We start from the raw sequence: 922746 nt of genomic DNA on the forward strand, positions 1-922746 counted from the left end.
TTTACCTGGTGGCGGTATGGAAGGTAATGAAACAAAAGAAGAATGTTTGCACCGCGAACTACTAGAGGAATTAGGATGGACAATTGAAATTAATCAATATATTGGTAATGCAGCTCGATATTTTTATGCAGAAAAGGAAGATACATATTATTTGAATGATGGGTTCTTTTATATTACAAACATGGTGCAGAAACAAACTGAAAACTGTGAGGAGGATCATGTTCTAAGGTGGATATCTCCATTGCATGCTGTAGAATTTCTACTTCATGATCATCAAAAATGGGCCATTGAACAAGCTCTTTTATTACGAAAACAAAAATGATCTCCTTCTATATGAAAGAGATCATTTTTACTGTTAACTTACTTTTTTCAAATTGAGAGCTGGCTTTTTGATTCCGCCTTTTTTTACAACATATAAACCCACAAATATTATAAGTCCGCCAACAAGTTGCATCATATTGATTTGCTCTCCAATTGTTACAGCTGCAAAGATCACTGCGAATAATGGTACGAGATACATATAAACCATTACTTTTGTTGAGCCTATTTTACTAATGCCGACATACCACATCGCAAGTCCGAAGATTGTCGCAAAGATGATTGAATATGCTAGTGAACCCCAGCTTGGCATGTCTACTGGCCACGTTAATGTGTTTACGTTGAATAAACAATATATAACTAGTGGTACAATTCCAATTAATGTAGACCATGATGTAACTCTCATTGCAGAGTATTTTGTAATAAGAGGTTGTGCTAAAATTGGATACCATCCCCACGCAATTGCTGCGACTAATCCAATTATATTTCCAAGCCACGCATACTCGTAAGTAGCTCCTCCTGTATGCCCTGTTAATAAAACGAATGCTGCACCAATAAACGCTACTATTGAACCAATTTGTACTTTCATCGAAAAACGTTCTTGTTTGTGTAATACCGCTAATATCCCTGTAAAAATAGGTGACATCGCAATTAATAATGAGGCGTTCGTTGCTGAAGTATATTTCACAGATAACATAAACATCGTTTGATACATTGTCGTTCCAACGATGCCGACTGCTACTAATCGTAACCAATCATTTCTTTCAATACGTAATGAGCGTTCCATTAAAAATGTAATAAGTAATAATACCGGTGATGCTACTAAAAATCGTAAACTATTAAATTGAATGGATGACATAAATGCCACGCCATACTTTCCAATTGTATAATTTGCTCCCCATACTAATGCTACTGATACTAGGAGCCATTCCATTTGCCATCTTTTCATCCGAATCTCCCCTTCCATATTTAGCATAGTAAAATTGGCTGGATATAACACCGTCCAATTGGCTGTTTTTTTACCCAGCCAATTTGCTATACTGGATTTATATAAAAGATACGGAGGCATTTTTATGGAATGGAAGCTAGATAGTGACAGTAAAATCCCTATTTATCAGCAAGTTGTTGACTTTATTGAAAAACGTATTACATATGGAGAACTTCCTCCAGGTAGCTTCCTCCCTTCCGAACGGAAATTAGCTACACAGTTAAATGTAAACCGAAGTACAGTAACGACTGCTTATAATGAACTACGTGCTATGGGAATTGTAGAAAGTACAACTGGTAAAGGTACACGTGTAAGTACACATATGTGGGGTGTTTCTCCAACATTAACACCAAACTGGAGAAACTTCGTAGAAGGTGGTACGTTTTTACCAAACTTACCGTTACTTCGCCATATTCGGGCAGAAGTACAACAAAATGAAAATATGATAGATTTTGCAAACGGAGAACTCGGTTGTAATCTCTATCCTCATGATCAACTACAAGCGATTTTACGAGAACAACCGTTAACGCATTCATTAAGTTATGATCACCCGCAAGGTTATCTCCCATTAAGACAAGCGGTAGTAAAATATATGAAGGAATATTTAAAAGTGGAAGCGACTGAACAATCCATTATGATTACATCCGGCGCTCAACAAGCACTTCATCTTATCGTACAATGTTTATTAAATCCAGGTGATGCTGTTGCTTTCGAAAGTCCTTCACACTGTTATTCCCTGCCTCTATTCCAATCAGCAGGTATTCGTATTTTCCCATTACCTGTCGATGAACATGGGATTAACCCAGATGATGTACAGGAGTTATATAGAAAACACCGTATTAAAATGATCTTTTTAAATCCAAATTTCCAAAACCCTACGGGAACGATGCTTCATCCAAACCGTAGAAAAAAACTATTATCACTTTGCGCAGATTTACGAATTGCAATCGTTGAAGATGATCCATCCAGCTTGCTTACGTTAGAAAAGAAACAACCTTGCCCTACTTTGAAATCGATTGATGAAAATGGAACAGTCATTTATGTACATTCCTTATCAAAGATGATTGCACCAGGATTACGAGTCGGCTGGCTCGTCGCCCCGCAGTCTGTAGTAGAAAGGTTATCCGACGCAAGGCATCAAATGGAATTAGGTATGAGCATTTTCCCGCAGTGGCTTATGCAGCAATTTTTCGAAACCGTACCATTTCAGTCTCATATCGTACCGTTACGAAAACAATTATTGGAAAAAAGAGACGTTATCGTTCGCGCCTTAAATGAGCAACTTCACGACAAAATCTCTTTTTCTAATCCTACTGGTGGTATATACATATGGGGAAAATTAAAAGAATCGATAAACGAAAAACAACTTATTATGCAAAGTTTAAAACAAGAAATCGCCTTTATGCCCGGTAGTATTTTCGGTGCGAAAGATGGTTATATTCGTTTATCTTATGGAAAAGTGAATATTAATCAAATTGAGGAAGGTATTTCTCGTTTGCGAGAAGCTATTTTAGTTTGTGGAAAATGACTTTACATAAAGCTTTATCGTTTGACAAAAGAAAAATCTACCATTATTATCAACACGAACCTAGTTATAGGAGTGATAAAAATGAAAATTTACGTTGATGCAGATGCTTGTCCTGTAAAAGATGTAATTATTTTTGAAGCTACGAATGCAGAAATCCCTGTAACCCTCGTTACTAGCTTTTCTCATTATTCTAATGCGGAACAACCAAAAGGTGTGGAAACAATATATGTTGATTCCGGAGCAGATGCTGCAGATTACCGAATTATGCAATTAGCAAAAAAAGAAGATTTAATCGTAACACAAGATTATGGTCTTGCTTCGCTTGCATTAGCAAAAGGCTGTATCGTTCTACACCATAAAGGCTATAAGTATACGAATGATAACATTGAACAATTGTTACAAACACGATATTTAAGTGCAATGGTTCGAAAAAGTGGTAAGCGTACAAAGGGACCGAAACCATTTACAGCAGAAGATAAAGAGAAATTTAGAGAGCTCTTTAAAAGTATAATTTCACTTTAGAAATGAACCTTCTATTTGTAGGGAAAGCTTTGTAACAAAAAGAAGAGAATATCAAAATGAACATTCTCTTCTTGGAGTTTACCCGTTTAAAATGATGGTAAATTATCTAAGTTATTTTCCTTTATACCATCAGGTTCACTACGTATAATATCTCTGCCATACTTATGAAATACGTCCACATGAGCTAACTTCCCTGATTTTGCTTCACTAAGAGCAGTCATATAATCTAACTCTCTCCCGCTACTTGTTTTAAACGCTATTAAATCACCATCATCATTTTTACGAACGGCAACAATTTGTTCTGCTCCTGAATTGACTTCATTGTCTACTTCAAATTGAGCTTGCTCTTCTCCTTGATGTAAGTAATCATTATAAACTTTTTCAAAGTCTTTATTGTCCATAACATTCACCTCCAACACATTTTTTAGTATGGTTGGGAGGTGTTGGTTTTATGTAATTTGCTCTAAACTTTTGTATTTTCAAATGAAAACATAGTACCCTCACTATTTGATTGTAAAGTGTATTTTATATCGAACATCTTTGATATATCTTCAATATTTTTCAAACCAAGTCCTGTACCTTTACTATTTATATCAAACCCAATCCCATTATCTCTAAAGGAAACAATATCTTCATCTATAATAATTTTGAGTTTTTTAGCTTTTGAATGTTTAAGGACATTTTGAAAAATATTATCAAATAACCTTTGAATCCATAACTCATTACTATTCCATATCAACTCTTTATCTTGTGGATTATATACTAATTCAATTTTATGAATGCTATACAAATAGCTCCATTTTTTAATCATATTTTCTATTAAATTATGTATATTCACTTCATCATTCACAATATAAGTATTCTCTAAGGTCTCTGTAGATTGAATATTAAATTCGTTAGTTAAATCACTTATATATTGTATCTGCTCATACAGTGATTCAAGTACTGGCGCTTGTGCTTTGTATTCGCCTTCTAAATAATATAATTGTAATCTAACTGCAGTTAAGGGTGTATTAATATCATGCCGTAATTTATTTAATAGCTCTTTTTTTATTTGTTCCTGTTGTTGTAGTTCTAATTCTCGATAAGTTGTTCTTTCTATAAGCAGGTTTACTGACCTAATCAGTTCTCCCATCTCATCATCACTTTTGACATCTATTATATTAGGGATTTTTTTATCACTAGCTAAATCTCGAATCGTTTGATTTAATACATTAATTTTATTTAATAATGAGTTTATCGATTTTGAAAATACAAAAGCTAATACTAATAGTAATAATAAAAATATGATTAACATAGTAGGATATGCAAAGGATTCGTGAAAAGGAATGTTCTGATTTTTAGTTTTAAAGGCAACATTATAAATAACTGATACAAAAATACTAATCGACAACAATAACAGAGGTACGCTAACAATAGCGGAGAATAGTAGTAACTGATATTTTTTTTTTAAGTTCATTTCTTCATATAGGTATTTAGTCTATACCCTTCTCCATAAATATTTTGAATAATATCACCTGTTTTATCATCAATTTTGGTTCTGATTTTCTTTATATGTACGTTCATGATATTTTGATTTCTATCTTCGAGTTGCCATAGGTAATCATAGAAGTGTTCTTTAGATAAAGTTCTATCTCTATTTTCATATAAATAGAAGAATATTTTTCGTTCAATTGCTGTAAAAGCAACTTCATTACGCAAATCATTAATAAAAACTCTTTTATATTCTGCATCTATAAATAAATGGTTAATTTGCGTGAACGTACCATATTGATTATCTAACATTTTCTGAATCCTTAACAACAACTCTCTAGGGTCAAAAGGTTTTATCATGTATTCTTCTCCAATAGTCAAACCTTTTAGTTTACTATCCATATCATTCCTTGCTGATAGAAATATAATTGGAATATTTAATCCTAGATTTTTTATTTTCTTTGTAATTTGATAACCATCTTCGCCTGGTAACATAACATCCATTACGACTAAATCTATTTCATGAATTATATCAAGAACTTTCCTTCCCTCTTTCTCCCAACACACATTATACTTCTCACGCTGTAAAATTTTTTGTAATAAATCTCCTATAATCAAATCGTCTTCAACAATTAATATGTTATATACTTTCATTATGTAAGCCTTTCATCGCTAAAGTTACAATTGTTTAGTTCTTCACTACTTTATTCTTAACAAAATCCATAGCAATTTTGTATATTTCATCAGGAGCATATAAATAAATACTATGTGTACCTTCAATTATTTTTACATCAGCTATTAATAACTTGCTAGCAAACTCCTTATAATCTTCGTTTTTTTGCTTTGTATACTTCGAATCTTTATATTGCCTAGCAATCGCATCTATAAATAACATAGGTGTTTCTTTTGGGATCGATAAAGAATTTGATTTTTTACCGTTATTGTAGCTTTGTAAAAGTTCTTGCTTCATATCATCATTAAAAGCCCTCTTATACGTAAGCGCTTTATAAATATCTTTTTCCTGTTCGTTTAAAAAGGATTGACGAATGACTTCGGGATTATAAGTAATAGAGGGAGCTAATCTCTGAAAACCAATTTTCGTTAAAATATTCATCCCTTTTATTTTTAATGAATCAACCATACCTATTTTATGAGTTACGTACTGTTTAGGTAAACCAATATCTAACGCAATAATCCCTTTTACTTCACTTGGATATTTTTGTGCCCAATAAATAGCCTCTATACCCGATAGAGAGTGTGGTATTAAAATGTAAGGTGGTTTATTTCCACTTCGAATAAGCGCTTCTCTCGTTTGTTCTAATATCGTATCAATATCTCTATCATCTTGAAAAACATCACTGTATCCATAACCAGCTCTCTCAATTACAGAAATCTTGTTTTCTTTTGAAAATTCACTATATAAGCCTTTCAATTCATACACAGGAGCGGCAATTCCAGATCCGGCCATAAATACAAACGTCTCCTCCCCGCTCCCCTCATTATAAACATTCACTTTTTTATTATTGAAATTAATAAGTTTACCTTTATTGTTCATTAATTTCGATTCCATTTTTAATTGATAGTTATGATATATGAATACAGCGCCAGTTCCAAGAAAAATCATACTAATACAAACAAAAAATATTATCTTTCCTATCTTCAATATTTTTTTCATTTGACACCCCTTTCAGCCTATACTGAAAGGGTACAATGTAAAAATAAATTTCTAATAAATTTTTCAATATTAATATCTACTTATTTTTTCTAAGTATGGACCTTTTTAATACCTACGTGCTTCCTTCAAAGTCTCCAATATATCATCTGTAAAGGCATTGCTTCCCTCCTTCTCTAAAGCTATGAAATATAAACTTCTTAGGAAAGTTCTAATATTTTGTACTAAAATAGCATGCTGTGGATGTCGGATGTCTTCAACAGTTGCTATACTATGTAGCCAATTGCTCCACTCTTCTTCAGTTAATAGATTTTGGCTACGTAAAGACATAATTGGCTTTACTAATCTCTCATCCTCAAAGTGTACATATACGTAATCATTCAATCGTACCTTCTGACGAACGGCAGCTAGTATTGCATATGAAAACTCACGATTTCGTATTGTACGTGCTAAAGCATCTAGCGCATCAGCCGCATGCGCTGTAGAATGTGCCCAGCCTTTTCCTTCTATGTAGCCTCTTACATCTTCTTCTAAATATACATATTCCAGTACTTGTTCTGCCACACTGTACAGTTGTTCTTCAGATAACAGCGGTTCTCTTTCATGAACAGATAAAATAAGTGGTGGAATTAAAACGGAGAACGCGCGTTTAAACACAGAGTCTGTTCCTTTTTCTCCAATTTTATAAAATAAATAATCAGGACTAATTGCTTGTAGCATTAATCCTCGTAACTCTTTTTGTCTAAATACATCATTTGTAATCCATGTGTGAAGCGTACTATAAATCAAATCATCGCGTAATTCAGCATCTGGTGATCCGATATAATCTAGCATCCACTGTGCATATGGATATGCGTCCACATCCTCTGGTACAGCATAATTATTATGTTTAATTTGTTGTAGTTCTTCTTTTAATTCTAGTATTTCATTCATTATATTTCCTGTCCCCTTTTTACGTTTTTTAATTGCCTTATCCCCTATTGTTCACTTCATAAAATTAATTTCATTATACAAGAATTATAACAACAAATATAAGGCTATACATATATTTGTTGTTATGTATTACGTTCTTTCATGAAATATAACTTCTGGATTTTCTAAATCACTATTCCGAAATACAACATCCGCACACTCTTTCGGATTATGCTCATCTATATACATCTTACAGGCCGCATGATACCTATTCAAAAACATCTTCTCTGCTTCTTCATAACTTCCAAAAGCCTCAGTCTCGCGCTCTGCACCACGTTTTCTCGCAATCTCAAAATCTGTATCTACGAAAATTTTATAGTCAAATAAATGCGCAACGTCTTTTTTCAATAGAAACGTTCCATCTACTATTAATACCATATTTTGCAGGGCTACTAGCGGTTCATTCTGTACAGGCATATCCGTTACTAAGTTATGAGAAATCGTTTCATATTGTAAATTCCCGTTAGGTCCTAAAGGATTTAATAACCTTTCTTTGAAAGCTGTATAATCGTGTGCATCTTCATAATACCCTCTTGCTGATTCTTTGCCTTGCGTATAACGAATCACTCTTGGATTATGAAAATCATCAATGCTGGCGCGTGTTACTGGTAAACCTCGTTTTTTTATTTCTTCCGCTAGTTCGTTTGCAAATGTTGTTTTTCCTGATGCTGTAATACCACTTACTCCAACTCTTGTTGGATAGGTTAAGTTTAGCTTTACAATATGATCTGCAATTTCTTTGATTCGTTGTTTTCGGTTCATGATATCTCCCTTTATAATTAGTTTACATAATATAATTATAAGTAATAATCCGTGTCACTATTTGTCGGTAAATCGATATCCTTTGTCGAATCGTTGATATATTTTAAGTTATGATAGATATATTTGAAAAATCGTTGATATATTATTAGCTTACTTCCCCTTAAACCCTCGATATAAAGCAGTCCGTAATTCTTGTTTGTATTCTTCAATTTCTGGCATATCGAGTTCTTCTGCTAGTCTGATAGCTAATTCAATATCATACGGTACACGTACGAGTTGAATAGAAAAGCTTGCGGCTTCTTTTTCATTGTACGTTCCTTCAAAGATTAAATAGGATGCTTGTGTAATTTCAAGAGGATTTCCTACACTACCAGCGTTACATAACGTTTTCCCTCTGAAATTTTGAACGAACGCTTGGTGAACGTCACCATAGCAAACGACATCTGGTTTTCTTTCCCCTTCTATATTTTCCGTCAGATCACTATTTTCGAACATACTAATACGTTCTTCTCTTGAAGCGTGTGGTTGAATTCTTTCATATAAACTTCTCGGTGAAGCGTGAAACATACGAATGAGTTTTCCGCTCATAAAAAATTCGATCGAAAATGGTAAGCTTCTTAAATAGTCATTTTGTTCTTCTGATAATTGTTTTTGATGCCATTTTAATGCTTCAAATTCAGTCGGTTTTGTAATGAAATCATCCCAATTCCCCATTACAACGCCTTCGCATTCTTTACGAATGATTTCAATTACTTCGCTTGAATGAGGGCCTTTTCCTACTAAATCTCCAAGACAAATAATGCGCTCGATTCCTCTTAATTTAATATCTTTCAGCACAGATTCTAATGCCGGAATATTACCATGAATATCTGAAATTACCGCTATTTTATCCAAATGAATCCCTCCGTTATTTATTTTTCATTATATCCATATGATAGGATTGATACCATCTTGGAACATAGGACGAAAAATGATTATGTTCTTCTAAAATTCCATTTAGTCTTTCCTTCATATCATCTACTAGGTGCGGTGTGCTTCGGTTTGTCCAAACGATATCAGCCGGGAATGTCATTGCTGCATATAAGGAGTACAGCTGCCAAAAGTGAAGTGACGGTTCGCCTCCGCAATAACCGTGAACTTGTCCAACCGCAAATGGTTTGCTTATTCTTGTAGTAAAAATCGCTACATTATAAAAATCGTGTATTGGATCGCCAAAATCATATCCACCAAAATCGATAACGATAAACTCCTTGTTATGAATCATACTATTTGCTGGATGGAAATCATCGTGTAAAAATGTGATTGGACGATTTTTTAATAAGTCTTTATGGTTTTCTACAAAGGTTAATACTGGCTTCAAATCCAGAAAATTCACCTCGTAGTCTGCTAGTGCCTCTATGTATCTTTCGTATTTATTCCATCTAAATGTTTCCCATTTATTACTTGCACTTTCTCTTTCAATTGAGTGAATTCTCCTTAATACTTCTCCTGCTTTTCTTCCTACATCATACTGTTCTTCCACCGATAACTTCCGTAAGCTCTCTTCACCATTTACTCCGTCAATCCATTCAAATACTTGAACACATTTATTTAATTCTTCAAGTTTTATAAAATGAATTAACTTGGGCGTTGGAATATGTAATAACTCTATTTGTTTCATATACGTATATTCTTCTAGTTTTCGTTCATAATTAGCAGAATCACACACTTTTACAAAATACGTTTCACGATTCTCTAGTTCAATTTTATATTTTTCCTCATGCGAAAAACCTTTTGTAATGGCTATACATTTTACAATACAGGGCCACTCTAGTTTTCTTTCTATCTCTCTTACTATTTCTTCCAAAACATCCCCTCTATTCATATATGTACAAACTACCTAACACTTCATACTCTCGTTTATTCTCCCCTTTAAACTCCACTGCAAAAGGATATTCACCATTCCTAATCAAGTGTTCTTTCACTAGCCCTTCCCCAATCGGTTCACAAAACTGTACATGAATGTCACCAAACGCTACACTTTGGCACTCAGCATTCCATTTTTCATTTTTTGTGACTGAACTTGCAGTTAGCCCCATTACTTCTTTCCACTTTCGCACTGTGTCTCGAACGTTTTTCACTGCATAATGGATCACTTCAATGTGTTGCACTTTGTTTTTATGTTCCGTGATCGTCCCTATGTTGCGTAAGTCGTTTCTTCTTTCTTCATCGGTTTCATTCCACTGTATAAAAAAAGGTAATCTCGGCCCGCTTTCTTCTTGCTTTACAAATAACATTTTCCATTCTAAAAGCCGACCATCTTTTCTCATACGTTTCCCTTCAAATGGTCCTATTGTTTGTAAACCGTATTTACTAAATTTATCTGCTAATTCTTCAATGGCATCTGTTCGAATTGCAATTTGTAGCATTCCTTCTCCATTTTGTAATTTCACCACCGTTTCTTGTACTAATGGATTTTCTGCTTCTTTCGCTTTTTCTTCATGCTGCACAGCTAAAAATTCTATGTATGATAAATCAAAATAACATAAACTATTCCAAGTTCCCCAAGTAGTATGCTCTCCGCCTAATACAGTATGAAATCCACTCGCTTGCATTTGTTTTGCTGCTTCCTTCGGTGTACAAGGCACTGCGTGAACGAGATGATCAAATCGTAACATAGTCCTTCTCCCCTTTCTCTCCATCCTTTTATTGTATATTTTATTTTTCTTTCATTCAATTCAAAAAACTTCAAAACCTAGTTGATTTATATGATTAATATGTATTATAATGAAACAAATTTAATTATTGCTGATTGGAAAAACCAAAGGCACTTTTCTCATACGGGAAAAGTGCTTTTTTCATTTATTATTACAGGGGGATTATTTATGCAGAAATTAATTGTCTTTGCTATTATTGGATTTTTCGCTCAATTGATTGATGGGGCACTTGGAATGGCGTATGGGGTAACATCTACCTCACTATTATTAATGTTTGGTATTGCACCAGCTGTAGCATCCGCATCTGTTCACTTAGCTGAAGTCGTTACAACCGCAGCTTCTGGTGCATCGCACATCAAATTTGGAAACGTTGATAAATATACAGTTTCCAGATTAACATTACCCGGAGCAATTGGGGCATTTGTTGGGGCATGTTTTTTAAGTAATTTACCTGGCGATGTGATTAAACCGTACATTTCAATATTTTTATTCACTTTAGGCGTTTATATTTTATTACGATTCATTATTCAAAAACAAATTGTTACTTCCAAAAAGCGTATGTCTGCCAAACAACTTGTGCCACTCGGCTTATTCGCTGGATTCGTCGATTCAACTGGTGGCGGTGGCTGGGGTCCAATTACGACACCTGTACTGCTAGCAAGAGGAAATGAAGCTAGAAAAGTTATTGGATCTGTAGATACGAGTGAGTTTCCTGTTTCGCTCGCTGCAACAATTGGTTTCTTCATCTCACTTGGCTGGGAACAAGTAAGCTGGGTTTGGGTATTCGCCTTAATGCTTGGCGGTATTGTCGCAGCTCCAATTGCCGCATGGTTAGTACGTATCGTTCCACCTCATTTACTTGGGGTATTAGTTGGTGGCCTTATTATCTTTACGAATATTCGTACACTACTTACAACATTTAAAGTGGATCCAACTATTATTTCACTTTCTTACGTGGCAGTTGGTCTTGTCGTTATTATTTCTATTTTCATTGCTGTCCGTAATCATTCCAATCGTTCTAGCCCATCAACAGGCGGCTATCCGAAAGATCAAAAACAAATGCTACCATAATGATAAAAAATGCCGCTCGAACTATATCGAGCGGTATTTTTTATTTTTCTATTTTCCAATTAATCATCGTATCTGTTGTATCTACTCTCTTCATATGTAATTTCTCTAATACACGAATCGAACTAGCATTTTCAAGGAGTGTCTCCGCAATAATTGTATCTACCTTTCCTGTCTGGAAAGCCCACTTTATTAATTCATCTACAGATTCTGTAGCATACCCTTTATTCCAATATTTCTCAATAAAACCGTAACCAATTTCTACTGTACGTTTCTCGTTCGGTTTCCCTTTAAATCCTATATCCCCTAGTACGATGTCATCTTCTTTTCGAATGACATACCACGCACCCCAAGGTAATAAAGCTGCGTCTTGTTTTACACTTTCTACATGCCCTGCAATATGCGGGCCGCTATTGTATCCTTGATTCTTCGCAATCTGAACCCATTCTTCCGTACACGGGATAATATGTAATCTTTCTGTTTCTAATTTCATAACGATGTCCCCTTTTTAATTAAACAGTACTTCAATTTTACTACAAAAAAGAAAGAATATTCAATCTTTTAATTTGCACATATGTTTTTTCTTTAGAACAAAATAAAAGAAGTGATACCCTTCAATCGTTATGTCGAATTATATTTTCTGAATTTTCTTTTAATTTTAAAGGGTTTTTCATTATTTTTTGCGAAACATTTGTATAACAATTTTTTCTTTGTTTATTGCTACATAATAGTAGGTTCGGGTGGAGTTATGCAAGCGTTTCCTATACAATAACCGATATTTTTTGACTTTTCCTAACAAAATTCCTTGCAATATATTCAGAAACTCATTACAATTGCCATATATTAAATATCTTAGCAATATATAAATCCTCATCAATCCGATGAGGTAGAGGTTGCGACTTTTAAAAGTAAAACGGACGAGACACAGAGAATGTCACTGACTCCGTTTGAAAGGAAAAGTTGCCGAAGTTTGTATTTCTTCTCTGGAAGTATGAGCTGGGGCTGTCTCCGAAAGGAACAGAACTGTCACGTTTACAAAATTACCGTGTAAACGTGGGGTGCTATCTTAACGGAAGGGTATGATGGGGTGGTTATTTGTGAAACGTTCCGCCTAATTCCTTTGGCGGTTTTTTGTATTTTTCTCCCCCGCTCCTTCCTAACCTACAAGAAAAGGAGTGTTGAACATGAATAGCGCAACAAATCAATCTACCTCTAAAACGCAAACTACACAAGGACAAGGTGAATTAAAACGCGGATTAAAATCTCGTCACCTTACGATGATTTCTCTCGGTGGTACAATCGGTACCGGACTATTTCTTGCCAGCGGTGGTGTAATCCATTCAGCTGGTCCTGGCGGTGCACTAATCGCATACGCCGCAATTGGAATTATGGTGTATTTCTTAATGACAAGCTTAGCTGAACTTGCAGCTTACATGCCTGTTACTGGATCTTTTAGCACGTATGCAACAAAATTTGTTGATCCATCACTTGGCTTTGCACTTGGATGGAACTATTGGTATAACTGGGCGATTACAATTGCGGCAGAACTAGCGGCCGTAACATTAATTATGAAATTTTGGTTCCCTGATACCCCTTCCCTCATTTGGAGTGGATTATGCTTAGCTATTATTTTTCTCTTAAACTATTTATCTGTTAAAGGTTTTGGTGAATCTGAATATTGGTTCGCACTTATTAAAGTAGTTACTATTATTATCTTCTTAGTTGTCGGCTTCATGATGATTTTTGGAATTATGGGCGGCGAATCTGTCGGCTTTAAAAACTTCACTGTTGCAGATGCTCCATTTAACGGCGGTATCATGGCAATTATCGGTGTATTTATGGCTGCTGGTTTCTCCTTCCAAGGAACTGAATTATTAGGTGTAGCTGCTGGTGAAACGTCTGATCCAGAACGCAATATCCCAAAAGCAATTCGTTCGATCTTTTGGCGCATTCTTTTATTCTATATCCTTGCAATTCTCGTTATCGGTTTATTAATTCCTTATACAACTGAAAGTCTTGCAGCAAGTGATGTTACAGTAAGTCCATTTACACTTGTATTTGAAAAAGCGGGCGTTGCCTTTGCTGCTTCTGTTATGAACGCTGTTATTTTAACGGCAGTTTTATCTGCTGGTAACTCTGGCATGTACGCATCAACTCGTATGCTTTGGGATTTAGCTCGTCAAGGAAAAGCACCAAAGTTTTTAGGCAAATTAGATAGCCGTGGTGTACCTGTTAACGCTCTAATCGCAACATCAGTAGTTGGTAGCGTCGCTTTCATCGCTTCTTTATTCGGTGACGGTGTTGTATATATTTGGTTATTAAACGCTTCTGGTATGTCTGGCTTTATCGCATGGGTTGGTATTGCAATTAGTCATTACCGCTTCCGTAAAGCATATATCGCACAAGGAAAAGATTTAAAAGACTTACCATATAGAGCAAAATGGTTCCCATTCGGTCCAATCTTCGCATTTACACTTTGCGTCATCGTAATTTTAGGACAAAACTACGGCGCATTTATGGGTGAATCAATCGATTGGAACGGCGTACTCGTTTCTTACATCGGTTTACCGCTCTTCTTAGTACTATGGTTAGGATATAAATTTACAAAGAAAACAAAAGTGATTCCACTTGATAAATGTGAACTAAAATAAAGTAGAGCGAGCAAACAAAATTGTTTGCTCGTTTTTTTTACAATTCTCTTTACTTCCCTATTTCTTTTGTTTTTGCAATAATAAAAGAAATAAAAATAAAGGTTGGGATACAATGAACATTCGTATTACTGATGAAGCAAAGGCAGCTATACATAGATTAGAACGTGCAGATAAAAAGATCATTCGCATTAGAGGAACAATGACAAACTCTTGTAGCATTTTCGTTGATGTTGATTTAGTTTGGGATACATACAATGCAGATGATATTGTATATGAGGATGAAATGCTTATTGTACAAATGGAATCATTCACGAAAGATTACACTGGTGATACAGTGAAACTTGATTATAAGACGACTGGTTTTAGTATTACGACTCCTAGTGAGACGTTAGTTTATGGATTGTCGATTAAAAAATAAAAATTATTTTCAACTGACCAATGAGGTGGAAAAATGGGTAAATACGTTCCATTAAAATTTTTATTTAATGATGAATTAGCAGAAAAAATGGCTGACTCTATTTGTAAACACGATTCTACTTTCTCTAAAAAAAACTTTATAGCCTCCGTAACATGTAAAGTTGAAGGTTTAGAGTTAAAGCAACGGATTGAAGTAATAGCAGATGAATTACACAATGCTTTACAAAAAGATTTTAATGAAGCAATACATATATTACTGAAAACATTGGGACCAGAAAATACAACAGAAGTAGGTACATTTACAAACGGCTATATGTACATGCCTATCGCAAAATACGTTGAAAAATATGGGCTTAACGATTTTGACTCCTCATTCCATGCAATGTATGAAATAACAAAAAGGAATACTGCTGAATATGCCATTCGGCCTTTTCTTGAAACGTACCATGAAGACACACTAAATATTTTACAACAGTGGATTCATGACGAAAACAGCCACATTAGGAGACTAATTTCTGAAGGTACAAGACCAAGACTTCCTTGGGCAAAAAAAACAGGAGCTCTAAAAGGTAACTTTAAGAACAATTTACAGCTTCTTGAACCATTAATGAATGACCCTTCTAAGTATGTTCAAAAATCTGTAGCCAATCATATTAACGATATTACGAAGGAAGATAAAGAACTCGTTTTTCAATGGTTGCAGCAATTACGTGATAAACAGCATCCTGTTAACCCTTGGATTATAAAACATGGGTTAAGAACGGTGATAAAAAATGGTACTTTACCAAAAGATTTTTATTTTTAAGTATTTTTAAATGAAAACGGCCAAAACAAAAACGCTTATGCTTCAAGAATGAAGTATAAGCGTTTTTTCTCTTTAAAACATTATCCCTGCCTTAAAATATTTTGAAACATTTCCGGTTTATTTTGTTTAAAACTCTCTATTATTTCTTTTCCAAATATCGTTATACTCTTCTCCCAAGGATGGCCTAAATACCCCCACTTAAAGTCTTTCTGAATAAAGAAATAGTAATCACCATTCGGAAATATTGGTATACGCCACTCATAAAATTCATTTCTTTCAAACTCTAAGTGTGGATTTACCCAATAACATTCATGTTGCCAATCTAGTGCCATCATATATTCATTCAATGCTGTATTCTCTTTGAAAACTTTTAATGCTTTTTCTTCAAGTTCATCATATACATTTAAATCTACCGATTCTCCAAAATAATGAGAGATGTCATATGTGATAAACGGTCCTGGTACTTTAAACGATGGAAATATTGAAACACTTGGTGAAAATTCATAGTCACTATATACTTTATCCCAAATTCGATCGTACTCTTTATCTGTAAACTCAATCCAATTTTCCATTAAATATCTACCTTCTCTTTATATTTCAAAGGAATTCCACTCAAAAATCCCGAATATATAAATAATCATTCTCGCAAGGAGCGAATTTATATGCATCTATTCGAACACGAAACGTAAATCCGTTTCACTTTTATAAGAGGTCCTCCTTTTTACTTTTCTCATCATATCATTCATTTACAAAATAGGAGGGTACAATTATGAAACGTGATCCATTATTTTTAACTTTATTAGACAGTGCAAATACAAATTTTAGCGGCTGGGATTTTTCTTTCATTTCAGAAACGGGTCGAATGAAAAGTGAGCCTTTATCGTGGTCGTACGGTAGCACTGCTTTCCAGCTTATACAACACGCAAAATCAATGCTAGATATGGGCACTGGCGGTGGAGAGCTTTTATCTATGTTACAACCGTTCCCGCCAACTATTTATGCTACTGAGGGCTACGCTCCAAACGTGCCAATTTCCCGAAAGAAATTAGAGCCTTTAGGGGTTATTGTTGTAGAAGTAAAGGATGATGCTGCCCTACCGCTTCAAGATGCTCAATTTGATTTAATTGTGAACCAACATGAATCCTATGCTGCTTCTGAGGTAAACCGAATCCTTTCTCCTAATGGAATATTTCTTACACAACAAGCTGGTGGTCTTGATTGCGCAGAACTTAATAAGCAGTTTGGCACACCACTAAATAGCGAATTTGCAAGTTGGTCACTCGAAACTGCCTGTAATGAGCTAAAGGAAAATGGATTTACTATTTTAGATGCAAAGGAAGAATTCCCTCTTCAACGCTTTTATGATATTGGCGCTATCGTCTATTATTTAAAAGCGATTCCGTGGCAAACTCCTGATTTTACTGTCGAAAGGTATTATGAGGAATTATATCGCATACATGAGATTATGTTGCAAAAAGGCTATTTTGATGTGAAGCAACATCGCTTTATCATTAAAGCGATTCGCAACTAATCATGGAGCATACGAAAACAAAAAAGAGATGGATATGCCATCTCTTTTTTGTTTTAATTTAAGTAACGAAAGTTTGTGTTACAACTTTGGCTAATAAAGTATATTTTTTCAGCATGTAATCACCTAACATATATATTTTTTCAACTAAAGTATAAGTGTAGTTTTTCATCCTATCTTCTATTGAGAAACGAGTTGTTTTTCATATCGTTTGTTCGCATCATCTTCTGTCAAAAATGCAGTTGTGTAATTAATAATATTCCGGTTATCGTACGTGAATATATGCTCTAACATATTTTCTTCTGTTAATATTAGCGGTAAGTATTTTGGTAAATTACTAACTACACCTCTATTATTCTCATCTAATATCCATCCAATTTCCTTCCACTCTAATATACCTTCATCAGTACTTAACGGTGTATCCATTTGTACTCCCTCTGGCAAATCAGCAAGGAATACATACATTCCTTCACTAGCCAGAGGCTCGTCTTTATCTTTAAAACCAACATTCCCCTTATACGTTACACTTTGGAGATCTATGCCCGTTTCCTCAAGCGTTTCTCTAATTATTCCTTCATATGGCGTTTCATTATCTTCAATTTTTCCCCCAACACCATTCCACATTCCCATATTCGGCTTTTTATTTCTATTTAGTAAGAGTATTTTATTTCCTTTTCTAATGAAGCAAATTGTGTATGTATACATACTATCATTTCCTTTCAATTACACCTTCTTTTGTAAGCAATTGATTTTCCACATGAGTTATTTTGCTTATTTTCAAGTGAAAACACTCGCCTTACAATTCCTTATCACATAATATATAGTACAACTTTCATACGTAAATACTTTACGTCAAACGAAAGAATCCTTTTTAGAAAGGAGCATTTAAAATCGATACTACAAGCAGTGAATTTTTAAAACAGTATTACGACAGCCACGTTTGGTTAAAAGATACCTACTGGTTCGGTGTTCCCATCTGCAAACTTCCCTCTGATCTCTTTTTGTATCAAGAAATCATTTATGAATTAAAGCCCGATTTAATTATTGAATGCGGGACTTTTCATGGTGGTAGTGCACTGTATTTAGCTTCTATGTTAGATTTAATCGGAAAAGGTCACGTACTTACTATCGATATAACTCCGCAGCCAAATCGGCCATCACATAATCGGATTACGTATTTAACAGCATCTTCTGTTTCTGTGCAGGCCGTCCAAACAATAGTAAGTATGCGCAAACCTGATGATGTGATTTTAGTTATTTTAGATTCTGATCATAGTAAAGAACATGTATCAAAAGAACTCTTACTTTATAAATCTATTGTAACCACTGGTAGTTACATTATTGTAGAGGATACATGTATTAACGGAAATCCTCTCCTTCCAGATTGGGGCCCTGGCCCGATGGAAGCCGTGGAAGAGTTTTTAGCTAAAAATAACAATTTCATAATCGATGAATCTAAACATAAATTTTTCATATCTTTTAATCCAAAAGGTTTTTTAAAGAAAATAAAGTGAAACTTTAATAAGTGGGGCTTTATGAATTCCCCACTTATTCTATAATTTTCATTTTTGAAAAAGGATAATACACAAATTCTACTTTTCCTATCACGTTATCTTCTTCAATATATCCTAAGCCATTGCGACTATCCCTACTAAGTTCACGGTTATCTCCCATGACAAATAGCTTATCTGGTGGAATCTTTGTCTTTTGGAAATTGTAAAATACTTGTGTATTGTTGAATAAATCTTTATTTGTATACGGCTCTACTTGTTTTTTATCATTTACATATACAGTTCCATTCGTTATGTTAATTACGTCACCAGGTAGCCCTATTACCCTTTTCACATAATATTTCGATTCGTCCTCTTCTTTAATAATGACAATTTCCCCGTGCTGTATGTTAGAAAAATGTACTGCTGCTTTATTTACAAATACGTAGTCTTCTTCATTTAAAGTCGGCTGCATGGATTTCCCTTCTACCTTACATAACGTAAAAGAATGATAGGCTATTACCATAACAAGTATAAATAGTATGTACTTCCCCCAACCTCTCTTAATCTCCTCTTTCATATCCATTCCCACCTTATAAAATAACTCAAAAAATATATCACTGCACAATATATTCCTGTGCAGTGATATTATTTTTACTGGGCCTTGTTCGGCTGTTCTACCGGGACTGAATTTGCATTTGATCTTTTCGCTTTCAAGTCAAAATACGCATCCAAAATTTCTTTACCAATCGCGGAATTAACCCCTGATTTATCATTATTCACCCATGGTACAACAACTGAAAAAGCTACTTCCGGATCAGCATCATATGGCGCATAGCCGGCAAGAGTTAAATTATAACATTTTTTTCGGTTATAGTTCTCATCTCTTCCAATATCACTTTCTCCACCATATACCGTCTCAGCTGTTCCTGTTTTTCCAGCTGGTTTATACGGTAAGCCTTTAAACGTTCCTGTACCTGTTCCGTCAGCTTCTTGAAAAACTCTTCTAAACCCTTCTTTTACATGATTAATGTATGACGTGTCCATATCCACTCGATTTAAAACAACCGGTTCAATTGATCGAATAACTTTTCCGACATCCTCTGGGCGGTTTGGCTGCTCTCTAATTTCTTGCACAATTTGTGGTTTCATTCGGTAACCGCCATTTGCAATTGTTGAAATATATTGAGCAAGCTGTAGCGGTGTATATGTATCATATTGTCCAATTGCATAATCAAGTAAAAAGCCTGGTATATTATCAGTTCTACCCATTTGACCAATTGATTCATTTGGCAAGTCAATACCAGTCGATACACCTAAACCAAATTGTCTAAAATAGTAACGCATTTTATTAAATGTCTCTTGTTTAATATCTAACGGATTGTTTGGCACATAATTAATCCCCGCCATTTTTAATGCTGTATTAAACATATAAACGTTCGACGAAACTTGTAAAGCTCTTAAATCATCAATATCACCAAAATCTTTCCATGATTTTTTCGGCTTAGTACTTCCTTTAAAGTACATTGGCGCATCAAAGAAATGCGTAAACGGTTTAATCGCTTCTGCTTGGTATCCAGATAATAAAGTAGCCCCTTTCACAGTTGATCCTAACTCATAGGAACTTGTCATCGTCCCTAATGCGTAGTCTTCTATTTGCATCACGCCATCTTTATTTACAATTTTCTTTCCTGCCATTGATAAAATTTGACCGTTTTTCGGATTCATCATTACAACGAAAGCACGATCCATCATCGGTTCTGAAGAATGAAACGCTCGTAAATTTTTTTCAAGACTTTCCTCTACCTTTTTTTGCAAATCCATATCAACCGTTAACATTAAGTTATTTCCACTTTTTCCTTCAGTCACTTTTTCAGTCCGAATAATATTCCCTGCTTTATCTGTAATATTTCTAGATTGTTCTTTCATTCCATGTAATGCATCTTCGTATTGCTTTTCGATGTAACTCTTACCAATACGATCATTTCGGTTGTAATCACGAACTAAATAATACTCTAATTGTTCTCTTGGCAATCCCTCATTTTCATTAGAAACGCTACCAAGTATAGAACGAAGGATTTTATCATTTGGATATTCACGTTCCCAATCTACTGTCGTATCTACCCCCGGCAAGCTTGCTAATCTTTCACTAACGATTGCATATTCATTTTGACTTACATCTTTTTTAACGATTTGCGGCGTCATTTTATATCCCGTATTCATTTTACTTTTAATTGCTAATACTTCTAAATCATCTTTTGAAAGCTCCTTTAATTCTTCTTGTGTAATTCTCTCCCGACGCAACTCTTCTACTTTTTTATCTAATTCTTTCCCTTCTATTTCCTGCTTCCTAAATTTACTCTCATCTGCTTTCGTTACTTTTTCTGCAGCCCTTTTTTCATTTAACTGCATCCAAAAATCTTTTTTATCTGTCTCTGTTAACTTATCCATATCCTCTTGCGACATTTCAATTAGCCCTGCTAACTCTCTCGCTACTTTTAAAACTTCTTTCGAGTCTACTCCTTTCATTTTCGTATATGTAACGGTTCGTAGCGGTTTGTTATTTACAATCACTTTGCCTTCTCGATCAAACATTTTCCCTCTAGGAACAGGCGTGCTCACCGTCACATCTTCCTTTTTATTCACTTCATTTCGATACGTTTCTCCATCAATGATTTGCACTTTACCTAGTTGAATAATAATAGCTGAAAATAAAAGAAAGACGATAAAAAATAGTACATTTAACCGAAATGGAATATGAGTCTTTTTCTTTTTCGGCTGTTTCTTTTTTTCCTTGTTCTGTCTCATTTCGCTCCCTCGCTTCATTCTATTAACTTCTACGCATAAATTGAAACTTTAAACAGAGTGGTTCTCTGTTTATTAGCCCACAGCAATCGGGCTTTTACAAGCAGGTAATCTTCCCTTCCACCTAACTTCTTCGCCTGTGCCGAATTTTTCAGATGGGAGTCTTACTGCTCGCAAATAACGGGATAACTCATTATGTATCAAATTTATTTATATGATATATATAGAATTTTATATTAGTTACAAAAGAAAGAAAAGATTTAATTTTCAGTTTTCGGATTTTACATCCTATTTATTACCATTCCCCTTACAATACAATATCATGAATACAAAAAACTGAGGTAGATACATTGCACCTCAGTTTTTTTACGATAACTTATTTATTTGAAGATAACCCTTCAACAAATTCACCAATCTTTTGTCGAAAAACAAAATCAAAGTTATATTCCTGCCCTGTTAACTCTTCATTTACTAAAATGGTTGTTGCTCCAATTTCCCTCTTTGCAATTTCCGGGAAAGATGCGACAGGCTGTACTTTTAATGACGTTCCCATAACGAGAAACACATCTGTTTCATATAAACGTGTAATCGCATTTTGATATTGCGGCAGTGTATCTCCGTATAAAACAACATCTGGATTTAAAATGAAATTACACTTCTCGCAGCGCGGTACTTCATGATCAATCATATATTGTAAATCATAACCCGTTTTACACTTCGGACAATGTGCTGTTTGAAGTGTTCCGTGTAAATCAATGACATGTTTACTACCACCTAATTGATGTAAACCGTCGATATTTTGCGTTAAAATTGTTATATCTTTTCCTTGTTCTTCTAGCTCAGCTAAAAAGCGATGTCCACGATTAGCTTTATATTGATGAAACGTATTAATTTGAAATATTTCTTTATAATGCTTCCAAAACTCTTTCGGACTTCTGTTATAGTACCCTCTCGATAAGTACATCTCCACATTCACATCAGCATACAACCCATTTGCTGAACGGAAATCTGGGATGCCACTTTCTGTACTGGCTCCTGCGCCTGTTAACACAGTAATTTTCTTCGCTTTTTCTAAAATTGAACGAACTTCTTCAAATTGCACAAAAATCACCTCTATGTATATTCCTATACTTATTATACCAGTTGTTTACAGGAGGTGTTGTACATTTCACTTTACTTAATGCGTCGCGCCCCCAATTTCTACAATATCTACCTCTACTTCCGTCGTTACTTCGATTGCCAACTCTACCCCTTTACTAATAGTAGAAAGTGACATACTCGGTTGCCCTGGGTAGCTACTCGCTTGTTCTGGTAAGAACGGAATGTGAATGAATCCGCCTTTTATTTTCATATCATGTTTTTCTAGTTCATACATAAGTCCATAGAATAAGTGATTACAAACGAATGTACCTGCCGTTTGTGAAACAGATGACGGTATGCCTTCTTCGCGAAGTTTTTTTACGATTGCTTTCATTGGGAGCGTGGACCAATAGGCAGCAGGTCCTTCCTCAACAACCGGTACATCCACCGGCTGATTCCCTTCATTGTCAGCAATTCTTGCATCATCAATATTAATTGCGACACGCTCTATCGTAATATCTGGTCTACCCCCAGCTTGTCCGATACATATAATCATTTCCGGCGACAGTTCTTCTATATATTCTTTTAAAACTTTTATTGATTTATGAAATACAGTTGGAACTTGTTTACTTATAATCTTGTACTCTCCGATTGTTTTTTCATGTAAGCTTTTTGCGACTTCCCAAGCTGGATTGATACTTTCTCCGCCGAACGGATCGAACCCTGTTAATAATACTGTTTTCATCGTTTTCCCTCCTAATTAGAAACGATATACTAAGCCGTACATAATAAACATATTTATGATAAAGATTGAAAGCGCGATGGGTACTTGCGCTTTAATAACAGCATTTTTATCTTTTAACTCTAAAAGCATTGCTGGAACGATATTAAAGTTTGCTGCCATTGGCGTAAGCAGTGTTCCGCAATATCCAGCAAACATGCCGAGTGCGGCCATAATCGCTGGATTCCCGCCGTGCATTTGAACAATTAAAGGTAATCCGATTCCGCCAGTGATTACTGCAAACGCTGCGAATGCATTCCCCATTACAACTGTGAAAAGCATCATTCCTAAACAGTACGCCATAACAGCAACGAATGGATATTCTGTCGGTAACACTTTTCCAACTAAATCAGAAACGACTTGTCCAACACCAGACTTCGCAAAAATGCCGCCAAGTGCTGCTAACATTTGTGGTAAAATAACTGCCCAACCAACAGCTTGTAATAATCTACTTCCTTCTTGAACAGGCGTCGTTATTTTCGATTTTGTAATACGCATCGCCGCAACGAATGCGAGTAATGCTCCTAACGCTAATGCAACTAACGTTACTTTATCTGGATCTACAAGGGATACATTTCCCCATTTGATTTTCCCTAACGTTAACGTACCGATAATTGTAAAAATAGGAATTAAAAGTGCAGGCATGAAAATTTTATTTTTTAATTTCTCAGCATGTTTCACACGTTCTTGTACAGGTACTTCTTTCTCCTCGGATTTTGTTACTTTATTCAATGAAGCTAACACGACCATAGCGAGCACGATACACCCAACGTAAAACGAAGGTATTACATTTCCGAATAAAAATGTAACTGCGAATAATGCCCAAAATAAGCTAGAACCGAATCGGTTTGGATGTTCACGATCGAATGCGATACGCACAGCGATAAAGGCAACGATTATACCTAATACATAATAAATTGTATCCATAGTTATGATGTTCATCTTATATAGCCTCCTTCTCTTGTTTTCCTTCTGCCTTCATTGTTTTCGCTATATATTTATCAAACCTTCTGAATCTAATCCAACTTACGATTAGTGCGGATATTGCTGTTGGAATACCCCAAAGCGCCATATCCCATACTCCGACATGCATACCTACTGAATCGAAGAATCCTTTCATTAATAAAATCGCACCAGTTGCGATAAAAATATCTTCTCCGAAAAACCAAGCTGTATTTTCTGCAGCAGCTGCGTTTGCTTTAATCTTTTCTCTTAATTTTTCCGGAAGTTTACCGTATTTACCTTGTGCCGCTCCTTCTGCCATTGGTGCAACGAGCGGTCTTACTGTTTGCGCATGACCACCAATATTCAGCCCTAGTGCCGCTGATGATTCTCTTATTGTAAAATATGACATTAATACTCTTCCAGTTGTTGCCCCTTTTGATTTCGTTATAAGTGCTTCTGCTCTTTCTTTTAAACCATAACGCTCTAAAATTCCGATTACAGGTAAAGTTAGTATAATAGGCATAGACATATATCTATTTTCTATAAAAAATTTACCGAACATGCTGATGACGTCATAAAAACTTAATCCTGAAACCATACCAGTAACAATTCCTGCAACCATTACTACTAATAGTGTATTTAACCTAAATAGAAAGCCAACTGCAACAAGTAGTATCCCAATTAATTTAATCATTTCCAGCACTTCCTCTCATTTTTTATTTCGGTGCACATATAGAAACACCATTAAGTTCGAATGTTCTGTATATTCTCTCCGCAAATTGTACCGCTTTCTCTCCATCGCCATGCAAACAAATTGTTTGCGCCTGAACTGTTACTTTCTCTCCATTCACCGTTTCTACATATCCTTCTTTTACCATTTGAAGCACTTGTTTTATCGCTTCGCCTTCATCTGTTATAAGTGCATTTTTTTCTGTACGACTTGTTAATGTCCCATCTTGCTTATACGTACGATCAGCAAAAACTTCTTGCATGAATGTTACTTTATATTTTTCTGCAGCTTGTATAAACGCCTCGCTATTTGCTAATCCGTAAAGTAATAGATCCGGGTTCATATGAGAAATTGCCTTTACGATTGCATCTGCAATTACTGGGTCAGTTGCCGCCATATTATATAGGGCACCGTGCGGTTTCACATGATGCATCTTCGCCCCTGCCGCTTTCACAAACCCGTCTAATGCACCAATTTGATATAAAACGTAATCATATACTTCACTTGCTGAAACATTCATGTTTCTTCTTCCAAATCCAATTAAATCAGGAAATCCAGGATGCGCCCCTATTGCTACGTTATGTTTCAAAGCTTTTTCAACTGTTTGACGCATAACGAACGGATCACCCGCATGAAAACCACAAGCAACATTTATAGAGGAAACGAACGGAAGAATCTCATCATCATTCCCCATTTTATAAGCTCCAAAACTTTCTCCTAAATCACAATTCAAATCGATTGTCGTCACGATATTTCCCTCCTACTCTCAGCTTCGTAAAGCGATGAACTTCTTTAATAGTTTCACATTTTCTTCCTGCTCTATGTACAATCGCTCCGCTTCTTCTATAGAAACTTTTTCAAAAGTTACATAGTCCCCTGGTTTCAGCTGGGCAAGCAGAGGTAAATCGACTGAAATGACATTTCCGATTCTCGGATAGCCACCTGTCGTTTGCCTATCTGCCATTAATATAATAGGCTGCCCACCATTTGGAACTTGAATGGTTCCAAATGTAACAGGACTTGATAGAATTTCTTGTTCTATTTCTCTATTTAAAACTTCCCCATCAAACCTATATCCCATGCGATCAGCATAATTGGACACTTTATACTCTTTCATAAAAAATGACTCTTTACTTTTTTCTGTAAACTGATTATATTCAAAATCTGTTATGACGCGAAGCGTAGGATGCTTCTTATATTTTGGTAAGACGTTATTTCGAATTGCCCATTTTGTTTTTATTCGCTCTTCCTTTTGTAAGTTCTGAATGAAACGACTCGCCATTTCTGCGTGCGTACCAATTTGAAAATAGTCACCCTTTTTGAGCATCCTTCCTTCAATCCCGCCAATAGCAGCTCGCATATATGTACTTTTACTTCCCATTGTATGATCAATATGAATACCACCAGCAAATGTTACATATGCTCTGCACCCACGTTTCGCTTTTCCAAAACAAAGCATGCTGCCTTCTTCTGCTAAAATAGGACGCCATAACGGAATTCGTTCTCCATTCAATAACGGTTCCAAATCCGCTCCGCCAATCGCGAGCAAAGTCGTTTTCTTTAGTAACAATTTAGGTCCCATTATCGTCATTTCTAAACCTGCTTCATTTTCTTCATTACCGACTAACATATTGATTAGCCTAAGTGCATTTTTATCCATCGCACCGCCAACTGGTACACCATACTGTTGATAATGAAATCGTCCTAAATCTTGGACTGTTGTAAGCATCCCCGCATGTAAAACCTCTACATCCATTCTTTAGCCCCCTCTAGCGATAAGTATTCTTCCTTTGTTACCGGGATAAAACGTAAATACATACCACTTTGAATATAGGTAGGTGATTCTTCTCTTGGATTAAATAATGAAATCGGTGTTCGGCCGATAATATTCCATCCACCCGGTGTTTCAAGCGGATAAATACCTGTTTGCTTTCCACCAATCCCTACCGAACCAGGAGCAATTTGTAACCGTGGTGTTTCTTTTCTAGGTGTTTCTAATTGTTTTGATAGTCCCCCTAAATATGGGAATCCTGGTGTGAAACCTAACATATACACAAAATATGTTGTTTCGCTATGTATACGAATAACATCCTCTACTTGCAAACCTTGATAATGTGCGACCTCTTCTAAATCCGGCCCATATTCGCCTCCGTAGCAAACTGGTATAGAAATATGTTTCACTTTCTGGTTCACTTCTTCTTTATATGAATCACACAGCTCCTGTATATATTGGCAAACGTAATCATATGACCTTTCACCTCTCTCATTTTGCATCCATACTTCGTACAAATTATAGTAAATTGCTAATGAAGTAAACGATGGCACACATTCAACCATTCCTGTAAATGGATGTTGTTTCAACGCTTGAAATAATCGCTGCACTTTTCCGTATATATCCATCCTAATTTCTTCACCAAACGTAACAATAATTGCTTGATCCCCTAACGCAGAAAATTTCATCCCATTCCCTCTTTCTATGCCAAAAAGCCGAGTTCTTTCGAAATGCGGTATGCTGTTTCTTTCACTTTCGCAGTAAAATATGAAATGTTACTTTCGCCATACTCAATTGCTAAACCTGAAACACTAATACCTGCTACAACCGTTCCATCATTCGCAAAAATCGGAGCTGCTATAGCTGCTGTATGATTTTCTAATTCAGAATAACTAATTGTGTAACCTTCCTTTTTCGCTAGTTGTAATACTTCTAGCAAATGTTCCTTATTCACAATTGTTCCATCCGCAAACTGTTTTAAATCGGTTTCCTCTATGTACTTCCTTTTCTCTTCCTCAGAAAAATAAGATAGTAAAATTCTCGGACATGCCCCCGCATAAAGAGGTGCTCTTCTTCCAACCGCTGTATAAACACGTACCGGCTGAACTCCTTCCATCTTTTCAACGTAAATTGCATCATTACCATCTTGAATAATTAAATTAACTGCCTGCCCTAAACTATCTCTAAGCTCTTTCATATATGGAATCGCAATATTTCTTACTGATAATCTTTGTGAAACAAGTTGCCCAAACCTTAAAAAAACGACTCCAAGACAATATTTCCCCTTCTCATTTTTTTGTAAAAGCTCCATTTCTTCTAGCGAACCGATTAAACGATAAACAGATGTTTTTGGCATATTTGTAAGCTGAACCATCTCTGTTAAACTTAACTCTTCATGCTCATAAAATAACTCTAAAATATCCATTGTCTTCACTGCCGTTTTATTTATACTCATCCTATCTCCTTTTTGTTCCGAATTTCGGAACTTTAATTCCATTTTTCGAAACAAAGATATAATTTAAAATTATAAAATATTCTTTCAATTCTATCAATATTTTTTTCACGTACATAATCCGATATATTTTGTCCGCTATTAAAAAAACACAAATAATAAGTGATTTATATAAAATAAAAGGCTCTTGAATGATTGACAAAACTTTAACACTTGAAGAACGAACTATTAGAATAAAAGTTACAATAAAAAAGTACGGAAGTTTAGATTTGAAATAAAATTTGATCACTTTTCATTAATAACACTGCTATAAAAGAAAATATAAAGAGCATGTTTGAATCAATTTTTGATCAAAACATGCTCTTCTCATTGTTATTCACAGTATTCTTTTTTAACTTGATTGATTGATTGTTCCTTCGTTCAACTAACAAGTCTATTAGGTACATATTACTTATTTTTCAAAATCGTTCTTTTAGCTTTTTTAATAATTCTACTAGTTGATTTTATATCAGTATCCTTTTCCCATTCTTCACACAGGTTCATTACCCAATCCGGTTTCGTTTTACTTGTATCATTTAACCAGTTTCCAACCGAATCTTGGACATATTTTGATGGATCTGATTTAAGTAAATTAAGAATAGGAAGTGCTTTTTCAGGTTCTTGTTTTAATATTTCAATATGTTTACTCCATACACCTCGAGGACGAATAGATTCTACAGAGAACCTACGAATATTCTCATCTTCACTTTTTGCCCATTCTACTAACAACTCCACACTTTTTTCTATATTCTGTGAAAGATCTTCTCTAATAGACATCCAAGCAATTTCTCGAACACCAAAATGATGATCCGCTGCAAAAGGTCGAATGTACGTTAATGTATCTTTTAATGTGTTATTTGATTTTTTATTCATAAACGCTGCCCAACATCGTACACTATCTGAAATATGATTAGATAATTTTAACAATACATCTTCCTTGTTTCCTTCATTCTCTTTGAGTATAATTTCATCCAATAAAGTTCCTGTTATTCGTATGACTTTCATTCCTGTTTCCACGTTCTGTTTTTCTAATTCAGCTACTATGCTTTCCAAACTATTCTTGAGTCCTATTGAAGGTAAGACATTTTTGAGTAGTTCAATATGATTTATAGCTAGCCATTCTGTTAGATTAACACTTTCTACTTTCCCTTGCTGTAGTAATTGTAAGACCTCTTTAGGAATTTCGTTTACTTTCCTGGCTCCTTTCCTGTTTAAGATAACTTTTGCTTCTTTCGTTATCATTTAAATTCCCTCCTTGCAACACTATTTTCAAATAAACAGAGGTCATTTTGAAAAATAATAATCAAAATGACCTCTGTCTTTCTTAAATGAACATTCAGTTTTACAAAAAATGTGATTTAAATCCACAAGAAGAACATTTCTCCCATACTTGCTTTATAACGCTCTTACTTGTTTCAATGGCCAGAAAACAGCTTGTCCTTTTCCAACAATTTCATCTTCTGAAATAAAGCCAAACATGCGACCGTCCTTAGAAACTTCACGATTATCTCCTAAAACAAATACTTGGCCTTCTGGCACTTTCGTTTTCCCTGTGATTTGTTCTAATGTAAAGTCTGGAGTTAATACACGGCCAGCTGCTTTTTCTTTAAACTCTTTTAAATACGGTTCTTCCATCGCTTTTCCGTTTACGTATAAAACATCGTTTTTATACTCAACTGTATCACCTGGTAAACCAATTACTCGTTTTACTAAGTCGTACCCTTCTTTTCCGTGGAAGACGATAACATCGAAGCGATCTAATCCACTTATACTATAACCAATCTTATTCACGAGAACGCGCTCATTATTTTCTAACGTTGGCATCATCGATTCACCTTGCACTAAAGAAGGTGTAAATAAAACACCGCGAATAATTACAATTAGTACAAGGGTAAACCCTATTGTTTTAACCCAAGAGAATAATTCTTTCTTCGTATTTTCCTTCATCGTTTCTCCTCTTTCTTATGCACTTATTTTATTATTTCAACTAATTCTCGCACTAAACTTCGATCAATTTCAGAAAAACATGATTTACCTTCTCTTACCGCTGTACCGACATGAGCTTGCGAAATTCCAGTTTCATCTAATAACTGCTTTATATTTTCTTTCGTTACACCACTTCCAGCTACAAGTTGAATTTGACCATCGCTTACCTTTTGCATATCTTTAAGCACTGGAATATTATCTACTATATTTCCTTGTCCACCTGAAGTTAACACGTGAGTCACTTTATGGAATTCCTTTAAAGTTCTCATCGCTTCTACTAGGTTTTCTATATCATCTATCGCACGGTGATACGTTACATTTATTCCATCTACAACAGATAACAAATCTGCTAGCTTCTCTTTATCAACTTCTTTTTGTTCGTTTAATACGCCTAATACAACGCCTGCTGCACCTAACTTCTGCGCAACGCTAATGTCTTCTTTCATCATTTCAATTTCTTCTTCCGTATATGTAAAAGACTTCGCATGCGGACGAATCATAACGTGAATCGGTATATTTACTGCTTCTACCGCTTTTTTAATAAATGCATAACTCGGCGTTAATCCACCTTCTGTATAAGATGAAATTAATTCAATCCGCTTCCCACCCGCGCTTTCAATTCGTTTCACATCTTCTAAACATGTTGCAATAACCTCTAGCATGAGATAACCTCTTTTCGTGCTTTTTTCTTATTATACATTAGTAAAAATAAGAAGCCTAGCTTTCTCCTATAAAACTATAAAAAGAAGAATGAAAAGAAAGATTTTTTCAATTGATAACACTTATTTGTAATGTGCTATTTTTCATGAACAATACTACTAAAAAGAGAAAAAGATATACATCTTACAAAAGAACATTCCATTATCTCTCGTTCAGATGTATTTTTTAGAATTGAGTTCTTCGAAGCTATTCAAGGGATGCTGCCCATTGCTATCAAGCTAATATTTTGGAGCATCCTCAAAACAAAAAATTGTACATCCTCATCTGGAGATGTCAATTTTCTCGCTTTGGAGTAGTTGCTCTTCTTAGTTTGATGAGCATAGGGTAGCTCAGGAAAATACGAATTTACAACGTTAAAGAAATTCCAAAATTAAAAGCCAAATTTCTCAATATTAAAATTAAGGAAATTGGCTTTTTTGTCGCTCTGGAGAAGAGCCCTTTTATTGAATAATAAATTTCTTCAAATTGAGAGGAATTAGCATATAACGTTTTCACAGAGATGTTACCTGAATCTCTTCCCTGCTTCTTCCCCGGCAACCAAGTGGTTCGGAGAGTCCTTTCGCTTGCATGTTATGTTATATGACGTACCCTACTTCTTAAAGTTACTTTCACACTACTATTCTGTTTCAATTTTCACTTCAGTAATATATTTCAGTAAAGTTTTTTTATAAAACGTCACTTTCTTATTTGTTACCGAGTTGTTCCGCCAAACCGATTAGAAGCCCTTCGGTTCCACGAATGTAACAGAGTCGATACGAGTCCTCGTACTGAACCACTTCGCCAACGAGCTGAGCACCACACTTAGTCGTGAGTCTGTATACCATTTCGTCAATGTCTTCAACAGTGAACATGACGCGTAAATAACCGAGGGCGTTTACAGGAGCAGTCCGGTGATCTGATATAGTAGGTGGGGTGAGAAATCGCGAAAGTTCAATTCGGCTGTGGCCATCTGGCGTAACCATCATAGCAATCTCTACGCACTGGGAGCCCAGTCCGGTTACGCGACCAGCCCATTCACCTTCGACAGTAGCTCGCCCTTCGAGTTTCAAGCCAATCTCCTCGAAGAAAGAGATTGCGTCATCAAGAGATTCTACAACGATACTGACATTGTCCATTCTTAGTAATTTGTTCTTTTCCATAGTTTTATCTCCTTATGTGTAAACATTTATTATCTAATCATCTTCATAAATTATTCTATTAAAAGTTACAAATTCCTTCCCAACAAAAAACACCTTATCACCGTTTACATCCAAACTGGCATTACAATAAATATTTTTCATCTAGGAACATTCATCAAATCATGATAATCATTTATATGAAAACACTACATTTCAAACTAGGATGGCAAACAAATAAAAAGCACGTGTTCGATTACTAATCAAACACGTGCTTTCAAAACAACTATATTGTCCATAAACAATAACATTTAAATTCATAAGCTCTATTCCTAAAACATCACGACCGAAATGCTACATCCGCCAGTATAGACAATGTTGCATCATCCATCGGCGGATTGTGTAAACCCGCTCTGACATTTAAGTAATAACGATGAAGTGGATTTTTTTCTGATAAACTTTTTGCCCCTACGATACGCATTGCTTTATCTACTATAGATATCGCCGCATTTGTTACTGCGTATTTCACTGCCGCTAGTTCTGCTTGTAGTGATAGTTTATCTTCTGCCTCATCGTACTTTTTCGCAATTTGATATAAAAAGACGCGAGCTTGCATAAGCTCAAGCTCTATTTCTCCAACTAATCTTCTAACACTCGGTAATAAACTAATAGAATGGTTTAAACTATTTGGCTTGTATGATTCCGCAAACTGAACTGCATAATTTCTTGCTGATTGTGCGATTCCTAAATAACATGCTGGTATATGTAGCAACCAGCCAATACCCTTTTGTTTCACTTTCCCGCCCAATACATTCGTAAAGAAGCGGTTTTCTATCTCCACATTTTGTAAGACAAGGTCGTGGCTAGCAGTTCCTCGCATCGCAACGCTATCCCATGTTTCTTCAATTGATACACCGAGCGTATTTCTTGGAATGACAAACTCACCAACTTCTTCTCGGCCTTCCATACTTGCTGAAATAATAAAATAATCAAGTACTGGTGCCATCGTTGTAAAAGTTTTCCTTCCATTTATAATCCACTTCTCGCCTTGTTGCACCGCGATTGTTTCTGGTTTACCACCACGCGTCGGACTTCCTGTTTTCGGTTCTGTTGCTGCCCGATTAAAGAGTGCACCATTACGCACTTCTTCGCAAAACCATTTGAACATTCCATCATTCCAAGAGCGATTTTCAGCTAGCTCTTTTACAATACCGATATGCCATCCAATCGATAATGCAGTAGCTCCACAGCCTTCTGCAATTTTCCCTTGAAATAAAACGAAGTCATATAAAGAAATCGCACTACCACCAAATTCCTTCGGTAACGTTATTTTCGTATATCCGATATCTTTTAAATTATTAATATTTTCATACGGAAATGATCCTAATTCACTTAATTGATGCTCCCTTTCCATGAACTTCGGAATCAATTTATTTATTTGTTCAATAATGAAAGATTGTTCTTCTGTTTCAACAAATGAGAGTGCCATACTATAATCTCCTTTATCCCGCTATTTGCGGGCAGTAAAACTCCCACCTCAAAATTCAGGTGGAGCAAAGAAGTTCAGTGGGAGTCGGGCTGCCCGTAAATGCTCGATTCATAAACCGTTCATTTTGTCATTATGATTATATGAAGCTACCTCTCTATTGTTTCACTATTCCGATAAAAATACAATGTTTTTGGATTATAAGAAAAATCCCTATAGAAAAACAGGTCCTTTTCTTATATTAATCCCCCTTCAATGCCTTTAGCGGCAAAGAGGTTACATATCCGATATACGAGAATAATTCTTTAAAAAAGAATGGAATTTCTGTATCTAACGTTTTATATGCTGATGTTGGAGTCGGTGAAGCATATGCCTCAATGTTAATATGTTTTGCGATTCTCATTGCGCGTTTCATATGAAGCGGATCACTTACAATCGTGTATGAGTGTATTCCGTTCTCTATTCCAACTTCCTTCGCATTCTTTAAATTTTCTTCAGTGAAAAGGGATTTTGTTTCTATTAAAATATCCTCCTCTTTTACACCTTGTTTCAATGCATATACTCTAGCAGTGCGAGCTTCCTCAAGCTCTGCTTCAAACTTTGTACCACCTGTAAAAATAATTTTCTTAATGTTTCCGTTTTTATATAGAGAAATCGCGTGATTAATTCTTTCCTTAAATACAGGAGATGGTTTTCCGTTCCATGAAGCTGCTCCTAGCACGATACCAGCATCTGTCTTCACATCATCATCCGTTTTAAAGCGATAACTCCAAATATCGTAAGCTGCATAGCTCACATACAAAATAGCAGAACAAATCATTAATAAAAACACTTGAAAGATTCGTCTTTTTTTACTCTTCTTATTTTCTTTCATTTGTAATTGCCTCCGTACATCATCCATACTTCTATAAAAAAACATTTATATCAAATCGTTTTGTTTGAGTTTGTTTAAAAGAAGGTATTTTACTTATTATATATAAAAGGGTTTTCATTTAAAATTGAGGATTATCAATTCATTTTTCATTTGCGGTTTTCATTACAATTTTAATTCATTAGTTTATTACCATACAACTACATTGTAACGAATTTTTTCTCAGAAGGGAATGATGAAACAAAAGTAAATTAAATAAGTTAGTGTTTTGTAAGAAAAAAAGGTATATTATTCGCAAATTACGATCATATACCTTACAAAATACGAATTATAGCTTTTCTTTGTATAACTCTAATTTTTCTAACAATTCTCCTTTCACGCCTGACCATTCACTCGCAATAATACTGTACACAACTGCATCTCTCACATGACCGCTCGGCAATCTTCTTTCATTTCTTAGCACACCTTCTTTTACCGCGCCTAACCTTTCAATTGCTCGTTGTGCTTTTTCATTTCTTACATCCGTCTTAATTTGCACTCGTAGCATATGCAGTTTTTCAAAAGCATACTGGAGAAGCATATACTTACATTCTGTATTTATACTCGTACGTTGCACAATTGGATGGTACCACGTCTGCCCTAACTCCACTGTTTTATCTTCTACTGAAATATTATATAAACGTGTACTCCCTACAATCTTGTTCGTCTGTTGATCCACTACAGCGCAAGGGATTTGTGTACCCTTTCCATAACTCTTTATCGCTTTTTGAACATATTGCTGCATATCTTGAACAGTTTCCATTTTAGAGATTAAATACGCCCAAATTTGCCTATTTCCTTCTACAATCGAAAACAAAGTTTCGACATCACCACTATCCATTAACCGTAACTTCGCTCTTTCGTGAATGATTTCCATTTGTAAGCCCCCTTCTTTTGTTACTATAACATATGAATAAATATCTCAAAATTTATATATAATGATTTTAACAACAAAAATCCTCGCTCACATAGAAAGCGAGGGTTTCCTATTAAAGCACCAAATAAGCAATCGGCGTAATAATAAGCAACGTTAATATCGTTCTCTGCACGTACAAAATAATAAGTTCAGATACTTTTAACGGAATATCTGTCGATAATATACAAGGGATTGAAGCGGAGAAAAACAAAATAGATGATACCGAAATAACCGCAATGACAAACTTTGTCACGAGCGGCGCACTTACAACTAATAATGATGGTAAAAACATTTCTGCAATACCAACTGATACCGCTTTAGCAGCTAAGTCTGCTTCTGGTAATTGTAAAACCCATGTAAATGGATAAAAAATATAACTGATCCAATCAAATATTGGCGTGAACTTCGCTAAGACGATACCAATTAACCCTACTGACATAATAGATGGTAAAATTCCCATCGTCATAATAAAACCGTCTTTTAAGTTCACTGCAATATTTTTCATAATGCTCGGTGCAGATCTTGATACTTCTAATGCATCTTCCCAAGCACGTTCTAACATTTTTTCCTTATAAACGGGCTCTGGGAACCCTTCTTTCGTAATATATGTATCGGGCTTTCTACTAAGAGGTGGGATTCTTACGGTGATAGCAGTCACGATGAATGTTACTACAAGTGTAGTCCAAAAATAAACATTCCATAAATGCATAATGTCTAATGTTTTTGCGATGATGATCATAAATGTTGCGGATACTGTAGAAAATCCTGTAGCGATAATGGCTGCTTCTTTTGTCGTATACTTTCCTTCTTTATATACGCGGTTCGTAATTAATAAGGCTAGTGAATAACTTCCAACGAAGGAAGCAACCGCATCAATTGCCGATCGTCCCGGCGTATTCCATAAAGGTCTCATAATCGGACGGCAAAATGTACCGACAAATTCAAGCAACCCATATCCGACTAATAACGCTAAAAACGCCGAACCAATCGGAACGAGTAAACTTACCGATATAACTAGTTTCTCATACAAAAACGGCCCAACATCTGGTGCAAAAAACCAAGCTGGTCCCACTTTAAAACAATATAATACGCCAAAAACAACACCAACTACTTTTAAAATAGAAAAACAAATGTCTACGATAGATGCATTCCATTTCTTCGTATAAAATGGATAAATCGCACCAATCACCATAACAAACAATGCATAATAAGGTACTACGCCCGGAACTGAAGTACGGATCCACGATACGATATGATCAATCATAATAGAAGAAGCTCCATTTATCGTAACAGGTACGAAAAACATAAACACCCCAACGAGACTAGCGAGTATAAACCGAAGAATCATACTCCTCTCTCTTCCTGTCTTAATTACATTACTTTTTAATTCAATTTCACTCAAAATTCGACACCTCCTATTATCTAAATATTCTGCATAATATAGTTTTATTCCTTCTTTTGATCTTGAATATTTAATCATATAAAAAAGCCTAATTTGAAACATTTAGATCAAATTAGGCTTTTTATATACTTTTTAGATATTCTCACTTAAAGCACAAAGTAGAGTTTAAAATCATTGCTCAAAGTAGGAGTCTTTCTTACTATGCTTCAATATAAAACTCCCCATCTCAATCGCTAAATCTTCACTTTGAGGATAGACACCTACATTATCTCCATACGCGTGCCCTAAACCACGATAGAGAATCGTTTCAGTATCCACTCCTTGTTTCTTCAATTTAGCTGCATACGCTAAACATTCAATCATTAAAAAATCATGTTCTCCTACCGTAATAAATGTACTTGGATAATCTGAAGATACATCAACGTATGGACTTAAATACTTCGAATGAATGTCTTCCGTACCAAGTATTTCTGCCATCCCTCCGACCATTGCATGCATCATATTAAGCATTTTTTCTAATCCTTTTTTATATTTCGGAGCAATCTCATATTTATCTATACTCCAAGAATAAAACTCGTCTTCATAGTCACACATGTTAAGTGTAGGGTACAGAAGTAATTGCCCTTTAACGAAGTTTCTACCATCTTCCATATCTCTCGTTGTACAATACTGTGCTAAGTTCCCTCCAGCACTATCACCCGCAACAAAAATATTATTCTTATCACCGCCGAATGCTTCAGCATTCTCATAAATCCATTTTAAAGTAGTGTAACAATCTGTATGTCCATTTGGAAAAGGATGTTCTGGAGCTAATCGATAATCTACAGAAAAGGCTAGTATATCTGTTTTTTCTACTATTAATTTCACAAGTTCTTCTACCACATCTGGTGATCCTGCCATGAATCCGCCACCATGAATAAAATATAAAATTGGCGCGTTTTCTTGTTTTGAAATACTATTATAAATCCTTATCGGAATGTCATATCCATCTTCCGCTTTAACCGTTTCATTCGTAATATTTATATCTTTCGTTACGATTGGAACGCTTTTAATACCATTAAACTGCTTTCTCATATTCTTTACCGATTTTTCAGAAGCGTCCATTTTCATCATATTTTTAGGCATAAACCTCATTATATTCATTTGAACCTTCATATCTTTATAAAGACGTGGATCCATTGCTCCCTTTTCATCGCAATCTGGTATGTTTTTCACTATTACTTCTGCGCCTTGTACATTGATGGTTTCTTGTTTTTCTTGAATCTTTTCTAATAAATCTAAGCTATATTTTCTAGACATTCACTATTCCCCCATCTCTTTTTTAACGCTTTCATTTTCCGAAAAATTATATAACCGTATACATTTCCATTTACTAAATAAAAATACGTTCCATGTACAAAATGTAACATGGAACGTATTTTTATTGTTGTTCATATTTGATTCAATTATTGTCATTTTTTGATATGATATTTTTTCTATACTGTAATGGTGTATCCCCATATTTCCCTTTAAACTGCGAAATGAATGACTTCACATTGGGAAATCCATGTTTCACTGCTATATCTTGTATAGAATTCGTACTGCTAATAATATCTTCATACGCTTTATGAAGCCTGTATCTCGTTAAAAAAGAGATGAAATTTGATCCGAAAGATTTTTTGAACATCCGAGAAAAATGTTCCTCACTTACAAAAAAGTGTTTCGCTACATCTTTCATTTTAAGCTTTTCATCATAATGTTCATACATATATGTAATTATCTCTTTTTGTTTATTTCCAAATTGAAAATCATTATCTTCTTTTTTTCTATCTTTACAGTGGCGCAATAGAATATAAACAATCTCATAAATTAAACTATTCATTTTTATATAACTTAACTCATCAAAATTTGTGACTAACTCCTTTAATTCATAAAATATTTGTTGGAGCTTTTCTTTCTGCACAAATGATGCTTGTAGAGTAAATCTATATTTATCAAAATCAGCATTTAGCTCTTTAAGAAATTCATACGAAACTATTAACATCATTACTGCACAACTTGCATTCTCAACTTTTTCAAATTCGTGCACATCTCCACTGTTTACAAAAATAAACTCGCCAGCTGATACTTTCTTTTTTTGCCCATTTACATACAAAAAAACGTCTCCATATATTACTAAACTAATTTCAATACTTCTATGCCAGTGTGGAGGGATATAGTAGTGAAAATCAGCCGGAAGTCTTGTGCTATCTATATATTCAACCATACCTGGAATTCTATCACGCAATTTTATTTCTTCATATTTCCCTTGCCTGACTTTCAATTATGTTCCCTCCTTTTTATTGCATAGTAAACGTCAAATAACTTCAATCAAAACTTGTGCTACACATTACTATTTTCATCTCATTTTATAATCATCCACAATCACTTGGATTACACGATATGCTTCCTCAGCTACTTTTTCATTACTATTTCTATTCGCATCATATGTAATTAACGCCTTCCAAAGCGCCCATCCTCTCGCTCTATCCCACGTTTCCTCATCCATCCTCAACACTTCTTTAAATACATTTCTACTATTTTCATCAAAAAATGTCCATGCCATCGCCGCGTCACACGACGGATCACCTACTCCTAGTATACCAAAATCAATTACGGCACAAAGCTTTCCATCTTTAACGAGTAAATTCCCTGGCGCAACATCTCCATGAATCCAAACTGGTGTGCGTTCCCATTTTGATCGGAGCGCTAAATCCCAAAGGTGCTTTAACAATGCCTCATCAAAAGCGTCTTTATTGTTTTCAATAGCTACTCTCGCTTCTTCATCGTATACAGATATAAACCCGCCTCGGTAAAAGTTATGCGCTCCAGCTATTGGTCCGTTACTAGAATCAATGGATTGCAATTCTAGTAGAAATGATCCTAAGTCCGCTGCGAATTCATGTAAGTCACGAACATTTTCTTTCGTAACTGTCTCTCCCTCTATCCACTTATTAATAGACCATGGCCACGGATACTCTTCAGACGAATGCCCTTTTGCAATTGGTGCAGAAATTGGTAAAGAAAGTTCCTTATTTAATATAGGAAGCCACTTGTTTTCTTTCTCTACTTGCGGTGCATATGCTGCATCACTTGGTAATCTAACACTCATCTGATCTCCTAAGTGAAACGTTCTATTATCATGCCCACTAAACTTTACAGGTTTCACTTCTAAATGTGCCCATTCAGGAAACTGTTTCTGTATTAACTTCTTAACTAAACTTACGTTAATTGGATTCATTTATTTGCTCCTTTTCTTTTGAAACTTACTAAGCCCATCCGTACTGCCCACATACTCAAAATCATTTTTCTTATAAAAATCATTCAACGTACGATTATGTCCCACACAATCTAACTTCAAGTACTCTTTATCACACTGTACATTTTCTTCTACCCACTGCAAAATCGATTCTCCTATTCCATTCCCCTTATACTTCCGTCTCACCGCAAATCTATGAATATATACTGAATCCGAAACTTCCTCTTTACCAAAAATATGTTCATCCCATTCATTTTGTTTAGGAGATGCTGTAATCGTACCAACAATTTCATCTTCTTTCATAACAATATACGTATATTTATTTCTTATACATTCTAATATTTCAGCTGTAGCCTCTCCTCCTAACAGATACTGCCATTGATCTACTTCTTTATGTTGTAACCACTCTGCTACTTCTCTTAATAGAGTAATAATAGTATCGCTCTCCTCTTCAGTAGCAGTTCGTATTGTATATTCTTTAACTGTATTTCTCTCCATATTGCCGTTCCCCTTTCAAATTACTACTATACTGACAAACGCGTTCTACCGTCATTTTCGTCTGTAACGTATTCAACATAAAAACCTTGATTCAGTGCGTTTTCATACATCAATTCAATCGCTTTTGGGTCTTTAGCGTAAATGTGTATATAATCACCGTCCGCTACTAATACGACTACTTCACACTTGCTCTCTGTGAACTCTTCATATGTTTCAATCTCTTCTAATACTTCTCCTTTTGGATACGCTTTTAAATCTGCAAAAATGAGATAATATATGTTGTCTTTTATTAATTTTTTCAATTCTAATCCACTCATTACCTTGTTATCTTCTGAGAATAATTCTGATCCTAATCCATCAGGTAATCTGAAATAAGATTCCTCATTTTCCACTCGCCAATCAAATAACGTAATATCGATCGGCTTTAACACTTTCCAAAGTAGATTATCATATTCATTTGGAATATCTACAATAATTCCTCTTTTCATTTATTTGCTCCTAGCTTATTTATTTTCGCTTTCATTTCATACATTATATACCAAATTCAACTACTATATTTTGTCGATACCTATGTAACTTGTATTTCACCGCGAAAAACCGTCCCACTACTTATGAAACGGTTTCTTTCTGCTTATATTTAAGTTTTTCATTCAATTGTTGCACTACGCTTTAAAACAATTTCTAATATATTCATCACATCAGCCACTCATTCTTTATACTCACTTCGACTTCACAAAATAATATAAAAACCAAACCGCATGATTTTGTTCATCTGCAGCTATTCTCCGTAACAAATCTTTCACAGATGCATCCGATGTTTCATCTGAAATTTCCAAATAAAAATCTACTGTCCTTTGCTCATCCTGTATAGCGAATTCTAATCCTTGTAAGTACGTATTCGGGCATTCTTCGGTAATCTGTGGTTTAGGCTGCCTGCCAGTTAAGTTCGTATAAATTTGGACAAAGTTTTGGAAATGCTTTATTTCATCATTACGAATTTCAAGAATCTGATTTCGTTCTACTTGATTTGGAGCCATGTTAGCTAACTTTGCGTAGCAGCTTATAGCGCTATATTCTCCGTTTATAGCTTTTTCAATATCACTTATCAACTTATCATTTTGCCTATACCAATCATGATAATTCGAATTATACATCGTATCCCCTCCATAATTTCGCATAACATTTTATGCACTTTGAAATAGTAGGAGCATGTATACAAAAAAATTACTGCAAACACGAATACTTCAATCACGTATAACATATTGTAAAACCCTATCTATCGCTGCTTAATTTCCTTAACGATTCCTAATGATTTCATCAAAAAACGCTTCACTACGAGTGAAACGTTTTTTATCTTTTAAGCATTCAATTCCATTTTATGTCCCTTTACTGCACTACGCTTCAATGCAGTTGCTAGTATAACAACCATACTTACCACACCAATCCAAACGAGCACAGTAACAGGTGTATTCCAGCTTAACCCTTTTCCGAAGAAGAAGATCTCCCTGAGTCCTTCGATCATAAATTTCATTGGTAACCAAGAATAAACCCAATTTTGATAAAATGGCGACAACATTTCAGGTGCTAATGATAATAACGGTGCCCCGAAGAATAGTAAGAGTGCGAATAAACCGATACCTTTTAGCCCAACTAATGAAAGTACCGCCGATATCATTAAGAAGAAGCTAAAAGACGTGATGGATAAGAACAACGCTGTCTCCGTGAAATTCGAAATATTTAATCCTACCATCCCATCTGCAATCCACGTAAGGCCAAAACCAATTACAAGTGTCGCAACTGCTCCAGCTACTATTTGTTTTAGTTTTAATCCAAAGTTTTCTTTTCTTGTACGTACCGGCATTTTACTAAGCGCAATAAAAATAATTGCTGCGTTAGCTAAACTTGCAATCCATAACGGCTGAAATAATGACATTGGTGAGTTACCGTTCGCACTGTTTTTTCCGACCTCATTCACATTTTTCACGTGCTTTACAATAGGTGTTACTAATTTCGAAGCTTGATCTGTTGTTAAAGTAGCTCCCCTTGCTTTCAATCCATCTAATATTTGTGTGCGAACATTGTTGCTCATATTATCCACTACACCATTTAACATTTGCCCTGCCATAGTTGATGCAGCCATATTCATTCCTTGATTAATTAATATTTCTACTTCTGGTGAAGATGGCTGCGGTGTTCGTAATGAAGCCTGTTTCATACTAAATTCTTTCGGAATGACGAATGCGGCATAATACTCTTGATTATTTAAACCTTTTTGAACTGCTTCCTTATTTTTCACTTCTACCCACTTCATCGCAGGTTCTTCATCTGATTTCGCTGTTTTTTTGATATTATCAACAATTGTTTGCCCCATATTCATTTTCGGTTGATTTGGAACTTCTACACCTTGATCCTCATTTACAATTGCTATTGGCAAGTTTTTTGGCTTTGGTTGAACAGTTGGGAATAATGTTAATGAAAAAATAAAAACAACAAGTAGTGCAATAACTGGTGCTAACAATAAAAGTTTGTTTTTAAACATTTTCTTTTCTCCTCCTTTAATTTTCGTTACAATAAATGAACAACGTGTTGTTTATTTATATTTTGAATTATATGTTTGAACTAAATCTTATTCAATAATCAAAAATCGTGAATGTGTCGGTTATAAGACACTTTTGCTAAATGTGTTGAGTAAAATTAAGGAGGGACATGCTTTGCGTGATAGTAATTTAGATTTACGTGTTATTCGTACGAAAACGGCCATACGAAATGCACTAGTGGAGCTTATTGAAGAAAAAGGTTTTGACGCCATTACAGTAAAAGATATTACAACGAAAGCGAACATAAATCGCGGTACATTTTATGCGCACTATCAAGATAAATTTGATTTAATGACGAAATGCCAAGAAGAAATTATGCATGAGTTTTCTAGCATTGCCAAACAAAAATTCCCTGAAGTGATTGCCGATCTTGGCTCAAACCCTTCCCCAACGACGCCATTTGTACTTATCGCTTCTATTCTTGAATTTCTAAATGAAAATAGTGATTTTATGAAAGCTGTGTTAAGTCCAAAAGGAGATTTATCTTTCCAAACAAAACTGAAAGACTTTATGTGGAAAACACTATTTGAAGATACGAATGGGGCTCTTATTGATAAAGAGAGTTTGCTTGTTCCAAGCGAATACCTAACTTCTTATATGGCATCTGCTCATATAGGTGTCATTCAGCAATGGTTAAATAATGGCCAAAAAGAAACACCTAAGGAAATTGCTCGTATTTTATCAACTATCGCAGTTCACGGCCCGTTTTATGCGGCTGGTTTAAAGAAGTAAGCCAACCTGCATAGAAATATATTTTAATCAATCTGGACATCAACTAATTGCTTAATGAAATTTATGTTTCTATGAAAAAAGCTGTTGAAAGGAATCCCCTTCAACAGCTTCTCCATTATTAACGATATAAACGAACTGCACCTGCAGAATTATCATCTGCTTGTCCAACTACTTCAAATTTCAATCCAAACTTCGGTAATTTACGTCCTGCATCTGGGATTAAATCATTTATATACAATTTAGAATCATCAAACTTCGTTACACCTGGTAATCCTTTGTAATCATATGTTCCGCGTGTTGGAGATACAACTTTCCATGCTGGCGTCTGATTAAAGGAGAATGCAGCATCTGCGATTTGGTATCGTGTACTACCTTGAACAGTTGGTTTGCCGTTTAGCGTTCCAACAATTGCCTCTGGGTGAGAGTCAACAACCCCTAAGAAACCTTCTCCTGGATGAATACCAACCCAATTATCTGTAAAGCTAGAGTCTGCATACCATACAACAAGACCTGTATTATACGGTACACCGCTGCTATATTTTAATGCTTGGTCAGCACCAGCGTAGTTTCTCCACTCTAAATAGTAGTTATGTTTCTTCTTATCAAAACCGTTTGCTACAACGAAACCATTTAATTTTAATTTCGATTCGCCTTCTGCATCATCAGAGAAGACAACATTTCCATCTACAGTTAATGTAGCGTTATCAAAAGTAAAACCGTTCGGTGCTAAGCCACCATCTGTAATGTATTCAAATACTAGTTTTACTTTTTGACCTTTAAATTTGCTTAAGTCATATGACTTATCTACCCATTTACCATCCGTTGTATCTAGACCATTTTTCACATTCTTTTCGCCAATTCGATCGACTAACGTTTTCTTATTATCCTCTGTCACTGCATATACTTCAAGGAAGTCATAATCTGTTTCAATTTCATACAATGACTTGTAATCAAACTTCGCCAGTGTTGCATTTGTTAAATCAAACACTGGTGTTTCTAATGTTGTATGAAGATTATCGCCTTTTGTACTATAGTAATATTTCTTACCGAATGCAGGCTGAATACCTTTCACTTCTTTATCTGGTAAGTTAACGCGAATTAGACCAGGACGAGCTGATTTCGTTACACTTTGGTCTAAGTACGTTGCAAAACCGATACCACGATTTAATTTATCATAGTCTACCTCTACAATATTTGCCCAGTTTCCACCCATGTTCTTTTGAAAGAACTCTTTGTTTTGCGGAGAGAAACTCGGTGGCGTTGTACCTGCAATTTTACCAGCCCAGCTGCCGCCACTCATAACAGACCAAGAGTTAATTGGCTCCCCTGCTCCTGAATACTTCGTATCATACTCATCCGGAAGGCCTAAATCATGACCAAATTCATGTGCGAATACACCAACTGCTCCGTCTTCTGGCTCAATTGTGTAATCGTACGCTGCCATTTTACCGCCCCAGTTATCAACTTTTGCTTTTGTTCCTTCAATTGGATATGGTGTTCCAAGGTGCCAACGATGCGACCAAATTGCATCATCACCTAGTCTACCACCGCCTCCATCTTGCCCAACTCCAGCGTGAATGACCATTAAGTGATCAATCAGACCATCTGGTTCATTTTTATTGCCATCACCATTATTGTCATATTGATCGTATTCGTCAAATTCAGATAAATCAATACCACTTTCTACAGCCGCATTTAATGCTTCTTTTACAAAATCACGAGGTCCTTTTGGTCCTTTATTATCATGGCCGCCATCTCCTGCATCTGCGCCATAATCTGCCGCATTACCAGGAACTGTCAACCACTTTGTTACTGTGCCATCTACTGTATAACTACCACCAGATTGCTCTTCATAATATTGTTTAAATGTTGGTACTTTTGAACCATCAAAGAGTGTAAATGGCTCATTACCAAATAACATTTTTTGATAATGTTCTGGATTAAAATCATTTGAATACATATAACCTGGTACTTGATCAATATTGTTATGCTTAAAGTCAGCAAACTCCACCAACAATACAAGCACTTTATCTTTACGGACATCACCATTATATTGTTTTTGCTTCGCTGAAGTAGTTGGTACTTTGCCGTTTAATCCCCCTTTAACCGGCTCTTGTCCAACTACCGGGCCACTAGCAGGTTGATCAGCTTTTTCTTTCGCATCTGCTTTTGCATCTTTCACTTTTTTCAAAAAGTCAAACGCTTCTCTCGAGACACTATCCCCTGTTGCTGGTTCTTTCCCAGCATTTTCGCCTTTTTTCTTCTCTACGTATTTTTCAACAGCTTTTAATGTGTCTTCTTTCGACGCAGAATTATTAATTACACCGCGTTTCTTGAGCGCATCTGCTAGACGGTCCTCTTGAATTAAATTTCCATCAATCGGACTTAAAGATCCTACATTAGACGGCGTTGCCGCATAAACAGATTGACTACCTACCCCAAATGTGCAACTAAGCACTGCTGCCGCCGCAAGCGTAGACAGCACTTTAAAAGGCTTTTTCTTCATCCCTATTCCTCCCCAATATTAAATACGTTATAACGCTTATATAATAATGAAAATTCAGATAATTTACAATATGTTGTCTGAATTTGTAATATTTTTGAAAATATTCTTTGTTTTAGATTGATGTACATTCTAATTCATCAATCTTCATGGTTGCTTCTTGCATGTGAATGAGTATCGTAGCATGTATGTCTCCTTCTACGACAGGGGCATTCAAAGAAATCCAATTCATATGCTCATTTTTATTTTAATTTTCAGTTTCAGATGGATGATAGCAGCAAGCTTACAATCATAAAAAGATCGTCCGCTATATTTAGTGGACGATCTTTTTATTTAAAATATAACTACACTATCTCAATATATCCTTCTGTTCCATGTACCCGAATTCGTTGCCCGTCTTTTATTCGTTTCGTAGCATTCTCTACCCCGACGACTGCTGGTAATCCATATTCACGCGCAATCACTGCCCCGTGTGTCATGAGTCCGCCAACTTCCGTAACTAACCCTTTTATAGACACAAACAATGGCGTCCAGCCAGGATCAGTAAATGCCGTAACTAATATATCTCCATCTTCTAAACTTGCATCTTCCATGTTTAAAATAACACGAGCTCTCCCTTCTACCACTCCAGAAGAAACAGGCAAACCTACTATTGCTTCGGTAGGGAGATTTTCTCGTTTATATTTACCTATAATAATTTCACCATCAGAAGTAATAACACGCGGAGGTGTTAGTTTTTCATATAATTTGTACTCATTTTTTCGTTTATGAATAACTTTGTAATCTAGTTTATTAGTGCGGACGACTTCGTGAAGTTCTTCAAAAGTAAGATAGTATATATCTTCTATTTCAGTAATAACGTTATTTCGCACGAGTTGCTCGGCTTCTTTTAGTAATGCCTGCTTATATATGAAATAGCGATTAATCATTCCGTATTTTGGGTATTCACGATAGCCAGCGAAATTCCGAATTATACTGATCATTCGCTTCGTCTCTTCTACTTTTTGTTTGCCATCTGCTAAATACTGCAATTTGTCTAATAACTCTTCTTCTCTTTTTAAAGCCTCCTGCAGCCCTTCTTCAAACTTCCGCTTACTAGCACCAGCTTCAAAATCTCTTATATTATTTAAAATCATCGGGATAATTGTAGTTGGTTTTTCACTCCAGCGCGTTTTCGTAATATCGATTTCGCCGCTGCATCTCATTCCGTATTTATTTAGAAACGCCTCGATTGCATCTCGAACTTTTTCCCCGTCTTTAAACTGAACTAGTTCATCTAAAAAGCTGTCATCTTCTATATGCTGTAAATACGCAATGACTTCTGGATACGGACGAATCACATCTGCGACATCCAATAATGCTAAACCCATTTCTGAAGTAATATTATTTTGTACAGATTGAGAAAGTGTGTCTGCTGCATTTTTTTCTCCTAGCCATTGCTCCATCTTTTCATTGATCCATGATAAAGCATTCATACCTGCCATAATGACAGCCATACTTTGCGGGTGAAATAATATTTTCTTTAATTGCTGAATATCTTCTAAAATAAAATCAAGTACATCTGATCCTGATTTCGTTTGAATACTTTGTTTTAACTCTTCTATCGATGCTTGACTGTTCTTGATTAAATCCGTAACGATTGCTGGGTCGTTTTCGATTTGTGGTTGCGAGCTTGCAGGTGGCATACTTTTTCCAAGACTTTTTTCTTCTTCATCCGGTAACAATTTAATAAAATTATCTCGCTCTATTACAGTCATTAATGCATCTTTAATAAGCGGCTCTGATTCTCCTATTGTATTTAATAAAAATTCTCTACTAGCAGGTGAGGCCAATCTTTGTGCAACATCAACAAACAGCCTTCCCCCAGCTTGAAACCTCGGTCCAAAGGATGTTAACTGGAATAAAGACATTCCTAATGGCTTCAAAGGATCCGTCATCATTTGCTGGTGACCGACCGATACATACACATGATTTTCCTGATCATTCGCTTCTGGAATTGGATACAAAGTCGTTATCGGCCTACTTTGAACAATATAAAATGTATCATCAACTAAACACCATTCAATATCTTGCGGACAACCAAAATAAGCTTCAATCTGTCTTCCGATGCGTGCTAATTGTAAAATTTGTTGTTCAATAAGTGTTTGAACTTTTTGCTGATTAGGAGCAATTTTCTTTGTCTCTGTTCCGCCTTCTTTTCGTCCATAGATGGCTAATTTTTTCGTTGCGATGACCTTTTCGACGATTTCGTCTTCTTTTACCTTATAATTATCGGCAGAAACCAATCCAGATACTAGCGCCTCGCCAAGTCCAAAGCTGGCATCGATTGATAACACCTTCCTATTAGAAGTAATCGGATCCGCAGTAAATAAAATCCCTGAAGCCACAGGGAAAACCATTTTTTGAACGACAACACCTATAGAAACTTGATTATGATCAAAGCCGTTTTGCATTCGGTATATAACCGCTCGATCTGTAAATAAAGAAGCCCAACACTTTCTTACATGCTGCAAAACCGCTTCTTTTCCGATGATATTTAAATACGTATCTTGCTGACCAGCAAACGAGGCATACGGTAAATCTTCAGCAGTAGCACTAGAACGCACTGCATATGCATGTTCATTTCCAAAACGCGAGAGATAATGAGCTACTGATTCCACTACATCAACTGGAATTTCCACTGTCATAATGGCTTCTCTAATTTTCTTACTAATTTCACTAATTTGATCTCGGTCCTCAATTTTTAGTATGGCTAGTTGATTCAACAAAGTATGAAACACTTCAATTTGTTCAATGGCTTTTTCATACCCTACTGTTGTAACACAAAATCCTTCTGGCACTTGTATACCTTGAATGTTTGATAACTCCCCTAAATTCAATCCTTTTCCACCAACGAGAAAAAGCTGTGTTTTTTCTATTTCCTGAAAATCGAGAACGAAAGAACTCATTTAACATCTCTCCTTACTAGTCATGTGTTCTTGATTTTAGCAGTAGTCAATAAGAATAAACAGTCTATTTCGAACGTTAATTACATGATATAATTAAGTTAGGAAGAGATATAGAAAATAAAAATGGATTCACCTAAGCTGACTTACTATTATTTATTTAAGAAGCTTCTTATTAAAATATAAAGTTACTAAAAGAAAAAAGACAATCCAGACAGATTGATAATGTAAAAATATCTATTGAAATAAAAATAAGAACAGCCTTCTTCGTTGAATGGCTGTTCTTATTTTTGTTACCATTATTAAAAATTCAGGATAGCACATCTAATTTTGCTCAAAGAAAGAATCCTATATTTAGGATAATCCCTTCAAATAACTGTATCGCACAGATTACTTCGATTTTTCAATTCATTAGTTAGCAAAAAGGTTTTTATTTTAGTTAACTCTCTTTAACCTTCTATATAAATAAGCTCCTATCAACATTAATCCCCCACCAAAAACGGATAACCAATTCGTATCATGTCCTGTAGCAGGTAATATCTGTTCCTTCTTAACAATTTGTTTATTCAATGCGTTATTTTTAGTAATTTGCGAATTCACTCGATCTATTCCTTCACCTTTTGGATCTGTCACTTCACTTTTTGGTTTTGTCACTTCTCCTTTTGGTTCTGTCACTTCACTTTTTGGTTCTGTCACTTCTCCTTTTGGTTCTGTCACTTCTCCTTTTGGTTCTGTCACTTCTCCTTTTGGTTCTGTCACTTCTCCTTTTGGATCTGTTACTTCTCCTTTTGGATCTGTTACTTCTCCTTTTGGATCTGTTACTTCTCCTTTTGGATCTGTTACTTCTCCCGATACTTTATCCACAACATTTTGTATTACTGTACCAGTGTAAAAGATGCCTGTATCAGCAAATGGATCTTTTACTCCAAACTCATATACTTTCTCACCTAACGTATTCCATGTAATTACACCATTATTGTAAGTGCCGCCATCACTTTTTAAACGGATTTTTGTAGAGATTTCACCGTCTTTTTCATAAATAGGTACTTTCACTTCTTTATGTACTTCTACGTCCTCTAAAAAGACTTTTTGATTTTGAATATTAATGTATGCTTGCTTACTTAATTCGATAACAGGTCTAACGTCACGAATTTCATTCGCTACAAGGCTTAAAAACGTTAGTTTTTTCAACTGACTAATTGGTGATAAATCAGAAATATAATTTGCCTCTAAATCAAGTTTTTGCAAGTTTACTAAATTTGATAATGGAGTAATATCCTTTAACTCATTATTAGGTACATCTAATACTTTAAGATGAGTCATTTTAGTAAGTGGTGTCACGTCTTCAATTTGATTTTTCCCAATCCATAATTCATCTAATTGATTCAATTGGTCAATGCCCGATACATCTTTAACCTTATTACGCGTTAATACTAAATCTTTTAAAGGTAATGCATATAACGGTGTAATATCTTCAACTTGATTACCCGCTAAAGTTAAGTATGTTACATTTTTTAACGAGCTTAATGGAGCAACGTTCGTAATTTTATTATTTGCTAAATTCAAGTAATCTAATTGTCCCATTTTTGCTAATGCTGTTACATCTTCAATTTGATTGCCTGCTACATATAAACTTTTCACATTCTTCATTTCAGTTAGTGGTGCAACGTTCGTAATTTTATTATTGCTTAAATCAAGAGATTCTAAATTATCCATTTTAATAAGCGGTGTTACATCTACAATTTCATTACCGCGCAAAGCTAAATGGTTCAATTGTTTTAAGTTCGCAAAGAACGACGGATCTGTTATCTTTGCATTAGCAACTGTTAAAGACTTTAAATTAGGCATATATTTCAATCCACTATAGTCGAGGATCTCATTCGTATTTAAAAATAAGTTTTTTACTTGTAATAACTCTTCTTTCGTAATTGGTGTATTTAAATCTTTTCTATTAAATACTTTTTTATTAACAAGTTCCCTTAATTTTTTGTCCGTTATCATATTTTGACTATCAATTTGATGATCCGTTTCCTTATCACCTGCATTAGAATTATCATCTGGTTTCTCAGTTTCTTTGTTATTTGCTGTCGGATCTGAAATTTCAAATTGAACTTGATATTTATGATCATATCCAATAGCAGGAATGAGAATATGCATTTGCATATTATATCTCTTCGAAAATTCTCCTATTTCAAACTGAACTACTTTCGTCCCATTTTTCCTCTTATCTTCTGACAATACTTTCACATCGTGAAATACACCTGGTTGATTTCTATCTTCTATTCTAAGATATTGGAAATAATCGCTATCTTGTACTGTTGCAGTAACAACTTTTTTCCCATTTTCAATCTTAACTTTGGGATCTTTTATGTATTGAGACACCATGGATGGCTCATCTTTTTGATCTTTATATATTTTGATTTCAACATTATATACACGATCTGTTACCATAACTCCTGCTTTATTTTCTGCTATTTTTTCCGCTGCTTGCACTGGGCTAGAATAAACAGCAAAAGGAATAGCTAATGTTGTAGCTACTACTAACGCTCTCATATTATTTTTTTTCAAAGCAATATCTCCCTTTATACAAATAAATTATCTCTCAAATAAATGATAATGATTTTCATTATCATTGTCAATGGGATTTTTTCTTTTTATTTCTTGAAGTCCACACTTTAAACAAACCGTTAGAGTGTTTAAAGTGTGACCCTCCATGCTAAAAAAGCTATTCTATTCCATTTCAATTAAATCACCGAATTTAAAAGTACGTTTATGCCCAAAAGCATCTGTACAAATAATCGTCTCATTTAATGGATTAATATCAACTACTGTTATGTAATTTTTATATAAGTAGCCACCTTTATAATATGTAAGTAAAATCTCTTCCTCACCTAAATAGGAACATAACAACTTATTTTCAAGCACTTCTTTTGCATCCTCTGTTAAGATCGGACGCGTGACTTTCGTTTTCACATGTATCATTTCTTTAATAACTGCGAATTGCTCTGGCATACTAGCGAACGGTTGCCACTTTACCATCCCTCTTCCTTTTGGCATATTAGCATTCTTCACGATTTATGTCCTCCTAATAATGTGTTTCTATATCTTGATGTTGCGACGCTTGTGTAGGAAATCCCACGTAAAATACTGTTCTTACCAAACCGTGTTCGAATTTCATCCATAACTTTCGTTAATCGGATTTCTTTTTCCCTTTGTACAATGTTATCGAAAAGCGAAATTTGCTCTTCACCTTCATTAATAAGGTTTGTTAATGAGACACTTAACGATCTAATCGGTTCTCCTGTATAGCGCTCATATAAAAAATATGTACAAATATTGTAAATATCCATCGTTACATTTGTTGCCCGATTTAACGTATGCGCCTTTTTTATTCCCCCACCGTATTCCTTGCTATACCCAATTGAAAAATGAATTGTTTGTGCATATTTCTCTTCTCTTCTCAACCTATAACAAACTTCTTCTATATGCTCTAATAAAATAACTACGAACTCTCCTATCGAATAATCCCGTAATAATATTTGGCTTTTCGCTATAGATGTTGTCGCTGGAACGTATTTCTCTGCTATTCTGCTAAAATCAATCCCGTTACTATGTAAATGCAATTCTTCCCCTATTACACCGAAAGATTGCTTTAAATATTTCAAAGGATACTGAGCTAATTCTCCAATTGTATGTATACCTTTTCGATTCAATTTCATTTCAGTTTTGTACGATACACCCCAAAATTTACTGATTGGTCTAATACTCCATAACTTCTCGGGTATATCGTCATACGTCCAGTGTGCTATTCCATCTTTACTCTTTTTCGCTTCAATATCCATCGCTACTTTACTCAATAATAAATTAGGCCCTATACCAATCGTACTTTCAATCCGTGTACGTTCATATATTTCTCGCTTGAGCTTTAATGCGAATTCGAGCGGATTACTCGCAAACAAATGAATACTTGCAGTCATATCCATGAAAAACTCATCGATACTATATTGATGAAAATCTTCCGGCGCAACATATTGCAAAGCTAAACTAGTTATGAAAGTTGAACATTTCATATACGTATGCATAATCGGATTTGCAATAATAATATCTGGCCGCTTCGGTATTTCGTACAACCTTGCCATTTTCTTAATCCCTAACGCTTTTAATGGCGGTGTTACTGCTAATACGATTGATCCACTCCGATTTACATCTCCTACGACAGCCAATTTTGTATAACGTGGATCCAGTCCTTTTTTAATACATGACACACTTGCATAGAAGCTACGAAGGTCTACACAAAGAATAATACGATTCGGTAAAAGAGAATAATCATACAAGGTTATCACCCCTAATAAGGAACATTTGTTCTTATTATATACGAACTAATGTTCTTTTAAAAGATATTTCTATGAAAATTTTGGTTAAAATAACCGTAATTTAATAATTTGTTTAAGAAAAACATAAGGAATTCCCTTCTATATTCATAAGAGGTTTTTTCTATACTTAAAAATATAAATAGATACAAGGAGAAACAACTGAATTCTTCTTGTATAAGCAAGGTATTTTAGAACCCATTCTTTTGTATTCAAAAAAGTCTTGTTTTTAAATAGATATGTTCATAGTAGCAATATACTTATATAAGAAAGACTTATTTCGAAAAAAATACTATTTAGCAGTACTTTTTATAGAAAATAAAATATTATTGGTTATTTTCTCACCGTTGTTTTTCTAGTTTTATCATTCAAATTTAGACACATATTTATCTTACCTACATAGACTAAAAGCGTATAATTACATACTTTATAGATTTTTTATAACAATATCTCGAACGGACTATCATGAATCATAAATTTAATAACTCGAATATACTAATCATTTTCGAATAAATTCTAAATATTTAAATAATATAGCGTGCATTTCTTTTAAAATAAACATTGAATAAATTAAAATTACAGCCTGTTTTTTTAATGTTGAAGAAAGATTGTTTATCTGTATTTCATCAATCAAATCTCTAATTACATAATTTTGTACGAGAAAGGGATTGAATTTATGCAAAATTTTAATTTCATTTGTGAACAATTTGCTACAATACTTAAAGGGAAAAGTAAAATAAGTCAAGGTGGTTGTTCGGTGTCTTTTCACCGCGATTTTAGGGTGCTTGTTCAAGGAAAACCGAGTACCTATGTAGTACCCGTCGGAGTAAGTTTTGAATCGTTGGATCAAAATGGTAATGCATTAAATTTAGGCGAAATCGCTATTCTACAAGAAGAGACTCCTGCATTTATGAAATCAATTGTACAACAAGGAATTATTGTAAGTGCTTTACATAATCACTGGCTTTACATGAATCCCTTAATTATGTATATTCATATCCAATCTGTAGAGCCTCCATTACATTTTGCACAAAAGTTAGCCAATTCTTTTTTGTCCTTAAGTAGCTATCCTATCGCTAATAATGAGGGGCAATAATTGGTGTTTAGGATATATTTACACATTACACTTTTCATATGTGCGAACATAATAAAATCATTTCACTTTTTACTCAAAAGAAAACAACTGCCTATCAAATTTTTAGATAGGCAATTGTTCAATCTATTAAAATAAAGCACCCTACTATTTTATAAAATACTATTCTCCAAACAAAAAATACAGATTTCCAATTCACTTTAGCCTTCTTATCTCATATATTCCCCTAAAGTTAGTTTTTCCTTGTATATTTTTTCAGCATCATCCCCTACATAGCGAATGTGCCAAGGTTCATACGCATAACCAATTACATTCTCTTTTTCCTTTGGATAGCGAATAATAAATCCTGCACGATGCACATTTTCTTTCAGCCATTTCCCTTCCTTCGTCTTAGCAAATGATAACTCTAGTTCATTATTTATACTTTTAACATCCATCGTTAAGCCTGTTTGATGTTCGCTATGTCCCGTTTTTTCAAAAAAGACTCCCTGTACGTCCAGGATATCAACTTTTGTTTATTTCAATTTTTTTCGGCACTCTGCATCTAGACGGTATACCCATTGGCCACAGTTAGACTATTCAAATCAAAAAAATAGATTACCTGTACACTAAAAAGTATAGCGCACAGGTAATCTAGTTGTTTTTGAGATTAATAAAAAACTAATTTATTTTTTGAATTCTTCCATCAATAATAGACTGAATTGGTTCTTTTGATTTTTTTATATAATCTACTAGTGCTTCAAAATCGGTTGGTCCTGTTTCAGCATCTTTACCGTTTTTAAAGGATACAAATCCATCTCCACCTGAAGCTAGAAATGCGTTCGCAACGACGCTGTAAGTTTTAGAAGGAATGATTTCTTCTCCATTTGTTAAGCGAATACTTTTTACTTTTTCTCCATTAGGCTTATTCGCATCCCAAGTGTATTGGATCCCTGAAATTTGAAGCATTCTTGTTATATCTTTTTGCCATTGTTGATTTAAAATATCACGAATGTCTTGACCTGTTAAATTTACTTTTATTAATTGATTTCCGAATGGTTGAATACCATATATCTCTCCCCATGTAATATCACCAGCATCTAAGTCATTACGAATACCACCAGGATTCATAAGTGCAATTTGGGATTGCATTGTTGCACGCTGGGCATCAGCAACCAAATTTCCAAGAGTAGATTCACCAGCCTTATTGAGTTTGCGATCTAGTGGAGCAATAGACTTACCTACAACTTCATTAACAAGAGGTGCGATTTTTGCTTGATATTTCTCCATCTTCTTCTTTATTTTTTTATCAGGCTCCATGCCTTCATGGTAAGTTGTAACAATTTCTGCTTTTTTCTCAACAATATCTTGTGTCTTACGATCAATCTTTACATCAACATCAGCAAAAGCCATACCATAAGAATTTGCTTGTACGACAAGTTTATTATTGACAGTTCCATTTACATAGGTGTGGCTATGCCCACCAAAAATAACATCGACTTCTGGATCAGTCTCATTTGCTAATCGAACGATATCACCATTTGTTACGCCGTTTCCATCTGTTGTACCTCCGTTATGCGCAAGAACAACGATAGATTTAACGCCAAGTTTTTTTAATTGCTTTACGGATTTGTTAATAGCTTCAACTTCATCTGTAATTTCAACATTCTTTAGCATAGTAGGCATAACAAGGTTAGGAACATCCGTTGTTACGACTCCGATAAATCCAACAGGAACTCCTTGCACCTTTTTTATAGTGAATGGTGGTAAAAATAAACGACCAGTGGATTTATTATAAAAATTTGCGGCAACATATGGGAATTTTGCTCCTTTAAAATTGCCTGTTTTCTCATGGTATCCACCATAAATAAGGCGGTTCATTTCCTCAACACCTTCATCAAATTCATGATTTCCTATAGTTCCAACATCGAATTTCAAATCATTTAGAAATTCAATCGTAGGTTCGTCTTGTAATAATGCTGAAACAGGAGTACTTGCTCCAACAACATCGCCAGCATGTACCTTTAATGTATTCGGATTTTGTTTTTCACGATCACGTAAATAAGCCCCTAAGTACTCGATTCCCCCTGCATCTTTATTGTTAATTTTTTTTACAGTGTCTAGTTGCCCATGAAAATCGTTAATACCGAGCATTTGCACATCTATGTAGCGGTTTTGTTCTGTACTTGCTTGGGCTGAAGGCGCAGCAAATACACTAGTAAAAGTAACTGTACTTAATGCTAAAGCAACTGGAATGATTTTTTTCAACATAAAATTTCTCTCCCCTAATTAAAATCTGACATAATACGATGTTATTTTAATATATTAAGAGGATTATTTCTATAAAATTCTACTAATTATAAAAAATAATAAGATTTTATTGTTTTCTGATAAAATACTCCTTCCTCAAAAATGTGAAGGTGTAAAACGACAATTTTAAGTGGGAGATGAATATTTGTAGGCTTAAGCCTACACTTTTTGATTAAGATATAGGGGCCCCCACTCAACTTAAGAGGCTTCACTACCCAAAACAATAAAATGTACGTTTCTTTGTTTTGAGGATTATTCAAAATATTATCTTGATAGTAATATATCAATGCATTTAAGAGACCTAAAAAACTCTAATCAATACATTTTAGCTGTTAAGAAGATTATTCAATTCGAAATTAATGAGTATTTTTCATGCTAACGTCTCAATATCAAAATTTAAAAATAAGTAGAAATTTCGTAATGGATGATTACAGTGGTGCACTACTCCCGCATTTAAAAAGATGCTCCTGGATTTATCCAAGAGCATCTTTTATAAAACTTTATTTTAACTTGTTTATAATTTATCAATTAACAATTATATAGTTGTAATCAGTCCTTTAAAAATGATAGGAGTGCTTCATTAAATTCTTTGGCATGCGTTGCATTTAGCCCATGTGGACCACCCTTTATTAACGTTACTTTAGAATTAGGAATTGCTTCGTGTGTTAATTTCCCACTATATTCAAATGGTACAGTTGCATCTGAATCACCATGAATAATAAGGGTAGGTATATTAACCTTAGCTAAATCGCCTCTGAAGTCTGTTTTGCTGAAAGCAGCGATACAATCTAGTGTTCCTTTAGGCGATGCACCCGCAGCGATATCCCTATTGTAAATTCGAAATGGTTCACTAACTAAGTCAGTTCGATCTCCAGCAGCAAAAAATCCTTTCGTAAACTCATCAAGGAATGCTAGGCGATCACTTTTTACTCCATTTTCAAAACTTTGAATTGCTACATCATCTAATACACCCTCAGGATGGTCTGCTGACTTGTAAAGGAATGGTGGTACAGCTCCTGCAAATACAGCCTTCTCTACTCTATTAGTTCCATATTTCCCAATATACCGGGCTACCTCGCCTCCACCCATAGAAAAACCAACAAGTGTGACATTTTGAAGCTCTAACTGTTCTAATAGTTGATGTAAATCAGAAGTAAAGGTATCATATTCATACCCTTCCCACGGCTGAGATGATTTTCCAAAACCTCGACGATCATATGTTATAACTCTGTATCCAGCCTCAACAAGAGCGGGAACTTGGTATTCCCAAGATCGACCGCTTAACGGCCAACCATGAATTAGTACAACTGGTTTTCCTGTGCCATGATCCTCATAATATATCTCAATTGGTGCTTGATTTTCGGTTCCTACAGTAATTTTCGCCATTCTTCTACCTCCAAAAATATTCTAATATATATCCTTTTCTTCAATAATCCGGATGAATCTCATAGCCTATTTATGCATGTTTATGTTGTGAACTCTACTGTTCCGATGAATTCATTTTCTGTTTATGGACAATTCCCCATCTCCTACCTTTTTCATCACGAAGTATTTGCTGAAAATTCCTCCTATTCAATTCTAATAACAAAAATAGGTGACTATCAATATCGTTCTATCTATAGAATGTATAGGTAAAATCAATCTATTTTATAGTGAAAACAACTATAGTTACGACCTATACGAATTATAGATAATTTAGAATTGATTAACGAATCAGTTTTCAAATACTATAAATTTGTATAGCACTTCATGTTCTGTGAATGCTGCTATAACTAATATTATTGGTCAGCTTAGTTATAAACGAATCGTAACAAACGAAGAAACTTATGATAGTATTCGACTATTTAACTTTTCTTCGATTACTTAATTTTTAGGAGGAATACATAATGACTGATCTCTATTCTCGTATTAACAAAGATGATGCTGTCGTGCTTTTAGTAGATCATCAAACTGGTCTTATGTCCGGACTAGTACGTGACTATGGTGTTGATGAATTTAAGAACAATGTTTTAGCTCTTGCTCATACTGCTAAGTTTTTTGATTTACCGGTTATTTTAACAACAAGCTTTGAAAACGGACCTAACGGACCTTTAATGCAAGAATTGGTTGATCTCTTTCCTCACGCACAAAAAATAGCTCGCCCTGGACAAATTAACGCATGGGATAATGATGATTTTGTAAAAGCAATCGAAGAAACTGGAAAGAAGCAACTTATCATCGCGGGCGTAGTTACGGACGTTTGTGTTACTTTCCCAGCACTTTCCGCTATAAAAGCTGGATATGAAGTATTTGCTGTTACTGATGCTTCGGGAACTTTCAGTAAACAAGTTGCAGATGCTGCAAATACTCGCATGGCACATAGTGGCGTGCAACTTATGAACTGGTTTAGCGTAGCTTGCGAATTACAACGCGATTGGCGCAACGATGTCGAAGGTTTTGGCAATTTGCTTGCTAGTAATCTTCCAGGCTATCAAAATATAATTGGAAGCTATATGGGCGCGCAGCGAGATCTTAGTAAACAAAATGCATAAATGTATTTCAAAGTAATGACTTTAAATCACTTTCAAAAAAATGGATAGTATACATTTAGTGCTGATTAAATCAGCACTCTCTTTTAAATTAAAAGGTATAGCAAAATTTTTTTTTACAATTAAAAAAAGGAGCGTTTTATTATGAGTAATTTAGAATTGTTAAATCCAGAGAACAGTGCCTTAATTTTAATTGATTTTCAGCCTCAAATGACTTTTGGAGTTGCAAGTATTGATAGACAAACATTGATTAATAACGTTATGTTGCTTGCTAAATCAGCAAAAATTTTTAACGTACCTACTATTCTTACTACAGTTGAGACACGTAGCTTTTCTGGTTATTTTTGGCCACAAATTCTTGACATATTCCCAAACCATGAAATTATAGAACGCAGTTCAATGAACTCTTGGGAAGATTCAAAATTTGTTGAAGCAGTTAAAGCAACAGGTAGAAAGAAATTAATATTTGCAGCACTTTGGACTGAAGTTTGCCTTGCATTCCCTGTGCTTGAAGCAATTAAAGCTGGCTATGAGGTGTATGCCGTTGATGATGCTTCAGGTGGTACTAGTTTGACAGCACATAACGCTGCTATGCGTCGTGTAGAACAAGCTGGTGCAATTCCAGTGACAGCAATTCAAGTTTTACTTGAATACCAACGCGACTGGGCACACAAAGATACTTATGATGCTGTAATGGAGATTGTAAAGGAACACACTGGTGCTTATGGTCAAGGTGTAGAATACGCATATACTATGGTGCATGGTGCGCTTCCAAGCAGGAAAATATGAAACAAGAAGGAGTAGCTGTCGAAGAGACTTATACAGGGAACGCGATGGATGCTGCCGATCCAGTAACAACGATTGTTACATGGGAAATTCAACAGGGTAAAGAAAAACAGTTTGAAACATGGAGACATGAAATCGAAGCTGCCGCTACTAAATTTCCAGGGCATTTAGGTGTAAATCTAATAGTCCCAAATAACGAATTCAGAGAGTATACTGTTATTTTTCGCTTTGATACGTATGAGCATCTACGCGCTTGGCAAGAATCAGATGTTCGCCGAGATTTGTTAAAAACGGCAGAACAATTTCAAGTTACTAATCCAAGTTATAAAACTGAAAGCAGTTTGGCTTATTGGTTTGTTACTCCGAAAACGCCAGTCCCACCGCAAAAATGGAAAATGTCTATCGTTACCCTTCTGGGTGTATGGCCTCTTAGCATGTTAGTTCCTAAATTGATAGGACCTATCATAAAACATATGAACCCTATTATGTCCGCTTTTTTTGTTTCTGTATGTATAGTGTCCTTGCTATCATGGGTAGTTATGCCGATTTTCGGTAAATTATTTCATCCATGGTTACAAAATAATAGGAAGTAGACGAGGTGTGAATATGAATTTACCGGATATGATCTTATATAACGGAAAAATTACTACCCTTGATCCCTCTCAACCTGAGGTATCTGCTATCGCCATAACTGATGGTTTAATAACTGCAATAGGTGGAGATGAGCTTCTTGATAGCGCCACAGAAAAAACAAAAAAAATAGACCTTAAAAGAAAAAGAGCTATTCCAGGTCTGAATGACTCTCATATACACGTTATTCGTGGCGGTCTTCATTATAATATGGAATTACGATGGGAAGGTGTGCCTTCAATTGCCATTGCTCTCGAAATGCTCAAAGAACAGGCAAGGCGTACACCTGCTCCTCAGTGGGTAAGAGTAGTTGGAGGTTGGTCTGAATTTCAATTTAAAGAGAGACGGATGCCAACTTTGGAAGAGATTAATGCTGTTTCTGAAGACACACCTGTCTTTGTGCTACATCTTTACAATAGAGCACTTGTAAATCGTGCAGGGCTGCGTGCACTGGGATACACAAAAGATACCCCAGACCCTCCAGGTTGTTTAATTGAACGGGATAAACGAGGTAATCCAACGGGCCTTTTAATTGCAAATCCTAACGCTTCTATTCTTTATTCAAGTTTGGGTAAAGCTCCAATACTTAATTTTGACGACCAGATTAATTCAACTCGCCATTTTATGCGCGAATTAAATAGATTAGGTATTACAAGTGCCATTGACGCAGGTGGTGGTTTCCAAAATTATCCTGATGACTACAAAGTTGTTGAACATTTAGCCGAGAAGGAACAATTAACTTTGCGTATTGCTTATAATCTATTTACACAAAATCCAAATCATGAATATGAAGACTTTGCTTCATGGACAAAAATTGTTTCTCCAGGTCAAGGAAATGATAAGTATAAAATGAATGGTGCCGGAGAAATGTTAGTATTCTCGGCAGCCGATTTTGAAAAATTTCAAATGCCACAGCCCGAACTAGCTACGATGATGGAAGCTGACTTAAAGAAAGTAATTTCTCTATTGGTAGAAAACCGTTGGCCATTCCGTTTACATGCAACTTATGACGAGTCAATCACACGATTCTTAAATGTATTTGAGGAAGTCAACAAAGAAATTCCTTTTAATGGTCTACGATGGTGGTTTGACCATGCAGAAACAATCTCAGATCGTAGTATGGAACGTGTTAAGGCTTTAAATGGCGGTATTGCTATCCAAGACCGCATGGCTTTTCAAGGTGAATACTTTGTTGATTTATACGGAAAGGAAGCTGCAAAGCGTACTCCTCCGATTTATCGTATGTTAGACCTAGGTATACCTGTTGGCGCAGGTAGTGATGCAACTAGGGTTTCCAGCTATAACCCTTGGGTCGCTCTTTACTGGATGGTTGCCGGAAAAACCATTGGTGGTCTTTCGATATACGACGAAAAAAATAAACTTGATAGAAAAGTAGCCCTGGAATTATATTCAAAAGGAAGTGCGTGGTTCTCTGGTGATGAAGGTAAAAAGGGAATCCTTGCAGTAGGTCAATTTGCTGATATTGCTGTATTGTCTGCTGACTACTTTACTGTGCCAGAAGAAGAAATCAAGAACCTTGAATCATTACTCACTATTATGGGTGGGCAGGTTGTTTATGGAAATGATGAATTTAAAAGGCTATCACCTGAATTGCCGCCAGCATCACCTAATTGGTCACCGACGGGAGTTTATGGTTATGGTGGTGCTAACCTAGCCCACACTCTACTTTCTCACGATGCCCATGATCACAAGTTACATAGTTGCAGTAACCCTCTCCATCAACACACTCATACCATAATAGGAAAAGATGGAACTAAATGGGGTATTGGTTGTACTTGCTTTGCTTTCTAAGTCAAAACCACCGGTATAATGCCCGGTGGTTTTCTTTATGCAATAAGAATATGTAAAAAGAAATAGCAGTATATCCCTAATGGAATCTATTACTATGCGATAAGACCGAAGAGTTAATTGATTAACTTGACTTGTTTTTAACAGCCTTCTCCCCTTAAGTAAAATTCCATGGTATTCCCTTTTGAAGCGACTACACCACACATATAAATCTACTTGCCCTTTAACTGTAATTTAGGTCTTATCCTAAGAATTATGTATCATTTTTAATTCCCACACTATAATCATTATTATTTCTATTATACTAATACTTTTTTAGGTTCATTTAACTTCTGCATAAAGATACGTGCTGCAAAACTTAAAAATTTATCATCAAAGTGAATAAGATTAATATCTTGACTTGGTGTTGGTTCAATAATACGAACTATGCTCAAAGTATCATTATTAACGAAGTTAACCAGTGAAAGAGGTATTATGGCAACCCCATGTCCATTGTATACAAGACTCAATAGAGAAATAGAAGATTTTGTTTCTATATTTGCTTCAGATAAAGATAACCCTAAACTCTCACAATATATTTTAATAGATTCACGACAACTACATGAAACCATTATTCTACTCAGTCCTACTAATTCTCGAAAAGAAACAAATGATGTTTCATTCAAAGGATGATTTTTTGGAATGGCAAGGACAAGCTCTTCGCTATACAAAAGGGTGCTTGTTAATGTGTCTGGAATTTGAGCACTACGCGTGATGCCTATATCAATATTTTTATCAACGATTTGATTTACAGCAACTTCAGATTCTATAATTTTTACTACGATGTTGGGATAATGTTGTTGAAACTTCATAATATAAGGTGTTAAATAGGTGAGATCCTCTAATAAACCTCCTATAGTAATTACACCTCTTTGTACACCCTTTAATTCAAAAATTTCATTATAAACGTCATCAAATTGTTGCATGATAAATTTTCCTTTATCAAATAGCAGCTTACCCGCTTCTGTCATTTTGATACCTCTTCCAACTCGATGAAACAAAGGTGTATCAAGTTCACCTTCTAACACACGGATTTGTTGACTTAAAGTCGGCTGTGAAATACCTAGAACTTCCGCAGCTTTAGTAAAACTATTATTATTACAAACTTGAATAAAATACTCTAAATGACGTAATTCCATTCTTGATACCCACTCTCCGCTTTATGAAAGATTTATAATGAAAAGGACGATATGTATACGTTAATATAACAACTTTATTCCATACTGTACTGATTGAAATAATATGATTTATTCATTTTGTATTATAATACATTTACTACCACTTATTAATTTTTCCTCCTATTTATTTAATTTATATGTAATTAGGATATTACTAAACAGAAATAGCCTCTACAAACTTACAATTTCTGTGCGTAATATCCTAACTTTTTCAACCGTTTCATTATCATTTTTTTCTCAATATAGTCCAAACTACCAAATATTTGCCGAATCCCCTCTTTATGCTGAGGAAAAATAGTATCCATCAATCCAATACCTTCTGAAGTAATTGATGCATACGTGACACGGCGGTCTTTAGGACATAGTTTTCATCTCTTCTTTTCCCACCTATCCACTACATACGTGATACTACTACTTGCAAGTAATATTTTGTCTCCAATTTTTTGTATAGGCTGATCGCCTTTACTGTATAGTAGCTTAAGCACTGCAAATTCAGTTGGATTAAGTCCATAACTTTTTATATCCTCTTCAATACGCTTAGTGATTGACTGTAAATCCCTTGATAATATAACAAATAGCTTTAAAGATAAGCTCTCATCGTTAATCACGCTTGTAATTACCAATCCTTTACAACTTATCTTGAATTCGAGATTCATTATATTATCGTCAAAATATTATGTCAATAATTCATTTTAGCTATATCAAGCCACTTATAATTTATTTCTCAACATAAGACATATGGAATTTGAAGAAAACAATTGTTACTATATAAGTATCTCAATTACGTTATTTCTTTTAAAGAGAGCTTGTTTTCTAACGCAAGTTCTCTTTTGTTATATTCTAAATTGAATCCGGACAAATTTCAGATAATGATTCTGCCCATGTGTATGATATAGTTTTTAAACAAAGATTAGAGCCCTCCTACAAGAAGAAGAGCTCTAATCTTTCATATAAATATTCACCATTTTTATCATTGCGTGAACATCAAAACTTTAACTTGATGGGGATATGATACTACCTCAATTAATAAATATTACTAAACATATATCTAGGTTAATATCTATCATATTTTTTATAAAAAGGATTAATTGGATTTAAAAAAAGATTTCTTTTTCTTTACTCGTAATAAATCACCTGTCCATCCCTTCACTCGCATATACAAATACATACCTCCTGTTGTGAAAATAATAAATAAGAGAGCGATTAAATAGCTATATTTCCATTCTAGTTCAGGCATGTATTTAAAATTCATCCCCCACAATGCTCCTAAGGCTGTCAAAGGCGTACTCACAGCAGTTAATACAGTAAGAGCTTTCATAATTTCATTCCCACGATGAGAAGAAACAACTTCTTGTAAATGAATCATCGTGTCTAATTCTTCTTGGTACTCTTTAACGAGTTGTAATCCACGCTCTAATTTTACGTGTGTTTGTTTATAACAAAGGGTGTTTGTTAGGTTTTCTAACCAAGCTTCTTTCAGGCCTTGTAACACTTCTTGTATTAAGCGGAACACGTGTGTGTTCATAAATAATTCATGACGAATATGATAAATTTTTTCTAAAACTGCTATGTTATTATAATGATAAAAATCCCATAATACATTTCTGAAATTGTTTTCGAAATAGTCAACCTTTCGTAAGTAGTGAGATATAAACATTGATAAGATAGCACATAATCCTTCAGCGGAACTATTACAATTTTTTACACTAAAAGAGGAATTATGTATTAATTTTTGAAAATCCTCTTCCTCTTTTTCTTGGACCGTTATCAGTATTCCATGAGCTACGAAATAATGAAGAAAGTTTTGAATTTTGGCGTCCTTTTTATCTTGATCATATAAAAATGAACCATATACACAAGTTTGACTTGGTGATAACGTATAAACATATAATCCATTTTCACAGGGAGAACTTATTTTCTTTACAAATTGAGAGAAATGAGATGTTACATCACGAGGGATTATAGAAGAAAGATTTTCAAGCTCACTAGTTTTCACATGATACCAACTCCATTTCGGCATTTTTAGGCATTCCATATTATTCTTCCTTTCTAAATAGTTTTATGTTTGATCGAATCATATCCGTAATATGAAATTTGTATGTAGGTATTCATGTCTTGGAGGAAAAGTTTTTTGATCAACTAAATTACAAAATAAATGGCATAGGAGGTCTTATTCTGTTAAAAGGAAGACCCCCTATATATTAGCTATTTTTATTCTCAATTTTAAACATTTCCTCTATACAAGCACTTTTTATCTTTTCTTATAAAGAATTTATTATATGTGGAAAAGAAGCAACATAATTTGGCACGTCCATTCAACGAACTCCATTTCGGTCGTTATTATAATTTAGATTCATATGCAGATTGATTGGTGATGTCCTCAAATACTTGACTTCCAATAATATAGTATCCATGAAGTGCAGCCTCTTTCGAAGCGTCTACCATACGGAAAGAAGAAATTTCACCTTGCATTTTTTCAATTCGTTTTTTGTGGAGATCTACTATTCCTCCTGTCCAAATAATAGTATCGTACTGTTCTAACTTAAATTGTTCTTGTAATACACGCATGACGTCTTGGAAGTGTGCATCCAACTCTTTTTGAATCAAAGTATGAACCTGTTTTGTCTGAGGATTTTCTTCTCGACATTCATATCTTTTTTCTAATATTTTTGGCATGTCGTTAATATGCAAGTGATTACTTTCACCCCCATGATTCTGCATGATATTCTTAATGTTTTTCAAAGGCTTGCTACATCCTAGTTCTGTCTCATAATGATTTAAAATGACATTCTGTTTCATATCTGTCATTTCTAATGTACGAAATCCACCATCAATAATTAAGATACGATCTCGTTCCTGAATGATTCCCTCTTTTAAGAAATAGGCATGTAAAGCGACTGGTTGCTGAAGAATCAAAGCATTTTCCACCGTAATATTAATAAATTTCCCATCAATTTGCACGGAAGTTTCTTTTTTTAGTGCACGTTGTAATTGCTCATGCTGACTACCAAAACAAGTAACGGGAAGCCCAGTAACAACTAAAGGTAACACGACATTTTCTTTATAATCCTTTGCAATGCAACCAAATATTTGTTGTTTAAACCGTTCGCTTTCATAATAATTTTCTATTTCTTCGTCAAATGGAGGAAGAAATGATGCGTCAGATTGATGTGCTTCATTTCCCATGTAGTATGCAAAGTCTAAGTCTATAAAACTTACCTTTGTTAAATCTTCACTTTCAGCATGATTAGGTACAGGGGCTAGTGTGGAAGCTTCACTCTTAATCGTCACCTCAGAATCTACATCCTGTCGATATGCCCGCTTGGTAAAACCAATTCCTACATCAATCGCATACAGAGATCTCATACTTTTTTCCTCACTTTCTCTTTTTAGAATTAAATCTAAGCACTCTCTTCTTTCCCTTCTTTCATATATTTCTTTTCATTTTTCGTTTTTTCTCCATCTATGTCCTTACTATTTTCATTTATTTCGTAATCCTTCTCATCTTTTTTCTTTTTGTTATTTTCGTTTTCTGTTAAATCTTTAATGGTAGAAATGACAACCGGTGTGGCTGTAAGCAGTTGTGGTAATGTTTGTTTTGCAACATTAGCTGCAGTTACAGAGAATTTTTTACTTGTCTCAGTTACCTTCTCTAATGTTTCCTTTATGTTTCCTTCTTGTAGTTTGTCTTTTACGCTTTTTCCTGTTGTTTGTATAGCTTTCCGGTTTTCTTTTTTTAATAGGGAGACCATGACTCCGGTCGTAATCCCAATCACAGCATATTTAAATATCGTATGTTTCATTTTCCTCATCCTTCTCTACTTTTATTTTTTTCAATGCTACAACCTAAAATAATTACCTTACCTATTTATCAGATGTTGCAATCTATTAGAGAGAATGATAGTTTTGCGGCTGCCTATCACTCGCCGTTGGTGTTTCAGCTGTTACTAGGAGTAAAATTCTCCCTTGATCTAGTTTTTCTTCATATAAGTTAACTTCCTCCTTCGACAACCCTATTTCCTCCATTTGATTTCGGAGTTCGTCCCCTTTTTGGGAGAAAAAGTTAATAATACTTATGCCCAATCCTTGTTCTTTTACTCCAATCGTATTTGTGTTTGTATCATCCGCAATCTTTTTTGTTAGATGTTTTTCATGTGTTAAGACGTAAATATCATCTTGGCGAATCCCTTGCAATTCTAGCTCTTTTACTTTCATAACTACTTCCTGTTCATTTTCAAATTCATGAACCACCGGTTTTCGTTCATTCTTATGCATGGTATTTTTCCTCCTTTAGATTTTTATTTTTTTATTTAGTTGTTATGTAATATGTAATACACCTATTTTAAAGATGTTAAACCTAAATTTTCGAAAAATTTCATACAATAGGTTATTAATGTTTTTGAATATCAAAGTGATGTCACGAGAACTTTGCTTTGATAAAAGTGTTACAAATAACGATTTATTTGGAAGGCAAGCCCTTTATTTTATAGAAAATTTCTATATAGAAAAAGTTACAAAAGGAGTACAAGATACTTTTTTCGGTAATTAAATCAAAAGAAAAATAAAAAACCAAATAACCTACCATCAAAAAATAAAGAAAACAGGTTATTTGGTTATTCATTCCGTAAGCTTAATGCTCAAGTTAGTCTTTTTTCACACGGTCAAACTTTATTAAGAAAATATTAAGGAATTTCCCTCTATATTCATAAGAATTTTTTCCTATACTTAAAAATAAGTAAATTAACAAAAGGAGAAACAATCATGAAGAAATTTTTACTCTGCATATTAGGAATAGGCCTCCTTATATACTTACTACTGTTCATATTACGCGGGGATGTGGACCGATTTAATCCACTTGCTGAAGAAAAACATGTATATGCCGTTGCGAAAGGGTATGGTGTTCCCGATTATCATACGAACGGTAGAGCTATGTACTCGTTAAAAGGCATTGATGAATCTGGCAATGAAGAAGAGTATACAGTAGGAACGAATACTCCTAATGATTTTATAAGAAAAACTTACTTGAAAATTCATGTGAAAGGTAGGTATGTTTACTCGTACGAGGCTATTTCTGACAAGGATATTCCGGAGAAAATAAGAGGGAAATTGGAGATAGAAGTTAAATAAAAGAGCCCACTCGTATGAGTTGGCTCTTTATTACCTCTCCCGTCTATCATTGTTTTAACAACCATTCTTCCATTACTTTAACTGTTTCATCTTGTTGTGCTTTTGACGTAATTAAGCTAGCATTATCACCTTTTTGCTCGCCATACATGCCGAAATTAGCATGATTCCCCCCTTTTATCATGTGCATAGTTGTATTCTTTGACATTAACTTTTTATTGTTCTCTATTTTTTCTACAGTTGCTAAAGCATCTACTTCTCCATAAATAGATAACATTGGAATCGATTTGGTAGAGAAATCATCTGCGGGATAAGAACCTAAGAAAATGATTCCGTCTACCTTTTCTTCATGCTGAAAAGCATATTTAGAAATCATAGCTCCGCCCATTGAATGCCCTGCAACATACCATTTCTGAACTTCAGGATACTGTTCCATTACACTGTCTACTGCATTGATTCCAAGTATCGCTAAATTTAATGGTAACTTAGGCATTACTACAAAATGCCCATCTTTTGCAAGAGCTTCTCCTAAATAACTATAAGCTTCAGCTTCTACTTTAGCTCCTTGATAAAAAATAACTCCTATTTTAGCATCTTTCTCTCCAAAAACTATATTCTCTTCATCTTTTTTATTATCTACTAGAGACAAAGCCTCTTTCGTTGGTTTATAAGTAAACTGAGACCAAGTCAAAAAAGTAATACTTCCGATAATTAAAATACCTAATACAGAGTACAGAACAATTTTTATCCATTTCTTCACATATATGACCTCCCTAAGATGTGTATATTCTATACTTTAGATTATCATTAATAAAGTGAAAATTTAATCAGTGGGGGTTTTATTCATCCCCCACTGATTATCAGCCCTCACCAATCGGGCTTTTACAGGCAGCCCGATCCCCACCTAACTTCTTTGCTTTCGCTGAATTTTGAGGTGGAGGTCTTACTGCCCGTTAATGCGGGATAAACATAAAAACTCGAGCATTTTTATTATGCTCAAGTTTTCATTTACGTCTTTAATTTATACTATAAATTGTCCAAGATAAATATGTAGCAAATGCAGCCCATAAAAAATATGGGATTAGCAACCATGCCGATACTTTAGATAAATTGGAAGAAAACATAATGAGAAGTAACGTAGTAATAGCGACTAGTAAACAATCTACTGTTGCTAAAAACAAATTCTTTTGGCTAAATTGAAAGTAGCTGAACGCTTGATTGAATATATAATTTAAAAAGAATAAAAACCAAAATGTTTTTGGCTTGAATCCATAGTTGTTGTAAATAATTGCAACTGATAATGCAATAAGTCCAAATAATACAGCCCATATCATTCCGATTGTCATACCAGGAGGTGTCCAAGACGGCTTTTCTAACGCATTATACCAAGTACGATCAATAGGGAATAAAACACTAGAAACATAAAACAAACCATATGTTAGTAAGAACACTATAATACTAGATTTTTTCATAAACATTCTCCTTTTTTACTAGAAGGTTTTAGAAACTCTATATGATTCGTATGTTCTTTCAATGAATACAACTTTAATACACAAATAGACATTCTTATACTTTTCATTATACCCTTTACATATCAAATTCATATTGACTCGTGTATTTTATATAAATTCTTTCATACTTTTATATGCACAAAGTGCTCTCTCCCGCGCTGCCTTATGATCAACAACTGGCAAAGGATATGTATGACCAAGCTGTATATTGGCCTTTTGTAAAATATGCTCAGGTGCTTCCCACGGCTTATGTATATATTTATTCGGTATATCTCTTAATTCTGGCACCCATCTTCTTATATACTCCCCATTTTTATCAAACTTTTCTCCTTGTGTAATCGGGTTAAAAATACGAAAGTATGGTGATGCATCCGCTCCACTTCCAGCAACCCATTGCCACCCCATTGTATTATTTGCAATATCAGCATCTAATAGTGTATCCATAAACCATTTTGCTCCTTCTTGCCATGGGATTAATAAATGCTTTACAAGAAAAGAAGCTACAGCCATTCTTGCTCGATTATGCATAAAACCTGTTTGCCACAGTTCCCGCATTCCCGCATCAATAAACGGATAACCAGTTTCACCTTTCTGCCATACTGTTAATAACTCCTCTTCATTATTCCACGGAAAATGTTCAAAGCTCTTATTAAGAGGTTTATATACTGTAAACGGATAATGATATAGTAAATAATAAGAAAACTCTCGCCAAATTAATTGACGTATAAAGCTATTCACTTGTTTTTCAAAAAGACTACATTGTCTTTCGGTACTTTTATTTATTAAGTAATGATACATCAACCTCACTGATATTTGACCAAATGAAAGATACGGTGCCAACATCGAATGTACATTTTGATCTGGAAAATCTCTTCCTTCACTATAAAAGACTAATTTGCTAGAGAAAAATTTCTTGAATGTTTTGTATGCCCCTTCTTCTGTCGGATCCCATATTGCTTCCATATGAGATGTCCACGGTATAGTCGGCAACAAGTGTAATTCTGAAACAGATAAGCTTGCTGGTAAAGAGTTTCCCCACTTTATACTCTGCACTTTACTAATAGGTTTAGGTATTATCTGCTTTTGAAATGCATTGTAAAAAGGCGTAAACACCTTATATTCAGTGTTATCTTTCTTTTTAATAATCCACGGTTCTAATAATAAATGCGAATTAAATTCCTTACAAATAATGCCTTTACCTTCTAACATCATTTTCATTTTTTGATTAGATTGTAATCTGTCCGGATCATAGCAAATATTCCAATATACAGCCGTTATACGTAATTGTTCTATGAGAGAACGTATTTCTTCCTCCGTACGTCCTTTACGAATTATTAAAGTAGAGCCCAATGCCTCAAGTTGCTTCTTTACATCTATTACAGCATGGTGCAACCACCACTTTGATGCACTTCCCATTGAAAAAGTTTCGTCATGTACATATACCGGAACAACCTCACCGGACTGAGCAGCTTCAAATAAAGCTGGGTTATCATATAAGCGAAAATCTTTTTGAAACATAACAATAATTTTGTTTTGCATAACTATCCCTTCTAATTCTTAAAACATATTAAATTTTATTATATAACAGTAATTTATACCTAAGAATTTATTTGTCCCTAATAGATTAGTTAATGTATTCAACTACTTTATTAGCAGAAACTTTTGCAACCGTTTCTTTTCCACCTGTTCTATCAATCATGAAACCATGAACTTTAATATCAGAAGGTACTAACGGATGCTGACGAATCATATCTATACTCTTCTTAATATTTTCACTAACATTTTCTTGTCCACTTAGCCATGCATTCAGGCTACCACTTGAAAATTCAGGCATGCAATGTTTAAAGAGATAGTCTAATTCTATATTATCTTTTATGAAATCATGTTGAGTTTGTAGATTAACTGAAGAAGTTTCTTTATCCTCTATTCCTACAACAAAAATTTCTTCAACATTTTCTTGATAAATAGCAATAATAATAGATCTCATTATATCTCCATAAGGATGTACAATTACAGAATCGTAGCTGTGTATAGTCAACATGTTTTCTTGTTGAATGTTAGTTACTTGTTGGATAATAGGCTCTATTCCATGTTCAATGTCTGTTAACAATAAAACTTTTTTATTCTTTGAATTCATATGGAGCACTCCTTCTTCATTATTGTATTTATGAAATTTTTAAGCTAGTAACAATAGTTGATTATGCATTGCATGATTGTTACCAGTTTTTCCAGCGTCCCTCTGGATCAATACTTGCAAGTCTAACCCATCTATTTTGAACTTTTTCTCGAAATGCGAAATCATTATTTAGCAAACGCTCTATATATTCAATAGGCGCTTGAATTACAATTAGTAAACGAAGTGGTGAATGATACGTCTCACTATCTGACTGCATAACGGATTGCCAAGGTAAGCCTGGCAACAAATCACTTGCATTTCCCTGCATAACACCGAGACCTGCCGTTACGGTTTGTGTTGTTTTGTTTCCACTACCATAATAATGTGGAGCTACAGTTGAAGCGTAATATTGTAGATTTATCCACTGAGCTACTGTTCCTGGTCCTGCAATAATGTTAGCTAATATATCGCCACTTTCATCCTGTTTCCAATCATAATTATGGAGGAAAGCCCTACCTTCTAAATCACAATCCTGAGTTAATTCTCGTTGCCCGATAATAAAAGATGCATTACGGGCTAATCCCCATTCTGGACGTATTTCACTCCAATCTTCTGCAAATCGATGTGCCTCTTTACTCGCATTTTTTATTTTCGTTTTAAAATTTGGTAATTGTGTTAAACGCTCTCTATTTGCATGTTGGCTCACATTTGGCATAATCGACTCGATACAATCAAATGCTTCTTGTGCAGTTTCCGAAAGTTCTGGGACGTAAATCCATTCCAATTCGTCCACTGTTGTTTTATGTTCAGCTGCTGCAAAAATGGTATCCTCAGGAATTTTAATACCTTCAACAAACAACGCCTCTCGCACTTCTGGCAGATTGCATAAAGTAGCAAAAACTCTTGCATTGAATCCTCCTGCTGCTCCGCCACAAGCACCACACTCAAGTGCTGCAGCATAAGGGTTGTTCGTACTTTGACTACTGTGTCCGCACATTACAACTAAAGGAGCAAATTTTTCTGTCAGTCCCACCATTTTTAAAGCTTGACGCACATAGTTCACTTTTTCTTCTTTCGTAAAACCGATAGGTATCTCACCTTTTGTGTCATGAACATGATTAAGCGAGAATGTTGTATCAGGTTTTTGTAACATAGTTTTACGAAGGTTACGAATGAAACCACCAACTCCTCTTGGGACAAAGCTTCTTGTCACCATCTGTAGACCAAGTAATGGACCACTTAACTCAGGTAGCGCCATACTTGTCAGTACGTTCTGTTTCATCGTTTTAAATGTATAACGCACCGAACTACCTATCCTCTTACGTTGCTCATAAGATTTAAGTTCATTTTCATTTGTGAGCTCTTTTATTTGATGTTTCGGTTTGAGTATAACTGGCAAAGAAGGATGGTTGTTATTACTACCTAGTTCACTAGTTGCAATTGGTAATCCAAAGAAACCAGCTATTCCAAATGTTTCAAACGGACCTAATTTTTCAAGGTGGCGACGAAACGGTTCTGAACGTACATCAATACAGAATGCTAATTGAGCTAATACACGCTTTTTATCATTAGTTGCACATTGTTTAGAAGCAATCTTCTCCCTTAATTGCTCTGTATGCGTCTGTTCCCAAGCTTCGAGCCAAAGTTTCTTGCGAATATTTTCATCAAAACGATAAGCAAATGTTAATAATTCGCTTTGTTCAGCTGCAGGCATTTGTAGCCATTCCTCTATTGAAATATTCCCCCAATAGATCCAAGAAGCTATAAGTGGGACGATCGAAACTTTTTTCTCAACCTTTTGATTTTTTAAAGGTAAATAAGGTTTTGCAATAGCCAACTCCATAGAAATTCGAACTGCTAAATATTCTATTAAGAGCCCCTGTTCCTGAATTGATTGTTGTGAGCGCCATCGTATCATTCCTGCCCACCCAGGTAAAGAAAGTAAGTGCCCTTCAAGGTAAGCTTGCATGTTAGATTCAGAAATTCCTAGTTCAGATAATGCTCTCGCTAAAGCAACTTGGGCATCCTGTGGCCAATCTTTTAAAACTTTACGCTCATTTTTACTGAGCGCTGGATCAAATTTAATAAGGTGTTGCCATGCCCGATAAAAACCTTTCTCTCGATTTGGCATCGTCCAACTTAACCCGGATTCATCAAGATATAATTTACACCATTTAATGATATGATAATTAAGAATATCAGATAGGTTTTCACTATTTTGATTCTCTATAAGCAAACTTATTGGCTGCATAACAGAGGCTTTCATACTTCCTGTATTTATATAACTCATTTCTTCTGCCAATTTATTTAATTCTGGCGATGATAATAGACTAGAAGGTAATTTTTCTAACTTTAAAGCTGCTTGGCAAAATCGCTCTGCTTTCTCTCGCGGAATATGAAAAGATTGTGAATCCAGCCAACGAGACAAACTCATTTGTAAAAATGATTCCTCAATCTCACCTTTCGCTTTTGCCGAATGAATCATGGAGGCACTAGGATAAATATCCACATTACGAGCTTCTTTTAACCAATTTGCGACTTGTTCAAATGATTGCTTTTCAAGTCCCATCCAAGGGTGATGAGCTGCAAACGTAGAGATAGGCCAAAGTGTCGCAATAACACGGCTAGCAGATGCAACTAAATCATTTATAGTATTTTCTTGCATATCAATGTTTGTATCTTTCTTTAATATTGACGGTATGCTCATCACGAATTACCTCCCTTTGATACATAATGTTTAAGATAGCTTGGGTGACTTTCTACTGACTTTCTTCTCGCCTCACCTACTCGAACTAACCAAAGATAAAGTACAGCGAATAAAGTAGAAGATTGATTACGAGTAACGAAAGTACTAATAGCACTACTAAATAGTAAAATACATATAACAAAGATAGCGGCTGGAGCTGAAGGTTGAACACTTTGATAAATATCAGTATGCAACCATTTATAAAGAGAATTATGAACGGTAAAGTAAATGAGAGAAAATCCAATCAAAACAATTAAGCCAGCAATTCGTCCCATTCTTCCCTCTCCAAAAACAACAAGTTGTTTCCACGAAAAGTATAGTGAACATCCTAAGATTAACGCACTAACTAGTTGATACCCATCTCCAGAAGTCATAAACCAAAAAGTAATTGCTATAAATAATCCTAAACCACGCCCGACTATCATCCATAAATTGGACATCTTTTCATTAGACTGCTTCACTACCCCAAAACGTTCTACTGAAGAACCAGCTTGTAAAAACAGTGTAGCTTTAAACAAACCATGTAAAATTAAATGAATAACAGCCGCTACATAGGCTCCTAATGCACATTGAATAAGCATAAAACCCATTTGGGCAATAGTTGATCCCACTAGCTGACGTTTATAATCAACTTGAACTAGGCTAATTCCTGTTCCTATGAAAACAGAAATACTAGAGAAAATAAGTAAAATGATTTGTGCAATATCATCATGAAAAAGAGGTAAAAATCTGGTTAACATGATACCGCCAGCATTTACTAACCCCGCATGCATAATAGCAGAAACAGGAGTTGGAGCAACAGCTGACTCAATTAACCATCTTTGGAAAGGCCATTGTGCTGCTGGAATCATCACAGCTACTATAATTAATAAGTTAATTCCTGTTTTCTCCAATATTCCAAATTGAGCTACATTTTCATTCGTTAAAACTGATGTTAACTGCCACTGTCCAGTGACTTGAAAAAGCCAAATGATAGCTGCTAGCAAGGCGATCCAACTTATTGTAAATAAATAACTAGAAATTTTTGTTGCTTCGCTAACTACTTTCCACCCTTTATTTAGCCCTATGAGTAGAACCAATCCTATAAGCGTTGCGCCCCAACAAATAATCATGAAGCGAAGATCATCACTTAACCATGCAACAGAAGATACACCTGTAGTAAATGTAAAAAGTGCAAAGTATTTTCGATATGAGCGATCCCCCATTAAGTAACGTACAGAAAAGCGCTGAATGATTAAACCAATTGTAAGAACAAAGAAAGCCATTAACCAAGCTAAAGTATCTAGACGCCAAGGCCCCACAACTCTATCTCCATTGTTATTAACAAGTGCAAGCAAAGAAACCAATGAAGGCACAGCAGCGATACCAATATGGATATGAACAAAACGTAAAGGCATCCTTGCATTTAAAAACAATAATCCACTTAGCCAAGAAGCACTAAGCGCGATAAAAAATAATGTTAACAGTGTTGATGAACTTAGCGAAATTAACATGTAAAATACTCCCTTCCAAACGAAAATAACCTATAAAAATTCCTTTTAATTACGATAGTTTTTTTAATTTCAATTTTTATTCACTCTTTTTAGTACATCGTTTTTTCCATAAAAAAAACCGACAACTTCCATAATTCAATGATTTATATCATCATTGAATTATGGAGATTGTCGGTTTCACTTCAACTAACTTCAATAAAGTTTTTTGAAGAGCTCCCATTTTATAGAGGATAGTAATGTATGTATTACTCCTATTAAAAATAACAGTATATCTCTGATCTCCTAGATTATGCAATCAATATATCAATTTATGTTATGCGCTATCTTTCAATTAAGAAACTTTTTCATTTAGTCAATATTACATATTAAAAAAATGCTAAAGCCTTAATTATAGCAAACAGTTAAAATAAGCATCTATTAATTTTTTAAAACAATTATAAGATAAACTATATTAAGCAGTTTGTCAATTTATTTATCAGTTTTTTTGAACGTTATTCGAATCAAAATTTATTATATCTAAATAATTTCAAATTTTCTTTTCTCTAATTATTACCATATCAATAAAGTTAAATAAAGTGCACAACTTGTATTTTTCTTAATTATCTCACTGCATTTTCAGTTTATCTTCCACTAACCTTAAGGTGGTTTTAATTTTTAAAATTTTTCCTCAAGATTATTAAACAATTTAAAAATCATTACTCGTTCGCCTGTACGAGAGCTTATATCCGTATGAAAGCTTTTCACTTTCTCTCCAGTTAATTCTAGTATAATTTCTTTAAGATCTTCAATTCCAGATTCAACTAACTCTGAACGATTTTTCTTTATCGTTAGCATACCGTCTTTTGTTTCGCAAACAGTATATTCAGCCGGTGTTAAAATACCTTGTAAATTTACGATAATCATATCCCGTAATATATCTGTCTTAACGGATATAGACCCGCGTCCTAGGTAGTCCTTTTCCCAGTGAGTAATTGCTTTGCTTATCTCTGATTCAATAGAGCCTTTTGAGCTTTTCATCTATGTAGTATCCTCCTTAAATAAAATAAATTTACAATAACAATATAATAATCTGGATTGATTTTATTTTCAATTATTGAGAAGAATTTATTAGGATTGCAAAAAAGAACTCTTATAAAATTAAGAGTCCCTTTTATATTGTTTCGATAAAAAGAAAAACAAGTAACCTCAATATTAGATTACTTGCTTTTCTTTCAAGTTTTTGAGTCGCCACTTTTTTAGGCATGAAACATGCAAAGATTAATTTATCTTGCATAGCTATCCCTTCTGATTGTAAAAAATAGATTATTTATATTATTATAAGAATAATTGTCTGTAATCACAAACGAACTTTCTCATAGTTATAAGATTGCTACGTATTAAATATTTCACTACCACAAGCAATTAATAGCGGCATTACAATGAAAAGAAATAAAAACGTAATCATTTTCTTCCTAACACACCTCAAATGCGCTTTTCCTTATTAATGTAACGCAAAATAGCACTTAGGCATTTGTAGATTTATACAACATATTTCGAAGCAGAATACAAATAAACCCTAATACTAATGCAAATATGCCTACAAACAAAATATATTTCGTTCCAATTTGTGCAATAATTATCCCTGCGATCCCAGTACCAATTGTAGTCCCTAAATTACAAGAAGTTAAAAATAAGCCATTAGCAAAATCTGGTGAATTAGGTGCTGAAGACATCATCCAATATTGATTGACATTACCACCAATCCCGCCAAGAACACCCCAAATTACAATAAAAATTGCAGTTGGTATCGCAAGCTCTGATACAAAGAAAAAGGCACAATATAATATCATTAGAGCAATGGGATAAATGATTACCGTACGGACAGGAGCTATTGTCAGTAATCTCCCTGCAAGAATATTCCCGATAATATTTGCTAACCCATAAACAAATAGCATGCTACTTATCATATACGGCGACATTTTCGTAACTACATCTAAATATTCAGCTGGATAACTATAAATTCCAAATACCGCTCCATTTAAAAAAGTTACAGCAAGTATGGATAGCCATGTGATACCTTTCGTTAAAATCTTAAGCTGCGAACCATAAGAAAGCTTTTCCTGAACAGGCATAGAGGGAATAAATACGATTGTCATAATAAACGCAAAAATATTAACAAGTGCAAAAAATGTTAATGATATTTCAAGTGTAAATACATTTGCTAAAAAGTTGACAATCGGTACACCTAAAACCATACCAGCTGAAACCCCAATAAACACTTTGGCAACTGCTTTTGGAGCTTCTTTTGCACTAACTGAAGTTGCTGCTACTGATAAAGCCATCGATACGTACACTGGATGAAAGAAAGCCGGAATTACTCGTGCAACTAAAGCAACTGTAAAATTCGTTGTAAAAATTGAAATAACGTTGCCGATAATAAAGATTGCTAGTACGAGCAACATAACCGTTTTTCGATTTACACCCGAAAAAACTAAAGGAAGCGTTGGAGCCGCAATGGCAATGGCGAGCGCGAACAAACTAACCATTAAACTTGCCTTCGAAACACTTACATCAAAATGATCTGATAATGCCGGAAGCAGGCCAATATATCCCATTTCAGTATTAAGAATACCGAAAACCCCTACTGCTAATATAAAAATTAATACACTTTTTGAATTCTTCATAAAAAACACTTCAACTCCTCTTTTACTTCTCATCAATGCTTTTGGTAATGTGATTATAAAATGGTATTATCGAGATAACAAATACCTATATTGAATACATTCCTATGACAAATAGGCATACAAAGGAGAAGAGTTTTTTGGACATACGTGTATTACGCTACTTCATTGCGGTAGCAACGCAAGAGAATATATCTGCTGCTGCAAATGCATTGCATTTATCTCAACCTACATTATCAAGACAGTTAAACAACCTGGAAGAAGAGCTTGGAACTACTTTGTTTGTACGAGGAAATCGAAAAATCACTTTAACAGACGAAGGTATGTTTTTATTAGATCGAGCAAAAGAAATTGTGGATTTAGTAGAAAAAACAGCGGCTAATTTTAACCAACAATCTGAAATTATTAGTGGAGAAATTCATATTGGAGCTGGAGAAACAGAGGCAATGCAGTTCATTGCACAAACTATAAAAAAAGTTGTTGCCCATCACCCTAACATTAAATTTCATTTATATAGCGGCAACGCTGATGACATTACAACAAAATTAGATAGTGGTTTATTAGATTTTGGTATCGTTATTGAGCCAGCAAATAAACAAAAATATGACTACTTAAAGTTGCCAGCTACTGATGTATGGGGCGTACTTATGCGAAAAGACAGTCCCTTAGCGGAAAAAGCTTATATCCATCCAACAGACTTACTAAATACACCTCTTATCATATCAAGACAAACGGCTGTAAGTAATGAATTATCAGGGTGGCTTGGAAAGGAAATTGAAAGCTTGAATGTTATAAGTACATATAATTTACTTTATAACGCATCCTTACTCGTAAAAGAAAATATAGGCTACGCATTGTGTATTGATAAGCTGATTAATACGTCTGAGGAAAGTACACTTTGCTTCCGCCCCCTCTCTCCTAAACTAGAGGCAGGACTAAATATCCTTTGGAAGAAGCATCAAACATTTTCAAATGCTACAAAAATTTTTCTAACATATTTGCGGGAAGGTATGTAAATGTTTTTAATAAACGGTATAGACTTATTTCAAGGACACAGCTAGCTAAAAAAAGAGAAAATCTTAGATTTATTCTTTTTTTAAGCAATGTGGTGGTCCCTCATCACCATCAAACTATAAAAAGCAAATACCCCAAAACGAAAAAACACACGGGATTTTCGTTCTGGGGTGCTATAAATGTTTTAAGTTGATAGGTACGGGGGCTACCAGAAAAAGAAGCCTATACATGTACCATAAGCTTTTTATCTGTTGGCCGTTTGTTTGATTGATTCACTTTTACTATTTCTTTGCAGCATAATTCTCCCCATCGCTATAAGAATGGTAATAATTGAAGTGCAAAGAAGAATATTCACATCGTGTGATAGATTTCCCCCGTCAAAAATTATTATTTGATATCCGTCAGCTACATAAGTTCCAGGGAAAAGAGAACCTACAGTCTGATAAAAATTTGATAGTAACGCTTTTAGAACAATTACCCCACAAGTAACTAATTGTACTGACAGTGATATGATATTAAACATCATACCAGCAGGACCAAATAGAACGATGAACATTTGTGTTACGCTTAAGAAAGAGAAAAAGACAAGAGTTTGGAATACCCATGTTTCAAACAAACTTGTATTTAATTTAACATTAAATAAGGTCATTAATAATAACGTGATAATAGCTAAAATAACAGATACGACAATATTAATAACTTGTCTTGATAAGAATATAGACCATTTTCCGTGAGTGTTTTTTAATATTGTTGCAACAATATTAAGATTTAAACTCATAAGCATAGCTCCAACCCATGAAGCAAGAACAATTAAAAATGGAATCATAGTTGCTGCAAAGCCATCTGTATTGTTTGTTTTTTTGACAGATGATTGCACAGAATCAATGTTTAATGAACTCAAAGCTTTCGTGATGTTTCCTGATAACTTTTGGGCCAATTCTTCTGACGGCATCACTGTACTTAGTTCATTAGATAAGTTGGAAGAAATAAGTTTTTGTTTATACGTATAAACATTTTTATTAATTGTTTGCGTAATATCTTTTGTTGCGCCTTCCATAATCTGTTTTGTCAAAGATGCATTCGCTTAATTGATGAAATAGTTAATCTCTGTAGTATTTTTTTCTTTCAATAGACTTGAGAAATTTGCAGGAATTTGGATAACCATATCTAAGTTACGGTTATTCATATCTTCTTTGGCATGTGTTACAGAGCTATAGCTTTTAACTTTAAAGGGCAGATTTTCCTTCAAGTTTTTTTCAATATTGGCTCCTATATCATTATCTTCATTAACTAACCCAATTTTTAATTTGTTTATCCGATCAGTAACACCATCGTATGCAGTCATCCACACACAAAAGAAAATTAACAGAAAGGCAAATGCTGTTGCAATTCCAATGAATGTTGGGGGGAATTTAAAGAAATTTTTTAAAGTTTTCATTGTCGTACTCCTTGTTGTTTTATTATAGCAAGTACTTACTTGCGTTAGGTGTAAAAAAAGACCTAGGGAGTTAGCCCCCTAGAAAATAGTTGGACACTATGTTTTAGAAAAGTCTCTTTTGAATTTGAAAATAAATTGTCACCGAAGCGTGAGTTAGAAAGAAAGTAACCGAAATTCATCCAAATAAAGTTCATCGCCTGGGCTTCCATATCAGTTTCAATAAGCTTTCCCTTTTCTCTCATCTCAATGAAATATGAAACCAAATTATCTTTTAATTGTTTAGGAATTAATGCAATTTTTTCTTTGAGCTCTGGGAACATTTCAGCTTCCTGAAAACTAATCAAAATTAAATCCTTTAACTTTTCTATATATGCAAGATATCCTTCTGCAATAGATAGCAAGTCATCTTCAAGATTCCAAGTCATCTCTCCAGGCATTAATTTATTCAATTCCATATCATGCGATAAAGATTCGACGGCTTTTTCCATAATATTCTTTTTGCTCCCGAAATTCCGAAAAATTGTTACTTCGTTTACGCCCGCTAATTCCGAAATCGAGCGTGTAGTCGTTCCCTTATAGCCATGAGTGCGGAATAGTTCTAAAAAAGCCTCAATAATACGTTCTGATGTATTTGTCATTTCATTCACGTTTCATCCAACTTTCACATAATCTTTATCCAAACCCGAATGCAAGTTGTTACTTGCACAAGTAGAATAAACCCTTTTGATAAAAAAGTCAACTTTATAAAAAAAGCCGATTTCTTTATCGTATAGGAAATCGACTTTTGGCTTAATTATTGATTTAGTAATAAAAACACCTTTTAAAATAACTATGTTTATACTATAGACGTTGATCTTTTTGGAAGTTTAGACGAAAATGATCCTCATCATTATATACCCCAAATTCATACCCTTTCTCTTTATAAAATTTAATAATTTCAGGAAGAGCTTGTAATGTTTGCGCCTTTTCATGCATTAAAACAACTTCTACTTCTTCTGTTGTCTGTTTCTTTACATTATCGATAATCTGAGTTGGATTATCTTTTAATTTCCAATCATTTGAGTCTATTGTCCAATCCCAAACTTTTATTGCTGCTTCTACAATTTGATTACGAATTTCCTCACCCTTTAATCCTGGTGCAGATCCATATGGCGGACGAACTAGTTTAGGCGTTGTACCCGTAATATTATGGATAAGAGCTAACGTTTCTTTCATCTCCGATACAAATTGTCCTTTTTTGTATAGCTTATCACTATTATGTGTCATACTATGAGCACCAATATAATGTCCTTCTTTTACTGCTCGTTTTACGTTTTCCTGAAAACCTGTATTTTGTAAATTGCTACCTTGCATAAAAAATGTCGAAGCAACATTTTGCTCTTTTAGTACATCTAAAAATTTTCCAGTTAATTCGCTAGGACCGTCATCGAATGTTAAATACACAACCTTTCCTACCGGTTTTCCATCAGGTCTTTTCTGTTTTGCTGGTGGTGTTTCTTTTTTCTTTTCTTCTTGTTGCGTATTAACTTGTTTACTACTTTCATTAGCTACTCCCTTCGCTGGGGTAGAGTTCCAATTTCCAATTATGAAGAATGTGAAAAAGGTCGTCGCTAAAACAACTCCTAAAGATATGATTGCCTTCGTTACTACACTTGTTTTTTTCTTACTTTGCGATTCTTTCATTATTTTTCGATCCTTTCCCTATTAATTTTCATATTCATTATTTATAAGGCTGAGCCTTTATTCGACTGAATCGTTAGTTTCAACCGGTGTTTACAATAAATAGATTAATAGAGATGGATAAAGATAAAATGCAGATAATGTCGAAATCAGTTAAAGAATAGCGTATCGCATCCACTCTTTAGAAAACATTTGTTTCTAATTTGAAAACTGGATATACACCCAAAATAAAAAATACTACTCTTCCTAATTAAGATTTAGAAAGAATAGTATTTTTCTATTTGCCTATTTTATTACATCGTAAAATAATTAATAATGCCATCCACAATACCTTGTTGCGATTTCGCCTGGAATTTTTCTAAATTCATTCTTTTTTCATCACTCGCATTAGATGTAAATCCTAATTCAATTAAAATAGACGGAGAAGGATTTTCTCGTAAGACAAGAAAATCACTTCCATGAACACCTCGATCTCGGCTGTCTATATTTTGATCAAAAATAGCTTCTTGTACGATCTTAGCTAACTTTTTATCTTTCCTTTTATTAGATCCATAATGAGTTGTTATTCCCTTTACATTCGTATCCTCAAAAGCATCATGATGAACGCTAATATAAAGATCCGCCGCATGGTCTTTTGCTACTTTGACACGAGCTTGCAACTCTTCCTTTTGCTTTGTTTCTGGAAGTAAACTCGTATCTTTTTCACGTGTTAATATAACTTTAGCATCCGTTCTTTCTTCTAATTCTTTCTTTATATTTTGTGCTACTTTTAAATTGAGTTCTTTTTCAATCGTTCCAAATTTCTTTCCTTTCGTCCCTCTATCTCCTCCACCGTGCCCCGGATCAATTACAATAGTTTTTCCTTTTAATCGTAAATCCTCTTGTGATATATTTTTATGCCCCTTAGCATGTATGAAACTAACTCCTGTGCCCATTATTAATATTATAAATAAAAGCAATATCGCTCTTTTTTGCATTTTAACAATCTCCTTATCAGCTTTTCATTCCGTTTCTAATGAAAATAGTAATAAATACTGATAAAGATAAAATGCAGATAATGTCGATTTTGTTTAAAAATGATAAAAACGTGTAGAACAGAAATTCTACACGTTTTTATTTAAATAGAAATAAAATAATACTCCATCTTCTGTATTCGAAACACCATACTCCGCATCATGCAGCTCCAATATATTCTTTGAAATAGCAAGGCCCAATCCTGTTCCATCTTTTGAACGTTGACGAGACGTATCTCCTCGATAAAAACGATCCCATATTTTTTCTAAATGTTCTGGCGCGATATGAGCCCCTTTATTTTCTATACATACTTTTACACGTTCATTCTCTTCTATTGTAGAAATAATAATATTCTCCTGTTCTGGTGTGTAACGAATCGCATTCGTAATAAAGTTCGTTATAACTTGTTCTATGCGATTTGGGTTTGCAACAACTTCAATTTTAGAAAATTGTTTATGAACATATAATTGCTTAGCTGTTATATCCGAAGTTAATTGCTCACATATATAATCAATCATCTCATCAATATGGAAGACATCCATCTCCATTTTATACGTACCAGATTCGAATTTTGCTAACTCCAGCATATCAATAATGAGCATATCCATTTTATCTACTTCTTTTGACATTGCTTTAAAGTAATAATCCTTTTTATTACTAGCAACGCCATCCTCCAAAATTGAAATACAGCTCTTCATAATACTTAAAGGTGTTTTTAACTCATGTGAAACACCCGCGATAAATTCTTTACGTGTATTTTCTAATTGCTTTTCTTTCTCTATATCTTGCTGTAATTGATGAATATACGAATGCAAAGCTTTAGAAAGAGTATTAATATTTTGTGATAAATCACCTATTTCATCCTTTGTCGTAATAGGTATCGTCTCTGAGAAATCTAAACCCGCAATTTTTTTGTAGTATCATTTATTTGTAATAGTGGTTTGGCGATTTTTTTTGAGTAATAGAACGATATCAAAACAATTAAAATCAGTACAAAGATAATTAAATATACATAATAATCCTTAATCATTTGCACCGCTTCATCAACTGGTTGCAATGATGTCATAGCAAAAATATAGTTTGTCTTACCCTCTGCATCTATTGTTGGCTTGATTAAAAGTTTATATTTAATATCATTTTCTTCGTAATCCAATATTTCTGTAGAAGTAACCTCATTAAATTTTTGATCCAATAATAAATCCACCTGAAATTGCTTTATTCTATCTATAAGCACACGATTTCCATATATAAAGTTCGTTCCTACAGTCCCCTCCGGTAATTGTACATTCTGAATGCTTCCTGCTAAATATAATTGTGAACTTTCTTTTGAAGATGCGGCTTTTGGCCCATACAACCTTTCTGACAGTTGCTTGTTCTCCAGCCCAACATTCTTCTCTTTTATCGTTAACATCGCAGGGATTACTATATCCCCCTTCTGTACTCCGTCGATAATAATATGACTCCCTTGTTCTAAACTATATTTCATCCTTTGTATATCTTCTAAATTGATAAAACTATACAACGGTATATGAATGGAACGTTCAGAAAATCTCTTATCTTCGTTAGGGTCTAATTGAATTTCTACAGAAAAATCATTTGCATATTTTATATTTCCTACACGATCTAACGTTGTAATCCATGTCGCATTCTCTTGATAGAAATTTTGTTCCAATTCTTGAATTGCTTTCGCATCATCTCCAGCTTTTACATATCCTTTTTCAAAGGATTGAATATTTGTTTTAATATCATTCACTTTTCGATTTGCGTAGTATTGTTTAAAAAATATAGTTTGTCCGATAAAAATAGTTACTAAAATAAGTGTGCATAATGCTGTTGTTAAAATAAATAACTTTAATACAATTCCTTTTTTCATACTTGTCCCTCAAATTTATAACCAGCTCGTACAACAGTTACAATACAAGCTGCTTTTTGTCCTAATTTATGACGCAAATTACGAATATGACTATTAATAGTGCGATCATCCCCGGCAAATTCATAACCAAAAATTTTATTGATTAGTTGTTCTCTTGAAATTACAATTCCTTGATTTTGCATAAAATACGTTAATATTTCAAATTCTGTATGCGTCAAACTTATGTCTTCCCCATCTATGGTTACTGTACGAGAAGGAAAATGTAAATGGATACCACTACTCGTTAATGTGTCTGCAGTTAATACTTTAACAGCGGAAGAATATCGGCTTTCCATTAATCGTTTTGCTCTTGCTAATAAAATAGGAGGACTATATGGCTTTGTAACATAATCATCTGCTCCTAGTTCAAATCCGAGTAAAGTATCATCCTCATCTACCCGAGCCGTTAACATAATAATAGGTACATTAGATTTCTTTCGAATTCGCCGACATACCGCCCAACCATCTAATTCCGGTAACATAATATCTAAAATAATTAAATGCACCTCATACTCTTCAAATATAGATAACGCTTCTTTCCCATCAATCGCCTCTAAGATGTTATACCCTTCGTTTAATAGGTAATCCTTCATAATCTCACGTAAAATATCTTCATCTTCTACGATTAAAATTGTTCTTTGCATCTTTTATCTTCTCCCGATTTATTTTATTGTTAGGAAGAAATAGTTCATTTTATATATTAACCAATTAGCAATCTTTCACTATTTCCGTCACTACTACATACAACATAGTTATATCAAGATAATAGCATGACGATATAAAGATAAAATGCAGAGATAGTCTTACAATTGAAATGCTATTATAATTTTGTAATTGGAATGAATTTGATTTACATAAAGAACCAGGAGAAATACTATTATTTGGAGGTATCACGATGAGCCTTTTAATTAGAGAGTTAAAAACAAATGATTTAGACAATTTCCCAGAGATTGATGACAGTTTTATAGTGAATGCTCGGTTAATTCTTTCTCTTTCAAAAGTAAATAGACGCATAGAATATACAATAGAAGACGTTCCGAGTTATGAAAAAAGTTATTTACAAAATGATAATGAAGAACTGGCGTACAATGAGTATATAAATAAGCCTAATCAAGTAATTTACATAGCACTGTTACATAACCAAATCATCGGATTCATAGTATTGAAAAAAAATTGGAATCACTATGCTTACATAGAAGATATAACGGTGGATAAAAAATATCGTACACTCGGAGTTGGTAAAAGATTAGTTGATCAAGCAAAGCAATGGGCAAAAGAAAGCAACATGCCCGGGATCATGCTTGAAACGCAAAATAATAATGTTACAGCATGTAAATTTTATGAAAAATGCGGATTTGTAATTGGTGGGTTTGATTTTCTTGTTTATAAAGGTTTGGATATGACAAATGATGAAGTTGCAATTTATTGGTATTTTCACTTCGAATGAAAATGTTCTTAACGTTAAACAAACTCAAAATAAAACCCCAATCTCTCCATATTAAAATTAAGAAATTGGGGTTAAGTTATTTAGAACAAGTAACTAATTAATAATCCTGCTGATAATAAGAAGCCGAAAATCGTATTTGTCACCGCTGTTGATTTCATTGCGATGCGCATATACCCGGGATCCTTTGCCCCTTTTTGGAAACTTTGAATTGCAGAGATTGGCTTTCTCAAACCTAAGAACATCACTAATGCCCAAGGGCTTATATAACCCATCAATACAATTATAGCGATCCATAAATAAGCAATGAAAAAGGCTACCGCTAGTGTTACTATTGCTTTTTCTCTCCCAAGGAGGATTACTAATGTCTTTCTTCCACCTTTAATATCTTCTTCGATATCTCGGATGTTATTCGACATGTTGATTGCACCGACTAAAATTCCAATTGGAATGGAAATCAATATACTTTCAACTGTTACAGTATTCGTTTGAATAAAGAAAGCAATGAGTACAAAACATGTCCCCATTAATAACCCAGAAACTAATTCTCCAAACGGGGTGTACGCAATAGGTAATGGACCACCTGTATATAAATAGCCAACCGCCATCCCAATTAAACCAATGACCACTAACCACCAGCTACTATTCATACAAATATAAATACCAATAAAAGCTGCTACTACGTACAATAAAAGCGCAACTGTTAAAACATTTTTCGGCTTCAATCCATGACGGACAATCCCGCCACCAATTCCAACAGAATCAGCTGTATCTAATCCACGTTTGAAATCATAGTACTCATTAAATAAGTTCGTTGCGATTTGCAATGCTAAACATGCAACCATCATCGCAATAAATAAAAGCCAATCAATTTCGGCAACATAAAGTGATGCCACCGTCCCTAAAATTACAGGAGAAAACGTCGCCGTTAATGTATGCGGGCGCGTCATCTTCCATATTAATTTAGCGGAACTAATTTCTTTTTCTGTCCCCATAACTCTGTTCAATCTCCCTACATTATAAGTATAAAATTGCTAGAAGTATCTTTCTATCTATTGCCTACTTCACATCCATTAATTATATCAAACAAATGATTATCCTTTCTAATAAATTCTACTATTAATAAAGTGAAAGATTATGAAATAAAACTTTAATCAGTAGGAGTCCATCCCCCACTGATTAATAGCCCACACCAATCATGCTTTTTCGTGCATCCCGATTTCCACTTAACTCCCTCGCATTCGCCTAATTTTAAGGTGAGATTCTTATCATCCAGCAGCAAAGGGCGGGATGAATAAAAGAGCCTACTCGTATGAGTTGGCTCTTTCTTTTCTTATTTTATAAAACTTCAATAGTTATGCTACATAAAAAAACAAATTTTACTTTTGTAACCCATTAATAATTGTATCTATATTCCATTTCATCATTTTTAAATAAGTATCTCCATCCTCACCTGATTTACCTAGTGAGTCTGTAAAAATTGTACCGGCAATCGGTACGTTTGTTTCTTTTGAAACAGTTTCCATGCTACGTCGATCTACACTTGTTTCCACAAATAAAGCTGGCACTTTGTTTGTTTGAATTACACTTACAACATCTCTAATTTGATCTGGAGTACCTTGGTTTTCTGAGTTAATTTCCCAAATGTATCCCGTCTTAATATCATATGCTTTTCCAAAGTATTTAAAAGCACCTTCACTAGAGATTAAGAAACGTTTTTCCTCAGGGATTTGATGAATTCTGTTCACTGTCTCATCGTGTAACTTTTGAAGTTCTGCTACATACTTGTCGGCATTTTTAGTATAGAATTCTTTATTTTTAGGGTCTTCTTTAATTAATGCCTTTTTCACATTTTCAGCATATAAAATGCCATTTTTAATATTCATCCATGCATGTGGATCTGGCTCTTTTTCTAATCCTTTTGTCTCTAAATAAATAGCTTCTACACCTTCACTTACTTTATACACAGGTGCATCTTTCTCTGATTTATTTGCCGTTTTTAATAGCTTTTTAAACCACGCTCCACCTTCTTCTAGGTTTAATCCATTGTAAAGTACCATATCTGCATCTGTCATTTTCATAACATCTTTTGGTAGTGGATCATATTCATGCGGGTTAGCCCCAATTGGAACAAGACTATGAATCTCAACTTTATCCCCGCCAATTTGCTTCACCATATCATATATAATGGAGTATGTAGTTACAACTTTTAATTTTTCACTGCCCTCTTCTTTTCCATTTGTGTTACTAGAACACGCTGTTAATGCAAATACGAAAATACAAAGTATTGAAAGTATAACATTTTTAAATTTCATTTTTATCCTCCAATCAATTATGACAACTTTGCTCTATTTTTTCTAATTTTGATAGCTCTCCAAAACAAACCTTGTGACGGTGAGAAAAAGAATGCCAATGCGAACAAGAATGTTGCAACGAGAACAATTGTTGCACCTGAAGCAAGATTATAAGAGAAACTAAAATATAGCCCTACTACAGATGAAAGTGCACCAATACCTGCTGCTAAATAAATCATGACCCATAAACGGTTTGTTAATAAATACGCTGTAGCCGCCGGTGTAATAAGCATAGCGACAACTAGAATAATTCCTACAGTTTGAAGTGAAGCAACTGTAACCATTGTAAGAAGAATCATTAAGCCGTAATGAATCCACTTATTTGGCAACCCATAACTTTGCGCCATCGTTGGATCAAAAGTGGATACGAGTAGTTCTTTATAAAACAAAATCACAAGACCAATAATGACAACTCCGATAATAAGTGTCATCCACATATCGGAAGAGCGAACTGATAGAACATTGCCGAATAAAATATGATACAAATCCGAACTACTCTTCATAAAAGTAATTAAAATAATCCCTACGGCAAAAACAGATGTAAACATAATCCCTATTGCCATATCATGTTTAATTCGACTGTTTTGACTTACAAACCCAATTCCAACTGCAGTAATAACACCAGTTAAAACAGCCCCTATGAAATAGTTCATCCCAATCATATAAGAAAGCGCTACTCCGGGAAGAACAGCATGTGAAATAGCATCTCCCATTAAAGCCATACCTCGTAAAATAATAAAACAGCCAATTACGCCACAAATAACGCCTACCATAACGGAAGTTAATAACGCTTTCTGCAGAAAACTGTACTGCATTAATGCATCTATAAATTCTACAATCTTCATGATGAATGTACCTCCGCTGCATTATTAAACAATATGCCGTGATTCACATATGCTTTTGACATAACAGTTGGTTCTAATACTTGCCTTACTTCTCCGTAATGAATTAAGCTCTTATTCAATAATAGTAATTTATCAAAATAGGACTCTGCTTTACTTAGGTCGTGATGTACAACAACAATCGTTTTTCCTTCTTTGCGTAATTCTCTAAGAATTTTAATAATTGTCTCTTCACTTGTCACATCAATTCCAACAAACGGTTCATCTAAGAAGAAGATTTCCGCCTTTTGCGCTAAAGCTCTCGCTAAAAAGACACGTTGTTGTTGCCCTCCTGAAAGCTCACCAATTTGACGATTCTTAAATTCCTCCATACCGACTTTTTTTAGACATTCAAAAGCCCAATCTCGATGCTCTTTCTTCGGTCTTTTCATCATCCCTAAAGATGGATACGTTCCGATTAGCACCACATCTAAAACTGTAATCGGGAAATCCCAATCTATATCACTTCTTTGTGGTACATAAGCAACATGTTTTCTAGCGCTCCGAATATCCTCTCCAAGAACTTGAACGTATCCCTTATCATTTGGGATTAAATCTAGAACAGCTTTCATTAAAGTAGATTTTCCCGCTCCGTTTGGACCAATAATTCCAACGAGTTTCCCTTTTTCAATATCGAAGGAAACATTTTGAACTACTTGATTCCCTTGATAAGATACAAACAAATCTTTGACAATTATAGCCTCATCCATTTTTTATGCATTCCCCTTTCTTTTTTTCATCTATATAATTATTTTGCACTAAGGCAACTTTTAAACAAAAAAATATAATGCGAATGGAAATCCGCACTTAAGTTTCCTTAAGGAAACTTTTTTATATGAGTCAAATTATATAAGCTGTACGCAAATTTGTAAACCGCTTTTTATTACTTTATGAATATATCGTGAAAACTTGCCTCTAAAAAACAAAAATATCAAACTTTTCTCAATTCATTTTGACACACATATTAGCCAATGCTAATATGATTAAAGAATAACATATTAGTAATTACTAATACGAATGGAGAGGATACAATTGTGCAACTCAAATGATTCAGATGTAAAAGCCAAGTTCATCCGTGGCTTTGCTGATAAAACAAGATTACAAATTCTTCAATGTATGATGGATGGTGAAAAAACAGTATCTGAAATTGTGGAAATCACGCAAGGAAATCAGTCAAATATATCTCAGCACTTAAACTGTTTAAAAGGATGCGGAATCATTCTAGGTAGACAGGAAGGAAAATACGTCCACTATTCCTTACGCAATAAGCAAATTGAACAGTTACTCACTATGTTTGATGTCGTTTTTCATGAAGTACAAAATGAAGTAGCGTCATGTGATAAAAACGATGCTTGTTTATCTCAAAAAGGAGAAAACTGTCATGACAAATAAGAACGGGAAGGAAAAACAAACTTCATCATGTTGTTCTTCAAAAAAAGAGATTCTGATTGTTCCTATTGCTAAGGAAACCTCTTGTTGTAGTACTGAAAAAGAAATAGAAGATTCGTCATGTTGCTCCTCTAAAAAAGAGATTCCAATTATCCCTATCACGAAGGAAACCTCTTGTTGTAGTAGTAACAATGATTCTATAAAAACAGAAAATAGCTCTTCCTGCTGTTCATCTGAATTAGCTCTAGAAAAAGAACAAACGACATCAAAGTCTTCTTGCTGTAGTGACAACTCATGCGAAGATCCATCTCCTCCTCGTGCTACTCAGAAAATAGTAGGAGACGGTGTACAAACATACGTAGTGGACGGAATGGATTGCGGTGCGTGTGCCTTAACAATCGAAAAGCATCTACAAAATGTTTCAGGCGTAGAAGAAGTTCGAGTAAACTTTGCTACTGGAAAAATGCATATTCGTCATGACCGCGATGTGGATGACATTATAAAAGAAGTGTCTAATGCAGGGTTTGGGGCTTCCTTAGCAGGAGCCCGCAGAGGGTCCGCTCCTGTTCAAAAAGCTAAAAATACAACTTTAATTCTTTCAGGATTATTTTTAGCTTTAGGGTTTGGAGGAAGTTTTACAAACATATCACCTCTTCTTATTACACTTCTCTATGCGGCGAGTATCGGTATCGGTGGTTATAAACCTGCTAAAAGCGCCTTTTATGCAATTAGAAGTAAATCACTTGATATGAATGTTCTTATGATCTCAGCTACAATTGGTGCTGCATTAATTGGTCAATGGCTAGAAGGTGCAACCGTTGTTTGGTTATTTGCATTAGGTGCAACTTTGCAAAATAAATCAATTGAACGTACACGAGAATCTATTCGCGGATTAATTGATTTAACACCGTCAGAAGCTTGGGTACAAGTTGGAACTGAACTTATAAAAAAATCTGTAGATGATATTGCAGTGCGTACAACAATTGTTGTAAAACCTGGTGAAAAGATCCCATTAGACGGCACAGTTACAGGCGGTACTTCTACTGTAAACCAAGCTCCGATAACTGGTGAATCTATCCCAATTGATAAACAAATTGGTGATTCCGTATATGCGGGGACGATTAATGAGGAAGGTTCACTTGAGATTACAGTAACTAAACTCGTTGAGGATACTACGTTATCTCGAATTATCCACCTTGTAGAGGAAGCACAGGAAAAGAAAGCACCGACAGAAGCATTTTTGGATCGTTTCGCAAAAATCTATACACCTATCGTTTTTGTATTAGCAATCGGTGTCATGATCATCCCTCCCCTTCTTGGTATGGGCGAATGGATGGAATGGATTTATAAAGGGTTAGAACTTCTTGTTGTTGCGTGTCCTTGTGCTTTAGTTATCTCAACTCCTGTTGCAATCGTATCTGCAATAGGAAATGCCGCAAGAAACGGTGTACTCATTAAAGGTGGTACTGCACTAGAAATTGCAGGTGCATTAAATGCTATTGCGTTTGATAAAACAGGTACATTGACTGAAGGAAAACCAAAAGTAATGCATGTGCGAAGCTTACATTGTACGGAAGATGAATTATTATCAATTGCCGCAACAATTGAAGAATATTCTAATCATCCCATTGCAAAAGCCATTACAGCATATGCTAAGGAGCATCAAACTTCTATCCAAAGTGGAACGGACTTCCGCGCTATTGTAGGGAAAGGTGCGCAAGTCACAATAGATGGCGAAACATACTACGCTGGAAATAAAGCATTATATGAAGAGTTTGGAATTTCGCTTCAAATGTGGAATGAACCAGTTCGAGAGATGCAAAGAATTGGTCAAACCGTGATACTTGTTGGAACGAACAAAGTTATTTTAGGAATGATTTCAGTAGCAGATTCCATTCGCTCTACTACTTATGAAACGATTCAAGAATTAAAACGAGCAGGTATTCAGGAAACTGTTATGTTAACAGGAGACAACGAAGGAACAGCTGAACATATTGCACAGAAAGCAAAAATAGATCGTTATTTTGCTAACTTACTTCCAGAAGACAAAGTGCATGCTGTAAAACAACTTCAATCTGAAGGAAAAACAGTAGCTATGATTGGGGACGGTATTAATGATGCCCCTGCCCTCGCTACTGCAAATCTAGGAATTGCTATGGGCGGTGCTGGAACTGATACAGCAATGGAAACGGCAGATATTGTATTAATGGCAGATAATCTTGAAAAACTTCCGTATACGATGAAACTTAGCCGGAAAGCATTGTACATTATTAAACAAAATATATGGTTCTCATTGATTATTAAATTTATTGCCCTTTCCTTTATCTTCCCAGGCTGGCTTACTCTTTGGATGGCTGTACTAAGTGATACAGGCGCTGCGCTTATTGTAATCCTAAACAGTATGCGTTTATTACGAAACAAATAATAAGATGCGGGGCTACCTAGTAGCTCCGTACCTTAAATAAATTTTGAAAGGATGTACATATGAAAAAAATGCGTGTCATTACATTACTCATGCTTATTTCTATCATTACGATTTTAGGAGCATGTAGTGATAGTAAATTAAGAGATTCACTCGATTGGGATGTAGAAAAGTTTACATTTACAGATCAAAATGGCAAAAAGTTTGGTTCATCTGAATTGAAGGATAAAGTTTGGGTAGCCGATTTTATTTTTACAAGTTGTGAAACCGTTTGCCCTCCTATGACAGCTAATATGGCAAAACTTCAAAACATGTTGCAAAAAGAAGGTATTAAAGATGTAGAGTTTGTATCGTTTAGTGTAGATCCTGAAGTGGACACACCTGAAAAAATAACAGAGTTTATGAAAGTATATGAAATGGATGCGAAGCGAACTCATTTTTTAATAGGGTATACACGACCAGAAATTGAAAAGTTTGCAAAAGATAACTTCCAAACACTTGTAACGAAACCAGAAAACAATACACAAGTTATACATGGTACAAGCTTTTATCTTGTAGATAAAGATGGGAAAGTTGTAAAGAAGTATTCAGGTCTTCAAAACACACCGTATGAAGATATGATCCGTGATATTAAAAGAATTCGCTAATTAAAAACTACTTATTATGTTTCTATTAAACTTAAAAAATCCGAGGTGTTTATATGAAAAAAAGCAAAGTTCTCACATCAAATTATTGTTCGTTGCCACATTGATCATTTTCGCTGCTGTTACAGCTTTCGTCGTGTTAAATAAAGAAGATAAAGTTGCGACAAATAAAGTAATAAAAGATTTACCCCCTATTGGCAAGCAACCTACTTTAGGAAAAGAAGATGCACCAGTCTCTATTATCGAGTTTGGCGACTTTAAGTGTCCTGCTTGTAAAGCATGGGGTGAGCGCATCTTCCCTCAGCTTCAAAAAGACTATATCGATACAGGGAAAGTTAAATTTTCATATGTAAATGTTTTATTCCACGGAACGGAATCTAAATTGTCTGCTTTAGCTGCTGAATCTGTTTATAAACAAGACCCACAAGCCTATTGGAGCTTCCATAAAGAATTATTTAACGCACAGCCAGCAAATCACGATGATCCATGGATTACTCCTGAAAAACTATTAGAAATTGCGAAAACATATACACCAAGTATTAATACCGTTCAACTTGAAGAAGATTTGAAAAAACAAACAGCGCAAGAAGAAGTAAATAAAGATGAAAAGCTAACGCAAGATTACGGTGTAGAACAAACACCCAGCATTGTCATTAATGGAACGATGTTGTCTGATCCTTATGATTATGAACAAATCAAAAATTTAATTGAAAAAGCATTAAAGGACAAGAAATGATGAATACAACAAATAAGCATTTTGAATGGCGTAATTACACTTTATATTTTGCATGGATTGTATCAATGATAGCGACACTAGGTAGTCTATTTTCCAGTGAGATTCTTGGGTTCATACCGTGTGAATTGTGCTGGTACCAACGAATTATGATGTATCCGCTCTGTATTATTTTAGGCATTGCAACGTTCTATAATGAAAAGAATATGAAAAAATATGTATTACCAATTTCTATTATCGGCGGGAGTATTTCACTTTATCACTATGCAATACAAAAAATCCCTGGCATTTCAGAGATTAACCCGTGCGTGCAAGGTGTCCCTTGTAATGTCGATTATATTAATTGGTTAGGTTTTATAACGATCCCCTTCTTAGCGTTAATTGCTTTTTCTTTCATTACTTTGTTTATGTTGTTAACGAGATCGAATTAATAAAAACATTATGTAAAGGTAGCTCTACAGAGAGGAGACCGTATGATGTCAAAGATCGTACCGATATTTTTATTAGTAAGTCTATTAATTGGCTGTATTTCCATTAATGATTCATCACCTACTAAGAACAACAACACACAAAATCAATTACAAGAAACAAAAAATAATGATACACATTTTAAAGGTGATACGCTAGAAACGACAGCTACTGTAGAAGCTCTTCCTTCTTTCTTATCATCAACTAAAAACGGACAAGTCTCACAAATTTATGGAATGGTAGGAAAAGATATCGAACTCTTACAATGGATTCCTTGTTATTGTGGGTGTGCTGAAAACTCAGGACATACAAGTAATAAAGATTGTTTTATCCGGGAGATGAAAGAAAATGGTCAAGTTACATGGAATTCACACGCTATGAATCACGCAGAGTGTGTAGATATCGCTTTCCAAGCTGTTTTAATGAAACAAAACGGAGCGTCTCCTTTAAAAATTCGAAAAAACATCGATAAACAATATAAAAAAGACGGTGTAAAAGCTACTCCAACGCCGATGCCAAGTGCTTAACATAATAAAATTATTTATTACTAAAAAACAGCCATCAATATGGCTGTTTTTTAGTAATTGATTGTTGTTATTTTCCCAAACGATAAAGAGACTTCTCTAGTCAGGTACATAAAGTTTATTTGTTTCATATTCAATTCGTATTATGCAACAACCTCAAATTTCAATGTGTTTCGATTTACTACGATATATTCACCTTTTGATTTATTCATTACTAGAGAGACTTCGTTAGTATGTGTTATTTCAAAACTATCATTTTGTATATCCACCAATAATTTTACTTCCATATCACTATTTCCATATTTCAAGCCACTATAAGATAATTTCGTCATTGTTATCCTCCCTTTTTTATATTAACCTATCTCTATAATACTATAAATTATAACCTTTACGAAAATAGTCTGTTATTACGAATGCATTTGTGCAAAAGACATTCCCGAAAAAATAATTGGTATATAACAAAAAAACCTACTTATATGAATTGGCTCTTTCTCTACTTACTAATACAGATAGATTTTCTCCTCTTATTTTATAAACTCTCAAATGTTTCTCTAATTCACTCTCATCACCTAATAGACTCATTGTCTTTTTAACAAAGTTCCAATTTAGACTGCCGGATAACCATAGTAGTGAAGAAAGTCTTTTATAATCATTTATAGTTAAAATGTTATTATCTCCATACCCTTTTAAAAATGCTCTAGTAACTTCCGAACATACTACATGTGACCCTATTCCTTCTGTCCGGGAATACCACTTTATTAAAAAGGCTAGTCCTTCCATACGATCAACATATCCAATCGATTCAAAATCTATAATTCCTTTTACACATTGATTTGCATCCCATATGACATTTAAAGGATTTAAATCTGTTTGTACTATAAACTCTAAATCGCTAGTATGTGCGCATTCTATATGGTACTTAGCGAGATCTATATACCCTCTTAATTTCTTACATGTACCACCCTTATTTTCTAATAGCTTTATAAACTCACCATATCCATCTAAATGTGATTTCTTTTGAAAAGTCGAGCTTTGAAACATACTAGAAATATCATGTATCTTTCTTGCTTCCTTTCCAAAGACTTCTGCCATCGTTTCTGTACAATAAGTAACATGCTCCCCTTCCATCCAAGTAGACAATACAAACCGGTACTGTTCCTCATTCCAAGTGAGTAATGTAAAGCAATCCCCCGCCATATTCTCCTTAATCTGCATAAACGGAATTCCATGCTCTCGTAAATAATACGTAAACCGTACTTGCTCTTTCAATTGTTCATTTGATAACGCCCCAAAGGCCGAATTGATTATTCGATCGCTATTTATAAACCGTGCGGAATACCGATTCCCATTCACCATGATTTTATAGTGTAGATCTGTATGCCAACTGTTCTTATGTAGTTCTTCTTCTACTACTAATGCATGAATTTCTTTAAAATAATTTATTACTACGTCTTTTATTATATGTTTCATCCTATTCTCCTTACATGTAAAAACTTTTGATGATAGGTTTGTAACATACACTTAATTTACTCAAAAGGAAAATAATATCCTACATAATTAAACACATTTGTAAAACCTACATTTTCTACAACGGCCACAGAAGGCTTATTTAATTCCATGCAGTCCCAATATGGAATGATCTTATTCTCCAAACACTCTTTTACGAAACTATGAACTATCGTTTGCGCTAATTTTCTACCTTGGTGACCTTCTATCGTTTCAATATCTATGCAATGTATATTTTCAAAAACGAACCCTGAAAAACATACACTTACAATCAGGTTGTCAAAAACTATATAATAGCCTATTCCCTCATTAAAAAATTCATCAAGCGAGGACCAAAACTCTAAAATTTTTGATTGTAAAAATTCAATATTCTTCAATACATTCCCCTGATTTTCATAGAGAGCTTTACTCATTTTTATCACTGTATACCCTTGTTCAATTTTAGGTTCATAATTACCCTCATAATCCTCTTCCTTTAGCGTATACACCCTTTGATTCCAACTCTTTAATTTACGATATTGAAATATTTTTTCGATTGTTTTATTCCACTTTGAATGATTACCAATTGCTTCAAAGCAATCTAGTCCAGCCTTTCTCGCCTCAGGTTCTATCACATTATCAATAAAACTATTCATTTCATTATTAAACTTTTCATTTTCTGCACTTCCTATAAAAAGAAGCCATCATTATTCCCTAACCAGATAAGTCCTGAATTAGGAGAATAGATGTTATCTACAAATATACGACCAGGGTTCACCCCTGCAATTACAGCCTTTACTTCTAATTGACCTTTTTCATTTACTAAACCGTTACATTTATAAAAATCATTCATGTTTAATTCAGAAATCATATGTTAAACCACCTTCCTGAAACCGCTCTATTCTAACTTTACCACCATGACAGAATATTCTCTATTCATTTTAACAGTTGTTTAAATCAATAAAAAAGAGCCAATCCCTATAAAATAGAAGATTGGCTCTTTCCTTTATTTACTCCCCTGTATCAGAAAATCGCTTTATACGTTCTCCAATTTCATCGCGAACACGTTGAAATTCAGACCACTCTTTTCCTGCTGGATCATCGAATCCCCAGTGAACACGATTTACGTGCGGAGGTGTCGAAGGACAAACAGAATCTGCATGACTACAAAGGGTAACGACTAAATCAGCGTTATTTAAAATATTTACATCAATTATATCCGAAGTTTGATTTGTTATGTCGATATTTACTTCTTTCATCGCTTTAATAGCATTTGGATTTACTCCGTGTGCTTCAATACCTGCAGAATATACATTCCACTTATCACCTACATATTGTTTGCCCCATGCTTCTGCCATTTGGCTTCGGCATGAATTTCCTGTGCATAAGAAATAAATTGTCTTTTTGTTTTCCATGTTGTTTTCCGCCTTTGTTTTTAAATTATACTGGCTGATCACTAAAATATTTTCGCTTAAACCAAAAAGCGACGTTTACAAGTGCAATCATTACAGGTACTTCCACTAACGGCCCGATAACAGCTGCAAATGCTGCGCCTGAATGAATACCAAACACACCAACTGCTACAGCAATCGCTAACTCAAAGTTATTACTACCTGCTGTAAATGCTAACGTTGTCGTTACCGGATAGTTTGCACCAATTTTTCTTCCCATAAAGAAAGAAACAAAAAACATCACAATAAAATAGATTAATAACGGAATTGCTATTCTTACCACATCTAATGGTACGCTAACAATCATTTCCCCTTTTAAAGAGAACATAATGATAATCGTAAATAGCAATGCAATCAATGTAAGTGGACTAATTTTAGGTATTAACACCTTTTCATACCACTGTCTTCCTTTTAACTTAACGAGTACAAAGCGTGTCAACATGCCTGCTATAAAAGGAATTCCTAAGTAGATAAATACTGATTTCGCTACTTCTATCATTGTAATATCGACAATAGCTCCTTCAATCCCTAACCATTCTGGAATGACTGTTACAAACACGTATGCATAAACGGAGAAGAATAACATTTGGAATACTGAATTAAAAGCCACTAAACCTGCCGCATACTCTTTATCCCCATCTGCAAGATCGTTCCAAACAATCACCATTGCAATACAACGTGCTAAACCAATCATAATGAGCCCGACCATATACTCTGGCTTATCAGGAAGAAAAATAATTGCTAAAACAAACATAAGTACAGGTCCAATAATCCAGTTTTGTACTAAAGATAAAACCAATACTTTTACGTCTTTAAACACTCGGCCCATTTCCTCGTAACGAACTTTCGCTAGTGGTGGATACATCATGACAATTAAACCAACAGCAAGCGGGATAGACGTTGTTCCAACTTGTAATGTATTCAGTCCGTCTACTACACTAGGAAACACAAACCCTAAACCAATCCCAACAGCCATAGCTAGAAAAATCCATAGTGTTAAATATCGATCTAGAAAAGATAAACGTTTCATTTTATTTTCCATCTCCTATTAACAACAAGAATTTTTAGCTACCTCATTTGAAGTCGTGCAACAAGATGCCTCTTCTATTGTATGAACATCACTCTGTGCTTTCGTATAAAAGAATTCCCACTCGTTCCCATCAGGATCTGTTACCCAAAACTTATCTTGAACCGCATAGCAACAAGTCGTATCCATCTCATCACGCGCAAAGAAACCTTCTTTTTCTAATCTTTCTTTATGCAATGTAATTTCTTCAGCTGTATCCACTTGGAAACCGAAATGATTTACTTGATTTCCCTTCACTTCATCTCTTACGTTCAGTGTAAAATTAAGTCCTGGCGTCTCTAATAAAAATTTTGCATAATCCACTTTCACCTTAACTGGTGACACACCAAATACCTTTTCGTAGAATTCGATAGACTTCTCTAAATCCGTAACATTTATACCGACGTGAACATATCTCATAGTTTATTCCTCCTCTTATATATTATTAATCAATTTTTTTTGATTAATAACGCAAAATTTTAACAGCAACTACCTTTGCCTGTTTTTCTAAAGATACAGCACAATTCTTCTGATAATAAATTATTTACTTCCACATCATTTAAATCATAATAACTCCACGTACCTTTTGTTTCTTTTATAATTAAACCTGCATCTAATAAAATCTTTAAATGATAGGACAACTTAGATTGCGTCATTTCAAAAACCTCCGTTAAATCACATACACACGTCTGGCCTCGCTGACAAAGCTCATACATAATCTCTAAACGCTTTTGATCCGCCAACGCTTTAAACTTTTTCTCATAGAGCTGAAAATCTTGCGCCACTGTAGTTCACTCTCCCTTCATCAATTTTTTTTGATGTTTATAGTATATATGCTGATTAATTTATTATGCAACTAATTAATCAAATTTTTTCGATTTACAAAAACTTCCTCACGTCATATCTTTGCTACAACTAAAAAGGACCATAGCCTTTTCAAAAATAAAAAACTACGGTTCTTTTTACAACTTAATAGTTACAATATTTCCGAGGAATGGAGTCTCTATAACCGTTTTAAATTTTAATTTGACCATTATAGAGTAGTGCTTCATCACTATCAAGCTAAGAAAAACAAATACCCCCAAATGAAAAAAATCGATATAACGCTTCGGCAAATAAAGATAACTCTTGTTTTTGTTGCATATTCATAAAAAGCACATTACTATTCTCATTAACATAAGAGAATAGTAATGTGCTTTTAATTTCAAAAATAGTCTAAATCCTTAAGTTGATGGTTGTGGGGCGGGCCCCCAATAAGAACGGTATCTAAGGTTGTATGAGAGGTGTTAGTTCCATTCCAAAGACCTCAGCCGATGATTAACTCAAGTACCGATTTCGGATGACCCCCATGTGATGAAGTTCGTGTCCTGCGATGCCGTACGCGAGGGCGCGCACCGTAATGCTTAGGTTGTTGGCTGTGCCCTTGCGGGTCCACTCCTCCGCCGGTAGCCCGCGCAGCAATGTGATCGTTGATTGCCGTACGGCCCGGTAGTCTTCGGCCAATTGCTCGGTTGTCCAGCTTCCGAAAGGAGGTATGAACAATTCCTGATCGAAACCGGTCAGAGGCGTCTGGTCCCCTCTTGCGAACCGGAGCAGGCGGTAGGTCATGACGCGTTCCGCGTCTGCAATGTGGCCCACGACTTCTTTCAGCGTCCATTTTCCTTCCGCATACCGATATGCGGCCTGGCTTTCGGTCAACGATGCCAGGAGCTCGGTCATTTGCTTTTCCTGGGCGAGCAGAATATCGATGATGTTACCGTCCGGTACCAAACGGATATATTCGCCAGAGTTCCCGGCGTACTCTTCTTCTGACGGTCTTTGATTCATGCGTAGTCACCTCTTTATGTATATATAGAAAATTATAGCACTCGTCTATGTCTAATAAATTCTCGAAATGATAGAGCTTTCCTTCTAATAATTGAGGATAAGCAACTATTTAGTTTGTCGGTCGCCACACTATCCTGATTCGTTAGCACCATAAGCAATGCTAATCAATAATGCATAAAGTGAAACTTTAATCAGTGGGGGTTTTCTTCATCCCCCACTGATTATTAGCCCTCACCAATCGGACTTTTATGGGCAGTTGATCCCCCACCTAACTTCTTTGCTTTCGCTGCATTTTGAGGTGGGGGTCTTACTGCCCATTAAAGCGGGATAAAAATTATCTGTTATACAATATTTCGAAGTTATTTATATATAAAGGTAACACCTTCTTTTTTAATTTAAAGGTGGATTTTCAATTATATTTTGAAATGAATCGGAGTAAAACACACTAGTATAACTACTTTTTTATACAAGATTTCATGCAAAAAAGAATAGCGAAGATCCCTAGAATCTCCGCTATATCAATGATGTATAAAATCTTGTATAAGTGATAGATAGACATAGAGACAAAAGATTTAGTAAAAACAAGGATTCTATGAAAAACTTGCTACCGATAATGAGACGTTATGTTAACCGAATATGTATATCATATACAAAAAAATCACACGATGTATTACTCCTCGCTAATGGTATAATAAGGAAAGACGGAAGGAGAATCTCAATGAATTTCATACAATTTTTTGATGTTACATTTAATATGCTGTATACGTTTTTTTCAAAAGGAATTTGGATAGTCCTCTTCTTCTTTTTCTTGAATAAGTTATACGAGAACCAAAAATTGATGGCAACATCACGTGTAATTACTGCCGTTCTTCTTGGGCTTTATCTCTTATACATTATTTTAGGACCCCTATTCTACTTCCAATAACGAGAATTATGTAAATAAGCTGTCCATGTGGACAGCTTATTGTTTTTTTGCTTAGCATGCAAAATTCGTGTCTTGTTGGCGGTACCACATTGCCATCAACCTAAGCTTTTGAGATACCCCCCATAACGAAATTTCCACCTTTTTACAGTTATTTATGAGAATTCAGCTCATTTTTTCGTTTTGGGGAACAATCAATTTCTTAAGTTGATGGGTATGTGATAATGCTTCCATTTGAACAAATTTTCCTTTTCCATACCGATCACACATCTTTTGTAGAGTAATAGTATCAGCATATCCCAGTTTAAGAGGTTACTTACAAAATATTCGAAATTTTTTTGCGAGAATCCTCCGAAATGTAATACGGACTTTAAATATTTTCATTTATAATTCTCTATTTGTCTATACTTTTCATACCGCTGTTGTATAAGCTCTTCCGAGGATAATAGTATCAATTTTTTTAGAGATGATTCGATTACAGATTCAATCATTTTTGCCTGTGATTTTATATCATTTTGTGCTCCACCTTTAATTTCAGGAATGATTTCATCAATAATTCCTAAATGTTTTAAATCTTTTGCTGAAATTTTCATATGTTCAGCAGCTTCTGGAGCATACTTAGCGTCCTTCCATAGGATAGATGCTGCTCCTTCTGGCGAAATTACCGAGTACCATGAATACTCTAACATATGGATATGGTTACCGACACTAATGCCAAGAGCTCCACCACTTGATGCCTCTCCAATTACAATACAAACAATCGGCACTTTAAGTGTAGTCATTTCAAATAGATTTCGAGCTATCGCTTCAGAAATTCCACGTTCTTCAGACCCTATCCCTGGATAGGCGCCTATTGTATCAATAAATGTAATAATAGGGCGATTAAATTTATCAGCTTGTTTCATAAGTCTTAGCGCTTTTCTATAACCTTCTGGATGTGCCATTCCAAAATTTCTTTCTATACTTTCTTTTGTATTTCTACCTCTTTGATGACCAATAACCGTAACGGGCATTCCTTTAAATTTTGCAATACCACCCATCATTGCTTTATCATCACCATATAATCGATCACCATGAAGTTCGAGAAAGTTTGTAAACAATAAAGGTATATAGTCCAATGTCGTGGGTCGGTTACGTAGCCTTGCAATTTGAACTCGTTGAAAAGGTGTAATATTAGAATAAATTTTATCTTGCATTTTATTTAAACGTTTTTCTAATTCATGAATTTCTGACGATAAATCTACATTATTTTCTTTCATAATTTTCTTTAATTCATCAAATTTCTCTTTTAATTCAATAATAGGACGTTCAAAATGCAAACTCATTTTATCCTCCAAATGTTATGACTTACCTCACTCTAATCAAAAGGCTTAGAAATAGAATCAATAAATAATTCAAAACCATCCACAACTATTTTTTGTTCTGATTCTGATAAATTATTGAGAATACTTTGATAAAATGTAATGGATTGCTCTCTTAAGCAATTAACAGTTATGTGACCTTTTTCTGTGAGGTGCAGAAAAAGTTCTCTTCTATTTTTTTCATTTACTTCACGATAAATAAGCCCCTTTTTTACTAACTTATCTACCAATCTACTTACAGTTGAAGTCTCTAATCTAAGTTTATTGGATAGTTGCCAAACAGTTAGTTTTTCCACCTCTAGTTCCTCTAACGCCATCATTTGAGAAGTTGGTAAAGGTTTTTCAAATGGTCCATTGGGCAAATTTTGAGATTCAAAAACCCCAGTTATTATAATCATTTTCTTAATATCTGTCCTTAGTTTTAAGGCATCTTCTCTTTTCAAAAAGGTCACCCTCCTACAACTAATGTATCATACATCAATTGTATTATACATGAATATGATTTTTTCACAAGCTTAACGTAAGCCAATATTACAACATGGACGAGATATTTCTTCTTGTTAAAATGGTATAAGTGGATTGTTTTCTACAAATGGCAGAACATCAATTATGTATCAGGGGCCTTTATGGGGTACCGCTCATCGCAATCAAGCCAAGAAAATAAAACTACCCCAAAAACGAAACTTTGTGATAACTTGTAACAAAAAACTCATAATTTTTTGGGGAGTTCTAAATTCTTAAGTTGATGGGCATGGGGTAGCACCACATCGCCATCAAGCTAAAATTTTATAGCACCCCCAGAACGAAATTTTGTACTATCTTGTAACAAAATGCTCATTTTTTCGTTTTGAGGTATTTGCGTTTCTTAGTCTGATGGTGATGGGGTGGGGCCCTAAACAGTACAATTTTATTTCAAAGACACAACGATCTTACTACACACTTTTTATTTATCCCACACTCTCATCTGCTAGTATTACTATTTTTTATTACTAATGTTGCCGTTTCACTCGGATGGCTAAGAGGAAAATGATGGCCATATGGAACAAAATCAACCTTACCAAGATGCGATGGAGCAGAATAGCCTCTGTCATAATCCCCCCAAATAATGTGAAGATTATACTTTGTTACTTCACTGAAATCACCTTGATTGTTTTTCAGTAGTAAACTATTAAGCTGAACCGTAGTATTTAAAATTCTAGGAGAAGTAAAACTGTTACTTATTTTTTCGATATAATGTTCAGGGATGCTCTCCATACTTTCAAACAAACCATTACTTAATAAATAACGCCCTATCAAATTAGTAGTTGCCAATTTTAATGTCCATTTGTTCATAAATTGGGGAACATTTAGCGATGTAGCATTTTTTTTAGCAACAGGTGGCTGAAGTAAAGTGATTGAATACTTCTTATCTATGTACTTTTGTACCAATGCTTCCAGAAGAATAAACGCACCGAATGAATGGCCAATTAGATGTGCACCATTAGTAGCTTTCTCCAATAACTTTTTCACTACATTCAAATAGATACCTAGAAGATTTTTCTCTTGTTTAAAAGGAGAACGTCCCAAACCTGGAAGATCCAAGATCCATACAGGTTGACCAGTTTTTTCATGAAGCTCATGTGCTAAAGGAAATAAATCCTCTCCATCACTCAATAAACCATGTAATAAAATAAACGGTTTACCCTCTCCTTGTAATTGGTAAAGGGTATTGTTATCGCATAATGTTCGTTTAAATAAATGATTATGCTGGCCATTTTGATACATCATTCGATAATCCAGATCAGCTACTACGGCAGGGAAAAATTTCATTACACTCTTCTTCTTAAACCAATCTCCTCCCATAATTTTTTTCGCTGAAACATTTGAAAATTTTCGTTTTGTAATAAAATTCAGTCCATCAGAAGGAATTTTTGTTATTTTACTTACTCCACTATTCATAATTGCTTTCATAAGTGGCATTGGGACAGAGATTTTTGGTGCCCTCATATTCATACTTTCCGACATAATACTTAATAATTCAGCAATGTTCTGATCGTGCTGTTTGTCTTCAACAAGTGTATATGTTTGAATAGTCGGTTGTTCCAATCTGAAAACCTGCACAATAAACTTCGCAAGCTCATCGTTTGAAATAAGTGGTAACCTATATCCCTTATCCCCAGGAATCACTGGCATGAGCCCTCTTCGCATGCTCATCACAAGCAAACCTAATCCTGCTATCTGCTCTGTACTCCCTGTTTTACTACTACCGACTACAGTTGGCGGATTAATTACAGAAAGCGGATAACCTACTGCTGATGCCTGGTGACGGATATAAAGATCTGCTAAAAATTTTGTTCTCTCATATGGATTTTTTATTTTCAAATAATTGTTTCCTTCTTTAAACACATCAATTGCAATCTTGCTATTTTTATCATCAAAGGGGCTCATATAACCTACAACATGAATAAATTGTTGCAAGCCCTTCAATTGATGAATACTTTTAGCTAATTCACTAATATGTTTGGCGCCATTTAAAAATACGGAAGCTGCCTCTTTACTTGTCGCTTGAATATCCATGGGGCCTCCTGCGTGAATAATCACATCCGTTTTCAATACCCTCTCCTTATCTTCAGCACTTAGACCTAAATCTATTTTCGTCAAATCACCTTCAATAAAGTGCATAACTGCCTTTTTTAAGATGCCTCTTTCTTGAAAAATGCGTATTGCTTTACTTTTCGACCTTACTAAAAGAAGAATTTTAACATCCTCTTTGGCTAATTCTTTTACTAATTGCTTTCCAATAAAGCCTGTTCCACCAGTTAAAAATACTGTTCTCATATAAAATCCCCCTTTTTAGTACTACTCAGTACTAATTTGATGTAAAAAAAATGCTTCTTTTATCGAAGCAATTTTAAAAAATGATCTGCTGTTTTCGTGATTACAGTTGCATCTTTCAATGTTTCTGAAATAAATAACGCTCCTTCAAGATTTGTAATAAACAGTGATGCAACCTCATCAATATGAATCGTATTTCTGAATTCTCCATTCTCTACCCCTTGTTTAAGTAATAGAGAAACTTTCTTTTGTAATCCTGTAAAAAAAAGACCTATTTTTTCTTTTATTTGCGTGGCCTGTTTAGGACTTTGAATATAAAGAGTAATAAATGGACAGCTCCCCTTATACTCTCTCGATTGAACTCCTTGTGATAATTGCTTTAAAAACAGTTGGATACGATCTTCAACTAAAAATTGGTTCTGAGAAAGTACGTCATCAATTGCAGATTGATACATTTCAATCCAATAATCAACGACCCCTTCTAATAATACTTCCTTATTAGAAAAGTGATAATACACATTAGACTTTGAAACTTTGCTTACACGTACTAATTCATCCATACTTGTATAAGCAAACCCTTTTTCTAAAAATAATGTTGCAGCTACTTCAATCACACGTTTTTGATTCATTAATTTTACCTTTGTCATAACTAGAACTATATAGTACTAATTTAAACATTGCAAGTATTTATGTTAATTTAGAAAAAAATTTGATAAAAAATTTCCACTAACATTGATTTTACTGCAAAAAAATCTTATTTTGAATAAAGTTGAACTGAACCCCGAAATTGTTAATTCACTATCGTCTAATAGAGGTTACAATACATACCCATCAACTTAAGAAAAAGAAATGCCCCCAAAATAAAAAAATGAGCGGCTTCTCAGAATAGCTATCTGTAGAGAAAGAAAATTTTAATTAGGGGGATATGAAAATATTAGCTTGATGGTGATGGGGTGCTCCCCCATCGCTATCAAGCTAATATTCTGAAGTACGCCCAAAATGGGAATTTTATATTTCTATGGTTAATTAGATCTTAGTTATTTTAGGAATCCTAAATTTCCTCAGTCCAATTTAGAAGTTCTTTTCAAAAAATAGGGTTCTTAAGATACTTATCTTAAGAACCCTATTTTTTGATTTAGCATGGAAAGTATAATCTTTTCTAATTCAGCTTTATTTAAAACATCCTCAATAATTACAACTTGATAGGCATTGTCCTTTCCTTTTGCAGGAACAATCATTTTCATCCCCTTTATATTGCTTCCAGTTCATAATTCTCTATCTTGTCATTGTCATTAATCATAAATAAAATGGATCTTCTCCTGGTTCTATAGTGATGGTTTTTTCCTTGTTCTAAAATAGCGGATTGATAAATAAATTTTCTTAAAATTAAAGAAGTTGAGTGCGAAAGCAATGAAAATAAACTATTCTTTTCATAGAAATATATAGAAAGTTCGACAATCCTAATTATAAAAATTCACTCCTTTATCATTGACAGAAAATTCAAATTCAATATATAATTTTGGTATTACCAATGTCTTGAACATGTATTACCATTAAATAAAGGAGACGATGACTTGAAAGAAAAGGAACGCACCTCAGATAAAATTGTGAACGAATTAATTAAATCCATATTGGCCGGTGTTTATTCTATAGGAAGCACTTTACCGCCGGAAAGAGAGCTTGCGAAAGAATTTGGTGTTGGTCGCCCAACTATTCGTGAGGCGCTTCAACGTTTAGGAAGAAGTGGCTGGATAACAGGAAGAAAAGGAATGCCATCGATTATTAATGATTATTGGAGCAATGGTAATCTAACGACACTTATTAATATTGTTGAGAATCATCATACCATTACAGATGAATTCATTATGTATTTATTAGAATTTAGAAGTTCGTTGACTCCGACTTATATTCGTAATGCTGTTACGTTTAATCAACCTAAAGTGGTTGCTCTCCTTGCTAATCTTGAGCAACTTGAAGATAGTGCAGAAAGCTATGCAGCATTTGATTGGGATTTGCAAAAAAGGTGTGCTGGGCTTGCTGCCAATCCAATCTTTCTACTCATTTTAAATAGCTTTGATTCCATTTATGTAGATATGGCAAAAAGGTATTTTTCTGTAAAAGATCATCGTGAGTTATCCTTCAACTATTATCACGACTTATTAAAAGCTGCATTAAAGGGAGATGCGATTGAAGCAGAAAGATTGTGTAAGACAACATTGGAGAAAAGCTTGGCTCTTTGGAAAGATAGAAAAAAATAAAGAAAGCTGGAGGCGTGATAAATGAAACTAAAATATTTTAAAGAATATTTTTCCTATCCTGATATTTTGATTATGAGCTGTCTTTTCCTCACTAGCTTTGGATTTATGATTTTACATTTAACCTCTATCGGAATTTGGGGTGCTTTTATTTTGGGAATGATTATGTATTCCTTAGCTGAGTACGCTACTCACAGATTTATTTTTCATCTAAAGCCACCAAAGAATGCATTTTTATTAAAAACGCTTAAGCGCCTACATTATGACCATCATACAAATCCGAATGAATTACATTTATTATTTTTACCCTTATGGTATAGTGTGCCAAACATTGCAATTTCAGGAACGATTTTTTATTTTCTTTCATCCAGCTTTGTCATGACAAACGCATTTATTGCAGGTATTATGCTCTTTTTATTATTTTATGAGTGGAAGCATTATATCGCGCATCGCCCCATTCAACCAATATCACCATGGGGGCGATGGATGAAAAAAGTTCATTTATGGCATCACTTCAAAAATGAAAATTACTGGTATGGTGTTACGAATCCAGCCTATGATTTTCTCATGGGAACCTTTAAAGACCAAAAAGATGTTGCCCAAAGTAAAACTGCTAAAAACCTAGAGAAACGTGGTGACCAGAAAATAGAATTATAAAAATAATCTATTGTCATCATCCTGGAAATGTTGAATGAATTTTGCAGATTCGACATTTCTCAGGGAGTGGCAGGCATTTTTTCCTATTGAGTAGTACGCATGGTAATAGATTGCGTAAGGATCTTTTGAAAGTTTGTTCTGATCATTTACGAATTTATGTTCTTTTTAGAGGTATTTGTTGGAATGTCTATTAATCAATGAAAGATGAAAAATGAATGTGAAAATAAAAAAGAACTCTTTCATCTGTTGAGGAGTTCTTTTCATATAAATTACGATTGGGGTACCGTCACATCACCATCAAGCTAAGAAATGCAAATACCCCTAAGACGAAAAAAAGATCGTTTTTGTTACAAGTTAACACAAAATTTCGTTCTGGGGGTACTATAAAATTTAAGGTTCATAGCGATGTGACGGTACTCCTCTTAAAGACATTTCTCCTTCTAAAGTAGACAGTACTTGCAATCTTAGTACGAATCACAGTTGAATTCATGTTACTTAATCGTACCCATTCCGGCAATTTTAATGTTAACCTTGACGTTTACATCACCCTTTGCTAATTCATTATTCCATTTATTTTGGACTTTTTTCCATTCTGGATATGTGTAAGTTCTTGCATATTCTCCAAGCCCAATAGGATCAATTTTGGCGGTTTGTATTTTTTGTATTAATTGCTTGAAATCAGCTTCAAGCTTGGTTTCAATTGCCTTTTGTAATTTTTCTGCGTCCTTTCTTGTATTAAAGGAAAAAAGTCGTTCTGTAATACCAATTCTCATCTTTACATCTATATTAAATATAAAATGCTCATCATATCTTGTCTTTGTCTTTACTTTAATTCCGTAGGCAGTAAAACTTATCAAATCTTTATCTTGACTATCCGAATTTAGCTTAATTGGAACTGTAAATGAAAACTCCCCTGTAGTTCCTTGTTGCAAAATGCGTAAGAGTTTGTTTTCATCAGGTTTTAGCGTTAATTTATATTTTCCTTTTTCATCCAATAAAGCTGTACCTGTCACCCATATTTTATTCTTTTTTTTCACTTCAGTAATATTTGCTGTTAGCCCTTTGTCTGCTCTTTGCTCATATAGTTCTTGAAGAGTTGTTTTTACTGTGATATTTCTTAAAAAAGCGGTATCAACTAGTTTTGTTAAATATATAGGAAGTCGTGGCTTATCCTTTGGGCTATAGAAGATAACGTCCGAAACAGGTCCATCTACAGCGAGAACCCTTGCAGTAACTGTATTTTTTGGATCACGGTAAAATGGATCGAGGTAATTTTCCCAGTTTTTTTGTTTCAGTAACCTTTTTCCAACTAAAATAACCTGTGTTTTACTTCCCGCAGTAAGCGCCATAACCGTAGCATCAAATTGGTCTCTAGCTTTTCGGACCGTAGCAGATTTCACACCAGTTGTTTCTTCTTTTATTTTTGCTTCTTTATTGAAAACAGGGCTTGATATATACACTAATAAATTATCATTACGATCTAAATCGAGACCAAGAATAAGAGTAAGAGAAACATCTTCAACATTTCTTTGATCGAAGCATCCAGTCATCATGAACACCAATAACAAAATACAACATAGTACTTTTCTTTTCAATGTATCCTCCCCTGGCGAAACTTCTCGTATAGACAGCAATATAGCCACAAAATAATAGGTGATATATATGTTAATCCTAATCCAGCATTTGATAATACCTGTTGCCAAATTTCGGCTTCATTCCAACTAGGATGAGTCCAAAATGTGAATCCGATAATAAGTAATAAGAGAACAACTACATGAGAGCTGTGATCTTGTTTTCTAAGTAATTGGCTTGAACAAAATACAGAACAGTATAGGGCAGGAATCCATGATGTTGAAACAATGGTTAAGTAAACAGCCAATAAAATCATGTCAAAACGTTCTAAAAAACGAAATTCAATTACTTTCAGTAAATTTATTACCGGTTGATTATATTGCGTAATGCTATCAGGGCTAAAATAGGCAAAGCAAACAATAGTAGCAAATAAATAAAATAACATCGTTAAGGTGTTTGCTATAATCATTCCATGGACTGCATACTGTTTTTTTTGTAAAAACGGATATAAAAAGAAAGCAATATTAAACCCTAAATAAGCAAAAACAGTGCTTGGTACAGCCGTTAATATCGGTTTCCATCCTTCTTTTAAGAGCGGAAAGAAGGGCATCCAACTTCCATTCTCTTTAAGAGGGATCAAAAAAAATATCGGAATCCAAAGCGCCATATAAAAGAAAAGTTCTGAGTATCGCCCTAGAATGCTAGGACCGTTACGTGCAACAAAATAGGTAGGAATCGAAAATAACAAGATAACTATATAGTCAGGTGTTTTCGGGAGAAGCCATCCCTTAAGGTTGGTCTGGCCCCATTTGGTGAGACAAAGAAAAAACACCTAGATAACATGTTTCCTATAAGCTATAGGTGACATATTATCTAATTTTCTCTGAATCCGTTCATTATTATAGTAGTGGATGTATTCATCCACAGTTTGTATTATACTAGCATTATTCGATTGTTTTATATTTTGCGCATAGAATCCTTCGGATTTCAAATGAGAATGAAAGGATTCTATGAGGGCATTATCATGGCAGTTTCCTGTACGAGACATGCTTGTGATAATGCCTTTTTCTTTGGCATATGTTTGAAATTGTTTTGATGTATACACCTTTCCTTGATCCGAATGTAAAATCGTATCAATCACATTTCGCTTTTTTAAAGCCTCTTTTAGAGTATCTAATACAAGAGAAACATCCTGTGTCTCAGCTATTTTATAACTTACAATTTCATTGTTAAACCCATCTATAATAGATGAAAAATAAAGAGTCTTATTGCCGAACATCAAATATGTGATATCAGTGAACCATTTTTCATTAGGCTTGGTAGCTTTAAATCTCCGTTGTATTCTATTTTTAGCTACCACTGGTTCATGACCGAGTACAAATATCTTTTTCTTTTTTCTAACCCGAGATAATACGTTGTATTTTCTCATGATACGTAATACTTTTTTATGATTCATTACGATGTTAAATTGATCACGTAGACAAGCTGTAACCCGACGATATCCATACCGATATTTATGATGTTGACATATTTCTATTACGGTTTTTTCTTCATAGTTAGTTACTGTTTTCTCCTGCTTTTTCCAACGATAATAAGTAGCACGTGAAATATTAAATATGGAACACAGTTCTGCAATTGTAAAAATTGATTGCCATTCCTTTATCATTTTCATTATTTCTTCTTTTCCTCCCACCTCCTTAAGATTTCTTGGCACTTTTCCAGCAATATAATCTTTGCCTTTAAATAACGTATTTCTAATTCTTTTTGTTCAAGTTCTGTTAACCTTTTTAAGCCTTTTCCATGTGCAGATTGTCTTCCAATAGATTGTTCAAACCGATAGGTTTCGCCTTCACGATACCATTTCATCCAAGTTTTAATTTGAGCCACATGTCTAATTCCTAAGGCATCCATAATTTCTTTATTTTTGAATCCTTGGTGTTTCATTTCAACTACTTTCCACTTTATTTCGGCGGGATAATGCACCTTTTTCCCCATACGAAAAACACCTCCATTAAAATCATAACTGATACTTACGATTTAGAGAGGTGTTTTTTATCGTCTCATTCCCAGGGTTCACTCCAAGGTAAAGCATAGCGTTTATAAGAACGATACAAGAATAAAAAGCGAAGTACATCATGTAAATAACAACGAATGCTTTCCCTACTATTTTTCCAAACAATCGTATAAGAATATCATAAATCGTATCCTCAGGATATCTTGCAGCTGTTTTCACTATAAACACACCTGATATTGTGGAGAAAATCCAACCAATCAATATAGCTATCCATCCATCTGTTCCAGCCTTTTCTGCAAGCACACGTGGAAGCGATAGAACGCCAGTGCCCACCTGCACTCCATTAATTAAAATAATATACTGCATAAGAGTGATTTCATTATAGGCATACTTTTTCATAATTTCACCTTTTATTACGATTCTTTCCTTGTCGAATAGTTTGATTGGTTCCATTCCCCTTAGGACGCCTTCTTATTGTCCATAAAGGAAAGCGTATAAAAACATCTTTCATATCTGCAAAACGAAAGGGTGCTAATGGTGTTCCATAAGAAGTGCCTAGCGATTTAAGACTACTTAGATGCCCAATTAAAGTCATCCACCCGATAACAAGTCCTACAATTCCAAATAAGGCAGCTGCTAGCATCATTGGAAAACGTAAAAGTCTTACTGACGCTCCCATATCATAGTTAGGAATAACAAAAGAAGAGATAGCGGTAACAGCGACAACAATAATCATAATATTGCTTACAATTCCTGCCTGAACAGCCGCCTGACCAATGACAATACCACCTACAATTCCAACTGTCTGACCAATCGGAGTAGGTATCCGCAAAGCCCCTTCTCTCATCGTTTCCAATGTTATTTCCATAAGTAATGCTTCCATAACTGGAGAAAAGGGTACGCGCGTTCTTGATTCAGCAATAGATAAATATAGCTCTACAGGAATAACTTCAAAATTAAAGGAAATAAACGCAACATAACTCGCCGGCAGAAATAAAGCAACCATAAAGGCGATAAAACGAAGCAACCGAATAGACGAAGCAACTAACCACCTTGTACCGTAATCATCAACTCCTTGAAAAAAGGAAATAAAATTTGTTGGAGTAATTAATACATTAGGTGAATGATCCATTACAGTTACAAATCTGCCCTGTAAAATGTGAGATACAGCCAAATCAGGTCTTTCAGTTAATATAAATTGCGGAAACGGCGAGTAAGGGTGATCTTCAATGAATTCTATAAGTTCGCCATTACTAGTCACAGCATCGATTGTAATATTTTGAATTCGTGTTTCTAATTCCTTCAGCACATCTTCAGAAGCTACATCTTTCAAATATAAAATAGAAATTTGGGTTTTGCTCCGTACACCAATTACTATTTCTTTTATCGCTAATTCACGATGGGGAATATATCTTCGAATCATTGCGATATTTTGACTTCCAGTTTCTATGAATGCTTGATGTGCACCTTTTAGAGCTATTTCGTTATGTGCGTCTTCAACACTTCTTTGTGGCCATCCTTTTGTATCCAATTGATGTGCTGTTGTTCGACTGTGAATTAATAAAACACTATCTCCCCCAAAAATAGCATTTTCAATCTGACTCAATGTATTAATAATCTTAATTTGTCCTAATGGAATTGGAAGTTCTATATTGGTATTAAAATCACTATTCATCAAAGGACTTAGAACATGATTCTGAATCAATTCTTTATCTGTTAATCCAGACAAATATACTAAAACTGCTTCTAATCCATCTACTGTTATTTGAAACCGCCGAATTACTAAATCAGGCGCTTGACGAAATATATTCTGAATATTAGCTATGTTTTTTGGTTAAATCAGCGTCTAAGAGGGCGTCTTCAATATTTTTTTCCTGAAAATGAGTATTGTCTCGTATTGGAAATGACTTAGGATTATCTCTATATTTTAAACGCCTCAAAAATTTAGCCATGATTCTCTCACTTTCTATGTACTTTTTATAATATGTTTAGTATGCATATATTAAGAAAAAATATCCTACTAACTAGAGAGGTAACATTAGAATTATTACTATAAATTTTCGGGTGCATATTTCATAAAAATCAAGTTCAAAAATAGTCCTTTAAGTTGATGGATGTGTGATACTACCAAGCTAGTAAAACTAAATTTCCTTAAAATGAAAAAATACGCTATTCTTTCTGTAGAATCATAGGAAAGGATGGCGTACTTGCACTTGAAAAGCCTGTGACATTTGTAAAGATCGGAGTGAAATAACTAAATGCTGCAAACGTACCACCAATAATGAACATACTTGTTACGTACGCTGCCCAAAGATGAATATTCTTAAATTGCAGAAGTTCGTCTTTCCAATTTAATTGCTCTTTATTTGAAGATGATGGTAACAACCGTTGAATCATAATCCCTGATACTAGCACAAGAACCGAAACTGCCCCAAAACTAATACGCCAGCCAAAATATTGCGAAATAACGGTTGTTATAGGTAAACCTAATACAGTTGAGAACATTAAACCTGCAAGTACAATTGATGCAGCTTTTCCCCTTGAATCAGAGTGAACCAATGTTGCAGAAAAGGAAATCGCAACTCCAAAAGCTGAAGCAATACCAGTTATAATACGTGAAATCATCATAATATTATAGTTCCAAGCAATAGCTCCGAGCGATTGACCAATTAAAAATACGAACATTAAAAACAATAATGCTTGTTTGCTGCGCATCCGTAAGAGGATTGCAGTTAAAATGGGGCCTCCTATTACCATTGCTCCTGCATAAGCTGAAATTAAATACCAATAGATGATACAGAAACCTGGAATGCAAGAGCAAGTTCATTCATCATACCTGCAACCATAAATTCTGATGTAGTCATACAAAAGATTGCTAAAGCTAATAAATAATCGATGGCATAAAAACACTCCTTATTCATAATTGTAATGATTGGTACAAAAATAATGCGAAAAAAGAGCGCACTAAGCGCCACAAATAGACTCTACTGTTCCTTTGATAACTTGTTCAGACTGAAACAAGGATCGTTTCATATCTAGTAATTTACTTGATTAGCTTGATGGGTATGGAGTAGTGCCCCTATAAACAAAACCCTCCAGAAACATCTATAATCTGCCCCGTTACCCAGCGGCTATCAGAAGAAGCAAGGAATGCTACTGCATCTGCAATATCTTCAACTTGCCCTATTCGTCCAAACACAGATGAATTCGTAGCAAAATTTCGTATTTCCGGATTATCTAGCAATTTCACATTCATATCAGTCTTCGTATATCCAGGCATAATTGTATTCACTGTTATACCTCTTTCTCCAAGTTGTTTAGCTAGAGGAAGTGTCATCGTATTTAGTGCACCTTTACTTAAACCGTATGCAATGGATCCTGTAAAACCAAGTCTTACTTCAGCTGATGAAATGTTAATAACGCGCCCCTCTGCTCGTAGTAACGGTAATGTTTGCTGAATTAAAAAGAATGGCGCCTTAATATTTACGGCCATAATTTCATCAAAAACTTCTTCTGTCGTATTTTCAATCGTTCCTTGTGTACCTATCCCTGCATTGTTTACTAAAATATCAATCTCTGATGTACCAACTCTTATTTGTAATTCATTTTTTAATTGTTCTACTAGCTTTTTGACACCATCCATTGAATTGAGCTCAGCTTCAATTATGAACGCTTTTCCTCCATTGGATTCAATCTCACTAATCGTTTCATCTGCAGCTGTTTTATTTCGGCCGTAGTGAATCGCAACTAATGCACCATCTTTCGCCAATCTCATTGCAATGGCACGGCCAATGCCGCGACTCGCTCCTGTTACTAACGCTACTTTCCCATCAAGATTCTTCATTTTTTCCATCCTTCCTAAATTTCCGTTTGATAAAAACCTATACTTATATTTTCATGCAAACACCAATCATTTTAAATATAGATTTATAGGTAATTTAGTTCGTTCACTTATGATATTATAGTTATAATTTGTGATTCACTTAAAAAATATAATAAGGAGGCTACACAATGCAAAACGCAGTAAAATTGGATGAAATCGACCATAAAATTATGAACTTGTTGTATGAAAATGCAAGAATTTCTGTTTCAGAAATAGGACGGATTATATCCATGACGCAGCCTGCTGTAAAGGAACGTATGAATAAACTTGAAGATCAAGGAGTTATCGCAGCTTACCGAACAAAATTTGAGCCTTCCAAAATTAATAAAAACATTCAAGCATTCATCATGTTTAAAACGAGCCAATGCTCTGATTTTATCCAATATTGTAATGCCGCTCCTGAAGTAACAGATTTATACCGAATTAGCGGGGAATTTAATTATATGATGAAGGTCATGAGCGATTCGATGGATTCTCTCGCTACATTTTTAGACTCGTTAATGCAATTCGGATTATCATCTCCTTTAATTGTTTTAAAGAGTGAGTTTGAGGAGAAATTGTCGTTCTGATAAAGGGATACGTATTATCTCCTGCTAACAGTAAAAGTTTTTCCTTTATGAGAAAAACCAACAAAATCAATGATTAGTAAACAAAAAAGAACATTGATATTTCAATGTTCTTTTTTGATATCTCTACTTATTAATTAGATTGTTATTCGAAAAGAGCACCTTAATCCCCTTATCCCTGATTCCTCTGCGCCTCTCTAAACTCTTCCTTCACCTTCTCTAACAACCCTTCTTCCGTAATTAATCGATACGCCGTATTTGCTAATGCTTTTGCAGATGTAATTAGCGCTTTGTCTCCTAATTCTGAACGGGCTGCTTCTCTAAATTCATTCGTATGCGCAATTAAGTCATCTGGACCTATTTTAATGTACGGGTGAATGGTCGGTACGACTTGGCTGACGTTTCCGGCGTCGGTTGAGCCGATGCCGATTCTTTCTTTACGATTTACTTCTTCACCTAGTAGTTCTAGTTCTTCCGCTACGATGTCGTTATATGTTTTTGTTACGAGTAGTTCATCAATTTCATTTTGGAATTGATGAATTTTTACTTTTGCACCTGTTGCTAACGCTGCTCCTTGTGCTATATTTCTTACTTTTTCTGTTACTTCCGCACATCTTTTTCGCGTAGCTGCACGGATGAAGAACCTTGCTGCGGCATAGTCAGGAATAATATTAGGTGCTTTTCCGCCTTCTGTAATGACGCCATGAATTTTCACGTCTAAGGGAAGTTGTTGGCGAAGTGCATTAATACTGTTGTAAAGCTGAATCACCGCATCTAATGCGTTAATCCCTTCTTCAGGTGAAGCTGCGGCATGAGCTGTTTTTCCGTAAAAATGAAAATCAAGTGGATCGACTGCTAGTGAAGGGTTCGTCGTCGCTGTCTTTCCGCTCGGATGAATCATAAGCGCCGCATCAATGTTTTTAAATAACCCAGCTTTTACATAACTCGACTTTGCGCTACCATTAGGCCCGCCCTCTTCTGCTGGTGTTCCAAACACGACAACTTCTCCGCCGATTTCTTCAAGCGTTTCTGATAATGCGATTGCTGCTGCAACGCTAATTGTGCCAATTAAATTGTGACCACACGCATGACCGAGTCCTGGTAAAGCATCATATTCCGCTAAAAATGCGATAACTGGTCCTTGTTTTCCTGAACTTTTTCGTGCGATAAAACCTGTTTCATGCCCAGCTATATTATGCTGCAGCTGAAAACCAGCACTACCTAGTAATAAACTTAACGTTCTTGATGCATAAAATTCTTGATTACCAATCTCTGGATTCGCATGAATATCATGACTTGTTTTTATGTACTTTTCCTTATTTCTTTCTATGCTCTCTTCAATTGTTTTTCTTTGTGACGTTACTCTTGTCGCTCCCATTTTTCTTCCTCCTTTTATTTTCACGTAAAAAAGCCTCTTTCTAAAGGATAGAAAGAGGCTTCTGTATATACAGTCAAAATGAGCTTCTTTCTTATCTTTCAAGTTACCTTGCTGGAATTGGCACAGTATTCGTAAAGAATCCGCTGCCGAGGTGTCATAGGGCCAGTCCCTCAACCTCTCGTGATAAGAATTTTCATAAAATTGTATTAAATTATTTTCATTCTAAGTTCATCCCAAGCAAAAGTCAAGGAATTCCTATCCGAATTTACCGAATATCTAAAAATCCTTTTAATACACCAATTGTCTCAGGTGCTTGTAGTCTTGCACATATGTACGGAAATTCCGTACTACCTTCAAACATCATTTGAGATGTGAGTGGTGCCCCTGCCCAAAAGATTTCATCATCGATTAATACAAATGGGAATGCTTTATTTTGTCTTTGTAACTTTACGTTTTTTAACGGAACTGGTCCATCACTATAAACCGTTATTTGTGCATTTGTACGCATTAACGCTTGCCATACTCGTTTATCTACTTGCTTCGTACTTGGAAGTGAAATAATGATTTTTCGTTTTGCAGCTAAAATATCTTTTAATAGCCCTTTCGTTTCCTCCAGATTCATTTCCATAAACCAGCGTAATCGTTTCGATATTTTCCGCTCCCATAATTGTCTGGATGTCGTGCGATCATACACATCCCCGTGACGTTCTATATGAGCTGTTAATTGTGATAAGGCTTGTTTTCTCGAAAGATTTTTACGCATATAATGGCAATCCGATAATTGAATGAACTTCCCTCTCGCTCTCGTTACTGCTACATTGACGAGGCGATGGTTTTTATGGTCAAAGAATAACACACCAGGTCGTTCTTGTGGATAACTATCAACAGTATCAAAGATCATCATATCTCTTTCAGAACCTTGAAACTTATGAACTGTCGCCGCTAATACTGGTATGTTTTGATATTTCGTTCTCTGCAACATTTCCCTGATACACGTTGATAAAAAGCGTGACTGCGCCCTGTAAGGCGTAACCACACCGATCGATTGCACACCATCTAGCAGTCCGATTAACATCATTTGCATCGCTACTAAACCAGACATAATATTAAAACGAGAACCCGAAGCAGCATCTTTTAACGAAAATGCTCCCATTAAACTCGTATCAAATAAAACACTCGCCTCATTTGCGAACGGCTGTAACTGTGCAAGTTCTTTACGCTCTGAAACAGACGGATGATCGTATACTCTATTTTTATAAATAAATGAATTCGTAAACTTCGATATGTCCGCATGCATACGTCTTTGTTCCTGCAACATAAAAAGGTTGGGATGTGCTTCTGATTTATTTACAGAATCAACAATGCCGGCATGATAAAACATATCTTCGCCGAGCCATTTCCGAACGAGTTCATGATTCGCCATCGCAATCGGAGGTAACTGTAAAAAGTCACCACAAACGACGATACGTTTTCCGAGTGAAGCAGCTAATGCGATTTGCGGAACGAACGCCATACTCACTTCATCTACGACAACTAAATCAAATGTACGCTCATAAATAAGTGAATCAATGGCACATTTTGATAAAGTCGCACCAATTACTTTCGCATTTTCAATATATTCTTTTTCTACTTCTTTAATTTTCGCTTTTTGCTTTCGAAGATCACTTTCAATTTCTTGTATACGCTTCTTATCAGCAGATGTTGCTTTATACGATAAAATCTTTTCACGAAGGTCTTGGCGTGTTTCTTCTAAGTAGAGTCTTTCCTCACCCCATGATCCGTTCGTCGTTTCAACTAACTTCGACGCAAGTAACGTTTCATGATTTCGTATATGTTCATGTTGACTATAACCGTAACGAACAATTTCGCCAGGCGTCCATTTCTTTTTCTTTTCAATTTGCTTCGTTACTTCACTCATTAATACGTCCACTGCCGCATTACTATGAGCTAACACAAGTACCGATTTTCCTTTTTGGTAATGAGCCGAAATAATACGTGATAAATTGTACGACTTCCCTGTTCCAGGCGGTCCCCATACGTACGTTGTCGGATTGTAAAATGAACGATACGCCAATTCATTTTTCGGATTTTTCATCTTCTCAATATGTTTCGGACTGCTCGTCCCATCAACAAGACGCTTTATACGATTACGTTTTAGCTTATCTTTATGTGCCTCTTTCAATCGCTCTTGCAGTTGCTCTAACAATTGCCACGGTTCACTATATAAAACCGCTTCTCTTATTTCACCTTGTATATAATCATTTAATTTCAGTTCTATTTCTAATCCATGTACAGATAATACTTCCCCTGTCGCTTCCTCACCATCGAACTCAATTCGAATTGGTGAACCTTCAGGTAAGCTTACTTCCGAAATAAGCTGAAATACATACACTGTATTTTCATAATCTGTATATAAAAAACGACCGTTCATAATAGAAATTTTACTACCACCTATCGTTTTCCAATGTTTAATTTCATATGCTAATGCATAATGCCACTCTTTCATCGTTTCCGATAATGAAGGAGTTTGAGTAGGTGTATTCATTGTATAATCTCCTTCCTTCTCCCCAAACATACTTTCTCACTATACCATATAACACGCTAAAATTTGTAAGGTTTTTATCTTGATTATTTTCTTAATTTTCAATATCATTTTACATATAAAATTTTCAGAAAGAAGGAATCTACATGCCAGTTAGAAGAATAGAACACGTTGGACTTATGGTTGCAAACTTAGAAACATCTATTACTTTTTATGAAAAAGTAGTCGGCTTACAGCTCATTAAACGTATGGGGCACCCGAATCCAGATTTAAAACTCGCCTTTTTAGGTGTGGAAGAATCGAAGGAAACGATACTGGAACTCATCGAAGGTTATAACTCTTCTCTTCCAGCAGAAGGAAAAGTACATCATATTTGCTTTAAAGTGGATTCATTAGAAGATGAAATTGAAAGAATTCAAAAACACAGCGTAACATTTTTACTAGGAGAAGAAATCGAAACATTACCAGATGGAACACGTTACATATTCTTCGCTGGCCCTGATGGGGAGTGGATTGAGTTTTTTGAGACGGAGAGATAAAGTAAGACTTTATTTTGCAGGATAGAAAAAGAGCCGGAATTCCGGCCCTTGTTTTTAACCAGTAATAAGGAAACATATCTTCAATCCGAAGAATGAGCTATATTAAAACAATCATTTTATTAGGAGTAAAGAATGATAAATATAATCTATATTATTGTTTTTTGGATTCTTATACTATTCCCTATTCTGTATGTAATTAAGATAAAGCATTGGAATTTAAAAGTAGTTGCCGTATTTGTTGGAAGAATCCTATTAAGTATTATCTTTTTCATAAATGGAATGGTGTTAGGACTGCAGCGAAATTGGGTAGAACCTCCCTATGAAACAGAATGGGATTTCTTTGTAAAGTCTTTACAACATGGGAAAACTGATGCGCTTATAGAAGTATTACCTCTAATTATTATCATCATTTTTGATTTACTAATTATATTTTATTATAAAAATAAAAAGAAATAAGTTAATTTCTTTCCTTTCATCTTGGACCATATTGATGAGCGAGAGTAAAATTCCCCCACAGTACTTTCACGTCAATTTCACAAATGTAAGAACTCTCATATATTACACTTCATACATCCTTTTCCAAGGAACAATATACCGATACACAAATCCCTATTTATATAGGGATTTGTGCAAGTCCCCTCACCATCAATTTAAGAATTCAAAAAAAGAAGGGGATTATCCCCTCCTTTTTACGCTTGCTCCGACTGTCGGAATTATTTCGTATACCCACGATTCAGTTCCGTTAACTTTTCATTGATGTTAAAAATTCTTACTCTAATATCTTTAACACCAAATGCTTCAAGTCTGTTCTTGTGCATTTCAGCGTATTTTTCAGCATCTTGTTTTTCCTCAAATACATAAATGCCTCCAGCTTCTTTTGTTTCTTCATTCTCAGTCCATATTTTCCAGTGGAATCCTTCTTCTTCGTTAATACTATTTGCTAAATCCCAAAATGCTTCTTCCATTTCTTCACCAAAAGGACCTTCAAACGGAAAATCAACTTGTAATAAATACGCCATTTTCACTCACTCCTATTTTTAATATAAAATTCATCAGGAATTCCTTTGTATAAAAATCCTTCCCATTCTTTTACTGATTATGATTCGAATGATAGTAATGTCTAAATTCGTATTGCTATTATTATTCAAGCATTAATTTGAGAATCCCCCTATTTGTAAAAAAACTACAAAATGTTAGCAACTTGAACGCAAACAGTTTAACGGCTTCAGGTTATGTTTAAAAAATATGATAACAACTTATTCCTATACTAAGGACAAACAAAACAAGTGCAGGTATCGCTTTCTTAAAGGAATCTCTCGCTAATACAATAAGAGTTAATGCAGCTGCAAGCATCGTACCGCCTAACAATAATCCTGCTAATAAAGCTACTATTGGAATCCAAATTCCTATCAACATTCCAATTGCTCCTACAATCTCAAAAGCTCCAGTTAAGAAATTAAAAAACGAAGGTAAACCAAATCGTTTGAACTCCTCTGCCATTTTCCCAGATATAATTTTCGTACCTGTCATTAAAAAGAACACAAACAACAAAACTTTTACAATATTGATGAAAATTAAAATAGTAATCACACCTTTCTTATTATTTGATAAAAACTCAGTATTGTTCAGGTAGTAGTCACTACCTATACCCTATTTCCTGAGATTGACCCTATGGAAGTCGCTTCAATTTACATTATCCTTTTCAATATTAAAGGGATGGAAATTACATGCCATAGCATATATAATACATAAATTTGACTGGTACTAGGCAAAAAAGTGAGCCTGAATGAGGTATCATAGAAAATAAAGCTACCTTCTCATTCCTCTAAACAAACAAAATTACATGCTATAGCATATATAATACATAAAACAAAGTTTGTTCCTTATGAATAGCATAGTATTAATAAGGAACAAGTATTAATAGCGTGTATCATACAATTTGTTTAATAATGATTGTAATACTTTAATCTCTTCCTCGCTCAAATTACTCGTAACGAAATGGTGAGCGTCTTTCACTACAGGCAAGATGGTTTTCTTTAACTCGTCACCTTTTTCAGTTAAAAAAAGGTTATGTGAACGCCTATCTTGGTCATTCAAAGCCTTCTTTACAATCCCTTTTCTCTCCATTGACTGTATCATTCTTACGACAGTAGTTTGATCTTTATCAATAGCTTCTGCTAACTCTTTTTGAGTAGTGCCCCTTTGGCTACAAAGAACACTAATAATTCCCCACTGCTCTGGTGTAACTCCATAAGGCTTTAATTTCTTAGTAAAATAATTAGTCATTTTCACATCAGTACGATGAACAAGATAGCCTATTAAATCATGTAAGTTCATGGATCACCTCTATAAATTAAGATATAAAAGGATATAGCATACCAGTCAATTATTCACAGTGAATGTATTTGTTTCACTATTTATATGCTATGACATATATATTAAATTAGGTCATTTTAATTGTCAAATGAATTACCTATTGTTTTCAAAGTCAAAATCTATTCCATACATTCCTCCGGTGTGATTTCTGCTGACTATTTCTTCTCCATTCTACAGAAGTTCCGTAGATCTCCCCGCTTAATATGACCACAGTAATTTTTAGCGCTTCATCCTCTTTCTTTTTATGATGTTCTTATAACATTTTATAAAATTTGATATCTACAGGCAGCCACACATTTTCCACCGACGAATCCTTCTTGTCCGCCGATAATTCTTGCAAACTGTTGACAAATTGATTCCTCATTAATCGCCATACCTTTCATCATCACCCCTTTTACTGTTAGGTTATGAATGAATACATAGGTCTGAAACGGTAATGAATCTATGCTATTATAAAAAAGACGATGGGAATCTAACGAAATCTATTAGCTCAATTATTCTTGATCATTTGTATTGTTACCAGAGTTTAAATGGTGCAGAATTTTTATTTTATCCCGCAGTAACGGGCAGTAACGCTCCCACCTCAAAATTTAGTGAAAACAAAGAAGTTAGGTGGGGGTCGGGCTGCCCGTAACAGCCCGATTGGTGAGGGCTAATAATCAGTGAGGGAAAACACCCCACTGATTAAACTTTCACTTTATGAGGTGTTTTTCCTTTTATGCTTGCTGGGCGACTGAAGGTAAAACTCGGCTATTATATGTTAAGACATTTTTAGAGGGCATAAAAAAACACCCTAAGGTGCCATCCTCTGACTTGAGAATCATATCTATGTATGGAAAAAATCAGAAAATACAAATACAAAAGAGAAGCTTCTAACTATAATTTATAGAGTTCTTATGGCATTACTAACATACATATTTCATTATTTACCGGAAGAAGAATCCCCGTTATATTACTTTCTAATCAGTCTCGTTAAAGCCATCCCAAGAAATCCAGTTTGAGTACTTCCTAACATAGATCCCACTCCTCCACCAAGAAACATGCAGCCAACGAATACTAATCCTCCAATTCCCCAATTCGGCCTTTCCATAATTCAAACACACCCTTTCAATAAAACATATGCTATTAGCTACCTAAACTTTCTTGCATAGGATATGTTAATTATTTCTCTAGAGAGGGTATCGTTATTTAGCTTAAGTTTAGCAACTTTCAGGGAATTCAAAAGACGCGGAGATTGACCGATTTGAAGGGATTACAGGAGAAGATTTTTTGTATTATAATAACTTAATGGTTGTGGAACAAATTCTTCTTCAACTAACCAGCTAATAAAAATCTGGAGGTTTTCCACAATCGAAGCTCATCGCCATCAAGTTAACATACCTCACCCAGTTCTTATTGTTGCAAGATAAGCAGCATATAATCAATTAAAATAATGTAACAGCCGACATTAGCGGCAAAATTATTAAGAAAAGACATTCCAAATATGGAACGCCTTCTTTTTTATAAAATCATTCACTTAAATCTATTCCAAAAAATTCTAATTAATAAAATCAAACATTTAACGAAAGAAATTTGTTACTTGCATAACGCTCTTCTAACTTTTTTTGCGAAAATTAGTGGATCATCAACGTCTTCGATATTAACGTAAATCAAATTCGGATCATCACATAACCATTCATTGTGTATAGACGAAACAATTATACCTTGTTTAATAATTGTAGCAACAAATTCAGTAACTTCCTTTTGCAAGAGTGCTACTCGGCCTAGACATAATGCCCGTCCAGTTTTATGATCTCTTGATTCAAATGAGAAGGAAGTTGTTACTCTAAAATGTTTTCCTAAAATTGTTGCTCGTATTTCCTCCCGATTTATTGTTGCTACACATTTTCCACCAGCGAATCCTTCTTGTCCACCGATAATTCTGGCAAACTGTCGACAAATTGATTCCTCATTAATCGCCATATTTTCAATCATCCCCCTTTTACTGTTAGGTTATGAATTCATACATAAGTCTGAAACGGTAATGAATCTATTCGGTTACAAAAAGATGATGGCACTCTAATAAAATCTGTTAGCCCAAGTATTCTTGGTTATATGAATTATTACTAGATTGTAAATGATGGGAGTTTTACTACCCGCAAATAGCGGGATGAATTTCCAAAAGTAAAACCCCAGAAATCCAAAGGTCTCTGGGGCTTCATTATATATTTAGCTCTTTTTGCTTTTTATTTTGTTTATGTCTATAAAGCAATTTTCGACTTATGAGAGAAATCAGTAATAAGATCAGTACTAGTACGAAAAGTTGCATATATGATAAATTAAAATATTTAGCACCTGTAACAAGTAAAAGTGTAGAAATCGTACCTTTTACAATGAAAAAAATAATAATCCATAATCCGCCTTTTTTCCAGTTCATTTTTACTTACCCTTTCCTACGTTTAAATTCATAAAAAAATTAGTGATAGTTCTTGAAAGTGACATTTTAATTGAAATCTATTACATTAATAAAAAAGTAGACTTTTTTTCACAAAAATCATATCCAATTACATGGGACGATTCCATAATAAATGCAAATGATATTCATTGTCAATTTTATTCAACATTTTTAATTCCGATCGTCTACATTGTTCTTTCAGATAGTGACATTTCTTTTTTGTTTCTACAACCGCGACACATCTTTGCAGAAGGAAATCACTTATCTATTTTCACAAGCTGTTTGCCTTGTTCTTGTAGCTTATATGCTAATTATACTTCATTACATTGCTTGGAAATATTAAAAATCACAAGGAAAAGAAGCTAACAATAAATTGTTAACTTCTCAGCTTAAGGAAAAATAGTATCTTTCCTTATTTTTTAATATCTAGGTTGTGATTTAATATTGGTAAGATGAGCATCAAACATATCAATGATTTCAAGAAATCTATCCGCTTCACGAAATACATGATCTGCTAATAATGGATGAATGATACTCTTTATTTTACATTGCTCAATTAAATCACGTGCCGTTTTCTTAAAATCCCGAAGAGATGTGACTGACACACGATTTTGATCTAAAAATTGATCTAAAAGAGGAACTGTTTGAGATTGTGGTTTCATAGATTCTAAGTCAATTGCTTGATACATTAATTCATCAAAATCATTGCTAAAATTCCGTGCTGTATCTACAAGCTTTCTTTCCGATGGATCAAGAAGATGACCAATAAATTTAGCATGGTCTGCCATAATCCTTAAAAAGAAAACATTTTCTTTAATAATAGCATCAGGAAGGGCATCTAATTTACCTTCATTTAATTCAATTAAACGTTTTCTAAAATAATCAGCTTCCCTACTTGTATGGTCAACTAACAGTGGGAAATTATTTTGCCCTGGCAATTTACATGTGAGAATTAATCCTAAAATTTTTCTTTTAAATCCCCAAATATTAGTTGCAGCTTGTTGTACTTCTGAATTAAATCTTTTTATTTGCTCAGGATCTGTTTCATTTGTATAGGAATACGCTATTTGTTCGATATGTTCAAACAATCGATAAAATTGATTAGCTTCTTCGATTAGTTGGGTATCCTCACATCTAAACCCCAATCGAAGAAAAAAAGAATGCTCCTTCATGATTCTAGACCAAAAACGAATTTCATTTAATGATCGTTCAACAAACATGACAGACGTAACACCCGTATCAGGATGTAATGAGGTCTCATCCCTATTCATTCTTAATCCCCCCAGTAAATACTAAGCTAGTTCTATTCTTATGAGTAAAAAAATATATAAATGCCATCAATAAAAATTCATGATGATATTGAGCAAGTCCTTTTGGAAATAAAGAAAAGATACCATCAGATGCCTTTCTCTGAATTGATAACCACATGTTATGTTTAAATGTACCTAGATAACAGTTCCCCCCGCACACGAGAAGTACATAGTATACATAATAAAAAAGAAGCAGAAAATCACTCACGATTTTCTGCTTCTTTTTTTAATTTAAGTTCTTCATACATACATCGCTTCACGCAAGATTGCTATTTTCTAGTACACAATAACTGGATCATACGTGTTCAAATTATCATACACAGTTTTTGCAACATTAGGAAGAAGGTTAACACACCCACCTGATCCCCCTGTTAAATAGGCATTATTCGCCCAATTTGTTCGCCAGCCAGCATCATGGAATCCTTGACCGCTATTTGTGAATGGTACCCAGTAATCTACTTTAACTGCATAATCAGCTTTACCTACTGCGCTTCCTTTCAACGTGTATGGTGTTCGTTTATATAGGACGTACCACACACCTGGTGATGTATCTTCACTCGTGCTATGTTTACCAGTTACTACATTTGTTGTGACTGCTAATTTGCCATCTTTATAAATCCAAATTTGTTGATCTGCAATTGAAACTTCCGCATACGTGTCTCCAATACCGTTATTCGCTGTTGTTTCATAACCGATACCTTCCTTCTCCCAACCATTTCCGTGAATATTAGAAGCAGATAGCGATTTTTCACCCTTTTCAAAAGCTTGTTGAACTTGTTTTGTTTCTTTTTCAACATCTAGTGCCCAGCCGTAGCCTTGTCCTTTTACTGATATAACCGAACCGGAATGGGTTTTAAAGCTGAAATTTTTATTTAATGTTGATTTAGCATTATTAATTTCAGTAATCTTTTTCTTAATGTCACTCGCATCGATTGTCACTTTCATATCCTTTGACATAGAGGCATTTTGAATTAAATCTTTCGCTTTTAAAGGATACACTTCATTCTGTACTTTATATTCAACGGACTGCCCAAGAAGATTCTGTAGTGCTTGCTCCTCTTTTTTGATAATTGGATCGTCTTCTTTAATAGGCTGTATGTATGTAGACTTCAGATGAATTTCGCTTTTATATTTCTGCTTGTCGTAATCTTTCAATAGACTAGTAACGTCATACTGTTTTCCATCAACGCTCTTCGAAATAACAATTTTTCCTTGTTCAAGCTTCGCCATAGCATCTTGAGGTGCTTTTAATTCTTTATTCATAGAAACGAGCTTTTCTTCTACAAGTTTTTTCATCGTTTCACTACGATACTGATCCGCCTTTTTCGGTAGCACTGAATAATTTTTTTCCTTTGAGGAAGGGAAAAATGTCCACTGGCTTTTTAATAGCTTCTTAACTTGAGGCAAATCTTTTTCCGTAAGTTCTGTTTTTGTCTCTTTTTCATCTAAAATTTGTTGTTGATCGACATAAACTTTATTTGCTAGTCCAGATGTTTTTAATTTCTGTATTGCCTGATCAGCACTCATACCACCAACTTTGGTGTCATTAATCGTAACATTCGAATTGAAGTGAGTTACCTGATAATAACTCACTCCCCCAACGAGAAGCGCAATTATACCAACACCCGCTGCGATAAATTTCCAATTTGGAAAACGTTTTCTTGATCTTACTCGTTTTTTATGAACTTCTTCAACTGATTCATTTACTGTATTGTTGTTCATCAATTTTTCCCCCATAGACATTAACGTCAATCGATTTTAAACCAAAACCATTGACTAGTGTACCTTATTTTTCCTGAAATTTCATTATTTTTGACAAGATTTTATCGCATTTATTTAATCAAACTTAGTTTTTTAATAGAACGGCCCTACTCTATGTGTAACACTCTAATTTAGTTTCATATGAGATTTTTTCTTTTTCTACAATATCAGTCCAGCTTATTAAAAAATAGAAAAATCCCGTATTCCATAAAAAATACGGGATTTTTATCAATACGTTTATTTTGTAAAGTAACACTTAGTCGAAAGAAGTTCATTCGTTACATATTACTTATCTAATTAAGGATAATTTATATTCCAGTCCAAACATCTTTCCCGTATCGTCCTTCATGTTGCAAATAATCCAACCAATTCCTTGCTTCTTGTTCACTAACTTCATGAATTTCTTCATATGCTTGACAAAGGGTATCTTCTACATCCGGAGCCATTTTACTTCCATCACCACATATATAAAGATGAGCTCCATTATCTAATAACGAAATTAAATTGATTCTATCTTGTTTTATTAAATGCTGTACATATGTTTTTGGATGTCCCTCTAGACGAGAAAAAGCTGTGTGTAAAGAGATTAATCCATCTCTTTCATCATTTTCTAGTTCTGTACGATAAAGATAATCTTTTTCAGGATGACGACAACCAAAATATAGATGCGCTTGTCCTAAGTTAATACCTTTTTGCTTTTGAACACGACGCGCTTGTAAGAATCCACGGAATGGTGCAATTCCAGTACCTGGCCCCACCATGATAATTGGTGTTTCTGGATTTTCAGGCAATTGAAAGTTTGATTGTGGCGTTCGAATGAAACAGATAATTTCATCTTTATTATGACGCTGAGCTAAATAATTAGAAGCGACTCCTTCATATGTCCCTTCCCCACTCCATGCAGGTGCATTAACAACACCAACCGTAATGCTCAGACGATCCTGTGCAACGAGTGGCGAGCTTGAAATAGAATAGTAACGCGGTTTGAGTGCAGGAAGAAGTTCTAAAAATCGTTCAAATCGGATTTCACAAGCCTCATACTTTTCAAGAAGATCCAACATTGAAATACGTTTCTTTAATATTCTTTCATGATAAACTCCTTCTTCCAATAATGATTCCAATTCCTTTTTATGAGGAGGGCATGCTGTGAATGTCACCATTTCTCGTATTTGTGCTCGAGTGGCTGCTTCTTGCACTTCGACACTATAACTAATAAGGTCAAACAAACTAACAGGACTGTCTAAAGGTATGTGATTTACACTGCGCCCACTTGCGCTCAGTATGACTTGATCCTTCCCATTTAATCCAAAGCGTTTTAAAATTCGGTTAACATTTTTCTCGCTATTAATTGGCAGCACTCCAAGGTGGTCTCCTTCTTGATACGTAGCCCCTTCTGGCAAGGATACCTCGATATGCCGCGTATTCCTATCACTGCTGGATGATTGGAGTTCACGATTTTCTAGTATAGATGCATAAACTGCTTCATATGTTCGGGCAAGAGGAGATCCTCCAAGACGACTAACAAATTGCAGACTCAAAGTACTGCGCTCTTTTTCCATATTTTTGTTAAGTTCTAGTCCAAATGCCCTCATCGCATCAGACCACATGCTTTGTTTCCATTGCTCGAGTTGTTCCTCAAAATCACCACTTGCATCTGCTTCTCCGCGTGTAGAAAATCTTGTTGCTCCTTTTTGAGCCATTTGCTCATCAATGTATCTTGGAATCCGCTGATAAGTACTAGCCCAATTGTGATCTCCACAACCAAAAACTGCGTATTGAACACCTTTGAGCTCATCCGGTTTTAATTCCTCCAACCACTGCACAAACTGCCCTGCATTACTTGGCGGCTTTCCATTATAAGAAGAAGTCACAATAAGAACTGCTCCTTCTTTTGGCAGACTTCCAATTCGCTCGTTAAGAGCTACCACTTCCGTTTGAACACCTTCTAAACTAGCTGTATCTGCTAGTTCTCTTGCAATACCTTCTGCTACCCCTGTATCCGAGCCATACAGAACAAGCAGCGAAAGATTATCAGCTCCAATAATAGAAGGAGTCTTCTGAACTTGCTGCTTGATTTCATGGTCTTTCTGCTTCTCTTCTATAGGTGCAAGGACAGTAGGATGGCTGATCGTTTGATTTCGGGCAAGGATCCTAATCTTAAAATCACCGGGCTTTAGCGTTAATGTTTGTTTTACGTCCAGCTGATAGTTTTGATAATCGATTAATTCAAAATGTTGAAGAAGCATTCCCATTACGAGAGTGGCTTCATGAAGTGCAAACTGCATACCGATACATGCTCGTTGACCATTTCCAAATGGCTTATAAGCATGATGAGGAACCTTATCCGGCTCTTCAAATCGTTCAGGTTGGAATTCTTCCACATTGTCTCCCCATGCGTCTTTATCCCTATGTAGCTGTGGAATAAGAACAGAAATACGATCTTCTCCTTTCTTAATTGGATATTTCCCACCAATTACTGTATCTTCTTTTGCATAGAGACTGAATGCTGGAGCAGTAGGCCATAGACGTAGCGATTCATTTAAAATCATCCGTATGTACTTAAGTTTCATAACTTGTTGATATGTTGGAGTAGGATCTGTCAATACCCGATCTACTTCTTCATAGGCTTTTTTCAACTTATCCGGATTCTTTAATAAAAAATAGATTGCAAAAGATAACAATCCACTTGTTGTCTCATGCCCAGCTATTAAAAAAGTGATAATTTGAAAACGAATATTTTCATCATCTAATTTTTCACCAGTTTCCGGATCCTGCACATTTAACATACGGGCAAGTAAATCATTTTCTTCTTGATTTCCATTACTTTTACGTTCAGCAATAATATTATCTACTAAAGAAAACATGGATTGGATATCATGCTGAAATTGACGTTTCGTTCTCCACATGAGTTTGTCTTCTATATCCAGTCGCTGTAATTGGTGCATCGCTTCATCTAGAGCACGGCTCATGCTAGTGATAAAAGGATGAGAGGTCTCACGATAAAAGCTATTAAATCGGTAATTAAAACCACATAGACCAATTGTATCCAATGTAAGGCGGGTCATATCCTCCGGAACATCTACGTTTTCATTCGGATTCAGTCTTGCCCATTTTTGAACGAGTTGTACAGCAATATCAACCATCATGCCATGATAATCTTTCATTGCCCGTTGGCTGAATGTAGGCATCAAAATATTATGAGCTTTTTTCCAGTTAGGCTCGTCAGTCTCACTTGTAAATAACCCGTCCCCAGCAAAGGCGCGAACTTTTGCTAAAGCACCATCTATACTTTTATCGAACCGTGTTTCGTCACAGACTTCTGCTACCAGTTCATGTCCAGAAACGACAATGATGGTATCACTTAAAGTTTGAATTTGAAAAATAGGACCATACTCTTCCGCTATCTTGATAAAAGATAAGGTCGGTTTATCTTTGTCGATTAATGGGAGATTCCCCAGCGGTCCATATGTTTTCGGCTGAGGAATGGCAGATACTTTTTTATCCATTAAAAACACCCTTTCAAAAAGCATGAAATAAAGTGAAACTTTAATCAGCCCTCACCAATCAGGCTTTTACGGGCAGCCCGACCCCCACCTAACTTCTTTGCTTCCGCTGAATTTTGAGGTGGGGGTCTTACTGCCCGGCAAATAGCGGGATAAAATATCCCATTCAATAAAGAGAAGATAGCAAGTAATCGCCTGGGATAAAGATATGTAATTGATTACCTTATTTTATCTTTTCCCTAACTATTCATGATTATGATATTGCTTATAAGGTTGGTAATCTAAGTTGTTTGTTGACATTAGATTTATAACTTGCAGAAAAAAATACTAACTTACAATGAAGCGAATTATTATAATTGGAGCATTATAATGTTGGTGTTAAAAGATAATCTAAAAACTCCCCACATATTTTGATCACACTTTATTTTACAGCTACAGTTGCACTACATATCCGTCAAGCTAAGAAAAGCGAATACCCAAAACAAAGAAGTTGATGAGCTTAAGATTGTAGTATTTGGAAAGCCCATAGTTTTTAATGTCCAGTCAAACAAATACGATAAGTAATGTTTGACTAGTGAAACTATTTCCAGAGAGTTCAGATGCTAAAAAATAGTTTGTCTCTTGCTTTATAGTAAATTTATCCAACAACATTTATACGTAGTGCTTTCCATGCTACAATTTACTATAAGTGAGGAAAGAAGGTGTCTTATGAAAATATCCGTTTATGTTGCAAGTGCATTTAGCAAGGATCATAAAGGCGGAAATAAAGCAGGAGTGGTATTTATGGAGAATACATTGACCACTACTCAAAAAATGGCAATAGCCAAACAACTGGGCTATGCGGAAACCGCATTTATATCAGAATCTGAAATTGCTGATTATAAAATTGAGTATTTTACACCAAAAGAAGAAGTTGATTTATGTGGGCATGCCACAATTGGCTCTTTCACGATACTGATGCATTTAAATAAACTTTTCAAGAATCGCTATACGATTGAAACGAACAGCGGTGTTCTTACTATTACCATAAAAGAGGACATCATATTCATGGAACAAAACGAACCGATATTCTATGATGTTATATCTCCAAATGAGTTTATCGACTGCTTTGACATTAAAGATATAGACAATAAATACCCAATTCAAATTGTCTCCACGGGCTTAAAAGATATTTTAATTCCTATAAAAAGCGAAACACAATTACATACAATGCAACCTAATTTTGAAAAAATTAAAGAAATCAGCAAGTATTATAATGTTGTCGGGATGCATCTATATACTTTTAATGACAATCGAATTATATGCAGAAACTTTGCTCCACTATACGATATCAATGAAGAAGCAGCGACTGGAACTTCAAACGGTGCATTAGCTTGCTACCTTTATAAACAGCACTACTTGCAAAAAGAAGTCTATGTATTTGAACAAGGTTATTCTTTACACTCGCCTTCCGAAATATTAGTTAAATTAGCAACCAATAGCAAGAATGAAATAGAAAAAGTTTATGTTGGCGGCAAAGGATATTACTGTGAAACTAAGTGTTTACATGTAGAAAATATTGAGTGAAAATAAAAAAACACCGCATAAAAAGCTTGAGAAGGATAGAGAAATAGATAAAAAGCAAACACATTATTTAATTGAACAATGTGTTTGTCTTCAATCTGAAAGGATCTGATATGAATATCAGATCTTTTTTACTATATGTAATTATTTCACTGGTTCTTTTCCAGCTTTAAATACCGGCGCCTTAGCAGCGGAAATTTAGATTTCTTCATATTCGAACTAATAAGCAAAAAAACTTGTAGGAATCATTAGCAAGAGTTTTGTTTTGCTCTAACGATTTAACCTATCGACTGCTTCCGCACTTGTATCTACACGTTTAACGAAAAAAACTAATAGCAGTGCAACAACATTCATGCCAAGCGCTACATAGAATGAATGCTGAATTCCGGACAATAAAGCCTTCTGAGTTACTATTGCCTTCGTAGCTGCTGTGAAGGTTGTTGGATCTACATCAGACATTAGACTTTCAGCTTTTGTTGTTGTTACAGAATTCATAATCGTAACAAGAATAGCAGTACCAATCGAACCGGACACTTGTTGAGCTGTATTATTAACAGCCGTACCGTGCGGATTTAAGCGAGTCGGCAATTGATTAAGACCATTTGTCATAAGTGGCATCATCACCATTGCCATCCCAAACATCCGCAGTGTGTAAATAAGAATAATATGTGTGTGACTAGAGTCAATTTGCAGGTTTGCCAACATATAAGTTGAAACAGCTGTAATGGAAAGTCCTACTATGCCAAGAATCCGAGGGCCATATTTATCAAATAGTTTACCTGTAATTGGTGACATAACCCCCATTATTACCGCACCCGGAAGCATCATCAGCCCAGAGTTCAGCGGCGAAATACCACGGACGTTTTGTACATAAGCTGGTGTTAAAATCATACCTGAAAACATGGCCACCGCATTGACAATTGCAATTACAGATGCAAGTGCAAACATTGGGTACTTGTAAACACGTAAATCCAATAACGGTTCATTCATTTTTAATTGACGGATAATGAAAGCAATTAGGGCAATAGCGCCTATGATTAAAGTTGTTACGACAACTGTATCCATCCAACCATCGGAGCTTGCAGAACTGAATCCATATAACAAACCGCCAAAACCGACAGAAGATAATAGCAATGAGAGATAATCAAGTTTTGCATTTTTATTTTGTTTCATGACATTTTCAGATTTCCAAACCCCTAATAGTAAGCTAATGATTGCTAATGGTAAAATCATTTCAAAAAGCAAACGCCAGTCATAATACTCTACAATATAACCTGATAGTGTCGGTCCAATTGCTGGAGCTGTAATCATAACTAGTCCAAAAATCCCCATTGCTGTTCCCCTTTTTTCTCTCGGAAAGCTTACTAGCATAATATTCATTAACAAAGGTCCCATAACTGAAGAGCCTGCCGCTTGAACCATCCGACCAGTAAGTAATAAACCAAAGTTCGGTGCTACAGCCGCTAAGGTAGTCCCAAGAATAAAAATCACCATAGATGTAATAAATAAGCTCCTATTTGAGAAGCGGGTTATTAAAAATGCTGATGCCGGAATTAATATACCACTAACAAGCATATATCCTGTAGAAAGCCACTGGATCGTTGAATAATCTTGAATGTCTAAATCTTTCATTATTGATGGCAAAGCTACATTTAAAAGCGAGTTATTTAGAAATGAAACAAAGGCCCCAATAAAAAGAATTACAAGCATTAAATATGGTGGTTTTCTTTTATGTAATGTTTCACTCATATATTTGTTTGCTCCCTCATTATAAATTTCATTGATTCGTTTAAATCGTTTGCATATCTGCACAAGAATACTTTATCCTTGCAGTATTTTGCCAAACTCTTCGAATAGATATTCTCTTTTTAGCAATTCCCTTTTCTCACCATAACATTTTAAATCTTCTTTATTGACTAAATCCTTTATACACATGTGAATAAGATTTTGAAGGAATATATAAATGAACTTTTTTTGAAAATGACAAAATATTTAAGTAGACCACATAAAACGATCAATCTTTTTTATAAAAATGTAAAGAATCTAAAATTAAAACCCAAACATTTTGATTAAATTGTTTGGGTTTCTTCTATTTATAAAGTCAATATTTGTAGCAATACTTTAATCAAACTAACACCTATAACTTTTTAAAACTTATTGAATTTATCACTTGCTAATCTAGTAATAAAATACTGAACATCAAACAAAACAGTAGCAAGCAGAACGAACTTTATACATACTAGGGCCCATCTCATAATATTTTTAAACAATCGATTATAACGATATCCGAATCATTTTACATTTGAACCCATGTAATCCACTTCTCACCTTCTAACAATTCCGCTATATAACAAAAAAAAGCATTGGATACCCAATGCTTTTTACACTTACGCAAATAGAGATGTGTTCGCATATAAAGCTGGCGAGCCACCTGAATGTACGAATAAAATGTTATCTTCTTTATTAAATGTACCTTTTCTAATTAAGTCAATTAGTCCCGCTACTGCTTTACCTGTATACACTGGATCAAGTAAAATACCTTCAGTTTTCGCAAGTAACTGTACTGCTTCAACCATTTCTGGTGTTGGTAAAGCGTATCCTGGTCCTACATATTCATCAAAGCATGTAACGGCTTCGCGTGAAATAAAGTTTGGGATACCAACGTGAGCTGAAGTTTCATCTACAAGTTTTGCTACTTTCTCTTCTTGCTCAGCTTTTCCTCTACTTACGTTAATTCCGATTACAGGAATCTGGCTTTGCGTTCCAGAAAAACCAGTAATTAAACCAGCATGCATACCCGCGCTACCACTTACACAAACAACTGTACTGAAATCAATTCCTTGCTCGAATGATTGCGCCATAATTTCTTGCGCACAAGCAACGTATCCCATTGCGCCAGTAGGGTTTGATCCACCAACTGGTATTACATATGGTGTACTACCTTTTTCACTTACTTCTTTTGCTACTTTCTGCATCTCTTCCATAAGATCTGCTCCGTTTGGTACAACAATTACGTTTTCAGCACCTAATAAGTGATATAAGAAATAATTTCCGTTAAAGTCTGGCTTCTCTTCTGGCTCAAGCCCTTCCTCTAATACAAGGATACATTTCATTTTCTCTTTTACCGCAGCTGCCAGTGTCAGGCGGCAATGATTAGACTGAATACCACCTGCTGTAATTAACGTATCTGCACCCTTTTCCTGTGCATCCGCAACTAGAAATTCTAACTTTCTCGTCTTATTACCGCCAGCTGTTAAACCAAGTAAATCATCTCGTTTAAAATAAATAGTCGGCCCACCAAGTACTTCAGAAAAATTGTTTAACTTTTCAATTGGTGTATATGATTCTGTATATTTTTTTCTCGGGAATTTAGCTAAATTCATTGTAACGCTCCTTTTGTACTTCTTTCACAATATATGTAACGATACTATTATTACATGTAAAAATGATGAAGTCACCTTTCTGGGTTAAAAATGTATTAGAATTTCATTTTGATAAGTAAAACCGTATTAATGATTTTAACTTAATTACGGTACATGAAATTTATATCAACGATTTTTTAAATATATCGTTCATTACTTACAATATATCAACGGTTTTTCAAATATATCGATCGTAACTTGCAATATATCAACGATTTTCTTAATATATCGATCTATCGACAAAAAACGACAGACAAGCACCCATTTCTCATCAACAAAAAAAGAGCCCACACATTCAAATGCGGACTCCCTCCAATCACTTATTTACCGAAAAACGAAGTAACTGCGTTAATCCCGGCTCTAAATTCATTTCACCTTTATGACGTACGTATACAGTTTTATCTCCATCAAAATTCGGAGGATTTGCTTTATTATACGTATACCACTCATTCGTTCCTTCTATAGAGTACTCCATGTATTCAGTTGCACCGGCAATTACGTTTTTACTATCATCAGCTGTTACATCTGGTGCCATTTGCGCAACTTTTGAATCACTAACTAATAATTTCTTAATATCCTTATCACGTTTATAATCGTAAGCCGTTACGACAACATCGTTACCGTATGCTTTCACTTGCAGTCCTTGTTTAAATGAATATCCATCAGGAGCAGTTTTCTCTCCACCATTTGGTCCTGCTGACATCCAGCCTGTTTCAATCCCGCCTGTATTTACAACAGTGAAACCTTTTTCATCTCCGCCTTTAATTTTCTTTTTACCAGCCCAGTCAGGTAAGTTTAAATCCCAATGCGTATGACTCGTGAAGAAAACAACTTGCGGATAGTCTTTTAATATATCATACAATTTATCCACGTTTAAATAATCTTGTAAATATGGTGATTGTTTCGATCCGGATACCGTATCAGGTAAAACGTGATGAGAGAAAATGAAAATTGGTTTATTTTTATCTTTTTGACTATACTCTTCTAAATTTTGTTTAAGCCAACCTAATTGCTCATCACTCATATATACTTCGTCCCACATTTTTGAATCGTGGTATTTCATATATTTTTCAGTTCCTAAAAATAAAAGCGGATAACCGTCTAATTCTTTTTTATGATATACCTTTTCTTGCCCACTGAACTTCAGATAACGGTTAAATAGCGTTTCCTCAGTTACACCATTTGGCCATGTATTTTGAGAAAGTTTCCCATCAGCTGTCCATTTCCCAGCATAAAACTCATGATTCCCAACAGTTGACCATACATTTTCCGGATGTTTATTTTTGTTTAACACACGCTTCACATCATCATATTGTGACTGCTGTCCAGTTGGCGTTATATCCCCATTCATAATAAGCGCTCTAGAAAGTGGCGTCACTTTGCTCATATCTTTTAACACGTGATCAAAGTCCCCTAAATCCCCTTGAATATCACTAATAACGTTAAAAGTTGTAGCTGATTTTCGGACTTGCTCTTTCCCTTCCGCATGCACTGAAAACGTCGGTAATAATGCTGCCATAACTGCTAACGAAGCAACTGTCTTTTTCATACAAATTCTCCCCCTAATAATAGAATGTACAAACTGACATATTCTGCTTTCTCTTAGGTGCTTGTCCAATTCATATTATAGGGAGAGATTGTAAAGGCTAATGGAGTGAAAAATTAATTGTTTTTTAAGAGATTTTGTCTTTTCATTGCACTCCACAATTCGAGATTCGCGCCAATCTAGCTTTCTAGCCTTTAACATTACATACATGTAAATTTTGATGTTAAATCTTTTCGTTTCATACGTTGTTTTTTATTACTTTTAATTTTCGGGAAAAATCCACTAATTAATAATGTTATAATCCATACCATTATTAGAATAAAATTTATTGTATTACCGGAATTCAAGCTGAAAACTCTCCACAAATAGGCAGCACAAAATACGAGGATAGCAGTAATAATAAGTAAAAATGTCCTAACTACTAATCCGATGTAGGATCTCTTCTCTTGCTTAAAAATGAAAGTTCTTCTACCTTTGTACAATCTAATCACAAATAGCAGCAAATATAAACCAAGTGTGGCTCCAATAACAATTGATGTAATAGAGTTGTTTTTTCTCTGCTCAGCTAGAGAGAAGTAACTTTCAGGTAATTTTCCCGTTTCATATTCAATCCATGCGTGGTAAATATCCTGTCGTAAGTCTATACCACCTTCACCATTTGTAAGGATTACCAATCCATCCTTTGTATTAGGAATGAAACCATAAAAAGAATGCCAGCCTCGATTGTCACCAGAATGATAAAGTAATTTCCATTGATTAGATAGTTTTTTTTCAAATATACCTAAACCATTCTCCCCTAATACTAGCTTTTGCATTTCTTCAACATGTTCACTTTTGATGACACCATTCCCCTTATTATTTGCATCCATGCTTGCAAGTATCAATGTCATCATATCCGTAACATTTGTCTTAAGACCTGCAGCAGCCTGTTCGGTAAATTGGTAACTAGGGAGCTCCTCTCCAAAATATCCATAAGCTTTCGAAAGGTTATGGTTTTCAGGACGTTGTAAGAATGAACTAGATTTTATTCCTAAAGGTTTCATAATTTGTTCTTCCATATAACGATCAAACGGTATTCCGGTAACCTCTTCAATTACAAGTTGTAAAATTGTATATCCGCCACCAGAGTAAATTGTTTCTGAACCTGGTTTATTGGTAACCTCCACTGGTTCATTAAGCCATCCTTTTCCAGACAGAGATTCCTCAATAGAGTCAAGATGTTTCCCTGGTGCAACCCCGAGGTATCCTTTATGTGCAGACAGCCCTGCTGTATGACTTAACAATCTTCTTATCGTGACTTCATTATTATTAAACTCTGAATTAGGTAATTTCCATTTGGTCAAATATTTTCCAACGGGATCATCTAGTAATAAACGTCCTTCATCTACAAGATGCAAGATTCCCCACGCTGTAAGGCTTTTAGATATAGAACCAGCTTGAAACAATGTATCATCACTCACCGCTTTTTTTGTCTTTTTGTCTACATAACCGTAGTTAAGTGTATAAGCAATACGCCCCTCATGTACGATACCTATTGCAACCCCTGGTACCTCATAATTCTCCTGCCATTTTGGTACCTGTTCATCCATCTTTTTTTTGAAATTCTCTATACTTCTATTAGTCAACGTGCCCGATTCTGCCCTCACCACATTTGTAAACCATGCTTCATTCATAATGAATATACAAATCATTAAACATAAAATACTTTTGCATATTATCGATGCTTTTTGTCTATTCTTCATTTGCTACACCCCTTTTTTTCAGAATATTCTACCCATCGATTAGAATATCCCATTCTAATATCCTATTCTATCGATTTTTATTACTTAACCTTACAAAATTGTAATAAAAATCAAAGTTCTACATACTTAGGGGTTTTACTGTTCTTTATTCGAGGGCAGGAAATTTAATACAAAAAAGACACAGAGATTCCTCCCCATGCCTACTAATTTCTTACCTTTTCACCACATGCACATAATGTACCGTCTCAAAAGCTTCTAAATAATCGTTTCTTCCTTCAAAATACAATTTATTTATGTCCACTGGTGATAAGTGCTCATAAATGAGTAAGCCCGACTTTTCTAACAGTGCTTCTATTTCGGTATAAGAAAAACATGATTTCATCGGTTCTCCGCCTACCGCAGCCATTTTCACCATGTTTTCAACTCGATTGGACAACCCTTTTTCTATAAATAAGTTTTCATCAGGATAATCGAAAACGATGGAACTCCCTGCTGGAACCAAATCGAATAAACATTCTATTAAACTGGAAAGTTCCTCTTTCGTTAAATAGTACGTAACACCTAAAAGGCTAAAGAAAGTCTTTTTATTTTCAAATCCTTCATTGCGTAACTGTTCATAGGAAAATCCTTTCGTAAAATCCATGGAAACAAAATGAAGGTTATTTGGAATTTCAAATTCTGCCTCTTTCACTCTTATTTTCTTAAACGCTTGCGTAGAAGGGTGATCCACTTCAAATATTTCTATTTTATTTTCTAATTCTCGGTGCCTAAAGCTAAACGTGTCCAAACCTGCACCGAGTATGACATATTGTTTTGCTCCTAGTGTAATTTCATGTAGTAATACCTTTTCACAATATGCTGCACGTGCTAAAGGTGTTGGTGATAACTGAACTTGTGTAATCCATTTTAATATTTCTTTCGGATTATCTTCAAACTGCTCTGCAATATCTTTATTGAAAAAATGTATTCCTTGAACCATATTCATTTCAATATTGTTACGTTCTTTTTGTGAAAGAAAATCTTTAGCTACATAATCATCAAAGATTTTAGGACTATCAAACTCACTATGATATGCCCTTCCAAAAGCTGATACTAACGACGTTACACTTGCTTCACCTTGTTTCACGCACATACACTCCTTCATTTTCACAACAAAAATAGGGTCCCCCTGGCCAGGAGAACCCTATTATACACTTTATTTTTATATTGGTAAATTATAGCATAAATAAGTTTTTTTATCAAGTTTTCAGCTCGCCCTCACTCTAGCAATTTGTGTATCTTCTAGCAGGAATACTCCTTCTCGCATAGAATATTCCAGTTTATAACAGTACCAACGGAGGCTGTCATGAAAAGATTAGTTATCATTACAGTAGGGAAAACCCACAGCGAAAAAACTACATTCGCTAGAGCGCTAGAAAAAGAGTTACGTAACTCTTTCATAATGGATCAAGACAACCAAGCTGCATTTATTAACACGCATTATAAAAAATTACAGCCGACTGAAGGGCCAAATACACTAAAGCATGGTCTTTCAAAATTCATTGTTGATTATGCAAAAGCATATACAAATTTACACCTTATCATTTGTAATTCCAATCGCAGTAAAAACAGAAGAGTATATTTACTAAATGAATTATTTCCACAAAACGAATATATACGCATATTAGTCCATTTTGACATTCCTGTTGATGTCCTATATAAAAGAGTGGCTCATAGTAAACGAAGTACAAATATTTTTAGGGGTAACTATTCTAGTTTCAAAGAAATGCTCAATCGCCAACAGGCTAAATCACTGCATGAGGATACAATAGATCCTATAGAAAACGAGGCTGATCATTTGTTTATTATTCGCAATAGTAAGGATGTAAACCTTAGTATAGAAGAAATTGTTCATCTTGCTGAAGATTTGTCCCCTCCCCCTAAATAAGAGATTTTAAAAATTACATATTCTTAGATTAATATGTAAATACTTCCTCTAGTCACCGCACATGGTATATAATAATAAAATAATCTACTTCTATATGCTCAATTCTACACAAAACAGCTCATGCATATGAAAGAAAAGAGGTACAAAAATATGAAAACAAAACAAACAATCGCTGCGTCTACACTAGCTTTAGCTATGATTGCAGGCGCAAACTCGGCCCATGCGGAAGTAAATGATACTACTCCACAGCAAAATACAGGAGATCGATTAGCTGAAATTAAGCAACATAGACAAGAGTTAGATGCGAAATTACAGCAGCACAAAGAAAATGTGGATCAAACATTAAATGAACTTAACCAAGTTAAGGAAAATGTTGATACTAAGGTGAATGAACTACATGAACGTAAGCAAGTTGCTGATGAAAAAATTAACGAAATGAAACAACATAAACAAGAGTTAGATGCAAAACTTCAACAAGACAAACAAATCGTCGATGAGAAAATCAATGAGATTAAAGAGCATAAGAAACAAGTAGATGATAAAGTTGCTGAAGTAAAAGAACATAAGCAAAATATCGATAACAAGGTTAATGAGATTAAAGAACATAAACAAACTGTCGATGAAAAAGTGAATGAAATTAAGCAACATAAAGAGAACATTGATCAAAAGGTTAATGAACTTAAGGAAGTTAAAAAACAAGTAGATGAAAAATTAGCTGAGTTAAAGAAAGCGAAACAAACTGCTGAGGACAAACTTGCTGAGTTAAAAGAAAACAAGCCGAATACTGGGAATACGTTAGAGGAACTTAAGAAAATTAAAGGCAATTTAGATAGTCTTTCCGCTAACTTAGAACTAGCTAAACAAGATGTGAAAAATAAGCTAGCTGAATTACAAAAGGCTAGACAAGACTTACTAAATAAAATTAACGAAATTAAACAAGCGAAACAAACTGTTTCAGACGATTTAACAAAGAAAAAACAAGACTTAGATATTAAAATCAACGACTTTAAACATACTGAGAAAAAAATTGATGACAAATTAGCTGAGGTACATACAACGAAGCAAAATGTTGATAACAAAATTAATGAAATATCACAATCGAAACAAACGCAAGCAGATAATAGTACTAAAAACAATAACGCTAGAGAACTTCCTAACGCTGGTAGTGAGCAATCAAATAATATGGCTTTAGGTATGTTATCTGTATTAGGCAGCGTTTTATTAGTAACACGAAATAAAATTAAAACGTTATTCTCAAAATAAAGCCATTATACTTATTAAAAACAATTATACAAAGGCCAACCGCATGTGCGGTTGGCCTTTTTCTTTATATTAACTGTCCATCTCTAAGCGTCAATATACGATCACATACATCAAGCATTCTTTCATCATGTGTAATCATAATAGCTGCTTTTTGGCTCTCTTTCACTTCACGTTTCATCATTTCAACGACTTCACGTGCACGTTTTGAGTCTAAGCTTGCCGTTGGTTCATCTGCTAGTATTAAATCTGGGTTGTTCATGAACGCACGAGCGATTGCCACCCTTTGTTTTTCTCCACCAGATAGTTGATTTGGATAATGATTTTTTCTTTCTCCTAATCCAAATGCCGCTAATAGGTGATCCGCACGCTTTTCAGACTCTTGTTTGTTGTCTTTTTTCAGCTTTGCAATATAAAGTAACTGTTCTTTCACATTTAAATACGGAACAAGGTTTGCGAACTGGAAAATGAAACCGATCTTTTTCAAACGTATATCTGTCATTTCCTTTTCGGATAACTGCGTAATATTTTGTTCACGAATGTATATATCCCCTTTTGACGGCGATAATAAAGCACCCGCAATTGATAATAACGTACTTTTCCCTGATCCAGAAGGACCGACGATTCCGATAAATTCTCCAGCTTTCACATCAAGCGATATCGGATGAAGGGCTGTTACTTCTGTATTCCCTTCTCCGTACACTTTACTTACTTTGTCTAATTTTAATAATGAAGTCATTACATCCCGCCTCCAATCGCTTCTAATGCATCAACTTTTAATACTTGATATAACGAAATAAGTGTTCCTAAAATACTAATGACGATAAAGATTGCTGCATATTGTGCAATCATCGGTGTTGTTAATAAGAACGGCATACCTGCTGGTAAAATTTGTTCTAATCCTTGTACAAGAACAATACTGATTACCATCGCAACGACTGATAAGAATAACGCCTGCACGACTAAGCTATTTGCTAAATACGAGTTCTTAGTACCGATTGCTTTTAATACGCCTAATTGCTGTGTTTTTTGCAACGTAATGACGTAGAAGAATACACCGATTAATAACGCAGCGATAACAAGTAAGAATGCAATGATCATCGTTAATGTTCCTTGCTCTTCTTTAAATCCTGGAATACTTTGCAGTACTTCTTTTTTATCGATAACGTGAGCATTTTTAATCTCTTTATCTGTATTCAGCGCAATTGCACTATAATCTTTTTGGTTTGGTTGTGAAATAGATCCCCATACATCTTCATTTACATATACAACTGGTGTATGGCTAAACATTTGATCTTTCGTAAATCCAACGATTGTAAATTCTTTCTTTGAAACAGGATCAATAATTGTATCTCCAATATCGATTCCTTTTTCTTTAATCGATTCATCAGCAACCATTTCGTTATTTGCTGTGCCTAATTTCTCACCTTTTACAATGTTCGGCTCTAAAAATGAATCACGTTCACTTGAGAAAATAGCAACGTCCACTTTTTTCGAACTATCTTTCTTTTCATACGTTGAAACTTTCACACGAAACGGAACTGCCTCTTTCTCGCCTACTTGATTTACTACGTTATCTACATCATCTTTCTTAATTTGTGAACGAAGTAATTTATTTTCCGCATCATCTGCTAAAACGAACTTGTTTGCCTCCATATTTTGAATCGATGAAGCATTATCATATGATAGTCCATTTGCTAATCCTGAAATAACAAGAACTAAAAATGATAATAACACCATAATCAGTCCGATTAATCCGTATCTTAATTTTGATTGTTTTAATTCACGCAGAGCTAAAAACATTTCGCTCGCTCCTTCCTCTTTCTTTCTATGCACTTATCATAAAAAAGAAATATGAACGGAATATGAACAGAAGATTACAGAGATTAAGATTTAATTTTCAGAAAGTATTGAAAATATTTGGAATCCTTGATACAATTCAGTCAAATAATCTTGACCGAGTAATTTTATTAAAGGAGTTGATCATTTTGAAGCCCGTATTAACACTCACTACTTATAGCCAACTAAAAGCATTAAGCGATCCACTACGTGCCGAAATGATGATACGTCTATGCGAACGTCCTTATACTGGACAATTACTATCTGAGAAATTCGGCATTTCAAGGGCGAAAATTCATTATCATTTAAAAGAATTAGAAAAGAATGGTCTTATAGAGATTGTTTATACAGAAGAAAAGAATGGCATTGTTCAAAAGTTTTATCAATCTGTCGCTAAAGGCTTCACCCCTGCCACAGATCTATTACCTCATTTAGAAATATTAAGCGAATCAGGTCGCCAAATCTTTTTACAAATGATAGAAAGAACGAAAAGCCAAATTCTCGCTGCACCAGAGGAAGCTTTTACATTACGAAATGCAAGTGAAGACCCAGCTAAGTGGAATTACGTTTCATCTTGCTGGGAATTTGATGCTACGCCAGAACAATTTCAAGTGTGGGTAAAAAGGTTTTATGAATTGATGGCTGAATTAAGCGAAATTACAAAAAGTGCAGATAAAGATCCGAATAGTAAACCTTATTATATTTCTACTACTGCACTTCAAATTGCTGAGAGAACAATGCACCAATTTATTAAAGAAGAAGAAAAATCGTAATACGATTTTTTTTACTGAGACGGTCAAATTTATTTTACCGAATAAATTTATTATAAAGGAGTAGATTAAATGGACATATTAAAAAACCGGAATTTCCTCTTATTATTTTTAGGGAGAATTTTTACAAACATAGGAGATAGCTTGTATTATGTAGCAGCGATGTGGCTCGTATATAGGCTAAGTGGCAATCCTTTTTATTCTGGATTAGCTGGTTTCCTTACGTTATTACCTTCTGCATTACAATTTCTTACCGGTCCATTCGTTGATAGATGGTCAATAAAAAACACCCTCGTCATCACACAAGTTTTGCAATGCATTCTTATTTTAATCATTCCTATTACACACTACTTCGACCTATTAACAGTCCAATTACTACTCATCATCATGCCCATCGTAGCCTTTATCGAACAATTCGCCTATCCCGCACAATCGAAAGCTTTACCACTTCTACTGAATAAAACACAATTATTAAAAGGAAATTCACTCTTCTCATTTGCGTATCAAGGCATCGATTTAATTTGTACAACTCTTTCTGGCATATTAGTAGCACTACTAGGTGCCATTACTTTATATGTGATCGACTCTCTTACATTCGCGATTACTGCCCTTTTATTTTTTTCATTAAAAATGCCAAAACAAACCGAAACGGGCACATCACTATCAACTAAGCAATATTTCTCTGATTTAAAAGAAGGTTTTTCAATCGTCTTCCGTTCATTAATGAGCGTATTCTTAATCGGTTCAGTAGTCGCTAATTTTTCAATCGGTATGACGATGGCCATACTCCCTTCTTTCGCTGATTCTTTAGGAGGCGTGAAATCATATGGCTTCTTCTTAGCTGCTATATCAGCAGGTAGTCTCATTGGTGCATTATTCAGTTCCTGGGTTGGCAAACGTAATGTTGGCCATGTCTCTATTATTGGCTTTGCGACTGGCGCTATCTTTTGGTTTCTCTCTACAATCGTACCGTTTCAATGGCTATCTATTCTCTTATTCGGCCTAGCTTGGATTCCAATTGGAGCCACGAACATATTATTCGCGACAATTAGTCAAATTGTAATTCCAAATCAATATATTGGACGTATCAATTCAGTGATGCGAAGTATGGGCACAATCGCTATGCCGTTCGGTTCTCTAATTGGTGGATATACGGCAAATGTATTTAGTAGCCAACTCATTTTCGCACTCGCTAGTATCGGAATTTTATTCATTTCTCTTGTATGGCTGCTTCATCCGAAATTACGGGCTTTGCCGAAAGCTGATGAGATTACAACGGATACTTTTGGGGTTCGGTTTAAGGAAGAGCGCGGGAAAGGTGCGGCTTTATAGCAAACCAAACATAACCCCGTTCTAAATTGGGGACGGGGTTAAAAATATAGTTATTTCATTTTGGATGTAAAATACTTCACTAAAAATATAACAATAAAGTCGTTTGAATATCTAAATTTTATTCAACAATAGCACCAACTTAAAACGGCAGTTAACGCTTTGATGGCCAAGCACTCTGCATTTTCCTTAATTGAATAATTTGTCCTGTATGATAAGCATCGTGAAGCATAATATCCAGTAACTTACCCTCAAGTGAATTTTGTTCAAGTTCTTTTTCAGAAATTGCACTTAATACCTGTCTTAAATTACATTGAGCATTTTCAGAACGTTCAACGACCTCCTTCCATTCCTTATCACCATTAGATTGCTTAGTAAGATAAAAGGTTTCATCACCGTCGAGATTATGTGTCCATTCACGGCCTTCCAAGTTTGCAGCAAGTCTCTCTTTGTAATAAATAAGATGATTAACGTTCTCCCAAATGGTTTTCATTCCCTCTCCAGATGGTTTCCACATAGCCTGTTCGGCTGTAAGTCCTTCTATAGCATGTTTAAACGGTGCATACCAACTCTCTTTATCGAATGTTGAATCTAGTGCGTTTAATAACACGTCAACTCGTTTCAAAGTAATTTCCTCCCTAAATAGTTAAAGTTTCAATAAAATCCTTATAACTCTGTAGAGATTCTACATTTTCAAATAAACTTCCTCCTAATCTTATTCCACAAACAAGTCCAATTATAGAATAGGATTACTCATATTTTTTCACTTTACATGTAGAATAACGGACAAAAAAGAAGAGGCGTTCGCAAACAGCCTCTTCCATCTATTTCGGAAGTTCAACCCGAACAGTCGTCCCTTCCCCTTTCGTACTATACACCGAAACTGTCCCTTTATGCAGTTCAACAATTTTCTGCACGATTGATAATCCTAAGCCACTACCTTCTACATTTCTTGCCCTTGCCGTATCTACTTTATAGAAACGATCAAAAATACGATCCATTCCTTCTTTTTCCATACCGATTCCGTTATCGGATATAGAGATTATAACGCTAGACTCTAACTCTTCGACAAAAAACTCAACCGTCCCACCATCATTTGAAAACTTAATGCTATTCGTAAAAATATTACTCCATACTTGATGAAGTAAATTTTCATCACCTTGTATTGTAATGTCTGGTACATCAAATTCAACGGCAATATCTTTTTCACGCCATTTCCATTCGAGCATAAAAATGACGTCTTTAATTTGCTTTTGTAGATTGAATTCTTTTATTTGTAATACTTTTTCTTCTTTATCTAAAGAAGCTAGCGTAAGTAACTGTTTACATAAACTAGACATTCGCTTACTTTCGCCCTCGATAATTTGTAAGTAATGGTTTCTTTCTTCTTCACTCATCTTTTCTGTTTGCAATGTTTTCGAAAATCCTTGTATGGAAGAAAGCGGCGATTGAAATTCATGCGAAACGTTCGAAACGAATTCTTGTCTCATTTCATCTAATTCTTTTATACTTTTCGTCATCTTTTGGAAGCTTGTAGATAACGTTCCTATTTCATCTTTTCGTTTTACGTCTAATTCAATTTCATATTCGCCACTTGCAATTTTTTGCGTAGCTTTCGTAAATTTACGAATTGGGCGAACGATATATCCTGCTGCAATCGCAATAAAAATAATACTTAATAGAACGATAAAACCAAGTAAAACCGCTAAGAAAATTCTCATTTCACCAAATTGTTGCTGAATGTCAGGACGAATAAATAAAGCGTATTGTTTATCACCGTGTTTTAACGGTACACCGACACTATTAATTAATTCATTATCGAAGAATCCTGTAATAAAGAGCCTCGTTGGATATGTGGAAACACCATTAAACGTTTCCCCCTGCAATACTTTACGAACCGTATCATCACTTATCGTTATTTTACGAAACGCGTTGCCGATACGCTTTCCATTCATTTGGTCGTCTACAATATAAATTTCATACCCTAACTTCGCAATAGATTGTAAATAATCATATTTATTTTCTTCATTTTGCTTTTCATATAACGATTTAACTTCCTCAGCATAGTTTAAAATCTTTTCACTATTATACGGTTTTAACTTCACTTGATAATATACATTCGTTAATAAAAAACCGATAATACTACTAAGAAGCATAATACCTACTGTCATAAAAACGAATCTAGAATATAGTGATTTCATTTTATTTCAACTCCAACTTATAGCCGAGTCCGCGCACTGTCGTAATTTGAAAATCATCTGTTCTTTTTGAGAAACGATCTCGTAGTCTCTTCACATGAACGTCAACCGTTCGTTCGTCCCCTTCGAAATCCATTCCCCATACTAATTCAATTAACTCTTCTCTTGAAAATGTTCTTCCAGGATAACTAGCTAATTGCGATAATAATTCAAATTCCTTCAGCGGAAGCAAAATCGTTTGACCGTTACACTTTACTTCAACACCTTTACGATCAATTGTCGTCCCGTGAAGTGTAATAATGTCTGCACTCAACATTTGATAACGGCGCAACAAAGCTTTCATTCGAAAAATGACTTCAGCTGGCTCAAACGGTTTTACAATATAATCGTCCGTACCAGAAATGAATCCTTTTTCTTTATCAACTAACTGATCTTTCGCAGTTAATAAAATAACCGGTATATCATGATACTTCCGGATTTCTTCACATAACGTATAGCCATCAACAAACGGCATCATAATGTCTACTATCGCAAGATGAATATTTTCCTTCTCTAAAACGTCTTGCGCTACCTTTCCATCTTCCGCTTCAAAAACTTTAAACCCCTCTTTTTGTAAATGGTAATGCAATAATTCTCTAATATGCTTATCATCATCAGCTAATAAAATATGTATCATCTTCATTAAACCCTCTCTCGTTCATCCTTCTACATCCTTACATTAAGAAACAATTGGATTTTTTGCAAGAAAAAGAAAAACAAACCAACATTTTAAGATAAATAAAAAAGAATCTATTTTGAAAAAAGATTATTCAAAATAAATTCTTACGTTTTAGTATTAAGATTATTTTAATGAAAAGTAATTTCTATGCTTTAGAAATATCAACAAATCCTTCTCCGAACACATCACGAACATCGTGTATAGCGATGAACGCAGCCGGATCTGTAGTTTGAACAATCCGTTTTAGCTTCACTACTTCTTGCTTATTAATAACAACATAAAGAATTTCCTTCGGAGTTTTCGTGTAATAGCCATGACCTGAGTACACAGTAACCCCTCTGCCCATTAAGGTAGTTACCTTCCCGGCAATTTCATTCGGGTTATCAGAAATAATCGTAATGGCTTTCTTCGGATTTAAACCTTCAATTACAAACTCCATCACTTTCGTTGCTACATATAGCATAATAATTGTTATCATCAGTTTTTCTGCACCAATGATGAAATAAGATGAAAACGCAACAATTAAATCGAAGAACAGTAAACCATAGCTAATGCTCCATCCTAAATATTTATGCGTCATCCTTGCTAAGATAGTAGTACCTGCAGTTGTTCCGCCAACGCGAATAATAAGGCCAATCCCGCACCCAATAAATATTCCTCCGAAAATGGCATTTACGAGCATTTCATCAGAAGCAATCGTCCAACCTTCTGTTAAATGAAGAAATAGCGAGTTCGTAACTACAGCGATAATCGTATAAATTGTTGTGATCTTGTTTAAAAATTTATAACCAGCTATTAACAAAATCGCATTTAAAATTAAGTTGACTAAACCTGGTGACCACTCAAATAAATAGTACGTAATAATCGTGATACCTGTTACCCCGCCCTCACCAAACTCGTTCGGGATAACAAACAAATTGACACCTAACGCAAAAAGAAATGCACCAATAATAATAAAAATAATGTCTGTCGTTCTTTTTTTCATACAGTACCTCACTTCTTATGTAAATATTTATTCTGCTATAAACTCTCACCATTATATCGTGGAATATTCAAATCGAACAGTGGTTTATTTTTATTTTAATATAGGGTAATAAATCAACTTTATCCTATATCCACATGTAATTTAAAAAGTAAAATAACTGTATTTATTATGTACTACAAATAAAGTTTTGATTTCACATGCAGTTCACCCTAAAAAATGTATATGAACACTCTCACTCGCACAAACTTCAAATACAAAGCAAATAGGCGAAGCTATAGAATAGACTTCGCCTCAAGCGTGTAATCATAGAGATTTATATGAGATTTTATATTCATAAATTCCAGAAATAAATTTACTTATCTTTCTCCATATATTCTTTAATCTTTCGTTCTTCCCACTCTTTTCCGAATATCCCAAATGGAAAAGTCGTCAATCCGTGTATAACGATACCAATCCCCCAACCTGCAAGTGGATATAAAAACCATAATTTACTTGAATCAGAACTTATATTTATAATAAAAAGCATTAAGTTCACTAGTATATAAACCGTTAAATGAATGTAAAATGCTTTTAAATTCTCCATTCTTTTTTTAGCTCGTAAATAAACATCATCTCGCTCCACCCTTAAACACCTCTTTCAATATTGTATTTTTAACCTTCGCTCCAGTGTTAACATCATATTCTAATCGGAAATCCAGTATTCTCAAAAAAACATAAAACAAAAAAGTACCCATCGAATTATCATACATATGATGATTCGATGGGTACTGCATGATACATTTGTTATTTACAAGCGTCTAATTAAGACCAAATCCAAACATCATCATTATTTTCAACGTCGCTCTTTACCTCATGAACTTTTTCAATGTTGTCCGTTGTGTTCCAGTTAATAGAACTTCCGCCCCATCCTACAAACTTCATATCAATTTTTACTTTCTCACCAGTATGAAATACTTGTCCCTTTGTTAAGAAAACGTCAATACTATCTTTCTTCCCATTTAGTGATGGATACTCAACTACGACATACTTAGTAGAACCGTCTCCCTCATCTTCCATCGTTCCTATTTTTGATACTTCGCCAATTACATAATCAGGTGAGCCATCTTCTTTCATGTGCATACCTAACTTGTTTGTTGTATTTTCAAATGCAGTTGCAACCATATATTCTGTAAAATTACGCATCATAGATCCAGTCGCTTTTACTTCGTCTCCTATTTTCACATTTGAAAGTGAATCCATATACACACTAACAGGCTCCTCATATTGCTTAGATTTCACAACAATTACACCGTTATCTACTTCTACTACTCGCCCTTCTAACGTCGAGAAATTTGACTCAATAGAAGCGGCACTCGCTTTTGATAGTTCTAATCCTGGTACATTCGTTCCTGATAATGCTGCGATACCTAAAGCACCTGCTAAAATTAATTTTTTCATACCCATATGTAACCTCTCCATTCATGATGATTTTATTTGTTTGATTGGCTAAGACCAACATGTAATCATTATAGTTACAGGTTATAAAAATAACAACCACTTTTCTCATGCAATGTTGCATACTGTAATTTTTAAATATAAATCGATTATTCCTATATTCAACACTACTGCTAAATTCTTGAATATCAGCAGGTAAACGGATTGATGATGAAGAAACTACTGTCATGCAGCATATTTTTCAATGCTACGGTTTGTATAATCGTAGTTCATTACATTATGTAGGGGCGGAATTCATATGTTAATAAAACCAAAGAGATTACAGGCAGGAGATATCGTAGCAACAGTAAGTGCTTCATGGGGAGGAGCGGGTGATTCTAAGCTAAGATGGCGTTATGAGCAAGGAGTAAAGAGATTAGAAGAAGTATTCGGGCTTACAGTTATCCCAATGCCAAATAGTTTAAAAGGTAGCGAATACCTTTATAACAATCCAGGGGCTCGTGCGGAAGATTTAATGACAGCATTTAAAGATACGCGTGTTAAAGCAATTATTACGAATATTGGTGGCGAAGATAGTATCCGTTTACTACCTTATATTGATTTTAATGTGATACGTGAAAATCCGAAAATCTTTATGGGGTACTCTGACGATACCGTGTCACACTTATTTTGTCATAAAGCAGGAATTTCCTCTTTTTACGGTCCAGCAATCTTAACCGATTTTGCTGAAAATATAGAGATGGATTCATATACGATTGAAACAGTGAATCGAACTCTCTTTTCAAATGAGATTATTGGTGAAATTCAACCAGCTAACGAATGGACGAGTGAGCGTTTAGAATGGATAGAAATAAATAAGGATACAAGACGTACGATGCAGCAAAACAACGGATATGAGGTCCTTCAAGGATCTAGGACTGTACGAGGGCGTTTAATTGGTGGTTGTATTGAAGTATTGGAATTCGTAAAAGGAACGGAACTTTGGCCTGAGAAAAAGCATTGGGAGAATAGTATTCTATTCTTTGAAACATCTGAAGAACATCCAGAACCAAATTATATAAAGTATTGGTTGCGAAATTATGCAGCGCAAGGCATTCTGCAAAAAGCAAAGGGAATCATCTTCGGTAAACCGAAAGACGAAACATATTATGAAGAATATAAACAGGCAATACTTAAGATTATGAAGGAAAATAATTTAGAAGATTTGCCGATTCTTTACAATTTAAATTTCGGCCATACCGAACCGAAGTTTATTTTACCTTACGGTGCGATGGCAGAAATTGATTGTGAAAATGGATCTTTCTCTATTTTGGAAAGTGGAGTGGAGTGAAACTTTCAATAAGTAAAGCCATAAGTTTTATAATTATGTTTTCCTGATCCTAGCGTATTTTTATTTTATTAGCTTGATAGCGATATGGCAGGACTCAAATCAATAAAAACACTCCTATGAGATATGACTGGGAATTGTTACTTTTTAAATGATATGGAGATTACTTATCTAATGATAAAGGGGGATTTACGTGTATGGAAGTAACATTTACAGTAAGGAAATGGGATGAAAAACCAATTGATGATACTAGAAAAGATTTCCCTATTAATATTGCCCATGTTGAATATGATATTGATGGGGAATTAAAAGGAAAAGCTTTTGTTGAATACTTATTATATTATTTAGACTCAAATATAAATGATGGTCACTTGGCTACTGCTAAAATTTCTGGATTTTTACACTTTGAAGGAATTTATAAGGGGCAACAAGGAACATTTACAGCTATAGAGCAAGGAATATTTGATAAAGGAAATTTAGATTCCCCAGGAACAATTATTAAAGCTACCGGTAACTTAGAAAGTCTGAGAGGGTCCTATAACTATCAGTTTACAGGTCAAACTAGTAAACTAATTTTAGAATTTGAAATTTAGCAAAATACCCTATAATTTAGTGGAAAGGACATTTCTTGTAATACTAAGAATGTCCTTTTTATTGACGAGCTTATCCAACTATTTTCTAATCGTTAAGAAAAGAACAGAGTATAATACATAAAATTTTCGTTATGGGTGGGAATTAAAACTCTAAGCCTGAGAGGCATGGGCTCCCACTTATTCATTACTTCTCCTACCAATTAAAGAATAATCCCTGAAAAACTCCCCTTCAATACTTCTTTTTCAAGTTGATTCATACATGTAAACATCGCAATAATCTTCGTACGATTTTTTTCATCGGGTTCAAATTTTTCAATTGTTACGTCACATCGAATCGTATCCCCACTAAAAACGGGACGTAAAAATTCAAAATCCATCTTGCGAGCTAATACGTTATAATCACCGCCAACTTTCGTAGGCAGTGTTGATGTTAAAAGTCCTTGTACAACAAATCGCCCTTGTTCATCAGGTGTAACATGATGAACTCCCTCATCCTTAGATACCTCTGTAAATAAAACAACATCTTCTCTTGTAAACGTTCGCTCAAAGGTGATTTTTTCGCCTACTTGCAATTTCATTGATACCCCTCCTCGAAAACACTTTTAAAATAAGAAAAACCGAAACTAAAAATCATTTCGGTTTTTCAATCTAAAGAAGTCTATATTTACTTTAAAGAATGTACAAACAACCCACTGCGCAGTTTCGGTTCAAACCACGTTGATTTTGGCGGCATGACTTCCCCAGCGTCTGCGATTGCTAATAAATCTTCCATTGACGTTGGATATAATACAAATGCTGCTTTATATGCACCGCTGTTCACAAGGCGCTCTAGTTCTTCTAACCCGCGTATTCCGCCTACAAAATCGACGCGTGAATCAGATCGCGGATCATGTATTTCAAGTACTTGGCTTAATAGATGGTCTTGCAGAATAGACACATCTAAACCTTTCACAAGGTCGTTCGCATCAAACGTTTCCTCTTTCACAGTGAGCTTATACCACTTCTCGTTTATATACATACCAAATGTTTTCGGCTCATTCGGTTTATACGGAGAAACATTTGCTTCTTCTACATAAAAATACTGCGTAATTTGCTTTAAAAACTGTTCCTCTGATAAGCCGTTTAAATCTTTCACAACTCGGTTATAGTCCCAAATTGATAATTCATCGTGAGGGAATAGAACGGATAAGAAGAAATTAAATTCCTCTTCTCCTGTATAATTCGGATTTTGTTCTCTTCGCATAAGTCCTACTTTTGCTGCTGATGCAGAGCGATGATGTCCATCTGCAATGTACAAGTTCGGAATATCTTCAAATGCGTTTATTAAAGTGGCAATTACACCTTCATCTGCAACCTTCCAAGCAACATGCTCAACGCCATCTTCTGCTGTAAATGTATAAATTGGCGCATGTTCTTCTTTCCAGCTGCTAATGAAACGTTTCACTTCATCTTTTTTACGGTACGTTAAAAAGATAGGCCCCGTATTTGCATCACACACATCAACGTGACGGATGCGATCTAATTCTTTTTCATGACGCGTTCTTTCGTGTTTTTTAATTGTATCATCATCATACTCATCAATAGATGTACAAACGACAAGTCCTGACTGCGTTCTTCCTTGCATCGTCAGCTCATAAATGTATAATGCTGGCTCCTCATCTTGAATGAACACTTCTTCTCGTATAAATTGCTTTAAATTTTCACCCGCTTTTTCATATACGCGATCATCGTACGGTGAAAGTGCCGGATCTAAATCGATTTCTGCTTTATCAACGTGTAAGAAAGAATACGGATTGCCTTTTACAACTTCTCTTGCCTCTTCACTATTTAATACGTCATACGGTAAAGCCGCAACTTGTGCTGCTTTTTCTTCTACTGGACGAATGGCCCGAAACGGTCGGATTTTTGCCAACTTCCTCTCTCCTTTACACAATCATTCGAACGGCTACAACACCTGAAATTTTGCTTATATTTTCCACAACATTCTCTTTAATTATATCATCAATTCCGTTATCAATATCAATCATTGTATACGCCCAAGAATGTTTACTACGATTAATCATATCCGCAATATTTATATGATGTTCTGCTAAACATCCTGTAATTTGTCCTACCATGTTCGGAACGTTTTGATGCATGATTGTAATACGTTTCTTTCCGATATACGGAAGTTCTACGTTAGGATAGTTGACTGAATTACGAATATTTCCTGTCTCTAAATATTCACGTAATTGACGTGCAGCCATTACTGCACAATTTTCTTCCGATTCAGATGTAGATGCACCAAGATGGGGCGTCGCTGTTACATTTTTCATCTTAATCACATTTTCATTCGGGAAATCCGTTACGTAATGTGTAATAACATCTTCTTCTAATGCTTTTTGAAGAACATTTTCATCTACAAGTTCCCCCCTTGAGAAATTGAATAGACGCATTCCTTTTTTCATCGTCTCTATAGCATGTTCACCAATAAGCCCCTTCGTTTGATTCGTAAGAGGAATATGAAGTGTAATATAATCACACGTTGCAAAAATTTCATCTAGGCTAAACGCTCTTTGCACATGTGTAGAAAGGCGCCAAGCTGTTTCAACTGAAATGTAAGGATCATATCCGACAACGTCCATTCCTAAAGCTAGCGCATCATTCGCGACTAAAGCACCAATTGCACCAAGGCCAATAACCCCTAGACGTTTCCCCGCAATTTCTGATCCAACAAATTGTTTTTTCCCTGATTCAACAAGCTGAGGTACTTCTTCACCCTCTAGATTTTTCGTCCAGCTTACTCCATTAATAATGTTACGTGAGGACATAATAAGACTTGCGATAATAAGTTCCTTTACGGCATTCGCATTAGCCCCTGGCGTGTTAAATACTACAATCCCCTTTTCCGTACATCGATCGACAGGAATATTATTTACACCCGCACCAGCTCTTGCAATCGCCTTTAAATCTTTTGAAAACTCTTCTTGATGTAAAGAATAGCTGCGAAGTAAAATGCCGTCTGGATGATCCATTCTATCCCCTACTTCATAGCGCTCTCCGCCAAGAACTTGCAAACCTTTTTCTGCAATTTGATTTAACGTTTGAACACGAAACATATCCCCATCTCCCTATCTATTTTCAAGCTCAAATTCTTTCATATAATCTACTAATTGCTGCACACCTTCCACTGGCATCGCATTATAAATACTAGCGCGCATGCCACCTACTGAACGATGTCCTTTTAACGTAACGAACCCGCGTTCCTTCGCTTTTTGTAAAAACTGATTATTTAATTCTTCTGACGGTGTTGTAAACGGAATGTTCATAAGTGAACGATACGTAGGATCAACTGGTGAAGTAAACAATTTAGATTCATCTAAGAAATGATAAAGAAGTGACGATTTCATTCTATTTTGTTCTTCAATCGCAGATACCCCGCCTTGTTCTTTTAACCACTCTAGTACAAGCTTCGTTACGTAAATACTAAAAGATGGCGGTGTATTATATAAGGAGTTATTTTTACTATAAGTTTCATAGTTTAACATTGTAGGACAAGAGCGATTTGCCCCGCCAATTAAATCTTTTTTTATAATAGCAATCGTTAAGCCCGCTGGCCCTAAATTCTTTTGTGCTCCCGCATATATGAGGCCAAACTTCGTAACATCATATCGTTCTGATAAAATATTTGAGGACATATCCGCAACTAGCGGCACTTCTTCGAGATGTGGAATATCCACATATTTTGTCCCCTCAATTGTATTATTCGTTGTTATATGTACATAATCTAGTTTTTCATTACCGAGTAAACCATCCAATTTAGGAATCGTAGTAAACTTCTCTTGTTCAGAAGAAGCAATCACTTGTACTTCCCCTACTTTTTCTGCTTCTTGCAGTGCCTTTTTAGACCATGAGCCAGTCAGTACATAACCTGCTTTTTTGTACGTATTCATTATATTTAACGGTATCATAGAAAATTGTAATGATGCACCGCCCTGTAAAAATAAAACTTCATACCCATCAGGAATGTTCATTAATTCACGAAGCAGGCTACTCGCTTCATCAATAATACTTTGAAAATAAGAAGATCGATGACTCATTTCCATAATAGACATGCCTGTCCCGTTATAATTTAAAAGCTCCTTTTGCACCTTCTCTAAAACTGGCAAAGGGAGTATTGATGGTCCTGCAGAAAAATTATACACTCTCTCCATCACCCAGATGACCTCCCTATTTCTCATTTTATTATTTTTTAAACTTTCTGAATTATAACCCACAATACAATATACGGTCAATTTCTTTTCTAATATTATGTCTCAAGACGCGATGGAATCGCTTGCACGTGCATACTATATGTAAACATATAAAAAAGTGTTAAGTACATAATCGTACTTAACACTTTAATAATAGAAGAATAATAGCTAATTGTCCGTAAAGAACCGATCAAAAATTTGATAAATAGCAGAAAGACCAAAGAGCCAATAAATAGTGTCCACAAGCGCCGGCATAGAACCAAACCATTTCTCAACTACATTGTAATCTAACGCTACAAACAACCAATTCAAACCGCCAAGAATCACCAAAATTACTGTAAGGTAAGACAAAAATTTCATTATGATTGCCCCCTAGGTGATAAGATGGTGAAAGGCCTTTCACTAGAAATATATGTAGGAAACTTCAAAACTTACCTATTTTATAAAATTTATTTTCGATACCATCCGTTAATAACTGCCTCTGCTTCTTTACTATGTATTTGATACGCATGTGTACTATCATTAGAGCCAATAAACCAAATTGAAAAACCTTTAAAATATGGTTTCGGTTCTAATACATCTCGGTAAGCGCGCCAGCCATTTAATTGTACATCTTTTGAAAATACATTTGAAACATCTGGATTCCATGGATTTTGTAGTCCTAGTTCACGCGCTGGTACGTTAAATCCACCAAAATAAACTGGCTTTCCTGTTGCATTATGTAATTGTTCCAGTTGTTGAACAACATTTTGTCCACGATTATATACTGTTGTCGCGAATAAACTTTGCTTCACTTCTTCGTATGATGGATTCCTTTTTCCTGAAACTTCAAACCAACTATCGATACTAACAATATCCACCTTTTTTAAATACGGACGATTTATTTTCTCTTTAAACTTCGCTTCATAAGAAGGGTCCCAGCTTGCTGTTAACCACCAGTTCATTTGATACAAAACATTTCCTTTATACTGCTGACGGACAAAATTAATCGTATCGTTCCAATATCCTTCTGCATATTCCATATTAACGAAATTAGAAGCAATCTTTAGTCCATACACATTGTATTTACTTGTAATAGAATTAAAAATATCTTGTAGAATAACCGTTTTCCAATTCCAGAAGAAATCATTAATATTACTTGGATTCCATTCTGTTTCTCCAACATTCCCCTGCTGAATATATGGGAACGGTTCCACTATAACTTGAATATTACGCTTTAATAATTCTTGAATTAAAATGATAGCCTGTTTCTTTTGCGCCTGATTAATTACCATGTTAGTAGAAGTCACATTCGGAATATCTACTTGAATCGGTACATTTACTGTATTTAAATTTAAGCGCTCTACATCAGCTAACACTTTCGCTACATTTCCAACTTCCCATACCGTTACGTTTCCTGATTTTATTTTTCCAGGTTGAACAGTATTTACATCTGCCTGTACGTTTCCTTGAAAACAAAAAGAAAACAACATAATAAACACTCCTAAAAAACTTATTAAACTCTTATTTTTCTTCACAACTTTCCCCCTATAATTTTTGGCTTTCTTGATTATTTTATACAATGTTTCACATATATTCCAGAAAAAATCACATGAAGTTTTCATTAATAAAAGCATTATTCATATAATTCTCCTGAAAATAGTAAGATAAATAAAAAAGAGCGGATTTCCGCTCTTTTTTATCCTTTTACAATTGAAATTATTGAATCCCTTCTGGTAACTTAATTGAATCAAACTTTTCATATGAATCAATCTTTATACTCACAACTGCATCCAACTTTTCCTTATCTGTACTAGCTTTTTTATCTGCGTTACTTTCACTCACTTTTATAGTTGTTCGCATCTCTTCAAATTTATAATCTTTTGTTATTATATATTCAATGTTAAACGCATCCATACTAAATCCTTCCGTTAATTTTTTCATATCTCCATTAATTTTTTGTAACGTATCTACTGCTTCTTTTCCCTTTAATTCAAGTGTAAGTTTATATGTGTCCCCATCCTTCTTTGCTTTCATTTTCTTAGCCAAAGCTTCCGGTAAATCTAACTCATTCAGTAAATTTTTACTGACCATTACATCATTTACATTAAATTGATCATTAGGTATCGTAACTAACTCTCCTGTATCAGGGTTTTTCACTTGAGCAGCGACCTTTCCATCTACTTCATACGTTACAATATCTGTACCACTTATTTTCATTTCAGCTCTAGAATTCTTCAGTTTCGGCTCCATCTGTATTTTCATTTTAATCTCTTCTGATTGGCTGCTCCCCTTCATTGACATAAGAGATGTCAATGTAAGATATTCCTCTTGTTTTAATCCGTCAGCTGCTTTTTTAAAAATATCCTTCGCTACTAACTCTTTTTCTTTTTTTACAGATACTGTTTTAGGTCCACTTGTTTTTTCACTGCTACAACCAGTTGTTAAACCTACTATTAGAGCCAAACTAGATATTACAACCATTTTCTTCATACTGATTCTCCCCATTTCCCGCTTAAAAATATTTTCATTTCATGTATAGTAAATCAACTGAAATAAATATATATACAATAATTATTTAACCTCTAAACTAAACCAGTTATTCAATCCGTATACTAACGTAACTAATGCTCCTATTACACCAAAAACAACAATATTTATACCAATTGATGAACCGAATAAAACAGCCATCATTGACACCATCAGTAATAGCATGGCGATACTATTTATCTTAATTTCTACTATGTCGCCATCCTTTACTTTCTTTTCTTTACTTCCAAAAAAGAATTGTTTTACTTTAATATTCGCTTCACCTAATTCAAAAGGAAGCGTATATTCTTCGTTATTCTCAAGTTTCATTACTACTTCGTTATCTACCTTTACTGCAACTCTTGCTGCTCCGCCCATTATCCCTGTTGCTCTTATTACTTTAATGCTCATATTAAATCCCCCTATTAGATTTCACTGCAACTATTAAGAAATTCCCCTTGTTGCACACTACTTCATCCTCCGTTTAATAAACATAATATTCCAAAAGGTATTATAACAAGTCCCTGTACAATATTTTGTCAAAATTTGTCGTTTTTCTACAAAAAGGATATTTTATCCATTACCGTAGAAAAAAGACTCTTACAATAGTAAGAGTCTTTTTTCTAAAGTAACACTTTCATTAGCGGAAGGATTATTACTTCATAAAGCTGGGCCATCTGCACATAGGAACATACTATCACTTCGGCTGTAAAGTTAATACTTTCCCTTCAATTCCATCTGTATTTAAAGTAGTCATATGATACGTGCCATTTACCCAATCATCTATTTGATCATGATACCAATCGCTTCTAAAATGTCCTGACTGTCCTGGCCCTACGATATGATAACCGTTTGACATATCCTTCGTATCAATAACGAATCGCCAAGAAGCCCCGTGATTTACAATACCGTTATCGCCGTAACTCGCGGCTTGAACGGTAACTTGACTTCCGCCAATCGGAACTGGTTTCTCACGATTAAAAGCAAATAACGCTAACATACTAGATGATTTTGAAATTGGATGTGTAAAAGCAAGTTGATGGTAATCGCCCCACTTCCACTCTGCAACATCGGGTCCATACTCCTTCTGCAATTTCTTCATTACATTCTCGTACGATGTATGCACAACTTTTGTGAAGCCTCCATACTTAGAAAACCATACACTATTTTCCCCGGCTACTTGTTTCCGAATCAATTCATCAACAACTTGTGACTTTCCTTCAAATAACTCCATCACATCTTTCGGTATTTCTTTTGAAAATAACGTATTCGAAATCTCTTTCATTAACAAATGAAAAATTAATGGTGCCGCTTCATCTTTACTATCGTAAAAGTTCCACTTTGTTAATTGTTTTACGCCTTCTTTCTCTACTTCATTTAAAGCTGTTTTATGTAACTCTTTTAAAAATATTGGAGTAAACTCTTTCCCGTATAAATTCTTTTGATCCATCTGTAATTCTTCTAAATCTTTCACCGTATACTTGTCCTTCTCTTGCAAAAACTCTTGAATACGCATTTGTCTATATGGCTGCGCCCACGTATTGCTAATATGGTATGGATAATTATCATCCACAATTTTATTATTCGCAGTTGAAATAAACCCTTGTTTTGGATTTATTACTTTTGGCAGTTGATCATATGGGATATACCCTTCCCATTCATATTCATCAGTCCACCCTGGCACTGGCAAACTCCCATCACCTTTTTTACGCACTGGTATATTTCCATTCGCTTTATAAGCAATCGTGCCATCGTTTGATGCAAATACAAAGTTTTGAGTTGGTGTATGAAAATCTTGAAGTGCCGTTTCAAACTCATTCCAATCTTTCGCTTTATTCATATTTAATACAGCCTTTAATTCAGCAGAAGGCTCCAAAGCAGTCCATTTCAAAGCGAATACTGTTTTCGTTTTCTCTTTTCCTTTATCCGCAAACTCTGAAATGACTGGACCATGCCTCGTAACCGTCACATTATACGGAATTGTTTTCCCCCCTTTTACTTTAATAGATTCGTCAACAACAGTAGCTTTTTCCCATTTATCGTTATACAAAAATTCATTTTCATTATTAGGGTTTCTCTTTTCAATATATAAATCTTGCACATCAGGACCGGTATTCGTAACGCCCCATGCTATTTTGTCATTGTGTCCTAATATAACACCTGGCACTCCAGCGAAAATAACGCCACTCACATTTAAATCTTTCATTTCAAGTCTCGTTTGATACCATATAGAAGGTGTCGCAAGAGATAAATGAGGGTCATCCGCTAAAATTGGCTTACCTGACGCACTCTTCTCACCACTCACAACCCAGTTATTACTACCGTTAAACTCCGGCGGAATTATCGTTTTTGAAAAACTTTGTGCTACGTCCACATTTGTATTTTTCAGTTCAGCGAGCAATCTAGGGGCATCTTTCGGATATGTAGGAAATATCTCATTTGCTTGCTCTTTCGGAAGATTTTTCAGCGCCCAATAACGAAACGCTTGCCCGTGCCAATGTCCTCCTAAATCAAACGCCATATACTTCCCAATCGTTAAAGTATCAACAATTGACCATTCAGCAGGTTCATAACCTAATATAGTAAACTCAACTGGCAATCTCTTTTCCGCTTTCGCTTCACGTATAAAAGCGTTCACCCCATCAGCAAATGACTGCAAAGCAAATTTTGCTTCCCCATCATATTGACTAACAGACGCTTCTGCTGCTCGCCGTAAACCGAGCGTTCGAAACAATTTATCTCTATCAACGGCTGCTTCTCCAACAACTTCACTTAACATACCAGAAGCTTGCCTTCTACTTAAATCCATTTGAAATAAGCGATCTTGTGCTTGCACATACCCTTGCGAAAAATATAAATCATGTGCATTTTCCGCTTTAATATGCGGTACCCCGTTACTATCTCGTTTCACCGTAACAGCATGTTGTAAATCCTCTAGCTTTTTCGTTCCATCTATCTTTGGCATAGATCTCAGCGTATATACGTTCAAAAAAATCACACTGCAAATAATCAATAAAAGAACGATACTACTAGACCAAATAAAAATTCTCTTACCTCTAGTTCGTTTCTTCTTTATAACAACTTCCATATAACCCCTCCTTTCTCAAACTATTCGCTTCTATTTTGAAAGAACCTTTTAAAATAGAAAAATCCTTATATGCTACGGATCATACAAAATGAATCCTTCCTTTTCTTCACTTAAATCTACTTGCCCTTTCTTACACCAATTCCTCAAAATCCCCTTCACATAAGCGAACGTTCGCTTATTATGTTCAAACGCAATTTTAAGTGCTTCTAGTACTACCTTTCCTGAAACTCTTTGTATCCAATCCTTCAATTCCTTCACGATATATGGGGATAAACTACTAATATGTTGTTCATAAAACTTGTACACTTTACTATTGGGAACGGCCTCTTCTATACTTTCTACTTCTTTCTCTTCAATAACTTCTTGTAAACTACTAGTATCCTCTTCTTCAGGCATACCAAAATGCTGCAATAACAATGGAATCTTCCATTCTTCTTCAAGACATTTACGTAAAAACGTATATATGAATTCTTTATTTTTCACAGTCTTTAACTCACGTAACACACACTTCTCTACATTCGTATTTAAAATAGGGTTATAGTGTAGCCAATTTAGTATGTATAACTCTTTCGTTTCCGCATCGTATAAAATCTTTCCGTATGCAACAAACCTATTTAACAGCTTCTCAACAGTCTCCATACTGTAGCCCGTTTCCAGTTCTGCCACACGCTTCGGTAATATGTAAATTCCACATTGCTTCGTTTTCGTACCAGTTAACAAATATATGTAAAAATAACGCTCCTCTGGCGTTAAATCTAATATGAATTCATCTTGCCAAAAGTTCACCTGCACATTACGGTACACCGCCATCTATTTCCCTCCACTCTTTGCTAGCAAATAAGAAATCCCAATCCTTCAATATAAATATAGGAATGTGGGAGCCGTTTTGGCATTCGAATTACAATTTTTTTTACTACTTACTGTAAAGTAACAAAAAGGTTATTTAATCTTGCTACCAAAAATACAATAGACATCTGTCTATGTAAATGACAGATGTCTATTAAAGTCGTTTAAAAATCTAGTTGTTTCATAGACAATGGATTTTTAGGTGAATAATAAAGTTGCTTCATTTGAGAACCAAATAATGAAAATGAACCCTCATAATAAACATAACAAATAGAGTATTTGCATTTAAACTTTATAAAACTCAAATGTATTTTTTTCTAGACATATTGCTTCATCGGAACTTTTAATAATAATATCAAAACGTTGACTGTATGGATGCATAAACACTTTATACTGAATCCGACGTTCTGCATGAGACCGCCTTAAATAATTGATATCGGCTCCCCTTTCAGCAATATCTCGGCTAGACCTTCTCATTAATTCCGTTTCATCATCTGTATAGAAGTAAATTTTCAAATCAAATAGATCGGGATTAATAAATGCGACACACATTCCTTCTACAATTGTCACTTTGTTTTTTGAAGAAATTAACTCGCTTTTCATATAATGCGTATCTATCGTATAAAAATCTAAACCAGCCCTTACCATCTGAACATCTCTTTCTAAAGCAGACAAATGATGCGCTGATGGATGACAAGCCGTCATTTTATAATGATGATTTTCGTTTTGATATGTATAGTCAATAATTGCATGCTTTCGTATGTCTGAACTAACAATATATGGATCTGTATTAATATAATTCACTTCATTTTGATCTAGTAGGTCTACAAGCATATTAGCAAACGTTGTTTTTCCAGCAGCGCCATGTCCTGAAACACCAATAACAACCTGTTCATTAGTCCTACTAATCCAATTTATGATTTCTTGCAATAACTTATCCATCCTTCTCCCCCTTTTACTGATATACTGCCCTTATTTTAATTAGTTAAATATTGAGATGTCCCCTCATCTTATTATACATGAAAGAAAAAATAGCATAATTATCCATCGTACCATCTCTAATTTTATACAACTATATTATTTGTGAACACTTACAACGACGTTTTATGTTTTCGCGCTTGTTTTGTTCTTGTAGTTGTTCTTGTAGTTGTTTTTGTTTTGTTTTTTCTTAGTGATTTATTACTTGGTAGGTGCTTATGAGGGGCTTGGAAGGGGCTATATAGCGTTTTATTCCCGTCTAATTTAATTACACACGCCTCCTACAATCTTCTTATACTGTGTACACCTATAAAATTATATTCTTTCCGAAAATAAAAGTACTGAATTTTCTTCGTATATCCTTTTACTCTTCATATCTTTTTTATTACATTGGAATTTACCTACTCTTGAACATAAAAGAATAACAGCTATTGGTGCATTCGGCCTTGCTGGAGTTGCAGGTGCATTAGCTGCTACGAAAGCGGGACAATTAGCTGATAAAGGATTAGGACAACGAACAACTGGCATAGCCTTATCTTTATTAGTACTTTCATGGCTCCTAATTAAATTTATTAACTACTCTCTATTGTTACTAATTTTCGGCATTATCCTTTTAGATTTAGCTGTGCAAGCTGTACATGTCACCAATCAAAGTATGCTTTTCACAGTGCGCCCTGAAGCAAGAAGTCGAATCACTGCCAGTTACATGATTTTTTATTCTATCGGTAGTGCAACGGGTGCCATTCTTTCAACAAATGTTTATGCAAAATACGGATGGAACGGAGTATGCCTATTAGGTGTATCCGTTAGTGCTTTTGCTCTTTTATTTTGGGCAATGACCTTACAGCAATCATCACAACTAAAAAAAGAATAATTCATTTATATATTTTCTAATATGCATTTTTCTACAAGACTATAGAATACCATTTACTTTTTAAAATAAATCAACGGCATTTTCATATTAAAAATGCCGTTGATTCCAAACTTTTATGTATGCGATTCGCCATGTCATGTTAATGGTTCCTATACTAACGAAATACCTCTATTACAAATTACCTTTAACTTGTCCAACAATCTCATTTATCGTATTCCGATCAAATTTATCACTAATTTCGTATGGCTTACGATCTCCTACTAATTGTACCCCTACGATGTCTTTTCGGTCCTTACCATATTGCACTTCAATAATAGATCCACGCTCTATTTGTTTCCAAATGTGGCTTGCTTCATCTTTATTATCTAAAATAATGCAGTCTTCAATATTTTCGTCAATCCCAATTAACTTGTTATCATCCATATATCCAATCTCATATTGTTGACGTTCTTTCGCTTTGCCGCTTACTAATATACCTTTGCTACCATATGAATAATCCGTATAGTCCTTTTTTTCCTTTTGTACCTCTTTCGACTTTTGTGCTTCCGTTTTTTCAGCAGCTCCACAACCTGTAATAAGACTGATTGGCATAACCGCTATTAATACAACTCTAGTAAATTTCTTTATCATTTGTAACCAACCTCACAAGTTTAACTTTAAATCCCATTTATCCCCTTACCAAATAATAACATAACACTACAGAGAAGATGCCAAAGATAAAATATTATTTACATTCTCCCACTTTAAAAACCGATGCGGAAAGTTATACATCTATTTTGTCTCTTTCCCGTTTACCTTAATGTAATATTCTCATGATTATAATTAGATGGAAGGTCAAAATCACAAACTGAATTGCCAAGGAATTATAGAAAGTAGACATCCTACTCACATACGATTAGTATTAAATTTGAGAGGTATGGAAAACTCGATAAAAAATATAAACTATATCATTACAATTAAAATGGTCTTTATATTAAGGAAGGAAGTGCACAGCTATGGATTTTAAAACAGTTATGCAAGAGCTTGAAGCCCTCGGTAAGGAAAGAACGAAAAAAATATACATATCTAACGGTGCACACGAGCCAGTTTTCGGCGTAGCTACGGGCGCTATGAAACCAATCGCTAAGAAAATAAAATTAAATCAAGAGTTGGCTGAGGAACTTTATGCCACAGGTAACTACGATGCTATGTACTTTGCAGGCATTATTGCAGATCCAAAATCTATGAGTGAGTCTGATTTTGATCGCTGGATGGACGGGGCATATTTTTATATGCTATCCGATTATGTAGTGGCAGTAACTTTATCAGAGGCAAATATTGCACAAGATGTTGCTGATAAATGGATTACAAGTGGGGATGAGCTTAAAATGTCTGCAGGCTGGAGTTGCTACTGCTGGCTTTTAGGGAATCGCAAAGACAATGAGTTTTCTGAAAGCAAAATTTCCGATATGCTTGAAATGGTGAAAAATACAATTCATGATTCACCAGAACGAACAAAATCCGCTATGAATAATTTCCTAAACACTGTGGCAATTTCATATGTACCGCTACACGAAAAGGCAGTTGAGACTGCAAAAGAAGTTGGTATAGTTGAAGTAAAACGTGATAAGAAAAAAAGCAGTTTACTAAATGCTTCAGAAAGTATTCAAAAAGAACTTGATAGAGGCAGACTTGGTTTCAAACGTAAATATGTAAGGTGTTAAAAGTATGAAGGTGTCAATCTAAGTGAGATTGACACCTTTTTTTATGGACATTACTAGATTAATGGGACTCAAAGTTAAAGAGAACCAATCATTCATTTCCCTCTATACATCTAAAACTTCTTCTTTCAATTTATATACTCTATCTCTTTTCTCATCATCTTTGATAAAAATAAGTTTTCCTTCTTTAACAAAACCTTCTAATATTAAGCATACTTGACCATATGCTTTAGGCTTATTTGTTGTGAATCTTTCATCGGGTATTTTACCAGATCGTATTAATCGTTCGCATAGCTCAAGTACACTTATTTCTTCAGAATTAAGTAATTCCAAAATAGCTTTTTGCAATGGCGATAACGGTACGGGTATCTCAGCTACCTCCACCTTCTCTTTTTCTTCTTCAAATAAATCTTCAAATGAAATTTGATTCATTACATCTTTTCCTTTCTCACAATTAATTTATATAACATGAACTGAATCCTATATGTACTGGAACTTTAAATATTATGTATTGTTATGTAGTACTTACCTTATTACATGAATTTCAAACTCATGTCCGTAATTCCATATAGTATGTTTCGATTATACCAAATATACGTTCTGTCTTCTATTGTAGAATTTTTTATAACAGGAATGAAAGTAATAGTGAACATTTATCTCCTTTTCAGTTTTATAAACCATGTAAAAAAACAGAAGAAGTTCACATAATAAAATTATAGTTCCTCATTAATTTTCTACGCTAAAACGCAAAAAAGCACTTGTTGCCTTTAATTGACAATCAAGTGCTTTAAGTTCATATGTTTTTAAGTAGCGTAAATTTGTAGTAACAGTATGACACCTTTTGTACATCATGACAAATACTATATTAAAACTTACGAGTTTGTACGAGTTCGTTAGTTTAATATACATTCCATGTTGTTTATATTTATCGCCCGTTAAAATGTCATCTCGCCTAAGCTCGTACTTTATTTTCTATTCTATCATTGCACACAGTACTCCATGACGGTACAACCATCATGAGTCTTTACTTTTTAACAGCCTGTTTTAAATTGCAACATCCTGATAACCTACTTCAATTATTTTTTCATTTAATAGACGAAGCCCTAATCCATTTTCTATATCCCATGTACAGTTAAATGTAATTCCAATATCTCGCCCTTCAAAAATATCCGCATATGGAACAACAATTCCATCTAAAGTTATCATTTCTAGTATTTGATCAGGTGTTTCAATTAATGGATAATTTTCATTTAATCCAATATCATAACCTAGTTCATGTCGCTTTTGTTTGTAATAGTCTAATATTGATTGCAATAAACTTGGCTGTAAATCCTCCCAATTCTGCATTAATGCTTGATATGCCATATACTGCTCTTCATCAAACTCTCCATCTTCTTCACCATCTATCATCAAAGATATCTCAGATTCTTTTCCAAAAAAACGAATAATGGTATCCTTAGTCCAACCATACTCATACTCAAGTTCACCAAAAATCGGATCGTTTATAGTCATTTTAAAATCTCCTCTTTTTATTTATTAGCAAACCCTCCAGGTTTAAAAGCTCCTGCGTTTATTTCCCCTACACCACCAAGGTGTCCGAATTCACTATTTATTTTTGTTGGCACGAGTTGCATTGTTTTAACATCATTTAATTCATGCCATGTTAATTTATTTTTTTCTCGATATTTTTTTATATCTCTTGCACTGATTTTACCAGATTCCATCCCAAATTTACTTGCTAATTCAGTTGAACCATTAATCTGGTCAGCTAATTTTTGGTCTGATTGAACAAAATTAGCTCGTCTGGCTTTCCCTCCATAAGTTCCTTTTCCTCCAAGCATATAGTTGATTTCAACTTGTGCCTTTGCTGTTGGTGAAAAATCAGGAACTGCATTTTTATATTGAATACCCTCAATCCCAACTTCATCTAAAATCTGTTTTAATTGACGGTCTGGTGGTGGCTTAAGTATGCACTTAGATTCACCCCGTATTCCCTCAAATTCAACCTTTGGATTCTCTAATGCAGGTGTCTGATTAAGCCTTGCCTCATAAGAACTAGCAAAATCAGTTTGCCTAAAAGCAGGTGGAACTTCAGCCTCTCTATTACCCGTACCCTTAGAAACTTCATCGACTTTCCTTTCGAACTTGCTAATTAGATTTCCAAGCTTTTCCGTATCAACTTGGAGGGACCTCAATCCGAATAAATCAGCCGTTTGACTAAGCCTAACCTTAACAGGAATTGGAACATTCTGATATTCCTTTTTCCACCGTTAAGCCGTGCTCATTCCGTCATAAACAGGAAGCTTGTATTTAACTTCATAAATACCTAGAATATCCGGATGTGGCGTTTTTGTTACACCTTGATTAATATTCTTTATCGGATCACCGAAGTTGTCTAAAATGTACTATTCAAAGTTTTCAAGGTTGTGTCCACCTTTTATACCTATAGTCGGTTTTGCTTTAAAACCTTTTACTTCAATTAAATGCTTATCATAACCAGTCTTAAAATTCACTTTAATTTTCGGATTAACTTTAGGAACTTCACCCGTCCCCTATGTTGTACTTTTAAATAATTCGGGGAAAAAGAAGAGGCTTTCTCTAGGTCGTTAGACCACAAAGAAAGCCCCGTTTAAATTAAAGAGATTAACCAACTATTAACTAATTCCAATCAATAAAATCCTATCATTAGTTTTCAGGAATATATAAATTATCTACAAATTCAGAGAAACTTTTAGAAATTAGTCGGATGTATTCCTCTCTTAACTCGTTATCTTCTTCAAAGTAATCCATATCACAATGATATACACTACCTCTATCTTTCCCATCAATTGATAAACAAATCAAACTCCCCGCGGGGTCAATTCCAATTGGAAGAAAATTACTTGGTACCACTTGCATCAAATTATAACTTCTTAATTTCTCTTCTAGATTTATTTCATTTTCTATTGATAGAGGAAAAAACATTGAAACAGACGATGTTATTACGCCTTTCTTAGTTGTATCATTAGTTTTAAATCTTCGTTGCTCAGTTTTTCCTCCATTTTTAGACAGCAAAAATTGTTTATAATCATCAGGTAACAATATACCATACTTATTTTCGAAATCTTCGATATCTTCAATGCCAATAGGGGTAAAAGTATATTCAAAATCTAAATTCCTCATACAATTAACCTTCTTTCCTGTTCATTTTGTTTTTCTCAATCAGAGTATAATCTCTCAATCAATTCAGAAAAAGAGTCGCATATTAATTTAATTTTATCCTCATTCACTGATTCCTGATCATAGAAAACTACTGACGGAGAATCTTTAGTATCACAGTAATTAAAACAAATAAGTCCCCCAAATGGGTCTCTTGCAAATGGAATAATACCTTCCGGAAGTGAAGTTAATTCATAAACAACTTCTACATTTGCATCTTTGCTTGTAAAACTTAATAGACAATCAAAGACTGCTCCACCCTCATCATCATTAATATCATAAATATTAGGCTCAGGATAACCACCGTTATTTTTTTTAATGCATTCACGGTAATCATCTGGAAATCTGACACCAAATGAATTCTCCACAGCAATAATTACTTGCTCATCTATCGCTCCATCCGTAAATAGCCAAGTTACTCGGCTCATTTTATCATCTCCAAAATAATTTTCTTCAGTTTACCTGTTCTACCGTCATCTCCACCACCCCAAATTGCTCTACCACCTGTATGACCCGCAACCTGATGTTCATAGTAATCAACAAGTTGCATTTTACCAGTCTCTTGATGATGATGCCATGTGACTGATTTTGGCTTCTTACCTAATTTGAATAGCTCAATATCTGTTTGGCTGAATTGTTTTGCTAAGTTTGGATCTTTCATTATATCGTCATATAATTTTTTTGAGAGATATTTAAACTGCACTGAGTCAGGCTCTATATGATATGACTCTGATAAAGATGTTTCATATTTTGAATTAAAAATTGGGTAACCATCTTTATCATATTTAACTTTATAAGTTTCCCCATTTTTCTTAGATGTAAATGTATAAGTAGTAATTCCTGTAGAATCATCTACTACTTTTTCTTCAAAATCTCTTGGTTTATTAGGTTTTCTACTATAAGGAGGTAAATCTCTAGCTGCTTTTGTCATAGCTTCTTCATATTCTGCAGTTCTTTCATTAGTCGGTTTAATTTTTTTAGTTTGAGTACCTTCACCCGTACCCTTAACCCCACCACTCTCCAAATTCGAGATCCTACTCTGAACACTCGACTTTGAGGCATCATGGGCTTCTTGTAATTTCCCGCTATAGTTCGTTCCAGTTCTAGCGACACTTCCATCTGGCAGTATTTCTACACCTTTAAAGATTTGGGATACGGAGTCCACACCTTTTGCTAATTTTCAATTATATAATACTAGCAATTTATGTTAGCCTTAATTCATAAAAAATTACTTTTTATAAATTCAACCCAAGTTTCTCGTTACCACATTTCTATATTATAACATTAACTCAATCGTATCTTTTAAAGCTTCATTTACATTAATAGCCTTTTAAATAAAAAAACTGAAAGAGGATTTATCCACCTTCCAGTTTCTTCGTTCATTATTCTATCGGCCCCATAAATTGAGTAATTAAATAAACATGCTCGATAAGTTTGACTTTTTGTAAGTTTTCTACTTTTTCTGGTCCACCTAGTGCAAGTAAAGGTGTGTAACCAAAACATTCATCAATTTCAAGCCTTCCGTATTTATTTAATGCCTCCTGATAATGCTTCCAATCCAATGCTTTCTCTAAAAAATAATCATCTTTCGTATTTTTAAAGAAAAACTTAAATTTTCCAGCTACTACATCTACCGTACCTTTTCGATACTTAAGTAATAATAAATAGTTATTTTCCCACACAAGAATATCTCCCATACCTGTTGTAAAAATTGGGATAGCTTCTTCATAACGGATATAACTTTCCTTTAATATATCTAAATATTTTTCTGGATTTATTGCTCTTAAGTATCCATTTAACATACTCCCAAACCCATAGCATTTCCATAAATCTATTATTTGATCTGGAACTTTCCCTGTATACTTTTCAATAACCTCTGTTGATGGTTTTTCGAAAGATATAAAATCATTTATATTTTCCATAGTATCCCCCTACTCCGATTTCAATCTAACATTAAGATATATCAATTTTTTTTCTTCCTCTGATAAGGTGTCAGCAACTCGTCTAATTTCCTTATCCACATTACCAATCCTGCTTTTCCACTGCGAACCTATTGATGAATTAATTCTAGAATCACCCATGCCAGTTATTTTTAATGGATTTCCACCCGCAATTTGATCTGGGTCATGTAATGCAGCTTTATCCTTTATCCACTTTAAAGCTTGCTCTTCTGCTTCCCTAAATGAAAAACCTTCTTCCATAAATTCATCTATTTTATCTTGCACAGCTTGTTTTCGTGCTAATCTTTGAGCTGAATTTGCTTGTTTTGATCTTCCATATTTTAAAAATTGGTTCCGATTCTGAATAAACTCATCAACTGTCAATTTCCCCAGCCCATCTTCTTGGTTTTTTAATTGTCGTATAAACTCATCTTCATTATGTTTTGGATTACGTTTAAATTCGATTCCAATTTCGTCAGTACGCGAGCTATTATTACCCACTCCGCTAGTTTTATTACTTCCTTCTAATTTACTATGCCCATGAGCAAGTTGATAAGCGTCATCCTTAGCTGCCGTACTTGCCTTTGAAAACTTTCCAGCTACTTCTCCAACAGTTGAAGATTCTATATAAGGAAGCTTCATTCCTATTCCAGTATCCACCGTCCTAACTGCTACTGGAATAGGAGTATTTTTCATAGCATCTAGTGCATTTTTTAAAGTCTTATTTTCCTTAAGCGATTGTACCACATTTTTACCCAAATTTGGATTAAAACCAGGCATTCCTTCTTTGAATTTTAATAATTTCGCTAAATCTGCTAATTCACTCGTGCCTTTGAATGCTTTTACTCCTTTTCCTACTGCTCCAACAACTGGGATTGCATCTAATCCGCCAAAAATGATGTTTCCTACCCGCTCTTCTTGGCTCAATTTCCTATGTGTTCCCCAGTCTTCTCCGTCGATACCACTTTTGATTTGTACCGCGCCGTATACAACTGCGGCAGCGGCCCCGAGTGGTGGGCAAAGGATTGTTGTGATGATGATTCCTACGCCTATTCCTATGTCTCGCACCATTTCTAGTTTTTTCTGTTCATCTTCTATTGATTTGTATTCAAATCCTCGTGTGGATGGGACTACTTTCTTATATTCTTCATAATTTAGTTTTGCATCTGGATTTTGTTTTTTTAGTTCTTTGTATTCCCCTCTCAGTACGTTATCAAATGCAGGTGAATCTTTAAAAATATCTTCTACAGTTATTTTATCTTTTTTTGTTTTTATTGTTTGCGGTACACTTCCGTATCCCGCGTGCGCATCTGGTAATACTGTCGTTGTTGTAGAGCCAATTCGGTTATTTGTTTCGAAGCTAAGAATAGATGTATCTCTCATTTTTTGAGCGAATTTATCCATTTCTACTAAAAAAGGTTTATCTATATGTTCAGACACCAATCGCCCTGCTTCTCCGCAATATTTTTGTAATGTCGAATAGCTATCAAGTAATTCCCCTATTTTTTGCGATTGATCTTTTGGGCTAAAATGTATACTACCATCTGAGTCTAAATCTCGTATTCTTCCATCAATTCTTTTTAATGATTCATTTGCGTGCCGTAATTTTATGAGTGCATCTTTTGTAATTCGATTCATACCATCTCCCATGTTTTGCCATGGTTCAGGTCTATATTTCACATCCATTTCGTTTTCATCCCCCAGCCGTATGATGATTTCTACAACTTACTTAATCTTTCACGTAATTGTTCGTCCTTTTCAAGCATTTCCACGCATACATTTCCTACAACTTTCGCCGACCTCAAATAGTGTTCAGACAATTCAAGTGTTTTGTGTAATATATCAGGATATTTTTCAATTACTCTCATCGCTTCACCTTTTTGATAAAAATCACTGCTTAATAAACTCTCAATATTTGTTCCAATGACGTCTAAATGGATTTTATATATATTTTCTAACTTCATTACTATATCAAGTAGTTCTTGAAAATTAACTAATACTTCTTCTCCACCACCAGAACCACTATCTCCCATTGATACTTGCATTATTGAATACCTCCTAACGAGAATTGTCTCGGGTCAATTAACTTTTTATATGGCATTTTTAACACGTCATACAATTTCTTATTAACCGCATAGAGGCTCACCCAGTCATATCGATTACGATCTACATCTATTTGAACGAAATCTTCTCCTTCAGTGAAATATAAGAAACATTCCCATTTTCCTCCTCTATTACTTCGAGGCCTCGTATACGTTTCTATCGCTATAACGTCTTTATTTGATAAATCTTTTCCCTCAAATGTTTGTTGTTCTGCCTCTGTCATTCTCTTTGAGAAAAATGTATCTTCTATTTCTCTCGGTTCTCTCAATAAGAAGGGTATGCGTGTTAATAATGAAAAATATACGTCCGGTTTTGGTATGTAGTCGATCTCGTATTTTTTATTTGGTTCTATTTCTGTTAATACAGCCACTCGGTCTTTATCCTCTTTTAAAAAGCCAATTAATACATTATTCATTCTCGTGTATTCATGACAATTTTCATATTCCTTTAATAGCTCAATTATTTGAAAAGCTGCAGGGGTAATTCCGTTTTCACTTGTAAGTAGGCCTTTTTCTTTTAAACTCATAGTTGCTTTTGTGACACATTCTTCATCAAGTAAAATAATTACGTCACGGTTTGGCAATCCAAATATATCCGTAACCCCGGCTGCACCTGCGAGAACATATAATTCAGCTGGTGCAAAATTCCTTTCTTTTCCCATTCTTTTATCCCTCATTTCTCCATCACAACTGTTTTATCGCCCTTACTTCCGATCTATCTCCGTACGTTTGAATACTTTTATCTAACTCTTTCAAAGCTTTCGTATGTCCTTCAAATGCATCTACCAGTTCTGAGTTATATTGAATGATTAAATCTAGATAACTTAAAAAGGCATCTCTCGTTTTTCCATTCCAGTTCGCACATGTAACGTATGCTTTTAAGTTTTTCGCTTCGTTTAAAGAATCCTTCATACCATTTTCTATGTTTTGTGCGTAAGAAATGGCACTTGCAGTGTTACTTCCTATAATTTCAACCTCTTTACCACTCATGTAGATTCCCCCCATTCTTTGTATGCTTAATGGATAAGTTTTTCAATTTCCTTTTTCTTTTCTTCAAAAGCCTTAGTCGCTGCAGCGTATGCTGACGCTTTCTCCGCTTCTGCTTTAGCTTTATATTCCAAATACTTTGCATAAGCTGTACCTTTTGCAGATCCAACATCGCTTAATGCACTTTTAAAATAGGATACTAATGTATTTAATTCTTCATCCTTTTCATGACGTTTTTGTTCAAATTCAACTGCCGGAATTTTATTAGCTTCCAAGCCATTACTTTTACTCTCATAATCTCTCTTCGCTGATTCAGCCTCTTGAATGAATTGCTTTAACTCTCTTTCTTTATCTTTTAAATAATCATGTAAATCATCATACCGATCTCGTTTCCTCGCACTTTCTGTAAAACCAGACGCATTTAAAAAAGCATTGTACAATTCATCTAACATCTTTCTCCCCCTTTATTACAATAATTATGTAGTTAAATTCATATATATAAATATGAATATTCATTACATTAAGAATTAACAAATAATTATTTTTGCATATTGCTATTTTATCAAAGGGGTTTTAACATTTCCATATTTTATAAATAGCTTTCGCATTTTTCTTCAATTGTAATACCTGAAAAGCAGGCAGTCTTTAAGGCCTAATTAAGTAAGTATTCTATGTTACGAATGAAAAAGGATCTGATATAAATATCAGATCCTTTTTCACTGCTTCTTTTATAAATTTAATTTCTTGATACATACATCGTTTCACACGATAACTGGTTCATACGTGCTCAAATTATCATACACAGTTTTTACAATACTAGGCGGAAGGTTAACACATCCTCAGATCCACCTTTTCCTGTGGCAGTGCATAATGTTTAATAGAATCAAAGCATATTTTTACTTGCCTGACTTAATTTTTTCGCTATATTCTTCTAAAGTTAACCCTTTTTCTTTTAGATACACAGCAACTTCTTTTCCTACATAACGATAATGCCATGGCTCATACTTAATGCCAGTAATATTCTCTTTATCTTTCGGATAGCGGAGAGTAAACCCATACTCTGCAGCATTCTTATCTAACCATTTGAATGCATCAGTCGTTTCAAATTTTGCATTTAAATCTTCTACCGTATTCTGCCATTCAACTGAAATAATGTCTAACGCTAATCCCGTATGATGTTCACTTGCACCAGGATACTGAAGATATTCCAATGCTTTAGCACTAGCCTCTTTATCCGACAAACCTTGAGATTTATAGCTTTTAACTGAAGCATCATAATAAGTTTGTTGTAATTTTATAGCTCGATAACCTGATCTTAAATAAAGATTGATTCCCTCTTTTTTTGCAGCTGCTACCATATCCTGATAGGAAGTTGCAATTCTACTATCTATTTTCATATTTGGCTTCGCATTTTGGGTAATACTTGTTAATTCAATTCCTAGTTCCTTTGATAACATATGCTCTCTATTTACAAGGATAATTCTCCAATCATTAACATCAGAGATAGGTAAAACATCTTTTTTATTCGCATTTATCTCATTTTTATTTTTATCGTTATTATTAGTAGTTTCCTGAGATGTTTGCTTTCCACTACAAGCAGCAAGGCTCCATCCCATTGCCAATACCAATGCTAAAATTATAATTTTTTTAATTGTATCTCATTCCCTTTTTGTTTATTAGTCTTTATACCAATTTCCCAACACATCTCTAGGGATATCCTTGAAACTCTCTAAAGAAACGGGGCCGACAAATTTTTTAATCCCATGATTTTTAGAATCTTCATCCGAATAATCTTTTAAAAATTGAATTTTAAATTGTTTCTTACCATCAGCATAGTCGGTTACTGTCGGTACGAGTGCCGCTTGTCGTATACCAAAAGTTTTATCTTCATACTTAACAAATTGTATATAAGATAATCCTCCTACCAATGTTTCTAATTTTTCTTGAGCAGAAATAAGATTTCCAAGAGAATAATAGATTAGCGTTTCATGTCCATCTTTATTTTGTTTCCACTCAATTGGTTGAATTACATGTGGATGATTTCCAATTACTACATCTACACCTAAATCTGTTAAATATTGAGCAACTTCTTTTTGTTGCTTTGAAGGTGTAGAGGTATATTCTACTCCCCAATGCACCATAACAATCACCATATCGGAGCTACTCTTTGCCTTTTCCACATCATTTTGTATCGCTTTTTTATCCATTACATTTAATGCCCAAGACTTATCAGCTGGAATTTTAATTCCATTCGTACCGTATGTATAATTTAGTAACGCAAAACGAATACCATTTTTTGTAATCGTTTTTATTTCATTACGCTCATTTTGATTCTCATTAATGCCTAATGGGATAACATCCGGATATTTCTTCCAGTATTCTCTTGTATTCGCAACACCTTTAATACCCATATCCATAGCGTGATTTGTCGCTTGCGTCACTATATTGAATCCAGTGTCCACTAAAGATTGACCTACTTCTTCAGGTGTATTGAAAGTCGGATATCCCTGTACTTTTAGATTATTTCCTGCTATTGGAGTCTCCTGGTTCACTATAGCAAGATCACTTGATTGAACAGCTTTTTTGATATTTTCATAAATATAGTGATAATCATATGAACCGTCTTTTTGTTTGCCATCTTTAATTACTGCATCATGATATAAATTATCACCCGTTGCCATTACATTCACAACCGATTTTACTTTTTTATCTTCAATAAAATTAGGAGACTGTTGAATGGGACTTTTCTCTACCCAGTTTGGTGCTTTTAATGATGTATCTGTATTTGATTGAGCCGGTGGTGATGAAGCTTTAGATGACTTAACATCTGTATTATCACAAGCGGTTAAAAGTACTAAAAAAATAAGACATAATAAAAATTTATTTTTACTTCTCTGTAAATTATGTAACATGTAATCCTCTTTTCTGTTCTATTACTTATAACCAATTTTAACAAATAACTTTTTAAACAACGTATTTTGGTTTTACACTTCATTATGGAAGGACACTCTGTTACATCTGCTTCGGAATATACGGATAACCGTTTTCCACTTTCTAACAATCTATCGATTCTATTAGAATTGATAGATTGCTAAAAAAGCATTATCCACCAGGATGCCGACTAGATTCCAATCAACATCCTCCATATATTGAATTTGATATACCTCTTCCAATTGTAGTAGCTGGTTAATCTAAACAAGAGAGGAGATATAGCCTCTTCTCTTGCTTTACATTTGTGAGTGGCTCCAAAAAGAGGGAATCGTTGCCATCCCCTCTTTAGATAGTGCAAAATTTTTGTACCTATTTTCTTTAAGTCGAGCGACAATCATTATACGAATCACAATAAGTAAGACCCAAGAACTTATTTTACCAATATATTAAAAAAGTAGCAATATCACCTGCGATTCATATAAAGAAGCCAATTAGGAGAAATGAAAAAGGAAGTCGTTATCTCTATCGTACAATTGATAAAGATGATGTAGCTCAAGTATTAAAAAAGTTAATCTGTACTATTAACAACAGTTAAAAGAAAAAAATAGTTATTTCCTATATCGAAAATTATGTAAATGAATACTGTTATGAAACGACTATACGATGGCACCGTTATATTTCCATAAAACTAACAAACTAAAATACCACGTAACATTACAAGAGTTACGTGGTATGTAAACGATGAAATATTAAATTTTCACTGATTGTTCTTCTTGATAAATAATCTCACCATCAATAATAGTTATTTCTACTTTTAAATCTTTAATTCGGTTTGGATTCACACTTAAAATGCTGTCATTTAATATAACTAAATCCGCCAACTTTCCGACCTCTATGCTTCCTTTTATCTCTTCTTCAAAACTCGCATAAGCGCCATTCCATGTGTATAGTTTAATAGCTTCCATTACACTTATAGATTGATTCACACCAACCTCTATTCCAGACTTCGTTTTTCTATTGACAGCAACATGAATTCCTAATAAAGGGTTATAGTCGGTAACTGGTGCATCCGAACTACCTGCTGCAATGATGCCTCGATCAATATAATCACGAGCAGCGTACATATGATTAACACGATCACCATAGTGCCGTACATATATCTCTCCGAATTCATATGGAAATGGAGGGTTTGGAATTGGAACTATCTCAAGTTTTTTCATTCTCTCTTGTAAATCTGGTGAAGAAATTCCCGCGTGCTCGATTCGATGACGATGATTTTTTCTTGGTGATTCCTCTAACGCCCTTTCTACACAATTTAAATACATTTCAATAGCTTTATCACCTTGTGCATGCACAGTGATTTGATAACCTTTTTTGTGAGCTTCGCCTAACACTTGATAAATTTCTTCCTCATTATAATAAAGAATGCCATAATTGTTACGATCACTCGAATACGACTCACGGGTTGCAATTGTAGGTCCAGTGCTACTTCCATCTGTAAACAGTTTAGCTGGTCCAACCTTGAACCTCTCATCTCCGGTACCAGTTATCACACCAGCTTCGACCATTTTATTAACAAATTCATGGGAGTTATTTATTTGACATATCATTGCATATATTCGGACACGAATATCCCTACTCTTCACAGCTCGTTGTAGTAAACGAAAACTCTCAGGTCCATCTCCACCTGCGTCATGTATACTCGTTATACCAGCTGCAACGAAATGATCTGATGCAATTTTCACAGCCTTCATCATTTCACTTTCTTTATAACTTGCAACTTTACTCATCTCCATATTTGCTGCTTCAATTAACCTTCCTGTAAGCTTTCCTGCCTGATCCTTTTCAATAACTCCCCCACTCGTGTTCGGTGTGTTCTCGTTAATTTGCGCAATTTCTAATGCTTTGCTGTTCACTACGCTTATGTGGTGACAAGTACGAGTTATAATAATAGGATGGTCAACTGAAATGTCATCCAGCTCAGTAATTGATGGATAACGCTTTTCCTTCACAGCGGTTTCATTAAAGCCCCAAGCACGTATCCATTCACCTTTTGGCGTTTCTAATGCCTTCTTTTTTAGGTCATCTAACAAAGCTTCGATAGAATCAATATGTTCAGCTTTACAACTGACAGCCAACTGATTTTGTCCATAAGAAATGAGGTGCAGATGGGAATCAATGAATCCAGGAAGAAGCGTTTTTCCTTGCAAGTCAATTACATCCGTTTTTTCTCCTATAAAACTCTTAACCTCCTCATTCGAACCAACAAATGCGATACGATTATTTTGTATTGCCACAGCTTCGACTACTGTATTCTTTTGGTCGACTGTAATAACTTCTCCATTTAACAAGACAACATCAGCTTTCATAAACTCAACCCTTTCGGAATTACCCTTTTCGAGTAATTCATTCCGTATTTACAGTTACATCTCTCAATAGGATCTTCCGCCTTTTAACAAATTAAAGTTGAGCTAAACACTCTTTTATTGTTGTAACGATAAAAGTAAAGTCTTCCTCTGTAATGTTTAATGGCGGTGCAAATTGCAAAATATTATTGTAACCGGCAACAGTGTCACCATTTTTACCGATAATTAGACCTTTTTCTTTACAAGCATTGATGACTTTGTTCATCTTTTCAATGGAAGCCGGTTCTTTTGTTTGCTTATCTTCCACTAGTTCAATACCTAAAAGAAGACCTTTTCCGCGAACATCTCCTACGTTTGGATGTTCTTTTACATCCTCTAGTTCATCTAACAGTCGTTCACCCAATTTCTTGGAACGGTCAATGAGTTTCTCATTCTCCATAATTTCTAAATTTTTCAAAGCTAAGGCACAAGCTGCAGGGTTTCCTCCGAACGTATTCACATGGCGAAATCGATCATAATCTTCGCTGCCTACGTACGCCTCATAAATCTCTCGTTTAACTGCTGTTGCCGCCAAAGGCAGATACGCACTTGTAATACCTTTTGCCATCGTAATGATATCTGGTTTGACACCGTAATTCATAAATCCAAACGGCTTCCCTGTCCGCCCAAATCCACATATTACTTCATCACAAATGAGCAACGCACCGTGCTTCTCGCAAATTTCTTTTACTTTTGCCATATATTCATCAGGAGGCATCAAAATGCCGCCCCCAGTAATAATCGGCTCCATAATTACGCCGGCTACTGTTTGACTTAACTCCCATGTCATGACACGATCGATTTCATCAGCACTTGCCAGTGTACGAACATCTTCTGGATTACGATACGTATCAGGCGGTGCTACATGCAAGAATCCTTGCCCAAGTGGTTCATATTTATACTTTCTTTGTGCTTGTCCTGTTGCCGCAAGAGCCCCCATTGAGTTACCATGATAAGCACGATAGCGTGAAATAAACTTATAGCGTCCATGATCACCTTTTTGCTGATGATATTGACGAGCAATTTTAAACGCTGTTTCATTTGCTTCCGATCCACTGTTAGAAAAGAAAATAACGTATTCATCATCAAGCCATTCATTCAATTTCTCTGCTAATTTAATAGCAGGAACATGACTTTGTGTCAGAGGAAAATATGGCATTTCTTCCAGTTGTTCAAAAGCCGCTCTTGCAAGCTCTTTACGGCCATATCCAACATTCACGCACCAAAGACCGGACATGCCGTCTAAATAACGGTTTCCATCAATATCCGTCACCCATGCTCCTTCTGCTTTTGTAATAATTAAATTCGTTGGATTAGGGGATGCTCCTTTCATTGCATGCCAAAGGTACTTTTCATCTGCTTGTTTCAAACTTAGTGTTTGCTCTGTCGCTTGCACAATCACCAACTCCATTCTATCCGTTTATGATTTTCTATCACTCTATCAATAACGAGCCGTAAGCATTTTCTTGCGCGTATAAAATTCTACGCCATCTTTTCCATTTGCATGGAGATCACCATAGAAGGATTTCTTATAACCTGAGAATGGGAAGAATGCCATTGGAGCAGGAACCCCAAGATTGACCCCAAGCATACCTGCATCAATTTCTTCACGGAATTCACGAATTGCTTTCGCGCTATCGGTGTATAGGCATGCACCATTTGCGAACGGTGATGCATTAGCAACATGAATTGCTTGCGCCAAGTCTTTTACGCGTATAATAGAAAGAACCGGTGCGAAGATTTCATCTTGCCAGATTTTCATTTCCTGTGTCACATTGTCAAAAATCGTTGGACCGACAAAATAACCGTCACCGTTTGCTGCATCATCTTCACGTCCGTCACGAATAAGTGTCGCTCCCTGCTCTATACCAGATTGAATGTATCCGAGTGTACGCTCTTTATGGCCGTCACGAATAACGGGACCAAGGAAAACATCTTCTTCCAGACCATTACCAATCGTAATTGCATTCGCCTCTTGAAGCAGTCTATTAACGAGCTCATCTGCAACGTCTTCTTCCACGACAACAACAGCCGCCGCCATGCATCTTTCACCCGCTGAACCGAAGGCAGCACTTGTAATTTCTTTCACTGTAAAACTAAGGTCCGCATCTTTTAATACGATCGAATGATTTTTTGCACCTGCAAGAGCTTGTACACGTTTGCCGTTTGCTGCTGCTGTTTTATATATATACTCAGCGACAGGTTGAGAACCAACGAAAGATACAGCCTTCACATCCTCATTGTCAAGAATGCCATTCACAACTTCATGTGCACCATGTACAACATTTAGTACTCCATCTGGAAGGCCTGCTTCTTTAAACAGTTCAGCTATGCGATTCGCCAGCAACGGTGTTCTTTCAGATGGTTTTAATACAAACGTATTTCCGCATGCAATCGCGAGTGGGAACATCCAGCATGGCACCATCATCGGAAAGTTAAATGGCGTTATTCCTGCGATTACTCCGATTGGATAACGATACATCCCTGATTCAACACCAGTAGCAATATCAGGAAGTTGCTCTCCCATCATTAAAGTAGGTGCACCTGCTGCAAATTCAACACATTCAATCCCTCGCTGTACTTCACCGTAAGCTTCTTTATAACTTTTTCCATTTTCCAAGGTAACGAGTTTCGCTAACTCCTCCCAGTTTTCAATCAAAAGCTGTTGGTAGCGAAATAGAATCCGAGCACGCCGAGGTACAGCAACCTTTTTCCATGTTTGGAATGCTTCTTTCGCAGTTGCTACAGCTCTATCCAAATCTTCTTTAGTCGAAAGCGGCACACGAGCAATAGTCTCTCCTGTTGCTGGATTTGGTACATCTTCTACTTGTTTACTTGTGGATTCTATCCATTGTCCACCAATATAATTTTTTAACGTTTGTACATTTTTCGTTACTACCATGGTGAAACCTCCTAATTTTAAGATAGCCGTCCTATGTATGTATTGCATTCACAAAAAAAGAAAGCGCATTCATTAGACGGTATATAAACTTATTTATATACATTTCTCTAACATTACTAATCTTACTCTTATCGATTGCATATGCAGGAGCAGTCATCTGCTTAGCATTTGTCCACTCCCCAGTTCACATTATTTCAGATTAATCTCATGGTTCATCTTATAATTCTTTTTCAAAAATACTGGGCAATCCCATTCACAAACAAGGTCCTTATCCAAGGAAACAACCCAGCCCTTTGTAACATGATACTTTTTTCCATCAACAGTAATAAACACTTCACCGTCTGTCACATAGAAAACTTCCTGTTCTTCTACATGCCACGTTCCTTTATTTGGTTCACCTACCCATGGTTCCCATGTGTTGGCACCTAGTTGCTCTGCTTCTTCTGCTGTAATTTTTTTCGCAAAAAACATGATGATAACCCTCTCTCTTATTAGTAATTTTGACGGAATACGTTCCTATACATCTACTGTTTTAACATTGGTATCTGTATTAACATTGATAACCTTTAAACGTTTGAACTCTTTTCTCATAAAGTATATGGCAATGAGAACGCCTGGAATTTCGGCAGCAGGAGCAGCGTACCATACACCTTCTACACCCCAGAACTTCGGAAAAACAAATAGAAACGGTATCATGAACAACAATATTTTGCTAACACTAATAAACGTTGCGGACCAGTTTCTCTCCTGTGATTCAAAATAACCAGAGACAAGCAAGCTAACTGCACTAAGTGTAAACAAACAATTGAATACAACCGTCGTCCAAATGCCCAGTTTTTGCAATTCAGGATTACCACCGGAAAAAAATGACACAATTGGATCTGCAAAAATGATTAATATAGCTGTCACAATTACAAAGAAGGAAACTGTAAAAATGAGTCCCATCTTAATTGCTTGTTTCACACGATCAAGGTTGCCTGCACCATAATTATAACTAATAATCGGTTGAAGCCCTGTCATTCCACCGAGCGCCGCTAAAGCGAGAAGATTTGTAATGTAACCATTTTGAATCGTGAAAGCTGCAACGTGCAGACCACCTCCGTAGCTTTGCAGTAAATTGTTGGTGAAAATAATTGCTATAAACATCATGAACTGACTAGAGAAAGATGCAAACCCCGTCCAAACTACTTCACCAATCTTCTTAAGATTAATCATCACATCTTTCATTTTTGGCTTCAGTTTTGTTTTACCAAACCAGAAATAAAAGATTAAGAGAACAGGAATCGATTGCGAAATCGTATTAGCCCATGAAGAACCCATCATCCCCATGTCATACTTCACTACCATAATCCATTCCATAACTCCAGCAACAACTGCTGCGACTAACCAACTGTTCATTGACAATATAGGTTTTTCATCGATATTAGCTAAAATACTTAATACAACGGCCAATATCGTTAATGGCAACGAAATCCATAGTAGTCGGCTATATTGCACCGCATACGGAAGTGCTTCATCACTTGCTCCAAATAGAATCATAATATCAGTTTCAAAGACCAATCCAAGTACAGCTATCAAAGTGGAAAGGAAAAGAGTAAACCATAAAGTTTGTCCCATAATACTTCTAGCTTCTTCTATCTTCCCTTTCCCCATTCGAAGTGAAATGACCGCTCCGGCTCCTATCCCCAAAAGAACCCCAATCATACGGGTAATAACCATGACCGTAAACCCAATTCCGATTCCTTCGATTTCTAGCTCCTGAAAGCCACTGACGAAATAGCCATCAATAACCGATACAACTCCTAGAATTACATTAGCCATAATTCCTGCCAAAGCAAACCGTAAATATAGTAACGGAATACTTTTGGTTCCGAGCACTGAATCATCCACCGACTTATTCATTCCTTCTGGCTTCTCTATGTTCGATGACGGACGGTTGTCCACTATTTTCATGAGCATATCCCCTTACAAATAATTTATATAGCAAGTTAAGCTCAATTAATTCACATACCAACCTACAGGCTCGGCATGCTGGTGGATATTGATTTGCTTCGTTTCCATAAAGTGCTCCAGCCCGGCAACACCTAAAGCCCTACCGATTCCACTTTGCTTATACCCGCCCCAAGGACCTTCAACATAAGCAAGATGATAACTATTAATCCAAGTAATTCCCGCACGCAATTTACTAATGACACGTTTTGCTCGGTCCATATCTTCAGTAAATACAGCACCGGCTAATCCATAAATGGAATCATTCGCTTTTTGGATCGCATCTTCCTCATCTTTAAATTTCTGTACAACAAGGACTGGTCCAAAAATCTCTTCCTTAACAATACGCATATCTGCATTTACATCAGCAAAGATTGTTGGTGCGATAAAAAAACCTCGATCAAGCCCATTTTCTGTTAAACGTTTACCACCACAAACTAATTTTGCACCTTCTTCCATTCCACTCTTTATATAATATAAAACGTCATTCATATGAGACTCGGTTGTGAGAGCTCCCATTTCGATATTCTCGCTTTCTCCGTTTCCAACTACAATTTTGTTCGCACGCTCGACCAATCTTTCAACAAACTTATCGTAAATGGTCTCTTGTACAAGCAAACGGGATGCAGCTGAACAAACTTGCCCAGCGTTGTGGAAAATACCAAACATCGCATTATCGACAGCAGTTTCAAAATCCACATCGTCGAACACAATAAGTGGAGATTTCCCCCCTAGTTCCAGTGTAATTTTTTTCATATTGCCCGCGGCTGCTCGCATAATACTTTGACCTGTTTTTGTTCCACCTGTAAAGGCAATTTTGTCAACATCATGGCTCTCTGCAAGCTCATTCCCAACCTTTGAACCAGGTCCCAACACTAAGTTTGCCACTCCGTCTGGAAGCCCAATCTCTTCGATAATTTCAAATAACTTGAATACGCTTACAGGAGTGACGTCAGCAGGTTTAATTACAATTGTATTCCCTGCGGCAAGTGCAGGAGCAATTTGCCAAACAGCTAGCATAAGCGGGAAGTTCCAAGGTACAATCAGTCCACAAACACCAATCGGTTCATGAATAACAATCGTTTCTGAAGAATCATCACGATTGTAAGATTCCTTTTTTATACCTTTAATCAAGTCAGCATAATAGCGGAAGCATTGAACCGATACTGGAATATCTACATAGGTTGTTGCACGAATAACCTTACCGTTATTTGCAGTTTCCAAACGGGCAATTTCAGCTGTCTTCTCTTCAAGACGATCTGCAATCTTATATAGATAATCAGCTCTTTCATCAGCCGATAAATCTGACCAAATTCCGCTGTCAAACGCTTTACGAGCCGCCTTTATTGCTAGTTTCGCATCATCTGCTGATCCATGAGCGGACGTTGCAATAACCTCTTCAGTTGCAGGATTGATAATATTTCGTCTAGCACCCGATAATGCTTCTACCCATTTTCCGTCAATGAACATGTTTATTTCCATAAACACCTCTCCTTTACGCAATAATATCTACCAGCTTGAAACCAATATGTGCTATATTGACCAGCATCGTTTTCTGATTATAGAATGGGAATGTTTTGAGACGTTCCTTTTCAAATCGATATCCACCTGCATTCCCCGTAACGATCCATTGTGCCAATAGCTTACCAAACAATGTTGAGAGAGACGCGCCGTGGCCTGTATAACCAGTTGCAAAATATGCACCTTCTTTAGATTTACCGATAACCGGGAACGTATCAATTGTCACACCGATAAATCCACCCCACCTGTAATCTATCTTGCTTCCTTCTAGTTTTGGCATTATTTTAACCATAGCATCGTACACACTTTGATAAACGGCATCACCTAAGTTCGGACGAATATCACCACCGCCAAATACGATTCGATTATCTGGTGTACGCCTGAAATAGTAAAGGAAACTACTCGTATCAAAAACCATGCGATCTTTAGGAATGACGCTATTCAAAAGTGTTTCTGAAAGCTGTTCAGTAGCAATAATGCGTGCCGAAATTGGCAGTACGCCTTTATTCAATTCAGCCATGATTTTTCCAGAGTAACCATCTGTAGCAACAATAATGTCTTTCGCTGTAACAGTACCTTTTTCTGTAACAACTTTCACACTATTTCGGCCGTACTCAATAGATAATGCTTTCGAATGCTCAAAGATTTTTGCACCAATTGATTTCGCTGCTTCTCCCAAACCAATTGCATAGTTCAGTGGTTGGAATGAGTAACTCGAGTTGTCGACTAAGCAACCATAATATTGCGGGGAATCAATTTCTTGATGCAACTGACTTCGATTAAGCACGCTACATTCATATCCAAAATGTTTGTTTAAGTACTCACTTTCATGTTTCAATCCTTCAAAATGTTTGGCTTTGTAAGCTGCCACAATGTGACCTGTCTTTCTAAAATTACAGTTGATTTGATACTCGTCGATAATGTTTTTAACTAATTCAACACTAAGCAGAGAAAGATCGTTAAGCTGTCTCGCCTCTTCGGCACCATACTTTTTAGCAAGCTCCTGCATCGTTGACTTATAGCCCGGCAATACCATCCCGCCGTTGCGACCGCTTGCGCCATATCCGATTGTTTCCTGCTCAAGGACAATGACACTCTTTCCTAATTTTTGCAAATGATATGCAGAAGAAAGACCTGTGAAACCTGCGCCAATAATGACAACATCCGCCTCTTCATTTCCTTCAAGAGGTTTTCCTTTATCATAGCTGTTTGCAGTCGCTGTCCACAGAGAGAGCGTATCCATTCGATCCATCTTTTCCATAGCTAATCCTTCTCCTTTCGTGACATGTATGTTACAATACAGTCAAAAATATTCGCAATATTCACTCTTATTGAATTAATAATATGATTTGGAGTTTCCTCCAAGTCAATAGTCATTTAAGAGTTTTTTGAATTCATTTTACGAAAAAAGTGGAGTAACTCCACTTTTTTCATCGGAGGGACACATCTATGAAAATTGGTGCATTTGCAAAACTTTTTCATGTTACGACTGATACCGTTCGTTATTACATTGAACTTGGATTATTAATACCAGACAAAAAAAACACCCAGTATCAAATGAACCAATTGTGTTTCGACGACATGGCTTTTATTACCGAGTTGAAAAAATTTCATTTTTCATTGTTAGAAATCCAACGAATTTTATCGTATCGGCGTGTTACAAGCTTCTCGGACCATGAGGATATCGACTACTACAACAACTTGCTCACTGATAAAAAGAACGAACTGATTCAAAAAAAAGAAGACATATCAAAAGCTATCCAATTGATTGAAAAAGCGGTTCAAACCAGTTCGCCTTCATCCAAAGAAGAGAATATTACAGGAATCCCGCTTGACTTTGTAAATCTGCTCTATTGTCCGAAATGCCAAATTCCCCTTGAAATGAAAGATGTAACGATTAAAAAAGTTTACATTCACACGGGAAGTTTAACTTGTACCTGTGGATACGAAGCAGCTATCGAGGAAGGTATTATCATTACCGCGAACTTGTATGAGACGTCTCCTTATCCATCTTATTTTTACGATAAAGAAACGATTAAAGAGATTAATCCCAAAATGATTAACTTATTTGAAAAAATTAATTTTCAATTTCAAAAAGTTCTACAAAATATAGATTTGAAAAACAAATTAATTGTGGAAACAAACGTTGACGCTTTCGTGTCACTACCTAAATATATCGATGTTCTTGAAACGAGCGCATCCTTTGTATTCAGTGGCTATTCACTTGAGATGCTCAAGAAGGTTCGAAACAGAATTGAGCGTATGAATCCGAAGCCACGCGTCCTTTATATTTTGAATTCCGATTTAAATTTGCCATTGAAACCGCTTAGCATCGATGTTTTTGTCGATAGTTTTTCAGTAACTGATTTTTCATTGCTCAATCCGCAATTCCCCATTCACGTTCTAAAAAACTATTTACATAACAGTTCAACAATTGTCGGCGGATACTCGTATTATGATAGCTCGGCCAAATCCTTGAAAAACATTTCAGGCTTATATCCAAATTCCAACGAGCATATTTTGTATCCCAAATACTTAGAAAAAAATTTATCAGTCAATGGATTTCAAATTACGCAAAGTGAAAATATCGGTTACTGTACAGATCCAGGACCTTATTTCGATTATCATGTAATAGACGAAAAATTCCACATGCTCATGTATTTAGCTAATACGAACAAATAGCATACACCGAAAAGCATGCTAGTTCACAAATGAGTAGCACCTTTGTAGCTAAAATGGTAGTGCGGGTATCAGCACCCGCGCTACCGTTTTCGATTTGCCAATTTCATTCTATCCCCCTCCTAAAATCCCTTTTCCTCCATTGACCAGTCGTAAAAAAAAGCCATCCAACTCGAACGAATTGGATGGCCTTATACTATAAAGAAAATGTTCTATTTGTATTACTTCAATTTTCCCTCAAAAACAATTTTTCTACCACACGGTTCAACTACCGTTTTTCCGTCTTTCTTCACTTCATGAAAAATTGGCTCTTCCATACGACGAGACGGGGCGTATCCTTCTTGTTCCATGCGAGCTAAGCAGTCTGTAATTGCTTCGTTTTCGAGTACTTCAAATTTCTTTTTATTAGGTTGTTTTGTCATGCCCTAACCTACTTTCTATTTTTCTTGATGCGAATTGATTCTTCATGTAGATCATATATACCATTGCGAGAATCCCTATTATAAGCATAACCGCAATAAAAAAGCTTGTATACTGTATTTTTTCTATAAACACGCCTCCTAATACAGGCCCCATAATACTTCCTAAACTAAAGGCGATTCCAGATAATATATTACCTGCTGGTAGTAAGTGTCTCGGTAATAAATCTGTCATAAATCCAAGTCCTAAAGAGAAGCAAGATCCAATGACCATACCAGCTAACAGCATGCAGGCAAAGACTATCCAGTAATATTGATCAAATACGGCCGCAAGTAGAAAAATGCTCGTACCTATGCTGAACGTCCACGTTAATATACGGTCCCTTCCGTATTTATCACTTAATATACCGAGAGGAATTTGTGTAATAATGCCCCCAACTGCAAACGCTGGCAATAAGAAGGAAACTTCCGATACAGACCAACCTTTACGAAGTGCGTATACTGGTAAGTTACTATTTAACATTGCTTCAAGCACACCGTATGCAAGTGGTCCCAGTAATGCAATCCACCCTAATCCAACAACTTGTTTATAACGAGAAAATGATGATTCACTCTTCACTTCTCTTTCATCTTGTGCTGGGAATGCATTTTTCGTTGGGAGTAGTAAAAGCCAACCTATTAAACAAAGTATAGTAGATATGATAAATGGTGTTGCAAGACCGTACTGAACAGTGCTTGCTAAATACGGACCGACGGCAAAACCAATTCCGAAAAATACACCGTATATCGATACTTGTCTACCTATTTTACTCGGATCCGATGTTGTCGTAATCCATGTTTGCGTTCCAACATGAAGCATATGATCTCCGACTCCAACTAGAAATCTAAGGATAAACCATACCCAAAACGAAAATGTTTGTGTAAAAAAGAATAATGAAATAATGACAAAAAACCCACCAATGACGATAATTGGCTTCATTCCAAACTTTTGCATCGGTTTTTCAAGAAACGGTGAAATAACTAATATCCCAATGTATAATGCCGTCGCATGAATACCATTAATACTTGAACTAATCCCTTCTTGTTCAAAAATCATTGCAATGGCAGGTAAGAGCATCCCCTGTGATAAACCTGAGATTGCCACAATCCCAACCATAATCCAAAAAGTAAAACGCATCGACATCCTGTTCCCTCTCCTTCTCACGCTTTCCACTTTTCATTATAAACGGTTTCTTCAAATGCGTGTACGAATATTAACAATAAAAAGAAGCTAAAAGAATGAGCCTTTTAGCTTCTTATCCTTCCCAAACTTGTGCTTTCACATTGTAATGAAAATGTTTAAAATATGGATTTTCATAAAATGAAGGGCCATATAAGTACGGATGTGAATGAGCGATTGGTGGCTGCTGTATTTGTAAAGGAACTACAGCTGGTGAAACTTGCAAATACATCGGGCTTATCATTATTTTTGCATATAAGTGATGATTATATGGCGAATGCGCAATTAAAAACGGTTGATGCACTAGTAATCTCCCCTTTTACCTACAAATGTTATAGTATATGCAATACTTTTGCTTTCGGGGACTATTTCTGTTCTAACCAATTCTCTACATGATTTATAAATACATCTAAACAATCAATAAACGGTGAGTGCCCGCAATCTTCTAACACCTGCAACTTTGCATTTGGCAAATGTTTTGCTAATTCCTCACCGACTACTTGCGGTACGACGTAATCCCTGTCACCTTGTATGACGAGTGTAGGAGTTTTAATACGATGAATTTGTTTATTTCCCTCTACCACACCATTATGTTCATCCGAAATATTAAATGTGATGAGCGCATAATTCACATCTACGAAATTACGCTGCGTTAACATATCATCTAAATACTTCTCATAACGATCCGGTTCCGGTTGATTGTGTGTATATATTAATAGATTCCACACTGTACGATAATATAATTTATTCATATTTTTTATCGCATCTAGTACTGGAGCGATTTGTACGGGATCTTGCGCGATTTCTTCTTTCGTCTTTACTAAACTTGATACGATCGGTTCCCCGTTAATATCTTTTTTAAAGATTGGATAGCCTTTCATCCCTACTGATTCTACTAAAATTAACTTTTCTACAAAAGTTGGGTGACTCGCTGTAAATTGCATCGCAACACCACCGCCCATTGACCATCCCATTAACGAAAACTTCTCTAGCTTTAATTGATCGATAAATAATTTTACATCTTCTGCGAAGTCTTGTAATGAATCTATCGACTTATTATACGTCGATTGTCCAAATCCTCTTAAATCAAGAGCGTAAATATGGTATTGATTTTGCAGCTTTTCGATAACTAAATCAAAGTGTTGTGACGATGTCATGTTCCCGTGAATGAGTACGAGAGTTTCTGTATTTCGCCTTCCAACTTCCTGATACGCAATCGTTTCTCCATTCGATAGTGAAACAAACTCCATTGTTGCAGGCTTAATCATCACAAGTTCCCCCATTCTTTTTAATAGAAAGAAAATTCTTTATATAATTAAAGAATAACACACAGAATATATGTTCTCAACATAAAACCTATGCGAAATTTTTACATAAAACAACATGCCTATTACTAGACAACTATAATAAAAAAAGATATAGTTAGCTAGGTAACTAATTTGAAAGGATCAAAATATATGGACGAAAAACAACATTTTTTTCACATCGTCAGCCAGACTTCTCGAAAGTTTACGAAGAAATTTAATGAACGCGTATCTCCAACTGGGTTATTTAGTGCGCAGTGGGCTGTTATTTTTCGTATTAATCAAACCGGTTCTTGTACACAAACAGAATTATGCCAATATTTAAATGTTGAATCACCAACGATGACTCGTACGTTAACACGTATAGAAACGATGGGCTGGATTATTCGTACAGAAGGAAAAGATCGCCGTGAGAAGCTTATTTCTTTATCCGAAACAGCTATAAAAATGATTCCAGTATGGCAAGAAGAAGTGGATACTTTCGAAGAAAAGACGCTAGATGGTATTAACGAAGATGACTTACATCAAGCATTTCAAGTGTTACAACAAATTATTAAAAACTTAGATTAAATTGGAGGGATGACGATGCAAAGTGAAAAACTTTGGACGAAGGATTTCCTCGGAACTTGTTTTAGTAGTCTATTTCTCTTTTTAACATTCTATATGCTTATGACTACTTTACCTGTCTATGTAATAGACGGCCTAAAAGGAAAACCTGAGGAAATTGGTTTAGTTGCAACTGTTTTTCTTATTTCTTCTGTTTTATGTAGACCATTTACAGGAAAATGGCTCGATGACTTAGGAAGAAAGAAAATATTATTTATTTCACTTTCATTATTTTTAGCCGCTACTGTTATGTATTTCGGTGCGCAAAGTTTATTTTTATTACTTGCCCTTCGCTTCTTACATGGTATTGGCTTTGGGATGGCGACGACAGCAACTGGTACGATTGTAACTGATGTTGCGCCAGCTCATAGACGAGGCGAAGCACTTGCTTATTTCGGCGTATTTATGAGTCTGCCGATGGTAATTGGTCCTTTTTTAGGTTTAACAATTATTTCTCATTTTTCGTTTACTGTACTATTTATCGTTTGTTCCGTATTTTCATTACTTGCATTTTTATTAGGATTACTTGTAAATATTCCACATGAAGCACCAGTGAAAAAACAAAAACGAGAAAAAATGAAGTGGAAAGATTTAATTGAACCATCTTCTATTCCAATCGCTCTGACAGGATTTGTTTTAGCCTTTTCTTATAGTGGTATTTTATCCTTTATTCCTATATATGCGAAAGAGCTCGGTTTAGCCGATATTGCAAGTTATTTCTTCATTGTATACGCACTTGTTGTTGTAATTTCTCGTCCATTTACAGGAAAGATTTTTGACCGCTACGGCGAAAACGTACTTGTTTATCCAGCTATTATTATTTTCACAATTGGGATGTTCGCATTAAGTCAAGCGCAAACTCCATTTTGGTTCCTAAGCGCAGGTGTATTAATCGGTTTAGGTTATGGAACATTAATTCCAAGTTTCCAAACGATTGCAATTTCTGCGGCGCCAAATCATCGACGTGGTTCTGCGACAGCTACGTACTTCTCATTCTTTGATAGTGGTATTGGCTTTGGTTCTTTCATTTTAGGTATCGTCGCAGCGAAATCAAGTTATCATAATATGTATTTTATCGCAGCTATTATCGTTGCGTTCACTTTACTTCTATATTATGGATTACACGGTCGAAAACAAAAATTCAAGAAACAACGTACAGACGGACAAATTTCCGCTTAACGTTAATAAGGAAAGTAAACTTCCCCGTTTACTTTCCTTATTTTGTATTTCTTTCAAGACGAGCGTATACTTATAGTAGCAAATAAAGGAGGGACCTATATGAAACTAAAAAAATCTCCCCTACTCTTACTTATACTAACATGCATATTTGTAATTACAGGGCTTGGTTTTACATACTTCAAACATAATAAAACAACCCCATCAAAAAATAACGTGACAAAGGAGAATTGGTTAGATGATCCTTACTTACGTTGGTCGTACACACATATGAAAGAATTCACTTTAATTAATGAAGTCAAAAACAATCCCGACCAAGTGGCTCACTTCCCTACTGCGTTACAAAAATTAGATGATTTTGCTGTGGAGCGTGGATTTGGAACTACGACTCCTTTAAGAAAACTTTTAGACGATAACAAAACAGATGCTTTTGTCGTTGTACATAATGGGCAACTTGTATATGAACGATATTTCAATGGATATAACGAGAGTGAACCGCATGGTATGGCTTCATTAGCAAAGGTCTTTACTGGGGCAATGATACAATCTCTCGCTGAAGAAAATCGTATCGATTTAGAGAAAACAGCTGACACTTATATAAAAGAATTAAACAATACACCGTTCGGTAAAGCTACACTCCAGCAATTAATGGACATGCAAGTTTCTGTAGAGTACCCTACTCATGGATATGAACATCCAGCGTTAGAAAATCAAGATGCACAACTATATTTAGCGAGCAATATTTTACCCCGAGGTAAAAACTACGACGGTCCGATGAAAATTTATGATATGTTACGAGAAGCAGAAGAAACTGCACCGCCTGGTTCCGGTTTTTCTTACGATAACGGATCAGCGGAAACACTCGCTTGGGTTATTCGAACTATCACTGGTAAATCATTAGCTGAAAATGTTAGCGAACGAATATGGTCTCAAATTGGTATGGAAGAAAATGCGTATTACGTTACAGACGAAACAAAAGTAGAACAAGCAAGCGCTGGTTTAAATGCAACTGCTAGAGATATGGCAAGATTCGGTCAACTACTATTAAATAACGGGGAATATAACAGAAAACAAATCATCCCTTCCTCCATTACAGAAAGTGTGGAAAATGTACAAGAAGGTGAACTCTCAATTAGCCATGGCGCTTCTATTTCTTATCATAATCAATGGTGGATTCCGCACAATGAACAAGGTGCTTTCGAAGTGTTAGGCAGTTACGGACAAACGCTTTATATCGACCCGAAAGCAAATATGGTAATCGTCCACTTCTCTTCTAATGCTACACCTAGTAATGAAATACATTCGGTTTATTCCGATATGTATGTTGATATTGCCCATCATTTGGAGAAGCTTCCACAGTAGTGGAAGCAGGAGTTTAATCCTTGCATGAATGACTATTTGGTTAAGCAATCGATATGTTGTGCTGAAACGTCAATATAGTAAAAAAGGATCTCTCTTGATATAGAGAGATCCTTTTTTTACTTCTTCTTCTTTTCTGTCGGTTGGCTTTGTTTAGCGAAATTAGATGAATCATCGAAATTTGGTTGCTTTTTACCAGCATTATTACTTCTACCTTTTCCCATATGTAATGCACCTCCCTCCTCCTTACTATTCCCAATAAAAAAATCCTCTTGCATCCAAGAGGATTTTTTGTTGTGCTATTATTAATAATGCCCAACTGTTACCGCAGTACTTCCAATACGGTCCTATCCTAACTTTTAACCATGGTGTTGATCGTGGCCATCAAGCCTATGATTATCTATCCGTCTTGGCGTTTTTCTTTAAACGATACCCTAGTCTTCTTCGATCGCTTGGTAGGCCGTGGTCCAGAAGTCTTGGATAAGATGCGATGGGGCCGGAGTGGACATCCCAACCTGGGTGAACAGAATTCCAATAAACTGTTTATCTGGATCAGCGTAAGCTGAAGTGCCGGTTCCGCCATCCCAGCCGAATTGACCGATAGACGCGTAGTCTCCAAGATAGGTACGCACCGCCATCCCAAAGCCCCAGCCACCTTGGATCCCTTGTCCGAACGACAAATGGACGTTATTTTTGGCCAAATCGTCTCGGTATACTTGTTGTTCAGGAGTAAGACGGTTGGTGGTCATCAGCTGGACTGCGGGCCTAGACAGGATCCGTTTAGTACCATGCATCCCTTTATTCAAAAGCATCTGCAAATACGCGTGATAATCGTCGACGGTTCCAAGCAGTCCACCACCGCCTGCTTGGAATGCTGGAGGTTTGCTGTAACGTCCGCCCACACCTTCATCCCACACGATGAATTCACCTGTCTGCGGATCGGGGTTGAAGGCTGGTGGAAGCCGGTCAATCTTGAGCTCAGGTACGTAGAATCCAGTGTCCTTCATTCCTAGCGGATCGAATATGCGTTCGCGCAAGAACGACTCGAACGTCTGACCCGTGACCCTGGCAACAAGAACACCGATTACTTCTAAACTGATATGATACTGCCACCGCTCTCCGGGCTGATAGCTTAGCGGAAGTGCGCCTAGGCGACGCATAAACTCATCTGGATCGGGCATATCCTGCCCTGGCGTGTCGAATATCCCACTCTCGAAGAACGCGTTCATGATTGGAGAACCCATCAACGTGAGATCCACTCCGAGCCCGAATGTGGAGGTCAACAAGTCTCGTATAGTGATAGGACGCCGTGCTGGGACGGTCTCTTCTAGCGGGCCATCGGGCTGTTTCAACACTTGCCGGTCGGCGAGTTCCGGTAGCCATTTGTCTACTGGGTCGTCTAAATGCAGTTTGCACTCATCGAGCAAAACCATTACTGGTGAAACTGCGATTGGCTTGCTAGTGGACGCCAATCGAAAAATCGTGTCCCGACGCATTAGTGCACCGCCATCATGCCTCATTGTTCCAAGCGCTTCGACGTGCGTCTCGCCGTTTCGGCTGACTAAGGCGACGAGCCCAGGAATCTTTCCAGAATCGATATGCTGCGCCAATACATTGCGCATTTTGCGCAATCCTGTTTCAGAAAAGCCCTTATTGTTTTGTCCCATTTTGTTCTCCTTTAGTTTAATTTCTAATACATATTGACAATCAATTATTAGTTCTTCAAATAGAAAAATTCCCCTTTTTAATAATTTCGACAAAATGTATTTATATACATGGAGGCACCATGCATCACTATCAACCTAAGATAGGCTACATTTATGGGGATTTAATAATGGAGAATGCAATCATTAAAAACATTGATACATCCATTTAAAAATATGATTACAAGATTTGCGAATTGATTATGATACATCTAAAAACACCGATATATTTTCAAACAAGTAAAAAAGCGCCCTGTAAACAGGGCGCTTCGCTCCAACCTAATGACTAATATTAGCAGTTGGGTATAATGTCGTTCCTCCAATTGAAACCTTTATTTCATTTGTTAATGGAACATTTTGTTCATTAATAATTGTTCTCCACCATTCCCATGCAAGACCTGTACATTCTCTCGCTACGACTTTTACATTTTTTGAATTCGGTGGAAGTGGTATAACTGTAGAGAAGTGAGCAGTTTTATCTCTGCCGCTTCCTTCCCAAGTTTTATGTGTTAGTACTTCTTTCCCATTTTGATCATATGAGAATTCATCCCAAGATACATCAAATTGAGCAACATATGCACCGTAATGATCAAGCGTCATTTTAGCACTTGAATATTCTGTAGTTGTAGTCTCAACATAATCTGTATTGTTATGAACAGCAGCAGTTGCATTATCTTTTAAGAAAGTGCTCGTATATGAAATTGGGTATGCTGGATTTTTTTTACTTAACTCTGCATTATCTTTAATGATATTTCGGATTTCATTAAAATCTTTTGTAACAACCTTGTTATGCTCTTTTGCATCTCCGCCTAATACTACAGCGGTAAAGGTACTTTCTTCAAAAATATCTTTGTACTGTCCACTCGTTTCGACGCTGTTATTTTTAAGTAACGCTTTAAAAGCAGCTTGTACATCTTTGCTCTTAGATGTTGTTTCTAATTTCACATAAATGGTTCTGCCATAGGCTACATTTGACACCATAACAGGCGGAGCCGCATTACTTATCCCTTTACGAGTTAACTCACCGAAAGTAACACTATTATCAAAAAGATCTGATGGATTGTTAGGTAGTTCAGCACTTACGGTATAAAATATTTGCTTATATGCCGCAACCATCACTTTTTTCTCTCCATTTGCAACTGCATTAAAGTCAATGTTTAGACTGTTATCAAGATATTTAGCGTTGACATTAAGAGCACTTGCGATTTGTGATTTACTATACACCATGGACTCTGTATACTGCATTCTTGCAGGTAACGAATATGTTGATGCATACTTCTCATTCCAAGTAGATACTAAATCATCTACTGCTCCAGACACATTACTATATGTCGGATTCTGGACAGATATCGTATTTTCTTTCCTCATTCCAGGTAAGTCTATACTAATATTTAAAGGTTTTCTCTTAGCCACTAATAAACTAGGTTGATTATCGGCAAAAGCTTTATTTGCAAGTTGTACTGCTCCTGGATACGTACGATTAGCTACAGAATCAATAATCGAAATATCGACCGGTGACGTTGTAAGTGATTTTTTTTCACGCTCAACTACTACAAATTTACCATTTGAATTGATACTTTCTTTCGGAACAAAACTCTCTACTTTATCACCATTTACTGCTAAAATATCTCTACTATCATACTTTAAATTTGCTATACCATTATTAATGTCACTAGCATTTTTTGCTGCATCAGTTGCATTACCTGTTTGCGTTTCCGCGAAAGAAATAGATGAATAATGAATAGTGCATAAACTAACTAACACACATGCTAGGAATTTTATTTTTTTATTACTTTTCTTAATTTTCAGAAAAATCACCCCGTTCTTTTTTTATATTAAATATGATAATGATTGCTAATTAATAAACTTACATAAATGCTTTTAAAAGTTCTTGAACTAACGGAATTACCCCACCTAAAAATTTCAAAACTGCCATTGCGATTTCCATATTGCTTCCTCCTCTTTGTTGTATTAAAGATGTGTTGAATATTTATGTCTTCATTATAATAAGCTTTTACATTTGCATCAATTCATTTTTAAATGCAATATTACATATTGGAGGAAGAACATTTTTTTGCTAGATTGATGATGGAATAGAACCATATGCCCATCACCCTGAAGTTTTGGTGTCCCCCACAACGATAAAAACAAATCACTTCATGTGACACCTAAATCCAACGTTAAGATTAGTGCACAATTTAATAGAACTTGGAGATAATAGTGTCTAGTATTCAGCAAATGATTTTGAAAAAAAACAGGCGCACAATATTAGCCATTGTGGGATAAACAGCATAAGTGAATCACTTTATTTTGAAGTTCTTCTAGTTATGCTCCCTTTAATAAATGATCAGCATACAATCGCTGAACGAGTACACGAACTTGGCGCAGGGTTTATGTTACATATTCAGCAATTATCGGCCGAGGATTTAAAACATGCCGTCAATGAGGTGTTGCAGAACCCTTTTTAACTAAGGTGCTAGTCTGACAAATTCATCTATAAATTTCATAATCAAAGCATAAATGATAAGACTTATAGGTAATACATTTACAACTAAAGCGAAAATTCTTTTACTTAATTTCTCTGTGCTGAACATTGAAAGAATGCTTACAGGTACACTAAATATAGAAAGATAGAATGTGAGTAATACTAACATTCTTATCATATAATTCCCACTATCGTCTACACTACTTAATAAATTGTAAATTGGTAAGATAATAATCGTAGCAATCGCTGTCAAAGAGGATATTTTAGTAAATACATTCAAATTTCTCCTTACCAATCCTTTCACCTCTCTTTTATATTCATTACAATGCTCCTATTAGTTCATTCATTTTTTTACAGGTAGAAATAAGCATTTGCTCCATTCGTTCCTCTTATATTGAAAGGCATGTAGTACTCCCCCTCTTAAAAATATTTCAAATCAAAATGAAAAAACGTTTTGAAATATAAATTCAATCTATCAATACATTACAACAAAAATCTATAGATATCAGAATTTTCAATTTATTAAAGGTTATCCTCCAAACAACCTCGAACATTGTAAGAAACATACATAAGGAGGTTGATCTATTTTGTTTCGTTCTTTTACAAATGGTTGCGTCACCTTAGTGCAACGTTTCTTGCCAGAACCGTTTATTTTATCATGTTTATTAACTGTTTTTGTTATCTTCTTCGGCATGTTTGCAACTCACCAAACACCGGTCGAAATGATTAATCATTGGGGTAATGGCATTTGGGGACTTCTCGCCTTTTCTATGCAAATGGCACTAGTACTTGTCACTGGATCTGCTTTAGCGAACGCTCCTCTTATTAAAAAGGGGTTAACGAAAGCTGCCAGGCTACCGAAAACGAATGGCCAAGGTATTATTGCCATTTCAATTGTAAGTTTACTTGGTGCATACATAAACTGGGGATTTGGTATTGTTGTATCTGTTTTATATGCAAAAGAAGTTGCAAGACAACTTGAAGGATTAGATTACAGATTAGCAATTGCTTCTTCTTACTCTGGATTTCTCATTTGGCATGCGGGTCTTTCTGCTTCTATCCCTCTTACGTTAGCTACTGGCGGTGAAACGTTAATTAAAACGACAGCTGGAAGTATTAAAGAAGCGATTCCAATAACAGAAACGTTATTCTCACCATACGCTCTCGTTCCAGTTATTATCTTTCTCATTACGATGCCACTCATTAACCGGGCAATGCATCCCGATGAAAAACATACGGTAACAGTAGATCCTAGCGTATTTCATGAAGAAGCTGCTGCTATAGAAGTAGAGCCAAAAACAGTCGCTGAAAAAATGGAAAATAGCATCATTATTACACTTTGCGTTGGGTTATTAGGTCTCATTTATATTTTCAATTACTTTTATACGAAAGGTTTTAACCTTACACTCGATATCGTTATTTTTATGTTATTAATTGCTGGTCTTATTTTTCACCGGACTCCGATTCAATATATTCGTGCTTTTTCAGACTCTACAAAAAGTGCTTCTGGCATTCTACTTCAGTTTCCGTTTTACGCAGGAATTATGGGTATGATGATTGGAGTAAATAGTGAAGGTCTTTCTCTTGGAGGAGCTATTTCTAATTTCTTTATTAGTATTTCAAACGAAACGACTTTCCCGCTCTTTACTTTTTTAAGTGCTGGCATCGTTAATATTTTTGTTCCATCTGGTGGCGGTCAATGGGCTGTACAGGCACCCATTATGATTCCAGCTGGTGCTGAACTTGGTGTACCTGCTGCAAAAACAGCAATGGCAATTGCGTGGGGCGATGCTTGGACGAATTTAATTCAACCTTTCTGGGCATTACCAGCGTTAGCGATAGCTGGTTTAGGTGCTCGTGATATTATGGGATTTTGCGTTGTGAACTTACTATATGCAGGATTTATCATTAGTTTATGCTTCTTATTTATTTAAACGAAAAGCTAGTTTTATACTAGCTTTTTTACATAATAAATCATTTACCCCGCATTAACAGGCAGTAAACTCCCACCCCATACCAGCTAGAGCAAAGCGGTTAGGTGGGAAATCAACTGCCTGTAAATGCCCGATTGGTGAAGGCTAATAATCAGTGGGAAGAACAAAACCCCCACTGATTAAAGTTTCACTTTATTTCCCACGCAATTTATAATCGTCTTCCACTCTATCTCCGTAAGGTTTAATGCCTCAAATGCAAAAAAATCTTTACATATCTTTTCAATCAGATATGGATTTTCCCTCAAGAAATTCCACTGTAACGCTTTAGGAAGAAAATACGTTTCATACTCTTTACTTCCTCTTACTACCTCATCGACTTCTCTTTCACAAATCCCTCTTATTAAATAATCATTTCTTAATTGGATCTTCATTTGTTGAAACGTTTCACTATATTTCTTCAATTGGATTAAGCAATTAATATAGGTACGAAAAAGTTCGTTATCATACTGACAACAATTTATAATACGATCAATTTCATTCATAATGTACGAGCCTTTTCTTCTATTTGTAATAACCACTTTTCCCGCTTCTCTCGTTTACTCGTTTTCACAGATTGAAAAACAGATCGTTTTATATCGCGAATGCCGCAAAAACGTAAAACACCTCTCTTCATCATAATCCAATCTGCTGATCGATATAATAGGGCGACGTACCATAACGGTGAATCTAACGTATTAATTACCCACGCCTTCTTTCCTTTCAATAAGCCCTTCGGCAAGGCACCTTCATATTTATAAGCAAATCCAGCTACGAAAATGCGATCAATAAACCCTTTTAAAATAGCAGGCATCCCCCACCACCATATCGGATATATGAATAAAAGAGTATCTGCTTCTGCCACTAACGTTCTGTACCAAGCTGTTTCTTCTTCATTTACTAAATCACGCCTTTTCTTCTCTTCATTAAATACGAGCACCGGATCAAATTGTTCCTTATATAAATCAAGTACTGTAACAGAATGATTTTTCCCCTGTAGTCCTTTTTGCACATGCTCTAAAATCGCCTCGTTAAAACTGGAAGGATTAGGATGAGCGTATATAATTAATACGTTCATTACAAAACAACTCCCTCTATAGTTAAAGTTTCCCCTTCTTTAACATCTTCTCTACAATTTGTACGTTTTTCGAACTTTGTAATAAACGGTTTAATACGGTAAGTAACTCTTCCTTGTCTAAATCTTTCAGTTTCTCTTTCACCGTACGCTCACCAGCACCTTGAATATCATAAACAACTGCCGCCATATGCTTGCAAAGATTCTCATAAGGACACTCGCAGCTACTTTCTGTAAAATCTTCAAGATCAATAATCACTTCATAATTTCCTGCATTTCCAGTAACGAAAGCAATTACTTTCTTGTCTTGTATTTCAACATCTTCTACATGTCCATCTTCATAATATTCATATCCCTTATCTATAATGTACTTTGGGATCCATTTCGTTATATCTTTTAATAAGTAAGCGTACATATTTGCACCTCTTCCTTTAATTCCCTTTTGACTTCAAAAAACCTGCATGTTATTCTAATAACTGTCAAGTAGCGAGTCTACGTGACAAAACGACTGACACCTATTCGGCGGAGGTGTCTCTTTTCATTTGCAGCCGATATGAATTGCCTCTTTCAGGCACATTCAATTTTTGACACTACACACTCAACACCATTCCCTGTATCAGGCTGCATTAGCAGTCTTTTACTCTACATACTTCGCTATTTCAAGAAAAAAAGAGAGACTAGCTCCCTTTTCTCGCCTTATAAAATACCCCTTTTTCAGTATAGAGATATTCATCATCAGCTAATGTAATTTTCCCATCCAGTTTGAGTTCATCTAATAGTCTTGATAAATAAAATTGATGTAACATTTTTTTCGTGAATTTTCCTTCATGATGCGAAACGATATGTTCTTGAATATCTAACAATGATATTGGCTTATCTTGCTCTATCATATATTCATAAACTGTACTACGCAGTTTTACGTATTTTTCGAGTGTCACAGTAATCCGCAACCCCTTTCTTCTTAATATAAATTTTCGTAATCGGTTTTTTTGCAACAAAAAAACCTCTCCGATAAGAAGAAGTTACGTATATATCTTCGTCTTATCTCCCAGAACAAATATGTTCTGCTGGAATTAGCACCTGCATCGCGGTTGCTGGGTTTCATCGGGCCAGTCCCTCCACCTCTCTGGATAAGAAAATATTCACTTAAATCTTACTATACGTAATTTCATTTCAATTGTCAAACAAATACAACAAATTATATTTTCTTTCTTCCTGTTCATACTATACATATATGAATATGCAAGGAGGATTATGAAATGCACGAAAATGCTCGCGGATATGTACAAGATTCTTTTCAATCATTACAAGAAGCAAAACATTGTTTAGAAGAAGCATTACAGACTGTCGAAAAAGATTTTAATCGTGCTCGTATTGAGCAATCTCTTTATGCGATCGAACAAGCTATTCAACGCTGCGATTACACGGTTCACATTTTAGAACAAGATTGAAAAAAACTTCCCATCATAAGGTGGGAAGTTTTTTCAAATGGCATACTTCATAATTATTGCCGTTATGATTAAAAAATATACAGAATTAACAATTTCTAAAATCCCTACTTTTATGATAGAAATTTTTTTGCCATACAACATAATTGCCCGAATGACACTTGGTATAAAAATAAGAGAGCACCATGGATTGGTAACAAATATAATTATCGTTAATACGATATGATAACCCCATGATATAATACGATACTTCGGATTATTTTTTTCACGAATCATTGTCTTCACATAAAACGTACTTCCTAAAAAATATAAAAATGAAATAATCGCAATAAATAAAGCTGTTTTATCTATGAGTTTCATTGAAAAATAATAACTAACTAAACCACCTATACAGAAAACGATAATTGCGCAAATGTCATTTAGCAGTGCTCTTTCATTCTTTTGACGAGCGTAATACATATTTACTATAAATAATGGAATCATTGCTGCTACGAATAAAAGAACTCGCCATTCATATAATAGAGAAATCATCCCAAATACGAACGCAATAATAAAATATACAATTGCTGCATGTAAAAACTCTTTTTTTCGTTTTTGTTTTATGTACATGAGAAATGGATACGTAGCTAAATAGATAAAGAACCAAGCTAAAAACAATGGAATATGATAAAAAGTAGGTTTCCCAAGTATGACACTTAATAGAAATGGGATAACAAGCATGGCCCATGCACCATGTTGCTTCGGAATAACTAACTTCATTAACTATACACCTCCCTCTTGAAAGAAGTTCTCACCTACTATTATACAAATAATTTTATATAATAACGGATGTATATTGGATCTATTTTTTGACAATAAAAAATGCTTCTTACAATATGTAAGAAGCATGAAAGAGGCAAACGAATATGTAAGTCGCGACCCTACCTTATATAAGTATGCTTTTCTATGTCATGTTATGCTCATCTAATATACCGTATTTCTTTTTAAACCTTGTGAGAATCGTAATCCACGAAGTACTAAATAGTAGTAGGAAAATAACATTTGAAATCGCATGACTTAAGTCAAAGTAAAAACTCGCGACATAGTACGCAATGACGGTTTCCCACGTTGCTTCTCGTATAAAACCGAGAAGTCCCCAGAAGTTCATAATCCAACCAAATAAAAATCCAACAATTAATCCGTATAGGAGTCTTCCCCATAGCTTTTTCATGAAAAATGTATTACGTAATAGTCCAGCTATAAAACCAATCATACCCCACGAAAACATTTGCCACGGTGTCCACGGACCTTGTCCTAAAAAAATGTTCGATACGATAGCGGCTGTTGCCCCGATCATAAAACCAGTTTCACTCCCAAACACGATTGCAGAAACGATAATGACAAAGGAAGTTGGTTGTACACTTGGTAAAATAGAAAATGGTACGCGGCTAACCGCAGCAATTGCTGCTAACACGGCAACGAGAACAATTTCACGTGAAACAAACGCCTTCCTTTCAAAACGGATATAGAAAGGTAACATAATAACAGCTAATAAAAACAAACTACTTACCATGTAATAGCCGTCCATGAGGAGTGTAGTAAAGAGTAATGTGCCTATTATAAACGCAAAAATACATATTATGAATGCAATATATCGTTTGGACACGCTTCGTACACATCCTCCCACGTTAATGCATATGGCAATTCTTTTCGAATGAATCGATTAATAGATGTTGTATAAAAGAAGTTACCGCTAAAAAATTCTTTCGGTGCATCATTCATAATGACTGTTCCATCAAATAACATCATGCACTGATCAACATATTTCGCTGCGAACTCAATATCATGCGTTGCCATTACAATGGTTGTACCTTCTTTTTGTAATTTCCTAAATAGCTCCCCTACTCTTTCTTTCTTCCATGGGTCTAACCCTTTTGTCGGTTCATCAAGTAGTAATAGCGTTGGTTTTGATAATAACGTTGTACATAATGCAAGTAGTTGTTGCTCTCCCCCGCTACAATCATGTGGATGGCGCTCTTTAAGCGAATGTAACCAAAACTGTTTCAACATATCTTTTGCTATTTCTTTTCCTTGTTCTCCATATAATTCACGAGCACGTTCATAAACTTCTTGCCACACTGTATCAAATGTAAAATGATAATACGGATGCTGTGATACATACCCGATCCTTTTAAATCGTTCTTTCGAATCAATTTTATGTATCACTTTACCATGCCACTTTACTTTCCCTCTTCTCGCTTTTTGCAATCCTGCTAAAATCGTTAACAGTGTAGACTTCCCAGTACCATTTTTCCCAACGAGCGCTACCCATTTTCCTTTTTCAATCGCAACTGTTAAATCTCGTAAAATAAGCGGACTATTTTTTTCATATTGAAAAGAAATATGTTCTGCACTTAACATTACTTCTTGTTTTTCACGTTGTACCATCTGCTCATTCACATATGATATCGCTGAAAAGTCATTCATTTTCATTTGTGCTTCTCGCACTGTAAACGGAATATCTCTCGCATTCCATTCTAAAAACAACCTTGGAATTTGCGGAATAAATGGACGGAAGTTTTCTACTTTCCACATTTTCGCTATAACTGTTTTAGGACTACCATCATAAACAATTCGGCCGTTATCCATACAAACAACGCGTGTTGCAAGTGGTATCACTTCATCTAAACGATGTTCACTTAAAATAATCGTAATTCCAAGTTCTTCATTAATACGTTTTAACAATCCTAAAAACTCTTTCGCAGCAATTGGATCTAATTGCGCCGTTGGTTCATCTAATAATAATAGTTTCGGCTGCATAACTAATACCGCAGCTAAATTGACAAGTTGTTTTTGCCCACCAGATAACGTATGAACAGATTGATGCAATAAATCTTGAAATCCTAAGAAGCTAATGAGCTCGGCTATTCGTTTTTGAATAATATGTGATGGTAATCCGATATTTTCTAAAGAAAATGCTAATTCTTGAATCACTGTATCCATTACAAGCTGATTTTCTGGGTTTTGAAATACCATCCCAATTTCTTGGGCAGATAATAAGTCAGGTACTTCCTCTAATAATACATCTTCATAAAACATCTCTCCCGAACGCGTGCCAATTGGAAGTAACTCCTTTTTAAAATGTTTTAATAATGTCGTCTTCCCAGATCCGGATCCTCCAGCTAGCGCTATAAACTCTCCTTTTTGAATAGAAAGAGAAATATGCTGTAACGCTTTTTCATTTTCATCAGCATATACAAATGATAAATTGTTTATTTCTGCATGCGCCACCATATCCATTCCCTTCCTTCCATTATGATTGGTAAACTAATAAACAGCGTAAATGCTACAAACATCATTCCATCGTATTGGTGGAATAGAATAAATTCGACTTTCGGATAAATGATCAATTTTCCTCCGCCATACTTACTACATATGATAGCAGTTATAAATAAAATCATTAAATAACTGAGCGTATACCAATCACGTTTTTCCATTCTATACCGAATATACGTCGTACGTTTCGTTACACCAAATCCACGAGCTTGCATAGAATCTGCCGTTTGAAGTGCATCTTCTAACGAGCAAATTAATAATACTTGCAGTAACTGCATGCCATTTTTCACTCGTTCAACAATTGAACCTGAATCTACCTGCACACCTTTTGTCTTTTGGACGAGTGTTATTTTCTGTAATCGTCTAATAAACAAAGGCACAAACCTCACTGTAATCATCGTTAACAATGCAACTTTCGGTGAAATTCTCGAAAACAAATATAAAAATTTATGACTTGAAATAATATCATTATACGAAGCAAACGTAAACATAATCGCAACTAGTAATAACCCCATTACTAGTCCAAACATAATTGCCTCCAGCTTAATACGGCTATCACCTAACCAAAATAACGTAGTTCGACCTCTATGCGTTAATAACGAATTAAATAAAATTACCATAAAAAAGAATACGATTGTGCTCGGTAACATCTTTCTTATCTTTTCGCTATTCCCTTGTATCACATTTAAAATAACGATTAATAAAATTGCTCCAATTAAAAAAAGAGGATGAAGACACATCATACATAGTATCATCACCCCAATATAATAGAAAAAATTCACAAAAGGATGTAAAGAAGAAAAACTTATTTTCATAGTCCTTTACCGAATGCCTTTCTTATTTTAATACATATACCCACTCAATTGTATCTCCTGGTTTTACTGTAACTACACCAGCACTACGGTTCGGAAATGCACCATTCACACGATATTTCCATCCACTAGTATCGGCAATATCTTTTTCATATAAATCATTAATACCTTTTACATAAATACTATCTTTTGATCCACTTGCATCAACATCTAATCCTGTACGCTGCAACACTTTATAAACAGTATCACCTTCTTGTACATCAACCTTTTTCGCACCTAATAAGTACCCTTCATGTCCTTTTACGGAGATAGTAACTTGTTTTGCTTGTGGTTTAGGTACCGGTACTGGATCTGGTTTTGGTGGTACAGGAGTTGGTACGGGCGGAGTCGGTATCGTTTTATTCTCTTTATTCGGATCTACCTTTTGCTCCTGCTTTGGTGTTTCTTTCGGCTGATTGACAACCTTTGCTTCTTCTTTTACTTCCTGTGCTTTCGGTTGCTGTTGTTTCTCTTCTTGTGCTTTTTGTTGTTCTGGTTGTTTAGTAGCAGATTGCTCCTGAGGTTTCTCTTCTTTCTTTACTTCAGGTTGTTCCTGCGGCTTTTCCTCTTTCGGCTGCTCTGCTACTTTTTGTTCTTGTTTCTCTTCTTGTTGTTTCTGTTCCGGCTCAGCTTGTTTCTCTTCCGGTTTCACTTCTTCTTTCGGTTCTTCTTGTTTTGCTACCTCTTCTTGCTTTGGCTCTACTTTCTTCTCAGGCTTTACAGCCGCCTCTTCACATCCGGCAAGTAGCCCGAGTGAAAGCATTAAAGAAATGAACCACTTCATCTTACTCATGTTCTCTCTCACCTTTCATATAAAAATTAGGAGCAAATCATTGCTCCTAATTTTTGTTAAGCTGCTTTACGTCTCCATAATACATATGCAGAAGCAATACATAATACACCCATACCTACTTCTGTAGCTGTACTATGAGAAGATGCTCCTGTTTTCGGTAGCATGTTTTCATTTTTAACTGGTTTATTATCTACAACAACTTTTACATCTTCATCTTTTGTTTCTTGTTGTATTTGTTTTTGTTCTTTCGGTTCTTCAGTAATTTCTTTTTCTATTACCTTATTTTCTGGCTCTTCAATCGGTTTCGGCTTAATTACTTCATCATCGCCTACATTAGACCAGTCATAAATAGACTTTCCGATTTCTTTAAATTGAACTAACGCTAAAAGAGCTTGCTCTGTAGCCATTCCGTTACCATTTTGATCACTTGGTAACCATTTAAATTCACCATTTGGAAGTTGATATGACAGCAGACTTTGCACTGCCTTATGAAGACGATTTTGATCTACATCTTTAACAAGTGATAATCCAATAATTGCTTGCGCAGTACTATTAGAATTCTCTTGTCCATCAGCAGAAAAACCACCATTTTTTAGCTGTTCGTTATATAAATACGCAACAGCTTTTTGTACAGCTGGTTTCACATCTGATCGATCTTGATAAGGTGCTAACGCGGATAAAACCATACCTGTTACATCGACGCTACTAGCACTATCTTTACTACCTGAACTAGTATAAGTCCAGCCACCATCTGTATGTTGCGTGTTTAAAATTGCATCTACTAAAGCAACTCGATTCCACTTTGCTTCGACTGGAATTTCATATTTATTCGTATCAAAGGCAAGTAACGCAAATGTATAACCTGTAACAGAATTTACTTTATCAGATTCATACAATTTTTGAACTAAGTTATGTCCGCCTACCTTTTTAGGGTCTGCACTCATTGCATTCATCATAATAATCGTTCTAGCTAAATCTGTTGCTGAAAAACGATTTATACGCTTTTCCACTTTTTCTGTTACTGCCTTAACATAATTTAATTGCGCCTCAATTGGTACATTCTTTCCAGAACGAGAAAGCCCTAGAGCTACCCAATCACTCTCTATTCCATCTTGTAACATCTTTTCAGACGTTTTAGAAATTGCTTCGTTTACTTGCGCTGCTGGAACTTGAATGTTCTCTTGCTTTGGTTGTTCTGGTGTTTTTGTTCCATCTGGATTTTCCTGTTTTGGATCATCTGTTTTTGGCTCTTCTGGTTTCTCTTGTTTTGGATCATCCGTCTTTGGTTCTTCTGGTTTCTCTTGTTTTGGATCATCCGTCTTTGGTTCTTCTGGTTTTTCTTGTTTTGGATCATCTGTTTTTGGTTCTTCTACCGTTTTACAAGTACCAAATTTATCTAATGTTTGTTGTAATGTTTCTTGACTCATATTGCTCCAGTCTGAAACAAAACGGAAAACAACAACATCTCCAGATTTTAATTTATAACTATCCGCTCCAACTTCTGCAGATTTATCATTTACATCATACAGCCAGCCACTTGTAGCCCCGGCCATTAGCCCATCAATGCCTTTTACATACGTTCCAAACGACATCGTTTCAGCTTCTACTTTGTCCCCCATGACTTTTTGCAGCAAACTTAAAGCTGTTTCCCCATCTTTAATTTGCTCTTCTTTCGGACATAACATAATGCCATTTTGTGATTCACCAACAATTGCAAGTTTTGCTGTATTTCCTTCAGCAAACGTAATATGTACTGTATTCGCAAAAGAAACAAATACAAGTATAACTGCCATTAACGACGTAAGCAGCCATTTTTTCAACATTGCCATCCCAAAATTTCCTCCCTTACTACTATTCACACAAAAAAAGACCCTTCAAGGGCGTGCAATTGACACTCTTTTTTTGTAAGTGTCGAACAAACTGTGCAACACCTCCTACCCGCATCATTCGCCGCTATATTTGTATAGGAAAAATAATTTTGTTCATGAACGTATCATTGTGATAACATTCACTTTTTTAGGCACGACTTACTTCCATTTAAGTTATCGTAAAACGATAAACCTATACATTCTGTTAATTTTAAATTTCTGTATTATTTTACTATTGACAAAGAATTTTGTCCATGCTTTATCGGATTTATTTTCTAAGAATAGTAACTTACTAACCTTTAACGACGCAAACTTTTTTCACTAATAATGACGCCATCTTCATCCACATAAACATAATCATTTGGCTTCCATTCTACTTGTCCAAATTGCAATGAAATATTTCGTTCTCCTTTCCCTTCTTTTACACTTCTATTTGGCATCGTCCCTAACGCTAAAATACCAATATTAATATTCTTTAGTTCACTAGAATCACGAACATATCCATTTACAATAATTCCTGCCAGCTTTCTTTCCTCTGCAATAGCTGCCAAATTATCACCGAGTAACGCACAATTCGTAGACGCTCCACCATCAACAACTAATACCGTTCCTTCCGGTAATGTTTGTAATCCTTCCTTCACTAGTACATTATCATCCTTCACTTTCACCGTTGCAATTTTCCCGTGGAATTGTTCTTTCTTCCCAAAAGATCGAAAAGACTGGCGACATATTTGTAACTCCTTTTCAAACTCATCACATAGATCCGTAGTTTTCCACATCTTTTTCCCTCTTTTCCTTTTACTTTCTATTTAACATATTCTTGGATTATTTTCGTTTCCCTGTCTAATGTTGCAATAATTTGTATGTGCAGGAAAGGACAGAAAAACTATTGCCTTAAGAAGCCACCTTTATTATAATCTATTTCACAGATAAATTTCAGAATATTAAAAATAAACCAAGTGAAAAAGGAGGGATTTTATGCAATTACAAACTGAGGTAAAAAAACAACCTAGTAAACGAAAGTTTAAAATGCCTGACGCGTACGTACTACTATTTTTTATTGCCTTACTTTGTGCAATAGCTACTTATTTCGTTCCTGCTGGAGAATTTAAAAGAGTAACAAACGGGACTGTTACAACGACAATACCAGGAAGTTATCATTCTGTTCCACAATCGCCAGTAGGGTTTGTTTCTTTTTTTACCGCTATTGAAAAAGGAATGACACTTGCTGCTCCTATCATCTTCTTAATTTTATTTACAGGTGGAGCCATTGCCATTCTTGAAAAAACAGGTGCTCTTGACGGTTTAATCTATCATGTGATTAACAAATTTCGGAATCAGCAATTACTTTTCATTTGTATTGTCGCCGCACTCTTTTCTCTTCTCGGAACGACTGGCATTATCGTTAACTCAGTTATCGGCTTTATCCCCATCGGCATCATCGTTGCACGCACATTGAAATGGGACGCTATCGTTGGCGTAGCAATTATTTATTTAGGCACTTATGCTGGTTTTAATGCTACTATATTATCTCCCTCACCTTTAGGCATTTCACAAAAAATCGCAGAACTTCCGATGTTTTCAGGGATTGGGTTACGTACAGCAATCTATATCTCTTTTTTAATTGCTACCATTTTGTATATTAATTGGTATATAAAACGTTAAAAAAAATCGAATAAAGGAAGCATACTCGGCGATAACTGGTTTCCAAGTAATGCTCTTTCAAGAGAGAGAGAAATAGAGAAAACTGAAGTTCCTTGGACAATACGTCACAAATTAATTTTACTCGTCTCAGCTTTATCATTAATTGTATTTTTAATAGGGGCTTTTCGACTACATTGGACAGATGCAGAAATGACCGCTACTTTTATTTTCATCGCAATTACAGCAGGAATAATAGGCGGTATGAAAGCGAACGATATCGCTTCTACTTTTCTAGCAGGCTGCCAAAATCTCATATACGGTGCTTTGATCGTCGGAATGGCTCGCTCTATTTCAGTCATTCTAGAACAAGGCAAATTACTTGATACAATTGTTAATCAACTCGCACAGTCTCTCGAAGGACATAGCCCTGTATTTGGCGTTATCGGTATGTATGTAAGTAGTGCCGCATTACATTTCCTCATTTCATCTGGGACAGGAGAATCTGTTATTTTCATTCCGATATTAGCTCCATTAGCTGATTTCATGCACATTACACGCCAAGTTACAGTACAAGCTGTTATGCTCGGCGAAGGTGTAGTGAACTGCTTAAATCCAACTTCCGGTGTTTTAATGGGCGTTCTCGCAGCTAGCGGCATTTCTTACGGAAAATGGATTCGATTTATGGCTCCACTTGCATTCATTTGGTTTATCATTGGACTTATTTTTCTTATTATTGGAGTGAATATTGAGTGGGGACCGTACTAAAAGGTTTACAATATACTTAACTTAATGATACAAAAACATCTATTCTATTTTCCTCTCCAATCCTATGAAAATTATTGATTCTAGTATAGATGTAAGAAGGGATTGATCATTATGATCAATCCCTTCTTACAAAATATAATACCTTTACAAATCTTAGTTCCAAATTTTATTTACCCATTCCGGATGATCAATAAAAGGATTGCGATTATGTTGATATTTTGTAAAAATTATTTCATTACGCTTTCGCTCTAAATCATCGACCGGATCTTGTTCATTCCATTTTAGTAATACAGAGAGTTTCCCCATGTACGGATCTTTATTGTTATTCACCTTTTCATTTAGTTCCAAATCTATTTCACCGCTATCCCCTTCGTAACGAACAGCCATGTAAAACAGCATTCTAGCGATGTCTCCTTTTACGCTATCACGAGGTTCCCAAGAATCACTATCATATTTACATTCTGTCGCTTCCAAATGATTCACACCACCATTATCAAAATCCAGATTTCCACGTGAACTATTTACAGATACATCCGTCGCTCTTAAATGATGCAGATCTGTTCCAGGTCCTGCAGCCGTTCCAAAATCACCATGAGATTTTGCCCAAACATGCTCTCGGTTCCAGTTATTAACTCCTGAACCATTCGTAAGTTTCCCTTGCGAACGCCCAGTATATAAGAGTATTACATTGTTTTTATTATTTGGATCTTCATCCGTATCTCTTAGCGCTTCCCAAACCGCACTGTATGATAACTTTGTATGATCATCAATAATATTATGAAGTTCCTTCTTTAGTTCCAAACCCGTTTTTCCTATTGCATTATTATAATATGTATCGTCATAGCTTTTTACAGTCATCTCTTGTGGTGATACAGAAGCTACTTCACCATGTATAGTATCTGTGAATGATAGAGATGCAGAACCTAAAATAAAGAATGAAGATAGTGTAACCATAGCAAGCTTTGTATTTCGAAACTTCATATACCCATTTCCCCTTTAAAATATAATTTGAAGTCATTTACTAAAAATGTCCTCCCTAAAACTACGAAAACGTTTAAAACTCCATTCCCCTTCTCTTTTTATTTAATACAAAACCCTATTCAGTCTGTATCATTTCCATACTTTTGGTTTATCTACTTTTCAAACAAATTCACTTTTCACAAGGAATATCCTTCCCTAGTAAAGATTATTAAACTATTCTTTACAATTAAAAAGTAGTTTAATGTTAACTTATAAATTTCAATTTTTTTATGCAATTATGCATATTTAATAAATTTTTCAAAAAAAACCGTGCAATAAAACAGATAGAGTCTAGGACAGCAATCGTACAAATCGAGATGATAGCTCGGCTCTTCCTTTTTCCATAACTGTCTTTATTTTTTGTGTAAAACTCTTCTTTCTCTGAAAAATAAGTACAAAAATAGATTGGATACCATGTAGGCACCAATCTATTTTTATTAAAGAAACTGTGTTAATTCTGCATTGACAACACGTTGTGCAGTAATGATAACACTTTCAGCTGTTATTCCATAAACACTATATAGTCCACCAGGTTGATTAGGAACAATTTGAACTTCATATTCTAATGCTTGTCCAAAAGCAGGATGAACTAAACTTAGAGTTTCAATAGTAGAAGCATTAGAATTCACATTGAAATTCACCTGTTCAATTAATACTATTGAACCGTCAAGTCTAAAAACTCTAGCTACTCCAGTAAGCGGGCCAGCAGTACGGTTAAGGATTTTCACCCTAACTCTATTTGCATTAGCAGGTTGATTTCCCAAGTTTTCAATAGGACCTGTAGTAAAAGCCATTTTACATTCACCTCCATTATATTATTACGATATTCAATGTTATATATTAACGCTATAAACTAATTACTCAATTTTTTCTAAATAAAAAAGCTCATTTCTTATATTTTTCAATAAGAAACAAGCTTTTCTTTTTCAACTATCATTCCTAAGGTAAATCTATCTGTCTCGGAAACTTTTGGAGCTAATTGACATTTATGTTGAGCATACAACTACTTCTATTTATTTGGCATCGAAGCTATATACTTTTTAACTACTTCATATACATATTCTTGATTTGCCGCTGCTGTATTTGGATTGTATTTTCCGCCGTTTGTTTTATTGTTAGATAATACTCTAATTCCTAAAAATGGTACGTCATAAGCTTTTGCGATTTGCGCTGCAGCAGCGCCTTCCATTTCTTCTACAGATGTACCGTATTTTGTATGGAACCACTTAATTCTATCAACTTCATTATTCCAAACGTCTGCTGAACCTATCGTACCCTCAACCACTTTACCTTTTGTATATGTATCTTTCACTGCATTAGCTGCTGCAAGTAAATCCTTATCTCCCTCGTAGTATCGGATTTTCTCAGCATTTGGATCTTCTCCTGCACTTCCTTCAGAAGCCATTAAATCCATAGATATCCATTTTGTTGGCTCAATCCCTTGATTCTCATCCATATTTGTGGTTTTTAATGTACCTATATTTGCAACTTGTTTTCCTAACACAATATCAAATACGTTTAAATTAGGATCATGGCCACCCGATGTTCCTTGGTTAATAATCGCTATAGGCTTATATTTTTCAATAGCCACTGCTGTAGCAGCTGCTGTATTTTCCATTCCTTTACCTGTTTTCGCAACGATTACAGGATAATTGTCGACAGTTCCTTTATAAAATACAAATGTTCCAGATTTTTCTTCTTCCACATTTTTCAACCTTTTCGCAAAACTTTCAGCTTCTATCGGCATTGGCCCTTGAATTAAGATTGGTTTTTGATTGGTTTTTGCCTCAACTTGTTTCGGACTCGCATTACATCCCGCAAGTATCGAGAGTGACAATGCAGCAGTAGTTACTAGGGCAGCACATTTTTTCAACGTATTCTTCTTCATAAATAATCTCCTCTTTCTCTTGTTGTTTTCTATACTCGATACTTTTGGTCCAAACAAAAAAGTTCTAGAAATTGTAGAAGAATCTCTACTTTCTAGAACTACGGTAGTCAAAGTTAATGAAGCAAAAGACGAGGTCAATGCTACATTATAGAACGGTAGCGGCTCCATACACAAACCGACCGAATACTTTAACCCGTAGTCCAGTTCTTTCATTGGGAACTAGGTAGAAACGCTCGGACCATATTACCGAGTATATACGAGTGATGTTATTCAAAATTATTATATGGATAATATAACAAACTATTAGTGTAGACGCAATATAAATATGAACATTATTTTATTTCACCCTAAAAATGTTCGCCTTTAAAATGTTTTATACTGAAAAAATCTTTTTTTTGATGTTTTATACCACGAAAAACATAATCCGTATACTTAATTAGATTATCCTACAACAACCGTTAAGAAACATCTATCTAAAATAAAAAGAAGTTCCATAATATTTAGAACTTCTTCCCCTATGTATATTTACTTCGTTATCTCACCAAACTGCGCTCTCGTTACTTTCGCCAAATCTTCCACTTTCAGCTCAATTTGTATACCAATTTTTCCGCCACTTACAATGATCGTTTCAAGTAATCGGGCGCTTTCATCGATACATGTAGAAAATAACTTCTTCATTCCGACTGGTGAACAACCACCGCGAATGTATCCTGACACTTTCGTAATATCTTTTACTGGAATCATTTCAATTTTCTTTTCACCAACTGCTTTTGCCGCTGCTTTTAAATTCAGTTCCTCATCTACCGGAATGATAAACACATGATAATTTTTACTATTCCCTTGAGCGACTAACGTTTTATATACTTCTCTCACTTCTCGTCCAATTTTCTCGGCTACTGACACGCCATCAATTTTCCCATCGTCTGGATCATATGACATCATCGAATATTCAATTTTTTCTTTATCTAATATTCGCATCGCATTCGTTTTATCTTTTTTCATGTGCTTCTCCTTAAAAGGTTATTTCATATTATTAAGTTTTCTTTTATTATACACCCTTTTCCATTTCTCCTACATAACTTCACGCATTTTTCAAAACTGAAAATATTGATATTTCAAAAATCATCTGATATAATTTGGAAAAACTTATGTTAAGGAGAGATTTGTAATGCGAAATTTTAATACTTCTTTCCAACTTCATCATCATACGTAACGCCGTGTATCCGAAGAAAATTTTTTCTTCGTGGGTACAGGGCTTTTCCTGTTTACCCACGAAGCGTTCATAAAGCTATGTGGGTATTTTTATACCCGCATAGCTTTTTTTAATTTAAAAAAGGAGTGATTACAGTGGAAATGAAAAATGTAAAAGGAACAAAGGACTATTTACCAGAGGAGCAAGTGCTGCGAAATAAAATTAAAAGAGCGTGTGAAGATACTTTTGAACGTTATGGCTGTAAACCGTTAGAGACACCTACGTTAAATATGTATGAACTTATGTCTTACAAGTATGGCGGTGGTGATGAAATTTTAAAGGAAATATATACACTTCAAGATCAAGGAAAACGTGAGCTTGCTTTACGTTACGATTTAACAATTCCATTCGCAAAAGTCGTGGCGATGAATCCAAATATTCGTCTACCTTTTAAACGGTATGAAATTGGGAAAGTATTTCGAGATGGTCCGATTAAACAAGGGAGATTTCGTGAGTTTATACAATGCGACGTTGATATAGTCGGTGTTGAGTCTGTCATGGCAGAAGCTGAACTTATGAGCATGGCGTTTGAACTGTTCCGAACGTTAAACTTAGAAGTAACGATCCAATATAATAACCGAAAATTATTAAACGGTATTCTTCAGGCGATTAACATCCCTACTGAATTAATGAGTGACGTAATATTATCATTAGACAAAATTGAAAAGATCGGGATTGATGGTGTACGGAAAGATATATTGGGGCGTGGAATTACTGAAGAAATGGCTGATACGATATGTAATACCGTATTATCTTGTCTAAAGCTTACAATTGCTGACTTTAAAGAAGCTTTCAATAATCAACTCGTTACCGATGGAATAAACGAATTACAACAATTACAGCAATATTTAATTGCTCTTGGAATAAACGAGAATGCTATATTCAATCCGTTTTTAGCACGAGGACTCACAATGTACACAGGTACCGTATATGAAATCTTTCTAAAAGATGGCTCGATTACATCTAGCATCGGTAGTGGTGGTCGTTACGATAATATTATCGGAGCATTCCGTGGTGATAATATGAACTATCCAACAGTCGGTATTTCATTCGGTTTAGACGTTATTTATACAGCACTCTCACAAAAAGAAACAAAATCCTCTACAGCGGACTTATTTATTATCCCACTCGGGACAGAATTACAATGCTTGCAAATTGCCCAGCAATTACGATCCACTACTTCATTGAAAATTGAACTTGAACTAGCAGGACGCAAACTAAAACGCGCCCTTAATTATGCCAATAAAGAGAACATCCCTTATGTACTTATTATTGGTGAAGAGGAACTTAGTGCAGAAACCGTTATGCTAAGAAATATGAAAGAAGGTAGTGAGGTGAAAGTTCCTCTTGCTTCTTTAAGTAATTATTTATAATAAAAACCACCCTCGTTTGGGTGGTTTTTCTATTTTATAAATAACCTATAATTAGTTTACATAAAATAATTATAATCCACTCAAAACTACAAATATATAATATCCAATCACCTATTATTTTTGGTAATATATAGATATAGATTGTTTTAGGAGGATTAACTTTGAAAACCTACATCCAAGCACTAAAATGGACTACAGGGATCTATCATCTTTTATTACTTCCTTGTTATTATTTATTTCCAAGTCTTGTTAACCTATATGGGATACCTTTACTACTATTGATTGTTTTACATATCACTACTTTTTTATTAGCTAAAAAAGAAGGCATGAATACGTATCCTCATTATATCGGTATTATCGTTACTCTAGTTGCCTTCTTTCCTTATATAGCAATCGTTCTACATATTATAGCAGCAATCTTCCTTTTATTAAACGCTACTTCCACTACTAAAAATGAAGTTTTTAACTCATAGTAGGATAAATCGAAATTTTTATTACCGATGGTGTTGTCTATATTAGCACACACCAAAGTCTTTTTCACAAGTAGCACGCCTCCCGCTAACTCTTTTGCTTCAGTAAAGTTTTGAGGTGAATCGGCAAAGAGCAAAATCAGTAGCACACTCTAGCCTTATTGCTAATATCCAAAAAGGATTTACTTTTTAAGTAGATCCTTTTTTAATAGAAAAGCGAATTCCTTACTTTGGATTAATGAAAGAATATCCCAATTTATTTTTATAAAATTCTAAATATTTACAATAAACTCAAACTAACATACATTTTAGTTACACAAAAAAATCTAAGTTTAAAGGAGATGAATTCATGCTTAAAAAGTTGGTAGTAGGTGCAATGTTAGCTGCTTCATCATTAACTGTCGGATTGGGATCAGTATTAGCTAGTACCGAAAAGGATTATACGATTGCCTCTTTCGAATATGTAACTGTGGATGAAAAGGCTGTAGATTCGTTTCACAAATTGGGTGCTCCATCAAAGGAAGACGTAAAAATAACTTTAGTTCTACCGAAACAAAATCAAAATGGAGACTGGTTATCTTATGGATTTTCGAACAAAGAAAGTTTAGAGTCTTTTATTGAAAAAGATAAACAAAGGTTGAATCATACAATCACTCCCCTTGGTGTTGGAGGGAGCGGACCTGGTAGTACAGACTTCTATAAACGTACAGGTAGCGAGTATTTTTCTCTAAGTAGCGGTTATAAAAACTTGTCTCCTAGTTGGCAAAATCAAATTGTTTCTGTACGTACAGCAGCTCCTACTGCTAGCTATTCAACAACGCTATGGGAACGTACTTCAACTGAAGGATATGGAAAAGGTGTTGTTTTTAGACATGCTGATTGGTATGGTAAAACTGCAAACTTGAGTGACTTTTTAACTTCAGCAGTTGAAGTTAAAAAGTAAAAAACATAGAAATAAAGTGAAACTTTAATCAGTGGGGGGTTTGTTGATCCCCCACTGATTATTAGCCTTCACCAATCGGGCTTTTACGGGCAGCCCGATCCCCACCTAACTTCTTTGCTTCCACTGAATTTTGAGGTGGGGGTCTTACTGCCCGTTAATGCGGGATAAAAGGTGTTTCCACATATGGAAACACCTTTTATTTCTACAACTATTTCACATATCTCTCCTATATCCATTTCAACTCTTAACTTTTATTTTGTGTATTTCTACTTTCCAAAACTTTCTCCATATTATGAGTTGCCCATTCCATCATTAATAGAATCATTGGACGAAGTGATTCACCAAGCTCAGTTAACGAATATTCTACTTTTGGAGGTACTTCGCGGTACACTTCGCGATGTATGATACCATCTGCTTCAAGTTCTCTAAGCTGCAGTGTTAACATTCTTTGTGTGATATTAGGTTTTAATCTTTTTAATTCATTAAACCTCTTTGTACCATCTAATAAATGATACAAAATAACCCCTTTCCATTTCCCTCCAATGACCTCAACCATCGCTTCCACTGGACAAGAATATTTATTTAAAAATGGGTAATTTATATTATTTTCGTTTGAACAATCCATAATAAATCCCTTCCCTTAACATTAGTATCTTTTTTGATACTATACCACATAAATGTGCGTACTTGTTTCTATGTTACTTTAAAAATATAATTTGGTTACAAAATAAATTAATGAAAAGAGGAACTTTTATGACAAATATAAAAGAAATTACAAAAGAAAAAATTATGGAGGCTTTTCATTTCAGACATGCATGTAAAGCGTTCGATCCTATGCAAAAAATTTCAGAAGAGGATTTTAATTTCATTTTAGAAACAGCCAGATTATCTCCTTCTTCTTTTGGATATGAACCTTGGAAATTTGTTATCGTACAAAATAAAGAAGTAAGAGAAAAACTACAACCATATTCATGGGGTGCTGGTGGGCAACTTGCAACAGCTAGTCACTTTGTTATTGTTCTTTCAAGAAACATTAAAGATATGCATTATGATGCAGATTATATTAAATATATGATGAACGATATTATTGGATTGCCTGAAGACACTCAAAAAATTAGATATGAATTCTTCAAAAAGTTCCAGGAATCAGATTTTAACTTATTACAATCCGACCGTGCTGTATTTGATTGGGCATCAAAACAATCTTATATCGCTTTAGGTAATATGATGACGAGTGCAGCTCAAATTGGTATTGACTCTTGTCCAATAGAAGGATTTGATAAAGAGAAAGTAGATTCTTTACTTCGTCAAGAAGGCATTGTAAAAGACGATAATTTTGAAGTATCTGTTATGGTTGCCTTTGGTTACCGTAAAGAAGAGCCAAAGCGTGATAAAACAAGACAGACTACGGATATAATTGTTGAATGGATTTAGTAACATAGCACGCAAAAAATAATGCTCCTTATAGCTGTATACTCATACTAAAGAAGAATCAGTTGTTTTCTTACGTATGAATTTGTTTTTTCATGGAAAGATATGTTAGTATGTATACAGTTTGAGTGCTCTATTTTTAGAGTCGAACAGGAGGAGAATGAATATGTCTGATATTGAAGTTGGCGAAGTGTTTACTCTTAGTGATGAGAATAATGAGGATCAGGAAGTAGAAGTACTTGGAGCGATGGATGTCGAAGGTGCAGAATATATTGCAGTTGCCTTCGTAGAAGACATTCAAACAGAAACTGAGGAAGACATTGATATCTTCTTTTTAAAAGTAGAAGAAGATAATGAGTTTTCATACATCGAAAATGACGAAGAGTTTGACAAAGTATCGGCTGCTTTTGATAAGATTTTGGATGAGCAAGAAGAGCAAGAGTAATATTCGTTAAAAACTCGAGGGGGATGCATATCCGCCCTCTTTTTTTATTCATCACTTACCAAGCTACATGTATTAAAGAGACTTATGCAGCCATTCCAGTACATCTTTCATCGCAAAAGGACCATCTTTTTTAACTTGCTCCGCAAATTCCGAAACGAGACGTAGTGTTCTCACACTTTCGATTGGATGCTCTCCTGATGCACTTTCAGCAGAAAGCATCACTGCATTCGTCCCGTCTAGTACAGCTTGAAAAACATCGGTGACCTCTGCCCTTGTAGGAATAGAATGATCTACCATAGATTGAAGCATTTGTGTTGCTGTAATAACATATATATTCGTTCGATTACATTCACGAATCATCATTTTTTGTAAAAGCGGAATAATTTGATACGGCAATTCCACTCCTAAATCCCCCCTTGCAATCATAATTCCATCTGCTTCTTTACATATATCTTGAAAATTCTCGATTGCTTCCATCGTTTCTATTTTTGCAATTAAACTTGGGGACGTTTCTTTATGCTCTTGTATAAAATTTCGTATTTCCTTTATATGACTAGGTTTTCGTACGAAAGAACACGCAATAAAATTAACATCCTCTTCTAAAAGAAATTGAATGTCTTTTTTATCTTTCTCTGTAATAGCCGGTAAACTAACTGTCGCACCTGGTAAATTCACCCCCTTATGAGATGAGATATTACCACCTGTTTTGATCTTTGTTTCTATTTTTTCCTTACTTACCTTTTCAACAATTAATTCAACCTCTCCATCATTAATCAAAATTCTACTGTCTACTTTCACATCATTCGCAATACCTACATAATCCACACTTGCTTCTGTATTACTCCCTATGACTGGTTGCGTATGTAAAAGAAAAGAATCCCCGGCCTTAAGTGTAATTTGATCTTCCTTCATTTCACCTAATCTTATTTTAGGACCTTGCACATCACCTAAAATTTTAATAGAATCATCTAAAGATTTCACTAAACGAATGATGTCTTTATGACTTTCATGCGTGCCATGTGATAAATTTAGCCGAACAATTTTCATACCATTCTTTATTAACTGCACTAACGTTTCTTTATTATTACTTGCTGGTCCTATTGTACATACTCGATCAATTGTCATTCTTGCCACCATCCTTTTTCAGATAGGTTTCCCACAAAAATTTAAAAATAACATAGGGAATACAATAACAGCTTTAAACTTTACAAACGAAGTAATCCTACATACAAACGTAGAATTGCTTCGTACATGATTGATTTATACCGTGTTTCGTTTTTACCGTTAATACTCTCCTTTACTATCTTTTCTTTTTCCGCCGCTACAATTAATGAATACATAATCCGATTGTTTTGTATTACATTCTTCTAACTCTCTTTCATTACCACCCTACTTTTCATTCATGTGCTCTTCTATAAGTGTAAATCTACATTTACATGAATTTCATATTGGTAACCCTATTTCCATGTTCGCTAAGCAGTTAAAGCTATATTCAAATTATTAAAATGAAGATATGTTAAATCAAAAGTAAAAGAAAAGTTAAGTATCGGATAGGTTGTTGAGAGTTTCGAATTTTTCGTATATTGTATGAGTTGAGTTCGAACTCAAAAATTAAAAAAGGTGGGAAAATTAGTGAATATGAAAAAATCTTTAGCGGTGACAACTTTAGGGTTAGCGGTTTTAGGTTTTGGTTTTACTAATAACGCAAGTGCCTCAGAGGTGGGTGCTACAGACAAGCAGCCTGTTTTAGTTGACTTTGATACAATTCAATCAGCAAAAACATCCAATGTTTCTAGTTTGACTGTTGCAGCTACACCTAAGAATGATTCTAACATTAGCGTCTATACTCCCTTTTTTGGTAACCCATATGCAGTTGCTAAATCGAAATCAACTACGACCGAAGACTATATTTATGCAAAAGCAAGGACTTTCAATGGCGATGGCTCATTAGTGAATACGAAAAGTAATAATGCAAAAAAATCATCTTATGTAAGTGCTACAGCGACCAACACAAGCGTTTATTATGGAGATGATTACGCTATTGGTAATCATACCTATAAATTAAATGGTTATAATGATGTGAATCACGAAACAAAAGCTTCCTGGTAAGAAAGAGAAAAAAGATATGCATCTTGCATATCTTTTTTCTCTTATATTTTAAATATATTGAGGTGTTATTTATGAAAAAAATATATATCATTATCGGTTTTTTACTTATTTCTTTCTTTACAATGTATGTTTTGTTCCATGCTTCAATTATACAACCTTATACACCTTCCAAAGAAAATAAGAGAGAGAAACAAACCAATACTATTTCATACGGCTTGAAGGATAATCAAGGCCAACATATTAACAACGGTAGTGAAATTACTAGTGAGAATAATACAATTAACGTATCGTTATCCTTTATACATAATATTGACGAAGACCGAAAGTATGGATTAATTGTTCTAGAAGATTACGTACAAAAACCTTTCAAAATAGAAAATACTGTAAATGAACTATCACACTACTCTTTCGATATGAAACCAAATAGTTCGATTACTACGAAAATCTCTTTACACACTTCTCCTAACGCAAGCGAATTAGCCTTTTTAATTATTAAAAAACCTGAATATAAGTTAAAAGATAATGACTTACATAAAGCGTCTATACTAGAAGAGATTTTAAGTATGCGATATTCAATACATCATCCTCATAAAGAAAGTGAAACATTAAAGTCTACCCCTATACAGCCAAATACTATTTTAAAAGATGGTCTTTATGAGCCATTATTTGTTACGAGCAATGAAGAGAAATTACAAACGGTATTTTCTGAAAAGGAAGGTGAAACATTAACTCTATCGAACGGAAATGAAACAAAAGATGAAATACCTTATGCAATCGTGGCCTTTAAAGATTGGGAACAAGTTGAATTATTCCATAATAAAAACGTCGCTTATACTACAGTGGCACCAGAAACGAGACAAACTTTTACTTTCACACTACCTACAGTGGAACAGGAAAGTAATTTTCAACTAGTCGCATTCCCATTTCCTTATAAAGTTAGTGAAGATCATTATGTCAGTCAACAAGCATACGGTTCATTTCGTATCGTAATTGAAAATAAAAAATAAATATGTTCCCACTTTATACAATTACAACAACGTAAAAAGCCTACTCACACAAGTAGGCTTTTTCATACTACGATAACTTCGTCAATAACTGATTTAAATCTTTTTTCGTTTTCGACGTTAACGACTTCATTTTCGTAATATCGATCTTTTCTTTTTCCGCGCCTACAATTAACGGATACATACTTTGACCGATTGTTTTAGAATCCGTCGGATGTGATGCTTCTAACTCTTTTTCAATGACATCCCACTTCTCATTAATTTGTTTTCCAAGTTTATTCACTGTTTCTAATTTAGGGTTAGCAGCTAATTGCTTGTCTAAGCTTTCAATTAATGTAACGACTTCTTTTACGTTCGTTTTCACAGCAACACTTTTCTTCGGATCTTTAGTAGTCTTTCCACTTGTCGTTTGGTCTGTCGTTTTCCCGCTAGTAGTTTGATCGGTTGCTTTGCCACTTGTAGTTTGCTCATTCGTTTTTCCTGTCGTTTCTTTTTCTTTTGTCGTTTTGCCGTTATTTTCTGTTCCAGATGATTCTTTTGTATTTTTTGCATCCTTATCTGTTTTTTCATTTGAAGAAGTATTTGTTTCTTTTTCAGTATCTTTCGTTGTTTTTGACGCTTCATCTGTACTTGTCGTTTTTGTTTCTCCTTCATTTTGTGCTGTTACTTGCTCTTTCTTTTCTGCCTCTTTATCTGCTGATGGACTACAAGCTGCCATAGTAAGCATTGTACCAATTGTTATCGATGCGATAGCGACCTTTTTCATTTTCATATAAATCCCCCTATGTTTACTTAATTTATCCTCCCCTTTACGATTCTATTTCCCCTTAAAAAATCCCTTTTCATACGAATCACCATCTTTCCGACAGTAATCTTCATAATAATACGTACAAAAACTGATAAACCGATTTGAATATTCGAGTTTCTTCTACTTCATTTTTCCTCTCTGCTGTAAAAGAAAAAGAGTATATTGTCACATCAAGAATTACTATCCTCATATGACAATATACTCTCCTATCAAATTTTTCTCTTTCTTGACATTTTATTTATACAAAAAAATATAAATATCTTAATTTTTTTGTTTCTCAACAATTGTTAACATAATGTTTTTATGAGAAACCACCATTCGAATGAATGACTTGCCCAGTAATCCACTTCGCTTCTTCACTTACTAAAAAAGATATTAGGCGCGCAGCATCCAATGATTCTCCAACTCTACCTTGCGGGAATTTCCATACTAAATAATGTTCTAATTCCTCTGTAATCCACCCCGTATTCGTCGGTCCTGGATCAACGGCATTAACGGTAATCCCCTTCTCCATCGCAACTGGTGCTACTGATTTTGTAAATGCTTCAATTGCTCCTTTCGTTGCCACATATGCTAGTTCATCTGGCATTGGATCTAATGACTGCCCTGAAGTAAGATTAATAATACTTCCACTCTTCTTGTATGCATAATGTTTTATAAATAATGAACTTAATAACATAGTTGCCCGAACATTCACTGTATAATGTTTATCTAACTGTTCTACATTTAATTCCTCAATTCTCGTATGAGTAGCATACGCTGCATTATTAATTAAAATAGATGGATCACCTAATCGTTCTGATACCATATAAAACAAACGATTTGGTGAATAAGACTGTGATAAATTGATTTCTGCCATTTCACATCGAACACCGTAACTTTCAATCTCCTTCTTCAACAAAAAGGGGTCTTGATCATTCATTCCCCATGGCATCGCTTTATCATACTGAGACCAGTATGTGAAAAAAATGTCTATCCCTTTTTGAGCAAGCACCTTGCATACAGCTGCACCAATTCCATTCAGACGAGTTGCCCCTGTTACAATTGCTATTTTCTTCACCTTTTCTCCTCCATCTATGGATAAATCCCCTGCACGAATACAGAGGATCTACCTTCTTAATTAATATTTGACAATATACGTTCTGCACCTAATTTTAAAATTTTAATAAAGATATAATTTACAATCGTAAACATTGCAAATAAAACGATAAACATAACCCAAAGTCCGACTTGAAGGAAGAAGTATAATACACTTACTCCGGCTACAATAATTAAAGCTATTAAAATATTAGCTAAAAAATTCCACAAAGTTGTATATCGACTTTTAAATAATTTCTGCTCTGTATCCCAATGAATATCTGCAGTTTGTGCGTCCCAGCGTGTTCCAATTAAATTAATTAATAACAACCCGTTCGCACTTAGTAAAAACCACAGTATCATGAAGACTGGAGAAATTCCAGCTACAACTGCCATCGTAATACCAAATACTGCTAAAATAATCACATTAATTAACCAAGCAGTGATCGCTTTCGCAAAAAAGATATCCGAAGCTTTTACTGGTAAATATCGATTCACAAACCATGAGCTTCCATCACGTGAAAATGACGTCGTTGCAATGACGTTACTACCCATCAAAAATAACGATGCACAAAGACCAACACCGATTGCAAACCCCGTTGTCTCTGGATTGTTAATATACTCTGTAATAAACTTTAAATTCCCATCTTGTACAAATAAAATAAAGAACAACATAATCGGCATAACGAAAGTTTGTACGATACAATTTAAGAAAAATTGTGGTGTACGGAATAACGTTTTAAATTCTTTTTTCACATACGCTTTCAAATGTGAACTTTGTACGGTTGATTTCTGTAAACCTTCTGCTGAAATGACCTCTTTTTTTGCTGTACTCGTTGAAAGTCCAATAACCCCTTTTAAATATGTACGCTCTGCAATGTAATAAAACAACACAAAGAAGACAAATGAAATAAGGGCAAAGATCATTACATATAAAGGTCCCTTCCAATTTGCACTTTCTACTAATGCCACTGCTCCAAAATATGTAGTTGGAAAATAATTTGTCATTTGTACTATAAGAGAAGATTGATTATTTACAAGATATTCCGCAGCCCCGTCTCCAGAAAACGCACTTTTATTTCTCCACTGCATAAATACGTTAATTCCTACAATAAATAGTATACTTACGATTCCAATAAATATATTTCCTCGATCTTTATTTTTTGCTATATTTGTATACCTCATGATTACTGTCATCAGTAACGAAGCTAATACTAACGGCACGATCGGGAAAAGTAAGTAAATAAAAATCATATATATGTAATATGTAATAAACGCGCCACTTTTTAAACCGTACGTAATGAAGATGGGTAATAAAATGAATGAACTCATTACGTATTGTGTAATTAATACCGTTAAAAATTTTGCCGAAATAATTTGCGCTGGTTTTAATGGTAACGGCAATAACATTTCAATATCATTGCTGTAGTAAAATACAGTTAAAATGTTCGTAATACTCATTAAAAATACCCATATACTCGCAATCGCAAGTCCCATTGCGATAATCATTCCTGGGTCTTGCCCTAATTGTTTCATACCTTCATACATTCCATGCGTCATCGAACCAAATATTAAAAAACCAACAAATAAAATAGCTGCAAATGAAAATACATATGCCCATCGCTTCTTCTTATCTGTTATGAAATCTGCATAATTTAATTTCAATAATACTTTCGTTAACGTCCAAATTTTACTCATTGCCCGTCATCTCCAAGAACATTTTTTCAAGTGATTCATTGGATTTAAAATGATCTCTCATTTCATTTAAATTTCCTTTAAACTGCAAATTCCCCTTATTAATAATAGCAACCCGGTCACATATTTTTTCCGCTACTTCTAATACGTGTGTAGAGAAAAATACAATCTTTCCTTTATCCGCATGCTCTCTCATCATTTCTTTTAAAATATAGGCAGATTTCGGATCAAGCCCTGTTAACGGTTCATCTAAAATCCATACATCTGGCTCATGCACGAGCACACCAATAATAACAATCTTTTGTCTCATACCGTGTGAATAACTTTGAATTTGATCAGATAAAGCATTATAAAGGTCAAATTTCTTCGCTAAAGACTCTATTCGTTCTTGGCGCACTTCTTTCGGCACTTCATACATATCTGCCATAAAGTTTAAATATTCAATTCCCTTTAATCGTAAAAACATATCTGGGCTATCAGGAACATAACCAAACGTCTTCTTCGCTTCCATCGGCTCTTCCATAATATTTTTGCCGTTAATCGTAATAGTCCCTTTGTCCACCCCATGAATACCAGTAATCATCTTAATTGTCGTTGATTTACCAGCACCATTCGGTCCTAAAAAACCAAAGATTTCTCCGCTAGGCACAGATAAACTTAAATCTTTTACTGCATAGGTAGACCCATTATAACTTTTTGACACATTCGTAATTTCAATCATTCCATCCAATCCTTTCCTTAATTACCAAATAACTATATTGATATTATAGCATACTTCTATTTTGAGATTTTTACATTTTTCAGTTTATTTAACCTTTAAAATAAATGTACACCCCTAATCCAACAATTAAAACGACGGCTAATATAATATAAATCATCGTAAGACGTTTAATATTTCCTTTTGTCGCTTTACTATAATTCGCATCACCATTTCTCCCAATTAACACCGTCGCAATTACAGTAATCACTACAAGTAATACAACAATCATGATCCAAGTTAGCATTCCTTCCTCCCCTTCCTTACAATCATTTTACAATATTATCCTCTTTATTTCGCAGTATATTTCCTCTTTTTACTATTATTATGAAAAGAATTGGAAAACTATTATTACCATACATTTCTATACGTGATATATTTATAACATAATGTGATTTATTTCTAACATGATAAGGAGGATATATTTATGAAAACAACTTGGATTAAATATTTAGGATTTCTCGGTTTCTTCGGTTTTCTCGGATTTTTTTATGAAAAAGGATTTTTTACTATGTTCTGTTTCTTCTCCTTCTTCACATCGTATAGAACGGTTCAACACGATGAACTGTTTGAACAAATTGTCAATAAATCGTGCCGCAATGCATTTATCGTTACATTACTAACTACCGCTATCATTCTGTTTATTGAAATGTTATTTCCAAACCCTACTTTACAAGAGATTGATATTGCTGTTATTTTCGCTACACTTATTCTTACGTTCGGTTTCTCTATGTTCTTTTACGATAAACCAGTTGATGAAATGGAAGATGTACCATGGCGTTCGTAACGAAAATAAAAGAATACCGCGCCAAGCTACATATGACACAAGAAGATTTAGCAAAGAGCGTTGGTGTACGCCGTGAAACAATTAGCCATCTTGAAAAAGGAAAGTACAATCCTTCCTTACAACTTGCTCACGATATAGCGAGAGCACTTCATAGTAAGATTGATGAGATTTTTATTTTTGAGGATTGATTAAAGGCATCCTGTCACCATAATCACATAAAAAAATACCATCATTCTTTCCAAAAAGAATGACGGTATTTCTCATTGATTATCCATATAAAACTGCATGAAATACGCCTAACAGTAAGTATTGATCCTCTATATAATCATCATCATACACATTCATCTCGATGTAATACATATCTTCCTCAAGACGAATATTCCAATCTGCGATTACATAGCCCTTTCGTAATAACTTTCCAAGCCCAATTGAAGTTTTGTGAACAACATATTCTTCTCTCTTATATGTAAAGGTAAATAAGAAATTTGCGTCTAATAACTTTCCGTCACATACAAGTATTTCATGCTCTGCATCATTATTATCTTTGTACGTTACTAAAATCTTTCTTTGGCGCTGCCTACTTACATCCTTTGCAATGACGCGAATATTATCCTTACTATCCTTTATTTCATAAATGATATTACTACCGATTTTTGGAATGAAGTCTAGTACTCTCATCAACGTATTTTTATAGTAGCCCCGTACTACGCCTACTTGTTTGCTTTCATTATAAACTTCTATTGATATTGTATCCGCTTTACTATCACACGGTCGTTTGTAAGAAAGCTGCATCATTCGCTCTCCTCTTAAGTACTGATCAAACGTCACAGGATATTCTATCGCACGCAGTTCCTTATTTAGCTCATATAAACAACGCCCAACGCTCTCTATTAATGCTGTAGTAGATATACGTTCCTGAAGTTCAAATTGTTGCCAACTGGAATAAATTCTCCACTGATTTTCCTCTTCATAGGAAAAACCAAGAATTATCTCATCACGGTCAGCCGTTTCATAATTCATATGTACGTTCTGCCCGTATTGAACTTGTTCCATCCACTGTCCTAAATAAATGCCGAGCTCTGCAACCTTCATGCATGACTTTTGAAAAAGTACTCTTTCACTCGCGCAAATCGTTACATCTCCTTCGATAAAGCCCTTTGAATAAGCATCATACCGTGACTCATCCTTCTGCGGGAGACTTTTGTCTAACTCAAATAAAAACGTTAACATCCTTTATTCACCTCTAGTTGTTACACTAATCATACATGACATCGCATTACTCTGAGAAACTATTTATATACGTATATTTAATTCACGCATTATAACACGTGAATGACCTTGTATAGTAGCGCTATTTTTTATTCTATATCTTAGTATATGAACTTATATGAGCGATTTTTCTAATATATCTATCGTAACTTACAATATATCAACGATTTTTTCAATATATCTATCGCAACTTACAATATATCAACGATTTTTCTAATATATCTATCACAACTTACAATATATCAACGATTTTTTCAATATATCGATTTTTCGACAAATATCAGCACAATTAAAATGAAGCTACCTTTTCTTCCGCCACTTCCCCAATTTCTAAAATTTGTAGCAGACTCTCCACTTCATAAGTCGGCTTAACACCCGTCATATTTTCTTTCAAACTCGGATTATACCAACACGTATCAATGCCGTAATCTTCTCCGCCTTTCATATCAGAAGTTAGCGAATCTCCAACCATTAGTACACTTGATTTATCCGTAATCCCAAACTTTTCAAACGCATAATCAAAAATCTCACGTGCTGGTTTTTGATGCCCCACTTCTTCAGAAATAATAATATGTTCAAAGAAGTTACGTAAAGGCGAATTTCCAATTCTCGATTGTTGCACCTTCGTATATCCATTCGTAATAATACCTAGCTTGCAATCTTGTAGATTTTCACATAATTGCACTGCACCTTCAATAAGATGTATTTCTTTCCCTAAGTTTTCAAGGTATACATCACTAAATTGCTGCGCATCTACTTCTATATGATGAAGTGCAAATAATTGTCTAAATCGATCTACCGCTAATTCACTTAGCGTAATCATTTTATTCTCTAAATCTCTCCATAACCCATTACTAATCTCTTTATAACTTGCAAGATAATCATTATACCCTGTAGGCATGCCGAACTGTACAAACGCGTTATGTAATGCGTTTCTTTCCGTTTCAGGGAAATCTAATAATGTATCGTCTACGTCGAATAATATAACGTTGTATTTCATGATGTTCTCCTCAATTCCTATTTTCAAAACTTCATTTTCATAGCTTCATTATAAACTTTTATATATTTCATTATAAAGTGCTTTGACTCGCTCTTTATAGAATACACCTTTATCCTTTATTTTCAAATCTGCTATAAATAAGTTTGCTAGCATGACCGCTGTATCTAGTCTATAAAATAAATTAACAATATGAGGGGTAGCATTAAAGATACTATCATTCTTATATCCATCTTTAAATTCATCCCAACTAACCTCATTTGTTTCAGCTATTCTCATAAGCTCCAATAACGGATGACCAATTAAAGCGTTATCCCAATCAACTATTGCTTTAACTTCTCCATTATACCCAATTAAATTGGCTGGTCGAATGTCCATATGTAATAAACACTTTACATGATTAGCTGTACTAAGAATATGTTCAATTGTTTGTGCATCTGGAAGTTTAATACCACAATTCGTAATTGTATTAAAACCTTCTACTCGTTTCACAATGCGTTCCGCTATATACTTACTAATTGGCTCTTTAATATTCTGCTCGTAATGTAAACCTTCAATTGGCATACTATGAAGCTTGCTGACTAACTTCCCTATTTCGTATGCCGAAATTGGCATATGATCCGTAGCCACATAATCCGATATTAAAAAATCAAGTTCGGTAGAAAGATGCAATCTGTGTATACTTGGTACTGGAATACTTTTTGAATGACAATACTTAGAAAGCTCTGCTTCCTTTTGCAACGAAATCCGACTATTAAATAAATCTTCATTTATATTTTCTACTTCTCTTTCCCACGGCACTCGAAATGCTAAAGGTCCCTTTCCTGAATCTCCGCGAAAAACAATATTTTGCACTCCCGTTCCAATCACCTTTAAATCCTGCACAGCTAATTCCTTATATTCTTGACTTAATATTGTTGTTAAACTTTCCCTTAACTCCTCTGCTTTTAAACGTGTATGGATCATTTTATCCCCCGATTCGTAAGTTCTTTTCATCCATTTTCTCCTCGGTGCACAACATCCTCATAAACAAAATTATAGCAATAATAATAAAAGGAGGCTAATCCAAATCAGCCTCCCTTCTTCTTATTTTTCTTCTAACAATAACATTTTCATTTCCTCTAACGACTCTTTCGTAAAGCCAAGAGCTTTTTCAGCGTATGCTTCAACTGATCCGTATTGCTTATGGATTCCATCAATCGCAGCTTGTAAATATTCGGCGCGTGCTTCAAACATTGCACCTAATATCGCTCTACTCTCATCGTTTTGTAGTTTTGCACCTAAAAAGGCCATCATTTTTTCATTTAATTTTTCACGGAAACCGTTACTTAGTAAATAATCTTCCATTACTGTTTTTTCTGGCACACCTAATAGAAGTAGTAATAATGCTGATCCAAATCCAGTACGGTCTTTTCCAGCTGTACAGTGGTTTACTAATGGTAAGTTTTCCGGATTTTGTGCAAGTTGTAAGAAGCTCACGAACGCCTCGTTACCACTTACGAAATCTTGGTTCATTTTCACAAGATATTCACCTGGTTTCCCCAACAGAGAAAGGTCACCAACTTGGAAAAACTCATTTATATTTAAGTCTTTCGCCAAGTCTTGCATAACTGGTAAGCATACTTGACGAGCACCTGTAATCTCTGGATTTGGCTTATGCTTCACTTCAAAGTCTGTACGATAATCACAGATTAACTTTAATCCAGACTTCTGTAAATACGCAATATCCCACTCTGTTAGTCCCGCTAATTCTTCAGAACGGTACAATTTGCCCCATTTTACTTTACGGCCTTCTGTCGTTTCATATCCTCCCATATCACGGAAATTAAACGCTCCTTGTAGTGGCAATCTACGCTCAGCTACTGTCACTGCTTGTCCATTATTTCCTACTAGTCTAAAATATGGGCGTTCATTTTCACTCGGGTTTTCAATAGTGCATGATGATTCCCCGTTTACAGTTACAAGTAATTCTCCATTTTCTTCAATATAATCTGGTGAAGTACTCCAATAAATGCGTACTTCTTCTATATTATTTTCCCACTTTATATGTAACATATTATCTTCATTTCGTTCTACAGTTGCTTGTAGCCAATTTTCTTGCTGCTCCATTCTTTCACCAACGCTTTCTCTTATAATCGAATCTTTCTCTATTGTATTATAGGAATATCTACTTTGTCGTTCTCATTTTTCTTTTTATCTTACAAACAGGCAAAAAGTTCTTTTACTTGTTCATAATTTGTACACGGATTGCCTCGAAATGAGTTCGAGAGAGTACATCATTCATCCTCCTAAAACTTCCTCACATATCGCTCAATAGAACTAAGCAGCTGACATCCATTCTTCCCAAAAACATCCTTCATCCACTCATTTTGTACATTTGTCTCGCCAATATAATAAGATGCACCTATTTCCTTTAAGACAAACATTGCACCTGTAAAGAATGCTGCTTCGTACCCTTTATTTCGCATATTTGGAGCCATTACGAAATACATAAGTTTCCCTTCTTCTAACGTACCTTTCTCAATATGCGGGATTACAATTCCTATTGGCTCTTCGCTTGCAACTGCTGTTAAACAATGTTCTTTCCATTGCTCACCAATTTCTTGTTCCATCATATGTACAAATTGATTATAGTCGACTTGTTCTTCCGTCATTTCGTTCCAAAAAGAATAAAAAGTATCCTCTCCTACTTCTTCAATCAGCTTAAAATCAATTTCACTTTCTACATCTTCTACTTCATATATATCCTTAAATACAATCATGTTTTCAGTAACATATTCAAATGAATACGTTTCAAAACATTTCTTATACACATCATAATTTGGACTTTTTGAAGAGATCTCAAAATGTAATTTTTCTACCCCCTCTTTTTCAGCCTCAGCAACGCAATATTGCATGATCTCTTTTAATTGCTCTTCTGTAAAAGCCTCTGCATTATTTTCTTTTATCATGATAGAAGAAGCACTTCTTCTTATTTTAAAATGTTTTTCTAACTGTTCTATTGTCGTCATATTCTTCCCTCATCTATGTCATACTCGAATTTCTAATGGTTCTCCTTGCATGAGCAGGATTGTCCTTGAATATATAGAATACTAGAAAAGATCGCATCTTTAAAGTGCGGAGGAGGTTCTCCATTGGATATTACAGCATTGCAACAACAGTTAGAGCTTATACAACAAAATGACTATACGCAACTGCATCATATAAATGTAAATGAGTTAACTTTGAACATGCTTCAGTACATCGGAACGACTGATAGTTACGTTCGTTACCAACTTATATATAAATGTTTTGCGCATTTCATTCATCATGAATTCCTTATGGACGATCAGCTGAAATTACTGTTGCAAACATGTTTAAGTGATGAGTATTTATATTGTGACATTTACTCCCCACATACAGATGGGGTTTTCACACGTTCTTACACTGTTTCTTTAATTGCGTTAATACTTCAATTCGCTAACTCTCACTACTTTTTTACAGAAGAGGATATTGAAGAGATAAAAAATAAACTTATTACATATACAAACTTAGAAATGGACTTTCGAGGATATATCGAAAATAAAGGATGGGCTCATTGTATCGCCCACGTATCTGATGCTTTCACTGAAATTGTTCATAATTCACATACGACTTTTGAGTGGTATGAAGAGCTCATTCATTGTTTATTAAATAAAATCTTCATTCCATCTGATATTTTTCATAATAACGAAGATGAGCGTATTGTTACGCCATTAATATCCATGCTGTATCATGACTTCCAGCAAGATGAGTTAATTTCAATTATTTATAAAAAAATAAAAAGGCTTCCTCAAATTAGAAAACGCCTTTCGCTTAATGAGTATTGTATTTTATGTGCCAACATTAAAACCTTTTTACGTACATTATTTTTTAGAACAAAAGATGATCATAACTTAGCCTATACAGCACGTAAAACAGAAAAAATGTTAAAAGAACTTCCAAACTATTATTAAATACAAGGAGAAAAATTATGGGTTATATTGAAGACGTAAGAAATCTAGTAGGAAATCATCCACTTATATTAATAGGCTCACACGCCATTATATTAAATGAGAAAAATGAAGTATTACTACAGCTCCGAACAGACTTTAACCGTTGGGGTATTATTGGTGGTGCCTTAGAATATAACGAGACGTTAGAAGATGCTTTAAAACGAGAAGTATTTGAAGAAACTGGGCTTATCATTAAAAATCCAGAACTGTTCCGTACATACTCAGGACCAGATTTTTTTCAAATCTATCCAAACGGCGATCAAGTACACGGTGTACTCGTTATTTATATTTGCCGAGAATTCCACGGTGAACTTATATGTGATCAAGCTGAGTCAAAAGAATTACGCTTTTTTCCGCTTGATAGGTTGCCTATTACTCTTCATCCAGTCATTGAGCGGATTATTAAAGAGTTTCAGCACTCTAATTAAAAAACATTACAAAATAAGTACCTTATATTTTATATAAAAATATAACAACCTCATTTCTCGTCATTACAACGTGAAATGAGGTTGTTATCGTTCACCGTAAATCCCTATTTCCCCAAAAAATAATTAGATGATTTAACGTTCTTTTTCTACAGCTTTATATCCCTTTACAAATAAAATAGTTATATAAGAAATAATGAATGAAAAAACAGTATACATGCCCACCCAAAAGAAAAATGATGGATCGTACAATGTAACATTGAACATAAGAAAAATAAGAAATGTTACCATTGGCATCGCGTAAAATGTACCTATTTTATATGTCACAGCTATTGAAAACATACAAATAAGCAATGGATATATACAGAAAATAAAAATTAACTCACTCAATGTTATGTCCCCCTTTCTGAAGAAATAATAGCTTTCTCTTAAACATTTTGGGGAACAACAAAGTTTTATATTTTTTATTCGTTATTAGTAAATAAAATGTTAGATTGTTATCTCGATCTGATTTCCTTCAGGATCACTTACTACACTTTCATAATAACCATCTCCTGTAGTGCGTGGGCCATTTAACAGAGGATATCCTGCTTCTCTTAACCTATCCGTTAATTGGTCTACTTTTTCTTTGCTACCTACAGAAAATGCCATATGCGCATATCCTACTGTTTGTTTTTTTATTACATCGTCTATCCCTACCTGTCTCATAAGTTCTAGACGCGCACCACCTTCAAAAGTTATAAAGTAAGATTCAAACTTTTTTTTCGGATTGTGATACAATACATTCGCTTCACCATTGAAGTACTGTTTATAGAAATCACGCATGCCTTCTAAATCATTCACCCAAATTGCTACATGTTCAATTCTCATAATCGACACCTTTTCTTTTTATGGTATTCAACCAACAATTTGATATTTAATTTTCTTTGCTTGTTCTTGTAATCATAAGATCAAGTCCAAGGCTTTTTAATCCATATAAATAATCTTCTTCCCAATCGCTTACTGTTATTTTCGGAATATGTTCCGCCGGAATGTACTGTGGACAACTTTTTACAATTTGATCTATTACAAATTGATTCACTTCATCATCACAGAAAATAAACGCATGTGGATTAATAATAGCTATACATGTAGAAATTAATCGAGTAATAGCATCTATATTATATTCCTCTGGATTATTCGAATCTCTCACTTCATCTCCACTTCTCAAAGCTTGTAAGAAATTTTTATTATCATACTGCGGAACAAAAGATATCTCTCCCGAGAAAAATGTACTTCCTCGGACTACATCCCCATTTATCATAATACCCGCACCTGGACCATTTTGACCTGAATACAAATATACAAGAGAGGAATTGTCATGGTTTCCAGTGTTTTTATAATAACCAAGCACTGCGGCATTCATATCGTTCTCTATTACTACAGGTATAGAGAACAGATCCTCCAAATGACTTTTTAAATTAAAATTTTGGAACTTTTCATAACCAGGTATATAAAAAATACGACCATTATCTACCGAACCGGGCACACCAATTGATATAGAGCTTATTTTCGGGAATGTAGCGATAAGACTTTCAATATGTTTAGATAATAGGTTTACGCCAGTATCAATTAATACACTTGAAGTACTTCCTTTTTCTTTTACTTCCCCTAAACAGTTAAAAATCGTATAGTTTGTCTCATTTTTTTCTAAAAATATCGCTAAACCTAACATATATTCCGGATTATAAGCATATCGTTTCGCTCTTCTTCCACCACTTGAATCATCTAAACCGACTAAAGTGACTTCACCGTCTTGTTTCATATTTTCTATAAATTTACTTATCGTTGGAAAACTGATTTCTAATGTATTACTAAGTTCAACTTTCGTTGCACTACCTCGCTCTAAAAGAGCTGTACGAATGCCGCGAAGGATCGTCTCTTTAATCGATTTTTGAGTAACAAATTGTTCACTCAAATCGCTCACCACCTTAATCAACATACTTATTAAACACTTTTAATAAGTTGCGTTGACAATATATCACACATCATTTTCTAAAGCAATAGAGATGATATATTTCCACTGCATGCACTCCTTGTTTAGCTCGATTTATTCTCTCTCGTAACAGACGATACAATTCCAGATAAGAGAACAAATAATAAAACAGCTAGCAAGGCATTACGTATTCCGAACGATTCCCCTAGTATACCTAAAAATGGTGGTCCGACTAAAAAAGCTGTATAACCGATGATAGAAACTGCAGCAACATTAGAAGTCGCATTTTCACGATCATCTCCAGCAGCAGAAAGACCAATTGGGAAACCTAGCGCCGCACCAATCCCCCACAGCACTACACCAACTGCTAGAAAATACGAGTTATTCCCAAATATTACGATTAAAATTCCTATAATCGCCACCATAATAGTAGCACGTACGACAGCGACACGACTGAATCGATCAAGGAAATAACTACTACACATACGAGCTAACGTCATTGCCAATACAAAAATTGTGTACATAATAGAACCTGTCACTACACTTTGCTGATGTCCATCTACCATCACGATAGGCAGCCAATCATTTGCACTTCCTTCTGCAAATGCCATTCCAAGCACAAAAAGACCAATTAAAAGCACCTTTTTTTCCATACGTAAGGAAGTACGCTTCGCTCGCTTTTTGTTCTGCGATTTCTCTTTCTTTCCTGTTCCGTGCGGAAGAAAACGATACACCATACATACAAGTAATAAAAACACGGCCGAAATCGCAAGAAACTGATACAGGATTGGGATGTGAAGCGAGGCGGCGACAGTGCCACTGAGCGCGCCTACTAAAGTTCCTACGCTAAAAAACCGTGGAATTTCGGTAGAAGTGCCATTCCTAATTTCTGCTCTATTGAAGAGCCTTCTACATTCAATGAGACTTCTGCCAACCCATATCCTACTCCAAATACTAGCAAGCTACCAAAAGCCCCTATGCTAGAAACAAAATAAATATTAATACTTAAACAAAGTAATCCAACAATTATTAAAAACATACTGCCTATAATAACGTCTCTAGCTCCCTTACAGTCAATAAAATGACTTGCACTCAGTAAACCAATTATTGAACCGACAGATAAACCGAACAAAATCCAGCCCATTTCTGCATTTGAAACTGCTAAAATATCTCGCGCCGCTGCTGTTCTAGAAATCCATGTAGCAAACGCGACACCTGGCAAAGCAAATAAGAGAAAAAGAGCGTTTCGAGAGGCAAGTAATGTCTTTGTATGATTGTCCGCACTATTTTTCTTCATATGAAACACCTTTAACATTGTCTATACAATACGACACCAGTTTATTCAATCATCCGTGAAAAACGATTTCTATAAGTCTATCATTTTCATAACTTTGGCTGGGTTACCACCAACAACTACATTACTAGGTACATCTTTTGTCACAACTGCTCCTGAAGCAATTACAGCATTGTCTCCAATTGAAATACCAGGGTTAATTATAGCTCCCCCGCCAACCCAAACATTGTTACCAATCTTTACAGGTTTCCCATATTCTTTGCCAGAATTCCGTTCTACTGGATGCAACGGATGCGTAGCAGTGTAAATGTGAACACCAGGTGCAAACATACAATTATCACCGATTCGAACTTCACAAACATCTAAAATCACACAATTAAAATTTGCGAAAAAGCTCTTTCCAACATGGATATTGTAACCATAATCACAACGAAAATCAGGATTAATGTGGGTTTTCCCATCAGCTGAAGAACCTAAAAGCTGATTTAATAACGTAAAACGTTGTTCATCTCCTGTCTCCATTGCCTCGTTATAAAGGCGTGTTAAACGTTTTGCCTCCACCCTATCAGCCACTAATTCTTCGTCATCTGCAATATACATTTCTCCCGCCAACATCTTTTCTTTTTCCGTTTTCATAGAATCATCTCCTTTGTAATCAAATGAGTCCTACTTATTAAACCTCTTTAATAAGCGACTTTAATTACACTTATTAAACACTTTTAATAAGCATCCCTATATTAACATACTTTTTAAAATGTGCAATTAATAAATTTAGAAAGAAGATGCGAATTCCTCATTTTGCATGTAGATATAACGAATAAATAATTAAAATTCATATAGAAAAAACAAGGGAACGCTCAGCGTTCCCTCTCAAATCCAATCCGTTTTTTAATTTCCACCAAATTCACCTTCGCAATAGTCCCTGCCCTCTCAGCACCTTTTTCTAACGCTTCATATAGTAAATGCGGTTCATTCATATACGTTGCGTATTTTTCCCGAGGTCCTGCTAACTCACGATCTACAACGCGAAATAACTCTTTTTTTACATCGCCCCATCCGATTCCAGTTTCATATTTTTCACGCATTGACTGAATTTCATCTTTTGTCGCAAATTCTTTATAGATTGTAAATGACGTTTCTAGTTCTTTCGGTTCATTTGGAAGTGAAGAATCTGTTTTTATTTTTAAAATAAGCTTTCGTAGTTTTTCTCGCTCTGCAAATAACGGGATAACATTCCCATAACTTTTACTCATTTTTCTTCCATCAAGACCAGGTAAAATTGCCCCTTCTTCTTGCACTACATACTCTGGAAGCGTAAATGTCATGCCAAATGTATGATTAAAATACGTCGCAATATCACGAGCAATTTCAATATGCTGAATTTGATCTTTTCCAACAGGTACATGAGTAGCTTGAAATAATAATATATCAGCCGCCATTAAAATCGGGTACGTATATAACCCCATATTCACACCTGCATCAATTTCTAATCCCGCTTCTTTATTTTGCTCTACCTTCGCTTTATATGCATGGGCACGATTCATAAGCCCTTTCGGAGTTAGACAAGCTAATATCCAAGCTAATTCCAAAATCTCTGGCACTTCTGTTTGTCGATAGAAAATAACATCTTCTCCAAGTCCGAGTGATAACCATGTAGCTGCTACCTCTTTTGTATAACTACTGAACTTCTCTGGATCATGCACTGCATTTAACGCATGATAATCAGCTATAAAGTACAATGCTTTTCCTTCATTATTTTTTGACATTTGCAATGCAGGTTTAATTGCACCAATATAATTTCCTAAATGCGGATAACCCGTTGGTTTAATTCCTGTTAACATTATTTTTTCGCTCATACTAACTCCTCCTTTCTCAAAATAAAAAACAAAAAGAGTCTCTCATCCTTAAAAAGGACGAGAGACTCCCGCGGTACCACCTTTATTAGCTATCATTAGCTCACTTCATACTTCGATAACGTGAAGTAACCGTCTTTACCTACTCATTTCAGTTAGAAGCTCCAGAGCCCATTCCATATTCATCCCTTACTGATTCCCACCACATATCAGCTCTCTGAAAAGTTTTGAACATGTACTCTTCTCTTTCATTGCTTTTTCGTTTTTTACAGTTTATCACATTCCCTTTCCAATTAAACCCTAATTTTCTGTTTTATATAGCAGGAATTTCCACCTTAATTGTCTAATAATATATAGGTTTGCAGAAGTAATCGAAACAACTTTGGAGGTTTTTTCATGGTAAAATATATATCCATTTTAGGTTCAACAGGATCCATTGGCACATCTGCATTAGATGTCGTTTCCGCTCATCCTGAACATTTTAAAATCGTCGGTTTAACCGCAAATTATAATATCGATCTTCTCGAAAAACAAATTGAATCGTTTCAGCCTCGTATTGTAAGCGTAGCGACAAAAGAATTAGCGGACACATTACGTTCTCGTATTTCAACAAATACAAAAATTACATATGGAACTGATGGTTTAAATGAAGTATCTACCCATCCTGATACAAATCTTGTATTAAGTTCAGTTGTCGGTGTTTCAGGTTTACTCCCAACAATTGAAGCATTAAAGGCGAAGAAAGATATCGCCATCGCTAACAAAGAAACTTTAGTTGCCGCTGGTCATATCGTAACTGAACTAGCGAAACAAAACGGATGCCGCCTAATTCCAGTCGATAGTGAGCATTCAGCTATTTTCCAATGTTTAAACGGAGAAAATAATAAAGAGATTGAGAAGTTAATTGTCACAGCTTCTGGCGGCGCTTTTCGTGATAAAACACGTGAAGAAATGAAAACATTACAAGCGAAAGATGCTTTAAAACACCCAAACTGGTTAATGGGAGCAAAACTAACGATAGATTCTGCCACGTTAATGAATAAAGGGTTTGAAGTGATGGAAGCTAAATGGCTGTTCAATATTCCTTATGAAAAAATTGATGTTATGATTCATAAAGAAAGTATCATTCACTCCTTAGTGGAATTTATTGATGGATCAGTCATGGCACAGCTCGGTGCTCCTGATATGAGAATGCCGATTCAATATGCGTTTCACTACCCTACTCGACTACCTTCATCCTATGAAAAATTAAATTTATTAGAAATTGGTAGTTTGCATTTTGAAAAACCAAATTTAGAGAAGTTCCCCTGTCTACAATACGCATTTGAATGTGGCAAAATTGGCGGTACAACTCCAGCCGTATTAAATGCAGCGAACGAAATTGCAAATGCACTATTTCTTAAAAATGAAATTGCATTTTTTGATATCGAAAAAACAATTTACAATACAGTTGAAGCTCATCATAACGTAAAAGATCCTTCACTCGATGCTATATTAGAAGCTGATCAATGGGCACGCCAATACGCAAATCAATTATTAATAAAAAAGAGCTAAAACAGTTTTCTCTGTTTTAGCTCTTTTTTTACGTATTCAATTTTACAAATCTATAACCATGTGTAACTAACACTTTTAATATCGCATATCCTGGAATTGCTAAAACTATCCCCATAATACCGAATAAATTACCAGCAGTTAAAATGATAAAGATTATTGTAATCGGATGGATATCTAGCTTTTTCCCCATTACTTGCGGGGAGATAAACTTACCTTCTGCTAATTGCACAACCATCATAACGATAATTACCTTTAAAACCATTCCTGGCGAGTCAATAAATGCGATAATTAACGCTGGAGTTATTGCAATAACTGGACCTACGTACGGAACGATATTTACAATCATCGCTAAAATAGCAAGTAATACCGCATATTTAATACCAATAATAAGATAGCCAATTAATAGCATGATACCGATAAACAAGCTAACGATAATTTGCCCTCTTATATACGAACTAATCGCATAATGCATATCATCTAGTATTCTCATTGCTGCCGGTTGTCTTTGCTCTGAAATAAACTTCAAAAAGTGATTCGGTAATTGTTCACCATCTTTTAATAGATAGAACAATATAAACGGAACCATGACAAATGTTAAAACAACTTCTGTAAGTGTACTTAAAAATCCAGTTACATTTCCAGTTACTGATGATAATGACTTTGTAAAATCAACTGTATAGTCTTTTACTATATTCGCTACATCAATATTTAAATTCTCCTGAATTTTACCAAGTAAATTACTTTCCCCAAATCTACGTGCTGCTCGTTCGATTTCATGACCGAAATACGGTAAGTTATCTATTAATGCATCAATTTGATCTTTAATAATAGGGATAACCGTTACAACTAAAAACACAAATAATCCTAGTACTATTAAATATATCGAGGCTATCGATACGATTCTTGAAACACCTTTCTTTTCTAAAAGTGAAACGAATGGGTGCAAGATATAAAATAGCACTCCGGCTAATAATACCGGGAAGAATATTGTTTTTAAAAAGACGATAAACGGAGTAAAAACGAAAGAAATTTTTGTTAGCAATAATATGTTAATGAACAATAATGCAAATCCAAGTAACACTGCTAAATAATTTTGTTCCCTAAAAAACTTTTTTAACTTGTCTCTTTTTCTTATATTTACTTTTTCCAATGAAACCACCTCTTTGAATGATGAAAAGCCCTTACTCAGGGCTTTTCATCATTATCTATATCTTTATTTCCTTGCAGCTTTCACTACAAATGATACAATAAGAATTAATACGATTGCTCCTAATAATGCTGGCACGACATGAATTCCACCAAATGATGGCCCAAAAGATCCAAATAATCTACCACCTAACGAAGCACCTAATAAACCTGCGATAATATTTCCGAACATACCACCTGGGAAATTTTTACCTGTTATAGAACTAGCAATTGCACCTATAATAGCACCAACTATTAATGTGATAATCCATCCCATTTTTAGTCCTCCATTTCTATTATAGTTTGTATGATCAAATACAAGAGTAACAAAACTCTCATATAAGATTACTAATTCATTTACACTAACCATATTCTGCTATAAAAATAAACGCAAGGACATTATATGTATGGAGATACATATATTATATGCAAAAAAGAAAATCATTGTCAAACTTACCCAAAAATCAATTATATTAATATACCATATTCAAAGGAGGCTTCATTATCTATGATTCTTAATTTAAATGCCACTTCTTTTGAAGTTGCATCATCCATTTTACAAGTTCAAATTCCATCTTATAAAGTTGAAGCAGATTATTTAAACAGTACTGCAATCCCCCGTTTATATGATACTGTAAACGATATTCAAAATTGCGGTGAAACATTCTATGGATATTTTTCTGAAAATAAACTTGTCGGCTTTATTTCTTTTATGCAAGAAGAACAGCTAATTGATATTCACCGACTAGTTGTATCGCCTGATTTTTTTCAAAAAGAAATTGCAACGAAACTCTTAAGTTATATATTTAACATGTTCCCTTCTTCCATGGCATATATTGTACAAACAGGTAAAGCGAATACCCCTGCTATTGCATTATATAAAAAACACGGCTTCATTGAAGTAACCGATATAACAATTACCGATCGTATGATTCTTACACAACTAAAGAGACGGAAAACATAAAATAGTTTGACTTATTAGTTTATTTATGTTATCTTTTACTTTATAATACCTTTTGCTGAGTCCAAATTTTGGAGCGGGGGAACCATTTTTGTAGCAATGCTACTTGGGGCGAATCTTTTTTAAGTAGGGATACTCTCACTTCCCGAGTCCGACAGCTAACCTCGTAAGCGTAATGGGAGAGGAAGGTGCTTTTTGCCTATGTTACACAGTATACCTCCTTAACTATAAAATCTGGAATCGATATCATTTTAGAGACCTATATTTATAGAAAAGGAGAGATGTATTATGTTACGTTTATCTGATCACGCAATAAAAATGATGGAGCAAAGACTTCGACTCGAACAACACCGCACATATCAAGCAAATAAAGTTGTAGATAACTTACATCACAAATACTTTTTCCAACATATTTTTCAACCAAAAAGATAAGTACTGACCTTTAACAAAATACAGCGCACACTAAAAAAGCGTGCGCTGTATTTTTCATTTTCTTGCCTTCACAATAAAAGTAGTCGGCACCATTCTAGCTTTATATAAAGAATAATATTTCGTAGACGGCTCAGCTAGTTCTTCATCAAACGAGCTCGATGGTTCAGGCTCTTCTATTCTCTCAATTTTAAATCCCACTCTATTTAACTCATTTATGTATGTACTTATTTTTCTCTTATATAATGTCGCTTGTACATTTTCTCCTTTAAATGTTTCAAACGTAATAGGCGCTCATGATAAGAAGACTTTATAGCAACTTCTTCTGTACCATACTGTAAGTTTGAATATACTGGGTGCTCCCAACTAAAAATAAAACTTCCTCTTGGCTTTACATATGAATAAATCAGTTCCAACGTTTTTCTTAAATCCGAAGTCCAACCTAATGCATAAATGGAATATACAATATCAAAATACCCTTTCGGAATATCTCCTTCCTCTTCCATTGCTCCGCATATTAACTTTGGATTCCAATCCTTTAACGTCTTATTCGCTATTTCAATTTGTGCACTCGAAAGATCAAGCCCCCATAATTCCTCTGCCCCTTGTTCCGCCATATATTACAACGAATGCCCACTTCCACATCCAATATTAAGTACCTTTTTATCTTTAATTGAATCGAACAAATGAATCTCATCTTCAGACGCCGTATACGGTCCATATTTCGGTAAACAATCCACTTGAAAGAAATAAGGTGCAACTGTATCCCAACACTTTTTATTTAAAGCTAACATTTGCGTACCTTTCATATTCTACATTCCCCCATCCATTTTGCTTTCTCTAATATTAATTACATATCATAACCAGATCGCCCTTTTCTCTTCGCCCGGTAGTTTTTCACTTTCGCAATCGTACCGCATGCTCTTCCTCCTTCTTCTCCAGCATACATACCGCACCATCTTTTACTTCCATTTCGCGAATGATCATAAAATACCCAGCGACAATCCGGACATGCTTTTAACCTTCCCCACACATTTTCTTGAATTGACATTAACACAATGTTTAATACTTTTGTATACACATTCTCTTCATATACTGGTTCATATGTAATACCTTTCATATCTTCCTTTATATGTACATGAAATGGGTATTTTTCTAACCATTTTTGCAATGATCCTTCGCCTTCAATTGTCATCCGAATATCTTCTCGAAAACCTCTTAATTCCTCTATCGTATGAAACGGAAACTCTTCATGAAAATATTTATTCATAAATTGCTTTATATTATCTTCTGTTTGCAGCAAATCAATTGCTTCTCTCGTATCATTTGGTATTCTCCATGTATTTAAAAATTCTCGAATATATTCTAATTCATGTGGTGCGTTCTGATTCAATTCCATTCACCTTCTTCTTAAAATTTACTTTTTTCTGACTTTATGTATAATTATAATATAAAATAGTTAACCATTAAATGATTTTACCGGTTACAATATTAGGAGGAGTTTTATGAAAAGTTTCTCAATACCGATACGTTTCATGCTTATTTCTTCATTCTTTATGTCTTTTGGGTATTTTGCAGTATACGCATTTTTAGCTATTTATCTATTAACCTTTCTTCATTTTTCTGCTGTCCAAGTAGGAACAGTATTGACGGTTATGACCATCACATCACGAGTTATCCCATTATTCTCAGGGTTAATTGCTGACAAAATAGGCTATATCATCATGATGATAGCCGGATTATTTTTAAGAGGAATCGGATTTATCGCTTTAGGAATATGCTCTGATTTCTATACAATTTCTATTTCTTCTGCACTTATTGGCTTCGGAACCGCATTTTACGAACCTGCTGCTCGCGCCATATTCGGCTCACAACCAGCTCATATGAGAAAAAATTTATTTACATATTTAAACCTGAGTTTTAATTGCGGTGCAATAATTGGACCAATTGCAGGAGGATTCTTACTCTTACTCGATTCCATCTATGCTTTCTTTCTAACAGGATCACTTATGCTGTTATTCGCTTTTATCTTTTACTTACTTAAAAATCACTTCCAAGTCACTACTGAAAACACATCTATTACATTAGGAATACAGGCTATCTTACAAAACAAGCCTTTTCTTCTGTTTTCATTTATCATGATTTTCTTCTATATTATGTTTACTCAGCTTACTGTCGCACTTCCACTTCATATGAAAAACATTAGTAATAGCAACCAGCTTGCTACACTCGTTATTACGATAAATGCAATAACAGGCGTTATATTTATGGTGTTATTTCGAAAACTATTTCACAAATACAACACGCTGTCGATTATTAAATACGGTATTTTATTAATGGGCATTTCCTTTTTACTCATCCCTTTATTCCAGCACCCCTATTGGTTATTTATTTGTGTAATTTTATTTACAATTGGTGAAACACTCGTATTACCTAACGCTGATATCGCTATTGCAAATTACAGTAACGAATCATATACAGCTACTTACTTCGGATTCTATCAACTATCACTCGCATTTGGTTTTATCATCGGTAATTATACCGGTACATCTTTTACATCCAACTTAAACGGAATGTATACACCATGGCTTATTTTCAGCGGAATAGGACTTATTGGTTTTATTTCACTACATATTTTAAATATAAAAAAAGGATTACCTAAGGAGGATATATACCTATGTAATGATACGAAACATCTTTAACAAATTTCAGTCGAGATGGTACCTTTAGACAAGCAACCTATAATAAAAAAATTCGACCGTCATGTTTGACAGTCGAATCTCTTTATTCTTCATATTCAAGATGATTATGTCTTTTACAACCAAATAAATAGCCCCCCCTATATGACAAGTTTCAAATTCTAACCCTGGAACATATCCAGATTTGATACGTTCTATCATTGTTTTATAACAATTATTCTCTTCTGTATATTCCTCAATTAACTCTTTCTTATCTTTTTCTGTCCAGTTTTCTTCTACTTCTTCAGTCTGAACATCTTCTATTTCTGCTGTTTTCGCTTCGATAGATTCCCGTATCACTTCATTTATACGCGTGAAATTATTAGCTTTATATAGAGCATAAACAAATCTACCAATCCAATTGGGGCTTTTCCAAACTTCTTTGTATCCCCTTTCGAACCATTCAATTGCTTCTTTATAGCAATTCAACTCGACATATAAATCTGCTACATGAATTTCTCCTATAAGATCATCAGATTCCCTGTTAAAAGTATCTAACTTCTCTTTCGCTTCTGTCGTTCTCCCTAAATCAATTAAACATTTTACATAGCTATACATGATATAGTCCGAATCCCCTGCAACTCGCAAGAAAAATTCCGAAGCTTTTTCCAGCTCTCCAAGGTTATAATGAGCTACAGCTACATTGTGATATGCTTCATTGGATGGTTGAATGGAAATAGACTTTTGTAATACTTCTTTCGCTTCTTCCCACTTTTTTTATTTTATGTAAATTTCCCCTAAGATGTTATAAGGAAAGTATGAGGAAGGATTCAACTTAACAACTTCTTTTATTAATTCAAGAGCTCTAGCATCATCCTCTTCCTCATAAAAGTACATCCAAGCAAGATTATTGAGAGATTGCACACCTCTAGATTCATGTACCGCTCGTTGAAATAGTTCCATTGCTTTCTCATATTCATTTTGTTCAAACATTTCAATTGCCTTCTCGTTAATGTTCAAGTAACTACCTCCGAAGTGAATGAATTCATCTATTCCATATTATTATTTTAAAATGTAACAATTTTAATTTCCATAAACAATAAGTTCACTTCGTATTAAGTTCTTTCTCCTATCTACATTTCATCATATATTTGGATATCCAATTCGTAATGATTTTAACAACACCGCTTTCGAAAGAAAATATATATCTACTGTAAAAATACTGATTTACAACAATAAGTAAACTTTTCAATCTCTCTTAAACTGGATATACACCCTGTTACATTTTACATATTATGGTACAATTGAAATGAGTACTAGCTAAACATTTACGCTCCACACTAGCAGTTTAGCAATGCCAAAATCAAAAATCACTTGAAATTGGGGGATGTTATGAAAAAGAAATTAATTGTTCTTCTATTCATCGGAATCATATTATCAGGATGTTCAACTATAGCAGAAAATTCTTTAGAAACCGGAAACGGAAGTATGGAATTATTAACACCAACGATTACAACAAAAGATAATGAATTAGAAATTAAGACGGAAGGTATTGATGAAAATAAAGTAACTTTTATTTATGTCGCTAATAAAAAAGTATTGGAACAAAAAATAAAGAATAGTGAATCCTACAAACTTGATATTACAGGTATCAATGATGCTCATAGGACAGACTATAAGCCAAAAGTTCAACTTTTGCAGACTAAGGATGATAATAAAGATGGAGAGATGATAACTTTTAAGCAAGTTAGATATACAGTTAAAAAAAATTAATTTTAGAGTTATTTCATTATAAATGTAACGTATGAAAATATACTTTTAACAGAGGGTAAATGTAAGGGGTGCTAACATGAAAAAACGATGGATTTCTTGGTGGATTGGTAACATATTTTGGATTATCCTTTTTGGAGTGTGGGCAGCTATTATTTGGCTACGAGATGTCGATGGTGCTGGTGTTACTCAAACATCCGAAATTAAATCAATATCACTTATTGTTTTATTAATCGCGTTTATCATACCGATATTTATTCAAGTTATATGGCTAATCATTAATTTGAGGGTTAGTAGAAAAAACAATTATACGATTTAGTTTTTTAAATTAACAGATACATACTTTTTATAAAAAAGAGAGGAATCTAATTCGATTCCTCTCTTTTACATATGTGATTATGCCGTGCTTTTAAAGCGGCACTATTCCCTTTTTACGATGCATGATCGTCTTTCTTCTTCTTCAACAACGCTCTCTTCTTCATCGCCTTCGTTAAATATCCGCCTTTAAACGAACGGATTTCATAAGAAGACATAAACGCTTTCGGTGCAATTTCATTAATAATTTCTAAAAGTTCTTTCTCTCTAGAGCGCTTTGCAACGATATCTAAGCGATAACGTATAGAATTAATTCCTTCACCTTCAAATACTGTAACGCCAAATCCACAGTGACGTAATTCATCTACTAATTCATTACAACGGTCTAGTAAACTAACTTGATACGTAATATATCCAATTGCTAATTTATTCTCTATATAACCGCCTAATAATAGTCCCGCACTAAAGCCGATGACATAGGCAACGATGTTCATCCAATTTGATAAATCTTGAAACACAATCCCTAAACTGACAATGTAAATAGCTCCTTCTAACAATCCTACACCAGCAGCGGATCTTGTTTGATTCTTTACAAGCAAAATCGTTCGGATTGTTAATACTGGAACATATATAATTTGAAGCACAAAAATAAGTAACGCTTGTAACATTGGTATCCACCTCTTTCAAAAAGTCTTTTGTCATGATAACATACATAAGCTTTAGAAATCGATGGGTTTTTAAATTTTTTAAAATTATTTTTCGTACTATTGAAAAACCGAAAAAAGAAGCGTATTATATTTGTCGTGAATTTGATTCCTGTCATTCACTCGCTTAAATAAAAAAAGGAACCCCCATTAGGCCCCTTTTATTATAGCTCTATGTTATTAGAAGCCTTTTCTCTTCGCTTCTCTTCTTCTTTTACTAACTGTATATTTGCATAAGCTAAATTCGCAATCATTAAAAAGTGACCACCTAAAATACCTGTACCAAATGCCCACATTTCCATTTCATGCTCAATTTCATACATAATGATAGCTCCTAAAATTGCAGCTGCAAATCGGTTTAAAACCCCTAATCCAGGAGCCTTTTCTTTCATTACAATACTTCTTCCTAGTTTCTCCACCCTGCGAGCTAATAACCAAAGACAGTATGCACTTACAGCTAATCCAATACCGAATCCTGTCACTTGTTTTCCAAACGGAGTAATCGTCCACATAAGTAGTAAACCACTAAAGATCGCATACAATTGTAATCGATATACACGTAAGGCTTCTTGAATCAAAATATCCGCTCCTAATTCCTCATTTTTTATGCTTTAGAAGAAAAGCAGCAACTTACACAGTTGCTGCTTTCTCTTCTTCTTGTTCTTGTTCCATTTTACGAATTTCAACACGTTTAATTTGGTAAGCGTCTTTTTCTAACACTTTAAATTCATAACCTTCTGCTTCAACATGTTGTCCTTCTTCAATTTCATGATTTTGCATCATAATCCATCCACCGATTGTATCCACATCTTCTTCTTCAATGTGTAATCCAAACAGATCTTTTACTTCTGAAATAAGCACTTTTCCATCAACAATTTTATGGTACTCGTTCACATGTTGAATTGGTGGTGCTTCATCTTCATCATATTCGTCACGAATTTCGCCGACGATTTCCTCCAAAATGTCTTCAAGCGTTACAATTCCAGCTGTTCCTCCGTACTCATCATATAAAACAGCCATCGGAATTCGCTTCTTCTGCATTTGCAGTAATAAATCGTGAATTGGAGTTGTTTCCATCACTTCAATAATCGGACGCATATACGAGCGAATTGACGATAAATCTTTTTGATCCTCGGTCATATATCGAATAAAGAAATCTTTTACATTGACCATACCGATAATATCATCTTTATCTTCTCCAAAAATCGGATAACGTGTATATCGCTCATTTTGGATTACTTTCATGTGTTGTTCTACTGAATCTTCAAGGTAGAAACCAACGATTTCTGTTCGCGGTACCATAATCTCTTTTGCAATGCGATTATCAAATTCAAATATATTATTTACATACTTGTATTCAGCTTGATTAATTTCGCCACTTTCATAGCTATCTGAAAGAATAAGACGCAATTCTTCTTCTGTATGAGCTACTTCATGTTCAGAAGCTGGTTTCAAACCGAATAAACCAGTTATAATACGAGCTGAACCGTTCAATACCCAAATAAATGGATACATGATTTTATAGAACATCATTAACGGCGTTGCCAATAACAACGTTACTTTTTCAGCCTTTTGAATTGCCAACGTTTTCGGAGCTAACTCCCCAACTACAACGTGTAAATATGTCATTAGCATAAAAGCAAGACCAAAAGTTAATACTGATGAGATAGAAGGGTTTATGTTCCATTTCTCAAATAACGGGTGTAATAACTTTTCGATTGTCGGTTCACCTAACCAACCTAATCCCATAGCTGTAACTGTAATACCTAATTGACAAGCAGATAAATATTCATCTAAATTTGTTGTTACCTTTTTCGCTGCTAAAGCACCGCGTTTCCCTTCCGCAACAAGCTGATCAATACGACTTGAACGTACTTTTACAATCGCAAACTCTGCTGCTACGAAAAATCCAGTAAATGCGATTAAAATCGCAACCATGACTAAATTAAATATTTCCAATGAATCCCCTTAGTTAAAAAACTAAGGTGTCCACCTCCTGTATACTATAATGTTTTCTTATTTGTTCGTTAGAAAACATAGCCCGATACAAAAATTAAAGAGGTCGGATTTCACTTATTCTATAATAATAGAGCAAGTGTCTGTATTAAAGCTGTCGTTTGACATGATAAAGATTTCGATATTTTTTCACGTTGTGAATCAGTCAATCCATCTAAAAGCGGCTTTAACTCTGTTAACTCTGCTTCTAATCGATGAATATGGTCTGTCACTTCATTCACTTGTTTCGAAACGTGTTCATTGATACCGAGCAGCTTCTTGTTCTCCTCGATTTTCTCTTTAATCTCACAAAGCGGCATATGCATTTCTTTGCACTTCTCAATAAATTGTAATGTCTCAAATGCTGTTTCGTCGTAATAGCGATAATTAGATTGAGATCGCTCCGCTTTCAAGATACCTAGATTCGTATAATAATCAATCGTTCGTTTCGACACGTGAGCCATGAGAGCCAACTGTCCGATTCGATACACCTTCCCAACGATCTTCCCCCCTTGTTTATATTACTACCATCATACAACACATAAACTGTACAGTCAAACGTGATGGTTTGTTGTTCACAATTTATACAAACTTACAAGATCAACCTACTATTACACCCGTAATTTACGGCTATACAATAAAATTACTAAACTATTACCTAATCAATATATAGCCCACACCTTTTAACCTTTCTTATTTAAAAGCATATCCTACTAATAACGATTGCCTGTATAGGAGGAGATTGACATAAAAAGGACTATCATTTCTCATTTTTATAACGAAGAGTATTTACTCCCATGGTGGCTTATGCATCACACAAAAATATTCGATCACGGTATTTTAATTAATAGAGGTTCTACTGATCGTTCCGTAGAGATTTGTAAACTACTCGCACCCCACTGGGAAGTGCGAGACTCCAGATTTCTTGAGTTTGATCCAACTAATACTGATATTGAAGTGATGGAAATTGAAAGAGAAGTTTCAGGTTGGAAAATCGTTTTAAATACTACAGAGTTCTTTTGTTGTAATAATAAAGAAGAGTTTTTCTCATCTCTTCATACACTAGGACAAAACATGTATGCGATTAGAATGATTTTAATGATAGATAGTCATATTTACAATTATTCAAAGCCAAGATATTCTATCCCATTAGTAGAACAACGATACCACGGTGTCTTCCCTTATAACCCAAAACTCGGGTGTGCTTGGAGATTTATTCATAATCATCTAGATGGTGCATATTTACCTGGTAGACATTATTCACGGCACGGGAATATAGTTTATGACTACCCTTCATTTATTTTAAAATTTTATTTTAGCCCTTGGAATGAACAGTCCAAGGCAAGAAAATTACAAATTACACCTACCCTTTCAAAAATGGGTATTCAAATGGGACTTCAAACACATTACGGTCAATCTCCTGAAGAATTGGAAACCCGTTTTTTAGAACTTAGTAACGTAACACAAGACCTCCGTAATAATCCTGAATATCAAGAATTATTTCCAAAGTTCAAACCTTAATGTTTTCTGCCTTGCCATCACCTCACACAATTTCATCCGTTTAATCAAAAACAATCTCATTTGCATAAAATATGAATACTGTATATATAATAAATTTTTATTTTAGGAGGAAAAAATGAAAGCTGTTATTCTTGCTGGTGGGTACGGTACAAGAATTGGGGAAGAAACACATTTAAAACCAAAACCTATGATTGAAATTGGAACGAAACCTATTCTATGGCACATTATGAGTTTGTATAGTCATTACGGGATTACTGAGTTTATTATTTGCTTAGGCTATAAAGGATATGCAATTAAAGAGTTCTTTCTAAATTACAACTTACACATGTCCGATTTCACAATACATTTAAGCGATAACACAATTACTAGCCACTCTCATCGTGTAGAACCATGGAAAGTTACATTAATCGATACTGGTCTTAATACCGAAACGGGTGGACGAGTGAAAAAGATTCAAAACTATGTCGGAGATGAACCTTTCTGCCTCACTTATGGCGATGGATTAAGTAATGTAAATATAAAAGAACTGATTGCATTTCATAAAAAACATGGAAAAATGGCTACTGTTACTGCCGTACAACCTCCTGGTAGATTTGGTTCTCTCATATTAGATAAACAGTCTGTAACATCTTTTCAAGAGAAACCACTAGGTGATGGTGGATGGATTAACGGTGGGTTTTTTGTTTTAAATCATGATATTTTCAATTACATTAGTGGAGATAAGTCTGTTTTTGAAACCGAAACTTTAGTTCAGTTAGTCAACAAAAATGAACTGGCAGCATTTCAACATACTGGTTTTTGGCATCCAATGGATACATTACGTGATAAGAATAAATTAGTCGAGCTATGGGAAAATAATAACGCTCCATGGAAGGTCTGGTAATATGACTTCATCATCTTTTTGGAATAAGAAAAAAGTATTTATTACAGGACATACTGGCTTTAAAGGCTCATGGCTCACCCTTTTTTTAACTTCTTTAGGCGCAGAAGTAATCGGCTATTCTTCTCATCCTCCATCCATCCCTAACCTTTTTGAACAATGTAACGTAGCGAAAGAGTGCACAACAATGAAAGGAGATATTACAGATTACGATTCTTTATTACATGCCATTGGGCACCATAAACCCGACATTATATTTCATTTAGCAGCTCAACCAATCGTCACCACTTCATACAAAGATCCTATTGAAACATTTAAAACGAATGTTTTAGGTACTGTTCATGTACTAGAAGTAGCAAAGTACGTCGAAAGCGTACGTCTCATTATTAATGTGACAAGCGATAAATGTTATGAGAATGATGGGAGCGGTAATCAAGCATTTGTAGAATCCGACCGTTTAGGGGGCTATGATCCATACAGTGCTAGTAAAGCTTGTGCTGAATTAGTTGCAACATCGTATCAAAAATCTTTTTTTCACACGAACACCCTTTCACTCGCCTCAGTAAGGGCAGGCAATGTCATCGGTGGTGGTGATTGGGCAGAAAATCGCTTATTCCCAGATATCATTCGTGCATATTTACAAGACCATCCTTTAAGTATTCGAAACAAAAATGCTATCCGACCGTGGCAACATGTTTTGGATCCTTTACATGGATATATCCTTTTAGCTGAGAAACTTTGGAAGCATAAAGAGTATGCAGAAGCATGGAATTTCGGACCAATTAACGAGGCTAACAGAACCGTCCATGATGTCATTCAATCTGTAATAAAATTATGGAATAAACCATTAACAATACTTTCTCCCACTATAAATACTCCTTATGAATCACCTATTTTAACACTCGATAGTACAAAAGCAGTAAATAAACTAGGCTGGACTCCTAAGCTATCAACAGAAACTGCTATCGCTTGGACCGTTGAATGGTACGAAAAACATGCATCCGGTGAAAATATAGAATCGTTCACACGACAACAAATCGAAGCATTCAAAAATTTATAAGGGGGCTATAAAATGGAACAGAAAAAATGCCGTTTTTGCCACTCATTACTAACAAATTCGTTTTTAGATTTAGGCGTCTCCCCTCTCGCCAACTCATTTATAGCTCCAAAAAACTCATATAAAATGGAACCTTTTTATCCGCTGCACACATTTGTTTGTAATTCTTGTTTACTTGTGCAATTAGATGAATTTGAATCACCTAATAATATTTTCCATGATTATTTATACTTCAGTTCTTATTCCTCAAGTTGGCTACAGCATGCCAAACAATACGTAGAAATGGCAATTGAGCGATTCCATTTAACGAAAAATTCGCAGGTAATTGAAATCGCAAGTAACGATGGGTATTTATTGCAATACTTTCTTAAAGAAAACATCAATACGTTAGGAATTGAGCCAGCAAAAAATGTAGCAGAAATCGCAATTCAAAAAGGAATTCCTACTGAAGTGAATTTTTTCAGTAACGACTTAGCAAACAATCTTCCACAAGCGGATTTAATCATTGCAAATAACGTATTAGCACACGTTCCGAACTTGCATGATTTTGTCGCTGGCCTAAAAACATTATTAAAACGAGATGGTACGATAACAATTGAATTCCCCCACCTATTAAACCTTATATCTTGTAAGCAGTTCGATACTATCTATCATGAGCACTTTTCCTACTTCTCACTTATAAGCCTTCAAAAAATTTTAGCTCATCATCATTTACAAATTGTTGATGTAGAAGAACTTTCAACTCACGGTGGTTCATTGCGTATTTTCATAAAACATCTAAGCGCCCAATCAACTATCCATTCCAATGTTACAAATTTAATCCAAAAAGAAATAGATCACGGGCTAGATACATTAGATTGCTATCTCCTTTTTTCTAAACGAGTGGAACAATTGAAAATAAATATTTTAAAGTTTTTTATTGAAGCGAAAGCTTTAAACAAACAAATTATCGGCTACGGCGCTCCAGCTAAAGGAAACACCCTTTTGAATTATTGCGGGATAGGTAAAGAATTTCTAGCATATACAGTAGATAAAAATCCTCACAAACAAAATCTCCTTTTACCAGGAACTCGTATTCCAATAAAGTCTCCAGAAGAAATTAAACGTACAAAACCAGATTACATTCTCATACTTCCTTGGAATTTGAAAGACGAAATTATGAAGGAATGCTCTTTCATTCGTGAATGGGGTGGCAAATTTTTAGTAACTGTTCCAGAAGTTGAGGTGATTGAACCATGAAGAAGATCCTTGTAACAGGTGGTAGTGGATGGATAGGTAAATATGTTGTACATTCCCTTATACAAAAAGGGTATGAAGTTCACGCCACATACAATAGAAATAAACCGTCTCACCTTTCCTGCCATTGGCATAAAGTAAACTTGCTTTGTGATGACGAAGTAAAACAATTTATTTCAGACATTAAGCCTAGCGACCTCATTCATTTAGCTTGGGAAGCGGTTCCTCCTGCATGCTACGTATCCATTAATAATTTCTATTGGCTAAAGTCCAGTATCTCATTGATTCAACACTTTACAGCATGCGGTGGAAAACGTATCGTTGTAGCAGGTACTGGCGCAGAGTACGAGTGGTTTAACGGTATTCTATTTGAAGATTCTCCGCTCCTTTCCTATAAAACCCCGTATTCATTATGTAAAAATGCACTACATTCCTGGTTACAGTCGTATGCACAACAAACCAGCCTCAGCGTATGTTGGGGACGAATTTTTCATATGTATGGCCCTCATGAGCACGGCAATCGACTCATTTCTAACATTATCACTTCTTTATTAAAAAACGAGGAAGCTCTATGTACACATGGAAAACAATCAAGAGATTTCCTCCATGTGGGTGACGTCGCTAACGCTCTTGTCACATTATTAAACTGCAACGTTACAGGCACAATCAATATCGCTTCTGGTCACTCTGTACAAATTAAAGAATTAGCTTCTATCATTGCTAAAAAAATAGGAAAAGAAAATTTAATTAAACTAGGCGCTATCCCTTTTCCTAAAGATGAACCTTTATTCGTCGGCGTGAATGTGGAACGTTTAACAACTGAAGTAAACTGGAAACCAACATACGATTTAAATACAGGAATTGAAGAAACAATTTTATGGTGGGAATCATCTATACAAAAACATACCGATATGCAGCACTAAAACGTAAATCTTGCGCTCCTCTCGCTAAATCCTTATACCATTCTTCTAATTTTTCCGGCGTAATAATATGGTGCGTACCCATTCCTCCATGCTTACTAGCTTCAGAAAGCGTCGGACCAATTTGTAACTTTCTCTTTCTCATCGCATCGTTCCACGGACTAAACCCAAACCATAATATACAAGCAAGAGGCGGATAGATCATAGATTCATGCGCTGATAAATGTCTTCCAACCGTATAACTTCCGTGTTCATGATTATGAATAAATCTACCTCTTCTCCATAACGGCCAATCTTCTGGTAAATAACCGTGAAATCGCTGTTTCATTAAAGGGATTCCAAAGTTAAGGTCCGGATAATTATAGTTAGGATCATCAACCATAATAAGCCCTTCCAGCCAATACATCCTCCCTCCCAATTCATTTAGCGATTTCCAAAACTGATTTTTATCTTGCACACAAAGAAACTCAGTCGTATTTAAAATCATTTTCCATCCTTTTACTTCTTGTTCTACCCTCATCACTTCATGATCTGTCGCAAATGCATCAAACTCTGGATTTACAGAATCTCGTACTTCCCAATGCGGTGCGAACTTCTTACAAATTTCGACTGAACGATCTGTAGAACCTTTATTAATTAAAATGCCATGATCAAACAGTTTCGTATGATGAATAAGCCACCATGGTAATAAATACTCTTCATTATAAAAATGAGAGATAACGGTTGTAGTAATGTAAATCTCCTCCTCTTTCTCTATCAATCTATTTTTTCATACTACTCTTAATATACTTACCAGTTATGTAATTGGTTTCTTTTATTTTAAAAATATGTTTTTCTACCATATACTATGCTTTCTTAGACAACCACCGTTTCCATTCTCTAAAGATTCCACTCCGTACAACAATAAACATCCAAATAAACTGAAAATTAAGTTATAATATCATTATAAAATATGAAGGAGGAATGCACTCATGTACTACAACACTTCATTCGAAAACGATCAACCTGTAGGCCGTCTATAAACTAAGACGGGCATTCATTTAACACATACACTTTGCCTCGTCTTAGGGAACTCATAATGCCCTAAAAATAGACGGAGGTACTTCAAATGAAACAAACAATTTTAGGAGCTATATGCTTATCACTAGCAGCAAGTATATGGGGCGGTATGTATGTTGTTAGCAAATACGTACTCGATTATATCCCACCGCTTACACTCGTTTGGCTACGCTTTATTATCGCTTTTGTTGTTTTGTATGGCATTTTGAAAATAGCAGAGAAAAAACAAAAGAAAAAAGTAACCATTCGCAAAAAAGATTGGCTATTATTCGCTTGGATTGGATTTATCGGATATTTCATTTCAATCACATGTCAATTCATCGGAACAAAATTATCCGACGCCCATACAGGCTCTTTAGTAACATCCGCAACACCTGCATTTATGGTTATATTTGCAGCAATTATTTTAAAAGAAAAGCTAACCGCTCGTAGACTTTTATCTACTATAATAGCGACAATCGGTGTCATTATCGTAATCGGATGGGATATTGAAATTGGCTCCTATTTTATCGGTACCATCATATTAGTGGGAGCCGCTATTACGTGGGCTTTACTATCCATTTATGTAAAAATTGCTTCAGCTCGGTTTTCATCTTTAGTTATTACAACGTACGCCATATTCTTTTCACTCTTTTTTATTACACCTTTTATGATATGGGAACTACAAGTAGCCTCTATCGGAACCGTAAATACGTACGTAATACTAGGCGTATTATATTTAGGAGTCATATCAACGGCAGGTGCCTTTTTCCTTTGGAATAAAGGATTAGAACTAATGGATGCAAGCATCGGTTCCTTATTTTTCTTCTTCCAACCTATCGTCGGATCATTACTTGGCTGGCTCTTATTAAATGAGACATTAAATAATAATTTTTTTATTGGTGGTATTCTTATTATATGTAGCGTTTTAATTACTACTTTTGAAAAGAAATAAAAAAACAGGCAGAGATTCTTAGTCTCTGCCTGTTCGTATAATTGGATCTTGGTCGTGAAAACCAATACAAATCGGTATATTACTTTTCACTTCACTACATACACTCATAAAACTACATACCGTTCTTGCAATTAAATATAAAGTTATGCCGATTGCTTTTTCGTTTGTATCAAAACCATTTTCAGCATACATATCCGCTAATTCTACAGACCTCGGTCCCTCTATATTATATGTCCATTCAGATGCCCAATCATCATCCTCTTCTTCAAGCGGAACATACTCCTCACAAATGTAAAACTGACTATCCCATTCATTATCGAGATTGTACTCAAAATAAATTGCCTTCGCTTCTTCACATTCAACAACTTCTAATGCTTCTCTCACACCTATTCTCATACTCTCTTCATATGTATCTAATGGAATTAATTTAATTCGCTCGGCGTGCATACCTGATGCTAACATGCTACACATATCATAATACTTCACTTCTATTTGCCCTACTGCTAACGAAAATATATCCTCTTGCATTTCATCTAAATACTGAAAAATATCCAAACTATTTCACTCCATACTCTTTACGCACTCCAATGCGCGGGACGGGATAACAATTCCGGCAATTTCGTATGTTTATCCCCTTTCGCCGCATTAATTTGAACTTGCGTAAGAAAAATACTATTTGTAAAGTCTGCACCGCGAATATCTGCATCTCTTAAATCTGCTCCGATGAGATCTGCTCCTCTTAAGTCTGCACCATTTAAGTTCGCTGCAATTAAATAAGCACCCCTTAAATTCGCGCCTTGTAAATTTTTCTTTTTCAGGTTTGCTCCCATAAGATCTGCTCCGCGGTGAATGATTCGTTTCTTACGCGTCGCATTCATTTCCTTCCAAACTAGCTCACTCGTTTCTAAAAGTAAAACATTTACTTCTGCACGGTGTAATGGAATATTTACTTTCATTAACTCGTCCGCATTTAAATTCGAAAGTCGCTCTGTCTCTTCAATCGCTTTACTTAGTTCTTTATGAATTGGCTGCGTCGCCTTTAATAGAATCGCCTCATTCAAATACCAAAGCATTTCATGGAGCTGATGCATAACCGGAAAAGCATCATACATTTTTCTCGCATGCTTAGCATCTTTCCGCCAATCAATCCCTTTAAAGATAACTTGAGAAATCTTCTGCCCAGCACCGAAACATTCAAATACTGTACAACCTTTATAACCTTTTCCTCTAAGATTTTTATGTATACTACATTTAAAATCTGATTGTAAATTGGAACATGGTTTACCACCATCTTTATTCACTGCAAAATCTACCGATGCTGCGAACGGTAACGCCACGCAACATAGACCGAAGCATTTTTCGCAGTTTGCTTTTAAATGATCGTTATGATTAGTCAAAATGTATACCCCCTGTTGTCTTTTGACTATTTCATAATATTCCAACTGCACAAAATAATCAATTTTAAAATAAATTGGCATCTTTCATTTCAAATCACAACTTTATCATTCGATTTCCTTTCAATTGAAAAAGACTAATTCTATCTAATGAATTATAATTAAATTATAAATTTTCAAACAAAAGGAGAATTACTATGGCACTAGAAATGAAAACAAACTGTCAAATTTGTGATCAATTGCTGGAGCAAGATTCTGAAGCTTACATTTGCGTGTATGAATGTACGTTTTGTGCACCATGTACAGAAGAAAGACATAACGTTTGTCCAAACTGCGGCGGCGAGTTAGTACGTAGACCGAAAAAGAAACAGTAAAAAGCAAAGCGATATCGCTTTGCTTTTTTTATTTTCTTGATATATAAAATTATATCAGCGATTTTTCAAATATATCGAACATAACTTAAACATTTAAAAATTTAACACAAACAGGCTCTGGCACAACAGCATCAGATTGTAAAAGAGTTAACTTTCCTGTAGATTCATTTCTTGAAAATAACACAAGATTATGCGACTTTTCATTTGTAGCAACAAGGAACTTTTCAGTAGGATCTAATACAAAGTCTCTTGGCCAATTTCCTTCTGTAGATGTATGTTCAACAAATGTAAGCTCACCTGAATTTTGATCCACACTGAAAACAGCAATACTATTATGACCACGATTACCTGCATATACAAAGCTGCCGTCAGAAGAAATATGAATCGCACTTCCTTGACTATTTTCATCAAACTCTGCTGGAATAGTAGAAATATACTGTAATTCTGTAAAGGTCCCTTCTTCCGCATTATATGTTAATACGATAACCTCTGAACTCAGCTCAGTCATCACATACGCATACTTTCCATTCGGATGAAAAGTAATATGTCTCGGCCCACTTCCTGGATTTACAGATAAGCTATTCACTTCTGTTAATGCACTACCTTTTATTTCATACGTAATTATTTTATCTATCCCTAAATCAACGCCCACTACATATTTTTCATCAGGAGTATATCCCGCGTAATGTGCATGTGGTTTTTCTTGTCTTTCTTTATTCGGACCTGAACCTTCATGCGCCATAATAGATGAAGCAGGATTTACAGTTCCATTTTCTTCATTTATTTCAAAAGACTCAATCGTTCCTTTATGGTAATTTGCTGTAACTACCGTATGATTCCCACTATCAACGCTCACATGACAAGGAGAAGCCCCTTCTACTACTTGTCTGTTTTCTGCCTTTAACTCTCCAGTTTTACTATCAATTGAATAAGCAGCTACACCACCAGATTCTCCTTCCTTAACAACGGAATAGAGATATTCATTATTTCGGTTAATCGTTACATATGTAGGGTTATCCAGCTTAGCCGCAAGTGTTACATTACTAATTTTTTTTGCTTCTGTGTCTAAAGTAAACTTATATATTCCCTCACTATTTTCTTTCGTATAAGTTCCAACATATCCAATAAACTCTTTGTTATCCTTCATTTTCATAACCCTCTCTCCCTATATTTTTCGTTCATCATACTTCTTAAAATATTTTATGTTGAAAGAGTATCCTAAAAAATCGGAGTACCTCTTTATACGTTACCATATTTTCTTAGTAAATAGCTTTTAAACCCACTTTTTTTGATACGCTGCTATACTTTCATATTCTTCTTCCAAGTGACGGGACAGACGAATATAGATTGGTGTTAAATCTTTATATTTTTCCACACTTTCAATGTTTGGTTCATGGTGGAAATTCGCACCTACCATTTCAGAAACTACATGTAACGTATCTACTTCACCTAAACTATATAAACCGAGGATTGCAGCTCCTAAGCAAGAGCTTTCGAAACTTTCAGGAACATATACGTCTTGATGAAAAATATCCGCCATCATCTGTCTCCAAAGTTCTGACCTTGCAAAACCGCCTGTTGCTTGAATTTTTTTCGGTTCGCCAATTAGCTCTTTTAAAGCGAGAAGAACGGTATATAAGTTATAAATTACTCCTTCTAATACAGCACGAATAAGATGTTCTTTCTTATGATGTAATCCGAGTCCAAAAAAAGATCCTCGCGCATTCGCATTCCATAAAGGAGCTCTTTCCCCTGCTAAATACGGATGAAATAATAAACCGTCAGATCCAGGATTTACTTTTGCTGCTATTTCAGTAAGCACTTCATATGGATCTTTCCCTAAACGCTTCGCAAGTTCAATCTCTGAAGTGCCTAATTGGTCACGAGCCCACCTAAAAATCATACCACCGTTATTAACTGGTCCACCGATTACCCAATGGTCTTCAGTTAAGGCATAACAAAAAATTCTACCTTTTGGATCTGTCACAGGACAATTTGTTACAGCACGTATCGCACCGCTTGTACCAATTGTAACAGCCACAACCCCAGGATCTATTGCATTTACGCCTAAATTCGATAGCACTCCATCACTCGCTCCTACTACAAAGGGCGTAGAAACAAGTACATTCATCTCTTTTGCAAGTTCTTCATCTAATCCTATTAAGCTGTGCGTCGTTGGAACAAGTTTAGAAAGCTTTTCATCTGAAATCCCTGCAACACGAAGAGCTTCCTCATCCCATTTTAAAGATTTCAAATTGAACATTCCTGTTGCTGATGCTATAGAATAATCAATTACATATTCTTTATATAACTTATAAAACACATATTCTTTAATAGAAATGAATTTATAACTTTTTGCAAACAATTCTGCCTGCTCATTCTGTAACCAAACTAATTTCGAAAGTGGTGACATCGGATGAATTGGTGTTCCAGTACGCAAATAAATTTCATGACCATTCATATCACTCTTTATTTTCTCTGCCCAGCTTGCACTTCTATTATCTGCCCAAGTGATACATCTCGTTAACGGTTTTCCCTTCTCATCTACAGCAATGATACTATGCATTGCCGAACTAAAAGAGACACAAAGAATATCATTTGGCTGTACACTACTTGATCGTACAGTTTCTTTAATCGTATTTATTACTGCATGAAAAATTTCTTCTGGGTCTTGTTCTGCTATTTCAGGCGTAGGAGAATATAAAGGATATTCAATTCCATGACTTGCAATAACAGATCCATCAGTAGAAAATAGAACTGATTTTGTACTAGTTGTCCCAATGTCTACACCAATCATATATTTTGAGCTCACCATTTCTTCCTCCTAACAAAAAATTGCGACAGTATCCCACCATAAAAATACATTCCTTTTATCTACTGATAACGTTGTATGCCACAATTATCTAAATAGAAACATCTTTATTTTAAACAAACATATCGAGTAGTAAAACGCCTCCAAAAGCGATAAATGAAAGTAACGTTTCTAATACCGTCCATGTTTTAAATGTTTCTTTCACTGTTAAACCTAGGTATTCTTTTACCATCCAGAACCCAGCATCGTTTACGTGTGAAAACATGAGTGCTCCTGCACCTGTTGCAATGACGAGTAACTCTAAATTTACACCTGTCGTATTTTCAACGATTGGAGAGACTATGCCCGCCGCTGTTGTTAAGGCGACTGTCGCTGACCCTGTCGCAATTCGAATTAATCCAGCTACTATAAATGCTAATACAATTGGAGATAGAGCTAAATGTTCAGACATTTGAGCAATAGCATTCCCTACGCCACTATCGATAAGAATTTGCTTAAATCCGCCGCCAGCACCAATAATCGCAACAATAGAACCGATTGGTAATAAGCTATCTTCTGTTACCTTCTTAATAGCCTTTTTATCGATACCTTGACGAAATCCAAGAAAATAGAAAGCTGCAAAACATGCAATCAAAAGCGCAATGATAGGACTACCGATTAATGTGACAATCTTCATTAGAGTATTAGAAAGCGGAACATAAGGAGCTGCTGCTGCTAACACCATTAACATAACGGGTAACAATATAACTAAAAATGAAACTCCTATTCCTGGTAATTTCGTTGATTTTGTATTTACACGTATCAATTCTGGTTCATTTTCAGGAATTACACGTTTGTGAATCCATTTAGCGAATATAGGACCTGCAATAATCGCTGCAAAAAATGTAATAATGAGTGAATAAAGAAGTACCTTCCCAAGGTTCGCTTTATAAATACCAATTGCAACGATTGCCCCTGGATGCGGAGGAACAAGGCCGTGTACGACAGATAACCCAGCAATTGCTGGTAATGCTATCAATAAAATATTTTGTCTCGTTGTTTTATGAATAGAAATTACTAACGGCAATAATATTAAAATGCCTACTTCAAAAAACACCGGAATTCCAATAATAAAACCTGCAATTAACATCGCCCATGGTAAGTTTTTTATTTCAAAGGATTTAATAAAGAACTCTGCCACCTGCATTCCAGCACCTGACTCTGCCATCATTTTCCCTAGAATTAATTGTACCTAATACTAAAATACCTACTAAATGCCCGAGAACACTTCCGACTCCCGTTTCATAAGCGCTCACTATTTTATCCATTGGCATTCCAGACATAATTGCTAAAAACAAACTTGCAATCGTTAAACTAATAAACGCATGCCATCTCCACCACGATACTCCTAAAATAACAATTACAATTGATAATAATGTAATCATTAAAAGGTACATATTCATACTCAGTTCCACCCTTTTATGTAAACCCTTTCAAAATTACTATACAATTAAGAGAACTTATATAGTTCTTTCTTGAGTAAGAGATATTTTCACATAATAATGATTTATATAAAAAGAATCTCCCTTATCAGAGATACACGTTAACTACTCTCTCTAATAAGGGGATTTCTCTTTAATAATTATAATGTTATTATGATAAACGCTTCGTGCGAGCAATTTGTCCTTTTTTTAAAGTGCATGACGCTTTCTTCTCTTGCTGTATTCACGTAGTAAGACTCCAAAAAGTTAAACGATGAAGTTACCTAGGAATCTGTCCTCTCATGAAAAGTAATTTTCGGAAAGTCTCCTCCACTTTCATATATTATAATTTAGGCGCTTTCGCCCAATCTGCAGCAAACTTTTCCATACCTTGATCTGTTAATGGATGCATAGCAAGTTGTTCAATTACTTTATAAGGGATTGTAGCAATGTGAGCACCTGCCATCGCTACACGAGTTACATGATCTGGGTGTCTGACAGAAGCCGCAATAATTTGTGTATCTAATTGATGAACATCGAATAATTCAGCAATTTTCGCAACTAATAGTACACCATCTTCAGAAATATCATCTAAACGTCCTAAAAATGGAGAAACGTACGTTGCACCTGCTCGAGCCGCTAAAAGAGCTTGGTTCACAGTGAAAATAAGTGTAACGTTCGTTTTCACACCTTTTTCAGTAAGATAACGACAAGCTTCTAATCCTGCTAGCGTCATCGGAAGTTTTATCGTGACGTTTTTATCGCCACCGTTAATTTTAATTAATTCTTCTGCTTGAGCAATCATTTCTTCAGCTGTAACAGCATCTGGCGTTACTTCTGCCGAAACAGACTCAACTTTAGGTACTGCCTGACAAATTTCTGCGATACGGTCTTCAAACTTAACACCCTCTTTTGCTACTAAAGAAGGATTCGTTGTAACACCAGCTAAAACTCCAAGTTTATATGCTTTTTTTATGTCCTCAAGGTTTGCAGTATCAATAAAAAACTTCATGATTAATTCCCTCCAGTTTTTAAACGTTGATGAGTTACATGTTTAGGATGTTTATCCCGCTATTTGCCGGGCAGTAAGACCCCACCTCAACATTCAGCGAAGCAAAGAAGTTAAGTTGGGGGGCGTGCTTCCCGTAAAAGCCCGATTGGTAAAGGCTAATGTGGAGGATGAAGAACCCCCACTAATTAAAGTTTCACTTTATTTCTTTTCTACTGCATGTCCGCCAAATTCATTACGCAGAGCTGCTACAACTTTTCCTGTAAATGTATCATTGTCTAATGAGCGGTAGCGCATTAATAGAGACATTGCGATAACAGGAGTTGCTGTTTGAAGGTCTAATGCTGTTTCTACTGTCCATTTTCCTTCACCAGAAGAATGCATTACTCCCTTAATTTCATCTAGTTTCGCATCTTTAGAAAATGCATTTTCAGTTAATTCCATTAACCAAGAGCGAATGACTGAACCGTTATTCCATACTCTTGATACTTTTTCATAATCGTAGTCAAATTCACTTTTCTCTAGAATCTCAAATCCTTCACCAATAGCAGCCATCATACCGTATTCAATTCCGTTGTGAACCATTTTTAAGAAGTGACCACTACCAGCTTTTCCGGCATATAAGAATCCATTTTCTACAGCTGTATCCCGGAAGATAGGTTCAACGATGTCCCAAGCTTCTTGATCTCCTCCGATCATGTAACAAGCACCATTACGAGCGCCTTCCATTCCGCCAGAAGTTCCTGCATCCATAAAGTGAATGCCATCTTTCTTTAGTTGCTCATATCGGCGAATAGACTCTTTATAATGTGAATTACCAGCTTCAATTAAAATATCTCCTTTTGAAAGCAATGGCGTAACCTCATCAATAACAGAATCAACAACAGCGTGTGGCACCATAACCCAAAGAATTCTTGGTGATTGTAATGACTGAACAAGATCACTTAAACTAGATACACCTGTAGCCCCGTACTCTTTCATTTCTTCCACTGCGCTCGTATTTAAATCAAATGCTACTACTTCATGTTTATGATCCATTAAATTTTTTCCTAAATTTAATCCCATTTTACCTAAACCAATTAATCCTACTCGCATAATATAATTCCTCCTCAAATCATCTTTTATTAAAAATCCATATCACTAGAATCTGGAATACCTTTCAGCACCGATAAATTAGTATGTACAGAAAGGTATTCACAGTCATAACTTAAGAATTCAACACATTTTTTGTAATTTGAACAATGTTTTCTGTCGTAAATCCAAATAGATTCATGACTTCAGCTCCAGTTCCTGAAGCTCCAAATGTTTCAATTGATAGTACTTTTCCTTCTTGTCCTACATAACGTTCCCAACCGAGAGATACACCCATCTCAAGCGATACTCGTTTCGTTACAGAAGACGGAAGAACCGATTCTTTATATTCTTTCGATTGGCGATCGAATAATTCCCAGCTCGGCATTGCAACGATGCGAACAGAAACATGATCCTCTTCTAATTTTGCTTTCGCACTAGCAGCTAAGGATACTTCAGAACCTGTCGCAATTAAAATCACATCCGGATTTTCATTTGTTTGCGTTAATACGTAAGCTCCTTTAGAAAGATTCTCTATGTTCGCTTTCGTTTCCTCAAATACCGGTAAATTTTGACGACTAAGTACTAAAACGACTGGACCATCCGCTTGCTGTAAAGCATAAGCCCATGCACTCGCTGTTTCATTCGCATCTGACGGGCGGATAACTGTTAAACCAGGAATTGCCCGAAGAGCTGCTAAATGTTCAACTGGTTCATGCGTTGGACCATCTTCTCCTACAGCGATCGAATCATGCGTAAATACGTAAGTAACTGGTAACTTTTGCAATGCAGCCAGTCGAATAGATGGACGAAGGTAATCATTAAATACAAAGAATGTACTAACGAAAGGTTTTACTCCTCCATGAAGTGCCAGTCCATTCGCTGCGGCGCCCATTGCATGTTCACGTACACCGAAGTATATATTTCGGCCAGCATACGATTCTACTGCATACACTGCTTCACCTTTTATATCTGTCATCGTAGAATGAGAAAGATCTGCACTTCCACCGAAAATAGAAGGAATCGATTTCACATAATGGTTAATAGCTTCCCCACTTGCAACACGAGTTGAAATCGTTTTTTCAGTATCGAAGGATAAAATGTCTTTCTCTTCGATTAAAACTTCACCTGTAATCGCTTTTTCTAATTCATCTGCTAGTGCAGGGTTTGACTCTCTGTATAAGTTGAACTGCTCATTCCAGCCATGTTCTTTTTCAATACCTTTTTGTTTCAGTTCATTAAAATGAGCTGTTACTTCTTCAGGTACAAAAAAGTCTTCTTCATAATGCCAACCATACACTTGTTTTGTCGCTGTCGCTTCTTCTAATCCAAGCGGGTTACCATGTGCTTTGTTCGTTCCAGCAACTTTTGGACTTCCGTAACCTATAATGGTTCTAATTTCTATAAGAGTAGGTTGGTCCGTATTGTTTTTCGCTAATTGAATCGCTTTTGTAATCGCATCAACATCGTTTCCATCTTCAACTCTTACATATTGCCAATGTGCAGATTCTACCCTTTTCTGCATATCTTCAGAGAAAGCAATGTTTAATTCACCATCAAGTGAAATTTCATTTGAATCATACAGCACAATTAACTTGCCAAGTTTCATATGTCCTGCCATTGACATCGCTTCATAAGCGACACCTTCCATTAAATCACCGTCTCCAACTAAAGCGTACGTATTGTGATCTATAATAGAGTGACCATCCTTATTAAACTTCGCTGCTAAATGCGCTTCTGCCATTGCCATTCCGACAGCATTGGCAATCCCTTGCCCTAACGGTCCTGTAGTTGCTTCAACTCCTGAAGTGTGACCAAACTCAGGATGTCCTGGCGTTTCACTATTTAATTTTCTGAAGTTTTTCAAGTCATCAATTGAAACGTCATATCCAGCTAAATGAAGTAGGCTATATAATAAGCTAGATCCATGTCCCGCCGATAAAACGAATCGATCACGGTTAAACCATTTTGGATGATTAGGATTATGATTTAAATGATTCGCCCATAATGCATAAGCCATTGGCGCTGCTCCCATCGGAAGACCTGGATGACCTGAATTTGCCGCATTAATAGCATCAATTGATAACGTACGAATTGTATTCACTGCTAATTGATTTATGTTTTGTGTCATAGTAATCGTCCCCCTAAATGCTTTCATGAAAGAAAGTACCTATTTTTTCGTTTCTTGATCTAACCACCATTTAAATTCACTTTCTTGCAATAGTTCATTAGACGCATCTGGACCATATGAACCCGACTCATATTCATGAAGTGGTAATAAGTTTTCTTCGAATGCTTCAAGAATTGGTTGTACCCATTCCCATGACAATTCAACTTCTCTCCAATGTGCAAAGAATGTAGCGTCTCCACTCACAGCATCATGAATGAGTCTTTCATACGCTTCAGGTACTCCCACATCCGCTTGCTCACAAGTAAAGTTAATACGCATCGGTTCAATTTCTCCATTTTTCAATGGATTTTTACTATTTAACTGTAATGAAACGTTCTCACCTGGGCTAATTTCAATTATTAACAAGTTAGGTGCTGCATTTGGATTACTATCTTGATATTGCTGTTTTAACGTATTTTTAAATTCGATTACAATACGAGTAGACTTTTCTTTCATTCGTTTGCCTGTTCGTATATAAAAGGGAACGCCAGTCCAAAATGGATTATCGATCCATAATCGAGCAGCAACAAATGTGTCTATGTTAGAAGAAGGATTTACTCCTGGCTCCTCTTTATATGCTACAACTTGTTGACCGTTTATGTCACCTGCACCATATTGTCCGCGAATGATATGGTTTTGAACGTCTTCTTTTTTCACTTTACGAAGCGTCTCCATTACCTTTCGCTTTTCCTCTCGAATTTCACATGCGTTAATTTTTTCCGGCAGATTCATAGCAGTCATCATTAATATTTGTAACATATGATTTTGAACCATATCACGAATGGCTCCTGCCTGATCATAATATCCTGCTCTTTCTTCAACCCCAACTGTTTCACTCGCTGTAATTTGTACATTCGCTATATGTTCTTTATTCCAAATCGATTGGAGAACAGGATTTGCAAATTCTAATGCTTCAAGGTTTTGAATCATCGGCTTCCCTAAATAATGATCAATACGGTATATCTCATCTTCTTCAAACGTGCGACTAAGCTTATCATTAAGCTCACGAGCAGATGTAAGATCGTGCCCGAACGGTTTCTCAATCATCAAACGTTTCCATCCATCCGTTTTATCGAGTCCGCTTTCCTTAATATTTAAAGCAATTGTCTCGAAAAATTCAGGAGCAACTGAAAGATAGAACATTCTATTACCTTTTATATGTAGTTCTTCTTCCCTTTCACGAACGACTTTTAATAACCTCTCATAGTCTTCCGGCTTACTCACATCTAATGGACAATAGCGAAAATTATCTAAAAAACCTTCGAGTTCCGGAGTACCTTCCTCTCTATGACGTGAAAACGTCTCTATTGATTCTTTTATTCTTTTTTGAAAATCTTCATGAGGTACTTGACGTCTCCCAAGTCCGATAACGGATATTTGCTTTGGAAGCTTTTGATCTCTATATAAGTTATATAGTGCGGGGTAAATTTTGCGTTTCGCTAAGTCCCCTGTCGCTCCAAATAAAACAAAGGTCATTGATTCCAATTTTAGTCCCCCTCTTGTTGTATAATCCTGGTCAATATATTCAAAATGAATTGTACAGAAGCTCATGTTTTATAAAAAACAAAGAGTTATCAAATTCCAATTCTTTTTATACCTTTCGCTTTCTAATTGTCCCCAATATTAATAGTGGCAATTCAAAGCATTTCTACCACAACTTACTTATTTATCGAATTTAACGAAATAATGTATATTTAATTACTTTTAGTAATTAAATAATCTTATGTTTATTATATTAATCACATAAATTATTATCGTCAATAAAAATGTCTTGAATTAAATACTATTTATTTCGTAATACTTTTCTAAGTGTATTCCTAGTTACCATTCATTTTCAAAGATAATGATCAATACAATAAATATCATTTTTATCGAAATATTCAATTAATCTTCCGTTAAACTCGCGAGCAGACGTTACATTATAATCAAAAGGCTTCTCTATAATAAGACGGTTCAATCCTTGTGTAGCCCACAATCCACTCTCCTTAATATTTAAAGCAATCACATCAAATACTTCTGGTACAACAGATAGATAAAACATACGGTTTCCAGAAATGTTTAATTCTGTTTCACGCTTTTTTACAAGGCTCAGTAAATCTTGATAGCCCACTATATTCGCTGTATCTAATTGACAATAACGAAATGTGCTAATAAATTCTTCTACTCCTGATTGGTCATCAGTAGATATTCTAGAAAATGTAGCAAGGGATTGTTCTACCTTTGTTTGAAATTCCACATCTGACATTACCCTTCTGCCAATACCGATAATCGAAATAGATTGCGGTATATGTTGATTACTAAATAGTTTGTATAAAGCAGGGTAAATTTTGCGTTTCGCTAAATCCCCTGTCGCTCCGAATAAAGTGAAACTTTAATCAGCCCTCACCAATCGGGCTTTTACGAGCAGCCCAACTCCCACCTAACTTCTTTGCTTTCGCTGAATTTTGAGGTGGAGGTCTTACTGCCTGTGAATGCGGGATAAACGTAATGAATAAATCATGCTGCAAAAATAACATCTACCCTTTCTTCAAAAAGCTTTACAGTAGTTTTTAGAAGTACGTTACATTATTTCATTTCATGCACTTTCCTCTTCTTTATATAAAATTCTCACTAACCAAATTCAAAATATTATACTTATTTTTCGTACTTTGCTATGCTATAACCACAAACAGGAGGTATAAACTATGAAAGCACAAATTATCCATTCTTTTGGGGATTCATCTGTATTTCAATTAGAAGAAGTTTCAAAACCAAAACTTTTACCAGGTCATGTTCTAATCGATGTAAAAGCAACAAGTGTAAATCCAATCGATACAAAAATGCGTAGTGGTGCCGTTTCAGCAGTCGCTCCTGAGTTTCCAGCTATATTACACGGCGATGTAGCTGGTATTGTTATTGAAGTAGGAGAAGGTGTTTCGAAATTCAAATCAGGGGATGAAGTATACGGATGTGCCGGAGGTTTTAAAGAAACTGGAGGTGCACTTGCAGAATTTATGCTTGCTGATGCACGATTAATTGCTCACAAACCTAACAATTTAACAATGGAAGAAGCTGCTGCTCTACCATTAGTTGCAATTACAGCTTGGGAATCTTTATTTGATCGTGCAAATATTAAACCTGGTCAAAATGTTCTCATTCATGGAGCTACTGGTGGCGTAGGACACGTAGCCATTCAACTAGCTAAATGGGCAGGCGCTAAAATTTTCACAACCGCTTCTCAGCAGAGCAAATTGGAAATAGCCCATCGTCTAGGAGCCGATATAGCTATTAATTATAAAGAAGTATCTGTTCAAGAATATGTGCAAAAACATACGAATGGAAACGGATTTGAAGTTATATTTGATACAGTAGGTGGCAAGAATCTTGATCATTCTTTTGAAGCTGCTGCGGTCAATGGCACTGTCGTAACAATTGCAGCTCGTTCAACCCATGACCTCTCTCCTTTACACGCAAAAGGACTCTCTCTGCACGTTACTTTTATGGCATTAAAAATATTACATACTGATAAGCGTAATGATTGCGGAGAAATCTTAACGAAAATAACGCAAATTGTAGAAGAAGGAAAACTTCGCCCATTGCTAGATTCGAAAACTTTCACGTTTGATGAAGTTGCCCAAGCACATGAATATTTGGAATCGAATAAAGCAATAGGAAAAATAGTGTTAAAAAACGTTTGGTAATTTTGACTCGATAAAAACAACTTATTAGTTATCCTAATTACCAATTAACATGAGATAATGATACATAAAATAAAATGCCATGCGTAACAAAAACCTTGCAGAGAAATTCTACAAGGTTTTTGTCTATATATTTAAATAAAGAATCATATTAAAATAAAAGGTTTACAATTCATCATAGTAGTCTTAAATATAAGCTGCTTTAAAGGCTTGTTGGACAGCTTGTACTTCTAATGAGTCTTTACCATATAAGTTCGTTGCTACACGAATACAAGCTTCTTTTAATTCTTTAAAGTCAGAAGTCATATTTAATTCATCCGTATTTGCATAATAGAAAATATCAAACATTTTATCTTCTCCAATGCCATGTACGTTTACTCCATTATGGTTTCCACCACTAGCAATCAAGTAAGCTACTTTATTAATAATGCTAGAGTTCGTGTGTACACCACCATGATCGTGGTCAGCATCAATAGGTAAGTTATTATAATGTCTATAGTCCTCAGGATATCTAGAAGAGATAGATGATGGGTTTTTCATATCTCTAAAAATAAGACCTGATTGTTCTCCCATTGTCCAATTGAACTTTCCGTTATTGGCATACTTTTCAACTGCTACTCCTAAAATATCAGATAGAGCCTCATTAATTGCACCAGCTTCTCCTGCATACTCAAGTCCAGACTCATTTCTTGTAACCGCGTGTGTAAATTCATGTCCTGCCACATCAAATGCTCTAACAATTGGATCTCCGTATACTAGCATAGCTCCATTACTAAATGCATTAAACCACTGCTCAGGATTTCCTTTATTCGTACCATTTGTGTTCCAACCATGAACGACAGAAATTACTTTTTGTCCGTTATTATCAAAGCTGTTACGGCCATATTTTTCTTGATAAAAATCATATACTTTCGTTGCTAAATAATGGGCACTAACTGCTTTAGGATCAGTAAAATTTGTAGAATTACTTGTTACTAAATCATCGAGATAACCCCATACATTTCTTCTATAATTATTATAATCTTTATAATTAGCAGTATATGTTTCAATTCCCTTACCACGAGAATAATCTGCAAGCATGTACGTTCCATCACTTCGCTGCGTAATTCCAAACGTACGATTAATACCTAAGTCATCTTTTCCTGTACCTGTTAATTTCGAAGGATCTTGTGATTTATTTGCTGTCGCAGATTGGACAATACTACTATCTACTTGTATACCCAATTTTTGAACGAGTTCTTTTAATAGATTCCCCCCAAAAGCATCAATTAATACCGTACCAGATACATATTCAGGTGTAGATGCACTAAAAGTAATTTGATATGCGTTTGTAGCTTTATTTGTATTTTCATCTACATATACCACTTGTTTAATTTCTGGTTCTTCAATAAATATAAGATCATTTCCATAGATGTTGAAAAGCTGTTTCTTTGCATCCTCTTCTGATAAAGTAATAGGTTGTTTCAAATCTTCCTGTTGTTGTAGATCTTGGGCACTATCCCCCGAAACGCTCGTAAGTACACCATCATCATTTATATGTGCTGTTAGTTGATATCCGTATACATCACGTCCTTCATACGTTTGTTGAAGACGTACCAATGTAGTACCATCATAAGATTTACGACTTTGCGTAACATTATAATTAACTTTGGATTCCGTATTAACTTGCTTTGATGATAATGCTTGTTCTGTTTTTCCTTTTAGTGCATCCTTTGCTACATTTTCTACCGAATTTTGAGAAGGTGCTGTTAAATTACCTGTTCGGAACGTATCTTCCTTTGTTTCCACTTTTAAATCTTCTGTTTCCGCATGCACTCCTCCATAGGGCATAATCGCCGATAACACCACTCCTGTAGTTAAACCTACCTTTACGAAATTATTCATATTCTTGCCCCTTTATAATCTTATTATTAAGTTAAATAAATGTTTTTTCAGAATTGGAAACATAGATATTTCAAACTATCTATGTTTATCTACTGTTTATGAATTGTGCTTCCTCATAATATGGATAGATTCCATTCATTTCTCAAAAATTACTCATTATATAAACTATCTTTATATTTATTCATATACAGTATTTTTTGTGGTTCTGATAACATATTTATTGCCATCCACACATTCTTTTTCATTTCTAATTTTTGCATTGGTATCTCTTTTAAAACAGGATTACTTATAATTGCTTCCATTTCTTCATCAATTCTTTGCATAAGATTTTCTTCCGGATTATTTTGCAAATAAGTATTTTTCAATCCCCATTTTGTCATTATAAATTCATTTGTTTTATTCATAGGATTCATAATAGTAGCTTTACTAGTTAATCGTTTTTTAATTTCATCATGATAGATTTTAATTCTATATCCTTCTTTTAGTGGAACTGTATCTTTTACAATCGTTACATTTGTTCCTTCCATTTCTTTCGTATAAATTTTTTCCCCCTTATTATTAAACACCTCTATTGATGCGTATTTTTCACCTGCATAATAGCTATGAGGCGTTTTAGTAGTAACCGTAAAAACAGCTTGATCTTGCTCTAAGTCTGTATTTAATTCGGCAAACTGGTCATCTCCTAATCCTAGGAATTGAATCGTTTCATTTACCAACTTACTCACTTTCATTTCGTTAATATCAATGGTTAGACTATTATCTTTTTCCTTTATATAGGTATAATACGAACTAAAATGGTACATACTATCCGTTTTTCCACCTGAAATCTCAACTGTATAAACTCCATTTGGTACGTCTTGTAAATTGATATCTGTTGTTTCAATTGTTTTCTCTTGAATAACTTTATTCCCTTCTTTTAATTTAATTTTTCCTCCTTTCAATGTATCTATTTCATTTGTATTTAAATGGATATGCAAATTCCCTTTTAGCCCAAGTGAAGCAATTTGCTGATTTGTAACTATTTCAAAGTTGGAGTTTATCGGAATCTCAGGATCAACTAGTGCTCTTGCTTTAACTAATTGTGATTCAGGCACTATATAAGCTAAAGAAGTAACAGCCGGATAACCTTTCGCCCTATTAATCTCTATTTGTTTATTATTAAGTTTAAAGCACCATCTTTCAAAGACAGGTGTAAAATCAACTTGTCCATTCTCACTATAATACTGATTCATTAAATCTGGTAAAGAATGGTCACCTTTTTTGAAAGCTGTATTGCTAGCTAGTTTTCGATAACCTTGATACATTTTCGCAAAAGCTTCATCGCCAGCTTTTTGTTTCGCCATCGTTAAAAGAATAAGTTTTTGTCGTAAATCTAAGTCATCATAATTTTTATTTTCTTTCATTAAAGAATTGTATAAATTCCGTTCTACTTGTTCCTTCTTCCCAAAATTAAACAACCAACCAACTTGATCTGCTTTTTTGCTGTATTTACTATATTGATATTGAACACCAAATAGATTATTAGAAACTTCTCCTGTAAATATTCCTTGATTATCAAAACCAGCTTGGTATCCATGAGCGATTTCATGTAAAGTTCCCCAACTTAGTTTATCTAACCACATCTTTGTACTATCTGTACTATTGGCTGTCCAATTTGCGCCATAATAGGCACCGCCAGCACCGGATATATCTGCTTTTAAGAAATAACGATTTTGACTTTTTTTATTTTCAACCGTTGAGCCATCTAAACCAATAATTGAATCATACATCGCAAAAATATCCTCATAATATGCAATTAACTCATCCAACGATTGAAAATCTTTTAAAGATCTTACTAACTCTTTATCTTTTTTAGGTACAAATAATTGAAAACTCTCCCCTTGAATTAACGCATACTCCCCATCAAATTGATCCCATGTACTAAAAAATTGAGATACACTTCCTTGTTGTTTATAAATGGGAAGAGGCTTAGTAGAACTTTCATTTCCTATTTGGTACTCAAGTGTAGCGTGCTCTTCACCATACGGAGTATCTATGAAAGGAACTAAAGGCGTATCGCCTTGAATCGTAATCCATTCATTTCCTACTTGTATGGATTTTTCATTTTTTGAGTCATTAGACAATAAACGTACTGTTAATTTGTCTTTAAAATTAGGATTCGTTTGTCTTACCTTTAATGGTGTATTTCTCTGCAAAATAAATCCTAAATCATGTCGATCATGATATTTCCCCTTACTTATGCCCGCCTGAAATATCCAAGTAGGCTCTTCTAAACTAGTAATTTCTTTTACATTTGTTCGTTCATCAGCATGTAAGTGTATATTTCCTATGAGGAAAAACATTGTATACATTATGCCTATAACAAGTAATCTTTTCATTTGCATATCTCCTTTTCTATTTTTTATATACAAAATACAATAAAACAAATTCCTCCTTCGTTACTTAAAACTGTAGTCCATAAGTTATTTCCCAGTGTAATTATTATAGTTACATTAATTCATGATTATCAATCATTAGATATATGTAATTTTAGATATACAAATATTTAACATTTAATAATAAAATATCTTTGCCTATACTCCTTTATCACTTTCAAAAATTAATCAAAAAAACACGAAGACTTAAATGTCTTCGTGTTTTTTTTAATATATATCGTTACACTTGTGATTGAATTAATAACTAGAATCTTTTTACTCATTCCTTATGAATAATGTTTATTATTTATGAAATTTCACACGCTCTTCAAGCGGTTGGAATTCTTTTTCACCTGGTGCAGCTGTTGGATTACCAAATGGCATTTGTGCAATTAGTTTCCAATTAGCAGGAACATTCCATTCTTGTTTTACCTCATCATCAATTAATGGATTATAATGTTGCAAAGATGCCCCTAATCCCTCAGCTTCTAAACCTGTCCACACGACTAATTGGTGCATACCTGATGCTTGGTGTGACCAAATTGGGAAGTTTTCAGCATATGCAGCAAATTTTTCTTGAAGCGATTTAACGATAGCCTCATCTTCAAAGAATAATACTGTTCCATAACCAGCTTTAAAAGAATCCATTTTTTGTTGCGTTCCTGAAAAATCTCCATCTCCAACTACTTTTCTTAATGTTTCAGTTGTAATATCCCATAATTTATCATGAGCTTCACCAAATAATACAACTAATCGCGCAGTTTGAGAATTGAAAGCTGATGGAGTATGTTTCACAGTAAACTCCACGATTTCTTTAATTTTTTCATCTGATACTTGTACCTCTTTATTAATTCCATAGTAAGTACGTCTTTCTTTCAGTGCGGTATAGAAATCTTTTGTCATAATTCATTTCCTCCTAATTTTTAATATTCTTCAAAATGATATATTGCGAAGATAATATGGGTTAAAATGAGTTCATTTTTGAATCATTGAACTCCATAACACCAATTGCTAGTCATTCTGAATCTAACTAAACTGCTTCATTTAAACCACTTTAGTTTACTAAAAAAACATTTTATAACATCGTTGAGACAATCTAGTGATCATTCGGTACTATTTTACCCATTCTCTATTCATGTATCCTGCTTGTTTCATATTTACACAAATATGAAAATAACCTTAAATTGCTGGTCAAAAAAGCCAGGTAGCATGAATAACACATTACCTGGCTTTTTACAGTTTTAATTTAAATTCAGCTAAACATTACCAATGAATAGTATTAAAAACTATACCCGTCACTTATTTAATGATTAACATCTTATAAATTACATGTCAAACTTTAATACTGTTTTAACATCCATACTCTTACAGCAAACAAACAATAAAAAACACAAAAACGAACAGGAATGTGTTCGTTTTTGTCTCTATATTTAACAATTGAATTTACTTTTATTATTGATTCAAATGATGTTTAACTGCTCTTATTACCAATTCGTGATCTTCTTCTGGCGGCAATCCTGAAACTGTTATCATTCCAATAACTCCTACGTTTTTTACTCTGATAGGAAAGCACCCACCAAACGCAGCATATTCCGAAGTATCTAAAAGATATTTTTCATTATATGAGATTCCAGTTATTTCACTTTGTATCTGCATATAATAAGAGCTATGATCATGCAGGGAAACAACTCGTTTTTTACGCTCAATCCATTTCGTATTTTCCGCATTTGTCCCTGTCATCTTAAAATGAAATAATTGCACACCGTTTTTTGTTATATCAACAGCAATCAATTTCCCCTCTCGCTTTGCTGTTTCAACGATAAATAAACCTAGTTGCAAGGCATCTTCATTTGTAAAAGAGGAAAATTGAAGTGTTTCCTCCTCTTTTAAAATTTGTTTACTAATTTCATTCAAATTTGAAGTACTCATATCTTTAACCTCCATAATCGTTTTATGCCACTCTGGCATTTTTTCGAAATTATTAGGCCATATAGTACAACCTTTTAATCAATCTGATTCTAAATAAACTGCTGTAACATCGTTGGTAAATAGTAGTACCGTAAAGCTTGTTTTCTTCTTACTGGTGCTATTATGAATGATATTCAAAGTTATAAAAAGTACTATTCTACTTATCCCTATCTTACAGAGACTATTATGAAATATATTTAACATCTTAAAAATGTATGTACTAAAGAATAATATTTTTAATCACTAACTTTTTTGATCAATCGTTATAATCCAATGTCATCAAAATTTTTATCAATTATTACACTATCCAACAATAGGAGGAAACAAAGATGGATGAAAATGTATCCAAAAGTTGAAAAGCAGTTGAGTCCCTTGAGGGAATAGTTATAATTCACTACATATAGAAATAGACATACAAAAACGCCATCCTTTCCTATGATTCTACAGAAAGAATAGCGTATTTTTCAAAAATGAGTTCTTTTATTGAGAAACTTTGATTCTATATTATAGATAAAAGAGCAACTAGTGCTAAAACAGCTGGAAGTCCTTGTTTCACAATAATTGATTTATTAGATGTGAAACCTCCGAAAATAGCTGCTATCACCACACAAATCACGAAAAATAATTGGACCATATAACCAATTGGATTGAGCCCAAGTACAAGTCCCCAAATGAGACCAGCCGCTAAAAATCCATTATATAAGCCTTGGTTTGCAAACATAATGGCTACGTTTCGATCTCCTTCTAAATGCTTCCGTAATTTGAAAGCACGTTTCGCTACTTTTGAATCAATAAAAAACATTTCAAGGATCATGATAAACAAATGTTCTAATGCTACGATCCCGACTAAAATAGCTACGATTATTTCCACACTATTCTGCCCCCTACACTCTCTATTCTTTAATATTCTCTACATTTTTTTGCATCTGTAATAGAACATGAATAAGTATTTTGCGTTCTTCTCCACTGATATTTACGAACATTTCCTTCATAAAATGTTCCTTTTCTTTCTTGTCAAAATATTAATTGATATATCAATTATTGATATATCAATTAATATACATCTCTCTTTTTATTTTTGCAAGTTCTTTTGTTCAATTGGTTTTATTTTGTTCCAGCAACTTTAAACCAATTCAAAACATCAGTTCGCATTTCTAGAAATCATAATTACTTTAAGTTCATTCTGACAATCATATTTAACTAAATATATAAAAGAATTGAGTTATATCTCCATCAATTTATAAAAATTAATTTTTTCTAAAAACAGATACTTTACGTTTTTTATAGTAATAAAAATCATTTTTTGTTTCAGAGGCAATCCATTTTGTTAGCTTGATGGGCATAGGATAGCACCATATGACGAACCAATTATCTTTCAAGAAGACGGCTAGAAATCTGGATTTGGTACAGGAGTTGCCTACTTCCCCGATCCAGATGGTACTAATTTAGAGCTAATTGCTCCAAAAGGGCCATTCAGACGTGAATAGTTAAAATAAATTAATACCGAAACAAGCCATCTTCTGCCTGGAAGATGGCTGTTTGTCGGCAAGTTGATGGAATGACTAAAAAAGGACAAACTCTCCAATGCGAGAAGTTTGTCCAAAAAGTTTTTCGTGTCCACTATTTTCACACTAAAATTAACAATCGTGAATTAGAATAATGACTTAATACTTGCTAAAACAGTAAGTACACCTACAATAATAACAAATACGTTACTCATTTTCCCTTTGTATTTAGCTAGTACTGGTACTTTATTGATTGCATACATCGGTAATAGACATAAGATAGCAGCAACTAATGGACCGCTTAGAGAATCAATAAGTCCAAGAATACTTGGATTTGTATAAGCAACAAACCAGCATGATAATACAACAAAAGTAAGGACGATTGTCTTAATTGTTTTTTCTTCTATATCTTTTCCACGTGATTTACCGAACTTAATAATCATGTCACGCATTACTTCAAATGCTCCGATATAATGGCCAAGGAAAGATTTTGTAATAGCCACAAAAGCAATGATTGGAGCTGCAATAGTGATTACAGGTGAATTAAGCTCATTAGCAAGATATGAAAGGATTGATAAGTTTTGCTCTTTTGCCATTTTTAAATCCTCTGGAGTCAAGCTTAATGTACTACTCCAAACGAAGAACATAACTACAGCGAATGTCATGATATAACAAACTTTTTGTATTTGCGCACATTTAGCATCAGTAGCTTCTATTCCATACGTAGCTCTCTGTTTCACAACAAATGATGAAATCATAGGTGAATGATTAAATGAGAATACGATGATTGGTAGAATCATTAATATCGTTCCAAAATAGCCTGTACCTGTTGAAGCAGTAGAAACAGCTGAAAAACTAAGCATTGACGTATTCCACTGTGGAATTAAAGATATTGCGATAAAAAGTAGAGAAGCTATGAAAGGATACACTAGCATACTCATTACCTTTACAGTAATATCTTGACCAAAATTCAGTATAGCGATAAGACCAAGAACTAATACAAGTGATAAAATAGCCCTTGGAGGTTCTGGCATGTGCAATTGATGCACGATAAAACTACTTGCAGTATTTGTAAGCGCAACCGAATACATTAGTACGATTGTATAAATTGAACCGAAATATACGATGTTAAAAATGATACTCGCTTTATTTCCGAAATACTCTCTAATTGTACCTGTGATCCCCTCATCAGCAGAATTAGAAGCGTATATCATTTTAGCAAGTGCCCTATGTGAGTAATACATAACTGGATATGCAAGCAATGTAATTAGTAGTAATGATAATAAACCACCTGAACCTGCATTAATCGGTAAAAAGAGCACCCCCGCTCCAATTGCAGTTCCAAATAGGCTCAATGCCCATGTAGTATCCTGCTTATGCCACTTTTTCGGATCTGCATATTGCTCATTTTTTAGTGCGGTATTTTCAGCTTGAACTTCTATTTTCTTTGCAGTATTCCCGTTCATATAATAACTCCCCCTTGTATCCTATTCTTACGTCTCTCTTTATAGCTAACGAATATCTTCCTTTTTTGGAAAATGAATTCCTTACAAGTTGCCCCACATTGCATGTCCTTCATCATAATGAATCCAAATTGAAACATTCGCTAGTTAGCGTCCTAATATAATTGTTAGCGTTAACAAAAAAGTTTACTCGTAGTATCCGCTCTTTATATAAAGAACCCTTAAGAGAACAATATAGAATAGACTTCATAAATACGTTGCAACATTTCTAATAACGGTGTATTACTTTAGTGGTTTCTCTTTTTTTACTTATAACAGTAATTTCAGCTAAACCGGCCTCTCTTCATTTATGAGGCATTTCTTTCTCAATTCTACACATCACTTTAATAACTTCGGCAGCATTTATGGTATTGATTACACAAGCCACTGAAGCACTTTACATACATTTCCGCCTCTAATCACACACCTTTCTTACTAGTAATCGCATTTTTTATATTTTCTCCAGAGATAATAAATTTTCTCTCGACGCCCTCATTATAACGTGTATATTTATAAAATTAATATTTTTATATTTTCAGATTTTTTTACCAGGAAAAATTTTCAATATATAATGAATTTCAGCCATAATGCAGTAATTTTTTCCATTTTTTTAAGATATACCAGTTACTTAATGCATTCCACCTCATACGCTAAAACTATTGTAATAAATAATTAATGAATACATTTCCAAAATAGAAAAATAAATTTTCGGGATATATATTATCAATACCGAATTTATATACATTTATTGGAAAGTGATATCTCTTTTCCACCAAAGTTTTCTATAAGAATTGAACTCATTTTTCGGACAATACGTTTTTTAACTTGATGACAATAAGGAAACCCGCTAGCATTTTACAAAAACTACGCTAAGCCGAAAAATATAATAAGCCCCCCATATGGAAGGCTTATTTACAAAATAATCATTGTCTATTTTTATTGATTCTCTTCGTCTCTTTTATACTCCAAAATATCACCTGGTTGACAATTCAAAGTCTTACATATCGCTTCTAATGTTGAAAAACGAACCGCTTTTGCTTTCCCGTTTTTCAAAATAGAAAGATTTGCCATCGTAATCCCAACCCTCTCTGAAAGCTCCGTTACGCTCATTTTTCGTTTTGCTAACATCACATCAATATTAATAATGATTGCCATATCCTCCACCTCAGACCGTTAAATCATTTTCTGATTTTATATTAATAGCTTCTTGTAAAAGTCTTTGTAGAACAGCAGCAAAAACGGCAATTACCATAGAGGCGAAAATAATAACCAATCCAATTGGTATAAAACTTGGAGGGTCAACTCTTGCCGCCATAAGATAGTAGAGTGGCATACCTAGCAAGTACAAGGTACTAATCGTGATGGCACTGTATTTAATATTCTTTAAAGCCTTTACCGATAATTCCGAGAACGCTTCGTTCTTATCAATATAGCTTAAAAGTTTAAATGCTTGATACAGAGCAAGGTAAAAAGGTATCGCTGCCGCGTACATATCGATTAAAACGAGAGATTTCATATAAGCAATATTTGGATACAATTCTCCAGCAAAATCCCCAATCTTAGGCACTAAAAATATGCACAATACAAGGACTAGGATTCCTATAAAAATAATAGCTAGCTTTAAAAAGAGTGTCGTAACTTGTTTCATAAAAGCACCTCGCTTATTTAATAACAAAATGATTTTATCACACCATTTATTGTTTAACAATAAATATTAGTTGTTTTTTATTATATTATTATTGTTAATATAATATCCTTTTCATTTCAACAAAAATAAAAAGCATTTCTCATTACAAAGAAATGCTTTTACTTTAAAATATTAATTTTATAAATCATGTTATTGAATTTCTCCTGAACTCCCTGATTTAATGGGTTTTTTTCACACAAAACAATTGATTTTATCACAACTAAAGATTCCAAAAAAAATTATATTTAATATAATTTTTAAACTCCCCCATTCACTAGCTCGTTTATCGAATTTAATTTTGAAGAAAGCTTGATAAACCATTCTTCATCCCCTGTTAATAATGCAAGATCTATAAGATAAAGGATTTGTTCCTTGTTTATTGCTTTTGATTCAGGGAGTTTTTTTACGTGTTTACTTAAAAAGGACATTGTTCTACTTATTGTATCTCTGTTGTCACATTTAACAACATTAACCTTAACTACTTCCCCTACATGATCAAATGATTCAATATAACCAAGTATTAATTCACCCTCTACTGATATTCCTCGAACCCAATCTCCTACTTTTAAAACAGGATTATTTGACATCATACTTTTTCACCTTCCTACAAATGATTTTAGAATTAATTTATTAGGATTCGTTCCTCGTTTTTTAGAGACGACAAACAAGATAGACAAAACAACTCGAACTGTAATATTTTCCATTACATTTAGATATTAAGAACTCCACGGCCATATAGAAATTAAGCCGTTTATCGTTCTTGATTGATTAGATCGACTACTTCTTTCATCGTATAGTTCTTTAAATATTCACCTAGATGTTCTTCAGCACCTAAGAAAATAGTGAAAAGAACTTTTCGCATATTCGAACCTACAATACACTGGTCATTCGATTCTGGACATTTAGGTTGCAAAGCACCTTCTGAGGTTATTTGATAAATATGCCAGAGATTAACTTCACTTAAATCTCGAGCGAAAATAAAACCTCCACCAATTCCCTCTTTTGATTGTATAAACTTATGTTTTTTTAACAAACTTAGCACTTTGCGAATGCGTACTGGATGAACACCTGCACTTTCTGAAATAGCATTGCTTGTTGACATCCGGTCTGGCTGTAGTGCTAAATAAGTTAAACTGTGAATGGCCAAGGTAAAGTCACTGTTCATGGTCTTCCTCCTACGATATAAATTGCTAATCACTTTCCAACTTACTGTAACTATAAATATTACAGATAGGTTTGTCAAACGTTAAGATTTATAAATAATTTTTACTATGAAGAAATACATTCATTTATATTCTATACGAGCTCACCGATGTCTATTAGTTACATTTATCTTTTTGAACTACCTATTATCATTTATGTTTTTTAAGTCTAAAAATAATTTTAAAAATCCCACTGTTTCTTGACTTGTTCTTCTGCCAACTGTTTAATTTTTGTCCAGATTGTATCTTTGCTCACAATAACATTTGTTTGATAATTTCTATTTTTATAATTCACTGTAACGCATACTTCAATCATCTCTTGCTTCCTCCTTTCAAAAAAATTTCACTTATTTATATTTAATCCCTGAAAAGTTTTGGATTTAGCTAGAATCTCTAACCTATAACTTCATTTTTTAAATAATCAAACTTAAAAACCCCACTGTTTCTTAACTTGATCTTCTGCCAATTGTTTAATTTTTGTCCAGATCGTATCTTTGCTCACAATAACATTTGTTTGATAGTTTCTATTTTTATAATTCACTGTAACGCATACTTCAATCATCTCTTGCTTCCCCCTTCCAAAAATTCCCTTTAAGAAATATTACTTATTAATTAGCCAACTTTTGCAATTCTATGTTCAGAACTGTTCGAACGCTACGTGGTAAAAATTTACGAATTTCTTCCTCGTTAAAACCAATCTGCAATCTTTTTTCATCCAACATTATTGGGCGGCGCAACATTTGAGGATACTCAATTATTAATTTATAAAATTCATTAAGCGATAGCGCCTCGATATTTATATTTAATTCCTGAAAAATTTTGGATCTAGTTGAAATAATTTCAGTAGCCCCTTCTTCAGTTAAACGAAGAATTGATTTAAGTTCATCGACTGTAAGAGAGTTTGATACGATATTTTTTTCGGTATAATCAATTTGATTCTCTTCAAGCCATGCTTTTGCTTTTCGGCATGAACCACAGCTTGCTGTCGTATATAAAATCACCATATTTTATTCACTCCTTTAATGTTCTTTATCAAACGTACAATTATTTTAAATATGGATTATTGAAATGTATTAAAAAAAATTACAGTTTAGAATCAAATTCACGTAATGTTATTTATTCGACAATGTTTAATTTATCTCAACTATCCGTTTCCTTTTAAAATGATGCTTTCATACAATTACTGTATCTACATTTTACAGACGATGACAACTTACTTCTTAAAACTATACTGTAATTTTAAACTTTACAGTTAGATTAATCAACTGTTAAGTCTTGGATTAAATCTATCAACGTAACAAATCGTTTTCTTTTGTGTGAATGTCCCCATAGTTATTATTCTCACCAATTTCAAATGCACTTCAAAGTATATTATACTCATTTCTTGCTTACATGTGCTATTATGGAATATATTTAGCACAATAAATAGTACGCACTTTAAAGTGTTATAGGCACTAAAAAGAAATAATTTTAGTATTCAAACGTATGTAGGCCCAAAACTGTCATCTAAATTCATCAAAGGAGTTTTTTTATGAAAACATATAATATTCCTGTAGAAGCGACTTTAGAAGTTATTGGTGGAAAGTGGAAAGTTGTTATCCTTTGTCATTTAAAAAAAGGAACAAAAAGAACGAGTGAATTAAAACGTTTAATGCCTGGTATTACACAAAAAATGTTAACACAGCAATTACGTGAACTGGAAGAAGACGATGTAATCCAAAGAAAAGTATATGATCAAGTACCACCGAAAGTAGAGTATTCTTTAACAGATTACGGTTCATCTTTAGGAGCCATACTCGATTCCCTCTGCGCTTGGGGAGAAGGTCATCTTGAAAAAAACGGGAACACATCCATGCTTATTACAGCTGATGAATAATAAAGTGAAACTTTAATCAGTGGGGGGTGTTCACCCCCCACTGATTATTAGCCTTCACCAATCGGGCTTTTATGGGCAGTGAGACTCCCACCTAACCTCTTTGCTTTCGCTGAATTTTGAGGTGGGAGTCTCACTGCCCTCAAATAGCGGGATACCTATTCCTCTATTTGTGTAAATTCTACCGAAGACATAAAAAAAGGTTGAGACACTACTTGCCTCAACCTTTTTTATGTCTCTTTATAACTTTTTGCGGTAATAACTGTTTCAAATTCAAAGGTTTCTGGTAGATGATCGGCATAAGAGTACTCGAATGTGCGTCCATCCGTTAAGTAGGCCACTTGTTCAACTCTCATTAGGAAATCTTGATTTGTTAAGTTCATAAACTGCTTTTCTCGATCATCTGGTCGAACTCCTTTAACCCTGACAACGGATGTCCCTACTTCAAAACCAAGTTTATTTTGAATGTGTGAGTATATCGATTCCTCTAAAACGGAAGCTTCAACACCTGGGATGACCGAAATCGGCATCCACGTATGCTCCATAATCGTCGGAATGCCGTGGATGATTCGAAGGCGGATGATTTTATAGACGAAATCACCGATTAAAACTCCCAATTTTTCAGCAACAATTTCATCGGCACCGACAATCGTAAACTCGATAATTTTACTTTCTACCTCACTGCCGTAAACAGCTTTCGTACCTGTTAAAGTTTGAATCATTCGTGCCTTTTCCTGTTGACGCCAATCTTGAACCACGGTTCCACTTCCACGCCTGCGGATGATGTAGCCATCTCTGACTAACAAATCCAGCGCTTTTTTAATAGTAAGTGCTGAAACGCTAAATTCTTCAGCAAGGACGGGGCTACTCGGGATTTTTTCGTTAATTTTATATTCGCTGTCTAAAATTTGCTGTTTAATTTTTTGGTAAATGCCGAGGTATTTTACTTGTGTTGATCCACTTGCCATTTCCATACCTCCTTTATACTGTATTCCCTCTTCTATTCATTCAAATGTAAAGCCTCAAGTTTGTAAACAGAAGGTGATGGAGCAGCAAATCCGTTTTCCAAGATTTCAATATTCGTTACTGCTTCTTCGTCTTTCACAAGTTTTGGTGCACCATTTACGATTGTTTCATACGCTGCATCATAGAAACGACCGTAATCACCAAGCGGCGTTTTAATTTGTTTTTCAATCCAATCACCGTTTGCGTTACGATATTTAGCAATTCCATAGTACATCGGCGAATCTTCACCAAATCCTGCACTCTCAGGCATAATACCCGCTTTCAGATCATTTTCCTGCTGATCTTCACCGTATTTAATAAATGAACCATTTGTTCCATGAACGATAAAGCGTGGATAATCTTTCGCTACGACATGGTTCGTTTTCAGCTTAATCTTCAACTGATTTCCGTAATGTAGACCAACATCGAAATAGTTATCAACCGCACCTTCCACTTCATTATTACGAATATCGTATGTCACCGTATTTGGACGGCCGAATAGTGAAATCATGCGGTCCATCGTATGAATACCTAAACTGTAAAATGAACCTTCTTCTTTTGGAGCTTCATGAGTGATTGAACCTGGACGGAAATAATCAATATGTGATTCAATCTCAATAATATCACCAAGGAATCCCTGTTCAACTACTTGCTTCACAGCTAAAAAATCACCATCAAAACGGCGGTTTTGATAAGGCATAACGACTACGCCTTTCTCTCGTCCTAATGCTAATAATTCTTTGGCGTGTTCTACTGTATCACAAAATGGTTTTTCAACGATAACTGATTTTCCAGCTAATATAACTTTTTTTGCTAATTCATAATGCGTATGTGCTGGCGTACAAATTGTCACAACTTGAATTTCTTTGTCATTCAACAATTCGTCTAAATCAGTAGTGAAGTAAACACCTTTTCCCTCATATGGAGCCGATAATTTTTCATTTATTTGACGTACAAAAATTGTTTTTACTTTTATATTATTACGTGTCTTTAGATAAGGTAGGTGATAACGGTTAGCTGATTTTCCAAATCCAATAAAGCCCATTGTTAATGTCATGTTCTTCAACTTCCTTGCTCATAAATTTTCGTTTCTATATTTATTATATATTTTTATGATAAAAAGTATATAGTTTTATTTTTGAAATTATATATTAAATAAAAAGTCAGGATAAAAATCATTTCGATTTTCATCCTGACTTTTTACTATTTTTGTGTAATACCAAACATTAATTTTTTTAATTCGCACGTTCTCTATTTGTCTTTCTTTAAATGACAAAGAATAACTACTTTCCACGAATAATTTCTAAAGTTTCCTCCACAGGAATAGTGTGTGTCTTCATGTAAAAACCCCTTTAATAATTTTATAAAACAAATAAGCTAAAATATTTTAATATTACTTTTAAGTATCTATAGCACTTTAAAGTACGTACTTTTCATTATGTAAAATACATTTCATAATAGCATTTGTAAGAGTTGCATAAGTAATTCAGTAGTAAATATTACCTATGTTATCTTTTAGGTATCCATCGTACTTTAAAGTACTTACTTTTTTAACTGTTTCAATACTTTTATCATGCATTTTGCCGGACGATGAAATGGCATGTTTTAATTTTCACATCCATTCACAATGATTAATTAATTTTTAAATACATTTTAGGAGGATATCTATAATGAGTAAATTACTAAAAGAAAAAATCGGTTTTGGTACAGCTCCACTAGGGAATATGTACCGTAATATCCCAGAAGAAGAAGCAATCGCTACAGTGGATGCTGCTTGGGAGAATGGCGTTCGTTACTTTGATACAGCTCCACTTTATGGATCTGGATTAGCGGAAATCCGTCTTGGTGAAGCACTATCAAAAAGAAATCGTGATGATTACTTTTTAAGCACGAAAGTGGGTCGAACTATTTCGGATGAGCTAGAAGATCCATCTGCACGTGATTTAGGTGAAAAAGGCGGACTTTTCGAATTTGGTCGTAAAAATAAAATGATCAATGATTATAGCGCAGATGCAACACTTCGTTCTATCGAGCAAAGTTTGAAACGTTTAAAAACAGATCGTCTAGACTTTGTTTTCATTCATGATTTAGCACAAGACTTTTATGGCGACGAGTGGATTTCACAATTTGAAACGGCTCGAACAGGGGCATTCCGTGCGCTAACACGTTTACGTGAAGAAGGAGTCATTAAAGGTTGGGGACTTGGAGTAAACAAAGTAGAATCAATTGAACTTATGCTTGATTTGGAAGAAGCGAAGCCAAATATCTCCTTGTTAGCTGGTCGTTATTCACTATTAGACCACGGGCGTGCCTTGCAACGAGTAATGCCTGCAGCTGTTAAGCATAATATGGATATTGTTGTTGGTGGCCCATACAGCTCAGGTATTCTTGCTGGAGGTGCTCACTTCGAATATCAAAAAGCATCACCAGAAATTATTGCAAAAGTTGAGAAAATCAAAGCTCTTGCAAATCGTCATGAAATCAGCATTAAAGCTGCTGCTTTACAGTTTTCATTGGCTAACCCAGCGGTTGCTGCCGTTGTTCCTGGTGCAAGTAAACCGGAACGAATTGTAGAAGACCAAAATGCATTAAACACAGTAATTCCCGCAGCATTCTGGGAAGAAATGCGCGAACAAAAACTAGTAGCACCTAATGCACCACTACCAATCAACGTAAAATAAAGTGAAACTTTAATCAGTGGGAGCATCCCCCACTGATTATTTCCCCGCAAATAGCGAGTTAAAAAGGAGCATAATAAATATGGCACATACTACTACATCTATGACAATTTTCGGTTCCCTTGAACAAGTATGGCAATTAATCGGAGGTTTCAACTCCCTTCCAGACTGGTTACCTTATATACCTAGCAGTAAATTAACTGAAGGCGGTCGTGTACGTCACCTAGCTAATCCAGATGGTGATACGATTATAGAACGCTTAGAAGTATTCAATGAGAAAGAACGCTACTACACGTATTCAATCATGAATGCACCATTCCCAGTCACTAATTATCTATCTACAATCCAGGTGAAAGAAGGTACTGAAAGTAACACATCGTTAGTAGAGTGGTCTGGCACTTTCACCCCTGTAGAGGTTAGTGATGAAGAGGCAATAAATCTGTTTCATAGCATCTACAGCGATGGACTGAAAGCATTGCAGCAAGCATTTCTAGATTGAGCTACTAAAAACAATGAAAAGCAAAGCGATATCGCTTTGCTTTTTTATAAAATCCCTTTTAACTTTTCATCAATCAACTTCGCTACATACTCATACCCTTCTGGTCCAAAGTGTAGCCCATCTCTTTCATCATTTTCTACAAATGTTTTATAATTCCGTTCTTGAATCATTTCAGCATACAAATTTAGAAAATAGCTTCCTGTTTCTTTCGCCACTTCCTCTACCACGTCTGCATACTGACCGAGCACTTTATTTGTTCTATTATGCTGTCTTTCTTCATCAACTGGTGCAGGACTAATAAGCAGTACTTTACCTGACGAAATATGGTTCACAATCTTCTCTAAATTTTCTTTGTATGTTTGTAATGACCCTTGTGAAAAAGAAACTGCATCATTCGTGCCAAGAAAAACTGTTACGAAATCTGGTTTATGTGATAATACATCTTCTTCAATCCTATTTAACGCATCGAATGTATTATCACCTGGAACACCTGCATTCACCACTTCCCAATTTGAGAATATCCTTTGTAACCTTGGTGTTAATCTAGGTGTACCATCAAAAAATACATCATCAGCTGTAATACTATCACCGAAGCATACTAACGTTTTCATTAGACTTGCTCTCCTTTTACGTATGAAATAACTTTCCTTCTACCGCCCTAATATATCTTTCAGCAGAACGTTCCACTGCCTCATTTGCATTCTCTTTTACTACGCGATGAAAAGCGTTGTATAAACGATTAAACTGTAACGGCTTCACTCGATTCACCATTTCTTCCACTTTTCTCGCTGGTAATGGAATTAAGTTTGGATAGCTGTACATAAAACTTACCCATCGCTCATCCGCTACAACTTGAATAATATCACCTGTTAACAAAATTCCTTTTCCATCATTACCTTCTTCCCAATGTAAGACAGATCCACCTTTAAAATGACCTCCTAGACGATGAATGACCAATCCATCAGCTAATTGTAAAGACTCACCAGACCAATAAATAATACGACTACTCGGGCGCATCACCCACTCTTTATCATCTTCGTGTATATAAATTGGTACATCAAATGTCTCTGCCCATTCTACTTGCGTTGAATAATAATGAGGATGAGACAATGCAATTGCATCTAATCCGCCAAGCTCTTTTATTTTCGCAATTGTCATTTCATCTAAATAAGTAATGCAGTCCCATAGTAATCGATATGATTCTATTTTCACTACAAATGCTGTTTGACCGATCGCAAACCCTGGTTTGGTCGTAATACTATAAAGCCCGTTTTCTTCTTCGATTATTTCATTTTTATATGTATCACTTATTTGCAAGTTTTCTAAAGTCGTCCAAGACTGCCCTTTCGGATTCACATATTGCCTTTCTTCATCACAAATATGACAACTCACCGGTTCCTCTACACTCGCTGCATACTGCACACCACACGTTGTACAAACGAAATTTTTCATCCTAATTCCCCCTATCCCTATATTTTTATTAAGCTGATTTTTGTTGATACTGATCTGCTTTTTTATTTTCAATTAATAAACTTATATAAGTAAGTAAATAAACAGCTGTAACCGACAATGGAATCACCGTAAATCCTTTTTCTGCAAACAGAATCCCGCAAACTGACGTCACGAATACAGTCCCTACTGACAATAGACCATAACTTTTGCTTTCATAAATCCATACGTACGGGATAAAATGAACACCTATTAACATTGCTACTACAAAAGGTAACCATTCTGGAAATTGAAAATAGGCAAGTAATACAAGCGGAATATTCAATACATTTATCCCACCAATTAATCCTGCCAAAATCCCTAACGGATTTCCTTTCGCAAACATATCAATTTTCAATATAGCAGCTATCATTAAGCCGAAAGGAAACACACATCCCATACCGATTAAATATACCCACACCACTTGTTTTTCAGAAAGAACAAAGCCCGTTATACTCATAACCATCCAAAATAAAACACCAGCTAATATAATCGGTAATCCTCTCTTCGTTTTGATTGCTAAATCCTTTTTCGCTTCTGCAATATTCATCTCACCATCTCCCCAAAAATATTTGTGCTATAAAGTAGTCTCAACCTCGCCCATCCAATAACGCCAAGCTGCTAAATAATCTTCTAAATCTTTCGGGTGGTGTCTTAAACACGTATCTATCCGCAAATATAAACCTATGACCATTTCTTCATATAAATTACGGTCTTCTCTATGAAATACACTTTGTTTCATCACATAATCAATTGCTTCTTTCGTTAAATCTTCCGGAGTTGAACAAAACGCGTAAATTAAATCGTATATAGGATCTCCTAATACTGGTAAAGGATCAATTACTCCATGTAACCTATTCTCTTGAACTATAAAATTATGGAATCCGAAATCGCCATGTAATAAAAATGGCTCATCTATTCCAGCCCCTCTATTCGGACTATTTGCTAACTTAAAAACAAGTCTACATTCTTCATCACTTATGTACGACTTTACATTTTCGTGAGCTTCCATCACAGTTACTGTTAAAAATTCATTCCAAGATTGAACCGTACTGTCCTTCCATCCCCAGCCACTCACCTTTGGAACTTTTTCATACTTATTGATAACGTCCTTTACAAGTTTGCACAGTATACTTCGTTTATGGCCAGATTTGCACGAAGTAGTCCCCTCAAGAAATGAATAAACAATATATCGACTTAACGGATCCTTATATAAAAGCTTTGGAAACGCATCATTCTTTTTATAAAACTGAAGAAAATAAGCTTCTTCACGTATTACATCCGATTCATTCAGTTTTACAACGTATTGTTCATCCAACAAATATATTGTACTTGTCGTTCCCCCGTTCAAACCTTTCATGTTTTTTGGATAATGTAAAATAACCTTCTCTTTAACTAGTTGTGCAGCGATTATTGAAATGTCCATTCCCTCACCCTTACACTCTGAATATTCCCTTAATTCAAAAGGAAACTTTACTATTATTTGACAGACATAAGGGGATTCCTCCCACCCATCTTAATATAACAAATTACACTTTCATTACTTCATCATATAATTCATTCCATTTATGATATTGCGATGCGATTTCTTTATTCCAAATGATCTTCATTTAATCTAGTAATTTCTATTGCACGATCTCTCTCTTGTAATTTACGAGCCAAACTTTCTACACCAAACACTTCTGTAAATGTGTGGCTACCTACTATTAAGTTGATACCTTTAAATTTTGCATGTTGCACTGTATATAATGTTTTTTCTCCTGTTATATACGTATCACAACCTTTTTCTAATGCTCGCTCAATCAAATTTGTATTGTTACCTGCACCAGTTAAAATCGCAATCCGTTTTATTGGTTTATCGTGATTCCTCCAGCTCTTCACTTTCTCTTCCATTCTTTCTTCAAGTTTTTCAACCAAGTTTGAAAATGCAATCGCTTCTTCAAATTCTCCTATTCCAGGTAATTCCTCTTCCTCATACGTAGAGTATTCTAGAATTGTATCTATCCCCATTTCATTAAATAATGACGTACACGTACCAAATTCAATAAAATCTAACGGCAAATGAATCCAAAAATGATTCATTTCATATTGTTTTAATTTCTCAATACAAGCCTCTTCCATGCCAAACAAAAAATTCCAAGGAGCATGATGTGTAACTATCATATCGACTCCATTTTTATACGCTTCCTCAATCGTCTCTAGTGTCAAATTTGTTGTGTAACCGATTTTGTGAAACTCCTCTTTACTTATATGAGTATAACCATATTCATCATCGCCGTATTTATGAAGATGCTCTCCAAATAGCGATTTTATATGTTCGTTAAACTGCGTTATATTCATTTTCATTTCTCCTTTCATTTACTTTTATATTTCATAAATAAGGAAATACTAAATAACAACGTTACATACATATAGGAGGACAATATGAAACCTGAATTTTTAAAAGCTGTACATGATGCGATTGGAAATGTCGAACACATTCATATAGAAGAAAGTGGCGCAGACAGTTTACTTATTCACCACGATGATGCGCAGCAATTAAAACAAGTTGCTGAGACTTTAGAAAATAATAATTTTCGCTCCGCTTTAAGAACAACGGGAAATGCTTCATATATTGAAGTGTTGAATAGATAAGGAGAAGTCCCGGTTATATGCCGGGCTTTTTCTAACCCTCATTAAAAATTTTATAATAAAGCTCTATCTCCGTTTTAAACAAACAATTATTTCTCCAAAATATCCTCTGCATCTTTTCATTCGACGTATGTGTGCTCCCAATATAATAGGTAGCACCCATTTCCTTTAACATATGTAGAGATTGAAGATGCAGTTGGGAAGCAATTCCTTTCCCGCGACAATAAGGCATTACCCCAAAATAAAATAATCGCCCTTCACTTTCTGTTCCAGATTCTATATGCGGTATGGACATACCAATTGGCTCATTTTTATCATAAAAAACAATACATGACTTTTCCCTGCCCTTACCTAACTCTGTTTGCACTGAATAAAAATGCTCATCGATAGTTAAAATTGAAGTTTGATTTCCTGAATTCAACATACATTGCTTCCAAATGTATTTAAATTCTTTTTCTGATAAGGTTTCTTCTATTGAACAATATGTATATTGTTTTTCAAGCGCCTCTACATTGTTTAACCCTCTACACACTTCTATTTTTGCTGCGTGCAAAGAAAAACCTGCATCAAGTAACACTCTCGTACTTGAGTTATAACCATTAAACCTTTTGTTTAATACAATACTCGCTCTTTTTAACTCCCAGTTAAAACAAACCTCTTCAAATCTACATATCTTCTCTGTATAAGTTTGTACATCATAAAATACATCCTCTTCTATTTCTTCAATTGTGACTGCATTTGGTAAGCCATTTAATATTTTTTTAGAAGAGCCAAATAAATTTTTGATAACTGTAAGATCGTTCTTCACCACTTCGTTTCCCCTACCCCTGGTTCAATACATTCACCTGAAGTTTCATTTATATCTCACTCTCGGTTATTGATTGAATATTCTTTATTATCTTACACAAAATACAAAATTTAGTAAATTATTATGTTTTTTATAAACAAAAATCCAGTTATACATACTGCATAACTGGATTTCTCATTATTTAATACCCTTTTTATTTTGCAAAAAAAGCATCCCTTAATTCCCTCTTCAACACTTTCCCTAAAGCATTTTTCGGTAAGTCTTCCATAAATACAACTTCTGGTATTTTATAGCTTGCCAATTTTTCTTTACAATGCTGCATAATCTCTTCTTCTGTTAAAGATGTTTGAATGTCTTTTACAATATACGCTGTTGGAACCTCTCCCCAAAAATCATTGGGAACTCCAACTACTGCAACTTCTAAAACACCATTGATTTCATGAATAACATCTTCTACTTGATCTGGATATACGTTGTCACCACCGCGTACGATAACATCTTTATATCTTCCCATAATATGTAGGAATCCATCATCATCTATCATGCCAGCATCACCCATGTTAAACCAATTATCTTTTACTACCTTTTTCGTCGCCATTTCATTATTCCAATATCCTTTAAACATGTACGGGCTTCTTACGTGAATCTCTCCAACTTCATTTGTTGTTAGTTCATGTCCTGTTTCTGGGTGAACAATTTTTAACTCTACATGTTTTAGTGTTTTCCCTACAGAAGACATCTTTTCATTTCCCATCATTGGATGCCATGAAGTTACAACCCAACCTTCTGTACTACCATAGCCTTGCACCATATAGATTCCTATTTCCAAATATTTTTGAATGAGCGTTTCTGGCACTTTTGTTCCACCGCTTTGTGCTACTTTAAAGGTTGAAATATTACGTTCTTTTTTATTTAGTTCATCAAGCATGTAGCTATAAACAGCCGGGAATGCAAGCATCGTAGTAATTTTCTCTTCTTCAATCTTATCCCAAATAAGAGTAGGATTCGAATCAGCTAAGAAAATCATCGTAACACCATGATAAATGCAATTTAAAATAGAAAGCACGCCACTCATATGAAACAATGGATGCACGGATAAAAAGCGTTCACCTGCTGGAATTTCTCTTTGCCCCGCAATCTCAGTAAAATAGTGATGTAAGTTTTTATGACCAATTACACATGCTTTTGCCTGTCCAGTCGTTCCTGAAGTAAATAAGTAAATTGCATCATCATCTTCATGAACGTCTACGGTCGGCTCTGTAATTGGCTGTTCTTGTAATTTTAATTCCAATGAACCAAAGCCTTCTTTTGTCGTTTCAATTACATAAGGAATTTCTTTAACAGCATCAACCTTTAATAAAACTTCACTAAACTCTTCATCAATAACTAGCACTTTTAATTTCGCTTCTTTTACAATCATTTCCAATTCATAAACAGTAAGCTGATGATTTAGCGGGATAAATATCGCTCCAATTTTTAAGCTTGCCATCATAACGCTTGGAAACGGGTGATTATTTTTGCATAAGATTCCTATACGATCCCCTCTTTGCACACCGTTATGTAACAAATAATGCGCAAACTGATTTACTCGTTCATTATACTGCTGAAATGAATATCTTTTTTCTCCGCCTACAAGCGCTTCCAAATTTGGTGATTGCATTGCTCTCTTTTGTAATAATTGTCGCATCGTTCTCAAATAAAACTCCCCTTTATATATGTTAGGGTTTTTATTTTACCAGATTAACTATTAATTCACTAAAGATTACACTTAGTGAATTTAAAACGAATAAAGTGAAACTTTAATCAGCCCTCACCAATCGGGCTTTTACAGGCAGCCCAAATCTCACCTAACTCCCTCGTATTCGCTGATTTTTGAGGTAGGAGTCCTGCTGTCCACAAATAGCGGGATTTAAAAATAGCCATCTACTTATCAAGTAAATGGCTATTTCTCCTTATATATTAGAATACTTCTTATTCATCACATATTGCACATACTCAGGCGCACTATTATTAATCTCTTCATCACTTAGCTTATATTCTGCACCATATAAATAAAACGAAGGTATAAACTCCATTCCCGTGTATAAGCTTGTAGCGTGAAATGGTTTCGTCAACTCAGCCATTGTGATCCCGCTATTTTCATAGTCTATTTCTAATCCACCTATAGAAATAGCTACACCAAACTCTTTTCCCTTCACTTTATCCCCTTTAGATCCGTAAGCAAATCCATATGTTAATACATCATCGAACCATTTTTTTAATAATGGTGGTGAGCTATACCAGTAAAGTGGAAATTGGAATATATATCGGTCGTGCTCTACTAACAGCTTTTGTTCTTCTTCAATATTAAACTCCCAATTTGGTGCCACTTTATATAATTCATGCACCGTAATTTCATCCGAATATTTCTCAAGTTCTTCTACCCATCTTTTATTAATTCGAGACTTTTCAATATCAGGATGTGCTACAATTACAAGTGTTTTCATATATTTTCTTCCCCCTTATAAATAATTCAAACGCTTTAGTATTAGTATGAATGAGTCACATATAATTGAAAAGTACGTACTTTCAGGTACTATAGGAACCTTGAGGTACCTTTGGAGGTGTTATATGAATCAAAATGATGACTGCCCAATTGCAACGACACTCGATGTAATTGGCGGAAAGTGGAAAGTTTATATTTTATGTGTTTTGATGGATGGAAAAATGCGAACAAATGAAATTAAACGAGAAATTCCAAACCTTACACAAAAAGTTCTTACACAGCAACTTCGGCAACTTGAAGCTGATGGGATTATCCATCGTACCGTATATCAAGAAGTACCACCAAAGGTTGAGTACACGATAAGTGAACACGGAAAATCTTTAATGCATATTATGAATGAACTATTTGAATGGGGAAAAGATCATCAGATGAAAAGATTAAATGACTAAAAGAACACTATCAATTTTGTTCAATCTTCTATGTCAAGAATTTTTCTAAAATTTCATAATAGGGTACCGTAACATGTGATTAACCTAAGGTTGAAAATTCCCCCAAAAATGGTAATTTTGTATTTTTATCGTTTTTTTGGGATAACTTGTTTTCTTAAGTTAATGGACATGGGACGTACCCACCATCTATCAATCCAAGAAGATTTAATTAGGAAAATGAAATTTTATAAAGTTTCGTATATACTTACTACATTTCCCTTATTAAACGCTCGCTCTATTTTTTCTAATCTCAATTGTACGTAAGCTATAAAGGAGCACCCCTAAACCAAGAATTTTTTCATTATTAGACGCATTAGAACCTAATGTAATAGTAGGTACATTTAAACCCATAAACCTTTCACTCCATTCTATAGGCATATATCCTTGTTTACCGATTGCTAATGTACGTCCTTCTATTGTACGGAGAGTGCTTTGAATAAAATCAAACTCAACTTCTACATCTGACAATTTTGTAGCTTTATCAGTCATCAAAGTACCACGTATCATAGTAAATCCTTGTATCATTTTTTCTTTAAACATACCAATCTGGTTATAATTCGAATCATAAGTTACCCAATCATATCCGTCCACTTCAGTATGAAAATATGCTATAATTTCCCCGCTACTTGTTTCTAATCCATAAACATCTTTATTATGTAAAAAAGGTATCACTGAAAAAAGAATATTAGATGAAACTATCTTTGTTCCTGCAATATATCCACCATCAGGATGATATAAACCAAATTGCTTGTTTCGTTTAGGTAATTCTAATACGACAAAAGTATCAACATCCCAAAATGTTGCATTACTTTTTATAGTATTTTTTTGTATCAGCTTCCCTTTTCTTAACTGCCAAAATCCAATTCCAAAAAAGATAGAAGAAGCGATAACAAAAAAGATAATCTGCCCCCAATTAACATGTCCCCAATCGTCATATACAGCGCATAACGCAAGAATAAAAATACCCGTTCCAATTAACAGTTTAAACTTCCCTTTTCTCTTATAGTAATCAAATAATTCCATTTCTATATTTCCACCCCTTATTTGTGTTCCCTGACTATTAATATATCAAAAATACAGAATGCCCTCTATCCAAAAATATGGGTTCCACTGCCCATGTCATTTGTTACTCTTCATAATTATCAACTTAATAAATTTTATTGCTGTCAATTGAGTTTTCATAAACTTTGTACATAAAGAACAGATAACTTAATGAACATGAAAGCCTTTTACCAACAAACTAAGATGAAATGTTATAATATATGTAAAAATCAAATATTCTTTAAAAATTACGTAAAGTGCTGCTTAAGATTATTAGTATGTTAGAGATTCCAAATAATTATAACGTTACCAGTTCAAATATTAATAGAGGTGAAATCATTGAAGAATCAATATATAGCAACACTTGTCGAAATCGTGTTAAAGCATATACCCAATGCAGCTGAGAAATCGATGTTATTTGCATTTTACAATGGGGTCGTCACGACGTATAGTTACTTTCATTATGAATCTATGAAAGTATTTGAACATGGCTCAGAAGGACTTCCATCTAATGAAATTATGGACAATATTCAAAGAGTACGTCATACCGGGGAATCGAACTGGACTGCATTTGTTTTAACTGTCAAAACAAATGGTTTATATGAAGTTGATTATTATGACGATTTAAATCCTACTTTAGAGTGCAGTTCTGCACTACTTTTACTTGCATACAGCCATTATCATATTGAACCAACCTCTGATTTTGGTAAATCACAACTACAAAGCGCTATTAAAGCCGAAAGTTTTAAGAAAACGTTAAACTACGCGTGTATGAGAAATGACATAGAAACAGTTAAAGAAAAGTTAGTAAACATTAAATTATCTACATTAAATAAAAAAGGACCTGATAGAAAAACGCCACTTCACATCGCTTGTCTAAATGGCAATATTGAGATTGTTACATTACTAGTAGAAGCAGGAGCAGATTTGAAAATTAAATATCATGGAGAAACACCTTTTGCCCTAGCATGCGGAAAAGGTAACGTAGAAATTATTAAATATTTAATTTCTAAAGGTGAAAATGCAAATGATATCATGGTCGGAAAAGTCACTCCTCTTCATTTAATTAGTAGTTCTGGTAATCAAGAAATTGTTCAATATATTTTAGAGCGTATTACAAATATAAATGCGGTGACAAACAGGAAACGTTCAGCTCTCCACTACGCAGTGGAGGATAACAATCTTGAAGCAGCAAAGGTTTTAATAGACAACGGTATTGATATGGAATTACTAGAAGAATACAAAAGGGGTGCATTAAGCCTTGCTTGCGGCCGCAATAAACCAGAGATGGCAGCGCTGTTGTTAGAAAATGGAGCTAATATCCATAGTACAGGACAAGGAAAAATCACACCGTTACATAGTGCATGTGAACAAGGCTTTATTGAAGTAGTTCGAGTGTTACTACAACATCAACCGAACTTGCATGAGAAAGCAACATTATACAGTATGCCAAAGAATGAAAAATTAAAAGAAACCCCCATCGAAACAGCCGAACGCCTTGGATACGATGAGATAGTCGAACTTTTGAGCTCAAAATTATGAGAAAGAATGAAAGTAAAATCAATATTTTTGTATTTTAGAGATAATACCATATCACTATCAAGCTAATTAAAAAGATACTCCTTAAAAGTAAAAAACGCTATTCTCTCTGTAAAATCATAGAAAAGAATAGCGTTTTTCATTTTGAAATCGTTTCATTTTGCTACTTGCTAGCTTCACGTTAAGAGTAGCAAAAAAATTGTCCAACAGGATGCCTATATCATTTAAATAAATAGTGTTATGGATAGTTATATAATTTGTTACTGCGAAGTCTAGCAAGTCATCATTTATACTAAACATGCCAATATTGATTTTGTGCGATTGTCCGTTACCTCATAATAAATTTCTAATCCTTTTCGAGTACCTGTTACGATTTTAGCAGCCTTTAGTTTGGATAAATGTTGACTAATTGTACTTTGGGGCATTTGTAAATTTCCATACATTGTTGTTACATTTGTAGCGCCTTTTGCAAGCATTATTTTTACTAAGGATAAACGGACAGGATGTGCCAATACCTTTAATACTTCAGCGATTTCTACATACATTTCTTTTTTTTCTTTCATGTTTCTTTCTCCCCTTTTATATAAATATTAATGATATCCATATATATAATTCGTAAGCATATATGTTTTTGTGTCCGTCATTTTAAAAAAATATAAAAAAACTTTACCCCGAAAACAAAGGAGTGCCTTAACATAACGTTTCACTATCAGTAATAAATAGAAATTTCGTTATGGAAGCAGAAGGTTTTATGTTACTACTCTATATTCAACTAGCTAAAATCAATGAAAAAGAGAGCAGATAATCTGTTCTCTTATGATGCCTCCTTATGTTCCGTGGAATGTTTAACACTCCCCATTCTCTTTAGTTTATTCCACCCTACTGCTACTCCTCGAATCGATGAGAATATAGATTTAATGACAACATACGTCATAAATTGACGATAAATAAAGCGTTGTAAAATTAACCATGCTAATGGTTTTGGATTCTCTTTCTCTAATTTAAATGCAAATAGTGAAGCGAGAAGATCTATGACAAAGAATACAAGATAAAATCCTAATACTTTTAGCGGATTGCTACCAAAAAGCCCCATAATCATTAATATATCTGCTAAAGGTGCAATAAATTGCAGAACATATTGGAATAACCACATATTGGGCAATGCAATAAATCCTAATGCTTTATGTTTGGAATGAAACAGCGCTTTTCGATGTTTCCAAAGACATTGGAGTGTACCGTATGACCAACGATATCGTTGTTTAATGAGACTTTTCACATCTTCAGGTGACTCCGTAAAAGCATATGCTTTTTCTTCATATACAATTCTATGTCCTTGACGTAAAAATGTAATAGTAAGATCCGTATCTTCTGCCAATGTGTCTTCGCTTAAATAACCAGATTCAACTACATTCTTTTTACGCCATGCTCCAATCGCTCCAGGAACAACTGTAATACAATTTAACTCATCAAAAGCTCTACGTTCTAAGTTAAATCCTGTAATATACTCAACATGTTGCCAAGTAGTCAATAAATTCCGTCTATTCCCAACTTTAACATTCCCTGAAACTGCCGCTACATTATGATCTTCAAAGTGTCTAATCATTAAAGAAATAGCATCTTGTGCAATAATAGTATCTGCATCTAACGTAACAATGATTTCTCCTCGTGATTGCTGAAACCCTAAATTCATTGCCGATGATTTTCCGCCGTTTTCTTTCTGAATTAAACGAACTTTAGGATGCTTATAAAATGTTTCTTCCATTACTTTTGACGTACCATCTTTCGATCCGTCATCCACAACAATAACTTCAAACTCTCTATAATCACTATCCAAAATGGAGCGAATCGTCTTAGCTATCACCTTTTCTTCATTATATGCTGCTATGACAACAGTAACGAAAGGTTGATAAGAAGAATTAGTAAATAAGCGGGCGCTTACTGTCTTTTTCTGCTTGTATGCAAAATAAATTAAAAATAGGAATCGAAAAATACCTAATCCAATAGCAATATAAAAAATCGTTGTTAATATATGCTTTGCATATCCCGCTCCTGAAAAGACAGCTTTATTGTAAAGTAAATATTGCTTACCCTCAGAAGAAACAGGTGGCATAATTTCATCTCGTTCTTTATTCATTAAATCTGAAATTGTTACAAAACTATATCCATGCTTTTTTAGGTCTTTAATAATGATCGGGAGCGCCTCTACTGTATGGGTACGATTCCCTCCCGCATCATGGAGAAGAATAATATTTCCCTCTCCCTTATAAATAGGATTAAGAGCACGTCTTACTAATTCATTTGTTGATGGTGTTGCCCAGTCTTCGGGATCAACTTTTTCCCCTACCATTGTATAGTTCATATTTTGTGCACGTAAAATAGGCAATATTTCATTTGATGAATCCGGGTTAGCATCCGCTTCATATGGTGGTCTAAATAAAACCGTAGAATGTCCAGTTACTTCCTGAATTAAACGTTGCGTCGTATTAAGTTCTACTTTCGTTCGTAGTAAAGACGTATCAGCTATGTTAGGATGCTTGAAAGTATGATTGCCAATTTCATGCCCTTCATCGTATATTCTTTTTACAATATTAGTATTTAGTTGCGCGTTTTCACCAAGTACAAAAAAAGCAGCATTTATTTTATTCTCTTTTAATATATCTAATATTTCTGGCGTATATTTCGGGTCTGGTCCATCATCAAATGTTAATACTACTTGTTTTCCATTTGGTTTTCCATATCGTTGCACTTCATACGCAGATGGTAAGGAGTGATATACTTCATCTGTAAGGTAACCATCTTTGCCTACTTTAAAATCTCTCAATCCATTTTTTCTTTCATTCTCAATCTGTAAAATTTCACCTTGTCCAGAATAATTTACTTCATCTAAACTATTGATTTTATGTAATACATTAGGATTTTTTTGTACCTCAATAGGATTTTTTAAAACCTTCCATATTGTAGGGTCTTCTGCTCCTAGTCTCCATAATGCAAACCCCTTTGCATTGTTGTCCATTGCGATTTTTACTTGATTATAGAGAGTAACACCGTCTAAGAACCAAGCAGTATGTTCTTTCTCTCCTGTTTTATATCTAAAATAAGGGTTTCCACTCATCTTATCCCATTGTATTTTCATATTTGAATCATGAGCCATTGCCATAACTTCTGAGAAAGTTAAAGACTTCGCAGCTACTTTACTATTTACTTCCCAATCATATCCATAGTTACCGAAAGCAACTATAAGCTTATTAGACGGAATATTCAGTTCTTTCAATGTATGTTGGAACCATTTATTTGAAGCAATTGGTCCTGGTTCCCCAGCTCCATAGTGCTCATCGTACATCATTACAATCATTCGATCTATTATTTTTGCTAACGCACTATAATCAAAAGCCTTATCATTAGCTGGAACATCTTGTGTAACGAGTAAATCATGTTCATGAAATTCCGTAGTAAGTTCTTTCATAAAATTTGTTAAGTTTTCTCTATCACTTTCAGGTACAGCCTCAAAGTCAATATTAATACCTGAAAACTGATTCTTTTTAACTTGGCTTACTAAATCATTAATAAACTTTGTCTTTACATCGTTTGAAGAATTCAGTAACTTATGAATTAGCCCACTATCAGGACCAGAAGCTTCCTCAGTATAGTTAGTAAGCAAAGGCATAATCTTCACTTGATTTTTTTCTGCCAACTTTACTATCTCAGGTTTTATCTCACTTCTAATCGTTAAATCTGCTTTTAAATGATACCACTCTGGTACTAACGTAGTTAATGAATCGATATTTTCTTTTAAAGAAGCGGTACTATTTTCATCCCAGTTTACATAAAAACCATACACTTCTTTAGGTTGTTTACTATCCTTCGGCGAATTCACCAAATTTTTATTATCCTTCGTTTCGGTATTTAGTTTAAATTCTTCCTTCTTTAACTGCTGATCACTAAGTTTTTGATTAATTGGTACAAGTTTAGTATCTTGTTGTACAGCGGTATTCATATTTGGAATTTCTGGTGTTGAAAAAATACTTTGAAAGAAAAAATAAAATACAACACTTACACTAACTATTGAGATACATAGAAACCAAATAAAGGCTATGTTTCTCCTTCCTTTCGGATCATAAAAAACAGGTTTTTCTTTATCTTTCTCTTGTTGAATGTTTTTCTCCATTATATTTTTCACATACTCCTTCTTAATAGAACTATAAAATAATAAAGTGCAACTTTAATCAGCCCTCACCAATTGTGCATTTACAAGCAGCCCAACTCCCACCTAACTTCTTTGCCCCAGCCAAATTTTGAGATGGGAGTTTTACTGCCCACAATAGCGAGATACATCCTTTTAGCTTTGAAATGACTCTCTCACTTCCAGATTCTATTGATTCTTCTTTTCATTCCCTTGCTGGTGGCCTCTATTTTCTTGTTGAGACCCCCTACTATTGTTCCCTTGCTCGTTTCCATCATTTTCTTTCTGGGATCCTCTTCCATTGTTCCCTTGCTGATTCCCATTATTTCCTTGTTGAGGATTTCTTCCATTGTTCCCTTGCTGATTTCCATTATTCTCTTGTTGAGATCCTCTTCCGTTGTTCCCTTGCTCATTTCCATTATCCCCTTGTTGGGATCCTCTTCCGTTGTTCCCTTGCTCATTCCCATTATTTCCTTGTTGAGATCCTCTTCCGTTGTTCCCTTGCCCATTTCCATTATTCCCTTGTTGTGATCCTCTTCCGTTGTTCCCTTGCCCATTTCCATTATTCCCTTGTTGTGATCCTCTTCCGTTGTTCCCTTGCCCATTTCCATTATTCCCTTGTTGTGACCCTCTTCCGTTGTTCCCTTGCTGATTCCCATTATTTCCTTGTTGAGATTCTCTACTGTTATTCTCCTGCTGATTCCCTCTATTTTCTTGCTGAGATCCTCTTCCATTGTTTTCTTTTATTTGCTTCGATGGCTGTTCCTCTGTTTTCTTTTGTTCTTTCTGCTCTTGCTTTTCATATTTTTTTTCGTCTACAGGAGACAAATCCAGTGATGCATTAGGAGATGACTCCGGCTGTGATTGCACCTCTTCTTCATTTTCCACCGGATTAGACGGCATGGCAGGGGGAGTAAGCGATTTGTTCTTTTCATTCTCTTGCTTTATATAGACACCTGTGCCAATTCCAGCTTTTCTAGCATTCTCTCGTACTTGCATCGTGCTACTTTGATATTCAACTGTAATATGTTTTAGCTCATATTCTTTCTTTAATTCTTTCATTGCCTTTTCCAACTGTGGTTCTAGTGCCTTGTCCTTTGCAACAGCTGTTAGCATAACTTGCTTATCATTCGTTAAATACTTATCCTCTTGGCTTTGCTTTATAATAGTACGTATTACTTCTTGCAATTGTTTATTTTCCCATTGCTTCAATTCTTTTAAAATACGCCTTCCATCATCATTACAAGCCTGTAAATCTATAACACGAAAATCCCTCGTTACGCTCACCTCTAAACTTGGATTTATATCAACTGAGACGTAAGCAAATACTTTTTCTTCTGGTTGGTTGTAGAAAAACAACACTGCAAATAGAAAACAAGCAACAAGTATTGATGCAGGCTTTAAAAAGGAAGGAATCGAAAAATGCGATGCTTTTTGTTCTTGCTCATCAAATGAGATTTCCTCCCCGATCATGCAAGAATCCCCTTTTCTTTTACACGTAATAAACTCTCCATTTGGTGTTAAAACAACTACGCTATGCTTTTTTATATCCATCACAATTCCTTTATTCATCATGCTTTTCCCCTCTTATGTAATCCAGAATATATGTATAGTTGTTTGCAAAAATAATACACATTGCAATAATGTATTTTCTATGTCGTTCCAACGTTTTACGACTTACCCTAACACGCGGTTCAATATGTTTAAGCGGTAACTTTTTCTTTCGGAACAGCTCTTCCATCATTTCCTCTTCTTTTATAATAATTTTCACAATTTCTATTAAGTGCTCACGCGTATCACGATGCTTAGGAGATTCTTTAGCAAGCTCTGAGAATGTGATTTTAAACTCAGCTAGCACACTTTGAAAATGAAGAATTTCCTCCTTACGGTTACTATTTTCCATCTCTTTCATATACTCCGTAAGCGACACTTGCATTTCTAACATTTCCTCTTGCTCATCTTCTTTTAAAAAGACAAAGTTATGTTTAGACTCTTTACGTATATAGTCAATTACATCTCTTTTTATAAGAAGATCAGCAAACGCTAAAAAGGATTTTCCTTTTGTATATGAATACTGTTCAATTGCTTCGTTAAACGCAAACAATCCAATGCTATATTCATCATCCTGTTCTGTAATATATCGGCGGCAGACAGATGAAATTGATTTTCTAATAAAAGGCTGATACTGTACGATAAATGCTTCTTTATCTGCTTCGTTGTTTTGTATGTTACATACGATATCTTCTATTTTCGGTTTTCTTAAGATCTTCATTACTAAACTCAACACTTGTAATCTCCCAGCCTCCTTCAAATAGCAAAATGGCCACTACACAAGTGACCATTTAACCAGATTTTCTTGGTACTTTTCTTCGGTCTTGTTTTCTTGCTGTTAGTTATATTTTTAGAGTCTAACTTTTTCCAACGTTTTCTTAATGATTTTCCTTTTCTCTCGGCACTAAAGTTAAGTTTGTATTTTTATCTACTTTCTTATTTTCTACCGTTCGTTTTGCTTATTCTTTTTCTATTTTATCTGCAATCCTTGAATAACTCTCCTCTATACCATTGGTAATTTCATCCTTTTATTTTAGATGCCCACCTAATCTAGTAATTTTATTAATACTTCTATATTCTTTCATAGTCATTTTTCTTCTAATTATTTTCTTCACTATACATATTCGGAGGAATACATAGTTTTATGGGGGTCAAAAAATATTTTTATAAAAAATACATATTTATTTCAAAAATAAAAAACCATCAATTTGAAAAAGGATAATCAAATTGATGGTTTTCTTATAATATCTATTAAATTAAGTTGGATTCTCATTATATCTAAAAAAGTACTAGCTATCCTCTGCCGATTTTCTCCATTTTTATCTTTCTTGGTTATCATAATATGTCTTATCTGCGTATTTTCTATCATTTCCTTTTAGATAAGCTAAAATTACTTTTGGATTTTTAAGTAAAGTCCAGTCTCCATATGTATCAAATCTTCTGCATGAAGTTATCATTCCATTTTTAATAGTACCGAATTTCTTATTATTTTTCTTTCCCCATTCTTTTAACCGTTTAGCGAAATCTGCATCTTCTGCCATAAGCATGTTTTCATTAAATCCGTTGATTGCCATAAAGTCTTTTCTATAGCACCAAAAAATCCCTACAGATATAGCTCCGTACTTAAAAAGTAAGGGAATTATTATTAACATTGCGGAGAGAAATATTCCTAAAGATATTCTTTCAAACTTCCCATTTACCCCACCACCAATGTATTTACCTGAAGTTAAATATTTATCTACATTAGACAACATAGACTCTGTCATTATGGTATCAGCGTCTATAGTGACGATTATTTCTCCATTAGCTATTTTAGCCCCTGCATTTCGAATTTTAGATAAGTTTTTATCGTTATTTTTCAATGTAACACAATTATAAGATTTTGCTATTTCCTCTGTTTTATCTGTGCAACGATTTAAAACAACTATAACTTCCGTTTGCTCTTTATATGCCTCTGATGCCTTTGCAATTGAATCTAAACATTTTCTAATGTACTTTTCTTCATTATGTGCAGGAATTATAATAGAAAATTTCACATCTTTTTTCAAATTGACTCCTGAAAATTCGTTTGTCTCAGTCATAATATTCCCCCCTTATTTTATAAGGTAAATATCTGCTATACATAACTTATATTAATATTTATTAGGTTATATTATAGAAACTGCAGATAAAGAGGCTCTTACTGTCGACGTTCAAAAGCAAGACGTACAGCAAGCCCCGTTAAAACACTTGCCATAAGCCAACGCTGTACTCGTAGCCACGTTGGGCGTGTGCCAAACCATTTTGCAATTTTACTTGCTGTACATACAATTACAAGGTTAACTATAAAGCTAACAGTGATTTGCGTAAGCCCCAAAACTGCACCTTGAAAAAGCAACGATCCCTTCTCTGGATCTTCAAATTGAGGTAGAAGTGATACATACAAAATAGCAATCTTTGGATTCAGAAGATTCGTCATGAGTCCCATCAGAAATAATTTCCTTGGTGGCTCATTAGAAATCATACGAGGTTCCATAATAGATGTAGCACCCGGTTTTATCGAATTCCAGGCGAGCCAGAGCAAGTAAGCAGCACCTGCCCACTTTACTGCTTCATATACAGCGGGAACAGCAACGAATAGAACTGTAAGTCCAAACATAGTTGCGATTATATAGATTACAAATCCGAGCATGATGCCCAATAAAGAAATAAATCCCGCCATACGTCCCTGCGTAACGGAACGGGAAATGAGGTAAATCATATTAGGCCCAGGTGAACAAACCATGCTAAGCGAAACAATTGCAAAAGCTACCAAGGTACTCAAGCTGACCATAAACCTTCCCCCTTTATGTTACATAAAATTTCCTATTGTACATTTTATCATGATTGAGGAGAGAAAAGATTCATACTTCTCGCTCCCTTAAGTAAAACTTTAAAATCTCCTTGAATAAATCTATTTTTTTAAATGAAATATCAACGGCATTTTATGTCTAATTCGTATAGGTGTTAGCAAGTTCGTTTGCAAACTTGTTAGCACTTTTTATTTGATCGAATACCAATGGTTATTTACTACACCGTTTAACTCATCCGCTAATGCATCCAATCTTCCCCCTTCCCCTTCACCAAGTTCTTTCAAATAATTTCCATGGTAATTTCTTTAAATCATTTTATTACATCCTATTCTTGTAAATCTAATTATTTGAATGTGAAATTATAAATAAGTTTTAACATTTTGAATCGAGGTGAAAATCATGAGAAGTTTTGGCTCATTAATGATCTCTACTGTTTGTTCAGTACTTCTTATAATTTGGAATGTCTATTCCTTCTATAACGGATTCACAACAGGACGCACATACTACTGGATTAATGGCATCGCAGCTGTTATCTTCCTTTTATTCTTTTTCCTCAACATGCGTGATTTTAAAAAGAAAAACTACAGAGCCTCATGACAATAAGAGTTGATACATATGTGGAAAAGAATTAAGAATTATAGATTGAGCTTAAAAGATTTAAAGTTCATGTTATGGTTGTTCAGTATAACTTGTTTTATATACAGCTACAATTTCATTACAGGATTAGCTTTTGACCACAAATTCCAAGTCTATTATTTAGGTGGTGCTATAGCTACATACGCCGCATTTATAGATACTAAAAATAGGATTAAAAATAAAATTTATAAGACAGCGTAATTTAAAAGGAATCCTTTATGGTTTCCTTTTTTCTATGCAAAATAAAAAAGAAGCGGATTCGCTACTTTTACTTGTTCCAATCTTTAAAATCGGTATATTTACTATAAGCTGTTTCGGTTGCATTTCCTTGCCAACGATTCTTAGCGTTTTCTCTTTTATCTTTCACATTAAGTTCGCTTATATCTTCATTTTCGCTTAGCCATTCTGGATTATCATAGCGTATTTATTGTTGAACATCCCTGTTTTAACGTTTTGAATCGTTCGCCTAAAATTTATTATACAAAATAAAAATAGCTACTCTTGAAAAGTTTCACATTTTATTTTAAATTAAATGCAATTTAATAAAATACACCTCTCATACATCACTGTTTTTTCGTTTATTGAGTCCGTTTGTTTTGTACAAAAAAAGCACCTAAATGGGCGCTTTTCACCGAATCATCTTTTTTTATATCTTTTTCTTCTGCTTCTTTTTACTTCCTTCATTTCTTCTTGCATAACTAGTTTTTCAAGGTATAAACGTACTAGCTTATAATCACTCTCTTTTCGCTGCTTTTCTTTCTCTTCTTTTTCTCTCTGCTCTCTTCTCTTTTCCTGCTCTTCCTGTTCTTTCTCTTTCTGCTCTCTTCTCTTTTCTTCTTGCTCTTTTTTCTGTTCTTTCTCTTCAATACATATGTCAACCAGTTTACTAAAGAAAATAATCTTACTATGCTTCTTTTTACCAGGTCTCAATACGAAAAGAATAAAAGTTATGATTGTAAAAATCCAGAAACCTGTTACGGTAAATCCACTAATCTGCATAGAATTAGTGGATCCATTAATCATCTTTGCATTAACGAAAAATCCAGTCGCAAGTACAGAAAATAAAACCGTAACAGCTGGTAGAATCATTGAATCCATTTTAAGTGGATCATGGTACTCAGATAAACTTTCTATTCTTGCTTTCACATACTTTAAATCATTTTTTTCTAACTCCATTAATTTATCCTTATTAGATAAACTATCAGTATCATTAGAAAACTCCTTGGTATGTACATAACTATCCACGATAAATTCAACAAATTTCTTATCTTTTTTATAAAGCAGATTTTTTTTAAAATCCTCTTGGTCCTGTTGTGTAAATTTAGACACTAGCATTCACCCTCAATTTCGACATTTAAAATTAATCAAAAGTAATACTATCTTTTTATCTAAATTTTAAAGTAATATTCAAAAAATGAATAGCAAAATCTTCACTATTACACTATCCTTGTATCTAAAGTTAATGAGAAGTAACCTTTTTTATAAATTCCTTTATATCACTTATGAATCTAGTATAGAAAACACTAAACTCAATAAGAAACACAAAAGCCACGACACTCACGCACCGTGGCTAAATATTTAAATGTAATTGGTCTTTTAGTCCTTATTGCGGATTCTTACCACCCATGCCAGTTCTCCAGTAACATTTTGATAAAGCGGCTATGATCATTGATTATGAGCGCATAGATACGTTATCCCCACGTTATGCTCTTTTCAAAGAACGAGTAACTGTAGGAATATCGTATCATCGATTCCAATGTAAAAAGGCACCTGATTTAGTGCCCAAAATAGTGCCCTAAAGGGCGATACTGGGCCGCCTGGCATTATTTCACTGACATTTAACCAAAGTGATAATACTGCAACTAGCCCAACTACCCTCGTATTACCAGCTATTAGTGTAGGCGTTAATGAAATAGTAAAGTTAGAAGGGGTTTTCCGAACTAATTATACTTCTCTAATTCCTCTCACAGAATTTAGTGTATCTTCAATTCTTATTCTGAAAAGAGATGCCTTTATTATTACGGTTCAGTCAGAATCTCAAGATAATATTCAAAAACCAGCGAATGTTTCAACTAATTGAACACACAATGTTTCAGTAGTCTGGATAGATACCCCTCCCCCGGCACTTATATATACAGTCTAAATCTGAATGCCTCGGGAATTGGTACATCAACTAACACTATTAATGAAAGTAATTTAACTGCTACAGTAATTAACATTTAAAGTTTAATTACAACGTTAATTTATTTTATCTTTTACGACTTTAAGTTGTACCCTTATGCTAGAAGAACTCCTAGCTTTTTTGTTCACCCAACACAATCTTACAGTAATTCCCTTTTATCAGAATATAGTGTGTAGCTGACTATAAATATTATGTTCACAGAAAAAAGGCCAACAATACAAGATCGTTAGCCTCTACTTTCCATATTCGCACCTTTTATCACTTTACTTCCTAACAACCGGAATCCACATTTCACCAAATAATAAGCCATTTCTCTGCCCCATCTCAACCGTTGTATTCGGTCCACCAACATAGGCAAAATCCTTTGCTTCTGGTAAAGCTTGACCGAAGGCGATGCCAGTAAGCTTATTACTTAGCTCTTCAGCCGTCTTACCTTCACCTTTCACTACTACATATTCCCCCTTAGGAAACTGAATCACTCTAGATTCTTCTTCTATTTGTGCTTCTGTCATGACACCCGCATAATACATCATTTTGTTATTCACCGCTTCGCTCACGGAAAAAATGTATTCATTTGTAGCTAAAGCTTTTAAAGTGTCCAGCCTTCCATCTTCTTTAACAGCCGACCAAAAGTCTTCCTTTTCTTTATTTATTCCAGCAAAGTCTGTGTATTCACTCTTAATTTCAGTTCCAATACCTAACACGATAAAGCTATCTTTTTCTTCTATAGTATAATTTTTCATATACAAAACCTGCCTCTTTTTTTATTAATCAAACGATTTATCTTTTCATCTGATACGTTTATAATACCTTTAAACCATGTCAAAAAATGATACTGTTTAGGAGACCAAAATGAAAAAAGTCGAACGGATTAATACAATTATGCGGTATATCAACAACCGCTCCCACTTTACAATTTCTGAAATCATACGAGAATTTAACATCTCACGATCGACAGCTATTAGAGACATTAGAGAAATTGAAGCTATGGGGATGCCACTTGTCGCTGAAGTTGGAAGGACCGGAGGATATTTTGTTATGCATAACTCTATCCTGCCCGTTGTTCGCTTTACTGATAATGAAGTGAAAGCTCTTTTTATTGCCTTTATGGCTACGAGGAATCAACAACTTCCCTATCTAAAAAGTCGTCAGTCATTAGCAGAAAAACTACTAGGACTCATTTCAGAAACCCAGCAAGATGACCTTGTTCTTTTAAATCAACTCTTGCTGTTTGAAGGGACTAACCCTCATAATCCCGATCTACTTGAGCTTTCTGACCTCCCCCATCCTATGTTAGAAAAACTCATTCAACTCCTTCTTTTGGATAACCATTTATTGATTACCATCAAAGAAGAAAAGGAAATCAAATCTTATCCAATTTATCTACTACACCTTTATCAAGAAAAAAGCCATTGGATCATTGAAGGGTTTGACTTAAAAGAAGAAAAGAAGATAATGTTTCCTGTCGATGACCTCACCAATATCGAACCATACACGACGAAAAAAAGGCTAAATAAGAAAAAGATTTTAGAAAAACTAAGTAAGAAGGACGAAATAATCAACTTGGTACTTGAACTTGGACCAAAAGCGATTGCCCAGTTCAAAAAATACCATCCTTTAAAAGGATCAATATCTTATACAAATCCTTACCAGTCTACAGCCATTTTAAAAACTTTTATCAATGTTAACAATCCCGATGAAGTGACGGAAATAACAAATTGGCTACTTTTCCTAGGGAAGGATATTAAAATCAGGGAAATACCCGATGAAGTATTAGCAGATTTACAAAAACGAGTGTGCTTATATATTCCATAAGCAGTGAGCCTCAAATATTAAGCTTTATCACTGGACAATCATCCTATTTTTAAATACCATTTCATTTACTACAATGAGAGCATGAAAAATAATAAAAGCACGGAAAATCTCCCGTGCTTTTCTAAACGTATATATTATTCCTGAAGGTTTCGTTTATCTCGTTTCTTACCCTAACTGACGTTTAAATGCTTTACTAGCAAAGAAGTAAGCAATAACCATGATTCCGACGCACCAAGCGAGGGCAATCCAAATATCGTTTCCAACAGTTCCTTCATATAATAGAGCACGAATCGCATTCACAATTGAAGTCACAGGCTGGTTCTCAGCGAACGCGCGAACAATTTTTGGCATCGTTTCGGTAGGGACAAAGGCCGAACTAATAAATGGAAGAAAAACTAGCGGGTACGAGTAAGCAGTCGCCCCTTCCATAGACTTCGCTTTCAATCCTGGAATGATAGCTAGCCATGTTAGCGCCAACGTAAACATCCCTAGTATCCCAGCTACTGCAAGCCAATCTAGAATATTAGCGCTGGAACGAAAGCCCATTAAGAGTGCAACAAGAATAACCACCACGATAGTAAGTACATTAGCAACAAGAGAGGTTAAAACGTGGGCCCACAATATAGATGAGCGCTTAATAGGCATCGTAATGAAACGTGCCATCAGCCCACTCTTTACATCCGTAAATAGTCGCACGGAAGTGTAAGCTACACCGGATGCGATAGCCATTAGCAAAATTCCCGGCAATAAATAATTGACGTAATTTTCCGTTCCTGTTTTTATTGCGCCGCCAAACACGTAGACAAATAATAGCATCATCATAATCGGTGTAATCGCTACCGTAATAATTGTATCCGGACTGCGCATAATGTTACGCATTAAACGACCTAGTAATACACCAGTTTTACTTTTCATTTACATCTCCTCCTTTTTACCGATAATCGCAAGGAAGATTTCTTCCAATGTCGGTTGCTTTTCGATATACTCCACTTTTGCCGGTGGGAACATCTCTTTTAGTTCAGCAAGAGTACCTGTCGTAATAATTTTTCCGCCATGCAAAATAGCGATACGGTCTGCCAGTTGTTCTGCTTCCTCCAAGTACTGAGTCGTAAGCAAAATAGTTGTACCGCTACTGGCAAGTTCCTTAACTGTATCCCACACTTCGATTCGCGCTTCAGGATCAAGTCCAGTCGTTGGTTCGTCAAGAAAAATAATTGCTGGCGCTCCAATCAAACTCATCGCGATATCAAGCCGGCGCTTCATTCCGCCTGAATACTGATCTGCCCTTTGGTTTGCCGCATCAGTCAGGCTAAATCTTGCAAGTAGATTGTCAGCAACTTGAGCGGGATTGGAAACACCACGTAACTTGGCGATCATTATCAAGTTTTCCCTCCCAGTAAGCATACCGTCTAAAGCTGCGAACTGCCCTGTCAAACTGATACTTTGACGAACATGATCTGGTTGACGCTGTACATCAAATCCGCAAATGCTTACTTCACCGCCATCTTGCTTCATTAGCGTCGAAAGGATGTTGACCGTTGTTGTCTTTCCCGCTCCATTTGAGCCTAGCAGCGCGAAAATTTCTCCACGCTGCACCTCAAAATCTACCCCTTTTAAAACTTCCTTGTCTTTAAAGGATTTTTTCAAGCCTTTTATAGAAATCGCTGCATTACTCATACTTTTTTCCTCCCTATAAAGTGAAACTTTAATCAGTGGGGGTTTTGTTCATCCCCCACTGATTATTAGTTGAATCAATCGGGCTTTTACGGGCAATTGATCCCCGACCTAACTTCTTTGCTTACGCTGAATTTTGAGGTGGGGGTCTTACTGCCCGTTAATGCGGGATAAAAATGTTTTGCGAAGATAATTTATTTACCTCTACCTATTTAGTATCACTGATATTCTGTATTACTTAGTACTGAGTTAAAAATATAACTGAATAGCTATGGTGGCAATTCATATGTGTAACCAGCTAATCAGTCGGTATTACTTATTCCATTTATTTTTTTCTCAATTTTGTCATAATACTTTCATTCAAATCTTCACGATACTTGGAGACGTAAGTTTTAGCGTTTGCCACTAGTTCGTCAGCAAAGGATGCCACGTCATCCCCAGTAATGTCAAGCACTTGTCTTCCTTCCGCTGCACCCGCTTCGAACAAATCGATTAATTCATACTGTATGTGTAACATATCCATCCCGTTACCCGCTGAGAAATTCCACATGTAGTTTTGAATTTTCTTAAATACAAATTGGTAGTCCTCTGGCAGAGCCTCAACTCGTGCCATCATCATTTTGTACTCTTTTTTATCACCAATTAACTTTTTAAACATTTCTAACATCTTATTTTCCTCCTTTTTTATAAAACCGAGCAAGAAATTCCCAAAGTATCGGCCGGAACATTTTATCTTATGAACCTATTTTGACTTCAAGACGTTAATTTTTGACGATACAAAATCCCATTTTTTCCAAAACAATTCAAGCTCCTGGCGGCCTTCTTCATTTAATGAATAAAACTTACGAGGCGGTCCCATATCTGATGGTTTCTTTTCAATATTCACAAGCTTTTTCTTCTCTAATCGTACGAGGATGGTATACACCGTACCTTCCACAACTTCGGTAAACCCAAGATCATTCAGGTGGCGGGTAATCTCATAGCCATACGTTTCACGGCGACTAATGATTTCCAGTACACACCCTTCCAGTGAACCTTTCAGCATTTCAGTTAAATTTTCCATGTCCTGATCCTCCTTTACCCCCTATTCTGTCTGACTTATATTCAGTATTACAGAGTACTAAGGCGAATTTTTTACTGAGTAGTTTTTTTGAATTCATACTATTCAGTATCACTTATTACATCTACATTGTATGACTAAGTAGTGATAGATGTCAACTGATTTTCAAATTTTTTCTAAAATCCGCTATTACCTATTGTCTACTGCAAATATTTTGAGAAACAACACTACTCAGTATTGCTTATCACAAGTACATTGTATGACTAAGTAGCGATGAATGTCAACTCGATTTTTATATTTTTTCTAAAATCAACTATTACCTATTCGATACAGCCTATTTTCTTTTTTTATTTTGCCCCATACCTATCCCACTAAGAAAAGAAAATACCCCAAAACAAAAATTCTACATTTTTATTTTGGGGCGCTATACTATACCAAAGTTAATGAATATGGCTAGCTCTTCTTATTAATAAGACAGATCATTTTTTATTACGATAACATCATAGCCATATCTTCTGCTGCATTTGTAATCAGTTTTAAACCGAATGTTTCTTGTAATACATCAAGTACGCCAGGTGAAATAAATTCAGGAGCCTTTGGACCGATGCGAATATCTTGAATTCCAAGACTAAATAGCCCGAGCAAAATGGCAACTGCTTTTTGTTCAAACCATGATAGGACAATACTTACTGGCAATTCGTTCACTTCACATTGAAAAGCATCTGCTAAAGCAGCCGCTATTTTCACTGTAGAAATGGAGTTGTTACATTGTCCTAAGTCAATGTAACGCGGAATTTCCGTGCCAGGTACAACACCGTAATCCACATCATTAAAGCGGAATTTCCCACAAGAAGTTGTTAAAATAACCGTTTCTGGCGGAAGTGACGTTGCTAATTCACGATAATATTCTCCGCCTTTTCCCGGTGCATCACAACCGGCGATAACAAAGAAACGCTTTATTTTCCCTTCTTTTACTGCATCAATAATTTCTGGAGCTAATGATAATACTGTATTATGATGAAACCCTGTAACTAACTGTTCATCCGACTCCATATGTACTTCTGGAAGTTCTAGCGTTTTTTGAATTAATGGTGTAAAATCATCATTTTCAATTTTTTGTATACCCTCTAAACCTGCAATGTCATATGAAAAGAATCGATCAGAGTACGAGCCTTTAATTGGCATAACACAGTTCGTTGTAGCTAATATGGCACCAGTAAATTTTTCAAAAAGGCGTCTTTGATCATACCATGCCTTACCGATGTTTCCTTTTAAATGTTTATATTTTTTCAGCTGCGGGTATCCGTGTGCTGGTAGCATTTCAGAATGCGTATAAATATTAATGTCTTTTCCTTCTGTTTGCTTTAATAGTTCTTCTAATGCAAATAAATTATGACCCGTAACTACAATTGCTTTACCTTCTACACGATTTTGTGTAATTTGTACAGGCTCTGGCACACCAAAATGATTCGTATGTGCCTCATCCAATAACTCCATCACCCGTAAAGCTGATTTCCCAACTTTCATAGCCATATCAATATGCTCTTGTTCGTTAAAATTAGAATTTGTTAATGTCATATATAAAGCTTCTTGTGTTGTAGCATCTACAAATGCATCCGTATACCCTAGCTGAGCAGCATGAGTACGATAAGCCGCAATTCCTTTTAGCCCAAACACAATCGTGTCTTGTAAACTAGCAATCGTTTCATTCTTTCCACAAACACCCATTACTTTACATCCGCCTGTTGGCGTTTGTTCACATTGATAACAAAACATATCATCCCACCCTCTCCCAATCATTCATTACACCTTAAGCATAATACCCATTGAAAAAAAGTGATGTGATATCAATCACAATAATATATAAAGATTTGTGACAGTTCATATTGTTGACATAATATTTTTATTGACACTAAAAAATATACATTAGTGTGTCCACATCTTTCGATACTTTTAAATAGCTAAATAATTAATTTGGAGAAATATATACAACGAAAAAAATTTTTGAATCCCTTGTACAAATAGTTGCAATTCATCACATATGAAAATAGATATAAAAATACGCTCTTCTTTCTATCATTCAATAGAAAGAAGAGCGTATTTTTAATTTTAAGGAACTGTCATTTTTTATTAAAGTCTTTATTGTAAACCTTTTTATTTACAATACATTTACACTATCTTAACATTATTTACATTATTTATATGATATATTTAAATAGAACCTACTTAAGAAATTTCATGTATATTGTATCTTTGTGATCTCTTATCTGATTGATAAAAAGATCATGTTATATTTTTATAGCAGGGGTGAATTAGGATGACTGAAACTTTAAAAACACTTATAATGCTTGATGCTACTTACGTTGTTATTGCAATTATGACGGTACTAGTATTTGTATACTTGGAATTAAAATCTCAGTAATATATGCTGGCATAATCGACAAATTCAGCATTTAAATATAGTTAGAAGAAAGAGAGGAGAAAATTATTTCTCCTCTCTTTCTTCTAACAATGTCTTATTTTAGTAAATCCAATGTATGTAAAAGTAACCCTTTGTCCCCTACATCACCATGACCAGGTACGACAGAATTCATATTTTTATATCGTTTCAATACATTTCCAATCGATACAGACCATTCATTTACGTACGCATCCGCCACATTTCCTAAATCTTTTGCTTCCGCAGATTTTACTAAACAGCCTCCAGCTAAAATTTGATATTGTGGCAACCAAACAACAATATTATCTTCTGTATGTCCTTTCCCTGGATAGAACGTTTCTACTTTTGTATTGCCAAACTTCAAACTCGTAATTGTTTGTAAATCTCCAAGTGGCTCTTCATATCCACTTTTCTTTGCTAGTTCCGCAGTTAATGCTGTACTATGTGCTTTAATGCCTCTTTCTTTCAACGTTGTTATTCCGCCAATTCGATCAGCGTGCGCATGTGTAATAATGACATCCGTTACCCGCTTCTTAAATTTCTTTTCTACCATCTCGATCAATTCCTTCGTTAATTTGTCATCCCAAGAAGAATCAACAAGTACTAATCCTTTAGAAGTAGTAAGAACTAGACCGTTCGAAGGAACCGCTTCTCCATTAAAATAACCTAACTCCGTATGAACCCATACATTTTTGTTTAACTGAGATATTGAAATAGTTCCCGTCTCATTTTTTATTACTTTTTGCTCTAGCTTTTGTTCTGCTTTCACAGAAGAAATTGTACTAATAAATTGAGTTATTCCTAGTAAACTAACACATACCCCTAATTTTAATAATGTATTCTTTTTCATTTTCTCCATCCTTCCTTTCAAACTAAATAGTTATTACCTATATTAGACAATTCATCTCCAATCTTTGTTCCATCATGTCTTACATATTTTTTTAGAAATAATAAAAAAGCGTACAAAATGTTGTACGCTTTAAAACTTAACCTTTCACTCCATAATTCTCAAACTCTTCCTCATTCCCATAAAATACATTCAAATCAATATACTTTTCTTTTCCATTATAACCGCTTAATTTCCCACGATTCGTGTATTGCCAAAACGTCCATTTTCTCTCATCAGATAAACTTGTTTTTGTAAGAACACTACGAATCCATATATCACATTTGGGATACCCATCCTTTATATACAAATCATATGCCTCTTGAGTTGCATACAATATTACTTTCTTACCGTAATGTTTTTCTAGCATTTCAATCATGACCGACAACTCTTTCGCAACATCTTCACGCTTAGGCGGATTATCTTTTTTGTTAGCGTAAAACTCAACATCAATTACGGGTGGCAGTGCTTGTTTATATTTTGGAACAGTTCGTATAAATTGCTCTGCTTGTGTTTCACCCTTACTATCGAAACTAAAAAAATGATACGCTCCGATGCGCATATCTGTCTTATTCGCACTCGTCCAATTTTTCGAAAAGTACTCATCCACAAACGAGCTTCCTTCAGTCGCCTTTATAAACGCAAACTTCATATTTTGCTTTTCCAACTCTCTCCAATCTATATCCCCTTGATACGATGCGACATCTACACCTTTTATTTCATACTTATCAGCACTTATTTGATTCGGAATGAATATGCCTTGAAAAACTAAGTAAACGACAACACTTATTACACTAGTTAAAGTAAAGATTCCTCCTATAAAAAGATTCTTTTTCATTCATATCACCCATCTTTACAAATTAAAATTCTACTTACCATTCACGCTTTTTATTAATTTTCATTTTTTCTTCAAACGCCTTCTCTAAATCAACATTTAATTTATTTGCTAAATCACATACATTCCAAATTACATCAAACATTTCTAAACCGATCTCTCTTTTCGCATCTTGTATTGTATCACGCTTTAATATGACTTCCGCTAATTCACCTAATTCCGCCATCGTATATATGGTGCGCTCTTCAATTGTTGTATCTTGAAATCTTTTTTCTTTACTGAAATTTGATACATACCTCTGAAACTCCACAATATTCATACTTAATCTCCCCTCATTACCAATACTCCATTTTTCTATTACACTTAAAACCAAAATTATATTTTGTTAAATTATAACATTCGGACTATAATTTATTTATAGCCCATTAACGGAGGTGTTTGCAATGACTCTCTTCGCTTCCCCATCATTATTCATAGTGGCAATCCTTTCATTTGCACTAGCTTATTTCATTGGAGTAAAACAATACACTTGGCTCTTATCAGGATTCAACGAACGCCGCGTGCCTGATAAAGTGAAGTTATCAAAAATAGTTGGTCTTTATAATTTAGTTGCTGGTGTCATTGCCACAATCGGTAGTGTCTTCACTACTCCTAATGTCACGATCGTTATTCCTATCATTATAATTGGACACTTTATTATCGCCGCTTATGTAAATACACGCATGGTGCAGTGAAAAAAGATCACCCAAATGGATGATCTTTTTTATAATTTATCAACATATTGCTTCGCTTCTAGTAAGGAAAAACCAAAAGCTTCTCTTACTCTCTTAACTGCTGTAATTTTTTTGCCTTCTTCTACAAGCTGGCGTAGTTCTTTATTAATTTCAGGTTCTCTTTCTATAATTCCCATTTCTTTCGTAATTAATTGTAATCTATCTTCAATTCTCTTTAAACGCGCATCATTTTTCTTTTCAATTGTAGTTAATTTTTCAGCGATATAAATGAAACCAAAGGCTACTATCGGTATAACCATCCAGAATTCCATGAATGTTCCCCCTTACTAACTTTCATTTGTTTTATTTCACTAAATTATGTAAATTTTACCATATCAAACATTTAATGTATAATACTACTATATCAAACTGTTAATAAAACCTATTATTTTAGGGGGACACTTTATGAAAAGATTTTTAAATACGTTACTTCAATTTGTAGTTCTTTCAATCGTGCTACATTTATTATTTGATATAGTTGGTTGGCTTGTTTTCAATGCACCAATTAAAAACAAACAAATCATTATTTTTTTAATAACAATCTCATGGGTTATGTACATGTACCGAGACAAATTTTTTCAAAAGTTCACTTCAAACTAACTAAAAAAGAAAACACTTCATTGGTGAATGACGAAGTGTTTTCTTTTTTTTACTACTGTATAATAAAAATAATATTCTGTCTTTAAAGAAAGGAGTCACCATGAACTTAAAAAGTAGCAATATATACGAAAAAATGAATCAATATTCCGTTGCAGGTTTAAGCCTCGCTGTTATACGTAATGGCAAACTAGATGAAGCGACTGCCTTTGGAACACTTGAAGCTGGAACAACTAGAGCTGTTACTACAAATTCTCTCTTTAATTCTTGCTCTATCAGCAAATTCATCACTACAATGCTCGTACTAACATTATCAGAGCAAGGTATCGTATATTTAGATGAAGACGTAAATGATAAACTCACATCTTGGAACATTCCTACCAATCTATTTACTTCACAAAAAAGCATCACTTCGAGAAACTTATTAAGCCATCAATCTGGACTCATTGATCCACCTAATAGTTTTGAACATTATACACCTGCAAAAGGATTACCTAATATGTCTGAGCTCCTTTCCGGTAAAACACTATATTGCCCCGTACCTATAGAAGTAGCTTATAAACCAGAAAGTGAATTTCATTACTCGGACGCAAACTTTTGTATAATCGAGCTACTACTAGAAGATATTACAGGAAAATCATTTAATCAGTTATTAGAAGAACATATCTTCCAGCCACTACAAATGAAAAATAGTACACTCTTCTCTCCAAAAGACATAGATAAAACTGATGTTTTTGCTTGCGGCCATAATAAAGATGGAACTGTAGCAAATGAGAGATTTCCATTTTATCCATTCGCAGCTGCTTCAGGCATTTGGACAACACCAACTGACTTATCAGCTTTAGTTATTGAAATCATTCATTCCTTACAAGGAAAGGGCAAACTAAAACTTTCTCAAAAATTAGTAATAGACATGATTTCTCCTCAAGGTTGCTCAAAATGGACTGGATTAGGTGTTTTTCTAGATGATTCTAATGGAAAATTACAGGTTTATTCACTCGGATGGGGCGTTGGATTTCAATGTATGATGGTTTGTTATCCATACTGCGGGAATGGTGCTGTTATTATGACTAATTCCGATTTAGGTGTTCATCAAATGGAAGGGATCATTGGTGAGGTTGTAAAAACGTTATCCTTATAATGAAAATAAAGAAGCTGTTCCTTCCAGCTTCTTTATCTATATAACATTTTTCGCAACAATTTTTATATGTTCTGGTGCGATAATCTCCGTTATACTTTCTTGGAAATCTTCCCGCAACATTTCTTCCAAATGTTCTAACTGCACTTCAACATGTGTGCATTCTAAATTATGTATATTTAACAGTGCATAATGATCTTTTTTCTTAATTACTAAATATTGATTTTCCTCTGTCACAAGTACAGAACCTAATCGGACTCCTAGTAAGCGTTGATCATCAAACTTCATAATTACTTCTCCTTCCCTCATATAAACAAAACTACAATGAAAATAATTACATTTATGGAAAAACACGCTTATTTAGACTATATCATAATTTACTAAAATAGAAATATCTTTTTCTGTTTTAATAAAAATCCCTATTTTTTCATATATTTCGATACAAAAAACTTTCTCAACATTAAATTTGAATTTTCAGTTTTTAATTCTATGAAAATCTATTATAATAAAGTTAATAAATGTTTGACCTCTCCTAATTCATGTACATATGGATGATCAGTAGTTGCTGCTACTGATCTATTTTTTTGATTTCAGAAAGTACATACGCTGCATCCTTTCCTACACCACAAATAAGTGCGGACCCCCTTTGAGATTGCCATGGTAAACCGATATAATACAATCCTTTTACTGGACTGATTCCCTTTATATGATTAGGAAATCCTTTCTCATTCACTGCCTGTTCAATTTCAATCCAATTATAATTTTGTACAAAACCAGTTGACCATATAACGCTTTCTGCACTATAAGTATCACCATTCTGAAACATAATGTTATTTCCTGATGCACTTACTACTTTTTCTTGCAGTTTGATTGCTCCATTACGAATAAGTTTCTTACCTTCAAAACCGAAAATAGGGTCCTTTCTCTTCTGAAACCATCTTCCCCTCTTTGTATTTATTTCAGCGTACAATAAACCCACTTTTTCTAGCAGATTAAAAATACTTTTTCCAAAAAGTTGTAACGGTAAAAACGTTATAGGATGACTAATAGATACCGTAACTTCATGCGTTTTTGCAAGTTCTACTGCTATTTGCATTCCTGAATTTCCGCCACCTACTACAAGTGCCTTCCCCTGTGGAATTTGCGATGATGATCTATATTGTGATGAATGTATTTGAAAAATATGTGATGATAGATTTGCTGAAACTGAGGGAATAAATGGTTGCTGAAAACCACCTGATGCAATAATAACTTTTTTCGTTTGTAAAATTTCTGTAGGAGTATGTAATTCAAATATTTCTTTTTCTTTCTTTATTTTTAGAACTTCCGTTTGTAATTGTACCGGTAATTGAAAATGTCTTGCATATTCTTCTAAATAAGTTGCAATTTCATCTTTACATGGAAATTCATTTTTTTCACCTATTAACGTCATGCCCGGCAAGCTGCTGTAAGACCTTGAGGTAAAAAGCTGCAAAGAATCATATCGATTTCTCCATGAATCACCAACTCGTTTTCCTGCCTCAAGTAATAAAAAATTATACCCTTCTTGCTTCAAGTAATATCCCATTGTTAATCCAGCTTGACCCGCCCCAATAATAATTAGATCTTTCATTCTAATCCCTCCTCTCCTTAAACATATGAATACTTGTTCATATATTCATACGTTTCCATAATCATAACATTTTCTTTTTATATGATTCAATATCTACTCAAAATAAAAAAGAGCAGTTCACTGCTCTATGAACTACTCTTCATTCCATTTCTACAATTTTTCCTCGTACAGTGTAATTCTATTTGAAAACGGATCAATTACAGTTAATTCAATTGTACCCCAAGGTGTTTTTTCTATATTCGGCTTCGAATAAGCATATTCTTTACTTAATAATACAGAATGATAATCCTTTACATCATCTATTTTGATCCGAATCGCACCACCTGGTGAGGCATCACCATGATGTTCTGATAAATGTATCACAGCATCCTGTAACGAAATTTGCAAATATAATGGCCTATTTTCCTCATACCGATGTTCCCAATCCAGTTTAAATCCTAAAAAACCTAAGTAAAATAGTTTTGCTTTTTCAATATCAAAAATTCTAAATATAGGTGTTATCATTTATACTCTCCTCCTATTTATAAACATCTGCTGCCAATTCTCTCAAAACATCCACGTTTACTACTTCATAGCATCCATCGTTCTTCTTTATTATCTCTTTATCACAAAAAATATTTAATGTTCGCAACAAATGCCGATAGCTCGTTCCTAACAATTCCGCTATTTCCGTTAAATTCCCACTAAATACAATTCTATTTTCATGCTGAACTGCTCGTTCCCCTGCTGCTAACATGTAACTCGCAAGTCTATTTTCAAGCGGATACAATAAATTAATTGTACTGTTTTTTGAAAGTCGGTTTAATTTATGTGCTAATGATCCGCAAATACATCTTAAAAATTTCGCATCATGAAATAGCTTATTTCTCACTTTTCCTAAAGGTAACCCCACACAATATGAATCTGCCATCACTTGTACATTTGAAGTAATCCTTTGGGAATGAATTAACTCCACATCTCCAAGTAACTGCAAACTATCATAAAAACACAGTAATACGGATTTCCCGTTACTTAATGTGTTAAACGCTTTCGCTTTTCCTTCAACAAAGAAATATAAATAATCTATCTCTTCATTTTCTCTACAAATAAACTCATTCTTTTTAAAAAATATAAGTTCCATATATGGCTTCATATCATGACTAAAAAATGAATCAATATTATTTTTCTTCATATACTCTGCTAATTTAATAGAATTACATACTTTCTTCATAGTTCCCCACCTTTACAACTCATCCCCATTGTAATCAAAATTTTCTTCTTCCACTATGACATATGTCATAACAATACACAATTTCAGCATGATACAGTCATTACAAATATGAAATACAAAGGGGATATTACATTGTATAACTTTCTTTCTGTCTTTATTGGTGTGCTCATCGCCGTTATGCTTCCACTGAATGGGATTTTATCTGAGTTAATTGGCAAGTACACAGCAAGCGTTGTCATTCACCTTGTCGGTTTAATTGCAGTTATCTTCATTTTAATCATAAACAAAAATAAAATTCGTTTCGATAAAAGTATTCCACTTTTTTTATATAGTGCTGGAGCGATTGGAGTATTCACTGTTCTTTTTAACAATATAAGTTTCTCCGTCCTTGGTGCTTCTATTACGATCGCATTAAGTTTACTCGGTCAATCTATTGCTTCCATCGTTATTGACCATTTCGGCTTATTAGGAATGAAAGTTGCAAAGTTTGAAAAGAAAAAACTAATTGGATTATGTTTCATCTCTTCTGGAATTATAATCATGACAATTTATTAATGGGGGCAAGAAAATGTTATATATTACGATCGCTATTTTAGCTGGTGTTTCTATCGTTGTTGCTAGAATTATTAACGCGAATTTAGCAAAGGAAATTGGCAATTGGGAAGGGACCTTTTTCAATTATATTACTGGATTATTTTTCTCCGCTCTATTTTTAATTTTCAGTTCAGATTCATTTTATATTCCAATTCATACGTTGCAATCCATTCCTATCGCTGTATACTTAGGCGGATTAGTTGGCGTTATCGTTATTTCATTATCCAACTATATTACTCCTAAAATATCAGCCTTTTATTTAACATTACTCATCTTTATCGGACAATTATTTGCGGGGACTATTATTGATTTCTTCCTGACAAATGAACTCTCAATCGGTAAAGTTATCGGTGGCATTTTCGTATTAATTGGGCTCACTTACAATTTACTCATAGATCGCCCGATAAAAACTGTGAAGCATAACCAAGTTCAACTATAATACTTTACGCTTACCTATCATATATTAATAGAAAAGCTCTTCACACGAAATAATAGAGAGGAGAAAACCCTATTAAAAAAATTATTTTATTGCTAGGTAGCGTATTAATTATTTGTGGAATTGTATGGTTTATAAACTCGGGGAAATCTATTCAAGATCTCTATACTGCAAATAAACCGAAAAAGAAAGCTACTATCATTTCAACTCAAAGGGACCCAAATGAGCCCCCTGTCTTTTTAGGAAAACAGGAAATAAAAGATATACATGTCGAGTCAATTAAAACAAAAAAGGATATCTTTCTTACAAAAACAGATGAAGTAAAAACGTTTATTAACAGTATGGATACCGCCAAAAAAGGAAAATTAACATTAGATGAAGAAGGATCAGATTTAATAGATTGTGATATGTGGATTACTTTCGAAGATGGAACTTATAAAAAATATTTCATATGGGTAGTTGACCATCATAGTAACGAAGTGATGATTGCTCGGCAAGATACTCCTGATGATGTAAACCTTACGTACTATCAATTAAATGAAGGTAGTTCAAAAAAGGTTTATAACTTATTTAAAAAAATTATTTAAACAAAAAAGTCATGAGCACGTAAGCTCATGACTTTTTGCACTATATATATTCCGGGAACACTTTACAGCTCTTTTCCTGTTCTATATCATGTCCAAAGAAAACAATTGGATTCTCTTTCCTAACAATTTCTTTTAAACGCTTAATTGAAGATAAAGCTAATTCCGAATCAACCCCCGCGAACGGCACTTCATCTTCAAAATTCTCTTTCGTATACGATGCATCAATCGTTAATAACACTGGGCCAGAGTTTTCCGTCTCAATGAATAGTGACTGATGTCCTGGAGTATGTCCTGGCGTATACAATAATTGAACACCTGGTACGACTTCATAATCCCCTTCAATGATTTTGTAGTTTAAATTCGGCAATATACATTCTTTCAAATATTCTTCACTATGTTGTGCCGTCTCATATTCAGCACGTTGCACAAGAATCGGTGTATTTGTAAAAGCACCATTTCCCCCTGCATGATCAAAATGCAAGTGAGAACTAATAATATAAAGAAGGTCTTCCGGCTCATAACCAACGCGTTTTAAAATATTCACGATCCTATCTTCTTCAGTCATTTTCGGTAAAATCTGCCCTTCAACAAATGTACCGTCAAATAAATTTTCATTATTAACCGCACTTTCTGGCATACCTGTATCTACTAAAATTGGCCCTTCTTCTGTCTCCAATAAATAACACCATACTGGTAAGTTTAATAAATTCCCCGGTGTGAGCGTACTATTAACAGAAGAATGATCTAACATACAACGACCAGCTGGCACGAAATAAAGCTTCTTTACCGTCATTATGTATCCACCTTTACATTTCGTTTTGAATAAAACAATACAGTAAAAAATTCTACTTTTTAGAAATAAACTCCTTCTACTCTTTCATTCCAGCATACAAAAAAATGTACTTTTTACATAACAGCATTTCACCATCTATAATAAAGGAGTAAATGATTCTTACTTTAATGGAGGGACTACAAATGAAAGCAATTGGTTTACATGAATACTTACCTATTGAAGAAGAAAACAGTTTAATTGATATTGAAGTTGAAAGACCTGTTGCCGTAGGAAGAGATATACTTGTTAAAATTAACGCGATTTCCGTTAATCCGGTTGATGCAAAAGTTCGCTCTCCGAAAGATAAAAAAGAAGATGTAGCGAAAATACTTGGCTGGGATGCTAGTGGTGTTGTCGTACAAACTGGCGAAGGTTGTACGTTATTTAAAGAAGGCGATGAAGTGTTTTACGCTGGAAGTATTACGAGACAAGGTACATATAGTGAATACCACCTAGTCGATGAAAGAATCGTTGGTAAAAAACCTAAAACTTTAAGTGATACTGAATCTGCCGCAATTCCTTTAACAGCTATTACGGCGTGGGAAGGTTTATTCGAGCGTTTAGGCATTAATTACGCTAAGAAAAGCGAAAATACATTTAAAAACATTTTAATTATCGGCGGAGCTGGTGGTGTCGGTTCAATCGCAATTCAGCTTGCGAAATGGGCTGGATTAAATGTAATCGCAACTGCGTCTCGCGATGAAACGATAGAATGGGTGAAAACCTTTGGAGCTGACCATACAATTAACCATCATAAACCTTTAAAAGAGCAACTACAAAGCCTTGGATTCAACGATGTAGATTATATTTTCTGCTTAAATAATACAGATCAGCATTGGCATGGTATAGGTGAAGTAATTAAACCACAAGGTAAAATTTGCTCTATCGTAGAAAATGAACATCCTCTTGAAATGGGCATTCTAAAAAGTAAAAGTGCGACCTTTGTTTGGGAGTTTATGTTCACAAAGCCGATGTATGAAACTGGTGATATGATTACGCAGCATGAACTATTAAATAAAGTGAGCGAATTATTAGATGAAGGTATTTTAAAGACCACTTTAAATGAAACATTAGCACCAATTAACGCTGAAAACTTAAAGAAAGCACATGCATTACTTGAGAGTGGACGTACAATTGGGAAGATTGTATTAGAGAAGTTTTAATAAAAAAGTCCGATTTCTAAAGAAGAAATCGGACTTTTTTTACCTTTATTTACTTGAAATCTCTTGATCATTTTGAGTATCTAATGGCGCTCGCTTCCCTATTCCGAAAGCATAGAAACTAATTGTAACGATAGCTAAGAAAACAATACCTACAACTAGTGAGATACGAGTATCATCGTTAAACCACATTCCGATTAATACCATAATTAAAAAGGCAATCGTTAAATAGTTTGTAACAGGAGCAAATGGCATTTTGAACGGATGATCTTTCATCTCTGCCCCTTTTTCTTTTCTAAAACGAATTTGACTAATTAAAATGACGAACCATGGTACCATACCTGGAAGTACACTCGCACTATACACATATACAAATAAGTTTTTTGGCGCAATATAACTTAAAACTACACCAACCGCTAAACCAATTATTACACCAACTGTACCAAATAATGGAACACCGTTACTAGAAATTTTCGTAAAGTATTTCGGTGCTTGTCCATTTACACCTAACGTATACAGCATACGTCCAGCACTATAAATACCACTATTACAGCCAGACATCGCCGCTGTAATAACAACGAAGTTAATAAGTCCAGCTGCTGCCGTAATACCAACCTTCGCAAAAGTTGCCACGAACGGACTACCAATTGTACTTAATTGATCCCACGGATACACAGTTACAATAACGAAAATAGCACCAATATAGAATATTAAAATACGCCAAATTGTACTTTGAATCGCTCTTGTAAGTGTCTTCTTCGGATCTTTCGCTTCACCAGCAGTGATCCCAATTAATTCCACACCTTGATATGCTCCAACTACAAGTGATAATGCAAAGAAGAATCCTGAAAAACCACCTGTAAAGAAACCGCCATTTGACCAAAGATTAGATATGCCAATCGCTTCTCCGCCGTTACCAATTCCGAAGAAAATAAGGCCAAATCCAGCAATAATCATTAATAAAATCGTAACGATTTTAATCATCGCAAACCAAAATTCAAATTCACCAAATGACTTAACAGAAATTAAGTTAGCTGCACCAAGAATAACCATTGCAATCACACCTGGTATCCAAGCCGGTAGACCTGGGAACCAATATTGCATATACGCTCCAACTGCGATAATCTCTGACATCCCAACGATAACCCACTGGAACCAGTTACTCCACGCTGTCATATAACCAGCTAACGGGTGAATATACTTATGACCGAACGTCGCAAATGAACCTGTACTTGGCTCCATATACAACATTTCTCCCATGGCACGCATGATGAAGAAGATAAAAATACCTGCAATTGCATAGGCAAGCATTACTGACGGACCTGTCCACTTAATCGTGCTAGCTGAACCCATAAACAAACCAACACCAATTGTTCCGCCTAAAGCAATCATTTGAATATGACGTGCTTCTAAACCTCTTTTCAATTCTTTGTTTGCCACTTCACTTCCCCCTCTTAGATGATTCATAGCCGCATTTTAAAATAAGATGCTTTCCCCTAATTCCTTTTGGCCTGAAAATGATGAAGCAAACGTCATTTTACACTAGCTTTAAAGCTATCCTAAAATCGTTTTTTGCCTCTTACAAAATTCTCAAAACCTTTCATCTTCCAATATTCTATAAATCTTAAAATTACTTATTTTATATTAATTCATTTATCTGAAAAATTCAATTATTTTTTCAATAAATTAATATGCATAATTATGTTTAATTTTTAACTGAATTAGCAATAAAATACATCTATTCAAAATGGTTCCGATATGAATATTATTACAATATAAATAACCGAGGAGAGCATATCTTCCTCGGTTTCACATCTCATGTACTTCAATCTTTATAGTTGATAACGTATTTTAAAAGAATTTCATTCCTATTGCTACTACCATTTTCAAAATTTATTTTCATACTTTTTAAACACTCTATTAACATCTCAAACAAGAATACAATATATTAGTAAAGTTACATACCATATACACCCTTAGCAAGGACCTCCTTATCAAAGCGAACAAATTTACTCTGTACTTCCATTCCAGCTACTTCATATACGCGAGGTGCGCCTGTAATATTTTCAGAATCTACATTCAGTTGAACTTTTAAAATCCCTTCTTCGTACAATTGACTAAATGCATGGTGTAATAGTGATAATCCTAACCCTTGTTTCCGCTTAGAACATCTTACACCTAGGTGCGTAATTTCAGCTTTATTATCAGTACCCTTTTTACTAAATATAAAACCAACTACCTCATCCCCAGCCATTGCTAGTGACCATAATGTAGGATGAAACCCATCTCTTTCAGTACGTTGCAAAAACTCTTCTAACGTAGAAGGTTGCGAATTCCAGTGGTCCGCAAAGGCTTCATTAAAAGCTTGATGTAATCTCCCATCATCCACACCCTGTATGTAATGTCGCACTGTAACCCCATTTGGCCATATTGGTGATGGAACATTCCCCTGCAATTCAATCCCCATCCCCCACCAAATACGAGTTGGAATAAAACCAGCTTCTTCTAACATTTTTTCCTCATAAAAATTATTTGCTTGTGTTACAATCTTGCCATTCAAGCGAGACGAATTACTAACAAGCTCCTTAGCCCGCCCTTCAAGCTTTGACCATATTATTTGTTCAATACCTTGATTCATATAATTAGAATGAATAAGTACAGCAGATGGAAACTGTCTTTCACTCCCTGTCAAAATACCATAAGCAATTATTTCTTCTTCATTCATAACAACGTAAGAACTTTTACTAACATCAATACCTTTCCATGAGTTCGTAATATCCTCTACCGTTGTATCAACTTCACCGTAAATGGCTTGATCATAAATTGTACATAGTTTTAAAATTTGTTGTAAATCTTCTTGTGTAGTTGCTTTAACATTTAGACCGTTCATATTGTACCTTCTTTCTTTTTAATTAATTTAATTTTAACACTATTCTAATAACTTATTAAAAAATAATAAAAAAGAGCCTCATTTTCCAATGAGACTCTTTTCCTAATACATAATTAAACTGCTTTTTCAACTCGTTTACCAACAATAAACACCTTAGTAAACACCAACATGATAGCTACAATAGCTAGAAAATAAAGTGGCATCACCAGTAACGAGCCCGTATGAAGTTGACTCATTCCCCAAATTGTCACCGTCACTATTATATAGTACCCTAAGCTAAACAATGCTCCAGCTGTACCAATGACATCTTGAAAATCTACTAATGCTAAACTTAAACAGTTAGGTAATGCTACCCCAATTCCTAATAGCAATATAAACATCGCTACTAAAAATCCAATCATATATATTATGTTTGGATTTGATCCAACTGAAGTAATAATAGATAAAGCGACTGCTCCACCTGTCATTACAAAACAACCGATATATATAATTTTCTCTGGTTTATAAGTGGTAAGTAACCGCTTTGAAAATTTCGCCCCAATAATAGAAGCGGAAGCAACAACAATTCCTAGAAATCCGTACATACTAGGCGATAACTTAAAGTATTCAATAAAGATAAACGGCGCTTCTGCATAATAGCTAAATAAAACGCCATTCGCTCCTCCAATTAATAGCCCATATGTTACTACTTTCGGATTTGTAATCAACCGTTTTAAAACAGAAAACACATTTATTTTATCCGTTACTGCACCCGTTTTTGTTTCTGGAAGAGAAACAAACGTATACAGCAAAATTCCGATACTCATAACTACTAAACTTAAAAATACTATTTTAAATCCAAACATTTGATCAAGAAAGCCACCAATTAACGGTCCTATTGCTGGTGTAAAAGCAATGACTGCCGAAATTTGAGCAAACATAACGTGACGTTTATGCCCTTCTACACTTTCACGAAGAATCGTTTGTGTCACAACTGATCCTGCACTTGCTCCAAACGCCTGAATAAAACGACTTAACAATAAAAATTCAATGGAACTTGCAATAAAGCATAAGAAGCTCCCCGCGCCATATATGACAATTCCAAGTAACATCGCCGGGCGACGACCAATTATATCGGATAACCATCCAATAAAAAATACACCTAAAGCAAATCCAGCAAAATAAACACTAAGCGTTAACTGCACCTCATTATTACTTACATGTAACGCCTTTGAAATGTCTGGTAAAGACGGTGTATAAATTGTTTCACTAATTTGCGGAAATGCCACAAGAATAATCATTAACCAAAGTGATGGTACTGAGACTTTTTTCATTTTTCATACCCTCCTATAACTTTGAAAATCTCAGAAATAAAAAGACTTTCCTAAGCTACGGAACAGGAGGGGCCATTATAGAAATCCGATCATAAAACAACAAAGAAAACACCTCAATTACGTATGTTAATACTTATAGGAGGGTAATATTAACATTGATTTTTAAATATACTTTTTCAATTATATTACATATTATCTCTACTTTTCTAGTGTTGATGCCTTGATTATTTGTTAGAAGATTATCATTTTTATATTATCTGAAAACTAATTCATTTCAAAAAACAGTAAAAAGAGCTGATTCAAAATATAGTTTAAGTCAGCTTTTTTCTCACTTTTTTAGTACTTTTATGCTGATCTATTTTGTTTTTCTCGTGTTGCAAATTGTTTTTCACTACGATTCCCCATAAATCTAAAACATAAAGATAGGTGCAATCAGAGAAAATTTAACAAAAATAATTTATGAAGCATTTGAAGATAAACTTTTATCTGGAGTAAGACCTTTCCGTTAAATATAGCGTTTATAAAAGGGATTAGCCGTACATAAGACGAGCGCCTAAAATACAATTCTGTTAGAAAATTTTGCGCTATATTCTCTTTTATTTTATTTATGATAGCTGATTAATAACACATTCTAAAAATTTGTCTACCTTTTCTTTTGATGTCTCCGGCGCATGATAACCAATCGTAAATGTAAGTCTTCCATTATAAGTGCTTGCTCCCATTGAAAAGAATGGTGCATACATAATGGGTGATGTCATATACCCGTCCTCAGCTTGAATTTCACCAAACTGAATAGGTTCATCAGCGATCACCCCGAAATTTGTCATTAATGGCAACGCCATCCCCATCTGTACAGCCTGCTCGTATTGCTGATTATACATTTCCTTCACCGTAGATAGCTTCATACCTGCCAGTATCTCCATTCCTGCCGCTGAAGAAAGACCTGGATTTTGGCCCTTTATTTTATCCATTGATTGTTTAACTCGAACAAGAGTCTGATTAAATGATTCACCATCTTCCATTTTAATCACTGGCATTTCCATTCCGGATAAGTTGCAAATAGCACCAGTCGTATAATTAGGCAGATATCGACGTAAATCAATTGTCAAACCAATCATTTTTTCTGCGGTGCGAGGTTCTGCATACACAGTGAAATGTGATAAAGCACGGAAGTATGCAGTCATGATTACATCATTCAAGGTAGCCTGTTGTGCTTTTGTCCATTTGGTTAGACATAGAGTTTGTTCACGGCTCAACCGCCCTACAGACATTTTGGGGGATTTATTTTTGTTGGGTTGAGATGGAAAAGACCATAACGATGCCTGCTGTTCTTGGTTAGGACGATACGCACTTTTTACGTCCGATATTCCAGCATATTTGAATACATGTGATTGATCTCGAAAACTCTCATTTCCCTCACCAAATTCCTTTATAATTTGATCCTTAGATCCTCCTAAGGAAAGGTGCGTATAAATTGCTCCAAGCAAATTAATATATTCCTTGACTCCTGCACCATCTGAACATAGATGAGATAATTTCACAACTAACATATCTGTTGTAGTGCCTCGTAATAATATTGTTTGAACCATAGGCCCCTGAATACGATCACCAGGTTCCTTAATAAAATCTATTGCCATTATTTCAAGTTCTTGATCATTTCCTTCTGCAAAAAAGCAAATAGATGAGTTAGTGCCAGATGAATGTTCCTCCCAGTAAGGAGTATCATTTTCTACAAATCGACTATTCAAAACTGGCTGCAATTGTAATGTTATCCTTACTGATTGTTCAAGTATTTCCTTTGATAGACCTACAGGAAAATAAAGAACCGCATTAATTTGTTGATCTGCAGAATAAAGACCTAATAAATAATTCATTCGATCTTGAGGTGTTACTGAATACTTTCCTTGTTCCATAATTTTGTCCCCCTTTTAAGATTTTTTGTATAACCTTATGCTCCATCTAGTTGTAACTTTTCTAGTCATTTTTCTTCAAGAGCTAATACTGCTTATTTTTCGAATTTTTTCACGAAAGCACCTTTTCCATACTGCTTCCATTCCTTTTGCAGCTTTTTGTAGGTGATATACCCATTATTTTATTGTTATCGATATCCCCCATCTTTTAATAAAATCAAACAAAAACACTTTTAGTCTACTCATATACAAACATATTATAATAATGTTTACTAATTATCAATAAAACAAATAAATCATTTTTTATATCTGTTAATTAAAAACAATAATATAATACGTTTAGGGATTACTTCATAAACAACAAACAAGACGCCACCCAAATCATGGGAACGCCTAGAATAATGCTACAAACTTAATGAAATCTATTTATCCTCACGTCATTTATTTCTTTGCTTCCATACCCCATTCTCTTTACGATAAGTATGCTTTCCATTCATGAATCCAGCTGTATTACCAGGAATGCTATATTTCTTATTTTTAGCCTTCTTCTTCATCCTCTTCTCTTCTTGAATAGCCTGTAAATCCACCTTCCATTGTTTCAACAAATCCTTTTTACGTCGCATCGAATTTGTACCCCTCAGATTCAAATATAAATCTATTAATTATATTATATACATTTTATTATTCCTTCGATAAAAAGAGAGCACCCTCGCCCAGGTGCCAAGAGATACATATATATTGAGATAACTAACACGCTAGAAAAGACTTCAACCGAATCACACGGCAACACCTATTGATAATTGCTATTAATTTAATCATTAACAAATATATCTGGCCCCTTCTTCAACATGTACGAGAAGCCCGAAATAAATACAACACTAAATATAATAATAGAAGACCACATATTAAAATGATACTCTTTACCTGCAACCAAATTATATATGTTATGGACCAAGAAATTAGCACCTATAATAATTCCACCTAACATTGAACTAATTAAAATGCTCATTAAATAAAACTTAAGCTTTTGAAACATTTCCCCTCTACCTCTTTTCTAAAATAAACTTTATTTAGGTTATCCTAGAAAATTATACCATTTAATTTCCAAATGTTATTAAAGCTATATTTTAATTAAGGTTATTTTAAGGAAGGCATCATTTATTCCAATATCTAGTTTGTTCAAATTTTCGTTTAACATGTACCAAATTATGTTTTTCCTTCTAAATAGACCAACAATATATTAAAATACTTTATATATCAAGGAGGTTTATCATGATCAACTTTCATAAAACATTCCCCATCTTAGGATTCTTTTTATTTTTATACAGTTTTATCAGCATCATTTTTTTATTACTATTCCTTAGCGTTTAGTAACAACACGTATAAATATATGTTTAATGTGTAATTTCTATATTAAAAAAGAAAAAACAATAGTTTTGGATGCTTTTCTAGTTTTATTTTAAGATACCTCTTTGTAATCTGTAATAATTTGCTGACTCTCATCATCATCATTATCAATTTCTTTTCTTAAGTATTCAAAGGTAATTTCGATTTCTTCCTTACTCTCATAATAAATCCCTTTTGTACTTTTAATTTCTTGGTCTAGTTGTTTTCCTCTGTCTTGAAGCGGGTTTATTTCTGCTCTTACGAAAAGGCTTTTTAGAATTTCAAAAGCCAGAAAAAAAGTTTTGGATTACACTCAAATCTTTAATTCTAATCGGAATAGCCTGAATGTTAATAGGACTTTTTATGTAACCTACATAATCAGTAAATCCCCTGAATAAAACTCCATATTCCGTCAACACTGTAGATGACATTAGATTTTTCTCCTTGCTCCCCCTTGGAGATGAGCAGTTAGCTTTTGCTAACTGCTCCTTTATTTATAACAAAAAGTAAGGTAAAGGTTACTCTTTACCATTTTAATTAAACAACTTACTATCAATCCCCCTTTCTTTAAACCCTTGTTGCTAATGTAGTCATTCTTTTCTTATAAATTAAGCTTGCCACTGTTAAGTAATATTTGGTCATTGAGAAAAAATAAAAAGATGATGAATCGTAATTTTTTTACAAATCATCATCTTTTATTTTCCGTATTTTAACATTCTGTAAATGCATTAGCCCCAAAATAACGTACTTTTATAATTTGCCGATGATGAAGCTCATGACCAGCAATAATGTTTGCTAATGCACGAACCGTGACTTCAGAATTGTTCGCAATTCCCCTTTGCAACCAGGCATCTTTATCTAAACTTTTAAGTAAATGCACAGTAGATTGGCGAACAACTGTTAAATTCGTAAGAAGATTTTGCATAGATTGCTTATCAAAAGCTGCTCTAAGAACATACATATCGTCAGTATAGCCAGGAAGTTCTGCTGTCTCACCTCTTGCTATGGACAGCAAACGATATGCCATAATACGTTCAGTATCTGCAATATGACCGATTACTTCTTTTATACTCCATTTATTAGGGGCATATCGAAAATGTCCTTCACTATCAGAAATATCCTTCAATAAAAGATTCGTTTCCTTCATTTGTTGCTCTAGAATATGTATGATATCTCCATCTGGTACTAATTTTATGTACGTTGAGTAGTATGGATTATATTCATTTGTTCCTAGTCTCTTTTGCATACTTATCCTCCTCAGTATTTCATTTACACCCTACCTCAAAATGTTATCACATTAATCTAATTATTTAAATTACAAAACAAACGGTCTCCATATATGTTCATCAACTTAAGGTAAGCGGTTTGATTCTATTACAAAGTTTTCTACATGAGGCTACAATCTAGAACATTTTTCAATAGATCCATATTGTTCTAGTAGTAATTAAAAATTTTAAAACTAAAAAAGGACTCTATTTATGTAGGTCTATTTTTCAGTATTTATAATTGATTTGTATCTAAAAATAAACATTTTATACGTATACATGCATAGTATGTTTTATCTAACTGCTATATGCTTTGTGCCAAGTATAATGTGAAGGACCTAAATACTCTTTTCGTTGACAAATAATGCTCGGTTCTTATAGTATCCATTCCTAATTGGATTCAGTTTATAAAACTCGTTTAGCACATTGTTTCAGTTTTTTTGCAAAAAATAGGTTCGTCCTCCACCTTCATTTAACGCTTGGAGGAAAGCCATTTCTCATTCGTATAATAAAAAGAGGGAGAATTGCCCCTCTTTCGTTTATATTGAGCCATTTTACAAGGTTAAATAATCCCTTTTAATATCAATCCTAAAACTGACATTACTATCGCACTAATAATAATTCGCAAAATCCAAGTTGTGTTTGTACTTATTTTCTCTAATTGCTTATTGATTGTTGCTATGTCTTTCTCATTAATAGTGGTACGCGTTTCTAAAGTACGAATGTCTCTCATAATTTCTTTTTGCTCTGCTTTTAGGCTGTCAATTTTCGCGTAAACATCTTCCATATATTCACACCCTCTGTTCATCTTAATAGAAAAATCTATATATATTATGAGACAACCCTTTTACCCGTGAATACATTCCGTATATTCGCGCACCAAATTATTTGTACAATCTAATTGAATTATTTACACATTTCCATTTTTCTGTATAAACAAGCATTTAAATAACATGCGATATGAATAAACATTGAATTATTCTACTTTCATAACGTATCCTGAACACTCTTTATATGCCGTTTCATAAAGACTTTCATCTTATTTAAAGGCTTTTTTATTTCTTTAATAACAAACAAGGTGCAATCCAACATACGGGAGCACCTACAATAATTACTATTATTTAAATCACCATTCTCATATTTACAACTCATTATAGTCAGTATAATTTTCTGAAGAAATTCTCTTTTTTAGCTGCTTAATGTAAACTAATATTAATTTGAAATAACTGTAATGATAAACTTTCTAGAACAATAAATATACTAGCTGAAACGGACCTATAGCCGATATTTTTTCCAGTAACATTAATGGTGATTTCAGCTAAATTCGTTTGAATATTATTTCCCTCAAAAATCTTATCTTCAACCTTTACAATATCTGCTTCAAAATCTACTTCTTTAAAGGTTTTCAATAATTTTGTTTCTAATAAACTAAAATCAAAGTTTTCATCTTTTATTACGGCAAATTTAATCTTCATATTGATTTCCTCATTTTTAATAAATTAAAATCATTAAATCAATATAAATATATATTATTCTATTAGTTAATTCAAAATATACGCTTCGTATGTATCATTACTAGATATCATTTCTAATGAATTAAGTGAAAAAGAAACGAAATAAACAAAGTCTCTCTTTCAACCACTTAACCAATTAATATAGAATCCCCCTTGTGTCCAATGACTAAAATTTTTTCATTTTAAACCCGTAGATTCTGAGAATTTCTTGTTTTAACATTACTAAACCACTTCACGCATTCTGTAGCATTGGTAATAACAATATAATGAAGCAGATTAATATTAGAAGTACCACTTATGTTTAATATAATGCGGCTCTAAATTATTTTGCTCATTGCTGCTTTTTTATTTCTCACTTGAAAATTATGTAATATATTTCAAATAAATTATCATCTTCCCCGTATTTTTATGATTGATTTTTTGTTCATAAATTCGTAACACATATACATGAGTTATCATGCTAAAATTAGTTTATTCGAAAAAGTTATTCTTAATGAATCGATAATTTTTAATACCCTGTTTAAAGCCTCGCCCCCCTGCGAGGCTTTTCCTATTTAACTAGAGTAGTAGTTGTGCTGTTACGCATTCCTATCTTTAGCTATATACTATAAATAACACTGCATGTTCATTTTAACTTTTCAGCATCAGCACACGTAAAATTCTCTCCTGCATCATTTGATTTACAAATTTTATTTATCGATTTTTCGGTTATTTTTTCATTTTCATTAGAAACTCGGTCTAAATCCATTCGAAATACTTGTTCCGGATTCTCCTTTGAATTTCCTTCAATATGAATTGTACGATCGAACATCTCAGCCGTGAAGCTGCTAGATGTATTTATCATTTCCACTCCATTATTTTCACCTACATAGCGTTCAACTACTTTTTCGGCTGCCTTTAATTGCTGAGATGTAGGATACGGTATAGATTCCGCTAAAATAACTACACCTACTAAATAAGTAATATACAAACCACCTGCAAACAAGATAACTTTTTTTACTGTTTTATTAATCATGCTCTAACTCCTTTTTCTTCTTTTGCTATTAAGATATATAACTTTCCTAATTTCTATCAATTTCTTTTTAGTACATAACATTCGTTTTACATTTTATAAAAAGCACCTCTCTTACTAATTTTCAATTTGATATTAACACGATATTTATCGTTTTTCAATAAATAATTATTATATAACATTTTATTTTTACTGTTTTTTTAGTTTTAGTTAATCTAAAAACAACCCATTTACTTAATTGCACTACATCATCAGCAAGTTTAAAAATTTGTTAATTACTAAAATAAAAAAGAGAAACTATATGTAAATACCCCTCGTTATATCTATGTAGGTTAGTCGTTAAACTTCAGCACTCACTTTATTCGAGAACGCTTTACCGAATATTCAATCTAATGATAAAATTGACCCAATTAATATTTTCGTTCATCACTGTATAAAAAAGTACAATAAAGAAAAATTCAGTACTTTCACAGTTAAGTAAACGCGAACTTTTTCTTCTATCTACTTACTATTTAAGGTTAATAGTGACATAACCAGCTCAAAAAATTCGACTTAAATTCATTAATGAATGGAGAGGTTTATATGAAATTAAAAGACAAAGTAGCAATCATAACTGGTGGTGCAAGCGGGATTGGCGAATCCACCGTTCGTCTTTTTATTGAAGAAGGTGCAAAAGTAGTTATCGCTGACTTTTCTGAACGTGGAAAAGACCTATCAGATGAATTGAACGCAAATGGATATGATACGTTATTTATTAAAACTGATGTAACAGTAGAGGCAGATATTAAACAACTAATCCATGAGACAGTAAGTAAATACGGTAAATTAGATATTATGTATGCAAATGCCGGCGTTGCTGATGATGCACCGGCAAACGAATTGTCCTATGAAAAATGGAAAAAAACCATTGATATTAACTTGTCAGGGGTATTCCTTTCTGATAAATATTCGATTGAACAATTTCTTAAACAAGGTGCAGGTGGTGTCATCGTTAACGCTGGTTCGATTCATAGTTTTGTTTCATTACCTACCCCAACAGCATACTCCTCTGCAAAAGGTGGCGTAAAACTATTAACTCAAAATTTATGTACTGCCTACGCTAAATATGGAATACGTATTAATGCGGTGTGCCCTGGCTATATTGATACCCCTTTGCTTGGTAGTGTTAATCCTCAACAGAAAGAATATTTAGCTTCCCTTCATCCACAAGGCAGACTTGGAACACCAGAAGAAGTGGCTAAAGCTGTCTTATTTTTAGCAAGTGATGATGCTAGTTTTGTTAATGGTACAACACTTCTTGTTGACGGAGGCTATACTGCACGTTAATGAAAAAATTTCAATGCACATCTCTAAGAAATATAGTCTTTAACAAGAAAAAGCGCCATCACAAGTGACGGCGCTTTTTCTATGTAAGAGCAACTAGAAGATATACTTCTAGCCTACTCCCATTTATAGGTCCAAAATTGTTCAAGTTGCAGCCATTTCAATGTTGCTGCATCTTTGTTTTTTATTTTTGCATGTGTTTCTTCAAGCATTGCTTCTGTTTGTGAACGATGCGCGCCTAGTGCAGCTAATTTATGTTCAAATACTTCACTAATATTATTTACAACATCCGGTTCACCGAGCACTGCTTCACGATTTCTCGTAATCGCAACCGCATGAATAACTGGACGTTCTTCTTTTGGCATACGTGATACAGCGCGAACGACAGCGCGGCCAAATGCATCATGATCTGGATGTACGCCGTGTTCTGGATAAAATGTAATAATTCGAGATGGATTTACTTCTTGAATTATCGCTTCGATTTTATCTGCAACGAAATCAACATCTTCAAATTCTAACGTTTTATCATGGAAACCGAGCATTCTTAAATCTTGAATCCCCATCGCTTCACATGCATCTTTTAATTCTTTTTCACGGATATTTGGAATCGTTTCACGGTTAGCGAATACATTCTTCCCCATGTTACGTCCCATTTGTCCAAGAGTACCACATGCATACGTTACAGGTACTCCTTGATCTGTTAATAAGCGAATTGTCCCTCCCGCAGCAAATGCTTCATCATCTGGATGCGGAAATACAACAAGTACATGTCTCTCCATAAGTTTCCCTCCTTCTTACTTAAATGGCGTTAAGCTTAACTCAAGTGCTACCGCTAAGCGACCTTGGTTATCATGCCCTGCTAGTAATAAACGCTCTTTATCGTCTACTTCCCAGTGCGTAATACCTTCTGCATATACCCAGCCATGATCCATTTTCAAACCAACTCGGTATGGGTTTGTTCCAGTTATTTTCCCGCGCTCAAAGCGAATAATTGCATTTCGAATGAATGCTCCAACTGTCATCATCTTTTCATTAAAGTGTGACGCATACGCTCCGTTCGTTGTTTCTAAATGAATATATACATCTTTATTTACAAAACGTTCAATTTCATTTTGAATAAGAGAACTATCTTTTACTATTTCCATCGGAATTCACCTCTTTAAACCATTTTACGCAAAAATAATGTAAATTGCTATCTCTATATTAGAGGACAACGCTCACTTTTCCTAATAATTTGCACTGTGTTTTGTTATTTTTTTTATCATATGTGGAATTCAGAACTTTTCCTTCACTTCGTTAAATAGTTTTCTTTCTTTTTTGAATTTGCTACAATATATTTTATCCCGTATGAATGCATCGGGATACGTTTTGACGATTGAATACATATTTTAAAGAAGGTGACTCGCTTGGAACAATCAGCACATGAAGTAGCAAATTGGCAATATTATTTTGCAATTGCCGTATTTTTAGTCACGTATGGTTTTATTATTTCTGAAAAATTGAATCGTGCTGTAATTGCACTATTCGGTGCTGCTATTATGATTATTTTTGGAATTGTAGATTTACACACTGCTTTCACATCACATATTCAATGGGAAACGATCACCCTTTTAATCGGGATGATGATTCTCGTACATATTACGAGTCAATCAGGCGTATTTGAATTTGTAGCTATTAAAGCAGCAAAAGCAGCTGATGGAAAACCGATTCGCATTTTATTATTACTATCCTTATTAACCGCCGTCGGTTCTGCATTTTTGGATAATGTAACGACTGTTTTATTAATCGTTCCTGTTACATTATCCATTACACGTATTTTAAAAGTAAATCCTGTGCCTTATTTGATTTCAGAAGTGCTGTTTTCAAATATAGGCGGAACAGCAACATTAATCGGTGATCCACCTAATATTATGATTGGATCAGCAAACAAGCATTTAGACTTTAACGCCTTTTTACTTAACTTAGCTCCAATCGTAATTATTATTTCTATCGTTACACTTGGCATTATTTACTTCATGTATCGTAACAAACTAAAAACAACGCCTGAACAAATCGAAAAACTAATGGCGTTAAACGAAAAAGATTATATTAAAGATCAAAGCCTCCTTTTAAAATCGATTACAATTTTAGGACTAACTATTTTAGGCTTTGTACTTCATTCTATTATTCATGTAGATGCTGCCGTTATCGCAATGACAGGCGCTACACTTCTTATGTTAATCGGCGTAAAAGAACATGAAATAGAAGATATATTTGCCCACGTTGAATGGGTAACCATTTTCTTCTTCGCCGGACTATTCGTTCTCGTTGGCGGATTAATTGATATCGGACTTATTTCTTCACTCGCAAAAGAAGTAATCGACGTAACAAATGGTGATATCGGTTTCGCTGCGATACTTATTTTATGGGTATCTGGCATCGCATCTGCGACAATTGACAATATTCCATTTGTCGCAACGATGATTCCTCTTATTCAAGATTTAGCTACTGGCCTCGGATTATCTGTTGATTCGCCGCAAATCGAAGTGCTATGGTGGGCGTTATCTCTTGGAGCTTGCTTAGGAGGAAACGGAACATTAATCGGAGCATCAGCAAACGTAGTTGTTGCTGGTATTGCAAAACGTGAAGGACATGGATTTTCTTATATGGACTTCTTAAAAATCGGTTTACCGTTAACAATCATTGCACTATTGTTATCACATGCTTACATTTATTTACGTTATTTAATGTAGAAGTTGTACTGTATGAAATTCTATCGTCAAATACAAAAGGTTTGCAGCATAGTGCTGCAAACCTTTTTTCATCACCAAAATATACCGATAATTGCTAATCCACCTAAAATCATACCACCAATTTGTCCAACGATTGCTGGTGATAATTGAACACCTTTTCTTACTTCAACAACCGGTCTTTCATGCCTTAATTGCTGCACTTCACTTTGAAGTTGATGTACACTTCCGTGTAATTCTTTAATTAATTCCTTTAATTCAGCGACCTCTTCATTTACTGGTTTACTTTTTTCTAAATTCATTTTTCATGACTCCTTATAAGTTCAATCAGTACATTGTAAAAATTCGCCAATTATCATTATATCTCCTGCATACTACATATATAATTTTGAATGTACTTTCTAACCTTGCAGCTCTATCCATTCATCCCGCAATATCCCCATAATGATACGATCAAAACACTTCCCATCTCTTTGAACCGCTTCTCTCATACAGCCTTCCATCTGAAAACCCATCTTTTTATACAACTCAATAGCAGCTTTATTATAAGAAATAACATCAAGACCGACGCGGTGTAAATTCAATTCATAAAAAGCATATTTTAAGATAAGATAGATCGCTTCTCTTCCATATCCCTTCCCCCTATCATTCGCATCTCCTATACCAATAGCTAATAAACCCGTTCTGTTATTCCACTCTATGCCATGAATTGCAACAAAACCAATTAAGCGATCATCTTGAACTGTCCTTAACATGAAAGAAACACTATTCGATCTTCGTCCCTTTAATAGCCCATCACTCGCTATTTCCTGTAAAGATTGCGGGAATGCTACATCTGTATCAACATTTCTTAAATACTCACTATCTTCCTGCCACATAGCCATTACTTCAGCATCTGCTTCTCTCCTAACTGATAATTTAATCGTTTTATTTTGAAAAAGATTCATTGTCATTTCAAACTCCCCTTTATTAAATAATGGGGATAATTATTCTAGCCTATTTATCCCCTATTTCCATAAACTGCTTTATAAACGGGATACTTACAATAAGTGCTGACATCGGCACATCTCCTCTGCATTAAATTAAATTTATTGTATAATTTTTTATTTATTCTAACAATAAAAAAGACCCTCAAAATTCAGAGGATCTTCCTAACATCGAATCGATATTATTTCGTAAACATTTTCTCCGCTTCATCCATTGCCATTTTGTTACCTAAAGCAGAATAGTCTAGCCATGGTTGGTCATTAATAATGTATATGTGCTTTTCTTTAACAGCTTTTAAGTCTTTCCAAATTGGTGTTTCTTGAAGTTGTTTAAATGCAGCTTTTGCCTTATCGTCTCTATTTACAACAACGAAAATAGCATCTGCATCAAAGTCAGGTAATACTTCTTGTGAAATGACTTCGAAGGGGCGGTTTCCATCAATTTTCTCTACACCATTTGCAGGCTGTAATCCTAAGTCATGGAATAAAATTGGTCCCATCGGTCTTTTCGTACTAAATACACGTAACTCTTTTGCAGTAACGCGAATTGCCATTACTTTTTCGTTATTACCCAGCTCTTTATCTATTAAATTTTTCACTCGTTTTGATTGTTCTTCATAGTCTTGAATATATTTATCTGCTTCTTTCTCACGGTTTACAAGTTTACCTACTTCTTTTAAATGATCTCTCCACGTACCTTCATCTAAATTAAAAGTATGTGTTTTTGCAATTTTTTCGTATTTCGCTAAATATTTGCCAGCATATTTTTCATCCACATAAATTTCAGATGGCTTTAATTGTAGTAATGCTTCCATATTCGGATCTGTTACAACCCCAAGTTTCTTCGTATCTTTCAACTGCTCTTTTGCGTGCGGTAAGAAATCTTTTAAATCTCCACCAATAACAGAACCTACTGGTGTAATTCCTAATGCAAGTAAATTGTTCGTTAAGTGAATAGACATGGAAGCAATTTTTGGATCATTACTTTTTTCCGTTTTTTGCGTTGCCTCTTCATTAGATTTCGTTTGACCACATGCTGCTAATACTAAAATACACATAATGCTAAATAAAATAGTAAGTTTCTTTTTCATATGTTCTCCTCTTTGAAGTAGTTATTTTGTTTTTGTAAGTAAATAAAGAAAATACGGTGCTCCTAAAGCCGCTACTACTACACCAGCCGGAATAGAATTCGGCTCAAATATAGAGCGTCCTATCGTATCTGCGAGCACTAAAATAATCATTCCGATTATGCCAGCTAACGGAAGGAAGTGTTGATAGGTAGTACCTACTAACTTTCTTGCGATATGCGGAGCAACTAAGCCGATAAAGCCAATCACCCCTGCCATCGATACACTTGCGCAAGATAATCCAACCGCTGTAGCTAAAAGTAATAACCGTTCTTTTTGCACAGAAACACCAAGTCCTGCTGCTACACTATCACCTAGTGACAATGCATTTAACGTTTTAGATTTTAGCCACGCATAAGGGGTTAGTATGAAAATCCAAGGTAATAATGCCAGGACATGAATCCAATCCCTTCCCCACACGTTACCAACTAGCCATCTAGAAGCGAATGTATACGTCTCATCATTTAACTTGAGAGAGAAAAATAGCGAAATTGCACTAAAGCCAGCTGAAACTGCAATACCAATGAGAATAAGTCTAATGGGAAGTAAACCTTTTGACCGATCACTCGCAAGTAAAATAATAAGAAATGCAGCTAATACTCCTCCGCCAAATGTAAATAACGGTATTAAAATGGATGCACTCTCATTAATAGAATGAAAGAGAGTAACAAATACGATAAGACCGAAAAATGCACCTGAATGCAACCCTAAAATACCAGGATCTGCAAGTGCATTACGGGATAACCCTTGCAAAATCGCACCGGAAATACCAAGACCAATACCGGCTAACATCGTGATTATTATTCTTGGCATACGATAATCATATAGCACGGTTGCACTCTCAAAATCACCATAACCCAAAAGTGTTTCAATTACTCTAAGTGGCGCTATACTCAGTGTCCCTGTATTTAAACTAATTAAAATTACAGCGATACTTATACATCCGAAGATTGTAGTTACAGTAATAGCTCTCTTTTTATCCGTGTTAAAAAGACCCTTCACTTATAATTCCCTCCCAACTTTACGTGCTATATAGAGGAAGAACGGAACTCCAACAAGAGCTACCATAATCCCTATCGCAAGTTCCTTAGGAGGATTTACTGTTCTTGCCCCTAAATCAGCTACAACTAATAACATAGCTCCTAATAATGCTGACATAGGAATAATGAGTCTATAATTAACACCAACTAATTTTCTAGCAATGTGCGGGATAACTAGTCCTACAAATCCAATAGAACCAACAGCTGAAACAGAAACACCTGCCAGAATAACTACTATAATCATCCCTAGTATTCTCGTTCGGTTCGTTTTCACTCCTAAATTTGTAGCAACATCATCTCCCATTGATATGAGTGAAATAGATCTTCCTAACACTATCGCAAAAATAATCGTTATAAGAATAATAGGGACTAAAAATTTCAAGTGTTCCCACTTAACCCCTGCAACACCACCAGCATACCAAAACGCTAAATCTTGGCTTAAATCATAATAAATCGCAACACCTGAACTTAATGAATGTAAAAGCGCTGCCATAACCGCTCCAGCAATCGTTAACCTCATTGGTGTTAACCCGCCTGATGTTGCTGATCCAATAACAAAAATAAGTACTGTACTTAAGACAGCTCCAATAAAGGAAACAATCATTAAATAGGAATACGGCATATGTGGGAAAAAGGCAAAACTAAGTGCTACTACAAACATCGCACCTGCATTTATTCCGAGTACACCTGCATCAGCTAAAGGATTTCGTGTTACACCTTGCATAACAGCACCAGCAACCGCAAAAGCTGCCCCTACAACTGCTGCACCAATTACTCTCGGGAGCCTTAATTCATAAATAATTTGGTGCTGTGTTAGTTTCGGATTGTAATCCAAAACCGCTACCCACACCGTTTGTAAATGAATATCCTTTGCACCAAATGAAATGGCTAAAAATATAGATCCAATTAAACATAAAATTGTTAAGCTCATGAAACATATGAACTTAATATGTATCCAGCGGTTATTACCAGCATGTACAGTAGACTTATGTAACATGTTTCATTTCATCCTTTATATTCAGTTGTTTTTTATAATTATTTTTTATTTATAATTAATATTGATAATAATTATCATTTTCATTTAGATATTATATCCCCACTTTTTTTAAATAGCAAACTATTTTTTACTTTGTTAAAATATTAAAATACTTATTACAATTCCCTTCTAAAACTTACAAATACATGCAAAATAGACTACTAGCTTATTTTTAAAATCGTAGTATACTTAGTCATTATTTCGAGTTTTCTAACAAACTTATCAAAGGAGACCCAATGTTCTATATAAAACAATTACTACATTTCACTTACGAACAAGCATTATCTTGTTTATTCCCAGTCACTATTTTTTTAACACTAGCCCTTTCAAAAATCATTTCTATCCCAGGGTTATATCGCTATGATTTCATACTCATCGTATGTCTTCTGATGCAGTGGATTATGTATAAAACTGGTCTTGAAACAAAGGACGAACTAAAAGTAATTACTGTCTTTCATTTAATTGGACTTTTACTAGAAATATATAAAGTACATTTCGGTTCATGGAGTTATCCTGAAGAGGCATATTCGAAAATTTTTGGAGTTCCACTTTACAGCGGTTTTATGTACGCAAGTGTCGCAAGTTACATATGCCAAGCGTGGAGAAGATTGCATTTACAAATGCACCATTGGCCAAAAGCCATTTTTGCCATACCGTTAGGAGCTATAATTTACTTCAATTTTTTTACACATCATTTTCTATATGACTTTAGATGGGTATTAACTTTACTTTTATTCATCGTTTTCTTTCGGACATTTGTAGAATTTTCATTGCAAAGCGTTACATATAAAATGCCGCTCGTACTCTCATTTTTCCTTATCGGATTCTTTATTTGGATTGCAGAAAACATCGCTACTTTTTTCGGAGCATGGCAATATCCAAATCAACGAGAAGCATGGAACCTCGTTCACTTAAGCAAAATTAGCTCATGGTTTTTACTCGTTGTTATTAGCATTATGATTGTTACGCAGCTAAAACATTTGAAGGAGTCGAAAAGATAATACTGATTATGTAAAAACAGTTAGCCCCTCGCTCATTAGAGAGTGAGGGGCTTTTTTAGTAATATTTTTTAAACCGTCCCTATCAAAGGAGTTATAAATTTATCATAATTTACAAGAGCATAAGCAGTTGCACATTATGAACTACTACTAGCAGAAGATGTTGCTACAGATGAAGCGGCAATCGTTGCCATCATGGCTGCCTGTTGTGCTTGTATGAGGACTTCTATCATTGTTTGTAAACCTGTGTTAGTAGCTTTACTTTCCTCACCTTTCTGACTTACGAACAGTTGAATAGCAATAAGAATAGTTGTATCTGTATGCCAACGGAACAATTTATCCCCCTGCAATTTTTCAATAAATGCTCGAATAGAATGAATCTCTTTTTCTCCGTCCTCGAGTAACGCTAGTAGCCCGATAGCTGGGTAATGCATCTGTTTTACTTTTACCTTTTCTTGCTTTAACAAATTCCATATATTTGTACATTTTGCAACTAATAGTTCTTCCCTGACATCCTTCTTTAGTGAAAGAATATGACTCAAAAATTGAAGATCATTCCCTTTACGCAAACCAGCTGTCGCTAGTTTCTGATAAAGACGTTCCACTCGGTCCATAAGTGTTTCTACATGCTCTGATTGTCCTGCTAATAAAACTGCGAGCGGATAATCATTTGTACTTGTAAGAAAGAGGTGATCCTTTTTCATGCGTTTATATACTTGCATCGAACGCTGAATATGTGTGCCATGCTGTTCATTTTCTTCTGTTAAAAGCACAGCTGCTGCGAGATAAGTAAATATACTCCGGCTAAAGCCACCAGTGACCAATTGTTCATATAAATCTAAAAACTTCTGAAAAGCTTTCTTATAATCTGTAAAGTGAATATCTAATGTTGCGGCCACTACAAAACGATGATAAGACTTTAAGTATGAAAACATCCCTACCTGATTCTTAATATAACTACTAATTTCTAAAAAACGTCCGAGATCAAACAACTTATCACTACCTGCATACATAGCAGCAATCATCATTGCTGTTCGAGAATCACTCGTTTTCCATTTTAGTTCTCCCTTTAACTGTACATATGTATGTTTATATTGCTCCAACTTTTGCTCTAATGTAATCATAGTATTCACCCCTATTTCTAGTTCTTCTCTATCATTATACGTATATTCCATATTTAGGAATACTATAATTAATAATCACACCATAAAAATTATAAAATTCTCTTATCCTTCTTCATCAGCATCACGATGATAATCCCTAATCCTTCAAGAAGTTATACAAAAAAGGTAGATAATAATTTATCTACCTTTTTTGTATATATTATTTAACATTACACCTGTATTGCTTGTTATATGCAATTAAGACTAAAGAGCTTTAATAATTCGTTCCATCGCCTTCATTTGCCCAAGATGATCCGCTTCATGATAAAGCATCATACCGTAAAGCTCCCCTACTGTTTTTAATCCTAGGAATGGTTCTGGAAGTTTATTTTCAAATACTTCTGCTGGCATTTCGTTAATACGCTTCGCTTGTTCTTTTAATTGAGCCGTTAACACTTCTAATGATGGCCCTTCTGTTTCCCATTTAGATGGTCGTGTACCATATCCAAACATACCTGGGTATTCAGTTGGTAATTGTTTAAATTCTCTTCCAAACATGAAAGTTTCTGCTGCCGTTAACACGTGACCAATATGCCAGCGAATTGTATTGTTAAAGCCATCCGGCTGCGTATCCGCAGTATTATCATCTAACGTTTCCATGAATTTCAGTAATGCTCCACGCGTTATTTCAAATTGTTTTAAACCAACTAGTCTATTCATTTTATCGCTCCCCTTTTTTATGTACAATTTATTATGAACTAAGAGTGTTCAACTTATTAAAGTTTCACCTTGTATAATCTATCAGAAACAATTAAGAAATACACCTAATATGCTTATTAAACATAATAAAAAGGTTCACTCCTCGTAAATATAGAATTACTTACTATGTAAATAAAAGAGGAGTGTACTTGTATGTTACATATTTTAAAACAACAATATAATCTGATTAGCTCTACAAGAGAAACTCTATTTTCGTTTTTTGAAGAAATCCCAGTAGAAAAATTACATAGCACTGTTCCGAATTTCGGAAGCGGTAGTATAATAAAGACGCATATTCATGTAGCCGATTGCTATCGATACTGGCTTGGATCATTCGCATTCAAGCAAAAAAGAGCAGATTTTTCATTTGCCAGCGATTATGAAGTTGAGCATGCAGATGTCGAAAAAGTTCGTACTAGATTTAAGTTAGTAGATGAGGTTGTACTACGTTTTTTAGATGAATATAATGACCGATGGCTCGAAAATATAGCAAATGAAGTTAAATGGCAAAAAGAACCTTGGAGCACAACTCCGCTCTGGCTTTTAACTCATACGGAGACACATGAGTTTCATCATAAAGGACAAATTGTATCAATGGCTAGGCACCTTGGATATACTCCTCCTGATACAGATCTTAGTTAATTCAATGGTCCATGATTACTGAAAAAATTAGAATGAATACAAATCGAGCATGTTTTGAAATCCAATCAAAACATGCTCTTAAAATATGCTATCTTACAATCTCCATATCCTCATCAATACCAAATAGTCTCCGCATAATTATAAGCATCACTATTCGGAATGGCATGTTTCCCCTGCGCTTGTGCCTTTCTTGGATCTAAGTCATATACCATTGGCGTATAGCATGATGTTTTCCCTTTATTTACAACACCATTTCCTCCAGCACTTCCGCAAGTGTATGCCTTTCCATCTGTTTTTCTAACAATCCTTGCATCAGCTTCGTTATTATAAACTGCTGGGCGGGTTACAGTAACTTTTGCCCATGCTGTCTTACAAGTCGTGCTAAATTTTAATTCTACATAAGAATTTGAATCAATCCACTTCTTTTCTTTCGTTACTGCGGATTGATCACAGCTGTTATAGTAAGGACTTTTCCCATCATATGAATGATTTTCTGCGTATGCTTTATCGCTCTATTAGTCGTGCTAAACATACTAGTTACAACGAGTAAAGATAGCAATAAACATGCACTCACCTTTTTTAATAGCTTCATATAATTTCACTCCTTTATTAATAACGTGCTGTTTTACCGTAACCGTTATTAAACGTAACCGCTTCAGCATCTGCTGTATATCCGAAATCTGCAGTTAAATCAAATACCATTCCTGTATACGTGCTCGTTTGACCTGTTTTTATTGTGCCGTTCCCCTGATTAGAAGTAACTGATTTTTGGAATACACCATTTTTATATTTATTTACAACTGCGTACGCATACACTCCTCCCGAAACAGCTGGTGCTGGTTGATCTAAAACAAGCTTAGACCATGCTGCATGACATTTATTACTGTAACGTAAATACACTGTCCCTACTTTTTTACTCCCTTCATAAACTGCTGTAGACTTTGCATTAAATCCATCTGCATCACACGTTGTACTTCCCCCGTATACTTTCGTTGTTGCTGGATTTTTTCCGTCATAATAACTACTTAAATCAGCAGCTGCCAATGTACTTCCTTGGAAACTAAATAATACACCTATACTTGCCGCACTTAACACGCATACTTTCATTAACTTTTTAAACATATTAAATTCCCCCCTCACAATAAGTACGTATACTAAAGACAATCTATCCCCTATGTAAGCCCTCCTTTCACGCTTCCTAGAGGCATCTTACAGAAACGAATAAACGTTGTAAATTCCCTTATGATTATTGGAATATACGAAGAATTTTACTTATCCTTGTAAGAAAAAAGTTGAGAAATACACATTTTATAGCATTCTTAATTTAAAACATAAAAGAACCGATACTTGTTATATTCAAGCATCGGTTCTTTATACAAAATTGCCATTTTTTCTTTTATATAAAATAAATATTTCTCCACTTAATCCGTTGTAAAAAACTCCCTCGTTACATCAATAAATTGTTGCAGTGGCACTGCCATCCATTTATCTTTATGCCAAGCAATTTGTGTATAAATCGGAGCTATTGTTTCTTTTAACACTAACTCCTTTAACGTCCCTTCCCGTATATCTTTTTCTACTACTATTGCTGGCAAAACTGCTATACCTAAATCCGCAATGACACATTGTTTAATTGCCTCGACACTAACAAACTCAATCTTATTTGCTGGATATACGTCTTCCGCACGAAATAACTCTTCAAATAAAGTCCGATATGAGCACCCTAGTTCAGTTAACAAAAGTGTTTCACTCTCTAAATCTTTTATAGAAACGGAAGCCTGTTCGAGTAAACAATGCCCTGGAGCCGCTACTACTTTTAATTCTTCTTTCATAAGTGGATCCACATGCAAAGCATCTTCTGTTTTACATTCGTCCAAAATAAATGCAAGATCGACTTTCCCCTCCATCAATTGTTCCTTCGCATCTTTATTGGAATGCGCTGGTTTAAATATAAGCTTTATTTTGGGGAATTGTATTTTAAACCTCTTTAATATAGAAGGAAGCCTATATGTACATTGACTTTCTTGTGCACCAATTATTAACGTACCTGCTATTTCCTCATCATCTTTCACAGCCGTCTTCGCTTCGTTACTAAGTGCGATTATCTTGTCCGCATATAGTTGAAACTTCCTGCCCGCTTCAGTTAAGAAAAGACGTTTCCCTAACCTCTCAAATAGTGGTGTACCGAGCTCAGCCTCTAACGTTTTAATTTGTGCTGTAACACTCGATTGGGCAAAGTTTAATTTCTTCGCAGTTTGTGTAAAGTTCAAAGTTTCCGCGGCTATTTTAAATGTAATTAATTGTTTTATCTCCATTTATCATCCCTCTTTTCAATCGGTATTTCCGATTGATTTCATCGAAATAATCCTCTTTGTCTATCGATGTTTATATTGTATGATAAAGAGCATCGACAAACAATATAAATGGAGGTATTCCATATGAAAGCACTTTGTTTCGAACAGTTCGGAAATCCGGATGTACTACAATATAAAAAAATACATGATCCAATCATAAATTCAAATGAAATTCTTGTGCGCACGAAAGCAATCGGTTTAAACTTTGCTGATATTTATAGACGCCGCGGTGATTATCATCTCGCTGGTAACCCGCCATATATATTAGGTTATGAAGGGGCTGGTATTGTTGAACAAGTAGGAGCTGATGTTACTACTATCAATCCTGGAGACCGTATTGCATTTGCTGACGTCCCATTTGCAAATGCAGAATTAGTTGCCGTTCCATCAGAAAAAGCCATCCTACTTCCGGATTCTATTTCTTTTGAAACAGCCGCTTCTGTCTTATTACAAGGTCTAACGGCACATTATTTAACGAAAGATAGCTATCAAATAAAACAAGGTGATACAGCTTTAGTCCACGCTGCGGCTGGTGGCGTTGGTCAACTTCTTATTCAAATGATTAAACTACAGGGCGGAACAGTAATTGGTCTTACGTCATCAACCGAAAAAAACAAAGTAGCCACGTTAGCTGGGGCTGATCATGTATTTTTATATACGGAAAAATGGCATTCAAAAGTACTTGAAATAACAAACGGCACTGGAGTAAATGTTGTATATGAATCAGTAGGTTCTACATTAGAGGAAAGTTTTAACGCTACTAAAATTGGCGGTACTGTCGTATTTTACGGAATGGCTGGTGGTAATCCTGCGCCAGTTGATCCGCGTATGCTTATGGATACTTCAAAAACTTTAACTGGTGGAGACCTTTGGAACGCGCTTACTACTTTTGAAGAACGTAAGCAGCGCTCTACTCAATTATTCGATTGGATCACTAGTGGAAAAGTAAACATCGCGAGTCCTACTACATTCGCCTTACAAGATGGTGCTCTTGCACATAAATTATTAGAGAGCAGAAAAAGTACTGGGAAGATTTTATTGATTCCATAATCGTTCATATTTAAAAAGGAAGCTAGAATATATTTCATTGCTTCCTTTTTAAATGTTATTAATGTTCCATTTTGCTTCTTTTTAATAACCCTGTTATTTATATTTTTTATTTCTATACTTCTCTTTCTAGGCCCCTCATTTTTAGGTTTATAAAATAAATGAATCTAAATATTAAAGGAAAGAACAAACCTCCGGATATCAACGACCCAATAAATACAGTATCAATAAAAGAAAAAATCCCAAAGAATAGCATTCCAAAAAAATAAAATACAACTGCACTCCAATAAATAAAACGTGGAAACTTAGTTTGGAACGAATCACCTTTTTTACACGGTTTTCCAAATAAAAAATGAACGAATTTAATCAACATAATCACTTCTCCATATAATTGTTAATATCCTTTTCTTCTTAGAACTGAGCATAAATCACATACTATGTATCTTTTTCTTTGAGTTTTCCGACAACGGGGTTATTAGCTATGTCGAATACAGTAACCTTTTACTCATATTTTTCGCAAAGGCAACAATATATTTTTATTTCAATACAAATCGCCTATCCCCATTATCATGTTGCAATTCAAACAATACTGGATTACTAACAAATCTTTTTAACAAAACGTCTGCCTCATGATCAGTTATTTCATTAGGAATATTAATGCCACTAAATGATGTTGAGGAAATTAGTGTATGAAAATCATATTTAAATTCATAATCACCAATATACGCAAGTGCCAATTGCCCTTTCCATTCAATTTGATACGTCTGTCCTTCTAATCTAGTAAACTTAATATTATGAAAGGCTGACGCATCATGTCCAAGTAAATAAACGTCAAATGCAGTTAAATCTAAATCTAAGTTCTTCTGCTCATCTTCGGATAAAAAATCAATTGCAAATCTCTTCCCATTTAGCAAATCCAAATCAAAAGGCACCTCATCACTTCCTACACGAAACCCTTTAAAATCCCATTCTTCTGATGACAAAGTACAGTTATGGAAGTTGTTCCATACAATCTTCGCGTGCCAGTCATCAACATCTTCTCCATCTTCTTCATCATCATAATCCGCAGTCTCTAAATGTAAATCAAAATACAAACCAGCTACACCATTTAACTCTTCTTCCTCCGCATATTTAAAATGTGCACTCCACTTAAAATTAACAATTCGATGACCTTTAGGCCACGGGTTGTCCACAAAATATATTCGATCCATATTTACACGTTCCTTATTTTGTTTTATTTCTCGTAAACTCACTTAAATTTCGAGATGAAATGTAAGACTAGACTAATAGCCCTCCAATAAGCTGCAAGACAATTTATTGTTCCTACTCTCTTACTATATCACCACAATAATTTTCATAGTGTATTTTTAACAGAATATTCCGATTTAAATTAACAAATGATATACTGAAAAATAAAAGGAAGCTAGATTTTCTAGCCTCCTTTTCTTATCTCTATTTGAGATTTAATTATATTTCCACACTTTCTTTCCCTTTTGCAACATACCTCATATCTCCAACCGACTCGACTGTGTATGTTCCACCTTGATATACAATCTTCGTCACACTAGCATTTTCCACTCCAAGTTTTGTTTTACTACTATCTATCATTTCTATTAAGGCAGTAATCAAAAGCCCATGAACGACAACTAAAACGGTACCGTCTCCATTTGCAGCAGCTTCTTCACTAATTTTATCAATCTCTGTTTTTATACGAGTAGAAAATAATTCCCAATCTTCCGCTTGTTTCGTAGGGTCTGCTGCTCTAATAAGATTAATTACTTCTTGAATAGAAAGCTTCATAAGTTCTTCTGGTGCTGCAACACCCGCAGCTTTTCCAACCGCATCCCACATATTTTCAAGTTTTTCACCTTCAAAAATACCAAAATTTAATTCTCGCAAATTTTTTCTTTTCTCAAGTTTCAATTTTGATTGCTCACTATATTTTAATACTAAATTAGCAGTTTCAATCGCTCGGCCGCTATCGCTACTATACACATTCGTAAAATGAACATCTTTTAATCCTGTTCCTAAATTTGAGGCAACTTCCACACCTTTTTCTACTAACGGAGAGTCTGCCCAACCTTGCGCGCGATGGTTCGTATTTAATATTGTTTTACCATGTCTTGTAACATATAACGTAACTACATTCTCATTGCTATTTGTTTCTCGCTTATTCATTCTATTCTCTCCCTTTACGTTTCTATATCAATTTTACCACCTCAATTATTCATTGAGCAAAATATACGTCAGTAGATCTGCTGAATAAAAAAAGCTATCTTTCTGTATATCTCTACAAAAAGATAGCATCTTTTATGATTACATTTCTTAGCCAATACTTCTACTCAGCGAAAGCACTCGAATATTGTACAATTCCTTCTACACCTTGAAGAGTGTTCTCTCGTAGCTCCATCACCATAAACACTTCATCTGGCACTTCAAATGGCGCTTTTATATTCCACTGACTTGCGCGTTCAAAACCGAATTTCGGATAGTACTCTGGATGCCCTAATACTACAACTGACCCGTATCCTAATTCTTTCGCTTTTTCTAAAGCAGCCGTGATAAGTTTTCCACCAATTCCTTTCTTCTGATGGCTTGGTGCTATTGACACTGGTGCAAGTGCTAATGAATCTACAGTAGTCCCACCTTGTTCTATTGTAATTTTCGATAACATAATGTGACCGACTATTTCCTTATCTACTGCAACGATGGATAACTCCGGAATAAATGCGTCACATTCTCTAATACGTTTTACAAGTTCATGCTCTTTTTTATCACTAAATTCTTCATTTAAAAATGCCTCTTTTACAACTTCTTCTGTCTTTCTATAATCATTTTTTTGTTCTTGTCTAATCGTTACCATTCTATATTATCCTCTATTCTTTCTTATTTCTTTTTGGATTTTACGAAGTGCTTTTTTCGATCCGCGCTCTATATCATGTTGCATTTTTCTTTCTTTATAATCAACAAATAGTGTACTTAAATCGTACCCTTCTGGATATAATTCTTTCGCTGCTACCTCTAAAGTAATGCGTTTTACATTCACTTCAACGAATTCACCGTTATAATATACAACGACGTTATAGAAATTATCTTTTTCCTTATAAAGGATACCAAAATCATCATAATCCAATAAATTCACACGGTCGCCGACTTTGTACTCATAATGAGATTCTCTTTTCGCTTGCACAAATTTCGGTTTTCTAATTTTACTTTCATTCACTTTTTCTATAGCGTATTCTTTATTTCCCATATACTCTTTCGCTCTTTGCAGTACATGTTCTTTTACGTTCATTTTATTCGCAATCCAAAGCGCATTACTTTCACCTGATTTACCGATAACTAATTTATAAAGTGGCTCTAGTGTTTCACTATTAAATTGCATTGCTGCGTTCATAAAATCACCATGCATTTCTGAAAAGCGTTTAATTTCACCGTAATGCGTACTCGCAATTGTAATACATCCCGCAAGGTAAAATTCTTCTAAAATAGATATCGCAAGCGCCGCACCTTCATTCGGTTCTGTACCGCTCCCTATTTCGTCAAATAGTAGTAACGTATTATTATTTGACATCCTCATAATTTCAGACAGATTTTTCATATGAGATGAAAATGTGCTTAGTGCATTTTCGATACTTTGATTATCACCAATGTCTACAAATACATTTTCGAAAATAGCAATTTCCGTTTCTTTATCTCCCGCAATATGAAAGCCTGACATTGTCGCTAATGTTAATAGTCCGATTGTTTTTAACACAATTGTTTTGCCGCCTGCATTTGGTCCTGTAATAATTAAACTACGGTACTCTTGACCAATTTCAAAGTTTAACGGTACAACTTGCCCCGTTAAAAGCGGATGCTTACAATTCATTAAATGAATGTTTCCGTGATCGTTTAGCTTCGGTTCTATTCCATCGATTGATTTACTAAACTTCGCTTTCGCAAATACCATGTCATATTGACTTATCAGTTCCATATTAATTTTTATACTATAAATATTTTCTACTACCATTCCTGATAGTGTCGCTAATATTTGATACTCTTCCATTGCTTCTTCTGCTTTCAAACTTGCTAGTTCCACATTTAGCTTTGTAACCGTATGTGGTTCTATAAATACAGTAGAACCTTTTGCAGAAGCTTCAACAATACTCCCAGCAACTTGATTTTTATAGGAAGATTTAATTGGAATCGTATAACGGTCATCCTTTTTACTAATAAAGAATTCCTGAATAAATTTCTTATTTGCACTACTATTTAAAAACTTCGTTAAACGCTCTTTTATTTTTCCATCTACAGAATCGATATTATTTCGAATTCGTTTTAACTCTTTACTTGCAGCTGCATCAATACTATTTCCTTTAATTGAAAAGTTAATTTCCTCTTCAATGCTTTTATATTCAGTCATTGAATTTGCATAAGAAGCTAATACTGGTGCAAAAAATTCTTTATCTAACATAAACTTTTTAATCTTTCTACATCCACGTAAAAAATCTGAAACACTTACTAATTCCTCTGGATCTAAAATCATCCCTTTTTCTAATTTTTGAATTGTACTCGCGATATTTGAAATTCCGAAAAAAGGCACATGTCCTTCTGCATCTAATATAGTCCTTGCTTCTGTCGTTTCATTTAAACGATTTCTCACTACTTTTATACTTGTACTCGGCTCTAATTTATTTAATAATTCCTTACCTAATCCACTTACACAATAAGATTTCACTATTTCCTTTAATTCGTTATATTGTAGCTTTTCAAAAGTCATCGTATTCATTTTGTTTCTCCTCACTATGATTGATGTTTATCATAAATGAAGATACCTACTCATTAGATCCCAATGAGTTTTACATTATTCAATTACCATTTTTATACATTTAAAACGTATACAAAAAAGCTGCGGGGATACCGCAGCTTTTACATTTACAAGGCATGTGTAATAACATATGAGGAAATAAACCATAAAAAACGAATGGCAATCCTCTCATTACACGCTTTATAAAGTATTGTAGGTATCTTCATAGGTTTCGAAATAAACGCATGACAAAATTAGGGGTATGATATACATAAAAATACCCTGGTCTTATCCGATTTATTTCATTAAATTTTTCCTATTTAATACCTACCGCACTCACAAAAAGCACCTCTCATTAATTTATATTTTATGGTCATTGAAATCTAATTTATTGAAATCATCATACTATATGTTTTGCAAGAAGTAAAGGTGTCATACTTTTATAACTATACAGAATGTAAAAAGAAGAGGAAACTTATATTTCAGTCTACCTCTTCTTTTTCATCACCAATTTACTGTTGAACATATATGGAAACAGAGCCTCCACTTACATGGAATTGCCCCCATCCATCTTTATTAATTGTTACAGTATTTGTTTGATTACCCGTAATATCGTACCATACTTCCCCAGCGTTATTCTTTCCAACATCCATCCACTTTGATCCTCCTGGTCCATCGGAGATTAATGCCGCTAAACCAGACTTAGCATGTACACTATCGCCTTCTCTTGTCCAGCCAATCACATCTGGATGGTCTAAATAATCACGCTGCGTACCATATGCAAAGTTTTTTCGTGCCGTCAAAATTGGATCAATTTTATCTTTTAACGCTGGAATTTCATAACTACTATTTCCGCTTGTCCCATAGTAATCACCATAAAAAACTGAAGGATAGCCCTCTGCACGAGTTAAAATAAATGCATATGCCAGCGGCTTAAACCACGGACTTACTACAGATTCCAATGATTGCCCAGGTTGAGAATCATGATTCTCAACGAGAGTAACTGCGAGTGCAGGATGATTTTTCATTACTGTTCCATTTAAAATATTTCTCATATCATAATTCCCATTTCCTGTTGAAGCATAATGAAAATTGTAATGAAGCGGTGCATCAAATACAGATTGATTATAATTGACTTTCGCCAAATAATTGTTTAAAGTCTGGATATCATTTTGCCAATATTCAGCCACCGTAAACATTTCTTTCCCCGTTTGCTGTCTGACATGATTTACCCAATCGCGTAAATATTCATGATCAATATGTTTAACAGCATCTAAACGAAATCCATCTAAATTTAATTCATTCGCATACCACGTTCCCCAACTTTTCATTTCATTCGCAACATCTGGATGATCAAAATCAAGATCTGCATACATCAAATAATCATAATTTCCATTTTCGCTAGACACTTCCCAGTCCCACGCTTTACCTATACCCCTAAATTTATAAATTCGGTTTAATTTCCTTCCTTCATCCCAATCCGTTCCGTCAAAATGATACCATTTCCATTTGAAATTAGAATAAGCATCTCTGCGCCCTGGAAAGTTAAAACCCGTCCACGCACTAATTTCATAATCACCTGATACTTCAATATTTCGATTGTTACGGTCTACCTCAACAGCTGTTACGGTTTCAGTATAATCAGCCCCACCTTTATGATTCATAACTACATCACCGTATACGTCGATGTTTTGCTTATGTAAAGCGTCAATTGCAGATTTCAACTGTGCCTTTGTCCCATATTTCGTCCGCACCGTACCTTTTTGATTGAACTCCCCTAAATCGTATAAATCATAGGCCCCATACCCTACATCATTTTGCGAAGTCCCTTTATATGCAGGTGGTATCCATACAGATGTGATTCCCTTATGAGCTAAACTTTCAGCATCATAACGCAAACGATTCCAATGATTCCCATCATTCGGAGCGTACCACTCAAAATACTGCATTAATGTTCCATTATTTATCGTTGCTGCTTCCGCCTTATTCCTCCCATATATATTAGGAAAAAGCAAAATAAATAATAAACAGACTACCGTAATCCTTTTCAACATATTTACACCATCCCCTTTAAGAAAACGTTTGCATAATTCATTAAAATTATTATAATATTCGTTCTACAGTTAGTAAAGTAACAATCTTTTAATCTCTCACATTATTTTTCAAAATATGAATTTAACTATTCCACAAGTACCCCCACATAGTTTAAAATTCACATCGTATTCAAAATTGTATACAATTTATCTATAAAAGTATGACGGAGGGATTTCTATGACAGACTTTCAAAAACAATTTTTCGCACGTTTACATATAGAAGAAAAAGAAACCATATCATTTGAAGATTTATCTCAACTTATGTATGGAATGGCGCAAACTGTTCCATTTGAAAATTTAAATGTTCTCGAAAATAACTTTAAAGAAATATCAAAAGAGAATTTAAAAGAAAAAATTTTAGTAAACAACCGTGGCGGTCTTTGTTATGAACTAAATCCTACTATGTATTACTTTCTTAAAGACTTTGGATTGGATGTTTATTTAGTTTCAGGAACAGTTTACAATGCTGCGAACTCTATATGGGCTGTCGATTCCGGACATATCGCAACTGTTTTAAAACATCATCATGAACTTTATTTAATTGAAGTGGGGTTCGGATCATACTTACCTCTTGCACCTGTTCCTTTCTCAGGTGAAGTCGTTCACTCAGTAACAGGAGATTATCGTATTCGCAAAGAAACAACTGAAAAAGGAAATTACATTTTAGAAATGCGTAAAAACAATGAGTTTCTAGATCAATCTTCTGCTGATGATTGGACATTAGGCTATGCATTTTATATAGAAGAAGTGGATGAAACGAAAGCGAATACAGCACAAAAAATCATCGTTGAACATGAGGGCTCACCATTTAACAAAGTACCTCTTATTGTAAAACTTACACATGACGGACACGTTTCTTTAACAAAAGATCGTCTTACAATAACAAAGGACGGTACAAAATCTAAAGAAGAAGTTACAGACGAGCAATATACAAACCTTTTACATTCGAAGTTCGGAATTACACTATAACTGTTTAAGCCTTGCTATTTACAGCAGGGATTTTTTGCAATTTGTTGTATTTCATAGTTATATAGGAATATGACTACACGTTTAGAAAGGAAATGATTATGACAGAACTTAAAGATCGATTACAAGTACCCGATAATGAAAAATGGAAGTTAACAGATATTTACGATACGATTGATGATTGGGAAAATGATTATAAAAAAATAGAAATGTTAACAATTGAACTAAAAGAATTTAATGGAGATATTCACGATGGCAATCGTTTATTAGCTTATTTAACAAAGAGTGAAGAAATATCTAGCATATTATCTTTAATGTTCGCTTATGCGCGATTACAATCTGATCTTGATACACGCGATACTGACGCCCAATCCCTTGTCGATAAAGTATCACAATTACATGTAAAGGTAAGCGCAGCGAAATCATTCTTCTCCCCATTCTTACTTAGCGTAGAAGAAAACACTTTACACTCTTACATAGAAGAAACGGAAGGGTTACTATACTATAAAGAAGACTTATTTGAATTATACCGTTATAAAAAACACGTATTGAATACGGATCAAGAAGAAATTTTATCCCAAATGGGTGAAGCACTTTCCTCTCCGCAACATACATTTGGTATGCTAAATAATGCAGATATATCATTTGGTGAAGTGACGAATGATGATGGAAAGAAAGTGAACTTAACACGTGGAATGTATTCGAAGTTAATAGAAGATGAGAATCGTGAGAAACGTAAAGAAGCTTATAAGGCATATTACAAACCGTATGTTCAGTTAAAGAACTCAATCGCTTCTACATTATCTTCTGCTATTAAAAATAATGTTACTGTTTCAAAGCTAAGAAAATATCCATCAGCTTTAGAGAAATCATTATTTGGCGATATGGTTCCGAAAGAGGTATATGAAAACCTAATTGATACAACGAAAAAAAACATTCAAACATTACATACATACAATGAAATTCGTAAAGAAAAATTAAATGTAGACGAACTAAGACAATACGACTTAAGCGTCGATTTAGTACAAGGTGTAAAACAAGACATTCCATATGACGAAGCGTTTGATACTATGATTGCATCACTTGCTCCTTTAGGAGAAAAGTATATTGAAACATTAAAAGGTTTTAAAGATAAACGATATATAGATGTGAGAGAAACACCTGGAAAACGTTCGGGTGCTTATAACTTTGGGGTATATGGCGTTCACCCATTCATTCTTTTAAATCATCACGATGATCTAAATAGCCTTTTCACACTTACTCATGAGTGTGGTCACGGTATGCATACGCATTATTCACACGGATACCAACCAAGAATTTCTGCACACTATTCCATTTTTGTTGCAGAAGTCGCCTCTACAGTAAATGAAGTGTTATTAATTCACTACTTATTAAAAGAAGCGAAAGAAACGAACGTACGTAATCATTTAATTAACTACTTTATCGATAGCTTTAAAGGTACTTTCTTTACACAAATCATGTTTGCAGAATTTGAAAAAATCACACATGAAATGGCCGAACAAGGTAAACCATTAAACGCCCAAGTCTTTAGCGAAATTTATGAAAAGCTATTTAGAGAATATAACGGTGATTCACTTGTATTTGATGAAGAAGTAAAATATGGATGGTCTAGAATCCCTCATTTCTATCGTCCATTTTACGTGTACAAATACGCAACTGGATTCGCCTCTGCCATTCAAATTGCCGATAAATTATTAAGCGGTGATCCAAATGCACAAAAAAACTATATCGAATTCCTTAAAGGCGGAAGTTCTGACTATCCATTAAACCTACTGAAAAAAGCTGGTGTTGATTTAACTACGCCAGAACCGATTGAAAGTGCATTAAATCGCTTTACTCAACTTGTTGAAGAGTTTTCAGCATTATAAAAAAAGCATGCAGAGTATATACTCTGCATGCTTTTTTCATTCGAATCACTTTATTCTACATGTTGCTGCGTCACACAATGAATCATACCACCATACGCATACAGTGCATTTACATGAATACCAACGATTCTTCTTCCTGGAAACTGCCCTTCAATGATTTGCAGTCCTAACTTATCATGTTCATCACCGTATATAGGAACCAATACAACTTCATTTCCAATATAGAAATTCAAATACGAACCTTTACAGTCTGCCTCTTTTACCACTTTTCTTGTTACTGGTACTGGGAGGAGTTGAAATGGACTTCCATCTATATTTCTCGCTTGTCGCAATTCTTGATAATGCTTTTCTTGCGCATCCAAAAGGTACGCCTCTCCTTCCCCGAAAGGATCATATTCATAAAGAATCGTATTTTCATTTACAAAACGTGCTGCCCCATCAATATGATAATCCGTATCTTCATCATAATTATCTTCACCACGAATACCAGTTATCCATATAAAATTCGTTACCCCTAAATACTTCGTTAACTCCATTTCAATCTCTTCCTGACTTAGTGTAGGATTTCGATTTTCATTTATAATAGAAGTTTTTGCCGCCATTAAGGTCCCGTTTCCGTTTATCTCTATTCCTCCACCTTCTAGACAAACACTTGCTGCAACTTTTGGGATACTATACATTTCACTTATTTCGTCCGGAATAACAGCATCATTTTCATACGGATATTTATCCCCCCAACCATTAAAAATCCAGTGCGTTAAGCAGAGATTTTCTTCCTTATCTTTTACAAATATCGGTCCATTATCTCTTATCCATATATCATCAGTTTCTTGAACTAAAAAATCAATTTTATCCATATTTACGTTCTCTTCAATTAGCTTCGATTGGACATGTGTTTTTTCTTCTTCATCATATACAACAATATGCACATTCTCTCCGTAATGAAGCTCCTTCGCCATCGTTACCCAAATATCATCTAACTTAGCTCTGTAACCTTCACCTCTATGCGTTTTATCATGAGGCCATTGGAGCCATGTCCCCTCATGTTTCTCCCATTCTGCAGGCATATAAAACAAACTATTTTCTATATTTCTCATACATGTTCACCCCTTCTCTAAATGTAAGTCCAGTCTATACTTTGACATCGTGTTAAGGTCAACAACAATATATTCATTTGCTTGTAACTACTTCATAACGTTACTCTTTATTCTCCCTTGTGATACACTACTTCTCCTTGTAAAACTGTCATTAATACTTTCACACTCGGAATCTTATCGACACTCATTTTAGTAATATCCTCATTTAGTATTACGATATCAGCCGATTTTCCTACTTCAATTGAGCCAGTAATCTTATCAAGTCCTAGTGCCTTAGCTGGCTTAATTGTATAAGCATCAATAGCAGCCTGTACATTAGACAAGCCTTTCTCATCAATACTTAATGCGTTCGAAATCGTCACAAGTGGATTCAATTCATTTACATCCCAATCACTACTAAGTGATACATTTGCACCTGTTTTCCAAATTTGTCCTAACGGCATAATTCGTTTCATTTGCTGGGCTGTAAAATACGTACTTGCCCAGCTTTGTTTAGGATCTTCCGCAAAATCATGACCGACTTGAAAATCAGCGCTAACTCCTAAATGAGCAAAACGCTTCATATCACTATCTTCTACCATTTCCACGTGCGTAAGCGTATACGGCTGTTTTGCCCCTTCTTTTTTCGCTGCTTCAATTGCATTTAAACTCTCTCTTACTCCACTATCTCCAATTGTGTGAATAAGTGCACCGTAACCAAGTTTATTAAGTTCAGTTAACCACCATTTCATTTTTTCTTCTGGAATATAGTTCAAACCATACGGGGTTCCTTTAAACCACTCAAATTTATATTTTTCAAGCGTTTTCGCTGTACTGTTAATACTAATTCCATCACTATACATCTTCACTTGATTAATAAGCATGCGTGATGACAAATCATCTCGCTTAATCTTTTGGAAATACTCGATTTGTTCTGCTTCATTTAAGTTCGGATACACCCACGGACGAAGTACTACCCGTGACGTTAACTTTTTCTCATCATTTACTTTATTCCAAACATCTAACCAGCCTCGTTTCCAATAGAGACGTCCATCCCCCACTGTAGTAATACCATTCTTCGCAACTTCATCTAAGCCGTCCAGCAAACCTTCATAATTTTTTTCGAACAAATTCGGTTGGGCATTCCATGCTTTTTCCATTACGATATCTCCAGCTGTATCATAAAGAATACCAAACGGTTCTCCTGTTTCTGGATCCCGAATAATTCTTCCACCTTGTGGATCTTTCGTATCTTTATTTATCCCAGCCAACTCCAATGCTTTCGAGTTAACCCATACAGAATGAGAGGTTCTTTCCATAATTATTACTGGGTTATTAGGAAATAGCTCATCAAGAACTTGTAATGGCGTTTGTTGTTCTGACTTTTCATCCATATTTTTTAACAGCTCTTCCAAACTAAATCCTGTTCCACTTATCCATTCCCCATCTTTCACATCTTTTTTACAAGCATTTAAATACGAGCGTTGTTCTTGCAACGCAGCATCTGGTGAGACACTACAATTCCCTGCTGCTGGTGATTTCGCTTCAAAAATATGATTATGATTATCCACAAAACCAGGAAGAAGTTGACGTCCTTGTAGATTTATCACTTTCGTATCTTTATTAATCAATTTTTCTACATCCTTATTTGAACCGACAAAAGTAATTTTCCCATCTTTAATCTCTATAGCTTCTGCCATTTCTTGCTTTTCATTAGAAGTGTAAATTGTACCATTTTTAAACACTACATTTTTGGGCAACTGACTAGGTAGAGCAGAGCTACCATTCTCACCTTCTCCTACTTCAGGCGTACACGCTGAAATCCATACCATACTTAGAATCAAACAAATAATCATGATTTTTCTTTTCATATTCTTTCTCCTTTTTATTATGATAAAATGAAACTTTAATCAGTGGTGGACTCCATCCCTCACTAATTATTTGCCCACATCCATCAGGCTTTTACGGACAGCCTGACTCCCAAAAAATAGCGGGATAAATTGCTTTCGTATATAGAATAAGGATTGACATAATGTTAATGTCAATCCTTATTCTCATTCTATTTTCGTAACTAAAAAACAAATTTGTGTCACATACTCTTCTGTTAAACAATCACATTCTGGTCCCTTTATATAGACTTCATATGGATGACTCTCTAGTATATAGCCATTCCTTTCAACCCACTCTTCTAACGCCATATAAGCATAACCTATATAGTCATAGCTGCCATAATGCAAAGTGGTAACAATTTGATGCTGCTTTAACCTTTTTATGTCGCACTCTTGTAATACACCTTTATTATCTTCATCCATAATCGGAATTCTTAATTCTATATAGCTGCGATTTGGAATATACTCTTCATCATAAAAAACTGTAGATGGAGAACCGACTATTTGAAAGCTATTTTTTTGTACTTGTTCATATAAGTCATAAAAATAATCATCCATATCGTCTATATCTATTTGTAACTTTTGAGCAATTACTGTTATTTCATTTCTCATTCCAATTAATATATCGTAACTTCTATGGCGAGCAATATTTAGACCTTTATTCATATTTACTATTTCATTCATTTCTGAAATAACCTGTAAATTTTGTTTCACTTCATGAGATAACTCCATAATTTGAGATTGCATATGTTCAACAAACGAATCTTGATCTGCTGACTGGAGAATGATTATAATTTTTGGTAAAGGAAACTTGTACTCCCTCAGCTTTTTAATTTTTAACGCTACTTCCAGCTGCCCTTGTTCATAATATCTATATCCATTTACCGGATTCACATATGCTGGTTTTAATATCTCTTCTTTGTCATAATGCCTTAGCATCCGTGTACTCATTTTACAAATTCGTGAAAATTCAGTAATTGTATACATATAAATACCCCTTGAATACATTTTCTTATAAACTTATTCATCCCGATTGGTATGGGCTAATAATTAGAGGGGATGACCTCCTCTAATTAAAGTTTCACCTTATTAAAACCAATCAAAAATTTTTCTAATTGAAGAACTTTCACCCTGACTGCTCAATCTTTTCATTTTTGAAGGCAATAAATGACTCGGACAATACCACGTTAAACAATTCATTGCACCTCCCATAGTCGATATTTCTCCTACATGAATTTGAATGACTTGTTTTTCCGTATGCTGTTGAATATATCGTAAAACTTCCCCGTCTTTTGCTAATCCAAACTTAGGAACATAAAGGGCGTCACATGTTTCTAACATATTTATATATAAACCTTTTGCCGATGCAATTTCTTGATCATATTGCCCTTTCTCTGTATATGACGAAGGAACAACGATAAATTCAGCTTCTGGCATTTGCTCTTGAATAATCTCTTGCACATGATATCTAAATTCATTATCACCTAGAAAATCACTAATAAACATTGTGTGTTCATCAATAAATTTAACCATTCCGTCCGCGTGCGCAAGTACATCTCCTTCTTCAGCAGGAATAATAATAACCCGGCTTACATCTAAATCCCACTCTAATTGCTCAATTATTTCCTCTTCCGTCCAATCATCGTTGTCATCAAATATGCGTTCTGTTAATATAACAGTATCTTTTTTATTCCAAATAAGATTGCCACCATCCAATATTAATGGTGATTTCACATACTCAAATTCATTTTTGTTCAACCATTTATTAAATTGTTGATCTAAATATCGCCCTTGATCCTCTGGTAAATAGTTTGGGTAATATTTAAATTTAACAAGATGATTCGTTATAACTGGCGCAACATCTCTTAGCCAAATATCATCATACTCAAAGAAGTTTGTATGAAAGTCTTGCTCTTCAACAGATAAAGATATAAGTTGATCGGTAAATGATTTTTTTTCATTTAAGTATTCATTAAAGTAAATAATGTCTTCATACAATGGTTGATAATATTCATTCGATTCGTCTGGTATTGCAGTAAAAATAATGCCACTATGTTTTTGTTCCATTTTATTTACCTCGCTTTTTAATAATGATTACATAACTGATTTCAATCAGCCAACTATTCCCCAATCCATTTCTCTTTTCATTACAATTTTTGAAACGTGCACATTTCATGAATGGATTATAGCACGGAGAAATATTATATATTTATATAAAAATATATAGCTGTCGTTAAGCCGTAAAGTAACTCTTGACAAGATTTGAAAATAACGCTTTTCATACAACATTAAAAATATAATCATCATACCCAATGAATGATTAGCTGATTTTTCTATCAAGATTCATATCCATTACTTCGAGCAAACCGTTTTGATTACATAAATCTAATACATGTGTTTCTACTCCTATACAAATCCCTTCTAATGGAAGATCGTTTGGGTCCTGGCCAAATGGATCTTCAATTTCAACCCCTATTGCTTCAATCCCTATAAATGCAAAACTTATAAACGTAGTTGCAAGTACTGTAAACCATCCAAGACTATCAACAAGCCCGATCGGTAAAGTCCCGCAAAATATGAGCAGTAAAATTTTAATATGAGCAAAATATGCAAATGGGATAGGCGTTGTTTTAATACGATCACATCCACCCACAGCCGTAAGCAAATTATTCAAATCAGCTTCCATATTAATTATTACATTTGGATGAATTCGACCCGTTTTTAAACCTTTTGATAGTATAGTTTTTAACATAAAAACTATACTAATTGGTAAATGAATAGACTCCGCCAATATTTCCTTTTCCTTCTCGGAACAAATATTAAGCAATGCTTTTATTTCAGTTAGATCTTTATCGTCTCTCAAATGCCCTTTCGCTATCTTAGGAAAAGCAATTAATAAATGTAAAAATTTTAGCTTTTCCTGATCCGTCTTTTTCTCTTCAGACTCCCAATGACATAAAAAACTAACTGCTAAGTTTCTAGTAGAAGCACCAATCGTGCCAAATAACTTTCTACCTTCCCAGTACCGATCATAGGCAGTGTTCGTACGAAAAACTAACAGTAGACCTAAAGCTCCTCCAACAATTACCCAAGGAGTTTGATTAATTTTTATTTCTGCATAATAGTAATTAATCACAGTGATTACTGTTGAAATGCACATATATAATAAAATTTGTGGGAAAATATCTCTTATAACTGTTCCCTTTAATGTAAATATTCGATGTAAACTATTTTGATTATTGTAATGTACCATATTTACAAAAGCCTCTTCCCTTTTTAACTTTTTATCCTTAAAAATTACGAAAGTATACAATTAAATAGTAGAATCATAAACCCTATCATTACGAAACTGGTGAAAATTATTTCTTTCAATACTCTTACTCCTTTTTGAGCCAAAAGATATACCACTTTTAAAATTTAGACAACAAATGTTCACTATTCTAAATCACGACGCATTATTTTAGAGTTCGCAATGAATAAAGCACTAATTAATACAAGAATCGCGCAGGCGTATAACAATATATCTATTGGACTATCATGATTTATAATAATGAGACGAACGATAGCTGTTATACCTATATATATAAAATATCGTAATGGAAAATGAAAATTCATTTGAAAATACTTTATAATCATTACGATGAATTCAAAATATAAAAAGAATACGACGATACTATCGATCAAATGATAACTAGATTCCTCACCATTTAATTTCAGTTCTTGTATAAATTGAATGACTTCTTTCACAAGAAACACACTTAGAACAACCCCTAAACAAATCAAAGCTACATTTAAAATGTACTGTAGAACGATAGGGAAAAACGAAAATACTATTTTTAAGTTCTTTAACACAAACATTTTCTCCTTTTCCATATAAAGTGAAACTTTAATCAGTAGGGGGGTTGTTCACCCCCTACTGATTATTAGCCCACACTAATCGGGCGTTTATGGACAGCCCGACTCCCACCTAACTTCTTTTTTCGAGTCGAGTTTTAAGGTGAGAGTCTTACTACCCGCAAATAGCGGGATAAAACGAAAAGCGACAATACACTATACTCCGATTATCATTATATTAAAACGTTTTATTTTTACGAATAATAAAGCATGACAAAATAGGTAAAGATAGTATTTCATCTATTTTGTCTATACAGCAGTATAACGAAACTCCAAACGACTATTTCAATTGAATTGGTTGTTGTTGTGTCACACAATGAATCATACCGCCATTTTTATAAAGCTCTCTCACATCAATACCTACTACTTTACGATCCGGGTATAACTTCTGAATCGCGTCGTTTGCGATTTTATCATTTGGATCATTATAATTAGGCACCAATACCACTTTATTCCCAATATAATAATTGATATATGATCCCTTATAATCAAGAGTTTTCCCATTTTCTAAAGCAACCTTGTCTTTACTAAGTGGTAAGTATTCATACTTATACTTATTTCCTGAAGCATTTTTTGCATCTAACAATGTATCCATATCTTTGTTAGACAAACCCCATTCGGCTAGGTCGTCTTCTTTCATCGTTACAATAGTAGATTTATTATGGAATTTAGCAAATCCATCAATATGAAAGTCCGTAATATCTAAATTAGGTACTCCATCTAACCAAATAATGTTTGACACCCCAAGGTCACTTATATATTTTTCAATTTCCTTTTCCGATAAATCAGGATTTCTATTTTTATTCGTTACAGAACTTCGAGTTAATAAAGCAGTCCCATTGCTATCTAATTCAATTGCGCCACCTTCAAGGACAAATTTCCCCCAATCAATTCTTTCAATCCCTAATTGCTTACTAACGTTCTCACGAATACGAGCATCATTTTTGTAAGGTGTTTTATTCCCCCAACCATTAAATGCTGGATCTAATATTTTTAGATTTTTATCATTGTCATAAACAAAAATTGGTCCACTATCTCTTGCCCATACATCATCCGTAGGTGCTATAATGAAATCAATCTTCTCCATATTTAGCCCTTCATCTGTTAAAAGCTTATTGATTCTCTCTTTTTCTTCCTGGTCATATGCAACAATGTGGACTTTTTCACCCGTAGTTAAAGCACTTGCCATCTTAACCCAAATAGGTTCAACTTCTTTTTGATACTCTTGACCATATGTGTATTCATGTGGCCATTGTAGCCATGTACCTTCATGTTTATCTGTTTCATCCGGCATCGTGTATTTTCCAATCTTTTTCTGTACCTCTACCTTCTCATTCTCTTTCCCTTTTGCATTTTCATTTCCACCTTCATAAGAACATCCACTTATAATCGTTGTAGCTAATGTAGCTATCAAACAAAACTTCACTACTTTTTTCATTTTCTGCCCCTCCTGTTCTTGTCTTCAATAATGTAAAGCTTCACATAGTGTGAAGCTCAAGATTTTTCATCGATGTAAAAATTACCAATTATTCTCCCACGTGATAATCGTAAAATTCCAATAAAAATAGAGGGCATTCACAAAGTAACCCCCTCTATTTAACATTACTATTTTTTAACTTCCTTCATAAATTTATTCTAATCTTACTCCCTTCTCATACTTGCTTGTTCACTAAATAAAACATTATTAAATAAAAAAATCGGTATTGATCATTTCATATCAATACCGATTTTTAAACATTTATTTTTCTTCTATTAAATCATTCGCCATTTTTCTAAACTCTTGATTAAACGTATCATTCATACCATTCTGTACGTTAGAGAATAATATAACAAACGTTCGTTTATCCCAGTTAAAATTATTAAATGTGTTCCAACCAGCTAATACCCCATGATTATGATAATAGTCTGGGTAAATATAGAAACTAAATCCATATTTTCTTGCAGGTGATACAGTAAACATATCAGATAAGCCTTGCTTAGAAAGCAATTTCCCATCCATAATAGCCTCATCTAATTTTTTCATATCTTCAACAGTCGTATACATTTCACCACAACCATATAGCCAGTTCATTTTTAAGCGAGGCGCATCTATTAATTCATTATCTTTTTTCATATAACCTTCTGCTAAGAAAATATCTTCCGGTAGAGTTGCCCCCATTCCAGATTCATGCATTCCAACAGGATTAAAAATATTTTCTTTCACATATTCAGCAAGCGGTTTATTCGTAATCTTTTCGACAATATACGCTAACACCATATAATTATAATCTGTATATTTCCATCCTGTCCCTGCAGGAAATTGTAACGTTTGCGCACCAATCCACGTTACTAACTTTAAACGTGACGCTGCATCAACACTCCCTTGCCCCTGTTCTGGTAACCCGGACGTATGTGTTAACAAATTTCGTAACGTAATGTTTTTATCTGCCGGAAACGATGGAATATACTTATTGACATTGTCTTCAATATTTAATTTCCCTTTTTCTCTTAGTTGCATAATAGATATCGCAACGACTGTTTTCGTAATGGAACCGATACGATACTTCGTTCTTGGCGTTGTTAACATTTTATCTTTCACATTCGCATAGCCGTAACCTTTTCGTAAAATCACATGACCTTTGCTAGCTACTAGAACACTCCCATTAAACCCTTTATCTTTTAAATATTGATCTAGTTTTCCCGCTGCACTTTCATAGCGTTTTTTCTCGTTTATACTAACTTCTTGCTGCTCGTCCTTTTGCTTATCAATTATATTCGAAAATGCCTTTATATCATATTTTTTATCTTTCTTTGCATGTATTAGTGCAACGACACTCCCACAAAAAACAGCAAAAATAAAGAAAACGATTAACCATTTCTTTAACATAATAGGAACCCTCTTTTTCTAGTTTCACTTAACGTGCATCCATTCTATTCTATATCTTTTAATTTTCAGATATTTTATAATATTACTTGCTATTCTCTTTATTTAAATTAGATTCCTTTTTATCACATTCAACTTTCAACTACTCTCTATTGTATTTCTTTCTTAAAAAATATCCAGCATACAATCGGATGCGCCTGACTATAATTTCAATTTCTTATGTAACATTTATTACACATCATACAGAATGGAGATGTAATATGAAAAATACCGATAGACGCAATCGTTTAGATGATAGAATGTTTCATTATCGGATAACAAAGAACAATATAGTTTTCATTGAATATTACGGAAAACAAATTATGATTTTAAAAGGAAATGACGCTGAAAAATTTTTAAACAAAATAAATCATGCAAATAACGATAAAGAACAACAACTGATTATGGCTAAAATTACAGGTAATTTCAAAAGAGGAAATGAACGTAATTGAAAACGAATCTCATTTTCTTTTTTTGATTATACAGCATATTCAATAAGAAATGTCGCTCATATGGCATTTCTTTATATTTTCTTCACCAAAAATTCACATTGCTAACTTTCCTTTATTTTTTATTCTCCCTATATAAGCTGAGTACTGAAATACTTAGTAATACAACTATACACAACCACGCATACGTATACCCTTTCTGATCTACAATATACCCAAATAAGACAGGTGCAACAATAATAGCAATTTGATTTAATGTAAGAGCAAAACTCACTGTCATCCCTACAGATTCTTCACTTGCCGTTTCTGCAACTTCAATTATAAAAAGACTGAACCAGCCAATCGAAAAGAACCCTAACAATGCACTTACAACATACAAGAACTCACTCCTTATTGTATGTATATTCATTACTAACATAAGAATAAAACAGATAGAAGTACAGACCGATATAAATAAAGGGATGCGCCGGTTTCCCTTATAACACAAATCACTAACAGCTGCCAATGTAATACGGCCAATCATTCCAGAAAAGAACATAACTGAAAATACTTTTCCGGCTAAAATAGGTGTAATTGATTGTTCCATTACTAAAAAATTTATAAAATGTCCAACTAACAACATTTGTAATGAAATCATGCAAATACCAGTTATATAAATTGGATACAACGCTTTTTTATGCATCACTGATTTTAACTGCACCCAAAAAGAGGTTTTTATACGTTCTTCTTTCCCTTCCTTCCGAACACATGAATCTCGATAAAATATAGAAAATAAAAGACCACCTATTATACAAATGCTTCCTATTACATGTATCGCATAAGACAAATTATATTTTATTACAAGTAACGGAATTAATACTCCCGCTAGTACACCACCAATCGGTATACCGGCTTGCCTGATCCCCATTGCTAACCCACGATTTTCTTTTGAGAACCATTTTAGTATCACTTTACTTCCTCCCGGCTGGGAAACACTATAAAACATTCCTACTAACAAAAGGACAAAGAGTAACCCTTTAAATCCATTTACTATATTAGTCAGTAAGAGCGAACCTCCGAGTAAAAATGAACTGATAGTAATTAACCACTTTTCATTATATTGATCAAGTAGCTTCCCAACAAAAAGCATGCAAAATAGCGGTCCAATATTTACAACACTTACTAATAACCCACTCTCCATATTCGTAAGTGCGTATTCTTCCTTCCAAAATAAAGCGAAAGCTCCGACACCATACGTTATAAGTGTCGCTGTCGTTTGAGCAATCGTCGCAAAAATTAACATCATCCACTTATAAGTACTGTTCACATTCTCTTTCATTAGCATTAAGATCCCTCCATCCCCTTCCATTGTATGAAATTTTTGATATCATATAAAATAAATATTAATCATATAATCCATCAAAAAAATTGATACCTTTTTCGGAGGGATGATACGTGGACATAAAAGATTTAACTGTTTTTTACGAAGTTGCAAAAGAAAGAAATATATCTCATGCAGCAAAAAATTTAAACTATGTGCAATCTGGCGTAACGATGCGTATGAAACAACTAGAAAACGAATTAGGTGTGCCTTTATTTTATCGAAATGGAAAAGGTGTTACTTTAACTTCTAACGGCGAGATTTTATTAACATACGCAAAACAAATCATCCACTTAATGGAGCAATCTGTTAAAGCGGTCCAAAGTAATGGAACCGAACCAAAAGGCACTTTAAAAATCGGATGTACAGAATCCACAACAGCTGTTCGGATTCCTTCCATATTAGCGAACTACTATGAGAATTACCCACAAGTCGAATTAGTTTTAGAAACAAATACGACGGAACAGCTAACCCATCTCGTATTAGACCGAAAACTAGACGGAGCATTTATCGCTGGAACTACTCAGCACGCTGAACTTCGTGCAAATGTATTTCGTGAAGAAGAATTAGTTCTCATTAGCAAAAATCCTTTATCCTCTTTCCAAGACATAGGAGACATGAATTTACTTACCTTTAGTCACGGGTGCTATTATAGAAGGTTATTAGAAGACTGGCTTCAAGAAGAAGGAATTTCACCTAAACGAGTTTTAGAGTTTGGAACGATTGAAGCGATACTCGCATGTGTAAAATCAGGTATGGGCATAGCAATTATGATGAAATCTATTTTAAATGGTCATAAACATGACGTATCATTCAACCCTTTACCAAATAGCTTCAAAAAAATCCCTACTACTTTTATTACTAGAAAAGATATTTTTCACTCAGCTGCATTACAAAAATTTATGGAGATGACCCACAATGCGTGAAAAGAAAATACGTGGTATGAAACGAAAAACAAACACTATGATAAAACGAATTGAGGAATATACGAATACATTCCCTTCTACTTTCTATCATGATGAATATTGGTATATGCCTTTACCTGTTTCACAAGCTTTTATTAACTCTCAAAAAAACACCTAGGAAAGTAAAGAGATTGTGTATTCAAACTTTATTAAATCAAGCAAACCAATTATTGAAAATGAAACCGAACGACACAAATACATATCGAGTTGTAGTTATGATTTCCATTGCAGATTTATGGCGCTCTCAAATTATCATATTTAAAAACGATGACTACTTTCATACTTTTTTCCATAGAAATAGTGAATTACAAAAATGGATTCCGCTTTCAAATGAATCTGTTTTTTGGGAAAAATGGGGAATTAAAATTTGGCATACCGTCAAAACATTGCACTTTCAAGAAATCATTCATGACGAAGATGAATGCTCTAAAAAAGAGATTTGGTTTATTGGAGAATTAGCGTGAAGAATGCACTGAACTCTATTATTTGAATCTACCCTGAAACAGTAACCACTCATTTTACATCATAGAAAAAGGTATACCTAAAATATTGGTATACCTTTTTCCCTATTTATTTTCCTTTTAAAACACTATGTAACCGATCCGGATAATTTGTAAACATTCCTGTAGCACCCCATTTAATTAACAATCTCATATCTGGTTTCTCATTAATTGTATACGGATGAATAAGCAGGTGATTTTCCCTAGCCTTTTTCATATATGACTCATCAATAATTAACTCTCCATTATCATTACGTAAGTTTGGCCCAATACCGACTGCATACTTTTTAATTTCTTGAAAATCATCATGCGTTACACTTTTCGGCTCATGTGTAATGCCAGACCATTCAACAATCTCGTTGTTATCATTTGGATAATACCAAAGTAGTTGGACTAACGGAATATTTTCATTCATACTATGAATCTTTTTTAAGCTATCTTTACTAAATGATTGAATCATAACACGACTAGAAGACATGTTCTGACCTATTAAATTATATTTTTTTAATAACGCTAATAATTTCTCTTCCATTCCTGGATACACATCTGGCGATTTTGTTTCAATATAATACTTCATACTTCTTCCGTACTTCTGAAAGATTTCTTCAAGAGTCGGAACTTTTTGACCAATATACTCTTGCTTAGCCTTTTCTGGATAAGCTTTATTGAACCATGACCCTGCATCTAAACTCTTTATTTCACTTAACGTTTTATCTCGTACTTCACCTGTACCATTTGTAGTTCGATCAACTGCTGTATCATGCATTGCAATTAATTGGCCATCCTTTGTTAATTGAATATCTAACTCCAAATAATCCGCTTTCATTTTTTTCACAAGATCATAAGAAGTAAAAGTATGCTCAGGTGCATGTCCACTTGCTCCGCGATGTGCAATATTTAAAAACTTATTCGTATTCCATTCATGCTTCCCTTCTGATTTCGCATGAACAGCTCCCCCAGCAAAGATACTTCCCGTCATAAAGAAAATAACTAAAACGCTAATAATTTTTCTCATCCTTCTAACCCTTCCTACGTTGCAAATTTCAACAAGCTAATGAGATTTACACGAAATAGAAGACATACTTTCATTATTTTTATAAGCCTATATTAAAATTCCAATCTTACAAATATATTTTCTCTATGTTATTAATAAAGAAAACTATTTCATTCCTATAGCCTCCTTTTCACATGTAACTCCCTATTGTGTACGGTTCATTCAATAAAAAAAGCCATAATTTATTTAGAGGACACTCCTGTATCCCTAAATAAATTTATGGCTTTTCTCAAATATCTCCGGCCTCTATTAACTTGTCGAAATTAATCATACCAAACCTATTAAATTTTGTGAATATGATTTTTTAATAAAGTAAAACTTCAATCAACCAAGTTTTATGCATCCTCCATTGAGTATTAGTCCACACTGATCAGACTTTTATGGACAATGATTAGCTATAATGTCTTTTTGTTTTTATCAACTATTTTATTTACATAATATTATTATCTTTTATAACAACTTTCATTTTTTACAATTCTTAGTTAAAAAGTGGATAATTTATATACAACCACACTTCCTTATTTATTTGAAAATTTCATAATAAATTGTTCATAACCTCTTCAAGTACTGTGTTTATTGGAGATATAACCTCTTTCCCTGAACGCCACCCTATAAAGCCATCAGGTCTAATCAATACAGCACCTCCATTCTCTATCCCATATAATTTGCTAAAAACATCTTCTTGAGCAATAAAGTCTCCACTTAGACCAACTCGATACACTTTTATATTTATTCCTAATTTAGATGAAGCATCATGTGCAGCTTCATCCCAAGAACAATTTTCTATTCCTGTAAGTAATACAAAATTGTTACCGAATAAGTCTAGTATAGAAGCTTCTTTCCCTTCATACACCCCAAAAAAATGTGGTGCTCGCGTGCCAGGTCTTCCGTTCAACTCTACTACATCCATTCTATGCGGAGTGTTGGAGTCATCTATAATCGCCTCTGAACAATACTGATACCCAACAGTTACAGCTAAACCATCCATATTATTCAAACTGCCTTCCTCTCTATTCGCAGCACGAAATAATAAACTACTCGCATAATCCGTCGTTAATTTTGCAACAGGGTATCTCTCATCATGGTATGTTTCTAACAATTTCGGTTTTGCTTTCCCTTTTATAACAGCAGCTAACTTCCAGGCTAAATTATGCGCATCTTGTATTCCCGTATTTGAACCAAATCCTCCTGTTGGCGGCATAATATGTGCAGAATCACCAACTAAAAAAATGCGATTATCTTGAAATTTTATCGCTGTACTTTCACTCGCTTCCCACGGTAGAACACTTAATATTTCTGATTCAACATTTGTACTTCCAATTGCTGTTTGAATAATTTGTTTACAACGTTCTATATTGAAATTCTCTGGCCCCTCTCCTTTTAATGGATCGTAGGCTACATGATAAATCCATTTTTTTACGTTATCAACCGGGATGAGTGCACCAAGAACCTCCGGATGAAGTACCATAGAAAAACCGAATGCGTCTCCTTGTATAAACTCACTTAAATCAGCTTCAAAATAAATATTCATATAATAGCCACCAATGGTTCCACGACCCTCAGTTTTAATCCCTAACTGCTCACGTATTTTACTTTTCGCCCCATCTGCTGCAATTACATAATCACAATGTATGACACTCTCTTTTTCTGTTTCACGATCTCGAATCGTTGCTTTTACCCCGTTCTCATTTTGTTCAAATAAAATTAATTCATGATAAAAAGATAGTTCTCCGCCTAATGTCTTCGCTTCTTGTAACATCATTTCTTCTAAAATAATTTGATAACAAGCAGTTTGTTTTGATGCGCTAATCTCTTCTATTTTTTGAAGTAACTTTTCATCGTTTCCATACTGAGTGGCTCTCATTTTTTCCAATTCTTCCTTATTCGCCTCAGCTATTGTACGGACCGCTATTCTTCCTCGGCAATTTTCTAGTGCTTTCCCCGCCAATTTAATTCTATTTTCTAAACCTAATTCTCGAAATAACTCCATTGTACGTAAAGTAAGCCCGCCTGCTTTCGGATGAATTGCAGTAGACGGATGTCTTTCAATAAGTAAGTACCTAATATTATGTTTTGCAAGAAATAACGCAGACGCTAATCCTGATAATCCCCCTCCAACAATTAAAACTGGTACATAATTTGGTTTCATATATTTATCCTCCACATCATTGTTCTGAGCTCAGTATCATAAATATAATTCAAAATGAAATATAGACTTATATTTCATTTTGAATTATCATATAGATAGATTACGCCCCAAAATCCCTTTTACCTTTTCATACATCTATAATCCACCTGAATTGTGTGTGTATGAAAGAGTAAAACAAAAGAACTTACTTTACGTTGAGCCATGTTCTATCATAGAAATCAGAAATAATACAAAAATTATAAGCGATCATAACCTTATGGATTATATAAGGTTGCGATTGCTTATTTTATTGTTAAATCATTTTTCATTTTTAAAACTTCATCTATTGAGTTATGTAGTCCTTCCAATCCCTTTTCTATCCCTCTATAATTTTCAACAATAAAAAATTCATTCGTCTCGATTTTCTTTCCCAATATTGCAGCTCATACAACAATCATGTAGCATTACCGTATCGATGCAATGGTTCATCATCTTAAACCTTTCGACTAATTTATTGGAGGCAAAGTGATTGAAATGAATAAACAAGAACAATTAAATGTTATAAAAAAAGATTTTATTGACTCTCAAAAAGTATTATTAGCAATTGGCGATGAAACAAGGCAAGCTATTTTGTTAGTTCTCATGGAAACGGAATGTCAAACCGGATTACGTGTAGGAGAAATTACGAAGCAAACACACCTTTCCCGCCCAGCAGTATCACATCACCTTAAGATTTTACGAGAAGCTGGTATTATTTTAATGCGAAAAGAAGGCACAAAAAACTTTTATTATATTGATATACGTACAAAATTAGGTTTATTAAAAAATCTTGTGTTAGATATTGAAAAGCTATTGCACAACTTTTATTGAAATAAAGATACGGTATTTGGAGGTATAAGAAATGAGAGCAATGATAATTGATAGATATGGAAAAGTCCCAATGCGTATGACAGAGGTACCTACTCCTAAAATAAATGAGTATGAAGTGCTCGCAGAAATTCATGCAGCTAGCATTAATCCAATTGATTTTAAAATACGCGACGGAAAAGTAAAAATGTTACTGAAATATGAAATGCCCCTAATACTTGGTAATGACTTTTCCGGTGTCATCGTAAAGGTTGGGGCAAAAGTGACTAACTTTAAAGTCGGTGATGAAATATATGCACGCCCAAGAAAAAATAAGATTGGTACTTTCGCGGAGTATATAGCCATTCATGAAAATGATATAGCTTTAAAACCTAATAATTTAAGTTTTGAGGAAGCTGCTTCGATTCCACTCGTTGGCTTAACATCATATCAAGCATTACATGACATCATACAATTACAAAAAGGACAAAAGATTTTAATTCACGCTGGATCCGGTGGTGTTGGTACTTTTGCTATTCAGTTAGCAAAAATAATGGGTGCCACTGTTACAACGACTGCTAGTGAAGCTGGTGTAAATTTAGTAACGTCTCTTGGCGCAGATGAAATTATTAATTATAAAACAGAGAAATTTGAAGATATACTAAAAAATTATGATGCGGTATTTGATACAATCGGCGGTGCAACACTTGAAAAATCATTCAATATTATAAAAAGCGGAGGAAACATTGTTTCCGTTTCAGGCATGCCGAATGCTCGCTTCGGTAAAGAATTTGGTTCAGGATTCTTTAAAACTCTCTTATTTTCATTAGCCAGCAAAAAACTTACCGCACTTGAAAAAAAGCATAATGCTCAATATTCATTTTTATTTATGAAGCCAAGCGGGGATCAATTACGTACTATTGCAAACTATATTAAAGCTGGACAAATCAAACCTGTAATCGATCGAGTTTTCCCTTTTGAAGATGCTCAAAAAGCAATGGAATATTCAGAGTCTGGAAGAGCAAAAGGAAAAATAATTGTAAAAATGAAATAATAATAAAACCTCCATTTTCTTAAAATGGAGGTTTTAAATTTGCTGTTAAATAGACATTGTGCAATGAAGTCCTTACAATAGATTGCAAGGGGAAATATTATATTATACTTTTAGTTAACTTTACAAAGAATACATACGTACAAATACATATCCTAATTACAAAAGAGGAGGAGATAAAATGACTAAAAATAATGAAGCTGGTTGGAATTTAGATAATAGTTATACGACTTTACCACAATCATTCTATACAGAAATCCCCCCTACTCCCGTAAGTTCACCGGAGCTAGTTAAACTAAATCATTCACTAGCAATATCTCTCGGCTTTAATCCTGAAGAATTGAAAAAAGAAGTTGAAATTGCTATTTTCGCTGGTAATGCATTCCCTGAAGGAGCTCATCCATTAGCTCAAGCGTATGCCGGTCATCAATTCGGACATTTTAATATGTTAGGCGACGGTCGTGCCCTTTTAATTGGCGAACAAATTACTCCTTCCGGTAAACGTTTTGACATTCAACTGAAAGGTTCTGGCCCTACTCCGTATTCACGCCGCGGTGATGGTCGTGCTGCACTCGGTCCGATGCTACGTGAGTATATTATTAGTGAAGCAATGTATGCACTTGATATTCCAACTACTCGAAGTTTAGCAGTTGTCTCAACTGGCGAACCAACATATCGTGAAACAAAGTTACCTGGAGCAATTTTAACTAGGGTTGCTAGTAGCCATATACGTGTTGGCACATTTCAATATGCTGCCGCTCGTGGTTCTATCGAGGATCTTCAATCACTAGCTGACTATACGATCAAAAGGCATTATCCAGAAATTGAATCTCATGAAAATCCATATACTGCATTACTACAAGAAGTCATTAAAAGACAGGCAAGTCTTATCGCTAAATGGCAACTTGTTGGATTTATCCATGGTGTAATGAACACTGACAATATAACGATTAGTGGGGAAACGATTGATTACGGTCCTTGTGCATTTATGGACAATTACGACCAAGGAACCGTATTTAGCTCTATTGACACACAAGGCCGTTATGCATATGGAAACCAACCATATATGGCTGCTTGGGATCTCGCTCGTTTAGCTGAATCTTTAATACCTATCCTACATGAAGATGAAGAAGCAGCATTAAAGATTGCACAAGACGAAATTTCAAAATTTAGCGTACAGTATGAAAGCAATTGGTTCCTTGGAATGAAAAAGAAATTAGGACTATTTAGCAACGAGGAACAAGATCAATCACTTATTGAGCAACATTTAAAAATGATGGAGAAATATAAAGCGGATTATACAAATACCTTCCGTTCTTTAACTCTCGATACGTTAGAAAATACCCCTCTATTCGAAAGTCCAGAATTTAAAGAATGGTACGGACTATGGCAATCTCGATTAGAAAAACAAGAAGAATCAAAAGAGAACGCCTATGAGATGATGAAAAATAATAATCCGTCGATCACTCCAAGGAACCACCGTGTGGAAGAAGCATTAGAAGCAGCTGTTACAGATGGAGATTATAGCGTAATGGAGAAACTTCTTGAAGCTTTATCAAATCCTTATGCTTATTCTGCAGAGCAAGAAGAATACTGCGTTCCACCTGCGCCGACGAATCGTCCTTATCGTACTTTTTGTGGGACTTGATTGTTTAATATGTAACAAGGTGTGTTCATACCAATTGTGTGAACGCACCCTTTTTATATCCCCCACTCAACTAAAACTTTAAAATGCACATCCCCCGATGCCATTTCTTTAATCCAAAACAAATTCTACACTATTCCAATAGACTTACTCGTAAGCTTGTTAAACAAATATTGAGAAATATAAAACATCATTTCTAAATATTTTTATTTTTGATACTATATTTTATAAGAATATTCAAAAAGTGAGGGGATTTCATGAACGTTCAACTACAAGGTAATGAACAAATTACAAAATTATTTAATGACTGGTATTTGGCTATGCTAAAACAAGATGTATCCCAAGCGACAAACTTAAAGCATGAAATTGAGGAAAAGGAACTAAACTTCGAGGAAGATGAAAATTTAGCATTATATCATTCCTTACTAGAGTTTCGACATAAAGTTTTGACAGATAGTTTAAGTATTTCAAAAGATAGCTTTGATAAAATAGATTCTTACGTAATCTCATCCAATCATCCACTGTCTTACTACTATCACTTCTTTAAAGGCATTTATGCAACTTTAACCACAGACTATAACATAGCTAGCGAACATTATGAACAGGCTAAGTTATTATTAGTAAATAACACTGATAATCTAGAGCATGCTGAATTTTATTATCGAATGGCGATTTTCCATTATCACTTTTACCAACCAATTGAATCCATTGAATATGCAACTAAAGCTAAAGAGATTTTCGATAAACAAACTGGCTACGAAGTTAAAGTTGGATTATGTAAAAATACATTAGGTGCCTCATTTGTATATTTAAAACAATATGAACAAGCGGAAGAACAATATAATTCAGCAATACACCTTTTACAAAAATCTAATGAAAAAGAATTAATTTTAAGTGTACGTAATAATTTGGGTTGGTTATATGCGAGTCAAAACCTCTCCACACTCGCAATCCGTCACCTATCAGAAGTAACTGAAAAGAAGCCTACACATTTCAAAGCTCTCTTCTTGCAAGCAAGAGAACACTCTAAACTAGATGAAACAATTATCGCTGAAGGATTAATCCAAAAAGGGTTAAAAATTTGTACGGAATTAAATAATGAAGAATATATATATCATTTTAAAATTCTAAACGAACTAAATAATAATGTTGGTTCTGAAGAATTAGAAACAATTATTCTTAAAGGAATTACGTTTTTCGACAAAGAATTATTATATAACTACACTCAAGAATACTCAGAAAAATTAGCTGTTAAATTTTATAGTGAAAATAACCACATTAAGGCAAGTGAATATTTTCATAAAGCGTTACAAGCAAAAGAAAAAACGTTTGAGAAAGGGGCATTGAAATGATAAAAAAAATTAGCTCTGTTTTTTTAGGACTATCTGTTTTCGGTATTTTGGCTACTGGTATTCATAGTTCATTTACATACCAAGCGGGTCATGCTGATCTTCCTGCACCACAAAGACCTGACCTTGTTCAATCCGTTGGCGTAAGTACAGACTACAACTCAACAACAACTGAAAAAGCACTTTAAAAAATGAAAGACCTTCAATTAAGAAGGTCTTTTTAAATACGCTTATTTAGAATATTTCCCTTTCATGCAGGTTTTATTTTCTCATCAACTCCGCAATCCTCTTACTCCCCTCACTACCAACTTTCTCAAGTTTCTCCACAACTAAATTCCGTCTCTCTATAGAATGATTTTGACTTAACTTCGCTTTTCCTTCTATTTTATTTATCTTTATTTTAAACCCAACTATCCCCTTACTTAACCCTGCCATATAATCCGGGTCTACATCATCAAGTGAGTAGGTGCTCTGTGGATCTTCATATTTATGTACTAAGTCTTGAAGAGAATTTAATAATTCCTGTTTATCTTCAACAACTTCTAACTCTCCATATACATGTACTGCAACATAGTTCCATGTTGGTACAGCTTTGTTTGTTTCATACCATGACGGAGAGATGTAACTATGCGGCCCTTGAAATATAGCTAATACTTGCTGATTCTCACTATCTTTCCACTGTGCATTCGGACGTGCGAAGTGACCATATAACGTGAGCGTTTCCCTATTTAGCAACAACGGTAAATGCGTTGCATATGGTTCCCCGTTATGTTGAGAAAATAATGTCGCAAAGCTATTTTGTTCAATTGTTTCGTACTTCATCTCTTCATCTTGTATTGCAAAATATTTTGGTATGTACATTAGCTCCCTCTTTTCCGCTCTTTTCTATTTTCTTTCCTATTATATTTAGTAATCGCATCAATCAACAGGGCCAGTTTGTCATTATTTTATAGTGGCAGCATTCAATTTAATAAGAATAGGTCGCATGTACTTAATGCGACCTTAGTTTATTTTTCCAAATATATTTGTAATAAATGCTGTTTTACCTTCGCCATAGCTCGATCGATTTTTCGACTCTCTTGCTAACTCTTCCTTCAAGTTTCCATACTCATTAGCTACTTCAGTATGTTCACGCAGGTAATCTCGAAACGCTATATGCCTTCTCAACTCTTCACTATTTTTATCACACACATATAAATGATGTTCCATCCAAACTGTATTTCCCTCGTTCCATGGAACGAACGCATCCTTTCTTCCAAACGCTTCTCTTCCTTTAAAGCTCCATTCTAACTGATGATAGTACCCTATCTTCTCCAGTTTTTTTACTACCTCATGAAAAATTTCGTACTCTTCTATTACAACATCAATATCTAATATTGGTTTTGATGCAAGCCCTTTAACAGATGTACTCCCAACATGTTCAATAGATACAATGCTGTCTTCCATTACATTGTTAATAAGAGTGTGTATTTTATTAAATTCACTTTCCCATTTGACATCATATTCTTCGATAGCAATTCTCTGCTTCAACGTATCCCTCTTCTCAAAATAAATTATAACCGTTGAATATGAGTATCCTTAAAATCCGTCTCATATTTCAACCCATATCCAAACATTCGATCCATTCCAATATGTGCTATCCATATTAAACCAATCATAATAACTATATCTATCTTACAATAAACACCTATGATAACAATTAATATCGATATGATATATGTGTGAAATAAATTATAAATGTTAGCACCAACGTGATTATTGATCCCATACGCTAACATGGATAAATCCGGCGCTAAAAGGAATACAAAAAATATAATCCAACTAAATTCATATATCGAATACATATAAATCGTGGCTAAAAATACAACCATTCCTTCAAAATGTACAATACGTTTTTGCATTATTTATCATTCCTCTATTTCAAATGAAATGCTTATCTCTTATTTTTCTATATTTATTGATAAATTTTCCCTTTGTATTTTTGACCAAACTGTCGCTAATATTGGCCCTGCAATGTTATGCCATACTGCCGCTAATACACTTGGGAGTGCAGCAGCCGGTCCAAAATGCAAAATACTTTCCAGCTATATTACTTATCGCTTCTAGTATTTTCATCCACTCAGCCCCTATCTTTTAATTGAAACACCTTATTCGGATTCAAAATATTTTGCGGATCAAGAGCTTTCTTTATTTTCTCCATTACAAATAATGCCGCCCCATGTTCTTCTTCTTGATACTTTCGTTTTCCGATTCCAACGCCATGTTCTCCTGTACACGTTCCTCCTCGTTTAAGAGCATACAGAACGATACTTTCGTTTATTTCGTCTGCCTTCTTCACTTCCTCTTTATCATTTGTGTCAATCATTAAGAGTACATGGAAATTCCCATCCCCAACATGACCGAGAATACCACCAATAAGGCCTACTTTATCTAATACCTCTTTCGCATGTTGAATTGCGCCAGCTAATTCCGAAATTGGCACACATACGTCTGTACTCATTAGCTTTTTACCAGGATAACTATGCACGTAAGAGTACGCTAAGTTATGTCTTGCATCCCACAGTTTATTTCTCGCTGCTGTTTCCGTCTCAAACGCAATTTCTATACATTTATGATCAAGAACGATTTCTTTCGTAAATTCAATATCTTGCTTTAACCCTGCTTCATTGCCGTGAAACTCTAAAAACAGCGTCGGTTCTTCTCTGTAACTTGTTTCATTGTAATGATTTACTTGTTTCATAGATAATTCATCAACGAGTTCAATTCTCGCGATTGGAATACCTGCTTGTAATATGTTAATTACAGCTTCTACTGCATCATTTATAGTTGGAAACGATGCCCTGGCAGCCATAACATGCTCTGGTATACCATATACTTTTAAAGTTAATTCTGTAAAACATCCAAGCGTCCCTTCTGAACCTACGAAAATACCATTTAAATGATAACCTGATGATGACTTCGCTGCTAAATTCCCCGTATGTATTATGCCTCCATCAGCTAGAACCACTTCTAAATCACGAACTTGATCACGCATTACGCCATACTTAACCGCTGTCGTTCCGCTTGCATTTGTAGCAGCCATTCCACCTAACGTTGCATCGGCTCCTGGGTCTACACTAAAAAACAAACCGTATTTCTTCAGTTCTTTATTGAGCTGAGAGCGGGTCACTCCTGGCTGTACTCTCACAAGAAAATCTTTCTCCCTTATTTCAAGTATTTTATTCATAAGAGAAAAATCCATTGTGATTCCCTTTTCATACGGAATTACATGTCCTTCTAAACTAGAGCCTACCCCAAATGGAACGACAGATCTTTTATGCTCACTCGCTACTTTCATTATCCCGCTAACCTCTTCGGTCGTTTTTGGAAAAACAACTACATCAGGTAAACTACTAGTATGGTAAGATTCATCTTTACTATGTAACTCTCTTACTGTCTCATTTATTACTACTCGCTCTTCAGGAAGTATATCCTTTAATTCATTTACTAAATGCTCAATTGTTATTTCCATAACTAACTCTCCTTTTTTAATTTTAAAATAAGTATACCATTTTTATACAAAATAATTAGAAAAATGAGATTTTTTAACTTTAAGCATACAAAAAAGAACTTGCAGCACTCGCTACAAGTTCTTTTTAAACTACATTTTATATGACTTCTTTATTAACAACATAAACCAAATTAAAGTAACTGCCATCAATGAATGAGAGAAACCTACAATATACGTTAACCCTTTAAAATCCGCTCCATTTAATTGAAGAAGCCCTCTCGCTGCCAGCGAACCTAACATTAAAGTTAATGCAATGTTATGTAAAACAAACCATTTATTAAATCCTTTCACTTCATGAAACGCGAATACTTTTGCTAATCCTAAAGCAATTAAAAAGAAGAAAAAACCAAGTACAAGTGTATGTGTATGTAAAAGATTTAATAAAGTAGAGCCTAAAATCCCTTTATACTTCCCATACTCCCTAGCAAATATTCCTGACAATAAACCGATAATTAAATACGTAAACGATGCATTATATAATTTTTTCATTATATACCTCCTTGAGTAGAATGTGTAGTGTGTCATATTTAGTAATAATGATAGTTATATAGTAAAAACTCCTAGTCACCTAGGAGTTATTGTATAAGCATCTCACTCTTTACAATCAAATCTAATTATAAAATATCCTTTTATACAAAACAAACGAACTTTATGTGAACAAGTAGAGCGTAATTAAAATATGTTGCACTTTTGTATTACGCAATCCATACTAATTGTTATAACATTTAAAGGTGGTGCAATAGATTGATAGTTCTTGAAACTGAACGACTCACTCTTCGTTGGCTCGATATAAAAGATGCTCCGTTTATTCTTGAATTAGTAAACGATCCTGCATGGATTCAGTTTATTGGCGATAAAGGGGTTAGAAACTTAGAAGACGCAAAAAATTATATCGTAAACGGACCAGTCGATATGTATAACAAACTCGGATTTGGCCTTTACTTAGTAGAAAGAAAAGAAGACCTCACGCCACTTGGCATGTGCGGTCTTATTAAAAGAGATTCATTAGAAGATGTTGATATCGGCTTTGCCTTTTTAGAAAAATTCCGTTCAAAAGGATATGGCCACGAGTCTGCTTCTGCGGTAATCGAATACGGTGTACAAAAATTTGGACTGAAACGAATTGTAGCAATTACTTCAATAGATAACACCGCCTCAGGAAAGCTTTTAGAAAAAGTAGGATTGCAGTTCGAAAAGATAATTTCAGACTCAGGAGAAGATTTAAAATTATTCGGGTATAACGTATAATACTTAAGACGCAATTCATTGAACCTCTTCCTATAACTGAAGGTTTTGGCAAGGAAAAGAACAGCCAATTACTTAAAAAGTATTTCTGGCATTTGTTCCACGAGCAGACAACCAAAATGGTGTCCTATATTTTATTGCAAGAATTCCTAAATCTCCCCAAAATTCATTTTAAATTTATAATGAGTGAGTTCATTTGCATATAAAAAAGACAGGGATAATTAGAATATTACTTCATTGAAAAAAACAAAAAGGAACCCTTTACGGATTCCTTTTTGTTTTTCACTCTTTTTCAAACAGTGCATTTTTGCACCTAACTTTAGTATAACCTATAATTTCTATAAAATAAATATGATTTATTATTATGTCCAGGAATTATTTTAAGCCACTAGATACTGCTGTCCAGAATTGTTTATTCTCCTGTCCTATTGCATAAACGGAAACCCCTGCAAGATTCTTTGTGATTGTATAGTGAGTTTTTTGTTTAATACTTGTTTCATCCTCATACCAAACTTCATGCTTATGATTATTTTTATCCGTATACGTAAACACCATCGAACCAGACGCTCCATCACGACGCGGTTTTGCATTTGTTTTTTGAATAAGTTCATTTGTGTCCTTCCAAGCAAGCATTTTGCTATTACTTTTATCACTCAAATCCCAATCATTTCCGTATGCAGGGATACCCATAATAATTTTTTTATTATCTACCACTCTAGTAGTGTAATTTAGATTTTCTTCTAACCATGGCTTACTAATAGTAGATCCTGGTTGACTCCATGTACCATGTTCATCGTAAGTCATTACTTGAAGAAAATCTACATTTTCACCTAATTGAGCATAATCAAATGGCCATGTCCATGTATTCTCACGATCATCCTCATTCTTGGCAGGAACCGATACCATAACAGAATGACCTGAACCATGGAATTTTTTTGATGTCTCTTTTACAAAAGTAGTAAGTAAGTCCCGATCTTCTGACTTAATATTTTCTAAATCAATATTTACGCCATCATACTTATATTTAACAACTATATTATATATTTGATTTATTAATTTTGTTCTTTTCCCTGAATTAGAAAGAACGTTATGAGCTAAATTCTCGTCAAAGTAATTAATATCATTATTAAAGTTAGATAAAGCTGCATAAATTTTTATTTTATTTTTTTGCGAATAGGACAATACTTCTTTAGGTGCTTCCCCTTGCACAGTACCATCTGCATAAAAGAAAAAGTTATCTGTTGATACTTGATTCATTGCTGGTTGTGTTACCTTTAGAGAATCAGTGGATGTACCATATAAGGTATACCCGAGAACAATAGGTTGTTCTGTGCTATCGGCAGAAACTAACATAGTATTGTATGCTAGAATTGCAGATAGGCTGAAAGCGATTATGTACGGTTTTAACTTCATTTTTCTATCTCTCCTTTTTTGAGTAATATATATTCACGAATATAAATCTGATTATCTTTATAAAAAGATTATATAGATACAATATAAATTACTCTATAGTAAATTACCTCAACTGAAAAATTCTCTCCCTTCATCACTCCAAGTGTTTACACCGTGTAAACACCACAAACAAATAGTAACCCTAAGTATTTTTAATGTCAACACTCATTTTTATTGTGTGCAATAGACAATACTAAAAATTCTAGACCAGATATATAATCTTGCTTAAAATTAAGAATTTCACAAAAAGATAGTTACAACGTGTTAACACACATATATAATTCAAATCGCTAGGGTATTTACACGATGTTAATACCTTTATCCTCTCTAAAAATGATAGTTTGTACACTATACAAAAGCTCTAAGGAACTTGTTGAATGAAAAAATTCAGGAAATAACAAACATTACTTAGCAAGTACTTTCAGTTTAAAAGAAGGTATAGTTTTTACATTAGTAAATACAGACGCAGCTGAGAATTTGAACACTAAAACGAACATACGCACAAAAACCAAAATCACAAACTCGTTACTAAATAAGCAATTTGTTTAGTAAGGTAATAATATAAACTGATACTATATGTTTTTATATAACCTGATTACCATATGACTAATATTGATTTGTAATTTATTTCATATTAAAATGGTGAGTAATATTAATAAATAAAAACTATTTACAATATGGAGTGCAAATTAATGGTCTCAACACGGAAACAAGAATTAGAACAGATGCGTAATGCTAGAAGAATACAAATTTTAGATGTTGCATTGGAGTTGGCCTTAGAAAAGGGATTAATGGATATCACTATTGTGGATATCGTTAATAAAGCAAAAATTAGTAGAGTTACCCTTTACAAATACTATAAATCCATTCATGAAATTTTATTTAATATTCAAATCCGAATCTTAACAGAGTTACTAGAAGCTGAAAAAGAAGAAGTACAAAACGGAACTAACGCTTTCGAAAAGATGGAATCTATGTTTAAATTTATTAGTCATCAATATCAAACAAACTCCTCCCAATTCCGCTTCATAGGCTTGTTTGATCAATTGTATTCTAAATCGTATCCTACACCAGAGTTAGAAGAAAAATATACATCTATTACAGGGCAAGCTTTATTCACATTACAAGAATTAATCGAAGAAGGAATACAAGATGGTTCATTCCGTAAAGATATAGATCCTCGATTACTTGCCTTAACCATTACCCATATCTTATTGGGTACCTTATATCGAATGGCTACGAGAAGTGATGTGTATGAAAAAGAAAGTATTGACTGCTCTGATGAACTGTTACAAACTTTAATTAACTTTTTAATTACTTCTGTTTCTCACAGATAACTATCTAGGCTTCTTCACATTTAGAAAAGCTATTTATATTTTAGGTTGAAGGTCTAACTAATTATCTATTGATAAATAAGTATAAAAAAGAAGTTCTACTCAATATAGATAGAACTTCTTTTCACTTTACTTCACATATACGGAGTTCTCACTTATTCATTCCACATCGTGTTTAAAAACATGAGAAACTCATCTTCATTTACAGGTTTACTGTAATAATAGCCCTGAATTAGATAGCATGCATTTTGTTGTAACACTGTTAACTGTCCCTTCGTTTCCACCCCTTCTGCTATCACTTTCATATTTAAAGTATGCGCTAGTGAAATAATGGTTTGTATAATTTCATCTCCATCAGTAGAAGTTTCGATCCTATTAACAAATTCTCTCGGAATTTTCAAAGTATCAATTGGATACAGTGGCAGATACGCTAATGAAGAATAACCTGTACCAAAATCGTCAATTGATAAATGTACACCATATGATTTTAATGCTTTTAACTTCGATAAAGTTTCTTTTTCATCTACCATTGCTATTCGCTCTGTTAATTCCAAATCAATAGAACTAGCAGGTACTCCTATTTCTTCTATGGTCGATATAATTATTTGGACAAAGTCTTTCTGTTCAAACTCTATAGCTGATAAATTTATCCCCATCTTTAGATTTGAATAGCCCGCAGAATGCCATTCTTTCAGCTGTCGACACGCTTTCTGTAATGTCCATTTCCCAATTGAAATAATCTGCGACGTTTCTTCTGCGATAGGTATAAACTCAAAAGGAGAAATCAGCCCGAGCTCTGGATGTTGCCAACGTAGTAAAGCCTCTGAACCAATAACCTTACCTGCCTTACTATCAATCTGTGGTTGATACAATAAAAACAACTCATTATTTTCAATTGCATTTGGTAAATCCTGTTCTAATCGTAATCGACGGGTTATTTTTCGAGATAATGTCTCGTCATACATACAAACAGCATTGTTACCTTTTTCCTTTGCACTATACATAGCAATATCAGCATGTTGTAAAAGTGTAGTAGTATTTATTCCTCCAAACGGATACACTGCTATTCCTATACTAAGAGATAAGTAAAAACTATGCTGATTTACTACAAATGATTCTTCAGTTATACGAAATAAAGTTTCACACAAATCCAATAGCTGTTGCTCTGTTTGGTTATGGATAATGATCGCAAACTCATCTCCCCCTATTCTTGCTAGAGGAATAGTCGGTGACAGACATGTCCTAAAACGGTTGGCAACTTCTTTTAAAACCCTGTCACCAATCGAATGACCCAGTGTATCATTAATAGTCTTAAAGCGATTCAAATCAATATACAAGAGCCCAAGCTTATCCTGTGTTTTTTGTGCACGCTTAATAGATTTTTCTAATTCTTGCTGGAAGAATATACGATTTCCAATCTCCGTCACCGTATCATGGAATGCAAGATAATTTATCTCATCCTGCTGTTGTTTCATCCTCGTTATGTCTTTTACCATTACATAACTCCCAAAGGTTTGTCCTTCTATCATAATAGGAACTATAGTGACATACCAAAAGAGTATATCCTTCTCATTGTTATTTTTCACACGTAACTGTAACGAAGATGAACTACATCGTTTTCCTTTCTTTATAGCCGATTCCAATTCAGATTTATCCTCATCTAAAAAAATAGAGAAGCACTCTTTCCCTATTAATACAGCACTGTCTTTTCCTAATAACATACTTCCAGCCTGGTTTATATTTAATACGGTACCATTTGAATCAATCGTTAATATAGGATCCGGATGATACTCATATAGTGACTTAAATCTCTCTTGATTTTTTACCAAATCATTAGATTTGTTTATTAAATCCATTGTTCTTTGAGATACTGTTTGTTCTAATTGATTATTAAACACTTTTAATGTTTCAGTTAAATCTTTGTTTTGCATTCGTACGATTGTATGACGAATCAGTACAAATACAAAAGCAATACAATTTCCCATAATCAGTGTAGATGAAGAAGTTTGCTCTTTCAAAGTAAAGCCAATTAAAACTGTAACTGCAAGATAAGGGAAAATGACAAGAATTTTCTTTCCAAATGTCGGATTAATAATAAAATAATTTCTTTTAGAAGATGCATTCTTTGGAATTGTAGCAGCAATAGCGATAAATAATAGGAAAACTCTATACAAACACCTTAATAATATAACTGAACGATCTGATAAATCGTCTTGTAAATAAAAATACAAGTAGTCCGTAATAGCCAATCCGGTTAATACTAGGATAAAAATAAACAATTTACTTTTTGTATTGAAAATAGCTGGTCGAAAGATTAGGGTAACTCCAAGTAATAGAAGCAATAAATCTAAAATCGGAAAAATAAATGAGAGAAAAACATCTCCAATTGATAAAAATAAGATATTTGCAGAAGGTTTATTAAATAGGTACCACTCTAATGTAAAAATAGCAGTAACAACAATACATAAATCACAAAGTAAATACGCTTTCTCCCACTTGTTACATTCCATCATGATTTTATAAAAGAACGCAAAGAGAAAGAAGAATAAGAAAAACAACAAAAATACATCAGAGATATTAAAATTTTGTATTGGCAATTCCACATTAAGTACTTGAAAAGCGGATATGAAATTCCCTATCAAGAAACACCCTATTGCAATAATAATGCAAACCCAGAATACTTCTAACTTAATTTTTCTAGCTAATATAGAATACAGTAATGAGATAAACACAGTAGTTTCAATGACTAAAGATGATAGTCGGATATTAAAATCTGATACGAAATAATGATTGGGAAAAACAAATAAAAATATAAAGCAAAAGCTTATATAAGCTATTAAAGCCAATATCAATACATAAAATTGCACATATGCATGTTTACGCAATGGACTCACCTTCTTGAGTTTTTTCTATACTTTTATTAAAAAATGTCTTGATAGTGGCACAACTCCTACTAATTAAAATGTGTGCCACCTATTATCCATATTATGACCTTTTTAAAAGATTTCTTTCTACATACAACAGTCTTGTTAATTTTTTGTATATGTTTACAATTTTTAATACCGAGGATTCCAAAAAGGATAAGTTGAAAAATGTAGTTTTTTAAGTGTTTGTGCATAGTAAATTTGGATGGTACAACTTAACTACTCTTTAAATATGAGATAGAATATAATCCTCTATTGGATTATATTTAGTTGCTAACTATCACACTTAAAAGAAATGAAAATATACTATCATTAACATGGAAATTCGAATTAATTTACGAAACTAACTGTAACTATTATAGTTACAACCAAGATTGATGTCAATTTCAAATCTCTCCCCTTTTAATGGACAAAAGGCATGAAATATTGAACAATAATACGATATTTATAAAAAGAAGGTAATGTTTTATTTCCTTACTCAAAGAATTATAAATGATTTAGGATTAGGTGAAGCTGATTCTGATATTGCATCTCAAAAAAGAATGTTACTCTAAAAATAGAATTATGAAAGGAATGATGGATGAATAATGATTAACTAATTTATATTTTAAGTTGAATTTTATAACTTCAAACTACAAAATATAGGGTTAGTCTATCCATTTTTAAAATTCAGTTCATACTTTATTTGTCATGATTCAAATAATTAATAAGTACTTATTAATTATAGACGAAAGACTAATCCTTCCGATTACAAATTGGGGGATTTTTTTATTCCCGTTTTATGTTAGTTGAAACTTATTAATTGTTACATACACCTAACAAATAAAGGAGCGAAAAAAATGAGTACTTCAGACACTATTATTACACATGTAATGCTCTATATAAGTCGTTAATATCCATCAAACTTATATAGAGGAATTAAAAAATGGATGGATGTTCCTCCTTTATATGAAACGTTTCGATATATAAAGGAGGAATTATTATATCAATGATAAAAGTCCAAGACTTAACTTTTTCATACCCACGTAGCTTTGATACTATTTTTGAAGGTGTAAACTTCCAAATAGATACGGATTGGAAACTGAGATTTATCGGTAGAAACGGACGAGGTAAAACGACATTCTTTAATTTATTGTTAGGGAATTATGAGTATAGTGGGAAAATCCTTGCTTCGGTAGAATTCAATTACTTCCCCTATCCTGTTGCAGATAAGAACAAACTTACTCATGAAATCCTTGAAGAAATTTGTCCCCAAACAGAAGATTGGGAATTTCTACGTGAAATATTCTATAAAAAGCTCATTTATATATATGGGACGAACCACTAAATTTTATAGATATCTATTCGCGTATGCAGATTGAAGAGCTTATTCAACAATTTAATCCCACAATGGTTATTGTTGAGCATGATAAGGTATTTCAACAAACAGTTGCAACAAAAACTATATCTATGTAGCTCAAAGCGAACACTTGAAAATATAATCAGTACATCGAATCATTAACTGAAAAATACTTTGATAAAATGATGAAAAAGGCCTAGTTTCTCTATAATACATTGAGAAACTAGGCCTTTTAATAAGAAAAGTAGGATTCTTAAACATTAAATACAGTTTAACTTTTCAATTCTATTTTCACAGATTCATATATTCTTCTAAAGTCAGGTTTTTCTTATATATATTTTCAGCAATATGTCCTACATAGCGAATATGCCAAGGTTCATATGCATAACCTGTAATACTTTCCTTCCCCTTAGAATAACGAATGATAAATCCTGCACGATGCGCATTTTCTTTCAACCATTTGCCTTCCTTCGTGTTCGCAAACGCTAGCTCTAGTTCATTATTTGCACTTTTAGATGAAACGTCCATCGTTAATCCTGTTTGATGTTCACTATGTCCAGGCTTTGCCGAGAAACGATCCGTATGCTCTTGTCCTTTCCTTTTAACATTGTTGGCATACAGAGTTTTTTGATATTCATAGGAACGAAACCCTGAAACAGCATTCAACTGGATCCCCTCTTGCTTAGCTAGAAGGAATAACTTTTCTAGCGCTTCAGCTGCTTCTTTACGCAGATAACTCTTTTCTACCGTTCCACTAAATGAGAATGGTACATTCGGTACTACTAAATCCTTTGGCTTATAGTCTTCGGGCAATCCATATTCCTTATTTACTACAGCCTGTATACTAGCAAAAGAACTTGCTATCTTATTTGAAGTCCCATTTTGCTTACTATTATTCTCATTATTTATGGAGTTTTCACGAGTTTCATAATTTGTCTTTTCTGGTTCTTTACCAATAGATTGATTGGTGTAAACGATAAAGACACCTAGTATCACAATCATACAAGTGAAAATCCCTACTAATTTAATTCTCATTATTCATTTCCTTCCTAACACGCTTACTGTTTCTCGTTCATCATACTTGAACCATATCAAATCCATATTAATTTGACGTGAACTTTTCTTCATACAGTATTCCTTACTAAAATGACAGTATATCTTCCTATTTCTTTGCCACTCTTAAGATTCCAATATATAAAATCCATTCTATTCCTACATATAGAAAAACAATCTGAAAATTTGTATAATAAGATGAAAAGTGTAGCATTCTATTATAGAAAGGTCTTGGTATGATGCTAGGTATTCATGTAAAAAAAACAAAGGAAGAGTTAATTATTTCATGGCAGTTGGCGAAGGTTACGATTCCATTAGGTGATGTGATTGAGGTTACCGAAGATTCTACCTATGCTGGCGTTGAAGAATCAAATGTGATTCGTATTGGAACAGCATATGGTACAACGGATCGTATTTTAATTAAAACGGTAAAACAAAATTATGTATTATTTACTACGAATAAATTTTCGATTTTAAATGCTATTCACGCTTAAAATCGAATGTCCAAACTGACTCAAACAAAATCCGAGTTAAGTTCAAAAATGAAAGGTCTTCTAATTATTAGAAGACCTTCTTTGTAAAAATGATATAGTTATTATGCGTTTCTACGTTTGATAAATAATACAGTTCCAAGAGCTAATAATAAAAGGCCAACGCCCATTGAGATCCACATGGATAAATCTCCACCTGTAACTGGTAATATTCCTGATTTTAATGTCTTTTCTGCTTTTTGTTGTTCTGGTGTTGGAATGCTTTTATCTGGATGCGGCTGATCTGGTTTTGGTTGATTAGGTTTTACTTCTTTAAATTTCACTGTTTGCCCCTTATCTTCGATGTCAACATGTATAGCTACCAAGACATTATCTTGATACAATTCTTCAAACACTACCACTTCTTTACCTTGTAATGCAGAAGCATTAAATGTGAAATCTAGTGTGATAGAACCATTTTTTTCTTTTGCTGTAAATTTAGATTCTACTGTTACTTCTTTACCATCAACTACTAATGGTTTTTTTGTTGCTTTATCCATTAGTTTGCCTTTTACAACGTACTCTTTACCTACGATTAAGTCTTTGTATTCCACTTTATCTTGGATTGTTACAGATTTAGAAGCATCTAACTCTTTAGAACCATCAGCTTTGTTTGTAGCTGTCGTTTTAATAGAAGGCTCTACAAATCGAACTGTTTGACCTACATCGTTAATGTCAGCGTGAGTTGCTATTACTTGACCTTCATGTAACAAGTCTTCAAACACGACTACTTCTCTTCCTTGCTGCTCAGCACCAACGAAAGTAAAGTCTAATGTTACAAAACCATTCTTTTCTTTTGCAATAAATTTAGTCTCAGCTGTTACTTCTTTACCACCAATTAATAATGGTTCGTTAATAGCATTGTTCATTAATTTTCCTTTTACAGTGTACTCTTTACCAACAACTAAGTTAGTATACTCCACTTTATCTTGGATAGTGATAGCATCCTTTGCATGAATCTCTTTTCCACCATCAGCTTTGTTTGTAGCAGTTGTTTTTACTAATGGCTTAACGAACTTAACTGTTTGACCTTTATCATTGATATCAGTATGTGTCGTAACAACTTTTCCGTCTTTCAGTAACTCTTCGAATACTACTACTTCCTTTTCTTCTAAACCAGTTGCATCAAAAGTGAAATCTAGTGTGATAGATCCGTTTGCTTCTTTTGATGTAAACTTAGTTTCAGCAGTTACTTCTTTACCATTTACAACTAATGGTTTATTAGTCTTTTTATCCATTAATTTACCTTTTAAAGTGTACTCTTTACCTACTTGTAGGTCTTTGTATTCCACTTTATCTTGGATTGTTACAGACTTAGAAGTGTGCATTTCTTTTGTGTCATCTGTTTTATCAGTAGCTGTTGTTTTTATTGAAGGAATCTTTTCATCTTTGACAATATGTTTAATGATTTGACCATTCTCTTTGATCTCAAAAGAGAACGTTTCTTCATTCAATACATAACCTTTTGGTGCAACAGTTTCTTTATATGTGTATTTTCCAAATGGTAACTTTTCAAACTTCGCGATACCTTTATCGTCTGTTTTTCCTTTTACTACTTCTTTTCCTGCTTCATTATAAATAGTAAACTCTGCATTTGGAAGTTTGTTGTTTCCATCAGCTACATCAACTTTTGTAATTTCTAGATCACCTTTGATAAGATGATTAACTGCTAATAACTCAATAATTTTCCCATGTTCCTTTATTTCGAACACAATTGGTTCTTTAATAAGAACATAACCATTTGGAGAAGCCTTTTCTACAAATGAATATTTACCATATGCTAAATTTTTGACGTTAACTTCACCATTTTTATCTGTCTTATATTCACCAATAACTTTCCCACTTGCATCTTTTAACTCGAATACTGCACCTTCTAATTTTTTGCTGATATCTTCATTATCTACTTTAAGTAATTTTACATTACCTTTTACTTCGGTATTTTCCACTGTAAAAGTAAGTGTTTTATTGTGCTCTTTAATTTCAAAAGGATACTTTGTTTTATTTTCAATATATCCATTAAGTGTTTTTGTCTCTAAGAAATAATACTTACCATACGTAAGACCTTCAACGTTTGCAATTCCATTTTCTTTTGTTACTACTTTTTTCACTTCTTTTCCATCTTCAGTGAAGACTGTGAATTCAACATTTGGTAAAACCTTTCCTGAATCACTAAGTTTTTTAATTTCGATGTTACCTTTTACTTTATTGTTTACTACTTGAACAGCTCCTGTTTCCCCTGTTTTAACTTCAATAGTTTGTGGTTTATCACCTGAAACATAACCTGTTGGTGCTTTAATTTCTTTTACTGTATATGTACCAATTTGTAGGTTATTTAATTCTGCAGTACCATCAGCACCAGTCGTGATTTTTCCAACTGATTCATTATTTGCATTAAAGACTTCAAATACTGCACCAGCTAGAACTTCCCCATTTTCTCCAACCTTTTTAATTTTTAAAGAACCAGTTGCTTCCCAATTTACTGCAAGATCACCACTAAGCTTTTCTTCATTTCTTTCTAATAATACTGTAGCATTCTGAACAGTATCCGTGCCGCGGTAAGCAATTGCTTGAACTTTAGTTAAATTAGCAGCAACACTTAAATTAAATTCACCTGTTTTTGTGTTCTTAGGAATTTGGATACGGAATTTTTCCCCAACTGAAAGCTGATCTCTCACTTCACCATTTTCACTAACAATTTTAACTCCATTAGGGGCATTTTTCGCTACTACCTTATAAGAACCACTCTTAGCATTTGTTTGTACTGTGTATAGGTTTGTTTCAAAGAACTCACCCTTTAATTCTGCTTTTTGCTTTTCAGCAGGAATCACATTCATAAAAATATCTTGCGTCTCTTCACTATTATTAGCATTACTAATAATAGCCTTAGCTGCTTTTTCAACATTTTTATTCTCATGTTTTAATTCATTTACATCAAGTTGTCCTAATGCATTCCAGACCGCAAGCTGAGTTGCATAATGCGCTTCATTTTTATTAGCTACTCCCAGCTGTTCAGTACTTTTTTGTGGGAAACCATTTAATAAGACCTTATATACTACATTATCTGTTTTCCCCATTTCAGGAAGATCTTCACCATTTGGTGATTTTAATCCAAGAGTTAAGCAATAAGCAATTTGACCACTTGAATTTTTAATAATTTCAGTTCGAATGTACTTACCTAGACTATTACTATAACTCCAGTCCATTGAATATTTTTCATGCGTCATAACTTCTGCACTAGCCCTTGGTAAAAACACATTAAGGAATAATGCCAGTACTGATAATAATGTAAAAACTCTTATAATAACTCTCTTACTCAATTCTGAAACCTCCCTAAAATAAATTTATCTGAGTATATATCGCAATATCTAAAACATTCACGAGCAACCCGATTATCATTATAAAACAACAAATTACAAATATTAAACAAAATTGGCTAAATAGTCATAAAATTTACACATTTTAATATTTTTCAAGTTTTTAAATGAGTTTACTATATACAGATTCCAAAACACGACTGCAATTAACCAGATAAATATGTATGTTAAATATGTAACTAGTAGTTCTTTTGTTCAAGTTAGTAATCTTCTATTTTATCCAACCATTACTGTAAGAAAATCCACCCAATTGCTTTTACCTAATAAATAAAAAAAGGCATCAAAAGTTTCGCTTTGTAATCATATATTTTGGCATATTTAATTATCTTTAAAAGAGGCCACTATTTAAATTACTAGTTTACTTCTTTCCATTTTATTTATAAATATGTACAATTTGTTCAACAAAAAAAGTTCCCTATTTTATATGAGGAAACTTTTTACGTAGTATGAACCTAAAAACCTAAAATCCCTATAATCTGGCGGGCCTTAGCATTATCAATATAATAATGCATCTCTAATCCTCGTCTTTCTGCACGGAGTACGGTTCCCTTTAATTTTGATAGATGCTGTGAAACAGTGGATTGCGGGAGTTTTAATATTTTCGTTAACTGTGTAACATTACACATTTTATGGTGCATTAATTCATTTACAATTTGTAATCGAACGGGATGTGCCATTACCTTTAATACATCTACATCTTCTTCACTGATTTTAACTCGATTTCTATTAGATAGTAATGTTGTCATTTCACATTCTCCTTTATTATTTATTTCTATTTTCCTATTATCCTTATAAGTAGTACTTATAGATGATTACCATTTGTCCTGTTGAGAAAATATATTCTCTTTATTAAATAAAAAAAAGACCCCTATCCTGAAAAACAGTAATTACTACTTCATTGAATTAATGTCCTCTAATTTTCAGCCAAACTATATTTTAGAAAGATTATTTCATAGTCTATTACATGATTTTGAGCAAGGTTTAACATACTTTGTTAAGCGAAAAATCTATAAGAAATCTTCCTTCATTTCGCCTTATACAACTTATACTATTTATTTCTCAACACAAATAAACGAAATTAAATTCCCAATAACGATACCTTCAGCTGTTAATTCTCATTCCTTTGTGAAAGTCCCTCTCTTTAATAACAGGGACTTTTAACTTTCCCCAATTAAAAAATAGCCTTTTCATTTCATTTTCTTGTTACCTCGAATAATATGTACCCCTCTTTTAATCTATTAATTCCTTATTACACTCCTCCATTTAGATATAAGGGGAACTTTTCATTCAAAGAATAAATTATGCAACATTGCATTTGATAACCATTTTCATTGTAACTATAATGATTACAGGTTTGCTATTAATCCAAATATTCTACATGGAGGTTTTATTATGTTCAAAAAAATTATTGTATCTTCTATGGCGCTTACTATGTTCGGTGGAGCTACAACTATGCTAGAGGCACCTACTGCTCAAGCAGCTTCTTATAACTCAACATCATCCTCTTACTTTGATGTCACTCCTGAAGAGGCCGCGGCTTTCTATCAATCTCAAGACTATAAAAAATTAAAAGTATTTATGGATGACTTTGAAGCTAGAAATCCTTATACTCCTGGTGGGGGCTACGCTCAAGGTAGTGTACGTATGCAAAAATTCAACGATGCTCTTAGAAATGCTAAATTAACAAATGTCTACCAAGAATTTATTAGAATCTCATACTACAATCATTATCCAGAACCAAAATAATAACAACGAATAAAATATTTATTATTTCTATAACTTAGCCTAATTTTAAATGTATAGCCTAAAAATAATGATTAGAAACCACTCCTATAAGAGTGGTTTTTCTATTTCCCAATATAATTTAGCTGCATGTTAAGTCACCTTTATTTTGAAATCTTTCATAATGGATATTCTCTCGTTTACACAAACTAGTAGATTAGCGAAGAAAATATCAAAATGTCTTTATAAGTGGTTGGAAGTAATTCTTTTCTGTTTCATAACAAAAAACGAGCACCCTCTCACAATTACATAAGGATGCTCGTTTTTACTTTTATGGGGGACTCTCGGGTCAATATCATCTCTTTCCAGAAGGTAAAAATTAAATCAGCTCATAAACAAGTTTTTTTAAATTTAATTCATAGATCTTACTGCAACTTGGAATTGTCCCTTAGAACCATCATCATTTGAAACGTAAATTTTATATGTTCCAATCGGTAATGGAGATAAAGCATTCCGTACATTTGTAACATTAATTTGTTGTTCTCCAGGTTTTATATAACCACCAACAATTAACTCCGTATTTGGGCCTTTTACACTATACCCCATTGTATTTTGGCCATTATTTTTCATAAAGAAGCTTAAATCAGTACTCCCATTATATACAAAAGAAGTGACAGCCTCTCCACTATAATCCATTGTTTGAGTTAATAATATGTCTGCAGGAACGTGTTCAACTATATTAATTGCATCATTCGTTTTGTGCACTTCTTCAGCATAAGTATTATTCCCTAACACACCAAGTGTTAATGCCGAAATCACTCCACAACTAAGCACTAGTTTATTTAACTTCATTTTAAGTTCCCCCTTGATGTTTGTATTCTATTACCATCATACATTCTTTTTTAAGTGCGTTTTTATGTAATAATTCATATCCTTAAATATACATATAATAACTTTACGTATTAATATTTATTGAGTAACTCACATAGATAAAGCTACAGTATTATGTTTTATAAAAAAGAACATGTTAATTTCAAAGGTTTTTTCACACAAAATGTATACGATTCATTACCACAATACTCGAGTGAACAGTGTTTTCATTTCATATAAATTATATGAATAAAAAAATTTTAAATTTTCACTTTGTAATTCGGTAAATTCCATGTTAATATAACGAAAGCTACAAAACAATGGTCGTCATATATATTGTTTTCACAGAATATTCACACTCAGAAACCCATTATTTTACCAGTAATTCAATCCCAATTTTATCTATACAAAAGTTATTTTCTAATTTCATATGTACATAAATTCAAGTAGATTTTTTATCTATTATTTTTTCTATCTTCCTCATCAATTCTAATACGAGTAATATAATAACATTTTTTCAAGTACCCTTCCTTTTTTAGATAGAAAGTCTACTAATACTAAACATCTAGGTCCAACTTATACATAATCCTACTTACAAACTATCGGAGATGCAAAACTATGGGAATTTCTACTCTCTTATTAAATACCTTTATTATAATAATTTGTATCCTTAGCTATCACGTATTTTGGCTAGAATTTAGAGAAAAAATAACATGTAATAATATGTTAATTTCTACTCTCTCCTCTATTGCTATTATTTTTTGTATGACTTTTCCTTTTCATTTACATGCTGGCTTTATTTATGATTTACGTTTTATTCCTATCATATTAGTTTTTCTGTATGGAAATACAAAAAACATTGTTCTTATAGGAATTTTATATCTTTCTTATCGCTTTTACTTAGGTGGAAATGGCGTTCTTCCATCATTTATTATCTTTACAATTATTTCTGGTATAACAATGCTCTTCCGTTACTTATTACCTATGCATTTTAAAGAAAAAAAGATATTATTAAGCTTACTCCTTATTTTAGTATGTACAGCTTCACTTTCTATCTGCGGTATTGTAACTCAAATAAATACAGGAGGTAAAATAGACGCTACTCTCATAGAATTTTTATTAAATTATATAATCATTAATATTTTCACATTATTATTATCAGTTTATTTAATAGAGGGAATGATTGAGAAATATAAAATGAAAGAAAAACTGCAACGGGCTGAAAAATTTTATATAGCTAGCGAACTAGCGGCGTCAATTGCACACGAAATCCACAATCCACTAACCACGGTTCATGGATTCACTCAATTATTAAATGAAAAACATGCCTCTAAGCTATCTCAGGATCAGTACTTAGAAATCATGTTAATTGAAATGCAGCAAATACAATCTACTATCAATAACTATTTATCTTTAACCAAACCAAAGAACACCCTAAAAGAGAAAATAGATATTAATTACATATTAAATCAGGTGAAAGAAACTATTTCACCACTCGCTCTATCATACAAAGTTGACATAAAACAAAATAGTACAGATTCCTTTTATATAAATGGGGACCCCGAAAAATTCAGACTCTGTCTAAACAACATCATACAAAACGGAATTGAGGCTATGAAAAATGGTGGAGTATTACAAATAAATATACAAAAAATAAAAGGTAATATTATAGTTGATATTATTGATTCAGGTGTTGGAATGTCATCTCAACAAATAAAACGAATTGCTTTGCCGTTTTATTCAACAACAGAAAAAGGGACTGGACTTGGTACTATGATTGCTTACAGTATTATTAAAGAATTAAACGGAGATATAGAGATAGAGAGTGAATTAGGTAAAGGGACACGCTTTTCTATTAGTATCCCCTGCTAATGTAATGAAAGTTATTTAGATGATAAAAATTTTCTACTTAACTTTTTAAATAAATGAATTTTAAAAATCCCGCTACCTTACGTATCAATTATCTTACTTTCAAATAATAAGGATCAGAGTTTATCTGTAAAAACAGATAAACTCTGATCCTTTAATTAAACGTACTTAAAATTCACTACTTTTCTTACATTTTGATGAACTAATAATTTATCGATTTCATCTCATTTACTGTTCAGATTTGTTTAATTTAAATATAAGATCTCTCGACACTTAATCTGTTAATGCCATTAGAGTCATTGTCTACAGTTGTTTTTTCATTAAAAGCATAGATCTTTTTGCTATTCATCGAAAAAACAATTTCCCTTTTACTACTTCACTTCTACCGTATAATTCCCTGTTCCCCCACCATACTGATACACATGTAAATAATATTTCCCTGGATACGTATAGTAGCTACCTACTAGTTGATTTCCTTGTTGCTGGGCATACGTAACATAATTATTTAAATCTGCTTCTGAATAAAGAACCCAGTTTACTCCAATATTATTTTCTTTCGTTACATTGATTTGAAGGTTTTTAGCTGTTTCTACATTTATTTCAAAGAAATCACTTGTATCACCATTTCCTAAACTAGCACGTAAAATTTGATTCAACTGCAGTTTATTTGCGGTTTGGAATGAATTGTTTGGCTCTTTTTCTACACTGTTATCTTCTTTCTTTTTAACTGTCACACTCGTTGTAGCAGTATTAGTTGCTCCCTTATCGTCTGTTACTGTTAATTTCGCTGTATATGTTCCTTCTTTTGTATAAATGTGCGTTGAGTTTTGTTCATTACTTACAGTACCGTCTCCAAACTCCCATTTATAAGAAGCGATTTTTCCATCTTCATCTTTTGAACCATCGCTTTTAAAAGAGATTGCTTCGTTCACATTTCCGCTATACGGACCATTTATAACTGCGACCGGCGCTTTATTCACAGCTCCTTCTTCTGTATTCATACCATGGAACACAACGTCATACTCAAATTGTCCTGATGCATTCACACGATAATTCACAAAATAAGCTGTTACTGTTTTATAGCCTGTCCATTCTTTTGTACTTAAACGTTTTAACGTATCATTCACCTTTTGTGTAATTGTTTTCCAGTCTTCATATTCTCCTTTTGCAGCAGTACCTGTATATGTTCCTTGTAGTGTAAATGTATTAAAGAACTGTGATTTATTTTTCTTTACAGATACATTTTTTACATTTGCTTCCGCCGTAATTTCTGCTGCAATATCTGAAACTGGTTTCGATGCGTGCCTTGCTAAATAATCCTCTGATACTAACGGAACATTATATTTATCACGATTATCAACTAACATTTGCATATAGTCTTGATACTCTTTATTTAAATTCGTATCTTTACTTAACGCAGAGCGATATGCATCATATGCTGTCACATCATTTTTCCTAATAAGATCATGAACTTTATCAAACATATCATACCTCTTATTGTACATGTACGATTGTAAAGCGAAGGAATAATTATAGAAATCCCACGTTCCATACTTTGCATTTAACGTTCGCTCGGCCGTATAACGCTCTGCTGGATTTGAAGATAATCCTCCTATAATGCTCTTTCTCGGTACAACATTATCCGTTCTCGTTGCTCCTGCAAAAAATTCAGCATTTCCTTCTTCAAACCAAGATAATCTTTCATTTTCATACATCTTACCTTGTCCCCATAGTCCTGGCACTTCATATCTACCTTGTAAATAATGCGTGAACTCATGTCGGAATAACTCTTCTAAACTATAAATACTTTCTTGTGGTGTACGTTCATAAGTAAAGAATGTACCTGTTCCTTCTATATAAAGACCACCATTATTCGTTTCATACCCGTACAATTGACGATTAAATTGATATTCTGCTGGACTATTATAAATAACCATCGTCAATACATCATCTGGATTCCCTTTTTCTAATGGCTGGTCACTTTCAACGGTACGATGGAATTGTGCCTTCACTTCTTTCGCTGCCCAATATAGACGTTTTACTTTTTCCTCAGTCACTTTATCTCCAGCTTTTAAAACAATTGCACCATCATCAAACGTATACGTTTTCGGTAAATATTTTTTCTTACCATCTTCTCGTATTTGATCTAAATTAACCATATTTCCATTTGCATCTTTTCCGCCATAATTTGTCGCGATTTGCTCAGCTGCTACGAAATATTGCTCCCCTAAGTACGGGTATATATTCATCGCATCTGTTACAACTTGTAACCCTTTCGTCCCTGTACTATGGAACGTACCGAGTCTACCTGTATAATAAATGCCATTGTTAATAAGCCATCCGTTTTTCGCTGTAATCGTTCCCATTAATGCAAAACGACTTAGCTCATTAATATAACTATCTATTTTCTGATACCATACTGTATCTTTCGGTACTTTTCTCGTATCGTACAAATATGATTGAATATCGTAATCCACACCTTGCATAATATCGTAAATCGCATTTCCAGCTGAAAGATTATCTACCAATGTAGAAAAACTATCATTATATTGTTTAAAAATCTTCGCAGCCGATGTTATCGTTTCCACATCACTCGAAGCGTTTCCTATTAATTTTCCGTATGATGATACAACTCTATTTTGTTCTAATGTACCGAGCTTAAAATTCGGGTTGCTCGCAATCGTTTTTAATGCAGGTAAGCATTTATCATGATAGCTTCGTTCATTCAGTTTACTTAATTCTGTATTATAAAATCCTAAATAAAACCCGGATCGCAATACCTCTACTAATGTCTCAATCCCTTTTGAATCATCTTGCGTATAAGTTTGCCCTTGCTGCTTTAATTTATCAATAATCGCCTGCATCCTACTATCATTTTGATAGAATGCTAGACTGTCTTTATTAAACTGAAATAACCCCGTAATTTGCTCCCAGTCGATTGTTACAAGTAAATCTACTAATTGCTGATTGCTTAATTGATTTAATTCAGCAATTGTATAAGTTTTCGCTACAGCTAATTGTTTACTTTCTTTTTTGACTTCTGGCGGTCTTTGCGATAAATCAGCAAATTGTAGCCTTTTTTCAAAAGACTTATTTTCTAGCACTTTTGATGAATGAGCTAATTCTTGCACTGGCAATTGTACACCAACTGGCTCCATTTTGAGCACATTTCGATAAGAAACTTGCTCTTCCTTAGTATTTTCCGCCGATATGCTCCCTTGAAAACTCCCTAACAGTAAACTAGCAAAACTTACCCCTACTAAAACTTTTTTTGAATAGCCTTTCATACTCTCCCCTACCTTACATTTTTTAGTTCCCTACACTAATATCTTACTATTCTGACTTTTTGTTCTGTATTGAGAAAAAATAAGGTAACGTTCACATATGTATCCATTCATAGTAAAATTAACGCTTGACTCTCCATGCGATTTGTGTCAAAAAAGGATAGATAATAGCGAAATTTCTGCTACATCTAACCTCTTTTTCAACGCTATGAATTTAACTTTACAAATGTTATTTCTGGTAATGTTTGTATATATTGAATGAATGCATTCTTTTCTTCAGGTGATATATTTTTCAGCTGCATTCCTACCTTATAAACTACACCTGTATCTTGCTGTAAAGATTCCACTTCATATGAAAGTATTGGAATACCTTTCATATGAAGCTTCTCTAATATTTGTTGTATCGTTTCATGTTTATTCATACAAATTTGCACTGCTATATTTTGCGGAAATAAAAATCGCACTTTAAAAATACGACTTACAATCTCTAACCCAATTAAAACGAGAATCGTAGCTCCAATCCCTACTACATACATACCCGCTCCAATTGCTAATCCAATTCCTGCTGTAGCCCATAAACCAGCCGCTGTCGTTAATCCTTTCACTACCTGTTTTTGAATAATAATTGTACCTGCACCTAAAAAACCTACTCCACTAACAACTTGCGCTGCAATACGACTTGGATCAAGGGACATATGATTTTCAAACATAATATCTGAAAAGGCATATTTCGAAACAACCATTAGTAAAGCGCTCCCTACCGCTACGAGGAAATGAGTCTTTAATCCAGCTTCTTTTGATCGAATTTCCCTTTCAATACCAATCATTGCTCCTAATAAACCAGCAATACCAATTCGTAAAATAAAATCAATATGTAAGCTCACGAACACTTCCCCCTTTCATTCATTATAGATGGATAAAACAAAAATTATCACACACATCCATTTATCGATATAAAAACATTCCATCAAAATTCACTTACTATTCCAACTCTTTTATGCTAATATTTTAAATATTAGCATAAACAAGATAACCTATTTCTCATAAAAAAAAACCTTTAAGTTCAACACCTTACTTATCTTCAGTTAAAAATTGCATATGAAGTGCAAGAAATGAGGTTGAGAAAGTCGGAAAACGCTTTCATTTTCTACCTTGATTTTTGTGAAATAAAACATAAATAAAAGGAGCTTACTAGCAATGAATGTCTTTTTGATTACACCTACTACTGATTTACAAGAAGAATACTTAGATTTTTATAACGAATGGAAAGATAGCGGTGAAACGATGATTCCGTGGGTTATTTCAAAGGCCCCTTCTAACTTTCCGGCTATGATTCAAGAATTACTCGATGCACATAACGGAGTAAACCTTCCTGAATCTTGGGTACCAGACTCTACGTATTGGCTCGTTACAGATGAAAATAAAATTGTAGGAGTTGTTAATATACGTCATAGTTTAAACGAACATTTATTTAACGCTGGAGGTCATATCGGTTATGGCATTCGCCCTTCTGAAAGAAGAAAAGGTTATGCTACGAAGTTATTAGAGTTATCGCTAGAAAAAACGAAGGAATTAAACATCGAGAAAGTACTTGTCGTTTGTGACGAAGTGAATACAGGATCAGAAAAAACAATCTTACATAACGGCGGGCTTCGTGATGATGATTTCATTGAGGAAGATGGAAATATTGTAAGAAGGTATTGGATTGAACTATGAATAATTAAAAACAAGCCAGAAAGTGATTACACACTTTCTGGCTTGTTTTATGCTACTTCTATTTCAAACTGTACTGTAATACCACTTGGATCTACTACTGTAAATCCATTTGTAGTTTCATTTATTTCATGTTGTTTTTCTATTAATCTTTCTTTCACTTCATCTAACGCTTCTTTATGCGGTAGTACAATCGTATATACCTTTAGTCCAGTTGCATGTGTTGGTGGGTGCGGATTATTTACTCCGTTCCACGTATTTGCACCGATATGGTGATGATAGCCTCCTGCCGAAATAAATAAGCAATCCTCTTCACGCTGCTGTACCTCAAAGCCTACCGTCTTTACATAAAACTCATGTGACTTTTCTACATCAGCTATTCGTAAATGTACGTGTCCAACGACAGTATCAGCAGGTAAACCAGCAAACTCATAATCAACGAGCGTTGCCAATGCTTTTAAATCAAGCGGCGTACTTCCTCCTGGTCCTTCTCCCCATTGATCGCGCGGGCGGTCTGCATATATTTCAATTCCATTACCCTCTAAGTCTTGTAAATAAAACGCTTCGCTATACGTATGATCACTTGCACTATTAAACCTTGAAATTGGTAAAATTTCATTTGAATATGTATAACGCCCTTCTTGTTCAGCCGGGCTATCAATTACATTCTTATTACGAAGAACCCCAAATAGTGCCGAAGCAAAAGCTTCACGAGTCGGAACTAAAAAAGCAACATGATATATACCAGTCGTACGTGGTTCTTGTAGTGCCCCATCCTCCAACTTTTCAAGAACAAGCAGCGTATTCTTACCACCCTTTCCAGATAAATACGCTTTATTCCCCTCTTGTTTAATTACTTCTAAGCCTACTACATTCTCATAAAAAGCAATTTGACGTTCTAAATCTTTCACTTTAAATGCAACATGACCAATACGTGTTTTCGGATGAATTTGTACCATGGATAACTCCATCTCCTTATCCCAATATTTTTCCATTACATATAACCGTTACTATGAAGAATACAACCAAAATCACCCTATGTAAATAAGAAAAGTCAGAATTTATGCATATTTTTATTTTCTTAATAAAAAAGCCACCTCTTCTAACTTTCAGAAAAAGTGACTTTATAACTCTTATCTCATTTTATGTACTTCAGCAACTAACTTTCCGCCCTGAATGCCCATATAAAGCTTCACAGGTGCGTCGTTCGTATTTTCAAATACTAAGTCTAAGTATGGATATGCAATTGTAGCATCTCTTCCTTGTGGCACATAACCAACTGTTTTAGAATGCGTCGTTCTCTCTACCATTTTCAAACCAGCTTGATCTGCTGCATTGTATAAAGTCGAAGATGTTTGACAAACACCTCCACCATATCCATCTACTAATTTACCATCTACAATTTCTTTTCCTAATTGATATCCTTTATCTGGCGTTGTATCACCGATTAATGCATTAAAAGAGAAGCGGTCTCCTTTTGCTAATACAACTCCATCTATGCTCGCCGCTGACAAACGAATATTCTCAATACGGCCACCTGTTGATCCACCTAAATTCGTTTCATATCTACCAATTACCGTACCACTTCCTTGCGCATCACTTAATGTTGCCGTAGGCTTTTTCTCTGTGATTGGTAACTGATATGAAGAATCCCACATACCAACATTTAACAATTTATCTACTAATTCTTTTTCCATTAATTCATAAGAAGGTTTTCCTTCTTGCCAACTTCCATCAGGTGCTATACGTGATGGAACCATCTTTTTATCAACGGTTTTCCCAACCTCACTAGCAACCTTCGTTACCGATTTTTTAAATTTTGCTTCGTCTTCAAAATAGCCTAAACTAGACAAATCTATTTTTTTCACTTCAGTACCTGTTCGACTATCAACTAAACTAATAGAATCCTGCACTTCTGCTTTAGCCGCGACAGTGTGTCCACCAATATCACTTACTAATGCAACATCACTTACTTTTGTACCACAACCACTCACTACAGCTACGCATAGCACCCCAACTAAAATACCCTTTATTTTACGGAACAATATACTCTCTCCTTTTCCCCAACACTGCTTTTATGTATTATTTCATTTTTATGTATGTTTTGTTACAATCATTTTACAATATGTTTATAAAATGTTACAAGTTATTTTTTACTCTATTTAAATTACTCTTTTCTTTTGTAAATGTCTATACATATTTTTATGAAAATGTAAGTTTAGCAAATTTGTAACCTTTATGTAACCTCTCCCCTTCTATCCATTATATACCATTAAATAAACGAAAAACAAATGTAACAACTCCCTGTTCTTATTTATAAAAGTAAATCACGTAAATATATTTAGGTATTTGCCGTGCCACTGCTCCGCTTTTACACATACAGTATCGTGTATTTAACCTATTTTAAAGAAATGGAGGACGTTTTTATGTATCCCTACAATCCATATGATCCATATAACCAATACGGTTATCAGCCTCAATATGATTTACAAGCACAATACCAACAATATATAGATCAAACAGAACAAGTTAATCCATATGACCAAAATAGACAATTTCAACTTCCAATCTCTTTCCCTGGTACTGGAAACCGTCAACTAGAACGACGAGTAAATGAGCTTGAGCAAAGAGTACGTCAATTAGAAAATACTGTTGAGCGCCATACACGTAGACTAAATCGCTTAAACCAACGTTTACGTACAGTAGAAAACAGACTTAACATTCCATTTGCAGCGCTAGAAGACGGATTTTAATTTTGAAAATAAAAAATATATAAGGAAGGGTCTTCCCTTCCTTATATAAATTGACGAAAGTTTTCTCCATCTCTATACTGATAAGAGTTAATGAAATGAAACAAGGTGATAAATATGGATTTTGAAATAAATTATCTTTCTTTTTATGTTGTACAAGTAGAAGGAAAAGGTGAAGCAGTTGATAAACGCTATAAACATTTTCAAACATTAGACGCTGAAGAATATGAAGATAGCTCTTTAAAAGAATTTTTGAATGGTGAATTATTAAAAATTTCAAAGCGAAAAGTAGAACGTCATGCCAAAACGGAACAAGCCCCAACAAAGATTGGGCGCTTTATTGTAGAAGAAGGGCACGAACTCGATTCAAACCCTCATTACAACCTATTTAATCGTATTCGTTTTGCAGAAACAAAAGAAAACTTCAAAGATATGAGCGAGCCTCTCGTTTATACATATCTTGACACAAGCGCTGTTCGTGGTGGTGTATTTTTAATTGCTCAAGCAAAACTACGTAAATACTTTGATGACCCGTTCGTATTCGTTATGAAATGTGACTTTGAACCGAAAGTTGCCTCTATTTCAGATGAATCAACGCTTATTCGTAACGTTGAAATGGCCATCACAACGAAGAATATGAAATCTATCCAATATCCGTACATGCCTGAAGAAGGTATGGTTGAAGTAGGCGAACTAAAAATACACCAAGCATCACATGCCCGCTACTTCGAGGACTTCTTAAAATTCGTCGAATACGAACGCTCTATGCCTGAAATTATGAAAACACAAGTAATGGACATGGTATACGACCAAATTGAAGATGTATTTGAAGAAGGTACTGAAGAACGCGAACAATTCGACCAAGCAATGGAAGTATGGGCTACCAGTCCGAAGCGGGAGATTATGGAACAATTTTCAACCGAAGAAGTAATGGAAGCTACCGCTCAAATCGTCGAGCACGCCCCAGAAGTGGAATTAAAGCTAAAAGCAGATCATATCTCTGTGAAGGCCCTGCTTGCTGATTTCGGAGATCAAATACATATCGCGAAGGTAAATGACCGATACGTATTAATGATTGAGGCTGATACACTTACGTTTGAAAAAGGCTTCTCTCCTATTGAGTTTCTGAAGCCAGATGAGTTGCAAGATGTGATTGAGCGGATTGAGAATAAGCAACAGTTTTCATATGATCCGAACGGGGTTGAATAAAGAAAATCAAGTAACCAATAAACATGTTTTAAATAACAACTATGTGTCTACAAATGAGACCACACAATACTAAAAATTTCGATTCTAACATTGAATAAATGCTTCCCTATAACTATTTTTTTACTGAGCGCTATTAACAAAGCGCTCTTTTATTTTGGACTTACTTGACGTTTACTTTAAAAACCGATTCTACTAAGAATCGGTTTCTCTGCTTTATAACAAGATGTGCTTATTTATTAAATTTTTTTGATTTAAGATAAAATTTGTTGCAGTATCTAAATAAATTCGTTCCTTGTTGTACAAACATATTTCCAGTTGAAATATCCTTTTCAATATGTTCTTGTATACAACGTACTACAATTTTTTCACTTTTTACTAATAGACCCAGTCCTTCTATAAGTTTTTGATGTTTTTCCTTATAGTCACTATGTATGTTATTAAAATAAAAATTTCACTTTACTACCTCAAATTTATTGTACTCGTAAAAAGATAATTGAAAACGATATTCTGGATGCTCTCTCACCCAATCGTAGGCTTCTTCTAAAATATCCATTTTATTTTGTAGGTCATTAAGTTCACTGCATTCGTCCCTTCTCTGTTTGCACAGAGGGCAGAACCCATTCACTATCGTGGCACTCATCGCACAAATAGTTTTATTTTCTAAGTCAACTAATATATGAAGAATAAGAGAATGTTCTGCTGTTGTAGTCACCATCATTTCAGCAATCCTATCCTCATTCCAAAAGACACCGTTTAATTCCATCTTTACGTTAATATCTTTGATATCCAAATTTATCATCATCGCATCTCCCATATATATAACGCTTATCTTACTCTTCAATTTTAATCTTTAATCCACCGCGGTTTAAAGATATATTAAGCTTTTTCTAACTCCTTTTTACTATAAGAGGAAGTGTAATAAAAATAAAAAGTGATGTGAATATAATATAAAAAATAAAACAGTTAAAATGTTAAAGATTGCTTCCATTTAACTGTACCCTCTTTCATTTTTATGAGCTCTTATTTTATTAATATATTTTAAAATTCTTACGACGCCTTAATTTTCAAAGCAATTATAATAGCCAAATTACAACAACAAATTGATTCCTAATTAAATTTGAATACTTTACTCATCCGTCAATACGATGACTTTAAATTTATATAGCTAGAAATGGAGGAGAATGTCACCTAGACTGTGCATTCTCCTCCATCTCAGCCAAATATTTAAGCTGCCGCTCCGCTTTTCTCACCGCTGTAGGGAAATGTTTTTTCAGAAGTTCTACTGTATTTTCACTTATATAATACCTTTCCGTTATACCTTCCCACGTTTCACTACTTTCAAATGTACTCCACACAAATGGTCGTTCTGCATGTTTCTTCAGTTCTTTAAACACCCATTTTCGCATCTTTTTTTTCGCTTTTTCTGTTAGTTTTCCGTTCTTTACAAGTTCAAGCTCACCATGTCTCTTGTATCGCTTATTAATATCTCTCTCGCTATATATTTTAAGAAGTATATTTGCTGTATTCTCAGCATCTGCTAAAGCGCGGTGCTGCTTTCCTTCCCACGTTAAACCGAGTTGTTCTACTGCAGATTGTAAACTTGGTGTATGCTCAAATAATTCTTCATACGCTTGGAAAACAAATTTTTGCAAATCAAATCTACTGTCTTTTTCCATACACGGGCATTCTAGGCCATGTAATGTACAATCATGAGATAGAAAATGATAATCTTCTTTTCCCCATGAAATAAATACAGAATCTTCTCCAATGAACTGAATAAATTTCTCTATAATTTGAGGGAATTTCTCTACACCAATTAAATCTTTTTTTGTAATTCCCGTTAATTTTGTCGTATGACGAGTAAGTCGTGCACCCGGTTTTACTAACTCCGAAAATTCTCCAATTACCTTCATTGTACTTGCTTCTATTTTTACAGCTCCGATATCAACTATCTCTGACGGATCTTCTGATTTATACGGCCTAAAATTTCTCTCTATATCAAACACAATAAAATGTGTAGCGTTTTTCAATTTATTTACCTCTTTCTAAAATCCTTTTCACACACATACTTTATTTTCAGTATCTATTTATTCATACACTTTATGCATGAAATACCTCGTATAAAAAACAAAAATTCAGTCTTATTATCATATGTACATTGGAGGATATTCAATAAGAACGCAAAAAAAAGAAGGGCGAGCCCTTCTTTTTTTCAAAAATTACTTCTTGTTAACGTTAGTAGCTTGTGGTCCACGGTTACCTTGTTCTACTTCGAAAGTAACTTCTTGACCTTCTTCTAAAGTTTTGAAGCCGTCGCCTTGGATAGCTGAGAAATGAACGAATACGTCTTCTCCGCCTTCAACTTCGATGAAACCGAAACCTTTTTCTGAGTTAAACCATTTTACTTTACCGTTTTGCATGAAAAAAATCCTCCTACAATGTACCTATATGTACATATTCATTTTCAACCACCTTACAATAATAAACCAGACATTAAAAAACTGCAACCCCTGAGGAGATTTAACATTGCTATCCTCCTCGGAAGTTACAGCTCATTTAAATCTCTATATTATTAAAAGTAAAATGGTTTAAACATACTATATCATATCAATATAATAAAAGCAAAGTTTTTTTTGCTAAACAACTTTTTTCTTCCACTGCATCGCTTTTGATTCACCTGATCCAGCTACAACATAGCCTTCTTTTTGATTAACAATGCGCCAACCATGCCCTTTAACCGAGTCACATACTGTAACAATCCCTTCATTAAGATGCACACGGCAAACCGTGCTAACGCCCGCCTTATTTTGCGTTGAAGTCGTATATAGCACATGTTGATCTACACTTAAGTCTAAATAGCTACTAGCTTTCTGCTCACTTTGACATGTATGCCAATATAGTTTTTCATTCTCAATACTTTCATCTATTTTACAAAAAGAAATATTACCACCAATTCCTTTACACGATCCACTTGCTGCTACTAGATAAGAATTATGTAGAGTCAACGCAGAAATCATTTGATTCATCGCTATTTTAATTCTTTTTAATTTACGTTTCTCTAAATCAAAAAGCCAAACACCACCATATTTCGCATGTATTTTCGTACCAATAAATAAGTAATGTTTATATAAGAATAACGAACGAATAGACGGTGCATCACTGCCATAATCAAGAAATGGATGAATGGTCTCCCATGTAGAACCGAAATTATTAGAAAGATACAATGTTTTATCTCCATGAGCAATGACAGTTCCTTGTACATTACTACACACATTCCAACTCGTTGCTTTTGTTGGAAAACGCTGAATTGTCCAGTTCTCTCCACCATTCATGCTACGAATAAAAGTCCCTTCGTCGCCTACACCATAAACTATATTATCTACGCTATGTAAATCCCGAATTCGTTTTTGAAAGCCATTTAAAATCTGTTTCCATTCTCCGTCTTGTTCAATAAATAAGCCATCATATGTAGTAGCTAACATAAGTTTTCCATCTCTTAATTTTGTAATAGCAGTTGCACTTAACATTGTCTCCACGTTGACACTCCCATTCTTAGAACTTCTCAGCAAATGCAATTGCAAAATTACTGCATTTTTCAATATCCTCTTCATCTTCTGGAGATAATTCAATTTTCAATCCTTCTTGTACAAGTTCTGCACCGCGTTCTACAAGACGTTCTTCAAATATCGTCACCGCTTCACAAAACAGTTCATATGCCGTATCACCTGATCCAAATACAGCTGCTTTTTTTCCTGACAAATCTATATTTTCTAAATCCTCGTGGAAATCTTCTGCCTCAAACGGCAATTCACCATCGCCCCACGTATAAGATCCTAAAATAATTCCATCATAAGCTAGCAATTCTTCAGCATCCATGCCTTCCATCTCTTGCAATACTACTTCATGATCAAAAGCATCCAAACTTACTTTTATTAAATCAGCAATACTCTCTGTATTTCCTGACATACTCGCATACGCAATTAAAATTTTCGCCACTTTGGCATCCCCCTCTTGCAATGAATGATTCTCATTCTCATTATATTAATAATGAGAATGAATTTCAATTATATTTTTCATTTTTATTTATTCCATACAAAAAAGCACAGATGACTATACAATCACCTGTGCTTTTTTATTACTTTTTAAAAATACCAAATGGCTTTCCAACTGGTAAAACAACTTTTCCGAAGTGTGTATTTAACACTGCTGCGGCTGAACCATAGAAAGATAATAATGAAATACATAGTTCAGAATATGCTGCTAAATTATGCATTGCGTGCGGCATAACACCTAAAGTACTTAATGAAAGACCAATAAATAAGAAATCAATAAGTACGAAAATCATAAATAATACTTTATGTGTTTCCATTGCACCAATCGTCATAAAGATTGTGAAAATTAAATATCCGATAAAGGCTACACCAAGCTGTTTTGAATCTGCAGTTTGGGCTAATTTTTCGCCGAATACTCCAAGTTGAATTAACCAAGTCATTCCAACACCTAACCAAAACAGGCCGTACGCACCAAATGCTGTCGTACCGAACGTGTTGTTATGCTTTGCATCGTGAATGCATGCAAAGATTTGTGCAAATCCCCCTAAAAAGATTGCCCATGGTAATACAAGTGAAACGCCATCTGTTAAACCTAACTTTTGAGATGATGCTACAAGTGTTACCATTGCTAATCCAAATAGACCGATTCCAGATGGATCTGCTGTTGTCATTTTCACATGATGTGTAGTAGTTTGATTGCTCATATAAACCTCCTGATTATAAACATACTCGAATACAATACTTAAATCAGCAGGCTATGTCAATGGTTTTTTTTGTATGTTGTCAGACCTTACATCTTATAATAATCGAATATACTTTCGACCACTTCGTAAGGTTTTATATTCACATTTTTCAACTCATTTATCGGTATCCATAACGGAATATAACAACCTCTATCTTTCTGCTTAAACTCCTCACCTTTTCCGCTTCCGAATACTCCGTCCGTAATATAGGCTTCATAATAATATTCGGTACCTTTATACTTTATCTTTGTAATAAGGTGCTTTACTTCTATATGTAACCCTAATTCTTCGTATATCTCTCGCTTCGTTGCCTCTTCCGATGTTTCTCCTTCTTCTATTCCACCGCCTGGAAAAACGTAATATACTTCATCGTCTCGAACACGTTTTATTAGAGCAATTTTTCCATCCTGTACAATAATAGCCACGCCGCGATTTCTCATCATTTTATTACCTCAATACGAACCGCAACTGTTCCCCACTTTTCTTCTTGTTCTTTCGTATATATTTTGTATGTACTTTCTAACATTTCCTCTAAACTATCATTTTCACAATCCAATAACTTTTTATCAATTTGCTCGTACATTTCTTTAAAGCTTTCGTATCGCTTTACTTCCGTTACTTTTACAACCATCGTTTCTGCTGTCGTAAGGTTCGTAAATACAATTTCATCGCCTTGTTTTATAAGTTGACGTTTTTTATCGTATAAGCGTACTTCATATACCTTTTTTCCTGATTGAATTGACTGAAAAGGTTTATTATATAACCCCATTTCGTATCTCATCCACTCCACTCCCCGTTATTCATTTTCTCTACTAACATACTTACATCTTACTAATTCATACAACACAGTTCGCCTTACTCCACCTTGCATATAATGTTCCATATCCATTACTTGCTTTAGAAAGGATGCTAAATTTGTTATGTTATATTTAAATCAAAAACCTGAATATAGTAAATATGATATTGGTGATTATACTTATAGTAAAGTAGGTCCAACTATTTTTTCTTGGAATGATGAAACGAAATTGAAAATAGGTAAGTTTTGTTCATTAGGAGAAGAAGTCGTTTTCATACTTGGCGGCGAGCATCGTGCTGATTGGATAACGACTTACCCATTTAATGCTCTCTTCGATGAAGGAGCACATATTACTGGTCATCCTTCATCAAAAGGTGATATCGTAGTCGGCAATGATGTATGGATTGGTTATCAATCCTGCGTTTTATCTGGTGTTACAATTGGTAACGGGGCCATTATCGGCGCAAAGAGTGTAGTTACAAAAGACGTACCTCCATATGCAATTGTAGCTGGGAACCCTGCCAAACTAGTTCGCTATCGTTTTTCACAAGAAACCATTGAAAAACTAGAAAAACTTGCATGGTGGGACTGGGATATTTCTGTCATAAAAGGAGCTATTCCATTTCTACTCTCCAACAAAACCAATGAATTTTTCACCTCACCCGAAAAAGAATCTACATGATTGATACACATAAAAAAGAGCATCCTATTCTTACAGGATGCTCTTTTGGTATTTATTTTTTATTTATTTGTAAGTGATTACATGGAGAACATTGAAATGGAATTTTATCTAAGCAATTAAAGTTCGTTTCGCAAATTTGTTCTATCGTTGGAACAAATGGGATGACTACCATGTTACTTTCTATTATTTGTGTAACAGGTGGCAATACTGTACCTACTTGATGTTCAAAGCGAATACTCGCTTGGTTAATATAATTTCCTGAACCACTTGGTGCGCTCTGAACTACTACTTGAAACGAAACTGTCCGCGCTTCACCCGGATTTAAATTTCCTATAAGAAACCCTGATACTGGACTTACATTTCGTAATGGAACACTATCGACTATTACGCTTCCAGGGATAAATCGAACACTACTATCTAACATGTCTTGAAAACGAATATTTTGCATGACAGTATCACCTGTATTTGTAATGACTGTCGTAAACGTAATGACATCTCCAATTGTTGCTGTTTGAAGATTTGCCGTTTTTACGACTGTCGTTGAGACATTTTGAGGGATAAACGGGATAACAACTGTATTACTATCACCTTCAACTACTACAGGCGGCTCATTCGGATTTACAGTTGCGAGCCCAGTCGCTGTAGCAGTATTTGTAACTAAATTATTTATTTGTCCTCCCGTTATTACAACTTGGAAATTAATAATTGCCGCATCATTTGGCTGAAAATCACCTAACGGAATACCCGTATTCGGATTGGCAAATGGAAGAGGTACATCATTTACCGTTACCGTGCCATTTATAAATAACGTATTTGGATCAATGATATCTGTTAAAACAATATTCGTCACAGGAACTGTACTATCATTTATGACGGCAATGCCGTAAGTGACAACATCTCCTACCATTGCTACTTCAAAGTTTGCTCCTTTTGCAACAAATAAGATTGCAGTATTTACCGTTACAATAACTGTATTACTCGTGTCCATCACTGTAACTGGCGGTTCACCTGGTACTAAAATATATTCTGCTGATGCCCCAGCAACGTTCACTACTGTACCACCATCTGGAAAACTCGTAATCGTAGCTTCATATGTTACAATCGCCGTCTCACCGACTGGAATGTCCAAAATCGTAAATCCAACCTGCGGATTTACTCCCGGACGCGCTACTCCATTTACCGTTACACTATTTGGTACAAAAACAGCTTCCGGAGATAGCACATCAATAAATTGAACATTCATTGCGTCAGCCGTACCAGTATTTAATATACGAACACGATACGTTACCGTTTCTCCTACTCCAACAATTGAATGATCTACTTCTTTCAGCATATCTAAACTGCCTCTATTTACTGGTGTGACTGTCGTATTACTTGAATTGGTAATTGTAAACGGTGGTTCTCCTGGAATCAATTCGAAATTACCAGTTACTCTCGCTGTATTCATAATGCTACTAGAAGGCGGAATTGAAATTACATTTACTTCAAATGTGATTAATACGCTATCCCCTACTGCAAGATCCGGTAATGAAAAGCCTACAAAAGGATCTAAACCTACTTGCGGAATCCCATTTATTTGTACACTTCCAGGAACAAATTCTAAACTAGGTGATGGAACATCGATAAACTGAACATTCGTCGCTGTTACCGTTCCCGTATTTGTAACTTGCACACTATACGTTAACGTATCTCCTAAACGTGTCGCTTCTTTATTTACAGATTTTATAATGCTGAAACGTCCTCTATTTATTCTTGTTATAGTCGTATTACTCGGATCTGTCACTATAACCGGTGGTTCTCCTGGCACTAAAGTAAAACTTCCTGTTATATTTGCAACGTTCGTAATTGTTCCTGATGACGGGATGGTTGTAACTGTCGCTTGAAACGTCACTATAACCGTTTCACCAACTGGTATATCTCCAACTCCAAAGCCAGTAATCGGATTTAAGTTTAGTTGCGAAACTCCATTTACCGTTACACTATTTGGTACAAATGACGCTCCTGCTGAAATCGTATCAACAAACTGAACATCGTTAGCTATTACTGTTCCTGTATTCGTTATTTGAACCGTATACGTTAATACATCTCCAACGAGAGTAGCCGCTCTATTTACTTGTTTAATAACATTAAATTGTCCTCTATTGACAGTTGTGAGTGTTGTATTGCTCGGTTGGTTTACTATAACTGGTGGTTCTCCTGGTACTAATACAAAGCTACCTGTTACATTTGCCGTATTGACAATTGTTCCGTTTGATGGAACACTAACAACTGTTACTTGAAATGTTACTTCTACACTTTCACCTGGATTTATATCTGGAAGCGGGAATCCATTATTCGGATTGAATCCAGGTTGTAACACACCGTCTATCGTTACACTGTTCGGCACGAATGCTATAGAAGAAGGTAATACATCACTATATTGAACATTCGTTGCTGTCACTGTCCCTGTATTTTGAACTACTGTTGTATAGGTGATTGTATCCCCTACTGCAACAATCGGCTGACTCACTGATTTTAATACATTCAAACCAGATTCATTTATTTCTGTTAATGTCGTGTTACTTGTCGTCGTTTCAGTAATAGGTGGTTCTGTTTCACTTACAGCAAATGTCGCGGTAACGTCTACAAAGTTAACAACTGTACCACCTTCTGGTATGCTCGTTACCGTCTCCTGATATGTGACAAGTACAAAATCATCTACAGGTATATCTGGAACTGTAAAACCAATGAAAGGATCTAATCCTGGTGCCGGTACCCCGTTTATGCTCACACTTCCTGGTACAAATGCTACACCCGCGGAAGTAGTATCTATAAATTGAACATTCGTCGCTGCCACTGTTCCAAAATTAAAAATCAATACATCATACGTTAAAATTTCTCCTACAGTCGCTACTTCTTTATCTACTAGTTTTAACGGAAAAATAAACGCTATATTAATTGTCGTAACGACTAAATTCGTTAATATCGTTTCCGTAATCGGTGGTTCCTGCGGATTCGGTTGTGAAGTAAATGTAACGTCAGCATCGTTTAATATGACTTCATTATCTGGAATCTCTGTAATTGTCACTTGGAATGTTACCGTAATACTTCCACCAGCAATTAATAATGGAGTAACAGTAAATCCTATTTCTGGATTTAAACCAAATTGCTGAACCCCACCTATCGTTACACTATTTTCGACAAATGTCGTTCCTTCCGGAATGACATCTTGGAAGAGTACATCTGTAACAGGTATAATTCCTACGTTCGTAATTAGCACGCTATACGTTAATACATCTCCAACAGCCCCAGTCGCAACGTCAACTGCTTTTGTTGCTGTTACTTCACCAGGAGGAGGTAACGGTATTGTAACTACTGTCGTATTACTTGAATTTGTCGTTGTTACAGGTGGTTGTAAAGGATTTAATAAGAAAGTGGCTGTAGCAGATGCCGTATTTAATACTGCTCCGCGTGGGGATGGCGTAACTACTGTAACTTGGAACGTTACTGTCACTGATGCCCCAGCTGCAATATTAGGAAGCGGGAAACCAATATTCGGATCTAAACCAAGCTGTGAAATTCCATTTATCGTCACACTGTTTGCGACAAATGCTGTTTCTGGAGCAATTGGATCGATGAAAGAAACATTCGTCGCTGGTACTGTGCCGTTATTTCGAATGACAACAGAATACGTATAAGTTTCTCCAAATGCCGCTTGTTGTACAGATGAAGATTTTTGTATATTTAACTGTGCTGTGTTTACTTGTGTCACGACAAAATTGCTATTCGTAACAGTCGTTATTGGAGGGTTTGCTGGATTTATAAGAAAACTTGCAGTAACGTTCGATTGGTTTCTAATATTTCCACCGCTCGGAACACTCGTCACTGTAACTTGAAACGTAATCGTAGCCGTTTGTCCGACCGGAATATTTGGTACTGGGAAACCTGCCATAGGATCCGCGCCTTGCTGAACAACTCCATTTATCGTCACACTATTTGCTACAAACGCAGTTCCAACAGGAATCGGATCTTGAAAAATAATATTCGTTGCAGGAACAGTTCCTGTATTTTGAATAAGAATTGTATACGTTAACGTATCTCCTACGCCTGCTTGCGGTGTGTTTACACTCTTTATTACATTAATTGATCCTACATTTACTCGCGTCACAACAATATTACTAATCGTTACAATTGTAATTGGTGGCTGCAGAGGACTTACTTGGAAATCAGCAGTTACATTCGCATTATTCGGAAGAACTCTATTTGGTGGTACACTCGTGATCGTCACTTGAAAAGTAACTGTTACCATCCCTCCTACTGGAATATTAGCAAGTGGAAATCCAGTTGTTGGGTTTAAACCTGGCTGAGGCGTTCCATTTATTGTTACACTATTTGCTACAAACGTTGTTCCAGATGGAATTGGATCAAGGAATGATACATTTGTCGCTGCTACTGTTCCACTATTTTGTATACGAACTGTATACGTTAACGTATCTCCTACACCTGCTTCAGTAGCACTTACACTTTTCATTACATTTAACCCTGAAGAATTCACGACTGTCATAACAGTATTACTTGGTACTGTTACAGTAATCGGTGGCTCTGTCGGATTTACAAGGAAATCTCCAGTTACATTCGCATTATTTACGACATTATTTCCTTGGGGAATTTCATCAATTAATACTTCAAAAGTAACAATTACACTCGCACCAGTAGGCAAATTATTTAATGGGAATCCAAGTTCTGGATCTGCCCCTTCTTGTAAAACACCATTAACAACTACACTATTTTCAATAAATAATGTCCCTTGTGGAATTGAATCTTGGAAAAATACATTTGTAGCTGGTACACTACCTGCATTTATAACTTCGATTGTATATACTAAAACATCCCCTACCGTTGCAACATCTGTATTCACTGCTTTCACAACTTCAAAATTCCCTGATTGTACAGTTGTATTCACAATATTACTCGGTACATTGATTGTTACTGGCGGTTCGCTCGGATTCACTTGAAAACTTGCTGTTACATTTGCTTGATTTAAAATATCTTCATTTTCTGGATCCTGTACAATTAATACTTCAAATGTGACTACAACTGTTTGAGCCGCAGGAATATTTGGAAGAGAAAATCCTGTATTCGGATTCAATCCACTTTGCGGTACTCCATTAATTGTTACAGAATTTGCAACGAAAGAAACAGCGGAAGAAATAGTGTCTTGGAAAAGCACATTTGTTAACGGAACATTTCCTGTATTTTGGACGGCAATTGTGTATGTTAAAGTGTCTCCTACTGCCGCTTGCGTTGTATTCACTTCTTTTATTACATTTAAACCACCCGTATTAACTTGTGTCACTACAGTATTCGTTTGTCTATTAATCGTTACTGGCGGCTGATTTGGTTTAACGACGAAATTAGCAGATACATTTCCACGATTCGCAATCGTACCTCCTGATGGCGTAGATGTCACTCGTACTTGAAAAGTCACTGTCCTACTTCCGCCGGGAGATATATTTGCTACCGCAAACCCAGTCGCTGGATTTGCCCCAGGTTGCGAAACCCCATCTACAGTCACACTATTTGCAATAAAAGTCGTTCCAATTGGGATTGGATCTTGAAAAACAACATTCGTCGCAAGTACATTTCCTGTATTCTCAATTGTAACGGTGTACGTAAGAACGTCATTCACTGTCGCAAAAGCTCTATCCACTGTTTTTCTCGTTCTTATATCAGCTATATTAATTGTAGTAACTACGGTATTACTCGTCGCTTGACCTGAAATTGGTTGTTGACCAGGCACTGGGGTAAAGGTAAAGGTTGCACTTGCACGGTTCGGTATTGGATTGACAAGAGGGTTCGATGTCACTCGTACTTGAAAGCGTACTACAGTCGTTTGCGATGCATTAATACTTCCAAGATTAATACTACTTGATGGATTCGCTCCTGGACGTGCTACTCCATTAACCGTAACACTATTAGCTACAAATGTTGTTCCTGCAGGGATACTATCAACAAAAATAACATTGTTTGCAGCAACATTCCCATTATTCGTCACATTAACTGTGTACGTTAATACATCATTAAGAGTTGCCGTCTGTAGATCTACAGATTTTTGCATACTTATAGTCGCTTGATTCACTGTCGTTTGTACTGTGTTTGAAGAAGACGTACTTGTAATAGGGGCACTACCGACAAAAGGACGGAATTGATATGACACCATTGCACGATTTGGAATAGGATTTGGGTTCGGGAACGATGTTATTCGAACTTGAAATGCAACAATTCTTTGCGTGTTATTTGGGATTGTACCTAAATTAATTCCATTCGCGGGATTCGCACTCGGTTGCGTTACTCCACCTACCGTTACACTACCTGCTACGAATGTAGTTCCGTTCGGAATACTATCTTGTAATACAACGTTTTCTGCACTTCCTGTTCCTGTATTCGGGACCGTAATCGTATAGGTGAGAGTATCCCCTACCCCTGCAACGGTTCTATTTACCGATTTAACAGGATTAATGATTGGACCTGTTGCATCAATTTGAACACCAAAACCAGCTGCAGCGTATCCATCTCCATTTGTGACAAAGCGAACAGTTGCTGACGTCTGATTGTTTACTAAAGATGAGGAGGCATCTACATTCGTAATATCCCACCCTTGTCTTCGGATCGCTAAAGCTATTCCTAACGGCTGATTCAGATTTCCAAATGTTCCGCTCGTATCTAAATTTCCATTGTCATTACAAATTTGTGACTGAAAGAAATTATTTGCAGGATTTCTCGGTCCGAATAAAGTAACTGTAGCATTTGCATTCGGCCCAAAACGAAGTTGATCTCCAACAATGTTAGCATCACCTTCTTGGGCAGTTACAAGTACTCTTCCTGTAACTGTTCCCGTAGACGGCGTTGCAAAACCTGAAATAACAGCATCTACTGGTGGTGATGATGCCTCAATAATTTCTTGTCCTGCATACACCGATAAATTCCTTAGTGGTAAACTCACATTTTGATAAACTACCTCAAGCGTCCAGCCAACCGAACGACTAATTGTTGAATCAGCTGAAGTTCTTGCAGCTGGCACGGCACCTGTTGTATATGTGCCAGCCCCACCTGCACTAATAAGGTTCGTTACGTTAGCAGAACGACTATAATAAAACTGCTTCCCTACTGAACCTTGCTGGGCAGTTGCTGGGTCTGGTGTAACAGAAAATGTCCCCGCTGGTGTTGTAAAGGTAATATTATCATTTAAAAACGCAGTAACATCCTCCGTATCAGTCCGGTATGTGCCAGCCCACACAAGTTCTGCGTATAAGACACTACTCCCTGCTGGAAGGTTCAAAATTGCACTTGCAGAATTTAATCGCCAATCATTTGTCGTTCCTGCTGGGAATCCTGGCACTTGAAGCGATGTATTTACCGTAGTAAATACATCAATCGTACCGAAATTATTGCCTGGTGCAGGAGATGTAGGACTGAGTCCCAACGTGTTCCCAGTGAACGTGACGGCACCAGTAACTGTCGTTGTAAAGCGATTCATAAAAGGCACGTAATCATCTCATTTCATTTATAGTAAAAAGTGCTCTATACTATAAAATGTAGACAAACTATAGAGTGTACGTTGTCCAACAAAATTCCGCACATACGAGAGGAGTTTATAAAACTATGCGCTACGTTATCATAACAGGAACTTCACAAGGTTTAGGTGAGGCAATTGCCGCGCAATTATTAGAAGAAAGCACAACCATCATCTCTATTTCTAGAAGAGAAAACAAAGAGCTTACTAAACTTGCAGAACAATATAACAGCAATTGTATTTTCCATTCCTTAGATCTTCAAGATGTACATCATTTAGAAACTAACTTTAACGAAATCATTTCATCCATTAAAGAAGACAATGTATCTTCTATTCATTTAATTAATAATGCAGGTACAGTTGCACCTATGAAGCCGATTGAAAAAGCAGAAAGCGAACAATTCATTACGAACGTTCACATTAATTTACTTGCCCCTATGATTCTTACATCTATGTTCATGAAACATACGAAAGACTGGAAAGTAGATAAACGCGTTGTAAACATTTCATCTGGTGCAGGAAAAAAACCTTACTTTGGCTGGGGCGCTTATTGTACTACGAAAGCTGGTGTGAATATGTTTACACAATGCGTAGCGACTGAAGAAGAGGAAAAAGAATATCCAGTAAAAATCGTCGCTTTTGCACCTGGTGTTGTGGATACAAATATGCAAGTACAAATTCGTGAAACAAATAAAGAAGACTTCACAAATTTAGACCGATTCATCACACTAAAAGAAGAAGGAAAGCTATTATCACCTGAATATGTGGCAAAAGCTATTCGTAACTTACTAGAAACTGAGAACTTCCCGCAAGGCGAAGTTATTAGAATTGATGAATAATAAAAAGGCGTGCTAAAATAGCACGCCTTTTTATTCTACTTCTCTAAAAATATGAGCACAGACTCCGCAATTTGTTCATAACCAATTTCTTGATAAATTTTATTAGATGTCGGATTGGCTAAATCAGTATATAGTGTAGTCGTCTTGTACCCTTCGTCTAACATACGTTGACTGAGTGCCGCTACACAATTAGATGCGTACCCTTTTTTTCGTGCTTCTTTCGGGGTATAAACGAAATTTACTGTTATATTATTTGTAGTTGGTCTCGTTTTTGCAGCTACAGAAACGAGTTTCCCATCTACTTCTAGACCAAATAGACGATTATTAGTGATTAATGTATGTGCGGTTTGTTCCGCTTCTTCTTTCGTAGTTGGGAGCTTCACATCTTCACAAAATTGATATATCCATTTTTCTATTAATGGCAACTCATCATTAGTTATTTCTCGAAAAATTCCATCCTCGTTCCACTTCTTCTTAATTTGTTGTAATGCATATACACCTTGTTTCATTACAACATTCGTTTTCTTATTTTCTAACACCGCAAGCTCTTCAGCTAATTTCTGTACAATTTCCTTATTACCGATCAATCCAGGAATGTCCGGATATACTTTCGATAACTCTTTTGCAAGTTTCACTATATCTACTTCCGAATTTTCAGAAGTTGCAACAATCATTTGTATCTTCTCTTCTGTTTGAAGAAATACAACTGTAATTTCTTCTCCTCGTTTCGCTACCCCCATAAACGTCGGTTCTTGAGCTACTTGTAATATACCTAACATTAAATTATTTTCCTGCTCATTCTTTTCTAAAAATGGTGTAACATCTTCTTTAAAATGAAGAATCTCTTTATATACGTGTAATTGAATCATCGACAATCTCTTCTCTCCATTTATATTTTAATTAAGTATTGGCGATTAATTCATTAAATCCTTCTTTTACGATTCGATAATATTTGAAACTAATATGTTCAAATTATATTCAGCTCGTAATATTCTCCGTTTTTCCGTTTCAAATCGCTCTTCTTCATTTTTAAATGACTCTTTACGCTTTTGAATCATTCGTTCCATCTCTTTTTTACTCGGTCCTCCGTATACATTTCTTTTTTGAATAAAAGCTTCTGGCGATATAATTTCTTTCCACTCTTTTTCCAATAAATGTATTTTAAATTTTTCTTGTAAGTATATATTTACATCTTTGAAATGTAATTCATGAAGCTCCTTTTTCTGCACCAATGACATATTAGCAATCGTACTTGCTGCATGATGAGCATGCCGAAATGGAATTTTATAGTTTTTTGTTAAAACATCTGCAAAATCAGTTATCGTTATTGCATGTTTATAGGAACGACTTTTTAACGTTTCTTCTTCTACTTTCATCGTTCGAATGACTGCATTCATAATAGAAAATACGCGAATCGTCTTTTCGATTCCTTTATATAAATACGGCTGTAAGTCATCTTCCGTATCGACAATATCCCCAAATGGTGTATTATGAATCATTTGAAATACTGTAAATGCTTCTCCTAAAGCGCTACTCGTAATAGCACGAGCATGCTCAATTGAAACTGGATTTCGTTTTTGTGGCATAATACTACTAATTTGCACATATGGCTTCGCAACAGTAATACCATCATATTCTTTCGTCGCTAATAATAAGAAGTCATGAATCCATCTACTCGTATTTGTCATCATTATCATAAGTAACGAGCTAACATCTAATAAATAATCCGCTCCAGCGACAGCATCATATGAGTTCTCAATTACATTTGTAAATCCAAGTAAATGAGAAACTCGTTCTCGTTTAATCGGAAAACTTGTTGTTGAAAGTGCAGCTGCCCCCATCGGAGACTGATTTAAAATTTGGTACGTTTTTTTCATTCGTTCTAAGTCTCTTTGCATCGTATCATAAATTGCTAACATATAATGACCAAACGTTGTTGGCTGTGCTGGTTGTGTATGTGTATAAGCTGGCATAATTGTTCCCTTATGATCATCAGCAAGTTGCAATATACTTTCTTGCAATAATAAATGGTGTTCCATTAATCGTAATACATATCGTCTTAAGCTCATACGATACATCGTTACTCCCATATCATTTCTACTTCGACCGATATGCATATTACTTACAAAATCACACTTTGCTTCCTGAGAAATTAAATGTTCAACTAAAAAAAAGAGATCTTCATGTTGTTCTGTATATCGCAATTGATCTTTGGGCATTCCTTCTACCTTTTTTAGTGCTTTTAATATAACTGTAGCTTCTTCTTTTTTTATTAAACTTTCTTCAGTCAGCATCATAATATGCGCTTTATGCACTTGAAACATATCTTTTAATAAGTGGTTATACTGAAAATTAAATACATGTTGTAATACACAATCCACATATGTTTTCCCAGGGAAATCAGCGCCTTCATTCTTTATAAATTCTTCTTTACTCTGTTTCATCACCTTTTCCCCTTTCACCTAAGTATTACTACCCATCATACCCAGAGATAGTAAAAAAGTGCTTATACATAAAGTGAAACTTTAATTAGCCCTTACCAATCGGCCTTTTACAGGCAATTGTACTCCCACCTAACTCTCTCGCATTCGCCCAATTTTGAGATGGGAGTCTTACTGTCCACAAATAGCGGGACAAAAATAAACTCGGTGCTTTATGCACCGAGTTTATTTAATAAAAGTCGCATCATACTTATCACTTTGCAACACTTGGAAATGTAAATTTGCTAAATGTTTACGTATTTCTGCACTGTCATCTTCATTTAAATTATTCGCTAAGAATACAATTTCTGTACAGTTCCCGCGCTTATCCATAGCATAAACCGCTTTTGTAACCGTCCATGGCGTATACCCATTCTTTTGTCCTGCGTGTCTGAATGTTTTACGATATTTCTTGGCACTCATATCTGTTTCAACGATACTCGCCCACACTTTTTCTTCAGCTTCTGTCAGGCCACCTTTATGGTTTGCCTTTTGCAGCAATACCATATAATCGTTTGCGGACGCAGCTGGTAATCTATCTGACCAAATTTTATCATAACGTTCCTCTAAATAAAGAGGAATTTCTTTCTGTAATAATGACCCCTTCTTTTTTAAGCGCTCATGAATAATCATCGCATATTCACGATATTGCTCTTGAGTCATTTCTTTTAATTTTTTCTCTATTTTATATTTTGGAACATGTAATTCTTTATGCAAATATCCTGGGATATATAAAGATGAAACAATCGGAAATAGTGGTTGATGTGCAGGGAGCGATAAACTTTGTAAATTTCGATTAATATTATCTAATCCTAACACTTCCATTAAATATTCCGCATTAGCATTCGAACTAAACTTAACCATTCCTTTTGCCACGTCTTCTAAAGTAACGGCTCCTTCAGTTATCTTGCCTGTCTTCTCCAAATACCTTTGCCATCTATCTTGTGCACCACCATCTGTATTCGGTACATAATATCGATTGACATCATTAATTGAAACGAAACTAGCCGGGTCAATTTTCCCTTCTGTAACTTGTTTCGTATATTCAAGCGCCACAATTAATTTCATCGTACTAGCAACTGGCAATACAACATTTGGATTTACAGAATAAACAACTTTATCATTTCTCTTTACTAGAAGCGCACTATTTTTTTCATCTTTATGTTCTTCAATAAAAGATGCAATATACTGTGCATCATCATTATTTGAACTCCATACTTTTTTCACTAAAAAGTTACCCGATATTAGCAAAACGAAAATACCCACAATTACTGCGCATACTATAGTTTTTTTCAAGTAAAATTCCTCTCCTATTGTATAACTCTTCTCTCTATCTTTAAAAAACAAAATAATGGAGATGGTCATTTAAATAACCATCTCCATTATTTTAACTTGTATACTCCTATTATGTCTACGTCATGATTTTCACAAAATCCTCAAGAAATTTTTTATAATGTAATGACCAACCAATTCGTACCCAATTTTTCAAGGCTTTTGCATCAGGTTGAGGACGGAAATCTGCAATACTTTCTCCTTTTGCAATTCCAGCTGTATCTACATCGACACGACGATATACATAATCTAAAAGGGATGGATTTGCCGCAACCATCATTGTAACGACGTCATGTACTGGACTTCCTTTTATTTTCGGATTTAACTTTCTATAAGCTTTATAATAATACGTAAATATCGGCTCGATTAACTTATTAAAACTCGTTTTAGAATGTTTCGTAATATATTTTACCATCTCTGGCGTTATAATTGCCTCGGATGTAACATTAAGCGGCACTAATGTTACATTCTTCGCATTTTGCATAACTAACTGTGACGCAATCGGATCGCCATGAAAATTCGCCTCCGCCACTGGTGTAACATTGCCAGGCATTAAAAAAGCACCGCCCATTATATAATATTCTTTTACATATTTCATCATCGGCTTTTCTAAAATAAACGCTGTCGCTAATGTCGTTGACCTACCAGCATCAACAATGATTAATTCTCCTTTATATTTTTCAAGAATATCGAAAAACTCACAAAAAGGCTTTATATTTGGAGAAAGGTTTTTCGGAGGACGAATTGGCCCTAAACCTTCCGTCCCGTGAATTTCTGGATAATACGTTGTAATATCTCCAGATAAAGGGATTTTCGCACCATTAATAACTGGTATATCTTCCCTACCTGCTAACTGTAATAAATACGCTGCATTACTTGTCGCTTTTTCTTGTGTTACATTCCCATATCCAGTTACTACGCCAACAATATCAATATCAGGATGCAACAATCCATACATAATTGCTAAAGAGTCATCTATTCCCGGGTCTCCTAAAAATAACACTTTTTTCATCGACCTCAACTCCATCCCCTCAGTTGTTATTAATTTATGAATAGCCCTACATATACAGAATAAAAAAGATGAAATTTATATAAAAAAACGCAGTCCTATACGGACTACGTTCCTCATCTAGCCTATGCTGTTTTTTTCACAGCAATCATACTTCCCACTATGTAAGCGATAAACGCAAAGCAAATTGGGAAGACAACTGTATGTATACCGAACGGATTTGGGTAGAAAAGATGAATACACATATATGAGCCTACCCCAACTAAAATGGAAGCAAGTGCTCCAGTTGCATTCCCTTTTCTCCAATATAACCCTAAGACGATTGGCCAAATGAATGCTGCTTCTAATCCACCGAAAGAAAATAAATTTAACCATATTAAAAAATCTGGTGGTTTAATCGCCGCTGCATAAACGAGCAGTCCTACAATACCCGTAATCCACAAACTTCCTTTTTTTATCGTACTGTCTGCTGCATCTTTATTTATGTAATTTACATATATATCTTTAATAATCGATGAACTTACAAGTAACAATAGCGAATTTACTGTAGACATAATCGCTGCCATTGGTGCCGCTAAGAAAACGCCAGCTAGCCAAGGTGGCAACACTTCCATCGCGAGTAGCGGCATGACTTTATCTGGTACCGTTATACCAGGAAGTACTACTCGTGCAAATACACCCGTTAAATGCATCCCGATCATAATTGTACCAACGACAACCGTTCCAATGATTAGAGCTTGATGCATAGCTTTTGAATTTTTATAAGACATAGCACGCACACTAATTTGTGGTAAACCGACAACGCCAATTCCAATTAAAATCCAAAACGATGTAACATATGATTTCGTTAAACTACCATCTGCTCCGAATGGTGTAATTAAATTCGGATTGATTTGAACAAGTTCCTGCATAATCTTTTCAATTCCACCACCAGCAATAACAGTAGCAACTAAAATGATTGTCGTTCCAACTAACATAATGATACCTAATAACGTATCTGATAACGCAACTGCGCGGAACCCACCAATTAATACGTACACAAGTACAGAAAAAGTAAATAAAAATAGTGCTGTTGTATAAGATAGACCTGTTAGCGACTCAATTAATCGTCCACCGCCGACCCACTGGGCTACTGTTGCTGAAAATAAAAAGATAATAATACATAACGCCGAAAGTATAACAACCGCTTTATTATTGTATCTTCCTTTTAAATAATCGATAAGCGTAATTGCTTCCATCTTCCTAGCAATAATTGCAAACTTTTTACCGATAACCGTTAAAACGATATACCCTGTTACAACTTGAATCGCAGATAATAATACCCATCCAAGTCCCATATTGTAAGCAATACCAGGGCCACCAATGAAACTACTTGCACTACCGTACGTAGCAATCATTGTCATCGCTAATAATAAACCGCCAAGCTCACGTCCACCAAGAAAATATTCTTGCAAAAATTTATTATGAGCAGTCGCTTGCACGCGTCTTGAAGCATATATACCAATTAAAAATACAACGATAAACGAAATTATCATTGGAATGATTACATACCAATTCATCTATTATTCCTCACTTTTTTCTTCCTCATCGAGTGAAATATCTTGAAATACAAAACGAACAACTAAACTAAGCAAAATAACCATTACGACAAATCCAACAATACAACTATAAAAAAACCATGCTGGAAAACCGAATACATATGTATATTCACTTGGATTTTTACTACCAAGCCCATAAGCAAATCCGTACCATATTATAAAATTGATAATAGCAAGTCCAAGACCAATTAACGCTTCTCTATGGGCGATTCGAAAGCGTGGATCATCATGATAATTCTTCATTTTCTCCCTCCTCTCACGATGTATTATTGTACCATTGTTCTTCTAGTTTTTCCTACTAGAAAGCAAAAACAAGCAGGATTTTTTATAATTATATAGAAGACTCTCTTACATTACATATTTTTTACAATTGTAACACAAATGAAATTTGAATTTTCAGTAATTGTTAATTATGATTTTAATTAGAGGCTTTCCATCTAGTTCCTACATCCTTGATTTCGGAATAAACGCCGTCTCGTACTGCGTTTACATTATATTTTCAAGGGGGTTATACAATGAGTCAACTAGCTGTAAATCTTCATGAAAAGGTAGAAAAGTTTCTTCAAGGCACGAAAAAGTTATATGTGAATGGATCTTTCATTGAAAGCGCTTCCGGTAAAACGTTTAAAACGCCTAACCCTGCAACTGGCGAAACGCTTGCCATCGTTTCTGAAGCTGGTCGCGAAGATATTCATAAAGCTGTAGTCGCAGCTCGCATGGCTTTTGACGAAGGTCCTTGGTCTCGCATGAGCACTGCTGAACGAAGCCGCCTTATGTACAAGCTTGCCGATTTAATGGAAGAACATAAAGAAGAGCTTGCACAGCTCGAAACGTTAGATAACGGAAAGCCAATCCGTGAAACAATGGCAGCAGACATACCACTTGCAATTGAGCATATGCGCTATTATGCTGGCTGGGCGACGAAAATCGTTGGTCAAACAATTCCTGTTTCCGGTGATTACTTTAACTATACACGCCATGAAGCTGTTGGTGTCGTTGGTCAAATTATCCCTTGGAACTTCCCGCTTCTTATGGCAATGTGGAAAATGGGAGCGGCGCTTGCTACAGGATGTACAATCGTTTTAAAACCTGCAGAACAAACTCCACTATCCGCTCTATACTTAGCTGAATTAATTGAAGAAGCTGGATTCCCGAAAGGTGTTATTAATATCGTTCCTGGATTCGGTGAATCAGCTGGACAAGCTCTCGTTAATCATCCACTCGTTGATAAAATTGCATTTACTGGTTCTACTCCAGTTGGCAAACAAATTATGAGACAAGCATCCGAATCATTAAAACGTGTTACTTTAGAACTTGGTGGTAAATCACCAAATATTATTTTACCAGACGCCGACTTATCTCGCGCTATTCCTGGTGCACTTTCTGGTGTTATGTTTAACCAAGGACAAGTATGCTCTGCTGGATCACGCTTATTTATTCCGAAGAAAATGTATGATAATGTCATGGCTGATCTCGTCCTTTATTCTAAAAAATTAAATCAAGGTGCTGGTCTAAGTCCAGAAACTACAATCGGTCCTCTCGTTTCCGAAGAACAACAAAAACGTGTAATGGGCTTCATTGAAAAAGGGATTGAAGAAGGCGCTGAAGTACTTTGTGGAGGAAGTAATCCATTTGATCAAGGCTACTTCGTTTCTCCTACAGTATTCGCCGACGTCAATGATGAGATGACAATCGCAAAAGAAGAAATTTTCGGTCCAGTTATTTCTGCAATACCGTTTAACGATATTGATGAAGTAATTGAACGTGCGAATAAATCACAATTTGGCTTGGCAGCTGGTGTATGGACAGAAAATGTTAAGACAGCACACTATGTTGCAAGTAAAGTACGCGCAGGTACAGTATGGGTAAACTGTTATAACGTCTTTGATGCAGCATCTCCATTTGGAGGATTTAAACAATCTGGTCTTGGCCGTGAAATGGGATCTTACGCATTAAATAACTATACAGAAGTGAAGAGCGTTTGGTTAAACTTAAATTAAATCGAAAGAACCTGATCCACTCGGTCAGGTTCTTTTCATTATGTATTCCTTTAAACTTGCAGCCCTCCGCTCACATTTAATACTTCCCCTGTAATATAGGATGCGTATTCTGACGCTAAAAAGGCCGCCGCGTTCGCAATATCTTCTGGCGTTCCAATTCTACCAACCGGAATTGCTCCAACCATTTTTTCTTTTACTTTATCTGGTATTGTTTTTGTCATATCCGTATCCATAAATCCTGGACAAATTGCATTACAAGTAATACCGAAGCTTCCAACTTCTTTCGCTGCTGTTTTCGTTAAACCGACAACGCCAGCTTTCGTTGCCGCATAATTTGCTTGTCCAATATTCCCTTCTCTACTTATTGAAGAAATATTAATAATGCGCCCATATTGTTGTTGTCTCATATAAAGAAGAGCTGGCTGCATACAATAAAAAACGCCAGTTAAGTTTACTTGTAATACTTGTTCCCAAGCTGATTTCTCCATTTTATGTAACATTGCATCTTTTGTAATTCCAGCGTTATTTACTAAAATATGCAGTGTCCCAAATTTTTGAACTGCATACTCAATTAATGATTTCGCTTCATTTTGATTACTTACATCACATCGATATAAGCTTACTTCATATCCTTCTTCCGATAATTCACGTGTCGTTTTTTGTAGTTTTTCTTCATTTACATCACTAATTAAAACTTTAGCCCCAAGCCTAGCAAAAACTCGTGCAATTTCTTTTCCAATTCCTTGGGCGCCACCTGTTACAACAGCTGTTTTCCCATTTAAAAATCCCATCCCTATCCCCCATTTCTATTACTTATACTGTATATTTCGGCTTTTTGCTTTCCAAATCCTCTTTGTATAAAAAAGTCTATTTGTGTCAAACTAACTTTGCAACGTCGCATAAAGTGAAACTTTAATCAGTGGGAAGTTTGTTCATCCCCCACTGATTATCAGCCCTCACCAATCGGGCATTTACGGGCAGTTAATCTCCCACCTAGCTTCTTTGTTCCATCTGAATTTTGAGGTGGGAGTTTTACTACCCGCTATGCGGGATAAAGTGCAAGGAGATTGTGTCGAATGAACAAAAAAAATTTCAAACAAAGCAAAGCCACTGATGGTATTGATGTTGAGTTCTCTCGTGAACTCGCTGACCACAACGACTTAGAAGCAAACGCACGTGCAAATGCCGCTGATGCACGTCAAAAACGCCAGTCAACAGAAAAATAAGGGGAAATCATAACCTTATTCTTTTCAACAGGGACCTACTACCCAACAAAATAAACCGAGAAACATCTCTCGGTTTATTTTTTATATTTTTTTGCATAATGCGCCAAAGTAAGTAACGGATATATATGAGCGTAGCTATGGTAATGAATATAAAACCCACCTGGTAAAGCTGTTCCAGTAGGATATTTTTCATTTACATAAGGATTCGCAAGCAAATATGAAATACCTTTTCGAATAGCTGGTGTTTCTTTATCATAGTAAGAAATAAGAGCATCTAAAGCCCATGCTGTTTGCGATGGTGTACTAAATGGTAAAGTAGCAAATCTTTTTTCCACACTACTTTGACAAGATTCTCCCCAGCCACCATCTTCATGCTGTATATGTTCAAGCCATAAAGTTGCTCGTTTTAAAGAAGGGTGAGCAGAAGTAATTCCTAACGCCCGTAAGCCAGTCATCACTGCCCATGTACCATATATATAACAAATGCCCCATTTTCCATACCACGATCCATTTTCCTCCTGTTCATTCATTAACCAGTTGATTGCACTTTGTTTTTGTTTCTCGGGCAATTCATTTTGCGTATATGTCCCGAAAAACTCTAACACTCTGCCTGTAATATCTGGTGTAGAAGGATCCGTAATCATATCGCTTGCGTTTTCGATTGGTAAATTCGCTAATAACTTGCTTGTCACGCCTTTTTCAAATGCTCCCCAACCACCATCATTATTTTGTAATCCTTTAATCCAATTCGTCCCTTTCTTCCAAGCATCATCCACATTTCCGTTCCCTCTACTTTGTGCCAATGCTCTTAACACAGCTGTTGTATCATCAACATCAGGAACTGTCGTATTCACATCAGAAAAACCCCAACCGCCCGGAATAAGCGCGGGCGCATGCACACTCCAATCAGCTTTTTTCTTATGTTGTTTTTTTAATAAATATGCTGACGCATTTTGAATCATTTTACTTTCTTTCGAAACACGAGCCTCTTGCAACGCATAACTAAGTAATGCTGTATCCCATACAGTTGACGGGGAATTTTGTAAATGGTTCCCTCTTTCCATCTTCCATATATAAGATGTTATCCCCGTTATAGCCTTTTGAATCATTGGCGATTGAATAGAATGTCCTAGCGCAAGTAAAGCATAAATCATATAAAACGAAGCACTTGCGTAACTATATAACGTCCCATTCTCATCGATACGCTCTTTCATAAAACGTTCTACTTCCTCATTTCCTTTATGATGTAAGGAAAGCGGATAAGATATAATTTGTTTCACATTACCTAATAATGTTTGAAACATTGGAGATTGGTCCTCCCGAAACCATTCTCCGCCCCCGCCCGCAATATGATTTAAATTAGGCAGTAACTTTTTCACTACACGAAACCTTTTATTTAAACACAACATCATCGGAATTAAATGGATACGTGCCGAACTACTTAATTCAAATATACTGAGTGGGGAATCATTTTGCAGAAACATAATCGGTGTTGGCAAATGAAAGAGCGAAGGATATTCATACTCTCCATGAATTGCTAATAAAAACTTCGTCATAAAATGAGCACGCGCCACTCCCCCACGTTCTGTAATAAACATTTCCGCTCGCTTCATATTCGCATCTTCTTTTGTATACTTTTTCGAAGCAAGTAGGGCAGCATAAGATTGAATGGTAGCAGATAAATTGCCCCCCATTTCATCATCATACAATTTCCATGTCCCTTCATTCGTTTGGAGTGAAGCTAATCTTTTTACAAATGGTTCTACCTCTTTATCTCTACCTAATAATTTTAATAAAAATATCATATGGCAATCAGTTAATGGTGCTCCTTCAAAACAGAATCTCCACGTACCATCTTGCCTTTGCATCGTTTGAAGTGCAGTTGTCCTTCTCGCTATTTCTTCATGCACTTTTCCATATAATAACAAGGCATTCACCTACCCTTTCGAAATCCGTATAACGATATTCAAAAAAGCAACCGAATATGTGTAAAAACAAAGAAAAGCAGAACACATATTATGTTCTGCTCATAAGCAATATCCCACTCCGACAATAACCCCTAATAAAGCACCGACTACTACTTCATACGGTGTATGTCCGACAAGCTCATTTAACTTCTTATATTCTGTTTGTTTACCATGAAAAAATTCATTCAATATTTTCGCCTGTTTACTTACCGCAAGCCTTACTCCTGAAGCGTCATACATAACAATGATTGCAAAGATTGCAGCCACTGCAAATATGGTACTTTCCACACCTTCCACAACTCCAACACCTGTCGCAAGCGCTGTAACAGTTGAAGCATGAGAACTTGGCATCCCACCTGAAGCAAAAAATTTTGCAAAATCAAATTCACCCGTTTTAACTAATTTAAAGACTACTTTTGTTAACTGTGCTATAAACCACGAAATTACAGCAGCCATCAGCGGATCATTATGTAAAATTGTTTCCATGTTCTCAGCTCCCTACTAGCTATAATGGAAATTCTATATAGTATCAGTATAAAGAAAAATGCGTAGAAAATACTACGCATTATGATACTTTTGCTGATTTATTTTTTATAAATTTCGGTTGTTTCTGCACTAAAAATTTTGTCTTCGCTATTGAAAATACAAATAAAGCAACCCATATACAGAAAAATGCCATCATATGAGTAGTTGTAAAATGTTCACCAAATACAAATACACCTAAAATTAAACTAATCGTTGGCGCAATATATTGTAAAAAGCCTACCATATAAAGCGGAATAAGTTGTGCTCCTTTTGCAAAATAAAATAGTGGTAGCGCTGTAACAATACCTGCTCCTATTAAAAGTAACGTCGATAGCATTGAAATAGCTCCAAATGAACCGAAACCATGTACCCCTGTCATAACGAGATAAATGAACGCAAACGGCGTCACTAACATCGTTTCCATCGTAAGCCCAATCGTCGCATCATAGTTTAACAATTTTTTTGTTAATCCGTATAATCCAAATGAAAAGGCAAGTGATAAAGAAACCCACGGGATAGCCCCGAAACGTACTGTTAAAATGATAACCCCTACTCCAGCTAAACCTACTGCAACATATTGCCAAAAGTTTAACTTTTCCTTTAATACGACTGTACCAAGTAAAATACTAATAAGTGGATTAATATAATACCCAAGACTCGCTTCAATGACATGATTATGATTAACGGCCCATATGTAGACAAACCAGTTCCCACTAATCAAAATTGAAGCAATTGTTAATGACATTAATAATTTAGGTCGTTTAAAAAGATTCACAAATTCCCCAATAAACTGGCGAAACCTCTTCGTAACAGCTAATACGATTAACATAAAAACGAACGCCCAAACAATGCGGTGTGCTAATATTTCATCTGCTGGAACTTCCTCAACCCATTTCCAATAAATCGGTAGGATTCCCCACATCGTATAAGCACCAGCCGCATATATAATCCCTTTTTTTTGCTGTGCTGATTGACTCCCCATCTTCCTTTTTCTCCTCTTCTCATTTTTTCTCCATTATACGGTTTCTTATGCTCACTTTACCAATAATCAATCTGTAATTCTTTCGACATTTCTCATATAGCGAAAAATAAACATACCGTTATTACAACAAGTAACGGTATGCCGAAAACAAATTTCTTTTTATGCGTTTTATGGTGAAACATATACATACCGATCCAAGCTCCAACCGCTCCTCCAGCTGCCGCTGATAAAAACAACGTGCTTTCTGGCGTTCTCCACTGTTTCTTCTTTGCTTTTCGTTTATCAAGCCCCATAAGGCTAAAAGCTATAACATTAATAATAATAAAATAAATCCATTTCATCGCTTTCTCTCCCTATGAAAAATTCGCTTAATGGTAACATGAAAAAACGATAGAAACAACTGAAGAACACTTTTTAGCAAACTAGTTTCATTCCTTTATTTTAATTGATTATCTTTACATTTATATAATCAATATAAAGCGCGATTACAGCTATTAAAAAGAAAGATGTTATGAACAGAACTTTATATTTCACTTCCTTCACCCACCACAACCACATCATCAAAAAAACTTCTCTCAATCTCTTTCTCATCAAAATGAAGAACAACAATTAACCCTACATATAAAGAAACGAAATTCAAAAACCATTCCCCATTATCATCTTGCTTAGCTAGACATTTAAATATCTCTTGAAATTGCATACGTTCATCAGAAGCAACGATCGGACGCACACCAAAATATTTCAACACAAGATTTAACTTAAGATTTATAGATAAAGACAAACTATATTTTAAGAGCTCTGTATAATTTGTAACATTTTTTTCGCTATACAGTTTCACAAGCATTTGATGTAAAGTAGGAATCGATAATTCTACGTCAGTCACTTTTGTTGTTTCTATCGTTTCAATCATCTTTTTCATATCCATCACATTCACCCCTTCTGAAAAAACTTTAAAGCCAGAGAGTATTTAATTCATAATGTGCAATAATTGTGCATTTCTCTTCTCTCGTTCTTCTTCACTGACTAAGTCATACTTTTTTAATAAATGAAAGATGTCGTTTAATATTTCCTGTGAATGTTTATTTTGCAAAAATCCATTCAAATCTTTGAAAAGAATTTCAGATAAAAAATCCTTTTGACTTTCAAGCTTATTCATTACATCTTCAATAGAATGATCAATATTACATGCCATATTAAACTTCCTCCTCTATCCTCTATAAATAATATCTTCTGCTAATGCAGTAAATACTTCTCCAACGAGAGAGTCTTCATCATATACAGATGAATCGTTATTTTCTTCACGTTTTGCAAAAGGTATTTGTGCAATTACTTCCGTTTGCAATTGTTCTGCTAACATTTCGCCGCCCCCTTTTCCGAAGAGATAATTTTTAAATCCATCTTGCTCTTCGTAATAAGCCATATTTTCCACAATTCCTACAATCTCGTGTTTTGTATGTTTTGCCATTACACCTACTCTAGAAGCTACAAATGAAGCTACATTGTGCGGCGTTGTAACGATAATTTCTTTCGCTTGTGGGATCATCGCTGCAACATCAATGGCAACATCTCCTGTACCAGGTGGTAAATCGAGAAGTAAATAATCTAAATCTCCCCAGTGTGTATTCGCAAGGAAGTTTTGAATCCATTTATTTAACATCGGTCCACGCCACATGACTGGATTATTTCCTTCTGTAAAAAATCCCATTGACATAATTTTAACACCATGACTAACGACTGGAATTGCTGTTTGATCAATCATTGTTGGTTTTTGATTCGTTTCCATCATAGCCGGAATGCTAAAACCATATATGTCTGCATCTAAAATCCCAACCTTTTTACCCATTCTAGCTAAGGCAGTAGCAAGATTAATTGTCACCGTTGATTTTCCGACTCCGCCTTTCCCACTCGTTACAGTAATAAAATGTACACCTGAATCATGACGGAGCATGCTTGGCATACCTGTTTCTGTTCTACTATTTTTCTTTAATTTTTCTGTTAGCATAGCTCTTTCTTCTTGTGTCATCGAACCAAATGTTACATCCACTTTAGATGCACCAATTGCGTGAAGGGACTCTTCCACATCTTGTTGAATTTTCGCCTTTAACGGACAACCTTGAATGGTTAACACTACTTCAAGCTTAACCTCTGTTCCATGTATTTGTACATTTCTAACCATATTTAATTCTACAACACTTTTGTGTAACTCTGGATCCTCTACATGTTGTAATGCGTTCATTATTTGTTCTTGAGTAAGCATAGAGCTCATCCCTTCTCTTATTCTAATTTATATATAGCATCTTCTTATTACTTCAACTGATGAAAGTTTCCATCTATTTTTTAATGTCTTTAATAGTCATCGTTGCGAGAAAGCATTATTATCCCCCACTTACAGGCGGGATTAATGCGACGATATCTCCAGCTTTTATCATCTCTTCATTCGTTACAAACTCTTCATTAATTGCAACCATTACTGTATCCAAAGATTGCAAATGATAACTATCTTTCAACCATTCATTTAATTGTCCAACAGTCATTTCTTTTTTTTCTGAAATTATTAATTGATCCGATCCGACTTCCTCACGCAAATTTGCAAACAGTAAAATTGTAATCATTTTCTCATTCTTCCTTCTTCGGTTTTCCTTCTGGATATGATGTATTTTCAAGTTGATCTCCAATCCACATCGTTCCATCTTCCCAAAATTCTTTTTTCCAAATTGGAACGATGCGTTTTATGCGTTCAATCGCGTACTCATTCGCTTCATAAGCTACTTTACGATGCGGTGATGAAACTGCAATAACTACCGCAATATCCATTATTTCCAGCAGCCCTACACGGTGCGTAATGGCTACTTGTGCGTCCGGCCATTTCCCGTTAATTTCCTCACCAATTCTTGTAAGTTGTTTTACTGCCATCGGTTTATATGCTTCATACTTTAAATGTAGCGTTCGTTTTCCTTTTGTTAATTCTCTCACCGTACCAATAAATGTTGTAATCGCACCCGCTTCTCTTCTTGCGACTTTATTCGTTACTTCTTCCACTAAAATTGGTTTTTCTACAATCTCAAATAGTGATTGCCCCATTAGAAACACCTCTCTTATAAAATGTCCAAGGCCATTCACTACCTTCGTTATCTTCTAATAAAAGAACATCGACAAACATTTCTTTTTTATATCCTCTTGTCCCGCCTGGCAATACGATAAAAGCGTTCGATTCTGCTAATGAAGAAACCGAGCTAGACTTATCAAATCCTGATGGATATGCAATTAATTGCCCTTCATTACATGTCAGTTTTGCTCGTACAAATCTTGTAAATGGATTTGGTTTCAGAAAATCTTTTCCTAATAATGCTTTTTCTCTTTTCAAATGCGCTTTTTCACTAAACATATACGCACGAATACATGGTCTTACAAACAACTCAAATCCTACATAACATGCTGATGGATTTCCTGATAAACCAAATAATAGCTTGCCATTTAATTGTGCTACAGTCGTTACACTTCCTGGTCGCATTGCAACCTTATTGAAAAGAACGGATGCACCTAACCTTCCATATATAGCTGGTAAATAATCGTAATCTCCTACTGATACACCGCCCGTTGTAATGAGCATATCTACTTGACTTAACGCATCTTTCACAGCTGTAAAACACGTATCAAAATCATCACTAAACTTCCCAAAGTATTTTACTCTTCCGCCCACTCTTCGAATTTGAGACAGTATCATGTACGTATTACTATTTCGAATTTTCCCTGGCTCTAACGACTCATTTACATCAAGTAATTCACTACCAGTCGCTAATAGTCCAATTACTGGCTTTTTCGCAACTGGCACTTCACTATAACCGAATGTAGCAAGAAGAGCTGAAATACCTGGATTAATGTACGATCCTTTCTTTGCAAGCACCGTTCCTTTACGAGCATCTTCACCTTGAAAAGAAATATTATCACCCGTTTTGAATGAGCGTTTCACTTCCATATAATCGTTCCCATTATCCTCATATTGACGAGTCAGTTCTAACATAACAACCGCATCACAATCATTTGGAATTTGTGCTCCTGTCATAATTCGAACTGCTTGAAACGAACCTACTTTCTCATCGAATAGTGATCCTGCACCAATTTCACCAACTACTTCAAATACAATTGGCGTTTCATAACTTGCTAAATTCGTATCTTCTGCTCTAATAGCAAACCCATCATACGGTGAACGATTGAATGAAGGTACGTCATGATCAGCTACTAAATCCTCCGCTAACATACGTCCGTAAGCTAATTCAATAGGTAGTAGCTCTTTTAAGCCATTGTTAGCAAATCCCATCACTTTTCGAATAGCTTCTGCAACCGTAATTGGCACTCTTCTTCCCATTATTGACAATCCTTTCTATTAACCGAATAAGCGATAATATAGTTGTTTCGCTTTTGGAATTTCGTTTGTACCATGAATGAACACACGACCATCTTGAAAAATAACGACGCGATAATCCTCTAATTGACAAGATAGTAAATATGGATTCCGCTCTACTTCCCCAAGTTTTTTTAATACTTTTTCTACGTCATCAAAATTGTATTGCCTATTTTCTATTGATCTTATTTGAACTGTATTTCTTCCGCATAAAACAGCTACCTTCGTTTGGTTTTCGTATGATAAATAAGGATAAGCTCGATTTAAACCGCACGATGGACAATCGTCCGTTTTTATTTTTCCTAGTTTTATAAAATGATTTTGATTACTCCATATATCAAACATGAAAAACGTCTTTCTAATTACTGAGTAATCTTCCACTAAAATTTTGAGTGCTTCTGCCACTTGATATGCCGCAACGATTTGAACAGCTGGACTAATAATCCCAGCCGTGTCGCACGTCACACCTATAACGGGAACATTCTTCAGTACACAATGTAAACACGGCATTTTTTGCGGAATAATCGTATAACTCATACCGTACGATCCAACACAAGATCCATATACCCACGGAATATTATGTTTTTGTGATAAATCATTTATGATAAATCGAATATCAAAATTATCTGTAGCATCAATGATTACATCGACATTTTCTAATGGCCCTTCCATGTTTTCTACACTTGCATCCATTATGAAAGCATGTATTTGTACTTCTGAATTAATTTGTTCCAACCGTTTTTTAGCAGCAATTGCTTTCGGGATTTTCCCTCTTGCATCTTCTTCAGAGTAAAGTTGTTGTCTTTGTAAATTACTCCACTCTACGTAATCACGATCAATAATTGTCAACTTACCAATACCTGCACGCACGAGACTTTCTGCACTTGTACTTCCTAATGCACCTGCTCCTACAATTAACACATGCTTATTCCGAATTTTTTCTTGCCCTTTACTCCCGATTGGTTTGAACAACTGTTGCCGAGAATACCGCTCCTCCATTGCATACCCTTCCTTTCAAGAAATCTATTTCACATTAGAGTCTTGTTTTTGATAACAAGCAAAGTAAGCAAACCCTACAAATCCAGCTCCTCCAATGACATTTCCGATAAAAACAGGAACAAAGTTTTTAGCGAGGTCCAGCCACGTCAGATGACCTGCAAAAATAACCGCTGATATGACAAACATATTTGCTACTACTTGTTGAAATCCAATCACTACAAATGCCATAATTGGAATCCAAATCCCAATTATCTTTCCGACAAAATCACTCGTCCCGTAAGCGAGCCAAAGCGCAAGACAAACGAGCCAATTACAACCAATCGCCAAAATTAAAGTTCTCCCAAACGATTCGTGTAACTTTCCTTCCGCTATCGCTAACGTTTTATTTAAATAATCTCCCTCTGTTAATCCGCCAAGATGTCCAAAGCAATACGCAACGAAAATTGCACCAACAAAGTTCATTACAGTAATCCAAGCCCAATTATTCAGTACACTTATCAATGTAATTTTCTTTGCATAAAGCGCCATAGACAGTGACATCATATTTCCTGTAATCAATTCTCCTCCTGCTAACACTACGAGCATAAGCCCAATAGGAAACACTGCTCCTCCTAAAACATTCACTAAACTTCCCCAATGCTCCGGCAAATTACCTAATACTCGAATGTTAAGTAAAAACCCTAATGATATAAATGCTCCTCCTAAAAAACCGAGAATAAGCATTGCTGGCAGCGTCTGGCTTACTTTTTGAACACCGGCCTCGATTACGAGTTCAGCAATTTGTTCCGGTTTATGAAATGCCATTACCAATTCCTCCATTTTCTCCAAATAAAAAAGCAGCTTCAAAAAACCTCCTGAAAATAAAGGTTTTTGAATGCTGCTTAATGTCTCTGCACATCTTTTACAGAGAGATCAATCATCACTTTTACTATGAAATAGAAAGTCCACATCTCTTGCACACTTTCCATTTTCCACTATTATGTCAGCCTTATATATTAACCACCGATATGTGACATTTCAATTTTAGGCATTGTTTTCTTATTAGTATGACTTAAGCGTTCGTCTGAATATCGATCTTCTCGATTATTCCAAATGTCGTGAATTACAGCTGTAATTTCCTCATCCGTATCCCCCGATCGAAGCAATGCTCTCAAATCATTTCCTTTAGAAGCAAATAAACAAGTATACAATTTTCCTTCTGCAGAAATGCGAGCTCTCGTACATGATGAGCAGAAAGAATCAGTTACAGATGAAATGATACCTATTTCCTCATCACTGCCTATATAACGGTACCTAGTAGCTACTTCACCTGGATAATTTGCTTCTATCCGTTCTAACGGCATAACTTCACGAATTGTATTTACTATTTCTTGTTTGGAAATAACTTCACCTAACTCCCAACCGTTATAATTTCCAACGTCCATATACTCAATAAAACGAAGAATATGCTTATTTTCCTTAAAGTATTGCGCCATCTGCAAGATGTCCTGTTCGTTTTTCCCCTTTTGAACGACCATGTTTATTTTAATTTTCATACCAACTTCAGCCGCAGCCTGTATACCCTCAAGAACCCTTTGCACTTTGCTTCTATTACCATTTAAATAGAAAAAGCGCTCTTCTTCTAAGGAATCCAGACTAACTGTCACACGTGATAACCCCGCTTTATATAAATCAGGTGCAAACTTTTTAAGTAACGATCCATTTGTTGTTAAACCGATATCCTCCACACCATCTATTTTATTAAGCCGCTCAATAAGCTCTGGAAGCCCTCTTCGAAGTAACGGCTCTCCGCCTGTAATCCGTAACTTTCTCACACCTAAAGAAACGAAAATACGTGTTATCCTTTCAATCTCATCAAAAGATAAAATTTTATCATTAGACAAAAACGAATAATCAGGACCAAATATTTCTTCTGGCATACAATATCGACAGCGAAAATTACAGCGATCAGTAACTGAAATACGTAAATCCTTTAACGGACGATGCAATTTGTCTAATGTAATTGATTTCATCTTCCTTGCCTCACTTTTACTTATTTTATATTTAAAACACGTTCTGGATGCGTATATATATTTAAAGACTGATTACGAATAAACCCTATCGTAGTAATCCCTAACTCTTCCGCTAACTGCAAAGCTAATTCAGTTGGCGCTGATTTTGACAGTATAATTTCACAGCCGATTTTTGCAACTTTCAATAATATTTCTGAAGAAATACGACCACTAAAAACAATGATTTTATCTTTTATAGAAATATTATTTTTTAAACAATAACCGTAAATTTTATCTAGCGCATTATGCCTACCAATATCCATTCGGCCTAAAATAATACCATTTACATCACATAAAGCTGCGTTATGCACTCCGCCAGTATGTCGAAATGTATCCGCAGATTGCTGCATTTCATTCATTAAACGAAAACAATCTTCGACAGCAACCTTTACATGGACACCATTCATTTTCTTTACGCTTAGTGCATCATTTGCAAAAACAAACCCTTGCCTACTCATACCACAGCACGAAGTAATATAACGTTTATTTTGCATTTGTTCGTAATACGGGTTTATTTTTGTTGTCGTCACATGTACAAATCCTTCTTTCTCCTGTACCCATATGTGATCAATATCTTCATACTTCCGAATAATTCCTTCAGATGCTAAGAAGCCTATTACCATATCTTCTATATATTCTGGAGTACTAACCATTGTAACAAACTCCTGTCCGTTCATTTTAATTGTGACTGGAAACTCTGTTACAATGCTGTCCTCTATATGCTTAAACACCCCTTGTTCATAACGGAAAACTTCTCTTTCTACCTGTATCGGTTTCACGATCAGCATCCTTCTCTCACGTTATATTTTTATCAAAAACAAATACCGAAACAGCAATATCTTCTTCTACTTTCATATCTGAAAATAAGTTCACTAATTTCGCTCCAACAAGTTCCTCCAAATGTTCACGAGAATTCGCAGCGTAAACTTCTTGAATCATTTTCGTTCTAGCCATATGAACCATTTCCGCGCCATCCATCGTACTTGAAATGAATTTCTCAGTAGGTGTTAAGTTCCCATACAGTGTTGCAATCGCCATATTTTCAGCAAATACAGTATGAATTCGTTCTGGTCCTTTTCCGAATAGTTCCTTTCGGAGTTTTCGTATCATATCATTAAATTCATGTACCTTTTTCGTCATAAAATCATACCTCCTAAAAGCCTCATTTTACTTTATTATATATTTTACCAAAATGATCTTTTCGCCCAAACTATTTCGTACAAATATTTGGACGAAAAGGTTAACTTCATGAAGTTTATTCGTCTTTTAATCCTTTACCCATACCTTTTAGGAAATGAAGACCAAACCCGATAGCACGGTTAATATTTGGATCTTTTAATACTTTCATAAGATCGAATATCCCCACTTTTTTATTACTTTCTAGATGCTCATTACCTTCTTCCAGTCCTACTAATAAACTACCTATAAGTTTTTTCGTAAGTTCTGGGTCAAGTTCTGTTAAAGCACCTGCAGCACCCATCATATTATTAATTAAATTTGTAACAGGTTTACGAGTTACTTGACCGAGAACGATCTTTGCGATTGGTTCTTTCGCTTTCAGCATAGAATTTGCTGCTTCTAGCATGCCAATATCATTTAATTCCCCGACAATATGAAACATTTGATTTAAAGCTTCTTCATTATTAGCTAGAAGCTCCTTTAAATCCTCTAACTTTTGCTGTTTTATTTCTTCCTCAGTTAATTCATGTTTTTGAATCGTTTTAATAGGTGCAGCCATATTTTTTCTCCTCCCTACTTATCCGTTAAATGTACATACCCTGGACGTGCCCACTTACGATCTACCTCAATACCAGCTTGAGGATGACGTTTTTTATTACGCGGGTTCGCTTTTGGCATCGGATTTTCGCCATTAACTTCTAACACTTCCATGCGCACTTTCGTCTGTTTATAAGCAGGTGTATTCGTACGTACGTCAACAGCAGGGCCTGTTAAGAAATTAATTGCCGATTCATTATCTGTAGAGTTCATCGGTACATATAACTCATTCGCTTTTACACGATCCGTTACAAGTGCCCGTAATTTTAGTGCTCCAAAAGGAGAAACAAGGCGCACTAATGAACCTGTTTTCACGCCACGTTCTTTTGCAAGTTCTGGAGAAACTTCAACAAAAACGCCAGGTACTTTCGTTTGAATACCTGTTGATTTATTTGTCATATTTCCTTCATGGAAATGTTCTAACATACGACCGTTGTTAATGTGAAGGTCGAACTCCGCTGGGAATTCAGCTGGACGTACCCAGTCAGCAATCGCAAAACGCGCTTTTTTATCTGGGAAATTAAATCCATCTTGGAAAAGTAGCGGTGTATTCGTTCCATCAAAACTTCCCCAATGGAAACTATTCCATCCTTCAAGTACTTCATAGTTTGCTTGTGAGAATAGCGGTGATAAGCTTGCCATTTCAGCAAAAATTTCACTTGGGTGACTATAATTCCAGTTTGCACCTAATTTATTCGCAATCTCCTGCACGATCCACCAGTCTGGCTTCGCATCACCAAGCGTAGGAAGAACTTGATACAATCTTTGCACACGTCTCTCTGTATTTGTGAAAGTACCTTCTTTCTCAAGAGATGGTGCTGCCGGTAATACAACATCTGCGTATTGAGCAGTTTTAGAAAGGAAAACATCTTGTACAACGAAGAAATCAAGGCTTGATAACACTTCATGTACATGATTTGCATTCGAGTCTACAAGAGCCATATCCTCTCCGACAAGATACATAGCTTTCATCTTTCCTTCTTCAATTGCGTGAAGCATTTCAATATTATTAAGACCTGGTTCACTATCAATTTCCACTCCGTAAGCCATTTCAAATTTCGTACGTTCCATATCGTTCGTAACGTGCTGATATCCAGGAAGCCATCCTGGTAAAGTTCCCATATCACAAGCACCTTGTACGTTATTATGACCTCGAAGTGGGTAGGCACCTGCACCTGAACGACGATAATTCCCTGTTGCAAGAAGTAAGTTTGAAATTGCAGCGGAAGTATCAGAACCACCTGTATTTTGCGTTACCCCCATACCCCAAAGGATACATGTACCATCTGCATCACGAATCATTTCAGCCATTTGGATAAGTGTTTCTGTTGAAATACCTGTTACTTCTTCTGCATATTCAAGTGTATATTCTTTTAAGCTCTCTTTAAAATCTTCAAAGAAGTTTACATTTTCATTAATAAACTCCTGATCATGCCAACCTTGATCAATCATATATTTCGCAACAGCCATTAACCATACTTGGTCTGTTCCTTGTTTTGGACTAATAAAGACATCTGATCGCTCTGCCATTTCTGTTTTACGAAGATCCGCTACAATTAACTTTTGTCCGTGTAATTTATGTGCCCGTTTAATACGTGTAGCTAAAACAGGATGACCTTCTGTCGGATTACATCCTACAATAATAACAAGACCAGATTGCGCAATATCTTTAATCGTTCCTGCATCACCGCCCATACCAATTGTACGGAATAAACCATCCGTTGCTGGTGATTGGCAATAACGTGAGCAATTATCAATATTATTCGTTCCAAATACTTGCCGAGCTAATTTTTGAATGGCATAATTGTCTTCATTCGTAATTTTAGAGGAAGAGATAAATCCGATAGAACCTTTGCCGTACTCTTCTTTAATAGCGCCTAATTTATTTGCAACTACATTCAGTGCTTCTTCCCATGTAGATTCAACAAACGTTCCATTTTTACGAATTAATGGTTTCGTAATTCGTTCTTTAGAATTTACGAAGTCCCAACCAAATTTCCCTTTTACACAAGTTGAAATTGCGTTAACTGGCGCATCTGAAGATGGTTGTACTTTAAGGATTTTACGCCCTTTCGTCCACACTTCAAATGAACAACCGACACCGCAAAATGTACATACTGTTTTCGTTTTCTTCGTACGAGTCTCACGCATGGCCGCTTCCACTTCTGATACCGCAAAAATACCGCTATATCCAGGCTCAACTTCTTTAATTAAATCTACCATCGGTTCAAGAATATCCGGCTTTAATCCCGTCATAAATCCAGCTTCACCAAGCATTGATTTCTCCATTAAAGCATTACAAGGACAAATCGTTACACATTGCCCACAGCTCACGCATGAAGAATCATTGATATCTACACCATTATCCCAAATAACACGAGGACGCTCGGCTTCCCAGTCGATAGATATCGTTTCATTTACTTGTAAGTTTTGGCACACCTCTACACATTGACCACATGCGATACATTGATTAGGGTCGTAGCGATAAAACGGATGAGTCATATCAACTTCACTTACATCTATTTTTGGTTCGTAAGGATATTTTTGATGTTCAATCTCCATTAATTCTGCAGTATTATGCAGTTTACAGTTCCCATTATTGTTGTCACATACCGTACAATATAATAAATGGTTTTCTAATAATCGATCCATCGCCTCTGTTTGTGCTTCTTTCGCACGACCAGAACCGAGTTCAATGTCCATACCTTCCGTCGCCACTGTCGAACAAGATCTCATCAACTTTCCATCAACTTCTACAATACAAGTGTCACACGTTTGAATAGGGTCTACTTCTGGTACATAACAAATTTGCGGATGTTCAATCCCGTTGTCATTAATGATGCCTAATATCGTTGAACCGGGCTCCGCTGTATACTTTTTTCCGTCAATTGTAATATGAGCCATGTTGTCATTCATGGTCTTTCCCCCTTTTTGAGAATAAAAAAACTCCACCACGAAAATATACGCACCACATTTTGGGCACGTTATCATCATGGTGGAGTAGTGTATTAGCACATCTTGCTAAAATACCAATCCATTTATTCATAAATAAAACGATAGATTCATAACAGGTCATATCACGATTCCATCTTTAACACTATTATTATAGCGTTAAAGTTAAAAATATACAATATGTAATTTAAACTACGCATATGTCTGCATGCAACTATCCATAATAACCCATATAAAGTGAAACTTTAATCAGCCTTAACCAATCGGGCTTTTACGGGCAGCCCGTTAATCCGGGATAAAACATAACAAGGAGAAAGTGAACAAATGGGGTCTTTTAACAAATGGATACGCGGTGAAAAATCTTTTTCTGCACAAGAGCAAGCTGATCATACATTACATAAGCCTATTTCTTCTTCTCTTCCACTTAATTTAAAACACTTGTCCAAGTTATTTAGTGGTATTCCAGAATTAATTACACGTACTTTTCCGTTAAAAAACGGCCAAGAGGTTGCTCTTATATATATGGAAGGACTTGTAGATAAAACTGTTATTAATGTAGATATTCTTCGTCCTCTTTTATTTAAAGAGTGGAATGAGGACGATTTTTGGGAATCTTCCGTTTCTATCGGAAATATAAAAAAGGTTCAGAAGTGGACAGACATTGAACAATCCCTTTTACATGGTAAAAGTATTTTATTTATAGATGGGCAACTATCAGCTTTAGAACTAGATACGCAAGCGGCACCAAAAAGAAGCATTGAAGAACCTACAACAGAGACATCAATAAAAAGCTCACATGAAGGATTTAATGAAGTAGCGAGCGACAGTTTCGCTCTTATTCGCCGATATATCCCAAATCGCGAATTAAAGGTGAAGGAATTCACCGTTGGCGAGCGAGCAAGTTCTAAAGTTTTTTTACTTTACCTAGCAGACATCGCAAACGAAGATGTCATACAAGAAATGACATGCCGCATTGAATCAATAAAAGTGGATGCTATTCTTACTACCGGTGAATTAGAAGGTTTTGTTGAAGATAATTCATACACGCTCTTTCCACAATTATCAATAACCGAACGTCCTGATACGACGGCCCATCACATTTTGAATGGGCGAATCGCTGTTGTTGTAGATCGCTCACCCGGCGTATTAATTGGACCTATGACCTTTTCAGCTTTTTTTCAAACAATAGATGATTACAGCTTCAGGCCAATGATTCCATCTTTTATACGTCTCCTTCGTTTCACAGGGTTATTTATTGCAATTTTTGCTCCTGCTCTTTATATTGCTATGATTTCCTTTCATTATGAAGTGATTCCGCTTAAATTATTGTTAACAATCGGCGAGTCTCGTGCTAAAATTCCTTTTCCACCTATATTAGAAGCACTTTTGATGGAATTAGTACTTGAAATGCTCCGTGAAGCTGCGGTTCGGCTTCCGGGTCCCGTTGGACAAACGATCGGCGTCGTAGGAGGAATTGTAATTGGACAGGCTGCAGTGAAATCGTTATGAAAGCGCACTTCTTCTTCTATTACAAAAGAAGGCTAATACACCAGTTTCTCTTACAATGAAGATCCCTTCTACTCGAGTTGAAAGTAATAGTAATTTAAAAGATACAGAAGGCAACGATTTCGTAACTATAAATGTTCTTAGCATGAATCGTAACATTCGTTCAGGCTATAGCGATAACCGTTTCAAATTTAATATTAAAATGAATTTAAAAATTGCTATATCTGAGATTACATTCAATATGGATTTAGATAAAGATAAAAAGAAATTAACTTCATTTATCGCAAAACAACTAAACAAAGATTTAAACGAATTAATTCACAAAATTCAAAAACAGCAACTGGATCCATTCGGATTTGGTGATTATGCGAGGGCTTTTCAATATAAAGAATGGAAGAAGGTTGAAGACGATTGGCCTAATTCCTTTTCCAAAGCTAGCGCAAAAGTAACACCGACTATCAAAATTTTAGAAAGTGGGATTATTAAATAAAAAACACGCTATCTGTTCTTATAAGTATAAAGAACAGATAGCGTGTTTTCATTTACATGACAAGTATTATTTCAACAGACTATACTCTATTTCCGTTTCTAACATTACTATGTTTTTTTGCGTATATAAAATATATAAAAACACCGATTATAATCCATGCCACAAAACTAATTAAAGTAAGCTTAGAAAGGTTCAAAGCTAAATATATACAACTTACTATTGAAACGATAGGTAAAAAAGGTACTAGGGGAGCACGGAATGGTCTTTTCATATTAGGATGTGTCTTTCTTAGTACAATGACAGCTATAGATACAAAAACAAATGCTGTTATCGTTCCCATATTCACTAAATTAGCCAATAAGTTCAAATCCACTAATCCCGCTAATAAAGCTGCTAGTATACCTGTAACCCATGTATTAAAAAATGGCGTTTGTAAACGTTTATGAACACTGGAAAGTCTGTTTGGTAACAACCCATCTCGACTCATCGAGTAAGATACACGAACAAATGCAAACATAGCTACTAACAGAACTGTCGTTAGCCCCGCTATTGCCCCCACCGATAACAAGCCAGCAATTCTATCTTCTCCTACAGTGCGCAACGCATATGCAACTGGATCAGCAACATTCAATTCCGTAAACGGAACCATTCCAGTCAACACGAATGAAACTCCTACATATAGAACGGTACAAATGAATAAAGAAACAAGTAGCCCAATCGGTACGTTACGCTGTGGACGCTTCACTTCCTCTGCAGCTGTTGCAACTGCATCAAATCCTAAAAAAGCAAAGAATACAGTGGCTGCTCCTCCTACCACACCGTGAAAACCAAACGGTAGAAATGGTTGCCAATTTTCTGGTTTTACATATTGTGTCCCTACAATAATAAATCCTACAATAACAGCCAGTTTAATAATAACCATTATATTATTAATTCGGGCACTTTCTTTTACACCACGACTTAATAAAAATGTTACAACTAAAATAATCAGAACTGCTGGTAAATCAATAATTCCACCCTTCCCCATGCCAGGTGCTGATGCAAAGATTGTAGGGATGTGAATATTAAACCCTAGTAGCAATGACTGAAAATAAGCTGACCATCCTGCTGCCACCGCAGAAGTTGCTAATAAGTACTCCAACATCACACACCAACCAACTATAAATGCAAAAATCTCACCTAATGTCATATATGTATACGAATATACACTTCCTGAAACTGGGACTGCAGATGCAAATTCAGCATAACAGAAAGCTACACATGCACATACAATGGCCGCTAATATAAATGATAATACAATCGCTGGACCAGCATGTTTCGCCGCTACGATACCAGTTAATACAAAAATCCCTGTACCAATAATCGCTCCAATTCCTAAAAGAGTTAAATCAATCGCTCCTAAAGTTTGATTCAATACTTTTTTCTTTTCTTCATCCATTGTTTTCTTTATTAAAAGACTCATTCATTGAAACCTCTTTTTCAAGTTTATCTCTTACTAATTACAATCTTTATTACTGTTCTGTTTAGAAAATAAAATTATACACAATTTACTCCTTTTCTCTTATAGACTTAGCAAACTTAAAAACAGAAAAATCAATCTTTTTAACTCATAGTAAATTTTAAAAATAATTATTGCGAAAATACATCTCTAAGAATGCTGATTGAATTTATCATACAATTAATTATATTGTCAACAATATAATTAATTAAACAAAGACGGTTAATTATGTATCAAATGTTATTTTTAAACATAATTATTTTCTCGAAAACATTGTTTTTTTCTGTTTTCATGTTCATATTCATTTTCCCTCACTGATTTTCATACAATTTTCATTACATAGAATTCAAATGAAATCATCATACCTTCAATCAAAATACTATCTTTAAATAATAATTCATTTGAAGTTATGCAACCTTTTTAAGCGAATAAAAAAGTGCAGATTTTCATCTGCACTTTTTTTATTCTTTCATTTCAGCTTCTGCACTACTATTTTCAAGATTCTCTTTCTGAGCTTCTTCTTCTATCTCAGCTGAAATCATTCCATAATAAAGTTCTGGATACAATCCAAATATTTGATATACACTTCCTAAAAACGGCATCAGAATCCCTCTTTTCTAAAGTTGTATTGCCACTTTTAAGGATTCCCTTTTCATTCATTATACATTCGTTTTTGGCGTTTCTTCTTCATCTTGAACACTTAATAAATTTTGCCACTTTTTATAAGGAGCGCTATTTGGATCCACATACCCTTTCGCATACGAACGATCCCACAATTGTTTAATAAACATTTCTTTCTCTTTCTTCGCAACCATATCTGCACCTGTACCGTAATAGTTTTGGAAGTATAGTTCGATTTCATCAAGGAATAATCTTAATAATTCATCTGACGTTTCTTCTAACGTCGGATCATACTTCGCCTCACGGTCATACATTAAAATCATATCTAAAAGATTGTGAACATGTTCTTTTCTAAGCCATCTTACATCTTGAGCTCCTAATACGAACGGATGTGTATATAAATGTCCACCTTGAATCATTGCCTTTTCTTGCTCTTCTTCAAATCTGGACAAGATGTTTTCATAAATAAACGGATTATGAAGTAATGCTCTGTGTAATTTATAACTTTCACTTGAAATATTTTTCCCCATCGACTGAATTAAGAAGCTACGTCCAACGCCGTTATATTGATACACAAACTGCCCATCAACAGCAACTAAACTAATCCAGCGATACATATACGCATATAGAAGGGCACGATTACATTTATCGTAGTCTAACTTCGTTTGAGTCGCATTCAAGTCGGGCATAAAGGCTGGTAAGTGCCAATACTTATCTAAATGCGGCGTTAAACTAGATTTTTTACTATTTAATTTGTTCACACGGCGATAATATGATTGGAAGTAGTCACCTTTATCATTCATAAAACCGTTCGCAATGTGTCCTGATGATAATTTAGGAAAATCTTGCAATGATAAACCGTAATGTGCCCGGTAACAGATCACTTCAAATGGTGAAAAAGCTTCATGTACTGTATCTTTTTCTTTAAACATTTCTTGAATTAATTCTTCTTGCAGTTCTTTCTTTAAAGTTGGATGTATACCCCAATATTGTAATTCCCTATGGTGAGAAACTTTCGGCACGAATGGACTAGCTAAATGGAACAGATCTTCAATTTTTTCACGAACGTATTCATCACGATCACGCTTCTTATAATCCGCTTCTTTTCGCAATGCCTCTATAATATTAAGTTCTAATTTATCACGATAACGTACTTGTAATTCATCATAACAATAGCTCAATATATGTTCACGATAAAAATCTTCTACCTTTTTCGATTGAATCTCTTCCGTTTTCGCATCCCGACAATATTCCCCATACAAACTCATATAAATTTCTGCTGATATATCTTTCGGCAATACACCTAAATTTAAATGTTGCTGCATATCTTGCCATATTTTTTCTTGCAACTTCTCTTCCGCTAATACGTATACATTCGTTGGGTTTGTTTTCCCTTCAAACTCCTTACTTCTTTTTTGAATTTCAAACAATAAATTTTCACGTGTTTCATGTAAATTATCAAAAAACCTTTCCCAATATTGAATCATTTTATTAACTGCTTGATATAACGATTGATAAACGAGTTCTAACAGCATTTCTTTTCTGTACTCATTTAATTTGTGTACATATTGCGTTACGATATCTTCAAATTCTTTTTTAAATAAACGTTGTTGATTATTCACCATTTTTCCAAACCAACCTTGTTGCTGAGCGATTTCAACGCGGCGTACAGCAGTTACCGTTCCATCTATATTACCTACATTAAATTTTTTATCATAATTTTGAATTACATTACGCTTCTGTTCATTATTTTCATGTAGTCGATTCATTTTTTCTACTAACTGCTTTCGAATTTCATATAACATAAAACGCGCTGCTACTGGATGAACAGGGTCTGTTTTCTTTAAAAACCATGTATTTAATTGATAGGACTGTCCTTCAGACCCACTTGGTGAAAAACGGTCTGATTCAATCATGTCATATAAAAGTGTCGTTACATGTTCATGTACACGGCTCGGAATCGCATACGCATATAAACGAACCGCATGATCTACTCTCGCTACTTCTCCTTTCATTTGTTCCATCATTTTTAGTTTCGCAGCTGAAATTTTACACTCGTGCTGCAAACGATTTAATTCCTCATCTTTTTGCACTGTGCGCTGTACATAGCTTTCTACAGCTTCTAAAAACAGTTTAGATTTCGCAACTCCGAGCTTACCGCCCTCTGCTCCTTCACGCGTTTCATTGTACATTTGTCTATAGAAAATATGGGCTTGTTCTGGACGGGTAGCAAGATGTTCTAAATCCTCTAAATAACTTTTGCCACGCTCTGGCTTTTCACGCTGCATACCACGTTTTACATCTTGGTCGTACCTTTGCTTCTTTTCTTGAAAGAGTTGATCCAAATGAAGCCACGATTCGTCTAAACCTTGCACAGCCCATTTTAAAGCACAATATTTTAACACATGTTCATATGGATAAATGAGCTTTGCTGTTCCTGCCCCGCAATATCGTCCTTTCCCGCTTGATTCTGCCAATTGCTGAATTTGATTATCTTCCTGTGCAAAATGACTTGTGGACATCGGACTAAATAACTGTAAATAAATCGTATTTGCCATCTGCTCCATATAATCCGATAAATTGTGTAAATGGTGTCCATGTAAGTTTTCGTAATCGTATAAGAAACAATAATTGTACGGTAAATGATGTTGTTTAATCGTATGATTCGTTCTTCCATCCTCATCTACTTGATCCGGACGGTATTCTAATTCAATCGTTACACCACCGCGTTTTGATAATTCTCCAGTTGAACCGAGCGTAATGGCATGCAATTCTTTTAAAGACGCATAACCATTTGCTTGCACCGTTTCAAATTCTTTCGCACTAACCGTTCTCGTCTTCACTAACACATCAGGCATTAAAAATGCACCGCGTATTAAAATGTTATGATGCTGCAGTTTTTTCCGAAGCATTTCACGTAAATATAATGCAATTTGCAGAAACATCCCCGAACCTGTTCCGCCTGCTAGTGATGTTACAATAATAACTCGCACACCATATTCCGTTTGATCACTTGTAACCGGAAAAATCTTCTCAATTTCTTGCCAAAAGGACGTCAATTTATCTTCTTTCATCGCAGCACGTAACGCTAAACGTGAAATGACGCGTAACTGTCCTGCTCCTTCTGTTAATGGTTTATCAAGTATAGTTGGATCCATTGGAAACCACTCTGGAATCGTTGGATCTCCTGCAATATACTCTCTAGGCGTTTTACTTGAACTCGTTTGTGTCTTAAACTTTCGAATATGATCAAATTTACTCAATGTATTCACATCTGTATCAAATACGTGCATCGCTACCTTTTTTCGGCGCTCTTCAGGCAGTTTTTCATATATTTGATGCGTCACAGTACTACCGATTCCACCTAATCCAATTAATATCGTTGGAACTTGTAATGTCATGTGAACCACCTTCCTATTCTTGCTTGTTTAAAAAGAAAGGGAAAGAAAGCTAAGACTCCCCTCTTATCCCTACCTACTATTCACATTCATATTTGTAAATCTCCTTACCATATCCTCTATCAATTAATAAAAGTTCATTTGGATATAGTGTCTTATGCTCCATTCCTACTTCTTCCTCTGTTATAAACATCCCATCAATAATCATTCCTACTACTTGTGACTCTTTCGCTACAAAGACAGATTTCGAACCTTTCTTCGCTATAAACGTAACGGATTGCACAGTTTTTCTTTCTGCTCGAAATGGGATACCAAAATAATGTTTCCACCATTTATTTCGAAGTAATTCTGGTTCAGATTGATATAACCAATCTTTCGCTACTTCTTGATCCCATTCGTAATACAATAGTGCTTTCCGGTGAAATCTTGGACGAACAATCCATCCTAAAACGATTATGCCTACTACTAGCAGCAATAAAGTGATAGGAATGACAAACTTAAAAATAAGCGCATACTTTTCATAAAACGGCGCACTTTGAATATGGAGTGATATTTGCTTCTTTACTTCTTGTAATTTCGCATCTTGTATAACGATGGTAGCTTCGACGGTGCCAGTATCTGTGAAATTGAATGTGTCGGAGTAATAAGGACGAGGATAAACGTAAATTTGATTACCACGTTGTTTTATTTCATAGTTGATTGATTGTTTAGATGTGACACCAGTAGATTTTAATAGTTTCTTTACAGCCCCTTCTGTCATCGGCTTACCATCTAACTTTGGTTGTAAAATAAACGGTTTACTATTCTCTAAATTCGTTACTTTTTCTTCATAATCTTTCGTAACAGTTTGAAGTGATAATTTTGGCTTTTCTGTTGTTTCAATTTTGAATTCTTTCGTCTGTCTGTAAAATCCCTTTATATTCATATGAACTTTTCCACGTACTAACCCTTTACCAATCTTCGTTTCGTAATAAAACACATGCCTCTTATCGTTCCACTTCATCGGATATTGTTTTCCGTCTATTTCTACTTCTGCTTGAAAGTAAGAAGACTGAATTGGTAACTCAGTAGGCTTTGCTTCAATAACAGCAGTAACACCTTCGTACATTTGTTCAACATTTTTTTGACTATTATCATCTTTGTCATAAGTAGAAACCGTATAGTTAAGCGCTGGTTCAACAAGTACTTGCAATCCTTCTTTCTCAATATCCCGATCCACTTCTATCGTATATGTTCCTGGTTTAATGACTTCCTGATTTTCCGTGCTTATATGAACTATATTTCCGAATAATTTCGCTTCTCCGGGTGCATGTATGGAAAAAGAAGACTGTAACTGTAATGGTTTCGAAATTTGTGTGACCTGATAATTAGACAGCGAAGGCGATTGTCGTACAAGTGTCATACGCTTTAATGGGAACGGCGTTGTAATCTCTACTTTCTTTCCTACTACTTTCGTTTTTACAATCGATTCAACGGAGGAGAATGGATCACGATTCGCAACTAATGCTGCCACTTGATTTACACTTTTTACAATACCATCCTCTCCGCTTGACGGCATTGTAACTCCGTTTATCTCTTTCTTCCATATTTCTTTAAACGTATTTAATTGTTCTTTTTCTTGCTGCCCTAAATCCTCTTCCATCGTAATTAAGATAGGATGTAAAGATATCTTTTTTACATCCATTTCTTTCTTAAAGTCTGTTAGTTTCTTTGTAATTTGTTCTTTTCCGCCAACTTTATCTTTTTCTAGATCATTAAATGCCCCGTCAGTTAATACAATAAGCCAAAATTCACGTTTTCCATCTATATCTGCTTCCTTTTTTATAGATTGCATCGCCGTCTCTACTGCGCTAAAAGGAGTATTTAAATACGTTTTCCACGCTCCAATTCCTTCAATTTCTGTTTGCCTTTTATCCTTCGTTAACGAAATGTTTAACGGATTATTCGGCTTGCTCATTGGAACATAAGAAAATGTATCTTTTTCATCTAATAGCGCAACTAAACTTTGCAAAGCGTAATTGGCATATTTCCAGCGATCGTTATTTCTCATGCTGCCCGAATCATCATATACAAGTGAAACGACCCTTTCCTTTGCCTCCTCTCCTTTTGCAAAAGTCCAATAAGGATGTAACCATATAAATAGAAACAACATGAATGTGGCACAAATTCGAATTTTCATGATGAGGCTTCGCCACCTTTGTAGACAAATTCCTATGTTTAAATTTATGAGAGGAAACAAGATATATGACTTGTATTTTAGGACAACTAACCCACCATAACTTTATTATGTAAACATATATATACACTTGGTAATATTCTTTATAGCATTTTCTATCCAATTATATAGGCAAAAAAGCCTGTCTAAGCTTCATACTTAAAACAGACTTTTCCTACTTTTCATATTAAAAACACACAACAAAAAGTTTGATTTTTTAATTAGCACATTACTTCAATTGTAAATCCACCAGGCGCTTCAACATAAAACGTATACGCATGTGCATGTTTAGGAGGTTCAACCAAAAATCCATCTTCCTTCAATCTTTGATTCATTTTATTTATTAGTTCCTCATTTTCTTGCGGAAATCCTACATGAAATGTTTTAGGATACTGAACTTCTTTCCCTTTCATTAAATTTAGTATAAACCCATCCTTATCACGCATAACTGCAAAGCCATTTCCCCTCGTTCCACTTCAAATTAATCCAAAATATTTTTCTAAAAATTCTCTAGTAGCTACTACATCTGTAACCGTTAAATTAAGATGCCTAATTTTCTAATACTTTATCATATAAAGTAAAACTTTGATCAGTGGGGCGTTTACGGACAGTCTGGCTCCCCCTAACTTTTTTGCTCCAGCCAAATTTTTTGGTAGGAGTTTTACTGCCCAAAAATAGCGGAATAAATAAAAAACACGCCTTTCACAGCGTGTTTCATTGCTTCACATATACTTCAACAATTGGATTATCTTTGTTATCTGCATGTAAGCGTATATTCGCTTCACTCGTATTATAAATGCTGGCTAATAGCATAATCGTTAACAAATTAGGAGTCTTAGCATCACTTCCGTATTTTCTTTCAAGCGCTTCTTTATATTCAAACTCTAAATCCCCCTGTATATATGTATACACTTCAAATCCATCTTCTAAATTGCAAACTACTGTATCAATAATATCCGCTCCTACTTTTTTCTTCATTTCATCTCGCAATGCTTCTATAAATTCTTTCCACGGTACTTCGTATGTTTGAAACTGATCTGTAGATTTCATTGCCTTTCCCTCCTTACTATATCCTTTCTTTATATTTCCCCTTTCATATAACAATTATGATAGGTAGGTCATTCGTACAAGCCGCACTTGTCCCCCTTACATATCGTATTACTGTAAGGGGGAAGGAGGACAGAACATGCATAGACAAAGATGTTATGATACGTGCCGACGTTATTTCGGTAAAGTTGTTCGAATTGAAGATCGTGATGGTCGCATTCACTTAGGCAAAATAATCGATGTGACAAATGAATCTGTATGGATCGAACCAATGCAACAGCGCTCATCTTTTGATACAGGATTCGGATACTATGATGCATATACAAACGGTGGTTGTGATCTTTGCGGCGGCATTAGCAGATGTGATAGTTGCGGATTCGGTTGCGGTGGTGGATTCAGTAGCTGTGGATGTGGCGGTCGTGGTTGCGGTAATTGTGGTGGCGGCGGCTGGGGTGGCGGTTGTGGCTGGGGCGTTGAACTTGGATTTGGTTTCATCTTCGGAATTACTTTAGCTGCATTATTTTTCATTTAACATAGTAAAGAGTTGACTACCTTTAGCCAACTCTTTTTCTCTACTTTTCACATATAAATATACGGTGTCCTAAAACATGTTGGTACATACGTCGTACGTTTTCATGTTGTACCCATGCCTCATATAACTCATTCGGAATATATGTTGATACATTCCATTCCGGCTCTTCTATATAGCTAGATATCGTTTCTGCAATTGTACCACCGCCAGCAATTGTAATTCTTTTGAAATTTGCTTTCTGAAATAGTTGTACCCACTCATTCTCAGTTAATAATTCTTTCATGCCATATAATTGGGCAATTTTTTCTTCCTCACTCTTCTCAATATGTGTATTAATAATCATTTCAATGACAACAAGCTTACCATCCTTCTGTAATACACGATAGCACTCTGATATAACCCTTTCTTTATCTGTAAAAGCGAGTATCGATTCCCCAAGCACAAACTCAAATGAATCATTTAAACAAGGTAATCGCTCTGCATCACCTTGAATCAATTGTACATTCAATCTTTCAAACAACCATCTATCTTTCGCTTTTTGAATCATAATTTCATTCTTTTCAATCGCTGTTACTTTATAACCGAATTCTTTTGTCATGTAAGCCGCTGTTTTCCCCGTACCACAACCTATCTCAAGGACATCCGCTCCTTGTCTAAGAGGCAGTTGTGCTAGCAATTGTTTTGTTAACGTAAAACCACCAGGATGAGCACTTCCTATTCCGTAATAAGCTAAGAAATCGATGTAAGTATTTCGTTCCATGGGATTCTCCCTTTTTTATTTTATATATTCAAGGAAGAATGAAAAGTGCATAAAAAAAGGGCGCATCACGCGCCCCCTCAGCTTATTTTTCCTCACCGATATATGCCCATTTGTAGCTGTAATCTCCACCAACTGGGTGGTGAACAATTCCTTTTACTTTCGCTCTTTGAACAATTGCATCACCACGTTGATATAATGGTGCAATTGCTGCATCTTCAAGTAACATTTTCTCAGCTTTCAGTAAGCTATCCCAACGCTCTTTCGTTTTCGTTAATAGCTCACCTTTACCTTTTTCTACAATTTCATCATATTTCTTATTTGAGTAACCAGTTTGGTTATGAGGTCCATCTGTAACGAACATATCAATGAATGTCATTGGATCTAAGTAGTCAGGTCCCCAACCAGCGTAAGATAAATCATAATCTAGATCTGATTCTAATTTTAATTTTTGTTTAAACGGCTGGTTTTTCAAGTTCACTGTTAAGCCTGGTAAGTTTTTCTCAAGCTCTCCTTTTAAGAACTCCCCTACTTTTTTCGCATTATCGCTATCATAGTTTAGCAGCTCAATTGTTACTTGATCTTTTCCAAGCTCTTTTTTCGCTTTGTCCCAATGCTCTTTTGCCTTTTTCACATCCGTTTTTAAAATATCTCCATTTTCTTTACGGAAGTCTTTTCCATCCGGACTCTTAGCAAATTCTTTTGGTACTAAGTAATCTGCAGGTGTAGATCCGTCATTTAAAATAACATTCGTTAAACCTTTTTTATCATACGCCTTTGCAATTGCTAAACGTAAATCTTTGTTCTTTAACACCGTATCTTGACCACCACGTTTTTGATTTAAACGTAAGAAGAACGTTGATGGTGTTTTTTGTGTATAGAAATCTGGATTCGATTTATATTTGTCAACAAATTCAGATACTAATCCTGAACGGTCAATCTGTCCACTTTCATATAAGTTGACACGTGTACCGCTATCTTTTACTACGTTAAAGTTGATTTCTTCTAACTTAACTGTTTTATTATCCCAGTACTGTGCGTTTTTCTTTAATTTCCAACCTTCTTCATGTTTCCAGTCTGTTAATGTAAATGGTCCGTTGTATAATGTTGTATCTGCTTCTAAACCGAATTTTGCACCTTTTTCATTTACGAATTTTTCATTTTGTGGATAGAATGTTCCGAATGAAGTTAATTCAACAAAGTAAGGAACTGCATTTTCTAATTCTACTTCTAACGTATAGTCATCTACAGCTTTTACACCTAACGTATCAAGCGCTGCTTTTCCTTCATTAATTGCTTTTGCATTTTTTACATCGAACATAATGTATGCATATTCCGCTGCTGTATTTTTATCTACAGCACGTTTCCAAGAAAATACGAAATCTTTCGCTGTTACAGGCTCTCCATTTGACCATTTTGCATTTTTATTTAATGTAAATGTATACTTCTTACCATCATCACTCTTTTTATATGATTCAGCAACCCCTGGTGTTGCTTTATTATCTTTATCCAGTCGATATAAACCTTCCATTACGTTGTTTAAAGCAAGAAACGATACTTGGTCTGTCGCTTTAACAGAATCCATAGATGGAATCTCTTGGCTCTCTGTTAAATTCAACACTTGCTTCGCTGCTAATTTTCCGCCTTCTTTTTCACCGCTTTTTGGTGTTGTGCTTGCCTTATCTTTTTCCCCTGATCCAGAGCAAGCTGTTAATGCCATACTCATTACTAAAACTGGTGCTACGACCGCTGTCAATTTTTTCATCTTTTTTCTCTTCATTTTCTTGTACCCTCCCCAATTATATGTACGATATTAACATTTAGAAATTCTCTATTAACTTTCGTTATCAGAAAATTCTTATTAATTAATATTCTACTATTTTTCTGAGTTTTGTAAAGTATTTTTGTAAATTTTCTAAATATTTATTTTTTTGTGATAGTAACTTGTTGTTTTAACTACTTTATGAATTATCCCCCGTCTACTATATGTAAACATCCCTCCCCTTATTCCACTCTATTACTACGTTCTATATTTTTCTTATTAGCATGAGATCTCTTACTATCATTCATCTGTCTTACTACTTACTGAACTCTCTCTAATGTCCTCCGATAGAATCTTCCTAATTCCCTACCCGTTTCTCAATAGGCTAACGAGATATATTTCCCTTATACATACTAAAAAGCATTTCAAAAGCAGCTCAGCCACTTTTGAAATGCTTTCACTTTATTTTTTTCCGCCATCCTCAGTTACATACGCCCACTTAAAGCTATATTCTGGACTGATGTTATGTTTCACGATTCCTTTTACATTCGGTTTCATTACGTACGATCTTCCTGTTTGATATAAAGGAACTAATCCTGCATCTTCTTCAAGGAATAATTTTTCAGCTTTCCCTAACGTTTCCCAGCGTTTTTTCGCATCACTCATTAATTCATTACCTGCTTTTCCTACCATTTCATCGTATTTTGGATTTGAATAACTCATTTGGTTATACGGGCTCTTCGATTCAAACATATCAATAAATGTCATTGGATCCGCATAATCTGGACTCCAACCTGCATAAGAGATTTCATAATCTTGTGCAGTCTCTAATTTTAATTTTTGTTTGAACGGCTGAATTTTCGTATTAATCGTTACACCTTTTAAATTTTTCTCAATTTGATCTTTAACATAATCAGCAATCTTTTTCGCAGTTCCATCATCATAGCTTAGTAATTCAATTGTAACTTGATCTTTTCCAAGTTCTTTTTTCGCTTCTTCCCAAGCTGCTGCACCTTTTTTCGGATCATATTTCAGACCATTTTTAAATGTATCTTGATAATCTTTTCCATCAGGTCCTGTCGCAAGCCCTTTCGGAACCAATTGATCCGTTGCTTTTGATCCATTATTTAAAATTACATTCGCCAATCCTTTTTTATCGACTGATAATGCAATTGCTTCACGAAGCTTTTTGCTCTTTAATGGCGTATCTTGTCCGTTACGTTTTTGATTTAAACGTAAGAAGAATGTACTTGATTCTGCATACTCACCGTACTCATCTTTATTCGATTTATATTTATCTACAAATTCTCCTGATAGTAATGTAAAGTCAATTGATCCTGTATCATATAAATTTACTTTTGTAGCTACTTCTTTTACAACACTATAATTAATTTCTTCTAATTTCACAGTCTTTTTATCCCAGTACTTATCATTTTTCTTCAGCTGCCAACCTTGTTCATGTTTCCATGAAGACATAACAAATGGCCCGTTATATACAGTTGTATCTGCTTCTAAACCGTACTTATCGCCTTTTTCTTTTACGAATTTTTCATTTAATGGATAGTATGATGGGAATGCTAATAAATTTAAGAAATACGGTACCGGTTTTTCTAATTCTACTTCTAGCGTGTAATCATCTACCGCCTTCGCTCCTAATTCAGTTATAGGTTTTTCACCTTTATTAATCGCTTCTGCATTTTTAATATAGTAAGCAATAAATGCATATTCTGCCGCAGTATTCTTATCAAGTAAGCGCTGCCATGCGAAAACGAAATCTTTCGCTGTTACAGGATCTCCATTCGACCATTTTGCATCTTTTCGCAGTTTAAACGTATACTTTTTACCATCTTCACTTTTCGTACTAGATTCTGCCGCAGCAGGAATTGGCTTATTATCTTTATCAAGACGATATAGGCCTTCCATCGTGTTTCCTAAAATTTGTGCCCCTAACGTATCAGTAGATTTAGAAGTATCCATCGTCGGAATTTCTTGATTTTCCGTACGATTCAATACTTGCTTCGCTGCATATTTAATATCAGATGTTTTTTCTTTCCCACTATTAGATGTAGTAGTCGTTTTCTTTTCTCCACCTGAACTAGAGCACGCTGTCAATGCAACACTCATCGCTAAAACTGGTACTACAACTGCTGTTAATTTTTTCATTTTTTTTCTCTTCATTTTTTAACCCTCCCTAATTATATGTACATTACCAACCTTGAGAGACTCCTTGTTAAATATTTTTCAGAAAATTACAACTAATGTTATTCTACTCTTTTTTTCACATTTGTAAATAGTTTTATTTTAAATATTCTGATTTTAAACTTCGTAATTTAGTATGATTTATCCCCCATCTACCATATGTACATACTTTACTCCTTATTCTTCTCTATTTTGCTATACTACAAATTTACATTTTAATTTCCAATATACAAAAAAGCATTTCAAGGTAGCTAAGCTACTTTGAAATGCTTTTTCAATTCTTTTATTTTTCAGCAACATATGCCCATTTAAAGCTATATTCCGGACTGATATTATGTTTTACAATACCTTTAATATTTTGTTTTAGAACATATGCATCACCACGTTGGTATAAAGGTACAAGTGCTACATCTTGCTCAAGAAGTAATTTCTCAGCTTTCCCTAACTCTTCCCAACGTTTCTTCGCGTCACCCATTAATTCAGTGCCAGCTTTTTTGATCATATCATCATACTTCGGATCAGCGAAGCTCATTTGGTTATGAGAATGTTTAGACTGGAACATATCTAAGAATGTCATTGGGTCAGCATAGTCAGGTCCCCAACCAGCATATGATATATCATAATCTTGCTCTGTTTCTAGTTTTAGTTTTTGTTTGAATGGCTGAAGTTTAATATTAACTGTTACACCTTTTAAATTTTTCTCAATTTGGTCTTTTACATATTCCCCTACTTTTTTCGCATTACCAGTATCATAGTTTAATAGCTCAATTGTAACTTGGTCTTTACCAAGTTCTTTTTTCGCTTCTTCCCATGCAGCAGCAGCTTTTTTCGCATCTGGTTTGATACCATTTTTAAATGTTTCTTGGAAGTCTTTGCCGTCTGGTCCAGTCGCTAACCCTTTCGGTACTAAGAAGTCAGCTGGTTTAGATCCGTCATTTAAAATAACGTTTGCTAGGTTTTTCTTATCGATAGAAAGCGCGATTGCTTCACGTAATTTCTGACTCTTTAATGGTGTATCTTGTCCACCACGTTTTTGGTTCATACGTAAGAAGTATGTACTTACTTGTGAGTATGTGCCAAACTCCTCTTTGTTATTTCTATATTTATCAACGAATTCACCTGATAGAAGTGCGAAATCAATTGCACCTGTATCAAATAAGTTGACCTTTGTATTTATTTCTTTTACTACACTATAGTTGATTTCATCTAACTTTACAGTCTTTTTATCCCAATATTGATCATTTTTCTTTAGTTTCCAGCCTTGCTCGTGCTTCCAATCAGTAAGAACAAATGGTCCGTTATATACTGTTGTATCAGACTCTAAACCGAATTTATCCCCTTTTTCTTTTACAAACTTCTCATTTAATGGGTAGTACGATGGGAACGCAACTAAGTTTAAGAAGTATGGTACCGCTTGTTCTAATTCAACTTCTAATGTATAGTCATCTACCGCCTTAACTCCTAGTTCAGTTACTGGTTTTTCACCTTTATTAATTGCCTCTGCATTTTTAATCGGGAATGCGATAAACGCATATTCTGCAGTTGTTTTTGGATCTAATAATCGTTGCCAAGCGTACGCAAAGTCTTTTGCAGTTACAGGATCACCATTTGACCATTTTGCATCTTTACGTAGTTTAAATGTATATTTTTTACCATCTTCACTTTTTGTGCTAGATTCTGCTGCAGCTGGGATTGGTTTATTATCTTTATCTAATCGATATAACCCTTCCATTGTGTTCCCTAAAATTTGAGAACCTAATGTATCTGTATTTTTTGAAGTATCCATTGTTGGGATCTCATTTGTTTCTGTACGATTTAGCACTTGTTTCGCTGCTAGTTTTCCTTCAGATTTACTATCTCCACTAGAGCTAGAGTTTGTGCTTGTCTTCTTATCTCCACCTGATGTAGAACATGCTGTTAACGCCATGCTCATTGCTAAAACTGGTGCTACAACTGCTGTTAGTTTTTTCATTTGTTTCTTTTTCATTTTGTACCCTCCCTAATTCTTAACGATAGCTATTAAAGAATTTTCTGATAATTCTGTTTTTCTTTATATATTTATCAGACGATTCTTACTAATTCTTATTCTACTAATTTTTTAATTTTTGTAAAGTATTATTATTGAAAATTTTTAAAAAATTATTTTTTTACAGTAATATTCATAAAAATGCCATAAGTTGTTCAAACCTTATTTCTCCTTTATACACATTCATTGATTTAATCACTTTCATCTCATTTACCGCTTGAATACTTGTTAATTATTGCTAATAAATAATGCATATATCTAAAAACATCTTTTCTACAAAAATAAAAAAGTCAGCTAAACTGACTTTTTTACCCGGCAATTTTTTCTCTTTTCATTTCCTCTACCACTCTCTTATACTTCTCATCATCAAACTCATTTTCACTTTTTGCAACAACTACAGTCGCAATACCGTTACCAATTAAATTAACGATAGCACGTGCTTCTGACATGAAACGATCTCCCCCAAGTAGTAGCGCTAACCCTTCTAATGAGATAACATTCATTGCAGATAGAGTAGATGCTAATAAAAAAGCAGACATTTCGTCTGCTTTAATTCTCCTCAATCTGCTTCGCACTTAATCCTAGATGTGTTCTAAGAGTATCACTCAAACTTTGTAGGTCTTTTTTATTAGGATTATAGTAATAGACACGTTGTCCATTTGGGCCATTAGGTAAATAAAGATCATCACCAGCTAATTGAGTCTTTTCAACTGAACCATTTAAACCATATTTATAAAAAGATAAAATATCATCCATGGCTAAATTTGTTTTAAAATCACCATCAACCGCCTCAACCATTTTCTCTAGTTTTGTAATCGAACCCGCGCTTTTTAATTTATTTAACATCGCTTCAATAACAAGTTGTTGACGTTGCCCTCTCATTGCATCACTGTCAATATGACGCGTTCTTGCCAGCGCAAGTGCTTCTTCTCCTGTTAATTTTTGTAGTCCTTTTTTCAAATGAATCGCATCAGGTTCATCTTTACTATTTTGTTCTGTAAATTCAACTGGGACATCTATTTCAATACCATCTAATCCATCAACAATTTTAATAAATGAGCTAAAATTAAACTTCACAAAATAATCAACGGGGACTTGTAACAATTTTTCTACTGCTTCAACAGATGCTTGTGGCCCTCCATCTTTACCATTTTTAACAAGCCCTCTTCCATATGCATGCGTTATTTTATCCTTTTTCTTTTCAATCGGGACATATGTATACGTATCACGTGGTATACTTGTTAATTTCACTGTCTTATCATCTTTATTAAAAGTTGCCAGCAATAACGCATCTGTATGAAATGCACCACTATACTCCTTTTGACGTTCTTGATTTTCATCAATGCCCATAATTAAAAGTGAAACATTGTTTGCAATTGGTTTTACTGCTTTCTCACGTAAATTTGATTTTTCACCACGCGCTAAATTCAAATTAGATTTTTGTACAAGATTAGAAGTTTTCATATATACATAGGTGCCATATCCACCCCCGCCAAATAGTAATACTCCTAGTAGTAAACTTATTATCGTTGTCTTTTTATATTTCCGCTTATTTTTCTCTTCTCTTGAAGACGAATGATTCCCCATTTATTCTCCTCCTGTTTCTATTCATCCAATATATTTTTCATTTTTTCATATTTCGTGCTATCCTTTTGAAACATACTTTCTTTCAGCCCTTTATCTATTTGTATCCATTCGGTAGTAACTGAATATTGAATCATACCTTCATGAAAACTAAGAAACTTTAACATAACCCCTGTGTTTTTCTCCACAACCATTTCAAATTTCCCTCTTACATCTTCAGAGGCGCTAATAGGCATCTCTATATTTATTACCCCTTCAATTTTGTAACAATCGAGTCCTAGATATTTCGTTTCTTTATAATTCCAATCTTTATATCGAATTAACAAATCTGCGAATTCTGATTGAATACTATGCTTAGCCAATCCCACATATTCGCCATCATACCGTCTCCTCTCACCTGATTTTCTCAACAATCTTTCCGTAGGATTTAGTTTTAATAGTTCATTATTTCTTTCCTCTGGGCTCCATTTTGACTCTTTATATGTATAGTTCTCATCATCAAACTCTTTTTTTCTACCCTCGTTATATATAATCGTTCTTTTTTTCAATCGTTTATCTTCTTGAGATGCAATGCCTCTTTGTTTCTCCGTATCAATCGCATACTTGTATGTTGTAGCCATTCTTGTAGAGCTAGAATATTCCTCAAATTGTCCTGAAATATTTTTAAAATGATCAATTGAATCCAACATCTTTATATGAATTTTTTCCTTATCTGGATAATTTACATTCAATTTTATTTCTTCTTCATTTTCATAATCAGAAAACGCCTTTTTCTTCACATATTCAAATACTCCACCATTTTGTGCAAAGCTTTGTATAGAAAATTCAGACATAGAAACAATAGAAAGCGCTAGAACCGCGGCACTAATTACCATCATATGAACTCTGTAACTCTTCTTTTTTACTGGAAGATTATGCAGTGTATCATTAATCTTTCCATTTAACTTTGGCGGTAAAATAACATTTTCATCTTTTATTCTCTTTTTTAATTTCTCATCAAATGATTTTTCACTATCCATTCTATACACCCCCTATTCCATCTTTAATCGCTCTTCTAATAGTTCCCTTGCACGTGACAACCTTGACTTAACCGTCCCTTTTGGAATTTCTAAAAGGGACGCAATACTCTCTTGATTCATATCTTCATAATAATAAAGTACAGTTACAGCTCTTAATTCTTCCGTTAAAGACTGAATGGCATTACAAAGATCAATATCTTTATATCGGTCGAACGCTACCATACTACTATCATGATCCTCGATTATAATTAGTTTTTTATATGACTTAATTATATTGTTACACTCATTTATTAAAATTCGAATTAACCAAGTTTGAAAAAACGCTTCTTTTTTTAGTTTTTTTATATTTTCATAAGCTTTTAAAATTGTTGTCTGTATCGCATCCTCTATGTTTGTCTCATCATGTAACATCGCCTTTGCAATGCGATACATCTTCACTTTCTCCGTATGTATAAGCGCCATAAAGGCTTCATGATCACCTTTTTTCGCTAAGGAAACATCCGTTTCTTCTTTTACAATCATTTTATATAAAGGGATTACTTTCACAATTGCTCCTCCTGTTTCATCCTCACTTCAAATTTAACTTTACACGTATTAGACTGCGTAGCCTATAAAAAGGTTCATTTTTTCGAATATTTTTGTAAATAAAAAGATAAATATCCTTTTTATGGTGGCACACAATGAACATATCGGTTCAAATTTACAAACAAAAAAGTCCACTTTCACAGTGGACTTGCTACTTTATAACGGTAAATCTCTCTTTCTAAACATAACTATTGCTAACAAAAAGATGCAAACTGCCCCAACGGTTAAACCTAAACTTACCGGCCATATATTATATGTTCCTTCAGCAATTTCTTTCGGACGAAACAGCGTAAATAAAGATAGGCTTTTCATCCACTCTAACTTATCACTTAATTTCCCTACCATATCTAGTACGAAAAATAATATAGTTAAACTTGCTGAATAACTAAGTGCCTTTCTTTCATCATTACATATACAAGAAAAGAAAAATGAATATGCACTAACGACTAAAAATATGAGCCCTCCGACTACATTAATCTTCAAAAATAATTCTTTATTTAAATTATTATCTTTTAAAAACCATTCTGCTCCTACTATACCTGCTACATACGTGACAATTACAATGATAAGTAGCCCCAATATGAGAACAGTAGCTTGCGTAATAGCAATTTTCACTCTGGATACAGGCGTTGCTAGCAAGTATGCCATCGCTCCTTTATCTACATGACGCGCAATTAAATGTGTCGCAACTGTTACGCAAAAAATTGTTAAAATGATAATAAACAATAGACTGTAATACTCCCCAGCTAAAAAATCCATTACGTTTTGAATCGGACTTTCCATACCAACAATTTTTTTCACACTATCAGGCATAGCACTTATTAATTCATTTAATCCTTTCGCTGATACCATTGATGGGAATATCCAAATTAATAACCATAAATAGAGAGCCGCACCAATCGCATAACTAAAAATACTTTTTTGTGTTTCTTTCAAACTAGCTAAAAACAATTGCTTATTCATGCGTTACCCCTTCTTTCTTATCGTAATAATGCATAAATAAATGTTCTAAATCCATCGCTCTCGTTTGAAGTGCCGTTACATTATAGTTTGAAAGTGTTTGTAAAACAGTTTGATAGTTTCCTTGTACAATAATAGATGCCTCTCTGCCTTTTACCGCTTCAAATTGCAAATTACACTTTGTAAGAGATTCAATTTCTTCTTGCGATGATACAGTTACATCTATTACCTGTCGTCTCATACTTTGTAAATCATGAATATTTTCAACTGTTACGAGTCGACCATCTTTAATAATAGCTACTCTGTCACAAGTTCTCTCAATTTCAGTAAAAATATGTGAAGACATAAGAATCGTTTTTCCTCTTTGTTTTTCCTCTACTATTAGTTCTATAAATACTTGCTGCATCAGTGGATCAAGTCCAGATGTTGGTTCATCTAAAATTAACACCTCTGGATCGTGCATAAATGCAGCGACTATCCCTACTTTTTGCTTCATTCCTTTAGACATTTTGCGAATCGGTGTTTTCACATCAAATTGCAGACGATCTATCAGTTCATCTCGTCTTTTCGTATCCTTTAATCCACGCATTCCTTGCATTAATTTTAAAAACTCTAATCCGTTCATTCCGTCAATAAAAGAAATTTCACCCGGTAAATAACCAACTTCCCTTTGAATTTTCGCTGCTTCATTCCAACAATCTAATCCAAAAATTGTCGCTTTACCAGCTGTCGGTTTTATAAATCCCATTAAATTACGAATTGTCGTTGATTTTCCGGCACCATTCGGTCCTAAATAACCAAATACTTCTCCCTCTTTTACATCAAATGTAATATGAAACAAACCTTTTCCATTCGAAAACTGTTTTGTAACATCTTGAACTGAAATCATAAGTCCACCTCATTTTTTGAAATATTTAATATATGATATTTCAAAATTATTGTACTCCTCATCTTTCATATTCGCAACAACTTTTTGAAATATTTATTAGTCCATATTTCAAAAATATTGTTTTCCATTATTTTTTCTTGTATATTTTAAGTGAGGTGATTACATTGAACGGCTTTGAAAAAGTGAAAGAAAAGAAAAAACGCGCCATTAAAGAGGCGGCCTTCGTATTATTTTCAGAACGTGGATTTAATGAAGTAAAAATAGAACATATTGCAAAAGAAGCAAACGTTTCTCAAGTTACAATTTATAATCATTTCGGAAGTAAAGATGCGTTATTTAGGGAGCTTATACAAGAATTTATCATATCTGAATTTCAATATTATAAAGGGCTTGCAGAAGAAAAATTACCTTTTCATGATATGATGCAAAAAATGATTGTAAGAAAAATGAATACTGGCGGGTTATTTCAACCTGATATGTTACTACAAATGATGCAAAGGGACGAAGAACTCCGTAAGTTTATTTATAGTTATCAAAATGAAAAAATCCTTCCCTGGTATTTAGAAATATTAGAACGAGCTCAGCGTAAAAACGAAATTAATCCACACCTTACGAAAGAAATGATGTTACTTTACATTCAAATGTTTACTAAGTTAGGTGATGATTTCGGGGCACAGCTTCTTGAAGGAGATCGAGAAAAACATATACAAGATATCGTTACGATGTTCTTTTACGGCCTTTCTGTTCCAACAAAATAAAAAAGACACGAAATTCGTGTCTTTTTTATTTTACCGAAATGACTCTACCCGTTTCACTACTTTCAACCGCTAATTGAATTAGTTTAATAACATTTAAACCATCTTGCGCTGTTACAGGTAGTTTCTCACCATTTAATATACTATCTCTTACACCTTTATAGTACATGTCATAGCAACCGACTTCTGTTGAAATACGATTTAAAGTTTCTTCTGTTTCTAAAGTAGCAAAATTCTCTTCAGCATCTACCCCATAACCTATATCGCCTGGCTTCATTCCATTTTTTAATTGTTCTTCCTGCGAATCCATACCGTATTTCACGATAGAACCTTTGTCCCCATGTAATGTAAAATGCGGTCCTGCTTGTTTCACGTAACTGCTACTACGTAAAATGACACGCTTAACTCCATAATGAAGTATTACGTGGAAATAGTCATCAATCTCCGCACCTGGCCTTTGTTTTATTACATCTGCGCTTATCGCATCTGGTTTTCCGAATAATGATAGCGCTTGGTCAATTAAATGCGATCCTAAATCATATAATATACCTGAACCTGGTAAATTCTTTTCTCTCCATCGATCGCGTACATGTGGACGGAAACGATCAAAATGCGCTTCATATGCGTATACATTTCCTATTCTATTTTCTTCTAACAATTTCTTAATTGTTAGGAAATCATTATCAAAACGACGATTATGATATACACTTAACATCACATTATACTGCTTTGCTAATGAGATAAGTTCTTCCCCTTCTTCAATTGAAACAACAAATGGTTTTTCCACTACAACATGCTTACCATGTAAAATCGCTTCTTTTACATATGGAAAATGAGTTGTATTCGGTGAAGTAATGACAACTAGTTCAATATCAGATCGCTTTACTAATTCATCAATTGTGTCAACAACAGCAGCATTTGGTAAAGTTTGTTTCACTACTTCTTCTTTTGAAGATAAAATAGCTCGAATATCATATTCTTCTATCGTTTGTAATAGCGGGATGTGAAATGTTGTACTAGAAAATCCAAATCCTACAATCCCTACACCTATTTTTTTCATGTTGCCCCTCCAATTATCCCGCACTAACGGACAGTAAGATCCCTCCTCAAAATTCAGCGAAAACTAAAAAGTTAGGTGAGGGCCTTACTGTCCGTAAAAGCCCGATTAGTTCAACTAATAATCAGTAGGGAATAAAGCCCCTCACTGATTAAAGTTTCACTTTATGAGAACGATTTCATTTCACTATTATAACAAGATTATTTTCATATACATAATAATTCGCTTAGAAAAAAGCATCTCGCTATTATTCATAGCAAGATGCTTCCTTTATTCCGGTCTTTTCTTCGTCCACGTTTCTACTACTTCACCAGTATCATTAACATCTAGTACTAAACTACCATTACTATACCGGTCTTTGTTTCGATACGCTTTCGGATCAACCTCTTCTACAATATTTTTCTCTGTCTTCATGTAAACTAGTTCATCGTCTCGTACAATTTCAATACCTACAATACGGTATGGATTACGTTTTAACTCTTTGAAAATAACAAGACCTCGCTTCGCTCTCGTTGACTTTTCAATTTCTGATGCTTTTAAACGCTTTATAGCACCGCGTTGCGTTACGAGAATAAGTTGATCTTTGTCACCATTTAACGGTTTACCAGAAGCGACATAGTCATCTTCTTTTAAATTAATCGCTTTTACACCAGCAGCTCTTACACCAACTGGACTTACTTCATCTTCATGGAAAATCAGTGCATATGCACCATGTGTCGCAAGAACGATATCACTCGTTCCATCTGTCGCAAATATATCAACAACTTCATCATCTTTTTTCAAGTTTACAGCAACGAATGCCCTTGAATAGCGCTGAACTTTATATTGATTTAATTCCGTCTTCTTAATCATACCATTCCGCGTTACAAATACGATAAATCGTTTTTCTTCCTCAAAGTTCGGTATGACAGTTGCCCAAATAATTGTTTCATCTCGGTCAAGTGAAACAATATTTGCAACGTGCTGACCTAAATCTTTCCAACGAATTTCCGGCATTTCATATACAGGAAGATAAATATAATTTCCTTTGTTCGTAAATAAAAGAACGGTTTCTGTCGTGTTGGTATCGAAACGCTCAAGTAAGATGTCACCCTCTTTCATACCGAAGTCTTTCCCGTTCGATGCATTATGCGAACGCCAACCAGTTCGTTTCACATATCCTTCTTTCGTTACAGTAACGATGACATCTTCTTGCGGAATCATAACTTCCACATCGATTTTAATTTCTTCAATTTCCTCTTCAATTATCGCACGACGATCATCACTATATGTTTTCTTTACTCTCTTCAAATCTGTTTTAATAACTTGAAGAAGTCTTTTTTCACTTTGTAAAATCGCCTGTAACTCTATAATTTTCTTATTAAGTTCAGCTGCTTCTTGCTCTAGCGCAGTAATATCCGTATTCGTTAAACGATATAGTTGCAGTGAAACAATTGCTTCTGACTGAGCTTCTGTAAATCCAAATCGTGCGCTTAAATTATCTTTCGCATTACGTTTATCTTTAGACCCTCGAATCGTTTCAATCACTTCATCTAAAATTGATAATGCTTTCTTTAAACCTTCTACAATATGTTGGCGATTTTCTGCTTTTCTTAATTCATATTGTGAGCGTCTCGTAACAACTTCTTTTTGATGGCCAATATACGCATCCAAAATTTTAGGTAATGTCATAAGTGTTGGACGACGATTATTTATCGCTACCATATTAAAGTTATATGGAATTTGTAAATCTGTATTTTTATATAAATAGTTTAAAATACCTTCAGCATTTGCTTCTTTTTTTAATTCTACAACGATGCGGAGACCTGTACGATCTGTTTCATCACGCACTTCAGCAATGCCATCTAATTTTTTATCTAGACGTAATTCATCCATTTTTTTAACAAGATTTGCTTTATTTACTTCATACGGAATTTCTGTAATAACGATTTGTTGCTTTCCACCACGAATCGTTTCAACCTCTGCTTTTCCGCGAATAATAATTTTACCTTTACCTGTTTCATATGCTTTTTTAATGCCATCTATCCCTTGAATAATACCACCTGTAGGGAAATCTGGTCCTTTAATAACCGCTAACAAGTCATCCACAGAACTATTCGGTTGATCGATACGCATCATTGTAGCATCAATTACTTCTCCAAGATGATGCGGTGGAATTTCTGTTGCATAACCAGCAGAAATCCCTGTAGAACCGTTCACTAATAAGTTCGGGAACATTGCAGGTAATACAACTGGTTCTTCACTCGTATCATCAAAGTTTGAAACGAATTCTACTGTTTCTTTATCGAGATCACGTAATAACTCTGATGCGATTGGTGATAAACGGGCTTCTGTATAACGCATTGCCGCTGCTGGATCACCATCAACACTACCATTATTACCATGCATTTCAACTAAAACATTACGTACTTTCCAAGTTTGACTTAAACGTACCATCGCCTCATATACAGAGGAATCACCATGTGGATGGTAATTACCAATAACGTTACCAACTGTTTTAGCTGATTTACGAAACGCTTTATCATGTACGTTTCCTTCTACATACATAGAATATAATATACGTCTTTGTACTGGCTTTAAACCGTCACGCGCATCTGGAAGCGCGCGGTCTTGAATTATATATTTACTATAACGTGCAAAGCGGTCACCTAACACGTCTTCAAGCGGGAGGTCATGAAACTTCTCTGCCTGCATGTTATTCCACCTCCGTCTCCATAATCATTTCGTTTTCTAAAATATTTCCTTCTTCTTGCATACCAAATTGTACATTACGCTCAATCCATTTACGGCGCGGTTCTACTTTATCACCCATTAATGTCGTAACGCGGCGCTCTGCTCTTGCTGCATCATCAATTTTCACTCGGATTAATGTACGCGTTTCAGGGTTCATCGTCGTTTCCCATAACTGATCTGCATTCATTTCACCAAGTCCTTTATAGCGCTGCAACATATAACCTTTACCGACCTTTTTCGTTACACCATCTAATTCTTCATCAGACCATGCATATTCAATTACTTCACTTTTCCCTTTCCCTTTACTTACTTTATATAAAGGTGGAAGTGCAATAAATACTTTACCAGCTTCGATAAGTGGTTTCATATATCTGTAGAAGAAAGTTAATAACAATACTTGAATATGAGCTCCATCCGTATCTGCATCGGTCATAATAACAACTTTATCGTAGTTAATATCTTCAACAGCGAATTCATTTCCTACTCCGCCGCCAATTGCATAAATAATTGTATTAATCTCTTCATTCTTAAAAATATCAGCAAGCTTTGCTTTCTCCGTGTTAATTACTTTACCACGCAACGGTAGTACCGCTTGAAAACGACGATCTCGCCCTTGCTTTGCTGAACCGCCGGCCGAGTCACCCTCTACTAAATACAATTCGTTTTTTTGAGGGTTACGTGATTGTGCAGGTGTTAACTTCCCGCTTAAAGTACCTTCTGATTTTTTCTTTTTCTTACCACTACGTGCTTCTTCTCTCGCTTTACGAGCAGCCTCACGTGCTTGCGCTGCTTTAACTGCCTTTCTTACAAGAAGTGTAGCTACATCCGGGTTTTCTTCTAAAAAGTAAGCTAAATGCTCTGATACAATTGCATCAATAGAAGAACGAGCTTCACTTGTACCCAGTTTCCCTTTCGTTTGTCCTTCAAACTGCAGTACTTCTTCTGGTACACGTACAGAAACGATAGCCGCTACACCTTCACGAATATCTGTACCTTCTAAGTTTTTATCTTTTTCTTTTAATAATGAAACTTTACGAGCATACTCATTAAACACACGTGTCATCGCTGTTTTAAATCCAGCTTCGTGTGTTCCACCATCTTTTGTACGTACGTTGTTTACAAACGAAAGAATATTTTCTGAGTAACCATCATTAAACTGGAATGCTAGTTCTGCTTCAATCCCATTTTGTTCACCAGTGAAATATACAACTGGATGAATTGAATCTTTTTCTTCGTTTAAGTATGAAACGAAAGCTTCAATTCCTGTTTCATAATGAAATATATCTTCTAAATCATTACGTTCGTCTTTTATCGAGATTTTCATTCCTTTTAATAAGAATGCAGATTCACGTAATCTCTCACATAATGTTTCATAATTGTAATTTGTCGTACTGAAAATCGTTGTATCTGGTTTGAAGTGCATTGTCGTACCAGACTCTTTTGTTTTCCCGATTTTCTCTAACGTCGTTGCAGGAACGCCACCATTTTCAAAGCGTTGTTCATAAATGTTACCATCACGTTTAATTGTTACTACTAACCATTCTGACAAGGCGTTTACAACTGATGCCCCAACACCATGTAAACCACCACTCGTTTTATAGCCACCTTGACCAAACTTACCACCTGCATGAAGTACAGTTAAAATAACTTCAGGTGTAGGTTTCCCAAGTTTATGCATTCCCGTAGGCATTCCTCGCCCTTTATCAATAACGCTAATACTATTATCTTTATGTATTACGACAGAAATTTCGTCGCCAAATCCCGCTAACGCTTCGTCAACGGAGTTATCTACTATTTCATATACTAAATGATGCAATCCACGGCTATCCGTACTCCCGATATACATACCCGGGCGTTTTCGAACGGCTTCAAGTCCTTCTAACACTTGAATTGCATCTTCATTGTATTGGAACTGATGCTTCGCCAAACTCCTTGCCCCTTTCCTAATCAAATCAGAACATATGTTTCTATTATAGAATAACGCCTCGACTATAGTTTTGGCAAGTTATCTTATCTCTTTTATATACCATTTTCAATAGAAAAATCCTTGTTTTTTCACAAGGATTCCTCTAGGCTACTATTTCAGAAAAATAATCGTTTGTCAACGAGAAATGGATATGTATTCCAAGATTACACATTCCAAACCTTTATCATGATCCAAATGATCAATATCCAAAACGGGATAACAAGTAACAATCCCCAAAAACAGCCTTTAAAAAATCTCATGATGAACACCTCGTTCATCGGCCCTACTTATCTATAACGAGGGCTGAATCAATCTTTCTATCTTTAAAATCTATACTATTTTGTCATCGCATGTTCTACTTTAATACAACGGTCCATTATTACAGTATAGTCTTTTTCTTTTAAAAGTTTATACGTATCTTCATCTTGTACTCCTAGTTGTGCCCAAAAAACATCTGCATCAATCTCTACAAACTCTTTCGCAACACCCATTAAAAATTCTGAACGGCGGAATACGTTTACGATATCAACATGTTCTTTAATATCCGCCAGTGAAGGAACTGCCTTTTCTCCAAGTACTTCATCAACTGTTGGATTTACCGGTATAATGCGGTACCCTGCATCTTGCATCGCTTTTGAAACCATATACGATGTACGTTCTGGTTTATCTGATAATCCAACAACCGCAATCGTTTTACTTTTCTTCAATACTTCACCAATTTCCGTACGAGTTGGGTTTTCAATTGTCATAATTAGTCCCTCCTATTCCTTTAGTATATCCGATAAAGAAAGTCTCTTTCAACATGAAAGAGACTTTCTTTTATTCCGATTATTGATTCTTAGTAGCTGAATTATCTGCTAACGTAGCTGATTTCGTCATTTTTTGACCATTGCGATAGAATGTAACTTCTACTTTCTCGCCAACTTTTTTCTTTTCATATAAATATTTACGGAATTGAAGAGCATTCTCTACCTTTTGATTATCTAATGCTACTACAAGATCATATTGCTCTAAACCTGCTTTTTCTGCCGGTGATATTGGATAGATTTTACCTAATACAACGCCATTTGTTACTTCTTTTGGCACTTTCAGCTGATTTACTGCATAAGTTTGCACATCTTCTAATGAAACGACACCTACTCCAAGCGCTGGACGTTTCACTACTCCATCTTTTTCAAGCGATTCGATGACTGGTTTTGCAATATTAATCGGAATTGCAAATCCGATTCCTTCAACTTCTTGCTGCGCAATTTTACTCGAATTAATACCGATTACTTCACCGTTTTGGTTAAATAATGCACCACCACTATTACCAGGGTTAATCGCTGCATCTGTTTGAATAACTTGTGCTTGCCAATCTGGGCGTTTGTCCCCATCAATATCAACTGGAATTTCGCGTTCTTTACTACTGATTATACCTTCCGTTACACTGCCATCAAATCCAAGTGGGTTTCCAATTGCAATCGCTTTTTCACCAGCACGAAGTTTACTGGAATCACCTAGACTTGCAACTTTATTTACATTAGATCCGTCAATTTCAACAACAGCTAAGTCTAACCAAGGATCCTTACCAACTAGTTTTGCATCAACTTGCTTTCCATCACTTAGTTTCACAGCAAGTTTATTCGCTCCATCTACTACGTGGTTGTTCGTTACGATATATGCTTTATTTCCTGCTTTTTTATAAATAACACCTGATCCTGAACCAGCTTGTTGTTCTTGACCTGTCGGTTGCATTGCAAATGGATCGACACTTTGTTGCATATTAATAACACCTACAACAACATCTTTCGCACCTTCAACCATACCTGGCAAATCAGTTTCGTTTTTTGATTTATTGACAACAGGAACTACAGTACCTTCTACTTGTTTATTAGAATTGAATGATGAAACTGCCGCTCCATTATTTTGCACCCATGGCATATAAGGTGCTGCAAAACTAATCGAAACCGCCCCGACTACAGCTCCCACTAAACCTGTGAAGAAATAACCTTTTTTACTTCCTGATTTTTTCACTTCTCTCGTTTCACTATGCTCTTCATTCAAATTTGGTCCGTCGTAATATCCCATTTTTATTTCCCCTCTCTGGTGAATTCGTATTTTCAGTATAGTCACGTTTTGTGTCCTTCTTGTGAACTCATCGTGAAATCCAATTAAAAAAATACTCCTATCTACCATTGTAGACAAGAAAATTATTTTTTGAACATTCTACCTTCAAAAAGAGGATATAAAATTGCTAAATTCCCAGGCTAAAGTGCACAAGTCATTCCAGATTATTCTTCGAATTTATAACCAACTCGAATAACAGTACCGATATGCTTCGCTTTATCTCCTAGCTTATTTCGCAATTTTTTAATATGCGTATCAACCGTTCGGTCATCACCGTAGTAATCATATCCCCATAACTGATCTAATAAATGTTGACGTGACAACACAATTCCTTTGTTCTCCATTAAATAAACAAGAAGTTCAAATTCTTTATGCGTCAATATAATTTCTTCTCCATCTACTAAAACAGTTCTAGATAGACGATTCACTTCTATTCCGGCTAAAGACATAGCATTTTCCTCCGCTACTCCTACCGCACCATCCGCACGTTTCAATAACGTCTTCGCGCGAGCTACTAACACTTTCGGGCTAAATGGTTTCGTTACATACTCGTCTGCACCTAATTCGAAACCTAGCAATGTATCATCCTCATCCGAACGTGCTGTTAGCATAATAATTGGTACTGCTGATTCTTTTCTAATTCGTCTACAAACAGACCATCCATCTATTTCTGGTAACATAATATCTAACATAATTAAATCAATTTCATGCTCTGCAAATAACTCTAGCGCTTTTTTTCCATCTTCTGCTTCAATCACTTCAAAGCCTTCATTACGAAAATAATCACTAACAATTTCACGTAATCTTCTTTCGTCTTCAACAAGTAATACTGTTTTATTCATATAATCTATCCCGCCTTTTTACTCTTTCAATCGAATAATACGTTGATTGGAGCTTCCGCGAAATGGAAGTGTTAAATCTCTTTTCTCGATTTCAAATCTTCCATCGACTAAAACATCCCCATAGTGTAACAACTCTATCATATCATTATTTTGAGAACTCTGTATCTCTTCTAACGTATAACCTGTATACATCCATAGATTTTTTTTCAAATCTTTCACGGCTTTTGCTACTTTTTTCACTTCAACAGCTTGAAAAAACGGATCTCCACCTGAAAATGTTACATCAGTTAATGGATTACTTGCAATCTCTTTCACAACTTCTTCTACCGTCATTTCAGTTCCATTGCAAATATTCCAAGATTTCGGGTTATGACACCCGAAACAACGATGCGGACAGCCCGCAAAAAACACGACTGTCCGCAACCCTTCTCCATCTACTACACTATCATGAATGATATTCATCACTTTCATTTATGCTTCACCCGATCCATCTCTTCGCTACGTTTCGCACTATTCCACTTCGACATATCTCCCACAAGATAGCCAGTTATACGGCGAATTCTTTCTATATTGGTCTCGTCTTCATTTCCGCAGCTTGGACATTCATTTCCAATAACTCCGTGATAGCTGCAGCATGTACAACGATCAACAGGATGATTAATTGAACCGTACCCAACGCCATGCTCTGCCATCGCTTGTACAATTTGTTTTAACGCCTTTTGATTATGCATCGCTGCTCCGTCTAGCTCAATATACGTAATATGTCCCCCGTTACATAGAGCATGGAAAGGTCCTTCTAAACGAATTTTATTTATCGCTTGAATGCTATAGTAAACTGGGATATGGAATGAATTCGTATAATAATTATGGTTCGTTATACCGCTAATCACCCCAAATTCTTCTCTATCTTTTTTCACAAACTTCCCTGATAACCCTTCTGCAGGAGTTGCAATTACTGAGAAATTCAGTTCATGTTCTTCCGTTGCTTTATCCATTCTATCTCTCATAAAGGAAATGATTTCATACCCGAGTTTCCATGATTCTTCATCTTCTCCATGATGCTTTCCTGTTAAAGCTACTAAGCACTCCGCAAGACCGATAAAACCAAGACTTAACGTCCCTTGCTTTAAAATGGATGCTACAGAATCTTCAGGCTGTAACTTCTCTCCACCGCGCCATACACCTTGTGAATATAAAAATCGAAAATCTCTTGCTCGCTTCGTACATTGATACTCAAATCTCTCTAATAATTGCTTAATCCCTAAATCTAAGTAATAATTTAACGCTTCAAAAAATGCTTCTTTTGAACCACTAATTAACGCTAATTTCACTAAGTTGATAGACGTAAATGATAAATTTCCTCTCCCAATCGCTGTTTCTTCTCCATGTATGTTAGACATGACACGGGTACGACATCCCATATAACATACTTCACTTTCCGGTCGTCCGTCATAATGCACTGCATTAAATGGCGCATCTAAAAATGAAAAGTTAGGGAATAATCGTTCAGCCGTTGTCTCTAACGCTAATTCAAATAAATCATGGTTCGGATCACATTCTTCAAAGTTCACACCTTTTTTCATTTTAAAAATTTGAATCGGAAAAATTGGTGTTTCTCCTTTACCAAGACCAGCTTGTGTCGCTTTTAAAAGTTGTCTAACTAATAACCGTCCCTCTTTTGATGTGTCTGTTCCATAATTAATAGAAATAAACGGTACTTGTCCCCCGCCCCTACTGTGCATACTATTTGAATTATGAACGAAAGCTTCACACGCCTGATACGTATCATTTTCTGTTTCTTTCCATGCAAATTCTTCTATTTGTTCTTTCGTAAGCGAATATGACTGTAATCGTTTCTTATGTCTCGCTACTGTTTTTCTCACATATGGAGCTAAATCAATATCAAAGAGTGCAAACGATTGACCACCGTGCTGCATATTTTGATTCGCCTGAAAAATAATAGACGAAAGAGCCAATGCACTTTTAATATCCTGCGGTTGTCTCATATGCCCATGTCCGGTATGAAAACCGTTCGCAAGCATTTGCGCTAACGGAATTTGCGAACAAGTCGTCGTTCCTGTCGCATAAAAATCTAAATCATGTGGATATAATATATTTTCATTTATCGCTTTTTTCACTTGGTCTGACAATAAATTTTCAACTGCATAATATTTTGCACTCTCAGATGCGAACGTTCCCATTACTCCCATCGGAGAGCGCCCATCTACATTTGCATTCTCTTGCATTAAATCTTGTTCATTGCCGTGGACAATTGTCCCAAACACTTTCATTAATTCTTCTCCACGTGTATTTCGTTGTAACATTTATAACCCTCCATCAATATGTTGTTATCTTTTGATTAAAATGTTACAACATATAGTCTTGTTGTTTCTGTGAGAAATGTAACATTCCTGTGAATTTTTTTTCACGAAATAATGAATTTTTCATTTACAAAAAAGAAATGTGCTCTTTACAAATGTATGGTACAATAAACGGGAAAAACTCTTTTTACCCTTTATCAACACATTTGAATAAAGGAGACTGAACTTATGGTTACTACATATCTTTTATTTATCGTTGCCTACTTACTTGGCTCGATTCCATTTGCATTAGTCGTTGGAAAAATCGGCTATGGAATCGACATTCGTGAGCACGGAAGCGGTAATTTAGGCGGAACAAATACATTCCGCACATTAGGGAAAAAAGCAGGTTTTACCGTTACAATTGCTGACATTTTAAAAGGGACATTAGCAACAGGTCTACCGATAATTTTCGGATTAGATATTCACCCACTATGGTTCGGATTAGCAGCTGTTCTTGGACATGTATATCCGATTTTTGCAAAATTCCGTGGTGGTAAAGCAGTTGCAACTTCTGCCGGGGTGCTATTATGCTACTCACCAGTTGTTTTTGCAATATTAGCTGTTGTATTTTTCACCCTTTTATTTACAACAAGATACGTATCACTTTCTTCTATGGTAACAGCTGTCGTTGCTGTTATTGCATCCATTGTTAGCGGGGATAAAATCTTCATTATTGCGATGTGTTTATTAGCAGGTATGGTTATTTATAAACACCGTGCAAATATCGGACGAATTATAAATAAAACTGAACCGAAAGCAAACTTCTCAAAAAAGCAAAAATAAGGTTGTAACCCACATAACGCAAAAAGAAAACGTGAAGCATATTAATAGCGTCTTTTTGCGTTATTTTTTATACTAAAGAAAAGGCAACATAATTTGGAGGAACTATACATGAATCTTTCCGTAACAAAAGAAGCAGCACAATGGTATAAAAACGAATTAAATTTACAATCAGGTGAAACACTACGCCTTTTCGTACAATACGGCGGTTGCAGTACTGTGCAAAAAGGACTTTCTTTAGGTATTCGTAAAGATGACCCTGCACATCCTGCTGTTCAAACTCAAGAAGAAGGTATTAACTTCTTTATTGAAGGCGATGATGAGTGGTTCTTCGATGGACATAATTTATCTGTTACACTTAACGACGGTGATGATTTCCCTCAATTTAATTATGAGAAATAAAAAAAGCGTGGCTTCTGCCACGCTTTTTTTATTTCTTTTTAATTTCCTCATATTTCGCATACCACTCAGGATATAATTTTTTAAATGATACAGGGCGGAACCCTTCTTTTTTCGCACAAATATTCGTTGTACTTGCAGTAATGCAAAGCTCACCATCACCGTTATATATTTCATAACCATATACAACACGAAGCGGGCTCACAGTATCAATCCACGTTTTCACAATTGCTTTTTCTCCGTAACGCATCGCTTTACGATATGAAATTTGCAAGTCTAATACAGGAGAAATAATTCCCTCTTTCTCCATTTCAACATATGAAAATCCTAATTCTTGTATAAGTTTCGTGCGCCCAAGTTCCAGCCACACTAAATAGTTTGAATGGTAAACAACACCCATCTGGTCTGTTTCCGCATAGCGGATTTCAACTTCATATTCTGCTACAAACATTTCTATTCGCCTTCTTTCACTTCTGCTACCTTGCATACATTTAATCATAATACAGTGGAATCAAAAATAAAATAAAAACAGTGAATCTTTTACCGAAAGGGGCAAACACATGATCCAAATTGTAACTGTTCGTAGCGGTGATAGTGTTTATGGTTTAGCATCAAAGTACGGATCTACACCTGAAGAAATTGTAAAAGACAATGGACTAAATCCTGCTGAAACACTCGTTGTTGGTCAGGCACTTATCGTTAATACAAAAGGAAATAATTATTATGTACAGCCTGGTGACAGCTTATATCGAATTTCTCAAACGTATAACGTTCCTCTCGCTAGCTTAGCTAAAGTTAATAATCTTTCATTAAAATCTATTCTCCATGTCGGACAACAATTATATATACCAAAAGGTACAAAACGAGCAGTAGAATCCATCGCTTATTTACAGCCTTCAACAATACCGATAAAAGAAAGTTTAGTAAATGCTACACGTGCTATTAATCCATTTTTAACATATTTAGCCTACTTCAGCTTTGAAGCAAAAAGAGACGGCACTTTAAAAGAACCAACGGAAACAGCGAAAATCGCTAATATTGCAACGCAAGGTAAAACCATCCCTATGCTCGTTATTACAAATATTGAAAATGGAAATTTCAGTGCCGATCTGACATCGGTTATTTTACGCGATGCAACAATCCAAAACAAGTTTATTACTAACATTTTGCAAACAGCTGAAAAATATGGCATGCGAGACATTCATTTCGATTTCGAGAGTGTGGTACCCGAAGACCGCGAGGCATACAATCGCTTTTTACGAAATGTGAAAACACGCTTACCTAGCGGGTACACATTAAGTACAACGCTTGTACCGAAAACAAGTTCCAATCAAAAAGGGAAATTTTTTGAGGCTCACGATTATAAAGCACAAGGACAAATTGTTGATTTCGTCGTCATTATGACATACGACTGGGGTTGGCAAGGCGGGCCACCGATGGCGATTTCTCCTATTGGTCCTGTGAAAGAAGTACTTCAATATGCGAAATCTCAAATGCCACCACAAAAAATTATGATGGGGCAAAATTTATATGGTTTCGATTGGAAACTTCCGTTCAAACAAGGAAATCCACCTGCAAAAGCAATCAGCTCTGTTGCAGCTGTTGCACTAGCTCGTAAATATAATGTTCCTATCCGCTATGATTTCACGGCTCAAGCTCCTCATTTCAATTACTTTGACGAAAACGGCGTACAACACGAAGTTTGGTTTGAAGATTCACGGTCCGTACAAAGTAAATTTAATTTAATGAAAGAACAGGGCATCGGTGGTATTAGTTATTGGAAGATTGGTTTACCATTCCCGCAAAATTGGCGTTTACTCGTTGAAAACTTTACGATTACAAAAAAGGGCTGACTTTTGTCAGCCCTTTTTTCATATTACTGTTACAAAACGTCTTTCATTCCCTCATAAAAAAGAAGAATGATAACATTCTCCTTTTAACCGTTATCAACAATCGGTTGTTTACCAGTTTGGTCTTGCATTTGTTTTCCTTTATTGCCACCAGCTTTTTTCGATTGCGTTCCAATATGATTCGGTGCAAAATCTTTTGAATTCTTTTTCGGATTACCCATTACTATCGCCTCCTTAACACTAGTATCGTACTAGTGTTAAGAATTATTCAGCTTGCTTAAAAAGTTTCATTTCATAACGTTTCTCAATACGCTCTTCAATGCGATCAATTGCATCACGATCGCTTAATAATTGTTGTTTATTTTCATTTACAAGTTCTTCAAACGATTTGCGGCGACTTCTTCTCATGCTGTTCACCCTCTCTCTTTCTCATTCTTACTACATAGTATGAGCAAACAAAAAACTCTTTAATCAGATTTGCAAGAAAATTTCATGTTTTAGTACTCCTAAAAAAAAAAACGCTATGTACAATAATTTGTACATAGCGTTTTTTATACCATAACATTTAAATACTCTTTGAGCTTCTCATCTGCATTCGTTTCATTTTCTCTATACGTATCAAGTGCTTGTAATACAAAATCATACTGTTCTAAAATATAACTTTCTAATTTCAAGACATCCGCTAAGCTATTAAGCATAACTCTTGTATTACCAACTTCACTTTTTAGAGCTGGTTCACATATTAAGCTCGTACATATTTCTTTCACATCATCTTCTACTATTTCTGTTAATACGTATTTCTTTCGTCCTTTTACTTTTAATCTCATAACTGGATAAAAAGCTTTTATATCTAAATAACTTCCTACGTTCATACAACGCAGCCATTCTACATTGCGTTTATTGCGGACAAGTATTTCTTTCACCGCTTCGTATACCGCAGTTTCATCAAGCACAGCCTTATTTACTTTTCGTTTCCCTTTTTCTTCAATAGATGTACATTTTTGATAAACAGCTGCACACGTAATACAGTCGTCAAATGCATTATGAGAACTTAGACGAATTCCAAGCATTCGCTTTAACGTCTCAAGTTTATGATTAGGTGCGTGCTTCATATATTTTTTTGCTAAAAACACAGTGTCAATCACCTTATTTTTAGGTTCAGGAAACCCAAGCATATTTACATTACTTTTCAAAAAGCGCATGTCAAAAGAAGCATTATGAGCCACAATAACATTTGTATGTAAAAATGCTAAAAATAAAGGTAAAACTTCTTCAATCGTGGGTGCATCTGAAACACGATAATTTGTAATACCTGTTAAACTCGTAATTCGGCTCGGAATCGGACGCTCTGGATTCACGTATGAAACAAATTGATCTACCAGTTCATGATTACGATATTTCACAGCTGCAACTTGAATAATTTTATCATTATAAGGGTTAAATCCTGTTGTTTCAAAATCAATTACAACATAATCTAACGGTAAGGATACATTCCCCACTCCATACACTCCTTTATCTCTAAACGTTTATATTTCTTACATCATATCATGAAGTTATTACTACTTGAAAAAGAAAAGGCAGAAATGGGAACTCTCCACCTCTACCTTTTCACCGTTATTTTAATTTAGCAATTCGTTTTTCCATCTCTTTTTGCGTCATCGGTCCAATGAACTTATCCTGAATGACGCCTTTCGTATCTATAAAATACGAAGTTGGGATCGTAATTACTTTATAAGCTGTTGTCACATCAATGTTCTTGTCCAATAAAATAGGAAAAGTAATCCCTTTTTCCTTAGCAAAATTGCTTACTTTTTCTTCTCCCCCACCTTTTTCTGAAGGCGTATAATTTATTGCTAAAATTTCTACGTTTTCTTTATGTTCTTTATAGAAAGCCTCCATATCAGGCATTTCTTGCTGACAAGGCCCACACCACGTTGCCCAAAAATTTAAAATAACTTTCTTTCCTTTTAAATCCGATAGCTTTACATTCGTTCCATCTAACTTAGTTAATTCAAAGTTTGGTGCACTCTTTCCTACTTCAATACCATTACTTGCAATCATCTCTTTCATAGCAGCTTCACTTTTTTCTTGCTTCCCTTGTACCGCCTGATCTTTATTACCGAACTGTTCATAAGCTGCATATCCCGCTAAACAAAGTAACACTACAATAATCGTAAGCTTCCGCCACATTTTATATCACCCTAACGTGTTTATGTACTTTTAACAAATTCATCAAAATACTATATACCTTATTTTAGCTTATACGGACGAGCTTGGAAATATTCACAGTCAAAATAATTAGAATATTCTCATTTAAAGTGAGGTTTTTTCCTTTTTATCATATAATTAGAAAAACAGATGAGGTATTTTATCTTCGTATTGACCCACTTACCTATTTACTCTCGTAGTTATATAACCTTCAACAAAAGGGGGATTGTTTATGAATTCATTCGAAAAAATAACATTATATATTCTTAGTTTTCTTTTATACCCAATCGGCATTATTACATGGATCATTTCACTCTTTAGTAAAGATCTTAAAAAAAAGAAAGTAGGGCGTATTTGTCTCTACATCTCTCTAGTCTCATTCGTCCTTTTCGTAATCCTTGGAATTACAACTTTCCTTATGACTGCTACTTTTAACATTGATCTAAATCACTCCGAATCTATCGAGTATCAAATAAATGACGCTGAATAAAGATAAGGGCATTGCTCTTATCTTTATTCATATCTTTGTAAAAACGAATGACTATTTATTAATTTTTCAGGACTTCCACCTGCAACAATACGTCCTTCCTTCATTATGACAACACGATCTGCTAATATCGCTTTCTCGACATCATGTGTTACCACAATTCTCGTGACCTCTCTTCCTAATCCTTCTATCATATTCCAAACAGTTTCTTGGTTGCTCGGATCTAATCCCGCAGTTGGTTCATCTAAAATAATAAGATTCGGATTTGAAACAATGGCACGTAATAATGCAAGACGTTTTCTTTCTCCTCCAGAAAATTCTACACCGCTTTTATGTAGTTCAGTTTCAATCCCTTCTGATAAATCTCTAATAATCGGTTTCACATTTACAAGTTCAATATTTTTTTCTAATTGATTTTCTAAATACTCTTCTCCGAAATGCACATTCTCTTTTACTGTCGTCCGAAAGAAACGAGGTTCTTGCCACACTGTAGTCATACGAGCCTCATTACCATAATAAACAATGCTACCGTTAGATGGTTTATACAAACCTGTCATTAATTTTAAAAGCGTCGTCTTTCCTGCGCCACTTTCTCCCACAATAATAACAAGTTCACCAGGGTGAATTTGCAAATCAATATTATGAATTCTGCATTTCTCTCCATCACTTTCCTGAAATGAAACATTTGTTATCGTCATCCCCATCGCTCTTTCTACCTTACTATCTGCCCCTCGTTTATCTAAAAAAGAAAAAACTCTATTTGCCGAAGCAGCTGCAACTTGTGTCATCATTAATAAATCGCCAACGTAACGAACTGGAAAAAAGAGCATTTCAATTGTAGCTAACACGGCAACAAGTGCGCCAACTTCCATTTCCCCCTTCATTATTTTTTGCGCGCCTATAATGAGAACAACGATATATGCCCCTGTTTCAATCACTGTTCCAACTACTCCAATACAGTGTTGCATCATCGTCTTCTTTACTTCTGTTTTATAGGATTGTGCTGTTACTCCTTTAAATAAGCGAATGGCCCACTTTTCTTTTTGCAAACTACGTAAATCTTGTACGCCTTTTACAAACTGCGACACCATCTCTACAACACTTGATTGATTGTTTTGAGCGATGCTTGCGATATTCCTGACCTTTTTCCCCATCAACATCGGAACCATTGCACTAAAAAATAAAAACGGAGTTACCCACAATATAAACTTCATATCTATATGTTGTAGTGCTATGAACGCACCTATAAATTGCGCAATAGCGTGTATATATTCTATTAATATAGAACCATATAATCTGACCCAATTCGGAATATCAGACACAACTAGCGTCTCTAACTCTCCTTGCTTAATCTTCTCACTCTCTTCAAATGGTAATAAGAAAAAATGACGCAATACATATATACGCTTCTTTCGCAATATTCGTTGACTCGCTTTTGAGCTTACATAATCAAATGAAAGATTGTTCACCCACATCAACAAGCGGCTCCCCGCAAACAATGCAATATATACATACGCAGCTTTTAACTCCCGCTGAATCAGGTTATCTACAATTAGCCCCATGAATAGTGGACGGGATAAGTTTAAAATAGCAGCAAAGCATCCACTACATACAGCTGCTATTACTAATAATTTTTCTTTCTGTAACGGTAACAGTATTCTTTTATATTCTTTCATGACGTTTCCTCCATTTTTTATAGTAAAAAGAAAGGGATGAAACCAAATGGTTTCATCCCTTTCCATAAAATAAGGAAGCTAACAGTTGTTAGCTTCCTTCTCGTTCATTTCAATTATTTAGTTCGACACTTTAGATTCTTCAATTTTCTCACGAAGAACCATTTGTAAGATACCACCGTGACGGTAGTAGTCAATTTCAACTTCACTATCGAAACGAGCTACTACTTCAAATTGTTTTTCGTTGCCATCTGCATCAGTTGCAACTACTTTTACAAGATCGCGTGGTCTAACTGTTTTGTCAATTTGAATTTCAAATGACTCGTTACCAACAAGACCTAACGTTTCAGCGCTTTCGCCATCTTTAAATTGAAGTGGTAACACACCCATTAACACTAAGTTACTACGGTGAATACGCTCGAAGCTTTCGGCGATTACTGCTTTAATACCTAATAAGTTTGTACCTTTCGCAGCCCAGTCACGAGAACTTCCCATACCGTAATCTTTACCAGCAACAACTAGAAGGCCTGTGCCATCTTCTTTATATTTCATAGCAGCATCATAGATAGATGTTACTTCACCAGTTGGCCAATATGTTGTATATCCGCCTTCTGTTCCTGGTGCGATTTGGTTTTTAATACGGATGTTCGCGAATGTACCACGCATCATAACTTCATGGTTACCACGACGAGAACCGTAAGAGTTAAAGTCAACTGGTTGTACGCCATTTTCTAATAAGTAGCGTCCAGCTGGTGTGTGCTTACCAATTGAACCTGCTGGTGAAATATGGTCTGTCGTTACAGAATCTCCAAATTTACCAACAATGCGTAAACCTGATAATGTTTCAACTTCACCTGGTTCTTTAGATAATCCTTCAAAGAATGGTGGGTTTTGAATGTATGTTGAATCATTATCCCAGGTATATAAAGCTTCATTTGAAGTTTGGATTTCATTCCAACGCTCATTGCTATTAAATACTTGTGCATATTCTTTCTTGAACAGTTCAGATGTAACAACACTTTGAACTACATCTTCAATTTCTTTAGCTGATGGCCAAATATCATTGAAGTATACAGCATTGCCATTTGCATCTTTACCAATTTCATCATTTTTCAGGTCAATATCAACAGTACCTGCAAGTGCATATGCCACAACAAGTGGTGGTGATGCTAAATAGTTTGCTTTTACAAGCGGGTGAATACGACCTTCAAAGTTACGGTTACCAGATAAAACAGATGTTACTAATAAATCGTTTGCTGCAATTGCTTCTTCTAATTCCTCTGCTAGTGGACCAGAGTTACCGATACAAGTCGTACAGCCGTAACCAACTGTTTGGAAACCTAATTGATCTAAATATGTTGTTAAACCTGATTTATCTAAGTACTCAGTAACAACTTTAGATCCTGGTGCTAATGATGTTTTTACGTACTCAGGTACTACAAGCCCTTTTTCAATTGCTTTCTTCGCAACTAGACCTGCCCCAATTAATACGTATGGGTTTGATGTATTTGTACAGCTTGTAATTGCAGCGATTGCAATTGCACCTGTTTTCATCGTTACTTCTTTATCTTCTAATGTAACCTTCACTTCTTTATCGAACTCTTGCGCATTAAATCCAAGTCCTTGTGTTCCAACTGGTGCTACAACAGCTTTGTGGAACGCATCTTTCATATCTGAAAGTGGAATTAAATCTTGTGGGCGTTTCGGTCCAGAAAGGTTAGATTCAATTGTATTTAAATCAATTTCAACAAGATCAGTGTAAATTGGATCTTTGCTGCCCGCTGTATAGAATAAGCCGTTCGCTTTACAATATTCTTCAACAACGCGAATTTGTTCTTCATCTCTACCTGTTAAACGTAAGTATTCTAATGAAATATCGTCAATTGGGAAGAATCCACAAGTTGCACCGTATTCTGGTGCCATGTTTGAAATTGTTGCACGGTCAGCTAAAGGCATGCTCTTTAGTCCATCACCGAAGAACTCAACGAATTTACCAACTACACCTTTTTGACGTAATACTTGTGTTACTTTTAATGCAACATCAGTTGCTGTAGTACCACTTGGAAGTGTGCCAGTTAATTTCACACCGATTACTTCAGGTACTGGGAAGTATGAAGGCTGTCCAAGCATTCCTGCTTCTGCTTCAATACCACCAACGCCCCATCCAAGAACGCCGATACCGTTAATCATCGTTGTATGTGAGTCTGTTCCAACCAATGAATCTGGGTATGCAACTAAATCGCCTTCAGCATTTTTCACCGCGTGAACAACTGGTGCTAAATATTCAAGGTTTACTTGGTGTACGATACCTGTTGCTGGTGGAACTGCACGATAGTTATCAAATGATTTTTGTGCCCAGCTTAAAAATTTATAACGTTCTTCATTACGTTTAAACTCTAAGTCCATGTTGAATGCAAGCGCATCTGCCGTACCCGCTCTATCAACCTGTACAGAGTGATCAATTACAAGGTCTACAGTAATTTCTGGATTAATTTTATCAGGATCTCCGCCCATGTCTGCCATTGCTTTACGAAGCGAAGCCAAATCTACAACAGCTGGAACACCTGTGAAGTCTTGTAAAATTACACGAGATGGTTTAAATGGAACATCGATATCTTGAACATCTTTCGTTCCCCATTTCGCTAAATTTGTAACATGTTCTTCTGTAATTACGCGTCCGTCTACTTGACGAAGTACAGATTCAAGTAAAACTTTCACGGAATATGGTAATTGAGATACGTTGCCAACCCCTGCGTTTTCAAGCGCTTTCAATTGATAATAATGATACGTTTTTCCATCTACTTCGAAAGTTGCGCGTGATTGAAATGGATTATGTTTGACCATTATGTTTCCCCCCTGTTAAACGTGACTAAGTTGTCTGAATATAAAATGTAGACAAACTTTTCAATACCTTACGATAATATCTTATTACAACTTTCTAAATAAGTAAATAATAAGAAACTTATGGATTATCATAAGTTTTCTTTATATTTCTAAATTTGAATAGTGTTCATGCTCCTTATGAATACTATTACCATAAAGTAAAGTACTCTTTCAGCGCTTTACTTTACGTTCATATATGTTATGAACAACTCATGTTTTATCTATAAAAAAACATTATAGAGGTGAGAAAAATGAGTAAACAAAAAGCAAATCATACTATTTCAGGAATGAATGTTGCATCCGCACAAGGACAAGGTGCTGGTTATAACGAAGAGTTTTCAAATGAGGCTTTAACTCCAGCAGAGCGACAAAATAATAAGAAACGTAAAAAGAATCAGTAACAAAAAAACCAAAAGGTATGTCTGCCTTTTGGTTTTTTTCTAATGCTTATAACGTAATAACTCCGAAACCGTTACAAATCGATATCCTTGCTTTTTAAGCTCAGGTAAAATTTTCGATAACGCTGCCACTGTTTGACTACGATCACTTCCTCCATCGTGCAACAGTACAATATCTCCACTTTTAGCATGTTTCACAACATGATTTACAATGGACTCAGTACCTGGATTCGCCCAATCACGAGGGTCTTGATGCCACGACCATAGAACAGTTTGATAACCAGCTTCTTTAGCTGTTTTAAATACAGCATCGTTAATATATCCGCCTGGAGGACGGAACAACAAAGGTTCTTTCACCCATTTTTTAAAGTATTTCTTTCCATCTAAAATATCATTTTCTAATTTTTCATCAGATGAATTACTCGCATACAAATGATTCATCGTATGATTTCCAATTTCATGCCCCTCTTTTAACACTTGCTTTACTAAATATGGATTACGCTGCACACGGAATCCAATCATAAAAAAAGTCGCTTCTGCTTTATATTGACGTAATAAATTTAATATTTGTGGTGTATAAGTTGGATCAGGTCCATCGTCAAATGTAATTGCGATAATTTTTTCACTATTAGGTACTTCCCACGTTACATAGCCAGTTGGTTCTAGCTCTTTTCTAAGCAACATTTTCGCTTCCACTTTTTCCACTTGAAATATATGTACTGCACATAGTAAAGAAAAAACTAATAGAAAAACCTTTTGTTTTAACATAGCGTTCGTTAAAGTAATAAGGTTGTCGAATACGCAACAACCTCTTTTACTTTTCTAGTTGATCTACATTTCGCATAATATTTTGAAGATTATTTTCGTATTGCTCAAGTTGTGGACGTTGTGTTTCCGAAGCTACTTCTAGTGCATTTTGAATTTGTTCATACGCTTCCTGAACCTCTTGACGTAACTCTTTTAAATCATGACCGTAGTTCGGATCATTTTTCACGATATTGTTAAATGAATTTTCTGCTTGTGTAACCCCTTGCTGCGCTGCTTGAAAAGCTTGTTGCTTATCTTTATGATATGGCATTATACAATCCCCTTTCCATAATAGTTAGTCCCATTTATCTTTACCCTTTTTTCTAAAAACATTCTCGTATAAATTTACAAACTTCTCTCATTCTAAATAGAAAGAGGAGGTGTCACATACAATGGGAAAAAACAATCGTGAATCGAAAGAAAAAAAAGGACAACCTGAACCATTAAGCGGATCTCATAAAGTAAAAAATCGTAACCATTCACGCCAAAAAAACCATGCGCATCATGATATGTAATAAGAAAATATTCACATACTGTGTATATTCGACATAAAATGTTTATATTTTGCCATTTATTCTTCACCTCTATTTCATTCATGCATAACATGATATGAATTGATATTTTACGGAGGGTGTCTTACATGGGCAAGAAAAAGAAGGATTGTCTTTTTCATGTTGATGGTTTCGAAGAATGGATGGATCAATTTTGTTCTGATACTTGTAGCAACTTTAGTTTTCCAAATGAAATTCATATCGATCTTTGTGAAACAGAGGAAGAATACATTTTGGAAACAGATGTACCAAATGTGACTGAACAAAATGTACGCATTAAAAAGATGGAGACAGGCCTAAATATATGCATACTTCATAAAAATACTTCTTTACAGCGAACAATCTCTTTACCTACTACTATCATTTATAAGAAGATGCTAGCCTGCTTAGAGAATGGATTTTTAGCCATTCATATTTCCAAAAATGAAGTTGCCAATAAGCATGAAAAGAAGGTTCTTTTTTCAAATTGAGAGTTAACGTAAATACAAAAATAAGCCCCAGCAAGTTGCTGGGGCTTATTTTATTTCACTTGTATTTCTATATTATAATTTCTATCGTACCTTTTTTTCAATAAACCTTTTGTAACTAAAAGTACAGGAAATGCTACAGTTGAAAATAGGGCTAGCGCTAAAAATACTACAAACCCATTTTGATACCCGTAATAATCGAGTAGTACTCCCCCAAACCAAGGACCAATTACTCCTCCAATTCCTGAAAAGCCCATCGCTCCGAAGTATGTTCCTTTCAGGTTGGAATCAGCGATCTCATCAATAAATACATCTGTCATTGAAAACATTAAAACTTCTCCAAATGTGAAAATAATGGTACAAATAGCTGCTCCTAACATAGATTCTACTAGTCCAAATCCAAATAATCCCCCACTCACAAATAACGTTCCAACCATAATTGATGCTAACGGTGTATACTTTTTACACATTTGAATGACAGGGTATTGAATAACCACTACTACAATTGCATTTAAAGCTAGCATATATGAGAACAACTTTACCCCATCCTGAAATATATGTGCATTAGCAAAATATTGAGATACTGTCGTCGTTAAATGTGAAAAACCACTATTACTCAAAATAATACCGACTAACGCAACTAAAAATACTACATCCTTTCGCAATATACGAATTGCATTTAGCATTGTAACAGGATTTTCTGTATTCATTTTCTTTTTATTAAGTGGATATTTCTTAAATTGCAGTGCTAATATAGCTGTATATAGAATGTAAACTCCAGCGGCTACTAAAAAAGGAATTGTTGATTTTGCACTTCCGAGCTGTAATCCAACAATTGGTCCAATCGCAACCCCAACATTTATTGCACCATATCGTAAGTTATAGACGAGTAACCGATACTCTGGCTTTGTTAAATCTGATAATAACGCTCTTGATGTCGGTTCAAAAAAAGAACGACATAATCCATTCAAAGCGTTTAATAAAAAGAAACTCAAAACATGATCTGCAACTGAAAATCCGATAAATACAAACACCCAAACAATCATGGACCATATTATAATCATCTTCCGACCAAATCGATCCGATAAATTGCCCCCAATAAAACTAGCAAACACTCCAACAAGCGCACTCGTTCCAATAATAGCACCCGTCATTCCAGCTGAAACGTCTTTAACAGTTGTTAAATAAATTGCTAAAAAAGGAATACTCATTGAAGTTGCAAACCTCGCAAATAATGTCCCTATTATAATTGTCATGCCAAGTGGATGAATATTTTGTAACTTCCCCTTCATCTTTAAACCTACTCTCCCTTTTCTTACATAAAAAAAGAAAGCAAAGGATCTGCTTTCTTTTTCCTTTTTATACTTGAGATGTTTGCACCCGAGCCGCTCTCGATATGTCCATATCAATGCCATATGTAAACTGTAATTCTTTACAAATATCTTTAATTAAAATTGCTACGTTATACTTTTCATTAAATTGTAAAACAATACTTTCTACTTCTTCATATGTATACTTATATTCGCCAGTAATTACACTTTTTAAATCAAAGCATTCATTCATACAAAGCTGCACAAGTAATTGATCATACTTCTCTATCACATCTTCTTTTTTCCACAGTAACTCTTTTACATATAACCGATCAAATTTCACGCTTTCTCGATTACACTCCGTTAAAATCCGGGTCATTTCATTTAATTCTCGGTATAATTCAGAAATATTTCTGTTTAAACTAAGCAGTTTATCTACGCCGTTTTCATATAGCATTTCATTCCACCCCCGCATTTTCTTTTTCTTATTATAGCAAGAAAATTCTAAAAATAGTTTCTTTCTTCTGAAATATTAGGAAACTTATTTCAATTGTTTTACAATGAAACTAGTGAATACGAAAGGGGAAAGAAAATTGGAGCAAAAATTATATTACATCGACGCTTATACGAAAGACTTTACTACGAAAATTATAAAGCAAGATTATGATAAAGAAGATAACTTATATGTTGTTTTAAATGAAACGGCATTTTACCCAACAGGCGGTGGACAACCATATGATACTGGCACACTAAATGGTACCTTAGTCACTAATGTTGAAGAAGTAAATGGAGAAATCCGCCACTTCATTGCAGAACAATTAGAAACAGCAGAAGTAGAAGGTAAAATTAATTGGGAGCGCCGTTTTGATCATATGCAGCAACATGCAGCTCAGCACATTTTATCTGCTGCTTTTTGGGATCATTTTAACATACCCACTATCGGATTCCATCTTGGAAAAGAAACGGTGACAATTGATTTAGAAACAGAAAATCTTCCTGCAGAAACGATTGAAAAAGCAGTGCAAATTGCCAACAATATTGTTTTTGAAAACCACCCAATCCGTATTCAGTGGATGAACTTAGAGGAAGCGAAAACGTTACCTCTTCGTAAAGAACCGACTTTAACCGAAAATATACGCGTTGTTATTATCGAAAACTTTGATTATAACGGCTGTGGTGGAACTCATCCGAGACGTACAGGTGAAGTAGGTCTTATTCAAGTACTTAATTGGGAGCGCAATAAAGGTGGTATTCGATTAACGTTTATCGCTGGCTGGCGCACACTGAAATTAATGGGACAACAGCAACAAATTATGAAAGATGTTTCTAAACAATTAAATAGTAGCGAAACTGATATTCCAGCAAAAGTAGCACAACTTCTTATCTCTCAAAAAGAAAACGAAAAAGCGATACAGACAATGAATGAAAAATTATTATTTGCAGAGGCAAATGAACTATTACAACAGCCTGCAGAAATACATGCTGGATTCCTTATTTCTAAAGTATTTACAAATCGTTCTATGCAAGAAGTTGCCAAACTATCTGCTATCATTATAGAACAACAAGAGCATGCAATTACATATTTCGTCATTGAAAATGATGACAAACTACAATGCATCCTCGCTTGTGGAAAAACAGTAACGCTCGATATGAATGCTCTTTTAAAAGATGCACTTCCTGCAATTGAAGGAAAAGGTGGCGGAAATAAAAAGAGCGCTCGCGGTGGTGGGAAAGCGATTATGAGCAGTGATGAGTTTTTACATCAGCTTATTTCTTCTTTACAATCTGCAGTGTAAAACATTTCTTAAGGAGATGTCGTCTAGCGAAATTTCAAACTAGGGACATCTCCTTATTTTTTGCTTCATACATAGTAATACGATAAATGAAATTTCAGGAACGACATTTTGACTTTATCAATCATAACTTACCATATATCGACGATTCGACAAGAAATATCGATTTACCGAAAAAAGCAATATTCAAAGTAGTTTATATTTACAAGCCAATATTTTGTTTTAAACCTTGGTAACTTCCTGCATTCAGAAATTTTTCAGATGCAAGTTTAGTAAATTTCTCAGAAAAACCATAACTACTTAATTCTTCTATTCGCACCATTTGTACATCCTGAATTGGATTATGATCAAACTCGTTAGAAGGTAAAGTGATTTCACCTTCCATCCTTTCAAGCAGAAATGTAATATGTAATAAAGACGGGAGAGCATCTGGTTTATCACAAACATACAATAAATTCTTAACCTTAACATCTAATCCCGTTTCTTCTTTCATTTCTCGAATCATCGCTTCTTCTAACGTTTCACCATTCTCTACCCTTCCCCCAGGTAAAGACCAATCTCGATTAGCAACTTTTTGCTTTACTAGCAATACCTTTTCGCTTTCAATTAAAATTCCAGTAACACGAACTTGCATTACATTTTCCATATGTAATCTCCTCTTCCTATTACATTTACAAATTAATCCTTCCACAAAAAGAACGTACGTTTTATAATTAAAGAAAATTATGGAAGAAAGAAGTTGTTACATTCATGCGTCCACCTTTAACAAAGTCTATATCTCTTAAAGATTTCCAAAACTATTATTGGTTGAAAGCTGAACTACAAATATTTTGTCGTGAGTATGATTTACCAGCTAGTGGCTCTAAGATCGAAATAAGCGGTCGTATCTCACATTATTTAACTACAGGTAAAGTATTAAAAAACAGTTCTCATCAAAAGGTGAGTAAAGCTTCCCTATCCAATAAAGATCTTTCCCTGCAAACGATTATCACTGAAAATCATCGATGTAGCGAAGATGTACGTGCTTTTTTTAAAGAAAAAATTGGAGAAAACTTCCGCTTTACAGTAGCTCTTCAAAAGTTTTTTAAAGAAAATATCGGAAGAACATATGAAGACGCTATAACGTTTTGGTATGAGGAAAACGAACGTAAAAAAGACCCTGCGTATAAAACAACTATTGGTACACAGTTTGAATACAATCGTTTTATTCGCGATTTTTTTGAAGATCCAAATAACAAAGGAAAATCAAAAGCTGACGTTATCGTTGCTTGGAACGAAATAAAAGTAAAACCTGGTAGCAATGCTTATATTCCTCAAAAAGTAGAAAACTAGTTATCTTGCTAGTCTTCTACTTTCTCAAATAATAGAGCAAGTCCTATTCCGCCCCCAATTCCTAATGTCGCCATTCCATATTTCATAGAATCTCTTTTTGTCTGATAAAACAAACGTGTCACAAGCATAGCGCCAGATGCACCGTACGGATGCCCGAGCGCAATTGCACCACCATTCACATTGAGCTTCTCATATGGAATTTGTAATTCCTTTGCACAAGCAACAATTTTCGAAGCGAACGCTTCATTCATCTCAATACAATCAATATCTTCTATTGCTAAATTCATTTCTCTAAGTAGTTTTTGCACGGCAAATATCGGACCAGTTCCCGGGAGGTTTGGATCCACTCCAACTACAGCACTGCGAACGAAACGAAGAACTGGCTTATATCCTAATTTTCGAGCTTGCCCCTCTTCCATTACAAGTACAGCACACGCCCCATCATTTACACCACACGAATTCCCTGCCGTCACCGTTCCATTTTGTAAAAATGCAGGTTTTGTTCTCTTAATCATTCTTTCATACTGCATTTCTCGCTTTATTACTTCATCTAGTAATCCATTAAGTGACAATACTTCATCTTGTATATATCCATTTTCTAATGCTTGTAGCGTCCGCTTATAACTTAAGCAAGCGTACTCATCTTGCATTTCTCTCGTTATGTTATAACGCTCTGCAACAAATTCAGCCGCTACTCCCATATCAGGATCACCTATTGTTTCAGGTGAAAATCGCGCTCTATTTTGAAAAGGTGACGTACTTGTACTCTCTACTCCCCCGGCGATATAGCACTTACCTGCCCCACCTTGAATGAGATGACACGCGGTACGAATCGCTTCTAAACCAGCACCACATTGCCGATCAATCGTTACACCAGGAATATGATAACTAAGTCCTGCTTCTAAAACAGATAATCTTGCAATATTACCCCCTGGTCCAACAACATTCCCTAATATAACATCGTCTATTTCCCTCTCAATTCCTTTACCTAGAAATGAAAGAAGTGGTGCTACTAATTGCTGAACTTCATAGTCTTTCAATATCCCATTCTTCTTACCAATGGGCGTTCTTTTCGCCTCTACAATAACTGCTCTATTCATGTATCTTCTCCTGATTTCTAACTATACTTTCGGCTGCAATGCGGGCTACTTTCCCGCTATTTGTATAAGGTATTTCATCTACAAAATACCATTCTTTCGGTATTTTAAAAGAGGATAATCTCTGTAAGCAAAAGCTCTTTAATTGTTGCTTCGTAGCACTTCCTTTTACGATAGCGACAGGCTTTTCACCCCAATAACTATCTTTTACACCAACAACAACAATTTCTTCAACAGCTTGATGCGTATATAACACACTTTCTATCTCTTCTGGATAAATATTAATTCCACCAAATAGAATCATATTTTTCTCTCTACCAACTATATATATAAACCCTTCCTCATCTTGATAGCCTACATCATGTACTGTCATCCAGCCCTCTTCAGTTAGCTCTGGAACTAAAACACCATCTAATATGTATCCCATAAAAAACTGATCACTTTTCACATAAACTGTTCCTATCTCACCTAGCTGTACTTCTTCTCCTGCTTCATTACATATTCGAACTTGCACATTATGACAGGGTTTCCCTACTGAATTTGGCTTTTTTTCACTCTCATCATCGACTAATGCTGTTACAAAACTTAGTTCCGATGCACCGTAAAATTCGTATTTTTTTGCATAAGGAAATATACTCTTTATTTTTTCTTTCGCTTCAGCTTCCCATTTTGCTCCTGACGAAATAATTTTCATCTTATTTTCTATTATTCTATTTTCTTTATATAAAGACTCCAGCATTGTTGGTACTGTATACATGACCGAAATATTTTCAGTCTCTAACTTATCCAACACTTGATCTGGAATAAACTTTCTCATAACGTGCACCGTTTGTCCTTCATATAATGCACTTATTGCGCCGTATAAGAAAAGAGAGTGAACGAGCGTTCCAGCTATTAAAATAGAATCCTCCTTTCTCATATGAAAGTCATATACATTACAATCAAAACTATGAACCCACGATTGTTGTGCACGCAAAAATGCTTTTGCCTTTCCAGTCGATCCTGATGTAAACCCCATATAAAAAGGGGCATTTTGTACATTTTCTCCGAGATAATCTCTAGGAAGGTAGTTCTCTATTATTTGTTTCCATTCATCAATTGCAAATACTCTTCTTTCTTCATCTAAAATATCATTTAACTTATACCCTTCCGTCACAACCATATCCGAATTACTAATTGCTAGTCTTTCTTTTAGCTCATCCTTTTTCCATTTCACATCTAATGGTACACAAACCCACCCAGCCATAGCAGCACCCGCAAATAGTTGTAAAAACTCCATACGATTTTCTAATACAATTGCTATTGTTTTATTCTTCGATTCTGTTACGCGCAACCAGTTTGCTACTTTACAAACTGATTCAAACCACTCTTTATATGTTAAAGCTCTATCATTTTCCTTTATCGCTATTTTATTCGGTTGTAAAGAGGCATGCTTTTTATATTCTTTTATAATCCCCATTTGAGATGTCCTTTCTTTACAAAATAACAAAAAGAAACACGTAATGAACGTGTTTCTTCTCTTTATCATCCCGCATTTGTATATTTTCCATTCTTTAAAGCGGGCGTAATAATGTGTTTCAATGAACGATGTAATTTTGTCACGAGAATTGCTGCAATAATTGCTTTTATGCAATCCCCTGGTAAAAACACAGCACTCACTTTCATTGTCTCCCATACAGAAACATCCATTAAGAAAGCTTGTACAGTAATGCCAAATACGTAAACTACGAAAATACCACCAATTATATTAATACATAATACTTTTATAATAGAAACTTCACGTAAACGCTCAATTAAATATCCAATTACAAACGCTCCAACGATATAACCAAGTAAATATCCTGCACTTGGTCCAACAAATACACCTGGACCCCCACGTCCACCCGCAAGTAATGGTGCTCCAACTCCAACTATAAGTAAGAAAACGAGCTGACTTAATGCCCCAAGACGTGATCCTAACAGGCCACCTGCAAGCATAACACCAAGTGATTGTAATGTAATCGGAACTGGTGTGATAGAAAGAGCAATTGGAGGTATTAACCCTAACACTCCCATAATAGAACTAAATAAAGCGACGAAAACTAAATTTTTTGTATTCATATTTGCTTCTCCTATTTGTAAACTTAAAATCGTTTTTAGATAACATATTATAGGAGTTATATTATCTTCCTATTTTTCTTTTGTCAACCATAAATTAATATAAGTTTACAAATGACAATTCTGTTATTTCTCTTTATGCAAATGCTCAAGTTCTTTTCGAAGTGCCTGTTTTAAAAACTTTCCAACAGATGTTTTCGGTATTTCTTCCATAAATACAATATCATCTGGTAACCACCACTTCGCAAACTGCGGTTTTAAAAACTCATATATTTCTTCTTTTGTAACCGTACTATTTTTCTTTTGAACAACGCAGGCAACTGGGCGTTCTTGCCACTGCGGATGAGGAATTGCAACGACAGCCGCTTCAAATATAGCATCATGTGCCATTAAAGCATTTTCAAGATCGACTGAAGAAATCCACTCGCCCCCGCTTTTAATAACATCCTTCGTACGATCAACAATTTTCACGCAGCCTTCCTCATCAACTGTAACGACATCGCCAGTATATAACCAACCGTCACGGAATCCTTCGACAGTACGATCATCGTTATAATAGCTTTCAGCGATCCAAGGTGCTCGTAAACATAATTCTCCCATCTCCGTACCATCCCACTTCACTTCACCATTTGTACCGACTACTTTCATCTCTACACCAGGTACAAGATATCCTTGTTTGGAGCGGATTTCTAATTGCTCTTCATATGATAATTCTGTTTCATAACTTTTTAAACGTGCAAGCGTTACGAGTGGACTCGTTTCAGTCATACCATATGCATGTACGAAAGGAACATTATATTTTTGCTCAAATGCTTTAATAACGCTTTTCGGTGCAGCTGCACCACCGCATAATATTCTCGTTATACTAGATAAATCGTAACTATTATTTTCTAACTCTTGTAATACACCGAGCCAAATTGTCGGCACACCTGCTGCTATCGTTACTTTTTCAGCTTGAATCATTTCTAATAAAATTTTTGGCGTAAACATCGGTCCTGGGAGAACTTGTTTTGTTCCAAACCAAGTAGCAGCGAAAGGAAGCCCCCAAGCGTTCACATGGAACATCGGTACAATTGCCATCGCCGCATCACTTTCCGATAAAGCAGCTGTATCCGCTAAACCAAGTGCCATACAATGCAATACAGTACTACGATGCGTATATACAACACCTTTTGGGTTTCCTGTAGTCGCTGACGTATAACACATACCAGCAGGTGTATTTTCATCAATATCTTTTACAAATTGGAAATTTGGATCGCCTTCTTCTAATAACTTTTCATAATGATATACAGGTTCTAGCGTAGTATTTGGAAGTTCATCTTTATCAGTCATAATAATGTAGGCTTGTACAGTTGATAATTGTGATTGAATATTTTCAACGAGTGGTACGAGATCTTCATCTATAAGTAGAATGCGATCTTCTGCGTGCTGAATAATGTATGAAATATGTTGAGGAGATAAACGAATATTAATTGTGTGTAAAACGGAAGCAATACCTGGAATAGCAAAATACGCCTCCACATGTCGATGATGATTCCACGCTAACGTTCCTATACGCTCGCCTTCTTTTATTCCTAATTTTTTTAGCGCACTTGAAAGTCTTCTCGTCCTTTCCCCTAACTGCTTATACGTTAACGTTGTAACTGTATCATGTGTCCGTGAAACAATTTCTTTCTTCGAAAACAGTTTCTCTGCTCTTTCCATCATAGAACTAATTGTTAGCGGTACATTCATCATCATATTGTTTACAGCCTCCCTTTAAAGCGTTTTCATTTTCGTATATTATAACAGACTTCTACAAATAATTACGATATTTTTCTGTATGTTCTGAATTATTTCTTTGGAAATAATTCAGAACAATAAAAAACATGTTTTTCTCTTGCTTATAAACTATCTACCTTTTTTCTTACTTTCTTTTTGAGTTTAAAGATAAAACGATTACTATATTCTTTATTTTCTACTAAAATTCGATACGTCTCTAACACGCCTAACACACGAACAAAAAGATAAACTCCAATAGCAATAAGTACAACACAATAAGGGTAATACTGCACGAGCTCTCCTGACGTGATTCGTTTTTTCTCAAATAAAAATGGTATTGCTCCTGCTGCGATAAAACAAAATCCAACGATCACTACTGCTGCATACTTCTTCTTAATAGTCGCATATCTTTTTGTCAATTCTTTTAGAAAGTTTTGATCAAACAGTAATTCTTCCTTTTTTAATACATTGTATCGACTCTCTTCTAGTGTTACAGGTACCATCATTGCTCCAATTCCAAGGACCGCAATGATAATGACAAGAAATGTAGACAGTGTTGCATTTTCTTTAAATAATAAATACGGTATTGTAGATAAAATAAGCAAGCTAAATCCTAATGCGATATATTTAGAAATTTTTTGTCCATACACTACATACCCTTCCGCCATTTCCTTACTTACATAATAACCATTTTCCTTTTCATTACTTTGCTCGGCAGTTTCTTTTAATAAGTAATCAAGAGAGACTTCAAATACATTTCCAATCATTATTAACTTTTCAGTTTCAGGAAAACCTTGACCGTTTTCCCATTTACTAACTGCTTGCCTTGTCGTGTTTAGTTTCTCAGCTAACGCTTCTTGAGAAAGGCCCTTTTCCTTTCTTAATTTAAAAAGCTTTTCACCAAATCCCATATGTGTGTCCCCCTTTATTTTCTTAACTAAATTGTATGTAAACATTGTCTTTATCTCTATCTTCCTGCGGTTGCACTTTGTCAACTTACGGTTGCGATCATGTTATATAGAGGTTTTCTATACGATTTAGCTAGTTTTCTTCTATAATTGTGATATTAAGAAACACAATACCTTTCAATAACCAATTATAACAATTAAAGGTAATTATTGTTATAAAAAATAAAAACCCCCTTATTAAATTAAAGGAGTTTTCAATATAAAATATTTCATTGATTCATATATCTTTCCCTAGATATACAATATCTTTTCGTATCACGATACTTACCTTTAATGAACAAATCCTTTTGAATTGTACATTCGTATTCCATATTCAAACGTTTCATTAATTTTTCAGATGCTTCATTTTCTGAATTACATCCTGCTTCAATACTATTAAGACGTAACTCATTAAAACCATAGCTAAAAAAAGCTGACGCCGCCTCAGTAGTTAATCCTCTACCCCCATATTTTCGTGATAAGGCATATGCAATTTCCGCTTTATGTTCAATTACATCATATTTTATAAATCCACAAGTCCCTATAAGTTTTTGTTCCTCTCTTAATACAATTCCAAGGGGGGCTACTTTTTCTTTTTCATATTGCCTCACAATTTCTTCTATATATTTTTGTGTGTCATGTAACGATTGATGAGCATCCCATACAGTATACGTTGACATTTCTTTATCTGAGGCATACTCATATATATGTAAAATATCACTCATATTAATTCCCCGTAATATAAGATGTTTCGTATACAACGCTGGATATGACCACCTCTCAATAATCATAACGGCTTCTGCTTAAACTTTTCATAATTCCGTACCTTCAATGAAAGGATATTCCCGCAATCTGTACAAATATAAGCATCTACTGGTGAAGATGTGAACATCGTTTCCTTTTTCCGTATTTGTGCATAACCGATAAACTCACCTTCTCCTATGTTTTGAGAGCCGCAATTAGGGCATGTCTGCACGTCTTTCTGTTTCATAAGAGCACCACCTTTAATCTGTTTCCACTTCCCTTCGACAGTTCACTTCCATTTCCCTTCCAAAAAACCTCTTATTCTCTTACATTTCAACAGGAATCTCAGAATAAAAATCGTATATGTACTATGAACTATATTAATTGACGGAGGAATCTTATGAGTATGATTATGACATTCAATGTAGCACAAGAAATTGAAAACGCAGAAATAGATATGCTCTCTTCTAGATTAGCGCTACTACAAGCAATAAGCGGAAATCCAATGCAAATACAAATGAAAAATTTCGGGAGTGCCACTGCCTTTTCATCAAAAGTAATTACTGGTCCTGCTTTTAATACAGTAAAAGGCATTACATATACAAATACAGATGCGATAGATGAAATCATCTCTTATTATGAATCACTACAAATCCCTTGCCGTTTTGAAATTACACCAGCGCAAGGTACAGCTGAACTATTTCAATACTTATCAAAAAAAGGTTTTTATCAATCTAGCTTCCATACCGCTTTATATAGTATACCGAAAGAAGATCCATCCCTTATTCCTTCTAACATTTCAGTGCGCCAACTAAAAAAAAAATGAATTTGATATTTTTGCAGACATATATGTACGCGGATTTAATATGCCTTCCTTTACAAAGGATGGTGTACGTCAAAATAACGAAATTCTTTACAATGAACCAGGCTGGTATTTTTTCATAGCAGAAGTTCAAAATATTCCTGCGGGCATTGGTGTCCTATATATAAATAAGGGAATTGCATCATTAGCTGCTTCTGCTACTTTGCCAGAATTTCAGCGTATAGGCTGTCACACTACATTAATTCAAAAAAGAATTGAGGCAGCTATTAAATCCGATTGTAATTTAATAATTGGACAAGCAAGGTTCGGTAGTAGTAGTCAAAATAATATGGAACGCGCTCATTTGAAAATCGCTTATACAAAATCAATATGGACTGCAAAAGACATGTAATTAACATTCTTTCTCTTTCCATTACAATTTTATACATTGTTTGACAATTCCTTTTCTATCCTATTAATCATTTGAATATTCAAACTAGATTTGTTACGCTATTATTAGATACATCATTCAACTTGCAATATGAAAAGAGAATTCTAATCAAACTACAAGGAGGAGAAATGTATGACAAAGCATGATCATGGTTTAAAAGAAAAAGTAGAAGGTGCCATTGATAAGGTAAAAGGTGAAGTAAAAGAAGTTGTCGGGAAAGTAACGGATAACAAAAAATTACAAGCCGAAGGAAAATGGGATAAAATAAAAGGCAATGCAAAAAGCACTGTCGGTAATGTAAAAGAAAAAGCACACGAGTATAAAGAACATAAAGAAGACAAATAAAAAAAGAGCCATTCGGCTCTTTTTTTATTTCCCTTCATTCTTCTCTAACACATACAAATCTTCTTCAATATTCGTTAATTTCTCGCTTACAAGCTTTCTTGCATCTCCAATTGCTTGATTATAGGCAAATGGACCAACTAATTTTATCATTTCTTCTATTAAACGTTCTGCTTGGAAACGTCCAATTTCATCTAAATCTTCTTCCATGAAGAATTGCTGAATTTGTGCTACAAGCTCTTCTTTTTTATCATTTGGTATTTTTATATTCATCATCATTTGTTACTCCTCTATATTTAAGATACTATTTTTCTTAACTCTACCATAGAAAAACGATTTCCAGGACAACTTTTTGTTACTCCTACTAGCTCCCTATGACCTAGTATATTTTCCTTCTTTATAGCAAACTGTTTCATAAACATTTTACATAAAGAATATAATGCATTCATTTGTGCAGTAGTTGGATCATACTTATCAAAATTACCCGTCATACATATTCCAATTGTATCTCGATTATTGTCTTTCGCATGTGCTCCAATATGTAACCCTCTTCCTTCAATTACCGTTCCGTCCTCTTCAATAAAATAATTGTAACCAATCCCGCTCCACCCTCTTACAGTTTGGTGAAATTCATGTGTTTTATACACATCCCATCCATCTTCTGACGTATGGTGAATAATAAGTTTATTTACTTTCCCTAAAGGAACTAACTCATCTTGAAATATTAAATTTACACATTTAATTTCCATATGAACTTCCTCCTCTTAAAAATCGATCATAATAATTGTCTTATCATCTGGCCTTATTCTCTTTTTCCCTTCTAACTCTTCAATGATTGCTACGTATTCGTTTATACTATTCTTTCTTATATATGCAACAGTTTGTTCGAGTGACCAATCTGGATGAAATAACCCATCTGAACAAATAAAAATCCCACTCACTTCATCTATATGTAATTCACCGTGTTGTAAATAATGGATGGCTTCTTTCATTCCGTTTGCAACGGAATACCCGCCCTCCATATTTGCAAGATAACGATTGTATTTTAACTGTTCTCGAACATCTTGAAAAACATGTTCTTCTGGCACAAATAAACCTTTTTTACGATCTTCTTCTCTCTTCTTTTTAGCTCGTTTACTAATTCCTTTAACTGTGTCTTTCGTTACTACTTGCATCGTTCCATTTTGAAGAATTGCAACGATCATACAGTCCCCTAACTGCGCATATTCAATTTTCTCACCATTTATTTGAACTGCTGCAATACATGTACACCACAAATGCTCTTTTTTTCTCGTATCAACCTTATATTCTAGCATCTTGTTCTGCAATAACTCATTTGCTCTTGCAACTGCGACTTGTAAACTAAGATTTTCCCGTAATGAAGTAAAATGTCTTGCAAATAAATGTGAAGCGATGTATGCTCCATTATGTTCCTTTTCGTCACGAAACGGAACGAGCGGTGTTGCACCATCACATACACCATAAATATTTTTGTCTTCATTACAAAAATAAGAATCCTCACACTCTTGCTTCAACGGGCTTTTTTGTTGATAAGTCGTTATCCTCATTTCTGTATCCCCTTTCAAATTACAAAACAATCAAATTGTTTCGATTAATCTAATTTTCCGAAATAAACTGTTTTTACCCAAAACTTTCAATATCATATATAATCTTGAAATAATATGAATTTTTTAGTGAAGGACGGGAAAAAGATGATCAGATTTCTCGGTGTTATTATTGGTTCTTTTATTATTGCGATTGCCTTTAATCTTTTCCTTATCCCCCACAAAATTTTAAGTAGTGGAATTGGCGGAATTGCTATTATTTTAGGGATTGTAACTCCTGTAAACACAGGTATTATTAACTTCGTATTAAACTTACCTATCCTTATTTTAGGATACATAGGTCTTGGAAAAAAAGTAATTTTTAACACAGTTATCTCTGTAATTGTATTATCTGTTGCATTATACTACGTTCCAGTAAAAATCGTAGCAACAGATCCACTTTTATCATCTATCTTCGGAGGTGTTATTGCCGGAGCTGGTATTGGTCTTGTTTTTAATTGTAATGGATCCACTGGTGGATTTGATATTATCGGTATGTTGTTATCTCGTAAGCGTGACATTAAACTTGGTGGATTCCTTATTGTTTTAAATGCAGTCGTTGTAGTAATTGCAGGATTCTTCTTCACTTGGGATGTTGCACTTACAAGTTTACTTTCAATTTATGTAACTGGTAAAGTAATTGATGCTGTTCATACGAAACATCGTAAAGTTACACTTATGATTGTAACAAATGAAGCGGAAAAAATGAAAAAACAGCTTCTTTCAACTGTTGTACGTGGTATTACATTACTTGATGGAGAAGGTGCTTATTCAAGTGAGAAAAAACGTGTACTTATGACAGTCGTTTCTCGTGAAGAATTAGCAAGTATGAAACTAACAATTTCTGAAATTGATCCGCATGCGTTCGTTAATATTACAGAAACTGTAGAAGTATTAGGGCTTTTCAGAAGAGGTTAAAGACTAGGTGGGAAGCCACCTAGTCTTTATTTTGCATAAATTCAATTCGATTTCCAAATGGATCAGACACATAAAATCTAATCACATCTGGCCGGGCATGATCATCAATCACTTCAATCCCTTGTTCTATAAGCATTTGCTTAAATTCATTAATTTGAGTCACATAAAAAGCTGGATGTGCCTTTTTAGCTGGTGTAAAATTCTGTTCCACACCAATATGGATTTCTTGATTCCCACACTTAAACCAACATCCACCTCGTTTTTTTAACTCTTCTGGCTTTGGAATTTCTTCCATACCAATTTTTTTACCATAGAATGCACGTGCCTCTTCTTCACACCCTACAGGTGCAGCTACTTGTACATGATCGATTCCTTGAATATAACTTTTCATTTTCTCTCCCCCTCTTCTATTCTAATATTATAAAGAAAACACACCCCTGTAACTTACAAAAACTTTATAAAACAATATAAGCTTCCCTTATTACCACCTTATATTCCTTTTGCAAAAAATAAAGAAAACAAATTTTTTTCTGTAACTTCCATTTTTTATAGAAATACACATTACATCTATATTATAGTTATTATTAGACAAATCTTTTAGATGCTAGTTGTACGGAGGAAATATTATGAGTCGTAAAAAATATTCATCAACTCTAAGAAAACGTCATCCGAACATTTCTGGACGTTTGCGAAACCATATACAAGATCGTTCTTTAGCAGAAATGTACGCATCTCTGTTCGAACATAATCCTGATAGTATTATTTCATTGAATTTAGAGGGAACTATTCTACATATCAATCCTTCTGCAGAAAGAATACTAGGCTACACTTCTTTAGAATTAGAACGGAAAAACATTATCTCTATTTTAGAAGCTCATATTTCTGAGCAAGTATTACAGTATATAAAGAATACCGAAGCAGACAATCAGCAAGAGTATATCCTATCTATTTATCATAAAGAGGGCTATTTATTAGACGTCGTAACAAAACTAGTTCCTATTTTTGTCCAACATCGTCTAACAGGTGTCTATGCGATTATGAAACCTCTTGAAAAATCAGAAAGAATCGAAAAAATGTTACAAGAAAGCGAGAAAAGATTACGTACATTAATGAATGCAATGCCTGCGTTTGTTATATTTAAAGATCATGAAGGTCGCTGGCTTGAAGCAAATGACTATGCACTTTCCTGCTTTAATTTCCATCATGTACCTTATCACGGGAAAAAGGACAGTGAACTCATTCAATATAATGCAGCGTACCGAGAAGCTTTTTTACACTGTGAAGAAGTAGATGAACTAGCATGGCAACAAAGACAAATTCTTCACGGGGAGGAATTTATTATACACAGAGATGATTTCGACCTCATCTTAAGTATATCAAAAGTCCCTCTTTATCATCCTGACGGTTCCCGTAAAGGCCTTATCGTGATGGGAAGGGACGTTACCGAGCTAAAAGAGACTGAAAAATTATTACGGAAATCAGAAAAGCTCGCCGTAGTTGGACAACTGACAGCTGGAATTGCCCATGAAATTCGAAATCCACTCACTTCTCTAAAAGGTTTTTTAACATTGCTACTGCCTGAAATAAATGAGGAGAATAAATGGTATGTAGATGTGATGCTAAGTGAAATATCACAAATGGAATCCATTACGAGTCAATTTATGGCGATGTCTAAACCTCAAGTTTTATCCGTTCAAACTTACAACATACAAACTTTAATTGAAGAGGTAGTCACATTTCTTTTACCGACTGCCATCATGCATAGCGTCCATATTATTATGGATCATTTTAACCATAAACATGACATTCAATGCGACGGTAATCAATTAAAACAAGTTTTTATTAACATATTAAAAAACGCAATAGAAGCGATGCCAAATGGCGGTAATATTTTCATTCAAATCAAATCGTTAGACAATAATTTCATCGTAATTCGTATAATTGACGAAGGCTGTGGCATTCCAGAAGATCGTATATCACGTTTAGGTGAACCGTTTTATAGTTTAAAAGAAAAAGGTACCGGCCTAGGACTCATGATGTGTTACAAAATAATTGAAGAGCACCATGGTAAATTACACATTTCAAGTGAACTAAACAAAGGTACCATCGTTGATATTCAATTACCACTTTCTTCATCCCATCTTGCAATCCAGTCTTAAATAAAAAAGAAGCATCTGCTAACGATTAGCAAATGCTTCTTTTTTATTTCCTTCTATAATACTGTATTGTCATACCATTCTTTTGCTTTTTCTACTTCACCCATTGTTAATTGATGCCCTCTATTTTCCCAATGCATTGTTACATTAGCGTTTGCATTTTCTAATAACGTCTTCAATTCTTCTGACTCAGAAGGCGCACAAATTGGATCATTTGTCCCAGCTGCGATAAATACCGCTGTTTCTGCTAAATTAGGCAATTGGATTCCTCTTCTAGGCACCATTGGATGATGAAGAACAGCAGCTTTTAACGCATCTTCATAATGGAATAATAAGCTCGCTGCAATGTTCGCTCCATTTGAATAACCGATAGCTATAATGTTATTTCTATCAAATTCATATGTTTTTGCCGCTTCGTTTAAAAATTCATTTAACTCCTTCGTACGGAAAATTAAATCTTCTTCATCAAAAATACCTTCTGCTAATCTACGGAAGAAACGTGGCATCCCATTCTCTAATACATTTCCACGAACACTTAATACCGAAGCTCCCGGATCAATTATTTCTGCAAGTGGTAATAAATCTAGTTCATTACCGCCCGTACCATGAAGTAATAACAACACTGGTTTTGAAGTATCTTTTCCTTTTTGAAAAACATGTTTCATCATAATCCTTTTCCCCTTTCAATTACTTTAATCTAAATTTCTCACTTCAAATGGTAAAAGTGTTTGTTCAATCTGTTTTCTATTTGGTTCATATCGCTCCGGTAACTTTAATTCCTCACCCATCGTCTCTAACGATTCGTCATGAGCAAAACCAGGAGGATCTGTTGCAATTTCAAATAAAATTTCACCGTGTTCTCTAAAATAAATTGCATTAAAATAATTTCGATCTTGTACAGGAGTTACACCGTACCCAAAGCGAGATACATGTTCTCTCCAATCTAGTTGATCAGCATCGTCGCTCGCTCTCCAAGCAATATGATGAACTGTACCAACGCCCATCTGACCGCGTCCAATTGTTGATAATTTTAAATCAATAATATTTCCAATATCAGCAGAAGAACGGAATCGGACAAATTCACCCTCTTCTCCAATTTTCTCAAGACCCATAACGTGTTCTAACAATTCAGCTGTTTTTTGAGGTTGTGCAGATAAAAGAACAGCACCGCCAAATCCTTTAATTGCTACTTCTGGCGTAACTTCTCCAAAAGTCCAATTATTTAATTCGCCTTCTTCTCTTTCAACTAATTCTATATGCAAACCATGTGGATCATCAAATTCTAAATATTGCTCCCCAAATCGAGTCATCTTTGTATATGAAACATCAAACTTTTCTAGTCTACTTTCCCAAAACTCCATTGCACCTTTTGGTACGACATATGAAGTAATGCCTACTTGACCGTCTCCAATAATTCCTTGGCGAGCACCTGCCCATGGGAAAAACGTAATAATTGTTCCAGGTTTTCCTCCTTCATTACCAAAATAAAGATGGTACGTACCTGGATCATCAAAATTCACTGTTTGTTTCACTAAACGTAATCCTAATACACCAGCATAAAAGTCTACATTTTCTTGTGGATGCCCTACAATTGCTGTAATATGATGAATCCCCATTGTTTTCTTTTCCATTTCTGCCACTCCTTTTTTATTTCATTATAAAAATTTGTTTTACATTCAAATTCATTATTCATTTTGTCCATACTGCAAAGTAAAATCCGCTATTATAATTTTATCTCGAATCCGAGATAAACACTTTAAAATTACACATTAACATTCGATCCACTGGAATTATCTCGAATTCGAGATAATTCACAAAAATATATTTGTTCGATTTATAATCATAATAAGTCTTTATTTAGAATACGATTTATCTCGAACTCAAGATTTATTATAAGTTACTTATTTTTCATTGTCAATCAGTTCCTTATTTAAATTATTGTTCTCTTGATTAACTTTATTATCGAATAAAAAAGTCATACAAATGTATGACTTTTAACACATATATTTTATCTCCTATTTACTATAGGGAACAATTCTGACAGCGGTACAATTCCTCCTCTTTCATCCTTAAATATAATATGCTCCCTCGTTAAATGGCGCGGGCTTTTCACCCCCGCTGCTGCCGCTAATGAAAACAGACTATATCTCATACTAATAATGTAATTCATCACTCGCCATTTCTTCTCATACGGATCTAACGCTTTTTGGTAGTGCGGATTCGTCGTTGCAACCCCAGATGGACACTGTCCGGAATTACATTGAAGCGCCATAATACAGCCGCTCGCCATCATAAATCCGCGGGCTGAATTTACAGCATCCGCTCCAATTGCTAAAGCAATTGCCACCTTATCCGGTGTTATTAACTTCCCAGAAGCAAACACTTTGAATTTATCACGGACACTATAATGATTCGCTGTATCAATAAATGTAAGTAATGCTGGAATAAGCGGCAGTCCCATACTATCTGCCATCGATTTATACGTTGCCCCTGATCCGCCTTCTGAACCGTCTATTGTAATAAAATCTGGATAAATGTTTAATTCTTTCATTGTTTTTATTAAATCTTCCAAAGGCTCCTGCTGACCAATTACAATTTTCATCCCGACTGGTTTACCACCACTTTCTTGCAACTGCTGAATAAAAGAAAGTGTATCCACTGCATTATTTAAAAATGAAAATCGATTCGGCGAATTAATTGTCTCTCCTTCTCGTACATTCCTAACAAAGGCAATTTTCTCATTTACTTTTTGTCCCTCTAGATGACCACCACGTATTTTCGCACCTTGCCCAAATTTTAATTCGAATGCCTTGATATTATTTTCTTTCGCTTTCTCCATAAATTTCTCCATTGAAAAATTGCCATTCTCATCACGGTATCCAAATAATCCAGGGCCAATTTGTGCAACGATATTCGCACCTGTATGTAAATGTTCTGGAATTACGCCACCTTCTCCAGTATTAATCCACGATCCGCCTGCCATTTTCGCACCAAAACCACTCGCTAAAATATAATTCTCTCCAATCGCACCGTAAGATGTCGCTGATGCTCCAAACATTCCATGTAATTCCCATTGGTATTTGCGATTTTCACCGACTATAATTGCATCGTCATCTTCATATAACCAAAGATTTGTTGTATCCGCTGTCAATTTCTCTCTTCTTGAAAATAACCCTTCTTTATGAATCACATATTTTTTCCCCTCACGTTCTTGCCTAAGATTCACACTTAATTCATCTGTTAAAATTGGAAACAATGTATTCGCAATATAATAGCCCGATGCACCAAAATCTCGTTTCGATCCAAAACCAAGTATTTCAGAACGATATTTCGCTAAAAACATAACACTTTGAAAATCGTAACGTGAAAAAGGTTTTCCATCCGTATCATGATCAAACCAATATTGCCGAAATTCCGGCCCTATTTTTTCAAGTAAATAGCGCATTCTCCCTAAGTATGGATGAAGTTTTAATATAGAGTGATGCGTTCTTTTTTTTATAAAAAATGTAATAATAAAAAATACGATTAAAAGCAACATCAAAAAAAGCAATATACTAATAATAACGAGTAGCGTTTCACTCATCCCGCTTCCCCCTATGAAATTCCATAATAAAAGGAGAACACTTTATATGTTCTCCTTTTATCTTTATTCACACTAATGTAGCAAGATGCTCTTTCGCGTCATATTCAACTAAACTTTCAGCATGTTTAATTCGATGAACAAAATCTGGATTAGCGATCAATGGTCTTCCGAATGCCGCTACATCAATCGTTCCTTCTTGCAACGCTTCTTCAGCCTCTTTCGGATTTAAATTACCAACCCCAACAATCGTGCCATCCCAATATTTTCTTACTAATTGATGAAAATTTTTGCCATCAGCAATCACTTGCGTATAATTCATCGTTGAAGGGTGAATCATCGTTAATCCAACTTCTTTGAACATATTTACAAACGTTTCAATTGCAAGTTCTGGATTTTCCCACATATAAGTAGGATTATCACCTTTGAAAGCAGAGAAGCGCAGAAGTGTTTTATCAGCTCCAACTGCTTCTATTACAGCCTCAGTTACTTCTTTCATAAATGTTAACCTTTTCTTTAAATCGCCGCCATATTTATCTGTTCGCTTATTCGCAAATTCATAAGTAAATTGATCTATTAAATATCCGTGCGCACCGTGAATCTCTACACCATCGAATCCTGCTTCAATCGCATTTTTCGCTGCTTGTGCGTATTGACCAATAACCTCTTTTATTTCTTCTATTGTCATTGCTTCTGGTGTATCAAACGGTTTACGGAAACGCGGAACATTTCCCTCTGCAGCGATTGCTGACGGTGCTTGTGGTAATTGACCGCCAATTATTTCGTGATGGCTCATACGTCCAACATGCCATATTTGAGCAATAATAGTCCCGCCTTCTTTATGTACTGCTTCCGTAACAGGTTTCCAAGAATCTATTTGTGCTTGTGTATACATACCTGGTACCCCTGGGTTCCCTTTTGCTCTTGGGCTAATGACAATTCCTTCTGTAATAATTAACCCAATGCTATCAGCAGCACGCTTGCGATAATACTCAACTACGTCAGCACCAACTACACCCGTTTCACTGTCTGCAAAGCATCTCGTCATCGGTGCCATCGCTATGCGATTACGAAGAGACCAAGACCCAATTTGTATCGGATTAAATAACTTCGTTTCTTCAACGTTTTCAAAAGTTCCACCAGCGTTTATATTCGTTCCTTCATAAATACTTGCCGTTTTATTATTTGAACTTGTCATTTTTCTTCCCCCTAAAAAATTCTTACTATAATTGCATCATACTTACTTTTAAATAGTAGCGTCAATTTATACGACTTTGCCACAAAACATTCGAATATCAAAAAAATAGAATGCTCTAAATAAAATTAAAAAGGTTTCCTTAGTAGGAAACCTTTTTAGTTGACCATATATGGCTGTCAATTCGTCTATCTCTTTAACATAAAGAATCCCTTATCAATAGAAGTGAAAATGGTTCCGTATTCTTCTAAAAATAATAACTTATATACCTAAAACAATGAAAGCCCTACCTCTCTTTCATCCTTACGGCTCCTCGTCCGTGCCAGTGTGAATCAGGATTGCAAAAATCAAGTAACTATTTTATCGAAGTATTGAATTAAACTTCGAACATTCGTAAAAGAAATTTAAAATAAAAATGGATTTGATTGTAGTAATAACAAAAGAGGTTAATGCTTTAAAAGTGGTTTGAAAGAGTTGAATGTCTTTGAAATGATTAATTGCCTATAATTATGTTCCCAAAAAATTCAAGACCTTTTTTGGGATGCAATACATTATTTGTAATGAACCTTAACAAAAGCTTTTTATTTGATTTTCTGTGATACCTTCAATTAATCCAAGTTCACTAATCAAAAATTCATGTGCGTTATCTAACATTTTCTTTTCGCTTGCATTAAGTGCTTTTTCTTTTTGTATACGCATTAAATCACGCACAACTTCAGCACCTTCTTGCATTTTACCCGTTTTTATTTTATCAGTGTTCACTTTATACCTTTGTTTCCACGTAAGTAATCTATCTGATTCCCCATGCTGAAAAATATCTATTATGTGTATTAATGCCGTGATATCCGTAACTGGTCGTATATTTGAATTCAATATTTTCCCTTCAGGAATCATTATTTCCATATTATTAGCCGACATTTTTATAACATAATATTGTTGTTTTTTTCCTGCGATTTCTTTCTCTTCTATGGCTTTAATTATACCTGCTCCCTGCATTGGATACACAATGTTATCGCCAATTTGAAACAAATAATCCACCTCCATATATGGTAACCTTCTCAAGCTTAACATATATTCATTTTTTTAGCAAAATTTTTATTTTATCATAAAATTATTTCCCGTGTCAATTCATTCAAAACAATTTAATTAATCCACAAAATAACACTACAAAACCGCAATTCCTCCAACTTTTTCATAAGCACCCATTTTAATTTTACAAACCTCTTACAATACAAAAACACATTACTACAATATAAGTAGTAATGTGTTTTTATAAGACATAGCTAAAGATTCACTTTTAATTTCCAACCTATATACTAACTTGCTTACGAATCGTTTCTCGCGCTAAAAGAAAACTCATAATTACTTGCGCAGCTACTCTGCTCGTCATATCCCTGAAATCAAGAGTTGGATCAATTTCTACTATATCCATCCCTTGCACGAGGGGTTCTTTGCCAATAAATTCAATCGCATCAAGTAAAGTTGAGCTATCCATTCCTCCAGGGCCAATTGCTGGACAACCTGGCGCGAATGCTTGATCTAGTACATCCATATCAAGAGAAATGTAAATAGAAGTCACACCTTGTTTTCTTAATACTTCAATGCTTTCTGTCATAATATCTTTTATTTCTCGCTCTCGTACATCTTTCATTGTATACACTGTCACACCGTGCTCTTTTGCATATTCATGGTACGCACGTGCATTAGAAAAATTACGAATTCCAATTTGAACGAGTTGTTTTCCTGTAATGACACCATTTTCTAGTAAACTACGGAACGGTGTACCATTTGATGGACCACCATCATCTAAATTACGCAAATCATGATGAGCATCAAATTGAATAATACCGATCTTTCCTTTACTATTTGCAAATCCTGTTATACTCGGAAAACTAATCGAATGGTCCCCACCAAGAACGATTGGTATCATGTTTGGATTTACTTTCGTTAGATGCCCAACCGTTTTCGCAATTCGGTCATGACTTTCTTTTATATTTGTCACATGCATCGTAATATCACCGCAATCATATAAAACACTTTCTTTCATATCGTGTTCTTCTGTAATTGCATACGTGCTATATGCATCTAACATCGCACGAATTGTTTTTGGAGCAAAACTTGCTCCTGAATGACTAATAGATGGTTTAGAAAGGGGTGCTCCAATTAAGGCAGCACCGAATATTTCCACGCCTTCCTCCCAATCTTTAATCATCTCACTCCATTTCGTCACTTCACGATCAATAAACTTTGCATTTTTCTTTAAATAGTGGCCGTGCTCCACGATTGTTCACCTCTTGTATATGCGATATTACCATTCTTCCATACTGTATTCACATGACTTACGCCGTAATGATACGGTACGTAAGCAAAATTGTAAGCATCCCATAAAACTAAATCTGCCTTGCGACCAACTCTAATTTTCCCAGCTACATCACCTCGATTAATAGCATACGAAGAGTTAACTGTTACCGCGTTCCAAACTTCTTCTGGTGTCATTTTCAGTTTGAGCATTGCGATGCTCATAATAAGCTGAATGTTTTCAGTTGGACAGCTGCCTGGATTAAAGTCTGTAGCTAACGCAACTGCAACACCTTCATCAATCATTTTACGACCGCGAGCAAAGCTTTCTTTATTTAAATAGAAAGTTGTTCCTGGTAATAGCGTTGCTACTGTATTAGAGTTTGCAAGCATTTCAATTCCTTTATCAGAAGCGCCAACTAAATGGTCCGCTGATGCTGCACCAATTTCAGCTGATGCTTCCGCACCACCAAGAGGGTCGATTTCATCTGCATGAATTTTCACGTCAAAGCCAAGTTCTTTCGCTTTTAATAAAAACTCTTTTGATTCTTCTACAGAGAACACACCTGTTTCGCAGAAAATATCAACGAATTCCGCTAATTGCTTCTCTTTCATTTCTGGCAGTAGGTCTAGCATCCATTGTAAAAATTCTTTTGATCTTCCTTTATACTCTTTCGGAACTGCATGGGCACCTAAAAATGTTGAAACTAAATCGATTGGATGCTCTTTTTGTAATTGTGCAGTTGCCTCTAATTGTTTCCATTCCGTCTCATCATCTAATCCGTAACCACTCTTCGCTTCTACAGTTGTCACACCGAAAGATAGCATACGGTCTAAATGGAATTTCGCTTTTTGAACAAGTTCTTCTTTCGATGCTTGTTTCGTTGCATTTACAGTCGAAAGAATGCCTCCACCTTGTTCTAAAATTTCTAAGTACGGAACTCCTTGTAATTTTAGCGCGATTTCATTTTCACGAGATCCACCAAATACAAGATGAGTATGCGGGTCAACAAGACCAGGAGAAACCATTTTACCGCCGCAATCAATAACTTCTTTCGCTTGTATTCCTTTTGCTTCTTCCGCTGTTCCAACGAAAGTGATTACGCCATTTTCAATTCCAACCACACCGTTTTCAATAACAGGAAGCGTGTTCATCGCTTCCCGTCTTAACAAGCCATCTTCTTGATCCATTGTTAGTAATTGACCGATATTTATTAGTAAAGTGTCCAGCATGTTTTCTCCTCCTTATTTCATCATTGGAATGTTAACGCCTTTTTCTTTCGCTGTTTCAACAGCTAAGTCATATCCAGCATCTACGTGACGAACAACACCCATTCCAGGGTCAGAAGTTAATACGCGCTCAATACGTTTTGCTGCCGCCTCTGTTCCATCTGCAACGATAACCATTCCAGCGTGAAGTGAATACCCCATGCCAACGCCACCACCGTGGTGAACAGATACCCAGCTTGCACCGTTTACACTGTTAATTAATGCATTTAAAATTGGCCAATCTGCTACTGCATCACTACCGTCTTTCATCGATTCCGTTTCACGGTTTGGAGATGCTACTGATCCGCAATCTAAATGGTCACGGCCGATAACGATCGGTGCTGATAATTCACCATTCGCCACCATTTCATTAATAATGCGGCCAAACTTCGCACGCTCACCGTAACCTAACCAACAAATACGTGATGGAAGACCTTGGAACTCAACTTGCTGACGAGCCATACGAATCCAGTTACATAAATGTTCATTATCAGCGAACTCACGTAAAATTACTTCGTCTGTTTTATAAATATCTTCTGGATCACCAGAAAGTGCTACCCAGCGGAATGGTCCTTTTCCTTCACAGAATAATGGACGAATAAATGCTGGAACGAATCCCGGGAAATCAAAAGCATTTTTCAAACCTTCATCGAAAGCAACTTGGCGAATGTTATTTCCATAATCAAATGTAATTGCGCCTTTTTCTTGCATCGCAAGCATTGCTTCCACATGTTTTGTCATGCTTTCTTTTGATAATTGTACGTAACGTTCTGGATCTTCTTCACGAAGTTTCGCTGCTTCTTCTAATGTGTAACCTACTGGAATATAACCGTTTAATGGATCATGAGCAGATGTTTGATCCGTAACTAAATCTGGCGTAATATTACGCTTCACTAGTTCTGGTAAAATTTCTGCCGCATTTCCTAATAAACCAATAGAAATCGGTTCTTTCTTCTCTTTATACTCGTTCGCAACAGTTAACGCTTCTTCTAATGATTCTGTATACATATCACAGTATCTCTTTTCAATACGACGATCAATGCTGCGCTTATCAACATCAATAGCAATGACAACACCGCCGTTCATCGTTACAGCAAGAGGCTGTGCACCACCCATCCCACCTAAACCAGCAGTAAGTGTTAATGTACCTTTTAATGAACCACCGAAATGTTGACGAGCCGCTTCACCAAACGTTTCATATGTTCCTTGTAAAATCCCTTGAGTTCCAATGTAAATCCAACTACCCGCTGTCATTTGTCCGTACATCATAAGACCTTTTTTCTCTAATTCACGGAAGTGATCCCAGTTCGCCCATTTTGGTACTAAGTTTGAGTTCGCTAACAGAACGCGAGGTGCATCTTCATGTGATTTGAAGATTGCTACTGGTTTCCCTGATTGAACAAGTAACGTTTCATCGCTTTCTAACGTTTTTAATGAATCTACAATTGCCTGATAGCTTTCCCAGTTACGAGCTGCACGGCCAATTCCGCCATATACAACTAATTCTTCTGGTTTTTCAGCAACTTCAGGATCTAAATTGTTCATTAACATACGAAGTGCAGCTTCTTGAACCCACCCTTTCGCTTGTAACTCCGTACCTCTTGGCGCGCGAATTGTTTGTTTTACTTTTTCCATTTCAATCTCTCCCTTTTCTCATTTTATAGTGCTGCGTTTACATCTAATCTTTCTTTTATCAAATCATTCGTTTTTAACCAATGCGTAATATTTTCAATATCTGTTGAGAATATACGGTCATTTGTAATAGAAGGTACTTGCTGACGGCCTTGATGGTAGAAGCTCTTCGTCACTGTACTCATGTTTTCAATTCCGCGATATTCCGCTGCTTGCATCGCACAAATCATCTCAATTGAAAGAACACGTCTTACATTTTGAATAATTTGATGTGCATGGCGTGAAGCGATTGTTCCCATACTTACGTGATCTTCTTGGTTAGCTGATGACGGGATTGAATCAACACTCGCCGGATGTGCTAACGTTTTATTTTCAGAAACAAGTGACGCAGCTGCGTATTGCATAATCATTGCACCAGACTGCAGTCCTGGTTCTGGACTTAAAAATGGAGGTAAATCATTTAATTGCGGATTTACTAAACGCTCAATACGACGTTCTGAAATATTTGCAAGTTCCGCCATTCCTACTTTTAAGAAGTCCATCGCAAACGCAATCGGTTGACCATGGAAATTACCACCCGAAATTACTTTTTCTCCGCCATCAAAGATAAGCGGATTATCTGTTGCTGCATTCATTTCAATTTCTAATTTTTCTTTCACATAATTTAAAACTTGCCAAGAAGCACCGTGTACTTGCGGGATACAGCGAAGTGAATATGCATCCTGTACACGTAGTTCTCCTTGTTTTGTTGTTAACTTACTATCTTGAAGGATGTCACGAATTCTGCTCGCGACTTCCACTTGCTCTTTATAACCACGTGCTTTATGAACATTTTCATCAAATGCATCAATAATGCCTTGTAATCCTTCAATTGTCATCGAAGCAATTAATTCCGCTTGATATGCAGTTGCTTCTGCTTCTATATAAGAAAGAACTCCTTGCGCTGTCATCGCCTGTGTACCATTGATTAATGCAAGCCCTTCTTTCGCTTCAAGTTCAATCGGTTCAAGACCTTCTTCTGTAAGAGCAACCATTGCATGGACTCTTTTCCCTTTATAGAACACTTCACCTTCGCCTAATAATACGAGCGCAAGATGAGATAAAGGTGCTAAGTCTCCACTCGCACCAAGTGAACCTTGTTGCGGAACGACTGGGTGAATTTTGCGATTTACAAACTCAAGAAGCATATTTACAACAAGCGGTCTAACGCCAGATACTCCTTTAAGCATCGTGTTCGCTCGTAAAATTAACATACCGCGTGATACTTCTTCAGGGAATGGATCGCCTATCCCGCATGCATGTGACTGAATTAAATTGTGTTGAAGTGCCTTTACATCCTCCTTTTGAATAAACACATCACTAAACTTTCCAAATCCAGTTGTAATACCGTAAACAACTTTCCCGTCTTCTACGATTTTCTCAACTACTTCGCGGCACTCCGCCACCTTTTGCATACTAGTTGGGCAAGCTGTTACACCTTCCCCTTCAAGTAATAACTTCTTCATTTCTTCAACTGTCAATGTATGTCCTGTTAACGTAATCATTCTTTTTTCCTCCTTAAAAAGGCAAAAGGGGACCTTATCTTTTTAAGACAGACTTCTGTCCTAAAAAGTAAGGCCCCCTTCTAACTAATAGACTATGGGCAAATCATATGTGATTAATTCCTAAACCAATCGCCTCATGCTCAGATCCTTTTACAGGTGCACCAATCGTTCCATAAAGTGCAACAGCAACCCATTCGCCTTCTTTTTTTCCGTCGTATGGTGTACCGCGCACAATTGCAAAACGAAGTCCTACTGTACGAAGAACGTCTGCTAACTGAATTTGACCTCTCGTCACTCCGTACAAAGCTTCCATTATTGCATGATAAAGTGCATGTGTTTCTCTGTAAACATCCGTTTCAATAACTCGGTTGCTTTTAGCCGCTGTTTCCATTGCCGCTACGACCTTTTGCGAATTCATAGAACCCACTTTCCCTGTACAATATTTCCAACCTTTTGGAATAGATAATACAGGGCTTTCATTCTCATCCGCAAGTGCCAACAGCATGGCCATACGACCAATTCGATGTGTTCCTTGAAGAAGCATGTGACTCTCTCATTTCTTTTAATTATTTGAATATTTCTTAATTTAAGAATAAATGAAAACGGTTAAATCGTCAATAGTTTAAACTCATATTCAAACATTTTTTCACCTACCCTAATTTTGTGTACACAAATTATTTACACAAAATTTCCAGGCATGCTATATTTTCACTAACAGATGAAAAGAGGCGAGTTTTCAGTGGCGAAACGAAAAGATATTCATTTTCGAATTGAAGAAAATTTACTTGAAAGGTTTGAAGCAGCACTCCATTACGAAGGCTTAAAGAAGACAGATGTATTAACACATGCGATTCAGCAATTTTGCACGAAGGTGGAATCCGAAAAAATGAATGATGTAAAACGCCAATACAGCGTCAGCAACCATTTACAAACACGTATCCATACGCATAAACGTTTCGAAGAGAAACAAGTGAATTTAGATGAAGTCGTCCTTGAACATTTACAACTTCAAGGAAAAGAAAACATATTAGAAGTTGGGTGCGCGAGTGGAAAATTCCTTTCCCTTTTACAAACTAACGGTCATAAAGGCCAATTAACCGGATTTGATCAATCGAAAGCCATGCTTTCTGAAGCCGCTAAAAAAAGTAATAGAATTGAATGGAAACAGGGTGATGCTAGTAAACTTCCATTCGAAGATAATTGTTATGACTGGATAATCGCAAGACATATGTTATACCACGTGAAAGATGTAAAAAGAACCATTCAAGACTTTTATAAAGTCATTCGTCCTGGCGGTACACTTTTAGCTACAACAAATTCTAACGTTTCATTACCTCGTATAGTTGAAATGTGTAACAAGATGTTAGCCGCATTTGATTTACCGCAAACATCAGCAGCGGTTGCTCCATTTTGTTTAGAAAATGGTAAGGAGATATTACAATCTGTTTTTCCAACTGTTGCAGAAACAGTTATTCATAATGCACTCGTTTTTCATCACGCTACTCCGATCGTAAACTATATTTCTAGCATGTTCCCATCACTGAATATACCAGACAATATGTATCTTCACGCCGAAATGAAGGAATGGCTACAAAAAGAAATAGAAAATGAATTATCACTTCATAACGGTATATGGCATGATCCGAAAACGGTAGCGATTTATCGATGTAAAAAAGAAAAAAGCTAGCAAATGCTAGCTTTTACACGTTTTCTCATAAAAGTTTCTCCATCACTACATTGCCTTTACCACAATAAAAATTTGTATTATGTTCGTCTGCTACTCCAAAATAAGAAGCAATCGCTATTCCGAATGGTACAAATGCATGCCCTTGTGCTGTAATTATATTTGAGTGCTGCACAACTTCTTTATACACGAAATTTTCTACTGGAAAACAATCGAATCTTTTATAATCTATGGTCGCTGTATAAGATCCCCCTTTCAATAAGCCTGCCTTTGCCAACGCATACGGTCCAGCACAAATTGCTGCCACTAATTTTTCTTGTTCATAAAATTGATGAATGATTGAAAAAAGAGGTTTTGCATCTTTCAACTGTACTTCTTCTCCACCTGGAATAAGTATCCCTTCATACTCATCTACACGCACTTCACTTAATTCTATATGCGGCTGCACTTGCAACCCCGTTTCACTTATAACCAATTCCTTAGTTAAACCTGCTGTAATGATTTCATATTTATTTCTCAGCAATGCCGTTGCTACCGTTATTTCAAACTCCGCAAATGTTGGGTATACGAATAATACTATTTTCTTCATAGCCCTCTCTCCTTTAGCCATCGTATAAAATATGCTTCTAATTCGTCCACTGATAATGCATTCGTGTCCACATAAGTTACAGGAAATTGTTTATACCATTCTTTTTCAGTTTCTACTAATTTAAGTTGTTCTTCAAATGTACTTCGGTTTCTTACCCTATCATTATTTTTTCTATCATATACATTCTCTTTCGAAACGTCTAAATAAAAAATTGCATCCGAACGGCATTTTCTTAGTTCACATAAATCATCTTGCAATTCTGTTTCTATATCCCACTCTTTTCCTATTAATTTCGGATAAAAAAGTGTATAGAACTCAATATCTTCTGGCCCACGATCAAAAATCACCGTTGATTCCTGGATATTTTGAAACTCTTTTATTTTTGCTCCAATGAACATTTTTTGATTTGTTATAAAACCATCTTTTGAATTCATATCTAAATTTAATTCTATTCGCTTTTCTACAATTCGATATGGATTTTCATATATAACCGATAACCCATGTTGCTCTAGCCTTTTAGCTACTGTTGTTTTCCCACTTGCCATCGGTCCTTGTAGTGAAATTACATATGCCATCCCACTCATTCCCTTTCCATATAATATATTGATAATATACATAATTTTGAAAACTATCAACAAAATATATATCATCTTGTTTCTTATTCTTATGTAACTTATAATAAAAGATAGAGATTATGACGAACGCAAAAATAATGTAAGCTTGGAAATCCAAGCTTACATTATTTTTTGCTTTCCCTTTTCTAATAAAAAGAGTATACTAAATTAGAACGTATGTTCTTAACGATTACATACAGTAAGGAGATAGAACAATGGTATACGACACAAAAGCAATTTCTTGGAATGAATCTTTAAAACAACTTCAACGCCGCTATACAAACAAACAAGTTGACCGAAAAGAATTTGAAGATATTGAACTAATGGAATTCTTCCGCGATAACGACTACATTTCTTTACCTACACATATAAGCGGCCTATCAACAGCACGTTTTACTTCTTACTCTATTTTCACAACTGAAGATAAAGATCGTAAAGTTGGCACACTTATTATTGAGTATGTTGAAGACGATAATAATAATTTATGTGTTGAACAACTATACTTTGTTTAAATGATTACGCTTGGTCAAAATGACCAAGCGTTCTTGCTTTCTATGAATCTCAATGTTTATAATATGAATAAAAGAAAATCGAAATCATTTAAGGGGGGGGATATACTTGCTCGAAGGATGGTTCAGTTGGTTCATTGTATTATGGACTGTCATTTTATTAGGACTTATGTCTATCGGTGGATACTTTATGTTCAGAAAATTTTTAAAACGATTACCAAAAGAAGATGGTATGTCCATTTTAGATTGGGAAGAACACTACATAAATAAAACGAGACATTTATGGGCTGACGAACAAAAACAATTGCTAGAAGAGCTTGTAAGTCCTGTTCCAGAACTATTTCGCGACGTTGCCAAATCCAAAATCGCTGGTAAAATTGGAGAACTTGCATTACAAGAAAATGCCTCTCAAATTACACAAGACTTAATTATTAAAGGATATATTATTGCCACACCAAAGCGTGATCATAAATTTTTAGTAAAAAAACTACAAGAAAAAGAGATTGATTATTCAAACTACAAGTCTTTACTCGCAAAATAACTTCACATTATTTTCGATAAAAAAGACAGCGCCTTTGACGCTGTCTTTTTTATTTTATACATATACAGTTTTAAGTTAGCTTCATATCTTTTTCATTATAAAAACCATCTTCTTTTTCCATTTCCTTCTGTAATTTCGTAAAGGAACGGTACATCGCAATTCTCCATGATACAATCATCGCAAACGCAAGTAAGAAGAACATGCCGCTAAGTTGTCCTAAATCAAGAGATTGACTTAAGTATGTTTTAAATACAATCCGTACTACAAGTAATCCAATTAATATAAAAACAAATGCTTTTGAACGCTTCAAGTAAATCTCTTGTCCTCTAATTTCAAATTTAGATGTTTTAATAAGAAAAATAGAGAAAATCAAACCAACACCAATTGCTTCTAACATTTCTGCTGGAGTTAATCGAAATTCAGGAAAAACATACATCAATGCTCCCGTACTCATAAAAAATGGCGGAAGTATAATTTTTTTCAATGTTGCAGGTTTCTTAGCTGCTTTTAAACGAATAAACATCGCACCGACAGCCATACAAACAGCAACGATACTTGATAAAAGAACTATGTTCATATTTTCTCATCCTTTTTTGTGGCTATATGCAAAATATACTTTCATTATATGCTTTTCCGTTAGTATTTCCAACATTTTCACAGAATAATACTAAAAACCGGTAAAACCACCAAATAAACTTGAGAAATATACGATAATTTTCGTCATCCAATTAAAGTATAAGAAGATACCCATGACAATCATAATGTATCCTCCGACTTTCATAAAGGCCATACTATTTCTTTTAATCCAAGACATTTTCGTAATAAAGAATGAAAGCACGAAAAATGGGATAGCAAATCCAAGTATGTAAGCAATCATATAAATCATTGCTGATTCTGGGTTTGTTGCTGCTAATCCAATTACGGACACTAAAATAGGTCCAGTACATGGCGTCCATCCTGCAGCAAAGGCCAATCCAATTAGAACTGATCCAAAATAGCCACTCGGACGATTTTTAAATGTAAATTTGCGATCTTGCATTAAAAACTTCGGTTTAAATACCCCAACAATAATAAGACCGAACACGATGATAAATATACCACCTAGCTGTCTAATTAAATCTTTATAATCTGTAAAGATTCCTCCAATAAAACTTGTACCAAATCCAATTGCAATAAATATAATTGAAAATCCAAGTAAGAAAAACGCTGTATGTATCATACTTCTTTTGCGAAGCATTGCATTTTCTTCTTTCAATTCAGAAACCGACATACCTGTTATGTACGATAAAAATGCCGGATAAAGCGGTAAGCAACATGGGGAAATAAATGATAAGAACCCAGCGCCAAACGCTAAAAAAATACTAATATCTTGCATAATTCCACTCCTCTCCTTACATATTGTAGCAAAAACACATAAAAATACTATGAACAATTCGTGAACTCACTTTTACAACGTGGTAATAAGAAAAACCACTCTTTCTCACAGTTTCTAATAAAACGTTTTCATTTCCTTCTATTATATAGAAAAACCTCAATTGGATTAGGAAACCCTTTAATTGTTATTAACATAACAAAGGTAACATAGTTTCTCAAATGATTAGCACGTATACGTACGTTTATATACATATTGATTTAAAAAATATTTTTTCAAATGCTGTCTTTATACAATACAAAGCTGATTTTACAATACTTTTATAATTAACAATTTCAAGATTATGCATAAATATCATACTTTTATTATTATTCTATAAAATGTCGCACTTTTCTTTTATTTGACCCTACATTTTTAATTTTGTATACTTCCCTCTAGATATATTTTCGTTACGGAACAACTTCACATAGATGGGAGGAATTTTTCATGCTTCGTTATTCTCTTTTAGTTTTATTAGGAGCGTGTAGTTATGGAATTTTAGCTATTTTTGTTAAACTTGCATATGCAGAAGGATTTTCACTTGGAGAGGTAATTGGCAGCCAATATTTGTTCGGTTGGATTATTTTGCTGGCTATTACACTTCTATTTTCTAGACACCGCGTTCCATTAAAACAAGCATTAATTTTATTCGTTGCAGGAACATCTGCAAGTTTTACTGGAATTTTTTATTATGCTTCATTAAAAACTGTACCAGCTTCTATCGCAATTATTCTTTTGTTCCAATTCGTTTGGGTCGGTATTATTATTGAAGCTATTGTAACAAAAACATTACCTTCAAGGGAAAAAGTTATTTCGGTTATTTTCTTACTTGTAGGTACATTTTTATCAAGTGGTTTACTGGAAAAATCGGCAGGTACTTTCGATACAACAGGAATCATTTTAGGGCTATTATCTGCTATTACATTTGCAACATACATTTTTGTGAGCGGAAAAGTTGCTGTTGAAGTACCTTCATTACCACGTGGTGTCCTGTTAATGGCTGGCGCTTTAACTTTAGTTATGATCGTATTCCCACCAACATTTATTATGAACGGTGCCATTTCTCAAGGACTTTGGAAATACGGCTTAGGATTAGGAATATTTAGTATCGTTATTCCGTCTATTGCCTTTACAATTGGTATTCCAAAAATCGGTTCTGGCTTAGCGACTATTCTTGGTGCAGCAGAGCTACCAGTTACAACAATTATGTCTGTATTCGTTTTAAAAGAAGCTGTACTATCTTCACAGTGGATAGGTGTATCACTTATTTTAATCGGTATTGCAATTCCGCAAATTGCATATGCAAGGCGTGGACGTTATCAAAAACATCATACACATAAAAAAGTGGCAGCATAAAGTAAAACTTTAATCAGTGGGGATTTTGTTCATCCCCACTGATTATTAGCTCACACCACTCGGGCATTAACGAGAGAGGATTTTCATTTGAGAATCCTCTCTTTTATTGTTGTATACTTATAGTAAATACTTCGCTTAAGAAAGAGGGCATAATACGTGGCATCTATTCCAAATCAACTAACAGAAAAACTTATTTCCATTCGCCGACATTTACATGAGTATCCAGAACTATCATATGAAGAGTTTGAAACAACAAAAGCGATAAAAACTTGGTTAGAAGAAGCAAATATTACTATTATTGATTCCAATTTAGAAACAGGAATTATCGCAGAAATTTCTGGTAATCAAAATGGTCCAATTATAGCAATTCGTGCTGATATTGATGCCCTTCCTATTCAAGAAGAAACAAACTTACCATACACTTCAAAAATTCAAGGTAAAATGCATGCTTGCGGACATGATTTTCATACAGCAGCTATTTTAGGTACAGCTTTCTTATTAAAAGAAAAGGAATCTTCCCTAAATGGAACGGTTCGCTTTATATTCCAACCAGCTGAAGAAAGTAGCAACGGTGCTTGCAAAGTTATTGAAGCTGGACATTTACATGATGTACAAGCTATTTTCGGTATGCATAATAAACCTGATTTACCAGTAGGTACAATTGGCATTAAAGATGGTCCACTAATGGCTGGAGTAGATCGATTTGAAATTGAAATTCACGGTGTCGGGACGCACGTAGCTGTACCAGATGCTGGTGTTGACCCTATCGTCGCATCCTCTCAAATTGTTATGGCACTACAAACAATTGTAAGTCGAAATATTAGCTCTTCACATAATGCCGTTGTAAGTGTTACAAACATTCATTCAGGAAATACGTGGAACGTTATTCCTGAAAAAGCAACATTAGAAGGAACAGTTCGTACATTCCAAAATGAAACACGAGAAAAGATACCAGCTTTAATGGAACTTATTATTAAAGGAGTTTCTGATGCATTAGGCGTAAAAACAGAATTCCGTTTTTATTCAGGTCCTCCTGCTGTTCATAACGATACATCTCTAACCGACTTATCTACTCAAGTTGCCGAAAAAATGAATTTAAATATTATTTCTCCTAACCCATCAATGGCCGGAGAAGACTTCTCCTTTTACCAACAAGAAATACCAGGTTCATTCGTCTTTATGGGAACGAGCGGTACACATGAGTGGCATCATCCTTCTTTTACAATTGATGAACGAGCACTCCCTATAAGTGCAAAATACTTTGCTTTGCTAGCTGAAAAAGCTCTTAAACAATTCTCATAGAAAAAAGCCGTTAAGGGGTACTTAACGGCTTTTCTTATTAAGTTAAATCGCGTTTTAAAAATACTGTATAGGAAATACTTAAAAATACAAATAAATACAGCAATAACATACATGAAGCAAATGGGAAGGTTACTCCTTCAATAAAACTTCCATTCTTGGCAATACCGTATAAATCTGTGTTTGCCGGCAATAAATATTTCACCCAATTATATCTAGTTGCTGCTAGTAACGCAATATTTCCTGATAAAGCAAGAAACAGTGAAATACCGATTGCGCCCCCACTAGATCTTGTTAACACAGAAATCATAAATGCAAACGCTGCGTACACAAGAGTTGGCAACCACGATAAAATGTAATATTTACTTACTTCCACAAAAATATTTTGTTTTATAATATTTCCATCTTGAAAAATAAATTCACTCCATGCAGGCTGTTGGAATTTATAAATAACAAGTCCACTTAAAGCGGAGAAAATCATATTAAATATAAACAATAAAGCTGCAAATATAACGATTGCTAAAAATTTTGCTGTTAAAATTTTAAATCGACTTGCCGGACGGATTGTTAAAAATTTATATGTTCCCCAGCTATATTCATTCGCAAAAATTGTACTTGCATACACGAGGATAAATGGAAGCAAAATTGGAAATACGATAAAACCTGTATCTCTCATGAAAGAAAGTGGAGAACTGCTTGCTGGTGCTATATCCGTATCTAAATGCTTCATTTTAAGCTGATATTCCTTTACAAGCTCGTCCCCCGACCTTTCTGCTAAAATAGCTTCTTTTTTCATACCAAGCTTTTTCTCAATTTCTACCGTACGTTCTGTATAATCTGCTTTCCAACCCTTTGTTTCTGGTTCTAAATACTTTACCGTAACCCATCCTAATCCAATTATTAATACTGCAATAACCGCAAAAGGAATAATCGTTCTTTTACGCTTAAATATTTTATACAGCTCGTTATACACTAAATTAAACAATATCTTTTCCCCCTGTTAATTCTAAAAATTGCTCTTCTAACGTTTTTCTTTCTTCATATACACGATAAACTTGAATATTTTTCTCAAGCAAAGTACGAATAACATTTGGGATTTCTTCATCTTTTACATTGATAAGTAGATCATTACCTTTTATTACAACATCACATTCTAACATTTCCGCTGCTTTATTTGCATCATCTACACGTATACGGATCGTCTCCATCTCTTCACTATGACTATGCTGAATATTTTGCGTCGCTACATATTCTCCGTGTTGAATAATAATAACTCTGTCACACATTAATTCAACTTCTGAAAGTAAGTGACTAGATACAAGTACTGCTTTTCCTTGTTCATGTGCAATTTTCTTTATGTACATTCTCATTTCATGTATTCCACTTGGATCTAGTCCATTCGTTGGTTCATCTAGTACCAATACATCTGGATTATGAATAAGCGCCTGAGCAATCCCTAAACGTTGTCTCATACCGAGTGAATATGCTTTTACTTTACGGTCAATTACTTGTCCCATTCCTAACAATTTCACTACTTCATCGATACGTTCTTCTGTCACATTCCCATTCATTCGGCCGAAATATGTTAAATTTTCGTAGCCGCTCAAAAAAGGATAAAATTCCGGTGTCTCAATTACTGCACCAATTTTCGCAGCAGTTTTTTCAAATTGCTGTTTTACAGATTGACCATCAATCCATACTTCACCTTCTGTCATACGGATCATACCGACCATCATTCTCATTAAAGTCGTTTTTCCAGCACCATTTGGTCCTAGCAGGCCAACAACTTCACCTTTTTTAACTTCGAAACTAATATTTTCTACAAGTGTCTTTGAACCGATTCGCTTCGTTAACCGCTCAACTTTTACAATTGATTGTTCATTTGTCATTCTATACAACCTTTCCTTCCCATTCTTTGTCAGGTCTTTTCACTCTAACACGATTATTTTCATGTGTAAAATAGAAAAAGGCATGATTTCTCATGCCTTTTTCTCAAACTGAAACAAATTTCCGTCTTTTAAACTTCGAACAAATCGACAACATTGCATCATCGATAATACGACGACAGCCATCATAATTATACTAACAACTGCTATTGCATATATTGTAATTGGTGCACTATTTATCCCTTGTATCCCTGCTATTTTCATAAAGATAATCGTGAATAATTTCAAAAATAACATCCCATGAACTAGACCGAAAACAGACGCTGCTCCATAAATGAATAATTGCTCCTGACATAATAAACATAGTATTTCATTTTTTTTCATATTCCCTACTACATAAGATTTAAATTCCTCTCTCCTCACTTGCAGAAGAGAATTCGTCATTTTATACGCAATAAAAATACATATAAAAATCAATAAAATAAACAGCGTGTAAAAACACATTTGAAACAAAAATGTTGCCCCTACTTTCCCAGTCGCTAGTTCATTAAATTGTAGCGACATCATAAAAAACAAAATTGCAGTACACATGGCAATCCACATGAATTGCTTCATCCTTTTGACAGCAAATGTTCTTATATTTTTTCTCGCTAACCGACATAAAGACATAAATTTCTTCCCCTACCTTATAACATACGCATTCTATACTACTAGTGTATAAAAATATGACATTACAAACATCGCACTACAATCTGAATCTTTTCTAAGTCTTTAGTCCTAGAAAGGAAAATGGGAATTTATTCATATTTAAATTATAATTGTAAAAAGAGGAGGGTTTATACTATGCGTATAAACGTATTATTTATCTTATCTTTACTTTTCTTTACTAGTTGTAACCAAATACAAAATAATGAAGTTGCTTCTGTAGAAGCTTACAAGTTAACAAAAGAACAGTCTTCTATTTTACAAATGACGCCTATTCAAGAAGGAAATAGTATGTTTTATAACGTTACACTTAATAATGATAAAGATGAAATAAATGCTACGATTGATTATTATCAAAATGGTAAAAAAGTAAAAGAGATTACTAACATCGCTTCATCACATTTTCTAGAAAAGAAAATAAAACTCTCTTTCATACCACCACATTTCCAATTTGATAAAGATGTAAAAGAAAAAGGTCAATGGTATATTAATATTGACGGTGGTTCAACGCTTGCTCCTGAAGAAGCACCTCTAGGTGTAAATAGTTCTGCAACTATTACAATTCAATCTGCAAAAAATTTAAGATATAATCAGAAAACAATTTTAGCTGCTGTAATCCAAACAAGTAAAGAAACTGTAAGCGTCCCTACAATTGATGAAGAAACAGGTATTGATCTACTCTTAAAAGAAAATGAACACGTTTATCTTTTCAGTATCGAGCTAAAAAAAGAAAAATAAAACAGAAATGCACTTAAGCTGCATTTCCGCTTTATTGTTTAATAAGGTGTACTTTTATATATTCGAATTAAATCTATTTACCGTTACTAATATTACTCATCTTCTACTTCTATTCGTTTCTTCTCTCTTGCAATTTTTAAAAACTCTAACAGCTCTGGATTACTATTCATTTTTTTATAAGCTACCGACATTTCTGCAACAAAATTAGAATCATATAACTCTTTATATACAACTTCTGTTTTATATAATTTATTTGCCGATACAGGGATTACTGTAATCCCAATCCCTGCTGCTACAAGCCCCATAACTGTTTGATATTCTGTTGCTTCTTGTACAATTTGAGGACTAAAGCCAACCTCTCGACAAAGAGATAAAATTGTATCATACAACGCCGGCCATACTGGTCTCGTAATAAAAACAAACGGTTCATCGCGTAAATCTTCTATATGTATTTCATCTTTCTCTGCAAGTGGATGTGCCTTTGGCAAACATAAAGTACAAGATAACCTTTGAATTGGTTCTAACTCTAATAATTGTGTTGAAATTGGCGGCCGTAAAAATCCAATATCAATACGATTATCATGAAGTGCATGCACTTGATCTGGTGTAGATAATTCATGTAATGCGACAGACACTCTCGGAAATTTCTTTCTATACTCCCTGACGATAGACGGTAAAATATCATATATCGCCGCACCTACAAAACCAATTGAGAGTGATCCAACTTCTCCCCTTTGCGCACTTTGTGCAACTTCTACTGCTTTTTCAATTTGCTCAAACGCTTTTTTTACTTCTTTTAAAAACATTTCTCCTGCTTCTGTTAATTCAACCTTTCTCTTCGTTCTTGAAAATAACAGAACTCCCATTTCTTTTTCTAATTGCTGAATTTGTTGACTAAGTGGCGGTTGTGTCATTTGTAAACGAGCAGCCGCTCGTCCAAAGTGTAACTCTTCTGCCACAACAACAAAATATTGCAAATGCCGTAATTCCATTTTGGACACCCTTTTCAATTTCAATTAATACGTCTAATATATTAATAACATATAATTTATATATTAGACAAATATTTTGAATGAACGTATAGTAGAAATTGTTAATTCTTTTTTACAATTTTTATGTAAAAAAAGAAAGAGGTGGTTACTGTATGAAATGGTGGAAGTTAAGTGGACAAATTTTATTATTATTTTGTTTCGCTTGGACAGGTGAATGGATCGCAAAACAGGCACACCTCCCAGTTCCAGGAAGTATAATCGGTATTTTTTTATTATTAATTTCATTAAAATTTAACCTAGTTAAAAAAGAGTGGATACAGGACGGAGCAGACTTTTTATTAAAAGAACTTATTTTATTTTTTATTCCTTCTGCAGTCGCTGTTATTCGTTACAAAGATACACTATCACAATATGGAATCGATCTCATTTTAATTATTATGATTAGTACACTTTGTGTTACTCTCGTAACAGGACTATTAACAGAATTGCTACTTAAGCGGAAAGGATCAACGCAATGATCGGCTTTCTTTGTTTACTATTAACACTATTGACATATTGGATATCTAAAAAAATATATCAACGTTGGAATTGGAGCTTACTTTCTCCTCTCCTTGTCTGTCCCATTATTTTAATCGCTTTATTGCTTGGACTAGACACACCTTATGAAACATATGAATCTGGTGGTCAATGGCTAACAGAATTATTAAAACCTGCAACAGTTGCTTTTGCATGGCCAATCTATAAATACTTTGATTTATTAAAGAAACACGGAATCGCCATCTTACTTAACGTCATCGTTGGTTCATTTTTATCAGTTATTACTTCGGCACTACTAGCAAATTATTTTCAAATTGATTCGTCACTAGAACATAGTTTAGCACCGCATATTGTAACGACACCAATCGCAATGGCTATTTCAGAAATGATTGGTGGCATGTCACAATTAACAGCTGTATTTGTCGTTTTAACTGCCTTAACAGGAGCATTACTCGGCCCTTCCCTTATACGTATTTGCCGCATTAAAACCGCGCTCGCAAAAGGTATTATGTTAGGAACGAGCGCAAATGGAACTGGTACATCAAAAGCATTCGAAATCGGCCCTGTTGAAGGAACAATCGCAAGTTTATCCATGCTTTTAACAGCGGGTGCTAGTTTAGTTATCGTTCCGCTTTTCTTATCTTGGATACATTAAAAAGCAAGTATTTACATACTTGCTTTTTCATTTATATATTGACATATTAACTCGTAATCCTCCGGAAAAGCTAGCGATAATTTTTCAACTTCCTGTATCCCTTTCCAGTCAATTTCATGTATTAACTCATCAGGATCTTGAATTTTCATACTACCGCCTATTTTTTTAACAAAGTAATAATGAACATACACTGGAATTCCGTATGTAATACCTTCTTTTTCGTATATTTTATTTACAACTTCCACATTGTAGCCTGTTTCCTCCCAAACTTCCCTGATACAACATTCTTCTAGTGTTTCTCCCTTTTCAAGTCCTCCACTTGGTACAGACCACCTTTTTTCTTCCCCTTCTTTGCCTTGCAGCACCATTAAAATTTCATTTCTGTCATTCATACATATAGCTGCCGTACCTATCCATCTCTCCATAAACATCCCTCCCCTACTAAAATTCGCCTTCTTTTTTATTTTCCCCTTGAAAAAAGAGGAAAAAAATAAACGGTGACGAAAGAATACATCAACTTCATAGGCAGTCCCTTCTTAGAAATTAAAAACGGAAGGATGAAATTATGATTTCTAAATATGTTGTGGAATGTGTCTTTTGTGAAGAAAATCGAAAACCTCGCCAAGCTACCGTCACAGTTCCCGCCACTTCTCAACTACTAGCTATTCAAAAAGTTCGGGCTGAATGTAAACGTCGCTTTGGAAAAACGTTATTATTGCAAACAGAGGTTAAAGAAGAAATAGTTTTGGAACAAAAAGAAAGCTGACCATCAATTGGCCAGCTTTCTTGTCCGATCATATTTTCACATGAAGATTAGGGGCATCCTCTTTAAGGATCGGGATTTTCCCATTATGTACGTTCCATAATGGTCATCGAACAATATATTTCTATGCAATTAAGTATTGAATAGAATAGGGCAAAACTTGTTCGCATTTTTAGAAAAGGGATAGGGATATAATTCAAGTAGTACTTCGAATACTCGAACTTTATACTCATAATATTAATGCAAATTCTTTTATATGGGAAATATGAATTACTTATATAATTCATTCGTAAAATATATTAATACCTTGCTATAGTAGTTTTATTCCATCAATAACATACATCCGGCTAAAACTGGCGTCATAATCATTGAAAATCTCAACAGCATGCGTGGTGCATAATTTGTAAACTTCGCACCGATATATGCTCCTAACATCGTCCCAATTAATACTTGCAATAACAATATATAATCTAAATACCCTTCCGAACTATATCCAATCCCGCCTCCAATTGCAATGGGTAATATAACAAGCATAGTCGTTCCTACAGATTGCTGTATCGTTAATCCTAAAAGAACCATTAGTCCAAGTTGTATAAAAGGGGCTGAACCAATCCCGAATGAACCAGCCAACATTCCAGTAACTAATCCTAAACATATACATTTCATCAAGTTGTTTTTTGAAAGTTTTTTCTGTCCACATAAGGGTGGCTGTTGCTTATTTAGAGACATAATCAATTTAATAAACATAAAAATTGCTGATAAAAATAACATCCCAGCTGTAAACCAATGGAGAAGATGTGCTGGTATAAGCGAACCAAACTTTGAACCGATATAAGAACCAAGCGCTCCAAATCCACCAACAATCCCGCCTATCATAAGTACAACATTTCCTTCACGATAATGACTTATAACTCCAGATAACGTCGTAAATGCCATAGCAGTTAAAGATGTTGCAAGTGCAACGTGAATAGGAATATGAAATACTAAAGTGAGTATCGCGATAATAAATCCAGCTCCCCCTGCTCCAACAAATCCTAATAAAATACCCATTAATAACATCGTTATAATAATTGCCACATACTCTCCCTCCAGTATCCCAATTATCTACTATACGCCCTCTTCCATACAAATAAAAAGCATCCTATCCGGATGCTTTCACTACTTTTCTATATTGAAAATATGTAATCAATCTTGATTAATTAAAATAACAGCAGGACCAGCAACGACTACTCCAGCTACTTCTATCTTTTCAAATTCCTTTACTGTAATAGATATAACACCTTCTCTTTCCATCAATTCTTTACTCAGGACTTCAGTCGGTATCGTCTTCACCGTCTTACCTCCTTTTCATTTATACAATATGATAAAGCGACACTTTAATCAGTGGGGGTTTTGGCCACCCCCACTGATTATTAGCCCTCATCAACCAGGCTTTTGCGAGATAAAAACAACCCAATACATCCATATATATGCATCACCTCCACTTTCATTCCTTATTCCATCCAAAATTCATATTCCCTTTCTATAACATATTGAAAAATAAAAAGAAGCTATAACATATAGCTTCTCTCTAAGTTTCTTTACCCTCTCTGTACCTTATATGTCAAAACTCTACCATCTCTATCAAATTGGAAAATAAGCTGTTCACTATCTATTGGAATGAAGCCACGTTCTGTCCCAAGATAGTACAAAGTGATGACCCCTTCTTCCTCATTTCTCGTTTCAGTAGGCGTTCCTAACAATTGTGTAATTTCTTCATTTGATTTCCCTATTAATTTATATTTTCGCATGAAATCATCTACCATATGTACCCGTTTCTCTTCGTCATTTAACCACCGATCTCGATTAAAATTGGAAGTGTACTCATTCATACTTAATTGTACAGCACACACTATTAATGGAATGATCCCTACTATCATTACACGTAACATTTGTTTCTTTTCTTTATTACGACTTGTAGAAGCACGTAAGATGACTCTTTGAATCATGACTAATAAAATAAATGGCATAACTACTACAAAAATACTCTTTACACTTAATGACATATGAACTATATCGATAACGAAAATAAACGCAATGTACATGACTATATACAAACAAAAATAAACATACAAAATCCCATGTAATAGAGCACCCAGAAAAATCTCCCCCTTTTTAATTCACCTGGCAAAGCATTTCTCTTATCTTTTGTAACTCTTGCGCTGTATATATTACTTCCCCTGTTAAAACTTCATTTTTGAAAAACGCTACGATTTGCTCCCTATCTTTTAATCTAGGTGTGTCCTCATTAGAAAGATCTAGTACTTCTTTACCACTCTCATTATAAAAATATACAATTGGCTTTACGTTTTCTTTTACAATATCAACTTGCAATTCTTTCAAACAATTGTATAAAATTTGAGATTGTTTCTTCGCTTTATATACTGGATTCCCTTCATTTTTCACTTGTATAGTTAACGAATCTTCACCTGTAATACATTCAAGCGTCTCTTCTTTTTTAATTTCTTGTTGATACTTACCTATTTCATCAAGCATAAATGAATATATACTAGCATTCTCTTTCGTTACACCATGAATTAATTTTCCTGTCCACTCTCTCGTCTCAAGTAAATACATACCAGTTTTATATAAGATAAGATGATGGATTCGAATATCGTTTATTCCAAGTTTATCTCTAATAAAAACATTCGGCATAATATGAAATTCATCTTCTTGTATGATTTCTTGTTCTAAAAATCCTTGCTTCATATAATGTAATGTTTCATGCGTATTTACTTCAGCGCTATTTTTAGTATACTCTCGTAAATCTGCAATTAACTTTTGAAACATATGTATTTCATTACTATGTTTATCTTGCATTTCACTACGTTCTTTACTATGTTGCATAGCTAATTGATTTTTCATCATACGCATATTTTCAAGTTCTCTAGCTGTACTAACTTGTAAATCATTATACTTTTTCTGTTCCATATTTTTTAACGTATTTTGTTGCTCTTTATGTTCTGTAACCGTGGCTGCAATTTCACTTTCATACGTTTCAATCGCTTGCTTTTTTTCAAATTCCACCTGCTGGCTCTCTGATTCCAACTGTTTATTTTTATAAAACAGTACGAATACTGCAGCTAATAATATTAAAATTACACCTATTAGCACATAATCCATATTTTTACTCCTTTATTTCAATTTTTGATTATTTTTTATAAATATCCCCATTGTATTATACTATGCTTTTAATATACAACTTGTGAAAATTAATTTTTTCATAGAGTGACACTTTAATCAGTGTTTTGTTCTATCACCCACTCATTATTAGCCCTCACCAATCGGCCTTTTACGGGCAACTCCCACCTATCTTCCTCGCATTCGCCGAGATTCTTACTGCCTGCAAATCGCGGGATAAAAGGTATCTCAGGCGAGATACCTTTTACGTTGACTTTATTATACACCATACTGAATATAACTCGAATCATAATATATCCATTCATTTCCACCTAATCCGAGCCAGCCATCTTGCTTACACCATACTCGATATGCCTCACCATGATGTAACTGTCTTATAACATTTCCACTTAATGATGGAGCATCCCGTAGATTCACATTGTCACCAGTAATAGTCGCCACATAATGTTTATACTGAATATAACTCGAATCATAGTATATCCATTCATTTCCACCCAAAGCAAGCCAACCATCTTGTTCGCTCAAAACTTCATATGATTCACCTCGATTTAGCTGGCGAATTACACTAGATTGTAAAGATGGTCCAGTCCGTAAATTTACATTATCGCCATTAATTACAGCAACACCGTAAACTGGAGTTGCATTATTAGGCGGAGAAACATTCCCTCCACCACTCGATCCATTCCCTTGCAAAGCTTCTAATGAAACTGCTGCTGATACATCACAATTTCCTACACCTGAAATTTGGCCAGAATCAGTGTATTGCCACGCTGTCCACTCTGTCCATCCACCAGCATCAGCAGGCGGTGTACTAGAATATCTAGCAATCCAAAGTGGAATATCACTTAACCCGTTAATTCCAAACTCATTAATATACCAAACTCCTGTATATAACATTACATTTTTTCCAGTAGCCTGTTTCACATAATTTATGAAACTTCTTGCCCAATTAGATATAGCGGTACCAGTTAAATTACTATTACTCGGATCTGTTGGTGACTCTAAATCTAGAACTGGCATTAAGTCTGTTTGATTGCTTTGTAATATACTCACAAAATATTTCGCTTCTGAAATTGCATCATTTTGTTCTGGATGTGCAAAATGGTATGCACCGATTAATACATTCGCATTTCGTGCCGCTTGTACATTTTGAACAAAAGTAGGATCAAGATAATTTACACCTTCTGTCGCTTTTGCATATGCTGCTGGAATGCCAGATGCCTTCACTGCATTCCAATCAATACTCCCTTCCCAATGAGACACATCGATAAACGTAACATTTGAACTCGATCTGTTTTGCATATAAAATCTCCTATCAAATTTTTTCATTCCGTATACATACAATATGTACAACTTTACTAAATGGACACGACATGTATGCTATAAAAACAAAGAGTAAATATATTTTATATACAAAGTAAAAAAGACCTTGTATATTACAAGGCCTTTTGCAAGCTTCCTTTATTTTGTAGTAAATACATATTATAATACAACCCTTGCTCACTCAGTAACTCTTGATGTGTTCCCCTTTCTACTATCTCTCCATCATGCATAACGAATATTTGATCTGCATCTTGAATTGTAGATAACCTGTGAGCAATCGCTATCGTCGTTCTACCTTTTCTCATTTGCTGCAACGCTGTTTGAATAGCCTCTTCTGTTTCTGTATCGATATTAGCTGTTGCCTCATCTAATACTAACACTTTCGGATTAGTTGCTATCGTTCTAGCAAAAGCAATTAATTGTCGTTGACCACTAGAAAATGCAGCTCCTCTTTCTACTACTTCTGTTTCATACTGCTTTGGTAATTTTTCAATAAACGTATTGGCTTGCACAAATTGCGCAGCTTCTTTTACTTCTTCATCTGTAATTTCTTCATTGTACATACGAATATTTTGCTTTACATTTCCTGCAAATAAAAATGCATCTTGCAATACGAGTCCTATTCTCTTTCTAATTTCTCGTTCTTCAAATTTCTCTAAATCTACACCGTCTATTACAATGTTTCCCGACTTAATATTATAAAATCGCATTAGTAAATTCATAATGGTACTTTTTCCGCTACCAGTATGCCCAACAAAAGCAACCGTTTGCCCTTGTTTCACATGAAAAGATACATTTTTTAAAACATCACGCTTTCCATCATACGAAAAAGTAACATTTTTAAATTCAATATCTCCATTAACTACTTGAGGATTCCCATCCCCTTTTTGAACCGGCGCTAAATCTTTCTCATCTATTAAATGAAATACACGTGATGATGAAACAAGTGCCTGTTGGAAAAATGATAATTTCATCATCATCTCATTTACAGGTTGGAAGAAACGATGAATATAGTTAACAAACGCATATAAAACTCCTACTTCAACGGGACTCTTTAAAGCGTCAATTCCGAATAAACCAAGTACTAATGCAATTGCTACAATATGAACTAAATCCGTTGCTGGACGTAAAAGTAATGCGTCTAACTTTAACGTGCGTCGTCCTGCACTATAATGTTTATTATTCACCTCTTCAAATTCTTTTCTCATACGTTTTTCTTGTCTGAATACTTGAACAATATTCATTCCTTGAATGGACTCATTTAACTTCGCATTTAATACGCTTAATTGATTACGTACTTCTAAATAAAAAGCTGCACTTTTCCGGCGATATAGCACCATAATAGCAAACATAATTGGAATTAATATAAGAGAAAATAGTGCTAATTTTACATCTAATAAAAACATCGCCACTAAAATCCCTACTAAAAACACTACATTTTTTACGAATGTTGATAGTACACTTACATAAAAATCCTTAATCGCTTCCGTATCATTTGTTATGCGAGATACGAGTGTACCTATCGGCGTACGATCAAAGAAACTTAATGACAATTTTTGAACGTGTTCATACACTTCAACTCGCATATCTTGAACAATCTTAAAAGCTATATTTTGAAAGTACAATAAATCTAAATACGTAAATAATACTTTTAATAAATGTGCAATTATATACACTACAAATAGAGTAACAAGTGCTGATTGATCAAAGTTACGCGGTACTAAATGTTCATCAAGAAATTGTTTAATTAAAAAAGGACCCATCATTTCAGTTACAGTTGCACCAACTAGGAATAAAAATGCTAATGCTAATAACCTTTTATATGGTCTCATATAAGAAAGTAATCTTCTTAAATCACTCCGCTTTTTCTCAGCCATCATACGCCTCCTTTCTCTACTAACGCCTCTAGTTGCTGGCTTTCGTACATTTCTTTATACCAACCATTTTCTCCCATCAATTGTTCATGTGTTCCTCGTTGCACTACCGCTCCTTCATCAATCACAAGAATAATGTTTGCATGCTGAATTGCACTTAAACGGTGTGCAGTAATAATCGTCGTTTTTTCTGCTCTTTCCCGTTTCAATGCGGATAATATAGTTTCTTCTGTTTTTGCATCGACAGCTGATAAACAATCATCTAAAATTAAAATTTCAGCATTCGTTAATAAAGCACGCGCAATTGAAATCCGCTGTTTTTGACCTCCCGATAGTGAAACACCTCTTTCACCTACTACCGTATCATACCCTTCTGAAAATTGAACGATATCATTATGAATACAAGCAATTTCAGCAGCACGCGCAATTTCTTTATATGTAGCATCGACCTTTCCGAATGCAATGTTCTCTCCAATACTCGCTGAAAATAAAAAATGATCTTGCGGCACGTATGAAATTGCAGAACGTACACCATGAAGTGTTACATCTCGAATATCCCGCTCACCAACTTTTAATTCACCATTAAAATGATCATATTCTCGAATTAAACATTTTAACAACGTCGTCTTCCCTGCACCGGTACGTCCCACAATACCTAGCGTTTCACCTTTTCTTAAATTAACATAAATATCTTTTAAGTTTAATAGTTCATTTTTCTTATAAGAAAATGAATCAATAGCAAATGAAACATCACCACTTGCTATAGTATTTATAGCGTTTTCCTTATTTACTACATCTGAAGTTTGTGAAAGTATTTTCTCCACACGATCATACGAAGCGCGTCCACGTTCCATAATATTAAACAACCATCCAAAAGCTAACATTGGCCATACAAGAGTCCCTAAGTATGTTGTAAACGTTACTAGCTCTCCTACAGTTAATTCGCCCCGTACTACTAATAAAGATCCGTAACAAACTGCGATTAAAAACGAAAACCCGACAATAAGTGCAATCGTTGGATCGAATAACGAGTCAATACGTGCGACTAACATATTTTTATGTACGACATCTTCTGATTTCTTCCGAAATGCTTCCAAATCCTCTTTCTCTTGTCCAAGCGAGCGAATCACCTTCATCCCACTCATACTTTCTTGTACTTTATCATTGATTTCAGAAAACGATTGCTGCGCTTTATGAAATCTTCTATGCAATAAAGTTCCATAATAATTTGTAGAAATCGCTACAATTGGCATCGGAATTAAACTTAATAATGTCAACTTCCAACTAATTGTAAACCCCATCGCCACAAGTACACATCCTCCAACTGCTAATGAGTCAACAAGTGTTAAAACACCCGATCCAGCAGTTTGCTGAATTGCCTGAATATCATTGGTCGCATGCGCCATCAAATCGCCTGTACGACGTGATTGATAGAAAGTTGGACTCATCTTTGTAAAATGTTCATATAAATTCTTTCGTAATTGACGGGCTAATTTTAAAGAAGATCCAAAAATCATAATACGCCACAAATAACGCAATATGTACATAGTAATTCCTACAACAACTAACAGAATAACCCACTTCAACAATTTTTCAGATGTTAATGTTCCATTATTAATTTCATCTACTACAATACCTAGTACTTTCGGGGCTACAAGTTCAAGAAGCGCGACACCAAATAACATAATAATCCCAATTATGTACGCTCGTTTTTCTTGTTTAAAAAACCAAGCTAAATTAAAAAATACTTTCATATTTATCCTCCTCCCTTAAAATGAGCGATGTTTTCAGTTTAACAAAAATACAGAATTTTTAAAAGTTTTAAATGCTTTCAAAATCCAATAGGAAAGGGCACTCTTATCGAGTGCCCTTTAGCGCTTATTTTGTTTGTTGCTTGCTCATCGCGCTCATCATTTGATTGATTTTCTTTTGGGAAGGTTTTTGTCCCATTTGCATCATCATCATTTTTAACATTTGTTCATTAATTGGTGGATTTTTTTCTAAGTAGTTCATCATGTATTTGCGGGCAATGAAAAATCCTAACGCCACGCCTGCTACTAGTGCTACTACGCCCACTAGAATACCTAACCAAATTGGCATATATTTTCCTCCTTCATGTTGTCTACCTTACAGTGTACTAAAACCTTTTCAATAAGACAAGATAGAATTCGACATTTTTTACACATATGTTCGTACTTGTTTTAAAGGATTCAACCATCCGTACTTTGTATTTTCATAATCCATAGCTAAAAATGTTAGTTCACACTTTCTTAACACCTCAAAGAAAGTCGTTTCCATAGAGACATTTCCAGAGGTATTCATGCGAATATAGTGTGGTTTCACTATTATTTCGCCATATTCCGCTCCCGTAAAAAGTGTATGCGTATGATGTGTTCTATCATATTTACCAAGAACACGCAAAGCTTGCTCTAATTTATGATGAATTTTCATTACTTGTAATGGCATCGTTATATACATCATTTGTTTATATAACACTTTTTTCTCCGAAAGGGACCCAGATTCTGAAAATCGAGCAAATAAATCAAAAAACAAATATTCACGACCAAAATAAGCTTTCGCAATATCCTCTTGAATTAAATACAATTCATACGTTTTCATTTTCAGCCTCCCAATCTGGACAACCTTTTCTCTTCATTATATAGAAGAAAATTTGCAATGATTGTCTGACTGCGGAGAGATAAAAAACTTTTTCTGTCGAAAAAACTCATTTACATAGAAAAACCTCTCCATGCCGGAGAGATTTTTCTAAAATCATTAAAGCATTTCTTTTACTTTACGAACAACGTTCTCTACAGTAAATCCATACTCTTCCATAATCTTCTCACCAGGAGCAGAAGCACCGAATGTATCGATACCTAACACATCTCCTTCAAGACCTACGTAACGGTGCCATCCGAATGTAGCACCCATTTCGATTGCGAAACGTTTTGTTACTGCTTTTGGTAATACAGATTCTTTGTACTCAGCAGTTTGAGCTTCAAAGCGATCCATAGATGGCATGCTGACAACAGCTGCGTCAACGCCGTCTACTGCTAACGCTTTTTGTGCTTCAACAGCTAGACTTACTTCAGATCCAGATGCAAGTAAAATTACATCAGCTGTTTCTTTCTTGCTTGCAGAAACTACATATGCACCTTTTGCAACTTTTTCATACGTATCTTCTTTTGCGCCTTCTAATGTTGGAAGATCTTGACGAGTTAATACTAAAGCAGTTGGTGTTTTTGTAGATTCTAAAGCTAATCTCCAAGCCGCAACAGATTCGTTACCGTCAGCTGGACGAATAACAGATACATTTGGCATTGCACGAAGCGCTGCTAATTGCTCAACTGGCTCATGTGTTGGACCGTCTTCACCAACAGCGATACTGTCGTGTGTGAATACATACGTTACTGGCAATTGCATTAATGCTGCAAGACGAATTGCTGGACGTAAGTAGTCAGAGAATACGAAGAACGTACCACCGTAAGTTTTTAAACCACCATGTAGTGCAATACCGTTCATTGCTGCACCCATTGCGAATTCACGTACACCGTACCAAATGTTTTTACCGCTGTAATCTTCTCTTGTAAAGTCTTTTTCGTTATTCATATATGTTTTGTTAGAACCAGCAAGGTCAGCAGATCCACCGAAGAATGATGGTACAGACTCTGCAATTGCATTAATTACAGCACCTGAAGAATTACGTGTTGCTGCTTTTGATCCTAATTCATAAGTTGGTAAGCTTTGTTCCCAACCTTCTGGAAGAAGACCGTTCATTGCTGCTTGCAGTTCGTTTGCTAATTCTGGATATGCTTGTGCATATTCACCTAACATCGTGTTCCAAGCTGCTTGCGCTGTTTCACCAACATCTTGTACTGTTTTACGGAAGTTGTCATATACTTCTTCTGCTACATGGAAGTCTTGTTCAGCAGTCCAAGCGTATGCTTCTTTCGTTAATTTTGTTTCGTCTACACCAAGTGGAGAACCGTGTGAAGCTGATTTTCCTGATTTGTTTGGAGAACCGAAACCAATTGTCGTTCTTACTTCAATTAGCGTTGGGCGTTTTTCGTCAGCTTTCGCTTCTTCAATTGCTTTCGCGATTGCTTCAATATCGTTTCCATCCTCAACACGGATTACTTGCCATCCGTATGCTTTGTAACGATCTTCTACACTTTCAGAGAATGAACGATTTAAATCGCCATCTAATGAAATATCGTTTGAATCGTAAAGCACAACAAGACGACCTAATTGTAAATGAGCAGCTAATGAAGATGCTTCAGCAGAAACGCCTTCCATTAAATCTCCATCACCACAAATAGCGTATGTATGATGATCTACTACATTATACGCATCACGGTTATATTTAGCCGCTAAATGTCTTTCAGCCATTGCCATACCTACAGCAGTTGCAATACCTTGTCCAAGTGGACCAGTAGTTGCGTCTACACCTGCAGTATGACCGTACTCAGGATGTCCTGGAGTTTTACTTCCCCATTGACGGAAGTTCTTTAAGTCATCCATTGTTACATCATAACCAGATAGGTGAAGTAGGCTGTATAATAACATTGAACCATGACCTGCAGATAATACGAAACGATCGCGGTTAAACCACGTTGGGTTATTTGGATTATGTTTCATAAATTGAGTCCATAATGTATAAGCCATTGGTGCTGCACCCATTGGCATTCCTGGGTGACCAGAGTTTGCTTTTTCAATCGCATCGATGGATAATGTGCGAATCGTGTTGATAGAAAGTTGTTCGATTGAATGTGACATGCTATTCTTCCCTTCGCTTATATTAGTAAACGTTTTATACATTTATATGATAGCTTCCCACGCAAGATTATACAACATGTATCGACAAATATGTTGATGTTTTTTTGATTTTTTATAAAAAAACCAATGATTTCGGGAATGTATGGGTATTCAATATGACATACTTTTTTATTGTTTTTATTTTAAAAAGAAAGGGAATTATCTGTATATTTATACAAACGTACAGACTTCTTTTAATAAACACTTAAAAAGACAAAAAAGCATCTGACTTCGATGCTTTTAAAATCCGTTAAACAATCCGTTTTCGAATCGAACTTGAAATAAAATCGATTATAATTACCATTAGAATGATGCCCAATAAAATAATTCCCACACGAGACCAATTCCGTGAACTTAATGCAAAAATTAATGGCGTACCAATACCACCTGCTCCAATTACACCTAAAATCGCAGCGGATCGCACATTAATTTCGAACCTGTATAACGTATACGATAGAAAATCTGGTAACACTTGTGGTAATACCGCATACCAAAGTATTTGAAACCGATTTGCACCTGTTGATATTAACGCCTCGGTCGGTCCCTTATCTATATTTTCAATTCCTTCCGAATATAGTTTCCCTAACATTCCGATAGAGTGTAACCCTAAAGCTAGAACTCCGGCAAAAGAGCCTGGCCCAACAGCTTTTATAAATAAAAGAGCCATAACTAATTCAGGAAATGTACGAACAAAACTAAGTACAAATTTCCCAGCACCTGAAGTTAATTTTCCACTACTCATATTCGTTGCCGCCCAAAAAGCAAATGGAACAGATAAAAAGGCAGAAATAAATGTACCTAATATTGCAATTGCCAACGTATCAATCAAACCATGTAATAAATCTTCACCATCAGGCAAAGATACATACGACCAATCTGGGTTCAACACGCCTGTCATAATTGCTTTTGTAATTTCTCCCGCTGTATTTTTTATTCCCTCGAGTGGGACACCTGAAAAGGCCCATACATATATAACTGTTAGTGCTATAAAAATAATCCAGCGATTTACACTCGGTTTCTTCGGTTTTGGTACGATTATCGTCGTTTTACTCATTATAATTTCTCCCGCAACAATGTACTTATATAATCAATTAACAATACAACAACAAGGGTATAAATAATAATGGAAGCAGTTTGTTGATATTGTAAAAATCCAAGTGTACGATCATAATATAAACCAATGCCACCTGCTCCTACTAAACCTAGAACGGCTGCGGCACGTACATTCACCTCAAATGTATAAAGTACGTAGGAAACAAAGTGCGCTTTCACTTGCGGAATGACCCCATAAACAATCCATTGCACCTTATTCGCTCCTACAGCTGTCATCGCTTCTAATGGACCTGGATCAATTGATTCAATTGACTCATACAATAATTTCGCTACGAGCCCAACCGAGAAACAAGTAAGAGCCAAAATACCTGGAAGTGGTCCTATTCCAAAAATCGCTACAAAAATAGCCGCTAATAATAAATCTGGTATCGTTCGTATAAAATTTAAAATCAATCGAGCTGGACCGTACAAAAATACACTAGTAAATACATTACTTGCTGCAAATAGTGCAAGTGGAATGGCTAAAATCGCTCCTAAAGTCGTTCCAATAATCGCCATGCGTATTGTATCTAACATTGCTGTTGTAATAACTTGAAAATAACTCCAATCTGGTGGCACCATTTCCTTCAATAAATCCATCATATTTGGAAAACCAACTACTAGTTTTGAAAATGATGCGTCGACCTGTACACTACTACCCCACAACAGTAAAATAACTAGAATAACCGTTAACATATGTTTCAATTTACTCGGCGGCTTCGGTATCGATTTCGAATATATCGTCACGTCATTCATTTAGCTGCCACCTCTAATAGTGAGCTTTTCTGAGCTACGTCCCCATAAATTTCAGCAAATTTTTCATCCGTTGCCTCATCTACTACACCATCAAAAACAATTTCACCTGCATGTAATCCAATAATGCGTGTAGCATATTGCCTCGCTAAATCAATAGAATGTAAGTTTACAATTGTCGTAATTCCAAAATCTTCATTAATTTTTTTCAAATCATCCATTACTTGCTTTGTTGTCAGTGGGTCTAACGAAGCAACAGGCTCATCTGCCAATATAATTTTCGCTTCTTGTGCCAATGCTCTAGCAATCGATACACGTTGCTGTTGTCCTCCTGATAATTCATCTGCTCGTGCATATGCTTTTTCTAAAATATTTACCCTGTTCAAAGCCTGAAATGCAAGTTCCAAATCTTCCTTCGGAAACAAGCCTAACGTTGTACGTAATGTCGAATGATATCCAACACGCCCGGCTAATACATTCTTCAGTACCGTGGATCGCTTTACAAGGTTAAAGCTTTGAAAAATCATACCAATATCTCGGCGCATGCGTCGTAACTCTTTGCCTTTTGCAGCAGTAATAGACTCACCTTCAATAATAATTTCTCCTTCTGTAATCTCATGAAGGCGATTTACTGATCTGAGGAGTGTAGATTTTCCAGCCCCAGATAGCCCGACCATTACAACAAATTCACCTTTTTGAATTTTTAAATTTATGTTTTTCAATCCTTTCGTACCATTTGGATACACTTTGGAGACATTTTGAAACTCTATCACACATCTTACCTACCTTCTATGTATTATCAATAACTGAAAAACGGCAAACTAACTGAAATCACACACTTTCCAGTTAGTCGCCATTTCCATATGTATTATTGTGTTTTCACTTTCTTTCCATAGTCACGAACGATATCAAATTTACTATCATCAGATTTCACATATCCTTCGTGTGAGTATACCTCTTTAATGATTTTGTGCCCTTCTTCATTCTTTCCTATTTCAATGAAAGCATCTTGTAATTTCTTGCTCCACTCCGCATCTAAATCAGAACGTACAGAAATCGTATCGTTTGGAATTTTCTCCGTAAATTTTACTATTTTCGTTTGATCGAATATATTCGGATAATCTTTTTTTACAATATTACGAGCATCTTGGAATACAACAGCTGCATCAACATCACCATTTAAAAGAGCAATAAGTGACTGATCATGACCTTTTAATGTAACAGGTTTCACATCCTTTAGCGGATCGACTCCCTCTTTTAACAATACAGCTGCAGGCCATACATACCCTGCTGATGATGTTACATCTTGATAACCAATTTTTTTACCCTTTAATTCTTTTACACTGTTAATATTAGAATCTTTCTTAACAACAAACTCTGATTTATAAAAATCTACTAAGTCCTTTGTGGGAGCTCCAGTTTCATCATCTACCCCAAAACGTTGCGCCTGTAATATTACGTTTGCAGCCTTTTTCTCATGCGCTAACACATACGCTGTTGGAGGTAAAAATCCTACATCTACTTGTTTTGATGCCATAGCTTCTACAATTGTATTGTAATTCGTTGAAATACTAACTTTTACCGGAATGTTTAATTTATCACTTAATAGATTTTCCAATGGTTTTGCTTTTGCCTCTAACGTATCTGCATTTTGAGAAGGAACAAATTGAACATTTAACGTCTTCGGTACATAACCTTTTTTCGTATCCTCATTTTTACTTGCACTTGATTCCTTCGTTCCACAGCCACTTAATAACCCCGCTGCTAGTACAACTGTTGTGCTCATTGCAAAAACTTTTTTCAACATGTGAATGCCTCCATTTTTCGTTGTTATAAAATAACCTTCCGTAAACATGAAGAAATATATCACATATTTTTACAAACAATTACTTATTTACAGAATCTTTACACATTCTATACATTCTGATTAAAATTCTTTTCATATATTTGATATGATTAATTGAAAGATAACAATAGAAAAGGTGAATGGTATTGAATCAAAATCAAATTGTAACTTTAAATATTTTATTAACAAGCGATGTACATGGTACTGTGTATCCAATTCACTACCAAGATAACTCCAAAGCAGAAATTGGTTTAGCTAAAATTTCTACTCTTATAAAAAAAGAACGTTCCAAAAATACAAACGTTCTTTTAGTTGATAACGGTGATTTCATACAAGGAACACCTTTAACTTATCATTACGCTACATACGAAAAAGATAAGAAAAATCCAATGTCCTTATTGGCCAACTATTTAAATTATGATGCTGCAATTATCGGCAATCATGAATTTAATTATGGAATGGATATATTAAATCATGCTGTAGAAACTGCAAACTTCCCGTACTTATCAGCAAACATTTTAGATAAAAACATAAAAGAACCTTATTTCGGGAAACCCTATATAATAAAACATATTGAATCAAATATAAAAATTGCTATTTTAGGGGCAACAACACATTACATCCCGAATTGGGAACAGGCCCATCATATTAAAGATTTACTATTTGAAGATGCATTAGAAACAATAAAAAAGTGGGTTCCTTACATCCGTAAACATGAGCAGCCCGATTTACTAGTCGTAGCCTATCACGGAGGATTTGAACGCGATTTTCAAACAGGAGTACCGACTGAAGTTTTAACAGGTGAAAACCAAGGATACGCAATGTATGATGAAATTGATGGTATAGATATTTTACTAACAGGCCACCAACACCGAGAAATTGCTCAAACTTTAGATAATGGTGTAACAATTTTACAGACCGGATGCAATGGACACTCCGTTGGAAAGGTAAAAGTAATATTCGAAAAAACAGAACAAAAATGGGTAAAGAAAAATAGTTACGCACAATTATTGCCTGTGCAAGGAATCGAGGCCGACAAAGATGTTCTTTCCTTGGTCGCCGATTATGAAGAGAAAACACAAAAATGGCTTGATCAGCCTATTGGCATCATTCATGGAGACATGCGAATTTCAGATGCTATGCAAACTCGTTTGCAAGACCATCCTTTTATTGAATTCATAAATAAAATCCAGATGGATATAGCTAACGTTTCTATTTCTTGTACAAGTTTGTTTCATAATACATCTCCAGGATTCCCGAAACATGTCACAATGCGGGATATCGTTTCCAATTATATTTACCCAAACACATTAAAAGTTATTCGAGTGACTGGAGCCGATATAAAAGATGCTCTCGAACTTTCTGCTTCTTATTTCACATTAAATAAAGTTGGAGATATAATTGTTAATCCTGCATTCATAGAACCAAAACCTGCGCATTATAATTACGATATGTGGGAAGGGATTTCGTATGTATTAAACATTTCAAAACCAATTGGTGAAAGAGTAGAGTCTTTACAGTATAAAGGCGCTACACTCGATATAAATGAAGAATATGACGTTGTTATGAATAATTATCGAGCAAACGGCGGAGGGAACTTCTTCATGTTTCAAAATAAACCAGTAATAAAAGATATTCCAACAGATATGTCTGAACTTATTGCTAACTATATATTGAAGCATAAAAGAATAGAAGCAACGAGAAATAACAACTGGAAAGTTATTAAATAACAAATAAAAAAGATGGGCTTCGCCCATCTTTTAATTTAATTTTGCATTATCTTGCTTTTTTAAAGCTTTTAATTTCGCTGGTGTAACATCTGTACCTTCTTCGTTAACGACTTTAATTCCTTTAAGTTCGTTTAACATATTTTGACGAAATCCTTTTAAATATTGTTCTCGTAGCGATTGACGCTCACGTTGTTCTTCTTCAGTTAAACCTTCAGCTTTTGCTTTTTTCGCTAAGAAGTTAATGCGTTCAACGAGTTCGTGATTAAGCATCTCGAATCCCCCTTCTAATCAAAACTGATTATTATCATACAATAGTTACTCTTCTTTATCAAGCAATTGCTTTGTATACTCTACGTATCTACGATGTACAGTCGCTTTTGAAACATTATGACCAAATCCACGAAGCGTTGCCGCAATTTCTTCGAAAGTGAGTTCACTCTTGCGCAAACGTACAATTTCCTCAATTGGCACTTCTTTTTTCTCTCGCCCTACGCTTAAATGACGATTTTTCAAATTATTTTCTGGCCGATAGCCTTTTTCTACCGCGCGTTGCATACCACGTTTAATTTTCAAGTTATGAATCTTTCTTTGATATTCTTCAACAATACTAATTATATCTAATACCATCGAATCAGAATCCGACAATTGTAATTCACCATTATGCGTATGTGTATATACTTTTATTCCCTCTTTATGTAAACAATGCATTAACGCAATCTTCGCATTCCCTCTACCAAGACGTGTTTCATCTTGTATTAGAAGTGCATCAACTTGTTCATCTCGAATTGTATCTAATACTTCTAATATGCCATCACGTTCAATTGTATAGCCACTAGCCTGTTCCTCAATCACTTTTGTCACATTCATTTCATAGCGCTCAGCTAAATGCAATAATTCATCCTTTTGACGCAATAACGATGTTTCTTGTGCTTCTTTTGTTGTACTCACACGTGCATAAACAATTGCATTCATTTTGAACCCTTCTTTCTCGCTATATTTTCTCTCTAGTGTATCATAAATCTCCCTTTTGTTCGAACTTATGTTTGTAGAATGTTTTTTCGCATGTTATACTTATTAATAAGAAAAACGAAAGAAAACGAGGTGTTAGAAAACATGGAAAAGTTAACGAAACGCCAGCAAGACATTCTCGACTTTATTAAGCTAAAAGTACAAGAAAAAGGATATCCACCTTCCGTACGTGAAATCGGTCAAGCAGTCGGCCTCGCTTCTAGTTCTACAGTGCACGGACATTTATCACGACTAGAAGAAAAGGGCTATATCCGACGCGATCCAACAAAACCACGAGCAATCGAAATTTTAGGCGATGACCGAATGGATACAGAAACACAATCTGTTATTCAAGTTCCAATCGTCGGAAAAGTTACTGCCGGTTTACCGATTACAGCAGTCGAAAGTGTAGAAGAGCACTTCCCACTTCCAGCTAGTATCGTTTCTGGATCAGATCAAGTATTTATGTTACGTATTTCTGGAGATAGCATGATTGAAGCTGGTATCTTTGATGGAGATTTAGTTGTTGTCCGCCAACAACAATCTGCATACAACGGTGAAATTGTCGTTGCCTTAACAGAGGATAACGAAGCAACTGTTAAACGTTTCTATAAAGAAAAAGACCACTTCCGTCTACAGCCGGAAAACTCTTCATTAGAACCTATCATTTTAAAACAAGTGTCAGTTATTGGAAAAGTAATTGGCGTATATCGTGATTTACATTAAAAATAATAAAAGAAGATAATTCCCTTATTTATATAGGGAATTATCTTCTTTTATATATTGGTAGATTTTAATTCATTCCAAAAAACTCGAATGAATCTATCTTCTCATCTATTATTAACGTGTTTCTATAGTAACATCTCCAGCAGCCGTTTTGCCGCTAATCTTTTTACTCCCATTACCAATTGTTACGTTTTTATTTTCCTCATTAAAAATTGTCACATCTCCACCAGGAGTTTGCCCAGTTATTACTGCATCTTTTGGTTTTTCCGATAAAGTAATAGTTACATCTCCAGCAGTTGAGCTTGCCTCTACATCATACTTAGGATCATGATCCATAATATATACATCCCCACTAGTCGTTTTTGCTGTTACTTTCCCCATAACCTTTTTAAAGTTCACCTCACCAGCTTTTGTAGATCCCTCTACGTTCTTAGCTGTTACATACTTCAAATCCACTTCTCCTGCCAGCGTTCCAACATTTACGCGGTCACTTTTCACATCACTTATTTCTATTTGTCCAGCTGCTGAATTTACTTTGATCTCTTGGTAAGAACGTTCTGGTACAAATATAGTCAATGTAGACGTTTGAAATCCGAAATTGTAAAAGGAAAAATCAAACGAAACATCTTTTTTTCTTTCCCCAATAACTTTTAATGTGTCACCATCTTCAGTAATACGAATTTCTTGTTTACTTACATCTCCTGTTTGCTTTACATAAAAAGAGGCATCCGGAGATTTTTGGACGACAATATCCCCAGCACCTAACTTAACTTCTATATTTTTTAACGTTTCGTTTTTAATTACGTCTTCTTTATCGCCTTTTTCTGCAGTTTGTACTGCTTTTTCATATGTTTGTGAAATCCCTATTACTCCAATAATGATACAAGCGATAGCTACTAACAATATTTTTTTCATCATCTACTCCCCTTTTATCATTTTGAAGTTCCATATCACATAACGTACGCACAATCTTTTAAACCACTTCGTACTATAATACGCTATCATACATAACAACAAACCTACTCCAACAAATGTTATACTAACGAAAAGATCCAACCATATAAAAGTGCCCATAAATACTTTTACGATAACGAAAAATGGTGTCACTACACTAGCAATCCCACCGACCCAAAAAGAAAATATAAAACCGATAATTGCAACTAAAGGGCCTAACACGATAATAAAATTAAATAAACTAAGTCCAATCGCCGCCATGACAGCTCTTGTAACATTTGAAGTCGATGGATCTTTTTTCATTTCATCGAAACGATACATCGCAAGTAATTCTTTTGCAATTACTTTAGGAGAACCAAGTCCTTTTATTATTTCTAATTCAGTTTTCCCTTCTTCTATCCCAAACTGAAAGTGCTCTTCATAATCAAATAAAATATCTTTCCTCTCTTCTTCCGGTAACTTTCTAAGCTGATTCGATAATTCTCTAAGGAATTGTTCTTTATTCATCCCAATTCACCCCTTCAATAATTTCTTGTACCCCTTTCGCAAAATCACTCCACTCTGTTACTAACAAATGAAGTTGCGTCTCTCCTTGCTCTGTTAGCTGATAATATTTACGAGGCGGTCCTTCCGTGGACTCTTTTAAATACGTTTGAAAATATCCCTCTTTCGTTAAACGACGTAATAATGGATATACTGAACCTTCCGATATTAAAAATTTATTTGAAATTTGCTGTACAAGTTCATAACCGTAACTATCTTTACGTTTCACAAGTGCCAAAACACATAGCTCTAACACACCTTTTTTAAACTGAACGTTCAAATGTAATCCTCCTTTCTTAGTTTAGTACTGTTCAATACACGGTACTAGATATATCCATAATATACCACTTGGTACTATTTATTGCAAGGTACTTGTTTATATGTATTCACTGACTTTAAAAACGCGCAAATAAAATCCCGAATAAGATTCTGTTGTAGTTCACCATTATTCGAGATTTTATTCGATTCGAACTGCATTCATACAAAGCTTCATTCAATTTTTCTCCTCTAAGAACCAACTTCCATTTGTGACCCTAGTAAATTTCGAAATACACCTTTTCTTTCTTTAGCTAGTTGATTAAATTCACCTTTTTGAACAATTTCACCTTTTCCTAAAACAATAACTTGATCTGCATTGCGTATAGTAGATAAGCGATGTGCAATAACAACAATAGTCATTGTTCCTTTCAATCTTTCTATTGCTGATTGGATTTTCACTTCATTTTCAGTATCTAACGCACTCGTAGCCTCATCTAATACTAAAATCGACGGTTTTCTTAAAATAGCTCGAGCCAATACAAGTCGCTGACGTTCACCACCTGAAAGCCTCACCCCACGATCTCCAATCAGTGTATCAAGTCCATTTGGAAGCATTCGTACAAATTCAGTTGCTGCCGCAAATTCTAATGCAGCCCAAATTTGTTCTTCATTTACATTCGAGTCAATCATCATTAAATTCTCTCTTATACTAGCATTAAATAAGAACGGATCTTGTGGTACATAGCTAATAGCCTGTCTTAATGATAATAAATTATCAGTTGTAAGAGGGGTACCATCTATTAACACTTGACCTTTTTCTGGTTGGATTAACCCCATTAACACATCAATTAATGTACTTTTCCCAGCACCAGAATGTCCTACAATTGCCGTCATACTATTTATTGGAATTTGTACATTAATGTTTTGAAGTGCATATAAAGCTTCTTGCTTATTATAACGAAAAGAAACATCCTTACACTCAATACCTTGTTTTATACAAATCGGCTTTATATGTTTTTGCATGTATATATCCTGCATTTCAACCGCTTCATTACACTCCTGTTGCAATTCCCATAATGACTTAAAGGCAGGAATGCTTGCAGCCAGTTGTTCTAAATTTGACTGAATCGTCATGAACCTTGGCCATAATCTTGAAAAAATGAGAATGATTAATAGTAACTGGGCCGTTTGCGCTTGAAACATATTTACTGACAAAAATATAAAAAATGCAATTAATATAGCCATTGAAATTTTATAAAACAATTGAGAGTTTGACCTTATTCTCATATACTCCATTTGTTCGCTACTCATCTTTTTTGTTATAGATTGAAACCAATCCAAACGTGATCCTTCCAAAGTATTGCTCTTTATATCTTTAATTCCATTGAAATGATCTGTTATACCAGAAAGATAGTCTTTTGCCAATTCTGAGGTCTTACCGCCTAGTATCCGTGCTTTTTTTATAAAAACACGAGAAGCTACCAAGAACAATAAGCCAAAGCCCAAAACAAATACAGTGACTTGGGGAGATAATAAAAACGCAAGCCCTACCTGTATGAATGTAAATAGAATAGTAGCTAGCAATTGTAAAATTAAATTAATCCCATAACTAACACGAGCTAATTCTGTAGTTAATATATTAATTAGATTTGTTTTCCTTTTTTCTAAAAAAAATCTCCACTTTGCTTTTAAAATCATACTATATGTTTCTACTCTTAACTTTCGTACAAAAACTTGTTGCGTTCTCGCATCTCTTAACGTTATATTTCTTTGCAGTATATTTTGACTTAACACTATTAATACATATATACCTAAAATAGAAATTAAACTTGTTGTTTTAGGGAAATTCTGCAAAATTCTATAGACAGGTGCAATAAAAGAAGTCTCCTCACCTGTATTAATTATTCCAGTCATACTTATCATAGGAAGTAATAAAATAATACCTATCCCTTCAAGTAAACTGATTAACACCATACCAAATAAATTCACATACAGTATTTTTCCTGCTGAAGAATATAATTTCTTCATAAAATATATAATATAATTCATCGATGTTCCCCCAATAACAAAGCAAACTTCTTCGTTTTTCTCCAAATACATAGAAACGGACGTAAAGGAAAATATAAAAAATGAAGAAATTTAGGTAACGGCAATGTTTTCGCATCAATTGGATAAGGATATAGTTGGCTCATAATAAATAAAGTTTTTTGCTGATTAGACATTAACGAAAATAAATGTCGACTATGATAAGCAAGTACTTCTTCAGGAACCGGATCGGTATGCAAGTTTATCATTTGCTTGAAATAAAACAAGGCTTCTTGCGCTAACTGTTTTGAATGTTTTTTAGCTACTAATTCCATCATTCTTTCATCCATCCGTACACCTAGCAATTGAGATGACAAAATTAATGCTTGTCCTCCTAAATGTAGCATTTGATATGTTTTCATTAGTTTATGAATCTCACTCCAATTAAGATCTTGATTGACAATTTTTTTTATATCTACTAACCAGCGTAATCTGGACCAACCATGTCTAGCACCATGAGATACAAGAAATAAAAATAAATCTTCCTTCCCTAGCATATATACGGAATTACTCGTAAGGGTGCTTTTTCTCTTTCGCTTCCAAAGCTCTTCAAACCCAGGTTCCTTACTAGGTCCGGGATTTAACCGCCAATGAATCTCAAGCTTAATCTGTTTTGTCGGATGAAAAAATGTTATATGATGATGCCTCCATTTCCAATCATTTAATATCGTTTGAATATAATCGTCTTTTACATACCCCTGCTCTAAAAGTAGCATTTCTACTTTTTCTAAATTTTGAATTGGAATAAGAACGTCCAAATCACAGGATGTTCGTAAAGAAATATCTCCATATAAATCCTGAGATAGTACAGGCCCTTTTAGAAAAATCATACGAATCTCATTTTCATTACATATTTTATTTATTCGTTCCATTTCAGCACTTAAATAAAGCATTTGAAATGTATTTTTTTTATATTTTCTATTCAAGGATTGTACAATATGTGAAGGAATTATTTCCTCATCTACCTGTTTAAGTTTTTGATATATCACCGGATAAACGCGATGATGCACAACCTGTTCAAGAAATAATTCCCAATCAATATCCGAAAACCATTCATTGCTGTAAGTTTGCATTGTTTCATCATCTTTTAACTTCAAAATTGCAAAAAGAAGTTTCAATTCCTTAGACATGAACTCTACATTAAGACCAAAATCTTTCTCCATTTTACTCTCCTTTAATAGTGTTCTCACTTAGCCTCTTTGCAAATGATCCAACGACAGTGAATTTCTCCATTCCTTCCGATCCAGTAACATAAAAAGAACCGCTACGTAACCATGCATGTGCAATTAGTGCCCCACTATTATCCTTAGCAGTTCCTAAATAAAGAGTACTCTCAATGTCACGTTTTTCAAGCATTTTCATCCCAGCTATCGCTTTAACGAGACATTGACTTTCCCAAAAAGTATAACGACTCATAATAGAAATTGCTTCGGACACCTCCTTTAGTGTATCCTCGTGTTGCTGAATTTGAGCAACTGATGTTTCGTTCATGTAATCCCCTAAAGAAGGTGCAACTTTGGAAAAGGTAATACTTTTTAGTACACGCGCCCATCCTAAAAAAATAAAAGCCTCTAAAAATAAAAGCTTTGTTTCCATGTTCAGCAATAAAAATACCCTTAACCTTTTCACAATATTCATTAATCCCTTCCTAACAGTTCTTTTGAAATTACAAATCTATCTATTAGGCTGATCTTTTATTTGAATTAACCCTTCTTGAAATAAACACTCTAAAAAGGAAAGAACTTGCTCTTCACAATCTTTTCGTTCAATATCATAGTTGGATACTAGCATAGTAACAAGCTGATTAATTATTATTGGCTTTTCAATAAGCTCCCATATTTCTCCGCCTATTTCACCTAAGTTATAGTACTTTCCTTTCTGGACATTTAACATAACTTTTTCTCCATCCATATCGCTTACTATATTACCTTTACTTTGGACAACGTTATGTTTTAATGATATTTTTCTCGAGTGGACAACCATCAACCATACTCCCTTTCTGTATAGTATTTAAAATAACTTCCACAAGCTCATGAGCTGTAAATCTTGAAGTCGGGCGACTTACTTGAAACATTTCCATTCCACTTGCAATATGAGTTGAAGTTTCAAAATGCCATTCCATTAATCCTAATTTAGAAATCAAAGAACTCCTAAAAGTATGACGGTATAATTTATACAAGCGTGCGAGCCCTTCTATACGGGTCGTCTCAATATCTTCTCCCTGTGTTTTTACTAATTCAATAACACCAGCAAGAGGTAATGGATCTGGAAAGAATTGAGAATTCACAGGAACAGCATACTTCGTTTCTCTTTCAAACAAAGGGCTCAATTGCGCTACTTCCATCCCCAACTCATTTATGCTCTCTTGCCATAATTTTTGTTGTGCGTAAGAAGGATGAACTATTGCAGTATTTTTATTCAAACGAGACACAGCAACTACATCATCACTTAAAAGCTGATATCCTTTATTCAAAAAAGCCGAGGCTAACGTTGATTTTCCAGCTCCTGAATCACCAATTAATGCGTATGCTTTTCCATCTATGGCAATTACACTCCCATGCAATGGGAGTGTTTTACGTTGCATTAAAAGCGCCCCCATACAAGTTCCTAGAATATATAAGCGAATTTTATCTTCTTCTGCGTCTGCCATAGGTGAAAAGGTGATTTTCTCGCCGGCCTGTATAGAAAATATTGCAGTTTGAGGAACATGAAACATAACTACATTATCCTCCACTACAATTGTTTTTTGCTTTTCCGCGCTATATTTACACCACTGTTCTGACAAATCCGTTATTTCAACTTGAACATCTGCCACCTCTTTTTTTTCATTCAGCTGAGACAATTCGGGTAATGGAATTTCACTTACTATTTTTAACCCGAAAGCTTGATATAACACATTCCCCATAGAATCAAACATCCTATCCCCCACATTGTCAATTTTTTGAAAGCTCTTATATAATAAAGCTATATAAGAGCTTTATTTTTCCAATGACTTAACTGTACTTAACTGGATCATCTGGGTCAGGTTGAACAGCATCTGGATATTTATGCCCAGGCCCAGCCATAGTCATATTAATATTAAGTACTTCTAATACAGGTTGTTTCCATTCCTTTTTCATACGTATCACCTCCTTTCATATTGCTTTTTTTATAAATCGATAGAAGATTAAGCTGCGCATTAAAACTCTAAAATCTAAATCAAATGCATATTCTGGTCGAGGTTCTTTACAAATTTTTGAGATAGCTTTCTTAATTACCTCTACATTTAGAAATTCAGAGATTACTGGATCTACACTAAGTTCTTCAACTTCCTCAATAAATTCATTCCAAAAAGGAGCCATACGGTAAACACCATCTGCACCTTGAATACCGCGAACCCGTTGATTCAATCGTACTTTATCAGGAAGGAAGCTCTTTGTGGCTCTCCGGATCAGGGCTCTATCTAAACCATTTTGAACATACTGTTCTTCTGGGACTGACAAACAAAATTGAATCAATCGTAAGTCATTTGTGGGATCACGATCCCATAAGGCATAACGTAATGATAATTTCGTTTCATACGTGCCATTTATGCTCCAATAATATGGTTTTTCAAACTGTTCTCTTTTCATTTCATATGCATTAGAAATAGCGGTGCCTGTTATATCGATTTCTTGTTCTCTAAGTCTGTCAAAAACATTCATTTCCCTTGCAAATTCCGGATTAATTATTACGGAATTTGCATCTTGTTTTCCTGAAAAAAGTAACTGATGCAAAAATGGAAATGCCTTTCGTCTTACCACTTCAAAAACACGTGACTTTTTTACTCCTATATTTCTACTATATAAATATAGTTCACGATAAAAACGAATCCAATGTAGCTTTTTCAATAACATTGCCTGGTAATCTAAAATAGGTCCCCATGATACTGTCCAATTACCTCTTTGACCACTAAGAAGTACTCCTATTCCCTGCTGAGATGCTTTTTCATAAACTCCACTCAACCAAAAAGTATTCTCAAAAAATTTATATGGCATCTCCATTGTTTCCAGCCAATCATCAATTTCCGATAGTGGGCTTCTCTCTGGCAATTCTAAATAATAATCCTGTATATTCCCTACATGCTCTACAGTCGATTGAATAAATGGTCTTTCGTCAGCTATCCTACCTTTGTGTGTCCAATCTTCAAATCCTTCTACTGGAACATAACTATACGTATGTAATTTTTTATTTTCAGTCCGTAAATCCCTTGCAGCAAAACTAACGACAGAACCTGAGTCTAACCCTCCACTCAAATGGGCTCCGACTTGGTGGTGTGTTCGCAAACGTGCCTTCACTGCACTTTTATACACCTCTCGAAACGCCTCTTCATACTCTTCATTTGATTTTAAATTAAGCATTTTCCCAACAGTTGGTGTATAGTATCGTGAAAACTTCACTTCGCCTTCCTTTACCAAAATAGTGTGTGATGGAGGCACTTGTTCTATATATTTGTAAACTGTTAACTGTGGATCTACCGATTCGAAATTTACAGGTATAGCTAAAAATTCAGCAAGCCACTGCTCATTCAATTTTTTCTCAATATACGGTAGAGTAAATAACGGATTTATAATGGTACAAAAAGCAAGTTTTTCCTCACCACGATAAAAATAAAGGGTCCGACTTCCTGAAAAATCTCTGGCACCAAAAAGAATTTGTTTTTTCTCATCCCAAATCATAAAGGCAAAATCGCCTACCAAATATTTTGGAGCCGCTTCCCCCCATTTCTGATAAGAGAGTAAAATCAACTCACTATCTGTCATGTTTTTTCTATCCGAATAATCCACTTGTAATTTTTCAAATAACTCATTACGATTATCAATAATAGCATCTGCTGTAATTGCCAATTGCTTTTCATAATTATAAAAGGGTAATTGTTCACCAACTGACTCTGGTGTAATCCATTGTGCATGACATCCTAGAAAAGCATTTTCTTTGTGCCATATTTGAATATCGTCAGCAGGGTACTTTTGTAATTCACTCATTAATCGTGTGCCATGTTCAATTGATATAGGTTCATTATTAAAGTGAATAATGCCAGTTATAGCGCTCATTTCTTCCTCCTAATATATGAAAAGTTACTACAATTACTATTTACATATTAAATTCGTTAAACATACCCCTTTATCATTCTTTTTAAAGAACGAAATTTTTTATTTTTATTACTTTCTCAATTACATGCTTTAATTTACTCTCAGACTTATATATTATAGACATTTCCAAATCTATACTCCTCCCTTTTTTTATGTAAATTGAAACTGAACACTAGAAAAGATTCATTATAAAGAACAATTAGTGGTACGTATACAAATCTAATTCAAATTCCATTTTCACTTACTTTTCTTTTAATTCTTCCATTCTACAGCTTTTAAAATGCTTTGAATTACCCTTTGTTGATCTTCTGCTAACATATTAGATCCTGAAGGCAAACAAATTCCACTTTGAAATAGGTACTGCGACACATCTTCATTTTTGCTATGCGGATAATACTTCATCTCTTTAAAGAGCGACTGCATATGAAGTGGCTTCCACATAGGACGCGCTTCAATGTTCTCTTCTGCTAAAATTCTCAACAATTTCCCAATAGAAATCCCAGATTCCTTTTCATCAATTGTCAATGTAGTAAGCCAACGATTTGGGCGAGTATGTTCTAATTCAGGCATAAAATAAAACCCTGGCATGTTAGATAGCGCTTCGTAATACCGTTTATATACAAATCTTCTAGCTCTCACCCTATCTTCTAACACTTCTAATTGTCCTCTACCAATACCAGCTAAAATATTACTCAGTCGATAATTATACCCTATCTCACTATGCTCATAATGTGGAGCTGGATCCTTTGCTTGTGTCGCTAAAAATCTCGCTCTTTCCAATGCTTCTACATCATTAGAAACTAGCATTCCACCACCTGAAGTTGTAATAATTTTATTTCCATTAAATGAATAAACACCAAATTTCCCGAATGTACCGCTTGCTTTTCCTTTATATGTAGAACCAAGAGATTCTGCTGCATCCTCAACTATAGGAACATTATATTGATGACAAAGTGAGAGAATTTCATCTAGTTTAGCACTCTGACCATATAAATGAACAAGAATGATAGCCTTAGGCAAATTCCCCATTTTATTAGCTTCATATAATGCATGTGCCAATGCACTCGGTGACATATTCCAGGTTTCCGGTTCTGAGTCAATAAATACCGGTTCCGCTCCCAAATAAACAATCGGATTTGCACTCGCTACAAAAGTAAAACTGGAACAAAATACTGTATCTCCCTTTTGAATACCTAATAACTGCAAAGCTAAATGAATAGCAGCAGTACCTGAACTAACTGCAGTACCTCCTCTAACTCCTACAAAAGATGCAAGTTCTCGTTCAAACCCATCGACATTTGGCCCAAGAGGAGCAACCCAGTTTGTATCAAATGCATTTTGGATATATTTTTGTTCATTCCCACTCATGTGCGGAGAGGAAAGGTAAATTCGCTTTTTATGCTGAACTGTGTGCATGTAAACACATCCTTTATACATATTTAAATACTATGTATCTAAAAACATATGCTTTAATACAGATATATCAGATAATCTCCTTAAATTATCAATTGTATAATGTGCTTTATAAGCTTGCTCAACTATAAGATTATGGTAAATTCCATCTTCTCTACTAATATGGATCGTTAACCATTTCAATTTCTTGGCCGTTATAAAATCCTTACTTAAATTATCTCCTATATAGACACATTGCTCATGAGGCACCTGTAATTCCTTACTTATTTTTTCATAAGGAATTTTGCTTGGTTTCCAACATTCTTTTCCTAGCTTATCAGTGAGAATTATTGAATGAACCCTCTCTTTTAACTTTAATGCATTTATTTTTCTTTTTTGAGCAACTAAATATCCATCTGAAATAAGTCCTATTTTAACGGTATTAACCAAATTATTTAGTACCCAATCCGCTTCATCCAACAATTGAATATCTGGTTTATGGAACCTATACTGTTCTATCAAATTACTAATCAATTTTTCATCATAATCAATGTCTAACTTTTTAAGTGTTTTATTAAACACAAACTTTCTTTCACCTGAATTGAATAATCGAATTGCGATATTATAAAAACCAATTTTTCCATAGTTATCTTTAATCCAATCATCCACTGCTTTAAAGCCACTTACGACATAATCTTTCTCTTTATATAAAGTATCATCCATATCAAAAACAATTGCTTGAATCACCATATTAAATACTCTCCATAAAAACCGCTTCGTCATATCTAAGCATTGTTAAATTTTCTCTCCAATTAAAGTCTTTATCTATAAAGACTTCCCCCTGACACATTTTAATTGTCCAAAGTGGAAAATTCGCTCCTGCTTCTATTGATAGTGGTATTCCTCCTCCAAAACGAGGGTTTATTTCAATAAACGTAATTTGCCCATCCTCCTTTTTAAAACATTGTAAAGTAATACATCCAATAGGATTAGGAAGAGCTTTTATTACAGTTTCTGCTGCTTGGATGATGTCAAAATCTTTCTTGGTCACACCTTTACTTACCTCACCTGCTCGTGTCTCTATACGCAATCTAGGAACGATCGTTTTTATATTCCCATAGAAATCTACCATGACATCTATAGTGTATTCCTCTCCTGAAACGTACTCTTGTATCATAGCGTTAGGTATATACTCCTTAAAAAATTCCAATTCCTTTTCATTCATTATTTTTGTTACACCTTTACTAGAACTGCCATCAAAAGGTTTAATTAATAGTGGAAATTGATATTCCTTTCTTCCAATCTCTTCATCACTATACACTCTAGGAGTTGGTATATTATTAGAGACAAAAAAGTTATATGTGTATTTTTTGTTATTAGCAATTTTATTTAATTCCATACTAGAAACTAGTACTTTTACACCAATACCTTCAAAAACCTCCGAATTATTAGCCATAAGGATTAATTCCGTATCAATTAACGGAATTATTAGATTTATCATTTCAGATCTACATATTTTTAACAATTCATTTATATATCCTTCTTCATTTACACGCGGAACAATAAAATGCTTATCGCTAAAGTAAATGGTAGGAGCAGTTTCTTTTAAGTCTGCAGTAAAGATTTTCCCTTTGATTCCTACTTGTTCAAATACCTCCTTAAATTTTTTAATTAAAGTGACCCTCCTACCAGAGCTAGTAAACAAAATGTTCATTTTATTCCCCCCCATGCTCGATTCCCCCCTTAAAAACTGGCATAGTCACATGCTTATTATTTGTTATCCCTTCCGATTTTAAAACCTTACTAAAAGTTAGATATAAAATTTTCAAATCTAAAAGAAAACTTTGATTCTCAACATACCATACATCTAATTTAAATTTCTCATCCCATGAGATACTATTTCTTCCATTAATTTGAGCCCATCCAGTGATTCCGGGTTTAACATTATGCCTTTTAGCTTGCTCTTGCGAATATAAAGGCATATATTCCATTAATAATGGTCGAGGGCCCACCAAACTTAATTGACCTTTTAGCACATTTATTAATTGTGGTAATTCGTCCAAACTATATTTCCTCAGGAATTTTCCAACTTTAGTTAATCTAGCGTAATCTGGTAAGAGCTCCCCGCTATTATCTCGCTCATTGGTCATCGTACGAAATTTATAAAGATAAAAGGGTTTTCCATGTAACCCTGGACGTTGTTGTCTAAATAAAATAGGTGATCCTATCTGGGTTTTAACTATAATTGCTACTAAAAGAATAATGAAAAAAAAGCAAATTAATAATAATAAAGAAATAAAGATATCCAACAGTCTCTTCATTACCAATCATTCCCCCATCTTAAATTATTACAAATGCTTTTCCAAAGTGAAATAATATATAAAGTATTCATTACGGATTGAAATCAAGTATTTTCAAGTTGTAAGTAAAGAATTGTATTCAATTTTTCTTTACTTATCACCTGCAAACATTTTCTTTAGTACACAACTTTAAAACTTAATAAGTAGAAGAAAGCAATACACATAGGTGCAAAATATATTTTCCAAATGCTTATCCAAGAGACTATTACACACTGTAAAAATCTCAAAAAGTATATTCACAAAAACAATTTTATAAACAACGCTTAATAGTATAAAAAAACATTTATTATTAAAACATTCTCCTACTCACTATTTTTTAGTATGCAGTTAACGTAATAACAAAAAGCTATTATGTTTATAAAAAACATAATAGCTTTTCTCTTTTCTATAGTAGTAACTAAAAGTCAATAAGCATATTATCTATTAGGAATTAGACTATTTCGAATGATTACATTGGACAAAACCCTTCCATGTACCATTATATAATACTTTATAGACATATTTATTAAGAGCCACTCTACTTCATTTCTCATAACTTTTTGAAACTATTCAAATTTAATTATCACCATGCATTAATTTGAATCGATTACACCATTAACAATATTTCCTTGTAAAAATTCCCTCCCCGTAATTGTAATTTTCGCATTATTTAACACGTTATTTTGAATTACTACTTGAGGTGTACTACTCGTTGTTCTATTATCTATCCCAACTTGCATCAAATTTGTGGAATTTATAATATTATTTTGAATTATCACTTGCTTACCAGTAAACGCTGCATCCAAAACAATAATAGCTCTCTGAAGAGTATCATTTGTAATTTTTATAGTATTTCCCCTTAACACTATTTCATCAGATACATTTTGAATATTCAAGACCGTACCATTTGGTTTTTCTATATGACAATCTATCATCTTGAATGCTTTGAGGTTATTCACTGTAAATAACGTGTTATTTCTATCTATACTAAAGAACTTGCAACCTTTTAATTCTAAAGTGCTTCCTGTACTTGCTATCCCCAAAAAGATTACATCCTTAAAAAAGCAATTTGTATACGTCCCTGCAACTAGGGTTGGGGGTTTAACATTATTAAATATAATATTTTCAAATATCCATCCTGATTTAACTGTTCCTACTGGTACATAATTTAAATACAAAACGTCTTGTCCTTCAAATATACAATTTGAGATAGTTTGCGGTTCATTTTTCAGCTCTAATGTCCACTGATACAATGATGACAAGGAATTAAGTTTATCTGTATCGTTTATAAAACGACAGGAATCAACTTTAACCGCATATGGAAAGGGAGTATCAATAATCATTTTACTATTAGAAAAAACATTATCCGATATATTAATAGATCGATTTACATATACACCTTGAACATTTACTTGCGCTCCGTATACATAATTATTGGAAAAAATAACATCTCCTAACAAAGAGACCTTGGTTAATCGGATATTATTCCCTGTTACGATTACCCTATCTGCACCACCATTAATAGACAACCCAACATAAGCATTTGTAATGGTATTCATAATAGAATTATTCGATATATAGATAAATTTCCCATTTACAACAATAATATTATAATTTTTATTATCATGAAAATTATTTCTTTCAATATATATATATTGATTTAAATCATATCCATCTTCAATATCTAGTCCACTTTGTGGATTGGTACCTGCGATGTGATGAATATCATTATCTCGAATATATACATTCTTTGCCCCACATACACTAATCCCTTGTCTACGGCAATCATGTAAATTACATTTTTCTATATAAGTATATTGCGAAAAAGAAGGTACCCGAACATTTATTAAACAATTTGCAGGAGCAGGAACATTCCCTTGATGCAAAACAACTTTAGCATAACTTGCTCCATTAGGGACTTCTACTTCATCAAAGAATTGTACATTGGTTTTTGAAGATAAAAATATATTGTTTGAAGTGTAAAAAATGACATCATAATAATCGCATTTTATTTCAGAACCCAATGCTCCAAATCCATTTCCATATAATCCAAAGTAACCATACTTTACAATAGCCACTTGGTTCATATCAATTTGCAAATTGGAACGTATCTTTGTTGTACTACTTACCAATGAACCATCTGTTGTATTAATTGCTCCCTGTTCAAATGAACTTGCTAATGCTGTAGGAAAAGGTGAAATCTGCCCAAAAGTACTGTTCAGTGTAATGGCATCTCCTGTACAATCTAAAATATCTAGATTATCTAAAGATACAAACCGTGTATTGTTCCCCCCATCAGCAGGTGGAGTAAAACTCCCCAATTCAATGCCGTACCCTGCCTCATGTGTTCCCCCACTAGAGTAATCATGTGTATATCTATCTCCTTGGATAATACCATTTGTTATCCTAGAATATACTTGATTTCTACGAAAACTTATAATTGCATATCCAGTCAAATTATTTGTTTCCATTTTTAATGTCGAACCGTTTAGATTCAAAGTTAAATGACTTGGTGGTTCGATGGGTGTTTGTTTATCAATCAAATATATTCCTCTAGGTAACACAACTTCCGTATAACCTTGTTGAGCCGCCCATACTAGAGCATTATTAATACCTTGGGAAGTATTGATAGCATCAGTCCCATCATTCTTAACATCCCATCTATCTAATTCTAATACATATATACTTGTAGAATTTGTAGCTTCAAATGATTTTGGAATCCATTTTAATTGCGTACTATCATAAGTTAAAATGTCATTATGAAAAGGAGGCTTGGACACCAAATCTAAATCATTCAAATTCCCAAGATTATCCCTTCTTCTCCACATCAATTCACACCTCTTTTTTGCTTTTCTACATCTTATGTTTCATAAGGTAAATTGATTGGATATAAGAGAAGTAATATCACTTTTTATTGTTTTTAGAGATCCATTATTTAGAAAGTCTTTTTACAATTCCTTTCTAAAAAGGTCTATTCTTACTAGCTGTTTTCATTTCAATACTCTTTTATTTATAACTATTTAAACTTACAATATTATTAAAAAGACACTATACTCTTTATACCTAACGCCCCTATTATTACCTACTATTATTTTCAGAACAACCTAAAATCTCTTCCGTAAATAAAGCATTTTTTACTGTGATATGGAAAAAATAAAATTATAATTTATGGATAATTATCATTCGGAAATTTCCGAGTTAATATTTTCGGCTTTATTTTTTTTATTAATATCCGGGTTAAATTAAGGAAATATCTATACTCTTCCGCCTCTTTAAATACCATCCAAAAGATCAGATTCGGAATAATCAGACACAAAATACTACGTATTGCCATGTCCATAAATATATTTATGTGAAAAATATAACCAATAAAATCCGTTGCTATAATAGAAAATAATACAAGCACTACAAACAAAATATATCTAATAAAATATACTTTTACAGATTTTTTGAAAATCATTTTAAATATAATATAAGGGTCATACCAAAAGTAAGTACATAATCTACTAATAACAGTCCCTAAAAGCACTCCTGCTATTCCTATTTGTTTCGCAAGAATTATAGAAACTACAATATTTATAATTGCCGCTATAATAGGTCTGTACTTCCCTTTTTTAAATAAACCTGTGGTTTCTCTAAACATTGTAGTTGTATTTTGCATTCCTGAAGTGAAAAAATTAAGTAATATGAAAAATAATACATACTTATTAAACACATATTCCTCACCTAACCAGATTGTTATAAAAGGATTTATCAAATTCCAAAGGCAAACTGTACAAAATCCATATATCCAAAAATTTAAAAAGTTAATTACACGAAAAATAAAATATTTTTTTTCTGCATTTTCTTTCACATTCAAATTTCCAACACTAGCAGTGATAGAATAAAACAAATAGCCTAATAAGGTATTTAATGTATTTAAGATCAACAAATAATTTGAATAAACCCCAACCCAAATAACCCCAATAAATTTCGATATAACTATATTATCTGTTGCATTAATTACTACACCACTAATTTTATATAGCAACAAGGAATACAAATTCTCAAAAAACTCACGTCTGTCTGTCTTAGATAATTTCGCATTATTTTTTTCTTTTAAAAATGGATATAATTTATTTGCCTTATTTGCAATATATACATTCTCAATTACTTTTAATGTTAATTGAGCTACCAGTACTACAATGTAATCACTAATAATTATTAATAAAACAATTTGTAATGCATTAGATATAATCATGAACAAAGTGTGTATTTTAGAAATAATATAGTTACTTTGATCAGCAATAATAATAGATTGCTTATATACAAAATAATATGATGACACTGAACTTATTAAAAATAAAAGATAGATAATGTTAATGTCTTTAATCGTAGTATCTGCATTCACTAAATGATCAAGAAATGGCAATAGAGATAACCCTATTAATAAAACTACTACTCCTATTAATCTGTATGCTTTTTGATATAAATTCATTAATGCCTGTATTTTATAAATATCCTTCTCAGCTAATGGCCTATATAAACTATATATTATAGCTGTATCAAATCCTAAATTAGCTAGGGAAAACATCAATAGTATACTTGTAAAAAGCCCATCCACACCTAAATATTCTATACCGAGTGTAAAAATAAAAACAGTTCGAACAACAAATCCCATACCAATACTAATTATTTGTCCAGACAAACCGAATAAAATATTTTTTAAGGAGTTTTGTATTCTCATCGTAATACCTTCTATATTTTAATTGTTTTGCGTACCCACTCTACTAAATTTGGCACTAATCTTCCTCTTTAAAATCGGGAAAAACTTTGTTATCCTGTATTTTAATAACGCTTTTCTTCGTTGCGCCTTGAAATCATAATCTAGAAACCAATTTAGTAAATTTTTATCTGTAATACAATCACAATTTTGTTTCATTCGCACTTGGATTAAATTCCAATACATTTCAATGAATGTATTAGTAAAAAACTTCACCTCATTATTTAAAGAAGTTTTAACGTACTGATAAAGATTACTTGGAATATTAAAACCATATTCACGAGGGTCTCTCCCTTCAGCAATAATTCCCATAATTGTTCTTAAACATTTTTCACATTTACAACAATTTTCTTCATTTTTAAAACATACCCTGATATTAACAGGTTCTTTACTAGCTGAATAATGGTCCACAACAACTTTAATCTTTTCTTGTCTAGTAAGTTCGTATCCATCATGAAAGACTGTTCCAGATGCATATTTTATTTCATTATCCACAGTTGGATCAGATGCACAAGTAACTTGATATAATGGGGAATTAGAACTTGCAATATATATACATTTTATCTTAAGTTTAAAAGCTATTGGAATAGCTGCAGATATTATTGCTAGACCATGATGCAATCCATGCCACCATGTATCGTTTAACTTTTCTCTAAAATCATGGTCAATGTTCCCTGCAATTATAAAGGTCCCATAGTTAGATTGTATAAAAATATTTTCTAGTCCATTATCCTTTACAAAATTTACGGCATTTTCTTTATCTGCCTCCCATACTTTACTACCCTCTATTTCATTTTCATGCCATCCATATTCAGTAACTAGCAAGGGGTGTTTATCTTTTATTCTTATAAATGTAGTAAGTGCATCCAATCCACCACTAAATAAAGATGCCGCTTCAAGTTCCGGAATGTAAACATTATCAATAATTTCTCCTACAACCATGGATCCTTTAAATTTCACACCAGGAAACATGTTTTGATATGCATTTTTTATATTATTTAAACAAATATAAAAAGATTTATCTAATTCATTTATTACTATTGTTGAATTAGTAATCCATACAAGAGGAACTACATTCGCAACAAACGGAATAGCCAAAATACTTAAAGAGATGTCAGATACATCATAGTTATATTCAAGAAACATATGATTACTTGTCTTAAAATACTTTTGTAAATCCCCCTTAATACTAAAATAATAATCAACTCTATTATTTCTTACGACAATTTTATCGAGAATTATACTATTCATTTGAGCCTCCTAATAAATCGCCATTTTTATCACAATACATTTGTTAATTAGAGAACTGTTTTAACCATTGATTTACTACATCAAAATTCACTTGAACATCCGTGATAAACTCTGCATTTATCATTTTTTCGAGATTATTTAAATCTTCTCTATCAATCAGATTTAAATTATACGTTTCCCCCATCCCCTTAGCTCTTTCATCTATAGAGATAATTATTGCACGTTTTTTATGACGCATAGCAAATATACCGCCATGTAAACGTGTTCCAATATAATCAACGGCTGTATTTAGGATTTTTTCATATGCCTCTATAGTAGGAGATATAATTTTTATACCTTGTATACCCTCTAAAGATTTTAAATATTCAAAATCATCAGCGTCTTGTATCCAAAAGTAGACATTTTCATAACTTTTGTTAAGTATATCTATCAGTAATTGATCTTTTTCACGATCTTTAGAATGATGAGTTAATGTAAAAACAACCGATTCCGATTTTCCACTCGGAATTCCCCTACAAAAATCAGGCGTAAAAGACCACAAAGTTGCACAACCAGTATTTAGAGCTTTAAACCCCATTTCTTCTAAAAATTTTTTTGTTCTTTCATCTCTAACGCTATGTATATATTCATGCGATAAAACTTTTCTATATAACATTTTTGTATAGGGATTTATTTTATTCCCTTTGCCTGCACCCACTCCAACCAGAATACTCCCCTTTAAAGGACCATAATTAAATATATTTATATTCCACTGTGGAAAATGAGTAAACATATCCATTGCTAGCAAATTCGAACCACCTACAAACTTATATTTCGCATCACTATAAATCTTTACCCTATTTGATTTTCTCGCTACTTGGTACCAATGAAAAGGTGAAACATGAGTAGGTAATGTTAAAACATATGCATTTTTAGTTATATCAGAAAGATGATGCTTTACACACTTCATTATTATATCGTCACCCTTGTTAAGAGAACCTACTGATGTATCTAATACTAAAACATTATCCATAAAAATAATTCCCCCAAGTATCTTTTATAAATAGTAAAAGATTTTTTAGTTTTATAGCTTAATCTATTCTAATTCAATTAACCTATATATCTTTTCCACTTCTATTTCATTACCATAATTTTTTTGGCTTACATTATTAACAATTTCATTTCTGAATTCAACATCATCAATCATTTTTTTTATTCCTTCGACAATTCCCTTTATACCCATTGGACAAATATATCCATCTACGCCGTTCTCCAACTGACTTTTGGCAGTTGAAAAATTAGTTATTAATACTGGTTTCTTAAGAATTTGCGCTTCCCGAACTGTTACTGCCTTCCCTTCGTATCTAGAAGGTTGTACATAAATATCACATGCTTTTATGTACGGGTACGGATTAATCTTCTTACCTAGTAAAACAAATTTATCTTGAAGTCCTAGTTTATCTATCAACAATTTAAGTTCCGCTTCTTGCGGCCCATATCCAACTATGTACCACTCGATATCATACCCTTGATCTAATAACTGTCTAAGCGCATATATAGCGTCATCAATTCCTTTAGCATGCGAAAGTCTAGCAACAGTAATTAACTTGATTCGCGCGCTATTTATTGATATTTCCTGAGTAATATCTCCTTCATTGGATTGTTCACAAACAAATTCAGAATCTATTATATTTTCTATCACTTGCACCTCTTTATTAATATAAGGTAGACTATTCAGGAATGTATCTCTACAACTTTCAGAAACCGCCACGATATCATCCATTTCCCTCCACATTTTACATTCCATTTCTTTGTTAAGTTGTATGTTCGAATAATCAGTATGAATCCACCCAATTTTTCTTTTCGCTCGAACTTTATCCCCTATAAAATAATGCGGCCATAAAAAACTTATCGCAACATCGTACTCTTCTCTCAATTTTGGAAGAAATGGAAGAGATATTCTCCATCCATATTGAATGACAAAGTATCCAGGTTCTTTACTATTTACAAACCTTCCATGCATAACACCCATAACTTTTCCTATCATCCTAGTAATTCCAATTGAGAAATGCCCTTCTTGTAATATCTGTTTAATTGATTTTCTAAAAGTAGTATATTGTTGCAATTCTTCTAATAAATTCGGCTCTTTGGGTAGTAAAGAGAAAAATCCTCCTTCATGTTTAAATAACATTAAATCTATATCATACTTACTGTAATCAATTGTATTTAATAAACCAATCAAACTTCTTTCTACTCCACCAATTTCCATATCAAAAGATGTAATTAATATTCTTTTCTTTTTCATAATAGGATACCTCACAAAATCTATTATTGATTTCTCTTCTTCATTTTATATTAGTATTTTGCTGTTACGCTTACCAATTTTCCTTATACATCAGACATATAAAATGAAAACAAATTAGATTACCCTACTTCTTCCTTGCACACAATTCCATATAACGATAGCCACTCGTAAATGTTATCGTTAATATCAAAGCCTAATTTCGATATATTGTTAATTATGAATTCCCTGTCTGGTCTTTCTTTTAACAAGGCTTTATAAATTTCTTTACACCATATTTCAATTTCTTCATCTAAGTCAACAAATGACATTATCCCTAACCCCATATCAGTATTATTAGGTAGTGTATCTGCTACAACACATGGTACACCTGCAGATTGCGCTTCTAAAGTTACAATACCAAACCCCTCAAACAAAGAAGGAAAAATAAAAACATCAAAGCTCTTCATGAGTCGTGGAATATCCTTCCTAACGCCCAAAAATCTAATGTTTTCAAAAATCCCTAATTGCTTTGCTTTTAATTCAATAGAAATCCTTAACGGACCATCTCCTACTAGAATAGCAACAAAATTTGAATCTCTTTTTAAAATTTGCTTTAAAACTTTTAGGATAAAAACATGATTCTTTGACTCTGAAAAACTTCCTATATGTCCTATTAATTTTGCTGTATTCGGTATATTAAGTTCCCTTCTTACGCTGACACTACTTCCAGCATCTATATCAGTAAATTGATTAATATCTATACCGTTTTTAATCAGTTCTATCCTCTGACTTTGAAGCATCCTTTCACCAAATAAAAAACGTGCTGCTTCAACGCTACACGCACAATAATTAGTTCCAGCATATTTAATAATAGATTGCAAAACCTTTAGGATAACTCTTGCTTTTATTCCAGAGTCTTGTGGCCAATTATTACTATGGGAATGACAAATCCTCTTTTTTATACCAGCTATTTTTGCCGCTACAGCAACGAAACCACCTTGATAATCCGTATGTGCATGTACAACTTCATATTGATTATCCGACATAATTTTCACAAGTTCTTTAACATAGGCAAAAGGTCCTATTTGTCCTAAACTAGGTACCTTATATATTCTCCCACCTAAGGCCATTATTTCATCTTCGTAATCATTTTTCTCATTTCGATGGGATACAAAATCAAACTGAAGCTGCTCCCTATCTATTTTCCTATATATATTCATTAATAATGTTTCAGCTCCCCCGCGATTCAGAGCGCTGACAATGTGTAAAACCTTCTTTTTATTTATAGGTTCAGGCTTAGAATCTATCCCCATTCAACAATCCTCTCCTAGCATTTTGCACTTTATTATCAAAGTAGATTACTCTTATAGATAATTCCCAAAGTAATTACATGTTCATATACAAAATAAATAAAATAGCACACTAGAACTGCATAATACATCAACTTTTGATCTTTATCTGTAAATGACTTCACAACCCAAGAAATTAATATTAACTGATACAATCCAAAATATATGGAGAATCTAGCAAATATCCAATTCTGTGTTGAAATAATCATAAAAACAAGACCTAATATAGACATATTTACAATATAATCACTTTCAGGGAATAACGCCCTCATTTTATCTTTCCCAAGGTAAGCCAGTATAATTGGCACTATATTCACAGCAACCCTAAGTATATTGGCACCACCTTCATGAAATTCCTTATATTGACCATATTGAGTATTTCCAATAGCCGAAAATAAAATTTCCGAAAACTGATTAAAACCTATTACTACACATACCGCTAAAAAAAGGAGCAAATATGTCGTTCCTGACCAGGCTTTTTTTCTTACAAAAAAGTATATTGGCATTAAAACTAATGCACTTGCATGAAATGTTGATGCACATAATACAATTAATGTATATTTTTTCCATTTTCCTTCGAAAATATATTTTGTAGCAGCAAAAATAATTGCAGCGGCTAAATATTGCCTAATCCCATTCATTGATGTTAAATACATACCCGACGTAATATAAACATATAAACTCAATTCAATTAGTCTTGAATATTTATATAGTGTTGCTACAATGAGTACATTTGTTATCAATGCTGTAGTAAAAACCATTACTTGAGGATTATCCGTATATTTTTTCAAAACCATTTGAAAAATATTAAAGCCCATGTCTTTATTAGTTTGAACATATTCCCAATTAAACTCCGTTATTTTATATGCATGCATATAAAAATAAGTATCCCCAATATTATTTCGAAGCCCCGCCACCAACACAAGAGATAAAGCCGCCATTATAATCAACAGCCTATTGGGCTTTATCAATGTAAGACTATTAGTCACTGGTATAGCAAAATACCTTGCAAAAAATGCGAGCATGAATACTATAGCAAGATTCATCCAAAGTATGGTCATTATTCTGTCCTCTCATTTAATTACTAAATAAGTCTCTACATGTTTACTTTCATTTTTGTTTTCATTGTAATATAACTATAAAGGATAGCCCCAAATGGCAGTGCACAAAGTGTCAGTCCTTTACATGGCGATTCTTGTATAAACTTTCTATTTCTCGATATGAAACTACTAGATACATAATGTATAGCTTGCCTATACTTAAATAGTCGATTAGTAAATGGTAATTTCATAAGTTCCTTGCGATAAAAAGCAAAACCTTTTGGGTTTCTACGATATTGGTTTAGCATATTCATTGATGATCCATCAGCCATGTATTCCACATAACAAAGCGCTTCGTTCATTAGTAACATCTCATACTGTTGATCTAACATGTAATATTTGTATGCTAACCCTACATATTTTTCATTTTTAAAAATTGGGTATGGATATTTCTTAGTCAATTCTGTGCGATAGACCAATTTTTTATCACCTGTGACACCATGTTTATTGTAAAGATCAAAAAGCGTGGAGTGTTTAAGGTTCTCTGGTAACTTTGAGCCAATTATTTGTCCATTTGTATACAAATCCAATCCAATTATCCCGCTAACTTCTTCATTTCCATAGCTACTCCAAAAAGAAAGGATTTTTTCTACCGCTTCATCGGGCATATAATCATCAGAATCAATACAAACATTTAACTCCGTATCAATCATTTCATATGCTGTATTATGAGCACCATGCATCCCTTGATTTTGTTGCCAATGATACTTAATTTTGATATGTTTTTCAGCAATCCAGCTATCCACCAATTCTTTTGTGTTATCACTAGATCCATCATCTATTATTAACCATACAAAATCCTTACATGTTTGATGTTTTAAACTCTCATAACAATTTGCAAGACAATATGCTCTATTATAAGTAGGGGTGAAAATCGTTAAATTCTTCAAATTACTCACCTCGAAAGTACAGAATAATAGTCTTGAGTTAATTCAGCCGTATGTTTTATATCGTATCCTTTTGCGAATACTACTTGAGTTGGTGTTTTCCTCGAAAAATTACTAGTTTCTATATTTTTCATTTTTTCTATCCAAGCAAATTTATCTGTTAGAGAAACATGTTCAACTAAATTCATTCCCAAGTCCACCTCTTTCGTAATAGTATCAGATATAATACAAGGTAAACCAACTCCTTGCGCCTCTATGAGAGTGAGTGGCAATCCCTCATGTATGGATGGAAAAACAAATACATCAAATGCTTGAAGTATCCTTTCTATATCGTCTCGTATCCCGAGAAACCGTATATGCTTCTCCATATTCAATTCCCTTACTTTATTTTCAATTCCCACGCGAAGCGGCCCTTCGCCAGCTAATAAAAGAATTGAATCCGGCTTAAATCGAGTTAACTGCGCGAATAATTCTATAAGGTAAGCATGATTTTTTTGATGAGCAAATCTTCCAACATGACCTACAACAAGAGTATCTTTCTCAATTTGTAATTCTTCTCTTACTTGTTTTCGTATGTCTGGACAGAACAAAAATCTATCACAATCAATTCCATTTTTTAAGATTCTAGCTACATCGGCTTTATCCGCAAATAGCCATCTGGCAGCAGCATTTGAACATGCTAACAAATGTGTTGCACATATGGCTATTGATTTTCCCGCATACCATTTATAGATTTTTGCAGCAATACCACCCTCACTACTAGTATTATGACTATGCGCAATCCTAACTGGCACCCTTGCTTTTTTAGCTGAACGAAGTACAAATCCGCTCATTTTATCTATATGTGAATGAACGATTTTATATTGCGTATGGGTACTAAAGAAATTATCTAGCGCCTTTATATAGCCCCTATGACCAACATCTGTAACATATGGAATTCTATGAATTTCCCCGCCTAACTTTACTATTTCTTCATCAAACACTCCTTCTTTACAAGTTAAAAAATCAAATTGTACTTTTGAGCGGTCTATATTACGATACAAATTCATAATTAAAGTTTCGGCTCCGCCTCTATTCATATTTACGACTACATGTAGTACTCTCAATGGAGTGCCCAATTTAAATCCTCCATTTCATCCATATATGTTGTATAAATTTCTTTTTTCTCTTTTAACACTTCGTTAACTGAATATTTACTTGTAATAATAGTACGCCCACACCGTCCAAACTGAGCTTGTAATTTAATACTTTTAGAAATAGAATTTATTCTTTCAGACATCGTCTTTATATCATCACGATCTATAATCCAACCATTTTTATTATGAATAATTAACTCCCTATGTCCCCGATTGTCAGTGGCGATAACTGGAAGTCCACAAGCCATAGCTTCCATAATATTAACTGGTAAACCTTCCCGGTAACTCGATGCAACAGCTAGGTCACACATCTGCAGCAAAGGGGCTATATCATTTCTATAACCAAGAAAATGCACCATACTACTCACACCTAGTTGAGCCGCTATATTTTTGCACTCCTTCATTAAAGGCCCTTCACCAGCAAGTAGTAGCTTCGCATGCGGAATTTCATTTTTTAATTGTGCCAATGATTGAATTAAGAAGCTTTGATTTTTGTTCTTATTAAATTCAGCTGCATAAAACATTAAAAAATCTTCAGAATTATAACCATTTTTATGTCTTAATTGCTCCTTTTCACTTTCATTAACAGGAATATATCGTTCTATATCTACTCCTACACCATGAACGAGTTTAATACTTCCCGCCTGAAATCGATGCTTTACTGCTAAACTGTAATCTTCTTGATTAATTGTTAGAAGACAATCCGTAGTAGTAGCTAAAATTCTTTCGATTGGATAGTATAAGAGCCAATTTATGAATGATGATCCTTTACAAAAATGAAATCCATGCGCTGTATATATAACCTTTGTGCCTTCTCTCCGCACTTTTCTAGCAGCTAGACGAGCAATTGCTCCTCCCATAGGCGTATGACAATGAATGATATTATATTTATTTTGATGAATAATTGATGTAAGTTTTTTATATGCATGAAAGTTTTGTACGCTAATCGGTGATCTTTGAAGAGGAATATTATATTTTTGAGTTACGTACGGAAGATGTATATTCCCATTCGCTGCAACATGCACTTCCCATCCTTGGTCTGCAAACCATTTCAAATACGGTAAATGAAAAGCTTTAAAATGATAATCCACAGTTGCACAAAACAGAATTTTTTTAGACACCATCCCACGCACCCGTCTTATAATAATTTTTTGCTATTAACCTGATACTGGTATTAATAGTTTTAAAGTTTTTCGCTGATTCACTAAATTTAACAATCGCTTTCTTAATTCCATCTCATCTAACTCTGTATATTCCAAAATTAACTTTTCTATTTCTTCTATACGAACATTCATTTCTTGCCCTACATAAATTCTCGGGTGAACTTGCTTCTCATTCATTTCATCTTCTTTTAGTAATTCTTCAAAAAGCTTCTCTCCTGGGCGTATACCGGTAAATTCTATTCCTATTTCATCCAAAGAGTTTCCTGATAATCGAATGAGATTTTTAGCAAGATCAACTATTTTTACTGGTTCTCCCATATCCAGCACAAAAATTTCTCCTCCTTTAGCTAGCGCCCCAGCTTGCACTACGAGTCTTGATGCCTCCGGAATTGTCATAAAATAACGAACCATATCAGGATGAGTAACTGTAATTGGTCCACCATTTTGAATTTGTTTCTTAAATAAAGGTATGACGCTTCCGCGGCTACCTAATACATTTCCAAAACGTACTGTAACAAACTTTGTATGACTTATTTTATCTTTGTGCTGAATGACCATCTCAGCTAATTTCTTTGTTGCACCCATAACACTCGTCGGGTTCACCGCTTTATCGGAAGAAATCATAACAAACGTTCCTACTCCATGTGTTCTCGCTGCCTCTGCTATATTCATAGTTCCAATCAAATTATTTTTAACAGCCTCTTCAGGATTGTTCTCCATTAATGGTACATGTTTATGTGCGGCTGCATGATATACAACATTTGGAAGATGTTTATTCATTATTAAATGCATCTTCTTTTCATCTTGTATATCCGCGATTTCTGGAATAAACACGCCTCTCATATCGTTATATTTTTCATTTAATTCCATTTCTATGGAATAAATACTGTTTTCTCCATGCCCTAATAAAATCAATTTTTTCGGTTTAAATTTCGCAACTTGTCTACAAATTTCCGAACCAATTGATCCACCTGCACCAGTAACTAAAATGACTTTATCCGTTATATAATCTGAAATAATTTCCACATCTAACTCTACAGGATCTCGCCCTAATAAATCTTCTACTTGAACATCTCTAAATTCATTTACTGAAACCTTACCTGTTACTAAGTCTTCTAACATGGGAAGGATTTGAGTTTTTACTTTTGTTTTTAAACAATCTTTTAAAATAACATTTCTCTCTCTCTTGTTTAACGAAGGAATTGCCAAGATAACTATCTCAATATTCAGTTTTTTAATAACATAATCAATTTGATTCATACCACCTATTACTGGAATCCCCCAAATATCAAGATTATGCTTTTTGACATTATCATCAATAAACGCGACTGGCATTAATTCAGCAGTATTATTCTTCAACAACTGCCTTGCAACCATCGTCCCAGCTGATCCAGCACCAACAATTAACGTTCTTTTTTTATCACCCTTCTTTACATAATAAATATCTCTGTACATTCTCCAAATAAAGCGGGAACCACCAATTAATAAAATATGAATCATCCAAGTTACAACTAACAATCGAAAATACATTTTTTGCATAATGATTTGCTGTACAACCGCTGTAGTAAGTATTGAAAATGTAACGACCTTGCATATAATTAGCAACTCTCCTATACTTGCATATTCCAAAGCTTTTTTATACAATTTATAAACAAAAGCAAATAAATGATGACTAACTAATAGAGTGATAGAGCTAATAACTGATGATAAAGTGATAACACTAAAGCTAGCATTTACAAAAAAATAACTAAAAAAAACTGCACTTAATACAATCAGTGAATCCATTAAAAGCAATAACGATATCCTCCGGCGATACGTCATATAACTTCCTCCTTTAATCAATTCCTTACTGAACTCTTTCAAAGTTAAAGTTTCTAACTATATACTCTTTATTAAAAGTACATAGCTAGAAACTTTAATAAAATATGGGCATCTAACCCTCCCTCACATTACACTTTTGATGACTCGCATCTAAGGTTGCTTTCACAACCCACAGCATAATCGAGTGCCTCCATTGATAGCGGTCAGGAGACATCACCACATCACAATTCTATTATTCTTTCTTTATAACGAACATTTTTATGTAAGAAGGTTAAATTTATTATTCTAATCCCCTTTATACTTTCCCATTCAAAATTGCACCCAATATTCTGCTTTTCGTAAAACTTAGCGCTCTTTTCGTTTCAAGCGCATCTTCGCTCACAGTACGATTATATCGGATCACCAAAAGTACTCCTTCACACTTATCAACTAATACACTCGTATCTGTTACTTCTAATACAGGGGAAGAATCAAATAATATGATGTCATACCGTTCCATTGCCTTTTGAATTAACATATCCATCTCACCTGAACCAAGTACTTCAGATGGATTGAATGGTACTGGACCGCTAGTTAATATATCAAGACGTTCCATCTCTGTTTTTTTTACAGCGCCTTCTAAATTTGTTTTTCCGTTCAATATATCAGTTAATCCAACTGTATTTTCTACTCCAAACATTTCCTGAATCGTGGGTTTTCGTAAATTTGCATCTACTATCAATACTTTTTCACCTTTTTGTGCTATTGAGACTGCTAAATTAACTGTAATCGTTGATTTTCCTTCACCATACCTTGGAGAAGTAATAACTATAGTTCTGCTTTTATGAATAGACGAAGATAATTGAAGGTTTGTTCGAAGCGAACGATACTGCTCCGAAATTTTCGATCTTGGAGCTGTATAAGCAATTATACTTTCTCCTTTAACTTTATTTGTTTTTCGTCTATTTTTGTAGGCCACTCCGTTCCATCCCCCAGTACCACTGTATTTTTTTTACTGAATTTGTCTTCCGTATTTTTCCTATTCATTTTAGAAATCCCGCCCAAAACAGGGACATCTAACAATTGCTCAATTCGTCGTTCCGATTTGATTCTATCATCAAATGAATCCAATAAAAAAATAAAACCGATACTGAGCACCATACCTACAGAGAACGCAATTAGTATCGTCTTAAGGTGATTTATATTTATAGGCATCGAATGTTTTTGAACTGGGTCTTCTGGTAATATACTCACATTATTAAAATTTAGTATATTTGCTACTTCTTTCTTATAAACAGCCGCTGTCGTATTTGCAATTTTATGTGCAAGTACAGGATCAATATCCACTACATTTATTCTCATAATCTGAGAGCCTTGTACACTTTCTATACTTATTTGTCCACTTAATGCACCTGCAGATCTGTTAATATTTAATTCAGCCGCTACTTTTTCTAATATTACAGGCTCATTTACCATCGCTTTTAATGTATTCATCGTTTCAGCATTAGCTTGAACAATAACCCTTGCTGAGGAGGCATACAAAGGTGTTTTCATATACATACTATACATCGCTCCTCCTACGGTTGTGAGAGTCGTAAACAACAGTAGTATCCATACCCTTTTCCATATAACAGTAAATAGATTTTTTAAATTTATTTCCTTATTCATTACTTCTCCCCCTCATTTAATACCAATGAGATTCCAGTTGACATTCCCATAAAAAACAGAAATAAAAGTAATATGTTTTATTTTTTAAATATACAAACATTTCTAATTAATGCCATTTTAGTTCTTTATACAGAACGAGTCAACATAAATTATTCTTGTTAAATGACTTCTTAATTACACCTCATAAATTACGACAATATTCACTGCAATTCATTGTAGATAAATGACGAAAAAGCCCTGATATCGTAGTATCAGGGCTTTTTTTCTTAGTATAGAGATGTATTTCGATTACGTTCTCATTAGTGAACTTGCTTGCGGAATAAATAGTTTAACATGATGCTTTATTTCATATCACCATGTCCCAAAATTTTTTGTTTAACATCTGATAAATCCTTCGCCAACGAACTAAACGCTTTTGCTTGTTCTTCAATGACTTGTTGGTTTTTTTCAATAACTTTTTGATATTGTTCTTCGCGCTGTTCATTCTTTTTTTGTGTAGTAATAAGCATCCACACAAATAACGCTGCGAATGCTCCTTGTTGAATCATTGAATTTAAGATCTGCTCTTCTATTATTCTCACTCCTTTTCTAATCTAAATAATTACTCATTCGAGTGACTCTAATCTTTTATCATCTTTTAACACCAATATGTCCTTATAGCTATCTCTGTCTTATAATTCTTGCTAAAGCTATCTTTTATGTCATAACTTTATAAAATACAAAAACAGTTACTACTGGAATTTTTATCGAATATCTACAATGTCAAAGTGTTCCTCAGGTGTCCAACGGTTCCCACCAATATCAATCCAGCCTTCTTTACGGAAGAATACTGTAAGGGGTTCTTTTGAAGTAATACGTCCTTTGTATGAGCCGTTAATTCCATCATAAAAGTTTACTCCATATCCTTCTGGGTATTTTGATATTGCTTTGAAAGGTCTCCAATAATAATGCTCCGCTTTTACCCAACGGCTTCTACCTAAATCTAACCACACATCATTATCTTCTCCCCAGTACGCATTCCAGTACAATACTTCTGCTGCTGTTGTAAAGTTCCCCTGATAGTTGCCATGTGGTCTATCATGATAGTTAATACCATAACCTTCCCAGTATATTGACTTTGCGAACCCAATCCCTTCTGGTTGCGGTGTACCAACAACGCCACCTTTACCTGTAAACCATTCAAGAGATTTTTCTCCGTTTAAGTAATTTAAATCTACATTACCAGATACGCCCGCAAGACTACCACTTTCCGTATACTGCCATAAATCACAGTTATAGGCTGGTTTATTTCCATAACGTGGAATCCAAAGGAAATCCGCATTCACAGTATTTAGTCCATAGCTTGTATACATGTGATGTGATACATATAGACCTATTTTCCAGCCAGCTGCACGGCATGTATCAATAAATGCCTGTGAAGCTTTCGCTAAGTTAACTGCTCCACAACTTGCTAATGTATCATCTTCCACATCTAATACTAAAAATTTCGCTTCTTTGTCAGCGCGCGCCATAAAATCATTCGCTTCTACAATAGCATCCTGAACACTTACATAACATCCATAAGCATAGTGTGCAAATGGGACACCATAGTCTTTACAACCTTGTACATACTCTTTATAACGTGTATCAATTGTCCTTGATCCATACTGTACACGTATAATAGCAAGTTCAAGCTCTTTACTAGCTGCCGCCCAATTTATTGAACCATTGTGATGAGATAAATCTGCAATTTTCTTCATTTCTATTCCTCTTCTTTCCTATATCAAAATTTATGAATAAAAAAACAACTCTTAATAGAGTTGTTTTTTTATCGAATATCTACAATGTCAAAGTGTTCCTCAGGTGCCCAACTATTCCCACCGATATCAATCCAGCCTTCTTTACGGAAGAATACTGTAAGAGGTTCTTTTGAAGTAATACGTCCTTTGTATGAGCCGTTAATTCCATCATAAAAGTTTACTCCATATCCTTCTGGATATTTTGATATTGCTTTGAAAGGTCTCCAATAATAATGCTCCGCTTTTACCCAACGGCTTCTACCTAAATCTAACCACACATCATTATCTTCTCCCCAGTACGCACCCCAGTATAATACTTCTGCTGCTGTTGTAAAGCTTCCCTGATAGTTGCCATGTGGTCTATCATGATAGTTAATACCATAACCTTCCCAGTATATTGACTTTGCGAACCCAATTCCTTCTGGTTGCGGTGTACCAACAGCGCCACCTTTCCCCAAGTAGTCTAATGGATTCACAGCATTACTCTTATTAATATTCCAGCCGCCTTTATGCATTTCAAAATGTAAGTGCTGACCATAAGCCTGTCCCGTTTCTCCCATAACCCCAATTGTTTGTCCTTGTGTAACAGAATCGCCTTCTTTAACTGTACGAGAACCACTTCGCATGTGAGCGTATACAGTTTCCCATGTAACTCCATTAATATTATGAACAATCATAATACATTCACCGTAACTAGATGAAAAATACGAACGACTAACTTTCCCACTAGCCGCTGCATAAATCGGATGATAGCCTGCTTCAGCAAGATCTACCCCATGATGATCTGGTCTGTCACCTCTAAAACCACTTGTTACTCTCGTTGTATTTGTTGGATAAATAAATGTTGCCATATGAATCTTCCTTTCTATTTTATATTGTCTATATTTATTATTTTTAGATATATTGTAGGTTTTCCAACCTTAAAACGAACAAAACAGAGAATTTCTCCATTGTTATCTACCATCAAAATATTATTCTTTTAACCATAAGTTAAATATTATTAAGATTACCAAAGACTCTTGAAAAACTATTATTTTATATGACTAATTCTTCTTTCCTACATTACAGTTTACGTATAAAAAACAACTCTTGGTAGAGTTGTTTTTTTATCGAATATCTACAATATCAAAGTGTTCCTCAGGTGCCCAACTATTCCCACCAATATCAATCCAGCCTTCTTTACGGAAGAATACTGTAAGGGGTTCTTTTGAAGTGATACGGCCTTTATATGAACCGTTAATTCCATCGTAAAAGTTTACTCCATATCCTTCTGGGTATTTTGATATTGCTTTGAAAGGTCTCCAATAATAATGCTCCGCTTTTACCCAACGGCTTCTACCTAAATCTAACCACACATCATTATCTTCTCCCCAGTACGCACCCCAGTATAATACTTCTGCTGCTGTTGTAAAGTTTCCCTGATAGTTGCCATGTGGTCTATCATGATAGTTAATACCATAGCCTTCCCAGTATATTGACTTCGCGAACCCAATTCCTTCTGGTTGTGGAACACCGCCTGCATTAAAATCTACATATTGTTTAACAATTTCAGCGTAGAAAAAATTACCGCCATTTTTATATCGATAACCACCATTGTACGCAACTGCGATAGGATGACTATATTTAACCATAGCACCAGTTTTATTTCCAAGCGATGGTGCAACCACTGTTTTAGAATATTGATCTGCCACCGGTAATGAATGTTGTTTATTGTTAGAAGCTAACCAACGAAGGTAAGCTCGTCCAAAATTATATGATTGAACAATAGCACTTAAATCTGTAATACCATTCTTCTTTGCATCATCAAAGGCTCCTTTTAAATGCTTTACCCCGTAATACACTGAATCTTTAGGATTCTTGATTGTATTCATCGCCCACCCTTGTGATTCACTTGACTGCATAATATCCGGTGTTGTTTCAGAGTTCCCTCCACTTTCCACCATAATAATTCCAAGTACGTAAGGAACTAACTCAGAAACACCTTGTGCAGCACATTCACTTTCTACCATTGATTGCCAACGTAACACTTGTTGTGGCAGATTCTTTGTTTTAACTGAAGCAGCTAGTATACTCATTACTAATCATCTCCTTATTCCACTATTATTTTTGTCTAAAAAACTACTACTTTACTACATATGGTTATCAGCCCAATACTCATTAATTTATAAAATTACTTCATGTTGCTCACCTTCTTTCACAACAAAAAGAGCAGCCATAAAAATAGTTGCTCTTTCGTCGAAATCTTATATTACTACTATAAATCACTTTTTCAATACTTTCTGTACACCGCATGTACCCTACAAAAAGGTAACATTAAAATCCATCTAAAAACTTGACAATTTTTCTTATTTCAGCGTGTTTGCGTCGAATATAGCCTGTACTATAATGCAATTCAAATGCTATTTGTTCTAAGGTCATTCCATCAATATATTTCATTTTAAGTATTTGATGATCCAGTCCTGCAAACTTATTCATCAAAAGCTTTAAATCAAATTCTTCATTCATCTTATGAGCTAATTCATATTCAATTGCTTCAATCCGGTCTTCTACCTTAGCCCCTTCCGACTCAGCGGTTAATCGTACATTTTGCAAGTCCCCACTAGTCCAGCGCTTTAATTCCGCTTTTGATTTGTCTAAGTTGTATTCTAAATAAGCGATTTCTTCTTCTAACTTCTTATAATCTTTGAGCCATTCAAACATCTGACGATTCACCTACTTCCTTTTTGTAAATTTAAATACTACTAATTTAATAAAACTTATATCCTTATTGGCTTTTTCAATCTTTGTTATTTGTAGAACATCTTTCATTTAATAAACACAACCATTTCCTACTATTTATAAATTCATTTTCTCTTTAGAATTCCAATACTGTAATTAACTCCTGAATAGATAATGAAAAACACCCTTCGAACAATCCTTGTAAGACATTAATAATCAAACAGAAATCACAAATTGTTAATACTTGCTCCAAACATTCACGAATATCTTCAAAGATGTTTAATATACATCAAACATTTTTGAAGAATATAATCATTTAATCTTAGCATTAAGATAATACATTTTTAAACACCAAAGTCGTCGACCATTTTATCTTTTCTTAAGACTTATATTTATTTAATACCTCTTTTAATCTCTCACGCTCTTCCTCAGTGTACTGCGCGGGTTTTCTTTCCACTTCTTGATTCGTGTGTTCGTCATCTTTATATAACCAATCTGGGACAAGCTCTTTTCTAGTCGAATAATTTCTACCTGATTCATTAAATTTCTTATTCTTACTCATTTTGAAACGTCTATCTAGCGCGGTCACATCAGCAAATGTTTTAACTTTTTGCTCCTTCCAATTACTCAATATAGCTTTAACGTAGTTCCATCTTGGTGCATTCTCATCAATAGCTTTATTAGTTGCATACTGAATTAACTCACTACTAAACAAATCACAAAAATCGCCTAACTCCGTAAATGCAATTTCACTTAACGGAATGCCTCTCTCTTTTAAAAAATTATAATTTTTTTTAAACTCTCTACCGAATAATATATGAGATTCTAATTTATCCTTATCATCATGATTAGTATTTTGTATTTTAGTATTTAGTTTATTGATATTTAGTAGTGTCGGATTTTCCTCATATGGCTTTCCTACATCTTGCTTTTCCACTTGTGGAATTCTCTTTTGTGGTGTTTCATAAATTTCCGTATCCCATCTTTTAATTTTTTTTGTATGTTCATCACGAACGGGATAACGCTTTACATACCCTAATTCTTTTAGTTCTTTAAAACCTGTACGTAATGAATCTTCTCCATCCTTTGCATGTTGAGCTAATTCACTAATATGAAAAGTCCAATCATCTGGTAGTGTAAGTGTATAAGCCAAAATTCCTTTTGCCTTCCATGACAACCTTTTATCTTTTAAACCAGTATTATTTATGACGGAATAATTACTATCTTTTTTCACTCGAATAATCCCCATACTAGTCACCTCATAAATTCTCAAAATCGATATTCAATGTTATACTTATTCAGAGATATTTTTTTATAGAATCCGCTGCAACGGATTCTTTTTTTATGTACTCATTTAAATCCATCATGCTATCCATATTTTTTCTCCTAAATCTTTCTTATTCCTCAAATTCAACATCAACTTGAATTTCGATATTCATAGAAATTTCTTGTGTTATACGAATAACATTTGGACTTATTCCTTTTTGGATAAGCTTTTTAATCTGCTGTTTTGCGGCATCTTTTGTTTTAAATTCACTGACAGTTGGTAGACCTACTAAATTGCCAGTAATCACTAAAATTTTCCGTTGCATGTTTCTTCCTCCTATTGAAATTCTGCCATATTTATTTGTGAGTTTTTAACTTTAATTTCTTCATTTAAAACTGTTGGAATTGAATATTCTTCATTAATTATTTGTATAGCTCTATCCAAATGATTACGTTTAATAGCTTTATAACTATTCACACCAAACTCTCGATGTAATTGACTATAAATATCGCTATACAGCTTTTTTCTAAGACTGTTATCCTGATAAGAATTCGAATTTTTACCCCCCAATAACAAAAAACCTAACCTTTTTACAGCCTTTGTTATTTCGTCACATTCAATGGCGTATAGCGGAGCGTTTTCTCGTAACCCCTTCACTTCAGTCTTAATCTCTTGTATTTCTTGCGTATGTCCTTCTAAAGCTGCAAACGTTAACTTTAGGACTCCCATAGCATCCTTTGGTATTTTGTTCTGACTTTGTATATACCTCCTCATCCGTTTGAACTCTTCAATACATTTTATTTTCGTTTGCACAGCTTCTCTAGAGTTATACCCCATAGCAAGTAATACGAAAGCTTCTTCAGTTAAATTGTATTTAGACATGCGCTCACCCTGTGAATTGATATAAGTGGACTCGTAAGAATTTCCTTGCGCAAATTCTTCACCCGCATATACAATATTTTTACAATATCCTCCAAAACGTAGTAATGATCTTTCCCGAACGTTTTCGCAATTACCAAACTATCCGTTACTACCTCACCATTAACTTCAAATACTAGTTCACTATGTACTAATACTTCGGTTAAGTGATCCATTCTGATCTCCTCCTCATCTTTAATTTTCAATTACCTTCCTTACATTTACATACCCTTGCATCAAGTGTTATTATTTACCAGTTTTCTTGGGCATTAACCAATCCTCAACATTCAAATTATGTGATTTAATATAAAATATTTCCTTAACTCTCCAATAAAGCTTTGCTTAATAATTTCGTTATTGAGTTAAAAATTCAATATTTTATGTTCCAAAAAAGTAGGGTTTCTTTTCACACTACAATTCGGCTTGTTTTCTTCAAATTCAAAAAGATATTCTAAATTATGATCAGGAAAAAAGGTTTCCTTAATTTCAAGAGCCTCATCATAATAAAAACGAAATTTACCATTAATTTTGTCGCACACTGTTGCGTAGCGAAGATTCAGATGCGAAGAGATTTGGGTAATTACAATCCCTTTTCTCGCCATCTCTGCACGCAGATTCGGATACATTAGCTCACCTCCTTAATTTTTATACGAAATTGCGTTTATTTACACTTTAATATATACGCATTTCCGTACAAAGTCAATGATATAATAGGGAAATACACTCAATATCGTACAAAACACTATTTACTTATAAATTCAGCTAAGTTATGATAGTAACAAACATACTCAATATCGTATACATTTTATAAGAAGGATGGTGAAGTTTATGGAAAAAGCAAAGATTGTAACACGCTTAATAAAAGAAGCTGGATATAGCAAAAGAGCTTTCGCAGAAAAAATCGGGCTCCCTCCCACAACACTGCAATCAATGTTATCAAGAGGAATCGGTAAAGCATCTGTTGATAATGTAATAAAAGTTTGTAAGGGATTAGGGATCACTACTGATGATTTAGAGGTGCTCACAACTAAAGGGGATAATACAGTTAAAGAAGAAGTTTCTATTTATGAAACCATTCAAAACGACCAATCAAACATTATCCATATCCCAATCATTGGTTCTGTCGCAGCCGGTACACCTATATTCGCCGAAGAAAATATCGAGGGTTATTTACCAATGCTAAGTACATTTTTAAATAAGCGTAAAAAGTATTTTTATCTTACTGTAAAAGGCACTAGCATGAATCTCGAATTCCCTGATGGTTCTTATGTTCTGGTAGAAGAAACTCCTTATGTTGAGAATGGGCAAATTGCTGTTGTAAAAGTCAATGGTTATGATGCAACTGTGAAAAAAATCTCAAAATCTGGAAGCATCATTACTTTAATACCATTGAGTAATGATCCTATCCATGAACCACAGACTTACGACCTTTCAGCTGAAGATGTAAAAATCATTGGTCGCGTTGTACAAGCAGTAAAAAATTATTAAATTTTTAGCGCTAGCAATTTATTGAAAAAAGAACCGATTCTAATAAAGGTTTATTGAAATTACCATCCCTATTATTAAGATACTCTTATACTGAAGATTTTTAGTGGCTGTTTTGTGGTTTCTTTTCATTTTGCGCCACTTGAAGTTAACTTTATAAAAAAGAAAAAAGCCCTGATACCGTAGTATCAGGGCTTTTTTCTCTCTTAGTATAGAGACATATATTGATCGCGTTCCCATTGGTGAACTTGTGTGCGGAAGATATCCCACTCAATTTCTTTTGCTTCGATGAAGTGCTCAAGTAAATGTTCTCCTAGTGCACTGCATACTACTTCATTAGATTGTAATGTAACTAACGCTTGCGCTAATGTTGCTGGTAAGTCAACGATACCTGCTTCTTCGCGCTCTTCTTTTGTCATTACATAGATGTTACGGTCTACTGCAGCTGGTGGAGTTAATTTATTTTTAATTCCGTCAAGACCTGCAGCTAATAATGTAGCCATTACTAGATATGGGTTTGCAGCTGGGTCAACACTACGTACTTCTACGCGTGTACTAATACCACGAGATGCAGGGATACGTACTAATGGGCTACGGTTTTGTGCAGACCATGCTACGTAACAAGGAGCTTCATATCCAGGTACTAAACGTTTGTAAGAGTTTACAGTTGGGTTTGCTACCGCTGTAAATGCTGGTGCATGTTTTAAAATACCTGCGATAAAGTGACGAGCATCATCACTTAATTGTAAATCACCGTTTTGATCGAAGAATACGTTCTCACCATTTTTAAATAGTGATAAGTTACAGTGCATACCTGAACCGTTCACACCGTATAATGGTTTTGGCATAAATGTTGCATGTAAACCATGTTTACGAGCAATTGTTTTTACAACAAGTTTGAATGTTTGAATGTCATCACATGAGCGAATTGCATTTGCATATTTAAAGTCAATTTCGTGTTGACCTGGTGCAACTTCATGGTGAGACGCTTCAATTTCAAAGCCCATTTCTTCAAGCTCAAGAACGATATCACGACGACAGTTTTCCCCTAGATCCATCGGCGCAAGGTCGAAGTATCCACCGTTATCGTTTAATTCTAATGTTGGATTTCCTTTTTCATCAACTTTGAATAGGAAGAATTCTGGCTCTGGTCCAAGATTGAAATCTGAGAATCCTAAAGCTTCCATTTCTTTTAATACACGTTTTAAATTGTTACGTGGATCTCCGTCAAATGGAGCACCATCTGCAGTATAAATATCACAGATTAAACGAGCTACTTTACCTTTTTCAGCTGTCCAAGGGAAAATTACCCAAGTATCTAAATCCGGATATAAATACATATCAGATTCTTCAATACGTACGAAACCTTCAATAGAAGATCCATCAAACATCATTTTGTTATCAAGAGCTTTTGTTAATTGGCTCACTGGAATTTCTACGTTTTTAATTACTCCTAAAAGGTCCGTAAATTGCAGACGGATATACTTTACATTCTCTTCTTTCGCCAAACGGAAAATATCTTCTTTTGTGTACCTAGCCATTATAAATTCCTCCTTAGTCCCTCTAAACACCTTCAGAATCAGTTATCTTTAGTGAAAAAACCTTGAAATGTCACCTTGTCGCAATGAAGTTCGATTAAATCTACCTGTATGTTGTAGTTCATCTCGAAGTATTTTGCGAAGCTCCGTTTTTGAAATTTCTTTCGTTTCTTCTTTTACTTTCACTGCTTCTGTTTGATTTTCTTTCATTAGTAACACTTGCTTAATACCAGCCATATTTAAGCCTTGATCTAATAAATCTTTAATCTCTAACAACTTATCTACATCGTTAAATGAAAATAATCTACGATTCCCCTTTGTACGGGTTGGAGAAACAAGATTGTGCTCTTCATAGTAGCGAATTTGACGTGCAGACAATTGTGTTAAATCCATAACAATACCAATAGGAAACAGCGGGGCAGAACGTCTATCTTCTTTCATTGTTTCAGTTCCTCCTTCGCCTTAACTGCTTCTCATTTTATATTATGTTATGTTTAGTGTCAATAGATGTTAGCTTTTCTTACATGATTTTTTAAAGTTTTTTTTCATTCTTTTTTCTAATGGCACAAATCATTACTTTTACACGAAAAAAGCTGCCGAAATCGACAGCTTCCCTTTAAGAAATTGTTAATAATTTTTTTTCGATTAACGCATCAATCGCAGAACAAATTGCAATCTTCACATGAGAATACGTTAATCCACCCTGTACATAAGCAACGTAAGGCGGACGAATTGGGCCATCAGCCGACAATTCAATACTTGCACCTTGAATAAACGTTCCCGCAGCCATAATTACATCATCTTCATAACCCGGCATATAGTTTGCGTACGGAGTGAAATGAGAATTAATCGGAGATGCATATTGAATCGCTTGACAAAAGGCAATCATACGATCTTTATCATCGAATTGAACAGATTGAATTAAGTCCGTTCTTGGCGCATTCCACGCTGGTGACGTGTTCATTCCTAACTTTTCTAAAAATGCCGCTGTAAAGATTGCACCTTTTAGTGCTTGTCCCGCTACATGCGGCGCTAAGAAGAACCCTTGGTACATTTCTTGTAAACTGTATAAAGATGCCCCTGCTTCAGCACCAATCCCTGGAGATGTTAAACGATATGCACATGCTTCAACATATTGTTCTTTCCCAACAATGTAACCACCAGTTTTAACGATTCCACCGCCTGGGTTTTTAATAAGCGAGCCCGCCATTAAATCTGCACCTACATGGCACGGCTCTTGTTCTTCAATAAACTCGCCATAACAGTTGTCAACAAATACAACTACATCAGGTTTAATTTCCTTAACAAACGAAATCATCTCTTTAATTTGAGAAATAGTAAACGACGGACGAGTAGCATATCCCTTTGAGCGCTGAATACCAATCATCTTCGTATTACTATGAATCGCAGCCGCAACAGCTTCAAAGTCCACAAGCCCCTCTTCCGTTAACGAAACTGCGTTATAACCGATATTATATTCTTTAAATGACCCTACACCTTTTCCGCGTACACCAACGATTTCCTCTAACGTATCATACGGTTTCCCCGTTATGTATAGTAGCTCATCTCCCGGACGTAAAATACCAAATAAAGCTGTTGAAATCGCATGAGTCCCCGAAATAATTTGCGGACGAACAAGACCCGCTTCCGCTCCAAATACATCAGCATACACTTTTTCTAATGTGTCACGACCAATATCGTCATATCCATAGCCAGTCGTTGGAATAAAATGCGAGTCACTAATTTTATGTTTACGAAAACTTTCTAATACACGAAATTGATTACTTTCAATCACTTCATCTGCACGTTTATGCACTTCTGTAATTTGACTTTCTACTTCTTTTACAATAGGAGCCATTTTTTCTCCATTTTTTAAACGATCAAACATTATCATTTTCTCCTTCTTCCACTAAAAATCTCTTTAACTGCCCATTATATGGCGAATAGGCAAATATATATCCTGTACAACTATATACAAATTTATCTTCCAGAAATTCCATCTTTGTTAATAGAGTTTCCGTCTTTAATAACGTTAACAACTTACCTTCACTCGGAGGAATCTCCACTTGATATGGATCCATTTCTTCCTTCATTTTCGTTTCTATCGCTTCTTTTATATGTAATAAATCGATTTCTTCAAAAGCACTAGTCATTAAGAAGTCGCTTTTCGGAAACGGAATAAAATTTTGATGTAATGCATCTTTTTTATTGTATAACGTAATAATCGGAATATGATTAATTTCAAGTTCTGACAATAACTTCTTTACCGTTTTCTCATGCCCTACATAGTTTGGATCTGCAGAATCAACAACATGTAAAATAACATCTGCTTCACCAGCTTCTTCTAGTGTTGAACGAAAAGCTGCAATTAACGACGTAGGTAAATCTTGTATAAAACCAACCGTATCAGTTAGCAACACTGTATAACCAGAAGGTAACGGCATCTTCCTTGTTGTCGGATCTAACGTTGCAAACAATAAGTTTTCTTCAAACGTATCCGCTTCCGTTAATCTATTAAATAGCGTCGATTTCCCTGCATTTGTATATCCTATTAATGAAACTTGAAATACTTTATTGTCTTTTCTTCTCTCACGGTATCTTTTTCGATGTTCCACAACAACCGCAAGTTGTTTCTTTATTTCATCAATACGCGATCGAATATGACGACGATCCGTCTCAAGTTTCGTCTCACCCGGCCCTCTTGTTCCAATACCACCACCAAGACGTGATAAAGACAAACCTTGCCCCATTAGACGCGGCATTGTATATTGCAACTGGGCTAACTCCACTTGAAGCTTACCCTCTCTCGACTTCGCACGTTGCGCAAAAATATCTAATATGAGTTGCGTTCGATCGATTACTCTTGCATCTAATACTGAGGATAAATTCCGAATTTGACTCGGCGTTAACTCGTTATTAAATATAATAACATCCGGCTCTAATTCTTCTGTTAACATTGTAAGCTCTTCTAATTTACCTTTACCTATATAAGTCACTGGATGAAACTTCGGTCGTTTTTGCGTTGTTGACACTAACACTTTCGCTCGCGCAGTCTTTGCTAACGATGCAAGTTCTTTCATGGAATGCATAAACTGTTCATCGTCATCTTGCTGTAATTGACAGCCTACTAATATGACTTTTTCTTTTTCTTCCATCAAATATGTTCACTCATCCTTTTCGAAATTTAAACCTTCTAATATAATAGCAGAGGAAGCACATTTCATCTAGTTAGCGGGGGAGAAAATTCATGGCATGGGAGATTTTTAGCATCATAGGCACAATCGCATTCGCACTAAGCGGAGCCATTGTTGCAATGGAAGAGGATTATGACATTTTCGGGGTGTATATTTTAGGAATGGCAACCGCATTTGGGGGAGGTGCCCTTCGTAATTTACTAATCGGTTATCCGATTGTCGCGTTTTGGCAACAAGACATGTTATTCCAAATCGCACTTTTATCAATGACAATTATTTTTCTTTTTCCAAATAAATTAATTAAACATTGGAAAAAATGGGAAAACATTACTGACGCTATCGGCTTATCAGCATTCGCCATACAAGGGGCATTATATGCTCAAAAACTAAATTTACCCATTAGCGCTACAATCGTAGCAGCTGTTTTAACCGGTATTGGCGGCGGGATTATTCGCGATCTTTTAGCCCGTAGAAAACCTCTCGTCCTTCGAGCTGAAGTATATGCTTTTTGGACGATTCTAGCAGGCTTCTTAATTGGGGCTCAAATTATTGTTAGTGATTGGGCTCTTTACACCTTATTCATTTTAATTGTTTGCTTCCGCATGCTTTCTATTCATTACAAATGGCATTTACCGCATCGACGTATCGACACAAACGAACGTTCAATGCATAAATAGCAATTCTAACCTCTTTACATATCGTAAAGAGGTTTTTCTTTTCTAACGATTTTTTCTTTACTTAATGTTTATACTAATTTTTAAAGTGAGGTGAATACAAATGACAAACCACGTTAATAAAGGAGCTCAAAAAAGCTCAGTAAACCAATTTGGGCACGATTCTAATTCAGCACACGAAAAGAGCGCTAAAATGGAACGTTTCCATAAATCTCACCAAGAAAAAGAAAAAAAAGAATAAACGAACATATGCACAAAAAACAGACGCACAGTTTATGTACTGTGCGTCTCCTCTTCCAACATTAAATCAACACTTGATATTCCAATTAAATCATACTTATCATACGTATCTTCTTGCAACAACCGCATAGCCTGTGTACGAATCGATTTTTCAACAATATTCCGTACGTATCGGCCATTACTAAACGATGTAATTTGCGACGAATACTTTACAGCATGTAAATGATCTCTAAATTTCCATTCCGCTTCCTTTGATAACTGGTATTCACGCTCTTCATACATTCTCTTCCCAATTTCCAACAACTGATTTACCGAATAATCCGCAAACTCAATAATAAACGGAAAACGAGATTGCAGTCCTGGATTTAATGAAAGGAAGTGATTCATCTCTCTTGAATACCCAGCCAAAATCAATACAAAACCATGTTGTTTATCCTCCATATGCTTTACGAGCGTATCAATTGCTTCCTTTCCAAAATCCTTCTCTCCACCTCGAGCTAAAGAATACGCCTCATCAATAAACAAAATACCTCCCATTGCTTTTTTTATTAAATCTCTTGTTTTTTGAGCCGTATGGCCAATGTATTCTCCTACAAGATCAGCACGTTCCGCTTCAACTAAATGCCCTTTTGATAGAATATTCATCTCAAACAACAATTTCCCTATCATTCTAGCAACAGTTGTCTTTCCTGTACCTGGATTCCCTTTAAACAACATATGGAGTACTTGCTTCTCAGATTTCAATCCCATTTCTTGTCTTTTTTTATTTACATAAATCCAAGCATATATTTCTTTTATTATCTTTTTTATATCATCCATCCCAACGAGTTTCCCCATCTCTTCTTCAATTCTTTGCAGCATCTCATGTTTAATTGTAGTTTCATTTGAAATTTCCGTTTTATTTTCTGATGCTGGTAAAGAAATTTTCTTTCGATGGTTTAACACAATATTAATTTGATTATTATTTTTCTTTCGCATCGATTGTTCCATACAATCACCTCATTTTATCCCGCAATTTGCAGGCAGTAAGACTCCCACCTCAAAATTCAGCGAATGCGAGGAAGTTAGGCGGGGGATAACTGCCCGTAAATGCCCGATTGGTGTGGGCTGATAATCAGCGGAGGATGAACACCCCCCCACTGATTAAAGTTTCACTTTATCCACTCAACACATATTATTATTCCCGTCCTTCTTACAAATGCCTATTTTCAGAAAAATTTGCTATAATATAAGAAATAATTAAGGTGGTGGGACTATGGAGACAACGGAATTCCATGATACAATACAAGCCTTTTCTATTTTTTTATTGAATAAAGGCCGAAAAACCTCAACCATTAAACGTTATGTTTATGACATTGAAGATTTCGGACATTGGTTAGAAAAAAACAAAAAGCTCCCTTCCAGTAATATATGGGCTACACTTTGTACAAAAGACTACGAAGATTACTTTTCCGACTTAAAAACGAATCGAAACTACTCAGAAAAGACGATGCATCGTGTATTTATTGTACTAAATAGAATGAATCATTTCCTAAACATCCCTAATCCATTAAAGAATATGGAAATTTCCATTCAACCAGATCGCGCACTACGAAATGAAGATTTTATTTCATCTAATGAAGAAAAAAAATTAAAGCGTATCGTCACTTCATTGGAAGGACTATCAGAAAAACAACGTCCTGTACGACCTTTATTGATGGATCGTAATATCACTATTTTAAACCTATTAATTGACTATGGTTTATCCCTACAAGAGCTTACAGCATTAACTATGTATCATGTTCACTTTGAAACTAATACATTATCTATCCCAGCAACCGCAGGAGTAGAAAGAACGATTACATTAACAAAAGAAGACAAAAAGCAATTATACACATACTACAAAAGCATCCCTGAACCCGTTCGTCCAAAATACCATAGTAATGACCCACTGTTTGTCGCATTCGATTTTAACCGCGGAACATACAGATGGGTATACGAAAATGATTCACCGAAGGGATTAACAGAAATCGCTATCCAAAAAATGATTCGCCTTGAAGTAGCTAGAGCTAATTTACGCAAAGGAATCTCAGGGCAACACTTTCGTAACACCTATATTTTAAACTTAATAAAAAAAGAAACGCCGGAATCAGAAATTATAAAACTAGCTGGATTCAAATCAAAAGTTTCACTAAAACGATATTATAAATACGCAGAAAATAGAAAAAACGCCTTATTGTAAGGCGTTTTTTCTATTTTTTCTTTAAACAAACGATTTTATTATGACCATTTAACTAATTTTTGCATCTACTATGATGAGTTTCATTCACATTCTCATTAGAAAGGAGCGATTTAATGTCTCGTTATGACGACAGTCAAAACAAATTCTCCAAACCATGCTTTCCAAGTAGTGCCGGACGAATCTTAAACACACCATCCATCCCAATTTCTAAAGCACAAATTAGAACATTTCGAGCGATTATTAACGATTTAATTAAAATAATTCCAAAACTTTTCGCTAATCCATCCCCTAAAAACATCGAAGATTTAATTGATACATTAAACCTACTAAGTAAGTTCATCTGTTCGCTAGACGCTACTTCCTCCCTGAAAGCGCAAGGATTAGCTATTATAAAAAACTTAATAACTATATTAAGAAATCCAACCTTCGTAGCAAGTGCTGTATTTGTTGAACTCCAAATTTTAATTAATTATTTACTTTACATTACAAAGTTATTCCGAATCGATCATTGTACACTCCAAGAACTCCTTAAATTAATTGCAGAGTTACAAACTACTCTAGTTAATTCAGCTTCGTTCGGCAGAGGGCCTACTGGACCTCGAGGTAACACGGGCGCTACTGGTGCTACTGGACCTACTGGACCTCGAGGTAACACGGGCGCTACCGGTGCTACTGGACCTACTGGACCTCGAGGTAACACGGGCGCTACCGGTGCTACTGGACCTACTGGACCTCGAGGTAACACGGGCGCTACTGGTGCTACTGGACCTACTGGACCTCGAGGTAACACGGGCGCTACCGGTGCTACTGGACCTACTGGACCTCGAGGTAACACGGGCGCTACCGGTGCTACTGGACCTACTGGACCTCGAGGTAACACGGGCGCTACCGGTGCTACTGGACCTACTGGACCTCGAGGTAACACGGGCGCTACTGGACCTACTGGACCTCGAGGTAACACGGGCTCTACCGGTGCTACTGGACCTACTGGACCTCGAGGTAACACGGGCGCTACCGGTGCCACGGGCGCTACTGGACCTCAAGGTGTTCAAGGTAACACTGGCGCTACTGGTGCTACCGGTGCCACGGGCGCTACTGGACCTCAAGGTGTTCAAGGTAACACTGGCGCTACTGGTGCTACCGGTGCCACGGGCGCTACTGGACCTCAAGGTGTTCAAGGTAACACTGGCGCTACTGGTGCTACCGGTGCCACGGGACCTCAAGGTGCTCAAGGTAACACTGGCGCTACTGGACCTCAAGGTGTTCAAGGTAACACAGGGGCTACTGGTGCCACGGGCGCTACCGGACCTCAAGGCGTTCAAGGTAACACAGGGGCTACTGGTGCTACTGGTGCCACGGGACCTCAAGGTATTCAAGGTAACACAGGGGCTACTGGTGCCACGGGACCTCAAGGTATTCAAGGTAACACGGGGGCTACCGGTGCCACTGGCGCTACTGGACCTCAAGGCGTTCAAGGTAACACGGGGGCTACCGGTGCCACTGGCGCTACTGGACCTCAAGGCGTTCAAGGTAACACAGGTGCCACGGGTGCTACTGGACCTCAAGGTAACACAGGGGCTACTGGCGCTACTGGTGCCACTGGACCTCAAGGTGTTCAAGGTAACACAGGTGCTACTGGTGCCACTGGCGCTACTGGACCTCAAGGCGTTCAAGGTAACACAGGTGCTACTGGGGCTACCGGTGCCACTGGCGCTACTGGACCTCAAGGTGTTCAAGGTAACACTGGTGCCACGGGTGCTACTGGACCTCAAGGTAACACAGGTGCTACTGGTGCTACTGGTGCCACTGGCGCTACTGGACCTCAAGGCGTTCAAGGTAACACGGGGGCTACCGGTGCCACTGGCGCTACTGGACCTCAAGGTGTTCAAGGTAACACTGGTGCCACGGGTGCTACTGGACCTCAAGGTAACACTGGTGCTACTGGCGCTACTGGTGCCACTGGACCTCAAGGTGTTCAAGGTAACACTGGTGCTACTGGTGCCACGGGCGCTACTGGACCTCAAGGCGTTCAAGGTAACACTGGTGCTACTGGTGCCACGGGCGCTACTGGACCTCAAGGTGTTCAAGGTAACACAGGTGCTACTGGTGCCACGGGCGCTACCGGACCTCAAGGCGTTCAAGGTAACACTGGTGCTACTGGTGCTACTGGTGCCACGGGACCTCAAGGTATTCAAGGTAACACAGGGGCTACTGGTGCCACGGGACCTCAAGGTATTCAAGGTAACACGGGGGCTACCGGTGCCACGGGCGCTACTGGACCTCAAGGCGTTCAAGGTAACACAGGTGCCACGGGGGCTACTGGACCTCAAGGTAACACAGGTGCTACTGGCGCTACTGGTGCCACTGGACCTCAAGGTGTTCAAGGTAACACAGGTGCCACGGGGGCTACTGGACCTCAAGGTAACACAGGTGCTACTGGCGCTACTGGTGCCACTGGACCTCAAGGTGTTCAAGGTAACACTGGTGCTACTGGTGCCACTGGCGCTACTGGACCTCAAGGTGTTCAAGGTAACACAGGTGCCACGGGTGCTACTGGACCTCAAGGTAACACAGGTGCTACTGGCGCTACTGGTGCCACTGGACCTCAAGGTGTTCAAGGTAACACAGGTGCTACTGGCGCTACTGGTATAGGAGTTACCGGACCTACTGGACCTTCTGGTGGACCTACTGGACCTACTGGACCTCAAGGTGTTCAAGGTAACACGGGGGCTACGGGGGCTACCGGACCTCAAGGTGCTCAAGGTAACACAGGCGCTACCGGGCCTCAAGGTGCTCAAGGTAACACAGGCGCTACCGGGCCTCAAGGTATTCAAGGTAACACGGGTGCTACTGGTGCCACGGGGCCTCAAGGCGCTCAAGGTAACACAGGCGCTACTGGCGCTACCGGACCTCAAGGCGTTCAAGGTAACACGGGCGCTACTGGACCTCAAGGCGCTCAAGGTAACACAGGCGCTACTGGCGCTACCGGACCTCAAGGCGTTCAAGGTAACACAGGTGCTACTGGTGCTACCGGACCTCAAGGCGCTCAAGGTAACACAGGCGCTACTGGCGCTACCGGACCTCAAGGCGTTCAAGGTAACACAGGTGCTACTGGTGCTACCGGACCTCAAGGCGTTCAAGGTAACACAGGTGCTACTGGTGCTACCGGACCTCAAGGTGTTCAAGGTATCCAAGGACCAACGGGTGCCACTGGCGCTACTGGTATAGGAGTTACTGGACCAACCGGACCTTCTGGCGGACCTACTGGGCCTACTGGACCTACTGGACCTAGCTTCCCTGTAGCAACAATTGTTGTAACAAATAACATTCAACAAACAGTACTGCAATTTAATAACTTTATTTTTAGTACTGCAATTAACGTAAACAATATGATCTTTAACGGCACAAATACAGTTACTGTTATTAACGCTGGCATTTATGTAATTAGCGTATCCATCGCTACAACTGCGCCAGGATGTGCTCCACTTGGAGTAGGAATTTCAATTAATGGAGCAGTCGCAACTGACAACTTCTCTTCAAGTTTAATAGGTGACTCACTTTCATTTACTACAATTGAAACGTTAGCAGCTGGTGCAAACATCTCTGTCCAATCTACTCTTAACGAGATTACGATCCCTGCAACAGGAAATACTAACATTCGCCTTACTGTATTTAGAATCGCTTAAATTTCACTATGTATTGTTTATGACAAATAAAAAAAGAGCGAGAAACTCGCTCTTTTTTTGTTATGTACAATAATTCATTACTACTCTAATTCAATCGAAACATTTTTTTGTGGTACGAATGTAGAAATTGCATGTTTATAAATAAGCTGTTGCTTACCTTCTGTTTCCAGTAGGACTGTAAAATTATCAAATCCTTTAATTAATCCACGAAGCTGGAAACCATTTAATAAGTACAGCGTAACAAACGTATTTTCTTTACGGAGTTGATTTAAAAACTGATCTTGAATATTGATTGATTGCTTCATGTCGAATCCTCCTCTTTTTCTCTACTTACTATTATTCGACTTTAGTTGTAACTTTCCTTCTATGTATCGTAAAATTTCTGACGTTTTTTCACCATCTGTAACATCAAACCATGTGACATCCATTTTATTACGGAACCACGTTAATTGACGTTTTGCATAACGACGTGAATTCGTCTTTAATTGTGATACCGCTTCTTCTAAAGAGACACGATTCTCAAAATAATCATATACCTCTTTATACCCAATCGCTTGAATAGATTGACAATCTCTTATCCCACGATTATACAGCCCTTCTACTTCCTCTAATAAACCTTGTTCCATCATTAAATCCACTCGTAAGTTAATGCGATCGTATAGCATTTCTCGATCCATTGTCAAGCCAATTAATGAAACATCATATAATAACTCGTTTTCTTGTTTTTCGAGTTGATCACTCATTTTTTCGCCCGTCGTGTGGAAAATTTCTAACGCCCGAATGACACGACGCACATTATTAGCATGAATACGCTCCGCGCTTTCTGGATCTACTTCTTGCAATTTTTCATGTACATATTCCACACCACGTTCTTGAGCTAGCTTTTCCATTTGCTCTCGGTATATAGCATCACCAGCATCATCTGTAAACTGATAATCGAATAAAACTGATTGTATATAAAGACCGGTTCCACCAACAATAATCGGTAATTTACCCCGCTCTGTAATTTCTCGAATATGTTTACGAACACGTTCTTGAAATTCTGCGACAGAAAATGAATCTTCCGGATCTTTTATATCGACCATATAATGTGGAATTCCGTCCATCTCTTCTTTTGTCACCTTTGCTGTTCCAATGTCCATCGTGCGATAAATCTGCATGGAATCTCCACTTATAATTTCACCATTCAACGCTTTGGCAAGGTCAATACTTAACTTCGTCTTTCCAACAGCAGTTGGTCCAATGATGACAGCAACCTTTTCGCGTTGCATTTCTCCCATATCATTCAACTCTCTTTATGTAATATACTCCATCTATTGATTATATCCAATCTTAACAATTTTAACGGTACGATTGCAAGTTCTTTCATTCTGGTACATGAAATTTCATATAAAAAAGAACATAGTTTGTCCAATTCTGCATACACATGATAAAAAATAGCTTTGAGAGGATGAGTTGACTATGAAACAATCTACCATCAATTTTTCATCTTTAACAAAAGACCTTATTTTAGCCACTGCTACAAAAGAACAAAACTGTTCACAAGAAGAATTATACTTCGCTCTAAATTGTTTGCTACGTTCTTTTCATTCTACGCTCCAAGAAACAACATTACATCCAGAAAATAAAAATACAGAGTATATGCAGACTCAATTTTGCAGTGCATATAAAATTCTTACAGGTACAACTATTTATCCCTTTCAATAATCCATAAAAAGCGGTTGCTTGAAAATATGTAAGCAACCGCTTTTTAAATTAATACATATACACTATTGTATAACTTTCACTTTTACAGACTTACGGCCCCAGCTATTAGCACTACCATCTGAGCCCACTAATACATCAATACGATTTCCTTTAATAGCACCACCAGTATCTCCAGCAATCGCTTCTCCATATCCTTCTACCCATACTTTCGATCCAAGTGGAATTACCTTTGGATCAACAGCAATTACTTTCATATTTGGATTCGCTGTTAAATCATGCCCCATTGCAGTTAATACACGACCACCATACGTACCATTCTCACTTGGATTTGCTGTATACGCCGTCGCTTCTACTGTTATTTCACGTCCACCAGCAGGGGCACTTGTTTGAGTAGATTTCGCAACTTGTTTCGTAGTTGACTGCTGTTTTACCACAGGTTTATTTGATTCTACATTCTTAACAGACTCTTTGCTCTTAACTGCTTTATTATTTTTAACCGGCGTATTTACTCTTTCCGGCACTTCTTCTTGCGTTACAACTTCTTTCTTTTCAATTACCGGTGCCGTCCCTGTTAAAAATGGCACGTGAACATATGCAACTTTTCCATTGTAGTCGAATTGTAACCATTCATTTTGAACTTGATTTGTCGTTTCAATCAAATCATTTTTATTAAATTTACCAAGAATTTCAGAGTCAGTATTCGCTCCAGCACGAATATTTAATACATTCGCAGTTACATAATACGTACTTTTAGTAAATTCAGCACTTACAAATGCTTCTTTACCGTCTAATTTAATTTTCGACCATCCGTTTTCTGTATTTATAACATCTAATTTATTTCCACTTAACATTTTACCTACAAGCTTTGACTCTACATTTGGGTTTTCTCTCACATTTAATACGTCTGTTGTTACAATCGTTTCTGCTTTCGCAGAACCTGCAAAAATCCCAAGACCAAAAACTGCCGCTGTTGCTATACCTAATAATTTTTTCATGAATAGCCTCCATTTGCTTTGTTTTCGTATTTTCATTATAGCAACAGATTTTTTAGTTTTTTAGAAATCACACAATTACAAAGCATTCGTAATATACGATTAACGAGTTGTAACATAAATTTCCATATTAATAAAATGCCTTTTCAATAGAAACCCCAATATTTTTCATATATTTTCCACATACAAGCATGAAAATTTTTTTCCAAAAAAAATTACAGTATTACTGTTTTGTTACAAAAAAACCATATTCCATTACATCTTTTACCATAAAACATCATTCTCCAATTATTAATCTCTTTTTTTGTAATAAAAAAGAGTAACTTATAGTAGCTACTCCTTTTTCATTTGTTATTTAACTTTCTTTTTCCAAATTCCCATCATAAGAGCAGAAATAGCTGTCCCTACTAGTATAGAGAAAATATATAGCAACGGTTTATTTACTAATGCTATAACAAATAACCCACCATGTGGTGCCGGTAATGTAATTTGGAATAACATAGATAACGCACCTGCAATACTTGAACCAACAACACAACTTACAATTACTCGAATCGGATCTGCAGCTGCAAATGGAATTGCACCTTCTGTAATAAACGATGCTCCCATAATATAATTTGTTAAACCAGATTTACGTTCCGCTTCTGTAAACTTTGTTTTAAAGAATGTAGTTGCAAATGCAATTGCAAGTGGCGGTACCATACCACCAGCCATAACAGCAGAGTGAACTCCAAAGTTCTGCGCTTCTATTGCAGCAATACCAAATGTAAATGCGGCTTTATTAATTGGACCACCCATATCGATTGCCATCATACCACCTAAAATAAGACCTAGTAATATAGCATTTGTACCGTTCAAACCATTTAACCATCCTGTTAACATTTCATTCAATGCTACTACAGGTGGATTTACTACTTTTTGCATTACAACTCCTGTAATTAACAATCCAAAGACTGGATATAACAAAACAGGTTTAATTCCTTCTAACTGCGCTGGTAATCCTGAAAATAATCTTTTCAATCCTAAAACAACATATCCAGCTAAGAAACCAGCAATTAATCCACCTAAAAACCCAGCATTCGCATGTGCCGCTAAAAATCCTCCGACAACACCAGGCATAAAACCAGGACGATCAGCAATAGAACTCGCAATAAATCCAGCTAAAATTGGTACAAGGAATAAAAACGCCCCTGTTTTTCCTCCACCAATAGACATGAACAATTCAGCTAATGGACCTTCCGCCTTTATACCACCAAACGAAAACGCTAGCGCTATTAAAATTCCACCGCCAACAACAAACGGAAGCATATTACTTACACCGCTCATTAAATGCTTATAAATTCCTAATCCTTTTTCCTTCTCTATACTCTCTGACTTCCCATTCTCTTTTACACCTTTAAAGATTGGTGCATCTTGTTTGACAGCTCGATTAAGAAGCTTTTCCGTTTTTCTAATCCCATCAGCTACTGGCACTTGAATGACATGTTTTCCAGCAAAACGATTCACTTCTACTTGTTTATCTGCCGCAACGATAATGGCCGTTGCACGTTCAATGTCCTCTTTCGTTAAACCGTTTTTTATACCTGTTGATCCGTTCGTTTCAACTTTAATCGCAATCCCTAACTCTGCCGCTTTCGCTTTCAAACTATCAGCAGCCATATATGTGTGAGCGATTCCAGTCGGACAAGCTGTAACAGCTAATACGTATGGTTCATCCCCTTCTGGTTTCGCTACTTCAACTTCTTCTTCTTTTTCATTCTCTTTTTCATCAAATAAGCGAAGAAGCTCCTCTTCATCCTTCGCTTCTAATAATTGCTTGCGAAAGCCTTCATCCATTAATAATGTAGAAAGACGGGACAACGTTTCTAAATGTGTATTATTCGCTCCTTCACTTGCAGCAATCATAAAGAATAAATGTGCAGGCTGTCCGTCAAGCGATTCATAATTGATACCGCTTACACTTCTACCAAAACAAATCGCCGGTTGCTTAACAGCCTTCGTCTTCGCATGAGGTATGGCAATGCCTTCCCCAATTCCAGTCGTACTTTGGGACTCCCGCTTTAAAATAGCTTCTTTAAATTCCGTTTTACTATTTAAACGATTTGCCCCACTTAATTTCTCAACTAATTCATCTATGACAGCTTCTTTATTTGAAGCTGTCAAATTCATAATGACTGTATCCCTTTTTAATAGTTCTGTAATTTTCATATGTTACTTCCCCCTATCGCTTAACTACAATTACTTGCGACAATAATTCTTCTACTTTTTCCTTTTTACATAAATCTGCCGAAAATGCTGTTGCACTCCCTGTTGCAACGCCATATTGGAATGCCTTTTCAATTTCTTTTGTCTGTTCGTATTTACCTACAAATCCAGCAACGAGAGAATCTCCTGCCCCAACTGAATTAATAACAACACCTTTTGGAACAGTTGCTTCATATATACCTTCTGCCGTAAATAATAAAGCTCCATCTCCGGCCATTGATACAATAACGTTCTCTACACCTTGTTCGACTAATTTTCTTCCATACGGTAAAATCTCTTCTACCGTTGAAAGCTCCACTCCAAATAACTCACCAAGTTCATGATGATTTGGCTTTATTAAAAATGGCTTATTTTTAATTACATGTTGCAGTGCACTTCCACTTGCATCTACTACTACACGAATACCTTTTTCAGCTCCAAACGCAGCAATTGATTCATAAAAGGTATTTTGAATAGAAGCCGGTATACTTCCAGCAAGTACAACACAATCTTCACGTTGCATACTTTCAATTTTTTTCATCAATTGTCCAAACTGTTCTTTTGTCACAATAGGACCTTGTCCATTTAATTCTGTTTCTTCTTCCCCTTTTATTTTTACATTAATTCTAGTATCTTCATCTACTTGGACGAAATTTGTTGTTACACCTTCATCATGTAATACATCTTGAATAAACTGACCAGTAAATCCACCAGTAAATCCAAGTGCAACATTTTCAACACCTAAACGATGAAGAACGCGAGAAACATTAATCCCTTTTCCTCCAGGGAACTTCATATCTTTCTCTGCCCGATTTACTGTGCCTAAATCGAAAGAATTAACTTGTACTACATAATCAATAGATGGGTTTAAAGTAACTGTATAGATCATTGTTTATCAGCCTCAATTACATTGGTTTGTCTTTTATATTTTTCTAAATCAATTTCTAAATGGTTTGTAATAATATTTGCATCTTCAACATTGGCAATTTTCGCAAACGCAACTTCTGAAAACTTACTTTCATCAATTAAGAAATACCCTTCGTTCGCTAATGTTAATGCCATTTGTTTTAAAAGCGCTTCTTCTGGATCTGGTGTTGTAAAACCAAACTGTTCATGTACGCCATTCGCTCCTAAAAAACATTTATCAAAGCGATACTTCTGCATACTTTCCTGTGCCATCGCACCAATTAAAGCCTTCGTCCTACTCTTCATCATTCCGCCTAGTAAATACGCACGAATATTATTTTCAACTAAAGCTTCAATATGCATAAGTCCATTCGTCACGACAGTAACATCTTTATTTATTAGAAATGGAATCATTTCAAATGTTGTACTTCCTGCATCTAAATAAATACAATCCCCTTGTTCCACAATAGTAGCTGCATACTTAGCAATTTGATGTTTTATTTGAATGTTTTTGGATGATTTTTCAGTCATCGTTGGCTCCTGTCCCTTTGCTGTTAAAACAGAGGCACCACCATGAACTCTTTTTAATAACCTTTGTTTTTCTAATTGTGCTAAATCACGACGAATTGTTGATTCAGAGCTTTCTGTTCTTTCAACTAATTGCTGTAATTTAACTACTTTCTGTTCTTTTACAAGTTGCAATATCATTTGATGACGTTCAGGAGTTAACATTTTACTCACCTCTTCTTTGATTACAGTATAATGAAAACGATCACAAAAATCAACCATATACATTCATAAATAATCAAAAACAATCAAAAACAGTTATAGACAACAAAAAAGAAACCCATTTGATTGTTATATCAAATGGGTTTCTTTTCTCGATTCACTTATAAAGAAGCTTTATATATGTTTAAAACATCATCTTTATTTAATTTTTTAAAGTTACCAAATTCACCATAAGCCATCGCTTTATCCGCCATTAAATCAATTTCATTTTCTCCAATAGTATAATCAGATAATGCTACTGGCGCCTCAATTGAAGTCCAAAATTGACGCAGTGCCTCAATTCCTTCTAACGCCACTTCTTTATCTGTTTTGCCATCTGTTTCTATATCAAATACACGAATAGCGAACTGTTTAAAACGACTTACATTTTCATCTATAACATGCTTCATCCAATTCGGGAATAGAATTGCAAGGCCGCCGCCGTGTGGTATGTCATGAACAGCAGAAACTGCATGCTCAATATTATGAGTTGCCCAGTCTCCTTTTACTCCCATTGCTAAAATGCCGTTTAACGCCATAGTACCGCAATATAAAATTGTTTCCCTATGCTCATAATTTTCTAGATCACTTAAAAGCTTAGGAGCTGTTTCAATTACTGTTCTTAAAACAGATTCACAATAACGATCTTGTAGTTCTGTATTTGTTCCATGATGGAAATATTGCTCTAATACGTGTGACATAATATCTACCATACCGTAAATTGTTTGATCTTTCGGTACAGACGCAGTATGAACTGGATCTAAGATTGAAAACTGCGGGAAAGTAACCGGGCTACCCCAGCCGTATTTTTCATTCGTTTCCCAGTTTGTAATTACCGAGCCTGCATTCATTTCAGATCCTGTTGCTGCAAGAGTAAGTACAGTACCAAATGGTAATGCCTCGCTAGCAAATGCTTTTTTCGTTACAATATCCCATACATCTCCATCGTACTTACTACCAGCGGCAATCGCTTTCGTACAGTCGATTACACTTCCTCCACCAACTGCTAAAATAAATTCGACACCATTTTCTTTACAAATTTGAATCCCTTTTTTTACTGTTGATACACGAGGATTCGGTTCAACACCAGTCAATTCAAATACTTCCGCATTTATATCTTTTAAAATAGAAATTACATTATCATATATACCGTTTCTTTTAATGCTGCCTCCTCCATATACGAGAAGAACTTTTTTACCGAACTGTGGAATTTCAGTTTTTAACTGCTCTAATTGTCCTTTACCGAAAATAAGTTTTGTCGGATTACGAAATACAAAATTTTGCATATCTTTTTACCATCCCTTCTATTTAAAAAGCAACTATACTTTTGTATACCATATTTTTTTCATTTCACAAAAATATTTGCTTAACAAAAAAATCCCAGCCTTTAGGGCTGAGATTTTTTATTGATAATAAGGTGAGATCATTAAGTAAACAATAACACCAGATAGACTTACATATAGCCAAATTGGCATCGTCCATCGTACAATTTTACGGTGACGTGTTAATTGATTCGTAAAACCAAATACAAGTGCGAACAATGCAAGTGGTACAATAATTGCCGCAAGGATAATATGTGTAATTAAAATGATGAAGTACACATATTTAATAAATCCTTCCCCGCCAAAATGTGTTGCTGGCGCCAAGTAATGATACGATAAATACGAAACACAGAATAGCAAAGTCGTCGTGAATGCCGCAAGAATGAAACCACGGTGCATTTTCACATTCTTTTTAATAATAGAGTATAAAGCTGCTAATAAGAATACGAACGTAAAGCTATTAAAAATTGCATTTAACATTGGTAAAATCGTTACATCAAAATGTACTTCTCCTTCATAGCCAACAGGTCCAAAGAACAAAAATAAAATAATCGCATTTACAATTACAGAAAGCGTTATCACAATAGGAGCATAGCTTTTCTGATTTGTTGATTGATCCACCAAAATGGTCACTCCCTCTTCCTTCAAATATGTATACGTAACCTCACTATTTTAACATATTATTCACAGTGTAAATGTGACAATAGTTTGACACAGTAAGACAAGACAAAGAAAAAAATCCTTCTTAATAAAACTTCTTAAGAAGGATTTTATCGCTTTATTATTCAAATAGCAATGCAATTAGTTTTTGTTAAAAAACGTATTGCTATATGCTTGAAAAATTTCAGATACTTGATATCCCATTAATGAAATTGCTGTTAATGAAAAGAAACCAATCATAAGAAATCGAAACCACATATAAATCTCCTCCTTGTATTTAGCTTAAAAAACGTTAGCTATATTACAAGTTACGTGGCACTCTTCATCATCACTTTCTTTCTTCTTTACAATTGCTGTTATAAATCGAATCATAAAGAATAGAACAAAAGGAATTTGTTCGTAATTCACCTTGGCATAGTTCAGCAACGGCTCGCGCTGCACATCGAACGGGGATGAGAAGGAATAGAACATACCTTGCTCTTCCATATATACAATTACAATTTTCATGCAAAATACTATTCCTAGAAACGAAACAATATCTTGCCATTCTGTCGTATATAACAGGTTATACAGCTCTAATACGTACTCTTCCATCATCATCCCCCCTTCCTTTTTTACCATTTTGCTCGCCTTCGTATAAAAAGTCAAGAAAAAAGTTTATATTCACTATGACAATAGTAATTACTCGTTTCTATGTTTATATATGATTCTTTTATAGCAATGATTGGGTGTAACTCTATTCCAAAACAATAAATTAGAATCGAACGGATTCTTCATTTCTACTTTTAGGTTTCAAAACTGTGCTATTTTTATTTCTATTAAAAATAAAATAAGAAAGTATTATAAGAACAGTAACAAGCATCGTTAAAAGTGCTTGTGGACGCAAAGATTCAATTGCAAGCATTGCAACTAAAACTGCTATAATAGCAGCAATTGTAACATACGTTACATATGGGAAAAGCCACATTTTCACTTTCAAATTTCTTTGTTCTACTTTTCCCATTTTTTTACGCATCTTTAAATGCGAAACTGCAATAACGAGATAAACGAGTAACGCGATCCCACCAGAAGCATTCACTAAAAATAAAAATACTTTATCTGGAGATATGTAACTAAAAACAACTCCAATATAAGCGAAGAAAGTTCCAAATAAAACTGCTCGAACTGGAACACCACTACTGTTCAATTTTAAAAACACCTTTGGAGCATCTCCTCTTTCTGCCATCGAAAAAAGCATTCTTGAGTTTGTATATAAGCCCGAATTTAAACAAGAGAGTACAGCTGTTAAAACGATAAAATTCATAATTTGTGCTGCCGCTGGTATTCCTATATGTTCAAGTACCGCTACAAATGGACTTTTTAGTATGTTTGCTGAATTCCACGGAAGGAGTGTAACGACTATAGCAATAGATCCAATGAAAAATACGAGAATACGCCAAATTACACTATTTGTTGCTGTTTTTACTGCTTTTACAGGCTCAGCAGACTCACCAGCCGCTACTGCTACAATCTCTGACCCCATAAATGAAAATATAACGACGGTAATTCCAAGCAGCACCGAACTTATCCCATTTGGCATAAATCCCCCTTGTCCTACTAAATTTGAAGTGCCAGGTGCTTCCGTTCCTGGTACAAATCCTAAAATAACAGCAAGTCCAAGACAAAGGAATAAGACGATACTTATTACTTTAATAAAAGAAAACCAATATTCAAACTCTCCAAATGATTTCACTGAAAAAACATTCGTCAACGTTAATAAAATCGTTAATATTAGGCTTAATAACCAGAGTGGGATGTCTGGAATCCAGTATTGAATAATACCAGCACCTGCTGTGGCTTCTATTGCAATAACAATTACCCAGAAAAACCAATATAGCCACCCAATTGTATACCCGGCCCATGGACCAATAGCTTCTCGTGCATATGTTGCAAATGAACCACTTGTCGGGTTAATAGCTGCCATTTCCCCCAACATTCTCATGACGAAAATGACTAAAAGTCCTGCTAATGCATATGAAACGATAGAACCTGGCCCGGCCGAATGTACAACTGCACCACTTCCAACAAACAAACCAGCCCCTATTACACCACCAATTGAGATCATCGTAATGTGGCGTATTTTTAGGTCTTTCTTAAGATTTTTATCCAAATCTTGTACATCCCCTTCCAAACTTTATTTTGAAATTTATGTAAGAGTATTATGCAAAAAACCTTGTCTTACATTTCTTAATATATCAAAATATTCTGAATTTAAAAATTATAAATCCACCTCCTTCATAAATTATTACATTAGGTTTAATAATTTTCCATACACAATTGTTGAGAAAATTATTAAACCTAACAAAAGATAAAATTTTCAGATATCATTAAAGAAACAAGATTATACATCTAGACAACTTTTCGTATAGGAGTGTTGATATGTTAAACAAGTTCAAATTCATTTGTTGTATGTTAGTAATTTTCTTACTGCTACCGCTAGCCCCCTTCCAAACAAAAGCAGCAAACAATTTAGGATCAAAATTACTCGTTGGATATTGGCATAACTTTGATAACGGTACTGGCATTATTAAATTAAAAGATGTTTCACCAAAATGGGATGTAATAAATGTATCTTTCGGTGAAACTGGTGGTGATCGTTCCACTGTTGAATTTTCCCCTGTGTATGGTACAGATGCAGAGTTCAAATCTGATATTTCCTATTTAAAAAGTAAAGGAAAAAAAGTAGTTCTTTCAATAGGTGGACAAAATGGAGTCGTTTTACTTCCTGACAATGCCGCTAAACAACGTTTTATTAATTCCATACAATCTCTAATCGATAAATACGGTTTTGATGGAATGGATATTGACCTTGAATCAGGTATTTACTTAAACGGCAATGACACTAATTTTAAAAACCCAACAACTCCTCAAATCGTGAATCTTATCTCAGCAATTCGAACGATTTCAGACCATTACGGCCCAGATTTCCTACTAAGCATGGCCCCTGAAACAGCTTATGTTCAAGGCGGGTATAGCGCATATGGAAGCATATGGGGTGCATATTTACCAATTATTTACGGAGTGAAAGACAAACTAACTTATATTCACGTTCAACACTATAATGCTGGTAGCGGCATTGGGATGGACGGTAATAATTATAATCAAGGAACCGCAGACTACGAGGTCGCGATGGCAGATATGCTCTTACATGGCTTTCCTGTAGGCGGTAATCCAAATAATATTTTCCCCGCTCTTCGTTCAGATCAAGTAATGATTGGACTTCCGGCGGCACCAGCAGCAGCTCCAAGTGGCGGGTATATTTCTCCAACTGAAATGAAAAAAGCTTTAAATTATATCATTAAAGGCGTTCCTTTCGGAGGAAAGTATAAGCTTTCTAATCAAAATGGCTACCCTGCATTTCGTGGTCTAATGTCTTGGTCCATTAATTGGGATGCAAAAAACAACTTTGAATTCTCCAATAACTACAGAACATATTTTGATGCTATTCCTTTGCAAAAATAATAAAAAACAGCACTAGGTTATATAAAGTAACCTATTGCTGTTTTTTATTTATGTAAATTACTTTTTCACATCCATATCTACAGTACGAAGAGATTCATCTCCATTTCGTAAATAGCTATTTACGAGACTTAAAAGTAACTTCCCACCAACTAACATTGCACGTTCATCAAAATCAAATTGAGGATGATGATGCGGATATGTTGCTCCTATTTCTTCATTACCCGCACCTGTGAAGAAAAATGCTCCTGGAACATGTTCTAAGTAGTATGCAAAATCTTCACCACCCATAATAGGCGGCACTTCAATGACCCTTTCTCTTCCAAGATCACGTTCTGCAACCTCCATAAAATGACTCGTTTCCTCTACATGATTTATTAATATTGGATAGCCACGTTTATATTGAATATTAACTTCAGCCTGAAGAGACTGACAAATCCCCTCAACAACTCGTCTAAATTCCTTCTCCATATATTCTCTTACTTCAGGATCTAACGTTCGAATGGTTCCTGTAAACGTAGCAGTATCCGCAATAATATTATCCGCTTGACCAGCATGGAATGTACCAACTGTTAAAACTACGGATTGAAGTGGATCGACTTTTCTACTAACTAACAGTTGCAACTGGTTAATAATTTGTGTTGCAACAATAATAGCATCTACAGTATGATGTGGCATACCTCCGTGACCACCTCGCCCTTGAACCTTCACCTCAAAAGAATCAGCTGCCGCCATCATTGCTCCTGCTTTCGCACCAACAATTCCTACAGGCATTTGAGAAGATACATGCGTACCAAAAACAACATCTACTCCTTCTAAACAACCATCCTCAATCATAGCGATAGCCCCGCCAGGCTCTTTCTCTTCTGCATGTTGGTGTATAAGAACTATTTTTCCAGAAAGTTGGTCTCTATGATCACTTAATATTTTTGCAACTCCTAAAAGTGTTGCTGTATGTCCATCATGGCCACAAGCGTGCATTACGCCCGGAACCTTTGATTTATATGAAACTTTCTTTTCATCTTGAATAGGTAGTGCATCAAAATCAGCACGCAACGCGATTGTCTTCCCAGATTTCCCACCTTCAATTACGCCGATGATTCCTCTTTCCCCGACATCTGTTTTCACATCAATATGAAAACTTTTTAAGATTGCAGCTATTTTTTTCGGTGTTTCTATTTCTTGAAACGATAGCTCTGGGTATTGATGAAAATCTCTTCGCCACGAAACCATTTGGTTATACAAACTTTCCAACTCTTTATGCCATGTTTCTATCATAGAAATTCCCCTTTCTTTTTTAACACTTTAAATTTAATTTACATAACATTCTGTATTTAATCAATAAAAAGGAGAACTTTCTCTGAAAGTCCTCCTACTATTCTAGAATCGTCTAATTACTATTTTGCTTCAACACAAATACTGAAAGTTCAGGTACACTCCAAAATCTAACCGGCATTCGGGTTGTCCCAATACCTCGATTTACATATAAATGTAACGGCTTATTCTTCCCTTCTAATTCATACATACCTTCAACATAGCTCTCAGCTAATTTTGTAGTAATTAATGGACCTATAAAAGGAATTTGAACTTGTCCTCCGTGACTATGCCCTGAAACTTGAAAATCAACTGGATAACAAGCTACTTTGTCTACAACATCCGGCTCATGTACTAATAGCATATTGAAATCTTGTTGCCTTACATGTTTTAAAGTCGCGTCTATTTGTGGCTTCCCTAATAAGAAATCATCCAAGCCTGATATTGTAATATATTTGCCGTTTCCCACTTTAATTTTCTGCACTTCATTTACTAATACAGAAAAACCAGCTTCCTCCATATACTTTTTATAAAACACACTACCACCCCCGCCCCTATCATGATTCCCAAACACAGCATATTTCCCTAAGGGAGCATTAATTTTCTGCAAAATAACCTTCGCTTCATCTTTTTCCGCACTATAAGATCCAAACTTATCTATTAAATCTCCTGTGAAAACAACTATATCTGGATGCAATTCATTCATCTTCTCCACCAAATTTTCTAGTTGTTTCAATGTAAACTCTGGTCCTAAATGTACATCTGAGAATTGCAATATTTTTTTATTATTAAACTCTTTAGGAATCGTCGGGGCTTCTATTTCATTCCACGTAACTGTTATTAGTTTTCGTTCTATTTCTGTCGCATAGAAATACAAGCTTACTGGAATCATTACTATACTTATGAAACTTATAATAAGTTTCTTTAAGATTGATTTTTTTTGTTCTTTTTTTACATGATGCGTATTCATGTTTTCACCTCTAGATGTAGTTTAAAATCCTTTTGTTACATTGATGTGACAACATGAAAAAAATTGGGGTTTCAACACGTTGTAGCAAATATGTTTGTTATCCCAGCTGCAATTTTTACCGGTCATGTAACTTGGATTGAATATTTCCCAAACTTCTTGTTTTCTTTGGGAATTTAGTAGGCGGTTTGTATTTTGTAGAACTACCTTATTTCATATCTTATAATAAGAAACTACCTACAAATAAAGAGAAGACTGAAATACAGAACAAATCTATATCCGCTTAAATGGAATGGTTATAAAGTAGGCTAAAAAATATTACAAATTTCATTTTTTTCGTGAATATATCTACGTACACTTGTTCTCGAATGTTTTATACGTTATAATAACAACTTAAATAGCATTATTTACATATGAGGTGAAAAACATGAATAAAACAGAATTAATTAAAAACGTAGCACAAAATGCTGAGATTTCTCAAAAAGAAGCTACTGTAGTTGTACAAACTGTAGTAGAATCAATCACTAACGCTTTAGCTGCTGGTGAAAAAGTACAACTTATCGGATTCGGTACATTCGAAGTTCGTGAAAGAGCTGCTCGTACAGGCCGTAACCCACAAACTGGTGAAGAAATGCAAATCGCAGCTTCTAAAGTACCTGCTTTCAAAGCTGGTAAAGAACTAAAAGAAGCTGTAAAATAATGAAAAAATAGCCTTCTCGTTTATGAGAAGGCTATTTTTTCATAACATAATTAATAAAAATCTGACCATTGTGCTGTTTTTTTTGTTCCTTTATGCAAATAAAACCTTTCCTTTCAAAGAAAGATTTTGCTGTAATACTCGCCTCTGTATATATATCCCCGTGCCCTAAGTTCACTGCTTCTTTTTCTAACTTCTGTAATATGTATGAAGCTACCCCTTTTCCTTGATAATCTTTATGCGTAAATAAGCGATCTATGTAATGCTCATCATTATAATCCCCAAACCCCACTATCACACCTCTATACTCAGCAACGTAACAAATATTCTTTTCTAAAGACTGTAGCCATCTTTCTCTATCTAGTCGCTTTGGCGCCCATGCCTGTAGCTGTAACTCGTTATAATCTCTTGCATTCACCGTATGAACTGTTTCATAGAACAATTGTAATACTGTTTCTAAATCCTCTTTCTGGAATGTCCTAATTATAATATCCGTTAACATATATGAGTCTCCTTACTAAACTAACACTCGGCTTTCTACTATAATAAGATTCAATATTGCTGCTTTATTATACCTTTTTTCTTTTTATACAAACAAAAAAACAACACTTATTCAAAGTATTGTTTTTTTGTATAAAAGCATTTTCAATTACTCTATAAATTAAAATTTTTATTATTTTAATTTCACTCTTTGCAATCTTAGTGCATTTAATACGACTGATACCGAGCTAAATGCCATCGCCGCCCCTGCAACCCAAGGTGCTAAGAAACCTAATGCTGCAATTGGGATCCCTAAGCCATTATAAGCTAACGCCCAGAATAGGTTTTGCTTAATATTTCTAATCGTCATTTTACTCATAAAAATTGCATCGGCAATACTATTTAAATCACCACGGATTAACGTAATATCCGCTGCTTCCATCGCTACATCCGTTCCTGTTCCAATTGCCATACCAATGTCTGCTGTAGCAAGAGCAGGAGCATCATTTATTCCATCTCCAACCATCGCTACTTTCTTACCTTGCGCTTGCAGTTTTTTCACTTCTTCTGCTTTTCCTTCTGGCAATACTTCTGCAATTACGTGATCAATACCAACTTGCCCTGCAATTGCCTGAGCAGTTTGTGTATTATCCCCTGTAATCATAACAACGTCTAGACCCATTTTCTTAAGTCGTGCGATAGCTGCTTTTGAAGTATCTTTTACAGTATCCGCAACAGCAACTATTCCAGCATACTCCTTATCTATCGCTATTAACATTGCTGTTTTTCCTTCTCGCTCTAGCTCTTCCATCGATTTAGAAACTTCTTCAATATCAATATTAAACTTCGTCATTAATCGACGTGTACCAATTAATAATTGTTTCCCTTCAACAATCGATTCAATACCGAACCCAGGAATTGCTTCAAATGTTTCCGAACTTGGTATATCAATTTTCTTTTCTTTAATTCCTTCTACTATCGCTTCTGCAAGTGGGTGTTCAGAATTTTTTTCTGCCGCTCCTACTAAACGTAGTATTTCTTCTTCATGGAATCCATCTGCTACAATTATATCTGTTAATACTGGCTTCCCATTTGTCACAGTACCCGTTTTGTCTAAAATAACCGTATCTAATCGGTGCGTTGCTTCTAAATGCTCTCCACCTTTAAATAAAATACCATACTCAGCTGATCTTCCTGATCCAGCCATAATAGATGTAGGTGTCGCAAGACCTAACGCACATGGGCAGGCGATAACAAGTACTGCTATCATTTTCTCAAGCGCTCCGCCAAAATCACCAGGTGTAACAAATATCATCCACACTGCAAATGTAATAATAGCAATCACAACTACAACCGGTACGAAAATACCAGAAATTTGATCAGCTACCCGTTGAATAGGCGCTTTCGATCCTTGCGCTTCTTCTACTACTTTAATAATTTGAGCTAATGCCGTATCTCTACCTACCTTAGTTGCTTTAACTTTTAAAAATCCATTTTTATTTATTGTAGAACCAATTACTACATCTCCAATTGTTTTATCAACTGGAATACTTTCACCCGTTAACATCGATTCATCAATCGCAGATTTTCCTTCTACAATTTCTCCATCAACTGGTATTTTTTCACCAGGTTTTACATAAACGATATCACCAGCTACCACTTCTTCGATTAAAATCTTCATTTCTGTTCCATCTCGTACAACTGTAGCTGTTTTCGCTTGTAATCCCATTAACTTTTTAATTGCTTCTGATGAACGTCCCTTTGCCTTTGCTTCAAATAATTTACCTAAAATAATTAATGTAATAAGTACCGCACTCGTTTCAAAATATAAATCTGTCATATGTTCCGAAGAACCAATAGATTGAATACTTAAATATACACTATAGAAATAAGCGGCCGACGTTCCAAGTGCCACGAGAACATCCATATTCGCACTTTTATTACGTAACGCTTTATAAGCTCCAATATAAAACTGTCCACCAATGATAAATTGAACAGGAGTTGCAAGAGCTAGCTGTACCCAAGGGTTCATTAGCATATCAGGTAAATAAATAAACGATGTAAATGAGAAATGACTCACCATTGCCCACAATAACGGGAATGATAAAATAAACGAAATAATAAATTTTTTCTTTTGTCGTTTAATTTCTTGTAAGCGATGATCTGTTGATCCATCTCGCTCATCTGATTTCACTTCTAATTTATATCCTAACTTTGTAATCGTACTCTTCATTTCATTTACACTGACTTCATCAGGATTAAAGTCTACCGTTGCCGACTCTAAAGCGAAATTAACCGTCGCTTTGTTCACACCATCTAACTTATTTAAACGCTTTTCAACTCTATTCGCACATGCTGCACATGTCATTCCTGAAACAGTAAATTCAGCTTTATCACTTACAATTCCATATCCTAACGATTCAACTTTTTCTTTAAAGTGTTGCGGAGTTGTTTTAGTTGGATCGTACATTATTTTTGTTTTTTCAAGTGCAAAATTTACATTTGCATCATGAACACCTTCTACTTTTTTCAGACCTTTTTCAATTCTATTGGCACATGCTGCACATGTCATTCCTGATATTTGAAGATTGGCCTCTTTTTGTTCATTCATGTCTCTCACCTCTATATACCCTTGTGAGGTATAATTATTAGCAAAATAAATCGTACTTCGTTTAAAGTACGATTTATTTCCATATCTAAAAATAATTATTGAACATCGTATCCTTGATCTTCAATTACAGCAACGATATCTTTTAATGTTATAGCAGACGAGTCGATAGTAACTTCAACAGTTCCTTCTGCTAATTGAACCTTCACTTTTTCAACACCGTTTAGCTCTTTCACACTGCTTTCGATAGAGTTTACACAATGTCCACAAGACATACCTTCAACTTTTAATGTTAACTGTTCCATTTAAAATCCTCCTCTTGTTTCTTCATTGTTTGTTAATCACAACTACATTTTACCATACCCCCCTAAGGTAATCAATGGTTTTGTATCATGATTTTTCAATTATTTTCTAAACGTTTATTTTACACACACTTTTTCACTACAATACACCTAAATCCAATATACGGGTAAACAAAAAAACAAGCCAGTTACATACTAGCTTGTTTTTACGCTTTTGAAAAACGTTCAAATACTGTCATTAATTCTTCAATTGCTTCGTCACCATTTCCATTTTTAATAGCTCCTGAAACACAATGACTCGTATGATTTTTTAAGACACCCATTCCTACTTTTTTCATCGCTGCATTAATCGCTGAAATTTGCACTAAAATATCAACGCAATAACGATCATTTTCAATCATATTTTGAATACCACGAACTTGTCCTTCGATTCTCTTCAATCTATTTATAATTTGCTCTTTTTCTTTTTCTGATCTATGTGTTACTGATTCATGCTCTTTATGATCCATATTATCACCTTCTTAAAATTTCTCTTCATCCAATAAAACAATTGCTTTTATGAGTATACCAATTATAGCATTAAATATCTATGTATGATACCCCATATGAGTATATTTCCACTTTATGATTATTCTTAACACATTATTAGCTTCTCAGTCTCAATTTTTATTATACCCTTTCCTTTTTGTAAAAAAATCATTATATCTCCAATCAAAATCCAATAAAGTGAAATTTTAATTAGCCCTCACCAATCGAGCTTTTATGGGCAGCCCGACCTTCACCTACCTTCTTTGCTTTCGCTGAATTTTGAGGTGGGGGTCTTACTGCCTGGCAAATAGCGGGATAAATTGAAACAATAATAAGCGGGGATTGTCCATCCCCGCTTATTATTCGCCTACAAATATAAAAGCCTCAATCTTCACACGTTTAAATTGAGACTTTTTTCTTCCTATATATAGTTATTGCTGATCACATACTTTTGTATCATTCACTACTGAAGTTCCTTCAACGGTCACCGTATGAAAACAATCATTCACTCGAACTGTCACAACATTATCTTGCCGATCAATGATATGATATTCATTAAAATTTTTATTCAGAGCACTGCGAATTTGTTCTCCTTCATAAATTGGGATGCCATGTGATAGAACCCAAATCAGTCCAGCGATAGCAAGAATAGTTTTCATACGATCTACCTCCTTGAGAATATAGTGAACTTTTAATCCGCGCTTTTTCAGCTCTATTCCTCTTGATTTGAATGAATCAAGCCTTTTTGGAAATAAGTTCATTTCGTCTATTTTATGTTTATGCTAATTGTGACGGAAATGTGACAACTTTTTGTCTCTTTAGACGAAAAGTTGAAACAAAACTTTCAAAAAGGACAATTCTACTTATGAAAAAAGGTTACGGAATGTTTCATCCATAACCTTTTTTCAGCCCTATTTTACAACTCAGCCACCGTACTTCATGTGATTTTAGTAGACTTGTTTTATTTTTATTTATCAACATCAAAGCAAAATCTCGAAAAAACTTCCCACACAAGTTCATTTCTACTACTTACCCCAGTCTTTTCAAAAATGGATTTTAAATGATCTTGTACTGTGTATATAGATATACACAGTTCTTGGGCTAATTCCTTTGTCGACATACCTGTAAGAATTTTACGTACTACTTGCTTCTCACGTGTTGTAAAACTATAAACTTCCATAATAAGCGGAAAGATTTCTTCTGGTCTTGCTCTTTCGAAAAGAACAACATAACCAGCCTGAAAACTACTTGTACATTCTAACTTACTGGCCCGAATGATTAGAAAATGTCCATAGGCTAAAGGTATACAAACTTTTTCTTCTCTCCGTATGCAATCTACATTATATTCGTTAGCCTTTACTTTCGAACAAACTGCTCGTATTGGTCTTGGTATTTCTTTTATATTTAACTGTTCATACTTTCTAAGATTTGAGAGCCAATCGCTGCCATCTTGATTCCAATATAATAAATTAAAATCCTCACTTAATATAATCGTGCCTGTCCCTATCACCTTCTCTTCTGAAAAAGGTATAGGAAATGCCTTTTTTAAAGCCTCTCCAGCAATTGGGACTATCGTTGCTAAGTACTTACAATCATCGATATGAAAAACGGGACTGGTACTCCCTCGAAATAAACTAAGATGCCCAAAACATTTCCCCTTACTTATACAAACGCCCCTTAATTCATCTCCAAAACTTGCTGGTTTTAAAATATTTCGGTATCTAGAACTTTTCTTTTGCTCACCATTTGTCGCCATACTAAGAGCAGCAACATGAGGTGAGTGTTCTGATAAATATTTAAATTTATTAAAATCATCATCTAGAAATTCATTCATAAACAATTGTGGATGAATCTTTTCAACACTTGCATCCGTAAATGCCCCAGTAGATAAAAAAGAAATTGGGTCTATAATTGTAAAACAAGCGGCTTCAAAATCAATAACTTTACGAATCAAGTGGAGAAATGACTTTTGAAATGTCCTTATAGAACTTATACGATTCGCTAGCATTGTAATTTCTTTCGTTGTTTTTTCATACATCCTCTTCCCCCCAGATTTATGGGATTGTTCACCTTCATACATTTATTTCATAATAAAGCTATAGTACATATACTTAGGAGGTCAAAAATGAATTGGAATGATACTACCGTAAGTTCATATGAACAAAGAATTCCATTAAAAATCCCAAGCTATTACACCCTATACGACATGATAAATCATTTCTTGTTTACTACACTCCCTAAAGAACATATCAATCCGAATTTACTAGTTATAGGTGCTGGAGGTGGACAAGAGATCCTCTCAATAGGTAAACAAAATAGCAATTTATCTTTTACAGGTGTTGATCCATCTGAAAGCATGCTACAGTTAGCTAAAAAAAGAATTGAAAACGAAGGCGTACAGAACCAAATTCACTTCGTACATGGAACTGTCCATTCATTATTACCAAATTCGTTATTTGACACCGCTACCTGTATGCTTGTTCTTCATTTCATCCCAACTATTGAGGAGAAAAAAGAGCTTCTTCATGAAATTAGTAGGCGCTTAAAACCTGACGCTCCATTCTTTCTCTCTACAATAAATGGTGTACCCCATACAAGTATGTTTTCTGCGCAATTGAATGCTTGGCAAAACTACATGATACAAAATCAAATTCCATTAGAAGATTGGGACCGGTTTGAAAATTCTTTTGAAACAGACATATTTCCTATTTCCGAAAATAATCTACTTGCTATTATGGAGGAATGTGGATTTACTCAAATCAATCGCTTTTTCACTAGCTTTTTAATTGATGGATACGTAGCAATAAAACAATAATGAAAAAAGGTAAGCAATCGCTTACCTTTTTTCATATACTTCTTCTACACTTGACTAATAAATCGCAATCCTTTACTTAAAGACGTTGGGACAACAGATGCGTGATTCTCCCCTTCCGCTTCATAAAACTTAAATTTAAGTTTATCATGTGTTACTTGGAGAAGTCGCTCTGATAATTCATTTGCACCTACAACCATATGCTCTCGTTCTAGTGACCCAACTGTAAGGAATACCCCTGTTTCAAACTTAGCATTGTTTAATTCATTTATAAGGTTCTCTTCTTTTTCAAGTACAGATCGGTTATTCCACCAAATAGATGGACTACTAATAAAATAATTTTGAAAGGCATTTACGTTTGTAAATAGTATGTGTAAAGCAAATAGGCCACCTAGCGAATGCCCAAATAACGTTTGTTTTCCTTTATCAATCGCAAAACTTTTTTCAATTTGCGGTTTAACTTCTTCTTCAATAAAAGTAAAGAAGTTATGTGCTCCTCCTGTTTTAGGCCACGGTTTACCGTCTGGTTTTAAAGGAGCATCTTTTGAAATTACGCTAGGTGTAAAATCATAGCATCTTTCTTCTCCTGAAAATGCTCCTTCAATTGGATAACCGATACCTACTATAACGGCTGGTGAAACACCTGTTTTTTCAGCCCTTACTGATTGTATTTTAACCGCTTCATGAAATGTTTGAAAAAAGGCATTGCCATCTAATACGTATATGACAGGGTATCCTGAATCCGGTGCTGGTTGCCTCGGCTTTGAAATATGAATTTGATATTCCTTACCCTCTACTTTTGAATACATTTTCCACTGTTCTGTATTAGATGTAATAATCTGCTGTTTTTCAATAGTAGTATTCACCCTATCTCCCCCTTTTAACTCGTTACATATATTTCTACTTTTTCTTCTTGAGATACAACACTATCATAACCGAAACAAACAGGAGCCCCATTATACGGGTCAATCATGACACGCGCATCAATATGAAATACTTCTTTTAATACTTCATTTGTAATAATTTCTTCTGGACTACCAGTTGTAACAATTTCCCCATCTTTCATTGCAATAATTTCATCGGAAAACCTTGCTGCGTGGTTAATATCATGCAATACCATTACAATCGTACAATTATGTTCTCTATTTAACTTTTCTACAATTTGCAATACATCTAATTGGTGAGACATATCAAGATATGTAGTCGGTTCATCTAATAGCAACACTTCTGTCTCTTGCGCTAAAGCCATCGCTAGCCATACCTTTTGTCGTTGACCACCTGATAAATTTGCAATTTGTCTCGTTCTAAATTCTGAAGTTTTCGTTATATCTAATGCCCAATCAATCATTTCTTTATCTTTTGAGGTTAACTTGTTTACGTTATTTCGATGTGGATAGCGTCCATAAGAAATTAATTCTTCTACTTTAAGCTCTCCTGGTGCAATCGGAGTTTGCGGAAGTAAGGCTAACAGCTTGGCAATTTCTTTCGTTGGAATTGTATTTAAATCCTGTCCTTGCAAATAAACTTTTCCGCTTTTTTGCTTTAAAATTCGTCCCATCGTTTTTAATAGTGTTGATTTACCGCACCCGTTTGGCCCTATAATTGTCGTTACTTTTCCTTCTTGTATTTCCACATTTAAATCGCGAAACACTGTAAGTTTTTCATAACTCGTTTCTAAATTTTTTGCACTTAAAATACTCACTTTTATTCCTCCTCTTACGCTTTCGCCTTATAAAGTAAATATAAGAAATACGGTACACCGACAATAGAAATAACGATTCCAACTGGTAACTCTACAGGTGTGAAAACTGTTTTTGCAATAAAGTCTGAAGCAATTACAAGAAACATTCCGATTACTCCGCACGTAGGAATGATATGCTTATGCTGAATACCAACAAGTCTTTTCGCTATATGCGGTGCCATTAGTCCGATGAAACCAATACTTCCTGAAACAGCAACACATGCGCTCACAAGTCCGATACTACTTAATAGTAAAATTGATTTCTCTCTTTCTACTGAAACACCTAAACTCGTAATACTCGTTTCTTCCAATTGAAATAAATCTAATAAATAAGCTTTCTTCTGTATAAGTGGAATTAAAATGATAAGCCACGGTAACATAGCAATAATATACTTCCAGTTTGCACTATATATGCTTCCAGACACCCAAACTGCAGCCATCTCAAAATCAGATGATTTCATTTTGAGTGATAAATACATAGAGAATGCGCCAAACCCTGAACCGATTGCAATCCCTGTTAACAAAAGTCGCTGCGAATCTAACTTACCGTTTTTCCAAGAAAACAGATAGATTATAATGGCTGCACCTAATCCACCAACTAGGCCAAACATCGGCATCATCATTATAGAAATCCAGTCTGTGCTCTTTAATTGTCCTTGAAAGAAAAACATAAAAATGACGATAGCTGTACCTGCTCCGGCATTTACTCCTAAAATACCTGGGTCCGCCAAACCATTTCTCGTAATCCCTTGAATTACAGCACCCGCAACGCCTAATCCTAATCCTACTAATCCAGCAATTACAATGCGCGGAAGACGAAACTCAAAAATAACTAAATCATGCTCTGGTAACGGATCTATTCTAAAAAGTGTTTTAAATACATCTGTAATCGTAATATCAAACGTTCCATTCGTTAAACTAATATAAATGGCACATAGTATTAAAAATATAATAATCCCCATCGTCATTCCAAAACGTTGACTTGAACTTTTAAGCATGTCTCTCTCCTCCTCTTGTACGGATTAAATAAAGGAAGAAAGGAATCCCAATTAAAGATGTAACGACTCCAATTGGCGTTTCAAATGGATAGTTTACAAATCTACTTAATACATCACATAAAGCTAAGAAAACTCCACCAATAACACCCGCACATGGTAAAATCCACTTATAATCTACCCCAATAATAAAGCGAGTAATGTGTGGAATAATTAAGCCTACAAAACCAACTTTTCCTACTAAAGCAACTGCTGTTCCTGTTAAAAAAATTACTGATAAAATTGCCATCGCTTTTACTAGTTTTGTACGCTGCCCTAGATTAATAGAAACTTCTTCTCCTAAAGAAAGAATGGTAATAGATTTCGCTATTAACAGCGCTAAAACTATCCCAATTATCCCAAAAGGTATCGTGATTTTAATTATATTAGGGTCCACTTGGTCTAACTTTGCATTAAACCAAAAACTAACATTTTGAGAAATTTGGAAATACGAAGCCATCGCAGCTGATACACTGCTTAAAAATGTTCCAATAACTGTCCCTATAATTGCTAACCTAACAGGAGATAAGCCATTTTGAAGAAGTGAGCCAAAACCAAACACGATACCGGCCCCTAGTGCAGAACCAATCATTGAACATAAAACCATACCGATTGATGACATTCCTGGAAGAAAAATCATACATAGTGTAATAACAAAGGCTGCACCATCCGTCACACCCATAATAGAAGGGGATGCAAGATAGTTTCTTGTCATCCCCTGCATAAGTGCTCCTGATATGGCTAGAAATGCTCCGACTAAAAGAGCTGCAACTACCCTTGGTAAACGTGAAGTAATAATAATATTATGATTTACATCGCTTGAATCAAAATGAAATAATGCGTTCCACACTGTTTCAGCATCAATACTTTTCGCACCATACAAAATAGAAAGTATAACTGTAGCTAAGATGAGTATGGGTGCTATACATAATATAGTTACTGGTACTGCATTTGTTTTCTGCATATCATTCAACGCACCTTACTTATTGTATTATTTAGATAAATTTTTCACTGCTTCTTTTAAGAATGCTGTTTTACTCCAAGCTGTACCACCTTGTGCCATTGGATCCACAACGTTTACAAATACTTTCTTTTCTTTCGCAGCATTCATACTTTGCCAAATTGGATTGCTTTCAATTTCTTCTAGTACTTTCGGGTTTTTATTTTCACTTGCCTCGTATTGTAAGAAAATATAATCCGGGTTAAGTTCAGCAAGTTTTTCAAATGAAATTTTCTCTTGTGCTTTTACAGTTTTCAATTGTTCTGGAGCAGTTAGTCCAAGATCTTTATAAATGACAGGGTTAAAGTATACACCTTCAGGATATAGGAATAATTCGTTTGCTCTTAGTCTAACGACAAGTACTTTTTTGTCTTTTAACTTATCTCCTAGTTTTGCTTTTGCTTTTTCAGCGTCCGCATTGTAATCTTTAATAATCTTTTCTGCTTTATCTTTTTTACCAGTTAATTCTCCCATTAACTTTAAGTTATCCTCCCAATTTGTTGAAACGTGTGATACCGGGAACGTCGGAGCTACTTTTGTAAACTTTTCAGCTGTTTCTGCTGGGAATTTCGTACTTGATGTAATAACATCTGGTTTTAATTGAAGTAATGTTTCAAAATTCGGTTGCATTTTCTCACCAACAGATTTTGCACCCTCTAAATCTTTTTCAAGATACTTTGGTAATTTACCACCTACAGTAATCGCACCAACTGGTTTAATTCCAAGTACGGCCGCATCTTCCATTGACTCTAAACTAGCTGTCGCAATTTTATCTACTTTTGCTGGCACTGTATATTCTTTACCTAAATATGTAATTTTTCGCTTTTCGTCTTTTTTCGTTTCCGTAGCTTTTGTCTGTTGCTTTTGCTCCCCTGAAGTTTTATCCGCACTATTACATGCCGCTAACCCTACACTTAAAACTGTAACCATCCCTAACGTAAATAACTTCTTGTTCATCTTTATATATCTCCTCTCGAAACCTGTAAATAGATTATTTTTATATAAAAACTTAACTACATGAAACTTGTTCCATGCATATAATTCATTAGATTAATAATTTTATCCGGAACTCATTCTCGTTCACTTCCCCTAAACTATAATTCTTTCACACTTCATCCATTGATAACCCTTTTCACTGATAATGATTATCGTTACTAAGTATATATTTAATATGCAATTATTTCAAGAATGATTTGAAAAATTTTAACAAACTGAATTAAAAAGAAGTATCCGCCTATTATTAGCGAGATACTTCTTTTTTTAGAAATTTATATGTAATTCAACTGGGCAATGGTCTGATCCCATTATTTCACTGTTAATTTTCGCATCTGTTATTTGCCCTTTTATTCTTTCAGAGACAACAAAATAATCTAAACGCCATCCGATATTTTTCGCTCTTGCTCCCATACGATAGGACCACCAAGAGTATGCGCCTTCCTGATTAGGATAAAGGTGACGATACGTATCAACAAATCCTTCTTCTAAAATACGTGTAAACTTCTCCCTTTCCTCATCAGAAAATCCAGGGTTTTTACGGTTACTTTTTGGATTTTTTAAATCTATTTCTTTATGAGCAACATTTAAATCTCCACAGAAAACAACTGGTTTCTTTTCATCTAATTGCTTTATATAAGTCCTGAAATCATCTTCCCATTCCATTCTGTAATCTAAACGCTCTAATCCTCGTTTTGAGTTTGGCGTGTATAACGTTATCATGTAAAAATCTTCGAATTCTAAAGTAATGACTCTTCCTTCTTGATCATGCTCTTCAATGCCTAAACCGTACGTAACAGAAAGCGGTTCTTTTTTCGTAAAAATTGCCGTTCCTGAATAGCCTTTTTTCACAGCATAATTCCAATATGTATAATATCCCTCTGGATTTAAATCAATTTGTCCACTCTGTAATTTAATTTCTTGTAGACAAAATATATCTGCATTAGATTCCTCAAGGTATTCTAAAAATCCACCTTTTGCGATAACTGCACGTAAACCATTTACATTCCATGAAATTAACTTCACTTATAATCCTCCTCTTGCTGTTCACTTTCAAAGTTCATGCTATCACAAAATAGAAAAACAATCATATTTTCATCTTTGTAATCTTGCTCTTACATTTTTGAATACGTACATACGCACTTTATTCAGGTTATACTAATTTCAGAGGTGATGTTCTTTGCACAATGAAGGATTTACGTTAACAAGTGAGTATTGGCAAGCAATTATTCATAATGATTCTTCCTATGACAACAAATTCTTTTATGCTGTGAAATCAACTGGTATCTTTTGCCGACCATCGTGTAAATCAAGAATACCGAATCAAAACAATGTACGAATTTTTCTTCATGCAGAACAAGCATTGCATGAAAATTTTCGTCCGTGCAAACGTTGTAAACCAAATGGGATCACTTTACCAAATGAAGAGTGGGTAGTACAAATTAAAGAGTATATTGCAAAGCATTTTGACGAAGCATTAACTCTCGACATACTGGCGGAAATGTGCCACGGTAGTCCCTTTCATTTACAACGCACTTTCAAAAGAATAACAGGAATTAGCCCAATGGAATATATACAGCAATTCAGGATTGTGAAAGCGACGGAATATCTTTCACATACAAAGCAATCCGTTAAGGAAATTAGTACTGCTGTCGGGATAGAAAACCAAGAGTATTTCGCAACTTTATTTAAAACGAAAACTGGATTTACTCCTACTGAATATCGAAAAAAGAACGTAATGAAAGAGGGAGACAATAATGAATTCCTACAAAAATAAATCTATATATTGGACGCTACTTACACATAAAAATTGGTGCTTTCATATTGCGGCAACTGAAAATGGAATTTGTTTTATTGGATCACAAGACGCAAACTTTGAAGAACTAAATATATGGGCTAGAAAAAAAAAGCCCCAACATATATTGACTTGCAATCCAGATTACATGCAAACATATACGAAAGAAATTATCGAGTATTTAGAAAACAAGCGTGAAACTTTTACTTTCCCTATCGATGCTTACGGAACTGCTTTTCAATTATCCGTTTGGAATACGGTACGTGAAATTCCTTACGGGAAGACCTATTCTTATTCAGAAATTGCAGAAAGAATTCAAAAACCTACAGCTGTGCGTGCCGTTGCTTCTGCTATTGCCGCCAACCCTCTTCTCATTACGATTCCTTGCCATCGCGTTATAGGAAAAGATGGAAAACTAACTGGTTTTAGAGGCGGATTAGAAATGAAAAAAGAATTGCTCACATTAGAAAAATTACAGGTGGAATTCATATGACAGCAGAATATAATAACGCATTGACTTTAGCAGCTCCAAAAGAATTTAATTTCCAAGAAAACTTACGCTATCTATCACGTTCTAACAATGAATGTATGTTTCACATTGAAGATAACAAAATTTATAAAGTCATTCCTGTTGAACATGTAAACCCTTTAGTTGAAATTAGTATAAATACTGACGGAAATATTCAAATACGTTTTTTAGGAGAATCCTATAACTCTGAAAAATGGGTATGTGATGCTGTAGCTAACTATGTAATAGAGTGGTTTGATTTCACTACCGATTTAGCTCCTTTTTATACATTAGCTAAACATGATCCACTCCTTCAAGGCCCTATTCAAGATTATTATGGGCTTCGCACATTAGGTATTCCAGATTTATTTGAAGCACTTTCCTGGGGAATTATCGGTCAACAAATTAACCTCGCATATGCTTATACGCTAAAAAGAAGATTAGTTGAACAATTTGGAAGTTACGTAGAATGGAACGATAGAAAACATAGGATATTCCCATCACCTGAAACAATTGTAAATTTACATGTAGAGGATCTTAAAAAATTAAAAATGACGACTAGAAAATGTGAATATTTAATCGGTATTGCGAAGCTTATTACAGAAGGGAAACTATCAAAAGAATCGTTACTACAAACACAAGATGTAAAAATTGCTGAAAAACAATTAACCGCTATCCATGGTATAGGACCGTGGACTGCCCACTATGTTTTAATGCGCTGTTTACGCTTCCCTTCAGCCTTTCCAATTGATGATGTTGGTCTGCATAATGCAATTAAATTTATTACAGGTTCCCAAAATAAACCGACTAAAAATGAAATAAAAGACTTTGCGGCAAACTGGACAAATTGGGAATCTTATGCAACTTTTTATTTGTGGCGAGTGCTATATTAAAAAGAACCAAGTAGCACATTCGTACTACTTGGTTCTTTTCTAAGCTTGTTCTTCAAATCGTCTTGCGATTTCTACAATAACTTGAACAGCTTTTTCCATAGTATCTACCGAAACATACTCAAATTTACCATGGTAGTTTTCACCACCAGTGAAAATATTTGGCGTCGGTAATCCCATATATGATAATTGTGATCCATCTGTTCCACCGCGAATCGGGTGAATGTTCGGTTCGATATTTAAACTTTTCATCGCTTCATATGCAATATCAACAATTTCTCTTACCGGTTCAATTTTTTCAAGCATGTTATAATATTGATCATTCATTTCTAAAACGACCGCATCTTGCCCATACTTCTCTTGCATTTGCTTCACAATATTTTCAACGTTATTTTTACGTGTCTCAAAATTTTCACGATCAAAATCTCGAATAATGTAATACGCCTTACTTTGCTCAACATCACCATTTAAAGAAAGTAAATGATAGAACCCTTCATAACCTTCCGTATATTCTGGTGCATCTTCTACCGGTAGATGCCCATTAAACTCCATAGCAAGTTTAGTTGCGTTACGCATTTTATTTTTCGCTGTTCCAGGATGTGTATTCGTTCCGTTAAACGTTAACTTAGCACCTGCAGCATTAAAACTTTCATACTCTAAACCACCTAATGGACCTCCATCCATCGTGTAAGCAAATGATGCACCAAACGCTTCTACATCAAAATGCGCTGGCCCACGACCAATTTCTTCATCCGGTGTAAATGCTACTCTTATTTTCCCGTGCTTAATTTGCGGATTATGTATTAAATAGTTCATTGCAACCATAATTTCTGTAAGACCAGCTTTATCATCTGCTCCTAGAAGTGTTGTACCATCAGTTGTAATAATCGTATGACCTTTATATGATGGTAATTCCGGGAACTGCTCTGGTGTTAATACAACATTTAACTCTTCATTTAACGTAATTGCATGACCATCAAAATTTTCATGAATTTGTGGTTTTACGTTTTTCCCTGTAAAGTCTGTTGCCGTATCTAAATGGGCTAAAAATCCGATTACAGGCACATCCTTGTCCGTATTAGCGGGAAGTGTTGCCATCACATAACCATTGTCATCCATCGTTACTTCTGTTAACCCAATTTCTTTTAACTCTTCAACTAATAACTTACCAAATTCAATTTGTCCGGGTGTTGTTGGTACTGTATGGCTTTCTTCATTTGATTGGGTATCAATTTTTACATATCTCGTAAATCTTTCAATAAGTTCTTGTTTCAAGTTCGTTCACTCCCTTTTCTGTTTCTTTCTCCATTATAATCCTTAAAACGAAATATTTTAACTTTTTTGACTGTGAAGATGTATATTTCATTTACATTGTTAACAATTTTAAACGAATGATAAAAAGAAATAATATTTGTACATTAAAACCGTAACAGGTAACATACATAATTATAAAATATGGGAGGTTTTAAAGATGAGGCTAACTCTCTTTCGCTATTTTCTTTTTTTCTTAGGATTAATTTTCTTTGGCCTTGGAAACGCTCTTGCAGTCAAAGTTAAATTTCTCGGTTTGCATCCGTGGGAAGTTTTAAATATGGCCCTCTACCAAAGATTTGGATGGACCATTGGTACGTGGAGTGTCATATGTGGATTATGTCTCGTTCTCATTTCTTTACTAGTAGATCGAAAATATATAAACGTGGGCACATTTTTAAATGCACTACTTATCGGTCCTATTATGGACTTTTTCTTACAATCAAATATCCTTCCAAACGCTACTCATTATTTATGGATAAACTTACTCATCTTATTTTCCGGTATTGCAATCACAGGTATTGGGGGAGGTATGTATGTTGCGGCTGGAATTGGCGCTGGACCTCGCGATGGATTCATGCTTACTATTTCCGACAAAACGGGACTGTCTATTAGTCGTGCTAGAATCATAGTAGAATGCGTTGTATTAGTTATTGGATATATGCTAGGAGGTCCTGTTTTCATCGTAACGTTTCTATACACTTTTATTCAAAGTCCAATCTTTCAGCAATCATTTACAGTATTTCAAACACTTTTACATACTTTACATAACAAAAATAAAGAGCAAATTAATGAAAATATATAAAATACAACTGAATACCTATTGCTCTTTTCATTAACTTTCTAACAAATAATTCACCCTATTTACGATTCCCACCGCAAATAGGGTGTTTCTTTTTTTATCTCACAATATAAAAATATATACTACTCACTCACAGTAAAAGTATAGATATCGTCATAAACACAACCATTTACCCTAATCACATACTCGCCAGGTTTACTAAAACTAATTGTATATTTATTTAGCTGAATTGCTTCTTTATCTCCCGAAAGAACATCAATACTTCTACCACTCAATAAATAATGCTCACTTTGATTCATCTTTACATGAATCGCATTAACATTCTCCTCTTGCACTTGCGATGTTTCTGCAGCACTTATACTCGGTTCTAAAAAAAGTAGTCCGCTTAATCCAATTGTCCCCGCTAAAGCTACTCCCGCAAATTTCTTCATCTTTTTCATCACAATGACCTCCTTCTAAATTTAGCGCAAAGGCGATGTCTCCCCCTTACACCACAAAGCCTATATGTAACGGAATAAAAAGTAAACACGTACAACAAGACAAAATTCTACATCTTTTTCTCCTAATGCATATAAATCCAACGTTTGGAGTTTTGACACATTTAAAATTGTTTCCCTAAACCAATTCCCCCATAATTTATTCAAACACTGAATAATTACTTATTGATGTAACATTCTAAAAATAGTTGATAAAGATGCTTTCTATTCAAATAAAAAAGATTTTGCTATAAAAGTAACTTTTACAGCAAAATCCATGCAACCAATTTTATTCAGCTTTCCATAATCTCTCTACATTCATTAATTGTTCTTCTTTAAATTCCATCTTATATATATCCGGTTTTGCTGTATTCATTAAAAATTCAAGCCCATATTGCTTATCAAAATAGTTCATCATCAATGTCATGACAAGCCCATGTGTACCAATTACAATTTTGCGCCCTTGAAAACCCATTAAGATTTCTTTTAATACTTTCACTACTCTTCTCTGGCAATCCGCATATGACTCTCCTTCCGTTCGTGCAAAGTCCGGATTAGAGAACATCTTCTTTACAAGTGGATACACCTCTTTGTCTAATATAATCTGATCCTCACTTGCAAATCGACACTCTTTAAGATTTTCATATACTACTATTTCTTTTTCATAGAAATTAGCTGCCTCTTCTATCGTTAACATAGCTCTCTTATACGGACTTGAAATGAAAGTATCAATTCCCTCTGTTTTTAATATCTCAGTTACTCTATGAGTATCTAAATTTCCTTTCTCAGTTAATCCACGTGTTCTTTCATTCCCCTCTATTTTAAGTGATTCACCATGTCTAACCATGTAAATAAATGTACTCATAATTCCTCCTTAAGATTGTTTATACATCACGTTAATCTGTCCCATCCAAAAACTTAGGCGTAATCGCAATATTAATTTATTCTCCTTTAATATACTTTATACACTTTGCTAAGTTGTTCTTCTAATCCACTCTCCTACTAAACTCTCAAATAGTTCAGGCTGTTCAATTTGCAAATTATGTCCTGCCGTGTCTAACACAGCTAATGTCGCTCTTGGATAATTTTCAATCATTCCTATAATATCTTGATACCCTACTGTTATATCTTGTCTTCCAGCTAATAAAAGAACGGGTTTCTCATATTTCTTACGGTGAAAATCTATAGTAAGAGGGTAATTCTTTTGCAACCTTTCAATAAATTCATAATTAGCAACATCTAATCCTGGCTTAATTTCTTCTTTGAATCGTGTATATGTATATTCATTTGCTACCACTGCCAAATCGCAAAATTCTTCTCTTTCGATAGAAGTGAGCGTATTTAAAAACTCCTCGTCTCGTACAAGTACCTGTTTATCCGGTAAAAGTCTTTCTTTTGGTTGTGCTACAACAACAGGACATACTAACAATAATCCATTCACCTTCTCAGACATCTTTGAGAGTATCCCTCTAGCCAAATATCCTCCGTACGATTCTCCTACCAATAAGAATTTTTCAGTAGAAATAATCTCCTCAATAAATGCAATAAGTACTTCTAATATATGGTCTGAACTATTTATCCAATCTGGAGCGTTCGATTTTCCCATGCCAGGTAAATCAATATAAATTTTTTGATATCCTTCATATTTCTGAAATACTGATTCCATACATCTTTGCATTAACCTATGATCAGGGGCACACCCATGTATAATAAGGATTGGTTTCCCCTCTCCAACAATTTCGTAGTATATTTCTGCATCTTTAATTCGACATAACATTAAAAGTTCACCCTCTTTTTATAGTTTTAATGGCAACACTATCAAACCCACAAAATCATACTTTCTTATCATATTACTTCCCGGAACTTATTTTCAATTATAAATTTTCAGATTTTAAAACAGAAAGTCTTCCCTTTCGTTTTATAACTTAGAAGGAAGTCCCTTGTCATTTTATATGTAATGTTGCATCTCTGCTTGCAAATCACTAAAAAACCTTTAAAATCTAAAGGATGACTAAATATACAAATTCTATCTATATTCCTTATAAACTAAAAATTATTGAACGCAATACTTTTTCAATTTTAAGAAGTATTACACTCTTCAATTCTTTTCTTATTAGCATGCTTTTTATATGGAAATCTGATACAATCCTTAAGTAATATTATTATGTATAGATATTACGAATATGGTGCGTAATTAAAGAAGGTGATTTTATTGAAATTAAATAAAAATTTACAACTATGCATATTAATTACAACATTAGTATGCTATTCAATCTATTTTATGTTTTTCTTTCTGTTCCCTACTCATTTTTCAAATTTCAATGTACGCTTCGCTTCACTCATCATTGAAGCCATTACATTTGTATCACTAATTTACTCTATATATTCTAAAAAAGTTAGTTCAAATCCTTTTTGGATATGTATCACAATAGCAATTGGTAGTTTTTTATTAGGAAAAATAGTATATACGTATCAAGATAAGTTTTTTGAGATTCCAATACATCGTTTTACTGTTTCTGATGTGTTTTACATGTTTTTTCTAGTCTTCTGCCTTATCGCTTTCTGCTATAAAATCTTAAAAGAATGCAACAAATGGGAAAAGGCATTCTTTATTTGTGATCTATGCATAGTACTCATTTCCGTATTCACATTAGAATGGTATTTATTTAATCAGCCAGATTTAAATATATTTTCCCTTTCACTGGGAGATATTTTTCTTTCCTTTCTATATCCAATTGCAGACCTATTACTTCTTCTACTAAGTGTTAGTCTCTTTTTCCGCCCAACTGTTTTTAATTCCAAACGGAAAATTTATATTTTTATTTTTGTATTAATAAGTTCTGCAACTTTTAACTATATTTACTTCTACCTATATAGCCATTTAGCAAATGATACTATAACGCTATTACGTCTTTTATATAGAGTACCTATATTACTTATCGCAATAGCTGGTTCCATTTCAGACGATTATAATAGCAATAAAAATTATTTTACTGTACACCCTAAATTAGGGAAAAAAGTTTTAGTCGTATTCCCCTACCTTGCCGTCGCAATACTAATCGGGTTTACGTTAAAAGAACAAACATCATCTTCCACTCTCATTACAGGAAATTGTATCGCTTTTGTTTTTGTACTTATTCGACATTCTATTGTGGGTATGCAAAATGCTACTCTAACAAAACGTCTACAAGCATTTAATGCTCAACTTGAAGATAAAGTTACTTTAAGGACTTCTGATTTAGTCCATAAGTCAGAGGCTCTATCTGAGAAACAGCAAAAATTCGAATCATTATATGAATATCACCCTGACCCTATTTTTACAATTGATTTAAATGGAGTATTCTTAAATGTAAATAAGGCAGGAAGCGTCCTACTCGGAGCACCAACAAACGAGTTACTCGGTGAGACATGTTTCTCGATCATTTTAGATGAAGATAAACACAAACTGTTAACTGCATTAGAAAAAGTTAAACAACAAAAATCGGCATCCTTACAACTTAGTTCTCAATATAAAGATGGTTTTATTTATTTTTTATACGTTACCATCGTCCCTATTATGATAAATGGACAAATTTCAGGAAGCTATATTATGGTAAAGGATATTACCGCACAAAAAAAACAACAAGAAGAAATAAAATATTTAGCATTCCACGATGCTGTAACGAAAATTGGGAATCGAGCCTATTTCCATAAGAAATTAAGAAAAGTTATAAAGAATGCTCAAACAATAAATAGTGAGTTCGCATTATTATATTTAGATTTAGACCGCTTTAAAGCAATTAACGATACACTTGGGCATTCGTCAGGTGATTACATATTAGAAGAAGTGGCACAGCGATTCCAATCATGTCTTCCATCACATACTTATGTATCAAGAATCGGTGGCGATGAATTCACAATCTTAATTGAAAACTATACTGACCATGATTCCTTATTCCAGTTATGTAACGAATTATTTGAAAGTATGAAAAAACCATTTGTCATACATGAACAAAAATTAAATGTATCACTTAGTATTGGTATCGCTATTTATCCACATTCTGGAATCGATGCCTCTACACTTTTGAAAAATGCTAATGTCGCAATGTATGATGCGAAAGAAAAAGAGCTTAATTCAGTCTCTATTTATGACGATGTAATCGCTAAAAAAATTGAAAGACGATTACGATTAGAGAAAGATTTACCAAATGCACTTCAAAATGAAGAATTATTCCTTTTATATCAACCTCAAGTTGACAGTGAATCTAACAAAATTATCGGTGCTGAAGCTTTGATCAGATGGAACCATCCCGAATTAGGTGTTATTTCTCCATACGAATTTATTCCTATTGCTGAAGAAACACTACAAATTATTCCAATAGGAAAATGGACATTACAACAAGCTTGTGAGCAAATGAAACGTTGGCATGTACTCGGGTATTCTCATTTAAAAATAGGAGTAAATTTATCTGCTAAAGAATTTGAACAAGAAGATTTTGTAAAGTCTATTTCATTTACTTTAGCAACTACAGGCTTACCAGCAAGTTCTCTCGATCTTGAATTAACAGAACGAATTGCAATGATGGATGAAAGAGAAACATTAATAAAACTGCGTACACTAAAAAATTTAGGAATTCACATTTCAATCGACGACTTTGGTACAGGCTATTCTTCGCTTGCTTACTTACCTTTATATCCAATCGATACTTTAAAAATCCCGAGGGAATTTATGACAATGTCTGAAACGTGTGAAGATGGAATGGAAATCATTAAAACAATCATCACATTAGCACATACATTAGAGATGTCGGTTATCGCTGAAGGTGTAGAAACGAAAGAACACGTGAATTTCCTTCAAAAAAATAAATGTCAGTTTATTCAAGGTTACTATTACAGTAAACCTATTTATTCTAATGCATTTACTAAGCTGTTAAAAAACGGTATTCGTCTATAGTATATAGCTCTATACAGAATATAATAGGCTACATAATAATGAATTTGAAAAACAAAAGGAAAGAAGATACCTTCTTTCCTTTTGTTTTTCTATTTAACTTTCTATTATTTCACCACTTCATTTATTAAATCTATTAATTGATGAATCCCCTCATCATTTGTTTTCTTATATCCATTCATGTTTTGAACATATCTCTCCTTATTTGCATATAGCCGGTTTACTGCATGTGTAAATGCACTATTACTTGCTCTGTCTTGAAGTAAAACTTCCGCATACCCTTGCCTAGAAAAATAGTCAGCATTTAAAACTTGATCCCCTCTACTGGAACCGTTAGTTAACGGGATAAGCAACATCGGTTTCTTCAAAAATAACAATTCAGAAATAGCAGTAGAACCCGCTCTGGAAACGACAACACTTGCCATATTCAATATATGCGGCAATTCTTCCCCTATATATTCAAATTGCATATAACCTTCCATGCCAATAGATGAATCTACCTTTCCTTTACCGCACATATGAACAATATTAAAACTTAATAATAATGTATCTAAACTTTTCCTTACCATATCATTTATCCACTTAGCCCCTTGACTCCCACCCATAATTAACAATACTGGCTTATCTTGCTGAAATTCACAATAACTTCTTCCTCGTAATACGCTACCTCTCTCAATTTCTTCCCTTACAATTGGTCCTACATAAACTTTTTTCTCGTTACTTACATTCTCCCCTGTATGAGGAAATGTTGTGCATAGTTTTGTAGCAAAAGGCAATGCTATTTTATTTGCTAACCCTAACGTACTGTCTGGCTCACGTATTACGATTGGTACATGATTTAACCATGCCCCTATAACTACAGGAACTGAAACAAATCCTCCTGCCGAAAAGATAACGTCTGGCTTCACTTTCTTAATTAATTTATAACTTTGTAAGCAGCCTTTTATAATTTTAAAAGGATCTTTAAAGTTCTCCCAATCCCAATATCTCCGAAGCTTCCCCGTTGAAATACTATTGTACTTAACATTTTGAACTAATAACTTTTCAATTCCATTTTGAGATCCAATATACTCAACTCCCCATCCTTTTTCCATAAATTTAGGAATCAATACCATATTAATCATAACGTGTCCTGCTGTACCGCCCCCAGTAAAGAGAATCTTTTTATTCATAACTTATATCCACCTTTATCATTAAAAATCTTGCTTTATATCAATCTATTACATGTAAGTAAACTTACTATTATTTATATAAATATTTAACTCAAATCCTATATCTTGCAAAAGATCTTTGATGAGTTCATAAAAATCATTTCCATACTCACTACATTCACACTGAGTAAAGACTTGGATTACAGGCCTAATTCCCGTCTCTACTGCTGGATTTTTCCGATTAACCTTTTCCACGTATGCTCGACATTTATTTATCGCCTCATAGATGTGCAAAACATGCGCTTCTTCATCTTTCCAATCCAGCGTATCGACAATCGAAAGAAATAGTGTATTTTGATTATTTATTGCTTCATAACCATTCACATTCATATACTTCTTACACCCTTTTTTATTTTTCATTGCATGCAGATGTCACTGCACTTCGCATATTCAAGTACATCTTTTAATGATTGATGAAATTGAATTTCTGGGATCCAACCTAACTTTTTTATATCCTCTATTACTAAGCTCTCATTTGAGCTGCTTCCACTATTCTCTGTTTCTTTTATAGTAAAATGGAGCTGTGTTAATCTTTTATATTGTTCTAGTACATCTAATAAAGATCGTCTCACTCCTGATCCAATATTATATTGTTTCCCATTTATACCATTACGTAATAACACATGATACGCTTTAACCGCATCACGTACATCTAGAAAATCCCTACTATCTTTCAAACTGCTTACTTCAATAATCGCTTTACTCCTACCCGATTCTATATCTATCATTTTTTTTGCGAGAATCGAACAAATGCCATTCGATTCTCCTGGACCAATTAAGTTTGAGGGCTTTGCAATGATAATATTTGAATCCATTAATCCGCCCCAAGCCTCTGCAATAATGACTTGCATCGTTTTACTTAAACTATATGGATTTGAAACTTTTATGTTATTCATACTATCTGCTTGCAATGCAGATCCTATAACTAATGTTTTACAATGCGAAGCTTCCTGCTTAATCGCTTCTAATAAATACAAAGTCCCTATTACATTAATCTCCATGTATTCAAGAGAAGCTGTCCAAGACTCTATAACTGAATTTCTTCCTGCTAAATGCAATACATAGTCTGGTTTTATTTGTTTCATTACCTTCATTACTTCGCTCTTATTAGTTAAATCACAAGTAATACTATTTCCGATGTTTTCTCTATGTGGACGGTTTTGAAACATAGGAATTACATGAAAGCCCTGCTCTAAAAAATATTGGCAAGCATGTCTACCTGTGAAACCATTTGCACCAGTTATTAAAAGGCTTGCATTTTTTTTCATCGTAGAAATCCTCCCTTTAATAGCATTTGTTTCACCTCATCTTTTGCAAGTAAGTCTTGTTGAGAACTAAAACTCTTCACATCCACAAGCGGATAACTAGCATAATATTCTTGAAGTCCCTCTATAGGAATAGTCGGTAGTACCACAAAATAATTTTGATCAAAACTTATACTTGTTTTACTCTCTACTTCAGATAAAAGCATTTCACTTAATTTTTCACCTGGCCTTATCCCTACTTCTTTTATCTTCACGTATTCTTTTTTCGAATCTTCGATCAACACCTTTGCTAAATCTGTAATTTTACATGCCGGCATTTTCATGACAAAGATTTCCCCTCCTCTTCCGTCAAATGCTGCTTTAAATAACAACCGAACAGCATCTTCAATCGTTAAGAAAAATCTAGTCATATTTACATCGGTAATTCCTATTTGTGAAGACTTCTTAATTTGCTTTTTAAAAAGCGGCACTACACTTCCGCTCGTCCCTAAAACATTTCCACCACGAACACAAATGAATTTTGTTTTCTGCGTTTGCACATTCGCATGAACCATTAATTTTTCACCAATTGCTTTTGTCATCCCATACGTATTTGATGGATCCGCTGCTTTATCTGTTGAAACATATATAACTTTCTCAACTTGCATCTGGATAGATGCTTCAATTACATTTTGCGTACCATGTATATTTGTTTTTATAGCTTCATAAGGATAATACTCACATACTGGAACATGTTTTAAAGCTGCAAGATGGAATACATAATGTACATCTTGGCAAGCATAGACGAGTTGGTCTTTATCACGAATATCTCCAATGATAAATTTTAATCTAGTTTCATTTATAAACTGTTGCTGCATTTCAAACTGAACCGTTTCATTCCTTGAAAAAACTCTAATTTCTTTCGGTGATTTTTCTAATAATTGTTTTATAAGTTCATGTCCCCACGAACCTGTACCACCAGTAATTAAAATTATTTTATTAAGCATTTCTTTTCCTCCTGCTGTACATTTCATAAAAATTGTATTTATTAAAAGCTATTGAATTATTTTCAATTGATTCAAATCATAATTGTCATTTGTTACATTAAATTGACAAAATAAAAAAACAGAAACTATTAAGCATAGTTTCTGTTTTTTATTTCGCTTCATAACGGTAAGATTTTTTATACTATTTGCATGATAAATAAATTCCTTGTAAAAAACACCGCTCATTTATTTCTTATACTCGTAATAAAATAAAGTGAAACTTTATTTAGTGGGGGGACAGCCCGACCTCCACTGAACTTCTTTGCTTCCGCTGAATTTTGAGGTGGGGATCTTACTGCCCGGCAAATAGCGGGATAAATAGAATGATTCATAGCCAATAATCACGTTTAAACTTATGAAAAAGGGAGGTAACGGAATGGACCGAAGCAATTCAAATCATACATATAACGGACCTTCCAAAGCACTGCCTCTCTCCCTATTTGATGTAAAAAATGAATTGAAACAAAAAAGCAAACTCATTCATTCTGACACCATGTATACATTAACGAAAGAAGAGCAATTCATCATCAACAATATAAAAATACAGACAGAACAACTAAATAAAAATAATGTTACGAGAACACGCGCGTACTACCAATTTTACATTCGATATCCAGAAATACATTGGGCACTACTTGGACATATGGTATCACGTAACGGTGGTTGGAATATGACTGATTTAAAAGGAGACTTATATACGAAACTTTTATCAGAGAAAGATCAAATTACATTTTTTTCTTTTTTAGAAAGAGGGAATTGGCTCATTTTTCAAGATGTATATCCTCAATTTTTACTTTATGAACAAAGTGTTAAAAAAGCAAAAAAGCTATTTCATCTTCTCCCTCACCTAAATGTTTCTACATTTATGGAAACGATGTGGAACGATTTTTGGAAAACTGGGAACAAAAAAACATTAGCAATCGCAACTATTATTAATGAGCAAAACTACTTAGAAAAAAGAGTGATTCAAAATGCACACTTTCAAAAGACCGTACTCAATAGTATCGGATTTAAACTCTTTGATTTCTTTCAGTTTAATCATATCCTTTTCCCTTTCTACGAAAATAATACAAATCAAAAAACTTTATTAATTGGCGATACAATGAAACATTTTACTTCCTTGCATGAACGAATCTTAATTGGAAAAAGGTTGTATTCATTATTATTTCGAGATACACATATTTTATCTCAAATCATATATTGGGCCGAGCATCATCCACATACAGGCTCAAGGAAAGATTACTGGCCTCATTTATTTTCAAGTGTAAATGAATCTTTTTCCCGTGAGTTTTATAAACGCCGAATAAAGAAATGCCAGTTGCGTAGTGGCGCATATCGTATATACAGCCCTGCACTCATCTATGCATGGCGAGATATGAAGCATGAAGAAGTTGAAAGTGAAGATTGGTTTACGGACTGGCAAGTTGTAAATTACTTAGTGGATAAGGAGGAAAATATGAATGGAAAAATTACAGAAGACTACTGCAAAACACTCGAAAAAATTGAACTGGCAATTCTCGCAAAGAAAAATGTCCTCCTTCGAGAAGAAGAATAATTTTCTAGCATTAACAGTTACAATCTTACTCTCTTCAATTATCGGAACTTACTTAGATGCTTTCTTTGTCCATAAGCACATATATTTCTTTCCAGTTAGGCCCTTCCCATCCATATTTTCAGTTAACATTGGCTTTACGTTGTTTGTACTACCGATTTTAACAATCATTTTCATACAAATTTCAAAAACATTATCTGCCGTTTCTAGAACTATATTTATTATTTCCATAGGTATTTGTGCTAGCATTTTTGAACAAGTTGCTGAAGGTTTAGGTTTATTTATACATAGTGCAGACTGGAACCATACATATTCTTTATTTGGTTATATGGTGTTCCTTTCTTTTATTTGGAAAGTATATAATTGGATACAAAAATAAAGAGACCATTATAGGTCTCTTCTTAAGCATACTCTTCAGTTACTGCTAATGGTGCAAACGTTTGAAGACTTTTAGAACGTAAACGATAGGCAACAACTTTCTTCTTATATTGCCTTATTACATCAACATGTTCTTCATAACTATATATCGATAACGTAATTACTCTTTTTCCTTTTTTCGTTTCAATGATTATCGGCGTGCCTTCACCTTGTGGCGGAAAATAATGTTTATCTAAAAATAAAGCCTCGTTAAAATCATTTATAACTTGCAGTTTCATTTCGCCCTCTATATTCTTTCCATCTAGCGATACAGTCGTATGTTCTTCATCAAGTTTTTGATGTAATTCAAATCTACTAATAATGGATTCTACAACAGAAGTTGGCATACTAGAAACTAGAACTTTAATGGCACCAAAAATAAATAATGTAACTATAAACCATGTTGTCACTTTTATCATCTCCATACATTTTAAAATAAGTAGCATTATACTTCTTATTACAACTTTTAAAATATAAATTTCGTTCCATAAGGTATTAATATACTAATGAGTATTCCTGTTACAATCATCGTTACTGAACCGATAGTCGCTTCTTTCTCGCCTTCCTTCACGAGTCGACTCACACCGATAATATGTGATGCGCAACCCATCCCCACTCCTTTTCCAATCGTACTTGTTATCCGGAAAAACTTAAGTACTGTCGGTCCGATAATAGCACCTGTTATTCCTGCAACAACTACAAAACTAGAAGTCATAGTTGGAATACCACCAATTTGATCCGCTAATGAAATGGCAATTGGCATTGTCGCTAATTGCGGAAGAGTTGTTAGTATAAATTCCTTATCTATATTCAAAATCCCACCAATCACTACATTCATACTCGTTAAAGCCACTATACCTATCAATACGCCAATAAGTATCGATAAAAAGTTTTTCATAAGTATCTTTCGTTCTTTAAATAGAGGTATGGCTAACGCTACAATTGCAGGACTCAAAAAGCCTGAAAGAACGTCCCCACCATTTTCCTTATACTCATGATGAGAAATGCCAAACATCAGAAATAAGCAAATCATAGTTGCTGTAACTGTTAATACTGGTAACATAAATGGAAACGTATATTTTTTATACAGCTTTGTCGCAAATAAATATATGACTACAGTAATAAGTATTAAGACCATTTGAATCGTGCACCTTGTCGATTTTATTTTTTGAATGTTACTAATAATTGACTTACATACCCTGAAACAATCAATGTTACTACCGTACTTGCAACAACTAAAAGGAATATAATACTTCCTTTACTTAAAAGAAAAGATCCATATTCCATTAATCCTGTTGTCGAAGGAATTAAAAATAACGGTAAAAATACGATTAACTTTTCTGCCCCTAACTCAAACCACTTTAATGGAAAAATACGAGTAGAAAGGAGTAGAAACAGCATTAACATTCCTATTAAACTTCCTGGCATCGATAGATGGAATATTCCCTGAATCCACGTACCAGCTAAGCTAAACACATATAGCACGCCTACTTGAAGTAAAAGCGTCACATACTTCATTTCTTCCCCTCATTCCAATATTACGCATCACTATTATGAAATTTCGTTTAGCGTTTCCGCAAACCTCGTAATTCCAAGTTGGATTTGTTCTACATTTACTCTCCCAAAAGTAAAACGAATATATTCACTTTTAGAACCTAAAACACTTCCAGGGACAAATGCTACACCATTCCGTATAGATTCACCTAATAAATGATATTCATCAAACGTTCCTTGTACTTTGCACCATACATGTATTCCACCCTCTGGAACAAAAAATTCAACGCGGTCCCCTAATATTTCTTCAAGCTTTCTAATTAACTCATCTCTTCTTTGTTTCAATTGTCCACGAAGCATTGTAATATGCGTATGAAAATCTTCTGATTCTAAAAATTGATTTGCTACCCACTGTGTAAATACACTATGACCAAAATCAACTTGTTGCTTCGCATCTGCTAAACGTTCTATTACGCGCGTAGGACCAATTACCCAGCCAATACGTAATCCTGACGCAACAATTTTTGATAATGAACTTATATAAAGAACATTCCCATTCTGATCCATTGATTTTAATGTTGGATTCACTTCTCCATTAAAAGAAGTTAAACTATATGGATCATCCTCTACAATCGGTATACCGAATTCAGAAGACAGTTCTAAAATCTTTTTACGCCTCGCTAACGAAAGCACAGTGCCCGTCGGATTTTGATAATCCGGATTCAAAAACACCATACGAATACGATGCTTTTTGTGCAAATCGATTAAGTCATCTGGATTCATTCCATGCTCATCAACAGGTAAATGGAATATATTTAAACCGGCCGATTTAAACATGGGAAGCGAGAAACAATACGAAGGATCTTCAATTGCAATGGCATCGCCCGGTTTTAATAAGCATTGAACGATAAGATTAAGTGCCTGTTGTGCTCCAGATGTAATCAGAATCGAGCTTGATTCTGATTCAATTTGTTTGTATTGCTGAACATGTACTGCAATTGTTTTTCTCAACATCTCATTTCCAAGTGGATGGTCATAACCGAGGTTTTCCATAAATGTTTTCTCCGACAAAATCGTTCGAAATCTATCGCTCGGAATTAATTCTGGTGACAATTCTCCACTCGCTAAATTAATTAAGTCATCTTTTTGTGTTTCCGTTCGAATTTGTTGAACAAGTGGTACGTTAGGTAAGAACGATCCATCCTCAACGTACCTCCCCCAGTTCGGTATTCGTTTATGTGACACACCCCATATGTCTGTATTCACCCGAGTTCCGCTTCCTTTTTGCCGTTCTACTACTCCAAGTGATTTTAACTCTTCATATGCAGCTACTATTGTGCTCCGGTTCACTTGTAATTCCTTTGCTAGCATACGCTCAGAAGGTAACTTGCTATCAGAAGGAAATTCACCTGAAGAAATACCCCTTTCAATATAATCAGCAATTTGTTTATATACGGGTGTCTTATCTGCACGATTTGGTTTCCATTCCATCTAGTTCCCTCCTCTCAAAACGAACTATCCTTTACTCATTAATAACAGTATTTACTGTAACAATCGTATTAATTAAGCGCATGATTTAAAAATGTTTCTACCGTCATATTAAAGCTAGTTGGCTGCTCTAAATAAGGTAAATGTCCACTATTTTCAAACTCAATGAAAGTCGTATTTTTTAAATGTATTTCAAACTCTCTTACATATTTCTCAGGGACAAAATCATCATTTCCCCCTCTTATTATTAAAACAGGACATGAAACATTTGCAAGAAACGGTCTCTGATCATAATCAACTAATTCAGCAAATAATCTTTGAATATGCAATGGGTTAATAGACTGTAAAGATTGATAAAATCCCCGGACAATCCCTTCATTATCTGCTACTCCCATCGCCTTCAATAATGTATCCGCCCATGTTTTTCCGTTATCCTGTAAGCTAAGTAAATCATATACTTCAAGTCGCTCTTTACGATCCTTTAGTTCCAAATAAGGAAATGCATTTACAACAATTAAGCTAGAAACAAAGCTTGGATATTGTATAGCAAAATCAATTCCTACTCTAGCCCCTTTTGAAAGACCACAAATGACTACTTTTTGTAGCTTTAAATAATTGCATAACTCATACAAAACATTTGCGTATTCTTTAAAGTTAATTTCTAGTCCTTCAGATTTCCCATGCCCAGGTAAATCTATTGAAATCACTGTCCAATTCCCCTTGAAATATCGCCTTTGATATAACCAATTATTTGCGTTTCCTCCAAGACCGTGTAAAAACAATATGACGGGACCCGTTCCTTCTATATTATAAAAAACCTTTCGATTCTTATATTCAAAATACATATTCATCACCTTCAGCTATAGCATCACTTATTTTTATCTTTGAACGGGTATATCCAAAACGGTTCTCTCTCTAACCACTCGACTGTTTCCGGAACACCATCTTCATACTCTCTTTTCAGTTCCGCTACCTTAGTCGCAAATTGTGATGCATGTGCTTGCAATGCGTCCAACTTTTTTGGAACATATTCTTTTACTCCATTTTTAAAACTTGGTGGCCCTATTTCTGCTTCATGATTATTTGAAAAAGCTACAGCATAAAATGTTGGCCTCTTATTTTCCGGAATATTAGCTAACGCCCTGGCTACTGCTTCTCCTGTTGCATTATGATCTGGATGAACTGCATATCCCGGATAAAAAGAAATGACTAACGAAGGATTCAATTCTTCCACACAATTTTGTATTACACTTCTTAATTCTCCAGGAGTTTCAAATTCAAGCGTCTTATCACGATATCCCATCATACGTAAATCTTTAATCCCTAAAATATTAGTTGCGCTCTTTAGTTCTTTCTCTCTTATAGCATATAATGATTCACGTGTTGCAAAAGGAGGGTTTCCCATCGCTCTCCCCATTTCGCCAAGCGTTAAACAAACATACGTAAGAGGAACATTCTGCTGAGCATAAGCTAAAATTGTTCCAGCCACGCAATATGATTCATCATCTGGATGCGGAAAAACAATTAAAACGTGGCGCTCATTTTTTATCAAAGTACTACTCCTCCATCATACACAATATGAATGTGTTCCTTTAAAAAGTTATTAAATCACTACCGCATACCACGTTACCCCAACAAGTAGAACGAAAAGAAGGATAATATAGATAGTCGATAAGTTTTTCACATTTCTCTTTGTAGACTTGCCGTAATTCTCCTCCACATTTCGTGCAACTAGTACGGTCCCAAACAGCGATACAATTACAATAATAACTACTAGTGAAATTGCAAAACTCATTGTATTTTCACCTCTCTAAGGCTAGTCTATTTTAATTAAGAACTTCAATAAAAAACTTCCTCTTTAAAGCATCAAAAAAATACTACCTTTCTTCTCTTATCATAATGGATGTTTGTAAAAAACGGACCAACCACTTTTATGTTTTTTTGCTCATCCACTTCAAAATAAAAAGCAACTAATCACCTAGATCAGTCGCTTTTTCAAAAGGTTATTTGTATTCATTTTTCACTTGAAATGAATTCGATTTAAAAGTTTCGTCTTTTCATAATGAAACATTGATTGCGATAGCTCGAAAATTGTTCCATTTACAAGAAAAACTGTCTTTTCAATTAAGAAGCGACGTATTTCACCGCTTCTTACTATGACCATATTTACTATTTTACAAGTGACTTATTCGCTCTTATAACTTCTTGATAAAGTAATGGTGACCATTTTTCATTTATATAATCTTGTATTATCCAGCCCACTCTCGTAGGATTCTTTTGCTTCATATAATTTGCAATTTCAGGATTTATGTAGGACGCATAATAATATGGACTATTCCATGCTGTACCACCAGAAGACAAGCTTGTAAAATTAATATATAGATGATTAACATCTTCACTATTGTTAATCGTTTCATTTAATGTATCTTTAATAGCGTTTACTTTCTCATCATAACTCACTTTATATTTATCTTGTACTGTGACATTTACATTTTGATTTATAGTTGAGGTAAACGTCTCATTGTCTGGCCAATAGAAATTATTATATCCCCCAGATTCATTACTACCACTATATCGTTTTAGTAATACAATTTTCCCACGAGCATCTCCAAGCTTTATATTCCCTTCTGTTTTTAAAAAGATTGGATCACGAAAATAATTTTTCTCAAACGTACTACTAAATGAGCTTTCCGCCCCTTTCATATCCTCATACTCTTTTTTTAAAGACATAATAATCGTTTCACTTGGATTATCTTTTAAAAATTGTTTCGCTTCGTTTATAAATTCGTGCAGTGTTACATAAAGATATAATGGCCCATGATGAAGAACTATCGTATTATCATCTGTTAAACGCCCTCTTATATCAAAAATTCTAGCTCCATGATCCATTTGATAACGAAAATCATATTCTTGCGTCATTCCCCACACTTGCTTTATCGGATTTTGCAACTTGAACGTTCCACTATCATGTGTTCCTGGAATTGAAATTCGTGCTAACGGTATGTCATCATTTATAGGTTTCATCCATCTAGACCAATTTTCAAGCTCATTAATAGAGCTAGCTGCAACGGTTTTCTTATCATTGAAAGCAAATACAAAGGCGCTAAGTACCATACTACATATGAATAACTTCAAAATAAACTTCTTATTGTTCATTATTATTCCTCCCTTTTCTGTTTTACATCAAACTTATTGAATATAATATAATCTGGTGAGTAAAAAATAAATGACATTTCATAAATATGAAATATTGCATAGAAGTAACGTTTAACTAATCGGACGAATACGCGGTGGAATTCTTACTGCCGACAAATTGCGAGATAAAGTAAAAAAACATTCACGTATCCTGAATTAAAATAATCGAAAGGAACTTCATCTGAAGTTCCTTTCGATTATTTTATATTTAATACATATGAACCATCTTTATTCTCATACTTATAGACATATAAATAATATTTACCTGGCTTTGCATTATAGGTTCCTTTAACTACATTTCCTTCATTTTCACCATATGCTACATAGTTATTTACATCCGATTCATGATGAAGTACCCATGTCATTCCAATATTTTTTTCATTTAGTAGAGAGATATTAATAGTTTCTGGCGAGTCAATTTGGAAAGTAAATACATCTACGTTATCACGATTATGTAGTGTCCCTTTCATTGGTGTATGAAAGTTAATTTTATTTGCCTGTTTAGGTTCATTATTTGGTTCATTTTCTGTTACTTGTAACTCATTCCCACCGTTTAGTTCTCTTCGTTCATACCCTAAATTTACTAGGATAGACTTCAAATCCGGTAAAACACCAATTTTATCTGAATATGGATCTTTAGACTTCGTTCCAGTGTTATGGTTACTTAATATCGTTCTCAATTCACTTGGTCTATATGGTTGTCCTACATTTTCTTTAGCAATACTTTGTACTAAAGTCGCTGCTCCAGCAATAATAGGCGAAGCACTAGACGTGCCACTAAAGCTGGATGTATAAAGATTTACAGCACTTCTACTTTGCTCAGCTGTAGTTGTATCTACGTTTTCTCCCCAGCCATACACATCAATACGGCTTCCATAATTCGAAAACCACATACGTTCATGAGGGAAAGATGAAGAACCCGCTCCTACCATAATTGCACCCGAATCTTTAAAATCTTTACTATTACGATTTAAAACTTGTTTACCATTTCTATCTTTAAATTGATCTAAATCATTCCAACCATTTGCTCCAGCCTCTATAATTACAACACCCTTATCTGTACCCGCACGAATTGCATCAAAGATATCTGGTTGTACTTCAACAGGTAAATATTTATCACCATATCCATCAAAAGAAGCTTGTGCCTCTAATAATAAAACATCCCCAGCTTCTAAATGATTTACAGCACTTAATATTGCATCAGCTGTATTATACTGTCCGTTATCTCTTATTTGAGAAATCACTTTTGCTTTCGCTTTTGGTGCAATCCCAATATTCCCTACTTCATTATCTTCAGATGATACAATTCCTAGTACAGACGTCCCATGACCGACATGTTGATCTATATTTCTTCCAGACATCAATTCAATATTTCGATGTACTAAATCCTCATGATTTAATAACCAACCATATTCCATATCAACAAAGGTTACATCATTTCCATTACCGCCTTGAACGCCCCAGGCGAAGGGTGCATTAATACCGTATGGTGCTGCTTCAAGATAACCTTGTTTATTAAATCTAGGATTATTATTAGGAGTAAGAGATACACTTAATTGTTTCACTTCAGGCGGTATTATTTTTTCTTGTTTCTTCATATACATATCTTCTATTAAAGAAGATGCTTTTAACTTATCTACTAGTGTTTCTTCACGCCCATCATTTTTGGTTTGAAGAATATAGTAGTTTAATAGGCTTGTAGATACATTATTAGGTGCTTTCACTTCAAGATTTTGTATTTCTTCCGGACTTACAGATGTGAATAGACGAGTAAATGTTACATCTGAATATTCTGCCAAAAAATCTTCTAATACTTTATCGTTCGTTTCAGATTGTATCTGTTTTTCAATACCATCTTCATATGGTAATTTCAAATCTGCACTGAATTTTACAATGATTTGTTTATCTGTTTCTTGTTCTATCCCTAATTTACTCTGCTGTTCTATAGAATCAGCAGTTACAATATTAACACTGTCCCCTATTCCTAAAAATGTTGAGACGATCACAGCTGAAACACCTACTCTTTGAAACATTTTCATTACATAAATCCTCCTAATTCATAACAATTAATAATCATTATATTAATCTATAATGATTTTATTTCTATAACATATTACCTTTCTACTAAATAGATTATAGTAAGCAGCAATATGAACTTCAATGTATTTTCATATGCAATATTTCATATTTGAATCCTATATGGATGTAAATAAAAAACTTATAATGATTATTTATTTTATATGTGCTAATATACTTACATTAAAATATTTATATTCCCATATTCTGAATTACATTATGCAACAGTTATACCTTACTTTATTAGGAGGATTTACAATGAAATTATTAAAACTAAAACATATAATTCCTTTATCTGCAGTAGCACTTACATTCGTATGTAATCAAAGTACAGCTGAAGCTTCCACCATTCATACAGTAAAAAAGAATGATACACTTTGGGGCATTAGTAAACAATATGGAGTTTCCATACAAGCCATTAAACAAGCGAATAATAAAGGAAACGATCAAGCTTTTATTGGAGAACAGTTACATATTCCAGGATCTATGAAATCAAATGAGGTTACAGTTCATCAAAACGAAAAAACTACGAACACTTCTGGACAAATTATTTACCAAGTACAACCGGGAGATTCATTAGAAACGATAGCAAAGCGCTACAACGTAACCGTTCAATCTATAAAACAAATTAACAACACAATCGGTAACAAACTTTATACAGGGCAACATTTGAAAATTAATTCCAGTATTTCCGAAAAAGAAAAAGACTTAATGGCACGCTTAGTTACCGCTGAAGCTGGTGGCGAATCATATAAAGGAAAAGTAGCTGTAGCAAAAGTTATCCTAAATCGAGTAAATGCAAAAGGGTTTCCAAATACAATAACAGGCGTTATTTATGAACCTATTAAATACGGATATGCATTTACTCCTGTTACAGATGGAAGAATTAATCAGCCTGCAAGCGCTGAAGCAAAAATGGCTGTAGAAGAGGCTATCTCCACAAAGGGAATACATTCTGATTGGCTTTATTTCTACAACCCAAAAACATCAACAGACAAATGGATTACGACACGTCAAACAGTAGCAGTAATCGGTAACCATGCCTTCGCTAAATAAAACTATACTTCCCTTCTAATTTATGCACTTAACAACTTTTTCAAATGATGAACAGACCTTTTTACTGAAAAGGTCCGTTCTTTTTATATGTAGACTTTTATGAATCATATGAAAAAGTGATTATTTAAAACGATATCTCCGTTCAAATAAAAACATTTATACTTCATCCACCACTTAGAGAAATTGAAAAAGTATAAAGTTCAAAAACTTTTTCTTTATTCATAAAAGCTATTTCTTAACTTCATAAAAGTGTTATACACTAGGAAAATAGTAAACAAACTATTCGTTAGCAGGTGAAAGAATATGTATGATGTTACAATTATCGGCGCTGGAGTAAGTAGCATTTTTATGGCTTATTCATTAGCCAAAAGTAACAAAAACATTTTAATTCTTGATAAAGGTAAACCGCTAGAACATCGAAATTGTCCTTTAGATCAAGGAAAAACGTGTGACTGTAACATATGTGATAAATATTTCGGTTTTGGTGGCTTAGGAAAGTCTGAAGGAAAATTTAATTATACAAATGGATTTGGAGGAGAACTCGAACAAAAAGTAGGTAAAGAAGGTTTTATGCAACTCATGGCTGAAGTAGATGAAATTCTATGTCAGTTTGGTGGAAATTCAGTTTCAAAATATTCTACAGAAAATGTAAATCTCACTAAGAAAGCTGCAACTTGTGGTTTACAAATGTTAACAACAGAAGTAAGGCATCTTGGTACTACAATTTCCAGTACCATTTTTCAGCAACTCTATGAATTTTTACTTACGAAAATAAATATCCAATTTCATATAGATGTAGAGCATATTATGAAACAGAAAGATCATTTTAATATAACTACAAATCAAGGAACAGTTCAATCTAAGCAACTCGTATTTGCAACGGGGCGCTCTGGGGCAGATTGGTTAAAAGAAATGTGCACTTCTCTAAATATTTCTCAGGAACAAACACGTGTAGACTTAGGGATTAGAGTAGAAATGAAAGAACATCAATTACGTTCTATATTAAAAGATACTTTTGAAACGAAACTTTCTTATCAAGGTGAAAATTTCACAGCAACTACTTACTGTATGAATCCAAAAGGACGCATTATTCGAAAGTACGAAGAAGGTTTAGTTATGCCTGACGGTCAAAATTTTCGAGAGCAAGGAACTGGCACTCCTAACTTAAATTTCACTTTGTTTATCCCGCGCTATTTCCCAACTCTTAAAGACGCCAATATATATGCAAACTCAATTATTAAAGGCATTAATCAAGGACGAGATCGGATTGTTATACAGCGCTTAGAGGACTTATTAAAGAAACAACCTACAATGGAAAAAGATATGAAACATAATCGTATACAACCTACACTACACGGAGATTATGGAGATTTGCATAAAGAAATTCCTCCATTATATATTGAAGGACTCAAAGAATTTTTATTACGCTTAGAACATTTTATCCAAGAACCTATCGATAAAGATACTTTATTATATGGAATAGATGGAAAGTTCTATGCCCCTACGATAAAAATCAATAACCATTTTGAAACAAGTATGAATGGGCTATTTTTAGTTGGAGATTGTTCAGGTGTTACTCATTCATTATCTCAAGCAGCTGCAAGTGGTCTATATGTTGGAAAATATTTATCTGATATGTGAACTCTTTCATTACACTACTAGTCAAACGTTTTACGTTTCACCACCACTTTACTTAATGAAATGATTATCCTACAAAGAAGCATGATTTTACAGAATATATGAAAAACTACATTCTATGTAGAATGTAGTTTTCTACTCATTCATATAACCGTTTACTTTAAACTCACCTTTTATTCAAATTCCAACTCATTGAATGTCAATAGTTTAAAAAGCGTCTATTCCTTTTCACTTTCATTTGTTCGATATTTTGTAACATCATCATAGTGTTTAATATGTTAGGATGTCTATAAGTCACTTTCACTACAAATATGACTTTTTCTGCTTCGCATTTAAATTCCCCATTGTATGTATAGGAACACTGCAAATTATTACCATTAGAAAACATCATTTAAATGGTTCACCCTACTATAATAGTTATAAAAATATAACATATAACCTTAGTTAAATAAATTTTATAAAGAAGGTGTAAAAATGAAGAATAAAATAAATTTACAAATGCAAAATATAAGCTTTGTTATCATAATTGCTTTAGCAGTATGGTTAAAAACATATCTTATTACGCGATTCAGTTTTGATTTAAAAATTGAGTCTTCTACACAAGAGCTTATTTTGTTTATTAGTCCTCTCGCTGCATCGTTAGCATTTGTTGGATTAGCATTATTTGCAACTGGTGAAAAGCGCAATTATATAGCGCTATGTATTAATTTCTTATTAACGATCGTACTTGTCGGAAATGTAATGTTCTATGATTTTTATAGTGATTTCGTTACGTTACCAGTACTCGGACAAACATCAAACTTTGGCCAATTAGGCGGTAGTATTATAGAAATATTGAACTACAAAATTATACTCGCATTCGTAGACATTATTTTCTTCTTTATTTTATTAAAAAAGAAGACATTGGTCTTTAAAACAGAACGTGTAGCACATTCTACACGCTTACTATATTTCGTCTTAACAATTGCTGTATTTTCTGCAAATCTGCATCTTGCAGAAAAAGAACGCCCTGAATTATTAACGAGATCCTTCGACCGAGTAATGCTTGTCAAAAATTTAGGACTATACACTCACCAAATATATGATTTAACGCTGCAAGTAAAAGCAGGATCACAAAAGGCACTTGCTGATAGTAGTAAATTACAAGAAACTGAAAACTACGTAAAAGCAACCCAAAGTGAACCAAATCCTAATATGTTTGGCGCAGCGAAAGGAAAAAATGTAATTGTCGTTACTCTTGAATCCTTGCAAACCTTTTTAATAGGAGCATCCGTCAATGGTCAAGAAGTTACACCTTTCTTGAATGAATTCATAAATGAAAGCTATTACTTTGATAACTTTTTCCACCAAACTGGACAAGGAAAAACATCCGATTCTGAATTTCTAATAGATACATCGTTGTATCCATTAAACCGTGGAGCTGTATTCTTCACACACGGAAACAATGATTATACTGCAACTCCAGAAATTTTACGTGAACAAGGTTATTTCACTTCTGTATTCCATGCGAATAACGCAACATTTTGGAATCGTAACATTATGTACTCAGCTCTTGGTTATGATCGTTACTATAATGAACTTGATTACAAAATCACGCCCGAAACAAATTTAAATTGGGGATTAAAAGATATAGAATACTTTGATCAATCAGTAGATATATTAAAAACGATTGATCAACCATTTTACGCTCGTTTCCTTACTTTAACAAACCATTATCCATTTACGTATGATGAAGACACAAAATTCATTGAACCATATAACTCTGGTAATGGCGTATTTGATCGTTACATCGTAACATCACGTTACTTAGACGAATCCATTAAAAACTTTATTGAGCGTTTAAAGGCCGAGGGGCTTTATGATGATTCTATTATTGTATTATACGGTGATCATTATGGCATTTCTGAAAAACATAACCGCGCAATGGCGCAGTTTTTAGAAAAAGATCAAATTACAGAATTTGATACTTTACATTTACAACGTACACCTTTATATATTCATATCCCTGGACAAACAAAAGGTCAAACGATTTCAAAGCCTACTGGACAAATTGATGTGAAACCTACTATTCTAAATTTATTAGGGATTGATACTACGAACGATATCCGTTTTGGTCACGATATGTTTTCAGATGAATATACGGGATTTGTTGTTTTACGTGATGGTAGCTTCGTTACAGACAAATATGCATACAAAAACAACACTTTTTATGACCGGATAACAGGTGAAATTGTAGATTTACCAAAAAAAGAAGCTCAAGCACTCATTAACCGTGCACAAAATGAATTACGTATGTCTGACAAAATTATTGAAGGCGATTTATTACGTTTCTCAGAAAGTAATAAAATTAAAACTGGCGAAGTAAAAACTAAAATTAAAGAAACTGAAAAATAATCTATATATGCGAAGGGAGCAACTCATTACGGTTGCTCCCTTTTTCCCTTCTTATAACAACGGATATAAACAAAAAAACAACTCCAAAATCCACTTTTGGAGTTGTTTTACGTTTATTCTATGCTTGTTTCTAAATTTAAATCTGTATAGGCATTATACTCACCTATATTTAAGATTACTTCACATTGACGTAATCTCAATTCAAAGAGCATTATAGAATCATGATACACTTCAGGATTTGATTTCATTTTATGTAATATCTCTTGTTTTTCTTGTATTTCTAACTGCGTATTTTCTACAGCTTGTTTCAAGGAGTTAAATGGATTTCTAAAGAACATATTAATATCCCGCTCTTGTGTATTTTCAAACAGCTCAAATTGCAAGAAAAATTTCTTCATAATAGAAGCCGTTACTTCTGTATAATCTTCATTTTCTATATACTGTTTATATTTGTTATATAGCATAGATCTATTCTTTGGAAGAACCCCAAATAATTTACCGGCACTTTTCAGTAAAAATTGCGCTGGCGTAAATCGGCGTAAAATATTTACTTCTTCCATTTGTATTCTAGTCGTCATTCTATCAGTATCTCTGCGCCAGTCATCAAGCACTTTAAAGTCACATTCTAATTGTATTCGATTTTCTCCAAATAAAGAATTAAGTCCTTCACTGAGTTCTTCTAAGTGCGATTGACTTTGAAGTAACTCATTATTAGAAGTTTCAATCCAATTTTGCATAGAACGAGCAAAGTTAGGTAATACAGTTTGTTCTAAATATTTGTGTACTCTTTTGTTCATTGCTGTATTTAGTTCCATTTCAATGTTTCCAAAATCGCTTTCTTCACTGATTAAATCAGAACAACTCTGCAGTAGCTTCGGAATATGTTCAGTAAGATCATTCGTAATTTCTGTTTTCATTGTACGATACGATTGTGTAATGATATGAATTTTTTCCCTCTCAAAAGCAGTAAGGTTATTAATACTACCATTTAATTTAACTAACATATCTTCATTCCAATTCATAGCATCCACTAGATTGTTTTCCTTCTCAACGCGTTTATCTAAAAGGTATGTAATTGTTTTTCGAATGAAAAACAATAGCTTTTCAGTACGATCTGCATCGATATTTTTATAGTTAAAGTTAAAACGAATAAACTCAGTTAAATCATTTAGTTGTTGATTACTTGTATATAACGAAGAGTAAGGGAAAAGTCTCGCTTGCGGGAAATACGCGTTTATTCTCACTTGCGTATCATGTAAAACTCTTTTTACTTCTGCTTCACTGTAAATGTTATCGATTTTATTTAATAAGAAATGAATTTGTAGATTTGGTGTATGTTCTTGAATACTTAATAGAATGTCACGTTCTTTGTCAGTAAAAGGTGAATCCGCATTCAATACGAACAATAATTCGTCCACAGAATTCAGATATTCAAATATCTCATCTCTAGTATCGTTATTTCTATTAAAGCCAGGTGTAACTACAAATGTAAGTTTATTTTTACTTAAAAATTTGCATGGTAGTTTAAATTCAACACACGCTCTATCTCTATACGTTTGGTGGTGTAAAGACATCATATCATGGTAATCAGAGAAATTCTCAGTTGTTGTAATTGCTGAGTCTGTTATAGCGTTAATTTCTGTATGAGCATCATTTTTTAAAACCACTACATTTGAAATTGAGTTTTCTAATATATTTTCTCCTACTATAGAGTTAATAAATGCAGTTTTTCCATTTCCTGAAGTGCCCGTTACTAAAATACGATTTGTTCTTAAATCTGCAAGTTCGCTAACTAACCATCTAAATCGGTGACCCATTTCTATATCATGCTTTTGTGCCCACTGTGTAATAGATTCAAAAAGATGTAAACCATACTCTAAGCCATCCACATGATTAATAGAATACAACAGTAGGTTTTCTGCATTTTTTATATTTGCTGCATCTATTTTGGAAGGGAAAATCTCATCCCATGCCAATACAGCTGCTGATGGAAATACAGCATAAGAAGAATTGACTACCTTTAACCAATTTGTTAACAGATTTGGAATGATATCATGTAATTGTCTAAGCGTATATTGGCCTTGAATTAATTCAAAATACGTTTCTTCGTAAAGAGAAGAAATTTTGTCCCATATATCGGACGGATGTATTTCGATATGTAAGAAAAACTCATTTATTGTGTTAAGCCATAATAAGTAATTTTGTTCATTTTTATAACTGTTCCAAAGTGATGATACAATTTGTGTAAATTGCACTTGATCTACATGATTTAATGTAACTAATACTTCATGAAAATAGTCTGGTGAAATATTTTTAGTAAATCCTTTATCGATATACCCTTTTAGCACCTCAAACCAAGGATAAGATTCTGTTCGAACCAGCTCATTCACAGCAAGCTCTACTGCACTATCAAAATCTTGCTGTTCTTCATAAAAAGAACGGGCAATTTTGGTGACATTCGGATAATCGGGATTTAAAGAAACCGCCTCTTTAATTACAGCGAAAGCTGAGTCAAAATTATTTTGCTCGATGTAAAGAGAAAGTAATTGCAGTCCAATTTCAGTCATCAATATTTTGTTATCAGTAGTAATGGAAGTATAAACCTCTTCAGCAACTGATAGTCGGTTTAGTTCAAAGTAAGCATCCGCAATGTTTTTTTGTGCCCATGGTGCTAGTTCGTTGCCAACTTTCTCCCATTTGAAAATAGCTGATTCAAAATCTTGATGGTGATAATAAAATTCACCTTGTGCAAAACGAATATAAGACCCATCGGAAATTTCATGTTTTTCTTCGTTTACATAAACTTCCCCAAGTACGTCAAGAGGTGGTTTTGTTTCATTCTCCATTAGGAATGTTTCATAATACATCTTTTTTATTAATTGTTTTTCTATTCTCATCTTTTCCCCCACTATATCTTGAAAACACACTTTTAAGATATGTCAATACTTTTTTTATGTATGCTTTTTATCTTAACAAAGAATTTCTTTTGGAAAATTTCATTTTCCTTTCATTTTTCAAGTAAGATTGAATTTTTATGAGAAAAGTTTCAGTTCTTTTTCAATTCGCTTTCAGTTGTGAAACAACATTAAGTGTTCCTAATAACCTAATAACACTATAATATTCCGCATTATATTATCAGGAAAACTATATATATATTACATTATAAAAACAATCTATAACGAATATATATGCATTGTTTGTTTCACCGATAAATAAAAAAACTCACCACATAATGGTTATTAGATAGACCAATATGCTACGTCCTTTCAGAATTTCAAACACACCACGATAACTTAAACAACAATAATAGTGAACGGCTATCATTACAATACCTCTCTCAAATTGTTTTCCTTTAAAATATTTCAGTAGTTATGTAATTAAATTGTTCTAACCTATATAAATAACTAGTCCAAAAAAACTCTATATGCATATCATGTTATAGTAAAGAATTCAGGAAATCCTAAAAAGGAGGCATTTTCATGTTTGAAGATAAATCTAAAATAAATTACCCATATGAATTTACTGAAACTACAACAGTCCCTCTAAAGAACCCCATTGATAAAAAATTCAAGAACGGCACAGGTACACATAACTTCCCAATTAAAAAGCATTATAAAGAGCAGGTTTTATATACTGAAAAAATTAATAATAATAATAATAAAAACAAATAATCCTATAAATCCTTATAACAATTAACCAAATAAGAATCAATATTTGGCCATGCATAGTTATATGTTTAATAATGTAGAAATCTTTATTATACAATTTACGTACCTTTAAAAAGTGCTGATATACGGCGCTTTTTTATACATAGATAAATTAAAGCTTACTTAGTCTAGAAATAAACTGTAAAATCAATCCACCTTATTTTCGTTTAACAATTAACTCTACATATTAAAAGGGAGCAACATTTACTGTTGCTCCCTTTTAATATCTAATTTTAGTATCCCTACATAACCCTCTTAAACATCTTCTCCAACTCATAAGTAGAATGATGTACAAGAATCGGTCTCCCGTGCGGGCATGTGTATGGATTTGTTGTTGTACGAAGTTCTTCAAGTAAAGCAAATATTTGATCGTTCGTTAAATATTGATTTGCCTTGATAGATGCTTTACAGCTCATCATAATGGCTGCTTCTTCACGCAACTTTTTAATATCAACTTTTTTTAGTTTGACAACTTGCTCCATCATCTCATCAATGATTTCTGTTTCTTGTCCTTTCGGGAACCACGTTGGATGCGAGCGAACAATAAAAGATTGATGGCCGAATTGTTCCAAAAATAGGCCGACTTTTTTAAGTTCTTCTAGTTGCTCTTCGACACGTAAAAATTCAGTAAGAGATAGGTCAATACGGTACGGTACAAGTAGTTCTTGTACTTCTTGCGCTACTCGTCCTACTTTATCACGGAAGTACTCATAATTAATACGTTCCTGTGCGGCATGTTGATCAATCATATATAACCCATTATCATTTTGAGCGAAAATATATGTTCCGTGCATTTGTCCAATTGGATAAAGCGGTGGTAAATCGTTACCGTTCATTTCAATCTCTTTTATTTCCCCGACCTCTTCTTCCAATTCCTCTAATTCAAAGTCGTCATCGTTACTGTTCCACGATTTCTCTTCTCGAATCGGTTCTTCGATTATCGGTTTAGAGGATGGCTGCCAACTTTGCTCTTCTCTTACGAGCGACTGTGGTGGTTGCCATTCTCGCTTCGCCGGTTGCCAAAGCTGCGCTGGTTGTTTCACAGTTGTTCGTTCTTCTTGTTTTTCATCCATGTCAGTCGGTAAAACGATGTTTGGCATCTGTGGTTCTTTCGGCTTTGTATGCTCAAACTGGAACTGTTCTTGCACACTTTCGTCTTTTTCTTTTTTCTTCGTTGTTACGCCTGCATCTGGAATGAGCTGTATTTTTTTGAATGCTGCTTGCAATGTTTCTTCGATAAGCTTTAGCAATTCTTGTTCTTTACTAAATCGAACTTCTAATTTTGCTGGATGTACGTTAACATCAACAAGCATTGGGTCCATTTCAATCGATAAGAAGCCGATTGGATATCGTCCAACTGGCAGTAATGTATGGTATCCTTGCTGAACTGCTTTCATTAATACGAAATTTCGCACGTAACGGCCATTTACGATCGTTGACATATAGTTACGAGACGCTCGCGTTACTTCTGGTAATGTTACATACCCTTTAATTGTGAAATCTAAAGATTCAGCTTCAATTGGAATAAGCTTCTTGGCAACTTGAATGCTATAAATTGATGCAAGTACTTGCCTTACATCACCATTTCCGGATGTATGAAGCAATTTCTTTTCATTATGAAACAGTTTTAACGATACTTCTGGATGTGACATTGCAATACGATACACGATATCTGTAATATTCCCAAGCTCTGTATGAATTGTTTTCATATATTTAAGACGCGCTGGTGTATTAAAGAATAAGTTTTGTACTGTAATATCCGTTCCTTTTCGGCTCGCTGTTTTTTCTTGTTTTATAATGTCTCCACCTTTAATGATAAGGTGGGTACCCGGCGCATCACCTGTGCTAGTGATTAATTCCAATTCACTAACTGAGGCAATACTTGGCAATGCCTCACCGCGGAATCCGAGCGTTCTTATACGGAACAGATCGTTTTCATCTTTAATTTTGCTCGTTGCGTGGCGTTCAAATGCAACGATACAATCTTCTTCGGCAATGCCATCTCCATTATCAATGATGCGAATTTTTGATAAACCAGCTTCTTCTAAGTGGATTTCAATAGATGTACTATTCGCATCGATAGAATTTTCCACAAGTTCTTTTACGACTGAGGCAGGGCGCTCTACTACTTCCCCTGCCGCAATTAAGTTAGAGAGTTGATCATCGAGTTTGCGAATTTTTCCCATCTACTTACTCATCCTTTCTTTAACTTTTTCTGTAAGCGATACAGTTCGTTCATCGCTTCTAAAGGCGTCATATCTAGTAAATCAATTTTTTTAATTTGTGCAAGTACTGCGCTTTCTTTTTGATCAAGCACAGGCTTGTCTTGTTTTTTTGAAGATTGGTCTCCTCCAAAGAAAGATAGTTGTGACTCTTCTTCAGTCTCTTCTTTCTTTTCTTGTATTTCTGCCGGTTCTTCTTTTACAACTACAGGTTCTGGAACAACTTCTTGCACCTTTACTTCTACACGCTTTGGAATAATAATTTCTTCTTGTCCTTCTAGTTGCGCTAACACTTCTTTTGCACGAGCGATTAAGCTATCTGGAAGCTCAGCAAGTTGCGCAACGTGAATTCCGTAACTTTTATCGGCTGCTCCATCTTGAATTTTATGAAGGAAGACTACTTTTCCATTCTCTTCAATAGCTGAAACATGTACATTTTTCAGTTGATCTAAACTTTCTTCTAGCACCGTTAATTCATGATAATGCGTAGAGAATAATGTTTTTGCACCAATTTGGTCATGAATATGTTCAATGATTGCTTGTGCAAGCGCCATACCATCATACGTTGATGTACCGCGTCCAATTTCATCAAATAAAATTAAACTTCTTTCTGACGCATTTGCAATCGCATTTTTCGCTTCTAACATTTCAACCATAAATGTACTTTGACCTGAAATTAAATCATCCGCTGCACCAATTCTCGTAAAGATTTGATCGAATACAGGTAATACCGCTTCTGTCGCTGGTACGAAACAACCAATTTGTGACATAACAGTAACAAGTGCTAATTGTCTCATATACGTACTTTTACCAGACATGTTCGGTCCTGTAATTAAAAAGACATCCATCTTCTCTGGCATAATACAATCATTTGGTACATACAATTTCCCGTTCAATACTTTTTCAACGACAGGATGGCGACCATCTTTAATAAAGATTTCACGCTTCGTTGTTAGCACGGGTTTTACAAACTGCTCTTCTTCACTTACAGTCGCAAAGCTTTGTAGTACATCTAATTCACTAATTACTTTCGCTAAATGTTGTAATTTCGGAATGAATACTTTTACTTCTTCACGAAGTGCTGTAAATAAATCATATTCCAGTTGTACAATTTTCTCTTCTGCTTCTAAAATTAACGTTTCTTTTTCTTTCAGTTCATCTGTAATGAAACGCTCAGCATTAGCAAGCGTCTGTTTTCGCTCATAGCGCCCTTCTGGAAGCGCTGCAAGATTCGCCTTCGTCACTTCAATGTAGTAGCCGAAAATACGGTTGTATCCAATTTTTAATGATTTAACCCCTGTAATATCACGCTCTCGTTTTTCAAGCTCCGCGATCCACGTTTTCCCATTTTTGCTCACGTAACGATATTGATCAAGCTTGTCATTATAACCGTCTTTAATAATATCTCCATCTTTAATAGAAAGTGGTGGGTTTTCCTGAATACTTCTTCCTAGTAATTCAGTTAAGCTCTCACATGGATCCGCACCTTGAATTAACCTTGCTGCATAAGCATTATCTAAAAGACTAATCGCTTCTAAAATAGCTGGTACTTGAAGTAAAGAACGTCTTAACTGTAATAAGTCCCGTGCATTTACATTACCAAATGCAACTTTCCCTGCTAAACGCTCTAAATCATATACTTCTTTTAGCTTTTCTTTTAAATCTTCACGTAAGAAGTAATCATTTACAAATGTTTCTACCATTTCTAAACGTTCTTCCACTTTCTCTTTCTGAATAAGCGGACGTTCCATCCACTGTTTTAACATACGGCCACCCATAGCTGTTTTCGTTTTATCTAATAGCCATAATAGTGAGCCTGTTTTTTCTTTCGTACGAAGAGTCTCAGTTAACTCTAAATTACGTTTTGAGTGCACATCAATTTTCATAAATTGATTTGTATAATAAATTTCTACTGGTTGCAAATGATCTAATGAACGTTTTTGTGTTCTTATCACATAGTTAAATAAGCGTCCAATCGCTTTAAGTAACTTTGCTTGTGAAACATTTTTCACAAGATGTTCTAACCCTTCCGGAATCGTTGTTGCATCTTCATACGAAATCGTCATTTTTAATGTTTCAGTCAATTTATTTAATTCATCTTTTGAAAATGTAGAATCTACAACAATTTCTTTCGAACCAGTTGCATACACCTCTAATAAAATATCTTCTACTGAACCTGTTAACAACGTCACTGTATTTTGTCCAGTCGTTAAGTCATTACAAGCTAGCGCATAAGATCCATCTTCGAAATGTGTTAATGCTGCTAAAAAGTTATTCTCTTTCTCGTCTATTGTACGCCCTTCCATCATCGTTCCTGGCGTAATTAGTTGTACTACTTCACGACGTACTACACCTTTAGCTGTTTTTGGATCTTCCACTTGCTCACAAACAGCTACTTTATATCCTTTTTCAACAAGTTGTTCAATATAATTTTTAGCTGCATGATGCGGTACACCGCACATCGGTATACGATCACTACTACCACCATCTCGGCTCGTTAATGTAATTTCAAGTTCATGAGCTGCTTTAACCGCATCTTCAAAGAACATTTCATAAAAATCACCTAATCGGAAAAATAAAAAGGCATCTTCATAGTCTGCCTTAACCTTTAAGTATTGCTGTATCATAGGCGTATATTGCGTCATGTCTTTCCTCCATAATTTTTACATAATAATCTATATTCATCCCGCATTAACGGGCAGTAAGATTCCCACCTCAAAAATCGGCTGGAACAAAGAAGTTAGGTGGGAGATCAACTGCCCGTAAAAGCCCGATTGGTTCAACTAATAATCAGTGGGGATGCCCCCCACTGATTATTAGTTGAACTTTATATATGTCACACTTCACGGACATCCATCTCTCCTATTTCAGGAGTCTTTCTTCATTATAACATATTTCATAAAGATTCATGTTCATTCAGCACCACTTATGTAAAGTAAAAAGCTAGGAAGAACTTCTCCCTAGCTTTCTATTACTCTTCTTCTGCGTCAACGATAAAGTTCGGATCTAATTCTTCAAACTCATCATCATCGACTTGGAAATCCTCATCTGATTCTACACAACCTTCAGGATTTACACTTACACAAATTTTTGTTTCCCCAACTACTTCTGTTACAAATTCACGTTCTACAGTTACAACAATTTTATTCCCATTTGGCGATACAAGAGCTTCTAAACAATTTGGCGGTTGAATGACACGAGCAATAATTTCTAAATCGTCACCAGAGAAGTTCTTATCACGATAACCAATGCTTACTTCGTCAGTGTAGTTCACACGTTCTGTTACAACTTCAGTCTTTGTATTGCCATCAAACGAATACCAAGTGTTCACATCATAGAAACCTTCAATTTCTACATGTTTTCCATTCTTTCTCGCTTCGTACGAGTGGTTAATTACCCAGCACCCTAAAATACTTGTTGGCTCATTATTCGATTCACATGTATGCGTTGACTTTGTATACTTACGTCCTTTTCCAACCACTGCTTTTGTAATAATCTCTCTAAATTCGGACATTCGTAACCCTCCTCAATCACTATTCACTTAATCATATGCGTGACAATAGCGGAATGTGTCATTCTTTTTTTGAGAAGAACTTACGTTTAATCCACTAAAAAAAAGAGATGTCAATATGACATCTCTTTAACAACCACAATTTCCTTTTTTACTTTCTACCGCCGCACCAGTTTCACCCTTAAGTACATCGCCGCCAGTTGAAACTAATATTTCATCTGTAACATTATTAGAAATGGTACTCGCAACTAACTGTAGTAAGTCATTTACATATGTTTGTGAAGATTTAAACTCCTGCACAACTGGAATATTGTCTAACTTATCTTGAAGTGCGTCAATTTCAGCTTCTACTTTTTTCAAAGCTTCCCACTTCCCGTAATGTTGCAAGTTAACTGCTTGTTTTTGCAATGCTTTAATTTCATCAATTGCGTGCTTTACATTTTCATTTTTATGAATTTGCGCCTCTGCTTTCTTAAAAAAATCAACTTCTTCTGTTTCAGAAATCATTTTCGCTAATTCTTTCGCTTGCTCTACAATTTCGTCTTTCGTATATACTTTCATCTATTATTTCACCTCAATCGGTTCCTCAACTAATTCCCCGTTAAGAGACCAAGTTTTTGCTTCCGTTATTTTTACTTTCACAAGCTGACCAATTAAAGATTTTGAAGCGACGAAGTTTACAAGTTTATTCGTACGAGTATAACCTGCAAGTACTTCCGGATTATTTTTACTTTCCCCATCAACTAACACTTCTACAACTTGACCTTTATAACGATTATTCTTTTCAACTGCCAACCCATTTACGAGTGTGTTTAATCGTTGTAATCGTTCTTTCTTTACTTCCATAGGCACATTATCTTTCATTTTTGCAGCTGGTGTACCTTCTCGCGGGGAATAAATAAATGTAAATGCAGTATCAAATCCTACTTCACGATATAACGACATCGTTTCTTCAAATTGCTCATCTGTTTCATTTGGGAAACCGACGATAATATCAGTTGTTAATACTGCGCTTGGAATTGTTTCTTTAATTTTTCTTACAAGTTCTAAATAATGTTCACGTGAATATTTACGTGCCATAATTTTCAACATATCTGTGCTTCCAGATTGAACTGGTAAGTGAATATGTTCCACTAGATTTCCACCTTTTCCAAGCACTTCAATTAAGTGGTCATCGAAATCACGTGGATGACTCGTTGTAAAACGAATACGGGCAATATCAACTTTACGAAGTTCGTCCATTAAATCGCCAAGACCGTATTCTAAATCTTCAAAGTCTTTACCATATGCATTTACGTTCTGTCCAAGTAGCGTAATTTCTTTATAACCATTCGCAGCTAAATGACGAATCTCTTGAATAATATCTTCTGGACGCCTGCTTCGCTCTTTTCCGCGTGTATACGGTACAATACAATATGTACAGAATTTATCACAGCCATACATAATATTTACCCAAGCTTTAATATCGCCACGACGTACTTTCGGAAGGTTTTCAATTACGTCTCCTTCTTTTGACCAAACTTCAACTACCGTCTCCTTCGAGAACATTGCATCTTTTAGAATGTACGGTAATCTATGAATATTATGCGTGCCAAATACCATATCTACATGCTGATTTTTTTGCATGATTTTATTTACAACAGATTCCTCTTGAGACATACAACCACATACACCAATTAAAAGGTCCGGATTTCTACGTTTTAATGATTTTAAATGACCAAGTTCACCAAACACTTTATTTTCAGCGTTTTCACGAATTGCACAAGTGTTTAATAAAACTACATCTGCATCTTCAGTTGAAAATGTCGGTTCATATCCAAGTGTTGTGAAAATACCTGCCATTACTTCCGTATCATGCTCATTCATTTGACACCCATATGTACGAATATAAAACTTTCTTCCTGCACCAAAATTACGAAACTCTTCAGGTAAGCCAAAATCCCGTTCAATTTTAACTTCTTCTTTTCCACGCTTTTTGGCATCTTTTAAGGAAGGTGGTTGATATACGCTTTCAAAGTATTTGCTATAATCTTTCTCTTCTTTTTTCGTAGAGGAATTTGCTTGTTGACTTGCTAATCGTTGTTGCTCGTTCATCGGTAATCTCCTTTCACCCTTAACTATACACACTCTGTAGTCTATTTTAATGCGCTTAGACCCACCTTAAAAATGGTTAGATAGCTTGATTGAGAGATAACTTGTCCTTTGAAACTTGAGTAATCGATCTAATCATCCGTAAGAATGAAGTCTTCCCCACACAAATAGACATTCCCTTTTTATTATTTCATCTTGTACTACCCAAAAGCATATTGCTTTATCCCTATACACATTACCATAGTATGAAGCGTTTAGCCAATTTTGACAAGGAATAGGACCTGCCTTATCTTACATTTCATAAGCAATGAACTTGCCATTTCCATACAACGATCCTTATATTATTTTACCATTCTGAATTTTCTAAGTAAACAAAGCTATCCTATATTTTTTATTCAGTAAAAAAAGGTTGCCAAATGGCAACCTTTTAATCGTTACATAAATTCAGCAACAAGCTCATCAAACATTTTCTGATCCATATTTAAATCAGCTTGTACTAATGGCTTTTCACTATAGCCTTTTACAAGTTCTTGATATGATGGTTGCGCAGTATTTTGATAAATTAAACCTGTTACTAATCCGTTATTTTCCATTAATGTTTGCATAGCCATCATGCGATTAGATGGATCATATCCCTCTACTGTACTTAGTTTCGTTAAGTTCTCTTTGAACCAATCGTACGTATTTACTTTATTATAAGTAACACATGGACTAAATACATTAATTAATGAGAACCCTTTATGGTTAATACCAGCTTCAATAATTTGCGTTAATTCTTTTAAATCACTTGAAAAGCTTTGCGCCACAAATGTTGCACCAGCTGTTAATGCCATTTCCATAACATTTAATGATGGTTCAATCGAACCTTGTGGTGTACTTTTCGTTTTAAATCCAGCTTCACTACGTGGTGAAGTTTGGCCTTTTGTTAATCCGTAAATTTGGTTATCCATTACTATATACGTAATGTCAATGTTTCTACGAATAGAATGGATTGTATGTCCCATACCAATCGCAAATCCATCACCGTCACCACCTGATGCGATAACTGTTAAATCACGATTTGCCATTTTCACACCTTGTGCAATCGGAAGGGCACGTCCATGAATACTATGCACACCATATGAATTAATATAACCTGATATACGACCTGAACAACCAATACCAGAAACAACAGCAAGTTCATCTGGATTTAAGCCAACGTTAGCTGCCGCACGCTGAATTGCAGCTTGCACCGAAAAGTCTCCGCAACCTGGGCACCAGTTTGGTTTTACACTGTTACGAAAGTCCTTAAATGTTGCCATTTAATACAACCCCTTTTTTGCATTCGTTGTAAATCTCTTTTGGCAAGAATGGGTTTCCATCATATTTTAAAAGACTAGAAATTTTCTCACCACTACCAAGATTCATTTTCATAATGTTAGCAAGCTGACCAGTCGCGTTGTTTTCTACAACTACAACACGTTTTGCATTTTTCACAAGTGGATCGATTTCAGCTTTCGGGAACGGGTGAATTAAACGGATTTGAGCATGGTTTACTTTCATACCCTCTTGTTCTAAACGCTCCATTGCCTCTTCGATCGCACCACGAGTTGAGTTAAATCCAACAAGCAATACATCTGCTTCCTCATGCTTAACATTTTTATAAACAGGGGTATTAAACTTCAAGTTCTCCATTTTACGGAAACGTTTGTCCATTTGATCTTTACGGTTTATTGCCGATTCAGATGGTTTACCAGTTTCATCATGTTCTACACCTGTAACATGGTGAATACCATTTTTCATACCAGGTAAAACACGTGGTGAAACGCCATCTTCTGTTACTTCATAACGCTTGAAGTATGCTTTATTTTCACGTTCTGGTAATTCTGCTTCTAAATCCAGCTTACCGCGACGAATTTCCACTTTATCTAACGTAAGCGGTTCTACAGTTTGTTTACCTAAAGAAAGCTGTAAATCCGTTAAGAAAATAACAGGCACTTGATATTCTTCAGCTAAGTTAAACGCTTCTACAATATCATAGAAAGCTTCTTCCGCTGTACTTGGCGCCATTACGATTTTTGGAATTTCACCATGCGTACCGTAAATCATCGCCATTAAATCAGACTGCTCTTGTTTCGTTGGTAACCCCGTACTTGGACCACCACGTTGCGTATCAACAATTACTAGCGGTGTTTCTGTAATACCTGCTAACCCAATCGCTTCCATCATTAAAGAAAGACCAGGCCCTGCAGATGCTGTTAATGTACGAACACCAGCATAGTTTGCGCCAATTGCCATTGTACAAGCTGCGATTTCATCCTCAGTTTGGATTACTGTTCCGCCGACTTTAGGCAATTTTTTAATTAAGTATTCCATAATTTCAGATGCAGGTGTGATTGGATATGCTGACATAAAACGAGCGCCACCAGCTACCGCACCAAATGCGATTGCATCGTTTCCAATCATAAACATGCGTTTCTTACCATCAGCTTTTTCAAGCTGCATCATGTTAACTTTCTCACCTAGCAATTCTTTCATATATTGAGAGCCGCGTTTAATTGCGTCCATATTCTTTTGAACGACTTGCTCTCCTTTACGACCAAAGATTTCTTCAACAACATCCAAATAAGCTGTTTCGTCTAAACCTAATACCGCACTTGATGCTCCAACAGCAACCATGTTTTTCATTAATGATGTGCCTAATTCTGAAGCAATATCTGTAAACGGTATCACATATAAATTTACATCTGTATTGTCAGGTATTGTTGGATTAAATTTCGCATCCGCAACGACAATTCCGCCTGGACGTAGTTCGTGGAAGTTAAAATCAATTGTTTCTTGATCAAAAGCAATTAAAATATCTAAGTCATCTGAGATCGCACGTACTTCTGTTGTACTTACGCGAATTTTATTATTTGTATGGCCGCCTTTTATACGTGATGAGAAGTGGCGGTAACCGTATAGGTAATATCCTAATCGGTTTAATGCTATACAGAAGATTTCCCCTGTACTTTCAATTCCTTCACCTTGTTGGCCTCCAACTTTCCATGAAAGTTGACTAATCATCTCCTACACCCCTTTTGGCTGCATTCATTGTAGTGTATTTTTTTACAGTATTAGTTTAGCATTTTTTATGCAAATAAACTACAACGGACGCAAATTATGCCTCTTCTGATTTCCCTGAATCTTAAGTATAAAGCTATTTCGTTTTTCATTCTAGTATTAGGTCCTAAAAAAAGCAATAATATCAATTGAATTTATTTTAATTTTTCTGAATTTTTAAAACAAAACACTTAAAAACTTATATGTTCAACAAAGTTATCATACAAAAATCGTTCTACAGTTGATGCAGCATAGTGTTTATATAGTTCATTAATTACATTTTCATAATCTTCATACACCGATACATTTGCAACTGTTTCTAAAATCCCATCAAAATCTGAACCAAACCCTATGTTGTTTTCTCCACCTAGCGAACAAATATAATCGATATGTTTTATTATATCTGTAATATTCGCTTGTTTTTCATTTGTAAGAAACTGAGGTACAAAAGTGACACCAATCATGCCATTTCGCTTTATAAGGAATTGAATTTGTTCCTCATTTAAATTACGTGGATGGTCACACAGTTTATAGCAATTTGAGTGAGATGCAATAGGATTATTTGCAATTTCTACCACATCCCAAAAACTTCTCTCATTTAAATGGGACAGATCGGTCCATAAATGCAACGTATTAAGTTCTTGTACAACTTGTCTACCGAAAGTAGTTAAGCCTGCTCCACGTGTCTCTAGCGCCCCATCAGCTAACAAATTCGCATAGTTCCATGTTAATCCAAAGGAACGTAAACCTAATTGATAAAACAAACGTAATTTCATCGCTTCTTTTCCAATTGCTTCGCATCCTTCTAATGTTAAAAGAGCTCCAATCTCGTCCTGTTTTAACATACTTATATCAGCTTTCGTTCGGATCAACTTCACACCTGGTAGCGATAAAATTTCATTATAAAAAATATCTATCATTTGTAATGCCGCTTCAAAACGTTTTTCATATGCTACTGTTTCTGGCACATATATAGCAAAACATTGTATACTTCCTTTTCTTTTCTTTAATTGTTCAAATGTAATATGTAATTGTGAATCATTTTTAAAATTCTTTTTCCCCTTTGCAATCCATAACTGTAAGAGTACATCACAATGAGCATCAAAAATTTTCATTTTCATTCCTCCACTATAAAAATAACCTGTTTGCATACTGCAAACAGGTTGTTTAAACTTAACGAGGTTCTACAATTAATTTTATTGCTGTACGCTCTTCCCCATCAATCATAATATCTGTAAACGCTGGGATACAAATCAGGTCCAAACCACTAGGCGCTACAAACCCTCTTGCAATTGCTACTGCCTTTACCGCTTGGTTCAATGCACCTGCACCAATAGCTTGAATTTCTGCTGTTCCGCGTTCGCGAATAACACCTGCAAGTGCACCAGCTACAGAATTAGGGACCGACGTTGCTTTAACTTTTAATATTTCCATTCCGCGTTTCCTCCTCGTTTCTTTAAAAAGTATTAGCAATTATATCACTTTAACTTATATTCACGAGGAATGGCGCGTATTCCTGCTAAATTTTCGTAATTTTTCTAAAAAATTAAAATATAATAACTTATCTAAATCTTTACGGAGATTTACTCAAAAAATGGTTGATCGTCATTAATTAAAATGCGCTCAATTTTCTTTGCTTTTCCTGTATTCGGATCCACATCAATTAGCACTGCACTTAATTGTGTTCTACCATTCGTCACTTCAAATCTTACCGGTAAGTTTGTTAAAAACTTCTTCAAGACCGCTTCTCTATCCATACCTAAAATTCCGTCATACGGGCCTGTCATACCAACATCTGTAATGTATGCTGTTCCGCTTGGTAAAATACGATTATCTGCTGTAGGAACATGAGTATGTGTACCTACTACCGCTGTAGCACGACCATCTACATACCAACCTAGCGCTTGTTTTTCACTTGTAGTTTCCGCATGAAAATCAACAAAGATAATATTCGTACGTTTTTTCGCAATGTTAATTAATTCATCCACTTTTCGAAATGGACAATCAATCGGAGGAAGGAACGTACGCCCTTGTAAGTTAATAACTGCAACTTCTGTTCCATTACAATTCACAAATATAAGACCTTTTCCCGGTGTTCCTTCTGGGAAGTTAGCTGGTCTTGCAAGATATTTTGCATCATCAATAAATTCAAATACCTCACGATTATCCCAAGCATGGTTTCCAAGTGTAACCGCTTGTGCGCCGCACTCTAAAAAGTTTCGATAAATTTTTTCTGTAATACCACGCCCACCTGCTGCGTTTTCTCCATTAATGATTGTTACTGTAGGTGTATATTTTTTCTTTAACGCCGGTACGTATTGTTGAATCATACTTCTACCAGGAGATCCTACTACATCCCCAACAAATAATATTCTCATATGTCTTACCCTTTCTATGTACTACATTTTTTATTACTATAACTTCAAGCAATTTCCTTACAACAAATTTATTATAAGTTTGTTTCACTTGATTTTCTTTATTTTATCCAATTCCAACACAAAAAAATAAAGTGGTGTTTCACCACTTTATTTTGCGTATTCCACTGCACGTGTTTCACGAATAACAGTTACTTTAATATGTCCTGGGTAATCCAGTTCATTTTCAATACGTTTTCGAATATCACGAGCTAAACGATGAGCTTCTAAGTCATCGATTGTATCTGGTTTTACCAGAATACGAACTTCACGTCCTGCTTGAATTGCGAATGATTTTTCAACGCCTTCATAAGACTCTGAAATCTCTTCTAACTTTTCAAGACGACGAATGTAGTTTTCAAGCGTTTCACTACGAGCTCCCGGTCTTGCAGCTGATAATGCATCTGCTGCTGCAACTAAAACTGCAATGATAGAAGTTGGTTCTGTGTCACCATGGTGAGATGCAATACTGTTTATAACTACAGGATGCTCTTTATATTTCGTCGCGAGTTCAACACCAATTTCAACGTGACTACCTTCTACTTCATGATCAATAGCTTTCCCGATATCATGTAATAGACCTGCACGTCTTGCTAGTTTTTCATCCTCACCAAGCTCTGCTGCCATAAGTCCAGTTAAATATGCAACTTCCATAGAGTGTTTTAAGACGTTTTGTCCGTAACTTGTACGGTATTTCAAACGACCTAAAATCTTAATTAAATCTGGATGTAATCCGTGAACACCCACTTCAAACGTTGTTTGCTCTCCGACTTCGCGAATATACTCGTCCACTTCACGTCTTGATTTTTCGACCATCTCTTCAATACGCGCTGGGTGAATACGTCCGTCCTGTACTAGTTTATCAAGAGCGATACGAGCTGTTTCACGACGAATTGGGTCGAATCCAGAAAGGATTACCGCCTCTGGTGTATCATCGATAATTAAGTCAATACCCGTTAACGTTTCTAACGTACGAATATTACGACCTTCACGCCCGATAATACGTCCCTTCATTTCGTCATTTGGAAGATTTACAACCGAAACGGTTGTTTCAGCAACATGATCAGCTGCACATCTTTGCATTGCAAGAGATAAAATCTCTTTTGCTTTCTTATCCGCTTCTTCTTTCGCGCGAATTTCACTTTCTTTTACCATAACGGCAATTTCATGAGAAACTTCACTTTCCACTTTACCAAGAATAATTGCTTTCGCTTGTTCGCGTGTCAGATTGGAAATGCGCTCTAATTCTGTTTGTTGCTTTTGAACTAACTCTCCCACTTTGCTTTCCAACTCTTCAATCTGTTGTTGTTTCGCTACAAGAGAATCCTCTTTCTTCTCTAACTGTTGCTCGCGCTTATCGAGCGTTTCGTCTTTACGATCAAGGTTCTCTTCTTTTTGCATTAAACGATTTTCTTGTTTTTGTAATTCGCTTCTACGGTCACGAATTTCTAATTCAGCTTCTGTACGAAGTGTATGAATTTCATCCTTTGCTTCTAAAAGCGCTTCTTTCTTAAGTGCTTCTGCATCACGATTCGCTTCGTCTAAAATACGTCTCGCTTCATTAGCTGCACCATTAATCTTCGCTTCAGCAATAGACTTTCGAACAAAAAAGCCAACAACTGCACCGACTGCTGTTGCAAGCAAAATGGAGATGAGTATCCAAAATGTACTCGTCATGATTTCACCTCCCCTTGCTATGAATGAAAAAAGACTGTCGGCATGTACATTGAATTACAACATACAGCAAAGACCGTCGTCCCGCTTTTTTAAGGGACTTTCTTCATTTCACAATTAAAATGTCATATTATTATTTCGGCAAGATTTAAACCTTACTCCGAATATTACTTCTCTTCTTGAGAAGAGTATATCGTATATAAGAAAAAATATACATTCTCATTGTATCTATCGGAATTTTCATTGTCAAGCGTTGTCTACTTTTACTTTCTTTACCTTCAGTCCTGAATGTTATCTGAACTTGAAAAATTGATAGCATATTATCCTGGAAAACCTTAGTAAATACCATTTTATTCCCTTAAAACATATGAATATCCCTCTTTACACATCCCGTTTGAGTCAAAAAAAATTTTTTTAACTACTGCGATATACACGATTTTAATAGAAGGTAAAAAAATAAAAGACACGGGACCGTGTCTTTTATTTTTTAATCTTGAAGAGTTGAATCTTCCGTGTCTTCCACACCTGAGTCTTCACCAATTCCGTGATGATCACGAACAAAGAAGGCAATTTCCTCTCTTAAATCCGTATTCTCTTTTAAGAATTGTTTTGAATTTTCACGACCTTGTCCTAAACGTTCTTCATTATACGAGTACCAAGCACCACTCTTTTGAACGATATCAAGTTCAGAAGCCATATCTAAGATTTCACCTTCTCTTGAAATACCTTCTCCGTACATAATATCAACTTCAGCAACACGGAATGGTGGTGCTACTTTATTTTTCACTACTTTTACTTTCGTTTTATTACCAATGATGTCGTTACCTTGTTTTAATTGCTCAGCACGACGTACTTCAAGACGAACTGTTGAATAGAATTTCAACGCACGACCACCTGGAGTTGTTTCTGGCACTATCTATAGATTTTCCATCTCTATAGTCCGGACTATCTCTTCATCTCTTTACAGAGAGCCTTGCACTTCCAGCAGTAGCCTATCATCTGCCGTACCCTACTCAGTTAACTAAAAGTCCTTTTCGGTAGTCTCTACACCTTCCCCATATCACTATGGAGCTTGGCACGGTATTACCCTAAATAATGGTGGGCTTCACCGTTAGCAACTATATGGATAGTTACACCCTTAGGCAATAAGGTTCACAAGGTTTTTTTACATGCTATCACTAGCAAGGGAAACCCATGGTAAACTCCTTAATCTTTTGCAAGACTTTTTCTTTATTTGCTAACTCTTCTTCATGTATAACAAGATATTTATAGCAGCCCTCTTCCATAAATAAAAGTTTTCTTTTATCTCGTTCTTTTATCTTTTTGAGTGAGTGTGCCCATTTCCCATGGACATCTAAACAATATTTTCTACCTAAGTAGAAATCAATAGACCACTTATCGATTCTTTTTTGCTTAATGAACGCCAGATCTAAACTTAACAACATCTGTTCAACCTGTTGTTCCAGTAAAGTATCATAATTTTTCTTTCTGACCTTTACATTAAGCTCTTTTCTCCTTTTAGCAACACATGTATCGGATACGCCATACTTAATAGCAATTTCAACATGTGATAAATATGGATTTTTCAATTCTTGTTCAACTTCTGCGGTTTTAGGCAAGTAAATCTTTCTATATCTGGTTCTTTTAATTCCGAGTAACTTTAATATTTCACCTACTCGCCTTTCATCAAGATTAATTTCTTTACCTATATCTTTCAATTTGCTATCCGCATGTGTCACAATAAAATCCACTTGCCATTGTTCTATGTTTCGATAAGTTCTATTTCCAATTGTCACTGCCACTTTAATCTCTCCCTATAAGAAATCCCTTATAAAGACTTAGTCGAAGAAGACAAATAAAGACTCAAGTACATTACTTTGATTAAGCAACTTGTAGTTGATTTCCGAACATAACCCCAACTTTTTCACGAATTTGGTTGATAAAGATTGCGATTGTTTTTGATTTATTGATTGCACCTGAAAGCTTACGAAGTGCTTGTGACATTAAACGTGCTTGTAAACCTACGTGTGAGTCACCCATGTCTCCTTCGATCTCTGCTTTCGGTACAAGAGCTGCTACAGAGTCAATTACGATAATGTCAACCGCGCCACTTCGTACAAGTGCTTCTGCGATTTCTAGTCCTTGTTCCCCTGTATCAGGCTGTGATAATAGTAATTCATCTATGTTAACGCCTAATTTTTGTGCATATACAGGATCCATTGCATGCTCCGCATCAATAAACGCTGCTTGTCCACCTTGACGCTGTACTTCAGCGATTGCATGTAATGAAACTGTTGTTTTACCTGAACTTTCAGGTCCGTAAATTTCAATAATACGGCCACGTGGGTATCCGCCTACCCCTAGTGCCACATCAAGTGCTAAAGAACCACTTGAAATTGTAGAAATTCTACGCTCAGCTTGTTCTCCTAATTTCATAATTGAACCTTTACCGAATTGCTTCTCTATTTGTTTTAACGCCATATCTAATGCCGCTTGACGATCACTCATTCAAAATTCCTCCTTAACTGAATTGCTAATCTTATTATACCTATTTTCAATTCAATTTGCCAACAAAAATCGAACATTTATTCGATTTTTTTATTTTCCATTACATAAAACTGCATTTAACCATTAAAAAAAGCTAAAAGAGACTTATATCTCTTCTAGCTTTTTATACAAATGATAAAACCCATATTTTGCTGAGCGTTCCCTAATTTGTTGACGACTTCCGCTTAAATTTAGAGGAAAGACTACAGTTGGTTCATCTTTAATCGCCAATCCAACAAATACTGTTCCCGGCTCTTTATGTTCTGAAGCATCTGGTCCTGCTACCCCAGTGAAACTAATTCCGATATCCGCTTTTAATAATTCTTTAACATTTTCAGCAAGATAACGAGCACATTCTTTACTAACTGCACCGTCAGTAGACAACACTTCCTCAGGTACATGTAAAACATGTTGCTTCACATCATTATGATAACAAATGACACCGCCTTTAAATACTGAAGACACACCAGCACTTTCTGTTACTTGATTACCGAAGAGACCACCTGATAAACTTTCTGCACACGCTAAAGTTAATCCTTTTTTCTTCAATAACTCTATCACCTTATAGTGCAGAAACTCTTGGTCATACCCGTAGAAAAATTCTCCTACTCTTTCTAAAATCAAATCTTCCATATGCTGAATGAGTTTCTCCGCTTCATGAGCATTTTGATGCTTCGCAGTTAAACGTAATGTCACTTCTCCATCATTCGCAAGCGGGGCGATTGTCGGGTTCGTTTGTCCATCAATTAAATCTTGAACTTTCACCTCTAATTGAGATTCCCCAATTCCGAAGAAGCGAAGCACGCGAGAATAAATGTTTTCTCCTGTTGTAAAGTTACGTAAAAAAGGCTCTACATAACTTACATACATTGGCCTCATTTCTTTCGGTGGTCCTGGTAATAAAATATAAACTTTTCCGTTCTTATTTAAACCCATACCAGGTGCCATACCGTGATCATTTGCAAATACAGTTGCTCCATTCAAAACGAGTGCCTGCTTTTTATTATTTTCAGTGAACTCACGACCTGTACGCTTAAAATAATCGCTTATTAATGCTAATGCATTTTTGTCATATACAAGCTCTTCCCCTAAGCTAGACGCAATTGTTTCCTTCGTCAAATCATCTTTTGTCGGGCCTAATCCACCTGTAAAAATAAGCATGTCCGCACGTTCTTCTGCAACTTCAATCGCCTGCTGTAATCGTTTGTTATTATCTCCAACTACAGTATGGTAGTACACATTAATGCCAATTGAAGCTAACTTTTCAGATAAAAACTGGGCGTTTGTATTTGCAATTTGTCCAAGTAATAATTCCGTTCCAACCGCAATAATTTCAGCATTCATCCCAATTCCCCCATAAACTTCTATTTTGAGTTTACAAAAGCAGCTCTATTTTTCCAGAAATAATCCCATCCTGAAATAACAGTAAAAATTAATGCAATCCATATAAAGATATCAGCAACTGGAATATGGATTAAATTTAACGGTACATCGTGTAATAAATACGCTGCAATCGCAATAATTTGTGTCCATGTTTTAATTTTCCCTAATTGATTCGCTGCAACGACTTCCCCTGTTCCAGCAAGTACAAGTCGTAAACCTGTCACAGCAAACTCACGACTTATAATTACTATAACGATCCAAGCTGGTACAGATCCCATCTCGACTAATGTGATAAGTGCTGCCGAAACAAGTAATTTATCTGCTAACGGGTCAAGGAATTTCCCTAAGTTTGTTACAAGATTATACTTTCTTGCGTAATGTCCATCAATCCAATCTGTAGCTGAGGCAATAATAAAGATAAGCGCCCCTACTAAGTGTTGAATTGGTAGATCTACATCACCAATTGTGTATGAACCCCAATCAAAGGGTGCTAACATAATTACCATAAAAACTGGGATTAAGAAGATTCTAGATATTGTAATTTTATTTGGTAAATTCACAGCTATTCCTCCATCATATCAAAAACATTTGTTCATTGAAAAAAGTCATCGAAGCGATGACTGTTATTGTGCAGGTTGCTCTACCCCTTGGTTTTTTATCACCAATCTTTGGTGAAGTTCTTTTTCTGGATCCAATGGGTAAGCGACCACTTGGCCATTCAGTTTAACTTCAACATTCGTTGCATTTCCAATATTAAGTCGCACTTCTTTTGCTGTTGATAAATCACGTTTTTCTGTTTGACCACTTTGTACTGTAGTGTTTAGAATTTCATTACCCGCATCGTCCTTAACATCTACATAACTTGTACCCTTCGCTGAAATTTCCAGTTCTAATGTTTTATTATTATGAATTTCCAAAGTAGATACCTTACCACTTGTTCCAACTACTTTTACTTCTTGTTGTCCAGTTGGTTCCTCTTTCTTTGGCTCTTCTTTTTTTGGCTCTTCTTTCTTTGGTTCTTCTTTCTTTGGTTCTTCCGCTTTCGCTTCATCTTTCTTCGTATCTAGCGGAGAATTTTCTGCTTTTTTAACTTCAATTTTCTCACTTTGAGTAGCCGGAACTCGTCCGTCATCTTTACCAGTCAGTGCTTGAATAACAAACCAAACTACGACTCCAAATGCGATTACTAACAATGCAATTAAGATTTTCGGCATATGATCTGCCATTGGCAATGATGAAGATTTTTGCATTGTTTCTTGTGTTTTTTGTCCAGTTGATACTTGTGGAACATCACGATTTTCAGATTGTGGTATCGTACTCTGATATTCTACAAGCAGTTCCTCTCCATTTAATCCAGCCGCATCTGCGTATTGTTTAATGAATGCACGTGCATAAAAAGCTCCTGGCAATACGTCATAATTGCCTTCTTCAATCGCTACTAAATGGCGTTTTTGAATTTTTGTAATCTCATGCAGCTGATCAATAGACAAGCCTTTTGCTTCTCTTGCTTCTTTCAGCTTTTGTCCTAATTCTGTCACTACTAACACCTCAATATTTCTTTAAAAGTCGAACATAGAGAAATTATTTTGCGTACCTTGCTCAATTTCATCTACTAAATTATATTGAATTTCTTCATCATAATCGTTACGTAACTCGATAATATAATCAAAATCATCCAATGTGTATTCTGACTGACTCACAAATACATCAGGATGTTCCACAACTTTCGTTGCAGGCAATCTCATAATTTCACGAACGAGTTGCCAATGCCTTTCATTGGCACGCTTTGTTGACACAATTCCATCTAGGATGAAAATATTGTCATCGCTATACTCATCTTCAATCAATTGACTACGAACAGTTTGCTTAATGAGAGTAGATGATACAAATAACCATCGTTTATTTGCACAAACACTTGCGGCAACAATGGATTCTGTTTTTCCGACACGAGGCATTCCTCGTATCCCAATTAGTTTATGGCCTTCTTTTTTCATGATTTCCGCCATAAAGTCTACAAGTAATCCTAATTCATCACGCACAAAACGAAATGTTTTCTTGTCATCTGCATCTCGTTGTATGTACCTACCATGTCTAACCGCTAGTTTATCCCTTAGCTTTGGCGGACGATATTTCGTTACCGTTATGTTATCCATCGTATTTAAAATTGATTCAAGTCTAGAGATCTGCTCTTGATTATCACACATAAGGAGTAACCCACGTCGTGCATTATCAACACCATTAATTGTGACAATATTAATGCCGAGCATACCGATTAACGAAGAAACGTCACCAAGCAAGCCAGGTCGGTTTTTATGTATTTCATATTCAAAATACCATTCAATCATCCAAGATCACTCCCCTTGCTTACTTTACACCTACGTACTATATTATATGATTTCACCTTAATAGGGAAGCTAAATGTATAATCTCTCCCGTGTAATTATTATACAAAAAAAGTAGAGAGGAGAATCTCCTCTCTACTTTTACTTATGTTGTACAAACTTAACCATTAAATTTGCGATTGTATGCTGCTCTTGTTCATCAGCAACTTTCCAAAGCTCAGACAATAATTTTTCTTGATCGTTACGCGCTTCTACTTCATTTGCTAAATAATCGCCAACACGAAATGCCATATCTGATACGGCACCATTATTAAGCCCTTTTCCTTCCGCTTGTTCTAAACGTTCTCCTAAAAAGCTCTTCCACTGATCAAAATTATCTAACACTGACATAATTAAGCACCTCACTATTGAGTAATAAAATCATGCTTAATTTGTGCAACTTTTCATTTTTTATGTAAGAATTTTTTAACAATGCCAGCCACCATTCACACCGATAATTTGTCCAGTTATGTAAGATGCTCCTGGTGATACGAGAAATGAAACTGTCTTTGCTACCTCTTCTGGTAAACCTATTCTGCCTAATGGTATCTCTTCAGCAATGCCAATCTTATCTTCTTCAGAAAAGACACTTAACATTTCCGTTTCAATTGCACCTGGTGCTACTGCATTCACACGCAATCCACTTAAAGAAACCTCTTTTGCTAAAGCTTTCACATATGAATTTTGTGCTCCCTTTACCATTGAATATAACACTTCACAAGAAGCCCCTATTTGCCCCCATATAGATGAAACAACTACAATATTTCCACTTCTCCGCCCAATCATAGGTGGAAGTGCCTTTGATAGTAATTTATATACACTCTTAACTTGAAGTTCTACCATATAATTCAACTCATCATTTGTTACATCTGTCACTAATCCAAAGATACTCTTCCCAGCTGCGTATACGATAACATCAATAGGATGTTCAATTTGTCCCCACAACTGCTCTGCCCCATCATTAGAAGCTAAATCCGCTTGAACAGGAATCACTTCACCCCATTCCTTCTGTAACTCATTTACCTTGTCTTCACTGTTATTGTAATGAACATATACAGTATATCCATCTTGAATTAATTGTTTTGAAATAGCAGAGCCAATCCCTCCGCTCCCTCCAGTTACTAATGCATACTTTTTCATAATTACCCTCTCTTATCTCTACAAGCTCATTTTTCATATAACTAAATAATACCCTCATCTTACAATTTATCAATGATAAGATGAGGGTATCTTTTAAATTTTATTTTTTCGGTAAAACTTGACAAACGCTCATTTTTTCTTCTGATAATAATAATTTCGCTATTTCTTGTAAATCTTGAACAGTTAGACTTTCTAATTCAGTCAATGCATCAAACAAGCTAGATTCATTAAACGCATATCGCGTAAATTGATTTGCGATATATTCCGGTGAATTCAACGAGCGTAAAAAGCCACCAATTTTCTTTTTCTTTACTCGTTCTAATGCTGCCTCATCTAATTGATCATAATTTGTGTTTAATAAAATATCTTTCAAACGCTTTTCCAATTCATCCGGTTGCTTCGTATCACCGCCAACCATTGCAAAACCGAAGTTATTCTCTTCCGTATAATCATACGAGAACGAATCATCAATAAGCCCTTCATTATATAACGATTCGTAATGAACCGAGCTTTTTCCAAATAAATAATCTAAAAGTAACGTAAGCGCGATTTCTTGTTTTAAAAGAGCTTTCCCTTTTTCTTTTAAATTTGTCGCTTTAATACCGACTAAACATTTCGGTGTTTGTACAGGCATTGAAATGATTTTCTTCTTTTCATTTACCTCATTTGGTTCATCTTCAAATGAACGTACAATTTCCGGCTGATTTTTATAATCTTTTTTCGCTTGATTTTCACGCACTAAGTCCATTGTTTCCTCTGGATCAATTGCACCAACAACAAATAGTAACATATTGCTCGGATGATAAAATGTTTCGTAGCATTCATATAATAGGTCTTTCGTAATTTTACTAATAGACTCGATTGTCCCTGCAATATCAATTTTAATGGGGTGCTTTACAAACAAGCTATCAATTAATCCAAAGTATAAGCGCCAATCTGGATTATCTTGATACATTTGAATTTCCTGTCCGATAATCCCCTTTTCTTTTTCAACAGTTTTTTCAGAGAAGTAAGGCTCTTGTACGAAATTTAACAACGTATTTAAATTTTGTTCTACATTTGATGTGCATGAAAAAAGATAAGCTGTTCTTGTAAAGGATGTGAAAGCATTTGCCGATGCTCCTTGTTTACTAAACAATTGAAAAGCATCGTGATCTTCTTTTTCAAATAATTTATGCTCAAGAAAATGCGCAATTCCGTCAGGTACACGAATCATTTCTTCTTTACCTAATGGTACGAATGTATTATCCATAGAACCATACTTTGTCGTAAACGTTGCAAATGTTTTATTAAATCCTTGCTTCGGTAAAACATATACATCTAATCCATTCGGAAGTTTTTCATAATAGAGCGTCTCTTTTAATTGCTCATAAACAATCTTCTCCATTTATTCTCCCTCCGTTCCTTGTAAAAAGTAAATTGTATCTAGTTCAATATTTTTAGCAACTTTCACAATCTCTTCTTTCGTCACACTTTCTATACCTGTTAGCCATTCTTCAACTGGACGTGTACGATCTGAAATAATACCATGATATAGCATTTCCACAAATCCACGTGGCGTATCAATTGCTTCTAATATTTGATTTTGAATGACACTTTTCGTTTGATGCATCTCTTCTTCAGAAAAATCACCATTTTGCATCGCAAGCATTTGTTCTTTAATAATTTCAACTGCTTTTTCATAATTTTTTGCTTCAATCCCTGACATAACAAACAACAAGCCTTTATGACTTTCAAATCTTGATGCTGCATAGTACGCTAAACTATTCTTTTCGCGGACATTTACGAATAACTTCGAATGAGAAAAACCTCCAAATAGCCCATTGAACAATTGCAGTGCAAAATAATCTTCATCTTTATATGTGACAAACGTACGATAACCAATGTGTAATTTACTTTGTTTTAATTCTTGTTTTTCAACAACTTCTTTTTCTTCATTATTTCGCTTATGAAGGAGTACGTTTCTTTCTCTCACAGGACGCGCTGTAATAGAAAAATACTTACTTACAAGATCAACTGCGTTTTCTGAAATATCACCAATAATATATAGATCCATTTCATCTTCCGCTAACACCTTTTGATAATATTGATACAAACTTTCATTTGTAATAGAAGTAACACTCTCTTTTTTTCCATTTGCACTTAATCGATACGGTTCTACTTTGCACATTTCTTCGATTAAACGCTCATTTGCATAGCGCATTTTATCATCATAAGTAGCTTCAATTCTCTGCAAAAGCGCTCTTTTTTCACTTTCTACAATAGAAGGTAGGAAACTATTTCCCTCTGTTGCTGGATGTAAAACAATATCCGATAACATAGAAAGCGCTTTTTCAAATAACGGTGGTGCATCGTGTAAATATACTTCATTTGCAATGTCTACATAAATGGAGATGATATGGTCTTCCCCTTTTTTACTTACATCTACTCCCAAAGAAGATCCGTATAATTCTTCTAAATATTGACGTAGACGAATTACAGAAGGAAGTTTTTCTGTCGCACTTTGCAATACGTATGGCAATAGGGCACGCTCTGTCACCGTCTCCTCATTTAAAGGTGCTTTAAAACGAAATACAAAGGTATTTGTTTTATATTTATCAGTCGGAATAATATGTACTCGCAAACCACCTAACTCATGTAATTGTTGTTCCATTAGTTTCATTTATAGCCCTCCTTTACGTATATAGGAATATTCCTCTTCAATATACAGTTTTTAGAAATAAAAAACCAATTTTTCTTCCTTATTATGCTTACAAATGACTTTTTCTAAAAACTATAATATGTAAGGAACATAGTAAAATTTCGTATTACATATATTCTATGTAAAAAAGCTCACACTAATGTGCGAGCTTTTTTCTACTTACAAATTACTTATCGTTTTCCTTTTTCATAAGGAGTTCCTAATGCTTTCGGAGCTTCAGAACGACCTACAAAACCGACAAGTGCTAATATTGTGAATACATACGGTAATATCGTTAATAAAACACTTGGAATCTGGTCTAATACAGGAATTGTTCCACCCGTTACACTAAGAGACTGAGCAAAGCCAAAGAATAGAGCTGCACCCAGTGCGCCTAGCGGATTCCACTTCCCAAAGATCATAGCAGCTAAAGCTAAGAAACCTTGTCCTGTAATAGTTGCTCCTGAGAAGTTATTAGAAATGGACATTGCAAAAATCGCCCCACCAATTCCGGCAAACACCCCTGATATACAAACGCCGATATAGCGCATTTTATATACGTTAATCCCCATCGTATCCGCTGCCATTGGGTGTTCACCAACAGCACGCAATCGAAGACCAAACGGTGTTTTATAAATAACATACCAAACAACAAATGCTAAAACAATCGCAATATACGACGTTATTGGTACATTTGAAAAGAATATTTTCCCTATAACCGGAATATCCGAAAGACCTGGAATATCAATCTTTTCAATACGGTACTGAATAAAGTCAGTCTGCCCTTTATCAAAGATCTTCTTAATTGCAAATACTGTTAAACCAAGAGATAAGAAGTTAATTGCTACACCACTTACAACTTGATCCGCTCGGAATGTAATAGATGCTACTGCATGAAGTAATGCAAATAAACCACTACCAATTGCCGCAAACAATAACGCAATCCACGGAGTCATCGTTCCCCAAGTATCACCCATTAATAAGTTTGTAACAACTCCAATAAATGCACCAAATAGCATTAGTCCTTCTAATCCGATATTTACAACACCCGATCGTTCACTAAATACACCACCTAGTGCTGTGAAAATTATAGGTGCCGATGTATATAACGTACCCGTCACAAGAATGGCTAATATATCTAAAAAGCTCATTTATTTCCCCTCCTTGCTCATGCGTGTAAGCGCCCATCTTAACACATAACTACATGCAACAAAGAAGATGATACATGCAATAATTACGTTTATAAGCTCTGATGGCACATCTGCCTCAAAGTTCATTTGAGGGGAAGCACTTTTCAAACCACCAAATAATAAAGCTGAAAGGATAATACCAAACGGATTATTTCCTCCAAGTAAGGCTACGGCAATCCCGTCAAACCCTACCCCTGTAAAGGAGGACATCGCTGTCATGCTTTGGAATGTTCCTAATCCTTCCATCGCTCCACCAATCCCTGCGAACGCACCAGCAATTGTCATGGAAAATACTACATTACGAGAAACTTTCATCCCTGCATATTGAGAAGCATGTTGATTAAATCCTACTGACTTTAATTCATAACCTAAAGTTGTTCGATCTAATAAGAACCACATTAAAATAGCGATTAAAATTGCTACAATAATTCCCCAGTGAAGGCGTGAACCGTCAGTAATGGATGCAAGCCAGTCTGAAGATAATGACGCACTCTCTTTAATGTCGTACGTTTTATCATTACCCTCGTGTAAAAAGCGCTTAATAATATCATATGTTACATATAACGCGATATAGTTCATCATAATTGTTACAATAACTTCATTAACTTGAAACTTTCCCTTTAAATATCCAGGGATGAAACCCCAGATTCCGCCTACTAACGCTGCGAATAAAATAGATAATGGAATGTGAAGAACAGCTGGTAGCGAGACTGCATAACCGAACCAAACCGCTGCAAGCCAACCAACTAACAATTGACCCTCTACCCCGATATTAAATAAACCTGTACGAAATGCAAACGCCACCGATAAACCAGCAAGAATAAGCGGTATCATTGTACGAAGTGTTTCACCAATCGCACTTGGACTGCCGAACATGCCTGTCCAAAGTGCACTATAACCAACAATTGGGTCATAGCCACTAACTAGCATTACAATCGCTCCTACAAGTAAGCCAAAAATAACGGATAGTACTGGGACTAAAATATTTATCGTTCGTTCTGTTAAAAGTTTTTTAGCCATTTGTACCCACCTGCTCCTTCTTTGTTCCTCCAGCCATTAACAATCCAAGCTGTTGTTCATTCGTTTCTTTCGCATCAACTATTGCTACAATTGTTCCTTCATAAATAACAGCAATTCGATCGCTAACATTTAAAATTTCCTCTAACTCTAGTGATAAAAGTAATACACCTTTTCCTTTATCTCTTTGCTCTATTAATCTCTTATGAATAAATTCAATTGCCCCTACATCTAAACCACGTGTCGGCTGTGCTGCAATTAATAAATCTGGATCACGGTCTACTTCACGTGCAATAATTGCCTTTTGCTGATTTCCCCCAGATAGTGCACGAGCTAACGTTTGCTCACTAGGTGTACGTACATCAAACTGTTCAATAAGTGCCTTTGCTTTTTCTGTAATTTTGCTGAAATTTAAAATCCCTTTCTTTGAAAACGGATTTTTATAGTACGTTTGCAAAACTATATTATCTCTAACAGAAAAATCAAGAACGAGTCCGTGTTTATGACGATCTTCTGGAATATGACCAATTCCTTCTTCTGTTATTTTTCTAACAGGCCAATTTGTTATTTCTTTCCCTTTAATTGCAATAGAACCTGACTCAACTTTTCGTAAACCAGTAATTGCTTCTATTAATTCACTTTGTCCGTTTCCATCAATTCCTGCAATACCGACAATTTCCCCCGCACGAACAGTTAAGTCAAGGCCTTTTACAGCAGGTAGTTGACGTGCATCGTGAACAACAAGGTTTGCAATTGAAAGTACCTCTTCTTTTGGCTTCGCGTCTATTTTTTCTGTTTTAAAATTCACTTGACGTCCGACCATTAATTCTGCAAGTTTATTTTCATCCGTATTTGCAACGTCAACCGTTCCAATCCCTTTTCCTTTACGAATAATCGTACAACGATCGCAAACTTCCATAATTTCTTTCAACTTATGTGTAATAAGAACAATAGATTTCCCTTCTTGCACAAGCTTTTTCATAATTTGAATTAGCTCATGAATTTCTTGTGGTGTTAACACAGCTGTCGGTTCATCAAATATTAAAATTTCTGCCCCGCGGTAAAGTGTTTTTAAAATCTCAACACGCTGTTGCATACCGACAGAAATATCTTGTATTTTCGCATATGGATCTACAGCTAAACCGTATTGTTCAGACAGTTTTTGAATTTCTTTAGCAGCTTCCTCAACAGCAATTTTCCCTTTTTTCTTCGGTTCGTTTCCGAGAATAATATTCTCTGTAACTGTAAAATTATGAACAAGCATAAAGTGCTGATGTACCATTCCAATACCAAGGTCATTTGCTATATTCGGATTTGTAATCTTTACAGTTTTTCCTTTAATTTTAATTTCACCTTGTTCTGGCTGGTACAAACCAAATAGTACATTCATCAATGTGGATTTCCCTGCACCATTTTCTCCAAGTAAAGCATGTATTTCTCCCTGCTTTACTTGCAGCGTAATATCATCATTCGCTACAATGCCTGGGAATACTTTCGTAATGTTATTCATCTCAATTACGTATTCCATTGTGTTCCTCCTTTTAACAGGGAACATTCCCCTATTACACTATTAACTTATTAAGCAATTCGGAAGTTTTATACATACAAAGGTTAGTTCTATGAACTAACCTTTGCTATTTCTCTATTTATTTTTTTAGAGAAGCTTCATATTCTTTATACTCTTTATCTGTAGCTGGTACTTTAATTGCACCATCTGTAATTTTCTTTTCAAACTCTTCTACTTTTGTTAAAATTTCAGGGTTAACTTTTTTCACGTTGTCAGTTGTTTTTGCAATACCAACGCCGTCATCTTTTAAGCCAAACGCTTCTATTTTACCGCCTTTTAATTTACCGTCTTTCGCTTCTTGTGCTACTTTTTCAACAGCGATATCTACACGTTTTACCATTGAAGTTAATGTTACATTTTCAGGCATACCTTCTTGGTTTTGGTCACGGTCAACACCGATTACCCAAACGTTTTCACCTTTTTTCTTACGGTTTTTCGCTTCAGTGAATACACCATTACCTGTACCACCAGCAGCATGATAAATTACATCTACGCCTTGACCATACATTGCTGAAGCAAGAACTGTACCTTTTTCAGGTTTATCAAATGCTTCTGCATATTCAGATACGATTTCAATATTTGGATTTACTGCCTTTGCACCAGCTTTAAATCCATTTTCGAATTTACTAATTAAATCACTCTTCATTCCACCAACAAATCCTACTTTATTCGATTTCGTTGACATAGCTGCTACCGCACCTACAAGGAATGAGCCTTCATGATCTTTAAATGTAATGCTTGTTACGTTTGGTGCATCTACAACAGTATCAACGATTGCGAATTGTTGTTTTGGAGATTCTTTTGCTACTTCTTTAATTGCACCTTCTAATTTATAACCAATTCCGAAAGATAAATCATACTTATCTTTTGAAAATTTCTTTAAGTTTGGAATATAATCTGCTTCTTTTTCAGACTGTAGGTAACGATAATTTTTCTTTTCCTTTAAATCGTTATCTTTACCAAACTTTTTTAGCCCTTCCCAAGAAGATTGGTTGAATGATTTATCATCAACGCCTCCAACATCTGTTACCATACCGACTTTGAAATCTTTATTGTCTTTACTGTCTTTCTTGTCACTGCTCGCTTTATCCGAGTTACCACATGCACCTAAAACTGTACTTGCTGCTAATGTTAATGATAATAAAAGACCTGCTTTTTTCTTCATACTAGAAACCCCTCCTAAAATGATATATATTTCTTCTTACGCTGCTGTCCCTTACTTCTTGCTGTCACCTCCCTAAAAAGGAACTTACTTACATACGTTTTCTTAATACGTGGAAGCTAAACTTATCAGCTCTAAAGTAATTAATAGAATATAAGATTGGCTCATCATTTTGATCATAGTGCATTTGTTTTAATACAAGCAGTGCTGTTTCAGGCTCACATTCTAAAATCGGTGAGATTTTCGGATGGTAACCAATCGGCTCAATATGAGCAACCGCATACGTTATGCGCTTATGCGTGTTATTATGTATCACTGTAAGTAATGATTCTTCATTGTAGCCCGATAAATCCGGCAATATTTCTTTTGCAAGTTTATCAATGCAATATACAACAGGTTCCCCATCCGCTGTACGCACACGCTCAATCATCACTGCATTAAAACCATCTTCACTATTAAACTTCTCTTTTTCTTCTTCGGTTAAAGTTGTTGTAGATGATGATAAAAAGATTGTTCCTGGTGTTTTCCCCACACTAGAAATCATATCTGTAATACTAGAAAGTTGTTCTATTCCAGAAGAAAATAATGGCTTTGCATTTACAAACGTCCCTACACCATGTCTACGAATGACAACATTTTCTTCTTCTAAAATACGCAATGCTTCCCTTAAAGTAGCTCTACTTACGCCAAGTTCTTTCGCTAAATCAAACTCTGATGGCAGCTTTTGTCTTTCTTTGTAAGCCCCATCTTTAATTTTTTCTTTGATGTGATCAATCACCCGTAAATATAGGTGACGACTATCGGATTTTACTGACATAAGACTCCCCCGCATTTCAATTATTCGACCTCTGATGTAAGACTTCTTTTCTCTTTTTTCAACTTACAACATAGTAAACATGACTAATCACTAAAAATAAACACAATTGTCGAATAAATATTAATAATTTTTTTAGATAAAATTTTCACTCTTTACTGCATAAAAAAAACTTTGCACCATAAACATTCCTCTTTTCGAGAAAAAGTTCGGCACAAAGATCCCTTACATCCTTTGTTACACACTTTTCCCCTCATAGTCTAGCAATTCATGGTTGCCAGGTAGAAACTTATGGACCTTATCTCCAAGATTATATGAGGCAGTGATTCTTTTCGAAGTAATCTTACCACTTGCTCTCATACGTGTCAACAAAATTTAACATTTTTCTACAATGAATATCGAACATTTATAAAAAGGCACACTCATAGCATTCGTATTCTAAAGAACCGACTTGAATGTAAGCCCTTTCTTTCTTGTTGGATATAGTATATAACAAAAACAGTATATAAAAAAGCCTAATTGCAAAAACAATTAGGCTTTTTTTAAGAACTTTTTTCTTGTACATCATTAATGAGCACTTCTCTCGGTTTACTACCCTCATATGGACCTACTACACCGTTCATTTCCATTGCATCAATTAGACGAGCAGCTCGCGTATAACCTACTCTAAATCTACGTTGCAACATAGAAACAGACGCTGTTTGCATTTCCACTACGAGCTGAACTGCTTCATCGTATAATTCATCTTCAACTTGCTGCTTTGTCTCAGGGACATCTTGTGGAATCATATCCTCTTGATATTGTGCTTTTTGCTGCCCAATAACATATTCTACAACTCTCTCAACTTCATCATCTGATAAAAATGCACCTTGTACACGAACAGGCTTTGATGCACCAATTGGTATAAATAGCATATCTCCACGACCTAGCAGCTTCTCTGCGCCACCACCATCAAGAATTGTACGAGAATCCGTTTGAGAAGATACAGCGAATGCAATACGTGATGGAATATTCGCTTTAATAACACCTGTAATAACGTCAACCGATGGGCGCTGCGTTGCAATAATTAAATGAATACCAGCCGCACGAGCCATTTGTGCCAAGCGCATTATCGCATCCTCTACATCCGACGAAGCAACCATCATTAAATCTGCTAACTCATCCACAATTACTACAATATACGGTAATTCAGGTTGTTTCGCTTCCGATTGATTATTATGCGCTTTAATATAATCGTTATACCCTTCAATATTCCGCGTACCACTATGAGCAAACAACTCATAACGGCGTTCCATCTCACTTACAACCTTTTTCAAAGCTTGCGATGCTTTTTTCGGATCAGTTACAACTGGTGTTAATAAATGGGGCACACCATTATATACATTTAACTCTACCATTTTCGGATCGATCATCATTAATTTTACTTCATGCGGTTTTGCACGCATTAAAATACTAACTATAATCCCGTTAATACACACACTTTTCCCACTACCTGTCGCACCGGCTACTAGTAAATGGGGCATTTTATTTAAACGGGCCAATACAGCTTCACCTGTAATATCTCGTCCAAGACCAATTAACAACTTCTCTTCTGGATGATTATTAGCCTTAGAGTCCAGCACTTCCCTAAGTGTTACCATAGAAACTTCTGAGTTCGGAACTTCAATCCCTACAGCTGATTTCCCGGGAATAGGCGCTTCAATACGAATGTCTTTCGCAGCTAAAGCAAGCGCTAAATCATCACTTAAACTAACAATTTTACTTACCTTTACTCCCATATCAGGATACACTTCATACTTCGTAACTGCAGGACCTCTGTGTACTTTTGTCACTTTCGCTTTCACACCAAAACTTTGGAATGTACGTTCCAATTTACGAGCATTTTCATAAATTTCCGCATTTTCATTTGTAACTTGCTTATTTTTTGGGAACTTTAATATATCAAGCGAAGGAAGCTTATAATCTTTATTTTCAACATTTGAAAATTGCATCGGTGGGGCACTTGTTTCCGCCTCTAAAGATTCCACAATTTTTTCTCCACGCTTTTTCTTAGGCTCTTCAATAGGTGGAGCTTCTTCAATAAACGGTGAAGTAATTGGATCTGTTACATGTTCTTCTTCCATCCGTTTATCCTCTTCTTCATTTACAGGATAATTCTCAGTGAAATTTGAAATAATGGGGGGATCAATTTGCATCTCTTCCATCGGCTCAATCACTTCTTCTTGCTCCACAGCACGTGCGTGTCTTGAACTTCTTGTTGTTTTTTTCTTTTCTGTTTGTTCAGCAATCCTTTTTGATCGCCAATCTTTATAATCCCCTTGCATAACTTGAAATTGACTTCTAAGAATTCTACCCACCGGGGCAAGAACTTCTCCAATATGCTTATTTGTTATACAAAGTATTCCAAGAATAACTAAAATAATTCCAATGATATAGGCTCCTACTTCATCAAATAAGAAGTAACATGTTGCGAACATGAGCGCACCAAACATCCCACCGCCTAAGTGAACGCTATCTGGCCCTTTTTTCATTTCAAGAAAGAAGTTATCTTTCGTACTCACAATAACAGAAGTATTTTGCACTGCTCCATCTTTCGTAAGAAGGTTAAATAATGTAATATGACTGAACATTAATATCGCCAATACAATTAAATAAAAACCGATTAACCGTTTATTTAAAAGGTTCGGCCATCCACGTTTTATAACAAACGAAACCGATAAAGCTATTACACCTAACACACCAATTATGTACCACTCACCAAAGAAGAAGCGAAAAAATAACACAAACGATTTCCCTACAACGCCTAGCTGTAAAATCGTAATGATTGAAAGTGCAAAAAGAGCCAAACCGACGATTTCATAATATAGAGTTGGCTTTATCGTACGTCTTGCCTTTGCCTTCGTCCCTCTTTGCTTTTGTTTTGCCATTTCTTCACCTCGTGTTCTACATATAAATAAGGACAACCTCTAAAAAAACTCTACTTATATGTCTGTTTTCTCTATTCTTTCAGGTCTTTATCTCTTCTATTTTTACACTTCTTGTAAAATGTTAAATAAACAGAAGAAAGCAGCCCCCTACTCATGGCTGCTCAACCGTCTTGTTTTTTATATTATACCATAGCTTCTGAACAAAATCCTTCTTTTTGCTAAAAGGTTATTTTCTGACCAGGCTCATACTCTAAGTAGTGAAATGGATTCGTACTTAACACACGCACAATAGAATAACACCCATGTTCCTCTTCAGAAACCATCAATTCAACACCATGTATATTTACAACTTTTTGACTTTCACATTGCGAATAATCGGCAGGGTATACAAGTTGCTCTGGCATAATTGTATATAGAATCATTGTAGCATCGTTCCTTCTGCATTATCATCTGCGCGAGCCTCTATTAATTCGTTTAGTTTTTGAAGTGCACTCCCAATGCCACCCACATCATCAATAAGACCATACTTCACTGCATCTCCACCAATTACATTCGTCCCAATATCTCGGGTCAAATTCCCTTTCGCAAACATAAGTTCTTTAAAACGATCTTCCGTTACTTTCGAATGTTTCGTCACAAATCGAATGACTCTTTCTTGCATTTTATCCAAATACTCAAATGTTTGCGGCACACCTATAACAAGACCGGTTAAACGAATTGGGTGAATCGTCATCGTCGCTGTTTCTGCAATAAATGAATAATCAGTCGAAACTGCAATTGGTACACCAATCGAATGCCCTCCGCCTAAAACAAGAGATACCGTCGGTTTCGAAAGCGAAGCTACCATCTCAGCAATCGCTAGCCCTGCTTCAACGTCTCCTCCAACTGTGTTTAATATTAAAAGCAAACCTTCAATTTTCGGATTTTGCTCAATCGCGACAATTTGCGGGATAATGTGCTCATATTTTGTTGTTTTATTTTGCGGTGGCAACTGAACATGACCTTCCACCTGTCCAATGATTGTTAAACAATGAATACGTGATTCATTCATTTGCGGCACATTCGTTTGTCCAAGCTGTTGAATTTTCTCCACTATTGAAGCTTCTTTCGGAACTTCTTTCGGCCCAGCTTCTTTTTCTTCATTTGTATAACGATCACGTTCTGTCATATCGCATCCCCTTTCACTCGTATATAACTATTATTTCTTAAGTTATAAATTTCATTCGATAGGGTTTAAAAAGAAAAAAGATCACCCGTAAAGGTGATCTTTTTTACACTTCCATAATAATCGGTAAAATCATAGGTTTTCTCTTTGTCTCTTCGTACAAGAACTGCCCTAATAATTCACGAATATTTTGTTTTAACATAGACCATTCAATTGAATATTCTTTAATTGATTGCTCAACAATCATGCGTACAATCTCTGTAGATCGCTCAATTAATGCTTCTGATTCACGAACATATACAAAACCACGTGAAATGATTTCTGGACCAGAGATAATTTTCTTTTCATCTTTACCAAGTGTTACAACAACTACTAATATTCCATCTTGAGATAACATCTTTCTATCTCGAAGAACGATATTACCAACGTCACCTACACCTAATCCATCAATTAAGACATTACCAGCTTGCACTTTACCAACTAAGTTTGCTTCATTATCACCAAAAGCAATTACATCGCCTTTTTCTACGATAAAAATATTTTCTCTTGTAATACCTACATCTTCAGCTAAATATGCATGTGCTTTTTGCATACGAAACTCACCATGTACGGGTACAAAATACTTAGGTTTCATTAAATTTAACATTAGTTTTAATTCTTCTTGACTACCATGACCTGAAACGTGAACTTTTCTTTCACCGTAATAAATAACTTCAGCTCCAGCTCTAAATAACAAATCAATAATTTTCGATACAGATATTTCATTCCCCGGAATTGGAGAAGCTGCAATAATAACAGTATCACCTTTACGAATTGAAATTTGTTTATGAGCTTGCTTCGCCATTCTAGAAAGTGCTGCCATCGGTTCCCCTTGACTACCTGTCGTTAAAATAGCTACCTTTTTCTCTGGGAAGTTGTCTACTTCTTGTAATGAAATAACCATACCTTCTGGAACATCTAAATAACCAAGACGTCTTGCAATGTCTACTACTTTCACCATACTACGTCCTACTACCGCTACTTTTCTTCCTGTTTCGGCAGCCGCGTCAAATACTTGTTGAATACGATGTACGTTCGATGCAAATGAAGCAACGATAATACGACCTTCTGCACCGTAGAACACTTTAGAAATTTCTACACCAACTTCTTTTTCCGAACCTGTATAGCCTGGACGCTCAGCGTTTGTACTATCAGATAATAAGCAAAGTACGCCTTCATTTCCGATTTGTGCCATTTTCCCAAGATCTGCTCCATTATTTCCAATTGGAGTTTGATCAAATTTAAAGTCTCCTGTATACACTACAGCACCTTTTGATGTATGGAAACAAACACCAACAGAATCCGGAATACTATGTGTCGTTCCAAAGAATGACACTGTTGTAGTATTAAACTCTACTGTTGAATTTGAATCGATTGTTTTTAAGTCCACACGGCCTAACATGCCCGCTTCACCAAGTTTTTCTTGTATAAGTCCTACCGTTAATTTCGTTGCATACACTGGAATAGATAATTTACGAAGTACATAAACAATTCCACCAATATGATCTTCATGACCGTGAGTAATAAATAAACCTTTTACTCGCTCTTGATTTTCCACTAAGTATGTAATATCAGGAATAACGATATCAATCCCAAACATTTCATCTCCTGGGAACATTAATCCTGCATCTACAATAAAGATTTCAGAATCAATTTCAACACAGTACATGTTTTTCCCGATTTCACCTACTCCACCAAGAGCAAATACTTTAACAGACTCATTCTCTTTTCTCTTCATGTTGTTGCCTGGTTTAAAAATCTTGCAAACACTGATTTCACTAAAATTGTAGAGACACCAGGGGAAACTCTACAACCACCATATATTCACCGTCCAAGACGAATGTCCTTACCGTTATGCGATATCATGTCCTTGTATATTTTTTAAACCAGGTTTCACCTCTCTTTCATTATATAAATCAAATATCTTATTCGATATGATATGAAAATTTAATTAAATTATAATTTCTTCCAATTTTGCTAAGCATACCCGTACTAAGCTACTTAGCCATATTATACCTGATACAAGAAATAGAACACAAGTTAAATTATATGAAAGACTATATAAGAAGCTAAATTGAGGTTGTAATTTGCGAGGTTTTTTTCCACATACTACCTATTATTTTTTCTACTTATATAAGATATTAATGGAAAAATATACATGTGTGTTCTGTATATAAATATAAAGCACTATTCACTAAAAACACATGATCTCTATAATCAATTTCTAACCAATATTATGCCGTCCCCTTCTTATTACACCTCATTAACTATGCTGTTTTTACCACTCACGTATATTTAATCTAAATAAAAATGACCTAGTTTCACACTAGGTCATTTCTTATTAACGAGGAATAGATTGCATTACAGATTGTAACGTTACTCTTTCTTCTTCTGTTAATGGAAGAAGCGGTAAACGTACAGAACCTACATCTAATCCAACCATTTGTAACGCTGTTTTTACTGGCGTTGGGCTTGGCGCCATAAATAATGAATCCGTTACTCTTACAAGTAATTGATGTAATTTTTGCGCCTTCTTAAACTCTCCCGCTTGGAATGCTGTAATCATTTCTTGCATTTCATCTCCGATAACATGAGATGCTACTGAAACGATACCTTTCGCTCCAACCGCCATAGCCGGTAACGTTAAACCGTCATCACCGCTGTATACTGCAAAGTCGTCCGCTGTTTTTTCAATGATTGCTGTCATTGTTAGTACATCGCCGCCTGCATCTTTAATCGCAACAATGTTTTCTATTTCTGATAAACGAACAACTGTATCAACGGAGATTTGTACAATAGATCGTCCTGGAACGTTATATAGCATAACCGGAAGTGGCGTGCTTTCAGCAATCGTTTTAAAGTGCTGATACATTCCTTCTTGACTCGGTTTGTTATAATACGGCGCTACTAGCATAACTGCATCAACACCAACTTCTGTTGCCTTTTTAGTTAAGTCAACAGAGGCATGTGTATTATTGCTACCTGTTCCAGCGATTACGGGCACCCTTTTATCGACAACAGATACGACATGGCGATATAACGCTACTTTTTCTTCTGAAGTTAATGTAGGAGATTCACCTGTCGTTCCTCCTACCACGATTGCTGTTGTACCGTTATCAATTAAATAATTTACCAATTTCGTTGTCTTTGCAAAATCGATATTCCCGTTTATATCAAACGGTGTTACCATCGCAGTTGCAATTGTCCCAAAATCTATCATGGTCTCACTCCTTATTGTTCCAGTTGCTTTTCTTTTGAAAGCTCAAACGCACTATGTAATGCATTTACAGCCTCCACTAAATCAGTTTCTTTTACAAGAACCCAAATTGTCGTATGACTATCTGCCGATTGCAGAATTTGAATACCTTTTTCTGCTAAAGCTGTAACGATTTTCGCAGTAACCCCTGGGATTCCTGCCATTCCAGCTCCAACGATAGATACTTTGGCACAATGCTCTGTCACAATTGGCTCATATCCAAGTTGTTTCAACACTTCGACAGCACGAGCTGATACATTATCATTTACTGTGTAAGCTACACCAGTAGGAGAAATGTTAATTAAATCAACACTAATGCCTTCGTTTGCCATTTCTTTAAATACATGTTGTTGCAAATCATATGCCGTTTCTTTTGCAAGTACTTTAATTTGCGTTACGTTTGATACGTGGGCAATACCTGTAACAGGACGTTCTTCTACATCCTGCCCTTTTGTAGCACCATCGTATGCTGCAATAAGCGTACCTTCGCTATCAGAATACGTAGAGCGTACACGAAGCGGTACTTTTGCATGCATCGCAATTTCAACCGCACGTGGATGAACGACTTTTGCACCTTGGTAAGCCATATTACAAATTTCGTTATACGTTACCGTTTGAAGATGACGTGCATCTTTTACAATACGAGGATCCGCAGTCATAACACCTTCTACATCTGTGAAGATATCAATAAATTCAGCATGAAGCGCAACACCTAATGCTGAAGCTGAAGTATCGCTACCTCCGCGTCCAAGTGTTGTCGTATCACCTTTTTTCGTTTGCCCTTGGAATCCTGTAACGACGATTACATCTAGATTTTCTAATTCTTCATGTATACGATCGCAATTCATTTCAACGATTTTCGCATTCGTAAAGTCATCATTTGTTACAAAACCAGCTTGTGCACCATTTAATGCCGCTGCTTTTATACCGTTCTCATTTAACATATTAGAGAAAACAATTGCAGAGATTAACTCTCCACATGATAATAATAAATCTTGCTCACGTTTAGAAATAGTAGATTCCTCTTGATTTACAAGACTTAATAACGTATCCGTTGCATACGGTTCACCTTTACGGCCCATAGCAGATACGACAGTAACTACTTTATATCCAGCAGCTAACGATTTTTTTATATGATGAAGCGCATGCTTACGTCCATTTTCATCACGTACTGATGTGCCACCAAATTTTTGAACAATTATTTTCATATTTTGCACCTTCTCTTAGCCGTTTACACTAATTGTAATTTTACTAAGCGCTCTGCAATTTGAACAGAATTCCATGCAGCGCCTTTTAATAAGTTATCAGATACGACCCAAAGATGGAATCCTTTATCGTTATTTAAATCTTTACGGATTCTTCCAACGAATACTTCGTTTTTACCTACTGCAGTAGCTGGCATTGGATATAACTGCTCTTCTGGATTATCTTGCAGAACAATACCTTCTGCATTTGCAAGTAAGCTCTTTAATTCTGCTACTGTTACGCCTTCTTTTTCTACTTCGATGTAAACAGACTCAGAATGCCCTGATACAACTGGTAAACGTACGCATGTTGCCGCTACTTCTAATTCAGGCATATGCATAATTTTTTTCGTTTCATTAATCATTTTCATTTCTTCAAATGTAAATCCATTATCTTGGAACTTATCAATCTGTGGAATCGCATTAAAAGCAATTTGGTAATGTTTTTTATCACCTGATACAGGTAAAACATTCGCCTTAGCTTCTTCGCCATTTAAGATTGCTTGTGATTGTTCATGAAGTTCTTCAATCGCTGCCGCACCAGCACCTGATACAGCTTGATATGTGGAAACGATTACTCGTTTTAAACCATATTGCTGACGAACTGGCTCAAGAGCTACTACCATTTGAATTGTAGAACAGTTTGGATTTGCAATAATACCATTATGTTCTTTTAAGTCGTTTTCATTTACTTCAGGTACAACAAGTGGCACGTTTTCTGTCATACGGAATGCACTTGTATTATCAACAACAATCGCACCGCGCTTTGCTGCTTCTGGCGCTAATTGTTTCGATACAGATCCACCAGCACTAAATAGTGCGATATCTACTCCTTCAAAACTTTCAGGAGTCGCCTCTTGAACTGTAAATTCTTCGCCTTTAAATACAAGTTTCTTACCTGCAGATCGTTTAGATGAAAGTAACGTTAATTTCCCGATTGGAAATTCTCGTTTCTCTAAAGTATTTAACATTTGTTCACCAACTGCGCCGGTTGCTCCAACTACAGCGACATGAAAAGTTTTTTGCTTTTCCATCACTATGCCCCTTTCTAGATACCAATCCTTCTATAACTTAGAATTAGAAGGAGTATACAATACCCCTTCTAATCTTAATAACGTTAATTTTATCATATTCTACAGTAAGAATGATGGTTTCATCAAAAATTGTCCGTTTTTTTTCGTTTTTTAATTCATATATCTGAATTTTTCTACGACAACCGGTTGCAATTGTTTTCCTTGTAGCGCTTCTAATACTGTATCTTCCAGTAGCTCCATACGAGCTACCATTGAGTTCGGTTTTTTCTCTGGTGCGTCTTGGCCGAATGGGACGAAGTAGATGTTTTTTGTGGCCATTAGGCGCATGAGATTTACCCCGTTTAATCCTAAAGCATCATTCGTCGAAACCGCCAATACGACAGGCTTACCATTTCTCAGCGTCGCTTTTGCTGCCATTAATACTGGAGAATCTGTCATTGCATTTGCAAATTTACTCATCGAATTTCCTGTTAGTGGTGCAATTACCATACAGTCTAATGGAATTTTAGGTCCTAGCGGTTCTGCGCCAACGATTGAATTAATTGCTTTAAATCCTGTTGTTTCTTCAATCTTTTTAATCCACTCTGCTCCCTCACCAAATCTCGTATTTGTTGATTGAACAGTGTAAGAAACAACGGGACGTATTTCTGCTCCCTCAGCAATTAATTTCTCTAAATGAGGCATCACTTCTTCATACGTACAATGTGAACCTGTAAACCCAAATCCAATTCTTTTCCCTTTTAAATTCATTCCCCATTCTCCTTTCTTGCTATTACGTCTTCTGCTAATAACTGAGAAAGAACGTTCGCTAAAATTTGTCCTGCTGTTTTCGGAGCAACAATCCCTGGCAATCCAGGTGCTAATAGCGCTTTAACTCCTCTTTTTTCTGCGTATCTAAAGTCGGTACCACCTGGTTTAGAAGCTAAATCAATTACTAACGTATGAGCTGGCATTTTTGAAATAACATTCGCTGTCACAACGAGATGTGGAATTGTGTTAATCACAATATCCATATTTCCTACTTCTTTCTCAATGTTTTGCATATGAAAAGGAGAAAACATCATCTCTGTAATACGTGCAATATGTTCCGATCGTCTTGCTCCAACTTTGACGTGGGCTCCTAATGATTGAAATGCTCTGGCAACACTCATCCCTGTTCTACCAAATCCTAAAACCATTACATTGGACCCATGAATTGTATAGTCGGTATGTTGAATTACCATCATTAATGTGCCTTCTACAGTCGGAATAGAATTGTAGATTGCCACATCATCACGATCAAATAATTTAACAAGTTTTCGGTTTGTAGTAGATACGAGATTTTCCAAGTAAGGCGTACCAATACCTGAATATATAGTAAAGTGTTCTGGTGTATTTTCAATTTGTTCTTTCGTTATAGCAACTTTTTCATTTGAAAAAATAGTATCTACTTCTCCTTTGGCATTTGTACCTGCAACTGGCAAAATGATTGCATCTACAGAAGTAAAATCTAAATTTTGTATACTTTCTTTTGCTGCCCCTGTGAAGCCATGATCCAACTGATCAAACCCTATCAATGAAAGTTTCGCATCCAATTCAACTAGTTTACGAATTACTTCTAGCTGCCTTGCATCTCCTCCTATGACAGCAATATGCATCTCAGTCAACATTCCCTAATTCACCTTCTTTTTCTGTCATTTATAAGAAAAGTGCCTACTTTTTCTTTTTCCTCCACATCATATGTAATGTACGAGTTTGAGGTGATTGAAAAACAAAAAGCACATATGATTTATCAGCTTTATATATACAAAAAAAGACGGCCGAAATGGCCATCTTTCACTCCGAATTTGAATGGTCAGATATATCACAAAGTATCATGTCATGCCCCACTTTCTTAACATCTCTCCATTCCACCCTTACCTCTTGTTGTCCTTTTTTAAAACCTCCCCATTTTGTAACAGGTATGATAAGCGCTTGTATTTGTCCATCGCTCTCATTAATCTCTAAATCTAGATGCCCTAAAATCCCCATTTTTTCCGCTCTTTCTAAATCTACAATTTCTTTACCACTTAATTCACTTAATCGCATACACTCTCCCCCTACCGAATTTTCAATTTAAGTTATCCATTATTAGTACCTATTCTGTATGTCTAAAAAAAATAACCGTATCTCATTTAAAAGAGATACGGTTATTTTCGAGTACATCACAAAAATCAATTATAGTTTTATTCCTTTTGGAAGTTTTCCATCTGGACTAATAAGTGCAGCAGAGAATTCATCCGTAAACATATTGCGGATTAACTCATCTACATTTTGTTTTGTTACAGTGTTTACACTTTCAATAATCTCATCAAGTGAACGATGCTTACGAAGCAGCAATTCATTTTTACCGTTACGGCTCATACGACTATTCGTACTTTCTAAACTTAACATTAAGTTTCCTTTTAATTGCTCTTTACTATTCATAAGCTCTTTTTCTGTAATACCTGTATTTTTCAATGTTTCTAGTGTTTCTTGCATCGTTTCATACAGTGTATCTAATTGTTGGCTACCTGTTCCACCGTACAGTGTTAACATACCTGTATCTTCATAAGAAGAGTGATAAGAAAATACCGAGTAAGCTAACCCACGTTGCTCACGTACTTCTTGGAATAAACGGCTACTCATACTACCGCCTAAAACGTTATTTAATACGATTAAGTTATAAATATCTTCGTGTCCCATTTGTAAGCCTTTATATCCTAAACATAAATGAGCTTGTTCTGTTTCTTTTTTACGTGCTACCTTATTAAAATGGAAAATTGGGCTATGTACTTGTTCACGGTTTGTTGTTCCTTCATAACTACCGAAATATTGCTCTACTGTTTGTAAAAATGCTTCATCAATATTTCCTGCAACTGAAACAACTACATTTTCAGGTGTATAATGATCTTTTATATATTGACGTAGTGTATCACCTGTAAACGTATCAAGCGTTTCTTCTGTTCCTAAAATAGGATATCCAAGCGGATGCGTTTCATATGTCGCTTTCGTTAACATATCATGCACAATATCATCTGGAGCGTCTTCGTACATTTTAATTTCTTCACATACGACATTCTTCTCTTTTTTCAGTTCTTCCTCATCAAATGTTGAATTAAAGAACATATCTGCTAAAACATCTAAAGCATATTTAGCATGCTCATCTAACACTTTTGCATAGTAACATGTATATTCTTTTGAAGTAAAAGCATTTACTTGCCCACCAATGCTATCAAATGATTCCGCAATTTCGCGCGCACTACGTGTTTCCGTCCCTTTAAAGAACATATGCTCTAAAAAGTGGGAAATCCCGTTATTTTTTTCATTTTCATTTCTTGATCCTGCATGGATCCAAATACCAATCGCAACCGATCTTACAGTTGGTATGTTCTCCATAACTATTCTTACACCATTTTTACAAGTATATTTTTTAATCAAAAACTTTCCTCCTACTACCAGTTTCTCTAAATTAACGCTATTATTTAATGATAACAAGTTTAAGGATGAATGTCATGCAAATGTATTTAATCCACACGTTTTTCATCCAGTAATTCTGTTATATTCCCCACTCTATATCCTTGTTCCTTCAATTTTGTAATCATTGTATCTAATGCTTCTGCTGTAGATGAAGTAGGATGCATTAATACAATGGCACCTGAATGTATTTTTCTCATTACTCTCTGCAATAATACGTCTGGCTCTGGTCGCTTCCAATCAATTGTATCTACTGTCCACATAATCGTTCCCATTTGGAAATCATCTGCAATTTGTACGACTTCATCTCGAAAACTTCCACTAGGCGGGGCAAACCATCTTACTTTTTGATTCGTGGCTGCTTCTATCATTCGATTTGTTTTTTGTAACTGTTCTCGTATTTCATCAGACGATAATGTTTTCATATTAGGATGTGTGTAAGAGTGATTTCCAACTTCTTGATTTGCATCGACAATCATTTTTGCAAATCGTAAATTTTCTTTCACCCAACGTCCTTCCAAAAAGAAAGTTGCCTTCACATCATGTTTTTTCAATATCTCTAATATACGAGGCAAATACTCATTTCCCCATGCCACATTTATTGTTAATCCAACCATCTTTTTATTTGGATGTCCCCTGTAAATTGGGGCTGGTGATAAATCTGCTAAATGGACACTCGGTGATACTTCCTTGAATTCAAGATGTTTTTGATCAAATTTCTTTAGCTTCTTCATATTGTTATAGGATGCTTCAATATCGACTTGTCTTCCATTATATCCAGGTGTTGCTTTCCATATCTTATCAATGATCGCATTTTGAGGTGCAATCTCATATTGTTTTGCATGTTTTTGAATTTCTTCATACAAGTTATCCTGTGCAAAAACGGAATAAGAGCCTAAACTGACATATAAAAAAAATACACATATGTATGCCAATATACGAACTTTCATATAAACCCTCCCATTAACTAAATAAAAAATATTTTTCTTCTTATCTTTGTTAATTTGAGCGTTATAATGAAAACTATACCTATACTGACATAAAAATATGTGTACATCATGTTTTTTACATAACAAAAAAGCCAGTTGAACTGGCTTTTACTTATTGCTGCTCTTGTTTGTTTTCTTCTTTAGCAGCTTCTTTTTCTTGCTCTTCTTTTAGCAATACTTTTCTAGATAGATTTACGCGACCTTGCTTGTCAATCTCGATAACTTTAACTGTAATTACATCACCGATTTTCACAACGTCTTCTACTTTACCTACACGCTCAAGTGCAAGTTCAGAAATGTGAACTAATCCATCTTTACCGCTGAATAATTCAACGAAAGCACCGAATTTCTCAACACGTTTCACTTTTCCTTCGTAGATTTCACCTACTTGTACTTCGCGAACAATATCTTCGATAATTTTCTTAGCTTTGTCATTCATTTCTTGATTTATTGAAGAAATAAATACTGTACCATCTTGCTCGATGTCAATTTTAACTCCAGTTTCTTCAATAATTTTATTAATTTGTTTACCGCTCGGTCCAATAACGTCACGGATTTTATCTGGATTAATTGTCATTGTAATAATCTTTGGAGCGTAAGCTGATAATTCAGTACGTGGCTCTGCAATAACAGATAGCATATGATTTAGAATGTGCACACGACCAACTTTCGCTTGTTGTAATGCCTCTTCTAAAATTTCACGAGATAAACCATCGATTTTAATGTCCATTTGCAGTGCAGTTACACCTTGTGCTGTACCTGCTACTTTAAAGTCCATATCACCTAAATGATCTTCCATACCTTGAATATCAGATAAAATTGTGTAATGCTCACCAGATTTAACTAGACCCATTGCAATACCAGCAACTGGGGCTTTAAGTGGAACACCAGCATCCATCATTGCTAAAGTACTACCACAAATACTTGCCTGTGAAGTAGAACCATTTGATTCTAACACTTCAGATACAAGACGTACTGTATATGGGAAATCTTTTTCAGATGGAATTACAGGCTCAAGAGCACGTTCTCCTAGTGCACCGTGACCAATTTCACGACGACCTGGTCCACGCATCGGTCTTGTTTCACCAACACTAAACGATGGGAAATTGTAATGGTGCATGAATCTTTTTGATTCTTCTACACCAAGACCATCTAAAATTTGCACATCGCCTAAAGCGCCTAATGTACAAATACTTAATGCTTGTGTTTGTCCACGTGTGAATAAACCAGAACCGTGTGTACGAGATAAAATACCAACCTCTGATGCTAAAGGACGAATTTCATCACCTTTACGGCCATCTGGGCGGATTTTTTCAACTGTAATAAGACGACGTACTTCTTCTTTTACAATTTTATATAAAATCTCATTTACTTGTCCTAATGTGTCAGCGTCAGCTTCCTCAGCTTCGTAATGCTCAATTACACGCTTTTTCACTACGTTGATTGCATCTTCACGTGCATGTTTCTCATGTACTTGAATTGCAGAATGCATATCCTTCTCAGCCATCTCACGTACAGCTTGGTTAAGATCAGCATCGACTTCATATAGTTTTATTTCTAATTTCGCTTTACCTACAGCTTGTACAATCTCTTCTTGGAATGCAATTAGACGTTTAATTTCGTCATGTCCAAACATAATTGCTTCTAACATTGTTTCCTCAGGTACTTGATCTGCTCCTGCTTCAACCATGTTAATTGCATCTTTTGTACCAGCTACAACAAGGTGAATATCACTTTGTTCTTGCTGTTCTACTGTTGGATTAATAACGAATTCGCCATTAATACGACCAACTGTTGCACCAGCGATTGGACCTTCAAATGGAATATCTGAAATCGATAACGCTAATGAAGAACCAAGCATAGCTGCCATTTCAGAAGAACAATCTTGATCAACACTCATTACAATGCTGACAACTTGTACTTCGTTACGGAAACCATCTGCGAAAAGCGGACGAATTGGACGGTCGATTAAACGACTTGCCAAAATTGCTTTTTCACTTGGACGACCTTCACGTTTAATAAAACCGCCTGGAATTTTTCCGACTGCATATAAACGCTCTTCATAGTTTACTGTAAGTGGGAAGAAATCTACATTTTTAGCCTCTTTTGATGCAGTTGCTGTAGATAGAACCGCTGTATCGCCATATCTTACTAATACTGCCCCGTTCGCTTGTTTTGCAAGCTGACCAGTTTCAACTGTTAGCTGGCGACCAGCTAAATCTATCGAGAAGACTTGCTTTTCTTGACTCATTTAAGTACCCCTCTCAATTTAAAGTATTCAATTCTTCTATGTAAATGGATAGTATATCACAATATTCTACCTCTAGTATTGCCGAAAATTAAGTAAGCTATAAAGCGTAGAAGATATATTTTTACCTAACAAAAAAGCGGGAATATTCCCGCTTCTTTGACTATCGACGTAAGCCAAGCTTTGTGATTAATTCACGGTAACGTGTGATATCGCTATTACGAAGGTAAGTTAGTAAGTTACGACGTTTACCAACCATCTTTAATAGACCACGACGTGAATGATGATCTTTCTTGTGAGTACGTAAGTGCTCGTTTAGAGTGTTAATTTGCTCCGTTAGGACAGCAATTTGAACCTCTGGAGAACCAGTATCAGTCTCATGAGTTCTAAATTGTGCAATGATTTCATTTTTACGTTCTTGTGTTAAAGCCATCCTATTTCACCTCCTATTAATTAAACCCCCAATTACCGAGCAAGCGTCGGTGAGTCGCAATGCCAAGCAATGGTTGTCATAAAGTACATAACATAGAATACTACTTTTCATTTGAAAAAGCAAGTATATTCTTTTCACTCGCAAAATATTCTTGTGCTGTTTTCTTATCTTTTGCGATTTGTTCAACTAGCTCATCAATACCATTGAATTTCTTCTCTTCTCTTATACGCATATGCCACTCAACTGTAACACTTTGATCATATATGTCTTTGTTGAACTCAAATAAGTGTACTTCAATAGATAATTGACGCTCATTTTCTTTAAAAGTTGGTTTATATCCAATATTACATACACCATCGTACCATTCATCGTGAACTTTTAATCTCACTGCATAAACACCTACAGGTGGCAATAAATACTCATCACTTAAACCTACATTAGCGGTTGGAAAACCAATTTGTCGTCCACGTTTATCGCCATGTACAACCGTTCCTCCCACTGTATAGGCTCTACCTAAAATAGATGGAATTTGTTCCATTTCACCATTTCGAATTAACTTTCGTAATGCTGTAGAACTTACCTTCTCTTCTTGAAATTCAACTTTTTCAATCACAGTTTGTGTAAACTCCCCTCTTGCATGAAATGGTAAAGTCTCCATCTTCCCTTTTCCTAAACGTCCATATGAATAATCAAACCCTGCTACTACATGCTTTACATTTAAACCAATAATATAATCATCTACAAATTGCTGTGGCAATAAACCTGCAAACGATTCATCAAATTTAATAACATATAATATATCGATTCCTAAGTTTTCGACTATTTTTTCTTTATCACGCATCGGTGTAATATACTCCACATGCGCTTCCTTTTTCCCTAAAACAACAGATGGATGGGGATGAAATGTCATAACTGCACTTTTATATCCGCGTTCATCCGCTATTTGTTTCGCAGTTCGAATCACACACTGATGCCCTAAATGAATGCCATCAAAAAATCCTAATGCCATTACAGTAGGTGGTAATTCTAATTTATTTTGTTCATGTGGATGAGTTAAATGAATAAGTTTCACGCTTGAATTCACCTTTTTCTGTAATAATCCTTCCAATAATTCATTATAGCTTTAGTTCTTGATTATTCACAAGTACTTTCATTGGCTTTAGCATACCAGGGTGTTTTGGATGATGCTCATAAATTGCTAAGCAACGGTCATTTTTATCAAATACTGTAATGAATGGTGCTGTTATTTCTAATTCATTCTTTAAGAACATACCATTTTTTATTTTTTCTGCTTGCTTTTCATCTACAACCATTTTTGGGAATTTACTTAACGCTTCATCAATTGAAATGAAGATAGACTCTACTGTTCCATTTTGCACGTTTTCTTCAATTTCTTCAAATGATATGCAATCTTCTAGTAAAAATTCACCAGATGCCGTTCTTACAAGATGGGACATGTGTGATGGAAAACCTAGTTTTTCACCAATCATTACTGCTAGCGTTCTTACATATGTCCCTTTACTACACGTTACACGGAAACGGAATGAAATGTTTTCCCCTTCAAACATTTCACGGTCATCAAGTAATACGAATTCATGAATTGTAATGGTACGAACTGGACGTTCAACTTCTTGTCCCGCTCTTGCATATTCATATAATTTTTTTCCGTTAACTTTTACAGCTGAAAACATTGGAGGCGTTTGTTCAATCGTACCTGTTAATGCTGCGAGAACTCCTTCTACTTCCTTACGAGTAATACTACGATCTACATTTGTCGTTTCAACAACTTCACCAGAAGCATCTTCAGTTGTTGTTGAAAATCCTAATGTTACTTCACCTTCATATGTTTTTATTTCACTCGTTAAAAACTGTGCAATCTTCGTTGCTCGTCCAACACAAATCGGTAATACCCCTGTTACATCTGGATCTAATGTTCCCGTATGACCAATTCGTTTCTCACGTAATATCTTTCTTAATTTAAATACACAATCATGTGATGTCATGCCTTTTGGCTTATGTAATAATACTACACCTTCCATATATGTTCACCTCATCATAATTCTTTCATAATAATTATCCAAACTTATTTTTCATTGAAAAAATGGATAGACAAATGTCTATCCATTATTCTTCACGTTTACCGTCTTTATTAATTTCATGTAAAAGTGTATCAATTCGATGACCATATCCAATAGACTCATCAAATTCGAAAGAAATTTCCGGTGTTTTACGAAGACGAATACGTTGGCCGATTTCTGAACGAATGAAGCCTTTTGCCTTCGCTAAACCTTTTAATGTACTTTCTTTCTGTTCATCGTCACCTAAAACAGAAATATACACTTTAGCGATTTGTAAATCTCCACTCACTTGCACATCTGTTACTGTAACAAATCCGACACGTGGATCTTTAATTTTACGACTGATAATGTCGCCTAATTCTTTTTTCATTTGCTCGCCTACACGGTTTGCACGTAATTTCATAACTCTTCACCTCATTCAGTACCATTCCAATTGTGTTATCGTACGTTCAATTTCAGGAAATGAATCGATGTACTCAAGTACACGATTCATTTCTTTTTCACAGATAACACGATTTGAGGATACGGAAACAATTGCAATTTCTGTACGTTGCCATACATCTTGATGCCCTACTTCTGAAACAGCTACGTTATAACGCTGCTTCACACGAGTGAGCACCCTTTGCAAAATTGCTCGTTTCTCTTTTAAAGAATGCACATCGTAAATCATACACTCGAATGAGAGTGAAGCGATAATCATCGCTTCACTTCTTCCATAATGTATGCTTCAATGATGTCCCCTTCTTTAAGATCATTATATCTCTCAATTGTAATACCACACTCATAGTTTTGTGCAACTTCTTTTACGTCGTCTTTGAAACGTTTTAACGTATCAAGTTGTCCTTCGAAGATTACTACGCCATCACGGATAATACGAACGCCACTATCACGTGTGATTTTACCGTCTATTACGTAACAACCTGCAATTGTTCCAACTTTTGTTACTTTGAACGTTTGGCGTACTTCCGCTTGACCGATTACTTTTTCTTCGAATTCTGGATCCAGCATCCCTTGCATTGCTGATTCGATTTCTTCGATTACTTTATAGATAATACGGTGTAAACGAACATCAACGTTCTCTAATTCAGCTGTACGCTTCGCATTCACATCAGGGCGTACGTTAAATCCAATTACAATTGCATTAGATGCAGAAGCTAAAATAATATCAGATTCTGTAATCGCACCTACACCAGTGTGAATGATTTTTACTTTTACGCCTTCAACATCGATCTTACGAAGTGATGCAGCCATTGCTTCAACAGAACCTTGTACGTCTGCTTTCACAATTAAGTTAATTTCTTTTACATCGCCCTCTTGGATTTGTTGGAATAAATCTTCAAGGCTTAATTTAGATTTTTCACCACGTTGAGCAACTAACGCTTCTTGTGCACGTGATTCACCGATTTGACGAGCTTTCTTCTCATCAGCGAATGCCATGAAACGATCTCCCGCTTGTGGTACTTCATTTAAACCTGTAATTTCAACAGGAGTTGATGGACCAGCAACTTTTACTCGACGACCAATATCACTTACCATTGCACGAACACGACCGAATGATGTTCCAACAACAATTGGATCTCCAACTCGAAGTGTACCGTTTTGAACAAGTAATGTCGCGATAGTTCCTTTACCTTTATCAAGCTGCGCTTCAATTACAGTACCAGTTGCATAGCGATTTGGATTTGCTTTATATTCTTCTACTTCACTCACAAGAAGAATCATTTCTAGCAAGTTGTCAATTCCCTCGCCTTGAATTGCAGAGATTGGTACGAAAATTGTGTCTCCGCCCCATGCTTCTGGAACCAATTCATATTCTGTTAATTCTTGCATTACGCGATCAGGATTTGCCGCTGGTTTATCCATTTTATTCACAGCAACAATAATTGGTACTCCAGCTGCTTTCGCATGGCTAATTGCTTCCACTGTTTGTGGCATAACACCGTCATCAGCTGCAACAACAAGAATTGTAATATCCGTTACTTGTGCCCCACGAGCACGCATCGTTGTAAATGCTGCGTGACCAGGCGTATCTAAGAATGTAATTTTCTTATCGTTTACTTCAACTTGGTATGCACCAATATGCTGAGTAATCCCACCAGCTTCGCCAGCAGTTACTTTTGAATTACGAATAGAGTCAAGTAAAGTTGTTTTACCATGGTCAACGTGTCCCATAATTGTAACAACAGCTGGACGCTCTTTTAAGTTTTCTTCATCATCTTGCTCATCGATGAATGTTTCGAATTCAGTTTCACTTACAACTACTTCTTCTTCTACTTCAATACCGTAATCAGTAGCAATTAACTCAATTGTATCTTTATCTAAGTCTTGGTTAATTGTTGCCATAATTCCTAGCATGAAGAGCTTCTTAATAATTTCAGACGGCTCTTTGCTTAATTTTTTAGCAAGCTCACCCACTGTAAGGCTTCCAGAGAAAGTAATTTTATCTGGTGTTTCTACAATTTGCGTTTGTTGTCTTCCAGCAAAGTTATCTTGACGCTTGTCTTCGTTATCTTTGCCTTTTTTCTTCTTCTTATTACTGTTCTTTTTACTGCGAACAACTTTCTCTTCTACTTCAAACTCATCTGCAACAGAAGGTTTTTCTTCTTGGTACTCATTATCTAATTTGTTTACTACTTCATCGTCTAACATTGTCATATGATTCGAAACCTCGATATTCATTTCTTTTAGTTTTGTCATAAGATCTTTACTTGAGATATTATGTTGTTTTGCATATTCATGCACTCGAATTTTACTCATACCTTCACCCCCGGTAATTTGTATCGAGCATGCTACGCAGCTTTTTCGCAAAGCCTTCATCTAACACAGCTACAACGACTCGCTCATCTCTCCCAATCGCATGCCCTAATTGTTGTCGATTTTCGACCTTTCTCATTGGTACGTTGTAATACGTCGTTTTATCCGTCATGCGTTTTGTTGTATTCACTGACGCATCTTCAGATAGCAACACAAGCTTTGCTTTGCCACTTCGTACTTCTTTTAAAACAAGTTCTTCACCCGAAATAATTTTCCGAGCCCGGTTTGCTAGTCCTAAAAACGATTTCCAATCGGACACTTATTTCGACTCCTTCTCAACAAGCTCAAGAAGCTCTTCGTATAGAGAACCGTCGATTTTCGCTTTTAGATGATGTTCCAAAACATTTTTCTTTTGAGCTTGAAGAATACTTTCTTTATCTTTCGATAAATAAGCACCTCGTCCTGATTTCTTTCCAGTTAAATCAATGGACACTTCTCCCTCTTTGGAACGAACAATGCGAACGAGCTCTCGTTTTGATTTCATTTCTTGCGTTGCAACACATTTTCGTAACGGAACTTTTCGATTGCTCATACTCATCACCTCTATTCGATTTCGTCTTCAACTGAATCGAATCCGAATGCGATTACGCTATCTTCTTCTGTTACAATACCTAGTTGTTTCGCATCAGACTCACTCTTAATATCAATTTTCCAACCTGTTAATTTAGCTGCAAGACGCGCGTTTTGTCCACGCTTACCGATAGCTAATGAAAGTTGGTGGTCTGGAACAACAACAGTTGTTGCTTTTTCTTCTTCATCTACAAGTACTTTAACAACTTGTGATGGGCTTAAAGCATTTGCAACATATTCTACTGGATCATTTGACCAGCGAACGATGTCAATCTTTTCACCTTTTAATTCATCTACAATGCGTTGTACACGTTGTCCTTTCGGTCCTACACAAGAGCCTACTGGATCAACATCAATGTTCTCTGCATGTACAGAAATTTTAGAACGATCGCCTGCTTCACGTGCCACAGAACGAATTTCAACAGTTCCATCATAAATCTCAGGAACTTCCATTTCGAATAAACGTTTTAAAAGACCAGGATGTGTACGTGATACGTAAATTTGTGGTCCCTTCGTTGTTTTTTCTACTTTCGTAATGAATACGCGAATGCGATCATGTGGTTTGTATTGTTCGTTTGGCATTTGCTCACTTACAGGTAATAAAGCTTCTACTTTCCCTAAGCTTACATAGATGAAACGAGCATCTTGACGTTGTACAATACCAACCATGATGTCTTCTTCACGGTCACTAAACTCCGAGTAAATAACACCACGCTCTGCTTCACGCACTCGTTGTGTTACAACCTGTTTTGCAGTTTGTGCTGCAATGCGGCCGAAATCTTTTGGTGTTACTTCAATTTCTAGTACGTCACCATCTTGATAGTTTGGATTAATTTGTCTTGCTTCTTCAACAGAAATTTCAAGACGTGGATCAAACACATTATCAACAACGTCTTTACGTGCTAAAACTTGAATTGTTCCCACTTCTGGGTTAAAGCTCACACGAACGTTTTGTGCTTGGTTAAAATTGCGTTTATAAGCAGAGATTAATGCTGCTTCAATCGCATCAATAATAATATCTTTGCTAATTCCTTTTTCTGACTCTAATACGAGCAAGGCATCTAACAACTCAGTGCTCATGAAGATCCCCCTTCTAACTAAAACGTAACAGCAAGTCGCGCATTTGCAACTTTATCCATTGGAATTTGGATTTCTTTTTTACGTGTTTTAATTGTTAATAATAGTGTAATTGTAGTACCATCGTAGGAAAGTAGCTTTCCTTCAAACATTTTTTCACCATCAATCGGCTCATATGTTTTAATTGCCACTTGTTTTCCTACCGCTTGCTGGAAGTCTTTCTCTTTCTTTAATGGGCGTTCTGCTCCAGGAGATGATACATCCAAAAAGTAAAGATGAGGAATTGGATCCTCTTTATCTAAAGCTTCGCTTAAACGTTCACTTACCGCACCGCATTCTTCAATGTCGACTCCCTTTTCAGAATCGATGAATACGCGTAAGAACCAGTCCTGTCCTTCTTTCACATACTCTACATCTACAAGTTCAAGATTTAACTCTTCAACGATCGGCTGCGCAAATGCTTCTACAACTTCTGTGACTTTCTTATCCATAAACAGCCTCCTTCCTGCCGCCATGTACCATTTACAAGAAAAGATTCCGTCCATAAAAACGGTCTATCTTATTCTTTCTCGTTAGCTAACAAAAGCCCCTGCCGTTAAGCAGGGAATATCTGTCTTAGTATTACCAAATTTAAGAAGTAAAACTTGTAACAAAATATGTATATACGACAGAAATTTCTTACCTCTCTACATCAATAAAACGTAGATAGTAACACGAAAGAGTGGGTTTCCCCACTCTTTTTTTCACACAATATACATGACATGGTTATCTCGGTTAATAGTATACCATAGCAAATACTGATTTGCAAAGACTTTTCCTACCTGCTAGAACAGTGATAATTGGTTTTGATCAGGTAGATCACCTAAGCAACCTTGACTATCTAAATACTCAATAATCGTTTTAGAAACCTTACTGCGCTGCTGTAAATCTTCTTTTGATAAGAAATCTCCATTTTTACGAGCTTCTACGATACTTAAAGCTGCGTTTGTACCAAGACCAGGCACCGCATTAAATGGAGGAATTAATGAGTCTCCATCAATAATGAATTCTGTTGCATGCGAGCGATATAAATCAACCTTTTGGAATGAGTATCCACGCTCACACATTTCAAGTGTCATTTCTAGTACCGTTAATAAACTCTTCTCTTTCGGCGCTGCATCTAATCCTTTTTGCGCAATTTCATCAATCTTTACACGTATAGATGCTGAACCTTTTGCCATCGCCTCTACATCAAAGTCATCTGCACGAACCGTAAAGTATGCCGCATAGAATAAAAGTGCAAAATGTACTTTAAAATACGCGATACGTACAGCCATAAGTACGTAAGCAGCCGCATGGGCTTTAGGGAACATGTATTTAATCTTCTTACATGAATCAATATACCAACCTGGTACATTATTACTTTTCATGTCCTCTTCCCATTCTTCCGGTACACCTTTACCTTTACGAACCGACTCCATAATTTTGAAGGCTAATGATGGATCTAAACCTTGATAGATTAAATATACCATGATGTCATCACGACAACCGATAACTTCACTCAGCGTACATGTACCGTTATAAATTAACTCGTTTGCATTACCGAGCCATACGTCCGTACCATGTGATAGTCCAGAAATTTGGACTAACTCTGAGAATGTCGTTGGTTTTGTCTCTTCTAACATTTGTCTTACGAATTTCGTACCGAATTCCGGTATACCAAGTGTACCTGTTTTACAGTTAATTTGTTCTTCCGTTACTCCTAATGATTCCGGACCTGAGAAAATTTTCATTACTTCCGGATCATCTGTTGGGATTGTTTTCGGATCAATACCACTTAAATCTTGTAACATACGAATAACTGTCGGATCATCGTGTCCTAGTATATCAAGTTTCAATAAATTATCATGAATTGAGTGGAAATCAAAGTGTGTCGTTCTCCACTCAGCCCCTATTGAATCTGCCGGATACTGTATTGGTGAGAAATCAAAGATGTCCATGTAATCTGGCACAACGATAATACCACCTGGATGCTGTCCAGTTGTACGTTTTACACCGGTACACCCTGCTACTAAGCGGTCAATTTCTGCATTTCGTATCGTTAAATTATGATCATTTGCATAACCTTTTACATATCCATAAGCCGTTTTTTCTGCAACTGTACCAATCGTTCCTGCACGATATACATAATCTTCACCGAACAGTATTTTCGTATAGTTATGGGCACGTGGTTGGTATTCGCCGGAGAAGTTCAAATCGATATCGGGTACCTTATCTCCTTTAAATCCAAGGAACGTTTCGAACGGAATATCATGTCCATCTTTTACATATGAAACATTACATGTTGGACATTCTTTATCTGGTAAATCAAAACCAGAACCTACCGAGCCGTCATTAAAGAATTCTGATTGCTTACACTTCGGACATACATAATGTGGTGGTAATGGATTTACTTCTGTAATTTCCATCATCGTTGCAACGAATGATGAACCTACAGATCCACGCGAACCTACTAAATATCCGTCTACTAACGATTTTTTCACCAGCTTATGTGAAATTAAATAAATTACAGCAAATCCATGTCCGATAATACTTTTTAATTCTTTTTCCAATCGGGCTTCTACGATTTCTGGTAGCTCTTCCCCATAAATGCTACGCGCCATTTTATAACTCATATCACGCGTTTCATCATCAGCACCTTCAATTTTCGGTGTGTATAAATCATCTTTTACTGGATGAACATCACCAATTAATGACGCAACCTTTTGTGTATTCGTTACTACAATTTCTTTCGCTTTGTCTTCACCTAAAAATGAAAAACACTCTAACATCTCATCTGTTGTACGGAAATGTACCGGCGGTAATGAATGTCGATTTAACGGATTTGCTCCGCCCTGCGAACTCACTAAAATTTTACGATACATAGCATCCTCTTGATCTAAATAATGCACGTTCCCTGTAGCGACAACCGGTTTATCCAACGTCTCACCCAGTTTTACTAAGTTAGAAATAATTGTTTTTAATTGTCCTTCATCTCGAACAAGTTCACGTTCTACTAAATGACGTAACACCTCTGGAGGCATTACTTCAATGTAATCATAGAATTGCGCAATTTCTTCTACTTCTTCAGGTGCTTTTTGCATCATTGCCTCAAACACTTCACCTTTATCACAAGCCGTTCCTACTAAAATTCCTTCACGATATTTTTTTAATAGTGACCTTGGTACACGTGGCACACGGTAAAAATAATTCAGGTGAGAATATGAAACAAGTTTATATAAATTTTTCAATCCAACATCTGATGTAGCAAGTAATGTCATATGACTTGGACGCCCACGTTTATACGCATCCCCTTGTCCCATACTATCATTTAATTGATTATGATATTCAAATCCCTTTTCAATTACATCTTTTAGCATTTTCACAAGTAAGTATCCCGTTGCTTCAGTATCATAAATCGCACGGTGATGTTGCGTTAATTCAATATCAAGCTTTTTACACATCGTATTTAATCGATGGTTTTTCATTTCCGGGAATAAGAACCGCGCAAGTTCTAACGTATCAATAACAGGGTTATTCGTTTTTGCTAGCCCTGCCTTTTTAAAACCTACGTTAATAAAGCCCATATCAAAGCTTGCGTTATGAGCAACAAGTGTATGGTCACCCATCCATTCCTCAAACTTTTTAAACACTTCGTCCACTTCTGGTGCATCAGTTAACATATCATCTGTAATACCTGTTAATTCAATAATCGTCGCAGATAATGGTTGATGCGGATTTGCGAAAGATTCAAAACGATCAATGATTTCGCCACCTTTTATCTTTACGGCAGCTAACTCAATGACTGTATCGTATACAGCTGATAAACCTGTCGTCTCAACGTCGAAAACAACATACGTTTCCTCTGCAAGTAAACGATGCGCTTCGTTATATGCGATCGGTACACCATCATTAACTAAATTTGCCTCTACACCGTATATAACTTTAACCCCAGCCTTTTTACCCGCAGAGTATGCTTCTGGGAAAGACTGAGCAACAGCATGGTCTGTAACTGCAATAGCCTCATGTCCCCATTTACCAGCTTGAGCAACAAGCCTAGAGACAGGCGTAACAGCGTCCATTTGACTCATTGGGGTATGAAGGTGAAGCTCTACACGTTTTTCACCTTCTGGCGCCTTATCTTTACGAGATGGTCCTGTTATTTCATTAATATCGTTTGCAATCATTACTAAATCTCGAACGAATGTATCATTTTGAACAGAACCACGTGCTTTCACCCACATTCCTTTTCTCAAGGATTGCAGCATTGGAATATCTTCTTTGTCACGCGAAAACATTTTGATCATAATAGAATCCGTATAGTCCGTTATTTTTAAAGTTAATAACGTACGCCCACTACGAAGCTCTTTTGTTTCTACATGGAATACATACCCTTGAACCGTTTTTCTTCGTTCTTCATCTTGAATTTCTCGCATCGGTGTAATCTCTTCATCTGGCTTAATAAGATATCCGAGTACAACCGGTCCTTCATGCACAACGCTACTTTCTTCAGCTTGCTTCTTCGCCATTTCTTCCATAGCTTGTATTACACGCTCACGGTCTTCTTGCTGAGTTTGCTCACGAAACTTTTGCATTTCTTCTGCATTTTGCTTTATATGTGTGTCTAACTGAAAACGTGGGAATCCAAAAGCTTCGTATTGATCACCTACTGGTTTCGTAACATTTTTCTTTAAAGCAGTAGATTCTAACTCGTTATTCACATTTATTAACAACTTCACTCCATTTACCTGAGGTAGTTGCTTCTTTAAGTAAGCAAACATAGGTGAAAATGTAATTCGCTCCGTACAAAGCGGCCAATATGCCTTCACTTCTTCTTCTGTAAATTGTTTATTCTCTGCTTGTAATGCAAATGTTGTTCTTGCAATATGAGAAAATGATTGCTTAAGCTTCACTTCTAGCAATTCATATAATTCTGTCGGCAAAATACGTGGCACTTGTAAGTCAAAATGCCAACCTTTATTCGCTTTATCAATAACTAGCTTTTCAATACCACCGCCCTGTAAATATTGATTTATAAGGTCTTCTGGTATTTGCAACTGCTGGAGCAAAATTTGAAATCGCTCTTGTTGTTCATTTGTTAATGACATAAGCACTCTCCTTCCATTTGCTATTATAAATTGAAACGTACTACAAAGAAAGATGTCTCCCTTCTTCTTTTACAAAATACGTTTACAAAGAAAGAGAAGGTACCTCATTACGAGGTACCTCTTCTTATTTTAAAATATTAGCAATATATGTTTGAAGTTCTTCTACTTTCACTTCTTCAGACTCGCCTGTAGCACGTACTTTCACTTCTACAATACCTTCATCTGCTTTTTTACCAACCGTAACGCGAACTGGAAGGCCAAATAAATCTGCATCTGCAAATTTAACACCTGCACGTTCTGCACGATCATCTAGTAATACTTCATATCCTTGCTCTTGTAATGAGTTGTAAATATTTTTACCCATTTCACGTTGTGCATCAGATTTCATATTTACTGGAATTACATGCACATGGAACGGTGCTACAGCTTTTGGCCAAACTAAGCCGTTCTCATCATTAAACTGCTCTGCAATTGCTGCCACTGTACGAGATACACCGATACCGTAACAACCCATAATAAGTGCTTGTGTTTTCCCGTTTTCATCTAGGAATGTTGCGTTCATCGCTTCACTATAGCGAGTTCCTAATTTAAATACATGACCAACTTCAATTCCGCGTGCGAAAAGAATTGTTCCGTTTCCATCTGGAGATTGGTCTCCTTCTTGGATGAAGCGTAAATCTGTATATTGACTTACTTTAAAGTCACGTTCTGGATTTACATTTACATAATGGAACCCTTCTTCATTCGCTCCTGAACATCCGTTTACAATTGATGCTACAGCATGGTCAGCAATAATTTCGATATCACCTGTTACACCAATCGGTCCTAATGAACCAACTTCACAATTTAATAATTCTTTTACTTCTTCATGAGAAGCAAGCTCAACAACTGAAGCGCCGTATACATTTTTCACTTTTACATCGTTTACTTCATGATCACCACGAACAAGTACAACTACTAATTTCTCGTCTACTTTAAATACCATAGACTTAATACACTGTTCTGCTTCAATGTTTAAGAATGCAGATACTTCTTCAATTGCTTTTTGATCTGGCGTTGCTACTTTTTCAAGTGCCTTTTCTGCTTCGTCACTCTTCGTATACGTAGCTACAACAGGAGCCATTTCGATGTTCGCTGCATAATTGGATGTATCCGAGTATGCAATAGTATCTTCACCAACATCAGATAATACCATAAATTCATGTGTATCTTTTCCGCCCATTGCTCCAGAGTCAGCAATAACCGCACGGAAATTTAAGCCACAACGAGCAAAAATGTTAGAGTATGCTTTATATAAGCGATCATACACTTCATCTAAGCTCTCCTGCGTAGCGTGGAAAGAATAGGCATCTTTCATTAGAAACTCTCTTCCACGTAATAAACCGAAACGAGGTCTTTGTTCGTCACGGAACTTTGTTTGAATTTGGTATAGCGTTAACGGTAATTTTTTATATGATTTTACTTCATCACGTACAAGATCAGTAATTACTTCTTCATGTGTCGCCCCTAAAGCAAATTCACGAGCGTTACGATCTTTCATACGCATTAATTCAGATCCGTAAGAATACCAACGGCCTGATTCTTGCCATAATTCTGCAGCTTGCATCGCTGGCATTAATAATTCTACAGCTCCTGCGCGTTCCATTTCTTCTCGAACGATACGTTCTACTTTGTGTAGTACTTTTAAACCAAATGGTAGAAAACTATAAATACCAGAAGCATTTTGACGCATAAAACCTGCGCGAAGTAATAATTGATGACTCTTAATTTCAGCATCAGCTGGAACTTCACGTAATGTAGGACTGAATACCATACTTTGTTTCATTTATTCGCACCTCTTCATTTTACTCTTACACGCAGTAAAACCCCTCACCTCGGGTTAGGTGAGGGATTTTATTCTACGAGCTCTATTTCATTATAAGTTTCACTTTATTTTACAAGAAAAACTTACGAATGTCATTCCATGTTACAACTAACATTAGTAACATTAATAATGCAAAACCAATAAAGTGGACCATTCCTTCTTTTTGACGGTCAATCGGTTTTCCTCGTAACGCTTCGATTAAGAAGAAGAATAAACGTCCACCGTCTAAAGCAGGGACTGGTAATAGATTAAATAAACCAAGGTTTATACTTAAAACTGCCGCTAAACTTAGCACACGCGTAAATCCATAATCTACGACTTGATCTGTTAGATTGTAAATTCCTACTGGACCTGACAACTCATTAATAGAAAATTGACCAGTTACTAATTTCACAAGAGACTCAAAAATTAGTTTCGTCCATTCGTACGTTTGTTCAAATCCTGATTTAATCGAACCCATCACTGTTTTCTCTACAGGAGAGTAAACACCAATTCTACCAACTTCTTCTTTACCTTCTTTATCGAGTGTTGGAGTTACTTTTACATTAAGCTGTTCATTATCACGCTTTACTTGTAACGTAATTTCTTTATTCGGGTTTTCACGTACAATGGCAACAACATCTTTCCATGTACTTGTACTTTTCCCATCAATTGCTTGAATTGTATCGTTTTCTTTTAATCCAGCTTGCTGCGCTGCACTATTTTCCATTATTTTTCCGACCATTGGTTTGTCAATGGGAACCCCTTGTACAAATCCAAGAATCACAAAAATAACAAATGCTAAAATGAAGTTCATTGCAGGACCCGCAAAGATTGTTAAAGCACGTTGACCCAATTTTTTAGAGCCAAATTGCCTGTTATACGGAGCAATTTGAATTTCTTCTCCAGCAGTAATGATACGAGCCTTTTCATTCACTCGGAATGTTTGAAGCTCTTCCTCATACTCTTCATAGCCTGAAATCGTTAGATTATGCTCTAAATCGGCTTGTTCGACTTCAATAACACGAACATTTGGATATTTTTCATATCCATCAAAAACTAATTTCACAGCTTCGTCTTTTTCATTTAGCACAAGGCCAACCTTTTTCCCTGGCTTTAACTCAACTGTGTCCGCATCCTCGCCAGCCATTCTTACATAGCCACCAAGGGGCAGTAATCGAATCGTATACACCGTTTCATTCTTTTCAAATGAGAATATTTTCGGACCAAAACCAATCGCAAACTCGCGGCATAAAATGCCTGCTCTTTTCGCGAAATATAGATGCCCTAGCTCATGGAAAAATACGAGTGCACCGAAAATTAATATAAAGGCAATCGCTGTATTCAATTCCATAACCACCTTTGCTAAATTTGTTCCATCACAAACCGTCTTGTGGCTGCATCAATTTCCAGAATTTCCTCTAAGCTCGGACGTGCAATGACATTGTGATGGTTCATTGCTTTTTCAATGAGGTCTTCCACTGTTAAGAAACCAATTCTCTTTTGTAAAAAAGCTTCAACAGCTACTTCATTTGCAGCGTTCATTACAGCTGGCATACTTCCACCTGTTTTCCCAGCCTCATACGCAAAACGTAGACAACGGAAACGTTCTTGGTTCATTTTTTCAAAATGCAATGTTCCCATTTCCCATAAGTTTAACTGTTTTGTATCTGAAAGAGGTAATCTATCAGGATATGTAAGCGCGTATTGAATTGGTACTCGCATATCAGGTGAGCCAAGCTGCGCCATTACACTACGATCTTCAAATTCAACCATAGAATGAATAATACTTTCTTTATGTAAAACAACATCAATTTGCTCATAAGGGATACCAAAAAGCCAATGTGCTTCAATTACTTCTAGTCCCTTATTCATCATTGTAGCAGAATCAATTGTAATTTTCGAACCCATTGACCAGTTTGGATGTCGAAGCGCATCTTCTACGGTCACATGATGCAATTCATCTCTCGTTTTATCACGGAAACTTCCACCAGAAGCCGTTATAATGAGTCGAGAAATTCTTTTTTCATTTTCACCATTCAAGCATTGAAAAATAGCTGAATGTTCACTATCTACCGGAAGTAACGAAACATTATGTTTTCGCGCCGCTTCCATTACTAGATGCCCTGCAGTTACTAACGTTTCTTTATTTGCAATTCCAATTGTTTTTTTCGCCTCAATTGCACGAAGTGTTGGTAACAACCCTACGCTACCTACAACGGCATTTACTAAAATCTCCGCATCTGGATGTAATGCTACTTCTAAAAGACCTTCACTACCATACACAACTTTTGTATTACCAGAAACAGCTTGTAATTTTATAACATCTTCTGCTCTTTGCACAGAAACGATTTGCGGAGAAAATTCTTGAATTACTTTTACTGCGTAGTCAATATTTTTCCCTACAGAAAAAGCAACGAGACGGAATTGGTCTGGGTGCGAGCGTAACACATCTAAAGTTTGTGTACCAATTGATCCGCTTGCACCTAATAAACTAATGTTTTTCATGACTCCAACCCCTCGTTCATTTATTAATTGTATTGCAATAAGAAGTAGAGAATTGGTAACACAAATAACCAACTATCTGTTCGATCTAATATACCACCATGTCCAGGTAAAATTGTACCTGAATCTTTTACGCCATAATGACGTTTAAATGCAGATTGTACTAAATCACCAATTTGTCCAAAAATAGAAATGATAATTGTCAGCACAATTAAAATTACTACATTCGATTCAACTGGGAAGAACACGTTGTATACAAGTGCCACAATAATTCCACAAACGATGCCACCTACTGAACCTTCAATCGTTTTATTTGGACTAATTTCTGGCCATAATTTTCTTTTTCCTAATGCTTTTCCTACGAAATATGCACCTGAATCAGTAGCCCATATAACAAATAATGCGCAAAACACATATTTAATTCCTAATATTCTCGTTTCATTCAGATATAAGAATCCCATTGCAACATATGTTGTTGCCATAAGTAAAAATGAAGCATTATCAAAAGTAAATGTATTCTTAGAAAGGACTGTATATGATAAAAGTAATAAAACAATCACAAACGTAATTTCTAATTTACCTAATCCAATCCACCTAAATAGTTCTGATGCACTACTTGGAACTAAAATAGTCCATAATAATACCGCAGCTAAAACTGTTGGTACTGAAATAAGCGTAAGCTTATTCATTCGAATTAACTCATATAAACCTATAGAAGCAAGTGCATACACTAAAACCGTAAAAGGCACGCCACCGTAAATTACGATGGGAATGAATAGCGCGGCAGCAACCACTCCAGTAATAATTCTCTGTTTCACTACCAAACCCTCTCTTTCTACACGCCTCCGAATCTGCGCCCTCTATGTTGAAAGTCTGTAATCGCACTAAGCAAATGTTCTTCCGTAAAGTCTGGCCAATACACATCCGTAAACCAAAATTCCGAATATGCAATTTGCCATAACATGAAATTACTAATACGTAGCTCTCCGCTTGTACGAATTAACAACTCTGGATCAGGTAAAGAACCCGTCATTAAGTAGGAAGAAATCATTTCTTCACTTATCTCTTCAGCACGAATTTTTCCTTCCTCACTATCTTTCATCATATGTTGCACAGCAGAAACGATTTCATCTCGACTTCCATAGTTTAACGCGAAATTGAGAATTAATCCCGTATTCTCTTGCGTATCTTCCATGGCTTTTTCCATCGCTCTGCGTGTATGCGTAGGAAGACGATCTTTTTGCCCTATTACTCGGACTTGTACGTTTTCTTCAATCAATTCTGGTAAAAATGTACCTAGAAATTCTTCTGGAAGCCTCATTAAATAGTCAACTTCCTTTTTCGGTCTTTTCCAGTTCTCAGTTGAAAAAGCATAAAGAGTTAACACTTTCACATTAAGCTTACTTGCAAATTTTGTGATTTTCTTTACAACTTGCATACCTTCATGATGTCCCGCAATACGAGGCATAGCTCTCCTCTTTGCCCATCTTCCATTACCATCCATAATGATGGCAATATGTTCTGGTATATACCCTTTTTTCACTTCTTCAACGAGATGATCAAACGATGCGTCCTTTTTACTTTTAAAAAAAGGAAAGTTTTTAAACATCATTCATACCCTCCAGCAAGCAGACATATGCCTAAAAGTGTAAAAAGACCCCCTTAAGAAGAGGGTCATATTTGCGAAGTTATCGCTATTACACTTCCATGATTTCTTTTTCTTTGTTTTTTGCGATTTCGTCAACTTTTGCAATATATTTATCTGTTTCTTTTTGGATATCTTCAGTATATCCTCTTAAATCATCTTCCGTAATCTCGCCAGCTTTTTCAAGCTTCTTAAGATCATCGTTACCGTCACGACGTACGTTACGAACCGCAACTTTTGCTTCTTCAGCATATTTTTTCACAACTTTTACAAGATCACGACGACGCTCTTCTGTTAATGCAGGGAATGCAATACGAATTACAGTTCCGTCATTAGAAGGGTTTAAGCCTAAATCTGCTTTTAAAATTGCTTTTTCAATATCACCGATAGAAGTTTTATCATACGGTTGAATTACAAGCAAACGTGCTTCTGGAACTGTAATGTTCGCTAATTGCACAACTGGTGTTGGTGCACCATAGTAATCAACTTGTACCTTATCTAATACAGACGAGCTTGCACGACCAGCGCGAACTGTTGCTAATTCACGAGAATAAGCAGCAACTGCTTTTTCCATTTTTTCATTTGAAGACTTCAATACTTGTTGTCCCATAATTATTTCCCCCTTACGACTGTTCCGATATTTTCGCCTAAAACGGCACGTTTAATATTACCTTTTTCCATAACCGAGAATACAATTAATGGAATATCATTATCCATACATAGAGAAGAAGCTGTAGAATCCATTACACCTAAACCTTCTTTTAATACATCTAAGTAAGTAAGCGTTTCGTACTTCGTAGCAGTTGGATCAATAGATGGATCTGCACTATATACGCCATCCACATTATTTTTCGCCATTAAAATAACGTCCGCTTCGATTTCCGCTGCACGTAATGCTGCTGTCGTATCTGTAGAGAAGTATGGGTTACCAGTACCTGCGGCAAAGATAACAACACGTTTTTTCTCTAAGTGACGAATTGCTTTACGACGAATGTAAGGCTCTGCCACTTGACGCATCTCAATTGAAGTTTGAACGCGAGTTTGAATTCCAATATTCTCTAAACTATCTTGAAGAGCTAGTGAATTCATAACTGTCGCTAACATGCCCATGTAATCTGCTCCTGCACGATCCATGCCCATTTCGCTTCCAATTTTCCCACGCCAAATGTTACCGCCACCAACAACAACAGCAACCTCTACATCAAGTTCTGCAATTTCTTTCACTTGTTCCGCAACTGACTTGATAACAGCTGGGTTAATTCCAAATCCTTGCTCGCCAGCTAAAGCTTCTCCGCTCAGCTTTAAAACGACACGATTATATTTCGGTTTACTCATAATGAACCTCCAATTGCTTACATCTTTATTTTAAAAAAGGGAACACAATGTGTTCCCTAATCTGTATTAGTTGTTACCTTTTACTTGGTTCATTACTTCTTCAGCAAAGTTGTCTTCGCGTTTTTCGATACCTTCACCAACAGCGTAGCGAACGAATCCTTTTAATGTTCCGCCTTTAGACTCAACGAATTGACGAACTTTCATATCAGGGTTTTTAACGAATGCTTGGTCAAGTAAGCAAATTTCTTCGAAGAATTTGCCAAGACGGCCTTCTACCATTTTTGCAACGATTTTTTCAGGCTTGCCTTCGTTTAAAGCTTGTTGTGTTAATACTTGACGCTCATGCTCAACTTCTTCAGCTGTTACAGCATCACGGTCAATGTATTTAGGGTTAACTGCTGCAATGTGCATTGCTACATCTTTAGCAGCTGCTTCGTCAGTAGAACCTTCAAGAACTGTTAATACACCAATACGTCCACCCATGTGTAGGTAAGCGCCGAATGCATCAGCATCCGTTTTTGATACGATTTCGAAACGACGAAGTGTAAGTTTTTCACCAATTTTAGCAATTGCTTCATTGATGTGCTCTTCTACTGTTTTACCGCCTTCAATTGTTTGAGCCATAGCTTCTTCAACGTTAGCTGGTTTGTTAGCTAATAAGTGAGCAGCTAATTCTTTAATTAAAGCTTGGAAACCTTCGTTTTTCGCAACAAAATCAGTTTCAGAGTTTAATTCTAAGATTAAACCGTCGTTACCGTTTGTTTCGATGAAAGTTAAACCTTCAGCAGCGATGCGGTCAGCTTTTTTAGCAGCTTTCGCAATACCTTTTTCACGTAAGAAGTCAATTGCTTTCTCCATGTCGCCGTTTGTTTCAGTTAAAGCCTTTTTGCAGTCCATCATACCTGCGCCTGTTTTTTCACGAAGTTCTTTTACCATTTGTGCAGTGATTGCCATGTTTTTCATCCTCCTAAAATATGTATTTATACCTTTTAAAAAGGTTTTTATACCTTAAAAAAGGTGATAAAAGGCCGAACCCCTTATCACCTTTCCAAATTTGTTACGCAGTAACAGTTTCTTCACCTTGTTTTGCTTCAAGGATCGCGTCTGCCATTTTAGATGTAAGAAGTTTTACAGCACGAATTGCATCATCGTTTGCTGGGATAACGTGATCGATTTCGTCTGGATCACAGTTTGTATCAACGATACCGATGATTGGAATGTGTAATTTGCGTGCTTCAGCAACTGCAATACGCTCTTTACGAGGGTCTACTACGAATAATGCACTTGGAAGACCTTTCATATCTTTAATACCGCCTAAGAATTTCTCAAGACGCTCTAACTCTTTTTTAAGTTGAACAACTTCTTTCTTAGGAAGTACTTCGAAAGTACCATCTTCTTGCATTCTTTCGATGTCTTTAAGGCGCTTGATACGCTTTTGGATTGTTTGGAAGTTTGTTAAAGTTCCACCTAACCAACGTTGGTTAACGAAGTACATACCAGCACGAGTTGCTTCTTCTTTAATAGCTTCTTGTGCTTGTTTTTTAGTACCTACGAATAAAATGTCTCCGCCTTCAGCAGCGATGTCGCGCATCGTTCTGTAAGCTTCCTCAACTTTTTTCACAGTTTTTTGTAAGTCGATGATGTAGATACCGTTACGCTCTGTGAAAATGTAACGCTTCATTTTTGGGTTCCAACGACGTGTTTGATGTCCGAAATGAACACCAGCTTCAAGCAATTGCTTCATAGAAATTACTGACATAATATAGTTCCTCCTAAATGGTTTTTGATATCCTCCGTTTACTTCATCTCTAAGCGAAACTACAACCGTAGCACCAACACTTAAATCAGTAAACGTGTGTACTTTGTACTGACACCACTGCTTACTATATCATACTGAAATATTACAATCAAGTCGAAAATGCGAACAATGTAAAACTTTCTTTATTCACACTCGAATTCTAGTATTACCAACCTGTATTTCTTTTAAGCGAAAAAATAAAATTCAATTCATAGTTTTCCAAAGAACACGATTATGGCGCTTTTCACAAACAACATCAATCTCTTATATACAAAAAAACTCTCCTCATTTGAGGAGAGTTTTTATAAATTAGTTTGTTTTTAATTTAGCAAGTTCATGTAAAAATTTGTCGTTTAATACTTTAATGTATGTTCCTTTCATACCTAAAGAACGAGACTCGATTACACCAGCACTTTCTAATTTACGTAGTGCATTTACAATCACAGAACGAGTGATTCCTACACGATCAGCAATTTTACTTGCAACAAGTAGACCTTCTGTTCCGTTTAACTCTTCGAAAATGTGCTCAATTGCTTCTAACTCACTGTAAGATAATGAGCTAATCGCCATTTGAACAACAGCTTTACTACGTGCTTCCTCTTCGATTTCTTCTGCTTTTTCACGTAAGATTTCCATACCTACTACAGTTGAACTGTATTCAGCAAGGATTAAATCATCATCTAAGAACTCTTGACCAAGACGAGCTAACACTAATGTACCTAGACGCTCACCGCCACCAACGATTGGTACGATTGTAGTTAAACCTTGACCGAATAATTCTCTATTTTCTACTGGGAATGCTGTGTAAGCACTGTTTACATCTAAGTTTGAAGATGTTTCCGTTACATTGAATAAGCTTTGCGTATATTCTTCTGGGAATTGACGCTCTGCAAGCATTTGTTTCATACGCTCGTTCTCGATTTGTTGGTGAATTGCATAACCTAGTAATTTACCACGACGACTTACTACGAATACGTTCGCTTCGATTACTTCACACATTGTATCAGACATTTCTCTAAAGTTTACAGGCTTTCCTGCTGCGCTCTGTAATAACGCATTTAATTTTCTTGTTTTTGCTAATAATTCCATTTCAAAAGTTCCTCCTACATGTTACTCACATATTTTTTCATCACTTGGAAACTAGGGCGAGTCACCTGATGACACTATTACAAAATAAACTGGCTCACATCTTTATTTTTAGCAATTGTTGCTAATTTCTCCTCAACGTATTGAGGTGTTATCGTTATTTTCTCTAACGTAATTTCAGATGCTTCAAACGATAAATCTTCAAGGAGCTTCTCCATAATCGTATGGAGTCTTCTGGCTCCAATATTATCTGTATCCTGATTAACTTGATAAGCAATCTCAGCAATCTTACGAATAGCTTCGTCTGAAAATTCAATTTCTATACCTTCAGTCGCTAATAATGCCATATACTGTTTAATTAACGCATTGTCAGGCTCGATTAATATTTTAACAAAATCATCTGTCGATAATTTTGTTAATTCTACTCGAATCGGAAATCTCCCTTGCAATTCCGGAATTAAATCCGACGGTTTAGACATATGAAACGCTCCAGCTGCAACGAATAAAATATAATCCGTTTTTACTGATCCGTATTTTGTCGCAACATTCGATCCTTCTACAATTGGTAAAATGTCACGTTGCACACCTTCACGTGATACATCTACGCTATTCGACTGCTTACCAGCAATTTTGTCAATTTCATCGATAAAAATAATCCCGAGCTGTTCAGCACGATAAACAGCCTCTTGTGTAACTTCATCCATATCAATTAAGCGCTGTGCTTCCTCATTTGTCAAGAGTTTTCTTGCTTCTTTTACAGAAAGTTTACGTTTTTTCGTTTTTTTCGGCATAAAACTTCCTAATGCATCTTGGAAATTCATTCCCATTTGTTCCATACCAGTTCCTTGTAACATATCAAACATTGAAGACTGTTGCTCAGTCACTTCAATCGATACAATTTCATCTTCAAGAAGTCCTGCAGCAAGCTTTCTTTCCACGTCTTGACGTTTCTTTTCGATTTCAACATCTTCTTGCTCATCGGATGTTTGATTCGAATTTTGAGCACCGCCAAAAAGCATTTCTAATGGATTTTTAAATCCAGATTGCTTCTCCGGACTTGGCACTAAAATTTCAACAAGACGTTGGTTCGCTTGCTCTTCTGCTTTATCTTGAACTTTAACTACCATTTCTTCTTTCACGATGCGTACTGACGTTTCCACAAGGTCACGTACCATCGACTCTACATCTCTACCTACATATCCAACTTCTGTGAATTTAGTAGCTTCAACCTTAATAAAAGGTGCTCCAACGAGTTTCGCCATTCGTCGTGCTACCTCTGTTTTACCAACACCTGTCGGTCCAATCATTAAAATATTTTTAGGTGCAATTTCATCACGTAAATTTTCAGCTAGTTTACTGCGACGATATCGATTTCTTAAAGCTACAGCAACCGCTTTCTTTGCATCTTTTTGACCGATGATGTATTGATCTAATTTTTCCACAATTTGGCGCGGAGTAAAATGTAAATGCATATAAAATGCCTCCCTTACGATTCTACAATTCTTCAACAATTATGTTGTGGTTCGTATAAACACAAATATCGCCTGCAATTTCTAGACTCGCTTTCGCAATCTGCTTCGCAGTTAAATGTTCACTTGCATATTGTTTTAAAGCACGACCTGCAGAAAGTGCATAATTTCCACCAGATCCAATTGCTAAAATACCATCATCCGGTTCAATTACTTCTCCTGTGCCCGAAACAAGGAGCATAGTTGTTTTATCCATGACAATGAGCATCGCTTCTAACTGACGCAGCATTTTATCCCCACGCCATTGTTTCGCCATTTCAACTGCAGCACGCTGCAAGTTCCCGTTATACTCTTCTAATTTCCCTTCAAACATTTCAAAAAGAGTAAATGCGTCCGCAACTGAACCTGCAAAACCAGCTAAAACTTTCCCTTGGAAAAGTCTACGAACTTTACGAGCTGTATGTTTCATTACAACAGCATTCCCCATCGTTACCTGGCCATCTCCAGCCATTGCACATTCTCCATTATGATGAACTGCAAATATCGTTGTAGCGTGGAAATTTCCCATAGAAAAAACTCCTTTATATGTTTTTATAGCTTTAAAAGCAATTTATGCCCGCGGGTGATGCTTCATGTAAACAGAACGCAATCTTTCTTTAGAGACATGCGTATAAATTTGTGTCGTCGACAAATTTTCATGACCTAACAGCTCCTGTACAGTACGTAAATCTGCCCCTTCATCTAACATGTGTGTAGCAAATGTATGCCTTAACATATGGGGACTTATCCGCATTGTCAATGAAGCCTTCTTAATGAGTTCGTTTAATACATAGCGCACACCACGACTTGTTAGCGGCGTACCTTTCGCATTTAAAAATACCATATGAGATTGTTCTTCAGTCTTGTTAGCTAACTGTTTTCTCCCGTTCTCCATATAAGTAATTAAAGCATCTTGTGCATAACTTCCGAACGGAATATACCTTTGTTTTTTTCCTTTTCCCATCACTAAAATTGTTCCCACTGCAAAGTCAATATCGGTAAGTTGTAGGTTGACACATTCACTCACACGGATCCCCGTCGCATACATCAACTCTAATAAAGCTTGATTCCTTTGACCTAGCGGCGTTTCCATATCAGAAACTTCAAATAATTCCTCTAATTCTTCAGCATATAAAAACTTTGGGATTGACAATTCTTTTTTGGGGAGTGACGCAAGTGCAAACGGGTTATCTTTCCGATAACCTTCACGCATTAAAAAACGATATAAACTTCGTAAGCTTGACACTTTTCTTGCGACAGATTTACGGGCTAACTTTTCATCGTGCAACGTCGTTAAGTACAAACGAACATCCGCGTATGTAACATCTAAAAAAGAGGATATGCCTTCTCGCTCCATAAATTGCACAAAATGTTCTAAATCATTTTGATAACTTGCAATTGTATATTTTGAATAATTTCTTTCAATTTGTAAATATCCAACGAATAATTGTAACAATTTCTTCACATTCACATAACTCACCTCAATAAAGGCTACTAAATCGTATCACAACTTAGTAGCCTTTGCAAGAAATTTAACTAAATATTTACAAAATTTCGAATTGTTTCTAAAGCACGTGTAGCATACGCTTCATTTCGTTCTGCCTTCTTTTTGATCTTCTTCTCTAACGGTGCAAATAGACCGAAGTTTGCATTCATAGGCTGGAAGTTTTTCGCATTTGTCGCAGTAATATAATTTGCCATACTTCCCATTGCAGTTACAGGTGGTAATACAACTGGCTCTTCGCCTTTTACAAGTCGAGCAGCGTTAATACCTGCTAATAACCCTGATGCCGCCGATTCAACATATCCCTCTACTCCAGTCATTTGACCAGCAAAGAATAAATCATCACGTTGTTTATATTGATACGTCGGACGAAGTAAATTAGGCGAATTAATAAACGTATTACGATGCATTACACCGTAGCGTACAATTTCTGCGTTCTCCAGTCCTGGAATTAACTGTAACACTTCTTTTTGTGGTCCCCACTTTAAATGCGTTTGGAAACCTACGATATTGTATAACGTTCCCGCTGCATCATCTTGACGTAACTGAACAACAGCATATGGCGTTTTCCCTGTTTTCGGATCTTCTAATCCAACAGGTTTCATTGGTCCAAATACTAGCGTCTGTCTTCCTCTGCTTGCCATAACTTCCACTGGCATACAACCTTCAAAGAAAATTTCCTTTTCAAATTCTTTTAAAGGTACTGTCTCAGCAGCAATTAAAGCCTCATAAAAACGATCAAATTCTTCTTCTGTCATAGGACAGTTTAAATATGCCGCTTCTCCTTTATCATAACGAGACTTTAAATATACTTTGTTCATATCAATGCTGTCTTTTTCAACGATTGGTGCTGCTGCATCGTAGAAATAGAAATAATCTTCACCTGTTAGTTCTTTTAATTGTGCAGCAAGATCAGGAGATGTAAGTGGACCTGTTGCAATAATTGTTGGTCCTTCTGGAATTTCAGTAAGCTCTTCATTCACTACAGTTACATTCGGATGATTCTTTACGTATTCAGTCACTTTAGCTGCAAACTCATGACGGTCAACTGCTAAAGCTCCTCCAGCTGGCACAGAGCACTCATCAGCTGCACGAATAATGACAGAATCCATTAAACGCATTTCTTCTTTAATAACTCCAACGGCATTTGTTAATGTGTTTGCACGTAATGAGTTACTGCACACTAATTCAGCAAACTTATCTGTGTGATGAGCTGGCGTTTGCCTTACTGGTCTCATTTCATATAATTTTACTTGGACACCACGTTTTGCAATTTGGTAAGCTGCTTCACTTCCTGCAAGACCTGCGCCAATGACGTTTACTACTTGTGTTGTCATATATATCACCTTTCCTTTTCTTCCCGAAAAAAATGTGAGCAGTTACGCTCACATTTGTTGTTCTTCTTCATAATCACACGAAATACATTGTACTTGCACGCCTTTTTTCAACTTCTTCTCTACAAGCATCCCTTCACACTTCGGACATTTACGGCCAATCGGCTTATCCCAAGATACAAAGTCGCATTCTGGATACGTACCGCATCCGTAGAAAAGACGTTTCTTTTTGTTACTACGACGTTCAATAATTTGTCCTTCTTCACACTTCGGACAAATTACACCGATTTCTTTCACAATCGGTTTTGTATTACGACAATCAGGGAAATTCGAGCAAGCCATAAACTTCCCATATTTCCCCATTTTAAAGACCATTGGATGACCACATAATTCACAGTCTTCCCCAGCTGGTTCATCTTTAATTTCCACTTCACGCATTTCTTTTTCCGCTTTTTCTAAGCGCGGTTCAAATCCTACGTAGAAATCATCAACAATTTTCACCCAATTCGCATTTCCTTCTTCCACTTCATCAAGGCTTTGCTCCATGTTAGCTGTGAATTCAATGTTAATAATTTCTGGGAAAAACTCTAAAATAAGTTCGATTACTATTCCACCCAATTCAGTTGGAACGAAACGTTTATTATCTAAAGCAACATAACCGCGTTTTTGAATTGTTTCAAGTGTCGGCACATAAGTGGATGGTCTTCCAATCCCAAGTTCTTCAAGTGTTCTTACTAAACGAGCCTCTGTATAACGTGGCGGTGGTTGGGTATAGTGTTGTTTCGGCTCTATATCTTTTGAAAATACCGTTTCTCCCACTTCTAACGGTGGCAACATCTTATCCTTTTCTTCCGCACCATCATCTTTTGACTCAACATACACTTTCATAAACCCCGGGAACTTTACAACCGAGCCACTTGCACGGAACTGAACATTGTTATTAATGAGTTTCGCTGTAACAGTATCCATTATAGCAGACGCCATTTGACTTGCAACAAATCGCTCCCAAATCAATTTATACAACCGAAGTTGGTCACGACCTAAGAAACTTTTTAGTTCCTCTGGCTTTCTCATTACCGAAGTAGGACGAATTGCCTCATGCGCATCTTGTGCATTTGATTTTTTCGTTTCTTTCTTCTTCTCTGTTCCTATGTATTCCGCACCATACGCCTCAGTAATGTAAGTACGAGCCTCTGTTTGAGCTGTTTCTGAGATACGCGTTGAGTCAGTTCTCATATACGTTATAAGACCCACAGTCCCTTGTTTCCCAAGATCTATCCCTTCATACAGTTGCTGTGCAAGCATCATTGTTTTCTTTGCTCGCATATTTAACTTACGTGCTGCTTCTTGTTGCAAGGAAGATGTTGTAAACGGTAAAGCGGGATTACGTTTTCGCTCTTTTCTCGTTACATTTTCAACTGAAAACGCATTATCTTTCATCTGTTCAATTATTTCATTCACTTGCGTTTCATTCGTTAATTGAACCTTTTCACCATCTACACCGTAAAAGCTTGCTTCAAATGTATCTTTCCCTTTTACAAACTCTGTTTTAATTGTCCAGAATTCTTCAGGCTCAAAGTTTTGAATCTCCCTTTCACGTTCGATAATTAAACGAACTGCTACAGATTGTACACGACCTGCACTTAATCCTTTTTTTACTTTCTTCCATAATAAAGGACTAATATTGTAACCAACTAGACGATCAAGTATACGTCTTGCTTGTTGTGCATCTACTAAATCCATATTAATTGCACGAGGATGTTTAAATGATTCTTTTATTGCATCTTTTGTAATTTCATTGAAGACAACTCGACAATCTGATTCAACATCCACATTTAACGTATTCGCTAAATGCCAAGCAATTGCTTCTCCTTCACGGTCTGGATCGGCCGCGAGATAGACTTTCTTTGCTTTTTTTGCCGCTGATTTTAAATCTTTTAAAACGGGACCTTTACCACGAATGGTAATATACTTCGGGGTGAAGTTGTTCTTTACTTCTATCCCCATTTGGCTTTTAGGTAAATCGCGAACATGTCCCATGGACGCAACGACTTTGTATTTTTTCCCTAAATATTTCTCAATGGTCTTCGCCTTAGAAGGCGACTCCACGATTACGAGGTAATCTGACATGCTAGTGCCTCCTTAAGAGGTGGATTCAAGTCTTCATTAATCTTATTGATTTCTCTTGTTTTTGTCAATCAAGAATGAATATACCATACAGTGCCAATCTACCATTTGTCAATAATTGTTTAATAAAAACATAAAAATATAAGGTTAATTTATTATTTCTTCAAAGATATCCTCTGCATTTCGTACTAGTTTTGCACCTTGTTGAATAAGCTGATTCGTTCCCGATGCACTATCAATAAATATTGGTCCAGGAAGCGCAAATACCTCTCTATTTTGCTCTAATGCAAGGTCTGCCGTAATAAGTGACCCACTTCTTGATTTTGCTTCTACAACTAAAACCCCTTTACTTATCCCGCTAATAATTCGATTTCTTTTTGGAAAATACCATTTTTTCGGTGCATAGTGCGGAGGATACTCTGTTAATAGCAATATATATTCCTCCCACTTTTCATATAAACGTCTATTCTCTTTCGGATACATATAAGATAATCCGTGTCCCAATATCGCAATAGTCGGACGATGTTTCTTTACTGTAACTTCATGAGATATTGTATCTATCCCTTTTGCAAATCCGCTCACAATAAGCCATTCTCTTTCTAATAAAGGATGTAAAATAAACTCCATACTCTCACGACTGTATAACGACGGTTCTCTCGTTCCAACAACCGCTAATTTATTTACTTTATTTAGAAAATTCTTCTCTCCTTTTCCATATAAAACAAAAGGAGGGTCTTGTATTTCACGTAATAATTGCGGGTAATTTTCATCCCATATAGTCACATAAAAGATTTGATTTCTCTCTAAATAAGATATATATTGCAAAAGGTTTGAATTTTGGAGGAAATGTACTAGTTCTGCAGATTTTTTCGGGGATATTCCAGTGTAGTTTTCCATTTGTTTTTGGTTAAAATTGTATATTACCTTCAATTCTGGATCGACATATAGCAGCCTCTCCATCGCCTTCCAATGATCCGCTAACACGTAATGAAGATGTAATAATCGCTCTCTTTTCATCCTAATTCTCCTTACCCATAATTTTTATTATGTAAACAGAAAAATTGTAAAAAGACACCCTCAAATAAGAAGGTGCCTTTCAAAAAGATTAATAGTTTTTACAAGTTTCAAATAATCCCTTTTCTTTTAAAACAGAGATTAACGTTTCACCCATAACAGCTGGTGTTTCAGCCACTTTAATACCACAAGCTTCCATTGTTTTAATCTTTTCAGCAGCAGTTCCTTTGCCGCCAGAAATGATTGCCCCCGCATGACCCATACGTTTGCCTTCAGGCGCTGTTTGGCCACCAATGAAGCCTACAACTGGTTTTGTCATATTAGCTTTTACCCATTCAGCTGCTTCTTCTTCTGCCGTACCTCCGATTTCACCAATCATAATTACAGCATGTGTTTCTTCATCTTCATTAAATGCTTTTAACGCATCAATAAAGTCTGTACCGTTAACAGGGTCCCCACCGATACCTACAGCAGTAGATTGGCCAATACCTTCTTGTGTTAACTGGTGTACAGCTTCATATGTTAATGTACCAGAACGAGATACGATACCTACATGACCTTTTTTGTGAATGTATCCTGGCATAATACCGATTTTACATTCATCAGGTGTAATGACACCTGGGCAGTTTGGTCCAAGTAAACGTGTATGTTTACCAGCCATATATCTCTTTACGTTAACCATATCTAATACAGGAATTCCTTCAGTAATACATACTACTAAATCAATCTTCGCATCAACTGCTTCCATAATTGCATCAGCAGCAAAAGCGGGTGGAACGTATACAACTGAAGCGTTTGCGCCTGTTGCTTTCACAGCATCTTCTACTGTATCAAATACTGGTACACCTTCAATATCAGTGCCGCCTTTACCAGGTGTTACACCACCGACAATTTTCGTACCGTATTCAATCATTTGTTTTGTATGGAATAATCCTTGAGAACCAGTAATACCTTGAACAATAACTTTTGTATCTTTATTAACTAATACGCTCATTTTTCTCCCCCGCTTTCTATTAGCCCACTAGTGAAACAATTTTCTGTGCACCGTCTGCCATAGATTCTGCTGCAACAATATTTAAGCCAGACTCATTTAAAATTTTCTTACCTAATTCTACGTTTGTACCTTCAAGACGCACAACTAAAGGTAATTCAAGACCTACTTGCTTCGTTGCTTCAATAACACCTTCTGCGATAACATCACACTTCATAATGCCACCAAAAATGTTAACGAAGATACCTTTTACATTTTTGTCAGAAAGGATAATTTTGAATGCTTCTGTTACTTTTTCAGCCGTTGCACCGCCACCAACATCTAAGAAGTTAGCTGGGTCACCATGGTAATGTTTAATGATATCCATTGTAGCCATCGCTAAACCTGCACCATTTACCATACAACCGATATTTCCATCTAAAGGAATGTAGTTTAAGTCATATTTAGATGCTTCAACTTCTTTTGAATCTTCTTCATCAAGATCACGAAGCTCTAAAATGTCTTTATGACGATATAATGCATTAGAATCAAAGTTTAATTTTGCATCTAACGCCATTACTTTACCGTCACCTGTTGTAACAAGTGGATTAATTTCAGCGATAGAGCAATCTTTTTCAATAAACGCACGATATAAGCCCATCATAAACTTCACAGCTTGTCCTACAAGCTCTTTTGGAATATTGATGTTAAATGCGATTCGACGCGCTTGGAAACCTTGTAAACCTACTGCTGGATCAATATATTCTTTAAAGATTTTTTCAGGTGTTTTTTCTGCTACTTCTTCAATTTCTGTTCCACCTTCTTCAGATGCCATTAAAACAACTTGAGAAGTTGCACGATCTAACACTAGACCTACATAATATTCTTTCTTAATATCGCAACCTTCTTCGATAAGTAAGCGTTTTACTTCCTTACCTTCAGGACCTGTTTGATGCGTTACAAGTGTAGTCCCTAAAATGCTTTCTGCATATGTACGAACTTCTTCTAAATTTTTCGCAACTTTTACACCGCCAGCTTTGCCGCGTCCACCAGCGTGAATTTGCGCTTTAACTACACATACATCCGTTCCTAATTCTTTCGCTGCTTCTACAGCTTCTTCTACTGTAAATGCAACTTTCCCGTTCGGAACGCTAACCCCATAGCTTTTAAGGACTGCCTTACCTTGGTACTCATGGATATTCATGGTCCCATCCTCCCCTGTTTTCCTGTTTTACTCGAAAAGTTTTTTAATGTTTAAAAAACATTACATTGCCATTGTATAAGATGATTGGCACGCTGTCTACAATAAAGTGTCAGAAAACTGAAATCGCTTTATTCTTTTTCGAAAATAATAATGTTCATATACCAAAATAAAAAAATAAGCTGTATATTCACAGCTTATTTTTGAATCATATCTTTAATTGGCGCAAATGATTTCCGGTGTTCCTCTAATACTCCATGCGCTTCAATCGCTTCTAAATGCTGTTTCGTTCCATACCCCATATGTTGTCCAAATCCATATGCAGGATACTTTTCCCCAAGCTCTTTCATCATACGATCTCTCGTCACCTTCGCAATAATAGATGCAGCTGAAATAGAAACACTTTTCGCATCACCTTTAATAATGGATGTTTGTGGAATTGATGTAGGAAGCTTCATCGCATCAATTAATAAATATTGTGGTGTACAAGATAAATTCGCAACAGCATCTAACATCGCTTGTTTCGTCGCTTGATAAATATTTATCTCATCTATGACTTGCGGTGATACAATTCCAACTCCAATCGCAATTGCTTGTGCTTTTATTTCATCATAAAAACGCTCTCGCTTCGCTTCACTCAGCTTTTTTGAGTCATCTAACCCTGGAATATAAAAATCATCTGGAAGAACGACAGCTGCCGTCACAACGGGCCCAGCTAATGGTCCACGCCCTACTTCATCAATGCCAGCAATATATGTGATTCCTTTTTCACGTAACGCATTTTCATACTTAGACATTTCTAGAAATTTTTCTTTTTCCTTTTGTGCTAACTCTTTTTGTTTGTACCACTTCAAAATAAGTTTTTGAATGCCCTTTCGTTCATCTTTCATTAACATTTGAAAGCGATCATCTTCTTCACTCATAATTTCTTGCAGTAAATTCTCCGCTTCTTGTATTGTCATTTTTTGCATATAAGTACACTCCTTTATAAACGTATACAAAAAGAAAAGACGTACAAACGCACGTCTTATACTTCTTCTATTTTCTCTACCTCTTCTACTTGCTCCACAAACTCTTCTGGTGTTTCAAACGTCATTTTACCAAGTTTTCCACCGCGAAGTTCACGAAGTACCAGTTCAGATGTTTTATCATAATCAATCATTCCGCCGCCCATTAAACAGCCTCTGTATTTTCCAATTGCATCAAATAACTCTACAATATCTTCTGGAATTTCATCTAAATTATATCGCTCTTTTAAACGTTCTGGATAGTGTTTCTCCATAAAACGTAATGCATAAACAGCTACATCTTGTAAATTTAAAATTGAATCTTTAATTGCACCCGTTGTCGCTAAACGAAGACCCACTAATTGATCTTCAAATTTAGGCCACAAAATACCTGGTGTATCTAACAGTTCCATTTCTTTCCCAACTTTAATCCATTGTTGAGCTGTTGTCACACCTGGACGATCTCCTGTTTTAGCAATGTTTTTCTTCGCCAATTTATTAATTAACGTAGATTTACCAACATTCGGTATACCGACAATTAAAGCACGAATTGCTCTCGGTCTAATCCCTTTCGCAACCATCTTATCAAACTTCTCTTTAACAAGCACTTTACAAGCCGCAGTAATTTCCTTCATACCTTGTCCAGCTTGCGCATTAATTGAAATTGCCATATGCCCTTTTTCTTTAAAATATGCAATCCATTCTTTCGTTAGACGATCATCTGCCATATCCGCTTTATTTAAAACAACAAGCCTTGGCTTATGTGTAATAATCTCATCAATCATCGGGTTTCGAGATGATAATGGTAATCGAGCATCTACAAGTTCAATTACAACATCAATTAATTTTAATTTTTCTGTTACTTGGCGTCTAGCCTTAGCCATATGCCCTGGAAACCATTGAATTACCATGTTGCCACCTTCTTTTTCATTTATTTCACAATACGTGCATCTTTTAACGGCCAATATAGCATATTGGCTTTACCAAGTACTTGATCCATTGAAATCGTACCAATCGAACGGCTATCTTTACTAAAACGACGATTATCCCCTAAAACAAATAATTGATCTTTTGGAACAGTTTTCTTTCCCGTCATTTCTTCAAGAGTAAAATCATATGTAAGCGGTCCATCAGCAAGCTGTTTTTTCTGCTTATCTAAATACGGCTCCTCATAAACCTTTCCGTTAACATATAGTTTGTCATTCCGATACTCTATTTCATCGCCTGGCAGGCCAATAATACGCTTAATATAATCTTTATCTTCCGTTGCGCGGAATACGATAATATCGAAGCGTTTTGGGTCTCCTATGTGATAACCAATTTTATTTACAATCATTCGATCTCGATCATGTAAAGTTGGCGCCATTGATACCCCATCTACGAGAATTGGTGCAAAGAAAAACTGTCTAATAACACCAGCTAATACAACAGCAATCAAAATTGCTTTGATCCATTCCCAAAGTGAACTCGTCTCTTTTTTCATGTATTTCCCCTCCACGGTTATGTAAGCTGCTCGTATTATACCAAAATTTTATATAGATTGGAAAAAGGGAGCTTGCGCATTTACAAGCTCCCATACATGTCTTATCGAATTTCTTTAATACGTGCTTTTTTACCGCGAAGGTTACGTAAGTAGTATAACTTAGCACGACGTACTTTACCACGGCGAAGTACTTCGATGTTCGCGATTCTTGGCGTGTGAACTGGGAATGTACGCTCAACACCTACACCGTAAGAAATCTTACGAACTGTGAATGTTTCACTGATTCCGCCACCACGACGTTTGATTACAACACCTTCGAAAAGCTGAATTCTTTCACGAGTTCCCTCAACTACTTTTACGTGTACACGTAAAGTGTCTCCAGGACGGAATGAAGGAAGGTCAGTTTTTAATTGGCCTTTTGTAATTTCTGCGATTAATTGTTGCATATTAAATTCTCTCCTTTAAACAGATGCTCTTATAAAGTCTTATTAAATTACAGCGGAACATCGTTAATACGGCTACTGATTTCAGTAGCACAAATGTTATAATAGCATATTGCTAGGACTGTTGCAATAGAAAATATATGAAGCCCTTATTGTTCTTCTTTAATCTGTTCCAACCATTTCTTTTCTTGCTTAGATAATTCTCTTTCTTCCAATAAATCCGGTCTACGTGTGTACGTACGACGCAAAGATTCTTTATGGCGCCATTCATCAATATTTTTATGATTTCCTGACATTAAAACATCTGGTACCTTCATACCACGAAAATCAGCAGGACGTGTATAATGTGGATGTTCCAATAACCCTGTACTAAACGAATCTTCCACTTGTGAAGCATGATTTCCTAGTACTCCTGGCAGGAGACGTACTACACTATCAGTAATAACCATAGAGGCTAATTCTCCACCTGTTAATACGTAGTCACCAATAGAAATCTCATCAGTTACGAGATGCTCACGAATCCGTTCATCATACCCTTCATAATGCCCACATACAAAGATTAAATGTTCTTCCTCTGCAAGCTCTTCCGCTTTCTTCTGAGTAAATCTTTCCCCTTGCGGACACATTAAGACAACTCTCGGCTTACGCTCTGTTTCTTTCGTTAAATCTTCCACCGCATCAAAAATAGGCTGAGGAGTAAGCACCATACCAGCACCTCCGCCGTAAGGGTAATCGTCTACACTATTATGCTTACTCGTTGTATAATCACGAAAGTTAACAACACGAAGGCTTACCGCTTCTTTTTCTTGCGCCTTCTTTAAGATGGAAGACCCAAATACACCGGTAAACATGTCTGGAAACAACGTTAAAATATCAATTTTCATTATAGTAGCCCTTCCATTACATGAATGGTTACTAATTTATTTTCAATATTAACTTGAAGTACAACATCATCAATGTAAGGAATTAAAAGATCTTGGCCCTTTGGACGTTTAATTACCCAAACATCATTTGCACCAGGAGATAGAATCTCTTTAATCGTTCCTAACGCTTCTCCTTCTTCCGTTACAACACTACAACCAATAATTTCATGGTAGTAGTATTCACCTTCAGCAAGTTCGCCTAACTGCTCTTCTGGTACTTTTATTAAAGAACCTTTAAACTTTTCTGCTTCATCTACATTGTTGTATCCTTCAAATGTTAATAAATCAAATGTCTTATGTTGACGATGAGAAGTTACCTTCACCGGAAGGAAGTCTGTACTTTTCTCATTCGATATGTATAGAGTGTTTCCTACTTTATATCGCTCTTCCGGAAAATCAGTACGAGAAATAACACGAATTTCTCCTCTTACGCCATGAGTATTTACAATTTTCCCTACATTAAACCATTTTGTCATAAATAGTATGTCACCCCTGGTTTCTATATAAATTAAGCATCTCCATTTCACATATGGAACATGCAACTTCTCTTTAAATGTTAAAAAAGGGAGAGGATATAACTCCTCGCCCTTTTTACGTTTATTGAATTTCCAGTGTTACTTTTTCATCATTATGATGTCCCACTGAATACAAGAGCATTCGAATCGCTTTCGCAACTCTCCCTTGCTTACCAATGACTTTTCCAACATCCTCAGGATGTACAGTTAATCGATACTTTATCTCTCCGTTGTAAAGTTCCTGTGTAACTTTTACATCTTCAGGATGATCGACAAGAGGCTTGACAATCGTCTCGACTAACTTCTTCATAGTCATTGCCTCAATTACTTACCTTGTTTAGATAAGTGGAATTTCTCCATGATACCTTGGTTAGAGAATAAGTTACGAACTGTATCAGATGGTTTAGCACCGTTTCCTAACCATTTTAATGCTGCTTCTTCGTTGATCTTAACTTCAGCTGGTTGAGCAACCGGATTATAAGTACCGATTTCCTCAATGAAACGTCCGTCACGAGGAGAACGAGAATCTGCAACAACTACACGATAGAAAGGAGTTTTTTTAGCTCCCATACGTTTTAAACGAATTTTAACTGCCATTTTATAAAGCACCTCCGAATTTATTTCACACAGATAATTATATTAGCAAAAAGACTATTGCTTTGTAAAGTATTTTTTCTTAACAGAGCCATCTTTTTTTCTTACATGAATGGAAACTTCATTCCACCTAGTCCTTTTTTCTTACCTTTTTGCATTCCAGTCATCGTTTTCATCATTTTCTTCATATCATCGAATTGCTTGATTAGACGATTGATTTCTTGTACGGTTGTACCGCTACCTTTGGCAATGCGTTTTTTTCGACTAGCGTTAATTATTTCCGGTTGTTCACGTTCTAATTTAGTCATAGAACGAATAATTGCCTCAATATGCCCAATTTGCTTTTCATCAACTTGCGCATTTTTCAGCCCTTTAATTTTATTTGCACCAGGAAGCATCCCTAACAATTCGTCAAGTGGTCCAAGTTGACGCACTTGTCCAAGTTGTTCTAGGAAATCGTCAAGTGTAAACGAAAGCGTACGCATTTTTTGCTCAAGTTCTTTTGCTTTCTCTTCATCAACTGTAGCTTGCGCTTTTTCAATTAATGTTAAGACGTCGCCCATCCCTAAAATGCGGGATGCCATACGTTCTGGATGGAACGCTTCAATCGCATCTAGTTTTTCACCCATACCAGCAAATTTAATTGGTGTATTTGTTACAGCCTTAATAGATAATGCCGCACCACCGCGCGTATCACCATCTAGTTTCGTTAATACAACACCCGTTAACCCTAACTGATCATGGAAACTTTGTGCAACATTTACCGCGTCTTGTCCTGTCATCGCATCGACAACAAGGAAAATTTCATCCGGATTCGCAACTTCTTTCACTTTCGCTAATTCATCCATTAGTTCTTCATCAATATGCAGGCGACCTGCTGTATCGATTAAAACATAATCGTGATGATCTTCTTTTGCCTTTGCAATCGCTTGTTTCGCAATTTCAACAGGACTTACTTGATCTCCTAAAGAGAAAACAGGCATGTCCAATTGCTTCCCTAATGTTTCAAGCTGTTTAATCGCTGCTGGACGGTAAATATCCGCTGCAACAAGCATCGGTTTACGATTATGCTTTTTACGAAGCAAATTCGCAAGCTTACCTGTTGTCGTCGTTTTACCCGCACCTTGCAGACCAACCATCATTATAACAGTCGGTGGCTTATTAGCAACAGCAATTTTGCTTTGCTCTCCGCCCATAAGTTCTGTAAGTTCTTCCTGTACAACTTTAATTACTTGTTGTCCAGGTGTCAAACTTTTCATTACATCTTGTCCGACAGCACGCTCAGACACACGCTTTACAAAATCTTTTACTACTTTAAAGTTAACATCCGCTTCTAAAAGAGCTAGACGAACTTCTCTCATCATTTCTTTCACATCGGCTTCAGAAACTTTTCCTTTGCCGCGGATTTTTTGCATTGTCTGTTGAAGTCGGTCGGCTAATCCTTCAAATGCCATATTGCCGCCCTCCTAATCTAATTTTTCGATAGCTTCAACAACTTGTTTCATTTCTTCATTCACATGCTCTTCTTCGCTGATTAGCTGTTTTAGCTTTGCAACAAGTCGCTGTCGCTCTTGAAACTTTTGAAGTAATACTAATTTATCTTCATATTCTTCAAGCATCGCTTCAGTCCGTTTAATGTTATCATACACGGCTTGGCGACTTACATCAAATTCTTCCGCAATTTCACCAAGAGATAAATCATCTAGATAATAAAGCGACATATAACTTCTTTGTTTTTGCGTTAACAACGATTGATAAAAATCAAATAAATAGTTCATTCTCGTTGTTTTCTCGAGCATGTTGGATCATCCTTTGTTAAGTGATTTCCCTTTACATCAATTAGTTTACATGGAGTATAAAAGAGTGTCAAGTTTTTTTCTTAACATCACTTATTTTTTATAGAAAAAGAAGCGGTAATACCGCTTCTTTCATTTATACTTCTTCTGTTTCCACTAAATTTGCAAATAAACCATACACATATTGTTCTGGATCAAACTGCTGCAGATCATCCATTTGCTCTCCTAAGCCAACAAATTTCACCGGTACATCCATTTCGTTACGAATTGCTAATACGATACCACCTTTAGCAGTTCCATCTAACTTCGTTAAAACAATACCAGTAACATTCGTTGCTTCACGGAATGTTTTCGCTTGACTTAAACCGTTTTGACCTGTTGTTGCATCAATAACTAGTAACACTTCATGAGGAGCTCCTGGTACTTCACGCTCAATTACACGCTTCACTTTCTCTAACTCTTTCATTAAGTTCACCTTATTTTGCAAACGTCCTGCTGTATCACATAGTAATACATCTACTTTACGCGCTTTTGCAGCTTGTACAGCGTCATACATTACCGCTGCAGGGTCAGAACCAGACCCTTGTTTAATGACTTCTACACCAACGCGATCGCCCCATACTTCTAATTGTTCAATCGCGCCAGCACGGAACGTATCTCCTGCTGCCAATAGGACTGACTTACCTTCTGATTTAAATCTATGTGCCAGTTTACCAATTGTCGTCGTTTTCCCTACACCGTTAACACCTACAAATAAAACAACTGTTAATTGATCTTCTTGCATATTGATTTCATTACTAAAGTCGCTGTCACCTTTATAAATGCCAACTAACTTTTCCGAAATAACAGCTTGTACTTCTTTTGGGTCCTGAATATTTCGGCGCTGCACTTCTTCTTTCAACTGATCAATTAATTCCATTACAGTCGAAACCCCTACGTCTGCGCCGATTAAAATCTCTTCTAACTCTTCAAAGAAATCTTCATCCACTTTACGGTAACGATAGACTAAATCATTTACTTTATCCGCAAATGAATTTCTCGTTTTTTCCAATCCGTGTTTAAATTTCTCTGTTACTGTATCGGTTTGTTTTGAAATTTTTTCTTTAAGTTTTTTAAAAAAGCTCATGCTTCCCATCCTTCCTATTTACTCGCCACAAGTTCTTCCCCGTCATCTAAACGAACAGAAACAAGCTTAGATACACCTGATTCTTGCATCGTTACACCATACAATACATCAGACTCTTCCATTGTACCTTTCCTGTGTGTAATTACAATAAACTGCGTCTCATCACTAAATTTCTTTAAATATTGCGCAAAACGAGCAACATTCGCTTCGTCTAGAGCCGCTTCTACTTCGTCTAGTACACAGAATGGTACTGGGCGTACTTTTAAAATACCAAATAAAAGCGCTATTGCCGTTAAAGCACGTTCTCCACCTGACAGTAAACCTAAGTTCTGCAATTTCTTTCCTGGTGGTTGTGCAACAATATCAATACCAGTATTTAATATGTCTCCAGGATCCGTCATTACTAAATCCGCTCTACCGCCTCCGAATAATTCAGTAAATACAGATTGAAACTCCGTTCGAATCCCTTCAAAAGTAGTGGAAAAACGTTTTTTCATTTCTTCATCCATCTCAGTAATAAGTTGGTGCAATGTCGCTTTCGCTTCTTCTAAATCATCTCGTTGCTCTAGTAAGAACGTATGACGTTCCGCTACTCGCTCGTATTCATCAATTGCACCCAAGTTTACTGTACCTAACTCTTCTATGGATAGTTTTATTAATTTCACCTTTTTACGCGCATCTTCTGCAGGCATCATCATTGTATACTTCAGTTTTGCTGCTTCAAATGAAATCGTATATGTTTCACGTAAATGTTGCAATCTATTTTCCAACTCAACATCAAGTCGGTTAATTTTCACTTCTTGATCTTTCAACAACTCAAGAATATATTTATGCTTGCCTAACGTTTCCTTCACATTACGTTCTAAATGCTCCACTCTCTCTTGTAATGATACACGTTGTTCACGGCGAGAGCGAATTAATTCTGAAGTTTGATTACGATCATATGCTTTTTTCTCAATCATATTCGTAATTTGTTCTTCACCACTTGAATTAGATGTCATTTCTTGCTTTAAGAATGCTAAATCTTCTTTTGTTTTTACAAGTGTTGTATCAGTTTCTTCTTTTTCCTTCGTTAATCGTTCAACTTTTTCTTTTTGATTAGACAAACGTTGTTGTTGTTCAGCCGCTTGTACTTTCAGCTCAGTCATTTCCTTCTGAACTTTTTCTTTTGAAGAATGTTGCTCACTTTTTTGTTTCGTTAACGCGACGATTTTGCTATCTAATTCCGAAATCTCTGCTTGAAGAGTTGCTAAAATCTTTTCTAACTCTCCTTTACGTCCTTGCATTTTCACTTGATCTTGTAAAAATCCTTCTATCTCTAAGTCGTATATAGATAAGCGATCATTAATTCGATGTTCTTCTAATTCTAATTGATTAATTTCTTCTCTTAATTTTTGTTCATCTGCACGCTCAGTTTCTACACCTTGGCGTAGTTCGCGTATTTGTACTTCTTTTTCTTGAATCTCTTGCTTTACTGCTTTAACAAAGTTTTCTAGCTTCGTTGTTTTTTCTTCCATATCAGTGAGCTTTTTAGTCCATTCTTCAAGTTCACGCTGACGTCCTAATAAAGAAGATTTCGCCTGTTTTACAGCTCCACCAGTCATTGAACCCCCAGGATTCACTACGTCACCTTCAAGTGTTACAATACGATAGCGATATTGTAATTGTTTCGCTAATTCATTTGCACCGCGTAAATCTTTCGCAACAACAACTGTACCTAATAGGCTCGAAACGACATTCTCGTATTTATTATTGTACTGCACAAGTTCTGCCGCTACTCCTACAAACGATGGATGTTGATTCACAACACGTAACTGTTCAAATGATAACGATCTACTTTTAATAACAGCTTGCGGTAAAAACGTTGCACGTCCATGTTTATTCTGCTTTAAAAATGCAATTGCATTACGAGCATGTTCCTCTGTTTGTACAACGATATGCTGCATTGCTGCACCTAGAGCAATTTCCATTGCAACTTCATATTCTTTCGGTACCGTTAACAGTTCCGCAACAGCACCCTCGATACCTTGCAACCTATTTTCTCTAGCTTTCAATACTTCACGTACACCTTGGTAGAAACCAGAATAGTCCTCTTGCATCTCTTCTAGCATTTCTTTTCGTGAGCGCGCCTGTTGTACAAATTGATATGCTTGATACAGTTTTGTTTCATTTTCACTATACTGCGCCTTACATTTCCCGAGCGCCGCTTCTGTTTTCTGTATGTTCGAAATGATACCAGCTATTTTTTCTTTCACTTGTTCATAACTTTCAACAAGTTTCGTCTTTTTCGCTGTGATTTCCATACGCATTTCTACATATTTCGCATTCTCTTCATCAAGACGTTCATTTTTAGAGTTTTGCTGTTTAGACTGTTCTTCAATCATAGATAATTCATTACGCTGACTAGCTTGTTGATTTAAAAGTTCAATATAATCCCCTTTTAAATTCTCAATCTGTTCCTCTAAATTATCCGCAAAAGTTGCAAGCAGTTGTTCATTATCAAGCAAATTTCTCTCCAATTCTTTTACTTGATCTACAAATTGCATTAACACTTCTGTACTTGATTCAATTTCACCATCATAACTTTTAGCTTTTTCTGTCAATTCAACAATTAACTGTTCAAGTTGTGCACAATGCGTCGTAGCATTTTGCTTCCTCTCTTTTAACAGCTCACGTTGTCCTTCTAATTTTTCTAGCTCTTTGCTAGAAAGAAGAAGAACTTCTTGCAAGGAATCTACAGACTCATCTACCGCTTGTAATTGTCCACGTAACTCCTCAAGCTCTTCTTCACTTTTTTGTAAATGCGTTGACATTTTAGCTTCTTCGTTTTTATTATGCCCAAACTGACTTCGAAGCGCTTCCCATTTCTCATGCAATTCTTCAATTTCATGTACAATAAGCGCAGCTTCTACTTTCTCTAACTCTTCTTTTTTCTCGAGATAATCTTTCGCAATAGAAGCTTGTCTCTCTAACGGTTCTACTTGAATACTCAATTCATGAATAATATCTTGTACACGATTTAAGTTTTCTTGTGTATCCGCTAATTTCCCTTCAGCTTTCTTTTTGCGAAGTTTGTATTTCAGCACACCTGCCGCTTCTTCAAATACACCGCGACGTTCTTCTGATTTACTACTTAAAATCTCTTCCACTTTCCCCTGACTAATAATTGAAAAGGCTTCTCTTCCCATGCCAGAGTCCATAAATAAATCGATAATGTCTTTCAATCTACAAGATTGTTTATTTATATAAAAGTCACTATCACCTGAACGAGATACACGGCGCGTTACACTCACCTCGTTATATTCAATCGGTAAACGTTGATCTTCATTATTTAAAGTTAATGTTACTTCAGCTACATTAACCGCTCTCCTCGTTTCACTACCGGCAAAAATAACATCCTCCATCTTTGCACCACGTAATGATTTTGCAGATTGTTCACCAAGTACCCAGCGAATTGCATCAGTAATATTACTTTTCCCGCTCCCATTAGGCCCTACTACAGACGTAACACCTGGAACAAAATCGACAGATACACGCTCAGCAAAAGATTTAAATCCTGCTATTTCTAATCTTTTTAAAAACACGAAAGGTCTTCCTCCTATTCTCCGTTGTTATATACGTTGTCTGTACGAAACCAAGCTATAATACGGATTTACTTTCCTTTCATTTATCTACAAAAGAAAAGTTTCATTCTATGCATAAGGAATCCCCCTATTCAAAGGGGGATTCCTTATAGTTGTTCTTTTAATTTTTTCAATGCTTCTGCAGCAGCTTGTTGCTCTGCTTCTTTTTTCGACTTACCACTACCAAGACCTAACGCTACATTATTTAATGTAACACGTGACACAAATTCTCGATTATGGGCTGGTCCTTTTTCTTGCAAAATTTGATACTCAATGTTGCCACTACCATCACGCTGGATCAATTCTTGCAATTGACTCTTATAATCCATCACATGAGAAAAAGCACCTTCATTAATTTTCGGATACACAATTTCTTTTAAGAATCCCCAAACTGTTTCTAGCCCTTGATCAAGATAAAGGGCACCAATAAACGCTTCAAAGACATCCGCTAATAAAGCTGGTCGTTCACGTCCACCTGTCATTTCTTCACCTTTCCCTAATAAAACAAGGCTTCCAAATGACAGCTCATTTGCAAAACGAACAAGAGATGGCTCACATACAATAGCTGCACGTAGTTTTGTTAACTCTCCTTCGCTCATTGTCGGATATTTTTGAAACAGATACTGCGATACAGTAAGTTCCAATACTGCATCTCCAAGAAATTCGAGACGCTCATTGTCTTCATGCGGTTTTTTTCGATGCTCATTCACATACGATGAATGCGTAAATGCTTGAGTCAATAATTTTTCATCTGTAAACGTAATACCTATCTTTTCTTGAAACACTTTAAACGCTTCACGATATTTTGTTTCGTATTTTTTTTCTCTATATTTTCGGTACGGCATAGGTCCCTCCAGATATAAGCCGAGAAAGCCCCGCTAAATAACGGGACTTCACTTAAGCATTATAGATGACTCTCTATGTAAGTCACAGCATCGCCAACAGTAGCAATCTTTTCAGCATCTTCATCAGAAATTTCCATTTCGAATTCATCTTCTAATTGCATTACAAGTTCTACTACATCTAGGGAGTCTGCGCCTAAATCTTCTTTAAAGCTTGCAGCTGGTACTACTTCAGTTTCTTCTACACCTAAACGATCAACGATGATTTTTGTTACACGCTCTAAAACATCTGCCATTCCATTCACCTCCCCTCAAATATTATATTAAATATTGTCCAAAAAAACTAGATGAAATCGATTCTTTTATTACATTACCATTCCGCCATCAACATTTAACGTTTGTCCTGTAACATATTTGCTTTGATCCGAAGCAAAAAACGTTACAGCATTCGCGATATCTTGCGCTTCACCAAACTGTGCAGCCGGAATAACTTTTAACATTTCACCTTTTATATTTTCATCTAATACGTCCGTCATATCAGTTGCAATAAATCCAGGAGCAATTGCATTAACAGTTATATTTCGACTTGCTAATTCTTTTGCTGATGTTTTTGTTAATCCAATTACACCAGCTTTAGCAGCAACATAATTAGCCTGCCCTGGATTTCCTACAACACCAACAACAGAAGCAATATTTATTATTCTACCATGACGTTGGCGCATCATATAACGAGATACTGCTTTTGTACATAAGAATACACCTTTTAAGTTTGTATTAATAACTGTATCCCATTCTTCTTCTTTCATACGCATTAATAAATTATCTTTTGTTACGCCAGCGTTATTTACAAGAATATCGACTTGTCCAAATGTATCTACTGTTTGTTTCACCATATTTGTAACATCTTCAGCATTTGCAACATCTGCTCTTACCGCAATTGCATCTGAACCTAATTTCTTGATTTCATCTACTACTTCATTCGCCTTTTGTTCATTACCAGCATAATTTACTACTACATTTGCCCCTTGTTTCGCTAAATCGATTGCAATCGCGCGACCAATTCCACGTGAAGCACCAGTTACTAATGCTACTTTCCCTTTTAACATCAGTTTTCTCCTCTCAAATTTGAAATGGTATCTTTTAATGTCGCTTCATCATATATGGCATATGCTTTCACTGATGAATCAATCGACTTCATAAGCCCAGCAAGTACTTTTCCAGGTCCAATTTCAATAAATATATCCACACCTTGTTTCACCATAGTTTCAATAGATGGGTACCATAATACAGGTGAATACAGTTGTTCAATTAGCTTCTCTTGAATATCTGCACCACGTGTAATAACATCTGCTGTAACATTTGCTATAACAGGAATATTCGTATCCTGAATTGTAATTTCATCTAACACACTTTGAAACTTCTCAGCAGCTGGCTTCATAAGAGAGGAATGAAATGGTCCACTTACTTTAAGCGAAATTGCTCTTTTAGCACCATTTTCTTTCGCTCTTTGAGAAGCAAGTTCTACCCCTTGAATTGTTCCAGAAATTACAATTTGCTTCGTACTATTCATGTTTGCAATCTGTACTGCATACCCTTCACTTGTTACTTCTTCTGTAACTCGTTTCAGCATATCTGGATCAGCACCTAAAATAGCTGCCATTGCCCCTTCCCCACCAGGAACGGCTTCTTCCATATATTCGCCACGTTTTCTTACAGCATATACAGCATCTTCAAAAGTTATAGCACCAGCTGCCACAAGAGCGCTATATTCACCTAAACTATGTCCTGCTACAAAATCAGGTGTAATGTCATACTCTTTCAAAGCTGTCAAAATAGCAAAACTCGTTGTTAATAATGCAGGTTGTGCATTTGTCGTTAATGTAAGCTTTTCCTGCGGCCCTTCAAAAATCACCTCTGAAAGTGAATCGTGCAACACCTCATCTGCTTTCGCAAACACTTTCGCAACCTCGTTATTATTCTCCGCTAACTGTCTACCCATTCCAACTGCCTGTGAACCTTGGCCCGGAAAAAGAAATGCTATTTTTCCCATTTCAAATCCTCCTCTTATTGAAGCGGCTCCTTCTCCATTACACTTGAAATTGTAGGAATTACTTCTTTCGCTACCATTTCTCTCGTTTGACGAATCGCACTAAATATCGATTGGTCATTTGAAGAACCGTGAGCCTTAATGACAGGAGCTTTCAATCCAAACAATGCCGCTCCTCCATACTCCGAATAATCCATTTTATCTTTTAATACCATAAGTTTTGGTTTTAATACCGCTGCTGCTAATTTGCTCGTAAACGAACTCATTAATTGCTCTTTTAACATAGAGAATAGCGCAAGCGCGGTTCCTTCTAGTGATTTTAGAGCTACGTTCCCTGTAAAACCATCACACACAACAACATCTGCTACACCTTGCAATAAATCTCTTGATTCAACGTTTCCAACAAAATTAATTGGTGCATCTTTGAGCATAGCAAAGACCTGTTTTGAAAGCTCGTTTCCTTTTCCATCCTCTGTTCCAACATTTAAAAGTCCAACACGAGGGTTTTTAATTCCTCTTACCTTCTCTGCGTAAACAGAACCCATCACTGCATATTGATATAAATGAACTGGTTTTGCATCAACGTTTGCTCCAACATCTAACATAACAAAACCTTCTCCATCAACAGTTGGCATTGTCGGTGATAAAGCTGGTCGTTCAATTCCTTCCATACGACCGACAACAAATAATCCTGCTGCCATTAAAGCCCCTGTACTACCTGCTGATATACAAGCATCTGCAATACCATCTTTCACTTGCTGCGCTGCTAGTACCATTGAAGCTTGTTTTTTTCGACGAACCGCCCTTACTGGCTCATCTGTCGATTCAATTTTTTCGTCTGTATGAAGGATAGTAATTCGCTCTTCACTCGTTAAGTATTGACGGATTTCTGCTTCTTTCCCTACTAACGTAATATGTAAATCTGAATATTCCTTAATAGCTTTCATTGCTCCTAATACTACAGCCTTTGGAGCGTGATCTCCGCCCATTGCATCTATTGCGATTTTCATAAGTTGTTACCTTCCTCACTATTATTACTAGATCGATACATTTCAAAAGTGCCTGTAAAAACAAGTTCTTCTCCAACAAAGCTACGCACTTTGACAACCGTCCGTCCTTTATCATTCTCTACATCTTCAACGCGCGCTTTTGCAACTACACGTTCTCCTAATTTTACAGGACGAATGTATCGAATGGTAGACTTTGCAGTTAAAGCTAATTCTTCATCAATAACTGCAACAGCTAGTGAGTTTGCTTGCGCAAACAAATGATGCCCACGAGCAATTTGATTTCTTTTAAATACATGTTCTACCTTTACTTCAAAGATAGATATCGCATGTCTATCTAATTCTATATCGATAATTTCTCCGACAACCTCTTCTAACGGTAAAGATTTCACATCTTCTTCATGTTGTTTTGTAGCCACATGCTTAATTCGTTCTCTCAATTCAGGAATAGATAACTCCATACGATCCAGACGAACAGTCTGTATGCTCACTTGAAATTTTTCTGCTAAATCTTCATCCGTTATAAAAGGATTCGTTTCTATTGTTTGTTGTAATAATTCTTGTCTTTCTTTTTTACTTCTTCTCTTTTTCATACCGCACCATCCATTTTTATGACTAGGTACTAACAGTAGTATATAATCATTAAAAGTAGAATGCAACAAAAACTTTTGCAGACTACTTTTAATCGAGCTTCTCTCCCTGGAACACACCTGTTCCGTCAAGATAAGTACGCAACGAAGCATACTGATCATTATGCCAAAACGCTTCTGAATCAACTAGTATCGCCGCATCTTGTCTCGCTGTTTCTAACGCCCGATAATCATGTACCATATCAGCAACCTTAAATTCTGGTAGACCACTTTGCTTACTTCCAAAGAAATCCCCAGGACCTCGTAACTCTAAATCTTTTTCTGACAATACAAATCCATCATTTGTTTCAGTCATAATACGCATTCTTTCTTTTCCTGTTTCTGATTTCGGGTCTGCAATTAATAAGCAATATGATTGTTCACTACCACGCCCAACACGCCCCCTGAGCTGATGAAGCTGCGATAAACCGAAACGCTCCGCGTCATAAATAACCATAACAGTCGCATTTGGTACATTCACACCTACTTCAACAACTGTTGTCGAAACAAGAATTTGCACTTTATTTTCACTAAACTGTCCCATTATCTCTTCTTTTTCTTGAGATGATAGTCTCCCATGCATTAATCCAACTTGGCACTTACCTTGATAATGATGAGTCAGCATACTATGTAAATCGATAGCATTTTGTACATCAAGTTTCTCAGACTCTTCAATAAGAGGACAAATAACATATGCCTGTCTTCCTTTTTTTATCTCTTTCTCCACAAAGCCGAGAACACGGTCTAACATATCATGTTTTGCCCAATACGTTTCGATTACCTTTCTACCAGCTGGCATTTCATCGATAATAGAAACGTCCATCTCTCCAAATGCCGTAATAGCTAACGTTCGCGGAATTGGGGTTGCCGTCATAAACAATACATCTGGACTTTCACCTTTCTCACGTAAAACCCGGCGCTGCGCTACACCAAATCGATGCTGTTCATCGGTAATAACGAGACCTAACCTATGAAATATAACTTCATCTTGAATTAAAGCGTGCGTCCCAACAAGGATATCTACTTCTCCCTGCTCTAATCTCGCCAAAATTTCCCGACGTCTCGCACCCTTAACAGAACTCGTTAACAGTTCAACCGTCATACCGAAACGAGAAAACGTCTCCGCAAGCGACTGATAATGTTGTTCGGCTAAAATTTCTGTAGGAACCATTAAAGCACCTTGATAATGAGCTAATTTTGCGGCATAGAGACCAATCGCAGCAACAACTGTTTTCCCAGAACCAACGTCACCTTGCAACAGCCTGTTCATCCGATAAGGAGATGTCATATCCTTTAAAATTTCATCTACAACCCGGTGCTGTGCACCAGTTAACGGAAACGGAAGTGCATCGATAAATTCTTGTAATTCTGTTGACGGGATTTCCTTCTTCGTACCTTTTGAATTTTCTCTCTCCATTTTCCTTAGTGTTTGCATTTTTAGCTGAAATAAGAAAAACTCCTCATATACAAAACGGCGACGAGCTTGCTTTAAATCTTCTTGCCCTACCGGAAAATGCAACGCCCTGAGTGCTTCATAACGTGGTAATAATTTATACCGATTTAACAAACCATCTGGTAGCACTTCGACCATAGAATCTCCATACTCCTTTAGCGCTTGTGCAATAAAACGGCGCATCTGTTTTACTGTAAGCTTTCCTTTCACTGAATATACAGGCTCTACTTCTTGTTGACGAACAACCGATCCAAAATGAAGCTCTGATACAGCAATTGTTTGACGATGTTGATCCCATTTACCAGTAATCGTTACCGTTTCATCCAAATTTAACTTTTGCTTATAGTAAGGTCTATTAAAACATACAGCCGTAATTAAATAACGACCGACGAGAACACGAACTGTAAGACGTGATTTTTTCTTACCATAGTATTGTAGTAACGGAGCACTATGAACTTTCCCTTCAACTGTTACACGCTCATCATGCTTTACTTCAGCAAGATCTTTCATTGCATAATCTTCATAACGGTACGGAAAATGCTCTAATAGATGAGAAACTGTATAAATTCCCATCTCGTGTAGTAATTCAGATGTTTCTCCTCCGATTCCCTTTACATCTGTAACAGGAACTTGTACAACGTCATTCAAGATTCTCACACTCCGTCACATTATTTTCTTTGTTACACTCTATTTGAGTATCAATTAACATCTGCAATCGCTATCTTTCACCTTATATATTCTATCATAGGCATTCTAAGAGAAACTACTCAAATCCCTTATACACAACAAGTAAAAAAGAGCCTCACTATTAGCAGCAAGGCTCTTTTCTTTATTCCATATGCTAGCCTTTTGAATAAAAACTAGTAATAACGTTCACATTACTACTTCTGATCCATTAGCAAGTAAGTGATCCATTTATTTTCAAAACGAATCTTTTTTATTCTACAGAGAAGATGAAAGAATACACTGGTTGATTCCCAGCATGCACTTCTACTTCAGCATCTTCAAATTTCTCTTCTACAAATGCAACTAACTCAGCTACTTCTTCATCAGTTGCATCTTCACCTTGTAGAATCGTTACGATTTCAGACTCTTCATCAATCAATGCTTCTAATAATTGCTTTGCAGCTCCTACTTTTTCAGCATTTGTTGATACGATTTTTCCATCCGCAATGCACATGAAATCGTCTTTTTGAATTGCTACACCGTCAATTTCCGTATCACGAACAGCATACGTAATTTGACCCGTTTTCACATGAGATAAAGCTTCTTTCATGTTTTCTTCATTTTCTTCTAACGTTCCAACTGGATTAAATGCTAACATTGCAGCCATACCTTGAGGAACTGTTTTTGAACGAATAACAATAACTTCTTGATCAACAACTGACGCTGCTTGTTCTGCTGCCATCACGATGTTTCCGTTATTTGGTAAGATGATGATTTTTTCAGCATTCGCCTCTTCAATCGCCTTCACAATATCCTCCGTACTCGGATTCATCGTTTGGCCACCTTCGATTACTTTCGTTGCACCAATGCTCTCAAATAAAGTTTTAATACCAGATCCCATAGCTACAGTTACGATACCATATGGTTGTTTTTCTTTCGATTGAGTTGTTTGCTCAGGAACCATAGTAGGTTCATCTAATAAAGCGGTATGCTGTTCACGCATATTTTCTACTTTAATCTTAATTAAACTACCATAGCGTTGCCCATAATTCATAGGATCTCCAGGATGTTCCGCATGAATATGAACCTTAACAACCTCATCATCTGATACAACAAGTAGTGAATCTCCGTATACACTAATATCTTCACGGAATTTTTGTTCAGAGAAATTATGTTCCTTCATTTTTTCAGGCTCTAATTTCACCATGAATTCCGTGCAATATCCATACTTTATATCTTCTGTACTCAATTGGCTTTGTACACTACGGTGATGTTCTGCGCGTACCATGTCATTCATAGATGGTTGGGCAGACACATCAGAAGAAATTGTTTCTCCTTTTAAGTCAGCTAAAAATCCTTCATATACAACAACAAGACCTTTACCACCGCTATCTACAACGCCAACTTGCTTTAATACAGGTAATAAATCTGGCGTACGATTTAACGATGCATTGGCTTCTTTCACAACGTCTTCCATAAACAAAACAAAGTCGCGCTGTTTTTTCGCAACTGTCACTGCATATTTACCCGTTTCTCTTGCAACCGTTAAAATCGTTCCTTCAATCGGTTTCATAACCGCTTTGTAAGCCGCTTCTACCCCAGCATCTAAAGCTGCAGCAAAATCAACTGTTGTTAATTCTTCTTTTTGTTCAATGGATTTTGAAAAACCACGGAATAACTGAGATAAAATAACACCAGAGTTACCACGAGCTCCCATTAATAATCCTTTGGCTAAACTTACACCGACTTTACCAGCGTGCTGTGAAGGATTTGCTTTCACTTCACGTGCGCCTGAAGTCATTGATAAGTTCATGTTTGTACCGGTATCGCCATCTGGAACTGGAAATACGTTTAATGCATCAACAAGCTGAACATTATTTGTTAAATTATTCGCTCCTTGCATGATCATTTGTGATAAACGTTTCCCATCAATTTTTTGAATTGACACAGATTTTCCTCCTTAATGCACATTACAAGTTTATTACTTTAACTCCTTGTACGTAGATGTTTACAGAATCTACTGCTAGTCCTACAGTTTGATCTAATGTATATTTCACTTTCGTCTGCACGTTATGTGCTACTTCTGAAATTTTCGTACCATAGCTCACAATAATATACATATCAATATGTACTTCATCTTCATCTTTACGAACAATAACACCTCTAGTAAAATTTTCTTTTCGTAAAATGTCTGTTAATCCATCTTTTAACTGATTTTTTGATGCCATACCTACGATACCGTAGCAATCTACCGCGGCACCTCCAGCAATTGTTGCAATTACATCTGTACTAATATCAATTTGTCCGTACTTCGTTTTAATTTCAATTGACATCTCGTTTCCCCCTTCATAAATGGTGAAAGTGAGCTAGACTACTTTAGTTACTATCATATAATCTTTTCAAAGAAAATTCCATCGTTCTTTCTTTTCACTCTCATATTTTATGTTTTATACTACACTTTTCTATGATGAGCAAAATAGTCCATTGTTATTATACAACATGTACCACTATAATATGTCAAGCAAATTTTCTTGATTTCAACTTTTCTTCACTTACATATAGTGTCAAGTAATTTTTCTTGATTTCTTTTTTCTACAGTGTTGCATTCTCTTTTTAGTTGTGTTAAATTATAGTAGTGTTTTTAGCATCGCAAAAAAGACTAACATTGAAAAATTACGTATGGTAAGGTGTCAAGGGAGGGAAATATAAATGGCTCGTGTTTGTGCTATCACTGGAAGAAAAGCTCGTTCTGGTAACTCTCGTTCTCACGCAATGAACGCTACAAAACGTAAATGGGGCGCTAACCTTCAAAAAGTTCGCGTACGCATCGACGGTAAAGTTCAACGTGTTTACGTTTCTGCTAGAGCATTAAAATCTGGCAAAATCGAACGTGTTTAATAATAAAAAAAAGAGCCGCTAGGCTCTTTTTTTACTATACCAATGGAAAAAGCACCTATTATCGGTGCTTTTTTTAGTCTTTTTTGAAGGTGTTTAACATCGCACGAACAATTCCACCAAGAAATTTAGGTAACTTAATTGTATAAAATCTCATGGTTTCCCTCCTAATCCCCTTTACTCCACTTGCCCACTATATGATGCAAGGAGCAAAATTGTTTCTTCAATCAGTGCTTCTTATCATCATTAATATGCCAGATGCGAATGAAAAAGTACCTTTTTCCTCAATGAGTTCATTACTAATACAAAGTGTCGATCCCCACTCTATCGTTTTATTAGTAAGAGGGTACTTAAATCCTTGTAGTGTAATACCTTCTACACTTTCAGTAACTGGCACAAATGATACATAGGGGAAATTTTTATTTATTCCAATTGTATATGTACCAACTTTTTTCACCATTATTTCATTTTTATTATCCACAATACACATTTCCACTTTTGCTTCTAAACCCTTTAAAAGCATCTGTATATTTGCTAAACCATGATCCAACCGCCCACCAGTTGCACCAAAAATACGAATTAATTTGGGTTTCTGTTCTAAAGCCCAACTAATTGCAATCTCTAAATCCGTTTGATCTTTTTCTCGTGGAACAATATGTAATTCATCTGTTTGCTGTCCCATCCATACTAATTCTTCTTCAGTTACTGAATCGTAATCTCCGAACGCAACAGATGGAGTAATCCCTCTTTTTAGTAAATGGTACACTCCTCTATCAACCGCCGCCCACACTACTTCTTCATTTTCATATCGAGAAAAATCTGCGCAATATTCTGCAGGGCCTCCTGCTAAAATATGAATAATCATTTTTCCTTCCCCTTCTATTGTAAAAAGGCAATCTGCCATTCGGTAGATTGCCTTTTTACATATTTTTCGCTCTATCCTTTCTAAATAGTGAAGTCTTACTAAACCCGAAACTTCACTAGGATAGGGATCTGTTCATTCATTATCCACGAATGATACGGATCGCTTCACCGCGGTCTTTTTGATTGTATACCGCTGATCCAGCTACAAGTACATTTGCTCCTGCTTCAACACAAAGTCTTGCCGTTTCAGCGTTGACACCACCATCAACTTCAATTTCGACTTCTAGATTTCGCTCTTTAACCATTTCTGCAACTTGTTTAATTTTCGGTAATACAGAATGGATAAATTTCTGTCCACCAAATCCAGGATTCACCGTCATAAGTAATACCATATCTATATCTTCTAACACATGCTCAATCACCGAAACTGGCGTATGTGGATTTAATACAACCCCTGCTTTAATGCCATGAGATTTAATTAACTGAATTGTACGATGTAAATGAGGACACGCCTCTACATGAACAGTAATAATATCCGCTCCCGCTTTCGCGAAAGTTGGGATATAGTTATCAGGATTTTCAATCATTAAATGCACATCTAACGGTAATGATGTAATCGGACGGATCGCTTCTACAATTAATGGCCCAATCGTAATATTCGGTACAAAATGCCCGTCCATTACATCGACATGAATGTAATCAGCTCCGCCTTTTTCTACATCTTTAATTTCTTCCCCTAATTTTGAAAAATCTGCTGATAAGATCGATGGTGCAATTTTAATCATAACTAATACCTCGGCTTTCTCTCTCTAATTTCTTCTACGAATTGTTGGTAATTCTTATAACGATATTCTGTAATCTTTCCTTCTTCAACCGCAGCTTTCACCGCACATTTCGGTTCAGAAAGATGTGTACACCCTCTAAATTTACAGTATTGGCTCGCTTCTTTCAACTCAGGAAAACAATATGTAAGATCTTCTACCTCTATATCTATGAAATCAAGTGAACTAAAACCAGGTGTATCCGCAACAAGTCCACTTCCAACTGCAATTAATTCCACGTGTCTTGTCGTATGTTTTCCGCGTCCTAAATGTGAGGAAATATCATTTGTTTTTAGTTCTAAATCCGGACGTAATACGTTAAGCATCGAAGATTTCCCAACACCTGATTGGCCAGCAACGACAGAAACACAACCTTCTAAAAATGGTTTTAAAATAGCAATACTTTCCGATGTATTTATAGAAGTAAATAATACATCATAACCCATTTCACGATAATCATTTGCATAAGCTTCAACGGTTTCTCGCATCTTTTCATCCACTAAATCCATCTTACTAATACAAATAATCGGCTTAATGTTATGATATTCAATCAGCACTAAAAATCGATCTAACAGTCCAGGATTAAAATCTGGTTCTACTGCAGAGAAAACAAGGATTGCTTGATCCACATTAGCAATAGGAGGCCTAACAAGTTCATTTTTTCGATCAAATACTTCAAGCACGTAGCCTTCCGTTGGGTTATCTGCTTGAAAAACGACTTGGTCTCCTACAAGTGGTGTAATTTTATTTTTTCTAAATACACCACGCCCACGACATTGTGTAACCCCTTCTTCATGTTGTACATAATAAAATCCACTTAAAGCTTTTACAATTTTTCCTTCTGGCATATAATTCTCCTTTATTTTGTATAAAGTGAAGCTGTAATTAAAACGAATAGACTAGAGTTCTTTAAACAATTATTTTAAAACCCACCAATATATAACCAGGTTCATATATTTAATCTCTACCATCAATTCGAAATATTTTTTACAACAATATCACTTGTATAGCTTTTTGAATCATATATTTTTGCCTGTTATACAGTCCACCTTGTAGACAGCATAACAGGCAAGGGTAATGCATTCCATTCTCTATAAAAAGAAAATGGAATTCACTATTATTGAGTTGGATATGGTACTTCCTTATCGATAATCGTTACTCCATCCCGTACGATTTTATAGTGACCCTTTGAGCCTTCTTGAATTACAAATTCTAAAGAAATTGTTGCCGACTCTGAAATCGTTCTAGTTTCAATTGGTCTATCCATCTTTTGTTGCATATCTTCTTTATAAATTTCTATTGTTTGCGGTTTTTTCTCACCTATTATAGAAGACTCATATGGGATAGAAATGTTATCCACCTTCACTGTTTTTGTTACTTTCGGCTTAGGGCCATTCGAGATGATAAGTGTCACTTTATCTCCTTCTTTTAACGGAGTTCCTGGTTTTGGCGATTGCGAAATTACAAGACCTTTATCAACCGTATCTGAATACTCTCGTTTTATATCTGGAGTTAATTTTCTCTCATTCAAATCACCAGTTGCACTATTTTCAGTCCATCTTGAAAAATCACCTGGTCTATTTTGATAAGGACCTTTACTTATCCAAACTTTCAGTTCTTGCTCCGCCTCTACAACCATTTGATCAGGTGTCGGTATTTGTTCTACAATTTCACCTTTTGGTTTATCATTTTCAATATAATTTTCAGTAACCTGTTTATATCTTTCTTCTAACTCGGGTTTTACACTCTCAAAGTTTTGACCTGTAAAATCCTTCATCTTACTTTTCTTTTTTCCACCTGATTGATAGATAGTAATTTTAGAACTTTCCTTCACTACTCTTCCTGCTACAGGATCAGTTTTTATTACATCTCCAGCTTCCACATCATCTGTATATACAATATTAGGTTCTGTCACTTCAAAACCTTTTTCTACCAACTTATTTACAGCTGTCGTATATTTCATACCAGCCACATCAGGAACTTTTACATCTTTCGGAATAAAGAATCCCGGAATAACAGTAAGAGCTAATGTTATTCCAATTGCTAAAAGTAAAAATGTCGTAATTAAAACCTTAATCCATTTATTACTTCGTTTTTTCTTCTTATCTAATTCAGTATGTTCTTTTCTTTTTGGTTCATCCACTTTACTTCCACTTAAAACAATCGTTTCATCAGTTACATTTTCAAATAATTGTTCTTGTTGGATAATTGGAATCGCTTTCGTCGCTTCCATATCTTCTGGTATGTAAAATGGCTGTTCATTAATTCGTTCTGGATATAAAGCCGTTTCAATATCTCGTTTCATCGCATTAGCAGATTGGTATCGATGGAACGGATCTTTAGCAGTTGCCTTTAATATAATATTCTCAACACTTTGCGGAATATTTTCATTCCATCTTCTTGGAGACGGTATTTCACTTTGTAAATGTTTTAAAGCTATTGCAACAGCAGATTCACCAGAAAACGGTTGTCTTCCTGTTAACAATTCGAACATAACAATACCAAGCGAATAAATATCTGATTGTTTATTTGCTATCCCGCCGCGCGCTTGTTCTGGTGATAAATAATGCACCGAACCAAGTACTGAATTTGTATGTGTAATAGTTGTTGCACTTGTAGCTGTCGCAATTCCAAAATCTGTTACTTTTACTACTCCATCAGCTCGAATTAAAATATTGTGCGGTTTTATATCACGATGCACAATTTCAAAATGATGAGCGTGTGCCATGGCGGATGTTAATTGCTCCATAATATCAAGAGCTTCCCCTATAGGTAACATCCCTTGCTCAATTATGTATTGCTTTAATGTTTGTCCAGGTACATACTCCATTACAAGATAATATATACCATCTTCTTCTCCAACATCATACATATTCACAATATTTGGATGCGACAACGTTGTAACAGATTGCGCTTCTCGATGGAAACGTTTAATAAACTCTTCGTTATTGGAATAGTCGAGTCTTAATATTTTCACCGCTACATCTCGGCCGAGTATGTCATCATGAGCTAAATATACATTGGCCATCCCTCCACCGCCAATCATTTTTAGCAGCTTATAACGGTCATTTAAGCGTTTTCCAATCAGCACGTTGCACTTCACCTACTTTCGTTTGTCGAATCCGCATAATCAATAAGAACAAGAGTAATATTATCCTCTCCACCACGATCATTCGCCAATTGAATGAGACTTTGCACCTTAGCTTCGAGCTGTTCATTTAACTGTAAAATTTGTTGCATATCAGTCATAGGGACTTTATTAGACAATCCATCAGAGCAAAGAAGCAATTGATCATCTTCTTCAAGTACCAATGTTTTAACATCTAATCCGACTTTTTCTTCTGTTCCTAGCGCTCTTAACAAAACATTTTTTTTCGGGTGGTATTCTGCATCTTCCTTTGAAATTTCACCATGTCTCACAAGTTCATTTACAAGTGAATGATCTTCCGTTACGAGCGACATTACTCCCTCTGATACCATATAACAACGACTATCTCCTATATGACCTATTGTTACAAAATTAGGCGTACAAATTGCTATGATAATCGTTGTTCCCATACCATCACACTCTACGTGTTGTTTAGAATATTCAAAAATGCGTTCATTAATAATTCCAACACTAGTATGTAACCACTCTTCTACTTTTTTAGGCTCATTCATATTATGCGTTTGCTTCCAATAATCATGGAATAATTGAATGGCCATCGAACTAGCTACATCGCCAGCTCGATGACCTCCCATTCCATCTGCTACTACCGCTAAAATATTTCCATCTAAATTGTGAAAAACTCCTGCACTATCTTCATTATGTTGACGAACTTTCCCTTTATCCGATAGAAACACGGCTTTCATCTCGTCACCTCGTCTCTTCTTTGCGCTCCTTCGCACGCAACTGACCGCAGGCAGCATCAATATCGTGACCTTGTTCACGGCGAATTGTTACATTCACTCCACGATCTTTAAGCGTTTTTTCAAATAAGAAAATTTGCTCACGTGGTGTTCGTACGTAATCACGTTCTGGTACGTAGTTAACCGGAATTAAGTTCACATGACACTTTACACCTTTTAAGAGCGCAGCAAGTTCTTCAGCGTGCTCAACTTGGTCATTTTCTCCTCCAAATAGTCCATATTCAAATGTAATACGACGCCCTGTTCTATTTACATAGTATTTAATAGCTTCCATTAAATCAGGTAGCTTATAAGCACGGTTAATCGGCATTAATTTTGAACGTAATTCTGAATTTGGAGCATGCAATGAAATCGCAAAATTAATTTGTAACTCTTCTTCAGCAAACTTGTAAATTTTCGGAATAATACCACTCGTCGAAACTGTCATATGTCTTGCACCAATATGAAGTCCTTTTTCATGGTTAGTGATGCGTAAAAATCCCATTAAATTATCATAGTTATCAAATGGTTCTCCAATTCCCATAACAACAAGAGAACTTACACGTTCTTCCGTTTCATCAAGCGCGCGTTGCACTTCTACTACTTGCGCTACAATTTCTCCAGCTTCTAGGTTTCGTTTTAACCCGCCAAGTGTAGAAGCACAGAACGTACAGCCAATACGACAACCAACTTGTGTTGTTACACAAATAGAATTTCCGTATTCATGTCGCATTAATACCGTTTCAATAGAGTATCCATCATATAACTGGAATAAGAATTTAATCGTTCCATCCGAAGACGTTTGTTTTACTAACGTGTTTAAAGTAGTAATATCAAAGGAATTCGACAATTTATCACGCAATCCTTTAGAAAGGTTTGACATATCCTCATAATTTTTTACACGTTTTTTATATAGCCAGTCAAAAATTTGTCCAGCACGGAACTTCGGTTCTCCTTGTTCCTTTAACCAATCTTGCATTTCATGAAGTTGTAAAGAGTAAATTGATGGTTTTTTCGTTTCTACATTTTTCTTTTGTTTTTTTACAGTCGTTTCCATGATGCTACACCTTCTTCCTTAAACAAGCAATATAAAAGCCATCCGTTGCAAAATAATGCGGTAAAATTTGTACTTGACCTTCATTAATATACGGACTTAATTTTTCTGGCATACGTTCTTTTATCGTAGTATCCCATTCAAATTCAGGATGTTCTTTTAAAAATTTATCTATTACTTGTTCATTTTCTATTTTCTCAATTGTGCACGTACTATAAACAAGACGACCGCCTTGTTTTAATAATGGTGCTATCTTTTCTAATATCGCAAGTTGAATCGTCGATAATCTTTCACTATCGCCTTTATCTTTTCCTAACTTAATATCAGGTTTACGTCTAATTACCCCAAATCCAGAACATGGTGCATCTACTAATATTTTATCAAAAGTTTCATTTGCAAAGTGCTCTTGCACTTTTCTAGCATCTAACGCTTTTGTTTCTATATTTTCTAGACCAAGTCGCTCTGCTTGTTGTTTAATTAAACGCACTTTATGCGCGTGTAAATCAAGAGACATTACTTTACCAGTTCCCTTTAAACGCTCAGCTATATGCGTAGTTTTACCACCAGGAGCAGCACAACTATCAAGAACTGTCTCTCCCTCATTCGGGTCTAAAGCACGTGCAACAAGCATAGAGCTTTCATCTTGAATAGAAAGGAACCCTTTTTTAAACGCTTCTGTATGCGCTACATTCCCTCTTTCAATTTGAATTGCATCATCTGACAAATCGCCAGACTTTGCTTCTATTCCTTCACTTGCCAACAACTCAATTGCTTCTTCTACCGTTACTTTATCAACGTTCACACGTGCTGTAGGTACTGGTGGTAACATGTTTACTTCACACATTTTCTCTGCTGTCTCTAAACCATATTCAGATGCCCAATCTTGTACTAACCAAACTGGGTGACTCGTTGCAATTGCAAGACGTTCCACTGGATCTTTGATTTCATCTAATGAAGGTACACCTTCTCGCTGAATTGAACGCAATACTCCGTTCACCATGCCTGAAATCCCTTTATGCCCACGACGCTTTGCTATTTCAACCGCTTCATGAATAGCCGCTCTTTCTGGCACTCGGTCCAAATATATCATTTGATATAAAGATAAGCGAAGCAATACTCTTACCCACGCCTCAACCTTCTTTTTTAAAAAAGGCTGTAAATAATAATCTAATGTGTCACGACGTTGAATCGTTCCATATACAATTTCAGTTAATAAACCAATATCTTTTCTATCAATTGCATTTTTTTCAATTAGATTATTTAAAAGTAAGTTACTATATGCACCACTTTTTTCTACTTGAATTAAACCATCAAGAGCTAATTCACGAACATTTTGTCTCATGCATTTTCTCCTAACTTCGTGCCAATTTCAGGTTTTGTCCCACGTAAAAATTGTGAACAACTCATACGCTTTTTACCCGACGGTTGCAATTCAGTAATTTTAACACCTATTTCATTCCCTGTTGCAACAACAAATCCATCTTCTTCAAGACCAACTATTGTACCTGGTTCAGCTTTCGCTTCTAGAGAAACTTTCTCTCCCCACCATACTTTAACAACTTGTTCTGCTAAAGTCGTATATGCAACTGGCCATGGGTTCAATCCGCGAATGTGATTGTATACTTCTTCACCTGTTTTTGTCCAATCAATTTTCTCTTGCTCACGTTTTATATTATATGCGAATGTCACTTCATCTTCATTTTGTTTAATCGGTTCTAACTTACCTTGAATTAATAAAGGTACTGTTTTAGATAGAAGATGTGCACCGGCTTCACTTAACTTATCAAATAACGAGCCCGTCGTTTCACGCTCTTCAATTTCCACTTCTACTTGCGTTAAAATATCACCAGCGTCTAATTTTTCTACCATATACATAATTGTAATTCCTGTTTTTTCTTTACCTTCCATAATTGCATAATGAATCGGTGCACCACCGCGTAGTTCTGGAAGTAAAGAGGCATGGACATTAATACATCCGTACTTTGGCGCTTCTAAAATTTCGTTTGGTACAATCTGACCGAACGCAGCTGTTACAATTAAATCCGCCTCTAATGCTAATACTTTTTCATATTCGTCTTTTTCACGAATTTTCAGTGGTTGTAACACCGGAATACCATGTTTCTCCGCTTCAACTTTAACAGGTGTAGGTGTTAATACTTTTTTTCTACCTACCGGACGATCTGGTTGCGTCACAACACCTACTACATCATAGCCATCTTCGATAAGACGACGAAGCACCGGCACTGAAAAGTCCGGTGTTCCCATAAATACTACTTTAATCATTTAAAAACCGCTCCTTTTAACACCTATTCTAATTCGTTTTCTTCATAATATCTTGTCACTTTCGATGTAAATAGAACACCGTGTAAATGATCGATTTCATGTTGAATTGCACGCGCTAAAAATCCTTCCGCTTCTAATAAAAACACTTTACCTCGGCGATTCTGTGCTCTTACTTTAATATAATCTGCACGTTCCACTTCACCATAAAGTCCCGGGAAGCTTAAACAGCCTTCGGGACCTACTTGTTCACCACGTTTTTCTAATATTGATGGATTGATTAACTCGATTTTCCCAGTATCATCATCGACATCAACAACTGCTACTTGCAAGCTTACCCCTACTTGAGGTGCAGCTAAACCGACTCCGTCCGCCATTAACATTGTTTCATGCATATCTTTCAACAATTTCACTAACTTTTTATCAAAGTTAATTACTCTTTCACATGGTGTTTCTAACACTTCATTTGGATGCTTTACTATTTCTAAAACTGCCATATTTCCCTCCGCTACATTAACATTGTTGGATTAAAATCAATTGAGATTTGTAGCTCTTTTTGCATTTCTGCTTGATAATGTTCATTTACCATTTTGAGCACGTTCTTTAAGTTTGGTTCCCGTTTGTATTTTATCATGCATTGGTAACGATATCTATCTTTTATCCTTGGAATTGCTGAAGCAACTGGCCCTAACACCATCGTTTGCTGCGAACAATGCATTCGTAAATGACCGACAATTTTTTCCGTCACTTGCACTGCCTTTAATAATTCTGGATGAGATACCGTTACAAGTACAACATAGTAATAAGGTGGATATTGTCTTGTTCGTCTCATTTGCATTTCTTGGTCAAAAAACACATCATATTGCTGGTTCTTTGCTAACTCTATACTATAATGTTCTGGCGTATACGTTTGAATTACAACTTCCCCTGGCAATTCATGTCTACCTGCCCGTCCACTTACTTGCGTCAATAATTGATATGTTTTTTCACTCGCCCGAAAATCAGGTAAGTGAAGCATCGTATCTGCAGTTAAAACACCAACGAGCGTTACTTTCGGAAAATCAAGTCCTTTGGCGATCATTTGTGTCCCGAGTAATATATCTGCTTTCTCTTCACCAAATGCCTTTAATAACTTCTCATGCATTCCTTTGCGACTTGTCGTATCTACGTCCATTCGAATGACTCGCGCTTCTGGAAATAGTTTTGTAATTTCTTCTTCTACTTTTTGTGTGCCTGTACCAAAGAAACGAATATATGTACTTTGACAAGCTGGACACGCAGTTGGCATATTCTCCTCATAACTGCAATAATGACATTTTAAACGATGGTTCATTTTATGATACGTCAGCGAAATATCACAATGTGGACATTGTACAACATACCCGCAATCACGACACATCACAAATGTTGAATGACCTCTCCTATTTAAAAAGAGAACCATTTGTTCTTTCTTTTCTAGTCGATCTGCTATTTTTTCATGCAACGCCTTCGAAAACATTGATCGATTCCCGTCGCGAAGTTCTTCACGCATGTCAACAATTTCTACTGTTGGTAAAGCTTGTTCGTTCATACGTTTTTCCATCGTTAATAGTTCATAAACACCTTTTGTCGCTCTTGCAAATGATTCAAGTGTAGGCGTTGCACTTCCAAGAACGATTGGACATTTATGATATTGCCCTCTCCACACCGCTACATCTCTTGCATGATACTTCGGGTTATCTTCTTGCTTATAACTCGATTCATGCTCTTCATCAATAATAATAATCCCTAAATTTTCAAAAGGAGCAAAAATAGCTGAACGGGCACCAACTACCACTTTCACTTCTTTTCTTAAAATCTTACGCCATTCATCATATTTTTCACCAACAGACAGTGCACTATGAAGAACCGCTACTTGCGAGCCAAATCTACCTTTAAAACGATCTACCATTTGAGGCGTTAGCGCAATTTCAGGAACGAGTACAATAGCTTCTTTTTCCTTCTTCAGCACCGCTGCTATAGATTGTAAATATACTTCTGTCTTTCCGCTTCCTGTAACACCATATAGTAAAAATGGATTGTAAGTTTCATTTGTAATTGATGATAAAATAGGTGTAATAACTTGCTTTTGTTCCTCTGTAAGTGGAAATGGTTTCGTTTGTTCAAAATCATCATCGTCATACGGATTCCGGTATACTTCCACATATTTTTCTGAGATTAGCCCCTTTTTAACAAGTGATTTTATTGGAGCATCTGTTATTTGTAGCTCTTCTGTTAACAATTTCAACGGTACACTTTTATAATTTTCCACAAAATAATAGAGTACATCTTGTTGTTTTTTACTTTTCAATTCAAATGCAGCTAATTCTAATTTATCTTCCGGCAACTCTGGCTGAACGACTCTTTGTTTCTTCTTCTGCACTTTATCTTTCACTTGATATACGACTTCCATCGTACCATTTTTAATTTCTTGTTGAATAGCGCGGTATAAATGTGGCTGCGCCTCAATAACTTCCCAATCGATTGCTTCCTTATCCTGAAATAAATACAGTATTGCAGGTGCTACTTCTTCTTGTTTACGAAGTTGTAGACGCTTTTTATACGTTGCTTTTATCGCTGTCGGAAGCATGACTTGAAATGCTGAAATCATATAACATAACGTTTCACTTGTAAGCCAATATCCAAGCTTTAATAATTCATCATTTAAAACCGGTGTTACATCTAATATTTCATGGATTGTCTTTAATTTCTTACTTTCCACGTCAACCGAATCTTTAATCTCAATAATAAAACCTTGCAATTTTCTTGGACCAAATGGAACTACTACACGCATTCCTGTCTGTACAATATCTTCCCATTTTCTAGGGATAATGTAATCAAACGGTCTATCTGTCTGACGGGCAGGTACATCAACAATTACACTTGCAAATTTCATAAACGATCATCTTCTAACATCATTTCAATTTGCTTTAATATTTCGCGAGCTACCTCTTTCTTTGTTAAAAGTGGCAACTCAATAACTTTTCCATCTTTTCTATACATTGTTACAATGTTCGTATCTGTGCCAAATCCAGCTCCTTGCGCTTTTACATCATTCGCAACAATCATATTCGCATTTTTCTCACGTAACTTTTTCGTTGCGTATTCCTCTACGTTTGTCGTTTCAGCAGCAAAACCGATAAGTAACTGTTTACCCTTCTTCTCACCTAGCGTTTTTAAAATATCTACCGTTCTCTCTAATTCAATTACAGCATCACCATTCTGCTTTTTCATTTTATTATCATGAACATATTTCGGGCGATAATCTGCAACAGCTGCTGTTTTGATGACAACATCTACATTTTGATAATGTTGAAGGACTGCTTCTAACATATCCTGCGCTGAATCCACTTGTATCGTTGTTACATGTAGTGGCGGATTTAATGCCGTCGGCCCCGAAACAAGTATGACATCAGCCCCTAAGTTCGCTGCTACTTCTGCAATCGCATACCCCATTTTTCCAGAAGAAAAATTCGTCATAAAACGAACTGGATCAATCTTTTCACGCGTCGGGCCAGCAGTTATTAACATTTTCTTACCTTGTAGTGGTTTTTGTTCCGTGAATGCTTCTTCTAACCGCGCAATAATTGCTTCAGGTTCCTCTAGTCTTCCCTTCGCTACATAACCACACGCTAAAAAGCCTTCCCCAGGCTCAATAAATGTATATCCTAACGTTTTTAACGTCATCATATTTTTTTGAACAATTTTATTTTCGTACATATGCACATTCATAGCAGGTGCAATCCATACTGGAGCTGTAGTAGCTAACAAAGTAGTTGTAATCATATCATCCGCAATACCACCAGCTAACTTCCCGATACAATTGGCTGTAGCAGGTGCAACAAGTACTACATCTGCCCAATCTGCTAAATCGATATGAGCAATAACAGCTGAGTCTTTCTCATCGAATGTATCTGTATATACATCATGACGAGAAAGTGCTTGGAATGTAAGAGGCGTAACAAACTTTATTGCCGACTCACTCATGATCACCTTTACAATAGCACCAGCTTGTGTCAATTTACTAGTTAACGCAGCCGCTTTAAAGACCGCAATGCCTCCTGTTACACATAGGAGTATCTTTTTCCCTTTTAGCATATGGCTCGTCCTCTTTCTTTTTCAAACTTATAATACTGAAACAGGTTTCTCAGCTCTTCAGTACCAATATTTCATCCTATCGTAAAAAAATAACAACCTACTTGTAAATAGGTTGTTACCGTTACATAGAAAATTATAAAGTCTATGTTTTAATTTGTCGAAAATAATATCTTAATCAATTATTTTGCCTTCGCTTGGTACATATTTTAACACTTCTACATCGATTTCTTCTAATGCTTTACCTACACATTTATGAGAAACAGGTTGTTCAATAACACAGTTGTTAGCAAGTTGCATTTCACGTGCACGCTTTGCAGCTACTGTTACAAGTGTATATTTAGAATCGATTTTTGTTAGTAATGAATCAATTGATGGATTTAACATAATTATAGACCCTCCGTCATTTCTTTATAATATTTTGCTACTCTTTCGCGGCGGCAATGTTCACCAACCACAATTGCTTTAATTCTATCACAAGCTAATTCAACTTGATCATTTTCTACAACATAGTCGTAAGCGTCCATCATTTCGATTTCTTCTTTCGCTACAGTTAAGCGATTTTCAATAACATCTTCAGTTTCTGTACCACGGCCGACAATTCGGTTTTTTAGCTCAGATAAACTTGGGGGTGCTAAGAAAATAAATACACCTTCTGGGAAAGCTTTCTTAACTTGAATTGCTCCTTGCACTTCAATTTCTAAGAATACATCTTTTCCTTCTTGTAATGTTTTTTCAACATAGTCAATCGGTGTTCCGTAATAATTACCTACGAACTCAGCCCACTCAAGTAATTTTTCATTACGAATCATTTCCTCAAATTCTTCTCTCTCTTTAAAGAAATAATCCACACCATCTACTTCACCTTCACGCGGCTTACGTGTCGTTACTGAAATAGAGTATTGAAAACGTGTATCCTCATGGCTAAACAGCTCTTTTCGAACCGTTCCTTTACCAACCCCAGAAGGTCCTGAAAGAACGATGAGCAATCCTCTTCTACTTCTCATAAATATGTAAAACCTACCCTTCCTCACTTAAATCTTCTTTATTATTCAAACGATGTGCAATCGTCTCTGGCTGAATTGGACTTAATACAACATGCCCATCATCCATAACAATAACCGCCCTTGTTTTTCTCCCATACGTAGCATCTAGTAAAGCATTATGTTCACGTGCTTCCTGTACTGTTCGTTTAATAGGAGCTGACTCCGGACTTACAATAGCAATAATTCGATGAGCAGATACAATATTTCCGTATCCAATATTTAAAAACCGCATGGCCATAGTTTGCGCCTCCTAGTAAGTCTATCCGATTTCTCCACCACGTATAACTTTATATATTTTTTGAAAGCTACTCAATATTTTGTACTTGTTCACGAATTTTTTCAAGGTTATTTTTCATTTCTACAACATATTTTGAAATTGTTAAGTCATTTGCCTTCGAACCAATCGTATTAATTTCTCGATGCATCTCTTGCACGATGAAGTCCATTTTTCTTCCAACAGGCTCTTCAATCTGCAGTGTTTCACGAAATTGTTCTAAATGACTTTGTAAACGAACTAACTCTTCATGAATATCACAACGCTCTGCAAACATCGCGACTTCTGTTAGCAATCTTTGTTCGTCTAGATCTTGATTATGTAATTCCTTTAAGCGATTTTCTAATCGTTCACGATATTTTTGTGTAACAATCGGTGCATGTGGAATAATTGCATTTACACAATTGTGAATCTCTTGTAAACGATACGCCATATCTTTATGTAATCGTTCTCCTTCGCCATCTCTCATCGTTTTCAACATTTGAGCAGCTTGGCGAACAGCCTCATATAAACTATTCTCAAATTGTTCATTTACGTTTTCTATTTCTTCAATTGCCGTTACTTCTGGCATTGCCATTAATTGCCCAAGTGTAATAGAATCTTGCAATTGAAATTTTCCTTTTATATCTTCCATCATCGATTGGTACTGCTTGAGAAGCGACCAATTCACACTTAATTTTCTTTCAACAAGCCCTTCACCCGTTATACTAATAGACACTTCAATGCGCCCACGTCGAACTTGCTGTGCGATTATTTTACGAATTTTGTCTTCAAATACCATCATTTGCTTCGGAAGTCGAATACTCATCTCAAGAAAACGGTGGTTCACCGATTTCATTTCTACTGTAATCTGAAAAGTATCACTTTCTACTTTCGACCTTCCAAACCCTGTCATACTAGAAATCATTTTTATCACATCCAAGCCATGAAATAACTCAATGAAAAAGGTAATAGAGACAAGGCTCTACTACCTTCTGTAAATTATATCACATTTTCATATCATTGACTATTTCAAGTTTAATCCCTTCTTATATAAAAGTGGCTTTTTCTCCTTACCTTTTTTCCTTGTTAATAAAGAACCTACTAATAAGAAAGTCGGAATTGATGACAAACCTCCAATTAACAACCAATCTCTTGCTTGTATTGGCATTGTACTAAAAATTGGTTGTAACGGTGGATAATAAATAACAACGAGCATTAACAACAATGAAATGATAACAGCCCCTACTAAATACACGTTCCCAAATGGATTGCGATGAAAGACAGAATGTTCACTTCGGCAATCAAACACATGAATAAGTTGCGCAAGTACCAAAGTCGCAAATGCTACTGTCTGTGCATATTTCAGTTCATTCGGATGTTGATTATATGCGATAATAAACGCTACTAACGTCACTGCTCCAATGAGGAACCCTCGACTTATAATTTTCCAGGCAAGCCCTCTGGCGAATACTCCCTCTTTCGGATGCCGCGGCGTTCTCTTCATCACATCTCCTTCCGCCTTATCCAAACCTAATGCCATCGCTGGTAAACCGTCGGTAACTAAGTTCACCCATAATATTTGAATTGGAACCATCGGCAATGGCAGTGCCAGTAACATCGCAAATAACATAACTAAAATTTCGCCGACGTTTGATGCTAACAAATATCGAATAAACTTTCGAATATTTTCGTATATGTTTCTACCTTCTTTAATCGCTGATTTAATCGTCGCAAAGTTATCATCTAACAATACAAGCGAAGAAGCTTCTTTCGCAACGTCTGTTCCTGTAATACCCATCGCTATCCCAATATCCGCTGTTTTTATAGCTGGTGCATCGTTTACTCCATCTCCTGTCATCGCTACTATATGCCCTTTATTTTGCAATGATTTAACAATTTTTAATTTATGTTCTGGTGATACACGAGCAAATACGTAAGTATCTTCTACAACATTTTCTAGTTCCTCTATATCCATATTTGCTAGCTCAACACCTTCCACCACACGACCTCCTGGTGGTAAAACCCCTAATTGTTCCGCAATCGCCATCGCTGTTACTTTATGATCTCCTGTAATCATCACTGTTCGAATACCAGCTTCTTTACACTCTTTTACCGCCTGCGCTACCTCTGGTCTTGGCGGATCGATCATACCTTGTATCCCGATTAACATAAAATCTTTTTCAACATCTCTCTCATGTTCAGTGAAATCTGTTACTTTTAATGGCTTAAATGCAACCGCAATTGTTCGAAGCGCTTGGCTACCTAAACTATGAATAGCCGCCTGTACTTCTTTTCTATATAACTCACTCATCGGTTGCTGCTTATCACCCCATAAGATTGTTTGGCTCATTTGCAGGAGGACGTCTGGAGCTCCTTTCGTAACAACAAACTTTTTCCCATCTCGATCACGGACAATAACACTCATCATCTTTCGAGTCGAATCAAATGGGAACTCACGAATAATCTCGAACTTCCCTTTCAGTGCATCACGTGTTATTCCCGCTTTCATTGCTGCAGCTACAAGTGCTCCCTCTGTTGGATCCCCATCTAATACATACGCCTTTTTCTTTTGAATAATATTTGCATTGTTACATAGTGAACCGAATGTAAGTAGCTGATAAAGCGCTTTTGTCTTAGCTGGATTAACTTCTATTTCACCTTTCATAAAAGATCCATTAGGTTCATATCCTTGACCAGTCACTTTCCACAACTCTCCACCTGACCACATATGTGTTACCATCATTTTGTTTTGTGTCATTGTTCCTGTTTTATCAGAACAAATTACAGAAGCACAACCTAATGTTTCTACAGCTGGTAACTTTCTTACAATTGCTCTCTTTTTTATCATACGCTGTACACCAAGTGATAAAGCTACTGTAACGATTGCGGGCAATCCTTCTGGAATAGCAGCAACAGCTAAGGATACACCTGCTAAAAACATATGGTATACTTCATTCCCTTGATACACACCTGCTAATACAACGAGTGCTGTCAAAATAAGAGCTACAATAATTAATATTTTCCCGAGTTGCTCTAATCTTCTTTGCAGTGGTGTTTCCATTTGCTCTGCATTTTGCAACATATTTGCAATTTGGCCCATTGCGGTATTCATACCAGTCGCTACAACGACTCCTGTTCCAGATCCTCGCGTAATCATCGTACCCATAAAAGCCATATTTTTTTGATCACCAATTGAAACATCTTGCCCTTGCAATGCTTCTATCTTCTTTTGTACAGGTACTGACTCTCCTGTCAGGGCAGACTCTTCGATATATAAACTCGATGCCTCAACGAGACGGACGTCAGCCCCAATACGATCACCACTGGAAAATTTAATAACATCACCTAAAACAAGTGCTTTAGATGGTGCCTTTACCCACTTTCCATTCCTCATTACCGTAACTTGCGGGGCGGCTAGTTCTTTTAAAGCTTCCAATGATTTTTCAGCCTTTCTTTCTTGAAAAAAACCTAGAATACCATTGATAATGACAATGGCAACAATAGCTATAGAATCAATATATTCACCTAAAAATGCAGAAACAATTGTTGCTCCAAATAAAACAAGTACCATAAAATCTTTAAATTGTGCTAAAAATACCATTAGTGCAGAAGGCCTTTTTGCTTCTTCTAATTCATTTGTACCAAATTTCTTAATTCGCCCTTCTGCTTCTTTCTCTGTAAGTCCAACCTTTACATTCGTATTCGTTCTTTCTTCCACTTCATGTGCCCGCATTCCATACCAGTTCATCCTGCCATCGACCTCCTGATTCCAGACATACTCTATTGAAAGCTTATTCAGCCTCGTCCAAAAAAATGCTATAATTAACTTTTAGTTAGAAAGGAGTGTTCATTTATGGCATTCGATGGATTATTTACAAGAGCAATTACACATGAAATTGCAAATTCTCTTTACACAGGAAGAATTTCCAAAATATATCAACCTTCAAAATACGAGATTTTATTACATATTCGAGCAAACGGAAAGAACCAAAAACTAATTCTTTCGTCTCACCCTACATATGCGCGTATGCACTTAACGAATCAAAACTACGATTCACCAGCAATACCGCCGATGTTTTGTATGCTTCTTCGTAAACATTTAGAAGGCGGATTTATTGAAAAAATTGAACAAATTGACTTAGAACGTATTATTCAAATTACAGTTCGCAGTCGGAATGAAATCGGAGACGAATCATTAAAAACATTAGTAATCGAAATAATGGGACGACACAGTAACATTATCTTAGTAGATACGAAAACAAATGTTATTTTAGATAGCTTAAAACACATATCTTTAGCGGTAAACCGCCATCGTACTGTATATGCTGGAGCTGAATATGTTGCCCCTCCAGCACAACATAAGGTTAATCCGCTTCTTATCGAAACAGCAGCTGATTTTATTAGACCGCTAGACTTTTTATCCGGAAACATGGACAAACAACTTGTCGGAGCATTTATGGGAATTTCCCCATTATTCGCAAAAGAAGTTGTAAAAAAAGCAGGTATGGCAAATGAAAAAGCATTATCTGAAGCGTTTTTCTCCATACAAAAACCATTACTAACTCATACATATTCACCAACAATGATTACTGCAAACGGAAAAGAATTCTTTTATCTTTTCCCTCTTACACACTTGCAAGGAGAAGAAAAAACATTCTCATCTGTTAGTGAATTGTTAGACCGTTTCTTTTTCGGAAAAGCGGAGCGAGACCGTGTAAAACAACAAGCTCATGATTTAGAACGCTTTATGCAAAACGAAAAAAACAAAAATGAGAAAAAACTTATTAAACTTGAAAAAACATTACAAGATGCTGGAAAAGCAGATAAATATCAACTATTTGGAGAGCTACTTACAGCCAATATGTACGCTTTGAAAAAAGGCGATAAAGATATTGAGGTCGTTAATTATTACGATGAAAATGGCGGTACTGTAAAAATCACATTAGATCCTTTAAAAACACCGTCTGACAATGCACAACGCTATTTCCAAAAATACCAAAAAGCAAAAAAATCAGTTGTTGTGGTAGAAGAACAAATCGAAAAAACCAATGAAGAAATTCTTTATTTTGATAGCTTACTTCAACAAATGGAAGCTGCTTCTTCAAAAGATATTGAAGAAATTCGTGAGGAATTAGCCGAAGAAGGATATGTGCGTAATCGTAAGACGAAAAATGCAAAGAAAAAGCCTACAAAACCAGTATTAGATAAATATGTAGCTAGTGACGGTACAGAGATTTTCGTTGGTAAAAACAATAAGCAAAATGATTATTTAACAACGAAATTTGCCCGTCGGGATGAAATTTGGTTACATACGAAAGACATACCTGGTTCTCACGTTGTCATTCGTTCTTTAGAACCTGCTGAAGAAACTTTACTAGAAGCTGCAAAAATTGCCGCTTATTACAGTAAAGCAAAAGAGTCTAGCTCTGTACCTGTTGATTTTACAAAAATACGCCATGTGAAAAAACCGAGTGGTGCAAAGCTTGGATTCGTTACGTACGATAACCAACAAACAGTATATGTAACACCAGATGCTGACATCGTAATGAAATTAAAAGCGTAAATATAAAAAATGCGTTGCTAGATAGCAACGCATTTTTTATATTCATTCACATTCGTTCCTATATCCATTAACTAATTCACACTATCTTTCTTTTGTCATTTTATATATTGTCAAAAAGATTGACAGTGTCATTACGCATTTGTATAAATTTTTTTACAGTATGTATATAAAGTTCAACTCAAGTCAATGTTTTTATCCCCTACTAATTGCAATCTGAATTTTATTAACGGCACGCCTCCCACAAAATAGCTGGATAATCGTTTATTTTCCCTAATATATATTTTGGCACGCTATTTGCTTTATTCAATACTGTGAAAAGGAGGAATTAACATGACTTTAAAAATTGATAAAATCCAAAATCAACTACATCATTATGGACTTGACGGATTACTTATTACAAAAAAAGAAAATCGCCAATATGCAACAGGCTTTACAGGTAGTGCTGGTGTCGTCTTACTCTCTGCAGATCAAGCTGTTTTCATAACTGATTTTCGCTATGTAGATCAAGCCAAAGTACAAATAAAAGACGCGGAAATCATTATGCATAAAGGGAATTTGGAAGAAGAAGTTGCCAATCAAGTATCCAGATTAAACATTCAAAAACTTGGAATTGAAGAAAATAACATGACATTGCAACAATATAAAAACTTACAAAAATACGTACATGCGGAAATGATTCAAGTGTGCGAAATCATCGAAAATATTCGTATTATTAAAGACACGCCTGAAATAGAAACAATGAAAATTGCAGCTACTATTGCTGACGAAGCATTTCACCACATCCTTACCTTTCTAAAACCAGGAATAAGTGAAACTGATGTACGAGATGAGTTAGAATTTTTCATGCGAAAAAGAGGAGCTACATCTTCATCATTCCAAATCATTGTAGCTTCTGGCGTTCGTTCTTCTCTTCCTCATGGCGTTGCATCAAATAAAATAATCGAACGAGGCGATATCGTTACATTAGACTTCGGTGCACTTTACGACGGATATTGTTCCGATATAACACGTACTGTAGCGATCGGAGAACCGTCAGAAGAATTCAAAAAAATATACAATGTTGTACGAGAAGCATTAAAACGTGGAACTGAAGCAATTAAGCCTGGAGAAACTGCGAAAAGTATCGATGATGTAACGAGAGATTACATTACAGAACATGGATACGGTCAATACTTTGGCCACTCTACCGGGCACGGTCTTGGGTTAGAAATACACGAACCGCTTCGCCTATCCCAAGAAAGTAAGGCAACTTTACAAGAAGGTATGGTTGTTACAGTTGAGCCGGGCATTTACATACCAAACTGGGGCGGTTGTAGAATTGAAGACGATATCGTCATTACAAAAGAAGGCTATGAAGTTATTACAAAATCAAATAGAGAACTAATTGTTATCCCTTGTTAAAATCATGGCCCTTTTTAAAAGGAGTTTTTCTCTACACATAGAATTCCTTCTCTGGAGTATTCGTTTAAAGAGGGGGAATTTAAATTGAATTTTGTAATCGATAAGATAGATGGTTTACAGCTTGAATTTTCAAAACTTGTTTCCATGATGAATTACGCCCGTTACACAACGATGCAAGCAGTGGAAGGTTTAACAATTGATGAACTTGATTATTTATATGACGAAGAAGCAAATTCAATTGGCATGCTATTATATCACATGGCTGCTATTGAATTTTATTACCAAATTCATACCTTTGAGGATCGTGAACCGACAGATGCCGAATTAGAACGTTGGTTACCTGCTGTAGAGTTAGGGGCTATTGGACGAGAAAAAATAAAAGGAAACTCCATCGAATTTTACATCCATACATTACAAGAAGTACGCTCTAAAACAATTGAAACTTTTCAATCCTTACCTGAGGAATGGTTATTTAAAACGACAGACTTTTGGCATGACAAACCAGCAAATAATTATTTTAAGTGGCTTCACGTATTTGAAGATGAAATTAACCATCGTGGACAAATTCGTTTAATAAAAAAGATGCAAAAAGCTCATTCAGTAAAATAAGAAAGTGCCACCTTATCCGGTGGCACTTTCTTTTATTCATTTACAAATATTTTCCCGTTTGCTTTTTTAGCAATAGCTGTTACCACTATTAAAATGAATAGTAAGTATAACCATTTTGCAACAAGTAACCACCCTTGAAAAATTGCTATGTCATTCATTTGTTCATAACCTTTTTTTAGCAAGAACGGAATTGTACTAATTATAATAACAAACTCAATGCTATAAATAATTTTCTTTTTCCGACTATACGTTTTCCACTCTTTCCAGCGGTACAAGGGAGCAAAAATGAATATGCCTATACATAATATAAATGGTGTCCATTCACTTTTTAAAAATTGTGCTGAAATGATAGATACCATTAAACAACCGAGCACACCATAATACCCTACTTTCTCTCTCATTCGTACTACCCCCATTCTATTCGCTCTTTACTATATAACTCCCTATTCTTATCATGACTCTTAGGAAAATAACGACTACAATTACAAAATAAAGACCTTTCGCAGACGACATCCATTGTTGAAAAATAGACATTTGCTCCATTTGCTTCTGACCTTCTATTAAAATAAAACCTACTACAAATGAACTAACAACAATGATATCTATCATAATTCCAATACTTTTCTTACTATGCTGTTTCATGTCATCCCAGCGAGATAAAAGCAAAAACACAAACCCGAGAACAGGCATAATACTTATCCATTCATTGTTTGTAAATAGATCTAAAATGATTAATAGACTACAAGAAATGATAAAGTGAAACTTTAATCCATGGGGGTGTCCCCCACGGATTATTAGTTGAACCAATCGGGCTTTTACGGGCAGTTGATTTCCTACCTAACTCCCTCGCATTCGCCAACTTTTAAAGTGGGAATCTTACTGCCCGTTAATGCGGGATAAATCCCCAAAAACCAACTTTTTTTGCGCATACGCCCTCCTCTAATTCCATTTTTAGGATTAATTGTATTGTAACATCCATTTTATACCCTTACCATTACAGTACATGAAATTTTATTTTTTCCCTATACTCACATACATTCACCGCTTTCATACAATGAACTACACGAACGCCTAAAGGATGTGAATGTTGTGGGAGTTGAATTAACGCTTTTACATGCTCTCTATATTCTTTGTTTACTCACTATTATTACCTTTTTTATTTTTAGAAAAGATACAACGATTATTTGTATCATTTTCACCTTTTTATTAGCATTAACCGCTACAAGTTCTATCCCTCTTGCCGTTAGCAGTATTTTTCAAAGTTTTATTTATGCCATAACTGAACTATTACCAACTATATTGATCATCTCCATTATCGTATCGATGAGTAACCTACTCGTTCATACTGGCATAAATGATACGATGATTTTACCATTTACAAAGATGATTCGTACACCTACACTTGCCTACTGGATTATCGGCCTTTTAATGATGACAATTTCTTTCTTCTTTTGGCCTTCCCCAGCTGTCGCGTTAATGGGGGCTATTTTATTACCCGTCGCTGTACGCGTCGGCCTGCCACCAATTGGGGTTGCAATTGCTATGAACTTATTTGGACACGGAATTGCTTTATCCGGAGATAAAACCCCTTAATGTAAAGTATTTTTAAAAGGATGTATGATGAAACTTCACTTTGTCCTATTTCATTCTCATTTTGCAAGTAGGTAATTGTAAGGTTCAGAAATTAAACCACTAAACTTGTAGAAAAGGAATGATTTAAAATGACAAACATTGTAACAAAGATCAAAGGAACGGAAATTATTTGTAAAGGGAATGTTGAAGGTAACTTTGAACAAGTACCAATGCAATTATTCGATTATATTCAGTTAGGATTGATTACTCATACTGATTTAGTGGTATATGTGAAGCTATTGCAACTATATAATGAAAATTATGGTTATGCATTCCCAACTATTGAACATTTAATGATTGATACTCGTATAGGTGGAAAAGCAACTATTCATAACAGCCTTAAAAGATTAGATGAAGTTGGGCTAATACAGAAAAGCAAGACAAACAAAGGAAATAATGTTTACGTGGTCTACAAGCCATTAAACAGGACAGCATTATATAAATGTGTTCCTGATAAGGTTGAACAATTTAAAGAGTTTGAAAGTAAGTTAATGAAAATATCAGTTCATGACAAGGAACGTTTTCAACAGCATCTACAAGACAAGCAAATGAGGGAACAACAAGAACAGCAAATTCAAGCAAAACAAGTTGTTCCTAAAGAGAAAACAATACCTTATGATGAAATGGAAAATCTTTCACTTAAAGAATTAAAAATGTTACTGAAAGAACGTGGTGAAATGTAATAGTACAAATTATGTACCTCAAAGTCACAAGAATAGGGATTAAGTAGTTCAAATAATGAACCTCAGTAGTTCAATAATTGTACTTGAGATAGTTCGGATTATGAACGTTATACATACTTACTTTAAACAAACTTATATAATCAAACTTAAATATATTCTCTAAAAGAATACTATGAAAAGGATAAAAGAAATCTGTTAAAAGAATGAAGTGAAGTAAAGAAAGTATTAACGTTCATTATTTGAACCGTGCACAACGAGTCTTTGCTGAGAATCCGCATGATAGCAACGTTTGTGACATATTTAGCTTGTTCATTTTTGTGCAATTCCTCACGTTTTTCCGCTTCCATGCCCTCTTTATACAGCCGACTCAGAAATGTTTTTCCTGCACAATTGAACAGCCAAAATAAAAGAAGACCACCAGCATTAGCTGTTAGCCTTTCGTTTTGCACGTATTAAGGTACTTTTACTAATGCCAGTCTTATTTTCTACTTCTTTGTAAGACTCGGTTTCTAATAGCTTTAAAGCATGTTCTATCTGTTTTTTACTGTATTTATTTGGACGCCCTTCTCTAAAGTCGTCACGCTGTTTAGCAATGGCTTTGCCTTCCTGAGTACGTTCTACAATTAAATTTCTCTCCATTTCTGCCACTGCTAGTAATGTAGTTAAGAAGAATCTACCCATTGTCGTATCTTCTAATAGTCCCACATTTAAAACATGAACTCTTACACCTTTAGAAAATAGTCCTTTTACGATTTCGATTCCCTCAACAGTGTTTCTTGCTAATCTATCTAGTTTAGTGACAACTAATGTATCACCTTCTTTTAGGATTGAAAGAACTTCTTGTAATTGCGGTCTATCTGATTTAGTTCCTGTAAACTTCTCAGAATAAATATTGTCACAGCCTTCATTTTCTAATGCTGTTAATTGTACCTCTAATTCCTGTGACACCGTACTTACTCGTGCGTATCCGTATTTCATTATGTATTATCCCCTTTTTTACGGTTCATTTATGACACTAAGTTACGACACCTTCCGATACCTTGATAATACAGCAATGACTTCTCGGTGTCAATACTGTTAAGTTATGACCCTTCTATTTGTAATGGATTTAATATTGTATACTAGTTCAAAGAGGGGGCTGTTAATGGATAATGATGGGGGTTCTTTATACGATAGGTTACCGTTAGAAATGTTAGCAGGTTTTTATTACCACATAAGCAAAAATATAGAGAATGGAATTTTATCTAATGCTATGTACCATGAAATAAACCTAATTGAACAAGTAGCCATCAAAAGGGGGATCTCATTGATAGACCTATATAATCAAGGTTCATTTATGAAATAATATACACAGATTTTTTTAGAGATAATTTAAAGGGTAGCAACATTATGTTGTTATCCTTTTTACTATTATGTACGTCTATTAAAAGGGCGGTGCTATGGCATGGCTATATAGCCCCTATTGGAATGGTAGTGTGGGTAGTAGTAGGACGAGGGACGGTGCTGGGTAGCGAGGATAGAGGGACAGGGAATGGCAACAGTACCAGCACTGACAGTAGCAACGATGGTAGCAAGGACTCAGTGAGGTGAGATAAGAAAGAAGAAGAAACAAATGAGAATGAGATCAGTGAGATAAATGAGAAGAACGAGGATTGGTGATAACGTCATGCGGTAATAGTTGCGACGCCTACTATATTTTTATATAGGGATACCCCACCCTATGGGGGGGGCCCCCCTGTATATGGGCTGTCTGGTGTCTGCAAAATATACGCACCATTTTCAAATTCCTGAGTGGAAATAACTGGAAGTTCAAAAGGGATACACAACCTAAATAAAACAATATGTCAAATAGGTGCGTTGCTGAGGGCTATTGTAAGGAGATTAACTTTTACTTTATTGATAGTTACCTTATTATTAAACTAATTGGGCAGTTTAGTTTAACTACACATTTTTAACATTATGTAAAGCAAGGATGTGATTGTATGTTTCAAGAGGGGTTTCCAAACTATTTGAGAGACGATGTTACTAAAGCGGTTGGATCGATACCTAATAAAACTTATAATAATGTCACTATTGGTGTGTCTCAGGATATTATTCAATATTTTCAAGATAATAACGTAATTAGGTTTCCTTATCGTATCTACTACATTGATAGTTCAGATGAAGTTATAGACAATTTAAGTGAACGACAAAAGATGATTTTGCATTGCATATATTCAAGAAGTTGTGACGGGCTTGTTCGCCAAAAGCATATGTATTCGTTGCTTCAGATGGATTATGAAGATTGGGCTATTCCTTATATCGTAAAAATCTGTGATGAATATGTCGTAGAAATATTAGAAATGACTTATGATATTTTAAAAGAACAGGATACAGAACGGATTAAAAAATTTTGTATTGAAAATATTGGGGCGTTTTGCAAAAGCTATAATAGAATGATTAGCTATTGGAACGAATATTACAGATATAAATACAATAATTTTCAACAATATATTGGTAGGAAGTTATTTAGAGATTGTTTTGGTTACTCTAAATCAATGGAACGCAGGAAAAAAGAAGTTTGTGAAACAATACACTTTAACTAACGGGTGCTTTACTTTAAGAGGGTTTACCTTGCCATTTGTTAATAATAAATAATTTTGCGACGGATTTTGAAAACTTTTTAGGGGGTCTAGCTGCATGACAGAAAATGAGAAGAAACTAATGGAACAGATATATGCAAAGTTATGTGAAATGGAGAAGAAAATGGATAAGTTAGATGGTAGGTTAGATAATTTAGATAATAAGTTAGATAGGTTGGAGGGGAAAATGGATAGTTTGGAAGGTAGTTTTAAAGGACTACAAGCCACATTCGAACAGGGCTTTGCTGACGTGCATAAAGGATTAAATGAAATCATTGAAATAAATAAGCATCGAAAGACAGCAAGGGAAATCGTTGAGGGCATCGCCGGGAATGGAAAATAAAAGGAGTTTTTATAAGTCGAGAAAAAACAAATCGAAAATTTATGTGAAAGTGTTTATTCTTTATTTCATTATATTGATCCTATATGCTGTATTGTTTGAGTCTGGTAAAGAGTATATGGAGGTAAGAATAGATAATGTTCTTTTACCTCAATTATATTTGGCTGTAGGGCGTACGCTGTTGGGATTGTCGATATGGCTTCTTCCGGATAAGTTAGGTATTAAGATTCATTTTATTTGTAAAATTCTTATATATGTCATTACGATGATACCTGTGTTTATCTTTTTAGATGTGTTGGGTTTGTTGGAGTAGTAGAGTTTGATACTTCCACCCCTATTTTACTGGAAATAAAAGTAAGGGTATGACCTATCTTTACACATATCTCGGCTGAACCCCAAATGAAGACAGAAAAGGAATCCGGTTCTTTATAGAACAGATTCCTAATGTCCGCTAATCCTTGTTGCGTGATTTTGTTCCATTGCTACACACACACCGAATATACCTGACCTTCATTTTTTGGATTAGAAATGCCTTATACCAAGCCCTCATTTTGCAAAGCTAATCCATATTGCATAGCTAACACTGGTGGTAGTCCCTTCAATACGTCTGTATTTCCCCTTCTCAGTTCCGCTAGTACGTCCTGCTTTACAATGCTAGTTAAGTTAGGTGTATTCATATTTATTTTGCCTCCTTAGGTTGCTTTAAGTGTTCTGGTAAATTCCCACGAGTAGCTGAAAACATATCGTTCTTGGAAATCACTGACTTATCAAACCAACTAAAGTGTGGTTGATACTGGTCTTGTTCGAAAGAATATTCTAGTCGTGGAAACACTTCTTTTACCTTTGTATCTTCAAATATTTCATGAATATCAGGTGCAATCGAATGGTATTGTTTTTGGAACTGTTTACCCATTTCAGCTACCTCAGTAAGTAATTCATAACGGTGGCGGATGGCAAGTTCTGTCACGTTATACTCATTAGCACTAGTACGGTCTCTTCTCAGTACCTCTTGAAATACTGGAACATACGCAATCTTTAAAGCTGATCTTTTCTCATTTAATTCTTCTAACATAGAATGAATGATTTCTACTTTAGAGTTGATTCCCTTTGCCTGTGCCTTTAAATAAATACGTTCTGACAAGTTTGCATTCTCCTGGTCTAACAGAATTGCTGTCATTTCCTCTTGCATTGCTGCCAATTCCATTTGTAGTTCCTGTTCTTCTTTGTCCAGTCCCTCAGCATATTCCTTGTATTCAGCTACAATTTTCTTAGTTTCAACAAACAAATCTTTAACTTCCATTTCTCCATACCTCCATTTAGTTATTTAATTCTTTGTTCCTTTAGTTCTACAATTCTTTTCACTGATACCAGTTCTAGTTGACTGATATTCAAAGCATGAATACCGTCCATGATTTTAGCTTCATAGTGTGGCGAAAGTGGTAACTCACCACGTTCCAGCTTTGCTAGTACACTTTGGTCTATTTTGCATACCTCACCGAACTTTCCCTGAGTCATATTTCTACTTAAACGAACGTATTTAATCATTTGATAATTTACCTTTCGTTCGTGCGGTAAGCTGTTCACATTTACACCAATCATTTATCTCACCTCAGTTTCTTTAAAGTTCCTATTTTAGGAAGTCATGACAAATTAAAAATGACGCGTCATAAGACACGCCTTCACATAGGGAAATTATTCACGTAGGAAATCCTCAACAAGACTTCCACACTTACTTGTTCTTGACGACTAGGGACATTACTGGTGATAAAAACAAGTTTTTTAAATTTATTTTCAAATCAATGTCCTAATTCATTCCGTATTTGCAAGTACCTAACTGACAACACAAATTCAGTGAGGTGCTAGTACAGATGAAAGATGTAAATAGAAGTAGAAAAACGGAAGGAAATAATGGATTATTAAGTAACAAAAAAAATCAATCTGAATACCATGGCTTACATGGGGTGATGTGTTTATGAAAAATAAACGTATACCTAAAGTAACCATAATTAAAGCCACTAATCCTAACTATAAACAAGTAGCTGAAACAATCGTGAAATTATCTCAGCCTAACATAGAAACAAAGAAAGACGTTTCCTAATTGGAGACGTCTTTTTCTTTTAGCCTTATTTCAAATTCATCCACTGTATTTACAAGTTCTAGATGTTCAAACAGTAGTCTGTATACCCTATTTTGATTTTCAATGCTTTCGTTTTCAATGTTAATTAGCGAATCAACAGCGTTTTGAATAACTGCACTTCTATCATAGTCAGTCAAACTAGCAAGTAGTCGTTCATTATCTTCTAGTGCCACATTTAAATCCTTTAAATCCTTCGCTAAGGGTGGTACTAATCCTACATAATCTGCTTCAGATAAAACTCCTTTGATTAAATAGCTTTTAGCGTTTTGTATTTCAATTTGTATTTCAGCTATACGTTTTGATATATCCTTTATTTGTTCCATGACTTTAATTTTCATATCACTGGTTGTATCTATTTCTACACTTTCTATTTCTTCTCTTAATGAATCCTTATAGCTTTCAATAGCAATATAAAAGTGTGGAAGTAGTTCCTTCAATGAAATCGATTTATTAGGACATTTCTTCTCATTGTATTCACCCATAACCTTTTGGCATTTCCCCACCTGATAAGATGTAACCCCTTCTTTATTAGTCCATGATTTATGAATTGGTAACCTATTACCGCATATTCCACATACAACTAATCTATCCAGCACTGTATTGATTTTAGTATACCTGATACCTTGTGGGTTCCTGCTACGTGAACGAATCATGTTACTTATTTTTTGAAATTCTTCAATAGTTAATAATGCTGGATGTGTATCACGCACTATAACATCTTCCTCAAACATCTTACTGTAATAGTGGCTTTCACCTAAGTAAACACGATTAGCCAACATCCTTGTAATTGTACCTACGTCTTTCCATTTCTTATTAGATTTTGTGGTATACCCTAGTTGGTTAAGTTTCCCAATGATTTCAGCTATTACATATCCTTCTAATACTTTGTCTACAATAAACCTAAACGTCTTGCTTTCAATAGGGTGTGGTGTCAGTTTGTCCTTATCTTTGAAATAACCGAAAGGTAGCTTATTGACATATTTACCTTCCTTCGCACTTGCTAAAACCTTTACATTCATCCTATAAGCAAAGTTTTCAAGTTCTTGCTGATTCATAGCACCACGAATGATATTAGTTAGAAACTGATTTCTATCATTAGGGAAGATGTAGCCTTCACGTATGGAAAGGATAGCTATGTCAGTTCCCTTTAATTCTTCATACACATTCGTCTGTTCATTTACTGTACGATATAACCTTGATTCTTCCACAACAACAATTAAATCGTGCTTTCCATCTAAACAAGCATTCAGCATTTTATTGTATTCAATTCTATTTATGTCCGTTGACTTTGCAACATAATCATTATAAATCACGTAGTTGTTCCAGCCTTGATCTTTGCAGAAGTCCGTTAAACGCTTTAAATGGCTTTCAATTGTTTCTATCTCAGTCTTGCCTTGACTCTTCTTAGACTTCCTTATATACAGTGCTTTAGGCTTATCAGAGGGCTTATAGTCTGCCTGTGAGAACGGTTTATACAATTGCGTTTCACCTCATTTAATAAGTATTTATATACATTATAATAACATACTTTATCAGGCGACTTCGTTATTCAAGGTGCCCCGAAATTAACAGCGGATGCAGCTGGTTTACCAGTTTCTAGCGTCGTATCCGCAAGTGTCCCCCTCGTTATCGTTATGGGCGTTGTTACAACTTCTGTTGCTTTTTTCTTCTTACGAAAAGAATTTCATACAGGCTTATCGTTGCAAGACTCTTCTTCAGCAACTGAACCATCCAAAACTATCATTTTATTATCTCCTCACATAAAGAAATGGCTCGCCATATGTATCCCTATCGTATATATCATTGATATCCTTTGCATGATTCAATTTAAACTACAAGGAAGCGATGCAACAGCACTTATTGGCGGGACGACTGTTATTATGATTATCATTATTGCTCTCATCGCCTACAAAGGAAATGGCCTGAATAAAACGACCGATTATTTTATAGAAGGGCTCCAATTTGGATTTAAAATCTTTGGTCCAGTTATCCCAATTGCTGCACTTTTTTATTTAGGGGATAGCGGATTTGTAAAAATTATCGGGGACTATTTACCGAAAGGTTCACACGGAATCATTAACGACTTAGGAATCGCCTTATCTCAAACTGTTCCTTTAAACCAATATGTATCAGCGGGAACACTAACTATCGTTGGTGTCATAACAGGGTTAGATGGATCTGGCTTTTCCGGTATATCACTTGCTGGTTCGATTGCCAATCTTTTCGGCACAGCACTGGGGAATGGAACAGCTACATTAACAGCACTTGGGCAAATTGCTGCAATCTGGACCGGAGGCGGGACTTTGATTCCTTGGGCGCTTATTCCTGCCGCTGCCATTTGTAAAGTAGATCCATTTGAACTTGCACGCCGAAACTTTTTACCAGTTATAATTGGCTTAATTGTCACCACAATCGTTGCGATGTTTATTCTATAAAGTAAGCAGGTGTTCTCTTGCTTACTTTTTTATTGTGAAATCAATCATTTATTACGGACTTTCAAAAGGGATTATGTATATGTTAGCGAAGTTATATTAGGAGAGTATTTATTTCAAAACGTTTACGAGAAACAGATTACTTCCATTCGAAAAGGGGACATAACTATGAATGAATTGATTTTCGTCTTATTAATTTGTCCATTACTTATCTTTATCGTTTCTGTTATTGGAACCCGCAAGACGCAAACATATTACGTAATGCCAATTGTAACGTTTGCTAGTTTTTTAATACTAGGTGTCATCGCTTTTACTCCAAAATTTTTCTTTTGGATTGGCATGTATAGCATTTTCTCATTTATTGTTTCTTATATGACTCTCTTGTTTGTGAAAGGATATGAATTTGTAGAAAGCACTAAGTAGTTAGTAGTAAGGGGCTTTGATATTGATGGGAATTTGCTTGAATTTATATAAAAAGACGACCGCGTTCCCCCGCAGTCGTCTTTTTTCATATTACGCTGTGATCCAAGCTTCGTTAGCTGGATTTTTACGCCACTCTTGTAATTTTTTCGTTTCAGCTTGTCCGATCATACCTTTTTCTGCTGCTACTTCAGTTAATGCACTGTAGTCGCTTAAAGAGTATGATGCTACGTTAGCTGCTTCTAGTTTTTCTTTTCCTGCTTCTAACTCGTATGTGAAGATTGATACGATTCCTAATACTTCACAGCCTGCTTCGCGAAGTGCTTCTACACATGTAATTGCACTACCACCAGTTGAAATTAAGTCTTCTACTACTACAACTTTTTGACCTTTTTCAGCTTTTCCTTCAATTTGATTCCCTTTACCGTGGCCTTTTGCTTTACTACGTACGTAGCACATTGGTAAATTCATACGATCGCTTACCCATGCAGCGTGCGCAATACCAGCAGTTGCTGTTCCTGCAATAACCTCTACAGTTGGGAAGTGCTCTTTAATTAACTCTTCTAATCCAGCTGCAATCGCTTGACGTACTTTTGGATAAGATAAAGTTAAACGGTTATCACAATAAATTGGTGATTTCATACCTGAAGACCAAGTGAATGGATCATTCGGTTGTAAAAATACTGCTCCAATTTCTAATAAATGCGATGCGATTTCTTTTTTCATACTGTTACACCTTCCCACTGTTGTTTTACTGTTTTATACGCTTCAAGCGGATTTTCTGCTTTTGTAATACTACGCCCAACTACGATGTAGCTTGAGCCAAGTTCCCTCGCACGTTTCGGTGTTGCTACGCGCACCTGATCATTCACATCATCGCTTGCAAGACGGATCCCCGGTGTTACTGTTACAAATTCATTCCCGCATACTTCACGTAATTTTGGAACTTCAAGCGTTGAGCAAACAACGCCATCAAGTCCACTTTCTTTCGTTAATTTTGCATAATGAGCAACCGCTTCTTCTAACGTTTTCTCAATGCCGATCTCTTTTTTCATCATAGCTTCCGAAGTGCTTGTTAGTTGTGTAACTGCAATACAAATCGGTCTCTCTTTTCCTTCTTGCTTACCTTCCTCTAATCCCTCAATCGCAGCTTTCATCATACTGCTTCCCCCAGCAGCATGAACATTTACCATATCAACATCTAGACTAGCTAGGCTACGCATAGCGCTTTTTACTGTATTCGGAATATCATGAAGTTTTAAATCTAGAAAGATTTTATGTCCTTTTTCTTTTAAGTACGTAATAATCGCAGGGCCTTCTTTGTAAAATAACTCCATACCAACTTTGACAAATAACTCTTCCCCTTCAAAGTGGCGCAAGAATTGTTCTACATCTTGTTTCCCCGGAAAATCTAGTGCAACGATTAACGACTGTGACATGTTTGCTTCCAGCTCCTTCCTTGACATTCCGAAATGTGATCAAATCCTAATTCATCTAGTAATGCTGGTAACTCTTCAATAATTGTCGGACATACGAACGGATCTATGAAGTTCGCTGTACCTACTGCAACTGCGCTTGCACCAGCGTAGAAGAACTCAATTACATCTTCTGCTGACTCAATACCACCCATTCCGATAATTGGAATGTTAACCGCTTGGCTTACTTCATGTACCATACGAATTGCTACTGGCTTAATCACAGGACCTGATAGTCCGCCCGTACGGTTTGCTAAAATTGGTTGGGCTGTTTTTAAATCTAGACGCATACCAAGCAATGTATTAATCATCGTTAAACCATCTGCACCTGCATTTTCAATCGCTTTTGCAATTTCCACAATGTTTGCCACGTTCGGTGACAATTTCACGTATACAGGTACTTCAGAAACCTCTTTTACTCGCTTCGTTAAATCAGCAGCAATTTCAGGATTTGTACCAAAAGCGATACCACCTGTTTTTACGTTCGGACAAGAAATATTTAATTCTAGTGCATGGACATTAGGCGCTTTAGAAATTTCCTTTGCAACTGCTACGTAATCCTCAGCTTGTGAGCCCGCAACATTCGCAATGATTGGAAGATCAAATTGTTCTAACCATGGTAATTCAGAATTCATTACTTTTTCTAAACCTGGGTTTTGAAGTCCGATTGCATTTAACATGCCGCCTGGTGTTTCAGCAACACGAGGCGTCGGATTTCCATAACGTGGTTGTTCTGTCGTCGCTTTAATCATGATTGATCCTAGTACACTTAAATCGTAAAACTGTGCATATTCACGACCAAATCCAAAGCATCCAGATGCTGGTATAATTGGATTTTTTAATGACAATCCTGGTAATTCAACTTGCAATCTGTTCATAGTACAACCTCCCCAATTGGAAATACCGGTCCGTCGCTACACACCTTCTTATAAGAATGTCCACTTGGATCTTCTTGTAAGTGGCATACACATGCGAAACAAGCTCCAATACCACAACCCATACGTTCTTCTAATGAAATATAGGCTTTTTTCTCTTTGTAACGTCCTTCTAATGCACGAAGCATCGCTAACGGGCCACATGAATAAAGAATGTCAAAGTCGATTCCGTAATTATCAATTACATCTGTAACAAATCCCTTTGTACCGTGTGTGCCGTCTACTGTTGCAACGTACGTATCACCAAGTTCTGCAAATTTTTCTTCATAGAAAACAACATCTTTCGTTTGAAAACCTAAGATGTGAATCACACGTACACCTTTTGCAACGAGGCGCTGTGATAATTCATAAAGTGGTGGTACCCCAATTCCCCCGCCTACTAATAAAGCCGTTTGTCCTGTTTCTGCTTCTTCTACAGGAAAACCGTGTCCTAGTGGTCCTAGTACATCTACCATTTCACCTTGTTTTCTAGTTGCTAATGTTTTTGTCCCTTGTCCTTCCGCACGATATAGCATTGTAAACTCGTTCTTCTCTTGATCTACATTACAAATACTAATCGGGCGGCGCAGAAGGGGCGCAATGCCCTCTGCTACCTTAATGTGTACAAACTGCCCTGGTTCGTTCATTTGCTGTACTAACGTTCCTTGAAGCACTAATTCGTAAATGTTTTTTGCGATTTCTTTTTGGTTAACGACGATCATATTTTGCTTTTGCATCATGCATGTACCACCTCGTGACGCTTTGTTTGCGTAATTTCTTTCATTGAATGAGCTGAGAATGTCATAGATTCTAATACTCGTAAGATTGCTCTCGTTGTATCAAGTGATGTTAAGCAAGCCACACCGTTTTCTACTGATTCACGGCGAATGCGGAAACCATCACGCGCTGGTTGTTTTCCTTTTGTTAATGTATTGATTACAAACTGTGCTTTTCCTTGGCGAATAATATCTAGTAAGTTGTAGTCTTCAGAATCAATTTTGTTTACAACTTGTACTGGGATATTTTGCTCTGCTAATGTTTGTGCCGTTCCAGCTGTTGCTAATAAGTTATAGCCGATTTCATGGAAACGTTTTGCAATTTCCATCGCCTCTTCTTTATCTTTATCCGCTACAGTGATGATTACGGATCCGTGCGTTGGGATGTTAATTCCTGAGGCAACTAGCCCTTTGTATAATGCTTTTTCAAGCGTTAAGTCTTTCCCCATTACTTCCCCTGTTGATTTCATTTCAGGTCCTAATGTTGTATCAACTGAGCGTAGTTTCGCAAATGAGAATACTGGTGCTTTTACATACACTTCTTTCTCTTCTGGGTGATAGCCCGTTCCGTATCCTTGCTCTATTAGGTTTTGACCTAAAATAACTTTCGTTGCAACATTCGCCATCGGTACGCCTGTAATTTTACTTAAGAATGGTACTGTACGGCTCGCACGTGGGTTTACTTCAATTACATACACTTGATCTTTGAATACTACAAACTGGATATTTAGTAACCCAACAATGTTTAATCCTTTTCCAAGTGCAATTGTATGTTCAATAATTTGTTCTTTTAGTTCGTCAGATAAGCTTTGTGGTGGATATACTCCAATTGAATCCCCAGAGTGAACTCCAGCGCGTTCAATATGTTCCATAATACCTGGAATGAACACATTCTCACCGTCTGAAATTGCATCTACTTCAATTTCTTTACCAACCATGTAACGGTCGATTAATACCGGATGCTCTGCATGAACTTTAACTGCATTTTTCATGTAGTGCAGTAGTTCTTCTTGACGATATACGATTTCCATCGCACGTCCACCTAGTACGTAAGATGGTCTTACTAATACTGGGTAACCAATTTCTTCAGCGATTGCTACCGCTTGTTCTACAGTTGTTGCTGTTTTACCAACTGGTTGTGGGATTCCTAATTTTGTTAATGCAGCTTCGAATTTATCTCGATCTTCTGCGCGGTCTAAATCTTCAAGTGATGTTCCTAAAATTTTCACACCGTGTTCTTCTAATTTCGCCGCTAAGTTAATTGCCGTTTGTCCACCGAATTGTACGATAACACCTTCTGGCTTTTCTAAATCGATAATGTGCATTACATCTTCAATCGTTAATGGTTCAAAGTATAATTTGTCAGAAATACTGAAGTCTGTTGAAACTGTTTCTGGGTTGTTATTTACAATGATTGCCTCATATCCAGCTTCTTTAATTGCCCATACAGAGTGAACTGTTGCGTAGTCAAACTCAACACCTTGACCGATACGGATTGGACCAGACCCTAGTACAACCACACTCTTACGATCTGTTATAACCGATTCATTCTCGTCACCGTATGTGCTGTAGTAGTAAGGTGTTGCAGATTCAAACTCTGCCGCACAAGTATCTACCATTTTATAAACAGGAGTCATATTACTTTCTTTACGCATATCGTAAATTTCACGCTCTGTTTTGTTCCAAGCATTGGCGATGTAATGATCACTGAATCCCATTTCTTTTGCAGATTGTAACACTTCCATATTTCCTGCATTTTCTTTTACTTCGTGTTCCATGTTTACGATGTTTTCAATTTTTTGTAAGAAGAAGAAGTCCATTTCACACCATGAATTAATTTCTTCTTTCGTTACACCTTGACGGATTGCTTCTGCTACAACGAACAGACGCTCATCGTCAGCTTTTATAATACGTTTTTTCATTGTTTCTTTATCAAGTTCTTTTAAATGGTCTAATTCTAAGTGATAAATCCCTAGCTCTAAAGAACGAACCGCTTTTAATAATGATTGCTCTAAGTTACGTCCAATTGACATAACTTCACCAGTTGCCTTCATTTGTGTACCAAGCGTTCTGTTTGCTGATTCGAACTTATCAAATGGCCAACGTGGAATTTTTGAAACGACATAGTCTAATGCTGGCTCGAAGCAAGCGTATGTTTTTTGTGTTACTGGATTTACAATTTCATCTAATGTTAAACCGACTGCAATTTTCGCTGCTAACTTCGCAATTGGATATCCAGTTGCTTTAGATGCTAGTGCAGATGAACGACTCACACGCGGATTTACTTCGATTACATAGTATTGGAAGCTATGCGGATCTAGTGCAAGCTGAACGTTACAGCCACCTTCGATTCCTAATGCACGAATAATTCGTAATGAAGTGTTTCGTAACATTTGATACTCACGGTCACTTAATGTTTGACTCGGTGCTACAACGATTGAATCACCTGTGTGAACCCCAACTGGATCGATATTTTCCATGTTACATACTACAATCGCGTTATCATTCGAATCACGCATTACTTCATATTCAATTTCCTTACAACCAGCAATGCTCTTTTCTAATAAACATTGTGTTACTGGACTATGTTTTAATCCACCTGATACGATTTCAATTAGTTCTTCTTCATTACTACAGATTCCGCCACCTGTTCCCCCCATTGTAAATGCTGGGCGAACAATAACTGGATAACCAATTTCTTTTACAAATTCATGTGCTTCTTCTAGCGTATGAATAATGGTACTAGATGGAATTGGTTCATTTAATTCCTGCATTAATGTACGGAATAAATCACGATCTTCCGCTTGCTCAATTGCTGATAATTTTGTTCCTAAAATTTCAACTCCGCATTCTTCAAGTATGCCTGATTTCGCAAGTTCAACAGCCATATTTAGGCCTGTTTGACCACCTAATGTTGGTAGGATTGCATCTGGACGTTCTTTACGAATGATACGGCTTACGAATTCTAATGTTAATGGTTCTATATATACTTTATCTGCTGTTGCAGTATCTGTCATAATTGTTGCTGGGTTAGAGTTAACAAGGATTACTTTGTAACCTTCTTCTCTAAGAGATTGACAAGCTTGTGTACCAGAGTAATCAAACTCTGCTGCTTGCCCAATTACAATTGGTCCTGATCCGATTACTAAAATTGTGTTAATGTCTAGGCGTTTTGGCATAACTCTTCCCCTTCTTTCTTGAAGTTTTCAATCATTTCTAAGAAATCTTCGAATAAATCATTTGCATCTTCTGGTCCCGCTGAAGCTTCTGGATGGTATTGTACTGTAAATGCTGGAAACTTCGTATGACGAAGACCTTCTACTGTTCCATCATTTAAAGCAACATGTGTAATTTCAAGATTTGTATTTTCAACTGACTCTTCTTCTACTGCGTATCCATGGTTTTGAGAAGTAATTGCTACTTTTCCAGTTGCAAGATTTTTTACTGGATGATTTAAACCACGATGACCGAACTTCAACTTACTTGTATTTGCACCAGATGCTAATGCGAATAACTGATGTCCTAAGCAAATCCCGAATAAAGGAACTTTACCGATAATGTCTTTTAACATTTCAATTGCTTCTGGTACATCTTTTGGATCCCCAGGTCCATTACTTAACATAATTCCATCTGGGCTAAGGCGTAAAATCTCTTCTGCTGTTGTATTGTAAGGTACTACAATTACATCACAGTCACGCTTATTTAATTCTCTTAAAATACCATGTTTCATTCCGAAGTCTACAAGTACAACTCGATGACCACGGCCTGGGCTTGGGTATGGGTCTTTCGTTGATACGCGTTTTACATGATCTGTAAATACTGTCGCTTTTAATTGGCTCACAATGTACTCTACATCTGCATCCATGTTACAAAGTCGTCCGCGTAATGTACCGTATTGACGAATTTTTCTCGTTAATTTTCTCGTATCAATTCCTGCTAATCCTGGAATGTTTCTTTCTTTTAAGTAATCATTTAACGAAATTTCATTACGGAAGTTTGATGGATGATCACAAATTTCATTTACGATTAAACCATTTACAGATGGGTGAATGGATTCAAAATCGTCACGGTTAATGCCGTAGTTTCCGATTAATGGGTACGTAAATGTTACGATTTGACCGCAATATGATGGATCAGATAATGTTTCTTGATATCCAGTCATTCCTGTTGTAAATACAACCTCACCTGACTTTTCGATTTCGCCTCCGAAACCTTTTCCAATTAATACTGTTCCATCTTCTAAGATAAGTTGTCTTTTCATACTAATGCACTCTCCTTTTGCCATGCGATCTTACCGCCAACGATTGTCATTACCGGCCATCCTTGGCATTTCCAACCTGCGAATGGTGTATTTTTTCCTTTTGATAAGAAAGTTTTTGGATCAATCTCTTCTTCTTGTTCTAAATCAATGATTGTAATATCAGCTACTCTACCTTCTTTCAGGCGACCTGCTTCTAAACCGAATGTATCAGCTGGTTTTTCTGTTAAGAATTGAATTAACTGTTCTAATGTAATAATTCCTTTTTTCACAAGGTTTGTGTATAGAAGTGGGAATGCTGTTTCAAAACCAGTAATTCCGAATGGTGCTCTTTCAATTCCTTGTGCTTTCTCTTCCGCTGTATGCGGTGCATGGTCAGTTGCGATCATATCGATCGTTCCATCTAATAGCCCTTCAATTAACGCTGCGTGGTCTTCTTTTCCACGAAGCGGTGGGTTCATTTTAAAGTTAGGATCAGCTGATGGGATATCATCTTCACATAACACTAAGTGATGCGGTGTTACTTCTGCTGTTACTTTAATTCCAGCACGTTTTGCATCACGGATTACACGTACAGACCCTTTCGTACTTACGTGACATACGTGATAGTGACAATCTGCCGCCTCAGCAAGCAGTATATCCCTTGCAATATGTACAGATTCACATACTGATGGGATACCGTTTAATCCGTGTTTCTCAGAAAACTTCCCTTCATGTACACAACCTTTATTAATAAGTGTATTTTCTTCACAGTGTGCAACTACTGCCATATTCAACTTCGCTGCACGCTTCATAGCAGCTAGCATCATGCTCGCATCTTGTACGCCTACTCCATCATCAGTGAAAGCGAATGCTCCAAGCTCTTTTAACGTTTCGAAATCTGTCATTTCAGAACCTGCTTGACGTACTGTAATTGCTCCATATGGTAATACATTTACGTGTGCTTTTTCTTTAATACGTTTTTGTAAGTCTTCCATATGTTCCCTGCAATCTGGTACTGGACGTGTATTTGGCATTGCGCAAATTGTAGTGAATCCACCTTTTGCCGCTGCTAGTGTGCCTGTTGCAATTGTTTCTTTATGTTCACCACCTGGCTCACGAAGATGTACATGTACATCTACTAATCCAGGTGCGATTAACTTTCCGTTCACATCGATTACTTCAGCATTATCTGCCGTAATATTTTCTGCTACTTTCGCAATTTTACCGTCTTGTACGAGAAGATCTGTTGCTACGATTATTCCTTCTTCATTCATATAACGACCATTTTTAAACAAATAATTCATGTTTCATTCCTCCTAATACATTTGGTAAGGCGCGTTTTAGTACAGCCATTCTTACGTAAACTCCATTTTCCATTTGTTTAAATATGCGTGAACGCTCACACTCAACAAGTTCACTTGCAATTTCCACATCCCGGTTGAAAGGAGCTGGATGCATAATAATGCTTCCTTCTTTCATACGTTTTTCTCTTTCAAGCGTTAATCCGTGTTTTTCATGATACTCTTTCATAATGTCTGTTTCATAATGATCATGACGCTCATGCTGTACACGAAGTAACATCATTACATCAACTTCTGGAACTAGCTCATCTAAGTTTTTGTACGTTCCAAATGTGTTTTTTTCATCTTTCCACTCTTCTGGGCTTGCAAAATAAATCGTTGCCCCAAGCTTCGTTAATGTTTCAGCATTGGATCGTGCTACTCGGCTATGGCGAATATCTCCAACAATTGCAATCTTTAAACCTTCAAAACTTCCAAACTCTTGTTTAATTGTTAGAAGGTCGAGCAGACATTGCGTTGGATGATTTCCGCATCCATCTCCAGCATTTAAGATTGGAATGTTTACTTGATCTTTTAGCTCATCGAAGTAACGATCTTGCTCGTGGCGGATGACTACCGCTTTTGTTCCGATTGATTCCAGTGTTTTTATCGTGTCGTATAACGTTTCTCCTTTTTGTACGCTAGATGAATCTGCTGAAAAGTTTAATACGTCAAGTCCTAATCTCTTCTCAGCAACTTCGAAGCTAAATCTCGTTCTCGTACTATTCTCAAAGAACAAGTTCGCAACAAAAGTTTGCTCTGTTGTTTTACTCTCTTTCCCATTCGCGAAATCTTCTGCGTCTTTTAGGATTTCTGAAATTTCTAGTTCCGATAATTCACTCATCGTTAACAAATGGCTCATCGTCATCCCTCGTCTTTCTAATTTTTATGATAGCATTTATGGATATTTATAACAACATTTGCATAAAAATACCCTAGTCATGTGAGACTAGGGTGCAAGGAAGAAGCCACCCTTTTCTGTCTCACAGGACTGAATTAAAAGGTTGTTTTTATGAAGCAATCTGCTTAGATTGTTTTATTTGTTTCGTTTCTGGTAGTAGTAGATTTAACAGTACACCTACAATTGCTGCTAGTGCCATTCCTTCTACTTGGAACGATTCTCCTACGTGAAGTACCGCTCCGCCAATACCAATTACTAGTATAACTGATGCAATCATTAAGTTTCGTTTGTCACTTAAATCTGTTCTATCATCTACCATCATGCGTAAACCACTTGATGCGATTACACCGAATAGTAAGATTGATACACCACCCATAACTGGTGTTGGAATCGAGTGGATCAGTGCTGAAATCTTCCCGATAAATCCAAACATGATTGCGAATACTGCTGAACCGATGAATAAGTATACACTATACGCTCTCGTAATTGCTAGCACACCGATGTTTTCACCGTATGTTGTATTCGGTGGTCCACCGATTAGTGATGCGATTAATGTTGCTACCCCATCCCCAAAGATTGAACGGTGTAAACCTGGTTTTTCAATTAAATCTCTTTTAATAACATTTCCAAGTACAATTTGATGTCCGATATGTTCTGAAATTGTTACTAGTGCTACTGGCACCATTAAGAGTACAATCTTCCACGAAAACTCTGGTGTGTATGTTACAAACGGTACTGTGAAATCAGGTACGACAAACCATTTCGCCTCAGCTACCGGTTTTAAATCTACTAGCCCTTGGAAGTAAGCGAAGATATATCCGCCGATGATTCCAAGTAACACCGGTATGATGCTGAAAAATCCTCTTCCAAATATGGAGCAAATGATTGTAATTGCTAATGTTACTAGTGCTACTGAAAAGTGTGTAATGCTATACTTACCATCCGCACCGTTCATCGCCATGTTCACTGCTGTATGTGCTAAAGCTAAACCGATTACCATTACTACCGGACCAACTACGATTGGCGGCAGTAATTTCATAATCCACGCTGATCCAGATTTCTTAATTCCGATTGAAATTAAGATGTACACCATTCCTGCAAGTAAGCCACCAAGCATCGCTGCTCCGGGGCCACCTGCTGTTTTTGCTGCAATAATCGGTGCGATAAAGGCGAATGATGATCCTAAATACGCAGGTACTTGACCTTTCGTTATAAGAAGAAACGCTAGCGTTCCTAATCCACTTGATATTAACGCTACTGACGGATTCAATCCTGTTAAAAATGGAACAAGCACTGTTGATCCAAACATCGCGAACAAATGTTGTATACTTAAAAATAACCATTTTCCCGGTTTCGGTACTTCATTAACGTCTAACACTGGCTTTTGTTCCATTGTTACATCCTCCTTCAGTTTAAATCTTTGCAATAAAAAAACTCTTTGTGCCTGTGCACAAAGAGTCCTATACTTTCGTATGCCAAATTCGACATATGAAAGCCAAGACCCTTTGGCAGCCTCACAGGACTACATTTAAAAGGGCTTTACTTATCGTATATACTTACTCGATCTTGTTGATCTGTCTCTTGCAAATCAACTTCGATACGCTCTTCACTTGATGTTGGAATGTTCTTTCCTACATAATCAGCGCGAATTGGTAATTCACGATGTCCTCTATCTACAAGGACAGCTAATTGAATTTGTGATGGTCTTCCTAAATCCATAAGAGCATCCATCGCAGCTCGAACTGTTCTTCCTGTATACAATACATCATCTACAAGGATTACTTTTTTCTTCGTAATATCTACTGGAATATCTGAACCTTTTACTAGTGGTTCTTTATTCTTTGATTGAAGTGTTAAGTCATCACGATATAAAGTTATATCTAACTCTCCTACTTCCATCTCTTTTCCTTCAATCTGACCAATTCGTTCTGCCAAACGTTGTGCAATAAAAATTCCACGTGTTTTAATTCCGACAAGAACACAATTATCCACACCTTTATTTCGTTCCACAATTTCATGACTAATTCGTGTTAAAGCGCGGCGAATCATTTGGTCATCTAAAACGACAGCTTTTTCCTGCATGCTCTACACCTCCAAGCTATTTTTCTTGCGTGAGAGTAATGGTATAAAAAAAGTCCTCTCAGCGTGTGCGAGAGGACTTTTGAAAAAAGGGTACAACATACCCTAAGTATTTCAAACCGTTACCTTCTCAACCTCACGGGGCTGTGTTAAAGGATCATTATTTAACTGTTGTCAGTATCTCAGTTTTCTCATGATTTGTCAATACTATTTCCGTAAAATATTTAAAGTCTCTTCAAACACTTCTGGAATCGGTGCCTCAAACTGAATATATTCACCAGTACGAGGGTGGTCAAATCCTAAAATACCTGCATGAAGTGCCTGTCCATTCATGTCTAATGTTTTCTTTGGTCCATACTTTGGATCTCCTGCAAGTGGATAGCCAATATATTTCATATGAACACGAATTTGGTGTGTACGTCCTGTTTCTAAGCGACATTCTACAAGTGTGAAATCTTTGAAACGCTCTAACACTTGGAAATGCGTAACAGCATGCTTACCATTTTCATCAACTGTCATACTTTGACGTTCTTTCTTATCACGAGCAATCGGAGCATCAATCGTTCCCTTATCATGCGGAATAACACCGTGTACAATCGCTTTGTAACGTCTTGTTACTGTTTTTGCTACAAGTTGATTTACAAGTGATTCGTGTGCCATATCATTTTTAGCAACCATTAATAGGCCAGATGTATCTTTATCAATACGATGCACGATACCAGGACGCATTACACCGTTAATGCCTGATAAATCTGTACAATGATGCATAAGACCATTCACAAGTGTGCCACTTGTATGACCTGGTGCTGGATGTACAACCATACCACGTGGCTTATTTACAACAAGTACATCTGCATCTTCATAATAAATTTCTAAGTTCATATCTTCCGCTTGAATATCTAACTCTTCCGGATCAGGAATCGTTACTGTAATTTCATCATTTTCTTTAACTTTATAATTTACTTTTACCGATTTCCCATTCACTGTTACAACATCATCTTTAATCCATTGCTGTACTTGTGAACGTGACCATTCACTGTTAATTTCTGCAACGAATTTATCGATTCGCTCACTTTTTTGTTCTTCTGCAACTGTTACCTGTACTACTTCACTCATTCAATTACTCCTTCGTTTTCTTGCCTTCTAATAATGTTTGAATAATAATTAATACAACACCAATACATAACGCTGAATCAGCTACATTGAATACTGGATAGTTGTACGAGAAAATATACACGTGAATAAAATCCACTACTTCTTGTCTAAATACACGATCAATAAAGTTACCAATTGCTCCACCTAAAATTAGACCTAATGAAATTCCTAGAAGCTTGTCTGTTTGTGCATATTTTTTCATATACATTACGATAAATACTACAAAGACAACCGTAATAATGTAGAAAAACCACATTTTATTTTCTAAAATCCCCCAGGCAGCTCCTCTATTTCGATGTGATGTTATGTATAATACATTATCGATTATCGGAATGCTCATACCCAATTCCATGTTCTTTACAATTAGCCACTTCGATATTTGATCGATGGCAATGACAAATAACGCTATTACATAATATATCATTTTCATTTCCCCCACAAAGACAGTGTACCTCAAAATTTTAGCATAGCTGCTACCTTTTCACAATGAACCTTTATAGAAGAATAAAATAAATTAAAAAAAGGTAATATAATATCGTTGTGCGTATTCATACATTTACCTTTTCATAGAAAAATTCATGAATCGTACGGGCAGTCGGCATTGTTTTCATTTGCTTTGTCGAAATTACTCTCCCCGTCTCTTCACAAATACCGTACATATCTATTTCCATTTTAAATAATGCGCGTTCTACATCCTTTAAGTCCTCTTTTATATCATGTAATAGCAATTTTTTCTTTATCTCTTCCTTAATTTCATATCCAAGCTCTTGGCTGAACTCAGCATCATATTTGTGCATTACTTCTTTAGCTAGTCTCTCTTGCAACTCTTTTCTCATCAATTGCAATTCTTCTTTTATTTCCATGTAAATTTCATTCACGTGTACATTCCTCCTAGCTGTAATGTACAGTTAGTGTGTCCGAAATTTATTTGCTTACCTCACACACATTTTTCCTTCACAGGAAAGAGCCTGAAAGTTATTTCGATATACCATCAATAAAAAAACTGACTGCATCAATAGCAGTCAGTTTTTTTATTATTTTACATAGTTTTCTTTAACAACTGATGCACAACGCTCACATAATGTTTCATGTTCAGCATCTTTACCAATTGTTTCTGAAACTACCCAACAACGTTCGCATGTTTCACCAGTTGCTTGAGAAACGACAACCGCTGTATGCTCATACTTAGGCGCATCTGCTGGAGCTTCTTCCATCATACCACCAAGTTTATATTCAGAAACGATGAATAATTGCTTCAAGTCTTCGCTAATAGACTCTAACATTACTTTCATTTCTGCAGTTGGATAAAGAGTAATGCTCGCATTTAATGACTTACCAATTACTTTCTCATTACGAGCTACTTCTAACGCTTTTAATACGTCATCACGTAATGTCATAAATGCATCCCATTTCGCTTTTAACGCTTCCGAACCCTCTACTTCTGTAGCTTCCGGCATGTTAGTTAACTGTACGCTTTCTTCTGTTACACCTGGAACATATGGCCATACTTCATCAGCTGTATGAGGTAAGATTGGTGTTACAAGTTTCGTTAATGCAACAAGAACGTCATATAATACAGTTTGAATTGCACGACGATCCGCGTGATTTGCACCTTCAATGTATAAAATGTCTTTTGCAAAGTCTAAGTAGAATGAACTTAGATCAATTGTACAGAAGTTGTGAATAGCATGATATACAGCAGCAAAGTCATATGTTTCATATGCTTCTTTTACTTTTGTAATTAAGTCATTTAACTTCACTAACATGTAACGATCTACTTCACGAAGTTCAGCTACCGCTACTGTGTTTTCACTTGGCTTAAAGTCATCTAAGTTGCCTAATAAGAAACGGAATGTGTTACGGATTTTACGATACACTTCTGCTACTTGTTTTAAAATATCATCTGAAATACGTACGTCAGATTGATAGTCAACAGATGATACCCATAAACGTAAAATATCTCCGCCTAATTGATCCATAATTTTCTTCGGTACGACGATGTTTCCAATCGACTTACTCATTTTACGTCCTTCACCATCTAGTACGAAACCATGGCTTAGTACGCCTTTATATGGAGCTTTACCTGTTACAGCAACTGCTGTTGATAATGAAGAGTTAAACCAACCACGATATTGGTCAGATCCTTCTAAATATAAATCAGCTGGACGTTGTAAGTCATCGCGCTCTTCTAATACCGCTTGGTGAGATGAACCTGAGTCGAACCATACATCCATGATATCTGTTTCTTTACGGAATTCACCATTTGGGCTACCTGGATGTGTAAATCCTTCTGGTAATAAATCTTTCGCTTCACGCTCAAACCATACGTTAGAACCGTGTTCACGGAATAAATCTGCTACATGGTTAATTGTTTCATCTGTAATAATTGGATCACCATTCTCAGCATAGAATACAGGAATTGGCACACCCCATGCACGCTGACGAGAAATACACCAGTCACCACGGTCACGAACCATGTTATGAAGACGAGTTTCGCCCCATGCTGGTACCCATTTCGTTTCCGCAACAGCTTCTAATAACTCTTTACGGAATGCTTCAATAGATGCAAACCACTGTGCTGTCGCACGGAAAATAATTGGTTTTTTCGTTCTCCAATCATGTGGGTATGAATGCGTAATGAATGTTAGTTTCAGTAACGCGCCTACTTCTTCTAATTTTTCTGTAATTGGCTTGTTAGCTTTATCATAGAATAAGCCTTCAAATCCAGGTGCTTCATTTGTTAATACACCTTTATCATCAACTGGGCAAAGTACTTCTAATCCATACTTTTTACCAACAACGAAGTCATCTTCCCCATGTCCTGGTGCTGTATGAACACAACCTGTACCTGCATCTGTTGTTACGTGATCTCCTAGCATAACTAATGAATCACGCTCGTAGAATGGGTGTTTTGCAACTGTATACTCAAGTTCGCTACCTTTTACCGTTTTCACAACTTCAGCTTTTTCCCACTCTAACGTTTTTGCAACTGTCTCAAATAATTCAGAAGCGATAATATATTTCTCGTCATTTACTTTTACAATGCTATATTCAAGCTCTGGATGAACAGAAATACCTAAGTTCGCAGGTAATGTCCAAGGAGTTGTTGTCCAAATGATAAATTTCTCATCACCTTCTAATACGTTCTTTCCGTCTTTTACAGGGAACGCTACATAAATAGATGCTGATTTTTTATCTTGGTATTCAATTTCAGCTTCTGCTAAAGCAGACTCACTTGTTGGAGACCAGTAAACTGGTTTTTGCCCTTTATAGATGTAACCTTTTTTCGCCATATCACCAAACACTTTAATTTGTTGTGCTTCATAAGCTGGCTCTAAAGTAATATATGGATTATCCCAATCTGCACGTACACCTAGGCGCTTAAATTGTTCACGTTGACGTTCTACTTGTTCATATGCATACTCTGCACATAACTTACGGAACTCAGCAACTGTCATTTCTTTACGTTTTACACCTTTATTCGTTAACGCTTGTTCGATTGGTAAACCGTGCGTATCCCAACCTGGAACATATGGTGCACTGAAACCAGTCATTGACTTATAGCGAACAATAAAGTCTTTTAACACTTTATTTAATGCATGTCCCATATGAATGTCACCATTCGCATATGGAGGTCCATCATGCAACACAAATAAAGGACGGCCTTTTGTATGTTCTTGTACTTTTTCATAAATATTCATTTCAGCCCATTTTTCTTGCATTGCAGGCTCACGTTTTGGTAAATTCCCACGCATTGGGAACTCTGTTTTTGGCATCAGTAATGTATTTTTGTACTCCATGCTCAATTCCTCCTTACATGTATAAAAGAAATACTTAAAAAACGGAATAAAAAAGAGACCTTCTCATCCCAAAAAGGGACGAGAAAGTCTCCCGCGGTACCACCCTAGTAGATTCTATACATATGTATAAAACCCTCTTTATATTCTTAACGCGAATACACGCCTACGCTTACTCTATTTGTTCAGCGCGGAACTCCAGGGTGATATTCCCACTAATCTCCTTATCCTGAGCTTACACCGTCCTCAGTTCGCTATATAAGGTTTGAAAAGGTACTTATCCCTATCTTCGTTTTTCTTAATAAATATGTTGTTTAAAATTATATGTAATAATGAGAAAAACGTCAAGCTTACACTGTTTCTTCTTTTTTCAACAGCTCATCTACTTCGTCTTCTAACTCAATTAGTTTATCCCAATCATCGTTGTTTAGCATTTCAAGCTGTGTCTCTAATAACATACGGAAACGAGTTCGGAATACTTTCGCTTGTTTCTTTAGCTCTTCAATATCAAAAGCAACTTTTCTTGATTTTACTAAAGCTTCGTTAATGATACGATCTGCATTTTTTTCAGCTTCACGTACGATTAATTTCGCTTCTTTTTGCGCATTACGTTTTACTTCTTCCGCTGCTTCTTGTGCAACAACGATAGATTTGTTTAACGTATCTTCAATGTTAGAAAAATGATCTAACTTTCCTTCTAATTGCGCAACTTTTTCTTCTAAAGCTTTTTTCTCACGAATGACTAATTCATAATCTTTGATAATTTGATCAAGAAACTCATTTACTTGATCTTCATCATAGCCACGGAATCCGCGACCAAATTCTTTGTTATGAATATCTAATGGTGTTAACGGCACAACGCCACCTCCAAGTAGTTATCTAAATTTCCTCTTTCAATTATATCTTTTCTTCGACAAAATAGGAGGATTTCCTTCTAAAAAACCAATCATTTTAGTATACCATACAAAATTCTCCATTTGTCGCGTTTTGTTCTACCTTCTACAGAAAACAATTTACTTCGCCCATATCCTCTCACCGAAAACACATCTCCTGGATAACATTCATAAGAAGTTTGCTCTACTGTTTTCCAATTGACTTTTACTAAACCATTTTTTATGAAAGGTTGCACTTTCTGTCTGGATATATGTAACATTTCAGCCAACATAACATCTAAGCGAAGTGAAGAAACCGTTCCAGATTTCTCTCCCCACGTTTCATGAGTCTGTAGAATTTGTTCTCCTTGTACTGCTGATAAGGAGACTTTTACTTTCCCTATTGCTTGTAAGTTCATCTCAATGTAAGATACGATTTCTTTCGCAACTACAATTTGGGCACGATTTTCTTGAAGCAAAATATCACCACATTTTTCTCTCGTTAAACCAAGTGACATAAATGTACCTAATATTTGCCTATGTTCTAGCGTATAAAACTTGGAAGGATAGTCAATTTCTAATACTTCTACTTGAAATTCTTCTTCATTTAATTCTAGATAGTCTGGATAAATAAGTGCTCTTCTACGCTCTGCGTAAGGCGTTGCACCATCAAATTGCACAGCAACATCTCCTTGTCCAATTACCATAGAAACAATTTGTTGCTGTCTTGGATCAAGGAAATCTGTTAGTTTCACTTGATGGTACTCTGCTGCTCGCTTCCACTCTAGCACTTTATCTACAAAGACCTCTTCATCAGGTCTGAAATGTTCGTAAATGCTCATGTATTTAGCCTCTTATTACAAGAAATAGCTGAACAAACTGAACAAACCACTTTTAGCAAGTTTTAACGCAAAAATCGCAACGAGTGGAGAGATATCAATCATACCAAACGGCGGAATAAATCTGCGAAATGGTTCTAAATACGGTTCACAAATACGTGCAAGAAAATCTCCAAAAGTTGATTCCTTTGCACCAGGAAACCATGATAGGAGGATGTAAATGATAAGTGCCCACGAGTAAATCTCGATAGCAGTAAGTAAAACATTTAAAACGGTTGTCATGGCGTATTACCACCTCTTTATATTTGTTTCTTCTTCTTCGCCGAATAATTCTGAAATTGCACCAACAATATCTACATTTTCAGGTGTACACATAAATGTTTTCGGTCCTATTTTTTGAATGTCCCCGCCTATAGCGTATACAGTACCACTTAAAAAGTCAACGATACGTACTGCTTGATCAGTAGACATTCTTTGCAAATTAATTACAACAGCTCGTCTACCTTTCAAATGGTCCGCAATACCTTGCGCTTCCGAATACGTGCGTGGTTCTAATAAAACAACTTTTGAAGATTGCTTTGCCGTTTCAATGCTCACAACATTTTGTTTCGGTTGTGCTTTCGGAAACGTAACATCTTGTTGTTCCGGCGGATCTTGCTGCTTCTTCATATCCGTTTGCTCCTTTTCATAGCTATATTGAGCTGCTTCTTTTTCTTCTGGTGTATCAAAAAAGAAGTATTTTACTTTTGACCAACTCATAATAAGATTCTCCTTCCTTTTACGCTTTTCCTACTAAAATCGTTCCCAAACGAATATATGTAGCACCTTCTTCAATTGCAATCGTGTAATCATTGGACATTCCCATTGATAATTCTTTACATGGCGCATGTAATAGATTTAGCTCCTGCACCTCTATTTGTAGCTTGCGCAAGTCCTTAAAGCAGCGACGAACTTCTTCCTCTTCTTCTGTAAATGGCGCCATCGTCATTAGTCCAACCACTTCAATCTTATCCAATTCTTGCAAACTTTGAATAAAAGAAACTGTTTCTTCTATTGCCAATCCTTGCTTTGATTCTTCAGATGAGGTTTTCACTTGAATAAAGCATTTCACTTTCTTATCAGCACGTTTCTGAATTTCTTTCGCCAGAGAAAGACGATCTAACGAATGTAAATAATCAATTTCATTAATGATTTCTTTTACTTTTCTCGTTTGTAATGAGCCAATAAAGTGCCAATTAACTTTTGAGCCAAAATGCTCGTATTTCTGTAAGAAACCTTCATTTCTATTTTCACCTAAATCGATAATTCCAGCTTCCATTACTTCGTTTGTTTTTTCAATCCCTACAGTTTTTGTAACTGCAACAAGTTTAATATCTTGCAACGAACGTCCAGCTCGTGTGCAAGATTCTTTAATAGCTTCGTTTACAATTATTAAATTTTCTTGTACTGTCACTTGTTTTCTTCCTCCTTAAAACCTATGAAACTCAACATTCTCCCTGTCTTCCCTTGATCACGACGATGAGAGAAAAATAGTTGTTCTTCACAGCTTGTACAAAGAGATGACATTACAATATGCTCTTCTTTTATGCCTGCTTGTACACATAATACACGATTAATTTCTTTTAAATTAATTGCGTACTGTCCATCAGAAATTTTTTTATATGGGACAGAACCGTTTACTACTTGCTGTGCCGCTGTTAACACTCTATCATCAACAACATAACAACAAGATCCGATTGCCGGTCCAATTGCAACATGAATTTCATCACTTGAAATCCCTTCTGCACTCCATTTTTGAATCATTTCATTTGCAATCTCTTTTACAGTCCCTTTCCACCCAGCATGCGCAAGTCCTATCATACCATGTGATGGTGCATAAAAATAGAGTGGGACACAATCCGCGTAACAAGACGTTAAAAGAACATCGTTATTAGTCGTATAAATGCCATCTGTTTTTGAAATGCCATCCTCATATGAATAGACGCCACTTCCTTTTTCTTGTTGTCCTACTTTTTCAACCTGGTGATCATGAACTTGTTCAGAGCAAATCCAGTTTTCCAATGGTTTTTGTAACTTATTTGCTAAAATGCGTCTGTTTTCATGAACGTTCTCCACGATATCATTCACATGTAATCCTAAATTCATCGCATGAAAGGAGCCCGTACTTATCCCACCATCTTTTGTCGTAAATCCAGCAGTAATGTTTCCAAGTTCTTTCCACGCTTGTAAATACAGTATACCGTCCACATATTTAAATGGTTCTCTCATAAAGCGGCTCCTTTTTAATTAAAATAACAGAAAAAAGCATGGTACTTCCTGTCTATTTTACCATACTTTTATTTTTTCATAATACCAACAGAAAAAAAAGAGGAATTTGTAATATTCTTTATGAAATTGTCGTTGTTTGTATTGATTCTGTTACAGAATTAACAGGATTTACTCTTACAAGTATGACATCTTCCCCGATTTTCATAACTTCCTCCCAAGGAACTATAATTTCTACGTCTTTCCCAAAAATCCCAAGCATACGTGCCTGTTTGGAAATAATAATAGAGCAAATCTTCCCTGTATCGATATCAATCTCAATATCTCCAATATTTCCAAGCCTTTTCCCATCTGAAATATTTATAACATCCTTCATCTGTAACTCTGAAATCCGTATCACTCTCATCCTCTCCCTTATATGGCGAATTGGAAGTACACAGACTACTGTATTTCATATTAACAGGAAGTAACCGCTACTAAGGTTCATATTATTTTCATTATATGAACACGACCTCATTGCTATGAACGCAAACTATAATAGTACATATAAAAAGGCCTCACCATAAATGGTGAGACCTTATCCTTGAATCGTTTTATTCATTTGTTTAATAGCCGATTTCTCTAAGCGTGATACTTGAGCTTGAGAAATCCCGATTTCTTCTGCAACTTCCATTTGTGTTTTTCCTTGAAAGAACCGTTTTCGAATAATCATCTTTTCACGATCATTTAAACGCTTCATGCCTTCTTTCAGCGCTAACTCTTCAACCCACTGCTCGTCCTTTTGTTTTTCATCACTTAATTGATCCATAACAAAGATAGGATCTCCCCCATCGTTATAAATCGGCTCAAATAATGACACTGGATCTTGAATCGCATCTAAAGCAAATACAATCTCTTCGTGAGTCACTTCTAGCACTTTTGCAATATCCATTGCTGTTGGTTCTTTTGAATTTTCTGCGATCAATTTTTCTCTTACTTGCAACGCTTTATACGCAATATCTCGTAACGAGCGAGATACGCGAATCGGATTGTTGTCACGCAAATATCTGCGTATTTCTCCAATAATCATCGGCACAGCATACGTTGAAAATTTTACATTTTGGCCTAAATCAAAGTTATCAATGGATTTCATAAGTCCGATGCAACCAACTTGAAATAAATCGTCAACATATTCTCCTCTGTTATTAAATCTTTGGATGACGCTCAATACAAGACGTAAGTTTCCATTCACTAATTTCTCTCTTGCGCTTATCTCTCCACTTTGCATTTCACGAAATAATTTACGCATTTCTTCATTTTTTAGTACTGGAAGTTTTGCTGTATCAACACCGCAAATTTCTACTTTGTTTCTCGTCAAAGTGTTCCCTCCTATCGGGAGTTGCTGTACAGTGTAAAGTATTTCCTTTGAAGGGGATTTTATGCATGTGGTTTTCTCTTCATTTTTCATTTTAATTCCCCCTTCTTCTACAACTAAACAGAATAAGACCAGCCTACATAAAGGCTGGTCTTATTCTTTACACCATTTTATTAAATTCTTTTCGTAACCTTTTTATGATTCTTTTTTCTAAACGTGAAATGTATGACTGTGAAATCCCAAGCATATCCGCCACATCTTTTTGCGTCTTTTCCTCTTCTCCAGCAAGCCCAAATCGAAGCTCCATAATTTGTTTTTCCCGATCATTTAATTGGTGCAATGCTTTCATTAGAAGATGACGATCTACAGTAGCCTCTAAATCTTTTGTAATAATATCATCATCTGTACCTAATACATCTGATAACAACAGTTCATTCCCATCCCAATCAATGTTAAGCGGTTCATCAAAAGACACTTCCGAACGATTTTTATTATTTCGGCGCAAATGCATTAAAATCTCATTTTCTATACAACGAGATGCATATGTTGCTAATTTTATTTTCTTTTCTGGATTAAATGTATTTACCGCTTTAATAAGGCCAATTGTTCCTATACTGATTAAATCTTCAATATTTATCCCTGTATTTTCAAATTTCCTTGCTATATATACAACTAGCCGTAAGTTGCGTTCAATAAGTAATGACCTTGCAGCTTGATCGCCTTTTGGCAATTTATTCAAAAGAACTTCTTCTTCTTCTTTCGTTAACGGCGGTGGCAACGCTTCACTTCCACCAATATAATAAATTTCATCGGTCTTAATTCCTAGTTTCAGCAATACTTTATACCAAAGGTATACTAAATAAAATTTTAATTTCATCATATTATCCCGCCTCTCATAATTAAGCAATTACCATTTTTTGCGAAATCAACATTTTTGGATGTACAATGCATTGATACTCTCCATTGGTAGACAGTTGTTGTGTATTTAACCCAATCAATACTTTGTTTACAACGATTGAACTACCTTCATGATCAACTTGCACACTATCAGGCTTAATTGCCCACAAAAATTGACTCTCTACTCCTACTGCTCGGAAAGGAATTAAGCGTAATTTTGTCGCCCATCCAGAATCTTTTTCTGGTATTTGAGGAATTTCTGTTTTGGAATAAATTTGTTCTGTTAACCAAGATGGCAAACAATGTTCTAATGATGAAATATGCATAATCATTACGGGTGTTTTTGTTAACGGGTCGTAAAGTTGATTCCCACTGTCAATTAAACCTGCTAGTTCCAATTCTTCTTCAGCTAATTGAATTTTCACTTTCACGATTTGGTCATAGTGTATTTTCGTGATTTCTACGCTTTCAATACGCTTTTTAGAAAAATAATAAATTACTGGAAAACCTAAAATAACAAACAACCAACTAATTGGATCACCGTAAGAAATCGATTGAGATTGAACCAATCCATTTACCATCTCATTCGTTTGCAAAAAGAAATGAGTTCCCATTAATCCTCCACCAACCATAAAAGTGACAAAGTAAAAAGTAAAAACAGTTTGTGTATAATTTCTAAACGTTGTAAACCCAAAGGCTGTATACACAATAAGTAACGAGTACAGTAGTTTCATAATCGGATGTGTCATCATAGAAGCAAAAGGAGTAAAGGCAAAAATAACAATGGTGGAACCTATAAATGCCCCTAACACAAGCCTCCATCTTTTGATCTTCTTTTTTAACACGGTAGCTGTTAATAAAAGTAAAAGAAAATCAATGCAGGCGTTTAACAACCAAACAACGTCGGCGTAAACAACCAAACAATTCACCTCTTTTTTTAAGTTGAGACTAGTATAATGCATATCCAATGGGAAAGTGTGTCAATTTGCGGAGGTGTTTTTTTGTTATTTTGTGATTTCTAGACATAATCTGTCGGTAAAAAATAAAAGTATAGTTTCATAGAATGATATGTTTTTATTTTTTACCGACAGATGGGCTGAACTATATGTAACGAAAATTAAAAATCCTGTACTACAACTTTAACGCGCAATTTTAATCAGTAGAATCGGTTCCTTTTAACCCACATAAACCGAGCTTTTACGGGCCGTTAATGCGAGATAAATTTAAATATACAAAATAAAAAAAGACCTGCTCAGCAGGTCTTTTCCATTCAGAAACAAAAAAGGAGCATGAATGCCCCTTTTTTTTATCGTCTACGACGGTTACGTAAAAATGCTGGAATATCGATATCATCTGAATCTGAATGACGCTCATGTACAACCGGCTCTTCACGCTTCATTTCACGTTTTACTTCACGTTGTTTTGAAGGCTGAGCCACTGGTTGTTGCTGTTGTTGCGTGTGATTCGCATTCGGACGAATCATTGGTTTTGGTGGTTGAGTTGCAATACTATCATCAAAACCAGTTGCAATTACAGTTACAATGATATCATCTTTTAATCCTTCATTAATAACAGAACCGAAGATCATATTTACTTCTGGATCCGAAGCTGAAGCTACAATGTCTGCTGCTTCTTGTACTTCGTATAAGCTTAAGTTAGCTCCACCCGTAATATTCATAATAACACCTTGAGCTCCATCAATAGATGTTTCTAGTAATGGACTAGAAATCGCTTTTTTCGCAGCTTCAGCAGCACGATTTTCCCCATTACCAGAACCGATACCCATTAAAGCAGAACCTCTATTAGACATAATTGTTTTTACGTCTGCGAAGTCTAAGTTAATTAGACCTGGTGTAGCAATTAAATCAGAAATACCTTGTACACCTTGACGTAATACGTTATCTGCTTCACGGAACGCTTCTAACATTGGCGTATTTTTATCAACAATCTCTAATAAGCGATCGTTTGGAATTACAATAAGTGTATCTACATTTTCTTTAAATGCCGCAATACCAGATGCAGCTTGTGTTGCACGCTTACGTCCTTCAAACGTAAATGGACGTGTTACAACACCAACTGTTAATGCACCTAGTTCTTTTGCAACTTGAGCAACAACTGGAGCTGCACCAGTTCCAGTTCCGCCACCCATACCAGCAGTTACGAATACCATATCTGCACCACGAAGTGCTTCTTGGATCTGTTCTTTACTTTCTTCTGCCGCTTTTTTCCCTACTTCAGGGTTTGCGCCTGCACCAAGTCCACGCGTTAATTTTCCACCAATTTGCATTTTTGTTTCAGCTTTTGATAGATTTAACGCTTGTGCATCAGTATTCACAGCGATAAAGTCAACACCTTGTACACCGTGCTCAATCATACGGTTTACAGCATTGTTTCCGCCACCGCCGACACCGATAACTTTTATATTCGCTAATTGATCTTGAGTAGTATCAAACTCTAACATGTCGAAATCCCCCTAGAACCTCATTTTTCGTGTCCAATTTTAATCCCATAAATAACGGAATACACGTTTTACTTTTGACATCATACGGTCATCATTTTGATTATTATTGTTTTGATTACGGGTTTTTTGTTTCGCAGGTTGTTGTTGTACCGGCATTGGTGCTGGTGCTGGTACTGGTTCAAAATGTTCTTGCTTTTCCTGCACATTTTTCCCACGTAATTTAGCTTTTTGATATGAATGTTTAATTAATCCAACTCCACTTGTATATTGGGGCTCACGCACACCAATATAGTCAGGAGTTGCTACACGAACATTTTCATGTAAAATATCATATGCAAGATCAAGAACACCTGGCATAGAAGCTATTCCACCAGTTAGTACATACCCAGAAGCTACTTGCTTTACTCCTAACTTACGTACTTCATCTTGAACAAACATTAAAATTTCCTCTACACGAGCCTCGATAATATCCGATAACTCCAACTGAGAATATTGTTCTGTTTGATCGCTTCCCATAATAGGAACCGTAAACATTTCTTCTTCCGATGCTGTATCATAAAAAGCATGTCCATATTTCAACTTAATTTGATCTGCATTTTCTGTTGAAGTTTTCAACCCAATCGCAATATCCTTCGTTATATGGTCTCCACCTAATGGTAATACGCTTGTCGCTTGTAACTCTCCATCTTTAAAAATAGATAAAGTCGTAGATCCTCCCCCCATATCAACAAGGGCTACTCCTCTATTTTTTTCATCCGAAGATATAGCAACTGTTGCAGCCGCTAAAGGTTGAAGACAAATATCAACAATTTCAAGACCTGCTTTTTCTACACAACGAAGTAAGTTATGTAGTAAGGTTCTCGATCCTGTAATAAGTGTACCTTCCATTTCTAATCTTACACCGATCATTCCACGTGGATCGTTAATCTCGTCAAGACCGTCTACGATGAACTGTCGAGGTACCACATCAATAAACTCACGTTCTGGAGCAATTGACACAACTTGTGCTGCATCTAGAACGCGTAAGACATCTTCATTCCCGATTTCACGATCTTCATTTGAAACAGCGACTACTCCATGACAAGGAAGTAGCTGTACCTGGTTTGCATTGACACCTACTACAACTTGCTCAATGTGGATTCCCACCATGCGCTCAGCTTGTTCAATTGCTTTTTTAATTGATCGAACAGTCTCATCTATATCGACTATCGATCCCTTCTTTAAACCATTCGATTTTACATTTCCAACACCAATAATGTTTAAGCTGTCATTAACCATTTCACCAATGATGACTTTAACATTGGATGTACCGATGTCAAGACTAACATATATTTCATTGCTGTTCATTCTTTGGCACCTCCTTCTTTATTTATACCATACAACTCAATATATGGAACAACAATCGCAACTTTACTATTTATAAGAAAAATATTCAACGTCTTTATACGTTTCCCTTTTTTAACCCTATATTTTTCTTATTTTTATTTAACATTCATTTAAGAATATCGCAGTAACCTGTGAAGAACTGCTTATCTTGAAATAATTTTATTTCAAGTGTAAAAATTACCGCCAAGTATAAGTCTACACTAAGATGTACTCATAGAAAAGTGAAACTTGTACCAATCCTAGTATGAATCTAAGAATTTTTACATATTTTTCATCAAATGAACCATTCTAGTAAATTCGTATGCATATGATAGAACATTCGTTTCTCTTTTTTCTATATTAATGCAGTGAATACTACCGTTCTATTCTTTTTTTTCTTCTACACCTAACTCTTTCGTATATGCACCTACTTCTAAGTCAATTAACACCTTCTTACCTGGCTCAATTGTTTTTAAAATAAGTGGATAAGTTTCCATACGCTTTGCGAAATTTTGAATCGTAGTGCTCACTTCATATCCTTCATTCATATATAAAGTAAGATGGTCTTCATTCGCATTCGTCGGTGAATAACGAATTTCAGAAATAGACCTTAAAATAGTCGGAGTTAACTTTTCTAGTTCAGCAATTAGTCCCTTCATTTTCTCCTCTTTAAAAGGTTCAAAAATTGGTGCTGCAACAGGAAGTTTTCCATTCGGGAGTACATCAAGTGTTTTCCCATTTTCTAATAACGGTTGTAATTTTCCATCTTTGTTTATATAACCAATCGTTACATATTCTTTAATATGAACATCAATTTTGTTTGGAAAACGCTTTTTTACATTTACTGCTTTAATTTCTTTTCGTTTCGTTAAATTTTCTTCCGCTTTATGTGCTGTCACTCGGAAATAACTTGTATCATATGTCACACCTGATTCCTTCATTACTTGGTCATCTGTCATATAATGATTTCCATACACACTTATCTTTTTTATATTACTAAGCGGAGACCGAAAATAAATTAAAAAGAGTACTAATAAAAATAAAATTGATATGTATAAAATCAGCCGATGATTAACATTTTTTTTGTTTTTTTTCTTTTGATTTTTTAATTTTGGTACACGATCTTGTAGTTTAATCACTTTACTATTTTTCATGTACGATCCCCCTATGTAACATAAAGAACGGCATGTTCCTCATGCCGTTCTTATCTTCTTATTATAACATAAATGATAATGAGCGGAATGAATAACCGTTATCTTCCAATGATTTCTACTTCTGTGTGCATTTCTACACCAAATTTATCCTTAATTGTATGCTTTATTAATGAAATCAAATCTAATACATCTTGCGCTGAGGCTCCCCCAGTATTAATAATAAAATTCCCATGCATTTCAGAAATTTGAGCTCCACCTATTTGATAGCCACGAAGCCCAGCTTTCTCTACTAAATCTCCAGCAAAATACGGGATTGGATTCCGAAACACACTTCCAGCACAAGGATGATTCCACGGTTGTGTTTCACGGCGGTAATCTTTATTCTTTTGCATGTTTCTTACGATTTTCTCACGCTCTCCTACCTGTAATTGAAACTCCGCCTCCAAAACAATACCAGGACGTTTCGTTTGCAATACAGATGTACGATATGAAAACTCCATTCCTCTATTCGTTAACCATTCAATTGTTCCGTTTTCAAATAGAATTAGAGCCTTTGACAATATGTTTGATATGTCTGATTTATGTGCTCCAGCATTCATATACACTGCACCACCGACACTTCCTGGAATACCACTTGCAAATTCCAATCCAGCCAACCCTTGGCGACTAAGTAATGTTGACAATTTAATAAGGGGATATCCGCCACCAACTCTTACCCTATGTTTTTCGACCTCTAAGTGGTCTAATCCTTCTCCTAAACGAATAACAACACCTTCTATCCCTTTATCAGATACAAGAAGGTTTGAACCTCGACCAATTACAGTCCACTTTATTTTATATTTCTTTACTAACTGCAATATTTTCTCAATACCGGCAACATGCTTTGGCACAATTAAAATATCAGCTGGTCCACCTATCTTCATAGTTGTATAACGTGCTAACGGCTCGTTAACTAACACGCGACCAACATTTGCTTCTATAAGCTCATTTACTAATTGTTCCATAGACGCTCTCCCCCAATATTAAGTTTCCTTATTACAGTAATATGCAGGGCGTTCACCTAACGTTATTTTTTCACAAGCTTATTCATTACTCCATACAACTTATTTGCTGCATCAGGAATACCTAGTTGCTTAGCAGCTAGCTTCATATTTTGTAATGTTTGTGTATCTAATAAAATCTCATCAATATCACGAATAAGCGTTTCAGCTGTTAATTCTTTTTCAAGTAACATTTTCGCCGCTCCTTTATCAACAACTGAAAGTGCATTCTTCTCCTGATGGTTATTTGTTACGTACGGACTCGGAATTAACACACTCGGCTTACCTAATGCTGTTAATTCTGCAAGTGTTGTTGCTCCGGCTCTTGAAACAACAAGATCAACGCCAGTTAGTACCTCTGGCATATTATGAATGAAAGGTTTAATAATAACATTATTCGGATTGCCTTTTTCCTTCACAGCATCCATCACTTTGTCATAATGCACTTCACCTGTTACGTACAATACTTCGTAACTTTTATTTCCAAACTGTTCAATTGCTTCTACGAAAGCATCGTTAATCGGTCTAGCTCCGCGACTTCCCCCAAAAATAAGTACGGACTTTTTAGGAAGAGATAGACCAACTGAACGTTTCCCTTTCATTCCGTTTTGATCCATTACCTCTGATGCTCGCGGATTACCTGTCATTACCACTTTTGACTGTGGAAAATGTTCTGTAGCTGCTTCAAAACAAACCGCAACTTTATCAACGTAACGACTTAAAAATTTATTCGTTACACCTGGTACACTATTTTGTTCATGTACAATAGTTGGAATACCTAGTTTTGCTGCCGCATATACAACAGGTCCACATACGTATCCACCCGTTCCAATCACTATATCCGGATTAAAACGACGAATATATCGTTTACTATCTTGTACACCCTTTAGAAAACGCATAACCGTTTTCACATTATCTAACGATATTTTTCGTTTAAATCCACTTATAACAATAGATTGGAACGGAATACCAGCTTTTGGAACGATGGTACTCTCTAATCCATTTTCTGTACCAATGTATAAAAATCTTGCTTCCGGATTTAATTTTTTTATTTCTCTAATTAAAGCAAGAGCTGGATAAATATGGCCTCCAGTACCCCCACCACTTACTAATACTCGCACTACTAATTCCTCCACTTCCCTGTTCTTATTCAATTGTATTTATTTCCATATACATATTGTATTTTCCACACATACGAAAAACCCTGTCTTTTAAACAGGGTTTAATAGCGAGAATGGCGACTTATATTCAATAATACACCTACTGCCATTAACATTAAGGTCAAACTTGATCCACCATAACTTAAAAATGGCAAAGTAATACCCGTAACAGGCATTAGTCCCGTTACAACACCAACATTAATCATTACTTGAATCGCAATCATCGCCACAATACCTACTGCTAAAAACGTACCATATAAATCTGGCGCTCCTAATGCTATACGAATCCCGCGCCATAGTAATAGACTAAATAATAATAACACAAATGAACCGCCAATAAAACCTAATTCCTCGGATAAAATTGCAAATATAAAGTCTGTTTGTGGTTCAGGTAAATAAAGAAATTTTTGTCTACTTTGCCCAAGTCCAAGCCCAAATAAACCACCAGGTCCAATTGCGAGTAACGATTGAATAATTTGAAATCCACTTCCGAGCGGATCTGACCACGGATCTAAATATGATGTGATGCGTTTCATTCGATATGGTGCTGATGCAATTAACCCTACAAATCCTGCTACACCAAGCAAACCAAACATTGCAAAATGAAAGACCCTTGCTCCCGAGATAAATATCATAATAATACATGTCCCAACCATTACCGTTCCCGTACCAAGATCTGGCTGTAACATAATCATCCCAAAAGCAAGAAATACAAAACTAAGAGCAGGTAGTAATCCACGTTTAAACGATGTAATTAACTTTTGTCGTTCCGCTAAAAATTTCGCTAAAAAAATAATCATCGCGAATTTCATAAACTCTGACGGTTGAATGGAAAATGCACCGATTCCAATCCAACTTCGTGCTCCCCCACGGACAAGACCTACTCCTGGAATTAGAACGAGAATGAGAAGAACGAAACAAACTAGCAAAATTACTTTTGAATATGTCCGCCACACCCAATAATCAATTTTCATGATAAAAAACATAGCCACTACACCAATACTCGCAAACAACAATTGTCTTTTTGCAAAAAAGAATGAATCCCCCATTTTATAAGAGGCCCAAACCGCACTCGCACTATAAACCATAATCATTCCGATTGTTAACAACGCAAGTGTAACGATAATAAGAATATAATCAGGCGTCTTCTTCATTAGCCATGAACACCACCTCTTTAGGCAGAATCTTTTGCCCTATGTAACAAAACATCAGTAGGTGTTAGCCTACTGATGTTTTGATTTACTTTATATAAGTTTATGCACAGCTTGTATAAAAATGTCTCCTCTTTCTTCAAATGTTTTAAATTGATCCCAGCTTGCACATGCTGGGGAAAGAAGAATTACATCGCCCTCCGTAGAATGAGCGTAAGCTTTCACTACTGCTTCATCTAAAGTGTCGACACTTTCAATTATATCTAATCCCACTTTTTCTGCTGCTCTTACTAATTTTGGTGCTGTTTGTCCAAATGTTACAAGCGCTTTTACATTTTTGAAATATGGAATTAAATCATCGAATTCATTTCCACGATCAAGCCCACCTGCTAATAACACAATTGGTTGTGTAAACGCAGATAAAGCTTTCTCAGTCGCTAACATATTCGTCGCTTTTGAGTCATTATAAAACTTACGGTTGTTAATAGTTGTTACATATTCTAATCGATGTTTTACACCTGTAAAACGTTTTAACACAACCGTAATAGCTTCATTAGAAACACCTAATAGTTTCGCAATACTCATCGCAGCTAAAATATTCTCTAAATTATGCTGACCAGGTAAAACAATATCGCTTACTTCAACAACTTTTTCACCTTTGAAATAAAGAGCGTTATCCTTTATACACGCACCATCTTCATTTTCTTTCGCTGTCGAGAATATTATTTTTTGACCTTTACTATAAGCAGATAAAGCCATCACATCTGCATCATCTGCATTTATTACACTATAATCGTTTTCTGTTTGGTTTTTAAAAATATTAGCTTTTGCTAAACCATATTCTTTTTTCGTCCCATGATAATCTAAGTGAGCCTCAAATAAGTTTAAAAACACAGCGATTTTAGGCTGGAAAGATTCTACTCCCATCAGTTGGAACGATGAAAGTTCTGTAACTACAACTTCATTCTCTTTTGCATCCTGTGCTACTTCACAAGCTACAGTGCCTATGTTCCCTGCAATAATAGGATGCTTTCGTCCTTCTTTTAGCATTTCAAACGTAAGCATTGTCGTCGTCGTTTTACCGTTAGACCCCGTAATGCCAACAAATGGCGCTTCTGAAATACGGTATGCTAATTCAACTTCCGTAACGATTGGAATCTGCTTTTCTTTCGCAGCAACTAATATTGGGTTAGAATACGGAATCCCTGGATTTTTTACTACAAGAGAAATATTTCTCTCTAATAATTCCAAAGGATGCCCCCCGCATACAACGTCCATTCCTTTTGCTTGTAATTCTGCAGCAAGCGTATTTTCTGCTAAAGGCTTTCCGTCATTTACAATAACATTTGCCCCTAATTTTTGTAACAAGGTAGCTGCTGCATAACCACTTTTTGCAATGCCTAATACAAGAATATTTTTATTTTGAAATTCAGTTACAGTTTTCAATTACATCCACACCCCGATATAAATTCCTAACATAGCTAATAAAAATCCTACAGACCAAAACGTCACAACGACGCGCCATTCTGACCAACCACATAATTCATAATGATGGTGTAATGGACTCATTTTAAAGACACGCTTTCCGGTTGTTTTAAACGAAATGACTTGAATAATAACAGATAAAGTTTCCATTACGAATACTCCACCAATAATTACAAGTAACAATTCTTGTTTTAGTAAAATTGCTACAGCTGCGATCGCTCCACCTAAAGCTAAGGAACCCGTATCTCCCATAAATACTTTCGCTGGATTCGCATTGAATACTAAAAATCCAAGTACAGCTCCTACAACTGCCATACAGAATATTGCTACTCCGAATTGCTCTTGTGCCACAGCAATAATACTAAACGCTCCAAATGCAATAGCGGCTGTTCCCGATAATAAACCATCTAAACCATCAGTTAAGTTAACTGCATTCGACCCACCAATAAGCATAAATAATACAAGAACAAAATACGCCCAGCTTAGTTCAAACTTAACATCCGTCCCTGGAATCATAATGTATGTGTGAAATGCTTGCCCTTTTCCAATTAAAAAGAACGCAATTGCAATAATAAGCTGTCCTAGTAATTTTTGTTTCGATGTTAAACCAAGATTTCTTTTCTTAACTACCTTTATGTAGTCATCTAAAAAACCAATTAATCCATAACCAAATGTCACCAATAATAGTAACGAAACCTCTGCACCTAAATGATTAAACTTAATTGCCATAATTAAGGTCGTTACCATCATAGATACATATATGACAATACCGCCCATCGTTGGTGTCCCTGATTTTTTTTGATGTGACTTCGGTCCCTCATCACGAATACTCTGTCCGAACTTTAATTTTCTTAAAAATGGAATAAACAGTGGCGAAAGGGCAACAGAAATTAAGAATGCTACCCCTGCCGTTACTAATAAACCTTGCTCAAGCACATGTAGTCCTCCTCTCACGTTGTTACTCTTCGTTGTTTAGACGCCCTGTAATTGCTTCTTTAGCAACTTCACGATCGTCAAAATGATGAACTTCTTTACCAATAATTTGATACGTTTCATGCCCTTTACCAGCAATAATAATAATATCTTCTGCTTTGGCTTTCGAAATAGCATAACGTATCGCTTCTTTTCGATCAACAATTACTTCATAATTATTCCCTTTTGCACCTTTTATCATATCATCTAGAATAGCCACTGGATCTTCGCTTCTTGGATTGTCTGATGTATAAATCGCTTGAGTTGCATATTCTACCGCGACACTTGCCATCACTGGCCTTTTCGTGCGATCTCTATCACCACCACAACCAACGATACAATACACATCACCGTTCGCAAACTGTTTCGCTGTTTTTAGAACGTTCTCTAAGCTATCAGGTGTATGTGCATAATCCACAATAACTGTGTAATTTTGTCCACCATCAACAACTTCAAAACGTCCAGGCACACCAGCAAGCTCTTTAATTACATCAATAATTGTTTGTAAGCTTACGCCTGAAACAAGCCCTGCTGCTGTTGCAGCCAACACATTGTATACATTAAACTTACCAATTAATTTCATCGTAACATCTACACTTTCATACGGTGTTACAAGTGTAAATGTCGTACCACCGCTCGTCATAACGATATCTTTCGCCATAATGTCACTTGAAACATCTATACCGTAAGTTACAACAGTTGCCGCTGTGCTTCTCATATACTCTTCCGCAACTGGATCATCGCTGTTTAATACAGCGTATTTTTTACGATTATGATTATAACTATTGCCCAGCTGTGCAAAAAGCAAGCCCTTCGCATGTTTATATTCTTCCATCGTTTTATGATAGTCTAAATGATCTTGTGTTAAATTCGTAAATACTGCAACATCATAATCGCATCCGTGTACACGCCCAAGATCTAAAGCATGAGATGAAACTTCCATTACTGTGCTATCTACACCTTGTTCAACCATTTTTGAAAACGTCTGTTGAAGCGTTAGTGCATCTGGCGTTGTATTTTTCACCTCAAATGTTTCATCACCGATTTTCATATTAATCGTTCCAATTAGCCCTGTTTTATGACCATGTGCGCGCATAATTTCATCCATAATATGCGATGTTGTTGTCTTTCCATTTGTACCTGTAATACCGATTAAATGTAACTTGTGTGTTGGTTGACCATAAAAATAATCAGCTAAAACCGCTAACGAACGAAAAGTATTTTTCACAAGTACAACTGGAACGTCAACATCAATTGGTCTTTCCGCAACAATAGCAGCCGCTCCTTGTGCCGCTGCTTGCTTAGCAAAATCATGGCTATCAACCGTATACCCTTTCATACATATAAATAAGCTTCCCTCTTTCACTTTACGTGAATCAGCTTCAATAGATGTGATTTCTGGATTTTCTTTTGGAACAACTGGAAAATCATGCAAACATGATACAAGTGTATGCAACTTCATTTCACTAAACCCTCTCTACATTGTTTATTTATCTCTTTTTTAGTAAGCAACACATTACCTCCTAGTTAATTTAAATAGGAGGTACGTGCTACTATCGTCTAATACATAGACCTATTTATTAATGAGACACTTGCTGTCTCAAATTAAGTAACTCTTCTATAAAGAACTCACTTCCACCAATTGTACCATAAAACGCACTATGTTACCTTTAATTCCCGAAGTAAATTCTAATTTTTGAGCCTTCTTTTACCTTGGCCCCAGCTTCTGGTGATTGTTTAATTACTCTCTCTCCATCTCCGCTTATATCAAGCTTCAAATCAACAAGTTGAGTTTGTAAATCCTTCTTTTTCATGCCAATTAAATTCGGAACTTCTACAGTTGGTGTGTCGCCCCATTTATATTCTTTCTCAACTTGTTCTTTTCTCGGTTTCACTCCCATAACAGGAAGTGCATCCCGAAGAATATTCCCAACAATTGGAGCCGCTACTACTCCACCAAATTGAGTGACTCCTTTTGGATTATCAACAGCTACATAAACAACAATTTGCGGATCATCCGCTGGAGCAAAGCCAATAAAAGACACTATATAATTATTCTCTAAATATTTACCATCTTTCACCTTTTGAGCAGTACCTGTTTTTCCACCTACACGATATCCGTCAATAAACGCACCTTTACCAGACCCCTTCGCTACAACATTCTCTAATGCATAACGAACTTTTTCTGAAGTTTCCTCGGAAATAACTTTCCTTTTATCAACAGGTGTTTTTTTACTAACAACTTGATTATTTTTCGGATCAATAAACTCCTTAGCTATATATGGTTGGTATAACGTTCCACCATTTACAGCCGCTGCTACAGCTGCTACTTGTTGAATTGGTGTAACAGAAACACCCTGACCAAATGAAGTTGTTGCTTGCTCAACTGGACCAACTTTATCTAACTTAAATAAAATCCCACTACCTTCACCTTGTAAGTCGATTCCAGTCTTCTGTCCAAAGCCGAAATTACGAATGTATTTAAACAATCTGTCTTTACCCAGTCGATCACCAAGTTCAATAAACCCTGGGTTACACGAGTTTTGAACGACCTCTAAAAACGTCTGGCTACCATGACCTCCAGCTTTCCAACATTTTAATCTAGCCCCACCAACTTCAGCTGCTCCATCATCATAAAACGTATCTTTCTCTAAGTCTACCAAATTTTCATTCAAAGCGGCCGCTAACGTAATGATCTTAAATGTTGAACCAGGCTCATACGTACTCCATACAGGTAAATTTCTATTATACACTTCTGGAGAAACACTTTGAAAATCTGCTGGATCAAAACTCGGTCGACTCGACATGCCTAAAATCTCACCATTTTTTGGATTCATTGCAATGGCAATCATACCATCGGGATTATACGTTGACTCTGCGATATTCATTTCTCTTTCCATAATTCTCGTAATACGCGCATCAATTGTTAAGCCTAAGTTCAGTCCAGCTTCTGGTTTTTTGAAATCATCACCAATGTTAGGCATTCTTTGTCCTTTTGCATCTGCAAAAAAACGGACATGACCTTTATCACCATTCAGCTCTTTATCATAATATTTTTCTAACCCCATAAGACCTTGATTATCACTACCTGCAAACCCTAATACGTGTGATAAAAAATTTCCAAATGGATAGTACCGGATAGAATCCTCTGCAATATAAACTCCCTTTAAACTTAATCCTCGTACCTCTTTCGCTTTGTCATGCGATATCTTCCTGCCACCCTTATCTAACCTTACAATTGATTCCTTTTTTGTAACCCTCTTATAAATCTCGTCTTTTTCCACACCTAATACTGCAGCTAACTTCTCTGCAGTCTCTGCTGGTTTTTCAATTTGCCTCGGCACTACAAATACCGTCGGGGCACTTTTATTTGTGGCAAGTTCCACACCGTTTCGGTCTAAAATTTTCCCTCTTTCAGGCTCAAAAGTAATATTACGACTCCACGAATCTTTCGCGCGATCCGTTAACATATTCCCAAGAAAAAACTGTACATATCCAAGACGAATATCGATGATAGTGAAAATAAGTATACCTGATATAAGTATAAAAATAAGTCGTTTTCTAACCGTTACATTTGATACACGCATATTGGAACAAGCCTCCCTTACGCCTAGCTTGTTCCAATATATGCTTGTACTTATTTAATTAGAACTCCTTGCTTCTTACCATTACGGTTTTTCTGCTTCTTGTTGCGGTTCAAGTGGTGGTACTAGTGTTACACCTAATTCTGTACCCGGTTGCAGTAACGTTCCTTCTGCTACACTTTGTTCAGTTACGTATCCGGTACCAGAAGGTTTTAAGTTAAGCTGTAATGTTTTCGCCAAATTCATAACATCACGCAGTGCCCACCCTTGTATATTTGGCATTGTTGGCTTATCTCCCACTAAAAAGACTCGATCACCTTTTAATGTTTGTTCAGTCGCTTTTGGTACTTGTTGCTGCACTTTTCCTTCACCTAGTATGATTGGACGGAGTTTTGCTTTTTCAATTGCTTTCCCCGCTTCAGTCATCGTTTTACCAGTTACATCTGGAACAGCAGTTTGTTGCTCTTTTAAATGCTTCTTCGGATCTTTCACTTCATTTGGCTTTATCTTTAAATACTCTAAACTATTTTTTGTTACATATTTAAAAATATCAGCTAACGGCTGTGCGCCGTTCTCATCATCTTTCAATTTCGGCTGTTTAACAGCTACATACACAACAAGTTGCGGATCCTCCATCGGCGCCATCCCTAAGAATGAGAATATATAATTCTCTCTTCCTGTCATATAGCCACCTTTCCCATCCGGCATTTGCGCTGTCCCTGTTTTACCACCAACTGAATATCCATCGACTTTATAAGCAGTTCCTGTTCCTTTCGGAGATGTAACAACACGTTCTAACAACTGTCTTACTTGCGCTGCTGTTTCTTTTGTAACAGGCTTTCCTACTTCTTCTGGTTTATGCTCTAATTTTACTTCCCCTGTTATCGGATCTACAATTTTGTCAATCGCATATGGTTTCATCATTTTCCCATCATTTGCAATAGACGTTGCAGCTTGTACAAGCTGAATTGGCGTTACAGTAGAACCTTGTCCAAAAGCCGTTGTTACTTGCTGTATTTGCTGATCAAATAAAATTGTATTAGAACCTTCACCAGGTAAATCAATATTTGTTTTCTCATCTAGCCCAAAAGCATTAATATATTTACGGAAACGTTCTGGACCAAGTTTTTGATCACCTAAAATAGCAAACGCTACGTTTGAAGATCTCTCCACCCCTTCATCGAATGTAATAGAGCCCCAGCCAGCACCGCCATTATGATCATTTATCTTCCGATTTCCAACTTGATATGTACCAGACTGATAATAATCTTGTCCTTTGTACACACCTTCATTAATAGCTGCCGCTAATGTGAAAATTTTCATTGTTGACCCCGGTTCAAATGCATTTGAAATCGCATCATTGAAGAAATATTTAATTTGACGATCATTAGGATCATAACTAGGTTTAGTAGACATCGCTAATATTTTTCCAGTTTTCGGATCCGCAACAATCCCTATTAAACTTTCTGGATCATATTGTTTACTTGCCGCTTTCATCGCATCTTCTAAATAACTTTGGATTCGTTGATCCATTGTTAAATACACATTATCTCCATTTTTAGGTGCCTTTACATTCACTTTTCCACCATCGAGAGATACACCTTTACGATCACCTGTATAAGCTACTTCTCCATTAGAAGCACTTAAATATTTATCCAAACTTTTTTCTAAGCCAAATTGTCCTACCGAAGTTCCCTTTTCATTTGGTTTCGCATGACCTATGACGTAAGACGCAAAATCACCGTTTGGATACACTCTTGCATTTTCTGTAATAAAAGATATTCCCGGCAAATTCAATGCCTCTATTTGTTTCTTCTGTTCTCTCGTCAAATCCTTGCCTAGTGTTCCAAATTCGACTTGACTTCTGCCTTCCTTATTTAATGCAGCTAAAATATCCTCTTCGCCTTTTCCTAGTACTCCTGCAATTTTCTTTGCAGTATCCTCTTTATTCTCAACAGGTTTCGCACCTTTTAATTCAGCTACAAGTTTATAAGAGTTTGCATCTTGCGCTAACACATGACCATTTTGGTCATAAATCGTTCCTCGATTCGCTTCGAGAACTCCTGTTTTACTATGTTTTTGCTTAGCAAGGTCATCCAAATCCTGATTATGCACTGTTCCTGTCGCTTGTATGTAAAAAAATCGGGCTAATAATAGCAAAAAGAGCAGGAGGAAAAATATCATAAAATAACCTGCTCCTTTATTGGTATGAAATTTAGTCATATTTTTCTTCATCTTTCCTTCACACCTATTGCCTTACTTGAGGCCTTTCACATTATTCGCATTAATTTCTAGCCCATGTTTTTTTGCAACTTCAGCGATTCGTTCATAGCGACTTAGCTTCTCTACTTCAGCTTGCAATTCTTGATTTTCTTTTTGCTGCTGTACAATTTTTTCTTCGATCGTCGCTGCTTCTACATTAACTTGATAAAGCCCTGCTTTATTCCCAATAAACGCTACACAGGCATACAATAAGAAGCCAATAAACGCTACATACATCAGTTTTTCGACCCTTGTGATCTTTGCTTTAACCTTCGGCTTAACCATCTGCTGTGGGGGCGTTTGAATTTGTACCTCTTCTTGCGCTTGTTGTTTGTACTTTACAGCTAAATTAGTCATACCTCTCTCTCCTTTTTATCGTTTTTCAGCGATTCTCAACTTCGCAGAACGCGCTCGATTATTTTCTTCCAGCTCTATATCAGAAGGTAAAATCGGTTTTCTTGTAATAAGCTTTAATTTCGGCTTAAATTCATCTGGGATAATTGGTAACCCTGGCGGCAATTGCGGCGTTGTACTATTTCGCTTAAATGTTGTTTTACAAATACGGTCTTCTAATGAATGGAATGTTATAACACTAACTCTTCCACCAGGCTTGACCAACTCAATAGCAGATTCCAACGCTTCTTCAAATACTTTCAATTCATCATTTACAGCAATACGGATTGCCTGGAAAACTCGCTTCGCAGGATGTCCACCAGTTCTACGCGCAGGAGCCGGAATACCTTCTTTTATTAGTTCCACTAATTCTCCTGTCGTTTCAATAGCTTTATTTTCACGATACGCTTCAATTTTTCTTGCTATTTGCTTTGAAAATTTCTCTTCACCATACTGGAAGAAAATTCTTACAAGTTGTTCATATGACCAGCTATTTATAACATCATATGCTGTTAATGGGGCATCTTGATCCATCCGCATATCTAACGGTGCATCATGATGATAACTAAAGCCTCGCTCTGGTGTATCTAATTGTGGGGATGAAACACCTAAATCGAATAAAATACCGTCTACCTCTGTTATGCCTAATTCCTGTAGTTTTTCAGATAAGTAACGGAAATTGCTCTTTACCGTTATAAACTGCTCACCGTATGAAGAAAATTTTTCTTTTGCATTTTGAATCGCTATCTCATCTTGATCAAAAGCAATTAATTTTCCCCCATCAGTCAATTGGGATAATAAATAAGAACTATGTCCTCCTCCCCCCAGTGTACAATCTACATATGTACCATCTGGCTTTATATCTAAGCCGTCTACTGTTTCTTTCAAAAGCACTGTTACGTGTTTAAACATTGTTGCACCTACTCTTTTTCCAATTAATTTATGTTAAATGTATTTCTTCCTCTAAACGTATTTCTCACGATCAGAGAATGAAATACTACTAAAGAACGACTCAGTTAACTTACCAACAAAGGCAGCATACTATACAAATCGCTATTTTCTTTTATTATATACTAAATTTTATCATTTTTTACGGGAATTTAAATAAAAAACTGTCGAAAAAGAGAATAATACGTTTACATTTTGTGTGATTTTGTCATATATTTAAGTATCCTACATATATACAATCTCTACCAGTTACAAAATGATAATTCAGAAAAATTTCACTTCACAGTAAATTCAACAGAATAAAAATAAAATCCTGCTCCAAAGAGCAAGATTCTATAGTTTTATAACATGATGTTTTCCATCCCAAGAAAATGAATTCTCCATCACTCGATCAACGAAATCCAAACCGAACTGATTTAAATAATAACATACATTCCACACGCGCTCTTGCGGAGCTCCTAATGGACGAATTGCACATTGTATACGGCGGAATTTATTTAGTTGAACTTCATGTTTTTTCTCAACATTTCTTTTCAACATTCTTTCTAACAGTTCAATTTGTTCATTAATTTTCAACTCATTCTTCCCTGCGAATTCACTTAATCCTGGATCTATTTTTTTCACAAACTGTTGTAATGATGTATGAATATCAATAATTTCTTTTTTCGCCTCTATAAATCGATCGTCGATTGGTTCCTCTATTTGATCAGACAACCAGTTTTCACGTAATTTATCTACATCATGTAAAAACGGATCATTTTCTTGCAACTGTAAATCATTTAAATCTGTCGCTATATCTCTCTCTATATAAGTCATTGTAAGACGAGGAACGACAGGCGGCATTTGGAAACCAACAGTATGGAATACTTGTTGCAGTTCACTCCAATAAGCTATCTCCCCTGGACCTCCAATAAACGCTAGCGTAGGAAATACATACTCTTGCATAAGAGGACGTGTTACAACATTATTACTAAAACGCTCTGGACTTCTCTCCAACTCTTCAATCAATTCTTCATATGAAAAAGAATGTGTCCCATCTTTTCCGACAAACTTTCCTTGATTGTCTTCAAGCAGCACTCGCTCATTATCGATTTCCATGAATATATGCACTGCATTAGACTTTGTTTCAATAATTGGCTTATACCCTAATTCTTTAATTACTTCCTGCTGATTGTGAAGCCCCTCTTGCACTTCTTTATACTTGCTTATAATACGTTTGAAGAATGGAACCTCTAACTTCCTTAATTCAGGATGATGCGAATCAACAAGAATTAAACCAGAATTAGCAAACATTTTTGTAATAAGGTAAGCAAAGAAATCTACATACGTATTCGATTTATTCAAAGCATCATCTACAAATCGTAATACATCCTTTGTAAAATTCGTTTCTGGGTATGTTTTAAAAATCTCTTCCATCCATTTTCTACAATCTTCAACAGACAGTTCAGACTCAGAAGCACTCGCCTTTTTCGGATTACGGTCATGAAAAATAGTCTTTTTTATTTTTTTATTTTTCGTTACAAAAGTATGATTAATCTCATCCATATCATGATCTTCACCAGCAATCCAGAATACAGGAACGACTTTAACGCCTAAACTTTCTTCCTTTTCCTTTGCAAGCTGTAAAATTGAAATAACTTTATGAATTGTATAAAGCGGTCCAGTTAATAACCCCGCTTGTTGTCCAGCTATAACAACATATGTATTTTCATCTCCAAGCGCTTTTACATTTTGAATTGTAGATTCTCCCGCTTGCAATTTTGTATTATATTCTAATAAATGCGCTACTAACTCTTGGCGGAAAAACTTCCTTTCACGCAAATCATGTAAACGTTGTTTAAAAGCAACTTCTGTTAACATATAATCAAAACACGACTGTATCTCTTTTTTACCGTTCATATAGTCCGCTACAATACCTTGTTGCGGAACAGAGATTTCGTTTATCTCCATATAATTCTTCCTTTCGTATCCAGTTCTCTCACCAATCCACATTGTAGTCAATGTTTCACGTAAAAGCAAAGAATAACACTTATTCTTTTACTTCTAATCCTTTTATTGCATCGAACAAAAATTGAAGTGTCGGAACTGGTCGTTGCTGTTTCTTAGCTTCCTCTAACACATATCCAACAATTGCATCGATTTCCGTTTGTCTATTCGCTCTTACATCTGCTAGCATAGATGATGTATTATGAGACGTTCTTTCACATATACCTCGTACCATTTCCCATACCATTTCTTGTTCTTCACTAACAAGAAATGCAACTTCCCTAAATACTTGCTCCATCATTTGATAAAAAAAAGGATTCGTAATTAACTCACCGTTCTGAACCCGCAATAACGCTGTCAATGGATTAATACATACATTTACTACTAATTTTTTGTACATAATACCTTTCCAATCAGCCTCTATTTGAATTGGAAAATGAGCAAAAGGAAAATAATCGAATACTTTTTTAAAATATAAAAATGGACCGCGCACTACCCCAAACTTCGTTATACCTATTCCAGTATGATGGACCGTATACCTTTCTTCTTTTTTCGCACCGTGTTCTACAATACCAACAGCTATATTCTCATTTCTTATTTTCTGTATAGCATGAAGATGCGACATTCCGTTTTGCAAAAAGATTAATGATGATTCTCCTTGCACAAACGGTAATATGTCATTTATATGGTATTGCTTCACAGCAATAAATGTATAATCTAACTTCTGATCTAACATATATTCTATCGGTAAAATGGATGGAAATACCGTTTCACGTTTCCCATCTCTAATACAAGTTACACCTGTTTTATTCAATTCTTCAGCCTGCTTAGCCGTCCTTGTAAACAACGTGACATCTTGATTACTTTTTTGTAAATAAAATGTATACAATAGACCAATAGCACCTGATCCTACAATTCCAATTTTCATTTTCACCCAAGGAATTCATATTAAATTTCCTTGCCTTCCCTCCCTTTATATCTTTCTAATTCACATGCATACATCCTACGCTTGCACTGACTCCTAACAGATAAATGCAACCTCTTCTTTCACTATGTATATACTACCTATTAACGTGCTTCTATTCTTAGTTTAGCAAATCCTCAAAAAAATAATAAAAGAAATATACTATCTTCTTCATAAAAATAAAAAAATAAGTTATAATATTATTATAAATATTTTTACTTTTCTGGATTCAACAAGATAAGAAAAGGATGTGATGTAATGGGATTCCCAAAAGTTGAGCGCTTGCTCATCAATTATAAAACATTAGATGAATTTAAAAAATTTAAAGGTTGCGGAGCTCTAGAACTATCTATGTTGGAAGAGTTACAAGCAAACATTATTGAAAACAATAGCGAATCACCATTTTATGGTATTTATTATGGCGGATCACTAATCGCACGTATGAGTCTATATATGAAAAGGGATGGTGGCGAACCATTTGACATTACTGGCCCTTACCTAGAACTTTATAAACTTGAAGTGTTACCAACTTTTCAAAAACAAGGATTTGGACAAATGCTTGTGAATTATGCAAAACAACTACAGTTCCCAGTTAAAACGATAGCACGTATCCATTCAGCTGGTTTTTGGGATAAATTAAATTTCCAACCTGTATCAGTAACTAATGGTGATTTTTATATTTGGCATCCAGAAACAAATATGAATGCGATTACAAACGAGGAATCTGCATAAGAAATAAAAAAAACAGCTGCGTAACAGCTGTTTTTATTTCTTTAACTTCTCTAACTTTCCATTCGAACGAACACTATTTCTTTCCGCTACCATTACACTTCTTTTTTGATCGATATAATCAAGTAATGTTCTATACTCTTCCTCATATACTGATAATCGCTCTAGAAGTCGTTCTCTCTCTGTCTGTAGCGATTCAACTTGTTTTTGCAACACCATTAAAGAGTTTTCATCTTTATAATTTTGCAAGAAATCAATAACATCATTCAGTGTAATTGACGTAGGCTCTAATACCTCCGTCTCTTTCACTTCATAATTTTCTACTTTACGAAGTTGTTTCGCTTCTTCAATACGTTCTTTATATTGCTTTCTCACGTAAGAATTCCATCTAAATCCACATGCTGCTGGTGTACGAGACAAATGTCTTCCCACTTCTTTAAAGGCAGAAAGTTGCGTTCCACCTTCTTGAATATGCCGGAGTACTACTTCTGCCAGAAGCAAATCTTCATCATCAGTCCAAGCATCTTGTCTTGTTGTCGCCATCTCTCTAGTCCTCCCTATGCATTTTTTATTAAGCATATGCAGTTACTAGAAAAGATAGAATACAACAACTAAAGAATAAAACAAAAAAAATAAACGCAGAAGATATCTTCTACGTTTATTTTCCCGCAATTACTTGCTGATTACTTCTTTACCTTTGTAAGTACCGCATGCTTTACATACACGGTGAGCTAATTTCGCTTCACCACAGCTTGGGCACTCTACCATACCAGGTACTGATAATTTGAAATGCGTACGACGCTTTCTTTTTACTGTTTTAGAAGTTCTTCTAAAAGGTACAGCCATTCTTCCCACCTCCTTAAAAGAAATAATTATTTTCATATGAAGGCCTAAACCAGTCTTCCGATTATTTGTCAAAAAACTTTGCAAGTCCTGCCAATCTTGGATCAACAGCCTTTTCTTTGTTTTCTTCCGAAATCACTTGCCAGTCTTGACCTTGCATCGGTGCTCCACCAGAAACATCATCACTGAAAATTTGCATTGGAATCTCCAAAAGTATATTTTCCTTGATTACGGGCAGTAAGTCAAGTACTTCTCCTTCTAAACAATGAATTTCAGCTTCTGTTTCAAACTCTTCTTCTGAAGTTTGGAACACCTCAGTTGTTTTAATGTCAAATGGTAATGTCACATCTACTAAAGAGCGAGAACATGGTAAAACCATGCTTCCAGTTATATGTAGATGGAACGTAAACTTCCCGGAGCCAAAATCAACTCTTCCTGTTACATGAACAGGATTAATTTCACGAATATCTTTCTCGACCTCTTTTAGCTCACTTACATCTACCATCTCATCCAATGTCAATCCTTTATTTCTCAATTTATTCAATTGATGGATGGACCATTTCATATCATATCACCTCAAGGCAACAAACAAAATTATAGCTAGCCATTTTATATTTGTCAATGTTTTTTCTTTACACTATAATGAAGTCATCATAGTAAATAATATATAGAGTATCATGTTTTCCAAAAAGATGCTACATCGAAAGGAGAGATTATCATAAAAGCCAGTGGTATTGTCGTTGAATATAACCCTTTTCATAACGGTCATGATTATCATGTGCAACAAACAAAAAAGTTAACACACTCTGATATTATAATTGCCGTTATGAGTGGCCCTTTTTTGCAGCGTGGTGAGCCCGCACTCATTTCCAAATGGTATCGCACTAAAATGGCCTTAGCAAGCGGTGTAGACCTTATTGTAGAGCTTCCATACGCATTCGCAACACAAAAAGCTGAAACTTTTGCAAATGGTGCTATTTCCATCTTAAATGCCTTACGCGTTTCTGAAATTTGTTTTGGCAGTGAAGATGGACAAATCGAAAATTTTTATAATACCATCTCTGTACAAAAAAACGAAGAAGCGACTTTTAATCGTCTCGTAAAGCAATTTATGAGCGCAGGTAATAGTTACGCCAAAGCTACATCTGAAGCCTTTCTACACATTTTACCATCCAAAAAAAACATCGATATGTCACAACCAAATAACATTTTAGGCTTTCAATACATAAAAGCAATTCTGGCGCAAAATAGTTCTATGCAAGCACAAACTATAAAAAGATACGCATCTCATTATCACGATGAAACATTTAGTAACCAACATATCGCAAGTGCAACGAGTATTCGTAAACAACTCTTTAGCGAAAATGGTTCATTTACAGAAATTGAGCCTTTTATCCCGAAAGCAACCGCTTCTCTTTTAGCAACTTATAAACAAAACTTCGGGATATTACATAATTGGGAACAATACTTTTCATTTTTTAAATACAAACTTATGACGATGTCTCCAGGGGACTTACGACATATATATGAAATCGAAGAAGGTTTAGAGCATCGTATTTTATCAAAAATACAAAACAGCTCTTCCTTCCACTCATTCATGGAAGCATTAAAAACAAAACGTTATACATGGACTAGATTACAAAGAGCCTGTACACATATTTTAACAAACACGACAAAAGAAGAGATGCATATGGCAAATATAGAACAACATGCACCGTATATTCGTCTACTCGGCATGTCACAAAAAGGACAAACTTATATTTCAAAAAACAAGAAAAAAATAGAACTTCCAATCCTTACTCATACAAAAAGTTTTGACCATCCTACTTTACATATAGAGCGAAAAGCAAATTCTGTATATTTCTCTATCATGCAAGAACCATTACGGACACAACTACTAAAACAAGACGTAATACACCATCCAATTCGTTACGATGAAACAACTACAACGTTTCTATAAGAAAAACCTCTCTATTTCAGAGAGGTTTATTTTTTCTCACCCATTTTTTCCAAATACTTCAACGCATCATCCAGCGTATCCACTGGTACAACCTTCATTTTTGTTTTAATATCTTTCGCAGCCTCAAGTGCATCTTTATAGTTGGATTTCTCCGCACCTTTTTCATTTGGCGCAAAAAACACCTCAGCACCCGCATCACTAGCAGCTACCACTTTTTGCTGTATACCACCAATTGGGCCAATTTCTCCCTTTTCATTAATTGTACCTGTTCCAGCAATTTCATGTCCTTTTGTTAAATCTTCTTCCACAAGTTGATTATATATTTCTAATGTAAACATTAAGCCTGCTGATGGCCCACCTATTTCATGGGAATCAATTTTCACTTTCGGATCTACTACTAACTCTCTTTCCGTCACGATAGAGACACCTATACCTACGCGGCCATTTCCATTAGGAATTGTCTTTACATTTAAATTTTCTTTTAACTGTTTTCCGCCTCGCATGTACTCAATATTTACTGTATCTCCTTCTTTTTTCCCTGTCATATACTCAATAAATTGATCCGTCTTTTCGAATGTTTTTCCGTCGACAGCTATGATGATATCTCCAAGCTTAAGCTTCCCCTCTGACGGCATACCCTTCGCTACACCAGCAACTAATACACCTTTATTTTCAAAAGAAACAGTACGATTCGCTTGTTTATACGCATTATAAATTGCTGCATTTTGCGAGTCTTTCATTGCATAATTTTGGCGGAATTGATATTCTTCATCACTCTCGCCCCTTTGCAATATTTCTTCCGCCTTCGAAACATGTGTATATTTATTAAATTGTGCCGCTATTAAATTCACCACATTTGCCGGCCCCATCGAAACCGTTACAAGCATAAAATCACCAGATTCTTTTGTTCCACCCTCAACTTGGACATACGGCTCTAATTTCGCAGCCATTCCTGGTTTTGTTACATAGTACGGTAAACGCACATAAACAAGTAACATCGCCAATATCACACCTATTAAGATTGCATATATAAACCGAAAACGCTTAAACATTATGTTTCTCCTTCCACTGCTCAATTAATAAATAAATATTTGAAACATGTTTTTCTGCTTCTACTTCTCCGACTCGAATAATGTCTTCAATGTTTGTAAAAGCACGTGAACTAAATTGTTCCACAGCTGGTCGCATCATTAAATCTGATGCAATTTGCCGATTCATTACAAGCTCATGCTGCATAATTTCAATACTTTGCATAATTACATCATAAATAGATGTAACCTCACCATTCACCTTAATCGGAGATACATCAACAGCAATAACAATATCGGCACCTAACTCTTTTACAACCGAAACTGGGATGCGATCAATCACTCCACCATCTACTAATAATCGTCCATTTACCTTTTCTGGCACAAACACTCCAGGGACAGATATACTAGCCCTCACCGCATCTGCAACAGGACCACTTGTAAAAACCACTTTCTCCCCCTTCAATATGTCAGTAGCCACAACAGCTGTCGGGATATCTAACTCTTCTAAATTTTTATTATATGTAAACATTTTAATCATATCTTTGACACGTTTACCAGCAATAAACCCCATTTTTGGTACCGTGAAATCTAAATAGTATTTCCTCTTAAAAACAGTCGCCAATTTATACAATCGTTCAACGTTACAGCCAGCTGCATAAAATGTACCTATTAAGGCCCCCATACTACTCCCTGCAATCATATGAATCGGGATACCCGCTTCCCTTAAAACTTTTATAACGCCAATATGAGCAAATCCTTTCGCTCCCCCAGATCCAAGCGCTAAACCAATCTTCGGTTCTTTCATTTTTCTCACCCTTTAATTTTTTTCATCCCTTTTTCATACTTATGGTCTAAATTCACCACGTATCCACGTATACTGAAATGAACGTTTTTTGGGACAAAGGGGGATTTACTTACATGTATGAAAAATGGAAAACCGCTTTCCTTACCATATCAACACTATTTTTAACCTTTTCTCTTGTACTCCACCCCCAAGCTGCTTTGCAAGCTTCCATTCGAGGGTTAAATATATGGTGGGAAGTTGTATTCCCTTCACTATTACCGTTTTTCATCATTGCGGAACTTCTAATTAGTATCGGTGTTGTAAAATTTATAGGCGTTATATTAGAACCACTCATGCGACCACTTTTTCGCGTTCCAGGAATAGGTGGATTTGTTTGGGCAATGGGCATGGCCTCAGGGTTCCCTGCTGGCGCCAAATTAAGCGCTAGACTGCGAAAAAGCGATCAAATAACACAAATTGAAGCCGAGCGCCTCGTATCTTTCACAAACTCTTCTAATCCACTTTTTATTTTTGGAGCTGTTTCTATCGGTTTTTTCAATAATCCGAAATTAGGAATCGTACTAGCTGCTGCACATTATTTAAGCAACTTTGCCGTCGGATTAATAATGCGTTTTTACGGGCATAACACATCTTACACAAATGATAAACAAACTACTAAAAAACGTCCTTTTCAAAACCCTTTTTCAATCCTTCACCAAACACGCTTGCAAGAAAAAAGACCAATAGGAAAATTACTTGGGGACGCTATCGTTTCTTCCATTCAAACATTACTTATGATTGGCGGATTTATTATTTTATTTTCTGTGTTAAACAAAATGATTACTGTATTCCATATTACAGCAACTCTTTCTTTTATTATGCAACATATTTTATCATTCTTCCAACTAAGTACTGATTTTAGTATTCCGATATTATCAGGTATTTTTGAAATGACACTCGGAAGCCAAATGATTAGTCAAATAAATGAAACACCCCTTCTGCAACAAGCGATGGTAACAAGCTTCATTTTAGCATTTAGCGGCCTTTCAATTCAGGCACAAGTTGCTAGCATACTAGCTGAAACGGATATCCGATTTAAGCCATATTTTTTCGCACGACTTATCCAAAGTATTCTTGCTCCTATTTTTACGTTTATATTTTGGAAACCTTTTTATGAGAAAGTAAGTTCTTTCTCACCTATGGAAAAAGATATTCCCGTATTTTTATCCAATCATTCTTCTACACTACTTGAAATTTGGACATCTTTTGTACACTACGGACCGATTTTCACATTATTTTGTTTATACTTATATGTTATCTTATTGTTTTTACGCATGAATAAAGAAAAACCCCGTTCACTTTAACGGGGTTTGAAACTTTTCTTTTAAAGCACGCTCTACAATAGGAGGCACAAGATCTACTACACTTCCTCCATACCTCGCAACTTCTTTCACAATACTCGAACTTAAAAATGAATATTGGTTGTTTGTCATTATAAAAAAGGTTTCAATATTTTCATCTAATTTTCGATTCATAGAAGTAATTTGCATCTCATATTCAAAGTCAGAAACCGCTCGTAAACCACGTAAAATTGCATTTGCATTACGCATTTTTGCATACTCCACTAATAGCCCGCTATGCGAATCCACTTTTACATTTGGGATATCCTTTGTTGCTTCTCGAATTAAATCTAGACGTTCTTCAACTGAAAAGAATGGTTTTTTTGATGAATTGTTTAAAACAACTACGTACACTTCATCAAACACTTTTGCTCCCCTTTTAATAATATCAAGATGCCCAAGGGTAATTGGATCAAAACTCCCTGAAGAAATAGCTATACTTGTCATTCTGTCTCCTCACCTTCATACTTATAAATCGATATTGCTGTAATCCCATAATTTTCAGCTCTTACTTTTACAAGATTCCCTATAGAATCAGGTAAAACAACATCATTACCATGCTCTGACATAATTAATCCATCTCTATGTAGCAATCCATGTTGATCCATCACACTAATCAAAGATACAATTTTTTGATCTTTGTATGGAGGATCTATTAGTATAAGATCGAATGACATTTCACGCTTTATGAGCGCTTTCACCGCACGCTCTGCATCATTTCGATACACTTCAGCTTGTTCATGTATTCTACAACTTTCTAAATTTTGATGAATGACTTTTATCGCTTTACTATCTCGATCAACAAAAATCGCTTTTTCAATCCCTCTACTTATAGCCTCAATTCCAAGGCCACCACTACCGCCAAATAAATCAAGAGCGGTACCACCATCAAAATAAGGGCCTATCATATTAAAAATAGATTCTTTTACTTTATCCGTCGTTGGACGTGTTGTATTGCCGGGAACCGCTTTAAGTGGGTGCCCTTTACATTTTCCTGAAACTACTCTCATCTGTTGTCACTACCTTTATTTCAATCTATCGAGCGCTTATAAAATAATTTCCCACTTCAGTAACCGCTGCAAAACTATATGTAACTTTCACCTATCCATAAGAAACTTTCTCTAAAAATAACCGCTCGTCATTTTTTATGTATTTATCTCGCCATTCGCTAACACAAACCCATTATGTACATTAATTCCACTTTCCCCCGCATTAACGGGCAGTAAAACTCCCAACTCAAAATTCGGTTAGAACAAAAAGTGAGGTGGGAAATTAACTGCCCGTAAACGCCCGATTAGTGAAGGCTAATAATCAGCGGGGATGCCCCCACTGATTAAAGTTTCACTTTATCTTTTTTTATCCTATCATAAAATAAAAAAAAGAAAAATAAAAAGCCAAACATAAAATTTAAATTCATTATGTATATCTTCATTTAGATTGGACATAAATAATTATAACAACATCACCTTCGATGTTGTTGCCAACCGCGGAGAAGACTTACGTTTCCCCATAAGTTCTTCCTCCGGTTTCTCCTCTCCCTTTGCCTTCTTACTAGTACATACTAGTATAAGAAGGGCCCTGCTTTGCAGGGTTTTTTTTCTTTGTCTACTTTTCATTTAAAAAGTGAGATGGTACAGTAAAAGAAAGAGGAGGAAAAGATATGATTCAACGCTTTATAGAACTTGGAGAAGGCTACTCTGATTTATATGAATTACTTGAAATTGCCAAAGCAAACCAAGAACGTATAACACATATGTTACAATTTGAAACAATTAAAAACGAAAAGAAAGTATGCTCGCTTGTTGTAATATTAAAACCGACCACTACTGGTGATTTCCAGCCATTATACATATGTCGTGAAGGTATTCCTATGCCTGAAAATAAAAAAAGTAAACGTGTCATTTTATTTGAAGAAATGGCAGAAAAACTAGGAAAAAAAGTGACCACATTTACTGTAAAACCGTCCACAACTTTCCCAGAAAAAGAACTATTTTTCAATCATCTAATTGGTATTTTACGAATGAATAATTTCATTCCTCCAATGAAATAACACTTTATTTAAAGTAAAAAAATCCCACGCTAAACGTAGCAGGGGATTTTTTTACTTTAACTATAATCGTATTCTTTTGCCCGATCAGGACGGGAATTTTCAAATTCCGTTTTTAAAAACGGACGGTACGACTGTTCTATCTTTTTCACAAAAGGAAGTTTATTCAACTTATGCATCATATGCTCAATTTGTTCCATATCACAATATACAACGGCATATTTTAATCGTTTTGATATGTAATGTATGTTACCATATTTTCTTAAAATCTTGGCATGTTTCAATGAATGTAAATAAACAATCATACTTTGTCGTTGCCCGAACATAATCTTCTCCATCTTCTCCTTTTAAAAACTTATATTTTATATTTTTGAAAACTAACCAGAAATTTATGACATAATGAAACAAACTCTGTATACGTTTTCTTACATCTTCTAAAAAACGGGGTACATCACCCCGTTTTTTTACAACCGCAACCTCCGCCAGTACCGCAACCTCCGCCACAGCCACCAGCATCGAAAAATGGATTTCCTGTTGGAACTTTAATAGAAGAGGATACCTCAGAACCAATTGCTACACTAACTTCATCTAATAACTTTTGTAAAGCAGTTTCTGCTCGTTTAAAGGTTGCAATCTTATCATGCAAGTCTACAGAACGCTTTAATTCCCTCATTTTTGTTGACACGATAGTATAGTCAGGATGGTATTTCCCAAAACGCTGCACTTCCTCATATCGTTCCTTCATCGCTGTAAATTGCTGAATTAATGTCTGAACTTCCACATCCTCATGCAATTCTTTATAACACTTACGATAATCTTCTGCTATATCTGAACAGATGATCGCTTTTGCAAGCTGCTCTGCCTTATCTAATATTAATACGCTTTCTAGCGTCGCTACAATCATGAGAGACACCTCCGAGTATTCATCATACCACATTTAGAATAGAACTACTAATTGAAGTGACTCACTTAAAAGAAAGATATGACTCTAACTATTTTCAAACAATCTCAGATACGCTTATACATTAATATGTTCCGCAATATTATATTTAAGAACATCCCATTCTCCGCCGTTTTCTTTCACATAACTAATACATGCATTTTTTAACGGGGTCTTAAACGTAATTTCATCTGGTGCAATTGCATGTAAAATAGCTTTTATCGCATGTGAATGAGCAACAATAATAATACGTTTACCAGAATGAGTTACTGCAACATCTTCTAAAGCAGCAAAGCAACGAGCTACAATTTCTTTATCTAACTCCATACCTTCTACTTTACCCTCCGCAATTAACTCTCTAACAGTCGCAACCGGCTTCCCTGAAGCTTCTCCAAAATTCCGTTCAACAAATCGTTCATCTAATAAAATGGATTGTAATCCAGCTGCCTCTGCGATTGCCTTAGCCGTTTCTTGTGCTCTAATTAACGGACTACTTATAATAATATCCCACGATTCTACTTGCAAAGCAGCCGCACTTTGACTCGCTTGCTTTTTCCCAACTTCATTAAGTGGAATATCTTCACGCCCCTGAATAATCTCTTGAAAATTCCAATCAGTTTGTCCATGTCGTACTAAACAAATTTCCGTCATGCTGCAACTCCTTTTTTAAATAATCCGCTTCTATTGTAACAAAAGTTCTGCATGACGGACATAGTTTTCCCTTCCAATTATGTCGTATTTTGCTGCTTCATATACTGAAACATATCAATCATGATCGAAGCAACCGCCAATTGATTTTGAAATTTTTCTACTTTATCTGGTATCGTTTTTTTGAAATGTTGCATAGCAGCCAGCTCAAAAGCTTCTTTTTCTTCAGGATTTCGGGTTAACTTCCTATACCAGTATGGCTGCTCCCTAATATAACGCGATAAGTCCTCATCAGCCTTTATAAACTCCATAAGTTCTTCTCTCATCATCTTTCCCCCTAATCCTTTTGAAAGAAAAATGGATTATTTTCTTTGGAAGTACTTTGTTCTTGTTGCGTGCGACTTCCTTGAAACTGTTGAATAACTTGTTGCACACTCCCGATAGCACTCGTCACATTAGCTAAATGATGCTGCATTTGTTCCACATCTAGCTTTTTAAAAAAAGAAAGCATTTGTCCCATCACATCAGCAGTTTTTTCCTCTTCAGTTCGATTGTCTTTTTCCTTCTCTTTTTTATTTTCTTTTACTGAAGAAAAGGCAGGCGCTCCATCAGGTCTATAAGTTGCCCATATTGGATCTTCCTCACCAAGTAAGTACCATTCTTCATAAAATTGCTGCCAAGTTTTTTGACCACTTCTAACGTCATGAACCATTTTAGGGTGATGGTTTACAAATTCTTTAAACTGTTGAACCGATGGATGTAACGGTCCTTTTGTTGTTGGCATAATCCTCACCTCTTCATGTATATCTACTTATATTGTAAGAAAAAAAAGGCGCATGGTTCGCCTATTTTTAGACGATTCATGCACCTTTTTTACACTACTTAAAGTTTCACTTTATTTTCGAATAAAGTTTTGCGTATAAAATTTATCATATACCCCAACACCTAATCCGGTAAATTGTTCATTAAATAAATTTTTTCTATGCCCCTCACTATTTAACCAACCTTGTACCGCCGCAATTCCATCACTATGTTGTGCCGCTATATTCTCACCAGCAAGCTGAAACCCTACTCGTCCTCGTTGTAAACGATCTCCTAACGTACCTAATGTAGGTGAATCATGTGAAAAGTAATTATTGTCTTTCATATCTTTGCTATGTCCAATAGCAACATCTGCTGTTTGTTGATCCCACGTTAACAATGGTAGTTCATGACGACTTCGAATAATATTTGTTAAATCAAAAATTTGTTGCATATTCCCATTCTCTACTTGTTTCATCTTTTCTGGTGTTAATGGTTGTTCTGCTATTAATTCACCTGAATAAACAAGCTGATACGGTCTTTGGCGCAATAACGTTTCATCATCCATATAACGAACACCAACGAGTTCATGTGTGAAATGATCAAAATATAATTGTGCCCATCCATCTTCTACAGGTACTAACGGCTGTTCCATTACTTCCGTATCAGATAACTCAAATTGATAACTATTCTTCCCTCTTTTTAATGAAATCTCATGCGAGAGCGGATTCTTTTTGTATACATCTTCATATTTTTCATTTATATAATAAGGCGGTACCTTAACTTGTTCACCAGCAACATACGCTGTTACAATTTTACGTTCAGCAACTCCAAATTGAACGTACTGATTTAAATCTTGATTGTACACCCACCATTCATAACCGTAAGCAGATGGCTCTATTCGAGCTGGTTCTCCCCACTTTGCCAATAGATTTTCAGAATCTCCACCAATCATATTTAAAACAGTGTCTGAGGAGTCCTCATCGACTTGTTTTTTCTTTTTCACAATTTTATTTTCTTGTTTTGATTGAGATGGGGTTAATATATATTGTGAAACGAGTAATTTCCCGTATAAATCAACAGCTAAAATTAAAAATGTAATCATTACGATACGCAATAATTTCTTCAAACGATATACCTCCTGCACAAAACATAAAATTGAGATATACACAAATCCTTTTATTTCCTTTTTTGTGTGTACCGTACTCTTTTCACTATATCATATTTTCACAAAAAAAGTCTGGATTATCCCTTTTCTCTCAATATGAATTGCACTTTCTTATTATTCATACTATTATAAAAATAATGATGTAACATTAAAAAAGGAGGTATTATATGCAATTTACAAATACGAAATTTAATGGGGCCGTCGTTGATTTATCCCTTTTAACTGAGATTATGGAAAAGAACCATTTTGTACTAGCTGGACAGTGGGATTACGAAAGAGTTACATACGATTATAAATTTGAAATATTAAAGGATATTTATTACTTACGAGTGCGCGGAGTTGCTGTTGAAGGCGACATTGGCAGCAGACACGCTGAAGTAAAACTACTCCCTCCCTTATTAGGAAAACATTATTATCCTCACGGTGTTGAATATGGTGATGATGAGACTTTCCCAACAAATGTACTCCAAAAAAGCGAACAACTCCTACAAAATGTCGAAAAAGAGTTAAAAGAATTTCAAATTATTGAGTAAACCGAACAAGCGCATCAATATGATGCGCTTGTTCTATTTATCTTCCTTAAGAATGAATCGTCTTTTTAACTGGATACCCATAAATGGATCCATCTTTCACTTTAATCTCATCTTCCCAGGGAACTTTATACTTACCTTCAGCTAAATCTTTTACAAACGTATACGGGTTCTCTTTCACTCCACCAGGAGTCGCTACATATCCCCTTGAGCCTAAATTATATATATTATTTTCGAGCCCCCATCCTAATCTAGCCTGATCTGCTAGCTCTGGATATACTTCGGCAGTAACAATCTCCCAAGGGTTTCGGTGCCCCTGCACTAAAGTAGTCCCATCAAAATTACATACTTGTCCTTCACCAAAGTAATAAAATACACCATCATAACCCGCTAAGTTCACTGACAATGTATACATTAAATTTTGCCATGCATTTGAACGATTGGTTAACATCCATTGTTCACTAACTTGTGTGCTATATCCAGAAATACGGATCAAGACATTCGCGCCTTTATAGGCTGCTTCACGGGCTACTTCAGGGAACATGCCATCATGACAAATACAAACAGCTAATTTACTCCCTCCAGGTCCATCACAAACAGGTAAGCCTAAATCTCCAGCTTTCCAAGGCTCGACCGGCACCCAAGGATTTAACTTACGATACTTCAAAATCATTTCACCCTGTGGATCAATAATAATCGCTGTATTATAAGGTTCTCCACCATCAGGATTTCTTTCCATTATAGAAAAAACACCATACACTTCAGATTCTTTACATGCCTCAGCAAATAAGTCTGTTTCTGGCCCAGGCACTGTACATAAAAACTCTTCTGTAGTCCATTTTTTTGTATTGAGCCCTTGTGTACTATATTCGGGAAATACTATTAATTCTAATCCAGGATAACCTGATTTAGTTGAATGAATTGTTTTTATGATTTGTTTAATTTGTTTATCAATGTCTGCACGTGACTCTACTACCGGTACTGGATATTGAATTAACGCTGTTAAAAAACCACTAATCGGCTTTACCATACTTCCGCTACTACCCATTTAAATTCCCCCTTAAAATAGTTCGTGTTTATTAAAGATAACAATATAAATTTGTAACTCTCTAAAAAACTTGCACTACATATGGAATTATTACGCATGAAAGCTAGTAGTAAATTTTATATCCACTTTTAGTACACGCCAACACTAACTTAACACAAAAAGATTGAAAATTCAATCTTTTATAAATACCTAAAGCTAAAACTAAAAAAAAGAAAAAGCATATGGAATCCCATACACTTTTTTACTTAGTCTGTAAATATGGCGGCAATTGTTGCAACTGTTCCTTATCCTTTTCGCGTTCTCTACGCGCCCATTTAAAGAATACATAGCCGATAATCGTACCGTACACTATTTCCTGGACAATTTTCATAATGATACCGCCCGTTTGTTGGTCTTGTACTACTGGCATCCAGTGCAAAAATTCTGGTCCAGTTATATTTAATTCTGATAAAGTTCCCGCAGGTACGCATAGTTCCATCGCTTTCATCCAAGCAGCTGAATCCGTATACGTTGCAAATAACGGTGCAGTTGCAAAAATTATTAATGCACAAGCTGGCGTTAATAATATACCGTTAGCAAACATATAACCAAGTTTCTTTATATCACTTAACGTTTGATATTCTGGTAACGGATTTAACATCGGCCACCACATCATGATTGCCGCAAAAAATAATATAGCGAGGCAAATCGGATGGGCAATTTGACTTTGTTTTACTGCATCAAAAACAACTGGCAAATGATAAAAAGAAAACAGTCCATTAAATACAAACAATGCAATAAGCGGTTTAGCAAAAATTTTCAACACAATCTGAACTAGCTTAAAAGAAGTAATATAACGATATAACCAAACTGGTATACCAAGTAATAATAAAGGCGGAACTGCAATATACATGACTGCCATTTCAAACATATGTGCACTAAATATAATATGGCCAATTAAATCAATAGGTCCACCCTTTACAAAATACAAAAGAACAATTCCAGACGTAAAATAAAAAATTTGCTTTTTACTTACCTTCGTCGCATTTTCAAATCGAGTTCTATATGGTCCAATAATTAAGAAGTATCCAATAAGAATCGAAAGCATAAATAATAAAAAGAATGGACTCCATAAAGCTTGAAAGCCAAATATCCATAAGTTACTCATTGTCACCCCCACCTTCCTAATGGTTATCCTTCCACATAATGTGAAGAGGGGGCTGTGACAACACAAGCCCCCTTATTCTTCACTTTTCAAATCCACACGATTGTCATAAAAGCTAAAATTGTAATTAATCCTATTAACAGGCCAGAATACAGAAAGAAACTTGCAGCCTCATGCCCTTTATGGCTCATATGCATAAAATAATACAATTGAAAAATCACTTGCACCACTGCTAATAGTAAAATAAACGGAACAGAGAAGGTTGGACTAAAAGTTTTTGGATATGCTACCGCTACAAATGCAACTAATGTCAGGAAAATCATTAGCGCAAACGTAATAACTTGGTGCTTCATCTCCTCTGCACTTTTTCTCTTCCGATAAACAAGATCCACCTTAGGATTATTTGTTTGTCTTATCGCCATTGTTTATCCCACCATTCCCATTAAATATACTACAGTGAAAATAAACACCCAAACTACGTCAATAAAGTGCCAATAAATTGATGCAACATAAAACTTTGGTGCGTTGTATAAATTTAAACCACGCTTCGCATTTCTAAAAATTAATGTTAAAATCCAACACAATCCAAACAATACGTGAAGTCCATGTGTACCAACAAGAGCATAAAATGCAGAGCCAAATGCACTACTTCTCATAGTATGCTTAAATTCATGTGTATAATGATAAAACTCATATATTTCAAATCCCAAAAACCCTAAGCCAAGCAACACTGTTACAAGTAGCCAAAGTTGCATTTTCTTAAAATTAAAGTTTTTCATATGGTACATCGCATATACACTCGTTAAACTACTCGTTAATAAAAGCATCGTCATAATGAAAACGAGCGGCATTTGAAACATCTCTTGAGATGTTGGTCCACCATTTGTAGAGTTTTTTAATGCTAAATATGTGCCAAACAAGGAAGCGAACAATACTGTTTCGCCTCCAAGAAATAACCAAAAACCGACAAACTTATTTTTCCCCTCAAGGGTTGCTTTTTCAGGCTCTGCTGGAAATGTTTCATTCGTTAATTTTTCATCTACATGCATTATGCCTTGCCCCCCTTATCCTCTAAATCTTCCTTATGAATATGATATCCATGATCATCGACTACTGAACGAAGGAACATTGCGCCAAATGTAATGATTAAACCAATAATTGCTACTAATAACCAGAACTTATCTTTTCCACCTTGCATATACATTGCACCGAATGCCGCTATGAATAAGCCTAGAGAAATGATAAATGGTGAAAATGAAGCATTTGGCATATGAATATCACCAACTGGTTCCGCCGCCGTCATCTCTTTATTACCTTCACGTTTTTCAATCCAAAACGGATCTAACCCGCGAACAAATGGTAATTGTTTGAAATTATATTCCGGTGTAGGTGCTGGCATTGTCCATTCTAGTGTACGTCCATCCCATGGATCACGACCAGCCTTCTCTTTTGATACAGTTGTTTTTATTACATTGAATAGAAGAACAATCGTTCCAAGAGCCATAAACACAGCTCCAATAGAACTAATCATATTCCCCATTTCCAATCCTTGCCCCTCAAGATATGTGTAGTAACGACGTGGCATACCAATCAATCCAAGGAAATGCTGAATAAAGAATGTTAAATGGAAACCGATAAAGAATAACCAAAATGTTATCTTACCTAATGTTTCATTTAATATTTTATTAAACATCAGTGGCCAATAATAATGAGCCCCTGCAAGTAAACCAAATACAACACCACCGACGATTACATAATGAAAGTGCGCTACTACGAAATAGTTATCATGAAATTGATAATCAGCTGGTGCAGATGCAAGCATAACGCCTGTAACTCCACCCATTACGAATGATGGAATAAAAGCTACCGCCCACATCATCGGTGTTGTAAAACGAATACTTCCGCCCCACATTGTAAAGAGCCAGTTAAATATTTTAATACCTGTCGGAACCGCAATTGCCATTGTCGCAACTGAGAAAATAGCATTTGCAACTGGACCAAGGCCAACAGTAAACATGTGATGCGCCCATACCATGAATCCTAAAAATCCAATTAATACTGTCGCAAACACCATCGATGAATAACCAAATAATCGTTTTTTCGAAAATGTCGCGAAGATTTCTGAGAATATTCCGAAAGCTGGGAGTATAAGAATGTATACTTCCGGATGACCGAAAATCCAGAATAAATGCTCCCATATAATTGTGTTCCCACCTAATGCTGGATTAAAGAAACTTGTTCCAAATAAACGATCTAACATTAAAAGTCCTAATCCTACAGTTAACGGCGGAAAAGCAAATAATATAAGTGAAGATGTTACAAACGTTGTCCATGTAAACATCGGCATACGCATATACGTCATTCCTGGCGCACGCATATTAATGATTGTAACAAGGAAGTTAATACCTCCAATTAATGTACCAATACCTGAAATTTGCAAGCCGAGTACATAAAAATCAACACCATGGCCTTTAGAAGCTAAAGCTAATGATGCATAAGATGTCCATCCTGCATCAGGTGCTCCACCTAAAAACCAACTTAAATTTAAAAATACTCCACCAAAGAAAAATAACCAAAATCCGAGTGAATTCAAAAACGGGAACGCTACATCACGCGCACCAATTTGAAGTGGCACGGCGGCGTTCATAAATGCAAACACGAGTGGCATAGCTGCGAGGAAAATCATTGTTGTACCGTGCATCGTTAATACTTGATTATAAGCATCCCCAACAAGAAAAGCGTTGTTAGGAATCGCTAATTGAAGGCGAATAAATAGTGCTTCTATTCCGCCTATTATAAAAAACAATCCACCTGCAATTAAATAGAGAATGGCAATCTTTTTATGGTCTACTGTCGTTAAATAATCCCATATGACAGCACCCATCCCCTGTTTTTTTGCTACAGAGCTCACGTTTTCAACCTCCCCTTCGCGAATAATCCCTCTTTACTTTTCAATCTTTAACGTTTGTAAGTATGCATTTAATGCATCAATTTGATCATCCGTTAAGTTGCCATATTTACCAGTCATTTTATTTCCTGGCTTCATATTTTCAGGATCTTTCAGCCATTTTTTTAAGTTTTCTTCATTATTTTCGGCAATACCAGCAACCGTATCACGATCAGCAAAGTTCGCTAAGTTTGGTGCGATACGAGCGGAAGGTGGTCTACTATCATTAGATCCAACTGCATGACAACCAATACAGCTTTTATTAAATATTTCTTGGCCCTCTTGCGCCTTTGTTGAAGCTACTTCTTTTTTCCCATCAATCTTCTTCATATCAGCAAGCCATTTTTTGTACTCGCTTTCATCTAAAGCTTTCACTTTAAATTGCATTAAAGAATGTGACGGGCCGCAAAACTCTGTACAAAAACCATTATAAGTGCCCGATTTATCTGCCTTTAACCACATTTTGTTTACATTGTCTGTATTTGTATCCATTTTACCAGCTAAAGATGGAACCCAGAATGAATGTTTAATATCGGCACCCTTCAAATTCAAATACACTTTCTTACCTGTGGGGATAACTAAATCTTGAGAAGTTACTATTTTTTCTGATTTATAAGAAAATTCCCACCAATAAAGATTCGCTGTTACATCAACAACGATCGTATCTTTATCAATATTCTTTTTCTCCATCGCACTTACATCAGCAAGTTTGAATGTATATGTAACCGTCGGAACAGCTAAGATTAGTAAAAGAATAATCGGAATAACTGTCCATATAATTTCTAGTTTGTGATTCCCTTCAACTTGTTCTGGAATATAATCTTCCTGACCTTTCTTTTGTCGGAAACGCACAATTACATACAAGAAAATAATAGTAACTACTAGTACTACTCCTACCATGATCGCACTCGCTAGTAAGAGCAGATCATATTGCATTTTTGCTACTTCTCCTTGCGGAATTAAAGTAGATTGAAAGGCTTTACCGCATCCCCCTAACAGTAAAGCCAGCAGTGAAACGAACGAAAGCAGTCGCCACTGTTTCTTCATACAAACAACCCCCACTTTCCTTGTGAATTAGATTGTACTTTATAGTTAAGTAAAGTAAATCTCAACGTAAAGAAATCCAATTATGTCGTTGTCTTAGAAGAATGTAACTACAATCATTGATACAAATAAGATTGTTAAATAATTTAGGGAATAAACAAACATTTGTACGGACCATTTGATGTCATCCTTCTTACGGAAGCCATAAAATCCTAAAACGATCCATCCGATGTTAAGCAATGTTGCAAGTACCATAAATGTTATCCCAAGTCCACTCATATAAAATGGTAGTGGTAATAAACATACTGTCCAAATCATAATTTGGCGTTTCGTAATTTCAAATCCATGAACTACAGGAAGCATTGGAATTCCTGCATTTCGATATTCATCAACACGTTTCATCGCTAACGCAAGGAAATGTGGGATTTGCCAAATAAACATAATTAAAAATAACATCCAAGCAATTGGATGGCCTAAAGATGGATCAATTGCTGCCCATCCAATTAAAGGTGGAACTGCTCCAGAAATACTACCTACAACAGTATTTAGCGTATACTTTCTCTTTGTCCATAAAGTATATAAGACAACATATGTGAAGGCACCAATAAATCCCATTAATACTGCCATCGGTGTTGTTAATAATAAGAATACAAATCCAAGTAGTAATATAACTAGTCCAAATGTAAGTGCAAAACCTGGTTTATACTTTCCTGTAACCGTTGGACGGGTTTTTGTTCTTTCCATTAACGGATCGATGTCTCGATCAATGTAGTTATTTAAACAACATACCCCTGCCATAATTAATCCGGAACCAACGATTGTAAAAAATAGCTTATCCAGATTGTCCATCACACTTAATCCATTAAAGTGTAACGCCAACCAAAATCCTGTAAATACAGTAAGTGTATTTGAGTTTACAATCCCCATTTTAACGAGCGCTGATAAATCTTGTAACCGAGTTGTTTCGGGTACACTTGTTACAGCTGACTCATCATGCAGCTCACTTGTTGCATGGTTCATCACTTTAACCCCCTCTTAAAACTTTCATCTTTCTTTTTGCGCCTATTTCGAATGAAATAATTCGCTTCTATATAGCAATATTATTACAGTAGAAATATTGTTAACCCATTCTACTACTAATCTACGCCCATACTCCAATATATTAAATCATATTTCCCGAACATTTTGTGAAGAAAACATGAACTTTTTGTGTCGAATATAAAAAAGCTTACTTCTTACTTATCCTTATCATAACATGATGTTACTTTCTATAATAAACTATTTTGTCATATTTAACACGTATTCTCCCCATTTCTTTTCAAAATAGCCTATTTCCCTCCTAAAATTTCCCTTATAAATTCTATTTTCACACCCTTTTTCTCCCCTTTGTCTTCCCCCTCCATTTCTTTGCTATTTTATTATTTTTTATATATCATAGGAACTAGCGCGTTTTATTCTATACATAATGGAATGAAAATATTTCGCAATAACTTCATAGCAGAAAGATGGTGAAAGAGATTGCAACGCTTTATTAAATGGTTAGCAGTCATTACAAGTCTTGATTTATTAGTAGTATTATTAGGAGGCGCTTTAGTTACAAAAACAGGTTCTGGCCAAGGCTGCGGTAAATCATGGCCGCTTTGTAATGGTGAGTTAGTTCCATCTAATTTATCGATGGAAACTATTATTGAACTAAGTCACCGCCTTACATCAGGATCAGCAGGAATACTTGTCACTCTCCTTTGTATTTTATCCTGGAAGTATTATAAACATGTGCGCGAAACAAAAACGTTAGCAATTTTATCCTTCGTATTTTTAGTTGCACAAGCATTAATGGGAGCGGCAGCCGTTGTTTGGGGTCAAATGCCAGCTGTACTTGCTATCCATTTTGGTATTTCCTTAATTTCATTCGCTTCTGTTATTTTGTTAACGTGTCTTATTTTTGAAATTGATCAGAAATTTGATGCACGTTCACTTATTATGGATAAAAAAATGAAATTTCACATTTATGGTGTAACAATTTACAGTTATATCGTCGTCTACACAGGGGCTTTAGTACGTCACGAACGAGCTAGCTTAGCCTGTCCGGACTTTCCTTTATGTAGTAAAAATAGACCATGGCCGACTCAATTACATGAGTGGGTTCAAATGGGGCATAGAGCTGCAGCGATATTAATATTCCTTTGGATACTATACGCAATGATTATTGCTATTCGTCAATATAAGCAACAAAGCGTAGTATACTGGGGATGGATTATTTCCTTTATTCTTGTAACACTTCAAGCTATTGTTGGGATTTTAGTTGTATATACAAATGCTAGTTTAGCAATGGCATTATTACATTCCCTATTCATTTCTTGCTTGTTTGCTGTATTATGCTATTTAGTTATGTTAGGAACAAGAAGTAAAGTGAACGCAAAAGAATCCGAATCAACTTCTAAACAAACAAAATAATTTAAAACTGAAATCCCTTGCCGAATCGGCAAGGGATTTTTTGCAATAAAAAAAGAGCTGTATTTACACAGCTCTTTCCTTATTTTAGTGATCTAATTCAATAAGTAAATCACCCGTTTGAATTGCATCACCATCGTTAACATATACTTTCTTCACTTTACCATTGAACGGCGCTTGAACTGTCGTTTCCATTTTCATCGCTTCTGTAATTGCCATAGAATCGCCTTTTTTCACTTCATCGCCTTCTTTTACAACTACTTTAATAACCGTTCCTGGCATCGTTGCGCTAATATGGTTTGGATTTTCACGGTTTCCTTTCACACGTTGTGCAACTGTTGCTTTCACACTTTCGTCTTTCACAACAATCTCACGTGGTTGTCCGTTAAATTCTAAGTAAAGAATACGATTTCCATCCGGCTGAGGTTCTCCAATTGATACTAGTTTAACCATCAATGTTTTACCTTGCTCAATTTCCACATCAATTTCTTCACCAAGTCTCATACCATAGAAGAATGTCGGTGTATCAAGCACAGATACATTACCATACATCTCAGCAACTTTTTCGTAGTCCATAAATACTTTCGGATATAACGCGTACGCAACTACATCAAAAATCGTTACTTCGCGTCCAAGTTTATGGAATAACTCTTCTTTTAAAGCATCAAAATCTACTGGCTCTAACAATTCACCCGGTCTTACTGTTAACGGCTCTTTCCCTTTTAAAATAATCTTTTGTAATTCTTTCGGAAAACCACCGTACGGTTGACCTAAATCACCAGAGAACATTTCAACAACAGATCCTGGGAAATCCAAAGCATGTCCACGCTCTAAAATATCTTGTTCTGTCAAATGGTTTTGAACCATAAATAATGCCATATCACCAACAACTTTTGAAGATGGCGTTACTTTTACAATGTCTCCAAACATGTCATTCACACGACGGTACATTACTTTCACTTCATCGAAGCGATCTCCTAAACCAACCGCCTTTGCTTGTTGCTGAAGATTACTATACTGCCCACCCGGCATTTCGTGCATATATACCTCTGTGTGAGGTGCATTCATACCACTTTCAAACGGTGCATAGTATTTGCGTACATCTTCCCAGTAATGAGATAGTTTTTCTAATGAATCTATATTAACATCTGGTTGTCTTTCATTTCCGCCTAATGCGTAGTATAGTGTGTTCGCACTTGGTTGTGACGTTTGACCTGCCATTGAACTCACCGCTACATCGACAATATCAACACCCGCTTCAATTGCCTTCGTATACGTTAATATACCGTTTCCGCTCGTATCATGTGTGTGCAAGTGAATCGGAATCGATATTGTCTCTTTTAATGCAGAAACTAAATCGTATGCAGCATTAGGTTTTAATAAACCTGCCATATCTTTAATACCTAATATATGAGCACCTGATGCTTCTAATTCTTTCGCCAAGTTTTTATAATAATTCAAATCATATTTACTACGTAACGGATCATGAATATCTCCTGTATAACACATTGTCGCTTCTGCAATTTTGCCAGTATCTCGTACAGCATCAATCGCAACTCTCATACCTTCTACCCAGTTTAAACTATCAAAAATTCGGAATACATCAATGCCAGCTTGAGCAGAACATTCCACAAATTTTTGAATTAAATTATCTGGATAGTTTTTGTAACCAACTGCGTTTGAAGAGCGAAGTAACATTTGGAATAAAACATTCGGCATTTTTTCACGAAGATCTAGTAATCGTTCCCATGGATCTTCTTTTAAGAAACGATACGCAACATCGAACGTTGCACCGCCCCACATTTCCGCTGAGAATAAGTTCGGTAACATTCTCGCTGTCGGCTCTGCAATTTGATGTAAATCTTTTGTACGAATACGAGTTGCAAGTAGTGACTGATGCGCATCACGGAATGTTGTATCAGTTAAAAGTACACGTTTTTGATCTTGAACCCACTTTACTAATCCATCCGCTCCACGCTCATCCAAAATTTGTTTTGTTCCATTTTGTATCGGCTCTGAGTGTACTACATTTGGTATACGAGCATCCGGGAAAATTGGTTTCTCTTTTTTCCCTACTCCCGGGAAACCATTTACTGTTACTGAACCAATGTAATTTAACATTTTCGTTCCGCGGTCTTTACGTTTCGGGAATAAGAACAGTTCAGGTGACGCGTCAATAAACGACGTATCATATTCTCCTGATAAGAAGTTTTTATGTTTTACTACATTCTCTAGGAATGGAATATTTGTTTTAATACCACGAATACGGAATTCTTTTAAGTTACGTTCCATTTTTGCAGCAGCTTGTTCAAAAGTAAGAGCCCAAGTCGTAACTTTTACAAGTAAAGAATCGTAGTACGGTGTAATAACTGCACCTTGGAAACTATTACCTGTATCAAGACGAACACCAAAGCCACCGCCTGATCGGTACGCCATAATTTTTCCTGTATCCGGCATAAAATTATTTAGTGGGTCCTCAGTCGTTACACGAGATTGGATTGCAAATCCGTGCACAACCACTTCTTCTTGCTTCGGAACACCTACCATTTTACTATGTAATGCATGTCCATCAGCTATTAAAATTTGCGATTGAACGATATCCACTCCTGTAATCATCTCTGTAATCGTATGTTCAACTTGAACACGTGGGTTTACTTCTATGAAGTAAAACTCATCACCTTTTACAAGAAATTCTACCGTTCCTGCGTTTAAATAGTTTACATTTTTCGTTAACTTCACAGCAGCTTCACAAATACGTTGACGCAAATCATCTGAAAGCGAAACGCTTGGTGCGATTTCGACAACTTTTTGATGGCGACGTTGCACAGAACAGTCACGCTCGAATAAGTGAACAACATTGCCTTCTTCATCTGCTAAAATTTGTACTTCTATATGTTTAGGTTTTTCAACGAATTTTTCAACGTATACTTCATCATTACCAAAGGCTGCTTTTGCTTCTGATTTCGCGCGATTATACGATTCTCTTAATTCTTCACTAGCTCGTACTATACGCATACCTCGACCGCCACCACCAAGGGACGCTTTAATAATAATCGGGTAATCGTACTTTTCAGCAAACTCTTCGACTTCTTCTATTGAATCTATTGGGCCATCACTACCAGGAATAACCGGAATTTGTGCTAGCTGCGCTTGTGTTCTTGCTTTCACTTTATCTCCAAACATATCTAAATGCTCACTTTTCGGACCAATAAAGATAATTCCTTCTTCTTCACAACGTTTTGCGAATTGGATATTTTCTGACAAGAAACCATATCCAGGGTGGATTGCATCTACATGATTGCTTTTCGCAATCTCAATAATGCCCTCAATATCTAGATAAGCATCAATTGGCTTTTTCCCTTCCCCAACTAAATAGGACTCATCGGCTTTATAGCGATGATAAGAACCGCTATCCTCTTTAGAATAGATTGCAACTGTTTTTAATCCAAGTTCCGAACAAGCTCGAAACACACGAATTGCAATCTCTCCACGGTTAGCTACCAATACTTTTTGAATACGTTGCAGCTTTGTCATGATTTTCCCCCTCTACTTTCCTACCACTCTAGAGATAAAATATATACACACCATAAAAAGCGTGAAGTTCTTCACTTTCCACATTATATTATACTTAGAAAGTTTCACTTTATTTTTATCCATCATACCTTATTTTTTAACAAATGATAAGTTTTCTGTGCAATTTGTTTCACAAAAATAGTATAGCATACCTCTTCCTTTTCGAACAACCTAATTGTATATCACATTTGTTTTAATGTGATATATCTTTTGGATATAAAAACAATTAATATATCACATTTGAAATTACTTTAAATAAAAAAACACATTGTGCTCTACAGCGCAATGTGTTTTTATTTTACAACTACAAGATGCGGTCCACCCTGTTCTCTTTCTTTAACTAACTCATTTTGTTGTTTTTCTTGTCTTTTCACATGACTAGCAATATTCAATAATATCCCCATCGCAAGTAGATTAGCTAACAAGGAACTTCCGCCGTAACTAACAAAAGGTAACGGTACCCCAGTAAGCGGTATTAATCCAGACATACCACCGACATTGATAAACGTTTGAACTCCAAACAAACTTGCAATTCCGATGGCTATTAAACTTCCAAATGGATCTGTACACTTTTGCGCCACTCTAAATGAGCGAATGATAATTAACAATAAACAGATTAAAATGATAGCTACACCTATAAAGCCTAGTTCTTCAGATATAATCGCCATAATAAAATCCGTTTGGGGCTCTGGTAAGTATCCATACTTTTGCACACTATTCCCTAACCCTCTACCATTTAACCCACCTGAAGCAATTCCAATAAATGAATTTACCAATTGGAATCCATCATTTTGAGGATCGTTAAACGGATCCAGAAAAACTGAAAATCGCGCTTTTTGGTATGAACTTAATTTATAATTCCCAATAAAATACAACATTGGGACCCATACTACAGACGTTAATAAGAATCTTTTTATCCATAAATTAACACTAACTCCTGAACAAAGAAACATGATTCCTACCGTTCCCGCAATTAACATATCGGTACCTAAGTCATTTTGCTTTAAAATTAAAAACATGATTAAACCAATACCTAAAAGTACCGGTCCCGATCCTTTGAAAACAGACGTATTTGTTTCTTGCCTTTTCGCAAAAAAATGAGCCAATACGAGAATAACTGTTATCTTTACAAATTCCGCAGGCTGTATTCCAAATATCCATCCATTTGCACCATTTACTTTCTTAGTGAAAAAGGCTGCTGCCGCTAATAAGGCAACACTAGCACCGTAACTTCCCAATAAGAAAATTCGTTTTCTCCACACTTTATATGGGATAATAGCCATAATTATTAATACCATTGTCCCAGCAGCTAAAGTAAGTAATTGTCTTTTAAAAAAGAAATTTGCTGGTTTATCAAACCGCGAAATCGCAACAATGGAACTAGAACTATATACCATTATGACTCCCAGCACACATAAAATAACAAGAGGAAGTAATAATGAATAATCCATTGATTTCCATATTCTTTTCATTTCATTTCCTCTCTCTGTTTCAAATTAATTATTGTTGTATTCCATATGTATATACGTTCTTCCTGCTTTATTATACAAATAAAAAGCTCAAACTGTTTTAGTTTGAGCCCCCTTATTTGAACCCGTTATTGTTGTTTGTTTGTAAATGCTTCATGAAGTGCAGATAACTCACGTTCGAGCTCTCCTAACATTGCTTTCCCTTGCTCTTCTGCAATAAGACCAAGGCGAACCGCAAAATCGACCTCGCGGGATAGTCCAAACATTTGTGTGTCTAAAACTTCTTCATATAATGGACATTGCGGCATTGTAAGATGGTCCATTTGCACCTTAATAAGTCTTAAAATCTTCTCTGCATCCGCTTGTAGAAGGGCTAGTGCCTTTTCCTGATGATTTGAAACTGTCTCAGACGCCAAATTGATTCCCTCCGTTTCCGTCCTACTCTCTCATATCTATTAATATTAGCGATAGTTTTAATAAATTGCAATAGAAACATTTTTTGTGACAACAGTGTCTAATACTATTATACTGAAAAGTGGGAGTATAACACAAATGGGGGAACAACAATGAGCGAAATTTTATTTATTAATGGAAAAGTACGTTTTCCAATCACTATTGATCCAACTGTTTGGATTTTTGACGATCGAAAAGTAGATTTGACAACTTACTTTGATGAAACTAGAGAAAACACGTCTGAACTAGAAGCTTACTTAAAGAACACTTCAGAACATTGGGATCGTGAAATCCGTGATGGTGCTGCCTTCCCGCCAATACAACAAAGTGTAAAGAAATATAAAAAAGAACAGCTGATTACTGGGACATTTGGTATACCATTTCATCCATTTCTTGCTAACGCCGAAATTTTAGAGGACGCTATGCAAGTTGAAATTGAAACAGTAGATACTACCATTACACTACCATTAGAAACGGTCAACAAGGCCATTCTTGGTTTTTCAAAAGAAGGAAAACCATTAAAAGAGGACGGACCTGTACATCTATATTTCAATGATGGATCTAATAGACAAAATCCAATCCGTAACATCCGTAAATTCACAATTATTTAACGAGTATACTAAAAAAGGAGTGAGCTGAAGCTCACTCCTTTTTATAATAAATCCGCTGCTAGTTGAGCTAAATTCGAGCGCTCCCCTTTAACAAACTTTACATGACCACTAATACGTTGCTCTTTAAATTTCTCGACAACGTATGTTAAACCGTTATTATATTCATCTAAATATGGATGATCGATTTGCTGAGGATCTCCCATTAATACAATCTTACTTTTCTCTCCTACTCTCGTTAATATCGTCTTCACTTCATGCTTCGTTAAATTTTGTGCCTCATCAATAATAATGAATTGGTCTGGAATACTTCTGCCACGTATATAAGTAAGAGCCTCTACTTCAATCGAACCCATTCCAGCTAAAATAGCATCTAATTCCCCTGGCTTTTTCGTATTAAATAAATACTCTAGATTATCAAAAATCGGCTGCATCCATGGTCTTAACTTTTCTTCTTTTTCTCCTGGTAAATAACCGATATCTTTTCCGACTGGAACAATTGGTCTTGCAACAAGTAATTTTTTATATAACCCTAAATCTTCCGTTTGCATTAATCCCGAAGCTAACGCAAGTAACGTTTTTCCTGTACCAGCTTTCCCCGTTAACGTTACAAGCGGAATATCTTCGCGAAGCAACAATTCTAATCCCATTATTTGCTGCACGTTTCGTGGTCGTATCCCCCACACTTGCTCATTGTGAAAAATAAGTTTCTTCACCTTCTTACCTAAGTGATCTACAATGCCAAGTGCAGAACTAGAACCCCCAAGTGCATCCTTCATTACCACAAACTGATTTGGATAAAAAGGATGATTTGCAATTTCAGATAAAGGTAATTCACCTTTTTCATAAAAATAATCCAATTGTTCTTTTGATATATACCCTTCTAAAAACCCTGAATATATATTATCTACTTCAATTACGCGATCACTTAAATAATCTTCAGCCTTCAATCCAATTGCATCAGCTTTTACCCTTACGAGCACGTCTTTACTTACTAAAATAACAGACTTCCCGTCCTCTTTTTCTTGTTCTTCTAAAGATAGATTTTTTGCTACTGCTAAAATTCGATTATCATTTGTTTTTTCTACAAAAATATCTTGTAGTTGAACAAATGAACGATGATTTAATTCAATACGAAATGTACCGCCGTTTTCTAGCGGAATACTTTCATGCAGCTTTCCTATTTCACGAAATTTATCTATTAACTTAGATACATAACGAGCATTTCGTCCTACTTCGTCCATATAACGTTTCTTCGAATCAACCTCTTCTAATACAACTGCCGGAATCACTACTTCATTGGTTTCAAATGAAAAAATAGATAAAGGATCCTGCAAAAGTACATTCGTATCTAACACATAAATTTTATCCAACCTGTTACCCCCTGACTCCACTTTTAAATTTGTAGAACAAGGGTTTCATCCATAAAATATGGACGAACCATTGTTATAATTATATGTACCGTATAAACGAGGTAGAATCGAAAATTATAGCAATTAAACCTTTTCTTTATTTTTTATTCATTTCTATTCAATATATTACTTTTAATTTTAATTATTAACGTTAAACCACAATAACTGATTCCAAAAGTTAATGAACAATTTTCTTATTCATCTCACTTATAATTCTTTTATCCCTACCAACACTTGGTTATCCAGTTTTTTTGCTGCCCGAAGATCGTATGTTTTTTCATATTTTGGTTCAATTGCAAGTTTTGCTCCATAAAACATAACATCACGTACTTCTTGCACACTTACTTCTATTACAGCTAATTTTAGAGGAATGCCTTCCATTCTATCTGTCAAAATTTCACCTGCACCACTTATGGAAAATACGGATCCATTCGCCATTATAGTCAATACCACTCCCGGATTGCGCCTTATATTTTCCACAATACGTGAACGTTGATCTACCGCAAATCGAATACTAGTTTCACTCACTGCATACACCCAAGAAATAGCACTTACGTTAGGAACTTGTTTTTCGAAATCTGTTGTTGCTACCATAACAATACATTCTTTACGGAACGTTTGTACTAAATCATCTGTTAATGTAGGCTCTACTACATTCGCCATATTTCCACCTCCAAATATACTTAATATATCCTTATCATAACTTATTTTTCGAATTGCGAAAATATTATTTTTTCCTCCTATTATTCAAAAACATCATACTTCCATGATATACTTATACCGATAGAATTCGTATTGAGGTGACGAAATGAGAGTCAAATGTATGATCTGTGATAAAAAAGATATGTTAGATGACGAAAATCCTACGGCAAAAAAACTGCGTAATCGCCCTATTCATACATATATGTGCATGGAATGTTCGGAACGAATTGCAGAGCGTACGATGGAACGTCATGCAAGTGGTAATTTCCGATTATACCGTGATAAAAAAGTTGAAGACGATTGGTAAAATATAAATAAGTCCTTAATCATATCGATAAGGACTTATTTATATTTTTCAGGTTCACGATTCATCTGATCCAAAAAACAATCAATAGCTTCTAATGGAAATCTCACAGATTTTCTTTCCCCATCAATTTCATATGTAATCAAATACATTTCCTCATTCTTTTTAACTTCCACATCCCTTAATTTATGTTCTTCATATATCATATTTTGAAATAACAAATACGTTTCTTTCGCAGCACTATCATCGGGGCGTGCTTCCGCAACTGTTTTAATCGTTAACCAATTATATAGTGCATCTTGTACTGAACGCATGTCATTAATTCCCCCTCATCCTACTTTTTCTTGTTTTGCTTGACGTAAGCGCAATCTATAAATTCCTAGTACAATTGCTGCTACAACAAGCCCCTCCCCAACAGGTAAAAATACAGCAAAAAAGGTTAACACTGTACATCCAATTGCTAAAGAAATATATATCACGATATTTTTTAGTACAGATAATTTTCTAGCAAATCCTAAATTATAAACGAGAGCACTTAATATAATAATCGTTCCATAAAGTAACCACATTCCTAACTCTGGATTTTCATCCACCTTACATAATTTAGCAAAAAAAGACATCCTTTCTAACACACTCTTCCCCCCTAGCTATAAAAACAAGTTTTCTTTATACACTTAATACAAGAGTAACTCGCAAAAAAAATACTGTCCACAAAAAAGAATAAATATTCTAAAAATAAATAAAAACAAAAAAACAACTACCTTTTGGAAAGGTAGTTGTTTTTTTGTTTTTACGCTTCTACAGATTTCTTTTTCTTAGCAGCTCTTTCGCGCTCGCTCTTATCAAGAATCTTTTTACGTAGACGGATTGATTCCGGAGTCACTTCACAGAACTCGTCATCGTTTAAGTACTCTAATGACTCTTCTAAAGTCATTAAGCGTGGTTTTTTCATTGTTGAAGTTTGGTCTTTCGTTGCAGAACGAATGTTAGTTTGTTGTTTCATTTTTACAACGTTAACTGTTAAATCATTTTCACGTGTATGTTCTCCAACAATCATACCAGCATATACTTCTGTACCTGGTTCAACGAAGATTACACCGCGATCTTCAACTTGCATAATACCGTATTGTGATGCTTTTCCTGTTTCAAGTGAAACTAGAACACCTTGACGACGTCCACCTACTTGTCCAGCGTGTACTGGTTGGTAGCAATCGAATGTATGGTTTAAAATACCGTAACCACGAGTTAATGTTAAGAATTCTGTTGTGTAACCAATTAAACCACGTGCTGGAACCATGAAAGTAAGGCGAACTTGACCGTTTCCGTTATTCACCATATCTAACATTTCACCTTTACGTGCACCCATTGATTCCATAATAGAACCAGTGTATTCTTCAGGCACATCGATTTGTACGCGCTCTACAGGCTCACATCTTACGCCATCAACATCTTTAATAATTACTTCAGGTTTAGATACTTGTAGTTCATAACCTTCACGACGCATGTTTTCAATTAGGATAGATAAATGTAACTCACCACGTCCTGATACGATCCACGCATCAGGAGAATCTGTATTATCTACACGTAAACTTACATCTGTTTCTAATTGTGAACGAAGACGCTCTTCAATTTTACGAGATGTAATGTATTTACCTTCACGACCTGCAAATGGGCTGTTATTTACAAGGAATGTCATTTGTAGTGTTGGCTCATCAATACGTAATAATGGTAAAGCCTCTTCATGCTCAACTGGGCATACTGTTTCACCAACGTTAATGTCTTCCATACCTGAAACAGCTACTAAATCTCCAGCTTTTGCTTCTTCAATTTCTTGACGTTTTAATCCAATGTAACCAAATAATTTCGTTACACGGAATTGTTTTACACTTCCGTCAACCTTCATTAATGCAACTTGTTGTCCTACTTTCATAGTACCGCGGAATACGCGTCCAACTCCGATACGACCAACGTAGTCATTGTAATCAAGAAGTGCTACTTGGAATTGAAGTGGCTCTTCACTGTTATCCACTGGTGCTGGAATATGTTCAATAATTGTGTCAAACAATGATTTCATATTCTCTTCTTGATTTGCTGGATTTGAATCTAAGCTTGCTGTTCCGTTCATTGCTGATGCAAATACAACTGGGAACTCTAATTGATCTTCGTTTGCACCAAGCTCGATGAATAAGTCAACAACTTCATCAACTACTTCGTCAGGGCGAGCAAAGTCACGGTCAATTTTGTTTACAACTACGATTGGTGTTAAGTTTTGCTCAAGAGCTTTCTTTAAAACAAATCGTGTTTGTGGCATACAACCTTCATATGCATCAACAACAAGTAGAACACCATCAACCATTTTCATGATACGTTCTACTTCTCCACCGAAGTCCGCATGACCAGGTGTATCTAAAATGTTAATTCTTTTATCTTCATAGTGAATCGCAGTATTTTTCGCTAAAATTGTAATACCGCGTTCTCTTTCTAGATCATTTGAGTCCATTGCGCGTTCTTCAATATGTTCATTCGCACGGAACGTCCCCGCTTGACGTAATAACTGGTCAACAAGTGTTGTTTTACCATGGTCAACGTGGGCAATAATTGCTATATTTCGTAAATCTTGTCGTTTTTTCAACATGTCCAACTCCTAATGTCTTTTTAATCCTTCTCTATTATAAGAGCGAAGGGGATACAATGGCAATCAAAATAAAATCAAGAATGAAAATATAGTTGTATTCTTACTTTTGTGAAAGTAAAATGAGATTGGAGGGTGAAGAAATGGAACACATTCAATATCGCTTTTTATTAACTGCAATTATCGGTGTTATTTTCTTAATCGGTATCGGCATTATGGTTGCTGAAAATAGTCCCATTGGTATTATTATTTGCATTATCGGCACATTTGTTACAGTTGGATATGGTTTTGTAACAAAAAGAAAAATGCGTAAATCGCAATAATGTTAAAAAGTAAGAAGCTTGTATATAGCCTCTTACTTTTTTTGTTACTGCGATATAAATGATAATACTTCCTCATATACTCCCGGTTTTGCAACTAATACACTGCTTTTCTCTATAATAGACAGCGGAGCTCCGGAGAATGTTGTCACCTTTCCTCCAACTTCCTCAACTATGATCTGCCCCCCACCAAAATCCCATGGTGATAATCTCGGCGTTACATATGCATCTATTCTTCCCGTTGCAACGTATACCATTTCTAATGCTGCACAGCCATATGATCTCGTACCCCTTGCTTTCTTAACAAGTGCCATCATACTTTCCATATTAAGCAATGGATTGTCGGTAAGCCATATCGCATTTAAAGCTATAATACCATTCTCTACTGTTCCTTTTTCCAATAGAGGAATTGGCGTATCATTACAAAACGCTCCAACTCCCTTTACCGCATGATATAATTCATCATGAACAGGATCATAAATAAGACCAATTTTTCCGATACCGTTCTCATAAATTCCAATTGAAATTGCGAAATTTCTTTTTTGATGTACAAAATTCATTGTACCATCAATTGGATCAATTAACCAAACAACCCCGTCAGAAGAAGTTATCTCATCTCCATAGCCTTCTTCTCCTAAAATATTATGGGTTGGGAATGTTTCTTTAATTTTCCCAATTAAATACTGTTCTATTTCCCGGTCCATGTTTGTTACTAAATCAGCTGCATTTGATTTCATTTCTATAATAAGTGCTTGTTTCAGTGATGCCATTAAACGCTCTCCTGCATCTCGAATCCACCGTTTGGCGTGTGCATCGATATCTTTCCATACCTCTTGCATGTTTAAACACTCCGATCTATACTGTTCACAGAAAAAACGAACCCTTTATAAGGTTCGCACCAACTAATTTTTTATACATATACTATTATTACGCTTCTAAACGAATCATTTCAAGTCTCAACACTTCTAATTTTTGTACGCACTCTTCTTTTTTCTGTTTGTCATCCTCCATCATTGCATCATATAAAGTTGCTAATTCATAATCTAACTCCAAACGTAGCACCGGTATTCTCTTTTCAGCATCTGTTCTCTTTAACGCATTAATCACCTGTCTCATATTATTTGCCTCCTCCCAATATTCGTCTGCCCTCGGACTAGAATTAATTAAATTTTCTGATTTTTTGTTTTATACTATACTATGTTGGATAAATCATCTATGCAACAAAATTATATTTTTTTATTTAAATTTTTTTGTGCTGTTTTTTTTATGAATAGTACAAGCTATGCTAAAATAAAAACAAAATAGGAGTTGGAGGAACAATCATGACACTACAAACATTCAAATCAACTGATTTTGATGTCTTTACAGTTGATGGTCTCGAAGAACGAATGAGTGCAATTAAAACGAACATTCATCCTAAGCTAGAAGCTTTAGGGGAACAGTTTGCAGAGTATTTATCCAAACAAACTGATGAGAACTTTTTTTATCATGTTGCAAAACATGCACGCCGCAAAGTCAATCCACCAAACGATACTTGGGTTGCTTTTTCAACAAATAAACGAGGATATAAAATGCTACCACATTTTCAAATTGGTTTATGGGGTACTCACGCCTTCATATACTTTGGTTTAATCTATGAGTGTCCACAAAAAGTGGAGACGGCTCACGCCTTCTTAGAACATTTAAATGATTTAAAAACAAATATTCCAAATGACTTCGTTTGGTCCATTGACCATACTAAACCAAGTGTAAAATTGCATAAAACGCTTGAAACAGAAGACTTACAAAAGATGATTGGACGTTTAGCTACTGTGAAAAAAGCAGAACTATTAGTTGGTATTCATATATCACCAGAGGAGTTTTCAGCAATGACCAACGAACAATTCCTTGCTAAGATTGAATCTACGATGCAATCACTCCTTCCTTTATATGCACTTTGTAATCGATAGTAGAAAACGGACAATTTATATTGTCCGTTTTTAGTTGTTATCACATTATATCACTTCAGTTTTTATTTTTCAAAATATTTTTACATTTTTACAAGCTTTTGTTCTTCGACTTCTTTCGCCCTTTGAATAGTACGATATATAGAATATCCACTTACTTCTTGAAACTCTTTATCAATTTTCTTTTCTTCTGCTTTTGATGGAACAATCTCTTTAAAACGACGATATAATCCCATTAATTCTTCTCTTCTAATTCCTTTTTCATATGCCTTCTCAATTGCTTCATAAAACTTCACAATGGCAACCATTTCTTCATTTGACCAATCGTAATCTAACGGATATTGATATTCCATTTTGCACCTCATTTATCATTTCTACGTGTTTCATTATGCTATCTTAAAGAGAATTTTTTATTCTTCATTATAGCTACTCTGCATTATACACTATTTATTCATTTTAATGGAATTGTCTTCCTCTATGAGTTGACTTGGAAATAACTATTACACATACTCACCATAAAAATATTTTTTTATATACATCTATAATTATTGGTGATATAATGCTTTTGTTTTATAGAAAATAAAGTGTGACTACCATCCAAAAGGATTTTGTGAATGGCAGGAAAACAAGTCTCGTTTTAAAAGTTAATTACCTTACTTTCCTTTTAGAATGAGATGAAATCATATAAAACAAATTCTAATAAATATTACAAAAAAGAAGGGGTGTATAGATTGTCCCAATACGAAACACCATTGTTTACCGCTTTAGTTGAGCACAGTAAGCGAAATCCAATCCAATTCCATATTCCTGGTCATAAAAAAGGACAGGGCATGGATCCTGAATTTCGCGAATTTATTGGGCATAACGCATTAGCAATTGATTTAATTAATATTGCGCCACTCGATGATTTACATCATCCAAAGGGTATGATTAAAGAAGCACAGGATTTAGCTGCTGCTGCATTTGGTGCAGATCATACTTTCTTTTCTATTCAAGGTACAAGTGGCGCTATTATGACAATGGTGATGAGCGTTTGCGGTCCTGGCGACAAAATCCTAGTACCACGAAACGTGCATAAATCAGTAATGTCAGCTATTATTTTCTCAGGTGCAAAACCTATTTTCATGCATCCTGAAATCGACCCAAAACTTGGTATTTCTCATGGAATTACAATTAAATCTGTCAAAAAAGCACTTGAAGAACACTCAGATGCCAAAGGCTTACTTGTTATTAATCCAACCTACTTTGGCTTTGCTGCAGACTTAGAACAGATTGTACAATTAGCACATTCGTACGATATCCCTGTACTAGTCGATGAGGCTCATGGTGTTCATATTCATTTTCACGATGAATTACCGATGTCAGCGATGCAAGCTGGTGCAGATATGGCAGCAACAAGTGTTCACAAATTAGGAGGCTCTTTAACTCAAAGTTCTATTCTTAATGTGAAAGAAGGTCTTGTGAACGTAAAACATGTTCAATCTATTATTAGCATGCTTACGACTACATCAACTTCTTACATCTTATTAGCATCTCTTGATGTTGCAAGAAAACGTCTTGCTACAGAAGGAACAGCGCTCATAGAACAAACAATACAATTAGCTGAACATGTTCGTGATGCTATAAATGCTATTGAGCACCTTTACTGTCCTGGAAAAGAAATGTTAGGTACAGACGCTACTTTTAACTATGATCCTACAAAGATAATTGTGTCTGTGAAAGATTTAGGTATTACCGGCCATCAGGCTGAAGTATGGCTTAGAGAGCAATATAACATTGAAGTAGAACTCTCCGATTTATACAACATACTATGTCTTATCACTTTTGGAGATACAGAAAGCGATACAAATACGCTTATTGCAGCATTACAAGATTTAGCGGAAACATTTAGAAATAGGGCAGATAAAGGTGTTCAAGTACAAGTAGAAATTCCAGAAATACCGGTGCTAGCACTTTCTCCACGAGATGCTTTTTATTCAGAAACAGAAGTCATTCCATTTGAAAATGCGGCAGGTCGTATTATAGCTGATTTTGTTATGGTTTATCCACCAGGGATTCCAATCTTTACTCCGGGGGAAATTATTACACAAGATAACTTAGAGTATATTCGTAAAAATTTAGAAGCAGGTTTACCTGTACAAGGTCCTGAAGATATGACATTACAAACATTACGTGTTATTAAAGAGTACAAGCCTATCAGTTGATAGGCTTTTCTTTCACCTTTTTTCCCTTTCTTCATACGCTACTAAAGAATGTAACGTATAGGTGGGGATACCATTATGATTGTAATAGGTCGTTCTATTGTACACCCTTATATCACAAATGAATATGAGCCATTTGCAGCTGAGAAGCAACAAATTTTATCCATAATGGCAGGAAATCAAGAAGTTTATTCCTTCCGAACTGCTGACGAACTCAGCTTTGATTTAAATTTGCGAGTTAATATTATTATTTCTGCATTAGAACTTTTTCAAAGTGGATTTCAGTTTCGTACGTTTCAACAATCCTTTTGCAACCCTCAGTTTTGGAAAAGAACATCTTTAGGGGGATTCCAACTACTTCCAAATATACCACCTTCTATTGCCATACAAGATATTTTCAAAAACGGGAAACTATATGGGACTGAATGCGCAACCGCTATGATAATTATTTTTTACAAAGCTTTACTATCATTGTATGAGGAAGAAACCTTCAATCGCCTCTTTGCAAATCTTTTACTTTATACTTGGGACTACGATCAAGATTTAAAACTCATAACAAAAACAGGTGGCGACCTTGTTCCTGGCGATCTCGTTTACTTTAAAAACCCACAAGTGAATCCAGCTACGATTGAGTGGCAAGGAGAAAACACAATCTATCTAGGAAATTTCTTTTTTTACGGACATGGCGTAGGTGTAAAAACAAAAGAAGAAATTATCTACTCATTAAATGAACGACGCGTCCCTTACGCTTTTATTTCAGCTTTTTTGACCGATACTATTACTCGTATTGATAGCCGTATAATGAGTCAATACGCCTCTCCAAACACACCACAAACAGCCATAGGGTTTATTCCGATTAGAGATGATGCAATCGTTGCTACAGTTGGCCATACAACTACAATTTATTAAAAAAAGCGCCTACACATGTAGGCGCTTTTTTTAATAATTAAGCTTTTGTATGTTCTTTATGGTCACATTCGCAATGAGATCCACATTTCCCATATAATACTGTTGATTTTTCATCTTCAAAATGTGCGATTGTTCCTTCACATACTTGGCATACGATTGTTCCCATTTTTCATTTCCCCCTGATTTTTAATAGTAATCTACTTATTTATCATTAAGCTTTCGCATTATCTCTATTAGCACAATCACAATTTGTACCACATTTCCCGTAAAGTACTGTCGTTTTCTCATCTTCAAAATGTGCGATTGTTCCTTCGCATACTTGACATACGATTGTTCCCATTTTTCATTTCCCCCTAAGTTTATGGTCCTAAAAACTTTCAGTTGTCCATGTCCTATCAATTATTGGGCTTTTGTATGCTCTGTGTGATCACATCCGCAAGATCCACATTTCCCGTAAAGTACCGTTACTTTCTCATCCTCGAAGTGTGCAATTGTACCTTCACAATCTTGACATACGATTGTTCCCATTTTTCATTTCCCCCTAAGTTTATAATCCCAAAAACTTTTGTAACCGCTTAACTTTCTGTCTTTATTTTAATATGTTATACTTTTTACGTCAATAGGTTTTTAGTATAACACATTAAATATTTTAATTTTAAATTAGTATGCGATATTAACATAAAAAAACAGCCATATTTATACGTACGACTGTTTCAAATTAATTATTCTTCATATTCTGCATGCAATGAAGTAGATGGAACGAGAAATTTAAAAAACTGAGCTAACTCCGCTGCTTCCTCTTGAGATCCTAACTTGAAAATTTCCTGCATATATTGCACATTCTCTACATCATCTTGTCCCAGTAAAGTAGACCTTCCCGTTTGCATACAAACAATGAGTGGCTTTCCAAAAAACATATTTGTATAAACAATCCCAAAGTCATAACGAGTATCATGTGTCATAAATCCTAAAAATCGTACCTTCACACTTTCATGCTCATCATACAATTTTTCAAACATTGGTTTCCACCTCTCTACATCACCTTTCCTACTCATACATATATTAAACAAAAAAAGCAATACTCCTTTTAATTGTCAAAAAATTCAGTAGGTTGTAGAATGATATTATTCTACTAAGCTAGGGGGAACTTATATGCAACATGCCTTTATTACGCTTGTACCTAAATCCAATCAACACTCTGTTTCAACAGATGATATAAAACAACTTTTTCAGTACTATAAAACAGTTACTTCCCAAACCGGAGTTCAAATTAATTACGCTTATACAAATACCGCTTTTCCTTATGAAATTTTAGATACATCAGCAACAACATTAAAGCTTCAATCCAGTCATGATCGATATGACTCAATTTATGTCGGTGTTGGAATAGAAAATGAACAATCTTTCATTCAAATTTCTTTACCCTCTAATGCAACATTTGGTGATAAAGGGAAAGCAAATGAATTTTGCCGTTTTCTAGCGAAGAAATTAGAAGGAGAATTACAATTATTTAATGGAAGGATAATGTATTTCTATAAACGTTAGTTTAAAAACAAAAATAAACGATTAGAAAAATCATACTATTCGTGCAAGTGAGAAGCATTGCTTTTCTCCTTGCACTTAGTATGACATACGCTATCACATACGCTAAATAAAAGAATATGAGAAAAAGAAAAATTTTATAATGAAGTTTATCACGACTTGACAATAATAACACTGCTGAAAATCCACTCCATAAAACTAGATGTAAAAATGAAACTAGCGTAATTTTCATAGCGTTACCTCCTATTTCTTCTATTATATTGTGCAGCCCATCCCTCTCCTTATTTTAAAAACAAACTTCTACGTGTATAAAATATTTGAAGCTTCTACTTACTCTATGATTTATCTTCTACCATTTATGTAAGCTCTTAATTATTTTATATGCCAAAACTTCCTCGTTTTTTACGTTACATTCTCTTTCTTTCCTTACAATATAGATTATTCCATTAGTAGCGTGGTATAATTCCTTTGGATTAACTATAGAAAGGAATCAATGATACATGGTATTTAGTAACCTATTTTTTTTATGTCTTTTTTTACCTGCAATTCTTCTAGTGTACTATTCAGTACGTAAAGAATTACAAAACATCGTTCTTTTGTTATTTAGTTTATTATTTTATGCCTGGGGAGAGCCTATATATGTCTTCCTTATGCTTTTTTCTATTTTCATTAACTATTGGTTCGGGTTATGGCTTAATACAGGACAAATATCTAATACAAATAGAAAACTCATTCTTACTATAGCAATCGTCGTCAATATTGCTATACTAGGATATTTTAAATATGCTAATTTCTTAGTAGATAATATAAACGGGATTTTTCATACAAACATTGTACTCGAAAAAATCCCATTACCAATCGGGATTTCATTTTTCACTTTCCATGCAATGAGTTATATTATTGATATTTACAAAAGAAAAGTAGAGGCTCAGCGAAATCTGTTTGATTTGGCGCTATACTTTACTATTTTCCCTCAATTAGTTGCGGGACCAATTGTTCGGTATAACACAATAGCTCATCAATTACATGTTAGAACCGTTAATGCTGATATGTTTTCAGAAGGCATTCGTCGTTTTATCCTTGGATTAGGAAAAAAAGTTTTGATTGCAAATCAATTGGGAGCTATTGCCGATGAAATATTTGCAATGGACCCAGCAACAATGAGCGTATCTACTGCTTGGATTGGTGCGATCGCTTATACATTACAAATTTATTTCGATTTTTCAGGCTACAGTGATATGGCCATTGGATTAGGAAAAATGTTCGGGTTTGATTTCTTAGAAAACTTCAATTATCCGTATATATCAAAATCGATTTCTGAATTTTGGCGTCGCTGGCATATTTCCCTTGGTTCATGGTTCCGTGATTATGTCTATATCCCACTAGGTGGCAATCGAGTATCTAGCTGGAAAATCTATCGTAATCTCTTTATAGTATGGGCGCTAACAGGTTTTTGGCATGGGGCTAGTTGGACATTTATGATTTGGGGTATCTATTACGGATGTTTAATTGCTTTGGAAAAATCCGGTTTTGAGAAAATCTTGCAAAAATTATGGTGGCCAATTCAACATGTATACGTGCTGTTTTTAGTGATTATCGGTTGGGTTTTCTTCAGAGCTGACAACTTTAGCTACTGTTCTAAATTTTTACAAGCAATGTTCGGATTAAATGGATCGTTGACTGACATTACTAGTTATTTCTATGTGATGAATTATTGGGGAATCTTTATACTTGCAATAGTGACATCAGCTCCAATTTTCTCTTGGATCAAGACTCTATTTGTAAATAAAAAGATAGTACTTTTATCTCCACTTTACTATTTGAGTGTTTTAATCATTACTATGATGTACTTAACGAATGCAACTTACAATCCATTTATTTACTTCCGCTTCTAAAGGAGGGCTAACTATGAAAAATTTAACTAATCGTATATTAATCACTGGATTTCTCGCTATTATTTTCGGGATGTGTATATGGACAGCCAAAATAATATATTGGGATAAAAAAAGTTTTTCTGATTTTGAAAACAGAGAATTAGCTTTAGATCCAGTCCTAACTATGGATACTATAAAATCCGGAAAATATTTCAAAGATACTGAATTACACTTTACAGATCATATTGCCGCACGAGATAAATTTATTGAAACTTACACAAAGTTGCAATTAAAATTCAATCGCACTTTTGTAAATAATAATTTCGTCGCAGATGACGGTTTCATTTTGTCTGCACCTACAAATATTGATATGCGTGATCAAATAAAGCAATCTGTAAGTGAACTAGACAACTTAAGAAATCAATTTACAAAAACAGAATTTTATTTCCTGTTAGCTCCAAGTAAACTAACGACATTTTCGTATAAGTACCCACCATATGTAGATCGTGGGTATGATCAAAAACATCGTGATTATTTTGTACAAGAATTACAGAAAATAAATTTTCCATTTATTGATGTTCTACCTGCTATTCAAAAAGAATTTACTCACGAACAATTAGAAGAACTATACTTTAAAACGGATCACCATTGGAATATGAAAGGTGCGTTTTATGCATACGAACAAACAATGAATTACATTGCTAATCACTCTAAAGTATTTACAGGAACTGTTGTTAATCGAGATGATTATAAAACCACTATAGAAGAACCTAATGGGCAATTTATCGGTAGTTGGAATAGACAATTATACAAATTAATAAAAACACCTGAAACAATTCCATATGTACAATTAAAAGAAAACCCAAATGTGTGGGATAATTATACTGTCTATCTCGGTCCAAAATCAGAAGAAACAAGTAAAATACCGATGAAAGAATTCTTTGCAGTGAACAAAAAGAAGCTTTCACCAGACTATGCATCGGTTTATCAAACAGACTATTCACAGATTAACATCTTAAATCCAAATGCAAAAAGTAAATTGCATGCTGTCATTATTAAAGATTCTTATGCAGATGCAACTTATCCTTTATTCGCACAAGAATTCGAACAAACAACTTTTATTGATCCACGATTTGGGGCAAGTAAAAATATTAAACAAGATCTTGAAAAACTAAATGCTGATATCGTCTTATTTCTTTATAATGACACTAGTACAAGTAAACAAATGTATCAATTTGAAAATAAAGAATAAAAAACAAGAGGTGAATCATTCCGATTCACCTCTTGTTTTTCTATTCATATAACACATACATAAAAAAACGTCTTCTAAATTTAGAAGACGTTTTTTTATTATTTTACAATGTGAATTGGCATTCCAAGAGCAACTTCAGCTGCTTCCATTGTGATTTCACCTAATGTTGGGTGAGCGTGGATTGTTTGAGCGATATCTTCAGCTGTCATTCCAGCTTCGATAGCTAAACCAATCTCAGAGATAATATCAGAAGCACCTGCGCCTGCAACTTGAGCACCTACAAGAAGACCATCTTCTTTACGTGTTACAAGTTGTAGGAAACCGTCAGTGCTGTTTAATGATAACGCACGACCGTTTGCAGCGAATGGGAACTTAGATACAGTTACAGTCATTCCTGCTTCTTCAGCTTGTTTCTTAGTGTAACCAACAGATGCTAATTCTGGATCAGTGAAGCATACTGCAGGAATTCCGATGTAATCGATAGCTGATGCATGGCCACTAATTGCTTCAACAGCTACTTTACCTTCGTAAGAAGCTTTGTGAGCTAATGGTGGTCCAGGAACGATATCACCGATTGCATAGATGTTTGGTACGTTTGTACGGCATTGCTCATCGATTTCGATGATACCGCGGTCAGTCATTTTAACTCCAACTTGCTCAAGACCGATTTCTTGAGTGTTTGGACGACGACCTACAGTTACTAATACGTAATCTGCTTCTACAGTTTGGATTTCACCTTTAACTTCGAAGCTAACTTTTACGCCAGTTTCTGTTTCTTCAACGCCTTTAGCCATAGCTTTTGTATGGATATTTACGTTACCTTTCTTTTGAAGAGCACGTTTAACAACAGAGCTCATTGCTTTTTCAAAACCAGCTAAGATTTCGTCGCCAGCTTCTACTACAGTAACTTCTGTACCGAAGTTAGCATATGCAGTACCTAATTCCATACCGATGTAACCGCCGCCGATTACAACAAGTTTTTTAGGAATTTCAGGTAAGCTTAAAGCACCTGTAGAGTTGATAACACGTTTAGAGTATTTGAATCCAGGAATTTCGATTGGTGTAGAACCAGTTGCAAGAACAGCATTTTTAAACGTATACGTTTGAGCTGCATCTTCAGTCATTACGCGTAATGTGTTAGCATCTACGAAGTAAGCTTCACCGCGAATGATTTCAACTTTATTACCTTTAAGAAGGCCTTCAACACCGCCAGTTAATTTCTTAACTACGCCGTTTTTCCATTCTTGAACTTTTGTAAAGTCAACTTTTACGTTCTCTGCAGTGATACCCATGTCATCAGAATGCATTGCATTCTCATAACGATGACCTGCATTGATTAACGCTTTTGAAGGAATACATCCAACGTTTAAGCATACGCCACCAAGGTTAGCTTTTTCAATGATTGCTACCTTTTGACCTAATTGTGCTGCACGAATTGCCGCAACGTATCCACCAGGACCTGCACCAACAACGACTGTATCTAATTCAATTGGGAAATCTCCTACTACCATTGTTATTACGCCTCCATTACTAATAATTGTGGGTCATTCAATAGACGTTTAATTTGGTTTAATGCTTTTTGAGCAGTTGCGCCGTCAATTAAACGATGGTCAAAGCTTAGAGATAATGCTAATACTGGAGCTGCAACGATCTCACCATTTTTCACAACTGGCTTCTCAGCGATACGGCCGATACCAAGGATTGCTACTTCTGGGTGATTGATAACTGGAGTGAACCATTGTCCACCTGCAGAACCAATGTTTGTAATTGTGCAAGAAGCACCTTTCATTTCAGTTGGAGCTAAACGACCTTCACGTGCTTTACCAGCAAGATCATTGATCTCGTTAGAAATAGTGAAGATAGACTTGCGATCTGTATCTTTAACAACTGGTACTAATAGACCTTTGTCTGTATCAGCTGCGATACCGATGTTGAAGTAATGTTTGTGAACTACTTCTTGAGATGCATCGTCTAAAGAAGTGTTTAACATTGGGTATTCACGTAATGCAGATGTTAAAGCTTTAACAACGTACGGAAGGTAAGTTAATTTAATACCTTTGTCAGCTGCAACAGCTTTGAACTTCTTACGGTGAGCAACAAGCTCAGTTACATCAACTTCATCCATTAATGTTACGTGAGGAGCTGTATGCTTAGAGTTAACCATTGCTTTCGCAATCGCTTTACGGATACCACTCATTTTCTCACGAGTTTCTGGATATTCACCAGCTGGGATTGGTTGTGCTTTTGGTGCTTCTTCTTTCGCTGCTGCTGGAGTAGCTTCTACTGCTGCTGGAGCCTCAGTTGCTGCTACAGTTTGTCCACCATTTGCAAATGCATCGATGTCAGCTTTCACAACGCGACCGTTCTTACCAGATCCAGCTACTTTATGAATATCTACACCTTTTTCACGAGCATATTTACGAACAGATGGCATAGCGATAACGCGCTCATTTACTACTTCTGCAGTTGCTGCTGGAGTAGCTTCCGCTGCTGGAGCTTCTACTGCTGCTTCTTCAGCTTTTGGAGCTTCATCATGATCGTCACCTTTAAATTTAAGGTTTTCGTATCCAGGAGCATCAAATTTAATTAATGTATCTCCTACAATTGCAACTGTTCCTTCTTCTACAAGTACTTCAAGTACTTTACCTTTAACAGGAGAAGGGATTTCTACTACTGCTTTATCATTTTGTACTTCAAGAAGTACATCGTCTTCATTTACTTCATCGCCTGGTTTAATAAACCATTTTACGATTTCACCTTCGTGGATACCTTCACCGATATCTGGTAGTTTAAATTCAAATGCCACGGAATTCAGCCCCCTGATTCATTTCATTATTATGGAATATGTACAAAAGAAACCAGCATGTGCTGATTTCTTTTGCACATGAAAAACTAAAAATTAGAAGTTCATTACTTTGTTAACAGCTTCAACAATATCTCTATGGTTTGGTAACCATACGCTCTCAGCTTGAGAGAATGGGAATACTGTATCAGCAGCTGCAACACGTACAACTGGAGCTTCTAAGTTTAAGATTGCACGGTCGTTAATTTCCGCTACAACGTTAGCTGCAATACCAGCTTGTTTTTGAGCTTCTTGAACTACAACTACGCGGCCTGTTTTTTCAACAGAAGCGATGATTGTTTCGATATCTAATGGTTGAACTGTACGTAAGTCAACAACCTCTAAAGAGATACCTTCTTTTTCAAGTTCTTCAGCAGCTTTTAATGCAGCATGAACCATAGCACCATAAGCGATAACAGATACATCTGTACCTTCACGTTTGATATCAGCTTTACCTAAATCAATTGTGTATTCACCTTCTGGTACATCTTGACGGAATGAACGGTACAATTTCATATGCTCTAAGTAGATAACTGGATCGTTGTCACGAATCGCAGAGATTAAAAGACCTTTTGCATCGTATGGAGTAGATGGAATAACAACTTTTAGACCAGGTTGTTGAGCCACTAATCCTTCTAAGCTATCAGCATGTAGTTCAGGAGTATGAACACCGCCACCGAATGGAGAACGAACTGTTACTGGAGCAGTCCAACGTCCGCCAGAACGGTAACGCATACGAGCTAATTGACCAGAAATTGAATCCATTACTTCATAAACGAAACCGAAGAATTGGATTTCTGGAACTGGACGGAATCCTTCAAGTGCAAGTCCAACTGCAAGTCCACCAATACCAGACTCTGCAAGTGGAGTATCCATTACACGATCTTCACCGAATTCAGCTTGTAAACCTTCAGTAGCACGGAATACACCGCCGTTTACACCAACGTCTTCACCAAACACAAGTACGTTAGGGTCATTTTTCATTTCAACGCGTAAAGCATCAGTGATTGCTTGAATCATTGTCATTTGAGCCATGGCTTACTTCGACTCCTTTTCTTTGTAAATTTCATATTGTTCAGCTAAGTTGTAAGGCATTTTTTCGTACATGATTTCCATTAAATCAGTAACTTTTTGTTTTGGAGCTTGGTCAGCCTTAGCAATTGCTTGTTTGATATCTTCTTTTGCTTCTTCAATTACTTTCTCTTCAACTTCTTGAGACCATAGGCCTTTAGTTTCTAAGAACTTACGGAAGCGTACGATTGGATCCTTTTGTTCCCATTCGTTTTCGATATCTTTTGTACGGTAACGAGTTGGGTCATCACCAGCCATTGTATGTGGACCATAACGGAATGTTAAAGTCTCGATTAAAGTAGGGCCTTCGCCATTTACTGCGCGCTCACGAGCGAAAGCAGTTGCTGCGTATACAGCTAATGGATCCATACCGTCTACTTGAATTCCGTAAATACCTGCTGCTACTGCTTTTTGTGCTACAGTTTTAGCTGCAGATTGTTTTTCTACTGGAGTAGAGATTGCATAACGGTTGTTTTGAACAACGAAGATTGCTGGAGCTTTGAATGCACCTGCAAAGTTCATACCTTCGTAGAAGTCACCTTGTGAAGCACCACCGTCACCAGTGTAAGTAATTGCAACAGATTTTTTACCACGTAGTTTCATACCTAACGCAACACCAGCAGTTTGGATGATTTGCGCACCGATAATGATTTGTGGAGCTAATGCATTTACATTCTCAGGCATTTGGTTACCCATGAAGTGTCCACGAGAGAATAAGAATGCTTGATATAATGGAAGTCCGTGCCATACTAATTGTGGTACATCACGGTATCCTGGTAAGATGAAGTCTTCTGCTTCAAGTGCGAAATGACTCGCTAATTGAGAAGCTTCTTGTCCAGCTGTAGGTGCGTAGAAACCTAAACGTCCTTGACGGTTTAAAGAAATAGAACGTTGATCTAATACGCGAGTATACACCATACGACGCATTAATTCTTTTAATTGATCATCAGATAATTCAGGCATAGCTGCTTCATTCACAACTTCACCGTTTTCATTTAAAATTTGTAATGTTTCAAATTGAGCTGCGATAGCTTTCATTTGCTCATCAACATTAAATAGGGTCTTTTTTGTTTTAGTACCCATTCCGTTCACCTCTTCCTCTCTTGAACCATATTCTGAAACGCTTTCACTGGCTATTTTCCAGTTTAAAAAGCGCAACGATGTAAACCAACATGTTTATCTGTCGGTTGAGAATAATTTTGTGTACCTAACAATCTGTACTAATGTTTTTTCAGAAACATATTAATACAATCTTGATCACGTTTTTTAGTTTACAACTATTCTAATTACGATGTCAATTACTTTGAATACGTTTTTTTATAAATAATATGCAGGTTTCTACTACACAAACGTGTTTTTATTTTTTACATCTGTATTAGTAAGCGTTGACCTACTGTTATATTATTCCCTTTTTCACTTATTTTTTCTCTTAGAATAATATGTAAACGATTTAATTCTCTTTAGTTTTTCTCTCTTCGTAACAAAAATATACAAACTATCCTTCCTTTTTTAGGTAAATACCTATACATTTCTCCCCTCTCTTCCATACATTATAGTAACCGCAGTATTAGCGGGAAATGATAAAGGAGGTCATCTCATGTACGGATACTCATATTGCTATCCAACTTGTTCATATCCTTCCTACGGTTATGGCGGTTCTTGTGGCGGGTCTGGACGCGGCTTCGCCTTAATCGTTGTGTTGTTTATTCTTTTAATTATCGTTGGTGCTGCTTGCATTCGCTAATGTAAAACGAAACAACTATGGAAAGAAAAAGACGGCTTTGCCGTCTTTTTCTGTTTATCACATACATAAATACTCTATAATAGAACGATTTCCAAAATGCCTTCCCTTTCTTGCCGATGACTTTTTCCATCTCCTTTGGTAGACTAAAGAGGAAAGGAGAGATTACATATGCTTACAATGAAAGATGTTATTCGCGAAGGAGATCCTATTTTGCGCAACGTTGCAGAAGAGGTGTCATTACCGGCAAGCGAAAAAGATACAACTACCTTAAAAGAAATGATTGAATTTGTAATAAATAGCCAAGATCCTGAAATGGCTGAAAAATATAGTTTACGCCCTGGAATCGGATTAGCGGCTCCGCAAATCGGTGTTTCAAAAAAAATGATTGCAGTTCATGTAACCGATGCGGACGGTACATTATATAGCCATGCATTATTCAATCCAAAAATCATTAGCCATTCTGTTGAACGTACATATTTACAGGGTGGTGAAGGCTGTCTATCTGTAGACCGCGAAGTACCTGGTTATGTTCCTCGTTATACAAGAATTACAGTAAAAGCGACTTCTATTAACGGAGAAGAAGTAAAATTACGTTTAAAAGGTTTACCAGCAATCGTATTCCAGCACGAGATTGACCATTTAAATGGTGTTATGTTCTATGACCATATCAATAAAGAAAATCCTTTTGCCGCTCCTGATGATTCAAAACCTTTAGAGCGCTAATAATAAAAAGGCGGGAATTAATCTCCCGCCCCTTTATTTTATGAAATGGGTTCCATATTTACTTATAACAAGCCAGCCCATTTTAATCCATGATATATACCGTCTTCACTTACATCCTTTGTCACATGATTTGCAAGTTTTTTCAAATCTTCATGACCATTCCCCATCACAATGCCTGTCCCAACTGCTTCAATCATTTCTAAATCGTTTAAACCATCCCCAAATGCATACACTTGTTCACGGCTAAATCCTAATTTTTCAATGAACTTCTCAATCCCTTTTGCCTTAGAACCACCATTAGGAATGATATCCATTGAATACGCATGCCAACGAATAAAATGAAAATCTGGATATTGATTAATAAACTTTTCCTCTTCATTTACTTCACAAAAAAGAAGCGTTTGATAAATATCGCGTTTTTCGTAAAAATCAGGTTCATATGCCGGATGCTCGAACTGCAAGCTTCCAAAACCTTCTTTCACATAATCATGATATTCCACTGTCGCTCTCATTTCTTGATGGTCAAGATATACAAGTGGATATCCTTCTTGTTTTGCAAACTGAGTAAACTTATGCAAGGCAGCTGGGTGTAACGGATTATTAAATACTACTTCATCTTCAAAGACAACATACTGTCCATTAAAACTAACATAATTATGTATATTGAGTTCCTTACGAATATCTTCAAACATAAACGGTGCGCGTCCTGTCGCAATTGCTACATGCACCCCTTTTTCCTGCAAATGTCTTACTGCATCTCGTGTAGATTGCGGAATTTTTTTATCGTGATCTAATAATGTTCCATCAATATCAAAAAAGACAATTTTATCATTCATTTGTCAAAACCCTTTCTGGCACTCTTTACTCCTATTTTGATAATCGCTTTTCAAATTCTAAAAAAAAGTATAACATATTAAACATCTGTGAAGAAAGCGTTCACTTTCTGACCTTATTTATGAAACATGCATATATATATTAGTAAAAAAGGTGAATACTTGTTCTAATGAATTTTCTTTTCCATTCTTCCTCATACTATATCTATAACTAACGGCTACTAATCGTTACTATAGAATAACTTTCACTGTATGAGAAAGGACAAGGTTTTCCATTCACTTTCCCCTCTTTCTTATGTCAGAGATAGAGTTTTCACTAGTAATATGCATGTTTAGAATAAGGAAAGGAAGGAGTAATCATGCTGAAGAAGCTGAAGAAAAAGCTTAAGCGTTATTTAAACGATTTAGTCCGGAAGAAGACAATCGCTTAAATTATGCCCATTTCGGGCTTTTTCTTCATTCTCATTCGAAAAAACATGAAAATCGTGACTGTTTGCTTTATAATAAGTAACAGATAATGCAAAACATAGACAAGGAGAGGTTTTCCAAATGATTTTTAAAGTATTTTATCAAGAAAAATTAACTGAGGTCCCAGTACGTGAAAATACAAAAGTTGTATATTTAGAGGCTACGTCTGAAAAGGATGTTCGTAAAAAATTAAATAAGTTCGCATATAATATCGAGTTTGTTCAGTCTGTTACTGGCGCTCATCTTGAATATGAAAAACAAAACGCTGATTTAGTATTAGCGGAGATTGTATAGCCATATGAAATTTCTAAAAAATGATCAAGTTGCCGTTTTTGCTCTCGGTGGTCTTGGTGAAATCGGTAAAAATACATATGCTGTTCAATTTCAAGATGAAATTATTATAATTGACGCTGGAATTAAATTTCCAGAAGACGAACTCCTCGGGATCGATTATGTAATACCTGATTACACTTATTTTGTGCGAAACGAAGATAAAATTAAAGGATTATTCATTACACATGGTCACGAAGATCATATCGGTGGAATCCCTTATCTATTACGTCAAGTAAACATTCCAATTTACGGTGGAAAATTAGCAATTGCACTAATAAAAAACAAATTAGAAGAGCACGGATTACTTCGTAAAGCGAAGCTTTATGAAATTCAAGAAGATGATGTTATTAAATTTAAAAAGACATCTGTTTCCTTCTTCCGTACAACTCACAGTATTCCGGATTCATACGGAGTTGTTGTGAAAACACCTCAAGGACAAGTCGTTCATACAGGTGATTTCAAATTCGATTTCACACCAGTCGGTGAGCCAGCAGATTTAACAAAAATGGCTGAAATCGGAAAAGACGGTGTACTTTGTCTCTTATCTGACAGTACAAACAGTGAGGTTCCAAACTTTACGATGTCTGAGCGCCGTGTTGGCGATAGTATTCAAGATATATTCCGCAAAGTAGAAGGTCGTATTATCTTCGCAACCTTTGCATCGAATATCCATCGCTTACAACAAGTTGTTGAGGCTGCTGTTGAAAATAATCGTAAAGTAGCTGTATTTGGTCGAAGTATGGAAGCAGCTATCGAGATTGGACAAAACCTTGGGTATATCCGATGTCCAAAAGATACATTCATAGACACATCTCAACTAAACCGCCTACCAGCTAATAAAGTGGTTATTTTATGTACTGGTAGTCAAGGTGAACCAATGGCAGCACTTTCCCGTATTGCGAATGGTACTCATCGTCAAATTCAAATTATTCCTGGCGACACAGTTGTTTTCTCTTCTTCACCAATCCCTGGTAACACAATTAGTGTAAGCCGTACAATTAACATGTTGTATCGTGCTGGTGCTAATGTAGTCCATGGCAAGCTGTCAAACATTCATACGAGTGGACATGGCGGACAAGAAGAGCAAAAACTAATGCTACGTCTAATTAAACCAAAGTATTTCATGCCAATTCATGGTGAATATCGTATGCAACGTATGCATATGAAATTAGCGAATGATTGCGGTATTCCAGAAGAGAACTGTTTCATCATGGATAACGGAGATGTTCTTGCCTTGCGTTCAGATGAAGCAAGTGTAGCTGGAAAAATTCCATCTGGTTCTGTCTATATCGATGGAAATGGTATTGGAGATATCGGTAATATCGTATTACGCGATCGTCGCATCCTTTCTGAAGAAGGGCTTGTAATTGTAGTTGTAAGCATTGATATGAAGGAATTTAAAGTTGCAGCAGGACCTGATATCATCTCGCGTGGTTTCGTTTATATGCGTGAAAGCAGCGATTTAATCAACGATGCTCAAACATTGATTACAACACATTTAGAAAAAGTAATGGAACGGAAAACAACACAATGGTCTGAAATTAAAAATGAGATTACAGACACATTAGCACCATTCCTATACGAAAAAACGAAACGTCGCCCAATGATTTTACCAATCATTATGGAAATATAAGAAAAAGGACAATGCCTTCATGGCATTGTCCTTTTCTCTTATCTTAAAAAGTGTTTAAAACGATCTACTTCGTCATCATGACCAATTACAATTAATATATCCCCCGCTTGAATATTTTCCGTAGCTCGAGGAGAGACGATAACTTCTTTACCACGTTTAATTGCTACAATATTCAATCCAAACTTCGCACGAATATCTAATTCAATTAAAGAGTGCCCATCAATTTTTTTATTTGCAATAATCTCTACAATACTATGCTCATCTGAAAGCTCAAGATAGTCTAATACGTTACTTGATGCAATATTATTAGCAATCCGTTTTCCCATATCACGCTCTGGATGTACAATGTGATCTGCACCTATCTTACTTAATACTTTTTCATGATAGTCATTTTGAGCTTTTACAGTAATATTTTTTACACCTAACTCTTTCAAAATTAACGTTGTTAAAATACTTGAATTTAAATTATCTCCAATAGCAACGACTACATGATCAAAATTACGAATACCGAGACTTTTCAATACCATCTCATCTGTTGAATCTGCAATTACAGCATGTGAAGCTATATTTGCAAACTCATTAATTTTATCCTCATCTGAATCAATTGCCATTACTTCCATACCTAATTGAGCTAGTTCTCGGCAAATACTTCCACCGAAACGCCCAAGCCCGATGACAGCAAATTCTTTTTCTTTCTCACTCACAGGAATTCCTCCAATAACTTCAAGTACTATGTATTTTCATTGTAACATACTTTATATACGTCACAAAAACGTGTAAATCATACTTATTTTTGTTTTTGTATATAAAAATATTGTTGTAAATAAAAGGCGATACCAACAAGTAACATACCAAATACAAATATATTTCCAAACGAACTAAATGTTTCAAAAACGAACAATAACGTTTCTTGGCCGAAAAAAGCAAATAGAAGCTGCGTAAAAGCAAATACAAGCGCCCATATGTAATGATGTTGATGGAATAAATAATGCGTTGCGCCTAAAAAAGCAATAAATGAAACGATGAAAATCCACCAATTTTCTAACAACAGTTGCCAATTAGAAAATTGGTATCCATTCACTAATATCGCAATAATCCCGATAACCGCCATTGTTGGCACACTCCAGAATAGTGCTCGCCCTCTAAAGAAGCGGGTACCTTGAACATCTCCTTTTTCATATGCAATGTATGTTAGTACTACTGTACTTATATACAAAACAGAAAGAATCGTTAAAACGATAATAAGCCAAAAGTGTAATTGATAATATTCATGCTCTATATTTGTCACGATTGCAGCTAGCATACACGGGATTAACATTCCCGTCCAACCATCTACTTTTCTTTCATTCCAAAAGACCGTATTACCAATTCGTATACCTAGCAGCATAAAAATAATGATACCTAGTACAAATAATGTAGTTTTATTCCCTACTAAACTCGTTGAGAAAGCAATTAATCCAATAAATAAAAAGAGCACAAACCCATTCATAATTTCTAGTACAGGTGATAAATATCTCTTCACCCATTTGTATGTTTCGTCATATTCATTATTATCTACTAGACGATAGGCATAAAAACTTATCCCAAAATAAACCGCCGCAATAATAACATACGCATATAAGACGAAACATAAAATCGCACTGCTAATTTGCACGTAATTCCCCACCCTTTTTTCTATGTTTCACATTGATTTTACACACTTTTCATACTAAAAGTAAACATATATAAGTTAGTCAAATAATTAATAATGAGCAGTGGCTAAAACCCCCTGCTCATTATTAAAACAGTACAATTAACTTTAATTCTTTCATTTGTATGTAAATGTCTAAAATCAATCTATACGAGCGTTACTTACACCTCAGAACAAAAAGTTTTTTGGAACCTTCAAGAGAGCGGAAGTTTTATTTTCTATTTCCTTTCCACTTTACATATTGGCTTAAAAATGTAATTGCCTTTTCAATCACTTCTTCGTCTGGTTTTAATTTCGCATGATGTAAACCATATTCTGAATTTACTCCAAGCCAAAACATAAATCCAGGGATTTCTCGAAGCATATAACCAAAATCTTCACCTGTCATTGCCTCAGTACATGTAATAACATTCATATCAGTTTGTTTATGTACAAATTGCATAAACTCTCTCGTTAACTCTTCGTGGTTATATACTTGATGATACATTGCTCCGTAATCTATAATCGCCTCACACTGGAAAGAAGCTTCGATACCTGCAACAATTGCCTCAATTCTGCTTTTCACACGCTTCATTGATTCCACTGATAATGTTCGAATCGTTCCTTCTAAACGAGATTTTTCTGCGATAATATTTTGAACTGTACCACCTGTTATTTTTCCAATTGTAATTACCGCACTGTCAAGAGGATTCACATTACGACTAATAACGGATTGAAGTTGTGTAACAAGGTGACTGGCTGCAACAATCATATCATTCGCAGTATGTGGATAAGCCGCATGTCCACCTTTTCCTTTTAAATCAACATATAATTCTGATGTATTCGCAAATAACAGACCTTCTTTTGTCGCAATTGTTCCTACAGCGTATTCTGGTGCAATATGAAGACCAAGAATTATATTAGGCTTCCATCCTTTTAGCTCTTCACTTTCTAACATAGGAAGAGCGCCACCTGGACCTTCTTCTGCCGGCTGGAATAGAAACACAAGGTCATCATCTATTCTTTCACTCACAGCTGCTGTTAGGAGGCCTAGACCAATTGTTGTATGCAAATCATGTCCACATGCATGCATCATTCCTTCATGTACAGAAGCAAATTCGTATCCAGTTTCCTCTGTTATTGGCAAACCATCTATATCTGCACGATAACCTATTATTTTCTCTGGGCTTTTCCCATTTACTTTAACAATTACACCTGTTTTCCATGTTCTCACTTCCAAATATTCGTTAGGAAGTGTTTCTATATACTCTAAAATGTACTGTTGTGTTTTCCACTCTTTAAATCCAATTTCCGGGATTTTGTGTAAATCTCTACGAACTTGGACAAATTTGCTTACTGTCATTTTTGCACCTCTATCTATAAAAAGCGTAAGAGCCTATTTATGCTCTTACGCTTTTTGTTTTTTATTTCTCTGGGTTTAATTGACGAAGCTCTTGTTTGATTTCAGTTTTCGCTTTTGTCTTCTCATCAATTTCTTTAATTACACGTGCTGGAGTTCCCGCAACAACTGTATATGGAGGCACATCTTCTGTTACAACAGCTCCTGCTGCTACAACTGCACCTTTACCTACTGTAACGCCCTCTAAAACAACTACATTTGCACCAATTACAACATCGTCTTCAACGATAACTGGTTTTGCAGAAGGTGGCTCAATAACACCCGCAAGTACAGCACCTGCACCTACATGACAGTTTTTGCCAACCGTTGCACGTCCACCAAGCACTGCGTTCATGTCGATCATAGTACCTTCGCCAATTACAGCACCGATGTTAATTGTTGCATTCATCATGATAACAGCGTTGTCACCAATTTCAACGTGGTCACGAATAATTGCGCCTGGCTCAATACGAGCTTTAATACCTTTTAAATCAAGCATTGGGATTGCAGAATTACGACGATCGTTCTCAACTACATAGTCAACAATGTGCTTGCTATTTTCATCAAGAATTGTCTTAATTTCAGACCATTCTCCGAATACTACACCAGATTTTTTATTTACAAATGCTTGTACTGTTTCAGGGAACGTTACTTCTTTTAAATCCCCTTTTATGTATACCTTTACAGGAGTTTTCTTTTCACTTTTTTGAATAAACGAAATAATTTCGTTAGCGTCCATCATTTTCATTCTTGTTGCCTCCTAAATCCATTTATATTGTTACTCTACCAAACGATAGAGCGAGTAGCAAGACAATAATCTTATTTTTCCCTTTGAATTTCTTCTATAATTTCTAAAAACGCTTGTACTTGCTTCAATTGTCTTGCTGATTCACTCGTTAACAACCATGTTTCTCTCGTTAATTGAACAGGTGTTTTATACATATTTTCCTGCACTTCTTTTAATACTGTAGAAGGCAATAATGCATAACCTATACCATTTAGAACAAGTTGTTTGCACGTCTCAATTTGATCAACTACAATTGTTCGCTTAGGTGGGTTAGAGAATAACCCATACCACCAATTTTGTATTTGACCATAATAAGTCGAATCACTTTTAAATTGAATAAATGGTCTATTTGTTTCTTTTAACATCGAAATATCTTTTATTTCTTTATCGACTAAATATAATTCATCTTCAAATAATTGTTGCTTTTGTCCTTTATATTCCTGTGATCCCCTTAATATAGCTACATGAACATCGCCCTCATAAAATTGCTTTTGCACTTCACTACTCCAGCCAGTAAACAGCGATATCTTCACAGAAGGATACTTTTGTACAAACTTTTTCAACACAGGAGGGAGCCAATATTGACCAATAACCGATGCAACAGCTATTTTTAACGTTCCATATGTTTCCGTTCTAAAAACTGCCAGTTCGCTCTTAATATTCTCTTCTCTTTGTAACATTTCTTTTGCATAATTTGCGACTTTTTCCCCTTCAGGTGTAATTGTCAATCCTTTTTGTGAACGAATAAAAAATTTCATTCCCCATTGTTTCTCCATAGATTGTAATCGTTGACTAAGCGCAGGTTGGGAAACAAATAAACGTTCCGCCGCTTTTCTCATATTTGATTCCTGGGCTAACACAACCATCATTTGAAAATCATCAATTTGCAACTTTCTCCCTCTTTCCTTAGCTTCCATACACCTTATTTCAATAAGCTTTTCATCCTGAATTTAACTGAATACTTTTATACAAAAAATACAATTTTTCAGTTCGAACTTTCCTTATGTTTTATGTCTTTTTAAATATAATACATACACAACTGATATGCACGAAAAAAAGTGACTTCTCCGTTTCTATGAAGTCACTTTCCTCCTATTGTCTATCGATTATGCTGCCGTACTTTTTTATTCAATAATTTTAAAATAGCTCTACGTGTTAAAATCCCCTCGAAATACCCTTCTTCATTTACAGCACAAATAAAAGGATGATCAATTGTCATTTCTAAAGCTTTTGCAAATGAATCTTCTAACTTAAGAACCGGAATATCTTCCTTCATCACTTGTTCTACTTTCATATCATCAAGTCTTTCAAACTCAATGCGCTCTAACCCTAACATACCATCTAAAATCATAGCAGTACTAATCAACCCATGTAATTTATACATTGGGTCTAAAACAGGTATTGCCGAATATCCAGATTTCACAAGAACGAGTAAAGCATGCTCTAATCCATTCCCAATTTGGACATGTGCTACTTTTTCTGATGAAATCATTAAATCTTTCACAAGAATTTGCTGAAACTCGTCTTTTGGAATACTAATCATGTTACATCCCCCATTTTCCCTTTTTCCTGCTTATATTCACCGATTCTATCCTTATTTTATGACAGCGTTTTCATATTATTATTTTGTCCTAACTTTATTTCAATAAAAATACAATTACACAGCTATTTTAGCATACAACACAAAAAAAAGACTACCATTACGGTAGCACTTAATACCCTTTATTTTTTAATCTGTAAAATAGCCTTGTGATTTTTTTATATTGCGTCACATCTGTCTGTTTCAAACCATTCTCAATATCTGTAAGTTCTACAGCTAAAATTTCACTCGCATAATTTTGTTGAAATAAAATATCTAGTAACAAACTTTCTTCTTCTTTCGTTAAAACAAATTCCCTTTGCATATACCCCTCTCCTTATAATCCCATCGTTACTCTCATTATATAAAATTTCCAACTTATTTAGTAGATGTAATATTCAGTTTTTAATAAAAACATGTAACAATTGTAACCTTATAAAAATTATTTCGTATATCGATTTGCATAGCTAAATGCCGCATAAGCATCCGGCTTAATTTTTGCAGTTAATCCCATCGCTTGAATTTTCGCTGTCATATCTAAAATAAATTCTTTTGTTAAACCATCATTCCCTATGTCCAAATGAATTTCCATTATGAACCCAGCCCCATCTTGAGCATATGGATGCAATAAATCCCATATGGTTTGTATATGGTTAGGAGTAAATAGGCAAGCGATTTCTTGACTAAACTGTGTTTCTAAATATATTTTCTCCCGTAATGTTGCCGGCTTATCTTTTACTGACCTATGGTGTAAACATCCCCAAGCCCCTTTTCCAACACGGTGAATATGGATTGCCGTAATAAATCTCGTATCTTTTTGATGTGCTTGTGAGTCTGTCCCAATAGATAATCGATATAAATTTCGTGGATCCTTTTCAATGAAACTACAAATGCGGTTAAAGACCGTATCAAAATTCAAATGTCTCTCTGAAACATTATAGAATTTATGCCCACCGTCCACATAGTCACGTCCTTTCCATTAGACAGACTTTTCGTATTCTCATTGTATGGGACAAAAACAAAAATTATAACTTACTATCCTTTATTCGTCTCAATATTTCGCATTACAAAATGACAAACTTGGCAAGTATAAATTACATTTTGATTCGATTGAGCCGTTAATACATGAATAATCTCTGCAGAATTGTGGCAATTAGGACAGATCACAACTGGTAAACGTTCCACATAACACACCTCCTATTTATTTTTATCACGCTATTTTCGAGCAGTAAAACTCCTGATTGATGTAGTCCAATCATCAGTCGATAATAAGCACTTCCACTGATTAAAGTCTTACTTTATTACCATTGTAGGAAAAACGAAAAATTCCTATACATATATACTGGAAAGTAAAAGAACTAAAAAAGGTACTGCCATAGGCAGTACCTTTTTTATATGTATCAAGAAATGATATCGTAAATCTCAATTGCAACCATATCGATATTATCGAATTGATACACTTGAGGTTTTTCACCTTGTTGATACACTTCTAATTCATACATTTCACTTTTATCGAAAAATTTCACGCTACATTTGCGCTCACCGTTCACTTCAAAATAGCGTTGTGCTACTTCACCGCTTACAGCTTGTTCTTGTAGACTAACAAGTCGTGTTAAAATTCCTTGGAGTAGAGACATGAAATCTCTCCTTTCTCTAATCTTCCTACCAATAGGTTTTACAGCTATACTCATTCTATCCGTCATAACAGAAAAAATGTTCCACAGTCTAGGATAAAGGTTATTGGCCAGAAACTCAACTAAAAATTTGTCGAAATGCAAAGGAAAACACAGAAAGAACATCTTTTTCCTTCTTTATTGCGATTTCCATACTGGAATAATATAATAAAAAACAGAAAAAAGGAGGAATTACAATGAAAAAAATTGAGGTTTACACACAACCTGATTGTCCGCCATGTGTCATTGTGAAAGAATTTTTAAAGCATAATAACGTTTCATATGAAGAATTTGACGTAAAAAAAGACGCTGCTGCTCGCGATCGCCTTTTATACGACTATGATTCCTATTCAACTCCAACAGTTGTAATCGACGGTGAAGTGGTTACAGGTTTTCAAATCGAAAAATTACAACAGCTACTCAATATAGAATAGGAATAGGTAAATACCTATTCCTATTTTTATCTCGTTATTTATGGGCAGTAAAACTCCCGATTGATGAAAGCTAATAATCAGTGGGATATAAAGCCCCCACTGATTAAAGTTGCACTTTATAATTGTTGTAACCTTTTTATTTCAGTTAAAAGTTCTTGGCTTTCATGATACCCTGCTAATTTCCATTTATCTTGATCCCTTTTCAATGTTACAATTTGATATTGTCCACTTTTCGCCCGCTCATATACATATAAATTTTTATGCTCTTCATCATACGCCATTTTCGTTTCCGAATTAAAAGAAAACGGTGCTTCTTTTGCTGGAAGTAAATATTCACCACTTTGTTTATCACTTCTACTATTTTCATCTGTAAATACTTGAAGGAAATTATCTGTAAAATACGGTGATAACGTCTCTATCATCTTATTCATCGGCAAATGCTTCCCGCGAATTGAAAATTGGGTTTCATAGCCTTTTTGTATCGTTGTAAACACGTCTTTCCGATCGACTTTCAATTCCTCTTTTCCTAAAACAGTTGTAACACTATAACCAACTAGAAAGGCAACACATACAAATAGAACAAGCCATATTCCATATTTCCTCATTTTTCCACCTTCCTTTTAAAAGAACTTGTCTTTGTAGTATTCATTGTAACAATGATTATGCAAAGAAAGGGATGGTTTCGTTCGTAAAATCTTTACAACGATAGACAACATTTTCATCACCATTTTCACTATTACCAATTTCTGATAAAAACAAACAAAAAAATGCACGAATCTCTTCGTGCATTAAAATAAAACATCTTCTTCATATAAATATTCATAAGATAAATCTATAAATAAAAAGTTTTCATCATCAATCGGGAAAGAAAATGTTCGTACCATTTCACCAGTTTCAATATCGGCATATAAATCTGAAAGTCTCGCCTTATTTTCAAAACGCATTTTCATAATATTCTCAAGAAAATACGGGCGCCAACTCCAGTTCTTCATATAATACTCCGGCATCACAATCCATTCCCCATCTTTTTTCATAACATTACCTGATTGTTGAAAACCATCTTCATTGCAAATAAATATGCGAAAACTACATTGTGATATACTTTGGCTAAATTGTAATAACCAATCATTTATATCTTCATTCTTTTTTTGTTTTGACAGAACATCACCAATTCGATCACGTAACATCTCTGTTAAATGATAAATTTTTTGCAACTTCTTTTTCTCATGCTGAATAAATTGATGACATTCATTACCAAGTCTCTCTTTTAAAACATTCGTTTCAATAAAATCAGGTAAACATTCTTTTAAATAATTACCTTGATAGTATCTACCACCGTTTTTCCAAGCATATTGTAGTTGATAAAAAGCATCAATTTCTTCATATAACAACGTTGCACCAATTCTTCTTGCAAGTAAAGATAAGGAATATAAAATATCTTGATAAGATTGTATAAGTGCAGTTTGCCTTAAGTTTGTTAAATCTACTTTTAAAATATCAGGTGCTAACACGCTAATACGTTCTAAATTACTTGTACCCGTTCCAACTTTATTAATCGAAATCTGAATACCATATGTACGATAATACATAAGCAAATGATTAAATTGCTCAATATCTTCTTTACATTCATGCTCTGTTATCTCTAAAACAATGTGGTTCAAATTTAAACCTTGTTTTTCATACATCAATAAAAGTTGAAGTAAACTTTCATCTTCGTCATTCATTAATACGTTAGCA

The 922746-nt window shown here is 35.2% G+C and carries 883 protein-coding genes, 36 pseudogenes, 6 riboswitches and 2 other annotated features (2 of these 927 only partly in view); of the genes and pseudogenes, 198 read left to right on the forward strand and 721 right to left on the reverse strand.

Annotation, left to right across the window (positions count from 1 at the left end; all coding sequences use genetic code 11):
- Window positions 1–322 carry the 3' portion of an NUDIX hydrolase gene (locus ACUN26_RS11955; RefSeq protein ID WP_000624014.1) on the forward strand. It extends 131 nt beyond the left edge of the window, so 322 of the gene's 453 nt are visible here — the last part of the coding sequence; the start codon falls outside the window, past its left edge; it ends in the stop codon at window positions 320–322.
- A gap of 33 nt (window positions 323–355) precedes the next feature.
- On the opposite strand, the gene ACUN26_RS11960 is transcribed toward ACUN26_RS11955, so the two are convergent.
- Window positions 356–1267: a DMT family transporter gene (locus ACUN26_RS11960; RefSeq protein WP_000832950.1), complete on the reverse strand. Its 912-nt coding sequence runs from the start codon at window positions 1265–1267 to the stop codon at window positions 356–358.
- 124 nt (window positions 1268–1391) lie between these two features.
- Here ACUN26_RS11960 and pdxR (ACUN26_RS11965) point away from each other — a divergent pair, with 124 nt between their 5' ends.
- Window positions 1392–2834 (forward strand): MocR-like pyridoxine biosynthesis transcription factor PdxR, encoded by a 1443-nt coding sequence (gene pdxR, locus ACUN26_RS11965; protein WP_000454944.1) that lies wholly within the window; start codon window positions 1392–1394, stop codon window positions 2832–2834.
- 81 nt (window positions 2835–2915) lie between these two features.
- Complete coding sequence (locus ACUN26_RS11970; RefSeq protein ID WP_000708763.1) at window positions 2916–3356, forward strand: YaiI/YqxD family protein; 441 nt, start codon at window positions 2916–2918, stop codon at window positions 3354–3356.
- Between the two features lie 86 nt (window positions 3357–3442).
- Here the strand turns inward: ACUN26_RS11970 and ACUN26_RS11975 are convergent, their stop codons facing one another.
- The 9 genes from ACUN26_RS11975 to ACUN26_RS12015 all read right to left on the reverse strand — a co-directional run bounded on the left by ACUN26_RS11975 (window position 3443) and on the right by ACUN26_RS12015 (window position 10892).
- A complete protein-coding gene (locus ACUN26_RS11975; protein ID WP_000368864.1) occupies window positions 3443–3757 on the reverse strand; it encodes a DUF3892 domain-containing protein in 315 nt (104 codons plus the stop codon).
- Between the two features lie 62 nt (window positions 3758–3819).
- Window positions 3820–4815: a sensor histidine kinase gene (locus ACUN26_RS11980; RefSeq protein WP_001049599.1), complete on the reverse strand. Its 996-nt coding sequence runs from the start codon at window positions 4813–4815 to the stop codon at window positions 3820–3822.
- Window positions 4812–5483 carry a response regulator transcription factor gene (locus ACUN26_RS11985; RefSeq protein ID WP_000870356.1) on the reverse strand — a complete coding sequence of 224 codons (672 nt, stop codon included), beginning with the start codon at window positions 5481–5483 and terminating at the stop codon, window positions 4812–4814. Before ACUN26_RS11985 ends, ACUN26_RS11980 begins: the two co-directional genes overlap by 4 nt.
- 34 nt (window positions 5484–5517) lie before the next feature.
- Window positions 5518–6504, reverse strand: coding sequence for an alpha/beta fold hydrolase (locus ACUN26_RS11990; protein WP_000722104.1), 987 nt, complete (start codon window positions 6502–6504; stop codon window positions 5518–5520).
- A gap of 105 nt (window positions 6505–6609) precedes the next feature.
- Window positions 6610–7434: a DUF2785 domain-containing protein gene (locus ACUN26_RS11995; RefSeq protein ID WP_001002764.1), complete on the reverse strand. Its 825-nt coding sequence runs from the start codon at window positions 7432–7434 to the stop codon at window positions 6610–6612.
- Between the two features lie 129 nt (window positions 7435–7563).
- Entirely contained in the window at window positions 7564–8235 is a 672-nt protein-coding gene (locus ACUN26_RS12000; protein ID WP_001080566.1) for a uridine kinase, read from the reverse strand.
- 150 nt (window positions 8236–8385) lie between these two features.
- On the reverse strand, window positions 8386–9129 hold the full coding sequence (locus tag ACUN26_RS12005) for a metallophosphoesterase family protein (protein ID WP_000357624.1): 744 nt from the start codon (window positions 9127–9129) through the stop codon (window positions 8386–8388).
- 13 nt (window positions 9130–9142) lie between these two features.
- Complete coding sequence (locus ACUN26_RS12010) at window positions 9143–10081, reverse strand: aminoglycoside phosphotransferase family protein (protein WP_002038986.1); 939 nt, start codon at window positions 10079–10081, stop codon at window positions 9143–9145.
- A 10-nt stretch (window positions 10082–10091) separates the two neighbouring features.
- On the reverse strand, window positions 10092–10892 hold the full coding sequence (locus ACUN26_RS12015; protein WP_000943366.1) for a VOC family protein: 801 nt from the start codon (window positions 10890–10892) through the stop codon (window positions 10092–10094).
- A 99-nt stretch (window positions 10893–10991) separates the two neighbouring features.
- Between ACUN26_RS12015 and ACUN26_RS12020 the strand changes: the two genes are divergently transcribed.
- A complete protein-coding gene (locus ACUN26_RS12020; protein ID WP_033657358.1) occupies window positions 10992–12002 on the forward strand; it encodes a sulfite exporter TauE/SafE family protein in 1011 nt (336 codons plus the stop codon).
- Between the two features lie 40 nt (window positions 12003–12042).
- Here the strand turns inward: ACUN26_RS12020 and ACUN26_RS12025 are convergent, their stop codons facing one another.
- The gene (locus ACUN26_RS12025; protein ID WP_000764586.1) at window positions 12043–12492 is read right to left on the reverse strand and encodes a GNAT family N-acetyltransferase; all 450 of its coding nucleotides are present in this window, start codon (window positions 12490–12492) and stop codon (window positions 12043–12045) included.
- Between the two features lie 386 nt (window positions 12493–12878).
- A riboswitch (Lysine riboswitch) is annotated at window positions 12879–13071 on the forward strand.
- A gap of 112 nt (window positions 13072–13183) precedes the next feature.
- Between ACUN26_RS12025 and ACUN26_RS12030 the strand changes: the two genes are divergently transcribed.
- The 3 genes from ACUN26_RS12030 (at window position 13184) to ACUN26_RS12040 (ending at window position 15872) form a co-directional block, all read left to right on the forward strand.
- Window positions 13184–14650 (forward strand): amino acid permease, encoded by a 1467-nt coding sequence (locus tag ACUN26_RS12030; protein WP_001083390.1) that lies wholly within the window; start codon window positions 13184–13186, stop codon window positions 14648–14650.
- 112 nt (window positions 14651–14762) lie between these two features.
- Window positions 14763–15068: an iron-sulfur cluster biosynthesis family protein gene (locus tag ACUN26_RS12035; protein WP_001026169.1), complete on the forward strand. Its 306-nt coding sequence runs from the start codon at window positions 14763–14765 to the stop codon at window positions 15066–15068.
- A 33-nt stretch (window positions 15069–15101) separates the two neighbouring features.
- Window positions 15102–15872 (forward strand): DNA alkylation repair protein, encoded by a 771-nt coding sequence (locus tag ACUN26_RS12040; protein ID WP_000521685.1) that lies wholly within the window; start codon window positions 15102–15104, stop codon window positions 15870–15872.
- Window positions 15873–15952: 80 nt separating this feature from the next.
- Here ACUN26_RS12040 and ACUN26_RS12045 read toward each other — a convergent pair whose 3' ends face one another.
- A complete protein-coding gene (locus ACUN26_RS12045; RefSeq protein ID WP_000432847.1) occupies window positions 15953–16444 on the reverse strand; it encodes a DUF2716 domain-containing protein in 492 nt (163 codons plus the stop codon).
- Window positions 16445–16641: 197 nt separating this feature from the next.
- Between ACUN26_RS12045 and ACUN26_RS12050 the strand changes: the two genes are divergently transcribed.
- Window positions 16642–17403, forward strand: a complete 762-nt coding sequence (locus tag ACUN26_RS12050; RefSeq protein ID WP_000817559.1) for a class I SAM-dependent methyltransferase — start codon at window positions 16642–16644, stop codon at window positions 17401–17403.
- Window positions 17404–17580: 177 nt separating this feature from the next.
- Here ACUN26_RS12050 and ACUN26_RS12055 read toward each other — a convergent pair whose 3' ends face one another.
- A complete protein-coding gene (locus ACUN26_RS12055; protein ID WP_023440973.1) occupies window positions 17581–18105 on the reverse strand; it encodes an NUDIX hydrolase in 525 nt (174 codons plus the stop codon).
- Window positions 18106–18290: 185 nt separating this feature from the next.
- Between ACUN26_RS12055 and ACUN26_RS12060 the strand changes: the two genes are divergently transcribed.
- A complete protein-coding gene (locus tag ACUN26_RS12060) occupies window positions 18291–18914 on the forward strand; it encodes a cephalosporin hydroxylase family protein (RefSeq protein ID WP_073990597.1) in 624 nt (207 codons plus the stop codon).
- A gap of 34 nt (window positions 18915–18948) precedes the next feature.
- Here ACUN26_RS12060 and lepB (ACUN26_RS12065) read toward each other — a convergent pair whose 3' ends face one another.
- The 25 genes from lepB (ACUN26_RS12065) to ACUN26_RS12185 form a co-directional block, all read right to left on the reverse strand.
- Window positions 18949–19470, reverse strand: a complete 522-nt coding sequence (gene lepB, locus ACUN26_RS12065; RefSeq protein ID WP_000656824.1) for a signal peptidase I — start codon at window positions 19468–19470, stop codon at window positions 18949–18951.
- A 74-nt stretch (window positions 19471–19544) separates the two neighbouring features.
- On the reverse strand, window positions 19545–21698 hold the full coding sequence (locus ACUN26_RS12070; RefSeq protein WP_002093621.1) for a peptidoglycan D,D-transpeptidase FtsI family protein: 2154 nt from the start codon (window positions 21696–21698) through the stop codon (window positions 19545–19547).
- A gap of 373 nt (window positions 21699–22071) precedes the next feature.
- A complete protein-coding gene (locus ACUN26_RS12075; RefSeq protein ID WP_001159151.1) occupies window positions 22072–22797 on the reverse strand; it encodes an NAD-dependent protein deacylase in 726 nt (241 codons plus the stop codon).
- A gap of 75 nt (window positions 22798–22872) precedes the next feature.
- Window positions 22873–23520: a pyroglutamyl-peptidase I gene (gene pcp, locus ACUN26_RS12080; protein ID WP_000859721.1), complete on the reverse strand. Its 648-nt coding sequence runs from the start codon at window positions 23518–23520 to the stop codon at window positions 22873–22875.
- Between the two features lie 15 nt (window positions 23521–23535).
- A complete protein-coding gene (locus tag ACUN26_RS12085) occupies window positions 23536–24498 on the reverse strand; it encodes a DUF979 domain-containing protein (RefSeq protein ID WP_001021657.1) in 963 nt (320 codons plus the stop codon).
- 1 nt (window position 24499) lies between these two features.
- Window positions 24500–25195, reverse strand: a complete 696-nt coding sequence (locus tag ACUN26_RS12090; RefSeq protein WP_000593386.1) for a DUF969 domain-containing protein — start codon at window positions 25193–25195, stop codon at window positions 24500–24502.
- Window positions 25196–25217: 22 nt separating this feature from the next.
- Complete coding sequence (pxpA, locus tag ACUN26_RS12095; RefSeq protein ID WP_000207306.1) at window positions 25218–25979, reverse strand: 5-oxoprolinase subunit PxpA; 762 nt, start codon at window positions 25977–25979, stop codon at window positions 25218–25220.
- An 18-nt stretch (window positions 25980–25997) separates the two neighbouring features.
- Window positions 25998–26987 (reverse strand): 5-oxoprolinase subunit C family protein, encoded by a 990-nt coding sequence (locus ACUN26_RS12100; RefSeq protein ID WP_000382263.1) that lies wholly within the window; start codon window positions 26985–26987, stop codon window positions 25998–26000.
- Window positions 26978–27691: a 5-oxoprolinase subunit PxpB gene (pxpB, locus tag ACUN26_RS12105; RefSeq protein WP_000672291.1), complete on the reverse strand. Its 714-nt coding sequence runs from the start codon at window positions 27689–27691 to the stop codon at window positions 26978–26980. Before pxpB ends, ACUN26_RS12100 begins: the two co-directional genes overlap by 10 nt.
- 14 nt (window positions 27692–27705) lie before the next feature.
- The gene (locus ACUN26_RS12110; RefSeq protein ID WP_000026373.1) at window positions 27706–28458 is read right to left on the reverse strand and encodes an IclR family transcriptional regulator; all 753 of its coding nucleotides are present in this window, start codon (window positions 28456–28458) and stop codon (window positions 27706–27708) included.
- 444 nt (window positions 28459–28902) lie between these two features.
- Window positions 28903–29736, reverse strand: a complete 834-nt coding sequence (locus tag ACUN26_RS12115; RefSeq protein WP_000628826.1) for a DNA alkylation repair protein — start codon at window positions 29734–29736, stop codon at window positions 28903–28905.
- Between the two features lie 153 nt (window positions 29737–29889).
- Window positions 29890–30441: a signal peptidase I gene (gene lepB, locus ACUN26_RS12120; RefSeq protein ID WP_000662506.1), complete on the reverse strand. Its 552-nt coding sequence runs from the start codon at window positions 30439–30441 to the stop codon at window positions 29890–29892.
- 23 nt (window positions 30442–30464) lie between these two features.
- Entirely contained in the window at window positions 30465–31142 is a 678-nt protein-coding gene (locus ACUN26_RS12125) for a copper homeostasis protein CutC (RefSeq protein ID WP_000895104.1), read from the reverse strand.
- Between the two features lie 741 nt (window positions 31143–31883).
- Entirely contained in the window at window positions 31884–32339 is a 456-nt protein-coding gene (locus ACUN26_RS12130; protein WP_000414361.1) for a VOC family protein, read from the reverse strand.
- A 316-nt stretch (window positions 32340–32655) separates the two neighbouring features.
- Window positions 32656–33804 carry an acyl-CoA dehydrogenase family protein gene (locus ACUN26_RS12135; RefSeq protein ID WP_001218351.1) on the reverse strand — a complete coding sequence of 383 codons (1149 nt, stop codon included), beginning with the start codon at window positions 33802–33804 and terminating at the stop codon, window positions 32656–32658.
- A gap of 238 nt (window positions 33805–34042) precedes the next feature.
- The gene (locus ACUN26_RS12140; RefSeq protein WP_000662220.1) at window positions 34043–34675 is read right to left on the reverse strand and encodes a YdcF family protein; all 633 of its coding nucleotides are present in this window, start codon (window positions 34673–34675) and stop codon (window positions 34043–34045) included.
- A 325-nt stretch (window positions 34676–35000) separates the two neighbouring features.
- Complete coding sequence (locus ACUN26_RS12145; protein WP_000402592.1) at window positions 35001–35588, reverse strand: GNAT family N-acetyltransferase; 588 nt, start codon at window positions 35586–35588, stop codon at window positions 35001–35003.
- Window positions 35589–35700: 112 nt separating this feature from the next.
- Window positions 35701–37029, reverse strand: a complete 1329-nt coding sequence (locus ACUN26_RS12150) for a YjiH family protein (protein WP_001289431.1) — start codon at window positions 37027–37029, stop codon at window positions 35701–35703.
- A 171-nt stretch (window positions 37030–37200) separates the two neighbouring features.
- Window positions 37201–38328, reverse strand: a complete 1128-nt coding sequence (locus tag ACUN26_RS12155) for an alpha/beta hydrolase (RefSeq protein WP_000088546.1) — start codon at window positions 38326–38328, stop codon at window positions 37201–37203.
- Window positions 38329–38470: 142 nt separating this feature from the next.
- Complete coding sequence (locus tag ACUN26_RS12160; protein WP_000868380.1) at window positions 38471–39331, reverse strand: AraC family transcriptional regulator; 861 nt, start codon at window positions 39329–39331, stop codon at window positions 38471–38473.
- 75 nt (window positions 39332–39406) lie between these two features.
- Window positions 39407–40288: an aminoglycoside phosphotransferase family protein gene (locus ACUN26_RS12165; RefSeq protein ID WP_001068239.1), complete on the reverse strand. Its 882-nt coding sequence runs from the start codon at window positions 40286–40288 to the stop codon at window positions 39407–39409.
- A complete protein-coding gene (locus tag ACUN26_RS12170) occupies window positions 40289–40804 on the reverse strand; it encodes a GNAT family N-acetyltransferase (RefSeq protein WP_000440855.1) in 516 nt (171 codons plus the stop codon).
- A 26-nt stretch (window positions 40805–40830) separates the two neighbouring features.
- A complete protein-coding gene (locus ACUN26_RS12175; RefSeq protein ID WP_000820174.1) occupies window positions 40831–41292 on the reverse strand; it encodes a DUF2691 family protein in 462 nt (153 codons plus the stop codon).
- A gap of 231 nt (window positions 41293–41523) precedes the next feature.
- A complete protein-coding gene (locus ACUN26_RS12180) occupies window positions 41524–41958 on the reverse strand; it encodes a ferritin-like domain-containing protein (RefSeq protein WP_000282814.1) in 435 nt (144 codons plus the stop codon).
- A 203-nt stretch (window positions 41959–42161) separates the two neighbouring features.
- Window positions 42162–43343, reverse strand: a complete 1182-nt coding sequence (locus tag ACUN26_RS12185) for a YhgE/Pip domain-containing protein (protein ID WP_000475850.1) — start codon at window positions 43341–43343, stop codon at window positions 42162–42164.
- A 172-nt stretch (window positions 43344–43515) separates the two neighbouring features.
- Here ACUN26_RS12185 and ACUN26_RS12190 point away from each other — a divergent pair, with 172 nt between their 5' ends.
- The gene (locus ACUN26_RS12190) at window positions 43516–44133 is read left to right on the forward strand and encodes a TetR/AcrR family transcriptional regulator (protein ID WP_001205673.1); all 618 of its coding nucleotides are present in this window, start codon (window positions 43516–43518) and stop codon (window positions 44131–44133) included.
- Window positions 44134–44251: 118 nt separating this feature from the next.
- Here the strand turns inward: ACUN26_RS12190 and ACUN26_RS12195 are convergent, their stop codons facing one another.
- The 6 genes and pseudogenes from ACUN26_RS12195 to ACUN26_RS12220 all read right to left on the reverse strand — a co-directional run bounded on the left by ACUN26_RS12195 (window position 44252) and on the right by ACUN26_RS12220 (window position 53915).
- Window positions 44252–46639 carry an immune inhibitor A domain-containing protein gene (locus tag ACUN26_RS12195; RefSeq protein WP_000728987.1) on the reverse strand — a complete coding sequence of 796 codons (2388 nt, stop codon included), beginning with the start codon at window positions 46637–46639 and terminating at the stop codon, window positions 44252–44254.
- Window positions 46640–46980: 341 nt separating this feature from the next.
- Window positions 46981–49584 (reverse strand): phosphoenolpyruvate synthase, encoded by a 2604-nt coding sequence (gene ppsA / locus ACUN26_RS12200; protein WP_000094175.1) that lies wholly within the window; start codon window positions 49582–49584, stop codon window positions 46981–46983.
- Window positions 49585–50016: 432 nt separating this feature from the next.
- Window positions 50017–50340 (reverse strand): LPXTG cell wall anchor domain-containing protein, encoded by a 324-nt coding sequence (locus ACUN26_RS12205; RefSeq protein WP_372418624.1) that lies wholly within the window; start codon window positions 50338–50340, stop codon window positions 50017–50019.
- Window positions 50341–50385: 45 nt separating this feature from the next.
- Window positions 50386–52149 (reverse strand): annotated as a pseudogene (locus tag ACUN26_RS12210) (leucine-rich repeat domain-containing protein); the annotation flags it as partial.
- Between the two features lie 162 nt (window positions 52150–52311).
- Window positions 52312–52653 (reverse strand): YolD-like family protein, encoded by a 342-nt coding sequence (locus ACUN26_RS12215; protein WP_000786246.1) that lies wholly within the window; start codon window positions 52651–52653, stop codon window positions 52312–52314.
- Complete coding sequence (locus ACUN26_RS12220) at window positions 52650–53915, reverse strand: Y-family DNA polymerase (protein ID WP_000272635.1); 1266 nt, start codon at window positions 53913–53915, stop codon at window positions 52650–52652. The genes ACUN26_RS12215 and ACUN26_RS12220 overlap by 4 nt, the downstream gene beginning before the upstream one ends.
- A gap of 712 nt (window positions 53916–54627) precedes the next feature.
- Between ACUN26_RS12220 and ACUN26_RS12225 the strand changes: the two genes are divergently transcribed.
- Window positions 54628–55047 carry a DUF1259 domain-containing protein gene (locus ACUN26_RS12225; protein ID WP_001178952.1) on the forward strand — a complete coding sequence of 140 codons (420 nt, stop codon included), beginning with the start codon at window positions 54628–54630 and terminating at the stop codon, window positions 55045–55047.
- Window positions 55048–55253: 206 nt separating this feature from the next.
- Here ACUN26_RS12225 and ACUN26_RS12230 read toward each other — a convergent pair.
- From ACUN26_RS12230 to ACUN26_RS12240, 3 genes and pseudogenes are all read right to left on the reverse strand, one after another.
- Window positions 55254–55526: pseudogene (locus ACUN26_RS12230) on the reverse strand (M15 family metallopeptidase); the annotation flags it as partial.
- A gap of 178 nt (window positions 55527–55704) precedes the next feature.
- Entirely contained in the window at window positions 55705–57294 is a 1590-nt protein-coding gene (locus ACUN26_RS12235) for a bifunctional metallophosphatase/5'-nucleotidase (protein ID WP_000913767.1), read from the reverse strand.
- A 588-nt stretch (window positions 57295–57882) separates the two neighbouring features.
- Window positions 57883–58719, reverse strand: a complete 837-nt coding sequence (locus ACUN26_RS12240) for an alpha/beta fold hydrolase (protein ID WP_001074316.1) — start codon at window positions 58717–58719, stop codon at window positions 57883–57885.
- A 500-nt stretch (window positions 58720–59219) separates the two neighbouring features.
- Between ACUN26_RS12240 and ycaC the strand changes: the two genes are divergently transcribed.
- From ycaC to ACUN26_RS12260, 4 genes are all read left to right on the forward strand, one after another.
- A complete protein-coding gene (ycaC, locus tag ACUN26_RS12245) occupies window positions 59220–59864 on the forward strand; it encodes an isochorismate family cysteine hydrolase YcaC (RefSeq protein ID WP_000131223.1) in 645 nt (214 codons plus the stop codon).
- Between the two features lie 141 nt (window positions 59865–60005).
- Window positions 60006–60650 (forward strand): hydrolase, encoded by a 645-nt coding sequence (locus tag ACUN26_RS12250; protein WP_000067160.1) that lies wholly within the window; start codon window positions 60006–60008, stop codon window positions 60648–60650.
- The gene (locus ACUN26_RS12255) at window positions 60647–61240 is read left to right on the forward strand and encodes an antibiotic biosynthesis monooxygenase (RefSeq protein WP_000806845.1); all 594 of its coding nucleotides are present in this window, start codon (window positions 60647–60649) and stop codon (window positions 61238–61240) included. Before ACUN26_RS12250 ends, ACUN26_RS12255 begins: the two co-directional genes overlap by 4 nt.
- Before the next feature lie 13 nt (window positions 61241–61253).
- Window positions 61254–63089: an amidohydrolase gene (locus ACUN26_RS12260; RefSeq protein ID WP_001052841.1), complete on the forward strand. Its 1836-nt coding sequence runs from the start codon at window positions 61254–61256 to the stop codon at window positions 63087–63089.
- 296 nt (window positions 63090–63385) lie between these two features.
- On the opposite strand, the gene ACUN26_RS12265 is transcribed toward ACUN26_RS12260, so the two are convergent.
- The 6 genes and pseudogenes from ACUN26_RS12265 to ACUN26_RS12290 all read right to left on the reverse strand — a co-directional run bounded on the left by ACUN26_RS12265 (window position 63386) and on the right by ACUN26_RS12290 (window position 68578).
- Window positions 63386–64264, reverse strand: a complete 879-nt coding sequence (locus ACUN26_RS12265; protein WP_000423209.1) for a LysR family transcriptional regulator — start codon at window positions 64262–64264, stop codon at window positions 63386–63388.
- Window positions 64265–64482: 218 nt separating this feature from the next.
- Window positions 64483–64959 (reverse strand): annotated as a pseudogene (locus ACUN26_RS12270) (MarR family winged helix-turn-helix transcriptional regulator).
- A gap of 428 nt (window positions 64960–65387) precedes the next feature.
- Window positions 65388–66338 (reverse strand): magnesium transporter CorA family protein, encoded by a 951-nt coding sequence (locus ACUN26_RS12275; protein WP_000388991.1) that lies wholly within the window; start codon window positions 66336–66338, stop codon window positions 65388–65390.
- A gap of 305 nt (window positions 66339–66643) precedes the next feature.
- Entirely contained in the window at window positions 66644–67669 is a 1026-nt protein-coding gene (locus ACUN26_RS12280) for a ParM/StbA family protein (protein ID WP_001257274.1), read from the reverse strand.
- Window positions 67670–67704: 35 nt separating this feature from the next.
- Window positions 67705–68106, reverse strand: coding sequence for a hypothetical protein (locus tag ACUN26_RS12285; RefSeq protein WP_000683231.1), 402 nt, complete (start codon window positions 68104–68106; stop codon window positions 67705–67707).
- An 85-nt stretch (window positions 68107–68191) separates the two neighbouring features.
- Window positions 68192–68578, reverse strand: a complete 387-nt coding sequence (locus ACUN26_RS12290; RefSeq protein WP_000549418.1) for a general stress protein — start codon at window positions 68576–68578, stop codon at window positions 68192–68194.
- Window positions 68579–68696: 118 nt separating this feature from the next.
- Here ACUN26_RS12290 and ACUN26_RS12295 point away from each other — a divergent pair, with 118 nt between their 5' ends.
- Window positions 68697–68852, forward strand: coding sequence for a hypothetical protein (locus ACUN26_RS12295; RefSeq protein ID WP_002093610.1), 156 nt, complete (start codon window positions 68697–68699; stop codon window positions 68850–68852).
- A 212-nt stretch (window positions 68853–69064) separates the two neighbouring features.
- Window positions 69065–69430 carry a YxeA family protein gene (locus ACUN26_RS12300; RefSeq protein WP_000714079.1) on the forward strand — a complete coding sequence of 122 codons (366 nt, stop codon included), beginning with the start codon at window positions 69065–69067 and terminating at the stop codon, window positions 69428–69430.
- A gap of 46 nt (window positions 69431–69476) precedes the next feature.
- On the opposite strand, the gene ACUN26_RS12305 is transcribed toward ACUN26_RS12300, so the two are convergent.
- The 8 genes from ACUN26_RS12305 to ACUN26_RS12340 all read right to left on the reverse strand — a co-directional run bounded on the left by ACUN26_RS12305 (window position 69477) and on the right by ACUN26_RS12340 (window position 79989).
- Window positions 69477–70187, reverse strand: coding sequence for an alpha/beta hydrolase (locus tag ACUN26_RS12305; protein WP_000758850.1), 711 nt, complete (start codon window positions 70185–70187; stop codon window positions 69477–69479).
- Between the two features lie 256 nt (window positions 70188–70443).
- The gene (locus ACUN26_RS12310; RefSeq protein WP_000749758.1) at window positions 70444–70899 is read right to left on the reverse strand and encodes a TspO/MBR family protein; all 456 of its coding nucleotides are present in this window, start codon (window positions 70897–70899) and stop codon (window positions 70444–70446) included.
- A 147-nt stretch (window positions 70900–71046) separates the two neighbouring features.
- Window positions 71047–72477 (reverse strand): cryptochrome/photolyase family protein, encoded by a 1431-nt coding sequence (locus tag ACUN26_RS12315; RefSeq protein WP_001179960.1) that lies wholly within the window; start codon window positions 72475–72477, stop codon window positions 71047–71049.
- A gap of 85 nt (window positions 72478–72562) precedes the next feature.
- Entirely contained in the window at window positions 72563–73075 is a 513-nt protein-coding gene (locus ACUN26_RS12320; protein ID WP_001086237.1) for a hypothetical protein, read from the reverse strand.
- A 79-nt stretch (window positions 73076–73154) separates the two neighbouring features.
- A complete protein-coding gene (locus ACUN26_RS12325) occupies window positions 73155–75761 on the reverse strand; it encodes a DUF2309 domain-containing protein (RefSeq protein WP_000026979.1) in 2607 nt (868 codons plus the stop codon).
- Window positions 75761–77293 (reverse strand): NADH dehydrogenase subunit 5, encoded by a 1533-nt coding sequence (locus ACUN26_RS12330; RefSeq protein WP_000908911.1) that lies wholly within the window; start codon window positions 77291–77293, stop codon window positions 75761–75763. Before ACUN26_RS12330 ends, ACUN26_RS12325 begins: the two co-directional genes overlap by 1 nt.
- 654 nt (window positions 77294–77947) lie before the next feature.
- The gene (locus ACUN26_RS12335; RefSeq protein WP_000842545.1) at window positions 77948–78310 is read right to left on the reverse strand and encodes a DUF2294 domain-containing protein; all 363 of its coding nucleotides are present in this window, start codon (window positions 78308–78310) and stop codon (window positions 77948–77950) included.
- Between the two features lie 485 nt (window positions 78311–78795).
- Entirely contained in the window at window positions 78796–79989 is a 1194-nt protein-coding gene (locus ACUN26_RS12340; protein ID WP_002039030.1) for an MFS transporter, read from the reverse strand.
- Window positions 79990–80093: 104 nt separating this feature from the next.
- Between ACUN26_RS12340 and ACUN26_RS12345 the strand changes: the two genes are divergently transcribed.
- Window positions 80094–80969 (forward strand): LysR family transcriptional regulator, encoded by an 876-nt coding sequence (locus ACUN26_RS12345; RefSeq protein WP_000354970.1) that lies wholly within the window; start codon window positions 80094–80096, stop codon window positions 80967–80969.
- Window positions 80970–81211: 242 nt separating this feature from the next.
- Here the strand turns inward: ACUN26_RS12345 and ACUN26_RS12350 are convergent.
- From ACUN26_RS12350 to ACUN26_RS12375, 6 genes and pseudogenes are all read right to left on the reverse strand, one after another.
- Window positions 81212–82405 (reverse strand): annotated as a pseudogene (locus ACUN26_RS12350) (YhgE/Pip domain-containing protein).
- A 62-nt stretch (window positions 82406–82467) separates the two neighbouring features.
- Window positions 82468–83052, reverse strand: a complete 585-nt coding sequence (locus tag ACUN26_RS12355) for a TetR/AcrR family transcriptional regulator (protein ID WP_001004643.1) — start codon at window positions 83050–83052, stop codon at window positions 82468–82470.
- A gap of 193 nt (window positions 83053–83245) precedes the next feature.
- Window positions 83246–84088, reverse strand: a complete 843-nt coding sequence (locus ACUN26_RS12360) for a polysaccharide deacetylase family protein (protein ID WP_000665183.1) — start codon at window positions 84086–84088, stop codon at window positions 83246–83248.
- Window positions 84089–84378: 290 nt separating this feature from the next.
- Window positions 84379–85062, reverse strand: a complete 684-nt coding sequence (locus ACUN26_RS12365; protein WP_001171852.1) for an N-acetylmuramoyl-L-alanine amidase family protein — start codon at window positions 85060–85062, stop codon at window positions 84379–84381.
- Window positions 85063–85188: 126 nt separating this feature from the next.
- A pseudogene (locus ACUN26_RS12370) lies at window positions 85189–86972 on the reverse strand (sensor histidine kinase).
- A complete protein-coding gene (locus ACUN26_RS12375) occupies window positions 86969–87655 on the reverse strand; it encodes a response regulator transcription factor (RefSeq protein WP_001189867.1) in 687 nt (228 codons plus the stop codon). The pseudogene ACUN26_RS12370 and the gene ACUN26_RS12375 overlap by 4 nt, the downstream one beginning before the upstream one ends.
- A gap of 251 nt (window positions 87656–87906) precedes the next feature.
- Between ACUN26_RS12375 and satA the strand changes: the two genes are divergently transcribed.
- The gene (satA, locus tag ACUN26_RS12380) at window positions 87907–88458 is read left to right on the forward strand and encodes a streptothricin N-acetyltransferase SatA (RefSeq protein ID WP_000054747.1); all 552 of its coding nucleotides are present in this window, start codon (window positions 87907–87909) and stop codon (window positions 88456–88458) included.
- An 80-nt stretch (window positions 88459–88538) separates the two neighbouring features.
- Here the strand turns inward: satA and menA are convergent, their stop codons facing one another.
- The 4 genes from menA to ACUN26_RS12400 all read right to left on the reverse strand — a co-directional run bounded on the left by menA (window position 88539) and on the right by ACUN26_RS12400 (window position 92400).
- Window positions 88539–89450, reverse strand: a complete 912-nt coding sequence (gene menA / locus ACUN26_RS12385) for a 1,4-dihydroxy-2-naphthoate polyprenyltransferase (RefSeq protein WP_000536356.1) — start codon at window positions 89448–89450, stop codon at window positions 88539–88541.
- A 384-nt stretch (window positions 89451–89834) separates the two neighbouring features.
- Entirely contained in the window at window positions 89835–90770 is a 936-nt protein-coding gene (gene mntA, locus ACUN26_RS12390) for a manganese ABC transporter substrate-binding protein/adhesin MntA (protein ID WP_000669589.1), read from the reverse strand.
- 17 nt (window positions 90771–90787) lie between these two features.
- Complete coding sequence (locus tag ACUN26_RS12395; protein WP_000706180.1) at window positions 90788–91654, reverse strand: metal ABC transporter permease; 867 nt, start codon at window positions 91652–91654, stop codon at window positions 90788–90790.
- Entirely contained in the window at window positions 91651–92400 is a 750-nt protein-coding gene (locus ACUN26_RS12400; RefSeq protein WP_000343002.1) for a metal ABC transporter ATP-binding protein, read from the reverse strand. Before ACUN26_RS12400 ends, ACUN26_RS12395 begins: the two co-directional genes overlap by 4 nt.
- Before the next feature lie 322 nt (window positions 92401–92722).
- Between ACUN26_RS12400 and ACUN26_RS12405 the strand changes: the two genes are divergently transcribed.
- The 6 genes from ACUN26_RS12405 to ACUN26_RS12430 are packed head-to-tail and all read left to right on the forward strand — an operon-like array spanning window position 92723 to window position 97873.
- Window positions 92723–93082, forward strand: a complete 360-nt coding sequence (locus ACUN26_RS12405) for an ArsR/SmtB family transcription factor (protein ID WP_000336202.1) — start codon at window positions 92723–92725, stop codon at window positions 93080–93082.
- Window positions 93072–95504, forward strand: a complete 2433-nt coding sequence (locus ACUN26_RS12410; RefSeq protein WP_000182593.1) for a heavy metal translocating P-type ATPase — start codon at window positions 93072–93074, stop codon at window positions 95502–95504. The genes ACUN26_RS12405 and ACUN26_RS12410 overlap by 11 nt, the downstream gene beginning before the upstream one ends.
- Before the next feature lie 59 nt (window positions 95505–95563).
- Window positions 95564–96148 (forward strand): SCO family protein, encoded by a 585-nt coding sequence (locus ACUN26_RS12415; RefSeq protein ID WP_000738794.1) that lies wholly within the window; start codon window positions 95564–95566, stop codon window positions 96146–96148.
- Window positions 96149–96164: 16 nt separating this feature from the next.
- On the forward strand, window positions 96165–96881 hold the full coding sequence (locus tag ACUN26_RS12420) for a DsbA family protein (RefSeq protein ID WP_000479383.1): 717 nt from the start codon (window positions 96165–96167) through the stop codon (window positions 96879–96881).
- Window positions 96878–97309, forward strand: coding sequence for a disulfide oxidoreductase (locus tag ACUN26_RS12425; RefSeq protein ID WP_000982255.1), 432 nt, complete (start codon window positions 96878–96880; stop codon window positions 97307–97309). Before ACUN26_RS12420 ends, ACUN26_RS12425 begins: the two co-directional genes overlap by 4 nt.
- A 45-nt stretch (window positions 97310–97354) precedes the next feature.
- Window positions 97355–97873: a PCYCGC motif-containing (lipo)protein gene (locus tag ACUN26_RS12430; RefSeq protein WP_000036751.1), complete on the forward strand. Its 519-nt coding sequence runs from the start codon at window positions 97355–97357 to the stop codon at window positions 97871–97873.
- Window positions 97874–98013: 140 nt separating this feature from the next.
- On the opposite strand, the gene ACUN26_RS12435 is transcribed toward ACUN26_RS12430, so the two are convergent.
- The 8 genes and pseudogenes from ACUN26_RS12435 to ACUN26_RS12470 form a co-directional block, all read right to left on the reverse strand.
- Window positions 98014–98202 (reverse strand): hypothetical protein, encoded by a 189-nt coding sequence (locus ACUN26_RS12435; RefSeq protein WP_000164171.1) that lies wholly within the window; start codon window positions 98200–98202, stop codon window positions 98014–98016.
- 136 nt (window positions 98203–98338) lie between these two features.
- Window positions 98339–99340, reverse strand: coding sequence for a phosphotransferase (locus ACUN26_RS12440; RefSeq protein ID WP_000680486.1), 1002 nt, complete (start codon window positions 99338–99340; stop codon window positions 98339–98341).
- A gap of 56 nt (window positions 99341–99396) precedes the next feature.
- A pseudogene (locus ACUN26_RS12445) lies at window positions 99397–100226 on the reverse strand (GNAT family N-acetyltransferase).
- Window positions 100227–100365: 139 nt separating this feature from the next.
- The gene (arsC, locus tag ACUN26_RS12450; RefSeq protein ID WP_000428368.1) at window positions 100366–100770 is read right to left on the reverse strand and encodes an arsenate reductase (thioredoxin); all 405 of its coding nucleotides are present in this window, start codon (window positions 100768–100770) and stop codon (window positions 100366–100368) included.
- 25 nt (window positions 100771–100795) lie between these two features.
- A complete protein-coding gene (gene arsB / locus ACUN26_RS12455) occupies window positions 100796–101836 on the reverse strand; it encodes an ACR3 family arsenite efflux transporter (RefSeq protein WP_000826574.1) in 1041 nt (346 codons plus the stop codon).
- A gap of 18 nt (window positions 101837–101854) precedes the next feature.
- Window positions 101855–102292: an ArsI/CadI family heavy metal resistance metalloenzyme gene (locus ACUN26_RS12460; protein ID WP_001270995.1), complete on the reverse strand. Its 438-nt coding sequence runs from the start codon at window positions 102290–102292 to the stop codon at window positions 101855–101857.
- A 59-nt stretch (window positions 102293–102351) separates the two neighbouring features.
- Complete coding sequence (gene arsR, locus ACUN26_RS12465; protein WP_000046017.1) at window positions 102352–102657, reverse strand: arsenical resistance operon transcriptional regulator ArsR; 306 nt, start codon at window positions 102655–102657, stop codon at window positions 102352–102354.
- A gap of 532 nt (window positions 102658–103189) precedes the next feature.
- Window positions 103190–103699: a DinB family protein gene (locus ACUN26_RS12470; RefSeq protein ID WP_001076297.1), complete on the reverse strand. Its 510-nt coding sequence runs from the start codon at window positions 103697–103699 to the stop codon at window positions 103190–103192.
- Window positions 103700–104417: 718 nt separating this feature from the next.
- Between ACUN26_RS12470 and ACUN26_RS12475 the strand changes: the two genes are divergently transcribed.
- The gene (locus tag ACUN26_RS12475; protein ID WP_001009379.1) at window positions 104418–104624 is read left to right on the forward strand and encodes a hypothetical protein; all 207 of its coding nucleotides are present in this window, start codon (window positions 104418–104420) and stop codon (window positions 104622–104624) included.
- A gap of 377 nt (window positions 104625–105001) precedes the next feature.
- Here the strand turns inward: ACUN26_RS12475 and ACUN26_RS12480 are convergent, their stop codons facing one another.
- The 5 genes from ACUN26_RS12480 to ACUN26_RS12500 all read right to left on the reverse strand — a co-directional run bounded on the left by ACUN26_RS12480 (window position 105002) and on the right by ACUN26_RS12500 (window position 110040).
- On the reverse strand, window positions 105002–105946 hold the full coding sequence (locus ACUN26_RS12480) for an acetyl-CoA carboxylase carboxyltransferase subunit alpha (protein WP_000052091.1): 945 nt from the start codon (window positions 105944–105946) through the stop codon (window positions 105002–105004).
- Window positions 105947–105978: 32 nt separating this feature from the next.
- Window positions 105979–106425: a MarR family winged helix-turn-helix transcriptional regulator gene (locus ACUN26_RS12485; protein ID WP_000817662.1), complete on the reverse strand. Its 447-nt coding sequence runs from the start codon at window positions 106423–106425 to the stop codon at window positions 105979–105981.
- A 517-nt stretch (window positions 106426–106942) separates the two neighbouring features.
- Window positions 106943–108799 carry an alpha/beta fold hydrolase gene (locus ACUN26_RS12490; protein WP_001261128.1) on the reverse strand — a complete coding sequence of 619 codons (1857 nt, stop codon included), beginning with the start codon at window positions 108797–108799 and terminating at the stop codon, window positions 106943–106945.
- Between the two features lie 59 nt (window positions 108800–108858).
- On the reverse strand, window positions 108859–109425 hold the full coding sequence (locus tag ACUN26_RS12495; RefSeq protein WP_001072318.1) for a TetR/AcrR family transcriptional regulator: 567 nt from the start codon (window positions 109423–109425) through the stop codon (window positions 108859–108861).
- 480 nt (window positions 109426–109905) lie between these two features.
- Window positions 109906–110040, reverse strand: coding sequence for a hypothetical protein (locus tag ACUN26_RS12500; protein WP_002040428.1), 135 nt, complete (start codon window positions 110038–110040; stop codon window positions 109906–109908).
- 330 nt (window positions 110041–110370) lie between these two features.
- Here ACUN26_RS12500 and ACUN26_RS12505 point away from each other — a divergent pair, with 330 nt between their 5' ends.
- Together ACUN26_RS12505 and ACUN26_RS12510 are read left to right on the forward strand one after the other, a co-directional pair.
- Complete coding sequence (locus ACUN26_RS12505; protein WP_000659655.1) at window positions 110371–111054, forward strand: GntR family transcriptional regulator; 684 nt, start codon at window positions 110371–110373, stop codon at window positions 111052–111054.
- Window positions 111055–111075: 21 nt separating this feature from the next.
- On the forward strand, window positions 111076–111708 hold the full coding sequence (locus tag ACUN26_RS12510; protein WP_000770120.1) for a sterol desaturase family protein: 633 nt from the start codon (window positions 111076–111078) through the stop codon (window positions 111706–111708).
- Between the two features lie 491 nt (window positions 111709–112199).
- On the opposite strand, the gene ACUN26_RS12515 is transcribed toward ACUN26_RS12510, so the two are convergent.
- The 7 genes and pseudogenes from ACUN26_RS12515 to ACUN26_RS12545 all read right to left on the reverse strand — a co-directional run bounded on the left by ACUN26_RS12515 (window position 112200) and on the right by ACUN26_RS12545 (window position 119138).
- On the reverse strand, window positions 112200–113303 hold the full coding sequence (locus ACUN26_RS12515) for a Ger(x)C family spore germination protein (protein ID WP_000824421.1): 1104 nt from the start codon (window positions 113301–113303) through the stop codon (window positions 112200–112202).
- Window positions 113300–114073 (reverse strand): annotated as a pseudogene (locus ACUN26_RS12520) (GerAB/ArcD/ProY family transporter); the annotation flags it as partial. The pseudogene ACUN26_RS12520 and the gene ACUN26_RS12515, both read right to left, overlap by 4 nt.
- A gap of 39 nt (window positions 114074–114112) precedes the next feature.
- Window positions 114113–115275, reverse strand: a protein-coding gene (locus ACUN26_RS12525; protein WP_087962473.1) for an IS3 family transposase whose coding sequence is annotated in 2 segments (ribosomal slippage) — window positions 114113–115008 and window positions 115008–115275 — 1164 coding nt in all. Because the reading frame shifts where the segments join, the coding sequence is not laid out codon by codon here.
- Between the two features lie 85 nt (window positions 115276–115360).
- Window positions 115361–115693: pseudogene (locus tag ACUN26_RS12530) on the reverse strand (GerAB/ArcD/ProY family transporter); the annotation flags it as partial.
- Between the two features lie 4 nt (window positions 115694–115697).
- Window positions 115698–117246, reverse strand: a pseudogene (locus ACUN26_RS12535) (spore germination protein).
- Window positions 117247–117493: 247 nt separating this feature from the next.
- Window positions 117494–118215, reverse strand: a pseudogene (locus ACUN26_RS12540) (MFS transporter); the annotation flags it as partial.
- Window positions 118216–118373: 158 nt separating this feature from the next.
- Window positions 118374–119138: an SDR family oxidoreductase gene (locus ACUN26_RS12545; protein ID WP_000792646.1), complete on the reverse strand. Its 765-nt coding sequence runs from the start codon at window positions 119136–119138 to the stop codon at window positions 118374–118376.
- 167 nt (window positions 119139–119305) lie between these two features.
- Between ACUN26_RS12545 and ACUN26_RS12550 the strand changes: the two genes are divergently transcribed.
- The gene (locus ACUN26_RS12550) at window positions 119306–119746 is read left to right on the forward strand and encodes an Lrp/AsnC family transcriptional regulator (RefSeq protein WP_001178574.1); all 441 of its coding nucleotides are present in this window, start codon (window positions 119306–119308) and stop codon (window positions 119744–119746) included.
- Window positions 119747–119915: 169 nt separating this feature from the next.
- On the opposite strand, the gene ACUN26_RS12555 is transcribed toward ACUN26_RS12550, so the two are convergent.
- Together ACUN26_RS12555 and ACUN26_RS12560 are read right to left on the reverse strand one after the other, a co-directional pair.
- The gene (locus ACUN26_RS12555) at window positions 119916–121121 is read right to left on the reverse strand and encodes a M20 family metallopeptidase (protein ID WP_000501421.1); all 1206 of its coding nucleotides are present in this window, start codon (window positions 121119–121121) and stop codon (window positions 119916–119918) included.
- Between the two features lie 88 nt (window positions 121122–121209).
- Window positions 121210–121311, reverse strand: a riboswitch (SAM riboswitch).
- Between the two features lie 75 nt (window positions 121312–121386).
- Window positions 121387–123696 carry an AAA domain-containing protein gene (locus ACUN26_RS12560; RefSeq protein ID WP_002039201.1) on the reverse strand — a complete coding sequence of 770 codons (2310 nt, stop codon included), beginning with the start codon at window positions 123694–123696 and terminating at the stop codon, window positions 121387–121389.
- 113 nt (window positions 123697–123809) lie between these two features.
- On the opposite strand from ACUN26_RS12560, the gene ACUN26_RS12565 reads away from it, so the two are divergent.
- On the forward strand, window positions 123810–124202 hold the full coding sequence (locus tag ACUN26_RS12565; protein WP_001145292.1) for a VOC family protein: 393 nt from the start codon (window positions 123810–123812) through the stop codon (window positions 124200–124202).
- A gap of 132 nt (window positions 124203–124334) precedes the next feature.
- Entirely contained in the window at window positions 124335–124658 is a 324-nt protein-coding gene (locus tag ACUN26_RS12570) for a hypothetical protein (protein WP_000608196.1), read from the forward strand.
- Window positions 124659–124915: 257 nt separating this feature from the next.
- Here the strand turns inward: ACUN26_RS12570 and ACUN26_RS12575 are convergent, their stop codons facing one another.
- From ACUN26_RS12575 to cypD, 11 genes and pseudogenes are all read right to left on the reverse strand, one after another.
- Entirely contained in the window at window positions 124916–125221 is a 306-nt protein-coding gene (locus ACUN26_RS12575; protein ID WP_000323746.1) for a monooxygenase, read from the reverse strand.
- Between the two features lie 217 nt (window positions 125222–125438).
- Window positions 125439–125789: a DoxX family protein gene (locus ACUN26_RS12580; RefSeq protein ID WP_044810070.1), complete on the reverse strand. Its 351-nt coding sequence runs from the start codon at window positions 125787–125789 to the stop codon at window positions 125439–125441.
- Between the two features lie 330 nt (window positions 125790–126119).
- Window positions 126120–126539 (reverse strand): MarR family winged helix-turn-helix transcriptional regulator, encoded by a 420-nt coding sequence (locus tag ACUN26_RS12585; protein ID WP_001048561.1) that lies wholly within the window; start codon window positions 126537–126539, stop codon window positions 126120–126122.
- 326 nt (window positions 126540–126865) lie between these two features.
- Window positions 126866–126991, reverse strand: a pseudogene (locus tag ACUN26_RS12590) (DUF1259 domain-containing protein); the annotation flags it as partial.
- A 539-nt stretch (window positions 126992–127530) separates the two neighbouring features.
- Window positions 127531–127668, reverse strand: coding sequence for a hypothetical protein (locus ACUN26_RS12595; protein WP_000441012.1), 138 nt, complete (start codon window positions 127666–127668; stop codon window positions 127531–127533).
- Between the two features lie 485 nt (window positions 127669–128153).
- Entirely contained in the window at window positions 128154–128540 is a 387-nt protein-coding gene (locus tag ACUN26_RS12600; protein WP_000996667.1) for a DUF1259 domain-containing protein, read from the reverse strand.
- 238 nt (window positions 128541–128778) lie between these two features.
- Entirely contained in the window at window positions 128779–128994 is a 216-nt protein-coding gene (locus ACUN26_RS12605; RefSeq protein WP_001104095.1) for a hypothetical protein, read from the reverse strand.
- 209 nt (window positions 128995–129203) lie between these two features.
- Window positions 129204–129323, reverse strand: a pseudogene (locus ACUN26_RS12610) (RNA-guided endonuclease TnpB family protein); the annotation flags it as partial.
- A gap of 108 nt (window positions 129324–129431) precedes the next feature.
- Window positions 129432–130283, reverse strand: a complete 852-nt coding sequence (locus ACUN26_RS12615; RefSeq protein ID WP_001078035.1) for a DUF2935 domain-containing protein — start codon at window positions 130281–130283, stop codon at window positions 129432–129434.
- Between the two features lie 315 nt (window positions 130284–130598).
- Entirely contained in the window at window positions 130599–132044 is a 1446-nt protein-coding gene (locus ACUN26_RS12620; RefSeq protein WP_001064111.1) for a L,D-transpeptidase family protein, read from the reverse strand.
- A 347-nt stretch (window positions 132045–132391) separates the two neighbouring features.
- Window positions 132392–135589 (reverse strand): bifunctional P-450/NADPH--P450 reductase, encoded by a 3198-nt coding sequence (gene cypD, locus ACUN26_RS12625; RefSeq protein WP_000359053.1) that lies wholly within the window; start codon window positions 135587–135589, stop codon window positions 132392–132394.
- A gap of 705 nt (window positions 135590–136294) precedes the next feature.
- Between cypD and ACUN26_RS12630 the strand changes: the two genes are divergently transcribed.
- Window positions 136295–137152, forward strand: coding sequence for a PhzF family phenazine biosynthesis protein (locus ACUN26_RS12630; protein WP_000704337.1), 858 nt, complete (start codon window positions 136295–136297; stop codon window positions 137150–137152).
- A 267-nt stretch (window positions 137153–137419) separates the two neighbouring features.
- On the opposite strand, the gene ACUN26_RS12635 is transcribed toward ACUN26_RS12630, so the two are convergent.
- The 5 genes from ACUN26_RS12635 to ACUN26_RS12655 all read right to left on the reverse strand — a co-directional run bounded on the left by ACUN26_RS12635 (window position 137420) and on the right by ACUN26_RS12655 (window position 144991).
- The gene (locus tag ACUN26_RS12635; RefSeq protein WP_000005107.1) at window positions 137420–138898 is read right to left on the reverse strand and encodes a DHA2 family efflux MFS transporter permease subunit; all 1479 of its coding nucleotides are present in this window, start codon (window positions 138896–138898) and stop codon (window positions 137420–137422) included.
- A gap of 638 nt (window positions 138899–139536) precedes the next feature.
- Complete coding sequence (locus ACUN26_RS12640; protein WP_001046631.1) at window positions 139537–140532, reverse strand: D-cysteine desulfhydrase; 996 nt, start codon at window positions 140530–140532, stop codon at window positions 139537–139539.
- A 355-nt stretch (window positions 140533–140887) separates the two neighbouring features.
- On the reverse strand, window positions 140888–142120 hold the full coding sequence (locus ACUN26_RS12645) for a DUF4073 domain-containing protein (RefSeq protein ID WP_000754301.1): 1233 nt from the start codon (window positions 142118–142120) through the stop codon (window positions 140888–140890).
- Window positions 142121–142317: 197 nt separating this feature from the next.
- Window positions 142318–143859 carry a serine hydrolase domain-containing protein gene (locus ACUN26_RS12650; protein ID WP_000797443.1) on the reverse strand — a complete coding sequence of 514 codons (1542 nt, stop codon included), beginning with the start codon at window positions 143857–143859 and terminating at the stop codon, window positions 142318–142320.
- A gap of 211 nt (window positions 143860–144070) precedes the next feature.
- The gene (locus ACUN26_RS12655) at window positions 144071–144991 is read right to left on the reverse strand and encodes a class I SAM-dependent methyltransferase (protein WP_073990643.1); all 921 of its coding nucleotides are present in this window, start codon (window positions 144989–144991) and stop codon (window positions 144071–144073) included.
- A gap of 213 nt (window positions 144992–145204) precedes the next feature.
- On the opposite strand from ACUN26_RS12655, the gene ACUN26_RS12660 reads away from it, so the two are divergent.
- Both ACUN26_RS12660 and ACUN26_RS12665 read left to right on the forward strand, forming a co-directional pair.
- Window positions 145205–145786, forward strand: coding sequence for an AAA family ATPase (locus ACUN26_RS12660; protein WP_000826965.1), 582 nt, complete (start codon window positions 145205–145207; stop codon window positions 145784–145786).
- 150 nt (window positions 145787–145936) lie between these two features.
- The gene (locus tag ACUN26_RS12665; RefSeq protein ID WP_000851012.1) at window positions 145937–147049 is read left to right on the forward strand and encodes an LPXTG cell wall anchor domain-containing protein; all 1113 of its coding nucleotides are present in this window, start codon (window positions 145937–145939) and stop codon (window positions 147047–147049) included.
- Between the two features lie 64 nt (window positions 147050–147113).
- Here the strand turns inward: ACUN26_RS12665 and ACUN26_RS12670 are convergent, their stop codons facing one another.
- Both ACUN26_RS12670 and ACUN26_RS12675 read right to left on the reverse strand, forming a co-directional pair.
- Complete coding sequence (locus tag ACUN26_RS12670) at window positions 147114–147785, reverse strand: ABC transporter ATP-binding protein (RefSeq protein WP_000202590.1); 672 nt, start codon at window positions 147783–147785, stop codon at window positions 147114–147116.
- Complete coding sequence (locus ACUN26_RS12675; RefSeq protein WP_000477765.1) at window positions 147785–148849, reverse strand: ABC transporter permease; 1065 nt, start codon at window positions 148847–148849, stop codon at window positions 147785–147787. Before ACUN26_RS12675 ends, ACUN26_RS12670 begins: the two co-directional genes overlap by 1 nt.
- A gap of 185 nt (window positions 148850–149034) precedes the next feature.
- Here ACUN26_RS12675 and ACUN26_RS12680 point away from each other — a divergent pair, with 185 nt between their 5' ends.
- Both ACUN26_RS12680 and ACUN26_RS12685 read left to right on the forward strand, forming a co-directional pair.
- Window positions 149035–149658: an ArsR/SmtB family transcription factor gene (locus ACUN26_RS12680; protein WP_000805791.1), complete on the forward strand. Its 624-nt coding sequence runs from the start codon at window positions 149035–149037 to the stop codon at window positions 149656–149658.
- 69 nt (window positions 149659–149727) lie between these two features.
- Window positions 149728–150987 (forward strand): MFS transporter, encoded by a 1260-nt coding sequence (locus tag ACUN26_RS12685; protein ID WP_000353376.1) that lies wholly within the window; start codon window positions 149728–149730, stop codon window positions 150985–150987.
- Window positions 150988–151138: 151 nt separating this feature from the next.
- Here ACUN26_RS12685 and ACUN26_RS12690 read toward each other — a convergent pair whose 3' ends face one another.
- The 6 genes from ACUN26_RS12690 to ACUN26_RS12715 all read right to left on the reverse strand — a co-directional run bounded on the left by ACUN26_RS12690 (window position 151139) and on the right by ACUN26_RS12715 (window position 156328).
- Entirely contained in the window at window positions 151139–151609 is a 471-nt protein-coding gene (locus ACUN26_RS12690; RefSeq protein WP_000831966.1) for a DinB family protein, read from the reverse strand.
- A gap of 199 nt (window positions 151610–151808) precedes the next feature.
- Window positions 151809–153185: a sensor histidine kinase gene (locus ACUN26_RS12695; protein WP_000839532.1), complete on the reverse strand. Its 1377-nt coding sequence runs from the start codon at window positions 153183–153185 to the stop codon at window positions 151809–151811.
- Between the two features lies 1 nt (window position 153186).
- Window positions 153187–153864 (reverse strand): response regulator transcription factor, encoded by a 678-nt coding sequence (locus ACUN26_RS12700; RefSeq protein ID WP_000781961.1) that lies wholly within the window; start codon window positions 153862–153864, stop codon window positions 153187–153189.
- 181 nt (window positions 153865–154045) lie between these two features.
- Window positions 154046–154885, reverse strand: coding sequence for a YitT family protein (locus ACUN26_RS12705; protein WP_000747488.1), 840 nt, complete (start codon window positions 154883–154885; stop codon window positions 154046–154048).
- 352 nt (window positions 154886–155237) lie between these two features.
- Complete coding sequence (locus tag ACUN26_RS12710) at window positions 155238–155507, reverse strand: 2TM domain-containing protein (RefSeq protein WP_000438987.1); 270 nt, start codon at window positions 155505–155507, stop codon at window positions 155238–155240.
- 179 nt (window positions 155508–155686) lie between these two features.
- A complete protein-coding gene (locus ACUN26_RS12715) occupies window positions 155687–156328 on the reverse strand; it encodes a F0F1 ATP synthase subunit alpha (protein ID WP_000525532.1) in 642 nt (213 codons plus the stop codon).
- A 289-nt stretch (window positions 156329–156617) separates the two neighbouring features.
- Between ACUN26_RS12715 and ACUN26_RS12720 the strand changes: the two genes are divergently transcribed.
- On the forward strand, window positions 156618–157649 hold the full coding sequence (locus ACUN26_RS12720; RefSeq protein WP_000905852.1) for a S66 family peptidase: 1032 nt from the start codon (window positions 156618–156620) through the stop codon (window positions 157647–157649).
- A gap of 194 nt (window positions 157650–157843) precedes the next feature.
- A complete protein-coding gene (locus ACUN26_RS12725; RefSeq protein ID WP_000454076.1) occupies window positions 157844–158239 on the forward strand; it encodes a DUF3224 domain-containing protein in 396 nt (131 codons plus the stop codon).
- 200 nt (window positions 158240–158439) lie between these two features.
- On the opposite strand, the gene ACUN26_RS12730 is transcribed toward ACUN26_RS12725, so the two are convergent.
- The 11 genes from ACUN26_RS12730 to ACUN26_RS12780 all read right to left on the reverse strand — a co-directional run bounded on the left by ACUN26_RS12730 (window position 158440) and on the right by ACUN26_RS12780 (window position 169855).
- Window positions 158440–158817, reverse strand: a complete 378-nt coding sequence (locus ACUN26_RS12730; RefSeq protein WP_000776365.1) for an enoyl-CoA hydratase — start codon at window positions 158815–158817, stop codon at window positions 158440–158442.
- Between the two features lie 86 nt (window positions 158818–158903).
- Complete coding sequence (locus ACUN26_RS12735) at window positions 158904–160151, reverse strand: DUF1015 domain-containing protein (RefSeq protein WP_001063057.1); 1248 nt, start codon at window positions 160149–160151, stop codon at window positions 158904–158906.
- 13 nt (window positions 160152–160164) lie between these two features.
- Complete coding sequence (locus ACUN26_RS12740) at window positions 160165–161337, reverse strand: 3-phosphoglycerate dehydrogenase family protein (RefSeq protein ID WP_000490244.1); 1173 nt, start codon at window positions 161335–161337, stop codon at window positions 160165–160167.
- A 12-nt stretch (window positions 161338–161349) separates the two neighbouring features.
- On the reverse strand, window positions 161350–162432 hold the full coding sequence (gene serC / locus ACUN26_RS12745) for a 3-phosphoserine/phosphohydroxythreonine transaminase (RefSeq protein WP_000442912.1): 1083 nt from the start codon (window positions 162430–162432) through the stop codon (window positions 161350–161352).
- A gap of 207 nt (window positions 162433–162639) precedes the next feature.
- On the reverse strand, window positions 162640–162831 hold the full coding sequence (locus tag ACUN26_RS12750) for a DUF378 domain-containing protein (RefSeq protein WP_000670800.1): 192 nt from the start codon (window positions 162829–162831) through the stop codon (window positions 162640–162642).
- Between the two features lie 89 nt (window positions 162832–162920).
- The gene (locus ACUN26_RS12755; protein WP_000739752.1) at window positions 162921–163988 is read right to left on the reverse strand and encodes a glycoside hydrolase family 113; all 1068 of its coding nucleotides are present in this window, start codon (window positions 163986–163988) and stop codon (window positions 162921–162923) included.
- Between the two features lie 181 nt (window positions 163989–164169).
- Window positions 164170–164943 (reverse strand): DUF6612 family protein, encoded by a 774-nt coding sequence (locus ACUN26_RS12760; protein WP_000738998.1) that lies wholly within the window; start codon window positions 164941–164943, stop codon window positions 164170–164172.
- Between the two features lie 81 nt (window positions 164944–165024).
- On the reverse strand, window positions 165025–165390 hold the full coding sequence (locus tag ACUN26_RS12765; RefSeq protein ID WP_000025021.1) for a hypothetical protein: 366 nt from the start codon (window positions 165388–165390) through the stop codon (window positions 165025–165027).
- 286 nt (window positions 165391–165676) lie between these two features.
- Window positions 165677–168067 carry a penicillin acylase family protein gene (locus ACUN26_RS12770; RefSeq protein ID WP_000454359.1) on the reverse strand — a complete coding sequence of 797 codons (2391 nt, stop codon included), beginning with the start codon at window positions 168065–168067 and terminating at the stop codon, window positions 165677–165679.
- Window positions 168068–168139: 72 nt separating this feature from the next.
- Window positions 168140–168877 (reverse strand): DnaD domain-containing protein, encoded by a 738-nt coding sequence (locus tag ACUN26_RS12775; protein WP_000312078.1) that lies wholly within the window; start codon window positions 168875–168877, stop codon window positions 168140–168142.
- 321 nt (window positions 168878–169198) lie between these two features.
- On the reverse strand, window positions 169199–169855 hold the full coding sequence (locus ACUN26_RS12780) for a uridine kinase family protein (RefSeq protein WP_000359525.1): 657 nt from the start codon (window positions 169853–169855) through the stop codon (window positions 169199–169201).
- 397 nt (window positions 169856–170252) lie between these two features.
- On the opposite strand from ACUN26_RS12780, the pseudogene ACUN26_RS12785 reads away from it, so the two are divergent.
- A pseudogene (locus tag ACUN26_RS12785) lies at window positions 170253–170765 on the forward strand (MFS transporter); the annotation flags it as partial.
- Between the two features lie 171 nt (window positions 170766–170936).
- Here ACUN26_RS12785 and ACUN26_RS12790 read toward each other — a convergent pair.
- Complete coding sequence (locus tag ACUN26_RS12790; RefSeq protein WP_000591647.1) at window positions 170937–171395, reverse strand: hypothetical protein; 459 nt, start codon at window positions 171393–171395, stop codon at window positions 170937–170939.
- 365 nt (window positions 171396–171760) lie between these two features.
- Here ACUN26_RS12790 and ACUN26_RS12795 point away from each other — a divergent pair, with 365 nt between their 5' ends.
- Entirely contained in the window at window positions 171761–172468 is a 708-nt protein-coding gene (locus ACUN26_RS12795) for a DNA alkylation repair protein (protein ID WP_000346324.1), read from the forward strand.
- 102 nt (window positions 172469–172570) lie between these two features.
- Here ACUN26_RS12795 and ACUN26_RS12800 read toward each other — a convergent pair whose 3' ends face one another.
- The 21 genes from ACUN26_RS12800 to ACUN26_RS12900 all read right to left on the reverse strand — a co-directional run bounded on the left by ACUN26_RS12800 (window position 172571) and on the right by ACUN26_RS12900 (window position 193701).
- A complete protein-coding gene (locus tag ACUN26_RS12800) occupies window positions 172571–172897 on the reverse strand; it encodes a DUF3895 domain-containing protein (protein WP_001071904.1) in 327 nt (108 codons plus the stop codon).
- Between the two features lie 612 nt (window positions 172898–173509).
- Window positions 173510–173977: a DUF6985 domain-containing protein gene (locus tag ACUN26_RS12805; protein WP_000154329.1), complete on the reverse strand. Its 468-nt coding sequence runs from the start codon at window positions 173975–173977 to the stop codon at window positions 173510–173512.
- Window positions 173978–173994: 17 nt separating this feature from the next.
- Window positions 173995–174660: an HNH endonuclease gene (locus ACUN26_RS12810; protein WP_001257231.1), complete on the reverse strand. Its 666-nt coding sequence runs from the start codon at window positions 174658–174660 to the stop codon at window positions 173995–173997.
- Between the two features lie 490 nt (window positions 174661–175150).
- Window positions 175151–175627 (reverse strand): SMI1/KNR4 family protein, encoded by a 477-nt coding sequence (locus ACUN26_RS12815; RefSeq protein ID WP_001245027.1) that lies wholly within the window; start codon window positions 175625–175627, stop codon window positions 175151–175153.
- 35 nt (window positions 175628–175662) lie between these two features.
- Window positions 175663–176091: an SMI1/KNR4 family protein gene (locus ACUN26_RS12820; protein ID WP_000092334.1), complete on the reverse strand. Its 429-nt coding sequence runs from the start codon at window positions 176089–176091 to the stop codon at window positions 175663–175665.
- Window positions 176088–176828: an HNH endonuclease gene (locus ACUN26_RS12825; RefSeq protein ID WP_000378753.1), complete on the reverse strand. Its 741-nt coding sequence runs from the start codon at window positions 176826–176828 to the stop codon at window positions 176088–176090. The genes ACUN26_RS12820 and ACUN26_RS12825 overlap by 4 nt, the downstream gene beginning before the upstream one ends.
- A 217-nt stretch (window positions 176829–177045) precedes the next feature.
- Window positions 177046–177585 (reverse strand): T6SS immunity protein Tdi1 domain-containing protein, encoded by a 540-nt coding sequence (locus tag ACUN26_RS12830; protein ID WP_000427864.1) that lies wholly within the window; start codon window positions 177583–177585, stop codon window positions 177046–177048.
- Window positions 177586–177594: 9 nt separating this feature from the next.
- Complete coding sequence (locus ACUN26_RS12835) at window positions 177595–179289, reverse strand: polymorphic toxin type 15 domain-containing protein (RefSeq protein WP_000382728.1); 1695 nt, start codon at window positions 179287–179289, stop codon at window positions 177595–177597.
- Between the two features lie 32 nt (window positions 179290–179321).
- Complete coding sequence (locus ACUN26_RS12840) at window positions 179322–179648, reverse strand: hypothetical protein (protein ID WP_001198200.1); 327 nt, start codon at window positions 179646–179648, stop codon at window positions 179322–179324.
- Complete coding sequence (locus ACUN26_RS12845) at window positions 179648–180367, reverse strand: DUF5081 family protein (protein ID WP_000514188.1); 720 nt, start codon at window positions 180365–180367, stop codon at window positions 179648–179650. Before ACUN26_RS12845 ends, ACUN26_RS12840 begins: the two co-directional genes overlap by 1 nt.
- A gap of 22 nt (window positions 180368–180389) precedes the next feature.
- Entirely contained in the window at window positions 180390–180695 is a 306-nt protein-coding gene (locus tag ACUN26_RS12850) for a WXG100 family type VII secretion target (RefSeq protein ID WP_000014533.1), read from the reverse strand.
- Between the two features lie 26 nt (window positions 180696–180721).
- A complete protein-coding gene (locus ACUN26_RS12855; protein ID WP_000883458.1) occupies window positions 180722–181144 on the reverse strand; it encodes a hypothetical protein in 423 nt (140 codons plus the stop codon).
- Window positions 181145–181588: 444 nt separating this feature from the next.
- Window positions 181589–182320 (reverse strand): M15 family metallopeptidase, encoded by a 732-nt coding sequence (locus ACUN26_RS12860; RefSeq protein ID WP_000241997.1) that lies wholly within the window; start codon window positions 182318–182320, stop codon window positions 181589–181591.
- Window positions 182321–182368: 48 nt separating this feature from the next.
- Window positions 182369–183604 carry a CapA family protein gene (locus ACUN26_RS12865; RefSeq protein ID WP_000903057.1) on the reverse strand — a complete coding sequence of 412 codons (1236 nt, stop codon included), beginning with the start codon at window positions 183602–183604 and terminating at the stop codon, window positions 182369–182371.
- A 768-nt stretch (window positions 183605–184372) separates the two neighbouring features.
- Window positions 184373–185992, reverse strand: coding sequence for an amidohydrolase (locus ACUN26_RS12870; RefSeq protein ID WP_000642581.1), 1620 nt, complete (start codon window positions 185990–185992; stop codon window positions 184373–184375).
- Between the two features lie 91 nt (window positions 185993–186083).
- Window positions 186084–187439 carry an aspartate aminotransferase family protein gene (locus ACUN26_RS12875; RefSeq protein WP_162148118.1) on the reverse strand — a complete coding sequence of 452 codons (1356 nt, stop codon included), beginning with the start codon at window positions 187437–187439 and terminating at the stop codon, window positions 186084–186086.
- A gap of 30 nt (window positions 187440–187469) precedes the next feature.
- Entirely contained in the window at window positions 187470–188930 is a 1461-nt protein-coding gene (locus ACUN26_RS12880) for a CoA-acylating methylmalonate-semialdehyde dehydrogenase (RefSeq protein ID WP_000261833.1), read from the reverse strand.
- A gap of 189 nt (window positions 188931–189119) precedes the next feature.
- Complete coding sequence (locus ACUN26_RS12885) at window positions 189120–189401, reverse strand: cupin domain-containing protein (protein ID WP_000464526.1); 282 nt, start codon at window positions 189399–189401, stop codon at window positions 189120–189122.
- A gap of 45 nt (window positions 189402–189446) precedes the next feature.
- On the reverse strand, window positions 189447–190883 hold the full coding sequence (locus ACUN26_RS12890; RefSeq protein ID WP_000706167.1) for an MATE family efflux transporter: 1437 nt from the start codon (window positions 190881–190883) through the stop codon (window positions 189447–189449).
- A gap of 45 nt (window positions 190884–190928) precedes the next feature.
- Entirely contained in the window at window positions 190929–192401 is a 1473-nt protein-coding gene (locus ACUN26_RS12895) for an aldehyde dehydrogenase family protein (RefSeq protein WP_000405149.1), read from the reverse strand.
- Between the two features lie 13 nt (window positions 192402–192414).
- Entirely contained in the window at window positions 192415–193701 is a 1287-nt protein-coding gene (locus ACUN26_RS12900) for an NAD(P)/FAD-dependent oxidoreductase (RefSeq protein ID WP_000413845.1), read from the reverse strand.
- Between the two features lie 188 nt (window positions 193702–193889).
- Here ACUN26_RS12900 and ACUN26_RS12905 point away from each other — a divergent pair, with 188 nt between their 5' ends.
- Window positions 193890–195122 (forward strand): MerR family transcriptional regulator, encoded by a 1233-nt coding sequence (locus tag ACUN26_RS12905; protein ID WP_000689567.1) that lies wholly within the window; start codon window positions 193890–193892, stop codon window positions 195120–195122.
- Between the two features lie 218 nt (window positions 195123–195340).
- On the opposite strand, the gene ACUN26_RS12910 is transcribed toward ACUN26_RS12905, so the two are convergent.
- From ACUN26_RS12910 to phaZ, 4 genes are all read right to left on the reverse strand, one after another.
- On the reverse strand, window positions 195341–195541 hold the full coding sequence (locus ACUN26_RS12910; RefSeq protein WP_000166300.1) for an NETI motif-containing protein: 201 nt from the start codon (window positions 195539–195541) through the stop codon (window positions 195341–195343).
- The gene (locus tag ACUN26_RS12915; protein ID WP_000062775.1) at window positions 195525–196721 is read right to left on the reverse strand and encodes an MFS transporter; all 1197 of its coding nucleotides are present in this window, start codon (window positions 196719–196721) and stop codon (window positions 195525–195527) included. Before ACUN26_RS12915 ends, ACUN26_RS12910 begins: the two co-directional genes overlap by 17 nt.
- Before the next feature lie 112 nt (window positions 196722–196833).
- Window positions 196834–197061 (reverse strand): hypothetical protein, encoded by a 228-nt coding sequence (locus ACUN26_RS12920; protein WP_000554163.1) that lies wholly within the window; start codon window positions 197059–197061, stop codon window positions 196834–196836.
- A 61-nt stretch (window positions 197062–197122) separates the two neighbouring features.
- A complete protein-coding gene (gene phaZ, locus ACUN26_RS12925) occupies window positions 197123–198025 on the reverse strand; it encodes an intracellular short-chain-length polyhydroxyalkanoate depolymerase (protein ID WP_000594891.1) in 903 nt (300 codons plus the stop codon).
- Window positions 198026–198214: 189 nt separating this feature from the next.
- Between phaZ and ACUN26_RS12930 the strand changes: the two genes are divergently transcribed.
- From ACUN26_RS12930 to ACUN26_RS12940, 3 genes are all read left to right on the forward strand, one after another.
- On the forward strand, window positions 198215–198631 hold the full coding sequence (locus tag ACUN26_RS12930; RefSeq protein ID WP_000343671.1) for a MarR family winged helix-turn-helix transcriptional regulator: 417 nt from the start codon (window positions 198215–198217) through the stop codon (window positions 198629–198631).
- Between the two features lie 15 nt (window positions 198632–198646).
- Entirely contained in the window at window positions 198647–199846 is a 1200-nt protein-coding gene (locus tag ACUN26_RS12935) for an MFS transporter (protein ID WP_001190323.1), read from the forward strand.
- Between the two features lie 99 nt (window positions 199847–199945).
- On the forward strand, window positions 199946–201205 hold the full coding sequence (locus ACUN26_RS12940; protein WP_000768724.1) for a serine hydrolase domain-containing protein: 1260 nt from the start codon (window positions 199946–199948) through the stop codon (window positions 201203–201205).
- Between the two features lie 431 nt (window positions 201206–201636).
- On the opposite strand, the gene ACUN26_RS12945 is transcribed toward ACUN26_RS12940, so the two are convergent.
- Both ACUN26_RS12945 and ACUN26_RS12950 read right to left on the reverse strand, forming a co-directional pair.
- Window positions 201637–202869 (reverse strand): serine hydrolase domain-containing protein, encoded by a 1233-nt coding sequence (locus ACUN26_RS12945; RefSeq protein ID WP_000531366.1) that lies wholly within the window; start codon window positions 202867–202869, stop codon window positions 201637–201639.
- 315 nt (window positions 202870–203184) lie between these two features.
- Window positions 203185–204723 carry a thiol-activated cytolysin family protein gene (locus ACUN26_RS12950; protein ID WP_000576518.1) on the reverse strand — a complete coding sequence of 513 codons (1539 nt, stop codon included), beginning with the start codon at window positions 204721–204723 and terminating at the stop codon, window positions 203185–203187.
- Window positions 204724–205172: 449 nt separating this feature from the next.
- Here ACUN26_RS12950 and ACUN26_RS12955 point away from each other — a divergent pair, with 449 nt between their 5' ends.
- Complete coding sequence (locus ACUN26_RS12955; protein ID WP_255253933.1) at window positions 205173–205373, forward strand: glycosyltransferase; 201 nt, start codon at window positions 205173–205175, stop codon at window positions 205371–205373.
- Between the two features lie 604 nt (window positions 205374–205977).
- On the forward strand, window positions 205978–207324 hold the full coding sequence (locus ACUN26_RS12960) for a short-chain fatty acid transporter (RefSeq protein ID WP_000490047.1): 1347 nt from the start codon (window positions 205978–205980) through the stop codon (window positions 207322–207324).
- A gap of 179 nt (window positions 207325–207503) precedes the next feature.
- Here the strand turns inward: ACUN26_RS12960 and ACUN26_RS12965 are convergent, their stop codons facing one another.
- From ACUN26_RS12965 to ACUN26_RS12980, 4 genes are all read right to left on the reverse strand, one after another.
- Window positions 207504–207866 (reverse strand): hypothetical protein, encoded by a 363-nt coding sequence (locus ACUN26_RS12965; RefSeq protein ID WP_001002313.1) that lies wholly within the window; start codon window positions 207864–207866, stop codon window positions 207504–207506.
- The gene (locus ACUN26_RS12970) at window positions 207863–208438 is read right to left on the reverse strand and encodes an NAD(P)H-dependent oxidoreductase (RefSeq protein ID WP_001101574.1); all 576 of its coding nucleotides are present in this window, start codon (window positions 208436–208438) and stop codon (window positions 207863–207865) included. The genes ACUN26_RS12965 and ACUN26_RS12970 overlap by 4 nt, the downstream gene beginning before the upstream one ends.
- Before the next feature lie 22 nt (window positions 208439–208460).
- Window positions 208461–208850, reverse strand: coding sequence for an SWIM zinc finger family protein (locus ACUN26_RS12975; protein WP_000271514.1), 390 nt, complete (start codon window positions 208848–208850; stop codon window positions 208461–208463).
- A 262-nt stretch (window positions 208851–209112) separates the two neighbouring features.
- Window positions 209113–209433 carry a hypothetical protein gene (locus ACUN26_RS12980; RefSeq protein ID WP_073990648.1) on the reverse strand — a complete coding sequence of 107 codons (321 nt, stop codon included), beginning with the start codon at window positions 209431–209433 and terminating at the stop codon, window positions 209113–209115.
- A 40-nt stretch (window positions 209434–209473) separates the two neighbouring features.
- Window positions 209474–209572: riboswitch (SAM riboswitch) on the reverse strand.
- Between the two features lie 122 nt (window positions 209573–209694).
- Between ACUN26_RS12980 and ACUN26_RS12985 the strand changes: the two genes are divergently transcribed.
- Window positions 209695–209886 carry a hypothetical protein gene (locus tag ACUN26_RS12985; RefSeq protein WP_000545000.1) on the forward strand — a complete coding sequence of 64 codons (192 nt, stop codon included), beginning with the start codon at window positions 209695–209697 and terminating at the stop codon, window positions 209884–209886.
- A 33-nt stretch (window positions 209887–209919) separates the two neighbouring features.
- Here the strand turns inward: ACUN26_RS12985 and ACUN26_RS12990 are convergent, their stop codons facing one another.
- The 7 genes from ACUN26_RS12990 to rraA all read right to left on the reverse strand — a co-directional run bounded on the left by ACUN26_RS12990 (window position 209920) and on the right by rraA (window position 217489).
- The gene (locus ACUN26_RS12990) at window positions 209920–210642 is read right to left on the reverse strand and encodes a YwiC-like family protein (protein WP_000779960.1); all 723 of its coding nucleotides are present in this window, start codon (window positions 210640–210642) and stop codon (window positions 209920–209922) included.
- Window positions 210643–210826: 184 nt separating this feature from the next.
- Window positions 210827–211528 carry an ECF transporter S component gene (locus tag ACUN26_RS12995; protein WP_002093568.1) on the reverse strand — a complete coding sequence of 234 codons (702 nt, stop codon included), beginning with the start codon at window positions 211526–211528 and terminating at the stop codon, window positions 210827–210829.
- Entirely contained in the window at window positions 211501–213162 is a 1662-nt protein-coding gene (locus ACUN26_RS13000; RefSeq protein ID WP_002093567.1) for an ABC transporter ATP-binding protein, read from the reverse strand. Before ACUN26_RS13000 ends, ACUN26_RS12995 begins: the two co-directional genes overlap by 28 nt.
- Complete coding sequence (locus ACUN26_RS13005; protein WP_002093566.1) at window positions 213135–214013, reverse strand: energy-coupling factor transporter transmembrane component T; 879 nt, start codon at window positions 214011–214013, stop codon at window positions 213135–213137. Before ACUN26_RS13005 ends, ACUN26_RS13000 begins: the two co-directional genes overlap by 28 nt.
- Before the next feature lie 22 nt (window positions 214014–214035).
- Window positions 214036–214842 (reverse strand): DUF4430 domain-containing protein, encoded by an 807-nt coding sequence (locus ACUN26_RS13010; protein WP_000041445.1) that lies wholly within the window; start codon window positions 214840–214842, stop codon window positions 214036–214038.
- A gap of 56 nt (window positions 214843–214898) precedes the next feature.
- Window positions 214899–216671 carry a DUF4430 domain-containing protein gene (locus ACUN26_RS13015; protein WP_001241040.1) on the reverse strand — a complete coding sequence of 591 codons (1773 nt, stop codon included), beginning with the start codon at window positions 216669–216671 and terminating at the stop codon, window positions 214899–214901.
- Between the two features lie 338 nt (window positions 216672–217009).
- Window positions 217010–217489 carry a ribonuclease E activity regulator RraA gene (rraA, locus tag ACUN26_RS13020; RefSeq protein ID WP_000266041.1) on the reverse strand — a complete coding sequence of 160 codons (480 nt, stop codon included), beginning with the start codon at window positions 217487–217489 and terminating at the stop codon, window positions 217010–217012.
- 199 nt (window positions 217490–217688) lie between these two features.
- Here rraA and ACUN26_RS13025 point away from each other — a divergent pair.
- Window positions 217689–219119 (forward strand): annotated as a pseudogene (locus ACUN26_RS13025) (YfcC family protein).
- A 153-nt stretch (window positions 219120–219272) separates the two neighbouring features.
- Here the strand turns inward: ACUN26_RS13025 and ACUN26_RS13030 are convergent.
- From ACUN26_RS13030 to ybaK, 4 genes are all read right to left on the reverse strand, one after another.
- Window positions 219273–220100, reverse strand: coding sequence for an endonuclease I family protein (locus ACUN26_RS13030; protein WP_002039134.1), 828 nt, complete (start codon window positions 220098–220100; stop codon window positions 219273–219275).
- Window positions 220101–220576: 476 nt separating this feature from the next.
- Window positions 220577–220933, reverse strand: coding sequence for a hypothetical protein (locus ACUN26_RS13035; RefSeq protein ID WP_000896124.1), 357 nt, complete (start codon window positions 220931–220933; stop codon window positions 220577–220579).
- Window positions 220934–221148: 215 nt separating this feature from the next.
- Entirely contained in the window at window positions 221149–222027 is an 879-nt protein-coding gene (locus tag ACUN26_RS13040; protein ID WP_000742445.1) for a 5'-methylthioadenosine/S-adenosylhomocysteine nucleosidase, read from the reverse strand.
- Between the two features lie 176 nt (window positions 222028–222203).
- Window positions 222204–222307: riboswitch (purine riboswitch) on the reverse strand.
- A gap of 245 nt (window positions 222308–222552) precedes the next feature.
- On the reverse strand, window positions 222553–223029 hold the full coding sequence (gene ybaK / locus ACUN26_RS13045; protein ID WP_000710868.1) for a Cys-tRNA(Pro) deacylase: 477 nt from the start codon (window positions 223027–223029) through the stop codon (window positions 222553–222555).
- A gap of 345 nt (window positions 223030–223374) precedes the next feature.
- Here ybaK and ACUN26_RS13050 point away from each other — a divergent pair, with 345 nt between their 5' ends.
- The 3 genes from ACUN26_RS13050 (at window position 223375) to ACUN26_RS13060 (ending at window position 226065) form a co-directional block, all read left to right on the forward strand.
- Window positions 223375–224652 (forward strand): histidine--tRNA ligase, encoded by a 1278-nt coding sequence (locus ACUN26_RS13050; protein WP_000425321.1) that lies wholly within the window; start codon window positions 223375–223377, stop codon window positions 224650–224652.
- Between the two features lie 161 nt (window positions 224653–224813).
- Entirely contained in the window at window positions 224814–225125 is a 312-nt protein-coding gene (locus ACUN26_RS13055; RefSeq protein ID WP_000860715.1) for a hypothetical protein, read from the forward strand.
- Between the two features lie 346 nt (window positions 225126–225471).
- Window positions 225472–226065, forward strand: coding sequence for a hypothetical protein (locus ACUN26_RS13060; protein ID WP_000914493.1), 594 nt, complete (start codon window positions 225472–225474; stop codon window positions 226063–226065).
- A gap of 244 nt (window positions 226066–226309) precedes the next feature.
- Here the strand turns inward: ACUN26_RS13060 and ACUN26_RS13065 are convergent, their stop codons facing one another.
- The gene (locus ACUN26_RS13065; RefSeq protein WP_000340657.1) at window positions 226310–226690 is read right to left on the reverse strand and encodes a winged helix-turn-helix transcriptional regulator; all 381 of its coding nucleotides are present in this window, start codon (window positions 226688–226690) and stop codon (window positions 226310–226312) included.
- 110 nt (window positions 226691–226800) lie between these two features.
- Here ACUN26_RS13065 and ACUN26_RS13070 point away from each other — a divergent pair, with 110 nt between their 5' ends.
- Together ACUN26_RS13070 and ACUN26_RS13075 are read left to right on the forward strand one after the other, a co-directional pair.
- Window positions 226801–227499 (forward strand): NAD(P)H-dependent oxidoreductase, encoded by a 699-nt coding sequence (locus ACUN26_RS13070; RefSeq protein ID WP_002039128.1) that lies wholly within the window; start codon window positions 226801–226803, stop codon window positions 227497–227499.
- Between the two features lie 157 nt (window positions 227500–227656).
- A complete protein-coding gene (locus tag ACUN26_RS13075; RefSeq protein WP_002039126.1) occupies window positions 227657–227941 on the forward strand; it encodes a DUF1292 domain-containing protein in 285 nt (94 codons plus the stop codon).
- Window positions 227942–228013: 72 nt separating this feature from the next.
- On the opposite strand, the gene ACUN26_RS13080 is transcribed toward ACUN26_RS13075, so the two are convergent.
- Together ACUN26_RS13080 and ACUN26_RS13085 are read right to left on the reverse strand one after the other, a co-directional pair.
- Window positions 228014–229066, reverse strand: coding sequence for a pyruvate kinase (locus ACUN26_RS13080; RefSeq protein ID WP_000151137.1), 1053 nt, complete (start codon window positions 229064–229066; stop codon window positions 228014–228016).
- Between the two features lie 80 nt (window positions 229067–229146).
- On the reverse strand, window positions 229147–229281 hold the full coding sequence (locus tag ACUN26_RS13085; RefSeq protein WP_000287095.1) for a hypothetical protein: 135 nt from the start codon (window positions 229279–229281) through the stop codon (window positions 229147–229149).
- 292 nt (window positions 229282–229573) lie between these two features.
- Between ACUN26_RS13085 and ACUN26_RS13090 the strand changes: the two genes are divergently transcribed.
- Together ACUN26_RS13090 and ACUN26_RS13095 are read left to right on the forward strand one after the other, a co-directional pair.
- A complete protein-coding gene (locus ACUN26_RS13090) occupies window positions 229574–230050 on the forward strand; it encodes a hypothetical protein (RefSeq protein ID WP_001056344.1) in 477 nt (158 codons plus the stop codon).
- 71 nt (window positions 230051–230121) lie between these two features.
- Window positions 230122–231057 carry a hypothetical protein gene (locus tag ACUN26_RS13095; RefSeq protein WP_098099509.1) on the forward strand — a complete coding sequence of 312 codons (936 nt, stop codon included), beginning with the start codon at window positions 230122–230124 and terminating at the stop codon, window positions 231055–231057.
- Window positions 231058–231124: 67 nt separating this feature from the next.
- Here ACUN26_RS13095 and ACUN26_RS13100 read toward each other — a convergent pair whose 3' ends face one another.
- The 5 genes from ACUN26_RS13100 to ACUN26_RS13120 all read right to left on the reverse strand — a co-directional run bounded on the left by ACUN26_RS13100 (window position 231125) and on the right by ACUN26_RS13120 (window position 235638).
- Entirely contained in the window at window positions 231125–231826 is a 702-nt protein-coding gene (locus ACUN26_RS13100) for a hypothetical protein (protein WP_000782530.1), read from the reverse strand.
- Window positions 231827–232163: 337 nt separating this feature from the next.
- Window positions 232164–232922, reverse strand: coding sequence for an SDR family oxidoreductase (locus ACUN26_RS13105; protein WP_000716977.1), 759 nt, complete (start codon window positions 232920–232922; stop codon window positions 232164–232166).
- A 56-nt stretch (window positions 232923–232978) separates the two neighbouring features.
- Window positions 232979–234637, reverse strand: a complete 1659-nt coding sequence (locus ACUN26_RS13110; protein WP_000036866.1) for a putative ABC transporter permease subunit — start codon at window positions 234635–234637, stop codon at window positions 232979–232981.
- The gene (locus ACUN26_RS13115) at window positions 234630–235355 is read right to left on the reverse strand and encodes an ABC transporter ATP-binding protein (protein ID WP_000570205.1); all 726 of its coding nucleotides are present in this window, start codon (window positions 235353–235355) and stop codon (window positions 234630–234632) included. The genes ACUN26_RS13110 and ACUN26_RS13115 overlap by 8 nt, the downstream gene beginning before the upstream one ends.
- Before the next feature lie 88 nt (window positions 235356–235443).
- Window positions 235444–235638, reverse strand: coding sequence for a hypothetical protein (locus ACUN26_RS13120; protein ID WP_000958861.1), 195 nt, complete (start codon window positions 235636–235638; stop codon window positions 235444–235446).
- Window positions 235639–235818: 180 nt separating this feature from the next.
- Here ACUN26_RS13120 and ACUN26_RS13125 point away from each other — a divergent pair, with 180 nt between their 5' ends.
- Complete coding sequence (locus ACUN26_RS13125; RefSeq protein WP_000859203.1) at window positions 235819–236178, forward strand: DUF3796 domain-containing protein; 360 nt, start codon at window positions 235819–235821, stop codon at window positions 236176–236178.
- A complete protein-coding gene (locus tag ACUN26_RS13130) occupies window positions 236166–236366 on the forward strand; it encodes a helix-turn-helix transcriptional regulator (RefSeq protein ID WP_000896289.1) in 201 nt (66 codons plus the stop codon). Before ACUN26_RS13125 ends, ACUN26_RS13130 begins: the two co-directional genes overlap by 13 nt.
- A gap of 79 nt (window positions 236367–236445) precedes the next feature.
- On the opposite strand, the gene ACUN26_RS13135 is transcribed toward ACUN26_RS13130, so the two are convergent.
- From ACUN26_RS13135 to ACUN26_RS13155, 5 genes are all read right to left on the reverse strand, one after another.
- Window positions 236446–237408 (reverse strand): tubby C-terminal domain-like protein, encoded by a 963-nt coding sequence (locus tag ACUN26_RS13135; RefSeq protein ID WP_000955128.1) that lies wholly within the window; start codon window positions 237406–237408, stop codon window positions 236446–236448.
- 328 nt (window positions 237409–237736) lie between these two features.
- Window positions 237737–238447, reverse strand: a complete 711-nt coding sequence (locus ACUN26_RS13140) for a YjjG family noncanonical pyrimidine nucleotidase (protein WP_000876835.1) — start codon at window positions 238445–238447, stop codon at window positions 237737–237739.
- Window positions 238448–238495: 48 nt separating this feature from the next.
- Complete coding sequence (locus ACUN26_RS13145) at window positions 238496–239440, reverse strand: phosphotransferase family protein (RefSeq protein ID WP_000831897.1); 945 nt, start codon at window positions 239438–239440, stop codon at window positions 238496–238498.
- Between the two features lie 90 nt (window positions 239441–239530).
- Entirely contained in the window at window positions 239531–240553 is a 1023-nt protein-coding gene (locus ACUN26_RS13150) for a tyrosine-protein phosphatase (protein ID WP_000437654.1), read from the reverse strand.
- Window positions 240554–240732: 179 nt separating this feature from the next.
- Entirely contained in the window at window positions 240733–241455 is a 723-nt protein-coding gene (locus tag ACUN26_RS13155; RefSeq protein WP_000207394.1) for a hypothetical protein, read from the reverse strand.
- A 123-nt stretch (window positions 241456–241578) separates the two neighbouring features.
- On the opposite strand from ACUN26_RS13155, the gene ACUN26_RS13160 reads away from it, so the two are divergent.
- Window positions 241579–242418: a DUF2785 domain-containing protein gene (locus ACUN26_RS13160; RefSeq protein ID WP_000355436.1), complete on the forward strand. Its 840-nt coding sequence runs from the start codon at window positions 241579–241581 to the stop codon at window positions 242416–242418.
- A 17-nt stretch (window positions 242419–242435) separates the two neighbouring features.
- Window positions 242436–242885 carry an NUDIX hydrolase gene (locus ACUN26_RS13165; RefSeq protein WP_000540494.1) on the forward strand — a complete coding sequence of 150 codons (450 nt, stop codon included), beginning with the start codon at window positions 242436–242438 and terminating at the stop codon, window positions 242883–242885.
- 132 nt (window positions 242886–243017) lie between these two features.
- Here ACUN26_RS13165 and ACUN26_RS13170 read toward each other — a convergent pair whose 3' ends face one another.
- The 6 genes and pseudogenes from ACUN26_RS13170 to ACUN26_RS13195 form a co-directional block, all read right to left on the reverse strand.
- A complete protein-coding gene (locus ACUN26_RS13170) occupies window positions 243018–243272 on the reverse strand; it encodes a YbeF family protein (protein WP_001292223.1) in 255 nt (84 codons plus the stop codon).
- A gap of 99 nt (window positions 243273–243371) precedes the next feature.
- Entirely contained in the window at window positions 243372–243752 is a 381-nt protein-coding gene (locus ACUN26_RS13175; RefSeq protein ID WP_001217527.1) for a VOC family protein, read from the reverse strand.
- Between the two features lie 46 nt (window positions 243753–243798).
- On the reverse strand, window positions 243799–244839 hold the full coding sequence (locus tag ACUN26_RS13180; protein WP_000003043.1) for an ROK family transcriptional regulator: 1041 nt from the start codon (window positions 244837–244839) through the stop codon (window positions 243799–243801).
- A 122-nt stretch (window positions 244840–244961) separates the two neighbouring features.
- Window positions 244962–246154, reverse strand: a pseudogene (locus ACUN26_RS13185) (MFS transporter).
- A gap of 69 nt (window positions 246155–246223) precedes the next feature.
- Window positions 246224–246787 carry a maltose O-acetyltransferase gene (locus ACUN26_RS13190; RefSeq protein WP_000845607.1) on the reverse strand — a complete coding sequence of 188 codons (564 nt, stop codon included), beginning with the start codon at window positions 246785–246787 and terminating at the stop codon, window positions 246224–246226.
- A gap of 221 nt (window positions 246788–247008) precedes the next feature.
- Window positions 247009–248007: a tryptophan--tRNA ligase gene (locus ACUN26_RS13195; RefSeq protein WP_001290874.1), complete on the reverse strand. Its 999-nt coding sequence runs from the start codon at window positions 248005–248007 to the stop codon at window positions 247009–247011.
- Between the two features lie 50 nt (window positions 248008–248057).
- Window positions 248058–248265, reverse strand: a binding site (T-box leader).
- Window positions 248266–248400: 135 nt separating this feature from the next.
- Between ACUN26_RS13195 and ACUN26_RS13200 the strand changes: the two genes are divergently transcribed.
- Window positions 248401–249558, forward strand: coding sequence for a 1-deoxy-D-xylulose-5-phosphate reductoisomerase (locus tag ACUN26_RS13200; RefSeq protein WP_000241778.1), 1158 nt, complete (start codon window positions 248401–248403; stop codon window positions 249556–249558).
- A gap of 28 nt (window positions 249559–249586) precedes the next feature.
- On the opposite strand, the gene ACUN26_RS13205 is transcribed toward ACUN26_RS13200, so the two are convergent.
- Both ACUN26_RS13205 and ACUN26_RS13210 read right to left on the reverse strand, forming a co-directional pair.
- The gene (locus tag ACUN26_RS13205; protein WP_000416922.1) at window positions 249587–250708 is read right to left on the reverse strand and encodes an AI-2E family transporter; all 1122 of its coding nucleotides are present in this window, start codon (window positions 250706–250708) and stop codon (window positions 249587–249589) included.
- Window positions 250709–250771: 63 nt separating this feature from the next.
- Window positions 250772–251020 carry a GlsB/YeaQ/YmgE family stress response membrane protein gene (locus tag ACUN26_RS13210; RefSeq protein WP_000539733.1) on the reverse strand — a complete coding sequence of 83 codons (249 nt, stop codon included), beginning with the start codon at window positions 251018–251020 and terminating at the stop codon, window positions 250772–250774.
- Between the two features lie 231 nt (window positions 251021–251251).
- Between ACUN26_RS13210 and ACUN26_RS13215 the strand changes: the two genes are divergently transcribed.
- Together ACUN26_RS13215 and ACUN26_RS13220 are read left to right on the forward strand one after the other, a co-directional pair.
- Window positions 251252–251707 (forward strand): GNAT family N-acetyltransferase, encoded by a 456-nt coding sequence (locus tag ACUN26_RS13215; protein WP_445540880.1) that lies wholly within the window; start codon window positions 251252–251254, stop codon window positions 251705–251707.
- A gap of 43 nt (window positions 251708–251750) precedes the next feature.
- Window positions 251751–251893, forward strand: a riboswitch (cyclic di-AMP (ydaO/yuaA leader).
- A gap of 99 nt (window positions 251894–251992) precedes the next feature.
- Window positions 251993–252136: a hypothetical protein gene (locus ACUN26_RS13220; RefSeq protein ID WP_000945246.1), complete on the forward strand. Its 144-nt coding sequence runs from the start codon at window positions 251993–251995 to the stop codon at window positions 252134–252136.
- A 54-nt stretch (window positions 252137–252190) separates the two neighbouring features.
- Here ACUN26_RS13220 and ACUN26_RS13225 read toward each other — a convergent pair.
- Both ACUN26_RS13225 and ACUN26_RS13230 read right to left on the reverse strand, forming a co-directional pair.
- Window positions 252191–252942: pseudogene (locus tag ACUN26_RS13225) on the reverse strand (class I SAM-dependent methyltransferase).
- 41 nt (window positions 252943–252983) lie between these two features.
- Window positions 252984–253526, reverse strand: a complete 543-nt coding sequence (locus ACUN26_RS13230; protein ID WP_002093554.1) for a CGNR zinc finger domain-containing protein — start codon at window positions 253524–253526, stop codon at window positions 252984–252986.
- Between the two features lie 112 nt (window positions 253527–253638).
- Between ACUN26_RS13230 and ACUN26_RS13235 the strand changes: the two genes are divergently transcribed.
- Complete coding sequence (locus ACUN26_RS13235) at window positions 253639–254835, forward strand: MDR family MFS transporter (protein WP_000834837.1); 1197 nt, start codon at window positions 253639–253641, stop codon at window positions 254833–254835.
- 82 nt (window positions 254836–254917) lie between these two features.
- Here the strand turns inward: ACUN26_RS13235 and ACUN26_RS13240 are convergent.
- Window positions 254918–255831: pseudogene (locus ACUN26_RS13240) on the reverse strand (tetratricopeptide repeat protein).
- A 372-nt stretch (window positions 255832–256203) separates the two neighbouring features.
- Here ACUN26_RS13240 and ACUN26_RS13245 point away from each other — a divergent pair.
- Window positions 256204–256584 (forward strand): hypothetical protein, encoded by a 381-nt coding sequence (locus ACUN26_RS13245; RefSeq protein WP_000727885.1) that lies wholly within the window; start codon window positions 256204–256206, stop codon window positions 256582–256584.
- Between the two features lie 76 nt (window positions 256585–256660).
- The gene (locus tag ACUN26_RS13250) at window positions 256661–256900 is read left to right on the forward strand and encodes a DUF3923 family protein (protein WP_000747675.1); all 240 of its coding nucleotides are present in this window, start codon (window positions 256661–256663) and stop codon (window positions 256898–256900) included.
- A 112-nt stretch (window positions 256901–257012) separates the two neighbouring features.
- Here ACUN26_RS13250 and ACUN26_RS13255 read toward each other — a convergent pair whose 3' ends face one another.
- From ACUN26_RS13255 to ACUN26_RS13270, 4 genes are all read right to left on the reverse strand, one after another.
- Window positions 257013–257564, reverse strand: coding sequence for a DUF2179 domain-containing protein (locus ACUN26_RS13255; RefSeq protein WP_000938448.1), 552 nt, complete (start codon window positions 257562–257564; stop codon window positions 257013–257015).
- Window positions 257565–257764: 200 nt separating this feature from the next.
- Window positions 257765–258178: an ATP synthase subunit I gene (locus tag ACUN26_RS13260; RefSeq protein ID WP_000613866.1), complete on the reverse strand. Its 414-nt coding sequence runs from the start codon at window positions 258176–258178 to the stop codon at window positions 257765–257767.
- Window positions 258179–258230: 52 nt separating this feature from the next.
- On the reverse strand, window positions 258231–259559 hold the full coding sequence (locus ACUN26_RS13265) for a hemolysin family protein (RefSeq protein ID WP_000402262.1): 1329 nt from the start codon (window positions 259557–259559) through the stop codon (window positions 258231–258233).
- Window positions 259560–259678: 119 nt separating this feature from the next.
- Complete coding sequence (locus tag ACUN26_RS13270; protein WP_002039109.1) at window positions 259679–260059, reverse strand: MerR family transcriptional regulator; 381 nt, start codon at window positions 260057–260059, stop codon at window positions 259679–259681.
- A gap of 343 nt (window positions 260060–260402) precedes the next feature.
- Here ACUN26_RS13270 and ACUN26_RS13275 point away from each other — a divergent pair, with 343 nt between their 5' ends.
- The 5 genes from ACUN26_RS13275 to ACUN26_RS13295 all read left to right on the forward strand — a co-directional run bounded on the left by ACUN26_RS13275 (window position 260403) and on the right by ACUN26_RS13295 (window position 265212).
- Window positions 260403–261116, forward strand: a complete 714-nt coding sequence (locus ACUN26_RS13275; protein WP_000546526.1) for a hypothetical protein — start codon at window positions 260403–260405, stop codon at window positions 261114–261116.
- 115 nt (window positions 261117–261231) lie between these two features.
- Window positions 261232–261999, forward strand: a complete 768-nt coding sequence (gene rfbF / locus ACUN26_RS13280) for a glucose-1-phosphate cytidylyltransferase (protein WP_000648793.1) — start codon at window positions 261232–261234, stop codon at window positions 261997–261999.
- Window position 262000: 1 nt separating this feature from the next.
- Complete coding sequence (gene rfbG / locus ACUN26_RS13285) at window positions 262001–263056, forward strand: CDP-glucose 4,6-dehydratase (protein WP_000204568.1); 1056 nt, start codon at window positions 262001–262003, stop codon at window positions 263054–263056.
- Between the two features lie 12 nt (window positions 263057–263068).
- The gene (locus ACUN26_RS13290; RefSeq protein ID WP_000435756.1) at window positions 263069–264292 is read left to right on the forward strand and encodes a class I SAM-dependent methyltransferase; all 1224 of its coding nucleotides are present in this window, start codon (window positions 263069–263071) and stop codon (window positions 264290–264292) included.
- Window positions 264289–265212 carry an NAD-dependent epimerase/dehydratase family protein gene (locus tag ACUN26_RS13295; protein WP_000723096.1) on the forward strand — a complete coding sequence of 308 codons (924 nt, stop codon included), beginning with the start codon at window positions 264289–264291 and terminating at the stop codon, window positions 265210–265212. Before ACUN26_RS13290 ends, ACUN26_RS13295 begins: the two co-directional genes overlap by 4 nt.
- On the opposite strand, the gene ACUN26_RS13300 is transcribed toward ACUN26_RS13295, so the two are convergent.
- Window positions 265181–265969, reverse strand: a complete 789-nt coding sequence (locus ACUN26_RS13300) for a glycosyltransferase family 2 protein (RefSeq protein WP_000570311.1) — start codon at window positions 265967–265969, stop codon at window positions 265181–265183. The two genes, ACUN26_RS13295 and ACUN26_RS13300, sit on opposite strands and share 32 nt — an antisense overlap.
- Before the next feature lie 348 nt (window positions 265970–266317).
- Between ACUN26_RS13300 and ACUN26_RS13305 the strand changes: the two genes are divergently transcribed.
- Window positions 266318–267202 carry a DMT family transporter gene (locus tag ACUN26_RS13305; RefSeq protein ID WP_000814753.1) on the forward strand — a complete coding sequence of 295 codons (885 nt, stop codon included), beginning with the start codon at window positions 266318–266320 and terminating at the stop codon, window positions 267200–267202.
- Between the two features lie 18 nt (window positions 267203–267220).
- Here the strand turns inward: ACUN26_RS13305 and ACUN26_RS13310 are convergent, their stop codons facing one another.
- Together ACUN26_RS13310 and ACUN26_RS13315 are read right to left on the reverse strand one after the other, a co-directional pair.
- Window positions 267221–267757, reverse strand: a complete 537-nt coding sequence (locus ACUN26_RS13310; protein ID WP_000350925.1) for a hypothetical protein — start codon at window positions 267755–267757, stop codon at window positions 267221–267223.
- 20 nt (window positions 267758–267777) lie between these two features.
- Entirely contained in the window at window positions 267778–268599 is an 822-nt protein-coding gene (locus ACUN26_RS13315) for a pentapeptide repeat-containing protein (RefSeq protein WP_000181437.1), read from the reverse strand.
- A gap of 194 nt (window positions 268600–268793) precedes the next feature.
- Here ACUN26_RS13315 and ACUN26_RS13320 point away from each other — a divergent pair, with 194 nt between their 5' ends.
- On the forward strand, window positions 268794–268970 hold the full coding sequence (locus tag ACUN26_RS13320; RefSeq protein WP_001162784.1) for a DUF1272 domain-containing protein: 177 nt from the start codon (window positions 268794–268796) through the stop codon (window positions 268968–268970).
- A gap of 85 nt (window positions 268971–269055) precedes the next feature.
- Here ACUN26_RS13320 and ACUN26_RS13325 read toward each other — a convergent pair whose 3' ends face one another.
- From ACUN26_RS13325 to ACUN26_RS13365, 9 genes and pseudogenes are all read right to left on the reverse strand, one after another.
- The gene (locus ACUN26_RS13325) at window positions 269056–270123 is read right to left on the reverse strand and encodes a lactonase family protein (RefSeq protein WP_000782233.1); all 1068 of its coding nucleotides are present in this window, start codon (window positions 270121–270123) and stop codon (window positions 269056–269058) included.
- Window positions 270124–270243: 120 nt separating this feature from the next.
- Complete coding sequence (gene gntK, locus ACUN26_RS13330; RefSeq protein WP_000254925.1) at window positions 270244–271785, reverse strand: gluconokinase; 1542 nt, start codon at window positions 271783–271785, stop codon at window positions 270244–270246.
- Between the two features lie 109 nt (window positions 271786–271894).
- Window positions 271895–273224: pseudogene (gntP, locus tag ACUN26_RS13335) on the reverse strand (gluconate permease GntP).
- Between the two features lie 361 nt (window positions 273225–273585).
- Window positions 273586–274254: a fructose-6-phosphate aldolase gene (gene fsa, locus ACUN26_RS13340; protein WP_000667693.1), complete on the reverse strand. Its 669-nt coding sequence runs from the start codon at window positions 274252–274254 to the stop codon at window positions 273586–273588.
- A 198-nt stretch (window positions 274255–274452) separates the two neighbouring features.
- Window positions 274453–275346 (reverse strand): phosphogluconate dehydrogenase (NAD(+)-dependent, decarboxylating), encoded by an 894-nt coding sequence (gene gnd, locus ACUN26_RS13345; RefSeq protein WP_001263676.1) that lies wholly within the window; start codon window positions 275344–275346, stop codon window positions 274453–274455.
- A gap of 112 nt (window positions 275347–275458) precedes the next feature.
- Window positions 275459–277453, reverse strand: a complete 1995-nt coding sequence (gene tkt, locus ACUN26_RS13350) for a transketolase (RefSeq protein WP_000193007.1) — start codon at window positions 277451–277453, stop codon at window positions 275459–275461.
- A gap of 39 nt (window positions 277454–277492) precedes the next feature.
- Complete coding sequence (gene zwf, locus ACUN26_RS13355; protein WP_000445351.1) at window positions 277493–278977, reverse strand: glucose-6-phosphate dehydrogenase; 1485 nt, start codon at window positions 278975–278977, stop codon at window positions 277493–277495.
- Window positions 278978–279326: 349 nt separating this feature from the next.
- Window positions 279327–279842 (reverse strand): annotated as a pseudogene (locus ACUN26_RS13360) (glucose-6-phosphate dehydrogenase); the annotation flags it as partial.
- Between the two features lie 25 nt (window positions 279843–279867).
- Window positions 279868–280008 carry a hypothetical protein gene (locus ACUN26_RS13365; protein ID WP_000898185.1) on the reverse strand — a complete coding sequence of 47 codons (141 nt, stop codon included), beginning with the start codon at window positions 280006–280008 and terminating at the stop codon, window positions 279868–279870.
- Window positions 280009–280176: 168 nt separating this feature from the next.
- Between ACUN26_RS13365 and ACUN26_RS13370 the strand changes: the two genes are divergently transcribed.
- Window positions 280177–281172 carry a zinc-dependent alcohol dehydrogenase family protein gene (locus tag ACUN26_RS13370; RefSeq protein WP_000647250.1) on the forward strand — a complete coding sequence of 332 codons (996 nt, stop codon included), beginning with the start codon at window positions 280177–280179 and terminating at the stop codon, window positions 281170–281172.
- A 183-nt stretch (window positions 281173–281355) separates the two neighbouring features.
- Here the strand turns inward: ACUN26_RS13370 and ACUN26_RS13375 are convergent, their stop codons facing one another.
- The 5 genes from ACUN26_RS13375 to ACUN26_RS13395 all read right to left on the reverse strand — a co-directional run bounded on the left by ACUN26_RS13375 (window position 281356) and on the right by ACUN26_RS13395 (window position 288306).
- The gene (locus ACUN26_RS13375; RefSeq protein ID WP_001058961.1) at window positions 281356–283053 is read right to left on the reverse strand and encodes a M4 family metallopeptidase; all 1698 of its coding nucleotides are present in this window, start codon (window positions 283051–283053) and stop codon (window positions 281356–281358) included.
- 149 nt (window positions 283054–283202) lie between these two features.
- Window positions 283203–285431 carry a putative mucin/carbohydrate-binding domain-containing protein gene (locus tag ACUN26_RS13380; RefSeq protein ID WP_000826217.1) on the reverse strand — a complete coding sequence of 743 codons (2229 nt, stop codon included), beginning with the start codon at window positions 285429–285431 and terminating at the stop codon, window positions 283203–283205.
- A 339-nt stretch (window positions 285432–285770) separates the two neighbouring features.
- Window positions 285771–286370, reverse strand: coding sequence for a nitroreductase family protein (locus tag ACUN26_RS13385; protein ID WP_000158953.1), 600 nt, complete (start codon window positions 286368–286370; stop codon window positions 285771–285773).
- Window positions 286371–286919: 549 nt separating this feature from the next.
- Window positions 286920–287435 carry a heme-degrading domain-containing protein gene (locus tag ACUN26_RS13390; protein WP_002039094.1) on the reverse strand — a complete coding sequence of 172 codons (516 nt, stop codon included), beginning with the start codon at window positions 287433–287435 and terminating at the stop codon, window positions 286920–286922.
- 499 nt (window positions 287436–287934) lie between these two features.
- The gene (locus tag ACUN26_RS13395) at window positions 287935–288306 is read right to left on the reverse strand and encodes a DUF1304 domain-containing protein (protein WP_000402901.1); all 372 of its coding nucleotides are present in this window, start codon (window positions 288304–288306) and stop codon (window positions 287935–287937) included.
- Window positions 288307–288793: 487 nt separating this feature from the next.
- Here ACUN26_RS13395 and ACUN26_RS13400 point away from each other — a divergent pair.
- A pseudogene (locus ACUN26_RS13400) lies at window positions 288794–288922 on the forward strand (VOC family protein); the annotation flags it as partial.
- A gap of 164 nt (window positions 288923–289086) precedes the next feature.
- On the opposite strand, the gene ACUN26_RS13405 reads toward ACUN26_RS13400, so the two are convergent.
- The 8 genes from ACUN26_RS13405 to spxA all read right to left on the reverse strand — a co-directional run bounded on the left by ACUN26_RS13405 (window position 289087) and on the right by spxA (window position 294335).
- Window positions 289087–290406, reverse strand: coding sequence for an aromatic amino acid transport family protein (locus ACUN26_RS13405; protein WP_001014167.1), 1320 nt, complete (start codon window positions 290404–290406; stop codon window positions 289087–289089).
- Between the two features lie 972 nt (window positions 290407–291378).
- Window positions 291379–291597 (reverse strand): helix-turn-helix domain-containing protein, encoded by a 219-nt coding sequence (locus tag ACUN26_RS13410; protein ID WP_000974630.1) that lies wholly within the window; start codon window positions 291595–291597, stop codon window positions 291379–291381.
- 10 nt (window positions 291598–291607) lie between these two features.
- Window positions 291608–292090, reverse strand: coding sequence for a DUF2975 domain-containing protein (locus ACUN26_RS13415; protein WP_000815889.1), 483 nt, complete (start codon window positions 292088–292090; stop codon window positions 291608–291610).
- A 296-nt stretch (window positions 292091–292386) separates the two neighbouring features.
- Window positions 292387–292719, reverse strand: a complete 333-nt coding sequence (locus ACUN26_RS13420; RefSeq protein WP_000987479.1) for an IDEAL domain-containing protein — start codon at window positions 292717–292719, stop codon at window positions 292387–292389.
- Between the two features lie 161 nt (window positions 292720–292880).
- Window positions 292881–293294, reverse strand: coding sequence for an Rrf2-family transcriptional regulator SaiR (saiR, locus tag ACUN26_RS13425; RefSeq protein ID WP_001083461.1), 414 nt, complete (start codon window positions 293292–293294; stop codon window positions 292881–292883).
- A gap of 218 nt (window positions 293295–293512) precedes the next feature.
- Window positions 293513–293647: a BA3454 family stress response protein gene (locus tag ACUN26_RS13430; protein WP_000573526.1), complete on the reverse strand. Its 135-nt coding sequence runs from the start codon at window positions 293645–293647 to the stop codon at window positions 293513–293515.
- Window positions 293648–293758: 111 nt separating this feature from the next.
- Window positions 293759–293893 carry a BA3454 family stress response protein gene (locus ACUN26_RS13435; RefSeq protein ID WP_000573525.1) on the reverse strand — a complete coding sequence of 45 codons (135 nt, stop codon included), beginning with the start codon at window positions 293891–293893 and terminating at the stop codon, window positions 293759–293761.
- 46 nt (window positions 293894–293939) lie between these two features.
- Window positions 293940–294335, reverse strand: a complete 396-nt coding sequence (gene spxA / locus ACUN26_RS13440) for a transcriptional regulator SpxA (RefSeq protein WP_000236192.1) — start codon at window positions 294333–294335, stop codon at window positions 293940–293942.
- A 527-nt stretch (window positions 294336–294862) separates the two neighbouring features.
- Here spxA and ACUN26_RS13445 point away from each other — a divergent pair.
- Window positions 294863–295207 (forward strand): winged helix-turn-helix transcriptional regulator, encoded by a 345-nt coding sequence (locus ACUN26_RS13445; protein ID WP_000860824.1) that lies wholly within the window; start codon window positions 294863–294865, stop codon window positions 295205–295207.
- 227 nt (window positions 295208–295434) lie between these two features.
- On the opposite strand, the gene ACUN26_RS13450 is transcribed toward ACUN26_RS13445, so the two are convergent.
- On the reverse strand, window positions 295435–296172 hold the full coding sequence (locus tag ACUN26_RS13450) for a GntR family transcriptional regulator (protein ID WP_000146293.1): 738 nt from the start codon (window positions 296170–296172) through the stop codon (window positions 295435–295437).
- Window positions 296173–296204: 32 nt separating this feature from the next.
- Window positions 296205–297266, reverse strand: coding sequence for an oxidoreductase (locus tag ACUN26_RS13455; RefSeq protein WP_000176605.1), 1062 nt, complete (start codon window positions 297264–297266; stop codon window positions 296205–296207).
- A 613-nt stretch (window positions 297267–297879) separates the two neighbouring features.
- Here ACUN26_RS13455 and ACUN26_RS13460 point away from each other — a divergent pair.
- Window positions 297880–298890, forward strand: a complete 1011-nt coding sequence (locus ACUN26_RS13460) for an aldo/keto reductase (protein WP_000040531.1) — start codon at window positions 297880–297882, stop codon at window positions 298888–298890.
- Between the two features lie 79 nt (window positions 298891–298969).
- Window positions 298970–299386 (forward strand): SRPBCC family protein, encoded by a 417-nt coding sequence (locus ACUN26_RS13465; RefSeq protein WP_000951541.1) that lies wholly within the window; start codon window positions 298970–298972, stop codon window positions 299384–299386.
- Between the two features lie 44 nt (window positions 299387–299430).
- Here ACUN26_RS13465 and ACUN26_RS13470 read toward each other — a convergent pair whose 3' ends face one another.
- The 5 genes from ACUN26_RS13470 to ACUN26_RS13490 form a co-directional block, all read right to left on the reverse strand.
- The gene (locus ACUN26_RS13470; protein ID WP_000855188.1) at window positions 299431–299997 is read right to left on the reverse strand and encodes an SGNH/GDSL hydrolase family protein; all 567 of its coding nucleotides are present in this window, start codon (window positions 299995–299997) and stop codon (window positions 299431–299433) included.
- Window positions 299998–300013: 16 nt separating this feature from the next.
- Entirely contained in the window at window positions 300014–300838 is an 825-nt protein-coding gene (locus ACUN26_RS13475; protein WP_000788159.1) for an MBL fold metallo-hydrolase, read from the reverse strand.
- A gap of 28 nt (window positions 300839–300866) precedes the next feature.
- On the reverse strand, window positions 300867–301424 hold the full coding sequence (locus tag ACUN26_RS13480) for a DUF7010 family protein (RefSeq protein WP_001017279.1): 558 nt from the start codon (window positions 301422–301424) through the stop codon (window positions 300867–300869).
- A gap of 27 nt (window positions 301425–301451) precedes the next feature.
- On the reverse strand, window positions 301452–302300 hold the full coding sequence (locus ACUN26_RS13485) for a phosphotransferase (RefSeq protein WP_000355231.1): 849 nt from the start codon (window positions 302298–302300) through the stop codon (window positions 301452–301454).
- A gap of 164 nt (window positions 302301–302464) precedes the next feature.
- Window positions 302465–303214, reverse strand: a complete 750-nt coding sequence (locus ACUN26_RS13490; RefSeq protein WP_001027988.1) for a Nif3-like dinuclear metal center hexameric protein — start codon at window positions 303212–303214, stop codon at window positions 302465–302467.
- 84 nt (window positions 303215–303298) lie between these two features.
- Between ACUN26_RS13490 and ACUN26_RS13495 the strand changes: the two genes are divergently transcribed.
- Complete coding sequence (locus ACUN26_RS13495) at window positions 303299–303508, forward strand: hypothetical protein (protein ID WP_000801649.1); 210 nt, start codon at window positions 303299–303301, stop codon at window positions 303506–303508.
- A gap of 31 nt (window positions 303509–303539) precedes the next feature.
- Here the strand turns inward: ACUN26_RS13495 and ACUN26_RS13500 are convergent, their stop codons facing one another.
- From ACUN26_RS13500 to ACUN26_RS13510, 3 genes are all read right to left on the reverse strand, one after another.
- Window positions 303540–304316, reverse strand: a complete 777-nt coding sequence (locus tag ACUN26_RS13500; RefSeq protein WP_000240317.1) for a GNAT family N-acetyltransferase — start codon at window positions 304314–304316, stop codon at window positions 303540–303542.
- A gap of 190 nt (window positions 304317–304506) precedes the next feature.
- Entirely contained in the window at window positions 304507–306009 is a 1503-nt protein-coding gene (locus tag ACUN26_RS13505; protein ID WP_001259978.1) for a class I adenylate-forming enzyme family protein, read from the reverse strand.
- A gap of 256 nt (window positions 306010–306265) precedes the next feature.
- Complete coding sequence (locus tag ACUN26_RS13510; protein WP_000855237.1) at window positions 306266–306799, reverse strand: NAD(P)H-dependent oxidoreductase; 534 nt, start codon at window positions 306797–306799, stop codon at window positions 306266–306268.
- 124 nt (window positions 306800–306923) lie between these two features.
- Here ACUN26_RS13510 and ACUN26_RS13515 point away from each other — a divergent pair, with 124 nt between their 5' ends.
- Window positions 306924–307247: a winged helix-turn-helix transcriptional regulator gene (locus ACUN26_RS13515; RefSeq protein ID WP_001072967.1), complete on the forward strand. Its 324-nt coding sequence runs from the start codon at window positions 306924–306926 to the stop codon at window positions 307245–307247.
- A 261-nt stretch (window positions 307248–307508) separates the two neighbouring features.
- On the opposite strand, the gene ACUN26_RS13520 is transcribed toward ACUN26_RS13515, so the two are convergent.
- On the reverse strand, window positions 307509–308309 hold the full coding sequence (locus ACUN26_RS13520; protein ID WP_000418467.1) for a hypothetical protein: 801 nt from the start codon (window positions 308307–308309) through the stop codon (window positions 307509–307511).
- A gap of 357 nt (window positions 308310–308666) precedes the next feature.
- Between ACUN26_RS13520 and ACUN26_RS13525 the strand changes: the two genes are divergently transcribed.
- Window positions 308667–309869, forward strand: coding sequence for an ankyrin repeat domain-containing protein (locus tag ACUN26_RS13525; RefSeq protein WP_000795995.1), 1203 nt, complete (start codon window positions 308667–308669; stop codon window positions 309867–309869).
- A gap of 284 nt (window positions 309870–310153) precedes the next feature.
- Here ACUN26_RS13525 and ACUN26_RS13530 read toward each other — a convergent pair whose 3' ends face one another.
- The 6 genes from ACUN26_RS13530 to ACUN26_RS13555 form a co-directional block, all read right to left on the reverse strand.
- Window positions 310154–310429, reverse strand: a complete 276-nt coding sequence (locus ACUN26_RS13530; protein ID WP_000660069.1) for an ArsR/SmtB family transcription factor — start codon at window positions 310427–310429, stop codon at window positions 310154–310156.
- Window positions 310430–310680: 251 nt separating this feature from the next.
- The gene (locus ACUN26_RS13535; RefSeq protein ID WP_000414304.1) at window positions 310681–314031 is read right to left on the reverse strand and encodes a glycosyltransferase; all 3351 of its coding nucleotides are present in this window, start codon (window positions 314029–314031) and stop codon (window positions 310681–310683) included.
- Between the two features lie 204 nt (window positions 314032–314235).
- Window positions 314236–315621 carry an anti-sigma factor domain-containing protein gene (locus ACUN26_RS13540; protein ID WP_000981232.1) on the reverse strand — a complete coding sequence of 462 codons (1386 nt, stop codon included), beginning with the start codon at window positions 315619–315621 and terminating at the stop codon, window positions 314236–314238.
- The gene (gene sigI / locus ACUN26_RS13545; RefSeq protein WP_002093524.1) at window positions 315611–316333 is read right to left on the reverse strand and encodes an RNA polymerase sigma factor SigI; all 723 of its coding nucleotides are present in this window, start codon (window positions 316331–316333) and stop codon (window positions 315611–315613) included. The genes ACUN26_RS13540 and sigI overlap by 11 nt, the downstream gene beginning before the upstream one ends.
- Before the next feature lie 583 nt (window positions 316334–316916).
- Window positions 316917–317678 (reverse strand): glycosyltransferase, encoded by a 762-nt coding sequence (locus ACUN26_RS13550; protein WP_000140994.1) that lies wholly within the window; start codon window positions 317676–317678, stop codon window positions 316917–316919.
- A gap of 98 nt (window positions 317679–317776) precedes the next feature.
- Window positions 317777–318409 (reverse strand): LysE family translocator, encoded by a 633-nt coding sequence (locus ACUN26_RS13555; protein WP_000254117.1) that lies wholly within the window; start codon window positions 318407–318409, stop codon window positions 317777–317779.
- 418 nt (window positions 318410–318827) lie between these two features.
- Here ACUN26_RS13555 and ACUN26_RS13560 point away from each other — a divergent pair, with 418 nt between their 5' ends.
- A complete protein-coding gene (locus tag ACUN26_RS13560; RefSeq protein WP_002104975.1) occupies window positions 318828–319025 on the forward strand; it encodes a hypothetical protein in 198 nt (65 codons plus the stop codon).
- 18 nt (window positions 319026–319043) lie between these two features.
- Complete coding sequence (locus ACUN26_RS13565; RefSeq protein ID WP_000265911.1) at window positions 319044–319265, forward strand: hypothetical protein; 222 nt, start codon at window positions 319044–319046, stop codon at window positions 319263–319265.
- Between the two features lie 435 nt (window positions 319266–319700).
- Here the strand turns inward: ACUN26_RS13565 and ACUN26_RS13570 are convergent, their stop codons facing one another.
- Entirely contained in the window at window positions 319701–320393 is a 693-nt protein-coding gene (locus ACUN26_RS13570) for a hypothetical protein (RefSeq protein WP_000033278.1), read from the reverse strand.
- 1116 nt (window positions 320394–321509) lie between these two features.
- Window positions 321510–321989 (reverse strand): GyrI-like domain-containing protein, encoded by a 480-nt coding sequence (locus ACUN26_RS13575; RefSeq protein ID WP_000801034.1) that lies wholly within the window; start codon window positions 321987–321989, stop codon window positions 321510–321512.
- Window positions 321990–322098: 109 nt separating this feature from the next.
- Between ACUN26_RS13575 and ACUN26_RS13580 the strand changes: the two genes are divergently transcribed.
- Complete coding sequence (locus tag ACUN26_RS13580) at window positions 322099–323061, forward strand: helix-turn-helix transcriptional regulator (protein ID WP_000755055.1); 963 nt, start codon at window positions 322099–322101, stop codon at window positions 323059–323061.
- A gap of 165 nt (window positions 323062–323226) precedes the next feature.
- Here the strand turns inward: ACUN26_RS13580 and ACUN26_RS13585 are convergent, their stop codons facing one another.
- From ACUN26_RS13585 to ACUN26_RS13620, 8 genes are all read right to left on the reverse strand, one after another.
- Window positions 323227–323976: an ABC transporter permease gene (locus tag ACUN26_RS13585; protein WP_000837814.1), complete on the reverse strand. Its 750-nt coding sequence runs from the start codon at window positions 323974–323976 to the stop codon at window positions 323227–323229.
- On the reverse strand, window positions 323977–324738 hold the full coding sequence (locus tag ACUN26_RS13590) for an ABC transporter ATP-binding protein (RefSeq protein WP_000063311.1): 762 nt from the start codon (window positions 324736–324738) through the stop codon (window positions 323977–323979).
- 322 nt (window positions 324739–325060) lie between these two features.
- A complete protein-coding gene (locus tag ACUN26_RS13595; protein WP_000891987.1) occupies window positions 325061–325402 on the reverse strand; it encodes a DUF1048 domain-containing protein in 342 nt (113 codons plus the stop codon).
- A gap of 75 nt (window positions 325403–325477) precedes the next feature.
- Window positions 325478–325798: a PadR family transcriptional regulator gene (locus tag ACUN26_RS13600; protein ID WP_000429488.1), complete on the reverse strand. Its 321-nt coding sequence runs from the start codon at window positions 325796–325798 to the stop codon at window positions 325478–325480.
- 486 nt (window positions 325799–326284) lie between these two features.
- Complete coding sequence (gene hcp, locus ACUN26_RS13605) at window positions 326285–327571, reverse strand: hydroxylamine reductase (protein ID WP_002093521.1); 1287 nt, start codon at window positions 327569–327571, stop codon at window positions 326285–326287.
- Between the two features lie 740 nt (window positions 327572–328311).
- The gene (gene bla2, locus ACUN26_RS13610; protein WP_000742460.1) at window positions 328312–329085 is read right to left on the reverse strand and encodes a BcII family subclass B1 metallo-beta-lactamase; all 774 of its coding nucleotides are present in this window, start codon (window positions 329083–329085) and stop codon (window positions 328312–328314) included.
- 136 nt (window positions 329086–329221) lie between these two features.
- Complete coding sequence (locus ACUN26_RS13615; protein WP_000739855.1) at window positions 329222–329959, reverse strand: glycoside hydrolase family 25 protein; 738 nt, start codon at window positions 329957–329959, stop codon at window positions 329222–329224.
- Window positions 329960–329993: 34 nt separating this feature from the next.
- Window positions 329994–330275 carry a MazG nucleotide pyrophosphohydrolase domain-containing protein gene (locus tag ACUN26_RS13620; RefSeq protein ID WP_001028138.1) on the reverse strand — a complete coding sequence of 94 codons (282 nt, stop codon included), beginning with the start codon at window positions 330273–330275 and terminating at the stop codon, window positions 329994–329996.
- Between the two features lie 124 nt (window positions 330276–330399).
- Between ACUN26_RS13620 and ACUN26_RS13625 the strand changes: the two genes are divergently transcribed.
- Complete coding sequence (locus ACUN26_RS13625; protein WP_000171769.1) at window positions 330400–330690, forward strand: DUF3784 domain-containing protein; 291 nt, start codon at window positions 330400–330402, stop codon at window positions 330688–330690.
- Window positions 330691–330719: 29 nt separating this feature from the next.
- On the opposite strand, the gene ACUN26_RS13630 is transcribed toward ACUN26_RS13625, so the two are convergent.
- Entirely contained in the window at window positions 330720–331001 is a 282-nt protein-coding gene (locus ACUN26_RS13630; protein WP_000397728.1) for a hypothetical protein, read from the reverse strand.
- Between the two features lie 133 nt (window positions 331002–331134).
- Here ACUN26_RS13630 and ACUN26_RS13635 point away from each other — a divergent pair, with 133 nt between their 5' ends.
- The gene (locus ACUN26_RS13635; protein ID WP_000819659.1) at window positions 331135–331329 is read left to right on the forward strand and encodes a hypothetical protein; all 195 of its coding nucleotides are present in this window, start codon (window positions 331135–331137) and stop codon (window positions 331327–331329) included.
- 100 nt (window positions 331330–331429) lie between these two features.
- Window positions 331430–332467 (forward strand): serine hydrolase domain-containing protein, encoded by a 1038-nt coding sequence (locus tag ACUN26_RS13640; protein WP_001050191.1) that lies wholly within the window; start codon window positions 331430–331432, stop codon window positions 332465–332467.
- A 36-nt stretch (window positions 332468–332503) separates the two neighbouring features.
- On the opposite strand, the gene ACUN26_RS13645 is transcribed toward ACUN26_RS13640, so the two are convergent.
- From ACUN26_RS13645 to yeiL, 4 genes are all read right to left on the reverse strand, one after another.
- Window positions 332504–332752 (reverse strand): hypothetical protein, encoded by a 249-nt coding sequence (locus ACUN26_RS13645; protein WP_000666948.1) that lies wholly within the window; start codon window positions 332750–332752, stop codon window positions 332504–332506.
- A gap of 280 nt (window positions 332753–333032) precedes the next feature.
- Entirely contained in the window at window positions 333033–334076 is a 1044-nt protein-coding gene (locus tag ACUN26_RS13650) for a flavin-containing monooxygenase (RefSeq protein WP_000653874.1), read from the reverse strand.
- A gap of 150 nt (window positions 334077–334226) precedes the next feature.
- Window positions 334227–334580 (reverse strand): glyoxalase superfamily protein, encoded by a 354-nt coding sequence (locus tag ACUN26_RS13655; RefSeq protein WP_000632408.1) that lies wholly within the window; start codon window positions 334578–334580, stop codon window positions 334227–334229.
- A 13-nt stretch (window positions 334581–334593) separates the two neighbouring features.
- Window positions 334594–335286 carry a transcriptional regulator YeiL gene (yeiL, locus tag ACUN26_RS13660; protein ID WP_000754827.1) on the reverse strand — a complete coding sequence of 231 codons (693 nt, stop codon included), beginning with the start codon at window positions 335284–335286 and terminating at the stop codon, window positions 334594–334596.
- Window positions 335287–335394: 108 nt separating this feature from the next.
- Between yeiL and ACUN26_RS13665 the strand changes: the two genes are divergently transcribed.
- From ACUN26_RS13665 to ACUN26_RS13675, 3 genes are all read left to right on the forward strand, one after another.
- A complete protein-coding gene (locus ACUN26_RS13665; RefSeq protein ID WP_002039063.1) occupies window positions 335395–335841 on the forward strand; it encodes a DMT family transporter in 447 nt (148 codons plus the stop codon).
- Between the two features lie 13 nt (window positions 335842–335854).
- Window positions 335855–336319, forward strand: coding sequence for a DMT family transporter (locus ACUN26_RS13670; protein ID WP_000965810.1), 465 nt, complete (start codon window positions 335855–335857; stop codon window positions 336317–336319).
- Between the two features lie 89 nt (window positions 336320–336408).
- Window positions 336409–336903 (forward strand): hypothetical protein, encoded by a 495-nt coding sequence (locus ACUN26_RS13675; protein ID WP_000901693.1) that lies wholly within the window; start codon window positions 336409–336411, stop codon window positions 336901–336903.
- 40 nt (window positions 336904–336943) lie between these two features.
- Here the strand turns inward: ACUN26_RS13675 and aiiA are convergent, their stop codons facing one another.
- Window positions 336944–337696, reverse strand: a complete 753-nt coding sequence (gene aiiA / locus ACUN26_RS13680; RefSeq protein ID WP_000216615.1) for a quorum-quenching N-acyl homoserine lactonase AiiA — start codon at window positions 337694–337696, stop codon at window positions 336944–336946.
- Window positions 337697–337878: 182 nt separating this feature from the next.
- Here aiiA and ACUN26_RS13685 point away from each other — a divergent pair, with 182 nt between their 5' ends.
- On the forward strand, window positions 337879–338898 hold the full coding sequence (locus tag ACUN26_RS13685; protein ID WP_000643756.1) for a zinc-binding alcohol dehydrogenase family protein: 1020 nt from the start codon (window positions 337879–337881) through the stop codon (window positions 338896–338898).
- Between the two features lie 45 nt (window positions 338899–338943).
- Here ACUN26_RS13685 and ACUN26_RS13690 read toward each other — a convergent pair whose 3' ends face one another.
- The 10 genes from ACUN26_RS13690 to ACUN26_RS13735 all read right to left on the reverse strand — a co-directional run bounded on the left by ACUN26_RS13690 (window position 338944) and on the right by ACUN26_RS13735 (window position 350188).
- Entirely contained in the window at window positions 338944–340335 is a 1392-nt protein-coding gene (locus tag ACUN26_RS13690; protein WP_001284434.1) for an amino acid permease, read from the reverse strand.
- A gap of 517 nt (window positions 340336–340852) precedes the next feature.
- The gene (locus tag ACUN26_RS13695; protein ID WP_001013825.1) at window positions 340853–341785 is read right to left on the reverse strand and encodes a GNAT family N-acetyltransferase; all 933 of its coding nucleotides are present in this window, start codon (window positions 341783–341785) and stop codon (window positions 340853–340855) included.
- Window positions 341786–341898: 113 nt separating this feature from the next.
- Entirely contained in the window at window positions 341899–343098 is a 1200-nt protein-coding gene (locus tag ACUN26_RS13700; protein WP_000758026.1) for a multidrug effflux MFS transporter, read from the reverse strand.
- A gap of 605 nt (window positions 343099–343703) precedes the next feature.
- The gene (locus ACUN26_RS13705; RefSeq protein ID WP_000434825.1) at window positions 343704–345011 is read right to left on the reverse strand and encodes a condensation domain-containing protein; all 1308 of its coding nucleotides are present in this window, start codon (window positions 345009–345011) and stop codon (window positions 343704–343706) included.
- Between the two features lie 434 nt (window positions 345012–345445).
- Window positions 345446–345631, reverse strand: a complete 186-nt coding sequence (locus ACUN26_RS13710; RefSeq protein ID WP_001253134.1) for a hypothetical protein — start codon at window positions 345629–345631, stop codon at window positions 345446–345448.
- A gap of 188 nt (window positions 345632–345819) precedes the next feature.
- Window positions 345820–346044 carry a hypothetical protein gene (locus ACUN26_RS13715; RefSeq protein WP_000486799.1) on the reverse strand — a complete coding sequence of 75 codons (225 nt, stop codon included), beginning with the start codon at window positions 346042–346044 and terminating at the stop codon, window positions 345820–345822.
- A gap of 1059 nt (window positions 346045–347103) precedes the next feature.
- Window positions 347104–347640, reverse strand: coding sequence for a DinB family protein (locus ACUN26_RS13720; RefSeq protein WP_001172081.1), 537 nt, complete (start codon window positions 347638–347640; stop codon window positions 347104–347106).
- A 581-nt stretch (window positions 347641–348221) separates the two neighbouring features.
- Window positions 348222–348446 carry a hemolysin XhlA family protein gene (locus tag ACUN26_RS13725; protein WP_000390465.1) on the reverse strand — a complete coding sequence of 75 codons (225 nt, stop codon included), beginning with the start codon at window positions 348444–348446 and terminating at the stop codon, window positions 348222–348224.
- A gap of 409 nt (window positions 348447–348855) precedes the next feature.
- A complete protein-coding gene (locus ACUN26_RS13730) occupies window positions 348856–349134 on the reverse strand; it encodes a hypothetical protein (protein ID WP_000693588.1) in 279 nt (92 codons plus the stop codon).
- 664 nt (window positions 349135–349798) lie between these two features.
- Complete coding sequence (locus ACUN26_RS13735) at window positions 349799–350188, reverse strand: hypothetical protein (protein ID WP_000608945.1); 390 nt, start codon at window positions 350186–350188, stop codon at window positions 349799–349801.
- Window positions 350189–350767: 579 nt separating this feature from the next.
- On the opposite strand from ACUN26_RS13735, the gene ACUN26_RS13740 reads away from it, so the two are divergent.
- Window positions 350768–351511, forward strand: a complete 744-nt coding sequence (locus tag ACUN26_RS13740; RefSeq protein ID WP_000768010.1) for an SDR family NAD(P)-dependent oxidoreductase — start codon at window positions 350768–350770, stop codon at window positions 351509–351511.
- Window positions 351512–351624: 113 nt separating this feature from the next.
- Here the strand turns inward: ACUN26_RS13740 and bshB2 (ACUN26_RS13745) are convergent, their stop codons facing one another.
- Together bshB2 (ACUN26_RS13745) and ACUN26_RS13750 are read right to left on the reverse strand one after the other, a co-directional pair.
- Window positions 351625–352287 carry a bacillithiol biosynthesis deacetylase BshB2 gene (gene bshB2, locus ACUN26_RS13745; RefSeq protein WP_000439466.1) on the reverse strand — a complete coding sequence of 221 codons (663 nt, stop codon included), beginning with the start codon at window positions 352285–352287 and terminating at the stop codon, window positions 351625–351627.
- Between the two features lie 15 nt (window positions 352288–352302).
- Entirely contained in the window at window positions 352303–352653 is a 351-nt protein-coding gene (locus tag ACUN26_RS13750) for a YojF family protein (protein WP_000407039.1), read from the reverse strand.
- 261 nt (window positions 352654–352914) lie between these two features.
- On the opposite strand from ACUN26_RS13750, the gene ACUN26_RS13755 reads away from it, so the two are divergent.
- Window positions 352915–354240, forward strand: a complete 1326-nt coding sequence (locus tag ACUN26_RS13755) for an ArsB/NhaD family transporter (RefSeq protein WP_000438005.1) — start codon at window positions 352915–352917, stop codon at window positions 354238–354240.
- 71 nt (window positions 354241–354311) lie between these two features.
- Here the strand turns inward: ACUN26_RS13755 and ACUN26_RS13760 are convergent, their stop codons facing one another.
- The 5 genes from ACUN26_RS13760 to ACUN26_RS13780 form a co-directional block, all read right to left on the reverse strand.
- A complete protein-coding gene (locus tag ACUN26_RS13760) occupies window positions 354312–354539 on the reverse strand; it encodes a hypothetical protein (protein WP_001047523.1) in 228 nt (75 codons plus the stop codon).
- A gap of 99 nt (window positions 354540–354638) precedes the next feature.
- The gene (locus ACUN26_RS13765) at window positions 354639–355190 is read right to left on the reverse strand and encodes a GNAT family N-acetyltransferase (RefSeq protein WP_000178488.1); all 552 of its coding nucleotides are present in this window, start codon (window positions 355188–355190) and stop codon (window positions 354639–354641) included.
- Window positions 355191–355405: 215 nt separating this feature from the next.
- Window positions 355406–356314 (reverse strand): iron-hydroxamate ABC transporter substrate-binding protein, encoded by a 909-nt coding sequence (locus ACUN26_RS13770; protein WP_000728201.1) that lies wholly within the window; start codon window positions 356312–356314, stop codon window positions 355406–355408.
- A gap of 21 nt (window positions 356315–356335) precedes the next feature.
- The gene (locus tag ACUN26_RS13775) at window positions 356336–357352 is read right to left on the reverse strand and encodes a FecCD family ABC transporter permease (RefSeq protein ID WP_000677203.1); all 1017 of its coding nucleotides are present in this window, start codon (window positions 357350–357352) and stop codon (window positions 356336–356338) included.
- Window positions 357353–358387, reverse strand: coding sequence for a FecCD family ABC transporter permease (locus ACUN26_RS13780; protein WP_000902729.1), 1035 nt, complete (start codon window positions 358385–358387; stop codon window positions 357353–357355).
- A gap of 275 nt (window positions 358388–358662) precedes the next feature.
- Between ACUN26_RS13780 and ACUN26_RS13785 the strand changes: the two genes are divergently transcribed.
- On the forward strand, window positions 358663–359427 hold the full coding sequence (locus ACUN26_RS13785) for a DUF817 domain-containing protein (protein WP_000499379.1): 765 nt from the start codon (window positions 358663–358665) through the stop codon (window positions 359425–359427).
- Window positions 359428–359561: 134 nt separating this feature from the next.
- Here the strand turns inward: ACUN26_RS13785 and ACUN26_RS13790 are convergent, their stop codons facing one another.
- Window positions 359562–360599 carry a DUF4003 domain-containing protein gene (locus ACUN26_RS13790; protein WP_002039050.1) on the reverse strand — a complete coding sequence of 346 codons (1038 nt, stop codon included), beginning with the start codon at window positions 360597–360599 and terminating at the stop codon, window positions 359562–359564.
- A gap of 192 nt (window positions 360600–360791) precedes the next feature.
- On the reverse strand, window positions 360792–361247 hold the full coding sequence (locus ACUN26_RS13795; RefSeq protein WP_001081128.1) for a DinB family protein: 456 nt from the start codon (window positions 361245–361247) through the stop codon (window positions 360792–360794).
- 192 nt (window positions 361248–361439) lie between these two features.
- Here ACUN26_RS13795 and ACUN26_RS13800 point away from each other — a divergent pair, with 192 nt between their 5' ends.
- Window positions 361440–361928, forward strand: coding sequence for a DinB family protein (locus ACUN26_RS13800; protein ID WP_000902390.1), 489 nt, complete (start codon window positions 361440–361442; stop codon window positions 361926–361928).
- 113 nt (window positions 361929–362041) lie between these two features.
- Here ACUN26_RS13800 and ACUN26_RS13805 read toward each other — a convergent pair.
- The 3 genes and pseudogenes from ACUN26_RS13805 to ACUN26_RS13815 all read right to left on the reverse strand — a co-directional run bounded on the left by ACUN26_RS13805 (window position 362042) and on the right by ACUN26_RS13815 (window position 364243).
- A pseudogene (locus ACUN26_RS13805) lies at window positions 362042–362520 on the reverse strand (DUF2690 domain-containing protein).
- 17 nt (window positions 362521–362537) lie between these two features.
- A complete protein-coding gene (locus ACUN26_RS13810) occupies window positions 362538–363050 on the reverse strand; it encodes a DUF2690 domain-containing protein (RefSeq protein ID WP_000473738.1) in 513 nt (170 codons plus the stop codon).
- Between the two features lie 299 nt (window positions 363051–363349).
- Complete coding sequence (locus ACUN26_RS13815) at window positions 363350–364243, reverse strand: LysR family transcriptional regulator (protein WP_000403865.1); 894 nt, start codon at window positions 364241–364243, stop codon at window positions 363350–363352.
- A gap of 123 nt (window positions 364244–364366) precedes the next feature.
- On the opposite strand from ACUN26_RS13815, the gene ACUN26_RS13820 reads away from it, so the two are divergent.
- A complete protein-coding gene (locus ACUN26_RS13820; protein WP_000645250.1) occupies window positions 364367–365332 on the forward strand; it encodes a quinone oxidoreductase family protein in 966 nt (321 codons plus the stop codon).
- Window positions 365333–365444: 112 nt separating this feature from the next.
- Here ACUN26_RS13820 and ACUN26_RS13825 read toward each other — a convergent pair whose 3' ends face one another.
- The 6 genes from ACUN26_RS13825 to amyS all read right to left on the reverse strand — a co-directional run bounded on the left by ACUN26_RS13825 (window position 365445) and on the right by amyS (window position 372172).
- Complete coding sequence (locus tag ACUN26_RS13825) at window positions 365445–365702, reverse strand: hypothetical protein (RefSeq protein ID WP_000905653.1); 258 nt, start codon at window positions 365700–365702, stop codon at window positions 365445–365447.
- A 163-nt stretch (window positions 365703–365865) separates the two neighbouring features.
- On the reverse strand, window positions 365866–366540 hold the full coding sequence (locus ACUN26_RS13830) for a hypothetical protein (protein ID WP_000375147.1): 675 nt from the start codon (window positions 366538–366540) through the stop codon (window positions 365866–365868).
- A gap of 256 nt (window positions 366541–366796) precedes the next feature.
- Window positions 366797–367507, reverse strand: coding sequence for a histidine phosphatase family protein (locus ACUN26_RS13835; protein WP_001042060.1), 711 nt, complete (start codon window positions 367505–367507; stop codon window positions 366797–366799).
- Between the two features lie 160 nt (window positions 367508–367667).
- Complete coding sequence (locus ACUN26_RS13840; RefSeq protein WP_000256477.1) at window positions 367668–368192, reverse strand: GNAT family N-acetyltransferase; 525 nt, start codon at window positions 368190–368192, stop codon at window positions 367668–367670.
- A 6-nt stretch (window positions 368193–368198) separates the two neighbouring features.
- Window positions 368199–370100 (reverse strand): endonuclease MutS2, encoded by a 1902-nt coding sequence (locus ACUN26_RS13845; RefSeq protein ID WP_001095216.1) that lies wholly within the window; start codon window positions 370098–370100, stop codon window positions 368199–368201.
- 530 nt (window positions 370101–370630) lie between these two features.
- Window positions 370631–372172: an alpha-amylase gene (gene amyS, locus ACUN26_RS13850; protein WP_000919645.1), complete on the reverse strand. Its 1542-nt coding sequence runs from the start codon at window positions 372170–372172 to the stop codon at window positions 370631–370633.
- A gap of 217 nt (window positions 372173–372389) precedes the next feature.
- On the opposite strand from amyS, the gene ACUN26_RS13855 reads away from it, so the two are divergent.
- Window positions 372390–373181, forward strand: coding sequence for an arylamine N-acetyltransferase family protein (locus ACUN26_RS13855; RefSeq protein ID WP_000129201.1), 792 nt, complete (start codon window positions 372390–372392; stop codon window positions 373179–373181).
- 98 nt (window positions 373182–373279) lie between these two features.
- On the forward strand, window positions 373280–375067 hold the full coding sequence (gene pepF, locus ACUN26_RS13860; RefSeq protein ID WP_000137587.1) for an oligoendopeptidase F: 1788 nt from the start codon (window positions 373280–373282) through the stop codon (window positions 375065–375067).
- A gap of 50 nt (window positions 375068–375117) precedes the next feature.
- Here the strand turns inward: pepF and ACUN26_RS13865 are convergent, their stop codons facing one another.
- From ACUN26_RS13865 to ACUN26_RS13900, 8 genes are all read right to left on the reverse strand, one after another.
- On the reverse strand, window positions 375118–376164 hold the full coding sequence (locus ACUN26_RS13865) for an agmatine deiminase family protein (RefSeq protein WP_001244196.1): 1047 nt from the start codon (window positions 376162–376164) through the stop codon (window positions 375118–375120).
- 107 nt (window positions 376165–376271) lie between these two features.
- A complete protein-coding gene (locus ACUN26_RS13870; RefSeq protein WP_000823350.1) occupies window positions 376272–378014 on the reverse strand; it encodes an amidohydrolase in 1743 nt (580 codons plus the stop codon).
- 183 nt (window positions 378015–378197) lie between these two features.
- Window positions 378198–379019, reverse strand: coding sequence for a MerR family transcriptional regulator (locus tag ACUN26_RS13875; protein WP_000288096.1), 822 nt, complete (start codon window positions 379017–379019; stop codon window positions 378198–378200).
- 102 nt (window positions 379020–379121) lie between these two features.
- Window positions 379122–380099: an agmatine deiminase family protein gene (locus ACUN26_RS13880; protein WP_000435611.1), complete on the reverse strand. Its 978-nt coding sequence runs from the start codon at window positions 380097–380099 to the stop codon at window positions 379122–379124.
- A 253-nt stretch (window positions 380100–380352) separates the two neighbouring features.
- Window positions 380353–381285, reverse strand: coding sequence for a bestrophin family protein (locus ACUN26_RS13885; RefSeq protein WP_000233830.1), 933 nt, complete (start codon window positions 381283–381285; stop codon window positions 380353–380355).
- Between the two features lie 182 nt (window positions 381286–381467).
- A complete protein-coding gene (gene psiE / locus ACUN26_RS13890; protein WP_000916784.1) occupies window positions 381468–381884 on the reverse strand; it encodes a phosphate-starvation-inducible protein PsiE in 417 nt (138 codons plus the stop codon).
- 322 nt (window positions 381885–382206) lie between these two features.
- Window positions 382207–383364, reverse strand: a complete 1158-nt coding sequence (locus ACUN26_RS13895) for an agmatine deiminase family protein (RefSeq protein ID WP_000758193.1) — start codon at window positions 383362–383364, stop codon at window positions 382207–382209.
- Between the two features lie 300 nt (window positions 383365–383664).
- Window positions 383665–384792 carry a serine hydrolase domain-containing protein gene (locus tag ACUN26_RS13900; RefSeq protein ID WP_000915197.1) on the reverse strand — a complete coding sequence of 376 codons (1128 nt, stop codon included), beginning with the start codon at window positions 384790–384792 and terminating at the stop codon, window positions 383665–383667.
- A gap of 257 nt (window positions 384793–385049) precedes the next feature.
- Between ACUN26_RS13900 and ACUN26_RS13905 the strand changes: the two genes are divergently transcribed.
- On the forward strand, window positions 385050–385280 hold the full coding sequence (locus ACUN26_RS13905) for a hypothetical protein (RefSeq protein WP_000798811.1): 231 nt from the start codon (window positions 385050–385052) through the stop codon (window positions 385278–385280).
- Between the two features lie 112 nt (window positions 385281–385392).
- Here the strand turns inward: ACUN26_RS13905 and ACUN26_RS13910 are convergent, their stop codons facing one another.
- Complete coding sequence (locus ACUN26_RS13910) at window positions 385393–386625, reverse strand: MFS transporter (RefSeq protein ID WP_002039244.1); 1233 nt, start codon at window positions 386623–386625, stop codon at window positions 385393–385395.
- An 86-nt stretch (window positions 386626–386711) separates the two neighbouring features.
- Between ACUN26_RS13910 and ACUN26_RS13915 the strand changes: the two genes are divergently transcribed.
- On the forward strand, window positions 386712–387563 hold the full coding sequence (locus ACUN26_RS13915) for a LysR family transcriptional regulator (RefSeq protein ID WP_000351717.1): 852 nt from the start codon (window positions 386712–386714) through the stop codon (window positions 387561–387563).
- A pseudogene (locus ACUN26_RS13920) lies at window positions 387556–388066 on the forward strand (DUF3916 domain-containing protein). The gene ACUN26_RS13915 and the pseudogene ACUN26_RS13920 overlap by 8 nt, the downstream one beginning before the upstream one ends.
- 106 nt (window positions 388067–388172) lie before the next feature.
- Here the strand turns inward: ACUN26_RS13920 and ACUN26_RS13925 are convergent.
- Together ACUN26_RS13925 and ACUN26_RS13930 are read right to left on the reverse strand one after the other, a co-directional pair.
- Window positions 388173–389117, reverse strand: coding sequence for a glycerophosphodiester phosphodiesterase (locus tag ACUN26_RS13925; protein WP_001226355.1), 945 nt, complete (start codon window positions 389115–389117; stop codon window positions 388173–388175).
- 574 nt (window positions 389118–389691) lie between these two features.
- A complete protein-coding gene (locus ACUN26_RS13930) occupies window positions 389692–391305 on the reverse strand; it encodes an FAD-dependent oxidoreductase (protein WP_000804117.1) in 1614 nt (537 codons plus the stop codon).
- Between the two features lie 504 nt (window positions 391306–391809).
- Between ACUN26_RS13930 and ACUN26_RS13935 the strand changes: the two genes are divergently transcribed.
- From ACUN26_RS13935 to ACUN26_RS13955, 5 genes are all read left to right on the forward strand, one after another.
- A complete protein-coding gene (locus ACUN26_RS13935; protein ID WP_000571879.1) occupies window positions 391810–392154 on the forward strand; it encodes an ArsR/SmtB family transcription factor in 345 nt (114 codons plus the stop codon).
- A 31-nt stretch (window positions 392155–392185) separates the two neighbouring features.
- Entirely contained in the window at window positions 392186–393184 is a 999-nt protein-coding gene (locus tag ACUN26_RS13940) for an NADP-dependent oxidoreductase (RefSeq protein WP_001202456.1), read from the forward strand.
- Between the two features lie 178 nt (window positions 393185–393362).
- On the forward strand, window positions 393363–394829 hold the full coding sequence (locus tag ACUN26_RS13945; RefSeq protein ID WP_000164897.1) for a protein adenylyltransferase SelO: 1467 nt from the start codon (window positions 393363–393365) through the stop codon (window positions 394827–394829).
- 254 nt (window positions 394830–395083) lie between these two features.
- Window positions 395084–396178 (forward strand): response regulator aspartate phosphatase, encoded by a 1095-nt coding sequence (locus ACUN26_RS13950; RefSeq protein WP_001102708.1) that lies wholly within the window; start codon window positions 395084–395086, stop codon window positions 396176–396178.
- Window positions 396175–396363 carry a Phr family secreted Rap phosphatase inhibitor gene (locus ACUN26_RS13955; RefSeq protein ID WP_000592018.1) on the forward strand — a complete coding sequence of 63 codons (189 nt, stop codon included), beginning with the start codon at window positions 396175–396177 and terminating at the stop codon, window positions 396361–396363. The genes ACUN26_RS13950 and ACUN26_RS13955 overlap by 4 nt, the downstream gene beginning before the upstream one ends.
- Before the next feature lie 73 nt (window positions 396364–396436).
- On the opposite strand, the gene ACUN26_RS13960 is transcribed toward ACUN26_RS13955, so the two are convergent.
- From ACUN26_RS13960 to ACUN26_RS13985, 6 genes and pseudogenes are all read right to left on the reverse strand, one after another.
- A complete protein-coding gene (locus tag ACUN26_RS13960) occupies window positions 396437–397036 on the reverse strand; it encodes an FMN-binding negative transcriptional regulator (protein WP_000275802.1) in 600 nt (199 codons plus the stop codon).
- Window positions 397037–397177: 141 nt separating this feature from the next.
- Window positions 397178–397705, reverse strand: coding sequence for a GrpB family protein (locus ACUN26_RS13965; RefSeq protein WP_000813515.1), 528 nt, complete (start codon window positions 397703–397705; stop codon window positions 397178–397180).
- 23 nt (window positions 397706–397728) lie between these two features.
- Window positions 397729–398076 (reverse strand): DUF4260 domain-containing protein, encoded by a 348-nt coding sequence (locus ACUN26_RS13970; protein WP_001172066.1) that lies wholly within the window; start codon window positions 398074–398076, stop codon window positions 397729–397731.
- Between the two features lie 39 nt (window positions 398077–398115).
- Window positions 398116–398244: pseudogene (locus ACUN26_RS13975) on the reverse strand (transporter); the annotation flags it as partial.
- A gap of 50 nt (window positions 398245–398294) precedes the next feature.
- Entirely contained in the window at window positions 398295–399686 is a 1392-nt protein-coding gene (locus ACUN26_RS13980; RefSeq protein WP_000406565.1) for an FAD-binding oxidoreductase, read from the reverse strand.
- A 129-nt stretch (window positions 399687–399815) separates the two neighbouring features.
- Window positions 399816–400214, reverse strand: coding sequence for a DUF2871 family protein (locus ACUN26_RS13985; protein WP_000737892.1), 399 nt, complete (start codon window positions 400212–400214; stop codon window positions 399816–399818).
- A 255-nt stretch (window positions 400215–400469) separates the two neighbouring features.
- Here ACUN26_RS13985 and ACUN26_RS13990 point away from each other — a divergent pair, with 255 nt between their 5' ends.
- Complete coding sequence (locus ACUN26_RS13990) at window positions 400470–400973, forward strand: GNAT family N-acetyltransferase (protein WP_000636222.1); 504 nt, start codon at window positions 400470–400472, stop codon at window positions 400971–400973.
- Window positions 400974–401345: 372 nt separating this feature from the next.
- Here ACUN26_RS13990 and ACUN26_RS13995 read toward each other — a convergent pair whose 3' ends face one another.
- Window positions 401346–402383: a glycosyl hydrolase family 18 protein gene (locus ACUN26_RS13995; RefSeq protein ID WP_000769450.1), complete on the reverse strand. Its 1038-nt coding sequence runs from the start codon at window positions 402381–402383 to the stop codon at window positions 401346–401348.
- 731 nt (window positions 402384–403114) lie between these two features.
- Here ACUN26_RS13995 and ACUN26_RS14000 point away from each other — a divergent pair.
- On the forward strand, window positions 403115–403759 hold the full coding sequence (locus ACUN26_RS14000) for a TetR/AcrR family transcriptional regulator (RefSeq protein WP_000255295.1): 645 nt from the start codon (window positions 403115–403117) through the stop codon (window positions 403757–403759).
- A gap of 152 nt (window positions 403760–403911) precedes the next feature.
- On the opposite strand, the gene ACUN26_RS14005 is transcribed toward ACUN26_RS14000, so the two are convergent.
- The gene (locus ACUN26_RS14005; protein ID WP_001225484.1) at window positions 403912–406641 is read right to left on the reverse strand and encodes a sensor domain-containing protein; all 2730 of its coding nucleotides are present in this window, start codon (window positions 406639–406641) and stop codon (window positions 403912–403914) included.
- Window positions 406642–407668: 1027 nt separating this feature from the next.
- Here ACUN26_RS14005 and ACUN26_RS14010 point away from each other — a divergent pair.
- Entirely contained in the window at window positions 407669–408007 is a 339-nt protein-coding gene (locus ACUN26_RS14010; RefSeq protein ID WP_002093494.1) for an ATP-binding cassette domain-containing protein, read from the forward strand.
- 303 nt (window positions 408008–408310) lie between these two features.
- Here ACUN26_RS14010 and ACUN26_RS14015 read toward each other — a convergent pair whose 3' ends face one another.
- Window positions 408311–409054: a M15 family metallopeptidase gene (locus tag ACUN26_RS14015; protein ID WP_001220648.1), complete on the reverse strand. Its 744-nt coding sequence runs from the start codon at window positions 409052–409054 to the stop codon at window positions 408311–408313.
- A 257-nt stretch (window positions 409055–409311) separates the two neighbouring features.
- Here ACUN26_RS14015 and ACUN26_RS14020 point away from each other — a divergent pair, with 257 nt between their 5' ends.
- The gene (locus tag ACUN26_RS14020; RefSeq protein WP_002093492.1) at window positions 409312–409566 is read left to right on the forward strand and encodes a SunI/YnzG family protein; all 255 of its coding nucleotides are present in this window, start codon (window positions 409312–409314) and stop codon (window positions 409564–409566) included.
- A 101-nt stretch (window positions 409567–409667) separates the two neighbouring features.
- Here the strand turns inward: ACUN26_RS14020 and ACUN26_RS14025 are convergent, their stop codons facing one another.
- Together ACUN26_RS14025 and ACUN26_RS14030 are read right to left on the reverse strand one after the other, a co-directional pair.
- On the reverse strand, window positions 409668–412919 hold the full coding sequence (locus ACUN26_RS14025; protein WP_000044811.1) for a VaFE repeat-containing surface-anchored protein: 3252 nt from the start codon (window positions 412917–412919) through the stop codon (window positions 409668–409670).
- A 509-nt stretch (window positions 412920–413428) separates the two neighbouring features.
- Window positions 413429–413722: an ArsR/SmtB family transcription factor gene (locus ACUN26_RS14030; RefSeq protein WP_000209596.1), complete on the reverse strand. Its 294-nt coding sequence runs from the start codon at window positions 413720–413722 to the stop codon at window positions 413429–413431.
- A gap of 646 nt (window positions 413723–414368) precedes the next feature.
- Here ACUN26_RS14030 and ACUN26_RS14035 point away from each other — a divergent pair.
- The gene (locus ACUN26_RS14035; RefSeq protein WP_000473492.1) at window positions 414369–414722 is read left to right on the forward strand and encodes a hypothetical protein; all 354 of its coding nucleotides are present in this window, start codon (window positions 414369–414371) and stop codon (window positions 414720–414722) included.
- Between the two features lie 387 nt (window positions 414723–415109).
- Here the strand turns inward: ACUN26_RS14035 and ACUN26_RS14040 are convergent, their stop codons facing one another.
- Complete coding sequence (locus tag ACUN26_RS14040; RefSeq protein WP_000773514.1) at window positions 415110–415550, reverse strand: hypothetical protein; 441 nt, start codon at window positions 415548–415550, stop codon at window positions 415110–415112.
- Window positions 415551–416186: 636 nt separating this feature from the next.
- Between ACUN26_RS14040 and ACUN26_RS14045 the strand changes: the two genes are divergently transcribed.
- A complete protein-coding gene (locus ACUN26_RS14045; protein WP_000513030.1) occupies window positions 416187–417440 on the forward strand; it encodes an ATP-binding protein in 1254 nt (417 codons plus the stop codon).
- Window positions 417441–417808: 368 nt separating this feature from the next.
- On the opposite strand, the gene colA is transcribed toward ACUN26_RS14045, so the two are convergent.
- Together colA and ACUN26_RS14055 are read right to left on the reverse strand one after the other, a co-directional pair.
- Window positions 417809–420724 (reverse strand): collagenase ColA, encoded by a 2916-nt coding sequence (colA, locus tag ACUN26_RS14050; RefSeq protein WP_000679544.1) that lies wholly within the window; start codon window positions 420722–420724, stop codon window positions 417809–417811.
- A gap of 203 nt (window positions 420725–420927) precedes the next feature.
- Entirely contained in the window at window positions 420928–421605 is a 678-nt protein-coding gene (locus ACUN26_RS14055) for an MgtC/SapB family protein (protein WP_000052098.1), read from the reverse strand.
- Between the two features lie 313 nt (window positions 421606–421918).
- On the opposite strand from ACUN26_RS14055, the gene ACUN26_RS14060 reads away from it, so the two are divergent.
- Window positions 421919–422437: a GNAT family N-acetyltransferase gene (locus ACUN26_RS14060; protein WP_001100446.1), complete on the forward strand. Its 519-nt coding sequence runs from the start codon at window positions 421919–421921 to the stop codon at window positions 422435–422437.
- A 47-nt stretch (window positions 422438–422484) separates the two neighbouring features.
- Here ACUN26_RS14060 and ACUN26_RS14065 read toward each other — a convergent pair whose 3' ends face one another.
- Window positions 422485–423393 (reverse strand): VOC family protein, encoded by a 909-nt coding sequence (locus ACUN26_RS14065; protein ID WP_000249862.1) that lies wholly within the window; start codon window positions 423391–423393, stop codon window positions 422485–422487.
- Window positions 423394–423567: 174 nt separating this feature from the next.
- A complete protein-coding gene (locus tag ACUN26_RS14070; protein WP_000488649.1) occupies window positions 423568–424479 on the reverse strand; it encodes a VanW family protein in 912 nt (303 codons plus the stop codon).
- A 381-nt stretch (window positions 424480–424860) separates the two neighbouring features.
- On the opposite strand from ACUN26_RS14070, the gene ACUN26_RS14075 reads away from it, so the two are divergent.
- A complete protein-coding gene (locus tag ACUN26_RS14075; RefSeq protein ID WP_000283716.1) occupies window positions 424861–425187 on the forward strand; it encodes a hypothetical protein in 327 nt (108 codons plus the stop codon).
- A gap of 114 nt (window positions 425188–425301) precedes the next feature.
- Window positions 425302–426393: a DUF3900 domain-containing protein gene (locus tag ACUN26_RS14080; RefSeq protein ID WP_000345051.1), complete on the forward strand. Its 1092-nt coding sequence runs from the start codon at window positions 425302–425304 to the stop codon at window positions 426391–426393.
- 451 nt (window positions 426394–426844) lie between these two features.
- On the opposite strand, the gene ACUN26_RS14085 is transcribed toward ACUN26_RS14080, so the two are convergent.
- From ACUN26_RS14085 to ACUN26_RS14120, 8 genes are all read right to left on the reverse strand, one after another.
- Entirely contained in the window at window positions 426845–427192 is a 348-nt protein-coding gene (locus ACUN26_RS14085; protein ID WP_000609017.1) for a hypothetical protein, read from the reverse strand.
- Window positions 427193–427577: 385 nt separating this feature from the next.
- Window positions 427578–428423 (reverse strand): exonuclease, encoded by an 846-nt coding sequence (locus ACUN26_RS14090; protein ID WP_000786409.1) that lies wholly within the window; start codon window positions 428421–428423, stop codon window positions 427578–427580.
- A 189-nt stretch (window positions 428424–428612) separates the two neighbouring features.
- Window positions 428613–428813, reverse strand: a complete 201-nt coding sequence (gene cspB / locus ACUN26_RS14095; RefSeq protein WP_001179148.1) for a cold shock-like protein CspB — start codon at window positions 428811–428813, stop codon at window positions 428613–428615.
- 216 nt (window positions 428814–429029) lie between these two features.
- Entirely contained in the window at window positions 429030–429929 is a 900-nt protein-coding gene (locus ACUN26_RS14100) for a WD40/YVTN/BNR-like repeat-containing protein (protein ID WP_000449503.1), read from the reverse strand.
- 16 nt (window positions 429930–429945) lie between these two features.
- Complete coding sequence (locus tag ACUN26_RS14105; RefSeq protein WP_001062761.1) at window positions 429946–430389, reverse strand: flavodoxin; 444 nt, start codon at window positions 430387–430389, stop codon at window positions 429946–429948.
- 139 nt (window positions 430390–430528) lie between these two features.
- Window positions 430529–431149 carry an acetate uptake transporter gene (locus tag ACUN26_RS14110; RefSeq protein WP_000070943.1) on the reverse strand — a complete coding sequence of 207 codons (621 nt, stop codon included), beginning with the start codon at window positions 431147–431149 and terminating at the stop codon, window positions 430529–430531.
- Between the two features lie 86 nt (window positions 431150–431235).
- Window positions 431236–431631 carry an NUDIX hydrolase gene (locus ACUN26_RS14115; RefSeq protein ID WP_000986157.1) on the reverse strand — a complete coding sequence of 132 codons (396 nt, stop codon included), beginning with the start codon at window positions 431629–431631 and terminating at the stop codon, window positions 431236–431238.
- Entirely contained in the window at window positions 431628–431969 is a 342-nt protein-coding gene (locus ACUN26_RS14120) for an ASCH domain-containing protein (protein WP_001268354.1), read from the reverse strand. The genes ACUN26_RS14115 and ACUN26_RS14120 overlap by 4 nt, the downstream gene beginning before the upstream one ends.
- 139 nt (window positions 431970–432108) lie before the next feature.
- On the opposite strand from ACUN26_RS14120, the gene ACUN26_RS14125 reads away from it, so the two are divergent.
- Window positions 432109–432666, forward strand: coding sequence for a CatB-related O-acetyltransferase (locus ACUN26_RS14125; protein WP_000966319.1), 558 nt, complete (start codon window positions 432109–432111; stop codon window positions 432664–432666).
- A 52-nt stretch (window positions 432667–432718) separates the two neighbouring features.
- On the opposite strand, the gene ACUN26_RS14130 is transcribed toward ACUN26_RS14125, so the two are convergent.
- A complete protein-coding gene (locus ACUN26_RS14130) occupies window positions 432719–440191 on the reverse strand; it encodes a DUF7507 domain-containing protein (protein ID WP_001116423.1) in 7473 nt (2490 codons plus the stop codon).
- Between the two features lie 116 nt (window positions 440192–440307).
- Here ACUN26_RS14130 and ACUN26_RS14135 point away from each other — a divergent pair, with 116 nt between their 5' ends.
- Entirely contained in the window at window positions 440308–441057 is a 750-nt protein-coding gene (locus ACUN26_RS14135; RefSeq protein ID WP_001271043.1) for a (S)-benzoin forming benzil reductase, read from the forward strand.
- A 35-nt stretch (window positions 441058–441092) separates the two neighbouring features.
- On the opposite strand, the gene ACUN26_RS14140 is transcribed toward ACUN26_RS14135, so the two are convergent.
- The 6 genes from ACUN26_RS14140 to ACUN26_RS14165 form a co-directional block, all read right to left on the reverse strand.
- Complete coding sequence (locus ACUN26_RS14140; RefSeq protein ID WP_002093485.1) at window positions 441093–441932, reverse strand: GNAT family N-acetyltransferase; 840 nt, start codon at window positions 441930–441932, stop codon at window positions 441093–441095.
- Window positions 441933–441992: 60 nt separating this feature from the next.
- Entirely contained in the window at window positions 441993–443501 is a 1509-nt protein-coding gene (argH, locus tag ACUN26_RS14145) for an argininosuccinate lyase (protein ID WP_000813956.1), read from the reverse strand.
- A 222-nt stretch (window positions 443502–443723) separates the two neighbouring features.
- On the reverse strand, window positions 443724–444833 hold the full coding sequence (locus ACUN26_RS14150) for a serine hydrolase (RefSeq protein ID WP_000751360.1): 1110 nt from the start codon (window positions 444831–444833) through the stop codon (window positions 443724–443726).
- A 115-nt stretch (window positions 444834–444948) separates the two neighbouring features.
- A complete protein-coding gene (locus tag ACUN26_RS14155; RefSeq protein WP_073990662.1) occupies window positions 444949–445896 on the reverse strand; it encodes a nucleoside hydrolase in 948 nt (315 codons plus the stop codon).
- A 107-nt stretch (window positions 445897–446003) separates the two neighbouring features.
- Window positions 446004–447437: a sodium/pantothenate symporter gene (gene panF / locus ACUN26_RS14160; RefSeq protein WP_001104810.1), complete on the reverse strand. Its 1434-nt coding sequence runs from the start codon at window positions 447435–447437 to the stop codon at window positions 446004–446006.
- A gap of 3 nt (window positions 447438–447440) precedes the next feature.
- Window positions 447441–447719, reverse strand: coding sequence for a YhdT family protein (locus tag ACUN26_RS14165; RefSeq protein WP_000800723.1), 279 nt, complete (start codon window positions 447717–447719; stop codon window positions 447441–447443).
- 272 nt (window positions 447720–447991) lie between these two features.
- Here ACUN26_RS14165 and dhaS point away from each other — a divergent pair, with 272 nt between their 5' ends.
- Window positions 447992–449476, forward strand: coding sequence for an aldehyde dehydrogenase DhaS (dhaS, locus tag ACUN26_RS14170; protein ID WP_000080271.1), 1485 nt, complete (start codon window positions 447992–447994; stop codon window positions 449474–449476).
- Between the two features lie 50 nt (window positions 449477–449526).
- On the opposite strand, the gene fabG (ACUN26_RS14175) is transcribed toward dhaS, so the two are convergent.
- On the reverse strand, window positions 449527–450267 hold the full coding sequence (fabG, locus tag ACUN26_RS14175) for a 3-oxoacyl-ACP reductase FabG (RefSeq protein WP_000506444.1): 741 nt from the start codon (window positions 450265–450267) through the stop codon (window positions 449527–449529).
- A gap of 285 nt (window positions 450268–450552) precedes the next feature.
- Here fabG (ACUN26_RS14175) and ACUN26_RS14180 point away from each other — a divergent pair, with 285 nt between their 5' ends.
- Window positions 450553–450702, forward strand: a complete 150-nt coding sequence (locus ACUN26_RS14180; protein ID WP_001035815.1) for a YfhD family protein — start codon at window positions 450553–450555, stop codon at window positions 450700–450702.
- Between the two features lie 74 nt (window positions 450703–450776).
- Here the strand turns inward: ACUN26_RS14180 and ACUN26_RS14185 are convergent, their stop codons facing one another.
- The 17 genes from ACUN26_RS14185 to fdhF form a co-directional block, all read right to left on the reverse strand.
- Window positions 450777–452630 (reverse strand): terpene cyclase/mutase family protein, encoded by a 1854-nt coding sequence (locus ACUN26_RS14185; RefSeq protein ID WP_000928185.1) that lies wholly within the window; start codon window positions 452628–452630, stop codon window positions 450777–450779.
- Between the two features lie 99 nt (window positions 452631–452729).
- Entirely contained in the window at window positions 452730–453155 is a 426-nt protein-coding gene (locus ACUN26_RS14190) for a divergent PAP2 family protein (protein ID WP_000447810.1), read from the reverse strand.
- A 79-nt stretch (window positions 453156–453234) separates the two neighbouring features.
- Complete coding sequence (rarD, locus tag ACUN26_RS14195; RefSeq protein ID WP_000535544.1) at window positions 453235–454176, reverse strand: EamA family transporter RarD; 942 nt, start codon at window positions 454174–454176, stop codon at window positions 453235–453237.
- A 92-nt stretch (window positions 454177–454268) separates the two neighbouring features.
- On the reverse strand, window positions 454269–454517 hold the full coding sequence (locus ACUN26_RS14200) for a DUF1294 domain-containing protein (RefSeq protein ID WP_000871326.1): 249 nt from the start codon (window positions 454515–454517) through the stop codon (window positions 454269–454271).
- A 182-nt stretch (window positions 454518–454699) separates the two neighbouring features.
- Window positions 454700–455101 carry a hypothetical protein gene (locus tag ACUN26_RS14205; protein ID WP_000367295.1) on the reverse strand — a complete coding sequence of 134 codons (402 nt, stop codon included), beginning with the start codon at window positions 455099–455101 and terminating at the stop codon, window positions 454700–454702.
- Between the two features lie 42 nt (window positions 455102–455143).
- Window positions 455144–455368: a hypothetical protein gene (locus ACUN26_RS14210; RefSeq protein ID WP_000752368.1), complete on the reverse strand. Its 225-nt coding sequence runs from the start codon at window positions 455366–455368 to the stop codon at window positions 455144–455146.
- 15 nt (window positions 455369–455383) lie between these two features.
- The gene (locus tag ACUN26_RS14215; protein ID WP_000957522.1) at window positions 455384–456433 is read right to left on the reverse strand and encodes a P-loop NTPase; all 1050 of its coding nucleotides are present in this window, start codon (window positions 456431–456433) and stop codon (window positions 455384–455386) included.
- Window positions 456434–456551: 118 nt separating this feature from the next.
- Entirely contained in the window at window positions 456552–456788 is a 237-nt protein-coding gene (gene moaD / locus ACUN26_RS14220) for a molybdopterin converting factor subunit 1 (protein WP_000628491.1), read from the reverse strand.
- Between the two features lie 4 nt (window positions 456789–456792).
- Window positions 456793–457257, reverse strand: a complete 465-nt coding sequence (locus ACUN26_RS14225; RefSeq protein ID WP_000531609.1) for a molybdenum cofactor biosynthesis protein MoaE — start codon at window positions 457255–457257, stop codon at window positions 456793–456795.
- Window positions 457238–458542, reverse strand: a complete 1305-nt coding sequence (locus ACUN26_RS14230; RefSeq protein ID WP_000533690.1) for a molybdopterin molybdotransferase MoeA — start codon at window positions 458540–458542, stop codon at window positions 457238–457240. The genes ACUN26_RS14225 and ACUN26_RS14230 overlap by 20 nt, the downstream gene beginning before the upstream one ends.
- Window positions 458543–458560: 18 nt before the next feature.
- On the reverse strand, window positions 458561–459577 hold the full coding sequence (locus ACUN26_RS14235) for a molybdopterin-synthase adenylyltransferase MoeB (protein WP_000392759.1): 1017 nt from the start codon (window positions 459575–459577) through the stop codon (window positions 458561–458563).
- Between the two features lie 24 nt (window positions 459578–459601).
- Window positions 459602–460381 (reverse strand): formate/nitrite transporter family protein, encoded by a 780-nt coding sequence (locus ACUN26_RS14240; protein WP_000863999.1) that lies wholly within the window; start codon window positions 460379–460381, stop codon window positions 459602–459604.
- A gap of 191 nt (window positions 460382–460572) precedes the next feature.
- Entirely contained in the window at window positions 460573–461589 is a 1017-nt protein-coding gene (gene moaA / locus ACUN26_RS14245) for a GTP 3',8-cyclase MoaA (RefSeq protein WP_000836454.1), read from the reverse strand.
- Window positions 461590–461609: 20 nt separating this feature from the next.
- A complete protein-coding gene (gene fdhD / locus ACUN26_RS14250; protein ID WP_000802702.1) occupies window positions 461610–462407 on the reverse strand; it encodes a formate dehydrogenase accessory sulfurtransferase FdhD in 798 nt (265 codons plus the stop codon).
- A 16-nt stretch (window positions 462408–462423) separates the two neighbouring features.
- The gene (locus ACUN26_RS14255) at window positions 462424–462768 is read right to left on the reverse strand and encodes a DUF2294 domain-containing protein (RefSeq protein WP_000163331.1); all 345 of its coding nucleotides are present in this window, start codon (window positions 462766–462768) and stop codon (window positions 462424–462426) included.
- 115 nt (window positions 462769–462883) lie between these two features.
- Window positions 462884–463366, reverse strand: coding sequence for a DUF1641 domain-containing protein (locus ACUN26_RS14260; RefSeq protein ID WP_000729912.1), 483 nt, complete (start codon window positions 463364–463366; stop codon window positions 462884–462886).
- Between the two features lie 14 nt (window positions 463367–463380).
- On the reverse strand, window positions 463381–466320 hold the full coding sequence (gene fdhF / locus ACUN26_RS14265) for a formate dehydrogenase subunit alpha (RefSeq protein ID WP_000999385.1): 2940 nt from the start codon (window positions 466318–466320) through the stop codon (window positions 463381–463383).
- A 360-nt stretch (window positions 466321–466680) separates the two neighbouring features.
- On the opposite strand from fdhF, the pseudogene ACUN26_RS14270 reads away from it, so the two are divergent.
- Together ACUN26_RS14270 and ACUN26_RS14275 are read left to right on the forward strand one after the other, a co-directional pair.
- A pseudogene (locus tag ACUN26_RS14270) lies at window positions 466681–467859 on the forward strand (spore germination protein); the annotation flags it as partial.
- Window positions 467855–468352 (forward strand): annotated as a pseudogene (locus ACUN26_RS14275) (Ger(x)C family spore germination C-terminal domain-containing protein); the annotation flags it as partial. The pseudogenes ACUN26_RS14270 and ACUN26_RS14275, both read left to right, overlap by 5 nt.
- Before the next feature lie 79 nt (window positions 468353–468431).
- Here ACUN26_RS14275 and ACUN26_RS14280 read toward each other — a convergent pair.
- The 6 genes and pseudogenes from ACUN26_RS14280 to ACUN26_RS14305 all read right to left on the reverse strand — a co-directional run bounded on the left by ACUN26_RS14280 (window position 468432) and on the right by ACUN26_RS14305 (window position 477134).
- Window positions 468432–469814: an APC family permease gene (locus ACUN26_RS14280; RefSeq protein ID WP_000054729.1), complete on the reverse strand. Its 1383-nt coding sequence runs from the start codon at window positions 469812–469814 to the stop codon at window positions 468432–468434.
- A 497-nt stretch (window positions 469815–470311) separates the two neighbouring features.
- Window positions 470312–470452: a hypothetical protein gene (locus ACUN26_RS14285; protein ID WP_001116187.1), complete on the reverse strand. Its 141-nt coding sequence runs from the start codon at window positions 470450–470452 to the stop codon at window positions 470312–470314.
- A gap of 57 nt (window positions 470453–470509) precedes the next feature.
- Window positions 470510–473872 (reverse strand): tubulin-like doman-containing protein, encoded by a 3363-nt coding sequence (locus ACUN26_RS14290; RefSeq protein WP_000175115.1) that lies wholly within the window; start codon window positions 473870–473872, stop codon window positions 470510–470512.
- A gap of 76 nt (window positions 473873–473948) precedes the next feature.
- Window positions 473949–476048: a vWA domain-containing protein gene (locus ACUN26_RS14295; RefSeq protein ID WP_000702105.1), complete on the reverse strand. Its 2100-nt coding sequence runs from the start codon at window positions 476046–476048 to the stop codon at window positions 473949–473951.
- A gap of 257 nt (window positions 476049–476305) precedes the next feature.
- Window positions 476306–476638 (reverse strand): annotated as a pseudogene (locus ACUN26_RS14300) (VOC family protein).
- 160 nt (window positions 476639–476798) lie between these two features.
- Entirely contained in the window at window positions 476799–477134 is a 336-nt protein-coding gene (locus ACUN26_RS14305) for a hypothetical protein (RefSeq protein ID WP_000842915.1), read from the reverse strand.
- Between the two features lie 136 nt (window positions 477135–477270).
- Between ACUN26_RS14305 and ACUN26_RS14310 the strand changes: the two genes are divergently transcribed.
- Window positions 477271–477663: a hypothetical protein gene (locus tag ACUN26_RS14310; protein WP_000555013.1), complete on the forward strand. Its 393-nt coding sequence runs from the start codon at window positions 477271–477273 to the stop codon at window positions 477661–477663.
- Window positions 477664–477703: 40 nt separating this feature from the next.
- Here the strand turns inward: ACUN26_RS14310 and ACUN26_RS14315 are convergent, their stop codons facing one another.
- The 10 genes and pseudogenes from ACUN26_RS14315 to ACUN26_RS14360 form a co-directional block, all read right to left on the reverse strand.
- The gene (locus ACUN26_RS14315) at window positions 477704–478423 is read right to left on the reverse strand and encodes a class I SAM-dependent methyltransferase (protein ID WP_000440863.1); all 720 of its coding nucleotides are present in this window, start codon (window positions 478421–478423) and stop codon (window positions 477704–477706) included.
- A gap of 82 nt (window positions 478424–478505) precedes the next feature.
- The gene (locus ACUN26_RS14320) at window positions 478506–480200 is read right to left on the reverse strand and encodes a peptide ABC transporter substrate-binding protein (protein WP_000823458.1); all 1695 of its coding nucleotides are present in this window, start codon (window positions 480198–480200) and stop codon (window positions 478506–478508) included.
- Between the two features lie 444 nt (window positions 480201–480644).
- The gene (locus tag ACUN26_RS14325) at window positions 480645–482360 is read right to left on the reverse strand and encodes a peptide ABC transporter substrate-binding protein (RefSeq protein ID WP_000823482.1); all 1716 of its coding nucleotides are present in this window, start codon (window positions 482358–482360) and stop codon (window positions 480645–480647) included.
- A gap of 304 nt (window positions 482361–482664) precedes the next feature.
- Complete coding sequence (locus ACUN26_RS14330; RefSeq protein ID WP_000730158.1) at window positions 482665–484368, reverse strand: peptide ABC transporter substrate-binding protein; 1704 nt, start codon at window positions 484366–484368, stop codon at window positions 482665–482667.
- Between the two features lie 347 nt (window positions 484369–484715).
- A pseudogene (locus ACUN26_RS14335) lies at window positions 484716–484934 on the reverse strand (C4-dicarboxylate ABC transporter); the annotation flags it as partial.
- A gap of 22 nt (window positions 484935–484956) precedes the next feature.
- Window positions 484957–485994, reverse strand: coding sequence for an LCP family protein (locus ACUN26_RS14340; RefSeq protein WP_000526735.1), 1038 nt, complete (start codon window positions 485992–485994; stop codon window positions 484957–484959).
- A 17-nt stretch (window positions 485995–486011) separates the two neighbouring features.
- Window positions 486012–487010, reverse strand: coding sequence for an ECF-type sigma factor negative effector (locus tag ACUN26_RS14345; RefSeq protein ID WP_000376643.1), 999 nt, complete (start codon window positions 487008–487010; stop codon window positions 486012–486014).
- A gap of 12 nt (window positions 487011–487022) precedes the next feature.
- A complete protein-coding gene (locus ACUN26_RS14350) occupies window positions 487023–487556 on the reverse strand; it encodes an RNA polymerase sigma factor (protein WP_000864737.1) in 534 nt (177 codons plus the stop codon).
- A 195-nt stretch (window positions 487557–487751) separates the two neighbouring features.
- On the reverse strand, window positions 487752–488558 hold the full coding sequence (locus ACUN26_RS14355; RefSeq protein ID WP_001041420.1) for an ABC transporter permease subunit: 807 nt from the start codon (window positions 488556–488558) through the stop codon (window positions 487752–487754).
- Window positions 488551–489444: an ABC transporter ATP-binding protein gene (locus tag ACUN26_RS14360; RefSeq protein WP_000626560.1), complete on the reverse strand. Its 894-nt coding sequence runs from the start codon at window positions 489442–489444 to the stop codon at window positions 488551–488553. The genes ACUN26_RS14355 and ACUN26_RS14360 overlap by 8 nt, the downstream gene beginning before the upstream one ends.
- Window positions 489445–489608: 164 nt before the next feature.
- Here ACUN26_RS14360 and ACUN26_RS14365 point away from each other — a divergent pair, with 164 nt between their 5' ends.
- A complete protein-coding gene (locus ACUN26_RS14365; protein WP_001013009.1) occupies window positions 489609–490202 on the forward strand; it encodes a TetR/AcrR family transcriptional regulator in 594 nt (197 codons plus the stop codon).
- A gap of 25 nt (window positions 490203–490227) precedes the next feature.
- Here the strand turns inward: ACUN26_RS14365 and ACUN26_RS14370 are convergent, their stop codons facing one another.
- The 8 genes from ACUN26_RS14370 to ACUN26_RS14405 all read right to left on the reverse strand — a co-directional run bounded on the left by ACUN26_RS14370 (window position 490228) and on the right by ACUN26_RS14405 (window position 501230).
- Window positions 490228–491259 (reverse strand): oxidoreductase, encoded by a 1032-nt coding sequence (locus ACUN26_RS14370; protein WP_000719742.1) that lies wholly within the window; start codon window positions 491257–491259, stop codon window positions 490228–490230.
- 267 nt (window positions 491260–491526) lie between these two features.
- Window positions 491527–493950 (reverse strand): DNA topoisomerase IV subunit A, encoded by a 2424-nt coding sequence (gene parC / locus ACUN26_RS14375; RefSeq protein WP_001147488.1) that lies wholly within the window; start codon window positions 493948–493950, stop codon window positions 491527–491529.
- A 1-nt stretch (window position 493951) separates the two neighbouring features.
- Window positions 493952–495916, reverse strand: coding sequence for a DNA topoisomerase IV subunit B (gene parE / locus ACUN26_RS14380; protein ID WP_001062195.1), 1965 nt, complete (start codon window positions 495914–495916; stop codon window positions 493952–493954).
- Between the two features lie 374 nt (window positions 495917–496290).
- Window positions 496291–496704: a CoA-binding protein gene (locus tag ACUN26_RS14385; RefSeq protein WP_000151385.1), complete on the reverse strand. Its 414-nt coding sequence runs from the start codon at window positions 496702–496704 to the stop codon at window positions 496291–496293.
- Between the two features lie 79 nt (window positions 496705–496783).
- Window positions 496784–498025, reverse strand: coding sequence for a S1C family serine protease (locus ACUN26_RS14390; protein ID WP_000542629.1), 1242 nt, complete (start codon window positions 498023–498025; stop codon window positions 496784–496786).
- A 203-nt stretch (window positions 498026–498228) separates the two neighbouring features.
- The gene (locus tag ACUN26_RS14395) at window positions 498229–498906 is read right to left on the reverse strand and encodes a response regulator transcription factor (protein WP_001044679.1); all 678 of its coding nucleotides are present in this window, start codon (window positions 498904–498906) and stop codon (window positions 498229–498231) included.
- Between the two features lie 18 nt (window positions 498907–498924).
- On the reverse strand, window positions 498925–499377 hold the full coding sequence (nrdG, locus tag ACUN26_RS14400) for an anaerobic ribonucleoside-triphosphate reductase activating protein (protein WP_000867069.1): 453 nt from the start codon (window positions 499375–499377) through the stop codon (window positions 498925–498927).
- Window positions 499374–501230 carry an anaerobic ribonucleoside triphosphate reductase gene (locus ACUN26_RS14405; RefSeq protein WP_000941742.1) on the reverse strand — a complete coding sequence of 619 codons (1857 nt, stop codon included), beginning with the start codon at window positions 501228–501230 and terminating at the stop codon, window positions 499374–499376. Before ACUN26_RS14405 ends, nrdG begins: the two co-directional genes overlap by 4 nt.
- 225 nt (window positions 501231–501455) lie before the next feature.
- Between ACUN26_RS14405 and plsY the strand changes: the two genes are divergently transcribed.
- Entirely contained in the window at window positions 501456–502052 is a 597-nt protein-coding gene (gene plsY, locus ACUN26_RS14410; RefSeq protein ID WP_000258971.1) for a glycerol-3-phosphate 1-O-acyltransferase PlsY, read from the forward strand.
- 108 nt (window positions 502053–502160) lie between these two features.
- On the forward strand, window positions 502161–502451 hold the full coding sequence (locus tag ACUN26_RS14415; RefSeq protein WP_001054451.1) for a HesB/YadR/YfhF family protein: 291 nt from the start codon (window positions 502161–502163) through the stop codon (window positions 502449–502451).
- Window positions 502452–502479: 28 nt separating this feature from the next.
- Here ACUN26_RS14415 and ACUN26_RS14420 read toward each other — a convergent pair whose 3' ends face one another.
- The gene (locus ACUN26_RS14420; RefSeq protein ID WP_000495823.1) at window positions 502480–502899 is read right to left on the reverse strand and encodes an acyl-CoA thioesterase; all 420 of its coding nucleotides are present in this window, start codon (window positions 502897–502899) and stop codon (window positions 502480–502482) included.
- A 109-nt stretch (window positions 502900–503008) separates the two neighbouring features.
- Between ACUN26_RS14420 and ACUN26_RS14425 the strand changes: the two genes are divergently transcribed.
- Window positions 503009–504301, forward strand: coding sequence for a glycosyl hydrolase family 18 protein (locus ACUN26_RS14425; protein WP_000614832.1), 1293 nt, complete (start codon window positions 503009–503011; stop codon window positions 504299–504301).
- An 83-nt stretch (window positions 504302–504384) separates the two neighbouring features.
- On the opposite strand, the gene sspN is transcribed toward ACUN26_RS14425, so the two are convergent.
- The 4 genes from sspN to ACUN26_RS14445 all read right to left on the reverse strand — a co-directional run bounded on the left by sspN (window position 504385) and on the right by ACUN26_RS14445 (window position 506488).
- Window positions 504385–504519 (reverse strand): acid-soluble spore protein SspN, encoded by a 135-nt coding sequence (gene sspN, locus ACUN26_RS14430; protein WP_000527987.1) that lies wholly within the window; start codon window positions 504517–504519, stop codon window positions 504385–504387.
- A gap of 43 nt (window positions 504520–504562) precedes the next feature.
- Window positions 504563–504706 carry an FbpB family small basic protein gene (locus ACUN26_RS14435; RefSeq protein ID WP_001254699.1) on the reverse strand — a complete coding sequence of 48 codons (144 nt, stop codon included), beginning with the start codon at window positions 504704–504706 and terminating at the stop codon, window positions 504563–504565.
- Window positions 504707–504849: 143 nt separating this feature from the next.
- On the reverse strand, window positions 504850–505797 hold the full coding sequence (locus tag ACUN26_RS14440; protein WP_000528769.1) for a 3'-5' exonuclease: 948 nt from the start codon (window positions 505795–505797) through the stop codon (window positions 504850–504852).
- A gap of 115 nt (window positions 505798–505912) precedes the next feature.
- Window positions 505913–506488: a redoxin domain-containing protein gene (locus tag ACUN26_RS14445; RefSeq protein ID WP_000269081.1), complete on the reverse strand. Its 576-nt coding sequence runs from the start codon at window positions 506486–506488 to the stop codon at window positions 505913–505915.
- A gap of 250 nt (window positions 506489–506738) precedes the next feature.
- Here ACUN26_RS14445 and ACUN26_RS14450 point away from each other — a divergent pair, with 250 nt between their 5' ends.
- Window positions 506739–506996, forward strand: coding sequence for a hypothetical protein (locus ACUN26_RS14450; RefSeq protein ID WP_001083872.1), 258 nt, complete (start codon window positions 506739–506741; stop codon window positions 506994–506996).
- 23 nt (window positions 506997–507019) lie between these two features.
- Here the strand turns inward: ACUN26_RS14450 and ACUN26_RS14455 are convergent, their stop codons facing one another.
- Window positions 507020–508669 carry an ABC transporter ATP-binding protein gene (locus ACUN26_RS14455; RefSeq protein ID WP_000666373.1) on the reverse strand — a complete coding sequence of 550 codons (1650 nt, stop codon included), beginning with the start codon at window positions 508667–508669 and terminating at the stop codon, window positions 507020–507022.
- Window positions 508670–508786: 117 nt separating this feature from the next.
- The gene (gene acnA, locus ACUN26_RS14460) at window positions 508787–511510 is read right to left on the reverse strand and encodes an aconitate hydratase AcnA (protein ID WP_000238588.1); all 2724 of its coding nucleotides are present in this window, start codon (window positions 511508–511510) and stop codon (window positions 508787–508789) included.
- A 290-nt stretch (window positions 511511–511800) separates the two neighbouring features.
- On the opposite strand from acnA, the gene sspO reads away from it, so the two are divergent.
- Window positions 511801–511950, forward strand: coding sequence for a small acid-soluble spore protein O (gene sspO, locus ACUN26_RS14465; RefSeq protein WP_000043210.1), 150 nt, complete (start codon window positions 511801–511803; stop codon window positions 511948–511950).
- Between the two features lie 39 nt (window positions 511951–511989).
- Here the strand turns inward: sspO and pdaB are convergent, their stop codons facing one another.
- Together pdaB and ACUN26_RS14475 are read right to left on the reverse strand one after the other, a co-directional pair.
- Window positions 511990–512715, reverse strand: coding sequence for a polysaccharide deacetylase family sporulation protein PdaB (pdaB, locus tag ACUN26_RS14470; RefSeq protein WP_002039311.1), 726 nt, complete (start codon window positions 512713–512715; stop codon window positions 511990–511992).
- Between the two features lie 46 nt (window positions 512716–512761).
- The gene (locus ACUN26_RS14475) at window positions 512762–513025 is read right to left on the reverse strand and encodes a hypothetical protein (protein WP_001146300.1); all 264 of its coding nucleotides are present in this window, start codon (window positions 513023–513025) and stop codon (window positions 512762–512764) included.
- A 121-nt stretch (window positions 513026–513146) separates the two neighbouring features.
- Here ACUN26_RS14475 and ACUN26_RS14480 point away from each other — a divergent pair, with 121 nt between their 5' ends.
- Entirely contained in the window at window positions 513147–513269 is a 123-nt protein-coding gene (locus ACUN26_RS14480) for a small acid-soluble spore protein P (RefSeq protein WP_000517651.1), read from the forward strand.
- A 125-nt stretch (window positions 513270–513394) separates the two neighbouring features.
- A complete protein-coding gene (locus ACUN26_RS14485; RefSeq protein ID WP_000516750.1) occupies window positions 513395–513775 on the forward strand; it encodes an Hsp20 family protein in 381 nt (126 codons plus the stop codon).
- Between the two features lie 50 nt (window positions 513776–513825).
- On the opposite strand, the gene ACUN26_RS14490 is transcribed toward ACUN26_RS14485, so the two are convergent.
- Both ACUN26_RS14490 and ACUN26_RS14495 read right to left on the reverse strand, forming a co-directional pair.
- Window positions 513826–515064 (reverse strand): MDR family MFS transporter, encoded by a 1239-nt coding sequence (locus ACUN26_RS14490; protein WP_000676818.1) that lies wholly within the window; start codon window positions 515062–515064, stop codon window positions 513826–513828.
- 67 nt (window positions 515065–515131) lie between these two features.
- Window positions 515132–515539: a hypothetical protein gene (locus tag ACUN26_RS14495; protein WP_000965132.1), complete on the reverse strand. Its 408-nt coding sequence runs from the start codon at window positions 515537–515539 to the stop codon at window positions 515132–515134.
- Window positions 515540–515675: 136 nt separating this feature from the next.
- Between ACUN26_RS14495 and ACUN26_RS14500 the strand changes: the two genes are divergently transcribed.
- Window positions 515676–516878 (forward strand): serine-tRNA(Ala) deacylase AlaX, encoded by a 1203-nt coding sequence (locus tag ACUN26_RS14500; protein WP_000435885.1) that lies wholly within the window; start codon window positions 515676–515678, stop codon window positions 516876–516878.
- 199 nt (window positions 516879–517077) lie between these two features.
- On the opposite strand, the gene ACUN26_RS14505 is transcribed toward ACUN26_RS14500, so the two are convergent.
- Window positions 517078–517521, reverse strand: a complete 444-nt coding sequence (locus ACUN26_RS14505; protein ID WP_000432590.1) for an NUDIX hydrolase — start codon at window positions 517519–517521, stop codon at window positions 517078–517080.
- 104 nt (window positions 517522–517625) lie between these two features.
- Between ACUN26_RS14505 and ACUN26_RS14510 the strand changes: the two genes are divergently transcribed.
- On the forward strand, window positions 517626–518207 hold the full coding sequence (locus ACUN26_RS14510; RefSeq protein ID WP_001247755.1) for a DUF6434 domain-containing protein: 582 nt from the start codon (window positions 517626–517628) through the stop codon (window positions 518205–518207).
- A gap of 8 nt (window positions 518208–518215) precedes the next feature.
- Here the strand turns inward: ACUN26_RS14510 and ACUN26_RS14515 are convergent, their stop codons facing one another.
- The 7 genes from ACUN26_RS14515 to ACUN26_RS14545 all read right to left on the reverse strand — a co-directional run bounded on the left by ACUN26_RS14515 (window position 518216) and on the right by ACUN26_RS14545 (window position 525100).
- Window positions 518216–519307: an acetyl-CoA C-acyltransferase gene (locus ACUN26_RS14515; protein WP_001077971.1), complete on the reverse strand. Its 1092-nt coding sequence runs from the start codon at window positions 519305–519307 to the stop codon at window positions 518216–518218.
- Window positions 519300–520763 (reverse strand): acyl-CoA synthetase, encoded by a 1464-nt coding sequence (locus tag ACUN26_RS14520; protein ID WP_000511382.1) that lies wholly within the window; start codon window positions 520761–520763, stop codon window positions 519300–519302. The genes ACUN26_RS14515 and ACUN26_RS14520 overlap by 8 nt, the downstream gene beginning before the upstream one ends.
- A 65-nt stretch (window positions 520764–520828) precedes the next feature.
- Entirely contained in the window at window positions 520829–521404 is a 576-nt protein-coding gene (locus ACUN26_RS14525; RefSeq protein WP_001093347.1) for a biotin transporter BioY, read from the reverse strand.
- A gap of 123 nt (window positions 521405–521527) precedes the next feature.
- Entirely contained in the window at window positions 521528–523141 is a 1614-nt protein-coding gene (locus tag ACUN26_RS14530; protein WP_000980193.1) for a long-chain fatty acid--CoA ligase, read from the reverse strand.
- A 143-nt stretch (window positions 523142–523284) separates the two neighbouring features.
- Window positions 523285–524073, reverse strand: coding sequence for a helix-turn-helix domain-containing protein (locus ACUN26_RS14535; protein ID WP_000505607.1), 789 nt, complete (start codon window positions 524071–524073; stop codon window positions 523285–523287).
- A gap of 266 nt (window positions 524074–524339) precedes the next feature.
- On the reverse strand, window positions 524340–524900 hold the full coding sequence (locus ACUN26_RS14540) for a GNAT family N-acetyltransferase (protein ID WP_002093465.1): 561 nt from the start codon (window positions 524898–524900) through the stop codon (window positions 524340–524342).
- On the reverse strand, window positions 524897–525100 hold the full coding sequence (locus tag ACUN26_RS14545) for a hypothetical protein (protein ID WP_000810202.1): 204 nt from the start codon (window positions 525098–525100) through the stop codon (window positions 524897–524899). The genes ACUN26_RS14540 and ACUN26_RS14545 overlap by 4 nt, the downstream gene beginning before the upstream one ends.
- Before the next feature lie 153 nt (window positions 525101–525253).
- Here ACUN26_RS14545 and ACUN26_RS14550 point away from each other — a divergent pair.
- Window positions 525254–526067 (forward strand): annotated as a pseudogene (locus tag ACUN26_RS14550) (GNAT family N-acetyltransferase).
- Window positions 526068–526238: 171 nt separating this feature from the next.
- On the forward strand, window positions 526239–526451 hold the full coding sequence (locus ACUN26_RS14555) for a CsbD family protein (protein WP_000160404.1): 213 nt from the start codon (window positions 526239–526241) through the stop codon (window positions 526449–526451).
- A 24-nt stretch (window positions 526452–526475) separates the two neighbouring features.
- Here the strand turns inward: ACUN26_RS14555 and ACUN26_RS14560 are convergent, their stop codons facing one another.
- Genes ACUN26_RS14560 through ACUN26_RS14570 form a run of 3 tightly spaced genes read right to left on the reverse strand, consistent with a single transcriptional unit; the run spans window position 526476 to window position 528016 of the window.
- The gene (locus ACUN26_RS14560) at window positions 526476–526727 is read right to left on the reverse strand and encodes a DUF2164 domain-containing protein (protein WP_002039315.1); all 252 of its coding nucleotides are present in this window, start codon (window positions 526725–526727) and stop codon (window positions 526476–526478) included.
- Between the two features lie 17 nt (window positions 526728–526744).
- A complete protein-coding gene (locus ACUN26_RS14565) occupies window positions 526745–527197 on the reverse strand; it encodes a peptidoglycan recognition protein family protein (RefSeq protein WP_000402959.1) in 453 nt (150 codons plus the stop codon).
- Window positions 527198–527212: 15 nt separating this feature from the next.
- On the reverse strand, window positions 527213–528016 hold the full coding sequence (locus tag ACUN26_RS14570) for a protein phosphatase 2C domain-containing protein (RefSeq protein ID WP_001223366.1): 804 nt from the start codon (window positions 528014–528016) through the stop codon (window positions 527213–527215).
- 144 nt (window positions 528017–528160) lie between these two features.
- Between ACUN26_RS14570 and ACUN26_RS14575 the strand changes: the two genes are divergently transcribed.
- Window positions 528161–528970, forward strand: coding sequence for a YitT family protein (locus tag ACUN26_RS14575; protein ID WP_000617799.1), 810 nt, complete (start codon window positions 528161–528163; stop codon window positions 528968–528970).
- A 19-nt stretch (window positions 528971–528989) separates the two neighbouring features.
- Here the strand turns inward: ACUN26_RS14575 and ACUN26_RS14580 are convergent, their stop codons facing one another.
- Window positions 528990–529361, reverse strand: coding sequence for a VOC family protein (locus tag ACUN26_RS14580; RefSeq protein ID WP_000844356.1), 372 nt, complete (start codon window positions 529359–529361; stop codon window positions 528990–528992).
- Window positions 529362–529596: 235 nt separating this feature from the next.
- Between ACUN26_RS14580 and ACUN26_RS14585 the strand changes: the two genes are divergently transcribed.
- Complete coding sequence (locus tag ACUN26_RS14585; protein ID WP_000087665.1) at window positions 529597–531129, forward strand: BA3702 family sensor histidine kinase; 1533 nt, start codon at window positions 529597–529599, stop codon at window positions 531127–531129.
- A 53-nt stretch (window positions 531130–531182) separates the two neighbouring features.
- Here ACUN26_RS14585 and ACUN26_RS14590 read toward each other — a convergent pair whose 3' ends face one another.
- The 10 genes from ACUN26_RS14590 to hutP form a co-directional block, all read right to left on the reverse strand.
- Complete coding sequence (locus ACUN26_RS14590) at window positions 531183–531794, reverse strand: alpha/beta hydrolase (protein ID WP_000975464.1); 612 nt, start codon at window positions 531792–531794, stop codon at window positions 531183–531185.
- Window positions 531795–531818: 24 nt separating this feature from the next.
- Window positions 531819–532757, reverse strand: a complete 939-nt coding sequence (locus tag ACUN26_RS14595; protein ID WP_000412734.1) for a ring-cleaving dioxygenase — start codon at window positions 532755–532757, stop codon at window positions 531819–531821.
- A 377-nt stretch (window positions 532758–533134) separates the two neighbouring features.
- On the reverse strand, window positions 533135–534709 hold the full coding sequence (locus tag ACUN26_RS14600) for an FMN-binding glutamate synthase family protein (protein WP_000005174.1): 1575 nt from the start codon (window positions 534707–534709) through the stop codon (window positions 533135–533137).
- A gap of 67 nt (window positions 534710–534776) precedes the next feature.
- Window positions 534777–535904 carry an alkene reductase gene (locus ACUN26_RS14605; protein WP_000204424.1) on the reverse strand — a complete coding sequence of 376 codons (1128 nt, stop codon included), beginning with the start codon at window positions 535902–535904 and terminating at the stop codon, window positions 534777–534779.
- A 564-nt stretch (window positions 535905–536468) separates the two neighbouring features.
- Complete coding sequence (locus ACUN26_RS14610; protein WP_000486323.1) at window positions 536469–536930, reverse strand: CarD family transcriptional regulator; 462 nt, start codon at window positions 536928–536930, stop codon at window positions 536469–536471.
- Between the two features lie 280 nt (window positions 536931–537210).
- Window positions 537211–538182, reverse strand: a complete 972-nt coding sequence (gene hutG / locus ACUN26_RS14615; protein ID WP_000399847.1) for a formimidoylglutamase — start codon at window positions 538180–538182, stop codon at window positions 537211–537213.
- Window positions 538161–539432, reverse strand: coding sequence for an imidazolonepropionase (gene hutI, locus ACUN26_RS14620; protein ID WP_000887554.1), 1272 nt, complete (start codon window positions 539430–539432; stop codon window positions 538161–538163). The genes hutG and hutI overlap by 22 nt, the downstream gene beginning before the upstream one ends.
- A 12-nt stretch (window positions 539433–539444) precedes the next feature.
- Window positions 539445–541103 carry a urocanate hydratase gene (gene hutU, locus ACUN26_RS14625; protein ID WP_000416699.1) on the reverse strand — a complete coding sequence of 553 codons (1659 nt, stop codon included), beginning with the start codon at window positions 541101–541103 and terminating at the stop codon, window positions 539445–539447.
- 23 nt (window positions 541104–541126) lie between these two features.
- A complete protein-coding gene (gene hutH, locus ACUN26_RS14630) occupies window positions 541127–542644 on the reverse strand; it encodes a histidine ammonia-lyase (protein ID WP_000631856.1) in 1518 nt (505 codons plus the stop codon).
- Window positions 542645–542747: 103 nt separating this feature from the next.
- Window positions 542748–543188, reverse strand: a complete 441-nt coding sequence (gene hutP, locus ACUN26_RS14635; protein WP_000926519.1) for a hut operon transcriptional regulator HutP — start codon at window positions 543186–543188, stop codon at window positions 542748–542750.
- A 195-nt stretch (window positions 543189–543383) separates the two neighbouring features.
- Here hutP and ACUN26_RS14640 point away from each other — a divergent pair, with 195 nt between their 5' ends.
- The gene (locus ACUN26_RS14640) at window positions 543384–544331 is read left to right on the forward strand and encodes a class I SAM-dependent methyltransferase (protein WP_001129129.1); all 948 of its coding nucleotides are present in this window, start codon (window positions 543384–543386) and stop codon (window positions 544329–544331) included.
- A 25-nt stretch (window positions 544332–544356) separates the two neighbouring features.
- Here ACUN26_RS14640 and ACUN26_RS14645 read toward each other — a convergent pair whose 3' ends face one another.
- Window positions 544357–544917, reverse strand: coding sequence for a DJ-1/PfpI family protein (locus ACUN26_RS14645; RefSeq protein ID WP_000725025.1), 561 nt, complete (start codon window positions 544915–544917; stop codon window positions 544357–544359).
- Window positions 544914–545501: an AAA family ATPase gene (locus ACUN26_RS14650; RefSeq protein WP_002093451.1), complete on the reverse strand. Its 588-nt coding sequence runs from the start codon at window positions 545499–545501 to the stop codon at window positions 544914–544916. The genes ACUN26_RS14645 and ACUN26_RS14650 overlap by 4 nt, the downstream gene beginning before the upstream one ends.
- Window positions 545502–545746: 245 nt before the next feature.
- Here ACUN26_RS14650 and ACUN26_RS14655 point away from each other — a divergent pair, with 245 nt between their 5' ends.
- Window positions 545747–546043: a hypothetical protein gene (locus tag ACUN26_RS14655; protein ID WP_000262403.1), complete on the forward strand. Its 297-nt coding sequence runs from the start codon at window positions 545747–545749 to the stop codon at window positions 546041–546043.
- Window positions 546044–546149: 106 nt separating this feature from the next.
- Window positions 546150–546581 carry a DUF2621 domain-containing protein gene (locus tag ACUN26_RS14660; protein WP_000889376.1) on the forward strand — a complete coding sequence of 144 codons (432 nt, stop codon included), beginning with the start codon at window positions 546150–546152 and terminating at the stop codon, window positions 546579–546581.
- A gap of 70 nt (window positions 546582–546651) precedes the next feature.
- On the opposite strand, the gene ACUN26_RS14665 is transcribed toward ACUN26_RS14660, so the two are convergent.
- From ACUN26_RS14665 to ACUN26_RS14675, 3 genes are all read right to left on the reverse strand, one after another.
- Entirely contained in the window at window positions 546652–547158 is a 507-nt protein-coding gene (locus tag ACUN26_RS14665; protein WP_001028440.1) for a CcdC family protein, read from the reverse strand.
- 90 nt (window positions 547159–547248) lie between these two features.
- Window positions 547249–547956, reverse strand: coding sequence for a cytochrome c-type biogenesis protein CcdA (ccdA, locus tag ACUN26_RS14670; protein ID WP_001152675.1), 708 nt, complete (start codon window positions 547954–547956; stop codon window positions 547249–547251).
- A gap of 16 nt (window positions 547957–547972) precedes the next feature.
- Window positions 547973–548122, reverse strand: coding sequence for a peptidase T (locus ACUN26_RS14675; RefSeq protein WP_073990665.1), 150 nt, complete (start codon window positions 548120–548122; stop codon window positions 547973–547975).
- A 317-nt stretch (window positions 548123–548439) separates the two neighbouring features.
- Between ACUN26_RS14675 and ACUN26_RS14680 the strand changes: the two genes are divergently transcribed.
- Both ACUN26_RS14680 and ACUN26_RS14685 read left to right on the forward strand, forming a co-directional pair.
- Window positions 548440–549348, forward strand: a complete 909-nt coding sequence (locus ACUN26_RS14680) for an EamA family transporter (protein WP_000947022.1) — start codon at window positions 548440–548442, stop codon at window positions 549346–549348.
- A gap of 156 nt (window positions 549349–549504) precedes the next feature.
- A complete protein-coding gene (locus ACUN26_RS14685; protein ID WP_000146710.1) occupies window positions 549505–550650 on the forward strand; it encodes a M20 peptidase aminoacylase family protein in 1146 nt (381 codons plus the stop codon).
- A 37-nt stretch (window positions 550651–550687) separates the two neighbouring features.
- Here the strand turns inward: ACUN26_RS14685 and ACUN26_RS14690 are convergent, their stop codons facing one another.
- The 3 genes from ACUN26_RS14690 to ACUN26_RS14700 form a co-directional block, all read right to left on the reverse strand.
- On the reverse strand, window positions 550688–551632 hold the full coding sequence (locus ACUN26_RS14690; RefSeq protein ID WP_000482778.1) for an ABC transporter permease: 945 nt from the start codon (window positions 551630–551632) through the stop codon (window positions 550688–550690).
- Window positions 551625–552536, reverse strand: a complete 912-nt coding sequence (locus ACUN26_RS14695; RefSeq protein ID WP_000180632.1) for an ABC transporter ATP-binding protein — start codon at window positions 552534–552536, stop codon at window positions 551625–551627. The genes ACUN26_RS14690 and ACUN26_RS14695 overlap by 8 nt, the downstream gene beginning before the upstream one ends.
- 90 nt (window positions 552537–552626) lie before the next feature.
- Window positions 552627–553202: an FtsX-like permease family protein gene (locus tag ACUN26_RS14700; RefSeq protein ID WP_000050640.1), complete on the reverse strand. Its 576-nt coding sequence runs from the start codon at window positions 553200–553202 to the stop codon at window positions 552627–552629.
- 174 nt (window positions 553203–553376) lie between these two features.
- On the opposite strand from ACUN26_RS14700, the gene ACUN26_RS14705 reads away from it, so the two are divergent.
- A complete protein-coding gene (locus tag ACUN26_RS14705; RefSeq protein ID WP_001222411.1) occupies window positions 553377–553976 on the forward strand; it encodes a hypothetical protein in 600 nt (199 codons plus the stop codon).
- Window positions 553977–554068: 92 nt separating this feature from the next.
- Here ACUN26_RS14705 and alsR read toward each other — a convergent pair whose 3' ends face one another.
- Window positions 554069–554968, reverse strand: a complete 900-nt coding sequence (alsR, locus tag ACUN26_RS14710) for an acetoin biosynthesis transcriptional regulator AlsR (RefSeq protein ID WP_000423218.1) — start codon at window positions 554966–554968, stop codon at window positions 554069–554071.
- A gap of 152 nt (window positions 554969–555120) precedes the next feature.
- Between alsR and ACUN26_RS14715 the strand changes: the two genes are divergently transcribed.
- Together ACUN26_RS14715 and ACUN26_RS14720 are read left to right on the forward strand one after the other, a co-directional pair.
- Window positions 555121–555486 carry a CidA/LrgA family holin-like protein gene (locus tag ACUN26_RS14715; protein ID WP_000872363.1) on the forward strand — a complete coding sequence of 122 codons (366 nt, stop codon included), beginning with the start codon at window positions 555121–555123 and terminating at the stop codon, window positions 555484–555486.
- Window positions 555483–556160, forward strand: a complete 678-nt coding sequence (locus ACUN26_RS14720; protein WP_000578968.1) for an LrgB family protein — start codon at window positions 555483–555485, stop codon at window positions 556158–556160. Before ACUN26_RS14715 ends, ACUN26_RS14720 begins: the two co-directional genes overlap by 4 nt.
- Window positions 556161–556171: 11 nt before the next feature.
- Here ACUN26_RS14720 and ACUN26_RS14725 read toward each other — a convergent pair whose 3' ends face one another.
- The gene (locus tag ACUN26_RS14725; RefSeq protein ID WP_000442987.1) at window positions 556172–556585 is read right to left on the reverse strand and encodes an NUDIX hydrolase; all 414 of its coding nucleotides are present in this window, start codon (window positions 556583–556585) and stop codon (window positions 556172–556174) included.
- A 140-nt stretch (window positions 556586–556725) separates the two neighbouring features.
- Here ACUN26_RS14725 and ACUN26_RS14730 point away from each other — a divergent pair, with 140 nt between their 5' ends.
- Window positions 556726–556926, forward strand: coding sequence for a DUF3903 domain-containing protein (locus ACUN26_RS14730; protein ID WP_000624210.1), 201 nt, complete (start codon window positions 556726–556728; stop codon window positions 556924–556926).
- A gap of 318 nt (window positions 556927–557244) precedes the next feature.
- On the opposite strand, the gene ACUN26_RS14735 is transcribed toward ACUN26_RS14730, so the two are convergent.
- The 14 genes from ACUN26_RS14735 to ACUN26_RS14800 form a co-directional block, all read right to left on the reverse strand.
- Complete coding sequence (locus tag ACUN26_RS14735; protein ID WP_000974639.1) at window positions 557245–558000, reverse strand: sulfite exporter TauE/SafE family protein; 756 nt, start codon at window positions 557998–558000, stop codon at window positions 557245–557247.
- A 108-nt stretch (window positions 558001–558108) separates the two neighbouring features.
- A complete protein-coding gene (locus tag ACUN26_RS14740) occupies window positions 558109–558255 on the reverse strand; it encodes a BC1881 family protein (RefSeq protein WP_000849372.1) in 147 nt (48 codons plus the stop codon).
- A 248-nt stretch (window positions 558256–558503) separates the two neighbouring features.
- Window positions 558504–559007 (reverse strand): hypothetical protein, encoded by a 504-nt coding sequence (locus ACUN26_RS14745; RefSeq protein WP_002039335.1) that lies wholly within the window; start codon window positions 559005–559007, stop codon window positions 558504–558506.
- 70 nt (window positions 559008–559077) lie between these two features.
- Window positions 559078–560085 (reverse strand): nuclease-related domain-containing protein, encoded by a 1008-nt coding sequence (locus tag ACUN26_RS14750; RefSeq protein ID WP_000386795.1) that lies wholly within the window; start codon window positions 560083–560085, stop codon window positions 559078–559080.
- 276 nt (window positions 560086–560361) lie between these two features.
- Window positions 560362–561405 (reverse strand): GH25 family lysozyme, encoded by a 1044-nt coding sequence (locus ACUN26_RS14755; protein WP_001181410.1) that lies wholly within the window; start codon window positions 561403–561405, stop codon window positions 560362–560364.
- 134 nt (window positions 561406–561539) lie between these two features.
- Window positions 561540–563303 (reverse strand): ABC transporter ATP-binding protein, encoded by a 1764-nt coding sequence (locus ACUN26_RS14760; RefSeq protein ID WP_000818434.1) that lies wholly within the window; start codon window positions 563301–563303, stop codon window positions 561540–561542.
- Window positions 563303–565054 (reverse strand): ABC transporter transmembrane domain-containing protein, encoded by a 1752-nt coding sequence (locus ACUN26_RS14765; protein ID WP_000862305.1) that lies wholly within the window; start codon window positions 565052–565054, stop codon window positions 563303–563305. The genes ACUN26_RS14760 and ACUN26_RS14765 overlap by 1 nt, the downstream gene beginning before the upstream one ends.
- Before the next feature lie 124 nt (window positions 565055–565178).
- Window positions 565179–565400: a YneF family protein gene (locus ACUN26_RS14770; RefSeq protein ID WP_001123316.1), complete on the reverse strand. Its 222-nt coding sequence runs from the start codon at window positions 565398–565400 to the stop codon at window positions 565179–565181.
- A 78-nt stretch (window positions 565401–565478) separates the two neighbouring features.
- Window positions 565479–565919, reverse strand: a complete 441-nt coding sequence (gene sirA, locus ACUN26_RS14775; RefSeq protein WP_000860638.1) for a sporulation inhibitor of replication protein SirA — start codon at window positions 565917–565919, stop codon at window positions 565479–565481.
- Window positions 565920–566075: 156 nt separating this feature from the next.
- Window positions 566076–568076, reverse strand: a complete 2001-nt coding sequence (gene tkt / locus ACUN26_RS14780; protein WP_000019759.1) for a transketolase — start codon at window positions 568074–568076, stop codon at window positions 566076–566078.
- 289 nt (window positions 568077–568365) lie between these two features.
- Window positions 568366–569169: a phosphonate ABC transporter, permease protein PhnE gene (phnE, locus tag ACUN26_RS14785; RefSeq protein WP_000047884.1), complete on the reverse strand. Its 804-nt coding sequence runs from the start codon at window positions 569167–569169 to the stop codon at window positions 568366–568368.
- Window positions 569169–569963 (reverse strand): phosphonate ABC transporter, permease protein PhnE, encoded by a 795-nt coding sequence (phnE, locus tag ACUN26_RS14790; protein ID WP_001000771.1) that lies wholly within the window; start codon window positions 569961–569963, stop codon window positions 569169–569171. The genes phnE (ACUN26_RS14785) and phnE (ACUN26_RS14790) overlap by 1 nt, the downstream gene beginning before the upstream one ends.
- Window positions 569960–570733, reverse strand: coding sequence for a phosphonate ABC transporter ATP-binding protein (gene phnC / locus ACUN26_RS14795; RefSeq protein ID WP_000569223.1), 774 nt, complete (start codon window positions 570731–570733; stop codon window positions 569960–569962). Before phnC ends, phnE (ACUN26_RS14790) begins: the two co-directional genes overlap by 4 nt.
- 95 nt (window positions 570734–570828) lie before the next feature.
- The gene (locus tag ACUN26_RS14800; RefSeq protein WP_000915069.1) at window positions 570829–571767 is read right to left on the reverse strand and encodes a phosphate/phosphite/phosphonate ABC transporter substrate-binding protein; all 939 of its coding nucleotides are present in this window, start codon (window positions 571765–571767) and stop codon (window positions 570829–570831) included.
- 185 nt (window positions 571768–571952) lie between these two features.
- Between ACUN26_RS14800 and ACUN26_RS14805 the strand changes: the two genes are divergently transcribed.
- Complete coding sequence (locus tag ACUN26_RS14805) at window positions 571953–573536, forward strand: bifunctional metallophosphatase/5'-nucleotidase (protein WP_001075251.1); 1584 nt, start codon at window positions 571953–571955, stop codon at window positions 573534–573536.
- A gap of 30 nt (window positions 573537–573566) precedes the next feature.
- Here the strand turns inward: ACUN26_RS14805 and ACUN26_RS14810 are convergent, their stop codons facing one another.
- Window positions 573567–573806, reverse strand: coding sequence for a DUF896 domain-containing protein (locus ACUN26_RS14810; RefSeq protein ID WP_000931861.1), 240 nt, complete (start codon window positions 573804–573806; stop codon window positions 573567–573569).
- A gap of 45 nt (window positions 573807–573851) precedes the next feature.
- Window positions 573852–574508, reverse strand: coding sequence for a YneB family resolvase-like protein (locus ACUN26_RS14815; RefSeq protein ID WP_000991792.1), 657 nt, complete (start codon window positions 574506–574508; stop codon window positions 573852–573854).
- Window positions 574509–574649: 141 nt separating this feature from the next.
- Here ACUN26_RS14815 and lexA point away from each other — a divergent pair, with 141 nt between their 5' ends.
- Window positions 574650–575270, forward strand: coding sequence for a transcriptional repressor LexA (gene lexA, locus ACUN26_RS14820; RefSeq protein ID WP_000413736.1), 621 nt, complete (start codon window positions 574650–574652; stop codon window positions 575268–575270).
- 114 nt (window positions 575271–575384) lie between these two features.
- Here the strand turns inward: lexA and ACUN26_RS14825 are convergent, their stop codons facing one another.
- The 36 genes and pseudogenes from ACUN26_RS14825 to ACUN26_RS15000 all read right to left on the reverse strand — a co-directional run bounded on the left by ACUN26_RS14825 (window position 575385) and on the right by ACUN26_RS15000 (window position 612638).
- Window positions 575385–576188, reverse strand: a complete 804-nt coding sequence (locus ACUN26_RS14825; RefSeq protein ID WP_000976110.1) for a DUF4097 family beta strand repeat-containing protein — start codon at window positions 576186–576188, stop codon at window positions 575385–575387.
- On the reverse strand, window positions 576189–576731 hold the full coding sequence (locus tag ACUN26_RS14830) for a DUF1700 domain-containing protein (protein WP_001031393.1): 543 nt from the start codon (window positions 576729–576731) through the stop codon (window positions 576189–576191).
- On the reverse strand, window positions 576724–577047 hold the full coding sequence (locus ACUN26_RS14835; protein ID WP_001102631.1) for a PadR family transcriptional regulator: 324 nt from the start codon (window positions 577045–577047) through the stop codon (window positions 576724–576726). The genes ACUN26_RS14830 and ACUN26_RS14835 overlap by 8 nt, the downstream gene beginning before the upstream one ends.
- A gap of 227 nt (window positions 577048–577274) precedes the next feature.
- Entirely contained in the window at window positions 577275–579074 is a 1800-nt protein-coding gene (locus ACUN26_RS14840; RefSeq protein WP_001106588.1) for an ABC transporter ATP-binding protein, read from the reverse strand.
- The gene (locus tag ACUN26_RS14845) at window positions 579071–580273 is read right to left on the reverse strand and encodes a nucleotidyltransferase domain-containing protein (protein ID WP_000409751.1); all 1203 of its coding nucleotides are present in this window, start codon (window positions 580271–580273) and stop codon (window positions 579071–579073) included. Before ACUN26_RS14845 ends, ACUN26_RS14840 begins: the two co-directional genes overlap by 4 nt.
- A gap of 1 nt (window position 580274) precedes the next feature.
- Window positions 580275–580748, reverse strand: a complete 474-nt coding sequence (locus ACUN26_RS14850; protein ID WP_001028388.1) for a lasso peptide biosynthesis B2 protein — start codon at window positions 580746–580748, stop codon at window positions 580275–580277.
- Window positions 580749–580784: 36 nt separating this feature from the next.
- Entirely contained in the window at window positions 580785–581093 is a 309-nt protein-coding gene (locus ACUN26_RS14855; protein WP_000260275.1) for a lasso peptide biosynthesis PqqD family chaperone, read from the reverse strand.
- Complete coding sequence (locus ACUN26_RS14860) at window positions 581056–582027, reverse strand: HPr kinase/phosphorylase (protein WP_000460442.1); 972 nt, start codon at window positions 582025–582027, stop codon at window positions 581056–581058. The genes ACUN26_RS14855 and ACUN26_RS14860 overlap by 38 nt, the downstream gene beginning before the upstream one ends.
- Before the next feature lie 76 nt (window positions 582028–582103).
- Complete coding sequence (locus tag ACUN26_RS14865; protein WP_000712621.1) at window positions 582104–582229, reverse strand: paeninodin family lasso peptide; 126 nt, start codon at window positions 582227–582229, stop codon at window positions 582104–582106.
- Between the two features lie 15 nt (window positions 582230–582244).
- A complete protein-coding gene (locus tag ACUN26_RS14870) occupies window positions 582245–584182 on the reverse strand; it encodes a lasso peptide isopeptide bond-forming cyclase (RefSeq protein WP_001274520.1) in 1938 nt (645 codons plus the stop codon).
- A 291-nt stretch (window positions 584183–584473) separates the two neighbouring features.
- Window positions 584474–585637 carry an aminotransferase class I/II-fold pyridoxal phosphate-dependent enzyme gene (locus ACUN26_RS14875; protein WP_000557692.1) on the reverse strand — a complete coding sequence of 388 codons (1164 nt, stop codon included), beginning with the start codon at window positions 585635–585637 and terminating at the stop codon, window positions 584474–584476.
- A 30-nt stretch (window positions 585638–585667) separates the two neighbouring features.
- A complete protein-coding gene (locus tag ACUN26_RS14880) occupies window positions 585668–586363 on the reverse strand; it encodes an HAD family hydrolase (RefSeq protein WP_000236583.1) in 696 nt (231 codons plus the stop codon).
- 1 nt (window position 586364) lies between these two features.
- Complete coding sequence (locus ACUN26_RS14885; RefSeq protein WP_000509381.1) at window positions 586365–587342, reverse strand: ATP-grasp domain-containing protein; 978 nt, start codon at window positions 587340–587342, stop codon at window positions 586365–586367.
- Window positions 587329–587934 carry a sugar transferase gene (locus tag ACUN26_RS14890; protein ID WP_000825901.1) on the reverse strand — a complete coding sequence of 202 codons (606 nt, stop codon included), beginning with the start codon at window positions 587932–587934 and terminating at the stop codon, window positions 587329–587331. The genes ACUN26_RS14885 and ACUN26_RS14890 overlap by 14 nt, the downstream gene beginning before the upstream one ends.
- A 611-nt stretch (window positions 587935–588545) precedes the next feature.
- Entirely contained in the window at window positions 588546–590780 is a 2235-nt protein-coding gene (locus ACUN26_RS14895; RefSeq protein WP_000269322.1) for a right-handed parallel beta-helix repeat-containing protein, read from the reverse strand.
- A gap of 338 nt (window positions 590781–591118) precedes the next feature.
- Window positions 591119–592678 (reverse strand): lipopolysaccharide biosynthesis protein, encoded by a 1560-nt coding sequence (locus ACUN26_RS14900; RefSeq protein WP_001222558.1) that lies wholly within the window; start codon window positions 592676–592678, stop codon window positions 591119–591121.
- 18 nt (window positions 592679–592696) lie between these two features.
- Entirely contained in the window at window positions 592697–593965 is a 1269-nt protein-coding gene (locus tag ACUN26_RS14905) for a hypothetical protein (RefSeq protein WP_001084457.1), read from the reverse strand.
- Window positions 593966–594008: 43 nt separating this feature from the next.
- Window positions 594009–594977 (reverse strand): polysaccharide pyruvyl transferase family protein, encoded by a 969-nt coding sequence (locus ACUN26_RS14910; protein ID WP_000370972.1) that lies wholly within the window; start codon window positions 594975–594977, stop codon window positions 594009–594011.
- Window positions 594978–595040: 63 nt separating this feature from the next.
- Window positions 595041–596249, reverse strand: coding sequence for a glycosyltransferase (locus tag ACUN26_RS14915; protein WP_000730211.1), 1209 nt, complete (start codon window positions 596247–596249; stop codon window positions 595041–595043).
- Window positions 596250–596368: 119 nt separating this feature from the next.
- Window positions 596369–597541, reverse strand: coding sequence for a glycosyltransferase family 1 protein (locus tag ACUN26_RS14920; RefSeq protein WP_000510527.1), 1173 nt, complete (start codon window positions 597539–597541; stop codon window positions 596369–596371).
- 35 nt (window positions 597542–597576) lie between these two features.
- Window positions 597577–598638 carry an EpsG family protein gene (locus ACUN26_RS14925; RefSeq protein WP_000154273.1) on the reverse strand — a complete coding sequence of 354 codons (1062 nt, stop codon included), beginning with the start codon at window positions 598636–598638 and terminating at the stop codon, window positions 597577–597579.
- A 35-nt stretch (window positions 598639–598673) separates the two neighbouring features.
- Window positions 598674–599567 carry a glycosyltransferase family 2 protein gene (locus tag ACUN26_RS14930; RefSeq protein ID WP_000793794.1) on the reverse strand — a complete coding sequence of 298 codons (894 nt, stop codon included), beginning with the start codon at window positions 599565–599567 and terminating at the stop codon, window positions 598674–598676.
- Between the two features lie 5 nt (window positions 599568–599572).
- The gene (locus ACUN26_RS14935; RefSeq protein ID WP_000537132.1) at window positions 599573–600682 is read right to left on the reverse strand and encodes a glycosyltransferase family 1 protein; all 1110 of its coding nucleotides are present in this window, start codon (window positions 600680–600682) and stop codon (window positions 599573–599575) included.
- The gene (locus ACUN26_RS14940) at window positions 600667–601824 is read right to left on the reverse strand and encodes a glycosyltransferase family 4 protein (RefSeq protein WP_000253762.1); all 1158 of its coding nucleotides are present in this window, start codon (window positions 601822–601824) and stop codon (window positions 600667–600669) included. The genes ACUN26_RS14935 and ACUN26_RS14940 overlap by 16 nt, the downstream gene beginning before the upstream one ends.
- A 33-nt stretch (window positions 601825–601857) precedes the next feature.
- Window positions 601858–603684, reverse strand: coding sequence for a polysaccharide biosynthesis protein (locus ACUN26_RS14945; protein ID WP_000222377.1), 1827 nt, complete (start codon window positions 603682–603684; stop codon window positions 601858–601860).
- A 295-nt stretch (window positions 603685–603979) separates the two neighbouring features.
- A complete protein-coding gene (locus ACUN26_RS14950; RefSeq protein WP_000323603.1) occupies window positions 603980–604642 on the reverse strand; it encodes a CpsD/CapB family tyrosine-protein kinase in 663 nt (220 codons plus the stop codon).
- Window positions 604591–605331 (reverse strand): YveK family protein, encoded by a 741-nt coding sequence (locus tag ACUN26_RS14955; RefSeq protein WP_001031073.1) that lies wholly within the window; start codon window positions 605329–605331, stop codon window positions 604591–604593. The genes ACUN26_RS14950 and ACUN26_RS14955 overlap by 52 nt, the downstream gene beginning before the upstream one ends.
- Window positions 605332–605672: 341 nt before the next feature.
- Window positions 605673–605903, reverse strand: coding sequence for a BhlA/UviB family holin-like peptide (locus tag ACUN26_RS14960; protein WP_073990767.1), 231 nt, complete (start codon window positions 605901–605903; stop codon window positions 605673–605675).
- A 171-nt stretch (window positions 605904–606074) separates the two neighbouring features.
- Window positions 606075–607070: a GH25 family lysozyme gene (locus tag ACUN26_RS14965; RefSeq protein WP_000716771.1), complete on the reverse strand. Its 996-nt coding sequence runs from the start codon at window positions 607068–607070 to the stop codon at window positions 606075–606077.
- Between the two features lie 68 nt (window positions 607071–607138).
- Window positions 607139–607960 carry a M23 family metallopeptidase gene (locus ACUN26_RS14970; RefSeq protein WP_000190134.1) on the reverse strand — a complete coding sequence of 274 codons (822 nt, stop codon included), beginning with the start codon at window positions 607958–607960 and terminating at the stop codon, window positions 607139–607141.
- 255 nt (window positions 607961–608215) lie between these two features.
- Entirely contained in the window at window positions 608216–609184 is a 969-nt protein-coding gene (locus ACUN26_RS14975) for a lysozyme family protein (protein WP_000025076.1), read from the reverse strand.
- 238 nt (window positions 609185–609422) lie between these two features.
- Window positions 609423–609809: a DUF1492 domain-containing protein gene (locus ACUN26_RS14980; RefSeq protein WP_000464428.1), complete on the reverse strand. Its 387-nt coding sequence runs from the start codon at window positions 609807–609809 to the stop codon at window positions 609423–609425.
- Window positions 609810–610206: 397 nt separating this feature from the next.
- Complete coding sequence (locus ACUN26_RS14985; RefSeq protein WP_000511428.1) at window positions 610207–611076, reverse strand: DnaD domain protein; 870 nt, start codon at window positions 611074–611076, stop codon at window positions 610207–610209.
- A 148-nt stretch (window positions 611077–611224) separates the two neighbouring features.
- The gene (locus ACUN26_RS14990; RefSeq protein ID WP_001189063.1) at window positions 611225–611419 is read right to left on the reverse strand and encodes a hypothetical protein; all 195 of its coding nucleotides are present in this window, start codon (window positions 611417–611419) and stop codon (window positions 611225–611227) included.
- 11 nt (window positions 611420–611430) lie between these two features.
- Window positions 611431–612188 (reverse strand): annotated as a pseudogene (locus ACUN26_RS14995) (ORF6C domain-containing protein).
- Window positions 612189–612374: 186 nt separating this feature from the next.
- The gene (locus ACUN26_RS15000) at window positions 612375–612638 is read right to left on the reverse strand and encodes a hypothetical protein (RefSeq protein WP_000283429.1); all 264 of its coding nucleotides are present in this window, start codon (window positions 612636–612638) and stop codon (window positions 612375–612377) included.
- Window positions 612639–612840: 202 nt separating this feature from the next.
- On the opposite strand from ACUN26_RS15000, the gene ACUN26_RS15005 reads away from it, so the two are divergent.
- Entirely contained in the window at window positions 612841–613500 is a 660-nt protein-coding gene (locus tag ACUN26_RS15005) for a LexA family protein (protein WP_000409433.1), read from the forward strand.
- A gap of 203 nt (window positions 613501–613703) precedes the next feature.
- On the opposite strand, the gene glnA is transcribed toward ACUN26_RS15005, so the two are convergent.
- From glnA to hflX, 4 genes are all read right to left on the reverse strand, one after another.
- A complete protein-coding gene (gene glnA, locus ACUN26_RS15010; RefSeq protein ID WP_000135333.1) occupies window positions 613704–615038 on the reverse strand; it encodes a type I glutamate--ammonia ligase in 1335 nt (444 codons plus the stop codon).
- A 48-nt stretch (window positions 615039–615086) separates the two neighbouring features.
- Window positions 615087–615476, reverse strand: a complete 390-nt coding sequence (glnR, locus tag ACUN26_RS15015) for a transcriptional repressor GlnR (protein ID WP_000656783.1) — start codon at window positions 615474–615476, stop codon at window positions 615087–615089.
- A gap of 175 nt (window positions 615477–615651) precedes the next feature.
- A complete protein-coding gene (locus ACUN26_RS15020) occupies window positions 615652–616923 on the reverse strand; it encodes a methionine gamma-lyase family protein (RefSeq protein ID WP_000460315.1) in 1272 nt (423 codons plus the stop codon).
- Window positions 616916–618190: a GTPase HflX gene (gene hflX / locus ACUN26_RS15025; protein ID WP_000391423.1), complete on the reverse strand. Its 1275-nt coding sequence runs from the start codon at window positions 618188–618190 to the stop codon at window positions 616916–616918. The genes ACUN26_RS15020 and hflX overlap by 8 nt, the downstream gene beginning before the upstream one ends.
- 92 nt (window positions 618191–618282) lie before the next feature.
- Between hflX and ACUN26_RS15030 the strand changes: the two genes are divergently transcribed.
- Both ACUN26_RS15030 and ACUN26_RS15035 read left to right on the forward strand, forming a co-directional pair.
- A complete protein-coding gene (locus tag ACUN26_RS15030; RefSeq protein WP_000312260.1) occupies window positions 618283–618906 on the forward strand; it encodes a trimeric intracellular cation channel family protein in 624 nt (207 codons plus the stop codon).
- Window positions 618907–619006: 100 nt separating this feature from the next.
- Window positions 619007–619144: a hypothetical protein gene (locus tag ACUN26_RS15035; RefSeq protein WP_000181509.1), complete on the forward strand. Its 138-nt coding sequence runs from the start codon at window positions 619007–619009 to the stop codon at window positions 619142–619144.
- Window positions 619145–619176: 32 nt separating this feature from the next.
- On the opposite strand, the gene spoVK is transcribed toward ACUN26_RS15035, so the two are convergent.
- On the reverse strand, window positions 619177–620133 hold the full coding sequence (gene spoVK / locus ACUN26_RS15040) for a stage V sporulation protein K (protein WP_000438193.1): 957 nt from the start codon (window positions 620131–620133) through the stop codon (window positions 619177–619179).
- A 265-nt stretch (window positions 620134–620398) separates the two neighbouring features.
- Between spoVK and ACUN26_RS15045 the strand changes: the two genes are divergently transcribed.
- Together ACUN26_RS15045 and ACUN26_RS15050 are read left to right on the forward strand one after the other, a co-directional pair.
- On the forward strand, window positions 620399–621364 hold the full coding sequence (locus ACUN26_RS15045) for a tyrosine-type recombinase/integrase (RefSeq protein WP_000450335.1): 966 nt from the start codon (window positions 620399–620401) through the stop codon (window positions 621362–621364).
- A 113-nt stretch (window positions 621365–621477) separates the two neighbouring features.
- Window positions 621478–625050 carry a Gly-Xaa-Xaa repeat protein gene (locus ACUN26_RS15050; protein WP_445540881.1) on the forward strand — a complete coding sequence of 1191 codons (3573 nt, stop codon included), beginning with the start codon at window positions 621478–621480 and terminating at the stop codon, window positions 625048–625050.
- Window positions 625051–625130: 80 nt separating this feature from the next.
- Here the strand turns inward: ACUN26_RS15050 and hfq are convergent, their stop codons facing one another.
- Together hfq and miaA are read right to left on the reverse strand one after the other, a co-directional pair.
- Window positions 625131–625355 (reverse strand): RNA chaperone Hfq, encoded by a 225-nt coding sequence (gene hfq / locus ACUN26_RS15055; protein ID WP_000813896.1) that lies wholly within the window; start codon window positions 625353–625355, stop codon window positions 625131–625133.
- A 21-nt stretch (window positions 625356–625376) separates the two neighbouring features.
- Window positions 625377–626330 carry a tRNA (adenosine(37)-N6)-dimethylallyltransferase MiaA gene (miaA, locus tag ACUN26_RS15060; protein WP_000504365.1) on the reverse strand — a complete coding sequence of 318 codons (954 nt, stop codon included), beginning with the start codon at window positions 626328–626330 and terminating at the stop codon, window positions 625377–625379.
- Window positions 626331–626511: 181 nt separating this feature from the next.
- Here miaA and ACUN26_RS15065 point away from each other — a divergent pair, with 181 nt between their 5' ends.
- Window positions 626512–626757 (forward strand): hypothetical protein, encoded by a 246-nt coding sequence (locus ACUN26_RS15065; protein WP_000814421.1) that lies wholly within the window; start codon window positions 626512–626514, stop codon window positions 626755–626757.
- A 62-nt stretch (window positions 626758–626819) separates the two neighbouring features.
- Here ACUN26_RS15065 and entD read toward each other — a convergent pair whose 3' ends face one another.
- The 8 genes from entD to gabP all read right to left on the reverse strand — a co-directional run bounded on the left by entD (window position 626820) and on the right by gabP (window position 635798).
- Window positions 626820–627752 carry a cell wall-binding protein EntD gene (gene entD / locus ACUN26_RS15070; RefSeq protein WP_000734608.1) on the reverse strand — a complete coding sequence of 311 codons (933 nt, stop codon included), beginning with the start codon at window positions 627750–627752 and terminating at the stop codon, window positions 626820–626822.
- 348 nt (window positions 627753–628100) lie between these two features.
- Complete coding sequence (locus ACUN26_RS15075) at window positions 628101–629957, reverse strand: PTS fructose transporter subunit IIABC (RefSeq protein ID WP_000704651.1); 1857 nt, start codon at window positions 629955–629957, stop codon at window positions 628101–628103.
- Window positions 629958–629970: 13 nt separating this feature from the next.
- Window positions 629971–630882, reverse strand: coding sequence for a 1-phosphofructokinase (gene pfkB / locus ACUN26_RS15080; protein WP_000640839.1), 912 nt, complete (start codon window positions 630880–630882; stop codon window positions 629971–629973).
- Window positions 630879–631631, reverse strand: a complete 753-nt coding sequence (locus ACUN26_RS15085) for a DeoR/GlpR family DNA-binding transcription regulator (RefSeq protein ID WP_000957291.1) — start codon at window positions 631629–631631, stop codon at window positions 630879–630881. Before ACUN26_RS15085 ends, pfkB begins: the two co-directional genes overlap by 4 nt.
- 158 nt (window positions 631632–631789) lie before the next feature.
- Window positions 631790–632953: an iron-containing alcohol dehydrogenase gene (locus ACUN26_RS15090; protein WP_001179084.1), complete on the reverse strand. Its 1164-nt coding sequence runs from the start codon at window positions 632951–632953 to the stop codon at window positions 631790–631792.
- Window positions 632954–633070: 117 nt separating this feature from the next.
- The gene (locus ACUN26_RS15095) at window positions 633071–633613 is read right to left on the reverse strand and encodes a DUF420 domain-containing protein (RefSeq protein WP_000228316.1); all 543 of its coding nucleotides are present in this window, start codon (window positions 633611–633613) and stop codon (window positions 633071–633073) included.
- 318 nt (window positions 633614–633931) lie between these two features.
- The gene (locus ACUN26_RS15100; protein ID WP_002039366.1) at window positions 633932–634270 is read right to left on the reverse strand and encodes a hypothetical protein; all 339 of its coding nucleotides are present in this window, start codon (window positions 634268–634270) and stop codon (window positions 633932–633934) included.
- A gap of 133 nt (window positions 634271–634403) precedes the next feature.
- Window positions 634404–635798 (reverse strand): GABA permease, encoded by a 1395-nt coding sequence (gabP, locus tag ACUN26_RS15105; protein WP_000360092.1) that lies wholly within the window; start codon window positions 635796–635798, stop codon window positions 634404–634406.
- 269 nt (window positions 635799–636067) lie between these two features.
- Here gabP and ACUN26_RS15110 point away from each other — a divergent pair, with 269 nt between their 5' ends.
- Entirely contained in the window at window positions 636068–637150 is a 1083-nt protein-coding gene (locus ACUN26_RS15110) for a chitinase (RefSeq protein ID WP_000932454.1), read from the forward strand.
- A gap of 57 nt (window positions 637151–637207) precedes the next feature.
- Here the strand turns inward: ACUN26_RS15110 and ACUN26_RS15115 are convergent, their stop codons facing one another.
- Both ACUN26_RS15115 and ACUN26_RS15120 read right to left on the reverse strand, forming a co-directional pair.
- A complete protein-coding gene (locus tag ACUN26_RS15115; protein ID WP_000573501.1) occupies window positions 637208–638425 on the reverse strand; it encodes a M20 metallopeptidase family protein in 1218 nt (405 codons plus the stop codon).
- Window positions 638426–638537: 112 nt separating this feature from the next.
- Window positions 638538–639431, reverse strand: coding sequence for a metallophosphoesterase (locus ACUN26_RS15120; protein ID WP_001091710.1), 894 nt, complete (start codon window positions 639429–639431; stop codon window positions 638538–638540).
- Between the two features lie 63 nt (window positions 639432–639494).
- Here ACUN26_RS15120 and ACUN26_RS15125 point away from each other — a divergent pair.
- Window positions 639495–639715 (forward strand): annotated as a pseudogene (locus ACUN26_RS15125) (formate/nitrite transporter family protein); the annotation flags it as partial.
- A 140-nt stretch (window positions 639716–639855) separates the two neighbouring features.
- The gene (locus ACUN26_RS15130) at window positions 639856–640128 is read left to right on the forward strand and encodes an HU family DNA-binding protein (RefSeq protein ID WP_001043903.1); all 273 of its coding nucleotides are present in this window, start codon (window positions 639856–639858) and stop codon (window positions 640126–640128) included.
- Between the two features lie 31 nt (window positions 640129–640159).
- On the opposite strand, the gene ACUN26_RS15135 is transcribed toward ACUN26_RS15130, so the two are convergent.
- The 6 genes from ACUN26_RS15135 to ACUN26_RS15160 form a co-directional block, all read right to left on the reverse strand.
- The gene (locus ACUN26_RS15135; protein ID WP_000954491.1) at window positions 640160–640627 is read right to left on the reverse strand and encodes a GNAT family N-acetyltransferase; all 468 of its coding nucleotides are present in this window, start codon (window positions 640625–640627) and stop codon (window positions 640160–640162) included.
- A gap of 171 nt (window positions 640628–640798) precedes the next feature.
- Window positions 640799–643216: a heavy metal translocating P-type ATPase gene (locus tag ACUN26_RS15140; protein WP_001005320.1), complete on the reverse strand. Its 2418-nt coding sequence runs from the start codon at window positions 643214–643216 to the stop codon at window positions 640799–640801.
- 95 nt (window positions 643217–643311) lie between these two features.
- Window positions 643312–643518, reverse strand: coding sequence for a copper chaperone CopZ (copZ, locus tag ACUN26_RS15145; protein ID WP_000436967.1), 207 nt, complete (start codon window positions 643516–643518; stop codon window positions 643312–643314).
- Window positions 643519–643721: 203 nt separating this feature from the next.
- Complete coding sequence (locus ACUN26_RS15150) at window positions 643722–644024, reverse strand: metal-sensing transcriptional repressor (protein ID WP_000349642.1); 303 nt, start codon at window positions 644022–644024, stop codon at window positions 643722–643724.
- A gap of 450 nt (window positions 644025–644474) precedes the next feature.
- The gene (locus ACUN26_RS15155) at window positions 644475–644702 is read right to left on the reverse strand and encodes a hypothetical protein (protein ID WP_000849103.1); all 228 of its coding nucleotides are present in this window, start codon (window positions 644700–644702) and stop codon (window positions 644475–644477) included.
- Window positions 644703–645010: 308 nt separating this feature from the next.
- Complete coding sequence (locus tag ACUN26_RS15160) at window positions 645011–646081, reverse strand: helix-turn-helix transcriptional regulator (RefSeq protein ID WP_000273065.1); 1071 nt, start codon at window positions 646079–646081, stop codon at window positions 645011–645013.
- Window positions 646082–646168: 87 nt separating this feature from the next.
- Between ACUN26_RS15160 and ACUN26_RS15165 the strand changes: the two genes are divergently transcribed.
- Window positions 646169–646858 (forward strand): class I SAM-dependent methyltransferase, encoded by a 690-nt coding sequence (locus ACUN26_RS15165; RefSeq protein ID WP_001104348.1) that lies wholly within the window; start codon window positions 646169–646171, stop codon window positions 646856–646858.
- Window positions 646859–646902: 44 nt separating this feature from the next.
- On the opposite strand, the gene ACUN26_RS15170 is transcribed toward ACUN26_RS15165, so the two are convergent.
- The 6 genes from ACUN26_RS15170 to ACUN26_RS15195 form a co-directional block, all read right to left on the reverse strand.
- Window positions 646903–647721: an alpha/beta hydrolase gene (locus tag ACUN26_RS15170; protein ID WP_001098325.1), complete on the reverse strand. Its 819-nt coding sequence runs from the start codon at window positions 647719–647721 to the stop codon at window positions 646903–646905.
- 14 nt (window positions 647722–647735) lie between these two features.
- Entirely contained in the window at window positions 647736–648557 is an 822-nt protein-coding gene (locus tag ACUN26_RS15175; protein ID WP_000025775.1) for an ABC transporter ATP-binding protein, read from the reverse strand.
- 14 nt (window positions 648558–648571) lie between these two features.
- The gene (locus ACUN26_RS15180) at window positions 648572–649594 is read right to left on the reverse strand and encodes a FecCD family ABC transporter permease (protein WP_000920443.1); all 1023 of its coding nucleotides are present in this window, start codon (window positions 649592–649594) and stop codon (window positions 648572–648574) included.
- A complete protein-coding gene (locus tag ACUN26_RS15185) occupies window positions 649587–650594 on the reverse strand; it encodes a FecCD family ABC transporter permease (protein ID WP_001173039.1) in 1008 nt (335 codons plus the stop codon). Before ACUN26_RS15185 ends, ACUN26_RS15180 begins: the two co-directional genes overlap by 8 nt.
- Before the next feature lie 27 nt (window positions 650595–650621).
- Complete coding sequence (locus ACUN26_RS15190) at window positions 650622–651587, reverse strand: iron-hydroxamate ABC transporter substrate-binding protein (protein ID WP_001035500.1); 966 nt, start codon at window positions 651585–651587, stop codon at window positions 650622–650624.
- Window positions 651588–651890: 303 nt separating this feature from the next.
- Window positions 651891–652649 carry an exodeoxyribonuclease III gene (locus ACUN26_RS15195; protein WP_000767610.1) on the reverse strand — a complete coding sequence of 253 codons (759 nt, stop codon included), beginning with the start codon at window positions 652647–652649 and terminating at the stop codon, window positions 651891–651893.
- A gap of 154 nt (window positions 652650–652803) precedes the next feature.
- Here ACUN26_RS15195 and ACUN26_RS15200 point away from each other — a divergent pair, with 154 nt between their 5' ends.
- The 3 genes from ACUN26_RS15200 to ACUN26_RS15210 are packed head-to-tail and all read left to right on the forward strand — an operon-like array spanning window position 652804 to window position 654819.
- Window positions 652804–653400, forward strand: a complete 597-nt coding sequence (locus tag ACUN26_RS15200; protein WP_000551292.1) for a bifunctional transcriptional activator/DNA repair enzyme AdaA — start codon at window positions 652804–652806, stop codon at window positions 653398–653400.
- Window positions 653381–653911, forward strand: coding sequence for a methylated-DNA--[protein]-cysteine S-methyltransferase (locus ACUN26_RS15205; protein WP_001089819.1), 531 nt, complete (start codon window positions 653381–653383; stop codon window positions 653909–653911). The genes ACUN26_RS15200 and ACUN26_RS15205 overlap by 20 nt, the downstream gene beginning before the upstream one ends.
- Window positions 653908–654819, forward strand: a complete 912-nt coding sequence (locus ACUN26_RS15210; RefSeq protein ID WP_000123493.1) for a DNA-3-methyladenine glycosylase 2 — start codon at window positions 653908–653910, stop codon at window positions 654817–654819. The genes ACUN26_RS15205 and ACUN26_RS15210 overlap by 4 nt, the downstream gene beginning before the upstream one ends.
- Before the next feature lie 39 nt (window positions 654820–654858).
- Here ACUN26_RS15210 and pepT read toward each other — a convergent pair whose 3' ends face one another.
- Entirely contained in the window at window positions 654859–656091 is a 1233-nt protein-coding gene (gene pepT / locus ACUN26_RS15215; protein WP_000807008.1) for a peptidase T, read from the reverse strand.
- Window positions 656092–656287: 196 nt separating this feature from the next.
- On the opposite strand from pepT, the gene ACUN26_RS15220 reads away from it, so the two are divergent.
- Complete coding sequence (locus ACUN26_RS15220) at window positions 656288–656932, forward strand: YczE/YyaS/YitT family protein (protein ID WP_001241268.1); 645 nt, start codon at window positions 656288–656290, stop codon at window positions 656930–656932.
- 119 nt (window positions 656933–657051) lie between these two features.
- Here ACUN26_RS15220 and ACUN26_RS15225 read toward each other — a convergent pair whose 3' ends face one another.
- The 4 genes from ACUN26_RS15225 to ACUN26_RS15240 form a co-directional block, all read right to left on the reverse strand.
- Window positions 657052–657369 carry a hypothetical protein gene (locus ACUN26_RS15225; RefSeq protein ID WP_000738320.1) on the reverse strand — a complete coding sequence of 106 codons (318 nt, stop codon included), beginning with the start codon at window positions 657367–657369 and terminating at the stop codon, window positions 657052–657054.
- 60 nt (window positions 657370–657429) lie between these two features.
- A complete protein-coding gene (locus tag ACUN26_RS15230; protein WP_002039386.1) occupies window positions 657430–657573 on the reverse strand; it encodes a hypothetical protein in 144 nt (47 codons plus the stop codon).
- 121 nt (window positions 657574–657694) lie between these two features.
- Window positions 657695–658270, reverse strand: coding sequence for a histidine phosphatase family protein (locus tag ACUN26_RS15235; protein ID WP_000102868.1), 576 nt, complete (start codon window positions 658268–658270; stop codon window positions 657695–657697).
- A gap of 108 nt (window positions 658271–658378) precedes the next feature.
- Window positions 658379–659182 (reverse strand): alpha/beta fold hydrolase, encoded by an 804-nt coding sequence (locus ACUN26_RS15240; protein ID WP_000882565.1) that lies wholly within the window; start codon window positions 659180–659182, stop codon window positions 658379–658381.
- 435 nt (window positions 659183–659617) lie between these two features.
- Between ACUN26_RS15240 and ACUN26_RS15245 the strand changes: the two genes are divergently transcribed.
- Complete coding sequence (locus tag ACUN26_RS15245; RefSeq protein ID WP_000773578.1) at window positions 659618–662338, forward strand: sensor domain-containing protein; 2721 nt, start codon at window positions 659618–659620, stop codon at window positions 662336–662338.
- Window positions 662339–662442: 104 nt separating this feature from the next.
- Here the strand turns inward: ACUN26_RS15245 and ACUN26_RS15250 are convergent, their stop codons facing one another.
- Genes ACUN26_RS15250 through ACUN26_RS15265 form a run of 4 tightly spaced genes read right to left on the reverse strand, consistent with a single transcriptional unit; the run spans window position 662443 to window position 665797 of the window.
- Window positions 662443–663507 (reverse strand): undecaprenyldiphospho-muramoylpentapeptide beta-N-acetylglucosaminyltransferase, encoded by a 1065-nt coding sequence (locus tag ACUN26_RS15250; protein WP_001035077.1) that lies wholly within the window; start codon window positions 663505–663507, stop codon window positions 662443–662445.
- A gap of 48 nt (window positions 663508–663555) precedes the next feature.
- Complete coding sequence (locus tag ACUN26_RS15255) at window positions 663556–663906, reverse strand: DUF6572 domain-containing protein (protein WP_002093408.1); 351 nt, start codon at window positions 663904–663906, stop codon at window positions 663556–663558.
- Window positions 663903–664814: an NAD-dependent epimerase/dehydratase family protein gene (locus ACUN26_RS15260; protein ID WP_000739099.1), complete on the reverse strand. Its 912-nt coding sequence runs from the start codon at window positions 664812–664814 to the stop codon at window positions 663903–663905. The genes ACUN26_RS15255 and ACUN26_RS15260 overlap by 4 nt, the downstream gene beginning before the upstream one ends.
- On the reverse strand, window positions 664811–665797 hold the full coding sequence (locus ACUN26_RS15265) for a UDP-N-acetylglucosamine 4,6-dehydratase family protein (protein ID WP_000932618.1): 987 nt from the start codon (window positions 665795–665797) through the stop codon (window positions 664811–664813). Before ACUN26_RS15265 ends, ACUN26_RS15260 begins: the two co-directional genes overlap by 4 nt.
- Before the next feature lie 415 nt (window positions 665798–666212).
- Here ACUN26_RS15265 and ACUN26_RS15270 point away from each other — a divergent pair, with 415 nt between their 5' ends.
- Both ACUN26_RS15270 and ACUN26_RS15275 read left to right on the forward strand, forming a co-directional pair.
- Window positions 666213–667391 (forward strand): DUF2515 domain-containing protein, encoded by a 1179-nt coding sequence (locus ACUN26_RS15270; RefSeq protein WP_000376155.1) that lies wholly within the window; start codon window positions 666213–666215, stop codon window positions 667389–667391.
- The gene (locus ACUN26_RS15275; RefSeq protein ID WP_033661972.1) at window positions 667366–667767 is read left to right on the forward strand and encodes a CBO0543 family protein; all 402 of its coding nucleotides are present in this window, start codon (window positions 667366–667368) and stop codon (window positions 667765–667767) included. Before ACUN26_RS15270 ends, ACUN26_RS15275 begins: the two co-directional genes overlap by 26 nt.
- A 22-nt stretch (window positions 667768–667789) precedes the next feature.
- Here the strand turns inward: ACUN26_RS15275 and ACUN26_RS15280 are convergent, their stop codons facing one another.
- The 10 genes and pseudogenes from ACUN26_RS15280 to ACUN26_RS15325 all read right to left on the reverse strand — a co-directional run bounded on the left by ACUN26_RS15280 (window position 667790) and on the right by ACUN26_RS15325 (window position 676021).
- Entirely contained in the window at window positions 667790–668215 is a 426-nt protein-coding gene (locus tag ACUN26_RS15280) for a YfmQ family protein (RefSeq protein WP_000214609.1), read from the reverse strand.
- A gap of 56 nt (window positions 668216–668271) precedes the next feature.
- Window positions 668272–668943 carry an LrgB family protein gene (locus ACUN26_RS15285; protein WP_000242990.1) on the reverse strand — a complete coding sequence of 224 codons (672 nt, stop codon included), beginning with the start codon at window positions 668941–668943 and terminating at the stop codon, window positions 668272–668274.
- Window positions 668944–668966: 23 nt separating this feature from the next.
- A complete protein-coding gene (locus tag ACUN26_RS15290; protein ID WP_000878481.1) occupies window positions 668967–669323 on the reverse strand; it encodes a CidA/LrgA family holin-like protein in 357 nt (118 codons plus the stop codon).
- 33 nt (window positions 669324–669356) lie between these two features.
- The gene (pdxR, locus tag ACUN26_RS15295) at window positions 669357–670790 is read right to left on the reverse strand and encodes a MocR-like pyridoxine biosynthesis transcription factor PdxR (protein WP_000454969.1); all 1434 of its coding nucleotides are present in this window, start codon (window positions 670788–670790) and stop codon (window positions 669357–669359) included.
- 68 nt (window positions 670791–670858) lie between these two features.
- Window positions 670859–671632, reverse strand: a complete 774-nt coding sequence (locus tag ACUN26_RS15300; RefSeq protein ID WP_000273479.1) for an alpha/beta fold hydrolase — start codon at window positions 671630–671632, stop codon at window positions 670859–670861.
- Between the two features lie 23 nt (window positions 671633–671655).
- Complete coding sequence (gene bshB2 / locus ACUN26_RS15305; RefSeq protein ID WP_033657348.1) at window positions 671656–672336, reverse strand: bacillithiol biosynthesis deacetylase BshB2; 681 nt, start codon at window positions 672334–672336, stop codon at window positions 671656–671658.
- Between the two features lie 54 nt (window positions 672337–672390).
- Window positions 672391–672582 carry a hypothetical protein gene (locus tag ACUN26_RS15310; RefSeq protein ID WP_000006467.1) on the reverse strand — a complete coding sequence of 64 codons (192 nt, stop codon included), beginning with the start codon at window positions 672580–672582 and terminating at the stop codon, window positions 672391–672393.
- Between the two features lie 225 nt (window positions 672583–672807).
- Window positions 672808–672918, reverse strand: a pseudogene (locus ACUN26_RS15315) (GntR family transcriptional regulator); the annotation flags it as partial.
- 38 nt (window positions 672919–672956) lie between these two features.
- Entirely contained in the window at window positions 672957–673943 is a 987-nt protein-coding gene (locus ACUN26_RS15320) for a phosphatidylinositol-specific phospholipase C (RefSeq protein WP_001060370.1), read from the reverse strand.
- 236 nt (window positions 673944–674179) lie between these two features.
- Entirely contained in the window at window positions 674180–676021 is a 1842-nt protein-coding gene (locus ACUN26_RS15325; protein ID WP_000781569.1) for a S8 family peptidase, read from the reverse strand.
- Window positions 676022–676316: 295 nt separating this feature from the next.
- On the opposite strand from ACUN26_RS15325, the gene ACUN26_RS15330 reads away from it, so the two are divergent.
- The 3 genes from ACUN26_RS15330 (at window position 676317) to ACUN26_RS15340 (ending at window position 681146) form a co-directional block, all read left to right on the forward strand.
- Complete coding sequence (locus ACUN26_RS15330) at window positions 676317–677114, forward strand: cell wall hydrolase (protein WP_000771179.1); 798 nt, start codon at window positions 676317–676319, stop codon at window positions 677112–677114.
- Between the two features lie 303 nt (window positions 677115–677417).
- Window positions 677418–678755: an NAD(FAD)-utilizing dehydrogenase gene (locus tag ACUN26_RS15335; protein WP_000272424.1), complete on the forward strand. Its 1338-nt coding sequence runs from the start codon at window positions 677418–677420 to the stop codon at window positions 678753–678755.
- 471 nt (window positions 678756–679226) lie between these two features.
- Complete coding sequence (locus ACUN26_RS15340; RefSeq protein ID WP_000791016.1) at window positions 679227–681146, forward strand: LTA synthase family protein; 1920 nt, start codon at window positions 679227–679229, stop codon at window positions 681144–681146.
- A gap of 113 nt (window positions 681147–681259) precedes the next feature.
- Here ACUN26_RS15340 and ACUN26_RS15345 read toward each other — a convergent pair whose 3' ends face one another.
- Together ACUN26_RS15345 and ACUN26_RS15350 are read right to left on the reverse strand one after the other, a co-directional pair.
- Window positions 681260–684043, reverse strand: coding sequence for a dynamin family protein (locus tag ACUN26_RS15345; protein WP_001217641.1), 2784 nt, complete (start codon window positions 684041–684043; stop codon window positions 681260–681262).
- Between the two features lie 331 nt (window positions 684044–684374).
- Window positions 684375–684512 (reverse strand): annotated as a pseudogene (locus ACUN26_RS15350) (IS6 family transposase); the annotation flags it as partial.
- Window positions 684513–684625: 113 nt separating this feature from the next.
- Between ACUN26_RS15350 and ACUN26_RS15355 the strand changes: the two are divergent.
- Window positions 684626–684817: a hypothetical protein gene (locus ACUN26_RS15355; RefSeq protein ID WP_000461140.1), complete on the forward strand. Its 192-nt coding sequence runs from the start codon at window positions 684626–684628 to the stop codon at window positions 684815–684817.
- Between the two features lie 278 nt (window positions 684818–685095).
- Here the strand turns inward: ACUN26_RS15355 and mutL are convergent, their stop codons facing one another.
- From mutL to ACUN26_RS15805, 90 genes and pseudogenes are all read right to left on the reverse strand, one after another.
- Window positions 685096–687039: a DNA mismatch repair endonuclease MutL gene (gene mutL / locus ACUN26_RS15360; protein ID WP_000516451.1), complete on the reverse strand. Its 1944-nt coding sequence runs from the start codon at window positions 687037–687039 to the stop codon at window positions 685096–685098.
- A gap of 8 nt (window positions 687040–687047) precedes the next feature.
- Entirely contained in the window at window positions 687048–689720 is a 2673-nt protein-coding gene (mutS, locus tag ACUN26_RS15365; RefSeq protein ID WP_000195987.1) for a DNA mismatch repair protein MutS, read from the reverse strand.
- Between the two features lie 326 nt (window positions 689721–690046).
- A complete protein-coding gene (cotE, locus tag ACUN26_RS15370; RefSeq protein WP_001288802.1) occupies window positions 690047–690589 on the reverse strand; it encodes an outer spore coat protein CotE in 543 nt (180 codons plus the stop codon).
- A 126-nt stretch (window positions 690590–690715) separates the two neighbouring features.
- The gene (locus tag ACUN26_RS15375) at window positions 690716–691147 is read right to left on the reverse strand and encodes a RicAFT regulatory complex protein RicA family protein (RefSeq protein ID WP_000870465.1); all 432 of its coding nucleotides are present in this window, start codon (window positions 691145–691147) and stop codon (window positions 690716–690718) included.
- A 3-nt stretch (window positions 691148–691150) separates the two neighbouring features.
- Window positions 691151–692680 carry a tRNA (N6-isopentenyl adenosine(37)-C2)-methylthiotransferase MiaB gene (gene miaB / locus ACUN26_RS15380; RefSeq protein ID WP_001005380.1) on the reverse strand — a complete coding sequence of 510 codons (1530 nt, stop codon included), beginning with the start codon at window positions 692678–692680 and terminating at the stop codon, window positions 691151–691153.
- Window positions 692681–693111: 431 nt separating this feature from the next.
- Window positions 693112–693978 carry a 2-oxoacid:ferredoxin oxidoreductase subunit beta gene (locus ACUN26_RS15385; protein WP_000190161.1) on the reverse strand — a complete coding sequence of 289 codons (867 nt, stop codon included), beginning with the start codon at window positions 693976–693978 and terminating at the stop codon, window positions 693112–693114.
- Complete coding sequence (locus ACUN26_RS15390) at window positions 693965–695722, reverse strand: 2-oxoacid:acceptor oxidoreductase subunit alpha (RefSeq protein ID WP_000625411.1); 1758 nt, start codon at window positions 695720–695722, stop codon at window positions 693965–693967. Before ACUN26_RS15390 ends, ACUN26_RS15385 begins: the two co-directional genes overlap by 14 nt.
- A gap of 227 nt (window positions 695723–695949) precedes the next feature.
- Window positions 695950–696873, reverse strand: coding sequence for a dipeptidase (locus ACUN26_RS15395; RefSeq protein WP_000688026.1), 924 nt, complete (start codon window positions 696871–696873; stop codon window positions 695950–695952).
- Between the two features lie 58 nt (window positions 696874–696931).
- The gene (gene spoVS / locus ACUN26_RS15400; protein WP_000404341.1) at window positions 696932–697192 is read right to left on the reverse strand and encodes a stage V sporulation protein SpoVS; all 261 of its coding nucleotides are present in this window, start codon (window positions 697190–697192) and stop codon (window positions 696932–696934) included.
- A gap of 149 nt (window positions 697193–697341) precedes the next feature.
- On the reverse strand, window positions 697342–698136 hold the full coding sequence (locus ACUN26_RS15405) for a TIGR00282 family metallophosphoesterase (RefSeq protein WP_001221099.1): 795 nt from the start codon (window positions 698134–698136) through the stop codon (window positions 697342–697344).
- A gap of 147 nt (window positions 698137–698283) precedes the next feature.
- The gene (rny, locus tag ACUN26_RS15410) at window positions 698284–699849 is read right to left on the reverse strand and encodes a ribonuclease Y (protein WP_000204713.1); all 1566 of its coding nucleotides are present in this window, start codon (window positions 699847–699849) and stop codon (window positions 698284–698286) included.
- 484 nt (window positions 699850–700333) lie between these two features.
- A pseudogene (locus ACUN26_RS15415) lies at window positions 700334–700756 on the reverse strand (recombinase RecA); the annotation flags it as partial.
- A 268-nt stretch (window positions 700757–701024) separates the two neighbouring features.
- Window positions 701025–701648, reverse strand: a complete 624-nt coding sequence (locus ACUN26_RS15420; RefSeq protein WP_000301533.1) for a hypothetical protein — start codon at window positions 701646–701648, stop codon at window positions 701025–701027.
- 97 nt (window positions 701649–701745) lie between these two features.
- Window positions 701746–702354 (reverse strand): annotated as a pseudogene (recA, locus tag ACUN26_RS15425) (recombinase RecA); the annotation flags it as partial.
- A gap of 144 nt (window positions 702355–702498) precedes the next feature.
- On the reverse strand, window positions 702499–703737 hold the full coding sequence (cinA, locus tag ACUN26_RS15430) for a competence/damage-inducible protein CinA (RefSeq protein WP_000990726.1): 1239 nt from the start codon (window positions 703735–703737) through the stop codon (window positions 702499–702501).
- A gap of 20 nt (window positions 703738–703757) precedes the next feature.
- Window positions 703758–704336, reverse strand: a complete 579-nt coding sequence (pgsA, locus tag ACUN26_RS15435; RefSeq protein ID WP_001052980.1) for a CDP-diacylglycerol--glycerol-3-phosphate 3-phosphatidyltransferase — start codon at window positions 704334–704336, stop codon at window positions 703758–703760.
- 63 nt (window positions 704337–704399) lie between these two features.
- Window positions 704400–705314: a helix-turn-helix domain-containing protein gene (locus tag ACUN26_RS15440; RefSeq protein WP_000137455.1), complete on the reverse strand. Its 915-nt coding sequence runs from the start codon at window positions 705312–705314 to the stop codon at window positions 704400–704402.
- A gap of 21 nt (window positions 705315–705335) precedes the next feature.
- The gene (locus ACUN26_RS15445) at window positions 705336–706121 is read right to left on the reverse strand and encodes a DUF3388 domain-containing protein (protein WP_000574107.1); all 786 of its coding nucleotides are present in this window, start codon (window positions 706119–706121) and stop codon (window positions 705336–705338) included.
- Between the two features lie 138 nt (window positions 706122–706259).
- Window positions 706260–706508, reverse strand: a complete 249-nt coding sequence (locus tag ACUN26_RS15450; RefSeq protein WP_000114447.1) for a DUF3243 domain-containing protein — start codon at window positions 706506–706508, stop codon at window positions 706260–706262.
- Window positions 706509–706583: 75 nt separating this feature from the next.
- On the reverse strand, window positions 706584–707297 hold the full coding sequence (gene ymfI / locus ACUN26_RS15455) for an elongation factor P 5-aminopentanone reductase (RefSeq protein WP_000759598.1): 714 nt from the start codon (window positions 707295–707297) through the stop codon (window positions 706584–706586).
- A 100-nt stretch (window positions 707298–707397) separates the two neighbouring features.
- Window positions 707398–708684 carry an EF-P 5-aminopentanol modification-associated protein YfmH gene (gene yfmH, locus ACUN26_RS15460; RefSeq protein WP_000411961.1) on the reverse strand — a complete coding sequence of 429 codons (1287 nt, stop codon included), beginning with the start codon at window positions 708682–708684 and terminating at the stop codon, window positions 707398–707400.
- Window positions 708685–709959, reverse strand: coding sequence for an EF-P 5-aminopentanol modification-associated protein YfmF (gene yfmF, locus ACUN26_RS15465; RefSeq protein WP_000772425.1), 1275 nt, complete (start codon window positions 709957–709959; stop codon window positions 708685–708687).
- 209 nt (window positions 709960–710168) lie between these two features.
- A complete protein-coding gene (locus ACUN26_RS15470) occupies window positions 710169–711128 on the reverse strand; it encodes an ABC transporter permease (RefSeq protein WP_000008853.1) in 960 nt (319 codons plus the stop codon).
- Window positions 711129–712187 carry an ABC transporter permease gene (locus ACUN26_RS15475; RefSeq protein ID WP_001085263.1) on the reverse strand — a complete coding sequence of 353 codons (1059 nt, stop codon included), beginning with the start codon at window positions 712185–712187 and terminating at the stop codon, window positions 711129–711131.
- Window positions 712180–713712 carry an ABC transporter ATP-binding protein gene (locus ACUN26_RS15480; protein WP_000456934.1) on the reverse strand — a complete coding sequence of 511 codons (1533 nt, stop codon included), beginning with the start codon at window positions 713710–713712 and terminating at the stop codon, window positions 712180–712182. The genes ACUN26_RS15475 and ACUN26_RS15480 overlap by 8 nt, the downstream gene beginning before the upstream one ends.
- 118 nt (window positions 713713–713830) lie before the next feature.
- Window positions 713831–714916, reverse strand: a complete 1086-nt coding sequence (locus ACUN26_RS15485) for a BMP family lipoprotein (RefSeq protein ID WP_000725765.1) — start codon at window positions 714914–714916, stop codon at window positions 713831–713833.
- A gap of 88 nt (window positions 714917–715004) precedes the next feature.
- Entirely contained in the window at window positions 715005–715730 is a 726-nt protein-coding gene (locus ACUN26_RS15490) for a GntR family transcriptional regulator (RefSeq protein WP_000114182.1), read from the reverse strand.
- Window positions 715731–715963: 233 nt separating this feature from the next.
- Window positions 715964–716065, reverse strand: a riboswitch (purine riboswitch).
- Window positions 716066–716269: 204 nt separating this feature from the next.
- On the reverse strand, window positions 716270–718654 hold the full coding sequence (locus ACUN26_RS15495; protein ID WP_001118764.1) for a DNA translocase FtsK: 2385 nt from the start codon (window positions 718652–718654) through the stop codon (window positions 716270–716272).
- A gap of 218 nt (window positions 718655–718872) precedes the next feature.
- The gene (locus tag ACUN26_RS15500; RefSeq protein WP_000605018.1) at window positions 718873–719076 is read right to left on the reverse strand and encodes a YlzJ-like family protein; all 204 of its coding nucleotides are present in this window, start codon (window positions 719074–719076) and stop codon (window positions 718873–718875) included.
- Complete coding sequence (gene tepA / locus ACUN26_RS15505; protein WP_000139819.1) at window positions 719073–719822, reverse strand: translocation-enhancing protein TepA; 750 nt, start codon at window positions 719820–719822, stop codon at window positions 719073–719075. Before tepA ends, ACUN26_RS15500 begins: the two co-directional genes overlap by 4 nt.
- A gap of 103 nt (window positions 719823–719925) precedes the next feature.
- Window positions 719926–721596 carry a ribonuclease J gene (locus ACUN26_RS15510; protein WP_000823093.1) on the reverse strand — a complete coding sequence of 557 codons (1671 nt, stop codon included), beginning with the start codon at window positions 721594–721596 and terminating at the stop codon, window positions 719926–719928.
- A gap of 603 nt (window positions 721597–722199) precedes the next feature.
- The gene (dapA, locus tag ACUN26_RS15515) at window positions 722200–723078 is read right to left on the reverse strand and encodes a 4-hydroxy-tetrahydrodipicolinate synthase (protein ID WP_000564769.1); all 879 of its coding nucleotides are present in this window, start codon (window positions 723076–723078) and stop codon (window positions 722200–722202) included.
- A gap of 11 nt (window positions 723079–723089) precedes the next feature.
- The gene (gene dapG, locus ACUN26_RS15520; RefSeq protein WP_000692465.1) at window positions 723090–724322 is read right to left on the reverse strand and encodes an aspartate kinase; all 1233 of its coding nucleotides are present in this window, start codon (window positions 724320–724322) and stop codon (window positions 723090–723092) included.
- 23 nt (window positions 724323–724345) lie between these two features.
- Window positions 724346–725392, reverse strand: coding sequence for an aspartate-semialdehyde dehydrogenase (asd, locus tag ACUN26_RS15525; protein WP_000414844.1), 1047 nt, complete (start codon window positions 725390–725392; stop codon window positions 724346–724348).
- A gap of 150 nt (window positions 725393–725542) precedes the next feature.
- Window positions 725543–726142: a dipicolinate synthase subunit B gene (gene dpaB, locus ACUN26_RS15530; protein WP_001049474.1), complete on the reverse strand. Its 600-nt coding sequence runs from the start codon at window positions 726140–726142 to the stop codon at window positions 725543–725545.
- Window positions 726139–727041, reverse strand: a complete 903-nt coding sequence (gene dpaA / locus ACUN26_RS15535; protein ID WP_000954729.1) for a dipicolinic acid synthetase subunit A — start codon at window positions 727039–727041, stop codon at window positions 726139–726141. The genes dpaB and dpaA overlap by 4 nt, the downstream gene beginning before the upstream one ends.
- A 166-nt stretch (window positions 727042–727207) precedes the next feature.
- A complete protein-coding gene (locus ACUN26_RS15540) occupies window positions 727208–727459 on the reverse strand; it encodes a YlmC/YmxH family sporulation protein (RefSeq protein ID WP_001239739.1) in 252 nt (83 codons plus the stop codon).
- Window positions 727460–727588: 129 nt separating this feature from the next.
- A complete protein-coding gene (locus ACUN26_RS15545; RefSeq protein ID WP_000592990.1) occupies window positions 727589–728830 on the reverse strand; it encodes a M16 family metallopeptidase in 1242 nt (413 codons plus the stop codon).
- An 86-nt stretch (window positions 728831–728916) separates the two neighbouring features.
- Entirely contained in the window at window positions 728917–729816 is a 900-nt protein-coding gene (locus ACUN26_RS15550; protein WP_000868234.1) for a polysaccharide deacetylase family protein, read from the reverse strand.
- A gap of 151 nt (window positions 729817–729967) precedes the next feature.
- On the reverse strand, window positions 729968–732106 hold the full coding sequence (gene pnp / locus ACUN26_RS15555; RefSeq protein ID WP_000076735.1) for a polyribonucleotide nucleotidyltransferase: 2139 nt from the start codon (window positions 732104–732106) through the stop codon (window positions 729968–729970).
- A 160-nt stretch (window positions 732107–732266) separates the two neighbouring features.
- Window positions 732267–732536 (reverse strand): 30S ribosomal protein S15, encoded by a 270-nt coding sequence (gene rpsO / locus ACUN26_RS15560; protein ID WP_001229392.1) that lies wholly within the window; start codon window positions 732534–732536, stop codon window positions 732267–732269.
- A 100-nt stretch (window positions 732537–732636) separates the two neighbouring features.
- Window positions 732637–733608 (reverse strand): bifunctional riboflavin kinase/FAD synthetase, encoded by a 972-nt coding sequence (gene ribF / locus ACUN26_RS15565; RefSeq protein ID WP_000766714.1) that lies wholly within the window; start codon window positions 733606–733608, stop codon window positions 732637–732639.
- A gap of 43 nt (window positions 733609–733651) precedes the next feature.
- Complete coding sequence (gene truB, locus ACUN26_RS15570; protein ID WP_000399334.1) at window positions 733652–734575, reverse strand: tRNA pseudouridine(55) synthase TruB; 924 nt, start codon at window positions 734573–734575, stop codon at window positions 733652–733654.
- A gap of 85 nt (window positions 734576–734660) precedes the next feature.
- Window positions 734661–735017: a 30S ribosome-binding factor RbfA gene (gene rbfA / locus ACUN26_RS15575; protein WP_000776439.1), complete on the reverse strand. Its 357-nt coding sequence runs from the start codon at window positions 735015–735017 to the stop codon at window positions 734661–734663.
- 15 nt (window positions 735018–735032) lie between these two features.
- Entirely contained in the window at window positions 735033–735314 is a 282-nt protein-coding gene (locus ACUN26_RS15580) for a DUF503 domain-containing protein (RefSeq protein WP_000582364.1), read from the reverse strand.
- Entirely contained in the window at window positions 735311–737371 is a 2061-nt protein-coding gene (gene infB, locus ACUN26_RS15585) for a translation initiation factor IF-2 (RefSeq protein ID WP_000036352.1), read from the reverse strand. The genes ACUN26_RS15580 and infB overlap by 4 nt, the downstream gene beginning before the upstream one ends.
- Window positions 737372–737375: 4 nt before the next feature.
- The gene (locus ACUN26_RS15590; protein ID WP_001286525.1) at window positions 737376–737687 is read right to left on the reverse strand and encodes a YlxQ family RNA-binding protein; all 312 of its coding nucleotides are present in this window, start codon (window positions 737685–737687) and stop codon (window positions 737376–737378) included.
- Window positions 737688–737960 (reverse strand): RNase P modulator RnpM, encoded by a 273-nt coding sequence (rnpM, locus tag ACUN26_RS15595; protein ID WP_000071127.1) that lies wholly within the window; start codon window positions 737958–737960, stop codon window positions 737688–737690.
- Window positions 737961–737971: 11 nt separating this feature from the next.
- Window positions 737972–739078, reverse strand: coding sequence for a transcription termination factor NusA (gene nusA / locus ACUN26_RS15600; RefSeq protein WP_000102596.1), 1107 nt, complete (start codon window positions 739076–739078; stop codon window positions 737972–737974).
- Window positions 739079–739095: 17 nt separating this feature from the next.
- The gene (gene rimP / locus ACUN26_RS15605) at window positions 739096–739566 is read right to left on the reverse strand and encodes a ribosome maturation factor RimP (RefSeq protein ID WP_000359095.1); all 471 of its coding nucleotides are present in this window, start codon (window positions 739564–739566) and stop codon (window positions 739096–739098) included.
- A 333-nt stretch (window positions 739567–739899) separates the two neighbouring features.
- Window positions 739900–744201 (reverse strand): PolC-type DNA polymerase III, encoded by a 4302-nt coding sequence (locus ACUN26_RS15610; protein ID WP_000060012.1) that lies wholly within the window; start codon window positions 744199–744201, stop codon window positions 739900–739902.
- A gap of 124 nt (window positions 744202–744325) precedes the next feature.
- The gene (locus ACUN26_RS15615; RefSeq protein ID WP_000814325.1) at window positions 744326–746026 is read right to left on the reverse strand and encodes a proline--tRNA ligase; all 1701 of its coding nucleotides are present in this window, start codon (window positions 746024–746026) and stop codon (window positions 744326–744328) included.
- Window positions 746027–746135: 109 nt separating this feature from the next.
- Window positions 746136–747392: an RIP metalloprotease RseP gene (gene rseP / locus ACUN26_RS15620; RefSeq protein WP_001090232.1), complete on the reverse strand. Its 1257-nt coding sequence runs from the start codon at window positions 747390–747392 to the stop codon at window positions 746136–746138.
- A 17-nt stretch (window positions 747393–747409) separates the two neighbouring features.
- Complete coding sequence (gene dxr, locus ACUN26_RS15625) at window positions 747410–748552, reverse strand: 1-deoxy-D-xylulose-5-phosphate reductoisomerase (protein ID WP_000790354.1); 1143 nt, start codon at window positions 748550–748552, stop codon at window positions 747410–747412.
- Between the two features lie 23 nt (window positions 748553–748575).
- A complete protein-coding gene (cdsA, locus tag ACUN26_RS15630) occupies window positions 748576–749367 on the reverse strand; it encodes a phosphatidate cytidylyltransferase (protein WP_000813595.1) in 792 nt (263 codons plus the stop codon).
- Between the two features lie 17 nt (window positions 749368–749384).
- A complete protein-coding gene (uppS, locus tag ACUN26_RS15635) occupies window positions 749385–750161 on the reverse strand; it encodes an isoprenyl transferase (RefSeq protein WP_000971308.1) in 777 nt (258 codons plus the stop codon).
- Window positions 750162–750246: 85 nt separating this feature from the next.
- A complete protein-coding gene (gene frr, locus ACUN26_RS15640; RefSeq protein ID WP_000531505.1) occupies window positions 750247–750804 on the reverse strand; it encodes a ribosome recycling factor in 558 nt (185 codons plus the stop codon).
- A gap of 2 nt (window positions 750805–750806) precedes the next feature.
- Window positions 750807–751529: a UMP kinase gene (pyrH, locus tag ACUN26_RS15645; protein ID WP_000042662.1), complete on the reverse strand. Its 723-nt coding sequence runs from the start codon at window positions 751527–751529 to the stop codon at window positions 750807–750809.
- Between the two features lie 66 nt (window positions 751530–751595).
- Window positions 751596–752483 (reverse strand): translation elongation factor Ts, encoded by an 888-nt coding sequence (gene tsf, locus ACUN26_RS15650; protein ID WP_001018579.1) that lies wholly within the window; start codon window positions 752481–752483, stop codon window positions 751596–751598.
- Between the two features lie 103 nt (window positions 752484–752586).
- The gene (rpsB, locus tag ACUN26_RS15655) at window positions 752587–753288 is read right to left on the reverse strand and encodes a 30S ribosomal protein S2 (protein WP_000111485.1); all 702 of its coding nucleotides are present in this window, start codon (window positions 753286–753288) and stop codon (window positions 752587–752589) included.
- 348 nt (window positions 753289–753636) lie between these two features.
- Window positions 753637–754416 carry a GTP-sensing pleiotropic transcriptional regulator CodY gene (gene codY / locus ACUN26_RS15660; protein ID WP_000421291.1) on the reverse strand — a complete coding sequence of 260 codons (780 nt, stop codon included), beginning with the start codon at window positions 754414–754416 and terminating at the stop codon, window positions 753637–753639.
- A 77-nt stretch (window positions 754417–754493) separates the two neighbouring features.
- On the reverse strand, window positions 754494–755885 hold the full coding sequence (hslU, locus tag ACUN26_RS15665; RefSeq protein ID WP_000550076.1) for an ATP-dependent protease ATPase subunit HslU: 1392 nt from the start codon (window positions 755883–755885) through the stop codon (window positions 754494–754496).
- 22 nt (window positions 755886–755907) lie between these two features.
- A complete protein-coding gene (hslV, locus tag ACUN26_RS15670; protein ID WP_000526274.1) occupies window positions 755908–756450 on the reverse strand; it encodes an ATP-dependent protease proteolytic subunit HslV in 543 nt (180 codons plus the stop codon).
- Window positions 756451–756492: 42 nt separating this feature from the next.
- Window positions 756493–757392: a tyrosine recombinase XerC gene (gene xerC / locus ACUN26_RS15675; protein ID WP_001101236.1), complete on the reverse strand. Its 900-nt coding sequence runs from the start codon at window positions 757390–757392 to the stop codon at window positions 756493–756495.
- Between the two features lie 65 nt (window positions 757393–757457).
- Window positions 757458–758762 carry an FADH(2)-oxidizing methylenetetrahydrofolate--tRNA-(uracil(54)-C(5))-methyltransferase TrmFO gene (trmFO, locus tag ACUN26_RS15680; protein WP_098821829.1) on the reverse strand — a complete coding sequence of 435 codons (1305 nt, stop codon included), beginning with the start codon at window positions 758760–758762 and terminating at the stop codon, window positions 757458–757460.
- 48 nt (window positions 758763–758810) lie between these two features.
- Entirely contained in the window at window positions 758811–760889 is a 2079-nt protein-coding gene (gene topA / locus ACUN26_RS15685) for a type I DNA topoisomerase (RefSeq protein WP_001286961.1), read from the reverse strand.
- A gap of 144 nt (window positions 760890–761033) precedes the next feature.
- Window positions 761034–761903 (reverse strand): DNA-processing protein DprA, encoded by an 870-nt coding sequence (dprA, locus tag ACUN26_RS15690; RefSeq protein WP_000818053.1) that lies wholly within the window; start codon window positions 761901–761903, stop codon window positions 761034–761036.
- Between the two features lie 88 nt (window positions 761904–761991).
- A complete protein-coding gene (gene sucD / locus ACUN26_RS15695; protein WP_000115185.1) occupies window positions 761992–762894 on the reverse strand; it encodes a succinate--CoA ligase subunit alpha in 903 nt (300 codons plus the stop codon).
- 19 nt (window positions 762895–762913) lie between these two features.
- Entirely contained in the window at window positions 762914–764074 is a 1161-nt protein-coding gene (gene sucC / locus ACUN26_RS15700; protein ID WP_001020779.1) for an ADP-forming succinate--CoA ligase subunit beta, read from the reverse strand.
- A gap of 194 nt (window positions 764075–764268) precedes the next feature.
- Window positions 764269–765042, reverse strand: coding sequence for a ribonuclease HII (locus ACUN26_RS15705; protein WP_001171132.1), 774 nt, complete (start codon window positions 765040–765042; stop codon window positions 764269–764271).
- A gap of 56 nt (window positions 765043–765098) precedes the next feature.
- Complete coding sequence (ylqF, locus tag ACUN26_RS15710) at window positions 765099–765989, reverse strand: ribosome biogenesis GTPase YlqF (protein ID WP_000236689.1); 891 nt, start codon at window positions 765987–765989, stop codon at window positions 765099–765101.
- A 20-nt stretch (window positions 765990–766009) separates the two neighbouring features.
- Window positions 766010–766561, reverse strand: a complete 552-nt coding sequence (lepB, locus tag ACUN26_RS15715; RefSeq protein ID WP_000712442.1) for a signal peptidase I — start codon at window positions 766559–766561, stop codon at window positions 766010–766012.
- Between the two features lie 101 nt (window positions 766562–766662).
- Window positions 766663–767007, reverse strand: a complete 345-nt coding sequence (rplS, locus tag ACUN26_RS15720; RefSeq protein ID WP_001186517.1) for a 50S ribosomal protein L19 — start codon at window positions 767005–767007, stop codon at window positions 766663–766665.
- Window positions 767008–767153: 146 nt separating this feature from the next.
- On the reverse strand, window positions 767154–767888 hold the full coding sequence (trmD, locus tag ACUN26_RS15725) for a tRNA (guanosine(37)-N1)-methyltransferase TrmD (RefSeq protein WP_000686907.1): 735 nt from the start codon (window positions 767886–767888) through the stop codon (window positions 767154–767156).
- On the reverse strand, window positions 767888–768403 hold the full coding sequence (rimM, locus tag ACUN26_RS15730) for a ribosome maturation factor RimM (protein ID WP_000170280.1): 516 nt from the start codon (window positions 768401–768403) through the stop codon (window positions 767888–767890). Before rimM ends, trmD begins: the two co-directional genes overlap by 1 nt.
- 121 nt (window positions 768404–768524) lie before the next feature.
- Window positions 768525–768752, reverse strand: a complete 228-nt coding sequence (locus tag ACUN26_RS15735; RefSeq protein WP_000737399.1) for a KH domain-containing protein — start codon at window positions 768750–768752, stop codon at window positions 768525–768527.
- Window positions 768753–768766: 14 nt separating this feature from the next.
- Window positions 768767–769039, reverse strand: coding sequence for a 30S ribosomal protein S16 (gene rpsP, locus ACUN26_RS15740; protein WP_000268750.1), 273 nt, complete (start codon window positions 769037–769039; stop codon window positions 768767–768769).
- Window positions 769040–769140: 101 nt separating this feature from the next.
- Complete coding sequence (gene ffh / locus ACUN26_RS15745; RefSeq protein ID WP_000863463.1) at window positions 769141–770490, reverse strand: signal recognition particle protein; 1350 nt, start codon at window positions 770488–770490, stop codon at window positions 769141–769143.
- Between the two features lie 12 nt (window positions 770491–770502).
- A complete protein-coding gene (locus ACUN26_RS15750) occupies window positions 770503–770835 on the reverse strand; it encodes a putative DNA-binding protein (RefSeq protein WP_000891061.1) in 333 nt (110 codons plus the stop codon).
- 133 nt (window positions 770836–770968) lie between these two features.
- Window positions 770969–771958: a signal recognition particle-docking protein FtsY gene (ftsY, locus tag ACUN26_RS15755; RefSeq protein WP_000007643.1), complete on the reverse strand. Its 990-nt coding sequence runs from the start codon at window positions 771956–771958 to the stop codon at window positions 770969–770971.
- Between the two features lie 14 nt (window positions 771959–771972).
- Complete coding sequence (smc, locus tag ACUN26_RS15760) at window positions 771973–775542, reverse strand: chromosome segregation protein SMC (protein ID WP_000479010.1); 3570 nt, start codon at window positions 775540–775542, stop codon at window positions 771973–771975.
- 146 nt (window positions 775543–775688) lie between these two features.
- The gene (rncS, locus tag ACUN26_RS15765) at window positions 775689–776426 is read right to left on the reverse strand and encodes a ribonuclease III (protein ID WP_001146877.1); all 738 of its coding nucleotides are present in this window, start codon (window positions 776424–776426) and stop codon (window positions 775689–775691) included.
- Between the two features lie 59 nt (window positions 776427–776485).
- The gene (gene acpP / locus ACUN26_RS15770; RefSeq protein ID WP_000786062.1) at window positions 776486–776719 is read right to left on the reverse strand and encodes an acyl carrier protein; all 234 of its coding nucleotides are present in this window, start codon (window positions 776717–776719) and stop codon (window positions 776486–776488) included.
- A 69-nt stretch (window positions 776720–776788) separates the two neighbouring features.
- Window positions 776789–777529 carry a 3-oxoacyl-[acyl-carrier-protein] reductase gene (gene fabG / locus ACUN26_RS15775; protein WP_000911780.1) on the reverse strand — a complete coding sequence of 247 codons (741 nt, stop codon included), beginning with the start codon at window positions 777527–777529 and terminating at the stop codon, window positions 776789–776791.
- Complete coding sequence (fabD, locus tag ACUN26_RS15780; protein ID WP_000515914.1) at window positions 777529–778473, reverse strand: ACP S-malonyltransferase; 945 nt, start codon at window positions 778471–778473, stop codon at window positions 777529–777531. The genes fabG (ACUN26_RS15775) and fabD overlap by 1 nt, the downstream gene beginning before the upstream one ends.
- 14 nt (window positions 778474–778487) lie before the next feature.
- Window positions 778488–779480 carry a phosphate acyltransferase PlsX gene (plsX, locus tag ACUN26_RS15785; RefSeq protein WP_000684090.1) on the reverse strand — a complete coding sequence of 331 codons (993 nt, stop codon included), beginning with the start codon at window positions 779478–779480 and terminating at the stop codon, window positions 778488–778490.
- Complete coding sequence (fapR, locus tag ACUN26_RS15790; protein WP_000747351.1) at window positions 779477–780070, reverse strand: transcription factor FapR; 594 nt, start codon at window positions 780068–780070, stop codon at window positions 779477–779479. Before fapR ends, plsX begins: the two co-directional genes overlap by 4 nt.
- An 88-nt stretch (window positions 780071–780158) precedes the next feature.
- Window positions 780159–782207: an ATP-dependent DNA helicase RecG gene (gene recG, locus ACUN26_RS15795; protein WP_001000820.1), complete on the reverse strand. Its 2049-nt coding sequence runs from the start codon at window positions 782205–782207 to the stop codon at window positions 780159–780161.
- A 289-nt stretch (window positions 782208–782496) separates the two neighbouring features.
- Window positions 782497–784173 carry a DAK2 domain-containing protein gene (locus ACUN26_RS15800; protein WP_000027119.1) on the reverse strand — a complete coding sequence of 559 codons (1677 nt, stop codon included), beginning with the start codon at window positions 784171–784173 and terminating at the stop codon, window positions 782497–782499.
- Between the two features lie 22 nt (window positions 784174–784195).
- A complete protein-coding gene (locus ACUN26_RS15805; protein ID WP_000021109.1) occupies window positions 784196–784558 on the reverse strand; it encodes an Asp23/Gls24 family envelope stress response protein in 363 nt (120 codons plus the stop codon).
- A gap of 376 nt (window positions 784559–784934) precedes the next feature.
- Between ACUN26_RS15805 and rpmB the strand changes: the two genes are divergently transcribed.
- Complete coding sequence (gene rpmB, locus ACUN26_RS15810) at window positions 784935–785123, forward strand: 50S ribosomal protein L28 (RefSeq protein ID WP_000124776.1); 189 nt, start codon at window positions 784935–784937, stop codon at window positions 785121–785123.
- A 73-nt stretch (window positions 785124–785196) separates the two neighbouring features.
- On the opposite strand, the gene spoVM is transcribed toward rpmB, so the two are convergent.
- The 17 genes from spoVM to ACUN26_RS15895 form a co-directional block, all read right to left on the reverse strand.
- On the reverse strand, window positions 785197–785277 hold the full coding sequence (gene spoVM / locus ACUN26_RS15815; RefSeq protein ID WP_001213599.1) for a stage V sporulation protein SpoVM: 81 nt from the start codon (window positions 785275–785277) through the stop codon (window positions 785197–785199).
- A 66-nt stretch (window positions 785278–785343) separates the two neighbouring features.
- The gene (locus ACUN26_RS15820) at window positions 785344–786024 is read right to left on the reverse strand and encodes a thiamine diphosphokinase (protein WP_002039429.1); all 681 of its coding nucleotides are present in this window, start codon (window positions 786022–786024) and stop codon (window positions 785344–785346) included.
- Between the two features lie 100 nt (window positions 786025–786124).
- Complete coding sequence (rpe, locus tag ACUN26_RS15825; protein WP_000589965.1) at window positions 786125–786769, reverse strand: ribulose-phosphate 3-epimerase; 645 nt, start codon at window positions 786767–786769, stop codon at window positions 786125–786127.
- A gap of 2 nt (window positions 786770–786771) precedes the next feature.
- Window positions 786772–787653, reverse strand: coding sequence for a ribosome small subunit-dependent GTPase A (rsgA, locus tag ACUN26_RS15830; protein ID WP_001113946.1), 882 nt, complete (start codon window positions 787651–787653; stop codon window positions 786772–786774).
- A gap of 269 nt (window positions 787654–787922) precedes the next feature.
- Window positions 787923–789896: a serine/threonine protein kinase PrkC gene (gene prkC, locus ACUN26_RS15835; protein WP_000904738.1), complete on the reverse strand. Its 1974-nt coding sequence runs from the start codon at window positions 789894–789896 to the stop codon at window positions 787923–787925.
- Window positions 789897–789904: 8 nt separating this feature from the next.
- The gene (locus ACUN26_RS15840) at window positions 789905–790657 is read right to left on the reverse strand and encodes a Stp1/IreP family PP2C-type Ser/Thr phosphatase (RefSeq protein WP_000648690.1); all 753 of its coding nucleotides are present in this window, start codon (window positions 790655–790657) and stop codon (window positions 789905–789907) included.
- Between the two features lie 4 nt (window positions 790658–790661).
- Window positions 790662–791750 carry a 23S rRNA (adenine(2503)-C(2))-methyltransferase RlmN gene (gene rlmN / locus ACUN26_RS15845; protein WP_000450536.1) on the reverse strand — a complete coding sequence of 363 codons (1089 nt, stop codon included), beginning with the start codon at window positions 791748–791750 and terminating at the stop codon, window positions 790662–790664.
- A gap of 4 nt (window positions 791751–791754) precedes the next feature.
- Window positions 791755–793089, reverse strand: coding sequence for a 16S rRNA (cytosine(967)-C(5))-methyltransferase RsmB (gene rsmB / locus ACUN26_RS15850; RefSeq protein WP_001249655.1), 1335 nt, complete (start codon window positions 793087–793089; stop codon window positions 791755–791757).
- Complete coding sequence (fmt, locus tag ACUN26_RS15855) at window positions 793086–794030, reverse strand: methionyl-tRNA formyltransferase (protein WP_000598797.1); 945 nt, start codon at window positions 794028–794030, stop codon at window positions 793086–793088. The genes rsmB and fmt overlap by 4 nt, the downstream gene beginning before the upstream one ends.
- A 23-nt stretch (window positions 794031–794053) precedes the next feature.
- Window positions 794054–794524: a peptide deformylase gene (gene def / locus ACUN26_RS15860; RefSeq protein ID WP_000279472.1), complete on the reverse strand. Its 471-nt coding sequence runs from the start codon at window positions 794522–794524 to the stop codon at window positions 794054–794056.
- Window positions 794525–794535: 11 nt separating this feature from the next.
- A complete protein-coding gene (gene priA, locus ACUN26_RS15865; RefSeq protein WP_000666740.1) occupies window positions 794536–796941 on the reverse strand; it encodes a primosomal protein N' in 2406 nt (801 codons plus the stop codon).
- Entirely contained in the window at window positions 796938–798143 is a 1206-nt protein-coding gene (coaBC, locus tag ACUN26_RS15870) for a bifunctional phosphopantothenoylcysteine decarboxylase/phosphopantothenate--cysteine ligase CoaBC (RefSeq protein ID WP_000911716.1), read from the reverse strand. The genes priA and coaBC overlap by 4 nt, the downstream gene beginning before the upstream one ends.
- Before the next feature lie 171 nt (window positions 798144–798314).
- Window positions 798315–798527 (reverse strand): DNA-directed RNA polymerase subunit omega, encoded by a 213-nt coding sequence (rpoZ, locus tag ACUN26_RS15875; RefSeq protein WP_000933967.1) that lies wholly within the window; start codon window positions 798525–798527, stop codon window positions 798315–798317.
- 2 nt (window positions 798528–798529) lie between these two features.
- Window positions 798530–799147 carry a guanylate kinase gene (gene gmk / locus ACUN26_RS15880; protein WP_001257739.1) on the reverse strand — a complete coding sequence of 206 codons (618 nt, stop codon included), beginning with the start codon at window positions 799145–799147 and terminating at the stop codon, window positions 798530–798532.
- Window positions 799148–799160: 13 nt separating this feature from the next.
- Window positions 799161–799424: an extracellular matrix/biofilm regulator RemA gene (gene remA / locus ACUN26_RS15885; protein ID WP_001251456.1), complete on the reverse strand. Its 264-nt coding sequence runs from the start codon at window positions 799422–799424 to the stop codon at window positions 799161–799163.
- A gap of 67 nt (window positions 799425–799491) precedes the next feature.
- Window positions 799492–800367 carry a YicC/YloC family endoribonuclease gene (locus ACUN26_RS15890; RefSeq protein WP_000625871.1) on the reverse strand — a complete coding sequence of 292 codons (876 nt, stop codon included), beginning with the start codon at window positions 800365–800367 and terminating at the stop codon, window positions 799492–799494.
- A 99-nt stretch (window positions 800368–800466) separates the two neighbouring features.
- Window positions 800467–803190, reverse strand: a complete 2724-nt coding sequence (locus ACUN26_RS15895; RefSeq protein ID WP_001104767.1) for a calcium-translocating P-type ATPase, SERCA-type — start codon at window positions 803188–803190, stop codon at window positions 800467–800469.
- Window positions 803191–803295: 105 nt separating this feature from the next.
- Between ACUN26_RS15895 and ACUN26_RS15900 the strand changes: the two genes are divergently transcribed.
- The 3 genes from ACUN26_RS15900 (at window position 803296) to ACUN26_RS15910 (ending at window position 807015) form a co-directional block, all read left to right on the forward strand.
- On the forward strand, window positions 803296–805005 hold the full coding sequence (locus ACUN26_RS15900) for an Rqc2 family fibronectin-binding protein (protein WP_000863273.1): 1710 nt from the start codon (window positions 803296–803298) through the stop codon (window positions 805003–805005).
- A 330-nt stretch (window positions 805006–805335) separates the two neighbouring features.
- On the forward strand, window positions 805336–806406 hold the full coding sequence (locus ACUN26_RS15905; protein ID WP_000172784.1) for a M24 family metallopeptidase: 1071 nt from the start codon (window positions 805336–805338) through the stop codon (window positions 806404–806406).
- Between the two features lie 84 nt (window positions 806407–806490).
- A complete protein-coding gene (locus tag ACUN26_RS15910; RefSeq protein WP_001012026.1) occupies window positions 806491–807015 on the forward strand; it encodes a DinB family protein in 525 nt (174 codons plus the stop codon).
- Window positions 807016–807047: 32 nt separating this feature from the next.
- Here ACUN26_RS15910 and ACUN26_RS15915 read toward each other — a convergent pair whose 3' ends face one another.
- Both ACUN26_RS15915 and ACUN26_RS15920 read right to left on the reverse strand, forming a co-directional pair.
- Entirely contained in the window at window positions 807048–807416 is a 369-nt protein-coding gene (locus ACUN26_RS15915; RefSeq protein ID WP_001208473.1) for a YoqO family protein, read from the reverse strand.
- 16 nt (window positions 807417–807432) lie between these two features.
- Complete coding sequence (locus ACUN26_RS15920) at window positions 807433–807822, reverse strand: YoqO family protein (RefSeq protein ID WP_000250377.1); 390 nt, start codon at window positions 807820–807822, stop codon at window positions 807433–807435.
- Window positions 807823–808104: 282 nt separating this feature from the next.
- Between ACUN26_RS15920 and ACUN26_RS15925 the strand changes: the two are divergent.
- Window positions 808105–808596, forward strand: a pseudogene (locus ACUN26_RS15925) (transporter); the annotation flags it as partial.
- A gap of 140 nt (window positions 808597–808736) precedes the next feature.
- Complete coding sequence (locus ACUN26_RS15930) at window positions 808737–809330, forward strand: hypothetical protein (RefSeq protein ID WP_000182187.1); 594 nt, start codon at window positions 808737–808739, stop codon at window positions 809328–809330.
- Between the two features lie 423 nt (window positions 809331–809753).
- Here the strand turns inward: ACUN26_RS15930 and ACUN26_RS15935 are convergent, their stop codons facing one another.
- On the reverse strand, window positions 809754–810308 hold the full coding sequence (locus ACUN26_RS15935) for a recombinase family protein (protein WP_000873665.1): 555 nt from the start codon (window positions 810306–810308) through the stop codon (window positions 809754–809756).
- Between the two features lie 166 nt (window positions 810309–810474).
- Here ACUN26_RS15935 and ACUN26_RS15940 point away from each other — a divergent pair, with 166 nt between their 5' ends.
- The 3 genes from ACUN26_RS15940 to ACUN26_RS15950 all read left to right on the forward strand — a co-directional run bounded on the left by ACUN26_RS15940 (window position 810475) and on the right by ACUN26_RS15950 (window position 812294).
- The gene (locus ACUN26_RS15940; protein WP_000368103.1) at window positions 810475–810675 is read left to right on the forward strand and encodes a hypothetical protein; all 201 of its coding nucleotides are present in this window, start codon (window positions 810475–810477) and stop codon (window positions 810673–810675) included.
- 637 nt (window positions 810676–811312) lie between these two features.
- A complete protein-coding gene (locus ACUN26_RS15945; RefSeq protein ID WP_000485075.1) occupies window positions 811313–811915 on the forward strand; it encodes a hypothetical protein in 603 nt (200 codons plus the stop codon).
- A gap of 94 nt (window positions 811916–812009) precedes the next feature.
- The gene (locus ACUN26_RS15950) at window positions 812010–812294 is read left to right on the forward strand and encodes a hypothetical protein (RefSeq protein ID WP_000138197.1); all 285 of its coding nucleotides are present in this window, start codon (window positions 812010–812012) and stop codon (window positions 812292–812294) included.
- Window positions 812295–812824: 530 nt separating this feature from the next.
- On the opposite strand, the gene ACUN26_RS15955 is transcribed toward ACUN26_RS15950, so the two are convergent.
- The 4 genes from ACUN26_RS15955 to ACUN26_RS15970 all read right to left on the reverse strand — a co-directional run bounded on the left by ACUN26_RS15955 (window position 812825) and on the right by ACUN26_RS15970 (window position 815906).
- On the reverse strand, window positions 812825–812968 hold the full coding sequence (locus ACUN26_RS15955; protein WP_001095849.1) for a hypothetical protein: 144 nt from the start codon (window positions 812966–812968) through the stop codon (window positions 812825–812827).
- 2 nt (window positions 812969–812970) lie between these two features.
- Window positions 812971–813591 carry a hypothetical protein gene (locus ACUN26_RS15960; protein ID WP_000453158.1) on the reverse strand — a complete coding sequence of 207 codons (621 nt, stop codon included), beginning with the start codon at window positions 813589–813591 and terminating at the stop codon, window positions 812971–812973.
- Between the two features lie 20 nt (window positions 813592–813611).
- Window positions 813612–813890 (reverse strand): helix-turn-helix domain-containing protein, encoded by a 279-nt coding sequence (locus ACUN26_RS15965; RefSeq protein ID WP_000580590.1) that lies wholly within the window; start codon window positions 813888–813890, stop codon window positions 813612–813614.
- A 495-nt stretch (window positions 813891–814385) separates the two neighbouring features.
- Window positions 814386–815906, reverse strand: a complete 1521-nt coding sequence (locus ACUN26_RS15970) for a recombinase family protein (RefSeq protein WP_000277762.1) — start codon at window positions 815904–815906, stop codon at window positions 814386–814388.
- Between the two features lie 51 nt (window positions 815907–815957).
- Between ACUN26_RS15970 and ACUN26_RS15975 the strand changes: the two are divergent.
- Window positions 815958–816863, forward strand: a pseudogene (locus ACUN26_RS15975) (hypothetical protein); the annotation flags it as partial.
- A 165-nt stretch (window positions 816864–817028) separates the two neighbouring features.
- Window positions 817029–817283 (forward strand): YbeF family protein, encoded by a 255-nt coding sequence (locus ACUN26_RS15980; RefSeq protein ID WP_001003941.1) that lies wholly within the window; start codon window positions 817029–817031, stop codon window positions 817281–817283.
- A 90-nt stretch (window positions 817284–817373) separates the two neighbouring features.
- Here the strand turns inward: ACUN26_RS15980 and pyrE are convergent, their stop codons facing one another.
- The 39 genes from pyrE to panE form a co-directional block, all read right to left on the reverse strand.
- The gene (gene pyrE, locus ACUN26_RS15985; protein ID WP_000711460.1) at window positions 817374–818006 is read right to left on the reverse strand and encodes an orotate phosphoribosyltransferase; all 633 of its coding nucleotides are present in this window, start codon (window positions 818004–818006) and stop codon (window positions 817374–817376) included.
- Window positions 818003–818719, reverse strand: coding sequence for an orotidine-5'-phosphate decarboxylase (gene pyrF / locus ACUN26_RS15990; RefSeq protein WP_000083496.1), 717 nt, complete (start codon window positions 818717–818719; stop codon window positions 818003–818005). The genes pyrE and pyrF overlap by 4 nt, the downstream gene beginning before the upstream one ends.
- On the reverse strand, window positions 818704–819633 hold the full coding sequence (pyrD, locus tag ACUN26_RS15995; RefSeq protein ID WP_001081059.1) for a dihydroorotate oxidase B catalytic subunit: 930 nt from the start codon (window positions 819631–819633) through the stop codon (window positions 818704–818706). Before pyrD ends, pyrF begins: the two co-directional genes overlap by 16 nt.
- Window positions 819630–820409, reverse strand: coding sequence for a dihydroorotate oxidase B electron transfer subunit (gene pyrK / locus ACUN26_RS16000; RefSeq protein WP_000983363.1), 780 nt, complete (start codon window positions 820407–820409; stop codon window positions 819630–819632). Before pyrK ends, pyrD begins: the two co-directional genes overlap by 4 nt.
- A complete protein-coding gene (gene carB / locus ACUN26_RS16005) occupies window positions 820406–823624 on the reverse strand; it encodes a carbamoyl-phosphate synthase large subunit (protein ID WP_001126140.1) in 3219 nt (1072 codons plus the stop codon). Before carB ends, pyrK begins: the two co-directional genes overlap by 4 nt.
- Entirely contained in the window at window positions 823609–824706 is a 1098-nt protein-coding gene (locus ACUN26_RS16010; RefSeq protein ID WP_000828672.1) for a carbamoyl phosphate synthase small subunit, read from the reverse strand. The genes carB and ACUN26_RS16010 overlap by 16 nt, the downstream gene beginning before the upstream one ends.
- Window positions 824703–825989: a dihydroorotase gene (gene pyrC / locus ACUN26_RS16015; RefSeq protein WP_001108361.1), complete on the reverse strand. Its 1287-nt coding sequence runs from the start codon at window positions 825987–825989 to the stop codon at window positions 824703–824705. Before pyrC ends, ACUN26_RS16010 begins: the two co-directional genes overlap by 4 nt.
- Window positions 825973–826887 carry an aspartate carbamoyltransferase gene (gene pyrB / locus ACUN26_RS16020; RefSeq protein WP_000018838.1) on the reverse strand — a complete coding sequence of 305 codons (915 nt, stop codon included), beginning with the start codon at window positions 826885–826887 and terminating at the stop codon, window positions 825973–825975. The genes pyrC and pyrB overlap by 17 nt, the downstream gene beginning before the upstream one ends.
- A 148-nt stretch (window positions 826888–827035) precedes the next feature.
- Entirely contained in the window at window positions 827036–828319 is a 1284-nt protein-coding gene (uraA, locus tag ACUN26_RS16025) for a uracil permease (RefSeq protein WP_000435917.1), read from the reverse strand.
- Between the two features lie 146 nt (window positions 828320–828465).
- On the reverse strand, window positions 828466–829008 hold the full coding sequence (pyrR, locus tag ACUN26_RS16030; protein ID WP_001156491.1) for a bifunctional pyrimidine operon transcriptional regulator/uracil phosphoribosyltransferase: 543 nt from the start codon (window positions 829006–829008) through the stop codon (window positions 828466–828468).
- Window positions 829009–829212: 204 nt separating this feature from the next.
- Window positions 829213–830121, reverse strand: a complete 909-nt coding sequence (locus ACUN26_RS16035; protein ID WP_000005848.1) for an RluA family pseudouridine synthase — start codon at window positions 830119–830121, stop codon at window positions 829213–829215.
- A 4-nt stretch (window positions 830122–830125) separates the two neighbouring features.
- The gene (gene lspA / locus ACUN26_RS16040; RefSeq protein ID WP_000642176.1) at window positions 830126–830584 is read right to left on the reverse strand and encodes a lipoprotein signal peptidase LspA; all 459 of its coding nucleotides are present in this window, start codon (window positions 830582–830584) and stop codon (window positions 830126–830128) included.
- A 124-nt stretch (window positions 830585–830708) separates the two neighbouring features.
- Window positions 830709–831038 (reverse strand): hypothetical protein, encoded by a 330-nt coding sequence (locus ACUN26_RS16045; RefSeq protein WP_001002952.1) that lies wholly within the window; start codon window positions 831036–831038, stop codon window positions 830709–830711.
- 156 nt (window positions 831039–831194) lie between these two features.
- The gene (gene ileS2 / locus ACUN26_RS16050) at window positions 831195–833960 is read right to left on the reverse strand and encodes an isoleucine--tRNA ligase (protein ID WP_000455940.1); all 2766 of its coding nucleotides are present in this window, start codon (window positions 833958–833960) and stop codon (window positions 831195–831197) included.
- A 71-nt stretch (window positions 833961–834031) separates the two neighbouring features.
- Window positions 834032–834256: a binding site (T-box leader), on the reverse strand.
- A gap of 51 nt (window positions 834257–834307) precedes the next feature.
- Complete coding sequence (divIVA, locus tag ACUN26_RS16055) at window positions 834308–834814, reverse strand: septum site-determining protein DivIVA (protein WP_001131611.1); 507 nt, start codon at window positions 834812–834814, stop codon at window positions 834308–834310.
- 89 nt (window positions 834815–834903) lie between these two features.
- Entirely contained in the window at window positions 834904–835671 is a 768-nt protein-coding gene (locus ACUN26_RS16060) for a YlmH family RNA-binding protein (protein ID WP_000029703.1), read from the reverse strand.
- A gap of 15 nt (window positions 835672–835686) precedes the next feature.
- Window positions 835687–835950 (reverse strand): YggT family protein, encoded by a 264-nt coding sequence (locus ACUN26_RS16065; RefSeq protein WP_000214326.1) that lies wholly within the window; start codon window positions 835948–835950, stop codon window positions 835687–835689.
- A gap of 6 nt (window positions 835951–835956) precedes the next feature.
- Entirely contained in the window at window positions 835957–836427 is a 471-nt protein-coding gene (locus tag ACUN26_RS16070) for a cell division protein SepF (RefSeq protein ID WP_000119137.1), read from the reverse strand.
- A gap of 19 nt (window positions 836428–836446) precedes the next feature.
- Window positions 836447–837121 carry a YggS family pyridoxal phosphate-dependent enzyme gene (locus ACUN26_RS16075; protein ID WP_000218001.1) on the reverse strand — a complete coding sequence of 225 codons (675 nt, stop codon included), beginning with the start codon at window positions 837119–837121 and terminating at the stop codon, window positions 836447–836449.
- Window positions 837118–837936, reverse strand: coding sequence for a peptidoglycan editing factor PgeF (gene pgeF / locus ACUN26_RS16080; RefSeq protein WP_001209015.1), 819 nt, complete (start codon window positions 837934–837936; stop codon window positions 837118–837120). Before pgeF ends, ACUN26_RS16075 begins: the two co-directional genes overlap by 4 nt.
- A 118-nt stretch (window positions 837937–838054) precedes the next feature.
- Window positions 838055–838339 (reverse strand): YlmC/YmxH family sporulation protein, encoded by a 285-nt coding sequence (locus tag ACUN26_RS16085; protein ID WP_033657297.1) that lies wholly within the window; start codon window positions 838337–838339, stop codon window positions 838055–838057.
- 171 nt (window positions 838340–838510) lie between these two features.
- A complete protein-coding gene (gene sigG / locus ACUN26_RS16090) occupies window positions 838511–839290 on the reverse strand; it encodes an RNA polymerase sporulation sigma factor SigG (protein ID WP_000197755.1) in 780 nt (259 codons plus the stop codon).
- Between the two features lie 157 nt (window positions 839291–839447).
- Complete coding sequence (gene sigE, locus ACUN26_RS16095; protein ID WP_000976947.1) at window positions 839448–840167, reverse strand: RNA polymerase sporulation sigma factor SigE; 720 nt, start codon at window positions 840165–840167, stop codon at window positions 839448–839450.
- Between the two features lie 19 nt (window positions 840168–840186).
- Entirely contained in the window at window positions 840187–841104 is a 918-nt protein-coding gene (gene spoIIGA / locus ACUN26_RS16100; RefSeq protein WP_000261990.1) for a sigma-E processing peptidase SpoIIGA, read from the reverse strand.
- A gap of 386 nt (window positions 841105–841490) precedes the next feature.
- The gene (gene ftsZ, locus ACUN26_RS16105; protein WP_000888977.1) at window positions 841491–842645 is read right to left on the reverse strand and encodes a cell division protein FtsZ; all 1155 of its coding nucleotides are present in this window, start codon (window positions 842643–842645) and stop codon (window positions 841491–841493) included.
- A gap of 39 nt (window positions 842646–842684) precedes the next feature.
- On the reverse strand, window positions 842685–843992 hold the full coding sequence (gene ftsA, locus ACUN26_RS16110) for a cell division protein FtsA (protein WP_001087556.1): 1308 nt from the start codon (window positions 843990–843992) through the stop codon (window positions 842685–842687).
- A gap of 401 nt (window positions 843993–844393) precedes the next feature.
- A complete protein-coding gene (gene divIB / locus ACUN26_RS16115) occupies window positions 844394–845164 on the reverse strand; it encodes a cell division protein DivIB (RefSeq protein ID WP_000798216.1) in 771 nt (256 codons plus the stop codon).
- Between the two features lie 98 nt (window positions 845165–845262).
- The gene (murB, locus tag ACUN26_RS16120; RefSeq protein ID WP_000437054.1) at window positions 845263–846168 is read right to left on the reverse strand and encodes a UDP-N-acetylmuramate dehydrogenase; all 906 of its coding nucleotides are present in this window, start codon (window positions 846166–846168) and stop codon (window positions 845263–845265) included.
- 62 nt (window positions 846169–846230) lie between these two features.
- The gene (gene murG / locus ACUN26_RS16125) at window positions 846231–847325 is read right to left on the reverse strand and encodes an undecaprenyldiphospho-muramoylpentapeptide beta-N-acetylglucosaminyltransferase (protein ID WP_001265419.1); all 1095 of its coding nucleotides are present in this window, start codon (window positions 847323–847325) and stop codon (window positions 846231–846233) included.
- Window positions 847326–847426: 101 nt separating this feature from the next.
- Window positions 847427–848518, reverse strand: coding sequence for a stage V sporulation protein E (spoVE, locus tag ACUN26_RS16130; protein WP_000753526.1), 1092 nt, complete (start codon window positions 848516–848518; stop codon window positions 847427–847429).
- 90 nt (window positions 848519–848608) lie between these two features.
- The gene (murD, locus tag ACUN26_RS16135; protein WP_000860107.1) at window positions 848609–849961 is read right to left on the reverse strand and encodes a UDP-N-acetylmuramoyl-L-alanine--D-glutamate ligase; all 1353 of its coding nucleotides are present in this window, start codon (window positions 849959–849961) and stop codon (window positions 848609–848611) included.
- Window positions 849962–850936: a phospho-N-acetylmuramoyl-pentapeptide-transferase gene (gene mraY / locus ACUN26_RS16140; RefSeq protein ID WP_000893065.1), complete on the reverse strand. Its 975-nt coding sequence runs from the start codon at window positions 850934–850936 to the stop codon at window positions 849962–849964.
- A 22-nt stretch (window positions 850937–850958) separates the two neighbouring features.
- Entirely contained in the window at window positions 850959–852434 is a 1476-nt protein-coding gene (locus ACUN26_RS16145; protein ID WP_000766294.1) for a UDP-N-acetylmuramoyl-L-alanyl-D-glutamate--2,6-diaminopimelate ligase, read from the reverse strand.
- 208 nt (window positions 852435–852642) lie between these two features.
- Window positions 852643–854559 (reverse strand): stage V sporulation protein D, encoded by a 1917-nt coding sequence (locus ACUN26_RS16150; RefSeq protein WP_001266239.1) that lies wholly within the window; start codon window positions 854557–854559, stop codon window positions 852643–852645.
- An 81-nt stretch (window positions 854560–854640) separates the two neighbouring features.
- On the reverse strand, window positions 854641–856791 hold the full coding sequence (locus ACUN26_RS16155) for a penicillin-binding protein (protein WP_000739950.1): 2151 nt from the start codon (window positions 856789–856791) through the stop codon (window positions 854641–854643).
- Window positions 856792–856812: 21 nt separating this feature from the next.
- Window positions 856813–857175: a cell division protein FtsL gene (ftsL, locus tag ACUN26_RS16160; RefSeq protein ID WP_000182809.1), complete on the reverse strand. Its 363-nt coding sequence runs from the start codon at window positions 857173–857175 to the stop codon at window positions 856813–856815.
- A gap of 15 nt (window positions 857176–857190) precedes the next feature.
- Window positions 857191–858123: a 16S rRNA (cytosine(1402)-N(4))-methyltransferase RsmH gene (rsmH, locus tag ACUN26_RS16165; protein WP_000472504.1), complete on the reverse strand. Its 933-nt coding sequence runs from the start codon at window positions 858121–858123 to the stop codon at window positions 857191–857193.
- A 369-nt stretch (window positions 858124–858492) separates the two neighbouring features.
- Window positions 858493–860109: a bacillithiol biosynthesis cysteine-adding enzyme BshC gene (gene bshC / locus ACUN26_RS16170; RefSeq protein WP_000405028.1), complete on the reverse strand. Its 1617-nt coding sequence runs from the start codon at window positions 860107–860109 to the stop codon at window positions 858493–858495.
- Between the two features lie 79 nt (window positions 860110–860188).
- Window positions 860189–861073, reverse strand: coding sequence for a 2-dehydropantoate 2-reductase (panE, locus tag ACUN26_RS16175; RefSeq protein ID WP_002093362.1), 885 nt, complete (start codon window positions 861071–861073; stop codon window positions 860189–860191).
- Between the two features lie 294 nt (window positions 861074–861367).
- Here panE and ACUN26_RS16180 point away from each other — a divergent pair, with 294 nt between their 5' ends.
- A complete protein-coding gene (locus ACUN26_RS16180) occupies window positions 861368–861841 on the forward strand; it encodes an N-acetyltransferase (RefSeq protein WP_000506685.1) in 474 nt (157 codons plus the stop codon).
- A 33-nt stretch (window positions 861842–861874) separates the two neighbouring features.
- On the opposite strand, the gene ACUN26_RS16185 is transcribed toward ACUN26_RS16180, so the two are convergent.
- The 3 genes from ACUN26_RS16185 to ACUN26_RS16195 form a co-directional block, all read right to left on the reverse strand.
- Window positions 861875–862381 (reverse strand): RsfA family transcriptional regulator, encoded by a 507-nt coding sequence (locus tag ACUN26_RS16185; protein ID WP_000246458.1) that lies wholly within the window; start codon window positions 862379–862381, stop codon window positions 861875–861877.
- A 129-nt stretch (window positions 862382–862510) separates the two neighbouring features.
- Window positions 862511–862684, reverse strand: a complete 174-nt coding sequence (gene rpmF, locus ACUN26_RS16190) for a 50S ribosomal protein L32 (RefSeq protein ID WP_001984764.1) — start codon at window positions 862682–862684, stop codon at window positions 862511–862513.
- Between the two features lie 61 nt (window positions 862685–862745).
- Entirely contained in the window at window positions 862746–863246 is a 501-nt protein-coding gene (locus ACUN26_RS16195) for a YceD family protein (RefSeq protein WP_000872142.1), read from the reverse strand.
- Between the two features lie 153 nt (window positions 863247–863399).
- Between ACUN26_RS16195 and ACUN26_RS16200 the strand changes: the two genes are divergently transcribed.
- Entirely contained in the window at window positions 863400–864641 is a 1242-nt protein-coding gene (locus ACUN26_RS16200; protein WP_165497424.1) for a nucleotidyltransferase, read from the forward strand.
- A 26-nt stretch (window positions 864642–864667) separates the two neighbouring features.
- Here ACUN26_RS16200 and ACUN26_RS16205 read toward each other — a convergent pair whose 3' ends face one another.
- Window positions 864668–865693: a SepM family pheromone-processing serine protease gene (locus ACUN26_RS16205; RefSeq protein ID WP_000476315.1), complete on the reverse strand. Its 1026-nt coding sequence runs from the start codon at window positions 865691–865693 to the stop codon at window positions 864668–864670.
- Entirely contained in the window at window positions 865686–866477 is a 792-nt protein-coding gene (locus ACUN26_RS16210) for a patatin-like phospholipase family protein (protein WP_000662585.1), read from the reverse strand. The genes ACUN26_RS16205 and ACUN26_RS16210 overlap by 8 nt, the downstream gene beginning before the upstream one ends.
- 113 nt (window positions 866478–866590) lie before the next feature.
- Between ACUN26_RS16210 and ylbJ the strand changes: the two genes are divergently transcribed.
- On the forward strand, window positions 866591–867820 hold the full coding sequence (ylbJ, locus tag ACUN26_RS16215; protein WP_000273078.1) for a sporulation integral membrane protein YlbJ: 1230 nt from the start codon (window positions 866591–866593) through the stop codon (window positions 867818–867820).
- Here ylbJ and coaD read toward each other — a convergent pair.
- Together coaD and rsmD are read right to left on the reverse strand one after the other, a co-directional pair.
- Window positions 867812–868303 (reverse strand): pantetheine-phosphate adenylyltransferase, encoded by a 492-nt coding sequence (gene coaD, locus ACUN26_RS16220; RefSeq protein WP_000200597.1) that lies wholly within the window; start codon window positions 868301–868303, stop codon window positions 867812–867814. The genes ylbJ and coaD overlap by 9 nt on opposite strands.
- The gene (gene rsmD / locus ACUN26_RS16225; RefSeq protein WP_001266984.1) at window positions 868300–868866 is read right to left on the reverse strand and encodes a 16S rRNA (guanine(966)-N(2))-methyltransferase RsmD; all 567 of its coding nucleotides are present in this window, start codon (window positions 868864–868866) and stop codon (window positions 868300–868302) included. Before rsmD ends, coaD begins: the two co-directional genes overlap by 4 nt.
- A gap of 650 nt (window positions 868867–869516) precedes the next feature.
- Here rsmD and ACUN26_RS16230 point away from each other — a divergent pair.
- Window positions 869517–869906, forward strand: coding sequence for a DUF7147 family protein (locus ACUN26_RS16230; RefSeq protein WP_000616007.1), 390 nt, complete (start codon window positions 869517–869519; stop codon window positions 869904–869906).
- Window positions 869907–869962: 56 nt separating this feature from the next.
- Here ACUN26_RS16230 and ACUN26_RS16235 read toward each other — a convergent pair whose 3' ends face one another.
- The 6 genes from ACUN26_RS16235 to ACUN26_RS16260 form a co-directional block, all read right to left on the reverse strand.
- A complete protein-coding gene (locus ACUN26_RS16235) occupies window positions 869963–870229 on the reverse strand; it encodes a YlbG family protein (RefSeq protein ID WP_002093356.1) in 267 nt (88 codons plus the stop codon).
- Window positions 870230–870354: 125 nt separating this feature from the next.
- Window positions 870355–870807 (reverse strand): YlbF family regulator, encoded by a 453-nt coding sequence (locus tag ACUN26_RS16240; protein ID WP_000634357.1) that lies wholly within the window; start codon window positions 870805–870807, stop codon window positions 870355–870357.
- Window positions 870808–870921: 114 nt separating this feature from the next.
- The gene (locus tag ACUN26_RS16245) at window positions 870922–871494 is read right to left on the reverse strand and encodes a histidine phosphatase family protein (RefSeq protein ID WP_000134950.1); all 573 of its coding nucleotides are present in this window, start codon (window positions 871492–871494) and stop codon (window positions 870922–870924) included.
- A 77-nt stretch (window positions 871495–871571) separates the two neighbouring features.
- Window positions 871572–871817: a YlbE-like family protein gene (locus tag ACUN26_RS16250; RefSeq protein ID WP_001206442.1), complete on the reverse strand. Its 246-nt coding sequence runs from the start codon at window positions 871815–871817 to the stop codon at window positions 871572–871574.
- 11 nt (window positions 871818–871828) lie between these two features.
- Entirely contained in the window at window positions 871829–872275 is a 447-nt protein-coding gene (locus ACUN26_RS16255; RefSeq protein WP_001143329.1) for a YlbD family protein, read from the reverse strand.
- Window positions 872276–872386: 111 nt separating this feature from the next.
- Window positions 872387–873421, reverse strand: coding sequence for a CAP domain-containing protein (locus ACUN26_RS16260; RefSeq protein ID WP_000735382.1), 1035 nt, complete (start codon window positions 873419–873421; stop codon window positions 872387–872389).
- A gap of 206 nt (window positions 873422–873627) precedes the next feature.
- Between ACUN26_RS16260 and ACUN26_RS16265 the strand changes: the two genes are divergently transcribed.
- A complete protein-coding gene (locus ACUN26_RS16265; protein ID WP_001160935.1) occupies window positions 873628–873993 on the forward strand; it encodes a YugN family protein in 366 nt (121 codons plus the stop codon).
- 46 nt (window positions 873994–874039) lie between these two features.
- On the opposite strand, the gene ACUN26_RS16270 is transcribed toward ACUN26_RS16265, so the two are convergent.
- From ACUN26_RS16270 to ctaB, 7 genes are all read right to left on the reverse strand, one after another.
- Complete coding sequence (locus tag ACUN26_RS16270; RefSeq protein WP_000535796.1) at window positions 874040–875038, reverse strand: formamidase; 999 nt, start codon at window positions 875036–875038, stop codon at window positions 874040–874042.
- 241 nt (window positions 875039–875279) lie between these two features.
- A complete protein-coding gene (gene ctaG, locus ACUN26_RS16275) occupies window positions 875280–876185 on the reverse strand; it encodes a cytochrome c oxidase assembly factor CtaG (RefSeq protein ID WP_000069006.1) in 906 nt (301 codons plus the stop codon).
- An 86-nt stretch (window positions 876186–876271) separates the two neighbouring features.
- Window positions 876272–876604, reverse strand: a complete 333-nt coding sequence (gene ctaF / locus ACUN26_RS16280) for a cytochrome c oxidase subunit IVB (RefSeq protein ID WP_001007827.1) — start codon at window positions 876602–876604, stop codon at window positions 876272–876274.
- Window positions 876605–876607: 3 nt separating this feature from the next.
- The gene (gene ctaE / locus ACUN26_RS16285; RefSeq protein ID WP_000557861.1) at window positions 876608–877231 is read right to left on the reverse strand and encodes a cytochrome c oxidase subunit III; all 624 of its coding nucleotides are present in this window, start codon (window positions 877229–877231) and stop codon (window positions 876608–876610) included.
- Entirely contained in the window at window positions 877231–879066 is a 1836-nt protein-coding gene (gene ctaD, locus ACUN26_RS16290; protein WP_170957719.1) for a cytochrome c oxidase subunit I, read from the reverse strand. The genes ctaE and ctaD overlap by 1 nt, the downstream gene beginning before the upstream one ends.
- Window positions 879067–879126: 60 nt before the next feature.
- Window positions 879127–880176: a cytochrome c oxidase subunit II gene (coxB, locus tag ACUN26_RS16295; RefSeq protein ID WP_000745270.1), complete on the reverse strand. Its 1050-nt coding sequence runs from the start codon at window positions 880174–880176 to the stop codon at window positions 879127–879129.
- A gap of 93 nt (window positions 880177–880269) precedes the next feature.
- Window positions 880270–881193, reverse strand: coding sequence for a protoheme IX farnesyltransferase (gene ctaB, locus ACUN26_RS16300; protein ID WP_001015063.1), 924 nt, complete (start codon window positions 881191–881193; stop codon window positions 880270–880272).
- Between the two features lie 498 nt (window positions 881194–881691).
- Between ctaB and ctaA the strand changes: the two genes are divergently transcribed.
- Window positions 881692–882627, forward strand: coding sequence for a heme A synthase (gene ctaA, locus ACUN26_RS16305; protein WP_001188753.1), 936 nt, complete (start codon window positions 881692–881694; stop codon window positions 882625–882627).
- Between the two features lie 84 nt (window positions 882628–882711).
- Here the strand turns inward: ctaA and pyc are convergent, their stop codons facing one another.
- The 3 genes from pyc to ACUN26_RS16320 form a co-directional block, all read right to left on the reverse strand.
- Entirely contained in the window at window positions 882712–886158 is a 3447-nt protein-coding gene (gene pyc / locus ACUN26_RS16310) for a pyruvate carboxylase (RefSeq protein WP_000164045.1), read from the reverse strand.
- 332 nt (window positions 886159–886490) lie between these two features.
- Complete coding sequence (locus ACUN26_RS16315) at window positions 886491–887669, reverse strand: FtsW/RodA/SpoVE family cell cycle protein (protein WP_000822961.1); 1179 nt, start codon at window positions 887667–887669, stop codon at window positions 886491–886493.
- 125 nt (window positions 887670–887794) lie between these two features.
- Window positions 887795–888082: a YlaN family protein gene (locus tag ACUN26_RS16320; RefSeq protein ID WP_000135695.1), complete on the reverse strand. Its 288-nt coding sequence runs from the start codon at window positions 888080–888082 to the stop codon at window positions 887795–887797.
- Window positions 888083–888232: 150 nt separating this feature from the next.
- Between ACUN26_RS16320 and ACUN26_RS16325 the strand changes: the two genes are divergently transcribed.
- A complete protein-coding gene (locus tag ACUN26_RS16325) occupies window positions 888233–888730 on the forward strand; it encodes a hypothetical protein (protein WP_001289791.1) in 498 nt (165 codons plus the stop codon).
- A gap of 41 nt (window positions 888731–888771) precedes the next feature.
- On the opposite strand, the gene ACUN26_RS16330 is transcribed toward ACUN26_RS16325, so the two are convergent.
- Window positions 888772–890100, reverse strand: a complete 1329-nt coding sequence (locus tag ACUN26_RS16330; protein WP_000358079.1) for a PhoH family protein — start codon at window positions 890098–890100, stop codon at window positions 888772–888774.
- A 246-nt stretch (window positions 890101–890346) separates the two neighbouring features.
- Window positions 890347–890802: a pyridoxamine 5'-phosphate oxidase family protein gene (locus tag ACUN26_RS16335; RefSeq protein ID WP_000024575.1), complete on the reverse strand. Its 456-nt coding sequence runs from the start codon at window positions 890800–890802 to the stop codon at window positions 890347–890349.
- A 145-nt stretch (window positions 890803–890947) separates the two neighbouring features.
- On the opposite strand from ACUN26_RS16335, the gene ACUN26_RS16340 reads away from it, so the two are divergent.
- On the forward strand, window positions 890948–891148 hold the full coding sequence (locus ACUN26_RS16340) for a YlaI family protein (protein WP_002093346.1): 201 nt from the start codon (window positions 890948–890950) through the stop codon (window positions 891146–891148).
- 35 nt (window positions 891149–891183) lie between these two features.
- On the opposite strand, the gene ACUN26_RS16345 is transcribed toward ACUN26_RS16340, so the two are convergent.
- The 3 genes from ACUN26_RS16345 to typA all read right to left on the reverse strand — a co-directional run bounded on the left by ACUN26_RS16345 (window position 891184) and on the right by typA (window position 893780).
- The gene (locus ACUN26_RS16345) at window positions 891184–891459 is read right to left on the reverse strand and encodes a hypothetical protein (RefSeq protein WP_001258146.1); all 276 of its coding nucleotides are present in this window, start codon (window positions 891457–891459) and stop codon (window positions 891184–891186) included.
- 15 nt (window positions 891460–891474) lie between these two features.
- A complete protein-coding gene (locus ACUN26_RS16350) occupies window positions 891475–891777 on the reverse strand; it encodes a YlaH-like family protein (protein ID WP_000893661.1) in 303 nt (100 codons plus the stop codon).
- 158 nt (window positions 891778–891935) lie between these two features.
- Window positions 891936–893780, reverse strand: a complete 1845-nt coding sequence (gene typA / locus ACUN26_RS16355; RefSeq protein WP_000914753.1) for a translational GTPase TypA — start codon at window positions 893778–893780, stop codon at window positions 891936–891938.
- Between the two features lie 140 nt (window positions 893781–893920).
- On the opposite strand from typA, the gene ACUN26_RS16360 reads away from it, so the two are divergent.
- Entirely contained in the window at window positions 893921–894100 is a 180-nt protein-coding gene (locus ACUN26_RS16360) for a DUF5325 family protein (protein WP_000400129.1), read from the forward strand.
- A 44-nt stretch (window positions 894101–894144) separates the two neighbouring features.
- On the opposite strand, the gene ACUN26_RS16365 is transcribed toward ACUN26_RS16360, so the two are convergent.
- Both ACUN26_RS16365 and ACUN26_RS16370 read right to left on the reverse strand, forming a co-directional pair.
- Complete coding sequence (locus ACUN26_RS16365) at window positions 894145–894936, reverse strand: inositol monophosphatase family protein (protein ID WP_001158710.1); 792 nt, start codon at window positions 894934–894936, stop codon at window positions 894145–894147.
- A gap of 88 nt (window positions 894937–895024) precedes the next feature.
- The gene (locus ACUN26_RS16370; RefSeq protein WP_001250164.1) at window positions 895025–895213 is read right to left on the reverse strand and encodes a hypothetical protein; all 189 of its coding nucleotides are present in this window, start codon (window positions 895211–895213) and stop codon (window positions 895025–895027) included.
- Between the two features lie 206 nt (window positions 895214–895419).
- On the opposite strand from ACUN26_RS16370, the gene ACUN26_RS16375 reads away from it, so the two are divergent.
- Window positions 895420–896046, forward strand: coding sequence for a YktB family protein (locus ACUN26_RS16375; protein WP_000175080.1), 627 nt, complete (start codon window positions 895420–895422; stop codon window positions 896044–896046).
- Between the two features lie 80 nt (window positions 896047–896126).
- Here the strand turns inward: ACUN26_RS16375 and ACUN26_RS16380 are convergent, their stop codons facing one another.
- Entirely contained in the window at window positions 896127–896396 is a 270-nt protein-coding gene (locus ACUN26_RS16380; RefSeq protein ID WP_000456544.1) for a UPF0223 family protein, read from the reverse strand.
- A 378-nt stretch (window positions 896397–896774) separates the two neighbouring features.
- Between ACUN26_RS16380 and speA the strand changes: the two genes are divergently transcribed.
- Together speA and ACUN26_RS16390 are read left to right on the forward strand one after the other, a co-directional pair.
- On the forward strand, window positions 896775–898247 hold the full coding sequence (gene speA / locus ACUN26_RS16385; protein ID WP_000084877.1) for an arginine decarboxylase: 1473 nt from the start codon (window positions 896775–896777) through the stop codon (window positions 898245–898247).
- Between the two features lie 75 nt (window positions 898248–898322).
- Window positions 898323–899153 carry a protein-glutamine gamma-glutamyltransferase gene (locus ACUN26_RS16390; RefSeq protein ID WP_000635336.1) on the forward strand — a complete coding sequence of 277 codons (831 nt, stop codon included), beginning with the start codon at window positions 898323–898325 and terminating at the stop codon, window positions 899151–899153.
- A gap of 37 nt (window positions 899154–899190) precedes the next feature.
- Here ACUN26_RS16390 and ACUN26_RS16395 read toward each other — a convergent pair whose 3' ends face one another.
- From ACUN26_RS16395 to ACUN26_RS16410, 4 genes are all read right to left on the reverse strand, one after another.
- Window positions 899191–899319 carry a GapA-binding peptide SR1P gene (locus ACUN26_RS16395; protein ID WP_000536785.1) on the reverse strand — a complete coding sequence of 43 codons (129 nt, stop codon included), beginning with the start codon at window positions 899317–899319 and terminating at the stop codon, window positions 899191–899193.
- A 45-nt stretch (window positions 899320–899364) separates the two neighbouring features.
- Window positions 899365–899493 (reverse strand): GapA-binding peptide SR1P, encoded by a 129-nt coding sequence (locus ACUN26_RS16400; RefSeq protein WP_000536788.1) that lies wholly within the window; start codon window positions 899491–899493, stop codon window positions 899365–899367.
- 59 nt (window positions 899494–899552) lie between these two features.
- Window positions 899553–899681: a GapA-binding peptide SR1P gene (locus ACUN26_RS16405; protein ID WP_000536778.1), complete on the reverse strand. Its 129-nt coding sequence runs from the start codon at window positions 899679–899681 to the stop codon at window positions 899553–899555.
- A gap of 194 nt (window positions 899682–899875) precedes the next feature.
- A complete protein-coding gene (locus tag ACUN26_RS16410) occupies window positions 899876–900172 on the reverse strand; it encodes a DUF3055 domain-containing protein (RefSeq protein WP_000462031.1) in 297 nt (98 codons plus the stop codon).
- A 133-nt stretch (window positions 900173–900305) separates the two neighbouring features.
- Between ACUN26_RS16410 and ACUN26_RS16415 the strand changes: the two genes are divergently transcribed.
- Window positions 900306–900698 carry a DUF1885 family protein gene (locus ACUN26_RS16415; RefSeq protein WP_001163290.1) on the forward strand — a complete coding sequence of 131 codons (393 nt, stop codon included), beginning with the start codon at window positions 900306–900308 and terminating at the stop codon, window positions 900696–900698.
- Between the two features lies 1 nt (window position 900699).
- On the opposite strand, the gene ACUN26_RS16420 is transcribed toward ACUN26_RS16415, so the two are convergent.
- Window positions 900700–900927, reverse strand: a complete 228-nt coding sequence (locus ACUN26_RS16420) for a hypothetical protein (RefSeq protein WP_000705227.1) — start codon at window positions 900925–900927, stop codon at window positions 900700–900702.
- 268 nt (window positions 900928–901195) lie between these two features.
- Here ACUN26_RS16420 and ACUN26_RS16425 point away from each other — a divergent pair, with 268 nt between their 5' ends.
- Both ACUN26_RS16425 and ACUN26_RS16430 read left to right on the forward strand, forming a co-directional pair.
- Entirely contained in the window at window positions 901196–902590 is a 1395-nt protein-coding gene (locus ACUN26_RS16425; RefSeq protein ID WP_000232074.1) for an MBOAT family O-acyltransferase, read from the forward strand.
- A 13-nt stretch (window positions 902591–902603) separates the two neighbouring features.
- The gene (locus ACUN26_RS16430; protein ID WP_000793840.1) at window positions 902604–903821 is read left to right on the forward strand and encodes a DHHW family protein; all 1218 of its coding nucleotides are present in this window, start codon (window positions 902604–902606) and stop codon (window positions 903819–903821) included.
- A 98-nt stretch (window positions 903822–903919) separates the two neighbouring features.
- On the opposite strand, the gene lpdA is transcribed toward ACUN26_RS16430, so the two are convergent.
- From lpdA to pdhA, 4 genes are all read right to left on the reverse strand, one after another.
- Window positions 903920–905332: a dihydrolipoyl dehydrogenase gene (gene lpdA / locus ACUN26_RS16435; RefSeq protein ID WP_000260104.1), complete on the reverse strand. Its 1413-nt coding sequence runs from the start codon at window positions 905330–905332 to the stop codon at window positions 903920–903922.
- A gap of 5 nt (window positions 905333–905337) precedes the next feature.
- Window positions 905338–906627, reverse strand: coding sequence for a pyruvate dehydrogenase complex dihydrolipoyllysine-residue acetyltransferase (gene pdhC, locus ACUN26_RS16440; RefSeq protein ID WP_000863414.1), 1290 nt, complete (start codon window positions 906625–906627; stop codon window positions 905338–905340).
- A gap of 93 nt (window positions 906628–906720) precedes the next feature.
- Complete coding sequence (pdhB, locus tag ACUN26_RS16445; protein ID WP_000068167.1) at window positions 906721–907698, reverse strand: pyruvate dehydrogenase complex E1 component subunit beta; 978 nt, start codon at window positions 907696–907698, stop codon at window positions 906721–906723.
- 3 nt (window positions 907699–907701) lie between these two features.
- Window positions 907702–908817, reverse strand: a complete 1116-nt coding sequence (gene pdhA / locus ACUN26_RS16450; protein WP_000536896.1) for a pyruvate dehydrogenase E1 component subunit alpha — start codon at window positions 908815–908817, stop codon at window positions 907702–907704.
- 514 nt (window positions 908818–909331) lie between these two features.
- Here pdhA and ACUN26_RS16455 point away from each other — a divergent pair.
- Both ACUN26_RS16455 and def (ACUN26_RS16460) read left to right on the forward strand, forming a co-directional pair.
- Window positions 909332–909478 (forward strand): YjcZ family sporulation protein, encoded by a 147-nt coding sequence (locus ACUN26_RS16455; RefSeq protein WP_000274562.1) that lies wholly within the window; start codon window positions 909332–909334, stop codon window positions 909476–909478.
- Window positions 909479–909646: 168 nt separating this feature from the next.
- On the forward strand, window positions 909647–910201 hold the full coding sequence (gene def, locus ACUN26_RS16460) for a peptide deformylase (protein WP_000957051.1): 555 nt from the start codon (window positions 909647–909649) through the stop codon (window positions 910199–910201).
- A gap of 62 nt (window positions 910202–910263) precedes the next feature.
- On the opposite strand, the gene ACUN26_RS16465 is transcribed toward def (ACUN26_RS16460), so the two are convergent.
- Complete coding sequence (locus ACUN26_RS16465; protein WP_000998284.1) at window positions 910264–911037, reverse strand: Cof-type HAD-IIB family hydrolase; 774 nt, start codon at window positions 911035–911037, stop codon at window positions 910264–910266.
- Window positions 911038–911583: 546 nt separating this feature from the next.
- On the opposite strand from ACUN26_RS16465, the gene ACUN26_RS16470 reads away from it, so the two are divergent.
- Together ACUN26_RS16470 and rnjA are read left to right on the forward strand one after the other, a co-directional pair.
- Window positions 911584–911796 (forward strand): DNA-dependent RNA polymerase subunit epsilon, encoded by a 213-nt coding sequence (locus ACUN26_RS16470; RefSeq protein ID WP_000576438.1) that lies wholly within the window; start codon window positions 911584–911586, stop codon window positions 911794–911796.
- Between the two features lie 4 nt (window positions 911797–911800).
- On the forward strand, window positions 911801–913468 hold the full coding sequence (gene rnjA / locus ACUN26_RS16475) for a ribonuclease J1 (protein WP_000670378.1): 1668 nt from the start codon (window positions 911801–911803) through the stop codon (window positions 913466–913468).
- 38 nt (window positions 913469–913506) lie between these two features.
- On the opposite strand, the gene ACUN26_RS16480 is transcribed toward rnjA, so the two are convergent.
- The 10 genes from ACUN26_RS16480 to ACUN26_RS16525 form a co-directional block, all read right to left on the reverse strand.
- On the reverse strand, window positions 913507–914172 hold the full coding sequence (locus ACUN26_RS16480; RefSeq protein WP_001290442.1) for a potassium channel family protein: 666 nt from the start codon (window positions 914170–914172) through the stop codon (window positions 913507–913509).
- 83 nt (window positions 914173–914255) lie between these two features.
- Window positions 914256–915122 carry a hypothetical protein gene (locus ACUN26_RS16485; protein WP_001167326.1) on the reverse strand — a complete coding sequence of 289 codons (867 nt, stop codon included), beginning with the start codon at window positions 915120–915122 and terminating at the stop codon, window positions 914256–914258.
- A 247-nt stretch (window positions 915123–915369) separates the two neighbouring features.
- Window positions 915370–916500 (reverse strand): N-acetyldiaminopimelate deacetylase, encoded by a 1131-nt coding sequence (locus ACUN26_RS16490; protein WP_000218680.1) that lies wholly within the window; start codon window positions 916498–916500, stop codon window positions 915370–915372.
- Between the two features lie 61 nt (window positions 916501–916561).
- Window positions 916562–917284 carry a 2,3,4,5-tetrahydropyridine-2,6-dicarboxylate N-acetyltransferase gene (dapD, locus tag ACUN26_RS16495; protein ID WP_000783253.1) on the reverse strand — a complete coding sequence of 241 codons (723 nt, stop codon included), beginning with the start codon at window positions 917282–917284 and terminating at the stop codon, window positions 916562–916564.
- Window positions 917285–917355: 71 nt separating this feature from the next.
- A complete protein-coding gene (locus ACUN26_RS16500) occupies window positions 917356–918240 on the reverse strand; it encodes a LysR family transcriptional regulator (RefSeq protein WP_002039481.1) in 885 nt (294 codons plus the stop codon).
- A 182-nt stretch (window positions 918241–918422) separates the two neighbouring features.
- On the reverse strand, window positions 918423–918866 hold the full coding sequence (cbpB, locus tag ACUN26_RS16505; RefSeq protein WP_000623575.1) for a cyclic-di-AMP-binding protein CbpB: 444 nt from the start codon (window positions 918864–918866) through the stop codon (window positions 918423–918425).
- Between the two features lie 169 nt (window positions 918867–919035).
- Window positions 919036–919227: an antirepressor AbbA gene (gene abbA, locus ACUN26_RS16510; RefSeq protein WP_001188532.1), complete on the reverse strand. Its 192-nt coding sequence runs from the start codon at window positions 919225–919227 to the stop codon at window positions 919036–919038.
- Between the two features lie 117 nt (window positions 919228–919344).
- A complete protein-coding gene (locus ACUN26_RS16515; RefSeq protein WP_000348650.1) occupies window positions 919345–919863 on the reverse strand; it encodes a ribonuclease H-like YkuK family protein in 519 nt (172 codons plus the stop codon).
- 74 nt (window positions 919864–919937) lie between these two features.
- Entirely contained in the window at window positions 919938–920087 is a 150-nt protein-coding gene (locus ACUN26_RS16520; RefSeq protein ID WP_000440536.1) for a hypothetical protein, read from the reverse strand.
- Window positions 920088–920302: 215 nt separating this feature from the next.
- Window positions 920303–920539 (reverse strand): YkuJ family protein, encoded by a 237-nt coding sequence (locus tag ACUN26_RS16525; protein WP_000055152.1) that lies wholly within the window; start codon window positions 920537–920539, stop codon window positions 920303–920305.
- A gap of 233 nt (window positions 920540–920772) precedes the next feature.
- Here ACUN26_RS16525 and ACUN26_RS16530 point away from each other — a divergent pair, with 233 nt between their 5' ends.
- Window positions 920773–921009, forward strand: coding sequence for a glutaredoxin family protein (locus tag ACUN26_RS16530; protein ID WP_000717878.1), 237 nt, complete (start codon window positions 920773–920775; stop codon window positions 921007–921009).
- Window positions 921010–921125: 116 nt separating this feature from the next.
- Here the strand turns inward: ACUN26_RS16530 and ACUN26_RS16535 are convergent, their stop codons facing one another.
- The 3 genes in view from ACUN26_RS16535 to ACUN26_RS16545 are tightly spaced (at most 55 nt apart) and all read right to left on the reverse strand, a layout consistent with a single transcriptional unit that may run on beyond the window.
- The gene (locus ACUN26_RS16535; RefSeq protein WP_001233803.1) at window positions 921126–921614 is read right to left on the reverse strand and encodes a DUF3993 domain-containing protein; all 489 of its coding nucleotides are present in this window, start codon (window positions 921612–921614) and stop codon (window positions 921126–921128) included.
- 55 nt (window positions 921615–921669) lie between these two features.
- Window positions 921670–921798, reverse strand: coding sequence for a hypothetical protein (locus tag ACUN26_RS16540; protein ID WP_000544076.1), 129 nt, complete (start codon window positions 921796–921798; stop codon window positions 921670–921672).
- On the reverse strand, window positions 921798–922746 hold the 3' portion of the coding sequence (locus ACUN26_RS16545) for an EAL domain-containing protein (RefSeq protein WP_000564311.1). It continues 269 nt past the right edge of the window; the window shows 949 of its 1218 coding nt (coding positions 270–1218); its start codon lies off the right edge, out of view — the gene reads right to left on this strand; the stop codon is at window positions 921798–921800. Before ACUN26_RS16545 ends, ACUN26_RS16540 begins: the two co-directional genes overlap by 1 nt.

It is taken from the genome of Bacillus sp. WC2503, from assembly GCF_052682895.1.

Excerpts from the sequence above, each read along its gene's own strand:
- ACUN26_RS11960 (WP_000832950.1), bottom strand. The coding sequence starts at position 1,267 with ATGAAAAGATGGCAAATGGAATGGCTCCTAGTATCAGTAGCATTAGTA.
- pdxR (WP_000454944.1), top strand. The coding sequence starts at position 1,392 with ATGGAATGGAAGCTAGATAGTGACAGTAAAATCCCTATTTATCAGCAA.
- ACUN26_RS11970 (WP_000708763.1), top strand. The coding sequence starts at position 2,916 with ATGAAAATTTACGTTGATGCAGATGCTTGTCCTGTAAAAGATGTAATT.
- ACUN26_RS11975 (WP_000368864.1), bottom strand. The coding sequence starts at position 3,757 with ATGGACAATAAAGACTTTGAAAAAGTTTATAATGATTACTTACATCAA.
- ACUN26_RS11980 (WP_001049599.1), bottom strand. The coding sequence starts at position 4,815 with ATGAACTTAAAAAAAAAATATCAGTTACTACTATTCTCCGCTATTGTT.
- ACUN26_RS11985 (WP_000870356.1), bottom strand. The coding sequence starts at position 5,483 with ATGAAAGTATATAACATATTAATTGTTGAAGACGATTTGATTATAGGA.
- ACUN26_RS11990 (WP_000722104.1), bottom strand. The coding sequence starts at position 6,504 with ATGAAAAAAATATTGAAGATAGGAAAGATAATATTTTTTGTTTGTATT.
- ACUN26_RS11995 (WP_001002764.1), bottom strand. The coding sequence starts at position 7,434 with ATGAATGAAATACTAGAATTAAAAGAAGAACTACAACAAATTAAACAT.
- ACUN26_RS12000 (WP_001080566.1), bottom strand. The coding sequence starts at position 8,235 with ATGAACCGAAAACAACGAATCAAAGAAATTGCAGATCATATTGTAAAG.
- ACUN26_RS12015 (WP_000943366.1), bottom strand. The coding sequence starts at position 10,892 with ATGTTACGATTTGATCATCTCGTTCACGCAGTGCCTTGTACACCGAAG.
- ACUN26_RS12020 (WP_033657358.1), top strand. The coding sequence starts at position 10,992 with ATGTATTATAATGAAACAAATTTAATTATTGCTGATTGGAAAAACCAA.
- ACUN26_RS12025 (WP_000764586.1), bottom strand. The coding sequence starts at position 12,492 with ATGAAATTAGAAACAGAAAGATTACATATTATCCCGTGTACGGAAGAA.
- ACUN26_RS12030 (WP_001083390.1), top strand. The coding sequence starts at position 13,184 with ATGAATAGCGCAACAAATCAATCTACCTCTAAAACGCAAACTACACAA.
- ACUN26_RS12035 (WP_001026169.1), top strand. The coding sequence starts at position 14,763 with ATGAACATTCGTATTACTGATGAAGCAAAGGCAGCTATACATAGATTA.
- ACUN26_RS12040 (WP_000521685.1), top strand. The coding sequence starts at position 15,102 with ATGGGTAAATACGTTCCATTAAAATTTTTATTTAATGATGAATTAGCA.
- ACUN26_RS12045 (WP_000432847.1), bottom strand. The coding sequence starts at position 16,444 with ATGGAAAATTGGATTGAGTTTACAGATAAAGAGTACGATCGAATTTGG.
- ACUN26_RS12050 (WP_000817559.1), top strand. The coding sequence starts at position 16,642 with ATGAAACGTGATCCATTATTTTTAACTTTATTAGACAGTGCAAATACA.
- ACUN26_RS12055 (WP_023440973.1), bottom strand. The coding sequence starts at position 18,105 with ATGTATACATACACAATTTGCTTCATTAGAAAAGGAAATAAAATACTC.
- lepB (WP_000656824.1), bottom strand. The coding sequence starts at position 19,470 with ATGAAAGAGGAGATTAAGAGAGGTTGGGGGAAGTACATACTATTTATA.
- ACUN26_RS12070 (WP_002093621.1), bottom strand. The coding sequence starts at position 21,698 with ATGAGACAGAACAAGGAAAAAAAGAAACAGCCGAAAAAGAAAAAGACT.
- pcp (WP_000859721.1), bottom strand. The coding sequence starts at position 23,520 with ATGAAAACAGTATTATTAACAGGGTTCGATCCGTTCGGCGGAGAAAGT.
- ACUN26_RS12085 (WP_001021657.1), bottom strand. The coding sequence starts at position 24,498 with ATGAACATCATAACTATGGATACAATTTATTATGTATTAGGTATAATC.
- ACUN26_RS12090 (WP_000593386.1), bottom strand. The coding sequence starts at position 25,195 with ATGATTAAATTAATTGGGATACTACTTGTTGCAGTTGGCTTTCTATTT.
- ACUN26_RS12100 (WP_000382263.1), bottom strand. The coding sequence starts at position 26,987 with ATGGATGTAGAGGTTTTACATGCGGGGATGCTTACAACAGTCCAAGAT.
- pxpB (WP_000672291.1), bottom strand. The coding sequence starts at position 27,691 with ATGAAATTTTCTGCGTTAGGGGATCAAGCAATTATTGTTACGTTTGGT.
- ACUN26_RS12110 (WP_000026373.1), bottom strand. The coding sequence starts at position 28,458 with ATGAGTATAAATAAAACGGCAGTGAAGACAATGGATATTTTAGAGTTA.
- ACUN26_RS12115 (WP_000628826.1), bottom strand. The coding sequence starts at position 29,736 with ATGATAACGAAAGAAGCAAAAGTTATCTTAAACAGGAAAGGAGCCAGG.
- lepB (WP_000662506.1), bottom strand. The coding sequence starts at position 30,441 with ATGAAGGAAAATACGAAGAAAGAATTATTCTCTTGGGTTAAAACAATA.
- ACUN26_RS12125 (WP_000895104.1), bottom strand. The coding sequence starts at position 31,142 with ATGCTAGAGGTTATTGCAACATGTTTAGAAGATGTGAAACGAATTGAA.
- ACUN26_RS12130 (WP_000414361.1), bottom strand. The coding sequence starts at position 32,339 with ATGGAAAAGAACAAATTACTAAGAATGGACAATGTCAGTATCGTTGTA.
- ACUN26_RS12135 (WP_001218351.1), bottom strand. The coding sequence starts at position 33,804 with ATGGCACTCTCATTTGTTGAAACAGAAGAACAATCTTTCATTATTGAA.
- ACUN26_RS12140 (WP_000662220.1), bottom strand. The coding sequence starts at position 34,675 with ATGAAAGAAAATAAGAAGAGTAAAAAAAGACGAATCTTTCAAGTGTTT.
- ACUN26_RS12145 (WP_000402592.1), bottom strand. The coding sequence starts at position 35,588 with ATGGAAATCATTCACGAAAGAGCGAAGTTACGGTTAATGGATAGTGGT.
- ACUN26_RS12155 (WP_000088546.1), bottom strand. The coding sequence starts at position 38,328 with ATGTCTAGAAAATATAGCTTAGATTTATTAGAAAAGATTCAAGAAAAA.
- ACUN26_RS12165 (WP_001068239.1), bottom strand. The coding sequence starts at position 40,288 with ATGAATCCAATTAACGTAAGTTTAGTTAAGAAGTTAATACAGAAACAG.
- ACUN26_RS12170 (WP_000440855.1), bottom strand. The coding sequence starts at position 40,804 with ATGGAGAGAAATACAGTTAAAGAATATACAATACGAACTGCTACTGAA.
- ACUN26_RS12175 (WP_000820174.1), bottom strand. The coding sequence starts at position 41,292 with ATGAAAAGAGGAATTATTGTAGATATTCCAAATGAATATGATAATCTA.
- ACUN26_RS12180 (WP_000282814.1), bottom strand. The coding sequence starts at position 41,958 with ATGTATAATTCGAATTATCATGATTGGTATAGGCAAAATGATAAGTTG.
- ACUN26_RS12185 (WP_000475850.1), bottom strand. The coding sequence starts at position 43,343 with ATGTTTAAAAACAAACTTTTATTGTTAGCACCAGTTATTGCACTACTT.
- ACUN26_RS12195 (WP_000728987.1), bottom strand. The coding sequence starts at position 46,639 with ATGAAGAAAAAGCCTTTTAAAGTGCTGTCTACGCTTGCGGCGGCAGCA.
- ppsA (WP_000094175.1), bottom strand. The coding sequence starts at position 49,584 with ATGAGTTCTTTCGTTCTCGATTTTCAGGAAATAGAAAAAACACAGCTT.
- ACUN26_RS12225 (WP_001178952.1), top strand. The coding sequence starts at position 54,628 with ATGCAAAATTTTAATTTCATTTGTGAACAATTTGCTACAATACTTAAA.
- ACUN26_RS12235 (WP_000913767.1), bottom strand. The coding sequence starts at position 57,294 with ATGTTGAAAAAAATCATTCCAGTTGCTTTAGCATTAAGTACAGTTACT.
- ACUN26_RS12240 (WP_001074316.1), bottom strand. The coding sequence starts at position 58,719 with ATGGCGAAAATTACTGTAGGAACCGAAAATCAAGCACCAATTGAGATA.
- ycaC (WP_000131223.1), top strand. The coding sequence starts at position 59,220 with ATGACTGATCTCTATTCTCGTATTAACAAAGATGATGCTGTCGTGCTT.
- ACUN26_RS12250 (WP_000067160.1), top strand. The coding sequence starts at position 60,006 with ATGAGTAATTTAGAATTGTTAAATCCAGAGAACAGTGCCTTAATTTTA.
- ACUN26_RS12255 (WP_000806845.1), top strand. The coding sequence starts at position 60,647 with ATGAAACAAGAAGGAGTAGCTGTCGAAGAGACTTATACAGGGAACGCG.
- ACUN26_RS12260 (WP_001052841.1), top strand. The coding sequence starts at position 61,254 with ATGAATTTACCGGATATGATCTTATATAACGGAAAAATTACTACCCTT.
- ACUN26_RS12265 (WP_000423209.1), bottom strand. The coding sequence starts at position 64,264 with ATGGAATTACGTCATTTAGAGTATTTTATTCAAGTTTGTAATAATAAT.
- ACUN26_RS12275 (WP_000388991.1), bottom strand. The coding sequence starts at position 66,338 with ATGGAATGCCTAAAAATGCCGAAATGGAGTTGGTATCATGTGAAAACT.
- ACUN26_RS12280 (WP_001257274.1), bottom strand. The coding sequence starts at position 67,669 with ATGAGATCTCTGTATGCGATTGATGTAGGAATTGGTTTTACCAAGCGG.
- ACUN26_RS12285 (WP_000683231.1), bottom strand. The coding sequence starts at position 68,106 with ATGAAACATACGATATTTAAATATGCTGTGATTGGGATTACGACCGGA.
- ACUN26_RS12290 (WP_000549418.1), bottom strand. The coding sequence starts at position 68,578 with ATGCATAAGAATGAACGAAAACCGGTGGTTCATGAATTTGAAAATGAA.
- ACUN26_RS12295 (WP_002093610.1), top strand. The coding sequence starts at position 68,697 with ATGTTTTTGAATATCAAAGTGATGTCACGAGAACTTTGCTTTGATAAA.
- ACUN26_RS12300 (WP_000714079.1), top strand. The coding sequence starts at position 69,065 with ATGAAGAAATTTTTACTCTGCATATTAGGAATAGGCCTCCTTATATAC.
- ACUN26_RS12310 (WP_000749758.1), bottom strand. The coding sequence starts at position 70,899 with ATGAAAAAATCTAGTATTATAGTGTTCTTACTAACATATGGTTTGTTT.
- ACUN26_RS12315 (WP_001179960.1), bottom strand. The coding sequence starts at position 72,477 with ATGCAAAACAAAATTATTGTTATGTTTCAAAAAGATTTTCGCTTATAT.
- ACUN26_RS12320 (WP_001086237.1), bottom strand. The coding sequence starts at position 73,075 with ATGAATTCAAAGAATAAAAAAGTTTTATTGTTAACAGACATTGAACAT.
- ACUN26_RS12325 (WP_000026979.1), bottom strand. The coding sequence starts at position 75,761 with ATGAGCATACCGTCAATATTAAAGAAAGATACAAACATTGATATGCAA.
- ACUN26_RS12330 (WP_000908911.1), bottom strand. The coding sequence starts at position 77,293 with ATGTTAATTTCGCTAAGTTCATCAACACTGTTAACATTATTTTTTATC.
- ACUN26_RS12335 (WP_000842545.1), bottom strand. The coding sequence starts at position 78,310 with ATGAAAAGCTCAAAAGGCTCTATTGAATCAGAGATAAGCAAAGCAATT.
- ACUN26_RS12340 (WP_002039030.1), bottom strand. The coding sequence starts at position 79,989 with ATGAGAAGTAAAAGAGGAGTTGAAGTGTTTTTTATGAAGAATTCAAAA.
- ACUN26_RS12360 (WP_000665183.1), bottom strand. The coding sequence starts at position 84,088 with ATGAAAGAATCGCAAAGTAAGAAAAAAACAAGTGTAGTAACGAAGGCA.
- ACUN26_RS12365 (WP_001171852.1), bottom strand. The coding sequence starts at position 85,062 with ATGCAAAAAAGAGCGATATTGCTTTTATTTATAATATTAATAATGGGC.
- ACUN26_RS12375 (WP_001189867.1), bottom strand. The coding sequence starts at position 87,655 with ATGCAAAGAACAATTTTAATCGTAGAAGATGAAGATATTTTACGTGAG.
- satA (WP_000054747.1), top strand. The coding sequence starts at position 87,907 with ATGAGCCTTTTAATTAGAGAGTTAAAAACAAATGATTTAGACAATTTC.
- menA (WP_000536356.1), bottom strand. The coding sequence starts at position 89,450 with ATGGGGACAGAAAAAGAAATTAGTTCCGCTAAATTAATATGGAAGATG.
- mntA (WP_000669589.1), bottom strand. The coding sequence starts at position 90,770 with ATGAAATTTAAAAATGTTATACTTTCAATACTTTGTATTTTCGTATTT.
- ACUN26_RS12395 (WP_000706180.1), bottom strand. The coding sequence starts at position 91,654 with ATGAAGATTGTAGAATTTATAGATGCATTAATGCAGTACAGTTTTCTG.
- ACUN26_RS12400 (WP_000343002.1), bottom strand. The coding sequence starts at position 92,400 with ATGGATGAGGCTATAATTGTCAAAGATTTGTTTGTATCTTATCAAGGG.
- ACUN26_RS12410 (WP_000182593.1), top strand. The coding sequence starts at position 93,072 with ATGACAAATAAGAACGGGAAGGAAAAACAAACTTCATCATGTTGTTCT.
- ACUN26_RS12415 (WP_000738794.1), top strand. The coding sequence starts at position 95,564 with ATGAAAAAAATGCGTGTCATTACATTACTCATGCTTATTTCTATCATT.
- ACUN26_RS12420 (WP_000479383.1), top strand. The coding sequence starts at position 96,165 with ATGTTTCTATTAAACTTAAAAAATCCGAGGTGTTTATATGAAAAAAAG.
- ACUN26_RS12425 (WP_000982255.1), top strand. The coding sequence starts at position 96,878 with ATGATGAATACAACAAATAAGCATTTTGAATGGCGTAATTACACTTTA.
- ACUN26_RS12430 (WP_000036751.1), top strand. The coding sequence starts at position 97,355 with ATGTCAAAGATCGTACCGATATTTTTATTAGTAAGTCTATTAATTGGC.
- ACUN26_RS12435 (WP_000164171.1), bottom strand. The coding sequence starts at position 98,202 with ATGACGAAATTATCTTATAGTGGCTTGAAATATGGAAATAGTGATATG.
- ACUN26_RS12440 (WP_000680486.1), bottom strand. The coding sequence starts at position 99,340 with ATGAAACATATAATAAAAGACGTAGTAATAAATTATTTTAAAGAAATT.
- arsC (WP_000428368.1), bottom strand. The coding sequence starts at position 100,770 with ATGGAAAACAAAAAGACAATTTATTTCTTATGCACAGGAAATTCATGC.
- arsB (WP_000826574.1), bottom strand. The coding sequence starts at position 101,836 with ATGAAACGTTTATCTTTTCTAGATCGATATTTAACACTATGGATTTTT.
- ACUN26_RS12460 (WP_001270995.1), bottom strand. The coding sequence starts at position 102,292 with ATGAGATATGTTCACGTCGGTATAAATGTTACGGATTTAGAGAAGTCT.
- ACUN26_RS12470 (WP_001076297.1), bottom strand. The coding sequence starts at position 103,699 with ATGAATCAAAGACCGTCAGAAGAAGAGTACGCCGGGAACTCTGGCGAA.
- ACUN26_RS12475 (WP_001009379.1), top strand. The coding sequence starts at position 104,418 with ATGAATTTCATACAATTTTTTGATGTTACATTTAATATGCTGTATACG.
- ACUN26_RS12480 (WP_000052091.1), bottom strand. The coding sequence starts at position 105,946 with ATGAGTTTGCATTTTGAACGTCCTATTATTGAATTAAAAGAGAAATTT.
- ACUN26_RS12490 (WP_001261128.1), bottom strand. The coding sequence starts at position 108,799 with ATGAGAACAGTATTTTTAACTGGTGGAACAGGCTTTATTGGAAAGCAA.
- ACUN26_RS12495 (WP_001072318.1), bottom strand. The coding sequence starts at position 109,425 with ATGAATCAAAAACGTGTGATTGAAGTAGCTGCAACATTATTTTTAGAA.
- ACUN26_RS12500 (WP_002040428.1), bottom strand. The coding sequence starts at position 110,040 with ATGAAAATGATTGTTCCTGCAAAAGGAAAGGACAATGCCTATCAAGTT.
- ACUN26_RS12510 (WP_000770120.1), top strand. The coding sequence starts at position 111,076 with ATGAAACTAAAATATTTTAAAGAATATTTTTCCTATCCTGATATTTTG.
- ACUN26_RS12545 (WP_000792646.1), bottom strand. The coding sequence starts at position 119,138 with ATGAAGAATCTTGATGGGAAAGTAGCGTTAGTAACAGGAGCGAGTCGC.
- ACUN26_RS12550 (WP_001178574.1), top strand. The coding sequence starts at position 119,306 with ATGCAAAACGCAGTAAAATTGGATGAAATCGACCATAAAATTATGAAC.
- ACUN26_RS12555 (WP_000501421.1), bottom strand. The coding sequence starts at position 121,121 with ATGGGAGCGACAAGAGTAACGTCACAAAGAAAAACAATTGAAGAGAGC.
- ACUN26_RS12560 (WP_002039201.1), bottom strand. The coding sequence starts at position 123,696 with ATGTTTGGGGAGAAGGAAGGAGATTATACAATGAATACACCTACTCAA.
- ACUN26_RS12565 (WP_001145292.1), top strand. The coding sequence starts at position 123,810 with ATGCCAGTTAGAAGAATAGAACACGTTGGACTTATGGTTGCAAACTTA.
- ACUN26_RS12570 (WP_000608196.1), top strand. The coding sequence starts at position 124,335 with ATGATAAATATAATCTATATTATTGTTTTTTGGATTCTTATACTATTC.
- ACUN26_RS12575 (WP_000323746.1), bottom strand. The coding sequence starts at position 125,221 with ATGGCGTATTTATTACAAGTTGATTTTCCGTTTGAAGGTCCTTTTGGT.
- ACUN26_RS12585 (WP_001048561.1), bottom strand. The coding sequence starts at position 126,539 with ATGAACTTACATGATTTAATAGGCTATCTTGTTCATCGTACTGATGTG.
- ACUN26_RS12595 (WP_000441012.1), bottom strand. The coding sequence starts at position 127,668 with ATGGAAAGGCCGAATTGGGGAATTGGAGGATTAGTATTCGTTGGCTGC.
- ACUN26_RS12600 (WP_000996667.1), bottom strand. The coding sequence starts at position 128,540 with ATGGCGATTAATGAGGAATCAATTTGTCGACAGTTTGCCAGAATTATC.
- ACUN26_RS12605 (WP_001104095.1), bottom strand. The coding sequence starts at position 128,994 with ATGAACTGGAAAAAAGGCGGATTATGGATTATTATTTTTTTCATTGTA.
- ACUN26_RS12615 (WP_001078035.1), bottom strand. The coding sequence starts at position 130,283 with ATGAATAGGGATGAGACCTCATTACATCCTGATACGGGTGTTACGTCT.
- ACUN26_RS12620 (WP_001064111.1), bottom strand. The coding sequence starts at position 132,044 with ATGAACAACAATACAGTAAATGAATCAGTTGAAGAAGTTCATAAAAAA.
- cypD (WP_000359053.1), bottom strand. The coding sequence starts at position 135,589 with ATGGATAAAAAAGTATCTGCCATTCCTCAGCCGAAAACATATGGACCG.
- ACUN26_RS12630 (WP_000704337.1), top strand. The coding sequence starts at position 136,295 with ATGAAAATATCCGTTTATGTTGCAAGTGCATTTAGCAAGGATCATAAA.
- ACUN26_RS12635 (WP_000005107.1), bottom strand. The coding sequence starts at position 138,898 with ATGAGTGAAACATTACATAAAAGAAAACCACCATATTTAATGCTTGTA.
- ACUN26_RS12640 (WP_001046631.1), bottom strand. The coding sequence starts at position 140,532 with ATGAATTTAGCTAAATTCCCGAGAAAAAAATATACAGAATCATATACA.
- ACUN26_RS12645 (WP_000754301.1), bottom strand. The coding sequence starts at position 142,120 with ATGAAAAAGACAGTTGCTTCGTTAGCAGTTATGGCAGCATTATTACCG.
- ACUN26_RS12650 (WP_000797443.1), bottom strand. The coding sequence starts at position 143,859 with ATGAAGAATAGACAAAAAGCATCGATAATATGCAAAAGTATTTTATGT.
- ACUN26_RS12655 (WP_073990643.1), bottom strand. The coding sequence starts at position 144,991 with ATGTGCGTGAAACAAGGTGAAGCAAGTGTAACGTCGTTAGTATCAGCT.
- ACUN26_RS12660 (WP_000826965.1), top strand. The coding sequence starts at position 145,205 with ATGAAAAGATTAGTTATCATTACAGTAGGGAAAACCCACAGCGAAAAA.
- ACUN26_RS12665 (WP_000851012.1), top strand. The coding sequence starts at position 145,937 with ATGAAAACAAAACAAACAATCGCTGCGTCTACACTAGCTTTAGCTATG.
- ACUN26_RS12670 (WP_000202590.1), bottom strand. The coding sequence starts at position 147,785 with ATGACTTCATTATTAAAATTAGACAAAGTAAGTAAAGTGTACGGAGAA.
- ACUN26_RS12675 (WP_000477765.1), bottom strand. The coding sequence starts at position 148,849 with ATGTTTTTAGCTCTGCGTGAATTAAAACAATCAAAATTAAGATACGGA.
- ACUN26_RS12685 (WP_000353376.1), top strand. The coding sequence starts at position 149,728 with ATGGACATATTAAAAAACCGGAATTTCCTCTTATTATTTTTAGGGAGA.
- ACUN26_RS12695 (WP_000839532.1), bottom strand. The coding sequence starts at position 153,185 with ATGAAATCACTATATTCTAGATTCGTTTTTATGACAGTAGGTATTATG.
- ACUN26_RS12700 (WP_000781961.1), bottom strand. The coding sequence starts at position 153,864 with ATGAAGATGATACATATTTTATTAGCTGATGATGATAAGCATATTAGA.
- ACUN26_RS12705 (WP_000747488.1), bottom strand. The coding sequence starts at position 154,885 with ATGAAAAAAAGAACGACAGACATTATTTTTATTATTATTGGTGCATTT.
- ACUN26_RS12715 (WP_000525532.1), bottom strand. The coding sequence starts at position 156,328 with ATGGGTATGAAAAAATTAATTTTAGCAGGTGCTTTAGGTATCGCAGCA.
- ACUN26_RS12720 (WP_000905852.1), top strand. The coding sequence starts at position 156,618 with ATGTTAATAAAACCAAAGAGATTACAGGCAGGAGATATCGTAGCAACA.
- ACUN26_RS12725 (WP_000454076.1), top strand. The coding sequence starts at position 157,844 with ATGGAAGTAACATTTACAGTAAGGAAATGGGATGAAAAACCAATTGAT.
- ACUN26_RS12730 (WP_000776365.1), bottom strand. The coding sequence starts at position 158,817 with ATGAAATTGCAAGTAGGCGAAAAAATCACCTTTGAGCGAACGTTTACA.
- ACUN26_RS12740 (WP_000490244.1), bottom strand. The coding sequence starts at position 161,337 with ATGTTTCGTGTTCAAACGTTAAATCAAATTGCAGAAAAAGGTTTGCAA.
- serC (WP_000442912.1), bottom strand. The coding sequence starts at position 162,432 with ATGGAGAGAGTGTATAATTTTTCTGCAGGACCATCAATACTCCCTTTG.
- ACUN26_RS12750 (WP_000670800.1), bottom strand. The coding sequence starts at position 162,831 with ATGAAATTTTTGTCTTACCTTACAGTAATTTTGGTGATTCTTGGCGGT.
- ACUN26_RS12760 (WP_000738998.1), bottom strand. The coding sequence starts at position 164,943 with ATGAAGAAAATGGTTGTAATATCTAGTTTGGCTCTAATAGTAGGTTTA.
- ACUN26_RS12765 (WP_000025021.1), bottom strand. The coding sequence starts at position 165,390 with ATGAGCATTAAAGTAATAAGAGCAACAGGGATAATGGGCGGAGCAGCA.
- ACUN26_RS12770 (WP_000454359.1), bottom strand. The coding sequence starts at position 168,067 with ATGGAAGTTGTTATAAAGAAGAAACGAACTAGAGGTAAGAGAATTTTT.
- ACUN26_RS12775 (WP_000312078.1), bottom strand. The coding sequence starts at position 168,877 with ATGGCGGTGTACCGTAATGTGCAGGTGAACTTTTGGCAAGATGAATTC.
- ACUN26_RS12780 (WP_000359525.1), bottom strand. The coding sequence starts at position 169,855 with ATGGATAAGTTATTGCAAGAAATCATAAATTGGATTAGTAGGACTAAT.
- ACUN26_RS12790 (WP_000591647.1), bottom strand. The coding sequence starts at position 171,395 with ATGATAAAGAAATTTACTAGAGTTGTATTAATAGCGGTTATGCCAATC.
- ACUN26_RS12795 (WP_000346324.1), top strand. The coding sequence starts at position 171,761 with ATGGATTTTAAAACAGTTATGCAAGAGCTTGAAGCCCTCGGTAAGGAA.
- ACUN26_RS12800 (WP_001071904.1), bottom strand. The coding sequence starts at position 172,897 with ATGAATCAAATTTCATTTGAAGATTTATTTGAAGAAGAAAAAGAGAAG.
- ACUN26_RS12805 (WP_000154329.1), bottom strand. The coding sequence starts at position 173,977 with ATGACTATAAACGATCCGATTTTTGGTGAACTTGAGTATGAGTATGGT.
- ACUN26_RS12815 (WP_001245027.1), bottom strand. The coding sequence starts at position 175,627 with ATGAGGAATTTAGATTTTGAATATACTTTTACCCCTATTGGCATTGAA.
- ACUN26_RS12820 (WP_000092334.1), bottom strand. The coding sequence starts at position 176,091 with ATGAGCCGAGTAACTTGGCTATTTACGGATGGAGCGATAGATGAGCAA.
- ACUN26_RS12830 (WP_000427864.1), bottom strand. The coding sequence starts at position 177,585 with ATGGAAAATATAAATGATTTTATATCTTTCGAAAAACCATCAACAGAG.
- ACUN26_RS12835 (WP_000382728.1), bottom strand. The coding sequence starts at position 179,289 with ATGGATGTGAAATATAGACCTGAACCATGGCAAAACATGGGAGATGGT.
- ACUN26_RS12840 (WP_001198200.1), bottom strand. The coding sequence starts at position 179,648 with ATGCAAGTATCAATGGGAGATAGTGGTTCTGGTGGTGGAGAAGAAGTA.
- ACUN26_RS12845 (WP_000514188.1), bottom strand. The coding sequence starts at position 180,367 with ATGGGAAAAGAAAGGAATTTTGCACCAGCTGAATTATATGTTCTCGCA.
- ACUN26_RS12850 (WP_000014533.1), bottom strand. The coding sequence starts at position 180,695 with ATGAGTGGTAAAGAGGTTGAAATTATAGGAAGTAACACTGCAAGTGCC.
- ACUN26_RS12855 (WP_000883458.1), bottom strand. The coding sequence starts at position 181,144 with ATGTTAGATGAATTGTACAATGCTTTTTTAAATGCGTCTGGTTTTACA.
- ACUN26_RS12865 (WP_000903057.1), bottom strand. The coding sequence starts at position 183,604 with ATGTTACATAATTTACAGAGAAGTAAAAATAAATTTTTATTATGTCTT.
- ACUN26_RS12870 (WP_000642581.1), bottom strand. The coding sequence starts at position 185,992 with ATGAAAGCTGATGTTGTCTTGTTAAATGGAGAAGTTATTACAGTCGAC.
- ACUN26_RS12875 (WP_162148118.1), bottom strand. The coding sequence starts at position 187,439 with ATGGAGTTGGTGATTGTGCAAGCGACAGAGCAAACACTAAGTTTGAAA.
- ACUN26_RS12880 (WP_000261833.1), bottom strand. The coding sequence starts at position 188,930 with ATGGTAGTAACGAAAAATGTACAAACGTTAAAAAATTATATTGGTGGA.
- ACUN26_RS12885 (WP_000464526.1), bottom strand. The coding sequence starts at position 189,401 with ATGTTTTTTGCGAAAAAAATTACAGCAGAAGAAGCAGAGCAACTAGGT.
- ACUN26_RS12890 (WP_000706167.1), bottom strand. The coding sequence starts at position 190,883 with ATGAAAATAGTGGACAACCGTCCGTCATCGAACATAGAGAAGCCAGAA.
- ACUN26_RS12895 (WP_000405149.1), bottom strand. The coding sequence starts at position 192,401 with ATGGAAATAAACATGTTCATTGACGGAAAATGGGTAGAAGCATTATCG.
- ACUN26_RS12900 (WP_000413845.1), bottom strand. The coding sequence starts at position 193,701 with ATGGAAAAGATGGATCGAATGGATACGCTCTCTCTGTGGACAGCGACT.
- ACUN26_RS12905 (WP_000689567.1), top strand. The coding sequence starts at position 193,890 with ATGAAAATTGGTGCATTTGCAAAACTTTTTCATGTTACGACTGATACC.
- ACUN26_RS12910 (WP_000166300.1), bottom strand. The coding sequence starts at position 195,541 with ATGACAAAACAACCTAATAAAAAGAAATTTGAAGTACTCGAAAACGAA.
- ACUN26_RS12915 (WP_000062775.1), bottom strand. The coding sequence starts at position 196,721 with ATGTCGATGCGTTTTACTTTTTGGATTATGGTTGGGATTGTGGCAATC.
- phaZ (WP_000594891.1), bottom strand. The coding sequence starts at position 198,025 with ATGATTAAGCCTGCAACAATGGAGTTTGTTTCACTATCGAATGGAGAA.
- ACUN26_RS12930 (WP_000343671.1), top strand. The coding sequence starts at position 198,215 with ATGGACGAAAAACAACATTTTTTTCACATCGTCAGCCAGACTTCTCGA.
- ACUN26_RS12935 (WP_001190323.1), top strand. The coding sequence starts at position 198,647 with ATGCAAAGTGAAAAACTTTGGACGAAGGATTTCCTCGGAACTTGTTTT.
- ACUN26_RS12940 (WP_000768724.1), top strand. The coding sequence starts at position 199,946 with ATGAAACTAAAAAAATCTCCCCTACTCTTACTTATACTAACATGCATA.
- ACUN26_RS12945 (WP_000531366.1), bottom strand. The coding sequence starts at position 202,869 with ATGGGACAAAACAATAAGGGCTTTTCTGAAACAGGATTGCGCAAAATG.
- ACUN26_RS12965 (WP_001002313.1), bottom strand. The coding sequence starts at position 207,866 with ATGAATGAAATTGATCGTATTATAAATTGTTGTCAGTATGATAACGAA.
- ACUN26_RS12970 (WP_001101574.1), bottom strand. The coding sequence starts at position 208,438 with ATGAACGTATTAATTATATACGCTCATCCTAATCCTTCCAGTTTTAAC.
- ACUN26_RS12975 (WP_000271514.1), bottom strand. The coding sequence starts at position 208,850 with ATGTACGCTTACTTATTAAAAGATATAACGAAATGGATCCCAAAGTAC.
- ACUN26_RS12985 (WP_000545000.1), top strand. The coding sequence starts at position 209,695 with ATGCACGAAAATGCTCGCGGATATGTACAAGATTCTTTTCAATCATTA.
- ACUN26_RS12990 (WP_000779960.1), bottom strand. The coding sequence starts at position 210,642 with ATGAAGTTAGTTATTCCGAAGCAACATGGTGCATGGGCCATGCTTGTT.
- ACUN26_RS13000 (WP_002093567.1), bottom strand. The coding sequence starts at position 213,162 with ATGGATATGGTGGCGCATGCAGAAATAAACAATTTATCATTTGTATAT.
- ACUN26_RS13005 (WP_002093566.1), bottom strand. The coding sequence starts at position 214,013 with ATGAAAATAAGTTTTTCTTCTTTACATCCTTTTGTGAATTTTTTCTAT.
- ACUN26_RS13010 (WP_000041445.1), bottom strand. The coding sequence starts at position 214,842 with ATGAGTAAGATGAAGTGGTTCATTTCTTTAATGCTTTCACTCGGGCTA.
- ACUN26_RS13015 (WP_001241040.1), bottom strand. The coding sequence starts at position 216,671 with ATGGCAATGTTGAAAAAATGGCTGCTTACGTCGTTAATGGCAGTTATA.
- rraA (WP_000266041.1), bottom strand. The coding sequence starts at position 217,489 with ATGTGGAAAACTACGGATCTATGTGATGAGTTTGAAAAGGAGTTACAA.
- ACUN26_RS13030 (WP_002039134.1), bottom strand. The coding sequence starts at position 220,100 with ATGAAGTTTCGAAATACAAAGCTTGCTATGGTTACACTATCTTCATTC.
- ACUN26_RS13035 (WP_000896124.1), bottom strand. The coding sequence starts at position 220,933 with ATGGCTTTTACTACAGGTCCTATTGAAAACTTGGGAAATCAACCTGCT.
- ACUN26_RS13040 (WP_000742445.1), bottom strand. The coding sequence starts at position 222,027 with ATGAAGAAGAATACGTTGAAAAAATGTGCTGCCCTAGTAACTACTGCT.
- ybaK (WP_000710868.1), bottom strand. The coding sequence starts at position 223,029 with ATGAAAAAAGATAAAACGAATGCGATGCGAATATTAGATAAAGAAAAA.
- ACUN26_RS13060 (WP_000914493.1), top strand. The coding sequence starts at position 225,472 with ATGCTTAAAAAGTTGGTAGTAGGTGCAATGTTAGCTGCTTCATCATTA.
- ACUN26_RS13065 (WP_000340657.1), bottom strand. The coding sequence starts at position 226,690 with ATGGATTGTTCAAACGAAAATAATATAAATTACCCATTTTTAAATAAA.
- ACUN26_RS13070 (WP_002039128.1), top strand. The coding sequence starts at position 226,801 with ATGAAAAGAGGAACTTTTATGACAAATATAAAAGAAATTACAAAAGAA.
- ACUN26_RS13075 (WP_002039126.1), top strand. The coding sequence starts at position 227,657 with ATGAATATGTCTGATATTGAAGTTGGCGAAGTGTTTACTCTTAGTGAT.
- ACUN26_RS13080 (WP_000151137.1), bottom strand. The coding sequence starts at position 229,066 with ATGACAATTGATCGAGTATGTACAATAGGACCAGCAAGTAATAATAAA.
- ACUN26_RS13085 (WP_000287095.1), bottom strand. The coding sequence starts at position 229,281 with ATGTATTCATTAATTGTAGCGGCGGAAAAAGAAAAGATAGTAAAGGAG.
- ACUN26_RS13095 (WP_098099509.1), top strand. The coding sequence starts at position 230,122 with ATGAAAAAAATATATATCATTATCGGTTTTTTACTTATTTCTTTCTTT.
- ACUN26_RS13100 (WP_000782530.1), bottom strand. The coding sequence starts at position 231,826 with ATGAAAATGAAAAAGGTCGCTATCGCATCGATAACAATTGGTACAATG.
- ACUN26_RS13110 (WP_000036866.1), bottom strand. The coding sequence starts at position 234,637 with ATGAGTAAAATTTGGACGTTAACGAAAGTATTATTGAAATTAAATTAT.
- ACUN26_RS13115 (WP_000570205.1), bottom strand. The coding sequence starts at position 235,355 with ATGATTGAAATTACGAATGTGTCAAAAAGTTATAATGGGTCTACCTAT.
- ACUN26_RS13120 (WP_000958861.1), bottom strand. The coding sequence starts at position 235,638 with ATGCTAACTTGGATCATGATTGTTGTATTACTTGTAGTGATTACTGTA.
- ACUN26_RS13125 (WP_000859203.1), top strand. The coding sequence starts at position 235,819 with ATGAAAACAACTTGGATTAAATATTTAGGATTTCTCGGTTTCTTCGGT.
- ACUN26_RS13130 (WP_000896289.1), top strand. The coding sequence starts at position 236,166 with ATGGCGTTCGTAACGAAAATAAAAGAATACCGCGCCAAGCTACATATG.
- ACUN26_RS13135 (WP_000955128.1), bottom strand. The coding sequence starts at position 237,408 with ATGTTAACGTTTTTATTTGAGTTAGACAAAAGTCTCCCGCAGAAGGAT.
- ACUN26_RS13140 (WP_000876835.1), bottom strand. The coding sequence starts at position 238,447 with ATGAAATACAACGTTATATTATTCGACGTAGACGATACATTATTAGAT.
- ACUN26_RS13145 (WP_000831897.1), bottom strand. The coding sequence starts at position 239,440 with ATGAAAAGAACTTACGAATCGGGGGATAAAATGATCCATACACGTTTA.
- ACUN26_RS13150 (WP_000437654.1), bottom strand. The coding sequence starts at position 240,553 with ATGGAGCAGCAAGAAAATTGGCTACAAGCAACTGTAGAACGAAATGAA.
- ACUN26_RS13155 (WP_000207394.1), bottom strand. The coding sequence starts at position 241,455 with ATGACGACAATAGAACAGTTAGAAAAACATTTTAAAATAAGAAGAAGT.
- ACUN26_RS13165 (WP_000540494.1), top strand. The coding sequence starts at position 242,436 with ATGGGTTATATTGAAGACGTAAGAAATCTAGTAGGAAATCATCCACTT.
- ACUN26_RS13175 (WP_001217527.1), bottom strand. The coding sequence starts at position 243,752 with ATGAGAATTGAACATGTAGCAATTTGGGTGAATGATTTAGAAGGCATG.
- ACUN26_RS13190 (WP_000845607.1), bottom strand. The coding sequence starts at position 246,787 with ATGAAAACGGAAAAAGAAAAGATGTTGGCGGGAGAAATGTATATTGCA.
- ACUN26_RS13195 (WP_001290874.1), bottom strand. The coding sequence starts at position 248,007 with ATGAGCGAAAAAATAATGTTAACAGGAATTAAACCAACGGGTTATCCG.
- ACUN26_RS13200 (WP_000241778.1), top strand. The coding sequence starts at position 248,401 with ATGGTAAAATATATATCCATTTTAGGTTCAACAGGATCCATTGGCACA.
- ACUN26_RS13210 (WP_000539733.1), bottom strand. The coding sequence starts at position 251,020 with ATGGGATGGATTATCACATTAATAGTTGGTGCTATTATAGGTGCAATT.
- ACUN26_RS13215 (WP_445540880.1), top strand. The coding sequence starts at position 251,252 with ATGATTCTTAATTTAAATGCCACTTCTTTTGAAGTTGCATCATCCATT.
- ACUN26_RS13220 (WP_000945246.1), top strand. The coding sequence starts at position 251,993 with ATGTTACGTTTATCTGATCACGCAATAAAAATGATGGAGCAAAGACTT.
- ACUN26_RS13235 (WP_000834837.1), top strand. The coding sequence starts at position 253,639 with ATGAAAAGTTTCTCAATACCGATACGTTTCATGCTTATTTCTTCATTC.
- ACUN26_RS13245 (WP_000727885.1), top strand. The coding sequence starts at position 256,204 with ATGAAAAAGAAATTAATTGTTCTTCTATTCATCGGAATCATATTATCA.
- ACUN26_RS13250 (WP_000747675.1), top strand. The coding sequence starts at position 256,661 with ATGAAAAAACGATGGATTTCTTGGTGGATTGGTAACATATTTTGGATT.
- ACUN26_RS13255 (WP_000938448.1), bottom strand. The coding sequence starts at position 257,564 with ATGTTACAAGCGTTACTTATTTTTGTGCTTCAAATTATATATGTTCCA.
- ACUN26_RS13270 (WP_002039109.1), bottom strand. The coding sequence starts at position 260,059 with ATGGCTCACGTGTCGAAACGAACGATTGATTATTATACGAATCTAGGT.
- ACUN26_RS13275 (WP_000546526.1), top strand. The coding sequence starts at position 260,403 with ATGCATCACACAAAAATATTCGATCACGGTATTTTAATTAATAGAGGT.
- rfbF (WP_000648793.1), top strand. The coding sequence starts at position 261,232 with ATGAAAGCTGTTATTCTTGCTGGTGGGTACGGTACAAGAATTGGGGAA.
- rfbG (WP_000204568.1), top strand. The coding sequence starts at position 262,001 with ATGACTTCATCATCTTTTTGGAATAAGAAAAAAGTATTTATTACAGGA.
- ACUN26_RS13290 (WP_000435756.1), top strand. The coding sequence starts at position 263,069 with ATGGAACAGAAAAAATGCCGTTTTTGCCACTCATTACTAACAAATTCG.
- ACUN26_RS13295 (WP_000723096.1), top strand. The coding sequence starts at position 264,289 with ATGAAGAAGATCCTTGTAACAGGTGGTAGTGGATGGATAGGTAAATAT.
- ACUN26_RS13305 (WP_000814753.1), top strand. The coding sequence starts at position 266,318 with ATGAAACAAACAATTTTAGGAGCTATATGCTTATCACTAGCAGCAAGT.
- ACUN26_RS13320 (WP_001162784.1), top strand. The coding sequence starts at position 268,794 with ATGGCACTAGAAATGAAAACAAACTGTCAAATTTGTGATCAATTGCTG.
- ACUN26_RS13325 (WP_000782233.1), bottom strand. The coding sequence starts at position 270,123 with ATGAAAATGAAGGATAACAAAGAGTTTATTGGATATGTTGGAACTTAT.
- gntK (WP_000254925.1), bottom strand. The coding sequence starts at position 271,785 with ATGGTGAGCTCAAAATATATGATTGGTGTAGACATTGGGACAACTAGT.
- fsa (WP_000667693.1), bottom strand. The coding sequence starts at position 274,254 with ATGAAGTTTTTTATTGATACTGCAAACCTTGAGGACATAAAAAAAGCA.
- gnd (WP_001263676.1), bottom strand. The coding sequence starts at position 275,346 with ATGCGAGTAGGATTAATTGGTTTAGGTAAAATGGGATTAAATTTAGGA.
- tkt (WP_000193007.1), bottom strand. The coding sequence starts at position 277,453 with ATGACACAAAACATAAATCAATTAGCAGTGAATACAATTCGTACGTTA.
- ACUN26_RS13365 (WP_000898185.1), bottom strand. The coding sequence starts at position 280,008 with ATGTTATTTTTGCAGCATGATTTATTCATTACGTTTATCCCGCATTCA.
- ACUN26_RS13370 (WP_000647250.1), top strand. The coding sequence starts at position 280,177 with ATGAAAGCACAAATTATCCATTCTTTTGGGGATTCATCTGTATTTCAA.
- ACUN26_RS13375 (WP_001058961.1), bottom strand. The coding sequence starts at position 283,053 with ATGAATAATTTCGTAAAGGTAGGTTTAACTACAGGAGTGGTGTTATCG.
- ACUN26_RS13380 (WP_000826217.1), bottom strand. The coding sequence starts at position 285,431 with ATGAAAAGATTACTTGTTATAGGCATAATGTATACAATGTTTTTCCTC.
- ACUN26_RS13385 (WP_000158953.1), bottom strand. The coding sequence starts at position 286,370 with ATGACAAAAGATTTCTATACCGCACTGAAAGAAAGACGTACTTACTAT.
- ACUN26_RS13390 (WP_002039094.1), bottom strand. The coding sequence starts at position 287,435 with ATGCCAGAGTGGCATAAAACGATTATGGAGGTTAAAGATATGAGTACT.
- ACUN26_RS13405 (WP_001014167.1), bottom strand. The coding sequence starts at position 290,406 with ATGAACGGGAATACTGCAAAGAAAATAGAAGTTCAAGCTGAAAATACC.
- ACUN26_RS13410 (WP_000974630.1), bottom strand. The coding sequence starts at position 291,597 with ATGGCAATCATTATTAATATTGATGTGATGTTAGCAAAACGAAAAATG.
- ACUN26_RS13415 (WP_000815889.1), bottom strand. The coding sequence starts at position 292,090 with ATGAAACAAGTTACGACACTCTTTTTAAAGCTAGCTATTATTTTTATA.
- ACUN26_RS13420 (WP_000987479.1), bottom strand. The coding sequence starts at position 292,719 with ATGATGTCAAATAATCCTGTTTTAAAAGTAGGAGATTGGGTTCGAGGA.
- saiR (WP_001083461.1), bottom strand. The coding sequence starts at position 293,294 with ATGAACAGTGACTTTACCTTGGCCATTCACAGTTTAACTTATTTAGCA.
- ACUN26_RS13430 (WP_000573526.1), bottom strand. The coding sequence starts at position 293,647 with ATGATTGAAGTATGCGTTACAGTGAATTATAAAAATAGAAATTATCAA.
- ACUN26_RS13435 (WP_000573525.1), bottom strand. The coding sequence starts at position 293,893 with ATGATTGAAGTATGCGTTACAGTGAATTATAAAAATAGAAACTATCAA.
- spxA (WP_000236192.1), bottom strand. The coding sequence starts at position 294,335 with ATGGTGATTTTATATACGACAGCAAGCTGTGGTTCATGCCGAAAAGCA.
- ACUN26_RS13445 (WP_000860824.1), top strand. The coding sequence starts at position 294,863 with ATGAAAACATATAATATTCCTGTAGAAGCGACTTTAGAAGTTATTGGT.
- ACUN26_RS13450 (WP_000146293.1), bottom strand. The coding sequence starts at position 296,172 with ATGGCAAGTGGATCAACACAAGTAAAATACCTCGGCATTTACCAAAAA.
- ACUN26_RS13455 (WP_000176605.1), bottom strand. The coding sequence starts at position 297,266 with ATGACATTAACAATGGGCTTTATTGGATTTGGAAAATCAGCTAACCGT.
- ACUN26_RS13460 (WP_000040531.1), top strand. The coding sequence starts at position 297,880 with ATGAGTAAATTACTAAAAGAAAAAATCGGTTTTGGTACAGCTCCACTA.
- ACUN26_RS13465 (WP_000951541.1), top strand. The coding sequence starts at position 298,970 with ATGGCACATACTACTACATCTATGACAATTTTCGGTTCCCTTGAACAA.
- ACUN26_RS13470 (WP_000855188.1), bottom strand. The coding sequence starts at position 299,997 with ATGAAAACGTTAGTATGCTTCGGTGATAGTATTACAGCTGATGATGTA.
- ACUN26_RS13475 (WP_000788159.1), bottom strand. The coding sequence starts at position 300,838 with ATGAAAAATTTCGTTTGTACAACGTGTGGTGTGCAGTATGCAGCGAGT.
- ACUN26_RS13480 (WP_001017279.1), bottom strand. The coding sequence starts at position 301,424 with ATGAATATTGCAGAAGCGAAAAAGGATTTAGCAATCAAAACGAAGAGA.
- ACUN26_RS13485 (WP_000355231.1), bottom strand. The coding sequence starts at position 302,300 with ATGGACATTTCAATAATCGCTGCACAACTAGTTAAAGAGAAGGTTATT.
- ACUN26_RS13490 (WP_001027988.1), bottom strand. The coding sequence starts at position 303,214 with ATGAATATAACGCAGTTTAACGAACATATAAAATCGCTATTTGGAGAG.
- ACUN26_RS13495 (WP_000801649.1), top strand. The coding sequence starts at position 303,299 with ATGAAACCTGAATTTTTAAAAGCTGTACATGATGCGATTGGAAATGTC.
- ACUN26_RS13510 (WP_000855237.1), bottom strand. The coding sequence starts at position 306,799 with ATGAAAACACTTGTAATTGTAGCACATCCTGATATTGAAAAGTCTCGA.
- ACUN26_RS13515 (WP_001072967.1), top strand. The coding sequence starts at position 306,924 with ATGAATCAAAATGATGACTGCCCAATTGCAACGACACTCGATGTAATT.
- ACUN26_RS13520 (WP_000418467.1), bottom strand. The coding sequence starts at position 308,309 with ATGGAATTATTTGATTACTATAAGAGAAAAGGGAAGTTTAAACTGTTA.
- ACUN26_RS13530 (WP_000660069.1), bottom strand. The coding sequence starts at position 310,429 with ATGAAAGAAAAAAAAGAAATGTATGTAGAAATCGCTGAAGTATTAAAG.
- ACUN26_RS13535 (WP_000414304.1), bottom strand. The coding sequence starts at position 314,031 with ATGGAGAAAAACATTCAACAAGAGAAAGATAAAGAAAAACCTGTTTTT.
- ACUN26_RS13540 (WP_000981232.1), bottom strand. The coding sequence starts at position 315,621 with ATGATGAATAAAGGAATTGTGATGGATATAAAAAAGCATAGCGTAGTT.
- ACUN26_RS13550 (WP_000140994.1), bottom strand. The coding sequence starts at position 317,678 with ATGACTGAGACAAACGAATTTTCAGGAGTCAATTTGAAAAAAGATGTG.
- ACUN26_RS13555 (WP_000254117.1), bottom strand. The coding sequence starts at position 318,409 with ATGGTCAGCTTGAGTACCTTGGTAGCTTTTGCAATTGTTTCGCTTAGC.
- ACUN26_RS13560 (WP_002104975.1), top strand. The coding sequence starts at position 318,828 with ATGAGAAGTTTTGGCTCATTAATGATCTCTACTGTTTGTTCAGTACTT.
- ACUN26_RS13565 (WP_000265911.1), top strand. The coding sequence starts at position 319,044 with ATGTGGAAAAGAATTAAGAATTATAGATTGAGCTTAAAAGATTTAAAG.
- ACUN26_RS13575 (WP_000801034.1), bottom strand. The coding sequence starts at position 321,989 with ATGAAAAATTATACTATAGAAGAAAAAGATAGCTTTATCGTGTTAGGT.
- ACUN26_RS13580 (WP_000755055.1), top strand. The coding sequence starts at position 322,099 with ATGAAAAAAGTCGAACGGATTAATACAATTATGCGGTATATCAACAAC.
- ACUN26_RS13585 (WP_000837814.1), bottom strand. The coding sequence starts at position 323,976 with ATGAAAAGTAAAACTGGTGTATTACTAGGTCGTTTAATGCGTAACATT.
- ACUN26_RS13590 (WP_000063311.1), bottom strand. The coding sequence starts at position 324,738 with ATGAGTAATGCAGCGATTTCTATAAAAGGCTTGAAAAAATCCTTTAAA.
- ACUN26_RS13595 (WP_000891987.1), bottom strand. The coding sequence starts at position 325,402 with ATGTTAGAAATGTTTAAAAAGTTAATTGGTGATAAAAAAGAGTACAAA.
- ACUN26_RS13600 (WP_000429488.1), bottom strand. The coding sequence starts at position 325,798 with ATGGAAAATTTAACTGAAATGCTGAAAGGTTCACTGGAAGGGTGTGTA.
- hcp (WP_002093521.1), bottom strand. The coding sequence starts at position 327,571 with ATGTTTTGTTATCAATGTGAACAAACGCCAACAGGCGGATGTAAAGTA.
- bla2 (WP_000742460.1), bottom strand. The coding sequence starts at position 329,085 with ATGAAAAAGAATACATTATTAAAATTAGGGGTATGTGTTAGTTTACTA.
- ACUN26_RS13615 (WP_000739855.1), bottom strand. The coding sequence starts at position 329,959 with ATGAAAAAGAATCTTTTTATAGGAGGAATCTTTACTTTAACTAGTGTA.
- ACUN26_RS13620 (WP_001028138.1), bottom strand. The coding sequence starts at position 330,275 with ATGAATATTGTGGAGTTTCAGAGGTATGTATCAAATTTCAGTAAAGAA.
- ACUN26_RS13625 (WP_000171769.1), top strand. The coding sequence starts at position 330,400 with ATGACTCTCTTCGCTTCCCCATCATTATTCATAGTGGCAATCCTTTCA.
- ACUN26_RS13630 (WP_000397728.1), bottom strand. The coding sequence starts at position 331,001 with ATGGAATTCTGGATGGTTATACCGATAGTAGCCTTTGGTTTCATTTAT.
- ACUN26_RS13635 (WP_000819659.1), top strand. The coding sequence starts at position 331,135 with ATGAAAAGATTTTTAAATACGTTACTTCAATTTGTAGTTCTTTCAATC.
- ACUN26_RS13640 (WP_001050191.1), top strand. The coding sequence starts at position 331,430 with ATGAACTTAAAAAGTAGCAATATATACGAAAAAATGAATCAATATTCC.
- ACUN26_RS13645 (WP_000666948.1), bottom strand. The coding sequence starts at position 332,752 with ATGAAGTTTGATGATCAACGCTTACTAGGAGTCCGATTAGGTTCTGTA.
- ACUN26_RS13650 (WP_000653874.1), bottom strand. The coding sequence starts at position 334,076 with ATGAAAGATCTAATTATTATTGGGGCGGGTCAAGCTGGATTAACAATG.
- ACUN26_RS13655 (WP_000632408.1), bottom strand. The coding sequence starts at position 334,580 with ATGATAACACCTATATTTAGAATTTTTGATATTGAAAAAGCAAAACTA.
- yeiL (WP_000754827.1), bottom strand. The coding sequence starts at position 335,286 with ATGAAGAAAGTATGTAATTCTATTAAATTAGCAGAGTATATGAAGAAA.
- ACUN26_RS13665 (WP_002039063.1), top strand. The coding sequence starts at position 335,395 with ATGAAATACAAAGGGGATATTACATTGTATAACTTTCTTTCTGTCTTT.
- ACUN26_RS13670 (WP_000965810.1), top strand. The coding sequence starts at position 335,855 with ATGTTATATATTACGATCGCTATTTTAGCTGGTGTTTCTATCGTTGTT.
- aiiA (WP_000216615.1), bottom strand. The coding sequence starts at position 337,696 with ATGACGGTAAAGAAGCTTTATTTCGTGCCAGCTGGTCGTTGTATGTTA.
- ACUN26_RS13685 (WP_000643756.1), top strand. The coding sequence starts at position 337,879 with ATGAAAGCAATTGGTTTACATGAATACTTACCTATTGAAGAAGAAAAC.
- ACUN26_RS13695 (WP_001013825.1), bottom strand. The coding sequence starts at position 341,785 with ATGAACGGTCTAAATGTTAAAGCAACTACACAAGAAGATTTACAACAA.
- ACUN26_RS13700 (WP_000758026.1), bottom strand. The coding sequence starts at position 343,098 with ATGAAAAAAGTCTCAGTACCATCACTTTGGTTAATGATTATTCTTGTG.
- ACUN26_RS13705 (WP_000434825.1), bottom strand. The coding sequence starts at position 345,011 with ATGGAACAAGGAAAGTATTCAGTAACACCTCAAGATCGAATGAATTAT.
- ACUN26_RS13710 (WP_001253134.1), bottom strand. The coding sequence starts at position 345,631 with ATGCGACGTAAAAAGGATTTGTTGAAACAATGGAAGGTGGATTTACAG.
- ACUN26_RS13715 (WP_000486799.1), bottom strand. The coding sequence starts at position 346,044 with ATGTTTCAAAAGCTTAAGTTTTATTTAATGAGCATTTTAATTAGTTCA.
- ACUN26_RS13720 (WP_001172081.1), bottom strand. The coding sequence starts at position 347,640 with ATGCAAAAGAGACTAGGAACAAATGAATATAATCCATACTACTCAACG.
- ACUN26_RS13725 (WP_000390465.1), bottom strand. The coding sequence starts at position 348,446 with ATGGAAGATGTTTACGCGAAAATTGACAGCCTAAAAGCAGAGCAAAAA.
- ACUN26_RS13730 (WP_000693588.1), bottom strand. The coding sequence starts at position 349,134 with ATGAAGATTAAATTTGCCGTAATAAAAGATGAAAACTTTGATTTTAGT.
- ACUN26_RS13735 (WP_000608945.1), bottom strand. The coding sequence starts at position 350,188 with ATGATTAATAAAACAGTAAAAAAAGTTATCTTGTTTGCAGGTGGTTTG.
- ACUN26_RS13740 (WP_000768010.1), top strand. The coding sequence starts at position 350,768 with ATGAAATTAAAAGACAAAGTAGCAATCATAACTGGTGGTGCAAGCGGG.
- bshB2 (WP_000439466.1), bottom strand. The coding sequence starts at position 352,287 with ATGGAGAGACATGTACTTGTTGTATTTCCGCATCCAGATGATGAAGCA.
- ACUN26_RS13750 (WP_000407039.1), bottom strand. The coding sequence starts at position 352,653 with ATGGAAATAGTAAAAGATAGTTCTCTTATTCAAAATGAAATTGAACGT.
- ACUN26_RS13760 (WP_001047523.1), bottom strand. The coding sequence starts at position 354,539 with ATGAATTTAGAAAAAAGTAAACCAGTAAATGAAGAGGTCGCTGAATTA.
- ACUN26_RS13765 (WP_000178488.1), bottom strand. The coding sequence starts at position 355,190 with ATGACAATGAATCTTTTTCAAAATAAAACGATTAAATTATCAGTTAGG.
- ACUN26_RS13770 (WP_000728201.1), bottom strand. The coding sequence starts at position 356,314 with ATGAAAAAGAAACTTACTATTTTATTTAGCATTATGTGTATTTTAGTA.
- ACUN26_RS13780 (WP_000902729.1), bottom strand. The coding sequence starts at position 358,387 with ATGTTACATAAGTCTACTGTACATGCTGGTAATAACCGCTGGATACAT.
- ACUN26_RS13785 (WP_000499379.1), top strand. The coding sequence starts at position 358,663 with ATGTTCTATATAAAACAATTACTACATTTCACTTACGAACAAGCATTA.
- ACUN26_RS13790 (WP_002039050.1), bottom strand. The coding sequence starts at position 360,599 with ATGGAATATACGTATAATGATAGAGAAGAACTAGAAATAGGGGTGAAT.
- ACUN26_RS13795 (WP_001081128.1), bottom strand. The coding sequence starts at position 361,247 with ATGAATAGACTAGTTGGTTTAAAACAATTTGAAATAACGCGTGGAGCA.
- ACUN26_RS13800 (WP_000902390.1), top strand. The coding sequence starts at position 361,440 with ATGTTACATATTTTAAAACAACAATATAATCTGATTAGCTCTACAAGA.
- ACUN26_RS13810 (WP_000473738.1), bottom strand. The coding sequence starts at position 363,050 with ATGTTTAAAAAGTTAATGAAAGTATGCGTGTTAAGTGCGGCAAGTATA.
- ACUN26_RS13815 (WP_000403865.1), bottom strand. The coding sequence starts at position 364,243 with ATGGAGATAAAACAATTAATTACATTTAAAATAGCCGCGGAAACTTTG.
- ACUN26_RS13820 (WP_000645250.1), top strand. The coding sequence starts at position 364,367 with ATGAAAGCACTTTGTTTCGAACAGTTCGGAAATCCGGATGTACTACAA.
- ACUN26_RS13825 (WP_000905653.1), bottom strand. The coding sequence starts at position 365,702 with ATGTTGATTAAATTCGTTCATTTTTTATTTGGAAAACCGTGTAAAAAA.
- ACUN26_RS13830 (WP_000375147.1), bottom strand. The coding sequence starts at position 366,540 with ATGGATCGAATATATTTTGTGGACAACCCGTGGCCTAAAGGTCATCGA.
- ACUN26_RS13835 (WP_001042060.1), bottom strand. The coding sequence starts at position 367,507 with ATGAATAAGCGAGAAACAAATAGCAATGAGAATGTAGTTACGTTATAT.
- ACUN26_RS13840 (WP_000256477.1), bottom strand. The coding sequence starts at position 368,192 with ATGGTAACGATTAGACAAGAACAAAAAAATGATTATAGAAAGACAGAA.
- ACUN26_RS13845 (WP_001095216.1), bottom strand. The coding sequence starts at position 370,100 with ATGAATACGATGACTTTTGAAAAGCTACAATATAACGAATTAAAGGAA.
- amyS (WP_000919645.1), bottom strand. The coding sequence starts at position 372,172 with ATGTTGAAAAGGATTACGGTAGTCTGTTTATTATTTATTTTGCTTTTT.
- ACUN26_RS13855 (WP_000129201.1), top strand. The coding sequence starts at position 372,390 with ATGACAGACTTTCAAAAACAATTTTTCGCACGTTTACATATAGAAGAA.
- pepF (WP_000137587.1), top strand. The coding sequence starts at position 373,280 with ATGACAGAACTTAAAGATCGATTACAAGTACCCGATAATGAAAAATGG.
- ACUN26_RS13865 (WP_001244196.1), bottom strand. The coding sequence starts at position 376,164 with ATGAGAAATATAGAAAATAGTTTGTTTTATATGCCTGCAGAATGGGAG.
- ACUN26_RS13870 (WP_000823350.1), bottom strand. The coding sequence starts at position 378,014 with ATGAAAAGAAAAATCATGATTATTTGTTTGATTCTAAGTATGGTATGG.
- ACUN26_RS13875 (WP_000288096.1), bottom strand. The coding sequence starts at position 379,019 with ATGTATACAATTACTGAATTTTCACGAATTTGTAAAATGAGTACACGG.
- ACUN26_RS13880 (WP_000435611.1), bottom strand. The coding sequence starts at position 380,099 with ATGGAACAAAAACATAGTGGCATTATTTTTACTGCAATACCAGACGAA.
- ACUN26_RS13885 (WP_000233830.1), bottom strand. The coding sequence starts at position 381,285 with ATGGTACATTACAATAATCAAAATAGTTTACATCGAATATTTACATTA.
- ACUN26_RS13895 (WP_000758193.1), bottom strand. The coding sequence starts at position 383,364 with ATGAAAAAAGTAGTGAAGTTTTGTTTGATAGCTACATTAGCTACAACG.
- ACUN26_RS13900 (WP_000915197.1), bottom strand. The coding sequence starts at position 384,792 with ATGTTAAAGAAATGGTTAATCGTTTTCTTTATTTTTGCTGTTTTTTGT.
- ACUN26_RS13905 (WP_000798811.1), top strand. The coding sequence starts at position 385,050 with ATGAAAAATACCGATAGACGCAATCGTTTAGATGATAGAATGTTTCAT.
- ACUN26_RS13910 (WP_002039244.1), bottom strand. The coding sequence starts at position 386,625 with ATGGAAGGGGATGGAGGGATCTTAATGCTAATGAAAGAGAATGTGAAC.
- ACUN26_RS13925 (WP_001226355.1), bottom strand. The coding sequence starts at position 389,117 with ATGAGAAAAATTATTAGCGTTTTAGTTATTTTCTTTATGACGGGAAGT.
- ACUN26_RS13930 (WP_000804117.1), bottom strand. The coding sequence starts at position 391,305 with ATGAAACCAAATTATGTACCAGTTTTAATTGTTGGAGGGGGATTATCA.
- ACUN26_RS13940 (WP_001202456.1), top strand. The coding sequence starts at position 392,186 with ATGAGAGCAATGATAATTGATAGATATGGAAAAGTCCCAATGCGTATG.
- ACUN26_RS13945 (WP_000164897.1), top strand. The coding sequence starts at position 393,363 with ATGACTAAAAATAATGAAGCTGGTTGGAATTTAGATAATAGTTATACG.
- ACUN26_RS13950 (WP_001102708.1), top strand. The coding sequence starts at position 395,084 with ATGAACGTTCAACTACAAGGTAATGAACAAATTACAAAATTATTTAAT.
- ACUN26_RS13955 (WP_000592018.1), top strand. The coding sequence starts at position 396,175 with ATGATAAAAAAAATTAGCTCTGTTTTTTTAGGACTATCTGTTTTCGGT.
- ACUN26_RS13960 (WP_000275802.1), bottom strand. The coding sequence starts at position 397,036 with ATGTACATACCAAAATATTTTGCAATACAAGATGAAGAGATGAAGTAC.
- ACUN26_RS13970 (WP_001172066.1), bottom strand. The coding sequence starts at position 398,076 with ATGCAAAAACGTATTGTACATTTTGAAGGAATGGTTGTATTTTTAGCC.
- ACUN26_RS13980 (WP_000406565.1), bottom strand. The coding sequence starts at position 399,686 with ATGGAAATAACAATTGAGCATTTAGTAAATGAATTAAAGGATATACTT.
- ACUN26_RS13985 (WP_000737892.1), bottom strand. The coding sequence starts at position 400,214 with ATGAAAAAATTATATAATGCATCGTTTACGTATTTAATTATCGGTTTA.
- ACUN26_RS13995 (WP_000769450.1), bottom strand. The coding sequence starts at position 402,383 with ATGAAGTTAAAACCGTACATAATCGCTTTCAGCCTATCTGCAATTCTA.
- ACUN26_RS14000 (WP_000255295.1), top strand. The coding sequence starts at position 403,115 with ATGGTCTCAACACGGAAACAAGAATTAGAACAGATGCGTAATGCTAGA.
- ACUN26_RS14010 (WP_002093494.1), top strand. The coding sequence starts at position 407,669 with ATGATAAAAGTCCAAGACTTAACTTTTTCATACCCACGTAGCTTTGAT.
- ACUN26_RS14015 (WP_001220648.1), bottom strand. The coding sequence starts at position 409,054 with ATGAGAATTAAATTAGTAGGGATTTTCACTTGTATGATTGTGATACTA.
- ACUN26_RS14020 (WP_002093492.1), top strand. The coding sequence starts at position 409,312 with ATGCTAGGTATTCATGTAAAAAAAACAAAGGAAGAGTTAATTATTTCA.
- ACUN26_RS14030 (WP_000209596.1), bottom strand. The coding sequence starts at position 413,722 with ATGACAACATTACTATCTAATAGAAATCGAGTTAAAATCAGTGAAGAA.
- ACUN26_RS14035 (WP_000473492.1), top strand. The coding sequence starts at position 414,369 with ATGTTCAAAAAAATTATTGTATCTTCTATGGCGCTTACTATGTTCGGT.
- ACUN26_RS14040 (WP_000773514.1), bottom strand. The coding sequence starts at position 415,550 with ATGAAGTTAAATAAACTAGTGCTTAGTTGTGGAGTGATTTCGGCATTA.
- ACUN26_RS14045 (WP_000513030.1), top strand. The coding sequence starts at position 416,187 with ATGGGAATTTCTACTCTCTTATTAAATACCTTTATTATAATAATTTGT.
- colA (WP_000679544.1), bottom strand. The coding sequence starts at position 420,724 with ATGAAAGGCTATTCAAAAAAAGTTTTAGTAGGGGTAAGTTTTGCTAGT.
- ACUN26_RS14060 (WP_001100446.1), top strand. The coding sequence starts at position 421,919 with ATGAATGTCTTTTTGATTACACCTACTACTGATTTACAAGAAGAATAC.
- ACUN26_RS14065 (WP_000249862.1), bottom strand. The coding sequence starts at position 423,393 with ATGGTACAAATTCATCCGAAAACACGTATTGGTCATGTTGCATTTAAA.
- ACUN26_RS14075 (WP_000283716.1), top strand. The coding sequence starts at position 424,861 with ATGTATCCCTACAATCCATATGATCCATATAACCAATACGGTTATCAG.
- ACUN26_RS14080 (WP_000345051.1), top strand. The coding sequence starts at position 425,302 with ATGGATTTTGAAATAAATTATCTTTCTTTTTATGTTGTACAAGTAGAA.
- ACUN26_RS14085 (WP_000609017.1), bottom strand. The coding sequence starts at position 427,192 with ATGATAAATTTGGATATCAAAGATATTAACGTAAAGATGGAATTAAAC.
- cspB (WP_001179148.1), bottom strand. The coding sequence starts at position 428,813 with ATGCAAAACGGTAAAGTAAAATGGTTTAACTCAGAAAAAGGTTTCGGT.
- ACUN26_RS14110 (WP_000070943.1), bottom strand. The coding sequence starts at position 431,149 with ATGAGCAATCAAACTACTACACATCATGTGAAAATGACAACAGCAGAT.
- ACUN26_RS14115 (WP_000986157.1), bottom strand. The coding sequence starts at position 431,631 with ATGATGAGAAATCGCGGCGTGGCTATTATTGTACAGGATGGAAAAATT.
- ACUN26_RS14120 (WP_001268354.1), bottom strand. The coding sequence starts at position 431,969 with ATGAGATACGAAATGGGGTTATATAATAAACCTTTTCAGTCAATTCAA.
- ACUN26_RS14125 (WP_000966319.1), top strand. The coding sequence starts at position 432,109 with ATGTTATATTTAAATCAAAAACCTGAATATAGTAAATATGATATTGGT.
- ACUN26_RS14135 (WP_001271043.1), top strand. The coding sequence starts at position 440,308 with ATGCGCTACGTTATCATAACAGGAACTTCACAAGGTTTAGGTGAGGCA.
- argH (WP_000813956.1), bottom strand. The coding sequence starts at position 443,501 with ATGAAACAGAGTAAAGAAGAATTTATAAAGAATGAAGGCGCTGATTTC.
- ACUN26_RS14155 (WP_073990662.1), bottom strand. The coding sequence starts at position 445,896 with ATGGAGTTGAGGTCGATGAAAAAAGTGTTATTTTTAGGAGACCCGGGA.
- panF (WP_001104810.1), bottom strand. The coding sequence starts at position 447,437 with ATGAATTGGTATGTAATCATTCCAATGATAATTTCGTTTATCGTTGTA.
- ACUN26_RS14165 (WP_000800723.1), bottom strand. The coding sequence starts at position 447,719 with ATGAAGAATTATCATGATGATCCACGCTTTCGAATCGCCCATAGAGAA.
- dhaS (WP_000080271.1), top strand. The coding sequence starts at position 447,992 with ATGAGTCAACTAGCTGTAAATCTTCATGAAAAGGTAGAAAAGTTTCTT.
- fabG (WP_000506444.1), bottom strand. The coding sequence starts at position 450,267 with ATGGGATTTTTAAATGGGAAAACAGCTGTTGTAACAGGTGGCGCCCAA.
- ACUN26_RS14180 (WP_001035815.1), top strand. The coding sequence starts at position 450,553 with ATGAACAAAAAAAATTTCAAACAAAGCAAAGCCACTGATGGTATTGAT.
- ACUN26_RS14190 (WP_000447810.1), bottom strand. The coding sequence starts at position 453,155 with ATGGAAACAATTTTACATAATGATCCGCTGATGGCTGCTGTAATTTCG.
- rarD (WP_000535544.1), bottom strand. The coding sequence starts at position 454,176 with ATGGGGAGTCAATCAGCACAGCAAAAAAAAGGGATTATATATGCGGCT.
- ACUN26_RS14200 (WP_000871326.1), bottom strand. The coding sequence starts at position 454,517 with ATGAAATGGATTTATTTTATTATTATTAATGTTATAGCTTTTAGCCTT.
- ACUN26_RS14205 (WP_000367295.1), bottom strand. The coding sequence starts at position 455,101 with ATGGATATGAAAAAGATGATTGAAACGATAGAAACAACAAAAGTGACT.
- ACUN26_RS14210 (WP_000752368.1), bottom strand. The coding sequence starts at position 455,368 with ATGGCATGTAATATTGATCATTCTATTGAAGATGTAATGAATAAGCTT.
- ACUN26_RS14215 (WP_000957522.1), bottom strand. The coding sequence starts at position 456,433 with ATGCTTACTCAAGAACAAATAATGAACGCATTACAACATGTAGAGGAT.
- moaD (WP_000628491.1), bottom strand. The coding sequence starts at position 456,788 with ATGATTACAATTTTACTGTTTGCAAATTTGCGTGAGGAAGTCGGATCG.
- ACUN26_RS14225 (WP_000531609.1), bottom strand. The coding sequence starts at position 457,257 with ATGGGGCAATCACTATTTGAGATTGTAGAAAAACCAATTTTAGTGGAA.
- ACUN26_RS14230 (WP_000533690.1), bottom strand. The coding sequence starts at position 458,542 with ATGGGAAGAAGAGTGCCAATTACGGTTGCAGAAGCTATTCGAAAAGTG.
- ACUN26_RS14235 (WP_000392759.1), bottom strand. The coding sequence starts at position 459,577 with ATGGAGGAGCGGTATTCTCGGCAACAGTTGTTCAAACCAATCGGGAGT.
- ACUN26_RS14240 (WP_000863999.1), bottom strand. The coding sequence starts at position 460,381 with ATGGCATTTCATAAACCGGAACAAATTGCTGAACTCGTAATCGAGGCC.
- moaA (WP_000836454.1), bottom strand. The coding sequence starts at position 461,589 with ATGAAATCAATTACATTAGACAAATTGCATCGTCCGTTAAAGGATTTA.
- ACUN26_RS14255 (WP_000163331.1), bottom strand. The coding sequence starts at position 462,768 with ATGACGAAAAAGGTACATGAATTTAATGATATGATACGAAAACTCCGA.
- ACUN26_RS14260 (WP_000729912.1), bottom strand. The coding sequence starts at position 463,366 with ATGGCTGCACCTATTAAAACGATTCAAAAACATGAATTAACTGAGGAA.
- fdhF (WP_000999385.1), bottom strand. The coding sequence starts at position 466,320 with ATGAATGACAACATGGCTCATATTACAATTGACGGAAAAAAGTATACA.
- ACUN26_RS14280 (WP_000054729.1), bottom strand. The coding sequence starts at position 469,814 with ATGAGTCTTTTAATAAAGAAAACAATGGATGAAGAAAAGAAAAAAGTA.
- ACUN26_RS14285 (WP_001116187.1), bottom strand. The coding sequence starts at position 470,452 with ATGCCGTTTTTAGGAAGTGTATATCAAATATTTGGATTGTATCCAGAA.
- ACUN26_RS14290 (WP_000175115.1), bottom strand. The coding sequence starts at position 473,872 with ATGACATTACAAGTTCCAACGATATTAATTGGATTAGGTGGAATCGGT.
- ACUN26_RS14295 (WP_000702105.1), bottom strand. The coding sequence starts at position 476,048 with ATGAAAATTCGAATTTGTGCCACATTCATGTTGTTTCTATTTATATGG.
- ACUN26_RS14305 (WP_000842915.1), bottom strand. The coding sequence starts at position 477,134 with ATGAAATCTACAGATCAGTTTCAAACATACGAAGTACCGTGGAAAGAA.
- ACUN26_RS14310 (WP_000555013.1), top strand. The coding sequence starts at position 477,271 with ATGCATAGACAAAGATGTTATGATACGTGCCGACGTTATTTCGGTAAA.
- ACUN26_RS14315 (WP_000440863.1), bottom strand. The coding sequence starts at position 478,423 with ATGGAACGAAATACTTACATCGATTTCTTAGCTTATTACGGAATAGGA.
- ACUN26_RS14320 (WP_000823458.1), bottom strand. The coding sequence starts at position 480,200 with ATGAAGAGAAAAAAGATGAAAAAATTGACAGCGGTCGTAGCACCAGTT.
- ACUN26_RS14325 (WP_000823482.1), bottom strand. The coding sequence starts at position 482,360 with ATGAAGAGAAAAAAAATGAAAAAATTAACAGCAGTTGTAGTACCAGTT.
- ACUN26_RS14330 (WP_000730158.1), bottom strand. The coding sequence starts at position 484,368 with ATGAAAAAGAAACAAATGAAAAAACTAACAGCAGTTGTAGCACCAGTT.
- ACUN26_RS14340 (WP_000526735.1), bottom strand. The coding sequence starts at position 485,994 with ATGGGGAATCATTCGTCTTCAAGAGAAGAGAAAAATAAGCGGAAATAT.
- ACUN26_RS14345 (WP_000376643.1), bottom strand. The coding sequence starts at position 487,010 with ATGGATAGTGAAAAATCATTTGATGAGAAATTAAAAAAGAGAATAAAA.
- ACUN26_RS14355 (WP_001041420.1), bottom strand. The coding sequence starts at position 488,558 with ATGAATAAGCAATTGTTTTTAGCTAGTTTGAAAGAAACACAAAAAAGT.
- ACUN26_RS14360 (WP_000626560.1), bottom strand. The coding sequence starts at position 489,444 with ATGATTTCAGTTCAAGATGTTACAAAACAGTTTTCGAATGGAAAAGGT.
- ACUN26_RS14370 (WP_000719742.1), bottom strand. The coding sequence starts at position 491,259 with ATGAAAAAAATAGGTGTAGGGATTGTAGGATTTGGATTTTCTAGTACA.
- parC (WP_001147488.1), bottom strand. The coding sequence starts at position 493,950 with ATGCAGGCAGAGAAGTTTCATGACCTCCCGCTTGAAGACGTGTTAGGT.
- ACUN26_RS14385 (WP_000151385.1), bottom strand. The coding sequence starts at position 496,704 with ATGACAATTGAAAACCCAACTCGTACGGAAATTGGTGAAGTATTGAAG.
- ACUN26_RS14390 (WP_000542629.1), bottom strand. The coding sequence starts at position 498,025 with ATGGGATATTACGACGGACCAAATTTGAATGAAGAGCATAGTGAAACG.
- ACUN26_RS14395 (WP_001044679.1), bottom strand. The coding sequence starts at position 498,906 with ATGAATAAAACAGTATTACTTGTTGAAGACGAAAGAAGATTACGTGAA.
- nrdG (WP_000867069.1), bottom strand. The coding sequence starts at position 499,377 with ATGAAAGTGATGAATATCATTCATGATAGTGTAGTAGATGGAGAAGGG.
- ACUN26_RS14405 (WP_000941742.1), bottom strand. The coding sequence starts at position 501,230 with ATGTTACAACGAAATACACGTGGAGAAGAATTAATGAAAGTGTTTGGG.
- plsY (WP_000258971.1), top strand. The coding sequence starts at position 501,456 with ATGGTTACTACATATCTTTTATTTATCGTTGCCTACTTACTTGGCTCG.
- ACUN26_RS14415 (WP_001054451.1), top strand. The coding sequence starts at position 502,161 with ATGAATCTTTCCGTAACAAAAGAAGCAGCACAATGGTATAAAAACGAA.
- ACUN26_RS14420 (WP_000495823.1), bottom strand. The coding sequence starts at position 502,899 with ATGTTTGTAGCAGAATATGAAGTTGAAATCCGCTATGCGGAAACAGAC.
- ACUN26_RS14425 (WP_000614832.1), top strand. The coding sequence starts at position 503,009 with ATGATCCAAATTGTAACTGTTCGTAGCGGTGATAGTGTTTATGGTTTA.
- sspN (WP_000527987.1), bottom strand. The coding sequence starts at position 504,519 with ATGGGTAATCCGAAAAAGAATTCAAAAGATTTTGCACCGAATCATATT.
- ACUN26_RS14435 (WP_001254699.1), bottom strand. The coding sequence starts at position 504,706 with ATGAGAAGAAGTCGCCGCAAATCGTTTGAAGAACTTGTAAATGAAAAT.
- ACUN26_RS14445 (WP_000269081.1), bottom strand. The coding sequence starts at position 506,488 with ATGTGGCGGAAGCTTACGATTATTGTAGTGTTACTTTGTTTAGCGGGA.
- ACUN26_RS14450 (WP_001083872.1), top strand. The coding sequence starts at position 506,739 with ATGAATTCATTCGAAAAAATAACATTATATATTCTTAGTTTTCTTTTA.
- ACUN26_RS14455 (WP_000666373.1), bottom strand. The coding sequence starts at position 508,669 with ATGAAAGAATATAAAAGAATACTGTTACCGTTACAGAAAGAAAAATTA.
- acnA (WP_000238588.1), bottom strand. The coding sequence starts at position 511,510 with ATGGTCAAACATAATCCATTTCAATCACGCGCAACTTTCGAAGTAGAT.
- sspO (WP_000043210.1), top strand. The coding sequence starts at position 511,801 with ATGAGTAAACAAAAAGCAAATCATACTATTTCAGGAATGAATGTTGCA.
- pdaB (WP_002039311.1), bottom strand. The coding sequence starts at position 512,715 with ATGTTAAAACAAAAGGTTTTTCTATTAGTTTTTTCTTTACTATGTGCA.
- ACUN26_RS14475 (WP_001146300.1), bottom strand. The coding sequence starts at position 513,025 with ATGCCATATCATAAAGATAAGCAACAAGCTTTTCAAGCAGCGCAGCAA.
- ACUN26_RS14480 (WP_000517651.1), top strand. The coding sequence starts at position 513,147 with ATGGGAAAAAACAATCGTGAATCGAAAGAAAAAAAAGGACAACCTGAA.
- ACUN26_RS14485 (WP_000516750.1), top strand. The coding sequence starts at position 513,395 with ATGGGCAAGAAAAAGAAGGATTGTCTTTTTCATGTTGATGGTTTCGAA.
- ACUN26_RS14490 (WP_000676818.1), bottom strand. The coding sequence starts at position 515,064 with ATGAAGGGGAAGTTACAAAATATTCATCCACTTGGCATGACAATTATA.
- ACUN26_RS14495 (WP_000965132.1), bottom strand. The coding sequence starts at position 515,539 with ATGCTATATGAAAACGGCGTAGATAAACTGCTTAGTTTAAACAGAAAT.
- ACUN26_RS14505 (WP_000432590.1), bottom strand. The coding sequence starts at position 517,521 with ATGGAAAATGTAATGCAAGTTCGTGTTACTGGAATTTTAATTGAAAGC.
- ACUN26_RS14510 (WP_001247755.1), top strand. The coding sequence starts at position 517,626 with ATGCGTCCACCTTTAACAAAGTCTATATCTCTTAAAGATTTCCAAAAC.
- ACUN26_RS14515 (WP_001077971.1), bottom strand. The coding sequence starts at position 519,307 with ATGAATAGAGCAGTTATTGTAGAGGCGAAAAGAACGCCCATTGGTAAG.
- ACUN26_RS14520 (WP_000511382.1), bottom strand. The coding sequence starts at position 520,763 with ATGGGGATTATAAAAGAATATAAAAAGCATGCCTCTTTACAACCGAAT.
- ACUN26_RS14525 (WP_001093347.1), bottom strand. The coding sequence starts at position 521,404 with ATGAATACAAAAAATTTAGTTTTCGTCGCTTTATTTAGTTCTATTATG.
- ACUN26_RS14530 (WP_000980193.1), bottom strand. The coding sequence starts at position 523,141 with ATGATGATGAATGTACCGCTAACAATTAGTTCTATGATGGAAAGAGCA.
- ACUN26_RS14535 (WP_000505607.1), bottom strand. The coding sequence starts at position 524,073 with ATGGGATTTGGTGAAAAGCTTTTTAAATTAAGAAAGGAAAAGGGCCTT.
- ACUN26_RS14540 (WP_002093465.1), bottom strand. The coding sequence starts at position 524,900 with ATGATTATTGAGAGGTGGTCATATCCAGCGTTGTATACGAAACATCTT.
- ACUN26_RS14545 (WP_000810202.1), bottom strand. The coding sequence starts at position 525,100 with ATGAAACAGAAAGACGTGCAGACATGCCCTAATTGCGGCTCTCAAAAC.
- ACUN26_RS14555 (WP_000160404.1), top strand. The coding sequence starts at position 526,239 with ATGACAAAGCATGATCATGGTTTAAAAGAAAAAGTAGAAGGTGCCATT.
- ACUN26_RS14560 (WP_002039315.1), bottom strand. The coding sequence starts at position 526,727 with ATGATGATGAATATAAAAATACCAAATGATAAAAAAGAAGAGCTTGTA.
- ACUN26_RS14565 (WP_000402959.1), bottom strand. The coding sequence starts at position 527,197 with ATGGAAATTAAATGTGTAAATTTAATATTTCAAGATGAGTTAGTTCCT.
- ACUN26_RS14570 (WP_001223366.1), bottom strand. The coding sequence starts at position 528,016 with ATGAGGATAACGACTTATCAACAAAAAAGCCCGTTGAAGCAAGAGTGT.
- ACUN26_RS14575 (WP_000617799.1), top strand. The coding sequence starts at position 528,161 with ATGATCAGATTTCTCGGTGTTATTATTGGTTCTTTTATTATTGCGATT.
- ACUN26_RS14580 (WP_000844356.1), bottom strand. The coding sequence starts at position 529,361 with ATGAAAAGTTATATTCAAGGAATCGATCATGTACAAGTAGCTGCACCT.
- ACUN26_RS14585 (WP_000087665.1), top strand. The coding sequence starts at position 529,597 with ATGAGTCGTAAAAAATATTCATCAACTCTAAGAAAACGTCATCCGAAC.
- ACUN26_RS14590 (WP_000975464.1), bottom strand. The coding sequence starts at position 531,794 with ATGATGAAACATGTTTTTCAAAAAGGAAAAGATACTTCAAAACCAGTG.
- ACUN26_RS14595 (WP_000412734.1), bottom strand. The coding sequence starts at position 532,757 with ATGGAAAAGAAAACAATGGGGATTCATCATATTACAGCAATTGTAGGG.
- ACUN26_RS14600 (WP_000005174.1), bottom strand. The coding sequence starts at position 534,709 with ATGAGTGAAACGCTACTCGTTATTATTAGTATATTGCTTTTTTTGATG.
- ACUN26_RS14605 (WP_000204424.1), bottom strand. The coding sequence starts at position 535,904 with ATGACAAGTTCAAATAATAAAACGGCAAGTATTTATGAAGGAACGAAT.
- hutI (WP_000887554.1), bottom strand. The coding sequence starts at position 539,432 with ATGCTGGACACTTTACTAATAAATATCGGTCAATTACTAACAATGGAT.
- hutU (WP_000416699.1), bottom strand. The coding sequence starts at position 541,103 with ATGGAAAAAGTAAAACAAACAATTCGCGCGCCAAGAGGTACGGAGTTA.
- hutH (WP_000631856.1), bottom strand. The coding sequence starts at position 542,644 with ATGATTACGTTAACAGGACATACATTGACAGTTGAAGAAATGAAGAAG.
- hutP (WP_000926519.1), bottom strand. The coding sequence starts at position 543,188 with ATGCTTCTTCAAGGAACACATCGAATTGGTCGTATGGCCATGCTGTTG.
- ACUN26_RS14645 (WP_000725025.1), bottom strand. The coding sequence starts at position 544,917 with ATGAAGAAAATAGTATTATTCGTATACCCAACATTTGCGGAGTTTGAA.
- ACUN26_RS14650 (WP_002093451.1), bottom strand. The coding sequence starts at position 545,501 with ATGAGTGGGATGGCATATGTAATTTCACTACAAGGACCGATGGCAAGT.
- ACUN26_RS14655 (WP_000262403.1), top strand. The coding sequence starts at position 545,747 with ATGGTATACGACACAAAAGCAATTTCTTGGAATGAATCTTTAAAACAA.
- ACUN26_RS14665 (WP_001028440.1), bottom strand. The coding sequence starts at position 547,158 with ATGAACATAGTTCTTTTATCAAGTATCGTTGCTGTTTGTATGGCTGTC.
- ccdA (WP_001152675.1), bottom strand. The coding sequence starts at position 547,956 with ATGCAAGATATTAGTATTTTTTTAGCGTTTGGCGCTGGGTTCTTATCA.
- ACUN26_RS14680 (WP_000947022.1), top strand. The coding sequence starts at position 548,440 with ATGCTTCGTTATTCTCTTTTAGTTTTATTAGGAGCGTGTAGTTATGGA.
- ACUN26_RS14695 (WP_000180632.1), bottom strand. The coding sequence starts at position 552,536 with ATGACAAATGAACAATCAATTGTAAAAGTTGAGCGGTTAACGAAGCGA.
- ACUN26_RS14700 (WP_000050640.1), bottom strand. The coding sequence starts at position 553,202 with ATGTCTTTATGTCGGTTAGCGAGAAAAAATATAAGAACATTTGCTGTC.
- ACUN26_RS14705 (WP_001222411.1), top strand. The coding sequence starts at position 553,377 with ATGCGTATAAACGTATTATTTATCTTATCTTTACTTTTCTTTACTAGT.
- alsR (WP_000423218.1), bottom strand. The coding sequence starts at position 554,968 with ATGGAATTACGGCATTTGCAATATTTTGTTGTTGTGGCAGAAGAGTTA.
- ACUN26_RS14715 (WP_000872363.1), top strand. The coding sequence starts at position 555,121 with ATGAAATGGTGGAAGTTAAGTGGACAAATTTTATTATTATTTTGTTTC.
- ACUN26_RS14720 (WP_000578968.1), top strand. The coding sequence starts at position 555,483 with ATGATCGGCTTTCTTTGTTTACTATTAACACTATTGACATATTGGATA.
- ACUN26_RS14725 (WP_000442987.1), bottom strand. The coding sequence starts at position 556,585 with ATGGAGAGATGGATAGGTACGGCAGCTATATGTATGAATGACAGAAAT.
- ACUN26_RS14730 (WP_000624210.1), top strand. The coding sequence starts at position 556,726 with ATGATTTCTAAATATGTTGTGGAATGTGTCTTTTGTGAAGAAAATCGA.
- ACUN26_RS14745 (WP_002039335.1), bottom strand. The coding sequence starts at position 559,007 with ATGTACATTGCGTTTATTTTCGTTATCGATATAGTTCATATGTCATTA.
- ACUN26_RS14750 (WP_000386795.1), bottom strand. The coding sequence starts at position 560,085 with ATGGATTATGTGCTAATAGGTGTAATTTTAATATTATTAGCTGCAGTA.
- ACUN26_RS14755 (WP_001181410.1), bottom strand. The coding sequence starts at position 561,405 with ATGCAAAACAGATCGAGTTCAAATGTTACGTTTATCGATGTGTCTCAT.
- ACUN26_RS14760 (WP_000818434.1), bottom strand. The coding sequence starts at position 563,303 with ATGGCTGAGAAAAAGCGGAGTGATTTAAGAAGATTACTTTCTTATATG.
- ACUN26_RS14765 (WP_000862305.1), bottom strand. The coding sequence starts at position 565,054 with ATGAAAGTATTTTTTAATTTAGCTTGGTTTTTTAAACAAGAAAAACGA.
- ACUN26_RS14770 (WP_001123316.1), bottom strand. The coding sequence starts at position 565,400 with ATGCCAATTTGGTTAGGTATTCTAGTGGGCGTAGTAGCACTAGTAGCA.
- sirA (WP_000860638.1), bottom strand. The coding sequence starts at position 565,919 with ATGAAAACGTATGAATTGTATTTAATTCAAGAGGATATTGCGAAAGCT.
- tkt (WP_000019759.1), bottom strand. The coding sequence starts at position 568,076 with ATGTCACATTCAATCGAACAACTTTCTATCAACACGATTCGCACATTA.
- phnE (WP_000047884.1), bottom strand. The coding sequence starts at position 569,169 with ATGAGTAAAACGACGATAATCGTACCAAAACCGAAGAAACCGAGTGTA.
- phnE (WP_001000771.1), bottom strand. The coding sequence starts at position 569,963 with ATGAATGACGTGACGATATATTCGAAATCGATACCGAAGCCGCCGAGT.
- ACUN26_RS14800 (WP_000915069.1), bottom strand. The coding sequence starts at position 571,767 with ATGTTGAAAAAAGTTTTTGCAATGAGCACAACAGTTGTACTAGCAGCG.
- ACUN26_RS14810 (WP_000931861.1), bottom strand. The coding sequence starts at position 573,806 with ATGCTTAATCACGAACTCGTTGAACGCATTAACTTCTTAGCGAAAAAA.
- ACUN26_RS14815 (WP_000991792.1), bottom strand. The coding sequence starts at position 574,508 with ATGAATGCAATTGTTTATGCACGTGTGAGTACAACAAAAGAAGCACAA.
- lexA (WP_000413736.1), top strand. The coding sequence starts at position 574,650 with ATGGAAAAGTTAACGAAACGCCAGCAAGACATTCTCGACTTTATTAAG.
- ACUN26_RS14825 (WP_000976110.1), bottom strand. The coding sequence starts at position 576,188 with ATGATGAAAAAAATATTGTTAGTAGCTATCGCTTGTATCATTATTGGA.
- ACUN26_RS14830 (WP_001031393.1), bottom strand. The coding sequence starts at position 576,731 with ATGAATAAAGAACAATTCCTTAGAGAATTATCGAATCAGCTTAGAAAG.
- ACUN26_RS14840 (WP_001106588.1), bottom strand. The coding sequence starts at position 579,074 with ATGAATTATATTATATATTTTATGAAGAAATTATATTCTTCAGCAGGA.
- ACUN26_RS14845 (WP_000409751.1), bottom strand. The coding sequence starts at position 580,273 with ATGGAGAAAGATTTTGGTCTTAATGTAGAGTTCATGTCTAAGGAATTG.
- ACUN26_RS14850 (WP_001028388.1), bottom strand. The coding sequence starts at position 580,748 with ATGAATATTGTGAAAAGGTTAAGGGTATTTTTATTGCTGAACATGGAA.
- ACUN26_RS14855 (WP_000260275.1), bottom strand. The coding sequence starts at position 581,093 with ATGGTTGTCCACTCGAGAAAAATATCATTAAAACATAACGTTGTCCAA.
- ACUN26_RS14860 (WP_000460442.1), bottom strand. The coding sequence starts at position 582,027 with ATGTTTGATTCTATGGGGAATGTGTTATATCAAGCTTTCGGGTTAAAA.
- ACUN26_RS14865 (WP_000712621.1), bottom strand. The coding sequence starts at position 582,229 with ATGAAAAAGGAATGGAAACAACCTGTATTAGAAGTACTTAATATTAAT.
- ACUN26_RS14870 (WP_001274520.1), bottom strand. The coding sequence starts at position 584,182 with ATGAGCGCTATAACTGGCATTATTCACTTTAATAATGAACCTATATCA.
- ACUN26_RS14875 (WP_000557692.1), bottom strand. The coding sequence starts at position 585,637 with ATGCACACAGTTCAGCATAAAAAGCGAATTTACCTTTCCTCTCCGCAC.
- ACUN26_RS14880 (WP_000236583.1), bottom strand. The coding sequence starts at position 586,363 with ATGGTGATTCAAGCAATTGTTTTTGATATGGATGATACTTTATATAAA.
- ACUN26_RS14885 (WP_000509381.1), bottom strand. The coding sequence starts at position 587,342 with ATGGGGGGGAATAAAATGAACATTTTGTTTACTAGCTCTGGTAGGAGG.
- ACUN26_RS14890 (WP_000825901.1), bottom strand. The coding sequence starts at position 587,934 with ATGAAGAGACTGTTGGATATCTTTATTTCTTTATTATTATTAATTTGC.
- ACUN26_RS14895 (WP_000269322.1), bottom strand. The coding sequence starts at position 590,780 with ATGTGGAGAAGAAGGGATAATCTTGGGAATTTGAATGATTTAGATTTG.
- ACUN26_RS14900 (WP_001222558.1), bottom strand. The coding sequence starts at position 592,678 with ATGAGAATACAAAACTCCTTAAAAAATATTTTATTCGGTTTGTCTGGA.
- ACUN26_RS14905 (WP_001084457.1), bottom strand. The coding sequence starts at position 593,965 with ATGAATAGTATAATTCTCGATAAAATTGTCGTAAGAAATAATAGAGTT.
- ACUN26_RS14910 (WP_000370972.1), bottom strand. The coding sequence starts at position 594,977 with ATGGATAATGTTTTAGTATTAGATACATCAGTAGGTTCTCTTAACAAG.
- ACUN26_RS14915 (WP_000730211.1), bottom strand. The coding sequence starts at position 596,249 with ATGAAAAAGAAAAGAATATTAATTACATCTTTTGATATGGAAATTGGT.
- ACUN26_RS14920 (WP_000510527.1), bottom strand. The coding sequence starts at position 597,541 with ATGGGGATAGATTCTAAGCCTGAACCTATAAATAAAAAGAAGGTTTTA.
- ACUN26_RS14925 (WP_000154273.1), bottom strand. The coding sequence starts at position 598,638 with ATGACCATACTTTGGATGAATCTTGCTATAGTATTCATGCTCGCATTT.
- ACUN26_RS14940 (WP_000253762.1), bottom strand. The coding sequence starts at position 601,824 with ATGGTGTCTAAAAAAATTCTGTTTTGTGCAACTGTGGATTATCATTTT.
- ACUN26_RS14945 (WP_000222377.1), bottom strand. The coding sequence starts at position 603,684 with ATGACGTATCGCCGGAGGATATCGTTATTGCTTTTAATGGATTCACTG.
- ACUN26_RS14955 (WP_001031073.1), bottom strand. The coding sequence starts at position 605,331 with ATGAATAAGGAAATAAATTTAAAAAATCTATTTACTGTTATATGGAAA.
- ACUN26_RS14965 (WP_000716771.1), bottom strand. The coding sequence starts at position 607,070 with ATGAAGAAAATTGCAGATTTATCTCATCACAATGGTTCAATAAATTGG.
- ACUN26_RS14970 (WP_000190134.1), bottom strand. The coding sequence starts at position 607,960 with ATGGCAACATTTATTTATCCAACAAATACAACGAGAGTAACAAGTGGT.
- ACUN26_RS14975 (WP_000025076.1), bottom strand. The coding sequence starts at position 609,184 with ATGAGTATACTAGCTGCTTCAGTTAAAACAAAGAATCTGCCACAACAA.
- ACUN26_RS14980 (WP_000464428.1), bottom strand. The coding sequence starts at position 609,809 with ATGTTTGAATGGCTCAAAGATTATAAGAAGTTAGAAGAAGAAATCGCT.
- ACUN26_RS14985 (WP_000511428.1), bottom strand. The coding sequence starts at position 611,076 with ATGGGGATTATTCGAGTGAAAAAAGATAGTAATTATTCCGTCATAAAT.
- ACUN26_RS14990 (WP_001189063.1), bottom strand. The coding sequence starts at position 611,419 with ATGCAACGGAAAATTTTAGTGATTACTGGCAATTTAGTAGGTCTACCA.
- ACUN26_RS15000 (WP_000283429.1), bottom strand. The coding sequence starts at position 612,638 with ATGTATCCGAATCTGCGTGCAGAGATGGCGAGAAAAGGGATTGTAATT.
- ACUN26_RS15005 (WP_000409433.1), top strand. The coding sequence starts at position 612,841 with ATGGAAAAAGCAAAGATTGTAACACGCTTAATAAAAGAAGCTGGATAT.
- glnA (WP_000135333.1), bottom strand. The coding sequence starts at position 615,038 with ATGGCTAGGTACACAAAAGAAGATATTTTCCGTTTGGCGAAAGAAGAG.
- glnR (WP_000656783.1), bottom strand. The coding sequence starts at position 615,476 with ATGAAAGAAGATAGACGTTCTGCCCCGCTGTTTCCTATTGGTATTGTT.
- ACUN26_RS15020 (WP_000460315.1), bottom strand. The coding sequence starts at position 616,923 with ATGTTTGATCGTTTAAAAAATGGAGAAAAAATGGCTCCTATTGTAAAA.
- hflX (WP_000391423.1), bottom strand. The coding sequence starts at position 618,190 with ATGGAAGAAAAAGAAAAAGTCATATTAGTAGGCTGTCAATTACAGCAA.
- ACUN26_RS15030 (WP_000312260.1), top strand. The coding sequence starts at position 618,283 with ATGGCATGGGAGATTTTTAGCATCATAGGCACAATCGCATTCGCACTA.
- ACUN26_RS15035 (WP_000181509.1), top strand. The coding sequence starts at position 619,007 with ATGACAAACCACGTTAATAAAGGAGCTCAAAAAAGCTCAGTAAACCAA.
- spoVK (WP_000438193.1), bottom strand. The coding sequence starts at position 620,133 with ATGGAACAATCGATGCGAAAGAAAAATAATAATCAAATTAATATTGTG.
- ACUN26_RS15045 (WP_000450335.1), top strand. The coding sequence starts at position 620,399 with ATGGAGACAACGGAATTCCATGATACAATACAAGCCTTTTCTATTTTT.
- ACUN26_RS15050 (WP_445540881.1), top strand. The coding sequence starts at position 621,478 with ATGTCTCGTTATGACGACAGTCAAAACAAATTCTCCAAACCATGCTTT.
- hfq (WP_000813896.1), bottom strand. The coding sequence starts at position 625,355 with ATGAAGCAATCAATCAATATTCAAGATCAGTTTTTAAATCAACTCCGT.
- miaA (WP_000504365.1), bottom strand. The coding sequence starts at position 626,330 with ATGGGAGAAATGCAACGCGAAAAGGTTGCTGTCATCATTGGACCAACT.
- ACUN26_RS15065 (WP_000814421.1), top strand. The coding sequence starts at position 626,512 with ATGAAACAATCTACCATCAATTTTTCATCTTTAACAAAAGACCTTATT.
- entD (WP_000734608.1), bottom strand. The coding sequence starts at position 627,752 with ATGAAAAAATTATTAGGTATAGCAACAGCGGCAGTTTTTGGTCTTGGG.
- ACUN26_RS15075 (WP_000704651.1), bottom strand. The coding sequence starts at position 629,957 with ATGAAAATTACAGAACTATTAAAAAGGGATACAGTCATTATGAATTTG.
- pfkB (WP_000640839.1), bottom strand. The coding sequence starts at position 630,882 with ATGATCTATACAGTTACTTTAAACCCATCTATTGATTATGTAGTACAA.
- ACUN26_RS15085 (WP_000957291.1), bottom strand. The coding sequence starts at position 631,631 with ATGTTAACTCCTGAACGTCATCAAATGATATTGCAACTTGTAAAAGAA.
- ACUN26_RS15090 (WP_001179084.1), bottom strand. The coding sequence starts at position 632,953 with ATGCAAAATTTTGTATTTCGTAATCCGACAAAACTTATTTTCGGTAAA.
- ACUN26_RS15100 (WP_002039366.1), bottom strand. The coding sequence starts at position 634,270 with ATGGTAAAAAAGGAAGGGGGGATGATGATGGAAGAGTACGTATTAGAG.
- ACUN26_RS15110 (WP_000932454.1), top strand. The coding sequence starts at position 636,068 with ATGTTAAACAAGTTCAAATTCATTTGTTGTATGTTAGTAATTTTCTTA.
- ACUN26_RS15115 (WP_000573501.1), bottom strand. The coding sequence starts at position 638,425 with ATGATAGAAACATGGCATAAAGAGTTGGAAAGTTTGTATAACCAAATG.
- ACUN26_RS15120 (WP_001091710.1), bottom strand. The coding sequence starts at position 639,431 with ATGAATACGCATCATGTAAAAAAAGAACAAAAAAAATCAATCTTAAAG.
- ACUN26_RS15130 (WP_001043903.1), top strand. The coding sequence starts at position 639,856 with ATGAATAAAACAGAATTAATTAAAAACGTAGCACAAAATGCTGAGATT.
- ACUN26_RS15135 (WP_000954491.1), bottom strand. The coding sequence starts at position 640,627 with ATGTTAACGGATATTATAATTAGGACATTCCAGAAAGAGGATTTAGAA.
- ACUN26_RS15140 (WP_001005320.1), bottom strand. The coding sequence starts at position 643,216 with ATGAATGAACAAAAAGAGGCCAATCTTCAAATATCAGGAATGACATGT.
- copZ (WP_000436967.1), bottom strand. The coding sequence starts at position 643,518 with ATGGAACAGTTAACATTAAAAGTTGAAGGTATGTCTTGTGGACATTGT.
- ACUN26_RS15150 (WP_000349642.1), bottom strand. The coding sequence starts at position 644,024 with ATGGATCATAAAGAGCATGAATCAGTAACACATAGATCAGAAAAAGAA.
- ACUN26_RS15155 (WP_000849103.1), bottom strand. The coding sequence starts at position 644,702 with ATGAAAACTATTCTTGCTATCGCTGGACTGATTTGGGTTCTATCACAT.
- ACUN26_RS15160 (WP_000273065.1), bottom strand. The coding sequence starts at position 646,081 with ATGTATGAAAAAACAACGAAAGAAATTACAATGCTAGCGAATCGTATA.
- ACUN26_RS15165 (WP_001104348.1), top strand. The coding sequence starts at position 646,169 with ATGAATTGGAATGATACTACCGTAAGTTCATATGAACAAAGAATTCCA.
- ACUN26_RS15180 (WP_000920443.1), bottom strand. The coding sequence starts at position 649,594 with ATGCTTAAAAGTTCAAGTCAACGTTTTGGAATGACGATGGGGATTATT.
- ACUN26_RS15185 (WP_001173039.1), bottom strand. The coding sequence starts at position 650,594 with ATGCAGAAAACAAATGCAGTACCAGTAACTATATTATGTATAGCACCC.
- ACUN26_RS15190 (WP_001035500.1), bottom strand. The coding sequence starts at position 651,587 with ATGAACAAGAAGTTATTTACGTTAGGGATGGTTACAGTTTTAAGTGTA.
- ACUN26_RS15205 (WP_001089819.1), top strand. The coding sequence starts at position 653,381 with ATGAATTCCTACAAAAATAAATCTATATATTGGACGCTACTTACACAT.
- ACUN26_RS15210 (WP_000123493.1), top strand. The coding sequence starts at position 653,908 with ATGACAGCAGAATATAATAACGCATTGACTTTAGCAGCTCCAAAAGAA.
- ACUN26_RS15220 (WP_001241268.1), top strand. The coding sequence starts at position 656,288 with ATGAGGCTAACTCTCTTTCGCTATTTTCTTTTTTTCTTAGGATTAATT.
- ACUN26_RS15225 (WP_000738320.1), bottom strand. The coding sequence starts at position 657,369 with ATGAAAAAGATGAAGAAATTTGCGGGAGTAGCTTTAGCGGGGACAATT.
- ACUN26_RS15235 (WP_000102868.1), bottom strand. The coding sequence starts at position 658,270 with ATGAGTACATTTATTTACATGGTTAGACATGGTGAATCACTTAAAATA.
- ACUN26_RS15240 (WP_000882565.1), bottom strand. The coding sequence starts at position 659,182 with ATGTTATGTCGAATTAAAGATGCAGAAATATACTACGAAATTGTTGGA.
- ACUN26_RS15250 (WP_001035077.1), bottom strand. The coding sequence starts at position 663,507 with ATGAATAAAAAGATTCTCTTTACTGGGGGCGGTACAGCAGGACACGTT.
- ACUN26_RS15255 (WP_002093408.1), bottom strand. The coding sequence starts at position 663,906 with ATGAAAAATAAAAAAGGGTGTAAGAAGTATATGAATGTGAATGGTTAT.
- ACUN26_RS15260 (WP_000739099.1), bottom strand. The coding sequence starts at position 664,814 with ATGAAAAAAAATGCAAGCCTTTTAATAACTGGTGCAAATGGTTTCACA.
- ACUN26_RS15265 (WP_000932618.1), bottom strand. The coding sequence starts at position 665,797 with ATGCTTAATAAAATAATTTTAATTACTGGTGGTACAGGTTCGTGGGGA.
- ACUN26_RS15270 (WP_000376155.1), top strand. The coding sequence starts at position 666,213 with ATGGACCGAAGCAATTCAAATCATACATATAACGGACCTTCCAAAGCA.
- ACUN26_RS15275 (WP_033661972.1), top strand. The coding sequence starts at position 667,366 with ATGTCCTCCTTCGAGAAGAAGAATAATTTTCTAGCATTAACAGTTACA.
- ACUN26_RS15285 (WP_000242990.1), bottom strand. The coding sequence starts at position 668,943 with ATGGTCTTAATACTTATTACTGTAGTCATATATTTATTTGCGACAAAG.
- ACUN26_RS15290 (WP_000878481.1), bottom strand. The coding sequence starts at position 669,323 with ATGAAGTATGTGACGCTTTTACTTCAAGTAGGCGTGCTATATGTGTTT.
- pdxR (WP_000454969.1), bottom strand. The coding sequence starts at position 670,790 with ATGGAATGGAAACCAAATCGTGCAGATAAGACACCCGTATATAAACAA.
- ACUN26_RS15300 (WP_000273479.1), bottom strand. The coding sequence starts at position 671,632 with ATGTATTTTGAATATAAGAATCGAAAGGTTTTTTATAATATAGAAGGA.
- ACUN26_RS15310 (WP_000006467.1), bottom strand. The coding sequence starts at position 672,582 with ATGAGTTTTGCAATTTCACTAGTAGTTATTATTGTAATTGTATCGCTG.
- ACUN26_RS15320 (WP_001060370.1), bottom strand. The coding sequence starts at position 673,943 with ATGAACAATAAGAAGTTTATTTTGAAGTTATTCATATGTAGTATGGTA.
- ACUN26_RS15325 (WP_000781569.1), bottom strand. The coding sequence starts at position 676,021 with ATGAAAATGTTTCAAAGAGTAGGTGTTTCAGCTGTGATCGTCTCAACA.
- ACUN26_RS15330 (WP_000771179.1), top strand. The coding sequence starts at position 676,317 with ATGAAATTATTAAAACTAAAACATATAATTCCTTTATCTGCAGTAGCA.
- ACUN26_RS15335 (WP_000272424.1), top strand. The coding sequence starts at position 677,418 with ATGTATGATGTTACAATTATCGGCGCTGGAGTAAGTAGCATTTTTATG.
- ACUN26_RS15340 (WP_000791016.1), top strand. The coding sequence starts at position 679,227 with ATGAAGAATAAAATAAATTTACAAATGCAAAATATAAGCTTTGTTATC.
- ACUN26_RS15345 (WP_001217641.1), bottom strand. The coding sequence starts at position 684,043 with ATGAGAATAGAAAAACAATTAATAAAAAAGATGTATTATGAAACATTC.
- ACUN26_RS15355 (WP_000461140.1), top strand. The coding sequence starts at position 684,626 with ATGTTTGAAGATAAATCTAAAATAAATTACCCATATGAATTTACTGAA.
- mutL (WP_000516451.1), bottom strand. The coding sequence starts at position 687,039 with ATGGGAAAAATTCGCAAACTCGATGATCAACTCTCTAACTTAATTGCG.
- mutS (WP_000195987.1), bottom strand. The coding sequence starts at position 689,720 with ATGACGCAATATACGCCTATGATACAGCAATACTTAAAGGTTAAGGCA.
- cotE (WP_001288802.1), bottom strand. The coding sequence starts at position 690,589 with ATGTCCGAATTTAGAGAGATTATTACAAAAGCAGTGGTTGGAAAAGGA.
- ACUN26_RS15375 (WP_000870465.1), bottom strand. The coding sequence starts at position 691,147 with ATGAAAGTATATACGAAAGACGAAATTGTAGAGCAAGCGAAAGAATTA.
- miaB (WP_001005380.1), bottom strand. The coding sequence starts at position 692,680 with ATGAACGAGCAACAACGATTAGCAAGTCAACAAGCAAATTCCTCTACG.
- ACUN26_RS15385 (WP_000190161.1), bottom strand. The coding sequence starts at position 693,978 with ATGGCAACATTTAAGGACTTTCGTAACAGTGTAAAACCAAACTGGTGC.
- ACUN26_RS15390 (WP_000625411.1), bottom strand. The coding sequence starts at position 695,722 with ATGATTAGTCAACTTTCATGGAAAGTTGGAGGCCAACAAGGTGAAGGA.
- ACUN26_RS15395 (WP_000688026.1), bottom strand. The coding sequence starts at position 696,873 with ATGAAAATTTTTGATGCTCATTGTGATGTACTCTTACAGTTATGGATT.
- spoVS (WP_000404341.1), bottom strand. The coding sequence starts at position 697,192 with ATGGAAATATTAAAAGTTAAAGCAACGTCGGTCCCTAATTCTGTAGCT.
- ACUN26_RS15405 (WP_001221099.1), bottom strand. The coding sequence starts at position 698,136 with ATGAGAATATTATTTGTTGGGGATGTAGTAGGATCTCCTGGTAGAAGT.
- rny (WP_000204713.1), bottom strand. The coding sequence starts at position 699,849 with ATGACGAGTACATTTTGGATACTCATCTCCATTTTGCTTGCAACAGCA.
- cinA (WP_000990726.1), bottom strand. The coding sequence starts at position 703,737 with ATGAATGCTGAAATTATTGCGGTTGGAACGGAATTATTACTTGGACAA.
- ACUN26_RS15445 (WP_000574107.1), bottom strand. The coding sequence starts at position 706,121 with ATGATTGAATGGTATTTTGAATATGAAATACATAAAAACCGACCTGGC.
- ACUN26_RS15450 (WP_000114447.1), bottom strand. The coding sequence starts at position 706,508 with ATGTCAGTGTTAGATAATTTTGATCAGTGGAAGAGCTTTTTAGGAGAA.
- ymfI (WP_000759598.1), bottom strand. The coding sequence starts at position 707,297 with ATGAAAAAGTATGCATTAGTAACTGGAGGGAGCGGAGGGATTGGCTCT.
- yfmH (WP_000411961.1), bottom strand. The coding sequence starts at position 708,684 with ATGGAGAAGATTGTTTATGAGCAATTAAAAGAGACGCTCTATTATGAA.
- yfmF (WP_000772425.1), bottom strand. The coding sequence starts at position 709,959 with ATGAAACTAATGGAACAACAATTACATGAGTTAGGTGGTTTGCGAGTA.
- ACUN26_RS15470 (WP_000008853.1), bottom strand. The coding sequence starts at position 711,128 with ATGAGCTTTTTAGATATATTAGCCATTCTTGTGACGGGTACGTTATAT.
- ACUN26_RS15475 (WP_001085263.1), bottom strand. The coding sequence starts at position 712,187 with ATGGCTAAAAAACTTTTAACAGAACGAACGATAAATATTTTAGTCCCA.
- ACUN26_RS15480 (WP_000456934.1), bottom strand. The coding sequence starts at position 713,712 with ATGGAATACGTAATTGAGATGAATAACATTACGAAAGTATTCCCAGGC.
- ACUN26_RS15485 (WP_000725765.1), bottom strand. The coding sequence starts at position 714,916 with ATGAAGAAAAAAGCAGGTCTTTTATTATCATTAACATTAGCAGCAAGT.
- ACUN26_RS15490 (WP_000114182.1), bottom strand. The coding sequence starts at position 715,730 with ATGTCAGTAAAATCCGATAGTCGTCACCTATATTTACGGGTGATTGAT.
- ACUN26_RS15495 (WP_001118764.1), bottom strand. The coding sequence starts at position 718,654 with ATGGCAAAACAAAAGCAAAGAGGGACGAAGGCAAAGGCAAGACGTACG.
- ACUN26_RS15500 (WP_000605018.1), bottom strand. The coding sequence starts at position 719,076 with ATGATTCTATATACAATTATGCCAGAGCAACTTGTATACCCTGCCGAT.
- tepA (WP_000139819.1), bottom strand. The coding sequence starts at position 719,822 with ATGACAGAACGTGATCGTTATACAAATGAAGAAAAAGAAGCTGGGCCG.
- ACUN26_RS15510 (WP_000823093.1), bottom strand. The coding sequence starts at position 721,596 with ATGAAGAGAAAAGAGAATGAGTCTGTTAAAGTATTTGCTCTTGGTGGA.
- dapA (WP_000564769.1), bottom strand. The coding sequence starts at position 723,078 with ATGATAGATTTTGGGACAATTGCAACTGCGATGGTAACACCGTTTGAT.
- dapG (WP_000692465.1), bottom strand. The coding sequence starts at position 724,322 with ATGAAAATAATTGTTCAAAAATTTGGTGGCACATCAGTACGTGATGAA.
- asd (WP_000414844.1), bottom strand. The coding sequence starts at position 725,392 with ATGGAAAAGCAAAAAACTTTTCATGTCGCTGTAGTTGGAGCAACCGGC.
- dpaB (WP_001049474.1), bottom strand. The coding sequence starts at position 726,142 with ATGAATTTAAAAGGGAAAAGAATTGGATTTGGGTTTACAGGTTCACAT.
- dpaA (WP_000954729.1), bottom strand. The coding sequence starts at position 727,041 with ATGTTGACTGAGATGCATATTGCTGTCATAGGAGGAGATGCAAGGCAG.
- ACUN26_RS15540 (WP_001239739.1), bottom strand. The coding sequence starts at position 727,459 with ATGCGATTAAGTGAATTAAGTGGTAAAGAAATTGTAGATTTAGAAAGA.
- ACUN26_RS15550 (WP_000868234.1), bottom strand. The coding sequence starts at position 729,816 with ATGAAAGTTCGTATATTGGCATACATATGTGTATTTTTTTTATATGTC.
- pnp (WP_000076735.1), bottom strand. The coding sequence starts at position 732,106 with ATGAGTCAAGAAAAGCAAGTCTTCTCGATAGATTTAGCTGGTCGCCAG.
- rpsO (WP_001229392.1), bottom strand. The coding sequence starts at position 732,536 with ATGGCTTTAACACAAGAACGTAAAAATGAAATCATTGCACAATTTAGA.
- truB (WP_000399334.1), bottom strand. The coding sequence starts at position 734,575 with ATGGAAGGTGTAGTATTATTACATAAGCCAAAAGGCATGACATCACAT.
- rbfA (WP_000776439.1), bottom strand. The coding sequence starts at position 735,017 with ATGAAATTACGTGCAAACCGTGTAGGCGAGCAAATGAAAAAAGAATTA.
- ACUN26_RS15580 (WP_000582364.1), bottom strand. The coding sequence starts at position 735,314 with ATGATTATCGCTTCACTCTCATTCGAGTGTATGATTTACGATGTGCAT.
- infB (WP_000036352.1), bottom strand. The coding sequence starts at position 737,371 with ATGAGTAAAATTCGAGTGCATGAATATGCAAAACAACATAATATCTCA.
- rnpM (WP_000071127.1), bottom strand. The coding sequence starts at position 737,960 with ATGAGCAATCGAAAAGTTCCGTTACGAAAATGTGTTGCAACGCAAGAA.
- nusA (WP_000102596.1), bottom strand. The coding sequence starts at position 739,078 with ATGAGCACTGAGTTGTTAGATGCCTTGCTCGTATTAGAGTCAGAAAAA.
- rimP (WP_000359095.1), bottom strand. The coding sequence starts at position 739,566 with ATGGATAAGAAAGTCACAGAAGTTGTAGAAGCATTTGCGCAGCCGATC.
- ACUN26_RS15610 (WP_000060012.1), bottom strand. The coding sequence starts at position 744,201 with ATGTCATTAACAAATGAACAACAAGAGCGATTTCAAATTTTGCTCCAG.
- ACUN26_RS15615 (WP_000814325.1), bottom strand. The coding sequence starts at position 746,026 with ATGAAACAAAGTATGGTATTCAGTCCTACATTACGTGAAGTTCCAGCT.
- dxr (WP_000790354.1), bottom strand. The coding sequence starts at position 748,552 with ATGAAAAACATTAGTTTATTAGGTGCAAGCGGATCAATTGGTACACAA.
- uppS (WP_000971308.1), bottom strand. The coding sequence starts at position 750,161 with ATGATGTTTAAAAACTTTCCTTTTTTTAAAAGTAAAAAGGACGCATCG.
- frr (WP_000531505.1), bottom strand. The coding sequence starts at position 750,804 with ATGGGACAACAAGTATTGAAGTCTTCAAATGAAAAAATGGAAAAAGCA.
- pyrH (WP_000042662.1), bottom strand. The coding sequence starts at position 751,529 with ATGAGTAAACCGAAATATAATCGTGTCGTTTTAAAGCTGAGCGGAGAA.
- tsf (WP_001018579.1), bottom strand. The coding sequence starts at position 752,483 with ATGGCAATCACTGCACAAATGGTAAAAGAACTTCGTGAAAAAACAGGC.
- rpsB (WP_000111485.1), bottom strand. The coding sequence starts at position 753,288 with ATGTCAGTAATTTCTATGAAGCAATTGCTTGAAGCTGGTGTTCATTTC.
- codY (WP_000421291.1), bottom strand. The coding sequence starts at position 754,416 with ATGGAATTATTAGCAAAAACAAGAAAATTAAATGCGTTATTACAGAGC.
- hslU (WP_000550076.1), bottom strand. The coding sequence starts at position 755,885 with ATGCATTTACATTTTACTCCGCGCCAAATTGTGGAAAAATTAGATCAA.
- hslV (WP_000526274.1), bottom strand. The coding sequence starts at position 756,450 with ATGGGAAATTTCCACGCTACAACGATATTTGCAGTTCATCATAATGGA.
- trmFO (WP_098821829.1), bottom strand. The coding sequence starts at position 758,762 with ATGACAACACAAGTAGTAAACGTCATTGGCGCAGGTCTTGCAGGAAGT.
- topA (WP_001286961.1), bottom strand. The coding sequence starts at position 760,889 with ATGTCAGATTACCTCGTAATCGTGGAGTCGCCTTCTAAGGCGAAGACC.
- dprA (WP_000818053.1), bottom strand. The coding sequence starts at position 761,903 with ATGAAAAGAGAGCGATTATTACATCTTCATTACGTGTTAGCGGATCAT.
- sucD (WP_000115185.1), bottom strand. The coding sequence starts at position 762,894 with ATGAGCGTATTAGTTAATAAAGATACAAAAGTTATTGTTCAAGGTATT.
- sucC (WP_001020779.1), bottom strand. The coding sequence starts at position 764,074 with ATGAATATCCATGAGTACCAAGGTAAGGCAGTCCTTAAAAGCTATGGG.
- ACUN26_RS15705 (WP_001171132.1), bottom strand. The coding sequence starts at position 765,042 with ATGCAAAAAATGACAATACAAGAAGCGGAGAATTTACTGCAAGAAATT.
- ylqF (WP_000236689.1), bottom strand. The coding sequence starts at position 765,989 with ATGGTAATTCAATGGTTTCCAGGGCATATGGCTAAGGCTAGACGCCAA.
- lepB (WP_000712442.1), bottom strand. The coding sequence starts at position 766,561 with ATGAAAAAAGAGACGAGTTCACTTTGGGAATGGATCAAAGCAATTTTG.
- rplS (WP_001186517.1), bottom strand. The coding sequence starts at position 767,007 with ATGCAACAATTAATCGCAGAAATTACAAAAGGCCAATTAAAAACTGAC.
- trmD (WP_000686907.1), bottom strand. The coding sequence starts at position 767,888 with ATGAAAATTGATATTTTAACGTTGTTTCCAGACATGTTTACCGGTGTA.
- rimM (WP_000170280.1), bottom strand. The coding sequence starts at position 768,403 with ATGACAAAATGGTTTAATGTAGGGAAAATTGTAAATACTCATGGCGTA.
- ACUN26_RS15735 (WP_000737399.1), bottom strand. The coding sequence starts at position 768,752 with ATGAAGAAGTTAGTCGAGACGATTGTCAAGCCTCTTGTCGATCATCCT.
- rpsP (WP_000268750.1), bottom strand. The coding sequence starts at position 769,039 with ATGGCAGTTAAAATTCGTTTAAAACGTATGGGAGCTAAAAAAACTCCT.
- ffh (WP_000863463.1), bottom strand. The coding sequence starts at position 770,490 with ATGGCATTTGAAGGATTAGCCGACCGACTTCAACAGACAATGCAAAAA.
- ACUN26_RS15750 (WP_000891061.1), bottom strand. The coding sequence starts at position 770,835 with ATGCTCGAGAAAACAACGAGAATGAACTATTTATTTGATTTTTATCAA.
- ftsY (WP_000007643.1), bottom strand. The coding sequence starts at position 771,958 with ATGAGCTTTTTTAAAAAACTTAAAGAAAAAATTTCAAAACAAACCGAT.
- rncS (WP_001146877.1), bottom strand. The coding sequence starts at position 776,426 with ATGCCGTACCGAAAATATAGAGAAAAAAAATACGAAACAAAATATCGT.
- acpP (WP_000786062.1), bottom strand. The coding sequence starts at position 776,719 with ATGGCAGATGTTTTAGAGCGTGTAACAAAAATCATCGTTGATCGTTTA.
- fabG (WP_000911780.1), bottom strand. The coding sequence starts at position 777,529 with ATGTTAAAAGGGAAAGTAGCATTAGTAACTGGTGCTTCACGTGGAATT.
- fabD (WP_000515914.1), bottom strand. The coding sequence starts at position 778,473 with ATGGGAAAAATAGCATTTCTTTTTCCGGGCCAAGGTTCACAGGCAGTT.
- plsX (WP_000684090.1), bottom strand. The coding sequence starts at position 779,480 with ATGAAAATCGCAATAGATGCAATGGGCGGAGATCACGCTCCAAAGGCT.
- fapR (WP_000747351.1), bottom strand. The coding sequence starts at position 780,070 with ATGAAAAAGAGAAGAAGTAAAAAAGAAAGACAAGAATTATTACAACAA.
- ACUN26_RS15805 (WP_000021109.1), bottom strand. The coding sequence starts at position 784,558 with ATGTCAATTGAAATTAAAACGAAGTACGGACAAATTGATATTAGTACA.
- rpmB (WP_000124776.1), top strand. The coding sequence starts at position 784,935 with ATGGCTCGTGTTTGTGCTATCACTGGAAGAAAAGCTCGTTCTGGTAAC.
- spoVM (WP_001213599.1), bottom strand. The coding sequence starts at position 785,277 with ATGAGATTTTATACAATTAAGTTACCTAAATTTCTTGGTGGAATTGTT.
- ACUN26_RS15820 (WP_002039429.1), bottom strand. The coding sequence starts at position 786,024 with ATGGCAGATTGCCTTTTTACAATAGAAGGGGAAGGAAAAATGATTATT.
- rpe (WP_000589965.1), bottom strand. The coding sequence starts at position 786,769 with ATGATTAAAATTGCACCATCGATCTTATCAGCAGATTTTTCAAAATTA.
- rsgA (WP_001113946.1), bottom strand. The coding sequence starts at position 787,653 with ATGCCAGAAGGAAAAATTGTAAAAGCTTTAAGTGGATTTTATTATGTA.
- ACUN26_RS15840 (WP_000648690.1), bottom strand. The coding sequence starts at position 790,657 with ATGAAAGCCGTGTTTCTATCGGATAAAGGGAAAGTTCGTCAACATAAT.
- rlmN (WP_000450536.1), bottom strand. The coding sequence starts at position 791,750 with ATGGAAACGACTGTAAAAAAACAAAAGAAAAATGTAGAAACGAAAAAA.
- rsmB (WP_001249655.1), bottom strand. The coding sequence starts at position 793,089 with ATGAGACAAAATGTTCGTGAATTAGCTCTTGATGGTTTAATTCAAGTA.
- fmt (WP_000598797.1), bottom strand. The coding sequence starts at position 794,030 with ATGATTAAAGTAGTATTTATGGGAACACCGGACTTTTCAGTGCCGGTG.
- def (WP_000279472.1), bottom strand. The coding sequence starts at position 794,524 with ATGGCAGTTTTAGAAATAGTAAAGCATCCAAATGAAGTGTTAGAAACA.
- priA (WP_000666740.1), bottom strand. The coding sequence starts at position 796,941 with ATGAAATTTGCAAGTGTAATTGTTGATGTACCTGCCCGTCAGACAGAT.
- coaBC (WP_000911716.1), bottom strand. The coding sequence starts at position 798,143 with ATGCTAAAAGGGAAAAAGATACTCCTATGTGTAACAGGAGGCATTGCG.
- rpoZ (WP_000933967.1), bottom strand. The coding sequence starts at position 798,527 with ATGTTAAATCCATCAATTGATTCATTACTAACAAAAATCGATTCTAAA.
- gmk (WP_001257739.1), bottom strand. The coding sequence starts at position 799,147 with ATGAGAAGTAGAAGAGGATTGCTCATCGTTCTTTCAGGACCTTCTGGG.
- remA (WP_001251456.1), bottom strand. The coding sequence starts at position 799,424 with ATGGCCATGCGGTTTTTAAATATTGGATACGGAAATATTGTATCTGCT.
- ACUN26_RS15890 (WP_000625871.1), bottom strand. The coding sequence starts at position 800,367 with ATGATTTCTAGTATGACAGGGTTTGGAAGGTCGAAAGTAGAAAGTGAT.
- ACUN26_RS15895 (WP_001104767.1), bottom strand. The coding sequence starts at position 803,190 with ATGAACTGGTATGGAATGCGGGCACATGAAGTGGAAGAAAGAACGAAT.
- ACUN26_RS15900 (WP_000863273.1), top strand. The coding sequence starts at position 803,296 with ATGGCATTCGATGGATTATTTACAAGAGCAATTACACATGAAATTGCA.
- ACUN26_RS15905 (WP_000172784.1), top strand. The coding sequence starts at position 805,336 with ATGACTTTAAAAATTGATAAAATCCAAAATCAACTACATCATTATGGA.
- ACUN26_RS15915 (WP_001208473.1), bottom strand. The coding sequence starts at position 807,416 with ATGAGAGAGAAAGTAGGGTATTATGGTGTGCTCGGTTGTTTAATGGTA.
- ACUN26_RS15930 (WP_000182187.1), top strand. The coding sequence starts at position 808,737 with ATGACAAACATTGTAACAAAGATCAAAGGAACGGAAATTATTTGTAAA.
- ACUN26_RS15935 (WP_000873665.1), bottom strand. The coding sequence starts at position 810,308 with ATGAAATACGGATACGCACGAGTAAGTACGGTGTCACAGGAATTAGAG.
- ACUN26_RS15940 (WP_000368103.1), top strand. The coding sequence starts at position 810,475 with ATGGATAATGATGGGGGTTCTTTATACGATAGGTTACCGTTAGAAATG.
- ACUN26_RS15945 (WP_000485075.1), top strand. The coding sequence starts at position 811,313 with ATGTTTCAAGAGGGGTTTCCAAACTATTTGAGAGACGATGTTACTAAA.
- ACUN26_RS15950 (WP_000138197.1), top strand. The coding sequence starts at position 812,010 with ATGACAGAAAATGAGAAGAAACTAATGGAACAGATATATGCAAAGTTA.
- ACUN26_RS15955 (WP_001095849.1), bottom strand. The coding sequence starts at position 812,968 with ATGAATACACCTAACTTAACTAGCATTGTAAAGCAGGACGTACTAGCG.
- ACUN26_RS15960 (WP_000453158.1), bottom strand. The coding sequence starts at position 813,591 with ATGGAAGTTAAAGATTTGTTTGTTGAAACTAAGAAAATTGTAGCTGAA.
- ACUN26_RS15965 (WP_000580590.1), bottom strand. The coding sequence starts at position 813,890 with ATGATTGGTGTAAATGTGAACAGCTTACCGCACGAACGAAAGGTAAAT.
- ACUN26_RS15980 (WP_001003941.1), top strand. The coding sequence starts at position 817,029 with ATGAATGAATTGATTTTCGTCTTATTAATTTGTCCATTACTTATCTTT.
- pyrE (WP_000711460.1), bottom strand. The coding sequence starts at position 818,006 with ATGAAAAAAGAAATCGCATCGCATTTATTAGAAATTGGAGCAGTATTT.
- pyrF (WP_000083496.1), bottom strand. The coding sequence starts at position 818,719 with ATGTCACAGTCGTTAATCGTTGCACTAGATTTTCCGGGGAAACAAGAT.
- pyrD (WP_001081059.1), bottom strand. The coding sequence starts at position 819,633 with ATGAACAGATTGCAAGTTGAATTACCAGGATTGTCATTAAAAAATCCA.
- pyrK (WP_000983363.1), bottom strand. The coding sequence starts at position 820,409 with ATGATGCAAAAGCAAAATATGATCGTCGTTAACCAAAAAGAAATCGCA.
- carB (WP_001126140.1), bottom strand. The coding sequence starts at position 823,624 with ATGCCAAAACGCCTAGACATTAACACAATTTTAGTAATCGGATCAGGA.
- ACUN26_RS16010 (WP_000828672.1), bottom strand. The coding sequence starts at position 824,706 with ATGAAAAGACAACTTATCTTAGAAGATGGAACAGTATTAATTGGAAAA.
- pyrC (WP_001108361.1), bottom strand. The coding sequence starts at position 825,989 with ATGAATTATTTGTTTAAAAATGGTCGTTATATGAATGAAGAAGGAATA.
- pyrB (WP_000018838.1), bottom strand. The coding sequence starts at position 826,887 with ATGAGCCATTTGTTAACGATGAGTGAATTATCGGAACTAGAAATTTCA.
- uraA (WP_000435917.1), bottom strand. The coding sequence starts at position 828,319 with ATGGAACAAAAGCCAGTGTTAGACGTTAATGAAGTACCGAAACCGGGA.
- pyrR (WP_001156491.1), bottom strand. The coding sequence starts at position 829,008 with ATGCAGGAAAAAGCTGTCGTTTTAGATGACCAAATGATTCGCCGCGCT.
- ACUN26_RS16035 (WP_000005848.1), bottom strand. The coding sequence starts at position 830,121 with ATGAGTGAAGTAGTACAGGTAACAGTTGCAGAAGAACAAAAAAGTGAG.
- lspA (WP_000642176.1), bottom strand. The coding sequence starts at position 830,584 with ATGATATATTATGTAATAGCGTTATTTGTCATTGCCATCGATCAAATA.
- ileS2 (WP_000455940.1), bottom strand. The coding sequence starts at position 833,960 with ATGGAGTACAAAAATACATTACTGATGCCAAAAACAGAGTTCCCAATG.
- ACUN26_RS16060 (WP_000029703.1), bottom strand. The coding sequence starts at position 835,671 with ATGAGCATTTACGAACATTTCAGACCTGATGAAGAGGTCTTTGTAGAT.
- ACUN26_RS16065 (WP_000214326.1), bottom strand. The coding sequence starts at position 835,950 with ATGACAACCGTTTTAAATGTTTTACTTACTGCTATCGAGATTTACTCG.
- ACUN26_RS16070 (WP_000119137.1), bottom strand. The coding sequence starts at position 836,427 with ATGAGTTGGTCAAAAGTAAAATACTTCTTTTTTGATACACCAGAAGAA.
- pgeF (WP_001209015.1), bottom strand. The coding sequence starts at position 837,936 with ATGAGAGAACCATTTAAATATGTGGACGGTATACTGTATTTACAAGCG.
- ACUN26_RS16085 (WP_033657297.1), bottom strand. The coding sequence starts at position 838,339 with ATGAGAGTGATACGGATTTCAGAGTTACAGATGAAGGATGTTATAAAT.
- sigE (WP_000976947.1), bottom strand. The coding sequence starts at position 840,167 with ATGATGAAATTAAAATTTTATTTAGTATACCTTTGGTATAAAGTATTG.
- ftsZ (WP_000888977.1), bottom strand. The coding sequence starts at position 842,645 with ATGTTAGAGTTTGATACTACTCAAGATCAATTAGCGAATATAAAAGTT.
- ftsA (WP_001087556.1), bottom strand. The coding sequence starts at position 843,992 with ATGAACAGCAATGAAATATATGTTAGTCTTGACATCGGTACATCCAAT.
- divIB (WP_000798216.1), bottom strand. The coding sequence starts at position 845,164 with ATGAAAAATAGTAAAGTGATTAAACTACAAGATCGTGTACCAAAATTA.
- murB (WP_000437054.1), bottom strand. The coding sequence starts at position 846,168 with ATGGAACAATTAGTAAATGAGCTTATAGAAGCAAATGTTGGTCGCGTG.
- spoVE (WP_000753526.1), bottom strand. The coding sequence starts at position 848,518 with ATGAAGAAGACGCCTGATTATATTCTTATTATCGTTACACTTGCGTTG.
- ACUN26_RS16145 (WP_000766294.1), bottom strand. The coding sequence starts at position 852,434 with ATGAAGTTGCATACACTTGTATCATGTTTGCATGATTTTCCAGTTGTT.
- ACUN26_RS16150 (WP_001266239.1), bottom strand. The coding sequence starts at position 854,559 with ATGCGTGTATCAAATGTAACGGTTAGAAAACGACTTATTTTTATACTT.
- ACUN26_RS16155 (WP_000739950.1), bottom strand. The coding sequence starts at position 856,791 with ATGAAGAAAAATATGACTAAATTTCATACCAATAAAGGAGCAGGTTAT.
- ftsL (WP_000182809.1), bottom strand. The coding sequence starts at position 857,175 with ATGACTAATTTAGCTGTAAAGTACAAACAACAAGCGCAAGAAGAGGTA.
- rsmH (WP_000472504.1), bottom strand. The coding sequence starts at position 858,123 with ATGTTTAAACACGTAACAGTGCTTTTGAAAGAAACAGTAGACGGCTTA.
- bshC (WP_000405028.1), bottom strand. The coding sequence starts at position 860,109 with ATGGAGATAAACGAAATCTCTGTTCCGCAACAAGGTATTGTAGCGGAC.
- panE (WP_002093362.1), bottom strand. The coding sequence starts at position 861,073 with ATGAAAATTGGAATTGTAGGATCAGGTGCTATTGGTCTATTGTATACA.
- ACUN26_RS16180 (WP_000506685.1), top strand. The coding sequence starts at position 861,368 with ATGGGATTCCCAAAAGTTGAGCGCTTGCTCATCAATTATAAAACATTA.
- ACUN26_RS16185 (WP_000246458.1), bottom strand. The coding sequence starts at position 862,381 with ATGGCGACAACAAGACAAGATGCTTGGACTGATGATGAAGATTTGCTT.
- rpmF (WP_001984764.1), bottom strand. The coding sequence starts at position 862,684 with ATGGCTGTACCTTTTAGAAGAACTTCTAAAACAGTAAAAAGAAAGCGT.
- ACUN26_RS16195 (WP_000872142.1), bottom strand. The coding sequence starts at position 863,246 with ATGAAATGGTCCATCCATCAATTGAATAAATTGAGAAATAAAGGATTG.
- ACUN26_RS16205 (WP_000476315.1), bottom strand. The coding sequence starts at position 865,693 with ATGTTTAAGCGTTTTCGGTTTATATATGCAATCTTAATAGGTGTGATA.
- ACUN26_RS16210 (WP_000662585.1), bottom strand. The coding sequence starts at position 866,477 with ATGAAAGAACCGAAGATTGGTTTAGCGCTTGGATCTGGGGGAGCGAAA.
- ylbJ (WP_000273078.1), top strand. The coding sequence starts at position 866,591 with ATGTATGAAAAATGGAAAACCGCTTTCCTTACCATATCAACACTATTT.
- coaD (WP_000200597.1), bottom strand. The coding sequence starts at position 868,303 with ATGACAAGTATAGCTATTTCTTCAGGGAGTTTTGATCCAATTACCCTT.
- rsmD (WP_001266984.1), bottom strand. The coding sequence starts at position 868,866 with ATGAGAGTAGTTTCAGGAAAATGTAAAGGGCACCCACTTAAAGCGGTT.
- ACUN26_RS16230 (WP_000616007.1), top strand. The coding sequence starts at position 869,517 with ATGATTCAACGCTTTATAGAACTTGGAGAAGGCTACTCTGATTTATAT.
- ACUN26_RS16235 (WP_002093356.1), bottom strand. The coding sequence starts at position 870,229 with ATGTTCGGGCAACGACAAAGTATGATTGTTTATTTACATTCATTGAAA.
- ACUN26_RS16240 (WP_000634357.1), bottom strand. The coding sequence starts at position 870,807 with ATGATTGTAGCGACGCTAGAAAGCGTATTAATATTAGATAAGGCAGAG.
- ACUN26_RS16245 (WP_000134950.1), bottom strand. The coding sequence starts at position 871,494 with ATGACGGAAATTTGTTTAGTACGACATGGACAAACTGATTGGAATTTT.
- ACUN26_RS16250 (WP_001206442.1), bottom strand. The coding sequence starts at position 871,817 with ATGAGAGAAGAACTTATGGAGTTTATAAAGGCTGATGAGGACTTATCG.
- ACUN26_RS16255 (WP_001143329.1), bottom strand. The coding sequence starts at position 872,275 with ATGCCAACAACAAAAGGACCGTTACATCCATCGGTTCAACAGTTTAAA.
- ACUN26_RS16265 (WP_001160935.1), top strand. The coding sequence starts at position 873,628 with ATGCAATTTACAAATACGAAATTTAATGGGGCCGTCGTTGATTTATCC.
- ACUN26_RS16270 (WP_000535796.1), bottom strand. The coding sequence starts at position 875,038 with ATGGGTAGTAGCGGAAGTATGGTAAAGCCGATTAGTGGTTTTTTAACA.
- ctaG (WP_000069006.1), bottom strand. The coding sequence starts at position 876,185 with ATGAGTAACTTATGGATATTTGGCTTTCAAGCTTTATGGAGTCCATTC.
- ctaF (WP_001007827.1), bottom strand. The coding sequence starts at position 876,604 with ATGGCGATAAGACAAACAAATAATCCTAAGGTGGATCTTGTTTATCGG.
- ctaE (WP_000557861.1), bottom strand. The coding sequence starts at position 877,231 with ATGCATGTAGATGAAAAATTAACGAATGAAACATTTCCAGCAGAGCCT.
- ctaD (WP_170957719.1), bottom strand. The coding sequence starts at position 879,066 with ATGGGTGCTGTCATATGGGATTATTTAACGACAGTAGACCATAAAAAG.
- coxB (WP_000745270.1), bottom strand. The coding sequence starts at position 880,176 with ATGAAGAAACAGTGGCGACTGCTTTCGTTCGTTTCACTGCTGGCTTTA.
- ctaB (WP_001015063.1), bottom strand. The coding sequence starts at position 881,193 with ATGAACCATGCAACAAGTGAGCTGCATGATGAGTCAGCTGTAACAAGT.
- pyc (WP_000164045.1), bottom strand. The coding sequence starts at position 886,158 with ATGACAAAGCTGCAACGTATTCAAAAAGTATTGGTAGCTAACCGTGGA.
- ACUN26_RS16315 (WP_000822961.1), bottom strand. The coding sequence starts at position 887,669 with ATGAAAAGAATATGGAAATCAATGGATTATTCATTATTACTTCCTCTT.
- ACUN26_RS16325 (WP_001289791.1), top strand. The coding sequence starts at position 888,233 with ATGAGCGAAATTTTATTTATTAATGGAAAAGTACGTTTTCCAATCACT.
- ACUN26_RS16335 (WP_000024575.1), bottom strand. The coding sequence starts at position 890,802 with ATGGCGAATGTAGTAGAGCCTACATTAACAGATGATTTAGTACAAACG.
- ACUN26_RS16340 (WP_002093346.1), top strand. The coding sequence starts at position 890,948 with ATGAGAGTCAAATGTATGATCTGTGATAAAAAAGATATGTTAGATGAC.
- ACUN26_RS16345 (WP_001258146.1), bottom strand. The coding sequence starts at position 891,459 with ATGCGTTCAGTACAAGATGCACTATATAATTGGTTAACGATTAAAACA.
- typA (WP_000914753.1), bottom strand. The coding sequence starts at position 893,780 with ATGTTGAAAAAACGACAAGATTTACGAAATATAGCAATTATTGCCCAC.
- ACUN26_RS16360 (WP_000400129.1), top strand. The coding sequence starts at position 893,921 with ATGGAACACATTCAATATCGCTTTTTATTAACTGCAATTATCGGTGTT.
- ACUN26_RS16365 (WP_001158710.1), bottom strand. The coding sequence starts at position 894,936 with ATGCAAGAGGTATGGAAAGATATCGATGCACACGCCAAACGGTGGATT.
- ACUN26_RS16370 (WP_001250164.1), bottom strand. The coding sequence starts at position 895,213 with ATGAGACAGGTGATTAATGCGTTAAAGAGAACAGATGCTGAAAAGAGA.
- ACUN26_RS16375 (WP_000175080.1), top strand. The coding sequence starts at position 895,420 with ATGACACTACAAACATTCAAATCAACTGATTTTGATGTCTTTACAGTT.
- ACUN26_RS16380 (WP_000456544.1), bottom strand. The coding sequence starts at position 896,396 with ATGGAATATCAATATCCGTTAGATTACGATTGGTCAAATGAAGAAATG.
- ACUN26_RS16390 (WP_000635336.1), top strand. The coding sequence starts at position 898,323 with ATGATTGTAATAGGTCGTTCTATTGTACACCCTTATATCACAAATGAA.
- ACUN26_RS16395 (WP_000536785.1), bottom strand. The coding sequence starts at position 899,319 with ATGGGAACAATCGTATGCCAAGTATGTGAAGGAACAATCGCACATTTT.
- ACUN26_RS16400 (WP_000536788.1), bottom strand. The coding sequence starts at position 899,493 with ATGGGAACAATCGTATGTCAAGTATGCGAAGGAACAATCGCACATTTT.
- ACUN26_RS16405 (WP_000536778.1), bottom strand. The coding sequence starts at position 899,681 with ATGGGAACAATCGTATGTCAAGATTGTGAAGGTACAATTGCACACTTC.
- ACUN26_RS16410 (WP_000462031.1), bottom strand. The coding sequence starts at position 900,172 with ATGTTTGAAAAATTGTATGATGAGCATGAAAGTGTGAAGGTACGATTT.
- ACUN26_RS16415 (WP_001163290.1), top strand. The coding sequence starts at position 900,306 with ATGCAACATGCCTTTATTACGCTTGTACCTAAATCCAATCAACACTCT.
- ACUN26_RS16420 (WP_000705227.1), bottom strand. The coding sequence starts at position 900,927 with ATGAAAATTACGCTAGTTTCATTTTTACATCTAGTTTTATGGAGTGGA.
- ACUN26_RS16425 (WP_000232074.1), top strand. The coding sequence starts at position 901,196 with ATGGTATTTAGTAACCTATTTTTTTTATGTCTTTTTTTACCTGCAATT.
- ACUN26_RS16430 (WP_000793840.1), top strand. The coding sequence starts at position 902,604 with ATGAAAAATTTAACTAATCGTATATTAATCACTGGATTTCTCGCTATT.
- lpdA (WP_000260104.1), bottom strand. The coding sequence starts at position 905,332 with ATGGTAGTAGGAGATTTCCCAATTGAATTAGATACAGTCGTTGTTGGT.
- pdhB (WP_000068167.1), bottom strand. The coding sequence starts at position 907,698 with ATGGCTCAAATGACAATGATTCAAGCAATCACTGATGCTTTACGCGTT.
- pdhA (WP_000536896.1), bottom strand. The coding sequence starts at position 908,817 with ATGGGTACTAAAACAAAAAAGACCCTATTTAATGTTGATGAGCAAATG.
- ACUN26_RS16455 (WP_000274562.1), top strand. The coding sequence starts at position 909,332 with ATGTACGGATACTCATATTGCTATCCAACTTGTTCATATCCTTCCTAC.
- def (WP_000957051.1), top strand. The coding sequence starts at position 909,647 with ATGCTTACAATGAAAGATGTTATTCGCGAAGGAGATCCTATTTTGCGC.
- ACUN26_RS16465 (WP_000998284.1), bottom strand. The coding sequence starts at position 911,037 with ATGAATGATAAAATTGTCTTTTTTGATATTGATGGAACATTATTAGAT.
- ACUN26_RS16470 (WP_000576438.1), top strand. The coding sequence starts at position 911,584 with ATGATTTTTAAAGTATTTTATCAAGAAAAATTAACTGAGGTCCCAGTA.
- rnjA (WP_000670378.1), top strand. The coding sequence starts at position 911,801 with ATGAAATTTCTAAAAAATGATCAAGTTGCCGTTTTTGCTCTCGGTGGT.
- ACUN26_RS16490 (WP_000218680.1), bottom strand. The coding sequence starts at position 916,500 with ATGACAGTAAGCAAATTTGTCCAAGTTCGTAGAGATTTACACAAAATC.
- dapD (WP_000783253.1), bottom strand. The coding sequence starts at position 917,284 with ATGAAAATGATGGACGCTAACGAAATTATTTCGTTTATTCAAAAAAGT.
- ACUN26_RS16500 (WP_002039481.1), bottom strand. The coding sequence starts at position 918,240 with ATGGAAGCTAAGGAAAGAGGGAGAAAGTTGCAAATTGATGATTTTCAA.
- cbpB (WP_000623575.1), bottom strand. The coding sequence starts at position 918,866 with ATGATTAGTATTCCAAAAGACGAGTTTCAGCAAATTCTTGTGAAAGAT.
- abbA (WP_001188532.1), bottom strand. The coding sequence starts at position 919,227 with ATGCAAAGGGAATTTGTTTTAACGAAAGAAGAAGAAAGTTTGTTACTA.
- ACUN26_RS16525 (WP_000055152.1), bottom strand. The coding sequence starts at position 920,539 with ATGTCTCTACTCCAAGGAATTTTAACACGACTTGTTAGTCTACAAGAA.
- ACUN26_RS16530 (WP_000717878.1), top strand. The coding sequence starts at position 920,773 with ATGAAAAAAATTGAGGTTTACACACAACCTGATTGTCCGCCATGTGTC.
- ACUN26_RS16535 (WP_001233803.1), bottom strand. The coding sequence starts at position 921,614 with ATGAGGAAATATGGAATATGGCTTGTTCTATTTGTATGTGTTGCCTTT.
- ACUN26_RS16540 (WP_000544076.1), bottom strand. The coding sequence starts at position 921,798 with ATGCACGAAGAGATTCGTGCATTTTTTTGTTTGTTTTTATCAGAAATT.